The sequence below is a fragment of the Nocardia sp. NBC_00881 genome (assembly GCF_045207455.1).
Classification (GTDB): Bacteria; Actinomycetota; Actinomycetes; order Mycobacteriales; family Mycobacteriaceae; genus Nocardia.
In genome coordinates this window covers 2,244,387-3,167,132 of record NZ_CP108798.1, presented here as the reverse complement: position 1 = coordinate 3,167,132, position 922,746 = coordinate 2,244,387, and the positions used below count along the sequence as shown (strand labels likewise).

Here is a 922,746-nt window from a genome sequence, read left to right as displayed (position 1 = left end):
CACGCCAACGACCCGATCCGGGTGCTCGGCCGCCCACTCCAGCGTGATCGCGGCGCCCAGCGAGATCCCCGCTGCCAGCACCGGCCCCGAGCGGGCCGCCACGTCCAGCCCGGCCCGGCAGCTGGCGACCACGTCGCGCGGATCGGGCTCCACCGCGATCAGGTCGAGACCGCGCGCGGCGCTGGCCGGGCCGAACGCGCGCCTGGCGAAATCGGCGTCGGATCCGGTACCGGGCAGCGCAACGACGCGAGCGGGCTGTGCGGAGTCGAACATCGGTCCGAGCGTAGCGGGGGTGGCCCAGCCCATCTACAGTGGCGGTGTACGGCCCAGCCGGTCGTGAATTGGAAACCGATGATGGTGTGCGACCCATGCCATCTGCTCTATGCAGGAGAGCATGCACAATGTCCGCAGCCTCAGGTTATTTTCGACGTCTGGGCCGCAGACTGACCGAAGACCTCGATCAGTTGGATGCCGAAGAGTTGGCCGAGACATCGGAGGCATCAGGAGCTTGTCGGGCGTCGGAGTGTCGGCGCGGTGACGAGGCCACGATGCTCGGTAGGCTCCGCAGTGTCGAAGCGTGTCCCAAGTCCGCAGGCGCGAGTGTGCAGGCGGAGTTCTTCGACGGCACCGATGCCATCACCTTGGTGTGGATCGGGCGCAGGCGCATTCCCGGTATCGAGCCGGGTCGGCGCATCCTGGTCCGCGGCCGCGTGGGCGACCGCGACGGCCGCAAAGTGATCTACAACCCCTACTACGAATTGCGCGGGAACAGCTGACGTATGCCATCGAGCAACGACAACGCAGGCTCAGGCGATCGCACCGGGGTGGATATGCCCGACGGCCGTGACGATGAACGTGCCGATCAGACCCTCCTCGAACAACTAGGCGGATTCAGCGGACTGATCTACTCGACACTCCCCGTTGTCGTGTTCGTCCCCGTGAACAGTGTCGCCGGGCTGACCGTGGCGATCTGGGCGGCCCTCGGCGTAGCCGCCGCCATCCTGGTCTGGCGCCTGGTGCGGCGTAATCCCGTCCAACCGGCCATCTCAGGGTTCTTCGGCGTCGGGATCTGCGCCTTCATCGCGTACCGGATGGGCGAGGCCAAAGGGTTCTTCCTGTTCGGCATCTACACCAGCCTCGTCTACGCCGGGGTGTTCCTGGTCTCTATCCTGGTCCGCTGGCCGCTGGTCGGCGTGATCTGGGGCGTGCTGAACGGCCACGGTTCGGACTGGCGGTCCGACCGGAGGTTGGTGCGCTTCTACGACCTGGCCACCGCTACCTGGATTGTGGTGTTCGGCGCCCGCTACCTAGTGCAGTCGCAGCTCTACGACACCGACCGGACCGGGTGGCTCGCGTTCACGCGCATCGCCATGGGATGGCCGCTGACCGCGGTGGCGCTGGCCGTCACCGTCTGGGCCGTCCGCCGTGCGGGCCATCTGCCTACCAAGTCGGTGGCCGCGACCGAATCGGCCTGAACGTTAACCCTCCATCGTCGCCCGGCGAAAACCAGAGGGGTGGAGTGACTCCCACCGCCGAGGTGGGGGGTTACTCACCCTGGGGTGCCTGGTTGTCGGCCCGGGTTCGTCAGACGATCAATGCGTACCGAGAACACGCACTGATCGGCAAGGGAGGACTCGGACGTGGCTACCGAGCACAACATCAGGGCACTGCCCGAGAACGACAACACCGCTCTGTCGGAGAGCCGCCGGGTATCGGCCGAGGTGGACAAGCTGATCGGCCCCGCGGCCGAGGGCGACCGCCAGGCGGTCACCGAGATTGTCCGGATGGTGCACCCGCTGGTCCGCCACTACTGCCGTGCGCGCCTCGGCAACACCGCCCACCTGCAGGTCACCGTCGATGATGTCGTACAAGAAATCCTGCTGGCCACCGTCAACGCCATCCCGCGCTACCACGACCAGGGCAAGTCGTTCATGGCTTTCGTCTACGGCATCGCGGCCAACAAGGTCGCCGACGCGTTCCGTCGCAAGCAACAGCATCCGACCTACCCGATGGCCGACGTTCCCGACTTCGCGTCCTCCGCCGCCGGCCCCGAGGAATGGGCGCTGGCCTCCGAACGCAGGACCGCCACAAGGGAACTCATGAAGGTGCTGGCGCCGACACACCGCGAGGTGCTTGTCATGCGGATTGTGCTCGGCTGGTCGGCGGCACAGACCGCGGAGGCCATCGGCACGAGCCCCGGCGTGGTCCGGGTCATGCAGCACCGCGCGCTGAACAAGCTGCGCGCCGAGCTGAAGGTGGCCGCGTAAGCGCCGACCGATCAGGACATCGGCCGTATTGGAGGGTTATGGTCGGATGCCGTGATTGGCGAGTTCCAACCGGAGGTCTTCCTCGGCCTCCAGCGAGGTCACGAACAGCAGTTCGTCGTCTCCCTCGAACGGGTCGTCGGGCTGCGGCACGATCACCCGTCCGCCGCGCAGGATCGTCACCAGGGCGGCGTCTCGCGGCAGGGTGAGCGAGCGCACCTGCTTGCCCGCCAGCGCGGTGTCTGCGGGCAGCGTTATCTCCACCAGGTTCGCCTGGCCCTGACGCAGCGTCATCAGCCGAACCAGATCGCCCACGGACACCGCCTCCTCGACCAGCGAGGCGAGCAGCCGTGGCGTGGACACCGCGACATCGACCCCCCAGGACGCGTCGAAGAGCCATTCGTTGCGCGGGTCGTTCACCCGCGCCACCACCCGGCGCACCCCGAACTCGGTCTTGGCGAGCAGGCTGTGCACCAGGTTCGCCTTGTCGTCACCGGTGGCCGCGATGACCACCTCGTAGGTCTCCAGCCCGGCGTCCTCGAGCAGCGCGAGTTCGCAGGCGTCGGCGTGCACCCAGACGGCGTCCGGGACCGCGGCGGGATCGAGGTGCTCGCGCTGACGTTCCAGCAGCATGACCCGGTGCCCGCCGCGCAGAAGTTCCCTGGCGATCGATCGGCCGACGGCGCCTGCTCCGGCGATGGCTACTTTCATGTTCAGTCCTCGCTCGCTGGGGGCTTCGCCGCCAGGGCGACGGCCTCGCCCACGGCGCCGGACGCCGCGGCCACGTAGACGATGTCGTCGGCCTGGACGATGGTCTTGCTGTCGGGCAGCAGGCCCTGGCCGAATCGGATGATGAATGCCACTCTGGCCGCGATGGTCTGCTCCAGGTCGAGCACGGTGCGGCCGTACCACTCCTCGTGCAGCGTCAGCTGTGTCACAGCAACTGTTCCGGTGGGATCGCGCCATGTGGTGGTGCTGGGGTCGCCGATGAGCGCCCGCAGGAACCGGTCGGTGGTCCACGGCACCGTCGCGATGGTCGGGATGCCGAGGCGCTCGTAGACGGCGGCGCGCTTGGCGTCGTAGATCCGGGCGACCACACGCTGCACGCCGAACATCTCCCTGGCCACCCGGGCGGAGATGATGTTGGAGTTGTCGCCGGAGGAGACAGCCGCGAACGCGTCCGCCCGCTCGATTCCCGCGCTGATCAGCACATCTCGATCGAAACCGACACCGGTCACCTGCTCACCGGGGAAGTCGGGGCCCAGGCGCAGAAAGGAACTGGAGTCCCGGTCGATCACGGTGACGTCGTGCCCCACACGGACCAGGGCGTGGGCAAGCGACGAACCGACGCGTCCGCAACCCATGATCACTACGTACACCGTGCAACCTCGTTCCTGGAACCATGGTGTTCGGTCTGCTCTGCTGTTCGGTGGAACGGTACCCGTCGAATGATTCCACCGGCCACGTTCCCCTTCCGGCCGACGGGCAAACCTGCAAGCCACCCGCGCGATCCACCGTCCGGGGGCCTATGCTCGCTCCAGTGTCCAAATTGACGACGGCAGCGAAACGAGTGCTGCTGGGTAGGCCTTTCCGCAGCGACTCGCTGGGCCACACCCTGCTGCCGAAGCGAATCGCGCTCCCGGTGTTCGCCTCCGATGCCATGTCCTCGGTCGCGTACGCACCCGAGGAGATCTTCCTCGTGCTGTCGGCCGCGGGCATCTCCGCCTACCTGTATGCCCCCTGGGTCGGCCTCGCGGTCGCTTTCGTCATGGCCGTGGTCGTGGCCAGCTACCGGCAGAATGTGCACGCCTACCCGTCCGGCGGCGGTGATTACGAGGTCGCCACGACGAATCTCGGCCCCAATGCGGGCTTGACCGTAGGCAGCGCGCTGCTCGTGGACTACGTGCTCACCGTCGCGGTGTCGATCTCCTCGGCCGCGTCCAACATCGGCTCGGCCATTCCGTTCGTCGCCACACACAAGGTGTTGTTCGCGGTCGTGGCGATCGCGGTGCTCACGGCGATCAACCTGCGCGGCGTCCGCGAATCGGGCTCCGCCTTCGCCGTCCCCACCTACGCGTTCATCATCGGCATGTTCGTCATGCTCGGCTGGGGGCTTTTCCGGATCTTCGTGCTCGGCGAGGAGTTGCGGGCCGAATCGGCCGGTTTCGGGTTGCACGCCGAGGACGAGCACCTGTACGGACTCGCGTTCGCCTTCCTCATCGCGCGGTCGTTCTCTTCCGGCTGTGCCGCGCTGACCGGCGTGGAGGCGATCAGCAACGGCGTGCCCGCGTTCCGCAAGCCCAAGTCACGCAACGCGGCGACCACCCTGCTGATGCTGGGGACCATCGCGATCGTCCTGTTGATGGGCATCATCATCCTGGCTCAGAAGATCGGAATCGTCTACGCGCACAACACTTCGGATTTGATCGACGCGCCCGCGGACTATCATCAGAAGACGCTGATCGCCCAGCTGGCCGAGACTGTGTTCGACGGGTTCCCGATCGGGTTCTTCTTCATCACGACCGTGACCGCGCTCATCCTCGTGCTCGCCGCCAACACCGCGTTCAACGGCTTCCCTGTGCTCGGCTCGATCCTGGCGCAGGACCGTTACCTGCCTCGACAGCTACACACCAGGGGCGACCGGCTGGCTTTCAGCAACGGTATCCTCTTCCTGGCCGGTGCGGCCATCGCGTTCGTGGTGCTCTTCGGCGCCGAGGTGTCCAAGCTTATCCAGCTGTACATCGTCGGCGTGTTCGTCTCCTTCGTGCTCAGCCAGACCGGCATGCTGCGGCACTGGACGCGGCTGCTGCGCACCGAGACCGATCCGGGACAGCGGTCGCGGATGACGCGGTCCAGGGTGATCAACGCAGTGGGTCTCAGCGCGACCGGCGCGGTGCTGGTCATCGTGCTGATCACCAAATTCTTCGCAGGTGCCTACATCGCCATCTGCACCATGGTCGCGATTTTCATCGTGATGAAATCGATTCGCGGACATTATGATTCGGTCGCGCGCGAGCTGGATGAGCACGACTGGGACGGCGTGCTACCCAGTCGCTCCCACTCCATCGTGCTGGTGTCGCGGCTGCACCTGCCCACCCGCCGCGCGCTGGCCTACGCTCGCGCCACCCGTCCTGACACGCTCGAGGCGGTGACGGTGAATGTCGACGAGGCCGACACCAGGGCGCTCGTGCGTGAGTGGGAGCAGAGCGATATCACGGTGCCGCTCAAGGTCGTCGAGTCGCCGTACCGCGAGATCACCAAACCCGTCCTCGATTATGTCAAGCGTGTGCGCAAGGATTCCCCGCGCGACGTCGTTACCGTGTTCATCCCCGAGTACGTGGTCGGCCACTGGTGGGAGCAGGTGCTGCACAATCAGAGCGCATTGCGGTTGAAGGGCCGGCTGTTGTTCGAGCCCGGCGTGATGGTGACCAGCGTCCCTTGGCAGCTGAGTTCGTCCACCCGGGCGAAGACGCCGGGCGTGGTCGATGCCGCGGGCGCGGTGCGGCGCGGGTACGAGGATCGGACATGACATACGCGGGTCGTCCGGGATGAGCGACTGGCTGGGAAGCACCTTCGAGGTGCGGCTCGGGCCGCCTGGGCATGGCGGCTTCTGCGTCGCGCGGCACGAGGGACGTGTGGTGTTCGTCCGGCACGGCCTGCCCGGTGAGCTGGTGCGTGCGCGGGTCACCGAGGATCGGGGCGGCTCGTTCTGCCGGGCCGACGCCGTCGAGGTGCTCGAGGCGTCACCGGATCGGATTCCGGCCACCTGTCCCGTGTCCGGCCCGGGCGGCGCGGGGTGCTGTGATTTCTCCTTTGCCACGCCACCAGCGCAGCGCGCGCTGAAAGCCGCCGTGGTCGCCGAGCAGCTGCGGCGGCTGGCCGGGATCGACCGCGAAGTGCTGGTGGAGCCGATCGCGGGTTCCGGCGATACGACCGGGGGGTGGCGCACGCGCGTTCGGCTGGCGGTCGACGTGCAGGGGCGTGCCGGTGTGCATCGATACCGCAGCACCGAGGTGATCGCGGATTTGCGCTGCCCGCAACCGATCTCGGGTGCGCTGGACGGCGTCGGGGATCGGCTGTGGACGCCCGGCGGGGACCTGGTGATCGCGGTGGACGGCGACGGCATTCGACACATCGTCGAGCTGGCTCCCGCTCCGGATGCCGAGCGCGGCGGCCGCGGCGGCGATCGGCGCGGCCCCGGCGGGAGTGGGCCCCGGTCGGATTCCGGCAGTGGGGAAGCTCGCCACCCGCTCGGGGGGCGCAACCGGTACGGAGGCAGGCACGGCGGCCGCGATCAGCGAACCGGACGACGTGGCTCTGGTGGCGATCGGCGGGGCGAGTGGGCCGCAGCGGATTCCACGCGGCGCGACGAGCGGCGAAACGCGGCTGCACGGCGGGCGGCCACCCACGCGGCCCGCGACGAGTGGGTGTACGCGGGAAGTGGGCGCGCGGTGGAGTATGTGGCAGGCCGTCGGTGGGAGATCAGCGCGACGGGCTTCTGGCAGGCGCATCGGAATGCGGCGCAATGCTATTCGGACCTGGTGGCCGAGTGGTCGAGCCTGGCGCCCGGTGGGCGTGCCTGGGATCTCTACAGTGGCGCAGGCGTTTTCGCCGCGCGGCTCGCCGAGCAGGTCGGCCGAACCGGTGTGGTGCTCGCGGTTGATTCAGCCCGGCCCGCCGTCGCGGACGGGTCCGCCGCGCTGCGTGATCTTTCGTGGCTGGAACTGCGTGCGCAGCGCGTGGAGCGCTGGGTGGTCGAGCACGTGGCCGCGGCGGCGCCGGATGTCGTGGTGCTCGACCCGCCGCGCGCCGGTGCGGGCAAGGAAGTGGTGGGCGCGGTCACCGCGAGCGGGCCGACTCGAATCATCCACGTCGGGTGCGACCCCGCGGCGTTCGCCCGCGATCTCGGCCTGTATCGAGCAGCGGGCTACCGGCTCGCGGACTTGCGCGCATTCGACGCGTTCCCGGCGACGCACCACGTCGAATGCCTTGCGCTGCTGGAGCGATGAGGAGTCAATCCTCGTAGACAGGCGGACGGCGATCGCGGCGGGCGCGGATAGCCTCGTCGAAATTACCGGTGGTCAGGCGGACGTAGAGCTGTGCCATGCCCTCGTGCTGCATGTGAGATTCGAAACTGCCCGCCTCCATGCCGCTCCACAGCATGCGTTTGGTGAGTTCGGTGCCGACCCGGCTGAAGCCGATGATCTGCTCGGCCAGGTCGTAGCAGGTGTCCAAGAGTTTCGCCGCGGGCACCGTGCGGGTGACCAGGCCGATGCGTTCGGCTTCGGTCGCGTCGACGTCGCGGCCGGACAACATGATCTCGAACGCGCGAGACGTGCCGATAGCGCGGGGCAACAGGTAGCTGATGCCGAGCTCGGCGGAGGTGAGTCCATTGTTGATGCCCGCGGCGCGGAAGTACGCGTCCTCGGCGGCGATCCGGATATCGGCGCCGACGGCCAGGCAGAAGCCGCCGCCGATGGCCGCGCCGTTGATCGCACCGATCACCGGCTGGTGCATCCGCCGCAGCGTGATCATCACGGCATTGAGCAGATCCATCGAGCGGCGCGCGACACTGGTGACGGTCAGCCCGTCGATGTTCGGCACCTTCCCGGCGCTCTGCAGGTCGGCCCCTGAGCAGAACCCATGTCCCGCGCCGGTGAGCACGATGACGCGCACGTCGTTGTCGGCGCTGACCTCCTCGAGCGCCTCGCGCAGCGGAATCATCACATCGAACGCCATCGCGTTCATTCGCTCGGGCCGATTGAGCGTCACCAAGGCGACGTGCGGCCGCGGTGTGTCGACGAGAACGAACGACATACGACCTCCCGATCGGGGCGACGATCACAATATAGGCACACATGCTCGGTGCGGCAGCGAATTCGGGCGCGGAACGCACGATCCGATCCGCCTCGCGAACCAACGTTCCGCACGGTCGGAACGATGGATTCACCACATCTGATCCTGTCGTCCCGCAGGCGCGGAGACCAGCGTGGTTTCTTCTACACCGACGTGCCCGGGTGGCCGCAGAGCACCTGCTCCCGGTCGGCGAAGGCACGCTGCGGCGACCTGCCGTGCTATGTCAACCCAGATGCCAGGTGACGCGGATTCCCGCGGAGATCTCGCTTTCGCCCAGTTCGACCGGGACGGGGGCGGCGCCGTAGGCGTTCATCGGGGCGGACAAGGCCGCCATGCGGGGGATGGCGGCGGGCGCGGAGGAGGTGTTCTCGGTAATTTCGAGGACCTTCCCGAGAGAGCATTGCGCGCGGCTCGCATATTGCTCAGCCTTGGCGACGGCATTCTCCCATGCGGCGTCGCGCGCCTGGGCGAGCAGGGACTCCTGGTCGGCGAAGGTGAGGGTGAGGCCGCCGAGGCGGACGTCGTCACCGCCCGCGTCGACGCAGTTGGCGATGATCGCCGCGGGGCCGGGATCGGCGTTCTCCCCGATGTCGCGCAGGGCGATGGTCAGCGATGTGCTGGCGAGGTACCCGGTGATGCGATTGCCCTGGCCTTCGGTCCACACCGTTTCGGTGTGCACCGACAGCCCGCTGGTGGCGATGTCGGCGCCCCCGACGCCATCGGATCGCAGCGATTGCGCGACTGCGGCCACGCGCTCACCGGCCTGGCTGTAGGCGAGCGCGACTTTGCTCGCCCGCGATTCGATGGAAATCGTCACCCGCATCAAGTCCGGGGCGGCGCGGGCGGTGCCGTGCCCGAAGATCGTGACGGTACCTGCGCGCGAATCGGACTTCTTGCTCACGAATTCTCCTCGATGGTCGCTCCGAACTGCTCAACAGACCCGCGCCGCACAATCGCCTCCGCGCGCACGTCGGTAATCACCTCCGCGCACCGCGATTGCCTGGACCGCCGCGTCCATCCGCCATGGGCGCCTCCGCCGCCAGCCGTTCGAGCAGCGCGAGCTTCGACTGCGGCGCCTGCGCGGCGGGGGCGTAGCGCGCCGCCCGGGCAGAATCTGGTTGCGTCGCAGCCAGTTCGGGGATGTAGTCGGCCAGGGCACCGGAGTCGTCGCCGCGGCGCAGCTGGTATACATCCTCGGCGATCCGCGCCCCGACACCGGGTTCGATTGTCCGCGAGACCACTTGCTCGGGCTGTGCCACCCTGCCACTGTAGGCCGGGTACCGTATGTCGAGGCTCACATTTCGGCGCGATGTCGGCTGGTGGTGACCGTTCTCGTGCGGGGGCATCCGCCGCCGCTCCGTAGACTGAGCGGATCAGATGCGCTATCCGGAGGGAGCGAGTTCAGGTGGGAGTGCTTTCCCGGGTCGACACGCCCGAAGATCTGCGGCGGCTGACCGTGCCGCAGTTGCGCGAGCTGGCGGAGGAGATCCGCGAGTTTCTGGTGCGCAAGGTCGCCGCGACCGGTGGACACCTCGGCCCCAATCTCGGTGTGGTCGAACTCACGATCGCGCTGCACCGGATCTTCGACTCGCCGGCCGACCCGTTGATCTTCGACACCGGGCATCAGGCCTACGTGCACAAGATCCTGACCGGTCGCAAGGACCAATTCGACTCGCTGCGTAAGCGGGGCGGTCTGTCCGGCTACCCGAGCCGGGCGGAGAGCGCCCACGATTGGGTCGAGTCCTCGCACGCGTCGGCGGCACTGTCCTACGCAGACGGCCTGGCGAAGGCGTTTGTGTTGAACGAGCAGGACCGGCATGTGGTCGCGGTCGTCGGTGACGGTGCGCTCACCGGCGGCATGTGCTGGGAGGCACTGAACAATATCGCCGCCGCCCCGGACCGGCCGGTAGTCATCGTGGTCAACGACAACGGCCGCTCCTACGCGCCTACCATCGGCGGTTTGGCCGACCGGCTGACCGCATTGCGCACGCAGCCCGTCTACGAGCACGCGCTGGACGCGGGAAAGCGCATCTTGAAGAGCATCCCCCGTGTCGGGGAGTCCGCGTACTCGATGATGCACGCGGTGAAAGCTGGGATCAAGGACGCGGTCAGCCCGCAGGAGCTGTTCAGCGACCTGGGGCTCAAGTACGTCGGACCGGTGGACGGCCACGACATCGCCGCCATGGAGGCGGCGCTGCGCCGGGCCAAGGACTTCGGCGGACCGGTCGTGGTGCACGCGGTGACGCAGAAGGGCCGCGGCTACGCCCCCGCGGAGAACCACGTGGCCGACCAGATGCACGCGTGTGACCCGATCGATCCGCTGACCGGCGTTCCGGTCGGTGGCGCGAAGGCGCTCGGCTGGACATCGGTGTTCTCCGACGAGCTGATCGCGCACGCCGAGCGCCGCGACGACATCGTCGCCATCACCGCCGCGATGCCGGGGCCGACCGGGCTCACGGCGTTCGGTGAGCGGTTCCCGGAGCGGATGTTCGACGTGGGCATCGCCGAACAGCACGCCATGGCCTCGGCGGCAGGTCTCGCACTGGGCGGAATGCATCCGGTGGTCGCGATCTACTCGACGTTCCTCAACCGCGCCTTCGACCAGCTGCTGATGGATGTGGCGCTGCTGAAGCAGCCTGTGACCGTGGTGCTGGACCGCGCCGGCATCACCGGCTCCGACGGAGCAAGCCACAACGGCATGTGGGATCTATCGGTGCTCGGCATCATCCCAGGAATCCGGGTGGCCGCGCCTCGGGACGCAGCGACGCTGCGCGAGGAGCTCGCCGAGGCGCTGGCCGTGCACGACGGGCCGACCGTGCTGCGGTTCCCGAAGGGCAGTGTCGCCGAGGACATCTCGGCACTCGAACGGCTGGACGGGGTGGATGTGCTCCGGATGGCCGAGCCGGAGGGCGGCTCCATTCAAGCGGTGCACGGCGATGTATTGCTCGTCGCGGTGGGCTCGTTCGCGTCGGTAGCGCTGGAGGCGACGAAGCTGCTTGAGGCCGAAGCGATTTCGGTCACCGTCATCGACCCGCGCTGGGTGCTACCGGTGTCCGACACCCTGGTGAAGCTCGCCGAGAACTACCGGCTCGTGGTGACGCTGGAGGATGGCGGCCTGCACGGTGGCATCGGCTCGACGGTGTCGGCCCGCCTGCGCAACTCCGGGCTGGATATCCCGACCCGCGATCTCGGTGTGCCGCAACAGTTCCTGGACCACGCGTCGCGTGGCGAAGTGCTCGCCGAGCTCGGGTTGAGCGCCCCCGACATCGCCCGCCGGATCGGCGGGTGGCTGGCCGCCCGCTGACACCGCCTGGCCACCGAATCCGTGCGTGTCCCTCGGCCGACGTCGCCGCGTCCTGAGTCAGCTGAGGGGCAGCAATGCGACCGTCAGCACCGGTACTGTCAGCTCGCGCTGCCAGGGCCTGGCACCACCGGCCTTCAGGAACCCGTCGACAGCCGCTGAGAGTTCGGCGGGAAGGTCGGCCCGGTTGTAGTCCGGCAGCCCGTCCCAGCACAGGCGACGGACCAGATCCGGTGCGAGCAGGTTCTCCACCGGAATCGCGTGCTCGGTCGACAGCTCACCCATCGCGGTCCGCGCCCTGGTCAGGCGGGCGGCGGCGGACGGGTCGCGCCGCTCCCAGCGGTTCACCGGTGGTGGACCGTCGAACGGCTGGGTCAACGGCGGCAGCTCGCTGTCCGGCAGGGTACGGCCGCGCTCCACCGCTGCGAGCCATTCTCGGGAGTACCGGCGCTGGCGCGGCCCGCCGAAGACCGGAAGCGCGCGCAGCTGAGCGATCGACTTCGGCTCACCGGTCGCCGCGGCGATGATCGCGGCATCCGGAAGGATGCGCGCGGGCGCCACGTCGCGGGCGCGAGCCAGCGCGTCGCGGGTGGTCCACAGCTCACGCACCACCGCGAGCTGCCTGGTCCGGCGCAGTGTGTGGATGCCGGAGGTGCGTCGCCAGCGCTCGGCTTTCGGCGCGGGCGGCTCCATCGTGCGGATGTGTTCGAATTCCTGTGCCGCCCAATCCGATTTGCCCTGGGCCGCCAAGTCGGCGGCCACCACGTCGCGTAGCTCCAGGAGCAACTCGACATCGAGGGCGGCGTAGTTCAGCCAGTCGTCCGGCAGCGGCCGGGTGGACCAGTCGGCCGCACCGTGCCCCTTGCGCAGTGCTCGGCCGAGCAGGCGCTCTACCATCGCGGCGAGCCCCACGCGTTCCAAACCGGCCAGCCGACCCCCCAATTCGGTGTCGAACAGCCGCGCCGGGCGTAGGCCGAGTTCGGCGAGGCCGGGCAGGTCCTGGTCCGCCGAATGCAACACCCACTCCAGCTCGTTGATCGCCTCGGCCAGTGGAGCCAGCTCGCCGGTGACCGGAATCGGATCTATGAGGAAGGTGCCCACGCCCGCCCGGCGCAATTGGATCAGATACGCGCGCGCCGAATAGCGGAAACCGGAGGCGCGCTCGGCGTCCACGGCAAGCGGGCCGGTGCCCGCGGCGAGGCGAGCGGCGGCCGCGGTGATCTCGGCGGCGGTGTCCAGTACCGGTGGCACGCCCTCCGCCGGCGCGAGCAGGGGTGTCGCGGCCGAGGGTTCGGTTTCGTCTGGTACGGACATGGTGTTGCACTTTACGTGCCGTCGCGCAGGCGCTGCCGTCCTGTCGGGCATCCGTGTGTCGATTGATCGGGCTCAGTGCACCTGGTCAACCGTCGGACGGCGGCTCGGCGCTGGTCATAGCTCGGTGCCGGCCCACTCACCCCTGGTCGACGGGCATGCCCGGCCGCATCTGGGTGATCCCGGCGGGCGGTAGCCCCGCCGCGTAGGCCAGCACTTCGCAGAAGGCTTCCACATGCGGCCGCATGTCGGTGGTGACCGCGGTCCAGGAGGCGCGTAACTCCAGCTGGTGTGCGCGCGGCGGGCCGGCGATATCGCCGTAGCGCACTGAGCTGGTCGAGGTCACGGTGCCACCCAGCGCGGTGAACGGCTCGGTCCGCGACTCCAGCGCGTCCACCAGCCAGCTCCACGCGACCTCGGGCAACAGCGGGTCGGTGGCCAGCGCGGCATCGATGTCGGCCTGGATGTAGGCGACCAGCCGTAGGGTGCCGTGCCACGTTTCGTCACCGTCCGGGTCGTGCAGCAGGATCAACCTGCCGAACGCGTCGCCCTCGGAATCAATCGGCACCACACCGGTTTCCGGGTGTTTGACCTCGGCGCCGACGGCGTAGGAATACGGCGCGAGTCGTTGCGGCGGCCGGATGGGCGCGAGCTCGATCCGGGGGTGCACGGTAGCGGTGCCCATCGCATCGACCGCGGCGCGAAACTGAGCTGGCTCGCCATGGGGTCCCTCGGTCGGTGCGGCGCCGTCGCGGAAGTCGAGCGGTGTCACGGAAAGTGACGGTAGACCTTGTGCACCCGGCGCAGTCGGAGGCGCGCCGCTGTACTCGTTACGGCGTCCGCGGGGCCCTTCGTGGTTACGCACACTGCCGCCTCCGGGTCCGCCGCTCCCGCCTGGCCTGCTTACGATAGCCGTGATGAGCACTCATACCCGCCGCCGGTTGACCGATGCCCCGTTTCTGGCCGCCGCCACCGGTGCGCCGCCGAGTAGGCGTCCGGTGTGGTTCATGCGCCAAGCTGGACGCTCCCTACCCGAGTACCGCGAACTGCGCGCAGGCATCGGGATGCTCGAATCGTGCTTCGATCCTGAGCTGGTGTGCGAGATCACTTTGCAGCCGATCCGCAGGCACAATGTCGACGCGGCCATCCTGTTCTCCGACATCGTCGTTCCGCTGAAGGCGGCCGGCATCGACCTGGACATCGTGCCCGGCGTCGGGCCGGTGATCGCGTCGCCGGTGCGGACCGTCGGTGATGTGCACGCGCTGCCGCGGCTGCGGCCCGAGGAGGTCGGTGCGGTGACCGACGGCGTGCGACTTCTGGTCGACGCGCTGGACGAGACGCCGCTGATCGGGTTCGCCGGCGCACCGTTCACGCTGGCCTCCTACCTGGTCGAGGGCGGGCCGAGCAAAAACCACGAGCGCACGAAGGCGCTGATGCACGCCGACCCGCAGACCTGGCACACGCTGCTCGGGGTGCTCACCGACATCACCATCGCGTTCCTCCAGGCCCAGCTGTCCGCGGGTGTCGACGCGGTGCAGCTGTTCGACTCCTGGGCGGGTGTGCTCTCGCTCGCCGACTACCGCAGCTTCGTGCTCCCGCACTCCGAGCGGGTGTTCGCCGAGATCGCTGACGCGGGCGTGCCGCGCATCCACTTCGGCGTCGGCACCGGGGAGCTGCTGGGCGCGATGGGAGAAGCGGGGGCAGACGTGGTCGGTGTCGACTGGCGGGTGCCGCTGACCGCTGCCGTCCGCCGCGTCGGATCAGGAAAAGCCTTGCAGGGCAACCTCGATCCGGCCGTGCTGTTCGCCGGGTCGGCGGTGATCGAGGCGGAGACGCGCCGCATCGCCCGCGAGGCGGACGAGGCGATCACGCTCGGTGCCGCCGGGCACATTTTCAACCTGGGCCACGGTGTACTCCCGGACACCGACCCTGGCGTGCTGACCGCGCTGGTGGAGCTCGTCCACGAACTGTGAGGCTCGTGCCCTGCCGTGCCGGCCGGTAGCGACACAGGCGACGAGCGGCGGCCGCCGGACACGATACCGTCGCAGTATGCGTGTAGCGGTGGTCGGCGGTGGGATCAGCGGGCTGGTGGCCGCATATCGGCTCCGGACGCTCCTCGGGCCGGAAGCCGACGTGCTCGTGCTCGACCGGGCTGACCGGGTCGGCGGAGTCCTCTACACCGGTGAATTGGCCGGCGAGCCACTGGATCTCGGAGCAGAGGCGTTCGTCGGGCGGCGGCCGGAAGTGCCCGCACTGCTGCGTGAGCTCGAGCTCGAGTCACAGCTCGTGACGCCCTCGGGCCTGCGGCCGCTGGTGTGGTCGGCCGGTGTCGCACGTCCGCTGCCGGTGGGCACGCTGATGGGTATCCCGGCGACTGCTGAATCGATGCGCGGGCTTGTCGACACCGAGACTCTGGGCCGGATCGCCTCCGAGCCCGGCAGGCCGCTGACCTGGGAACCCGGCTCCGACACCGACGTATACGGCTTGGTCGCCGACCGGTTCGGCGCGCAGGTCGCCGAACGCAGCGTCGATCCGCTGCTCGGCGGCGTGTACGCGGGCAGCTCGCGCTCTATCGGCGTCCGCGCCGCGCTGCCCGCGCTGGCCGCGGCCCTGGACAGCGGCGCGCCCAGCCTCGCCGCCGCCGTCGGCGCCGCGCTGCCGCCGCCGTCGAATGCGCCGGTCTTCGGCGGAATCCGCGACGGCTACCGAGTGCTCCTGGACGCGCTCGCCGCACACTCGGGTGCGAAATTCGTCACCGCGACACCGGGCACCCGCCTGGCGAGGGGGCTGCGCGGCTGGGTGGTTGACCCGATCGGGGCTGTCGACGCGGTGGTGCTCGCGACCCCCGCGCCCGTGACCAGTCGACTGCTGGGCGCCGTCGCCCCTGTCGCGGCGACGGAACTGGCGGGCATCGAACTGTCCTCGTCGGTGGTGGTCGCTCTCGCGCTGCCACGCGACACTGCGTTGCCGGGCAACTCCGGCATCCTCGTGGCCACTGGAGAACCGTTGCGCGCCAAGGCCTTCACCCTCTCCAGCCGCAAATGGACCCACCTCGGCCAGCGTGAAACCGCCCTCGTCCGAGCCTCTTTCGGCAAGTTCCGGGACGATTCGCCGCTGTCGTGGTCTGATGCCGAGCTGGTCACCGCCGCCGCCGAAGACCTGTCCACTGTCATAGGAGCCGCCATCGAGCCCTGCTCGGCGGTCGTCCAGCGCTGGCCCGGTGGCCTGGCCCAGTACGCACCTGGCCACACCGCCCGCATCGCCGCCGTCGAAGCCGAAATCGGTTCCCTGGACGGCCTCGCCGTCGCGGGTGCGTATCTGCACGGCGTCGGCGTGCCCGCGTGTGTCGCTTCCGGTACTGCCGCCGCGCATCGGATCGCGACGGGATCAGCAGCGTCCACCGCGGGCTGAACCGCGTCCAACTCCTTCCGCCTCCCGCGCGGCCGAGTCGCTTTGCCCGACGTGTACCGGCTGTCACCGAATGTGTTATCTGCCAAAGGCTTCCCGGTGCGGCATGGCCGCGTCTACTTCGCGGTGCGCACCTTGCCCGGGGCGCCGACATGTACGTCTGCGAGTCGACCGTGTGTCAGGCAGAGCGGAACGTTCGGTGACCGGAGTGGCAATCGAGCAGTTCATGCCCGGGAAGCCGGGCTCTTGTGGACGGGTGGAAAGATAGCACCATGGCGCGACTCGACTATCAAGCTCTGAACTCCACCATTCGTTACCTGATGTTCTCGGTATTCCAGGTACAGCCCGGAGTGCTGGGCGACGAGCGGGACGCTGCGACCAAGGATGCCCGCGCGTTCTTCGACGGCCTCGCTGACCGCGGCGTCGTGGTGCGCGGCATCTACGATGTGGCGGGCGTGCGCGCCGACGCCGACTTCATGATCTGGTCGCACGCCGAACGCGTCGAGGAACTTCAGTCCGCCTACTCGGATTTCCGCCGCACCACCGAACTGGGCCGCGCCAGCGTGCCCGTGTGGAGCAATGTGGCGCTGCACCGGCCCGCCGAATTCAACAAGAGCCACATCCCGGCGTTCCTCGCCGGTGAGGAGCCGGGCAACTACATCTGCGTCTATCCGTTCGTCCGCTCCTACGAGTGGTACCTGCTGCCCGACGAAGAGCGACGCACGATGCTCGCCGACCACGGCAAGGCCGCGCGCGGCTACCCGGATGTGCGGGCCAACACGGTCAGTTCGTTCGCACTGGGGGACTACGAGTGGATCCTCGCTTTCGAGGCGCCGGAACTGCACCGGATCGTCGATCTGATGCGCGATCTGCGGGCGACCGAGGCCCGGAGGCACGTGCGCGAGGAGGTGCCGTTCTTCACCGGCCCGTGGGTGCAGATCGAGAAGCTGATCGCCGCTCTGCCCTGAGCAGGCCGGTCCTGTGGAGGGTGTCGCGGCAATCCGGCGTCGGCGTGGTTATCGACCGGCACGAACGTGTCGCGTCAGCCAGTGCCCCGGGTTTTCGGGGCATGCGCGTGATTGCGACGAGTCCGTATCCTTCCCCACAGCGCCAGGCTGTTACTCCGCTGCGCTGTCCGAGGGGTGCAGCCGCAGAGCGACGGAGTTGATGCAGTAGCGCTTGTCGGTGGGCGTGTTGTACCCCTCGCCCTCGAACACGTGGCCGAGGTGGCTGTGGCAGTTCGCGCACAGCACTTCGACCCGATGCATGCCGAGCGAGTCGTCCGACCGCAAAATCACCGCAGCGGACGCCGCCGGATCGAAGAAGGACGGCCAGCCACAGTGCGAGTCGAACTTCTCGGTGCTGCGAAACAGCTCGGAGCCACAGGCCCGGCACACGTAGATGCCTTCGGTCTTGGTGTCGGTGTACTCGCCGGTGAAGGGACGCTCGGTCGCAGCCTCACGCAGCACCGCGTATTCCTCTGGCTCCAGCTGCGACCGCCACTCCTGTGGCGTGAGCCGGATCCGCGGCGCGGGCAGGGGCGTGCCGGTTTCGGAACTCATTGCTCCACGCTAATACGCTTCTGCTCCATCGGTGCCGATCCATTGCGTGACCTGGGGGAATCTGCGGTAGCGGCTTCGGAGGACACGGGCGGCGACTCCGGCGACCCGTCACGCGAATCCGGCGCGGAACTCATCCAGGCGGGATCGATCCCGAACGGCAGCCGTCCTTCCCGCCGCGCGGCCAGGTAGCGGTCACCCAGCACACAGAACACCACGATCAGCAGCAGACCCCAGCCGAAGGTGATGCGCAAATACTCCAGGTTGCGGCCGACGTTCTGCCAGCGGTCCGACAGCCATTTGTCGTAGCTCATGAACCCGAAGATCGCCAGCCACGCGGGCCAGTTGCGCAGCACCGAATTGCGCAGCACCACCGTCATCAGGAGGGGGAACAGCATCATCGAGTAGTACATCTGCCCGAGCGAGCTGAGCAGGAACGACGCGGTGAGCAGCACGCCGGAGGAGGTGCAGACGAAGAACAGCTCGTCGTCACGGTAGTAGCGGTACAGCAGCCACAGCGTGAGCAGGACGAGCACGCCCATCACCAGGCGCATGCTCCAGGTCAACCAGGGCGGCAGGCCGTAGTACTCGCCATTGCCGACGATCGCGCTGTTGAAGTAGTCGCGGGATTCGAAGATGTAGGGGAAGGTGCGGGTGAAGAACTTGCTCGCGTCCTTCGACAGCGGCCAGGCGATCGCGGTCAGCGCGACCGGCACGCCGAGAGCGGTGACGAACACCTTCCACTGCCCGCGGACCAGCGCGATCAGCAGCAGCGGGGCCAGGGTCGGTTTGACCGCGATGCTCAATCCGAGCGCCACGCCCGCCCAGAGGTCCCGCCGTTTCAACAGCAGGACGATGAAGACCAACTCCGCGAGCAGCACGCAGCCGTTGACGTTGGTGAAGACCAGCGTGTTGATCACGGTCTCGGACATGAACATCGCCAGCAGCAGCGCGGGCGCGGCTACCGAGTTCAGCGTGTACCGGAACAATCGCAGCAGCAGATACCACGCGATGAGGATCGCGATCGCGTTCAGTGCGATGAACAGCCAACGCGACTTCTCGTAGTCGATGGCCGCGATCGGCGCGATCAGCAGGGTGCCGCTCGGCGGATACAGGTAGTGCGGGTCGACCGAGTCGAAATTCGCGGTGTAGACCGGCCGCCCGTTGAGGAAGTCCAGGGATGCCTGGTAGACCGGCCGGTAGTCGTCGGTGATGAAACCATTGACAGCCTTGATGAAGACCCGGTTCAGCACGGTCATGACCGCCAGGGGCCAGAGTGCGAACTTGATCACCTCGGCGGTGGTGCGAGCCGTCCGGGGCTCGAGCTGTCGAAGGAACACGGGGGGCACGGTACACCGGATCCGATCCCGGTAGTTGCCGGGACCTGTCCGACGCGCCGCCCAGCCGGGCCGCCCGACCAGGGTTCAGGCGGGGCAAGCGGTCCCGTCGGCGGGGAGTTTGCCGTCCGTCAGGTAGTCCAGCAGTGTCCGCTGCGCGCAGCCGGAGTGGGCCGCGACCGGATGGCCCCAACCCTGCCAGGTGAGTGTGGCGTGCCGCGCCCCCGCGGCGCCCAACGCGCCAGTCACCGACGACTGGCCGCCGTTGCCGACCACTGGATCGGCGACGCCGCCGAGTACCAGCACCGGAATGTCCAGCTTCTCCGGCAGTGGCGGCGCGGTCGACACCGGCCAGGCCACGCACGCCAGCAGCGCGATTGCCGCGGCCTTGCCGAACACCGGGTACTTGCCACCCCATGTGTCGGCGAGTTCCGTGGTTTTGGCCGGGCTCGGCGGCATTTGCGTGTCGGTGCAGCGGCTGACGAACTGGCCGTCGCCCGCGGTGGCGGCCGACTCGCGCAGGATCAGGTTACTCAGCGCGCCGCGATCGCCGCGTCCCGCCGCGGTGAGCGCGTCGGACAGTTCACCAACCCGGGTGGCCTGGTCGGCGCGCGGGCTGCCGAGAAAGCCCGACAGCGCGGTGCGCAACGCGTTCGCCGAGATGTCGCCGAGCCCGCCCGATCCGGCTTTGTTCATCAGGTCGGTGATCGCCGCGCGCGGGTCCGCGCCGAGTGAACAGCCCATGCCGACGCATCGCTGGGCGAACGCGGTCAGCGCGGCTTCGGCGCCCTGGACGGTCTGTTCGGCGCGGGTGGTGGCGTCCGCGCCGACCGGCTCGGGGGAGTCGAGCATCAAGCGCGCGACATGGTCGCCATATTTGCGGGCATAGCTGAGCGCGACCTTCGCTCCGTTGCCGGTGCCGAGCAACGCGATGTGTTCGACCTGCCACTGCCTACGCAGCTGCTCGATGTCGTCGGCGGCATGCGGCGCGTCGAAGGTGCCCTCGTAGGGCTGCAGGAAGTCACGGCAGGCGATGGTGCCGTCCTGGCTCAAGGTGGTCATCGCCGCCACCGGATCGTCGGCCCCTGCTCCGAATTGGGCGTTGTCGGCCAGGCCGCGGCGGATCTGGGGATCCAGGCAGTCGATCGGCTGGGAGGTCCCCAGACCGCGCCGGTCCACCGCGACGATCGGGCGGCTGGCCAGCAGCGCGCCGGCCGGACCCACGGCCAGCCCCGCGAGGGTGGCGGTGGAGGAGCGGTCCGAGCCGGAGGTGAGCACCAGCGGCGGCACATCGGCCGGGGTCTGCGCCAGCCGGGCCCGCATCGCGCCGGTGCGGAAACTGCCGAGCACGGCCCCCGCCGCATCGATCGGAGTCGAGTACTCGGCACAGTCGAGCACCAGGCCAACGGGCGCGGGACCGAGCCCGAGCAGGTCCAGGGTCGGTTGCGTGCACTCGCGCCAGCTCAGATCGGTCTTCGGCAGTTCGGCGTTCGGTGGCGGGGGAGGAGCAGCCGAGGTCGTGGCGCCGCCCGCGACGGGCGGACGCTGGACCGCGACCCCGGGGCGGTCCGACGGTCCCGCCCCGCAACCGGCGATCACGATCGAGAGTGTCGAGGCAAGCACGGCGGCCCGAGTCCAGCGCATTGCTACAGCCTGCCAGGTTCGTGCGGTTGTTTCATCGACGGGCCCACCGGGTGAGCATCGTGCCGTCATCGTCCAGGAGGACATGCGTGCGAGTCATCGGGGAGCGGAACTCGTGCGCGGACAGCGAGATTCGCCGCGCCGTACCGCCGACCAGCAGCGGCGCGGTGGTCAGGCAGAGCTCGTCGACCGCGTCGGCTTCCAGCAGCTCGCCGAACAGATGAGGCCCGCCCTCGGTGAGCACGCGCAGCAGGCCGCGCTCGCCGAGCGCGCGCAGCAGGCGCTTGGGGGTCACCGCGATGTCCCCCGCCTCGATCACGTCGGCCCCCGCGTCCACGAGTTGCTGCTTGCGGTCGGCGGGGGCGATCGCGGTCGTGATGACCAGCGGCGGCACCTGGGTGTCGGTGAACAGTCGCGCACCGGGCTCGAGCGCGGCACTGGCGGTGACCACCGCGATCGGGGGCGGTGCGCCGTCGGGATGGCCGCCGATCCCACGGTCGTGGAGGGCGCGGCGCCGCCGCGGGTCGGTGCGCGCTCCGCCGTAGTTCTCCGAGCGCACCGTGCCCGCGCCCACCAGTATCACGTCCGACAGCTCGCGCAGCATCATGAACACCGTCCGGTCGGCGGGGGTGCCCAGCCCCTCGCTGAGGTTTCCGCTGGTGGCGGCGCCGTCGATGCTGGAGACGAAATTGGCTCGCACCCAAGGGGCATCGAGCTGGGCCGGAAACGCGTACAACCGCGCAAGGTCGTCCGGGCTCAGCCCTGTGAGCTGGATCGCATTGTGGATACGCTGCATGAAACTAGATCACACCACGTCTTTAGGCTTCGTTCATGCAAGAACGCCTCGTCGATCGTCACCCGGAGGTTCCGGCCGACCAGCTCGTCGCCCAGATGGTGCCTCCACCCATGTTCGACGAGGTGAGTTTCGCCTCCTACATTCCCGACTCGAAGGAACCGAGCCAGGCGGCCGCGGTCCGCAAGGCCGAGGAGTTCGCCGGGCAGGTCGCCAAGATCCGCAAGGCCGCGAGCAAGAAGAGCCTGTTCGGCAAGCGGAAGCAAGTGACCGGCGCGGGTCTGTACCTCGACGGCGGTTTCGGCGTGGGCAAGACCCATCTGCTGGCCTCGATCTTCCACAGTTCGCCCGCGCCCAAGTCGTTCGGCACCTTCGGCGAGCTGACCAATGTGGTCGGTGCGCTGGGATTCGCCAACGCGGTGGAGCGGCTCTCGGCTGACAGCGTGCTGTGCATCGACGAGTTCGAGCTCGACGACCCGGGCGACACCATGCTGGTTTCGCGGCTGCTGACCGAACTGTCCGCGGCTGGGGTCTCGATCGCGGCCACCTCCAACACGCTTCCGGGTCAGCTCGGCGAAGGACGTTTCGCCGCACAGGATTTTTTGCGCGAGATCAAGAAGCTCGGCGCGATCTTCGAAGCCGTGCGCGTGGACGGACCGGACTACCGCCACCGCGACCTACCGCCGGCACCCGAACCGGTCTCGCCCGAGGACCTCGGCGAACGAGCCACCGGCACAATAGGTTCCACGCTCGACGAGTTCGACGCGCTGCTGAAGCACCTGAGCACGCTGCACCCGTCCAAGTACGGCGCGCTGATCTCCGGGGTCTCGTCGGTGTTCATCTCGAACGTGCATCCGGTCACCGACCAGGCCGTGGCGCTGCGCATCGTGGTGCTGGCCGACCGGCTCTACGATGCGAGCGTCCCGGTCACCGTGTCCGGTGCGAAGCTCGACGAGATATTCTCGGCCGAGATGCTCGAAGGTGGTTACCGCAAGAAGTACTTACGCGCCATTTCGCGTCTGCTCGCGCTGTCGCGGTTCGAGGTCCCGGCGTAGGGACGCTGGGACCCCACCGCGGGGAAGCTCAGTCGACCAGATGATCGGAAGCAGTCGCATGGCCCATCGTTCGCTTCGTGCCCCGGTTGCCCTGGCCACGGGGTTGGTCGTCGCCTTCGGGGCGGTGACCGGTGCGGCGCTCGCCGATCCACCCGCCGCCTCGGCTGTCGCGTTCGATCGGTCGCTACATCTGCAGGGCGTGCAGAACGCACGCGACATCGGCGGGTACCGCACCCTCGACGGCCGCACCGTGCGCACCGGCTCGGTGTACCGCGGTGGGCAGCTGAACAACGCCACCCCGGATGATCTGGCCGTGCTGACCGATCGCCGGGTCCGTGTGGTGCACGATCTGCGGACGGTCTTCGAGCGCGAGCTCGGCCCGGACCGGATCCCGGCGGGCGCGACGGCACACTGGGACGACGTCATCGGCCATGCCCCGCCTGCGGTCATGGCCGCCACCCTGACCGGTGGCGAGGGGCTCTACCGTGCGTTCATCACCGCTCCGGGCGCCGACGAAGCCTTCGCCGCGGTGCTGCGCGGCATCGTCGACACCACCGACGGCGCCGTCCTGTTCCACTGCACCGCGGGCAAGGACCGCACCGGCTGGACCGCCGCCGTGCTGCTCACCGTGCTCGGCGTCGATCGTGCCACCGTGACGGAGGACTACCTGCTTTCCAACCAGTTCCGCAACGCGAGCCCGGATGACCAGCTCAACGGTGTACGGCAATCCTGGCTCGACGCCGCCTTCGACCAGGTGAACCAGACCTACGGCAGTTTCGACACCTATGTCCGCGACGCACTCGAGCTGACCGACGCCGACATCGCTGCTTTGAAGGCCGAACTTCTGGCCTGACCCGCTGGCGCGCCGAGACTCCGTGGAGCCTGTTTCAGGAGGACTTGCGCTCAGCGTCCCAGCGGTCGATCAGGGCAGGCAGTTCCTTACCCATCCAGACGAAGAACTCGTGCATCTCCCGGAGACGGGCGGCCTCCTTGCCGTTCGGGTCGTCGAACAGGGCCAGCCCGCGCGAGCTCATGGCGGTGAGGTCGCTGTACATGGTGCTCTGCTTGCGGGTCAGCTCGGGCAGGACGCCGGGGCGGATCGAGTAATAGTCCCTGCGGTCGCCCGGCTTGGAGGTCTTGTCCACCCAGCGCATGGTGACCAGGGACTTCAGCGCGTTGGAGATGGAGCCTTTGGACGCCTGCAGCGCGTCGGCGATCTGACCGAATGTCTGCTCCGGTGGATCGGAGATCAGTAGCCAGCCCGCGGCTCGGCCGGTCATGCGGACCAGACCCATCCGTTCGAGCACGAGCGCGAAGTCCTCGACGAAGGCCAGCTGTTGGGGTGTGGGGGTGTCCGTCCGGTTCTCTTCCGTGGTGCTCATCGGTCGAGTATCCCTTCGGTGTCGGAGAGCGAGGAAGACGGGCCGTGGCGGCCCGTCCCGTCAGCGGCGGATCAGACCGCCAGATCGCGGTGGTCGAAGGCGGTCAGCGCCAGCGCAACCGCCGCGGCGGCCACGGCGGCGAGCACCACCAGGTGCGCGACGTTCCAGCCGTTGATCACCGGCGAGTCGCCCACCGCGTAGTAGAAGGGCGAGAGCTTGCGCACCCAGTCGGCGCCGAGGTTGTTGGCCAGGTAGCCGACGAGCGCGACCAGTGACGCGAAACCTAATGTCGTCGAACGCTTTCCGGTAACAGCGCCGACCAGCAGCGTGATCGTGCCCACGACGAGTGCCAACAGTCCGAGCCCGGTGCTCGCGGCGATGATGTTCCCGGCGGGCACGTCCATCCCGCCCGCGTTCGCGCCCGCGACGACGCTCCAGGTGAGCACTGTCGCGACAAGCGCGGTCTGCACCGCCAGCGCGGCGAACCGCTGTCCGAGCAGGCTCATCCGCGCGACCGGCTGGGCGAGCAGCAGATCCAGTGTGCCGTTCTCCTCCTGGCCCACCGACCGTGCGGCGAAGGTCACCGCGAAGATCAGCATCAGCAGCAGACCCATCAGGGAGAAGATCATCGAATGCAGAAAGCCGGTGGCGCTGGCGAAGTCGCCGATGCCCATCGCGTCATATATCCCGTTCTGTTCGAGGTTGTCCAGCGAACCTTGCTTTTTCAGCGACTGGAACGAGGGCAGGTAAACCATCGGCACCACGGCGATGGCGATCGACCAGCCGATGAGGCCGCGCCGCTGTTCTTTCAGGGTTTGAGTGAAGACCGAGCGCTTCATGACGAATTCTCCTGTGGTGGGTTGCGCGACGTGCGGCGAAGATCAGCGGCCGTAGAGGCTGAAGAAGATCTGCTCCAGATCTGGCTCGATGGACAGCACACTGACCAGCTCGTACTCGGCCGCAATCTTGAACAACGCGTCCACGTCGCCTTCGGTGGTGCAGCGCAGTGTCTTTCCTTCGATGCTCAGGTCTTGTACGGCGGGCAACCTGGTGAAATCGTCGGCGAAGATGTCCTCGCCGAATACCAGTTCCACCGAACGCGGCGAGCGGCGGCGCAGATCCTCCACGTTCTCGGTGCCGAGCAGCTTGCCTGCTCGCATGATCACCGCGCGGTCGGCGGTCTGCTGCACCTCGGTGAGGATGTGCGAGGACATGAAGACGGTCTGGCCGTTGTCCTTGGCCTCGGTCACCAGGTCGAGGAAGCGTTGTTGCAGCAGCGGATCCAGGCCGGAAGTAGGCTCGTCCAGGATCAGCAGGTCGGGGCGGTGCATGAAGGCGGCGATGATGCCGACCTTCTGCTTGTTGCCCTTCGACATGGCTCCGACTTTCTTGGACAGGTCGAGGTCGAGCAGGTCGGCCAGTTCGGCGATCCGGCGCGCGGCCACGGTTCCGCGCTGATCGGCGAGGAAGGTGAGCAGGTCGCGGGCGGTGTTGCGGCCCTCGATTTGCAGTTCGCCGGGTAGGTAGCCGATCCGCCTGCGCAGGTCCGCACCGCCCTTGCGCGGGTCGACACCGAGCACCTCGACCCGTCCGGAGGTAGGGCGGATCAGGTCGAGCAGGATGCGGATGGTGGTGGATTTTCCCGCACCGTTGGGGCCGAGGAAGCCGAAGACTTCGCCTCGGGCCACCTCGAGGTTCAGGTCGGTCAGCGCGATGTGCCTGCCGTAGTGCTTGGTCAGACCTTCCGTGCGGATCGCGGTGGTCATGATCCCTCCCGAGCATCGTTCAATTAAGGTGATATGTTCAGTAAATGCTGAACATGTAGAACATGTCAACTCTCTGCCTCGGCCGCTACGATCCGCGCATGGCGACGTTCGCGACATGGGACGGGCTGCAACTCAACTACCGTGTGTGGGAGGGCGAGGGCGTTCCAGTCGTGCTTCAACACGGAGTGGTCGCCGACACCAATGCGAACTGGATGAGCACCGGGGTGATCGGCGCATTGCGGGCCGCCGTGCGCACCGTGGTGTCACTGGACGCGTGTGGGCACGGCCGTTCCGACAAGCCGCACCCGATTTCGTTAGAGGAGCCGGCTCAGAAGACCAGGCGCATCACGTAGTCGTGGTGCAGCTGGGCGCCGACGGTGAACGTTCTGGTGCCGACCGTCGTGAATCCGTATTTGGCGTAGAAGCGCTGAGCCTGGACGTTCTCCTGGTTGACGCCGAGCCACAGGCCGGGATAGGCGTCCTCCTTCGCCCGGTCCAGCGCGGCCCGCATGAGCGCGGTCGACACTCCCGTGCCGTGGTGGCCGGGCAGCACGTACATCTTGCTGACCTCCACCACCGGATTCAGGCCGACGGCCTCGGCAATCGCCGGGTCGGCGGGGTCGGTAGTCACGAGCATCGCGTATCCGACGATGTCGTCGCCCGCGATCGCCTTGAGCACAATCCGTGCCGGATCGCTGAGGTACTCGCCGAAGCGCTCCCCCGACAGCACGTCGGTGAGGAAGATCTCGATGTCCTCCGGCGTAGCGTCTGGTGGACACGCGAGTGGAAAGGTCGCGGCCGCAACGTCGCTGAGGGCCTCCGCGTCCCACAGCCCGGCCCGGTCGACAATGACTGGGATGTTGCTCATTCGTCCAGTAGAGCATGTTCCGCTGGGGGTGCGGGAAGTTTGCCCTCCTTGCGGTGAGAAGGGAACATGCGGGCGAGCGCGATCAGGGCGGCGGCGAAGGACAGGGGGATCAAGAACCCGGCGCGGTGTCCGAAGGCCGCCGCGACGGCGCCGACCACGCCACCGCCGACCAGGGTTCCGGCGTAGTTGAACAGGTTGAGGCGCGCGATCAGCGCGTCGAGTGCGCTGCCGCTGGTGAGCTGTCCGGCCGCACCGAAGCACAGCGGCGCGATCACAGGCATGCCGATGCCCGCGACGAGGAATCCGACGATCGCGACCATCGGTCCTGGCGCGGCCACCACGATCGCCAGTCCCACCATGCCGACGGTCGCGGCGGTTCGCACCACCCGCCGCGGGCCGAAGTGGCGCACCAGGGGGTCGCCGCCCAGCCGCGCGATCAGTGACGTGCCCTGATAGGCAGCCAGGGCCAGCGCCGCTGTCGCGGAATCGGCGAGCAGGTCGTCGGCGAGATATAGCGCCGACCAGTTGCCTACAGCGAGGTCGATGGCGAAGACCAGCGCCATCGCGATGCCGAATGCCAGATAGGCGCGCACCGCGACGGTTCCGTCGTCGGTGGTGACCGCCTCGCCGGGACTCGCCTCCGTGTCTCGCGGGGCAAGCAGTCGCGGACCGAGCAGCAACCCGGCCATGAGCACGATCCCGGCCGCCATGAGCAGCGATTCGCGCAGCGTCACCTCCAGCGCCTCACACCCGGACACGAACAGCGCCCCGGCGATCGATCCCGCGCTCCACGCCGCGTAGAACGAGGACAGGATGAACGTTCCGTACCCGTGTTGGATGAAAACCGCCTGCATATTCGTGCTCGCATCGACGATGCCTACCGCGATCCCATAGGAGCCCAGCGCGATCAGCAGCACGGCCGTGTTCGGCGCGAACGCCGCCATCGTGCCGGTGAGCGCGACGAATAGCAGACCGATGCGCACGGTGTAACGGCTCGACCGGTGCAGGGCCAGCCGCTCGGCCGCCACGCTGCCGCCGCCCGCCAGCAAGGAGACCAGCACCACCGAGCCGACGATCAGCCCATCCGACAGGCCGAAACGCTCCTTTTGCTGCGGCAATTCGGTAAGCACGACGGCGAAGAAGAAGCCCTGCAGGCCGAATGCGAACGAGTTCGCGATCCGGGCACCCCGCAGGATGGGCGCGATCGAACTCATCTGGGCAGGGTAGCGGGCCCGCGGTGGAGGCGTGTTCGGAATGGGCGCTGGCGATCGACAGCGGCGATCGGACGGACGATCGACCACCCCGCCGTGCTGACCCGGTTGGCGCCGCCACCGGCGACCGCGGCCGGCCGTGGACGACGTAGACCTGCGTTGCGGGCGAGCATCCTGATTCGCGGTCTGCTCGACGATCTGCCGGTGGCTTTCACGAGTCGCCCGCAATACGCTGAAGCACTGATTCGGCCGACCGACTTTGCTGCGCGGCGGCGGCGACGTAGTCTCCTGCGCATGACAAGCGGAAGCCGCGTCGCGATCGTGGGTGCGGGTATCGCAGGTCTCGCCTGCGCGAAAGTGTTGAAACAGGACGGTTTTCCGGTCGAAGTGTTCGACCGCACACCCGATGTCGGTGGCGTGTGGAGTGTGACCCGGCGATACCCGGGTCTGCGGACGCAGAATTCCAAGGACACTTATCACTTCTCCGACTTCCCGATGCCCGCCGACTATCCGCGTGTGCTGGACGGACAGCAGATGCAGGCGTATCTCGCCGCCTACGCCGCGCGCTTCGGGCTGACTGAGCATCTGCGTCTGCAGACCGAGGTGGTCGCCGCGGACCCGGTGGACAGCGGGTGGTTGCTCGAAATTCGCGACAAGGGTGGAATTCGCCGGACCTCGTGTGATCACCTGGTGATCGCCAACGGTGTGTTCAGCGACCCGGCGATGCCGGATTATCGCGGCACGGACTTGTTCCGCGCGGCGGGCGGACGATTGATGCACGCGTCGGAATTTCTCGATCTGGAATCGGTGCGCGGCAAGTCGGTCGTCGTGGTCGGCTACGGGAAGTCCGCTTGCGACATCGCCACAGCGGTCAGCGATGTCGCGGCATCCACCTCGGTAGTGGCCCGGCGGCTGTTCTGGAAGGTGCCGCGCACGCTGGCCCGGGTCATCGACTACGAGCGACTGATGCTGACCCGTTTCGGCGAGTCGCACTTCCACTACCTCCGGGCCGGCCGGATGGACCGATTCCTGAGCGGCCCCGGCGAATCGGTGCGTATCAGCAACTTCGACCTGATCCAAGAACTGGCCACCAAACAGATGCGTCTGCGGGAACTCGGTCTCGTACCGAGCGGCCGTGTCGAGGAGATCGCCGAGAGCACCATCAGCCTCGCCACCGAGGGCTTCTACGAGCAGGTCGCCAACGGGCGCATCGCGGTCCACCGCGACACGACTATCGCCGAGATGGGCGGCGGCCCCAAGGCGGCTCCCGCGGTGCGATTGTCCACCGGGCAGGTGCTACAGGCGGACGTCGTAGTATGCGCCACCGGCTTCCACCAGCGGGTTCCCTTCCTCACCCCGTACGTCCAGCGCAGATTGACCGACGAGCGCGGAAACTTCCGTCTGCACCGGCAGATCCTGCCGCTGGACGTGCCGAATCTGACCTTCGCAGGCTACAACTCGTCGGTGATCAGTACGCTCAACGCCGAGGTCGCAGCGCACTGGACCGCCGCGCTGCTGACCGGCAGGCTCGCTCTGCCGCCCGCCCAGCAGTTGAACGAGCAGATCGACACCCGACTGCGCTGGATGGAGCGACGCGCCAACGGCCACCACGCGCACGGCACGGCGATCACTCCGTTCGCTATCCAGAACATCGACGAGATGCTCGCCGACCTGAAGTTCCGTCTGCCGCGCCGGACCCGGCTGGCTCAATGGTTCCGGAGGGTGAAGCCGGAGTCGTACCGCGGCCTGAACCGGCCGAAGGCGGGCACCGGCTCCGCCGCGCCGCGACAGTTTCCGATCGAGGCGGAGCTGTTGGCGAGCGAAGAAGAAAGCGGCCAGGTCAGCCGATAGGCGGCAGTTGCGCGCCCTGGCCGGGATCGTGGCTGGGCGAAACGGGCTCGCCGCGGCGCCGGATGCGGCCGACACCGCCCAGCGCTCGACTACGCTCACGGTGCCGATTGAAAGATTGCTTACCAGCGTGGTCGGGCCGTCGGCCGTGGGACGATATCGATCTGGCCGCTGCCTCCCCCCGGTCGCACCGTGCAGCGTGTGGGTCGATACGTCGTACACGCCGCAACAGACCGTCGAGGTAGCGGGATCCGTGTCGTGCGCGACCCGCCGTTGTTCCACCGAGGCATGGATGGCTGACGTCGATTTCGAGATTGCGCATGCGGCGTCTGTATTCGGGGACTGGGCAGTGTGGCGACGAAGAGCGCGGAACCGCCCGGGGCGAGGGCGACCTGGTGCCCACAACAACGCTACGACTCGCCTGGATTATCACGACTGCAATGTCGGGAAGCAACCATTGCATTGGTGATAATCCAAGGGTGAAAGCGCTGGATATGAACCTACTCGTAGCCCTCGACGCTCTCCTCGACACCAACAGTGTCACCTTGGCCGCGCAGCGCCTGCATACCTCGCCGCCCGCGATGAGCCGGACCCTGACCCGGCTGCGCCGTACGCTCGGCGATCCGCTGCTCGTGCGTGCGGGCAGATCGCTGGTGCCGACCCCACGCGCGCTGGAATTGCGCTACGAGGTCGGCACGCTGGTCGAGCAGGCACGTTCGCTGCTGATCCCGCGCGGTGACCTCGATCCGTCGGCGCTGAGGCGGACCTTCGCCGTCCAGGCGGGCGACATGGTGCTCACCGAGCTGGCCGCGCCCCTGCTGGCCGCGGCGCGTGCGCAGGCGCCTGGCGTGACGCTGCGGTTCTTGCCCGACAGCCTCGAGGGCACCTCGGCTCTGCGCGACGGCCGCGTCGACCTCGAGGTCGGCGTGATCGACCACGCAGACCCGGAGACCACGGTGCGCAGGGTATTCGCAGACCGGGTGATCGGTGTGGCCACGGCCGAACATCTGCTGGTTACCGATCGCGTCACTGTCGCCGCCTACGCCGCGGCCCGGCATGTGAGCATCTCGCGCAACGGCCGCGCGCACGGACCGATCGACGACCGTCTTGCCCTGCACGGCCGCACTCGGCGTGTGGTGGCCACCGTGCCGAACCTGACCAGCGCGCTGTTCGCCGTACGTGGCAGCGACCTGGTCTGTCCGGCGCCCGCCCTGCTCAGCGCCTCCGCGCTACCGGCGCTCGGGCTGTGCGCGTTCGAGATCCCGCTACCGCTGCCGGAGGTCGCGATCGGGATGGCGTGGCATCCGCGTAACAGTGCCGACGGCGGTCATCGGTGGTTGCGCGATCTCGTTCAAGAGATCCTGCTGCGGTCGGCCGCCGCGGTCCGGCCGTCGAAGCAGCGGCGCGGTAGGGCCGATCAGGACACCGACGGCGGGCTCGAGAGCCGGTAGTCGTTGGTCCTGCGCGGCGGGTCGGTGTGGTCGGACTGGTAGCCGGTCGGGTTCGTGTCGCCCGCTGACGGTCCGAAGATATCTGAGCGGCCGAGCGGAGCGGAGGCGGTCCGCTTGAGTTCGTCGAGCATGGCCTGCAGCTTGTCCACATGGGAGTTCTCGACCGGCGTACGGTCTTGGTCGGCGGCGCGGTGCGCACCCGTGAGCCCGGTGGCGTGCACGTCAGGAGCCGTCCCGTTCTCGGAGCGGCCATGGTTGCTGCCCGGATCGGCGTCATCGACGGAGGCGATGATGCTCTCGTACGCGGGGTTATCTCGAGACGGGGCGGGGTGCGGCGTCGCGGCGGGTTCACGCGGTGCGGTGAGCGACTCATGCTGCGCGGCGATCGGTTCCCGCGGCGTCGGCAAGTCGAGCGCGGGTTCGCGAGACGTCGGCGCGGTGAAGTTGGGCGCGGGTTCGCGCGGGGTGTGTGCGGTGAAAGTGGGGGCGGGGGCGGTGAAGCTCTGCCCGGAAGTAGCGTTCGGTTCCAGTGCGGTCACCACGGGTTCGCGAGGTGGGGTGAAGCCCGACGGCGTGGAGTTCAGCTCCTCTGCCACGCGAAGTGGCTCGCGCGGCGTGCCCTGTCGAGGCACGCCGTTTCGGGGACCGCTCGAGCTGTCGCGCGATTCGCTCGACCCGAAAACCTGGGCTGGTGCGGCGTGGCGCTCCCGCTGTCCTGCGCCGCGTCGGCCGGCGGCCGCCCGAGGCAGGGGCGCCGGGCGCTCTTCCAGGCTCGCGCGATCTCTGGGGGGCGGGCCCTCGTCGGACTCCAAACGCTCCACCCTGGCATCGATGCCGGAAATGTCCTGGCCGACATGGAAAGCCCATGCCTCCAGCTTGGCCAACCGGCCCTCGATGCTCTGCTCGTCCGCCACGGCGGGCGCACCGTCCATCCGGGCCGCCACCGCGTCCAGCTTGTCGCTGACCTCTCGAAGGGTCGACGCGATACTTGATAACATCGCGCCGATCGACTCGCCGGTCTGCTGACCGTGCTCCATCCAATACCTACTTCCCCGTATCGGCCCAGCTCGCACTCGGCCGGACGATTCTATCCGCCCCGTTGGTCATCGCGGTTCGCGGAGAATCGGCGATGTACCGATCCGTGTCACCTGATCAAAGCAGCGTATTCGCACGGACTTCGGTCCACGCAGGCGGACGGCACCGCGATCCCGTTTGTCCGGAACAGTGCCGTCCCGCCTGTTTGGCTCATTGTCCTGCAGGATCGCCTCGCCCGCGATGAGGGCGCACAGACCCGGGCGAAGCGGGCGATCGGCAGCGGATGGCGGCATTGTGAATTCGCCGATACCAGCGCATTTTACGGAATGGCATGGCATTATGAGATTCCTTGTGCCGCAGCGTACATCGCCCACTCCACCGAAAGTCACCGTCGTGGCGCACCCGAGCGCGGGGTAAAGGGGGCTGGCGAGGTAGCGAAGTCTGACGCACTCTTGATCTATGGCGTGGGTCGCCGGGCCTGCGGTGGTTTTGTGCGGGGAGTGGTCGCGTGAGAACGAAGCAGCGGGCGGAGATCGCCTGCGGGCGCAGAGCGATGCTCGCCGAATTGGGTATCGGGGACGGGCCGGGCCGGGCTCGTGGGTCGTCGGCCGGCTACGCGTGCAAGTGTCCGGAATGTACCGCCGCGCAATGGGATATGCAGCGGCTGAAGTACTGGCTGTGCGGCAGGTTGCTCGCCTATGGCGCAGACGAGGCCGAAGTGGATCGGCGGATCGGGACGCTACCGGTGGACGTCTACTGGCGCACAGGTGATCGGGAGTACGCGATCGAGGTGCGCGGCGGGCCGTTGGAGCGCGCGCTCGCGCAAGAGCACACCGCGCGACTGCGTGCCGCCGGTTGCGCGGACGTGCTGTGGCTGTGCCCTCCCGGCTACTGGGTGCCGTACCTACACGCGCTGGGCATCGCGGACTTCGCGCCCGCCGCCTGTGACTACCGCGCGATCACGGGCGTATTGGACACCGAACACGCGATGGCGGCGCCGCGGGCTGAGCCGTTCGAGCTGCGTGACTTCATCCAGGGATGGGTGTGCGGCGACATCGTTTGGGGTCATCGGGATGAGAGGACAGGAGGCTGGGCCACCGTGACCGACTGGGAGCACCACACGAGGACACAAGCCACCGTCATTGCCCGGCAGCGTCAGGAGCTGGTCAACCAGCGAACCGCACTTGCGGTGACCCGGAAAACGTTGCGGGATAGGCAGAAGCACCTGGCGAAGCTCACCACGCGGCTGGAACGGGCGGAGCAAGCCGCGCAGGAGCGGGCCGAGGCCCTCGCCGCGGCCAGTCGCAAAATCGCCGACCACCACCGGGTGGACAATGCCCTGCGCAGCACCATCGTCAACCTCCAGCAGACGATCGGTCACTGGCAGCTGATCACCTGTTGCGCGATGCTGTTGATCGTCACGTTCGTGGCCGGGGCGATGGTGGTGCACTGAGCAGGAACGGCGCGCGGTCCCACCGCCAGTCGTTGCGCAGCACCAGCGTGAGAAAGTCGAGCAGTTCCAGGCCGGTTGCCCTGCGGACCTCGCGCAGCGCGGTCCATTGCACCGGGCCGCGCGTGACCAGTTCATGCAGCGTGCTCTCGGTTGCCGTGGCGACCGGACGCGCGAGCAGGTCGGGGATACCGATCCGGCTTCCCGTCCAGACCAGCCACCCCCACCCGTTGGCGTGCGCGTACGCGCGACCCGCTGAGGCCTTCACCCGGTTGACGTGGAAAGCGACATGGCCGAGCGGCTCGACATCGATGAGCACCACCCGGCCGTCGGTGAGGCGGGCGACGATGCTCGGGTAGAGGACGCGCTCCGCACCGTCGAGGTCGTACCCGACCGCGGCGGGCTGCTCCTGGAACGTCTCGACCAGATCGCTCGCGTTGAGGATCCACAGCAGCCGGGCCTCCAGGCCGGAGTCGAACGGCACATCGCGTCCGACCTTGTCCAGGTAGAAGCGGCCGCGGCCGTCGTCGTCGCCGTCCACTGTGCGCGCGCAGGATGTGGGCACCGCGGCGGCGTCCGCTCCGGGCCAATCGACCTGTGCCAGCCAGGGATCGAGCTGACTGGTCGCGCGCGGCTCGGCGTCGCGTAGCTTGGCGAGGCGCCGGTTCGTCTTCTTCTGCCATGCCGCGATCCGCTGGGTCACGAACCCGGCGATCCGCTTCGCGTCCTCCGCCGTGTGCCCAGCCAGCCGCAGCTTCAGGTACGACAGCTCGGTGGCGGCGATGTCGGTGTCGGTCGTGTACGTCTCCACCAGCAGTGCACGCACCAACTGCCGATCCATGGCGTCGAGTGGGTACCGCGCGCCGAGCACAGCGGGGGCCCGGTGCCCGGTCGACTGCGCCATCCGGATCATCTGGCCGACCGCCTTGGTGTGCAGCTGCCGTACCCGGTCACGGGACAGGTCGTAGCGCGCGCCGATCCGGGCCAGAGTTTCGGGCTTCTCGCCGCGGATCCCGAGCCGAGCGGCCAGCAGTTCTCCGTCCTTGGCTTTGCGTTCGGCTCGCATCGCGATCAGCTCCGCGAGCACCTCGTTGACCTCTTCGAGCCCGAACGAGATGTCGTCCTGCAGATCGAGCAACTCCGGATCGGTGTCCTCGGCAGCCGTCTCCCCGCTTGTGACCCCCGCGTTGACCGTCACGCGACAACCCCCCTGACTCGGCTCCGGCTGTGTGCGGCACAGCGTATCCCCGCCCACCGACATCCGATCCTGGAGTGCAGGCACCTACGCGCCGTATTGCGGTGGAGCGGACAGCTCCTCGACTTTGGTTTTGTGACGCTCGGCTTCTGGTTGGAGGCAGGATCCGTCAGTACAACTGTCTGTCGAGTCCGCTCGGCGTGATACTCGTGCACGACCTCCACGACGGCTGGGGGCTGACGCGCTGAAGGGAAATTCCATGACAACTAGCCTGCCCGCATTCCCAGCCGCGAACGAGGATCTGCTCGACACTTGTATCCGACTTCGGGAGATCGCGCCCGTGGTCGAGGTGGAGTTCCCCGGCGGCGTGCCCGCTTACCTGGCACTGACGCACAACGCTGTCCGCGAGATTCTGGCCGGCGACAACAAGACGTTCGCCAGAGACCCGAAGCACTGGCCTGCCCTGCACAACGGAGCGATTCCGGAGGACTGGCCACTGCGTGCCATAGTCCAAGGCGACCACCTGTCCACCAAGGACGGCGACGACCATCGGCGACTTCGTGGCTTGATCAGCAAGGCGTTCACCCCGAGCCGGGTGCAGGCGTTGGAGCCACGGATCCAGGCGATCATCGACAGCTTGCTGGATGAGGTGGTGGCCGCCGGCGACGGGGTCGACCTGGTACCCACTTTCACCGAAGCGCTGCCGATGGCGGTGATCTGCGAACTGTTCGGGGTGCCAGAGTCGGAACGGTCTCGGCTGCGGCATTGGACCGCCACCCTCCTGGCGCACACCACTCCTCCCGAAGAGGCGTTCGCCACCCAGAACGCCCTCATGGCGTACCTATATGAACTGGCGGAGCGCAAGCATCGGGAGCCCGGCGACGACCTGACCACAGGTCTGGTGCAGGCCCGCGACGAGGACGACAAGCTCACCACCGAAGAACTGGTCGCCGTCCTGTGGATCATGCTGGTCGCCGGCCACGAGACCACGGTCCACCTGCTTGGATACGCCATCTTGGCGCTGTCTCAGCACCCCGATCAGCTCGAGCTGGCCAAGGCCGAGGACCGCTGGGCCGACGTAGTGGAAGAGACTGTGCGATACCGTCATTCGGTCATGATGACCAGTTGGCGGTTCACGCTGACCGACGTGATCGTCGCGGGCGTGGCCATTCCCAAGGGCAACGCGGTCGGCGTCGCCTACCAGGCATGTGGCATCGACCCGACAGAGTACGGCGAGACCGCGAACCAGTTCGACATCACCCGGAAGCAGCAGGCCGGACATCTCGGGTTCGGCCATGGGCCGCGGTACTGCATCGGCGCCGGGCTGGCCCGCCTGGAGGGCCGGCTCGCGCTCGCCTCGCTGTACCGGCGGCTGCCGGAACTCAGCCTCGCCATCGACCCGAACGACATTCCCTACTCGCCGTCCTTCTTCACGATCGGCCCGCTGTCGGTGCCGATCAACCTCGGCGCCGTGAAGCCGTAACCAGATCCAACGCGACGGGCAAGCCACCGCGCTCCTTCGTCCCACCCATTGTCGGCCTTCGACCCAGCGCGGTCCGCTTCGGGCAGAGCTTCTCTGCGCCACGCAAGCGGACTGGCGGATGCCGGTGGCGAGTCGCGGTGGCTGCCATCCGCTAGCGCAAGCGCGCCGCGTGGTCCCTACCTGCAAAAAGGGCCCGAGGGTCGTCGCAGTGGCGGGGTGGGTTCGCCCGAACCCGACATCGAGGTACCTCGGCGACAGAAAGCTCGCCCTCGAACCGGGCCAAGCCGTCGTGCCGTACGGACCGCGGTTTCGGTCCCGACGAGTTGCGGCAGTGCAGCGCACAGCCTGCCGCTGAGTACACCCTGGGCCTGAGCCCGATCGAGCGAAGTAACTGACATGCCCTGCAGAACATCCAGCTGCCGGATGCCGCTCGACCCGGCCAACAGACGTCTTCTGCGGCGCTAGCGGCCTTTCTGCTCATCCACCACAGCTCGGCACTCTGCGTTGTCCGCGTGGATGCCCATGAGCATCCGTGCCCAATTTGTCGAGTAGAGCAGGTTCGTTGGGCCCGTCGTGCGCACAAAAAAGATCAGACCCGGTGGAAAACCGGGTCTGACCTGGTACTGCGGTGGTGCGCGATACTGGGATTGAACCAGTGACCTCTTCCGTGTCAGGGAAGCGCTCTCCCGCTGAGCTAATCGCGCGAGGTGGAGACGGGAATCGAACCCGTGTGCACGGCTTTGCAGGCCGTTGCCTCACCACTCGGCCACTCCACCGCGCAAAGGGGGACGGCGTACCAATGTTGCCTGGCCCTACCTCTCGAGCGGATGACGGGATTCGAACCCGCGACCCTCACCTTGGCAAGGTGATGCGCTACCAGCTGCGCTACATCCGCATTTCCACCTCTGGGGGCTCGTACCGGCCTCCGTGGTGCGAGACAGAACATTAGCGGACGCTTCCTGCAAGGTACAAATCCGCTGGTAGAAAGGGGGAAATCGGGAGGCTGCCCAGTGGGGCCGTAGGGGCCTGTGTGGTCCATGGGGACTAGGGGCTCGTCGGATGGCCCGATCGATCCAGGGGTCACGGATGGCATCGCGGATGTCCATCGCAGCCGCATGGTGCGGGCGCCGGTGAACGAAGTGTGTCGAGATCAGCCTCAGCTGGCTCGGATCGTGCGGGCGGACCACCCGGAGAGTGCGACCGCCGATGCGTTGGATCGTCCCTGTCCGGGTGGCGATTTGGTGGACCGCCCGGGGTGCGTGCTAATGTTTCGTCTCGTCCGGAGGGCATCCCGCCCGGAATGAAGCTCAGGTCTCATAGCTCAGCGGGAGAGCGTCCGCCTCACACGCGGAAGGTCGCTGGTTCGATCCCAGCTGGGACCACTTAATCGAGCGAGACCGGTGCGATGTAGCCCGGTCTTCTTTCATCTCTTGGTCGATCGGCATCGCCGAGCCCGGCCGCTGACCCAAGCATTCAAAATCCCCGCAAGCCGTTTTGCAGCACTGTGACTTGGGTCACAGTTTGATAGCGGTTGCCCTCGTGGGCATCAAAGACCTTTCCATGCGCTTTGCGAAGTCTTTACTATCAGTTCGACCTTCGCGTCACGGGTCGCCGCTCCACGAGCGGTCGAGGGGCTCTTTGCTCGCATTCGATGCCAGAACATGTTTGACCGATGAACCGGATCAACTCGATTCGGCGAAGGAGAAATATGTCCACCGACACCGATTCCGTACCGCTGACGTCGCCGCGGGTAGGCGTTTCCGCACGTCTGGCCAGTATCGGTCGCAATGACCTACCAGCCTCGATTGTGGTTTTCCTTGTTGCCCTTCCCCTTTCGCTCGGCGTCGCGGTCGCTTCCGGCGCCCCCGTCGCCGCGGGGCTGATCGCGGCCGCCGTCGGCGGCGTCGTCGCCGGACTGCTCGGCGGCTCCGCGGTCCAGGTGAGCGGGCCGACCGCTAGCCTCACTGTCGTCGTCGCCGAGAGCGTGCACCACTTCGGCTGGGCCGCAACTTGTTTCATCACCGCCGGTGCCGGAGTCCTGCAGATTCTGTTCGGGCTCAGCCGCGTCGCGCGCGCCGCACTGGCCATCGCCCCGGTCGTGGTGCACGGCATGCTCGCGGGCATCGGCGTGATCATCGCGCTGCAACAGGTGCACGTGCTGCTCGGCGGGAGTTCGCTGAGCTCGTCGTTCGCCAGTCTCGTCGCCCTGCCGAATCAGCTGAGGTCCGTGCACAAGGGCGACCTGTGCATCGGCCTCGTCGTCATCGTCATCCTGATCGTCTGGCGGTTCGTCCCGGGTCGGATCAGGGCGATTCCAGGACCGCTGGTGGCGGTAGTGGCCGCGACCGTGTTGTCACTGGTCATGCCCACCCACGTCGAACGCATCGTGCTGGACGGCTCGCTGCTGGACTCCCTCGGCCTGCCCACGGTGCCCTCCGGCAGTTGGACGGTCATCGTCCTGACCATGGTCACGATCGCTCTTATCGCCAGCGTGGAGAGCCTGCTGTCGGCGATCGCGGTGGACAAGGCGCGGCCGGGCACCCACACCGACTTCGATCGAGAACTGATCGGGCAGGGATCGGCCAACGTCGTCTCCGGCCTGCTCGGCGGCCTGCCGATCGCAGCAGTCATCGTGCGCAGCATCACCAACGCGCACGCGGGCGCGCGCAGCAGGGCGGCGACGGTGCTGCACGGAGTCTGGATCCTGCTGTTCGCGGTGGCACTGGCCGGGCTGGTGCGGCAGATCCCCACCGCGGCGCTGGCGGGACTGCTCATCCTGATCGGTTTGCAGCTGATCAAGCTGGCGCACATCCGGCTTGCCAGGCGCACCGGTGACCTGTATGTGTACGCGACGACTGTCTCGAGCGTCGTATTCCTGAACCTGTTGCAGGGCATGGTGATCGGGCTCGCGCTCGCGTTCGCGCTGCTGTTGTGGCGGGTGGTCCGTGCGACAATCATCGCGGAGCAGATCCCCGGCTCCCGGCGCTGGGTGGTCACCATCGACGGCACCTGCACCTTTCTCGCGCTGCCGAAGCTGACCGCGGAACTGGCCAAGGTACCCGCCGACGCCGACGTGACCGTGGAGATGACCGTCGACTTCCTCGACCACGCCTCCTACGAACTGATCACCGATTGGGCTCGACGACGCGAATCCGCCGGCGGCACGGTTGAATTCGCCGAGATCGGCAGCGCGCGGATGGCCACGGCCCTGGCCGGACCGCCCGAGCGCGGACACTCCAGGCAGGTTATCGACCAGGTGATCCGACCGTGGCGGCGCACCGGCAGCCGGGAAAATCTGATCGTCGCGGGCATCGCCGCCTATCACCGCGGCCACGCTCATCTCCTGCGCCCGCACCTGGACGGGCTGCGGCATCGGCCCGACGCCGACTCGTTCTTCCTCACCTGCGCGGACGCGCGCATCGTGCCCAACGTCATCACCAACAGCGGACCGGGTGATCTGTTCACCGTCCGCAATGTGGGCAACCTGGTCCCGACCCCGGGCGGAGACGTTTCGGTCGAGGCCGCGCTGATCTACGCGCTGGAGAAGCTGGACGTGCGCGCGGTGGTGGTCTGCGGCCACTCCGCATGTGGGGCGATGGACGCACTGCATCGTGAGGTGCAGGCGGGGCCCGGGCTCGGTGACTGGCTGGCGCACGCGCGGCCGAGTCTGGAACGCTACCGGCTCGGGCATCCGGTGGCCGATGCGGCGGCCCTCGCGGGGTTCGGTGAGGTGGACCAGCTGGGCATGGTGAATGTGGCGGTGCAGCTCGAGACACTGCACGCGCATCCGATCGTCCGCAGGGGCATCGAGGAACGGGGCGTCGCGGTGTCGGGGCTGTTCTTCGACATCGCCACGGCGCGGGTGATCGAGGTCACCGTCGACGGCATCGCAGAGTTCGGCGATGAAGACATCGCAGCGGAGCCTGCCTGACGGCGGGCAGGGCGGGAATGCGCCGGTCCGGCCCCACCGGCCCGGCACGACTGTGCGGCAGGCCACAGCGATAACAGCGGAGCCGAAAGTGGCGAATTACACACAATCCGCTAACTTCTCAGGCTTTGCTAAGTCTTTACCAATAGACTTGTTACGGTTTACATCTCGACCCATCGCTGTGTCGGGACTGCTTCACCGCGAGATGCCGGTTCGCGGTCTTGTGCCCTGCTGGACATGTTGATCGTCAACCGACTTCGGCGAACCTGCCGAGTCGGCGAAGGAGAGTCATGGCTATCGATCACGATTTAGCCCCGCCACTGTCGCCACCCACAGAAACCGGCTCCGGCCGCAGTTCCGAACCCCTGTCCGGCCGCCTCGCATCGATTCTTCGGCATGATGTGCCCTCGTCGATCGTGGTCTTCCTGGTCGCGTTGCCGTTGTCACTCGGCATCGCCGTCGCCTCCGGCGCTCCGGTCGCTGCAGGCCTGATCGCCGCCGTGATCGGCGGCATCGTCGCCGGACTGCTCGGCGGCTCGATCCTGCAGGTGAGCGGCCCCGCCGCCGGTCTCACCGTCGTCGTTGCCGAGACGATCAGTCAATTCGGCTGGAAAGCAACCGGTTTCATTGTCTGTGCGGCCGGTCTTCTGCAAATCGTGTTCGGGCTCAGCCGGATTGCCAGAGCGGCATTGGCGGTGGCGCCGGTTGTGGTGCACGCGATGCTCGCCGGTATCGGCATCACCATTGCGCTGCAACAGGTTCACGTGCTGCTCGGCGGTTCGTCGCACAGTTCGGCGTGGAAGAACATCACCGAGCTGCCCGGACAGTTGATGTCGCTGCATGGCGGTGGCACGTTCATCGGCGTGGTCGTGATCGCGATCATGGTCGGCTGGAAGTACCTGCCCGCCAAGGTCCGTGTGGTTCCCGGCCCACTGGTAGCGGTGCTCGCGGGCACCGTGCTGTCGCTGGTGTGGCAGACGGGCGCCGAGCGAATCGTCTTGAACGGGTCGCTGTTCGATGCGATCGGCCTGCCGCAGCTGCCCAGTGGAAACTGGTCGGCAGTGGTGGTCACCATCATCACCGTAGCGCTGATCGCGAGTGTGGAGAGCCTGCTGTCCGCGGTGGCGGTGGACAAGATGCACTCCGGCAAGCGCACCAACTTCGACCGCGAACTGATCGGCCAGGGGTCGGCGAACGTACTGTCGGGCCTGCTCGGCGGCCTGCCGGTCACCGGCGTCATCGTGCGCAGCGCCACCAACGTCCAGGCGGGCGCGCGGAGCCGGGCGTCGGCGGTGCTGCACGGCGTCTGGGTCCTGGTGTTCTCGGTGCTGCTGGCCTCCGTGGTGGAGCAGATTCCGAAGGCAGCGCTGGCCGGACTGCTCATTGTGATCGGCACCCAGTTGGTGAAGCTCGCACACGTCAGGATGGCCCAGCGGACAGGTGACCTGCTGGTGTACACCGTCACCGTGCTCAGCGTGGTGTTCCTGAACCTGCTCGAGGGCGTCCTGATCGGTCTAGGAGTGGCGTTCGGCCTGTTGCTGTGGCGGGTGGTCAAGGTATCCATCACCGCCGTGCAGATCCCTGCCTCGCAGCGCTGGCTGGTCTCCATCGACGGCTCGGCCACTTTCCTCGCGCTGCCGAAGCTGTCGACGCAGCTCGCCAAGGTGCCCGCGGACGCCGAAGTGACGGTCGAGATGACCGTCGACTTCCTCGACCACGCGGTCTTCGAGGCCATCGAGGAGTGGGCGCGTCAGCAGGCGAACAACGGCGGCAGCGTCGATTTCGTGGAGATCGGCGGCGCCAAGATGGCCAACGCGGCCGCGGGACCGCCCGCGCGCAGCTTCGCGCGTTCGGTCTGGGACGACATCCTCGGTCCGTGGCGCCGCGACGAGTCGCACGCGAACCCGGTCGCGGCGGGCGTCGCTGCCTACCACCGCCGCCACGCGCACGTGGTGCGACCACACCTGGACGTGCTGCGCGACAAACAGGACCCGGATTCGTTCTTCCTGACCTGCTCGGACTCGCGGGTCGTACCGAATGTCATCACCAACAGCGGTCCCGGTGACCTGTTCACCGTGCGCAACGTAGGCAACCTGGTGCCCGTCGAAGGTGATGCCTCGGTCGAGGCCGCGCTGGTCTTCGCGCTGGAGCAGCTCAACGTCCGCTCTGTGGTGGTGTGCGGGCACTCCTCGTGCGGAGCGATGGCGGCGCTGCATTCCGGGACCGAGGTCCCGGGCGTAGACGCATGGCTGGCGCACGCGAGGCCGAGCCTGGAGCGGTTCCGCCTCGGCCATCCGGTGGCGGCCGCTGCGCAGGCAGCCGGGTTCGGCGAGACGGACCAGCTCGGCATGGTGAACGTCGCGGTGCAGTTGGAGATGCTGCACCGGCATCCCGCGGTGCGCAAGGCGGTCGCCGAGCGTGGCGTCAGGGTGTCGGGGCTGTTCTTCGACATCGCCACCGCGCGCGTCATCGAGGTGACCGTGGACGGGCTGGCGCACATCGACGATGCTGGTCGCCGCGACACTCCGGAGCTCGTGTGATCGACGAGGATGGGCGAACCCGACCGGGCTGCACGGCTCGGGCGGGTTCGCCGTATCCAGGCACCGGGGTGCGGCATTCGGTGGGGGAGATTTCTCGTACCCTGGGGACGTGACCGCTGACCTGAAAACCAGCTCGACGGAGAAGCGGACCGGCTGGCGCGGCTTCCGAACCGGGCTCGCGCGCCGACCTACGCTGAACCTCGCTTACCGGATCGGGGTCGCGGTGGCCGGAGTCGCCGTGCTCGCCGTAGGCATCCTGGCAATTCCGTATCCCGGTCCCGGCTGGGCGATCGTGTTCGCCGGGCTCGGCATCCTCGCCACCGAATTCGCCTGGGCGCGCCGGATACTCGGCTGGCTGCGGAGCAAATACCAGCAGGGTATGGCGTGGTATTCGGCTCGGAGTCCGGTCGTGCGAGTATTCGCGGCGTTCGCCACCGCCGCGTTGGTCGTGGCGACATTGTGGGCACTGGGAACGTTCGGGATCGTGGGTAGCTGGATCGGAGTCGAATGGGAATGGTTGCGCAGCCCCCTGCAGTGGTGAACAACGTCCCGGGGCGAAGGCTCACCGAGCCCGAGTGGCTGGCCGCGCGGATCGCGGAGATGGGCCGCTCCTGGGGGACCGCATCGCCCAGGATCGCGGGCACGCTGTGGTGGTGCATGGTCGCCTCCGCGCTGGTGGAAGGGATCGCGCGGGCGTACGCGCATGGCGAGGGCGCGCCGGATACCGCGCTGGACCGGCTGGACTGCGAGGTGCGTCCGGACGGCGGGATCGAGCGGGTGCGCAGCCGCTCGGCCCACGAGCCGGTCGGCCGCGCCGCAGGGCTGGGCGAGACGCTGGCCGCCGTGATCGCGCCAATCGCCGAGGTGTCCGGCGCGGGTGCGCCGTCGCTGTGGGCGATTGCCGCCGACGCGATCGGCAACCGCTCGCTGGACGCTGGTTCGCCCGCCGCGGGCGCGCGGCTGGCTGCCGAGATCGGCGGCAAACTGCCGGCGCCGCGATTCGTCGAGATCGGCGGACGCACCTTCGTGCGGCGCATCTCCTGCTGTCTGGTGTTCGAGGTCCCGGGCTGCGAAATGTGCACCAGTTGCCCGAAACGACCCTCCGCCGAGCGCGCGGCGCTGCTGGCCGCCCTCGCGGCCGAAAGCTGAGGTGTGCTGCCGCCCCGCAGCTGGTACGGCCTGAAGACCCGGAGAGGTTGGGGTGAACCAAACGCCGGGCCTGAACGCTGATCCCACGTCATCCGACTAGTGCGGCTTGAAGACCCGGAGAGGCGGGACAGTAGCATTGTCGCGCCGGAGCCAACACGCGTTCGGCCCCCACCCAGCGGGGACCAGCCCACGCCAGAACGCCAAGGAGAGCGCAGCCGTGACCACCTCAGCCCCCATCAGCCCAGTCGCCCTCGTCCGGGTGCCGGCCGGGACGACGGCGGGCGCCGCGGTGCGTGCGGCGGGACTACCCACCAAAGGCCCGGAGACCGTCGTCGTCGTCCGCGTGGACGGTGAGCTGAAGGACCTGTCCTGGACTCCCGACGCCGACGTCGACGTGCAGCCGGTCGCGGCGAACACCGACGACGGCCGCAACGTCATCCGGCACTCCACCGCGCATGTTTTGGCCCAGGCTGTGCAGCAGGAGTTCCCCGACGCCAGGCTGGGCATCGGTCCCTACATCAAGGATGGCTTCTACTACGACTTCCAGGTTCAGCGGCCGTTCACCCCGGAGGATCTGGCCAAGCTGGAATCCCGGATGAAGAAGATCGTCAAAGGCGCGCAGCGGTTCTCGCGCCGGGTGGTCGAGGTCGAGGACGCCAGGGCGGAACTGGCGAAGGAGCCGTTCAAACTGGAACTGATCAGTGACAAGTCGGGCATCGACGACCCGGAGGTCATGGAGGTCGGCGGCAAAGAACTGACCATCTACGACAACCTGGACCCGCGAACCGGTGAGAAGGTCTGGGGCGACCTGTGCCGCGGACCGCACATCCCGACCACCAAATTCATCCCGGCGTTCAAGTTGACCCGCAGCTCGGCCGCGTACTGGCGCGGTGACCAGAGCCGCGAAGACCTGCAGCGCGTCTACGGCACCGCGTGGGAGTCCCAAGAGGCGCTCGACGAGCACATGCACCTGCTGGCCGAGGCCGAGCGCCGCGACCACCGCAAGCTCGGCCTGGAACTGGACTTGTTCAGCTTCCCCGACGAGCTCGGCTCCGGCCTTCCGGTGTTCCACCCCAAGGGCGGTATCATCCGCAAGGAGCTCGAGGACTACTCGCGCCAGCGCCATGTGTCCGCGGGCTACGAATTCGTCAACACGCCGCACATCACCAAGGGCCACCTGTTCGAGGTCTCCAAACACCTGGACTGGTATGCCGACGGCATGTTCCCGCCTATGCACCTGGACGCTGAGCTCAACGCCGACGGCACCGTCCGCAAGCCGGGCCAGGACTACTACGTCAAGCCGATGAACTGTCCGATGCACAACCTGATCTTCCGGTCCCGCGGACGGTCGTACCGGGAACTGCCGCTGCGGCTGTTCGAATTCGGCTCCGTCTACCGCTACGAGAAGTCCGGCGTGATTCACGGCCTGACGCGGGTACGCGGCATGACCCAGGACGACTCGCACATCTACTGCACCCAGGAACAGGTGACCGAGGAGCTCACCAGCATCCTCCAGTTCGTGCTGAACCTGCTGAAGGATTACGGCCTGGACGACTTCTACCTCGAGCTGTCCACCAAGGACCCGAAGAAGTACGTCGGCTCGGACGAGGTCTGGGAGGAGGCCACCGCGACCTTGGCCCGGGTCGCCGATGCGTCCGGCTTGCAGCTGGTGCCGGATCCGGGCGGGGCCGCCTTCTACGGTCCGAAGATCTCGGTGCAGGCCAAGGATGCGCTGGGCCGCAACTGGCAGATGTCGACCATTCAGCTCGACTTCTTCGAGCCGGAACTGTTCGAGCTGGAGTACACCGCCTCCGATGGCACCAAGAAGCGGCCGGTGATGATCCACCGGGCTCTGTTCGGCTCGATCGAGCGCTTCTTCGGCGTGCTCACCGAGCACTACGCGGGTGCCTTCCCCGCATGGCTCTCGCCGGTGCAGGTCGCCGGCATCCCGGTGGCGGAAACCTTTGTAGCGCACCTGGATCGGGTGATCGACCGATTGCGGGACGAAGGTATCCGCGCGCAGGTGGATCGCAGCGACGACCGGATGCAGAAGAAGATCTTCAACAACACCGCGCAGAAGGTGCCGTTCATGCTGCTCGCCGGTGAGCGCGATGTGAACGCGGACGCCGTGAGCTTTCGGTTCCGCGACGGCACCCAGGTCAACGGTGTGCCGGTGGATGACGCGGTGGCCACCATCGTCGCGTGGATCGCCCACCGGGAGAACGCGTCGCCTACGGCCGAGGGTTTCGAGATTCGATCAGCGGAGAAGGCTCGGGCATGACCGAGCGCACGGTGCCGGACGGGCTCGCGGATCTGGGCGAGACCGCGGCGTCGGACGAACAGAAGAGCATCGTGGACACGGGCGCCGGGGAACCGGATCGGCTGCTGCGGTTGTGGACGCCGTATCGGATGTCCTACATCGCGGAGGCGGCCACGCCGGGTGCCAAGGACTCGACGGGCCACCCCTTCACAGACATCCCGAAGATGTCCGACGAAGACGGATTGGTCATCGCCCGCGGCGAGCTGGTGTACGCGGTGCTCAACCTGTACCCGTACAACCCAGGGCACATGATGGTGGTGCCCTACCGCAAGGTGGCCAACCTGGAGGACCTCACCGAGGCCGAGAGCGCCGAGCTGATGGCGTTCACCCAGCAGGCCATCCGGGTGATGAAGAAGGTGTCCCGGCCGCACGGCTTCAACGTCGGGCTGAATCTCGGTGGGGTGGCGGGCGGCTCGCTGGCCGACCACCTGCACCAGCACATCGTGCCCCGCTGGGGTGGTGACGCGAATTTCATCACCGTCATCGGCGGGGCGAAGGTGATGCCGCAACTCTTGCGTGAGACCAGGGCGCTGCTCTCGGCGGCCTGGAAGGAGGCGTAGATGAGCGGGGCGGGTCGACTGTGCTGAGCTTCTTCGGCCGCGAAACCTTCGCCAAGGCGACGGCGCCGCTGGGCAGGGCATTGGTCAGCACGGGACTCACTCCCGATGCGGTGACGCTGATCGGCACGACCGCCTCGATCGCCGCCGCGGTCACGTTGTTCCCGACCGGACACCTTTTTTGGGGAACCCTCGTCATCTGGCTGTTCGTCATGTTCGACATGCTCGACGGCGCGATGGCCAGGGCGCGCGGCGGAGGAACGAAATACGGTGCGGTACTCGACGCAACCTGTGACCGCGTGGCCGACGGCGCGATCTTCGCCGGCCTGGCCTGGTGGGCGGTCTTCCATGAGCAGCACAGGCAGCTGTTCTTCGCGACGCTCGTCGTCCTGGTGACCTCACAGGTGATCTCATACGCCAAAGCCCGCGCTGAGGCCAGCGGGCTGTCCGCGGACGGCGGCATCATCGAACGCCCGGACCGGCTGATCATCGTGCTGGTCGGCGCGGGATTCACCGGCATCGGCGGCTACTGGGGCATCGACTGGCTCACCTACGCCGTCCACCTGGCGATGTGGATTCTCGCGGTGCTCAGTATCGTCACCGTCTTCCAGCGGGTGCTCGCCGTGCGCAATTCGCCGGGGGCGCGCGATGTGATCCCCTCCGGGCAGCCGCGGAATCCGAGCACGGGAGCCGCCGGTGCCCCGGGGCTCCCGTCGTGACAACACCCTGTGCCGAGCGCCGATACGTCGACGAAGGCAGCGGGACATCTGCGGTGGCGGGCTGGGGACGAGAAGTGGGGGAGATCGAATGAGCATCGGGGAGCGGCTCGGTGCCGCCGGATACGTGGCGGGCTGGCGGCTGGTGCGTGCGCTGCCGGAGCAGACGGCCCGGCGGCTGTTCGACTTGGGTGGTGACCGGGTCGCCCGGCGCGCCAACCGAGAATTCCACGCAGGCGGACCACCGAATCAATTGCGACGGAACCTGGCCCGTGTGCTGGGGGTGCTGCCTGCCGACGTGCCGGACGAGCTGATCAGCGCGAGCATGCGGTCGTATGCCCGGTACTGGCGTGAGGCGTTCCGGCTACCCGCCATGGACCACAAGGCGATCGACTATTGGGTCGACGGGCTGCCATTCCTCGATGCCGCGCTGGATGAGGGCCGCGGCGTGGTCTTGGTGCTTCCGCACTCCGGCAATTGGGACATTGCCGGTGTCTGGTTGGTGCAGCACTATGGCAATCCGACCACTGTCGCCGAACGGCTGAAGCCGGAATCGCTGTTCGAGCGGTTCGTCGCCTATCGAGAGAGCCTCGGCTTCGAAGTGTTCCCACTGACCGGCGGCGAGCAACCGCCGTTCCGGCAGCTGGCGGCGCGCCTGCGGGAAAACAAGATCGTGTGTCTGATGGGCGAACGCGACCTCACCGGCAGGGGGGTCCCCGTCTGGTTCTTCGGCGAGCGCACCTGGATGCCCGGGGGCGCGGCGAAACTGGCCATCGAGACCGGCGCCGCTCTGCTGCCGGTGCACGCGTGGTTCGATGTCGATGCCGAAGGGCGCGAGAGCTGGGGCCTGAAAGTCGAAGGACCGCTGGATGTTTCCGGTGGTGTGGCGGCGGCTACCCAGGCATTGGCGGACCGTTTCGCCGCGAATATCGCCGGACACCCTGCCGACTGGCACATGCTGCAACCGCTGTGGGAAAGCGACCTGTCCCCGGAGCGGCGCGCCGGAATCGCAGCCGCGCAGGCGAGCATCCGGGTCGAACAGGGAGACGAATTGCCATGAAGATCGGCATGGTCTGCCCCTATTCGTTCGACGTCCCCGGCGGAGTGCAGGCGCATGTCGTCGAGCTGGCGCGGGTGTTCATCGAACGCGGGCACAAGGTCAGCGTGCTCGCGCCCGCGGCGGACGACACGCCGCTGCCGGAGTTCGTTGTGTCGGCGGGACGCGCGGTCGCGATCCCGTACAACGGCTCGGTTGCGCGATTGTCCTTCGGCCCCATGGCCTATACCAGGATTCGCCGTTGGATCGATGGGAACGACTTCGACGTGCTGCACATCCACGAGCCCAACGCGCCGAGCCTGTCCATGCTCGCGCTGAAGATCGCCGAGGGTCCGATCGTCGCCACCTTCCACACCTCGACGACGAAATCATTGGTGCTGAGCACATTTCAGGGTGTGCTGCGGCCCTATCACGAGAAGATCTCCGGCCGCATCGCCGTCTCCGAGCTGGCACGACGCTGGCAGGTGGAGGCGTTGGGGTCGGACGCGGTGGAGATCCCCAATGGCGTCGACGTCCCCGCGTTCGCCAGGGCGCCGATGCTGCCCGGCTATCCGCGTGCGGGCGGGACCGTGCTGTTCCTCGGCCGCTACGACGAGCCGCGCAAGGGCATGGAGGTCTTGCTCGGGGCGCTGCCCGACCTGGCGCGCAGGCATCCGGAGGTGGAGATCCTCATCGTCGGGCGCGGTGACGAGGACCGGCTGCGCCGTGAAGCGGGGCCGCTCGCCGGGCACCTGCACTTCCTCGGCCAGGTGTCCGACGAGGAGAAGGCCTCGGCGATGCGCAGCGCCGACGTCTACGTCGCGCCAAATCTAGGCGGGGAGAGCTTCGGCATCATCCTGATCGAGGCGATGGCCGCCGGAACGGCCGTCGTGGCCAGCGAACTGGATGCCTTCCGGCGGGTACTGCGCGACGGGGCGGCGGGCGTGCTCGTCCCGGTGGGCGATTCGGCCGCCTTGGCCGCCGCGCTGCACGCCGTGCTCACCGACGAGGTGCGCAGGGAGGCGCTGGTGCACACCGCGACGCAGGTGGTGGGTGAGTATGACTGGCCAGTGGTGGCCGAACAGATCCTGCGGGTGTACGAAACGGTGACCATCGGCGACACCCGGGTGCGCGCCGCCGGATGATCACCTTCTCCGCGACGACGGTCCTCGTCCTCGCTCTCATCGCTGCGGTGGTCATCGCGATCGGTCTCTGGGCGTACTCGACCGCCAACCGGCTCGACCGGCTGCACGTGCGCTCCGACCAGTCCTGGCAGGCGCTCGACGCGGCGTTGGCACGGCGGGCGGTGGTGGCCAGGTCGGTCGCCTTGGCCATCGCGGGCCCGTCCGATCCGACGCGGTCCGAGCAGGCCAGACACCTGTCCGCGCTGGCGGGCCGGGCCGAGCGGGCCGGGCCAGGCGATCGGGAGACCGTCGAGAACCAGCTGTCCTCGGCGTTGTCGGCGGTCGACATCGGAAGCCTGCGCCCGCAACTGGTCGCCGAGCTGGCCGACGCCGAAGCGCGCGTGCTCATCGCGCGCCGCTTCCACAACGACGCGGTGCGTGACACGCTCGCGCTGCGTACCCGGCGCCCGGTGCGCATCCTGCACCTCGGCGGCACCGCGCCGCTGCCGTCCTACTTCGAGATCACCGAGCGTGCCACGCCCGCCGCATCCACCGGACTCGCCGTGGACACCATCCGTACCACCGCGCGCGTCGTGCTGTTCGACGAGAACGACCGGACCCTGCTGATGCGCGGCAACGACCCCAAGACGCCGGAGGCGTCGTTCTGGTTCACCGTCGGCGGCGGGGTGGAGCCGGGGGAGAGCCTGCGCGCCGCCGCCGTGCGCGAGCTCTACGAGGAGACCGGGCACCGGGCGGACCCGGACAGCTTGCGCGGACCGATCTGGCGTCGGGTCGCGGTGTTCCCCTTCAACGGCGATCTGATCCGCTCCGAAGAGTTGTTCTTCGCCCTGCGCGTGCGCCGTTTCGAACCGCATGCGGCGAACCAGACCACGATCGAACGTCGCTCCATCACCGGCCATAAATGGTGCACCGTCGAGGACATCGTCGCGCTGGACCGTTCCTGCGAAACCGTCTACCCGTATCACTTGGACGAACTACTCGCCGAGGCCGCCGAGGCAGCCTCCGGATCCGCCGATCCTGAGGTCCGCTCCATCCGCTGACCGGCTCGTGCGGACGTGTGATGTGTTTCACGGTCGTGATAGCGTCGCGGTGAATCATGTGCCCGGAGGGTAGTGCTGTCAGGGACGCCCTCGAATTCGGCGTCGTGGTCCCGATGAAGGTGGGGCCGATCTCGCTCGGTGTGGAGGTAGTTGGTTTCATGTCGTACCTGTTGTTCGATTTCCTGTTACCCCTTGTGGGGCCCGCCGCCGCGGAGTACTGGGCGCAGTTGCTGGTGGTCGGCCCGCTCTGACGCGGTACCCGGCAGGGCCCGGGCAGACCAGTGGATCGCCGGGACGGCACGGATGCCGCGCCTTCCCGGTGTACGCCGCGATATCCGAGATTGCACCAGGCCAGTGCACGCCAACTGGCTATCAGGTGGCCTTTTCCGGACGCCTAGAATCGTGTCGTTCGAATCCGAGCGACCCGATTGGCGCACATGACTCAGGAGTTTGCCGTGACCACGCCCGAGACCACCCAGACCGTCGGTACCGCCCGCGTGAAGCGCGGCATGGCCGAGATGCTCAAGGGCGGGGTGATCATGGATGTCGTCACCGCCGACCAGGCCAAGATCGCCGAGGACGCGGGGGCGGTCGCGGTGATGGCGCTGGAGCGCGTCCCCGCCGACATCCGCGCGCAGGGCGGCGTGTCCCGGATGAGCGACCCGGACATGATCGAGGGCATCATCTCCGCCGTCTCCATACCGGTGATGGCGAAGGCCCGCATCGGCCACTTCGTGGAGGCACAGATCCTGCAGAGCCTCGGCGTCGACTACATCGACGAGTCCGAGGTGCTCACACCGGCCGACTACGCCAACCACATCGACAAGTGGAACTTCACCGTGCCGTTCGTCTGCGGCGCCACCAACCTGGGTGAGGCGCTGCGCCGAATTACCGAGGGCGCGGCCATGATTCGCTCCAAGGGCGAGGCAGGTACCGGTGACGTGTCCAACGCCACTACGCACATGCGCAAGATCCGTCAGGAGATCCGCAAGCTGTCGTCGCTGCCGGAGGACGAACTGTTCGTCGCTGCCAAGGAGCTGCAGGCCCCCTACGAGCTGGTCCGCGAGATCGCTGAGACCGGCAAGCTCCCCGTCGTGCTGTTCACCGCGGGCGGCATCGCCACCCCGGCCGATGCCGCGATGATGATGCAGCTCGGCGCCGAGGGCGTGTTCGTCGGCTCCGGCATCTTCAAGTCCGGCAACCCGGCGCAGCGTGCCGCCGCGATCGTCAAGGCCACCACCTTCTACGACGACCCCGACGTGCTGGCCAAGGTGTCGCGCGGCCTCGGCGAGGCCATGGTCGGCATCAACGTCGAGGAGATCGCGCAGCCGCACCGGTTGGCCGAGCGCGGCTGGTGAGCACCGGCCGGTAGCGTCTGCCGTGTGGAGTTGCGGCAGTTGCGATACTTCGTGGTCTTGGCGGAGGAATTGCACTTCCGCCGGGCAGCGGAGCGGTTGTTCATCTCGACGCCAACCCTCAGCCAGCAGATCAAGGTGCTGGAACGTGAGCTGGGCGGTCCACTGCTGCTCCGGGAGCCCCGGGTCGAGCTGACCGCCGCCGGTGCGGTGCTGCTGCGCACCGGCAAGGACGTGCTGCGCGCGATGGACGAGGCGATCCGGGAGACAAGGCGCGTGTCCGCCGCCGGTGCGTCGGTGCTCCGGCTCGGCCTGCTGAACGGTGTTCCACCGTGGCTGCCGATACGCATCGAAAAGCTGCTCGCCGCCCACCTGCCCGGCACACGTATGGTGCTCACCGGGGGGACCACAGCTGATCAGATTCGCCTGCTCGACGACGACGAAATCGATATAGCGCTGGTCCGCGCGCCGGTGGACCTGCCAGAGCGCTTCGCGCAGCGTCCGGTCGCGCGCGAGGAACTCGGCGTCCTGATGTCGGCGCGACATCCGCTCGCGGGCACCGAGCTGCTCGACCCGGCCGACCTCGCCGGCCAGGAGCTGATCTTGTTCGCACGCGAATCGGCTGTGGGCCTGCATGATTCGTTGCTGCGCACGCTCGCCGGCCAGGGTGCCCGGGTTCGGCTCAGCGACAGCGCTATGGGGCACGCGCAGATGCTCGTGGTGCTGCCGTCGCGGCCCGACATGATCGGGCTCAGCTCTGCGCGCGCGGCCGACGTGCCCGGCCTGGCCTGGCGGCCGCTGCGCGGCGCACCGCTCGTGGTGACCTACGCGGCCGCCTGGCGTACGGCCGTTCGCCATCCCGCGGTCGCGGCACTGGTCGCCGCGTTGACGGGCGAACCGTTGGCGGAGTAGGAGCTCGAGGGGCGGCGTTACGTGGATTCAACACTCACGACGCCTAGAATGTTGTCTCAGAGTTCCCACAATCGCGCTCAGTAGCTTCGCAATTCGATGGCCCATACGGGCCATGTCGTGCCCTCTCACCGTCGGGATAGATCCGAACGCAAAGGACGAACAGTTGAAGCTTCGCATGACCGGACGCCTCGCCGTCGCAGGCTTGGCCACCGCGGCCGCCCTGAGCCTGGCGGCCTGTGGCAGCGACGACAAGAGCGACTCGCCCAAGCCGGCCCGCACCACGACCAGCGCCTCGGCGACCGCGAACGCGCCTGCCCCGCCCACTGCCGACGAGCTGAACGCTCTGCTGCAGCGTGCCCTCGATCCGGCGGTGCCGAACGAGGACAAGCTGGACCTCGTGGAGGGTATCGAGGCCGACCCCGGCCTACCGAACCGCCTGGCCGACGCGTACAAGCAGGCCAACGCCTCGGCCGTGGTCACGGGCGTCACCGCCTTCGGTGACAGCGTCACCGCGCAGGCCAAGTTCACGATCAACGGTCAGGAGAACCAGGTCGATGTCCCCTTCGTCCTGGAGGGCGGCAAGTGGAAGGTCCAGAAAGCCTGGGCCTGTCAGGCACTGAGCAACCTCAACCAGCAGTCCCCGGCCTGCGCCGCCTGACCGATATCTCCGGTTGCCGCCGATCGGCGGCAACCGATCCAGGCCCGGTCGCCGCGCGATGCGGCGGCCGGGCTGCCCAATGTGCGCAACCTGCGGTGTTAGTTCACGACTAACGCGAGTTCGGCAGTGCGACATAGACACTCGGCCGCTTCGATGGTCGGCTGGAGGCATGACAGTAAGCACGACAACGCTGGAACGCGTCCTCATTGTGGGTGGCAGTTCCGGCATGGGACTCGCCTTGGCCGCCGCGCTCGTCGCCGACGGTGCGGAGGTCACCATCGCTGGCCGCTCGGCCGAACGGCTCGCCACCGCCGAGCAGGCCCTTGCTGATAGGCCGGGCACGGTGCACACCGCCGTCGCCGACATCACCCGCGAAGCCGACCTCGACCGTCTGTTCGCCGACGTCGGACCGGTCGATCACGTCGTTGCCACCGCCGCCGACGTCACCGGCGCCTACCAGCCGGTGGCCGCCTTCGACGCCGACCAGGCCAGCAGCCTGATTTCCACCAAGTTGATCGGCCCCACCCTGCTGGCAAAACATGCGCGGTTCGTCTCCGGCGGCTCGCTCACCTTCACCTCCGGTATCGCCGCCTACCGCCCAGCTTCTGGCGGCGCGATGATCGCCGCCGTCAACGGCGCCCTCGCTTCGCTCGGCTACGCCTTGGCGATCGAGCTCGGCCCTGTCCGTGTCAACGTGATCTCCCCGGGCTGGGTCGACACCCCGATCTGGGACATCATCGCCGGCCCCGCGAAAACCGAACGCCACCGGCAGCTCGCCGCGCGCTTGCCGCTCGGCCGCATCGGCCGACCCGACGACATCGCCCACGCCATGCTCGCCGTCATGCGCAACCCGTTCATCACCGGCACCGTGCTGCACGTCGACGGCGGCCACCGCCTGGTCTGACCGGCCTGCCCGCTGTTCGTCGGTTGACCGCAGTGTGTCTGGGCGCGGGCGACGTGCGCTGTCAGGTGGTGGCAGAAGGCAGTGAGGGTGGAGACGGAGATAGTTGGTCCGGGCGTCGACGTCGGTCCAGGAATGGCTGGTACGAGGCGAGTCTCGAAACCCGGGGAAGTCGGTAGCCTTGCGCGAGGAGTCCTATCCCACACTGTCCTCATCAACCCGTAGCGCAGGGCGGTCGGAATGATCCCATCGAACGAAAAATGTTGGTGTGTAAGGATTCTCGCGGTCATGCCGCAGCAGTGCGGGAATTGTCCATTCCGCTTCGGGTGGGGTTCCGCGCCGGAGGGCTGCCTCGGACATGTCAAGTCGGACGGTCAGGTCCGCGTCGAGGTGGCGGCCGGAGAGCATCGGGCCCGCGATGACGATTGTGGTCTCGGGCGGCGCCGTGCGGATCGTCGTGCGCGCCGAGCGGTCGGAGGCTTCGTCCCAGAGAGCCGGAAGCCATCGGCCGTGGTCGCGCAGCGCATCGACCACTTCGCGGCGCAGCGCCGCGAAGTCGAACCACGCTGTGCGATAAGATATCTCGTCGGTACGGCCGAACTCCATGCGCAGTGCGGCGGGTCGTACGTAGTCGTGCACCGAGACCACGGCGGCTGATCGGCCGGTGTCGCGCAGGGCCGCGGCGACCCGGTCGGCGAACGCGACAGGCTCGGCTGCGTCCGCGCCATCGATGGCGATCACCGTGTAGGTGTGTGTGGTCAGGATGTGGCGGATCACCCGGTCGACGAGTCCATGGCGGGTGGTCGGCAGAAAACGCGGCACCTGTCCATCTCAGCAAACGCGGGGTCGCCGCCGACATGGCGGTCACCGTGCAGTGGCACGGGCCCGTGCCGGGGCCGCCGACGGCCGAGGGACGGCGCGGCGGTCCGTCGGGATAACCTTCAGCGCATGGCGACAATCGAAGAGGCGCTGGAGATAGAGCGGCTCGAGCGGGACATCTTCCGTGGCGCGTCCACCAAGACCCAGCTCGCACGCACGTTCGGCGGACAGGTTGCCGGCCAGGCACTGGTGTCGGCGGTCCGGACGGTGGAGCCCCGGTTCCAGGTACATTCGCTGCACGGGTACTTCCTGCGGCCGGGCAACCCGCAGGAGCCAACGGTCTATCAGGTCGAACGGATCCGCGACGGCCGCTCATTCTGCACCCGGCGGGTGACCGGCATCCAGGACGGTGCCGCGATCTTCACCATGTCGGCCTCGTTCCACGTCGGCGATCAGGGTCCCGAGCATCAGGACGTGATGCCCGAGGTACAGGCGCCCGAAGAGTTGCCCGATGCCAGCACCTCGATGAGTCCCGAGCTTCTGTGGGCGATGCGCGAGTGGGAACACTGGGACATCCGTATGGTGCCGCAGGAGAACGTGTCTCGCCGCGACGGTGTGGTCTCCCCGCAGCAGGTGTGGTTCCGCTACCGGCACCCACTGCCCGACGACCCGCTGTTCCACGTCTGCACCCTCGCGTACATGAGCGATATGACGCTGCTCGGCTCCTCTAAGGTCATCCACCCCCACGAGCCGACCCAGACCGCGTCGCTCGACCACGCCATGTGGTTCCTTCGTCCATTCCGCGCCGACGACTGGCTGCTCTACGATCAGGCCTCTCCCTCGGCGGGTTTCGGCCGTGCCCTGACCGGCGGCAAGATCTTCACCCGCGAGGGACGGCTGGTCGCCGCCGTGGTCCAGGAAGGACTCATTCGGACGCTGCGGGAGAGCTGACCGGCGTCCGCCGTTCTCACGGGCGGTGACGGAAACCCCGGGCGGCGACCGTGAGCGGGCCCACAACGGCGCGGCTCGTAAGCTTTCCGGCGTGAACGCTTCCTCGGTCGCCGCATCCGCCGCCGACGCCGGACGGGCGCAGTCCCGTCCCACCATCGGTGTGCTCGCGCTGCAGGGCGACGTCCGGGAGCACGTCGCGGCGCTCACGCACTGCGGTGCCGAACCGGTGCTGGTCCGTCGCGAATCCGAACTCGCCGCCGTGGACGCGCTGGTGCTGCCCGGCGGTGAGTCGACCGCGATCAGCAAGCTCCTGGAGGCATTCGAACTGCTGGAGCCGCTGCGCGCGCGGTTGCGCGATGGGATGCCCGCCTTCGGGTCGTGCGCGGGCATGATCCTGCTCGCCTCCGAGGTGCTCGACACCCGCCCGGACGCCAAGCACCTGTCCGGGATAGATATGACGGTGCGGCGCAACGCGTTCGGCCGCCAGGTCGATTCCTTCGAGACCGATTTGCGGTTCGCGGGACTGGAGGGCGGCCCGGTGCGGGCGGTGTTCATCCGGGCGCCGTGGGTCGAGCGCGTGGGTGAGGGCGTCGACGTGCTGGCTACTGTGCCGGACGGTCCGGCAGCCGGGCGGATCGTGGCGGTACGGCAAGGCAACGTCCTCGCGACGTCGTTCCATCCCGAGGTGACGGGCGATCTGCGGGTACACCGGATGTTCGTCGAGCTGGTCCGGGCGGCTTAGCCGGGGCTGGGCCGTCGTGGACGCCCGAGTAAGCTGGGGGAGTTGTCCGCCCGGCTGTGCCGGTACCGGACACACGACCAGAAGTGCCACCGACCTGAAGGAAGTAGGGGAATGAGCGGCCACTCCAAATGGGCCACCACCAAGCACAAAAAGGCTGCGATCGACGCGAAGCGCGGCAAGCTGTTCGCGAAGTTGATCAAGAACATCGAGGTGGCGGCCCGGACCGGTGGCGGTGACCCGGATGGCAATCCGACGCTGTACGACGCCATCCAGAAGGCGAAGAAGGCGTCGGTCCCCAATGACAACATCGAGCGCGCCCGCAAGCGCGGCGGCGGCGAAGAGGCGGGCGGCGCCGACTGGCAGACGATCATGTACGAGGGTTACGGCCCCAACGGTGTCGCCGTGCTGATCGAGTGCCTTACCGACAATCGCAACCGTGCCGCGGGAGAGGTGCGTGTCGCCATGACGCGCAACGGCGGCAACATGGCCGACCCGGGCTCGGTGTCCTACCTGTTTCACCGCAAGGGCATCGTCACTCTGGAGAAGAACGGCCTGTCCGAGGACGACGTGCTGATGGCGGTGCTCGACGCGGGCGCAGAGGAAGTCAACGACCTCGATGAGTCCTTCGAAATCATCAGCGAGCCCGGTGATTTGATCGCCGTGCGCACCGCCCTGCAGAGCGCGGGCATCGACTACGACTCTGCCGAGTCCGGCTTTCAGCCGTCGGTGTCCGTAGCGGTCGACGCCGATGGCGCCCGCAAGGTGATCAAGCTGGTCGACGCGCTCGAGGACAGTGACGACGTGCAGAACGTCTACACCAACGTCGATATTTCGGACGAGGTGCTCGCCCAGCTGGACGACTAGTCGGACAGCTGCTCGTAATACTGCTGCATCGCGGGGTAGTACTCGCCGAAATCGGGGCGGTCCGTGCCGGAACGGGCCGCTTCGAGCATGTCCAGGTAGTACTCCCAGCCGGGGCCGACCTGGGGGAGCTGGGCGATTTCGGTGTCGGTGGGCAGGTGGTGGCTGAACCGTAGTTCTGTGATGTCCGCGACCTCGGCCAGTACCACCTCCAGCCGCCACGCGCCCGCGTCGTCGATCGCCGACATCGCCAGCCGGTGCGGCGGTTCGCACGCGTCGATGTGCAGCTCCATCCACGGTTGGTCGTCTTCGAAAGCCATCTGCACCTTGATCGTTCGCCCGGGTCCCGGCTCGCCCACCCATGGGCCGAACCAGCGTGCGGTGCGGTCGGATTCGGTCACGCTGGCCCACACGTCCCCGATCGGGGCGCGGTAGGTGCGGATCAGCACCAGGTCCTTTCCGGCCTCCGCGGGAAACAGTCGCCCGGTGGGTCGCTTCGTCATGCCGTGTTCTCCCTTGTCGCGTCCTGGTCGCCGGAGCGGCGCTCGCGCCTGGTCCGGTAGACCTCGGTCTCGAGTGCGTCGAGGTGGTGAGCCCAGGCGGCGGGCCGGTGGAATCGGTCGAGCCACTCGGTGAGGGCGGTCAACGGCCCGGTGTCGAGCACATAGAACCGCTGCCTACCGACGAGTTCGTCCCGGACCAGCCCGCTTTCGCGCAGCACACGCAGGTGCCTGCTGACGGCGGGCCTGCTGATCGCGAAATGCTCCGCGACCGCGCCTGCGGTGAGCCGGGTTCCGTGCAGCATCTCCATGATCTCCCGCCGAACCGGATCGGCGATCGCGCCTGCCACCTCGTCCACGACAAAAGCGTAACCATGTGGTTACGCTTTTGTCCATGGTGGTCGTGAGACAGCTCGGGCGAAGTTTCGCGACCGGTCGGTGATTACCGCCGGTGCGGAAAGGGAGGGTGCGTCACTCCGCGATCTTGGTGCGATCGCACCACTCGTAGACCGGCAGTCGCCCTTCGGGCGTGTCCTGCTCTCGCTGGGTGACCTTGAAGTGTTCGTATCCGCCCCGGAACGGGACTTTCAGCTCGATCCCCGGCGGAGTGATCGGGACGATGCGTGCGGGCAAGTCTTGCGGCCCGCCCTCGAGGACAGCCTTCACAACATTGCTCATCCTCGGATGGTAGAAGCGCTACTGCTCGGATCGTGGGAAATTCAGGGGACGGTGAGTACCAATTTGCCCACAGTGCGGCCGGTGTCGCCCAAAGCATGCGCTTTCGCCGCCTCCGAGAAAGAAAAAGTTCCGGAGATCGTCGGGCGCAGGGCGCCGGAATCGACGAGCTCGGCGAGCGCGCGCATCCCCGCGTGATCGTCTTCGACCAGCATTCGGACCGCGCGCACGCCGAGCGCGTTCGCCTCGGCCGCGATATCGACGGTCCCGAAGGCGCGCAGCGTCACCAGCAGCCCGCCCGGACGCAAGGTGCGCAGCGAACGGATGCTGTTCTCGTCGTCGACCGAGTCCAACACCACGTCGACATCATGGACGACCTCGGCGACCTCGGTGCCGCGGTAGTCGATCACCTCGTCGGCGCCGATCCCGCGCAGGAAATCGTGATTGGGCGCGCTGGCCGTGCCGATGACGTACGCGCCCCGCGCCTTGGCGATCTGCACGGCGAAGTGGCCGACGCCACCGGCCGCCGCGTGGATCAGCACCCGCTGCCGGGCGCTCAGCTCGGCGGTGTCTACCAGTGCTTGCCACGCGGTGAGCCCGGCCAGCGGAATCGCGGCGGCCTGCACGTGGTCCAGGCCGGCCGGTTTGTGGGCGAAGGCGCGGGCGGGGCCGGCGGCGTACTCGGCGAAGGCGCCGTGGCCATTCGGGTAGGGAAGCATGCCGAAGACCTCGTCGCCCGGGCGGAACAGGGTGACGCCGATGCCGGTGGCCGCTACCTCGCCCGACACGTCCCAGCCGAGCACGAACGGCGGCTCGGGCAGAAACAACCCGGCGACGGCGCGGTGTCGCCAGTCGGTCGGGTTGAGCCCGGCCGCGCGCACCCGGACCAGTATCTCGCCGGGGCCCGGAACCGGTTGTGGGAGCTGTACTTCGGTGAGCACCTCGGGGCCGCCGAGGACATTCTGACTGATAGCCCGCATGGTCGCGGTGGTGTCGGTCTCGATCATGGATACCAGCTTGCCGCTCGGGGACCGCAGAGAAAATGGCACAATTGCCATTCTTCGATATGATCGCGCCATGACCGTGGTAAACACGGCCGCACCTCATCGAGTGGTGGTGCTGGCCCTGGACGGGGTGTATCCCTTCGAACTCGGCATCCCGAACCGGGTGTTCGGCAGTGCCGCAGGCAGATATGAAATCCGCACCTGCTCGATCGATGGCCGCCCGGTGCGCACCTCAGCCGACTATGACATCGCCGTCGCGCACGACAGCGGCGCACTGGAGACCGCCGACACGGTTGCCCTGCCCGCCTGCGACATCTCCATGACTCTGGGCGGCGAGTTGCCGCGGCCGGTGCTCGACGCATTCGCTCGCATCCGGCCGGGTGCCAGGATCGTCGCGATCTGCACCGGAGCCTTCGTCGCCGCAGCCGCCGGACTGCTCGACGGCCGTCCGGCGACGACCCATTGGAACCAGGCCGAGGTGTTCCGCCGCGCCTTCCCGCGCGTGCGCCTCGATCCCGGCGTGCTCTATGTCGACGACGGTGATGTCCTCACCTCAGCGGGCGCGGCGGCGGGGGTCGACCTGTGCCTGCACCTGGTGCGTCGCGATCACGGCAGCGCCGTCGCGAACGCGGTCGCGCGCCGCTGCGTCGCCCCGCCGTGGCGCGACGGCGGCCAAGCGCAGTACATCGAGCAGCCCGTCCCGCGCGAGACGTCGCCCGGGACCGCCGCCGCCAGGCAGTGGGCGCTGGAGAACCTGACGCACCCGGTCACCGTCGACGAGTTGGCCGTCCGAGCGCGGATGAGCAAGCGCACCTTCGCCCGCCGCTTCCGCGACGAGGTCGGGATGAGCCCCGGTCGCTGGCTCATCCAGCAACGTGTCTTCCGCGCCAGGCACCTGCTGGAATCCACCGAACTGACGGTCGACCGCATCGCCGGAGAGGTCGGATTCGCCACCGGCACCTCCCTGCGTCAGCACCTGTACGAGTCGATAGGTGTGTCCCCGCAGGCCTATCGGCGCACCTTTCGTGCCGGGGCCACCGTCGCGGCGAGCTGAACGGTCCCGGCCTGACCGGTGATCGACTGCGTGGACATCAGGTGTGGTGGCGCGGGTCAGGTCGCGGCGGGAACGGGCAGGCCGACGCGGGCGACGATCCACGGCAGCGCCGAGGTGAACGCGGCCGAGGCGAATTGCCAGGTGTGGCCGCCCTGGCTGGTGTGGATGGTGCAGTCGATGCCGACCGCTTGTCCCGTGGCGCAGAGTTTCTCGGCGGCCCCGACCTCGCCGGTATCGGGAACTCCGTCGTGACCGCCCATGCCGGCGGTGTCGTCGTCGGCGACGGGCCCGTGATTGCCTCCTCGCGAGCGCTGCGGCGGAGTGAGGTCGTCGAACAGGCCCGCGATGCCGGTGTAGGGACCGTGGGCGGCCATGACGGTGAGCGGGTCGAAAACCGCCCACTGGGTGGTGTCACCGCCGAAGAGGCGGGAGACGGTCTGGTCCTTGGTGCCGGAGGACGGGCCGAGGTCGCCCGCGATATCGACGAACGTGTGGACCAGTTCGGGGTGCATAACGGCGAGGTCGACCGCGCATGTGCCGCCCATCGACCAGCCCACCACTGCCCACTGCGCAGGATCGGCGGAGGCGCCGAACTGGGATTCGATGTAGCCGGGCACATCCTTGGTCAGGTGATCGGCGGCGTCGCCGCGCGGACCGTTGACGCACTCGGTGTCGTTGTTGAAGCTTCCGCTGGAGTCGACGAAGACGAGGATCGGGGCGCGCCCGCCGTTCGCCTCGGTGAACCTGTCCACGGCGGGCATGATCTGGCCACTGCGGATCCAGTCGGCCGGGGTGTTGAACTCGCCGCCGATCATCATCACGACGGGCAACGCGGGCGGGGTCGGTCCGGCGAACCAGGCAGGCGGCAGGTACACGTACTCGGTACGGTGCGGAAAGTTGCTGCCGGAGTCGGGAATTCGCACCGGCACGACTCTGCCGTCGGCGACGGTGGTGTTCCGCAGGACGGGCAGCGCCGACATGTCGGTCTGGTTCGGCAGCGGGCCCGCGGTCAGCGCGCCCCACGCTGATTGCACGGTGGGGTAGTAGCCGACCCACTGGTTGAGCACAATCCCGGTGCTCAGCAGCGCGAGCGGAATGGCGAGGATCGCGACCCCGCGCCGCCACCAGTGCGTGCCGCGCCAGCCGAGGATCGCCACCCCCGACGCCGTGGCCGTGCCTCCGACACAGGCCCACAACAGGGCGGGCGCAGGGTCGGATGCCAGCCCCTCGTTCGTCACATACCATCTCGCGGCAAGCGCCCCCACGACGCCGACCAGCACGCACACCGGCAGCTGGATCAGCCACCACTTCCTGGTGCGCCGGGCGACGGCGAGCACTAGGAACAGCACGGCGAGCACCTCGACCATCAGCGGTAACCAGCCGTGTAACAGCGAGATCCCGTGATGAAAGGCGTTCTGATAGTTCAGATTCTGATTCGTTGGCGAAAGCTGCGGTGGAGCAGGAGTCGGAGGAGCGGCGAGTACGGGCACCTTGGCATTGTCGAGACACTTTCTCGAGACCCGCTGTGAATCGGCTCCAGCGAACCTGGGTGGAGGCTGTCCTCGCACGCCTGCCCGCACGGTTCTTGACTTGTCCATCGCGGCTGCGAGTAACAAGTGCGGGTGCGAAGAGCGCCCAGATGGCGGCGATGACGGATCCGACTTGTCGTGCCGCAGGCCGCGGTCGAGGCAGAATGCGGACATGACCGGACTTGTGCTCGTGCGCGGGGATATCACCGAACAGAAGGCCGACGCGGTGGTGAACGCGGCGAACTCGTCGCTGCTCGGAGGTGGGGGAGTCGACGGCGCGATTCATCGGCGTGGCGGACCCGAGATTCTCGCCGAATGTCGCCGACTGCGCGCATCGCGATACGGCAGGGGATTACCGACCGGAGCGGCGGTCGCGACCACGGCGGGTCGCTTGCCTGCCCGCTGGGTGATCCACACGGTCGGCCCGGTGTGGTCGGCTGCCGAGGACCGCTCGGCGCTACTGGCCTCGTGTTATCGGGAATCTCTTCGCGTGGCGGACGAATTGGGTGCGCGGACGGTCGCATTCCCGGCGATCTCCACCGGCATCTTCGGCTGGCCGATGGACGACGGTGCGCGGATCGCCGTCAACACGGTGTGTTCGACCGACTCGGCGGTGTCGGAGGTCAGCTTCGTCCTGTTCGACGAGTCCGCCTACGCCGCGTTCGCGCGGCAGGTTTCCGACAGCTGACTCGTGGTTCGCCTCGTCGGCGCAGGTTTTCGGCGCAGTCGGGTTTATCGGCGGTGCCACTGCGGCGATCAGGCGGGCTGTGCTGGTGCAGCGAGGTTCAGGCTGTGCTCGGCGGCGAACCACGAGGCGTCGTCGGCTTCGGTGTGGCACGGGTCGGGTCACCCGCCGTAGTCGGGCCCCGTGGTTGTGATCCGGCATGTCGGCGGACGCCAGAATCTGTCGGTGCCGGGTGGCATAGTCCGCGCCATGTCCTTCAGTACCCGTATCGAAGTCCGGGTTTCCGATCTGGATCCGCAGTTACATGTCACCGGTGCGGCCTACCATCAATTCGCCGACCACTCGCGATTCGCGTGCGTCCAGGCGGCGGGCGTTTCCGTCGACGAGCTGATCGCGTCGGGATTCGGGCCGGTCAACCTGGAGACGGTGATCAGTTTCCAGGTTGAACTACGTGGCGGCGATGCGGTAGACGTGTCGTGCACTTGGCGCTGGGGCGAGGGCAAGACCTACCGGGTCGAGCACGTCCTCACCCGTGCCGACGGCGTGGTCGCCGCGACCGTAACCAACGTCAGCGGTCTGCTCGACCTGGCATCGCGGCGACTGATCGCCGAACCGGCCCGCGAGTGGGCCGCCAGGGCGAGTTGCCCCGAGTTGCTCGGGCTACCGCACTGAGCGCGGGAAAGCCATCACGCACGGCTCTGCCGGCGCCGTGTCGCAGGAGCACGAAACACTAAGCCTCCGCTAAACTCTCGAACAGTTGTTCGTGTCCTGTGAGAGGGGTTTTCGTGCGGGTGATGGGCGTCGACCCCGGGCTCACCCGGTGCGGCCTCAGCATCGTCGAGGGCGGGCTGGGGCGGAAGGTCACCGCCCTGGACGTAGACGTGGTCCGTACCCCCGCGGGCATGGACTTGGCCCAACGCTTGCTCCAAGTCGCCGACGCCGCCGAGTACTGGATGGACACCCACAAACCAGGGGCCGTCGCGATCGAACGGGTCTTCGCCCAGCACAATGTCCGTACTGCCATGGGTACCGCACAGGCGGGAGGGGTGATCGCGCTCGCCGCGGCGCGCCGGGGCATCCCGGTGGCGTTCCACACCCCCAGCGAGGTGAAGGCGGCGGTCACCGGCAACGGCACCGCGGACAAGAAGCAGGTGACCGCCATGGTCACCCGCATCCTCGGTCTGCAGGCGGCACCGAAGCCCGCCGACGCGGCGGATGCGCTAGCGCTGGCCATCTGCCATTGTTGGCGGGCGCCGCTGCTGGAGCGGATGGCCGCGGCCGAGGCCAAGGCGGCCGCGGCGCAGCGGCGGTACAGGGAACGGCTTGCGGAACAGCGGAAGGCGGTGCACGGGTGATCGCGTCGGTACGCGGTGAGGTGCTGGAGATCGCACTCGACCATGCGGTGATCGAGGCGGCGGGCGTCGGTTACCGGCTCAACGCCACTCCGGCCACCCTCGGCGGACTCACCCGTGGTGCGGAGACCAGGCTCTTCACCGCGATGATTGTTCGCGAGGACTCGATGACGCTGTACGGCTTCGCCGACACCGAGGCTCGCGACCTGTTCGGTCTGCTGCAGACCGTCTCCGGCGTCGGCCCCCGCCTCGCGATGGCGGTGCTGGCCGTGCTGGAACCCGAAGCACTGCGCAAGGCGCTCGCCGAGAGCAACGTTGCCGCACTGACCAGGGTGCCCGGTGTCGGCAAGCGCGGCGCCGAGCGCATGGTGGTGGAACTGCGCGACAAGGTGAATCTCGTCCCGGTGCAGTCCGGTCCGCCCGGATCCGCTCCCGCGCCGGTGGTGACGCCGGTGCGCGATCAGGTGGTCGAGGCGCTCATCGGCCTCGGCTTCGCCGCCAAACAGGCCGAACAGGCGGTCGACGCCGTGCTGGCCGACCGGCCTGCCGCCGATACCTCCGCCGCCCTGCGGGCAGCGCTCGGCCTGCTCGGCAAGAACCGGTAAGGCGCTATGGAGTACGCAGAGGAACCTGCCGAATCGCAGGTGAGCGCAAGCTATTTGAAGTCCGATGGCGAGATCGAGGCGAGTCTGCGCCCGAAATCGATGGACGACTTCATCGGCCAGCCCCGAGTCCGAGAACAGCTCGCGCTGGTGCTGCGCGGCGCCAAACAGCGTGGCAGCACGCCGGATCACGTCCTGCTGTCCGGGCCGCCCGGCCTCGGGAAGACCAGCATGGCGATGATCATCGCCGCTGAACTCGGCACCGCGCTGCGACTCACATCGGGACCCGCGCTGGAACGGTCGGGCGACCTTGCCGCCATGCTCAGCAACCTGGTCGAGGGTGACGTGCTGTTCATCGATGAGATCCACCGCATCGCCCGCCCCGCCGAAGAGATGCTCTACCTGGCGATGGAAGATTTCCGGGTGGACGTGGTCGTCGGGAAAGGTCCCGGCGCCACCTCCATTCCGTTGGACATCGCGCCGTTCACCTTGGTCGGGGCCACTACCAGATCCGGAGCGCTGACCGGTCCACTGCGTGACCGCTTCGGATTCACCGGGCACATGGACTTCTACGAGGCCGGTGAGCTGCTGCGGATCCTGCAGCGTTCGGCGCACATCCTCGGCGTCGGCATGGACGAGGACGCGGCGGCCGAGATCGCGGGCCGTTCGCGCGGAACGCCCCGGATCGCCAACCGCCTGCTGCGCCGGGTCCGCGACTACGCGGAGGTCCGTGCCGACGGCCTGATCACCCGGCCCATCGCGCATGCCGCGCTCGAGGTCTACGACGTCGACGTCCTCGGCTTGGACCGTCTCGACCGCGCGGTCCTGGGCGCACTGGTCCGCAGTTTCGGTGGCGGGCCGGTCGGCGTGTCCACCCTCGCCGTCGCGGTGGGGGAGGAGGCCGCCACCGTCGAGGAGGTATGCGAACCGTTCCTGGTTCGCGCGGGCTTGGTCGCCCGCACGCCCCGCGGCCGCGTCGCCACCGCCGCCGCCTGGGAACACCTGGGCCTGATTCCACCATCCGACCTGGTCTTCGGCTCTATTGAAGTCCGCGGCCGCGAGCCTCAGCCCACCCTGGACCTCTTCGACTGACCGTTCTTCGTACCACCACGTTGCTCCTTACACCGTGCGTGGCAGCCCGCGACCGGTGCGAGTACGCATCAGCTGTGACGCGGGGGGCGACGGGTGCGTCGTAGCGCGGTGATGACTAGGTCCAGGAAGGCGTCGACCTCGTCTCGTTGGTAGCCGCGGGTTCCGAGGCGGGCGTCGGTGAAGTGGATGGAGCGGACGTCGGCGACGGTCAGGCTTCCCGGTCCGCCGTGCGCCAGGGTCGCGGCGACCAGATCGAGGAACGCGGTGACCTCTTCCTCGTGGTATCCGCGCCGCCCGACCGGGGCCGGGGTGAACCGCATCCGGCGCACGTCCTCGGGGGTGAGCAACGGGTGACCGTCGCCGCTCGCGGCGGGAACCGGCCGGTCGCCGTGCTGGCGGAACTCGAGTTCGATCCGTACCTGGTCGAGGTATTCGTCGACCTGGTCGGCGCGGTATCCGCGCTCTCCGGTGCCGGGTGCGTCGAAGGTGACGCGCCGCAGGTCGTCGGCGGCGAGGGCGCCCCGCCCGGCCAGTGTCGCGGCGACGAGATCGAGGAAAGCGTCCACCTCGTCCGCGTGGTAGCCGCGATGCCTGAGCGGTGGGCTCGCGAAACTGATCCGGCTCACATCCTCGGGTGTCACGCGCGACATTCTGTCAGGCTCGGTGCACCGGTCCGCTACTTTTCGAATTCCCTGGCCTTTGCGATGAGGGCGTGTCCTGGCCGACACGTTCCCTTGCCCTGGCTCCCAGGGCGGAGTCGGGGGCTTGCCGACGTGCTCAGTCTTTGCGGACTCCGTCGACGAGAAGGCGGCGGATCGCCTGGTTCAGCGCGGCGATCGCCGACTCGTCCGGGTCGCGCAGCGAGTGGACGATGCCCGCGATCAGCATGCCCGTCACTGCTCGCGCAGTGTTAGCGGTGTCCAGGTCGGCACGCAGATAGCCGAGTTCGACGCCGTGGTCGAGATATCCCGCGGTCAGCGTGTCGGCGGTGTCGAGCAGGCCGTAGAGCCGCTGGGTGAGCTCATCGTCGATGCCGGTGGCATGGAACAGCAGGAGCTGCGCCACCCGGCGGTCGGCGGTCAGGATTCCGGTGAGGGCGACACCGATGCGGTCGATCTGGGCGCGGTATTCGTCCAACGTGGTCGCGGCCTCGGGGGCGTTTTCGGTGCCGAGGGCATCGATGATGCGTGCGGCCAGGTCGTCGATGACGTGGTCGATGATGTCGCGCTTGTTGCTGAAGTAGCGGTAGAAGGTCCCGTGCCCGATGCCGATCTGGCCTGCGATGTCGGCGATACCGGTGGCGTGATAGCCCTTTTCCGCGAAACAGACGAAGGCAGTGTCGATGATCTCCCGGCGCAGTTCGGCTTTGCGTCGCTGCATGGCACTTCCTGCGGGCCGGGTCGCTCGTGGGGATGGCTTCGTCACCCGCACGATGATACATTCGTCGCAAACGGAATGATGTGTCATTCTGCGAGTTCGGTTCTACCAGGAGGTTCGGCGTGGCGCCTCAGTACGACGCGGTCGTGGTCGGTGCGGGATTCGGTGGCATGGGGGCCGGTATCGAGCTCGATCGGCTCGGCTCGAGCAACTACGTCATCCTCGAGCGGGAGGACGACCTCGGCGGCACCTGGCATGTCAACCATTACCCGGGTCTGGCGGTGGACATCGCCTCGGTCACCTACTCGTACTCGTTCGAGCCGAATCCGCACTGGTCGCGGTTGTTCGCGCCGGGCGCGGAACTGAAGAAGTATGCCGAGCACGTTGCCGCTAAGTACAACCTGCGCCGTCGAATGCGGTTCGGCACCGTCGTGGACGGCGCCCGCTGGGACGAAGAGCACCAGCAGTGGGTGGTCTCCGTCGCGGGAGGTGACACCCTCACCGGCCGATACCTGCTCACCGCGACGGGCTTCCTCTCCCAGCCCTACACCCCGCCGTTTCCCGGCATCGACTCGTTCGCGGGCAAGATCATCCACACCACAGCGTGGGCGGACGACGTCGACCTCACCGGCCGCAAGGCCGCGATTATCGGTACCGGTGCCACCGCCGTGCAGCTGGTGCCCGAGGTCGCCGAGAAGGCGCAGGCACTCACTGTCTTCCAGCGCACCCCGATCTGGGTGGTCCCGAAGATCGATACCGCCATTCCCGCCCCGGTGCGGACGCTGTTCGAGCGCGTCCCCGCCACGCAGAAGATCGCACGGCTGGTCAACACCAGCCTGCTCGAGGCCCTGATGGTGGTCGGCGTGCTGCACTTCAAGCAGGCCAAGCTGATGAACAAGGCCGCGGGCGTGCTGGCCAAGGCGCACCTACGGGCGTCGGTGCGGGACAAGGAGACTCGCAAGCAGCTCACGCCGCACTACGACTTCGGCTGCAAGCGGCCCACCTTCTCCAACCACTACTTCCCGACGTTCAACCAGTCGCACGTGCGGCTGGAGACGAACTCGATCGACCACATCGAGGCCGACGGCATCGTCACCGCCGACGGGCACCGGACCGAGATCGACACACTGATCCTGGCCACCGGCTTCAACCTGTGGGACGTGAACTTCCCGGCCATCGAGATCGTCGGCCGCGACGGAGTGAATCTCGGAAAGTTCTGGCGGGACAACCGCTTCCAGGCCTATGAGGGCATCACGGTGCCGAAGTTCCCGAACTTCCTCAGCCTCAACAGCCCGTACTCCTACAGCGGACTGTCCTACTTCACCACCATCGAAGCGCAGATGAAGCACATGGGCAGGCTCTTCGGTGAGTTGCGGCGCCGTGGCGAGACCACCTTCGAGGTGACCGAGCGGGCCAACGCCGAGTTCTTGGACCGCGTGACCGCCAAGCTCGGCTCCTCGGTCTTCTACGGAGGTGACTGCACCACCGCGCGCAGCTACTACTTCAACCCGCACGGCGAGGCGGCCCTGCTGCGTCCGACCAGCACCCTCAACGCCCACCGCGAAGCGGTCAGCTTCCCACTCGACGACTACGTCTACGGCACGACCGCCTGAGCGCACCGAGGAACCCTCACACACCGTCCGGCCGCCCGGAGAGGTTCCAGCGGCGATTCGGTGTGTGACGGGGCGTTGTAGCTGCGCAGCGGGCGTGCGGGTGTGGCGCCTGCGCGACGAACTGGCAGACTGTGTGGGTACTTGTCCATCCCACCCACAACACTAGGGACTGACTTCGACGATGGAACTTCTGTTTCCGCTGCTACTGGTAGCCCTGCTCGTGCCGATGTTCCTCGGTGTCCGCCGTCAGAAGCGGGAGGCCGAAAAGGTCTCGACCATGCAGGACAGCCTGAAGGTCGGCGACCAGGTCGTCACCACGTCGGGGCTGTACGGCACCGTGGTCGAACTCGATGACACCACGGTCGACCTCGAGATCGCCGAGGACGTGGTCACCACGTGGCTGCGCCAGGCCATCCGCGAGGTGCGCGCCGACGACGAGGTGAGTACCAACGACGAGGGGCGTGCCGACAACGAGGTGAGCGCCGAAGAGACCGGCACCGACGCCACCGGCTCGGACGCGACAGACGCCCTCGAGGAATCCGCCGAGCAGACCGAGACCCGGCTGACCAAGGACTGATTCTTTCGGTGTGCCTGCGCGCCGGATGTCGCCGCGGCTACCCGTCCGCGCACCCGGCGGCGTTGGTGCATGCCCGCCTGTTCCATCCTCGACTTTCCGCCTAGGAGATGACGTACTGTGCCACCTTCCCAGGGATCGGCGCACCCGCTCCGGCTGCTCGGTGTCTACGCCGCGCTGCTGGCTGTGGTCTATGCGCTGGTGTTCTTCACCGGTGACAAGTCCCCGACACCCAAGCTCGGCATCGACCTGCAGGGTGGTACCCGGGTCACGCTGTCGGCGCGCACACCGGACGGCAGCAAGCCGAGCCAGGACAGCCTGAAGAAGGCGCAGGAGATCATCGAGAACCGGGTCAACGGACTCGGTGTCTCCGGCTCCGAGGTCGTCATCGACGGCAGCAACATCGTGATCACCGTGCCTGGCGACGATGGGCAACAGGCGCGCGCGTTGGCGACCACCGCCAAGCTCTACATCCGCCCCGTGCTGCAGGCTGTGCCCGCGGCGGGCCGCGGCGCGACACCGCAGACAACGCCGGGCGCACAGCCTCCGCCGAGCACCGAGCCAGGTATGCCGGAGGCTCCGCAAACGGAGCAGACACCCGCTGCGCAGCAGCGCGTGTTCCCCGCGCAGGCGCCGACCCCGGCGCCCGATCCCAACCTCGCTCCCACCGAGGAGGCCACCAAGGAGATCCAGGCGGCCAAGGCGGTCCGGCAGAGCGCCGATCCGTCCGTGCAGCAGGCCGCGCTGGCCGCGCTGGACTGCGCCAAGGCCGATCCGCTCACGGGCAACGACGATCCATCCCTTCCGCTGGTGACCTGCTCGACCGACGGCGCCGAGGTGTTCCTGCTCGACAAGAGCCGCATCGACGGCCAAGAGATCAAGGACGCCAGTTCGGGCCTGAATCAACAGCAGGCCAGGCACGAGGTCTACCTGGAGTTCAAGTCCGGCGGTAGCGACGCGTGGGCCGCGCTCACCGGCGAGTACGTCTACAAGCGGGTCGCGTTCGTGCTCGACTCCAGGGTGGTCAGCGCGCCGGTCGTGCAGCAGGGCCCGCAGCAGGGTGGCCGCACTCAGATCTCGGGCAACTTCACCGCCACCACGGCGAAGGAGCTGGCGAACACGTTGAAGTACGGTTCGCTGCCGCTGTCGTTCCAGACCTCCGAGGCCGAGACGGTCTCCGCGACGTTGGGCCTGTCCTCGCTGAAGGCGGGTCTGCTCGCGGGGGCGATCGGCTTGGTCGTTGTGCTGCTCTACTGCCTGTTCTACTACCGAATGCTCGGGTTCGTCACTGGATTGTCGCTGGTGGCGTCCGGATTCGCGGTCTACGGCATCATGGTGCTGCTCGGCCGCTGGATCGGCTTCACCCTCGACCTCGCCGGTATCGCCGGTCTGATCATCGGCATAGGCATGACCGCGGACTCGTTCGTGGTTTTCTTCGAACGCATCAAGGACGAGATGCGCGAGGGCCGCAGCTTCCGTTCCGCCGCGCCCCGTGGCTGGCAGCGCGCGCGCCGCACCATCCTGTCGGGCAACGCGGTCAGTTTCATCGCCGCGGCGGTGCTCTACATCCTCGCGGTCGGCCAGGTGAAGGGCTTCGCGTTCACCCTCGGCCTCACCACCATCCTCGACGTAGTCGTGGTATTCCTGGTGACTTCGCCGCTGGTGCTGCTCGCCTCGCGGACCGCGTTCTGGTCCAAACCGTCGGTGAACGGCCTGGGAGCGATCCAGCAGATCGCCCGCGAGCGGAAGGCGGCCGAGGCCGCCCTCGGGAAGGCGTGAGGACGCGATGACCAACAGCCACACCACCTCGTCGCTCAGCAAGCCGAACGCGACCGAGATCACCGATGTGTTCGCGGCGGTCACCGACGCGGAACCGCCCAAGCACAGCTTCCTGAACCGGCTCTACACCGGCACCGGCGCTATCGATGTCATCGGCAAGCGGCGGATGTGGTACCTGATAACCGCCGCTATCGTGCTGATCTCGTTGGGCAGCATCATCTTCCGCGGATTCAACTTCGGCATCGACTTCGAGGGCGGTTCACGGATCCAGTTCCCGGCTGGGACAGCGACCACCGGTCAGGTCGAGGACGTCTACCGCGGGACCATCGGCACCGACCCGGTGTCCGTGCAGACCGTCGGCACCGGCGGCTCCGCCACCATGTTGATCCGATCGGAGGCCCTGAACCAGAACCAGGTGGAAGCGCTGAACAACGCGCTGTTCGCCAAGTTCCAGCCGAAGGACAAGATCGGCAACCCGAGCAGGGCCGCGATCAGTACCTCGGACGTCAGTGAGACGTGGGGGAGCCAGATCACCCGCAAAGCGCTCATCGCGCTCGCGGTGTTCCTCGTGCTCGTCGCGGTGTACATCGCGGTCCGATTCGAGCCGCACATGGCCATCGCGGCGCTCGCCGCGCTGGCCTTCGACGTCACCGTCACCGCGGGCGTGTACTCGATCGTCGGATTCGAGGTCAGCCCGGCGACGGTGATCGGCATTCTGACCATCCTCGGCTTCTCGCTCTACGACTCGGTCGTCGTGTTCGACAAGGTCGAGGAGAACACCCACGGCATCCTGCACCTGACTCGGCGCACCTACGGCGAGCAGGCCAACCTCGCGGTGAACCAGACGCTCATGCGCTCGATCAACACCGCGTTGATCGGCATCCTGCCGATCGTCGGCTTGATGGTGATCGCGGTGTGGATGCTCGGCGTCGGCACCCTCAAGGACCTGGCGCTGGTGCAGCTGGTCGGTCTGCTGATCGGCACGTACTCCTCGATCTTCTTCGCGACGCCGCTGCTGGTGTCGATCAAGGAGCGCTGGGGACCGGTGGCGGCGCACACCAAGAAGGTTCTGGCCAAGCGGGCCGGCGTGGCGGGCGCCCGCGCCGGGATCGCGGCCGAGCGTCGGGCGACCATGGCGTCGGGCCGGGACTTCGACGAGCCGCCGCGCAGGCAGCGCCCAGCCGGGCAGGCACCAAGGCCCGGCGCGCGACCGAGCGGGAAACGGCACAAGAAGCGGCACTGACAACAGGGCAAGGGGGTTCCATGCGACACCCAGGCAGGGCGGTACGACTGATCGGAGCGCTTGTTGCGGGCACCCTGGCCGCCGGGCTGGTGGTCGGCTGCTCCAGCAAGAACCAGGTGCCGTCCATCGGCTACGCGATCGACGCCACCATCGCCACCTACAACGGTGGCAGCACGCTCGGGGCGAGTTCTGGATCCGACGCGGTCTTCGCGCGCGTGCTGACCGGCTTCTTCTACACCGGGCCGGATGGCCAGCAGGTCGCCGATACCGACCTCGGCACCGCGAAAGAGGTGCCCGGCGAGGCACAGACCATCCAGTACCGCCTCAACCCGGACGGCGTGTACTCAGACGGCGTGCCCACCTCGTGCGACGACCTGGTGCTCGCCTGGGCTGCTCGCAGCGGGCGATTCACCAAACCCGGTGAGCGCGGTACCGTTCCGCTCTTCGACGCCGCGAGCACCGCGGGCTACGCCGACATCGAGCGGGTCGACTGCCAGCCTGGCTCGCGGGATGCCACCGTGGTGTTCCGGCCCGATCGGCATTACCTGGCGTGGCGCAATCTGTTCACGGCAGGCGAGCTGATGCCCGCGCATGTCGCCGCGCGGGTGGCGAACGTTCCCAATGTGGTGTCCGCCTTGCAGTCCGGTGATCCGAACGCCGTCGGCAGGCTCGCCGAGTTCTGGAATACCGGCTGGGCCATCCCGGCCGGCGGCGATCTGGATCTGTCCCGGTTCCCGTCGTCGGGGCCCTACCGGGTCGAATCCTTCAGCCAGGAGGACGGATTGGTGCTGGTCGCCAACGAGCGCTGGTGGGGAAACAAGCCGGCGACCGGTCGGATCGTGGTGTGGCCCAAGACCGTCGACCTGAAGCAGAAGATCGGCGACAGCGCCGTCGGTGTGGTCGATGTCGGCGCGGGATCGGTGAAAGACCTGAATCTGAACAGGTTTTCGGTGAAGACCGTGCCCGGCCGTGGCGTCGAGCAGCTGGTGCTCGCGACCGGGGGGGTGTTCGGTTCGCGCGACGCGCGACGCGCGTTCGCGTTATGCCTGCCGCGGCAGGCTTTGTTCGACAAGCTCGGCAAGGTGCCGGACGCGCCGAAGGCAGGGCTCGGCGCCGGCCCGCTGAACGCGCATATCGTGCAACAGGATTCGCTCTTCTACCCGGCGGTCATAGGGGCGGCGGACAAGTTCTCCGGTGGCGACGTGCCCGCCGCGACCAAGGCGATCGCCACCTCCGGTGCGCCGAACCCGACCGTACGAATCGGCTACCTGCGTCCGGACGATCGCCGCGCGCAGACCGTCTCGATGATCGCCGATGCCTGCAAACCGGCAGGTATCACCGTGGTGGACGCCGGGGCGCCCGATTTCACCCCGGCTCAGCTCACCGAGGGCAAGGTCGACGCGGTCCTGGGCAGCACCGCGTCGGCGCCTGGTCCGGCGGGATCGATGGGTGGTGTTGCCGCGACCAGCGCGTTGCGCACCGGTAGCGGGCTCAATGTCGGGCGGTTCGGCAACGGCCGTTACGATGCCATCACCGATCAGCTTGCGGCCGACGACAACTCGACCACACAGCTGAATCTGCTCACCGATGCCGAGAACCTGCTGTGGGCGGAGCTGCCGAGCATTCCGTTGTTCGCCACCCCGCGCCTCATCGCTTTCGGGACGGGGCTGCGAAATGGGATCGCAGGTCCCACCCAGGCGGGGTCCGGCTGGAATATGGACCGGTGGGTGCTCGAGCGGTGACAGACGGTGTGGGTGATGTGATCATGGAGAGGTGTCGATGAGCAAGCACGCGGCGATCGAGTCCGAAGACATAACCGCCGAACGGTCCACCAAGGCCGCGGAGTTGGTCGATCGCCTGACCCGCTGGCACGATGACTTCCCCACACCCGGGGTCCGTTTCGCCGATCTCACCCCTGTGCTCGCCGACCCCGAGGGCTTCCGGGCGGTCATCGACTGCCTGGCCGCGTGCGCGCCCGACGCCGACGTGGTGGCGGGCATCGACGCTCGCGGTTTCCTGCTCGGAGCGGGCGTCGCCGCGACCCTCGGCACCGGCGTCCTCGCGATCCGCAAAGCGGGCAAGCTTCCGCCACCGGTGATCAGCCGGGAATACAGCCTCGAGTACGGCACCGCCGCCCTCGAGATCCCCGCGGACGGCATAGATCTGCAGGGCCGCCGCGTCCTGCTGCTGGACGACGTTCTCGCCACCGGCGGCACCCTCGCCGCCGCCGCCGAGCTCTTCAAGCAGGCGGGCGCCGAGGTCGCCGCCGCCGCGGTGGTGCTGGAGCTCACCTTTCTCGACGGGCGGGTGCGGCAGGGAGACTACCCGCTGACCTCGATCGTGCAGATCTGAGCGCTGGTTCCCGAGGGTTCCGCACAGGACGGCGAGAGCGACTCCTGAGCGGTTCTGTGTCGGTCGTGAGTCGAAGCCACGCGGCAAGCCGGTGAAGCAGCTGGCGCCGCGGTGGCGCCGGACCGTGCGGCCATCCAGATCGGTGTGATCCGAAAATCACTGGCGCAGGAGCCGACGCTGTGCGTAACCTGAACGAGTCTTATCCCCGTTGATCGGAATCATGCCGTTGCTCTTCTGAGGTAGCCATTCGGGCGGCCCGCTTTCGCGCGCCGCGTATCCGTCGCAACCTCGGGGAGTCACTATGACCAATCTGTCTATTTCCGATCTCACCTTCTCCTGGCCGGACGGCACTCCCGTCTTCGAGGGGCTCGACGCCGTCCTCGGTCCCGGTCACGTCGGCCTGGTCGGCGGCAACGGTGCGGGTAAGTCGACACTGCTGGAGCTGATCGCCGGTCAGCTGAAGCCCGCGCGCGGGTCGATCACGGTCACCGGGCAGCTCGGGTATCTTCGGCAGGATCTCGGTCTCGCGTCAGGGCAGCGTGTCGACGCCGTGCTCGGTATCGCCGGCATCCGAAAGGCGTTGCACCGCATCGAGTCCGGGATCGCCGCCGAGGCGGACTTCGACCTGGTCGGCAATCAGTGGGATGTCGAGGAACGCGCTCTCGCGCTGCTGGCCGGGCTCGGCTTGCACTACGTCGCCCATTCGGTCGGGCAGCTCGATCGCACGCTGGACACGCTGTCCGGCGGCGAGACGGTGCTGCTCGGACTGGTCGCCGAGCTGCTCGCCGAGCCTGACGTGCTGCTGCTGGACGAACCGACGAACAACCTGGATCAGATCGCCCGCGAACGGCTCTACGAGGTGGTCACCCAGTTCTCCGGCACGGTGCTCACCGTCAGCCATGATCGCGAGCTGCTGGAGCGGATGGTTGCCATCGCCGAGCTGCGGCACGGCGAACTGCGGTTGTTCGGAGGCAATTTCAGTGAGTACGAGCGGATCGTCGAGGCCGAGCAGGAGGCTGCCAGGGCCGCGATCCGGGATGCGCGCGGCGACGTGCGCAAGCAGGCGCGCGAGCTCGTCGAGGCGCGCATCAAGCTGGACCGCAGGCAGCGCTACGGGCAGAAGATGTGGGACCAGAAGCGGGAGCCGAAAATTGTCATGGCCGAGCGCAAACGGCAGGCACAGGTGTCGGCGGGCAAACTGCGCAACAGCCACATCGAGAAGCTCGACACCGCCAAGGAGCAGCTCGAGCAGGCGAAGGAGTTGTTGCGCGACGATCGGGAGATCCGGGTGGATCTGCCCGACACACGGCTCTATCCCGGCCAGGACGTGATCGGACTGGACCAAGTGGAGCTTGCTTGCGGGCCGACGGTGACGTTGCGAGTGTCCGGCCCGGAGCGGATCGCCCTGACCGGACGCAACGGGGTCGGCAAGACGACGCTGCTGCGCCACATCGCGGCGAAGGGTCCGAAGGTGCCGTGGCGGATGCTGCCGCAGCGTCTGGATGTGTTCGACGAGCGGCTGTCGGTGTTCGAGAACGTGGCCTCGACGGCGCCGCACGCGTCTGCCGAGCGGATTCGGGCCCAGCTGGCCCGCTTTCTGTTCCGCGGCGCGGACGCCGACGTCGCTGCCGCGGCGCTGTCCGGAGGGGAGCGGTTGCGGGCCGCGTTGGCGATGTTGCTGCTCGCCGATCCCGCGCCGAAATTGCTGCTGCTGGACGAGCCGACCAACAATCTCGATCTGCCGAGTCTGCGGCACCTCACGCAGGCCCTCGCCGGTTTCGAGGGTGCGCTGATCGTGGTAAGCCACGACTTGCGATTCCTCGGCGACATCGGGGTGACCCGGCGGCTGGAGCTCACCGCCGACGGGCTGGCTGAGACATTGGTGACATAGCGGGACCGCGTCGCGGTGCTTGCGGAACGGTTGTCCGACCTGACAAGATCGCTGCGACCCTGTGTGGTGTCGAATGTTCCAGTGGGGCAGGGCTATTCGGTCTTGGTTTCGGAAGGTGGGGTTTGATTCTGTGAAGTCCGCGATGCGCGTCCTGGCCGTGTGTTTCATCGCCGCGGCGGTGGCAGGTGTGGGGGCGGCGGTCGCGGTGGCCGATCCGGTCGCCGACCCGCACGACAAGAGCTGCGTCGAGGTGCGTGCGGCGGGCAAGGCGCCGCTGCGGAGAGGAGACCCCGGTTACGGCGAGGCGCGCAGGAAACGTCCGGGAGCCGTGAATCGGGCGTTCACTACTCTCCGGTAGGCCGACTCTGATCGCCCGGATGCGGGACAACGGGCCCACGGGCGCAATTTACGCGGCCCGGGCCGCCCGCCGTAAGACGCCGGGATGCCGGAACAAACCAGGCGCCAAGCGCACCGCGAGGTAGCTGAGGGTAAGCCACGGCCGGAGGTGCGGGTTCAGCGTGCGGATGCGGCCATGGTCGTCGAGCCCGATCACCAGCGCCTCGGTCAACCGGAGCGGTCCGATCGTGGCGGTCGCCAGCAGGACCTGGCGCGCGCCGTCGCCGATCTGCTCGGTCCAGCGCAAGTCGGTCGCGCTGCCGTAGGCGGCCGCTAGCAGCACCCGCAGGTCTGCCTTGCCCCGGAACACCAACCGGCCGGACAGCGGCGAGGTCAGTTCGGCATCGGGCGCGATCGTCTCCATCAGCGCGTCGATGTCGCCTGCCTCGGTCGCCGCGCGGAACCTGGCAATCGCGTCGGACATATCCGGTCACTCCTTGGCTTCTTGGTTGGCCCCAACCTAACCCAAGTGGCTTGCAAAAAGCAATGGACTATCCTGTCCGTGTGCCCAAGGCTGCTTTCTCCGACATCGTCTGCTCGATCGCGCGCACGGTCGACGCGATCGGTGAGCGCTGGACGCCGCTGATTCTGCGCGACCTGTTCGTCGGGCTGACCCGCTTCGAGGACATCCGCCGCGACCTCGGTATCGCCTCCAACGTGCTCGCGGCCCGCCTGGACGCGCTGCAAACGCACGGGATCGTCGAAACACGCGCCTACCAATCGAATCCGGTCCGACACGAGTACCTGCTCACCGAACAGGGGCGCGATCTGTATCCGGTCCTCACCATGCTCATCACGTGGGGCGACAAATGGCTGGCGGGTGCTGCGGGTCCGCCCGCCGTGGTCGTCCATCGCGACTGCGGTCGGCCGACCGCCGGCGTGGTGGTGTGCCAAGCCTGCGGAACACCCCTCACTGCCGACAACGTCCGCTGGCTGCACGGTCCGGGCGGCCAGCGCGGCCCCGGGACCATGCTCATCGGCGAACACCTCGAACCCTGACGAGGCGGCAGGTGGCGCATGGCCACGGCAGACGGCACGAGAATGCTCTCCATGACGTGTGCCGCGCACGGGTGAGCCCGCGACAACCCTGCCGCATGCGGCAAGGGGTCGGAGCCTGGAGGCATCGACGCGTTCTGGAGACCTTGGCCGCCACCGTCGGCTGAACCGACCGCGTGATCCGATCCTGGCCGTTGATCGGCAGGGTCGCTTCGCGGTAAGTATTCCAACTCGGGCGGCGTGGACGCGTCCGATTTGGCAGGGGTTGCGTCGGATGGTCGAACCTCTCGGAATCCGTGCCCGTTGCTTGTCCGGAGACGCCTGAGCGCATCCGCAGCCAGCTGAACGGACGCGCGAGCCCAGGCCGGACTAAAGTTGGTGGTCCGGGAGTCTGCAGCGGTCGGATAGGGTGTTCCGATCGAGGCGCGGAGAGGTGGTGGCATGGCTCAGCATCTGGGCGAGGCGAAGGTCGAGCAATCGGCGTCGGTCCCCCAGTCGGATGGTGCCTCCACCGCCGACGCCACTCAGCCGAAAAAGCCGCAGACGGCGGGTAGTGCGACGCCGCCGCGCCAGCCCGGTGCCGCTGTCCCGACCTCGGCCTCGCGTCGGGTGCGTGCCAGGCTGGCCCGCCGCATGACTGGTCAGCGCGGCATCGCGGCGGTCAAGCCGGTGCTGGAGCCGCTGGCCACTGTGCACCGCGAGCTGTACCCGAAGGCGAACCTGACGCTGTTGCAGCGCGCGTTCGACGTGGCCGACGACCGACACAAGCACCAGTTCCGCAAGTCCGGCGATCCGTACATCACCCACCCGCTCGCCGTCGCCAACATCCTGGCAGAGCTCGGCATGGACACCACTACGCTGGTGGCCGCCCTGTTGCACGACACAGTGGAGGACACCGGCTACAGCCTCGAGCAGCTCACCGAGGACTTCGGCACCGAGGTCGCGCATCTCGTCGACGGCGTCACCAAGCTGGACAAGGTCAACCTCGGCGCGGCCGCCGAGGCGGAGACCATCCGCAAGATGATCATCGCTATGGCGCGTGACCCGCGCGTGTTGGTTATCAAAGTGGCCGATCGATTGCACAACATGCGGACCATGCGGTTCCTGCCGCCGGAGAAGCAGGCCAAGAAGGCCAAGGAGACACTAGAAGTCATTGCGCCTCTTGCCCATCGCCTCGGCATGGCGACGGTCAAATGGGAACTCGAAGACCTCGCGTTCGCGATCCTGCACCCGAAGAAGTACGACGAAATCGTCCGGCTGGTCGCCGATCGCGCGCCCTCGCGCGACACCTATCTGGCGAAGGTGCGGGCCGAGATCGTCAATACGCTGGCCGCTTCTCGGATCAACGCGATCGTCGAGGGCCGCCCCAAACATTACTGGTCGATCTACCAGAAGATGATCGTCAAGGGTAAGGACTTCGACGACATCCACGACCTCGTCGGAATTCGCATCCTCTGCGACGAGGTGCGCGACTGCTACGCGGCGGTCGGCGTGGTGCATTCGCTGTGGCAGCCGATGGCAGGCCGGTTCAAGGACTACATCGCACAGCCGCGCTATGGCGTCTACCAGTCGCTGCACACCACTGTGGTCGGGCCGGACGGCAAGCCGCTGGAAGTGCAGATCCGCACCCAGGACATGCACCGCACTGCGGAGTTCGGCATTGCCGCGCACTGGCGCTACAAGGAGACCCGAGGCAAACACACCAACGACACCGCCGAGGTCGACGACATGGCGTGGATGCGCCAGCTGCTGGACTGGCAGCGTGAGGCCGCGGATCCGGCCGAGTTCCTGGAATCGCTGCGCTTCGATCTGAAGTCGCCGGAGATTTTCGTGTTCACCCCGAAGGGTGACGTGATCACGCTGCCGCAGAAGTCGACGCCGGTCGACTTCGCTTACGCGGTGCACACCGAGGTCGGCCACCGGTGTATCGGTGCCCGGGTGAACGGGCGGCTGGTCGCGCTGGAACGTCAACTGGAGAACGGCGAGGTCGTCGAGGTGTTCACCTCGAAGGCGCAGAACGCGGGGCCCAGTCGCGACTGGCAGAACTTCGTGGTTTCGCCGCGTGCCAAGGCCAAGATTCGCCAGTGGTTCGCCAAGGAGCGGCGGGAGGAGGCCCTGGAGAGCGGCAAGGAGCAGATCTCCAAGGAGGTTCGCCGCGTCGGGCTGCCGCTGCAGCGGTTGATGAGCGTCGACGCGATGACCGCGGTCGCCCATGAACTGCACTACACCGACATCTCCACGCTCTACACCGCGGTCGGCGAGCACCAGGTCTCCGCGCACCACGTGGTGCAGCGATTGATGGCCCAGCTGGGCGGTATCGGCGACGTGGAGAACGAGCTGGCCGAGCGCTCCACCCCGTCGACGACGCCGAGCAGGCAGCGGGTCACCGGCGACGCGGGCGTGCTGATCCCCGGCGCGGCGGGCACGGTCGCCAAGCTGGCGAAATGCTGCACCCCGGTGCCGGGTGACGAGATCATGGGCTTCGTGACCCGTGGCGGTGCGGTGAGTGTGCACCGCACCGACTGCACCAACGCGGGTTCGCTGCGCGAGCAGGCGGAGCGGATCATCGAGGTGTCCTGGGCGCCCTCGCCGTCCTCGGTGTTCCTGGTCGCCATCCAGATCGAGGCGTTGGACCGTACCCGGCTGTTGTCTGATGTGACGAAGGTGCTGGCCGACGAGAAGGTCAACATCCTGTCCGCGTCGGTCGCCACGCACGGTGACCGGGTGGCGATCAGCAAGTTCACCTTCGAGATGGGCGACCCGAAACACCTGGGGCACTTGCTGAATGTGGTGCGCAATGTGGAGGGCGTCTACGACGTCTACCGCGTCACTTCCGCTACCTGACCGGTGCCCTGCCCACCACCTGTTCGGTAGCCCTGTATTTGCTGATGTCGCAATAGCTTTCGTGGCTCGTTGTCGCCCGGCGGTGGCCATCCAGTGCGAGCCGTCCGGAAAACTTATCGAAGTGGCTCCCGTCGGCGCGCCATGGAGTGTCGCGCGCATCGGCGTTTCGCGGAAGATTTCCGCCGATTCGGCGGCAATAGTCGGAATCTGTTACCGTCTATTGCGTTTCATGGCGTTGAGGGTAGTTGCGGCAAACGACTTGATTGCGGGTCGCTATGACTGGACACACGGCAAGATTCTCGGGGATGCTGGTCGCACTCGCCGTGGGTGTGGCGACCGCCGGCACCGCGGAGGCGGAGCCGCCCAATCCCGCAAACCCCTCGACGAACATCGACATCCGCACTTGTCCTGCGTTGTACGCGTTGGGAATTCAGGGCACGGGTGAGTCTTCCCCGGACGCGGCGCCCACCACGGACACCGGAATGTTGTCAACGGTGTTCCGGCCGATGATGGCCAAGGCCGCCGACCGCGGTCTGGTCGATCGGGCCTATGTGCCATATGAATCCGGCTTCGGCGGTGCGACCGCCGGTGGCGCGGTGCCGTACTGGGAGTCGGTGACCGGGGGCCTCGCTCGCCTGCGGGCCATGGCCGATACTGTCGCCGACGCCTGCGCGAACACCCGCTTCGCGGTGGTTGGCTACTCGCAGGGCGCGCACGTCGCATCGCTGTTCGCCCAGGAAATCGGCCAGGGCCACGGCGTGCTGCCCGCCGAGAAGGTCGCCGCGGTCGCGCTGTTCGCCGACCCGACCCGCAATTCCGGCGCGCCGCTGTTTCCCGGTGTGCCAGGCAAGGCGACGCCGGACCCCGCGCCGGGCACCTCGGGCGATCGGCTCGCGTCCATCGCCGCCCTGCCGCAGGCGCCGGCCACCGGCGGAGGCATCGGCCCGGAACGTGACAAGGCGGCCGACTTCGGCGCGCTCACCGGACGTGTGGCAAGTTTCTGCGCGGCCGGCGACCTGGCCTGCGACGCGCCGGACGGCGCCCCCATCCTCAGAGTGGTCGCCAACGTGGCCGGCCAGTCCACGCTGAGCGGTGGCGACCCGATCGCCTCCCTGGTGTCGATCGCACAGGCATTGGCGTACACCTCGATCAAGACCGTGACCACAGTGGTTGACGAGGACATCCAAGGCAATTCGCTGGCGACCCTGTCGATCTCGCCCAGGAAATCGATCTCGCAGCGCCTCTCCGACGCCTCCGACCCGCGCACCCCGCTGGATCTTCCCGGCGCGCTGCAGACCCTGCTGAAGGTCGGCATGATCGGACTCAACGCGGTGGTCACGGTGGTCAGGACGTTCATCAACCCGACGGCCATCTCGGAGCTGGCCACCGCAGGCCTGTCCGATCCACCCGCCGCGCTGCTGTCGCTCGGCACCAAGCTGCTCGGCGCCGTACCGCAGCTGATCCCGCCGACGACCGGCGTCCGGTTGGTCACCCAGGCGTTCGACGCGGTCGTGCAGAGCATCACCGACAACAGCGATTTGCTGAACACGACCACTTGGGTGCGGTACTGGGACACCATCCAGCGGCACCGCGGCTACTCCAGCGCGACCGTCTCGGCGAACGGTGATGCGCCCACCCAATTGGTGGCTGACTGGTTCGCCGCCGTCGCCCGCGACGTGGCCGACACATTCGGCAGCAATACCACGCCACAGGGGGTGGTGGAGAAGCAACCCACCGGATTCTTCGGGGAAAGCTCCGGCGCGTCGCCCACGCCGAGTTCGTCCGGTACGGGACAATTTCCGTTCGGGACAGGAGCCGATGGCGCCTCATCCGGCGGCGTGACATCGATTCCGCCCACCGATCGACCCGGCATACCCAACACCTACCCGTTCTCCACGAACTGATCGCCGAGAGGGTCCCACGATGCGATGCTGCGTGCCCTGCTCTGCGGGAATGGGGGAATGTTGAAGTCGTACAAACAGCTGTCCCGCTGGTACGGCGCTCTGGAGCCGGAGAAGGGCACCCCGGAAACCGTCCACCCTGGGGAGGCGAGTTCCGTCGCTCCCGCGGAGGGCGACGGGCCCGCGCGCTATCCGCACTATATTCGCGAGGACGACGAGCCGTCGGGGCGTCCGGCCGAGGACATTTCCGGCGATCTGCCCGCGCAGCGCAGCGAATTCACCGGCGGCTGGTCGGATTGGGTGGCCGGCCGCGCGCCCGGTCCATACGACGACTACACCCCGCCTCGGCAGGCCGGTCTCGCACGCTTTCCTTGGTCCGACGGGGACAACGGCGTGGGGCGCCCGCGCCCGCGTCCACGTGCGTCGGGTGCGCTGCGCAAAGCTGCCCGCGAGCACCCCGCCGTCCGCCGGGCCCGCCTGCTGATCGTCCTGATCGCGGCGGCGCTGCTGCTCGGCGCGGCGGTCGCGTGTGTGCTGTTTCTGCTGCACGCCTCCGGTAACCGCGCTGCGGCGCCGAAGGATTCGCCCGTACCCGCGTCGGTCCAGTTCACCGTTGCCGGTGCCCAGGCGGGTGTCAACCCGCGCGCAGGCGGCGGCTGTCCGACCGAACGGGGCGACTCGATCGTTCGCAGCGCGGAGGCCGGTGGTACGGACTCCGGTCCGGACGCGGTGCTGTCGTTCCAGCATGCGTATTACGTCGAACGTTCCGGCGAGCGGGCAAGGGAGGCGGTCGCCCCCGACGCCGCCGTCCAGCCCGCTTCGGTTATCCAGCGCGGTATCGACACGATTCCGGCGGGCACCACGCACTGCGTGCGGATCGTGACGATCGCCGACAACCGGTATTCGGTGGAGGTCACCGAGTACCGGCCCGGCGGCGGTCCCGCCACGTACAACAAACAGACGGTCACCACCGCGGTGATCGGCGGCCGCACGCTGATCACGGGTATCGCGGCCGGATAAGGAGAGTAGAAGCGATGGGAGAGGACTGGAGCCGCTGGCTCGACGAGACGCCCGAGGAGGGCGAACCGTCGGGTCGGCCGGTGCGCTCCAAGGCTCCGGTGGTGCGATTGCGGCGCGGCAAACGCGATGGTTCCGGGGCGGACCGTCCACTGCAGCGCCCGATTCTGGTGGTCGGTGGGTGTGGTGGTGCGGGCACCACCACGACGGTGCTGGGATTGGCGGGTGAGCTCGGCACGGGTGGCACGCCGACAGTCGCGGTGGACGCGACGGCGGCGGGCAGTGATCTCGCATTACGCGGTGCGGACGAGCATCTGCACCCGATCAGCCTGCAGTCCTGGTTGTACGGACGCGGGGACGACGAACCGGCGCCGTTGAAGGAATGTCTTTCACGCGCCACCTCGGGCATCGGTTTGCTGTGGCGTGACGCCGCGCCATTGCGCAGGCGTGCGACTTATCTCACGGTCGCCCGAGCGGTGCACGACGCCGGGTATACGGCGGTATACGACGGCGGGACCCCGATTGCGGGCAGGCAGCTGCGCCCACTGCTCGATGACGCTGATGTCGCCCTGGTACTTGCCATTCCGGCTCGCACGGACGCGGCCAACCGGCTCCGGGTAACCCTGGAATGGCTCGACGACCAGTTCGGCGACACGGCCGAAGGGCAGGGCGGCGGTATCGTCGGTGACACGACCATCGTTGTCTCCCACCAGTACCCGGGTGGCGAGTCGCGGGTTGCGGATCATTTGCGTGAGCATCTTTCCGGCTGGGTCCGCGACATCAGGGAGATTCCGTACGATCCGCACCTTGCCCGCGGTGAACTCGTCCGGCACGCCGCGCTGGCCGACGAGACACGTCGGGCGTATGGGCGCCTGCTCGCCGGGGTGGCATCATGACCGCCGCCATGATTTATCCCCCTCAGCCCGAACGCACGCCCGCCGGCATGATCGCCCCACCGGAATCCCGCCGCGCCGCCATCTGGGACCGGCCGGTGCCCGGCATCGGCCGCGCTCCGCTGGTGTGGTTGCTGGGTGTGCATGGCGGAGCGGGAGCCAGTACCCTCGCGCATGTGCTTGCGCCCGCGGCGGATTCGGGCCGCCGCTGGCCCGGCGTCTTCGACCGCGAAAGTCCGTTCGTCGTCCTCGTGGCCAGGGAGACCATCGCCGGCCTGTCGCGCGCGCACGACCTTCTGCGCCAACATCTTTCGGGTTTGGCAGGACCCTCCGACGTGCTCGGGCTGGTCACCGTCGCTGTGCGGCCCGGCAGAATCGCTCCCGAGATCCGGCGCTACCGCGACGTCGTCGGCTCGCTGGCCGGGCAGCTGTGGCAGGTGCCGTGGTACGAGGAATGGACGCTGGTCGAGCCCGAGCAGCTGCCGGTGTGGTCTCCCGGCGACCCGCTGCCGCAGAAGAAGCGCAAGCTAGACCCGCTCGAGGAGGTACCGCTCGATGTCCGGGTGCTCGGCGCCGACATTGTGGCGGCGGCTCGGACGGCACTGGAGGACGCCACATTCGATTACCAGGCACCGGACCTCAGAAAGCCGCACGAGCAGTGAACGTACGCATCGAATCGGCGACAACTACATCATTATTCGAGAAAGGCACCCGATGAGCATGATCCTCCTCGCCGTGCAGGACACGTACGGCACCGTCCTCGCGCAAGTCGGTAATCCGACGCCCGAGGCGCCTCCCGGCTCCGAGAAGATCTTGCAGCTGGTGCGTTATCTCACCTGGTTCGTCTTGCTGTCCGGTGTCTGCGGCATCACCTACGCGGGCGGCAAGTTCGCGTGGGAGAAGTGGACCGGCGGTGGCCTGGAGTCGCCGAAGATGGTGGCGGGAGCCATGATCGGCGGTGTCGTAGCCACCAGCGCCGGCACCATCATGAACGCTGTCATCGGCACCTGATGTTCGCGATGAGTACTGTGCGCATGCCGGCGGCCGAGCTGCTGGCCTACAAACAGATGCCCGCCGAGGTTCTCGCACCACTCATGCAGCTGCTGAACTGGCTGCTGTGGTTCGTGCTGTTGGTGTGCCTGGCCTGGATGATCGTTTCCGCAGGCAAGCTATGGATCTCGTTCCGCAGCGACCTGGCCATGAACGACTCCTCGCACGGCGTCCTGATGAGCCTGCTGGGTGCTGTGGTGGCGAGCACGGCGTCGGGGATCGCCCTGGCGTTCTTGCCCGCGTGAGCCATCGGAGCGGAACGGGGACGACGCGGGAATGAATTCCACGGTGATTCGGTCGAACGACTCAGCGGCGTGGCGGCGCGACCTACGCCGCCCCGCCGCCGGGGTCTTCGGCGCCGCGCTGGTGCTGGCTGCGTTCGGTTGCGGAGGAGACGACGATAAGTCAGGCACTGCCCTGAACGCGGCACCGACCGATGTGCGGTGGCAGCCGTTCCAAGGTGTGCCGCTACCGCAGACCGGCCAGGGGCCGAAGTCGACGGCCGACGGTACCGCGACCGGTTTCGAGCACTCGCCGCGCGGTTCGGGCGTCGCCGCGCTGACTCATTCGGTACGTCTCGCAGTGGCCGCGGACACCCAGTGGGCGAAAGTGGCCGCGCAGGAACTGGTTCCGGGCCCGGCCAAGGACGAGTGGGCGATCAACCGGGTGCAGCTGTCGATCACGGGGCCCGCCGGTCCCGAGTTCACACCGCGCCTGCTCGGCTACAAGATCACCGGCTACACCGATCAGAGTTCCACCGTCGACGTGTACACCGAGTATTCCGACAGCTCGAGGGCGGTGAACCACACGACCGTCGAGTGGTTCAGTGCCGACTGGAGATTACGACTGCCCGACCCCGACTCGACCGTACGACCCATCGATTCGATCGACGCATTACCCACCGACATCGTGAAACTGGAGGCACCGACGTGAGCGACAAGGAGTCATACGCGCGCGACCGCGTCTCCTTCGGTGTCGTCGCGTCCGCCGCCGTGCTGACACTCATCGTGATCGTGGGCATCTTCGTCTTCGTCGGTCGCGACGACGACGGCGGTGACGGCGCTGCCGCCGTCACCGAAGGCTCCGGCGGCACCGGATTCGCCGGGCCCGAGGTCGACATCCTCGGCAGGCGCGTGGACATCCCGAACAACACTGCCGGACAACCACTTCCGCAGGATCCGTCGCGTCAGCGCAAGCCGGCCGACGCGGACTGGTTGACCGCGGCGCCTGAGGGCACCACCGCGCCACACGGCTGGCAGCGGGTGTACGGCGCCTCCGTTCCGTTCTCCACCTCCGACGGGCCCACCCGCATCGAAGACGACCTGGCCGTCGGGTACTCGCACACGCCGCAGGGCGCGGTACTGGCCGCTGCGCAGATCACCTACCGGCTCAACGCCCGTCCTGCCGACCGCGATCTGTACGTGCGCCAGGTCCGGGTCTCCGCTCAGCAGATCGCCGCCTATGACAAGGCGCTGTTCGACGATCGCCTGCCCGAGCAGCAGCCCGAGAAGGTGACCCGCTACTTCGTCGCCTCCGATGCGTTCAAAGTGGACGACTATGCCGACGATCTCGCCATCATCCGCCTTGCCACCCGCGGGCCGGTGGTGGATGGCAAGCAGCTGTGGGCGGCGATGCGCCTGGTCATGGTGTGGGACGCGGGTGATTGGCGCTTGAAGCCCTCGACGACCAACAACGCACAGACCGAGTACGTCGAGTCGTTGCAGGGGTGGACGAAGTGGTAAGTCGCAGAAGGTCCTTCGGGCGCATGCCGCTGGCTGTGCTGGGCGCAGGTGCAGTCCTCGCAGTCGCGGTGGCCGCAGTCGTCACCGTGGTTGCTACCGGGGACGACGACGCGCCCTACGACCAGGCGTCGCCAACACCAACAGCGTCGGAGAATCCGCCTGGGCCTATTGGGCCGTCGTTCGTAGGTTCCGGCAAGGACTCCTTCGGGCATCGTTTTGATATCCCAAAAGATACTGCTGGACAGGCTCTTTCGCAGTCAGGTCTGCCACGGACACCGACCGATCCGGAGTTGCAGACCGGAGCGCCGGGGGGGACGAACCAGCCGGGCGGTTGGCAACAGGTATACGGCGGCCCGATCATTCCCTTCTCGACGACCGATGGACCGGCGCGCATCGACAACGGCGTGCCGTCAGGGTTCACCAAGACACCGCAGGGTGCAGCGCTGGCCGCCGAGCATATCTACTGGCGGACCGTGGCACGACCCACCGACCACACGCTGTGGCAGCAGTTGGTGATCCTCACTCCCGAGGAGCTCGCCGATCGGGAGCGCAAGATCGCTGAGGGCAAAGTGCCCGACGTCTTGCCGGAGAGTGTCAAACCACTCTTGTACGCGTCCGACGCATTTCGAATCGAAAGCTATGGTGACGATTTCGCTGTTGTTCGTATCGCCCGCAAGACCCGTGAGTTTCTGCACGGCGGGCGAAGCTGGGTGGCCATGAGGCTCAACGTGGTATGGCGTGACGGTGGCTGGAGACTGAAGTCGTCCGCGGGCGACGCACAGCCGCTCGAGACGATCGGCTCGATCGATGGGTGGACACAATGGTGAGACGGCTAGTCACAATCTTCGCGGTCATCTTCACAGTGATGATCGCGACTCCGACCGTGGCCTACGGCCAGACGTACGGCTTCGACGATACGTGCAACGAAATCCACGACTCTCTCGACGGCCTCGGACTGCCCGGCTTCACCCTCGGAGACGCCGCGTCGGCCGCATGCAAGGCGGGCAACGCGGCCACGCATCCCGGCCAGGCGGCGACCGCGGTGAAGGACAAGGCATGGGACTCGACCTTCGGCAAGGTGGTCGACTCGCTGATGAATGGCCTCGGTGAGGCCATCATCCTGGCGTTGACCTTCTGGATGAAGGTGCCCAACGAGGCGGTCAGCGACTCGGGTTCGCTGTTTACGAAGATCAACGACTACACCTATCAGGCGCAGATATTGCTGTTGATCGCGTCGGTGATCCTCTCGGGCGCGCGATTGGCCGAGGCCAGACGCGGGGCCGCGATGAACGAGGCGGCCGAGTCGTTCCGCATGTTCACCCGCGTGGTGTTCAGCTCATGGATGCTCGGCGCGGTGATCGTGGCGGGTACCCAGGCCTCGGACCGCTTCTCGGAGTGGATCATCAACGACTCGACCAACGGCAACGCCAAAGACCTGGCCGAGTTGATGGTGAAAACCAGTAAGTTGCAGGCATTCTCGCCGGGTCTAGTGCTGATCATCGCGATTGTCGGGCTGCTCGGCGCGTTGGCGCAGATCGTGCTGGCCATTGTCCGCCAGGGTCTGCTTGTGATCGCGGCCGGTGTGCTGCCGCTGGCCGCGGCCGCGTCGGGCATGAACGTGGGCAAGCAGTCCTATCAGAAGCTGATCGGCTGGATCATCGCGTTCATGCTGTGGAAACCGGTGGCGGCGATCGTCTATATGATCGCGTTCACTACTGCGGGCCACGTGGATTCGCTCACCGCGACCGCGGGCCTGCCGGACGGCGAACAAGCTCAGCGCATGCTGGTCGCCATCGTGTTGCTGTGCAGCGTGGCGTTCGTGCTGCCCGCGCTGATGCGGTTGGCCACGCCTGCCGTCGCGATCGTCGGCAGCGGCGGTTCCGGTCTCACCGCGACCGGGGGAACCTTGCTCGCGGTCGCGGGCCTCGGCGCTATGGGCACCAAGGCCGTCGGTGTCAAGGGCTCCGCGGCGCCGGGCGCGGCGGGTTACGTGAGCGGCAGCGGAACTGGTCCGCGTCCTGGCGGCGCGGGCGGCCCGCGCGGCGGCGGCGCACCGCGGCCGACGCCGCCGCGGGGCGGTGGCGGTGGTCAAGGCGGCGCGGCCCCGCGCGCCTCCGGCCCCTCTGGCGCGTCCGGGGTAGCGTCCGGAGCGGCCAGGACGGCAGGCCGGATCGGCGCGGCGCGCGCCGCGAGCGGCGGCCTGAACCGGGCCGACCAAACAATGGGTGACGTCGCGGGCGACCGCTGGACGAATCGTTCACCCGACCTCGGGAGGAGCACGATTCCGCGATGACAGTCACCGACACCTACGAGCGGCGCTCGTACGGCCTCTGGCAGAAGCCGCGCAGCGCGGGCCTTTTCGGCCTGCGCTGGGAGGAGACCGTGCTCGGCTTCGCGGTCGTGATCACGGCGCTGATCACCGCGATGGTCGGCGGCTTCCAGTGGGGTCTGATCGTCGGCGGCACCGGCGTCGTCGTGATGGTTCCACTGGTGTGGCGGACGGGTGGCCGTTCGGGTTACGAGACGGGATTGATGATGTTCAACTGGATGCGCTCGCGCAGTCGCGGCGAGCATGTGTACCGAGGCGGCCGGTTCTCCCGAATCCCGGGCGGCGTCACCCGATTGCCCGGTCTGCTCGCGCCCTCCAAGCTCTACGAGGGAATCGACGCGGGTGGCTACAGCTTCGGCATGATCCACCTTCCGCAGTTCGCGCAGTACACGGTGGTGCTGCGCGCCTGGCCCCAGGGCCACGAGGCAGTGGACCAGCCGGTGATCGACCGGTGGGTGTCGGCATGGGGAACCTTCCTGGCCTCGGTCGGCCAGACCAGCGACATCGTCGCCGTGGTCCCGGTCATCGACACCGTGCCCGAGACCGGAAACCGTTTGCTCACCGAGGTTTCCGCGATCACGCGGCCGGAGGCGCCGGAGCTGGCCCAGCAGGTGATGTATGAGCTGGCCACCGAACTGCCGCAGGAGCGCGTGCAGCTGCTTCCGCGTGTGGCGATCACGTTCAAGGCCACGACCGCCGAGCGCCGCAAGAACCCGGCGGAGGAGGCCGTCGAGATCGGCCGCCGCCTGCCTGGGATCTGCGCGGCACTGGCGGAGGCGGGTGTGCGCGCGCAGCCGATGTCGGCCGACGAGGTGATCTCGTTCATCCGGCGCAGCTACGACCCTGCCGCGCAGGCCGACCTGGAAGTCGCCGCGAGCGAACCCGAGGGCCACGGCCTGGACTGGGCGGACGCGGGTCCGGTCTCGCACGACGAGAAGTGGGACTACCTCGTGCACGACGGCGGCCGGTCGGTGACCTGGGAGATGGACGCCGCTCCGGAGGGCGCGGTCGACGAGCGCGTGCTGCAGCGGCTGCTGGCACCGAATCCCGAAGTGCCGCGCAAACGTATCGCCATCGTGTACCGGCCGCACTCTGCCGCCGATGCCGCCGAGATCGTCGACGACGACTTCAAGAATGCGCTGGTAGCCCAGCAGAGTGAACGTGGTGTCGTGTCGGCGGCGGCTACGCTGAGGGTGGGCGCCACCCAGCAGGCCCGCGAGGAGCAGGCCAGGGGTCACGGTGTGACCCGCTTCGGGGCACTGGTGACCATCACCGAGCCCCTGCGCGGCGATCTGCCGCGTATCGAAGCCATCACGCGCGACCTGTCGACCCAGGCGCGCTTGAAGATTCGGCGGTGTTACCGATACCAGGCGGCGGCCTTCGCGGCTTCGCTGGGTTGTGGGGTGATCCTGCCGGAACACGCCACTATTCCGAAAGCACTGGCGGGGTGAGGGATTCATGGCACGGGACTACGAGCCACCCGTACGGGACCGGGACGAAGCCGCTCGCAGGCGGCTCGAGCAAGCCGGGCGGGACGAGTGGGGCCAGCGGCCGCGGCGCCCCGCGCGGGATTCGGCGCGGGTGAGCGGCGAGGATCGGTCGGACGTAGAGATGTCCGATCGGGAACGGCGGGCCGCTCGAGAGGCCGCCGAGCGGCGAGCGCGAGCAGGCGCGGGCCGGTCCGAGGGCGCGCGTTCCGAACGGGCGCACGCCGACCGCCCCCGCGGCGAGCGCATGCCCGCGGATCGCTCCCGCGCTGACGGCATGCGGACCCCCCGGCCTTCCCGCGACGCGGCGACCGAGCGCGTTGCCCGGCCCCGTCCAGATCGCAACGGCGCCAGAACCGGTCGCGTGCCCCGGCCCGCGAAGGTCGACTACACGGCCGACCGCGCCATGGGCACCCCGTACCTGGACAAGGCGGCCCGCCGCGCGAAGGCGAGGGCGGACCGACGCAAACAGTCCGGGCCTTCGCTGCTGGACGACGCCACTCGCGCCAAACTGGAGATGATCGCCCGCGAGGGGAGCGGCCTGCGTGCGGCGTGGGCACAGTTCCGGGTCCGCACCGACGACATCCGCCGCCGCAACTACGCAGCCCGCGCGGAGCAGACGATCGAGGACGGATTCGACCGCGGCACAGCGCAACTCACCGACCGCGGCTACGCGGGTGCCGGCGGCGGCCGGATGAACGTGGTCGGACGTCCGGTCGAATACCGCGCCACCACCGCCCAGGTCGCGGGCTTGTGGCCGTGGTCGGTCGGCGCGGGCGCGCCGCTGATCGGCACGCCACTCGGCTCGCACCTGCACACCGGCGCTCCGGTCTGCTTCGACCCGATGAACTGGTTCATGCGCGGCAGCTTCATCACCGCGCCCAGCTTGTTCGTGCTCGGCCTCAACGGTTTCGGCAAGTCCTCGCTGGTGCGCAGGATCGTGCTCGGTGGTATCGCGCAGCGGATCACGCCGCTGATCTTGGCCGACGTGAAACCGGACTACCGCAAGATGGTGGAGCTGGTCGGCGGCCAGGTGATCGACCTGGGATACGGGCACGGCAAGCTCAACCCGCTCGCGGCGGGTGTGCTCGGCGCGGTCGTGCCGCGCCTGGAAGATCTTCCTGCCCTGCAACTTCAGGTGTTGCAAGACCTCAGGGCCAGACAGGTGACGCTGATCGCGGGCCTGGTCGAACTGGTTCGGGGCGACCGTGTGCGTGATTACGAGGAGACGCTGATCTCCACCGCGTTGCGCATCCTCTACAAACCCGGCAGCGGATTCACGCCGGACAAGCCGCCGATCATGGAGAACCTCCTCGAGGTGATCGTCGGTGGCGGTGAGGAATTGATGCTGGACGCGGGTGCCGATAATCCGGCCGAGTACCAGAACGCGATCAAAGGTTTGCGCCGCTCGTTGCGCGCCCTGACCCAGGGCCCGTTCGGCGCGGTCTTCAACGGGCAGACCACGGTGCCGATCGACACCAGCGCGGTCGCGGTATGTATGGACGTGTCGCACATCCCGACCGGTGACAAGAAGCTCAAGGCCGCGGTCATGCTGGCCTGTTGGGCGGACGGATTCGCCTCGGTCGAGGCCGCGCATGTGCTCGCCGACGCGGATCTGGGCCCGCAGCGTTATTTCCAAGTCGTGATGGACGAGCTCTGGCAGGTGCTCGGTCTCGGTGACTTCATGGTCGACCGGGTCGACGAGCTCACCCGATTGCAGCGCGGCATCGCCACCGCGCTGATCATGATCAGCCATACCATCAAGGACCTGCAGGCACTTGGATCGGAAGCCGCCATCGCCAAGGCGCTCGGTTTCCTCGAACGTGCGCGCGCCAAGATCTTCGGAGCGCTTCCTGCCGAAGAGATCAAACGACTGGACAGCACGGTGCCGTTCACGTCGGCCGAGGAGGAGATGGTGACCGGATGGTCCGCACCGCAGGCGTTGACCGGCGAAGCGCTCAAACCGGGCCAGCAGAGGCCATCTCCACCCGGAACCGGTAAGTTCCTGCTGAAGATCGGTGAGGACCGCCGGCCCGGCATCCCATTCCACATGGAATTTACGCTGTCGGAGAAGGAAAGCGGGATCCACGACACCAACCAGCGGTTCAGCGAATTCACCGAATCGACTTCGCGGGGAACGGATTCGCCAGGGAGTGCCGCATGAGAGATCAGCGGGGACGCGATGCGGGAATGATCCGCGTCGTGCCGCGGCACCTGACCGTCGACGGGGGGCGCGCCGCATGATGCCGCACCGGTCCTACCGCCGCGTCTCACCGGAGGTGCGCGAGGCCGCCGTCCAGCAAGTCGTCGCGCTCACGGGCAAACTGCACAGCGAATCGGAGGCCTGTCGCGTGGTCGCCGAACAGATCGGGGTACATACGAATTCGGTACGGAACTGGGTGCGCGCGGCCGAAGGCCCTGGTCTGGAGCGCATGGACGCGGCCGCGCTGCGGCGGAAGGTCGCGTTGCTCCAACAACAGTTGGCGGCTGCCGCCGAGATGAACCGTACCCTGGCCGACACCCTCAACGAAACCCGGCGCCGGACGTGATGCACGCCTGTGCGCTGCACGCCGGCGAGGGGCGGCGATGAGCGGCAAATCGGTGCTGTGGGTCGCTCTCGGCGCGGTGCTCGGCCTCTTGACCATCGTGCTGGTCATCGTCATGCCCGCGGTGGACGACGCCTGCGAAGGATCCTCGGTGCTCGGTTCGCAGTCCGAACTGCCGCCGCTGGGCGGTTACCCGTCTGGTGGTTCGCGTCCCGCCGCGACCGGCAATCCCACCGCCACACAGACCAATCCGACCGCGACCGCGACGCCCTCGCTGGCCGCGGGCTCCGGTCCGCTGCGCCGAACCCTGCCGTTGGCAGCCGGAACCTTCACCGTCTCCGACACCTTCGGTGCGCGCGGTGGCGCACACAAAGGCGTCGACCTGGCCGCGGCCGACGGCACCCCCATCTACTCCGTGTCCGATGGACGCGTCGTCGCCGCAGGTTCCGCATCGGGTTTCGGCAACTGGATCGTCATCGACTCGGTGGACACCAATGGTCGCTCGTACTCGGCGGTCTATGGCCACATGTGGAGCTCCGGGGTGCTTGTCCGGGTCGGTGACACGGTGACCGCGGGTCAGCCGATCGGCGCGGTCGGCTCCGCGGGTGAATCCAGCGGTCCGCACCTGCATTTCGAGATCGTCCCGGGCGGCCGGTTCACCGGCGGGCGTCAGATCGACCCGCTGCCCTGGCTGGACGGCGCCCCTACGCCGGACGTCGGTGGCGCGCGCGCCTACTCCAGCGATCCGCGGTGCAGTCTCGGCTTCGGCACCGCCGGTGGTGCGCTCGCCGCAGGCAAGGTGCCGCCGGAACTGGAAATCTGGTATCGCCGTGCGGGTTCGATATGCCCGCAGATCACCCCGTCGCTGCTGGCCGCGCAGGGTAGGCAGGAGTCAGGATTCCGGCGCGGCGCAACCTCACCAGCCGGTGCGCAGGGGCTGGCGCAGTTCCTGCCGGGCACCGCGGCGAGTACCGATCCGGATGACGGTCGGCCGTATGTGATCGACGCCGACGGCAATGGCGTGGCCAGCGTATGGGACGACGGCGACGCGATCATCGGTCAGGGCCGCTACATGTGCGCGATCGCGCACAAGATCCTGCGGTGGCAATCCGAGGGGAAGGTGCAGGGCGATGTCGTCGCGCTGACCCTGGCCGCGTACAACGCGGGCGAAGGCGCGGTGCTCGCCTCGGGCGGCATGCCGAATCGGGTTGCGGCGCATTATGCCGAGACTCAGCCGTACGTGCGGAACATCCTGGCGATGGAAGCGCAGTACCGCGCGCCCGGCTCGCTCGGCCGGTTCACGCCGGGGGAGGGCTCGAACGGGGACCAGATCGTCGAGGCCGCGCACGAATGGCTCGGCACACCTTACGTGTGGGGCGGCGGCGGGCCGCAGGGGCCGAGCGGCGGCGGTCTGGACGGCCCCGGGCTGACCTCGGCGGCGGTATTCGCGGCTTCCTCCGGCACGGTGACGCTGCCGCGTACCGCCGAACAGCAGTGGGAGTCCGGTGTGGAGGTGCCGATGAGCAGAACGCAGCCGGGTGACCTGGTATTCAGTTCGTTCGGTCCCCGCGGACCCGCGCAGGTCGGCATCTACGCCGGGAACGGGCGCATGATTCAGTCGGTGCCGGGCGCGGGAGCACGGTCCGGCGGCGGTGTTTCGGAAGTCGCGGTGCCCGGGGATGGCCGGGGGAGGAGGGTGCTGTGAGTGCCGGCGCGCGCACCACGAACCAACACACGGCGGAAGGACTGCCGAAGTGCCGCCCGATGCGGCTAGCCTGGAGAGGCAAAGCAAGTGCACGCGCGAATCTGGTGGTGATGCTGGTGCTGAGCGTCGCGATGCTGGGCGTGGCCTGCGGTCGTGGTGACCGTGTGGACGCGGAATCCGGTGGGGTGCATCCCCCTACGTCCACGACCCGGTTGCTCGAGGGTGTCCCCGCGCCCGACCCGGTGACGCCCGACGGCGTCGCCGTTGCGGCGCTGCGGGAGATCTACAGCTGGGAACCCACCACCGAAAACCATGGCACATCGTTGAGCCGGGCGCGGAAGTTCTTGGGTCCCAGCTTGATTCGTATGCTGGATGCCTCGCCGACCGGGATGGATACCCCGAAAGCGACGCTGCAGTGGTCGGATTGGGCGAAGGCCGGAGCGCGCGTGGACGCGTTCACCTTCGCCTCCGGCGAGACGGCACCGCACACCACCGACCCGAACGTCCAGCAGTTCAAGATCGGGATCGAGCAGACCGTCGTCTATCCGAACGGGCGCAAGGAGCCGTTGCCACCGGCGACGGTGATCGCCACCGTCGTGCGGACGCCCGACGGATGGCGGCTCGACGCGTTCCGTTGACCACACGCTTTACCACCGGACCGTCGACCCAGGAGGCACACATGGCGAAGAAAAAGGTGACGGATCCGGCCATACCCGGACCCGATCTCAGCCTGTATCTGACATACGCCGGCTTCGCGATCTTCGGAACCATCTGGATTGCACTGCATCTGGGCAACATGCTCGCGGGCAGCCCGCAGAGTGTCCCGATCAACCCGATCGCCATCGTCGCCGACCTCGCCAGAGGAAGGCTGCAGTGGCCGGGCGCGTCCACGGTGATCCTGCTGCTGGTGATCGCAAGCGTGGTCGCCTACCTCGCGATCCGCAGACAGCTGAAGAAGCGCCAGAGCAAGGGCAGGCTGCCGGTCGACGAAAAGGCCGATGTGATGGGCAGTGGCGGCGCGATCTCCATGCTCACCGAGGCGGGTGTCCGGGAGAAAGCCGATCAGCTGGGGGTGCGACTCGGCTACGACGACGTTCCCGGTGTGCCGATCGGTGTCGGCGTGGCCGATGGGGTGATGCTTTACGGCTCCTATGAGGATCTGCACCTGGACATCTGGGGTCCGCGTCAGGGCAAATCGACCTCGCGTGTGATCCCGGCGATCCTGACCGCGATCGGACCGGTGCTGGCCACCTCGAACAAGCGAGATGTGGTGGACGCGACCCGAGACGTCCGGGAGTCCAAGGGAAGTCCCACTTTTGTCTTCGATCCACAGGGTGTCGCGGGCGAGGAGCCGACCTGGTTTTGGGATCCGTTGTCCTGGGTGGACGCGGGCCGCGAGGGCTGCGAGATGCGCGCGGCGCGGTTGGCCGGGCACTTTGCCGACGGTGACGGTGGCAGCGACACCAAGACCGACGCGTTTTTCGATCCGGAGGCCGAGGACCTGCTCGCCGGATTGTTCCTCGCCGCTGCCGTCGGTGACCGCAACGGCAGCAGGCCGATCGTCCAGGTGTGGGAGTGGGTGACGAACCCGCAGGATACCGAGCCGATCGAACTCCTGCGCGCCGCACGCCACCACTACACGGCGTCCGGCCTTTCCTCGCAGTACAACAGCGATCCGCGCACGCGAAGCGGCATCTTCGGTACTGCCAAGAAGATGATCCGCTGCCTGAAGCTGTCGAATGTGCACCCGTGGATCACCAGGGGCGGGGACCGTAGGGAGTTCGACGAGCTGGAGTTCCTCGAGCACAACGGAACTCTTTACAGCCTGTCGCTCGAGGGCCGCGGCTCGGCCGCGCCGCTGGTGAGCGCACTCACCGAGGCGGTCGTGGACGTCGCGATGCGCAAGGCATCGCAGTCGCGCGGCGGGCGGCTGGCGATTCCATTGCTCGCGGTGCTCGATGAGGCCGCGAACGTGGTGCGCTGGAAAGATCTGCCCAAGCAGTACAGCCACTTCGGCTCGCGCGGCATCGTGGTGATGACGGTGCTGCAATCCTGGGCGCAGGGCGCCCGCTGCTGGGGTGAGAGCGGCATGAACGCCCTCTGGTCGGCGGCGAACATCAAGGTGCTCGGCAGCGGCGTCGACGACACCAGGTTCCTGCAGGAGCGGTCCGATGTCCTCGGCGAATACGATGCGATCTCCCAGTCGGTCTCGGAATCCAAAGGTGGCAAGAGCTATTCGCGGTCGCTAGGTTCGTCGAAGACGTTCTCGGTCAACGGTCTGGCAACGTTGCCGCGTGGCCGGGCCATCGTGTTCCCGTCCGGTGCGCCGCCGGTGCTGGTCCGGACGGTTCCGTGGTGGGAAGGCGAGTACGCTGCCGACGTGAAGAAGTCCATCTCGCACCATGATCCGCAGCGCAAGACGGAAATCACGGACCTGATCGGCGCGCCCTCGTTGAGCAAGTCGGCACCGCCGCCGGAGTACGGACAGGTCGAGGAGGTTCGCCCGCTGTGACCGAACAGCAGCAGCAACCGATGATCTACGCGAGTGTGGTGGAGTTCGTCGAAAATTATCTCAGCCTGGTTTACCGGCGGCAGGTCACCGATCTCAGCGACACGGTGTGGTGCCCGGAGTGGTGGCAGCACGCCGAGGCGGTCGCGCGGCTGGACGCGCTGTGGCGTGCGTGGGAGCACTACCGACTGGACGGCCGCACGGGGCTGAGCGTCTGGTTCCTGGACCACGCGGACCCACATATGTCAAAACTCTTCGACCCGAAGGGGCCGTTCAAATACTGCAGTGTGCGCAACGGTCACAAGGATATGCTCAGCCCGCTGCCGCTGAAGTCGCCGCAGCACGGCATGTTCGGTGATCCCACGATCGGCGACTTCCGCCTGTAAACCGTTGCCGGACAGCGCTTCACGTGGAGTCCCGGAAAGACGAACGCCCGCTGGGAAACCAGCGGGCGTTCGGTCGTCTGTCTACTGTCTCGCGCGTTCCAGGCCGCGAGCTTCCTGTTCCCTGGCCCTCGTCACCGACGGCGCCTCGTCCGGGCGGGTGCGCACGGCCTCGCCCGGCGGCTGCGCCTGGCCTACCTCGATCAACATCCGCACCGCGGCCAGTTCCGGCGCGACACCCATTTTGGCGAGATGGGCAGCGATCGCCATCCGGCGTTCCGCGGAGTCGTATCGCATCGCGGGCTTGGCGTTCGCGGCGGCGTTGGCGGCCATGCGCGTGGCCTCGGCTTGCGCGGAGAAGCGGTCCTTCTCCAGGGATACACCCTTTTCCGAGATCGGCTTCTCGATCAGCCGAGCCAGTTCGGTGTTGCGCGGATCCTTGGCCTTCGCGTCGCGGGCCTCGCGGAGCTGCATCTCTTTCGCCTCTTTGATGCGGGCGTCCGTGAGCTTGGCGCGCGCTTCGGCTTCTTTCTGACCACGCTCGCGGGTCCGCAGTGCGACGAGCGTCGCCATCTGCAACATAGTCCTCATCATGGCCGCTGTCTCCCGGCCGATGTCGTCCAGTTCTTCGGACATGGCTGCTCCCCGATGCTGCAGTGATCACTATGGATGATTGTGGTGCTTCGTCCCGGACGCCGCCACGCGAACTGTAGTCCGTGTAGCGGGCCCCGCCTGCAAACGCGGACACCCGGAGGACTCGTGGCGCGGCACTCCCTATGGGGGATCGCCCTATTCGCGGGATGGCTACGCTGCGGGAACTCCTTGGTTCGAGATTACCTGACAAAGGTCGACACAATCGTACGAGCGTGCCGCATAGCAGCATATATTGCACAATTCCGGCGCAGGTGCGAACTCGGCGGAGGATCTCCGGATTTCTAGGAAAACCTTACCGAATAATAGGGTCGCCTATTTCGGCGGCGCGGCGGATCGGCGATGAGCTCGGGCCCGCCCGGTGATCGGCGGCGGGCCCGAGCATCGGACGATCAGCGGTCGATGCGTACCGATTGGATCGTGACCGGCTCCTTCGGCTTGCCGTCGCCGGGGCCGTTCGAGTTGTCCTGGCCGAGCTGCGCGATCTTGTCGAGAATACCGAGGCTGTTCTCGTCCACGGTCCCGAAGATCGTGTACTGCGGCGGCAGCTGTGAGTCCCCGTAAACGATGAAGAACTGGCTGCCGTTGGTGCCGGGGCCCGCGTTGGCCATGGCGAGCACGCCACGTTTGTAGGCGATCGCATTGCCGAGCGCCGGGTCGTTCGGCGCGTACTGATCGGTCGGGTATTCGTTGTCGAACTCATAACCGGGCCCGCCGGATCCGGAGCCGGTCGGGTCACCGCACTGCAACACCTTCAGGCCCTCGTCCGCGGTCATTCGGTGACAGCCGGTGCCGTCGAAGAAGTTCTGCGAAGCCAGGCTGGCGAAGCTGTTCACGGTGCACGGTGAGTCGGCGTTGTTCAACGTCAGCCCGATCGGACCCTGACTGGTCTCCATGCTCACGCTGACCTTGGCGTCGACACCGGTGGTCGGGATGCCGCCGGCCTTCGGCTTGGTCGCGGCCTTGTCCGCGGGCTTGGCGCCATCGCGGTAGACGCAGTCGACCGTCGCCGGCTTGGCCTTCGCGGCGGGTGGCGCCGCAGCCGCGGGTGAGCTGGTCGGCGAGGCGTCGGCGGCATCGGAGCTGTCGTTCTCGCCGCGGGTCAGGAAGTACACCCCGGTCACGGCTGCGACCACCACGACGACACCGAGCACCGAGCCGGCGATCGTGAGTTGCTTGCGCCTGCGCGCCCGCTGAGCCCGGTTGGCGAGCTGACGCTCCAGCTTGCGTTTCGCCGTTGCTCGTCGCTGTTCGTTGCTCGGCACTACCACGTTCCTCCCGTATCTGGTGACATCGGGATAAGAGTGTGCCAGTTTTTCCTGAGACTGCTCCGTAACCTTCCTGAGAGGCGGTTCGGTGAACCGGTTGGACTTCGCGGGCTGTAGTGGTGGAAACTGGAGCATCGTGACCAAGACCAGCAGCTTCTCCGCCCCGAAGGGGGTACCGGACTACGTGCCTCCCGGCTCGGCCGAGTTCGTCGCGGTGCGAGATGGCCTCATCCACGCCGCCCGACTGGCCGGGTACGGACATATCGAGCTGCCGGTCTTCGAAGACACCGGGCTGTTCGCCCGCGGCGTCGGCGAGTCGACCGACGTGGTCACCAAGGAGATGTACACCTTCCCCGACCGCGGCGATCGCAGCGTGACGTTGCGGCCCGAGGGGACAGCGGGCGTGATGCGCGCCGTCATCGAGCACGGACTCGACCGCGGCCAGCTCCCGGTGAAGCTGTGCTACTCGGGTCCGTTCTTTCGTTACGAGCGGCCGCAGGCGGGCCGCTACCGGCAGCTGCAGCAGGTGGGCATCGAGGCGATCGGCGTCGACGACCCGGCCTTGGACGCCGAGGTGATCGCCATCGCCGACGCGGGGTTCCGCGGGCTCGGGCTCGACGGCTTCCGGCTCGAGATCACCTCGCTCGGCGACGAGACCTGCCGCCCGCAGTACCGGGAGTTACTGCAGGAGTTCCTGTTCGGGTTGCCGCTGGACGAGGAAACCAAGCGCCGCGCCCAGCTCAACCCGCTGCGCGTCCTCGACGACAAGCGGCGCGAGGTGCGCGCGATGACCGCGGACGCCCCGCTGATGATCGATCACCTCTCGGAGTCGGCCAAGGCGCACTTCGAGCAGGTGCTCGGCCACCTGGACGCGCTCGGCGTGCCGTATGTGGTGAACCCGCGCATGGTGCGCGGACTCGACTACTACACGAAGACCACCTTCGAGTTCGTGCACGACGGTCTCGGCGCCCAGTCGGGCATCGGTGGCGGCGGCCGCTACGACGGCCTGATGGCGGAGCTCGGTGGACAACCGCTGTCCGGCATCGGTTTCGGGCTCGGCGTGGACCGCACCATGCTCGCGCTGGAGGCCGAGGGTAAGTCGGCGGGAAACCCGGCGCGTTGCGAGGTGTTCGGTGTGCCGCTGGGCGATGCCGCGCAGCATCGGATGGTCGTCCTCGCCGCGCAGCTGCGGTCGGCGGGCGTCCGGGTCGACCTCGCCTACGGCGGTCGTGGCGTGAAGGGCGCGATGAAGGCGGCCGACCGGTCAGGGGCGAAGTTCACCCTGGTGCTGGGCGACCGCGACCTCGCGGACAGCACCATCGGACTCAAGGACATGGCGACCGGCGAGCAGCGGCAGGTTCCGTTGGGCGAGGTGGTCGGTGTGCTCCGAGCGTCGCTGGTCGGCTAGCCAACGGCCTCGCTCGGACTAGGGGGCAGCACCGAACGCGGGGTCCGGGCGTCGCGTGGGGCCACCTGGCACCGAACGCCCGCTCACCCAGGCGGCCGGCACGGTAGCGTAACCCGGCACGTGCCGGAGTCGGGAGAGGGCGGAGCAGTGTCGACGAATTCTGGTGACCAGCAAGCCGTTGCGCCGGTGGGACTCGACCTGGTCGCGCCCGAGCTGTACGCGCCGATGCTGCGCCGCCTCGCACTTGCCGCGTCGGGCATCGGGATCGGCGCCGCGCTGTTGGCGGCCACGGTGGTGACCTGGCCGTTCGCCGTCGCCATCGGTCTCGTCGTCGGCGCGCCGACCGTCCTCTATGCCGTCGCGCTGCGGCGTCGTCGAATGTGGTTGGCGGGCACAGTTATTCACGCCCGCAGGCTGTTCGGTGAGCGGCGGGTGGAGATGTCGGCGGCGACCGGTGTCGAGGTACTGGTCTTCCCGGCCCGGTTGAGCCGCATCGCCCTTCGGGTCACCGCGGGGGAGGTCTCGCAGCTGATCCCGCTGGCCATGTACACCGACGCGGGTAGCGGCCGCGAATTGCACCTGCTCGGTCTCCGCAGACTGGCCGACGCGCTCGCGGCCAGTCAATTGGCCGCGGCGGTCGCGGTTTCCGCGATGTTGTTGCACCAGTTGCGGGCGGAGGCGCGCGATGCGGGACTGGAGGAGCGGCCGCTGTATCGCGCCGTGCGGTTGGCACGGTCGAAGGATGTGGTGTCGCCGATCGTGCTGACCGACACCGAGGTTGCCGCGCTCGGCTGATCCGGCGCGGCGGGAGATCGGCTTGGACCTCGGCGCCGCGCCGGTGGCGCTGTGCAGGCGGGTGTGCGGCCGCGTGGACGGATTACTGTCGCGTAGCTCACCACCGGGTTTCGCGGGCGGTGAGAGTCGATAGGGTGGGCAGCGAGAGCCCCCTACCGCAAGGAGTTCGTCGTGACCACCGCCGCCGGCACCGCGCCCGTGACCGTCGCCGTGACCGGAGCCGCGGGCCAAATCGCCTACGGCCTGCTGTTCCGGATCGCCTCCGGTGCGATGCTCGGCCCGGACACGCCGGTGCGGCTCCGGCTGCTCGAGATTCCCGCCGCGGTGGCCTCGCTCGAGGGCGTCGCGATGGAGCTGGACGACGGTGCGTTTCCGCTGCTGGAGTCCATCGACATCAGCGACGATCCGTGGATCGGCTTCGCGGGCGCCGACATCGCGCTGCTGGTCGGCGCCCGTCCGCGTACGGCGGGGATGGAGCGCTCGGATCTGCTCGCCGCCAATGGCACGATCTTCACCGAGCAGGGCGCGGCGATCAACGCCAGCGCGGCAGACGACGTGAAGGTGCTCGTGGTGGGAAACCCGGCCAACACCAACGCGTTCATCGCCATGAGCAACGCCCCCGATGTGCCCGCCGAGCGTTTCACCGCGATGACCCGCCTCGACCACAACCGGGCCATCGCCCAGCTGGCCGGAAAGACCGGTGCACCTGCCGCCGGCATCGCCCGGGTGGCGATCTGGGGCAACCACTCCGCGACGCAGTACCCGGACATCGCGCACGCCACCATCGCGGGTCGTCGGGCCCTCGATCTCGTCGGTGATCGCGCGTGGCTGACCGACGACTTCATCCCCACTGTGCAGCAACGCGGCACCGCGATCATCCAGGCTCGCGGCGCGTCCTCGGCGGCCAGCGCGGCGAGCGCGGCGATCGACCACATCCACGACTGGGTGCGTGGCACTCGGGACGGTGATTGGGTGTCCATGGCCGTGCCCTCGGACGGCTCTTACGGGGTGCCGGAGGGGCTGATCAGCTCGTTCCCGGTGACGTGTGGGAACGGCGATTACACGATCGTTCCCGGTCTGCCCATCGACGATTTCGCCGGGCCCCGCATCGGCGCCTCGGTAGCCGAACTCGAGCAGGAACGCGACGCCGTTATCGACCTAGGGTTTGCCAAGCGCGTCTGACGCTTGCCGTTGCCACGAATTCGCGCGGCGTTCGGCACACCGCGCGAATCCTGCGAGTCGACCCACGGGCCTACGCGACCGTCCAGGTTTCGGATCCACTGAGCAGCGACTGGAGTGAGTCCGGACCGACCGGCTTGCGCTCGCGGGCCACCTCGGTCTGGGCGCGTACCGCGTCGTCGTAGGTCGGCCGCGAGACGCTGCGGAAGATGCCGGTGACCACATGGCCGAGATCCTGGTCCGATAGCCGTGACAGCGCGTAGGCGTACTCGGGGCTGTCGGCGTAGGCGTCGTGCACCACGATGTCGGACTCCACGATGCCGTCGGTGCGGGCTACCTCGAGGCGGAAGCCGTTGCGCACGACAGCGAATTCGCTCTCGGCGCCGAAGCGGATGGGTTCGCCGTGCCGCAGCGGGACGAGATGGTCCGCGGCGTTCTCTCGTCGAAGCACGTCGAAGGAGCCGTCGTTGAAGATCGGGCAGTCCTGCAGGATTTCCACGAACGACGTGCCGCGGTGCTCGGCAGCCGCGCGCAGCACCTCGGTGAGTCCCGCGCGGTCGGAATCCAGGGCGCGGGCAGCGAAGGTTGCCTCGGCGCCGAGTGCGATCGACAAAGTGTTGAACGGGTGGTCCACCGAGCCCATCGGGGTGGACTTGGTGATCTTGCCCTGCTCCGAGGTCGGTGAGTACTGGCCCTTGGTGAGACCGTAGATCCGGTTGTTGAACAGCAGGATCGTCATGTTCACGTTACGTCGCAACGCGTGGATGAGATGGTTCCCCCCGATGGACAGCGCGTCACCGTCGCCGGTCACCACCCAGACCGACAGGTCGGGGCGGCTGACCGCGAGGCCGGTGGCGATCGCGGGTGCGCGACCGTGGATGGAGTGGATGCCATAGGCCTCCAGGTAGTACGGGAAGCGGCTGGAGCAGCCGATCCCGGAGACGAACATCAGGTTCTCCCTGCGCAATCCGAGTTCAGCGAGAAAACCCCGCACGGTCGCCAGGATCACATAGTCGCCGCAGCCAGGGCACCATCGGACCTCCTGATCGGAGGTGAAGTCCTTCGCCTTCTGCGGTCCGTCCGCCGACGGCACGCCGGACACCCCGGTCAGCCCCAGATCGGTGCCTACGAGCGAGGTTTCCACGATCGTCATTCGTTACCCCCAACCGTGCGGTAGGCGACTGCCTCGCCTGCGCTCGGCCCGGCGCAGGGCTGTGGACGGACTTCGTCCGGCAGTGCTCGATAGGTGGCCTTCGCTCGCGCGGCGAAGGCCTTGTCCCGTTCCATGTCGGCGATCGATCCGTCCAGCGCTGCGTCGATGACCCCGACCAGTTCCTGTGCGGAGAACGCTGTGCCAGCGATCTTCGTCCATGGCTGCACGTCAACCAGGTACTTCGCGCGCAGCAGCATGGCGAGCTGGCCGCCGTTCATCTCCGGCGCGACCACGGTGCGGTATCGGCGCAGCACGTCACCGAGGTTGGCGGGCAACGGATTCAAATTACGCAGGTGCGCCTGGGCGACCGGCGCGCCACGGCGACGGGCTCGACGGCACGCCTCGCCGATCGGGCCGTAAGAGCTACCCCAGCCGATCAGCAGCAGCTCGGCCGTGCCCTCCGGGTCGTCCACCTCGAGATCGGGGACGGCGATCGCGTCGATTTTGGCCTGCCGCAACCGAACCATGAGCTCGTGGTTGGTGGGGTCGTAGGAGATGTTGCCGCTGCCGTCCGCCTTCTCCAGTCCACCGATGCGGTGCGCGCGCCCCTTGGTGCCCGGTACGGCGAGTGGGCGCGCCAGCGTGTCGGGGTCACGGGCGTACGGCTGGAACGGGTCGGCGTCATCGCCCTCCGGCTCGAACGCGGGATCGATCGGGGCCAGCTCGTCGACGCGCGGAATCGACCACGGTTCCGAACCGTTTGCGATGGCGCCGTCGGACAACAGCAGCACCGGAGTACGAGAGGTGAGCGCGATCCGTGCCGCCTCCACCGCAGTGGCGAAACAGTCGGCGGGGGAGCGCGGCGCGAGTACCGCCACCGGCGACTCGCCGTTGCGGCCGTAGAGCGCCTGCAACAGGTCGGCCTGCTCGGTCTTGGTCGGCAGGCCGGTGGACGGCCCGCCGCGCTGCACGTCGATCACCACCAGCGGTAGCTCGGTCATCACCGCGAGACCGATGGTTTCGCTCTTGAGCGCGAGACCGGGCCCTGAGGTGCTGGTGACGCCGAGCGCACCGCCGAGCGCCGCACCCAGCGCGGCGCCGATTCCGGCGATCTCATCCTCGGCCTGGAATGTCGTGACGCCGAAGTTCTTGTGCTTGCTCAGCTCGTGCAGGATGTCCGAGGCAGGCGTGATCGGGTACGTGCCGAGAAAGACCGGCAGCCCCGCGAGCTGCCCTGCGGCGATCAGGCCGTAAGCGAGCGCGGTGTTGCCGGTTATCTGGCGATAGGTGCCCGGCGGCAGCTTGGCAGGCGCGATCTCGTAGGTGGTGGCGAAACTCTCGGTGGTCTCGCCGTAATTCCACCCCGCGCGGAACGCCAGCACGTTTGCCTCGGCGATCTCCGGCTTCGCTGCGAACTTCTCCCGCATGAACCGTTCGGTGCCGCCGATCGGGCGCCCATACATCCAGGACAACAGGCCGAGCGCGAACATGTTCTTCGCGCGCTGGGCGTCCTTCTTTCCGACGCCGGTCGATTCGGTGGCGCCCAGGGTCAGCGAGGTCATCGGGACGCGATGCACCACGAAATCCGACAGTGTCTCGTCCGTCAGCGGATCGGCGCCGTAGCCGACCTTCGCGAGGGTGCGCTTGGTGAACTCGTCGGTGTTGACGATGACCGTGGCGCCGCGCGGGAGATCCTCCAGATTGGCCTTGAGCGCGGCGGGGTTCATCGCGACCAGCACGTCGGGTTGATCACCGGCGGTCAGGATGTCGTAATCGGCGATCTGGATCTGGAACGACGAGACACCGGGCAACGTGCCCTGCGGCGCTCTGATCTCGGCGGGAAAGTTCGGCTGGGTGGCCAGGTCGTTGCCGAACGCGGCGGCCTCGTGGGTGAAGCGATCGCCGGTCAGCTGCATCCCGTCGCCGGAGTCCCCGGCGAACCGAATCACGACCTTTTCCAATTTCGCTGTGCCGACCTCACTTTGGTGCGAAACCATGTGCCTGCTTCACTTCCTCGTCGATGAGAGGTGCCATCGCCAAACTACTCCGTCGAGCGCGGTACGCGCCCCCGCAGCGCGCGGTCCGTCCGGAATCGGCGGTGGAGGCGTCAGGCGAACAATGCCAGCTGCGGGTCTGCGGTGTGTGGAATTTCGGAGGGTGTCTCTGGTTCGGTTGTGCTCCGCGGCGTCAAACCGTGCTCGGCCAGCAGCGGATCGACCCGCCCGCGCAGCCATGCCGAGTATTCCGGCGTCACGTATGCGCCGCGGCCGTAGAGTCGGCGGTAGCGGCCCAGCAGGGCTGGATGGTGTTCGGCCAGCCAGGTCAGGAACCAGCCCCTGGTGCTACCGCGCAGGTGCATCGGAAACGCGACGGCCGAGTCGGCCCCGGCCTCGGCGATGGCGCCGAAGATCGCGTCCAGGTGCGCCCGGCTGTCGGTGAGACAGGGAATCACCGGTGCGACCATGACGTTTACCGTGAACCCCGCGTCGGTGAGTGCGCGCACGAGATCCAGCCGTGCCCGGGGCGACGGCGTCCCGGGTTCCAGGCTGTGGTGCAGGTCCTGGTCGAGGATCGCGATGGATACCGCGAGGCCGACCCGCACCTCGCGGGCGGCGGGTGTGAGCAAAGGCAGATCCCGGCGTAGCAGTGTGCCCTTGGTGAGGATGGAGAACGGGGTGCCGGAATCGGTCAGCGCGCGAATGATGCCCGGCATCAATCGATACCGGCCCTCCGCGCGCTGATACGGGTCGGTATTGGTGCCGAGCGCCACCGGCTCGCGGCGCCAGGACCGCTTGCCGAGTTCCTTGCGCAGCACCGCGGCGATATTCGTCTTCACCACGATCTGTGAATCGAAGTCCCGGCCCGCGTCCAGGTCCAGATACTCGTGTGTGCCGCGCGCGAAACAGTATCGGCACGCGTGGGAACAGCCGCGCATCGGATTGACGGTCCAATGGAACGGTAGATTCGCGCCCTCGGGCACCTTGTTCAGCGCGCTTTTGCACAGCACCTCGTGGAATGTGACGCCGTCGAACTCAGGCGTCCGGACGGTGCGCACGAAACCTGCCCGGGACAGCCCGGGCAGGGCGCCATCATCGGCGTCCAGAGTTTGGCTTTGCCACCGCACCCTTTCAGTCGAACATGTGTTCTAGGGACTGTCAAGCAATCTGCCGGGCGCCGGGCGGCGTCAGCCGGGCCAGGTCGGCAAAGAAGGCGACCAGATCGCGGACGGTTACGTCGATAGGGCGCGGCTGGTAGCCGAGTTCGCGTTCGGCCTTGCCGTGGTCCACGATCGGCGCGGAAATCAATGCGCCGAGCGCGGCCTTGGAGACGATGTCGGAGTTGAACAGCTTGCCGATCGGCGCGAGCGCCGGGATGATGCCGGACACGAGCTTGGGGGAGATGGCGAACTTCGGACCCTTCTTGCCGCCGTGGCCCGCGGCCAGGCGGCACAGGTCGAGCATTGAGATCATCGATCCACCGAGCAGGTAGTTCTCACCGGTGCGGCCGTGTTCGCCGGCCAGTAGCAGGCCATTGGCCACGTCGCGCACGTCGACCAGATCGAAGCCGCCGCCGATCATGGCCGGCACTCGGCCCCGCGCCGCGTCCGCGAGCGTGCGGTTGATCCGGGACAGCGGCCTGCTGTAGTCGAGCGGGCCGAAGACGCCGGTGGGGTTGCACAGTACCGCGTCCAAGCCCTGGTCGATCACTTTGCGCAGTTCCACCTCGCCCGCCCACTTCGAGCGGTCGTAGACCGGCAGCGCCGTCTCGTTCGACCGCGGCGCGCTCTCGTCGATCCGGCCGCCGCAGCTGTACTGGTTGAATGCGTGGATGGAGCTGGCGTGCACCATCCGGCGCGCGCCGACGGCAAGCGCCGCCTCGGCAACCACGCGCACGCCCTCGGTGTTCACCTGCCAGGCCAGCTCGTTCTTCTCGGCGAGGGTGATCACTGCGACAAGGTGGTAGACGACCTCGGCGCCGGCCAGTGCGGCGCGCATCGACTCCGGATCGAGTACGTCGCCGCGCACCCAGGTCACATCCGGCGCGGCGACCGTGTCGGGGACCGTCCGATCGATGGCAGTGACCTCATGGCCCTGTTCGGCGAGCAGGGGAAGCAGATTCGTGCCAAGGTAGCCGGCTGCGCCGGTCACTGCGACCTTCATGGCTCCGAGAATATAGAACTTGTTCTAACACGCAAATCGCAGCGAACACGCGATGTTTGCGTGCTCATAAGGTCATATCCTACCGTCCGGTGGTCGCGCGGAGTCCGTCGGTTGTGCCGCGAGCGGATGCCGGGCGGCGTCCGCCAGTGGATGAGGCTCGCCAGTCAGGGTCGACAGAGCATGGGCAACCTCGGGCAGTCCGGCTCGGACATAGGTGAAGGTTGCCCCGGTGGAAGTACTGGCTCGTTGGCCATGGCCCGCGTAAGCGCGGGCTACGGCGTAACTGTATTCGCGCTCGACCCAGGTGAGGGTGGTGTGGCGAAGCCAGTGGATGCTGAATTGGAGGGTGTCGGCCCATGGCAGGTGGTCTCGCAGGCGCTCACTGAGATAGTCGAAGCGACGGCGGCCCATCGGTCTGCCATTGCGGTACCGCAGAAGCTTGGTCGTCGTATCGATTCCGCCGCGGCTCCCGATGTGCTGCAGCAGATGATTTGTCAGTGACGGGGATATAGGTTGCCAGCGGACTGTGCCGCCCTTCTCGTGAAGCTGGACCAGGCAGTCGGTGCTGTTTAGGTTTCCCACATCGAGGGCGAGGGAGCCGCCGCGTCGACACGCAGTTTCCAGGTGTAGACGGAAGATGAGAGCGTCGAGTTCGGGGTCATTGCCTGTCGTGGACGCAACCTCGGCGAGTTCCATGACCTGAGTCCGCGACAAGGCATGGCGCGAACTGGGGAGCTGTGGTGGGCGTGAGATTTTGCTGGCAGGGTTGTCGGCTGGGTGTATGAGAACGTCGCGCTCGGCGTAGCGGTAGATACACCTCAACGCCGAGATCAAGCTGGCAGCGGCTCCGCGGCCATCGCGAGAGTTGGATCGCACGACGGCGTTGGCCCGATGCTGGTTGACAAGCCGGTCGATTTCGGTGGATGTAACACCATCTAGTTTTCTCGGACCCCAGGCTCTCTCGATTACTCGCCAGTACGATTCGTAGTTCTTGACGGTGACGGGTGGGAGCGACTCGCGCAATTGTGTGAGGTACGAGGTAAACGTCGGAACCTCCGTGGACGGAGGCATCGAGATGGACAGGTCCTCGATGGTGAGCCCGAGCCGGGACAGTAGATGCAATGCGGTGGCGACGTCGTCCGACTTCATGACTTCGGTGCCCGAAGGTGGAGATGTTTGCTCGCCATTGCGTCGGCGACATACGCGGTGGAGTAGACCACCAGCAGGTCACCGTATGGCGCTGCGAGGAGTAGGACGCGATCGGTGAGCCCGATGTGGGACTCGCGGCGTAGCCGGGCCGGCAGACTGAGGTAGCCGGCGGCGCCGATGGTCCATCGGCCGGTCGGCTCGGCCGCGACGATAACGAGCCCTGGCTCGGCGGACAGGGCGATCGGCTGGCCCGGTTCCCAACGCAGGGTTTTGATTGTGGAGCGTTCGCCGAGGCGTCCCCTGATATCGACCGTGGTTGTTGCCAAGTAGATCTCACCGATCGGGCTGACCAGTTCGGTTAAGGGAAACCGTAGGGGAACGCTGTGGAACTGTGACGGTTTGCGGTTCGAGGTGAACAAGCCGCTGAAACCGACAAGTGTGTCGGGCTGAATGCTGTTGTTGATCGGTGGCCGGGCAGGCATAAGGATCTCGCTTCTCATCCCAGCCTGCTGATCCTCCCGTATCCATGAAACCCGATCTTCGGCAATTTCGCCACACCGAGCCGTAACCGGAGTCGGAGCTTAGTGGTCCTGCCCGCAAGTTCTTCGGGGGTCAGTGCCCGAGGTAGAGGTCGCACTGCGGGACGCGAGCGACGCGGACCGGCGCGAGGCGTTGATGAGCGCGCGTCTGTTCGTCGGGCCTCGTGGCGGTCGGATCTCGACCGGTGTTCTGCGGAAGACAACGCACTGGGATGAGGTCGTCGCCAAGCTGGGATTCGAGCATCTCCGGCGGCACGATCTGCGGCACACCGGGCTCGCCTGGTTCGCCGATGCCGGGGTGCCGCTGCATCGACTTCAGCGGATCGCCGGACACACCGATCCGCGGATCACCCAGCGCTACATCCACCCCGATATCAAGGCGTTGCAGAGCGACGGGCAGCTGCTGTCGCGGTTCCTCGCGACGCCGAATAGCGGGCCCCAGATACCCGAGCTGCTGGCCCGCATAAGACCGGACCATGCCGCCGAAACCGACGATGGCCCCAAATTGGTCCCAAGACTGCGGGTGGTCGAATAACAGCAAATCCCCTCCGGCGCTGGGCGGAGGGTGTTTTTCTGTGTCGGGCGGACAGGATTTGAACCTGCGACCACTTGACACAGGTTCAAATTCGCTCAACCTATCCCTGTGCTTCCCAAAGTACCTGATCAGCACCATATTTGCGGAAAGTCGAATGCTCGAGAAGTCCCATCGGATTCGGATATTCCCATCGAAAGTGTGAGATTTTGGTGAGATGGATCAAAACCGGCCTACTCATGGTCGGAACGCTCCGGTACCCGCGCAAGCGGCTCGGCCCGCAGCCGATCAGCTTCGAAAGAACCCCTCGCCCGCTTGTCAGCAAGGTTGCGACCGGCAACGCACACTCACGTATTCGACAAGCTACGGCGTGTCGCGTATACGACACGCGGGCATTCCGACGCAGTGGCAATTTTCTAGCAAATATGAATGGTCCTTGTCGTGTCAGCATGCGCCCGAGCCATACCAGAACTTGGCCCTGGAGCGGCCGGGCGGCGGTCGGCGTTCCGTGACTCGGGCGCCTGGAAACCGCACATGTTCCGCAACCAGGGCAGGGCGCGCGGCTCGGTCGACTCATCGACTGAGCTACACGGACGCCCTCTAGTTCTGGCTGCCGCTCAAACGTATCCAGCCCTGATCAGTTGTCGAGGTCGATCCAGTACTGGCAGATACCGTCGGCGGTGACGGCGGCAAGCTGTCCGCCCCATGTCTCGATCACTCGCCGTGATCCGATGTTTTCCTGCCGACACGTCAACCGGGCGCTCCCGATGCCGAGATCCTTTGCCTTCACCAACGTCTGGCGAAGGATTTCGGTGGCGTAACCGCGACGGCGGTGCTGTGGCGCGACCACGTAGCCCACGTGTCCACCCCAGCGCATCAGTTCATCGCTGAGGGTGTGCCTGATATCGGAGCTGCCGACGAACACTCCGTTGACCTCAGCCATCAGGAATGTGTAGGGCACCATTTCCGGCGGAAGGCCGACGCCAGCCGAAGCATTGTGCTGCACTATCAGGTAGTCATCCCACAGCATCCCTGCCCGATAGTCCTTGGCGAGCGTCAACCCGTCAGCGATGAGCGCCGAGCGAAGCGCCAAGAACGGACGCTCGTCCCGCGTCCCCAGTGCCCGCACCGTGAGCCCATCCAATTCGGTCATCGTGGAATGGTCTCCGCCTCACTGGTTCATGGCAACAGCTTTTCGCTGCGCGGCGACGTTGCAGGATCGCCACGCAGGGTGGCAGTCATCCAGGCAACGATGCGAGTTGTCTCGGATTCGGTTGGCGGCCAGCTCGGTTCCGGGGGCGAGTGCGGATTCCTCGATGATGTTGTCGGGTGCTCTCGCGAGGAAGCTGTGGTTGTTCAGCGTCTTGTAGGCGCTGTCGAGTTCTTTCAGCGCGGCCGTGGGGACTGTCAGCCCTTTCAGTGCAACTGAGGTTGATTGTGCTGGTTAGTTGTTGGTGGTCAGTCGGCCGTCGAAGGCGATCTTGAAGGCGTTGAGGGCACCTTTCCAGCGGTCGGACGAAAGTCGATGGTGGTGGGCTCAAGTCGCAGCAGCCGCCGGATGGCCAACTCGTGTTCGGTCAGGGTTTCGGTGAGCGCGAGTTCGGCTGGGACGGGCGCTGTTCGCACGCGCTGCTCGGACCGGAACCGTCGTACTTCGGTGGCGAAGTACCGCAATTGGGCAACTTCGGGCTCGGCGGCCGGGTTGCGGAAGCCGGAGTCTTGCGGCCAGGAGGCGATGACGACCGATTCGCCGTCGGTGAGGGTGGTCCACAGCTTCTCGGTGACGAACGGTACGAGCGGGTGCAGCAGCCGTAGCATGGTGTCGAGGACGGGCCCGAGCACTCGGCGGGATGCGTCTGCGGCGGATCCGCCTTCTGTATAGACGGCTTTGGACAGTTCGAGGTATCAGTCGAAGGTTTCGTCCCACGCGAAGTGGTAGACCAGGCCAGAGAGTTTCGCGGACTGATAATCGTCGAAGCAGCTATCGGCGTCGGCGGCAACAGCATTCAGCCGCGAAAGGATCCAAACGGCTTGTCCGGCAGCTTCAGCGCATCTACGCGACTCCTCCCAGGGAACACCTGGTTGGTCAGTGACAACCGACATCAATATGCCCCTTCCCATACCTTGCTGAGGAGTCGGATCGGGCGTCCGACTGCAACTGACCTCAGTCCGCGGACCCGGGATCCTCGACTATGCCAATACCCGCTTCCCCACCGGCATCCACCGCATGCCCAAGACGCTCACGTTTACCTCACCCGGAGCAGCCGCCACCGCCGTTCCTGACAGGCAGGCGATATGGCGCCGCTGCGGCACGCGGCTGACCGAACTCGCACGCACCTTTCCCGGAGCACGATTCGACCGCATCATCCGCCGTCTCACTGACCTACCCGACCAGGACTATGAACGTCTGTCCTCGACCGCACGCTGGATTGCCGATAACCCCACCTCCGGCATGCTGCTCCGCCAGCTGCCGATCGAAGGAATCAACACCAAATGGCTCGCCCGCCACGCCACACTGCTGCTGGCGTTCCTCGGTGACGAACAACCCCGCGAGAACGTCGATTACGAACCATCCGACGAGCAGAACGCAGACGACGGCGCTCCGGTGTCCCGTCGGCAACGTCTTGTCCATCACCGGGATCACTACCCGAAACCGCGACCATGCCAGCCACGCGCACCACAACTGGGTCTGACGGCCACCTACCACCGGGCCCTGACCCCAATCCCACTGCAACCACAAACCCGGCTCAGCGATCCAGGGCCGAAACACCCTGCGCTGACCTTCCCGCAACCGCTGCTTGACCTGCGCCACCATCCGCCGGGTAGTGCGCTCCCCACCCTTGAACCCCATCGCGGTTATCCGCCGATGCACCACATCAGCACGGATCTTGCCGTTCGAACGAACAACCAGCTCTTCGACTTTCGGCAGATACTCATCAATCGGGCGAGCCCGATGCTCACGCGCAACCGGACTCTGCCCGGCCTCCCGCAACGCCACATACCTCGCCACCGTGTGGTGGTCACACCCGGCCAGCGCAGCCGCTGCCCGATAGGAACCCGTGAGGTCATACGCCTCGAGGATCTCCATGATTTCCCTACTGCTCTTCACGCCGCGAGCCTTCACCCACGGCAACCCGGACAAATCACCGGGGAGATATCTGGCCACCAGCGGGGAACTCGCTGGCCACCACCGGGGCTCTAAATGGCCGCCTATGGGGAGTATTCACTGGCCGCTGTCAGACGTTTCGAAGAGCGAAGACAGTAAGCTCAAACAAATGTGTCCTATAGGCCGCTACCGAACCGCGGAAAAGAAGGTCAGCGGAGTACACCACCGATGTGAGGCCAGTAGATACCGGATAGTTGCCGCCCCAAGAGAAGCCGTCGACCACTTCACAAAAGTGAATGAAAACCAGCTCACCCAGCCGAAAACACGCTGGTCAACAAGTGTGCTCCCCGCGCCTGCGGGGATGAGCCCTCCAATTCGCCTGACCAGCGAAAACAATGCCGGTGCTCCCCGCGCCTGCGGGGATGAGCCCGGGTCGCACGGACCCAGCTCGAACGTGGTCGGGTGCTCCCCGCGCCTGCGGGGATGAGCCCGTAATTACGTTGAACATAAACAGATATGGTATGTGCTCCCCGCGCCTGCGGGGATGAGCCCATCGTGCGCTGGGCGGATCTTCCGAAGCAGTAGTGCTCCCCGCGCCTGCGGGGATGAGCCAGAATTGCAGGATCGCTGCCACGGTCAGGCCGCGTGCTCCCCGCGCCTGCGGGGATGAGCCCTCAACGGTGATCTCGACGGCCTCATGGAGGCTGTGCTCCCCGCGCCTGCGGGGATGAGCCCACCCAGTCGGTGGAGCCCTCGCAGCCGTGGTGGTGCTCCCCGCGCCTGCGGGGATGAGCCCGCGTGGTGCCCGTGGTGGCTCAAGCATCCGGAGTGCTCCCCGCGCCTGCGGGGATGAGCCCTGTCATGGGACGCGATGCGGCCTGAATACGAGGTGCTCCCCGCGCCTGCGGGGATGAGCCCTTCGATCGGACGCCACTTCACGCCGCCGGAAAGTGCTCCCCGCGCCTGCGGGGATGAGCCCTGGCTCAGTCCTGCCGTGACCACCGCGTCGCCGTGCTCCCCGCGCCTGCGGGGATGAGCCCCCCGTCCGCGACTGGCCGCAGAGGAAATCGGTGCTCCCCGCGCCTGCGGGGATGAGCCCTGGCCCGATCCCGCCGCGTCGCCGACCTCGACGTGCTCCCCGCGCCTGCGGGGATGAGCCCAAGAAGCGTGCTATCGACCGGGCGACGGTCCTGTGCTCCCCGCGCCTGCGGGGATGAGCCCCGCCCGGCCACGTTCGGCGGGCAACGTCCGCAGTGCTCCCCGCGCCTGCGGGGATGAGCCCTTGCTCGCGCGAGGACACACCTCTTCCACCATGTGCTCCCCGCGCCTGCGGGGATGAGCCCGTCTTGAGCCGAAGATGATGCGCGGCGATATGGTGCTCCCCGCGCCTGCGGGGATGAGCCCATCGCCGAACTCTTCCAGAAACGACGACTCCAGTGCTCCCCGCGCCTGCGGGGATGAGCCCGCTAGCTCTGAAGTCCGGAGTGCCGACCCTCTGTGCTCCCCGCGCCTGCGGGGATGAGCCCGGTCGGAGTCGGGGACAACTCGTACGGAGAGCGTGCTCCCCGCGCCTGCGGGGATGAGCCCAGGTACGTGGTGCCGTGGGGCTACGGTACGACGTGCTCCCCGCGCCTGCGGGGATGAGCCCGCGCAGCGGGACATATCCATCACACCCATGGCGTGCTCCCCGCGCCTGCGGGGATGAGCCCCGCCCCTCCTGCTGACGCCCGGGACGGTTGGCGTGCTCCCCGCGCCTGCGGGGATGAGCCCAGTGGTCGCAATCACTGTTCGCTAACAATGGTGTGCTCCCCGCGCCTGCGGGGATGAGCCCGACGTGTGCGAGTGGGAGACAACGACGTCCCCGTGCTCCCCGCGCCTGCGGGGATGAGCCCGCACGTGGTCTATCGTCGGTGCAAGCTGATCTGTGCTCCCCGCGCCTGCGGGGATGAGCCCCGGCCCTCCGGGCGTATGCCTCGACAGTCGGTGTGCTCCCCGCGCCTGCGGGGATGAGCCCTCCGGCTATGGCGAAAGCGGGTCCGAGGATTTGTGCTCCCCGCGCCTGCGGGATGGTCCTGGCGGGGCAGTCGATCACGTTGCCGTACTGGTGGTGGTTTCCGCGCCTGCCGGATGAACTCACCATGAGTTCCTGCTCCGGGCTTGCCAGGTTTTTCTTGCGCTTGAGGGTGAGTCAGGGTTGTACCCGTGGCCGTATTCTTCCTGCGCAGGGATATGCCAGGACCCACCGAAGGGTCGCTGCTGGTTACTGTGTGCTCCCAGGCGGATACTGCGGTCTGCGTTGGACTGGTGCTCGCATCTGCGGCACACTGGTCGGTGCAAGGTGCGCTAGCGCCTCTGAAGTGAACCCGGCAGCCATCCGGACGGTTGGTGAGCCGGGTTTCGCGTGTCTGGTGGCTTGTCGGCAGAAGGTGTGACGCTGGGGCCCTTCTTTCATGTTGTTTCGAGATGTCAATGTGAGACGAAACTCTGTGCGCCCCTGAGCCGGTCAAGCTTGGCGGGGATAGCAGGGGATTGTTAACAGGCGTATCCCCTGCTATCCCTGGCCCCGCAAGCGCGGGGAGAGGGGTGAGCCGTTTCTTCAGCTACCGGATCGGGCTGGGCTCATCCCCGCAGGCGCGGGGAGGTGTTCTCGTAAACGACCCTACGAGATGGGGATTGGCATCACGCAACTCGATCGTCGTCCGGCTCAGCGATCGAGTCGTGTGAGTCGATGGTGTGGACTCGGGACACGATCGGCTGGATCTGACGGCGCCAGTTGCCGCCACGCTGCCGGCACCAGGCGACGGCATCGGCGATCCAGAGCAGGGGGTCTTCTCGTCCCCGGAGGTGTCGGTATTCGATGTCGGTTCCCGAGAGTGCGGACTTGAGCTGTTCGCGGTCGAACGCTACGACTGAGTCATCCCGTTCGATGTGGATTGCCCTTGCCCTCAGCACGACTGCGCGTTTGGCGAGCTGACAGAGACACTGGGCTCGGGCGTCGAGGTCTGATCTGGAGTTGGACTCGAAAATCTCGCATGTCACACCAAGGCGGAGAAGGGTACTGACGATCTGTCGCCGACGTTGCGACTGCTCCTTGCTCATGTGCACACGGCGCTGCCCTCGCATCAGTAGGGCTCGCAGAGCGCGTGTAACCAGAGACCGCTGCTGGGGCGCGACGATGACTGCGACCAAGAGGAAAGGGCGGCCCTTGCTCTCATCGACGTAGATGCTGGGCCGCACTCAGGCTCCCTAGTTGTACTGACCTGAGAGGTTGGGAACGCGGCTGGCTGGTGGGTGTCCGCCGAGTGCGGTGTGGCCGCGGTGGTGATTGTAGGTGTGCAGCCAGTCGGGGAAGGTGTTGCGGCGTTCGGTTTCGGTGCGGTAGGGGCGGGCGTAGGCCCATTCCTCAAGCAGGGTGCGGTTGAAGCGTTCGACCTTGCCGTTGGTTTGCGGCCGGTAGGGGCGGGTGCGTTTGTGGGTGATGCCGGTCTCGATGAGGGTGTCGCGCCAGAGTTGAGATTTGTAGCAGGAGCCGTTGTCGGTGAGTACCCGCCGGACAGTGATTCCGTGGGCGTGGAAGTAGCTGCGTGCGCGTCGCCAGAACGCGACAGCGGTTTCCTTGCGCTCGTCGCTCAGGATCTCTGAGTAGGCCAGGCGGGAGTGGTCATCGACAGCGTTGTGCAAATAGCTGTTGCCGACATGGCTGCTTCCATTGCGGCGCAACAGTTTTCCAGGCGTACGGGTGCGGTTGCGGCTGCCGGCGCGACGACCTACGGCGCGGTGTCCGCCGCCGTCGGGGATGTTGCCCAGTTTCTTGATGTCGACATGGACCAGGTCGCCGGGTTCAGGGTGTTCGTAGCGGCGGATCACCCGGCCGGTGGCGCGGTCGAGCCACCGCAGCCGTGCCAGCCGATAGCGGGCCAGGACCCGATGCACCGTGGCCGGGTACAGGCCGAGCAGGTAGGCGATCCGGGCCGGTCCCCACCGGCGCAGGAGGCGAAGTTTGATGATGCGCCGCTCGGTGCGCACCGAGGTTCGTCGCGGACTGTGGTGCGGGCGGCTGGACCGATCGGCCATACCGGCAGCGCCGTCGCTCCGATAGCGGTCGGCCCACCGTTTTGCCGTGGTCGCTGAGACCTGGAACCGTTCGGCGGCTCGCCTCAGTGGCCAACCGTCCTCAACGACACAACGAGCAAGCCGCAGTCGTCCCAATTCTGATAACGGGGCATTACGGTGGGACACGAAGACCTCCGATGGGTGAATGCGTTCCTAGACAGCTCGCACTTCACCCGGAGGTCTTCGCCATGTCAGCCCGACACGCCGTCACCAACGTCTGTGGTCAGTACACCTAGTGGGTGATAGCTATCGGATTGGGCTGTTCGACTGTAACCTGCCAAAGCGTGTGTCGCCAATTTGACAGTCACGAAAGACGCTGAGCTGCAGGCTAATTAGAAGCCAACCGGCAGGTATGGAAGCAGAGGTCGGGACTCTGGGTGGAACGGGCCTAAATGCGGGCGAGGTCGCTCCAGTTGGATAAGGATCGTTATTGCGGATCACGCGCCTCTGCATCTCACGGACGAGGACGTGCTATGTCGCGGTGGGTGACCTACTGCCGAGTGCCGAGCGACCACTGCGAGGACGACGAAAAGGTTTGAAGCGCAGCGAAGGTGGGTAGAGGTTGCTACCTTCGGTGCGGGTGCGTGCAGCTCGCCGTCGGGGCTCTGATGACCAAAGGTTGTCGGTGGTGGGTTGTATCGTTCGGCGCGTCGAGGAGTTGATCTTTTGCGGGGGTCGTGGTGCTGAGTACGGCAACGTTGTCTGCGTGGGCAAAAAGCGATCGTGATGGCGGAAGTCTGTCCCTCGTTCGCCACCTGGCCGATTCTGCCGAGGTTGCGAAGTTGGTGTGGGATCGCTGGTTGCCGCGTCATACACGGGAAGTGATCTCTCGAGGGCTTCCCGGAGGCGAGGGCGATGGGCGGTTGTTTCTGTGTTGGCTGGCCGCTGTTCATGATGTCGGGAAGCTGACGCCGGCGTTTGCGTGCCAAGTGACGGCGTTGGCGGATGCCATGCACGCGAAAGGCTTACGAATGCCGAGCGCTGTAGGTAATCGAAAGGCATTGCCCCACAATCTTGCCGGTCAGTTGGCGGTGATCGAGTTTCTCGTCGGGCTTGGCTGGGATCGCGGGGTCGCCGCCACGCATGCGGTGGTGGTCGGAAGTCATCACGGGGTGCCGCCCACCGCGCGCGAGTTCCGCAATGCTGGCTCCCAGACCGCCTTGTTCGGGTCGGGGCAGTGGGAGAACTCGCGCAAGGAACTGTTGACGTTCGTGACGGAGCGGACCGGTGCGGTGGCTCGGTTGGGCGCTTGGCAGGCTGTGTCACTGTCGCTCGTGCAGCAGAGCTTGTTGACGGCTGCGGTGATCGTGACGGATTGGATCGCGAGTAATCAGGATCTATTTCCTCTCGATGAGAACCGGGTATCGAGCGTCGCGGCGCCTGCGGCGTGGAACTTGTTGGGGCTGCCAAGGCCCTGGCAGCCGACAGTGGTGGCGGTTTCGGGCGAATCGGCTCGCGCGGATTTCGTGCGTGCTCGTTTCGGGTGGCCGAAGTCGATGATGGTGCGTCCGCTGCAGTTGGAGTGTGTGCGGGTTGCCGCGGCGATTCACGTGCCGGGGTTGATGGTGGTGGAAGCGCCGATGGGGGAGGGGAAGACCGAGGCGGCGTTGGCTGCGGCGGAGGTCTTGGCGCAGCGGTTCGGGTTCGGTGGTGTGTTCGTGGCGTTGCCGACGATGGCTACGTCGGATGCGATGTTCGCTCGGGTGCGCCAGTGGGTGGAGAATCTGCCGGATACGCCGTCGTCGATGTTCCTCGCGCATGGTCGGGCGGCGTTGAATCCCGAGTTTGCCGCGTTGCGGCGGAGGGGTTTCTGCTCGATCGGCACCGATTGCGCCGACAGCGGCGTCGCCGCGCATGCGTGGTATGTCGGGAAGAAAGGGCCGTTGGCGAATGTCGTCGTCGGAACTATCGACCAGGTGCTGCGGTTGGCGTTGAAGACGCGACATGTGATGTTGCGGCATCTGGCGTTGGCGAACAAGGTCGTGGTGATCGATGAGGTGCACGCCGCGGACAACTACATGTCCACTTACTTGTGCCGCAGCCTGGAATGGCTTGCCGCATACGGTGTTCCTGTCGTGTTGTTGTCCGCGACATTGCCGCCGGCACAGCGTGAGTTGCTGATCGAGGCGTACCGCCGCGGCCGCGGTGACAGCGATGACAAGGCCTGCGTGGCCGGTGGCGGGTATCCGTGCATCACACTGTGGCCGAGTCCGCAGGGCGCTGTATCGGTGGCGGCGTCGGGTCGTGTGATCGACGGGATCGAGATCGGAAAGGTCTGTGACGATCCCGATGGGCTGGCCCGCACGATTGCAGGGGCAGTGGTTCCGGGCGGGGGAGTGGTGGGAGTGGTGTGCAATACCGTCGCCCGCGCGCAAGAGACCTTCGAGGCTCTGACACGGGCCGGGTTCACCGACGATGAGTTGCTGCTCGTGCACTCGCGTTTCGTTGCCACGCATCGGATGGCGCTGGAGTCACGCCTGCGGTCGGCGCTGGGCCCGCCGGCGAAGAGTCTGCGGCCTGGGCGATTTGTTGTGGTGGGCACCCAGGTGATCGAGCAGTCACTGGACATAGACGTCGATCTATTGGTGACCGATTTGGCGCCGATGGATCTGTTGCTCCAGCGGATAGGGCGCCTGCACCGACACCGGAGACAGCAGCGTCCGGCGCAGGTCGACGCACCGCGGTGCTTGATCCGGGGAGTCGATTGGGATGCTGTGCCGCCGCAGCCGGTGCCCGGATCGCAAGCAGTTTACGGCCGTGCCCGTCTGCTGCGGTCGGCTGCGGTACTCGGAGCACGCAAGGAATCGACTGTGACTGTGCCCGAGGACGTGCCGGGGCTGGTCGCCGAGGCCTACAGTGATGAAATCACGGTGCCCGGCTCATGGGCGGCTGCGTTGGCGGTTGCCGATGACGAGTGGCAAGCCCACGTCGACGATCAACAGCGGCGGGCGCAGTCGTATCTGCTGCCGGCCCCAGACACCGAGAACTCGACCCTGCAAGGGTGGCTGATGGCGGGGATTCCTGAGGATGCCGACGGTGCCGGTGGGCAAGCGCAGGTCCGGGATGCGGAGGACACCATCGAAGCGATCGTCGTCCAACGCTGCGGTAACGAAGTACGTGTTCTTGCCGACGTGCCCGAGACGGGAGGAATGGTCGTGCCGACCGAGACCGAGCCACCGCAGAAGCTGGCGAAGCAGGTGGCGGCCTGCACGATCCGCTTGCCCGCGTTTCTGACGCGGTATGGCCGCAAGGAGAGGGTAATTCGCGCGCTCGAAGACACCTGGTATCCCGGCTGGCAGCAATCGCACTGGCTGGCTGGGGAATTGGTGCTAGAGCTGAACGAGGACCGTCGTGCGAGCCTGGCCGGGCACGACCTGGAATACGACTCCCGATTGGGATTGCTGGTGGCATCGACCCAGGACGTGCAATGACCACAACCGCACCCACTTTCGACCTGCTCGACGAGCCCTGGATCACGGTCACCGACCATTCCGGGGTCGCGCAGGAGATGTCTTTGCGCGACGTGTTCGCCCATGCGGACAGATTTGCGGCGCTGGGTGGTGAGGTGCCGACCCAGGAGTTCGCGATCGCGCGGCTGCTGCTGGCGATCCTGCACCGCAGCATCCGGCACCGGCGAGGGACCGCGGTCGAGATCTGGTCACAGCTGTGGGACCAGTGGCCGGGCGAGGACATTGATCACTACCTGGTCGAGCATCGCGCCCGCTTCCAACTGTTCCATCCCGCGACACCGTTCTTCCAGGTTCCCGGTCTGCGTTCGGAAAAGGACGCGGTGAGCTCGCTGGACAAGCTCATCGCCGATGTCCCCAACGGCGCCAAGTACTTCACCACCCGCGCCGGGCGTGGGATCGAGCGGATCAGCTTCGCCGAGGCAGCCCGGTGGTTGGTGCATGCGCATGCCTTCGATCCGTCCGGAATCAAGACCGGCGCCGACGGCGACGCACGAGTGAAAGGTGGCAAGGGGTATCCGATCGGGGTTGCTTGGGCCGGTGGGCTCGGCGGGGTGTATCTGGAAGGTGCGAATCTGCGTGAAACGCTGCTGCTCAACCTGGTTCTCGCCGACCCCAACGACGTTCGCTTCAGTAGCGCAGACCTGCCACCGTGGGAACGAGATCCCGACGGGCCGGGCGTCCGCGACGTCAACGGCCCCAGCGGACCGGTCGACTTGTTCACCTGGCAGAGCAGACGCGTACGCCTGATCACCTCGAGCAGTGAGGTGACCGGCGTCGTGCTGTGCAACGGGGATGCACTCGAACCGTTCAACAAGCATCTGCTCGAGCCGATGACCGGTTGGCGTTACAGCGAGGTTCAGTCGAAGAAGTCGGGAGAACCGCGGCATTATCCGGCAGTGCATAGCCCGGAGAAGTCGTTGTGGCGTGGATTGCGTTCTCTTCTCGGCGACGTTGCCAGCTCCGCGCCGCTCGGCGGGCGCGGCATCGCTCCTGGTGTTGTCGAATGGGTAGGCACGCTCCTCGACCGGGGGGTCTTCCTGGATGGTCATCCGATCCGATTGCACGCGGTCGGGATGCACTACATCAACAATCAGTCGATCGTCGGCGACATCGTCGATGACGCCATCAGCTTCTCCGCGGCGTTGCTGGCTTCGGATCCCCGCTTGTGGGTGTGTGCGGTCAACGCTGTCCAGGTCGCCGAGGCCGCCGTGGACGAGTTGGGTGCGCTGGCAGCCAACCTCACCCTGGCATCTGGTGGCGAACCCGATGGTGCACGCGGGCGAGCGCGCGAGGAGGGTTTCTTCGCACTCGAAGCGCCCTACCGGAATTGGTTGCGTGGCCTCGACCCACAAACTATCGACTACGACCCGTCGGCCAGCCAGTGGGAGCAGACGGTGTACACGATCATCCGTCGCCTCGGTGACGAGTTGATCACCTCGGCCAGCCAGCAAGCCTGGGTAGGTCGCCCAGTGCGGGAGCGATGGATGGACACCAGCCTCGCCGACGAACGCTTCTTCCAGCGGCTGCGGAACCTGCTGCCGTCGGTCTTCACTCAGCGAATTCTCACCCAGGAAGGGGAAACAACCGATGGCGAACGCGCCGACGTCGCATGGTGAACGAGAAACCGCGCTCGCCGACTATGTAGCCGACAAGGTCGCGGAATTGCAGGACCGTTACCGGCGCCGTGACAGTGAAGCGTTAGCGGCAATGGCAAAGCTGCGCCGCGGCGTCGGCGGAAATCCCGGAACAGATCCCGCGCTGTGGGGACTGACCCTTGCCGAGATGCCCGAGCACATCACCGCGCGCGAGATCATGACCCGTGACGAGCGCGACGGTGCGTCCACGGTATGGGAGCGCGCGGCCTACGACGCGATCACCCTGCACGCCCTGCATCAACAATCCCGCAGCGACCGCATGCACCGCCGCGGCACGACGATCGGGACGGCGACCGCCGCCCTCGGCGCGCGGGCCGGCGCCCAGGACGCCGTACGCGCCAGATTCCATGCCCTCGGTACTGCCTCCGATCACGACGCCCGGCTGATCCACCTGCGAGGTCTGATCTCGCAACTACGCGGCTACGACATTCCTCTCGACTACGCCCGCCTCGCTGTGGACCTCTGCCGACTCGACGACGGCACCTACGCCGACCGGGTGTTGCTGGCATGGGGCCGCGACTACCACCGCAGACCCGCCACCACCTCGAACACTGATAACGCCGCACCTGCACCAGGAGACCCGCTGTGACCAGAATGTTCATCGATGTCCACGTCCTGCAAACCGTGCCGCCGAGCAACATCAACCGAGATGACACCGGCAGCCCAAAGACCGCCGTCTACGGCGGCGTGCGCCGAGCACGCGTGTCCAGCCAGGCATGGAAACGTGCCACCCGCACGGAATTCCGCGAACTCATCGACCCGGCAAGCCTGGGTGTGCGGACCAAGCGCGTCGTCGAACTCATCGCCGAACGAATCGGAAGCGCCATCCCCGACGCCGACGACCGCTACGCGGCAGCCACCCAGGTGCTGAAAGACGCCGGCATTGTCCTGGAGAAGCCGAGAAAACGCAAAGACGACGCTGACGACGCCGTCGAACAATCCAAGTACCTGCTGTTTTTGAGCGCCAACCAGATAGACCGGCTCGCGCAGCTGGCCGTCGCCGCAGTCGGCGGTGCCAAAATCGAAAAAAGTGCGGCGAAAGCCGCCGCGAACGGCGCCGACAGCATCGATGTGGCGTTGTTCGGGCGGATGGTCGCTGATTCGGCCGACCTCAACGTCGATGCCGCCGCGCAGGTCGCGCACGCGATCAGCGTCCACGCGGTGAACAACGAATTCGACTACTACACCGCCGTCGACGACCGCGCCCCTGAGGACAACGCCGGTGCGGGAATGATCGGCGTTGTCGAGTTCAACTCCTCCACTCTCTACCGATACGCCACCGTCAACGTCGGGATGCTCGAGAAGAACCTCGGCGACCGGACCGCCACCGTTCACGCCATCGAGACGTTCCTGAAGGCGTTCGTGCGCAGTATGCCCAGCGGCAAGCAGAACACCTTTGCCAACCGAACCCTCCCCGACGCAGTCGTGTTCAGCGTGCGCACCGACCAACCGGTCAACCTCGTCACAGCCTTCGAGGAACCGGTCGCAGCCCTCGGCGCAGAACGCGCGACCGCAGCCGCCAAAGCGCTCGTCACCCGCTATTCTGCGATCGAGTCCGCGTTCGGCGATGGTGCCACAACGAACTTCGTGGTCGGCACCAGCAACGGCGCCGACGCTCTCGGCGAGATCGCCACGCCGGTGTCATTCGCTGCCGCCGTCGATGGCGTGTCCGGGCGTGTGCGCGCCGCGCTGGGTGTCTCGTCGTGACGGTGCTGTTGATGAGGCTGGCCGCACCCTTGCAGTCGTGGGGTGTGGCCAGCCGGTTCGCGCGCCGGGAAACACAGCAGTACCCGTCCAAGAGCGGAATCCTCGGTCTCATCGCCGCCGCCCAGGGACGCCGCAGGACCGACCCGATCGAGGAGGCACTGCAGGGACTGGCGTTCGGAGTACGCATTGACCAGCCGGGGCGACTCGTCCGCGACTTCCAAGTCGCCCTCAGCATCGACAAAAAGCAGCAATTCCCGCTGTCGCAGCGCTACTATCTGGCCGACGCGGTGTTCCTCGCTGCCGTCGAGGGACAGCAGCAACTCATCGATGGCATTCGAGAAGCCCTGCGTCGCCCCGAGTTTCCGCTGTATCTCGGACGCCGCTCCTGCCCGGTCACCGAACCGCTCATCGTGGGAGAACCATCGCAACAGGCCCTCGGCGAGGCACTGCACGACACCCACTGGCAAGCCGCGCGCTGGTATCGACGCACTCAGCACACGCGGGTGCGCCTGCCGATCTACCGCGACCTCCTTGATGACGACCCAGAAGGGCAACTTCGTGAGCGGGTCCGCGACCTGCCGCTCAGCTTCGATCCGGTACGCCGCGAATACGGTTGGCGCACAGTGGTCGAAGACTTCACCACGATGACCAACCCGGACGGACGCACAGGCCACCAGCCCTTGGCGGCACTGGGAGGAGAATGATGTTCCTATCACGTGTGCCCCTCAACCCGGCACGAGCCGGCACCAAAAAGCTATTGGCGTCTCCCCAGGTCGGCCACGCCGCCGTCATGGCCGCGTTCCCGCCCGAACACACCTCGGCGGCGGGAAACGGATCCGGGCGCGTGCTGTGGCGCATCGACCGCCACGACCCCGCAATCGACCTATACGTGGTGAGCCCGACCGAACCCGACTTCACCCACATCGTCGAACAAGCCGGCTGGCCGACCACGACCGCATGGGCAACCAGGAAATACCTGTCCCTGCTCGACACCCTGACCGAACAACAGCAGTGGCACTTCCGGTTGACCGCCAATCCAATCCGATCCGCGATGGACCGGACCGCCGACGGGCCCCTCACCCGCGGCAAACCGAGCGGACTCACCCCCGCCGACCAAATGTCGTGGCTGCACCGCAGATCCGACGACAACGGCTTCAAGCTCGGCGTCTGCCGCAGTCCCCAAGGTGAGGTCCCAGACGCGACGATCATCGAACGATCAACCTTGCGCTTCCGGCGCGGCCCCGCGACCATCACCCTGTCGACGGCCACCTACGAAGGAATCCTCGAGGTCACCGATCCCCAGAAACTGCGCGGGGCACTGATCAACGGAATCGGCCGAGCGAAAGGATACGGCTGCGGCCTGCTGACCCTCGCCCCACTCGCATGACCGACACACCTGCCGCGCACCCGATCCGCATCGGTGAACTCGTCCGCGCCCGCGACCGGCTGTCGTTCATCTACCTCGAACGCGCAACTGTGCACCGCGACGGCAACGCCGTCACCGCCACCGACGAACGCGGCGTCGTCCACATCCCCGCCGCCACCATCGGTGCGCTGCTGCTCGGACCAGGAACGCGGGTCACTCATCAGGCGATGATGCTGCTAGCCGAGAGCGGATCAACAGCGGTATGGGTCGGCGAACGCGGGGTGCGCTACTACGCACACGGCCGCAGCCTGGCCAGAAGCTCACGCCTGCTCGAAGCACAAGCCGTCGCCGTCACCAACCAGACATCCAGGCTGCGCGTCGCACGGGCGATGTATGAAATGCGGTTCCCGGGAGAAGACGTCGCCGGACTGACGATGCAACAACTCCGCGGGCGCGAAGGCGCACGCATCCGACGCCTCTACCGGATCCACGCCGAACGTACTGGCATCGAATGGAACCGACGCCAGTATGATCCCACCGATTTCGCCGCAGGCGACCCGGTCAACCAAGCTCTCTCCTCCGCTACCACCTGCCTGTACGGAATCGTGCACGCAGTGATCGTCGCGCTCGGCTGTTCACCCGGGCTCGGATTCGTCCACACCGGACACGAACGGTCCTTCGTGTTCGACCTAGCCGATCTCTACAAAGCCGAATTCGCTATTCCCGCAGCATTCGACGCCGCAGCCGACGGCGGCGACGACATTCCCGCCACGACTCGAAGAGCAGTCCGAGACGCAATCCACACAGGCCACCTGCTCGAACGCTGCTGCACCGACATCTACACCCTGCTACTACCCGCCGAACCAGACGGTGCCGCAGAATGGGACACAGACATCGTGGAGTTGTGGGACCGCAAAGGCAACGTCGCAGGCGGTACCTCCTACAGCGATGAGGAACTGCCGTGGTAGTACTCGTACTCAGCGCATGCCCCGCCGGCCTCCGCGGGCACCTCACCCGCTGGTTCCTAGAAATCAGCCCAGGAGTCTTCGTCGGCATCGCCAGCACCCGTGTCCGCGAACTCGCCTGGCAACGTGTCGTCGAACTCTCAAAAGACGGCCGCGCCATCATGATCCACTCCACCAGAGGCGAACAGAAACTCGCATTCAAAGTCCACCGCCACGACTGGCAACCCACCGACTTCGACGGCATCCACCTGATGCGCCGACCACACACCAGCGACGTCAAGCCAGGAGCAGCCCGCGCCGGGTGGAGTAAAGCCAGTCGATACCACCGCGCAGCCCAACGCCGCACCCACGAACAGCCGAACGAAAGTGAATGAAAATCGACTGATCTTCTCAAGAAACCGCAGGTCAACAAGTGTGCTCCCCGCGCCCGCGGGGATGAGCCCGCTTCCACATGGCCCGGGAGCGGGCTTCTCCAGTGCTCCCCGCGCCCGCGGGGATGAGCCCTCAGTCCAAGAATAGATCATAGGAATCTTTTCGTGCTCCCCGCGCCCGCGGGGATGAGCCCCGCGGCGGCGGGCACTTCCTCCCAAGTCAAGGGTGCTCCCCGCGCCCGCGGGGATGAGCCCACCGTCGCCCCCACCGCCCCGATCGTCCCGGCGTGCTCCCCGCGCCCGCGGGGATGAGCCCCGTCCCCGACCTCACCCGCGGCCCCTACACCGGTGCTCCCCGCGCCCGCGGGGATGAGCCCGAAGCCGTCGAAACACTGCTCCACCAGGGTTTGTGCTCCCCGCGCCCGCGGGGATGAGCCCAGATGCACCGCCAGCGCCTCCAGTTGTCCGGCGTGCTCCCCGCGCCCGCGGGGATGAGCCCAGCCCGATGTCGGCGATGAACCAACCGGTTGCGGTGCTCCCCGCGCCCGCGGGGATGAGCCCGGCAGCTGGCGGTGCAGACGGCGCTGGCGGAGGTGCTCCCCGCGCCCGCGGGGATGAGCCCATGGGTGGCGAGTTCGTTAGCCCACAGTTCAAGTGCTCCCCGCGCCCGCGGGGATGAGCCCCACCCATGCTGCTAGACCGAGCCCGCGAAGCCGTGCTCCCCGCGCCCGCGGGGATGAGCCCCCGAATCGGACGAGCTAGACGGACAACTACCAGTGCTCCCCGCGCCCGCGGGGATGAGCCCGGAACCCCGATACCGTCGATGAGCAGCGGGCTGTGCTCCCCGCGCCCGCGGGGATGAGCCCCTGTAGGGCAAGACTGTACCCTGAAACCTGCAGTGCTCCCCGCGCCCGCGGGGATGAGCCCCACCAGCCCGAAGTCCACGGTGACGACCCGGCGTGCTCCCCGCGCCCGCGGGGATGAGCCCTCATCCTCACCTCGCCCTCGATCCTCGCAACTGTGCTCCCCGCGCCCGCGGGGATGAGCCCCTCACGACGACGACGACGAGATCGATTCGGTGCTCCCCGCGCCCGCGGGGATGAGCCCTTCCCATCAGGACAATTGGATTGCAGGCAAGGGTGCTCCCCGCGCCCGCGGGGATGAGCCCCTTCTTGTCCAGTGTCTGGGCGCCAGGCTCCGGTGCTCCCCGCGCCCGCGGGGATGAGCCCGTGTCGGACGCTGGCCGCGGCCGCAAGTCCTTGTGCTCCCCGCGCCCGCGGGGATGAGCCCGGGATAGGTGTCGTCGGCGCGATGGCCGCTCTGTGCTCCCCGCGCCCGCGGGGATGAGCCCTTTGAGCCGTCGATAGAGATGGACGTATCGGTGTGCTCCCCGCGCCCGCGGGGACGAGCCCCGGACACGTTCTGCCACAGCGGGTGCGCGGTAGTGCTCCCCGCGCCCGCGGGGATGAGCCACCAGTCAACTCGTCAGTGCAGACGATCCAGCTGTGCTCCCCGCGCCCGCGGGGATGAGCCCGAGGCCGTGACCTACGCCAAGGGCAATGGCCGGTGCTCCCCGCGCCCGCGGGGATGAGCCCGACACATCCTTGATGGTGTTCAGAACGACCGGGTGCTCCCCGCGCCTGCGGGGGATGAGCCCCGTTGCCGATACCCACCCTGCACACCTCCGAAGTGCTCCCCGCGCCCGCGGGGATGAGCCCCCTCTACGCCGGTTGCCGATTCAGGTCCCGAAGTGCTCCCCGCGCCCGCGGGGATGAGCCCCTGCGGGCAGCGGGATTGTCGGAAGAGACTGTGTGCTTCCGGCGCGAGTACCTTGTCGAATACCGCAGGCGCACAGGCGCTGCCGTACTGTTCATCAGCCACGGTCTGCCCGACCAACTCCGCCTACGCCGACCGGCTCGACGTCCTGGACAACGGTCGGATCGTCGAACAAGGCACGCCGTACTCGCTGCGCACTCAACCGAAACAACTCTGCCGCGCCAATTCTCAAGGCAGAGAACCTGACACGGTGACCGCACTCCGCACAGAACACGCCACAGTCACGATTCGGCGGCTTTCGCCCCCGATGTTCATTCTGCGTGAAAGGCTTGCGTGGTGACGGCTCGTCTACTTGTTCTGTGGGACTTCCCGACCGACCCGGATGCATTCGACCGGCATTACCGTGGGGTCCACATCCCTCTCGCACGTCGTCTGCCGAAGTTGCGCGGATACACCTTCGGCCGCGAAACGACGAAGAACCGCGGAAACCACTCGTATTTCTGTGTGGCTGAACTGGAATGGGATACCAAAGAAGATATGTACCACGCGTTCGCCTCGACCGAAGGCCGAGCTGTCGCCGACGATGTAACACTTCTGGAAAGGCTCGCCGACGTGACCAGCATGACCTACACCACGGAAAATTTGCTGTAGGGACCACAGCCTGATGGGTTCGGCTTCTCCGGTGCTGTCCGTGTAACCGGTTTCCAACGGTGGTCCACACCGCTTTCTGGAAATTCGCAAGCGAGCCGCCCGTATGCTGCTGCGCACCTGCCAGCCCTACCAGGCCGACTATCGACAAACCGCTACTGCTGCTTGGCAAAACATTAGGCAGCATCCAGGGGCCGCGCCGTTCCAATTCTGGCGGGAGCTGTTGCGATACTCGCGTCCCGGGGTGTCGACCCTCATCGAAGAGGCGCCTCAATGAAGTGCTGGAGCCGTTGCCGTTGCGCTGCACGAAGATTCCGCCGCCTGAATGAAGTGCGACGGCGGAAGCCTTTGCGACAGTCCCGGTCGGCTGCATGAAACGTCGCCGGTAACCGCCTCAATGAAGTGCAACGGTGAAGGCCGTTGCGACAGACCGACCTCGAGCGGGTCGTGGTGGACGGTGTCGCCTCAATGAAGTGCAACGACGGAGCCGCCCATCAGGCGATCAAGCCGTCAGAAAACACCAACGCCTGATCCTGCATCAACCTGATCACGACGTCATCCTCGGCCATCCCCCGAGGCTACTTTCGATCAACACCGCGAATATTTGTGGTCCGAGCACTAGACGATAGTGGGTCCGCAGTAGGGTCTGCGCAGTGCGGTGACGAGAAGAACGTTCTGGGTCTGGTTTACCTCTGAGGCAGTCATGATGTACGAGTTCGGCTGGCCGGTCGAAGGGTGCCGCCAGTGCAGCGGGTTGCTGGCGTCGCGGCTGTAGGCGACGTTGGTGCTCGGACCCCACAGCCGGTTGGTGTCACGGTTGGGGCGCAGGCGCCGCATGAGGTCTCGGACTTGCTCGGAGGCGCGGTAGCGGCCGAACATCGCCTTCAGGACGGCCGCGGCGTGAGCGGCTTCTCGCTCCCATTCGATGACGATGGTCTTGGCGGTCGGGCTGTACAGCCAGGCCGGGATGGATTCGGCGGTCTCTTCCAAGCCGGGCAAAGCGGCTCGGCAGGAGTCGTTGCAGGCCAGCACGTTCCACACCGGATCTATGTAGGCTCCGAGCACTCCCCGTTGCTCAAGCCCTTGAAGGTGCGACATCAGTACGTCGTTCGCAGTGAGGCTCTCTCGCAGTTTGGGGGTCGGGAGAAGGTCCTCGGCGGGTGCGCGTAGTTCGCGAAGATGGCGTGCCTGCATCAGGTTGAGACGGTAGCCGGCGATCAGTTTTTCCAGCGCCTCGAGGCTGGGTACGTGCTTGCCTCGTTCGATTTCGAACAAGTAGCCGTCGCTGAGCCCGGTGCGGTCCCGGGCCTCGGCCCGGGATAGGCCTAGGTCTTCTCTGATCGAGCGGCAGGTGCTGGATAGCTTCGGGATGCGGACTGCCGGTCCGGATTTGAAGTGGTCCGACGGACGGTTTGCGGGATTCCGGCGCAAGCGGGCTCCCCCCTTTTCTCTGGTTGCTTACGGAACAGGTACACGCAGAGATATGACGATCGGCTTCCCCTACCCTGATCCGGCGATCGTGCGCAATGCCACCGCGTGGCTAGTGCGTCGCAACTAAGGTCGCCAGCCGTGCAGAATTCCCGGCCCACGCGGTCTAGGCGCCGAATCTGTTGTTGCTAAGTCGATCTCGCACCTAGTCGCACCTGTGAGGTGCTGCGCCATCGGTACCGGGCGCCGCATCGGGGGTTGCTTGACCGGGGCGGCCGGGGAGTTGCTCTCTGCCCGGTGGCCTCCGTCCAATCCGTCCTTCTCGCCAGTAAGGCTCTCACCGGCGCGACTCCAGCAGCGCCTGTCCCGGAAGGGCTCCCGTACGATCAACATACGAAAATAATACGCAAATTGACTCAAAGATCAACTGGAAAGCCTGCGGCTGCAGACCTAGGAACACCTGGCACGTAGCTACACTGGGGTCAGATGCGCGAACAGGATCGGGCTCGCCTGCGCATAATTTTCGTATTACTATGGCGCAGATGCCTGTGAACGGTCATACCTCGGGAGGTGGCTCGATGGATGACGCATGTGCGAGGCGGTTGGCCGATGCAGTGCTCGCGCGCATGGCGGAGTTCCAACCCCCTCGATCGAGGAGGCAGGTGTACTTGCACGGAGGTCCGACGGAGCCGACTCTGCTTGCTATAGAGCGTGCTGAGGCTCGGAGTGTGAAGCCGAAGACCTTGCGGAAGCTCAACGTGGGACTGGAGTGGGAGCCCGGATCGGCGGAGGATGTCTACTACGGCAGCGGCAAGCCCAGGCCGGTGGCGGGCAGATCGGGCATTGTCGTCGGTCCGCGTGGGGTGTATGTCGAGGGTGCGGTCGTTACTCAGCTGATTACCGTCGCGCATGAGATCGGGGATCTAGCTGAATCCTGTGCCCCGTCCATGCGGATAGCGGCAAAGCGACTCGACGCTGCGATTCAGCCGTTGTATGCGCGGTACGTCACCCAACTGCTCGAGGCGAACCGCCGCCAGGGTGGCGCGTTGGGTCCGTTGGTGGCGGTTCTGGGCCCGTTTCTGGATCGTGTAGTCGACCAGTGTGATGACGAGGAGGAAGCGTTGTACCGACGGTGGCTGGCTGGCTTACATATCGAGCTCGACAAGTCGATGAGGCAGCGGTTCGAGACCCGTTTGGCGGAGGCGGACGCATGACCCTGTCGTTGGCCGAACGGGTCGATGTGCTGTTCCGTGCACTGCACAACCCCGACGAAGGCGAACCCACCGTGGAGTTCGTTGCCGCCGCGCTACGCGACCGAGGTATCGAGGTATCAGCCGACGACCTGACCGCCCTGCGCGCCGGCGCTGCTGCCGCATCGTCAATGGAGTTGCTGACCGCGGTGGCCCAGCACTTCAACCAAGAACCGTGGTTCTTGGTTGAAGCCGGGGATACGCCGCGCGTAGTCGATGCGTATGTCCAGCTGGATCTGCTGCGAGCCCTGCGTGAGGCGGGAGTACGCCGGGTCCGCCTGCGCGGTCGCCCAGCCACTTTCGACCGACGAGCGCTGGCTGAGTCGCTGCGCACACGTCGAGAGCACCAAATCAAACCTGGCTGCGCCGAGCTACCTTCAGCCGCAACCGATCCGGCTTAAGAGTAATCGTTTCCTTGATCTTCAACCGATAGGCGGGGTCGGGTGCGAGGTCGTAGTTGCGCAGGATCGTGGCCAGCAAGAGCACGATCTCGTGATACGCGAACTGGCGGCCGATGCAGGCACGCATCCCTACCCCGAACGGCCGGTACAACTCGGGGTGGCGGGCACGCACCCGTTCGGGCAGGAATCGGTCAGGGTCGAAACGCTGCGGGTCATCGCCCCACAGCTGATGGCGATGCAGCTGCAATAGCACGATGAACACCCACTCACCGCGCTGGAACGGGTACTTGCCGCCCAACATCGTGTCCTTGCGGGCTTTGCGGAAATAACCCGGGGCGGTGGGCCACAACCTCAGCGTCTCATCGACAATGCGTCGCACGTAGCGCAGCTTGGCGACCTGCTCGAAAGCCAGCTCGTCACCGGTCCAGATCTCGTCGATCTCCTTGCGTGCGCGGTCGGCGATCTCCGGATGAATTGACAAATAGTGCAGGGCGAACGCCATCACCCCCGCCGAGGTCTCATGACCTGCGGCCAGAAAAGTGAGAATCTGGTAGCGGATATTCTCCGGGTCCAGTCGCTGGCCGGTCTCCGGGTCGGCCGCGGTGAGCATCCGGTCCAGTAGGTCGCCGTGCTCGCCGGCGCCGTCTCGCTGCCGCTGCTCGATCACCGAGTCGACCTCTCGGTTGACGTAGTCGATGTCGGCCAGATGCCGAATCCTCTGTTCCCGGTGCAGCGTCCGCTCCAGCAGTGGATGGCTGTAGGCGGAGCGGTTGACGTAGGTAAGGATTCGCAGCATTGCGGCAACGATCGGATGCGGATCAGTGCGATCGAACGAACCGAACGAATACCCGAAGCCACAGCGCCCGATGATCTCGAGCGCCACCTTGTTCATGTCGTGGGGAATGTCGACCCACCTATCGCTGCGGCCTGCCCAGTGCTCGATCAGCTCGTTTGCGCAAGCCTGCATGGTGGCGTGGTAGCTGCGCATCGCTGTCGCGGTGAACGAGGGCGCCAAGATCGCGTGCGCCTTTGCCCAGTTCGGTTCACTGTTGAACGCGGTGAACAGCCCGTCGCGAGCCACCGAGCGCAACGTGCCGATCGGGACGCCGAGGAATTTCGCCCAGTGCATGTCATCGTTGATCTCGCGCAGCAGCTCCGGATCGCAGACATAAGTCACCCGGGTACCGAAGATGTTCCGCTCGTAGATGTCACCGTAACGCTGCGCGCCACGCATGCCCCACTGGCTCGAATCCGTCACGTGCAGATCCCACACATCGCCGAGGAACGGGATCCGGTACGGCGGATGCGGAAGCACCCGATCACTGGATCTAATCCGCTGCGGGGCCGGGGTTGTCGTCACTTCGCTCGGTCTCCATCCAGTAGCAGGGTGGCATGCACATGGTTTCGCGCCTCATGCCAGTGGTTGGCGATTCTGCGCAGGGCACGAGTTTCATCAACGATGTCACTGCCCGGCGCCGAAGCCTGCAGCCGACGGTACTGCCCGGCTGCGGCACCGGATTGCTTGCGGTGCAACGCACGTACCATCTGAATGGCCTCACCGGCTGGCCCTGCGACGTCGTCGGCGACCGGTTCGGCGTAACGTCCGAGCACCAGAAGTGAATCCCTGATCTCGACGGTCATCCGGTGCATGCGCCGCCGGGGGCTCCTCGCGGCGGCTTGCCCCGTGGGCCGCGGGATTTCCGGACAGGCCCGTACCAACTCCTCCCACATCGGGGTCAGCTGCCGGATGGCACGCGAGGCGGGGTCGATCCGCAGCCGCCGCATGAACTCAGTCGCCACCCCGGCAGCGGCGACCAGAGCACCGCCTCCAAGCATGTAGGTGTAGTTGTTTTCGTTTGCCCGGACACGGAATTCGACGTAGGCACTGCCGGTGCCGGTTGCCGCACACAGCGAAGAGACAACGATCAACAGTGCTTCTTCCAGCGCCCAAATGCCGACGATCACGATCATGAGGTAAGTCAGCCGGTGCAGCGGCCGTAGATGCCCTGCCCGAAGCTCCTTGATACTCGTCGCCACCATCAGGACACCGGGTACGCCGCACCAGGCGGAGAAAATCGCGAAGTACACCGGGGTCTGCCAGCCCTCGGTCCGGTCGATGTAATCGCCCAGTTCCCGCGAGTGAGTTCCAACAACCAGCATCAATGCAGCCGACACACAGACGGCGCCCCACACCAACCGACTCAGGCGAGCAGCATGCGCCGGCGTGCGCTCCGACCACGAGGCCACCAGCAGTAGCAACGGCGCGAACATGACCACCATGACCGCCGCCGACAACTGCCGGGTAAACGCGACACTGAACACACCCATCTGCGCGAGCCAATCCTGCACCACACGCTCACGCAGCAACCCCGCCGCCGTGCCGAACAGCAGGCCATAGGTGATCAGACGTTCACTTGGCCGGGCACCGACCGAAAACCACAGCAGCCGAAACATCAACGCCGTCATGCTGAACCCGAGAACCGCCCAGGCGATCGGAGCCGGTGCCGACGTAGTCAATGCTCTCCCCACAGCGACGTCATCGGCTGGCTCGCCCGCCACCGCGACGTGCTCGACAGCATCAGGTCGGCGAACACCTCCGCCTCGTCTTCCTGGCCGTCGGCGAATTCACTTCGCCCCAGCACACGCCGGACAGTAGCTGGGTCGATGTTCGGCAACAGCAGCTGCAACCCGGCCAGGTCTCCGGTGCCCGCGTTGTGGTTGAGCACCATGTGCCCGACCTCGTGCCACAGGATCTGATCAACATGGAAACTTGTGGTGCCAGCGGCGTACGCGACCACATCCGCTGTCTCGGTGTCGAGCCACAAACCGCAGGGGGCACCGCGCCCGAGATTCCACACATCAGGGAGCACACTGGATTCCACCGGCATCAGCTGGATCGGCCGACCGCGCCAGGCCCCCAGCGCAGCTAGGAACCTGTCCCGGTTCCAGGGCGAGGGAACCAGGTGGGCAATTTCCGCCCGTGCGTCGAATACGCGCCGTGTCGAGTCATCCACCCGCCATCACCTCGCGGCCAAGCCGCGAAGCTTCAGCACCGTCGTGACGTAACGCGCTCGAAGAGGTCCGAGGGTACCGAGACGTGCCGCGGTTGACCAACTTGCCCGGTGACATGATTCCTCCTGTGTCTGTGGGTGTTTCGGCGAAAGGCGTCGCAGCGCAAATGGGCGACTACAGGTTTGGACGTCATGGCGGATGATTCGGTTCCCTCGAAGTCGATGAGGATTGCGTCAACGAAGCATCGGTGCATCAGATCGAACCTGCGGCCTTGCACGGACTGATGCCTGTGACGACGGACCCAACTCTGCATGCAAACGCCGCAACGAACTTCAGACGAAGTCCACGGCGCCCGACACCTCGAACCCACCATCGTCTGGAGCTTGCCCCCGAGCTGTCTCCTCCGCCCGGCCCAGCGTGCCAGAGGGAGAGCCCCAGCCCTGGGATTGTTTCGCTGCCACCAGAACGGGTCGATGGCGGCAAGGGTGATCTCGTCAGCGATCGCACAGGTAGCTGGGCGCCAGGCAGCAACCTGTGGCAGACAGCACGTGGAAGCGGCTGCACGGCAGCAGATTCAGACAGAATTTTCTCTCAAGATTTCTTCCTTAGTTCGCCGGAAAGCTCCCTGATCAGACAGGAAATAGCAATCTCACGATTCTGTATGTACATAAAAGTAGATGAGTCAGAACCCTAGCTTTCCAGCATGTTTCGCGGTTTGGATGAAGGAGCAAAGTTCGAACCGATTGAAAGGAAACAGCGTTGGACCCGTTCGTGATTCTTGGTTTGGTGAACACCGGCCTGTCGATGCTGTCTCACGGCTTGTCCGTGGCAACGCAGGCATTGGCGCTCATCCTGCCCTTCATCTGACACAGTCGCCCTGAGATGCGCTCTCCCAGAGGCAGATGCGCTTCTGGGAGAGCTGCGGCCCGGCTTCGTAGCCGCCATTCTCATCACTAATTCCCATTTCTTCCTTTCGGACGAAGGGTTTATTTGGCATGCCCAAATTCAGGAAATTGCACATTGGGTCGGCTGGTGCCGTCGGCTCCGAAAACCCGCGCCGCAGTGCGGCGAACTGGCGAATCAGGTCGAGCCTCAGCATCGGAGGTGGCAGTCGCGTACTCCTGGCCGGGGCGGTGCCGATGGCGATGGCGATCGCCGCAGCCGGTACGGCCAGTGCCGCTGACACTCCCGCTGTCATCGCTGACCAACCAGGGGTCACCAGCCCCGCCCAACCGGGCACGACCACGCCACCACCGCCTCCGGAACCCGAGCCTTCGCCTGCCCCGGAAGCGGATCGGCCTCCGGTGTATTACGAGCAGCCGCCCGAGGTCCGCAACGAGGCGTCGTCGCGTCCGGCGCCCCCGCCGGAGGAGCCGGTGGAGCCGATCCGGATCGAGGAACTGCATCTGCCCGAACCTGTGCCGGCGGTCGCGCCGATCGAGGCACCAGAGAACATGATCCGCGTCGGGCAATGGCAGGCACCCCGTCCGGAGTGGCTGCCCCCGGAATGTGCGGATGCGATCAACGACGTCGCGGCCGGTGCCGAGGCTCAGGTCGCGACCGCGCTGGATTCGGTCGGTATCCCCGCAGGGCGGTCGGATCGGGTCAGTGGCGCGACCATGGCCGGTGCCGGGATCGGTGGCGCTGCGGGCGGCGCGGGCGTCGGTGCCCCGGTGGCGGCTGCGGGAGCGGTGGTCGGTGGCCTGATCGGCGGAACGATCGGCGGCATCGCGGGCGCCGTGCTGGGCACGGTCGTGCCGGTGCCGGTCATCGGAACCGTGACCTCAGGCGTGGCCGGAACGGCTCTGGGTGCCGCGGTCGGTGCGGCTGTGGGTGCCGCGGTAGTGGGCATTCCTGCCGCTGTCATCGGCGCGGTCGCTGGTGGCACCGTTGGCGCCGGGTTCGGTGCCGGAGTGGGGGTCGGTCAGCCATGACCACCTTCACGAACAGCTGCAAACGCACCGCCGCAGTAGCAGCGATGACCACGGCAATCGGCATGGTGAGTGTCGCGACCGGAACCGGCAGCGCGGAGGCGGTGCCGATCGGGCCCGGTTGCCCCGCGCTCTACGTGCTGGGGGTCCAGGGCACCGGCCAGTCCTCACCGACCGCGGATCCGCTGGCCGACACCGGTGTCGTCGGTGCACTGATCGCCCCGGTCCTGTCCGCGGCCCCGGGCCTGGTGCAACGTAGTTACATCCCGTATGGCGCGGGCTTCGGTGGTGCGGTCCCCGGCGGCGGGCCCGACCCGTATGTGGTGTCGGTGACCGACGCCCGACGTCAGCTCGATGCCGCGGTCACCCAGATTGCCGACACCTGCCCCGGCACGATGATCGCTGGCATCGGCTATTCCCAAGGTGCGCAATCGATGTCGTCCTTCGCCCGCGACATCGGTGCGGGCACCGGCCCGGTCGGGCCGGAACGGATCGCCGGGATCGCCCTATACGCCCACCCGGACCGCGCCCTCGGCGCACCGATCTTCCCCGGGCGGCCGGGACAGACGGCGCCGGATCCCGCACCGGGCACCAGCGGGGCCGCAGTGTCGGCGGTGCAGATCGGCAACCTTCCTGCTGGTGGCGGCGGCATCGCTGATGGCGAGACCAGCTACGGGGCGTTGACCGGCCGAGTCGCCGACGTCTGCGCAGATGGGGACCTGGCTTGCTCGGCACCGGCTCGGGCGGCGCTGCTGCGGGTGGGCGCGGAGATCGCCGCTCAAGCCGACCTGCGTGACCCACTAGCCGCGATCGGCTCGCTCAATGCCTTGTTCTCCACCGCCTTGGGCGATGCCTGGACCACGGTGGTGCTCAATGACTTCCAGGTCTCCGGCGGCAACGTCGATTACGCCCCGCAGCTGGGTTTGGCGGGCCGGTTGATCGACGCCGCCGACCCCCGCATCCCCGCCCCGCGCCCCGAGGAGGTCGGTGCGGCGGCGGAGCGGTGGAACGAGATCACCGCCACCGTCGCCGCGAACCCGATCGGGCTGCTGCTCAAACTCGCCGGACAACTGGGTGCGGCGTGGGGGCAGCTGGTCGCCGACAACGCCGACCTGCTAGATCCCGCGGTCTGGGTGCACTACGCCGACACCGTTACCCGCCACAACAGCTACGCCATCGACGGCCAGCTCAACTCCGGCGTCGCCTGGATGGTGGCCCTCGCCCACGACATCGCTGGGAGCCGATGATGACCGATCCCGCCGCCCCCGATGGCTTCTACAGCAGCCCTGCGCTCGACTTCGCCCCGCGCCCGGGGGAGATCCTGCGCCGCCGCACCGTCTCCACCCCGCACCTGCACGGCGCGAGCCGGGCTTGGCAGCTCGTCTACGCCACTCGCACCGCGTTCAGCGCCCCCATCCCCGCCTCCGGAATCATGATCACTCCCCATACGGCGGAGTTCGCCCGGCGCAGTCCTGTCCTGGTGTACTGCACGGCATTTCATGGTCTCGGCGGTCGTTGTGCGCCGTCGCAGCTGCTGGCGGGGGAGGGGAGCGAACCGGAAACCAGGTTCATCGCTACCGCTCTGGAACGCGGCTGGACGGTCGCCGTGCCCGACGATCCCGGCCTGGGCATGACCGGGCTGGGGCCGCACCAGTTCCTGGCCGGCCGCGCCGCCGCGCACGCCGTGCTCGACCTTGCTCGCGCTGTCCGCGCGTTGTCGGAACTGGACTCGGCGCAGGCGCCGTGCGCGGTGTGGGGTTACGCCGATGGCGGGCGGGCGGCGGTCTGGGCCGCCGAACAGCAGCCCCGGTATGCGCCGGAGCTGGATCTGCGCGGGGTCGCTGCCGGTGCTGTCGTGGCTGATCCTGGTGCGCTGGTTGCTGAGATCGATGGCGGGCGGTGGGCGGGGCTGGGGTTGGCCGGGCTGGTCGGGCTGAGCCGCGCGTATGCGCATCTGCCGGTCGGCCACATCCTCACCGACGACGGCCACCGCACAGTCCAGCAGGCCCAAGAACTCGACGCGGCGGCGCTGCTGGCCACCTACCGCAACCAGCCGCTGGGGCGCTGGTGCGAGCGACCCGACCCGTGGAACGACCCCCTATGGCGGTACGTGCTGGCCAACGAGACCAGCGGCCGCGTAGCCCCGCAAGTGCCCGTGCACCTCTACCACGGCACCGAAGACGCCCTCGTACCGGTGGCGATGGGACGCGGACTGTTCGCCGAATACCGCTCTCTCGGAGTCGCTGTGAGCTGGCGCGAGTACGCAACCAGCCATACCGGCACCGCCGCCGAGGGTGCGGCCGACGCCATCACCAGTCTGGCCAGCTACCTGCAGCACCGACCCAACATCATCACCCGCCCAGCACCACCGAGTCCGCAGACCACCTGAATCGCCTGCCCGCACCACGAACCCCCGACCGGGGTGCGGGCAGGCCCCCAATCCAGATCGAGGTGAAATCCCATGCACTCCAGCACCATCCGGACCCGGACATTACGACGCGGCGCCGCGACCGTGCTGGCGTTGGTGACCGTGTCGGTGGCAGGTGTCAGCACTGTGCACGCCGACACCAGCGTCCCGCTCGGCACGAAATGCCCGAGCCTGTATGCGCTGGGGGTGCAAGGCAGCGAGGAGGCCGCCTCTGACGCTGCGATCACCAGCGATTCCGGTGCACTCGGGCAGATATTCGGACCGCTCGCCGCCGCAGCGGGGGATCTCGTGCAGCGCGCCTACGTCCCCTACGGCCGCGCGCCCGACGGGACGGCGCTGCCGTATGACGTCGCGATCACCGCCGCCGCCAACCGTTTGGAACAGATGGCCGCCGAGGTCGTGGCGCGGTGCCCGAACACGAAGATCGCTGCCGCCGGATACGCCCACGGCGCACCCGCGGTCGCGCGGTTCGCTAATCGGGTCGGAGCCGGGAACTCACGGGTCGCCGCTGACCAAGTCGCCGGAATCGCTTTGCTGGCCAACCCGAACCGTGAGCCCAACGCCCCGGTGCTGCCCGGCCGCCCGGATAGCACGACCCCGTCGGCCGCTCCCGGGACCTCGGGGCAGAAGGTCGCCACGATCTCGCTGCTCAACCCGCCGTTGTCTGGGGCTGGTATCGCAGCCTCCTCACCGTCGAGCGGATACGGGGCGTTGACCGGCAGGGTCGCGGACCTGTGCGTCGCGGGAGATGCGACCTGCGATGCCCCGGCAGGGGGCCCTCTGGCCAGCACCGCCGCCAATATCGCTGCCCGCTCCGACCTTCGTGACCCGATCGCGGCGGTGTCCACGATCGCCCACGCCTTGTCGGCGACCGTGTACACCACGGCGGTGAACGTGGTCAACGAGGACTTGATCGGCACCAGCCTCGATCAGCTGTCCTATCAACCTGCCAAACCCCTCGGCCAGCGCTTGGCCGAAGCCTCCAACCCGAACACCACCCCACCCGGCCCGAACGATGCTCTCGCTGCGCTGTTCAAGCTCGGCACCATCGGCCTGAACGCCGTCGTGTCGGTCGCACAGAAGGTGTTCACCCCGACCACTATCGCCGAGCTAGCGACCGTGGGGCTCGCGAATCCGTGGGCGGCAGTCGCAACGCTCGGGGCCAAGCTCGCCACCGCCATCATCGAGCTGGTGCCGCCGCAGACGGCCAGCCGGTGGATCAACCAGGCCTTCGACGCGATCACCAGCACCTTCACCGACCGCAGCGCGCTCTACACCCTGGCCAGCTCCGCCCAGTACAGCGACATCACCGGCCGCCACGGCTCCTACCAAACCGTCCCCGCTACACCGACCGGACGCTCAGCCCTGACCGCCACAGCCGACTGGTTCACCGCGCTCGCCCGCGACCTCGCCGCCACCGGGACACCATCGGCCCCACCACAGTCCGCCGCCCACTCGACGACCACAGTACCCACCACCACGCCGCGCAGCGGCCCTGCCGCGCCGGCGGCCCCGACGTCGAGCGGCGGCCCTTAGACCCCTTCGGGCGGAGTCCGATTCCGCAGACGTACCCACGCCTGTCTGCTGATTCTCCCCTGGCACTCCCGCCCGAAGGGCCCCGCACTGTTCGCCACTACACCGAGGAGGTGAGAACCCGATATGCCGAACACCCGAACCAAACCTGACACCAGCGGTGAGCACGGATCGGGCTGGTTGCATCCAGCCGAAATGGTTGTCCGGCAACCTGTCTCGCCCGTAACCGATGATCGAGATATCGACGGCGGTATCGGATGGCAGTGGATCAACCTGCAACCGCCCCCGACACCGCAGCCCACCACAAGATCGGGGCACACTCGGGTGCCTCGGCGCGTATGGGTCGGGCTTGCTGCCGGCCTCGGGGTGGCCGCCGTGGTCATCGGAGCGGGAATCAGCTCGGTTACCGACCGCCCGGATACGGCCACGCCGATCCCGACCCTGACCGCGAGCCCACAGACAATCACGCCATCGTCGCGAGGCGCGTGCGCCGGGCTGTCGGGGCAGACCGTCACCGACACCGCAGGCGACACCCACAGCCTGGTCGGGGTAATCGCGGCGTTCGAGCACGCCTACTACGTGCAGCGCAGCGGCGAGGCCGCGCTGCGGCTGGTCGCCCCTGAAGCAGGTCTCAATCTCGAGGCGTTGTCGGCGGGCATCGCCTCCAGCCCGACCGGAACCACGCATTGTGTCGCGATCACCCCGATCGCCGAGGGCGCCGCGGAGGTGCACCTGGTCGAGCGGCACCCCGGTGGGCAGCGCATCGACTACCTCCAATTGATCAACATCCGCCACGACCTCGGCAATGTCGTTATTACCAACATTCAGAAGCGGGGCTGAGCGATGGCCGCACCGCTGCACCTGCACCAAGACCACCGCGACCTCGGGTACCGTCTCGACCCTGGCACTGTCACTGTGCCCGCACCGGAACGGTTGGCGCCGGTGCGGGAGACACCGCTGCCGACCACCGGTGCGTATCCCCCGCTGTTCGCCGTGCTCGGCGCGCACGGCGGTGCCGGGACCTCGACACTGGCGCGGTGGTGGGCCCCGGCCGCTGACGCCGGTCTGGCCTGGCCGGCCTCACCCCGCAGTACCCAACGGGTTATCGTCGCCGCCCGGCTCTGTATGCCCGGTCTGACCGCCGCGGCCGATCGGCTGCGCGAATGGCACGCCGGACTGGCACCGGACGGCGTGCGGGTGATCGGGTTGGTGCTGACGGCGGCGCGCCCGGGGAAGGTTCCCGCAGCGCTGCGCCGATATCGCGCTGTCATCGCCGAGTTGGTCGACCACGTCTACGACGTCGGCTGGCACGACGAACTCGTCGTCTGTGAACTCACCGAGCTCGCCCAATATGTGCCGTTCGACCCGCCGCCGCGGCGCAGATCCCGGCTAGGTGAGGCGGTCCCCCTCGACGTGCACCGCGCGGGAACCCAGATCATCACCCACCTCGCAGCCTCCCGTAGCGGGGCTGCGGCACAACATGATTCGGAGCAAACGCCATGATCACCGCTTACGCGGTCGGCGAGGCGGTCACCGTGCTCGCCCAACAAATTCAGATCACCCCGACCTCACCGCCGGGCGCGGAGAAGCTGGTCAATCTCGTCAACTACTTGTCCTGGATCGTCATGCTCGCCGGGATCGCCTCGCTGGTCTACGCCGGCGGGAAATTCGGCTGGGAGAGATTCCATGGCGGCGCGGTCGAATCACCGAAGATCATCCTCGGCGCCCTGGTCGGCGGCATCATCGCCACCAGCGCTGGAGCGATCATGAACGCCGTCGTCACCGGAGGCGCATAACCCATGCGCCACTTCCGAATTCATCCGCAACCCTGCACAACCACACACGGCGCGCCTGACGCACCTGGTACCTGGAGCGCCGCCAGCGGATTTCTTTCCGCACAGATCGCTGCGCGTCAACACCGCACGATCAGCCAACCCGGCCTGAGCCCGTTCACCGTCCGCGCCCCGGACGGGATCCGGCTCTCGGCCGCACGCCTCGGCCCGGCCTTGCCTCCGGCCAGCGTGGTCTACGTCCACGGCATGCTGACCGACTCCGCGTACTGGACGCCACTGACTGGGCGCCTGCACCAACACCTCGACGGTGGAATCGCCCAGATCGTTTACGACCAGCGCGGGCACGGCATACCGGGGAATTCCGAAGCCGGAGTCCGAACCACGTTGCCGATGCTTGTCGATGACCTGGACGCAGTCATGGCGCGCGCCTACGGCGCGGTCGTCTTGGTAGCGCACTCGGTGGCATCGCTGCTGGTGGGGGCATGGGTCAAGCAGTACCCACGCCGTGCCCGCGCCTTGACCGGCATCGTGCTGTTCAACGCCTGCCCCGAATTCCCATGGCTCCCAGTGTCCGATGTGCCCGCCGCTGGACGGCGCTCCCGGGACCCGGGGCGGCAGCTCGTCGAGGAACTGACCACTTACCTGTACGAGCCGCCGGCCCGCTATGGCTTCCCACGCCGGAGCCTGTTCAACACCGTCCGCCACCAGACGCGCAGCGACAACCTCGACGCCATGCTGGCCGCCCTCGCCGCGTACGGCAGCGCAGCCCTGACCGGCGAAACGGCCAGCATCATGCGCAGCATCCCGACCTGGGTGATGACCGGCCAGCTCGACCCCGTCGTCGCACCGAGCAGATCCCAGCACCTGGCCGAACGCATCTGGGGCGACTACGACAGCGTCCCCGGCGCTGGACACTCCCTGCCCTATATCGAGGCCGCCAAGGCATCTGAGCCGATCCTGGCCGCACTCGAGGTCGCCTACCGCACCCAACAACAGAACGGTGGCCAGCTGTGATCACCAAACCGCTTCCCGCGCAGGTGCTCTCACCACTCACACAACTCCTGGGCTACCTGGCCTGGTTCGTGCTGCTTCTGTGCATCGCCCGCGCGGTGTGGGTCGGCGGACTACTAGCGATCCGCATGTACCGCGAAGAAAGCGTCGAAGGACTCCTCGGCGCACTCGCAGGCGCAGCCCTGCTCGGCTCGGCCAGCACGATCGCCATCGCCGTCCTGCCTCCCACCTGACCCTCCCGAGGAGACCCAGCCGTGAATCCCTCTCGCAAACACCGAATCGGCGTAATGGCCGTACTCGCATTCACCGGACCGGTTGCTGCGGCCGGCCTGCTCGCCTGCAGCGACGAGGACACCAGCGAATCCGCACAGCCGAGCGCAACCGCGACCGTCACCGTACCCACAGGATTGCGTTGGCAGACCTTCCAAGGCGTCGACCTCCCGGTCGCCGACCAAGGCCCACGCCACACCGATGGACCGGTAGCCAGCGGATTCGCACGGTCACCGGCAGGTGCCGCGCTGACCGCGATCCACGCGACCGTGCGGATATCGATCGCGACCGACAACCAATGGCCCACGGTCGGGCAGCGCATGCTCGCCCCGGGGCAGGGCCGCGACAGCTGGGCTACCGCCCGAGCGCAGATTTCGATCACCACCCCGATCGCCAGCGGCGCACCCAAAGTCCTCGGCTACGTGATAGCCCGCTACACCCCCGACGCCACCGATGTCGACATCTACACCATCCACCCCGATAACTCCGTCACCCGCAACAGCACCCACGTCACCTGGCAAGGCGACGACTGGCGCCTGCGGCTACCCGACAACACAACCGCCGCCCCCGTCGCCGCCGTTGCCATGCCACCGGTCGACATGGTCGCGCTCACGCCTCGCTGAGGAGCCCCAACGCATGAGATCCCATCGCCTGCTGATCATCCTGCTCGCCAGCATCACCGCCATCGTGAGCACCGCATTCGTGTTGACCCTCACCAACGACGACAGCCCCCGCGATATCCCCGCCGATCCCGGCAGCACCATTGCGCCGACCGAGCGAACGTTCCCTGACCTTCCGCCGACCACCGTGCCGCTGCCGCCGACCACCGATCTGTTCGGCAACCGCCTGGAAGTGCCACACGACGAATCCGGTGTCGCCCTTCCACAAGACCCGAGCGCGCGGCCCGAGCCCACTGGCCCGGATTACCTGATCACCCCACCCGCATGGATGCAGTGGCAGCGCGGCTGGGGCGGTGCCGCACTACCGGTATCGGGCAGCGACGGACCGGCGCGTATCCACTACGGCATCGCGACCGGATTTGCCCACACTCCGCAAGGCGCCGCGCTTGCCGCCGCCGACGCGCTCGCCCGCGCGCTGGCCGCCCCCGAGGGCGTGTGGCAGGAGGTGGTGCGCGAACGCTACTACGGCGGCGTCCAAGCGCTGCTCGATCGGTTCAGCCGTTCCCGCAAGCGCACCCGTGACGCCGCCCGCTACGTCGTGGTCCCCGACGGCATCCGGATCCAGCCTGGCTACCGAGACGACCTCGCGGTCGTTCAATTCGCCGCCCACGACAACATCGGCTACACGATCTCGGCCTGGCCGATGGCCTGGATCGACGGGGATTGGCGCGTGCGAGCACCAGATAACGTCGAAACACTTTGGGGACCAGGCACTTCCGCCTCGTCCTTAGCGGGTTTCGGAGTATGGAAGGGCATTTCGTGACCGATACTGCCCTCGCCGGTGCACCGGTCGCCGCGATGACGACATGGCGGACGCAGCTGCCGCCCATCCCCAATGTCTGCGACATGCCGTTAGGCCCCCAACAGGCATGTGAACAACTCGGGCAGGCCGCAACCAAGGCGGCGAGCTCTGCACTCGATGACTTCGCCGACATCCTCCTCGAAGGTTTCACCAAAGTTCTACGGATCGCTATGACCTGGTGGACCACAATTCCCTCACCACAACTCACGGGCGTGGGAGGCGAGCCTGGCACAGCGCTGTCGGCGATTCGCGACTACAGCAGCGGGCTACAGGTGCTGTTACTGACGACCGGGATCATGTTCGCCGCGGCCCGGCTCGCGCTGGCCAAACGGGGCGGGGTCGCGGGCGAGGCACAGGAGAGCGTTCTGATGTTGGCTCGGGCGGTGTTTGCGTCGATGGCGTTCGCTGCGGTGATTACCGCCGGAACACGCGCCGGAGATAGCTTCGCCAACTGGGTTCTCTTCGACGCGAGCCGCGGCGACTTGGACGGCGTCGTAGACCGCCTGACCGGGTTCGACGCTAACACCCGCTCCGGGCTCGGGACCGGGCTGCTCTTGCTGGTGTGTCTGCTCGGCTTGGTCAGCACCTTGATTCAACTAGTGATGCTTGTCGTCCGCCAAGCCCTGCTGATCCTTGTCGTGGCCGTGATCCCCTTGGCCGCCGCAGCCTCCGGTACTGGGCCAGGCTCGCAAGCCTACAAGAAGCTGTTGAGTTGGTCGTTGGCGTTCGTGCTGTTCAAGCCAGTCGGCGCTCTCGTTTACGCGATTGCGTTCACTGTGATTGGGCGCGAGGAGCAACGGGATCCGCAGTTGGTGTTGCTCGGGTTGATCCTGCTGGTGATGAGCGTGGTGGTCCTGCCCGCGCTGATCCGGTTGGTCGCACCCGCCGTGGCAACCCTCGGTGGTGGTGGCGGTGCCGCAGCCGTGCTGGCCGGTGGGGGCGCCGGTGTCGCGATGGCGGCCGCGGGCGACCGCTCGGGAGCACGCAAGGTCAGCGAAGGTGAGAACGCCCCTGGCGGATCGCCCAATGCCCCGCCTCCACTAGGCGGCTCGCCCGGTGGTGGCGGTGGTGGCCGTCCGATGCCCGGTGGCGGAGACAGCGGTAGCTCCAGTTCAGGGGCGGGTAGCTCCGGGACCGGCGGTGGTGGGTCGGCGGGGTCTGCCAGTGGCGGCAGCGGCGGCGCACGGCAGACCGGGGTCGGAGCGGCGAAGCCATCGAGTGCGTCCGGCGCGGGAAGCGGCGGGGGCGAGACGGCCGGTGCTGCCGGCGCCGGTATCGCCGGTGCGGTCGTGATGGGTGCGCAGATGGCCAAAGACATGGCACAACAGGGAGCTTCGGCGATCGACAACCAGACTCGGGATGCGACCGCTGGCGGACTTGATCCAGATGCGTTGGGGCCAGGGGAGGTTCGGCGATGACCGCCCGCATGTACGGCCGATGGGAACGCCCCCGCTCCGCCGGGTTCTTCGGTCTGACCTGGGGTGTGTCGATGCTCGGGCTTGGCCTGATCATCACCGTGATGGTGGGGTTCATGATCACCCGATCGCTATCGGTCGCCGCGGGCCTGATCGTGGCCGCCGCGCTGGTGTTCACGCCGTTGGCGATCACACGCAACGGCCGCACCGGCTGGGAGATCGCCTTGTTGCGGGTTCAGTTCGCCGCCGCCCGCGCCCGCGGTGAGCACGTCTACCACGCTGGCCGGTTCTCCAAGATTCCCGGCGTCGCGAAACTGCCCGGCCTGCTGGCGGACTCGCGGCTGTCGGAGTACGAGACGGCAGGCGGTAAACGGTTCGCGATGATCCACATCCGTCGCAGCGACCACTACACCGTGGTCCTGCGAGTGGTGCCGCGCGGTAAAGAGCTGGTCGATCAAGCCCAGATCGACGCCTGGGTCGAGGGATACGGCCAGTTCCTAGCGACCCAGAGCCGCGGCGGGGAAGTTGTCGCGGTGACCGCGGTGCTCGAGAACGTTGTCGAAACCCGCCTCAAGCAAGCCCGTGAGGTCTCCCGCTTGGTCCGCCCCGACGCCCCGGTGTATGCCCAGGCGGTGATGCGGGAAGCTGCCGCCGATGTCGGCGGGGTCGGGGTGCGGATCGAAGCGCGCATCGCCATCACCTACCGCGCGATTGGGAAGGGCCGCATCCGCCGCGACGAGGCCGAGCAGGCCCGCGAGATCGGTCAACGCCTGCAAGGAGTCCTCTCCCAGCTCGCCCGCGCAGGCCTACCGGCGACGCCACTGCAAGCGTGGGAAGTCCTCGGTTTGGTGCGTACCCGCTACGACCTCGCCGCCCAGCGCGATGTCGAAGCCGCCGGGGCGGAGGTCACCCGCACGCAGTCGTGGGACTCGGTGGGTCCGCTGGCGCATCAGGACCGGTGGGATCACTACGTCCACGACGGCGCCCGCTCGATCACCTGGGAAATGGACGCCGCACCGCGCGGCGCGGTCATGGAAACCGTCCTCGAGGAGCTGCTGCGGCCCCGGGCGGACGTCCCGCGCAAGCGCGTGGCGATTGTCTACCGGCTGCATTCTGCCGCTGAGGCCACCACCCTGGTCGACTCCGACTTCCGCGACGCCGTCGCAGCCGAGCAAACCGAACGCGGCATCGCCACCGCCTCGGCGCGGATCCGGGTCGGCAACACCCAAGCCACCCGCGAAGAACAGGCACGCGGCGCGGGCCTGACCCGGTTCGGGGCGCTGATCACTGTCACCGATCACCTCGATGGGGACCTCCCGGGAATCGAAGCGTCAGTGAAAGGGATGGCCGCCGCCTCCCGGCTGGGAGTGCGCCGCTGCTACGGCACTCAAGCCGCCGCGTTCGCCGCCAGCCTCGGGATCGGGTTGATCCTGCCCGAACACACCTCCATCTCCAAGCGGGTCTCAGCGTGAACGCCCGCCGCACGAAGACTTCTCGGCGCGCGCGCACTGAAACGGTCGCGGGTGTGCGGGTGCTCACGACGCAGGCGCGTGCCGCGATCGAGGCGGCCGCCGCCAAGCCCGGTCTGCGTGGTTGGCGGGCACGGTTGGCGATATCGAGCGATGATCATCGCCGAGCCACCGCCGCGCGACGTGCGGAGGACTCTGGACGCGATGGCTTCGACCGATCGCCAGCGCAGCTGACCGACCGCGGATACCGCGGGCTCGGCGGCGGCCGCGCCGCAGTCGTGCCCAGTACGCCCGAATGGCGGGCGACCACCGTGCAAGTCGCGGGCCTGTGGCCGTTCACCGTCGGGGCCAGCGCCCCCACGGTCGGCACACCGGTCGGCGCGCACTACATCACCAGCGCACCTGTGCATTTCGATCCCATGTCGTGGTTCCTGCGCGGCTTCATCACCGCACCAATTGCTTTCGTGCTGGCCCTCAACGGGTTCGGTAAATCATCACTGATCCGGCGCATGGTGACCGGCGCGGCCGCGGCCGGGGAAACCGTGCTGTGCATGGGCGACACCAAACCCGACTACCGCGACCTTGTGGAACGGTTGGGTGGGCAGGTGGTCGACGTCGGGTACGGGCACGGCACGATCAACCCGCTCGACGTCGGTGCGCTCGGCGCGGTCGTCGAGCGGCTTGCCGACTCAGATCAGCGACGCCAGGTCACCGCCCGGGTGGAGGCCGGTCAGGTCAACATCGTCGCCGGCCTGATCGAGTTGGTGCGCGGGTCGCGGGTGGCCGACTACGAAGAAGTCCTCCTCGGCGCGGGGCTGCGTGAGCTCTACAGCCCCGCTGGCGGATTCAGCTACGAAAATCCACCGCTGATGTCGAACCTGCTGGACGTCATCTCCGGCGGCGGCGAACAACTGCGCCAGTTCGCCGAGGAAGACGACGAAGCCACCTACCGAGCCAGCACCAAAACCCTGCGCCGCTCCCTGCGCGCGCTGGTCGAAGGCCCGTTCGGGGCGATTTTCAACGGGCCGACCACCACCTGCCTCGACCTGGCCAGCCCGGCGGTGTGTGTGGACGTCTCCCGCATCCCCGAAGGCGACACCAAACTTTTGGCGGCTGTTCTGATGGTCTGCTGGAGCGAGGGGTTCGGCGCGGTCGCCGCTGCGCATGCGCTCGCTGACGCGGGGCTCGCGCCGCCGCGCACGTTCGAGGTCGTTATGGATGAGATCTGGCGTGTGCTCGGCGTGGGGGAGTTCATGGTCGACCGCGTCGACGCGCTGACCCGATTGAATCGCGTCCTGGGCACCGGGCTGATCATGTGCAGCCACACCATCAAAGACCTCGCCAGCTTCGATTCACCCGCCGCTCAAGCCAAAGCCCTCGGGTTCTTCGAGCGGGCGCGCGCCAAGTTGATCGGGCCGGTCGGGCCGGAGGAGATCAACCGTATCCGCAATGCGGTCGGCATCACCGACACCGAGAAGCTCCTCGTTACCTCCTGGGCCGCGCCGCGACCACCCAGCGACGACGACCTCGTCCTCTCCCATCGCGAAACCCCACCCGGCACAGGCTGCTTCCTACTCAAGACCGGCGAAGCCAACGAACCAGGCATCCCGTTCCGGCTGGTGTTCACCCCCACCGAACGTACCGCCGATATCCACAACACCAATCGGCGTTTCGACAACCTGCCCGCAGCAGGGGAAGCCAGCAGGTGATGATCGATGGACACTTCCTCGCGGGCAGTGGGGGCGACCGCGCTCGGCCTTCCGGTGGCGCTGATCTTGCTGCTGATGATCATTGGTGCCGACCCGGCACTGACCTGTACCAGCCCGCTCTCAGCGGGCGGTGCAGCCGGGATGGGTGGCTCGACCGGGCAATCGGTGGCGGGGCTGTCGGAGCGGCAGTTGCAGTTGGCGCGCAACGGGGTCGCGATCGGCAAACAACGCCGGATGCGGGAGTCGGTGATCATCGCCGAGTTGGCTGCCCAAGCCACCGAATCAACCTTCCGAAACCTGGCCAACCCGTCGGTGCCGCAATCGCTGAACTACAGCAACGACGGACTCGGCTACGACCACGACTCGGTTGGCCCGCACCAGATGCGTGCCAGCGTCTGGGGATCGTTCGGCATCGCCACCTTGATGGACCCGATCTACCAGATCAACTGGTTCTACGATCACGCTCAACAGCTCGGTGGCGCAGCGCAGCAGATGTCGCCAGCCGAGCTCGCTCAAGCTATCGAGCGCTCGGCACCGAACGCCTATGGAGCGCAACTGGAGTTGGCGCGGCAGTTGTATGCGTTGTTCGCCGACATCGACATCTCCTCAATACCCCGCGTGTCGGCCGGATCACCGGCGGTCGGGTGCGGGAGGACCGGATCCGGGACGCTGTTGCCCGCGGAAGCGAGTGCGTTCGGGCGCGCGGTGATCGAGCACGCCGCCCGGTGGATCGGCACCCCGTACGTGTGGGGCGGCGGCGACACCAACGGCCCCACCGGCGGTGGGTTCGACTGCTCGGGCCTGACGCTCTACGCGATCTATCACGCTTCAGGCGGGCGGATCCGGTTGCCGCACTATACCCAAGCCCAACAAGACCATCCGACCGCGCAACTGGTCCCGTTCGCCCAGCGGGCACCCGGGGACCTGATCTTCTTCACCGCCCCGGGCGACACCGATTCCCACCATGTCGGCATCTACTACGGCCGCGACTTCCAAGGCAGCGACCTGCTGCTGCATGCACCGCAAACTGGCCAGACCGCCACCCTCACCCCGCTGAGCGCGTGGGAGGGCGAACGCATGGACGTGCGCCGCTACACCAGCCCCTTCACCCCAACCCCGGGAGGTCGAGCATGAAAACCACACCCACCGCCGCGGACCCGCAACCCGGTGTCACGCCGGAGATGGTCGTCCGCGTCCGCGCCGCCGAGTTGCACGGGTTCACCAGCACCCGCCAGTTCGATCGTGTCGCCACCGAGCACGGGTTCACCGACGCTTCCACCTTCGAGCGATATCTGACCGCGCTGCTGGTCGAAGCGGGGATCGACTACGAGGGCCTGCGGCAAATCGAGGCCGCCCGCCATACCGCGCACCAACAGTTGGTGGCGATGGCGGCGCGGGGGCCACAGCTGAGGCTGTGGTCGGCCGCCACTGTGACGACGTTCACCATCTGCTGTGCCGACGGACGGGTCATCTGGCACGACCTGTTTCCCCGCGACACCGTCATCGCTAGCGGGGCGTCAGCTGCGGAAGCCTCAGCGCGACAAGCTATCTGGCTCGCTGGACATGCCTGCGCCCAATGGGGTGCTGAAGCGGCCACCCTGCACTTGATCCTGGCACGTAGCTGCGGCGTCGACATCCAGAGCCTGCACCGCGCCGCAGTCACCGCCGCGTTGGTCCTGGATGTGGTGACCGATTCGGTGCACAACCCGGCCGCCGAACAATGCCGCCGCGGCGACGCCGTCGACTGGTACACCACTGACCTCGGCGGACTACTGCACCCACACCAGGAGTCGCCATGACACCGGCGACATTCCTGACCGCCGTTATCGCTATCGCCGCCGTGACCGCAGGATGCGCCGCGATCACGCACCAACAATCGTCCGCTGATGAACAACGCTGCCGGGCATCGAGTTTCGCACTTCCCTTCGGCGAGGTAGCTCCGTGTTCGGTCGAAGCAGTGATGACTGCAGCGGTGACCACCGTGTTCAGTTATCGGCCGAGCGAGCATGCCGACCAGCGCGTGGCGTTCCGGGCCGCGCGCTCGTTGATGGATCCACGATTCGCCGACCGCGCCGAGTCCGCAGCCCTGGTGTGGGCGCCGGTTAGTGCCGACCAATGGCAGCAGTGGCGCAGCGACGCCGTCTCCATCGCCGCTTCCGCCCGCGTGACCAGCGATGACCACCCCACCGACACCGCCACTACCGCGAGCCGCGTCGTAGCCGTCGGCCTGGAACCCGGTAACCAGCCCCCGATCATGTGGACCGTGTACGCCCGCGCCACCCGCACCACCGCCGCCTCGGCGTGGTTGCTGTCCGGAATGGAGGTTCTCCCGTGAGTGGCGATCCGGTCGAAGAGAGCAGCCAGGCTATGCGCAACGGTTTCGTCCAAGCGCTGCAAACCTCGCACACCACCGCGGCGCTGATGCGGGGACGCGGCGGGGAAGCGCGGTCGAAGGCGGAGTCCGAGCAGCGGATGCGTCATGCGGCAGGCAAGGAGCGCCGCTCGTTCATCGAACACCGGCTCCGCGTGATCGACGCGGTGGAATCAGCAGGCCAAGTGCGGGAACTCAACACCGCCAAGGTCGACGAAGTTCGCTCCCGCATCGAGCGCGGCGGCGAACTGCACGAGCTAGAGCAGCAGCAGAAGAACCGGCAGATGGAACGTGCCGATGCCGACCTGGACCGCCGAGACAAGGCAGGCAAGCTCGAGCGGAAACACACGATCAAAATCCACAAATTGCAGGTCGACGGTTACACCAACCGGGAGGCCCGCGCGGTTGAGTTGCACGAACTCGACGTCGAATACAAGAAGCTGCTCATCGACATCCGCCGCCGCGCAGCGGGTTTCAGTGACACCCTGACCGTGCACGGCGAATCCGGCGAAACGATGGCTTCAGCAGCTGCCTTCGCTGCTGCTAAGGGGTCGGAGGGCTTGTCCGAGCAGCACGACCGCGACGTCGACGCCTATGCCGAGCGGTTCGTTGAGGACACCGGCACCGACTACACGGAGGTCCTCGACGCCACCGTGGTCGGAGACTTCGGTGACTTCGATGACCTTGATGCGGGGGTGGGGGAGCAGGCCAGGTCGTCGGTGGCGATGGAGGACATCGTCGGTCTCACCGAGGAGCTCAGTTTCGCTACCCATCTCGCTCATGAGTTCGCTGATTTTTCCGAGGAGGCGGACGCCGAACCTGACGAGGGGGCAGCGATCGGGGAAGTGGTCGATGCCGCTGGACTCAGCGGCGACGGCCTCACGGAGGCGATGGATTTTGCCGTGGATCCCGGCCCGCCCTCGGTGCCGGTGCCACCAGTACCTGATCCGGGAATCGAGCCATGACCAGCGAACGAACCTCAACCAGGGTGCGGCCGCGTGATGGCGGGAGCCGGTGACCGCTCCGACACAGGCGCAGGTGGCGTCCGGGATCCGAAAGCGACAGAACGCTAACCATTTTCACGAGAGAGGCGCAAGCCATGAGTCAACCTTCATCGGAGTTGGAGGGACTGCCCAGTTGGAAGCTGCGGCTGCTGGAACGCATCCAAAACACCTCCGCCGACCACTTCCGCGTCTTGCTGCAGGGCTACCCCACTTACGAGCCACATCACGGCAGCGGAGAGATCCCGATGCAGACCCGGTGCACTCACCCGCGTGGCCTCGTAGCCGACCGCACAGAAATCGAAACCCATGCCGCCGCAATCGGTGTGCCCGCCTCGGCGATCCCCCACACGCGGGCGGCCGGGCAGCGCGGTTGCGGTGGGCCGACAGCGTGCACTTCTCACACATCATGCGCCATGGCCAGGACCCGGTTCGCGCACACATGGTTGAAGGGGTGGCCGCTGAGGTCTGGCAGCTCGAGCATACGGCCGCGATCAACGCCGAACGGCGATTCGGCCGAGCGCCGAGTCGAATTCGCCACCGCTCCGAAGCCGAGGAGGTCGAGCAGTTCGGCCGCAACATGGCCGCGTTGCGGAACTGGGCCCGCGACACCGCGCACGTGATCGGCCTGTCGTCCGAGGAACGCGCTCAGCTGTGGGGATGTGATCGTGAGGGCTGGCAGCGGCTGACCATTGCCACCTATGACGACGCCGGATTGCAGGAGCGGTGGCGTGCGTACGCCTGGCGTGGCATCGAGCACGAAGTTCGACTCTGCATCGACAGCCTCGCCGCGGGCCGCGTGAACCCGGACGAACCGGGTGTGGCGCCGCCGACGCCGTATGTGCTCATCGAACGTGCCACCGACGCTGTCATCGCTGCCGGGCGCGGTGAGACAAAAGCCGACCAGGTCATCGGCGAGGCGATCGGGATTGCGCCGCCTCACGACCTGGGCCCGGTTTGGGACAGCGAACCGGTCATCGCCTCCGATGTCCGCCCGCCCCAACCTGGCTCGTCGGCCGGGTACGAGCTGTTGGGGCGAGGAAGGCGATGACGACTCCCGAATCCGAATTCTCGCCGCCGCAGACGGTGGTCCAATGGCAAGCTCAGCTGCTGTTGCGCATCCGGTTGCTGGCCGCCGAACACGCGCGCATTCTGGACGCCGGGTGGGAGAACTTCGAGGCCCTCGCCGCAGATGGCGATCCACAGCAGGTGTGGCAAGCGCATTTGGATGGGTTGGAGGCCCAGCGGGAGCAGGCCGAACAGACCGCGCTGACCGCCGGTATCGAGGCGGCCTGGATCGAGGATGCCCGTGAGCTCGGCAGCCGCAGCACCCGCCCGCGCGTCGATGCAGGGGTGCGGCAGAATCCGTCTCGCGACAACGCCGCTCAGGACTTCTACGTCGACATGCTGTCGCTGGACCTGTGGCATCTGGAACGGATGGCCGGCCTGTCGGCTGCCCGCGCGGACCGTATCGCCACGGGACGGTGGAGCTTCGGCACCAATCCCCAAGCGGTAGCGCAGTTCACGCAGAACATGCAGCTGTACCACGAGCGCGTCACGGCTCTCGTGCACGCCGCGGAGATCACCGCCACCGAAGCCGACCTGCTCTGGGGTCTGGATGCCGAAGGTAGCCGGCGACAGCAGGCGGTCCATCTCGAAACCTACGACGAACTGACGCTGGTCAACGAATGGAATTCCTACGCGACCGCCCGCGGCGACCTTGCGGTCCCGCCCTACATTCCCACCGACCCCGATACCGGCACCCTCACCGCTGGCGCCAAGGTCACTCCACCGACACCGCAACACCTGATCAACGCTGCCACCGCATCGCTGCGCGCGGAATTCGTCGACGCCGCGCTCGGCCGCGATGGCGAACTCGATCGCGTCGCCGATCCCACCGCCATCACCGAAGCCGTCGACGCCGCTCTGCCCGCAGGCGGGCACACCTGGGACAGCGAGCCCGACCATGCCGAACAGCTCACCAACCTGCACCACCCGATCGATCTGGGCACCGACCCGTACTAGCCGCACTTCGCGCAAGGAACAGCCACCGACTACTGATCCCACCACACGCACTCACAGCACACGCCTACGTCGACGCACTGGTCACGGGTACTGACCGGGACGCCGAAACCGCCCTGCCAGGGGACATCCGAACACCGCCGCGCTGTCATCACGACGGTTCACGGCGCACACGCCTTCCCTCACCGGAGGTCGACGATGTCCAACCCCACATCCGATTCCGTTTCCCTGCAACGCCGCCAACCGTGCCGCCGCCGCGATTGCGATCGGTGGGCTGATCAATGAGCTGGCCCGAACCGCGAACCGGAACCACCGATCCCACCTACTACCACGACGCCGCCGACAGCATCGAAGCCCAACTACGGGCCGACTTCACGCGCTACTACCAGCTGCGGCTGTTCGTGCCGTTCGCCGAAACACCCGAACAGAATCAGGAATTCACCGCTCAGGCCGATGCACTGGCAGCACGATGGGGCCGCCACGAATCTTCCGAGCACCGCAGACTGTGGGAGCAACTACAGGCCGCGGTCTCTGGGTGGGAGCTTCGCCCGGAATCAACCCGAGCCGCCTACGACCGCATCGCCCAAGCCAAAGCCGACGGAGCCGTCGGCGTCGATGCGGTGGTGTGGCGCAACCTGCGCCAAGCTGCCGAAGTCACCGGCCACATCGAAACCACCATCACCGGCTCGACGCAAGACGCCGCCCGCTGGCGCCCACCCGACCGTGCCGTCGGACCGGAAGCGGACCGGTCCAGTCTGCTGGACCGCGCCCTTGGCGGTCGCGGCCCGGAATTGGCCAGTGCCGCGGAGGTCGATGCGATCATTGCCGAAACCGATCGGTTGCTGGCGGCCGAGCACGAACATGGCGACCTCGACACCGGCGCAGACGAGCACGCCGATCTGCTACCCGAGCGTGTGCGCTCGGCGTCGGTGGCCTACACCTACAGCGCGGAAGCCGGCCAGGAAGCACGCCAGATCGCGGCGCTGCGGCAGCTCCAAGATGTGACCGCTGAGCACGCCCGGTTGGCCGACCAGTGGGACGGCTCGCCCGAGCAGGATCAGGCCCAGCTCGTCCGCCTGGAATCGCTGCTCGACGTCGCCCGCGCTGCCCGGATCGATGCGACTGAAGCAGGTGTTCCTGCGCCCGATATCGAGACTGTCTATCGCACCGGACGTGACGGCACCTACTGGCACGAACAGCCCGGCGATCCTCGGCTGGGCCGCATCGCACGGTTGGTCGAGGAGCGCGACCGCGCCGCAGCGGAAGCCGACACCTTGCGAGAGGTCGTGGAGGATCTGCGCCACTCCGGGCCTGCGCCTACCTCGCAGGCAGGGCTTGGCCCGCCGTCGGCTTCTCGCGACCCGGCCGAACCGTATCCGAGTCCGGACCGGGGTGGCGCGGATATTTGCGACGCCATCGACGCTGCCCTGCCTGAGGTTGAGTTCGCTGACTGGCGCCCCGCCGACGGCATCGCGGACAAACCCGCAACGGGCCCGCGCGACCTCGTCGTCGATGCCGATGTGTCGATGTGAAAACCCATTCTGCCCAACCCTTCACAGCCATTTGGAGGCCCGATCATGATCTCGACGCGACAGACCCGCCGCCGCACCAAACGCGGTGTGGGCGAGGAAACCGCGCTGCTGCTGGTGTTTCTGGCGTTGGCGGCCTTCGCGCTTGCGTTGTGGGGGGCGTTGAGTCTGGGTAGCTGGTGGGCCGGGGTGCCGGTCACGCACCATCCAGTGACCGCGCTGCTCGAGGTGCTCGCCGGCCAGCATCCCTGGCCGTGGCAGGCCAGCGTGCTGAGCGTCGCGTTCGCTGCCGCTGCGGCCGCGCTGGTGGTCGCGTGCTGGCGGGCGATCAGCGCTGGCAGTGAGATCGACGCGGCGGCGCGCACGATGCAACGCCCGGCGGCGATTCGGTTGGCCCGTGCCTGCGACAACACGCGCGCCAACCAGCGGCTGTTACGTGACGCTGACCCTGAGATTCAGGCCTGTAAAGGCCCACCGCTAGGGGAGACGGTGGTCGGTGGGGTGAAGTTGTTCGTGCCCGCTGAGCTGGGGGTGACGATCGCGGCGGGCACCCGCACCGGGAAGACGATGGCCTGGGCGATCCCCGCGGTGTTGTCGGCGTGGGGGCCGTGCTTGGCCACCTCGAACAAACCCGATCTGTATCGGCACACCGTGTACGGGCGTGAACAGCGCGGCCGGATCTGGCTGTGTGATCTCCAAGCGGTCACCGGGACGGTGGAGTGCGGGTTCTGGGTCGACCTCCTCACCCAGGTCATGAGCTTGCCCGCGGCCCGCAAGCTGGCAGGGTTCTTCGTCTCGGCCGCCTCCGGGTCAGCATCCCAAGCCGCCAATGCCAAGGTCGACTCCTATTTCGACGGCGGCGCACAAGAACTCCTCGCCCTGTACCTCTACGCGGCGGCGTGCGCAGGAGGGGATCTGCTGCACGTGGCCGAATGGCTCGGCCGCGACCAAGACCAAACCCCCGCGTTGATCCTGCGCCACTACGGCCACCATCGTCCCGCCGAGCGAATCCTCGAATCCCAAGCCCTCTACGCCCGCCAACGCGACGGCCTGTACGACATGGCACGTCGGTTTCTCAACGTGCTCTCCGACGAGGGCTACGCCCGCATGGTCACCCCACCACGACGTCACCTGCTGGCAGTGCGGGAAGAAACCGAGAAGAAGAGCAGCAAAACCCGCATCGTCATCGACAAGACCGAACAGGACCCGACCCATAATCTGCCGGAGTTCACACCGGCCGAGTTCGTAACCTCCACCGATACGTTGTATGCGCTGTCGATGGCCGGACCCGACGGCGCCACCCCGCTCACCTCGGCACTGGTCGGACAGATTCTGGAAGCCGCTCTCGATGCGGCGCGGGTGCGTCCGGATGGGCGGCTGGCCGTGCCGCTGCTGGGGGTGCTCGACGAGGCAGCAAACTGCGCCCGCATCGCCGAACTACCGTCGTACTACACCTACGCCGGTGGCTGCGGGATCATCCTCATGACGATCTTGCAGGTTCTCGAACAAGGCGAAGACCTTTGGGGCGCCAACGGTTTGAAAACCATGCGCGCCCAATCGATCGAGGTCTACGGCGGTGGTATCGCCGCGGTCGACTACCTCGAACATTGGTCGGCGATGACCGGCCCCCATGATGTGGCAGACCGCTCCCGCAGCCACGGCGCCGGTGGAGTCAACCGCACACTGACCTGGCGCCCCGAGCCCATCCTCGATGTCGCCTTGCTGGCCGCGCTCCCCAAAGACCGCGCTGTGGTTCGGCTCCCGAACCACGGGCCGGTGGTCGTCCGCAAGATCTGGTGGTCCGATACCGAATACGCGCCCCTGATCCGCACATCCCTGGCTCGCTTCGAGAAAGCCGCCCACCAGATCACCCGGCCCACCGAGGCTGTCGACGACGACACGGCGACTGGCGGTGAGCCCCAATGAGTGCGGCGACCGCAGCGGCGGGCAAGAAGCCGCCGATGCCACCGGCATACCGGCATTTCACCGAGTTCACCGAAAAGTGGCTGCTGCCCTCGATCAATGTCAGGTTGGCCGAAGCCAACCGGGAGAACACCTACACCTGGTGTCGCCAGTGGTGGGCCCATCGCGGCGTCGCTGTCCGAATCGCCCACCTGCACACGGCGTTCGAGGCTCAACGCCGCGCCCAGGCCGCCACCAGCTTGAGTTCGTTTCTGCTCTCACACGTCGACGCGCATTTCAAGGTCATCCTCGATGCCGCCAACGGGCCGCTGCACCGATGCACCCGCACCACCCACCTCAGCACGCCGTCACTGCCGTTCGACCCGGTCCCGCCCGGATGGATCAAGCCGGCGGGTCGCCCGTCCAGCGCCGTCGCGGGTGGTGAGCAGGGGGAGAAGAAGCCGCCGCCGCGGTTCGCGCATTACAGCGAGTTCGTGCAGGACTGGTTGCTGCCGGTCACCGCCGTGCGGATCGCGGGCAACAACCGTGAAGGCCAATACAGTTGGTGTCGGCAGTGGTGGCGCCATCACGCGGTCGCGGTTCGTTTCGCCGGCCTGCACGCGGTGTTCGAAGCCGCCCTCCGGGCCGAGGACGAGTCCGCGATGAGTGGGCTGTTCGTCCGCCACATCGACCCCCATGTGCGCTACATCCTCGACGCCGCCAACGGCCCCCTGCACCGCTGCACCCCCGACCAACACCTCGACATTCCCGGGCTACCCGCGGCACCGATCCCCACCGCATGGTTCGGCGCCCCGGGCGCGAAAACCTCAACCGAACACCTTGGGTTCGGACCCGACTTCCGCGCCTTCAGCAACGACTCGGCAGCCCGGCAGGAGCCAGGAGGGCAGGGATGAAGGCACCGACGCGTGCGCAGGTGAAAGTGCTGAAATCCCTGCAGAACCGGTCGGTGATCGTCACCAGCATGCTGGCCGAAGCAACTCGGCACCAACAGCAAACCGGGCACCGACCACCGCAATCCTGGTACGAGAACTTCCACGACCACGCGATCCTGCGTGAAGAACTGACCAACGCCACACACGCCGCCGGGGTGCCACGAGCGTGGATCGACCACGTCCGTGAGCGCGGCCAACGTGGAGTGAGCTGGCGCGCCGACCTCTACCTGCGCACCCCTGATGCTGTCGACTGGAACCAGGTACTGAGCAGCCTCGATGTGGATGTGCAGCGGCTGCGCGAGTGGACCGCCCTCGCTGCGGCCTATGGTCCGATCGGTGCTCGAGCCGAGATCTCGGTCGCGGCCGGATTCGACCGCAACCTGCGCGTATTACGGTCCAGGACTGCGGGCGTGGCGAACCTTCTGGGTCTAAGCGTCGAGCAAGGCGACCAGTTGTGGGGCACCGAATCCGACTGGGTTGCCGCCGGGATGGCGATGGTCGACGGTGTTCCGGTCGAAGGGGTCGCGCAACGCTGGCGCCAGGCAGCACGCACTGACACCCGCGTCTACGCCTTGCAAGCCACGGCGCTGGCTGACGCCGGGATCGCGATCGACACCGCGGTGGCACTGCCCTCCCACGAACAGCTAGGGCCCCCGATCAGTGCCGCGCTCACACCCCTGCAACCGCTGTTCCAGTCAGCCGCCACACCAGGTGAAGAGATCGAAACCGCGATCGGTGCCGCGAATCTGACCGACAACGCCGACACCGATGCCGAAATAGCTATCGGGGCACCGACATTCAGTGACGCACCCGGAACCGATCCCTGGACCAGCTATCCGTCACCCAGTGACGTACCGGCCGCTCCGCCGATCTGGCAGGGGATCGAGCTATGAGCCCGAACTCGCCGCTGCGGATTCGTGATATCCCCCTCGAGCAGGCCGCGGTCCTGCGCCGCATCCACCAGCTGGCCGCCCTCGGCAGCTGGCTGCGTCAGGCCATGCAAGCGAGTACCCCGGGCTCTGCGGACAGCACGCTGATGTTCGGCCAGGTCAGTGAGGTCGACCGCGATCGGGACTTGACCGAAATCCACGCCCGCCTAGACCGTATGCCCGCGAACTGGGTCGACCAGGCGCGAGCGGCCGGGCAGTCCGGCCGCGCATGGACCGTCGAGCTACTACTCCCGGCACCTCGGCCGGCAACAGGCCGCCGAAATATCAAACGGGTCCTTGACGACACTCGCCAGCTGGCCGATATGGCCGCTATCACCGTCGCCCGCGAACACCGTCTCGCCACCGATGGTGTCACTGCAGAGCCGGAACCTGCTGCCGCCGCGCAGCTCCGACGAAACATGGAAGCGATATGGACGCGCGTCGCGGCCACCGCCACCTCGATCGGAATGGACCGCAAGCAACGCGCCCGCGTTTTCAATGCCGCCAGCAGTGACGTAAACGAGCGTGTCGAGAGCTACCTGCACGACAGCCTCGACGACCTCAACGCGCAGTGGAGCAGCTACACCATCCCCACCATCGCTGCCAGCGTGCGGCGCTCGCTAGGCAGCCTGCGCCGCACCGACCGCAGCGCTGACACCCCCACCGTGGTCTCCGACGCAGAACAACCACCGACACCGAAGGCCCTGATCGAACGAGCCCGCGACATCCTGAACAGGGAAGCTGCCAACAGCTTCGAGGCGGGGACTGACATCGATGCAGCAATTGCCGCCGCGATGCCCGCCGCGAGGGCTCGCGGCTGGGACACGCCGGCGGACGTCCACGGCGGCGAGTCTGCCGTCATCGAGGCGTACCCGGATGCCGGACCCGATCCGTAGCCGCCGATTGCTGTTGTCCACCTCTGACTTTCATTGCGAGACGCCCGTGCATTCCTCCGGCACCCGCATCACCGTCGTCGCCGCCTCGAAACACCCAACGACCTGCACGCCGTCACCATGACCCGGCCACCTGGCCGTCGCGACACGCGCCACCCGAGGACCCACGCGCGCGTACTTCACCGCAGCGCGTCTCGGCGCCGACCGCGCCCAGTTCACAAACAGAAAACAGGAGCCGCCACTATGACTCTCAGTCTCGACCACTTCACCCGTCCCGCCGCAGCACACGATCACCAGCTGGGCGAGCACCGCATCACCTACCTGCCCGACGGCGTCGCGCTGCTCGAACCCCGCGTCTGGCTCCCCGACTCCGGTGACCAGATCTGGGCCGAACACCGCCATCTGATCAACCCGGACGGCTACCTGGTCGCCAGCATCGGCGCTCTGCTTGTCGAGTACGGCAACCGCGCCATGCTCATCGACGCCGGACTCGGACCCCTAGCTGTGCCGACCCCGTTCGGGCTGCAGCGCGGCGGGCAACTGCTCGACAGCCTCGCAGCGACGGGAAAACGCCTGTCCGATATCGAACTGATCGCCATCACCCACCTACACCTAGATCACATCGGCTGGCTATGGCAGTCCGTGCCCGGTACCTCGACCAGTCTGTTCGCTGATATCCCGGTCCTCGTCGGGGACGCCGAGTGGCAGCAACATGACCTCGCCGGCGTGAGCCCCGAGATGCTGGATGTGTTTGCAGCCCAGGTTCGCCCCGTCGCCGATGGTGAGGACATCTTTCCCGGCGTCCACTCCATGGCCACGCCCGGACACAGCCTCGGCCACCTCGCCTACACCCTCACCTCACCCAGCCACCAGCTGATCGTGTTCGGCGACGCCATACAAACCCCGGCGCAGATCACCCACCCGAACTGACCGCCGCCGTCGATGACGACCCCGCCGCATCCATGGCCACCTGCCGCCGACTGATCGACGAACTCGCCGCACCCGACACCCTCGGCTTCGGAATGCGCTTCGCCGACGTCCAACTCGGCCGAGTCACCTCCAACCGCAGCGGCAGACGAGTCTGGCAGCCCGAATAGTCACGCACCCAGAGCAATTCGGCCGACCTCGCGCAACCGGACTCGCCGACCTTCCCTACCCAATGACACAGGAGAGACAACAATGCCATCTTTCCCCCGATCCACCGAGGTGACAGTCCAGGTCCGTCCCGCCCGTCGCCGCGTCGAGATGCGTGAATTCACCCGATGGCATCACCTCGCCGGTGTGCCGCACGCACGCCCGGCCGGACACAACCTTCTCCAGGTCAGCGACGCCGGAATCCTCTCCACCGGGCACTTGTCCAGCTACGCGCTATCGGTGCAGAACACCGCGAGCGGAGCGAGCCATGTGCCGACTGTGCTGGCAGCGCGGACGGCGGCGCTGGTCGCGGCCGCCGATGGCCACCCCATCGGCGGCCTGTCGGCTGGGCCAGCGTTTTTCCTGTGCGCGCAGCTAGTTGTCCTCGGGCACTGGCTGCCAGCATGAGCACACGTGCATCCGGTGCCCGATGCTCAACATCAACCCGAAGATGCTTTCGCGACTGGCCGAGATCGAAGACGACCTGGTCGGCCGCCGAGAGCGAGCCGAGCGAGAGGCTTGGCTCGGTGAGATCGAGGGCATCGACCTCACATTGTCCTTCCTCCGGCAAAAGCATTCGGAGACAAAACGATTGGCGCGCCTTGCCCCCGCCGGACCTACGATGATCACCTTGGGACCACCACTGCCCCGGCAGGCTGAACGACGATGCCTGCATGGGAAAAGTCAGAGAATGACCTGTCCCATACAGGGTGTCGATGCGCAGATTTCGCGGTTCAGCCCAGCGGGGCCAGCCACGGAACCGCGTTGTCCTTGAAGCTTTGCCGCTCAGGAATGAGGCCGCTGTGATCGTCGAGGCTGACCAGCGTGACCCCGACCAAGCCGGCCTCATCACCTTTGGATGCCACACTCGATCCGCAGACTGGGCAGAACCCGCGGCATATCTGCGGAAACGTCTCGAACCAGGTCGGTTCCCCGCCCGGGCCGGTCCACTCGAACCCTTCCTCGGGAAAAGATACCCATGACATCACCGGGGCACCCGAAAGCCGCTGGCAGTGATCACACGAGCACAGGTGCGGGAAATCGGGGTCTCCAGCCGCAGAGAACCGGATATTGCCACAGAGACAGCCGCCGTTCACTTGACTCCTCGTCGTTACGCACAAGGCGTGAATGAGTAGGGGTGCTCATGCTCGTATGCGTGAACCACGACGCTGCCCTCAACCTCGAACAGCCTCCGCGCGGAGCAGGCACCAACCACTCTGCCATGCTGTCGTTCGCCACCGTGGAGGACCGCGAGGTTGCCGGTCGTGGAACCTCCGATGGCCGTACAGAAGTGGAACAGGTTGTCGCCCTGCTGATTGGCGGATCCCGCGTTCCGGAACGCCCGCCTTGCGGCATTATGGTGGGTTCGAAACCCATTGCCGACTGGCCGCGGCGCTTGCCGAATCGTTCGACGGGAACAGATGAACGAACACAAGATCCGAATGTCGAACGGCGCTACCACGATTCGATCAGCGGGACCTGGTGCTCGCGCCGCTGCCATTGCTCGGTGAGGCGAGCGAGCCGGTCCGGGTCGGTGATGCCGCGCACGCCTGCGATCTTGTCGTCTCGGATCTCCAGGATCGTGACGCCCACGACCCGGTCATCGAGCGTGACGAGCATGGCGGGGCAGCCGTTGACCACGGTGGCGTGGATCGAGGGTAACCCGCCGACGAGTTTGCGTTTGGCCGGAGACGGTTTGAAGGCCCGCATCGCGTCTGCGAGGCGCTGCGGGGTGGAGTACCGGATCAGCTTCTCGGCCAGGCCCAGCCCGAGGCCGGCGCCGTCGGAGATGCCGGTCGCGTCGTCGGTCAGCAGCGCGATCAGTTGTTCGGTCCGGCCGGAGGAGGCGGCGGCGACGAACGCCTCGACGATTCGACGCGCGCAGGCGGGGTCGATGTCAGTGCTGTTGCGAGCGACGGCGATTCGACGGCGGGCTCGGTGGGTGTGTTGCTGACTCGCAGACTCGGTGATGCCGAGAATCTCGGCGATCTCGGAGTGGCTGTAGGCGAAGGCCTCGCGTAGTACGTAGGCGGCTCGTTCGACGGGCGAGAGCCGCTCCATCAGCGTCAGTACCGCGAGGGTCACCGATTCGCGTTGTTCGGCGGTATCGGCCGGGCCCAGCATCGGGTCGCCGTCGAGCAGCGGTTCGGGCATCCAGGCGCCGACTGCGCGTTCGCGTCGCATCTTCGCCGACCGGAGCCGGTCCAGGGCAAGATTGGTGACGACTTTGGTCAGCCAAGCCTCGGGCACCTCTATGTACTCGCGGTCGGCGTCCTGCCACCGCAGGAACGCATCCTGCACCGTGTCCTCGGCGTCGGCGGCTGAGCCGAGTAGGCGGTAGGCGATCGCGGCCAGTCGATTCCGGCTGGCTTCGAAACTCGCCACGGTGGCGGTGTCCATGAGCATAGGCATGACCTTATGCAGAGTTGGCGGCCCGGCGTGCGCGCAGGCCACCAACCAGGCAGAGCACTGCACCGAGCGCGATCCAGGCGACCAGGACGGTGATGGCTTGGGTGGCGCCGCGTCCGTCGAAGAAGGCGGTCGAGCGCAGCAGTCGCCCACCGGCGCCGGGGGGTAGTAGCTGGCCGAGCGTGCCGGACCAGCCGGGCAGCATTTCGGGTGCGGTCGCGGTGCCCGAGAGTGGGTTGCCGATGAGCATCATGGCGATGGCGCCGATCCCGATTCCGGCGATGCCGAGCAGGGATTCGAGCCCGAGGACGGTCAGCGAGGTGGCCGCGATGGTCAGGGCGACAGCGCCGACGTTGGCCGGGTAGGACCCGCTCAGTGAGCCGAACCAGAATTGCAGGATCGCTGCCACGGTCAGGCCGCCGGTGGCCGCGAAGGCGAGTGCCCCGGCGATTCGGCGGCCGGTGCCGTGGACGAGCCTGATCAGCAGCACTGCGGACAGCAGACCGCCCATGACCAGCGGCAGTGCGCCTGCGGCCAGGCCCGCGCCGCGGGGGTCCTCGGCGGGCAGGGCGGCGAGATCGCGCACAGCGACCGGGGTGCCGGTGTTGCCTGCTTGGCCGAGGCCGGTGGCCATGCTCTGCAGGGTCTGGGCGACCGCGGTGCTGGCGGCGGAGGCGAGAATGACATTCGGCGTGCCGGTGCTGAGGTCGATCGCCCCGTACACCTGCCGGTCGCGGATGAGTTGTTCGGCGGCGGCGGTGTCGGCGACTTCGCTGATCGCGAACCCGCCCGGCAGACGCTGCTCGAGTGCGGTGCGAATCTGCGCGACCGCGGGAGCGGGCCCGGCGACGGCGACCGGCACATCGTGCACCGACGACCGCACCGACGGCCAGGCGAAGGCGACGAGTAGTAGTCCGGTGATCACCGTGAGCAGGGCGACTGCTCGGGCCACCGTTGGCCATCGTGAGGGAAGCGCGTCAGTGATGAGCGGCGCCAGCGGGGTGGTCATGTCTACTCCTCGAACAGCCGGGTCGTAACCGGTGTTCATCGCAGGGTGGGTCGGGTCTCGGAGTCGAATGGGTGAGCTTGTGCGGGTTGCGGACGACGTAGAGGCCGGTGATGCGGGTGTCCTCGACGCGCATCGCGATTGCTCGGTCGAGTGCCTCGTCGGCGGCCGAGCCGGGCAGACGGTAGGCGAGCGAGGCCAGCCGATTGCGGCTGGCCTCGAAACGCGCCCCGGCGGCAGCGTCGATGGGCAGGACCCTATGCGGGAACCACGTCGTGCTCTCGGGTGGTCAAGCGGTACTTGTGATTCGGCATTCCGAAGGTCGGGTGGAACAGGCCCCAGACGGACATCCAGAGGGTTGCCGACTTGACGCGCACGGCCGTCCGGCCGGTCAGGGCCCCCGGCTTGGAACGCGCCTCACCGTCGACCAACTGGAACAGCGCGTCATTGCGGCCGAGGCTGATGTGGTTGCCGACGTAGGACTGCTTGGACATCGCGATCTTGCGCCCGGTCCGGTCCCCGACGATCGCGGCCGCCGCCTGCCTGCTGGTGGATCCCGCGGTCGCGCAGGACATCGGTAACGGCCGACCGTTATCGCCGATGACGAAGGCGCTGTCACCGGCAACGTAGACATCCGGGTGCGAGACCGACCGCATCTGATTGTCGACCGTGATCTGGCCGTTGGGTTCCACCGCGAGGCCACTGGCGGCGGCGATCGGGTGCACGGCGAAACCGGCGGCCCACACCGTTGCGTCGGAGGCGAACACGGTGCCGTCGGCCGCGACCGCCGCCGACGCCTCGACCCGCTCGATAGGGGTGTGCTCGTGGACGGTGATACCCAACCGGTTGAACGTGCGCAGCAGGTGACGCCGGGCCTTGGGGCCCAGCCAGCCGCCGAGTTCGCCCCGGGTAGCGAGGGTGACTCGAAGCCCTGGACGGGATTCGGCGAGCTCGGTGGCGGCCTCGATCGCGGTCAAATTGCCGCCGACGACCAGTACCTTCCCGCCTTCGCCCAGCTCATCCAGGCGTGCGCGCAGGCGCAGCGCGGCGGGCCGCGCTGCCACGTGGAAGGCGTACTCGGCCACGCCCACAACGCCCGGGTCGGCGGCGGTGCTGCCGAGCGCGTACAGCAGGGTGTCGTACCCGAGCCGGTCGGTGCCCTCGCCATCGACCACCGTGACAGTCCGGTGCTCGACGTCGACGTCGGTCACCCGAGCCACCCGAAGCCGAATACCGGTGCCCGCGAACACCTCCGTCAGTGGCAGGTGGCGAAGATCCTGCCCGGCGGCGAGTTGATGGTTGCGCAGCCGCTCGACGAAATCGGGTTCGGCGTTGACGACGATGATCTCGAAGTCGTCGGAGTGGAGCTGGCGTGCCAGGTATGCGGCGGAGAAGGCTCCGGCGTATCCGGCCCCGAGGACGACGATGCGGTGCTTCATGATTCGCTCCTGTCTGGTTCGCGTGCTCCTTGAACGAGACAGCCCCCGAATTCCTGACAGCACCAGCCAGTGATGTGGATCACTCCTCCATGGTCACCGTTCGAGTGCTGCACCGAAAACGACCGCAATCGGCATGATGGCGCGCTCGGCCAGCACCAGGCGACTAGGCCCCGTTGATCTTTCGAGGTGGCGCGCTGGCCGGTTCGGTCAGCGCGCCACGCGGCATGTGCGTGCGTTGCACGAGAGCGTCTGCGCCCGATTGCGATCGGCAGGGCCGTGCTTGTCGGTTCATTCGATCAGGGCCTCGAATGACGAGGGTCCTGGACGGACGAACTGCAAAGACCGTTTGGATAGCCACTGGCAGTGGATGATTCGCTGTGCGCACTCCGTCGATGCGGGGTGCGCACAGTGCGGGTGAGGGCTGGTTACCAGGGAATAGGGCCGAGGCGGTCGATGAAGGTCGCGGTCGGTCCGTCGGCGTCGATAGTCGCGAGTTCGATGATCGGGTCGGTGCCTTCGGTGACGGTAAGTTGGCCGGTGTGATTGTTGATGTCGGTGGCGGTGTATTTGCCGTTGGCGATCTCTCCGGGGGTGAGGAGGTTGAATTTGATCTCTGGGAGGGCTTTGGCGTATCTGATGGTGATCATGTTCAGGGCTGCTTTGGAGGAGCTGTAGGCGAGCTCGTGGAATTTGGTGGGGGGCTGTGTGGGGTCGGTCGCGATCGTCATGGATCCGATAGCGCTGGACACCATCACAACTCGTGGGTTGTCGGTCACCCGTAGCAGGGGCAGGAATGCGTTGGTGACCCTGATGGGGCCATAGACGTTGGTGTTGTAGACGGAGTGAACTTCTTCGACCGTTACCTCAGCGGGGGTGACGATGTTGCCTGCCGCGCCCGCGTTGTTGACGAGTACGTCCAGTCGGTCGGTGTGCTGGCGGACGCGGTCCACAGCATCGGCCACGGACTGGTCCGAGGCCACGTCCAGCGGGATCATGGTCACGTTGATGCCGCAGGCGGTCAACTGGTCGGCGGCTGCGTGTCCGCGTCCGGGGTCACGCGAGCCGAGAAAGATCGTCCAGCCTTTTTCTCCGAGTCGGCGGGCGGTCTCCAGACCCAGCCCTTTGTTGCCTCCGGTGATGAGCGCCGAGGTCGGTTGCGAGGTCATATGGTTTTCTCCTTTGTGATGGTTCCCGCACACGAAGGCGCGCGGCCGGTGTCGGATCGAAGCTGAGTCAGGCGAAGGGTTCGAGGCTGAAACGCCCCCAGACCACGAAGACGGCCATGGCCAGGTAGAGCACCTCGGCGACGGCCGTGGCCCACAAACCGCGCCGGACCCGCACGATGATCGCCCCGGCGAACAGCAGGGCCGTGCCGGTCGCCGCCACCGGCACCAGAATCGGTGCGATGTCGAGCACGGCGGGCAGGATCAACCCCGCCGCGCCCAGAAGGTCCACGACCCCAAGAGCTTTCAGGGCGGCCGGGCTAAATGCCTCGGCCCACGTGGCATACTTGCCGGCGGCCAGAATCTTCTCTTTAGGGATCACGATCTTGGCGCTGCTGGCAAGGAGCACGGCTGCCAGCAACCCGGTGACGATCCACAGAGCGACGTTCATGATTGACTGCCTCCAGATATTCATGTCGGAATGGCTTGCTGCTTCTCTGACGGGTGACGGCGAGGAAACCAGACAGATGAACCGAAACGAATTGCTCGCGACACGCTTCGAGGAGCATCGGAGCCATCTGCGGGCGGTGGCCTACCGGATGTTGGGGTCGCTCAGCGAGGCCGACGACGCCCTCCAGGTGGCCTGGCTCAAGGCCACCGGGGCCGACACCGGTGGCGTCGAGAATCTGGCCGGATGGCTGACGACCGTGGTGAGCCGGGTTTGCCTGGACATGCTCAGGTCCCGCGAATCGCGCCGTGAGGACTCCCTCGACGAACACGGCGCAGGTCTCGCGACGCGCCTTCGGACCGATCCAGAGGAGGAGGCTCTACTCGCGGACTCTGTCGGCTTGGCGCTGCTGGTGGTCTTGGACAAGCTCTCGCCGACCGAACGGATCGCCTTCGTCCTGCACGACCTGTTCGCCGTATCGTTCACCGACATCGCCCCGATCGTCGACCGCAGCCCGGAGACGACACAACGGATCGCCAGCCGGGCGCGTGGACGAGTGCGCGGCAACTCCGGGACGGGCAGCGACGACCGCATGCGGCAATACCGCGCCGTCGAGGTGTTCCTGCGCGCCGCACAGAACGGCGAGTTCGAGGAGCTGCTGGCGATGCTCGACCCCGACGCGACCTACCGCACGGACGAGGCCGCACGCCTGCTGGGAGCGGGGACCGACTTCGACGGTGGTCGAGTCCTGGCCGAAAACTTCTGTGGAAAGGCGCAGGTTGCTCGCGCGATCATGCTCGACGGCGAGCCGGGCCTGGTGCTGGCCCCGTGCGCCAAACTGATGCTGGTGATGACCATCCGATTCGCGGGCGAGCTCATCGCAGGGATCGACGCGGTCGCGGACGAGGACCGATTGTCGAAAATGGAACTCACGGCGCCATAGCCCGAGCTCGAACCTGTCCGTGAGTGGACACTGCCCGCCGCCGAAGTCAGTGCGCCGGACGGATCCGTCACACTCACGCCGAATTCACTCAACTCGGCATTATGGGATGCTAGCCGGCGCCATTGATCAGCCAGGCGTGACAGATCTGGAACAGGTTCCTGGGAGCATCAGCCGTTGTCGGTAGTCCAACGATTGGCGACGCGGCAGCCGATGGCGAGTCCACTTGCATGGTGCAGAGAAGCGGCAACATCAGGTACCAGTCGACCGGCGGACTCTCGTTCCCGCACCTTTGTAGTTGCCCCACTGTCAGAGATTGTCCGGTAGCCCAATAATGTCGTGGGTCGACTTCCCTCGCGAAGGGTTCAAGTGTACCGGTCCAGGCGGAGAGCCGGTCTGGTACAACCCCTTTCCCGATTCTCAGCGTGGTTTCTGCGGTATCTGCGGGAGTTCTGTCGCGGCCCAGGACGACGGTGACGCAGAACTGGTGGGCGTCACGATGATGAGCCTCGATGATCACTCCGGTTTGACGCCCGAGCGACAGAGTTTCCGTCCCAATGCTGTCGCGTGGCTTCCGATCGTCGGAGGACAAGACTGATCGTGCCCGCAGGTTGTCGAAACCGGCAGATCGTCTAGAGCGATCGACGATCGGCCGGTCTCGATCAGAGGGCCTGTGCGACTCTGCGGCGATGGCTTGTGCGGCTTCGGCCGGGTCTGCTGCAGCGGTGATTGCGCGGCCGAGGACGAGAATGAACCACATCGATCCGCTCTACCAGGAAACGTCGAGTGGGCTGGGCACACACTGGCCTCGAGTCGGAGACTGCGCGAACTCGCCGCAGACGGTGCTTTGTATGTCACTGCCGCCCGCGGCGGAGATTTACTACAGGGCCTGGAGGGTCTCCGCCGTCGTCGAGCCTCAACACCTGCTCGCGCAGCTGCGTGAGCAAGGCTCACTGCTGTCCGTCGTGGCAGAGCGCGTGCTGCGGTTCACCCCGCCGCTCACTCTGACCGCTGACGAGCTCGAATGGGGCCTCGATACGCTGCGCTCCGTACTGCGCCGATACCGACAAGGCACCGACCCGAGTGCCCAGCACCCCGTTATGGATGAATGCCTGTGAAGATCCTCGTCGTTGGTCCCGGAGGCCGTGAGCACGCCATCGCCAAGGCGCTCTCGCGCGAGTTGGGATCGGCTCGTTGCTACTTCAGCCCTGGACACCTGCTGTGCGGTGCGACTGCTCCAGCAGTCGGCCAAGACTCAACGTGGGAAGACATTAAGGAGGGGTCGGGAATGCAGTCCTTCAAGGACAATACCGTGGCGTGGTTGCCCATTATCGAGACCGTGTCTTCATGAGCGGCGTCACCGCGCCGAGAGGCACGCAGCATCCAGGCGGTCGATGCCTGGCTCACATGCATCAGAGCGGCGTGGGTAGACGCAGGTACCGGGTACCCCGGTCCTCGAACATGCCCCGGTAGAACCTTGCCACCGAAGTATCGGCGGCGACCGCGACGTGCGGAATGTCGTGCTGCTGCGTCCATTCGACCAGCCGAGCAACCATGCGTGAACCGATCCCCTGTCCCTGCGCTGCTGGTTCGACAACAACGTCGACAACGAGCCCGTAAAGACCGTCACCGACGAGTCGGCTCATACCGACAGTTCGCCCGTCCGGGTCTTGGGCAACGAGTCCAAATAGGCTCGCCACCAGCGCGGACGCGCAGGCATCCTCGGGCGGACACTTCCATCCCACAAGACGGCGAAGCAGAAGATACTCGTCGACTGTAGGAAGCCTTTCCACGAGAGTCGTAGGGCCAGTCACGTGCGCCCCGACATGCGCGACTGGTGTGCAGTACGTCTGACTGTGCGCCCACCGGCGCATCCGCGCATCGATCTCGTCGAAGTATGTCGACTTGGCGCGGGTTATCTTGGGTCCTCCCAACGATCTTCGGTACGTGAGTTAGGTAGCCTGCACCCTTGCGTGCCTCACACCTATCTGGGGGTTTCGAGTGACGTCTGGTCTGGCTGGTCAACCGCGGGTGTTTCGTGCCGAGCGCGCCGTTTCGCCGTTGGATGGTGGGGTGCGCTGGGTTGTCGTCGACTGTCTTCTACGACTTTCATGTGGAAGCGACCGCATACCTGGCGGCGCTGCGGGCCCGGGACTGCTCGCCGAACACTGAGCGGGCCTACGCCGGACGCATCGCGCTGTACTTGTCGTACTGCGTGCGAACGGGCATGGACTGGGCGGCACCGACAGTGTGGCAGTTGGGGGCGTTCTTGCGCTGGCTGGTGGAGCAGCCGCTGCCGCCGCGGGGCCGACTGGCACCGGTGGAGCCGAGGTTCCGGGCGGAGGGCACTGCGAACCACATCGTGACGACGGTGTGCGAGCTGTTGCGGTTTGGCTGTCTGCACGGCTGGGTGGCACCGGAAGTTGTTGCTCGGCTGAGCCAGACGAAGTTTTTGGCGTTTATGCCGGATGGTTTCGACCCGGGTGAGGACAACCAGTTCCGCACCGTCCGAACGACGTTGGTGAAGTTCAAGGTTGCGGTCCCTGGTTACGAATGGCTCGATCGCGAGCAGATCGATGAGCTGATTCGTGTGGCTACCAGGGAACGGGACCGGTTTCTGGTGATCTTGCTGGCCGATACCGCGATGCGGATCGGTGAGGCTTTGGGGTTGCGCCGCGAGGATATGCATCTGCTGGCCACCTCGCGTGAGTTCGGCTGCATGTTCGAGGGCCCGCACGTCCATGTCCGCCGGCGCCGTAACGCTAACGGTGCCTGGGCGAAAGCTCGTAAGCCCCGGCCTATTCCAGTGACCACCGCAGTAGTCGACAGCTACATCGATTACCAGCTCGAGCGCGACCTGGTGCCGGAAGCCACCGACTGCGACCTGGTGTTCGTCAACCTGTTCCACGCACCGCTGGGTGAGGGGATGAAGTACGACACCGCCAAGGAGATGTTCGACCGACTCGCCCAACGAGCTGGATTCACTGCCCGACCACACATGCTGCGGCATTCGGCGGCCACTGAGCTGCTGCGACAAGGCACTGATCGAAGCGTGGTCCAGGAGCTGCTCGGACACGTCTCTCAGCGGTCTATGGAGGTCTACACGCACGTCGCCGACAAGGACAAACGCGCCGCGGTCGACGCCGTCGCTGCGGCCCGGACGACGAAAGGCAGGAATTGAATACATCTGCGGTGACGAAGCTGTCGGCGGCCAGGGCTGCGCGAGACGGTCCGCAGATCGACCTGACTGCGTGGGCGGACTGGCTGCACAAGGCCCTCGATCCCGCCTGGCGACCCGGAGAGTGGGATCCGCAGCGGCTGTTGTTCGCCGGGGACCCTGACAACCCATGGACGGCGGTGACACGATGCCCTACCAGGGCATGTGGGCGGACCGTTCACGTGAACGCCTTCTGCACCCGGTGCTCAAAAGCGTTCGCCCAAAGCGAGATCAGTCGCGAGGACTTCATCGCTACCTTCAGCACTGATCCGGACCGGCGGACGAGAATCCGCACAGCGGATTGTCTGGTCGCGGCCGGCGATGTTCGCTGCGCACGGGACGCGAAGTGCCGCGGCCTCTGCGCCAACCACTACAGCAGCTGGGCCCAACGGGAGGGCACACAGCCGCAGTGCTCGTTCGACGAGTGGCTTACCGATGCCAAACCGTACGGCCCCGCAACGGCTTGCGTGGTCCGCGGATGCGAGCAGGACGCGCCACTCACCGCCGTGTTGTGTGTCATGCATCGCCGTCATTGGCGTTGCCATGCACTGGCCGCCGGCAAGGCGCTTGACGATGCCGCGTGCATCCGGTTCTGGGCAGAAACGGTTGCGCTGCCGTATCTTTCGGTCGAGCACTTCTCCCTGAACGCCACACGGCATTTGGTCAGGTTGGAAGTGCTCTACGTGCTGCAAGAGCGTGATCGCCACGATCACAAAATCTTCCCGGGCCTGGTCCGCCGGTTCCTGCGGCTCGTCGCAGACACCGAGTATCTGGCCACGAACGCCGCTGCCTGGACCCATCTGTTGGACCGCGCTGCAGGCACCATGGGGTTGGACGTGCTTGTTCGTGAAGCCCACCGGATCCTCGACGGCGCCGTCGATCAGTTCCGCGGCATCGACCCCACGGACAGGCTCGTCTGGGATCTGACTGCGGTCGGAATTTACTCTGTTCGCTCCGCGAACGGTCGTCGACGCCGCAGCGGCTCGCTCGACTTCGGTCAGATCACGCAGCCGTGGCTGCGGGATTTGGTGATGCAGTGGGCGCGGGACACCAAGCCGGTTAGTGAGTACTTGCGGAGCCGTTTCCTGGCATGCGTGATCGCGTCGCAAGCTCTCGCGCTGCGGCCGGGCGGCGGCATGGATCTTGCCGGGCTGGGGTTCGCCGATATCAACGCTGTGATCGACGGCATCCGGCAGATGCGCAACCTCAGGAACGGGGAGCTGGCGGCGGCCAAGCGTCGCCGAGATATCGTCGGCGCGTTCTTCATGCTGCTCGATTACGGCCTGGCTGCGGGTCTGCTTCTGGGCTTGCCGGCCAGCTTCGCCCGCCACCGTTCGCATCGCATCTGCGTCGAGGACGCCAGCGAGGACGACCTCGGCAAGGCCATACCCGAATCGGTGATCGGTCAGCTCGACGATCACCTGGCCTGTCTCGGCGCGGAGATTCCCTACGGCGACTACGCGCGAGAAGACATTCGCGCACTTTTCCAGACTGTCTACATCGTTCACCGCGACACCGGGCGGCGGCCCCGCGAGACCTGCGAGCTCGGGCTCGACTGCCTGGAATACATCGACGGCGAATACACGCTGCTCTGGGACAACCGCAAAGGGAAACGCCTCCGGCGACGATTGCCGATCCCCATCTCGACCGCCGAGGCAATCCTCGAATGGCGGGAGCGCCGAGCACGACTGGCACTTCCGCCTCGCAGCGCGAACTACCTGTTCCCCGCGGCCGATGAAACCTTTGGTGAGGGCACCCACTTGCCGACCCACAAGTTCTCCGAGGCCATCCGCCTGTGGGCCGACTCGATCCCCGAACTGCACTCCGAGGAGACCGGCCCGCACGGGCGACCGATGCCGTTCGATCGCCGTGCGATATTTCCCTACGCGTTCCGGTTCTCCTACGCCCAGCGTCACGCGGACGCCGGGGTCCGCGTCGAGGTGCTCAAAGACCTCATGGACCACAAATCGATCGATACGACCATGGGCTATTTCAAGGTCTCTTTGAACCGAAAACGTCAGGCAGTCAACACAATACGAGCGCACGTGATCGACCGCAACGGGCACCGCGCGCCTATCGGATCGGCCACCGCCTACCAAGCCAAGTCGGTGACCGTCCCGTTCGGCAACTGCCACGAGCCCAGCAACGTCAAGGCCGGCGGCAAGGCCTGCCCGATCCGGTTCCAATGCGCCGGATGCGGGTTCTATCGGCCCGACCCGTCCTACCTCCCCGCTGTCGAGGACCACGTCCGCGCCCTCAAGACAGACCGTGAGATCGCGCAGGCGATGGACGCCGACGAGTTCGTTGTTCGCAACCTCACCGACCAGATCGCCGCCTTCCAGCGGGTCGTCGAAGTCATCCGCGAACATCTGGACCAGCTCCCCACCGACGAGCGCCACGCCGTCGAAGAGGCCTCCGCAGTGCTACGCAGAGTCCGGGCCGCCGACGGCATCCCTTCACCGACAGAGCGTCGCCTCTCCCTGCCGCTGACCGTCATCGAGCCAGGACAAACCAGATGACTGGACCTCGGACCCCTGCCCAGGTCCTCCGGGACACCCGGGAGCGAACCAGCCGTGAAAAGCGCGCCAAGGTCCTGGCCGTGATCGACGAGATGACCACCCGCAACGAACCGATCACGTTCACCGGCGTCGCCAGAGCGGCTAGCGTCTCGAACTGGCTGGTCTATGCCCCGGGCGTTCGCGAACACATCGAGCGGGCCCGCCAGCGGCAACAGGCCCAACCTCACCTGGACCGGGAAACCGGGCGCACCGCCAACACTGCTGGATTGAAGACCGACCTCGCGATCGCACGAGCCGAGGTCGCTCGCCTGCGGACCGAACGCGATCAGCTCAAAGCCACCATCCAACGTCAGCTCGGTCAACAACTCGACCAATACGCAGCCACAGACCTGATCACGCGGGTCGATGAACTCACCGCTCAGAACAAGACTCTCATCGAGGAGTTGGCCGCCGGCAGGCGAGCCAATGCCGATCTCGAGAATCAGCTCACCGAGGCCCAGGACGACCTCACCGCCGCCCGCGCCAGCCTTCGGCGCATGATCCGTGAGGAGAGTCATCAATAACCCGATTGTTTGGCGACTTCGACGACGACGAACTCGAATAGGCTTTGCACCCCGAACGCCTCGCCGACCGAGACAACACGTGGCGGCCCACACATTTGCAGCATCATGACACATGCACAACGTTCGAAGGAGTGTGCTGGGTGACCAGTGATTCGGGAGCCAGTGATTTGACATTGACCATCGATATGTCCGCGAGATCCTTGCCCGGCCGCGACGCGGCATATCAGCGGTTAGCCGCCCTGCTCGCCTCCGCAATACCGAACCCGGCGCGCGTCGAGTTGGTCCTCACCGACCGATTCGAACACGTTGCAGGCGAGTTCGCCACACAATCCCCAACACGATCCAACCCCAACATGACTGCGGCCGACTACCGGGCCGTCAAAGGTGACGGCGCCGTTGCTGCGGCTCGCACGATCGATCTTCCCGACGACAAGGTCGTCGTTGTCATCCCTGCTGGGCTGCTCGGTGCGAACCAGCGAATTCTGCGCCGCACAATCCTGCATGAAGCACAGCACGTCACTCTGTTCCAGAAGCACAACAGCGCGCAGGCCGTCCATCGCCGCACAGATTTCGAGATCCCAGCCGACCAGCTGACCTGGGAATACATGTGGATCGCGGAGAGCGCGATCGATGAATTTCGTTGCGAGCGAACCATGCACGCCAGAGGCATGGGAGCGGCGCACAACACGTACTCGGCCGGCTACGGGCCGATCATCGCCATGTTCGACACCGCACGCCAAACCTACCGAGGCACGTTCGATCTGACGGACACCTATCACCGCGCTTTCGCCGCGCTCGATCGCCTGGCAGTCTTCCTCGCCTACGGCGCCGCCAGCGTCGCGGCCGAACGCGTTGCGCCGGACATGTGGTCAGCGGTCACGCCGATGGCCGAACTCCTCGGTGTGCTCGGCGATATCCCGGGCACCGATACCACCGTCGGCGACGACGAACTGACCGGCCTGTCCCTGGGGCTGGCTCTATGGCTTCGTCAACAATTCCGAGCAAACGGGTTCGACTATCGCTATACCTCGACGGGATCGGACTACTTCGAACTGTTGTGGTGACGTCGAATCGACGTCCGGGAGCCGATTGTGGTTCGGGGATGAGTTGGTCGGCTGCTCGAAGGGCAAGATAGCCCGATGTAATCGGCCAGTGACGGCACGCCGTTCGCCGCGTTCAAATGCAGGTTCACGCCGCACGATCGGATGCAAAGGCCGCGAGGGACCTGCTCAGCAGTTGGTGATCGACGTGGTGGCCTTGCCCGTGGAGGACTTCGCGAGTGAGGTTGGGGATCGCGCCGGCGAGCAGGTCCGCGGCTTCGAGAATATAGGGGGCGCTGGTGGTGCCGACCATCAGTTTTGTCGGCACGGACACAGCCGCGTATTGCTCGACGGTGGGTTGCAGTCCCGCCAGTACCTGCATGGTTGGGACGAGGGTGGGTGCGTGGGCGACCTTCGATGGCCACAGCGGGTCCTCGCGCAAGGCGGCGAGTTCGGTGGGCGACAGGCCGCCACTACCGGTGGTAGCGGTGAGGAGCAGTTGCTCGTAATCCCCTGAGGCGAGGGCGGTTTCGAGCAGGGCGGGATCGGGGATGGGGTAGGTGACCGGTAGTGGGGGCTCGTAGAGGGCGAGTTTGTTGATGCGCTGTGGTGCGGCGAGTGCGGTTTCGAGGGCGAGGACTGCGCCGTAGGAGTAGCCGAACAGTGCGCGGAGGGGTCCGACGGCTTCGACGACGGCGAGGATGTCTTCGATCTCGTGGGCGATGGCGGGTGGGGATTGGCCCCATTGGCTGGTTCCGTGTCCGCGAAGGTTCATCATGACGATCTCGTATTCGTCAGCCAGGTGCGCTGATAGTGGCAGCAGGCTCAGTGCGCTGCCCAGACCGCCGTGCAGGCACACTACGACCGGTCCGGATCCGCGGGTCAAATAGCTGATCATGGTGCCGTCGGCGGACCGGACCCGGCCGCCCCGCAGGAGATGGTCGGTGCGAGCAGAAGTGGTGTCGGACATTCGATTACTCCGTTGGCGGTGTGGAGGGGTCTGGTGGTGGGAGGTCAGTGCACTTGCCGGGTTTGGCCGTCCCAATGGCGTTGGCGCAGAACCTTTTTGTCGACTTTCCCGGACGGGTTGAGCGGCAGGCCTGCAACGAATTCGACGGATTTCGGCGCCCACACGCTGCCCTTCTCCTCGCGCACCAAGCGAATGAGATCGTTTCCGGTGACGGGGTTTTCGGGGTCGGTGACGACGTAGGCTTTGACGGCTTCGCCCCATTTCGGGTCGGGGATGCCGATGACCGCGCATTGGCGTACGGCGGGGTGGGTGTCGAGGATGTCTTCGATCTGGCGGGGAAACACGTTGAACCCGCCGGTGATGATCATGTCTTTTTTGCGGTCGACGATGAACAGGAAGCCTTCCTCGTCGAGGTAGCCGATGTCGCCGGTGCGCACCCACCCGTCGTGGATGGTGTCGGCGTCCAGTGAACTGTCGAGGTAGCCGATCATCTGTCCTGCTTGTCGCACCCAGATCTCGCCGGCCTCGCCTGCGGCGACGACTTGTCCGTTGTCGTGTCGGATGCTGAGGTCGACGTGGTACATCGGTCGCCCCGCTGAAGCCAAACGTGCTCGCTGCGTGGGGGTTTGGAGGAGGTGGTCTTGTTTGCGCAGGGTGCTGATGTAGCCGGGTTCGGTACCGGCGTATGCCTGGGCGAAGACGGGGCCGAACACGCGCAGAGCGTGCTCGAGTTCGGACGGTGCCATCGGTGATCCGGCGTAGATGACCGTTCGCAGGGAGGTCAGGTCGTAGTCGGTGAGGTCGGTGCGGGCCAGGAGCAGGTAGATGATGGTGGGCACGACCGCAGTGGCGGTGACCTTGTGGGTGTCGATCGCGGACAGCAGGGTATCGACGTCGAGGCCGGGCAGGATGAGGTTGGTGCCGCCGCGCATGAGGGTGGGCATGATGAATGTTTGGGTGAAATGCGTCATCGGTGCGCCGTGGGCGAAGATTTCACCGGGGCGGGTGTCGCCGATCTCGAGACCGGCGGTGACGCAGTAGTGCAGCCAGGTGGCGTGGGTTTGCAGAACACCTTTGGGGACACCGGTCGTGCCGGAGGTGAAACCGATGAACGCCAGGTCGTTCTCACCGATCCGGATCGGTGGCGGGGTCGGGTCGGCGGCACCGAACAGGGCGGTGTAGTCGAGGGCCTCGGTGTCGGGGGCGGGTGGGGATCCCAGTCGGATCACCGTTGACAGGGTGGGGCTGTCGGTGCGGATGCCGGTCAGTGCGGTGTCGAAGTTGTGGTGGTGGATCAGGGTGGTGGTGGCGGCGGAGTTGAGGAAGTAGCGGAAGTCCGATGCGGATGCGCGGGCGGGCATTTGGGTGACGACACCACCGGCACCCCATACCCCGTAGAGGGTGGGGATATATTCCAGACAGTTGGGCATGAGGATGCCGACGCGGTCACCGGGTCGTAGTCCGGCTTCGATCAGCCCGGTGCTGACGCGGTTGGTGGCCGCGGCGAGTTCGGTGTAGGTCAGTGACCGGTCGCCGTCGATGATGGCGCTCCGGTCGCCGTGATCGGCGGTGACGCGGGCCATCAACCGTGGCAGTGTTCCCCACATTGTCGCTCCTTCGTTGGTTCGAGACGGGGGTCAAACGAGCAGATCGGTTGCCGTCGCCGCTCGCGCGGCGTGGTATTGGCGAGCGAGTTGGGCGATGACAGTGGCGGTGGACTGTTCGCTGGTCACTCCGCTGACGCTGTGACCGGCGCTCCAGACGTTCTTGTAGGCGAACAGGCGAGATTGTTGATAGCCGCCAGCGGTGTCGGGTTCGATGTCGTGGGCGGCCAGCCACTCACGCAGGAAGTTGGCGGGCAGCCCGCTGGGCCCTGAGGTGGTGACGATGTCGTCGAGCGTCGCCGCGATCAGTGCCGCCTTGAACTCCACCGGTGCGAGACTTTCGGGGGTGGCGATGAATTTGGTGCCGAGGTATCCGAAGTCGGCTCCGAGTACCTTTGCCGCCCATAGTGATCGGCCATCGCAGATGCCACCGGCGAGGGCGATCGGTCCGTCGAACCGGTCGCGTACCGCCGGAAGAAACGCCAGCGGGCTCGCGGTGCCGGTCTGCCCACCGGCGCCCCCGCACAGCAGCACCAGCCCGTCAGCGCCCGCCCCGATGGCGCGGTCGACGTGGCGCAGGGTGGCGACGTCGACGAATACCAGGGCACCGGACTGGTGGAGGGGTTCGAGTACCGGGGCAGGTGAGCCGACGCTGGTGATGACGATCGGTACTCGATGCTCGGCCAGACACTCTAGATCTGTTGTGAGGCGGTCGTTGCTGGGGTGCACGATCAGGTTGACCGCGAACGGTGCGGCACCAGGATCCGTGGCGAGTGTGGTGGTGATCGTGGCCAACCAGGCGTCCAGATCATCGGTCGATGCGGCGTTGTGGGCGGGGAAGGTCCCGACCACACCCGCGCGGCAGGCGGCGATCACCAACTCGGGTCCGGACACGTCGGTCATCGGCGCGGCGATGACCGGCACGGTGAGAGTGCGCAGCAGTGGCGGGATCGTCATCGGTCGCCTCCGAACTCGGCAGGGATGAATGTTGTTGTGCGGCGGTGGGTTTACCGGTCATGGCAGGCGTTTGGCGAGGTAGGTGGCGTCGGCTCCGACGCCACGCAGCGACGCCGAGGACAGACTGCGTTGCCATTCCAGCCCGACGTACCCGAGTCCGGGGTGGATCGTGGAGAGCCCACGGCGCTGACGGGGGTGGGCGCTGTCGTCGAGGGCACCCAACGGTGCAAGGTAGTCCAGGTCAGGTCGGTAGCCGGTGGCCAACAACAGCACATCGAGATTTTCGCGATTGCCGTCGGCCCAGACGATTTCGTCGCCCTCGATGCTGGTGAACATCGGGCGGTGATCCGGGCGCCCGAGGTCGATCGCGTTGCGGTAGCGGCCGGTGTCGAAGACCGGGGCGGTCGGCGGGTCGCCGATCCACGGTCCGATCGGGGCGGTGTCGATACCGGTGACCTTGAACCAGAAGTGCATGTCGCGTCCCAGCGGGCGCTGGCGCACATATTTGACCGGGTTGCGGGTGGTGAGACTGACGTGGGCGTGTTCGGCGAGTTCGACCGCGATCTGGACCGCGGAGTTCCCGGCTCCCACGACCACCACCCGCTGGCCTGCCAAGGCGGCGGGCTCGCGGTAGTCGCTGGCGTGGAGCGTGCGTCCGGTGAAGGTGCCCAAACCTGGTAGGTCGGGCAGGTAGGGGCGGCCGAATCCACCGGTCGCCGCGATCACCCGTCGCGTCGAAATGTCCTCACCGTCGTCGGTGACGACGGTGAACAGCTCGTCCCGGTGGTGCACGGCGGTGGCGCGGGTGGTGGTACGGATCTCGGCGTCGAGTGTTTTGGCGTAGGCGCGCAGGTAGTCGACGACCTCGTCGCGGTGCGGGTAGTGCTCGGGGTCGCCGGGGAAGGCCATACCGGGCAGGCAGCTGTAGCGGGCGGGGCTGAACAGGGTCAGGCTGTCGTAGTAGTGCGGCCAGGACCCGACGGGTTCAGTTCCGGCTTCGAGCACGATCGGGGCCAGTCCTCGCTTGCGCAGCGCCCATGCGGCCGCGAGCCCGGACTGTCCGCCACCGATCACGACCGCGTCGTGAATGTTGTTCTCGCTCATCAGAATCGTTCCTTCAATTCTTCGTCAGTCGATGCCACGGTGTCCGGCGGGTCGGCTCGTGCCGGATCCGGCGGCCCCGTCGGTGGGGTTCGTCGGTTCAACCGACACACGAGCGGATCCCCTGTGTGTGTGCCGACGGGAGTTGCTGTGTTATGAGTTGGGTGTTGTCGCTGGATGTTTCGGGATCGTGGCGGCGGCCAGTGCGGCGGCTGCGGCGGCGAGTGCACCCAGCAGCAGGAACGCGGTGGCGTAGCCGTGCAGGGCGTCGGCCAGGGCGGTCGCGGCGAAGGGCGCCAAGGCCATGGTGATGGTCAACGGCGCCGACAGCAGTGCGGTGAGGTGCCCGTAATGGGCTGGGCCCCAGCGGTCGGTGATCGCGGTGGCTTGGAGCAGGGTGAACACGCCACGGGCCATCCCGGCCAGGATCGCGGCGCCGATCAACGCGACGGTGGTGCTCAGCACACCGAGCAGCGCGGTGGTCGCGGCGATAGCGAGGACGATCACGACGGTGCGGGTGCGGACGCTGGTGCGGGCGGCGAAGGCGCCGTAGCCGATGCGGCTGGCGACCTGCCCGGCGCCACCGAGTCCGAGCGCGATCGCGGCGGTATCGGTACTGATTCCGCGTTCGGTCATCAACGGCACCAAGGTGACCACCACCGCGAAGGAGGCGAACCCGGTGATCGCCAATGACACTGCCAGCGCGATGAATACCGGACTGCGTGCCACCTTCGCGGGTGCGCCCAGGTGCGCGTGCTCGGGTTCAGCGGCCGGGCGCGGCGGCCACGGCAGCCCTAACCCGAACCAGTGTCCGGGCACGGTCACCACGGCCAGGACCAGCGCCAGCACCAGATAGGTGCCACGCCACCCGAACTGCGCCGCGAGGACGGCGGTCAACGGCGCGAACACCGTGCTGGCCAAACCCGCGGCCAAGGTCAGCACCGTCAGCGCACGCACCCGGTCCGGGCCGTGCCAGCGGGTCAGCGCCGCGAACGCCGGTGGATACAGCACCGCACCCATCGAGACCCCGACCAGCATCCATCCCGCGAAGAACCACACCAGATTCTGGGCTGTAGCGACGACGACCAGCGCGGGTATCGCCAGCAGCGATCCCGCAGTCATCGCGGTACGAGGCCCATGACGGTCGAGGTAGCGCCCCACCGGGATACCGACCACGGCCGCGAGGAGTTGTCCAGCGGAGAACGCGGCGGTCAGCGCGGTCGCTGCCCAGCCGGTGCTCGTGGTGATGTCGTGGAGCAGAACGGGAAAGGCGTAGAACAGCACACCCCAACTGGTGATCTCGGTCAAGCACAGCACCACCAGCACCCGCCGCAACTCGGTGCGGGTCGCGACGGGGGTCCGCAGCGCCGAAATGGCCTGCATTGCTGGAGGTTCAGCGGGTCGAAGGGACGGTCAGTGTCAGGTCTTGCAGCGCGCTCGGCGCGGACAGCGACAGCTCCTGCGGGCCCGCCGGAGCCGCGCAGCACCCCCCGGAGCTGCCACTTTCGGGATCATCGAAAACTCCCGCACCACCACAGACACCGGTGTCGGGCAGGGTCAACTCGACCCGGGCCGCGGACTCGTGATCACCGGCGAGGGAAGCGGCGATACTGCGGACCTGTTCGTATCCGGTCATGGCGAGGAAGGTCGGGGCGCGCCCGTAGCTTTTCATCCCGGCCAGGAACACACCTGGCTCCGGATGGGAAAGTTCCTTCACACCATGGGGATACACGGTCCCGCACGAGTGCACGTTCGGGTCGATCAACGGTGCCAACTCGACCGGAGCCTGCAACACCGGGTCCAGGGCGAGGCGGAGCTCCGACAGCCACGTCAGATCCGGGCGGAACCCGGTCAGCACCACGACCTGGTCGACGCCCTCGATGCGTTGTCCCGCGTCGGAGACCAGTGCATGGCTGGCATCGGCGGGTTCGATTGCGGCGGTATGGAATCCGGTAACGACGTTCAATAGCCCGTTGTCGAGGGCTTGTTTGGCGCGCAGTCCGAGCGCGCCGCGTGCGGGCAGTTCGTCGGCGTCGCCGCCGCCGAAGGTGGACCCGACCTCTCCGCGGCGCAGCACCCAGCTGATGCGGGTGCCCGGTGCGGTCTTCGCCAGATCAGTGAGGGCGATGATCGCGGTCAGCGCGGAGTGCCCACTTCCGGCGATGACGGTGTGCTGACCGGCGTAGCGGGCACGCACCGATTCATCGTCGAGGTCGGGGACGCGGTAGGTGATCACCGCAGCCGAGGCGGTCTCGCCGAGCGCGGGCAGGCCTTCACCGCCGAGCGGGTTCGGTACACCCCAGGTGCCCGATGCGTCGATGACCGCGCGAGCGAGCAAACGGTCTTCGGTCCCGTCCGCGTGTCGGATGTGCACCGACAGGGGCTCGGTGTCGCGTCCGGCGTCGACCACACGATCGCGGCCACGACGAGCGACACCAACGACCTCGGTGCTCAGTTGCACGCGGTCGCCGAGGGCATTCGCCAGCGGGATCAGGTAGTCGTTGGCCCATTCCCGCCCGGTCGGGTAAGTGTTCGCATCCGGTGCGGTCCACCCAGTGGGTTCCAGCAGGCGGCGGGCGGCGGGGTCGACCAGTTCGGCCCAGCGGGAGAACACACGCACATGATTCCACTGCGAGACCGCCGCACCAGCAGTCTCACCGCGTTCGAACACCAGCGGGGTCAGGCCACGTTCGCGCAGCTGTGCGGCTGCGGCCAAACCGATCGGTCCGGCCCCTACCACGACTACGGGCAACTCGCTCATGATCAACTGTCCTTTCATCGACACCCATCGATCAACTTGACCGAACTGTATCGACAGTTGTCGATGAATGCAACCATCGATGAATGTCGATATAGTGGTGGGTGTGACTGACCTGGACATGCCGGTACTGCGCAGCGAGCGGGTGGATGCGTTGTCGATCGGCGACGCGACCACCTACGCGGCGTGGTTCGCGTGCCTAGCCGACCCGACGCGGGTGCGGCTGTTGCATCAGGTCGCGTCCCGTCCGGCGGGCATGACCGTGGGGGAACTGGTCGAGGCGCTCGGTATCGGGCAGCCCACGGTGTCGCATCACGTCCGCAAGCTCGCCGATGTCGGGTTCGTCAGCGTCCACAAGAACGGCACTTCCACAGTGGTGATGGTCAACCCGGCGTGCTGCACCGGCCTGCCGCACGCCGCCGACGCGGTCATGGGCGTGCTCACCCCGCGCCCGTGCTGCCCTGCCGATCTACCCGCCGACGTGTCGGTGCGGGCGATGACCGCCGACGACTGGGCGGCGGTGCTGCGGATCTACGGTGAAGGCATCGCCACCGGAAACGCCACCTTCGCCACCGAGGTCCCGGACCGGGAATCCCTTGACCGACAATGGCTTTCCGATCACCGGTGGGTCGCCGAAATCGACGGCACCGTCGTCGGCTGGGCCACCCTGAGTCCAGTGTCGGGTCGCGACTGCTACCAGGGCGTGGCCGAGAATTCCGTCTACGTCGCCGACGGGATGCGTGGTCGCGGCGTCGGCAAAACATTGCTGCACAAGCAGGTCATCGCCGCCGACGAAGCCGGACTCTGGACGCTGCAAACCTCGATCTTCCCGGAAAACCGCGCAAGCATCGCTCTGCACCACTCCGCGGGCTACCGCACCATCGGCGTGCGTGAACGCATCGCGCAACGCGATGGCGTCTGGCGTGACACCGTCTTCCTCGAACGTCGCAGCCCGGTTCGCTGACCGGAAGGCCGCTTGCGACGGAACTACTCGGCCATGCACGGCACCGGTTGTCGGTGAACTGTTGGGTAGTCCGAAACCTGCTGACGGCAATAGGGGTGGATCTGGGTCTCAGGCCAATCGCGGCGCAACGCTGGGATGGGTAGTGTCCGGCGGATGAGCGATGTGGCCCGAGATTCGGCACCATCAGATTTCGCGGCCCGCGTGTCCTGTTCGCCGCTGGTGGTGTTCGGTGCCGGGGCTGGCATCGGCGTGCTCGGCGGACTGATCGGTCTCGGCGGCGCGGAATTCCGGCTTCCGTTGCTGATCGGGGTGTTCGGGTTCGTGGCGTTGCAAGCGGTGATTCTCAACAAGGCGATGAGTTTGGTCGTGGTGCTCACCGCCCTACCGGCTCGGCTGCTCGCCTTGCCCTTCGGTGATGTCGCCGCACACTGGGCGGTTGTGCTCAACCTTCTGACAGGCACTCTCATCGGTGCGTGGCTGGGGGCTGGCTGGGCGACCCGCATGCAGTCGCGCACGCTCTACCATGTGCTCGCCGTTCTGCTCGGTGCGATAGCAATCATGTTGGCCGCCAGCCACTTCGGCCACTTCGGCGGGCTCGAGCTCCCCACGATCGTTCGAATCGTCGCTGCTGTGATAGCCGGAGTCGGTATCGGCGTCGTTGCGGCGTTGATGGGCGTCGCGGGGGGTGAATTGCTGATCCCTGCCATCGTGTTGCTGTTCGGCCTCGACATCAAGATCGCGGGAAGTCTGTCGCTGCTGGTGTCGCTGCCCACGATGCTCGTCGCCTTCGCCCGCTACAGCCGCGACCAGAGCTTCCAGGTCGTTCGCCTCAACATTCGATTCGTGCTCCTGATGGCCGCCGGATCGATCCTCGGCACGGTCGGCGGCGGCCTGCTGCTCGGCGTCGTACCCGGCCTCGCCCTCATTCCGGCGCTGGTCGCGCTCCTGCTGATATCCGCGTTCAAAGTCTGGCGACACCAATAACCCGCGCGACCGCGGACACGGTCCGACACGGTGTTCACCCACCGTTTGCTTGCTCACCGAATAGATATCGATCAATATAGGCGTATGTCGAAGTCGAAGCTGGTGGTGACGCCGGTGCAAGCCTGCTCGGCCGCCCCGATCGTGCGGGAACCGTTGTCCGAACAGAACGCCACCGAGCTGGCGGGGGTGTTCAAGGCACTGTCGGACCCGGCGCGGTTGCGGTTGTTGAGCGCGATCGCCAGCCGAGCGGGGCAGCAGGCGTGCGTATGCGATCTCTCCGAGGGCATCGACCTCACCCAGCCGACCATCTCCCACCATTTGAAGGTGCTGCGCGAAGCCGGCCTGCTCGACAGTGAACGCCGCGCGTCCTGGGTGTACTACCGGGTTGTTCCCGGTGCGCTGCAACAACTCTCGAATGTTCTTCTCGCCGAAAGCGGCACGATCACAGGAGTGAACGCGTGAGCGTGGAAACAGCGACCGTCGAGCACGGCGTCGTCGGCAAACTCTCGACCCTGGATCGGTTCCTACCGGTGTGGATCGGCGTCGCGATGGCCGCCGGATTGCTGCTCGGCCGGATGATTCCCGGCCTGGGTGACGCGTTGAGCGCGGTCGAGATCGACGGTATTTCGCTGCCGATCGCGATCGGGCTGTTGATCATGATGTACCCGGTGCTGGCGAAGGTCCGCTACGACCGGCTCGACACCGTGACCGGCGATCGCAAGCTTTTGATCGGTTCGCTGGTATTGAACTGGGTGCTCGGTCCCGCGCTGATGTTCGCGTTGGCGTGGCTGCTACTGCCGGATCTGCCCGAATACCGGACCGGTCTGATCATCGTCGGGCTCGCGCGCTGCATCGCGATGGTGATCATCTGGAACGACCTCGCCTGCGGAGACCGCGAAGCCGCCGCCGTGCTGGTCGCGCTGAACTCGGTGTTCCAGGTGATCATGTTCGCCGTGCTCGGCTGGTTCTACCTCTCGGTGCTGCCGGGCTGGCTCGGACTGGAACAAACCACCATCGATACCTCGCCATGGCAGATCGCGAAATCGGTGCTGATCTTCCTGGGCATCCCGCTGCTGGCGGGGTTCCTCACCCGCCGTTTCGGTGAACGCGCCAAGGGCCGCGACTGGTACCAATCCACGCTGCTGCCGAAAATTGGGCCGTGGGCGCTGTACGGGCTGCTGTTCACGATCGTGATCCTGTTCGCGCTGCAAGGTAAGCAGATCACCTCCCAACCTGTGGATGTCGTGCGGATCGCGATCCCGCTGCTGGCCTACTTCGCGATCATGTGGGGCGGCGGCTACCTCCTCGGCGCGGTCACGGGCCTGGGCTACCAGCGCACCACGACCCTGGCATTCACCGCTGCGGGCAACAATTTCGAGCTCGCCATCGCCGTCGCGATCGCCACCTACGGCGCCACCTCCGGTCAAGCCCTCGCCGGGGTCGTCGGACCACTGATCGAAGTCCCAGTTCTCGTCGGCCTGGTCTACGTCTCCCTGGCACTCCGCAAACGATTCCAAACGACTCCCGTCGCCTCTGCGGTTGAGGCAGAGGTGTCGCAGTCGTGAGCACCGCACCTGCTGTGCTGTTCGTCTGCGTCAAGAACGGCGGCAAATCCCAGATGGCCGCCGGGCTCATGCGCCACGCCGCGAACGGGCGCGTCGAGGTCTACTCCGCGGGAACGAAACCCTCCGGCACCCTCAATGAGTTGTCGGTGCAGTCACTGCTGGAAGTGGGTGTCGACATCCGTGACGGGTCACCCAAACCCATCGATCCGGCGCTGCTGCGCACGGTCGATGTGGTCGTCACCCTCGGTCGCGAAGCACACGTCGACCCTGTCGATGGTGTGCGAATCATCAACTGGGACACCGACGAACCTTCTGAACGTGGCATCGACGGCATCGAACGCATGCGCCTGATCCGCGACGACATCGCCACCCGCGTCGAGCACTTACTCACCGCACTCGCACCACCTGTCTGAACCCCTGCCGCCCTCCGAGCATCGGAACCGCCATGAGCGAAAGCCCCGTCACCCACGCCGTGCACGTCCGTGACGATCTCACCATCGACCAGCAACTCGCCCTCAAAACCGCCGCCACCCGCCTGCAACGCGAGTTCGACGGCACCTTCGGTATCGAAACCATCCAACGATTCCTGGCTTCCTCCTACGACCAATTCGCCGGCCGCGCAACCGTTCTCAACTTCCTGCCGCTGCTGGCCGAACGCTTCGCCCGCCAACGTCTCAACGCCCTGGCCAAGGTCGAAGGCAAAGCCCACACCGGCAAGCCGACCGTGCTGTTCCTGTGCACCCACAACGCAGGACGCTCCCAAATGGCACTCGGATTCTTCACCCACCTCGCCGCAGACAACGCCGTGGCCTGGTCCGGCGGCTCCGAACCCGGCGACGAGATCAACCCCGCCGCCATCGAAGCGATGCGCGAAGTCGGCATCGACATCACCACCGAGTTCCCCAAACCCTGGACCGAAGAAATCCTGCAGGCGGCCGACGTCATCATCACCATGGGCTGCGGCGACGCCTGCCCGCTCTACCCGGGCCGCCGCTACGAGGAATGGGCGCTCGAAGACCCCGCAGGCCTCGACGTCACCGCGATCCGCCCGATCCGCGAAGAAATCGAAACCCGCGTCCGGCACCTGCTCGCCGAGCTGGACATCCCAACCGCCTGAGCCCGCCGTCCCCCTCTACCGAAAGGTGTTGCCTTCCATGACTTCCAAGCCCAGTGTCCTGTTCGTCTGCGTCCACAACGCCGGACGCTCCCAGATGGCCGCGGGATTCCTCACCCACCTCGCCGGAGACGGCATCGAGGTCCGCTCCGCGGGCAGCGCGCCCGCCGACACAATCAACCCCGCCGCGGTCGAAGCGATGGCCGAACTCGGCATCGACATCTCGGACCAATCGCCGAAGATTCTCACCTTCGACGCCGTCGAAACCTCCGACGTCGTGATCACCATGGGTTGCGGCGACACCTGCCCTGTGTTTCCCGGTGTCAGCTACCGAGATTGGGTACTAGAGGACCCCGCGGGCAAAGGCGTCGAATCAGTCCGCCCGATCCGCGATGAGATCAAGTCCAGGGTCCAGGACCTCATCGCAGAACTGCTGCCCACCCCCGCCTGACCGAAAGCCCAGGGGCGGAGGCTTGGTACGTCAGTTTGCTTGATTCGGTCAGAGGATCGCGGCCAGCATGGCACTTGCCGGAAAGCGTTGGCCAGCGCCGCCGAGTTTCTGATCCACACCAAGCTCCCGCTCCGAGCCGCTGGACAGCATGGAAACCGCACAGGAACTACCAACCAGCGAGTTGCTGGCGACACAACTTATATGGCTCATACCACTAGCAACGCCCAACCAGGGCAAGTAATTGACAACCCTAGATAAAGCGGGTGTAGTCGTCGTAGTCGGGATCTGCGGCGTGCTGTGTGGCCAGCCCGCACTTGTATACGGCGTAGTCCCGCGCTTCGTCGGGGTGCGCCCGCAGCCAATCCCGAAAGAGGACAACGAACTTCGCGAACGGGGAGTCGAGCCTGCGAATGTGCAGGATGGCCGGCTCTTCTGGCGAATGGAACAGGCGCTTGTCGTACAGCTCAGGTGACGCTGCGCTGTCCCGGCGTGGGATGTCGCGGTACACACCGGGCGAGTCCGGCCGCGCGCCGGAGGCGGGCAGGAACCCTGTCGGTGCGAGGACGGTGGCGAGTTCGGCCAGCGTTGGTAGCACGGGCAGACACACTTGCAGATCGACGATCGGCTTGGCCACCAAGCCGGGAACTGCGGTTGATCCGATGTGGTCGAACACGTACACCTCGGAATGGGGCCAATCACCAATCGCCGCACGTACGTTGTCCAACAGCCGATCCGCACGGATCGGCCACGAAGGGTCGTAATCGACAATCTTCATATGTCCCACCCTCTCATCGGGATACGCGGTTGGTGGCCTGGTCCCCGCATCTTGGCGCGAGGACACGATCCTTCAGGCCCACCTCGTGCCAGCTCCTCCACCACCAACGAGGCGATCAGTTCCACACCGAGATCCGGTGACGGATGAAGACCATCCGCATGCCACAAGCTGCGCGCGCTCGGCCGAGCGGGCAGTTCCAGCGACCAGCCGCTCAGAAGTCCGGCGGCCCTGACGAACTCCTGCCACACGTCGATGAAGACTGCCCCGGCATTGGCCGCGCACTCCGCGGCGGACTCGTTGTACCGCACCAATTCTCGATTGGCTGCTACGACATCCAGATCGGCCTCGGTGTCGGAACTCCACCCGATCGGCGGGACGCCTATGCACACCAGCCGTGCCGCGCGACGTTTCAGGCACCGCAACATCTCCCGGTAGTTGGCCGTGAATTCCTCGATCGCCACCGCCTCGTCGACGCGCCGCTGAAATTGTCGGAGAACATCATTCGTCGCAACTTCGCAGGCCGCCACGCCGTAGACCCTGTCGCCTGTGCGCTGAGCGCAGGCCAGCACATCACGGGACGTCGCTCCTCCCGAACCGTGATTCATGATCCGAAATACCTTGTGCGGGAATCTGATTTGCAGCGCAATGGACACGCGATGAACGTAACCTCGGCATTCGACACCCTCGACCATCACCGATTCCCCAACCCTCGGCAAGTTGGCCTGATCAACTAGCCGAGAGCTAACGCCCGCCGGGTGCTCCGTCAAACTCGTGCCCCAAAACCCCAGCGTGACCTGTTCACCCACGCCTTCAGTTTCCATCAGTGATCGGGCTCTGAAGACGGGAACCAGTGAGCCAACACTGCGGCCACCCCGTCCTCGGTCACCGGCGGGCACACCTCATCCGCAGCCGCTTGAACCACCGCTGGCGCCTGTCCCATCGCTACCCCCCATCCTGCCCAGCGGAGCATCTCCATGTCGTTGGTGCCGTCTCCGACGGCGAGGGTGCGACCGATGGGAACACCGAGTTCGGCGCGTAAGAACTCCAATGCCGACGCCTTGCTGACTCCGACCGCGGTCAGGTCGAGGAATGACTCTCCCGGGTACACCCAGCATTTCAATCCGGGAAGCACGAACCCCGTGAGCGCCGCCACGAGTTCCTCGGTGGTGTGGTCCGGCCAGTGCGCCGCCAAACGGGTCGTGGGTTGCAAGGCCAGTTCGGCGACATCGACCTCCCGAACCGTGCCGAAGAAGGTGTCCGAGTCCGATACCGGGCCGGTGACTCGCACGCCAACAGCCGGATCCTCCGCCACGAACACTGCACCCGGAAGTCGATCCTGAAGGTCGGCGACGACGGCGGGGAGCGGAAACAGGTACTGGTGGACTACCGCGCCGGTCGCGGCATCAACCACTATCGCACCGTTGGAGCAGACCGCATACCCGACACGAATATCGAGTTCACGCAAGAACGGCAGAGTGGCGGGAGCGAGCCGCCCCGTGCACAACACCACATACGAGTTGGCCCGCTGTACCGCCCTGACCGCCGAACGCACCGCAACGGTGATGGTCGCGTGGGCGGCGCGGTCAGTGTGGCTTCCGTCGTTGCACAGCGTTCCGTCGACGTCTAACGCGACCAGAAGAGGAGTTTCCGGACGAACCGAACCTTGGCCAGAGCCCGACACCGGAGAGGATTCAAGCCGCACCGCTAAGTTGTAGCAGTTACACCGTTGCGCCTCACCGAATCTCGTCAACCTGGGCTAATTGCCGCATATGCGAGGCCACCACGACTCAGGGCGCCAGACCCGCGCCTCGCAGGGGCAGCGCCATCGTCACAATCATTGAGGCCGGGTGCGTCGGTGTGGGCGACTGCGGGGTGTGACGACGAAGCTCATGACGGGCGTAGAACGCAATTGCCCTGCCCCTGCTGCGCCGTCATAACTCCTACCTGTTGGTGTCGATCCGCACCTGTAGCGGGGTGGGAGAGCTGTATTCCGAGGCCAGGGTAGATTCGGTAGCTGGATGATACGGAGCGCAGGCATCGCGGCGAGGCCCTGACCTGGATCGACTCGGGCGCTGAGCTGTTCCGCACCGCGCGACCGGCTACACCGAACCTGCATCTGTGTGCCTACGCGGTGCTGGTCGACGATGTGCGGCGCAGTGTGCTGCTGGCCGATCATGTGAAGGCCGGGTGCTGGCTTTTCCCCGGTGGGCATATCGACCCGCTCGAACACCTGTTCGTAGGAATTTCGGTGTCAGCTGGTGGTGCGGGCTTGCGCGCGCAGGCGTGCGAGGTAGCGCGTGGCTTGGCGGCGGCTGGTCAGCGTGACCAGCTCGCCGGGCTTGCCGTGTTCGGCGATCAGGTCGCGCACGCGGGGGCGTATCTGGGCGCGGTAGCCCCAGATGTAGCGCAGGAATCCCCAAGTGATGCGGTCGTAAACGCCGTCGTGGTGTTGGCCGCCGCGGTAGCGCCAGCGTCGTTGCAGCACTCCCGTGATGCAGGTGAGGGCGGGTAAGTCGAGGAAGATGACGGTGTCGGCAGCCGCGAGCCGGATCGCCATGGTGCCGGCGTAGTTGCCCTCGATCAGCCAGCGGGGTGCGTCGACGAGGCGTTGCTGGATGGCCTGGAATTCTTCGGCCGGGAGCGGGTTCCAGTCGGGGTCGTAGTAGACGGCGTCGAGGTGGGTCAGCGGGAGCCCGTGGAGGGCGGCGAGCTGGTTGGCGAGGTGAGTTTTGCCGCTGCCGCCGCAACCGATGATCACGATTCGCTGGTTCACGCCCGGCCAAGCTACCACCCCGGGCGACAATCGGCTGTGGAAGACTATCGGCCCATGCCCAAGCTCCGCGTCGGTGTCCTGGTCTCGCACAATGGCTCCAACCTGCGCGCGCTGCACCGGGTATCACTGCAAACCGACGCGCAGTTCGAAATAGTGGCTGTGATCAGCAACAACAGTGGCTCGCTCGGGCTGGCGCATGCGCGCGAGAACGAGATTCCGACCCGCCATCTGTCGGGCAAGACCCATCCCGATCCCGACCAACTCGACGACGCCGTCCGCGCCATGTTCGTCGAGCACTCGGTCGAACTGGTCGTCACGGCCGGCTATATGAAGAAGCTCGGCCCGCGGACCCTCAAGGAGTTCGCACACCGAATCGTCAACGTGCACCCCGCACTTTTACCGCTTTTCGGCGGCACTCAGATGTTCGGCGACCGCGTTCACCAGGCTGTTCTCGATGCCGGGGCCAAGGTCAGCGGCCCGTCTGTCCATCTGGTCGAAGACGAATACGACACCGGCGAGGTCATCGCCCAACTCGAGGTCCCGGTCCTCGCCGACGACACCGTCGACACACTCGCTGCCCGTGTGCTGGCCGCCGAGCACACGCTGCTGCCTCTGGTCGTGCAGCAGATCGCCACCGGACACCGTCTCTACCTCAACCTTCGGCCCTGACGGTGCCTCGTAGACACCCGTTTCTCCCGGTCACCAACATCATTGGGGTATCGCATTGTCCGAGCGCTCGCGCGTAGCTGTCTAGTTGAACGGCAGTTTCGGCTCCGGAAAGTCGACTCTGGCCAAAGCGCTGGTCGCCGCAGATCAGCGATGGCGGATCTTCGATCCCGAGTACGTCGGATTCATGCTCGCCCCGCAGTTCCCCGAGTGCGAGATCGCCGACTTCCAGGATCTTCGCTCATGGCGGCGCCTTGTGCCGATCGTCGCCCACGAGCTCGCCGAGGAGACCGGCCAGCCTCTGCTGATCGTCCAGACCGTACTGAACCAGCGGTACTGGCGCGAGATCGCCGACAGCATTCGCGGACAAGGGTATTCGCTGCACCACGTGCTACTCGACGTCCACCCCGACACGTCGGACGAGCGCATCACCGCAGACCGCGACCTGCCCGCCGCGGCCGAGTGGCGTCGACAGCACATCCCCGCCTTCGCCGAGGCCCGCCGCGAATGGCTCGCCTCCGCAGCCGATCTCGTGATCGACACCACCTCGATCAGCGCACCGCAGGCCGCCGGCCAACTCGCCGACGCGCTCGCATCCTGGACTGCCAGGACACCCGCGGCGGCCCCGATCTTCACCGACGCACACCGCATGGTCGTGCTGCGCGGTCACCGAGCCGAGGACATTCCGGCGATCGTCGAGCAGTGCCACGACTGGGCAATGCTCGAATACACCCGCATCCCCCGCCCCTACAACCTCGAGCACGCCCATCAGCTACTCGACCTCGCCCGCAGCAGCTGCGCCCAGCCCTGCGCCGTTTCGCCGCGATTCTGGGCGATCACCACCCGCTGCGAGGAAGGCGAGTACGCGTTCGCCGGGACAATCGATTACCGGCCCACGGGCCACGGCACCGCCGAAGTCGGATACGGGCTACACCCTGCCTTTCGCGGTGCCGGCCTCATGTCGATCGCGCTGGGCCTGGTCCTCGACCATGCCTTTGAGCACGACGGGCAGCACCTGATGGCTTGGCAGGCCGCTGTCGGCAACTGGGCCTCGGCAAAAACCGCGTGGCGCAACGGATTCCGATTCGAGGGCCGCGTGCGCGGGCTATGCCTGCGCCCTGACGGCGGCTTCTCCGATGGCTGGATCGCCACCCTGCGCCGAGACGATCCCCGCACCCCCACCCGGCCCTGGTCGGAAACGATCGACGTGCTCGGCGCTGCCGATCTCCGTTGACGGGCCCGCCGATTCGTGTTGTTCACCACCAGCGACTTTCGCGTAGGAAGGGCCTTATGGTCTCGGAATTCGATCGGCACTTGGATGCATTCCGTCGCTACCAGGAGACCCCGTGGGGCCGATTGCGCTACGAGCAGGTCGCGACCAACCTCGCTCGCCACCTACCGCACCGGCCGCTGAGGGTCCTCGACGTCGGCGGCGGCAACGGCCTGGACGCGCTGCAGCTGGCAGCCCTGGGCCACCACGTCACGATCGTCGACACCTCCCAGGCATCGCTCGACGAGGCCATAACACTGGCCGGAAGCAACGGTTGCACGGAACTGCTCGAGACACGCCTCGCCGACATCGAGGCCCTGGCCGGCGTCGCGGCAGAAGGATCGTTCGATGTGGTCCTGGCGCACAACGTGCTCCAATACGTGCCCGGCCGGGCCGAAGTGCTCGCGGCGATGGTGTCGGTCCTGGCGCCTGGGGGGCTTGCTGTCGGTGCTCGTGCCCAACCCCGCCAGCGACCCGTTGATCGCCGCCGTGCGGCGCGGGGAGCTCGCCGAGGCGATACGGCTGCTGGACGCCCCAACCCGGCCCGCACTCACCTACAACGTCGAGGTCGACACGATCACCGCGACCGAGCTGGCCGCCGACATGATTACCGCAGGCCTGGGCCGACCGGTCCGCTACGGGGTGCGCGCGGTATGCGATCTGATCAGCGACGACGAGGCCAAACACGACCCTCAGTTTTTCGGCGAACTGCTGCGGTTGGAGAACCTGCTCGCCGACCGACACCCCTACCTCGAAACGGCCCGCTTCGCCCATCTGATCGCGCTGAAATCCGAAACCACCCCCGTGTCCCAGCGCTCGCGCGGAACTGCTGAGTAGAAATTAGATCGAAGGGATCCGACCATGGACGAGACAGACCCGTTCGACGATCTCGAGCCGGGTGAGAAACAGCGTCTGTTCGAGCTCGGAGCAGCCGAGATGCGAGGCGAAACCGCCGAGGCCGGGTGGAAGATGTACCAGGAGTTCGAAACACCCCTGGGGATCCGCCGCTACACCAACGTGCGGACCCTCGAGGACGGGCGCGTGCAGGCACGCGAGTACCGAGTAGATCGCAACGATCCGCAGACGATCTTCGACCTCGAGATGGACCGCTACCTGATCGAGAACGGCGTAATCCATGAGGTCCACTGGATCACCGCCGAGTGAAAGCCACCCTGCCAGGACCGGACCTGTTGGCCGCCGCCCTGGCCACGGCGTCTGAACCCGCGCCGCGCGTGCGACTGATCAACGAAGGAGTTCTGCCGTGAGTGCGCATCAGATCGCGTTCGCCCGAATATTTGTCGTGAACCCCGTGGGTCAGGTCTTGCTGGTCCGTGACCACTTCGGGTACTGGAATCTACCCGGCGGCAAAGTCGAGCCAGGTGAAATGCCCGCAGCAGCCGCTGTCCGAGAGATACGGGAGGAGACGGGCCTGACGATCGTGGAGATCGAGGAAGTCCATCACGATGAATACGAGTTCGACGGCGTTTCCTGGACCGGTTACTTCTACCGGGCGCAGTGCGTCGCCGGTCAGCCTGCGCTGCAAGAACCTGACACGGCAACCGAACTCGCCTACCGCGACCCCGCCGAGGTGGCGTTCCATCCGGCGGTTTCGGCGGCGATGACGGCCCTGTGGATCAGGCTCAGCCCTGATCTCGGGCCGACCGCGCATCGGCCGCAGATTCAACGCTACTGCGTGCGGTAGACCTGGGGGTCGGGGTCCAATGCTGTGGCCACCGTCGAGCGCGAACGACGATGATGCCTGACGTGCCAGAATTCGACATGGTCAACACTCGTCGGCGTCCCGTGATCGGCATCGTTTCCGGCCCTCCAGGCTCAGGGAAGTCGACCCTGGCTCACGCGCTTGCCACCGACATCGGCGTCCCGGCGATCATTCGCGACGAGATCAAGCAGGGCATGGTCGCGGGCGCCGCACCAACCAGCAACACTGGGTACGAAGACCTCAACATCCCCGTCCTGCACATCTTCTTCGACGTGCTGACCCTGCTCGCCCGCAGCGGTGTCAGCGCGGTCGCCGAGGCCGCGTTCCAGGACAAGCTGTGGTTCTATAACCGGTTTCCTGTTGTGGTTCAATGATTTGACCTGCTTCGATACGCCGCCGCTATGAGAGGTGGGACGTCCGGTCAGGGCGTCAGAACGCACGGTTCGAGAAACCAGCCGGGCATAGGAAACCATGTCCGCTGGCCTGTTTGATCGGGTGCCGGATGTGGACACCGACGATGAGGAAGGGTGAGATCGTGGCGGAAAGCGCCTCACGGTCGGGCAGCGGAAGCAATTCCCCGCCATCGCCAGTGCTGATAGTGGTGAGTGGACCACCGGGCAGTGGCAAGACCACTCTTGCGCACGCAGTGGCCCAGCGCCTGGGTGTTCCTGCGGTGATACGCGACGAGATCAAACAGGGCATGGTTCTTGCCGCTGGCCTGACACACGGGCGGGACTGGGATGAGCTGAACATGCCTACGCTGACCGCGTTTTTCAACGTCCTCGGCGTATTGGTGCGGGCCGGTGTCACGGTGGTGGCCGAAGCTGCTTTCCAACGGCGATTGTGGGTGCCGAATCTGGTAGCGCTTGCTCCGGTGGCCGATATCCGGGTCATTCACTGCACGGCGTCGACATCGGTGATCCGCGACCGGATTACTCGCCGCGTCGAGATCAACCCTCATCGTCGGGTGCACAACGACGGGGACCTCCTCGCAGAGATCACTGCCGGTAGGCATTCGGTTGAGCATTTTGAATCGGTCGATCTCGATGTGCCCGCCCTCACCGTCGATACCACCGATGGCTACTGTCCAGATCTCGAAGCGATCGCCCGGTTCGCGATCCCGCCGAGGTGACAGACAGTCCCGACCCGCGCGCTTGCCCATTTCGTTACCTCTGGCTCAGCTCGGAGCCTCGCGGGTTGTGTGGCTTCGGCGCGCATTTGGCCTTGTCGATATCGAAGCAGATGGTGAGCAGGTTGGTCACGCCGCGGGCGCTTCGACGCCGGCCTGGGCCAACACGGCCGGGGGAGCCGCTCGCCACGGATGGTGATCTGGTCGAGCTCGGTGTCGAGTTCCCGGAGCTCCTCGGTGCTGAAGGTGACTGTGTCGGTGCCGAGGTTCTCCAGCAGGTGTGCCGTGCGAGTGGTGCTGGGGATGGGCACGACCCACGGGTGGCGTGTCATCAGCCAGGCGAGCGAGATCTGCGCGGGCGTGGCGCCCTTGCGCACCGCCCAGTCCTGGATGAGCTGTACCAGGGTCATGTTCGCTGTCATCGCCTCGGGACTGTTCCGGGGTACGGCGGCGCGGAAGTCGCCGGGCGCGAATCGGGTGGAGGGGTTGATCGTGCCGGTGGTGAATCCCATGCCCAGCGGTGCCCAGCAGACGAATCCGATGCCCAGTTCCACGCACAGCGGCAGGATCGTCTGCTCGGGTCCGCGCCAGAGCATGGAGTACTCGTTCTGGATCGCGGTGAGCGGTTGCACGGTGTGAGCGCGGCGCACCGTCTTCGGCCCGGGTTCGGAAAGGCCGAAATGGCTGACCTTGCCCGCGGCGATGAGATCCTTGACGGTGCCGGCGACGTCTTCGATCGGCACCTGCGGGTCGACGCGGTGCTGGTAGAGCAGGTCGATGTGGTCGGTGCGCAGCCGGGTCAGCATCCCGTCGACCGCCCGGCGGATCTGTTCGGGGCGGCTGTTGGGTCCCCCCGAGCGTTGCCCGGTCACGGGGTCGATGTCCCAGCCGAACTTCGAGGCGATCACCACCCGGTCGCGGATCGGTTCGAGGGCTTCACCGACGATGCGTTCGGACTCGAAGGGCCCGTACGCTTCGGCGGTGTCGAAGAAGCTCACGCCCTGCTCGGCGGCGGTGCGGATGAGGGTGATCATGTCCTCGCGGCTGGTGACAGGGCCGTAGAGGGTGCCGGTCATGGTCTGGCATCCAAGGCCCATGCTTGAGACCTGCAGACCTGCAGACCGGCGAGGCTGCGGCGGCCGGTGACGGTGGTCGCGGTGGCGACACGATCGGTGACGGGACGTGATTGTGCGGGCCGGGCATCATCGTCGCAAGCGGCCAGGGGCCCGGCGACCAGCGGGGCCGTGGTCAGTGCGGCGGCGCCGAGCAGGAAGTTGCGGCGTCCTCGGTCTGCCGGTTCGGAGTTCGGTGAGGTGGGTCGGCGGGCCATGGGCGGGTCCTTCGTGTTCTGGTGTCTTGGCAGGTGGCGCCGGGTGTGCTGTTCAGGGGTCGAGCAGTAGTTGCTGCGCGGGGCCGGTCGGCCGGTTCACGGTCCGGTTGTGCGTGTCAGCCGCGGTCGAGGCCCTTGTCGGCGAGGAATCCGGCGACGTGGTCGGCGATCTGGGTGTTGTTCAGGTCGGAGAAGGGGAAGTGGGTGTTGCCGGTGATGCCGATTTCGGGCAGGTGGATGACCTTGGCGTCGCCGCCGTGGCGGTTGACCGCATCTGCCCACAGCCGTGCCATCTCCAGGCGTGCGCGCCAGCTGTCCTGATTGAGTTGGGCGCTGGGCTGGTCGGGGATGTTGTCGCCGTAGTAGATGACGATCGGGATCTCGGTCAGGGCGGTGAACTGGTCGGCCGGAGCGGTTTCCGGGTGCAGGGTGTCGAAGCCGTTCGGGATGGGTGGTGGTGCTTCACCTTTCGGGAAGACGAATCCGCTGCCGGATTCGAACGCGACGATGCCCTTCACATTCGGGTTCTTGATCGCGGTCTGCCAGCCCGGTCCGCCGCCCTGGGAGTGGGTGAACAGGATTCCTTCGCCGATGCGGTCGAACAGCGCGTCGAGGCCATCGGAGATGATGGCGGCGTCATAGGGGCCGGTGTTGGGTGTCATCGAACGGTAGAACTGGTCCAGCGCGGCGGGGTCGTGGGAGAACTGCACGCCGGGGAACATGTTCGGCCAGGTTCCGAGGCGGAACTGGTTGAACCACAGCTGTTCGTCGGGGGTCGGGGTGATGGTGGCGCCGACCATGGCGCGCCCGGCGTCGCCTCGACGGGGCTGGTCGACCAGGTAGGTGGTGTAGTTGTTGCGCAGGAACAGGTTCTGGAATCCTTCGCGGCCGTCGGCGGTGGTTTCCCAGGTCTTGGAGAACTGGCCGGCGCCGTGCAGCATCACGATCGGCAGGTCCCGGGCGTTCTGGGGCACTTGGTAGTAGGTGTAGGCGTGGTCGCCGCGGTAGGTCTGGCCTTGCGGGTCGGCGGGCCGGGCCGGGTCGAACTGTCCGGGCGCGGTCGTCATGGTGCCACCGACAGCGAAGCTGCCCTGCTCAGCGATCACCAGCGCCCCCGCCGCCGGCCCGGCATCATCGGTATCGATGGTGCAGGCGGTGACTGCCAGGGCGGTGGCCAGGGCGAGGGCGGATGCGGCGGTGCGGGTCCGAGCGCCGATCGTGGTGGGCATGGGGTGGGTGTTCTCCTGTCAGGGGGTGAGCAGGTTGTGGGTGCGCAGCCAGGTCTCGACCGCGCCAGTGGCCTCGGAGACTTCCTCCCCGCGCACAGCCAGCCCGTCGGTGACGGTCGCACCCGGGAGGTTGCGGCGGTAGAAGTCATCGATGCTGGATATGCCCGACACGGCGTAGGTGACGAACGGCAGCACCGTTTTCCCGGTGAAGTCCAAGGCCTGGATGAAGGTGGACATGATGCGCGTGGCTTGGCTGTTCCACACCGGGCTGCCCAACAGGACGGTGTCGAACTCGCCCATGTCTGGCAGGGCACCAGAGATTGCGGGTAGCGCGTCCTGGTCTTGTTCGCGCCGGTTGCGTTCCACCGCTCCGTCGTAGTCGGCCGGATACGGGTCGACCGGTTGGATGCGGTATCGCTGGCCGCCGGTGCGGTCGGCCAGCATCCCGGCCAGGACCTCGGTGTTGCCGACCTCGAGGTTGCGACGACCGCCGTAGTAGTAGTTCTCGCCGGGTCGGGAGAAGTATGCGATCAGGATCCGCCCACCCCCGGCAGGCATCCGGACCGGGTTCGCCGCAGTCGTGGACACCGGGTCCGTGCCGGAGCCGGTGCAGCCGGTCAGGATCAGGGCCGCACCCGCGGCCAGGCCGCCGAGTACCGCACGGCGGCCGAACATCGGTGCAACGGGCATGGCGTTTGTCCTTCGAACAAATCCTGGCCGCACCCGCGGTGCGAGCGCGGCCAGGTGGTCAGCTGTATGTGCGGCTGCTGAGTGCGCGCACCATGGCGGGGTCGCGGTGGTCGAAGAACAGCGAGGCGCCGGTATCGAGGCCGGCGATGGCGGTCAACTGCTCGTCGGTGAGGGTGAAGCCGAAGATGTCGAAGTTCTCGGCCATGCGTTCCTGGCGTACCGATTTCGGGATCGCGATGACACCGCGTTCGGTGAGCCAGCGCAACACGACCTGGGCCACGGACTTGCCGTGCGCGTTGGCGATCGCGGTGAGCGTGGGGTCGGTGAACAGGTTGTTGCGGCCCTCGGCGAACGGCCCCCAGGACTGGATCTGCACACCGAGTTCGGCCATCTGGGCCTGGTAGTCGGCACGCTGGAACAACGGGTGGGTTTCGATCTGGTTGACCGCGGGGGTGATCTCGTTGTGCTCGATGAGGTCGACGAGCCGGTCGGGGTAGAAGTTGGCGACACCGATCGCGCGGATCAGGCCCTGGCGGTGCAGATCCTGCATGGCCCGCCATTCGCCGTAGTAGTCGCCGAAGGGCTGGTGGATCAGATACAGGTCGAGGTAGTCCAGACCCAGCCGCTGCAGCGACGCCTCGAACGAACGCTTCGTCGCATCCTCAGCCGAGCTGTCGCGCGAGTCCTGGATCCACAGCTTGGTGGTGACGAACAGTTCCTCACGCGGCACATCGGAGGCTGCGATCGCGTGGCCGACGGCTTCTTCGTTGCCGTAGCTGACGGCGGTGTCGAGCAGCCGGTAGCCGGTCGCGATTGCGTCGGTGACGACTTTCTCGGTGTCGGCGTCGGGGATCTGGAAGACCCCGAAACCCAGGATCGGCATCTCGACGCCGTTGTTGAGAGTCACGGTCTGCACGGATGGTGCTCCTTTCGAAGACAGAAATCGGGTTCGATCGGGGTGGATCAGTCGAAATGCGCCGCGGACCGGCGCTTGCGTTCGGCGGGCATGATCAACACCAGCGCGGCGATCAGCGCCACCGCCAGCATCACCGCCCCGCCCAGATAGGCGTCGCTGACGCGCCCGGCCAGCGTCGCCGCACCCGCGGAGGCGGTGGTCAGCACCGCGACCCCGAGCGTGCTGCCCAACTGGTGGGCGGTGTTGACCAAGCCCGAGGCCGCCCCGGCATCGGCGGGGCGGGCACCGGCGATCCCGGCCGCGGTCAGCGGCCCGAACGCCAGCCCCTGGCCGATACCGATGAGGACCATCGGCGCCGCCACACCCGCCCAGTACGAGGTCGCGGCGTCGAGGCGGGTCGTCCCCGCCAGCCCGGCCAGGACGAACCCCAACCCCGCGGTGAGCAGGACAGCGTTGCCGTAGCGGGCGGTCAGACGTGGCACGAGCAGGGAGAAACCGAACTGGACCAGCGTCATCGGTAGGAACGCCAAACCACCTTGCAGGGGGTTCCAGCCGTAGACGCCTTGCAGGAACTGGGTGGTGAAAACGAAGAACGCGATCATCGTGCCCGCGAACAGCAACCGCGCCGCCGCCGCGCCGCTGCGCTCCCGGCTGGCGAATAACCGCAACGGCATGATCGGCTGCAGCGCCCGCGCCTGGTCGGCCACAAACACCACCAACACCAGCACACCGACTGCAATCGGTACGAGACCGGCCGCCGAGGTCCAGCCGTGCTCACCGGCGGCGACGATCCCGTACACCAGTGCGCCCATACCCACGGTCGAGGTCAGCGCCCCGATCAGGTCGAACCGGCCCCGCCGCGGCCGCGTATCCGGCAGATACCGCCACGCCGCCACGATCAGCATCGCCCCGATCGGGACGTTGATGAAGAACCCGGCCCGCCACGACCACACCGACGCCAACGCACCACCAGCGACCAGACCCAGACTGGCACCCAACCCTGCGGTCGTGCCGTAGGCGGCCACCGCGCGGGAACGCTCCGGGCCCGGCGGGAACGTCGCCGAGATCAGGGCCAGTGACGACGGTGCGACCACCGCGGCCCCGACACCCTGCATGGCGCGAGCCGCGATGATCCAGGCCTCGTTCTGGGCGGCACCGACCAGCAGCGAAGCCGCCGCGAACACCAGCAGTCCGGCGATGAACACCCGGCGCCGGCCGAGCAGGTCTCCGGCGCGGGCACCCAGCAGCAGCAGGCCGCCGAAGACCAGAGTGTAGGCGTTCTGCACCCACGACAACCCCGACGCCGACAACTCCAGCCCGGCCTGGATCTGCGGTAGACCGGTGAAGATGATCGAGTTGTCCAGCACGATCATGAAATAGGACACCAGCACGATCCCAAGCACCAGCCGCGCCCGCACGCCACCCACTACCGGGGCGGTGACGGCGGGGCGGTCGGTGAGGGTCACGTCGGTCATGCACCCATTGCACGCCTGGGAAACCATGGCTGGAAGTGACCGCTGTTCCGTGTACTGGCAGTCACTGCTTCCCGGCCGACCTGCGGTTTACCGTGGTCGGTATGGACCAACCCAGCGAGGTGCGTGAGTTCCTGCGGACCCGGCGAGCCCGCATCAACCCCGCTCGAGCCGGACTACCCACCGGGACCGGGCATCGCCGCGTGCCCGGCCTGCGCCGCGAGGAAGTCGCCCTGCTCGCCGGGATCAGCGTCGACTACTACGCGCGCATGGAACGCGGCAACCTCGCCGGCGTCTCCGACGAGGTCATCCACGCCCTCGCCCGCGCCCTGCAACTCGACGAAGCCGAAACCCAGCACCTCCACGACCTGACCCGCGCCGCCCAACCCAAGCCACAGGCGCCCCGGCGACCCAAACACAGTACCGACCAGGCCGTGCGCCCCACCTTGCAACGGTTCCTCGACGCAATCACCGGCACCCCAACCTGGGTACGCAACCGGCGCATGGACTTCATCGCCGGCAACCCCCTCGCCCACGCCCTGCTCTCACCGCTACTCGACGACCCGGCCAACGAAGCCAACAACGCCCGGTTCGTCTTCCTCAACCCCGCCTCACGCAACTACTACCCCGACTGGGAACGCGGCGCCGACGACATCGTCGCCACCCTGCGCACCTACGCCACCCAAAACCCCCTCGACAAAGGACTCACCGACCTCATCGGCGAACTCGTCACTCGCAGCGACGCCTTCCGCCACCGATGGTCGGCCCACAACGTGCGCTTCCACCGCACCGGCATCAAACGCATCCACCACCCCGAGGTCGGCGACCTCGAATTCGCCTACGAAGCAATGGAACTCCCCGATACCCCCGGCTGGACCATGTTCGGATTCACCACCGAACCCGGATCCCCCACCGAAGAACGCGTGAAACTGCTCGGCAGCCTCGCCGCCACCGCAACCCAGGATCGGTGACCGCCAGCCGACAGCAGCATTCAGATGCAGCCGCTCGGACTGGTCGCGGACACCAAGCCTCCCTCCCACCACCCACCGGAGAAACCTACTGACATCAAGCGGGAAATTCGCAGCTCAACCCACTGTCAACCAACCGGGAACTCGCAGCAACGCCCTCCGGACAGGCTCCGGAACTGTTGCAAACTTGCCACCGATCCGACAGGATCTGAGCTGCAAGGACACGAGTAAAGGGGGTTGAGCCACAACAGATCTAACTGGCGATAGAACTGTGGCGCCCGAACCTACTCGAGCTGAGCGAGTTCGCCGAAATCCGTATCATCCACTGCATCGCGCCGCAACAGGTGCTCCACGACCGCATCACCCACCGTGCCGAGCGCGACCCTCACCGGCGCGCGCACAACGACGCCGACCTCATCGCCGAGATCGCCGCCGGAACCCGCACTGCAGACTCCTTCGTGCCAGTGAAGATGGACGTCGCGGAACTGACCGTCGACACCGCCAACGGATACCAACCAGACCTGGACGCCATCGCGCGATTCATCACGAACAGCCCTCACGACACCCAGACCCCGGTCGACTTGGACAGAACCACATAACCGACCAAGTGACGAACTCTCAATAGAGGCGAAGCCGATAAACGAACCGCAGATTCCGCCAACTGCACGCAACGCCGACGAACAAATACGGGAAGCTATCGCTGCCGAGATGCAGCTACTTGACCCGGCCGTTCGACGATCATGCGAACTTGCCGAAGCGCTGCTGGATCCAGAGTTCGTGGAGGTTGGCGCATCTGGTCGACGATGGGATCGGCACCAAATGCTCGCGGAGTTACCAACGATGTCGGGTTCGGCGGGCAATCAGCGGATCGAGGTCTCTGAGGTGCCCGGTTCCCTCCGGACAGTGACCCCTCGTAGGGTGGTTACTCGAAGTGAGAGGGAACGGATCGTGGGTCATCAGAGGAGAAAGTACTCGCCCGAATATAAGGACGAGGCAGTGAAGATGGTGCTGGAGAATCCGGGACGTCCGATCGCGTCGATCGCGCGGGATCTCGGAATTCATGAGGCGACGTTGGGAAATTGGGTGTCTCGGTATCGGGAAAGGAATCCGGGCGCGGAGGAACCGTTGACGGTTTCGGAGCGGGCTCGGTTGCGGGAGTTGGAGCGGGAGAATCGCGAGCTGCGCATGAAGGCCGAGTTTTTGGAAAAAGCGGCCGCCTTCTTCGCGAGCCGCCAGCAGTGAGATATACGTTCATCGCAGAGATGGACGCGGAGAAGGCGTATCCGGTTGCCTTCATGTGCACGAATCTGAATGTGTCGAGATCGGGGTATTACGAATGGTGTTCCCGTCCGGTTTCGGAGACCGAGAAATGGCGTGAAGATCTGAAACGGATGATCCGGGCAATCTTCGACGACAGTCACGGCACCTACGGGTATCGGCGCATCCATGCGGTGCTGGTGGCCTCAGGCCACGCCGTGGACGACGATACCGTCCGCCGGCTGATGCGTGAGCTTGATCTGGTGCCCTGCCAGCCGAAACCGTGGCGGCCGGCGACCACCGAGGCCGACATCGACCACCGAATCCCGGACCTCGTACGCCGCGACTTCACCGCCGAAGCGCCGGGCGAGAAATTCGTCTCCGATGTCACCTATATTCGAACACAGGAAGGCTGGCTCTATTTGGCGACCGTGATCGATTGTTACACGAAAATGGTGGCAGGCTGGTCCATGGCCGACCATTACCGAACCTCGCTGATCGAGGACGCGCTCGACATGGTAGCCACCCGAATCGATATCGCACCGGGTGCGATATTCCACAGCGACCGTGGTTCGAACTACACCAGCTACGATTTCAGCAAGAAGCTGAGGAGCATGGACATGCGTCAATCCGTCGGCCGCACTGGCGTGTGCTGGGATAACTGCATGGCGGAATCGTTCTTCGGTGCCCTGAAGAATGAGTGGCTACACCGCATGACGTTCCTCAGCCGCGGTCAGGCACGGCGCGCAGTTGTAGAATACATCGAGACATTCTACAATCGGAAACGAATCCACTCGGGGATCAACTACAAGACCCCGATACAGGTTCATGCCGATTATCTGAATCGGCAGGCAGCAGCATGAAATAGCCCTTCAGGGTACTGTCCGGAATCCGCCGGGCCCCTCACTCCGACGTTCGCGGAGTACTACTGGCACCAGGCCTGGTGCACCTGACCTATCAGACCAACCGCGATGGGCGGCAAGTACTTCGATCATCGTTGTGGCGCAAGGATTTTGCCGCCACCAGCTGGAGGATGTACTACCACCAGGGAACTCCTCCAGATCAGAAGTACCAGCCCAGGACAGCGTCGCGGTCGGTGCCGAAGGCTTCGTCGAGGGCGTGCAGTTGCCGGGAGTCTTCGGCCTGCAGGCGGTGAGCAGCGGACAGGGCGCGGGCGCGGTGTGCGCCGAGGTACATGCTGGCGAGGACATCGATACCGAGTTCGACATCGGCTGTCCGGGTGGTCGGTTCGCATTCGGGGATGCCGTCGCGGACCCGGAGGGCGAAGCTGCCGCCCGCGTTGCGGAACGGGTCGGTCACCGCGAGCACGATATCGAGATCGCGCCGGTATGTGCGGGCGGACAAGGCGGCCGGGATGTCCATCAGCCGTGCCCACAGCCCGTCGTAACGTCCGGTGGTGCGGACGAGTCGGGGATCGGTGAGCAGGTAGGGGAGTGGATCGTCGCTGCTGATCGTGGCGTGCACGGTGTGGACAAGGTCCAGGCCCAGCATCGTGCGCCACAGCGCGGCATGCGCGTGGGTGGTCACCGCGCGCAGCTCGATGACCTCGGCCTCCATCCCGGACGCGCGGTGGTGGTACCGATAGAGGGCGTAGCCGTCGGGATGGACGAGTGCGAACACGCCGGTGGTTTCGCTGGTGCGGTCGGCGGCGAGGTGGGCGAGGTTGATCGTCCACGCGGGGTCCGGTCGCACTTGCGCACCGGGTGTCAGGCGTCGCCAGCGGTCGTAGATGGGCGGCAGCAATGGGATCGCGTCCTCCAGCGGTGTCAGATGGACGCCGCCGGGATCCGGTGCGGTGGGAAGGAATTCGGCGAATCGGCGATCGATGCTCACCCGGTTCTGGACCACGGTCGGGCCGTACCCGAACCGCTGGTAGATGCTGCCTTGGCTGGCGGTGAAGATGGTCAGCGGCAACCCGGCCGTCTCTGTGCGCTGGTGCTGCTCGGTGTACATCGCCCGCAGGATTCCCCGCCGCCGATGCGTCGGCGCCACCGCGACCGCCGCGATCCCGCATGCTTGCACGGTTCGCTCGCCCGGCACGGTCAGTGTCATTGTCGCCTCCCGCGTATGCCCGACGATCCGGTCTGCGTCGACCGCCACGAGGGCACGCTCGACCGGCCACAGCCGCGCGGCCTGTTCCACTATCACCGGGTCAGGTTCCGGCGTCCCACCAAAGGACGTCGCAAGCAGCAACCGGATCGCGGCCGTGTCCTGTTCACTAGCCGACCTCAGAGTGACACCCGATGCGATCACCATCCACCGACCATGACACGCACCGCAGTCCCACCGCACCCGAATTACACGTCCTGAGTACGAGGCCGTGATCGGCTCGGCGTCCTCCGTTCACTCACAGAGTGGAGTTCGGGCCAGCCTTCGGCGGCGTCGTATTCGAACAGTTCCGCATTGCTACCCAGTCGACGGGTGTACGCGATTGCGGGTGTCGTGGGTGACGGCGGGGCGGAGGAGGCGACGAACAAGCGGTCGGGCAATCCCGTTCCACGGCTTGGGCCGGCACGGTGGGTAGAACCGACGCTCGCCGGCACTGTCTACTACCGGAAGTTCGCCGGCGTGTGCTCCACCATCCGAGCTGGGCAGGCTGCGGGCAGAGCACGATCCCGCCAACGTCCAGATGCCTGACTGACAGCTGCGGCTCCTTCGAGAAGGTGCCGTACAGCTGCGCCAGTAGCGGCAAACCAGGCTGCTTGTCCAGGTCAGCGGTGCCGAAAGGTGTGCGTCACCCGGCCGCGTTGGCGAATGGTCAGGATGGGTCGGTGACGCCTTTGCCAGCGCGTGGGTGAGGTGTAGGTCGAGTTCGTTGGGGCCTGAGACCATGCGCAGTATGCACTGCGATGCGTCGATGTCGTCGAGTCGGCGGCGGGTGCCGTCCTTGCTGGGTTCAAATACCGTTGATGGGTGCGGTGGGATTCGTGAATGGGCATGTTCGTCAGGCCGACTTCGGTGGCGCCGTCCTCGCCGGCATCTACTTCAATTCTATTGGTGATCAATCGGAGTCGGGATGAGGATCGCGGCCTCGGCGCTTATCCGCCTGTTCTGGTTTCAGTCGTTCGAGCACGGCTTCGGGTGTGATCGACCAGTGGTTTTTCTCTGGGGCAAGCAGGTGGAACAGTTCGGCGCTGCCGTCGGCGAGGGCGGTGGGGAGGCCGGATTCGTCGAGGGTCTGGGCGATTTCTCTCATTTCGGCTTCCCAGCGCCATGCGCGGGCGGCGACGCTGGGCAGGTATGCGCGGTCGGCCAGTGCGGTCGCGCCGAATTGATCTGCTTCGCGGATTAGGGCGTCGGTGATGCCGTGCTCGTCGGCGAGGGCGTGGGCGATGGCGGCTAGCAGCCGGTTGGTGCGCAGGTAGGACGCGGTAGCCATTTTCAGGGCACTGGCCGCACCGATCTTGTCTGCGAGCACGGTGGTATCGAGTTCACTGGTGGACAACAGATCCCGGGCTTCGGTGGTCGCACCGGATGGTCCGGCGAGGTAGATGCGTGGGCGGGCGTCGTTGCGTGGGGGTGGTCCGCTGATGACGGCGTCGACGACGCTTGCACCGGTTTTCGTGAGCAGGTCATGGATGTGGTGCATCCTGTGAGGGCTGATCGCGTTGGCGTCGACGTAGATGCCGGGGTAGTGGTGTTCGGCGACGTGTTCGGCGACTTCCTCTGCTACGGCGGCTGGACAGATCGACAGCACCACACTGGCTTCGGCGAGTAGCTCGGCGAGGTCCTCGACTGGGTGAAGGTCGGCCTCGTGTGCACGCTGGCGGGTCGCGTCACTGCGCCCGGTCGGATGCCACAACACAGTGTGGCCGCTCCGGGTGAGGCGGGCACCGATCGCGGCGCCCATCTGGCCGGGGTGCAGGAGTCCGGCGATCATCGGGTGCCCCCGCCGCTGGGCAGGGCCGGTTGAGTTCGGATGGGTGAGCAGCTGATGCGTTCCCGCAAGGTTGTCGCTAGTGCTGAGGTTTGGAAGTGCGGACGGTCCAGGGCGGTACTCAGTTGCAGTAGTCGGCGTGCGACGGATTCGGTGCGGCGTTGCCCGCCGACTTCCAACACCTGCTCGACTTGTTCGGCGGCGCCGTCGAGGTCCGATTGGGCGAGGCGGGCGACAGCGAAATCCAGACGAGCCAGCGACATTTCACCGAGGCGACGTTCTTCGGGTGGGTCGGTCTCATACAGTTCGACCGCTTCGGCAGAGAGTCGTTCGGCCTCGGCAAGGTTGGGTGGGCCACCGAGCCACAAGCGGGCGGCCCCACCGTAGAACTGTTGTTTGGCCATCGGAAACGCCATCATGCCACCCGGATCGTCTGGGGCGATGATTGCCTGACGGGCCTGTTCGGCGCGCAGCAGAGCATCATCGGTGCCTTCGGCGTCGCGTAGGCGGGCGCGGGCGCGGGCTTCGATACAGGCGAGCCGGACACGGGCGGTGCCGTTTTCGGGCATGAAGCGCCATCCGTCCTCGGCGAGATCGACTGCGGCGCGGGGCCGGTCGTCCCAATAGGCGATGAGGGCCTGGGTGCCGCGGATCCACGCCCGCATCCCGTTGTGACCAGCTAGTTCCGCGGCCATGAAGGCAGTGCGGGCTTGGGTCTCAGCAGCCGCGAAGTTGCCCAAGTCGAACGATGCGTTCGACAGCACGGCGCACAACGCGGCGGCGGTGAAGTACAGCTCGCGGGTCTGGCCGGGCGCTTGCCGCCCCTCCAGCAGGGTGAACGCGCGGTCTCGAAGCGCGCGCAGTTCGACGAACAACGGATACACCGGCCGGTTCGGGTAGACGCTGACGATGCGCCGCAAGTCGGCGTGGAACTGCTCGATGGTGTGTGGTCCCACGTTGGTTTGCTCGGCGAACTGGCCGAACCGGGCGGACTCGGCTGCTGCCATGGATATCGCCTCCTCGATCTCGTCCCAGGAACTCGGTGACCGCGGTGGTTGCGGCCGGTCTGCAGGATGTATGCCCTCCGTGCGAGAGCTCAGCATCCCCGGCGCCGTGCGAGGTAGGTGTAGCTCACGTAGTGGCCGACGACCAGTGCGGTCGTGACGAGGCAGACTACGAGAACCGGTCCGAGATTGAATGTTCTGTGGGTGCGTACCGCGCGCGGTGGTGGAGGTGTTTCGAGTAAGACGGTTCGCAGCAGGACCGCGGTGGCGCCGGCCGCACCGGCGAGCGCGAGTGCGGCTGCGCGCCAACCCAGTTCGTGTGCCAGGCCGGTAACGATCGGCGCACCAGCGATCAGGCCCAGCGAAGAGCCGGCGAAGACGGCTGCGGTCGCGCGGCCGCGCATTCCGTCCGCGTACGCGGTGAGCAGGAGCCCGGCCGTGGCGGGGGCCACGTGCAATCCCATGGCGAGATCGTTCAATGCGCCGATCGGGAACAGCTCGGCGGTCATGTACACGAACAGTGCCAGTCCCAGCGCCTCCAATCGTCCGTACAGTGCACCGGCCGTGTTCGTTTGCGGTGCGGCCATTTGCGTCATCGCGGCATGCGGTCCAGGAAGGCGGACACCTCCGCAACCCACGGCTCAGCTTCGGTAGGCGTGAAAATATGCCCGGCCGACGGGTATTCGATCAGCTCGGCACCGGCGATGCCGGAAGCCAACTGACGAACGGTATCCGGCAGCACGACCCGGTCCTCGCCACTCACGACGACGAGGGTGGGCACGTTGACGTCGGCAAGCAGCGGCCGAATATCGATGCGGCTCACCAGCTCTACATGATCGGCGCCGCCGACGGGGTAGCCGGCGCGGATCTGCCGGACCGCCGCCGCGTGCTCGTCCTCGGACACACTTGTGAGCGTTCCAGGTGAGTTGGCGTAGAAGAGCAACTCGGCCAGGATGTCGAAATCACCGCGCTCGGCCAGATGCCGCCACACCCGGCCCAGTGCACGTGCCTGCGCGTCCGGATACACCAGCCCGACGGTGAGTACCAGCGCGCTGACGTGCTCGGGATGCCGGGTGGCCGCGGCCACGGCGACAGCAGAACCCAGCGAAAGCCCGACGATCGGAAATCGTTCGGCACCGGCCTCCAAGGCGGTCGCGACCACGGTGTCGGCAAGTTCATCGATCGACAGCGGCGCGGTCGCCTGCGGTGTTTTGCCGGCGCCGGGATAGTACGGTCCGACGAAACGCCGATCCGCGATGGTATCGATGAGCGGTGCGAAGTTCTCGCGGACACCACCACCGGCGCCGTGGGCGAGGGCGACCACCGGACCGGTACCGCTGTCGACGACGTCTACCTGGTCCAACAACTGCTGACGCTGTGCATCGGAAATCATGCGACGAAGCTAAGCGTTGACGTTGGCGTGAAGGTCAAGACGAACTCCGGACCACGCAGGGCGCGGCATGCGGATCGGTGAACTCGCCCGCCGCTCGGGCACGACGACGCGCGCATTGCGCTATTACGAGGAGCAAGGCCTGCTCGCGTCCGAACGGACCGGCAACGGCTACCGGGACTACAGCGAGGCGTGTCTGGTGCGAGTCCGCCAGATCCGGGCACTGCTCGACGCCGGGTTCAACTCGCAAACCGTCGCGCAACTGCTGCCCTGTGCCAGCGGCTCGCGCCCACAGCTCGAACTGTGCCCCAACATCGTCGCAGCCATGCAAACAACCTTGAAGCGGATCGAATCCAACCTGGAGACCCTCAGTAGCCACCACGCAGCGGTGTCCTCGTTTCTCGAGGGTGAATCGTCCTCGGATTCCGCCTGAGAAGATCCGCCCCGGCACAGGGGTTGCCCGGCTCCCCGCGATTACTACCGGAACTCCGATATGCTGGGCGTATCCGCTCAGTAGCCGCAGGGCGGGCGTTCCGGAACACGGTATCCGCCAGTCAGCGGTGCGACAAGCATGACATCGTCGCGGAACTCACGAGGGTAGGGCTTGGGCACAGCGACATCCTTCCAGCCCACCTGAAGGGCAAGCCAACTCGGTTGTCACCTATCCCTGCAGCAGTCCCATTTCTCGCCCGGCGCTTCGGCGGTGAAGTCGCGGCGTACGAGGTCCGGGATTCGGTGGTCGATGTCGGCCTCGGTGGTCGCCGGCCGCCACGGTTTCGGCTGGCAGGGCACCAGATCAAGCTCACGCATCAGCCGGCGGACGGTATCGTCGTCCACGGCGTGGCCTGAGGCCACCAGCACCGCATGGATGCGCCGATACCCGTAGGTGCCGTGACTGTCGTCGAAGATTGCCCGGATCATCCGTTTCAGATCTTCACGCCATTTCTCGGTCTCCGAAACCGGACGGGAACACCATTCGTAATACCCCGATCTCGACACATTCAGATTCGTGCACATGAAGGCAACCGGATACGCCTTCTCCGCGTCCATCTCTGCGATGAACGTATATCTCACTGCTGGCGGCTCGCGAAGAAGGCGGCCGCTTTTTCCAAAAACTCGGCCTTCATGCGCAGCTCGCGATTCTCCCGCTCCAACTCCCGCAACCGAGCCCGCTCCGAAACCGTCAACGGTTCCTCCGCGCCCGGATTCCTTTCCCGATACCGAGACACCCAATTTCCCAACGTCGCCTCATGAATTCCGAGATCCCGCGCGATCGACGCGATCGGACGTCCCGGATTCTCCAGCACCATCTTCACTGCCTCGTCCTTATATTCGGGCGAGTACTTTCTCCTCTGATGACCCACGATCCGTTCCCTCTCACTTCGAGTAACCACCCTACGAGGGGTCACTGTCCGGAGGGAACCGGGCACCTCAAGGGCTTCGCGATCCCCAAGGGCTTCTCGCCAACGGACGGCTTGCTGCGTCTCAAACGAGTGCACTTGATCGTTCGGCAGCAAGACCGCCGTCCCCTAATCAACACTTCTCGCTACCTCCTGCCTGTATCGCCTCGTGGATCGCAGTCCGTCTAAGGGCGCCCCCAGTATCGGGCGCCTGCCTCCGTGGCTGTCCCTGAACCCCGCTGTGCCCTAAACGAAAGCAGAGGGAACAAGTTTCGTTCGTCGGTGCTCGTCCAGGTGTGCTGTCACACTGACGTTATGGGGAGCGAGAACCCGATGTCGCCGAAGCAGGCCCTTCGGGTTGCTGAGGACTACGTCCGGGACACCATCGAAATCATGAACGTGGGCCGCAGCGACACCCGCTTCGCGCACGTCATCGACCAGCTACGAGCGGGTGTGACGGGCGGCGGCGCGGCAGGAGCCCATCAGGTCCGTGTCCTTCTCGCCCAGTTGGAGGCTTCCGCAGGGCCTGACGCGGCCAGTTTCATGGGGGTCAGCGTCCAGACGGCTGAGGCCGCGAAGTTGTGGCGCCGGCACCGCGTCGTCTACCGGGTACATCCCGGGTTGGCGGAGAGCCTGCTCGAGACCGATACCCGGACCGCGGTGCCCTGCGAAATCTTTTCCCGGCTGCCCCATCCGGATCCTTTCGTGGCCTTTCCGACTCCGCTGCCAGCGCCGATCGCGAAAGACGGCTACCTGGAGATCGCTGAGGCGCCGATGATCGTGGGGATGCTGATCACCGGCGCCAACGAGTACGAGCAGATCTGCTCCACCGCTGATCCCCAGGTCCGACGGCTGAACATCGCTCTGGCCACCCGCGTCCGCTACGAGGGGCAGCCTCCCGGGCATGAGGAAGCCACCGTGTTCGTGCCCCTCGACGGCAAACGCAGCATCGAGGATCTGATCGACTACACCGAGCAGTGGCCCACTTTCGGACAGATCACGCGCGACGAGCAGCGCAGCATCTACAACCTGTCGCTGAGCCTGCTGCTGTACCTGTGCAGTGACAGTCGCGATGTCCGCGAGTATCGCCCCGAGAACGGCCGGCGCGGGAAGAAGACCCGCCGACCCGATCAGAAACTGCTCGACCTCGGCTTTGATTCCGGGCCTTCCCTGCAGGCCACACGTCGTATCGGGCCCGCAAGCGATATGCGGGGCGAGGGCGGCCGCGTCCGGGCGCACCTTCGCCGCGCGCACTGGCACACCTATTGGACCGGGCCGCGCACCGCGCCGACTCCCGAGGTGCGCTGGCTGCACCCGACGCTGGTCAACAAAGCCGAGTTCCAGAGCCGTGCAACCCTGATCGACGTTGCGGAATGACCTGCCGCACGGTCACCGCCTCCATACGTTCCCTTCCTCTCGGACGAGCCGGGCCGCGCCGCCGGGGCCTTTGACCTGGTCAATCAGCTTCGTTTGCCGCTCCTGACACGATCCTTGACGGACACCCGTACAGGGCGACGGCGGTGACATCGATTCCGTGCTGCTGGTCAAGCCATTGTCGTTGTTTTCCGTGCGGTTACTACCGGAACCCCATGAGGCTTTCCGCTCACATGCCATACGCCGAAGAGGTCGCTGACCACCGCGGGCGGCGTTCGGTGGCGGTTTCGATCATTGCCGTGTCGCGAGCGGCGATGGTCGGGAGCCCCGGAGAGCGGCGCATCATCTGGTGGATGCTTCCGAGGCTTCGGGCCGGCCTGGCAGAAGATTGCGGGGACCGCTGTCTGCGGTGCGGGTCAGCATCGCGGGCGCTGTGACTTGACCCGTGTGATCGGACAGTCCGATCAGCTGCTTTGGATGACGGCGTATTCGCCGTTGGTCCGCCAGGTCTGTCGTGTCGAATCGAGTTGCTCGACGTGTGCGGGTGTGAGGCCGACGATGACGTCGGATTTGAGGGTACGCAAGGCGGTGACCGGTGACGGGAAGTAGGCGACGAGCTCGTCGAATTCGGTTGTTGGGGGCCAATGATTGTCCCCGACGAGCCGCCGGTAGTTGAGGTCGCCTTTCAAGATTGTTGTTGTTGCGGTAGCAAATTCGGTAGCCAAGTCAGCGGGCTGGTGGTGGTAGGACAGTGGTGCGCAGAAGAACTCGTGGGTGCGGATGACAAGGCGGTCATCGGTCACTGCTTGGCGGAGCCGTCCCCCGATGTGGCGGGCTTCAGGTACTGGCGCTTGGTCCAGGAACTGGATGGTGGCTAGGAGGTCGGCCATTGTCGCGTCGGACACGTAGTAGGGGTTTGGCTTGAGGTAAAGGCGGATTCCGCAGGCCAGCCCGGTGGTGAGGAGGTGGTCGATGAGGATCAGATCGGGCAGCAGTTCTCGGCCGGAGTTGTCGGCGATGATGCAGACCATCGGGTTGGTGGTACTGGTGAGGGTGGCCCACAGGGTGTGGCTGTCGTCGATGATGAGGTTCTTGGTTCGGGTCTGTCCGCTGGCGGTGAGTTGGAACCCGAGGTCCGCCTGGTTTCCCCACAACGACGAGATGAGCAGGGCGTCGCGCTGCTTGTCGGTGGAAACATTCGGTAGGTCGCGTACCGCGTGGATTTCATCGGTGGCGGCGGGGCTGGCGAGTTCGGCGGTTTTGGTGGGCCCGAACGGGTCGATGCCGTGCCAGGGTCCCGGCTGGAAGTAGCCGGTAGCCTCCAGCAGTCTGCGGTAGAAGTAGCTTTCCGACCACAGAAACGGGACTTCACCCCATGGACGGCCCCAGAATTCGCGACCCCACTCGAGCCATTGTGCTCGGTCGGCGGTGTCTTCGGTGAGGGGCTCGAGGACACCGGTGACGGATTCCTCGAGCAGCTGCCGTAGTGCTGCCTGCTGGACGGGCTGGTAGGGCAGCGCGGCGATGACCTGATCGATGAGTTTGGGGTGGCGGTCGTGGAAGACGCCATGAGCGAACGACCCAGGGGTTCCGGACAGGATCGGGGGCGCGACAGTCATGCTCGAAGATCCTGCTCTATCGGCCGGGTTGGCGTCGAATGGCGTCGCCGACTGCGTCGAAGCGCAGTTGGAGTAGGACAGGACCTGCAGGGCCTGCGGCGAGGATCTGGCCGGTTCCGGAATCGGCTGCGGCACAGTTGAGTGCTGCGTCGACGCGGATTTCGCCCAGCTGCAGGCCGCGGTGCAGGGACCAGGCTCGCACGGTGCCGTCTGCTGCTGCGGATACGAGTAGGTCGAGGTTGTCGATGAATGTGAGCATGAGGATGCGTCCGGCGTGGCCGGTGAGGTGGCCGACGAATCGGTCGCTGGTGGTGTCGCGGATGTGGATGTCGCCGGTGCCGGAGCCGACCGCGACGCGTGCTGCGGTGGCGTCGATGGCGACGAGGCGACCCCACCCGCCCGGGTTGGTGAATCGGCTGTGCTGTCTGCCGGTGGAGGTGTCCCAGGTGTGCACGGTGCCATCGCCGCCGCACGCGGTGAGCAGTGCGCCCGTGGTGTCGAAGCTGAGTGACCGGACTCTGCCTGCGTGAGCTTGCTTCTCCCATAACAGATTTGTCCCGGGGAGGTCCCAGCAGCGGATGCGGCCGTCGTGGAGGCTGGCGGCGAGGCGATCACCGGCCGCGGTGATCGCGACGGCCCAGGTTCGGGTGATGCCGTTGTTGAGTTGCCGAGCCTATGTGGGATCCGCGCGTGACAGCACCCGGATCGAACCATCCCCGCCTGCGGCCGCGGCGTATTCACCGCCTGCGCCCAGCGACCAGACACGGCCGGTCCCATTATCTGCTGTGCGCAGCACGCGGCCGGTAGGGAGGTCGAGGAACTCGAGGCGGCCGTCGCCGTGGCCGAGGACACCGACAGCGCCGTCTGGGGTGATGTAGGTCGACCAGATCGCATTGGCGCCCTCGGTGAGGACACGCAGCCCGCGGGGGTCCGATGGGCTCCAGCTGCGCACGGCGCCGTCTTCGCACCCGGCGATGACACTGTCTGCGGTGATGGCCAGTGTCCGGATCCAGTCGACTCCTGGCGGCATCGCGACGTGGGCGGCGGACCCGCGAGAGTCGAAGGAGCGGATGACAGCGTCTTCGGTCGCGGCCAGCAACAGACCGGTAGTATCCCAGGCCACCGCGCGAACCCGGGATGGCAGCCCATCCAAGGTTCGACGCGGAGTGAGACGGTGTCCACTGGTATCCCAGACGATGACCGATTGGTCGCCGGAGCCGGACGCCAGCAGGGGACCTGTCGGCGCAAAGGCCAGTGTCCGGATCCAATCTCGGTGTGCGGCAGCCTCATCTAGCAACTCGCCGGTGGTCGGATCGTAGAGACGGACGAACTCGTCCTCGCCCGCGGCAGCGAGCAGCGAGCTGGTCGCATCGACTGCCACCGCCCACAGAGGTGTTCGGCAGGTGCTCATGCTGCGGGCAAGGCGCCGCCTCCGGATGTCCCACAGGTGAATGTGCCCGTCTTCGGCTGCGGAGAGCAGGAATCGGTCATCAGTGGTGAAGCACAAACTGCGGATCCGGCGGGTATGGCCGGTCAGCACACCGATGGGTGTGCCGGTGCGTGGGTCCCACAGCCGTATCTGGCCGTCCTCTCCTGCCGAGGCGAGGATATCGCCGCTACCGGCAACTGCGGTGGCGTATACCCATCCCGTGTGTGCGTGCAGGACACGTGGCCGGGCGTGAGGTTGGTGGTTCCATACCCGTACCGTCCCATCCTCGCCGCCGGAGACCAGCAGTTCCTTCGTGGCCGCCACCGACACAACAGCGCCGATGTGTCCGGCACCGCTGGAGGTGGTGTCGGCGGCACGGGTCCATCTCGCGCAAAATAGTTGCGCGGCAGTTGAATCGGGTGCCGAGTCGGGTTGTTCGTGCCCGGCGCGGGCCAGCGCCATGGTCAGCGTCGATGCCATGTCGGGCTCGGTCTGGAGTCCGTCGAGCAGGTAAGCGACGTTTGTCAATGTCGCCGCTTTCGACCACGCACGATGGTGGGCGTGGTGGGGGTCGGTGAACGAGTCCACAGCGCGGACGGTGGCGGCGTCGTCGACCAGCGCCTGGGTGCCGACAGCGGCTGCTTTGGCCGCGATATACGCCGGTCGGGACAGGACATCGATGAGTTCGTGATCCAGGCCGGCCTCATGCAGATGGTAGGTCAGGGTGGGCCACAGGTAGGTGCCATGCTGCGGCGGCTGAGTCCAGTCCTGTTGCCCGCCGAACCTGAAGGAGTCGATCAGCGAGCGATGCAACTCTGACCACTGGTCACCGATGAGGTGTTTGAGGTAGGAGCGGAAGACATCGTGGACGATGACCACGTCCCGGTCGGCCAGATAAGCGCTGATCAAGGAACGGTCGGCGAGCAGACGGCAGAATTGGCGGACAGCGGGCGCGGTCCAGCTGTGTGCGGTCTGCCACCAGTGGGTCAGCACGTCTACAGGCACGGGAGTGGCCGCGGGGAAGGCAACCAAGTCCAGGTAGCGGTCCCGAAGAGCTGTGGCGCCGGTGATCCGCACGTCGTCATCGAGGCTGCGCAAACTCGCGGTGATCGCATGGCTGATGGCGTTGGAGCGCTGGTCGGCGTCCCATATGTCGAAGGCGCCGAGTCCGTGCTGCTGCAACGCTTCCTGAGCGTGTGACACTGCTCGCGTGCTGGAGGCACCGGCTTGGAGGTCGGCGCCGACATTCGCGCCGACGACGGTGGCCAGTAGCGGCCACCCGCCGCACAGTGGAGCGAGGTGCTTGGCGTCGGGTATGGCCAGACCGGCGACCGTGCGGGTGAGCAGCTCGCTGATCTGCGAGGCGGTCATCGGGCCGAGCCGCATCACCTGGGCGGTGGCGGGGCAGGTTCGAAGGTTGCGGGTGGTGACCAACCGAGTGCCGCCGCACAACAAAAATGGTGCCAGATCCGCCGCCGACCACACGTTGTCGATGACGATCAGCACGCTGCGCCCCTGAGTGACCCGTGCCAGATGGAATCCGGCTTGCTCGGGTGTGGTCAAGGCCGGACGGCGGCCGTCGAGATGCACGCACAGATCCGAGATCAGCTCCACCAGGCGTGCCGGTGTGCAGCCTTGGCCGGTCTCGACCCAGAGGATTTCGCGAAACGCTTCCTGCACAACCGGGTCCGCACAGACCTGGGTGGCCAACGTGGTTTTACCGAATCCACCTGGCCCACAGACCGCGACGGTGCTGTCTTGGCGGGCACCGCTGGTCAATAGCGACACCAGGGTCGTGAAGTCCTCAGATCTGTTGATCAAGCCTGGCTCCGGAGGTGGGGCGAGTACGTAATGGCTTATAGGGGCCGGTCGCTGCGCCGGCAACTCGGTGAGCAGGGTGCGGAACCGATCCTTTTCTTCCTCGCTGGCTTGGCTCAGCACGGTGTCGAGCATCGCCTGGGAGTCGGGCCCGGGAATCAGTTGATCCCATCCGGCCTCCCATTTCGAAACGGTCCGATCTCTGATGCCCAGGCGGGCGGCGAAATACCGCACACTCCACCGCTTGGCGTCACGCAAAGCCTTGGCTTCTCGGCCCGACCAGCGCGCCACAGTGGTCACAGACGCTCCCGAGATCGGCAACAAGCAGACCACTGAAGCCTAAAGCCGATCCCGCCCGCCTGCGCAACCTTCGGTTCGGCATCGGTTCAGCACCACGCTTTTCGCCGACACGAGCCTCGGGTCGACGTGTGTCGCAACCTCCGGCGCGGGTGCCGCGGCGATTCGGCACTAGGGCAGCACGCGGACCTCTACAGAGCACGCGCCGCAGACCATCCTCGAATCCACCGCACGCTGCGGCGACATGACCCGCATCCGGAAAGAGGGGCTCTTCATGATCAGCAACCAACCCTTGCTGATCGGGCAGTGCCCGATCCCCGGTTCGGCGGCGGGCGATAACCGATCGATGACGGATCGACTGGCCGGGATTTGGGGGATTGGAATGGTTGACAGTCGTTGTCGCGCTGTGGATTGCGGCGACGCCGTTGTGTCAGGGCGGGATCGGTTGCTTCTGGCGGTCGAGCACGCCACTGGATCGGCGCCAGGATGGGACTCGCCGCTGCGGTCGGTGTCGCTGACGGATCCGCAGGCGCTCGGTGATGCGTTGCGCGGGTGCGTGGGTGCCGATCCGATGGTGGTGGTCACCGGGACGTTGGATCGGCGTCTGGTGCTGATCGAACACCACGATGGGAGGACGTGGACAGCGGCGGACCTGTCCGGGCAGCCGCATAGTACCCGCAGCTGGCCGGCCTGGACCCGGGGCAATGTGCTGGTCGAACAACCGAGCGGATGGCTGTCTACGGCCGGGCTCACCGACGAGGGTCGGTATCGGATGACGCGGCCGCGTCTGCTGCTGGCGGCGCTGTATCACCCGGAATACTTTCCGCTGCCACGCTTTTCGCTGGCGATCTCGGATCTGGCGCGGGCAGCGCGATCGACATTGCTGGGAGACGTGTCGCTACTCGACATGCAGTTGGGCGCCACTGTGCCCGAGATCGTTGAACGCGTCCTCGCGGGCGCGGTCGATGTATTGGGTGTGTCGATGACCTTCGGTCAGCATGACTTGGCGATCCGGTTGCTGGATGAAGTGATGGAGATGGTGTCCCCGCCGCTGGTCATCGCGGGTGGCTCGCTGGCGGTGCGCAACGAGCGGATCCTGTTAGAGCGTTATCCGCGACTGCTGGTGGCGCGGGGTGCGGGAGAAGTGACCATCGCTGATGTGCTGGCCCACTGGCACGGTGATCTGGCCGCCGATGAGGTTCGCGGGATCGGGTATCAGGGGACGGCGCGCGGGCAGGGCACGTTGATGATCGGTAGTCGGCCTCGCCACACTGCCACGGTCGGCAACCGGGCGCAGACCGACATGTGGCCAGAGCTGGATCTGTTGGGCCCGACGTTCGAGCGTCAAGGGGTGGCCCAATTGGAGACCTCGCGGGGGTGCACGTCGTCGTGCAGCTTCTGCCCGCGCGGGCACAAGGGCCAGTGGGCTGGCGCGCCGCCGGAGGCGTTGGGGTGGATTCTGGGGGAGATGCGCGCAGTCTTCGACCAGCACCCGCAGGTGAGCCGCACGCTGTACCTGGTCGATGAGGAGTTCATCGGCCGCGACGCCGATGCGGTTGCCCGGGCTCTGTCGGTGGCCGACACCTTGTCCGAGGCCGGGTTCGGTTGGGAAACCTCATGCCGTGTCGATCAGGCGGTGCGCTTGGATTCCGATCGGGGATGGCATATCGAGCGTGCCCATTTGTGGCGGGGCCTGGTCGAGCGCGGACTGCGCCGCTGCCTGTTCGGGGTGGAGTCCGGGGTGGATTCGGTGCTGCAACGCTTCCACAAGGACACCACCGGCTCCCAGAACGCATTGGCGATCCGTACGTTGACGGCGCTGGGAGTGCCGCCGCGGTTCACCTACATCACCTTCGACCAGTTGATGAATGAGCGTGAGCTGCGCGAAACCCACGCGTTCCAGGGCCGCACCGATCTGCTGCTACGCCCGCAACCGCAGCTGCCGGTGGAGGAGATCATCGATGGTGTCCGCGACGAGGCGTGGGTTCGCGCCCACGCCACCGGGCAGCCTTTCTATACCGCGATCAGCTACATGTTGGTGGGCATGGAGTGCCTGATCGGCGCGGCCTACACCAGAAAGGCTGAGGCTGCCGGGCTGACCGGTGACCCGGATCCGTCAATGGGGCGTGTGCAGGCCCGCTACGCCGACTGGCGCATCGGGGTGCTGGCCAGTTGGGGCCAGCTGTGGATCGACCGCCACTTCGCTCTGGACTACACCGCCAAATCGCTCGAGAAGGTCCTCGACCGCGGAATGGCCTCCTACAGGTTGGTGCGCACGCTGCGGCGGGTGCTGAAACATGCTGCCTACCAGCTGATGACGGCGCTGCTCGACGAACTGGAACCCGTCCCCGTCAGCGGCGGGGACCGTCCCGAATTCGACCGTCGGTGCGCCGATGCGGCCCGGGAGGTGATGGGGCGACTGCGTACCGAGGTGGATCAGACCCTCGCGGAGGTGCTGGCGGTACTGGCGCCCGAGCACGCGCGGGTGCTGCGGCGGGAACACCACCGTTGGGCTGCGGTGGACCGGTGGCGGCTGATCAACACTGCCGACCCGTGCGGCACATGAAACTCCCGGAAACTTCAGGACCCACCAGGCGAGAGGCGTGAGGAATGACCGAGGCACACACCCGCAGCACCAGCGGGCGTTCAGGGCGGTTCATAGCCCTCGAGGGGCCTGACGGCGCGGGGAAGACGACCCTTGCCGCGCAACTGGCCGAGATCGACTACGACACAGCGCTAGACCGGTTGGCTTCCGTCGGGACGGGCCAGGGGTTGGTGTTCGTTTCCCGCCGCCAGATCTCGCGGACCTCGGCCTACGCGGCAGCGCTGATGGAGCACCTGAGCACCATGCTCTGGCACAGCGGCGACGACCCGGTTCTCTCGGACGGGTTTTGGGCGTCCTTGCAGGCAGCGTGGTTCACCGCGCATTCGGAGACAGTGATCGCGCCACTGCTGGCGTCGGGTTTCGATGTGCTCGTCGATGGCTGGCTGGGCAAATTCTCCGCGCAGCTGGTGTCGCAGTCGTTCACCGAATCGGCGTTGGAGGTGGTGTTCGAGCGGGTGCTGAAACCGGATGCGGTGGTGCTGCTGGCCACCGACCCGGCCGCAGCCTATGACCGCGGCCGCGAATTCCGAGCCTCAGAGCTGGGCATGCACACCGGACTCGACGGCCACGAACTGGGCCGGGATTCGTTCATCACCTACCAGACCCGCACCGCCGACACCTTGGGTCTGTTCGCCCAACGGCGGGGCTGGCGCGTGGTGGATGTAGCGTCGTCGGAATCGGTGGATGACACTGTGTCGCGGCTGAGTTCGGTGATCACCGAACTACGCCACTACCCGAGTACCGCAGCCACGGTGTCCGCCCACCTGCTGGTGACCGGTGACCCGCGGGTGCCGACCGGGCGCGGTGGATCGCAGGCGTTGGATGCGCAGGGTTCGCACTATCGGTGGCCGGCGGTGGATGAGGGGTTGGAGAAGGCGGTCACCGCGCAGATGCATCGCTCGCTGTCGGACCGGGACGCGCGCGGTGTGATCGGGGAGTTCGAATCGGCGTTCGCCGAGTTCGTGGGCACTGGGTTCGCGGTGTCGTTCTCCTCGGGCACCTCGGCGATACATGCGATGAGCCGTGCGGCGGGCTTGCGGCCTGGTGACGGTGTGATCGCTCCGGCCTACACCTTCTTCGCCACGGCCAGTCCGTTCGCCCACGACGGGATCGAGGTCAGCTTCGCCGATGCCGACCCGGTCACCGGGAACGTGACCGCCGCGACCCTCGCCGCAGCCATCAGGTTGAACACTCGCGCGGTGATCGTGACCCACATGTGGGGTGTGCCGTGCCGAATGGACGAGATCGTCGAGCTGTGTCGTGAACGCGGGCTGATGTTGTTGGAGGACTGCTCCCACGCACATTTCGCGTCCTGGCGCGGGCAGCGGGTCGGCACCTTCGGTGACATGGCTGCGTTCTCGTGCAATCAGAAGGCCATCACCACCGGCGAAGGCGGTGTGCTGGTGACCAATTCGCGCACCCACCGTGATCATGCGCTGCTGTTCGGGCATTACAACAAACGCTGTCTGATCGAAATCGACTCTGCCGCAGCTTATTACGGATTCGCCGTGACGGGAATGGGAGTCAAACATCGCATCACCACCCTCGGTGCGGCGATCGGAGTGCACGAACTGGGCCGCGCCACCGAGATCGAGTCACGCCGACGGGCGACCCTCGATCGCTACACCACCGGCTTGGCTGCCAACCCCGTCGTGTCGCCGGTTCTGGTGGACCCCGCCAGTCGTCACGGCCTGTATGTGCTGGGCCTGCGGTTCCACCCGGAGCGGGCATTGGTGTCGCGGGAGCAGTTCGTCGCGCTCTGTCACTCTGAAGGCGCACACGCCATCGATATCGCGGGCTCGACCCGTGATATCAGCGGTGAGCCGCTGTTCGCGCGCACTGACCCGTTCGCTGCATGGACGCCACCGCCACCACGGCCACGCCCGCACCTGCCCGGCGTCGAGGCCTTCGATGCCAAGTTCGTGAAGCTGCCGTTGTGGGGCTACGACGGTGATGAACCGCTGGTGGAGAGATATCTGGCTGTGCTGGACAAGGTGTCGCGGGTGGTCGCTCTATGAACCTCGCCACCTGCGCCGGTATCGAGACCGGCGCGCGGCACCCGTTGCGGGAGGCCTGTGACGGTGATTTCGCGGTCGCCTCGTTGCTGGCGCTGCCCTGCGGTGATCGGCCAGCATCGATCACCACAGGCGAGGCAGCGCGGTTGATGCTCGACGTCCGGACCGCGGCGACCGACGATCGATGGTTGCTGCATGCGATGGAAGCGGGCCCGCTGCTGCGGGTGCCGATGCAGCCACGGGCGCGAGGGCTGACCCGCGCGCAGGTGGCGGCGTGGGCGGGGATGGCTGCCGACTGGATCGACCGCGCGATGGCCGGCGGTGATCTGCGACTGCTCAACACCGCCTGCAAACTGATCGGTGGGGTATGGCTATATCACCGCGAGCGCGGGGATGCGATGCTGGCCGGACAGCTCGGCTTCCTCGGCCGCCGACTCGACGAGGCGACCACAACGCTGGCGACTCGGTTACAGCGACGCCTGCTCATGCCTGCTGAGCAATTCGCAACCGCCGCCCCGGCAGCAGCGTTCGCCGGGGCGGCTCGAGCCCGGCTGGTGGTGCTCACGCCTGCCGGGTCGCGGTCAGGGGCACAACTGGTGAGCGCTGCCGCCATTCGCGGGCTGCCGATAGCCGCGGTGTGTTGGTACTCGCCACGGACGCGGACAGCGTCGATGGCGTCGAACTATGCCACCGCCTGGTACCCGGTCGGGCTCAGCACTACAGCCGAGGACTCGCCCCCCGAGGAACCGGCGATGCCGGTGAAACGCCTCCGCGGTTGGAACGAGACCGCGGCTGTGCTGCGTGCAGTCCAGGCCGATGTGGTGGTACTGGCGGGGATGCCGATCGTTCCCGTCGAGGTACTCGATGCCGCACGGGTGGGAGTAGTCAACGCCCACAACGGGATGCTGCCCGGCCTGCGTGGGATGGACGCGATCGGGTGGGCGGTGCTGACGAATCAGCCGATCGTGTGCACCCTGCATCGGGCGCGACCCCAGGTCGACAGCGGCGAGATCATTGCCAGCGAACCGGTCGCGCTGAGCCCTGCCCACACGCTGCACGCCCGCGTGAAAGTTACACAAACGCGGATGCTGCTGCGGGTCGCCGAGTATGCGGCCGCGACCGGGCAACTGCCCGACGCGACACCCCAGCACGGCAAGCCGACCCAGTACTACCGACTACATCCACATCTCAAACGCGTCCTGGACGCCTCGCCCTACAACCACGACAGCAGACGGTGAGCTCCGATGACCCCGATTCCGCACCCGAGTTTCACAGCCCTGCACACCATCGACTGGAACGACTGCGCCTCGATCCTGTCTGGATGTACACCGGTATTCGACGCCCTCACCACCGACGGGGGCCTACTGAGCGAACTGCTCGACCAGCTCACCGGCGAACACCGGCTGGCCCAGCTGTGCGAGGGCTATGACTTCATGCGCAAACTGATCCTCTACGACGACCCAGACCATGGGATCCGGCTACGGCTGCACCTGTACCGCGGCGGTTTCTTCGACCGCCCCCACAACCACCGATGGAGCTTCGCCTCACGGATACTGCGGGGCGGCTACACCCACCGAATCTTCGGCAACGACAGCGAATTCGACGAAACCACCGACCCAGCGCGCCTGCGGCCACTGCTGCAACAGCGCCAAGAGCCAGGTTCGAGCTACGCGCTGCATCACACCAGCGTGCACACGGTGCACGCCGACCACGACACCATCTCGCTGCTCATGCGCGGCCCAGCCGCTAAATACCGATTCCTCATCCACGACACAACGCGCGGATTCTTCTGGGCACACGGCGCCGCACAAGAGCCCCCCGAGCAGCGCGCTGCAAAACGCTTGACCCCTAACCAACTTGCCGACACAACGCGCACCGTTCGGCGTCTGCTGATCGACTGCCCCGTCGAGGCAAGGTAGAAGCCGTGGCCGAACTCGACGCCGATCAAGCGATGCTCTTCGGCAGCATCGCATCCCAGCACACATCCGAGGATCCCGACGCTGCCGCCGATCAGTTGCAAGTGTGTGCGCTCAACGTCTACAGCCCGCGCCGCGGCCGGGGGCAACTGTTGGCTGATTGGCTGCTGGCCACCACCGCCGATGTGCTGGTATTGACCGAGATGCAGGTCAGCGACGGCTGCCACGAACTGCTGGCGTGCCTGCGCGCCGAAGGATTCACCACCACAACCAGCGGTCCGCCCGCTGGCGGCGATAAGTACTTCGCGGCCCTTGCTACCCGCGGCTACACGGTCAGTCCACTTGTTGCGGCGAGCCTCGGCCCCAGAGTGGCGGCCGTGGACGCGGCTACCGCTGCCGGACCAGTCCGGCTGGTTGCGATCTATGCCCCCAGTAATGGCATGACCGCCGAAAGCGGCAACCGCCGACGTTGCTTCCAGCAACAGGCACTGACCTATCTGCGCCAGATCTGGTGCCCAGCCATGCTGGTGGCCGGGGATCTCAATGTCGTCGAGCCCGACCACGACCCCAGGCTGCCGGCCTACGCCGACCACGACTACGGCTTCTACACGGGCTTGCTCGAGCTGGGCTTGCGTGACGCCTACCGCCACCATCACCCCACCGGCATCGACCACAGCTGGTTGAGCGCCCGCTTCGGCAACCAGCGCATCGACCACACCCTCACCGGCCCCGGCATCGGCGACATCGTCTCCTGCGGCTACGACCGCACCACCATCGACGCCGAGCTCAGCGACCACGCCGCCATGGTGACCACCATCCGGCTGCCGACGGCACCGTATTCAGCGGCCGATGATCACGCGACCGGTGCCGGGGCTTCCCAATGAGTGGCGAGCTTGTCCAGGAAACGAAGCATGCCAGGGTCGAACCGGCTGGGATCGGTCCATTCGGTGGGGTCATCGAGTGCGAACCAACGCAACTCGTGCGCTTCGGCAGGGTCGCGAACCAGCGGCATCGCCTCACACCCGGACAGCACGAACCAGAACGACACATCGGTATGCGAATGCGCGCCACGGGTCTGGGTGACGGTCAGAAAGAATGGATCCTCGCCGACCTCAGGGTGCAACTCGGCTTCGATGCCCAATTCCTCACCCGCCTCGCGCAGCACCGCCTCGCGCGGAGACTCCCCGTCATCGACGTGTCCGCCGGGCGGCAGCCAGGCCCCGGCTTTCACGTGATCGGCCAGCAGCACCTTACGTGCAGCGGTGTCCACCAGCACCGCATACACACACAGGTGCGGATCTGGGGTGGCCGGCGGCTGGATGCGGAACAACCCAGCACCGGAGGCGATCCAGTCCAGCGTGAACGCCTGCGCTTGACGTTCCTGCTCGTCGTGGGCGGTAATCGCCTCAGCGAGATTATGAACAACATCGCGTGGACTACTCGACGACACGGGCCCTCCCAAGCATCGACGGTCCCCAGCAGGGGTGTGCGCAGCACCTTAGCAGCGCCGCGACGGCCCCCTGCCGCGCACCACGATCACCCGCATTCAACGGGATCAACACGGATCAACATGGCCCACTACAGCTTCGGTGAAGGCTGGCCAGAAGGGAGATGCCGCACATGATCACGCGCACGCTCGGCGCGAGCGGGCTCGAGGTGTCCGCGCTCGGTGTCGGCTGCTGGGCCATCGGTGGCCCCGACACCAACCTCGGGCTGCCGATCGGATGGGGACCGATCGATGACAGCATCGCACTGGCCGGACTCGAACGCGCCTACGAGCTCGGCGTAAGCCTGTTCGATGTCGCCGACGTCTACGGCCACGGCCGCGCCGAACGAACTCTTGGCCGCCTCGTCGCCCAAGTGCCGCGGTCATCCCTGACACTGTCGTCCAAGGTGGGTTATTTCACCGGCACCGCCGAACACGGCTACCACCCCACCCACATACGCCACCAGCTCGAGCAAACTCTGGACAATCTGGGTACCGATCACCTCGACATCTACTTCTTCCACCATCCCGAATTCGGTGCCGACGACAAATATCTCGACGGCGCGATCGAGACCATGCACGACTTCCTGGCCAAGGGCCTGATCCGCACGATCGGGCTGCGCGGACCGCACCGCTACGCCCTCGACCGGGTCACCGGCACCGATCGCGGCGACAAGTACAGCCGCTTCCATCACCTCTTCACCCGGATCCGGCCCGATATCCTCGCAGTGCGCGACAACCTGCTCACGCCGCAATCACGATCGGGGATATTCACCGTCGCCGACGAACACGACTGCGGGGTGCTGATCACAAAACCCCTGTCACAGGGGCTGCTGACCGGCAGCCACGACCCGAACAACCCGCGCAGGTTCGGCCCCGGCGATCACCGATCACGCAAACACTGGTTCACCCCCGCCGCGATCGCGACCATCACCGAAGGCCTCGATAAAGTCCGTGCGCACGTCGGGCCCGCGGCGACCGACCTGATCCGCTCCGCGTTGTGGTCGTGCCTGCAGCGCTCGGACAACGCCGCGGTCCTCGTCGGCTTCACCACCCCTGAGCAGATCCTGACCAACATCAACTGCCTTGCCGACGCTCCGTCACCCGATCAGATCGATACCGTGCGCACAATCATGGCGGCCGTGCAACAGCGCCTCGACGCCGCCGGGGAAGTTTTCATCGACCAAACGCCACCAGAAGGGGCCGGCCATGGATGACCGCCGCGACATCTGCATCTCCTGCGCCGAGATCGAGCGCCGCCCCGATCTGCACCTGTTGTGGGATCTGCTCGGCACCGACATCGGCGAGTCGTACCTGCTGTATGAATCGGCGAACTTCATCGTCGTCCCCGGTGCTGGTGCCCTGGTCCCAGGGTACACACTGATCATCCCGCGTGCGCACATCCTGTCCATGGGCTACCTACCCGAGACCCTCGACGCCGAGTTCGAACACATACTACGAGGGGTAAAAGACTGGCTCGCAGCCGAATTCGGACAAGAACCCCACATATTCGAGCACGGAGCCAAGAACTTCAGAGAAAAAGGCGGAGCGTGCGCCGACCACGCACACACCCAGATCGCACCGATCGGCACCACCAGCCGCTACATCGAATCGCTGCACCGAGACTTCACCACCGACACCGCCGATAATTACCTGCCAGCCGCGCGACAGACCGTAGCTCTCGGCAGCGGCGATCCCTACCTGTTCAGCCACAGCGACACGCACGGTGGTGCCATCGCCATCGCCACCGGCGCGAAAAGCCAATACTTCCGCCGCCTGATCGCCGACCAGATCGGCCGACCCGACGAATGGGACGGCGTCACTTTCCCCTTCATCGACAACATCCGTTCCACGCTTGCGGCAGGCGCCAAACTGGCTCAGTACATCCAGTAGGTCACGACGTTGGCTGGCGGCATTCCGGCCAACACCCGAACACCCACCGGGGAGCACGCGGTGGATGCTGTGTCTGAGGATGGCGGCGCCACCCGCGCCGTCAATACTGTGCCGCGGCATAACCGATGTGTGGTTACGCCAGCGAATGCTGACGTCGCTTATCGGTGTTGGGGCTGGCGCCCAGCGTCAGACCGGACCGATCCGATCGGTGAAATCTGACGTCACCGGGGTACTAGGCAGAGGCTGCATCGGTTGGCCGGTGCCTGGCTTGTTACCGGTGGCGGCCGGTTGCCCAACGCTGGAACTATGTGCAGCTGTGGGCGGCCAGTACCGGCCCACTGTCGTTCAGCGAGGGAAATGTCGTCCATCTACAGCTCCACGGGGATGGAACCTGTGGCCGGTCATGAGTGCCGGCCGCGTTCACCGATCGAAGCCGCGGAAAACACCGTCGTCGTCGACGCTGCTGGCGTAGTCCTCGAAGTCCACGTTGGAGAGGAAGAAGTTGACCTCGACCTCGGCCATCGCGATCGGTGCGATCCGGAACACCGGGTCGCCGTCCCCTCGGGCATCCTCGTCGCTGGTATCGACCGCCAGCAGTGGGTGCTCGGGGTCGGTCATCGTGGTGGTGTCGGCGAGAAACACATAGGTCTGGCCATCGACCAGGTCACCTAGGTCGGCGGGGGTCAGCCCGTCGAAGGTGGACCGCGAGCTGCAGGCAGGCGAGCGCGTCGGCGCCGCGGGCGGTCGGGGTGATGGTGATGGCGAGGCAATATTTGGTGGCATAGTCGATGACCGCGCAGATCCGCCAGGTGCCACCACCAGTGGTTTCGAATTCGCTGAAGTCGGTCTGCCAGACCCGGTTGCGCCTGGTCGGTGGATCGTGGAACACCTTGCGCCGCAGCATCGCCCACGACTTACGATCCGCACGAAATCCCTGTGGCAACAGCAGTCCGCGCCGCCGCAGGGCTCGCTGCACGGTCGAGGTGGAGACCTCGTAGCCGTCGACACGCATCAACGCCGCGATCTTGCGATGCCCCCACGCCGGCCATTCCTCGGCGTACTTGGCCGCGATCGGTTCGAACCGCTCCACCTTCGGCGACGGCCACGGGCCATACGGTGGGTCACCAGCACGGAGCCGCGCCAGCCGTCGCCGGTAGGTGCGTTCCGGGGTGCCGGTCAGACGAGCGAACCTCGAAACCGGCAGTCCCTCTGCCGCTCTCAGGGCTTCGAGGTCAGCGAAGGGACCTGATCCACCAAGGCAGCACCGTGCTGCCACACCCGCAACTGCACCGCCGCCTCCGCCAGGGCCAGCTTCAGCTGCTCGTTCTCCATCCGCAGCCGCCGCTGCTCCGGCGTGCCCTGCGCCCCGGCCGGACCGGAGGGCACCTCGTCCAGCGCCTTCGTCCCGGCCCCCAGGAACACCTGCTTCCACTTCCCGACCGATGCCGTGCTCACCCCGCGCCGCCGCGCTGCCTCCGCGGCGCTCATTTCTCCGGACAGCACCGACAACACGACTCGCACCTTGTCCTCGACCGGGATCTTCAACCGCCGTGACCTCGCCACAGACCGGCTCCTTCCTGGCTCGACGTGCTCGCAGCGTAAACCGAGCAACCCTGCCAGAAAGTTGACGCGCCAGACCGCCAGAATATAGAACATGCGTTCCCCCGAGTTCTGATCGTAGTCATAGGCAGGATCAGGGCGCTTGTGTTGTGGACAGTGTCCTCGTTGCATTGCCTCCCGCGCTCAATGTCTCCACCCGACGGGAGTTTCGGACATTCCACGAATGCGTCCGGTGGGACGCGTGCGGACCGGTTTCGGTGCTCGGCTAGGGGAGTTTGTCGACGTGTATGAGGTGGGTCGGCCTGTCGCATTAGCGTCGGAGATGGGCTGAACTAGAGTCGAGTCGTACCCGATATCGCTTGCTGCACAAGGAGAATGGCGAACATGAAAAACGCGACAACTCCAGTCAGGACGATTGTGACGGTGGCCGGAACTGGTGCCGCCGGGTTCTCCGGGGATGGCGGGCAGGCGGTGAGCGCCCGGCTGTACTATCCGGCCGGGGTGGCAGTGGACGCGTCGGGCAACATCTATTTCGCCGACACCTACAACCATATGGTGCGCAGGGTCGACTCGCAGGGGGTCATCACGACCGTGGCCGGGGCCGCCCCTAGCCCCGGGTTTGACGGAAATGGCGGGCCAGCGACTGCGGCCAGGCTGAACTATCCGGCGGGGGTGGCCGTCGACGCGTCGGGCAACATCTATATCGCCGACACCAACAACCATATGGTGCGCAGGGTCGACTCGCAGGGGGTCATCACGACCGTGGCCGGGGCCGCCCCTATCGCCGGGTTCGGCGGAGATGGCGGGCCAGCGACTGCCGCTGCCGCCAGGCTGTACTCTCCGGCGGGGGTGGCCGTCGACGCGTCGGGCAACATCTATATCGCCGACACCAGCAACCATCGGGTGCGCAGGGTCGACTCGCAGGGGGTCATCACGACCGTGGCCGGGAACGGTTCTACCGAGTTCGCCGGAGATATGGGCCCGGCTTCTGCCACAACGCTGAAATACCCGATGGGGGTGGCTGTCGATTCCTCAGGGAACGTGTATATCGCCGATACCGACAATCAACGTGTGCGGCAGGTCGATTCACTCGGGATCATCGCAACGGTCGCGGGAAACGGGACCGCTGGTTACTTCGGCGAGGGCGGCCCGGCGACTGCGACAACGCTGAACAAACCGAGGGGAGTGGCTGTCGATTTCTCGGGGAACTTGTACATCGCCGAACATGGCAATCATCGTGTGCGGCAGGTCGATTCACTCGGGATCATTACGACGGTCGCCGGAAACGGGACCGACGCTTCCTCTGCTGGCGACGGCCCCGCAACCTTCGCGTCGCTGCAAAGTCCAACCGGAGTCGCTGTACACCCGTCCGGAAGTATCGTCATCACTGATTTCGCCGGTCACCGCATCCGGCGGATCGCACACTGACGTTCCGTTCCCGCTGTCAGCATCCATCGCGCTCTCGTCACCGCTACCGTGCATTCGCACATTCGGTTGGTCGCCATCGTGGTGGACACCCCAAGATAACCGTGTCGGCCCCGAAGTCGAACAGGGGCAACCGGTTACGTCGAGTGCGTCGAGGACATGCGCACAGGGACCCTGGGGAACACATGTTCGATGCGGGGTAAGGTCTGGCCATGTCCGAACTCAACCGATTCGACTTCGCCAAGATGCAGGTGGACGACGTGCGCCGGCAACTGCTCGACGCCGCCGCCTTCGGCAAGTTCCTCCCACCCGAACCACTCGAGATCATGGCGCGGAAGCTGGCCGAGGCGCTGCGCATCTACACCGACGCCACTCGAGGTACGGAATGACGACCGCGGACGACGACGCCTTGATGACGGCCGACCAGCAGGCGTTACTGCATGCCGTCGTCGACGCCATCAACCGAGCGGCCCGACCGGTCACCCCGGCCGAGATCGCCCGTTTCCTCGTCGAACGGATCCACCCGGTGCCGAGCCTCGACGACATCTCCGCCGTGGTGCACATCCTGGAGTTGCCCGCCGTCGGATTTCAGCGTGGCGAGGCGAGTGGCATCGTGCTCGCCCGGGTCCTCGACGTACTGGAGGCCGCCACTGCGAGCGAAGAGTTCCGGCCGCTGCCTCCAGGGGTGGACGACCGGTTCTGAGTCGCGCCTCTACGCGTTCTTCAGTGCCGCCGACACCGCCGCGTCGACGGCCGCCTCCGGCGATTCGGCCTCGACAGCTGCCGGTACGGGTTCGCCGGTCGCATCGAGAATCTTCCACCCGCCAAGAGAAACGACGGGGACGCCGCCGCGTCGATTGGCGAGTGCGAGCTCTGACAAGGTGCCCCAGGAGCCGCCGACGACGATCACGGCATCAGCCGACCACACAAGAATCGCGTTCCGTGCTTCGCCCATGTTGGTGTAGAGCACCGCGGACAAGCCTTCACATGTCTTGGTCGGGTCCGTATCGGGGCGCACACCGATCACCAGACCGCCTGCACCCGAAGCGCCTTCAGCGACAGCGGCCATGACGCCGGACCCGCCGCCGCACAGGACGGTCGCGCCTGCCTCCGCGAGGAGCCTGCCCACTTGCCTGGCATTCGTGGTGTCGGCCTCGGTGCAGTTCCGGGGGCCACATACGGCGACCTGGATAGGTGGCATGTCACTCCTTGCTACTGCGTTCTTGCTGCGCGGTGTAGGTGGTGAACAGGCTAATGCGCTCGGTGAGTTCGCGGGTAACGCGTGCACGCGCCGACACTGCCGTGAATACGTCGGCAGTCTTGGTGACCCGTTCGATGATTGGTGTCGTGCGAAGCTCGACAGGAAGCGCGAGCACCTGGTCGACGCGCGCAGCCGCGGCCTCGATATCCCCGAGGCCCAGATGTGCCTGTGCGGCGTCGAGTTCGGCGGCCGCCACGAACTCTTTCGGTGAGCTGTCGGTGAAAACCTCGAGCGCGGCCTGGGCCTGTTCGAGCGCGAGCTGACAGTGCTGCCGACCACCGAGTGCGAGATGCACCTCGGCCGCGTAGTAGCGAGCTTTTCCCGGGTCGAAGTACATCACCCCGGGTTCCGCCGCGACCGGCCGCGACCGGCCGAGTGCGTCCATGGCGACGTCGAGGGCGGCTAGGGCGGCGCGGTCATCGCCGCGGGCCGCCTCTGCCCGGCCGAGCTGGCTGGCCAAACGCAGCCGTGTCGAATCATCTGTCATATCAGCGAGTCCGGATTTCGCGTACTGGGCGGCTCGGCCGTAGTCGCGGCTCCAGTACGCCACGTTGGCCTGCACCCAGCGCACATAGGCCCGAAGGTGTTGATCCTCTGCGTAGTCCGCTGCAAACCATGCAGTTCGAGCATGGGTGTCGGCGTCGTAGGCGCGGCCCAGATCGGCGCAGGCGTGTGCCATCAAGGCGCAGACTTGCCCGGCAATGAGGTAGAGGTCCGGTAGGAACCTCGGTCGTTGCCGAGCATCGAGCATGTCGAACACTTCGCGGCGCAGCGACGTAAGAGCGGGGATCAGTTCGAGTGGGGCTTTGAGGAGGTACTCGGCGGCGATGTTTGCCACATCAGCGTGTAGTTGGTCGAGCACATTCTTATCGGCCCCTCCGGCGCCGCGCTTCACCCAGCGCGCGGAGTCATCGGTGGACATGGCGATCTCCTGATTCAATCTGTCGAGCGTGGATGAGACCGGCTCCAAGGAATCCACTGATTCGGGCGGAGACACGAGGGTCTCAAAAGCCAGTTTCCACACCCGGCGCGCGACGCGCTGTGAGGAAGATCGTGCATCGGGCACGTTTCCGGCCATCCAGCGGCGTAGCTGTCGTTCGGACAACGTGGCATCCTCGCGGAGCTCGGTCGCCGTGGTGTTGAAGTATGCGCACCACTCCGGCACGTTTCGCTCGCTCTGGCGGATCAGCTGCTCGAGCACGGTTCTCGGCACCGTGTTGTCCATTGTTCACCTCACGCGTTGCGGGTGAACCAACGCTATCCCCGGCGTAATGCCGCTACCAGCAAGGGAATGAACTAGTCCGGGAAATGTCCGCGAAATGTCCGCGAAAAGTCGCGGTGCCGACATTGTTGAGTCAGGGCCTGAGTCGTGAGGCTGATCACAACACCACGAGCCGTCGGGTTGATTCCGGAAGTTCCCCGGCGGCAACGGAACCGATCTGGGGAGCCCGCAATGCCAAACCATGCGCTACCGAAACGGGCCGCGTTCGTTGGACCGCAGTGCGCGGTGTCATGCGATGTGTCCGCCGACGTGATCGCACGCTACCTCAATGCCCTCGCTGACTGGGGGAACGACCAGCACCGCCCAATTGTCGAGGTGCCGGCCTCCGCCGCACTGGATGTTCGCTCCGCCGATGAAGACGAAGGATAAGCCGATGTGGTCTCACCAGTGGTGGGCGTATCTTGTCCCCGTCGCACCGTCGGTCGCAGCGATCGTCTACAGCGTGCGGGCCAACGTCCGCGACGCACACAATCGTCCGCCCGCGCCGGGTGATTCACTCCCTGGCGCGGGCGGGCAGCCACACCAGGGCACTGGTCGGTACCGCCTGTGTATCGGCGGCGGCCGTAGCAGCCTCCGTTGGGGGCGAGGGAAGTAGATGCCCAAGCCAATCGCCCTGATCTTCATCAACCGGTCCGCGCCGAGTCCCGAGCACGCCCTCGACTTGCAACGCGCGCTCGATGTGGCCGACAAACTCCGGTTGCATGTGCTGCGCTGCTATGTCGCTGGTCCGATGCGACCAAAAGCCTTCCAACACATGATGAACGATGCTCGCAGCCTATCCAGCGTCATCGTCATCACATCGCGAGTGGAGGACGTCCGGCTCGACATCGTCCGCCAGTGCTGCGACGTGGTGGCCGTGGATACCGGGATCGTCTATTCCCGGCAGATGCGGTCCCCTGTCGAGGTTCCTCAGCTGGGAGTGGGGCACGCGTGAGTCCCGCGGCCACGCAGGTGTGGGGCTGGAGACATCGCGATCATCGCGCGTGCCTGCACGAAGAACCACTGCGGGCCTTCAGTGACATCGTGCAGCGGTTCGCCTTCGATCACCGCAATTGCACACCCGGCGACGGCGACACACAAGACGTCTGCGGCATGCTTGCTCAGCTACTGCGCATCCGCGCCGAGGAAGGCTGGGATTGGCCGGTGCCGAGGCCGGTCGTTTCGGAGGCGGGTTCGTGACCCGCTGGAGGTTCGAACATGACGGCTGTACAGGACACGACTGCGTCATAGGTCATGCCGCATCCAGGTTCGAGAGTTCCTTATGGCTGTTCCGCTCGGCTACGCAAGCGTGGGGCCTGAGACATGGCGACTGCACGCCTGGTGATGGCGAAACGCAGGAGTCGTGCAGCGCCCTGGCTCAAGTCCTACGCCTGTGCGAGGAACAGGGATGGGACTGGCCTAATAGGCTCCGACCGGGCCGCAAGCAACAAGAAGCACCCGAATAGACACGGTTCTGGCGCCTGTCTAGGCGGTGCCGGGCCAGCCGCTGCCGGATACTGGACCCCGTCCGGTCGAGCAGCGCGCGGGCAGACGGGGTGCGTTGGCCGCCGTCGGTTTCGTCGTTGGTGACCACGATCAGGTTGCGACCAGTCGGCCGCAATCTACAGGGCGAGGGCATCGTCGAGATCGTGACCGATGTTGGTGTCCAGGATCAAGGGGCTCTCTGTGGTGCACAGTGTCGAGTCATAGATAATCTCCCGGATGGCTGTTGGCCGCGGACTTTTAGGTCATGGAGCATGCGGTGGTGCGCTCCTTGTTACGAGGTCGGGGGATTTCGGTCGGAAAGGTCGTTGGCGCCGGGTTGCCGTCACCACGGTGTGGTGAGCAGGGGAAGTCGGCGGATGCCGCAAGCGAGGTCGTCGGCCAAGTCCTGGTAGGCATCGCCAAACTCATCGACTTGGGCGCGGACGTCATAGAACAACCCGTCCGGTGCGGCGGCCAGCGCGATATAGGTTTGGGCCGTCAGCTGGGCGAGCTGGTCGACGACTTGACCCATCGTGTGGGTGTGGGTTTTCGCGCCCGGGAACGGAATCGGTGTCGCCCACGAGACCCACTCATCGATGTCATGCATCAACCTGGTGCGATGCCAGTTGATGTCCTCGAGCGCGCACCATGGGGTCTGCTCCCAAGTCTGGTGCAGGACGGCAAGTTCACCGGCCGCATCCAGCATCGGATGTTCGGTGATGGTTGGGAATCCTCTGCAGGCGGCGAGCAGCACATCCTTGTCAGGTAGCCCGGTCAATGGCGATCCTCCAGAACAGGTAACCGGCGCGACCGGTGCAGGACTTCGGTGGTGAGGTCGGTGTAACCGTCGGCCAGTTCGGCGACGCGATACCAGGCGGCGTGCACCTGCGGGTCTGTCGGATCGAGCGTCATCAACAGGTAGTAGGCGAGAACCTGGGATTCGGCCAACCGGTCGATCACTGCCCCGATGGTCTCGGTGTGCAGTGTCGCAATCGGGTGTGGCGCCGGCAGCCGCTCCGACACCCAAACATCTACCGACAAAACGAGTTCTCTTCTGCGGCAAAAGCTCTCGTCCTGATACTTCGGTGTGCCGAGAAGCTCTTCGTGCAGCTGTCCGAACTGTCTGGCCAGCGGTGACAGGGGATGGGTCCCAATCGGGCGGCCGCGAATAGACAGCAGCAACTCATCGTCGCTGGGGAACAACAAGCCCCTGTCGGTCACGATCGGCTCCGCCACCAGGGAACGGACGGGCGCGGCGGCCATCGCCTCAGCACTGCCGCGCCGACATGAACGCTCGGTCCTCGAGCGCATCCTTGGCAGCCGCAAGCACAGACACACGCGATGGCACACCGAACACACCTTCGCGCGGAGGCGACGCCCAGTGCCAACCCGTCGGAGAGTCCGACATCGGAAGCCACACCCTGCTGCCGGTATCCAGGACCCGCACACCCTGCTTCGCCAACACGCTGCGAGAACGCTCACCCAGTCCTCGGCCCCGGCTCGGCCCGACCAAGAACACCCACTCTCGGCCAGCTCTCGAGTGCGTAATGATCGGCACTGTCAGGTCCTCACCGACCGCCATCCGCGCCCTCCGCCCCAACTCCGGGGCCATCGCTATCGCCCCCAGATTCGGCGTGGTCACAAACGACGCCCGACCAAACGTCAGCTCGACGGGGAACCCGAGGACGCTGTACCTATACGCCACCTCACGCGGCCCGTGACACATCTCGAACATCACCGACCGCCTTTCGCGTGACGGCTATCCGCGCGTCCGGCCATCAGGACCCGTGGGATCGGCTGCCACGCCTGCTCGGCAAATTCGCGGCGCCCCTGCTTCACACCCGCGCTGAAGCCAGCGATCCGCGACCCAAGCGGCAACGCCTGACGATGCTTCACCGTGTCTCACCTCGCGACATCAGCCAGACACGCGGCAGCCCTCGTCGAGCCCGCTCAGGGGGAGGCGACGGGTAGGGACTCGCAGTCATGCCAGTCAACTCCAGCGCTGTGAGTCCCAGGCGACCTGCGCATTCTCGGATATCGACGATTTCGTCCCGGGCGCATGCGCCTGCCGCCATACCTACAAACTCGAGCGCCGTCAGGCCCAGTGGTACGGCGTATGCCCGAATCGCTGTCAACTCGTCAGCCAGCTGCCGCGCGAAGGCCGCGACCACTTCGGCGGCCTGCATCGCTGCTGTTGCCTGCTCGATCGTCAGCGTCCGGCCCGGCATGAACGACACCACCCAACCGCCGGCGCCCACGCTTCTCGCGTGATGCCCTGTGTGATCACTGGTCATCAGCGACCCGCCAACTACCTGCACCGCCATCAGAACCTGCCTCCGGGCCGGTCGCCTCGAAAGACCGACTCACATTTAGTTTCATATATGGATTTAAACTTAAATACGAGTTTGGCGCTAGACTTCGGAGGAATGCGATGCAGTAGTTTGGGCGAAGTCAGCGGCGGCGTAAGGAAGGGACAGATGCACGACGACGAGCTTCCAGACGCCTCGGCCTTGCGGTTCCTCGTCGGGAGCGCCCTCAAGGCAGCGAGAACCACGGCGAGGGTCACGCAACAAGCCGCGGCGAAGCACATCGGCTTCACGTCGGGCAAGTTGAGCTATATGGAGAGCGGTGAGACCGCTCAAGGGGCCGACCATGTCGCACAGTTGATGCGGCTCTACAAAGCCCCGGCCGAGGACGTCGAATGGGTGGTGTCGCTCGCGGTCCGCGCTGACCACGGCGTCCTATCCACCCGAAACGACGACGTGTGGCCAGACTGGTTCAAGCTGTATGTCGGTCTCGAAAAGCTGGCCAAGCGGTTGTTCGAGTACACCAACAGCTTTCTGCCGGGTCAGTTGCAGACACTCGCCTACGCCACCGCAGTCCTGGAGGATAGTCTCCATATCCCAGCAAGAGACATCGCCCAAACCGCCCGAGCCAGGATCGATCGCCAACGGATCATCGGCACCGACAGGCCTCTCCAGACGAGCGCCGTCGTGGAGGAATCGGTTCTGGACCGGATGATCGGCAGCCCAACGGTGATGATCGAGCAGCTGGAACACCTGCTCGAGCTGATGAGCTTGCCCAACGTCGACCTGCACATCATCCCAACAGCGACTGGCAACCATGAAGGGCTGCCCGGCTCGTTCATCCTGCTGAACTTCACCGAAGCCCGCGGGATCGCCTACGTCGAGTACCACACCGGCGCTCTCTATCTGCAAGAACGCAGCGACGTAGACTTGTACACGCTGACCGCGGAGCGACTCATCGGCAAGGCGCTCTCGACGGATGACACCGCCAACGCAATTCAGAGTCGCATCGCCAAGATCAAGAACATGGAGCGAGAATGATCTCCAATACCCGCCTGGACGAGTGGAAGACCAGTACCTTCAGCGGCAACAATGGTGGCGCGTGCGTCGAGGTCAAAATCGACGGCGACAAGGTCCTCGTTCGCGACACCAAGTTTCGCCGGAACCCCGCCAACACCAGTGAGACCCAGCCCCAGATCGAAATACCTGCTGGCCTGTGGCCTGAAGTCTGCAACCGGGCTGTCAGCATGACCTCCTTCAAGGTGGGCGACGCCCTGACGGTCACAATCCACGCTGATGGCGCAGCAACCTTCAGCGGACCTGACGCCGACCTGAACTACACCCCCGACGAAGTGGACGCCTTCGCCAAAGGTGTCATCGACGGCCAGTTCGATCTCCCCTAATCGAGACTCACGTTTGGCCCGGCATGGAACGGCGCGTCGGTGGAGATCCGACGCCGCCGAGGTACCGACCAACCAGCACTGTCTCGTCGGCGCGCACGCAACGGCACGTGTCGACCACACTCACCACCGACACCTCGACGAAGCATTTCCGCCGACTGGCGCGGGCGGCGGATACGCTTGTTCTCGTTGTCATATTGGGTGATTCGGGGGAGGGGTGGGTTCGCTGACGACCGATCAGTGTGCGGCTGCCGGGTCGGGGCGGCTGCCGATGTTGATGGTGGTGGATGTCCAGAATGGCTTCATCACTCCGTCTTCAGCGCATGTTGTCCCTGTCGTTGCCCGGCTGGTTGATCGGTGGTCGCAGACCGATGCGCCGGTGGTGTTCACGCGCTATTTCAATTACCGCGGTTCCCCGTTCGAGCGACTCGTCGGGTGGAGCGGGCTGATGGACGCCCCGGACACTGACATCGTCGCTGAACTCGAGCACCGCTCTCGTGGCCCACGAACTCATCTGCTCGACAAGACCACCTACACGGCTTTCACTGCCGAGGCTGCGGACCTGATTGCCACCTTGGGCGTTACTGATGTCCACCTGTGTGGAATCGCCACCGACGCTTGCATTTTGAAGACGGCACTCGACCTCTTCGAGGCCGGGCTGACACCCTGGGTGATCACTGATGCCTGTGCCTCTAACGCCAGCCGACACCCGCCGCAGCAGGTTCACGACTCGGCGTTGATGCATATGTCGCGTCTCCTGGGAGCGGGGCAACTCATAGACAGCGTCCAAGCGTTGTCGGTGATCGGCATACTCGCAGCGTGACAATCGAAAGGGCCAGCGATTTCCGCCCACCTGGATGATCGCTGTGGTGGAGTGATAGCCGTGCATCCGAATTGGATCGACAGCGGACCGCAGTATTGCCCGAGGCAGTGAAGACCGCGTTGAACAAGTGTGCCGCCGAGCTCATGGGTGCTTTAATACTGTGCGGGTTCCGGGCCGCAGGAAAGTATACGGCCGCAACCTATGTAGCCGGCCTGGTCGGCGCGACTGTGTTGGACAAAGACGGTTTGGCCCCGGTTTGGAGCAGGCGGTGATGAGGGAACTGACCGGAGACCCCTACGACCGTGACAGCGATACCTATAAAGCCGTGGTCGGACCACATATCTATGACAGCCTCATTCGCACAGGAATGATCGTCGCGGCCGGCACCCGGTTGTGCTCGATGCCCCGTTCCTCGAAGCGGTACGTCAGGCAGCGCACCAACGGATGCCGCTCGCGGAGCACCTGCACACCCGTTCCGGCCTGACCACCGCGGTGCCATTGACCACGGTCTAGCTGAACGCTCCAACCCGCAGATCCGTACCCGGATGATCAGCCGCGGCGCCGAACGCGACGACCCGAAACTCGCCGACTGGGCTGCCTATGAGTCCGGCGTGCTCGATAGCGGAATACGCGAACTCGCACATGCCGTCGTCGACATCGTCATCGACAACTAAGCCGCGATCTCAGGTGACGATGAACCTCCCGGCCATGCGAGCAGCGATGCTGAGCTGTTGGTGGAGGTGTCCCGTCGATATCGGATTCCATGATGGCAAGTCCTCCACGGGTACGCGGCTTCTACGGCCACGCCAGTCGTCGACTCAGCCATCGTCGCGACACTCGCGCCGACTGTGCTTGGTGGTAGCGAAGTTTCGGCGAGCGTGGAGGTGCAGGGAGGCGGCTGTTTCGCTCCCAATAGCCGACCAGCGCACAGACGAACGCATCGATGGCCACCGGATCGACGCTGCGGGTCACGGGATGTCGGGCAAGGATCGGGTCGGGGTCTATCCCGTCGGCGGCGATCGACGGCGCCAACGAGACAAGTTCGATCCAGGCTGCGCCGCGACACGGCCACGCCCAGTCGAGCACGGACACTGTGCCATCGGCCCTCAGCAGCATGTTGTCCGGGCGAAGATCGGTGTGCAGCAGCGTTTCCCCGGCGGCGGGTTGAGGCCAGGTCGATTCCAGCTCGGCCAGCTGGTCCAGATTGCGCAGCGACCAGGCATCGAGATCGGCGGGCGGAGCGTGCTCTGCGTACTGCCGCCAGCAGTTCAGCTTCGGCCCGTAGCTGTCGGCGATCGTGGGCACATCAGGCACAGGGCTGGGAGTCAACGTCTGAGCCAACTGCTCGACAGCGGCGAGGACGGCAGTCAGCTCGGCCGGTTGATCGAGTCGAGGGTGCCGTCCGTCGACGTCCTCGAAGATTGTGATCAGCCATCCCTGGGTGTCGATGGTGCATCGCACCGGCGGTGTCGGGACAGTGGGTGGCAGCCGAGCCGCAGTCTCGGACTCGGTGCGGTACATCCCGGCGAGGGAGTCGTCGCTGTTGATGGCCTTCGCGAAAACCTTTCCGCCGGCCCGCAATTCCAACCGCGCCGCCATTCCGTGGCTGAACCCACCCGACTGGCTCAGCGCTGAGTGGACCCGACTGCCCAGGCGGCGCTCGATCGCGTCGCGCACCGGTTGCGGCAGATCGTTCCATACGATCCGAATCGCGGTTTCCTCTGGCCCGACCACCGCACCATCGTGATACTTCAGTGCCGCGTATCTCCAGTCGTTTTCCAGATACATGGTGACCCGAGGCTACTTCCTGAGCTGAGTTGTCAGGCGCCGTCTCCTGAGCCGGGACCGGGTGGGGTGCCGAGGGTGTTGATGAGGTCTTCGAAGGCTTCGCTCGGGAAGATGCCCAACCCGTCGTCGGTGGGAATGGTGCGTGCAGCCAGATCGAGGGAACCGTTACGCCATAGGTACAGCCACGGGCTAACCGGCCACGGCTCGTCGGCATGGACAATGTCGCCGAGCCGTGCCAGGACCGCAGTCGCGCGCAGCACGTCGAGGTCGGTGATCGGATAGCAGAACATCACACTCTTGGACGGAACGATCACGAGCGCACCGGCCGGCCCGACGACCGGATAGGCGTCCAGCCACCGAATGTGCGCGGTGAGGTACTCAGGCCCGATCAATCTGGTGATCGGCAGCCCCTCTGCCATAGGAACGCCGTCCAATGGCATGGTGTCGAGGTCCACACCACCGTCGGCGCGGACGTTGTCCTCCGCGAGGCAAAACAGTTCGGCTTCGGTGGTCGGCCAATGCTGGATCCAGCTGCGTTGGACGGGTGCGACGGTGTGGACCCGGTCGATGAGCAGGCGTTGGACCAGTCCGGGCGCGATCGCCCGGCACACCAGGTCGCCCTCGTTGCCGCTGTCGGGATACACCCTGGTCCTGATCAGTGCGCGCATCGGCGGGAAGTCGGTGACATCCACGGGCGATTGCCGCTCCACGGCCAGGGTCGCGATGACGGTGCTCACGTGGTCTCTGATCAGCCCGAACCACTCGTCGAGTGGCTCGGGCGCCGCGAGCCGCCGCAGGTGGGTCAGGGAGATGGTGGCTTCGCCGTCAGGCCCGGATACAAGAACGTCGTCAGCACCAGCATCATGGCAGCTGTAGCCGTATTCGTCGGCAGCGGTGAACAGCATCGCCTTGCGCAGCCGATCATCGGCATCGTCGACCCGCATCGGACACCGCCCCCTTCTCGTTGGTCTATTCCGGGTACGTCCGCCACGATCGCTCGGCCCGGCTCACACCCGGACAGATAAGCGCCGTGACACATTTGTGGCCATCGGAGGACGGTCCTCCCGCAGGCGGAGTCCTGGTCCGATCGTCGTCGATGACCAACCTCGCATTCGACAAGGGGCATGCGGAACGCATCGAAATCAGCGCCATCACAACACGATATGCCCGGCCTCCGACACCAACGGCCGGTCAGCAAGTACAGGGCCGGTCAGCGTCACCGCGGCGGTGACCCCGACCTTGCCGGCGGCAGGGTGAAAACTGATCACCGCGTGGCATGGAGCACGAGGGTCAGTATTGAGCCGGAGCCGACAGACCAGACACTCGATGCATTTGGACCGCTCGCCTAGCGAGGCCTATGGCCTGGCAACTTTCCGGGCGATCCGACACGCGGTCCAGGAGCACGGTGGTGGGCCATGGCCGGTCGACAAAGCCGGCGGCACTCACTGGCCACGATGTCGCATCAGTCGAACGAACCTTGCAGCGGATAGTCGCCGCGGGCCTCGGCGACCTCGACCGATAACCACTCAGTCACACATCCAGCATGCCCGCAGGAGCCGATACTCATTCGGGCTGGATCGCTTCCCACGGCACCCACTGGCGCACGACGCCACTGAGACCTTTTTCGGGGGGCGTGCTTTCGGTTGTTCCGGGTTGGCGGCGAAGGATGAGCCCGCAGGTGCCGCAAGAGTAGGCGATCCGGTAGGCGGGCTTGCCGTCGATCGTCAGGTAGCGGCTGGGGCGTTGTGTTCAGTAGACCCCGAGTCGGGGTGTCTTCGTTCCCAGGGGCATGAGTTCACTTCGGTCATGGTCGGAGTCTGCCGTGATGTCGGTTTTGGGCATGGCGGATTACTCGCCGGCTCACCGCCTGATCAGGCGTGAGCGGTGATGGAGTTGCCGCCGGTGGTTCGACTCTCACGCGACGTCCGCGAGGAGCGCGGCCGCCCAGAAGAAGACTTTGGGGTTGCCGAGGCCTGAGTCGTTGAGCCATTGAGCGGCCCGGCGCGCGCTCTGCTCGTCGGGGATCAGTCCCCGCTGTCCCGGCTGGACTCCGGTGGCCCGGTGGACGTCGGCGACGAGGCCTCCCAGACAGGTCCAGGTGTGCCAGCGTCCGCTGTCGAAGCCGACCAGTTCGAAGCCCAGCCGCTGTGCGGTGATGCGCGGGAACCTCTCGTGGTTGGCGAGCCGTTCTGGGAGGCTGCCCGCTGCTGTGTCCCAGCCGCCGTCGGCGAGATCGGACAGTAGGCCGGGAACATCTGCTGTGGCGAATCCGACCGCGAGCACGTGTAAGCCCGGCTTGCCGGCCTGGTCGCGCGCCGCCTCCGCTTCATGAGGGCTGGCGAACCAGTCGTCCCAGCCATTGGGGTCGACTGGCGTCAGGTCGACCACGCAGTCGCTCAGCGACACCAGGCCAGTACTGGGAAGGCTAGCGTCCTGCCAGTCCTGCCGATCGGCGCGCGTGGCTACCCGATAGCCGGCAAGGGCGTAGCCGGGCTCCATCGCGCTATCCCCTTTCGAGATCAGTCTTTAACGGTTTGTCCGGACAGTCGGCCTCGACCCATGTTGCAGAGAGATCGCGGCATACGATACTGATGGACCCGGGGTGGCAGGCAATCTCGTGGGCGCATCCGTCCGGGTGCGGCAGCACCTCGTCCAGGATGACCTCACCGAGTCGGGTCACGCGAGGCATATCTGATGCGATCTGCAGCGTGAAGCTGACCACGCCCGCGTAGCGGATGGCCAGGTCTTCCTCGTGCTTCCAGCAGTTGTGTCGCAATCCGAGCTGCATCCATGCGCCGTCATCGTCCTCACCGGACAAGAGCTGGTCCAGCTTCAGATCATGGACACACCGCGCGCTGCTGAAGTCGTAGTGGCCGGGTTCTGCAGCGTAGGCCGCAGCGCCCTCGGGCAGCGCCGCACAGAGCTCGGGCAGCCGGTCGAGGTACTCCCGCGGGCTGATCACGCCGTCGATCTCGCCGATGGTGGCGGAGAGGTTGACGTACTTCACTGGCCTGCCAATCATCGAGTCTGCGTGCGGGTCTGGCTGGACCCGAGCTGCTCACAGCCGTCGACGAACACCATGGCTTCGAAATACAGGCGGAGCGTCATCTTTCCGCCGAACCAGCCCGGCCGGCGTAGTGCCGAGTTCGACTCTTGGAGCAAAGTAGCTGCGGATACTGCTGATCGTACGGCTTTTTCCTGCATCACTGGTCATGGCTTGTTTTCTGTTCGGCGGCTCGAATAGCAAGGTAGTCGACCCAGTCTCGGCGGGCGTAGGTGACCCAGCACATGGTGGTGTTGACGTGGGAGGGCCAGTTGTCTCGGTCCGGCGCCGCGCAGAACATCAGCGCCACCGTATTCCTGGCGGGGAGCCGCCGCCAACAGCGAAACTGAGAGACAACGCCTGTAGTTGTGGAATTGAGCTGGCATGCTGGGTATCCGAAACACGGACGGCCGAGAGCACATTCATAGGAGCCTGATCTAACGGCTCGATCCTCGTTGTTCGGTCAACTGGGCGTGTGTGGGCCTCTTTTAGGGGTCAGCATCGATAGAGCGCGGTGGGATAGGGGGTGAGGCGAATACTGGGTACGGATTGGGGTCGAGTCGGCGATTAGCACCGGGCGGTCGGTCCGGCGCGCGCCGACCTCGAGCGTCGGGGATGCGTGGTGGTCTCGTGGATGGTGCCTGAGAGTGTGCGGTGCGCGGTGGCTGCCGATGCGATCGGCCTGGTGGAGCAGGCGGGTGTGCGCCGTGATCTGGTGGTGGCGGAAACCGGGTTCACGCTGCAGCGGATGCGGAACGTGACGAGTGCAGAGATTTCCGGGGGTGGTTCGGTAATCGAGCGAATTTATCAATCACCGGTGTTGCCTGCCGTGCTGGCGGAGGTGGTCGGTGAGCCGGTGTTTCGGTGTCCGTACGAGCCGGAGCAGTTCGTGATCACACGGCTCGAAGAGTCTGGTGACACGCATGTTTGGCATTGGGATGATTACAGCGCGCTGGTGTGGGTTGCCGAGTGCCCGGCGCCGGTGTCGAGGTCGGCGAACTTCGCGTACCGCAGGTAGTTGCGGTCGCTTGGTGATGCGTAGTCGGGGCACTCGGAGGCAGGGATCTCCGAGCACACGATGTCGACGCGAGCACCCTGCCGCAGAGCCAGAATTCGTGCAACGTTGCGGCGGTGCCGCCGTCCAGATGTGTGGCTTTCAGGGATCGAGGACGTTGGCGAGCAGTCCCAGCCGGGATGCCTGTAAGGCTTGATGGCGGCGGGCGCGGAACTTCTGCAGGATGCCGAAGTCGCTGTGGTCCATCACTCCAGCCCTCGTGCTCCCCGCGCACGCGGGGATGACCCGAACGGGAACGGCAGGCCGATCGGTTTGACGACGCGCTCCCCGCGCACGCGGAGGATGATCCCGCCTCCGACGTCGGCAATCAGTGGGCGAAGTGGCGCTGCCCACGCAGCGGGAATGATCCGCCCAGACTGCCGCCGATCGGGCGCGACTGGGCTGTAGTTGGGGGTCGTGCGCCGCGGGTTGTCATGTCAGAGGTCAGTTCTCCAGCCTTGGTTGATGCGTTCGAAGTAGGCGTCGTCGGCGGCCTGGATTTCTTCTTCGGTCATCTGTCGTTTGGGTTCGGCTGGTTCAGTCTCGTTCTCGCCGAGCATTTCCCGTAGCGGGCCGCGGAGGGGGAGGTCGGCGGTTCCGATGATTCTTTCGATTCTGGTGGCGGCATCGGCTCGCGCCTTGCGGTGACAGTCGAGCAGCGCGTTGGTCAACTGTGTACTGGACCAACCCATGGCGGTGGGCGCGATCTGCAGGTTGGTGATGTCGCCGCTGGCGTTGACTTCGATCGCGACGCCACGAACCTCGCCGCGTCCGGTTACGGTGGCCGACGATTTCGCGAAAGTATCCCCGCTGCGGCGGATCTGGGCGATCTCCTGCTGGAGTTGCTGTTCCCATTTCTGCAGGTCGGTCATGACCGGCCCAGCTTCTTGAGCACTTGCTCGACAATGTTGGGGATGGGCCGTTTCTCGTCGCTGCGCACCTTCTCTTGACCGGTGTGGATCCGGTAGTGGCGGGCAAGTTTGGGGCCTAGCAGTTTGACTACTTCGGATTCGTCGAAGATGTTCTCCACGAACGACACCGCGATCAGGTCGGACACCGGATTCTGCCCGTCACCCCAGGCGTCTTCCAGGCGCGCGAACAACGGCGCCAAACGTGCTGGCGGGTCCTCGTGGTCGCGTGCGACTCGGGTCACCCAGCGGGCGATGTCGGACATGAGCAATGTCGGCAGTATCTCGTCGTAGTCGTGAACGTGCTCGGCGATGAGTGGCCGGATCTCGGGCTCGAGGTCGGCGAGGCCTCGGATGAATCCGGCCTGTTCGGGTACCAGGCTTCTCGACCAGGCGTCGATCAGCTCCAGGATCTCTTTGTCGGTGCGGTCATTCATGTTTCGCCTCGTCCTCTATCGTCCGGCCAGCGCGTCCATGAGGTTCTGCAGTTCTCGAATCGCGACGGCCCGATCTGCGGGGTCGGTATTGGCCTTGTTCATCAACCATTTCGCGAGTCCTCTTTGTGTCTCCATGGCCTTCTGTAGATGCCATCGACCTTCGGTGGGCTCCAGGGTCTTCAGCTCGTTGCGGACCGCGTCGGCGGTGGTTCCATCCCCGATTCTGTTCGGGTTGTTCGAACCCTTGTAGAGGTCGTCGAGGATGTTCTGCAACTTGGGGTCGTTGACGGTTGGTTTGACCGCCGGTGGCTTGGGTGCCGCTCCGGGGGGTGGGCCTGCGGGGTCTGATCGCCACCACTTGGTCTTGGCCTTGTCCAGCCATTCACCGAGTTTTGTCAGCATCGGTTTGAGCTTGTTGGTGACCGCGGTCCCGATCCGGCTGACGAGGGTGACGACCTTGCTGACGAGCCGGTCGATGATGCGTCCGATGCGGGCGGCGTAGATGCCGATCCTGGCGGCGAGTGCGCCGTGCCCACCGAGTTCGGACAGCCCTCCGGTGAGGGGGATCAGGACAGCCATCCCCGTTTCCCATGCCGCGGTCTCGATGGCCATCTTCTTCAGCTCGTCGAGGATCTCGTGGTGAGCGTCATCGAGGTGCTGGGCGTACTCGCCGCAGGCGTCACCGATCTCCCGGAACGCGGCCTGCAACTCGACGAAGTTGCCCGAGGTCTCACTGCACCTCGCTACGGCGGCAGGGATTTCCGGCGACTGCTGGTTCATCAGCAACCCGACCGCGTTGGGGAACGGCACCGTTGCGGTGTCCAGTGCCGTGGCTGCGGCGTACCAGACGTCTTTCGCGGCTCTCAGCTGTTCTTGATGCCCATTCGGCCAGACCAGACCGGACACCGATCTGATCAGCGACCAGCCGAACGGCTCCGGACCGCCACCCCCACCAGCCGAGGGAGCCACGATCGCCAAGCATGGCTCGATCCTTGGTGCAGGCGCCGGGGGCGGCTGCACCCCGTTCGCGTTGGCTTCGGCGACGGCGTGGTTGTGGGCCCCGGCAGCGATCAGGTCACTGGTGCGCGCGCAGGTGGACACCAGCTTCGACGAGGTTTGTAAAGCCGCGTCCACAGCTTCGTCATAGGATTTCGCCCACTGAGTACCGGCGTTGTCGCTGCCAGCCATCCCGCCGTAGCCGGATAGTGTCCGCACCAATGCGCCGTGCACGTCGGTGGCGTCGTCCCGGATGAACGCCACCCCCTCAGCTGCGGAGCGGTAGTCCTCCTGTCGGCAGACGATGATCGGGAAACTCGGGGTGGGGCTCACGGCCACATTCCTTGGTTTGTCTGGATTGCCCCGGTGTAGTTCGTGTGGGCTCGACGCGCTACCTCACGCAACTCGTCGAGGTTTTCCCGCATCTCGCGGGCACCGGCCATCCACCGGTTGTGCGCTGCGCGTTGCGCTTCGGCTGCCTGACTGGACCAGGACAGATGAAGTTCGGCGACTTTCTGGTCGACTTCCCGTAACCATCCCTCGACCTCGGTACCAAATGTGGCCATGGTGGCGATCGCGTCGTCGAGCTGCTGGAGATCGACCCGGTAGCTGTAGTCGTCGGCCATGACCTACACCTGTTCTCCTGTTCGCGTGATCGAGTCCCGGTTGGCGAAGTCCCGTATCTGATACCGGTTGGCTGCATCGAGCAGGTTCGCCGCAGAGGTGTCCAGCGCGGCAACGATCTCGTCGGCACCCTGTTTCCATTCAACCCAGGACTCGTCATAAGCCGACGCCGCTTTGCCCTGCCACCCGTCAGCGAGGAGTTCCTTACCGATCGTGGTATCCAGCAGCGCCACCTGATCCCTGATGATCTGGGCTTTGTCAGAAATGAACCGCGCGGCCTCACGAAGCTGATCCACTTCGACCTCGAGCTCGTCGGACATACCGCCTCCCCTCGTAGTGTCGGTCCGCAGACACGCTATGAACTATAGGACGCAGCGAAGAACACACCGGCTCCGCGCTGTCCGGGCCACAAAATAGTTCAGTGCGTGGTGTCCGGCGATGCCGGCCACCACTCCTCGACACGCCCCGCTGCGCCCGGAGGTGAGTGCGCAGAATCCAATTCGTACGCCGAATGCCTCAGATTGTCGAACTATTGAATTTTCCCGATGCGGAGATCGTAGAAGCCATGGCGAAGGCAACCCAAGCTGCCGCAGAAATAGACGCGATTATTCGACCCTGCACGCTCATAGCCTGCTCGGAAGATGGGGGCGCTGGAGTGTTTTGTCGAGGACATATTTAAGGTTCGGCTGGCGGCGCACCCCGCCCTATTAATGGGATCGAAGTTCGAGAAGGTAAAATTGCCGGTTGCGATGTTTCTCGCATCGGACTCTGACCGAATAACCGCGATCGCGACTGAATTCACAAGGCAGACTAACGCCGACCTGGGGAAAGGAGTCGGTCGGTTCGAACGGCTCCTTGAGCCTGTCGGCCTAGATGGCCAGGTTGCACGGCGAGTGAAAGACGCAATGTACGAAGGACAGCAGATCCAGCGCGGCCACCGCGGCCCCAGGCGCACGACCGGTTCCAGCCAGCCGGCGCCGGCGGCACGCACCACCTCCGTCAGCGGTGCGGCGGCCTGCGCCAGTTGCTGCGGCCCCAGCGCCAGCAGAGCGGCGACCGCGACCGCCGCGTACACAATCAAGGTGATCGCGAGGGCAGTCGGAATCGCACGCGGGATGGTGCGTTGCGGAGCTCGGACCTCCTCGCCGAGTGTGGCGATACGTGCGTATCCGGCGAAAGCGAAGAACAACAGTCCCGCGCCTGCAACACCCGGCCACGGTGATGTCGGAGCCGAACTCGAGCCGGGCGGTGTCAGTGGCGCCGGAGCCGAGCCCGGCCACCACGACCGCGGCAAGAACCGCCGATTCGACCGCGACAATGCCACGCGTCAGCCACGCCGATTTCTGCACCCCCGCGTAGTTGACCGCAGTGAACGCCACCACCGCCGCGACCGCGATCGCGTGCGCGTACTGCGGCCAGACGTAGAGCCCGACCATGAGCGCCATCGCCGCACACGAGGCGGTCTCGCCGACCACGAACGCCCACCCGGCCAGATAACCGAGGAATTCGCCGAGACGTTCACGCCCGTAGACGTAGGTGCCACCCGAGGCCGGATACCGTGCGGCCAACCGGGCCGAGGCGACCCTGCCGGCAAAGACCTCGACGCAGTGCACCCGATCCGCGACGAGGTCCGCACCCGAATCCAAGCCCTGATTACCGAACTCACCTCCTGACCACACCCACGACTGGTGAGGACTTGCGGGTGCTGGTGGAGGACTGAGGCACCCGGGTAGTGGACATCGCCATGTGTCCGGAGGGGAATCGACCACTACGCTCACACGCTCCACCAGCGAAAACTTCTCCGCTTGAGCGTCAACGGTTTGGGCGGCAGCGAGCCGATAGCATCGGCCGGAAAGCGTGCAGGTCGCACCGCAGACGGTGTCGTCAGACCAACTCGACGGTCGCCGAGGCAGCGCCGAAGGCAGGTGTATCGGAGTAGTGAGCAGTCAACGAGATGGTGGCACGCATCGCGACCGGATCGATGGACCGGACCACTGCTCGAAATGTGACATCCGCAGGGCGATGCGCCTCGAGTACGACCGGTCTGGCGAATTGGACGTAGTAGGCGACGACACGGTCCGCCGTACCCAGCCACTCGCTCAAACAGGCCGCACCGAGTCCCATGGTCAGCATCCCGTGCGCGGCGACGGCGTCCAGGCCCGCGTGCCGGGCGGCGGCATCGTGCCAGTGGATGGGATTGATATCACCGGAGACGCCCGCGTAGTGGACGAGTTCACCTCGGGTGAGTCGCACCGTCCTCGCCGGGAACTCCTGCCCCTGGCGGAGGTCCGGCACGGCGGTGCGCCGGACATTCCCTCCCGACCGGACATCGGCGGCTTCCGGAGATGGCGGAGTCCGGATGGTCTCGGGTCCGGGAAGGTCCAGCATGGCGAGCGCTTCTGCGGTCGGCGAGCTGCCGTGGTCGCGGCCGGCGAGGGTGGTGTGCACGGTTTGTACGACAGCTCCGGTGTCATCGTGGATGGTGGTGGTGAGAGCGATGAGTTCACCACCTGCCGGCGTGGACCGGCGGGAGTCCACCGTGATGTCGTGCGTCAGCCGGTCGCCTGCCGTCACCGGGCGGTTACTGTGGATTTCCTGCTCGACGTGGAGGAGGTGCGCCGGATCGTAGCCGTCGAGCGCCGCGCGCATGAGCTTCCGATGCGCCGGAAAGGTGACCGCGGAGGGGAAGGTGATCGGCGCGAGCAGCCCGGGGTGCCCGAGGTCGCGGGCCACGGTGTCCGCCCAGTGGGCCGGATGGAAATCCTGGACGGCGCGGGCGAAGTCGCGGATTTTCTCGCGACCGACTTCGTAGTGGTCTGTGGCGGTGTATCGGCGGCCGACGGTCGGGTGAATGCGCATAGCGAGCAATCCTCGGGTCAGTGCGGTGTCCGGGCGGCGAAGATCCGCTGGCCGTGCGCGGCAAGCGGCTGCTCCGGCCCGGGCAGTACGAGCCAGGGCGCGAGATCGGCGGCGACGAGTTCGGCCCGCCATTGCGATTCGGTCAAGAAGATGCGGTCGGAGCCCGCGCGCACGTCGTCGACGCCGGGGCGTACTCCCCCGGTTCGGGGGGACATCAGGAAGTGCATCGAGGTGAGCAGTTGGGGGTGTTCCCGGCAGGACTCGATCACCAGTAGGTGTCCGCCGGGGCGGAGCAACTGGCGCAGTCGGCGTAGGGCCGCTCGGCAGTGGTGGGCGTTGTGCAGCACATTGGCGGCCAGCACGATATCGAAGGATCGGGGCGGTGGGAGTTCGGCGTTGAGGTCCAGTAGAGCGAACCGCAGCCCTGGGTGATGTGCGAAACGGGTACGGGCGGCGTCGAGGAAGAACGACGACACATCGGTGAAGTGGTATTCCACCGGGCGGCCGTCGAGTTGCGGGAGGAGATCCGCGGTGGTGCCGCCGACCCCGGCACCGATTTCGAGGATCCGTACCGGGTGACGATCACCGGCGAGTTCGTCCACCGCTCGTGTGACGACCCCGGCGGCCGCGGCGTTGAGGTACTGGTTCACCGGGTTGTCCCGGTACGCCGCCTCGGCGGTGAGGAGGTCGCCGTCGGGGAACAACAGTTCCTGCGCCAGCAGCCGGTCCTGCAGCAGCTCGAGCGCATGCCGGTTGGCGTCGGCGAAGAACCGCGTGAGCTGTGCGGGGAAGCCGAGATCGGCGCAGGCCCGCTCGAGATCCGGTCGCTGAGGTGTGGGTACCGCCCGCAGCGAGGCGAATCCCCTGTTCTCCTCGTGTTCCAGCCATCCGTGCGTGCTGAGCAGGGCGAGCCAGCGCCGCAGCAACCAACGGTGCCGCGGCGCAACCTCCAACATGGCGACCAGGTCTTCCTCGGTACGTGGCTCCGGCCCGGACAGCGCGGGGCGCAGTACTGCTGCCATGGCCCGTAGACCGAACAGATCGAGGTCCGCGCGGGCGGCGAGGCACTGGCGGGCATCGAAATACGCGACCGACTCGGCGGCCTGCCGGGCGATCGCCGGTGTCTCGTCGCCGGTCACGGTGCCTCGTTCAGCGGTGGGATGTTGTGATTGCAGCGGAACGTGTTTTCGGGATCGTAGCGGGTCTTCACCCGCCGCAAGCGGGGATAGGACGCGGGGTGGTAGGCGCGGCGCACACGCTCGGGTGTGGCGCTGTCGTCGAGGATTCCGATATAGGGACCGCCTGCGGAGCAGGCTTGCAGCGCGTCCACCACCTCGGCGATCCAGTCGCGGGAAGCGGTGAGGTCGGTCCCGGCGGGACCACCGGAGAACATGACCGCGTGGTAGGCGGCGTCGTGGTAGCCGAACGCGGTCGCGTCCACCGGCATACGCTGCAGGGCGCCGCCGAGTCGATGGACCGAGACCAGTGAGTACGGAGTCGGCATCCGCGCCGCGAGATCGACGAGCGCGTCGGCGGCATCATCGTCGAATGCGCGGAGCCACTCGGTGCCGGTCGCGGTGCCGTGTCCTTCGTGGAACGCTTGTTCGGTGTTGCGTTGCAGCTCTGGATAGGTCACTGGGCGGATGAGGTCGAGTTCCGGCTCGCCCAATCGGCGCAGCGCTGTCAGTTCCGTTCGCGCTCGGTCGGGGGCGCCGAAGTGGGCGACGGTGACCGCGGCCATGGGCGGTCCTTCCGGGGCGGTGGGTGGCCAGTGCAGCAGAGTGGCGCGCAGCGCCATTTCGTCGGACGCCTCGGCGCTCAGCTCCTGGAATGTTCGGAAGACGCCGGGTCCCCGGTCGAGCCGGAACAGCAGTGTGCCCGCGTGCACCTGTCGGATCGGATAGAGCTCGAGCTCGAGCGCGACCACGATGCCGAAGTTGCCGCCGCCACCGCGAAGCGCCCACAGCAGGTCCGGATGGTGGTCGCCGCTCGTGTGCACGAGGCGCCCGTCGGCCAGCACGACCTGCGCGGAGCGGACACTGTCGCAGGTGAAACCGGCGACACGCTGGAGCCAGCCGCTGCCACCGCAGAGCGTGGAGCCGACCACGCCGACCGTGGACACGTCCGCTCCGGTCACGGCCAGTCCGTGACGATGGCAGACACGGTCGAATTCGGCCCACGTGACACCTGCCCCGACGACGGCTCGCCGGGTGGACGGGTCGATGGTGACGGTTTTCAGGCCCGAAAGGTCCAGCAGCAGGGAGCCGTCGGCTGCGGGATGCTGCGCGACTTCGTGTCCGCCGCCACGTACCGAGACGGGTAACCCGTGGTGCTGGGCAGTGGTGACGGCTGCCCGGACGTCCGGTACCCGGGTGCAGCGGACGACCGCTGCCGGTCGTTGGTCGATCGCCGAGTTCCATCGCTGCCGGGCGCGGTCGTAGCCGGGATCGCCCGGTGTCAGGACGGCGCCTCGGCAGGCGGAGCGGAGTTCGGTGAGATAGCTCGAAGGTGTGGTGGTGGTCATGCGGCGGAGGACTCCTGGACGACAGCAATGGGCGGGAGCGACGGCGCGGTGGTGAGCAATTCGAGGTAGTCGGTGAGCACTTCCGGCATCCTGCGTCGCAGATATCGCGCGAACGGGTCGTTGCAGAACGCGTTCGGCGGATCGTCGGGCCAGGCGGTCGGGTCCGGCTGGTGTTCGGGGCGGCCGGCCGCGAGCAGCCGGCCGTCGGCGGAGTCCAGGAGTAGCGCGTAGTCGGTTGGGAGCACCGCCGCGACCCGGGCCGGTTCGACCGCTTCTGCGGATTCGTAGTCGAGCAGCGCGTTCGGAATACCGGTGACCAGGGTCGTTTCCCGTCGTACCGAATCGGCGAGCGCGCGGAGCCGCCCGGCGGTGTCGCGGGCGGGCAGGTCATGCCACAGGATCGTCCGGGCCGGCGCCGACGAGGGTGCATCGACGGTCAACACCACGTCGTACCGATACCGGGTGAGTTCGGTATCGGCTCGCATAGGCTTGGCGTAATAGGCGGCCCGCACCGATCGCGGGTGCCGGCGGGCGAGGTCGGCGAAGATCCGGGGATCACAGAGCAATTCCTCATCGGCATCCACGCGCGCCGCGGCGCACCGGTCGATCTCCTCGGCGGCGCGACCGGGGCCGAGGGCCCGCTCCAGCCATCGGGCGAAATCATAGGCGGTGGCGAGGTTGCGGATATCGCCGATGACGACGGTACCTCCGGGCGCCACCAGGTCGAGCGCGTCGTCCAGCACTGCGGTGAGATAGCGCTCGTCGGGGAAACATTGGGTGACGCTGTTGAGGAGTACGCAGTCGGGTCGGCCGTGCGGAGCCAGCTGCCCCACTGCGGCTGTCACGCGGTCGTCGGTGAGGTGGTGCGCGGCTGCCTGCACTACCGAGACGCTCGGTAGCTGCCGCGCGCGTAACCGCTGCACGACCGGTCCGGCCGGGTCGAGTCCCACATAGCTTCGGGTGAACGTGTGCAGGCGGTGTACCAGGAGTCCACTCCCGCAGCCGATTTCGAGAACGAAACGCGGGTTCCCGCGACGCACGAGTCCGACGGCGTGCTCGATCCATTCGAGCATGTGTTCACGGGAGAACGGCGCACCGGTATCGGAGGCCCGCCAACCCGAGAGATCGAGGTCGTCGCCGTGCCGCAGCTCGTCGGACGAGTACACGAATTCATAGACATGTCGCCAGTGCTCGAGGTACTCGGTGACAAGGGCCCCGGGAGCCGGTCGCACGGCCATTGCGTCCGCGGTCGGGCGGACCATCAGAGCGCCGTGCTTCCGGTCCCACTGCGCCGAACCCACCCAGGGGTGTCGAGTGAGCACGGAGATCAGCTGTTCGGTCACGAGGTCCGCGCCTCGGACACTGCTGCCAGCTCGGACGCGGCGAACATCCGGTAGACGCGTTCGGGATCGTTGGCCGCATGCGCGCGTCCGGCGTGCACATCACGCCAGAAACGCTGGACTGTGCTGTCGGGTCGCAGCGCGCGACCACCGGAGTTCTCGAACAGCCGGTCGATCGCGGCCACGGCACGTTCGGTGCCGCGAACCTGATCGCGGCGTAGCCGTAGCCGCTCACGTGGTCCGATCGGACGCTCCGCCGAGGCCAGGCGGTGTAGGTCGTCGATATTGTGTGTCAGTTGCCGCCAGGCCGCATCGATCTCGGTGGCGGCGAAAGCGATCCGTTCCAAGGTGGCGGGGTCGTCCCGGAAGGCGTCACCGGTGAAGCCGGTATCCTTGCGCGCATCACCGGGCAGGGCCGCGCGGACGCGGTCGTGTTGCTGTTCGAGATGGGCCCGGTAACCGCCGCGAGCCATGCCCACGACGGCCGCGGTGATAGCGCTGGTGTGCAGACAGCCGAACGGGATCCGGTACAGCGGGCCGCCGTTGAACTGCTGTCCGGGTGTGCGGCACGCGGTGACCGCGTCGGAGCCGAGCATCCGGTGGGTGGGCACGAAAATATCGTCGACGACGATATCGTTGCTTCCGGTGCCACGCAGTCCGATGGCCTGCCACACATCGGTGATGGTGTAGTCGTCGGCGGGCACGAGGAAGGTACCCGAGTCCACCGGTTCCCCGTCGACGATCACCCGGGCGCCCAGCAGTGCCCATCGGGCGTGGTCACACCCGGAGGCGAACCCCCAGCTGCCGCGGAGCCGGTAGCCGCCCTCGACGGGAACGGCGGTGCCGGTCATGGCGTACGAGGAGCAGATCGGTGTATCGGGGCCGGCGCTCCAGACGTCGTCCTGGGCACGGACGTCGAAGAGCGCCAGATTCCACTGGGAGACACCGAGAACCGCGGCCACCCATCCGGTGGAACCGCAGGCCGAGGCCAGGTCGGTGACCGCGGTGTAGAAGTGGGCCGGGTGCGCTTGGTACCCACCTTGTCGTTCGGGCCGGAGCAGGCCGAAGAACCCGGTGGCGGTCAGCTCGGTGAGGGTTTCGGCCGGGATCCGCCGGGCCTCTTCGGTGTCGCGTGCGCGTTTGCTCAAGGTCGGCAGCAGGTCACCGACCGCGGCGAGTACCACTGTGGTGGCGTCATCGGTCATTGCGTTGTCCTCTGTAGCTCGAGTGGTCCGGAGCGGCTGCGGCTCCGGGGTACGGGGGTCCTGTGCAGGTATCAGCGGGTGAACCGCAGCAGACCGGTCGCCTCATCGAGGTCGACCCGACGAAGTCCGGCTGTGCGTGCTTCGGCGGTCAGCCGATCGGCGTCCGCCGGCCAGACGTGGTGTTCGGTGTGGACCTCCTGCATCAGTTCTTCACCTCGGTAGGCGCGGTAGGTCATCCGCCAGATCAGTGACTCCGCGTCCACCGGATCGGCTCGGCTCCAGCCCTCGTAACGCAGGTCACCGGCCCGGGCGGTGGTGTAGCGCCGTTCCGGTGAGGCGTCGACCCCGCCGGGGCGCTGCACCTCGACCACCGCGTCACCGCCGGCGGCGAGCGCACCGGCGATCGCGGCCCATACCCGCGGACGGGTGGCGGTATCGAAATGCCCGATCACTCCGAGTGCCACCACCGCCGCGCACTGCTGCGGCAGCGGGGTCTCGAGGAACCCGCTCGGTAGCACGGTGATCCGTTCGCGCAGGTCTCTGCGGGCAGCCAATCGCGACAGCAGCACCGCCCGCATCGCGGCCGCCGGTTCGACCGCCACGATCCGGGCGTCGGGCAGGGCCTCGGCGACGAGCACAGTGGACAGTCCGGTGCCCGCCCCGATATCGGTCACGGGGCCGGCGATCGTGTCCACCTCGGACAGCAGTCGGGTAAGCACCGGTTCTACCGCGGCCACATAAGGGGTGGCCATGAGGTCGTAGAACTCCGCGGCCGCGGCATAGTCGTCGGTCACGGTGTCTCCGAGTCGTCGAGGCCGGACAGCATTTCCGAGATCAAGTGGGCGACCGTGGCGACGGCCGGTGGCCGCAGCAGCGCGTAGTGGTGCGCCGCGACCGGCCGGTTGTCGATGGCGACGCGGGTGTATGCGGCCCACCCGAGGTCCGACAGGTCACCGCAGTCGTCGACGCCCATCCCGACGCCGGAGTTGTGCGGGGCCCGAACATCGGCCTGCACGAGCAACAGTTCGAGTCCGACACCGTCCAGGTCCCCGGTGTGATGACTGCCGAGTGCCCGCAGATGCCGGCGGAAGATGTCTTCCTTGAGCCGCTGGTCGGCCGGATTCGCGCGATCGACGAGCCCGGCGGCCGCGAGTCTTCTCCGGATTTCGGCGCGTTGCTGTTCGTCGGGGCTGCGATCGAACTCGGAATCGACGATATCCATGCCGATCTCCAGATCCAGGTATGCGGCGAGCGATCCGAGGTAACGCGTCCAGAATCGGGCACCGTCGACGTGGTGGATCCGGTCGGCGATGTTCGAGTCGATCAGGACGAGCGCCTCGACCGTCGCGCCAGTGGCCCGCAAGCGCCGAGCTACCTCGTGGGCGAGGATTCCGCCCATCGACCAGCCGCCTATGCGGTAGGGGCCGGCCGGCTGCTCGGCACGTATCACCGCTTCGTAGACCTGCGCCATTTCAGCGATGGTTTCCGGTCTCGGTGCTCCGGCGAGCTCCGGGTCCTGGATTCCGATCACCGGTCCGCGGGTATCGAGCGTCCGTACCAGGTCGAGATAGCAGAGGACATCGCCGCCGGTGGGGTGGATCAGGAACAACGGCCGGCCGGTACCGTCGCGCAGCGGCACCAGACAGTCACGCGGAACCGGCGGTTGCGGTGCCTCGTGGCGTGCCACGGAAGCTACGGCGGCCAAGGTCGGATCGGCCAGGAACTCGCGCGGCGTCACCACCAGGCCCAGTTCGTCACGCAGCCGGTTGAGCATGCGGATGGCGTTTACGGAGTCTCCTCCGACGGTGAAGAAGTCGGTGCCGCGGTCGATTTCGCCGGCGACATCGACAATCCGCTGCCAGAGTTCGGCGATGGCCTGTTCGGTGCCGGTCGCGGGCGCACCACCGACCGGAGCCACAACAGGGTCGTCACCTCGCCGAGCTGGTTGTTCGATCTGAGGCACGTCTACTGGTGCCATCCAGGTGTCCGGCCGTTCGACGAGCGCGGTCACGCTGTCGCACACGTCCTCGAACAGTGTGTCGAGCACGCCCGGTGGGAACAGTTCCGCGACGGCGTCCAGATTCACCGCCACCGAATCGTCCCAGTCCCATTGGAAGACCTGCATATCCAGGGCGACCTGCGGTGTGCGCACGCGCTGGTAGAACTGGCGGACCTCGACCGTGTCCGGGGTGCCACCCGGTGGGTGCAGCCCGAGGGTGCTGTGGAAGACGACCGGTGCCTGCGGGGCGGTATCGCGTCGGCGTCGGGCGAGTTCCCGTAGTACCTCGACACCGGCGACCTGCCCATGGTCGAGCATCGTGGCGGTGGCTTCCTGCACATGCCGGGCAGCGTCGAGGAACGTCGGCCGCTCGGGCAGGGCGATATCGAGCAGCACGGTACCCGCGTAGGGACCGATGGCGTGATCGAGATCGCGGGGCAGGTGCAGCCGGTTGAGGTACAGCACATTCAGCAGGAACCGGCGGTGCCCGGCGAGCCGGGCCAGGGCCAGGGTCCAGCAGGTGGCGAAGGCGGCCGTCGGTGTGATGTTGTATTCGGCGCAGTGTGTGCGCAGGACCGCCATCTGCTCACCGGTCACCCGGAATTCCCGGCGTTCCAGTGCCTCCGGACTCACCTGGTCGAACGGCACCGCGAAGGGCAGGGCAGGAGCCGGGGGCAGATCGTCGATCCGTTCCCACCACCACTCGCGCTGTGCCTGCCACTCGGGCTCGTCGCGCTGGCGCGCGATGGTCTCGACATAGTCGCCGAAGTGGGCGGTCAGTGGTGGAAGTACCGTGTTCGGATCGTCGAGATAGGTGAACAGCTCGGTGAACATCAACTGCACCGACCACCCGTCGGCCACGAGCAGACTGCACACGATATGCAGGCTCAGCTCGTCACCGGGTAGCCGGACGGCGGTCACGGCGAACGGCCACGGATCCATCCGCGGACCGCTACGCTGCAGGGCGGCCCGGATACGGGCCAGTTGCCGATCGATCTCGCCGGTGCTCGCATCACGCATATCGAGATGCGTGATGGGCAGCGCGGACAGTCGCGGATCATCGTCCGGCAGTACCTGCTGGGTACCGTCGGGAAGCAGGATCGCCCGGAGCATGGGCTGGCGCTCCACCTGCCGACGCACCGCCGTGTCCAAGAGGGTGGGATCGATACCCGAGAGCCGGAAATCGACATAGTTGTGTGCCGAGTCGTAGCTGAGGGCGTACCCGTGCTGCTGGCCCACCCAATACGCCTGCTGCAAGGGAGTCAGCGGGAACGGCGCGCTCGGATCTTCTTGACGGGCCAGTTCGACGGCGGCAGCCGTGATACCGGCGCGGCGTTCGTCGATCAGTACCGCGAGTTCGGCGAAGGACAGATCACCCACGAGATCCGCCACCGGGACCGCGACACCGAGCCTGGCGCGGACCATGGTGGCCATCCGGACCGCCAGCACCGAGTCACCGCCCAGGCTCACGAAAGTGGAGTCGGGGCGCACCGCTCCGGATTCCAGGCCGAGCACCTGATTCCAGATGTCACCGACGACCTCGGTGACCTCTTCGTCCTGGCCCGTTCGGGCGGCCCCGGCGTCGGCGGCGGTCCACGCCTGCGGATCCGCGACGAGTCGGCGCAACCACTCCACGTAGGAGGCGAACGCGGTATCGGCCGCCACGGGCTCGAGCACGGTTTCGAGCACATCCCACTGCAATTGCAGGCCGTCGGCGTGCACGAACGCCTGGTGGTCGAGCCACACCTGCGGAGTTTGGCTCACTCCGTGCACGATCCGGCCGGCCCACTCCAGATCAGGTGCACCGCCGACCAGTTCGACCACGTCGAGGGCGCTGGTGAACACGACCGGCAGCAGCCGTCGCTGCCCGGTGCGGGTGGACAGTTCGGCCAGCACATCCAGGGCCGAGTATTCGCGGTGATCGATATCGTCGAACAGCTGCCGCTGGGTGCGCGCAGCGCGTTCGGTGAACGACCCCGCACCGGCGCGGTCCACCTCGTGGGCCAGCAGGGTGGTGAAGTCGCCGACCGCGGAGTCGATACCGGGCAGGGCCACCGGCCGGTCTATCAGTGTCAGGGCCAGGGTGAACCGGTCGTCCCCGGCCCAGGCGGCGAGCACATCCGCGTAAGCGGTGAGCAGCACGGCGGACGGAGTCACACCGTTTTCGGCGGCCAGGCTGCGCAGCCGCTGCCATTGCGCGGGAGCGAGCCGGGCCTCCCGGCGGCCGAACCAGGGCTGGGTCTGGGTGCGCGTACGCGTCGGCAGGTTCGGCGGGCCGGGCAACTCGGCCATCCGTTCCTGCCAGTACGCGGCCGCCCGGCGCCGGTCGGCCGAATCGGCGCGGGCCTCGGTATGTGCCACGTAGTCGGTGAACCGGGTCGGCAGCGGCGGCAGCAGCACCGAGGCCGGGTCGGTGTAGTACATCCGTAGGTCGCGATCGAGGACGAGGAAGCTACCCGCATCGCAGATCAGCGCGTCGATGCCGATGAACAACCGGGTGGTGGTGGAGTCCAGGACTGCGGCCCGCACATCGAACAGAGGCCAGCGGTCGGGCCGGTGCACCCGGTGCGACAGCCGACGCCGCAACTCGGCGAGCGTGTCGTCCCGTGCTTCCTGAGCCGAGGTGGTGAGGTCGTGCCGGCGGATCCGGAAATCGGGCACTTCGGGCAGAATCCGATTCCTGCCGTCCTCGGTGACCACGGCGCGCAACATCTCGTGCCGCTGGATCACCCGGTTCCACGCCTGCTCGTAGCGGCCCAGGTCGAGATCCGTGCAGTCGTATTCGAGATAGATATGGCATGACACGTCGCTCAGGCCGAATGCGCCCGACCGCCCCACCCAGTACGCGTGCTGTACCCGGGTGAGCGGGAACGTCGGGTCCTCGGCAATCGGGATAGCGAGGGCCTCGGGCACCGGAATATCGACGCTTGTCGCCGCGGGCACCGGTGATCCGGTTCCGGCTGCCGTAGCGGGTCGACGGTCCCGTAACAACGTGGCGAAGTCCGCCACGGTCGAGTGCGAAAGCAATTCACGCATCCGGATATCGGTGTGTTCGCGCTCGTTGAGAATGTCCAGCATGCGGGTGGCGAGCATCGAGGTGCCGCCGAGCGCGAAGAAATCGGCCTCGGGGGTAGCCACCGTCTCACCGAGCGTCTCCGCCCACAGCGCGGCGACGGCATCCTCCTCCGGCATCGCGAAATCCGCGCGGGCGACGAGCTCTTTCACGTCGCCGTGATCCGCGGCCGCCGTGGCGCCGTTCGTTACCGGCAGCGCGGGGATGGTCGGCCGTGGGGTGTGCTCGTGCCCGGCGGTGTCCGAAGCTCGGGCGCCCACCGTCGCGAGGTCGGGCCGGATGTCCGGTGCGGAGGCGGTCACGATCTCTGTCGGCGGCGCGGCAGTGGTGTCGGCGAGGTCGCCACGGCCGGCAGGTGCCACCTCGGTGGCAGTGGGCGGGTCGATCCAGATACGGCGGCGCTGGAAGGGATAGCCCGGCAGGCGAACGCGCCGGCGCCGGCGGTGTAGCGCCGCCACATCGACATCCGCTCCGTCACACCACAGCTGTCCGATCGCCGAGAGCATGACGGCGCGGTCCGATCCGGTTCCCTCCCCGGCATCCGGCAGCGTGGTCAGCGTCCTGGCCAGCCGGGGAAGTTCGTTGCGCCGTGTGAGCGCGGCGAGTGCGCTGCCGGGTCCTACCTGGACGACGCTGGTAGAGGCCGCGGTCGTGGCGGCCCGCAGGGCGGAGGCGAACAGGACCGGCTCCCGCAGATGCCGGGTGAAGTGTGCGCTGTCGAGCGTATGGGCCCGCTGACCGGTCACCGTGCTGTAGAGCGGCAGCGTGGCCGGTGCGAACGCGACGGACGCAGCTGCCGCCCGCAGCGGTTCGACCGCGGCGGCCACCGCCGGTGAATGCAGCGCCGCGTCGACGCGCAACCTGCTGCACTGGATCGCGGCACGCCCCAGCGCCGTGGCGAACGCGTCGATCATCGCGACGGGACCGGAGACAACGCACGCGGTCGGCCCGTTCACCGCGGCCAGCGCGAGTTCCGGATAGCGGGTCAGCGCGGTACGCAGATCCTCCTCGGCGAGCGCGACAGCCAGCATCGCACCGGGTACCGCCGCGGCCAACGCCAGCGACCGCACCGCCACCAGGTGGGCGGCGTCGGCCGGATCGAGGACACCCGCGACCACCGCGGCCGCGTATTCGCCCAGGCTGTGGCCTACCACAGCGTCCGGTTCGATCCCGTGACCGCGCAAGGTCGCCGCGGTCGCCAGAGATACGGCGAACAAAGCGGGCTGACCGTAGCGGATATCGTCGGCATCGCGCCGGTCAGCACGGCCGGTGACGATCTCGCGGATGTCGTAGTCCAGCACCGGCCGCACGGCTTCGGCGCACCGATCGATCCACTCGGCGAAGACCGGCTCGTCACGGTAGAGACCGGCACCCATTCCCGGGTACTGCGCGCCCGCGCCGGGGAAAGCGAAGACGATATCGGGCCGGCCGTCCGGTACCTGGCCGACGGCAGCCGGGTGGGGGCCGGCGGGTATGTCCGTCAGTAGGGCGGCTCCCCGCCAACCGGAATCCGGATGTCGGCCGCTCGAGGCCGTGTAGGCGTAGTCGGCTCGCTCCGCCGCCGCGACGGTGACAGCGTGGTCGAGCTGGGCGCGACAAGCGTCTTCCCCGGCGGCCGAGACGAGCAGCAGCTGGGCGCGCGTGTCGTCCTGGCCTTGTCCGTCCTGGCCGGGACCGTGTTCGAGGACGATATGGCAGTTGACGCCACCGATGCCGAACGAACTGACTCCGGCGATCCTGGTGCCGTCGCGTTCCGGCCAGTCCCGGGTCTGCTCGACAGGCTCGAGAAGCCCGCGGAGGCGTTCCAGCTCCGGATGAGCCGGACGCGCGTGCAATGTCGCCGGGAGTCGTCGGTGCCACAGCGCCAGCACCGTTTTGATCAGGGATGCGATACCGGCCGCACTGTTGGTATGGCCGATATTGCTCTTCACCGACCCCAAGGCGATCGGTTCCGCCGCTGTCCGCTCACCGAAAACGGCTGCCAGCGCGGATAATTCGATCTGATCGCCCAGCGCGGTCGCCGTCCCATGCGCCTCGATGAGATCGACGGCATCGATTCCGATATCGGCGACCGCCAGCGCCTCGGCGACAGCTCGCGCCTGACCCGCGGCCGAGGGTGCGGTGAAACCCGCCTTACCGCCGCCGTCGTGGTTCACCGCGCTGCCCCGGATCACCGCATAGATGGGGTCGCCGTCGGCGAGGGCATCCGCTAGGCGGCGCAGCACCACCATGCCGACGCCCTGGCTGTGCACCATCCCGGTGCCGTCCGCCCCGAACGCCCGGGTGTGCCCATCCGCGGAGAAGATCGCCTCGGGCACGTGCAGATAACCACGCCCCTGCGGAACGATCAGCGAGGCGCCCCCGGCCAGCGCGATATCGCACTCTTCCCCCAGCAGCGCCTGCGCGGCCACGTGCACCGCCACCAACGAGGTCGCGCAGGTGGCCTGCACGGCTACTGCCGGGCCGGTCAGCCCGAGACGGTAGGCGATCTGCTGCGGAAAGTAGTCGGTGAGGTTACCCGTCTCCGCCTGGAGGCGACCCAGCGGGTCCCGCTCGGCGCCGGTCCGATACGCGACGAGGTTGTGTTCGAGGTAGTCGCTACGGGAGGCCCCGGTGAAGACACCGACCGCGCCAGGTCCCGCGCCACCGCGGTAACCGGCGTCGCCCAGTGCGTCCCACGCGCATTCCAGCAGTAGACGCAATTGCGGATCCATCAGCGCGGCATCGTGGCCGACGACGCCGAAGTGCTCCGGGTCGAAGTGGTCCTGGCCGTCGATGACCGCCCCGACCGGGACATAGTTACGGTGCTCGCGCAGGTCGTCGGGCACTCCCCGAGCGACGAGCTCGGCATCGTCGAACCTGGTCAAACCCTCCCGTCCCGAAGCGATCAGGTCCCAATACGCGGCGAGGTCCGGTGCATCCGGGAATCGGCAGGCCATCCCGACCACGGCGATGGCATTGTCGTCGTTCACGATTCGATCTCCAGTTCCGAGTCCACGATCAACCGGCCCCGTGTCATGGCCAGTACCGGGCAGGACGCTTCGACGAGCCGATGCAGCTCGCGATAACGGGTAGGGTCGGGCCCGGCCAGCCTGGCGCGGACCCGGATACGTTCGGGCTGTGCCGGGTCGGTGAGCCCGAACACGCCACCGAGGTCCACATCGGCCTCGACATCCACCGCGAGCGCGGTGATCTCGATGCCCAGGCGCGCCGCGTGGAACCGATAGGTCACGGCCTGGCAGGCGCCGAGTGCGGCCAACGCCAACCCGATCGGGTCGGGTCCGGCGTCGGTACCTCCGGCCGGGACGGGTTCGTCGACCACGAACGTGTGCCGGCCGACGCGTACCCGCATTTCGGTAGGGGTGCCCGGCCGGTGTTCGGTCCGGGCGCTGAACCGTTGTCTGCGGTCGGCCGCGCGTGCTGTGGCGGCGCGCAGCCGGTGCACGGTGTCAGTGAACGACATCGGCGAGCCTCGCATTCGATCGGTGTGCGCGCCGGCGGCGTCCGCGGGCCGCGGCGCCGGTGAGATCGATGGTCACGGTCTCGCGCGCTGGGATATCCGGCGCGGTGTGTTCGACGATCCAGTCCACCAATCGCCGGATCGTGCCGAGCCGGAAGATGTCCGGCACCGTCAGCGGCGGGGTGAGTGTCCGCAGCTTGCGGTGAGCACGGACCAGCGTGAGAGAGGTGGCGCCCAGATCATGGAACGGCGTGGTCGTCGCTGGCTCGGGACCGAGCAGCTCGGTGAAGACCTGGGTGACCGTGGATTCGATCCGGACACGGTCGGCCGAAACCGGGGTCGTCGGAGGGCGCAGAACGAGCTCGGCGGTGTCCCCCACCTGTGCCTCGGCGATCACCCCGTGCGCCGTGGCTGCCGTGTGCAGCCGGCGTACCCAGTCGCCGGCGACAGTGGCGGTAGCCCCGTCGACCGCTTCCAGGCGCAAGGTGACAGTCAGCCCCAGTGCTTCCGCTTCGCGCGCCGCATACAACAGCCAGTGGTCGCCGGTTGGGTTCGTCGAATCGGCGGCGATGCCGGGAGTGTCCGCGAAACCTCTGGAGCCGGCGTTCCGGGTGACCGCAGTGTCGACGGGAAATCCCGAGCGCACCGCCCCCTGCACTTCCGCTGCGATGCGCGGGGGCATCGGCCCACCGTCGGGGGTCGTCTCCCGTGTATCCGGACGGGACCGGTCCGGTGATTCGGGCTCTTGTTCTACGCCGGACCGCCGGAAGGGATTCGGTAGCCGGGAGTGATCCACTTTTCCGTTCGAGGTCAAGGGCAGTGCCTCGACCGTCACCCAGCGGGACGGCACCATATAACGCGGTAGCAGACGTGCGGTGTGCTCGGCGAGTTCCGTTGTATCGAAGGGAGTTTCACCGGCGACCAGGTAGGCGACCAATTGCGGCCGGTCGTCTGCCCCCGGCACCGCGGCGGCCACCGATCGGCGCACTGCCGGATGCCGGGCGAGCGCGGCCTCGATTTCGCCGAGTTCGATGCGGTGGCCGCGCACTTTCACCTGCCGGTCGACGCGGCCGAGGAACTCGATGGTTCCGTCCGGCCGCCACTTGCCGAGGTCACCGGTGCGATACAGCCGCCGGTCCAGCCGCGGGTGGTGGATGAACCGCTGGGCGGTCTGCTCGTCGTCACCGACGTACCCGCGGGCCAGCCCCGCACCGCCGATGTGCAATTCGCCGGGGACACCTACGGGGCAGGGGTGCCCTTCTTCGTCGAGGATCAGGAAGAACTGCTCACGCAACGCCCTGCCGTACGGCACACTCGTCCATTCGGACCGCACCTCCTGCACCGGGTGACAGATGGACCAGATGGCGGCCTCGGTCGCACCGCCGAGGCTGATCACTCGCACGTGATCGCCGATCACCGCGCGGAGCCGCTCGGGCAACGACAGCGGTATCCAGTCACCGGACAGCAGGAGCACCCGCAGCGAGCTCAGCCGCGCCGCAGCAGCGGGATCGGCCTCGGCGTACTCGACGAGCATCTCGGCGAGCGCCGGTGCGGTATTCCACACCGTCACGCGATGGGCGCCCACCAGCTCGCACCAGTGGCCGGGGTCGCGCAGCCGGTCGGCGTCCGGAAGCACCAGCGCCCCTCCGGCCCCGAGCACACCGAACAGGTCGTACACCGATAGGTCGAAGCTGAGCGCCGACAGTGCCAGGACCCGGTCGTCCGGGCCGATACCGAAGCGGTCGTTGATATCGTCGATCGTGGTCCGTGCCGCACGATGCTCGATCGCGACACCCTTCGGCTCCCCCGTGGATCCGGAGGTGAAGATGACATAGGCCAGATCACTGTCCGCGACGGCTATGGGTTCGGCGACGGTGACCGCCGCGGGCAGGTCGTCGATCGGATGGACCCTGACGCCCTCGGGAAGCTCCACGACGCCGGAGACCAGGGCGTGCGCGATTCCGGCCCGGCGACAGACCGAGGCGATCCGCGTGGCGGGCCAGTCCGGTTCGACCGGCACGAACACTGCTCCCGCCCACAATGTCCCGTACACGGCGGCAATCTGTTCTGCGGACTTCGCCGCGACGACGGCCACTCGATCGTGCGGACGTATACCGGCTGCGAGGAGCCTGCCCGCTACCGCGCGCGCCCGGGCAGCCAGCTCACCGTGGGTGAGCGATCCCGCGGTGGTCACCACCGCGGTGGCATCCGGCCGCAGTGCGGTCCGGTGGTGCTGCGGTTGTACGAGCAGCCCTGTCCCGAGACCGTCCGGCAGTGCTCGCACCCCTTCGAAGTGGGGGTTCCAGCCGAGGTCGACTGTGTCCCAAGCGTCCTCGTCCTCGGCCAGTCGCCGCAGCAGGCGTTCGTGGGCGGAGAGCATCCGCGTGACGAAATCCGGTGGGAATGCCTCGGTGACGGCATCCCAGGCCAGTCGCAGCCCGCCCGCTTCGTCCCAGACGATGTGATCGAGGGTGACCTGCGGTGTCTGCGATACCCCGAACGTCTCGTCACCCAACCAGCCCGCGGCCGGGCCGTCGGGTCTACCGAGCCCGACACCGCTGGTGAATACGACGGGGTAGCGCGGGGTGAGGTCGGCGGCCTGCTCGCGCTGCACCTCGACGCCGCTGTACGAGCGATGCTCCAGGTCGGCCCAGAAGCGTGAATTGACTCGCCGGGCGAACTCGGCGAAGCCCTGCCACTCTCCGGGGGTCACCTCGGGGATCTCGACCAGCGCGGTGGTGCTGAAATCTCCGACGACTCCCTCGGCCTCCACACTGTCGGGGCGATCGAAGAGCGTGGTGTTCAGGCAGAACGCTTCGTCGGCTCCCCACCGCGCCAACGTGACCCCGAAGGCCGCGAGCAGCACCGCTGTGGGGCTGAGACCGCGCTTTTTCGCGGCCGTGCCGAGCGCTGACCAGTGCTCCGGCGCCAATCGCGCCTCGTGCCGGCGGAAGCGAGCGCGGTGGATGGTCTCCGGGGCCACGGCATAGGGCAGTCGTGGTCCCGGCGGCAACGCCGGCAGACGTTCCTGCCAGTACAGGCGATCGCGCCGGCGACGCGATTCGTCGGTGGTGCGACGATCACGCAGAATTCGCAGGAACGACGTCGAAGGGCGTGGGAGGACGAGCTCGGGGTCGGCCACCAGCTCACCCCACTCCCACATGAGCTGGTTCCAACTCGCCATATCGAGCACGATGATGTCGAAGCCGATGAACAGCCGCAGCGCACCGGACGGCAGGATCGTCGCGTGGATGTCGTAGAGGGGCCATACCGCGCAATCGCGGACCTGATGGGACTTCTCATCCCGTAACAGGGCCAGCGCCGCGGCGGCGTCGTCGGCGGAGCCGCGCAGATCGCCGACCCCGATCCGGTACCGCTGTCCCGGTGGCAGTACCCGCTGACGACCGTCGTCGGTGACGACAGCGCGCAACATATCGTGCCGGGCCACCACGTGGTTCCATGCCGCTTCCAGCGCGGCGATCTCGGCGTGCGGGTCCGAGGTGACGAAACGGGCGGGATCGCGGTCGTATTCGAAGTAATAGAAGGTGGCGACCCCGCCGAGCGGCATACCCGCTTCCCGGCCCACCCAGTACGAGGCCTGGATGGCGGTCAATTCCTCCTCCGTCACCGACTCGGTTGCCGGCGCTGACACCGCGAGGCCGATCTCGGGCTGCACGGTCCCCGCGCCGTCGCGGCGCTTGTCGACCTCCGCGGCCAGCGACCCGACGGTGGCTCCCACGAACGACTCCAGTGGTACCCGGATTCCCGTCCGCTCGGCCAGACGCAGGTGCAGACGCGCCGCGAGGAAAGAGTCCAACCCGTATTCCTGCAACGGAAGGTGGCCTGTGATGCCGTTCGCATCCATCCCCAGAACTGTCGCGGCACATCGCCGCACTTCATCTTCTGTTGTCGGCATCTCCAGCCCTTGCTCGGCGAACTCAACGCGCTTACGCTAAACGACAATGACAACGATTTTCAACAATGGGAATGCGCTCGACTGCTACCGGACCCTGGGCAGATCGGGGTTGCGGGTCTCGCCGCTGGCACTGGGCACGATGGCCTTCGGCACCGACTGGGGCTGGGGAGCCGACAAGCTCGAAGCGCGGCGCATCTTCGACACCTACCTCACCCAGGGCGGCAATTTCCTGGACACAGCAGGCAACTACACCAACGGCACCGCCGAGGAATGGCTGGGCGAATTCGCCGCCGCCGATCGCGAGTCGCTCGTCCTGGCCACCAAGTACACCCTGCTGCGGCGCCCGACCGACCCGAACTCCGGCGGCAACCACCGCAAGAACATGATCGCCTCCGTCGAAGCCGCGCTACGCCGGCTCCGCACCGATTACCTCGACCTGCTCTACCTGCACATGTGGGACGACCTCACCCCACCGGAGGAGATCCTGCGGGCCATGGACGATCTGGTGCGCGCGGGAAAGGTCCTGTACATGGGCATCTCGAACACGCCCGCCTGGCAGATCGCACGGATGCAGACGATCGCCGATCTGCGCGGATGGACACCGCTCATCGCGGTGCAACTCGAATACAACCTGACCGAACGCACCACCGAACACGACATGCTCCCGATGGCGCGCGAGCTGGGTCTCGGCGTGGTCCCCTGGTCGCCACTGGCCGGAGGCGTACTCACCGGCAAGTACACCGAGGCCGACCTACCCGCGGAATCCCGTCGACCGATGCTGGGACATACCCGCCGAGATCTGATCGACGCCAACGGCGGTCTCACCGAACGGACACTGTCCATCGCGGCGACCGTAGTTCAGGTCGCCCGGCAACTCGGCCGGTCACCGGCGCAGGTGGCCCTCGCCTGGCTGTTGCATCGGCCCGGGGTCACCGCGCCAGTCCTCGGCGCCCGGACGCGCGCGCAGCTCGACGACAGCCTCGGCGCATTGAACTTGATCTTGGAAGACCACCATCTCGTCCGTCTCGACGATGCGTCCGTCGCCGCGCCGGGATATCCGCACAACGTACTCGCCCGCCCGATGGCCCGCCGGAGCATCTTCGGCGATATGCCGGTTCGGCCCGGCCCCCTCGGCTGAACTCCCTCCCACCCCGATCACGACAGGAAACCACGTTGGCATTATTCGATCTGTTCACCGACCGCCTGCTGCGCAGACCTCGAGGCCCGCTGGCCCGGCTGATGTGGCGCGATATGAAGTCCCATCACGAAATCTTCCACGACACGCTCGCGGAATTGCACCTCTCCGCCGACGACCACCTCCTCGAGGTGGGTTGCGGCGGGGGCACCTTCGCCGCGCGCGCACTCGAAAGCGGCTGCCGGATGACCGCGGTGGACCACAGCGCCGATATGGTCGCGCTCACCCGATCGCGCAACGACGCAGCCATCCGAGAGGATCGGCTCGAAGTCCTCGAGGGCACAGCCGAGGCGATACCGTTGCCGGACCAGCACTCCAGCTGCGTGACCGCGATGAACATCCTCTTCTTCGTCGATACACCGAAGACGCTGTCCGAACTGCATCGCGTTCTCCGGCCGAACGGCCGCGTGGTCCTGCACACGGTCGCACCTGATCCTCCGCGATCACTTATGCCGCCACCTGTCGCCCGGCGCGCGCATTTCCACTCCGACTCCGAACTCCGCACAATGCTGGAAGCCGCCGGATTGAGCACGCCGCGGGTTCGGCGGGTGGACAACATCTTCCAGATCGTTACGGCCACCCGACCGGACTGATCCGAAGGGCCGGGCGCGCCCATCGTGCCCGGCCCGGCGAAACCCACGAACGACGGAAATCACGGATGCAGAACCTGGCAGAGCCGGCAACATACCCCGGCCGGCCCCTCCGACCGCGACGCTGGTCCCCCCAACAACAAGCCGTGCTGGCCGCTCTGCGAGACGACTACCGATGTCTGAGCGCACAGCAGGTGTACCTCGTGATCCGCCGCGCCGGCACCGTGGATATCGGGCTGGCCACCGTATACCGAGTGCTGCACCAATTGGCCACCGACCACCTTGTCGCAACCCTGTACGACGAGGACAACACCGTCCTGTACCGGCTCGCCGACAGCGAGAATCCGCGATATTACCTACTGTGCCGGCGGTGCCGGCGGTCACGATCTTTCATCGACACACGACTCGAAGAGGACCTCGCAGGTCTCGCCCGCCGGAACGGCTACACCCAGGTGCATCACCGAGTCGCGCTGTACGGCCTGTGCCCGGGTTGTACAAGTAGTCCCCCGGCCGACGCACGGCCGACCAGTGAATTACCGAAAGATCTTTAAGTTCAGTGAAATCGGATGAAGCTCCAGGTGACGCGGTCGTGGATACCGTCTTCGGAGTATTGGCCGCCGCGGTAACGCCACCGGCGTTGCAGAACGCCGAGCAGGCAGGTGATCGCGGGCAGGTCGAGGAAGATGACGGTGTCGGCTGCTTGTATCCGGATCGGCAGCGTGCTGGCGTAGTTGCCTTCGATCAGCCATCGCGGCGCGGCGACCAACTGGCGTTGGTGGTCGGCGAATTCCCGCTGCGGCAGAGGCTTCCAGCTGGGGTCGTAGAAGATGGCGTCGAGGTTGGTGAGGGCGAGATCGAGCACCGTCGCGAGTTGCCGGGCAGGTAGGTCTTACCGGAGCCACCGCAGCCGACGATGGCGATCCTGTCCATGCCCGGCGACCCTAGCCGCGCGGCCTACCACCGAACTTGCTGTATTCGGGGTTGTTGCGATCGAAGGGTCCTGCGCCTCATAGTCCGAGGTTATCGTCTGGCTGGCGATTGAAGGGCTCGGCTTCCGGGTGGGTGACCACTTGGTCGGTGTTGTCGGCCTGTTCGGTGTGCTGTCGGAGTTGTTGCTCGTGCGAGAGCTGGGCGGGGCTGAGGGCGTGGCGCCGGTGCTGTTCGGCGCGGTGCTGCTCCAGCTGTCGATTGATGTCGGCGATCCGGGTCCGGGCTTCCTCGTCGGCCTCGGCCCGCGCGTGGGTGCCGCGTCTATGCGCGTCGGGCGTGTATTCGGGGTCGGTGTCCAGCAGTTGGTCCCAGCCGTCGGTTGTTCCGGCAAGCAGGATGGCGTCGCGGTTGGCTTTGCGGGCGGTGGCTCGTGCGGTGCTGTGATCCCGGCTGCGGCGGGTTTGTTCGGCGATGAGGGCGTCGATGCGGGTTTGGAGTTGGCGGCGTTGGCCGCGGCGGTAGCCGGGTGTGGTGTCGAGGGCGGTGCGGGCCTGACCGAGTTCGGTCGCGACTGCGTGGACGGCTTTCGCGGCGGCGTGGAGTTGTTGTTCGGCGGTGCGGGCGTCGCGGATCGCCTGTTGCGCGGCTTTGTGGTGGCGAATGAGATTGTCGGTGTCGGGTTCGCTGTCTGGGGTGTGTTGGGGTGGGTTGAATAGGAAGTTGTCGGTGTCGGCGAGTGTGAGGCGCTGGTGCAGTTCCTCGATGTGTTCGTCGAGTTGGGTGTCGGTGAGCACGAACAGCAGATTGTCCGCTGCTGTATCAGTGAGGGTCGAGTCGTGGGAGTGTGATTCCTGCGCGGTGTCGGGCAGCGGGTGGTCGCGGATCCAGGCTTCGATCGCTGCCCGGTGCGCCGAGTTGCCGGTGGCGCGCCAGTCGCGGCGAAGCATCGCGCGGGCAGCGGAAGCGGGTCTGGTAGCGGCGATGTGGTCGCAGCGGGCGGTGATGTGGTCGACGGGATCATGGTCGGGGATGGCGGGTTCGTGGCTGTCGCGGCAATCGCCGCATAGCCCGTCATCGGCACGGCGCGGTGGCATGGGGGTGGTGTCGGTGCGGGAGCGTTCGAGGCCGCAGGCCACGCAGCCGAGCCCGCGGGTTTCGGGGAGGGCAGCGAGGTCGTAGTCGAGCGGGCGGTAGGTCGTGCGGGCCTCGGGCAGCACCGGGCGGTAGTAGTGATGCATGACGCCGTCGGGAATCACGTCATCGTAGGGCTGGTCGTCGACGTCAGCGCGGGTGTCGTGGTAGCCCTGCTCGGCTCGGCGGGCCTGGATCTGCGCGTCGGTTAGCGGGTCGCGGCGTGCGGCCGGGTCGGTGTGTTCATGGTGGTCGCGGGCGGCTTCGTGGCGCCGGTCGCGCCGGTAGACCGGTTCGGCGCGAGCGGTATCGGGTTGGTAGACGTGCGGGTCGACGGTCGGTATGCACGCCTGGATAAGTGCTCGGTGCTGCGGAAAGCGTTCACCGGCCCACCGCAAGCGTGCGCGGGCGACCGGGAAACTGTAGCGGTAGAGCGTTGCCGCGATATCGGCGAGGATCGTGCGCTGGTCGTCGGTGGCGATATCGATGAGGTCGCCGAACGCCTCGACCGCAGCGGTGATCTGGCCGGTGTGGAACAGCTGCGCCACCTCACCGATACCCTCGGGGAGGTCGTCGGCAAGTTCGTCGGTGTGGGCGTGTTCACGCTCGCATTCTGGGGTCTGTGCCGGTTCAGGGACCACGTGTGGGCTGCGGTGATCTTCGGGACCGGATTCCGGTGTCGGACCGGCTGTGGTGGGTTCCGGTGGGGTGGCGGAGTGTGGTTCGGCGCCGGTAGGGCCGTCATGGCGCGGGGTGGGGTGCAGAAGGGCGTCGATGCGCCAGGCCAGGGCGCTGGCGAGTTGGTCGGAGCGCAGGCCGGTTGCTCCGTCGGGTTGGGCGCCGGCGAGGAGTTCGTGGGCGGTGGCCAACAGTTGTTGCGGTGTCCAGTCGGTGCCGGTGGCGCGGTCGATCGCGGCAACAACGCGCGGCCAGGCCGGGTCGGCGGTGACACGGTCGGCAGCGTCATCACCCAGCACGGCGCGCAGGTCGGTGATCCAGCCCGGGCGCAGGTTCCGGTGGCCGAGGCCGGTATCGAGGGCAGACGGTTCCAGTTCCAGGCGCGACCACAGCGCGGCGGCAGGCATCTCATCGGGTAGCGGCCGGTGTGCGGCGGCGGCGAGGAGGGTTGCGATGTCGATTCCGGCGCGGGAGGCGACCTCGATCTTGTCGGCGAGGACCGGCCAATACGGGTCGGTCACGACTCGGGCGTCCAGGCGGGCAAGAGTATCAGCCCATTTGTTGACCGGCAGACGCGTATCGCCGAGCGCGTCGGCGACCCGCGCGTCGAGCCGCTGCTGGTGGCCGCGTTCGAGCGCGCTGTAGCGGGGCGGACCGGTGGGCCGCATATCGCGGTCGTCGACGTGCAGCGCGGCGCGCCAGATCGCAAGCTCGCCGAGTAGCCCAGGATCGGAACCGACAAGAGGGAGGGCCCAGTGCGGCGCCGTCACCGGAGTCCACCACTGAACGTCGCGGCGGATCTGGGATCCGAGGTCGGCGACGATGCGAGCGCGCGCGGCAAGTTGGGTGGAATCGAGATCCTCGCGCAGCCCGCGAGGTATGCCTTGTGTCCACAGCAGCGGTCCGGTGCCGGAGGAGTGGGCACCAGAAGGGTCCAAACGCCAATCCAATACCGCGGCAACGTCATCGGCGCTGTCGAGTTCCCGCGAACTGGCGGCGGTGTGCAGGGCGGCGATGGGGTCGCGACCGGACAGTGCGATGGTCGCCAAATGTTGACGTAGCACGGAGTAGGCGGGGCTGTCGGTGAGGTTCGGTCGTAGCGCTTCCGCGGCGGCGTCGAGACGATCCAGGCCGTCGGGGCCGAGGGCGTGTTCGGCGGCGACGCCGATCGCGTCGAGGTAGATATCGAGTGCGCGACCGATCCGAGTGCGCGGGTCGAGTGCGTCGCGCAGCTGGGTGTGCGCGGATCTTTGTGCGCCGTCGCGGCCAAGGATGCGCACCAGCACTTCGACCGCGGTGCGCGGAAACACCGCCGGTTCGCTCCAAAAGGAGCCTTCGCTGCCATCGAGCGCGGTAGGGATGTAGGCATGGTTGGCGTGTACGCCGCGGGTCATCGCGACGTAAAGCTGTTGACGCGACTCGGATCCGGTGAGCGCGACATGGCAGGTATCGGCGGTGATTCCCTGCGCGGAATCGATCGTCGTCGCGTACCCGAGGCGCACATGCGTTGCCACATATTCGGCGGGAAGACGCACACACTCGCCCTGTTTTCCGCCGGAACGTAGGTGCGTGGCGGTGAGACTGCCGTCGTCGTGGACGGCAGTAATGGTCCAGGTGTAGCCGTTGCGTACCCAATCACGTGCGCCGAGACGCAGTCGCGGGTTGTTGCGGCAGGTGCGGATCGTGTCACCGACCGAGGCCGCGAGACCGTCGGCGAGCACGCGTTCCGCGCCCACTTCGCCACTGTCGCGGGCGATGCGGTCGGCGCGGGCGCGGGCGTTGAGCGCGGTCACCACCTCATGGGTCGGGGCCAGCATGATGCTGTCGCGGCCGGCGAGATGGTCGGTAACCCAGGCAGTGTAGGCGTCATCATGGGTCGCGTCCTGGTGTCCTGCGTGCACACGTGAGTTGTCCAGATACCAACCGAGAGCGGCGGGATCGCCTTCGCGTAACTGCAAACTCGCGGTCGCCTCGGCGGTGGAGGCGAACCGTACGACGTGGGTGAGGGTCAGGGTGTGTTCGGGTGCGGTGGCGTTCATGTCGGCGTCCGCGCCGCCGGCTTCGATCGCGGGCAGCTGGTGATCGTCACCGGTGCAGCGGACCGTCGCCCCGCGATCGGCCAGAAACTGCAGCAGCCGAAGGCGCTTGAGGTTGCCGAGCTTGACATGCTCATCCACGATCACCAACGTGTCGGAGTCGATCTGCAGCACCCACTCCGGCAACGACGGCGGGACCTCGCGCTCCAAAGCAGGATTGTCAGGGCGCGGTGTGTGACGCGCGACGACGTCGAGGAGCTTGTCGGCAGTCTCCACCCGGGCGCCGATCGACTCACCCAGCACCGCGGCGGCCGATGCGGTAGGTGCCAGGCCGAGTACCTGCCCGCCGCTGGCGTGCCAGGCATCGGTGAGCACGGCCATCGCGGTCGTCTTCCCCGAACCGGCCGGGGCGTTGGCGGTATGCACCCGCAGCCCCGACGTCGCGAAGCCTTTGATGACGCTGACCTGCCCGGCATTCAGCGGCCGATCCGGAAATGCAGTGTTGTAGTTGCGGACCGCCGCCGTCACCAGGTCGGGTGAGAGTTGCCGGGCACCGGACTGCACCGACAGCTCGATCAGCGCCTGTTCCACCGACAATGTGCGCGCCGAGGTGTACAGCGCAGAGCCGGACGACGTGTACACGCTGGAGCCGTCGCGACGACGCAACAGCTCGGGCACGGTGTGCAATTCGGGCTCGTCAGCGATATCGGGGTCGCCGCGTTCGATCGACTGCGCCGAGGAGAGTGCTTCGGTCAGGACGGCGTCGGTGGCCTGTTCCCAGTCTTGGCCTCGGATGCGGCCGCGCACCTGCCGCTCGATTTCGGCGCGCACATTGTTGCGCCGCCACGTCGACCGATGCTCCGACACCACTTCCAGCACCTGCCCAGCCGTCCGCGCAATCCACTCCGCGGACACCGCAACACGGGGCGCACGCACCGGATTCAAGGCCGCCACGACCATCCGCGACAACGCCTCCAAGCCGCCGAGCAACGCCACCGCCTCGGCCCGCCATGTGTGGCGTTGTTCGGCCAGCGACCGCAGTTGGTGTTTGGCCGGGCGGGTTTCCAGGGTGGCGCGCTGTGCCAACTCGTACATCTCCCCTGGGACCGGTTCGCGCCCGAACCGATGTTGGAAGTCCGTGGCGAGCTCACCCAAGCGCACCTTGATCGCCGCTTCGCGCCGCGACCATGCTTCGTTCAACCGCGCCGGTACGCCGACGATTTCACGGATCGGGCGCTTGGCCGGATCCTCCGTCTGGCGTTCGGCGAACTCGACGCCGACGAGATCTTCGAGGTGGTGTTCCAAACGCGTGTTGTAGATCTCCGACACGGTGACCACGGCCTGGTAGATCGCGGCGCCATCCAGCGTGCGCCACTGGCCATCAAGGGTGCGCACGCGATTGGCGATCAGCACATGGGTGTGCAGGTCCGGGTCCCCGGCGCGGGAGTCACGGTGGGTGAACCACGCCGCTACTACGCCTTCCACATCGACCTGGCGCACACCGTTGCGACCCAATCGGGTGAAGATCGCGTGCTGTTCGAGCCACGACAGTGCGTCCCATACCGCACGCTGGTGCGCGGTCTCGATCTTGCTCGCGACCGGCCGCGGCGCAAGAGCCCACAGCGCCGACACCGACTTCACGGGTGAGAAGGTGATGTCGAAACCCGCGACCGCGGTGATGTTCGGGCGCGAGTTCTGTGCCACCCACCCCGACAATTCCCGATCATCCAGGGGCGCACGATCGTACTGTTCGGTGAACATTCCCGTCGCGACACGGGTGCGAATCCGTGCCCGTTCCGCATCGGGAATGGCGTCGTGCGGGTCTGCCCCGTGCGCAATATTGTGTTGCTCGAACGCTTCCGCACACCGTTTACGGAACTCGGAAACGTCGTCATAAATACGGAATTGGTTGCCTAAACGGGTCGCTTGATCGGCTGCGCGTGCAGCATCTTTGTGTTTGGCACCGAGGTGGATCTGTTCGTCGTAAACTTCGGCTTCGATCAGGTCGGCGTTGGGGTGACGACCTAGCCCGAACAGGGATTTCATCTGTTCTTCGGTGACTTCGTCACCTGCGGTGATGCCGAGCGCGGGCAAGCCGGTGCCATGCCAGCGCCCGGGTGCTTCGCCGTGGGCGGAGTAGTAGTCGGCCAGGCTGGAACGACCACGGGAGCTGGCGTCCTGCGCGGCCACATTACGCAGGTAATACTGATATCCATTGCCTGCCACGACTTTATGAATGGTCGCGGTCACATATCCATCAAGCGCCCGTTTGATGATCGATTCCAGGGCGGTGATCTCCCTATTTATATATAAATGTCGCAAATGCCCTGGTCGTTACCGAAACGTGTTGGTGTGGCAGTGATCTTGTGACCTGGACTACTCGGTCGGTTGTGGCCGGTTATGGATGTCGCGTCCTGGTTGGGTGTGGGGGAAGAACCTGACTGGAGCGGGAGGGAGGCGGAGTTCGTCGCGAATGGCTGCGATGAACCGTTCGAACGCTTGACGTGCGGGAACTCTGGCCTGCTTCCATTCGTCGATGACGAGTTGCCGTTCCTGCGCGCGGTAGAAGAGGTCAGTTACTGCCTGGTCCAGTTGGGTTGCCACGGCCACGACTTCTGCTGACCCGTGCAGCCAGACCGAGGTGAAGGCGCTGTCCCATCCCTTGAAGTCGTCGAGCCTGATCCGTTCGACCCGGTCAGCGTAGGAATCGGCGGTGGGATCTGCTGTCGCGAGTACTCGGAGAACTTCGTTGAGTGCCTGGAACTGCTCGGCGAAGCTTTGATAGCTGGCCGTCTTCTGATCGCGGCGCCACCGCGCAGACTCTGTTCGGCTGTCCCATAACCGGCCGACGGCGATGCCCAGGATGGCTGTCACTGCGGCCACTACAGCTGTGCTCATGTTTGCTACCCCCTGCGCCGCAACACGATTCGTGATGCGCTTCACGACTAGCGTATCCGGGTGTGGGCGTTGAATCTGGCCGCTCCGCGAAGAGTTCACCGCAGATGTACACGGTAACCAGTTGCTTTGGAGGTACTCCCTGGACTGTGCCTGTCAGGGTTTGGTCATCTGCCTATCCCCGAATCAAGCCGGTCCACTGGCCCTGGAACGCCGCCGCCGGCTGATCGAGATGCCGCACACCTTCGGCCAGAACCAACCCAGCAGACCCAGGGATCTTTGCGAAGGATCCGCTCCAGATCGTCAACGGAAAGGTGACATCGTCGCCTCGCGGAGCGACTGTCATCGACAGCGGCGATGCGGGACATGTCAGCGACCCAACCCAAGGTCAGCACAAGCGTCTCGCGGCAACCGTTCGACAGTCCACCTGGGCTACCGCAAAGTTGTCACATTTCCGGCGATAGTCCGGAAAGTTACCCTCGATGCAAGAGGTGTGCTTGAGAAAAGAGATAGAGAGGAGAAGGTGAGGTGTGGAGAAGTGTAGTAGGTAGGAGTGGGGGCGAGGTGTGTGGGTGGATGTGGATAAGTGCGGATAGATGGTGTGGGAGGGGAATGGTGTCCTGTGGATGTGGCAGTGCGGTTGGTGGTACGGGACCGGTGGTGGGGATCCCGTACCACGTCGTCGGCGCAGCGGAGGTTCAGGCGGGCGCGGTGATGCGCGTCCATCCGACGGAGTGGCAGGCGTAGTAGCGGTCATCGATGGCGACGACGTCGCCGACCGACAGCGACCGCAACCATTTGTCGGCCCACGCGTCGGCGTGGGCCGAGTCGGCGGGGTGCTCGGGGTGCTCGTTGAACGCGGCGAAGGCGCGCTCGAGGATCACCGCGTCGGCCGGTGCACGTCCGGCGGGGACGGTGTACTCGTAGGCGAGGAGGAGTGGCGCGGCGGGGGTGTAGCCGTCGAGCATGGAGTGCGGGGCGCGGTTGAGGAACACCCGCACGGTGATGGCATGTCGGTGTCGTGTGAGTGTGCGGCGCAACGCTCGGGTGAGGCGGCGCAGGCCGGTCGGGGGTCGGTGCATCACGTGGGCTCCTGAGGTTGGGGTGGTGGACCGGTCCGCCGTGGGCGCGAGGCAGCCACGGCGAACCGGCGATCAGGGGGTGACGCGAGATGTGGGGTCAGGCCGCCTGCGACTGACGGGGGCGGGCGGGGGTGAGGCCGAGGTCGATCCGACAGGTGAGGCAGTAGTTGTCGGCGTGGACGACGGTGTAGGTGGTGCAGCCATCGCAGCGGCCGTGGCGCTGATCGGCTCTCAACTTCGCCCGCCTCTTCGGCGCGGCGGCGCGGTGCCGCGGTGCCGCGTCAGCGGCGGCGACCTCGGCGGCGCGCTGGAGCGGCTTGGCCGGGTTGGGGGTGAGGTCGGGATGGGTGGCGAGGAAGCGCGTGATGTGGCGGCAGATCGGATGCGGTGCCGCCCGGTGCCAGACTTCGGCGATCTGGGCGTGTGCGGTCGCGGGGTAGGTGGCGGCGAGGAATTCACAGCGCGAGACCACGAAGTCCTCGACGGTGAACCTCTCGGGCAGCGGCGCGATCCCCGGCCGTCGGTCGGCGCGGCAGTAGTCGCAGAGCCCGTCGTCGGAGACCAGCCGTCCGTCGCGGGCGTGGATGGGTCGCTGGTCGGTCATGGCGCGTTCGATGAAGCAGGACACGCACCGCCATCCCATGACCGGGACCATCGCGGCGTCGTCGTAGTCGAGGCCGTTGCCCTGGTTCGGGATCTCGGGTCGCGCGTCGTCGTGCACCCGCAGTCCGGTGCGGGCCGCGGCGAACGCTGCGGCCTCGGCCTCGGTGATCCGACTGCGCCGCCGCGGCGCACCTGCGGGACGGCGTCGGCGGGCGTGTCGAGCGCGCAGCGCGGTGTCGTCGTGGGTGTCGAGGTAGTCGCGGGCGCGTTCGGCCAGCGCCTGCGCGCCGTCGCCGGCGTGCCCGGCATCACGATGGCGCTGGGCGTCCCAGGTGGCACGGTGCTCGTCGTCGTACTGGTCGGCGACGTAGTTGAGGTAGGCGCGGGCCCACAGCTCGGTGGCTTCAGCGTAATCCCGGGTGAGGCGGCCACGAGGCTGCCGCTGCTCCGGGTCGACCGGGGTGGCGTCGCCATGCAGCGGTGGTTCGGGTTGGGCGTGCGGGTCGGGGATGGTCGAACCGTCGGTGAACAGGGCACTGGTCACATAGCCGGTGACGAGGGCGTCGGTGGCCAGTGCGTAGGCGAGCACGTGGCTGCGGTGATCCCCGGGTATGGACGTCGGGCGTGCCTTGGCGCGCGCGGCGATCTGGTCGGGGGTGTTGCGGGCTTCGTCGGTGGCCCGCGAGGGGGCACGCTGGGTGACGAGTGGCCGGTAGCGGTCGCGCACCGGCATCGGCGGGAGTTCAGCGGCGGCGAGAGAGACCTCGAAGATCCCCGGCAACTCGCGGTGATACAGCCCGGGATCGGTGTCGGGGGCGCAGGCGTTGATCAGCTCCCGACGTTCGGGATCGGCCGCCTTCCACAACGCGTCCAACCGCTTGTGCGCGGTCTCGAACGGATAGCGAGTGAAGGTGTCGGCGAGCTCATCGAGGAAAGCACGCTCGTCCGGTGTGGCGAGGGCCAGCACGTCGGGGAACAGCGTGCGCGCGGCGCGCGGGTTGTTGAGGTGCAGGCAATGCAGGTCGAACAGAGCATCGTGGAAAGCACTGGGCATGACGAATGTCCTGTCTCGCGAGGAAAGAAGAAACCCACCCCGGGAATCGCGTGCGCTTTTCGCAACACGAGGGGCGGGCGGCTGGTCGGGTGACCCGCCTGAAGGGCGATCGACCAGGGTGGTGACCGACGCGCCGGAGGGAACGCGCCAACCTCGGGTGGGCGCGAATTTCCCGCGCACACCACCCGACCCGCACCATCGCAGTGGTCGTCGCGCCAGGGGGAATTCGTGCACGCACGGGCGCGGGCCCGCAGAGCGCGGCGGTCACCACCCTGGTAGCCCTTCAGTCAGGCGGGGCGCCCGACCAGACGAACACCCCGGACACCCCACCTGCCCTCTTCTTCTGCTCTCCTGCGCGAGACAGGCCTCAAGCCACCAACAGCGGACGGTCCGCGAAGTAGGCGTCGGCCTCGGCCTCGGCGCGGCGGCGACGTGCGGCGCTGCGTTCGTCGCGGGCACGATGCCGCAGCACCACGGCTGCGACCGGGCGGGGTGCATGGCGAGCGCGGCGACGCGCGAGGGCGTCCGGGATCATGCGGATGGCGTCGGTGGCTGCGGTCGGGATCGCATGCATGCGCGGCTCATCGGCCAGTTCGCGGACCGGGGTCCGCACCCACGGGCCGAGTTCGACTTCTGCCGGGATCTCGGCGGCGTCGGCCAGCGCGTACAGGCTCGCGCGGGAATCGGTATCAGTGCGGTCGCTGTCGTCGACCTCAGGTGTGCCGAGGCGGGCGCTGGCGATCGAGACCACCCGCGCTAACGCCGATTTCGGGCTGTGGGCAAAGGAACGGTGGATAAGACCGAGCAACGCCCATTCGGCGGGGGTGATGGCGTGCAACGCTTCCCGGAAGGTGGCGCGGGCTCGATGAGGGTTGGTGTCGACCAACTCTTCGAGCGCGGCGAGTTCGATCACGAACGGGGTCAACGCTATCGTGGTGTGAGATGAAGTCACATCGGCTCCTGATCATGTGAGGTGGGAGTGGACGAGGCCGGGGTCGAGCTGGCGGCACAGCGGTGCCCGGCAGCGACAATCCGCGCCGGGCACCGCTGTTCACGTAGACGCGCGGTGTCAGAACGGTGGCTCCGTGTTGCCGGATCCACCGCCGAAGGAGCCCGCGCCGTTCACCGCCCACGGGTCGTCGGCCCCGCCACTGCGGTTGCCGGTGCCCACTGCCGCGCCGACCAATTCCTGCCGGTCATCGGAATTCGGGCGACCGGACGAGGACCCGAAGCCGTTGTCGCCATTGGTGCCGCGTTTGACACGGTTGGGCTTGGCGGTGGCGTAGCGCAGCGACGGGCCGAGTTCGTCTACTTCGAGCTCGACGACGGTGCGGTTCTGACCGTCGGGGGTCTGCCAGCGGCGCTGCTTCAGGCGGCCAGTTACAATCACGCGCGAGCCCCTGGTCAAGCTCTCCGCGGCGTTCTCCGCAGCCTCGCGCCAAATGTTGCAGCGCAGGAACAACGCCTCGCCGTCTTTCCACTCGCTGGTGTTACGGTCCTGATAGCGGGGTGTGGAGGCGACGGTGAAATTCGTGACCGCCACACCATTCGGGGTGAAACGAAGTTCCGGATCGGCGGTCAGGTTGCCTATCACGGTGATAGTGGTGTCTCCGGCCATGTTTGTGCTCCTTCACTATTCGGCGGGGATATGGGATGCCAACCACGCAGTGCGGGTGGTCGGTGGTGTTGTTGTGGGGGTCACGGGGTCGACGGCGTCGAGCAGCACGCGGTGACGGTGGTGACCGCGTGGGCACGGTCCTCGCTGGTGACTCGGTGCCGCAGCGCGACACTTCTGTAGCGACAAGCGGCATCACCGGTTGCGGTGATCGTGGGGTCAGAGCGTGACGCCGAGTTCGGCGGCGCCGCGACGCCCGAGCCACAGCCAGACGCCGCAGCAGGTGCGGGCGGATACCGCGGTGTCTATGGCGGTGTGCTGGCCCGTATCGCTGGCGAGCGCGGTCTGCACGGCGAGGGCCGCCATCCCGCCAACGCCTGCGAGGAATGCCGTGGCACTGATCAGGCCCGCGGCGTGGGCGCGGTCGGGTCGGGCTGCATCTCCGTCAGCGCTGGGGCTTCGGTGTATCAGGGTCCGAACCGGTTCTCATCGAGAGTGGGCAGGTTCGTTCGGATCGACGCCAGGAACTCGGTGGCGCTATCGGTCACCACAGTGTGGTGTGATCTGGAGCCGAAGGGCTCATCGGATCGGTGCCGAGGTCGGCGGCGATACCCAGACCGCGATAGGCCAATCGGCGCAGGGTGTCGGGGCGCATTCCGGTGCGCAGCGCTGTCTCCAGCAGGATCGCCATGGAATGGGCCGGGTCGGCATCGAGGGCGGCCTGTAGGGCGATACCCGCCAGGGGGCCGTCGCCGCTGATGTAGGCGCTGTAGCCCAGAAGTGTTGCAGCATCGGCACGGTCGCTGCCTGACAGTGCTCGCGTGAGTGCGGCCCACAGGTTTTCCGCGGCGGCGGCGTGGTCGCCGACGGCCAAGGCGAACAGCGAGTCGCGTACGGTCCGGTGACGCAATGCGGCAGCCAGTTCCGCGCATTCCGGGGCGGTGAGCGGCCTACCGGAGTCGGTGTCGGCGATCTGCCACAGCACGAGTTCGAGTGTGCGCCGGTGATAGCGGTCGGGATCGCCGCGCCGGACCGCCGCCAGGTAGCGTTCGTGCGCGAGAGCGTAGGCGCTGTCGAGATGGGCCGTCACCCGCTCGACCAGGTCGTCGTCGGGGGCGACCAGATCGGTGAGTTCCGATCGGGCGCCGCGGATCGGGCGCCCGTCGAGCACATGCGCCACCGTCACCAGCGACGTTGCCGGATCCGGCAACGTCCCAAAATGATTTGCGTCCAGCAGGCTCCACCACCGCTGGCCCGCCTCGATCGCGCGCACGGCCCACGCGCCCTCAAGGAACACTTCTTCCTGTGCGAGTTGCCGCGCGAACGCGGTGATGAGCGCGGCCCACGGCCCGGCGCTCACCGCGCCGTGTCCGCGTGTCCGGCGCGATTCGCGCACCCGATCATCGACGATCACCGCGAGCACCTCTCTCGTGCCCTCCGTGGCACAGATCTGTGTCACGCACTGCGCGTACGTGGCGGCCAGGCTATGGCGACTGCTCTGGTCCAGATCGAAGCGCAGCACCGCGTCGATGATCCGACCGCGGCCCGGATTCGGGGAATCCCGCAGCACGGCCACCACCAGCGACCGCTCCGGCACGAATCCGACCATCGCGGGCACCGCGACAATCAATTCGCCCGGATCATCGACATGAAGCGCCCCTGCTGGAGCGCGGTCCTCGGGTGCTCGATCAGGAGCTGAGGTGGTCTCTGTGCTGGCTGGGGTTGGGGTGTCGTCGGTGTTGCCGGACATAGTTTCGTCTCCTTTCCGGATGTTAGTGCTGTGCGCGGGCCGCCCGGAGCGTTGCCGGTGTCGAATCCGGCCTGTCCCCGCTCAAGGGGTGCGACAGGTTGGTGTCGATGCCGTGGCTGGCCGCGTAGTGGCATGGCGGCAGGGCGGATCAGGGGTGCGTACAGGCCCAGGAGGGTGTTTCGGTCCACCGGTGGTGAGGATCGGCGGGCGGCCCTCACCTCTCCAGGCGATACGGACTTCGCTGTCGGTGTCGACGGCGACCCGACCCAGGACGGTGTCCGGTGTGGACGCGAAGCAGAGTCGTGGCCGAGTGCGTCGAACCATGGCGCGCCGACACTGAGGCGATCACGGTCGCCGCGCATGGTGATCGGAGGCGAGGAAGTCGGCGTGCGGGTCCGCAGCCCACTCTGTCCACACCGACCAGGACGCGGGCGAATTCGGCCGTGGTGGGATTCGGAGTGGTCACGAGGAATGCTGGAGGGCGGTGAAGCTCTCGGTGCACCAGGCGGCGGCGCGGCGCCGTACTCGCGTGGGCAGTATCCGGTTGAGCAGCCGCGCGACCGGTCGTGGGCCCGCGGGTTTCCTGATGAGGTGTGCTGTGATCGTGTCGTCGTCGAGGTCGACGCGGTAGGTGTGGCCTTCGGGTTCGGTGACATCGAAGACGGTGGCTTTCGAGTCGGGCGCGCGATAGAGATCGAACGCCTCGAAGGCGGCCGAAACGGGATCGTCGGCGCTCACGTCGATCTCCCAGCGGACGTAGTACTCGTGCACGGTGAGGCTCCTGATCCGATGGCGAGGTTACGGGCGCAGCCGTCGGGGGCGTGCGCGGCTGTAGCGGAATGCGTTGCTGACGGTGCGGTGCACTTCCTCGGCGGTGAATCCCTCGACACCGATGTGGGTCGCGGCAGCGGTGGTGAGGACGGTGCGGGCGTCGTGTTCGCTGACTTCGTCGGCGGCGACGAGCCGCCCGAGGACCAACGCCGAGCGGAACAGGGTGTGGTTGCGCAGGTGCACTCTCGCGCGAGCGACCCGCTCAGCTTCCCCGGTCAGGATCGCCGCAAGATACGAATCCGGATGTACTGCCACCGAACTCGTCGGGCCACGGGGCGGTGTCGGAGCGGGCGGTGGGATGATCCGTTGGATCAGCATGGCGGGAAGATCGGCGACCGGCCGGTTCTCGGCGATGGTGTAGTCCCCGTGGGGTGTCCGGGATCCGGGGGCGACGATGTAGCCGCCGTGCCCGCGGGAATCGATACCGTCGCCGATGCGTGCGACTGTGCACCGCAACGGCGGGTCGTTCGGAGCACGGAAGAACAAGTGCCAGCCGCCGGGGGTGGCGATGGTCAGTGTCGGTGGCGCTGGCTCGGACAGGTGCTCGGCGAGCCGGGCCAGGGCCGCGGTGAGGTCGAGCGCGGGCGGGGTCATGTGGCGCGCGTCGAGATCGATCACGTGCAGCCCGGCAGGGCTGCCAGTCAAGATCGCCACGTTGTAGCGCGGGTTGTAGCCCCACCAGCGGTGGATGCGATCTTCGTCGGTACTGGCCAGGTCGGGCCAGCATTTGATCGCCGGTTTCTTCCCACCCGGGCGCAGCGGGAACACCGGCCAGCCGCGGGCGACGGCAGCAAAAGCCACCGCCCGCAGGTCCAGGACAGCGGTCACGAGAGGACACCTCCATAGCAATGTTCGAAGGACGCCCGACCCTCGGGTGTGCCGGTGCGCGGGCCGCAATGAACAAGCCGCGCACCGGTATGCCGGGTGGTCGAACAGGTCGTCAGGCGGCTTCGGCCTGCTGCGGCTCGTCGGGTTCGGTGGCGGCGCTCGGGGTGTCGATGTCGATGTCGTCGGATTTGACCTCGCCGAGGGCGGCGAGCTCGACGGGCACGAGCGGGTGGCCGAGCTCGCGCAGGAACGCCAGGTAGCGGCGCACGCCGCGGTCGGCGTAGCGCCACAGCGTCTTCTCGCAGCGGCTTTCGTAGGCACCGAGCACGAGCGCGAGCACAATCACCTGCGCGCGCGCCGGTTTCGCCGTCTCCAGGGCGGCCAGCAGCTCGTCGCGGCCGCGGAAACCCTTGATGCCCAGCAGCTCGACTGCCGTGCCGAAGGCGTGGCATTCGCTGAGCAGCCCACTGTCGGAGACCAGCGCCTGGGCCAGGAACACCGGTGCCTGCGCCGGTGAGGTCTTGCGCGTCAACAGCCTCGTCACGAACTCGGTGCGGGTGGTCTTGGCCGCCAACCCCTGCTTGTTGAGCTCGCGCACCCGACGCCGGACCATCCGTTCCTGCTCCCGCGCCTCGGCCTCAGCGCGCGCGGCGTCCTGCGCGGCGGCGGTGCGACGCGCGGCGGCGAGCTCGTCCCCGTCACCGTGACCGCCCTGCCCGTCGCGGTCGCCCTGGTCGGCATCGCTGGGGTCGGTGCCGTCGGCACCGGTATCGGGGTCTTGCTTGCGCTCACGCAGACCAGCCGCCTCCAGCAGATCGCGGGGCAGGAAGTACTCGGCAAGGAGGTGTTCGCGCTGTTGCACCTCGCGGGCATGGCGCAACCCCTCGGCCGGTTCGGCATCAGGATGGTCGCGGGTGTCCCAGTCCACGGTGTCGGGATCGACAAGAGCACCGGTGTCGACCTCGACCCACACCAAGTCCTCCGAGATTTCCAACCACACCGACCAGAAGCCGGGGTTGGCGTTGATGTGGTCGATGTCGACCGCGGCGCCGTCGGCGTCGACCAGATCGGCCGCCAGCACCAGCGGGCCGTCGTCGGTGAATTGCTCGTCGTGGGGGTAGTCGGTGAGGATCCCCACCCCGGCCTCGGCATACGGCAACGCTGCGGCCAGGTAGGCGCGCACCTCGGCACGATCCTCGGCGATCCGGTTGGCCTCATAGGAGAACCAGCTGCGGTTGGCGCGCATGAGCCGCTCGACGGCGTCGGTGTCACCGAGGGTGTCGTATTCGCCGATGACCGCGGCCTGCTCGAGGTCGTACTGGCCCTCATCGACCAACCCGCGTGCGGTGGCGGAGGCGCCGATCTTGCCCGCGCGTTTGACATCGTCGCGTTTGGTTTGCAGGGCTTTGCCGACTCGGGTGACCGAGGCACCGAGGTCCAGGGCCAGCGCGATACCGGCGGCGCGGTCGCCGTCGGTGAGCGGGATGCGGCGGTCGTTGACGGTGATCTGCTCGAGGATCCGGTCGATCTCTGCTTCAGCGGCGTCCACGGCAGGGTCGAAGTCGGTGATCCACACCGGCACCTCGGTCTGGCCGAAGGCCAGCGCGGTCAGGGTGCGGACCTGCCCGTCCCGCACGACCAGGCGCCCGTCGGGCATCCGGATCACCTTGATCGGGGACTTGACGCCGTGCTCACGAATGGACTCGGTGACATCGGGATGGTCATCGAGCCGGAAGTTCTTGCGCACGTTCTCGTCGATATCGAGCAGCGCGGGATCTTTCGTCGGCCCTCGACCCGGCGCGGGCGCCGCGCTATCGGTGTCGGAGCCGACGTCGCTGGCGTCGGTTGCCGCGGCGCCGTCGCTGGTCTCGGTTGGCGCGGTGTCGTTGGTGTCGGTGTCGGCCTCGACGGTGGGTGTGTCGGTCTCGTGTGACATCAAAGGGTGCTCCTATCGTGAAACAGGTAGGCACCGGCCAGCTTTGGACTGGCCGGTGCCTACCTGAGAGCGGATATGAGAGGTGTGGAGTGGTAGCGGACCGCCCGCCCCGGGGTCGACGGTGCGGGGAACCGGTTGTAGGGCTAGTTCTTGGAACGGGGCGCAACGTTGATCGGGCGCAGGAACCGCGCGCCGTGGTCGTCGGGGCCGCTGTAGCCCCAGTGCTTGCCTTTCCAGTCCGGGTGCTGCTCGTGCCAGCGGGTGACGGTGTTCTCACCGAGGGCGGTGACGGTCCCGGCTGTACCGAAATGTTCGGCGGTGTCGAACTCCGCGCGGATGAGGGTCAGGGTTTCGGGCATGCGGAAACAACCTCCTCGAGGCTCGGGGCCAGCGAGGGCCCACAGGGATGGGATGAGGGAGAGCAACGGCGTCCAGGCGTCGGGGGTTGTGCCAGGGGCCGTCGCGCTGGTGGTTCAGACCAGCGACATCGCTTGCAGGGCGAGGTCGTCGAGGGTGTCGGCGCGGTCGGCGTCGGGGATGGTTTGGCTGTAGCTGGTGACGGCGTTGGCGATGCCGGCAGCGGTGAGCTGACCGCCCGCGATGAAATGGCTGAGGATCCCGGTGCGTTCGTCCTCGGTGAACCCCAACTTCTTGGCGACGACTTCGATGGTGCGTTCGGGGTGGGCGACCGGCGTGGCGGCGTGACGTTCCAACTCGGTGATGCGGGCGGCCAGGAACTCCAGGGACAGCCATTCGGCGACCTTGTCGCGGGTTTCGGCCGTGATCACCGCCAGGCGTTTGCGGTAGGTGTCCTGCGACCAGCCGCCGACACCACCGACCTCGAGGCGGTCCCCGATGTGGCGTTTGGTGTAGGCGAACATCGGCAGGGTGAGCCCGTTGCCACAGATCTCGACCATCAGCTCCGGTTTCAACGTGACCGCGTGATGGCCGATCTCGGAGTTGGAGAACCGGAACCCGGCGAACACGATCGGCTCGGCACCGGGCCGATAACCGCGGCCTTCGCGGGCCGCGACCGGGCGCCACCGCTCCAGTTCGCCCGCGGCGCGGCGGCGTTCGGCCTCGAGCTCGGGGTTGGCGAACGGGGTCCGATAGTTCGCCAGGAAACTCGGTGCCAGCGCCCGCACCTTCGGCGAGTACACCTTGCAGTGCATGGACGACTCGGTCAGATCACAGGAGCGCACCGACACATCGGCATCGGCCTGGCGGATGCCCTCCAGCACGGCGGTGAGGACGTCGAGGTTGTCGATGATGCCGTAGCGATCCGACAACACCGCCCGCAGAATCCCGGGCTCGTCCGGGACACCGGAGGTGAACAGGCGCAGCAGAAACGACCGGTCATCACCACTGCCGGGCAGGCGCGGGTCTTCAGAACCATGCAGCAGTCCATTGACGTTGGCGTCGTAGAGATCGGTACGGGACTCCTCCCGCAGCCACTTCAAATATCCGACGGGGATCTTCAGCTTCGACCCCAGGTGCGAGTCGGCGGCGGCGGTCGGCCGGTAGAGGCCGTCGACGAGGGTGAATCCCCGCTCATCCAGGACCGGCTCGACCCCGGATAACTGCAGCAGACCATCACTGGCACGCAACGCCGACGCGAGGGCGACGACATCGACCTTCGCGGCCTGCTGAGCATTCAGCAGCCCGACCAGGTCCCCGAGTTCGGCGTGACGCACACAGGTAGCGATCGACATGAGTCAGAACTCCTTTCGAACAGACAGATACGGACCCCAGAGCAGGGGAGTGGGCGTCGCCCGCCTCGGGGTTCAGTGCTGTGGGCGCAGGGCCTGCACCAGCGCCCACGACGCGTCGGCTTCGGCGCGGGCCGTAGCGTGGCGGTGAAATGCGAGTTGCTCGAGGCTTTGAATGGCCTCGAGGGCATGGGCGGCGTGCTGGCGGCGCTGCTCGGCCGCCCAGTGCCGGTACCGCGCGGCGCGGTCATCAGTGAGGAATTCACCGGTGATCTCGGTGACGGTGTCGCTGACCAGTTCACGGATGTCGGCGTCTGCGGTGGCCAGCGGATACCCCAGGTCAATTCCCAGGTAGCCGGGTTCGCCCAGACACACCAGCGCGGTGGCCCCGCGCCCGGTCGTGCCCGGTTCGAACCGGGCGGTGATGCGGGGATTACCGAAGCGTTCACCGTCGACGACGAGACCGAAGAACCGCAGCACCACCATCGGCCGGGCCTCGGCGATCCCGTCCACTATCGGATTGTGTTCGCTCATGTCGGCGAACACCTGCCCACGCAGGGGTGCGTTGTCGGTGGCGAACAGGGTGTAAGCGGATCCGTAGTCGCTGGAGTTGGTGTAGGCGCTGACGGCGAAAGCTGCTGCGGGCATGACGGATCCGGGTGTCCTCTCGAAGACAGGGGATGGGTGGTCAGCTGGCTGCCCGGATAGGGCGGGTGAAGGGCTGCCCAATCTGGGTGACCGATGCGCGGGAGCGGCGGCGGCGCGCGATCGCGGTGTCGGCGAAGTCGGTAGTGACGACCTCGGTTACGACCGGCGGGTGATGCCAATCCTCGGCGTAGTAGCTGGTGTCGATCCCGCAGGAGGGCTTCATGGTGATCCCGGTGCCGGACTGGAAGCGGAGGCACTCGTCATCGGCGCGGTGTTCCATGACGGGTCGGCTGCTGTAGCGGAGCGGCGCGGACTGCTGCGGGATCAGGAACACGCCGTGGCGAGCGAGATGGGCGGCGAGGGCGATCGCGTGGTACTCGAACCGCGACCCCCGATAGCCGGGCGCGTTGCCACTGTGAGCGTGTGCGCCGAATGGTGGGTTGGCGACCGCGGTGTCGAATAGGCGAATCCGGTTGCGGTGCACCTCGAGCAGGTCGCCGCACACCCACGTCGCCTCCGGGACGATCTTCATCCCGATCCGAACGAACTCCGGGTTGCGTTCGACACACACCAACTCCCGCGCCGGGTCGCCGTCGGCTTGCCCGTACGGGTTGCGGCACGCGAAGGCCAGCGACCCTATTCCCGCGCCGAGGTCGATGACGCGGGTTCCGACGACCTCGATCGCCATGTCGCGCGCCAACCCGGGCGGGGTTAAGAACGCCCCGTCCGGGCTCTGGGTCGCGCTGGTGGACTCCTGGAAAGCGGTGAGGACGAACAGCTTTTCTTCCTCGGTCAAGTCCCGGCGAAGACCGACCAACCCGGCCGCCTCACGGTGCGCCGCGGCCTGAGCGCGTGAACGTCTACCCATAGCGAAATGACCTCCGAATACGAAAATCGCCGAGCCCATGGGGGACTCGGCGAACGAGAAGCAATGACTGCCGGGTTCAGGGGCGGATCGTTGCGGGTGGGGTGTCGGTGAACTCGGGGCCCGCGCCGATGTGGCGGCCGTGGCACCAGTTGGTCCAGGCGTCGGCGATATTCGGGCGCGAACCACCCGCGGCGACGAGTACGGCGAAGGCACGCCCGAAGTCGATCGCCTCCCCCGCGCCGCCCCCGCGCGCGTCGCACCAGCCCCGCACGTAGCCGATGGCCTCGAAACACAACAGCTCCGCGGTCCGGTTCCGCATCGCGGCGGTGTATTGCTCGTACTCCGGTACTCGGCTCACTGTCCTGCTCCGGGTTCGGCGGCGACCTCGCCACAAATCGGCCCCGCCCGCTCGGCACGTCGGATCGGCGGCAGGGTGGCGGATTGCTGGGCGAGAAAGTCGGCGGCGCTGATCGCGGCGGCTGGTTCGGGTGCGGACATGGGCGAACAACTCCTTCTTGGGATCGGCGAGCCCGTCCCGCACCCCATGCGGGTGCGGGACGGTGGAGAGCAGGGTTGTCAGGCTGCGGCGGGCAGGTAGGTGCGGGCCTCGACGATGGCACGGACCTGGTTGTGGACTTCTTCGGGCCAGCACACCGGCCCGGACACCGCGAAGTCGGTGACCGGCAGTGCGATCGGTTCACCGTGTAACCGGCCCGGTTCGCGGCGCTGCGCGCTCACCCGCACCATCCCCAGCTCGGTGACCGGCTCTGGTGGGGTGGCATACCAGCGGTCCGGGTGCGCCCACACAGCGACGTATTCCAGGCCGCCGATTTCCCAGTACCAGCGATCGGACTGGGGGCTGCGGTGGTGGTCGAGTTTGGTCTTCCCGCCGCGGCGTTTCGGACGCGGCGCCAGCGTGCCCGCGTCGAGGTCATCGAAGATATCCGAGAACCGGTCGCGTGCGTCGGCTTCGGTCATCACAGCGGTGATCTCGTGATAGCGCACGGTGTAGTCAGTGGTGACCTCGCGACGGCAGGTCTGCTTGCCGACGATAGTGTGCAGCGGTAGGCGCGGGTGCGGAAGGTTCACCACCGACACCGATTTCTTGTTCACGCGGGTGACTTGGCGCCACGTGAGGCCGCCGACGCGGACGAAGTCGCCGACGCTGAAATCGGCGGGTCCCCAGCCGGGGGTCAGGCCGTCGGCGATCTGTTGTTTGCGGATCTGGTTCCAGTAGGTGATCTCACCGGCGCGCTGGGTCATCCGGTCGAGGACTCGCTGCCGGTACTCACCCGTTGCGGGAGCGTGGGTTTCGGCGTACTGGACCTCGCCGTCGGCGGTTCGGGAGACCCCGCGGGTGTGACCGTCGAGGATGCGTTGATCGCCGCGTTGCTCGGCCTCGAGGGTGTCGATACGATTCGCCACGGCGCGCGGGCCGTAGCGGCAATCGGTGGTTCGCGCGGCCGCGTCAGCGCGATCGTGCGCGTGCTCGGCGTCCCGGTCGGCCTGCACCGACCGGCCCAGCGCATCCCCCGCCTTCTCGATCGCACGCCGGTGCCGGTTCTCCGAATGGTGGCCAATCTTTACCGGCTCACCGCCTGGCGGCAGCGCCTGGCAGGCACGCTCGTGCGCGGCGTCGGCAGCGACGGCTTTCGCGTCCTTGCGGGCAGCCTTGTCCTGCAACGCCTGTACCCGGTCGGCTTGGCGTGCGGCGCGGTCGGCTTCGGCATGCAGGGTCGGGCGCGCGGTGCGATCGATACGGACCTCGACCTCGAACCCGGCCTCCCGCAACGCCTTCGCGGCGGCGTCGATGGCGAACTGCTTGGGCTGGCGATCACGCGAGGACACCACGATCCACATGCCCAGGCTGCGAGCCCACCGCCAATGCCCGACAGCCTTTCTCATTCCCACCATCACCTCGTAGGTGCCGTCGCCACGGACCGTGCCCTCCAACACGGTGCCTTCCTCGGCGGTATGGGAAATCGCCACCACCGTCACCACCACCTCTCCTAGTATAGATATGCGCATTTATGCATGTAATTGACGGGTATTGGCCTGCTGGCTGCTGTGCGCAGTGGATCCGGTCAGCGAGCCCCGGGGGTCTCGGGCAGGACATAGTCGTGTGGCCCGGTCTCGATCAGTTCGTCACGGGTGAAACTGTCGACCACAGGCCCGATCCAATGAACGGTCGAGCCCGGGGAGGTGCCCGCACCGTGCAGCCAGGCGTCGAACACGTCGTCGATCTCGAAAAGACGGCCGCTGGTGGGATCCTCGACACCCAGCCAGGCGTCCTCGCCGCAACGGACCCGCACCAGTGTCAGTCCGGTCATGGCTTCGATGGCGGTGAGGATCGATCCGATCCGCTCGGCGGGCACCGACGCCAGAGGTGTCGGGCCGAGGCAGCCGGCGAAGGCGCTCGTATCACCGAACGCCCGTACGGAATCGGTGAGTTCACGGCGGCGCGCCTCGATCACCCCGAAGACCACATCACCGAGCGAGTCACCGATACTCGAACACTTGACCCGGGCGCGGACCTGCTCGAGTTCGGCGCGGGTGAGCGTGCCACCGACCATCTCCAGCAGGTCCGCGACCGTGATCACCGCCAGATCCGGCGCAGCGGTCGTTCGAGCCGGGCCAGCCGTCACCCCGGCGGATCCGGTCTGGCCGGTGCGGGTATCGATTTCCTCGTCGCGTCCCCCGACCTCGATACAGGCGCCAGCGGTGAGGCCGTTATCCCGCACCTCGACCAGGGCCGCTGCGCCCTTATCGACACCGACGTAGCCAGTCGAATCGAGACCGGACAGCCAGCTCATCAGTTCGAAAATTGCGATCATGAATTGCCTCTTCTCTTGCGTGAGTTGATATTCCGGCGTGGCCGTGGCGTACGGGCGTTGCCGCGGTCGGGTGCGTGGACGTCGACGGTGTCATCGAGTCGGTACAGGTCGATGACCAGTCGGCCGATGCTGGTGGCGCGGATGCTGATCAGTGCGCCACCGCAGGCGTGACTGATCTCGACGATTCGTTCGTCGGGGCCTTGGTAGCGGCTGGCGACGCAGTCGATGATCACTTTCGGTCGAGCCATGATCGGGAAATCTCCTGTCCGGGAAAGAGCGCGGTGCGTTGTGTCGCTGTTGATGTTCAGGGGGTTCTTCGCAGGGCCGGACACGCCGTAGCGGGGTCAGGCGGCGCGCTGAGAGACCGAGGGGATGAATGTCTCAGCCGTGTCCTCGAGTGCCAGCAGCGTGGGATCGGCGTGGCCACGCCATCGGATCTCGAACTTCCCGCGCGCCTTGTCAGCGACCGAATCAGGTGCCGCGACATAGAACTCCTCCAACGCGGGTAGCCCTCGGTCGCAGCGGTCAGCCACAGGCGGGTGTGCTCACCGTCGGTTCGTAGCGGCAGCTGTAGATACTCGGCCAGCCCGGCGACGAACGCGCCGGTTCGGGCGTGATCGCCGCGGTGCACGATCTGGATGGACCGCCACGCGTTGGCGGGAGCCGTATAGCAACGCCACACGCCCACCCACACGTATCGAGGGCGGCATCGGCGAGGGCGTGAACCTCGTGAGCACCGTCAGCACGTAGCCGGTCTCGCAGCGACTTGCCGGGCCCGAACAGGCCGGAGCGGTGGTTCAACGCGAAGGTGACGAATTCGTCGACCAGGTGTTTGTACGCTTCCCCGGGCGCGGCCCGGTATCGGGCGAGCTGGTCGGGCCAGCTCGGCACCGACACGAAACGACATTTTCTCGTCGCAGTGACCGTGTCTAGATGAGTATGTGTCCTGGTACCGCGCTTTGGCGCTGGTCGGCCACGATGGAAGATCGGACGATCGCGTGTCTCGTTTCAGGGTGAGCCAGTGTGCGCAACTTCATACTGTCCTCACTCGCTGGAGTCGGGCTGGTGGTGGCGCGGTTCAGCGCGGGTCCGCTTTGGGGATCAGTAGAGATGCTGGACGGACGTGTGTTCGGGTGACGATCCAGGTCTGCATCCGTACCTTCTGTTGTGCGGTCAGTCCGACGATGATCGCGATGAACCGGTCGAGACGAAGTTCGGGGTCGTGGACGTGGCGTAAGTAGGAGGTCAGATCGAGTTCGCTGGGTGTCAGGTCTCGGGAAGGATGCGTATGCCATTCTCCGATCCATTGGCTGCCATCGGTCTGCCACGCGAGGGTGGCGAGTTGGTTGGCGTGGTCGAGATCGCGGTGGAAAGAATGGGACGCTCTGCGTGCCTTGGGGCCTGGAGTGCCTGCGCTGGTAATGAGGATATCGCCGCCGTGGTCGGTTCCGAGGAGGATGCCGCCGGTTTCGAGGCCGTCGAGGGACTGCTGGGCTGTGTTCGCGATGGTCTCGAGGGCGGTGTTGGTGATCCGGTACGTCATTGGAATGGGGTCGGGTTGCATGTCGGGCACTTGGCGCGCGGTGGTGGGATCGTGGCCCAGCGGATTTCGGTCGTGTGGGTGAGATCGAATGGCGCTGTCAGGTGGTTTGCGGGATGTAGCCCTACGATGGCGTGTTCTCCGGGGAGGCGTTGGGTGTGGTCGCCGTGTCGGGATTCGAGGATGGTCGCCACCGCGATCTTGGCTGCCAGGGTGCCTACGAGGTGCAGATCCGGGGGGATCGCGGTCATCGGTTGGTGGGTATTGCCGGTGCCGTAGTCGAGTTCCTGGTCGGCTTCGGTGTCGATGGCCCCGAGACTTGCGAGGTGCTGTCGTGAACACAGCAGGCATCCGAAGCGGGGTGTTGGTCGCAGCCGCAGGATTTCACCGAGCGAGCCGTGGTCGAGTACGCAGGCCAGGACGGCGGGTTTGTTCGCTCGGCGTGCGAGGTGGCTGACGACGCGTCGTGGTGCGATGCCGTCAGCTGTGCAGACCACCATGTCGACTGTGTCGATCAGAGAGCGTATGTGGTGGGCTTCGTCGACGACGTCGCGCCGGTGGGCGGTGACGTTCTGCTGCGGCCATCGTTGTTCATGCAGGGTTTTGAGGGCATCGACTTTGTAGCGGCTCACGCTTTCGGGGCCGAGAACGTGTCGAACGATGTTGTGCCACAGGAAGCGGTCAGGGTCCACCAGGTGCAGGTCGCCGATGCCGTACGCGGCGAGAGCTTGTGCAGTCGCACCTCCGATGCTTCCACACCCGACCAGCATGACCGACGTGCGTGCGAGCGGGTCCACGGGCCAGTTGTCTCGAAGCTGCGCGATACCGAGGATCGCCGGTTCGACGGCGAGTTGGATGGGTCGTACGCCGTCGCGCTTGATTAGCCATCCAGCGAATTCTGCTGCTCCCGCCGCACGCAATTGCGGGTCGAGATCGGGATCGTAGGTGATCAACAATCCGCGGCCAGTGCTTGGATCCCTCACGCCTGGCACCATCGTGCGGAAGGTTTCGAATGGGATCGCGGTACCTGGGCGGCGCAGCACGGCGAGATGATGGAGATGAATGTCGGTGCCTGCCTTGTTCATCCATTGTCCAGCGTATCGGGTCTCAGTCGATCGCAGTGTGGTGTAGTCGCGGGGGATGTCGGCCTGGATTCGATTGTGGCGAGCATATTCGACGCTGTCGACGACGTAGGTATCCGACGCTGACGCATAGCGGAAGGTGATGTCACCGGCTGCGATGGTGGAGTCCGCTATGAGCCTCGCCCCGCCGCGGGGCAAGACGATGAACGGGTTAATGCGGTCCATCGGCATCGTGGTCTTCTTCATCGAGGTCGGTTTGCCGGGACGCGGCTCGGGCGATGAGGTGGTCGTGTGCTGGGTCGGACACGATGCCGTTGACCGACATCTGGTCGATCACACCGGCTTTCATCAGTGCGTACTCGATTCGCCAGCCCGCTGCTTTCGCAAGGAGTTCGGTGATACTCGCTTCGGGCAGCCACGCTCCGACCGATCTCAGCAGGCACAGTGATCCTCCTGGAGCGACATGCCATGTGGTCTGGGTCCACTCCTCGAACGTTGGAACCGGGTCGAGAGGGTAGATGATCGGCGGCACCATCGGATACGCCGCACGATATACAACCTCCACCGGTAGCCCGGCCGCACCGATCAAAGCGTCCAAGCCCTCAGGGACCGGCCGATCGAAAGGCCATCGCGGTAGTTCCCCCTTCCAACCACCATGCGGGATCCTGCTGTCCGAGTTGGGCGGGTAGTACATGAGATCGGGCGCGAAGTCTGCCACCTCGGTCAGATCCCGTTGCAAGCGATCGGGTTCGGCATCGACCCACAGAATCGGTGTGGTCGTTCGGTCGCGGTCCGGCGCGGCGGTGGTCATGCGGGGCGTCATCCCTGTGGAGTGTCCTTCACAGGACGGGGGCCGGCAGGGATTGCAGCGGGCAGTGGACTCCCGTCTGAGGCGGTAGGTGCGGGAAAATCGGACCCGAAGACAGCGCCCCAATGAAGAATTGCCGAGTTCGCATCATTGTTGCCTTGGGCCTGCGCCGCGGCTACCGCATTGTCGCGGGCGTCGGCGAGCCGGGCCGCGAACTCCGAGTAGTCGAGATCGGACTGAATCGGACCGCAGACGTTCGCGGGATCGGTGACTTCGCTACGTCCGTCGATGAAATAGCTGGCCGAGACGAAGAACTGCTTCACCGCGGCGGACTGGGTCGATCCGAGCGGGAGATGTTGCAGGGCCAGGACTTCCATCACCAAAGACTTAATCTTGATGTCCTGGTCCGCTGCCCACTTCTTCAGCATCCGGACAGTGCCCGCGAACTTGTTCCATTCCGCGTGTCTGGCCGCTGTCTCTGCGATCAGATACTCGGGATGGCAGTATATCCACTCCTCGGAGGTCGCCTCTGGAACGAACAGCATGCCGTCACGCCGAAATGCCGGCATGGCGTCGACAGTAAACGCATCGGGATCCTCGGGATCATCGAGAAAGCATTTCACGGCGTGGTTGCGCCAACGCGCGAGACGCACTGCGGTCGCCACCGTCCCGTTCGTGGCGCCGAGAAGTGCATTGACCCTGGTCCGGGTGTAGTCGAGGCAGTCGGCGGCTGACTGTCCCGGTTCGCCCCAGCCAGGATGTTTGGCAGGATCGAAGATCAGGATGACGTCGACATCGTGGATGGGGTCTTTGTTCGTGCCGCGTGCCAGCGAGCCGGAGGGAACGACTTCGAGGATGTCGGGCTCGGGTCGAAAGGCTTTCTTGAATAGGTCGCGGCGGGCGCGCGCTTGGCGCACATCCTCGATATCTGCGTTCACGATCTGCTGGAATGCCGCGAAAGCAGTAGCCACGCTCACGTTGTGCTCCGATCCGTTGCCGACGAACTCGTGCAAAACCTAGCCGATGCCACCGACAGAGCCGGGCAGCGACAACGAGGGGCACGACCCTGACGCCGCAGGTGGGTTGGGGTAGGCGGCGACAGGGCCTGTTCGGGAAATCGCGAGAAAGGTGGGACGCCGTCCAGTAGCGTGGCGCCGGTTGTCGGCCACTGTTTGTGGTCTTGCGATGAGATGAGTTGAGACGTGCCAGTTCCGAATCACGAGATGCCGCGGATGACGGTCTCCGCTGCTGGTTCGCCCCTGGGTGGTGGCGGTTTAGGGGCGCTGATCGCCGATGGCTCGGCGCTGATCAGCATCGGCGGGCTGGTCGCTGGCGGTTTCGCCGTCGAAGCCGCCAAGTCGTTCATGACGGACGAGCCCAAGGGCCGCATATGGTTCGTCCTCGCATTGGCAGCAGGCACCAAGGTCATCATCGCGGGGTTCTGGCAGAGGGCGTGGCACCGCCGCCGATCACAGGTCGGGATCGTCATCACCGCGGCCGACAATCTCGCGACCGCACGGCAGCGAGAGCAGCAGGCCGAAGCATTCAGCAGCCAGGAATGCGTGCTGACCCTCAAAGCCGCCGTTGACCTCCCCGCCGATCAGCCACAACGACTGGTATTGATGAAAGCATTGGTCGAGGAGACCCTACAGGCGATCATCACCGCCCAGCGTCTGACGCCGGATGCCGCCCGAATCAACCTCATTCCGACCATGCGGTTACAGATCGCGTTCTGGTACGGAGCCCGTTTGGGCCACACCCACTCCCGCGAAATCGCGGTCTACTCCGTCCGCCAAGGCAACGGGAACCCCGCCTACTTCCACGCCACCGGCCTACGTGCCAGCCGAAACCGCAAACAAATTCTCACCGTCGCTCCCCTCGAAACCGTGCCCGGCGGCGACCCTTCACGTGTCGCATTGGCGCTCGATTTGCAGGGACGCGGCACCAGTTTCCACGACCAGGTTCTCAACGACTGCAGCAACCGCGGCATCGGAACCCTCCTGCTGCTCAGTCACACGAACCCGACCCTTCCGGAGACGAAGAAGGCCTTCACCGCCGTCACCGACCAGATCTGCCAGGTCTGGCGTGACGCCGCCCTGCCCGTCGGTGCGCGGAATTCACAACACGCGATCTACCTGAGCGGTCCGGTAGCAATCTCGGTCGCCCTCGGTGCGCGCTTGGCAGCCGCAGACCGAAACCGGTGGACAGCGCTGTCCTACAACACGGTAACCAGCACATACGAGCCATTCCCGTCGTAGGCGCAACGTCAGGCGCTGTCGTTGCAGGGGCCGAACTACCCCGCCGCGTTCGGTTTGACGAATCTACGGACGGCGCTGGTGGTGGAGGACAGCGCACCACGCAGTCGAGTGATCTCGTCGTACTGGGCCGCCAGTCGTGACACGGCCTGAACCCGGAACGTGGCCAGTTCGGCGTTGCGTTGCTCCTCGACGGCCACCCGCTTCTCAAGGTGCTCGACCCGCTGTTTCAACCGTTCGATTTGAGCGTCACGCGGGTCAGAGATCACCCCGGTAATGCGCAGGTGATCTCGGCGTTGCTCGAATTCCTCCTTGAGGTGCAGGTAAGTGCTGTAGAGCGCGGCGCGGGTGATACCGCTGGAGGCGGCGAGAGTTTAATGTCACACTTGCCGCCGGGCGGGATCTCACCGCGCAGCAGACGGTCCATCGCAGCCCGGATGGCCGCTTCTTTCTGTGTACGGGTCTCGTCCGTGAGCCGCCCACCTCAGTTCTCCTCCGCGGCGGTACCTGCTGGAGTCGGTGCGCCAGCAGCGTCGATGTCGGCCAGAACCCGAAGCGCGCGGGCGCGCTGGGCTTCCAACCGAGTCTGTTCGGTCTTCTGGGCGCGGCCCAGGTTGCCGAGGAAGACTGTCGTGTTCTGCACTGTTTGTTGCCATATCGGTCGGTGGCGGGCGTGGTGGGTGGCTTGTGGGCAGCGGGCTGAGTCGCACATGCCGATCAGTGGTTGGTCGACGGAGGGATTGCCGGCCAGGCGTAGGCACAGGGCTTTGGCGGGGTCGGTGAACCAGCAGTAGTTCGCTGCACCGAGGTGCAGGGTGTTGGCGCGTTTGGCCAGCATCCGGCGTAGTTCCTGGTCGTTGAGGATGATCTTCGGGGCGGTGCGTTGTTCGTCGGTGAGTTTGCCGTCGACGGTGTCGAAGAAGTCGATCAACTCGCGGGCGTGCGGGCCCGAGGGCCGGATGCCGTGCTGGTAGTTGTCGATTTCGTCGAGCAGGAGCCCGAGGTTACGTTTCTGCTCTTCGGCACCGACCTCGGCCAGGAACTTCGCTTGGGCGCCGCCGGGGCGACCGGCGTAGCCCTCGGTGGTAACCACGCTGATGTGTTTCAGCGCGAGTTTGGCGGCCAGAAGTCCACCTGGCCGGTAGGCCAGCTCGATCGCGAGCGTGCGGCGCAGCATCCGCAACTCGATCGGTGTGTCCGGGATCGATGCGTCGGGGTTGTGCGACAGCCTGTCGTCGTAGGGCAGCCCGTCCGCGAGTTCGCGCACCTGCGCCGACATCTACTGCGCGGTGCGCGTGAGATCGAACGCCGCGACCACCGACCGCACCACCAGGCTGGCGGGGGGTGTCGGGTTCGGCCGTGACATTGACCATGGTCAGCGCCAGTGCGCCGAAGATGTGGCGCAGGGAGGCGGGAATCGACACGATCATCTGGGTCGGATCACGAAACAGATCGAGCAGACAGCGCACCGGAAACTCTTTTGCAACAATCGGATTGACAGCCGACAGCCACTGAAGTGCGTGGCCGACGTTTGTGGGACGGGTGCGACTTGGACGTGCCGCGAGTGCGACGCGAGTAAGATCGGCCCCGGGAGAATCTGCAGGCGGGCCCGAAAATTAGGAGGCCGGCCATGTCGACGCGTCGCCCCCCGCACACGGATCGTTCCCCGGAAGTCGTTGAACGCTTGGAACGCTCGCGTGCCCGTATCCAGCAACGTCGAGCGCTGGCACGTCAGCGAGAGCGAGCCATCCAAGAGGCGGTGAAGCGGTACCTCACCGACTGGCGGGCGATCACCGCGTGTGAAACCAAGCGCGACAACGAGGTCGAGGGACTACGTCAGCAGATCAGCGTGATCGAATCACGCGCAGCGCAGGAAATCGCTGGCTACCGCGCCGACCAAGCCGAGGCTGCTGCGGTGATCCGTGACCACGGTCAAACCGATGACGATGTCGCTGAGCTGCTCGAGATCAGCGCCAAACAAGCCCGCCAGCTCATCACCACCGCGCGTGCACACCGCGGCACACCCTCGCCGGGTGCATCACCCACGTCCACCGCCACACCGATCGAGCACCCCGAGCCTGCTCGCCACCGCCACACCGAGACCAGTCGGCAGCAGCGGGCAGAACGGGTCATCGACCCAGCCGACACCGTCGAGGCCCGCGCGTCAGCACGCCTGAGGCATGCGGGCGACGATCTCACCTGAATGATGTGGCTGGAAGAGGAGATCGCTAGGGTTGCTCGGCGGGAACAGCGTAGGTCAAATCGGTAGGCCACGGGTAGGTTCCCGGGGTGTCGGCGACAGCTTCGACGATGGCCTTGTTCGGGTCACCATCCACGCCTATCTTGAGGATACGAAACACGCTGACCCCTGCGGCGACCACGTGGATCAGGGAACCTACTTCGAACTGCACGGCGCCGAGACTATCGAACAGCACCGACAGGTCGGTTTCTTCTCGAGATACCCTGGCAGGCGTGTCTGTGCCAGCGCCGATGCTGGCGACCGCCGGTCCGCCGCCCGATGACCCAGGCCGCTGGGCAGTAGAGATGAAATGGGACGGTATACGCGGCATTTGCCGCGTCTCTGGTGGGCGCGTGGACTTCTACAGTCGCAACCGTAACAACATCACCGCGCCCTACCCGGAACTGGCGGCCGCGATCGCCGAACTCGCTGGCCGAACCGATCTGATCCTCGATGGCGAGATCATCGCGCCGGATCTCTCCACCGGGGCACCGTCGTTTACTCGCTTCCAGCGGCGAATGCATTCCACTCGCCCGACAGGCGAACTCGTGCGTGCGGTGCCGGTGCAGCTGTTCTGCTTCGATCTGCTCGAACTCGGAGGCGAGAACATCATGCCCCTGCCCTACATCGAGCGCCGAGCCCGTCTGAGCGAACTCGGCCTCATCGGCCCAAGCGTGCGGATCCCGCCGTACTGGACCCAGATCCCCATCGACACAATGCTCGACACCGTGGCATCACACGCCCTGGAGGGCATTGTGAGCAAACGCCTCGACTCCGTTTACCGACCAGGCATGAGATCACGGATGTGGCTGAAGACCGCGTTACGCCGAACGACGGACGTGATCATCGTCGGCTGGGTGCCCACCAGCAGCGGCGGCGAAAGCGGGGCTCTGGGTTCTCTTGTTCTGGGCGCACACGACGAGCGTGGGCGCTTGGTCTACGTCGGGCACGTCGGGACCGGATTCACCACGGCTGACCGCCGTACACTGTGTGAGCAGCTTGCGGGCTTGGCTGTCGCGGAATCCCCGTTCGACCTGCCCGCTCCCACCGGCCGGGTGGCCTCGGCGCGCTGGGTTCAGCCACGACTGGTCGGAACGGTCGAGTACCGGGAATTCGCCGGAGCGTTGCGGCATCCGAGCTGGCGGGGGCTGCGCGAGGAGATCCACGCGATCAACGTTCGACTACCGAGCTCACCATGATATAGAGTCCGTCCGCTGCCAACAGGTCACACCAAGGAAGATCTTCAGATGTTGGCGTAGCCACCGGCGTTCCACACAAACGAGCGGAAGTGCTGCGGTGTGAAAGCCTGCCTAGCAGGAACGCCCGGTGCCGGAGGAACCGGCCAGAACGCCAAGCCGCAGCGATGGCAGTAGAAACCGGCTTGCCATACCTCGTGCGCGTTGCGACGTCCCCGTGCAACTCTGCCGTTGCCGCGAATACGGCAAACAGCAACTGTGAGCAGGACAGCCCCAGGAGCCGCCAACATCCCGAAGAAAACGACCACGGACAGCGCGGCAACCCATCGCGACACCCCGGGAGCCGGATCCGCGATCGAGACGATTGCCGGAACAATCCAGCACATCGCTGGCAAGAGCAGCACCAGCGCGAAGAAGGTCAGACGCCCGGCCGGGGTACGGGCGGGCTCTCGGGCCAGACTCCGTGCAAGTGCTGTGGTGTGATAGCGCTCGACGGTGGCAGTGCCGAACACCGGAACCAGGCCAGTCGAAGCCACCCCCACCCCGGAATACACGTTCGTCTCGGAACTGGTCGACACACCGTCGGCATGCAGGGCCGGCACACTCTGCACCAAGTCGAGTTGGTTGCAGTGCGGACACGTCAGGTCGATGTCCATGCCGGAAACCCCTCCAAAGCCGTTGCGCTGTAGCGGCGCATCTGTGGTGCTGGTACCGGTACCTGCAACGAAAGCCCTGGAGGGTATCCAACACCTTCCGTGACCTGCTGTCGAGAGATATTCGTGAGCTTCTGCATCGATGAGTCCCTTCCCGATAGCTTGCTGATGAGTCGGATCGGCTGCAACTGACCTCAGTCCGCGCCGGGCCAGCGCGCTTATGACCCACGCTTCGTAGGCGGCTACTGGGTCGTGGGAGTGTCCGGGCGCAGATGCCCAGGATTCCTTTGCACGGGTGAACGGGAACCAGTTGCCATGAATGCTGTGGCGGATCTGGATGCCAACGTTTTCGTATTCAGTCGCTTCGATGTAGATCTCGGCGTCTTGGAGTTGAGGGTGGCCAATACCGGGTGGTAGAACATGCCGACAGTCCGGACCGGATTGGGGTGCGCGTGATGTGGTCGAGGTTGAGCGCACGTTGGTCTGGGTGCCGGGCGCGATCGTATGCGGTGTCGCGTACCTGGCGTGCGCATTTGTGTCGTGCGCTGATATCGGCCTCGTTCGGTGTGGTGTCGATGACCGGCGGATTGTGTGCTGACCTGTGTCGCGCGCGGTGGCGGGCAGACGATCGATATGGGTGCGCGCGATGGTAGGCGGTTGTGCGCGATGAGCCAGTCTGCCCAGCGTGCTCGTTCGTGTCGGTGACGCGCGATGGTCTCTTGTTGTCGGGTTGGTAGGTCGTGGGCGCGCGCGATGTGGTCCAGTGTCGTGGTTCCCGCGCGCACGGTGTTGCGGGTGTGGTGGATGAGTCCGGTGGTGGTGAGTGTGGCCAGGGCGGTGTAGCCCGCGGTGCGGCCCAGTCCTACGGCGGTGAATGCGTTGGCGGGGTTGGTTGTTTCGTCGATGATGGTTTCGTAGAGGCGTCGGCATTGCAGGCCGATGACGCGCCAGGCGGGGTGGACGGGTTCGATGCGGGTGCGCGCGGTCCGCGCGCGGCTGGTGGTGATGGGGGAGTCGTTGATGGTGGGGGGGTGAGGGCGTAGCGGTCGGCGAGGTGGCCGGTGGCGGCTCGTATACGCAGGATCGGGGCGCCGGGGAGTTCCCGGATTTCGCGCAGGGGCTGCCAGAGGGTGGTTTCGGGCATCCCGCCGGCCATCAGGGAAAGAGACCGGTCGCCGAACTCGACCGTGGGCGTGCCTCGGTGGAGAGCGCCGTTGAGGGTGCTGGCGTGGGCGAGAGCCTGTAGCACGGCGTGTGCGGTCCAGCGTTTCGGGGAGTTGGGCCATTGCGCGTCGGCCCAGGTGATGGCGGCGGTGAGCCAGCGTCGTTGCGGGCCGGTGTGTTTCGTCGCCGGTGTTTGCCCCCTGTGTGCTTTATGTACTTGTGCGCGTGAGACAGGAATTCGGAGGTATTTCGTGATGTCCAGTCACAGGCGCTGTTCCAGTCGCGGCGTAGCGCTCGATGAAGGTGGGCTCAGTAGCGGTGGTAGGCATTGGCCAGGCCGGTCCAGGTACCGCCCTGGGAGGGAAGTTCGGCGAGCAGGTCGGTGAAGCTGTAGCCATGCAGGGCTGCGGCGGTGAGGACGGATTGGCGCGCGGCCGAGCGATCCAGGCGTCCGTTGTGTGCGCCATCGACCCTGCGGTGCGCGACCCTCGCGCGCGAACGCGAGCACCGCGACGGGGATCGGTGTGTGTCGCCGATTGCCCGCGCGCAGCCGCGCATTCTCACCTGCCCCCTCCCACAGCCGACTGAGGTCATCCGGCGGGGTGTCGCCGCTGGTGGGCGCGGTCGCGCGCGGGGTCGCGCGCGCAGTGCGCGCCGTCGTGCGCGCCTGGTGGTCGTCGCGCGCGGCCGGGGTTACTTGGGTCGGTGTCGGTGCTGAGGAGCTGGGTGAAGCGGGGCCAGAACGTCGCGGGCGAACGGATTGTGAGCGTGTGGGCCGCTTGGTCGAGTGGGCCGTCGAGGATGCGGAATCCGCCGTCGCGGCAGCGGGATCCGGGTGGGGTGATACAGCCGGTGCGGTCGTTGAGCATCGGGGTGATGTCGAGGCTGGGCAGCCGGTCGGCCAGGGCCCGCAGGACAGGCTCGATCTCGGCGCGGGTGAGTGTGGTGCCCTCGGCGGGCGGGATCAGGATGTGGCGGCCGCCGCTGGTGGAGCGATCAGCAACTGTGCGGGCGCCGCATGCGTGCAGCAGGGTCAAGCAGTGCTTGATGTCGCGGTCGACGGTGGCGGGGCTGTGGCCGTGTTTGGCATCGAAGTCCAATACCAGCAGCCGGGTCCGACCGTGGAGATATATCGGCACTGCCGCAGGCTGATCGGGCAGCTTGCGGTCAAGGATTGCGCGCGGTCAGCGAACCGCGGCGGCACTGTTGTCGGGTTCCGCAACCGCATGGAACGTCGGGCAGCGAGCAAGGGTGCCAGCGTCGCGAACACGCGTCGCGCGGTCGCCAACTGCTCGTCACCGGTTTCCGCTACAGGAGCGGATCGATCACCTTCGACGTCTCTGTTGGGAGGCTCGTGCGAGCACGCGGACGACGTGGTGGTGTGGGTTGAATCGTGGTTTGGGCAGGGTTCCCCTCGGAGGTGCCAGTCATGGACAGCCTTCGTGTTGTCTGGTGTGAAGTCTCCAGCGGCTACTGGGGGTTTCGGTTTATTGGTTCTGTTGGGCCGATCTCGGTTCCCGAGGCGGGTGCGATCCCTTACAGGCGGATCGCACCCACACCGACCGTCGCCGGTCGGTCGGAGGGGTCAGGCGGGTTTCTGGTCGGCGACCACCTCCAATCGCGGTCCTACGACAGGGAATCCGAACTCCACTGCGCGGGCGATGATCCGGTCGACGGTGGATCGCCGCCAGGTCGCCCCCGTCCGGGTCGACATCGCGGTGGCGACGGCGTTCGCGTTCATCCCCGTCGCGGCGAACTCCAGAATCTCGACGATCTCGGTGACCGATTTCTCACTACGCCCGGTCGCCACCAACTTTCCTGCGATCCGCGCCAGGTCCTCACCGAGAACCGCCGCACCAGAGTCGTGACCCGGATCATCCGTTTCGGCACGATCAGAGGGCAGATAGGCGACCACATCCTCGGACCCGCCTCCAACGTGCTGCATCAGGCGACCGGCACTCCGATGCTGGGTGTACGCAGGCGAAGGATCGTTGGTCGCGGCATCGTGCGTGGTGCTGTCAGTGGTGGCGACTGCCTCGATGAGTTCGGCGTAGCGAGCGGTCAGCCACGCGTGTAGCCACATCAATACCACCACCATGACCGGCGCGACCGCGTATTCCGCTGCTCTACCGAAGCTGCCTTGAATGAGGTGTGGACCGCAGTTCAATCCGACAGTGCCGGTCAGCAGCGCCGCTTCGAATAACACGATCTTGGCGCGATCGACGCGTTGCCCGAGCCGGGCCGCGGTCGCGGCCTGGGCCATGATCTCCAGGATCGGCACCGAGATCATGGCCTCGATCCCGAACGACAACGCCCACAACAGCCACCACGTCGGCCCCGGTGTCACGTCGGCGGGTGTCAGGTTGCGGCCGACGTTGACCGCCGACCACAGCAACCCGACCCCCATCACACACCGCAACAACAATGAGGAGCGCCTTGCCCGGTGATGCAAGGCCCCGACCAACGCGTCCGGGTTCGTCGCTCGCGCACGATCTGCCCGAGCGTTCGCCAACCATCGCAGCTGGCGCGCGTCCTGCTGCCGCAACCGGCGGGCCGACCGCTGTTGTCGCGCTTGTTCGGCCAGCTCGCCACGCACCGAACGCTTGCGCTGGCGCCGCCGCTGGGCACGCTCCCATCGGGCTAACCCTTGCTCGGCCTCGATCTCGGCGACCGTCATCGCCTGGTACAGCTCTGAGACTTCCTGCAGGGGGACGCAATTTCGGGCCACCTCGACCGATCGTCCGAGGGTCGCGGGATCGGCGAGTTGGTGGCTGGGTGATGTCGACTTCGGTGTCATGGATCCTGCCTCGGGCCGGAGGGGAGGTAATTGGGGTCGGCGCCGGATGCGGCCGCGCACGGATGCGGTTCACCGGTGAGCTCGGCAAGGGCTCGCGCGACTTCGGGCAGACCAGCGCGGGTATAGAGCAGGGTCGTGGCACCACCGGGGTTGTCGGTGTGCCCGGCATAGGCCTTGGCGACCGGAACTCCGAAACGCCGCTCCACCCAGGTCAAGGTCGTATGCCGTAGCCAGTGAATGGAGATCTGGTGTGCCGCCACCCAGGGGACCGCGGCGCCGATGCGCTGGAACATCAGGTGGTACTGGCGGTTGTTGACCGGATCGCCGTTGCGGTAACGGAGCAGACGTGCCTCGGCTTCGGCGGTGATGACCTTCCCATTGCGAGCACGATGTCCGACCGACCTGTCGTGCGGCTTTCGCCTGCGATGATGTTGCTGAAGTGCTTCCATCAAGGTCGGCGAGATCGGTTGCCACCTGGTGATGCCTCCCTTCTCTCTGAGATGGATGAGGCAGTTGGCGGGATCGAGATCGACCTCCCGCAAATCCACCACGCCCGCGCGGCGGCACGCCGTCTCGGTGTGCAGGCGAAGGATGAGGGTGTCCAACTCCGGGTCTTCACCGGATTCCGCCGCTGCCCGGTTGATCTCGACGAGTTGATCTCGCGACAGCGCGCGACGGCGTGACGGGGGCAAGCTGGGCATCGCCAGCTTCTTCCCAGGGTTGTCCTCTGACCGGATATAGCCGTCATCGACCGCGAACTCGTACAACTTGCGCAGCGCCGAGATCACCCCTCTGGCCGTGCCCTTGCCACCGACGTCATTGCGTCTCACCTGGCGCATCTCGACGATCTCGGCGATCAGGGTCTTGAACTCGGTCGGTGTGGGCTCGTCGATCCGCCTGTCCGGCCACGCCTCGGCGACCCTGCGCAGAAACGACTGATACTGCACAACAGTGAGAGTCGCGGGCATCGCGGCCAGGACACGGGGAACGTAGTCCGCGAACGTGGGCACGGTCGGGCGCGACTTGTTGTGTGCCAACAGGGTCTGCATCTGGTCCAGTAGCAGTCTGGCGGCGTCGAGGTCATCGGCGGAGGGCGTTGGGGTCACGATTGCCCCGATTCCGCATGGTTGTCCTCACACGCCTCACCGACCAGACGATCAACCGCCCGCAGCGGCAGCACCGTCATAGCCATCTGTTGTGTATCGGCGACCAGAAGAACTTGGTCGCCGGCCGCGATCGCGAGAGCTCGTCGCGTACGTGCCGCAAGTCGAAGATCTCGATCGGAGGTAATTCGATTCTTGCCCGACTCGCAGACCGTGAGCCGCACACCGCCGCCAGCGCTCATCCCACACAGACGTAGGCCAGCGCACCAACCGAGCGCCGCGACGACCGATTTGTCGATCACGCGACCGTTCCGGTCGACGCGCCGCAGCCCATAGGTCCATCGATTCTCACGAGGCGGAGTCGGATAGACCAACTCGACCAAGGGGAACGCTGCGTGCGCGGACGACTCGAACCTCGAACCCCTATCGATCGAGGCGGTCGCGTCGGGAGTCAACGGCGTGATGATATCGGCGTTCACCGGGCGCCTCCCAGACTTGCGCCGAGCGGCTCAGCGGGAGGTGTGGGAGGTGCGGCAGTGTCAGTCGGGTTTTGGGACACCGGGGAGGAAGCGTATTCGCTGCAAATGTGTGTCAGAAAACTTGTTCTAATTTGCAACACGTTCCAGTTCGGTGCGATTCGGCTCGTGACGCCGCGCTCGGCCTCGAACCTCGGCGGTCTCGTCCGCTATATTGAGCCCAAACCGTAGCGGCCCAGCCGATTCGGCAGGGGAGCGAACGGGTCACGACGAAGTTCATGACATAGCTGTTCACGACGATTTTTTGGGGGGCAACTCGATGAGTGATCTCTCGGTAGAGACTGAAGCGGTCCGGGCGTTCGCCGCCACGAACGCGGGCATCGCCGACGATCTCGCGGGGGCGGGCGCTTTCGACGCGGTGCGTAATGTTGCCGCGTTGGCTCCGGTGTTCGGACTGATCGGCGTCGACTATCTGGCGATGTTCGCCGCGGCTCAGGTGCTGCAGGCCAAGGACATCAATGATCTGTCGGCCAAGTACGCCAAGCTTTCGGAGTCGGCGTTCAGCGCCGCCGCTGCCTACGACGCCACCGACTCGTTCAACGCGGGCGCGCTCGGTTCCATCGCCGACCAGATCGGGGGCGCGGTATGAGACCACTGGACAGCGGCGTCATCGCGCCCGAGGGGCCGGTCGTCGAGCACGCGGCCGAGCAAAACGTCGCCATCGGCCAGCAGACCGTGCTGGACGCGTTGCAGAACTCGCCCGCCCAGGCGGTGCTCGACCTGCCGCTGCCCCAGCTGCCCGACGACATGCCGCCCATCGAACCACCCGCGTTCGTATTGTCGCGCAAGATTTCCGAGGACCAGCACACGCTCGGCGCCGTTCCAGCGGGACTGCCCGGCCTGAATGGCGCGGCAGGGCCGGGCGCTCAGGATATTCCCGGCGTTCCGCATGAGGTCTCCGCTCTGCTGGGCGACACGGGCGCCGCGATCAACCACGCCGCGGCCCCGGTGGTCGAGGGCGTGCTCAGTGGCGGGCTCACCGACGCGCCGACCGCCGTCGCGGCCGCGGTGAATCAGGCCGCGGCCGCGCTGCCGCCGCTGCCCGCCGACCCGGTCGCCGCGCTGATGCAGGGTGTCGCGCTGCCCGGATTGCCGGGCGTGGACATGCTCATGAAGCCGATCCTCGATCTGCTCGGCAGCTTCGGCACCGGCGTGGTCGGCGCGCTCGACCCGACCGCGATCCTCAGCCAGTCCTCCAAGGTCATCGAGATGGCCATGCAGGTGGGCAAGGGCAGCATGGCCACCGTCGACCAGCTGTGGCAGAGCCAGGCCGCCCGCAACGCGCAGGTCACGAGCCAGCAGGCGAATGTCGAGGGCCACGAGACCAGTCAGCGCGGCATCGACATCTCCGAGCTCACCCAACGCGCCGCCGCGGTAGTGCAGCAGGGCAACGCGCAGCTGCTCGGCATCGCGTCGTCGTTCGCCACCCAGGCGACCGCGCTGGCGCCGGTGATCCTGACCCCGCCCGCGCAGGCGACGCTGATCGCCTCGGCCACCGAGCACCTCGGTCACGCCATGGGCGTCGTCAATGCCACCCGCGGTGACCTGGCGGGGAAGACCGCCGAGCTCAGCGGCATGGTGCAGCAGTTGGTCGCGCCAGGTGGCGGGCCTGCGCCGCAGGAGCTGGCGCAGGCCGTGGCGCAGACCGTCGGCCAGCCGATCCTGGAGCAGGCGCAGTCGACCGCGACGGACACGGCCACGAAGGCCGCGGGCCTGGACTCGTACGCACCAGGTACACCGTCGACCACACCGTCATCGGTGCACACGCCGCACAGCCCGAGTGCCAACCACGGCGTGCCGAGCGGTTTCCCCGGCAGCCCCGGTCGGCCGGGAACCCCCTCGGTGCCCAAGCCCACCGGCCTGCCCGGCAGCGCGGCCCCGCCGATCCGGCCGATCGCGGGTGCGCCCTTCGGCCCGGGCGCACCCGGCACGACCCCCTCCGGTGCCAACAGCTTCATGGGCAGCCCTGCCGCCGGGGCGGGGCAGCGGGGCAGTGACGAGGAGCATTCGCGCACCGTGCAGCCCTATCTGAGTCCGACCGGCAATGACGACCTCACCGGTTCGCTGGGAGAGTCCACGCCGGACGTTATCGGCGCGACGCACTCCGACGAGATCATCAGCTCCAACTACGAGCAGGACCAGTTCTAGCCCCACACGGGCTTACCGGCAACCCGGCTCGAACGGCAGTAACCGCTCGGGCCGCACCGCGGGTATCAGTTGTCCTGGACGAATGCATCGAGCAGCTTCTTGTAGAGGTCGGCAAATCGTTTTCGACCGGCCTGCTGCTCGGCGCCGAGGCCGTCGGTGGCCTGGGGCGCGTAGACGATCAGATGCACGTCCGCATTCGGCGGCTGCGACATGTAGTCGATGATCTGGCTGCCCTGGTCGGTGGCCCTCGGCACACCGAGATCCACGGCGGCGAGCGACCTGGTCTCGGCCAGCGCCGCAGTCAGCACCTCGGGCGGAACGTGCCCGTTGATCCGCTTCGGCGGGACATCCGGTGTGCGATCGGCGGCGACAGCGTCGGGGATCTTGACGGCCTTGCCGTCGGAGAAGATTTCCAGTTGCGGGCGCAGATCCATCCGGCTCTGCCAGCCGTCCGGAATGGTGGTCAGGGTGAACAGCACCAGCGGCTCGGCGGCCGGAGGCAGCGCGCTGGGCTGCGGTGGCGGGGCGGACGCGGCGGTGCCTGAGCCCACCGCGAGCGCCAGCATCGCAACCAGCAGGGCCACTGTGGTACTTCGCATCAATCCCATCTCCCAGTTGCCGTTTTCACCTGTGGCACAGGCGAACTACCCGTCGATCATGACAGCAAAGCTGTGGTGCCGATCGAATCCGTGTCACCGCAAGGCGGACGGATTGTTCAGGTCCTGGGCCGAATAGGTGTCACAGGCGCGCACCTCGCCGGTCCTGTAGCCGGTGAGGAACCACTTCTGCCGCTGCTCGGACGAACCGTGAGTCCACGCTTCGGGATTCACCCTGCCCTGCGCCGCGCGCTGGATGCGGTCGTCGCCGACCGCCGACGCTGCCGAGAGCGCATCACGGACATCGTTGTCCGACAGCGGTTTCAGGAACGGTTGGCCGCCGCCGGGTGCGGGGAGCTCATCCGCGAAGTGCGCCCAGATGCCCGCGTAGCAGTCGGCCTGCAATTCGGTGCGCACCGCGCCGGACTCCGGGCCGCGCGGATCCAGCTGTGCGCGGCCGATATCGCCGAGCTGGTTCTGGATGTGATGGCCGATCTCGTGCGCCACCACATATTCCTGCGCGAGCGGACCACCGCTGGAACCGAAACGGTCCACCAACTCTTGGAAGAAGCTCGTGTCGAAATAGGCGGTCTGGTCGGCCGGGCAGTAGAACGGACCGACCGCGCTGGTGGCGTTGCCGCAGCCGGTCGAGATGGCGCCGGAGAACAGCACGACCTTCGGGCGCATGTACCGCTTGCCGGTCTGCTTGGGGAGCTCGGTGGACCAGACGGCGTCCAGGCTCTGCGCTGTGAGCGCCACTCTGCAGTCGACGTACTTGTTGGCGTCCGCGCCGGTCTTGCAGTGGCTCGGTGTGCCCGCCGTGCCAGGTTGCGTCTGGATCTGGTCCTGTGCTCCGGTGAAGTTGCCGAGGATCGAGCCGGGGTCACCGCCCATCAGAAGGGACAACACCAGCACGATCAGTCCGCCCGCGCCGCCGCCCAACGCGATCTTGCCGCCCATTCCGGGGCCTCCGCCGGACGAAACTCGATCAGGGTCGATCTGCATGCCCTCGTTGAAGGTCATCGTTGTCGCTTTCTCGTCGTCCGTAGCCCTCGGTCACACACTCGCCCGATACAGCTTGGCACGGGGGTGGTGATATCGGTTTCCACTCGGCGAATGTGTCTCACTACGATGGACCCGCACCTGGTCACATCGCGCCGGTGCCGGATTCGTCGAAAGGAACCCTGTGCTGCGCACCCACTTGGCTGGTTCGCTGCGAAGCGAGCATGCCGGTCAGACCGTCACCCTCACCGGCTGGGTGGCCCGGCGGCGTGACCACGGCGGGGTGATCTTCATCGATCTGCGCGATGCGTCCGGGGTCGCCCAGGCGGTGTTCCGCGAGGGGGAACCCGCCGCGCAGGCACACCGGCTGCGCGCCGAGTACTGCGTGCGTGTCACCGGCACCGTGGAACCGCGCCCGGATGGCAACGAGAACCCGGAGCTGCCCACCGGCACCATCGAGGTGAACGTCACCGAACTCGAGGTGCTGAACGAGAGTGCCCCACTGCCGTTCCAACTGGACGAGCAGCCCGGTGAGGAGGCGCGTCTCAAGCACCGCTACCTGGATCTGCGCCGCGAGGGTCCGGCGCATGCCATCCGGCTGCGGTCGAAGGTCAACGCGGCTGCGCGCGAGGTGCTGGCCCGCCACGAGTTCGTCGAGGTGGAGACGCCGACGATGACCCGCTCCACCCCGGAGGGCGCACGCGACTTCCTGGTACCCGCCCGCTTGCAGCCGGGCAGCTTCTACGCGCTGCCGCAGAGCCCGCAGTTGTTCAAGCAGCTGCTCATGGTCGGTGGCATCGAGCGGTATTACCAGATCGCGCGCTGCTACCGCGATGAGGACTTCCGCGCCGACCGTCAGCCCGAGTTCACCCAGCTCGATATCGAGATGAGCTTCGTGCGCCAGGACGACGTGATTCTGCTGGCCGAGGAGATCCTCGTCGCGCTGTGGAAGCTGGTCGGCTACGAGATCCCGACGCCGATCCCGCACATGACCTACGCGGAGGCCATGCGCCGCTTCGGTTCCGACAAGCCGGATCTTCGCTTCGGTGTCGAAATCACCGAGTGCACCGAGTATTTCAAGGACACCCCGTTCCGGGTGTTCCAGGCGCCCTACGTCGGCGCGGTGGTCATGCCTGGCGGCGCCGGCCAGCCGCGGCGCCAGCTCGACGCCTGGCAGGAGTGGGCCAAGCAGCGTGGCGCCAAGGGGCTGGCGTATGTCCTGGTGAACGAGGATGGCACGCTCGGAGGACCGGTGGCCAAGAACCTCAGCGACGCCGAGCGCGAGGGCCTGGCCAAGCATGTCGGCGCGGTGCCGGGTGACTGCGTGTTCTTCGCGGCCGGTGCGGCGAAGGCACAACGCGGTCTGCTCGGTGCGGCGCGCGGCGAGATCGCCCGCAAGGTCGGACTGGTCGACGAGGACGCCTGGTCGTTCGTGTGGATCGTGGACGCCCCGCTGTTCGAGCCGACCGCCGAGGCGACCGCGAGCGGCGATGTGGCGGTGGGCCATTCCGCGTGGACCGCGGTACACCACGCGTTCACCTCACCGAAGCCGGAGTCGCTGGACACCTTCGACACCGACCCGGATTCGGCGCTGGCCTACGCCTACGACATCGTCTGCAATGGCAACGAGATCGGCGGCGGCTCGATCCGTATTCACCGCCGCGATGTGCAGGAACGCGTCTTCAAGGTAATGGGCATCAGCCACGAAGAGGCGCAGGACAAGTTCGGGTTCCTGTTGGACGCCTTCGCTTTCGGCGCCCCGCCGCACGGCGGCATCGCCTTCGGCTGGGACCGGGTCACCGCGCTGCTTGCCGGACAGGACTCGATCCGCGAGGTCATCGCGTTCCCGAAGACCGGCGGCGGCGTAGATCCGCTGACCGACGCGCCCGCGCCGATCACCGCGCAGCAGCGCAAGGAGGCGGGCCTGGACGCCGAGCCGGAGCCGAAGAAGGGCGAGGACGCGAAAGCCGCGAAGCCCGCGCGATAGCGGTCGCGCCCGCGCGACAGTATGGTCTGGACGGCATCGCTACCGGCCCGGCGTAGCCGACCACGAGGGGATTCGCGGTTGCCGCGATCATCGTGCTCGAGTTCCGGCCCCGCCGGGCAGCGAGGCCGGGCCGGTCGAACGGCTCGAGCGCTGGATCGGGATGCGGTCACTGATCAATGAAGTGATCGTCGGTTCACCGCGCGGAAACTGTGCCTCCGGTGAGCGTGCGGTAGGCGTAGGTTACCGCGAGGGCGGCGACCGGGCCTGCGACCAGCAGCCCGAGACCGCACAGCAGCAGCCCGAGGAAGGTCACCACGAGCACCGCGAGCGCGAGCAGGAGCACCGGCCAGATGTTGGCGACTACCAGCGTGAAGCTGGACTTCAGCGCCTCGAACGGTCCCTGGTCCTGGTCGACGACGTAGTGCAGCGAGAACATGCACAGTAAGCCGGCGACAAATCCGGGGACGAAGCAGATCGCGGAGCCGACGAAGGTCAGCAGGAATGCCAGCAGCGCGGTGAGCAGGACGTTGCCCGCGTTCACGAAGCGGAAGAATGAGCCGAAAGACGGTGGCGTGCCGTCGGTCTCGTACAGCGCACCGCGGACCATCGCGGCTTGCAGCAGCCACACACCGGCCAGCACCGCGAGGAAGATGAGTAGCAGCGGCAGCAGCGTCGTCGGATCGGTGAGTTGCACGACGAGCACGAACGCCAGATAGATGACGAGGCCCACGGCGGTCACGCCGACCCACGGCCCCGGGTTGGCACGGAACTTCGCCAAGCCGTAGCTGAGAGCCCGGCCCACATCGAGCGTACCGGGGGCCGTGGTGACCTGCTGGTAGCCGTAGACCGGTTGCTGCGGCGGCACGGCGCCGGGCGGTGGAATCATGCCAGGCTGCGCATATTCAGGACCGGTGCCTTGCGTGCCATAGGTGGGGTACGGCTGGGATGCCACAGGAGGGGCCGGCTCCAGCGGTTCGCTGCCGTAGTGCGCCGCGCCCGGCCCCTCGAACTGCGGATATCCGGCCGAGCCCGCCATCTCGTGGCGGGCGTGGCCGGTTGCGGGACCCGGCGAGTTCGGGTTCGTGCCGGCGTGCTGTCCCGGCCGCGCCACGAAGCGCTCGTCGTTCGGGTCGGGGGCGCCGCCAGCTGATTCCTTCGATGCGGGAGGCGGTGTTTCGGCCATGCGTAGACCTTTCGACTCAACTGGTTTGCGGTGTGGCGCAGAGCAGTTGACGATGACAAAACCGGACGGGTCCAATCGTGTCAAGCAATGAGCGGCCGTTCCGCGACCTCGGCACGGACACGCCGGACGACGCGGAAAGGTTGTGCAACCGCTCGCTAGAAGTGACCTGATGCGAGTAGCTTGAGAGGCGATGACCGCACTATTGGCCGAACGCGCCACCGAAGTCGTGTCCGCAGCGCAACAGTTGCTCACAAAGCGAATGGGTGCTCCGGTAAAGCTGAGCGATCCGATCGAACTCAGCGGTAGTGGTAGGACAACCGTCCTACGTGTGCGTGTAGCCGAGAACGCTTTCTCGTTGCCGCGAACCTTGATCGTCAAGCAGGTCCGCGGAGCCGCGCGGGATCGTCGGACCGGCGGCCTGGCTCCCGGTGTTGTCAGCATCGATTCCGCGTTCCTGCGCGAGGCCGTCTCCTATCAATTCACCACCGCCCTGAGCCGGGAGCACCGGCCGGGCGCGTATCTGATCGCGCACAGCCTGCCGGAGCGGTTGCTGATCCTCAGCGATCTCGGCGAAAACTCCCTGCTCACCGCCGTGCTGCGGTCCGGAGCCGAGCCCGCCACCCGCAACGCGCTGATGGCGTTCGCGCAGGCGCTCGGCCGGATGCATGCCGCCACCGTCGGGCGCGAAGCCGACTTCGTCGCGCTGCTGCGCCGGGTCGATGTGGTGCACCGGGTCGACGGCATCGCGCAGCAGGCCGAGTCGGCGATCTCGGAGGTGCCTGGACTGCTGCAGCGCGAGCTGGGCATCGAGGTGCCCGGCGAGATCGCCGAGCGTATCGTGCGCGGCAACCGGCTGTTTTCCGCGGGGCGATTCCGCGGGTTCAGTCCATCGGACCTGTGCCCGGATAATGTGATCTTGAACGAGGAGGGCGCGCGCTTCCTCGACTACGAGTGGGGTGGGTTCCGCGACGCCACCCTGGACATCGCCTATGCGCTGGTGTCGTTCCCCGGCTGCCTGTGCGATGTGGAGCTCTCGCGGGAACGCGCCCAGCAGATGGTGGAGGCATGGCGTTCCGAGGTGGTGGGCGTGTGGCCCGCGCTGGCCGACGACGACCTGCTCGCCGAGCGGATCCTCGAAGCTCGCCTGATCTGGGTGTGGCTGTCCACCTTCTGGTTCCTGCCCGCAGACCATGCGCGCATCGCGTCCGCACGCGAGCACGGACTTTCGGTGCCGCGCTCGTCAGCGCTGATCAACCGCTGGGCCGCGCTTGCCGAAGACGCGCGGTGTACGGGCGACGACATCGTCGGCGATTTCGCCGAGGATGTGTCGGCAATGCTGGAAGAGCGCTGGTCCGAATAGGTTTGAGCCACATGCAAGTCATCCGGTGAGGCGGGCTACCGGATGTGAGCTTTTGACGTTGTTCTCGGTGAGCAACAGCGCCGACTGGTATTTCCGGCGACAAGCCGGGCACATAAGAGTCGCTGTATCAGCCCGGCCGCAGGGAGGTCGCTTGTGCAGCGGAAGAAGGGGGGTGTCGGATGGGCGACCTATTGCTCGTTTTCCTTCCGATCGTGATCATCGTCGGTGTGCTCGGGGTCGCGGCTGCCCGCCGGATCAGGGCTCGCCGCCGTGCCGAGGACGACCCGACCACGCGTGCCCGCGCGGCTGGGGTTCGGCTGACCAGACAGGTCCGCGCCAGCCAATGGCGGAACCGGCCCTACGACAAGACCGAATACACCGGCGGCGGCGGTGGGGGGTGCGGGGGCGGCTCTGAATGACGGGTCAGATCAGCGGGCCCTGCGGCTCCGTCCGGCTCCGTGCGGACCTGAAGCCCCAGATAGCCCGAAACAGGCGATCGCGGTCGGCGGTGTAGCCATCCCACCGGTCACTGTTCACCGACAATCAGCCTGCGGAAGGCCCGGGATATCGCGTGTTCCGCCGGTTACGGTGGGACAAGACCGGGTGTGGTGGCGGCGGAGGAACAGCGCGCCGCGCTGTCGGTGCGGCTCGGTAACGTTCTTTCCGTGAGCGATGGCTTGTTCGATGTACCCGGTGACGCGGTCCCCGTGGAGCACACAATCGACAACGTGGTGCGCAGGGACGCGGGTGCGCCGTTGGCGGTGCGGATGCGGCCCACCTCGCTGAACGAAGTGGTCGGGCAGCAGCATCTTCTCGGCCCCGGCTCCCCGCTGCGCAGGCTGATCGAGGGCTCAGGGGCGGCGTCGGTGCTGCTGTACGGCCCGCCCGGCACGGGTAAGACGACCCTCGCGGCGCTCATCTCGCACGCGACCGGCCGTCGCTTCGAGGCGCTCTCGGCGCTGTCGGCCGGGGTGAAGGAGGTACGGGCTGTCATCGATGTGGCGCGGCGCAGGCTGTCGGCCGGTGCGCAGACCGTGCTGTTCATCGACGAGGTGCATCGATTCTCCAAAACGCAGCAGGACGCCCTGCTCGCCGCTGTGGAGAACCGCATCGTCCTGCTGGTCGGCGCGACAACGGAGAATCCGTCGTTCTCAGTGGTGTCGCCGTTGCTGTCGCGCTCACTGGTGTTGCAGCTACAATCGCTCACCGACGCCGACGTCCGGCAGCTGCTCACCCGCGCGATCGCCGACTCGCGCGGCCTCGACGGCGCGTACACCGTCACCGACGCGGCGCTCGACCACATCATCCGGATCGCGGGCGGAGACGCCCGCCGCGCGCTCACCGCACTGGAAGCCTCGGCCGAATCCTCGCTGGACGGCGCAGTCGATGTCGACCTTGTCGAGGCCAGCGTCGACAAGGCGGCCGTACGCTACGACCGGGCAGGCGACCAGCATTACGACGTGATCAGCGCGTTCATCAAGTCCATCCGAGGCTCGGATGCCGACGCCGCGCTGCATTACCTGGCCCGCATGTTGAGTGCGGGGGAGGACCCGCGCTTCATCGCCCGCAGACTGATGATCCACGCCAGCGAGGACATCGGCATGGCCGATCCGATGGCGCTGCAGACGGCGACGGCCGCCGCGCAGGTGGTGCAGCTGGTCGGGCTGCCCGAGGCGCGGCTGGCACTGGCACAGGCCACGATCCATCTGGCCACCGCGCCGAAGTCCGGCGCGGTGGTGGCCGCGATCGGCGCGGCCATGGCCGACGTCGCGGCGGGCAAGGCCGGAGCCGTCCCGCCGCATCTGCGCGACGGACACTACGCGGGCGCGGCCGCGCTCGGTAACGCCCAGGGTTATCGATACCCGCACGACAACAAGGACGGCGTGCTCGCTCAGCAGTACCCGCCCGACGATTTGGTCGGCGTGGACTACTACCACCCCACCGACCACGGCCACGAACGCGAGGTCGGACCCCGCGTACAGAAACTCCGCCATATCGTCCGAGGGACTTGAGGGCCGGGTTCGCTGCTCTCTCGCAGCAACGCGAGACCCCGGTCGATGAATAATCACGTGCGCAGCACCGGTAGGCTGGATTTCTGTGCAGACCCACGAGATCCGCCGGCGTTTTCTGGACCATTTCCTTCGGGCCGGCCACACCGAGGTGCCGAGCGCCTCGCTGATCCTGGCCGACCCGAACCTGCTGTTCGTCAACGCGGGCATGGTTCAGTTCAAGCCGTACTTCCTGGGTCAGGAGGCGCCGCCCTACCCGCGGGCGACGAGCGTGCAGAAATGCGTCCGCACCGGCGACATCGAGGAGGTCGGTGTCACCACGCGGCACAACACGTTCTTCCAGATGGCGGGGAACTTCTCCTTTGGTGACTACTTCAAGGAGGGGGCGATCACCCTCGCCTGGGAGCTGATCAGCAAGCCCCAGGACGAAGGCGGGTACGGGTTCGATCCCGAACGGATCTGGGTGACCGTGTACCAGGACGACCCCGAGGCGGCCGAGATCTGGCGCCGGGTCGCGAGCATCCCCGCGGAGCGGATCCAGTTCCGCGACGGCAAGGACAATTACTGGGACATGGGCGTGCCTGGCCCGGGCGGTCCGTGCTCGGAGATCTACTACGACCGCGGTCCGGAGCACGGCCGCGATGGTGGGCCGGTCGCCGACGAGGACCGCTACCTCGAGATCTGGAATCTCGTATTCATGCAGGACATCCGTGGCGAGCTGAGTCCGAAGCTGGGCCATCCGCCGGTCGGGACACTGCCGAAGAAGAACATCGACACCGGTATGGGTGTCGAGCGGATCGCATTGCTGCTGCAAGGCGTGGACAATGTCTACGAGACAGATTTGCTGCGCCCGATCATCGACAAGGCAGAGGAGCTGACCGGTCGCTCCTACGGTGTGCAGCACGAGGACGACGTGCGCTTCCGCGTGATCGCCGACCACGCCCGCACTGCCGCCATGTTGATCGCCGACGGTGTGAACCCGGGCAACGACGGCCGCGGCTACGTGCTGCGCCGCCTGCTTCGCCGCATCGTGCGTTCGGCCCGCCTGCTCGGCGCCGAGAAACCGGTGATGGGCGAGTTCATGAAGGTCGTCAGCGATCTCATGACCCCGTCCTATCCGGAGCTGTCCACCGACTTCCGCCGTATCGAGACCGTCGCGGTCGGTGAGGAGACGGCGTTCCTGAAGACGCTGAATACCGGCTCTACGCTGTTCGAGAACACCGCGACCGCGGTGAAGGCGGGGGGCGGTGCGACGATCGCCGGGTCGGACGCCTTCACTTTGCACGATACCTACGGCTTCCCGATCGATCTGACCCTGGAGATGGCCGCCGAGGCCGGTCTCTCGGTCGACGAGGAGGGCTTCCGCTCGCTCATGGCCGAGCAGCGCAAGCGCGCGAAGGAGGACGCACAGTCCCGCAAGCACGCCCACGCCGACCTGACCGTCTACAAGGAACTCGTCGATCGCGGCGCTACCGAGTTCACCGGATTCGACGAGCTGACCTCCGAGGCCACGGTGCTGGCCCTGATCTCCGACGGCGTGCGGGTGCCGACCGCGACCGCGGGCCAGGACGTCGAGGTGATCCTGGAACGCAGCCCCCTCTACGCCGAATCCGGCGGCCAGATCGCCGACCGCGGCAGCATCACCGCGTCCGGCCTGAAGGTGCGCGTCAACGACGTGCAGAAGATCGCCAAGAAGCTTTGGGTGCATAAAACCACGGTCGAGCAGGGCCAGATCACCGAGGGCGACGTGGTGCTCGCCCAGGCCGACCCGGCCTGGCGGCGCGGCGCCACCCAGGGGCACTCCGGCACGCACATGGTGCACGCCGCCTTGCGCCAAGTGCTCGGCCCGAACGCGGTACAGGCGGGCTCGCTGAACAAGCCGGGCTACCTGCGCTTCGACTTCAACTGGCAGGGCCAGCTGTCCGAGCATCAGAAGGCCGACATCGAGGCCGTATCCAACGACGCGGTCGGCTCGGACTTCCCGGTCAACACCTTCGTCACCGACCTGCCGAAGGCCAAGCAGATGGGCGCCCTGGCGCTGTTCGGCGAGAATTACGGCAGCGAGGTCCGCGTCGTCGAGATCGGCGGCCCGTTCTCGATGGAGCTCTGCGGTGGCACGCACGTGCAGCATTCCTCGCAGATCGGTCCGATCACGGTGCTCGGCGAGTCGTCGGTCGGCTCCGGTGTGCGGCGCGTCGAGGCGTTCGTCGGCCTGGACTCCTACAAGTACCTGGCTAAGGAGCGAGCGCTGCTGGCTGGTGTCGCGTCGTCGCTGAAGGTGCCCTCGGAGGAGGTGCCTGCCCGCGTCGAGCAGCTGGTCGAGCGGCTCAAGGTGGCCGAGAAGGAGCTCGAGCGGGCCAGGACGGCCGCCGTGCTGTCCGCGGCCGGCAAGTTCGTCCAGGAGGCCGAGCGGATCGGCCGCCTGCTGCTGGTCGCCGTCGCCGCGCCCGAGGGCGTGCCGGCCGGTGATCTGCGGACACTGGCCACCGATATCCGTGGCCGGTTCGGCACCGAACCCGCCGTGGTGGTGCTGCTCGGCAACGCCGACGGCAAGGTGCCGTTCGTGGTGGCCGTGAACAAGCCCGCCCAGGAACTCGGCGTCAAGTCCGGTGATCTTGTCGGCAGCTTCGGCCCCAGCATCGCGGGCCGCGGCGGTGGCAAGCCGGAGATGGCGCAGGGTGCCGGTTCGGATCCGTCCGGCATTCCAGCGGGCCTGGCCGCGGTCCGCGCTCGGGTGGCCGAACTGGCCGGGTGATGGACGACGCCGAAAGTCCGGAGCGAGCGGCGCCACGCGGCTCCGACCGGCCGCATCCTGACACCGATCCTGGGCGGGGGAGGCGGATCGGCGTCGATGTCGGCACCGTCCGCATCGGGGTCGCCGCCTGCGATCCCGACGGCATCCTCGCCACGCCGGTGGAGACCGTGCCGCGCGCGAAACAGAATCAGCGTACTTCCGGGGCGGCTCCCGATATCGGCAGAATTGCCGAAATTGTGCGGGAGTACGAGGCTGTCGAGGTCGTCGTAGGATTGCCGCGAACATTGCGCGGGGAGAAGGGCACTGCCGCTACGCTGGCCATCGCATTCGCTGAGCGATTGCGGGCTGCTGTCGCCCCGGTGCCTGTCCGGCTTTCCGACGAACGTTTGACTACGGTGTCAGCTGCACGTGCATTGCGGGACAGTGGAGTTCGCGCGCGTGGCCAGCGGCAGGTGATCGATCAGGCGGCGGCCGTGTCGATCCTGCAAGGATGGTTGGACGAACGGAGTGCGGTGTTGAGGTCGGTGGAAGCGGGACGTCCTGTGTCGTCCGGGGACGATGCATGACGGATCGGTGGGCGCGGGCCGAGGAACTGTTCAGACAGCGTGAAGCTGATCGGCGTTACCGCAGAGACGACCGGGCCTGGGATGAATACGACGAATACGACGACGGAGACGCGCCCGCGCACCGTCCCGTCGTCGGCCCCGACTACGACGATTACGACGATGACACCACTGTCATCCCCCGCTACGTCGATGACGACGACGAGCCGCCACCGCCGGGCCCGCGAACCGGAAACCAACGTCCGCGCGTGAGCCGTCAAGAGGCGCGCCGCCCGAAGCGGGCGCAGCGGGAGCGCCCCACACGCTTGCAGCGCGGCAAGCGCTCTCGGGCCGCTTCGCGCAAGGCGGCTGAGCGCAAGCGGCGGCGCAGGACTCTGTGGATCATCGCTGGTGTCTTCGTGCTGCTGTTCACCGGCGCCGCGGTGTTCGCGGGAATGAAACTGATCGGCAGCATGGCCGGCCCGGAAGATTTCGCGGGTCCGGCGGGCCCGCTCGTGGTGGTGCAGGTGCAGCCGGGCGACACGTCCCAGCAGATCGCCTCGACCATGGTCGAGCGCGGCGTCGTCGCCAGCACGGGCGCATTCTTTCAGGCGGCGGTGCGCAACTCGAACATGAGCGCCGTGCAACCCGGTTACTACGCGATACCCAGCCGCAGCCCCGCCGCGCAGGCGGTGACTGCCCTGATCAACAAGTCCTCGCGGGTCGGCAACTTGGTGGTATCCGAGGGGCGTCAGCTGCACGACCAGCAGGACGTGAATACCGGATCGCGCAAGGAAGGCATCTACCGCAAGATCGCGGACGCCAGCTGCGTCGGAACGGGGCCAACCCAGAAGTGCGTGACTTATGACCAGCTCGACGCCGCGGGCGCGGGCGTGAACCTGGCCGCGCTCGGGGTGCCGCGCTGGGCCGAGCAGGTCGTGCGCAACGTCCCCGACCGCGGCAGGCAGCTCGAGGGCCTGATCGCGGCGGGCACCTGGGATTTCGATCCGAGTGGGACGCCCGAGCAAATCCTCGCGCAGCTGGTGACCGCCAGTGCGCGCAGTTACGAGGGCACCGGGCTGCTGCAGTCGGGCGCCGAGACCAAGCTGAACCCGTACCAGACGCTGATCGGGGCCTCGCTGGTCGAGCGGGAAGCGCTGCCGCAGGACATGTCCAAGGTGGCGCGCGTGATCGTGAACCGGTTGCGGGTCGATCAGCCGCTGCAGTTCGATTCGACGGTGAACTACACCCTGGACCGCACCGAGGTCGCGACCACCGACACCGACCGGGCCCAGCACAACCCATGGAATACCTACGCGATGCCCGGCCTGCCCGCCACGCCGATCTCGGCGCCATCGCTGAATGCGCTACGCGCTATGGAGAATCCGGAGCCGGGGCCGTGGCTGTATTTTGTCACCGTCGACAAGCAGGGCACCACCCTGTTCACGGACGGCTACCAGGAGCACCTCCGCAACATCGAGAAGGCAAGGCAGAGCGGAATTCTGGACAGTGGCCGGTAATCGCAAGGCGGCGGTGCTCGGCAAGCCGATAGCGCACTCCCGGTCCCCGCAGCTGCATCTGGCCGCCTATCGCGCGCTCGGATTGGACTGGACCTATGAACGCATCGAGTGCTCGGCCGAGCAGCTGCCGAGTGTCGTCGACGGGCTGGGGCCAGAGTGGGTCGGGCTCTCGGTGACGATGCCGGGCAAGGAGGCCGCCCTGGCCTATGCGAGTGAGCGCACCGATCGGGCCGTGCTGGTCGGGTCGGCCAACACGCTGGTTCGTACCGAGAGCGGCTGGCGGGCGGACTGCACCGACGTGGACGGGGTGTTCGGCGCGCTGCGCGGCGGAGGGGTTACCGAGCTGGCCGAAGGCGTAGTGCTCGGCGCGGGCGGTACCGCGCGGCCCGCGCTGCTGGCGATGGCTGAGCTGGGCGCGAAGGCGGTCACCGTGATCGCCCGGGACGCTGGGCGGGCCGTCGGCGCACTGGAGCTCGCGGACCGGCTCGGGATGGCCGCAGCCCTGGTCGGCTTCGACGCCGACGCCATCGGTGCGGCCTGCGCGTCCGCGGGCGCCGTGGTGAGCACCATTCCCGCGACCGCCGCTGCGGCCGTCGCGGACCAGGTGGCATCGGCCCCCGTGGTGCTCGACGCGATCTACGACCCGTGGCCGACCGCACTGGCCGAGGCCGTCGAGCGCGCAGGGCACACCGTGGTCAGCGGACTGCAGATGCTGCTGAACCAAGCCTATGGGCAGGTCGCGCAGTTCACCGGACAACCGGCACCGCGCGCGGAGATGGCCGCCGCGCTGGCGGGCCAGGCACAATGACGGAGAACTGATACGAGTTCTAGTTTCGATCCGGGTAGCTCGAGGTTATGGTGGTCGGCATGAATGGTTGGGTGGTGCGGGCCGCCGTGCTCGGCGCGCTGGTGGTCGTCCTGCGTACCGTGCTCGGGTTTGCGATGGTGAATTGGCCCACGCACGGCGCATGGATGCGCATCCTATGCCTGATCGTGCTGGTCGCAGCCATCGTGTTCTGGGGTCTGTTGGATGGCCGCGCGGACCGTTCCGCCGGATCGGACCCGGATCGCGGCTCCGATCTGACCCTGCTCTGGCTGAAAGCAGCTGTCGTGGGCGGCGTCGGCAGCGGGTTGGTCGCCTGGATCCTGGACTGGCTGCCGCGGTTCGATCTCGGTGACAACGGCCTGCTCTTCGAACTCACCGCGGGCGCGTCCTTCATCGTCCTGCTGATCTTCGTGCCCGCGCTGATCGGTGTCGGCATCGGCCGGATCCTGGCCGAACGGCGGGGCGCCAAGCGGCCCACACCGCCGCACGCGCACGCCATCGCGCTCTGACCCCACAAACGGCACGCCCCGGTTCAGGACCGCGTCGTTCGCGTATCCGGGCCCCACGCACCGGTCGGCCGCGCCACCCGCGCGGGCCTGTGGGCCGTGCGCGTGCAGCGGTCGGCGTGGTTGGGGATCACTTCAGGTCGAGCGCAGCGCGTCGTTCGCGGTGGCATGGCCGCGCTAGAGCAGAATCGCGCCGCCGCTCGGGCTGTCCTCGCGGGCGATCGCCGAGTACGCGGCGGCCAGCAGGGCCGGGTCCGGTCCCTCCAGGCGGCCGGGCTTGGCGAGGCCGTCGAGCACGACGAACCGCAGCACGCCCGACCGGGTCTTCTTGTCGGTCTGCATGGCGTCGAGCAGTTGGGGAAGGGCATCGGCATCATAGCTGGTCGGCAGCCCCACGGCGGTCAGGATCGCGCGGTGCCGGTCGGCGGTGGCGTCGTCGAGACGGCCCGCGAGGCGGCCTAGCTCGGCGGCGAACACCAGCCCCACGGAGACCGCGGCGCCGTGCCGCCAGCGGTAGCGCTCCCGCCGCTCGATCGCATGGCCGAGGGTATGGCCGTAGTTGAGGATCTCGCGAAGGGCGGCCTCCTTCAGATCGGCGGCGACGACATCGGCCTTCACCTGGATCGCGCGGCGGATCAGCTCAGGAAGCACCTCGCCGGTCGGGTCGAGCGCGGCCGCCGGGTCGCGCTCCACCAAGTCGAGGATCACCGGGTCGGCGATGAAACCGGCCTTGATGATCTCGGCCATACCCGCCACGATCTCGTTGGGCGGCACTGTTTCCAGCGTGGCCAGGTCGACCAGCACGGCCGCAGGCTCGTGGAAGCAGCCGACCAGGTTCTTGCCCGCCTCGGTGTTGATGCCGGTCTTGCCGCCGACGGCCGCGTCGACCATGGCCAGCAACGTGGTCGGGACGTGCACGATCCGCACCCCGCGCATCCAGGTGGCGGCGACGAAGCCGGCCAGGTCGGTCGCCGCGCCGCCGCCGAGGCTGACCACGACGTCGTTGCGGGTCAGGCCGATGCGCCCGAGCACCTCCCAGCAGAACCCGGCGACGGGCAGGTCCTTGCCCGCTTCGGCGTCCGGGATTTCGATGCGATGTGCGTCCATGCCGTTGTCGGCCAAGGCCTTCCGCACTGCCTCAGCGGTTTCGGTGAGCGGCGGCTGGTGGAAGATCGCCACGGTCCGCACGCCCGTGGTCGCTCCGCGGACCGACTCGACGAGTTCGTCGAGCAACCCGCGGCCGATGATCACCGGGTACGGGTCGGCGGTCCGGACTTCGAGACGACTCGGCTCTGTCACGTGGCTTGCTCCGATTCTGTTGCTGTCGCTGACTGTTGCGGTGTCCGTGCGCGGGCGCGCCGCGCGCGGGCGCGCCTGGTTCGGCCGCTGGACGCCGAGGTGTCCCCGGATCCGGCCACGCCCGCGGCGGCGGGCTCGCTCGCGGTGCCCCTTCGGGCGCGGCGCGGCCGGAGGGGCGCACCGGATTCCGGCGTAGGAGCTGCCCCGACGTCGGTGCTCTCACTCGGATCGGCGGCCCTGCGTTGCGCGGCCGCCCGGGCTCTGGCGCGCCGCCGGGCCCGCGATCGGCTGCTGCCCTGCGGAATGCCGGTGCGGTGCTGCTCAGGATCCGGCTCGGCCGTGGTCGGCTCGACTGGTTCCATGCCGAGTTTGGTCATGATCATCCGTACGACGCGACTCGGGCTGCGGCTGTCGGTGCGTACCCGCACGGTCGCCACCTCACGATAGAGCGGGCGGCGGGTGCGCATCAGCTGACGGTACTTCGCGGCGGCGTCCGCGCCGTTGAGCAGCGGTCGCTGCGTGCTCGCCCCGGTGCGCCGAAGCCCTTCGGCCACACTGATTTCCAAGTAGACGACGGTGCGATTGCGCAGCAGCGCCCTCGTGTTCGCGGACAGCACGGCGCCGCCGCCGAGCGAGACGACCCCGCGTTGGGCCAGGATAGCGCGGCGCACCACCCCCTCCTCGATCCTGCGGAACTCGGGTTCACCGTCCTCGGCGAAGATCTCCGGGATCGTGCGACCGGTTTCGCGCTCGATCCCGGCGTCGGTGTCGTACAGCTCGACACCGAGTTCCCTGGCGAGTTTGCGGCCGATCGTGGATTTCCCCGCCCCCGGAGGTCCGACCAGCACCACGCGCGGGGTGCGCGGGTCGGTCTGCACGATCATTGCGGCCGACTGTCCGCTGACACGTGGGGACGGGTGTTGATGCGCTTGACGTAGCTGGTGATGTTCTCGAGGGTTTCGGTGAGCGAGTCGCCGCCGAACTTCTCCAGCGCGGCCTGCGCGACGACCAGCGCCACCATCGATTCGGCGACCACGCCCGCGGCGGGTACGGCGCACACGTCGGAGCGCTGGTGGATGGCGACGGCTTCCTCGCCCGTGGTCATGTCGACGGTGGACAGTGCGCGCGGCACGGTGGAGATCGGCTTCATCGCGGCACGCACGCGCAACGCCTCGCCGTTGGTCATACCGCCCTCGAGCCCACCAGCGCGGTTGGTGGAGCGCAGCACGCCGTCGGGGCCGGGCCGCATCTCGTCGTGCGCCTGGCTGCCGCGCCGGCGCGCGGTCTCGAAGCCGTCGCCCACCTCGACGCCCTTGATGGCCTGGATGCCCATGAGCGCGGCGGCGAGCCGCGAGTCCAGACGGTTCTCGCCGCTGGTGAACGAGCCGAGGCCCACCGGGAGGCCCTCGACAACCACCTCGACCACACCGCCGAGGGTGTCGCCATCCTTCTTGGCCGCTTCGATCTCGGCGATCATCGCCGCCTCGGCGTCCTTGTCGAACGCGCGCACCGGGCTCTCATCGACCGCGGCGAGGTCGGCGGCAGTTGGCACGATGCTGGTGGTGTTCCGCGCCGCGCCGATGGAGACCACATGCGAGACGACCGCCACGCCGAACGCCTGGCGCAAGAAGTTGCGCGCGATGGTGCCCGCCGCGACGCGCGCGGCGGTCTCCCGTGCGCTGGCGCGCTCGAGGACGTTGCGGGCGTCGTCGAAGTTGTACTTGAGCATGCCGGAGTAGTCGGCATGCCCGGGGCGGGGCCGGGTCAGCGGAGCGTTGCGGGCCAGGTCGGCGAGTTCGGTCGGATCGACCGGGTCGGCGGACATCACTGTGGTCCACTTCGGCCATTCGGAGTTGGCGATCTCGATGGCTACTGGGCCGCCCATGGTGCGTCCGTGCCGCACGCCGCCGAGGACGGTGACCTTGTCGGCCTCGAACTTCATCCGCGCGCCGCGCCCGTACCCGAGCCTGCGGCGTGCCAGTTGCTCGGAGATCTCGTCGGACGTCACCTCGACGCCGGCCACCATCCCGTCGAGGATCGTGACGAGAGCGGGACCATGGGATTCTCCGGCAGTTATCCAGCGCAGCACGCTGTTCATCTTCCCATGTCGACGCGGGTGCTTCGGAACGTGGCCCGCCGACGGCGGGCACTGCTGCCACACCTGAGGCATCGGCCATCGCCGGCCCACGACAGATCATGAGCCGCCGCCGCAGCGCACGTTGTCCACCGCGCTCGAAATCGTCGGTGAAAGATCGAAAACTCGACATTTGGACAACCCCGACCTGGAATCTGCGAGGCCAAATTTCGATCATGAATCGCGATCAGAAATACAACTCGTCGAAATCCGGCAGCAACGAACCAGCATCGACGTAAGCTTACGTCTATGTCGGCTGATGTCGACCCTGGCCGTACACGGCTGCTGGTGGCGGAAGATCACCCCATGGTGGTGATGGCGTTGGACTCCGCCTTCGAACTCGTCGACGACATCGAGGTCATCGAAATAGCGAGGTCGGTCGAGGACGCGATCGGTGCTGCGAGCCGATACCAGCCACACGTCACTCTGCTCGACCGTCGGTTGCCCGATGGAGACGGGATCGATGCGATCGGGCGGCTGCACACGGTGTCTCCGGAGACCAGGGTGTTGATTTTCACCGGGGATGCGAACCGGGCCATGGTGGACCGGGTGATCGCGGCGGGTGGTGCCGGCCTGGTGCTCAAGACCGGGATGTTCGACGACCTGCTGGACGCCATCCGGCGGGTCGCCGCCGGCCAGGATTGCTTCGAGGTCGACCTCGGACATTGACCGGCTGGACAGGCGAAGTGAGGCAGGTATACCGATGGTCCAGGACACCGCGACCACGGAATTGGTGAGTAGCAACGACGAACGGCTGCAGCCCTTGCTGGACGGCCTCAAGGCCGTGCGGGACGGTGACTTCCGGCGGTACCTGCCCGAGGTCGGTGACCCGCTGCTGGACGAGATCGCCACCGTCTTCAACGGCATGGTGGACCAGCTCTCGCTCTTCACCACCGAGGTCACCCGTGTCGCCCGTGAGGTGGGCACGGAGGGCAAGCTCGGCGGCCAGGCTTCGGTGCCAGGGGTGTCGGGCACCTGGAAGGATTTGACCGAGTCGGTGAACGCGATGGCGGACAACCTCACCGCTCAGGTCCGCGACATCGCCGGCGTGGCCACCGCGGTGGCGCAGGGCGACCTGTCGCAGAAGATCGCGGTGGATGTCAAAGGAGAGTTGCTGGAGCTGAAAATCACCATCAACACGATGGTGGACCAGCTCTCGGCTTTTGCCGACGAGGTGACCCGTGTCGCCAGGGAGGTCGGCAATGAGGGACGGCTGGGTGGCCAGGCAAGGGTGCCCGGGGTGTCCGGAACATGGCGGGACCTCACCGAATCCGTGAACATCATGGCGGGCAACCTCACGGCACAGGTTCGGTCGATCGCGGAAGTGACGACCGCGGTGGCACGTGGCGATCTGTCGCAGAAGATCACCGTGGACGCCCGCGGAGAAATCCTGGAGCTGAAGTCGACGATCAACACGATGGTGGACCAGCTCTCGGCTTTTGCCGACGAAGTCACCCGCGTCGCCCGTGAGGTCGGCACCGAGGGACGGCTCGGCGGCCAAGCCCAGGTGCTGGGTGTCTCAGGCACCTGGAAGGGCCTGACGGAGTCGGTGAACTTCATGGCGGACAACTTGACCGACCAGGTTCGTTCGATCGCCCAGGTCACCACCGCGGTGGCACGTGGCGATCTGTCGCAGAAGATCCGGGTGGACGCCAGAGGGGAAATCCTGGAACTGAAAGACACCATCAACACGATGGTCGACACTCTGTCGTCGTTCGCCGACGAGGTCACCCGCGTCGCCCGTGAGGTCGGCACCGAGGGACGGCTCGGCGGCCAGGCCGACGTGAAGGGCGTATCCGGCACCTGGAAAGGCCTGACCGAGTCGGTCAACGTCATGGCGGACAACTTGACCGACCAGGTTCGTTCGATCGCCCAGGTCGCCACCGCGGTGGCACGTGGCGATCTGTCGCAGAAGATTCGGGTGGATGCCAGAGGGGAAATCCTGGAGCTGAAAGACACCATCAACACGATGGTCGACACTCTGTCGTCGTTCGCCGACGAGGTCACCCGCGTCGCCCGTGAGGTCGGCACCGAGGGACGGCTCGGCGGCCAGGCCGACGTGAAGGGCGTATCCGGCACCTGGAAAGGCCTGACCGAGTCGGTCAACGTCATGGGGGACAACTTGACCGATCAGGTTCGTTCGATCGCCCAGGTCGCCACCGCGGTGGCACGTGGCGACCTGTCGCAGAAAGTGACCGTTGAAGCCAAGGGCGAGGTCGCCGCGCTGGCGCACACCATCAACACGATGGTCGACACCCTATCGTCGTTCGCCGACGAGGTCACCCGCGTGGGGCGAGAGGTGGGCACCGAAGGCATACTCGGCGGGCAAGCGCGGGTGCCCAATGTCGCAGGCACTTGGAAGAACCTCACCGACAATGTGAACTCCATGGCGGGCAACCTGACCAGCCAGGTTCGTTCCATCGCCCAGGTCACCACAGCGGTCGCGCGCGGCGACCTGTCGCAGAAGATCGACGTCGATGCGCGCGGCGAGATCCTGGAGCTCAAGACCACCATCAACACGATGGTCGACACCTTGTCCTCGTTCGCGGCCGAGGTGACCAGGGTGGCACGCGAGGTGGGCAAGGACGGTCGGCTCGGCGGACAGGCCGAGGTCGAGGGCGTGTCCGGAACGTGGAAGCGTCTGACCGAGAACGTCAACGAGCTGGCCGGCAACCTGACCCGTCAGGTTCGTGCCATCGCCGAGGTCACGAGCGCGGTGGCGACTGGAGACCTCACCCGGTCGATCGCTGTCGAGGCGAAAGGTGAGGTCGCCGAACTCAAGAACAATATCAACGCGATGGTTCACTCCCTACGCGAAACCACCCGCACCAACGAAGAGCAGGCATGGCTCAATACCAACCTGGCTCGGATATCCGGACGTCTGCAGGGACACCGGGATCTCAGCGCCGTCGCCCAGCTGATCATGAACCAGGTCACCCCGCTTGTCGGCGCCCAATATGGCGCATTCTTCTTCATGGAGTCGGAAGGGAAACGTGTCCAACTGCGGCTGATCGCGGGCTACGGGCGCAAGGAAAACGGTAGTACCGCATTCGAACTCGGCCAGTCGCTGGTCGGCCAGGTGGCGCTGACCAAAACGGCGATCGTGGTCGACCGGACGCCGCCGGAATATGTCCAGATCTCCTCCGGTCTCGGTGCCGCGCAGCCCGTCAACCTGATCGTGCTGCCGATAGTGTTCGAGGATCAGGTGCTCGGCGTGATCGAACTGGCCTCCTTCAGCCGATTCACGGTCGTACAGCAAGATTTTCTCGAACAGCTGATGGAAAGCATCGGCGTGAATGTCAACACGATAATGGCCAATGCGCGTACCGACTCCTTACTGGAGGAATCGCAGCGACTCGCGGGAGAACTGCAACACTCCAATGCGGCACTCGAAGAAAAGGCAGAGTTGCTCGTACGACAGAACCGCGATATCGAAATGAAGAACTTCGAAATCGAACAGAATCGGCAGGAAATCGAAGAACGAGCCCAACAGGTTGCGCTGGCATCGAAATACAAGTCGGAATTCCTCGCGAACATGTCGCACGAGCTACGCACACCGTTGACCAGCCTGCTCATCTTGGCGGGCGTATTGACCCAGAACTCGACCCGGAATCTGACCCCGAAGCAGGTCGAGTTCGCCAACGTGATCCAGTCCGCAGGCAAGGAACTGCAGCAGTTGATCGACGACATTCTCGATCTGTCCAAGGTCGAGGCGGGGAAGATGGAGCTTCAAAGGGAGCCCGTTCCGTTGCGGCAATTGCTGGAGTACGTGCAGACCACGTTCCAGCCACTCATCAGCCAGAAGGGCCTCGAGTTCGTCGTCGATGTCGAGCCGGCTGTTCCCGCCCACCTCAACACCGATGAGCAGCGGCTGCGTCAGGTGCTGCGCAACTTGCTGTCCAACGCGGTCAAGTTCACCGAGAAGGGGATGATCCGGCTCAGAGTGCGGCGGTTGGACAACCACATCGCGTTCTCCGTGAGCGACACCGGAATCGGTATCGCCGAGCAGAATCTGGAGACCATCTTCGCCGCGTTTCAGCAAGCCGACGGCACCACCAGTCGTCGATACGGTGGCACCGGCCTCGGTCTGTCGATCAGCAGGCAGGTGGCGAACTTGCTCGGTGGCGAGATTCGGGCCGAAAGCCAGCTCGGCGTCGGCAGCACATTCACGCTCTACCTGCCGGTGACGCCGCAACCGGAGATCACCACCTACTCGAGGACACGAGCGAAGCTTATGGATCGTTCGGTGCTGGTCGTCGAAGACCAAGGCGACAGGCCGCTGAGCCGGCTTGTCCACGGGGTCGTCACGGCATTGGAGGACACCGCAGGGCCGGTCCGCATCGAATCAGTCGGTACCCTCGATGAGGCACTAAAGGTGTTGCCCGCCTGTCCATATCGGTGTGTCTTGCTGGACGCGAGCCTGCCGGGCCTGTCCGCGCCGGAGTTTCTGCGCGGGCTTGCCGAGGACACGGACGCGAGAAGTATTCCGCTGCTTGCGCATCCAGTCCGTGAGCTAGGTCCTGACCGGGAAAGGCTTACCGAGGCGGATGCCCGAAATCATCGGGTCGAACTGCTGGCTTCGCCGGACGAGTTTCGCGAACGGTTGATGCTGCTGCTGACCCACCCCCACCATTCGAAGCTCGAAACAGCAGCCAAGCGGACAGGGCAGCCCGGGCTGGAGGGGCGCAAGGTCCTGCTCATCGACGACGATGCGCGCAATGTCCTGGCGATCGCGGAAATATTGGAACTGAACGGGATGTCCGTCGAGCATGCTCCGAACGGGCGGAAGGGCATCGAGATGCTGCAGGCCCACCAGGACGTCGACGTGATCGTGATGGACGCGATGATGCCGGAGATGGACGGTTACGCCACCACCGCAGCGATACGAAAGATGCCCCGGTTCGACCGGCTCCCCATCATCATGGTCACCGCTAAGGCCATGGCAGGCGACCGGGAGAAGAGCTTGGCATCCGGTGCCACCGACTACATCACCAAGCCCGTCGACCCCGACGAACTCCTGGACTGCATCGACCGCTGGTTGCAAGCCATGGAGCGGCCGAGCACCGAACCAGTCCGGGTAGTAGATCTCGATATCCGAGCATAGGTTCGCATCCATGTGGGCGGTCTGAAGGTCCACGCGGCGGGCGAACACTGGAGGCGGGCGTGGGCTCGTGGTCATCATGTCGGCCAGGTGGTGGGAACAACCGCGACCAGGGTTGTCAGACACATTGCCGGGCCGTGTGGAACGAGACACCGACCGGCGGCGCGCGCCCGCATCCGGCGGACGGCCAGCAGGACAAGACCGGCGCAGGCGGTGAGAACCGGAGCCGCGATGGCCGCCCACACCCAGGCCTGCGCTCCACCGCGGGCCGCCACCGCGCCGAGCCCGACCGCGAGTTTCACATCACCAGCACCGAATGCGGCGGGGGCGACCAGATGAATCACCAGATAGGGCACCGCCAGTAGCGCCGCGCCGAGCAGCGCGGATCTGAATTGCGCTGTGCACAGCGCGTATCCGAAAATGCCCGCCGCGCCCCAGCCGGTGAGCGCATCGGGCAGGCGTCGATGTCTGAGATCGATAATAGTCAAGGCCGAACACCACCCGGTCAGTAGCGCGAAAACGATGGGGGACATGCCTCCAACCTCCGCCGCCCGTCCACCCCGATCAACCGCCCGCGCCCAAATGTGGACAACCCCTCGATTTGTGAACAGTGACCGAGTCGAACCGTTGTCAGCGGACGCGGCTCATAGCAGCGACCAGGCGTCTGTCGTGGAAAGCAGGAGAGCTCGGCCGTACGTGTTGAGTGGCCATATCGCGACATTCCGGCGGTAGTTTGGACCCATGTGTGCTGACCACGCCCCGCCGCTCCGCCCAGATTTCGCCGCGCGCCGCGGGGCGCTGCGGAACCTGCTCGTCGAGAACGGGGTCGATGCGCTGCTCGTCACCGACCTGGTCAACATCCGGTACTTGACCGGATTCACCGGGTCCAACGCAGCGGTGCTGGTGTGCTCCTGGGACACACACGATGCCGAAGAGCGCACGGTGATCGGCACCGACGGGCGTTACCGGACGCAGGTCGCGGAGCAGGTGCCGGACCTCCGCGCGGAGATCGCACGGGCCACTGCCCGCCGGATCGTGGAACTGGCGGGGGAGTGGCAACTCGGCCGAGTCGGTTTCGAGAGCCACGTCGTCACCGTCGACCAGCACCACGGCTTCATCGAACTGTGCACCGGCCTGGAGTTCGTCGCCACGCCCGGCCTGGTGGAGCAGTTGCGCATGGTGAAGGACGCCTACGAGGTCGACCAGCTGCGTGCGGCATGCGCGGCGGGCGACGCGGGTCTCGCCACGCTGTTGGAGCGCGGCGCCCTGCGCCCCGGCCGCACCGAACGTCAGGTGGCCAGGGATCTCGAGTGGGCCATGTTCGAGCACGGCGCCGAAGCGGTCGCGTTCGAGACGATCGTGGCGACCGGAGCGAATTCGGCCGTCCCGCATCACCGTCCGACCGAGGCTGTGCTCGGCGTGGGCGATTTCGTCAAGCTGGACTTCGGCGCTGTGGTCGGCGGCTACCACTCCGACATGACCCGCACCTTCGTGCTCGGCGCGCCGACCGATTGGCAGCGGGAAGTGTACGCGCTGGTCGAGGAGTCTCAGCGCGCGGGACGCGAGGCGCTGCGACCCGGGGTGCAGGTCGCCGATGTGGATGCGGCGTCGCGGTCGGTGATCGAGGCAGCTGGGCACGGCAAGCTGTTCGTGCACAGTCTCGGGCACGGGGTCGGGCTCCGGGTCCACGAAGCGCCGGGAATCGCGAAAACGGGAACCGGTACACTTTTGTCGGGCGTGGCGGTGACCGTCGAACCAGGTGTGTATTTTCCCGGCCGCGGCGGGGTCCGGATCGAGGACACTCTCGTGGTGCGTGAAGGGGGCCCGGAGCTGCTCACCCACACCAGCAAAGACCTGACCGTCGTCGACTGACGGTGGTCGGCCCTAGACCGAGTGGTAGAACGAGGAGATCCGAGGACAGTGGCGGACACCAGCGACTTCAAGAACGGCCTAGTGCTGAAGATCGACGGTCAGCTCCAGCAGATCGTCGAGTTCCAGCATGTCAAGCCGGGTAAGGGCCCCGCGTTCGTGCGGACCAAGCTGAAGAACGTCGTGTCCGGCAAGGTGGTCGACAAGACCTTCAACGCCGGCGTGAAGGTGGAGACCGCCAACGTCGACCGCCGCGACATGACCTACCTCTACCACGACGGCTCGGACTACGTCTTCATGGACGGCGAGACCTTCGATCAGATCTCGATCTCGGAGGAGACCATCGGCAACGGTGCCCGGTTCCTGCTCGAGAACATGACCGTGCAGGTTGCCACGCACGAGGGTGCGCCGCTGTACGTCGAGCTCCCGGTGTCGATCGAGCTCCTGGTGCAGCACACCGACATCGGCCTGCAGGGTGACCGCTCCACCGGTGGCACCAAGCCCGCCACCCTGGAAACCGGCGCCGAGGTGCAGGTCCCACTGTTCATCAACACCGGCGACAAGCTGCGCATCGACTCGCGCGACGGCAGCTATCTCGGCCGAGTCAACGCCTGATCGCCGGACGCGGCGACCGGGATCTGTGACCGTGGCGGAACAGCCTGTGGACAAGAAGTCCTCGTTCAAGAAGCTCGGCGCGCGGCACAAGGCCCGCCGCCGGGCGGTCGACCTGCTGTTCGAGGCAGAGGCCAGGGATATCGACGCCGCCGACCTGCTCGACGAGCGAGCCGAGTTGGCCACCCGCGACCAGGCGGTCGCGCCGGTGCACGCCTACACGCGCACCCTGGTCGAGGGCGTCGCCGACGACCTGGACCGGGTGGACGGCACCATCGAGTCCTATCTGCAGGACTGGACGTTGTCGCGGCTTCCGGCCGTGGACCGCGCCATCCTGCGTATCGCGGTGTGGGAGTTGTTCCATGCGGGCGACGTCCCCCCGGTGGTGGCCGTGGACGAGGCCGTGGAGCTGGCCAAAGAGTTGTCTACCGATGACTCCCCGTCCTTCGTCAACGGTGTACTCGGCCAGGTTGTCCTGCTCGCGCCGCAGGTGCGCGCCGCGGCCGCCGCGACCCGCGCCCCGCGCCAGGAGCCCGAGTCGTGAACAAGTACCTCGTGCTGGTGATGCGGACGCCGCGGTTCGATGCCGCCGTGATCGAGCCGCACAAGCAGTTCCTCGAGCAGCTCGTCGAGCGGGGGCAGCTGCAGGAGAGTGGCCGTTTCACCGACGACACCGGTGGCGCGTACGTCATCTTTGCCGAAAACCTCGACGCTGCACGGAAGATCGCTTTCACCGATCCCGTGCACACCACCGGCTCCTCGGAACTGACAGTCTATGAGTGGGAGATCACCACTCCGACGTGAGTTCCGCAGGTATGGGGTGGACCAGGTGAGGGCGCTCGAAGCCGACGTGATGGTCGGCGGTCTGGCCGCGAGCCCGGCTAACCCGTGACCAGCAGTGCGACGACCGCCCCGGTTGTGGCGACGACGGCGAGGGCGACGCCGGTGAGGACGAACCGCGACATGGGGACGCGGACATTGTGCGTTCGGCAGAATTCCAGGCACAGCAGCGTGGCGAGCGAGGCCCACGGTGTGACGACCGAGCCGATGTTGGTGCCGATCAGCAACGCGAGTAGCTGATTCCGGTTCGCTGCCGGGACGACTGCCTCACCCGCGGTGTAGGCAGGAAGGTTGTTGGCGAGGTTCGAGAGGCCGGCGCCCGCTGCGGCGGCCCGGTAAGTGCCTGCCGCGCCGGGGTCGGTGCCGATCAGTGCACGCATCAGGTGATCGAGGCCGAATCTGCTCAGGGTCGGCACCACAAGGAATAATCCGATCACGAAGACGAGCAGCTGCCACGGGATGAGCGACAGCCGCAGCGCGGCACGGTCGAACACGGCGAAGGCCGCCACCGCGATGGCCGCGGCGATGGCGGCCGCGATGCCGATTCGGTCGCCGAGGATGGGGATCGCGAGGATGAAGAGCAGACATGCTCCGGCCGTAGTGAACAGCAGCGCACGCTCCCGGAAGTTTGCTGGGTGGATCGGCTGGGGTGGCACGTAGCGGTCCGCCTGGCGTCGTCCGCGCCGCCAATACCAGATCCACAGACACAACATTGTCACGGCGATCGAAACCAGTTGCGGTGCCCACATTCTCGCCGCGAACCCCGTCGCGGTCATCGCCACCCGGTCGGCGGCGAGCAGATTGGTGAGGTTGGAGACCGGAAGCAGCAGACTCGCGGTGTTGGCCAGCCACAGGGTGGTCATGGCCAACGGCAGCGGTGGAATCCGGGCGGGCGTCGCGAGCGCCAGCATCACGGGTGCGATCAGCACGGCCGTGGTATCGAGGTTCAGCAGGATCGTGGTGGCCGAGGCGAACAGCACGCACAGGAAGAACAGCGCCGGGTAGTGGCCGCGACCGAGGATCGCGAGGCGGTGGGCGATGACGTCGAAGACCTTGGCCTGCCTGGTCAGCTCGGCCAGCACGATCACGCTGCCGAGGAACAGCAGTAGCGGGCCGATGCGACGCATGTTCGCGGCGGCCTCCGCACGCGGCAGCAGTCCGGTGAGCACGCACAGCAGTCCGACAACCAACAACGAGAGCCGGACCCCATCGAGGACGCTGAGCCGTCCCTTCGGGGCGGACGGCGGCGCAATGGCCCGCGAGGACGGATTCCGCTCGGAGGAGTCGACCTGTTGAGACACGCCCGCCATCATGCAACATTTCAGCTGGGCCCTTGTCTTTCGGTCCGGGCTCCACTGTCGGTGTACGTAGCAGGGTGGGCGGACGCACGTCACAGCCACCGGTTGTGCGATTCCGTTGGGTGGCTGCGCACGACGCGCTCCGCGTCCGTCGTTGGCGTTCCACCGGTCAGGTGGAGTGCGACCGGCGGCGCCGACGGCAACGCGATCTCTGGATGCTCCCGGTGGCGTGGACCCGGACGGCGCCCGCGATCCAGACCGCACTCGGGCCGGACGGCCGAGGCAAGTTCGAGGGCAACATCGCCGGCCTCTGCCGGCCCGTCATCGGGTTGTCGCGGTGGGAGTCCGGTGAGCTGGACAACACCTGCCCGAGTCGGTCACTTTCCGATGGACGTCCCGCTCCGAGAGACAGATAGATTATCTCTCGCAATGTTGCTATCCGTGAGGAGTGGAGCCATGGCCGCGAACGAGCTGAATGCAATGAACATCCGCACTGCGGCGGAGGTATGGGTGCTGTTCGATCGCTTGCCTGCGGCCCGGGTCGAGGAGATCACGACCGGGCGCTGGCGCGGTGACGAACTGCCTACCGGGCATACGTTCGACGGCGTACTCGTCGCCTCCGGGTGGTACGGCAAGCAGTTCGACGGGCCGGACGACGTGCACCCATTGCTCTTCACCGCGCGCGGCACTGTGTTCCCCGTCGACCCGCGCCGGATTCCACTCGGGCTGGCCGGGCGGGTGCCGCTGTCGGGGGTGCGCGCCATGCGGAGGATGCTGCCCTATCTCCGGCCCGCGCTGCGAACCCGCAAGCCCAAAGCTCGTTTGCGCGACATCGAGTACCGCGGCGTGGCCAGTGCCGCGATGGTCTACGACCATCTGCCTATCATCGATCACTTCCGGCGCGCGGACGAGCACACCCTGCTCGGTGTGATGGATCTGCGCGGCATGACCGAGCCGTACTTCTTCATCCTGCGCAGGGACATCGGTTGAGTTCCGCGGGCCGCCTTCGATCCGGTCCGGCGCGGCACGCCTCGCATTAGGATTTGCCCGAGCAGGCGATACCTTTGCGGCGGCGACCGAGGGAGAGACAGTCGATGGAACGCACGACCTGCCTGGTGGTCGGTGGTGGGCCGGCCGGAATGATTCTCGGACTGCTGCTGGCGCGCGCCGGCGTCGACGTAACCGTGCTGGAGAAGCACAAGGACTTCCTGCGTGACTTCCGCGGGGACACCGTGCATCCCACCACACTCGACCTGCTCGACGAGCTGGGCCTCGGCGCGGAGTTCGCGAAACTGCCCGCGCGCAAGGTGGACCAGGTACAGCTGCCGACCGCTGGCGGCATGCAGACCTTGGTCACGCTGAAGAATCTGCCGGGCAAGCACAAGTACATCGCCATGGTGCCGCAATGGGATCTGCTGGACCTACTCGCGCGCGCCGCCGCGCCGGAGCCGACCTTCCGGCTGCGGATGACCACCGAGGCCACCGACTTGATCTGGACCGACGGCAAGGTGGGCGGCGTCGCCTACCGGACCGCCGACGGCACGACCGGCACGATCGAGGCCGAGCTCACCGTGGCCTGCGACGGACGCGCCTCCGTGCTGCGGTGTGCCGCGGGACTGCCGAGCAGGAAGTGGCCCACTCCGATGGATGTGTGGTGGTTTCGCCTGCCACGCGCCGAGACCGACCCGGCGGGCGCGCTTCCGATCGTCACCGCCCACCGTGCGGCGGTGCTGCTCGACCGGGGCGACTACTGGCAGTGTGGGACGCTGATCGCCAAGGGCGCCGACGAGGTCGCGCGGCGCGGTCCGGTCGGGGACATCATGCGCACCATGGCCGACGCCGCCCCCTGGCTTCGCGACCGTGTCGACGCGTTGACCAGCTGGGACGAGGTGAAGCTGTTGGAGGTGAAGCTCGACCGCCTGACCAAGTGGTATACCAACGGTCTGCTCTGCCTCGGCGACGCGGCCCACGCGATGTCCCCGGTCGGCGGTGTCGGCATCAACCTGGCGGTGCAGGACGCCGTGGCGGCGGCGCGAGTTCTGGCCGCACCGTTGCTCTCCGGCACGGTCGGGACCAGGGAACTGGCGAAGGTGCAGCGCCGGAGGGCCTTCCCCACCGTCGTGACGCAGGGAATGCAGCGCTTCCTGCACGCCAGTGCGATCGCCCCGGCCCTCGACGGACGGATCGATATCGCCACCGCCACGCGCGCACCACTGCCGGTCCGCATCCTGCGCCGGGTTCCCGTGTTGCGCAGCGTCCCACCGTTCCTGGTTGCTCGCGGCGCCCTGCCGGAGCACGCACCGGATTTCGCTCGCCGTCCGGCCTGACCCCGCCGCCCGCCGTCCCGTGCCAGGCTATGCGATCTGCTGCGAGATCTTCCTCGCTACCGCGAACTGTCGGTAGCGGGCGCCGAATCCGGCAGTGTGGCAACCCATCCGGCGACGACCGCCATGCCCGTCGGCCGATGCACGGCGAGGAAGCCGAACGGCCGGTCGAATGTCGCGGAGACAACGGTCACGCGCTGCCGCCGCAGTGCCGCGCTGGCGTAGCGCAGGGATAACGCGGTGACCGCGGCGGCCTCGAAACCCTCGTGCGTGAACCGTGCGAGGACCTCTTGGGCGCCCTGGCCGACACACAGCGGCACCGTGGAGATCGCGGGGAAATGACCACGGGTGCAGTCGGCCGCGGTGGCAAGCCCGAACAGGTCGGATCCGGCGAGCAGATCGTGGCTCGATCGAATCTCGAAGGGTGGCAGCCGGATCCGCAGCTGGTCGGTGTTCGACATGATCGATTCGGTGCGCACGGTCAGCCCTGGCGCTTCGATACCGACCGGCAGATCGGTGCGGATCGGTACCGCGTCGGCCAAGGCGGCCAGACCCGTTCCGAGGACGCCACCGGGAGCGCCCGCCCCGAGCAGGAGGTGCACGTCGAGGTCGGTGACGCCCTCGACGATGACACGCGTGACGGGCTCGGGCGCGTCCAGGATCACGGCGTTGCTCAGATCATTGCTCGTGCGCGACAACCCGGGTCCGCGATGTCCTTGCCACGGACCGTTCTTCGGTAGCAGCGTGTCGATCTCGAACGGCACGCGCCACCGGGTCTTCGCGACGAGCGCGGTCGCGAGTACCAGCAGCGCGTCCGGATCCACCGCGAGCGGGAATCGCTCGATGAGCCCGTCGGTATGCCGGGCCGCCCAGGCGTCGAGCACGTCCTGCCCGGCCAACCGTGCGACGGTGCCCGTGGGCAAGCGCCCTGACCACGCCTCGTGCAGCGGAAGATCACGGCGCACCCACGTTCCGAACGCCGCGCAGACCGCCTGTGCGCGGTCGAGGTCGCGCAGCAGCCTCAGCGCGCCGTCCTGCCCCGCCTCCGCGGGCACTCCGACCGCCTGCGCCAACTCCTCCCGTGCCGGACCTTCTGCCGCTGAAGCGAGCAACGCCAGCAATGGCCACACCCCGGCGCCGGATACCACGAAGTCGCCCTCACGGACCTCCGCGCACCATCGCGCTGTCAGCGCATTGGCTGCACCGATATGGGGTCCCAGAGAAGTCCGCACGAAACCCACCCTAACGACGGGCGCTGCCGTGCTCGCGACGTTCCATAAAAGCGTCACCCGTCCGTGCGGACGGCCGGGTGGACGTCGTGGCCGGTCCTATCAGCCGCTGAGCCCTGGACGCAGCACGATCTTGCCCAGCGGTGTCCGATCCTCCAGCAGCTGGTGCGCCCGGCTGGCTTGATCCAGCGGCAGGATCGCTTCGACCAGCGGATCTAGTCTGCCCTCTGCCGCGAGGGTCAGAACGTCGGCGCGCGCTCGGGCTACCCGGCCCAGCCAGGCGGGTCCGGCGCAACCGGTGAAGGTGAGGCCGCGCATGATCAGGTCGCTCGCCGATACCTGCGCGGGTGCGCCGGCCAACCAGCCGTAACCCAACATCCGGCCGCGCAGGGGCGTCATGAGGTCGAGCAGGTCCAAGGCGGTCGTGCCGCCGATAGAGTCGAAGACCACGTCCACGGTTGCGCCGCCGAGGTCTTCGCGCAGCCGGGCGGTCCACGCCGGGTCATTGTGGTCGATCACCTGGTCGGCGCCGAGCTTGCGGGCCTGTTCCGCCTTTCCCGTACCACCGGCCGTCGCGATGACGCGGGCCGCGCCGTACTTCTCGGCGAGTTGGGTAAGGGCGCTGCCGATGCCCGTGGCGGCCGCCTCGATCAGGACCGTCTCGGCACCGGTGAGCGCGGCGGTCTCCAGCAGCGGAATTGCCACCGACCCGTTCATCAGCACCGCCGCCGCGTCCACCGAGGACAATCCGTCCGGAATCGGCGTCACGGAATCCGCCTGCGCGGCGACGAATTCGGCGTAGGCGCCGAAACCCTTGGTGTCTACGACGACTCGCTGCCCGATCAGTGCCGAATCGACGTCCGCGCCGACCTCGGTGACCTCGCCGGCGGCCTGGAACCCGAACACCAGCGGCGGCTGCGCGCCGAGCGGGAACTCGCCGGAGCGCAGCTTGGTCTCCGGGAACAGTACCGGGATCGCCTCGGCGCGGATCACCACCTCGCCGGCGCCCGCCCGTGGGGCCGGGATCTCGGTGGCGACGAGCACGTCTGGTCCTCCGGGCGCCGTCATTACGATTGCCTGCATCACGAACTCCATAAGTTGACTGTCGGTCCAGTTATGTTCGCAACGATATGGACCGTCGGTCAACTTGTCAATGAAAGCGGGAGCGATGACCGACGGGCGACCGAGGGAACGGGCGGATGCGGCGCGCAACCGGCGCGCGATCCTGGACGCGACCACCGCCCTGCTCGCCGAGCACGGCGCCGAGGCGATCACCATGGACCGCGTGGCGGCCGCCGCCGGGGTGGGGAAGGGGACAATTTTTCACCGTTTCGGCAATCGCGCCGGGCTGCTGCACGAGATGGTCGCCGAGAGTGCGCTCACTCTCATGAACGCGATCACCAGCGGTCCGCCGCCGCTGGGGCCCGGCGCGCCCGCCGATACGCGCCTGATCGCCTACTTCGATGCGATGGCGCGGTTGGTGATCGACAATTCCGAGCTGATGGTCGCCTATCGCACCGTGCCACCGCATCCACGGACCGCGGAGTTCCACGCGTTCTGGGACAACCACATCACCACGCTGCTGCGTGAGGCGCGTCCGGATCTGGACGCCGAAGTGGTCGGCCGACTACTGCTCGGCTCACTCAGCGGCGAGCTGGTGCCGCGCATGGTCCGCGCAGGCGAGACCGATCGGCTGCTGGCCGGAGTCCGCGAACTTGTCGAATCGGTGCTGCGCGCGGCATAACCGCTCACGCCTGTGCGTTGCTGGTGAGCGGTGTGGAGGTGAGACGGCGCTGCGGCGGAATTCGGCCGCGGGCTCGGTGATCCGGGTTCGATTCCGGGCTCAGTCCCGCGCCAGAATGGCGTTGAAGCGCTTGTCCGCGCGGTCGAGTTGGCCCAGGATATGCTGCCTGACGTGGTCGGCCAAGGGGGTGTCGGGCCGATTGACCAATTCGCGATACACCTCGGTGAGTGGGCGATACTTGGCGGCGAGCTTAGGCATCGCGGGGCCGGTCGCGTAGAGGATGCCGACGCCGTTGTCGGTGAAGTCGGAGAGCTTGATGATCCGGGCCCAAGGGTCGCCGTCCAGGTTGGCCGCCACATGCTCGCGGTACTGGGCCTGCCGGTCGATCGAGGGGTCTGGTTCGGGATTGGTCACCGCGGCGACGAGGTCGGCTACCCGCTTGCCGAACCGCTCGGTGAGTTCGCGCAGCGCGGCCGGTGCGGCGGGGCCGGTGCGGTCCGCGGCCAGCTCGGCCGCGTGGTCTTCCACCGAGTCGTGCAGCAGTCCGGCCGCGACCACGTCGGGGTCGTGAACCTCGTAGTGGCTGATGATCCGGATCGCCACGCGCAGCAGATGATTGAGGTATGGTTCGCGTCCATAGCGGTCCTCGCGGTGCAGATCGGCCGCCAAGTCGAGCGCGGCGACGAGACGTTCCATGTCGGGCAGCTCGGCGATTTCCAGCAGGAGTCGGTCACGCAGCCCGGACTCGCCGTAGACCTCGCTGATCGTGTGCAGCGGCATCACGGCCAAGACCGCCGCCGCTGGATTGCTCATGCTGCCAATCTAACGTCGCCAGGTGACACTCGAGAATACGTTCGGGCAACGAACTACCGAACGCCGCGTGGGCGGAATTGGATGCTGATCCGCGGTCCGGCGGGTTTGCGGGTCTTCGGCACAGCATGCTCCCATGTCCGCTGGCACGAGCCGCCCATGACCAGTAGATCGCCATGTCCCACAAGGTGTTTGATGCTCGCGCCGCCGCCGCGCGGCCGAAGTAGCAGCGCCCTCGGCGCCCCGATCGACACGATCGCGACCATGGTGTCATCTGTCGCGCCCTGGCCGAAAGTGTCACCGTGCCACGCGACGCTGTCGTGCCCGTCCCGGTAGTAGCACAGCCCGGCCGTCCGGAACGGTTCGCCGAGCTCGCGCCGATAATGGTCGCTCAGCGCTGTGCGTGCGTCGGCCAATGCCGGATCCGGCAGCGGTTCTTGTTCCTCGTAGAACTTCAACAGCCGGGGCACGTCGACCACCCGGTCGTACATCGGCCTGCGCTCCGCTTTCCACGGCACGTCCTCGACCAGCCGGTCGAACAGTGCGTCCGCACCGGAGAGCCATCCAGGCAGCACATCGATCCAGGCGCCGTGGTCCAGCGCGGTCCGGCGGATCTCGCGCAGCGGCCCGAATTCGGTCGCACCGAACCCGTCGAGCAGCGATCCCTGCAGCGGTGTCGACATGGCTTCCAGCGTATATCCGATCGAACATATGTACTAGTCCTCAGCTGAGGGTGCGTTGAGTGGTCGATCTCACAGTCGCGCCCGTGGCCTGGCTCACAGCGCGATATGCCTGGTGAAAGCGGGGAAACGGGCGCTGCTACGCTGCTTGTCGTAAGACATCCTTTAACGGACCGTCCGGTGAGGCGGGGAAGGAGGTCGGCATGGCTGTGCCCGAAGAGCGGGCCGTCAAGTCCGGCGCTGGCGAGACATCGCAGCGACACACCCCGGAGTGGGTGGCGGCGGGGCGGGAGCTGTTGTCGGCTTCCGATGTCGGCCGGACTATCGCGCGCATCGCGCACCAGATCATCGAGAAGACCGCGGTGGACGCGGGCGAGCCGGAACCGCCGCGCGTGGTGCTTATCGGCATTCCCACCCGGGGCACCACGCTGGCCGCGCGGTTGACCGACAAGATCGAGGAGTTCTCCGGCGTCCGCCCGGCCCTCGGCTCCCTTGACATCACCCTCTACCGCGACGACCTGCGCAGCCGGCCACACCGGCCCCTGGAGCGCACCTCCGTGCCCGAGGGTGGCATCGAGGACGCGTTGGTCGTCCTGGTCGATGACGTTTTGTTCTCCGGTCGCACCGTCCGCTCCGCGCTCGATGGCCTGCGCGATCTCGGCCGCCCGCGTGGCGTGCAGCTCGCGGTGCTGATCGATCGGGGCCACCGCGAGCTGCCGATCCGCGCCGACTACGTCGGCAAGAACGTGCCGACCAACCGATCCGAGGACATCTCGGTGCTGCTCACCGAGCACGACGGTCGTGACGGCGTCTACCTGCACCAAGAGGAGGCGTAGATGGGCCGCACACGCGAAGCCTCGCCCCGCCTGGCCGACCCGGTGACGGCCATGGGGGTCCGGGCGTGAGGCATCTGCTGACCGTCGCCGGCCTCGATCGCGCCGCCGCGACCGAACTGCTCGACGAAGCCGAACGGTTCGAACAGGCGCTGCTCGGCCGCGAGGTGCGCAAGCTACCCACGCTGCGCGGGCGCACCGTGATGACGGTCTTCTACGAGAACTCCACCCGCACCCGGGTCTCGTTCGAGGTCGCGGGCAAGTGGATGAGCGCGGATGTGATCAACGTCAGCGCGAGCAGTTCCTCGGTCTCCAAGGGCGAATCGCTGCGCGACACCGCGCTGACGCTGCACGCCGCGGGCGCCGACGCGCTGATCGTGCGGCATCCGGCCTCCGGCGCGGCGCACCAGATCGCGCGCTGGCTGGACGAGTGGGCGGTCTCGGAAGGCCGCGCCTCCGGTCCGGCCGTCGTCAACGCGGGCGATGGCACCCACGAGCACCCCACCCAGGCACTGCTGGACGCGCTCACCCTCCGGCAGCGGCTGGGTGACATCGAGGGCAAGCGGGTCGTCATCGTCGGCGATATCCTGCACAGCCGGGTCGCCAGGTCCAACGTCTTCCTGCTGGCCACGCTCGGTGCCGAGGTAGTGCTTGTCGCGCCGCGTACACTGCTGCCGGTCGGCGTCGAGACCTGGCCTGCCCGCGTTTCGCACAGTCTGGACGCCGAGCTGGTCGGCGCCGACGCGGTGCTGATGCTTCGGGTGCAGGCCGAGCGGATGAATGGCGGGTTCTTCCCGTCTGCCCGCGAATACTCGATCAGCTACGGGCTGTCCGAACGCAGGTCGGCCCTGCTGGACGACCACGCCGTCGTGCTGCACCCCGGTCCGATGCTGCGCGGCATGGAGATCGCGTCCTCGGTCGCGGATTCCCCGAAAGCCGCAGTGCTGCAACAGGTCACGAATGGAGTGCACATGCGCATGGCCGTCCTCTTCCGCCTGCTCATCGGGACACAGGAGGCCCTCGTATGAGCGCGCGAGCAATGAGCATGACCGAGAACAGCACGGCGCTGATCAAGGGTGCGCTGCTGTACGGCGAGGGCGAGCCGGTCGACGTGCTCGTCGCCGACGGCGAGATCCGCCAGATCGGCACGGATCTCGGGATCGTGGACGCCGAGGTCATCGACGCGCGGGGACAGATTCTCCTGCCCGGCTTCGTCGACCTGCACACCCACCTGCGCGAGCCGGGCCGGGAGGACACCGAGACCATCGAGTCCGGTTCCGCCGCCGCCGCGCTCGGCGGGTACACGGCGGTGTTCGCGATGGCCAACACCAGCCCGGTCGCCGACTCGGTGGTCGTCACCGATCACGTGTGGCGACGAGGCAAAGAGGTCGGCCTGGTCGACGTGTACCCGGTCGGCGCGGTCACCGTCGGGCTCGCGGGCAAGCAGCTCGCCGAGATGGGCACCATGGCGGCGGGTATCGGGGCGGTGCGCATGTTCTCCGACGACGGCCATTGCGTCTACGACCCGCTGATCATGCGCCGGGCCCTGGAGTACGCGAACTCGCTCGGCGTGCTCATTGCCCAGCACGCGGAGGAGCCGAGGCTGACCAAGGGCGCTGTCGCGCACGAGGGCCCCACCGCTGCCCGGCTCGGGCTGGCGGGCTGGCCGCGCGCGGCCGAGGAGTCGATCGTCGCACGGGATGCGCTGCTGGCTCGCGACGCGCGTGCGCGGGTGCACATCTGCCACGCCTCCACCGCGGGCACGGTCGAATTGGTCAAATGGGCGAAGTCCCAGGGCATTTCGATCACCGCCGAAGTCACCCCGCACCATCTGCTGTTGGACGACTCGCGGCTGGAGACCTACGACGCGGTGAACAAGGTCAACCCGCCGCTGCGCGAGGCCTCAGACGCTGCCGCGCTGCGGCAGGCGCTGGCCGATGGGATCATCGACTGCGTCGCCACCGACCACGCCCCACACGCCGAACAGGACAAGTGCTGCGAGTTCGCCGCAGCCCGCCCCGGCATGCTCGGCTTGGAGACCGCGTTGTCGATCATCGTGCGAACCATGGTCGAGCCGGGGCTGCTGGACTGGCGCGGCGTCGCGCGGGTGATGAGCGAGCGCCCCGCCGAGATCGTCGGCCTCGACGAGCACGGCAGGCCGCTCGAGGTCGGCGAGCCGGCCAACCTCACGCTGGTCGACCCGAACGCCACCTGGACGGTGCGCGCGGCCGAGCTCGCCAGCATCTCGAACAACACGCCGTTCGAAGCGATGACGTTTCCGGCCCGAGTCACCACGACGTTGTTGCGGGGCCGGGTGACCGCGCGCGAGGGCAAAGCGGTGGGGAACCGTGCGGAGGCGTAGATGAGCGATTATGGCGCAACCTCTTACCGAAGCCGACCGGGTGCGGATATCTCGCAGGACACCGCGGCGCGAGCGAGGCCGCGGAGGTGGTAGTGGAGCGTGACCGCGTAGGGCACCGGGAGCGCTGCAGATCGAGCACAGGAGGTCCGTGAGTGGAAAGAACGCTGTGGGTGGTCGGCCTGCTGGCACTGTTCCTCGTCTGCCTCTGGCTGATGTATCGGGGCTGGCAGAACCGGGCGGCTCGTCAGGCGGCGCGCATCGGTGAACTTCCCGCCGTACCCGCTGAACTGGGCGCTCAGGTGCTGGAGCCGACCACCGGACTCTATCTCGGCAGCACTGTCGCGCCCAGCTGGCAGGACCGGATCACGGTGGGCGACTTGGGTTTCCGGGCCATAGCGGAACTTACGCGGTTCGAGCGAGGGATCCTGCTCGAACGCGACGGCGCGATGGTGCTGTGGATTCCGCAGGAGTCCATCACGGCCGTGCGCACCGAACGCGGCCACGCGGGCAAGGTGATGACGCAAGATGGTGTGCTGGTCATTCGCTGGAAGCTGCCCACTGGGACCGAGATCGATACCGGTTTCCGAGGCGACGACAAGTCGGTCTACCCAGCTTGGACGCAGCATTCGACGGCGGATCAGACCAGGACGATGACGGGAGATGACGAGGGATGACAGGTGAAGCAGCGCTCGTGCTGGAGGACGGCCGGGTGTTCCGCGGCCGAGCCTACGGCGCCGTGGGCCAGACGCTCGGTGAGGCGGTGTTCTGCACCGCGATGACCGGGTATCAGGAAACTTTGACCGACCCGTCCTATCACCGCCAGATCGTGGTGGCCGCCGCGCCGCAGATCGGCAACACCGGCTGGAACGACGAGGACGACGAGTCTTCGAAGATCTGGGTGGCCGGATACGCGGTGCGCGATCCGGCGCGGCGCGCCTCCAACTGGCGGGCCACCACCACCCTCCCGGACGAGCTGGAGCGTCAGCATGTCGTCGGCATCGCGGGCATCGACACCCGTGCGCTTGTGCGCCACCTGCGCAGCCGCGGCTCGATGAAGGCGGGCATCTTCTCCGGGGACGCGCTCGCCGCCGCCGACGAGCTGCTGGCCAGGGTCAACGGCCAGCCCTCGATGCTGGGTGCCGATCTGGCGGGCGAGGTGAGCACCGACGCGCTGTACACCATCGAGCCGGATGGCGAGCACCGCCGCACGGTTGTCGCGGTCGACCTCGGCATCAAGACCAATACCCCGCGCATGTTCGCCCAGCGCGGTATGCGGGTGCATGTGGTGTCGTCGAACACGCCGCTGGATCAGCTTCTCGAGCTGGAGCCCGACGGCATATTCCTCTCCAACGGCCCTGGCGATCCGGCCACCGCCGACGGCGCGGTCGCGCTGACCCGCGGCGTGCTGGAGCGGGGAATTCCACTGTTCGGCATCTGCTTCGGCAACCAGATCCTCGGCCGCGCGCTCGGCCGAAGCACCTACAAGATGAAGTTCGGCCACCGCGGCATCAACATCCCGGTGGTCGAGCACGAGACCGGCCGGATCTCGATCACCGCGCAGAACCACGGGTTCGCGCTGGAGGGCGAGCAGGGCGAGCGGTTCGACACCCCGTTCGGCACGGCCGAGGTGAGCCACGTCTGCGCCAACGACGGCACGGTCGAAGGCGTCCGGCTGGTCGACGGCCGCGCGTTCTCCGTGCAGTACCACCCGGAGGCCGCCGCCGGGCCCCACGACGCCGCATATCTGTTCGACCGTTTCGCCGGTCTCATGGAAGGAGCCTGATGCCTCGTCGCGAGGATCTCGAGCACATCCTGGTGATCGGCTCTGGCCCGATCGTCATCGGCCAGGCGTGCGAATTCGACTACTCCGGCACCCAGGCGTGCCGGGTGCTGCGGGCCGAAGGCCTGCGCGTGTCGCTGGTGAACTCCAATCCGGCGACTATCATGACCGACCCGGAGTTCGCCGATTCCACCTACGTGGAGCCGATCACGCCGGAGTTCGTCGAGAAGGTCCTGGAAAGAGAGAAGGCTAAAGGAGCTCCGATTGATGCTCTTCTCGCCACCCTCGGCGGGCAGACCGCGCTGAACACCGCGGTCGCGCTGCACGAGCGCGGCGTGCTCGCGAAGTACGGCGTCGAGCTGATCGGCGCCGACTTCGAGGCCATCCAGCGCGGTGAGGACCGGCAGAAGTTCAAGGACATCGTCGCCAAGGTCGGCGGCGAGAGCGCACGCTCTCGGGTCTGCTTCACGATGGACGAGGTCCGCGAGACGGTCGCCGAGCTCGGCTTTCCCGTCGTGGTGCGCCCGTCGTTCACCATGGGCGGCCTCGGCTCCGGCATGGCATACAACGACGAGGACCTCGACCGCATCGCGGGCGGCGGCCTCGCCGCATCGCCGACGGCGAACGTACTCATCGAGGAGTCCATCCTCGGTTGGAAGGAATACGAGCTCGAGCTGATGCGTGACGGCCGCGACAACGTCGTGGTGGTCTGTTCGATCGAGAACGTGGACCCGATGGGCGTGCACACCGGTGACTCGGTCACCGTCGCACCGGCCATGACGCTCACCGATCGCGAGTACCAGAAGCTGCGCGACCTCGGCATCGCCATCCTGCGCGAGGTCGGCGTCGACACCGGCGGCTGCAATATCCAGTTCGCGGTGGACCCGCGCGACGGCCGTCTGATCGTCATCGAGATGAATCCGCGCGTCTCGCGTTCGTCCGCGCTGGCGTCCAAGGCGACCGGCTTCCCGATCGCCAAGATCGCCGCCAAGCTGGCCATCGGCTACACACTCGACGAGATCGTCAACGACATCACCAAGGAAACCCCGGCCTGCTTCGAGCCGACCCTGGACTACGTGGTCGTCAAAGCGCCGCGGTTCGCGTTCGAGAAGTTCCCCGGCGCGGACCCCACCCTCACCACCACCATGAAATCGGTCGGTGAGGCGATGTCGCTCGGTCGCAACTTCTCCGAGGCACTGGGTAAAGTGCTGCGCTCGCTGGAAACCAAGGCCGCGGGCTTCTGGACGCAAGAGGATGGAAGGTGGGCTCCGTCCGAAGGCGGCGACCCACAAGCGGTTGTTTCGGCCGTCGAGGCCATCCTGGCGGATCTGCGCACTCCGACCGAGGGCCGTATCTACCAGGTCGAGCGGGCGCTGCGCCTCGGCGCGAGCATCGAGGACGTGGCCGCCGCCTCGGGCATCGACCCCTGGTTCGTGGCGGAAGTGGCCGGCCTGGTCGAGCTGCGCCAGGAGGTCATCGACGCACCGGTGTTGGACGAGCCGCTGCTGCGGCGAGCCAAGCACTACGGCCTGTCCGACCGTCAGCTGGCCGCGCTGCGGCCCGAGCTGGCCGGGGAGACCGGTGTGCGTGCGCTGCGGCACCGGCTCGGCGTGCGCCCGGTCTTCAAGACCGTCGACACTTGCGCCGCCGAGTTCGAGGCCAAGACCCCATATCACTATTCGGCCTACGAGCTCGATCCCGCGGCGGAGTCCGAGGTCGCGCCGCAGCGCGACCGTGACAAGGTGATCATCCTCGGCTCCGGCCCGAATCGGATCGGCCAGGGCATCGAGTTCGACTACTCGTGCGTGCACGCGGCGCAGACGCTGTCACAGGCCGGGTACGAGACCGTGATGGTCAACTGCAACCCGGAGACCGTCTCCACCGACTACGACACCGCCGACCGCCTCTATTTCGAGCCGCTGACTTTCGAGGACGTGCTCGAGGTCTACCACGCCGAGACCGAGTCCGGCCGGGTCGCGGGCGTCATCGTGCAGCTCGGCGGGCAGACTCCGCTGGGTCTGGCGCACCGGTTGACCGAGGCGGGCGTTCCGGTGGTCGGCACCAGCGCGGCCGCCATCGACTTGGCCGAGGACCGCGGCGAGTTCGGCGAGGTGCTCGTCGCGGCCGGGTTGCCCGCGCCCAAGTACGGCACGGCGACCACCTTCGCGCAGGCTGAGAAGATCGCCGCGAAGATCGGCTACCCGGTGCTGGTTCGCCCGTCCTACGTGCTCGGCGGACGCGGCATGGAGATCGTCTACGACGAGGAGTCTTTGGAGGGCTACATCTCGCGCGCCACCGAGGTCAGCCCGGAGCATCCGGTGCTGGTCGACCGGTTCCTCGAGGACGCGATCGAGATCGACGTCGACGCGTTGTGCGACGGCCAGGAGGTCTATCTCGGCGGTGTGATGGAGCACATCGAGGAGGCGGGCATCCACTCCGGCGACTCCGCCTGCGCGCTGCCGCCGATCACCTTGGGCCGCAGCGATATCGAGGCGGTACGTCGCTCCACGGTCGCGCTGGCCAAGGGCATCGGTGTCAAGGGCCTGCTCAACGTGCAGTACGCGCTCAAGGACGACGTGCTCTACGTGTTGGAGGCCAATCCGCGTGCCAGCCGGACCGTTCCGTTCGTGTCCAAAGCCACCGCGGTGCCGCTTGCCAAGGCCGCCGCGCGGATCATGCTCGGGTCCACCATCGCCGAGTTGCGCAAAGAGGGGATGCTGCCGAGCGAGGGCGATGGCGGACACGTCGCGCTGGACGCCCCGGTGGCGGTGAAGGAGGCGGTGCTGCCGTTCCATCGGTTCCCTCGCGCCGACGGCTCCGGCGTTGATTCGCTGCTGTCCCCGGAGATGAAGTCCACCGGCGAGGTGATGGGCATCGACGCGGACTTCGGCACCGCCTTCGCCAAGAGCCAGACCGCCGCCTACGGCTCGCTGCCGACCGAGGGCACCGTGTTCGTCTCGATCGCCAACCGGGACAAGCGCGCGATGGTCTTCCCGGTGAAGCGCCTCCACGACCTCGGCTTCCGCATCCTCGCCACCGAGGGAACGGCGGAGATGTTGCGCCGCAACGGCATTCCGTGCCAGCGAGTGCGCAAGCACTCCGAGGAAGGACCCGCGGACGAGCCGACGATCGTGGAACAGATCCGTGACGGTGAGATCGACATGGTGTTCAACACCCCCTATGGCAACTCGGGGCCGCGCGTGGACGGCTACGAGATCCGTACCGCGGCCGTTGGGGTGAACATTCCGTGCATCACCACAGTGCAGGGCGCGGCGGCCGCGGTGCAGGGCATCGAGGCTGGCATCAACGGCGGTATCGGGGTGCGCTCGCTGCAAGAACTGCACTCGGTGCTGCGTGGGTGAGTCGCCGACGCAGGACGGAGCAGACGGGATGAAGAGCTTCGGCAGCCGGTTGCGGCACGCGATGCGGCATTTAGGCCCGGTGTGCGTCGGCATCGACCCGCATCCGGAACTGCTGCGGTCCTGGGGGCTGACCGAGGACGTGGAGGGGCTCGAACGGTTCGCCGAGATCTGCGTCGAGGCCTTCGACGGCCTGGCCGCGCTGATCAAGCCGCAGGTCGCGTTCTTCGAGGCCTACGGTTCCGGCGGAATCGCCGTGCTCGAGCGCACCATCGATGTGCTGCGCGCCTCGGGGACCCTGGTGCTCGCCGACGCCAAGCGCGGCGACATCGGCTCCACCATGGACGCCTACGCGCGCACCTGGCTGGGCGACGGTCCGCTCGGGTCGGACGCCGTGACAGTCTCGCCGTATCTCGGATTCGGTTCGGTGGCACCGGCTTTGACGCTCGCCGAGAACAATCACCGTGGTGTCTTCGTACTCGCGGCAACCTCGAATCCAGAAGGGGCGCAGGTGCAGCGTGCGGTCACGGCGGAAGGCCGCACCATCGCTCAGACGATGGTCGACCAGGCCGCGGTCCGTAACGCGGGTGCCGAGTTCGGATCGGTGGGGGTGGTAGTCGGCGCCACGCTGACCGAGGCACCGGACCTTTCCGTGCTCAACGGCCCGATCCTCATGCCGGGCGTCGGTGCCCAGGGCGGGGGTCCAGAAACCATTCGTGACCTGGTCCCCGCGCCGATGCTGCGGGCTGTGGTCCCGAACGTCTCGCGGGAGGTTCTGCGCGACGGACCGACCGTCCCGGCACTGCGTGCCAGATTCTGCGCGGTCCAGGACGCGTTCGCGTTCCTGCAGAAGTGACGTCGGGGGCCGGCGCGTAGGCGTGGCCCTCGGTGGTGCCCGGTAATCGCGATGTGGACGCACCCACGCATGTGCCATGCCGTGGGCTGTATGCCATTCTGCGCCCATTTGGGGCCGGAGTGCCCCCGCCCGGACGCCGATCGCCCCATGACGACGCAGCGTCGCGTGTACGGCACCGAATGCACCGAATCGCGGGGCGAATCGCACAGTGTGACGCCCGACACGCGGTGAGAAGTCGCGACACGCGGAAAATTTCGAGAAAGTTCCTGGTAGGGCGCGTGACCGGTTGCTGGCGCGCCGCGCCGCGCCGCCGCAACCCTCCAGCAAACCAGTCGGTTTGTCGAAAAAGCCCTGCTTGCGGGGTATTTCGTGGGTTCGGCGGCCGGATCCGGGCGGCGACAGAGGCCGGGTGCGCGGGGTGCCGTACACGCGTCTACGTCATCCGGAATCATGCGCTGACCTGGGGGGTGGGTTCGCAATCGGCGGACGTCGTGGGTACGGTCGCTGAGACTGCACGGGTTACCGGCAGGAGTTGATGCAATGAACGATGAGACGGAGGAACCGTGGCCCTTCCCCAGCTGACTGACGAGCAGCGCGCCGCTGCTTTGGAGAAGGCGGCTGCCGCTCGCCGCGCTCGGGCGGAGCTCAAGGAGCGCTTGAAGCGTGGCGGCACCAACCTGAAGCAGGTCCTCACCGACGCCGAGACCGATGAGATCCTCGGCAAGATGAAGGTGTCGGCGCTGCTGGAGGCCCTGCCCAAGGTGGGCAAGGTCAAGGCGGCGGAAATCATGAGCGAGCTGGAGATCGCTTCCACCCGGCGGCTGCGCGGACTGGGAGATCGGCAGCGTAAGGCGCTGCTGGCCCGGTTCGACTTCGACGCCTGACATAAGGGTGGTCGAACACACGCAGAAGGGTCGGCTGGTTGTACTGGTCGGCCCCTCGGCCGTGGGCAAGTCCACTGTGGTCCGTTGTGTCCGCGAGCGACTGCCCCACCTGGTCTTCAGCGTGTCGGCAACGACCCGGGCTCCCAGGCCCGGGGAGGTCGACGGCCTCGACTACCGGTTCGTGACCCGGGCGGAGTTCGACGCGATGATCGCGGCGGGCGAACTGCTCGAGTGGGCGGACATTCATGGCGGGCTGCAGCGTTCGGGCACCCCGGCTGGTCCGGTGCGCTCCGCCTTGGCGGAGGGCCTTCCGGTACTGGTCGAGGTGGATCTCGAGGGCGCGCGGTCGGTGCGCCGGGCAATCCCCGAGGCGATTCTGGTGTTCCTCGCCCCACCGAGCTGGGACGAGCTGGTGGCCCGGCTGCGGTCGCGCGGCACCGAATCCCCCGAGGTGATCGAGCGTCGGCTGGAGACCGCCAGGACTGAATTGGCGGCCTGTGACGAGTTCGACATCGTCATCGTGAACGACGAGGTGACCAGCGCCTGTGAGCAGTTGGTATCGTTGTTCGTTAGCACGAATTCGAGTTCGTGACCCCCACCTTGCGCATGAGCGATCAGGGCCCGGAGTAGGCAGCTTGCGTAACCACGCAGGGCCCCCCGCTCGTGCGACATCCGAAACAGCAGGAGCCTCCCTAGTGAGCAGTACGGACATCAAGACCGCGCCCGCCTACGACACGCCGGTCGGCCTCACCAACCCGCCGATCGACGAGCTGCTGGAGCGCACCTCGTCCAAGTACGCCCTGGTCATCTACGCGGCCAAGCGGGCCCGCCAGATCAACGACTACTACAACCAGCTCGGCGACGGCATCCTCGAGTATGTCGGCCCGCTGGTCGAGCCGGGACTGCAGGAGAAGCCGCTGTCGGTAGCGATGCGGGAAATCCACTCCGACTTGCTCGAGCACTCCGAAGGCGAGTGAGCGAACCGGGTTCGCGGTAACCACAACTAGGCCGGAGGCGTAGTGACCACACGGATCGTCGTCGGCGTCGGCGGAGGGATCGCCGCGTACAAGGCATGCGCACTGGTCCGGCGGTTCACCGAGACCGGACATCAGGTTCGGGTGATCCCCACCGAGTCGGCGCTACAGTTCGTCGGCAAGGCGACCTTCGAGGCGCTGTCCGGGAACCCCGTGCACACCGGCGTGTTCGCGGACGTGCCCGAGGTTCCGCATGTTCGGCTGGGCCAGGAGGCGGACCTCGTGGTCATCGCACCGGCGACCGCCGACCTCATGGCGCGCGCCGCGTCCGGCCGCGCCGACGACCTGCTGACCGCCACATTGCTGACGGCCCGATGTCCGATCCTGTTCGCGCCCGCGATGCACACCGAGATGTGGGAGCATCCAGCCACCGCCGCCAATGTCGCGGCGCTGCGTGCCCACGGTGCGATCGTCATGGAGCCCGCGGCGGGCAGGCTCACCGGCGCCGACACCGGTCCGGGACGGCTGCCCGAGCCCGAGGAGATCTTCGGCCTCGCGTTGCTGCTCAGGGAGCGCGCCGACGCGATCCCGCGCGATTTGGAACGCCGCAGGGTTGTCATCACGGCAGGTGGTACCAGGGAACCGCTGGATCCGGTGCGTTTCCTCGGCAATCGCAGCTCCGGTAAGCAGGGCTACGCGCTCGCCCGAGTGGCGGCCCAGCGTGGCGCCCAGGTGACACTGATCGCGGGCAACACGATCGAGATGGCCGCTCCCGCCGCTGTCGACTTGGTGCACATCACCACGGCCGAGCAGCTGAAGATCGCCGTCGACAAGCACGCGGTCGGTGCCGACGCGGTGATCATGGCCGCCGCGGTGGCCGACTTCCGGCCGACCAACGTGGCCGCCGCCAAGATCAAGAAGGGGTCGGGCGAGCCCGACGTCATCAAGCTGACCAAGACCGACGACATCCTCGCCGGGCTGGTGCAGGCGCGGCGCGACGGGCGGTTACCCGGTACGGCGATCGTCGGCTTCGCCGCCGAGACCGGTGACGAGCAGGGCGATGTCCTCACCCACGCGCGGGCAAAGCTCGCCCGCAAGGGGTGCGACCTGCTGGTGGTCAACGCGGTCGGCGAGGGCAAGGCGTTCGAGGTGGACACCAACGACGGGTGGCTGCTCGGCGCGGACGGCACCGAGCAGGCGCTCGATCACGGCTCGAAGGCGTTGCTTGCGAGCCGGGTGCTCGACGCGCTGAGTGCGTTGTTGCGCTGAGCCACCTGGGTGCCTGCCATGATCGCCAGCTGATCGGTTGGTTCTTCGCGGCCCCGTAGTGTCGTCATCGTGGTGGAGACACTGTGTTTTCAGCCTGGGCTATGGCGTGGCAACGGGCCCGCCGTGTCGGTGATTTGGAATAGTCTGAAATGTAAGGGTTGCGCGGTAGCGACATCGCGTTACTGTCGCAAGCCGATACGAGCAACCCGTTGAGGGAGAGGGAAGAACTGTGCGCACGTCCGGCAGCCGGCTTTTTACCAGTGAGTCCGTGACCGAAGGTCATCCGGACAAAATCTGTGATGCCATCAGTGATTCCATCCTCGACGCGTTGCTGGCGGAAGACCCGCGCAGCCGGGTCGCGGTGGAAACGCTCGTGACGACCGGTCAAGTACATGTCGCGGGTGAGGTCACCACGTCGGCTTACGCGGATATCCCGCGAATTGTCCGGGAAAAAGTGCTGGAAATCGGATACGACTCGTCCGCAAAGGGTTTCGACGGCAATTCTTGCGGTGTGAATATCGCGATCGGCGCGCAATCGCCGGATATCGCGCAGGGCGTCGATACCTCGCATGAAGCGCGTGTCGGCGGCTCCGACGACGAGATCGAGCGGCAGGGTGCGGGCGACCAAGGCCTGATGTTCGGCTTTGCCACCATCGACACCCCCGAGCTGATGCCGCTGCCGATCGCACTGGCGCACCGGCTGTCGCGCAGGCTCACCGAGGTCCGCAAGTCCGGCGTGCTGCCATACCTGCGTCCCGACGGCAAGACCCAGGTCACCATCGAATACGACGGCGACCGCCCGATCCGCCTCGACACGGTCGTCATCTCCACCCAGCACGCCGCCGACATCGACCTGGACAATCTGCTCGCACCCGACATCCGCGAGAAGGTCGTCGACGCGGTGCTGGCCGACCTGGAACTGCCCACACCCCTGGACACCTCCGACATCCGCCTGCTGGTCAACCCGACCGGCAAGTTCGTCCTCGGCGGCCCTATGGGCGACGCGGGCCTGACCGGCCGCAAGATCATCGTGGACACCTACGGCGGCATGGCACGTCACGGTGGCGGCGCGTTCTCCGGCAAGGACCCGTCGAAGGTGGACCGCTCCGCCGCGTATGCCATGCGCTGGGTCGCGAAGAACGTCGTCGCGGCCGAACTGGCCGAGCGCGTGGAGGTCCAGGTGGCATACGCGATCGGCAAGGCAGCACCGGTGGGTCTGTTCGTGGAGACCTTCGGCACCGAGAAGGTCGATCCGCTGCGCATCTCGACGGCGATCACCGAGGTGTTCGACCTGCGCCCCGGCGCGATCATCCGCGACCTCGACCTCCTGCGCCCCATCTACGCGCCGACCGCCGCATACGGCCACTTCGGCCGTACCGACGTCGACCTTCCATGGGAGCACACCGATCGCGCCGACAAGCTGCGCGCGGCCGTCGGCCTGTAACCCGACCGGGTCCGAGTGAACGAACCCGCGGCGGACGCCCCCGCCACCCCGGGGGACCGCCCGCCCGCGGGCCCCGCAGCTGTGGCGCACCCGATCGCCCGGGTGCTCCCGCTGCTGTCACCGGCGCACCTCGACCGCGACTTCGACTACCTGGTTCCCCCTGAGCTGGACGAGATCGCCCAGCCTGGGGTACGGGTGCGCGTCCGTTTCGCGGGGCGCCTCGTGGACGGCTACCTACTCGCTCGGCTCCCGCACAGCGACCACAGCGGCAAGCTGGTCGAGCTCGAGCGTGTCGTGTCCGGGGAGCGCGTCCTGACGCCGGAAGTCCTGACCCTCGCCACCGCGGTCGCCGCGCGTTACGCCGGTACCCGCGCCGATGTGCTCCGCCTGGCCATTCCGCCGCGGCACGCCCGAACGGAATCCGGAGGAGCGAAGACGCCGCCCGACTCTGCTGCGAAACGCGGTGTTTCGTCAGTTTCGTTCGTTGGATCGACGGAGCCCAACGAGGCCGATGGCGAGTCGTCTATCGAAGCCGAAGGCGCGTCGGCGCCGAAATTCGGCGATGTCACGGAGCCACCGGGTGACCGACCTGTCAGGGCGAACGATGCTGGTGTGCCGCAAACCGTCGGCACGGCAATCGACGGACCGTCGCGCCCGCTCGCTGCTGACGGCATCGGTGTATCCGAGGCCGGTGCGTCGACCATGGAATCGGTCGGTCCCCGCGATTCGGCCAGGACACAGGCATTTTCGGGCATCGACCTCGCGCCGTGGAAGCGGTACGTCCACGGCGCCGCCTTTCTGGCCGCACTCGGGCAGGGGAGGGGGGCGCGCGCGGCCTGGCAGGCGCTGCCCGGTGAGGACTGGCCGCGTCGACTCGCGGAGCTCGCCGCCGTGGTTGCCGGGCAGGGGCGCAGCGCGATCCTCATGGTGCCCGACCAGCGCGACCTCGACCGCGTGCTGGCCGAATGCGTTCGGCTGGTGGGAGGTTCGGCGGTCGGACTGGCCGCCGGTCTGGGGCCCGCGGCCAGGTACCGGCGCTGGCTCGCGGTGCTGCGTGGGTCGGCACGTGTGGTGGTCGGCACGCGCAGCACGGTGTTCGTACCGGCCGCGAACCTCGGGCTGATAGCGCTCTGGGACGACGGCGACGACACCTACGCCGAACCGCGCGCACCATATCCGCACGCGCGCGAGGTCGCGATGCTGCGGGCACACGAGAGCGGCGCGGCGTTTGTAGCGGCCGGATTCGCGCGGACCGCCGAGATCCAGGCGGTGGTCGATTCCGGGTGGGCGCACGATCTGATCGCCGACCGTGCCGTCGTGCGCGAGGCCTCGCCCAGGATCAGCGCGCCCGGCGACAGCGACATCGCGCTCGAACGCGATCCGGCGGCTCGGGCCGTCCGGATTCCCGGTGTCGCGTTCGCGGCCGCCCGCTCCGCGTTGAAGGAGGGGGCAGCGGTGCTGGTGCAGGTGCCGCGGCGCGGCTACGTACCCGCGCTGGCCTGCGCGAAATGCCGCACCCCGGCCCGATGCAGGCACTGCAACGGCCCCCTTGCGCTGCCGGAGACACGCGGACAACGCGGATCGTCGGCCGAATCCAGCGCGACCGCGCAGAGCCCCAGTTGCCGTTGGTGCGGTATCACCGAGGCTGCGTTCCGCTGCACCACCTGTGGGTCACGCGCGCTGCGCGCCGTAGTGATCGGCGCGTCCCGCACTGCGGAGGAACTGGGGCGCGCGTTTCCCGGCGTGCCGATCCGCGGCTCGGGCGGCGGTGCGATGCTCGACACTGTGGAGCCGGGACCACAGGTCGTGGTCGCGACGGTGGGCGCCGAACCCGTCGTCCCTGGCGGCTATGGCGTCGCGCTGTTGCTCGACGGGTGGGCACTCCTCAGCCGCGCCGACCTGCGGGCCGCGGAGGACGCGCTGCGCCGTTGGATGTCGGCCGCCACCCTGGTCCGTGCGCAGGGTCAGGTCATCGTGATGGCCGAGCCTTCGATACCCACCGTGCAGGCCCTGGTTCGCTGGGATCCCGTCGGCCACGCCCGCGCCGAGGTCGGAGCCCGCGCCGAGGTCGGTTTCCCACCAGCCGTCCGGATGGCCGCGATCGACGGCGCCGCCGATGCGATCGCCGAACTACTTTCCACCGCAACCCTTCCAGAGGGCGTGGACATGCTCGGTCCGGTCCCGCTTCCGGTCACCGCCCGCAAACCTTTCACCGGCGATTCCCTCGCCGAGGTCGAACGCATCCTGCTGCGTGTCCACCGCGGCTCCGGCGCCGCGCTGGCCCGCGCCCTCACCGCCGCCCAAGCCGTCCGCAGCACCCACCGCTCGGACGCACCCCTGCGGGTCCAGATAGATCCCGTCGATATCGGTTGAACGACCGGCGATGGGCAATGCGAACGGATCCGTGGACTATCGGAACGCGGCGATGTTTCGCTGCGCCCAGTCCTCGAATGTGCGGGGTGCGCGGCCGAGCACCTTTTCGACATCGGGGCTGATCCGCTGCTCTGCGGCGGTGGGTGCGCCCAGGATCGTCAGGGTCGTCTCGACGACAGACTCGGGCATGAACCGCAGCATCTGTGCGCGCGCCTCGGCGCGGGTTTGCTCGATGAACTCGATCGGCTCGCCGAGTGTGGCACCGATCGCAGCGGCCCGCTGCCGCGGCGTGCTGAGGGTAGGACCGGTCAACTCGTAGCTGTGTCCGGAATGACCGACCTCGGACAGGACCGCGGCGGCAACCTCGGCAATGTCCGACGGATCGATGATCGGCAGACCGATGTCGCCGAACGGTGCGGCGACCGCCCGATGGGCACGAACCGATTCGACCCAGGCGAACGCGTTGGACGCGAACCCTCCGGGTCGGAGGATCGTCCATTCCATACCCGACTCCCGGACGGCCTCCTCGAAGGACTGTCCCAGGTTTCCGTGTGAGGCCGACTGTGGCCGGGTGACGACTCCTTGCGACGACAGCTGCACGATCCGTTCGACTCCGCCGGCTGCGGCGAGCTCGAGGACTGCCCGCGGATTCATCAGGTGTGCGCTCGTGCCGGTGTCGTGCAGGAACAGTGCCTTGGCGCCCGCGAAGGCGGGGGAGAGCGTGTCCAGTTCGGTCAGATCGGCTCGCTGGTGGCGCACGCCGTCGGGCAGCGCGATGTCCTGGCTCCCGCGCGACACTGCGATCACCTGTTCGCCAGCTTCGGCGAGGGTCTGCACGAGGGTGCGTCCGACATTGCCGGTTGCTCCGGTCACTACGATCACGATGACTCCTAGTTAGTTGACTGACTGAAAATCTAGCCGCCGGTCGTTGGTTTGTCTATAATCAGTTGTGTGACTAACTCAGTCGGTGCGACATCGCAGGCGGGTAAGCGGGAGCGGTTGGCTGCCGCGGCGGCTCGGGTGTTTCACGAACAGGGCGTCGAGAAGACCACGATCGCCGACATCGCCCGGTCCGCCGAGGTTCCGGTGGGCAATGTGTACTACTACTTCAAGACGAAGGATCAGCTGGTGCAGGCGGCGCTCAGCGCACACACGCGGAATCTGCGGGATCTGATCACTGTGCTGGAACGGCAGGACACGCCGGAAGACCGACTCAAGGCGTTGGTGCGCGGCTGGGTTGATCAGCGGGACGTTGCAGCGCAGTTCGGTTGTCCCACTGGGACCTTGGCTGCGGAGCTGGGCAAGCGCACCGACGGGCTCGACCGCGAGGTGGCAACCGGCATGCGTGCGCTGATCGACTGGGTGGAGCAGCAATTCGCGGCCATGGGTCGCAGTGATGCCGGCGAGCTCGCGGTGGCGTTGATCGCTTCTTATCAGGGAATCTCGTTGCTCACCAATGCCTTCCATGAACCCGAGCTCATGGTTGCCGAGGGGTCTCGGCTGGAGCGCTGGATCGACTCGCTGGCTGACTGAGGTCCGACTCACTCGCGAGGTCCACCTCGGCCCTTGTCTTCGATGCATTGACGATATATCGTCGATAACATGAAAACGCGAGAGCCTTGGGAGGCTGACATGGAACGCGAAGAACATCGAGAATTCGGGCGGCGTGGCCGCAGGCCGCTGCCGGGCCACGACGAGCTGGGCCGGCGGTTCCGCCGCGGTGGCCGGCACGGGTTCGGGCCCGAGTTCGGGCCTGGGTTCGGCCCCGGTTTCGGGCCGCACTTCGGGCGCGGCCGAGGTCGCGGCGGCCGGGGCAGGCGCGGCGACGTGCGCGCCGCCGTGCTGCTGCTGCTCACCGAGAGGCCGATGCATGGATACGAACTCATCCAGCAGATCCGCGAGCGCAGCGACGACATCTGGCGGCCGAGCCCGGGGTCCATCTACCCCGCGCTGGCACAGCTGGAGGACGAAGGTCTCGTCCTTATCGAGAAAGTCTCGGGGCGCAAGACCGCGAAGCTGACCGAAACGGGCACCGAGTACGTCACAGCCCACCGTAACGAGCTGGGCGATCCGTGGGCAGACGTCAAGCAGGACGTCGGGGCGCAAGCGATCGACCTGCGCGGACTTGTCGGGCAGCTGATGGGCGCGGTCGCGCAGGTCGCAGCGGCGGGGACCCCGGAACAGGCCGCGCGTGCGGCCGAACTGCTCACCGAGACCCGCAAGTCCCTCTACCGCATCCTCGCCGAGGACGAGACCCCGGAGAAGTAGGGGACGTGAAACACCCCATAACAGCGCGCATTTGGAGCCGATCGGGTAGATCATTATGACATGGGACAGCCGAGGGGTTCGTGGAGTTGGGGTTATTCACATTTGTGTAGCGCCGTACTGGCCTGCGCGATCGCCGGAGCCGCCGCGCTCGGCTCCGGCGCGGCGTCGGCCGACTCGTTCGTCCGCCCGCCCGAGGTGCCGATGCATTCCGCTCCGCCACAGCAGGACCACCTGGCTGCCGCGGTGTACATGAAGAACCATCCGGATGCGGTTCCGGTGGGCACCAACGACTTCAGTTGCGTGCCGACCGCCGCCCATCCCCGGCCCGTGGTGCTCGCGCACGGGACCGATTCCTCGGCCTATTCCGACTGGTCGGGCATCGCGCCGCAGCTGACCGCGGCAGGATTCTGCGTATTCGCCATGAACTACGGTGGAAAGCCCGGCGCGGAGAGTTACGGCACGGAGGACCTGGTTCTCAGCGCCTACCAGGTCGGCGCGTTCGTCGATCAGGTGCTCGCGGCGACCGGCGCGAGCAAGGTCGATCTGGTCGGCTTCTCGCAGGGCGCCACTGTGACCCGCTACTTCGTCAACAAACTCGGCGGTGCGCCCAAGGTCGACCAGTGGGTGGGTCTCGCTTCGCCCAGCTACGGCGGTGTGATGTATGGACTGGTGCCGATCGCCCAGGCAATCCCCGGTGCACTGCAGGCATTCGCGCAGGTGACCTCGCTCGCGGCGGTGCAGCAGGTCCAGGGATCGCCGATCATGACCGACCTCAACGCGGGCGGTGACACGGTGCCTGGTGTCCGGTACGTGACCATCGGCAGTCGGGTCGACGAGATGATCCAGCCGTTCAGCAACATCGCGCTGCGTGGCCCCGGCGCGCGGAACCTCGTGCTGCAGGATCTGTGCCCCTCCGACCTGACCGGACATTTCCATATGGTGTACGACCCGTTCGTGCAGGAGTTGTTGCTCGCCACCCTGGATCCGGGCAGCCCGGCCCCGGTGTGTAAGCCGGTCCCGCTCGGCACCGGCATCCCCGAAGTGATCATCGCCGGGCATTCCTGAGCGGGTCGACTCGCGGCTCAACGATTCGCAGCAGTCGACTGCGGCAAGGGATCCTCCCGGCGACAACGCTCGCGATTGCGGACCGTGGGCACAGTGGACTATTTGCGGTAGTCGCGGAACGCGGCGCGCAAGTCGTCGATGAGGAGGTCGGGTTCTTCCATGGCGGCGAAGTGGCCGCCGCGTTCGAATTCGGTCCAGCGCACGATGTTGTGGTTCTGTTCGGCGATGCGGCGGACAGGGACGCCGATGTCGTGGGGTAGGACTGCTACGGCGACCGGCACGTTGGTGTCGGGGTCGGTCCTGCCCCAGGTGGCGGCGCCTTCGTAGTAGTAGCGCTAGCGCGCCGATGAGCCGGCGGTGCCGTTGAGCCAGTAGATCATCACGTTGGTCAGCATCGCGTCGCGGTCGACGGCGTCCTCGGCACGTTGGTGGAGTCGGTCCAGTCCTTGAATCGTTCGACGATCCAGGCTAATCGACCGAACTCATCGACCACCTGCGTGCGCTGGCGCACCGCGTCACCGCGGCTATCTCGCCCCGTACCGACGCGCCTGATTCGGCTCATCGCTCATCATGGCCCATACCCCGACGAAGCGGAATCACCTCAGATCAGAGCACCATTTCCTCGAACATAGGTGTGGGTCGAACACGAGGTCGGATGTCGGTCACGCCGGCGCAGCCATCGAGCGGTGGCATCGCTGCTGCACGTCGTCTGCTTCCGCGTGCCGGCCGGTGCGACCGAGGTCGGCGATTCGGACCGAGGACTCGACTACCAGTCGGCATCGCTCCAGCCGCCGCTGTGTGAAAGCGGCCAGTGCCTTCTCGACGTCGGCCGCTGCGGCCAATTCCTCGGCGAGTAGAACGCCGTCCTCGATGGCGAGAGCGGCGCCGCTGACCAATTGTGGTGAGGGCGCATGCGCGGCATCACCGATGATCACGGTGCGGCCGCGATGCCATGGGCCCTCGACCATGACCACCTGCACAGGCCGCCGCACGACCAACGCCGAATCGGTGATGAGGTCACGGACTTCGGCAACTCGCCCGCCGAACGGAGCCAATAGCCGCCGCATGCCGTCGGACAGGGTGTCCTCCGGGACCGGAGAGGGTTCCGCCTGGTTCTCGGTGAGGAACACGTACGCTCGGTCGTCGGCGATCGGGACGAGCCCAGCGTTGTTTCCAGTGCCTGCAAAGGTGTGCAGTGATGTCGCCCAGCCCGGGCGAGGTACGAGAGCCCGCCAGACCATCTGCCCGATGTAGCGCGAACTGTCGGGAATGCCGAGCAACGACCGCACCCGGGAATGGACCCCGTCGGCACCGACGACGACATCGGCGAAGCGCTCACTGCCGTCGCTGACGGTAGCCCGGACAATTTCCCCGTTGTCGTGCAGCCCGTCGATCGTGCGGCCGTAGCTGATCACGACTCCGGCGGCCAGCGCAGCCTCGCACAGGATGTCGTACAGCGCAGGCCGGCCGAGCCCGATCTGGCTGGGGCGCTTCGGACCGAGCAGCGGCGGCAAAGGGATGACATTGCGCACCTCACCGTTCGAGCCGCAGTTGCTGATTGCCGTGATTCCGTATCCGGCGGCGATGCATTCGTCGGCGAGTGCGAGCACATCGAGAGCTCGCAGACTCGGTCCAGTGAGGCTGAGACCCCAGCCGGCGACGTTGCGGCCCGGATTGATATCGACGACTTCGACGGTGACGCCGCGGCGCGCGAGCGCGATCGCGAGGGTAAGTCCGCCAACGCCGGCGCCGACCACCAGGACACGACGAGGGGAAGACGACGAACTCACAGCAGCTCCAAATGTTGTCGATGGGAAAGGGCCGGGTTGAAAGTGGGCTCGCCCGGTGTCACCGGACCATCCACTACCTTGGAAGCCGCTACTGGCGGGGTGGCCCGCTGCCCCCGGCGGCGGCAGCTGAGCGCGACCACGCAGCCACCCCGCTCGTGCTGGGGAGAACACAACATGCGTCGCGAGGACCTGGTCACTCAGCCCTGCGCGCTTCCAGGATGCTGTCGGGTGTAGCGGTGGGGGTTATGCGGACCAACTCGAATCCCGCGGCGGCGAGGAGCTGGCGGAATTCTCGTTCGGTGCGCTCGCGACCACCGGCGCTGACCATCATCTCCAGATCGAGGAAATTACCCCGATGCGGCCGATTTCCTTCGGGGAGAACTATTTCCAGTAACAACAGTCGTGCCGACCCGGTCATGGCGCGGTGCACGGTGCGCAGGATCTTCTCCACCTCATTGTCGCCCCAGTCGTGCACGATGTGTTTGAGAACATAGGCGTCACCGCCCTCGGGAACTGTATCGAAAAAGGAGCCGGCAACGACGGTGCACCGGTCTGGTGCCCGCACCTCGGCGACGATTTCGGGCAGATCGAACAGGACACCGCGGGTTTCGGGTGCTCGGGCGAGAATCTCGGCGAGCATCCTGCCCCGCCCACCGCCGACGTCGACGATCGTTCCGAATCGGTGGAAGTGACCGGCGGCCAGCATCGGTTCCAGCATCAACTCCGAAATACTGGTCATGGCGCCGTCGAAGACGGCACCGAATTCCCGGTCTTTGCGGACGTAATCGAAGAACGGAAGACCGTCCATGCCCTCGGGAATGACCGCGGTACCGGTACGCACCGCATCACTCAGGTATGACCAGTACTGCCGATGCTGGGGAGACCCGATGAACAGCGCGAAGTTGCGCATGGACACCGGCGCGTCCGCGCGTAGGGGTTCGGCGAGCGGTGTCAGACCGTAGGTTCCGTCGGGGTGCTGAGTGAAGATGTCCTGGCTGATCAGCCAGCGAAGCAGCCGCCGCAGGTAGTCGGGATCGGCGTCGATGTCGGCCGCCAGATCCGCGAGACCGCGTGGGCCGGCGGCCAACGCGTCGGCAATGCCGAGCTGAGCAGCGGCACAGACGGCCTGTGCGGTAGAGGCGGCGGCAATCATCTCGAACAGGGCGAGAGGCGGGGGTGTGAGCCTCCGGTTCAGCGCCGTGAACGCGGCGCGAATCCGTTCGACGATCCGGATCACGGGCAGCGGTGGAACCTTGTTCTTGCTTGCAGCCATCGGGGTATTGTGCGGTACTCAGCCGATTTCGGCAGGTTGAAGGCGCGCCATGCCGGCCCTATCCACCCGGACGCCGTGCTCTGGCGGTGCGGGCACGGTGCCGACCGAGCTGTCACGGACCGAGGTGAAACGAGGACGCGGGCTTTGCGCCGAGGACCGCGTGAGTGCGAGGAACTGCGGGAAAGGCTGCTCTGAGGGTCGCTGACCAGGTCGTTTCGGGCGGCCGGGCGGGGGGCTCGACACCCCGCCCGGTCCGCATAGGAGTTCTACCAGCTTCCGGCTGGTGAATCGGGGATATCCGCGTCGTCTCACTAGAATGAGACGACCGCGTTCGTCCGATTCCGGGAGCCAGCCGTGACCATTCAGCCCGTTCGCCTGTTCGGCGATCCCATCCTGCGTGCCCGCGCCATGGAGGTCACCGCATTCGACCGCGACCTGCGACAGCTGGTGACCGACTTGACCGAGACCATGCACGACGACGGCGGAGTCGGAATGGCGGCACCGCAGATCGGGGTTGGGCTGCGTGTGTTCGTCTACGACACCGGCGACGCCGCCGGACACCTGGTGAACCCGCAGTGGCAGGTCATCGGTGACGAGGAGCAGGTCGGTCCGGAGGGCTGCCTGTCGATACCCGGTGTGCGTTACGACACGCGGCGCGCGCGGCGCGTGCGCGCGTCCGGTGTGGACCTGGACGGCGCGCCGGTCACATGGCAGGCGGAGGGGCTGCTCGCACGGTGCGTGCAGCACGAGACAGATCACCTCGACGGTGTGCTGTTCATCGATCGCCTCGACCCGGCCCAGCGCAAGGAGGCGATGCGGACCATCCGCGAATCCGAGTGGTTCTCCGCGGGGTCGACGGTACGGCCGGCGCGGTCGATGAGTGGAACGGGCCAGGCCAACCCGTTCGGGCTGGGCCGTTGATGCGCATCGTCTTCGCGGGGACCCCCGAACCGGCGGTGCCGTCGCTGCGGCGCTTCCTGGAATCGGGGCGCCACGAGCTGGTCGCGGTGGTCACCCGGCCGGATGCGGTGGCAGGGCGGGGTCGCAAGGTGACCAGGTCGCCGGTCGGCAGGCTGGCCGACGAGTACGGCATTCCCGTGTTCACGCCGCGGCGGCCATCCGAACCCGAATTCATTGCGCAACTCACCGAACTGGCGCCGGACTGCTGCCCGGTTGTGGCTTACGGCGCGCTGCTGCCCCAGCAGGTGCTCGATGTCCCCCGGTTCGGCTGGATCAACCTGCACTTCTCGCTGCTGCCCGCCTGGCGTGGGGCCGCCCCGGTGCAGGCGGCGATCGATGCGGGCGACGAGATCACCGGCGCGTCGACCTTCCAAATCGAGGCCGGACTGGACACGGGCCCGGTGTTCGGCATGGTGACCGAGAAGATCTCCGTCACCGACACCGCGGGTACGCTGCTGGAGCGACTCGCCGACAGTGGCGCCCGGCTTCTCGAGGCGACCCTGGATGGTCTGGAAGACGGGTCGCTGCAATCGGTTCCGCAGTCCAACGACGGCGTCTCCTACGCGCCGAAGGTCGGCGTCGAGGCCGGGCACGTCCGGTGGGATCAGCCCGCGCTGGCCATCGGCAGACGTATCCGCGCCGTCACTCCCGCGCCGGGTGCGTGGACCGAGGTCGACGGCACCCGACTCAAACTGGGCCCGGTCGAGCTGGTCGAGGAGGTGTTGCCGGAGCGGGCGATCGAGGTCCGTAAGACCGGAGTCTTCATCGGCACCGCGACCACCGCGGTGCGGCTGGATCAGGTTCAGCCGCCGGGCAAGCGCATGATGGCCGCCCTCGACTGGGCGCGTGGTGCGCGCCTGCGGCCAGGCGCGGTGGTCGAGTGAACCCGCGCGAAAACCGGAGTGGCGACGACAGCGAACGCAGTGGGCGGCGCGGCGGTGAACGGGATGCCGCGGCGAAGCGTAGGAATCGGTCCGGCGGCACCGGTCGTGCCCGTGCCCAAGGTGCGCAGCCGAGCGGCACACGGCAGCGGAATTCGGCCGATAGCGGCGACCATCCGAAGCGCGTGACGCAGAACCGGAACGGTACCGGGCAGTCACGGGCCGCCGAGCAGCGTTCTCGGGGCGGTGGCCAGGGCGAGGCGGGCGGGCGCAACCGTGACGAACGGCGTGCCGCCACGGGGCAGCGGGCGACGGCGGGTCGAGCAGATCGTTCCGCCGAGCAGCGCCCGGCGCGCGCTACCACGAAGTCGAAAACTGCTGCGAGTCAAGGTGCGCCGGGCGTCGGCCGATCTGCCCGACACGAGAACGTCGATCCGCCGCGGTCGATTGCCAGGGATGTGCTGCGCGCGGTGCGCGAACGTGACGCCTACGCCAATCTTGTCCTGCCCGCTCTGCTGCGCGACCGCGGGTTGTCCGGGCGGGACGCGGCCTTGGCGACCGAACTCGCTTATGGAGCGTGCCGGTCGCTGGGGCTGCTCGACGCGGTGATCGCCCAGGGCGCCGGCAGGCCGATCGAGGAGATCGACGGGCCGTTGCTGGACGTACTGCGGTTGGGTGCCTATCAGCTGCTGCGGACCAGGATCGGCGCGCACGCCGCGGTCGATACTTCCGTGGCCCTGGCTCGCGGCGAATTCGGCGCGGGCAAGGCCGGTTTCGTGAACGCCGTGCTGCGGCGGGCGGGCGAGCGGACCACCGAGCAATGGGTCGAGGCGCTCGCGCCCGCCGACCCTGTCGGCAGGTTGGCCTTCGAGTATGCGCATCCGGTGTGGATCGCGCAGGCATTCGCCGACGCGCTCGGCGCGCGGGCAGGGGAGCTGCGCGAGGCGCTCGCCGCGGACGACGCCCGACCGCTCGTGCATCTGGTGGCCAGACCCGGCGATATCACCGCGGAGGAACTCGCACTGGTGATCGGTGGCGAGGAAGGTCGATGGTCGCCGTATGCGGTGTACCTGGAAGGCGGCGACCCCGGCAAGCTCGAGCCGGTGCGCGAGGGCATGGCAGCAGTGCAGGACGAAGGCAGCCAGTTGGTCGCGCTCGCGCTGACGCGGGCCGCACTCGATGGTGAAGACAACGGCCGCTGGCTCGACCTGTGCGCGGGACCAGGCGGCAAGGCCGCACTGCTCGGGGCGATCGCCGCGATCGACGGCTTCCGGGTCGACGCGGTCGAGCCCGCCGAGCACCGCGCCGAGCTGGTGCGCAAAACGGTGCGCGACCTTCCGGTCGACGTCCACGTAGCCGATGGCCGCGCCAGCGGACTGACCCGCGGCTACGACCGCATCCTGGTGGATGCCCCATGCACCGGCCTTGGCGCACTGCGCCGCAGGCCGGAGGCGCGTTGGCGGCGGACCCCGGGCGATGTCCGTGAACTGGTCGTGCTGCAGCGCGAATTACTCACCGCCGCATGGGATCTGCTGCGTCCGGGTGGGGTCGTCGTGTACTCGACCTGTTCCCCACACCTGGCGGAGACGGTGTCTATCGTCGCCGATGGCGTGCGTCGCCTGGGCGCAGAGCAGTTGGACACCCGCGACCTGCTGCCCGGCGTCACCGACGTTGGCGACGGGCCAGCGGCACAACTGTGGCCGCACCGGCACGGCACCGACGCGATGTTCCTGGCCGCGCTCCGCAAGCCGCGCTGAGTTCCATTCGTCCAAGCGTGGACGCTCGGTCCTGCCGCACACTCGGATCATGACGATGACCTGGCGGGACGTAGTGGCTTTGGCGACCGATCTCCCGGGCGTCGAATAAGCGACCTGGTGGCGCAGCCCGGCATTGAAGGTTGACGGCAAGGGGTTCGCCCGGCTGCGCCGCGAGGCCGGAGGGCAGGCTCGTGCTGGCCTGCGAGATGGTCGAGAAACAGGCGCTGTTGGCCTCCGGCGATCCCGCCTACTACAACCACGCCGCACTATGACGGCCACGCCTACATCCTCGTCGACCTGGATCGCGTTGCCCCCGATCAGCTGCGTGAGATGTTGGACGCCGCTTGGTGGCTCACCGCCCCGGCGAAGGCGCGCAGAGTGCGCGAACGCGGACAGGGTTGAGTATCGTCACTCTCGACTGGACTGATCGCGCAGGCGGGCAAGGGTTTTCGCGAGGATACGCGACACGTGCATCTGCGAGATTCCCATCTGCTGCGCGATCTGGGTTTGCGTCATCGATTCGAAGAATCGCATGGTGAGGATTCGGCGTTCCCGCTCGGGCAGTCCGGCCAGCAGCGGCCGGATCGCGACGTATTCCTCGACGCGGTCGAACTGGGACTCTTCCTCGCCGAGGGTGTCCAGCAGCGAGGCTTCGGTATCGCGGCCGAGTGTGGCCGCGTCGATCGAGCTCGGCTGGTAGGCGTTGCCCGCGATGACGGCCTGGGTCACCTCGTCCGGATCGACGTCCAGCTCCGCCGCGATCTCCTTTGCGGTCGGCGCGCGGCCGAGGCTTTGCGAGAGCGAGTCGATCGCCGCGCCGATGCGCAGGTGAGTTTCCTTCACCCGCCGCGGCACTCGCATCGCCCACGTATTGTCGCGGAAGTAGCGGCGGACCTCGCCCATGATGGTCGGCACCGCGAAGGATAGGAAGTTCGATCCCCGCTCGACATCGAAGCGGTCCACCGCGTGCACCAGACCAACTCTGGCCACCTGGGTGAGGTCATCGAACGGTTCGCCGCGTCCGCTGAACTTGCGTGCGATGTGGTCAGCGAGCGGGATGCAGCGACCGATCAGTTCCGCGCGGAGCGCGGTGTGCCGCGCTGTGCCCGGCTCACTGGCGGTGAGCTGCCCGAAGAGAAGTCCGACATCGTCATAAGCGGGGACCGCGCCAGCGGCTTCGAGGGTTTCGCTCTCCTTGGCGGCGTCCTCCGTGGTCAGCGTGTCGGCGTCGTCGTCTCGTTGGGATTCGGACACGGTTTCCTCGTCGGTCACTACGCCTTCCCTCGGAGCCGACGGAACTCGACCCTCGTCGGATACCCGGAAACCGTCGAATCGAACGAATCCTGTGTCGCGTCCACCGTGTCGGTGAGCGTGCGCAGCACATGCCAGCCGAAGCTGCGCTGGTCGGGCAGCCCCGGCTTCTCCGCGATCCCGTCGACCCGGACGAGCAGCTCGGTGTCACCGACGGTGAACCGGCAGTTCAAGCTGGTTTCCTGTGCCGCGACCGCGATCAGCGTCGAGCAGACCTCGTCGACGGCAAGCCGGATGTCGGCCACCTCATCCAGCGTGAAATCGCTGAGTAGGACGAGGGTTTCGGCGAGCCCACGCACGATGGGCAGCTGTGTCACCGATGCGGCCACCCGAATCTCCACCGGGGTGCTGTAGAGCCCCTGTTCCGCCGAAATATTGATCACCCTATGCAGGCTACCCACTCCCGCGCTGGGCAACCCTACCGACCGATAGACTGCCGCGTTGTGTCCAACCCGACTTTCCCGCGTCCGGCCGTCCCGATGATCGCCCCGTCCATCTTGTCCGCCGACTTCGCGCACCTCGCGGACGAGGTGCGGGCGGTCAAGGGCGCCGACTGGCTGCATGTCGACGTGATGGACGCGCACTTCGTGCCGAACCTCACGATCGGTCTTCCTGTGGTCGAAAGCCTGCTGAAGGCGACCGATATCCCACTGGACTGCCACCTCATGATCGATGACCCGGGCCGCTGGGCGCCGCCGTACGCCGAGGCGGGCGCATACAACGTCACCTTTCACGCGGAGGCTACCGACGATCCGATCGCGGTCGCGCGCGACATTCGCGCGGCGGGCGCCAAGGCCGGGCTTTCCGTCAAGCCCAACACGCCCATCGAACCGTATCTGGAGATCCTGCGCGAGTTCGACACACTGCTCGTGATGAGCGTGGAGCCGGGCTTCGGCGGGCAGTCGTTCATTTCGCACGTGCTGGAGAAGGCACGTATCGTGCGCAACCTCGTCGACTCCGGCGAGCTGCGGTTGGTGGTCGAGATCGACGGCGGCATCAACGCCGACACCATCGAGGCCGCCGCGGAAGCGGGCGTCGATTGCTTCGTCGCCGGGTCCGCGGTCTACAACACCGCGGACCCCGGGGCCACCGTGCAGGCGCTGCGCAGTACGGCGGCCTCGGCGCGGACGCGCTGAAACTTCTTACCCCACGCGAACTTTCCGCGTGCCGACCTCCCGCGTCGCCTCGATCACGGCGCTGAGCGGCGGCCGGGGCGACGCAACCTCCGGTGGTCGGATCCAGGTGCGGTAGCCGGTGCGCTCGTCCTCCGGCGAGGGCAGCACGACCTGGCTGCCGGTACACGCGACCGTGGCATACAGCCGGAACAATTGGGCTGAGACGCCGGCGCTGAGCGTGTCGCGCCGGGCGTGCCCGGTGAGGAACGTCCAGAGCCGAGCACGTGGATGTTCGACAACCGGACCGGCGAGCCCGGCCTGGACGAGTCGTTGCTGTACTCGCTCGCCGAGATCGGCGGGCATCGTGATGGCGCCGTAATCAGCGCCGATATGCAGCAGAATCCGGCGCGAGGTGGGATCGACCGCTGCGGGCAGATCGAATTCGCGGCGATACTGCGAGCAGCGGACTTCCAGCGCCGAATCGAGAATGGCGGTCACGCCGTGCCCCCGACTGTGTCGAACTTGATTTGGCCCACTGTGTTTTCGGCTTTCTCGAGTTGTGGACATCCTGGGTTGAACTTCTGGGGTGTACTGCGGCCCCACGTTCAACCGCTCCACGTCGAACTGCTCTGCGGGAAGCTGAACGGGGCGCATCAGTCATATGACGATATCGCCTGCATTTCCATCTGTGTGCTAGTTCACGTTATAAGCGTGTTTCGGTGGGGTACTACGCGGGAATCGAACATTACGCACGCGAGCGGAAATTAATTCGGGCGGTAGCGAAAATAGGCTTGAACGGGAATCGCCTTCTTGTGATCGGCGCCGATTTCGGCATACGTGGGCAATTTTCGTTCCGCTTTCGATGGCAGATGTTTGTTCGAGCGCGACTTGCTCGCCCTGCGGTCTGCTTCCGGTCTCCCCGGCGGAGCCGGGTTTCGATCGGCCAGGCCACTGTCCGCTACGACCTGGCGTCGTTAGGCTGAGGAGGTGGCGGGAATAGCGGCCGGGGCCCGCGCTGTTCCGCAACCGGAGGACAACGACGCGACAGGGAGTCAGGGCACATGTTCACAGGCATCGTCGAGGAACTCGGCGAGATCGTCGGCAGCGAGCAGCTGGCCGACGCCGCGCGGCTGACGATCAAGGGCAAGCTGGTGACCTCCGATGCCGGACACGGTGATTCGATCGCCGTGAATGGGGTATGCCTGACGGTCGTCGAGGTGGTCGGCGGCGAGTCGTTCACCGTCGATGTGATGGCCGAGACGCTGAACCGCTCCAGCATCGGGAAGCTGGACGTCGGCTCGAAGGTGAACTTGGAGCGGGCCGCCGCGCTGAACAGCAGGCTCGGCGGCCATCTGGTGCAGGGCCACGTCGACGGCACCGGCACCGTGCTCTCGCGGACGTCGTCGGAGAACTGGGACGTGGTACGAATCTCCCTGCCCGAGCATGTCGCTCGCTACGTCGTGGAAAAGGGATCGATCACCGTCGACGGCATCTCGCTCACCGTTTCCGGTCTAGGCGTCGCCGACGAGCCCACCGAGGACGGAAGCCGCGATTGGTTCGAGGTCTCCCTGATCCCGACCACTCTGTCGCTGACCAACCTAGGCTTCGCCACCGTCGGCACCACCGTGAACCTGGAAGTGGACGTAATCGCCAAATACGTCGAACGCCTCCAGCAACGCGACTAGTCGTGTTCGATCCGCTCGGCCCCGCCCGCGTTGTGAGGCGCGAAGGTCTCGAGGGCCGTTCGGGGCGTGCTCGTGTCCGAGCGGCGAGTGCATGCGACGAAGTCGCGAGTTCCGGCCGTAGCGTGTCGCCGCCAATACCAAATCGCCCAGTCATCGCATTTCCCAGCCCCGCTGGGTGCGAGTCTCGCCTGCTCGGACGCGAGCCTTGAACACGCCGTGCGAAGGCGCGGCAAATTAGACACAGTACTGTGGTGAGGCACCTATTTCGAGATGGAGCACAGCAGACGTGACCAGGTTCGACAGCATCGAGCGCGCAGTCGCCGACATCGCCGCCGGTAAGGCGGTCGTCGTCGTTGATGACGAGGACCGCGAGAACGAGGGCGACCTCATCTTCGCGGCGGAGAAGGCCACCCCGGAGCTGGTCGCCTTCATGATCCGCTACACCTCTGGGTACATCTGCGTGCCGCTCACCGGTGACGACTGTGATCGCCTGGGTCTCCCGCCGATGTACGCGATGAACCAGGACAAGCACGGCACCGCATACACCGTCTCGGTGGACGCGCGCGAGGGCGTCACCACCGGCATCTCGGGCGCCGACCGGGCCACCACCATGCGGCTGCTCGCCGACGCCGACGCGAAGGCCGACGACTTCACCAGGCCGGGCCACGTGGTGCCGTTGCGTGCCAAGGACGGTGGGGTGCTGCGCCGCCCCGGCCACACCGAGGCGGCTGTCGACCTCGCCAGGATGGCAGGGCTGCGAGCCGCGGGTGTGATTTGCGAGATCGTCAGCCAGAAGGACGAGGGTCACATGGCCCGCACCGAGGAGTTACGCGTTTTCGCCGACGAGCACGAGCTCGCGCTGATCTCCATCGCGGACATGATCGCCTGGCGGCGCAAGCACGAGAAGCACGTGGTGCGGGTCGCGGAGGCGCGTATTCCCACGTCGCACGGCGAGTTCATGGCAGTCGGTTACCAGAGCATCTACGACGAGGTCGAGCACGTCGCGCTGGTGCGTGGCGACATCAGCGACGGCGAGGACGTGCTGGTGCGCGTGCACTCGGAGTGCCTCACCGGCGATGTGTTCGGGTCGCTGCGCTGTGACTGTGGTCCGCAACTGGACGCCGCGCTGGAGATGGTCGCGGCCGAGGGCCGCGGCATTGTGCTGTACATGCGCGGCCACGAAGGGCGCGGTATCGGCCTGATGCACAAGCTGCAGGCCTACCAGCTGCAGGATTCCGGCCACGACACGGTCGACGCGAACCTGGAACTCGGCCTGCCCGCCGATGCCCGCGACTACGGCACCGGCGCCCAGATCTTGGTGGATCTCGGTCTCCGCTCGATGCGTTTGCTCACCAACAACCCGGCCAAGCGTGTTGGTCTGGACGGCTATGGCCTGCGGATCACCGATCGAGTGCCGATGCCGTTGCGCGCCAACGCGGAGAACCTCCGCTACCTGCGAACAAAGCGTGACCGGATGGGCCACGACCTGATCGGGCTCGACGAGCTCGATCTCGGCGAGACGGCACACTGAACTCCGAGCAGACCCGGAAAGGCGGACATCGATGAGCGGTACCGGCGTACCGACTTTCGCGCTCGAGGATGCCAAGGACCTCACCTTGGGTATCGTCGCGTCGCGCTGGCACACCCAGATCTGTGACACGCTGCTCGCGCACGCGGAGCGGGTGGCCAAGGACGCCGGCGTCCACCGGATCACGGTGGTGCGTTGCGCGGGCGCGATGGAGCTGCCGGTGGTGGCTCAGGAACTCGCCAAGGCACATGACGCGGTGGTCGCGCTCGGTGTGGTGATACGAGGTGATACACCGCATTTCGAGTACGTCTGCGATGCGGTGACCGCGGGGCTCACCCGGGTCTCGCTGGACGAGGGTACGCCCGTCGCGAACGGGGTGCTCACCACCAACAACGAGCGACAGGCGCTGGATCGGGCCGGGCTGCCGGATTCGCACGAGAACAAGGGTGAGCAGGCGGCCGCCGCGGCGTTGGATGCCGCACTGACGCTGCGGGCCCTGCGGCAGTCCGCGTAGCCGATGCCGGTCGTCCGTATCTTCCGGAGGAATGCCGGCTCGCCCGCGGCGGGGAGCGATTCGCCGGACTGGGAGTTCGAGGTGCGTCCGAGGCGGGCGGTGCGGACGGCCTGGATTGTGGCGGTCCTGATCGCGGCAGTGTTCACCGCGGGTGGTATCTGGTTGCGCAGCGGGTCGACCGGCGTGAATTTCCGCGTCGCCGACCAGGTCGCGATGATCGGGATCGGCCTGCTCGGTGCGGCGGCGGTGCTGCTGCTGACCAGACCGAGGGTGCGGGTGGGCGCGCGCGGCGTGTCTGTGCGAAACATCCTGGGCGACAATGATTTCGGGTGGGATCACATCCGCGGCGTGTCGTTCCCGGACCGAAAGTCCTGGGCGCGCCTGGAGCTGGTCGATGACGACTACGTCCCGATGCTGGCGATTCGATCCAATGACAGGGAGCATGCCGCGCAGGCGATGTCCCGGCTGCGCGAACTCGGCGCGCGATACTCCGGGAACAAGTGATCGGCACGCCCCGGGGCGGCAGACGTGCCTCCTGATGTTTCGTCCGTCGCGGGGGAGTCTTGACGTTATTCAACCTTCTCGGGGATAGTGCCGGGTAGGTGCGTTCTCGCGGAGACTTTCGCCAACGACCGGCTGAAGAATGAGCTTTACCCTGCCCGCAGGATGGAGGTCACCGCGCCGGCTATGGATCGGTGGCAGCTGTTCAGCGGGTGTCGCCCAGGACCGCGCCCTCGCGACGGGGGTCGGCGCCGCCGATCCAGCTGTCGGCGCCGTCGCGTTCGAGAGCGCTGAGACCGCTGATCTGTGGCGCGACCGAGACCTGATGGCCGAGTTGACGGAGCCGAAGTACGAGCGGGTCGTGATCGCCGTTGTCGGTCGCGTTGACCGCGGGGTGCTCGCCGCCGACGCCGGTGGTCGGGCTGTTCGCCGCGCCGAAGGCCACCGCGGAGACCGCCTGCTGCGGGTCCAAGCCCCAATCGAACATGCTGACCAGGGATTTCACCACATACTGGATGATCACCGAACCGCCGGGTGAGCCTGCGACGTGCGTCAGCTCGCCGCGTGAACCGTCGCCGGCCTTGTCGAACACCAGTGTCGGGCTCATCGAGCTGCGTGGCCGTTTGCGCGGCTGGACGCGGTTGGCCACCGGCACGCCGTCGGTGCCCAGTGGGTCGGCGTTGAAGTCGGTGAGCTGATTGTTCAGCACGAAGCCGTCGACCAGGTGGAACGAACCGAACGCCGACTCGACCGTGGTGGTCATCGCCGCGGCGTTGCCGTACTTGTCGACCACTGAAATGTGGCTGGTGCCGTGCTCGGGCGGCTGCGGGCTGGTGCCGAGTGGAACCGGGCCGAAGTCGCCGGGCTGTGCGGTGCCCATGCTGCGATTCGGGTTGATCAGCCCGGCGCGCTGCTTCAGGTAGTCCTTGTTCAGCAGGGTCTGAGCCGAATTACCAGGGAGCGGAATGAAGTCCGTGTCGGCCACGTACTTGTTACGGTCGGCGTAGGCGAGGCGCTCTGCCTCCGAGATGAGGTGCACCGCCTGGGCGTCCGGCCTGCCACCGTTGCGGTCGATGTCGTCCGGCCGCATGGCGGCCAAGTCGAAGTTCTCCAGAATGCCGAGCGTGGCGGCGACGGTGATCCCGCCGGAGGAGGGGCTCGGCATGCCGCAGACCTCGTGCGTGCGGTAGCCGGTGCACAGCGCGGTGCGCTTCTTGGCCTGGTAGCCGGCCAAGTCTTCGGTTGTGATCAGGCTCGGGGTGCGCCCGCCGGAGGACCGTCCCGAGGCGTCGACGATGTCACGTGCGATGGCGCCGGTGTAGAAGGCCTGCGCGCCGTCGGCGGCGACAGCGCCGAGCGTTTTCGCCATGGCCGGGTTGGTGAGCACGGTATCTGCGGGCTTGGGACTTCCGTCCGGGTTGAGGAAGTATGCCCGGGCGTCCTCGTCGACGGCGAGGTCCTTCGCCGACTCCGCGATCTGACCCGCAAGGCGGGGACTGATCGGGAATCCGCGATCGGCGAGCCCGATGGCCGGCTCGAAGAGATCGCGCCACCCGGTCTTGCCGTGGTCGTGGTGCACCATTTCCAGCATGCGTAGCACGCCGGGCACTCCGATGGACCGACCGCTGGCACGTGCGTTCGGCTTGGGCTCGGCCCGATCGGTGTCGCCGACCCAGCGCAGGTAGTTCTCCGTCGCTGCGGCGGGGGCGATCTCGCGGCCGTCGTAGGCGTCCACGGCTTTCGTGTTCGCGTCGTAGTAGAGCAGGAACGCGCCGCCGCCGATGCCGGAGGCCTGCGGTTCGACCAGTCCGAGCACCGTCTGCGCCGCGATCAGTGCGTCCGCCGCGGTGCCACCGTCGCGCAGCACCTCGCATGCGGCCTTCGTCGACACCGGGTTCGCGGTCGACACCGCGAAGCTGTGTGTGCGCACCGGCGTCATGCCGGAGCGGTACCCGCTCGCGATCTCCGGATTCGTGCTCAGATTCTGGGCGCCGCGGCTCGCTGGATACGCCGAGGCCGCCGCCGCGACCGGCGTGCCGTTCGGGACGGTCGCGCACACGCCACCCGCGTTGTCCTCGTCGGACGAACAGGCCGTGGCCATCCCCACGGTGAGCGCCAACGCCGCGACAGCGCCGACCCAGCTTCCTCGCTTGCGCCTCATGCCCGGACTCTATCGTCCGGCACCGACTCGCGCGACTTTCTCCAACCACCACGAAATCGCTCTGGCCGCAGCCGGTGTGGTCACTCGGCGCCGTCGAATCGGTCCTGCGGTGTTCGCGACCATGCGGGCTCGAACAGTCCGTCGGTAGGCTGGCGCGGTGACGATCGACGCCGTGTTGTTCGACTTCTCCGGGACCCTGTTTCGGCTGGAGGAGGACGAAACCTGGTATGGAGATCTGACCTGGCCCGACGGCCGGGCGTTCGACGTGCACGAGAAGGCCGAGATCATGCGGCGGATGACGGCGCCCGTCGGACAGATCGTCCAGTTCGACGCGGAGAAGCAGTACGCGTGGGACAACCGTGACCTCGACCCGGCACTGCACCGCGTCGCCATGCTGGAGGTACTGCGGAAGTCGGGCGTGCCCACCGACGAGGACGCCGAGCGGCTCTACGCCCGGCTCATCGACCCGATGCAGTGGACGCCCTACCCCGACACGGTCACTGTGTTGGAACTTCTTGCGGCACAAGGTGTCCCGGTCGCTGTTGTGAGCAATATCCCGTTCGACATCCGTCCCTCGTTCGCCGCGCGCGGCTGGGACCGGTCCATCCAGGCGTTCACGCTGTCCTACGAGGTGGGCGCGATGAAGCCGGATCCGGCGATCTTCCACACCGCCCTGCACGAACTCGGAGTGCCCGCCGACGCGACGCTGATGGTCGGCGACAGTGCCGAGGCCGACGGCGGCGCGGCGGCGCTCGGCTGCCGATTCGCTCGGGTCGACCCCCTCCCCACCACCGAGCGCCCGGAAGCCTTGCTGGCGGTCCTCCGCGGGCACGGCCTCGCGGAGTAGGTGACCGATCGGCGGCGCGTTTGCCGAAGTCCCAGTTGTCCGGGTCGGTGTCGTGTTAGCGTGCGGCTCGGCGTGTTCTTGGGCTGTGTCAATTCGTTCGGTGGAACGGGGGTACGTCTGTGGATTCGGCGTATTCGGGTGAGGATCCGGTTGTCGCCGCGGAAACGGGGATGCCGGACGCGGTTCAGGATGTGCGGGAAGCCATCTGGGGGATGGTGGGGTTTGCGATCGCCTATCCGGTCATCATGGGCGTGACGCGCGGTGCCGAAGCCGCTGCCGCGTCGTCGTCCCAGTTCTGCGTCACCTGGGCGCTTGGTCTACTGGTTCTCGGATTCGCCGAAGGCGCGCGCGCCGTGCGTACCCTCGCGCTGATTCTGGCGATCGGGCAGGCGGTCGTCGGGTGGAGTGCGATCGGCGACCTCGCGACCGTCCCGCCCGCCGTCGGTGTTCTCGCCGCCTGCTACTCGCTCGGCACGACGGCGGCCGTCGTCCACCTGCTGCGGCGGCCGGACGCGAAGGCCTGGTTCGGCGTCCGGGCGTCCTGACCGCGGCCGCTGCGGAGCCGTGCCGGGCTGTCGGACCCGGTGGATAGGCTTGACCCGTGGCAGATCCAGCGACGTACCGGCCCGCGCCGGGCACGATCCCCGTCGAACCCGGCGTCTACAAGTTCCGGGATGCCCATCGGCAGGTCATCTACGTCGGCAAGGCAAAGAGCCTGCGCAGCAGGCTGAACTCGTACTTCGCCGACGTCGCTGGTCTGCATCCGCGCACGCGGCAGATGGTCACCACGGCCGCGAGCGTCGAGTGGACGGTCGTCTCCACGGAGGTGGAGGCGCTGCAGCTGGAGTACAACTGGATCAAGGGCTTCGATCCGCGCTTCAACGTCCGCTACCGAGACGACAAGTCGTATCCGGTGCTCGCGGTCACCCTCGACGAGGAGTACCCGCGGCTATTCGTCTACCGCGGAGCACGACGCAAGGGCGTCCGGTACTTCGGCCCGTACGCGCACGCCTGGGCGATCCGCGAGACCCTCGATCTACTTCTGCGGGTGTTTCCCGCGCGCACCTGCTCCAATGGAGTCTTCAAGCGGCACAGCCAGATCGGGCGCCCGTGCCTGCTCGGGTACATCGACAAGTGCTCGGCGCCCTGCGTCGGCCGGGTGAGCGCCGACGAGCATCGCGGGATCGTCGAGGATTTCTGCGACTTCCTCGCCGGCCGCACCGACCGTATGGTCCGTGAGTTCGAGCGCCGCATGCACGACGCCGCCGAAGACCTGGACTTCGAGACCGCCGCCCGCCTGCGCGACGACATCCAAGCGCTGCGCCGCGCGTTGGAGAAGCAGGCAGTGGTGCTCGGCACCGGCACCGACGCCGACGTGATCGCCTTCGCTACCGACGAGCTGGAGGTGGCGGTGCAGGTCTTCCACGTCCGCGACGGTCGCGTGCGCGGCCAGCGCGGCTGGGTGGTCGACAAGTCGGGCGATGCCGTCGACACTCCCGAAGCCGGCGGCGAGCTGGCCGCCCTGGTCGAGCAGTTCCTCACCCAGTTCTACGGCGAGCAGGTCGCCGTGGCCGAACAGGCGACCGACGAGCGGCCCGCCACCGTGGTGCCGCGCGAGGTGCTTGTCCCCGAGTTGCCCGCCGACGTCGAGCAGGTCCAGCAGTGGCTGTCGGACCTGCGCGGCTCGGCGGTGCGACTGCGGGTACCGCAGCGCGGCGACAAGAAGGCCCTCGCCGAGACCGTGCAGCGGAACGCGATGGAAGCGCTTGCCCAGCACAAGCTCAAGCGCGCGGGCGATCTGACATCGAGATCACAAGCTCTGCAGGACATTCAGGACGCGCTGGAGCTCGACAGCGCCCCGCTGCGCATCGAGTGCGTGGACATCAGCCACGTGCAGGGCACCGACGTGGTGGCCTCGCTGGTGGTGTTCGAGGACGGTCTGCCGCGCAAATCCGAGTACCGGCACTACGCGATCAAGGAGGCCGCGGGCGACGGCCGCTCCGACGACGTCGCCAGCATCGCCGAGGTGACCCGCCGCCGGTTCCTGAAGTTGCGGCGCGAACGCGATCTGAGGGAACAGGAAGACCTCGCCGCCATCGGAAGCGATGACGACACACCCGAACTCGTCTCCCGCCCGGGCATAGACCCACACACCGGGCGTCCACGCAAGTTCGCCTATCCGCCCAACCTCTATGTAGTCGACGGCGGCGCGCCCCAGGTCGCGGCCGCCGCCGAGGTGCTCGACGAACTCGGGATCACCGACGTCGCGGTGATCGGCCTGGCCAAACGCCTCGAGGAGGTGTGGGTGCCGGGGGAGAGCGAGCCGGTGATCATGCCGCGCAACAGCGAGGCACTGTACCTGCTGCAGCGAGTCCGCGACGAGGCGCATCGCTTCGCGATCACCTTCCACCGCAGCAAACGCTCGCGTCGGATGACGGCGTCGGCGTTGGACTCGGTGCCCGGCCTCGGCACGGCACGCCGGAGCGCACTGGTCACCCATTTCGGGTCGGTAGCCAAGCTGAAGCAGGCCACGGTCGAGCAGATCACCGAGGTGCCCGGCATCGGGCTGGCAACCGCGAAGGCGGTGCTCGCCGCACTACAGGCGGAATAGTCGCTGACAGCGCACCGGAAGTTTCGGTTTCGCGTACGTTATGTGTCTGTGCCCGATACCGAAACCGGTGCGGGATGATCGGAAGGCACCCGAGAGACGGATCCGGTAGGACATGACACGCGTCGAATCGAACAGCAGTGCGGGTGGCCCGCCGACGAGCGGAGGACGAGCGGGCTTGTCCGGCGCCCTCGCCGGAGCGCACCCACAGGTCGAGGTCGTGATCGTGACCGGACTCTCCGGCGCGGGCCGTGGCACCGCCGCGCGCGTACTCGAGGACCTCGGCTGGTACGTCGCGGACAATCTGCCGCCTGAGCTGTTCGGTCGGATGGTGGAGTTGGGCGCCTCCGCGACCCCGCCGATCCGCCGCCTGGCCTTGGTCATGGATGTGCGCAGCCGGTTCTTCACCGGCGATCTCTCGGCGGTCACCGAACAGTTGCGGACGCTCGGCGTCGGCACCAGGGTCCTGTTCCTGGAGGCGTCCGACGACGTGCTCATCCGCCGTTTCGGATTTGCCCGGCGCCGTCATCCGCTACAGAGCGAGAGCAAGGACGGCACACTGTCGGCCGGTATCGCCGCCGAGCGGGTGCGCCTGTCGGCCGTGAAGGCCGCGGCGGATCTGGTCATCGACACCACCGAGCTGTCCATCCATCAGCTGCACCGCAAGCTCGAGGAAGCATATGGGGGCGGCGCGCCCAGCGCGCTGCAACTCACCGTGCAGTCCTTCGGCTTCAAGTACGGGGTTCCGCTGGACGCTGACATCGTGTTGGATGTGCGTTTTCTACCTAATCCACATTGGATACCGGAATTGCGGGAACATACCGGTCAGGAGGCGGTGGTCAGCGAGTACGTGTTGTCACGCCCTGGCGCGAACGATTACCTGCGTACCTGTCACCACCTGGTCGATCTGACGACGAACGGTTACCGCCAAGAGGGGAAGCGATACATGACCGTGGCAGTGGGCTGCACCGGAGGCAAACACCGAAGCGTCGCGATAGCCGAGGCACTGGGCGAGCTGATCAGCCAGGTCCCCGGTGGGTCGGAGGGATCCGCCGACGTGGTGCGCGTCGTGCACCGGGATCTGGGGCGCGAATGACCGGTTGGGAATCCAATCCGAGCATCGTCGCGCTAGGCGGCGGGCATGGCCTGTACGCGACACTGACCGCGGTGCGACGGCTGACCAGGAAGATCTGCGCGGTGGTGACCGTCGCGGACGATGGCGGCTCCTCCGGGCGGCTACGCGCCGAATTGGGGGTGCTGCCGCCGGGGGATCTTCGCATGGCGTTGGCTGCCCTCGCCGCGGACGCCGACGGGGTGTGGACACGGACTGTTCAGCACCGTTTCGGCGGCACCGGCGCGCTGGCCGGGCATTCTGTCGGCAATCTCATCCTGGCCGGGTTGACCGAGGTGCTCGGCGATCCGGTGGCCGCGCTCGACGAGGTCGCCAAAATGTTGCGTATCACCGGGCGGGTTCTTCCGATGGCGCCGATCACGCTCGACATCGAGGCGGATGTTTCTGGGCTGGAAGCAGATCCGCGGGTGAGCCGCTGCATTCGCGGCCAGGTTGCCATAGCCACCACGCCGGGTAAGGTGCGGCGGGTGCGGTTGATTCCGTCCGATCCGCCGGCCAGTCCCGAGGCGACCTCGGCGATCGAACACGCCGATGTCGTCGTACTCGGTCCCGGTTCGTGGTTCACCAGCGTCATTCCGCACATCCTCGTGCCCGAGCTGCGGGAAGCCCTGGTGTACACCAGGGCGCGGAAGGTCTTGGTGCTCAATCTCGCTGCAGAGCCGGGGGAGACGGCGGGCTTCTCCGCGGAGCGGCATCTGCACGTATTGTCTCAGCACGCGCCGGAATTCGTGGTCGACGAGGTACTGGTCGATTCCGGGTCCGTGTCAGAGGGGCGCGAGCGAGAACATGTGGCCAGGGCTGCCGAACAGTTGCGGGCACGGGTAACCTTCTCCGATGTCGCCGAAGCGGGGACGGCCCGGCATCACCCCGGAAAGCTCGCCGCCGCACTGGATCAAGTGATCCGGCAACCTCGGCCGCAAATGGCAGGGCTTCGAGTCGAGGGACGGCACATGGGTCAAGATGTGCGTTCCGGGTTGGGTGGAAAGGAGCGCGTCTCGTGGCGATGACAGCCGATGTGAAAGACGAGCTGAGCAGGCTCGTGGTGTCGCAAGTGAGTTCCCGCAGGGCGGAGCTGTCCGCGCTGCTGCGCTTTGCCGACGGCTTACACATCGTCGGCGGCCGGGTGATCGTCGAGGCCGAGGTGGACATGGGTTCCATCGCGCGCAGGCTGCGCCGGGAGATCTTCGAGCTCTACGGCTACGGCTCCGACGTGCACGTGCTCGGCGCGGGTGGTCTGCGCAAGACCTCACGCTATGTGGTGCGCGTGTCCAAGGAGGGCGAGGCGCTGGCCAGGCAGACCGGCCTGCTCAACGTGCGCGGTGTTCCGGTGCGTGGTCTGCCCGCGCAGGTGGTCGGCGGCAGCATCGCCGACGCCGAAGCCGCTTGGCGCGGAGCGTTTCTCGCGCGCGGCTCGCTCACCGAACCAGGGCGTTCCTCGGCGCTGGAGGTCAGCTGCCCTGGGCCGGAGGCGGCGCTGGCGCTGGTCGGTGCGGCCCGGCGGCTCGGGATCGCGGCGAAGGCGCGCGAGGTGCGCGGCACCGACCGCGTCGTGGTGCGCGACGGCGAGGCGATCGGTGCGCTACTGACCAGGATGGGCGCGCATGGCACCCGGATGGTCTGGGAGGAGCGCAGGTTGCGCCGCGAAGTCCGCGCGACCGCGAACCGGCTGGCCAATTTCGACGACGCCAACCTGCGCCGCTCGGCGCGGGCCGCGGTAGCCGCGGCGGCGAGGGTGGAACGCGCGCTGGAGATCCTCAGTGAGGACGTGCCCGACCATCTCGCCGCCGCGGGCAAGCTGCGCGTGCAGCACCGCCAGGCGTCGCTGGAGGAACTGGGTCAGCTCGCCGACCCGCCGATGACGAAAGACGCCGTGGCGGGCCGTATTCGCCGTCTGCTGTCGATGGCCGACCGGCGCGCCAAGGAGCTCGGCGTGCCCGACACCGAATCGGCTGTCACGGCCGAGTTGCTCGACGACGCCTGAGCCCGCTGTCCCGGCGGACATCCGCCGGGACACGCGGTTCTGACCAGGTGCCGCACGAATGCCAGGTGCGTGTCGGTGAGGTAACGACAGGGCATTAGTGTGAGTGGGGCATCGGAATGATCCGCCTGAAAGCTGAGGAGCGATAACGTGACTGTCCGGGTAGGCATCAACGGCTTCGGCCGTATCGGACGAAACTTCTTCCGGGCGGTGGAGGCGCAGAAGGCGCTCGGCACCACCGACATCGAGATCGTCGCGGTCAACGACCTCACCGACAACGCGACCCTCGCGACCCTGCTCAAGTACGACTCGATCCTCGGCCGGTTGCCGCAGGATGTCTCGCTCGACGGCGACGACACCATCGTGGTGGGCGACCAGCGGATCAAGGCGCTGGCCATCAAGGAAGGGCCCGCGGCGCTGCCGTGGGGCGATCTGGGCGTCGACGTGGTCGTCGAGTCCACCGGCATCTTCACCGATGCCACCAAGGCCAAGGGCCATCTCGCCGCCGGCGCGAAGAAGGTCGTCATCTCCGCCCCCGCCAAGGGCGAGGACATCACCATCGTGATGGGCGTCAACGACGACAAGTACGACGGCAGCCAGAACATCATCTCGAATGCCTCGTGCACCACCAACTGCCTCGGCCCACTGGCCAAGGTGCTCAACGACGCGTTCGGCATCGAGCGCGGCCTGATGACGACGATTCACGCCTACACCCAGGACCAGAACCTGCAGGACGGCCCGCACAGCGACCTGCGTCGCGCCCGCGCCGCCGCGCTGAACATCGTGCCCACCGGCACCGGCGCCGCCAAGGCCATCGGCCTGGTGCTGCCCGAACTGCAGGGCAAGCTGGACGGCTACGCACTGCGCGTGCCGGTTCCGACGGGTTCGGTCACCGACCTGACCGCCACCCTGCGCAAGTCCGCAACGATCGACGAGATCAACGCCGCCTACCGGGCCGCCGCCGAGGGCCCGCTGAAGGGCATCCTGAAGTACAACACCGACCCGATCGTCTCCAGCGATATCGTCACCGACCCTGCCTCGTCGATCTATGACGCGCCGCTCACCAAGGTGATCGACGATCAAGTGAAGGTCGTCTCCTGGTACGACAACGAGTGGGGCTACTCCAACCGTCTCGCCGATCTCATCGGCCTCGTCGGCAAGTCGCTCTGACGCGTATGGCTGTCAAGACACTCGCAGACCTGCTCGAAGAGGGTGTCGAGGGTCGGGGCGTGCTCGTGCGCTCCGATCTGAACGTCCCCCTCGACGACAACGGAAAGATCACCGATCCCGGCCGGATCGTCGCCTCGGTGCCGACCATAAAGGCACTGGTAGAGGCGGGCGCCAAGGTCGTGGTGACTGCCCATCTCGGCCGCCCGAAGGGCGAGCCGGACCCGAAGTTGTCGCTGGCGCCGGTGGCCGCCGAACTTGCCGACCAGCTGGGCCGCAATGTCCAGCTGGCCGGTGACGTCGTGGGCCAGGACGCGCTCGCGCGGTCGGAGGGCCTCACCGACGGCGACGTGTTGCTGCTGGAGAACATCCGCTTCGACCCGCGCGAGACCAGCAAGGACGACGCCGAGCGCGGCAAGCTCGCCGCGGCGCTGGTCGAGCTGGTGGGCGATGACGGCGCGTTCGTCTCCGACGGCTTCGGTGTCGTGCACCGCAAGCAGGCGTCGGTGTACGACGTGGCGAAGCTCCTGCCACATTTCGCGGGCACACTGGTCGCTGCCGAGGTCGACGTACTGGCCAGGCTGAGCGAGAATCCGGACCGGCCGTACGCGGTCGTGCTCGGCGGGTCCAAGGTCTCCGACAAGCTGGCCGTCATCGAGGCGCTGGCGCCGAAGGTCGACACCCTGGTGATCGGCGGCGGCATGTGCTTCACCTTCCTTGCCGCACAGGGCCTTTCGGTAGGCTCCTCGCTGCTGCAGGAGGAGATGGTGGACACCTGCAAGAATCTGCTCGAGCAGTACGCCGACGTCATCCACTTGCCGAGGGACATCGTGGTGGCCGACACGTTCGCCGCGGACGCCGAGTCGAAGGTCGTGCCGGCACATGAGATCCCGGACGGCTGGATCGGTCTGGATGTGGGCCCGGAGTCGGTGCGGCGATTCGCCGCGCTCCTGACCGAGGCGAGGACCGTCTTCTGGAATGGCCCGATGGGCGTGTTCGAGTTCGAGAAGTTCGCCGCGGGAACCCTCGGGGTCGCCGAGGCGATCGTGACCGCCACCGGCAAGGGCGCGTTCAGCGTCGTCGGCGGTGGCGACTCGGCCGCGGCCGTACGTGCGCTCGGGCTGCCGGAGGACGGCTTTTCGCATATCTCCACCGGCGGCGGCGCGTCGTTGGAATACCTGGAGGGCAAAGAGCTCCCTGGCATCGCGGTGTTGGAGGACTGAGCATGGCACGCAAACCGCTCATCGCGGGCAACTGGAAGATGAACCTCAACCACCTCGAGGGCATCGCTCTGGTGCAGAAGATCGCGTTCGCGCTGCCGGAGAAGTACTTCGACAAGGTAGACGTAGCGGTGATCCCGCCGTTCACCGACATCCGCAGCGTGCAAACGTTGGTCGAGGGGGACAAGCTCCTGCTCACCTACGGCGCGCAGGATGTCTCGGTACACGAATCCGGCGCCTACACCGGAGAGATCAGCGCGGCCATGCTCGCCAAACTGGGCTGCGCCTTCGCCGTGGTCGGCCATTCGGAGCGACGGCAGTACCACAACGAGGACGACGCTCTTGTGCTCGGCAAGGCAAAGCAGGCGCTGAAGCACGGGATCACCCCGATCGTGTGCATCGGCGAGGGCCTGAACATCCGCGAGGCGCGGACGCACGTCGAGTACAACCTCGAGCAGCTGCGCGGTTCGCTGAAAGGCCTGACAGCGGAGCAGATCTCGAAGATCGTCATCGCCTACGAGCCGGTGTGGGCGATCGGCACCGGCAAGGTCGCCACCCCTGCCGACGCGCAGGAGGTCTGCGGCGCGATTCGCGGGGAGCTGGCGCGGCTGGCCTCGCCCGAGGTCGCCGCGGAGGTCCGCGTCCTCTACGGCGGCTCGGTGAACGCCAAGAACGTCGGAGAGTTGGTCGCTCAGACCGACATCGACGGCGCCTTGGTCGGCGGCGCGTCGCTCAAGGGCGACGAGTTCGCCACCCTGTCCGCGATCGCCGCGGGTGGCCCCCTGCCCTGACCTCGTCGAGGAACAACGCGCAACAGCCCGGTATCGCTCCCCGCGATACCGGGCTGTGCCGTATCCAGCGCCAGGAGCGGGTCTATCGGCCGGTGCGGCATGACCGGTGGTCGAGCGATGCATCCGTACTACCGGCTGGGGCTGCGCGGGTTCTCGCCGACCGACAACCGCTACTGCGCGTGCAACGTGAGACCGCTGCCGTTCTCGTTGCGGAGGGTCAACGTGTCGGAGTCGACCGTGGCGGTGGTCTTGCCGTCCAACGCTTTCAGGACCGCCTGTTCGACCTCCATCACCTCCGGGGAACACAGCATTTTGGTGGTGGCGATCCGGAAGGTGATCTCCGAGCCTGACACGTCCGCGCTGCCGGTCATGCGATTACACCCCGCGCCGCCGGAGACGCCGCCGTCCTCGGCGATGGTGAGGGCCGGTTTCGTCTCGTCGATGGTTTGCGAGCGGATTTGGGCGTCAGGGGTGATGAGCGCGGTGACGAGCCACGCTGTCCCCCGCACGGGCTTATCGGGTTGAGCGACTTTCTTGTCGATCATGGTGACAGTGCGGTCGTCGCTGTGCAGGGTGAGCTTCGCGTCGTCGAGCCGCCAGCTGGGGTCGGAATTCAGCAGACCGCTGAGCCATTCGTCGGCGCCATGACGGCCGCCGCCGCAGGCCATCAAAGTGCTGGCAAGGCCGGAGACGCGCATGGTGTGGTCGTCGAGTGTGACCGCGCCGGTGTACTTGTTGCAGCCCGCGTCGGCGGAGATGCGGCCGTCGGTGAAGCTGACCGTGAGCGGGCCGCCGCCAGGGATCGGCGTCCCCTCGACGCCGGTGGAGAGGAAGGTTCGGCCGATCGGGCTCGGCTCGTCGGAGCTCGTGCCCGGGCCGCCGCTCGAGCATGCCGCGACCGCGCTGAGGGCGAGCAGGACAGCCGGACCGAGTCGCGCGAAGTGTGCCGCCATGGGGCGATGCTACCGACGACGCGCATCCCAGCACGGCTGTTCACCAGGTACCGGCGTGCTGAGTGCGCCAGCGAAGAGCTGGCGGGTATTAGTATCTGTTCCGTGCACCGATGCTTCCCGATCACTCCGCCGCCCGCCTCCTGAGCGAGGTGTAGGTTTCCGGCGCGCCACCGGCAGGTGAGCGCGCTGTTCTCGGTACCGCCGTGCACCTCGCTTCCGCGACCACCTTCCCTTTCTCGTCGCAGGAGCGCGATACTTCATGTCCACATCTGTGTCCACCGCAGGCCGTTCCGGGCTGGTCTACCTCGTCGGCGCCGGAATGCTTTGGGGCACCGGCGGTTTGCTCGGCACGCTGTTGCACCGGGCCACCGGCCTCTCGCCCGTTTCGGTTGCCACCTGCCGGCTCGCCGTCGGCGGGCTGCTGTTGGTGGCGCTGCTGGCCACCAGGAGGCGGCCCTGGCCGCGAAACCCCTTGGCGTGGCGCAGGGTCGGTGCAGTCGCCGTGCTCGCGGCAGTCTTCCAGGCGGCCTACTTCGGCGCTGTCGTGGCCTCCTCGGTCAGCCTGGCCACTCTGATCACCATCGGTATGTCGCCGGTGGTGGTCGCCGTGCTGGAACACCTCACCGGAGGGTACGCGGTGGACCGGTGTCGCGCCGTCACGATCGGCATCGCCTTGTGCGGTCTTGCGCTGCTGGTCGGTGATCCCTCCGGTGGGGTCAGCGTGGGCGGGTTGGTCGCGGGCGCTGCGCTCGCCGTGGCGGCCGCGGCGGCGTTCGCGGCGGTCACCGTGATCAACGCGGTGCCGGTGCCGGGACTCGATGCGATGACCACGACGGGTCTCGGGTTCACCGGCGGCGCGCTGCTGCTTGCCCCACTTGCCGCGACTTCCGGGCTGGCGTTCGATCCGACGGTACGCAGCGTTGTGCTGGTACTGGTGCTGGGTCTGGTGCCTACCGCGGTCGCCTACACGCTCTACTTCCGCGGGCTGTCGAACGCCGGGCCGGGGATCGCCGCGGTCCTCGCCCTGCTCGAACCGCTGACCGGCGCGGCGCTTGCCGCGGTGGTGCTCGGCGAACGACTGACGACGTCGGGGTTGGCAGGTGCCGCGCTGCTCGTCGTGGCGCTGTTGCTCGCTGCCATACCCTCGCGGTCGACGGCGCGGATCCCGGACACTGCGACGGGTCGGCGCCGGTCACGAGACTAAGCTTCGGCGCGTGAACGCTGCCGCAACGACTGTTCCAGGCTCCACCTGGGCGCCGATGCGATCGCCGGTATACCGCGCGCTGTGGATCGCCCAGCTGGTGTCGAATCTCGGCACCTGGATGCAGACCGTCGGGGCGCAGTGGATCCTGGTCGACCAACCCAACGCCGCGGCGTTGGTGTCGTTCGTGCAGACCGCCATCACGCTGCCGGTGATGCTGCTGGCTATTCCGTCCGGGGTGATCGCCGACCTAGTGGACCGCCGCAGGCTCCTGCTCGGCGCGCAATCCACGATGGCGGCGCTCGCGACGATTCTGGCGGTCTCGACCGCGACTGGGCACACCACCCCAGGCGTGCTGTTGACTTTGTTGTTCTTGCTGGGCTGCGGGCAGGCGCTGACCGCGCCCGCGTGGCAGGCGATCCAGCCGGAACTGGTGTCGCGTGAGCAGATCCCGGCCGCCGCGGCGCTGGGCAGCATGAACATCAACATCGGAAGGGCGGTCGGCCCCGCACTCGCCGGTGTGCTGGTCTCGCTGTCCGGGCCGACGCTGGTGTTCGCACTGAACGCGGCGTCATTCGGCGGGATCGTCGCGGTCCTCACCGTCTGGCGCAGGCCGGCGACGGATCGGCGACTGCCCACCGAACGTCCGCTCGCGGCGTTGCAGGCGGGCACCCGGTTCATCCGGGCCGCACCCGCGATCCGCCGGGTGCTGCTGCGCTCCATCCTGTTCATCGCGCCGGCCAGCGCGGTGTGGGCGCTGCTCCCGGTGATCGCGCGGGATCGGCTCGGGCTCTCGTCCTCCGGCTACGGCCTGATGCTCGGCGCACTCGGGCTGGGTGCGGTGCTCGGCGCCGCCACGTTGTCGCGACTGCGGAGCCTGATGACTCCGACGCAGCGGCTGACCACGGCCGCGATCCTGTTCGGCCTCGCGACCGCGGGCACCGCGCTGCTGCGCGTGCTGCCCGCGGTGTTGGTGCTGCTGATCTTCGCCGGGCTGGCATGGCTGCTGGCGATGTCCACGATGAACTCGACCATGCAGCTGCTTCTGCCCGCATGGGTGCGTGCGCGCGGGCTCTCGGTGTACTTGCTGGTGTTCATGGGCGGCCAGGCGATGGGCTCGCTGGTTTGGGGCCTGGTCGCCAATGCGCTCGGGCCGGTGTCGGCACTGCTGTGGGCCGCGGCTCTTCTCGCGATCTGTGCGCTGAGCACACCGTGGTTACCGATTCGGCACAACGCCGAGGAGCTGGATTTGACCCCGTCCGCGTTCTGGCCGGAACCGCAGCTGGTCGTCGAACCCGATCCCGACGACGGCCCGGTGCTGATCCTGCGCAGCTACGACGTGCCGCGGGAGAACGTCGAGGAATTCCTGGCCGCCATGGTTTTCGTCGGCCGGTCCCGGCAGCGCACGGGCGCCATGGAATGGCGTCTCTACCGTGACGTCGGGGTGCTCGACCGCTACGTGGAAGCGTTCGTCGTGCGGTCCTGGGTCGAGCACATGCACCAGCACCAGGTCCGGCTCACTGCGCGGGACCAGCTGCGCGAGCGGGCCGTCGCGAAGTTCACCACCAATGACGACGACCAGATCACCCACCTGGTCGCCGTCGACCCGCGCTAGCCGGATCTTGCGGGCCCCGCGGCGGAGCGGTCTGGACGTATCCTGATTCGGTGGGATTCCGCCGACCGCATACACTGTCCCACATGCGGATGTTCCTGGATATCCTCCTGATCATCACCAGCGTGCTGCTGGTGCTGCTGGTGCTGCTGCACCGCGCCAAGGGCGGAGGTCTGTCCAGCTTGTTCGGTGGCGGCGTGCAGTCCAGCCTGTCCGGCTCGACCGTCGTGGAGAAGAACCTGGACCGCATCACCATCTTCACCGGGGCGATCTGGCTCATTGCCATTCTCGGCATCGGCCTGGAGATCAAGTTCGCCTGACCCGGCTGGTCACACCCGTCTTCGCGGCGGATTCAGTCGACGCGACGAACGCGTCCGTCGATATCGGTGAAGCCGTAGTACGCGGCAAGATCTGCCACCCGCCAGGGCAATCCGGTGCGCGCGTATCGCCCGCCGTCGGTGGCCAGTGCGACGACCGCGCGACCCGGAAAGCGCGGCGTCTCCGCCTCGGCCAGGTCGAATGTCCCTTCGCCGGGCAGGGTGACCAGTCGCTGCCCGGTTGCGTCGGCCGGAACCATTTGCAGCAGTTCGGTATCCACGATCCCGGGCCAGATCGAGACGACCGTCACGCCGGTGCCAGCGAGATTGTGCGCCATGTCGGTGGTGAGCCGGTCGAGCGCGGTCTTCGCTACGCCGTATACGGCATTGTGCATGTACCTGCGTGCGCCTGGGGAGGAGATGTTGACGATCAACCCGCCCGACTCGATCAGCAGCGGCGCGGCGAAAAAGCTTGCCACATAATGTGATCGGACGCCTACGTCGAAGCTCTCGTCCCACGCCGCAGGCGGCACCTCCCAGAACGGCTTGCCGAGCCAGCACGCCGCGGCAGGGGAGTTGTAGACGTTGTTCACCAGCACGTCCAGCCGGCCGTGCTCGGTGCGGATCCGCTCGAACAGCCGCTCGACCGCGTCATCGTCCCGATGGTCACAGACGAACGGAATCCCGACTCCACCCGCCGCGTCTATCTCGGTGGCGGTTTCGTGCACGGTGCCCGGCATTCGCCCCTTCGCGGCCGAGCGTCCGGTGACGAACACCGTCGCGCCCGCAGCGCCCAATTCCAGCGCGATGCCCTTGCCTATGCCGCGGCTGGCGCCGGTGACCACCGCGATCTTGCCTTCGAGCCCGTCGGGTATTCCGCTCACGGTCCCGGAACATTACCGTGAAACCAGAACGCGTTCTATGTTTTGGAAGCCGGAGTGGAGTTGACCCATCGGTTCGTGACGATCCACGGCATCAGGATGCACGTCGCCGAGCAGGGGAAGGGGCGAGCCGGTGATCTTTTGCCACGGCTTCCCGCACACCTGGTACATCTGGTACCGCCAGCTGCCCGCGGTCGCCGTGGCGGGCTATCGCGCAATGGGCTGATCGCCGCGCCTCTGCGCCACCTCTTCGCACACCCCTCCGACATGCCGGTCTGAGCCGAAACGCCCACGCGCGGAGGGCCGTTCACTGTCGGTGGCCACCGCTAGTGTCTCCTGAATGAGCTATTGCCTGAGCATCTACGTCGTCGAACTGGACCGGATCAAGGGCGCCATCGGGTCCAGGGACGACAAGCTCCGGCGCATGATCGGGGGCCGGTTCAAGGCCCAGCTGACCCACGACGACGACTGGTTCGCCGAGGAGATCGAGAATGGCGCACCCACCCGCTATGACGCGGTGCGCGCCGTCATCGCCGGCGGCCCCTTCGACCCGTCATACAGGTTCCAATACGGCTATGCCTACCAAACGATCTGCCAGTTCTACGGCCGGTTCGTGGACAACCGGTACTTCTCCGCGTTCCGCGGCCGCTGGCTCGACCACATCGATGACGGGCTGGCCACGCTCGGCATCAAAGCGATCAGCGTCCGCGCCTTCATGTACCACTCGCTGCCACCTGCACTGCCTCAGCCCGACGACCTTCCCGGCTACGGCGAATGGACCCCGGAGCAATGTGCCGAAGCCCTGGTCCAGTGGGAATCGACCACGCCAGGGCAGCGCGAAGAGATCGACCACGAGGTGCTGGCCGCCATCGAATCCTGTATCGCATGGATCAGGGAGGCGCAGGCTCGCCCTGGCTGGGGTATCGCCGGGTTCTTCTTTTGAGCAGCGATCTACTGATATTCCTCGGTCCGCTTCGGGTAGGCGGACCAGCAGGGCAGGGGTTGGTAATCGAGGTAGGCCGTGAGGCGGTCTAGCAGATACTGCCAGCGGGGGCCGATGGCGCCGACGTCGGCGGGGCAGACGTGGCGGCGGGTCAGTTCGACGGTGGTGACCACGCCGACCTGGTTCATATGGATCTCGAGCAGGCACCCGTCGATGTGTACGACCAGTTCGTGCGGTGCCTGGCAGTGATCGACGCGCACCGCGATCGGACCGGAGACCGGGCCGTCGAGCGGTTCGATCGTGAGGTTGCCGTTGCCGCCGGTGACGGCGCCGAGCCAGCGGCTGAGCTGGCCGCGCTCGGTAGCCGCCGACCACACCTCGAGCACCGGCTTGCGGAAGGATCGCAGATAGTGCAGGAGTACCAGATCGCCGTCCGTTGTGTGCTCGTGCTCCGGCCGTACCTCGCCGAGCATGGACATCGCGGTCATCTCCGTGCCCTTCCGCTACTGGTCACCGTCACTATCACTGTATTTCCACTATTGCCCGGTCGAATCGAATTCCAGGGAAACCCGCGCTCCGGCGCGCCGCAGGCCCGGGCGTGTTACCTCGCGAGGAGTTCCTCCGCCGCGGTCTCGATCTTGCTCTCGTCGAGCAGCACCGTGTCGGCAGCCGGTCCCAGCGGGACGAAACTGTCCTCGCTGGTGACTCGCGCCATGCGCCCCTCGAAACCGGCGTCGATCAAGGCGGCGCACACCGCCTCGGACACGCCGCCACTGTGGCGGGTTTCGTCCGCGACCAGGACACGGCCGGTCACGAGCGCGTGCTGGAGCAAATCGTCCACCGGCAGTGGCGCGAGCCAGCGCAGGTCGAGCACGCGCGCGCGGAGACCGCGCTGGGCCAGACGGTGCGCGACGCGCAGGCTCATCGGCACGCCGTTGGCGAAGCTGACGAGGGTCAGGTCGGCGCCATCGCCGTAAACGCGGGCACGGCCGATCTCGACGTGCTCGGCGGGCGACGCGTGTGCGAGCCAGCCGTTGTCGCCGGGCCGGTGCAGGTCGCGGGTGTGATAAAGCGCGATGGGCTCCAAGTACAGGCATACTCTGCCGTCCACCCGGGCCGCGGAAACGCAAGTGCGGAGCGTGGCCGCGGCGTCGTCGGCGCGGGAGGGGGACGCGATGATCAAGCCGGGGATGTCGCGCAGCGCGGCGATCGAGTTGTCGTTGTGAAAGTGGCCGCCGAAGCCCTTCTGGTAGGCGTACCCGGCGATCCGGACCACCATCGGGTTCCGGTAGCGGCCATCGGAGAAGAACGACAGCGTGGCCGCTTCGCCACGCAGCTGGTCGGCGGCGTTGTGCACGTAGGCGAGGTACTGGATCTCCGGGATCGGCACGAATCCGGCCAATCCCGCGCCGAGCGCGGTGCCGAGGACGCTCTGCTCGTCCAGCAGGGTGTCGAACACGCGGCGTGCGCCGAATGTCTTCTGCAACCCCTTCGTCACGCCGTACACCCCGCCTTTGCGCCCGACGTCCTCCCCGAAGACGAGCAGGTCTCGATCGCGGGCCAGCAGATCCGCAAGCGTGTGATTGATCGCTTGGGCGAGGGTTGTCGAAGTGTCCGGCGGCGTCGCGCTGTTCGCACCAAGCTGTGCTGCGGCGCTACGCGCTGATTCCCGGCTGGGGTCCGCGCCGGTCGGGAGTGCGTCGATCCGGAGCACGTCGGCGCGCACCAGCGCGGTGCGGGACGCTCCGATCGGGGCGGCCACTGCCGCGGCGGAGGCGAGTTTCGGCTCACGCCAGACGAGTTCGGCCATCGCGGTCACCCGGTGGCCCAGGTCGTTGTAGCGCTCGAGGACCTCGGCGGGCGTTGCCACACCGGAGGAAATCAGCAGCCGCGCCGTCGCCAGCACCGGATCGCGCAGCAGGTCGGCGGCGATGTCCGTGGGGCGGCGGTAGGCCGCTTCGACGTCCGAACCCGCGTGGCCCAGCAGGCGAACGGTCCGCAGCCGCAGGAACGCGGGTGTGCGGCGGTCTCGAACCCACTGCGCGGCGGTGGCGCCGGTCGTCAAGGCGTCGCGCGCGTCGCATCCGTCCGCGCTGAAAAACGCGAGGCCGGGCCGATGGCCGTACGCTTGCTCGATCCAGTCCGGCGGTGTCGGCACGCTGATCCCGATGCCGTTGTCCTCGCAGACGAATAGGATCGGCATCGAAATCCCTTGATGGGCGGTGTGTATGGCGGCGTTGATCGCGCCCGCCGCCGTGGAGTGGTTCGCTGATGCGTCACCGAAACTGCACAGCACCACCGAATCTGGCGGCCACTGCGCGGACACGCCGAGCCGAGCCGCACGGTCGATCGCGAACGCCAGCCCGACCGCGCGCGGAAGATGTGAGGCGATCGTGGAGGTCTGCGGGATGACGTTCGCCGCCGCGCTGCCGAAAACCTTGTGCCGCCCACCGGAAATCGGATCCGCCGCCGCGGCGACCACACCGAGCAACACGTCCCGGATCGGGTCGAGGCCGGGCACCTGGCGGGCCCGGTGTACGAAGAATGCCCCCGACCGGTAATGCAGCAGGGCAGGATCGGTGACCCGCAGGAGCGCGGCCAGTGCCGCGTTGCCTTCGTGGCCAGAGGACCCGATGCTGTAGTAGCCGCGCCGGGCACTGCCGAGCCTGCGTGCCGCGAGGTCGAGATGTCTGCTCGTCGCCTGCGACTCGAACAGCGCGAAGCACGCCTCACCCGTGATCGCGCTGCCTGGCTCGATCGACTGACCGGCCGGGCGCTTCGGCTGCGGTGTGAGCGCCGAGATCGCGGTGCGAAAACGCTCGTCCAGATCCACTACCTGATCGGTCATCGAAAGATCATCCCGTACAACTCCGCCGGTCGGCCGCGCCCGTCCGCAAAAGGTCAGCGCAACGCGGCCGCGGCTTCCTGATCCAGCAGCCACGTGGTCGAGTCGATACCCATGGCACCCGCTGCGGGAATGTCCACCGGCTTCGCACCGGCCAAGGCCGCGGCGACCGCCTCTGCCTTGGCCGCGCCGCCTACCGCCAGCACCACGTGGCGGGTGCGGCGGACGGCGGGCAGGGTCAAGGTCACCCGGACCGGCGGCGGCTTCGGCGAATCCGTTACGGCGACAACGAGTTCGTGCTTCTCACGCACCGCGTCGGTGTGCGGGAACAGCGAGTTCACGTGACCTTCTCCGCCCATACCGAGCAAATGCAGGTCGAATGCGCTGTGCTCGGCGAGATAGGCATGCACGGCCGCGGAGTACTCGGCGGCGGCCTCGACCGGGTCGGGGTATTCGCCGTCGGAGGTCGCCACTGGATGCACCCGCGCCGGGTCCAGCGGCACGTGGTCGAGCAGTGCCTGCCTGGCCTGCAGATCGTTGCGCTCCGGATCGCCCGCGGGGACGAAACGCTCGTCTCCCCAGAACACGTCGAGCCGGGACCAGTCGATATCGCCGGGCGTCTTGTGCACTTGTTCGAGCAGTCCGATTCCGGTCCCGCCGCCGGTCAGCACCACCGACGCGGAGCCGCGCTCGGCCTGGGCCGCGACAACGATCGCGACGAAACGGGCCGCCGCGGCGGCGACCAGCGCGTCGGTGTCGAGATGGACCTCGACGGTGTCACTGGGGAATTCCGAATCGGTGTGGTCACTCATAGCTCACCTTCTCGATTCCGGCCAATGCCTCCGCGTAGATCTCGTCGGCATCCAGCCTGCGTAGTTCTTCGGCGAGACAGTCGCGAGTCTCCCTGCGCGCCAGCGCGATCCGCTGATCAGGATCGCCGGTGCGGGTGACCGTCGCGGTGCGGCCGGTCTGAGGCCGCTCGATCGCGAAGTCGACCGACGTGCGGTGCACCGCTACGCGTAGCGCGCCCGAGCGGCGGCGAACCGGGCAGCCGAGCCGGGTGGCCAGCCAGCCGGCCAGCATGTCCAATGCGGGCTCGTTGCGCAGCCCGGACACGGTCACCGACTCCACCGGTTCGAACGGCGGCTCGTCCAGCGCGGCGGCCAGCAGCGCACGCCAGTAGGTGATTCGGCTCCAGGCCAGGTCGGTGTCGCCGCTCGCGTAGGAGTCGAGTCGCTTCTTGATCGTGGCTTGCGGGTCGGCCGCGAACGTGGCGTCGGTGATGCGCCGGGCCGCCAGACGACCCACCGAGTCCTTGGATGGGAACTCCGGTGCGCCGCGCGGCCACCAGGCGACCACCGGCGTGTCCGGCAGCAGGAACGGGATGACGACGCTGTTTTCGTGGTTGACCAGATCGCCTTGCAGGCGAAGCACTATCACCTCGGCCGCGCCCGCGTCGCCGCCCACACGGATCTGCGCGTCCAGTCGGGTCTCGGCCTCCCGGTCGCCGCGAGCGAGCACGACCACGCGACAGGGATGCTCGCGGCTGGCGTCGTTCGCGGCGTCGATCGCGTCTTCGGCCTCGGAGCTGTCCAGCGTGCACACCACCAGGGTGAGCACCCGGCCCATGGTGATCACGCCGTTGCTCTCGCGTAGCTGCACCAAGCGCTTCGTGACCTCGCCGGTCGTGGTCTCCGGCATATCGATGATCACGGTCGCCGCCATTCGCGCCCAGTGCGGGCGAGCATCTCGTCGGCGGAAGGCGGACCCCAGGCGCCCGCCTCGTATGGTTCCGGTTTGCCCTCGGCGGACCAGCGCTCGAGTACCGGATCGAGAATGCGCCAGGACAATTCGACCTCCGCGTTCACCGGGAACAGCGACGGCACCCCGAGTAGCACGTCGAGGATCAGGCGCTCGTAGGCCTCGGGGGAGGACTCGGTGAACGCCTCGCCGTAGCTGAAGTCCATGTTGACGTCACGTACTTCCATGCCGGAGCCCGGCACCTTCGAGCCGAACCGCATGGTGATGCCCTCGTCCGGCTGTACCCGGATGACCAGCGCGTTCTGCCCCAGTTCCTCGGTCATGGTCTGATCGAACGGCAAGTGCGGCGCTCGCTTGAAGACCACCGCGATCTCGGTCACCCTGCGTCCCAAACGTTTTCCGGTGCGCAGGTAGAACGGGACGCATGCCCAGCGGCGGGTGTCGACCTCGAGGGTGATCGCGGCATAGGTCTCGGTGCGCGACTGGGGGTCGAACCCTTCCTCGTCCAGTAGGCCGACCACGTGCTCGCCGCCCTGCCAGCCCTCTGCGTACTGGCCGCGCGCGGTGGTTTCGTCCAGCGGCTCGACGAGCTTCGTCGCTGAAAGCACTTTGATCTTCTCGGCCTGCAGTTGCTTGGGCTCGAAGCTGATCGGCTCCTCCATGGCGGTGAGCGCGAGCAACTGCAGCAGGTGGTTCTGTATCACATCGCGCGCAGCGCCGATGCCGTCGTAATAGCCTGCGCGCCCGCCCAATCCGATGTCCTCGGCCATGGTGATCTGCACATGGTCGACGTAGTTGGCGTTCCAGATCGGGTCGAACAGCTGGTTGGCGAAGCGCAGTGCCAGGACGTTCTGCACCGTCTCCTTGCCGAGATAGTGGTCGATGCGGAACACTGTCTCTTCCGGGAACACCCGGTTGACCAGCGCGTTGAGTTCCTGGGCGCTTTCCAGGTCATGCCCGAACGGCTTCTCGATCACCACGCGCCGCCACGGTTTTCGGCCCGCCTCGTCGGTGCCTGTCGGCTGTGCAAGCCCATGTTCGGAGAGCTGATCGAGCACGACGGGGAACATGTTCGGCGGAATCGACAGGTAGAAGGCGTGATTGCCGCCGGTGCCGCGCTCCTTGTCCAGCGTGGCCAGGGTGTCGGCGAGGGTGGCGAATGCCGCGTCGTCATCGAAGCTGCCCTGCACGAACCGGATTCCCTCGGCGAGCTGGTCCCAGACCTCCTGACGGAAAGGGGTGCGCGCGTGCGCGCGCACCGCGTCGAGGACGACCGCGGCGAAGTCCTCGTCCGCGTAGTCGCGGCGGGCGAAGCCGACCAAGGCGAAGCCCGGTGGCAGCAGCCCCCGGTTCGCCAGGTCGTAGATGGCCGGCATCAGTTTCTTCCGGGACAGATCACCGGTGACGCCGAAGATCACCATGCTGCACGGGCCCGCGATGCGCGGGAGTCGTTTGTCCCGCTTGTCGCGGAGCGGGTTCTTCCAGGCGATCGTTGCTGGTTTTCCCGTGGATGCTGTACCGGCCATCGGTCAGCTGTTCCCGGATACGTCAGTTCCGGAGGCGGTAGCCGAGTTCAACTCTTGGGCCGTGGCGGACAGCAACTCCTCCCAGGACTTCTCGAACTTGTCCACGCCTTCGCGCTCGAGCACCGCGAACACGTCGTCCAGGTCGATGCCGACCGCGACCAACTTGTCGAAGACCTCCTGGGCCTCCGCGGCGGTGCCGCTGACGGTGTCGCCCCGGATCTCGCCGTGCTCGGCGACGGCCTCCAAGGTCTTCTCCGGCAGCGTGTTCACCGTGTTCGGCGCCGCCAGCTCGGTGACGTACATGGTGTCGGAGTAGTCCGGGTTCTTCACGCCGGTCGAAGCCCACAGCGGCCGCTGGCGATTCGCGCCGACCGCGGCCAGGTTCGTATAGGTGGAGGTGCGCTTGCCGCCGTCGAACACGTCCTGGTACTCGGCGTAGGCCAGACGCGCGTTCGCTATACCAGCTTGACCGCGCAGCGCGAGCGCTTCGTCGGTGCCGATCGCCTCCAGCCGCTTGTCGATCTCGGTGTCCACCCGGGACACGAAGAACGAGGCGACCGAATGGATCTTGGCCGAATCGTGCCCGGCGATCTTGGCCTTCCGTACGCCGTCCAGGTACGCGCCCATCACCGAGCGGTAGCGCTGGACCGAGAAGATCAGCGTGACGTTCACGCTGATTCCCTCCGCGAGCACGGCCGTAATCGCGGGCAAGCCCGCCTCGGTGGCGGGGATCTTGATGAACAGGTTGGGCCGGTCGACGATCTTCCACAGCTCCACGGCCTGGGCGGTGGTCTTCTCCGCGTCGAACGCCAGACGGGGATCGACTTCGATGGAGACCCGGCCGTCCACACCGCCGGTCGCCTCATACACCGGGGCGAACACATCGCAGGCGGCGCGCACGTCGTCGGTGGTGATGGTCCGCACCGCGGCGTCGGCGTCCGCACCTTGGGCGGCGAGCTCCTTCACCTGGCCGTCGTAGGCGTGCCCCTGGCTCAGCGCACCCTGGAAGATCGTCGGGTTGGTGGTGACCCCGACGACGCTGCGGGTGGCGATCAAGTCCGCCAGATTGCCGGACTGGATCCGGCCCCTGGACAGATCGTCGAGCCACACGGAGACGCCTGCGGTGGAGAGGGCGGCGAGATTTTCGTTCTGTGCCATGAGCGCTTATCCCTTCACGTTCTCGAGCGTGCGCTGCGCTGCGGCAACGACGGCTTCCGGAGTGAAACCGAATTCGCGGAACAGGGTCTTGTAGTCGGCGGAGGCGCCGAAGTGCTCGATCGATACGATCTCGCCCGCGTCACCGACGAACCGGTACCACGGCATCGCGATACCGGCCTCGACGACGACACGAGCGGCCACCGCGGGCGGGAGCACCTCGTCCCGGTAAGCCTTGTCCTGCGCGTCGAACCACTCCACACACGGCATCGACACCACGCGGGTTCCGATGCCCTGCTCCTCCAGCGTAGTGCGGGCGGCGACCGCGAGTTGGAGCTCCGAACCGGTAGCGATGAGGATCACCTGCGGTGTGCCGGTGGACGCCTCGGCCAGGACGTAGCCGCCCTTCGATACGCCCTCGTAGCTGGTGCCTTCCTGGATCGGCAGATCCTGTCGGGTCAGCGCCAGCCCCGACGGGCCGTCCTGATGCGGCAGCTCGGAGACCGAGAAGTGCGAGGTGTGCTCGCTGCTATCGCGCTCGAGGATGGTGCGCCAGGCGTATGTGGTCTCGTTGGCGTCGCCGGGGCGGACCACGTTCAGGCCGGGAATGGCGCGCAGCGCGGCCAGATGCTCGATCGGCTGGTGTGTAGGCCCATCCTCGCCGAGGCCGATGGAGTCATGGGTCCACACGTAGATCGCGGGCACTCGCATCAGCGCGGCCAGGCGAACCGCAGGACGCATGTAGTCGCTGAACACCAGGAAGGTGCCGCCGTAGGGGCGGGTCGGGCCGTGCAGGGCGATGCCGTTGAGGATCGAGCCCATCGCGTGCTCGCGGACACCGAAGTGCAGGGTGCGGCCGTACGGGTTGGCCTTCCACATGCCGGTCGAAATCGACTCCGGCCCGAAGCTGGGCTGGTCTGGCATGGTGGTGTTGTTGGACTCGGCGAGGTCGGCCGAACCGCCCCACAGCTCAGGCAGCACCGGCGCGAGCGCGGCGAGCACCTTGCCGGAGGCCTTACGGGTGGCCATGCCCTTCGGATCCGCTTCGTAGGTCGGCAGGTTGGCTGCCCAGCCTTCGGGCAGGCGCCGCTCGGCGAGGCGATCGAACAGCGCCTTGTTCGCCGGGTTCGCCGCGGCCCACGCGTCGAACGACCGCTGCCATTCCTGGTGGGCCTCCCGACCGCGCTCGATAGCCTTGCGGGTGTGCGCGATGACCGCATCGTCCACCTGGAAGCTCTGCTCCGGGTCGAAGCCGAGGATTTTCTTGGTGGCGGCCACCTCGTCGGCGCCCAGCGCGGCGCCGTGCGCTGCCCCGGTGTTCATCTTGCCCGGCGCTGGGTAGCCGATGATGGTACGCAACACGATGATCGAGGGCTTGCCGGTCTCGGCCTTGGCCGCGGCCAGCGCGGCTTCGATCGCGACGACGTCCTCGCCGCCCTCGAGTACCTGCACGTGCCAGTCGTAGGCCTCGAAGCGCTTCGCGACGTCCTCGGTGAAGGCGATGGTGGTGTCGTCCTCGATGGAGATCCGGTTGTCGTCGTAGACCAGGACGAGATTGCCGAGCTGCTGGGTGCCCGCGAGCGACGACGCCTCGGAGGTGACGCCCTCCTCGAGGTCACCGTCGGAGGCAACCACATAGACGAAGTGGTCGAACGGGCTGGTGCCTGGCGCAGCGTCGGGGTCGAACAGGCCGCGTTCGCGCCGTGCCGCCATCGCCATGCCGACCGCCGAGGCCAGGCCCTGGCCGAGTGGGCCGGTAGTGATCTCGACGCCGTCGGTGTGGCGGAACTCCGGGTGACCCGGGGTGAGCGAGCCCCACTTGCGCAGGTTCTTCAGGTCGTCCAGTTCCAGACCGAATCCGGCCAGATAGAGCTGGATGTACTGAGTCAAGCTGGAGTGGCCGCAGGAGAGCACGAACCGGTCCCGGCCCACCCAGGTGGGATCGCTGGGGTCGAGACGCATCGTGCGCTGGTAGAGCGTGTACGCCAGCGGCGCCAGACTCATCGCCGTGCCGGGATGACCGTTCCCGGTGTTCTGCACCGCGTCGGCGGCCAGGACCCGGATGGTGTCGACGGCCTTGGTGTCCAGATCCGTCCAGTCGTCCGGGTGGTTCGGCTGAGTGAGGGCGCGGATGTCGTCTGTGACTGACACGACCGAGGTTCTCCTGACATTGGTTTCGTCGACGGCGGCAAGTTTCTGACGGCGATGAACGCACGGCAGCGATGGCGTGCATACCGGTTTACTCAACTACCCTAGATGTGCCGCTTGACCGGCACAGCAGTAACCCGTGTTTAGCGTGCGGCTGTGTCGTCTGAGGGGCGGCGGGAGTTCGGACCTGCAGGCGGTGCCCGGTGTCGCTCGGAAAGAGGCGAGTGGTCGGCGGCGTAGGTGGGTGCAGAGTGGACTCGAATGGTGCGGTGGGGACCGCGTGGGGGACCGGTCTGATAGGTCAGGTTTCGGCGGGGTTGCGCGGGGGCGCGGGGAGAGGAGGAGGCGCCGGGGGTCTACCATCCTTTGTAGTAGTCGCGCCGCGCCGGGTCTGGAGGGGCGTCGGGATGGGCGGAGGTCCAACGGCGCATCGGGACCGCCGGGACTCGTGGCGCTGCTGGTCCAGGCCGGAGGCGATGCACAGCGTGCGAGGAGAGACAGTGCGGATTGGGCAACAGCCGGGTGGCGATGGCGCACACGGCTCCTCCGCGACGGCGCTGGCCGATCGGTTCACGGGTCCCGGCCTACCTTCTCGACTCATGCGGCGGATGTTGGCGTACATCGCGCTGACCAAACCCCGCGTTATCGAACTGCTGCTGGTCGCCACGATTCCCACCATGCTGCTCGCGGGTCGTGGCACGGTCGACCTCCGGTTGATCGTGGTCACGCTGTTCGGCGGCTGGATGGGCGCCGCGAGCGCGAACACGCTGAACTGTGTCGCCGACGCCGACATCGACAAGGTGATGAAGCGTACCGCCAAACGTCCGCTGGCCAGGGACGCGGTGCCGACCAGGAATGCCTTCGTGTTCGGTGTGCTGCTGGGCGTCGGCTCGTTCGGCTGGTTGTGGTGGCAGGCGAACCTGCTCAGCGGCCTGCTCGTGGTCGCGACGATCCTGTTCTACGTCTTCGTGTACACGCTCGGCCTCAAGCGCCGCACGGCGCAGAACGTGGTCTGGGGTGGCGCGGCGGGCTGCATGCCCGCGCTGGTCGGCTGGTCGGCAGTAACCGGCGGCATCGGCTGGCCCGCGCTCGCGCTGTTCGGTGTCATCTTCTTCTGGACACCGCCGCACACCTGGGCGCTGGCCATGCGTTACAAGGAGGACTACCGCGCGGCGGGCGTGCCGATGCTGCCGGTGGTGGCCACCGAGCGGACCGTCACCAAGCAGATCGTCATCTACACCTGGCTGACGGTGCTCACCACCCTGGCCCTCGCGCCGGCGACCGGTGTGGTCTACACAGCCGTGGCCCTGGTGGCCGGAGCGTGGTTCCTGCTCATGGCCCACCAGCTGTACGCGGGTGTGCGGCGCGGCGAATCAGTGAAGCCGCTGCGGCTGTTCCTGCAGTCGAACAACTACTTGGCCGTGGTGTTCTGCGGCCTCGCGGTGGACTCGGTGCTCGGCTGGGACACCATCGGCAGCTTATTCAATTGATCGCGCCCACGTAGCCGTCCGGCCGGATGAGTACGCAGGTGCCCTCGGCCGCGGCGTAGGCGGTGTGCGCGTGCCCGTCGACATCCACCACATGCGGTCCCGCCACCGGCATCCCAGGGCGAACCACCGCATACGCGTCCAGCCCGGCCGGGGCGGTGCCGCCGAACGACAGCAGCGTCGCGTGCGGTCCGCGGAACAGGTCGAACAGTCGGATCGGTCGTCCCGCTTCATCTTTCAGCGGCGCGTCCGGTGCGCGATCGCCCGCCGCCAGCGGTTCGTACGCGGCCGGGTCGCGGTAGCTGATGTCCAGCTGCTGGGTCTCCGAACCGCGTCGCATGGCGTCCTCGTCGCCGTCGACCAGCTTGTCCAGCAGTTCCGAGCTCAGACCGAGTACCCGGGCAGCCACCGTCCTCCGCTCGGATTCGTAGCTGTCCAGCGGTGCGTCGTCACCGGCGAGGGCGGCGGCCAGCTTCCAGCCGAGGTTGTAGCCGTCCTGGATGCCGGTGTTCATCCCTTGTCCTCCGGTGGGCGGATGCGCGTGCGCGGCGTCACCGGCCAGAAAGACGCGACCGTCGCGGAACTTTTGGGCCAAGCGGACATTCGGCCGCCACACCGTGACCCAGCTGAGCTCGGTCAGGGTGATGTCATCGCGTCCGCAGTAGCGGTCCACGTACTTCTGAAGTAGCGCGAGACTCGGCTGCGCGTCGCCGGTGAACGGGGCGGCGAACTGGAACTGGCGCCCACCGGGCAACGGCGACAGGGCGATGCCCTCCATCGGCCGGTCGGCGGCTGCGAACCAATAACCGAACTCGTGGTCTAGCGCGTCGGCGCGCACGTCGCCTAGCAGCATCCGGATCGACTCGTCGGTGTTGCCCTCGAACGGAATGCCCAACGTCTTGCGCACGATGCTCTTCCCGCCGTCGGCACCGACCAGGTAGGCGGCGCGCACGGTCTCGCGTGCGCCGTCGCGCTCCAGCGTCGCCGTGACGGCACCCTCGTTCTGGTAGAAGGCGACCAGCGTGGTGCCGAGTTCGACGTGCACGCCGAACTCGGCGAGCCGATCGCGCAGGATGCCCTCGGTCCCGGACTGGCTGAGCACCCAAGGATTCGGGTAGGGGACGGTGGGCGTCGGCTCGATCGGCTCCCACATCCTGCGCTCGGTGACGAACTCGCCGTCGAGGTGGACGCGCATCGCGGGTATCGGCATCCCGGCCGCGCGCACCGCGTCGAGCACACCAAGGTCGTCGAACACCTCCAGCGTGCGCGGCTGGATGCCGTCGCCGCGGGAACCGGCGAAGAACTTCGCGGCCTTGTCGATGATGCGGACCGGGATGCTCCGGCGAGCGAGGTCGAGAGCGAGGGTAAGGCCGGTGGGGCCGGCACCCGCGACAAGGACGAGCTGAGCCATAGCTACTCCTGATGAAATTGATTTCAGTGAATGAAAGTTCAGTATGTGAGTTGGTACGTTTCCGTGTCAAGGAGGTGATGCGGGTGTCCCTGAGCCGCAAGGAGAAGTCGGCCGAGACCGAGCAGGCGCTGAAGGCCGCCGCACTGCGGCTGTTCGCCGAGCGCGGCTATCTGAATACCAAGATCACCGACATCACGACGACCGCGGGCCGGGCCGCGGGGTCGTTCTACAACCATTTCGCAAGCAAGGAAGAACTGCTTCAAGCACTACTGAGCGACCTGTCCGCGGCGGGTGACGAGCGCGCGGAGAAGCCCGACCACAACCCGGACTTCAGCGACCCGGAGGCGGTGCGTTACCACGTCGCGGGGTACTGGGCCTTCGCGCGGGAACATGCGGCGGTGCTACGCGCGGTGAACCAGGCGGCCTTGGTCAACGACGACTTCGCTCGCATGGTCGCGCGGTTCGGGCGTGAGCAGCGCGCGGACATCATCGACCACGTGGAAGGCTTCGCCGACAAGGGATTGCGGCTGCCGAGCACGGCCGACGCCAGTTTGGCGATGATGTTCCTGCTCACCCAAAGCCTGGTGGTCGCGGTCGAGGACGGCACAGTGGACCTGACCGACGAGCAAGCGGTGAACGGCTTGACTCGCTTCGTCTACCGTGGACTCACCGGGCGAGATTGCTGATGGGCGGTGGGCAAGCGGCGACTGACCCACGGCCGATGCTTTCCGGCCGGCCGTGGCTCAGGGGAGCAGAACGATGGAACCCGTGGTCTTGCGGCCCTCCAGGTCGCGATGGGCCCGCTCGGCGTCGGCGAGCGGGTAGGTGCCGCCGATTCGGATGTTCAGTGAGCCGTCGGCAATGGCGCCGAGTACATCGCCTGCGCGCCAGGTCAATTCGGCGCGGTCGCGGATGTAGTGCGCGAGGGTCGGGCGAGTGACGGAGAGTGAACCGGCCGGGCCGAGCCGTTGTATGTCGAACGGCGGCACGGGGCCGCTCGCGGCGCCGAACAGGGCGAGCGTGCCGCGGACGCGCAGCGAGGCCAGGCTCGACTCGAAGGTCGACGCGCCGACGCCGTCGTAGACCGCGGCCACGCCGACGCCGTCGGTGAGTTTGCGCACCCGGTTGGCGAGATCGTCGCCGTAGCGCAGCACCTCGGCGGCGCCCGCCGCGCGGGAAAGGGTTTCTTTGTCGTCGGAGGACACCGTCGTGATCACCCGGATTCCGCGCGCCGTGGCCAGCTGGGTCAGGATCAGCCCGACACCGCCCGCACCCGCGTGCACCAGCACGGTTTCCCCTGGCTCCGGTTTGTAGATCGACTCGATCAGGTAGTGCGCCGTCATGCCCTGCAGCAGCGCCGAGGCGGCCACCGCAACCTCGACTCCGTCCGGCACCGCGATGGCGACGGCGGCGTTCACCGCCACCTTCTGCGCGTAACTGCCCGGCGCGGCCGCCCACGCCACCCGGTCGCCGACCGCGAACTCGCTCACGTTCGCGCCGACCTCGGTGACGACGCCGGTGCCCTCGGCGCCCGGGATGTACGGGACGTCCTGGGGGTAGCGGCCGGTGCGGATGTAGGTGTCGATGAAATTGATGCCGATCGCCTGCGTGTCGACCAGCAGCTGGTCCGGCCCGATGCGTGGATCGGGCACGTCCACGTACTTCAGGACCTCGGGACCACCGTGTTCGGAAACCTGAATGGCGTGCATGAGTTCCAGTTGTACACCCGAGCGGCTGGGCTGCTTTCTACCGGTCGGTAAACTCTGTTGTCATGAGTACTCGAGCCGCTACGGCCCCGGCGAAGTTGTCGGGCGCCCTCGTGGAGTCCGTCAAGGGATTCGTCTCCGATCACGGCGGTTCCGCCACGGCCGTGCTCCAGCCTCTCGGGCGCATCGGCGTCCGCGTCACCCTGGTAGGCGCCGACGGCGTTCTCGGTGACCGGGTCGTTGCCGACCTGGACACCGCCGAGGAGCTCGTCGGTTTCGTCGACGGCCTGACCGAATCCGGCGAATGGGATCGCGAGCTCACCTCGGTCGTCACGCCGCGTCGAGGCCACTGGGCCAAGATGGCGGGCTGGGTCGCCCGCCAGACCCGTTTCCCCAAGGCGCGCAACGAGGACTGAGCGGTGCGCAATCGAGTTATGCGGCTGACCGGCCGCATCGGCGCAGTCTTCGTCGCCGGCTGGACAGCCCTTGCCGCGTCGGTGCTTCCGGCCGCCGCGCAGGAGCTGTCGAATGCCTTGCGCGCCTGCACCCCCGGGGACTATCCGCCATACTCCGTCGGCGACGGTGCGGATGGTTACCGTGGCGTCGACATCGATCTCGCGGAGGAATTCGCGGCCGTGCTCGGCCGCCCGGTGGAGTTCGTGCCGGTGACGTGGGCGACGCTGAGGACGGATTTCGCCGAGCGGCACTGCGATATCGCCGTCGGCGGCATCTCCGATCAGCCGTCCCGTCGCATCTTCGCCAACTTCTCGATCACCTACGGCACCGACGGCAAGACGCCGATCACGCGCCGTTCGAGCGGCACCGACTTCTCGACGATCGAGCAGATCAACCGGCCCGGCGTCCGAGTGATCGCGAATCGGGGTGGCACAAACGAGGAATTCGCGCGCAAGAATTTCCCGGACGCGCAGCTCATCCTGTGGCCCGACAACCTGACGATCTTCGGGGAGATCGAACAAGGCCGTGCCGACGTGTTCGTTACCGACTCGGTCGAGGGCCGCTACCGCGTGCGTCAGCACCCGGACCTGCAAGTGCTGCACCCGGAGACGCCGTTCGACTCGTTCGGCAAGGTGCTCTTGGTTCGCAAGGACGACCAGCTCTTGGCCACCGCCCTCAATGCCTGGTTGGCGACACAACTCGCGACGGGTTCGGTCGACCGGCTATTCGACCAGTGGATCGGGCCGAACGCTTCCATCGGCTGAAGGACCCGCCGCGGCGGGTCAGGGACTCCTGGGCCGTCATATTCGCTGCTGTAACCAACACGCCGAATCGCCTTGGCCGTCGTCCTCGACGCCGCGATAGCGGCAGGCGTACTCCACAAGTTCGCTGACAAAGTGCCAGCACTGGACACCCGGAGGCGGGGTGCGGCTGTGCTGCTGAAGGGGCTTGCGCAAACCGTTGCAGACCTTACACTCGTTTATTGTGCCGTCAGTCAGCGGTTCAATGAGCGAGTGTACGTACTTGCGCCGGTCGGTTCGGACAACCCGCTCCCGTCGAACGGATTTCACATGGCAGTGAAAGCAGCGAGGCCTTCGGACTGGTCCTTCGAGCGCAAAGGCACCGAGTGGGTCACCGACGAGGAACGCCGGGGAAAGCCGCGTGCTCTGTTCTGGCCGTGGGCTGCCACGAGCTGCAACGTGGTCCTGATGTCATTCGGTCCGTATGTGACAGCGCTCGGCCTCGACTGGCACCTTGCGGCGCTGGCCGCGGCGGTTGGCGCGGTCTTTTCCTTCGGCCTGCTCGGCCTGGTTTCTCTGGCCGGGCAGCAGGGCGGGGCGGTGACGATGGTGGCAGGCCGCGCGGCATTCGGATTCCACGGCAACAAGATCCCGACCTTGCTCAGCTACCTTGCGTTGGTGGGGTGGGAGACGTTCTCGGCGGTCTTGGCGGCCCTCGCGGCTCGCACCGTGGCGCATCGCCTCGACCCGGACATGAATACCGATCCGGTCATGGTCGTCGCACTGGTCACGGTCATCCTGATAACCACCGTGGTCGGAATCTACGGCTGCCATGTGATCTTGCGAATCCAGAAGTGGTTTGCCCTCGTATTCGCCGGGCTGTCGGTCGGCTACTTCGTGCTGACGTTACCCAACATCTCGTTCGCGGCACATGGCCAGGCGAGCGTGGGTGCGTTCGCGGGCGGTGTCATGCTGGTCGCCAATACACTCGGCCTGAGCTGGATCAACTGCGCGGCCGACTACACTCGATATCTTCCTCGTGAGTCAAGTAAACGCGCGCTGGTCGGCTGGACCACGTTCGGAGGTACCGCACCTGCCATCGTGCTGATGGGGTTCGGGACATTGTTGGCCGCAGGAAACCCCGACGTCGCGGAGCAGGCCGCGACCGATCCGGTGAGTGCCCTGTCAGCCCACTTGCCCACCTGGTTCCTGGTGCCGTATCTGGCGCTGGCGTTGCTAGGGTTCGTGTCTGGTTCCATTATCGGCCTGTACTCCTCAGGGCTTGCACTGCAAACGTTGGGCGTCCGGATCCCTCGGCATTTCACCGTGTTGGTCGATGCGGTGCTGATCGCCGCCGCAGGCGGGTATGTGGCCTTCGCCGCGCCAGGCTTCTTTGCGCCATTTCAGGCGTTCCTCACCACGACCGGGGTGGTGATGGCCGCCTGGACGGGCGTGTACGTGGTCGACATATGGCAACGGCGTCGTCCGGGGTATGACCGTGTGGCTCTCTACAGCCTGACCGGTGGCTATGGCCGGGTGAACATCGCCGGGGTCGGCTGCCTGGTTGTTGCGACGATTGTCGGCCTCGGCCTGGTCACCTCCCCTGATCCGCATATCGGCCCGCTGCTGGGCTACCTGTTCACGCCGGCGGCCCGCGCAGGAAGCCTGGGGAGCAGCAATCTCGGCGTGTTCGTCGCCCTAGTCCTCGCGACCGTGGGGTACGCGGCCTTACACCGGGTGCGCCCGCTCTCGCAGATGCCGAACGCGCCCGAGCAGTCGGGGATCGTTTCCCAGGACGATGACGGCTGCGCCCGATTGCTTGGACTACGGGGCAAGGGGGTTGTTTCGGGTGACGATCAGGGGGTCGGTGGGGGTGAAGGGGAGGTCAAGGAGTTCGTCGAGGGTGGTGCCGAATGTCGCGGCGAGGACTTTGCGGGAGTAGGCGCTCATCGAGGCGCGGTAGCCGATGTCGGCGGGTGTCGGTTGGTCGAAGAAGATCAGCAGGTGAATTCGGGGTGAGTCGACGACCTCGATATGGTGGGGGTAGGCGCGGGGGATGAAGTACACCTCACCTTCCTTCACGGTGTAGGTGTCCAAGGTCCCGTCCGGATCCATGACCGTCATACGTGCGGAACCGTGGTGGACGTAGCCCATTTCGGCGGTGACCGGATGCCAATGTGGTTCGCGCATGCCGTCTTCCCGGACCCGCAGCGAGTACATCGAGATGTCGTGCAGTGCCGGCCAGAACTGCTCGCGGGCGGTGCGCGCGGAGCCGACCGGTGAGTCCACCGTCGCCGGTATCGCTTCGATGGCGAAGTGATGTGGATCGCCGAAATGGGCGGCGGCCGGGATGTCGGGTTCGCCGTCGCGTTGCGCGATGAGCCTGGCGGTGGTGCTGCGCCGGACCTCGGCGAAGTCCGCGGCAGACAGGTCGTAGGTGTTGCCGAGCACGGAGTCGGTCATCGCGCCGAGAGCAGCGCTGAATCCGAAGTCCTCAGGTCGCTCATGGCGGAACGCCAGGATGAATTCCGCGTCGGTGCCGCCGACGTTCTCGACGTGGTGCAGGGCGCCGGAATCGATGTGGAACATTTCCCCGGCACTCACCAGGAATGAGGCGAAGTTACTGCCGTTGTCCAGTATCGATACCAGCGCCTGCCCGGCGGTGCAGTAGGTGAGTTCGGTGGCATTCGCGTGCCAGTGCGGTTCGCGAACCGCGCCGGGCGCCAGCCTGAGGCGTTTGATCGAGAGCCCGCTGAGGATCGGAAAACTGTCGGCGGTGAGTCTGGTCAGCGAACCGAGTTCGCTGCGGTAGACCTCTTCGCCCTTCCGCAGCGAGGCGACATGGATCGACGGATTGCACACGGTCCCTCCTTGCTCGCAGGTTCGAGATCGTTCTGTTCGATTCTGCGCGCCCGGGTGCATCGTATTTCGCGGCCTGCACGACCGCGGCCGCACTGTTCGGTGCAGGAGTGGCGCGCCGACCGCTACGGTCACCATGCTGTCCGGCGGTCCACCGGCCCGTCCCGGCTGCTCAACGAGCCGTTCTTCAGCGAACCGTGTGGGGCGTGCGAGATCAGGCTTGGTCCGAGCGATTCCGGAGCTGGTCGATGCCCCAGTGCATCAGCGAGCCGGCCCCAACGAGGTAGAGGACGCCCGCGGCGACCACCATAATGCCGTAATCCGATGTCAAGCGGGGGATTTCGACTACTACGGCCAGCGCGGTGACCACCATCACCACGCCGAGGACCAGCGCGACCGGTGCGAGTGGCACGAGGTCCGGGTCGCGCTGTCCAGGGTGTAGATCGTGGCTCATAACAATGGCCTCCTGTGGGAAGTTCTACTGTTCGCGGCAGATGACCACTGGCCGCGGCGAGTGGTGCAGCAGGTTCTGACTGGTCGAGCCGACCAGGAGCCCGGTGAGGCGGTTGTGCCCGCGGCTGCCGATCAGCACCATTTGCGCGTCCTCGGCGTGCTCGAGCAGGGACTGCGCGGGCAAGCTCTTCTGAACCACCTTGGTGACCGCGACGTCCGGATACTTCTCGCTCCATCCGGCAAGGCGCTCGGACAGCAGTGCCTTCTCCCGCTGGGCGAGGGTGGTCCAGGCGTCGGGTACCGGAGTCCATTGCAGCAGGTCCGGGTCGTTCCAGGCGTGCAATGCCAGCACCCCGACGTCGAGCACCGACGCCAACTCGAATGCCTCGCCGATCGCGGCGGCGCTGCCCGGGCTGCCGTCGACACCGACCAGAACAGGCCGCCGATCCGGCAGCGGATGGTCGGTCTTTCCGCGCCATACGGCCACCGGACAGGTCGCCTTGTTCGCGACCACGAGCGCCGTGGACCCGAGCAGCAGCGTGCTGAACCGGTCGGTGGGCTTCGCGGCCAGCACGACTATGCGCGCTGCCGCGCTGCGTTCGATCAGTTTGCGTGCGGGAATGCCAGCTTCGACGATCCGCTGAATCTCCGCCTGTGGTTGGTCGCCGCGCACGGCCGCGAATGCCTCTTCGACCTTGCGCTGCGCCGCGGCGCGGAGTTCGGGAAGCAGATCGGTCTCCGCCAACGCCACCGCAGTCAGCGGATGGTCGAGCGCGGGAGCGACGCCTAACAGCACCAGCGGGACACACTGGCGGGCCGCCAAGTCGCCCGCCCAGCGAGCTGCGGCCAGTGCCGTAGCGGTGCCGTCGACTCCGACGACGATCGACCGGTGGTCAGCTGGCGTGCTCATCTGGTCTCCGGTTGCTCGCGTCGACTGGGTGCCTTTCACACTTGCAGCCGGAAACTGCCGACAACGGGGTCGCCGGACACCGATGACGGGGACCAAAGTCCCAATTCGGACTTAACTCGCGAATCGGGCGATGGCTCGCAGGGTTGCGGTGCGCATGGCCGGGCTGCCGGTATGTCCCGAATTTTCGATGACCTGGAGTTCCGCGTCGGGCCACGCTTCGGCCAGCTGCCAGGCGGTGTACAGCGGGCCGCTCAGATCGAGTCTGCCGTGGATCAAAACGCCGGGGATGCCCGCCAGTCGATATGCCTCGCGCAGCAGTTGACCGTCCTCGAGCCAGGCGGCGTTGGCGAAGTAATGCGTGCAGATCCGCACGAAGGCCAGCCGTGCCGCGTCCGTTTTGGCGCTGTATTGGCCTGGGCTGCCGAGGTTTTCGTGCGCGATCACGGCGTCCTCCCAGTCGCACCACCGCCGCGCCGCCAAGTCGCGAGTCGCCGGGTCGGGGTTTTCGATCAGACGGCGATAGGCTTCGACGAGATCGCGGCCGCGGTCGGAGGCGGGCACGCCGTTGCGGAAGGTCTCCCACTCCTCGGGTAGCAGTCGCGCGACCCCGCGATAGAGCCAGTCGATCTCTTCTGGTCTGGTCATCGTGACGCCGACGAGCACAATGCCGCTGACCTGCTCCGGGTGACGCTCGGCGTAGGCGAGGATCAGCGTCGAACCCCAGGAGCCGCCATGGAGCAGCCACCGGTCGATCCCGAGGTGTTCGCGCAGCCGTTCCATGTCGGCGATCAGATGGTCGGTGGTGTTGTGCGCCATGTCGACCGCTGGGTCGGAGGCGTGCGGCAGGCTTTCCCCGCAGCCGCGCTGGTCGAACAAGACGATCCGGTAGACCTCCGGGTCGAACGACTTGCGTGCGCCCCGTCGTCCTCCACCGCCGGGACCGCCGTGCACGACCAGCGCTGGTCTGCCGTTCGGGTTGCCGCTCGTCTCCCAGTAGATCCGGTGTCCGTCACCGACGTCGAGCAGTTCGTGGTCGTATGGCTCGATGTCCGGGAATGTCTCGGCGGCTTCGGTTTTCGGCTCAGGCGTCGGCACGTACGACAACGGTACCCGCAACGGGCGGTCAGGCCGCCTGCGTTGCGGTGTCCGGTACCGGCGCTCCGACCCGTTCCCTGCTGCGCAGTGAGGCCCACAGTGCGGCAGTCGCGGCAGTACAGGCCGCTGCTCCGCCGACGTGCACGACGATCAGGGCCGCGGGAACATCGGTGAAGTACTGCACCACGCCGACCAGCGCCTGCGAGCAGACCAGCGCGAGCAGCGTGAACAGGCGGGTGCGGACCGCGGGTGTGATGCCGACGGCGAACAGACCGAATGCCAGGCCGATCAGCAGCGCGAGATACCCGACCAGCAACTGCGAGTGCAGGTGCACCAGCGTGACGATCTCGATCTGCAGACGCTCGACGGGGCGCTCGATGCTCTTGTCGCCCGCGTGCGGCCCCGCCGCGGTCACCATGGTGCCCGCGATGAGCACAGCGCTCAGCGCCACACCGCTGAGCCCGGTGAGCCAGCGCAGCGGCGCGGGCGCCCGTACGGTGTCGATGCCGTCGTCGGGTTCGCCGATCTTCGCGTACAGCACCACCGCGAGCCACACCATCACCATGGATGCGAGCAGGTGCAACGAGACCGTCCACCACAGCAGGCCCGTGCGCACCGTGATGCCGCCGATGATCGCCTGCACCACCGTGCCGCCGGGCATCAGCCACGCGTACACGAGCACTTCGCGGCGGCGGCGTGCACGGGTCACCGCGAGCACCACCAGCGCGGCACACAGCGTGACGGCGAAGGTGAGTAGCCGGTTGGAGAATTCGACGGCCTGGTGGATGGCCGGAACCTCCGAGACCGCGACCGGGGTGAAGCTGCCGGGGAAGCACTGCGGCCACGTCGGGCAGCCGAGGCCGGACGCGGTGACCCGGACGACGGCGCCGGTGACCGAGATGCCCGCCTGGGAGAGGATGACCGCGACCGCGATCAGGCGCTGCACCGGCGGCGAGGGCAGCGGCAGCTTGTCGACGAGTCGCAAAAACGCGCGATACAGCACGTCCAGAATGGTAGCCGGGGCCGATCGGGTGCCGGCACCCGGTCTACTACATTCCGTCGTTGGGATGAGTCAGTGGAAGCGGAACAAGCGGGTCGCGAGAACGCCGGACGCGCCGCCCCAGACCGCGAGCACGGCCAGCCCGAACCAGTCGACGCTGCTGCGCATCGCATCCTCCAGGGTGACCGCCAGCGCGCCCGAGGGGATCAGCCGAGCCAGCACGTTCACCGCGGTCGGCAGGTCGTCGGAGGCGAACACGATGCTGGCGATGCCGAGCATGACAAACCAGAGGATGTTCGCCAGGGCGAGCACGACCTCCGCCTTCAGCGTTCCGCCGAGCAACAGCCCCATCGTCGCGAAGGTGGCGGTGCCGAGCGCGATCACGCCGGCACCGAGCAGCAGACCAACCGGCTCTGGACGCCAGCCGAGCGCGAAGCCGATCACGCCGAGCAGGATCGCCTGCAGCACGACGACGATGAGCACCGCCGCACTCTTGCCTCCGATGACGCCCCAACGCGGCAGCGCCGTCGCACCGAGCCGTTTGAGCGCGCCGTAGCGACGGTCGAAGCCGACCGCGATGGCTTGGCCGGTGAACGCGGTCGACATGACGGCAACCATCATCACCGCGGGCACGATCTTGTCCACCCGATCCGTGCCGAGATCGCCGAACGGCAGCAAGCTCAGGCCGACCAGCAGGGTGATCGGAATGAACATGGTCAACAGCAGCTGTTCTCCATTGCGCAGCAACAGGATCAGCTCCAGCCGGGTCTGCGCGATCATCATCGCGGCGCGTGAGCTGGGACGCGGGGTGGGGGTGAAGGTGCCCGGCGCGAAGCGATTGGCGGTCAGGTCGTGCTGGCTCATCCGCGCAGGTCCCGTCCGGTCAGTTCCAGAAAGACGTCTTCGAGGCGGCGCTGATCGATCCGGATGTCGGTGGCCAGCACGTCCATCCGTGCGCACCAGGCGGTAACCGTCGCCAGCACCTGCGGGTTGATCTCGCCCTCCACCAGATACGTGCCGGGGGAGGTCTCCCTGGGCGCGAATCCTTCCGGTAGAGCCGATGTCAGCAATTCGAGGTTCAGTTTCGGCGGAGCGCAGAATCGCAGCTGCCCAGCCGCACCGTGCGCGGTGACCTCGGCGGGGGTGCCGGAGGCGACGATGCGGCCGTGATCGATGATCACCAGCTGGTCGGCGAGCTGCTCGGCCTCGTCCATCATGTGCGTGGTGAGCACGACGGTCACCCCGTCCCTGCGCAGGGCATCGATCAGCTCCCAGACCATCAGCCGGGCCTGCGCGTCCAGGCCCGCGGTGGGTTCGTCCAGGAACACGATCTCCGGCTTGCCCACCAGCGCGCAGGCCAGTGCGAGCCGCTGCTGCTGGCCGCCGGAGAGGCGACGGTAGGGCGTGCGGCGGTTGTCCTGCAGCCCGAGCGTGCGCAGCAGCCACTCCGGGTCGAGCGGATCGGCGGAATATGCGGCGACCAAGTCGAGCATTTCGCCCGCCCGCGCACCCGGGTACGCGCCGCCGCCCTGGAGCATCACGCCGATGCGTGGGCGCAGCCGTTCGGAATCGGCGACCGGGTCCAGGCCGAGCACGCGCACAGAACCTGCGTCCGGCGAGGCGAACCCCTCACACATCTCCACCGTGGTGGTCTTGCCCGCGCCGTTCGGGCCGAGCAGTGCGAGCACCTGCGCCCGTTCGACCGCGAAGGACAGGCTGTCCACCGCCGTGGTCTCGCCGTAACGCTTGACGACCGCGTCGACGCTGACGGCGGGTCCGGTGGCTGCGGTCACGACTCCGCCTTGCTGGCGCTCGGCTGCGTCGTGCCCGTTGGTGCTGTGTTGATGGCTCCCTCGCTGCGCTCGGTCACGACTCCGCCTCGCTGGCGCTCGGCTGTGTCGTCCCCAACGGTGGGGTTGATGGCTCCCTCGCTGCGCTCGGTCACGATGTCACACCGTAAGAGGCGGGCAGTTGTGACGGAGCCGACACCCCGGTCTGCCCCCGCCAGGGCAGCGCGTTGCGGGTGATGACGACGAAAAGTACCCCGACGATCACGGTGGCGATTGCGCCGCCGACGATCTGGAACACCTCGAGGTCGGCGCCGCGCGGCATCAGGATGACGCTCACGACCGCCGAAAATGCCACGGCCGGGAGGCGGAACACCGGCCGGGTCGCCCACGCGGCCAGCGGCACGATCGCCCACAGCAGGTACCAGGGCTGCACCACCGGAAACAGCAGCACGATGGCGCCGAGTGCCACGCCGAGCGCGCCGACCGGTTGTAGCCGACCGGTGCCGGTGGCGACCAGCATGCGAACAGTGAAGAAGCCTGCGACCAGGGCCGCGATCGGCCTGGTGATACTCAGCAGCGCGGTGGTGTGGTCGCCGAGTCCGAGCAGCACGCCGCCGAACCCGGTGATGATGCCGAGCGCCGTCGGCAGCGACATCCAGCTGCGCACCGCGTTCGCGGTGTTCAGAGTGTAGATCCACCCGAACCCGAGCCCGCTCACCGAACTGATGAGAAGCGTTGTGCCGACGGCGATCGCGCCGAGCATGGCCGCCGCGATCGCGACCGTGCGCAGCGACGCGCCCCACCTTCTGGCCAGAGCCATGCCGACGAAGCCGAGCACGATGATCGAGGTGAACTTGATCGAGGACGAGAGCGTGATGATGACCGCCCCGGTGATCAGCCACGCGTAGGCGCTTCCATCGAATGGGTGGGTGTCCTCGATGGCGCGCAGACAGAACTCCAACCCGGCCAGCATCAGGCCGAGCATCAGCGCGTCGTTGTGCACGCCGCCGACCAGGTGGAACAGCACCAGCGGGTTGGCGGCGCCGAGCCACAGGGCGCTCACCGGCGCGACGCCGCAGCGCACCGACAGTCGGGGCAGTGCCCAGACGATCAACGCGACGCCGCCCAGCGCCAGGATCCGGTGCACCCAAACGCCCGCGATGATGTTGTCGCCGGTGATGTCGGCAATGCCGCGGCCGATCCAGAGGAACAACGGGCCATAGGGGGCCGGGGTGTCGCGCCAGATGGTCGGGACGTTGTTGGTGAGGACATTGTCGATCCCGAGTCCCGCGACCGGGCCTTCCTGATAGGGATCGATGCCGCGCGCGGCGATCTCGCTCTGCGCAAGATAGGAATACACGTCGTTGCTGAACAGCGGCGGGGCCACGCTGAGCGGGATGAGCCACAGCAGCAGCGTGCGATCCAGCTGCGAGCGGGTCAGCCGGTGGATGGGTGAGCCGCCGATGCCACCGACCGCGAACCGGCCGAGCAACAGCCAGGCCAGTACGACGACGACAGTGCCGGTCATGCACATGGCTAGCGAGCCGGTGTGTGCGCGGGCGAAGATACCGAGCACGCGGACGCCGGAGGTCGGATTCTGGTGCACCGGCTGCGCGCCGATACCGAGTGCGCTGATCGCCATCAGCACCGTGCCGGTCGCGCCCATCCGGCGGATCCGGTCGAGCTGGACCAGCTCCTTGCGGTCGAGGCCGGGCACCTCCGACTCGTCGCGATGCAGGACCGCGATCGTGTGATCGGCCGCAGGCGCGTCGAGTCCGAGTGCCCGGCGCGCGAACGCCAGTGTGCTGCGCCGTGCGCCCTCCAGTACCGCCACGAGACGAAGCCTAGTGCTCCCTCCCATTGCCCTGGCTCGTGAACCTGCCTCTCTCCGGGAGTTCATGAAGCCAGGGCACGATAGCCCGAGGTGTCCGCCAACAGTTCGCAAGGAGTTCGAAGCCCGCGGTGAACCTCGGTGAACGTCGCCCTCGGCTACGCGAGGTTCCTGCGGCACGGCCTTCCGCATCGTGCGGGCAGCGCCCGTTGACCAGCCGACCCGAGCATGTTCACCGATCTGTGCTGAACCGCTTGTAGTTTTCGGCGGGGGATACCTCGGCTAACGCTGTGTGATACGTCACTCCGATCCTGCTCGGGTTCACCTCGAACGCACGGTGTTCGCACTTCGGCCGGTCCGGCGGCGTCTGGTGCCGCTCGACCGCAGGTCGAGCGGCAAATAACTCAGGTCACCCTTATTAGATTTCGGGAAGGAATTCCGCCACACTGATGTTGTGAAAACCGTGGGTTTGCGGAACAGCGAAGGGGTCGGCACCAAGGCTGGTGCCGGGTCGTCTGCTGCTCATGTGACGGTCGGTGCCGAGGGACACACTCGCGCGGCCATCGTCCAGCTGCTGCTGGAGGAGGGGCCGATCACCGCGACCGCCATCGGGAGCAAGCTGGGCCTGGCTGCGGCGGGCGTGCGCAGGCACCTGGATGCACTGATCGATTCCGGTCAGGCGCGGGCGAGCCGATCGGCGCCGTGGCAGCAGAAGGGCCGCGGCCGCCCGGCCAAGCAGTACCAGCTCACCGCCGCGGGGCGCGGCCAGCTCGGCCACGCTTACGACGACCTGGCCGGTGCCGCCATCCGGCAGCTCGGGGAGATCGGCGGCGAAAAAGCCATCACCGAGTTCGCGCGCAAACGGGCACGCACTATCGTGGCCGGAATCGAGCCGGTCGGACAGCACAGCCCCGGGGAGCAGAACGCCGCCGACACCGAGGCCAAGGCCGAGGAGATCGCCGAGGCATTCACCGAAGCCGGGTTCGCCGCCACCACCCGCAAGGTGGGCGCGGGCGTGCAGATCTGCCAGCACCACTGCCCGGTCTCGCACGTCGCCGAGGAATTCCCGCAGCTGTGCGCGGCCGAACTCGAGGCGTTCCGCGAACTGCTCGGCACCCACGTGCAGCGGTTGGCAACGATCGCCAACGGCGACTGCGCGTGCACCACGCACGTGCCGCTGCTGGTGTTGCCGATTGCCGAGAAGACGTCAGCACAAACCGCTGCACAGCCCGCAGCGGTACGAACGAACGACTCCGGAAGGAGCGCCGAATGACGACGACCACCGACCAGGTGCAACCGCTCACCCAGGAAGAGGCGATCGCTTCGCTGGGCAACTACGGTTACGGCTGGGCCGATTCGGATGTGGCCGGTGCCAGTGCGCAACGAGGTCTGTCCGAGGCGGTTGTCCGCGATATCTCGGCGAAGAAGAACGAGCCGGTATGGATGCTCGAGCAGCGGCTCAAGGCGTTGCGTATCTTCGATCGCAAGCCCATGCCGAACTGGGGGTCCAATCTCGACGGCATCGACTTCGACAACATCAAGTATTTCGTGCGCTCGACCGAGAAACAGGCCGCGTCCTGGGACGAGCTGCCCGAGGACATCAAGAACACCTACGACAGGCTGGGCATCCCGGAGGCAGAGAAGCAGCGTCTGGTCGCCGGTGTCGCCGCGCAGTACGAGTCCGAGGTCGTCTACCACCAGATCCGCGAGGACCTGGAGGCCCAAGGCGTGATCTTCCTGGATACCGACACCGGCCTCAAGGAGCACCCGGAGATCTTCCAGCAGTACTTCGGCTCGGTGATTCCCGCGGGTGACAACAAGTTCTCCGCGCTGAACACCGCCGTGTGGTCGGGCGGCTCATTCATCTACGTGCCGCCTGGTGTACACGTCGACATCCCGCTGCAGGCCTACTTCCGGATCAACACCGAGAACATGGGCCAGTTCGAGCGGACCTTGATCATCGTCGACGAGGGTGCCTACGTGCACTACGTCGAGGGCTGCACCGCACCGATCTACAAGTCGGACTCGCTGCACTCCGCGGTGGTCGAGATCATTGTGAAGAAGGGCGGCCGCTGCCGCTACACCACCATCCAGAACTGGTCGAACAACGTCTACAACCTGGTCACCAAGCGGGCCAAGGCGGAGGCAGGCGCGACCATGGAGTGGATCGACGGCAACATCGGCTCCAAGGTCACCATGAAGTACCCGGCGGTCTGGATGACCGGAGAGTACGCCAAGGGTGAGGTGCTCTCGGTGGCGTTCGCCGGCGAGGGCCAGCACCAGGACACCGGCGCGAAGATGCTGCACCTGGCACCGCACACCTCGTCGACCATCGTGTCGAAGTCGGTGGCGCGCGGCGGTGGCCGTGCCTCCTACCGCGGCCTGGTCCAGGTGAACAAGGGTGCGCATGGCTCCAAATCGACCGTGAAGTGCGACGCGCTGTTGGTCGACACGATCAGCCGCTCGGACACCTACCCTTACGTCGACATTCGCGAGGACGACGTAACCATGGGCCACGAGGCGACCGTCTCGAAGGTCTCCGAGGATCAGCTGTTCTACCTGATGAGCCGCGGCCTCACCGAGGACGAGGCGATGGCGATGGTGGTGCGCGGCTTCGTCGAGCCGATCGCCAAGGAACTGCCGATGGAGTACGCATTGGAACTGAACCGGCTCATCGAGCTGCAGATGGAAGGGGCCGTTGGCTGATGGCGACTGGTGTGATTGGAGCGGTCGAGGGCGAGAACCCCACGGCCAAGCCGATTCAGAATCCGGGCGCAGGGGCCGCGACCAACAAGGGCGAGGTCTTCTCCTCGTACGACGTGAACGCCTTCGAGGTACCTTCCTCGCACGACGAGGCGTGGCGGTTCACCCCGCTGCGCCGTCTGCGCGGGCTGCACGACGGCACGGCTGTCCGGGACGGCCAGGCCACGGTCGAGGTCACCCCGGTCGTCGGTGTGAAGGTCGAGACCGTGAAGCGCACCGACTCTCGCCTCGGCGAAGCGGGTGTGCCGTCTGACCGGGTTGCCGCGCAGGCCTATTCGGGCTTCGAGTCGGCCACCATCGTGTCGGTCGGCGCGGAGACCGAGGTCGCCGAACCGGTCGTCATCACGGTCACCGGTCCCGGCGAGGGCAAGACCGCCTACGGCCACCTGCAGATCAGGCTGGAGAACTTCGCGGTCGCGACCGTGGTGATCGACCAGCGCGGCAGCGGAACCTACGCCGAGAACGTGGAATTCGTCCTCGGTGACAGTGCGAAGCTCACCGTCGTCGCGGTTCAGGACTGGGCCGACGATGCCGTGAACGCCACCGCGCACCATGGCAAGCTGGGCCGTGATGCCACGCTGCGGCACATCGCCGTCACCCTCGGTGGCGATCTGGTGCGCCTTACCGCCACCGTGCGCTACGACGGCCCCGGCGGTGACGCCGAGTTGCTCGGCCTCTACTTCGCCGACGCCGGCCAGCACTTCGAGCAACGCCTACTCGTCGACCACGCTGTCCCGTACTGCAAGTCGAATGTGTTGTACAAGGGTGCGCTGCAAGGCGATCCGCATTCCCCCAAGGGTGACGCCCGCACCGTGTGGGTGGGTGACGTGCTGATCCGCGCCGCTGCCGAAGGCACCGATACCTTCGAGGTGAACCGCAATCTGGTGCTCACCGACGGCGCCCGCGCCGACTCGGTGCCGAACCTGGAGATCGAGACCGGTGAAATCGCCGGTGCCGGACACGCGAGTGCCACTGGTCGTTTCGACGACGAGCAGCTGTTCTACCTGCGCGCCCGCGGCATTCCGGAGGACGCTGCCCGCCGCTTGGTGGTGCGCGGCTTCTTCCACGAACTCATCCAGAAGATCGCGGTGCCCGAGATCCGGGAGCGGCTGGAGTCGGCCATCGAAGCCGAACTCGCCGCGATCGGCGTCTGAAAACCGAACTACCCACCCCGCAAAGGAATTCGAATTCGATGACCACCCTGGAAATCAAGGACTTGCACGCCGAGGTCGCCAACCCGGACGAGTCCGGTGAGCCCATCAAGATCCTGAATGGTGTGAACCTCACGGTGAAATCCGGTGAGACGCATGCCATCATGGGCCCCAACGGTTCCGGCAAGTCGACCCTGTCGTACGCGATCGCCGGGCACCCGAAGTACACGGTGACCCGGGGTTCGATCACCCTCGACGGCGAGAATGTCCTGGAGATGTCCATCGACGAGCGCGCACGAGCCGGGCTTTTCCTGGCCATGCAATACCCCGTCGAGGTCCCCGGTGTCTCGATGTCGAACTTTCTGCGCACCGCCGCCACCGCCGTGCGCGGCGAGGCCCCGAAGCTGCGGCACTGGGTCAAGGAGGTGAAGGAGTCGATGAGCGAGTTGGAGATCGACGCCGCCTTCGCCGATCGCAGCGTGAACGAGGGCTTCTCCGGTGGTGAGAAGAAGCGCCACGAAATCCTGCAGCTGGGTCTGCTCAAGCCGAAGATCGCCATCCTGGACGAGACCGACTCCGGCTTGGACGTCGACGCGCTGCGCGTCGTCTCCGAGGGGGTGAACCGTTATAAAGAGCGGGAAAATGGAGGCGTCCTTCTGATCACGCACTACACCCGCATTCTGCGGTACATCCAGCCGCAGTTCGTGCACGTGTTCGTCGGTGGGCGCATCGTCGCCGAGGGCGGCGCCGAACTCGCCGAAGAACTCGACGCCAACGGCTACGTCCGTTTCACGCAAAACTCACCCACCTCGTCGGCTTCGCCGACTGCCGTCCCCCAGTCCGCTACCGCTGGAGCTTGACATGACCGCTACGGTCCGCACCCTCGACGTCGCCCGTATCCGGGCCGACTTCCCGATCCTGAGCCGTACGGTTCGGGACGGGAAACCGTTGGTGTACTTGGACTCCGGCGCGACTTCGCAGCGGCCGTTGGACGTGCTCGAGGCGGAACGGGCCTTCCTTGTCACCAGTAATTCGGCGGTGCACCGCGGTGCGCACCAGCTCGCCGAGGAGGCGACCGACGCCTACGAGGGCGCGCGGGCCGATATCGCGCGGTTCGTCGGTGTCGACGCGGGCGAGATCGTGTTCACCAAGAACGCCACCGAATCGCTGAACCTGGTGACCTACTCGTTCGGCGACAGCCGGTTCCCGTACCACGTCGGCCCGGGTGACGAGATCGTCATCACCGAGCTGGAGCATCACGCGAATCTCGTTCCCTGGCAGGAACTCGCGCGTCGCACCGGTGCGACGCTGAAATGGTTCGGGATCACCGACGACGGCCGGATCGACCTGGCTTCCCTCGAATTGTCGCCCGCTACCAAGGTTGTCGCCTTCACCCACCAGTCCAATGTCACGGGCGCGATCACCGATGTCGCCGAGTTGGTCCGTCGGGCGCAGTCCGTCGGCGCGCTGACAGTGCTGGACGCCTGCCAGTCGGTGCCGCACATGCCGGTCGACTTCCGCGAGCTCGGCATCGACTTAGCTGCGTTCTCCGGGCACAAGATGTTCGGACCTTCCGGTGTCGGCGTGCTGTACGGCCGCCGGGCGCTGCTGGAGGAGACTCCACCGTTCATCTCTGGTGGCTCGATGATCGAGACAGTCACCATGGAGCGCAGCACCTACGCGCCGCCGCCGCAGCGGTTCGAGGCCGGTGTGCCGATGACCTCACAGGTAGTCGGATTGGGCGCCGCCGTACGGTATCTGGAAGACATCGGCATGGAAGCGGTAGCCGCGCATGAGCACACGCTCGTCGGTGCGGCGCTCGAGGGTCTCGGCGCGATCGACGGCGTCCGCATCGTCGGTCCGACCGAGAACGTGGATCGCGGCGGTGCCGTGTCCTTCGTGGTCGACGGCATCCACGCGCACGATGTCGGGCAGATTCTAGACGACGAAGGCGTCGCGGTTCGCGTCGGTCACCATTGCGCGTGGCCGCTCATGCGCCGGCTGAGGATTCCGGCTACCGCGCGCGCGTCGTTCGCGGCCTACAACACCCTCGACGAAGTGGACGCGCTGGTCACCGCAGTGCGGAAGGCCCAGACGTTCTTCGGAGTTGCATAGAACATGCGCATGGAGCAGATGTACCAGGAAGTGATCCTGGACCACTACAAGCACCCGCACCACCGCGGGCTGCGGGAGCCTTACGGTGCCGAGGTGCACCACGTGAACCCCACCTGTGGTGACGAGGTGACCCTGCGCGTGCGGCTCGATGACAACGGAGACGTCGCCGACGTCTCCTATGACGGACAGGGCTGCTCGATCAGCCAGGCCGCCACCTCCATCCTCACCGAACAGGTGATCGGTCTTCCGGTGCAGCAGGCACTGAAGGTCGTCGACTCCTACAGCGAGATGATCTCCAGCCGTGGCACTGTCGAAGGCGATGAGGAGGTGATCGGCGACGGGATCGCCCTCGCGGGAGTTTCCAAGTATCCGGCTCGGGTGAAGTGCGCGTTGCTCGGGTGGATGGCGTTCAAGGACGCCGTGATCCGGATCGGCCCCGAGAACGCCGTGGATGGCATCAGGGAAGAAGCGAAGCGTCCGATGGGAAACGGGGAAGCGTCATGAGCGACACACCGGCCACCGACACGGTCGAGCAGGTCGACACGGTCGAGCAGGTCGACACGGCCGAGGAGGTCGAGCTGTCCGCCGAGGACATCAAGCAGCTCGAGGACCTCGAAGAGGCGATGCGCGACGTCGTCGACCCGGAACTCGGCATCAACGTCGTCGATCTGGGCCTGGTTTACGGTCTGCGCGTCGAGGAGGACAACACCGCCGTCCTCGACATGACCCTCACCTCCGCGGCTTGCCCGCTCACCGACGTCATCGAGGATCAGTCGCGCAACGCGCTGGTCCGCAGCGGATTGGTGGAGGACCTGAAGATCAATTGGGTCTGGATACCCCCGTGGGGCCCGGACAAGATCACCGAGGACGGTCGCGAACAGCTGCGCGCCCTCGGGTTCACGGTGTAATCGCCGAGCTGACCCTCGAATCGTCCGAAAGATGCTGGGGACCCGACGTCTCAGCCGTCGAGCAGTTATGTGCCACGGAAGCATCGGACAGCGGGAAGCGACCCGCGTCAAGCGGTGGTGTCGGACCGAATTGCCGCGATCGACAGACTCATCGAGCTGATCGAGTCGACGAACACGGCGGAGCGGGTGGTCGCGGTGCCAGTCGGGGTTCAGCACGTGCGTTTGGTGGACACCATGCTGACCATGGCATCATTGAGCGCCACCCACTATGTCGAGGTAGGTCCAGGGAAGTACTAGGTGGGCGGCGCCGGTGCACGCTCCGCGAGGCCGACTTCTTCCGCGCAGATGGCGGGGACCATAATCGCTGCCTCGACAGATACGCGACCCAGGGAGCGCCCATGACCGAGCAGCCGATCACCTTGCTGCTACCAGGGCAAGGCAGCCAGCACACCGGCATGGCGCTGGACACCTACCATCACCAGCCGGAATTCGCTGCGACGATCGATGAGTTCCTCGCGCTGATGTCCGAAGAAGGGGTCGAGCCCAAGCAGCGCTGGCTTTCCGATGACCCGGAGGCCGATCTCGATGATGGTCGGGTCGCGCAGCCCCTGATTTTCGCGATCGAGTACGCCTTTGCCACCATGCTGATCCAGGCCGGAGCGAATGTCGACGCGCTGCTCGGCCACAGTGTCGGTGAACTGGCCGCCGCTACAGTCGCGGGGGTTTTCGATGCGCATTCGGCCGCACGGATCATGGCTGCCCGATCGCGCGCGCTGGACCTCGTGCCGCCGGGCGGCATGTTCGCGGTCGCGGCAGATCCGGCCGTCGTCTCGGCGCAACTGCGCGCGGAATGGGTGCGGGCCGGGGTCACAGTCGCCGCGGTGAACGGACCCCGCCGCACCATCGTCGCGGGCCCGGACCCGGATGTGCATACGGCGGAATCGATGCTGTGCGAGCGCGGGTTCATCACGATGTCGGTGCCAGCCCGACAACCGTGGCACAGTCCGTGCATGGCCCACGCCGCCACCGTGTTCGAGCGGTCCATCGCGGCCGAGCGACTGCACGAGCCGAAAATACCGATCTGGTCGGGTAGGACCGGACAGCGACTGCGCGCCGACGAGGCGAAGGATCCGGGATTCTGGGCGGCACAGATCGCACATCCTGTGCTGTTCTGGGATGCGCTGTCGGATTTACTCGCCCACCGTAGCTCGATTCTGATCGAGACCGGCCCAGGTACGGGGTTGTCGGTCCAAGCCATGTCTCATCCCGAGGTCCGCGAAGGTCGAAGCAAAATCGTCCCGATAACCCAGGGGCCAGGTCAGCGGGAGCAGTCGTCGGCTCCAATCGGGTAGAACCGGAACGCGTCGCCCGGTTGATAGTCCGACAAAGGCTCGGTGGTGGTGTCGCCGATAATGAGCGGGGTTCGGCCGATCACCGGCCACCCTCCCGGTCGCCGGCCGTGCGGAGACGACCGCCTGATGACGGCCACCGCCACGGCTTCCGCTGGCACGTGGGTGCGGGAGAGTGCGCCGAGGCACGGGCTGCGGAAAAGCAGGGCCGCCTGTTGCCGTATCGGCTCATCTGTTCTTCGTGCCAAGCAGCGGTGGTGGTGCCGATCGGTAGACGGCCGGGGTCGACGAGAGGTTGATGGGGTTACGGCACAACGAGACGGCACCGCCGTCCTCGCGGGGGAGTTGGACGAGGGGGTCCAGGCCGAGTCCGGTCGCGAGATCGAAGGCTCCGGCGATGTCGTTGACGGTGCCTGCCGGGACACGTACCCGCGCCAGCGCAGCAGCCCAGCCGGCGGCCGTGCCCGAGACGAGGCGGCGTTCCAGCTCGGCACGCAGTCGGTCCCGGTGCTGGACGCGGGCGGAGTTGGTAGCGAACCTCGGGTCGTCCGCGAGGTGCGGTGCGCCGAGCACATCGCACAGCGCAGTGAACTGGCGGTCGTTGCCGACGGCGAGGACGAGGTCGCTGTCGGCGCAGGAAAGCAGCTCGTACGGGGCGATGCTGGGATGCCGGTTACCCATCCGGGTCGGCACCTCGCCAGCCGAGGTGTAGGCGCTGGCCTGGTTGACCAAGGCCGCGAGCAGACAGGACAGCAGGTCGACGTCGACCCGCTGGCCCTCGCCGGTGGCGTTCCGATGGTGGAGTGCGGTCAGGATGCCGGTGGCGGCGAACAGGCCGGCTAGGACGTCGACGACGGCGACCCCGACCTTCTGGGGCTCGCCGTCGGTGGCCCCGGTGACGCTCATCAGCCCACCGAGGGCCTGAATCAGCAGGTCATAGCCGGGGAGCCCGGCTCCGGGGCCACGGCCGAAGCCGGTGATCGAGCAGTAGACGAGCCCGGGGTTGGCCGGCCGGAGCTGGTCGTAGTCGAGTCCGAACTCCGCCATCAGGCCAGGGCGGAAGTTCTCGACGACGACATCGGCGCCGGTGGCGAGCTTCCGGGCCTCGTCGAGATCGTGCTTGTCGGTCAGGTCGAGGACGATGCTGTCCTTGTTGCGGTTGACCGCCTGAAAGTAGGTAGCCTGCCCGCGCTCATCGTAAGGCGGCCCCCAGGAACGGGTGTCATCGCCGGTGCCGGGGCGTTCGACCTTGGTCACCGTGGCACCGAAATCGGCGAGCTGCATCGTCGCGAATGGCCCGGCCAGGATCCGCGAGAAGTCGAGAACCCGCAGGTTACGAAGAGCTTCGGACATGAACTACCTCGAATCTTCGATTTTCGAAAATATAAGATTCATACGGTAGGCTGTGGATCAGCCCAACGTCAAGGAGGCCCTAATGCTCGCTGCAGCAGCCCTACAAGATTTTCTTTCCATCGACACGATGCTCTCCGACGAGGAACGAGACATCCGTGACACGGTCCGGGCGTTTGTTCGGAGCCGTGTGGTGCCGATGGTCGGGGACTGGTTCGAGGAGGGACGAGTGCCTCGCGAACTGATCAGCGAGTTGGGCAAACTCGGTGTGCTGGGGATGCACCTGGAGGGCTATGGCTGCGCCGGGACGAGCGCGACGGCCTACGGTCTGGCCTGTCTCGAGCTCGAGGCAGGCGACAGCGGGATCCGCAGCATGGTGTCGGTGCAGGGCTCGCTGGCGATGTTCGCGATCCACCGGTGGGGATCGGAACAGCAGAAGCAGGAGTGGCTGCCACGAATGGCCGCCGGCGAGGCGGTCGGCTGTTTCGGGCTGACCGAACCGGACTCCGGGTCGGATCCCGGATCGATGCGCACCTACGCTCGCCGCGATGGCGAAGACTGGATCCTGCGCGGCCAGAAGATGTGGATCACCAACGGCTCGCTCGCCGATGTCGCCGTGGTCTGGGCGCGCACGGACGAGGGAATCCGGGGATTTCTTGTGCCCAAGGGCACGAAGGGCTTCACCACCCTGGACATCCACAAGAAGCTGTCTCTGCGCGCGTCGGTCACCTCGGAGCTGATCCTCGATGAGGTACGGCTGCCCGCCTCGGCGATGTTGCCCGAGGCGACCTCGTTGCGCGGTCCGCTGTCATCACTGAACGAGGCCCGCTACGGCATCGTGTGGGGGGCGGCCGGTGCGGCGCGGGCCTGCCTGGAGGCCGCCGTGGACTACAGCACTACTCGGGTCCAGTTCGGGAAGCCGATCGCCTCCTTCCAGATCCAGCAGCAGAAGCTGGCGGCGATGGCCCTGGAGGTCAACCGGGCCACCTTGCTGGCGCTGCAGCTCGGCCGGCTCAAGGATGCCGGACGGCTGCAACCAGAGCAGGTCAGCATGGGCAAGCTGGGCAACGTCAACGCCGCACTGGAGGTCGCCCGCACTGCCCGGCAGATGCTCGGCGCGAACGGAATCACGTTGGAGTACCCGGTTATCCGGCACATGGCCAATCTCGAGTCTGTGGTTACCTACGAGGGCACCGCCGATGTGCACGCCTTGGTGATCGGGGGCGCCCTGACCGGGATCCAGGCTTTCCGGTAGCGGCGGCTACCGCTAGAGTCGCGGCGATGATATTGCGCCAGGACGGTCCGGGAACGACGGCCCAGCACGCACTCGACGGGCTGCGCCGGGCGATCGTGGCAGGGGAGTTCCGCCCGGGACAGCGAGTCCTGCAGGAGGAGATCGCCGAAAGTCTGGGTGTCAGCGTGGCTCCGGTGCGCGAAGCGTTGCGCGCGCTCGAGCAGGAGGGCCAAGTGGTATACCGGCCTCGGCGCGGCTACTTCATCACAGAGTTGCGCGCCGGGGACCTCGCGGAGATCTACGCGTTGCGGCAGCTGCTGGAAGAGCGGGCGGTGCGCTGGGCACTGCCCACTTTGGACGACGATGCCGTGGAGCGGATCGAGCTGGCCGCGCGCGAGTGTGCCGAGGCGGCTGGGCGCGGTGACGTCGCGGCCGAGCTGGCGGCGAACCGCCGGTTCCATTTCGGCATGCTGGAGTCGCCGGATCATCCGCACACGATGCGTCTGATCCGGCTGCTCTGGGACTCCACCGAGGCGTACCGGGCGATGTACTACAACTCGCCCGAGGAGCGGGCCACCACTGTGGATGCGCACGAAAAAATTCTCGATGCCGTCCGCCGCCGTGCCGTCGCCGAGGTGGTCGCCGAACTCGACGACCACCGGAACCGCGCGTTGCGGGTGCTGACGGCGATCCTGGAAGCCGGTGACTGAATCGCCCTGCTGCGATGGCCGTAGAACCCCGCGCTGTTGCTCGACTGTATCGAGGCTGCCGACTACCCGCAGACCGTCACCGTGTCATCGATTTTCCCAGGGTATCCGGAGAATCCTCGATGATCTCCACGTGCAGCGACCCCAGCCCGGAGATTTCGCCGACGAGGTGATCGCCGACCTCGGTCCACCCGCCGGTCGACAGCCCCACGCCGGCCGGAGTGCCGGTGAGCACGACATCTCCTGGTTCGAGCGTGACATGCTCGCTGATCCGGGCGACGAGTTCCGGTACCGGCCAAATCATGTCTTTGGTGTTGGCGTTCTGCCGGAGTTCGCCGTTGAGGTGGAACCGAAGCTGCAAGTTTCCCTCATCGACGAACCGCGCCGGCACGATACCTGGGCCCAGGGGGCAGCTGTCGTCGAACGCCTTGCCTCCGAACAGGTCGAACTTGGCCAGATGTTTCGGATGGCGCTGCCAGTCGCGCGCCGACAGATCGAGGCCGATGGTGTATCCGGCGACGTAGTCGCGAGCCTCCTCGACCGCGATGCGCCTGCCGCGCTTGCCGATCACGAACGCCAGCTCGAGTTCGTAGTCGAATGTGCTCGACTGAACCGGATAACGCACCGACCTGCCCTGGCCGACGAGGGTTGTGGTGGGCGGTTTGAGGAAGAAGACCGGGATGTTGTCTTCCTTGGTGAAGTCGGTGTGTCCGCCGTCCTGCGTCATATGGTCGTAGTAGTTCGCGCCGGTGCAGATGACCTTGCTGGGGTAGCGCAACGGTGTCAGCCAGTCCTCGAGTCGGCCCGGCGCGTTGACTTCGGCGCATGTCAGCGCACCATCGGTGAGGTCGCGGGCAGCACGCAGCAAAACCGGTTCGGTGTCTGTCCAGTGCGCGAACACCGTCATCAGCCCGGCCGAGGGATTCGGTGCGAGAACTTCCGGTGCGAGGTCGGCGATCCGGTAATGCCTGCCGTCCATGCTGAGTACTGGGGTCGGCGAGTCGTCGACACAGATCGTCGCGAGGGAAAATGTCATGGTGAGTTGTCTCTTCACTAGGTGCCGCTAGGGAGCGAGCTGGCCATTGCCCACCGGTCGAGCAGTTGGTCGACGGCCGGTGCGGGATCGGCGAGCAGCGCCCGGCCGACTTTCCGGACTTCGCGGCGTTGAGCCGTATCGAGATACTCCACCGGGGACATGCCATCGATGCGGGCCAGCGCGAGCGCCGGCAGCAGTGCCGTCACGCGCTTGCCGAACGCGGTCGGTGATTCCCAATCGATATGGCGTGCGTGCGCTTCGGTCAGCGTTTGCGCCGCAGCGCGCAGTTCGGCGGCGTGCCGCGGCAGCTTGACCGATTTGATGAGCAGGTGATTGAGGCAGAAGGCGACGTCGAAGGCCGGGTCGCCGAACCACGCGCACTCTGCGTCCAACAGCACTGGGCCATCGGGACCGAGCAGAATGTTCTTCGGACTGACATCGCCGTGCACGACGGCGAGATGCGTGCTTGTCGTCGTCTTGGCCAGTTCGGTGAACCGTTCCCGCAGATCTGAGTGCGTTTCTCCGGTGAACCGCAGGAACGGCTCGATGCGCAAGGCGTCGAAGTTGTCATCGGTGTCGAATCGAAGCGCGCTCCGCGAATCAGCGGCGCTAGCTGAGTGCAGTCGGCCGACGAGGTCTCCGACCGCTCGCGCGGCCGGAACGTCCACGTTCCCGCCGAGCAGCTCTGCCTTCCACACCGGGTAGCGTTCCGGCGGCAGGAATTCCATCGCGAACAAGCCCGCCTCGGCGTCATGGGCGATTACCCGCGGTACGTGACCCGGGCACACTCGGGCGGCGAACCGTAGCCAGTCGTACTCGACCTGGTTTCGCGAGACGGGTGCGAGCCACTCGTGCGCGACCTCGAGCTGTGCCAGAGCTCCTTTGACACATATTGTCCTGGTGGGCAGGTCCGCTTTCCACAAATCCGATGAGACCCCGCCGGTCACCGGAGTCAGCTCCGCGTACTCCCCGGCGCGCAATAATCCTTGCCTGCGCAGGAACTCGTGTACTCCCGTGCGAGAGTCTGATGAGGTCATGGGGTCAACTCGGCGGCGGAAAACGAACCGGGCAGCGGGAGCGGGCTGAATCCCAAGCCGCTATCCTCCGCGATACGAATCAGCTGGTTGTACTTGGCCAGTCGTTCCGACGAACGTACCGACCCGACCTTGATCTGCCCCGCGGCGGTGCCGACCGCGAGATCAGCGAGGAAGTCGTCCTCGGTCTCACCTGAGCGCGCCGACACCACCGAAACGTAGTCGGCGGCTTCGGCCGCGGAAACAACCTCGAGCGCGCCGGTGAGTGTCCCATTCTGGTTGACTTTCACGAGGACACCCGTAGCGCACCCCTTTGCGATGCCCTGAGACAGGCGATACGGGTTGGTCGTGAACAAGTCGTCTCCGATGAGCCGCACCCGATCTCCGAGCCGCGCCGTCAGCGTGTGCCATCCGTCCCAGTCTTCCTCGTCCAGCGCGTCTTCGATGGACACGATCGGGAAGTCGTCGACCCAGGACGAAATGATATCGATCATTTCCGCCGCACTGACCCGGCGCCCTTCCCTGCGCAAGTGGTAGTCCCCGGTCGTGCCGTCGTACAGGGACGTGGCCGCGACATCGATCGCGATCGCGACATCCACACCCGGCACGAGTTCGGCGCGTTCGATCGAGGCCATGAGCAATTCGAGCGCAGCCCGTCCGGTGCGGCAGCCGGGGCTCACGCCGCCTTCGTCGGCGAGCAGCGTCGGCAGGCCGCGTTCGGCACACACTACTGTCGCAGCGTCGCGGACCTGCGCGACGAGCCGGATCGCCTCCAGCATCGAGGTCGCCGCGATCGGCACGGCAAGAAAGTCCTGGACGTCCATCCCGCGTCCGGCATGCAAACCGCCGGACAGGATGTTCACCATCGGCATGGGCAGTACTGGCTCGGCCACACCGGCGAGTTCGGCGATCCGCCGGTAGAGCGGCTGCCTGGATACGTTCGCGGATGCTCGGCAGATCGCCAGTGAGGTGCCTAGTACGGCGTTCGCGCCGAGCCGGGAGAGCCCGGGCGTGCCGTCTAGTTCGCGCAGCAAAGAGTCGCAACCCCGCTGATCCATCACGTCGTGCCCACGCAGTGCGCCAGCGATCTCCCCGTTGACATGCGCTACCGCGGACAGCACGCCCAAGCCGTTGAAGAACGCTCCGTCACCATCGCGAAGCTCATGCGCTTCATGCGTGCCGGTGGACGCACCGGACGGCACCGAGGCGCGGGCGACAACGCCGTCTTTCAGGACCAGCTCGACCTCGACCGTGGGTCGTCCACGGGAGTCGAGCACCTGTCGGCCGCGCACGCTGCTGATCACGCTCATAACGGCACTCCATCCGGGATTGTCGAAGGTTGGTTACAGGGATAACGCGGTGTTTCGCCGCACAACACCCGGACGACTTCCTCCGCTGCGCTGCGGCGGAGTTCGACGACCGAGGCGTCCGAGGAGAACGCGATGTGCGGGGTGATCACCACGCCAGGGTGCTCCAGAAGTTCAGCGGGCACCGAAGGTTCCTCTTCGAGCACGTCGAGGCCGGCGCCGCCGAGGTGGCCGGCCTGCAGCGATGCGACCAGGGCTTCGGTGTCGACCAAGCCGCCGCGGCTGACGTTGACCAGCAGCGCCCCGGGCCGCATGAGTGCCAATTCGCGGGCACCGATGAGGTGGCGCGTCGCGCCCGTCAGCGGCGCGTGCAGCACCACGACGTCGCTGCCGGCAAGCAGTTCGTCGAACTCGACGACCGGCACACTGCCGGTATTCGTAGCAGAAGGATCGCTGACCAGGACACGGGCGCCCAGCGCGCGAAGCTTCGCCGCGCTCGCTCTGCCGATCCGCCCGAACCCGACCACACCGCAGGTCAGAGTGGACAGCCGCCGCAGCCGGGCACCGGTCGGGTCCCAGCGCCCGGCCCGCACCTCACGGTCGGCGCCGACCAGTCCTCGCGTCCAGGCCAGCACCAGCCCGACCGCGTGATCGGACACCTCTTCGACGCAATAGTCGGGAACGTTGGTCACCAGCACGCCGTGGTCGGTCGCGGCGGCTACCGCGATGTTGTCGAGACCGACGCCCATGCGGGCGACGACCCGAAGCGCCGTGGCGTCGGCGACGGCGGCAGCCGACACCGGTGCCCAGCAGGTGAGTATCGCCGCTGGCTGATGCTGTGCCACCAGCGCTTCGATCGCGGCGGCGGGCGCCGGTTCCGGCGGTCCGCTGACCAGCCGGAAACCGGCGGATTCGATGACCGCGCGCTCCACGCTGTCGTCGGGCCACGCTCGATCGGTCAGCAACACCGTGTTGCTCCGGTCCTCGGTCATCGCATGTGTTCTTTCTCGGTTGCTTGTCGTGGGGCGACACGCGCCTCTGGGAGTTCCTCCGCGACGCAGACCAGGCGTTGCTCGCCGAGCCCTGACACCTGCGCGGTCACTACATCGCCGGCGGCGAGGAACCGTCCATGGTGGACGCCGAACCCAGCCGGCGAACCGGTGCACAGGACGTCGCCCGGCCGTAGGCTCGTGTGCCGGGCGAGGTACGCGATTTGGTGCTCGATACCGAACAGCATGTCCTCAGCGGTGTCGTTCTGCATCACGATGCCGTTGACGGACAACTGGAGGCGCAGCCGCGGTGGGTCGGGAACCTGCCATGCGGGCACGAACCACGGCCCGAGCGGCAGCGAACCCGGCATGCCCTTGCTCTGGATCCAGTCGCTGCCGAGGCTCGGTAGATCTTCGCGCACCACCCGGGAACGGACGGTCAGATCGTTCGCAACGCAGTATCCGGCGATGACGCTCGCCGCGGTCCCCGGGGAGATCCGGCGGGCAGGCGCGCCGAAAACGACCGCGATCTCGACTTCCCAGTCGAGGGTCTCGACGCCGGGCGCGATCGACAGGTTGCCGATGGGACTGCCGACTCGCTCGGAACTGGTCAGGCAGACGTAGGGCTCGCCGGTCCGGCCCCGGCGGTGCAGTGCTTCCAGTGCGGACGCCCGCCGTGCGGGAGCGCCCGGCCCGTCGGCGCCGTCACCGGCGTCCGCGGCGGCTTCCACGACCTGGCGGACATAGTTGCCGATTGCGCAGAACATTTGCCGGGGCCGCATCGGTGGTCGCACGAGCAACGAGCCGATATCGTCGCCACGGGCGAGGATGAGGTCCCTGGTCTGCGAGCGAGTAGTCAGGTCGCGCAGGCCGGATTCGTGATCCGGCCAGTGCTCGAGAAGTTCGGTGAGTGATCCGGTTCGCCCGAATGGCCACTCGTCGGCCCACTCGCGCAGCGGCAATGCACGTCCGTTCGCGACCAGCCACGGCATCGACTCGCTGTCGCCTCGGCTTGCCTGTGCCAGCACGATGCCCGCCGGGGCCGCATCGCCATCCGAGTCGAATCCGCCGCGGCTTGCCATCTCCGCGGTGTCCGCCTTCCAATGCGCTGCCATGTGCTAACGATAGCACTCTCGACCTCTGAAACTCTAGCTGTAACTCTCTGATTTTTAAGAATGTGCACGAAATCGGCAGCAAAATCGACAGGGGTGCACTAGCCTGTAGTGCTATCGATGGCATGATCAAGGAGTGAAGCAGTGAAAGTGCGGCGGGTAGTGGCTGGGAATGATGCGCGAGGGCAGTCAGTTCTTTTGTCCGACGGCGTCGTCCCGAACAGCCACGACTTCGAGTCCATGCCCGGTCAGGCGCAAGCCCGCGTCTGGTTCACCGCCGGGTCTCCGGCGACGACACCTCCCGGGAGCGAGCCGACAAGCAACACAGGTCCGGTCGTTCCCGGCCCTGGGGGAGCGAGCTTCGTGATCGTGCAGTATGCGCCCGATTCGGTGGTCGCCGACCCGCGCTTCGACGCCGCGCGTGCCGGCGCCGAGTTCGCCACCTACGCACCGGACATCGCCGAGGCCTCGGATCCCGCCGTGCCGGGCATGCACCGCACGCCGAGCCTCGACTACGGTGTGGTGCTCGACGGTGAGATCTGGCTCGAACTGGACGACGGCACGCGGACCCGGCTCACCCGCGGCGACACGATCGTCCAGATTGCCGGTAGGCACGCGTGGCGGAACAAGACGGACCGGCCGGCGACAGTCGCTTTCGTCCTCACCGGGATCGGCGACTGACCCACGGCGAAGAGCGCTCTCTACCAACGGAGAGAGCGCTTTCCGGAAGCCCGGAAGTGGCCTCCCGGCCCTGTGATCAGGCAACGAGAAGTTTCCGAACCGACCACTATGCGACCGGCGGGCGCAGGCGAGCGAGCGCGACGGTGGTGCGGGAGAGTTCGTCGAGGAGCGCCGTGCACGCCGCGGCGGCCGGCTTCCCCGGGTCGAACACGCCGTCCACGAGGTACTGCGCGAAGTTCGACAGTGCGACCTGATCGGTCAGCGGCAGCATCCGAAGGGCGGTCAGGACGGGTTTGAGCAACTGGACGGCTCGCATCCCGCCGGAGAGTCCCCCGTAGCTGACGAATCCGGCCGGCTTGAACGCCCACTCGTCATGCAGGTAGTCGAGCGCGTTCTTCAGCGGAGCGGGAAAGCCATGGTTGTACTCAGGCATCACGAACACTACGGCGTCGCACGCGTCGACGGTGCTGCTCCACGAGCGCGTGTGTTCGTGGACGTAGTTCCGCGCTCGGGGATTATGCGGTTCGTCCATCATGGGCAGGGCAAGTTCGGCGAGGTCGGTGACCTCGATCGTGAAACGCCCGTCCAGGCGGCATTGCTGGGCGAACCAGTCCCCGATCGGTTTGCCGGCGCGTCCCGGCCGCGTGCTCGCGATGACGACTTGCAGTGTTGCTGGCATGGCTAGACCTTCGTTTGACATTGCGGCGAAATCCCGCGGCGAGAGGCCATGTCCGAGTTCGGCCCGGCCTCCTGACCACGGCTTGTTCAGGGAATGACGACGTAGTTGCTGAAACCGCCGCGGCGGTCCTTCAGCCCGGAGATCGCGTGGTTGACCTCTGTCAGGGGAAACCGCTCGTGTTCGAGATAGGCGAGGTCGAGCGTGCCGGTCTCGACCATGTGCGCCAGTTCTTGGCCCTGTGCGGTGCTGAACCAGTTCGAGCCGATGAGCTGCACCTGCTCGTCCATCAGCCACTTCATGTCCACCGGTACCCGGTCGGCCACCCCGCCCACGTTGACGACTTTCCCGCCGCGACGGACGCCCTGAATCGAATCCAGCATCGTTTCCGCCGAGGCCCGGGCGCCGAGCGCGCTGATCACGAAGTCGGCGCCTTCGCCGTCGGTCAGCGCTTTCGCCCACTCGCCTGAGGGCTTGTCGCCGAGTTCGAGAATCTCGATCCGGTCTGGCGCCAACGACTTGACCCGGTGTAGCAGTTCCTTGTCTCGCCCGGTGCCGAGCACTTTCGCTACCCCTAGGGCCAGTGAAAGCACTGTCGCCGCAACGCCCAGCGTTCCAGTGACTCCGTCGATCAGGCCCACCATGCCGGGTCCCGCATCGGCCATGCGAAGGGCGCCGTAGGACGTTCCGATGTAGCCGAGCCGACCCGCCTGCTCGAAGGAGATGTTGTCCGGCAGCTTCACCAGCGATTGCTGAGGCGCGGTCATGTATTCCGCGAAACCCCCGTAAGGGTAGAGGTCGAAGATCTTCTGACCATCGGGTGAAGTGCTGAAGTAGCCGTTGAGGGTGAAGTAGCGGCACCGGCTGAGCTGACCGCCTCGGCAGGAGTAGCAGCTCCCGCATGAGCGCAGGGGGTTGACGTACACCCGGTCGCCTGGCCTGGTCCTGATCACCGCCTCGCCGACTTCCTCGACGATTCCTGCGGCGTCCAGTCCGAAGATCGCGGGGAGTGCGGCTAGCGGCTGCTGGGGAAACCAAGTGGGCCAGTTGCTGATCACGTTGGCCATATTCGGCACGATCCCGCAGGCCTCCACCCGCACGAGAACGTCTGTTGGTCGGGGTTTCGGCACTTCGATCTCATCGATCGACATCGGCTCGCCGATCGCATGCAGCCGGGCCGCGCGCATCAACGCCATTGGTGGTGCTCCTTCTATTCCGATTCTGGGAGGGCGGGGCCGGTCGGCCCGGTAAAGATCGCGGCGAAGTGGGCGGTGGTCCTAGCCCGGGTAGCTGTCCTCGAGGTCGATGTCGAGCATTCCCATGATGCGGACCCCGGAGTTGTACCAGGCGATGGTCAGCGCGAGTTCGACCATCTGCTTGTCGCTGAGGTGCGCCGAGGCTTCGGCCCAACGCTTGTCCGTGACCTCGACTGCCGCGGTGGACTCTTCGGCGAGCCGCATCACGGCACGTTCGGCCTCGTCGAAGAGATCGGAGTTCTCGAAGTCGGCGACTGCGGCCAACTGCTCCGGCGTGACACCGGCCTTGTGGGCATGGGACTGGTGGTGCGCGATCTCGTACCGCGACCGGGTGGCATGGCCGACCGTCAGGATCGCGAGCTCGCGGAGTTTCGGGCTCAGTTCCGAGCCGTCCCTGAGCGCATTGGCGTAGGACAGGAACGCGTCGAGCAGTGCGGGTGCGTTCGCCAGGGCAGCAAAGATGTTGGCGGTCGGCACCTTTCGTTCCACCTCGAGGCGATCCCACAGTGCTTCGGTGTCTGCGGTGGCGTCCGCGCGGGAGAGGTAGGGGACTCTTGCCATGGTGGTTCTCCTGGATCTGCGCTAGGTCAGTTCGCGCGTTGCTCGAGCAGGAAGCGTTCGAGCGTCAGCGGGTTCTGCGGGGTTTCGGGCGCCTTCTGCACGACGTCGTCGAATTCCGACGCCTCGAAGTACCACTGCTCGAGTGCGGGAAGACCCCACCGGGCGTTGGTGCTGAGTGCCGCCGCGTCCCACCGCACCGGCTCGGTCTCGATATCGATGGTCTGGTAGTGGCTGTTGAACACCTCGACCCGATGTCCGTCGGGGTCGCGGAGGTAGACGAAGAGCATGCCGCCCGGCCCATGCCGGCCAGGGCCGCGTTCCACCGAGTCGCCGTAGCCGAGATTGCCGGCGAAGTCGCACGCGGTGAAGATGTCGCGGCTTTCGGAGACGGTGTAGGCGAAGTGATGCATCCGGGGGCCCTCGCCGGTGACGATGGCCAGATCGAGGCAGGTGCCCTTCCGGTACATGAACGCACCGAGGAGGGTCTCGCCGTGGGTGACGTATTCCGAGTTCCGGAACCCGAGTGCGCTGTAGAAGGCGCACAGCTGGTAGGTGTCCGGAGCGAGGATCTGGTAATGATCGAGCCGCTGGGCGTGTGCGCCCTTGAACGCCTCGAACTGGATGTGCATCCGCGGCCGCGTCTCCATGGTCGCGCACAGCTCCAGCGGCGTCCCGACGGGATCGCTCACGTGCAGAGTCCGACCCTGATGTTGCGCGACGACCCATTCGGCCGGAAGTTCCCGCTCGCGGAAGTAGTCGTAGGCGACGTCGAGATCTTCATCGAAGAACACCCGGAATCCGATCCTGCGGCAGATGCCGCCTTCCGGCGCCTGCTCGAGTACCAGACTGTGATGACACGCCTCCTGTAACCCGCGCAGGTAACAGACGGAACTATTTTCTTCGGTGACGACGAGGCCGAGCACGTTCACATAGAAGTTCCGGCTCTCGGCGAGATCGGCGACGGTCAACCGGATATGGCTCGACCGGCTGATGTCGAACGGCGGCCGGAGGTTCACGGGGGGCAACATCGGGCGTGGTACTCCAATCGGTGTTTCGGGCGGTTCCCGCTTGACGTCGGACAGTAGTTCGCAGAAATAGCCCCAATGATGATTATTCTATAATTATAGATACATAACTTAAAAGCAAGGGTCGACTTCTGTCTGTGTTCGAGTCCTTGCGTGGCCGAGATGTTCGACACGGGCGAGCGCGTTGTCGTCGGTTCCGCGCGGTGGTATGCGGGTGGTCCAGCATCGTGGCCATCGCGAGCTCCTTTGCTGGGTCTACCCGCTGCCGACTCGGTTGCGACCGGCATCCTTTGATCGTGCTATCGATAGCATTGGGCGACGCCCTGAGCCTGCGATCCTTCGTCTGTCTGGGGTGGCGTAGTTCTGGCGATCGCGGCGTCCCTGATTACCAGGAGGCTCGCGCACGTTTATTGCATCAATCCAGGGTGTAGACCCTAAATGGTAATTCTGACCATATAACTATGTTGCTATAGCGTCAAGGGGTAGAAGCTGCTCCGGACGCTCCCGAATCGTTGTCCGCGCCCTTGGAGATTGTCGTTCAACGCTCGGCGCTGGGCCGGCGCCGGCACACTCGATGGTGACAGGGCAGCCGCGCAACCGCGGTGTGGCGGGTTTTCAGCTGCCCTTCCGGCGCGGCGGTCGGCGCACATTTGCGGGAGGCGCGGTACTGCCCCGCACGATCAGTGCCCCGGGCGACACCGAGGTGTACGGAGTGTCATCGTCCGGCTTGGTGCTCAATCGGCGCATGAGCCACAGCCCGCAGCCCGCGGCCACCGCCTGGATGGGCAGGCCTATCGTGGTGAGACCCGGTCCCCACCAGGAAAAACCCGGCTCGTCGCCGAAGCCGACGACGGACAGATCTCCAGGCACGCGTACGCCCATTCGGTGGAGTTCTTCCAAGGTGCCGAGCGTGAGCTGGATCGATCCGAGCGCGATCGCGGTCGGCGCCGACCGCGCCGTTAGTAGTCGGCGCACCGCTTGTCGCCCGTGCTCGATGGAGGACGGCGGACCCAGTTCTATACGACTGGCTCGGCTCGGCAGGTGGCCTTCGGAGAGCGCGCTGCGAAAGCCTTTCAGGCGCTCCGCGCCGGTGGGCAGTTCGGCTGAGCCGCCGACATAGCCGATCCGGGTGTGTCCTTGTTCGACGAGATGAGTCGTGGCCTGCCGCATGGCCTCGAAGTCGTCCACGCCGAACCATTGTGCCCCGAGCGACGAATGCTTGCGCAGCAGCTGCACATGGGGAATGGTCTGGAGCAGTTTGCCCGATTCACTGTGCGGGCGCGCGGTCGGCACGATGATGATGCCGGCCACTCGACTCGCGGAAAGCTCACGCAGGTGGCGCAACTCCACCATTCGGTCGTCATCTGTTTCCGACAGTATGAGCTGGAAGCCCTGCGTCTCCATGTCTTTGGACAGCTCATGGGCGATAGTTGAGTAGAAACTGTTCCGGATATCGGGAATCACCAGGCCGACCACGTTGCTGGCGGCGCCGCGCATCATTCGCGCGGCCCGGTTCGCCACGTATCCCATCTCGGCGGCGGCCTGGCGGACCCGGAATTTCGTTTGCTCGCTGATGCGATGGTCGTCGGCCAGTGCTCGCCCCACCGTCGACACGGAGAGCTGCAAGTGTTCGGCGATATCTCTGGTGGTGATCACTGGTTGCCCGATCTTCCGAAGGCTGTGCGGAAAATCTAATGCTAGCGATCGCACAAGACCTGGCGCGGGAGGCGTGGGAAGTGAACTGCCGCGCCGAGCCGCGTGCTCCATGGTGCAATCGGCGAAATATTCGATTCGGGCCACCGCATCGAGGTGCGGCTTGCCATGGGGGACAAGGAAATTTCCGGTGCCCAACGCACCGATCTTCAAGGCCGTCGACTTGCTGCGTCGGCCGGGCCGCGCTGAAACCCCACGCGGCTTCTGCGCGTTCTGATTCGCACCTCTCGGTCTCGACGATGATGACTGTGCGGCGAATGCTAACGATAGCACATATCTTTGGCGAATCAAGAGATCTCTGACGCGCGAGTTGTCTGCCAACGTGCGTCCGGCGGAGGTGTTTCCGCCGGACGCCGAAATAGTTCGCCGTCAGCTCTTGACGTGACGCGCGCAACAGTTGATGCTGGCTGCCATCCACGACTGTGTGGCGGACCGTTGACAGCGACGCGGCCCGTCATTGTTTCCAGCGAACCACCACCTATCCGGTTGCAACCGGGTTGCCGTGTGCCGTTTTTCGGTCGTTCTCGCAATCCATCAGGGCCTACGGCGGCCTTTCCGCAGGAGTCTCAATGATCAATGCAGCACCCGCTGACGCGGGCAATGTTTCCGTTCCTACTATGGCGGGACCCCGCCAAACCTCGGTGCCCGAACTTGTCGTCGCGACCGGGTTCTCGGTGATGGCGGTGTCGTACATGATCAACGCCATGGACCGGCAGGTGTTCGCGCCATTGCTGCCAACCATTCGTTCGGAGTACGGGTTCGGGCTGCAGGAAGGCGGGCTGCTTGCCACCGGTTTCACACTGGGCATGGCATTGGCCGGACTTCCGGCTGGATATCTGGTGGACCGCTTCTCCCGCAAGACCGTCATGGTGGTCAGCATCGTGATTTACTCGCTCGGCACGTTGGCGACAACACTGGCGTCCGACTGGGTCGATATGTCGGCTTACCGAATCTTCTCGGGCTTCGGCGAGGGCATGCAGTCCGCTGCGCTATTTGCGGCGGTCGGTGCGTTCTTCAACCACAGGCGCGGTCTCGCTTTCGGTGCACTCGGCGTCGCATTCGGGGTCGGGAATTTCCTCGGCCCGCTCGTCGGTGTCCATCTGGCGACAACTTATGACACCTGGCGAGCGCCCTTCGTCGTATTCGGTTCGTTCGGTCTGGTCGTAGCACTGATCGCTGTGTTCGCCGTCAGCCGCCGGATGACCGAGCGAGTCGTCGAAGCGACGGTCAGCACCGCGACCTTCGATTACATGCCCGCGTCTCCGTACAACCGCAACTCCATAGCGTTGGCGATCAGCACGGCGATCGGTGGCGTGGTGATTTATGGAGTTCTCGGTCTCTACCCGACGTTCCTGATCAACCAGCTGCACTACACAAGGGCCGATTCCGCGCTGGCCCTGAGCTTCGTCGGCTTCGGCGGGGTCGCGGGTCTGCTGGGTGGTTGGCTCGGCGACCGGGTCGATCAGCGCAACCTCCTGATCGGCAGCTACCTCGGGATCTCGGTGGTCGGCATTCTCATCTATCAGGCGCAGGGCGCGCTCGGCTGGCAGTGCGTGTTCGCATTCCTGATGGGCGTCGGTACCGGTTTCGTGTTCCCCAATAGCAGCAGTGCGATGCAGCGGGCGGTACGGCCGAATCAGGTCGGCCTCGGTGCCGGACTGTTCGTCACCAGCTACTACCTGCTCGCCGCGTTCTCCGGTCTGCTCTTCACCGCTCTCGTAGCTGCCTTCGGCTGGCGTCAGGCGGGTATGTGGCAGGTCACGGTGCTGCCGCTGGTCGCTGTCCTCGCGTTGGCGTTCGTCCGGACCGCTCAGTTCAACAACGCGGTCCGGCAACGTTCGCACTGAATGTCTGACGCAGGAGCGCCCTCGCCGATCATGTCGGCGAGAGCGCTCCTATCAGTCGGTCGGTGTCGGACCCGCTGGGAGGTGCTCGCCGGCGCCTTCTTTGTCGGTAGGCCGTTCCGGCTCGACGTTCCAGGGCGGATCAGGGAGCGTCGCCTTGCCGGTGCCCGACGAGCCCGGCCTCGACCCTGCGCAGCAGCGCCACGGCCGAGCCGAGGTCCGCGGCATCCCCGGCCGCCGCGGAGACAAGTCCGGCCCACTCCGCGCGGACCAATGCATAGTTGCTCGTTCCGCGGGCAGTCGGATAGATCTTCACCTCGCGACCGTCCTCCGCGCTGCTGCGGCGCTCGATGACCCCTTTGTCCTCCAAGCCGCGGAGCACCGTGCTGAGGTTGCTGCGCTGCAACCCGGACGCGTGCGCGATCCGGCTCGGTATCGCGCCCGGGTGGCGGTGCAAATAGCGCATCACGATCCCTTCGGACGGCGAGAGTGACACGGCCTCCTTGCTGGAGTAGCCACGGAACTGGATCTCCCGGGAGATGATGAGTACCAGGTCGGCGAAGTCGGCCCACAGGTCGTCGGAGGCGTTCGAGGCGCGCCGCCGCCCATTCCCAGCTTGATCATCTCCCACGGCCCTCATCGTACTACTTAACAATTCATAGTTATTTCTCAATAGCTAGGCCGTCGTGAAGCGGGGGATGTGCGGCTGTTGACCGCGAGTAACACCACGATCGCCAGCTGGACACCGACCACGACACTGCCATGGGCAGGATGGCCACGCCACCGGTCAGGCGGCGTACAAGCCGTCCTTGACGGTGAACGGCAGGATCACATTGCCAGGCCGCGCCACATCGACGGCAGGCGTGGCAGCGACGGCGGAAGCAGGGTACTTTGCCGCGTCGCTCGGCCCGCTGCTCGACGAGGTATGTCGTGACGCCGAGCGCGGCAGCGGCCGCGAGCATGATCCAGGTCCAGGCCGGCCAGCCGAGCGTGTGACCCGTCGGGGCAAAATCCGCCACATCGGTCTGGCGGAGGCCGGTGTGACCACGATCCGCCGCGCCAACGCCGTGCTGGACCACGGCTTTCGCACCGGGACGATCCGCTCGACCGAACAGTTCGACCCTTCACACACAGAGGTAGTTGCAGGAATCCGCAGTAGAGCGCTCTCTGGGCGTACGGTAGGCAGCATGTGCCGCCTGTTCGGCTTGCACGCGGGACGCGCCGTGGTGACGGCGACGTTCTGGCTGCTGGACGCGCCCGACAATCTGTCCGTCCAAAGCGCGCGGAATCCCGACGGCACAGGCCTGGGTGTGTTCAACGGTGACGGCAAGCCGGTGGTGAGCAAGCAGCCGATCGCGGCGTGGGAGGACACCGCATTCGCCTGCGAAGCCCATGAAATGACGGGGACGACGTTCATCGCCCACGTTCGGTACGCGTCCACCGGTGCGCTCGATGTTCGCAACACACACCCGTTTTTGCAGGACCACCGGATCTTCGCGCACAACGGCGTAGTCGGCGGGCTGGACGTGCTCGACGCACGGCTCGCGGAGCTGCGCGTCGCCGATCTAGTGCTGGGGCAGACCGACAGCGAGCGGGTATTCGCGTTGGTCACTTCCTCGATCAGGGCAACCGGGGGCGATGTCGAGGCGGGACTGCTGGACGCAATGAACTGGCTGGCGGTGAACGTGCCGATCTATGCCGTCAATCTGTTGCTGAGCACTGCGACGGATATGTGGGCGCTGCGGTATCCAGAGCCCCATAAGCTGTACTTGCTCGATCGGCGCAAGCCGGTCGAGTCAGCGGACTTCGATCTCCAGACCTGGCGCATTCACGCGCGGTCGGAGCATCTCGATAGACAACCATCGATCGTGTTTGCGAGTGAGCCGATAGACGACGATCCGGAGTGGCGACTCCTCGTTCCGGGCACACTGGTGCACGTTGATGCCGACCTGATGCTCACCGAGTGTGTGGTGTTGCCCGAGCCGCCACAACACCAGCTCACGCGGGCCGACCTCAGCCCGACCGCTGCGGCGTCACAGCACCCGGCGTCGGCTCGGTAATCGCAGGCTCGAGGCAGGTACACACGCTCGGAGGGGGACCCTGCGGCCGATGCCGTCCCCGGACGCTCATGGCAACCGTGACCAGATCGTCGCGGCGGCCTTGGTTCTATTCCGGGACAAAGGCCTCGATGTATCGATGAAGGAGGTGGCCGACCGCGCCGGTGTGGGCGCCGGCACGCTGAACCTGACTCAGGCACGGCCGTCTCCGAACTCATCGCACGTCTCACGGAACAAGCCCACGCCGATGGCGCACTCCGCCCGGACATCACCCCCGCCGATCTCGCGAGCCGATGACCCTTGCAGATCTACATCCGCCCCGACGAGGATCGCCCTGCGGCAGTACATCGCGGCATCGCCTTGCTCATGGATGGGATGCGGGTGCGCTATTCCTGAATGTGCAGACTCTCGCCCGTCGGCGATATTCATCCCTAGGTCGTTTCAAAAATATCTCACATGAGGCAGGTCGATCGGAAGCCGGTCTCAGATACCGGTACACGGACATCACCACCGACACGGCCGAATACGTCTTCGGGAACGGCATTCAGACCCTCGAGCAGGATGCCGACGGAGTCACTGTCACGTTCGAACACGGACCAGCGCGGCGATTCGACCTGGTGATCGGGGCCGATGGCCTGCACTCGACGGTCCGGCGGCTGGTCTTCGGCCCGGAGTCCGACTTGGTGCACCGCATGGACCACTACTTCGCCTTCGGTAACACCGACTCGGCACTGGGCCCCGACCGGTGGGTGACGGTGTTCAACACCCCCGGCCGTATGGCCGGGATCTACCGTTCGGGCAATCACGCACAGGCCAAGGCATACATCATGTTCCGTAGCCCGCGGCGCGACATAGACCTGCGCGACCAAGGGGCGGCGCGAGAACTGTTGGCCGCTGAGTTCGCCGCCGAAACCGCTTGGCACGTACCACGACTGCTCGAGGGCGTACTCGCAGATCCGGAACTGTATGTCGATACCCTCGGACAGGTTCGGATGGACTCGTGGTCGGCGGGCAGGGTTGCACTGGTCGGTGATGCCGCGTACTGCGCGTCCCCGGCCTCGGGCGCCGGTGCCGAACTGGCGTTGATCGGTGCCTACCGCCTCGCCGGCGAGCTCGCGGCCTCCGGCGGCGACCACCACATCGGATTCCGCCGCTACGAGCAGACCAGCCGCACCCTCGTCGACCGCAAACACAAGCTCGGCCCCAATCTGCGGTTGATGGTGCCGAAGTCGAGAATCGGCATGGCGGTGCGCAACACGATCACCCGCCTACCGCTGCTGGAATCCATGGCGGGTACGGAACGCATCATGGCACCCGAGGCCGCGGAGAAAGTGCCCGACTATCGGTGATGCGCTGCGAGGTCGTCCGGTGCGTGCCCCGTACTACCGGAGGCATTTCTCCCTGCATTGCGTGAACTGATAGAGGTCGATGAGCACCACGACGTGGTGGTGGTGCGCAAGCGTCCGAGTCCATATACGTTGCGGCGCATCGGGATCGGTTCGCGGTCGCGGGGAGTGTTCCGATGATCGTGTTGTCCCGGGAGGCTGGGCACGATTCCGACGACACCGCCGACAAGAGGCGGAAGTCGCCGGTTCAGGATGCCGAATATTGACTGGACAATCCGAACCGTGTTGGGGAACCCCGGGCGGTGGAAGGTGTGAATGTCCAAATTGTGGAACGAGTGCTGGTCAGCCCACCCAGCATCGGCGGGTCGGATGTCCTACGATCGCGGTACCTGCTAGTAGCTCGGGAAGAACTATGCTGTGCACATCCATCGAAACGCGCCGGGTCGAAGCCGTAGACGCGATCAGTGCGATCGAATGGGATGGCCTTGTTCCGCCGGGCGATCTGTTCTGTAGTCACGCCTGGCTGCGACATCTCGATGAGGCGGCAGGCCGGCGTCCGGTCCTCACGGTCAGCATCGGTAACCGGGTCACTGGTGCGACGGCCCTCTGGGAGGGCGAGCCGATGCCCGGGCTGTTTTATTTACCGGAATTCTTCCCGGAGCTTTCGGGCCCGTGGCAGCGCCCGTTCGTCTGGCTCGGGGCCCGTCGGTCGGTGCGCAACGGCCTGGTCTGCACGGCTGGGCCGCAACGGTCGGCGACGTTGTCGCACCTGCTCGCCGGTTCACTCCATTACGCCCGCGAGAACGGTCGGGCCGGGGTGGTGATGCCGTACCTCCCGGTGAGTGCCGCAAGAGAACTCGGGCGCGCGCATCCCGCCGCGCACGTGCTGCTGCATTCCGCCGAGGCTACGGTCGCGGTGCCCCCACGCGGAACCGCGGACCTTGTCGCGCATGCGGGCGGACACAACCGCAAGCGGCGACGACGAGAGCTCCGGGACTTCACCGCCGCCGGCTTCACCCTGGAATGGGTCGATCTCACACCCGAGATCGAAGCCGCGATCGCACCGCTGATCGCAGCTACCCGCCGCAGATACGGCAATGGCCAAGGTGTTGTGTGGATGTTGCGTGTCTTTGCCGCCCAGCGCCGAGTAGGCCTACTCGACCACGCAAAAGTCTTGCTGTGTCATCGAAATGGCAGGCTGGCCACAGTTGCCGTATGTTACCGGCATGGCGACAGCCTGCACGGCCGGTATTTCGGCGCGGACGATGCGGTGAGCAGAGACGGGTACCCGTATTTCGTCACCACCTGTTATGCCCCTATCGACTACGCCGCACACAACGGGCTACCTCGGCTTTTCCTGTCGACGTCGTCACTGGAAGCGAAGATCCGCCGTGGTGCGACGGTGGAACCGCTCGCGGCTGTGGTGCTGCTCGACAATGATGAACTTCACGTCGAACGTGTGCGTGCGCACAACAGGGACCTAGCGCGGGGTTACCGTGACCGATTTCCCAAGTACTTGTCCTCGCTGAGCCGTGACTGGCTCGATTTTCTGTCCTGATCCGAACGAAAGGCACGCTGAATGCTGCACCTGGTCTACCGGTTTCGACCGACCGTAAAGGCCCGCGCAGATCTGGCAGCGTTCTGGCAGTGGATCGCAGACCGCCAGCTCTGGTTCTATGCCGACCTGGACATGGTGCTCGGCACCCGGTGGTACACGGTGACCGTCGGTGACGATGTGCATTGCCTCGAGCATCACGTCACTTTCGCCGATGAAGCCGAATGGGGTCGCTACCGTCGCGAAATCAGCGCTCGGTCCAGGGATCCGGAATGGGAGAAACGGCGGACCGATCAGGACGAGTGGTACGAAATCCTCGACGCCCGGATCCTCACCGACCCGATGATTCCCATCCCGCTACCCACACCCGAGCAACCCGGACGGGGATCGGACGTGGCGGCTCTCGCGCTGCGCAGCCGTGTCCTGCTCGATCAGGCTCGATTCGTCACCCTCGCCACCAGTGGACCTGCCGGTCCTTGGTCGTCCACCGTCAACTACGTCGTGCTGAACCAGCCGCTGCGGCTGCTGTGGTATTCGCTGCGTGTCGCCCGGCATTCGATGAATATCGCCAGCTGGCCGCTGGTCGCGGGCTCGATTTTCCGGACCGGGCTGACCGGCTCCGATGCCCCGTCGGGCATACCTATCGACGGTGCCCAGTTCACCGGCGAGTGCCACGAAGTCACCGCCGAGGAACTGCCCGCCTACTACGACCACTACTACGAATCGAACTTCCCCGATCCCGGGATCCGTGCCGAGTGGATGCTGCCGCTCGACGAATTCCGCGCCGATGGTCCCCGCCGGTTTTATCGCCTCGATATCGACCGGTGGTGGCTTTACGACGCACAACGCTGGACCGAGGACAAGCACGACACCAGAATCGAAGTCTCCGTCGCCGCCATCGACCGGTGAGGGCCTCGGCAACACGACCGATCGGCAGGACGGGACACGATGACGCGCATTCCATCCGGGCAGGTGCCGATCATCGAATGTGAGCAATCGAAGCAGCCGCGGGGACCGGAAATCGCAAAGTCGAGCCTGCGCCGGAAGGATCGGTTCCGCCGTTTTATCCGACAGTCATCTCACCCATGTCGGACCAGTCGGTGTCGTCGATGGTCTGGCTGATGATCTTCGGGTTGACCGAAGTGCCTGCGGTAGTTGGTCCATAGCGGCTTTGAAATGGGGACCCTCGGCTGGTGCATGTCGCGCAAGCACGTCTTCGGGGTGTGCGACTTGCCGGTCACGGTGAGCGAGGGGCCGTTCGACGCCGAGCCGGTTCACTTGTCGGCCTGAAGGGGAGCGATGAACGTACGCTTCGGTCGGTGGTCCCGTGGATCGGTGGCGCTCGGACCGTCTCCGCGATAGTTTCGCAGCGCTAACTCATAAGTTAGGCTATACGAAATCGTCCGTTGATGAAGGTTGGACTCCAACGCATGTTTTCTCGTCGGGTACGCCTGTTCTCCGCAGCAATTACCGCGTGCGCTTTGGGCTTTGCCTTGACCTCTTGTAGCGGTGGCAGCGCAGGCGGGGATGGTCGGCCGGTGGTGTTGACCACGTTCACAGTGCTGGCCGATATCGCGCAGAATGTGGCCGGCGAGCACTTGGCGGTCGAGTCGATCACCAAGGCGGGCGCGGAGATCCACGGCTACGAGCCGACTCCTGGCGACATCAAGAAGGCATCGAAGGCCGACCTGATTCTGGACAACGGCATGAACCTGGAGGCGTGGTTCGCCCAGTTCGTGTCTGACGTGAAGGTGCCGCACGTTGTGGTCAGCGAGGGGGTCGCGCCGATCGCCATCGGCGAGGACGCCTACCGGGGGAAGCCGAATCCGCATGCGTGGATGTCGCCGCTGAACGTGCTGATCTATGTCGACAACATGGTGCGTGCGTTCGGCGAACTCGATCCAGCTCACGCCGCCGACTTCCGGGCCAACGGCGAAACCTACAAGACCGAGCTGCGCAAAGAGCACGACGAGTTGGTCGGGACGCTCAATGCGCTGCCGCCGGATCAGCGCGCTCTGGTGTCCTGCGAGGGCGCATTCTCCTACCTGGCACGCGACGCCGGTCTGAGCGAGAAGTACATCTGGGCGGTCAATGCCGAGCAGCAGGCCACGCCGCAGCAGATCGCTTCGGCGATCGACTTCGTCCGCCAGCACAGGGTGCCCGCTGTGTTCTGTGAATCCACCGTGTCCGATGCCCCGATGCAGCGAGTGGTCGAAGCCACCGGCACCGCATTCGGCGGTGTGCTGTACGTCGATTCGCTCTCGGAGGCCGACGGTCCGGTACCCACGTATCTGGCACTGATCCGGCACGACGCCGACAGCATCGGTTCCGCGCTGACAGGCACACGCCGGTGAACACGCCCGCCGTCGAGGTCCGCGATGTCACCGTCCACTACGGTGACGTCCTCGCGCTGGATCGGGTCGACCTGACCTTGGCGCAAGGGCGGGTCTGCGGCTTGATCGGGATGAACGGATCCGGCAAATCAACCTTGTTCAAGACCGTCATGGGCCTGGTCAAGCCCGACCGGGGGAGCGTGCTGATCAACGGTAGGGCGCCGCTCGAGGCCCGTCGCGCGGGCGCCCTCGGCTACGTGCCGCAAGCCGAGGATGTCGACTGGAGTTTCCCCCTCTCGGTCTATGACGTCGTGATGACCGGCCGCTACGGGCAGATGGGCTTCACCCGCCGCCCCCGCCGCGGCGATCGCGCGGCGGTTGCCGCGGCTTTGGAGCGAGTGGAGCTCACAGACCTCGCCGACCGGCAGATCGGGCAACTGTCCGGCGGCCAGAGGAAGCGAGCCTTCGTGGCTCGTGGCCTCGCGCAAGGTGCGACGATCCTGCTCCTCGACGAGCCGTTCGCCGGCGTCGACAAGCGCTCGGAGGCCACCATCACCACACTGCTGCGCGAACTCGCAGACGGCGGGGCCACGATCCTGGTGTCCACTCATGATTTGCACGCGCTGCCAGGTCTGGCCGACGAGGCGGTGCTGCTCATGCGCAGTGTCCTCGAACACGGCGACCCCGACTTCGTGCTCCAGCCGGAGAACATGGCCAGGGCCTTCGGTCTCGATGTCATGAACCGGGTGTGAGACAGATGAACCTGACCGAATTCTTCGTAGCTCCACTGAGTTACGAGTTCATGGTGCGGGCGCTGGTCACCACCGTGACGGCCGCCACCGTATGCGCGGTCCTGTCCTGCTGGCTGGTGCTGATCGGCTGGTCACTGATGGGCGACGCGGTCTCCCACGCGGTTCTGCCGGGAGTCGTGCTCGCGTACATCCTCGGGGTGCCGTTCGCGGTGGGCGCGATAGTTTTCGGTTTCCTGGCGGTTGCGCTGATCGGGGTGGTCCGCGATACCAGCCGGGTCAAGGAGGACGCGGCAATCGGCATCGTGTTCACCACGTTGTTCGCGTTCGGGTTGGTGCTGGTGTCGGTGACGCCGAGCCAGACCGACCTCAACCACATCGTCTTCGGCAACCTGCTCGGCGTCAGCCGTGCCGACGTGATCCAGATCGTCGTTCTGGCTGTGGTCACCCTCGCCGCGCTGGCGCTCAAACGCCGCGACTTCACCCTCTATGCCTTCGACCCCACCCACGCCCACGCGATCGGGCTCAACCCTCGGTTGCTCGGCACCGCATTGCTCGGCCTGCTCGCGCTCACCTCCGTGGTGGCGTTGCAGGCCGTCGGTGTCGTCCTCGTGGTCGCCATGCTGATCATCCCGGGCGCGACCGCATACCTGCTCACCGACCGATTCAGCCGCATGCTGGTGATTGCCCCCACCGTATCGGTGTGCTGTGCGGTGGTGGGCCTTTACCTGAGCTACCACCTCGACACCGCCTCGGGCGCGATGGTTGTGGTCGCGCAAGGGGTCGCGTTCACTGTCGTCTACTTGTTCGCACCGCATCACGGTGTGATCGGTCGCCGTGTCGCCGCCGCCCGCCGGCGCCGAGCCCGTGCAGAGGCCGTTACTCGCGGATGAATGTGAACCCGGGGCTCGCGGCGGCCTTGGCCGACCCGCCGAAAGTTGGACAAATCGGGTGAGCTGGACGATCATCTGAGCCCGGAGTCGGTTCGACACGGGGAGAAACACATGTCATTGCCGCGCAAGGCTGCCCTCGGCGTCGTGGTGGCGTCCGCTGCCACCTGCGCCTTGGCCGGGAGCGTCGCGGGGGAAGCGCATGCGGCCGGGAATTACTATGGCGCGCTTGCTCTGTCGTCGAGCACCGGAGCCGTCGCGTCGGCGGTGAACTATCCGGACGCCGCGGCGGCGGAGAACGCGGCGCGCGCCCAGTGCGGAATCCGCGACTGTCGGGCGGTCGTGCAATTCTGGAACGCCTGCGGGTCGGTGGTCAGGGGCGCCGACGGCCGCTTCGGCTGGGCCTGGGCCGCTACCCGCGCCGAAGCTGAACGCCGCGCCATCGAGGTCCTCGGCCCCAGTGCCCCGCCCTTCCCGGATCTGGGCAGCGCGGTGCCCCGCGCCGCGAGTGTCCGTCTGACGGCCTGCACGGCGACAGCCGGGTAACGGTCCGGAAACCGGTGTCCGAGGCCACCGTTGGGCCACACGTTCCCTGATTGCTCAGCGGCGCAAAACTTTTCGGGCCAGCCAGTTGTCGAAGAACTGGATCTCTTGCGCGCCGGCGGTGATAGTGCCGCCACGAGCGTGACCCGCCGTTTGCGCCGGCCCGCGGCAGATCATTCTGACGTCTACAAGCGACGCCGGCGGAGCTGGCGGCGCGGTTCCGCGAAGAGTTTGGACCGACCTCGAAGTCCATCTCACCCGCGGCCGGCCAGGTGCGTCGCAGCTGCGCATCGGCGCGATAGTGCCGGACTCCTTCGATAGGGCCTTCTGGCCGTCGCAGTTGACTCGGCGTGACCTGTCACGCAGACTGTCGTTAAACCGGACAGTGTTGTCCGGTTGCGAGTGGCCCGCACGTTGTGCCGGATGACCCGAATCGAAAGGATCGCCATGAGCAGCACGGACAGCGACAGTCGAGTCGCATTGATTACCGGGGCCGGGTCCGGCATCGGGCGCGCGATGGCCCAGGCCTTCGCCGCCATCGGAGCGCGCGTGGTGGCCGCCGACATCGACCTGGGCAATGCCGAGAAGGCCGCCGCCGAGATCGGCGACGCGGCCATCGCCGTTCGCGTTGACATCTCGGAACAGGCATCCGTCAACGACCTGGTACGGCGTACGCTCGGCATCTTCGGCCGCGTCGACGTGCTGTGCAACAACGCCGGTGTGCTCGATACCATGGCGCTGCCAGCCGACACTCCGATCGAGGTGTGGGACCGGGTGTTGCGTATCAATCTGACCGGAACCTTCCTGGTCACCCATGCGGTCGTGCCGCATATGCTCGCCAAAGGTAGCGGCGTGATCGTCAATACCGCCTCCGAGGCCGGTATCCGCGGCGGTGCCGCGGGGATCGCCTACACCGCTTCCAAACATGGCGTCGTCGGCATCACCAAGAATGTGGCGTGGGCCTACGCCAACGAAGGCATCCGCTGCAACGCCATCCTGCCCGGCCCCACCCTCACCGGCGTGGCCGCCGAGGCGGCGAACTTCGACCCGGCGGGCGTAGCCCGGCTGCAGCCGATCATCTCGCTCAATCAGAGCATCGCCCAGCCCGAACAGATGGCCGCCGTCGCCGTCTTCCTGGCCTCCGATGCCGCGTCCAATGTGAATGGCGCGATCGTCCCGGTCGACGGCGGCTGGTCGGCGGGCTGAGTCGAGGCCGCGGCCCCGGCGATGGTGATGACCCATCCGATGCACCACTCGGTGCCGGCGCCACCTCCTCGCCGCCGGTAGGCCCTGGTGGCATCGGCGGTCGCCGGTATCGGCGACGGGCCGACATCTCAGCTGGGATCGACCGGTACTCCGTGGCTGATGCCGGAATCGGCCTGTGGCCGTCTTGGAGCTTCGCTTGACGCAACCGATCGGTTGCAATAATGTGAGTAGCAACTTAATGGTTGCTACTCGTTGGAGGCTGTCATGGGATTTCCCGACCAGATTGTGCGGACGGTCGAGCTCGCGCACCCGCCGGCCACAGTGTGGACCGCGTTGACAACGGCCGAAGGCCTCGGCACTTGGTTCGGTCACGCGGCGGCGATCGACTTGCGTCCCGGCGGCGCCGCGCAGATGACATGGAAGAACGGCCACAAGGCCGATATGCGCATCGAGCGGGTCGAGAAGCCGTCGGTATTCGGCTTCACCTGGCATATCCATGGTCTGCCGGACGACGACCCGCGCCGCACCTATGTTGAATTCACCTTGGAACCGGTAGACGCGGGGACTCGGCTCACCATGGTGGAATCCGGCTTTGCCCAGTTGCCGGCGGACGACTACCGCGAGGCGTTCGACGGCAATACCGATGGTTGGGCGAACGAGCTGGGTGAACTGGTCGAATACCTCAATGCCGCCTGACATCGAGGCGATCGCCGAACAGGTGTTCATCGCCCTGGCCGATCCGAGCAGGCGTGGCATCCTCGCCGCGCTGGCAGCGGGCGGCCCGGCCACGGCAACGGATCTGGCCGATCGCTTGCCGATTACTCGGCAAGCGATCGCCAAACACCTCGCCCTGCTGGCGGATGCGGGCCTCGTCATGGCCGAACCGGGTGAGCGTCGCCGGGTCCGATACCGGCTTCGCTCAGCTCCGATGCAAGTGGCACAACAGTTTCTGGCTGCGCTGGCCCGCGACTGGGACGGCCGGTTCGACGCCTTGCGTAAGCACCTCGACGATTGAGGTCGGTGGCCTCCTCGTACTCGTCCACCGACGTCCACCGACCCGCTCACGCAAGCTGGCGAGGTCGTCCGGTGGTGGTGGCGCGTATCACTCGCAGACGGTAGCGGCATATTCGCCATGCGGGCATTTCTTGATGCGATGAGCTACCGATTGGTCCGTCGGGTTCCTTCACTCAGCGGGCGGCTTGGTTACGGATGGTCGTCGTCTGCCGCGGGCGGGCTGGTGCCGGTTGCGTGCGGTGGCTGGACCAGCAGTCGGGCGAAACGCATGCGGCCCGGTGTCCGCAGCGGCGATGATGCGGGAGTGGACGAGAAGACGTACGTGCGGTCCCGGCAGGCGCTGCATGCCACGGCGGAATTGTTGATCGCGGGCCCGCAGTATCGAGAGTTCGGCACCATCCGGCTGCGGATCGTGCAGGGGGGATTCGGCGGCGTGCGGTGGCCGTTCTCGGTCATCGGCACCGAACTGGCGTGGCCGGAAGGGCGAGTGCGACTACAGGGGACTTTCCGAGAGGTCGCACAGGCGGCGGGCTTCGAACCGGGAGCGCCGGAGGGGGCGTACGCGGAAACGACCGGCGCCGACCCCGATGCGCCGCTCGAGGTGGACATCTCGGCGGCCGGGCTGATCGAAGAGTGGTTTGTGCTGGGGGGCAGGGCTTTACGCTGTCTGGCGCCGGATGTGTCGCCGGTACTGTGGCCGGAGCACTTCGATCTGGCGAGCACCGTCACCGACGTCAACTATGGTGTGTCGCCCGGCGATGAGGCTCACCCAGGTCCGTACGCCTACGTTGGGCCATCGACACCGTGCACCGGTGATTTCTGGAACGCCCCGTTCGGGGCGCTGCGTCCCCGCGACGGGGTGAACACCGTGGCCGCACTGCTGGAGTTCTTCGAGGAAGGCCAGGCCCGCGCGGCGCTGGGCTGAGGTGCCGACTGCCCCGATGGAAAGCTACCCGGGCGCCGTCGCGGACATGTCGCGCGCCAGAGCATGCAGATAGTCGGATGTCGATCGGTCCGCGGGAAAATAAGCTTCGACGGCGATCTCATCGAGTGTCACGTCGAACGCCGCACCGAATATTGTGATGGTGTTGAAGAAGCACAATTGCGCGTCCCCGTGCCGAATGCGGATCGTCAGTGCGATGTCGGCTCGGTCGAGGCGGACGGGCTCGGTGGGCGCATACGCGCTCAGTTCGTCGTACAGCGCGCCGAGCTCGGGGTCTCCGTTCTGCGCCGCCTGGCGGGCCAGCCGAGGGAGCAGAAAGGCGCGCACCTGGTCGAGATTGTCGAGGCGTGCCGCGAAACCCTTGGGGTGCAGGCCGATCCGCATAAGGTTCACACGGGGCTCACGCAGTGCGGGATCGACGCCGTCCAGGAAGATTCGGGCGGCCGCGTTGGCAAACAAGAGGTTCCAGCGGCGGTCGACCGCCAGCGCCGGATATGGCTCATGGCCGGAGAGCACCCGGCGCACGGCTGCGCGCGCGTTGGCGAGATCCGGGTCGTTCAGCGGCGTGTGCCGGTAGGCAGGCGCATGCCCGGCCGCCACCAGTAGCTGATTACGGTCGCGCAGCGGAATGTGCAGCTGTTCGGCCAGCCGCTCCAGCATCGGCGGACTCGGGACGGTGCGGCCGGTTTCGACGAAGCTGACATGCCGAGCCGACGTGCCCGCGCGCAACGACAGCTCGAGCTGGCTGAGCCCGCGCCGCCTTCGCCATTCACGCAACTGTTCGCCGACTGGGCGATTGTGGTTCACTGCGCCAGTATCGCCGCATGGGCGACCGAGCCGCCATTACATGCCTGGTAATCGACAGTGCGCGGCCCCGGCTGCGACCGTGACGGCATGACAAACGACACCCCCGCCATCCGAAACAAGAATCTCGTCTTGCACGCTCTCGCGCAGTTCGCTGAGGGCAACCTCGAGGTCCTGCGGGCGGCGCTGCACGAGGACTTCCGCGAGCACAGTCCCGGAAACCCCTCGGGCCGAGACCCGTTCATCGAGTTCGTGGCCGGCTCCCCGGTCGCGAAGGCTCGGATCGACGTGAAACGCGTCATCACCGATGACGAGTACGCCGTCGTGCACTACCACATGATTCCGGAGGACGATCCGCGCGGCGTCGCCGTCGTCGACCTCTGGCGACTGGTCGACGGAAAGATTACCGAGCACTGGGATGTGCTGCAGCCGGTGCCGGATCCGGACCTGATCCCGCACGGCATGTTCTGACGTGGTGCGCCGGTGGCCGTCTCCGGTGGATCAGCGTGCGCTTCGCGGCCCGGCCGAGCTCCGCGTCGGCTCCGGCGACCAACGGGATTCGGCCCGCAAGGTCACGCGCCCTTGCGGGCCGCGGACTTCTTGGCGGTCTTCTTCGCGGGCGCCTTCTTCGTCGCGCTCTTCGATGCGGCGCTCTTGGACGCGGTCTTCTTCGCCGCCTTCTTCGGCTCGCCCTTTTCGGGGGTCTCGGCGCCCGCGGAACGGCGTCCACTCGCCTCTAGGCTGCGCTGCAACGCGGCGACGAGGTCGACCACCTCGGCGTCCATCGCGCTGGGCACAGCCTCGGGCTGCTCGGGCACCTTTCCGGTGCCGCTGGCGATCGCGTCGTCGAGCAGGCGCTTCAGCTCGATCTGGTACTCGTCGGTGAACTGGTCCGGGGCGAAGTCGTCGGACATGGCCTCGACCAGCGTCTCGGCCATCTTGATCTCTTGCGGCCGCGGTTCGGCGACGCCGTCCAAGGATTCGAAGTCGACGGCGCGGACTTCGTCCGGCCACAGCAGCGTCTGCAGCACCAAGATGCCCTCGCGGACGCGTAATGCCCCGAGCCTGGTCTTTTGGCGAAGCGTGAAGTGCACCAGCGCCGTGCGGTCGACCTGCTCCAGCGTCCTGGCCAGCAATACGTATGCCTTCGGCGTGCTGGAATCCGGTTCCAGGTAGTAGCTCTTGTCGAAGAGGATCGGCTCGATCTGATCGGATGGCACGAACTGCAGCACCGGGATCTCGTGCTTCTCCGCCGCGGGAAGTTTCGCGAAGTCCTCGTCGTTCAGGATGACCTTGTCGCCGTCGGGCGACTCGTAGGCCTTGTCGATATCGGCGTACTGGATGGATTGACCGCACACAGTGCAGACACGGTCGTACTTGATCCGGCCTCCATCCTTGGCGTGCACCTGATGGAATCGGATGTCGTGGTCCTCGGTGGCCGTGTACACCTTCACCGGGACGTTCACCAGCCCGAATGCGATCGAGCCCTTCCAGATCGATCTCATGCCTTCCATCATCGCCGAACCCCTACGAACCGCGCGAGTGAACCGGAATCCCGAGTGTCGCGGCGGCGACGCGCCGTCGCAGCGGCCAGGGCAGGGCCGTGAACAGCGAGCGCATCGCCGCAAGGGTGCCGTTCAGGTCGGTGCGACCTGAGAGATACGCGCGTTGCGCGGCCGGAGACAGGGTGAAGAACGTGTCGAAGAACAGTGGGATATCCGTGGGCGGCAGGGCCAGCAGTGCCCGCAATCCGGCGGCGCGCAAATGGTAGACCGCTCGCGCGGAGGTTGGCCACACGTCCTGACCCGCCGCCACCGTATCGGCCGCGGCCAGCGCGGCGGCGACACTGTAGCCGGTGGCGGGATGCAGGAAACCGCCCGCCGCCCCGAACGCGTGGTGGTTCGGCCGTCCGCCCTGCACCGGGAAGCGAACCCGCTCGACCGGCTCTGTACCGGTGAGCCGGATTCCGCGGGAGCGTAGTCGATGACGCAGGCGCTTACGCAGCTCGACGCCCGCGAGCGCCGGCCGTCCGGCCAGACAGGTCTCCTCCAGCAGCATCCGACCGCCGCCCAGCGGTACCGCGTAGAGAAACGAGCGCGGCGCGTCGGGCGGTGCGCCGTGGTCGGGGCGCCAATCCATGAACAGCGGCTCCAGGCCCACGCAACGCTCAGCGTCCAGGATCAGCCCGTAGGCGGTCTGCTCGGCACGCGTGGGGGAGCGGGCGACACCACGCGCATCGATCACCAGTCCGGCCGTGAGCGGTGTGCCCGACGCGAGGGTCACGCTGTCGCGTGCGATGTCCACCGCCCGGTCCGCGATCACCCGTGCACCGGCCAGGCGCAGGGAGTCGCGCAGCCGCGCGGTGTCCAGCACGACATATGCGCGGTCGAGGTGGTGCGCGCGAACTCCCCAAGCCATCGGCCGACGCACCGTCGCGGCGACGACCTCCGGGGCAAGCCAGTCCGGCAGCTCGTCGGCCCACGCCGCGTAGGTGGCCGTCCACGGGCGGTCCGGCAGGGGATCGACGACGGTGACCGTGAGTCCGTGCTCCAGGCCGCGGTGCGCGAGGGCGCGACCGGCCGGGCCGAGCCCGCAGACGACGAGGTCCGGCGTCACGCCGTGCCGTGGCCCGCTCGCGCCGTGCGGGTTGCGCCTCGGTGCATGTCTGGTCCGCCCCTTTCGCTCGCTCGGTGGTCGGAGCTTAGCCGCCGCGTTCGCTCCGACGGGCGCTCCCGCAGGTGTTCGGCTCCGTGCTGTGCGAGCGGAGCTCATAGCCCTACCGGCGCGGGAATCAGCCGCGGGCGAGGTCGGTCCGACCTCCCGCCGAGCCGACGCGGGCGCCGCCCTGTCGGAAACGGTGAACGAGCGAGCTTGCGGACGGGTCTCTGGCGTTCGAAATCGCCGTTCGGCTCTCGTCCGCAATGACTCGGGAACCCCGACCCGCCGGTTCACCAGCGGTGGACAACGGATCGCGTTACTCGAAGGGATACCTTCCGTCCGTCGGCATCGCGCGGAATATGTTCTCGCCCACTGGGATTTCGCCCGCGTTGCTAGGATTCCTGGGCGCTGGCGCACGCACCCGGCCCGGTGTCGAGGAGCAGGAGGTGTTCGGCGTACCGGTGTGCTGTCGTGGTCCGCCGGGCAGGTTGGGCGAACCGGCGACACCGCGCGAGTCCGAGGACGGTGCGGTGGAACGAGTTAGGGGAAACGCAGTGTTCGAGCTGACCAGGCGGCGCAGCCGGTGGATCCTGGGCGGGTTCGCGGTACTCGCGCTGGTGATGGGCACGCTCAGCGTGACATTGTTCGACAAGATGCAGGGCGGGGGCTACATCGACCCTGGCAGCGAATCGAGCCAGGCGGCAACGGTCCTCCGCGAAACGTTCGGCCAGGCCACCCCGAACTTCGCGCTGCTGGTGCAGACGCGCGACTCGGTGGACGACGAAGCCTCTGCCACCGCCGCGACGAAGCTGGTCACCGAGCTGACGTCCGCGGCAGGCGTCGCAGGCGTCACCTCGTACTGGACCGACAAGTCACCCGGGTTACGCAGCACCGACGGCACCAGGGGCCTGATCATGGCCGGCGTCCTCGGTGAGGAAGCGGAAGTCCAGAAGCGTGTCGGTGATCTCGCCAAACGGTTCGGCGGCACGCACGGCCCGCTCGAGGTACGGGTCGGCGGCTACGCGATGCTGCTGCACGAGACGGTGGAACAGAGCCAGAAGGATGTCGTCCTCGGCGAGTCCATTGCCTTCCCGCTCACGCTGGTCGCGTTGCTGCTTGTCTTCGGCGGTCTGGTGGCAGCCAGCCTGCCGCTGGCCGTCGCCATGGCCACAGTGCTGATCACCGCGGGCGCGTTGTCGCTGATCGCGAGCGTCACCGATCTCGCGGCGAGCGCGACCGACGTCGCCACCCTGCTCGGGCTCGGCCTCGCGATCGACTACAGCCTCCTGATCATCAGCCGATACCGCGACGAACTGGTCGCCGGGCAGCAGCCCGCGGCCGCGGTGGTCGAGACGATGCGCTCGGCGGGCCGCACCGTCGTGTTCTCGGCTGTCACCGTCGCGGTCGCGCTGTCGGGTCTGCTGTTCTTCCCACTGCCTGCCGTGCGGTCCATGGGGTACGCGGGGCTCGCGGTCGCGGTGATCGCGGCGACAGTCGCGTTGACGGTGCTGCCCGCGATCCTGTTCCTGCTCGGCACCAGGATCGACAGCGGCCGGCTGTGGTGGTTCCTGCGCGCCGCGCGGCCCGCCGCGGGCGAGGGCGCCTGGCATCGCCTCGCCCGGTTCGTGATGATGCGGCCGGTGCCCATCGGCGTCGCGGTCATCGGGCTGCTGCTCGTGCTCGGCGCGCCGTTCCTCGGTGTGAATCTCGGCTTCCCCGACGAACGTTCGCTGCCGGAGTCGATGAACAACCGCCAGATCACCGAGACGATCCAGCGTGATTTCGCCGCCACCGAGCAGAACGGGCTGTTCGCCGTACTGCCCGAGAGCGCTTACAGCGCAGCGGGGTTGGACGCCTACGCCAGGAAGTTGTCGAAGATCGAGAACGTTCACCGGGTCGATACCGCCACCGGTAGCTACAGCCACGGTGGCCTGCTCGCCGCACCCACCCCGGCCAATGATCGCTTTCGCGCGGTGAACGCTGCCTACCTCGCGGTGGTTCCGGACACCACTGACCCCGTTGTGCTGGACCGCATCGCGGGCGACGTTCGTGCCACACCCGCCGCCACACCGGTCTTGGTCGGCGGCGTGGCGGCGGCAAACGCGGACGCGATCGGCTCGGTGATATCGGCGCTGCCGTACGCGCTCGCCTTCGTCGTGCCGATCTTGCTGGTCGTGCTGTTCGTGCTCACCGGCAGTGCGGTGCTGCCGCTGCTCGCGGTAGTGCTCAGCGTACTGAGCTTGACCGCGACCTTCGGCGCGCTGGTCTGGAGCTTCCAGGACGGGCACCTGTCCGGGCTCCTCGGCTTCACCGTCACCGATGACCTGCCGCCGACGGTGCCGGTCATGTTGTTCGGCGTGGCGTTCGGCCTCGCCATGGACTACCAGGTGTTCCTGCTGGCCCGCATCCGCGAGGAGTATCGGCGCACCAGATCCAATGCGCTGGCCATAACCTCGGGACTGGAACGGATCGGCCGGATCGTCACGGCGGCGGCGGTACTGATCTCGCTGGTGTTCCTCGGTTTCCTCGCCTCCGACATCACTTTCATGAAGGCGTTCGGCATCGGCTTGCCGCTCGCGGTGCTGGTGGACGCGACCCTGGTGCGTGGATTCCTGCTGCCCGCGGCCATGGAGTTGCTGGGCGATTGGAACTGGTACGCGCCGGAACCGTTGCGCAAGCTGTACCGGCGATTCGGCATCGAGGGGGCATCCACACTCGGGACACCCGATCGAGCGGACTGGCGCCAGCTCGTCCGGCTCTGACCCGCGGTCGATAAGGCCGGCGGGATGGCCGCTCGGGAGTGACAAGGAGGAAGGATGTGGTGGTGGCACGGTGACCGCCGCCTGCGCGGTCGACGCCAAGGCGGTCGAGAAATCTCTGCCCTGCAGGCACGCCGACGCGCTGGGCGTGCCGGCAGGGCAGTTGCCTGCGTGCAGGCGGATCGTTACAGTCCGCCGGTGGACAGCAGCCCGCCGTCGACCCGCACCGTCTCGCCGGTGATCCACGCGGCCTCATCCGAAACCAGGAACCCGATCAGACGCGCCACATCCTCCGGCGATCCGAGCCGCTTCATCGGGTACACGCTCGCGGCCTGATCCTCGTCGGCCGAGTACAGCGCGTCGGCGAACTTGGTCTTGATCACGCCCGGAGCGACCGCGTTCACCCGGATATTCGGTCCGAGCTGCCAGGCGAGTTCGTCGGTAAGGCGGATCAGTGCGGCCTTGGACGCGCCATAGGCGGCGATGACGCCGGTGGAACGGATGCCTGCCACGCTGGCCACGTTGACCACGGCGCCGCCGTGGTCGCGCATCCACGCCTTGAATGCCTCCTGGATATAACCGAGTGCCGCGACCACGTTGACGTCGAAGATTTTGCGCACCGCGTCCAAGTCGGCCTCCATCAAAGAGCCGAACACGGGGTTGATACCGGTGTTGTTGACCAGGACGTCCAGCGAACCGAACTCCGCGACCGCGCGCTCGACCGCCGCCGCCCGATCCTCCGCGACGCCGGAGTTGCCTGCGAGCGCGACAACTTGGCCTTGGTGGCCCGAACCGCGCAGCTCGGTGGCCGCCTCCTCCAGCGGTTCCTTCTTGCGCGCGGTGATCAACACATTCGCGCCGCGGCTCAGCAGCTCCGCTGCCACCGCCTTGCCGATGCCGCGGCTGGCCCCCGTGACCAGAGCGCTCTTGCCCAATAGATCAGTACTCATGCCATGGCACGCTAGCGCAGCTGTCGGTCCATTCCGTTACTGCCGTCACATGCGTGAGGCTGGGTGGCGGGGCGGCCGTTCGTCCCGGGTAAAATCGGTGGTTCCTGTGCGCGTCGGGTCGCACAATCGAGCAGCAACCGTCCAGCACCACCAATCCGCGAGGAGAAGTTTGTGATCACCGCGACCGACCTGGAGGTCCGGGCCGGCGTCCGCACCCTGCTGTCGGCCCCAGGACCGGCGCTGCGGGTGCAGGCAGGCGACCGGATCGGGCTGGTTGGGCGCAACGGTGCCGGCAAGACCACCACGCTGCGTATCTTGGCCGGTGAGGGCGAGCCGTACGCGGGAAAGATCCTGCGTTCCAGCGATATCGGGTATCTGCCGCAGGACCCGCGTGAGGGCAACCTAGACGTGCTGGCCCGCGACCGGGTGCTGTCCGCGCGCGGCCTGGACACGCTGATCCGCGACATGGAGAAGCAGCAGGCGCTGATGGCCGAGGTCGCCGACGAGAAAGAGCGCGAGAAGGCAGTCCGCAAGTACGGCAGGCTCGAGGAGCGCTTCTCCGCGCTCGGCGGCTACGTCGCCGAGAGTGAGGCGGCGCGGATCTGCCACAGCCTCGGCCTACCCGACCGGGTGCTCGGCCAGGCATTGCGCACCCTGTCCGGCGGTCAGCGCCGCCGAATCGAATTGGCCCGCATCCTGTTCGCGGCCTCCGATGGCAGTGGCGGTCGCTCGGACACGATCCTGCTGCTGGACGAACCGACCAACCATCTCGACGCCGACTCGATCACCTGGCTGCGTGGCTTCCTGCAGAGCCATGACGGCGGGCTGATTGTGATCAGCCACGACGTCGAGCTGCTCGCCGACGTGGTCAACAAGGTGTGGTTCTTGGACGCGGTGCGCGGCGAGGCCGATGTCTACAACATGGGTTGGAAAAAGTACCTGGACGCCCGTGCCACTGATGAACAGCGCCGTCGGCGCGAGCGCGCGAACGCCGAGAAGAAGGCGAGCGCGCTGCGCGCGCAAGCGGCCAAGCTCGGCGCGAAGGCCACTAAAGCCACTGCGGCACAGAACATGGCCAAGCGCGCAGACCGCCTGATGGCCGAACTCGACGATGTGCGCGTCGCGGACAAGGTTGCCAGGATCAAGTTCCCAGAGCCCGCGCCCTGCGGCAAGACGCCGCTGATGGCCGAGAACCTGACCAAGGTCTACGGCTCGCTGGAGATCTTCACCGGCGTCGACCTGGCGATCGACCGGGGGAGCCGGGTCGTGGTGCTCGGGCTCAACGGCGCGGGCAAGACCACACTGCTGCGCCTGCTGGCCGGGGCGGAGCAGCCGACCGCGGGCGCATTGGTGCCCGGGCACGGCCTGAAGGTGGGGTACTTCGCCCAGGAGCACGACACCTTGGACGACAACGCCACCGTGTGGGAGAACATCCGCCACGCCGCCCCGGACGCCGGCGAGCAGGATCTGCGGGGGCTGCTCGGTGCGTTCATGTTCTCCGGTCCGCAGCTGGAGCAGCCCGCGGGCACCTTGTCGGGCGGTGAGAAGACCCGCCTTGCGCTGGCCGGTCTGGTCTCCTCGGCGGCGAACGTGCTGCTGCTGGACGAGCCGACGAACAACCTCGATCCGGTATCGCGGGCGCAGGTGCTGGACGCCCTACGCACCTACGCGGGCGCGGTCGTGCTGGTGACGCACGACCCCGGCGCAGCGGAGGCGCTGTCTCCGGAACGGGTGATTCTGCTTCCGGACGGGACGGAAGACCATTGGTCGGCCGAATACCTGGAACTTATTCAGCTCGCGTGAGTTTCATCACACGAACCCGTTGATCATGGCCTGCTGAGTGCTTAGCCTGGAAAGACGCTGCTCGGCGACTCGGAGGAAGCCATGAGCGACAGACCCACACAAGGCAAGGCCACATTGGGCAAGGGCACACGTGTCACCGGGAAGTCACGCGACCGCCTACAGACCCAGCTGAAGAAGCAATACGAGGCGGGTGCGAGCATCCGGTCACTGGCGCGGTCCACCGGCCGTTCCTATGGCTTCGTCCATAATGTGCTGGTGGAGTCGCATGTGCAGCTCCGCAGTCGTGGCGGGGCAAATCGCCGCAAGAGGCAGTAGCTTCGCGGAAGCCAAATCGGCGTCGGTGGTGAGATTTTCGCCGGCACCGCGATGAATTCGCGTCCCGCGAGCCGTCTGCATTGTCGAAGCACGTTGCCGACGGAAGGAACCTCACGGTGCGGACCCTGCTGCTGCAGATCATGGTGACACTGGACGGCTACGCGGCCGGCCCGGACGGCGCACTGGACTGGATCGAGGTCGACGACCCCGGGCTGGACGCCTATCTGGCCGAGCTGCTCGGCGGCGTCGACGCCCAGATCTTCGGGCGCACGTCCTACGAGCTGCTCGCCGGGTACTGGCCGGACGCGCAACGGAATCCGGCGACACCCGGCGACGCGTTGCTCGCGCCGCTGGTCAACGAGCTGCCCAAACTGGTGCTGTCGCACCGGCCTGACCTGGAGCTGCCGTGGCAGCCCGCCCACCGGATCGGCGCCGATCTGCCCGGCGAGGTCGCGGCCCTGAAGAACAACCCGGGCAAGCCGGTGGTGGTGTTTGCCGGTGTGGGCACTGCACAGGAGTTCCTCCGCCTCGAAGCAGTGGATGAGCTTCGGCTGCTGGTCTTTCCGGTGCTGCTAGGCGCGGGCCGTCGGCTGTTCGACGAGGTCGCGCCGCGGCAGCTGCGGCTGGTGGATGCCGTTCCCTTCCCGAAGTCGGGTGTGGTGCTGCAGAGCTATCGCCGGAATCAGTAGCCTGCCACCATGCCGTCGCCGTCCACCAGGAGATTGGCCAGGCTGCGGAAGATCGGCAGGCCGGTCTTGATCTCCAGGTAGGCGAACTGGCCCTGCGGGTTGACCTCGAGGAAGTAGTACTCGCCGTCGCGGCCGAGCCGAATGTCGAGGACACCGAAGGACAGTCCGAGTGCCCCCATCAGCGTCGCGAGCGACTTGCTCACCGCTGCGGGCAGGTGGTCGGGAACGAAATCGACCGACGTGTCCAGGCGGGAGTCGACCTTGCCGACACCGGCTTGCGAGTCGATGCGAACAGTCCATTCGACACCATCCACCCAAACCACCCGCAGGTCGCAGGTGGCGTCGACGTAGTCCTGGAAGGTGGTCGGCGCCGAGCGGATCGCGGCGAGCCTGCCGAAATCGTCTCGGGTGATGATCCTCGTCTCGGCGAACTCGGCCCGGCTGGTGCCGGTACGCTTGTAAACCACCGGGCCCGGTCGGGATTCGACGAAGGTGCGCGCCTCCTCCGGGTCGTTGGTGATCAGCGTCTCCGGCACGGTGAACCCGGCCCGCAGCGCCGTCTCCAGCTGCACGATCTTGCGGCTCGCGGTACGGCCGGCGCCGGGATCGTTGACCCAGTAGGCCGGGATCGACCAGAGCAGACCCTGGATGAACCCGTCGCATTCCGACTGTCGGAAGTCGTTGTCCGAAACACGCACCCCGGCGGGCACCCGGGCCGGATGCGGGCGCCGCCACCAGACCGATTGGACGTCGTCGAGTCCCATCAGGTGTGAAAGCGAGCGCGCGGTACCGAGACGGTCGAGCCGGAAGCTGCCGGCCTCGCGCGGAAAATCGCGTAGGTCGAGTTGAATAGGGCTGAGCCCGTGGTGTTCTCGTAACGTCGCCGCCATCGCGGAGCCGTGCAGATCATCGGATTCGGACACGATCAGGATCGAACCCTTCCGGCGTGCCGCCATGTGCCGGCCGTTCAGTCGAGACTGTCGCAGTTGATGCCGTCGTCGCTGCCGTCGGACGATTTGGTCTGGCAGTAGGTGAACGTCGCGCCGTTCGACCCGGGGCAGTCGACGAGTTGCATACGGTCGGCCCAGATTTCGGTGAGCTGGCGGAGTTGGTCGTCGCCCAGCGCCTCGGACGGCGACTCGGGGATGGTCATCGGCCGATCGACCAGATCGATGCGCAGTCGGCGGGTGAAGTCGGCGGTGGCGCCCGCGCGGATGTCCACGAGCACCGGACGGCCGCCTTGATCGGGGTGCGCCGCCGCGGAATCCACCACCCGCAGTACGTCGGACCGACAGAACGTCCACGTTCCCTCGGCGACGCGCACGGTGATCTCGCGGTCCGATTCTGCTACCAGCAGGCCCTGCAGCGGAGGAACACGATCACCCTTCGGCGCGGTTCCGGGAAGGCGGATTCCGTCGGTCATAGCCGTTTCTCCGATCTGCTCACGATTTGCCACGACCCCCTGGCGTGTGAGTGATCATATCGCGGGAAGGGTGACTATCGGCTCGGATCGAGAGATTTCACGGCCTGTGGCAAACCGAATTCCGGTGTGAGAGGGGCTAGCAACGAAAGTTTTCGGCAGACCAGGAATTGTCCTCGTGCAATCTTCTAGCTATTTCGACAGGGTGTGAGATCAGCGCTCGTAGCTCGGTATTGGCCGTCGTGCGTCCGTGCGTACCGTCGACGGACGGCGAGTGGGTCGATGCGGTTGGCGAGTTCGGTGCGGCGTTCGCCCGGTGGCGCGACAAGTTTGCGGGCGGCGTGCTCGAGCGGTCCGAGAAGCATGGCATCCGCGCTGCGAACATCCGCCGCGGCGCCACTGTTTCGAGTGGCGCCAGCAGATTTCTCGGACCGGCGCGCGGCCGCTCAGCATCGGTTCGCGTTTCGTTCCGCCCACCAGGCTGGGGCGTCGACGAAGTGGTTGTCGAACTCTTCCTGGGACGCCGCGAGATCGGCGAGCGTGGAATTGCCCTTGGCAATTCGGTCCAACAGCCGGAAATACTCGAAGCGCTGTACACCCGGCATGAGCGTGATCATGATCCGCGCCGAGCCGTCCGGTGTGGCGCCGAAAGCGTGCGGCATGAGCTTCGGCACGACGATCGAGCCCCCCGCGCCGACCGTCACAATTCGATTGCCTGCCAGTAGCTGCAGTTCCCCGTCGGCGATGTAGAACAGCTCATCCGACTGGGTGTGGTAGTGCGGCGCCGCACCGTCGGCACCGGGGGCCATGGTGACTTCGAGGTTGCTCAGCGCGCCGCCTGCCTCCTCGGCATCGATCAGCAGGCGCATGGTGACCGACTCGGAGCCCAGCGTTTCGGCGTCTTCCGCCTGACGGATCGCGATGTCCTTACATGGGGTAATGATCATTTCGGACTCCAGATAGTTCGGTGATGGATAATTCGCTACCAAACTATATCCCAGCGAATAAAATCTTGTCCATGACGGAGCAGATATCTGATCCGATCGACGCGATCGTGGCTCAGTGGCGACGCGAACGACCGGATCTGAACCTGGAGGCCATGGCCGTGCTGGGCCGTCTCGGGAGGCTGACAGTGGTGGCGCAGCGCGAGATCGAGGCGGTGTTCGGCAAGCACGGCCTGCAGCGTGGCGAGTTCGATGTGCTTGCGGCGCTGCGTCGTTCGGGCGAGCCGTTCGAGCTGAACCCATCGGTGCTCGCCGCCACGCTCATGCTCTCGCGCGCGGGCATGACCGGACGGTTGGACCGGCTGGAGGCGGCCGGGATGGTGCGTCGCATCGCGGACGCCGCAGATCGCCGCGCGATTCGGGTCGCCCTTACCGACGCCGGGCGGGAATTGATCGACATCGTCGTCACCGAGCACACCGCGAACGAAACCAGGTTGCTGTCCGTGCTCGCCCCGAGCGACCGGCGCGAACTGGACCGGATCGTGCGGGTGCTGCTCAGCAGCATGGAGCCGGGCGAGTAGCCACCGGGCGTTCTCCTGTCGGATCACGCTTCCGCGTGGCGAAACGCGTGTCGCGACGAGGTAGCCCGTTACTCGGGACGCGCTGTGCCGCAGGGATCTACCGTGGGATTCCGTACCGAAGGTCGGTGCGGTGCGCGAGGAGGTCACGATGATCGACATCATCACGTTCCGTGGCACCGGTGAGCCGCGGAACCCTGACGGCGCGCCTGCGGGCATGGTGCACTACGTCACTAGATTGCTCGACACCAGCCGGTTCGGCTCTTTCGAACCGGACTGGCCCGCCTCGGTAGGTCCTGCGCCGAACGTAGTGGGCCCCTCGCTGGACACATCGGTGCGGCTGGGGATCGCCGCGGGGGTGCGGGCGATCCAGGAGTCACCGAATGTCTGTGGTCTGCTGAGCTATTCGCTCGGCGGGATCTGCGCGAGCCGGATCCTGGAGGGCGTCCGATCGGGAAAGTACAAGAACACCGATGGCACGCCGCTGGAAATCGCGTTCGCGGTGAACATCGCCAACCCACTGCGCCGAGCGGGCGAGTCGGTGGGAAACCTCTGCGCACCCTCGACTTTCGGCCTGCATGGTCAGCGCGGCTCCTGGCCCGCTTCCGTAGCGGTCCGCGAGTACGCGAACCCTGGTGACATCATCACGGCGTCCCCGGCGGGCTCGCCCCTGCGCATCATCGACGCCGGCGTCTCGCCGTTCTCCTTCGTCGAGGGCGCCCGAATCGGCGACGTCGCGCCGTTGATCTTCGCCGAACTACTCGAAGTGCTGATGCGGGACCCGATCGCCAACCTCGATCGCTACGCCAGCGCGGTCCGCGGCGTCGTCGGCTATCTGACCCCGCCGCCCGACGGCCAGCATGTGCTCTACGCGAGCCGGAGCATGCCAGGCACAAACGTGTCGTGGACGACGCACGCGGCGAACTACCTGAACGCGGCGTTCTGAATCGGGCGGCTCAGTGCTTGCGGCGGACCGAGGCCTCGACGAGATCCAGTACGGCGGTGAGGTTCTCATTGGTGTGGCCGGAGGCGATCCGGGCGATCAGACCGTCCAGGACGAGATCGAGGTAGCCGAGTAGAACGTCGGTGGGGACGTCGTCGCGCAGTGCCCCTGCGGCCTTGCGGCGCTCCAGGCGGGCCAGCGTGGCGGCGGTGAGTTCGGCGGAGCGCTGGGTCCAGCCCGCGCGGAACTCCGCGTCGGTGCGCAGCCGCCGCGCGATCTCCAAGCGTGTTCCGAGCCAGTTGAACTGCTCGGGGTGGGCGAGCATATCGCGCATCACCTGCACGATGCCCTGGTTGGCGGCGACGTCGGCCATGCGTTCGGCGTCCTCTTGGGCGAGGGCGAGGAACAGCGCGTCCTTGTCGCGGAAATGGTGGAAGATGGCGCCCCGCGATAGCCCGATCTCCTCCTCCAGACGGCGCACGGTGGCGCCGTCGTAGCCGTATTCGGCGAAGCAGCGGCGTGCTCCGTCCAGAATCTGGCTGCGCCGGGCGGCGAGGTGATCGTCACTGACCTTGGGCATGGGGGCTCCTCCGAACGTAGCGGGCGGCGCGAAGCGGAATGCGGAGAGGTCCGCGCACCACGGAAGCGGTGCGCGGACCCTCTACGACGGTTCTGCCGTCCGCCCTCGGCGCGAACCGACGGCGGACGGTCAGCGAAACAGCTCAGCCGCGAATCATATTGCGCAGCACGTACTGCAGGATGCCGCCGTTGCGGTAGTAATCGGCCTCGCCGGGGGTGTCGATCCGGACCACTGCGTCGAAGGTGATCTTGTCACCGTTCTCCTTGGTAGCGGTGACCTTCATCGTCTTCGGGGTGACGCCCTCGTTCAGCCGGGTGATGCCCTCGATGTCGAAGGTCTCGGTACCGTCCAGCTTCAGCGACGCGGCCGACTCGCCCGCGGGGAATTGCAGCGGGACGACGCCCATGCCGATGAGGTTGGAGCGGTGGATGCGCTCGAAGGACTCCGTGATGACGGCCTTCACGCCGAGCAGGCGGGTGCCTTTGGCGGCCCAGTCACGCGAGGAACCCGAGCCGTACTCCTTGCCGCCGAGCACGACCAGCGGTATGCCCGCGGCCTGGTAGTTCTGCGCGGCGTCGTAGATGAACGCCTGCGGCCCGCCCTCCTGGGTGAAGTCACGGGTGTAGCCACCGGAGACGTCGTCGAGCAGCTGGTTACGCAGCCGAATGTTGGCGAAGGTCCCGCGGATCATCACCTCGTGGTTACCGCGCCGGGAACCGTAGGAGTTGTAGTCCTTGCGCTCGACGCCGTTGGCCTCCAGGTACTGCGCGGCCGGGGTGCCGGGCTTGATGTTGCCCGCGGGGGAGATGTGGTCGGTGGTGACCGAGTCTCCCAGCAGCGCGAGCACGCGGGCGCTCTTGATATCGGTGACCGGCTCCGGGGTCGGCGGCATGCCCTCGAAGTACGGGGGCTTGCGCACGTAGGTCGACTCCTCTGCCCACTCGAAGGTCTTACCCTCCGGAGTGGGCAGACTCCGCCATCGCTCGTCGCCCTTGAAGACGTCCTTGTAGTCCTCGAGGAACATGTCGCGGCTGATGACCCGGTCGATGGTGTCCTGGATCTCCTGCGGCGACGGCCAGATGTCCTTCAGGAAGACGTCGTTGCCGTCGTTGTCCTGGCCGAGGGCGTCGTGCTCGAAGTCGAAGTCCATGGTTCCCGCGAGCGCGTAGGCGATCACCAGCGGCGGGGAGGCAAGGTAGTTCATCTTCACATCGGGAGAGATGCGGCCTTCGAAATTGCGGTTGCCGGACAGCACCGCGGTGACTGTGAGGTCATTGTCGTTGACCGCCTTGGAGATCTCCTCCGGCAGCGGGCCGGTGTTGCCGATGCAGGTGGCGCAGCCGAAGGCGACCAGGTTGAAGCCGAGCTTGTCCAGGTAGGGCCAGAGGCCCGCCTTCTCGTAGTAGCCGTTGACGACCTGCGAGCCCGGCGCCATGGAGGTCTTCACCCACGGCTTACGGGTCAGGCCTTTGTCCACCGCGTTGCGGGCGAGCAGGGCGGCGCCGAGCATGACCGACGGGTTGGAGGTGTTGGTGCAGGAGGTGATCGAGGCGACCACGACCGCGCCGTGGTCGAGCACGAAGTCGCCGTACTCCTCGGTCTGCACCTTGACGGGCTTCGACGGACGGCCCTGGGCGCCGTTCGCGGCCGACGCCAACACGGCGTCGTCGTCGGCGAAGGACAGCACCGCCGGATCGCTGGCCGGGAAAGACTCTTCGATGGCCTCGTCCAGGTGCGTGTGCGGTGTGGCGGCGGCCGGGCCGGTGACCGCGTCATCGGTGTAGTTGTGGATGTCCTTGCGGAAGGCGGTCTTGGACTCCGACAACAGGATTCGGTCCTGCGGACGCTTCGGACCCGCGATGGACGGCACTACGGTGCTCAGGTCGAGTTCCAGGTACTCCGAGTAGGCGGGCTCCTTGTCGGCGTCGTGCCAGAGGCCCTGCTCCTTGGCGTAGGCCTCGACCAGCGCGACCTGCTCGTCGGAACGACCGGTCAGGCGCAGGTACTCGACGGTCACCTCATCGATCGGGAAGATCGCCGCCGTGGAACCGAACTCGGGGCTCATATTGCCCAGAGTGGCGCGGTTGGCCAGCGGCACCTCGGCGACGCCCTTGCCGTAGAACTCGACGAACTTGCCGACCACGCCGTGCTTGCGCAGCATGTCCGTGACGGTGAGCACGACGTCGGTCGCGGTCACGCCCGGGTTGATCTCGCCGGTCAGCCTGAAGCCGACCACGCGCGGGATCAGCATCGAGACGGGCTGGCCTAGCATGGCCGCCTCGGCCTCGATGCCGCCGACGCCCCAACCCAGGACGCCGAGGCCATTGACCATCGTGGTGTGCGAGTCGGTGCCGACGCACGTGTCGGGGTAGGCCTGACGAATGACGTTGCCGCCCGAGCGGGGGCCCTGCGTGGTTACGCCCGCGGCTGCGTCCTCCGGGCCTGACCCGCTCGGGCGGTCGCGGACCATGACGACACGGGCCAGGTGCTCGATGTTGACCTGGTGCACGATGCCGGTGCTAGGTGGAACGACCTTGAAGTCGTCGAACGCGGTCTGGCCCCAGCGCAGGAACTGGTAGCGCTCACCGTTGCGCTGGTATTCGATGTCGACGTTGCGCTCGAACGCGTCGGCGCGGCCGAATACGTCGATGATGACCGAGTGGTCGATGACCATCTCGGCGGGGGCGAGGGGGTTCACCTTGTCCGGGTCGCCGCCGAGGGTGGCGACGGCCTCGCGCATGGTGGCCAGGTCGACGATGCACGGCACACCGGTGAAGTCCTGCATGATGACGCGTGCGGGGGTGAACTGGATCTCGGTATTCGGCTCGGCCGACGGATCCCACTTCGCGATGGCGCGAATGTGATCGGCGGTGATGTTGGCGCCGTCCTCGGTGCGGAGGAGGTTTTCCGCGAGGACCTTCAGTGCGTAGGGGAGTTTCTCGGTGCCGGGCACGGCGGAGAGGCGGAAGATCTCGTAGGAGTCGCTTCCGACCTCGAGGGTGCCCTTGGCGCCGAAAGTATCGATACTTGTCGTCACGTCAGCTCCACTCGTCTGTGCGGGTGGCCGCCGGCAGGGCTGTGCCGGCGACCGAGTCTTCGGAGGTGCTCCCGCGCCGGAAGGCGCCGGTTCCTCGCGCTACGACCTTAACAGTACGCTTGTCCTGTGAAACACCTGGGGGCCGCTGGGGTGTGCCGCACGTGCGTGCTGCGACACTCCGTCGCGTACTGTGCTTTCGAGCCAGCAAGGGGGACCTCGCTCAACCCTGCAGTGTTGGATGCCCGTCGCTTCGGATGCCGATGCGGCTCGACAGACCGGATGGAAGATGACCGCCCCGCACACCTCGGTTTTCACCCCTATGGCCGCCGAACTGCCGCCGAATATCAGCGCCGACACCGTGAGCTCGCTCAATGCCGATCTGGCTGACGACCACGTCGCGACCCTCACCGGCAAGGACAAGTCGGAGTTGGCGACCATCGCCGCGGATGCGCGATCCCACGGAATCCCGTTGAGCATTGTGGTAGTTCCCGGCAACCCAGGCCACGACTCGAGCCTACGTGACCTGGCCACCGAGGTGGGCAAGACGCAGCACGGCACCGTCGTCGTCTTGAGCGACGACTGGGTCGGCACGTACAGCGACTCGGTGAGTCGCGTTCGGCTGGAATGGGCGGAGGACGCCGCGAAGGAGACGCACGGTAAGAGCTCGGAGGCTGCCACGATTTTCGTCGGTCGTCTGGAGGCCCCGGAATCCGTGTCATGGACCGCCATCACCTCCGTACTGCTGCTAGTGACACTGGCCGCCATCGGTGGGCTGTACGGGGTCAAGGCCAGGCGGGCGCGGCGGAGCGAGGGCGCGCTCGTGCGGAGTTCCGGCGATCTGCGGCTTCGAGAGGACGCGGCACCCGACATTCGGGCGATCTAGCGCGGAGTCATTCGTGTGTCGGTGTTCGGCCGACTGATTTTCGTCGCTGGACGACGGCCGTCGACGGGGTCGGTTCTGTGGGCCGCCCCGATCCTTGTCGTGCGGTAGGCCGCCCACCGATCGGTGGCGGTTCTGCGCGTCCGACTGCGTGGCCGACCGCGAGTGCCGGTCCTTCGTGGCCGCGCCGCCGATCGCTTCGGCAGGCCGGTCCTCCGGTGCGGGATCGTCCGATGGCAGCCGGGTGCCCCCTAGTGATTGTGCTGGTGCGACTCGGCGCTCACCGAGACTCTGGTTTCTCGGCAGTTAATTTTATGAACGTCTGGTTTGTCTTACTCCACGAAGCCGAAGTGCCATCTGGCAAATTCTGGGCAAAGTAGGAATTACGCGCGTGTAGTTCTGTTGCGGGAGTTTCCTCGGTGACTTAAGTGTCGTACGGTTCGAATGGTTGCTGCTGGGGAATAAGTGTTTCCAGAGGCCATCTGTCGGCCACCGTGCGTCATGGTTCTGCTGATGCCTATGAGGCATCGCCGGAATTCGGTCCTTGGGAGGTGCGATGCGCAGTAACGGTGAGTTCGCCCACCGGCGTCCTTTGTGGATCGCTATGGGATTGCTGGCTATGGTTTCCGTGCTAGTCGCCACGGGGCCTGCCGACGCGTTGCCGCCACCGCCGCCGAATCCCAGTGACAGCCAGATCGCCGAAGCCGGAGCGCAGGTCGATGCGGGGATCACCGAGGTGAGCACCTTGATCAACCAGGTCGCCGCAGTCGACCAGCAGCTGCGGCAACTCGACGACGCGGTCGCGCGAAAGCGTGAAGACGTCAACAAGGCCCTGGTCGACCTGCAGACCGCGCGCACCGCCGCCGACGCTGCCGCCGTGGTGGTCGCCGACACCCAGCGCGAATTGGCTGCTGCCGGAACGCGAGTCGGCCAGGCGCGGCGTAACTTCGACCAGTTCGCCGCCCAGGCATACACCCGGCCGGCCTCCGAATCAATGGTTACCTACCTCGCGGCCGCTACCCCGGCAAGCGCGCTCGATCAGGCCGAGCTGCTGAACCTGGTCTCCAAAAACCAGCGGCAGGTGCTCGACAGCCTGCGCCGCGCGCAGATCGATCAGGGCAACAAGAACTCCAGCGCGCGCCAGGCGAAGTCCGCCGCCGACGCGGCCGCGGCCGCCACCGAGGTGAGGAAGGCCGACGCCCAGAACGCGGTCGCCGCCGCCAAGGCCGAGTTCGACCAGCAGGCCGTGCAGCGCGCCGACCTGCTCCGCAAGCGCCAGGACGCGCAGGGCAGGCTCGGTCTGGCGCGGCAGAACGTGGCGGGTCTGCGGGATCAGCGCGATGCGTACCTGGCCTGGGACGCGCAGCGCACGGCGGAGGAATCCGCGGTGCGTGCGGCCGCCGCCGCTGCCGCCGCTCGCGCGGCCGCCGACCAGGCCGCCCGTGACCGCGCCGCCGAGCTCGGTGCGGGCAGGCGTCCGCACGCCCAGATCGAGGACGCGCCGCCGCGGCGGGGATCCCCCCGGGCGACCACGCCCTCGGTCGGCGGTTCCACGGCGATCGAGATCGTGGTCGATCGGGCAATGTCACAGCTGGGCGTCACCTATGCCTGGGGTGGAGGCGATGAGGACGGACCGACGCTGGGCATCCACGACGGCGGCGTCGCCGACAATCACGGCGACTACGACAAGATGGGCTTCGACTGCTCGGGGCTGATGGTATACGCCTTCGCGGGCATCGGAGTATCGCTGCCGCACTACAGCGGCTATCAGTACAACGCGGGCACGCGGGTGCCGGTGGGGCAGCGCGAACGTGGCGACATGCTGTTCTGGGGGCCCAACGGCAGTCAGCACGTGGCGCTCTATCTAGGTAACGGGACAATGGTCGAGGCGCCGCAGTCCGGCGAGGTGGTCAAGGTGTCCGCGGTCCGTGAGGGCGGCATCATGCCGTACGCGGTCCGTATCCTCTCCTGACATATCGGACATTCCGGGTGTGAAGCGGGCTGGGAAGCCGTCGAATTCCGTTCTTGTCGGGTCCGGGTGCGGCACAGGCGGCCATTACCTGGAATAGTTGTGGCAGCACGCACAGGACCAAGGCGAAAGCGGGGATGTTGGTGACTTCGACGGACGGTGTGAGCGGGGCGAATTTGGCGAAAGATACGCCTGCCTCCGCGCCCAGCACCCTCGAGCGTGACGTCCAGACCCTGGAGAAGGCGATCTACGAGGTCAAGCGCGTGATCGTGGGCCAGGATCGTCTGGTCGAGCGGTTGCTCGTCGGTGTGCTCGCGCGTGGCCACGTCCTGCTCGAGGGTGTGCCGGGTATCGCGAAGACGCTTGCGGTGGAAACGTTCGCGAAAGTGGTCGGCGGTTCGTTCGCCCGCGTGCAGTTCACGCCGGACCTGGTGCCCACCGACCTCATCGGTACCCGTATCTACCGGCAGGGCCGCGAGGAATTCGATACCGAGCTAGGCCCGGTCGTCGCGAACTTCGTACTCGCCGACGAGATCAACCGGGCACCGGCCAAGGTGCAGTCGGCGTTGCTCGAGGTGATGGCCGAGCGGCACGTGTCGATCGGCGGCAAGACCTACCCGATGCCTGATCCGTTCCTGGTGATGGCGACCCAGAACCCGATCGAGAGTGAGGGCGTGTACCCGCTGCCGGAGGCGCAGCGTGACCGCTTCCTGTTCAAGGTCGTCGTCGACTACCCCTCCGTGGAGGAGGAGCGCGAGATCATCTACCGGATGGGCGTGACCCCACCGGAGGCCGGCCGCATCCTGCAGCCGGAGGAGCTGATCCGCCTGCAGAAGGTCGCGGCCAACACCTTCGTCCATCACGCGCTGGTCGACTACGTGGTCCGGGTTATCGCGGCGACCCGCAAGCCCGCCGACTTCGGCATGCAGGATGTGGCCAGCTGGATCTCCTACGGCGCTTCACCGCGCGCCAGCCTCGGCATCATCGCCGCGGCCCGCGCCGTCGCGCTGATCCGCGGGCGCGACTACGTCGTGCCGCAAGATGTCGTCGAAGTGATCCCGGACGTGCTGCGCCACCGGCTCGTGCTGTCCTACGACGCGCTCGCCGACGAGATCAGCCCGGAGGACGTCATCAAGCGCGTGCTGCAGACCATCGGCCTGCCACAGGTCGCGCCGCATGCCGTCGCGCCGGGCGCTCCGGCCGCGCCACCCGCTCCATCTCAGCAGGCTCCGCAGCAGATCCCGCAGCCGCCCTCACCGCAGCAGCAGGCCGTGCCGCAGCCGCCGAACGGGCAGCAGTCCCAGCCCGCCGGCAACTTCCCGTCGAAGTGACCTCGGCATCGGATCCGGTTGCCGCAGTGTCGATGTCGTCTCACGCACCGCCATCGTTCCGATCGGGGGAGCTGACCGACCCGCGGCTGTCGGTCGCACTGAAGACTCTCGAGCTCACCGTGCGCCGCAGACTCGACGGCGTGCTGCACGGCGACCACCTCGGTCTCATCCCCGGGCCCGGCTCCGAGCCGGGGGAGGCGCGTACCTACCAGCCGGGTGACGATGTGCGCCAGATGGATTGGTCGGTCACCGCCCGCACCACCCATCCGCACGTGCGGCAGATGATCGCCGACCGGGAGCTGGAAACCTGGATGGTGGTCGACCTGTCGGCCAGCCTGGACTTCGGTACCGCCGCCTGCCAGAAGCGCGATCTCGCGATCGCCGCCGCGGCTGCCATCACCTATCTGACCAGCGGCGGCGGCAACCGGATCGGCGCGGTCGTCGCGACGGGCGAGCAGTTGGTCCGCATTCCCGCGCGCAGCGGGCGCGTCCACGCCCAGTCGATGCTGCGCAGCATCGCGACCACGCGGCACGCGCGTGACGGCGTGCGCGGTGACCTGCGCGGCGGCATCGAGTCGCTGCGCCGCCCGCAACGCAAACGGGGGCTCGCGGTGATCGTCAGCGACTTCCTCGGCGATATCGACTGGCAGCGCTCGCTGCGCGCCATCGCCGCCAGGCATGATCTGCTCGCGGTCGAGGTGCTCGATCCACGCGACCTGTCGCTGCCTGATATGGGCGATGTCGTGCTGCACGATCCGGAGACCGGGCGCACCCGCGAATTCAGCGTGACCCCCACATTGCGCGCCGATTTCGCGGCCGCCGCCCAGCGCCACCGTCAGCAGGTCGAACAGGCCCTGCGCAGCTGTGGCGCCCCGGTACTCACTCTGCAAACCGATCGGGACTGGATCGCCGACGTGGTCCGGTTCGTGTCCACCCGGCGCCACAGCTTCGGCGCCCCGACCGGGCGGGTGCCACGCCAGTGAGTATTTCGCATTTCACCGCGCAGCTCTGGCTCGGATTCCTCGCGGTCGTCGCACTGATCGCGCTCGGCTACATCCTGGTGCAGCGCGGCAGGCACAAGCACATGTTGAAGTTCACCAACATGGAGCTGCTGGAGAAGGTCGCGCCCTCGCGGCCGAGCCCGTTCCGGCACGTGGCTGTCGCGCTCATGCTGGTCGGCCTGGTGTTCCTCACCGTCGCCGCGGCCGGGCCGACGGCGGTCAAGAAGGTGCCGCGCAACCGCGCGACCGTCATGCTGGTGATGGACGTCTCGCTGTCCATGGAGGCCACCGACGTGCCGCCGAGCAGGTTGCAGGTGGCGCAGAAGGCAGGCAAGGAGTTCGTCGACGGGCTGACCCCCGGCATCAACCTCGGCTTCGTCACTTTCGCGGGCACCGCGTCGGTGATGGTGCCGCCGACCGTGAACCGGGAATCGGTCAAGGCGGCCATCGACAACATCAAGCTCGCCGAGCGCACCGCCACCGGTGAGGGCATTCTCACCGCGCTGCAGTCGATCGAGACGCTGGCCACCGTGCTCGGCGGCGCGGAGACGCCGCCGCCCGCGCGGATCGTGCTGATGTCCGACGGCAAGCAGACCGTGCCCGACGACAAGGACGTCGACAACCCCCGCCACGGTTTCACCGCCGCGCGGCTGGCCAAGAGCAAGGGCGTTCCGGTGTCGACGATTTCGTTCGGCACCGAGTGGGGATCGGTGGAGATCCCCGACCAGGACGGCAAGGGGACGCAGCGGGTGAAGGTGCCCGTCGACAACGATGCGCTGCGCGAGATCGCCAAGCTCTCCGGCGGAGACTTCTACACCGCCTCCAGCCTCGCGGAGCTGACCGCCGTGTACGACACACTCGAACAGCAGATCGGCTATGAGATGACCAGGGGCGATGCCAGCAGGCCGTGGCTGCTGCTCGGCATGTTGCTCGTCTCCGCCGGCGTCGTGACCGGCTTGCTCTATCGTCAACGCCTGCCGTAGCGCGGACGCGACTATGGCATCACGCGAAGGTGTGGAGCCCGGGCGCGGCGCACGAACCCGAACAGATAGGTTGGTCTTCATGTCGAACATCACGTCTCGGTCGGTCCTGGTGACCGGCGGTAATCGCGGCATCGGTCTCGCGGTCGCGCAGCGTCTGCTTGCCGACGGTCACAAGGTGGCCGTCACGCATCGTGGTTCGGGGGTGCCGGACGGGCTGTTCGGTGTGAAATGCGATGTGACCGATAGTGAGTCGGTGGATCGGGCGTTCACCGAGGTGGAGCAGCATCAGGGCCCGGTCGAGGTGCTGGTGGCCAACGCGGGCATCACTGACGACACCCTGCTCATGCGGATGACCGAGGAGCAGTTCACCCGGGTTGTCGACGCCAACCTGACCGGTGCGTTCCGGGTGGCCAAGCGGGCCAACCGGGCCATGTTGCGGGCGCGCTGGGGCCGCCTGGTCTTCCTCGGCTCGGTGGTCGGTATGGGTGGCGGGCCCGGCCAGATCAATTACGCCGCCTCCAAGGCGGGCGTGATCGGCATGGCGCGATCGATCACCCGGGAACTCGGCTCGCGATCGATCACCGCCAATGTCGTCGCGCCGGGGTTCATCGAAACGGATATGACCGCGGAACTGGATGAAAAGTACCGCGACATGGCGAAGCAGTTCATTCCTCTGCAGCGGCTCGGCCAGCCGGAAGATGTTGCGGCCGTGGTCAGCTTCCTGGCCTCCGAGGACTCAGCCTATGTGTCCGGCGCCGTGATACCGGTCGACGGTGGCATGGGCATGGGCCACTGAGCTAGCCCAAAGCCGCGCGGTGCCGAGACCTTCGGGCCGCATGCAACTCAGACATTCGACTTCAGGAGAACCGAGGACTCATGGGCGGACTGCTCGAAGGCAAGACCATTCTGGTCACCGGCATCATCACCGATTCGTCGATCGCGTTCCACGCGGCGGCGGTCGCGCAGGAGCAGGGCGCGAAGGTGATCATCACCGGTATCCCGGAGCGGCTGCGGCTGATCGACCGGATCGCCAAGCGACTGCCGCAGGAGGTTCCGCCTGCCATCGGGCTCGACGTGACCAGCGAGGATGATCTCGCCGCGCTCGCTGACAAGGTGCGTCAGCTGGCGCCGGAAGGGCTCGACGGGCTGCTGCACTCGATCGCGTTCGCGCCGCGCACCCTGATGGGGCCGGAGGCGCGTCCATTCCTCGATGGTCCCGGCCCGGACGCCGCCAAGGCGTTCGAGATCTCGGCATGGAGCTACGCGTCGCTGTCGCGCGCTGTGCTCCCCGTGATGAACGAGGGCGGCTCGATCGTCGGCATGGACTTCGATCCGCGCACCGCGATGCCGTTCTACAACTGGATGGGCGTGGCGAAGGCGGCTCTGGAGTCGGTGAACCGGTACGTGGCACGGGAAGTGGGTACGGCCAAGAAGATCCGCTCGAACCTGATCGCCGCCGGTCCGATCAAGACACTGGCCGCCAAGGCGATCGCGGGCACCGCGACCGACGACGCCGCCAAGCTGAACCAGCTCAACACCTACTGGGACGGCGCGTCGCCGATCGGCTGGGACGTCGACGACCCGACGGTAGTGGCGAAGTCGATCGTCGCGCTGCTGTCGGACTGGCTGCCCGGCACCACGGGCTCGATTATCTACGTCGACGGCGGCGCCAGCCACAACACCTGGTTCCCGGAGAACATGTCGATCAACTGAGCCTGATTCGGGAGGAGGCACTGTGGTTCGTGCTGTCGACGCGCTGCTGTTGCTGTCCTTCGGCGGCCCGGAGCGTCCAGAGGACGTGATGCCGTTCCTGGAGAATGTCACCCGGGGTAGGGGAGTGCCGCGCGAACGTCTCGAAGAGGTCGCCGAACATTACCGGCATTTCGGCGGCGTCTCGCCGATCAACGCGCTCAACCGCGACATCATCGCCGCGGTCGAGACCGAATTGACCACGGTGGGTATCGATCTGCCGGTCTACTTCGGTAACCGGAACTGGGATCCCATGGTGGAGGACACCGTCGCGCGGATGGCTGCCGACGGTGTCGGTACCGCGCTGGTGTTCCCGACCTCGGCGTGGGGCGGTTACTCGGGCTGCCTGCAGTACCACGAGGACATCGCAAGGGCACGTGCGGCTTTCGGTTCCGGTGCGCCGCAATTGGTGAAACTGCGCCACTATTTCGACCACCCCCTGCTGATCGACGCGTTCGCCGACGCGATTCGCGCGGCGCGCGAGCGCCTTCCGGCCGACCGCCGTGCAGGCGCGCGACTGGTGTTCACCGCGCACTCGATTCCGGTGTCGGCCGACGCCGCTGCGGGCCCGCCTGCCGACGGTGGCCGCCTGTACAGCCGTCAGGTCGCCGACGCCGCGCGATTGTGCGCCGCCGCAACCGGTTTCACCGGCTACGACCTGGTGTGGCAGTCCAGGTCCGGCCCACCGCAGGTGCCGTGGCTGGAGCCGGACATCGCCGACCACCTCGACGACCTCGCGGCCAAGGACGTCGAGGCGGTCGTCGTTTGCCCGGTTGGCTTCGTGTCCGACCACCTCGAGGTCATCTGGGATCTCGACAACGAGGCCGCGCAGAAGGCAGCCGAGCTGGGCATGGCTTTTGCTCGCGTCGCCACGCCGGGCACCGATCCCCGTTTCGCGAAGCTGGTCGTCGAACTGACCTCCGAGTACCTGGACGAAAACGAACCCCGACGGCTTGGCGAGGTCCCGGGTTACGGCTGTACACCCAACGGCACCCCGTGCGCCGGCGGTTGCTGCGCCCCACCGCGCCGTCCCACAGTTGGGAAGTGACCTGGATCGGGCGAGATAGCATCGACTGCGCCTGAGACCGAGCGCTGAATCCATTCCCTAGGGGGTAATTCTCGATGACCTATGCCGACGTGCTGACCAACGCCGCGGTGCTCGATCCACATGCCTGGTCCGATACGAGTGTGTGGACCGTGGCGCTGGACTCGACCGAGGCCAGGCGGCGCGGTCGCAGTCGCGGCAGCGGCGGCTCGATCTGGGTCGGCATCCTCTGTATCGGGCTCGTAGTCGTCGGCATCGGGCTCGCGATCTGGCTGAGCAAGAGGAAGAACTCGAATCAGCCGCAGCAGCCGTATGCGCCGCAGCAGTACCAGCAATCGCAGCCGCCGCAGTATCAACAGCCGTATCCACCTCAGCAGGATCAGCAGCCGTATCCGCCCCAGCAGGGTTTCGGGGCGCCGCCGCAGTATCAGCAGTCCTACCCACCACAGCCGCAGCAGTACCAACCGCCGCAGCAGCAATACCAACCGCCCTACCCGCCGCAGCAGTAGCCCGTTCGGGTCGCGGCGCCGTTCGGGTGGACGCGAAGATCTTTGACCCGCACCGTGGTTCCGTCGTTTCCGCGGAGGTCGTAGGTGTTGCCGAGCACGGAGTCGGTTGTGGCGCCGAGGGGTCGTCGCGGCCGAAGGTGAGGTGAGCGCCTCGGGCAGCAGTCTGGCCGGGTCGACACAGTGCGCCGCGGTGATCCCTGGTCCGGCATGATGAGCGCGGCGCCGCAGAACTGGCCGGAGGGGCGGGTGATGAACAGCGGCGTGTCGACGGCGGCCAGCAACGGGTAGTCCACCGTCGCTCGGTGCCGCCCACGATCGCGGAGGCTGGGGCAGGCGAAGCGAGACCGATCAGCGCGGTGGCGAGGGCCGCGGCGCCACGACGGTAAGTGCGCGTGTCACACCGCCTGCTGGCAAGATCGCTGATCGCCTGTTCAACCAGATCGGCCCGGGTTCAGTGGTTGCTGCGCGCCGAGGCGTGCACCGCGACCAACCGCGCCGCGCGGATCGCGTCCCAGAGTGGGCGCAGCAGCGATTCTTGCGCGCCGATCGCGCTGGCGGAGGTGGGTGAGGCGGCGGGCTCTCGCTGCGCCACCGTGAGGATGGCCGCGACATGGTCGGCGGTATTCAGAATCCGCCTGGCGCGCAAGGGGATCGAGCCGGGGTAGTCGTGCCGGGAGTAGTCGGCGAGTTCGGCCTCGATGAGCTCGCGCGGATCGGACTCGGCCGCGCCGACGGAGGTGGTGTGGAGTTTCATCAGGGCGTCGGCGGCGTCGCGGACCGCTTCGCGCATGGCGTATTCGGCCTCGCCGAGCGACATGTCGGAGCCTGGCGCCGAGGGGATGGGGGTGCTGTAGACAGTCCACTGCAGGGTGTCGTCGTCGGCCCACTGCGGGATGAGGCCGGTGCCGTCGGAGCCGGGGACACCGATCAGGACTCCCTCCTCGGCTTCGATCGCGTCGGCGGCGAATGCCGTGCCCCCGGGCAGACCACGCACGTCGCCGGGGACCGGGAGTACCAGCCGTAGCTGTGCGCCGGGCTGCGCCATCGTCTCGCGAATCACCTTGAGCAGCGCGATGACCCCGCTCCCCGGCAGATTCCCGTGCGACGACCAAGGCAGGTCGGTGCGGCCGCCGGTGACCGGGTCACCTGCCGCGATCGTGTGCCTCGGCGCCCATGCATGCAGGGCAGCCAAGATGTCGTCGGGCGCGCTGCAGCCGGCCAGCCATGAGCCGGTCCACACCGTCAGCGTCGCACTTGGAGAGCACATAATTATCGAGCATAAAGGTTCGCGCTACTCCCGGGCATCCGTGCGGCGAGCATTCTCGAGCTGCGTGCGGTGCCGGGAGTGCCGTCCGCGGCCGCCGCTCCGTCCGCGCCGGCATCTCCTGGCATGTGGCTCCCGCACCCACTCTGGGATTCGGCCTAATCCGGCTCGGTGACGAAGTCGATCAGGCGTTCCACCGCGCCGAGCAGGGGCGCTTCCAGATCGCGGAAGGAGGTCACGGCGTCGTATACCCGCCGCCAGCCGTCCTGCGGGGTACCCCAGCCCAGGCGCGTGCAGATGCCGGTCTTCCAGTCCTCGCCGCGGGGGACCTCCGGCCATCGCGCGATGCCGACGGCCGCAGGCCGCACCGCCTGCCACACATCAATGAACGGATGTCCGGTCACGAGCACGTGCGGCCCGAGTCCGGTGGTCAGCTGCGTCTCCTTGGACCCGATGACCAGGTGGTCGACCAGCACACCGACCCGGTGTCCCGGCCCCGGGTCGAACTCCACCAGCCGCTCGGCCAGGTTGTCCAGGCCCTCCAGATGCTCGACCACCACGCCCTCGACCCGAAGGTCGTGGCCCCACACCCGCTCCACCAGGGCGGCGTCGTGCACGCCTTCCACCCAGATCCGGCTACCACGGGCCACCCTGGCACGCAGGCCCTCCACCCTGGTCGAACCGGAGGCGGAGCGGGTCTGCTTCTTCGGCGGCGCGGCGGAGGGCCGGACCAGCGTCACAGGCTGGCCATCGATGAGGAACGCGGCCGGACGCAGCGCGAACAGGCGCACCACACCGCGGGCGTCCTCCAGCTTCACGAACTCGCCGTCGTAGCTGCGATCGAAACCGACCACGGCACCGCAGAATCCGGTGGCGGCGTCCTCGACGACCAAGTCGCGTTCCGCGGTCACCGTCGGCACCGCTCGCTGCTTCGATCGAGGATGTCCGGAGAAGATGTCACCATACCTGTCACGCGCGCTCACCCGCCTGAAGCTAGCACCGCCGCTGTAAGTTTCGGTGTCACCACCCGCGCGTCAGCGCGGCGAATTCGTGCCGCGTGCTCGTGTCCTTCCGCGCCCAGAATCATGATCGGCGCACTACAGTGGGTGGCGTGGCCGCAATCTTTTGGCTGGTCGCGGGCATCCTGCTCGCGGCGGCGGAAATGCTCACCGGTGACTTCACGCTGCTGATGCTCGGTGTCGCGGCGCTCGGCACCGCGGGCGTCAGCGCCGCGGCGGATACCTCGCTGGTGGTGGATGCCATTGTGTTCGCTGTGATCTCGGGGGTGCTGTTCCTCGGTGTCCGCCCGTATATCCGTCGGCGCTTCGGTACTCCGCCGCCGATTCCGACGAATGTGGACGCCTTGCCTGGTAAGACGGCGCTGGTGCTGGAACAGGTCGCGGCCCATTCCGGGCAGGTGAAGCTGGGCGGCGAGGTATGGACCGCCCGACCGATGGACACGACCGAGGTCTACGAGCCGGGTACGACCGTCTATGTCATGAAGATCGACGGCGCGACCGCCGTCGTCTGGAAGGGGCCGTAATGGCTGTACTGATCGTCGCCGCTGTTCTCGTCCTTTTGGTCGTGGTGGTGGTCTTCAAGTCGATCGCGCTGGTGCCGCAGGCCGAGGCCGCGGTCATCGAGCGCCTCGGCCGTTATTCGCGCACCGTATCCGGCCAGCTGACGTTCCTCGTTCCGTTCGCTGATCGGATCCGGGCCAAGGTGGACTTGCGCGAGCGGGTGGTCTCCTTCCCGCCGCAGCCGGTGATCACCGAGGACAATCTGACTCTGCACATCGACACCGTGGTCTATTTCCAGGTGACCAGCCCACAGGCGGCGGTGTACGAGATCAGCAACTACATCGCCGCGGTCGAGCAGCTGACCGTCACCACGCTGCGCAACGTGGTCGGCGGCATGACGCTCGAGCAGACGCTGACCTCCCGCGATTCGATCAACGGCCAGCTGCGCGGCGTGCTCGACGAGGCGACCGGCCGCTGGGGCCTGCGCGTCGCGCGGGTCGAGCTCAAGAGCATAGATCCGCCACCGTCGATCCAGGAGTCGATGGAGAAGCAGATGAAGGCCGACCGCGAGAAGCGCGCCATGATCCTCACGGCGGAGGGCACGCGCGAATCGCAGATCAAGACGGCCGAGGGTTCCAAGCAAGCGCAGATCCTGTCCGCGGAAGGCGCCAAGCAGTCGGCGATCTTGGCGGCCGAAGGTGAACGGCAGAGCCGGATCCTGCGCGCGCAGGGTGAGCGAGCCGCCTCCTACCTGCAGGCACAGGGCCAAGCCAAGGCCATCGAAAAGGTTTTCGCCGCTATCAAATCCGGCAAGCCCACACCGGAACTGCTTGCCTACCAATACCTGCAGACGCTGCCGATGGTCGCCCGCGGTGACGCCAACAAGGTGTGGCTGGTGCCCAGCGACTTCGGTAAGGCGCTCGAAGGGTTCGCCAAGAGTTTCGGCACCCAAGGTGAGGACGGCGTCTTCCGCTACGAACCGCCCGCGACCGACGGCTCCGAAGTCAAGCCGGAGGACGACTCCGACGTCGCGGACTGGTTCGACACCGCGCCCGACCCGACCATCGAGCGGGCCGTCCGCGCCGCCGAGGCGACGGCACGCACTCCGGTCGAGGGCATGACGCCCACACCGCCGCCGGGTTACCAACCCTCCCCACATCAGCCGGTCCTCCCCCCGCAGGAAGCCTTCCCGCCCCAACAGCCATCACAACAGCAGCCGCCGCAGCCGCCGGCTTATCGCCCCGACGATCCGCACGGCCGCCCCTGGCAGCCCCCGGAGAACTTGTCGAAGTAGTGCACCCACATCGCCCCGGGCTCCGCTGGAGTCCGGGGCGATGTCGTCGGCTGTCGCGGAATTCGCTGGCCGAATTGTGTGACAGGCGCGGATCGCCGCAACGATCACGTCGGCGACGTCGCGCATGCCGTGCGAGGTGAGGTGGTACGGGATGGTGATCGGCAGGTTACTCGGGAAGCTGATCCCCGGCGGGTGGAATCGAGTGGCAGACTTCCAGGTATGACGACACCCGGATGGGCCGACGTGGACCGCTACATCGTGGACACACTGGTGGTGGATGAGGACTCCGAAGCGGCGCTGGGGGCGAACAAGGCGGCGGGGCTGCCTTCGATCGACGTGTCACCGGCGCAGGGGAAATTCCTGCATCTGCTCGCCAGGACGGTCCGGGCGCGGCGGGTGCTGGAGATCGGCACGCTCGGTGGATACAGCACGATCTGGCTCGCCCGTGCGGTCGGCCCGAAAGGGCAGGTGGTCACCCTCGAGTTCGCGGCTCAACACGCCGAGGTCGCCCGCGCGAACCTCGACCGGGCCGGTGTCGGCGACCGGGTGGAGATCCGTGTCGGCGCAGCGCTCGACAATCTGCCCGTACTCGCGGCGGAGGACCCGGAGCCGTTCGACCTGGTGTTCATCGACGCGGACAAGGTGAACAACTCGAACTATGTGTTGTGGGCGCTGCGCCTGACCCGGCCCGGTTCGGTGATCGTCGTCGACAACGTGGTGCGCGGTGGCGCACTCGCCGAGGAACACTCCGATGACCCGAACGCCCAGGCCGGCCGTGACCTGCTCGACCTGCTCGCCGCCGAACCGAGCCTGGATGCGACCGTGGTTCAAACCGTTGGCAGCAAGGGCTGGGACGGTTTCGCCTACGCCGTTGTGAACGGCGACATCGGCGACTGAGCAGATTCTGCCGCGGAGGTCAGTCCACTGCGCGGCCCCGTTCGGGCCGGTTACCGGTGCCGTGCGTCGGCCAGCTCGGCAAGCCGACGCGGGGCGCGTTCGGCTGAGGGATGAGGACCACCTTTCCGGTTGTCGCGCGCGTCTCCAGCGCGTGGTGGGCGGCGGCGGCTTCGGCGAGCGGGAAGCGGTGCACCGCGGGGCGCAGGCGACCGGCCGCCGCCTCTGCCATCGCGCGCTTCTCCAGTACGCGCAGATCGCCGCCGGCGCGCGCGAGCATCGGCGGGCCGATCACCACGTGGGAGGTGACACCGCGCGCGGCCAGTTCGTCGACCGAGAGCGACTGCCGCACTTGCTCATCCGACGTCTGGCCGGACCAGCCGTAGATCAGGTGCTGCCCGCCCTTGCCGAGCAGACCGAGGGCGGCACGGGCGATCTCGCCGCCTACCGAGTCGAACAGCACGCTGGCGCCGCGGTCGCCGATACGTTCCCGAACCTGCTCGGGCCAGTCCGGTCGCAGGTAGTCCACCGCGAGATCGGCGCCGTTACGTCGCACCTGATCGACTTTCGCGGGCCCACCGGCAAGCCCGATCACCATCGCCCCGGCATTCTTGGCGTACTGCACCAGCAGCGTGCCGATGCCGCCCGCGGCGGCCGTCACCATGGCGACGCTGGCGGGGCCGAGTTCGGTGAACTGGAGGATGCCCGAGGTGGTACGGCCGGTGCCGATCATCGCCACCGCCTCGGCTGAATCGAGATTCGCCGGAATCTCGTGGAGCCGAGCGACTTCCGTCACGGCGAGTGCCGCGTAACCACCGGGCACCGCGCCGAGGTGGGCCACCACCCGTGCGCCGAGGTGACTCGGGTCGACATCGGCGCCGATCCGGTCGACGGTGCCCGCGACTTCGCGGCCGGGGATGGTCGGCAGTTCCGGCAGGGGGAACGGTCCGGTCTGGCCCTTCCGCAGCATGGTGTCGACAAGGTGGACTCCAGCGGCCGCCACCGCTATCCGTACCTGCCCGGGGCCGGGCGCTGGGTCAGGCAGGGTTTCGTACTGGAGGTTCTCGGCTGGGCCGAAGGCATGGAGGCGAATGGCGTACATGGTGACTCCTGTTGGTGAGGCAGTTGCCGACCACCCTTCAACATCAAGCTAGGTTGGGGTCAAGGGCTTTCGGCGCGCTGCCCGTGCGGCGAACCCGTCGCAGAGTGCGTCGAGCCCGACGTAGAGCAGTTCCTCCTGGGTCAGATCGTTGACGCCGCTACCCTCGAGATCTACCAGCGCGGGTGGGACCGGCAGCTGTGCCGCCCCTTTCAGTAGCGTCCGCAGCCCGTTGTCGCCCTCGGGGTTCATACCCTTGCGCGCCATCAGTGTGGCGCTGATCTCCGGCAGGGTGGCGCCGGAGATGTAGTTCCACACGGTGAAGGCCATGGTTGTCGCCTCGCGGGTCGAGACATCGAGCTCCAGAAAGCCTTCGACCAGCCAGGCCAGACAGGCCAGACTCTGCGGCCCGAAGCTGTAGCGCGGGGTGGCGAAGGTGAGCAGCACCCACGGATGTTGGCGATAGAGGGTCCAGTCGATCTCTGCGGCGATACGCACCCGGTCACGCCAGGTCCACTGCTGACCCTCCGGCGAAGGGTATGGATTGCGCCGGGCTACCTCGTCGGTCATCGACGCCAGCAGCTCGTCTTTGTTCGCTACGTGGCGATAGAGCGACATGGCGCCCACGCCCATCCGCTCGGCTATGCGCCGCATGGACAGCGCGTCCAGGCCCTCGGCGTCGGCGAGCGCGATCGCGGTGTCGACGATGGCGGCGCGATGCAGCTTGGGTTCGGTCATCCCATGACTCGCTTTCCGTTCCGTGGCGGGTTGCGTACACTGTACCCGGACCTATGCGTACGGCGTACGCGGCACGGGAGAGGAAGTTCGGAATGACGGATCTGGAGGCGGTGCGGACCGCACCGGGCACGGTGGCCTCGCGCCGCGCCTGGCTGGGCCTCGCGGTATTGGTGCTGCCGGTGCTGCTGGTGTCGATGGACATCTCGGTACTGTTCCTCGCGCTGCCGACCCTCACCGTCGACCTGGCCCCTTCGGCGGACCAGCAACTATGGATTCTCGACATCTATGGGTTCCTGATCGCGGGCCTGCTGATCACCATGGGCAACCTCGGTGACCGGATCGGCCGGCGCAACATCCTCCTCGCGGGAGCCACCGTCTTCGGGATAGCGTCGGTGATCGCGGCGTTCGCGCCGAGCGCGGGTGTTCTCATCGCGGCGCGGGCGCTGATGGGCATCGGCGGCGCGACCCTTCTGCCGTCCAGCCTGGCGCTGATCTCCAGCCTGTTTTCCGATGCCCGCGAGCGGGCCGCCGCGATCGGCGTCTGGACGGCGTTCTTCGCGGGGGGCTCGGCCGTCGGGCCGATTATCGGTGGGGTGTTGCTGCACCAGTTCTGGTGGGGTTCGGTGTTTCTCATCAACATTCCGGTGCTGCTTATCCTGCTCGCGTTCGGTCCGTTCGTACTGCCGGAACATCGGGCAGGCGTGCTCGGTCCGCTGGATCTGCCGAGCGCCATACTGTCCATCGGCGGCATTCTCCCGATGGTGTACGGCATCAAGCACGCCGCGACCGAGGGGATCGATGCGCAGGCGACCGTCATCGCGCTGATCGGCGCGGTGATCCTGGCCGTGTTCGTCCGCAGGCAGCGCCAGCTCGACGAACCGCTGCTGGATCTGCGGCTGTTCGGCCGGGCCCAGTTCTCGGTGGCCATCGGTTCCAGCCTGGCCGGCATGATGTCCCTGGCGGGCATGAGCTACCTCACCAGTATCTATCTGCAATCGGTGACCGGGCGCGAGCCGCTGGCCGCGGCGTTGCTGGGCATTCCGATGGCGGCCGCGGTGTTCGTCTGTTCGATGAGCGGTGCGCGGGTCGGCCACCGGCTCGGCGCGCGTACCACGTTCGTGTTCGCGCTGCTCGCCTCGGCGGTCGGCAACCTGATGCTGCTCGGCGTCGGCGTGCAGAGCGGTCTCTGGTGGTATCTGACCGGGTCCACGGTCGCCGGCATCGGTTACGGCCTCGCCTTCACGCTGGTGTCGGACGTCGCGGTGTCATCCGTGCCGCCCGCGCGGGCCGGGTCGGCCGTCGGTATTTCCGAGACGAGCTTCGAGCTGGGCAACGCGCTGGGGCTCGCGCTGCTCGGTTCGCTTGCGGCGCTGATCTTCCGTTCCGGCGGCGACTACGCGGCCACGCTCGGCGAAACCGTCCAGCGTGCCAACGGCAATGCGGCGTTGCTCGAGTCCGCGCGTGCATCATTTGTCAGCGGAATGCATATCGCGGTGGCGGTCGGCGCGACGGTGCTCATGGCTATGGCGCTGATCGCACGGTTCGCCTCGCCCGCGAAGCGGTGAGCGGCTGCAGGCATGGACCGACCACGACGCGCGAGGCCGCGCAGTCATCGACTGTAGCTTCCGTCGCTGACCCGCCGGAACGTCCGCGAAACTCCCGCGACACCTGCGCGACACGCCGGGACATAAGATCGACGAATGCGGGAATCCGGAGCGACAAGTCTGGCGACATTGCTCGCGCTCGCCGACTCGAGGCTGCCGATCGGCGGGCACGTGCACTCCGGCGGTGTCGAAGAGGCCGTCGCATCCGGTCTGGTCCGCGACGTCGTGTCCGTCGAGCTGTATCTGCGCCGCAGGATCCGGAGTTCCGGGTTGGTCGCGGCGTCGTTGGCCGCGGCGGTGTGCGCGGGGGAACTCGATCCGGTGCGCGCCGAGGCCGAGACCGACGCGCGGACACCCGCGCCCGGTGCGCGGACCGCATCCCGCGCACAGGGCCGCGGCCTGCTGCGCCTCGCTAAACAGCTGTGGTCCCGACCGGATTGGTCGGCGCTGGGCGCGACACCGCACCTGTCCACCGTCTTCGGCGTAGTCGGCGCGACCTGTGCGGTGTCGCCGAGGGAAACGGCGGGTGTCGTCGTCTACACCACGCTCACCGGTGCGGCGACCGCCGCTCAGCGCTTGCTTGCCCTGGACCCCGCCGCGGTCGCCGCATGCACGATTCGTCTCGCCGACCTGTGTGACCGCACCGCTGAGCAGGCGGCTACCGGTCTCGCCGCGGTGTCCGATCCGCTGCAGGACGCGCTCGCCCAGCGCCACCTGCAACGCGAAATGCCGCTGTTCGCCAGCTGAAGCCTCGGGAGAAGGAGATCGCGCAATGCCCCCGCACCTGATCGACGGTGAGCCACACGACCATATCCACGATCGGCCCAAGCGGGCACGCACACCCGGCGAGGCGCTGCGCATCGGCATCGGTGGCCCGGTCGGGTCGGGCAAGACCGCGCTGGTGGCCGCGCTGTGCAGGCAGCTGCGCGACGAGCTGTCGCTGGCGGTGCTGACCAACGACATCTACACCACCGAGGACGCCGACTTCCTGCGCCGCCACGCTGTGCTGCCGGACGAACGCATCACCGCCGTGCAGACCGGCGGCTGCCCCCACACCGCTATTCGCGACGACATCACCGCGAACCTGGACGCCATCGACGACCTGGTCGCGGCTAACCCCCCACTGGATCTGATCCTGGTCGAATCCGGCGGCGACAACCTCACCGCGACCTTCTCATCCGGACTGATCGACGTGCAAATCTTCGTCGTCGACGTGGCGGGCGGTGACAAGGTCCCGCGCAAAGGCGGCCCCGGGGTGACATTTTCGGATCTGCTGGTGATCAACAAGACCGACCTGGCTCCGCTGGTCGGCGCCGATCTCGGCGTGATGGAGCGGGACGCAGCGCAGGTGCGCGATGGCCGCCCGACCGCGCTGATCTCGCTCACCGAAGACCCGGCCGCCATCCCGGTACTTTCCTGGGTGCGCCAGCAGTTGCGCACGGCAGCCGAGCAGGACCGCGCGGCAGGCGCTGAATCCTCAGTTGCGCACTGAGCTACGGATAGTCGCGACCAACGCGACCCTCCCGGAGATCCATGCGAGCGGCGGACTGTCGGCTCGCCGTACCGGCCCGCACATGGTGCATCTGATCGGCACCGCCGCCACGCCGCTGGGTGGTGATCAGCTCGATATCACCATTGCGGTCGGACCGGGCGCCGAGCTTGTGGTGCGTTCGGTCGCGGCGACCATCGCGCTACCGAGCGTGGCGACTCCGCTGTCGATCGGTCGCTGGCACTTCGAGATCGGCAGCGGGGGCACACTGGATATCGATCCCGAGCCGATGATCGTCGCGGGCGGTGCGCGGCACCACACCGTCACCACGATCCGGCTGGCCTCCGATGCCCGGTTGCGGATGCGCGAACGAATTCAGATCGGCCGCGCCGGCGAGGACGACGGTTGGTGGCACGGAGAGCTGATCGCCGACCTCGACGCCACGCCGCTGCTGCGCCATCGCCTGGAACTGGGTGCGGGTACGCCGGCAGACGATGCGCTGGCGGCCCCGCGCGCACTGGAGAGCGAACTCGTCTACCCCGACAAGCGCCCGGTGGCGACAACAGGATTGACGCAGACTCGGCTGCCGCTCGCGGCCGGCGGCAGCTTGTTCACTCGCACCGGGTCGCTGCTCGCTGTCCCCGGTGACCCGGAGGGGATCGGTGTCGACCCGCCGTTGGCGCCGCGCTCCGATGGCGCCCCGACATTCCGAAGTCGGCCTCGCGAGTCGTAATGAACGGCTGGTGTGCCGAATTCGTCTAGCTACGGTGTAATCCGTACGGGGCGGGAGAAAAGTGGCGGGAACCCGACAATGTCGTCGGGTTCCCACCCTTCTCGGTCATTCTTTGAACGCACCGTCTGATGACTCGCTGATGGCACGCGGTGGCGCGCTGAGAGAGTGCACCGCACCGACGGCCGCACCGACGCCCGCCCCGATGGCCGCGATGGGGACGGCGATGACAGCAGCGCCGTAAGCGATGCTTATGGGAATGGCGGCGAGGCCGATCGGCGCGAACGGCAGGCCGATGGCTGTGCCGATCACGCCCCCGACGGCTGCCGAAAACAGCGCGAAAGGGCTCGCTATCGCCGCGCCTGTCGCCGCGCCTGTCGCCGCGGCGCCGACGGTCTCGCTTGCGATCCTGTCAGACCTGCTGCGTTCCATTCCGATCGAGTCGAGGAATGTCGCCATATTGGCCTCGGCTACCGCTGCGCCGTCGTTGATCTGGATGGCTTGCTCGCGATAGAGCTGCGATTCCGGCGCGTCGACCACCACGTCACCGAAGCGGAACTTGCCCGGCGGCGGCGCGATCGGCGGAACCGGAGCGACCGGAACGGGCCCGTGTAGAGGGCCGAGGGGCGCCAGGTACTTTCTGTCCGGCATCGGCCGCGCCCACTGCAGTGAACTCAGCGTGCCCTCCGGGATCTGCCGCCCCATGTACGGATGCACATTCGGCTCTTCGGCGGCAGGCCACTGCGCCGACTCGTCGGTCTGGTCGGTCTGGGGGTCGGCTTGCGGGTCGGTCTGGTTGGTCTGGGGGTCGGTCTGGTTGGTCTGGGGGTCGGCTTGCGGGTCGGTCTGGTTGGTCTGCGGGTCGGTCTGGTCGGGCTGGGTCACCGGCGGGGTGGGCCGAGCGGGCTCGGCGTTCGCAGTGCCGGTTCCCACCAGCAGCGCCAGTGGAACCGCTACCGCCACGACCATCGAGCTCATTCTCTGTCGCTGCGGGTCGTGAACTCCGTGCTTGCCTGTGCCCATCGATCACCTTTCGTACGGAAAGAGACTTTCGACGCCGACATTCGTACCTGCTGGCCACGCGGATTGGTTGTTCTCTCGGTGACACAACAGCGCGAGCATAGCTGAAGAGTTGCTATTAGGTGGCTGCTTGAGCAAGCTTCCGCCTCGACGCTGAAGCCGCCCGGATCGGGCCGCTCGACGGGCCGGGACGGCAACCCGTGACGTGGGGCCCGGAAAGGGCCGACCGGAAAGGGTCGACGAGGAGACCACGAAGGTCCGCCGGATGGGTGCAAACGGGCGTCAGCCCGCCTTCGCGTCCCTGGTGGCTTTGTCCACCGCGACCCGGCTGTTGCTGGCGGCACCGAGCGTGGCGGCGAGTTCTTCGGCGTCCTCGTCGTCGCCGGTACTGATGGCTTCCAAGGCGAGCCGCGCGAATACCCACTGCTCGGTGGCGGCCATCTGTCCGCGAGTGCGCCCGAGGAAGGTGACGAACCACTGGATGACGGTGATGATCCGGCTGCGGTAGCCGACCAGGTAGTACAGGTGCAGCCCGAGCCATGCCAGCCATGCGAGGAAACCGCCGAACTCCAGCTTGCCCACCTGGCATACAGCGCTGAACCGCGAGACGGTGGCCATGCTGCCCTTGTTGAAGTACTTGAACGGCTTACGTTCCGCCTGGCCGTTCAGCCCCGCTTTGATCTGCTTGGCGGCGTAGGTCGCGCCCTGAATGGCGCCCTGCGCCTGGCCCGGCACATTCGGTACCGACATCAGGTCGCCGACGACGAAGACGTTCGGGTGGCCCTTGACGGTCAGATCCGGCTCGACCACGACCCGGCCCGCCCGGTCGACCTCGGTGCCATCGGACTGTTCCGCGATCATCTTGCCCAGCGGGCTGGCCTGCACGCCGGCCGACCACACCTTGCACGCCGACTCGATGCGGCGCACCGTGCCGTCGGAGTCCTTGACTGTGACGCCGAACGCGTCGACATCGATCACCATGGCGTTGAGCTGGATCTCCACGCCCATCTTCGCCAGCCGCCGTTCGGCCTTGCCGCCGAGCTTCGGCCCCATCGGTCCGAGTACGGCGCCCGCGCCCTCGAGCAGCACGACGCGCGCATCGCGCGGATCGATGTTGTGGAAAGTGCCCTCCAGCGTGCGGTCGGCGAGTTCGGCGATCTGCCCGGCCAGCTCGACGCCGGTGGGGCCCGCACCGACGATGACGAAGGTCAGCAGCCGGTCGCGCTGCTCCTGGGTGGTGGCCAGCTCGGCCTGTTCGAACGCGCCGAGAATACGCCCGCGTAGCTCGAGTGCGTCATCGATGGTCTTCATGCCGGGGGCGTACGTGGCGAACCGGTCGTTGCCGAAGTAGGACTGCTGCGCGCCGGTCGCCACGATCAGGCTGTCGAACGGGGTGGCGGTGTCCTGGTCCAGCAGGCGCGAGGTGACGATCTTGTTCTGCAGGTCGATGCCGGTGACCTCGCCGAGCAGCACCTGCGCGTTCTTCTGCTTGCGCAGGACGAGCCGGGTGGCGGGCGCGATCTCGCCGGTCGACAGGATTCCGGTGGCGACCTGATAGAGCAGCGGCTGGAACAGGTGTGTGGAGGTTTTGGAGATCAGGGTGACATCGACGTCGGCGCGCTTGAGGTGCTTGGTGCCGAACAGGCCGCCGAAGCCCGAACCGATCACCACCACCCGGTGACGGTTCTCGACAGTCTGAGTGCTCATCGTCCTGCTCCTCGATGGACCGGGGGTTCGTCCCCGGCAACGGTTCCTGACACGCCCAACCGTAGTCGGCGCGCCCTCCACCGTCACGACGAGATCCCGGTCCTGGCATGTCGCAGTGCGACATCTCACCGCGGCCGGGCGATTGCGGCGAGGCATGTCGCGCGAACCGACCGAGCGAATGCGCGAAGAAGAATACGATGGAAATCGTCGCTGAGGAGGTTTGCCATGGTCGCCGGGGACCGTGTGGTCGGCCGTAAACCCAGCGTGCAATCCGAATCCGAGAATCAAGCGCTGATCGAGGTCCCGCATAGGCATTTGATCGACCGCGCCCTCGGGTTGCTGCCGGAACGGCACCAGGTGCTGGCCACTCCACCGCAGGGCAGCGCGATCGCCCCGGTCCAGGGCGACGCCGGGTTGCCGTATCTCGGCCGGGCGTTGCACTACATGCGCTGGGGTCCAGCCGAGATCATGGAGCGCTATCGCCGATACGGTCCGGTCTCGTTGAACACCTCGCTCGGCGTCGACCGGGTGTTGGTCGCCGGTCCGGACGCGATCGACGAGGTGCTGGGCCGCAGGCGCCGCGATTTCGGGCAGGGCTGGGACTACTTCATCGGCCCGTTCTTCCGCCGCGGATTGCTGTTGCTGGAATTCGACGAACACAAATTCCACCGAAGGATCATGCAACAGGCCTTCACCAGAGACCGGCTGGAGGCGCATCTCGCCGCGCTGACCCCGGTGGTGCGCGCGAGTATCGGACGGTGGGTTCCTCAGGGGCGCAACGCGGAACGCACCGTGGGCCTGTATCCCATGCTCAAGGAGCTGACTCTCGATATCGCGGGAGAGAGCTTCATGGGCGTCGACGTCGGTGCACGGCGCAAACAGCTCATCGATGCTTTCGTCGACTGCACCCACGCCGGGCTTGCCATCATCCGGCACTCGGTGCCGGGCGGCAACTGGCGGGCCGGGCTGCGCGGCCGCAAGGTACTCGAGGAGTACTTCACCGCGATGCTGCCGGAGAAGCGCCGCACTGTATCGCCGGACTTCTTCTCCGGGCTGTGTCATGCGCGTAGCGAGGACGGCGGTGTCTTCGGCGACGCCGACGTGGTGAACCACATGATCTTCCTGATCATGGCCGCGCACGACACCACGACCACGACTGCCACCGCGGTCGCCTACTACCTGGGCAAACATCCCGAGTGGCAGGAACGGGTGCGCGCCGAGGTCCTTGCGATGGACGACCGGGTCCGCAACGCGCCGCCGACCATCGCGGACCTGGAGGGTCTGCGCGATCTGGATCTGGTGGTCAAGGAGAGTCTGCGGCTGATGCCGCCGGTTCCCGGGTTCTCGCGCCGCGCTGTGCGCGATACCGAGATCGCGGGCCACTACATTCCGGCGGGCGCCCCGGTCGATGTGGCCTACCAGGTCAATCACCTGTTGCCTGAGCTGTGGACGCGGCCGGAGGTATTCGATCCCGAGCGGTTCGGCGAGCAGCGGCGCGAGGACAAGTCGCACCGTCTGGCCTGGCTACCGTTCGGCGCGGGTGCGCACAAGTGCATCGGGATGCACTTCGGCACATTCGAGGTGAAGACGATGACCGCCGCACTGGTGCGCGAGTACGAGTGGTCCATCCGGGAGAAATATCGAATGCCCTGGGGATTCACCACGATCCCCTTCCCGAGGGACGGTGCGCCGATGATGCTGCGCAGGCGCTCGGCCGGCTGACGGGAGAGCGCGCCGCCCCGCCGGGCGCCGCGGGTCAGCGTCCGGAGAAGAGCAGCTGGGCGACCTTGGTGTCGGTGTCGGCGCCCTCTGCGTAGCCGCCCGTGTCACCCAGCGAGTTCATCACGGCCAGGGTGTAGCGCTCCCCCGGCCCGGCGAAGCCGACCGAGTTCACGACCCAGCCACCCTGCTCGGCGGACCAGCCGTTCTTCAGGCCAGGACGCATCTGCTCACCCGCGCCCCACACACCCCAGTGCTGATTGGAGTCCACCGCACGCATCCGGTCGACCAGGTAGTTGCGGTCGTCGGGGTGCATCTGGTTGAGGATGTGGTCCATCAGCCGATCCAGGTCGGCGGCGGTGCACTTCTGGAACGACCAGTCCGGGAACAGGGCGGTGTTGGTCGGCTGCGGCTCCAGCGTGGACATCCCGTTGGCGCGGAACGCGTTGTTGAACGCCATACGGTCGATGCCCGCGTACTTGACCCACAACCGGTCCGCGGCGCCGTCGTTGGAGGTGGCCAGCATTGATTCCAGCAGCCCGCGGTCGTCCGGCGACAGCGTGATCGCCCCGAGGCGTGCGCGGTTCAGCAGATCCGCGGCGATCGCGAGTTTGATCGTGGACGCGGTCCAGACCGCGTTCTCCGCATTGCCGTTGGCGTAGACCCCGCCGGAGACCCGGTCGCGCACGACGTAGCCGGTGATGCCGGGACGGCTGTTCAGGTAGGCGTCGACGCTGGCGATGCGGCTGCTCATATCGCAGTCGAAACCGGGCAGGCACGCCTGCGTATGCGCGAGCGGCGCCGCGCCCGCGGTCGGGAGCATGGCGGGTACGCTCGGAACGAGGATCGCCGCGGCGGCGAGGACACAGGCTGAGGCGGCGACGCGGGGAATGGCCCGGGTGGCGGGGGTCGGGTAACGCACGAGGGACCACGATCGCACATCCCGGCTCCGGACGCACGTCTTGAGCTCGGTCGCAGGTTGTGCTAGCGATGGTTGCGCACTTGTGCCGCAGTGGGTTTCGGCCATGGACATGGTCAGCGGAAAGCGGCGCGCAGCTCTTCGACGGTGCGTCCGTTGAGGCGGTAGCAGTGCTCGAACGCCTCGGTGTGCTGGTCGCGGGGCCAGGAATGAAGGATGACGGTGCGACCGTAGTGGCGGGAGTTGACGAGCTCCCAGCAGTCACCGATCCGGCGGACCGTGAACCCGCCTCTCGGAACCAGGGGAATCACCATCGCATCCATGAACGCGAACCAGCCTTTCGGTGCAGCTCTCTCGTTCCTCCCCGGTTCAGCACTGTTGCACATCAGGCCTGCGGATCCTGCGTGACACGGCGGACGAATCCGTTCTCGTGTGGTCTATTTCACTTCTGTCCGGCAGGGGCGATGCAGTTGCGCGTCGGTCGCTGGGCGTATAAACGTGCACGAAGCCCGAGGGCCGCGCCATCCCCGAGTAACCAGGGAGCCGCGAACGCAGTCCGACACATCGACCGAGAGGCGCAGATGCCGCTGCACATCCACCGTGCCGAGCGCGCCGACGTCCTTGCCGAGGCGCTCGCCGGTGCGCTGACGACGCCGCAGGCGGACCCGTTCGCGGCCGAGGTGGTGGCGGTGCCCGCGAAAGGTGTGGAGCGATGGCTGACGCAGACGCTGTCGGCGGTGCTCGGGGCCGCCCACGCGGCGGACGGTATCTGTGCGAATATTGCCTTCCCGTCCCCGGCCGCGCTGGTCTCGGAAGTGCTCGCCGCGGCGAGTGGGGTGCGCCCCACTGATGATCCGTGGGCGCAGGAGCGGGTGGTGTGGAGCCTGCTGCGGGTGATCGATGCTTCGCTGTCCGAACCATGGTGCGCCGTACTGGCCAGGCATCTCGGCGCGCAGGACGCCTCGGCTCCCGATCACCGCCTCGGCAGGCGGTACGCCACCGCGGCTCACCTGGGCGCGCTGTTCGACAGCTACGGCTCGCAGCGTCCGGAGATGCTCACCGCATGGGCGGCGGGCCTGGATGCCGATGGCGCGGGCGGTGAGGTGCCCGACGACCTGCGCTGGCAGCCGATGCTGTGGCGCGGGCTGCGCGCCGAGATCGGGGCGCCGAGTCCGGCCGAGCGGCTGGATGCCGCTTGCGCGCGGCTGCGCGCGGAACCGGGTCTGGTGACGCTGCCGCCCCGGCTGTCGCTGTTCGGCGTGACCCGGCTACCCAGTGACCAGCTCGCGGTGCTGTCAGCGCTGGCAGGAGGCCGCGAGATCCATCTGTGGTTGGCGCATCCGAGCCCGGCCATGTGGTCGCGCCTGGACCGGACGTCCGCGGTGCGGAAGCGCGCCGACGATTGCACCGCGACAGCGGTGGCGCATCCGCTGCTTGCGGGACTGGCCCGCGACGTCCGGGAACTCCAGCAGCGGTTGGCCGAACTCGCCGCAACGGGCACCGATACTTACCATCCCTCGAAGGAAGGCACTCCTCGTTCGGCGGAAGTTATTGCGCTGGAGGAGGATTCGCCGCCCACGACATTGCTGCGCGCGTTACAGGCGGGGATCCGGGATGATCGCCGGCCGTCGGCGGCCGGCAAGGTCGGCGCCGACGGCACCGTGCAGGTGCACGCGTGTCACGGTCCCGCGCGGCAGGTCGAGGTGTTGCGGGACTGCCTGCTGGGACTGTTCGCCGCCGACGAGACTCTGGAGCCGCGAGATGTGCTCGTCATGTGTCCCGAGGTGGAGGCATACGCGCCGCTGGTGCGGGCCGCGTTCGGGCAGCGCATGCCGGGACCGTCCGAGTGGCAAGATGATTCAGAGCATCCGGCGCATCGGCTGCGGGTGCGCCTCGCCGATCGCGGACGCGGCGTGACCAACCCGTTGCTCGCGGTGATCGGCGTCCTGCTCGAGCTGGCCGACGGCCGGGTGACCGTCACCCAGGTGCTCGACCTTGCAGCCGCCGAAACAGTCCGGCGCCGTTGCGGATTCGATGACGAGGACATCGAGCGGCTGCGCGAGTGGGCGGCCGAATCGGGCGCGCGGTGGGGGATCGGGCAGCGCCAGCGGCAAGCGTTCGGGTTGGCCGACTTCGCTCAGAACACACTCAACAGCGCGGTGGATCGGATCCTGCTCGGCGTCACGGCGGGCGAAACCTCCGACGACTGGCTGGATCTCGTGCTTCCGCTGGACGACGTGGACAGCAACGACGTCGACCTGGCCGGACGCTTCGCCGAGTTCATCGATCGGCTGGCCGTGTGCCTGCGCGACCTACGTGGTCCCCGCCCGGCGCACGAGTGGGCCGCGGTGCTCGGCCGCGCGCTCGACCTGCTGACGGATGTGGCGGACGCCCAGGCCTGGGTGCGTACGGAGGCCAGGCAGGAGATCGCCGCCGCCACCGACCACGCGGGCGAGGTGCCATTGCGGCTGGCCGATGTCGCGGTGCTGCTGCGTTCGCGGCTCGCGGCGCGGCCGACCCGGGCCAACTTTCGTACCGGCGAGCTGACCGTGTGCACGATGGTACCGATGCGGTCGGTGCCGCACCGGGTGGTGGTGCTGCTCGGACTGGACGACGACGTGTTCCCGCGCGCGGGCGGTGTCGTCGGCGACGACGTGCTCGCCCGGGAACCGCTGCTCGGGGAACGGGATCCGCGCAGCGAGGACCGGCAGCTGCTGCTGGATGCGGTCCTCGCGGCGCGCGACACGCTGCTGGTGCTCCACACCGGCGCGGACCCGGTCAGCGGTGCACACCGCCCGCCCGCGATCCCGGTCGCCGAGCTGCTGGACGCGCTGCGGGCCCATGTGGGCGCCGCGGCGATGGGCGCGGTGGTCACCCGGCATCCGTTGCAGCCCTTCGACTTTCGCAATTTCCGTGCCGAGCGGCCGTTCAGCTTCGACACCGTGGCGTTGGCCGCTGCGCACGCGGCCGGCCGGCCCGCGCACGCGCGCCCCCCATTCCTCGCGGCGCCGCTGCCCGCGCCGGAGGCGGCGGATGTCGCACTGGCAGATCTGATCGCGTTCGTCGAGCATCCGGTGCGCGCGTTCCTGTGGCAGCGGCTCGGCCTGCGGGTCCCCGAGCACGAGGAGGACATCGCCGACCGGCTGCCCATCGAACTCGACGGCTTGGCGAAGTGGGAGCTGGGCGAGCGCCTCCTGGCGGCCCGTCTGACCGGCGCCGACCCGGCCGGGTTGCGCGCGGCGGAGTGGCGGCGCGGTACGCTGCCGCCCTTCGGTTTCGGCGCCGCCGTTCTCGACGAGGTCGAGCACATCGTAGACCGGCTGGTCCGCGCTTCGCAGGCCGACTACGCGGGTACTCCGCGAGCCGTGGACGTGGTGGTGGATCTGGGCAAGGGCCGCAGGCTCACCGGCACTGTGCCCGAGGTGCGCGGTGACACCCTGGTCCGTACAACCTTCTCCCGCTTGGCCCCGAAACATCGCGTCGGTGCGTGGGTTTCGCTTCTCGCCCTCACCGTCACCCAGGATCGGTCCTGGCGTGCGGTGAGCACCGGCCGCGGCCGATTCGGCCGCCCCACATGGCGTTGCGAGCTCACCGCACCCGATGCGCCCGTGGCCAGGGAGATCCTGCGGGAGCTTGTCACCATGCGTGAACTGGGACTGACCGAGCCGCTGCCCATCGCGCCCGCCGCCACCGCGGTCTATGCCGAACGCCGATTCCGCGGCGCGAGTATCCACGACGCCGTCGCCGCGGCGGTACGCGAATTCGACGGCGGCCCCAACGGTCCCGGCCCGTTCGGCGATCACACCGACCGCCACCTGCGCTACGTGTGGGGTCCGGATCCGCGCCTCGACGACCTGATGGCCGCGCCCGCTCCCGCGGGCGAGCCCGGCGAGGCCACCCGCTTCGGCGCGCTGGCGCGACGGATGTGGGCTCCGCTGCTCGGCGCGGAAAGCCAGGGGCAGCCGTGAACGGCCACGGCGCGGTCCGTGACCATCCGTTCGGCACAGCCCGGCGTGCCGAGCTCGGCACGCCGGGATTCGACGCCACCGATCCGTTCCAGCTGTGTGGTCCGCTGCCGACGGGGACGACCGTGCTGGAGGCCAGCGCGGGCACCGGCAAGACGCACGCCATCGTGGGTCTGGCCGTACGGTACGTCGCCGAAGCCGGCATCGACGTGTCGCAGCTGCTGCTCGTGACGTTCAGCCGGGCGGCGACACAGGAGCTGCGGGAACGCACGCGCGACCGGTTCGTCGCCGTCGCGGCGGGGCTGACGGATCCGGAATCGGCGCGAGCACACGCCGACGACTTGGTTCGATATCTGGCGCGAGCCGACGACGACGAGGTGCGACTGCGGCGGCGTCGGTTGCTGACAGCGCTTTCGGATTTCGACGCGGGCACCATCGCCACCACCCACAGCTTCTGCCAGCGCATGCTCGACGAACTAGGTCTCGCGGGAGAACACGATCCCGGCTCCCGGCTGGTGGAGACCGTGGACGATCTCGTCGGCACTGTCGCCGACGATCTGTACCTCAACCGCTACGCCCGCGCCGAACCGCGGTTCTCTCTGAAAGAGGCGCGCACCCTGGCGTTGGCCGCGGTGCGGGACCGGCACGCCGTGCTCGTTCCGGACGACGGGTCCGCGGCGGGTGAGCGGGTGGCATTCGCGCGCGCGGTGCGCGCGGAGACCGAGCGTCGCAAACGGTTGGCCGGCCTGCGCGACTTCGACGACCTGCTGGTCTTGCTGCACGACGTGCTCGCCGATCCCGAGCACGGCCCGCGCGCTTGCCGCCGCATTCGCGCGCGGTACCGCGTCGCCCTCGTCGACGAGTTCCAGGACACCGACCCGCTGCAGTGGGACATCCTGCGCAGGTCCTTCCACGGGCACGCCACTCTGGTGCTGGTCGGCGACCCGAAGCAGGCGATCTACGCTTTCCGCGGCGCCGAGGTACTCAGCTACCTGGACGCGGTCGCGCACGCCGACACTCGCATGGAACTCACCACCAACTGGCGCAGTGACGCGGGACTGCTTGCCGCGCTGGACCACCTGCACGGCGGCGCGGCTTTGGGGCACCCGGAGATCACTGTGCACCCGGTTGCCGCGACCAGGCCGTGGTCGCGTCTGTCCGGCCCCGGGGAGCTGACCACCCCGATGCGGGTGCGGTGCCTGCCGCGGACCGGCGCGGGTCCGCTGAACAAGTCCGGCTTCCCGACAGTGGGCCGGATGCGGTCCGCGGTTGCCGCCGATCTGGCCGCCGACATCGTCCGCCTACTCGAATCCGGTGTCCTGCTCGACGCGAAAGCTGAACCCGTTGTCGCCGCCGATGCCAGCCGGCTCCCGACGCCCGGCCCCGCGGTGTGCACGCCGGTAGGGCCCGGCGATATCGCGGTCCTGGTGCGGACCCGGTCACAGGTCGATGTGGTACGCGCCGCGCTGGACCGGGTCGGTGTCGCTTCCGTGCTCGCCGGCGGCACCAGCGTCTTCGCGACCAGCGGCGCGACCGACTGGCTGTGGCTGCTGCGGGCGCTGGAACAGCCGCACCGCGGCGACCGGGTGCGGCTTGCCGCGTGCACGCCGCTGCTCGGTGTCACGGCGGCCGAGATCGATAGTGGTGGCGCCGACCTGGTCGGTCGAATCAGCGCACAACTGCGAGACGCGGCGCGGGTGTTCGCCCGTGCGGGTTTCGCCACCGTCTTCGAGAAGCTCTCCGCCGAAGCGCGTCTCGCGCAGCGGCTGCTCGCCATCGAGAACGGGGAACGCCAGCTCACCGACCTGCGCCACCTCGCGCAGCTGCTCGATCAGGTCGCGGTCACCGAGGGACTCGGGCTGACCGCGCTGACCAGGTGGCTGGCCGACCGGGTGCGTGATCCCGCCTCCGGCGCCGTGGCCGATCGCAGTCGCAGGCTCGACCGCGACGCCGCTGCCGTGCAGATCGCGACCGTGCACGCCAGTAAAGGGCTCGAGTTCCCCGTCGTCTATGTGCCTTTCGCGTGGGACAGCGCGAAGAACCCGTATCCGGCGACGCTGCTGTTCCACGCCGACGACGGTGCGCGCGTACTGGACGTGGGTGGTCCGGACGCCCCGGGATACGCTGAACGCAAAGGGCGCTGCGAATCCGAGGAGGCGGGGGAGGAGCTTCGGCTGCTGTACGTTGCGCTGACCAGGGCCATGTGCCAGATCGTCGCCTGGTGGGCGCCCGCGATCAGCACAGCGGCCTCTCCGCTGCACCGGATGGTGTTCGGGCGGCCGGAGGGCGGCGCCGCGGTGCCTGCCCGCGCCGCGGTCCCGGCGGATACCGTTGCGGCGTCGACCCTTTCGGCATGGGCGGCGAGCGCACCGGAGGCGATCGCGGTGACGGCGGTGGCGGGTGCCGACGATATCGCGATCCGGCGAGTTCGCACCGAGCCCGCAACCGGCGAGCTGGCGGTCGCCCGGTTCGACCGAGCCTTGGACCAGCAGTGGCGGCGCACCTCGTATTCGGCACTGACCGCCTCCGCGCACGGACCCGCCGCGCCGGAGGTCGACAGCGAACCTGAGGAAGCCATAGGCGTCGCCGATGAGCCCACCGGCACCCCACTGGCCGCCGAATCCAAGCCTGAGCAGGCGGGCATCGCCTCGTTGATGAACGCGCTGCCGTATGGCGCGGAGTTCGGCACCCTCGTGCACGGCGTGCTGGAGCGCATCGACACCGACACCGCGGACCTCGACACCGAGGTGCGCGACCGGTGCCGCGAGGCCGTGACCGAACTGATGGCCGAGGCGGACCCGGAGCTGCTCGCCACTGCGCTGCTCGCCGTGCTGCGCACTCCGCTCGATCGCGGCTGTCTTTCTGACATTCCCTGCCGCGACCGGCTCAACGAGCTGGAGTTCGAACTGCCGCTGGCGGGCGGCGACCGGCCCGGCGGCGCCGCGGCGACGCTGCGGCGAATCGCCGACCTGGTGCGCGCCCACTTGCCGCCGGACGATGACCTGTTCGAATACGCGGACCATCTGGCGGCGCTGGAGGACATTCCGCTGCGCGGGTACCTGACCGGCAGCATCGACGCTGTCCTGCGCGTCACGGACGGCACGGACCCGCGCTTCGTCATCGTCGACTACAAGACCAATCGGCTCGGCACCGGAGACCTCACCGTCGCGCACTACACCCGCGATCGCATGGCCGGCGAGATGCTGCGGTCCCACTATCCGTTGCAGGCGCTGTTGTATTCCGTTGCCCTGCATCGGTATCTGCGCTGGCGACTGCCAGGCTACGACCCGGCCCGCCACCTCGGCGGCGCGCGATACCTGTTCGTGCGCGGCATGATCGGACCGCGAACGCCCGCGGGTTGTGGTGTCTTCGACTGGAACCCGCCTGTCGATTTGATCGTCGCGCTGTCGGCGTTGCTGGCAGGAGAGGACGGGCGATGACCTCGATTCAGCTGGCGCAGCGGGGGACCGGTCTGTTGCGCATGTTCAACGAGGCGGGCGTGTTGTCGGCCGCCGACGTGCATGTCGCGCTCAGGTTGGGCAGGTTGGGCGGGGAGTCGTCCGAGCAGGTGCTGTTCGTCGCGGCGCTGGCCGTGCGCGCGGTGCGGTCCGGGTCGGTGTGCCTCGAGCTGCACCGGATGCGGGAGATCGGCGTCGACGCCGACGAAACCTGGGACGCCGGAATCGATCCGGCGACGCTGCCGTGGCCGGATATCGCCGCGGTGGTGGCCGCGGTGCGGGTCAGCCCGCTGGTGCGCGGCGGACCGGCGGGGCCGCTGCGGCCGTTGCGACTGGTCGAATCGCAGAGCGCGGACGACTCCGGGCCACTGCTCTACCTGGATCGTTATTACCAACAGGAGCAGACCATCCGTCGGGTGCTCACCGAACGGTCCGGCAATCACCCGGTGGTCGATCAGGAGATCGTGCGCCGGGAACTGGACCGTTTGTTCGAGACGCCGACCGGTGCGACGCCCGACCGCCAGCGTCTGGCGGCCGTGTTGGCCGCGACGCATTGGACCACCGTGGTCGCGGGGGGCCCCGGCACCGGCAAGACCCACACCATCGCGCGGATCATCGCGTTGCTGGACGCACATCGCAAGGCCACCCCGAAGTTGCCCGCCCTGCGCATCGCGCTGGCCGCCCCGACCGGCAAGGCGGCGGCTCGCCTGCAGGAAGCCGTGCGTGAGCAGGCCGAATCGCTCGGGCTGCCCGAGCTCACCGCCGCCACCCTGCACCGGCTGCTCGGTTGGCAGCGCGGTCGCACCACCCGGTTCAAGCACCACGAGTTCAACCGGCTGCCGTACGACGTGATCGTCGTGGACGAGACATCGATGGTGTCGCTGACCATGATGAGCAGGCTGCTGGCCGCGCTGCGCCCCGACACCCGGCTGGTCCTGGTCGGCGACCCGGACCAGCTCGCCTCGGTCGACGCGGGCGCCGTGCTCGCCGACCTGGTCGCCGGACCTGTCGCGGGCGCTCCGAATCCAGTGCTCGAGGAGATCATCGGCCCGGAATCGACTGCGCCCGAAGATCATCCGGAAGGATTGACCGCGCTGGAGCGGATCCGTCTGCGTGGCGGCATCGTCCGGTTGACCCGCGGACGAAGGTTCGGCGGCCGGATCGCGGATCTCGCCGTCGCCGTACGGGCCGGCGACGCCGACACCGCGCTCGGACTGTTACGTGCGGGCGGTACCGAACTGTCGCTGAGCGCGTCCGACGACATGGCCGCAGTCCGCGCCGACGTCGCGCGGGCCGCTCACGCGGTCACGGCCGCGGCGCTCGACGGAGACGCAGCCGGCGCGCTCACCGCCCTCGAATCGCACCGGCTGCTGTGTGCGCACCGTCAGGGCCCCTTCGGCGTCGAACGCTGGGACGGCATGGCCGCCGAGTGGGCCGCCGCCGCGGGAGCGGGGCCCGACTCGCATCAGGCGCCGTGGTATCCCGGCCAGCCGTTGCTGGTCACCGCGAACGATCACGAGGCCCGCATCTACAACGGCGACACCGGCGTCGTCGTTCGAATGCCCGACGGCTCGCTCCGTGCCGCACTGCAACGCGGCAGTGAACCGTACCTGGTCCACCCCACGCAGTTTCCCGCGGTGGTGACAGTGTTCGCGATGACCATCCACCGCAGCCAGGGCAGCCAGTACGACACCGTCTCGGTCGTGCTGCCAGAGCCTGAATCGACCTTGCTCACCAGGGAACTGCTCTACACCGCGATCACCCGTGCCCGCCGCCATGTGCGGATCATCGGGACCGACGAATCGGTCCGCGCGGGCATCGCGCGTCGAGTGCTGCGCGCCAGTGGACTGTCGCGCCGGGATGGGGGACCGGGCGCTCGATGACGGAAGCACCTTCGCGATGCTGTTGCTCGCCACGATGCCCGCGCGCCCGGTCCGGGTCCCCTATCCCATCGAAGCCACGACGCCGCGCTCGTCACCCGCAGCAGCCCGGGATGCTCGCCGTCCCCGCGCGGCTGGACGCCGCCGCGCGACAGATCGACGAGTACTTGCAGGCGCCGGAACGCATTTCGGTTTTCGCTGAATCCGCGGCTGTCGGCAGAACATGTCGCTGATTCGGAGGTGTCGGCATGAACCAGTGAAGGGAGCGAACCGCTGCGGACAGTCGCAACTCTCGGCGGCACTGTCGGACGGGCTCCCACGTGACGGTCGATCAGCGATCTACGCAACGTTAGCCAGCTCGCCTGAGCATTCGGTCTTCGATGGTCTGGGTTTCGTTGTGAACGTGGCTGCTTGGGGCCGAGCCCATTCGGGAGTTAGGTCGAGAACTGGGATTTTCCGCCGGTTCAACGCGCGAGAAGCGCAGGGGTGCAACCAGTGATCCGGGTGCGAACAGGAAGAAGGGACGCTCGCTGTTTTATTGCCCGGCCGAGGCAAAGAGCAGATGGCTGCACCGATTCGGCAATTCCCTATGCGGAGAGGTACATTCGTCTTGTCAACCATTGAGCGATCGGTTGGTAGGCGCGAATACCCCCGAACGAGCCCCGAACCGACACGAATCGGTCCGGGGCTCGATTGGTATGTGCGACCCTGCATTCCACGACCGATCGCCAACGCACGCCTCGCAGTGGCGTTGTTCCTGAAATGCGTGACCCACCCGGCATTGTTACATCGTCCGGGCGGGTCACCTCCCCGTTGCCGAGCGGACGCAGCCACGTCCGAGCGCGCAGCGATCGTACGCAATGGTGAGGACCTATGCGACGGCGCGAGAACGAGATCAGCGAGCTCCAGCGAGACCTACAACCGGAGATATGCGCTGATCACGGAGATACATCTGGGAAAAGGTGAGGTGATCCCGTGGTTTCGTCGGGCAGCGCACCACCTCGGCGACAATGGCCGCACGAGATCGACATTGCCGATGTGAGCTGGGTGAACTCGTATACTGCTGAGCCAGGGCGGGAATTCAGGTCAGCTCGCCTCGTCGAGCCGCACTTTCACCATGACACGGCCGCGTTCGTCGCGTCGTGCCACGGCATGTCCGCGCCGATCGGCACCATTCAAATGCAGCGTGATCGGACCGCCCTCATCGAGGAAGTTTCGCCACCAGCTCTTTGTGTCCGGCAGGGCGACTCCGATGAGGAGCTCGTTGCCCTTTCGCCGGTAGTTCACGGGCGTGCTGAATGTCCGCCCGGACCGCCGCCCCACATACGTGATCACCACGAACCCCTTGCCCATCAAAGGCCCGAGCACCGGAACCTCGAGGAGGGCGACCACCCCGGTATTGAATCCTCGCGCGACGCGCCCCAGCCCCGTTTTCAGCCCCACGATGTTCTCCTGGTCAGCAAGCGGAAGTATCCGAACACCACCACCCTAACCCGCCGCAGCGGTAGCCTACCTCGGTCTCGGTGTCAGCCTCGGTCGACTGCGCAGTGACCGACGTTCGGCTCGCGCGGCATCGTGCTCGGCATGAGCGCGCATAGTTCGAGGATGAGTACGGCGTGACATCAATTTCGCGGCGCGGCATCAGTCGGGAGTTGAAAGGTGATGCCAGTGGAAGCGGCCGTGCCCCGTTGCTCAGCCACACCACGCAATGGTCGAGTTCGGCCTGCACCGGACGAGACCTCAGCTGAATCGGACAATCGAGAGCAGCCCGGCGACGAGGCAGTAAACCGCGAACGGCAGCAGCGTGCGGGTGTGGAAGTACCGCTCCAGGAACCGCACTGCCAGCCACGACGACACCCCGGACACGATGGCGCCGACCAGCACCGGTCCTCGGATGCCGTCGGTCTTCGGCCCGACCAGTTCCGGTATTTCCAGTACCCCCGCGCCCAGAATCGCCGGAGTGGCAAGCAGGAAGGCGAATTTGGCGGCGTGCTCGCGTTCGAGACCACGCCACAAACCACCGACCATGGTCAGACCCGCCCGGCTGAACCCGGTCAGCAGCGCGCCGACTTGGGCGAACCCGATGCCGATGGCATCCACGGCCCCCAGGGCGGCCAGTGGCCGGTCGGATTGGCGGCCCGTTTCGGCTTCGGCGGGGAGAACGCATTCGCGTGCCTCCCGTCGGGCGAACCGTCGCCCGTATTCCGCCAGTGACGGCTCGTTGCGTCGGCGCAGTCCCTCACCGACGATCAGCACGACACCGTTCAGGGTCAGGAAAATGCTGGCGTATGCCGGCGCCGCGAACAGCGCGTGCAGCGGATGTTCCAGCAACGGCCCGAGCACACCGACCGGGACGGTGGCGATCACGATCAGCCACGCGAGCCGCTGGGGAACAGTGTCGAGGCGCCTGGTTCGCAGCGTGGTGATGAAACCGGCGCCGATGGCACACCAGTCGCGCCAGTAGTAGCCGAGCAGCGCCATTGCCGTCGCCACGTGCAACGCGACCACGAACGCCAGATACGGTGTGCCCGTGATGGACTCGCTCTGGACGGCCAACTTCTTCCAATCGTCGCCGAGCCATGCGGCAACCAACACGGAGTGCCCGAGGCTCGAGATCGGGAACAGTTCGGTGACACCCTGCACCGCGCCGATGACAGTCGCTTGAAAGTAGGTGAGCATCGTGACGAGTCTCGCATGCGCGCAACGGAAATGCCGAAGGGCCTTTTCGCGACCAGGTATGCCCGAACGCCTTTTCTCTCATTGACTTTCGTCGAATTCACCGGTGCGCGGTGCCTCGGTTCGAACTGATGACTTGCCATGCCGCATCAGTTCACGCCAGAGTGGCGGACTGTCCTACGAGCTTGTTGCTCGTAGTCCACAGGTCGGTTGCTTTCTTTCGGTCGTAGGAGTCCGCAGAGGACGCGATTCGGCGTCGACCGGAGAAGTAGCGGCCGGTGATTCCTTCGAGCTCAGGGTCCAGGATGAGTCGTGCCAGCGCTGTTGCGGAGCGGCGTGGTGTGTGTATGTTCAGGCCGGGGACCACGGTGAGGCTGGGGAGCAGGTTTCGCCAAGCCCATCCTTGGATGCCTCGATAGTCCCGACCCAGGCCGGTGCCGGGCATCAAGCCGGGATCGAAGGCGTTGCTCGTGATCGCTGGATACGGTCCGGTATCGAGTTGCCGGGCGAGTTCGTAGGCAGTGAGGACGTTGCAGAGTTTGGACGTGGTATATCGGCGTCGACCCGACGGGCCGGTGCCCTCGGTGTCAGTCGCAGTCGGATGGGCAAGGTCGGCCGCTGTGGTGTACTCGGGTGCGGGCATGCCGGTCGGTTTGGTGGGATCATGGGTATCACTCGCGACAAACACCACCCGACCGGGCGTGGCCATCTGCGGTAATAGCCTGCGCACGAGCAGCAGGTGTGCGAGGTGGTTGACAGCGAATGTCTCTTCGAAACCGTCGACAGTCGATCTTGTGCCGGACACGATTTGAATTCCGGCATTACAGACAATCGCATGCAGTGGTGGCAGCCCGTTCGTCGAGAATTTGTCGGCGAATCCGCGAACGGTATCGAGCGATGCGAGGTCGAGTTGTAGACCGCTGGCGTCGGATCCGAGTCGACGAGCGGTGTCTTCGACCGTCGTAGCATTGCGGCCGGTAATGACCACGCACCAGCCTCGATCAGCCCGAAGGATTGCTTCGGCGGTGCGGTAGCCCAAACTGCCGGTGCCGCCGGTGATCAGTACGGTGCGTGCGGTCATCGGCTCTCCTGTGCTGATACGGTTTTCGCTTTCCGTGCGCGGTCGAGTGCGGCGGGCGCCAGGGCGAGCAGTGCCGTCAGGAGGTCGCTGTACATCTGGTGTAGGTCGACCTCGTCGGGTTCGAGTTGGCTGGCGAAAAAACAACCGTCGGAAAAGGCGACCGCGAACCGCGCCAACTCGACTGCCGCATCGCACGCGATCTCCGGTGCGGCAAGATCGCCGAGCAAACCAGCGATGCCCTCGGAGAAGTAATTCTTGGCGCGCTCACGCACCCGCCGAACGAAATCACCCGCAACCTCGTCTGCGCCGGCCTCCAGCGCCAGGAGGTAGAACAGGCGCAGGAAAAGCGGATGCTCGCCGACGGCCGCGGCGCCAAGTCGCTGGACTGTCGCCGCGCGCTGCTGATGATCGCCGGTCAGCTCACTCCAGCGGGGCAAGGCGGCGAACCAGCGGGCAGCGCCACGCTCCATTACCGACGCCAGTAACCCTTCTTTGCTGCCGAAGTGCCAGTACAACGAAGTCGGCGCCACGCCGGCTGCCTTGCAGATAGCCGACACAGGCGTGCCCGCATAGCCTTTCTCGCCCATCAGCTGTTCCGCTACATCGAGTAGCTGGTCTCTGGACTGCAAACCATTCCGGCCTGACGGTGCGGCGGAACTTCTAGACATACCGCAACTGTAGTGATCGTTACATACAGAGTCAACGCCGCACTTCGTCCAACGGCATGAGCTATCGGGAAGACGACCTCAGGCAGCATTCGCCGCAAGTTGAGATCGCGGCCGAGGAAGCAGGCGATGTCGCGCTGCAGTGCTGCCGCCGCTGGGCGTGGCGTCGGGCAAGCGTTCTACGCCTTCAGGTGATGTCCGACTTGGGCTGCGAGTCCATCGAGTAGGTAGTCCAGCCCTTTGGTGAAGCTGCCGTCCCAATCGTCGTCGTAGAGGTAGCCGTTGGTAGCGAGGGTTGGGTACAGGTCGCGTTCCGCTTGGAGTTTTTGCTGCCCTATCTGCCGTTCGGCGTCGGTGATCCGCAGGACGGTTTGCGAGGCCGCGGATCCCATGACGTGGTTGTAGAGCGCCCACGTCGCCGCGGACAGGGCGGGTCCCCGGAACCCGGCGTGTAGCAGGGTTGATTGGAGCAGTTCCATTCCGGCCAGGAAGTTGGGACCGATGGCGGGTCGCCGTCGTGCCGGAACTGCGGCGGCCCACGGATGACGGAGCAGCGCGGTGCGTCAACCGGACAGCACCGCGACGATGTGCGTGCGCCAATCGGCGGTCCGGGTGTGGTCGGGCGGGTCGCCGAAGATGGCATCGACGGCGAGATCGATCACGTCGTCCTTCGTGTCGACGTGCCAGTACAGCGATGGCGCACGCACGTCGAGGCGGTCGGCGAGTCGGCGCATGGTCCGAACGAGGGACTAGGCCTCGGTGTCCAGCGTGGAGCGCGCCGTGGCGATCCGTTCGATGACATTCGCGGCGTGCTCGTCGAAACGTTTTCGCGGGACGGCTATCTCGCCGTCCAACCATGGTGGGTAGAGGTAGGCCAGGGCGCCGAAGATGGCACTGGCGTTGAGCGCGTTGTCGAACTCGTCGGGCACCGAGTCGCTCGCACCGATGATCAGTGCGATCGGCGCGGTGAACAATCCGATGAGCTCGTGGGCGTGCGGCATCAGCACCGGCGTGGCCTGAGATTCCACGAACATGATCCGGCCGCGGCGGCGGTCCTCGACCAGGTAGTCGGTGAAGACGCCGACCATGTGGCGGAACATCGCGTCGCGTTCGACCGGCGCATGGGATAGCTCCTCGAGCAGCCGGTCGCGTGCGCCGAGGACCACGGTGTCGAGCACGGTGGTCAGCAGCGCGTCCAGGTTCGGAAAGCTCTCGTAGAAATAGCGCTCTGTCAGCCCGGCCTGCCTGCACACGCCGCGCATCGAAGTCTCCGCGGCGCCGACGGTGGCCATCAACTCCATGCACGCTTCGATCAACTGTTCCCGCCGGGCAGCGACCCGATCGGCGGGAGAGCGTCCGCGCCAGTGGCGCATACCCGGAACCGATCCGTCCGCTTCGACCATGGCGTCATCCTCTCATAGCTACTGAATTGACATCATGTGATGTTGACAGCATGTGATGTCACCAATAGATTGCGAGAACGACGACCATTGACGAGGGGTGTGATATGGGGCCTGACGCCTACGTCGACCAGGCACACGCGATCAACGCGCGCGCCGTCGACTTCGATTTCACCACGGTGCCGATGCATTACATCCCTGGCGAGGCGATGGCCACGCACATCATCAACGTGATGCACTTGGTGCTACCGGAAGGCGAACGCGCGATGGCGCAGGCGCTCGCCGAAGCGCTACCGCTGATCGATGACGAGCGACTACGCGAGGAAGTCCGCGGTTTCATCGGCCAGGAATCCATGCACGCGAACTCGCACGAGAAGGCGCGGCGGCAGCTGGAACGGCTCGGTCTCGAGGTCGGCCCGATGGTCGAGCGGGTCGCGTGGCTGATCGACCGGGTGCTCGGCGACCACGGGCTGACCGGTCGGGCCAAGCACGAGTGGCTGTGCGAGCGGCTGGCGCTGTTCGCCGGCATGGAGCACTACACCGCCGTGATCGGCGAATGGTTGCTGACCAACGACAAACTGGATGCCAAGGGCATGCACCCGGCGATGCTGGACCTCATCCGCTGGCACGGCGCCGAGGAGGTCGAGCACCGCAACGTGGTCTACGACGCGTACATGTACGTCGACGGAGGCTACGCGCGCAAGGCGCGGCAGGCGCTCATCGCCAGTTCGGGATTGTTCGTCCTGTTCGTCATCTCGGGCGGCTACTTGTTCTCCAAGGACCCGTCCAGGAGCAAGGGGCGCTTCTGGCCGCTACAGCTGGCCAGCGCGTCGGTCCGGGGTGTGGTGCCCAGCCTCACTACCTTCTTCACCGAAATCCCGCGTTACCTGCGGCCGGGCTTCCACCCGTCGCAGCTGGGCGCGATGGACAACGCACTGCGCTACCTCGCACAATCGCCCGCGGCACGGGCGGCGGACGCATGACGGCCGTCAGCGAGCGGTTCCGCCCCGGCGCCGCGCTGCGGCTGATCGGTTCGGCGGCCGACGTGTACAAGCGAATCTTTGTCGAAGGCGATTCCGCGCAGCTGCTGTCGCGACCGCACCCGGTGCGGCACATCGGCTACGACTTCGAAGTGGTCGTCGAGCGGATCGAGCAAGAGGCCGACGAGGTGGTCAGCCTGACGCTGCGCGACCCGGACGGTACGCCGCTGCCCGCTTGGACGCCCGGCGCGCATCTCGACGTCTTCCTGCCGTCGGGTCGCCAGCGGCAGTACTCGCTCACCGGCGACCCGGACGACCGCCGCTCCTACCGGATCGCGGTGCGTCTCATCGCCGGCGGGGAGGGCGGCTCCGTGGAGATCCACCGGCGGCTGCGAGCGGGTGACCGACTCCGTGTGCGGGGGCCGCGCAACGCCTTCGCCTTCGTCGAAGCACCCTGCTATCTGTTCGTCGCGGGCGGCATCGGGATCACGCCGATCCTGCCGATGGTCGCCGCAGCCGAACGCGCCGGGGTGCCCTGGCGGCTGATGTATCTGGGCCGCGCCAGGTCGCGGATGCCGTTTCTGTACGAGCTCGCCGAGTGCACCGGCGGCGACGTGGTGGTGCGGCCGGACGACGAGTTCGGCGCCCCGGACGCCCGGATGATCTTCGAGCAGGCACCGACCGGTGCCGCGGTGTATGTCTGCGGGCCGCCTCCGCTGGCAGCGGCCGCGCGAGCGGTGCTCGCCTTGCACGACCCGACGGTCTCGCTGCACACCGAGCGGTTCTCGCCGCTGCCCGTGCGGGACGGCGAGCCGTTCCGTATCCGTCTGCACCGCAGTGGATTCGATGTGGAGGTGGCTGCCGACGAGTCCGCGCTCGCGGCGATCCGCCGGGTGCTGCCGGGTGTCGCGTACTCCTGTCAGCAGGGTTTCTGCGGCACCTGCAAGACCAGGGTGCGCGCGGGCGTGGTGGAGCACCGGGACCGCCTGCTGCCCGACGCCGAACGCGAGCACGCGATGCTGACCTGCGTATCCCGGTCGCGCGGCAGCCAACTCGAACTGGACCTGTGAGTTCGGCGGGCAACGGTGCCCGCGTGGGAGAGGAAGACATGACTGTGCTTGCGGATGCGCGACACGTCCCGATCGCGGTGATCGGGGCGGGCATCGCCGGAGTGGGGCTGGCGGTGTCGCTGCGCGCCGCGGGAATCGACGACTTCGTGGTGCTCGAACGCGCCGACGACCTCGGTGGGACCTGGCGGGCGAACACCTATCCCGGCTGCGCCTGCGACGTACCGTCGCAGCTGTACTCGTACTCCTTCGCGCCCAACCCGAACTGGTCGCGCACCTACGGCACCCAGCAGGAGATCTTGGCCTACATCCGGTCGGTCGCCGTTCGACACGATGTGGTGCGGCATATGCGGTTCGGCACCGAACTGCTGGAGGCGCGCTGGGACGATGCGGCGAGTAGGTGGCGGGTGCGCACCACTCGTGGCGAACTGACGGCCGACGTGCTGGTGTCGGCGGTGGGACCGTTCAGCGAGGCGCAGGTTCCTCGGCTGCCCGGCGCGGAGACTTTCGAAGGAACACAGTTCCACTCACTGCACTGGGATCACGAGCACGATCTCACCGGCGAGCGGGTCGCGGTGATCGGCACCGGCGCATCGGCGGTGCAGTTCATCCCGGAGATCCAGCGGAGGGTGGGCAGACTGACCGTATTCCAGCGTTCGGCGCCGTGGATCGTCTCGCGGCTGGATCGGCGCACGCTGCCCGCCGAACGGGCGCTGCTACGCCGTGTCCCTGCGCTCGGCAAGGCGCTGCGCGGCCTCTACTACACCGGCATAGAGGGATTCGGCCTGGTCGGCTTCGTGGACAAGCGATTCCGGCACCCGTATGAGGCGGTGGCGAAGCTACAGCTGCTGCGCCAGGTCCGCGACCCCGCTCTGCGTCGCAAACTCACTCCCGACTACGTGATCGGGTGCAAGCGCGCGATCTTTTCCGACGCCTACTATCCGGCCCTGACCAAACCGAATGTCGAGGTGGTGACCGAGGGCATCGAGGAGATCCGTGCCAACTCGATCCTCAGCGCCGACGGTGTCGAGCACGAGGTGGATACCATCATCTGGGGCACTGGCTTCGGCGTGCCGCCCGCGGTTTTCAACCGCGTGCACGGCACCGACGGCCGCTCGATCGGTGACCGATACCGAGAACGTCCGAGCAGCTACCTCGGCGCGACGCTCGCGGGATTCCCGAACTTCTTCTGTACGCTCGGGCCGTTCGGCGCGGCGGGCAATCAGTCCGCGATTTATATGATCGAGGCGCAGGTTCGCTATATCGTCGATGCCGTGACCACCATGCGCGCGCAGAACATTCACCGGATCGATGTGCGTGAGGAGGTCCAGCGGGCCTTCCTCGACGAAGTGAGCGACCGCAGCCGCGACACCGCCTGGCTCACCGGCGGCTGCCGCAGCTACTACCAGACGGCCGACGGTGGCAACGCCGGGCTATATCCCAACTGGAGCTTCGAATATCGGCGGCGCACAAGCCGGTTCGATCCGGAGTCCTACGAGGTGCGGGTCCGGTGAGCGTCATGAGCCTGCTGCGTCAGGTGCTGCCGCTTCCCGTCCCGTTCGCCGCGGAAACGCTGGACGTGCGGGGCCGGGTGGTCGTGATCACCGGTGCGGGCACCGGCATCGGCCGGGCGCTCGCCGAAAAGCTCTACGCCACAGGCGCTTCGCTGGCGCTGATCGACATCGACCAAGCCGCCGCGGCGGCGGTCGGACGCTCGATGGGGGAGCGCGCGGTGGTCGTGCGTGCGGACGTGTCCGATCGAATCGGCATGCGCGAGGCGATGTCCAGGGTGCGTGCCCGATTCGGCCGGATCGATGTGGTGGTGGCCAACGCGGGGGTGGTGCCCCAGCCTGCGACGATCCGGACGATGAACCCCGGTGATTTCGATCGCGTCATCGGCATCAACGTGACCGGCGTGTTCAACACGGTGCACCCGGCGCTGGACGACATCATCGCCGCCAAGGGGCACGTCGTGGTGGTCTCGTCCGCCGCGGCGTTCGCGCCGGGCATGGGCGGCTCGCCCTACATGGTGAGCAAGGCAGCGGTCGAGCAGTTCGGCCGGGCATTGCGGGTCGAGCTGGCCGCGGTCGGGGCCACCGCCGGTGTCGCGTATTTCGGTATCGTCGACACCGCGATGACGCATGGCACCCTCGACGAGGACGAGCTGGGCGCCGATCTCGGAGCGCTGCTGCCCTGGCCGCTGAACCGGCGGATCACGGTGCGGGACGCGGCGGAATCCCTTGCGCACGGCATCGAACACCGTTCGCCGCGCACCATCGCGCCGCCGCAGTGGGAGCCGTACGCCCTGTTCCGCGGCGTGATCAACGTGGTCCTCGACAACCAGCTCGCGCGCGACCCGCGCGTGCACGCTCTGATCCACCGCGTCGAACAGCGGATCGCCGAGAGCCGTCCGATCAGCCCTGTGCCGCGCTGAGCCGTGGGCTCGTCGATCACGAGGCGGTCGCGCAGGCCGACGACACCGCCTACGGATTCAACGCCAGCGTGTGGACCAGGTACACCGGCCGCGGCCGGTGTCCCTGCTGTCCGGTGCGATCGACTGGTGATTCGCAGCCATCGCTGACTGTCGTGGCCGACGTCGGTCAGGCGGGGCGGGTGCCGATCACAACGGTCGCGTAGTGCGCGTCGGACTCCGCGATTCGGCCCGCGAGTCCATGTCTTGCCAGCACGGCGAGCGCGACCGGCGCCTGATGCTCGCTGGACTCGACGAGCAGGTGCCCGCCCGGGGCGAGCCAGGAGGGTGCCTCGGCGACGACGCGGCGGAAGATGTCGAGTCCGTCGAGGCCGCCGTCGAGGGCGATACGCGGTTCGTGGTCGCGGGCCTCCGGGGGCATCCGTGCGATCATCTCCGAGGGCACATACGGGGTATTGCAGAGCAGGATGTCGATGCAGCCGCGCAGCTCGCCGGGCAGCGGTTCGAAGAGGTCGCCTTGGTAGACCGGGCCGCCGAGCGGGGTGAGATTTCGGCGGGCGCACTCGACCGCGACCGGATCGATGTCGGCCGCCGTCAGCGTCACCGGGCGTGCCTCGGCGGTGATGATGGTGGCGACCGCGGTGCCCAACGCGCCCGAGCCGCAACACAGGTCGACGATCACCGGGTGGCCGGGCTTGGCGCGGATCAGGTCGACCGCCTCGTCGACGAGGAATGCGGTCCGTTGCCGTGGCACGAAGACGCCCGGGGCCACGGCGATCCGGAGCCCGTGGAACTCGGCCCAACCGAGCAGATGCTCCAGTGGGGTACCGGAAACACGCTGCGCGACGAGCACCTCGAGTGCGGCACCGGTCTCCGCGGCGGCCGCGGTGAGCAGCCGCGCCTCGTCCTCCGCGAACACGCAGCCCGCTGCGCGCAGTTGAGCGACCACATCGCTACGTCCGGCTGACATCACCGATCCATCCTGCCGTGCAACCGCGTGATTCCGCCAATAGATTCGGCGCACCCGGTCGAGGAGGACCCGCACCTGCACAGACCTTCGAGCGGGTGCGGATCCCCGCGAGATCAGCGGGCGGTGTTCAGCTGGAAAGTGCGTATGGCGTCGAGATAGATGCCGCGCTGGGACGGCTTGGCGGGCGGCGGTAGGTGCGAGACCAGCTGCTCGAGCGAGGTCATCGCCCCCACGACCCGGGTGCCCGCGACGATGAAATCGGCGACGGCGCGGCGGACGTGGTTGGGCGAGGTGACCACGATCGCGCTTGTCGCGCCCGCATCCCGCAACATCCTGGTGCTGAACAGGGCGTTCTGCACGGTCGAGCTCGCACGGGTCTCCACGTTGATGCGCGTTTGCGGCACGCCGTGGCCGACCAGCCAGTTGCGCATTGCCTCGGCCTCGGTGATGCCGTTCTGGGGGTTGCCGCCGGTGACCACAATGGGCGAACCGGGAGCCACGAGCGACTGCAACCAGGCGGCGGTCAGCCGGTTCTCCAGCTCAGGGCGCAGCGAGCCGTCCGGGAGCAGCCCGTAACCGAGGACGACGATGCCGGTCTGCGGCCCGGCCAGCGCAGGCAGCGGATTGGGCAGAGTGCCGACCGCGGCGCGGACGGCGCCGAGGACGTTGTCGGTGCCTTGCGCCATCGCAGGGTCGACGATGTGCAGCCGCCCTAAGGCGCCGGCGAGCGCGGGCAGGTCGCCCGCGTAGTCGGACCAGATGGCTTGCAGGGCCAGTGCTTCGGCGTGATTGGGATCGGCCCCGATGAGGGTACGCAGGTCGGCGCGGCCCGCGGCGTCGTTGCCGTCGGTGAAGTTGCGCTGGGCGGAGTTGTAGAGGGCGTCGGTGTCCAGCGCTGCGTATGCGGGAACACCGGCCAGGCCGGTGATTGTGTAGGCCGCGAGCGCTGTCGCGACAAGAAGTTTCCAATGCCTCGAGTTCTTCACTACAGTCGACACCTTTCCGCGGATGAAACCGATTGGTATGTGCTGACAGTTAGCGGAGCAAAGCAGAGATCACAATACGGACGCTTGACCTCGATTTAGTGCAATTGCCGGGAGGATTCTTCAGCCTAATTCTCGGTGCGGGTGCGCAGGTGGACTGCGTGCAACCAGGTAGGGCGACCGGGATAGGGTGTGTCAACGTGGATACCGTTTCGCTGTCCGGCAAGGAACTCGCCGCCGCCATCAACGCCGACACCAAGGGCCGCGCCGCCGCGCTCACCGACCGCGGAGCGGCGCCGCGCCTTGCTCTGATCGTGGCGAACGACGACCCCGCCAGCGCCTGGTATGTGAACTCGCTGCGCAAATCGGCCGAGCGTCTCGGAATCGACTGCGACACCGTCGATCTCGGCGCTGACGCGAGCGCCGACGCGATCCGTCAGGAGCTTGCCGCGCGCGGCACGGACGGCGCCACCGACGCGATCATGCTGCAGACACCCCTCCCCAGTGGCGTCACCCTGGACGACGTGAGCTCCGCGATCGTCGCGACCAAGGATGTCGACGGCGTGAGTCCACTGTCACTCGGCCTGCTCGCGGCGGGACTCGCCGGTTTCGTCCCCGCCACATCCGAGGCGGTGGTCGAACTGCTGAAGTATCACGACATCCCGCTCGCCGGCCGGCATGTCGTGGTCGTCGGCCGCTCCAATATCGTCGGGAAGCCGCTCGCCCAACTGTTACTCGCCGAGGACGCAACCGTCACGGTGTGCCATTCCCGCACCGCCGACCTGGCGGCGGTCACCGTCACCGCCGATGTCGTGGTCGCCGCGGCGGGTCGCATCGGCCTGGTCTCCGGCAAACACGTCCGCGGCGGCGCGGTGGTAGTCGACGTCGGCACCAACGAGGCGCCCGACGGCAAGATTGTCGGCGATGTCGACGCGGAGTCGGTGCGCGGCAGGGCCGCGGGCCTCAGCCCGGTGCCGGGCGGTGTCGGCCCGGTCACCACCGCCCTGCTGATGCGCCACGTGGTGGTTGCCGCGGAAAACGCACGTAGGAGTTGAGGCTGCTGCCAAGCGTCGATCCTTCCGGGTCGACGTACTGGTCGGGCCGGGGAACCGGGGCAGAATTCAACCCCGGCTGATCGCGTTGATCAGGGTGCGGTTGCCTTCTTTGGCGGTGGAGACTATCTGCGGGTTGTAGGCCATCGGGCCGTGGCCGGGACGATGTTCCGTGATCACGACGACGTACTGACCCGCGAACGCGCCAGGGGTGATTGCCAGGCAGTAGGTGGTGCCCGCCGGGATGGAGTCGATGCCCTCCTGGATGGCGTGGGCGGTGGGGACCGCGGCGTTGGCGGTGGCGGTGGCGCGGGCCTGCTCGCCGGAGCGCGACACGTAGTAGGCGTGCTGGAAGGCGAAGATTGCGGCCGGTCCGGAGTCGAAACCCCCGATGCCGTTGCCCTGGATCCGGTTACCGACTCGCTCTGCCGGACACTGGTTGCCGGGTCGTGCCGCGGGCGGGTTCGCCTGTGTCGGCGCGGACGGCCCGGCCTGCTGGTCGGAGCCGCCGCCCCAGAACTGCGTGAAGGCCGCGAAGGTCAGAGCGGCGATGGCGAGCGTGCCGAGAAGCGGTGGTGCCCACCGGCGCTTCGTGCGCCGCGGGCGGGAGCGATCGATCAGCCCGGGGAATTCGCCTTCGTAGCGCTCGGGTTCGGGCGGTGGTGCGGTGAGCTGCGGTGCGGTGGGTAGCCTGTCGACCCATGCGGACCAGTCGCCCCGGTACTCCTCGTCGCCCGTGGAGGACTTGTCCGGCCCACCATGTCCGGTGAGTTGAGGATTCCCGCGGTTGTAGCCCGGTCGTGCGCTCATCTCCGGTCGATCCATCGCCCCACCTTCATCAGGTCACAGTCAGGTTGTCCGCACCGGCCCGGGCGCGCTCCGCCGCGTTCGTCCAGCCGAATGGGAGAATACTGCCCGATACCTGGTTCGAGTACTCGCTCGTGCATTCAGCGGGCGGGCGTGTCGAGTGCGGCGAGTAGGTCGCACAGGGGTTTCGCGCTGCGTAGTCGAGAGCGTCGCGAGCAGTTCCTCGGCGGACGCGCGACGCGTCTCGGTCGCGCGGGTCGTGCGGCGCGGCCCTCGTCGGCGTGACCAGGGTCGCGCGTCGGTCGGCGGGGTTGGGCGAGCGCGTGACGAGTGCCACCGCTGAAACATTGCCGCAGGGCGCTGGGCGTTACCAGTGCGTGACCACCGGGTCGCCGACGCCGATCGCGTGGTAGACCCATTCGGCGTCATCGGGCGCCAAGTTGACGCAGCCGTGGCTGACGTTCGAATTGCCCTGCTGCTCTACCGACCACGGGGCGGAATGAATGAAAACCCCACTCCATGTGAGGCGTTCGGCGAATTCACCCTTGATGACGTAGCCCTCGGGTGAACTCAGCGGAATGCCGATGGTGCGCGAGTCGAACACCACCGAACGGAACTTCTCCAGCACCGGCCAAGTCCCCGACGGTGTCTCCCAGCCCGGCTTACCCATGGAGGCGGGCATCGTCCGCACGACGTTGCCGCCGACGCGGAGGGTGAACGTGTGTGCTGACATGTCCGCGTCGCCGACGACTCCCGCGTTGGTTCGGAAGTCCGTGCGCGCGTTACCGACTGCGACAGAGATACGGGCGTTGGCGGGCAGGAACCCGGTCGGCGTCCACATCGCCTCACGGTCGTCGGTCCACGCGAATGTGCCCGCGACTGGCTGGATAGTTCTGATAGCTATGGATTCTTCCGCGCGTGCGCGATCCGCGACGGGAGCGGCGAAACGAATGGTCACGGGATGAGCGACGCCCACCACCTGGCCGTTCGAAGGTTCGATCGCTGCCACCGCCTGCGCGGAGGGCGTTTCGATCAGCATCGCTGTCGCCGCACCCGACCCGAACGCGGCGAGTGCCACGATCACGGTCGCGAGGAACAAATACCGAATTGCGCTCCTCATGGCTTCCACCCCTTCGAAATGGTGTGGTAGGCAAAGAAACATTCTAGGCCCGCGTGATCAACTCGACCGGCGATAACCTGGTCCACGGTCCAGTTGTGACCCGGCGGAGCTGCCTACACTGATCGGCTACCCGGTCGGACGCGAAGGAAACCTAGCGCTGCCGCAGGCACGGTTTCAGGGGAACGCGGGAGCGAGGTCGCCGGTCAGCGAGAGGGGCCGGACGTGAGCGGCTGCGGCGCGGTTATCGCCCGCGCGTCGAATTCCGCTCGCGCGGTGAGGATTCGGTCCTGGTGCTGCACCGCCCAGACACCCATGGCGTGGCTGAGTTCACCTATGCTCGCGCCGAGCTCGGTGAGGGAGTACTCCACCCGCGGCGGCACCGTGGGGTAGACCGCACGGCGGACCAAGCCCTCACGCTCGAGGTTACGCAGGGTGCGGGTGAGCATCTTCTGAGTGATGCCGTCCAGGCGGCGGCGCAGATCGTTGAAGCGGACCGGTCCGTCGCTGCCGCGCAGCACGCTCAGCACCAGCATGACCCACTTGTCGGCAAGGACGGCTAGCACCTCGCGCGCTGGGCAGTGGTGCAAATAGCTCTCGACCAGGGTCGGAGAATCGGACCGACCACATGCAGTATCCATTGGGAACCTCGGTATCAAGAAGGTGCCTTCTTTCCAGAAGGTACCAGGGCCCCGCAGAATCGTCATATGCTCGCGATAACGCAGAAAGTCTTCGGTGGTCCGGAAGTACTCGATATCGAGGAGGTCGATCGACCGCGTCCCGGCGCAGGCGAGGTGCTGGTTCGGGTAGCCGCGACCAGCGTCAACCCGGCCGACTGGAAGGTGCGCGCCGGGCTCGTCGACAGGATCGGTGAACCACCGCTCACGCTCGGCTTCGACGTCTCCGGCATCATCGAGGAGCTCGGCCCCGGGGTGGACCGCTTTGGTGTGGGAGATGCGGTATACGGCATGGTGTTCGGCGGTGCGAACGCCGAATATGTTGTCGTGCAGGTCCATACGTTGGCGCCGAAGCCGCACCACATCGACCACGTGCACGCGGCGGCATTGCCGACGGCCGCGCTGACGGCGTGGCAGGCGCTGGCCGCGATCGGCGCGGAACAGCGCATCCTTGTGCACGCGGCCGCCGGCGGGGTGGGGCATCTCGCGGTGCAGATGGCGAAGCATCGCGGCGCGTACGTGATCGGCACCGCGCGCACCGTCAACCACGAGTACCTGCGCGGGCTGGGCGCCGACGAGCTGATCGATTACACCGCGACCGATTTCGGCACCGCGGTGCGCGACCTGGATATCGTGCTGGACCTTGTCGGCGGCGAATACGGTTCCCGTTCGGCGCGGGTGCTGCGGCCCGACGGCAGGTTGATAGACACGCAGGGCTCGGACGCGGAGGACGACCCGCGCTACGAGCGCTTCTATGTGGAACCGTCCGGGGTCTCGCTGCGTGAGATCACCACCATGGTTGATCACGGGTATCTGGGCGTCACGATCGACCAGGTGCTGCCGCTCGCGGAGATCGCGAAAGCCCACCAGATCAGCGAATCCGGCCGGGTGCGCGGCAAGATCGTGCTGGTTGCCTGGAATCCGCCGGCCTGACAACGCCGGAACGCAAGGGCGCCGGTGGCGGAATCGGCCACCGGCGCCACTTCGAAGCCGACGCTAGCTGCGCACCGCATGTACGACGTCGGCGTGCAGGGCGTCCGCGCGAGCGGTCAATTCGTTGATGCGAATCAGGACGGTGGCGAAACGATCGCCCTCGCCCGCGGGCAGCGACGCCACGTTGATCTCGATGTTGAGCTGCGAACTCGCCGCGGCGGCGCGGCAGGCGTCGGCTGCGGCGCCGATGTCGGTAACCACGTTCGGGTTCCCGATCGGGAACAACTCCGCCGCCAGCGTCAGCACCTCGTCGGCCTCGTCGACGACCGCGGCGGGCACCCGCGCGGCTTCGATGAGCGCGGCATTGATCGCGGCGGTGCGGGCGGCGAGGTTCTCCGGGGTGTCTTTCGGTAGCTTGTAGGCGGCGCCGACGGCCGTGAACGCGGCTGCGTCGGCATCGGCCAGCGCCAGAGCCCGGTCGCGGGCGGCATCTGCGGCCTCGATGATGCGATCGACCACCGGGCGGTTGTCGGCGTCCTTGGCGCGGGTGGTGTAGCGCGCCACCATCGCCACCAGCGCTGCCGCCTGCGCGGCGTGCAGCGCGGCCACCGCGCCTCCGCCCGGCGCGGGAATCTTGGCGGCCAGATCGCTCAGGTACTGCGCGAGGTTTGCCCTGCCGAAGGACGACGCAGTTTCCGTGGACGAGGTGCTGGGCTGCGACACGAGAGTGTTGCCTTTCGTTCTACGGCGAGGGATGGTCAGGAATAGACGCTACTCGGTTGCGCCGCCGGTCCGGCGGATACCACCGCCTGTCGTACGTTCCCCTGTGGCCGGTGCGTGGGCGCCGCTCAGCCGCCGTTATGTTGAGTGCTATGCGGATCGGATTGGGCATCAACTACTCGGGCGGTTTCAAGGAGGCAGCGGCGGAAGTCGCGGATCTCGAACGGGCTGGTCTGGACATCGTATTCGTCCCCGAGGCGTACTCGTTCGACGCGGTGAGCGCGCTTGGCTACCTGGCGGCCAAGACCACGCGCCTGCAGCTGGCCTCGGGCATCCTGCAGATCTACACCAGGACCCCGAGCCTGACCGCGATGACCGCGGCGGGCCTGGACTTCGTCTCCGACGGACGCTATGTGCTCGGTCTCGGCGCGTCCGGCCCGCAGGTGGTCGAAGGATTCCACGGCGTGCCTTACGACGCGCCGATCGGCCGCACCAGGGAGCTGGTAGAGATCTGCCGGAAGGTCTGGCGGCGCGAACGCCTGGAATACCAGGGCAAGTACTATCAGATTCCGCTGCCCGCCGGGCAGGGCACCGGACTCGGCAAGCCCCTGAAGTTGATCAATCACCCGGTACGGGAACGCATTCCGGTGCTGCTTGCCGCACTCGGCCCGAAGAACGTGGAGCTGGCCGCCGAGATCGCCGAGGGCTGGCAGCCGATCTTCTTCCTGCCGGAGCGGGCGAAGCAGGTATGGGGTGATGCGCTGGCAGCGGGCTCGGCCAAGCGCGATCCCACACTCGGCGAACTGGATGTCTACGCAGGCCCGGCACTGGCCATCGGCGAGAACGTGGAACACCTGCTCGAGTTCGTGAAACCGCATCTGGCGCTCTATATCGGCGGCATGGGCGCCAAGAGCAAGAACTTCTACCACGCGCTGGCCACGAAGTACGGCTACGGCGCCGAAGCCGACCGCATCCAGGAGCTGTACTTGGCGGGCAAGAAGGACGAGGCCGCGAAGGCCGTGCCGGACGACCTGGTGCGTGATATCTCCCTGGTCGGCCCTGCGAGCTACGTCAAGGAGCGGGTCGTGGCCTTCGAGGAGGCGGGCGTGACGGTCTTGAACGTCGTCCCGATGGCGGCGACTCCCGCCGAGCGGATCAAGCTGATCGAGCAGCTGCGCGAGTTGGTGTGAGAAAGGCCGCTGCGCCGCTATCCGGGGATGACAGCGGCGCAGCGGCTCCGGTCAGCTCTGCCGGAACGCTGCCAGCGCGGCGTCCAGGGTGGAATGTAGCGCGAACACCTGATCCAGGCTGGTCATCTTCAGCTGACGGCTGGTCGCGGGGCCGTCGGCGACGACAGCGATCGCGGTCGCGGCACCCGCGCGCTGGTGGGCCGCGACGAGCGTCGCCATGCCCGCCGAGGCGAGGAAGCTGACCGCGGTGAGGTCGATGATCAGGGCCGCGGGTTTGCCGCTGAGGATGGCCTCGATCGCATTCTCCAGCGCCGGCGCTGTTGCCAGATCGACCTCGCCGGCCACCGTCAGCACCGTCGCGCCGTCCTGCGCCGCGATCGTGGTGGTCATCGTGTCCGCGAGGGGATACGCGTCTCCGGAAGTGTTGGTCACCTCACCACAACACACAAATCGCAGCAGATTTGCAACATTTGAGTGTTCATAGCACTAACCATCCTTCGTTCGCCCGGCCTACCCGGGCGATGACTCCACAGCGTCGCGGTCACCGACGCCATCGGGTGCCTCCCGCTCTCTGTTCGTGCACAGCCCCGCCCACGACATTCCCTTGAAAAACCTCGCCGCCATTCTCGACCCGGGGCCGCGGTCGCGGCACCCGGCTGGTAAGCCGGACGCCGCAACCGCGCACGTCAGGCCGGCGAGGTGATCGGCCGGCCGAAGTGCCGGGCGAAGAACCGGACCCCGCTGTCGGCCTCGAACCGGGGCAGCTCCTTGTGCTTGCCCGAGTTCGCGTGCAATGACTTCTCATCTGAGGCGAAGGCGTCGAACAGCGCGAGACCCTCCTCGCGCGAGATGTGCTCGTCGTCCCACTGCAGGTCGAACTCGATCGGGATGGTGATCTGCTTCGCCTTCTCGGCCAGGACATCGGGCCAGTGCTGGCCGAAGACCGCGGCGGTGATCCTGGGCTCGATCGCCACGAACGGTATGCCGATCGCGGTGCCCATGTTGATGCCCCAGAAGCCGACCGGCCCTTCGGTGCCGATCTCCGGAAGTTTCTGGAGGGCGTTCAGGGTCGCCTGGTACTCGGGCACGGCGAGCTCCGCCAGGTGCGCGTTGTAGCGCACGACGATCGGGCCTTCCGGCTTGCCCGCCGCCCGCGCCCGGAACAGCTCGGCGATTTCCGCCTCGTCGTGTGTCGTGCGCGGCCGGTCGCCGTGACCGGGCGCGTCGATGACGGCGACGTGGAAGCCGCAGCCGGTCACGAGGAGACGGGCGCGGCCGGACGTCGCCGGATGTTTCTTGTGGTTGCCGCCGCCGTGGGCCATCAGGACCAGGGGTGCGCGATCGGCTGCGCCGGAAGCCGGCGACCAGAGAACGCCGGGGATGCCGCCCACGATGAATTCGCGTTCGACCATGCCGTTCGACGACGACTCGGCGGTGAACTGCAGAGAATGCATAGGTGTTGCCTTTCGGGAATGCCCTACTGTCGAGGCGCTCCCGGCGACACCTACGTCAATCGCCGGCCGTGATGGGAAGGGGGAGCACCCACATCGATACAGCGTTCATGGGTCTCACCTCCTCGGGCGGTGTCACGGTCGACTGAAAGCTACCAGCCCGATGACCATCCCTCAACCCTTTCCCTGTCACGTCGTTACGACTCGAGATAGGCCCTAGGCATCGATCCGCGGCGCCCGCGTCGTCGGACTGACCGGCCTTCGCCGAGAAATGGCGGCGCCTTTCTTCGGTGTGCACCCCGCCCGTGTCAGCAGCTTCGCCGTGTGACGGTGGGGTCGAACTCCGCGGTGGCGAGCACGATCCGGGCGGGGCCGGATGGAAGGTGACTGCGGCTCTCGATGAGCCGCGGACCCGTTCCCACGGTGCTGGCGCCGCCCGGGATGCGGTCCCGTCACCGATGCTGCGCCTTGCCCAGCTCGTCGGTGAGTCGTGCGAGGGCGTCATCGGCCGTGGGGACGGGGCCGAACAGCTGCTCCTGCCGATGGGGGTCGGCGACGTAGCGGCCGCTGTCGAACCAGCCGAACATCGCGGCCATATCCTGGACCGTCGGCATGAAGTGGCCGGTGACGGCTCCTGCGGCGCGGGTGACGGCGGAAGGGATGGCCCACACCTTGATCTTCTTTCCGGCCCGGTTGCCCATCAGGTCGGCCATCTCGCGGATGCTGACCGGACGGTCCCAGCCGATGTCGATGCGCTCACCGTCGTCGACCTCAGCGTCGACCGCGGCCGCCAGATACGCCGCGAGATCGGAGGTGTGGACGAAGGTCAACGGGACGGTGGTCTTGCCTATCCACGTCAGTCGGCCCTTGTCGATCGGGTTTCCCGCCATGCTCGCGATCTGGTCGACGAACGCCCCCGGGCGCAGTGCGACGAACGGGACGCCGAGCTGTTCGAGCTTGTCCTCGGCGATCTTCTTGTGCCAGAAGTGCGGGATGTCGGGCGTCTGGTCGCTGGTGAGGATGCTGGTCAGGACGAACCGCCGGATGCCGCCGCGGTGGGCGGCCTCGGCGAGGTTGGCGTTGCCGACGGTGTCGATGTCGTGCGCGTTCTTGCCGCCGCGGGTGTAGCCGGCAGCGGTGGTGATGACGGCATCGGCGCCGGTCATGGCGGCGACGAGCGAGCCGAGGTCGAGCATGTCGCCGCGGGCGATCTCGACACCCCGGCTTTCGAGCCTGCTCGCGTCGGTGGTCGGCCGGACCAGGGCGCGGACGTTCTTGCCACGCTCGAGCAGTTCGTCGACGACCTTGCCTCCGAGGGAGCCGGTCGCGCCGACGACGAGGACTGGGAGGGGGGTGGGACGGGTGGGGGTCATGGGAGTCTCACTTTCGATCAGGTCAGTAGTGGGGGCTTGGGGGATGGATCCGGGGCGCGGGTCGCCGCCGGCCTGCAGGAGCTTGCCGAGGCCGACGGTGACCCGGACGCGGGGTGCCGTCCTCGATGTGCAGTTAGCTGGCGACTGGGGAATGAACTCGCAGAGGCGAGCGGTGACCCCGCCACATCCGCGGCACGGCCCGTCGGGGTTTCCCCGTTACATGGAATCTTCTTGCGGAAGAGCGCGGCTGTTGATGGCGTCGATGATCGCGTATGCGGTGCGGACGAAGGACGCTGCCTGCTGCGCCGACAGGTCCCGTGTGGAGGTTTCCTCCAAGGCCTGCCACATGGCCGCGATGGGCTCGCGCATGGCCCGGCCCTTGTCGGTGAGGTGGACGACCATGACGCGCCTGTCGTGTTCGGCCGACTCGCGGACGAGCAGACCGGCGTCCTGCATACGGCGGAGCGACTTGGAGACGGTGGAGTGGTCTAGGCCGACGCTTTCGAGCAGCTCGGACTGGGTTTGGCCATCCCGGTCGAGGAGATGCATCAGTAGGAGTTCCTGTCCGGGATGCAGGCCCATCTCGCGGAGGAGGGCGGAGGCGTAGCCCCGGTGAGCGCGGGCGAGCTCGAAGATCGCGTAGCTCACCTGCCCCCCGCTGGCGGTAGCAGGGGTGCGGGGTGTGGGTTCGGGCATGGTGCGGTGTTCCTCAGGCGGTGTAGGTGGGGTAATCGGTGTAGCCGGCCGCTCCGCCGCCATAGAAGGTCGCCGGGTCAGGGGTGTTCAGCGGGGCATCAGCGCGTAGCCGCTCGACCAGGTCCGGGTTTGCGAGCGCGAGGGCGCCGACGGAAACAAGGTCGGCCGTGCCGTTGTCGATGTCTTTGGCACGGATGGGCAGGTCGGCACGCGGTATCGGCATCTGCTGGGGTCCGGAAGCGGTAAACATCACGCCCTCCGGCGGGATCGCCGAAGGGGCGACCGGCTGGCGCCCGTGGGGTGTGTTGTCAGGGTGGGAGATGCGTCCGACGTGCATCAGCTGGATGAAGATCCGGCCGTTGGCCGCATGCACGGCGTCGGTGACCTTGCGCCATCCGGCGATCTGCTCGTCACTGTGGACGCCGGGTGTGAGGAGGTAGCCCTGGCCGTCGGCGGTGGGCTGGGTTCCCTCGGTGATGATCAGCGCGTGCGAAGCTCGCTGGGCGTAGTACTCGGCGTTCAGGTCGGTCGGTATGCCTTCAGGTGTGGAGCGGTCACGGGTCATAGGCGCCATGACCAGGCGATGCGGGAGGGGCATGCCACCGACGGTGGTCGGTGGCAACAGTGAGTTCAGCATCATCGGTCCCTTTTTGGTGCGGTGATCGAGCAGGTGGTAATCGGCAAAGCGGCGGGCGCATTGGAAGGAGAGGCGGGCGTGATCAGTCGAGAGTGAGGACGAGCTTGCCCCGGACATGTCCGGTGTCGCTGACCTGCTGAGCCGTGGCGGCCTGTGCGAGCGGGTAGGCGGTGACAACGGTGACGACCTTGCCGGTCCCGGCGTCGTCGGCGAGGGCGGCCAGGCGGGCGGCCGAACGTTCCTGGGTATTGGAGAAGGTGATGCCGAGCTGGTGTGCCCGGAAGTCGGCGAGTGTCACGATGCGTTCCGTGCCGCCACGCAGGGTGATGGAGTCCTCGAGTGCTCCCTTCCCGGCAACGTCGAGGACCGCGTCCACGCCGTCGGGGGCGAGTGCGAGGACCCGCTCGACCAAGCCCTCGCCGTAGAGGGTCGCGGTGGCGCCGAGTGAGGCGAGATATTCCTGGTTGGCGGTGCCGGCGGTGCCGATGACACGTGCTCCACGGGCAGTGGCGAGCTGGACCGCCAGGGTTCCGACCGCTCCGGCCGCGCCGTGGATCAGCACGGTCTCCCCGGCGGCGACGCCGAGCAGGTTCAAGGTCCGCTCGGCCGTCTCACCCGCCACCGGCAGCGCGACCGCGTGCTGCCAGTCCAGGCCGGCGGGCTTGGGGGCCAGGGTGGTGGCCAGCGCGTACTGGGCGTATGAGCCGGTGTCCGACCAGCCCAGCACCTCGTCGCCCACATTCACGTCCTTCACGCCCTCGCCCAGGGCGTCCACTACGCCGGCGACCTCACGACCAGGGATGGCGGGCAGCGGCGTCGGGAACAGGGCCTGCAGCGCCCCGGAGCGGATCTTGCCGTCCAGCGCGTTCACCCCGGCCGCCTTGATGCGGACGCGGACCTGCCCGGGGCCGGGTTGCGGGACCTCGATGTCCGCCTGGTGCAGGACTTCCGTGCCGCCGAAACGGTCGAACAGGATGGCTTTCATAGGACAACTCCTCACGTATCACCACCAATTAGGTGGCTGGACACATATCAACATAGCAGTGAATCTGTGGCTAGCCAAGTATTCGCGACAAGTGGCGTGGAGGATGGGACAGCAATCCGCCGAATTGCGCAGGTCAGTGAAGTTCTTCTCGCGACGACAACGTCGGATTGACGGCCCTACCCGGGTACGATCGACTTGCCGGGGCCTTTCCAGCAGCTCGAGGGGTGCGCGTATGGCCGGCCATGATGTGGAGGGGACGCAGCGCGATGTCGGTTCGGGTGTCGCGGCGGAGTTGGCTGCGGCGGGGTTTGATGGTGCGCGGGAGATCGGTCGGGGTGGTTTCGGTGTGGTGTATCGGTGTGTGGAGCACTCGCTTGATCGTGCTGTGGCGGTGAAGGTTCTCGATTCGGAGGTGACCGAGCAGGAGCGGGCGCGTTTCCTGCGTGAGCAGCGGGCCCTTGGCCGGTTCTCGGCGCATCCGCATGTCGTGCAGGTGTTGCGGGCTGATGTCACCACGACCGGTAAGCCCTACCTTGTGATGCCGTTTCATGCGCAGGGGTCGTTGCAGTCGCGGGTCCGAGTGAAGGGGCCGTTGCCCTGGCAGGAGGTGTTGTCGGTCGGGGTGAAGATCGCCGGAGCGTTGGCGGCAGCGCACACCCGCGGCATCGTGCATCGTGATGTCAATCCCGCCAATATCTTGATGACCGACTACGGTGAGCCGCAGCTGGCCGATTTCGGTATCGCGCGTGTCGGTGGTGGGTTCGAGACCGCTGCCGGGTTGGTGGCGGGGACTCCGGCGTTCACGGCTCCTGAGGTGCTTCGGGGTGGGGAGCCGACGGTGGCCGCGGACATCTACAGTCTGGGCGCGACGCTGTTCTGTTTGCTGACCGGTCACGCGGCTTTCGAACGGCGGCGGGGTGAGTCGGTGGTCGCGCAGTTTGTGCGGGTCACCACCGAGCCGGTTCCGGATCTGCGGCGAGGTGGGGTGCCCGCGCTGTTGTGTGTCGCTGTCGAATCGGCGATGGCCGGTGATCCCGCGCAGCGGCCCGCGACCGCGCGTGAGTTCGGTGATCGACTCCGGAATATCGAGTTCTCGAGCGGTGTGGCAGTGAACTCGATGGTGCTTGCGGCCAGCGATGTGACCGGCGGGTGCGAGATCGGTGTCGAACCGGCTCCCACACCAGCGCCGCCGTTGTCTGTGCAGACGGCGCTGGTGACACCGTCGACCCGTTATCGGCCGCCGGAGCCGTCGCGTCAGCCGGTCGCGCGGCGACGGTTGCTCGACATCTTGCGGCGAGGCCGGTCCCAGCGGCTGGTGCTGATCCACGGGCCGGCCGGGTTCGGGAAGAGCACGCTGGCCGCGCAGTGGATCGATTCTCTCGCCTGCGACGGTGTCCGCGTCGCCTGGCTCAGCGTGGACCTCGACGACAACAACGTGGTGTGGTTCCTTTCTCATGTCATCGAGGCGATTCGCCGCGCGCACCCTGCGGTGGCGACCGATCTGGCGCAAATCCTCGAGGAACGCTCCAGCGATGCGGCGCAGCACGTGATGGCCACCCTGATCGATGAGATTCACAACCGCGGCGAGGCGGTGGCCTTGGTGGTCGATGACTGGCATCGGGTGAGCAGCCCGGTCACCGTGGCGGCGATGGAGTTCCTGCTTGATCGAGGCTGCCATCACCTGCAGATGATCGTCACCAGTCGTAGTCGCAAAGGGTTGCCGTTGAGTCGGATGCTGGTTCGCGATGAGCTCGTGGAGATCGATGCGGCCGGTCTGCGGTTCGATGATGTCGAGACCGCCGCGTTCGTCGCGGGGGTCAACAACTTGTCGCTGGCGGCCGAGGAGATCCAGCACTTGCGCGCATCGACCGAGGGTTGGGCGGCTGCGGTGCAGCTGGCGTCGTTGTCGCTGCGCGGACGTGAGGATCCGGGCGCATATCTCAGTCAGATTTCTGGACGGCATTACGCTATCGGCGAGTATCTGATGGAGAACGTGATCGATACTCTCGAGCCGGGCATGCTCGAGTTCGTGATGCGGACCTCGGTTCCCGAGCGGATCTGCGGGGGGCTCGCCGAAGCGCTGGCCGGCGTGACCGGCGGGCAGGTACTGCTGGAGGAGGTTCGCGCGCGGGATCTGTTCCTGCGCGCTCTCGACGACGAACTGCGGTGGTTTCGTTATCACGCGTTGTTCGCCGACTTCCTGCGCCGCCGACTGATCCAGCAGTATCCCGGTCTGCTCGAGGAATTGCATTCCACGGCGTGCGAGTGGTTCGCCGACCACGCAATGGTCACCGAGGCCGTCGATCACGCGCTGGCGGCCAACGCTCCCGACCGTGCCATGGAACTGGTGGACGCGCACGCCGAGGCGCTGTTGGAAGACTCGCGGATGGCGACCCTACTCGGTCTGGTGGCCAAGCTGCCCGACTCGCTGACGGCACAGAACCCGAAGCTGCAGGTGAAGATCGCCTGGGCGAACACCGCCCTGCAGCGCCCGGACGCTACGGCCGCCGCGCTCGACCGCGCCGAGGCTGCCCTGGCGGCGGCACCGGCGGACGACGACCGGACCATCGAAACCCGACTCGAGATAGAGCTCGCCCGCGCCGGCGCGACTGTTATCGCGGACCGGCCCGGGAGCGTGCCGGAGTCGGTACTCGTGCGGGTCCGCGAGCCGGTCCGGCCGTTTTTGGCGCAGGTGACCGCGGTGATGGCGATGGGGGCCGCGCTGCACCGCTTCGAGTTCGATGAGGTGCACCGCTGGCATCGGTGGGTCGAACCGCATCGGAACCGTTCCAACGGTCCCTTCGGCGTCATGTACTGCGACTGCACCGCCGGGATGGCCGCCAGCGAGCAACTCGATATCGCGACGGCCGAATCCTGCTATCGGAGCGCGCTGAGCCTGGCCCTGCGGACCGGTAAGCAGTCACAAGCCACCCGGCTGGCCAGCGTGCTACTCGGCGAATTGCTGTATGAGAAGGGGCAATTCAACGAGGCCGAGGAGTTGCTGGGCGTCGGGCTCGGCGTGGAAGGCGGTGCGGTCGAGTTCCTGCTGGCCGCCTATGGGACCGGGGCGCGCCTGGCTGGGGTGCGTGGCGATCTCGACGCCGCGCGCGAACGGCTGCGTACGGGCGCCGAGGTTGCGGTGAACTTCTCGATTCCGCGACTGGCTGCCCGGATGGTGAACGAGCGCATCCGTCTGGGGCTGCCGATCGCTGATACCGATCGTCGAGACCTCGAGCAGCTCGCCCCATACACCAGGCAGCCGAATGCGGCATCGGCGATCACCGCCGAACTCGCCCACGACTCGGCGATCCGGCTGCTGCTGGCCGAACGCACCAGTGTGGCAGCCGAGCTGGCCTGCCGTCGCGCCGAGCAGCTGGTGCGCGAGATTGCCGGGCAGAACCGGCCGCGCGCGCTGCTGCACGCCGAGCTGCTGCGCGGGTGCTGCCTGTCGGCGACAGGGCACACCCGGCGTGCGGCCGAGCTCCTGGCCCCGGTCCTGAGCCGGTGCGCCGAGCAGAGGCTGCTGCGGGTTGTCGTCGACACCGGCCACCAGCTGCAGCCTGTTATCGAAACTTGTTACAACACGACGAAATCGGATACTCCGCTCCGGCATTTCCTGCGCCAGATAATGGCAGAGTTCGAGCAACTGCCGCGACGCCGCAGTCAGCAGTCCGATGAAAAACCGTCGGAGTAGTGCCGCCGATCGACAGGGCGAAGTTCGCGATCCCTTCTTGCCCGAGGTGGGCGTCGAGGATTTCGGACGTACTCCATCCAGGCGCGGCTTCGCACTCGATTCACTTCGGGATCTGGTGATGGGGCATGACCTGCCGGGATGGATGAACTCCACTATCGCCATTCCAGCAACGTGCATGTCCTCTCGATATCGGTGACGATACGTCGCGCCTCGCTGCTCGCGAGGCTGCGTAGTTTCAGGCTGAGCCCGATCTGGTCGCATGGAGAAACGACGGAATAACGTCCAACTCTCGCATGGCATCGAGCTGATCCTCCCGCGCGGTTCGCGCATGGATCTCCACCGGCCGCGGATCACTGTGCCGATAACGTGTGGTGGCCTCGCGCAACGCGGTGATGAACTGGTCAAGAGCAGCATCGCCGTTGACATGTGCCAGGATCTGCCATCCTTTTCGGGGGCTGGTGGGGGACTAGGCAGGGTGAGCCAAGTACGTGTTGCGATTGAGCCATGATGATGCCATACTGGCTCACATGGATCTCAGGCCCTATCTCGAAAGCCTTCGGTACGAGCTGGTCGTCGCTGCGGATGCGGGTGGTGACGAGGCGCGTGAGCTGGCAGAACGACTCACCTCGACACTCAACTCGGCGACGCGGCTGGCCCTGCTCAACGCGTTGTCCGACGCCGCTGACGAGATCACCCGCGACCTCGCGCCCGGCTCGGTCGAGGTGCGGCTGCGTGGCGTGGATCCGACCTTCGTCGTAACTCCGCCTCCCTCGGACCAGTACTGGGAGGAAGATGCCACAGTGGCACCGGTGGCCCCATCAGTGGCACCACTCGAGGACGGCGGTGGCACCTCGCGGATCAACGTCCGGCTCCCGGATCAGCTCAAGCAACGGGTCGAGGAGGCGGCGGGCCGCGAGGGACTCTCCGTCAACGCCTGGCTGGTCCGTGCGGCAGCGGCGGCACTGGAGCCGCGGCCTCTTCCGCCCGTCGCGAGCCGAGGGTCCCGCGCCACCGCGAGCGGACAGACCTTTACGGGCTGGGCGCGCTGACATAGCGCCGCAGTCAACGACTTTCACGCCCCAACCCCAACCGGGGATTTCGCACCACATCAACAAGAGGAGGGCACTGCCATGCCTATATTCGACACTCCCGAAGCCATTTCCGTCGTCGTCGACGCCTATGTGGGCGACATCAGAATCGTCGCGAGCGAACGCGCCACCGCCGTGGTCGACGTTCACCCGGTTAGCCAGAACCGACTCGACGTCGAGGCCGCCGAGCAGACCCGGGTGGATTACTCCGGCGGGCTCCTGCGAGTGAAGGCGCCGCGCCCGCCGATGTGGAAGCAGGCGGTGATCTTCGGCCGCAGGTACGGCTCGATCGAGGTCGTGATCGAGGTGCCGAGTGGCTCACGAGTCCAGGCCGACATGGAAATGGGTGCGATCCACACCCGAGGCAGGCTCGGCGATTGCCAGCTGAAGAGCTCGTTCGGCGACATCCAGGTCGACACGGCCGGCGCACTGGAATTGACCTCCGGCATGGGCACCATCTCGGTGGAGCAGGCCCACGGTCGGGTCGAGGTCCACACCGGTTCCGGGGCAGTGCGCATCCGGCGCGTCGACGGCTCCGCCGAGATCGACAACTCCAACGGCGCCACCATGATCGACGAGGTCACCGGCGAGCTGCGGGTCAAGTCGGCCAACGGCGATATCACCGTCGGCACAGCGGAATCCGGCGTCACCGCCAAGACGGCCGCGGGTTCCATCCGCATCGGAGAGGTCGCCCGAGGATCGGTCTCCATGGAGTCCTCCGCCGGCCGGCTGGAGGTCGGCATCCGCCGCGGCACCGCGGCCCTGCTCGACCTGCACACCAAGTTCGGCTCGGTGCGCAACGAGCTCGACACCGCCGAGGGCCCCGAACCGTCCGACGAGAAGGCGGAGGTGCAGGCGCGCACCTCCGCCGGCGACATCATCGTCCGCCGCTCCGCCTGACGACTGCGGCAGAAACGAAAGGGAACAGCTATGTCCACCACCGCGATCGACGTCCGCGGCCTGCGAAAATCATACGGCGACAAGACGGTTCTCGACGGCATCGATCTCACCATCGCGGCGGGAAGCATCTTCTCGCTGCTCGGCCCGAACGGTGCCGGCAAGACCACCACCGTGCAGATCCTGTCGACCCTTATCCCCGCCGACGACGGCGAACTGCACGTGGCCGGTTACGACGTGACGCGCGAGCCGGAAGCCGTGCGCGCCACGATCGGCGTCACCGGCCAGTTCTCGGCGGTCGACGAGCTCATGACTGCCGAGGAGAACCTCCTGCTGATGGGCGACCTGCACCACCTGGACCGGCGCGAGAGCAAGCGTCGCGCAGGCGAACTGCTGGAGAAACTCGACCTCGTCGACGCGCGCGGCAAGATGGCGCAAACCTTCTCCGGCGGCATGACCAGGCGGCTCGACCTGGCGATGACTCTCCTCGGCGAGCCGAGCATCATCTTCCTCGACGAGCCGACCACCGGCCTGGACCCCCGCAGCCGCCGCGCCGTGTGGGACATCATCCGCGGCTTGGTCGCCGAGGGCATGACGGTCTTCCTCACCACCCAATACCTGGAAGAGTCCGACGAACTCGCCGATCGGATCGCGGTGCTCGACCACGGCCGAATTGTCGCCGAGGGCACCCCGGACCAGCTCAAGCGCCTGGTGCCCGGCGGCTACATCCGCCTGCAGTTCGCGGACATGGACAGCCTCGCTGCGGCCGCGAACACCCTGAATGGCGCGCTGCGCAACGGCCACGACCTGACCCTGCAGGTCCCCAGCGACGGCGGCATCGGCTCACTACGCGCCGTGCTCGACCGGCTCGACCACGCCCGGATCCCTGTCGACGGCCTCTCGGTGCACACCCCCGACCTCGACGACGTCTTTCTCGCACTCACCGGTCACACCACCGGCAAAGAAACGGAAGCGGCACTGCGATGACGACCCTGGCCTACACCTCGAACGACTCGCTCACGATGCTGCGGCGGAATCTGTTGCACGCCCGGCGCTATCCGGCGATGGTCTTCTCGATCATCATCATGCCGATCCTCTTGCTGCTGATTTTCAACTACTTCTTCGGCCACGCGCTCAACGCAGGCGTCGGCGGCGGACACGGCGGCAAGTACATCAACTACCTCGCCCCGGGAATGCTGCTCATGATCCCGGCGTGGATGGTGGCGTCCACAGCGGTCGGCGTCGCAACCGACCTGACCAAGGGCATCGTCAACCGGTTCCGCACCATGGCGATCTCCCAGACGTCGATGCTCACCGGCCACGTCGTCGGCTCGCTGATCCAGGCGATGCTCGGGGTGGGGTGCATGATCGGAGTGGCGTTTGCCGTGGGATTCCGACCGACCGCCAACGCGGTCGAGTGGCTCGCCGTCCTCGGCCTGCTGGCTGTGATGTCGTTCGCGTTGATCTGGCTGGCCGTCGGATTCGGCGCGTCTTCGAGCAACCCCGAGTCCGCGAGCAACGCGCCGACCCCCATCATCATGCTGCCCTTCCTCGGCAGCGGATTCGTGCCGACGGATTCCATGCCGACCGGAGTCCGCCAGTTCGCCGAGTACCAGCCGTTCACACCGATCACCGAAACCGTGCGGGGACTGCTGATGGGCAGCCACATCGGCAATAACGGCATCATCGCCGTGGCTTGGTGCGTCGGCATCGCAGTCATCGGATATTTCTGGGCCCGAGCGTCTTTCCAGCGCAAGGCCACAGCGTAAGCAGCCCGGTTTCCGCCCCGCCCGCTCGAGTACACCGAGCAGGCGGGGCTGTGTCGTTGCATGCCGACCGAAAATCAGTGTGAAATCGGCACGTCAGTACCAACCGCACTAGCGATCATGGTCGATTTGCAACGGAGTTCCACCGGCGGTTCGGCGACTTCCTCGGCTGCGGTGGCTGGACAGATCGACAGCACCACGTGGGCTTCGGCGAGTAACGCGGCGAGGTCCTCCGCTGGGTTGAGGTCGGCCTCGTGTGCACCCTGGTGGGTGGCGGCACCGCGTCCTTTCGGATACCACCGTACGGGGTGCCCACCTCTGACGAGGCTGGCGGCGATCGCGGCGCCCATCTGGCCGGGGTGCAGGAGTCCGACCATCACCGCTCGCCCCCGCCGCTGGGCAGGGCCGGTCGAGTTCGGATGGGTGAGCAGCTGATGCGTTCGCGCATGGTTGTTGCCAGTGCTGAGGTTTGGAAGTGCGGACGGTCCAGGGCAGTCCTCAGTTGCAGTAGTCGGCGTGCGATGGATTCGGTGCGGCGGGCGATCGAGCAAGGTGATTCCCATCGGCTGGCCGAGGCACTGGCCGGCAAGGGGGTGACGCCGCTGACCTGATTCTCGGTGAAGAGAAAGCCGCCGGAGTGACCGAGAATGAGGCTCATGTTCGAACTGAACATCCCGATAGAAGACCTGAGGGTCGACTCCCGCAGCCCCCAGCTCTACCTCAACGGCAGAGTTTGGATCACCATCGACGGCTACGACTTTCCCCAGCGCGGCTGGTTCGACAGCCCGCTGTCGTTCCTGGGTTCTCTACGCGCCGCACTCGGGAATGCCCGCAACGGCGAGGAAGCCGACTTCTACTTCTGGGAAGGAAGTTACTTCGTCAAGCTCGTCCCCATACCGCCTACGCCCGACGCACGGCACGTCGAGGTGTTCGCGGTGGACGACCGCGGTCGCGATCTCGACGAGGGCGGCAGCGTGGAGACAAGTTGCGTGTGCACACTGACCGACCTGGACGACCAGCTGCGGGCGAAGCTCGGCCAGCTGTTCCAGTGGGCACACGATCACCATGAATCAGAACTGATGGAATTTTTGACTCGGATGACGCCCGCACCCGACCTCGAGTAACAGTAATCGCTCCACACGTTTTGCCTTCCCGAGCCCAACCAATGACGGCCGCCCACCCGGATAAGTTGGCCACGAAGGGCCCAATCACTATGACCAGCATTGCATCTGCAAGTGGAAGCCCTGACACTCTGTGACGACAAGGCTGAGGAATTTGCGGGCCCAGCCTCCGTGCCGCACCGGAGCGGCCAATCGTGTCGAGCTCATTGCGAGCGCGAGGTCGACACTCACTTCCACCACAGCCAGGTCTAGCGAGAGTTCCTCGGCGGCGACTACGACCGCCGACAATCGGTGTCGTGGATCACAGTCGCTACGGCTGTGTCACATCGTGAGGGCAGTGGGGCTCTTCGGTAGCGAACATAAAGGAGACGGCTGAGGAGGTTCACTATGACGTCGATGCCGCGGGATGCCGCCGACGATGCGATTACGGAGCGGTTTATCGGTTTTCGCGAGCTGCTGTTCTCTGTGGTCTACACCATGCTCGGCAGTGTTGCCGACACTGAGGACGTTCTGCAGGAGGTGTGGCTGGCGTGGGCGGCTCGGCATCGGAGCGCCGATGCCGAGCCCGTCGAGAACGCCCGCGCTTACCTGGTTCGGGTCGCGGCGAACACGGCGTTGGCCCGGCGTGCCGAACTGAGCCGTCGCCGGGAGACCTACGTCGGTCAGTGGCTCCCAGAGCCGTTGGTGGCGAGCGATGATGACGTGAGCGGGGGCGTCGAGCGTGCGGAGTCGTTGTCGATGGCACTGCTCGTAGTACTGGAGACGCTGTCGCCGCTCGAACGTGCGGCATTCGTGCTGCACGACGTATTCGGGTTCGGTCATCCAGAGGTCGCGCTGATTCTGAACCGCTCCCCGGCGGCCGTGCGTCAGCTGGCCACACGCGCCCGGCGGCATGTGCATGCGTGTCGTCCGCGGCAGCGGGCCGAGCCGGGCGTCCATGCCCAGGTCACCGAGCGGTTCGCCGCGGCGGCGCTAGGTGGTGACCTACCGGCGCTGCTGGAGGTGCTGGCACCGGAGGTGACGTTGTGGACTGACGGCGGCGGTAAGGGCCCGGCTACCAGCCTGCGGCCGGTCCATGGCCGCGCCGCGGTCGCCGCGCTGTTCATGTCGGTGGCCGAGACTCTGCCTCAGGGAGTGGATATCCACTACCGCCGGGCCGGTGACGATCCGTGCGTGCTGGTGTTCACCGGCAGCAGCCCGCTCGCCGTGGTTGTGGTGGATCTCGCTTCGGAGGGTGACCGGATCACCAGCGTCTACTCGATTACCAACCCGGACAAGCTCACAGGCATCCGATGACCGCCATGCTGTCCCCGGCATCCGCGACGCGCACCAGCGCGAGATGGCCGGTGGTGCTGTTGCGCGCGCGTCTGATCAGGGAATTCCGCCACCCGGTGCACGTGCATCTCGATCCGTTCGTGGTCGTCGCGCGCAACCACCATTACGCGTTCGGCGCAGTGGCGCAATGGCTGAGCGAAGGGATTGCGGGGATTGCTCCCGCCGAGCCCGGTTATCGCGTCGTCCGGGTCCAGCCGCTCGTCGGCGGCGGCATCACCCATGCGGCGGCGTCGATCACCACTCCTTTCGGGGTCGCCCGCAGCCGCTGGCGGGTTGTCGGTGAGCTGGTCGAACTGGACGTGACGATTCCACCCGGGGCGGCCGGAGACATCCGGCTCGGCGACGGCTGGGTCGAGCGCGTGGGGTCTGGAACACACAGATTCAAGTGGAGAGCCGGCTGAACGCGGCTGTGTCGGCGGCTGCGATGTCACACCGGACGCCTCAGCACTCTCTATGGCTGTGCCCGGAGCGGTTCCGGGGATACGCGTCAGGAGTAGCGATGACCATCTCGAACAATGACGACAAAGCTCTGCTTGTCCGGCACGACGATGCCGAGACACTGGACACCATGGGGGTGCGGCTCTACGCCGATCACGACATGACCAACGGAAAGCTCAGCGCGAACCGAGCCTTTCTGCCAAAAGGCGCGGATGGCCCTCCACCGCACTATCATTCGACCTCCGCCGAACTGTTCTACATGCTCGACGGCCAGCTGCGTGTGCTCGCCGGGGACGAGATCCACGAGGTCGGCGCGGGCGACTTCTTGCTGATACCGCCGAACATGACGCACGCGTGGGCAGCTCCCGCAGCCTCATCGGCGGACGTCCTGGTGATCTTCACTCCAGGTATCGAACGTTTCGACTACTTCCGGCTGGGCGATCGCATCCGCAAAGGCCTGGCGAGCCCACTTGAAATCCTCGACACCCAGGAGCGATTCGACAACCACTTCGTCGACAGCCCGATCTGGCGACAGACCACGAACGGCGACGGTCGTGGTCTGCTGGATCGCGAAGAGCACCGCACCGAATTCCTCGCCAGTGATGTACTCCAGGCCCAGCCTGGCGGCGCCGACCGACCGACTGCCGGTGCGGGCTGACCGAACATGTACATCGCGGAAATCACCAAGGCCAGAGTGGCTACGCCGAGTGAGGCCGCCGCCACCCGCCTGTGACGGCGTTGCGTGAGCAACGTCGCTGACCACGCCGCACTGACTTCCTTCGCTGAAACTCCGAGCTTCGGGCAGATCCCGCCCCCGCTGTCCGGCGGGGGCGCGGCAACCGATTCGAACGAGCGCGCGACATGCACCCCTCGGGATCTCGTCGATGCTGGTCAGGATGATGTAACGTCGGTGCCGCCCTCATCATGTTGGGGAGCACGATCGAGAAGTCGGCCCCGGTCTTCCTGCAGAGACCGGGGTCGACTCCTGGGCGGACAGGCACCGGCGGCCTACCATATAAACCCGGTCGTGCCGAAATCGGCTTGTGGCCAAAAGACTGGCCACCATCGGCAAGCGCGGCCGGGAACGCCTCGAATAGCTGCGGGCGATGTGGCGCGAGTTGTTCGCGTTGCGCGACATATCTCCCGCTGCGCAGTGCAACGTGATGTGCTCGAACCGCTGCTGCGGCGTGTGGGTGGGCTGCGGTCTTCTCGGGGTTTGCCGTTCGACTCGACAGTCGGTCCGGATCGGGGTCGGTCGAAAACGGACTAAAACGGAGCGGGGATTCCATTGCCAAGTGGTAGTAGCTCGAGGGTTACTGGATAGAGCTGTGCCGCAACGAACTCGGCACCGATGCAGAGAACTTTGATCTTGCGTCACTGTGGGAGGGGAGCCCCGTGCTTACTATCACGTCGCTTTCGCCGGCTTCGGGGCCAGCTTCGGGGGGCAATAGTGTGGTGGTCTCCGGAACCGGGTTCAGTGGTGTCGGTCCATTGACTGTCCGTTTCGGCGGGGTGGCAACCACATTCACCATCGATTCCGATAATCGGATCACGGCCATCGCCCCCGCCGGAACCGGTACGGTGCCAGTCACTGTCACCGCACTGCTGGACGGCACGAGCAATCCACTGCCTTACACCTATGTGCCGGTTCCTTCCTCGAGCTCGATCAGTCCCTCTCAAGGCCCGACCGGGATCAGGGTTACTGTCACCGGTTCGGGTCTGTCCAGCGCGACCGGGGTGAATTTTGGTGGTGCTGCGGCGACTTCGTTCACGATCGTGTCGGACACCCAGATCACGGCGGTGGTTCCGCCGGGGTCCGGCATAGTTCCGGTAACTGTCACCTCCCCGGTGGGCACGAGCAACCCGCTGCCTTACATCTATGTTCCGTTCCGTCCTACTATCACGTCGCTTTCGCCGAGTTCGGCGCCACCGTCTGGGTTCAATAGGGTGGTGATCACCGGCTCCGGGTTCACCGGTCCTACCACAGTGCGGTTCGGTTCGACCGCGACCACCTTCACCATGGATTCCCCCACGCGGATCACCGCGATCGCTCCCCCCGGGACGGGTACGGTGCCGGTTACCGTCACTACCGCGGGCGGTACCAGCAACGCGGTGAACTACACCTATCTGACCGCGCCGACACTGACCTCGGTCAGCCCGAATTCCGGCTCGGCGGGGGGCGGCAACACCGTTGTGCTCACCGGTGCGGGATTCGGCGGTGCGACAGCCGTGAAATTCGGTGCGACTGCGGCGATCTCTTTCACGGTGCTCTCCGCAACCGAGATCGCCGCCGTAGTCCCCGCGGGCGCCGGCACGGTGGCGGTCACCGTCACCAACCCGATCGGCACCAGCAACTCGGTGCCCTACACCTATATCCCGGCACCGACACTCAGCTCGGTTGTCCCGAACTTCGGTCCACAGACCGGTGGTAACACCGTCATCCTGACCGGCACCAACCTCACCGGCGTCACCACCGTGTCTTTCGATGCGACGCCGGCGAGCTCATTTACCGTCGTATCGGGCACAAAGATCACCGCGGTGGTGCCCGCCAGGAGCCTTGGACCCGCCGCCGTCACGGTCGCCGCCGACGGCGGCATCAGTAACGCGGTCGTCTACACCTATGTCGCCGCACCGACAGTGATCTCGGCCAACCCGAACTCTGGGCCCGAGACCGGCGGGAACACCGTCATCATCCAGGGCACCGGATTCACCGGCGCCACCGCCGTCCGCTTCGGCGCGACCCCGGCGGTCTCCTTCACGGTGGGGTCGAGCACCGAGATCACCGCGGTCGCCCCCGCAGGCACCGGAACAGCCGCGGTCACCGTCACGACTGTGGGTGGCACCAGCAACCCAGTGACCTACACCTATATCCCGGCACCCGTACTCGGCTCCGTCGACCCGAACTCCGGTCCGGAGACCGGCGGCAATACCGTCATCCTCACCGGCACCGGATTCACCGAAGTCACCGCGGTCGAATTCGGTCCTACAGCGGCGATTTCGTTTACCGTCAACTCCGATACCCAGATCACCGCCATAGCACCGGCCGGCATCGGCACAGCCGACGTCACCGTCACCGCGACCGGCGGCACCAGCAACCCGGTGCCCTACACCTACATCCCGGCACCGACCCTCACCTCGGTCGTCCCGGACTCCGGTCCGGAGACTGGTGGCAACACCGTCACCCTCTTCGGCACCGACCTGGCTGGTGTGACCGCGGTGCACTTCGGTGCCACACCTGCTGCGTCGTTCACCGTCGTTTCGGGCACGGAGATCACTGCGGTCGCTGCCGCGGGCGCCGGAACAGTCGCGGTCTCCGTCACCACTTCCGGTGGCGCCAGCAACCCCGTCTCCTACACCTATGTCCCAGCGCCGACACTCAATTCGGCGTTCCCGAGCTCCGGTCCGGGGCGGGGCGGCAACACCGTCGTCCTGACCGGGACCAACCTCACCGGCGCCAGCGCCGTCCGTTTCGGCGTGAACACCGTGATCGCTTTCACCGTGGTCTCGGATACCCAGATCAGTGCCTTGGTGCCTGCGGGCACCGGCATCGTCGATGTCACCGTTGTCACCGCGGGTGGCACCAGCAGCCCGGTGGCTTACACCTACGTCCCGGCGCCGACGCTCGTCTCGATCGTCCCTGGCTCCGGTCCGGAGACCGGTGGCAACACCGTCACCCTGACCGGCACGAATCTCACCGGCGCCACCGCCGTGTCGTTCAACGGGACACCGGCGATCTCCTTCACCGTCGTCTCCGACACCACGATCACCGCCGTGGCGCCCGCCGGGACCACAGGACCCGTCGTCGTCACGGTCACCACCGTGGGCGGCACTAGTAACGCGGTGGTCTACACCTATGTCGCCGCACCGACATTGATCTCGACAACCCCGAATTCCGGGCCCGAGACCGGCGGGAACACCGTTATCCTCAAAGGCACCGGGTTCACCGGCACCAGCGCCGTCCGTTTCGGCGCGATCCCGGCGACCTCGTTCACCGTGGTGTCCGACACCGAGATCAATGCCGTGGCTCCCGCAGGGACGGGCAGACGGGACGTCACCGTCACCGCGACAGGTGGCACCAGCAACCCGGTGACATACACCTATGTCCCCGCACCCGTTCTCGGCTCGGTTGTCCCGAGCTCTGGTCCGGAGACCGGCGGCAACACCGTCGTCCTGACCGGCACCAAACTCGCCGGCGCCAGCGCCGTCCGTTTCGGCGTGAACACCGTGATCGCTTTCACCGTGGTCTCGGATACCCAGATCAGCGTCTTGGTGCCTGCGGGCACCGGCATCGTCGATGTCACCGTTGTCACCGCGGGTGGCACCAGCAGCCCGGTGGCTTACACCTACGTCCCGGCGCCGACGCTCGTCTCGATCGTCCCTGGCTCCGGTCCGGAGACCGGTGGCAACACCGTCACCCTGACCGGCACGAATCTCACCGGTGCCACCGCCGTGTCGTTCAACGGGACACCGGCGATCTCCTTCACCGTCGTCTCCGACACCACGATCACCGCCGTCGTACCCACGCGAGCCGGTTCGGCCGACGTCACCGTTACCACCGCTGGTGGCCTCAGCAACCCGGTGACCTACACCTATCTCCCGGCGCCGACGCTCACTTCGGTGGTCTCCGGCTCCGGTCCGGAGATCGGTGGCAACACCGTCACGCTGCGCGGCGCCGACCTCACCGGCGCCACCGCCGTGCACTTCGACGGGACGTCCGCGACATCGTTCTCGGTGGTTTCGGATGCCGAGATCAGCGCGGTCGTGCCTGCTGGGACCGGTACCGTCACTGTCACGGTCACCGCAACGGGCGGTGACAGCAACGGCGTCGCCTACACCTACGTTCCGGCGCCGACGCTGGCTTCGGTAGTCCCGGACTCCGGCCCGGAGACGGGCGGCAACACGGTCATCCTGACCGGAACAGGGTTCACTGGCACTACCGCAGTGAATTTCGCTGCGAGCACGGCTGTTTCGTTCACGGTGGCCTCCGATTCCCAGATCACCGCGGTCGCGCCCGCGGGGACGGGTTCGGTGGATGTCACCGTCACCACGGCGGGTGGGGCCAGTAATCCGGTGGTTTACAGCTATGTTCCGGCGCCGGCGCTCGCGGCGGTGGTTTCCGATGCCGGCCCGGAGACCGGTGGCAATCCTGTCACTATCACCGGCTCGGGGTTGGCCACCGCCACTACTGTGATCTTCGGTCAGGCTCCGGCGCCTTCGTTCACGGTGGTGTCGGATAGCGAGATCACGGCGGTTGCTCCCGCGGGGACCGGTACCGCCGCAGTGACCGTCGAGACCGTCGGTGGTGCCAGTGATGGTGCCCTCTACAAGTTCGTCCCGGCGCCGACCCTCGCCTCCATCGATCCTGGCGCTGGTCCGGAAACCGGCGGCAACACGGTTACCTTGACCGGCGGCGGATTCACTGGGGCGCATGCGGTGGATTTCGGTCCGATGGTGGCGATTTCCTTCGCGGTGGTGTCCGATACCGAGATCAGCGCGGTAGTGCCAGCCGGTACCGGCACGGTCGACGTCACGATCACCACCCCGGGCGGGACCAGCAACGGCGTCCGCTATGCCTACGCCCCGGCCCCGACAGTCACCACAGTGCTCCCAGACTCAGGACCCGAAACCGGTGGCAACACGGTCATCCTCACCGGCAGCGGATTCACCGACGCGACCGCGGTGGACTTCGGTGCGAACCCGGCGGTCGCGTTCACCGTGGTCTCTGATTCTCAGATCACAGCGGTCGTGCCTGCCGGGTCGGGTTCGGTGAATGCCACCGTCACGACCGCCGGTGGCACCAGCGACCGGGTGGTCTACGCCTATGTGCCGCGGCCGGCGATCACCAGCGCGGTTCCCCGCTTCGGGCCGGAGACCGGCGGCAATACGGTCACCCTGACCGGTACCAACTTCACCGGAACTACGGCTGTCCGCTTCGGTGTCACGCCCGCCACGTCGTTCACCGTGGTCTCCGATACGCAGATCACGGCCGTCGCTCCCGCGCGCACCGGCACGGCGGCGATCACCGTCACCACGCGGGGTGGTATCAGCAATGGTGTTCTCTACGGCTTCACGCCGGCTCCGGCGCTGACCGCGGTCGCTCCCCGTTTCGGGCCGGTCACCGGTGGCAATACGGTCACGCTTACCGGTACGAATTTCACCCGGGCTACCGCAGTTCGTTTCGGTGCGACGCTCGCTACTGCGTTCACCGTAGTCTCCGATACGCAGATCACGGCTGTCGCTCCGGCGCGTACCGGCACGGTGAATGTCACCGTGTCCTCGCCGGGTGGTATCAGCAACGGTGTTCCGTACGGCTTCACGCCGGCTCCGGCGCTGACCGCGGTCGCTCCCCGTTTCGGGCCGGAGACCGGTGGCAATACGATCACGCTTACCGGTACGAATTTCACCCGAGCTACCGCAGTCCGTTTCGGTGCGACGCTCGCTACTGCGTTCACCGTGGTCTCCGATACGCAGATCACGGCTGTCGCTCCGGCGCGTACCGGCACGGTGAATGTCACCGTCTCCTCGCCCGGTGGTATCAGCAACGGTGTGCCCTACGGCTTCACGCCGGCCCCGACACTTGCCACGGTCGCACCCCGCTTCGGGCCGGAGGCCGGTGGCAACACCGTCACCCTCACCGGCACCAACCTCACCAGGACCGTCGCCGTCCGTTTCGGCGCGACACCGGCGACGTCGTTCACCGTGGTCTCCGACACCCAGATCACCGCCGTTGCCCCAGCGCGCACCGGGATAGCCGCCATCACCGTCACCACCACCGGTGGCCGCAGCAACGGCGTGCTCTACGGCTTCACGCCGGCCCCGACACTTGACACGATCGCCCCCGACTCCGGGCCGGAGACCGGTGGCAATACCGTCACTCTCACCGGCACCAATCTCACCCGTACTACCGCCGTCCTTTTCGGCGCGACACCCGCTACCTCCTTCACCGTGGTCTCCGACACCGAGATCACCGCGGTCGCCCCCGCGGGGACCGGCACAATCGCGGTCACCCTCACCACCCCGGGTGGCACCAGCAACGGCGTCTCCTACACCTACGTCCCGGCACCGGTACTCGCGGCGATCGTCCCCGGCTCCGGTCCGGAAACCGGCGGCGACACCGTCAGCCTCACCGGCACCAACCTCACGGGTACGACCGCGGTCGCTTTCGGCGCCACCCCGGCGACCTCCTTCACCGTGGTTTCGGACATCGAGATCACCGCCGTCGCTCCCGCGGGCACTGGGACGGTCGACGTCACTGCCACCACCATCGGTGGCAGCAGCAACGGCGTCTCCTACGCCTACGTTCTTGTCCCGACCCTCGATTCGGTCGTTCCGAACGCGGGTCCCGTCGAGGGTGGCAACACCGTGATTCTGACCGGCGCCAACCTCATCGGTGTCACCTCGGTTGTCTTCGGCGTCACCGCGGCGACCTCGTTCACTGTCGACTCCGGCACTCAGATCAGCGCCGTCGTCCCGGCCGGGACCGGTACGGTGCCGGTCACCGTTGTCTCGCCCACCGGTACCAGTAACGAAGTCCTCTACACCTACGGTGGTGCCCCAGCCCTCCGGGCAGTGGTCTCCGACCTGGGCCCCGAAGCCGGCGGCAACACGGTCGTACTCCAAGGCGAGAACTTCACCGGGACCCTCGCGGTGGATTTCGGCGCCACCGCGGCGACCTCGTTCACCGTCGACTCCGATACCCAGATCACCGCCGTCGTCCCCGCCGGGACCGCGACGGTGCCGGTCGCCGTCACCAATCAGTTCGGCGTCAGCAACGAGGTGCCGTATAACTACCTCGGAGGGCCAGCCCTTACCTCGGTGGCCCCGAACCAGGGTCCCACCTCCGGCGGCAACACCGTCACGCTGACGGGCACCGGATTCACCGGGGCCAGTGCCGTAGATTTCGATGGGACAGCGGCCATGTCCTTCACGGTGGTCTCCGACACCGAGATCAGAGCCGTCACGCCCGCCGGGACCGGCACGGTCGCCGTCACCATCACCACCCCGGGTGGCACCAGCAACGGCGTCTCCTACACCTATGTCCCCGCATCGACCCTCACCACGGTGGTCCCCGATTCCGGTCCGCAGACGGGCGGTAACACCGTCATCCTGACCGGCGTGGGGTTCATCAGCGCGACGGCGGTGAATTTCGGTGCGCGAACGGCGGTCTCGTTCGCTGTCGTGTCGGATACCGAGATCAGTGCGGTTGTGCCCGCGGGGACGGGTTCGGTGAATGTCACCGTCACTACGGCGGGTGGCGTCAGCAACCCGTTGGCCTACACCTACGTTCCGGCACCCACCGTCGCCACGATCGTTCCCGGCTCCGGGCCCGAGTCCGGTGGCAATACGGTGACCCTCACCGGCACGAACTTCACCGGTGCGACTGGTGTGAACTTCGGTTCGACTCCGGCGGCGTCGTTCACGGTGGTGTCGGATACCGAGATGAGGGCGGTTTCTCCGGCGGGTACTGATACGGCCGCGGTGACCGTGACGACCATCGGTGGTACCAGCGATGGTGTCCTCTATACCTTCGTCCCGGCGCCGACCATTACCTCGGTGGTCCCCGGCTCTGGTCCGGAGGCCGGTGGCAACACTGTCAGCGTGATCGGCACCGGATTCACCGGGGCAACGGCTGTGGAATTCGGGGCGACACCGGCCACGTCTTTCGCGGTGGTGTCGGATGGCGTGATTACTGCGGTCGCTCCTGCGGGGAACGGGACAGCCGCGGTCACGGTCACGGCCGTGGGTGGCGACAGCAACCCGGCGACTTACACTTACGTCCCCGCACCGACCCTCACCACGGTGGTCCCCGGCTCTGGTCCGGAGGCCGGTGGCAACACGGTCATCCTCACCGGCACGGGATTCTCCAGCGCCACCGCGGTGAATTTCGGTGCGAGCGCGGCGGTGTCGTTCGCTGTGGTGTCGGATACCGAGATCAGTGCGGTTGTGCCCGCGGGGACGGGTTCGGTGAATGTCACCGTCACCACGGCGGGTGGCGTCGGCAACGGCGTGCCCTATACCTATGTTCCGGCGCCGACCGTCGCCACGATCGTTCTCGGCTCCGGGCCGGAGACCGGTGGCAACACCGTCACCCTCACCGGCACGAACTTCACCAGTGCGACTGCTGTGAACTTCGGTTCGACTCCGGCGATCTTGTTCACCGTGGTGTCGGATACCGAGATCAGCGTGGTTGCCCCCGCGGGTACCGACACGGCCGCGATCACCGTCACCACTATCGGTGGTGCCAGCGACGGTGCCCTCTACACCTACATTCCGGCGCCGACCCTCGACTCCGTCAATCCTGACTCCGGTCCGGAAAACGGTGGCAACACCGTCACCCTGTCCGGCACCGGATTCACCGGGGCCAGTGCGGTGGATTTCGATGGGACAGCGGCGGTTTCCTTCACGGTGGGCTCCGATACCGAGATCAGCGCGGTCGCACCCGCCGGGACCGGCGCAACCGCGGTCACCGTCACCACCACCGGTGGTACCAGCAATGCCGTCTCCTACACCTACGTTCCGGCGCCGACCCTCGCTTCCGTCGTCCCGGACTCTGGCCCGGAGACCGGTGGCAACACCGTCACCCTCACCGGCACGGGATTCGCCAGGACTACCTCGGTGAATTTCGGTGCGAGCACAGCGGTGTCGTACACCGTGGCCTCTGATATCGAGATCAGTGCGATTGTGCCCGCGGGGATCGGGTCGGTGAATGCCACGGTCACTTCGGCGGGTGGGGTCAGCAATCCGGTGACCTACCTCTACATTCCGGCGCCGACGCTGGCCTCGGTGGTTCCCGATTCCGGTCCGGAGACCGGTGGTAATTCCGTCGTCCTGACCGGCGCGGGGTTCACCGGGGCCAGTGCGGTTGATTTCGGTGGGACAGCGGCGGTTTCCTTCACGGTGGTGTCGGATACCGAGATACGGGCGATTGCTCCCTCGGGTACCGGTACGACCGCGGTGACCGTCAAAACCGTCGGTGGAGCCAGTGACGCTGCCCTCTACACCTTCGTCCCGGCACCGACCCTCGCCTCCGTCGATCCCGATTCCGGTCCGGAGACCGGTGGCAACACCGTCAGCCTGTCCGGCGCCGGATTCACCGGGGCCAGTGCGGTTGATTTTGGTGGCGCAGCGGCGGTTTCCTTCACGGTGGTGTCCGATACCGAGATCAGCGCGGTCGCTCCTGCCGGGACCGGCACTGCCGCGGTCACCGTCACGACCCCGGGTGGCACCACCAACGCCGTCTCCTACACCTATGTTGCGGCACCCACACTGATCTCGGTCGCCCCGGACTCCGGCCCGGAGGCCGGTGGCAACACCGTCATCCTGACCGGCACGAATTTCACCAGCGCGACCACACTGCGTTTCGGTGCGCTGGCCGCGGCGTTCACGGTCGTCTCCGACAGCGAGATCAGCGCCACCACTCCTCCGGGAAGCGGGACGGTCGGCGTCACCGTCACCACCGCCGGCGGCACGAGCAACCCGGTCCTCTACGCCAACGTCCCGCCACCGACGCTCGCCTCGGTGGTCCCGAACGCGGGTCCCACCACAGGCGGCAACACCGTTACCCTGACCGGCACGGGATTTGTCGATGTGATCTCGGTCACTTTCGGCGCGAACGCGGCTTCCTTCGCCGTGGTCTCGGATGCCCAGATCAGCGCCGTGGTACCCGCCGGGGCCGCAGGGACGGCAACCATCACAGTCACCGCAACCGGCGGCGCCAGCAACGGCGTCTCCTACACCTACGTCCCGGCGCCGACAATCGCCGCGGTGATTCCGAACTCGGGACCGACCACCGGCGGCAACACCGTCACCATCGACGGCACCGGATTCACCGGCGCGACCGCCGTCCACTTCGGCGCGACACCCGCCGCCTCCTACACCGTGGTCTCCGACACCCGGATCACCGCCGTGGTCCCCGCCAGGACCACCGGAGCAGTCACAGTCACCGCCACCACGACGGGCGGCACCAGCAACGGCGTCGTCTACACCTACGCGGCCGTACCCACGCTTACCTCGGTGGCCCCGAACTCGGGTTCGACCACCGGCGGCACCACCCTCACCCTCACCCTCACCGGCACCAATCTCACCGGAACCACAGCCGTGCGCTTCGGTGCGACGGCGGCTGTCTCGTTCACATTGGTCTCGGCTTCCCAGATCAGTGCCATGGCGCCCGCAGGCACCGCGGGACCGGTCGCGGTCACGATCACCACGACGGGCGGTACCAGCAACGGTGTCGTCTACACCTACGCGGCCGTACCCACGCTCACCTCGGTTTCCCCGAACTCGGGTCCGGTCGCGGGCGGCACCACCGTCACGCTCACCGGCACGGGGTTCACCGGCGCGAGCGCCGTGAGGTTCGGCGCCACCCCCGCCACCTTCACGGTGATCTCCGAAACCCAGGTCAGTGCCGTCGTCCCCGCCGGGACCGACGGATCGGTCGCGGTCACCGTCACCACCGCGGGCGGCACCAGCAACGGCGTCCTCTACACCTATATTCCAGCACCGACGCTCGTCGAGCTCATCCCGGACCTCGGGCCTACCTTCGGCGGCAACACGATCACCCTCGCCGGCACGAGATTCACCGGTGCGACCGCGGTGCGTTTCGGCACGACGGCGGCGACATCGTTCACCGTCATCTCCGACACCCGGATCAGGGCCACAGTGCCTGCCGGGACAGGCATCGTCGCCGTCACGGTCACCACTGCGGGCGGCACCAGCAATGGCGTTCCCTACACCTACCTTCACACGTCCACGTTCACCACGACGGTCAACCCTTCGAGCGAATAGTTCGCGCGTCAGAGGTCACGCACCCGATCGAGTGGTTCGACGGATCGTCGGATATGTCGATCAGTTTGTCGTTGACGGCATGTTGATAGAGACACGTTGGCCGCTGCTTCGGCCCTTGTAGCCAGCCCAGCCCGCCGGTGGCCGGAGGTGCGGAACGCGGCCTGATCGGGGTCATCGACTTCGGTAAGGGGTACGGCCGATGAGGTCGGACAGCATCCTGGCTGATCCGGTCAGCTTGCCAAGGGCTGGCCATCACAAACACTTCCGACCGTTGATCCAGTGCTTCCGGAGGCCACGTTGTCGTGGGCTTGTCGGCTCGCGAAGGTGGCGATGGAGTTGATGGCGGTGCGAGCTTCGGGGAGCAGGTCCCAGGCGGCTTGGAACGCATGTGGCGCGCGGTCCCAGATTTGTAGGGTGCACCGGACCTTTGCTTCAGCACAACGTTGCGCGAGCCGCTCGGCGTCCGACAGGAGAATCTCGGTGGAGCCGACCTGGATCAATACCGGTGGCAGGTTGGTGAAGTCGCCGTTGATCGGTGACCAGCTCGGGTCGAGCGTGTTGTCGCGCCGGAATCCCCAGCGCGCGATGACGCCGAGAGCCTCGGTAGGTATATAGGCGTCGCGCCCAGCGTTGGGGTGGGTGCGGCGGTGGGTGTTTTCGAGGTCGCCGAATGGTGACAGCGCGACGATTCCCGCGGGCATCGGCAGGCCGTGCCGGTAGGCCCTCATAGCTGTCAGGAACGTGAGTCCGCCGCCCACCGAGTCGCCTGCCAGAATGATTCTGTGCGCGGGAAAGCCTTCGTCGAGTAGGTAGCGATAGGCACTGACGCAGTCGTCGACTGTGTCAGTGATGTGTGCGTGGGGCAGTTGTCGGTAGGCGATATTGAGTACCGGCATGTTGGCGGATCGGCCGATTTTGGCGGCGAGTCTGCGGTGAGTATTGAGGCCGCAGGTAATGAATGCGCCGCCGTGGATGTACAGGATCGCCGACCCCGCTTCACGTATTTTCTCGAGGCTGTGATCGCGCCACAGCCATTCACCACGGAACCGTTCGTCGACTGTGACAGGTATTCGTTCGGTTCCACGTGGCGGAGCGAACGGTGCAGCGTAGCCGTCGGCGCAGCTGGTGACTGCGAATATCCGCCTTGTGGTGATCGGGCTGAACTTGCCCGCGACAGTAAGCGCGGTCAGCGTCCACCGAAGCGGGGTCAGAGCGGTGGGAGCCAATCGAGTCGCCAAACTCGCGGTACCGGTCGGCTCGATCCGCACCGCATGGTCACTTTCTACCGGGAAATTATTCGGTGAATTCCGGTTGCGTATCGAACGAGCATCCTGTCTGGGATGGACAGAGCGCTGGGCGCCGGTTTCTGTTGAACGGGGCATTCCAGAGTGACCCCCGAGCAGGACCGGCTTCGTATGCGCAGTGTCGGCCGGCCTGGCGCGGCCGCTGGACATCGCCACATGGGCCGGACGGCGCATCCTCTCGGGAGACCTGTCGTATCCGCGTACTGCACGGAAGACAGCTACATTGTGCAGTCCAGCCAACACCAGGCCTCCTGCCAGCAATGTATGAATGACCATATCGTTCCTACCTAACAGGTCCCTCTATTTTGTTGACCCGGAGGAGGATCAACTGCGTGGTGGCTAGTCCGAACAGTCGCCGCGAAAGCGACGATGCCAAGGTTTGAATATCGCTGGAAACGACTGTTTGGTCGGTCGATTTATTCGGCTGACATTGCTGTTCAGCGCGCCAGATACAGGCGTTCATTGGGCAAACGCGGATAATTACCGATGTCTCCCGAGGTGACTGCGACATGTTTCGGATACCGTTGGGCGCGGCAATCTTGTATGAACAACAGAGCTGCGGTGACGCAAGCCGTGAAGTGGAGGAGCACATCACCGAGTTGCACTGATAGGTGCACGTCCTCTTCCTCGGGCTGCGGAGACATCCGATTATCCATTCTCGGCTTCGGCGGCGTTGCGCGCAGGGCGAAAATTCGGGTGCCCATCAATCGCGACGAGCCTGCGGTAATTCATGAGTTCGTTCCTTGGCGTATCCCAATTAAGGCCTGACGCCGCCGGAAAAATACCTGTCGCGTCCGCGGTGAACCACCCAGGCGATCGGAGTTCGGCATGGGGAACTTGCCGCGACCGTCCGCGTCCGCTCACGGACTACTTGCCGGTGCTGCCACGAACCGGCACAAAACCGCGAGTTCGCTCGACGGGAGGAGAAGCGACCATGGGCGGCGGGTTGTCGTCTCGGGCGCGAGCGTCCGGGTGTGCCGCCCCGCGGAGTGGAAGCGCGGGCAGTGGTACGGCGTCCCACTTCGTCGACGTCGACGAAGTGGGCACCGACTGTGGTGGCGGTGGTGTACCCCATGTCCGGAGGAAGGGCCATGTGCTTGGCGGTTACGTCGCCGGCTTGCAGATCGGTCATGCAATGTCCTCGGAAGTAGTCACCAGAGCACTCGAGTCAATATCTACGCTGATAGTTATCTGGTGATGTGGGACACACACTAGCTACCGATATAGTGGTTGGCAAGGACGGACTGGTCGTTGAGGAGACATGAGCCTTCGTTACGCTCTATTGGCCTTGCTGACCGCTGGTCCGCTCACCGGCTACGACGCCGCGAAGCGGTTCGGCGGATCGGTGGGACAGGTCTGGCACGCCCCCGATTCCCACATCTACCCGGAACTGCGCCGCATGTACAAGGAAGGCTTGGTCGAAGCCGAGCAGGTCCGGTGGGGGCCACGCAGCACCAAGACGCAGTACCGGATCACCGAGGACGGCATCGGCGCGTTCCGTCAGTGGATGAATACTCCGCTCGGCCATCCCCCCGAGCGCGATGTGCACCATATGCAGGCGGCGTACTTCGAATGGGCCGAACCCGAGCATGCGCGGGAGATCCTGCGCCGCCACATCGAGTACTACATGACCCATGTCCAACTGCTCACCGACGTCCGCGACGGCATCCGAGACGGAACCGATCCCGTGATCGTCCGCCGCCTCGGCAATTACCCCGATCATGAGCACGCACGAATCATCGCCTACAAGGCATACACCTACGAAGGAATGATCGCGCGCAGTCAAGCCGAAATCGACTGGGCTCGAAGGGGACTCGAACTCGTCGACCGCTTGTCGCAAGACCGCCCCAAGGGCATCGATTCCCCTGATGCGCAGGCGCGGCCTCCCGTTTGATCGTCGACCGGAAACGGCCGCGACCCGGCACGATCGCCAATGCCACCGCATTCTCGAGGTCGAGACGGAGTGTTCTCCGGGCCGGATGCGCGCCCGCCGTGTCGGTGGCTCGCGGTGGCGGTGAGTAGAGTGCGCTCTCTCGACCGGCCTGCCGCGAGTTCGACTCACCGTCGAGACGATTGCCGCGATGACGTTGCCTGTTGTGGCCCGATCGACTCCGGCAGGTGCACGAGGATCAGGCCGACGGCGGCGATCAGGAAGTTCTGCAGCGCGGCCGACGACGCGTTCACCTCCTTGTTCGCCCACATTCGGAACCATTCACCCGCGACCGTGAGGAACCCGCCCGCGAACAGCAGCATCGCCATGGTCCAGCCCAGACTTGACAGCTTCACAGCCACGTCCACCCCGGCTCGAAGCCGGCGCGGGCGACCTGTCAGTACGCGGGCCCAGACAGCCGCGGCGGCAAGCAGCACGAAGGCGATCAAAAACTCCCAGATCACGACGAGGATGTAGGCGACAAGGGCGACGCTGCCGCTGGTGATTGCCCGCCAGTCCGTTCCGGCGTTGTGGATCGTCGATCTCATCGACAGTACGGCGGCAACGCCGTGCCGGTTGGTGTCGGTGTCCATGCAGTTGGTGACCGCGACGAACAGGTAATAGAACCCGGTGATCGTTGCCAGCATCGCCACCGCCATCCGACGGCTACCCGCTACATCGAGAATCCTTGTACCGCTGCGTCTCACATGCCCTACCTCAGGTCGACTGTCACCAATGTCGGGCCATCTCGGCGCCGACGTCACGGATTATCTCAAGGTGAACGCCGATACCGCACCGGAACTCCGCCGGTGCTGCTCAGGTGACTCGCTTGCACTGATCGTTGTCGGTCGAGGGCATGGTGCGGCGACATTCGAGCGGGCCGTGCTGGCTCGATGTAGCACGGTCGCCGCGTGATTCGATCCCGGGGAGTTTGTGGCGCGTTGGCGCCTGGGCGCACGTCCGCATAGGTCGGAGGCGCTTGACGAGAACATCACCCGACACCGGGTGTTGTTCCGAAAAGGAAAACACCGCAGATCTTTCGCATCCGTAGGGCGACGGAGCGGCCACACGCATCTTCGACGCTCGCGGTCGGCGAGTGGTGTCGTCGTGGTGACATACGAAGGGACTTGCTTGAAGCCCTTCTGGCGCAAGCCACTCCGATCGGGCGATTGCCTCTCGTCCACTGGTTCCTGATCGGAATACTCTGGCCGGAGATCTTCTGACCACAGTTCGATTATGACGCGAGGCTGTGTGGGTTAGGCTGGGCCCTCCCCGCACAGACCTCATTTGGCGTTGATGGCGCCCTTCGTCACTACATTGCCCATATTGTCGAGGTCGGGTCGGTAGTGCGGAATTATCGCCGGTGACCTCAGATGCAGAAGGCAACACTGCCGAGGGGGAAACACAACACGACTGATCCCCCGACGGGAGTGGCTGAGTTCGATGGCGACACAACGGATGGCGTCGTGTGTGCCGAAGCCATAGGAGCTGCGACCGTGCCCAGAGACAAGGTCATTGCTGTCGCGGCGGCGATTTTGATTGCTTTGGTAGACATCTTGCATCCTTCTGGTCGGGTGGATGAACGGCTTTGGTCAATCACTCACAACCCTCAGTGTTCGCCTACATGACCACGGAAGCTAGACAAGTATTTGTCAATTTCCGGAAGGTGACGTCACAGGGCGGTCACCCGTGATGTATTCGCAAGTGGGGCAGTGAGTGATCTGGTAGCATACCGCTGGTCTCCGCTATTGCGCGTCGGCGATCGAGCATTATTCAGTTCCGCGCGGCGCAGGACAACTGCGAGGTAGCGACTGCGTATCGGCACTGTGCTGGGATTCTGACGGACGTATGCATGAAAGCCGCGCAACAACTCGACTATTTATGGCTGATACTGCCCGAAATGTCGAATAATTCTGATTGATATCCCGAGATGTCGAGTTGCGGCCGCGTATACACGGATCGACGAGCCGATGCTGGTGGTCGGGTCAGGACTGCGCGAGTTGGGGTGGGAATCCGCCGGCGGCGATCGGTCCCCACCGATCGATATGGATGCGGATCAGCGACTTGTTCTGCTGGGCCATCGCTTCGCGGTACTCGTTCCAGTCCGGGTGCTCACCGGAAATGCTGCGGAAGTACTCTACGAGACCGTCCAGTGCCTGTGGCATGTCCAAAACTTCGGCGCGCCCGTCGACTTGGACGTAGGGGCCATTCCAGTCGTCGGAGATCACGCATATCGACACCTGCGGGTCGCGGCGGATGTTGCGGGTCTTGGCGCGGCCAGGATAGGTCGACACCACAATGCGCCCGTCCGGGTCGACCCCGCAGGTTACGGGCGAAATCTGCGGACGTCCGTCGGATCGAGTGGTGACCAGCACGCCCTGGTGCCGAGGGCGCAGAAACTCGAGTAGCGCGGGCCGCTCTACCTTGTCCGCGGTGGCGATGCGTGGCATACACCGATCCTATCGGTGACGCGGCGCTCCAGCAGTCTGCTCGAAAGGCAAGTACCAGCGGCCGCCGCCGTCCTTACCACACGCCGCACAGCCAGTCGAGCACCACCGCGGCCGTCCACGACTGGTTCGTGCTGCCCAGCGGCTCGCCCGTGAACGGTTCGTAGTACTCGCCGAACGAGCCGTCCGACACCAGATGCACACCCTGGGCACGGAATTCGCTTGCGTGCCGCGGCCAGTCGCGCTGCTCGAACGCCCATCCGAATAGCCACATGATTACCGGCCACTGCGGACCACGCCAGTAGCAGCGCGAGTCGAAGTCCGGCGACGACGGCGAAATCGACGGTGGCACTGCGGCGAGCAGATGCGGGTTGCCTGACCAGTTCGTTCCGTCCAAGGTCGACATGAGTTGCTTCTCGACGTCGCCGGGCAGGCCGCCGCACAGCAGCGGCGCGAACCCGGCGATCGACTCGGTGGTGAGCCACCGACCGCGCCTGATGTCGCGGTCGCGGGCCATGCCGGTCTCGGGGTCGACGCTGTCGGCGACCGCATCCCGCGCCCGCGCCGCCCAGGTTCGGAGTTCGCCGATCTGCCCGGGATCGCATCCGAGGTCCGCGCCGACTCCGGCGAGCGCGTCGCTGGCCAACGCGAATACCGCCGTGGTGAACACGTCACCGACCAGGAAGCTCGACGTGCGCACGACTTCGTCGGGCTGGTAGTTCACGCGCCTCATCTGCTCGATGAGCCACAGGTAGCGGTCGTACTCGTCGCTGCTGGGACGCTCGCCCACGTCGTTCACCTGCTGCAGGTCGAGCCGCACGTACGGCGGCAGATCCGGGCCCGGAACAACGGCCGCGTAGGGCTCGTCCCAGCGTGGCGAGTTGTCCATTCCGGACTCCCACCCGTGCACGATCGCCACCAGGCCGCTCGCGTCGGGCATGCGGTGCCGCGCGATCCACCGGTGCCAGCGATACAGTGCGGGCCACGCGCGCTCGGCGAACCGCTCGGCCAGCTCCGCGTCGGCCTGCGAAGTCTTGCGCGCGATCTCGACGATCCGCCGCAGTGCGATCGCGTGCACCGGCGGCTGGCAAATCCCCGACGTGCGAACGTCGGCCGGTGCCTGCGGCGCGGAATCGGTTCGCCAACGGTCCGGGCCGGGGAAGTAGTTGCTGTCGTCGGTGAACACGATGTGCGGGATCATCCCGTCGCCCCACTGCGCGTCCAACAGTGTGCTCAACTCCGTGACAGCGCGGCTCACGTCGAGATATGCCAGTCCGATCGAGATGAACGCGGCATCCCAGCTCCACATGTGCGGGTAGAGCTTGGGTGCGGCGGTGACCAACGTGCCCGTGTCGTTGTCGCGCAGGACCAGCGTGGCCTTGGCGACAAGGCGGGCGGGCTGGAAGTGGATATCGCGGTCGCCCGCGGCGGTGATCACCTGACCTCCTGTGTCTTGCGGGGGTTCCCGCACCCCGTCGGCGCGATGAGCGCTGCGCGATTGTGTCTCATCGAGCCTCCAGCAGCAATCCGGTTTCCGGGTCGTACCAGCGGCATGCCTCTGGTGGCATGTGCAATGTCAGCGTGCCGCCCTCGTCGGCGCGGAAGCCCGGCGCCGCTTGAACTTTCACGGTCTGCCCACTGACATCGGTGGTCAGCAGGGTCGACGAGCCGAGCGGTTCGAGCACTTGGAGTTCGCCGCGGACCGCGTCGTCTACGGGCCCGCTGCCCACCGCAATGGCCTCGGGGCGGATACCGAGCCGGAGCGTCCCGCCCTCGAACGACGACAGCGCCTGAGGCACGGCGAGTGACTGCCCACCCAGCTCGATGCGTGGCCCGGCGTCTCCCGCCGCGACTTCGCCGGTGAGAAAGTTCATCGGCGGGTTGCCGAGGAAGCCACCGACGAACTCCGTCGCGGGGCCGTCGTAGACCTCCGTGGGCGGGCCACATTGGGCGATCGCCCCGGCGCGCATCACGGCGACGCGGTTGCCCAGCGACAGCGCCTCGACCTGGTCGTGGGTGACGTAGATCGTGGTGGTGCCGAGCTCGGCGACGAGCTTCTTCAGATCGGCGCGGAACGACAGCCGCAGCAGCGCATCCAGGTTGGACAGCGGCTCGTCCATGAGCAGCACGTCGGCGTCCATCACGATCGCCCGCGCCACGGCGACACGCTGGCGTTGCCCGCCCGACAGCCGCGCCGGGTACCTGTCCAGGTACGGCGTCAGCTGCAGCAGATCCGCGGCCCAAGCGACCTTACGGCTGATCTCGTCGGCGGCCACGCCGTGTACCTGGAGGCCGAAGCCGATGTTGTCGGCGACCTTCTTGTTGGGGAACACGGCGTAGGACTGGAACACCATCGACAGGTTGCGCCGCCGTGGCTCGAGATAGGTGACGTCCTTGCCGCCGATCACGATCTGCCCGGAGTCTGGGAGCTCCAACCCGGCGATCATGCGCAACAAGGTCGTCTTGCCGCAGCCGGACGGCCCCAGCAGCACCATGAACTCGCCGTCCGCGACCTCGAGCGACACCTGGTCGGTGGCGCGCGTCGTACCGCCGGGATAGGTCTTCACCAGATCCCGGACAACCACCTCTGCCATTAGCGAACCTCTGTCATCTGAGCGTCGTCCCCCACATGTTCACCAGGTAGCGCCGCATCACGAAGATGAAAACCAGCGCTGGAATGATCAACGCGAAACCGCCCGCGAAGCGGTACGCGGTCGACGCCTCACCGAGCGCCGTGAGCACCTGCGCCGGAAGCGTGCGGTGCCCGAGTGTGACGATCGTCGCGCCGAGGATCTCGTTCCAAGACAGGACGAACGTGAAGATCGAGGACGCGGCGAGGCCCGGCAGCGCGAGCGGCACCACGATCTTGCGCGCGGCCTGCCACCGCGTGCAGCCGAAGATCTGCGCGGCCTCCTCGAGGTCGGCCGGCACCGAGACGAAGATGCTCGCGGTGATCAGCACGGTGGTCGGCAACGCGAGCGTGGTGTGCACGAGCGTCACCGCGAACACCGTGTCATAGACGCCGATCCGAAGGAACATCGTGGCGAGCGGCACCGAGAGCACCACGATCGGCAACGCGCGCACGAAAAGGATGAACACCTGGTAGGTGTCCTTTCCGCGAAACACATGCCGTGCCAACGCGTATCCCGCCGGCGCGCCGACGACAAGTGACAAGAACACCGTGTAGATGCCGACCAGCACCGAGTTGCCCAGTGCTGGAACAGTTCCCGTGGCCCGGAAGAACGCGACCAGCGTCTCGGTGGAAAACTCGTTGGGTATCAACGACTTCGGAAACTCGTTGAGCGCGTCGCGCGAGGACACCGCGGCGAGTCCGATGAGTACGATCGGCAGCGCCATGAACAGCGTCACCGCGATACACGCCACCTGAACCCATATCGCGCGCCAGCGGCGCCTGCGCAGCGGGGCACGGTCGACGGGTGGCAGCACGGTCTTCGGCGCCTCGGCCTTGTTCATCGCGACCCCTGTGCCTCGCGGTGGCTCCCGCGCCCCGTCGGCTCGATGAGGGCTGCGCGATGGTGCCTCATCGAGCCTCCTCTGGCTGCCGGACCGTCCGCAGGTAGAACACGGCGGTGGCGAGGGAGATCGCCAGCACGATCAGCGAGACGGCGCTGGCTACCGCGGGGTTCTGCAGGTTCGAATACCACTCGTAGGTCTCACCGACGAGCAGCGGAAAGTCGCGCCCGGTCAGCGCCTGCGCGACCGCGAACGCCTGCAATGCGAGGATCGTCCGGAGGATCAGTGCCACTTGCAGGCTCGGCCCGAGCAGCGGCAGCGTGACATGCCGCAGTCGCTGCCAGAAGTTCGCGCCGAACACCTGCGCGGCCTCGTCGTAATCGCGCGGAATCATCTGGACGCCCGCCACCACGATGACGAAGACGAGCGAGGTCGCGCGCCAGACCTCGGCGAGCACGACCGCGAGCAGCATTGTGCCGGTGTTCTGATAGCCGAGCCACTGCACACCGTCATCCGAAAGACCGAGCGAGACCAGCAGCGAGTTCAGGTAACCGCGGTTGTCGAAAATGGACAGCCACACCAGACCCGCGGCCAGCTCGGAGATTGCCAGCGGGAGGCACCACAGGTAGAAGTGGCCGCTGGCGAATCTCGGCCGTGCCTGCATGAGTAGAGCCATGCCGATGGCGAGCAAGATCTGGATCGGTACGACGATGACGATCAGCACAAGCGTGTTCCGCAGCGCGGTGAAGATATAGGGATCGTTGAACAATCGCTCCCAGTTGGCGAGCGTGAAGCCGTCGTCGCCACGGAATGCCTCGAGGACGCCCTGCATGAGTGGCCAGCCGAACAGCGCCAGCATCAGCATGATCGAGGGCAGCAGCAGGATCCACGGAGAGCGCAGTCGCGACATCATGTCTATCCCACCTCGCAGACGTCGGCGGCCGGGTCGGGAGCCCAGCACGGCACCTTCAGGTCGTCGAGGAGACTCTGTAGCACCCGCGCCTGCTGGTCCAACGTGGATCGAATGTTGGCTCCTTCGAGCACGATCGAGCGGAAACTGTCTTTGAACACCTTGCTCACCTCTCCCTCGCGCTGGCCGAGGCCCACCGGCGGCAAGGAGAGGATGGCGCCCTTTGCTTCCTGCTGTCTGCGCACGGCGTCCGCCTCGAGTTCGATGGCTGGTGGCAGGTCGTCCGGGATCGTCGTATCAACGGACGGGAAGAAGCCGTTGGAGCGCAGCAGCTGGATCTGGGTTTCCGGACGGGTGAGCGCGCTGATCGCCCGTTGCGCGAGTTCGGGGTCGGGACTGCCCTTGGGGACCGCGAGCCCGGCAATCACAGCCATGTAGCCGAGGCCGTGCGCTCCGCGCGGTGCGGGCAACATGCGCCAGTTCTGCGGGTCGCGCTCGGGCGCGTGGACGAGGCGCACGACATGGTCCCACGCCATCCGCACTTCGCCGCTCTCCAGCGGCTCCTGCATGAAGTCGTAGTTCGTGCTCGACGACACGCAGTTGGCCCACAGCTCGCGAAAGTACTGCCACGCCGTCACTGCCTCGTTCGAGCGAAACGTGGTGATCTGACCGCCGGTGAACGACGGCAGCAGGAAGCCTTGCGTGAAGCGGTGTAGCAGACCCTTCGGGCCCGAGGGTAGGCCGAGCACCGGCCGGTTCCCGTTGGCGCGGCGAGCGGCGATAGCCCAGTCGAGGAACTGGTCGTAGCTGAGCGACGTGGCGTCAGCGCCGGACGGCAGGTGCGCGAGCGCATCGGCGTGCGCGGCAAGAACGTAGCTCGCGGTGGCCCACGGGATGTACCAGGTGTGGTCGGTGCCCGCCTTGGCGAGTTGCAGGTACTCGGCGGGCCAGCGGCGGTCGCCGAGATCGGCGAGCAGTCCGGTGAGGTCTTGCAGGTAGCCGTCGGCGAGCGGCGCGACGTCGCCGTGCAGACCGCCGAGCAGACCGATCTGTGTCGAGCCCGCGTCGACCTGACTGCGCACCTGGCTCGAGAACGGGCTTTCCTCGATGGTCACATAGCCGACACCGGGTGCGGTCTCGGCGAGCAGGCTGCGAAACCGCTCGGCCTCGTCGGCGGGCCGGAACTGCGTGGACAGGAAAATCATGCCGCCATTACCGCTGGTGGCGAAGCCGGTGCAGGCCGCGGCGGAGAATGCGGCCGCGCCGACCCCCGCAGCGCGCAAGAAGGACCTGCGCGTCAGGCCGGGTACCAGCATGCATGACTCCTGTGCTGTCGCACTATGTTTCGAACTTTTGTCAGTTTGGTTAACGTAAGTGCAATGGGGGATATTGTCAACATGCTCGTGACCACATCGACGCCCTCGAGTCCCAGCTCTGCGGGACACGTGCTCGCGCTGCTGCGCGCGGCGGGCCCACTGACGCGGTTCGAGCTGCAGGAACGTGTGGGGCTGTCCAGGGTGACTTTGGTTGAGCGGCTGGACGTTCTGCGCAGTCTCGGGCTCGTCCGCCAAGCCGGGCACCGGAAGTCGAGCGGCGGCAGGCGCGCCGAAGTGCTCGAGGTCAACGACACCGGCCGCACTGCGCTCGTCGCCGACCTAGGGCAGAGCCACGCGACGCTGGCGGTGGTCGACCTGCGTGGGACGGTGTTCGCGCGCGAGGATCACCGGCTGCCCATGCGGCACAGTCCGCGCGAGATCGTGCCCGTGCTGCTCGACGCGGGGCGGAAACTATTGCGGCGCACGGAGCGTGCCGACACTCTGTGTGCGATGGCGCTGTCGGTCCCAGGACAGATCGACCATGAGCGCGGCGTCACCGTGGCACCACCAACCATGCCGGACTGGAACGGCGCGCCGCTGCGCGCGCCGTTCGCCGCCGCGCTCGGTGTGCCTGTTCTGCTGGAGAACGACGCGAACGCGTTGGCACTCGGCGACTTCTGTGCGTTGGGTCGTCCCGACGTGACACTCGTCGGGGTCAAGGTGGGGACCGGAATCGGTGCGGGCGTGGTGATCTCGGGACGCGTGCACCGCGGCAAAAGCGGCTCCGCGGGCGAGATCGGGCACATGCGGATCGAGGGCAGCCAGCAGCAGTGCAGCTGTGGCCGCCGCGGATGTGTCGCGGCCAGTGCCAGCGGGCAGGCGCTGACTCGCGACCTGCAACCCCTCGGGGTGCGCACGGTGGCCGATGTCGTCCGCCTGGTCGACGAGGGCAGATCTGACGCGATCCGGGCGACGGAGAAGGCCGGGCGACTCGTCGGGGCCGTAGTCGCGACGATGGTGTCGATCGTCGATCCGACTTACGTCCGCGTGGGGGGAGCGGTGGGTGTGTTACCACCGTTTCTCGAGGGGCTGCGGCGCACCGTCGAGGCGAACGCTCACTCTAGTGCACTGCGCAACCTCGACATCGGCCCGTCGCAACTGGGGGAGAACGGTGCGTTCGTGGGATTGGCGGGCTTGGTGGCCGACGAGATGTTGTCCCCGGCGACGGTGGACGCGATGGTCGCCGCGCGGTAGGCCGATGCGGTGGCTCGGGGCGCCGGCATGCCCGCGGCCACTCCGGGCCAGCCGAACACCGCCTGCGAAACGGCCCGCGGGGCGGGGTACCCCCGTAGATCGAGCTCGCGTTGTGGTTTCCTGCGGAGACCAAGGCTTTCAGGGCAACGCGCTCGGTTGCGGGTTCGGCTGATGATGGAAATTCGATTCCTGCTGCGTCACCCAGAAAAACGCCGGGGCGTATCACGCAACGGATTGGCCACCGGGAATGTAATCGCGGGCAGGGTCACCGACATCCGGACCGTGGTGCCCGGTCCGGAGTGATCGATGTCGAGTTCCTCGGTCAACGCGCGCATCATCTCGATCCCGCGGCCGCGATAGCCGGGATCGGAGGCGCGCGGCTTCCAGTTGCCCGAGTCGGTGACCATGATGACCACCGTATCGATGTCGCAGGTGGCCGACAGCTGGACCCGCCCACCGTCGCCGTTGCGGTAGGCATGCTCGATGCTGTTGCTGCACGCCTCGTTGGCCGCCGCGACCAGATCGGAAGCCAGATCGTGCGGCACCGCCGCGGTGGCCAGCCAGCCCTTCAGGGTGCGCCGCAGCACCGCGAGCTCGTCCGCGTGCGCGGGCACGTCCAGCTGCAGCGGTGCGGGGGGCTGACGGTAGACCACCATCGCGACGTCGTCGTCGTACCCTGCCGCGGGCCGCAGCCGGGAGAGTACGGCGTCGGCCACCTCACGTGGCAGCCGTCCCGAGGTGTCGGCGAGCACTGCCGCGATCTTGGCGAATCCGTCATCGATGTCGACGCCGCGCTGTTCCACCAGCCCGTCGGTGAACAGCACCAGCGTCGAACCGGGTGTCAGCGCCGTGGTGGCCTCAGGCCGCCTCGGCGTGTCGAACGTCGCCAGCGGAACCGCGCGTCCGCCCTCGAGCAGCCTGCCGGTCGCGGCGACGTCGGCGAGGATCGGCGGCATGTGCCCGGCGCTGCTGTAGCGGACGAGCCCGCGTATCGGATCGAGCACCGCGGCGCACACGGTGGTGCACATGGCGCCGGGGATCCGTCCGGCGACGGTGTCGAGTTCGGCCAGCAGCTGCGCCGGTCCGGCGCCGCGCAGCAGCAGCGCTCGTGCGGCCGTGCGCAGCTGGCCCATCACGACGGCGGCGGACAGGCCACGTCCGACGCAGTCGCCGACCACGACGCCGATCGTGCCGTCGCGCAACGGCACCACGTCGTACCAGTCGCCACCGATCTCCAGCGGCGGCAGCGCGGGCTCGTAGTGCACCGAGAACCGCGGCGGCAGCTCGATCGGGCCGAGCATGGCGCGCTGCAGGGTAAGCGAGGTGGCGCGCGCCTGGTCGAAGTTCCGCGCTCGCTGCACTGCGAGGCTGAGATGGCCGATCAACAGGGAGAACAGCGTCCAGTCCGCGGCGCTGATCGCCCGGGGCGCGGCGAAGCGCAACCACATCGCCGCATCGCCGGTCTCACCGAGCGGGGCGACGATACCCTCGGAGCTCTCGGCGCCCTCGGGAATGGCCGATAAACTGCGGGCCGGCCTGCGCCGGGCCCGGCCGAGCAGCGTGCGCGAGCGTTCGTCGAGCGTGACATCCCTGTCGTGTGCGGTGCTGTCGGCCCCCACGCCGGAGACGTACACCTCGGGTGCGGCGTTGCGGCTCGGCCACACCGCCACCACCGCGGTCTCCGCGCCCACCGTGCGCCGCAACTCGTCGAGCCCGACGGCGAGCACCTCGACCACGCTGGTCGCCGCGCCGACCGCGGTGGCGAGCCGGGAGGCCGCCTGGTCGCGGGCCTGCGCATCGTGCTCTGCGGTGACATCACGGATGGTTCCGACGAAGATCCGCTCGTTGCCCTCCGGCTTGATCAGCGCGCTGGTACTCACCGCGAGCCACACATTGCGGCCGTCCCGGTGCCGGATCGGGATGACGAAACGCTGTGCCTCGGTCCCGAGATGGGGGTAGCGCGGGCCGTCCGGGCAAGACCACGGATGCGGAAGCGGATAGGGGATACCTGCGGCGCCGTAGCCGGTCAGCGCGCCGAAGGCGGTGTTGACCTCGATGATGGTGCCCTGCGCGTCGGCGACGAAGAACCCGTCCTGCAGCGATTCGACGAGCGCGGTGCGGAACGCGTCGCGTCCGGCGAGATCGTCGGCGCGGGAACGCTGTTGCTCGTAGCGGCGGGTGCCGTCGAGATAACCGCGGGTGGCGATGTCCAGCGGGACGAGGGTCTGCAACAGGAATTCCAGCGCCGCCTCGGGCAGACGGTTGTCGGATTCGCCGCTCTCCGACTGGATCTCGTGCCGTTGCTGTTCGGCGTCGTGGACCACCTGGAAGTGGTTCTCGGTGATGTCGAGCAGACTGATGCCCTCCACCAGCGCGCGCCGGCCGAGCTCATAGCCTTCGGCGAGGCCGGCCTGGGTCGGCGCACCCAAGTGCCGCCGTAGCGCGTCGGCGTAGGCGCTGAGGAAATCGGCCAGCAGCTCACTCATGTCGTCGGGCCTGCTGTGCCGCGATGCCGCGCGGCCAGCACGAGTGCGTCGTCGGTGTCCTTGGCGTCCCTGGCCAGGATCTCGCTGGTGATGTCGGCGGTGGACTTGGAAAGGTCGACCCGCTCGGCGGATTCGGTGACGATGCCGTCGGTGGACATCAGCAGCAGATCGCCGGGGCGGACCGAAACGGACTGCGGTTGCAGATTCGCCGGTAGCCGATAGCCGACGATGCCCGCGGTGAGCAGCACGGTGGCGTGCACGCTCAGACCGATGGGACCTGCGGTGAGCACCCGGGATTCGACATTGCCGACACCGAGCCAGCGCACTCTGTCGCCCTCCTCGAAGTGGGCGAGCGAGATCGCTGCCCCTCGGGTGTCGGCCAATGCGCGGTGACAGAGCACCATCAGCACATCTAAGGGTTCGGCGCGGTTCTCCGCGAGCACCTGGGCCGCACGGCCAGCGGCGTCGGCAGCGGCGGCACCGTGCCCGAGTCCGTCCAGGACAGCGAAAAGGACTGTGCCGCCGCCGGTGTCGAGGACAACCCCGCGATCACCGGAGACATCTTGACCGGGTAGTGCGCGACCGGCCACGGCCCACTCGATCCGGCCGATGAACCCGTCCTCATGCACCGTTGGGTACCCACTTCCACATCTCCACCAGCGTGCCGCGCCCCGGCGCAGAGTCGACGGTGAGCCGGTCCATCAATCGTCGGGCGCCGGGGAGGCCGAGCCCAAGACCGCGCCCGGTGGAGTAGCCGTCCTCCAGCGCGCGAGTTATGTCGAGGATGCCCGGCCCCTGATCCTCGGCCTGCACCACCAGCGCCTGGCGGCCCTCACGGTCATCGACCAGCAAACGAATTTCGCCGCTTCCCGCGTAACTGGTGATGTTGCGGGCGATTTCGGAGATCGCTGTGGAGATCATGGTCCGGTCGGTCAAGGTGAATCCGAGCTTTGCTGCCAGTTCACGTCCGGCCTGACGTGCGATCACGATGTCCCCCGACACCCTGACCGCGATTACCACGTTCTCAGCGGCCACTGTCACGACCGTCTCGCTGGCGACGGGCTGGGGTCTTGCGGTTCAGCCAGGCGAGGCCCTCTTCCAGATCGAGGGCAGTGTGCATGTCTTCGAACGTGAGCCCGAGCTGCACCATGGCGAACGCGACTTCCGGTTGCAGCCCGACGATCACCGTTTCGGCGCCGCGCAGCTGCGTCATGTGCGCGATGGTACGCAACGATCTCGCCGCGAACGAATCCATCACGTCGATCGCGGTGACGTCCACGATGATGCCGTGCGCCCGATATTTGCTGACCTGTTTCATCAGGTCGTCCTGCAGGCGTTCGGTATCAGCGTCGGTCAGGGCGGACTGGACCGACGCGATGAGATACGTACCCTGTTTGAGAATCGGAACCGGCATCAGGTCCGCCTGATCAGCGGCCGTCGCGTTCGGACACCCGGGAAACCTCGTAGCCCAGGAGACGTTCCGCTTCTTCGATACCACCCTGAAGGTCGCCGACCGCATTCATCTTCGACAAATCCAGGCCGATGGTCACCAGCGTCAGCGCGATCTCCGAGGACAGACCGGTGATGATCACATTCGCACCCATCAGGCCGGACGCGTCGACGGTCTGCACCAGGTGGTTGGCCACCGTGGAGTCGATCGCGGGCACACCGGTGATGTCGATGACGACAACCTTTGCGCGGTTGGCCCGGATCGCCCGCAGCAGCTGCTCGGTGAGCTGGCGGGCGCGCTGGCTGTCCAGCACACCGATGATCGGCAGGATCAGCAGCTGTTCACGCACCTGGAGCACCGGCGTCGACAGCTCGCGGATTGCCTCCTGCTGCTGGCGGATGACGCGCTCACGCTCTTGGACGAAGGAGACGCCTACGGTGTTGGCGATGCGATTGGCGGCCGGTTCATACGCGTCGAGCACGGCGTTGAGCAGCTCGAAGTCGGCCTGGTACTTCTCGAACAGGGACCGGGCCAGTACGTCGCGCAGCAGCAGCACGATGCCGAGCACTTCGTCGGTCTCGACTCCTCTCGGGATGATGCGCTCGGACAGGTCCCGAGCGTAGGCCTGCAGGGCCTCGACGCTACCGGTCTCGAGCACCTCGACGTAGTTGTCGTAAACCGAGGTCGCTTCGGAGAAGATCTCCTCGGGGGTCATCGCGGTGAGCAGTTGGGCGTCGGTGATTCGCCGGGCCCATTCCTCACGTAGCGCGGTGCGGTTCTGGCGTAGATGCTCGACCAGCTGCGGGAGCAGGTTGTCGACCGGGCCCGCGGTCAGCGAATCCGCCGAAAGGCTCATGGACACCTCGGACATGGAAACTCCTGCCCCTTTCGACGGTTGCGTCAGGATCTTCGTACGTTCCGGCTGCGAGCCGATACCGAGCCTAGTCATACCCCACCCGGGTCGCCGCCGAAACCTGCCGCTTGTTCGCCCTCGACCCGGATGGCATGGACGTCATGGCACCGTAGCGAATCCCCTCTCCAGCGCCGCGAGTGCCTCGTCCAAATACACGGTGAGGTCGCTGTCGGCACGGGCGAGCCAGGCGTCGAACGCCGCGCGGGCCGCCGCGAGGGTGGCCCGCCCGACGGCGAGGGGGATCAGGCCGTCCTTCGGCTCGCCGAGCCGCTCCGCGGCGAACGCGCTCACCGTGCGCTCCCAGGCGTCGTAGTGTGCGCCCGCGGTGGCGGCCAGCGCGGGGATGGTGGCGACGAGCTGCATGCGGGTGCGCAGTTCGGGGACGTCTTCGGCGCGATATCGGTTCGCGTTGACCACGACTCGGCGCACGGCGGTCATCATCGGAACGTCGTCCGGCACCGTGGCGAAGGCTCCGCGTAGTGCGGCGACTTCGTCGTCGAACTGGTACCAGAGCACCTCCGCCTTGGTGGGGAAGTAGCGGAAGAAGGTTCGTCCGCTGATGCCCGCCGCGGCGGCGATCTGCTCGACGGTGGTGTCGTCGAAGCCCTGCTCGGTGAAAAGCCGCATGGCGATCAGCTCGAGTTCACGCTTGGTGGTGCCGCGTGGGCGGCCGCGCGTGGTCCGGTTCTCCCGCATCGTCTGATTCTGCTCGGCGGTCATGTCCCTTGATTATGTCAGTGACTGACGATAATCTCGCGGCATGTTGGAGGATCTCACCTGGCCCGAAGCGGGCGCGCGGGCCGCCGCCGGTGCGATCCTCGCCGTGGCGGTGGGGGCTACTGAGCAGCACGGTCCGCACCTGCCGCTGTCCACCGACACCGACGTCGCCGTAGAATTGTGCGCCCGTCTCGCCGCCGTGCGGCCCGAAGTGCTTGTCGGGCCGGCCATTCCATACGGTGCCAGCGGTGAGCACGCGGGCTTTCCCGGCACGCTGTCGATCGGACAGGCGGCGCTGGAGCTGCTGATCGTCGAGCTGTGCCGCTCGGCGACCGAAACCTTCGACCGGATCCTGCTGGTCAACTGGCACGGCGGCAATATCGAACCGTTGCGCAGGGCGAAGGACCTGCTGCGCACCGAGTCGCGCGACGTGCGCGTCTATCTGCCACGCTTCCACGGCGACGCGCATGCCGGGCGGTCGGAGACCGCACTCCAGCTGGCGCTCGCTCCCGATCGGGTCCGCACCGACTCGGCCGCCACAGGCGACACCCGTCCGCTGGCCGAGTTGCTGCCGCTGCTGCGCGCCGGAGGAGTGCGCGCGGTGAGCGCCAACGGCGTACTCGGCGACCCGGCGGGTGCGACCGCCGTCGAGGGCGCCGCTCTGCTCGAACATCTCACCAGCGACCTGATCGACCGAACCCGGCTCTGGTGGCCGGTAGCCTCCCCGGAAAGGACCGGAACATGAACCCGTGGTTCGAGACTGTCGCCGAAGCGCAGCGACGTGCGAAGAAAAGGCTCCCGAAGTCGGTGTACGGCGCGCTGATCGCCGGATCCGAGCGTGGCCAGACCATCGAGGAGAACCAGAGGGCGTTCACCGAACTGGGCTTCGCGCCGCACGTCGCGGGGCCGATCGGCACCAGGGATCAGACCACAACGATACTGGGACAGCAGCTTTCGATGCCGGTGGTGATATCGCCGACCGGCGTGCAGGCGGTGCACCCGGACGGTGAGGTCGCCGTCGCCCGCGCCGCGGCCGCGCGCGGCATCGCGATGGGCCTGAGCTCGTTCGCCAGCAAACCGATCGAAGCGGTGACCGCGGCCAACCCGGCTACCTTCTTCCAGCTGTACTGGTGCGGCGGCAGGGACGAGATCCTGCAGCGGATGCGCCGCGCGAAGGCGGCGGGCGCGGTCGGCCTGATTCTGACCCTGGACTGGTCGTTCTCGCACGGCCGCGACTGGGGCAGCCCGGTGATCCCGGAAAAGCTGGACCTGCGCACCATGCTGAAGTTCGCGCCGCAGACGCTGGCGCGGCCGCGTTGGCTGGCCGGCTATGTGCGCTCGGGCCACATCCCGGATCTGACGGCGCCGAACATGGCCGTCGGCGACGGTCCCGCCCCAGGTTTCTTCAGCGCCTACGGCGAATGGATGGGCACGCCCGCGCCGGACTGGGCGGACGTGCGGTGGATTTGCGAGCAGTGGGGCGGGCCGGTGATGCTCAAGGGCGTCATGCGGGTGGACGACGCGCACCGCGCAGTCGACGCCGGTGTCGCGGCGATCTCGGTCTCCAACCACGGCGGCAACAACCTCGACGGCACTCCGGCCGCGATTCGGGCGCTGCCGGTGCTCGCGGAAGCGGTGGGGTCGCAGATCGAGGTGGTGCTCGACGGCGGCATCCGCCGCGGCAGCGACGTGGTGAAGGCGGTGGCGCTGGGCGCTCGGGCGGTGCTGATCGGCCGTGCCTACCTATGGGGGCTGGCCGCGAACGGGCAGGCCGGCGTGGAGAACGTGCTGGACATCCTGCGTGGCGGCATCGATTCGGCGTTGCTCGGCCTGCGCAAGACCAGTATCGCCGAGCTGGAACGCTCGGATCTGGTGGTGCCTGCCGGATTCGAGCGGGCGCTCGGGACACCCGAATCGGCCGGTGCGGCAGGCGCATCGGCGGAGCGCGCGGTGCGACCGGCGGCGTCCACGTCGGCCTGACGGTTCAACTCTGGGCCGCCGATCTTCGATGGTGTGTGAGCAGCGTGTCGTAGATGTCGGCGAGCGCGGCCAGCTGCTGGCGATCGAGGATATCGATCATGTGCCTGCGCACGCTCTGCACGTGCGCGGGCGCGGCGCCGGTCAGTACCTCGGCGCCGCGCGGGGTGAGCCGCGCGGCGGTGCGGCGGGCGTCGTCGGGGATCGGCTCGCGCACCACCAGGCCGCGTTTCTCCATCCGGGTCATCTGGTGCGAGAGCCTGCTCTGCGACCACTCGAGTTTGGCCGCAAGCGCTGCGAAGGTGAGCTGGTGATCGGCGGTCTCCGCCAGGTAGGCCAGGACCGAGTATTCGACATAGGTGAGGTTGGACTCCCTGGTGGAGTCCCGCCCGACCGCCGCGGCGATGAGGTCGCGGGTGCGCACGAAACCTACCCAGGCGCTCATCTCGACGTCGTCGAGCCACTGAGGATCGGTCACGATAGCGCTCCAAACTCTGACATATGGCATCAACCATTCCGCGTCGCTGTGCGCGGCGCGCGAATAGTCTGCGCGCGGCCGGACGAGGGGACGTCCGAGCGCTTTCTCAGAGATGAGAGGTAGCACCACCTGGGTTGAACGTGCAACCTTTCGGGTCGGCTGTCCGACATAGGGTTGCCTAACCATCGGTGCGGTGTGGCTCAGTGGCTAGGCTCGCTCTTCTCGTGACCAGCCCGGCTGTTCGTCAGCGCTCGGGCCCACCCAAAGGAGTGCGACTGGTGACCGCGCCGGACTTCCGCTATTCAGACCTGCTGCCGATCGGCGGGGATGACACCCCCTACCGGTTGCTCACCACCGAGGGCGTCAGCACCTTCGAGCACAACGGCCGCACGTTCCTGCAGGTCGAGCCGGAGGCGCTGCGACTGCTCACCGAAACGGCGATGCACGACATCAGCCACTACCTGCGACCCGCGCACCTGGGCCAGCTGCGCAAGATCATCGACGACCCGGAGTCCAGCGGCAACGACCGCTTCGTCGCGTTGGACCTGCTGAAGAACGTCAACATCTCCGCGGGCGGTGTCCTGCCGATGTGTCAGGACACCGGCACCGCGATCGTCATGGGCAAGAAGTCCGAGGGAGTCCTCACCGGCGCCGACGACGCCGAATGGATCAGTCGCGGCGTCTTCGACGCCTACACCGAACTGAACCTGCGCTACTCGCAGTTGGCGCCGATCACGATGTGGGAGGAGAAGAACACCGGCTCCAACCTGCCCGCGCAGATCGAGCTGTACTCCACGGCGGGCGACTCGGCGCATCCGGCGTACAAGTTCCTGTTCATGGCCAAGGGTGGCGGCTCGGCGAACAAGTCGTTCCTGTACCAGGAGACCAAGGCCATCCTGAACCCCACGCGGATGCTGGAGTTCTTGGACGAGAAGATCCGCTCACTCGGCACCGCGGCCTGCCCGCCGTATCACCTCGCGGTCGTCATCGGCGGTACCAGCGCCGAGTTCGCGTTGAAGACGGCGAAGTATGCCTCCGCGCACTACCTGGACAACCTGCCTACCGAAGGGTCGCTGGCCGCGCACGCTTTTCGCGATCTGGAGCTGGAGGAGAAGGTCTTCGAGCTGACGCAGTCCTTCGGCATCGGCGCGCAGTTCGGCGGCAAATACTTCTGCCACGATGTACGCGTGGTGCGTCTGCCGCGGCACGGCGCCAGCTGCCCGGTGGCCATCGCGGTGTCCTGCTCGGCGGATCGACAGGCGCTGGCCAAGATCACCGCGGAGGGCGTGTTCCTGGAGCAGCTCGAGCGCGAGCCCGCCCAGTACCTGCCGGAGCAGACCGACGCCATCCTCGGCGGTGACGTCGTGCGGGTCGATTTGAATCGGCCGATGGACGAGATTCGCTCCGAGCTGTCGAAATACCCGGTGAAGACTCGGCTTTCGCTGACCGGGCCGCTTGTGGTCGCGCGCGATATCGCGCATGCCAAAATCAAGGAGCGCCTCGACGCGGGCGAGCCGATGCCGGACTACCTGCGCGATATGGCCGTCTACTATGCGGGCCCGGCCAAGACGCCCGAGGGCTACGCCTCCGGCTCCTTCGGCCCGACTACCGCGGGCCGGATGGACTCCTATGTCGACCAGTTCCAGGCCGCCGGTGGCTCGTTCGTCATGCTGGCCAAGGGCAATCGGTCCGCGCAGGTGACCAAGGCATGCAAAGAGCACGGTGGCTTCTACCTCGGTTCCATCGGCGGCCCGGCCGCGCGGTTGGCGCTGGATTGCATCAAGGCGGTCGAGGTGCTGGAGTACCCCGAACTGGGCATGGAAGCCGTGTGGAAGATCGAGGTCGAAGATTTTCCCGCGTTCATCGTCGTTGACGACAAGGGCAACGACTTTTTCGCCGAAACCCAGAAGCCGATCGCGCTGCGCGTGCGCACCCGCTCCCGAGAGCGCGTCTGAACCCGTCGTTCGAACCCGCGCGCGGTGGCAGCGCGCGGACACGGCGATGTCCTCCGATCACCGGGGTAGCGTCGCCATTTCGCCGGGCACCCTCAGCGAAGTACGTCGTTGATTCCGGCTGCCGACGCAAGTCGAGGAGGGCAATGAGTACATCTAGGGCTGTACCGATGTCGTTGTGTATTTCCGAGTCGGCGGCTCGGCGATTGGCCGAGCGCGCCGCCCGGGACGGAACGAGCTGCACCGCACTACTCGATCGCCTGATCCGGGAGGGTGTCGATCAGCTGGACCATCCCGGGATCGTCTTCCGTGGTTCGATGAACGACCGTCGCGCCGCGCTGGCGGCAGGGCCCGAGGTCTGGGAAGTCGTTGCGCGTCTACGAGAATTGGATGGTCCGGTGGAACGCCGCATCGAAATCCTCGGTGCGAAATCGGACCTGAACGCCAGCCGGATCCGGGCTGCCGTCGCCTATGCCCGCGCGCATGGCGCCGAGATCCTCGAGCGGATCAGGCGCAATCGCCAAGCGGTAGAAGCGATTCGCCGCGCACGCGCGCGGGTGACCGCGACGCCGGCGGGGCCGAGCGCGCTGGACCGTCCAACGCGCGTGTAATTCGGCCGGATTGTCCGGTGTAGTAGCTCTTCACATGCTGGGGAGCGAATGTGGAAACCCGTGTTTCTGGAGCGACCGATCGACCCACGGACGGCTACCCGGCGTTGGCCCGGGAGCCGTCCGCGGTGCGTCCGGCTGGATTTGCAGGGCTTGGAGAGCAACGAGTTTCGTGCTTTCGCCATCGACCGTGGGCGATGGTGCGGTCGCGAAGCGTGTGGCAGGTCGGCGGATTCCGACAATCCGGATTAATAGCAGCCTGCTTCCGCTGTGATCCACAGCACTGGAATAGATTGTGGACAGGGCCATTTTCTTGTGAGCGAATTGTTAGCCAGCTGGGGATGATTGACCCGAAATTGGACATACATTATTGCTATGACTTCAAGTCAGATGCCCTGTGAACCCGAATTGTGCTGTTTTGAGTGTGATTCGCCAGATGTTGTCCACAGGGACGTGGCTTCGAATCGGTGCAGTCGATCACCGTGCTCGCGGGCACACTGAAGCAGCTCGGCTCGGTCGTCGCGTTGCCACCGACAGGATCTGGCGGACGACTGAGAACGACACCGCGCAAGCTTTCGCCGCTTGGTTCACCGAACCGGACTCGGCGAGCACCCTCCGGATCAGTTCCGTGTCCGCTGGCCGAGATTTGCCCTGGGCCTACCCGCCGAGCCCCTCAACGCCCGCAGCATCCGATACGACCTCTGTAACGGCAACCCGAGCGCCGCCGCCTCCTTCACCGCAGCCCCGTCGCCAACCAACCCGACCAACTGCTCACCGACTCCCCGAACTCCTCCGCAAACGACACGATCGCCGCAACCTCTCAAACTCGAGAGTGTTGCGACGATCGCGTGAACCCGCGTTATCGGGAGGGGGCTTTTTGTGTTTTACGGCTTGCTTGGCAGATGTGGGCCACGCAGTCGGATGCTCAAACGCCACAGCGCGTTGCGTACGCGACGAGCCCCCCAAAAGCGTATCCGGTGCCATAGCCCAGGGTCGGGGTACTCCGCGTAGCTGCCGTTGAACATCGGCATCGGCTCATCCTCTCGGGCATTCGCTGGAAGTGACGGTCCGGGTGTCACCGACTTCGGTGTAGTCGAATGGGTGCCCCTGAAGCTTGCCATAGACGTGGACCTTGTGCCGCCAATCGCCTGTCTCACATTCTGCGCTGACCTGGGATCTGCGGCCGTCGCGGGTGGGGATCCCAGAATCGACAGTGAGCGCCCAACGCATCCACAGTCCGCCGCTGCGGTGCTCCAGGCCAAGCTCCAGCGTGTGTGACTCCGGGGGTACGTCGCAGCTAGCTGTCACGTCGGCGAAGATTACCGGGTGTAGCAAGGTGGGACGGCTGAAGACGGTGCTGAATCCACATGCCTTGGCCGATGCCGGAGCGGCTGTGACCGGTCCAGTGCCTGCGACAAGAACGGCGCCGATCGCACCGACGATGGTTGCGAGTCGAGAAATGTTGTAGTGCAAGGGACTCCCCCTATTCTTTTTGCCTGAGCGGACTCCACCGTTCAGTACTCCCGTGATACGTCCGGCTTCATCCGTCCGGCGCTGATCAGCGTTTGTCTTGCCGCTGCCTTGCGCGGGCAGTCGGCTACGCGGCATCCGCGATGCCGTTGCATCGTCTTGTGCGCCTCATCCACCCCCATTGGACGGTTAGGTGCCTCATGCGGCCACCCGGTAGGCCACAAGTTCACTTGCGCGTGTTGCGCTTTTAAGGCTCCAATCCGTTGATGTTCGGCTCTCCATTCGTCCTGCACGCGGTCGACGTTCTCTTGCACGGGCGTGCCATCTGACTCTGCTTCGCGCCACCAGTTGAATTCCACCGCTATCACCCCTGCCGTATTTCGAGTGGTTGGGCGCACACCACCCAGCGAGGTGAAATCACCGCTGGCGGCTCACTGCTCGCGGTGCGCCCATCGAGGTCGCGCCCGCTGGGGGGGTGCTGGAATCCAGACTCACAAGCCACAGCAGATGGTGGCAATGGGCGTTATAAGCAGCGGAGAAGCAAAGTACTAATTTGTAAGGCTCACAAGGGCTTGTAACGCCGCGTACCGTGGGCGTATGGGAGCGCAATTAGGGGATCGCCTGCGCAGCATCCGGAAACGTCGTGGGCTCACGCAGCGTCAGCTTGCCGAACGATCCGGGGTGTCGGTACAGCTGATTCAGTTGCTCGAGCAGGGCGGGCAGGAGACGACCCGCACGGAGACGGCACGCCGATTGGCCAAGGGTCTTGCCGTCGAAACCTCTGCCTTGATCGTCAAGCCGGATGCAGCAGATCCAGAGACCACAGATGTCGAGTTGTGGGCCGAAGTCCGTCAGGCAATGGCCGGTATCTACCCGGCCGACGACTTCACCGAGCCGCCGACTGTTGCCGGTGTCAGTGCGACATTCGCGGAAGCGAAGCCGATGTTCCGCGGCGGGCAGTTTTTCGAACTTGCGCCAATGCTTGTGCCAATGCTCCGGGATGCTGATTACCTTGTGTCGGAGGCTGATTCCGGCGACACCGAAGCTCGGAGGTTGCGGTCGCGGATACGGCAAATGGTCGCGTGGCAAATGTGCTTGACGTGGCAGTTCGATGCGGCCGATCACGCTATCGCCCTGGCTCTCGATGACGCGCCGGACCTCCGCACAGCCGCCCCGCTCGCGGATGCTGATTGCTGGCGCTGGATTCGACAAGGGGATCTTGCGAAGGCTCGTGAGGTTGCCACCAAATGGGCCGACGACCTCGAACCGCGCAGAATCTCCAAAGCATCGCGCGAGGATCTCGCATCGTGGGGCCTCATGCTGCAACGAGTGTCGACAGCCGCCATCCGGGACAACCGGCCCGGTGAAGCCGACGATGCGCTGGCCTTCGCGCGTGTCGCCGGCATGGCTATCCGGCATGGTGAGCACGATTCCAAGGATGGGCTGCTTCATTCGTTCGGCCCCGTCACAGTGCAGATGCTCGAGGCCGAGAACGCCATGGTGGTCGACAAGCCAGAAGTCACCCTCGCCATCGGGTCGCAACTAGCTGGAACGAAGTACCCGCTTCCGTGGCCATGGCAGCGCCATCGGCTTGATGTTGCCGCCGCACACGCAGCGATGCGGCAGTACCCCGAAGCGCTGGCCGTGCTCCATCAGATTCGACGAGAACTTCCCGAATGGCTTGTCAAGCAGCGGTTCGCCCGTGACATCCTCGCGGGCATGATCGAGAAGCGCCGGACGTTGACCCCCGAGATTCGTGAGCTGGCTGACTTCGTCAAGGTCCCGTACTGAGTGCTGTACAACGAACGTGTGTCGCGCCGACGGCGCGCCCCGTGCGTCTGTGACCGTGTGGGCTACGAGGCGTCAGCGGGCGCGGGCGATAGCATCGCGACATGGTTCTACGGAGTGGTGGGCGGAGTCGGATGCGGGTGGTGCTGCCGGTGGCGGTGCTATCCATGCTGGTCGCGCCCGTGGGGTTTGTGGGGCAGGCACAGGCGGAGCCCGGTGTTGCGACCGATCAGCGGCAGTCGGCGGGGTCGGCGACCGGAACCGAGGGGCTCGAGCCCCAGTTGGCCCTGGCGTACACGCTCGCCGAACGCGAGGCGCGTGCACAGGGCGTGCCGCTGTCCATCACCTCCGGATATCGGACGCCGGACGAACAACGGGCGCTGTGGGACGACGGACTGGCGACCTACGGCAGCCCGGACTCCGCGCGTCGGTGGGTGCTCCCGCCAGATGAGTCCACCCATGTCCAGGGCAAGGCCATCGATGTCGGCCCGCAGCAGGGTGCGGCATGGCTGGAGGCCAACGGTAACCGCTGGGGTCTCTGTCGCACGTTCGAGAACGAATTCTGGCACTTCGAGTTGCAAACCCTGCCTGGGACGCCCTGCCCACCCATGTTGCCCGACGCAAGCGTGCGGTAACCATTTCGGCGAACAACCGCACCCGCGCCATCGTCCGGTCGGGACCGGCGACTGCACCCGGGCGGCCTCCGAAGTCAGGTCACCGGCGCCAGCTCGAGTCCGCCCTCGATCGTGTTCGGGACGCGGCGGCGATTGGGCGAGCCGAGCGCTGCGGTCAGATCGGTGCCGTCGTGTTCGGCGAGCAGATCACCGCTGTCCCACACCAGCAGCGTCGCGCTGACGGTGTTCTCGGCCGCGGCGTGCGCCAGGTCGTAGTGCGCGCAGCCGGGGACGTGCGGGTAGGTGATCCACAGGTCGTAGCCGGTCATGAACAGGTCGAGGTCGAATTGCACGCTCAATCCGAGCAATTCGCTGCGTCCGTTGTCGTCCACACCCGCGAACGCCTCGTCGAGCGCGAGCAGGCGTGGGGCCTGCGGGTCGGCCGAATCGAGCATGACGTGCGCGGCGGCGAACAGCGGCAGGTGCAGCGACACCGACTGCTCGCCACCCGACAGCGCGCTGTGGCGGGCCACCGTCAGCTTGTCCTCGCTGCCGTCGGCGGAGATCAGCGTGAACGAGAACACCCGCCAAGTGCGGTAATCCAGGGTCGCCGCGAGGATCTCGGGGTAGGAGCGTTCCGGGTTCGCGGCCCGCGCGGCGCGGATCTCGGCGGCGAAATGCGCCCTGATCGACGCCAGATCCTCCGCGGACAGAGCCGAGGCGTCGCGTTCGAGTAGCTTGCACATGGCCCGCGCCACGTCGGACAAGCTGTCGGCGAGCACCCAGTGCACGCCGATGGTGTTGCCTGAGGACATGCGGCGCTGCTTCATCTCCGCGCCCATTCTGGCGATGAGGTGGCGGGCGTCGCTGGTGCGTTCGTGGATCTGCTGGGCGAGGCCGGTCAGCAGCGCGTCCTCCAGGATGCGCCGCTCGGCGTCGGTGAGCAGCAGCTCTTGGTCTTTGCGCGCGGCATCGATGCGGGTGGCGAAATCGGCGACCGCCGAAACGCCGTACTCATCCTGTACCTGGACCACGGTGAGGCCGTCGGCCGCGTCCCACTGCAGCCGATAGTCGCGACCGGAACCGGCGAGCGCGGCGTCGAACTCCTGCAGCGCCGCGGTGACCGCGCTGCGAGTGGACTTGCGGGTGGCCTCGCTCGCGCGCACGGATGCGGTGGCGGTGGTGAGACTGTCGAACAGCTCGGCAACCTCGTCGGGCAGCACCCGTGGTTCGGCCTGCGGCCCCGCCGACGCTATCCGGTACAGCAGCTGTTGCGGCGTCGACCACGCGGCGTCACTGCTCGGCCAGCGTCCGCCGGGCGGCGCGCCGAGCAGGGTGAGCAGATCCGGCTCGGCATAGGGCCCAAGGGCTTTCACCTCCGCGAGTACTTCGGTGAGCGCGGTGCCCAGAGACTCGTGCGCGGTGCGGTAGGCGGCCTCGGCGTCGCCGACCGCCTCGATGGCCTCGTTAGCGGCCTTGCGCGCGGCCTTCTGTTCCGCCTTGGTCGCTTCGATCCGCTGCCTGGCCAGGTCCAACGCGCGGTCGATATCGGCGGCGCCCGCACCCAGCGCATCGCGCAGCGTCTCGAGTTTGCGCAATTGCTCCTGGTAACCGGACTGCGCCGCCTCCGCCTCCTCCGCGAACGCCTCGGCCAAGTCCGTCGCCTCGGTCAGGCGGTCCTCGCCTTCCCGTTCGCGTTCGCGTTCGCGCTCGTATTCGGTGCGCAGGCGCAGCAGTCCGGTGCCGGTGTTCTCGAAGTGCCGGATGGCGGCGGCGAGGGCGTCGAGCTCGCGGGCCGAGCGTGGTGTCCGGTGTGCCGCCGCGGCGGCACGTAGCTTCTTCTCGACGGCAGACGCCTCCGCCACTGCCTGGTCGAGGTCGCGCTCGGCTTGGGCGGCGGTCTCGGAGCGGGACCGCATCATGCCCGCGGTCTCCGCGACCGCGCGCAGCGCGGCGGTAACCGCCGTCGGACGCGAAAGTGTCTTGGCAGCGGCGGAGATCCTGGCGAGTTCGGCGCTGGCGTCCGCTTCGTCCTGTTCGGCGACACACCGGGATTCGTTCGCGACTTCGATGGCGGACGCGAGTTCGGCCGCGCGGGCCGCGCGCCGTCTGGCCCGCGCGGTGGCACCGATGAACTCCGCGTCGGCCTTCCGGTGTCCGCCGACCTGCACGCCCTGGCGGAAGCGACCACTGGTCGCGACTGCGACCACGCCGGTCGGTGCGTCCGCGTCGTCGTGCAGGGCGATCGAAGCGAGCAGGTCGGTCACGATCTGCCGCGGCACCGTGAAGGTGTCCGAAGCGTCCTCGACGACAAGGACATCCGCGAGCGTGCGTCCAGAAGGTCGCTTTTTCGCCGGCAGCGGCACGAGGAACTGATCCGACTCGTAGTCCGGCGGCGGCTCGTCATCCGCGCAGACCCAACCGTCGAGCAGGTCGGCGGCGTGCAACGCGGCCTCGATGCCTGCCGCGGCCGCGGGGGACACGTCGTCGGCGAAACGGACCAGGCGCCACAGCGGAGCGCCGGACCGGTCGCCCGTCCGACCGGAGCGCGCCGCGAAAGCCGGTGGCGCGTCGTCGCGCTGGGCGCAGACCCGGTCGCGTTCGGTGGTCAGCTCGGTAATGCGCGCGGTCGCTGCGGCCGCGCGAGCGCGGGCGTCTTGGCGGCGGGTACGGATCTCGTCGAGCAAGGGCTCGGTCCGCTCGGCCAGCACCTCTGCGATGGTGGCCTCGTCCGAACCGGCCTGGGCCACAGCGGTGTCAAGCGCCTCGAAGAGGCCGTCGCGAAGCGGCGAGTAGACCTCACGGTGCTCGTCCCACCAAGCCCGCAGGGCGCACGCGGCCTCGGTGCGGGCCAGTGCCACGGCCGCCTCGGCGTGGGCGACCTCCGCGGCGGCCGCCTCGCGCAGCTCGCGGGCGCGCTCGGCGAGCCGCTCGGCCCTGGTGCGCTCGGCGGTCGCGCTGTCGAGGAACCCCAACGCCTTCCGTGTCGCGCGCACGTCGGCGTCGCGTTCCTCGGCGTGCGCGCGGACAGCGGCGGTAAGTTGCTCGGCGCGCGCCGTCCCGGGCAGCGGCGTCCACACGATCCCGGCTTCTTCCGCGGCCGTGCGCAATTCGTCCTCACCGCGGGCGAGCGCGGCGGCGGCGGTACGAACCGCCGTGCGCGCGCGTTCGGCTTCGTGGGCACGCTGATCCATGGTCCGACGCGCCTCGAGCGCCTTGTCGCCGTGGACGCCCGCCGAGGTCTCCAGGCGCCGCACGGCGTCGGCCAGGTCGTCGAGCTGCTGCTTGCCCTCGTACGCGCTGGAGCGCTGCAGGTTCTCCCGGTCGGCTAGGGCCTGCTCGTAGGTGCGGTCGGCGTCCTCGGCGCGGGTCTCGGCGGCCGTGCGCTCGGCCTCCCTGCGCTTGCGCAGCGCCGTGGCGGCGAACAGCGCCGTGCTCGCATGGGTGACAGCTTCCAGCCGGGCGCGCACCAAGTCGACGTCCGTCTTCGCCTGGACCGCAAGGTATTTTCGGTACACCGCCAGGAAAGTCCTGGTCGCGGTGTCGGCGTGCACCAAGCCCTCCAGGGTGCGACCGACCTCTTCCATATCGCTGAAGGAACGGGCGGCGTCGAGAATCAGCTGCTCGTCGAGCGGACGTAGGCCATCGGTGAGCGCCTGGGACAGACCGCGCGGGTCGAGATTCTTCGCCAGCTGCGGGCGGCGCAATGTGAGGATCAGGTTGATCAGCTGGTCGTAGCGCTGCGTGCCGAGGCCGAACATGCGCGCGTCGATGGCATTGCGGTAGTCCACCGGCCGGTCGACGATCGAGTCGGTGCCGATCTGCTCGGCGAGCTGCTTGCGCGTGAGCGGGCGGTCGTCCGGGCCGATCAGCGAGAAGTCGTCGCCGACCCGGCCGTCGGCGACGAAGTACCAGCGTGTCACCTTGTCCGACGAACGGGTGGCGCGCATGCCGATCCCGACGGTGACCACCTCCGGGTCGTCCCGGCGACCGCGCGCGAACTCCATCCAGACGTAGGAGTAGGCCGACTCTTGCTTACGGTAGAGCAGGTTCGACTTCATCGTGCGTTCCTCGCCGGCGAACGGGTTGAGCCTGCGCGGCTCGATCCGACCGTCCAGCACGAATGGGAACAGCACCTCCAGCGCCTTGGTCTTGCCCGACCCGTTCGGCCCACGCAGCACCAATCTCCCGTCGGCGAAACAGAATTCCTGATCGCGGTAGTCCCACAGGTTGACGATCCCGGCGCGGGTCGGGGTGAACCGCACTCCGCCGTGAATGAGCGACATCAATCAGTTCCCTTCCGTTCCGGAGGTGTCGGGCCCATAGGTGTCGGCCGCGGTGACGAATAATTCCGCCGCACGCTTGGTGCGGACTGTCACGACTGCGCCGCGGTAGCGCGCCAGGGCGGGCAGCACGAGCAGTCCGGCGTCGACCACCCGAACCAGCCGCAGCCGCTGCAGTAGCGCCACCACCTCCGTGGCGAGGCCAGAGATGTCGGCCTGCCACTGTGCGGCAAAGGTGGCGCCATAGCGGTCGGCGAGCGCCTGCACCGTCTCGCGCACCCACGTGGTGTCGACGAGCGGATACGTTGCGACCCCGCCCACCGCGTGCCCGGTAAGGCCGTCCGGATCCGGTAAATGTTCTTTCCCCAGTGAATCCAGCGAATCCAGCGAGCGCAGCTCCGTGAGCGGTGCGAACACGGTGGATTCGGGGATGGCGTCGTCGAGCTGCTCCGCGAGCGCCTCACCCGTGTCCGGTGCGCCGGACCGCCGGGGCAGTGGGTTGTCGATGTCGAGCACGCGGTCGGCGATCTCGCCGGCCAGCAGCAGCGCCACCTGGGCGAGGGTCCCGGTGCCGGGGAAGCGGATGTCGGACAGCCGTCCCGAGGTGTCGATCAGTGCGACGCCCTCGGCGCGGCGCTCGGCGCGCAGGCCGGTGAACAGTTCCACGTCGGTGACGATCCGTTCCTGCGCGAGTACCGGGCGTTCCTCGGGCGCGAGATCGTCGGTGTACACCACCGGTCGTTCGACCAGCGCCCTGCGGACGCGCCGCGCGATCTCGGCGGCGGTCGTCGGGTGCGGGGAAACGCTGGAGGCCGCGGCCTCTTCGGTGAGCAGCCCGCGCACGCTGTGTAGATGCTGCAGTGCGCGCGGCGGCCGGAACAGCGCGAAGACCACCGGTCGGTCGATGTCGTAAAGCGCCTCACCGGCCTCTGGATCGCTGGCCCAGCCGCCGGCGTCACCGTCGGCGAGGGTGATCGCGCCGCGCCGGGTCAGCCAGCCCACCGCGTCGACGAATGCGTCGCGGTCGGCGGCCCGGTCGGTGGATAGCTCGAGCCCTTCCACCCGGCCGGTGTAGGCGGCGACGTGATCGGCCAACTCGGACAATGTGATCTGATCACCTGCTCGGCCCAGCGCGGCGAGTGCCAGCGCGAGATAGGCATAGCGTCGGCGGTCGAAGACGCGCTCGCCCAGGGTGCGCGCGGGCCTGCCCGCGTCGAGGTGGTCGAGCACCGGGAACACCCGCGCGGTGGTCTCGGTGACTTCCAGCCGGTAACCGAACAGCTCGGCCAGATCCTCGCGCAGCTCGGTGGCCCATCGGCGGATCAGCGGCAGCGCGATCCGGTCCGGATAGGTCCGGGTGACGAGGTGATTGGCCAGGACGACCCGTGCGGCGCGTTGGTAGTTGTCCAGCGCGAGGGTGTCGATCTTGTGTCCGCGCATCAGGGGCGCCTCCCGATGGCACGCGACCGTGCCATGGTCGTCTGCTCGACCTTCAGGGCGCGATTGTTCAGGTGCAGTAGCCCGCGCGCAGTACGCACGACGGTCGACCCCTCGTGCTCGGACACGGTGAGGGTGACGCCGCTGTCGGAGCCGGTCGTCCCCGCGACCCGGCCGCGCACCGGAACCCACGCGGTGGACGCGGCGTCCAGCAGCCGAAGCAGCACCTCGGTTTCGCGTTCGTCGAGAACACGCGCATGCACGTCGCCGGAGGCCAGCGACGCGGCGGCCTCCGCGCGGGCCCGCTGCGTGTCGAGCTGCGCCTCGCGCAGCCGCCGGATGCCCGCGTCGTTGCGGTGGATACGCGCCGGCGCGGCCGCCGACGGCGCACGCCCGGTCTCGGCGAGTGTTCGCGAGATCTCCAACGGAGGTGCGTCCCACCAGGATCGGATCGCCGGAATCAGGTCGGCGTCCGGGTGCTCCATCGCCAGATGCCGCGGCCTGCCCAGCCCGAAGACGGCGTCGAAGAGCGCATGGGCGCTCTCGGCCGTCGGCGCCGCGGTGAACCATCCCGCCAGATGCCGCAGCGCCGACTCCCGGCTCACCCCGCCGCGCCGAGTCTCGGTGACCCGGCGCAGGAGGGACAGCACCGCTGCGATGGCGCTCATGGTCGCTTCGCGTAGCCGCTCGGCCTCCGTCGTACCCGCGGATTCGCCGCCGCCCGAGGCGACGAACCAGGTCCGCAGTCCATTCCATCGGGAGCGCCAATCCGACTGGCGCTCGGCGAGACTCAACAGCACCCGCTCGTCACAGTTCGCTGCGCCTGCGATCAGCTCCTCGATGCCGGTCTCCTCTATCTCCGCGATCGCGCCTGCCAGGCGCGGTGTGAACCGGGCAAGGTCGAGGCTGAACTCCCGCATGTGCGCCAGCAGTGCGTCTTTGTGCGCGAGAAACGATTCCGGGGTGATCTCGGTGGTGCGGACCAGGTCGCCGAGCCCGAGATAGAAGTGCGCGGCGCGGGCGGCCATGTCCGATAGCGCGGCGTCGAGGCGGCGCAGCGTGCGATACACGCGTTCGGCGTCGCCCGTCCGATTGGCTTCGGCCAGGGTATGTAGGTCGGCCAGTAGCTCAGGAAGCACGAGCCGCGAGAGCGCAGCCTCGTCGAGGCGGGCATCGAGCACACCGGCCACCGCGCGGTAGGCCCGGAAACCAGCCTGCGAGAACTGGTACACGTAGTGCCGGTTGCGGTACTCGGCCAGGGTGGCGGCGCGGGTTCCGTCGTAACTGCGCTCCAGCACGCCCCATCGGTGCAGCTGGTTGAGCAGCGTGTCGATCTCGGCGGCGGTCAGACGCGGAGCGGTCGGCCGGCCTTGGGCCGCGGCGGTTCGGAAGGGGACACCGGCATCCGACTCGTCAGCACCACCGAAATCGGACGTGCGCAGGCTGCTTCCGTCTCGCTCCATCCATTCCGCCACGTCGTTCGCGTGGAGCAACACAACGTATGCCGCCCGCGCGCTGTCGAATGCGCGGAGCACCCAGAGGTAGTCGGCGCGCCGCTCGGCGGTGGTGAAGGAGAACAGCCGCAGCCGGTCGTCCCAGGGGACGGCGGAGCCGTCGACGGAGTCGGTCACCGGGAACAGGGTAGTAGCGGGCCGATCGCCGCCCACGCGATGCTCCGGTGTTCGGCGTGGCTGCGTCCAGTTCGCCACTGTTCGCCAACGTTTCTGGCAAGCCCGCTCACTCGATGGACAGCGAACGCAGCTGGTCCGTATACACCCGAGTACGTGGGTCGCCGGGATAGCGTTCGATCATCTCGCGCGCGGCCTCGCCCGCGATCCATACCAGTGAGGGCAACGAGCGTCGCTTTCCCGCGAAGGCACGCATGCCCTCGTCCAGCGCCATTTCCAGATCGCGGTTGCGGACCGCGACCACGGCCAGGGTCAAGTGCGCTTCGGACACCCGCATCGGGTTGCGCACGGAACCGTCGGCCCGGGTGGCGTTCCGGATCACCTCGCGCGCGTACGATTCGGCGAGCCGATCCTCGCCCGCCACTCGGCAGCAGTCCATCGCATAGAAGTCGAACTTCTGCGCGTCGATCACGAAATGGTTGTCCAGATTCGCCGGATGATCGAGTCGCTCCAGGATCGCCCGGCCGTCCGCCAGTGCGGCTTCCGCCTCCCGTCGTTCGCCGAGCCTGGCCCAGGCTTTGGCGCGCTGGGCGGTGAGCTGGACACCGACCCGCAGACTCCGGCTTACTTCCAGCATCGGGTCGACCGTGTCGATAACGCCTCGGTAGTTGCCTTGGGTGAGCGCGGCCCAGGCCGCCAGTTCCGCGGCCCAGCAGGTGATCTCGGCATGCTCGGCTTCCTGCCCCAGCGAGTACGCGGCACGGCGCGTCGCCTCAGAGGCAGTCCGCCGGCCCAGGTCGAAGTCGACACATCCGACAAGTAGCGCGACCCAGCCTGCGAGGACCAGGATTTCGCGGTGCTGGGACAGCGTCAGGCGACCGTCCAGCAACGAAGTGATCCTGCGCAGCCACGCGGTGCCTTCGGCGTGCAGTTCATGGGGGTCGGCACAGGAGTAGTCGCAGCACAGGCGCTCGGCGGTGATCCGAATGGCCTCCAGCGTCACGGAAGACACGTCCGAAATGCGTAGTCTGCCGAGGAACTCCAGGGTGTCCATGCCGGTGGCGGAAAGCAGTTCGTCGTCCCGGTTCGGCCTGGCCTTGGGGAAGAACGCCGCGGTAACCGTGTCGAACGCGGCGGCGATGATCGGGGCGTAGAAATCATCCGGGCGTGACTCGCCGGATTCCCAGCGGCGCCAGTTCCGTAGGAGTGTACTGTCGGTCGGCAGGTTGCTCGATGACTTCGCGCGCATCACGCGGACGGCGTCGGCTTGTGACCACCCCCTCGCGTCGCGCTCGGAACGCATTCGAACAGCCCAGACGGGTCGATCGTCAGCAGCGGCCACGTCTGTAGTATCGCACCAGTTAACGCTCGAGGGCCGCATTAGGGCAGAGCGATGTCACCGGGTTGACATCTACATTCGCACTGTGGCGTTGTGCATGCTGGAGATGGAAGCCGAGAGTTTGCCCAACAACTACTCTTGTATGAAGCGCAATAACCCCGTAAGACGGGTGGATCCACATAAGAGAACAGCGATCCCAATCCAACGGAGGTTCGGGTGGAAGCGTTGATCTATGGATACTTGCGTGACGATCTGGCCGATGGCAACAGCGAAGAGCTCGAGGACGCGATGAGCAGCTTCGCCCGCGGAGAAGGGCTATGTTTCGCCGCAACGTTCCATGAATCGACAGCGGGTGACGGTACGGCGTTCGCCGAGCTGACGGCCGAACTCAAGCGTGCCGACGCACACCACGTGGTGGTTCCCTCACTTGATCACTTTGCCGGCCAGACGATTCCACGCGACATCTTGATCGCGAAGCTTGCCCACGAGGCGGCGGCCCGGGTCTGGACCATCCAGAGCTGAGCCGAGCGACAGGATCGCCCTGCACCGCGGGGAACCCCAGCGCCGTAGACCAGCCACCATCCTCGTCGCGACCACACCGGCCGCGAGGGACGCGAGCAACGCCGCGACTTGGCGCTGCCCGAACAGTGGATACACCTGCCAGTGCAGCAGATAGGCGAATAGCGAGCTGTCGGCCAGCACCGCGGCGCCGACAGCGACGAGCGGGGGGACCCGGATCGCGGGCAGCCACACCAGCAGGAGCAGGCCTGCCATGATCAGCCTTTCCCGATCGGGAACGCCGAAATACCCGGGCACCGTGGCCAGCACGACCGCGCCGACCATCAACCGCTGCCACGCCGTCGTTGCCTTCGCCGCCGCCCAGCCGAGCGCGAAGAACCATACGGCCAGGGGCGAGAAGGGCACATCCTTCGCCGGGTACACACCGAAAGCCTGGTAGCGGAACACGATGCTCACGGTGACCAGCGCCATCGCGAACCAGAACGGCGCACGCCGCTCCAGTCGGTCCACCAACGGGATACGGATCAGCAGCGCGGCCACGATCATGAAGTAGACGAGCACCTCGAGGAACCACAGGTGCCCCGCGGTGGCGCTGTCGCGTGGGCCGAGAATCTTATTGAGCAGCAGCACATTCTGCCAGCTGTAATAGTCGTCGGCCACCAGGGTGAGGGCCACCCACGCCGCGGTCGGCACCGCGATCAGCGCAACGGTGCGCAGTGTGTGGCGCAGTCGTTCGGCGCGCGGCGCCGCCGTCACCGCGAATCGCGCGAAGTTGAATCCCGCCACGCCGAGCAGCACGTGTGCCGCACCCCACAGCACGAACAGGCCGACGTGCGAGCCGACGATCAGCACGATGCCGATGGCGCGCAGCAGCGTCCCGGTGTCCAGCGAGCGCCCGAACCGCGTGCGGCGCTCGGGGACCCGTTCCAGTTCCGCGACCGTCGTGGTCGGCCAGTCGCCGGGCAGGCGGCCGAGTGCGCGCTCCAACCGCGCCGCGGCGGTCACGTAGGTGAGTGAGTTGCCACCGAGATCGACGAACGTGCTGTCCTGGCGGATCAGTACGGGATCGATCCCGAGTGCGTCAGCGTACAGGGCGCGGATGTCACGGACCTGCGCGGCGGGCTCGGCCAGCCGCCGGATGGCGGGATAGTCGGGTTTGCCGTTGGCCAGCCGCGGCATCCGTTCGACCGGACAGATTCGCACGGCCGCGGCGGGCAGCCCGGCCAGCCGCGCCGCGGTCTCGGTCGGATCGGACGGCGGAGCCTCGACCGCCACGACCAGATGTTCGTCGTCGTCGGCGCAGCAGGCCGTGAATCCGGCGGCGGCGAGGCCGGATTCGAGGCGTTGCAGGTCGACGCGCAGGCCGAAGATCTTGGCGAACCGGCTGCGCCTGCCCACCACCTGATACAGCCCCTCGGGAGTGCGCCGGGCCAGATCGCCGGTGCGCAGTACCTCGACGGTGCGACCCAGCGCGAGCTCGCGCGCGGACTGCGCATAACCCATCATCACATTGGGGCCGCGATAGACCAGCTCGCACGGCGCGTCGGACCCGTCGCTGGCATCCTCGAGCGGTTCGAGAGTGAATTCGCCGCCGGGAATCGGAATTCCGATGCAATCCGGATGCTCGGCCGCCAGATGCGCGGGCAGATAGGCCATACGCGCGGTCGCCTCGGTCTGGCCGTACATAACCACGAAGTCCCAGCCGGATCGCTTGCCGAGCGCGGCGTATTCGCGCACCCGCTCCGGCGGGAGCCTGCCGCCCGCTTGGGTGATGTAGCGCAGGTCGGGCAGCGTCATGCGGGCGAAACCGATGCGGTCGAGCAGATCTATGGTGTACGGCACCGCGGCGAACGATGTTGCGCGGTAGTCGAGGAACTCGCGCCAGAACTCGTCGTGGAGCACCGACCGCTCGGTGAGCAGCAGACTCGCGCCGCGCAGCAGGTGGCTGTGCACCACCGAGAGGCCGTAGCAGTAGAACATCGGCAACGTGGTCGCGGCGCGGTCGTCCGGGCCGATGGACAGGTACTCGGCGATAGCGGTGGCGTTGGCGCGCAAGTTCGCCGCCGAGAGCCGGACCAGCTTCGGCGAGCCGGTGGAACCCGAGGTGCTCAGCAGCAGCGCGAGATCCGGGTGCAGGCGATGGGCCGAGGTCTCGCGGACCACGTCGGCGTGGCCCGCTTCGACGACGATGTCCGGATCGTAGGTCGCCCGCAACTCTTCGGTGATCTCGGAGGCCAGCAGCACGGCGCAACCGGCGCCGAGCGCACCCAGATACGCGACGAGAGACGCGAGGTCGTTGCGCGCCGCGAGCGCGACGAGGCGCGGGGTCGGTCCGAGCTCGGTCGTGTAGTCCTCGACGAGCGTCGCCAGTTGCGCGTAAGTGACCTGTTGCGGACCCTCCCGCACCGGCTCCGCCGCGGTGACGCTCGCCGAGCTCGGTGCAGAGCACTGGACGGCGATCCGGTCGTCGAAGCCGCGGAGATGCGCGACGATCGGGAGAACGGTCACCGGCGGAAGTGTAGGTGGCGGACGTTTCCCGGCCCGAAGGTGGCCCCCTGGCGAACTTCCGGTGAACTGGCGATGCGTACCCGCGGGAACCGAAGTCGCCGCCGCGACAAGCTCAGAGCCCGAAGCTGCCCGGACCCCGTCTGCGCAGGTACTTCTCGAACTCGGCTGCGATGGCATCGCCGTCGATCTTGGCCATCGCCTCGTTTACGTCGGCCGCGGCATCGCCGCGCTCCTCCAGCGAGCGCACGTACTCGCTGATCTCGTCGTCGCCAACGGTCATCTCGTTGACGGCAGTCTCCCAGTCTTCGGCCTGTTTGGGCAGCTCACCCAGCGGCACCTCGATGTCGAGTACGTCCTCGACTCGGTGCAGCAGCGCGATCGTTGCCTTCGGGTTCGGCGGCTGCGAGACGTAGTGGGGTACCGCGGCCCAGAACGACACTGCGGGCACGCCCGCCTTCACGCACTGGTCCTGCAGCACGCCGGTGATGCCGGTCGGTCCCTCGTAGCGGGTCTGCTCCAGGCTGAACCGCTCGGCCGCCTCCTTGCTGTAGGCGGAGCCGGTCACCGGGACCGGTCTGGTGTGCGGGGTGTCGGCCAGTAGCGCGCCGAGGATGACGACGGTCTGCACTCCGAGCTGTTCGATGAACTCCAGCAGGTCACCGCAGAAGCTGCGCCACCGCATGTTCGGCTCGATGCCGCGCAGCAAGACCACATCGCGGTCGCTACCCGGCGGCGAGCAGACCGACAGCATCGTCGAGGGCCACTGGATTTCCCTGGTCACACCGTCGACCTGGCGCACCGTCGGCCGGTTCACCTGATAGTCGTAGTAGTCCTCGGAGTCGAGTTCGGCTAGCGGTTCGGCGTCCCAGATCAGTTCCAGATGCTCGACGGCGCCGCTGGCCGCGTCACCGGCGTCGTTCCAGCCCTCGAAGGCGGCGACCAGTACCGGATCCCGCAACGTCGGCAGTTCCGGATCGGGAGTTTCACTGGCGTTCACTCGGTCAGCCTACGGTGTGAGCGGAGGTGGCGTGTCGTATGACGGTCGGATGGGTTCGCGTGTTCCCCGGCCTGTCGCAGAGCGGCGGTGTGGCGCAGGACACCGAGCCCCTACACCGTGGGCTGGATCGGCCGCCCTGCCCACTACGCTGATCACATGTCTGCGCCCATCCCCGCCGAGTTCGACACCACGCTACTCGACACGCTACGCCGCCGTGTTGTCATCGGTGACGGTGCGATGGGCACGATGCTGCAAGCCGCCGATCTGACGCTGGACGATTTCCGCGGGCTGGAGGGCTGTAACGAGATCCTCAACGAGACCCGCCCCGACGTGCTGCGCGATATCCACCGTGCCTATTTCGAAGCGGGCGCCGACGCGGTCGAGACCAACACCTTCGGCTGCAACCTGCCCAACCTTGCCGACTACGGCATCGCCGACCGGATTCGCGACCTGTCCGAGCGCGGCGCGCGGCTGGCCCGTGAGGTCGCCGACGACATGGGCCCGTCCTCGGACGGTACGCCACGGTATGTACTCGGTTCGATGGGGCCGGGCACCAAGCTGCCCACACTGGGCCATGCGCCATACACCGCGCTGCGCGACGCTTACACCGAGGCCGCGCTCGGCATGCTCGACGGCGGCGCCGACGCCATCCTTATCGAGACCTGCCAGGATCTGCTGCAAGTGAAGGCGGCGGTGACCGGCAGCCGCCGGGCGATGGCGAAGCTCGGACGCCGAATCCCGATCATCACACACGTCACTGTGGAGACCACCGGGACCATGCTGGTCGGCAGCGAGATCGGCGCGGCGCTGACCGCGCTGGAGCCGCTCGGCATCGACATGATCGGCTTGAACTGCGCGACCGGCCCGGACGAGATGAGCGAACACCTGCGCCATCTGTCCCGGCACGCGCAGGTGCCGGTCTCGGTGATGCCGAACGCCGGTCTTCCGGTGCTCGGCGCCGACGGCGCGGTGTATCCGCTCACGCCCGAAGAGTTGGCGGTCGCGCTGCGCGGTTTCGTCTCCGAGTTCGGGCTCGCCCTGGTCGGCGGCTGCTGTGGCACCACCCCGGAACACATCCGCCAGGTCACCGCCGCGGTGCGCGAGGTCGAGCCGAGTCTGCCGCCGATCGCCGAGCGACGCGAGCCGGCGCACGAGCCGAGCGTGTCCAGCATGTACACGGCGGTGCCCTTCGAGCAGGACGCTTCGATCCTGATGATCGGCGAGCGCACGAATGCCAACGGCTCCAAGGCTTTCCGTGACGCCATGCTGGCCGAGGATTGGCAGAAGTGCCTGGACATCGCCAAAGACCAGACCCGTGACGGCGCGCATATGCTCGACCTGTGCGTCGACTACGTCGGACGCGACGGCACCAAGGACATGGAGGCGCTGGCCGGCAGGCTGGCCACTGCATCGACGCTGCCGATCATGCTCGACTCCACCGAGACCCCGGTGCTGCGGGCCGGCCTGCACCATCTCGGTGGCCGCTGCGCGGTGAACTCGGTGAACTACGAGGACGGCGACGGTCCCGAATCTCGCTTCCAGCAGACGATGCGGCTGGTCGCCGAGCACGGCGCCGCGGTGGTCGCCCTGACCATCGACGAGGAGGGCCAGGCCCGCACCGCGGAGAAGAAGGTGTCGATCGCCGAGCGCCTGATCACCGACATCACCGGCAACTGGGGCCTGCTGGAGAGCGACATCATCATCGACACGCTCACCTTCACCCTCGGCACCGGCCAGGAGGAGTCCCGCCGCGACGGCATCGAGACCATCGAGGCCATCCGCGAACTGAAGCGCCGCCACCCGGACGTGCAGACCACGCTGGGCTTGTCGAACATCTCCTTCGGCCTCAATCCGGCGGCACGTCAGGTGCTCAACTCGGTATTCATGCACGAATGTGTGGAGGCCGGTTTGGATTCCGCGATCGTGCACGCCTCGAAGATCCTACCGATGAGCCGGATCCCCGACGAACAGCGGGAAGTCGCACTGGATCTGGTGTACGACCGTCGCGGCGAGGACTACGACCCGTTGCAGAAGTTGATGGCGTTGTTCGAGGGTGTATCGACCGCGTCGTCGAAGGCCTCACGTGCCGAGGAGCTGGCCGCGCTTCCGCTGTTCGACCGGCTGGAGCGGCGGATCGTCGACGGCGAGCGCAACGGCATAGAGGCCGATCTGCACGCGGCCATGACCGAGGTGCCGCCGCTGCGGATCATCAACGAGACCTTGCTGTCCGGGATGAAGACAGTCGGTGAGCTGTTCGGATCCGGCCAGATGCAACTACCGTTCGTGTTGCAGTCCGCCGAGGTGATGAAGGCCGCCGTGGCGTACCTGGAGCCGCACATGGAGGCCACCGACGACAGCGGCAAGGGTCGCATCGTGCTGGCCACCGTGAAAGGCGACGTGCACGACATCGGTAAGAATCTGGTCGACATCATCCTGTCGAACAACGGCTACGAGGTGGTCAACCTCGGTATCAAGCAGCCGATCGCGACCATCCTCGACGCAGCGGTGGACAAGAAGGCCGACGTCATCGGCATGTCCGGCCTGCTGGTGAAATCGACCGTCGTGATGAAGGAGAACCTGGCAGAGCTCAATGCCAAGGGTGTGGCCGAGCAGTTCCCCGTGCTCCTGGGTGGGGCGGCGCTCACCCGCTCGTATGTGGAGAACGACCTCACCGAGGTGTACGAGGGCGACGTGCACTACGCGCGAGACGCGTTCGAGGGTCTGCGGCTGATGGACGACATCATGACTCGCAAGCGCGGCGGCGGCCCCGACCCGGACAGCCTGGAGGCCATCGCCGAACGGGAGCGGACCGCGGAGCGCAAGGCGCGCCACGAGCGGTCCAAGCGGATCGCGGCGGAGCGCAAGGCGGCCGAGGTGCCCGTCATGGTGCCCGAGCGCTCCGACGTCGCGGTGGACCTGCCGGTGCCGGTGCCGCCGTTCTGGGGCACTCGCGTGGTGAAAGGTCTTGCACTGCATGAGTATTCAGGTTTGCTCGACGAGCGGGCACTGTTCCTCGGGCAGTGGGGGCTGCGCGGACAGCGCGGCGGTGACGGGCCCGGCTACGAGGAGCTGGTGGAGTCCGAGGGCAGGCCGCGGCTGCGTGCCTGGCTGGACCGGCTGAGCACCGAGGGCGTGCTGCAGCACGCCGCAGTGGTGTACGGGTATTTCCCAGCGGTGTCCGAGGGTGACGAGGTCGTCGTGCTCACCGAGCCGGACCCCGCTGCTCCGGAGCGCTATCGGTTCACGTTTCCGCGCCAGCAGCGCGACCGGTTCCTGTGCATCGCCGACTTCATTCGGTCGCGGGTTTACGCACAGGAAAGCGGTCAGGTGGACGTGCTGCCGTTCCAGCTGGTCACCATGGGCCAGCCGATTGCCGACTTCGCCAACGAGCTGTTCGCGGGCGACAGCTACCGCGACTATCTCGAAGTGCACGGCATCGGTGTCCAGCTCACCGAGGCGCTGGCGGAGTACTGGCACCGCCGCATCCGGGAAGAGCTGGTTCTCGACGGCAGCGCGGTCGCCGACTCCGATCCGGCGGACGTGCTGGAGTACTTCAAGCTCGGCTACCGGGGCGCCCGGTACTCCTTCGGTTATGGGGCATGCCCCGATCTGGAGGACCGCGCCAAGCTGGTCGATCTGCTCGAGGCCGACCGCATCGGCGTCGTGCTGTCCGAAGAGCTTCAGCTGCATCCGGAACAGTCCACCGACGCGTTCGTCCTGCTGCACCCGGAGGCAAAGTACTTCAACGCCTGAGCCGGGCTGCGGTACCGCCCGGGCGGGCCCTCGGCCGAGGGGCATCCGCTCGGCTCGGGCTGTTGTGACGGTGTTCACCGTGCGGCGTAGCGGAATTCGGTCGCTGCAAGGTCCTCGGCTACCTGGACATATAGCCTGATTTGCGGAAATCCGGCGCCACGGAGGGTGTGACACGGCGCGCGGGCGCGCGGCACTGACCTGGGGGATCGCCGGAACCCGCGCCGGAAGGTGGATGTCTGTCGGGTCGGTGTGCCATTGTCGAAGCGTTGCAACTGCATCCGGAGCAGTCGGCGGATGCGTTCGTGTCGCTGCTTTGGGGGTGCAAAGCACCTTGGCGCGTGGGATGTTCGGAGATTTTCCGGGCGTGCGCGCTGAATGCTGGACGGCTAGGCGCGTAAGTAGGAGAGGCACACCACCATGACTGCGGATCGATTGATCGCGGGACGATACCGGCTCACGGATCCGATCGGCACCGGTGCCATGGGAGTCGTCTGGCGAGCCACCGACGTCCGGCTGCGGCGCACTGTCGCGGTCAAGCAGTTGCTGCTCGGTCCTGGTCTGTCGCGTTCGGCGGCGCTGGAGGCGAAGTTGCGCGCCATGCGCGAAGGCAGAATCGCGGCGCGGCTGCACCATCCGAACGCCATCACCGTTTTCGACGTGGCGGAGGAAGACGGCCAGCCCTGGTTGGTCATGGAGTACATGGACGCGCCCAGCCTGGCGGCCAAGCTGTCCGGAAAGCGCACGCTGGCCCCCACCGAGGTTGCGAAGATCGGCGCTCAGGCCGCATCCGCGCTGGCCGCCGCGCATGCCGCGGGCATCATGCACCGGGACGTGAAGCCGGCCAACCTGCTGGTCGGTGACGATGGCACGGTGAAGATCACCGATTTCGGCATCTCTCGCGCCGTCGGCGATGTGACGGTCACCGCCACCGGATTTCTCGCGGGGACTCCCGCTTATCTGGCGCCGGAGGTGGCGCGCGGGGAGGATCCGGAACCGGCCTCCGACGTCTTCGCCCTCGGCTCGACGCTGTACACGGCTGTGCAGGGCAGTCCGCCGTTCGGTGAGGGCGACAACCCGCTCGCGGTGCTGCACGCGGTGGCCAGGGCGCGGGTCCAGGAGCCCGAACGAGCGGGCGTGCTCGGACCCGTGCTGATGCGGCTGCTGGCTCCGACCGTCGATGCCCGCCCGACCATGCGCGAGGCGAAGGAAGCGTTGGAAGCCGTTGCGGCGGGCCGGGAGCCGGGACTGGCGCCGCCGGTGCTGACCAAGGTGATGCCCGCGCCCGGCGCGACGGCGATTCTTCCGCAGTCGGGCGCCGCCGGGTCGACCGATAGGCCGAGCGATACCGCCACCGCGGTCGTGCCCGCAGCCCTCGCGGGTCCGTATGCACCCCACCCGGTTTCTGCCCAGCCGCCCATCCCGCCGCAGGGCGGCACGACCCTGCCCAGCGGTACGAGCGGACCCGAGCGTGGCCGGATAGCAGCGCTGGCCGCCGCCGCGGTGCTCGTTGTGCTGATCGCGGCAGGCATCATCGCGACGATGACCGCCGGAAACGGTGAGGAGGGGGGCACCGCGGCGGCATCGTCGATCGTGCCCCCGGCCTCGTACGCCGAGAGCTCGCCGCCACCGGCGAACGCGGTCGGGCCCGCCCCACAGGAGACCGCGGCGCCAACTACCGCGGCCCCGACCACCACTCCCGGACCTGGTTCCGCATCAGCCACGCCGAGCAGATCGGGTCAGCCCACGACGCCGAGTCGAACGTCGACCACCATCACCACCACCCCGTCCGGCCCCGCGTCGCCCGACCGGATCGTCACCTTCATCCAGGGCTACTACGGCATGCTGCCCGGCAACGTGTCCGGCGCCTGGTCCCAGCTATCTCCCGGGTACCAGGCGCAGACCGGCTACGACTCCTATGTGAGCTTCTGGGGCACGATTCGCTCGGTAAGCGTGGGCGCAGTCACACCGAACGGCGCGAACCGGGCGGTTGTCGCGTTGACCTATACCTTGAAGAACGGCACGACCACCTCGGAGAATCGATGGATCGAGATCGTCGGGGACAGTGGCCGACTACAGATCGCCGGATCAGGCGCCTAGGCGGCCTCGCCTTCGCTCGGCCCGGCGTGAGGCTGCGGACGAATCTCGTCCGACTGCGCGAGTTATGCGGCAGTCTCGCCTTCGCTGGGCTTGGCGCGGGGCAGCGGACAGACTTTCGTCCGGCCGCCTCATCAGCAGACGAGACAGAGGAGACGCACCGAACGTGACAGCGCGACTGGCCGGAGTGCTCTGGGATATGGACGGCACGTTGCTCGATTCGGAGAAACTCTGGGACATCGCGGTACGCGAACTTGCGCGCGAGCACGGACATGAGATGACTGATGCGGTCCGGCACGCGCTGATCGGCGCGTCCGGGCCGAACGCGCTGCGGATCATGTTCGCCGGTCTCGGCATCGAGCCGACGCTCGACGCACTGCGGTCGGCGGGGGAGTTCCTGGATCGGCGGGTGACCGAGCTGATGACGGGACCGATCCCGTGGCGGCCTGGTGCGAAAGACGCACTGGCCATGGTGCGCGCGGCCGGTCTGCGCAGCGCGCTGGTCACCAACACCAAGCGGTCGCTGACGGAGTTCGGGCTCGACACTCTCGGGCGCGACTTCTTCGATGTCTCGGTCTGCGGCGATGAGGTGGCGCACGGCAAACCCGAGCCCGACGTCTACCTGCGCGCCGCCGAGTTACTCGGCCTGGACCCGCGACACTGTGTGGCCGTGGAGGATTCGCCGACCGGCGCCTGCGCCGCCGAGGCCGCGGGCTGCGCGGTGCTGGTCGTCCCGTGCGAGATTCCGGTACCGGAAGCGCCCGGACGTGTCTTCCGCGATTCGCTGGTCGGGCTGAGCTCCGAAGAACTCGAGCGCGCGCTGCTGGTACCCGGCGGCTGAGCGGGCGGATACGACACTCCCGACCTCGGTCTGCCGAGAGTTACTGTGCCGCAACCAGAGTGATCGCAGCTGATAGGTGTGACGGTGATCACCGGCAATCTCACCGAATCTCGGGCGTGTCGGCAGGCGCTACACGAAAATGACGCCATGGCAGCGTGGGGTGCACTCGACGAGATCGTAGATACCGCACGGTATTCTCTCGCGGATCAGGAAGGGGCCGGCCTGCGCGGGGCGGTGCGCCGCGCCCGCGCGGAACTGGACGACGGTGGCTGCACCGTATTGCCCGGTTTCATTCGGCCGGAGCTGATCGAAACCCTGCGCGCGCAGGGGGAGCGGATGGCACCGCACGCGTACTGCCAGGTCGAGCGAGTCAACGCCTACAACATTCCGCTGGACGCCGAACTGCCACAGGATCATCCGGGCCGGATCGTTCTGGAGCGGGGCAACGCCTTCGTGCCGCGCGACCGCATTCCGGCCGATGCGCTGATCCACCGGCTCTACACTGCCGAGCCGTTCCAGCGATTCATCGCGGACTGCTTCGGTCTGTCCGAACTGCACGAGTTCGCCGACCCCCTCGCAGGACTGTGCCTCAACGTCGTCGCGCCGGGAATGTCGCATCCCTGGCATTTCGATACCAACGAATTCACCGTCTCCATGGTGACCCAGCCTGCGGAGACCGGTGGAATTTTCGAGTACTGCCCCGACATCCGCACACCGGAGGCGGAGAATTTCGACGATGTGCGTGCCGTTTTGACCGGTTCCGGCGAGCGTTTCGTCCAGCGGCTCCAGTTGCGCCCCGGCGACCTGCAGCTGTTTCGCGGCCGTTTCTCCCTGCACCGTGTCTCACCTGTCGACGGAGCGCGCCAGCGCCATTCGGCCATCTTTGCCTATACCAATCGTCCCGGGATGGTCGGCACGGTGGAACGCACTCGGCAGTTGTTCGGCCGCGTGCTGCCCGACCATATAGCCGCCGCCGACGTGGTCCGGGGCGACCGACTGCTCGACTGAGCCGAGCGGTTCGACTGACCGAGCTCGACCCGAAAGGACCGACAGTGCCAGTTTCGTTACACACAACCGGGAAAGCGTCTTTCGACGATATCTACGTCCACCCAGATCCGTGCGCTTACTACACGCGCATGTCCGATCTGGACTACCGCATTCCGGAACTGGCAAAACCGTTCTTTCAGCAACAGATTCGGGAATACCGCGCCTCCGCCCGGGTCACCGCCCCGACCGTCCTGGACATCGGCTGCTCCTACGGCGTCAACGCCGCGCTGCTGCGCTTCGACACCACGGTGCCCGAGCTGGCCGACTACTACAACCACACCGACGCCGACCGGGCCGGCCTCATCCGGCGCGACCGAGCCCGGGTAAACGCGGGCACCGGACTCACCGACGTCCGTTTCCTCGGCATGGACGTTGCCCATCCCGCCCTGAACTACGCGCACGAGGCGGGCCTGCTGGACGATGTGGTGCACGCCGACCTGGAGTCCGGTGAGCCGACCGAGGAGCAGCGCGCGTTGCTGGCCACCGCCGACCTGGTCGTCTCCACCGGCTGTGTCGGCTATGTCACCGAGAAGACCCTCGCGCGCGTCGCCACCGCGCATCCGCGGAGGAGACCCTGGATGGCACACTTCGTGTTGCGCATGTTCGACTTCGCCCCGATCGCCGCGGAACTCGCCGCACTCGGTTACCGAACCGAACAGGCGCCCGGGCTGTATCAGCAGCGCAGGTTCGCCTCCGAGGCCGAGCAGGCTCAGGTGCTCAACACCCTGTCCGTCAACGGGATCGACATCACCGGCCGGGAGGATAGAGGTTGGCTCTACGCCAATCTGTATCTCTCCAGGCCGTTGCCGAAACATCACGCCGACATCGAGGATCCGCATTGACCGAACGCACCTTCGCCGCCGACGACCACCTACCCCGGGTGCCCCTGCCGACGCTGGAGGACAGCTGCGGCCGGCTTCTGCAGTGGTGCGCGCCGCTGCTGACCGCCGACGAACTCGCCACCACCAGAGCCGCGGTCGACGACCTGCTGCGCGCCGACGGACCGGGCCGCACGCTACAGGCGGCACTCGCGGAGTACGACGCGACGCCTGGTGTAGGCAGCTGGCTGGATCTGTTCTGGCCGTCGCGGTATCTGGGCAGGCGGGATCGAATCGCGCTGAACGCGAACTTCTTCTTCCTGTTCCGCGACGACACCCCGCTGGCCACGTCCACCGCGGCGACACAGGTGGACCGAGCGTCCGGGATCATCTCCGCCGCCGTCGACTACAAGCTGGCCCTCGATCAGGAGGCCATCCCACCGGTGTCCCAGCGTGGACAGAAGCTGTCGATGTGGCAGAACAAGTACCTGTTCTCCGAGACCCGGATCCCCGGTGTGGAGCAGGACACCGTGCGCGTGCCCTACAGTACCGAGTGGCCGGGCCACTCCGAGGCCAGGCACATCGTGGTGTACTTCCGCGGCAGCACGTTCCGGATGGACGTGATCGGTCCGGATGGTGCGCCGTACTCGCCGGAGGATCTCGCCGACGGGCTGCGCGCGGTGCTGAAGGCGGGCGCGCGGCCGATCCGCACCGACACCGCCGTCGGGCACCTGACCACGAAGGCTCGCGCCGAATGGGCGGCCAGCAGGCAGGCGCTCTCGACCGAACCGGCGAACGTCGCGGCGTTGGACGCCGTCGAGACCGCGCTGTTCGCGATCTGTCTAGAGGATTTCACCCCGCGCGACGAGCTGCACGCCTGCGATCAGCTGTTACACGGCGACAGCGCGAACCGGTGGTTCGACAAGTCGGTGTCTTTCATCGTCTTCGGCGACGGGCAGGCGGGCATCAACGTCGAACACTGCGGGCTGGACGGCACCACCATCCTGTCCTTCGTCGACACCCTGCTGGAAACTCCGGTACCAGAGCACGCCGTCCGGTCCGGAGCGCAGGCGCAGGGCCTGCCCACGGTCGAGCCGATCGAGTTCGTGCTCGATGCGTCGCAGCGCGCAGACATCGCCGCGGCGGGTGCCGCCTTCGCCCGCTACGCCGCGGAGAACGCCACGCAGACGGTGACGTTCCCGGGCTTCGGGACCTCCCGCGCCAAGCAGCTCGGCATCTCCCCGGACGCGTTCGCGCAGCTGAGCTACCAGCTCGCCCACCGGCGCAGCAAGGGACTCATCGGCGCCACCTACGAGTCCATCGCGACCAGGCAGTACCGCAATGGTCGCACCGAGGCGATGCGGGTGGTCACCCCCGAGATGGTCGCCTTCGTGGACACGATGCAAGACCCGGAGATGGGCCACGAGTCGAAGCGCGCGGCCGCGCGGGCGGCGGCAAGCGCGCACGTGGCGCGGGCCAAACAGTGTCAGGCGGGCGACGCGCCGGAACAGCACCTGTGGGAACTGCAGTGGATCCAGCGCCGCCGTGGTGCGGAACTGGGCGTCACCGACCCGATCCCGCTCTACGACAGCCCAGGGTGGACCATCCTGCGCGACGACTACCTGAGCACCAGCTCGGCGCCGTCGGTCAACATCCGCTACTTCGGGTTCGGCTCCACCAGCTCCCGGTGCATCGGGGTCGCCTACGTGTTGCTCCCGGACCGCTGGAACCTCTACTTGGCGACGCCGACGCCGGTCGCCGACCAGATGTACGCGTTCGCCGACCACCTCCGCACGGCGGTCGCCGACCTGGAAGCGCTGCTGGCCGGAAGCTGACGGCACAACGCCCGGCTTTCCGCACTCCGAATATCAGCGGGGAAAGCCGGGCTGAGCCGTAGCCTCCATTGTGGGCCGGAGCAACAGGCCCGCATACGGGTCTGAAACAATGGCCCATCGTGAAGAACTTCGAAACCCTGTTCGCCGAGCTGCAGGATCGTGCGGTCAACCGCCCCGCGGGGTCCGGAACCGTTGCCGCGTTGGACGCCGGCGTGCATAGCCAGGGTAAGAAGGTGCTCGAGGAGGCCGGTGAGGTGTGGCTGGCCGCCGAACACGAGAGCGACGAGTCGCTCGCCGAGGAGATCTCCCAGCTGCTGTACTGGGTGCAGGTGCTGATGGTGGGTCGCGGGCTGAAGCTCGAGGACGTGTACCGACATCTGTGACGGCCGTCTCGATTCCGGTTTCTCCTCCCGAAAGGACTCCCTCCCATGCTGCGTGTCGCTGTCCCCAATAAAGGCGCTCTGTCCGAATCCGCTGTCTCGATCCTCGCGGAGGCGGGTTACCGCAAGCGCACCGACTCGCGTGACCTGACTGTCCTGGACCCGGCCAACCAGGTCGAGTTCTTCTTCCTGCGGCCCAAGGACATCGCCATCTACGTCGGATCCGGCGAACTCGACCTCGGCATCACCGGACGCGATCTCGCTCTGGATTCCGGCGCACTCGTGCAGGAACGGCTCGCGCTCGGCTTCGGGCGCTCCACCTTCCGTTACGCCGCGCCCGCCGGACCGGAGTGGAAGGTGGAGGACCTCTACGACAAGCGCATCGCGACCTCCTACCCGAACCTGGTGCTGAGCGATCTTCGGCGACGAGGCATCGAGGCCGAGGTGATCCGCCTGGACGGCGCGGTGGAGATCTCCATCCAGCTGGGCGTCGCCGACGCCATCGCCGATGTCGTGGGCTCAGGGCGCACCCTGCGTCAGCACAACCTGGTCGCGTTCGGCGAATCGCTGTGCGACTCGGAGGGCGTACTCATCGAGCGCAAGGATGCCGACCAGCGCGACCGGGCCCGCAACCAGCTCGTCGCCCGCGTCCAGGGCGTCGTCTTCGCCCAGCAGTATCTGATGCTGGACTATGACTGCCCCAAGGATCTCCTCGACCGAGCATTCGCGATCACCCCGGGGCTGGAGTCGCCGACCGTGGCGCCGCTGGCCGACACCGGCTGGGTCGCGGTGCGCGCCCTCGTGCCACGCAAACAGGGCAACGAGCTGATGGACCAGCTGGCCGATCTAGGCGCGAAAGCCATCCTGGCCACCGACATCCGCTCCTGCCGCGCATTCTGACCGTCCGACTCGCCTGTCCGCGTGATTGACACACGCTGAACGTGATCCGTGTGCCCGCTGATCCGGTGTAGCTACCGTGCGGCCTCTCGATGAGGAAACGCATCCCATGGCTCCGCATTGGATTTCATGGTTATCGCGACCGGCCGCTAGCCACTCACTCGGACACCGCGTCCGCCAGGGTCTCCGCCGGCGACTCGTCCGTGCCGCCGGTCGGCCAGCCCGGGTAGGGCGGGGGTGTGCCGCCGAATTCCGGGCACAGCGGTTTGTAGTCGCAGTAGGAGCACAGCCAGCTCGGGTTCGGCGGGAATTCGCCGGTGCGGCCAGCATCCAGGATGGCCGTCCACAGCGCCGAGAGCGTGCGCTCGAAGCGCAGCAACTCCTCCTCATCGGGGGCGTAGGTGAGGATCTCCTCGTCGGCCAGGTAGATCAGCCGCAGCTGGGCGGGCACGATTCCGCGGGTGCGCAGCAGGACCAGCGCGTAGAACTTCAGCTGGAACAGTGCCCTGGTCTCCTGCGTGGGCCCGGGCGCGCGGCCGGTCTTGTAGTCCACCACCCGCAGCGCGCCGGTCGGGGCGATATCGATTCGGTCGACGAACCCACGTAGCAGCGCGCCGTCGGCGAGCTCGACCTCTACCCGAGCCTCCCGCGATTCCGGGTCGAAGCCGGTCGGATCCTCCAGCCGGTAGTAACGCTGGATCAGCGCGCGTACCTCGCCGAGGAAGGCATCGAGCGGCTCGCCGGCAAGCAGCTCGGCCACCTCCGGTCGCTCGGCGCGCACCCGCGCCCAAGCCGTCGGCACCAGCGTGTCGGCACGCTCGGGCAGGCGCTCGACCGCAGGCAACCCGTACAGGTCCTCCAGAACCGCGTGTACCACCGTGCCGCGCACCGCGTGCCGCGACGGCGGCTCCGGAATCCGGTCGATCGCCCGGAACCGATATTTCAACGGGCACTGCTTGAAATCCATTGCCCGCGAAGGAGACAGCGCGGGCCGCGCGCGGCCGACCCTCGCACCGGCAGCGGATGCCTGCGCGTCATCGGGAGGGGGCGTGGACACGGGCGAGGACATACCTGGCAGGCTATCCGGCGGCACCGACACGCCGGTGCGCGGCAGCACGATTCGAACCAGCGGAACGGAGATTCATGACGGCCAGACGGACCGGGCCATTCACCATCGGTGACCGGGTGCAGCTGACCGATGCCAAAGGGCGTCTGTACACGGTGGTCTTGGAGCCGGGCAAGGAGTTCCACACCCATCGCGGCGGCATCAAGCACGACAGCCTGATCGGCGCCGACGAGGGAAGTGTGGTGCAGTCGACCAACGGCACACCGTACCTCGCGCTACGTCCACTGCTGATCGACTATGTACTGTCCATGCCGCGCGGTGCGGCGGTGATCTACCCGAAGGACGCCGCGCAGATCGTGCACGAGGGCGACATGTTCCCCGGCGCGCGGGTGCTCGAGGCGGGCGCGGGGTCCGGCGCGCTCACCTGCTCGTTGCTGCGCGCGGTCGGGCCGCAGGGGCAGGTGGTGTCCTACGAAATCCGCGCCGACCACGCCGAGCACGCCGTCCGGAATGTGGAGACGTTTTTCGGCGAACGCCCGGCCAACTGGTCGCTGACCATCGGCGACGTCGCCGACTACAGCGCAGAGCCGGTGGACCGCGCGGTTCTGGACATGCTCGCGCCTTGGGATGCGCTGCCCGCCGTGTCGAAGGCGCTCGTCCCCGGCGGTGTCCTGATCGTCTACGTGGCGACCGTCACGCAACTGTCCAAGGTGGTGGAGGCGCTGCGCGAGCAGGAGTGCTGGACCGAACCGCGCTCGTGGGAGTCGCTGGTCCGGCCATGGCATGTGGTCGGCCTCGCCGTGCGCCCCGAACATCGCATGCAGGGCCACACCGCCTTCCTGGTCAGCGCCCGCAGGCTCGCCGAGGGCACGGTCACCCCCAAGCCGCAGCGCAGGCCGTCGAAGGGCTGAGCGGGGCAGGGTGAGGGCTCGTTCGGCCGACACTCGCCTCCGATCGGATACGGCTCAGGCCGGGACGCAGGGCGCCTGCGCGAAGCCGAGCATCAGGCAGCCGCTCGCGTCCGACAGCTTCCAGGTGCCGCCGACGTTCTCCCAGGTCATCGGCACAGCGGGTGCGGCGCCGTGCGGGGAGTTGATGGTCACCTTCGCGTTCGCGGCGTCGCCCTGAGTGGTGATGTCGGCGATCGTGAAGGTCAGCGTGTAGCCGTGCAGCCCCGCGTTCATCTGGTCGATGTTGGCGGCGCGCTTCTCGCCGTCGACGATCAGCTTCGTCTTGTCGGCGGTGAGGACGTTCGGGTCGGCCAGCTTCACCAGAATCGCCTGCAGCGTCTCGGCCGTCGGCGCGCCCGCCGCTTGGTCGCCGTGGTTGTGGGTACTCGCCGTGGCGGTGCTGGTGGTAGTCGCGGTGGCGGAGTCGTCGTCGGAGCCACAGGCCGCCAGGCCGACGGTAAGGGTCAGTGCCGCCGCGGCGGTGACCACAGAAACGCGCAGAGTTCTGGCGGGAAGGAGCATCGTCAGCAACCTTTCGGCTCGGTCGGCGAGCGCGCTCGCCAGGTATGGGTTAGGGCAGGCTAACATGGTTGTTCGGCCGTTGATCGCCGCCCAGATGTGATCACCACGAAATCATGTCGGAAAGCGAGAATGGGCCGCGACCGGTAGCGTTGATAGACCGGGACTGGGAGGAGCAGCACATGAGCCCCATCGAGAATTCGGATTCGGCGGCCTGGAGAGAGCTCGAGGCAGTACGCGCCGAGGCGGCTGCACTCCGAAGGCAACTCGCCGATTCGCCGGATCGCACACGGGAATTGGAAGCCCGCATCGATTCGCTGACCATTCGCAACACGAAGCTGATGGACACTCTCAAGGAGGCGCGCCAGCAGCTTGTCGCGCTGCGCGAGGAGGTCGATCGGCTGGGTCAGCCACCGAGCGGATACGGCGTTCTGATCGGTGTGTACGACGATCAGACGGTCGATGTGTTCACTTCGGGGCGCAAGATGCGGTTGACGTGTTCACCGAACATCGAGACCTCGACGCTCGAGTACGGTCAGACCGTCCGCCTCAACGAGGCGCTCACGGTCGTCGAGGCCGGGGTCTACGACGCGGTCGGCGAGATCGGTACCCTCCGGGAAATCCTCGATGACGGTCGTCGCGCCCTGGTCGTCGGCCATGCCGACGAGGAGCGTGTGGTGTGGCTGTCGGGCCCGCTGGCCAAGGTCGCCGAGGTCGATGACCTGGACGACCCCGATTCTCCCATCCGCAAGCTACGGCCGGGCGATTCGCTCCTGGTGGACACCAAGGCCGGGTTCGCGTTCGAGCGCATCCCCAAAGCCGAGGTCGAGGACCTCGTGCTGGAGGAGGTGCCCGACGTCGGCTACGCCGATATCGGTGGTCTCGGTCGGCAGATCGAGCAGATCCGCGACGCGGTGGAGCTTCCGTTCCTGCACAAGGACCTTTTCCGCGAATACGCGCTGCGTCCGCCGAAGGGCGTGCTGCTCTATGGTCCTCCCGGCTGCGGTAAGACGCTCATCGCCAAGGCGGTGGCCAATTCACTGGCCAAGAAGATCGCCGAGGCGCGCGGTGAGGATGCCAAGGAAGCCAAGTCGTACTTCCTCAACATCAAGGGTCCCGAGCTGTTGAACAAGTTCGTGGGCGAGACCGAGCGCCACATCCGGATCATCTTCCAGCGGGCCCGTGAGAAGGCGTCCGAGGGCACTCCGGTGATCGTGTTCTTCGACGAGATGGACTCGATCTTCCGCACCCGCGGTTCGGGCGTCTCGTCGGACGTGGAGACCACGGTGGTGCCCCAGCTGCTGTCGGAGATCGACGGCGTCGAGGGCTTGGAGAATGTGATCGTGATCGGTGCCTCCAATCGCGAGGACATGATCGACCCGGCCATTCTGCGGCCAGGCCGCCTCGACGTGAAGATCAAGATCGAGCGTCCGGACGCGGAATCGGCCCAGGACATCTTCTCGAAGTACCTCACCGAGTACCTTCCACTGCACGAGGACGACTTGGCCGAGTTCGGCGGCGACAAGGGGCTGTGCATCCGCGCGATGATCGAACGGGTCGTCGATCGGATGTACGCCGAGAGCGAGGACAACCGCTTCCTCGAGGTCACCTACGCCAACGGTGACAAGGAGGTTCTGTACTTCAAGGACTTCAACTCCGGCGCCATGATCCAGAACATCGTGGACCGCTCCAAGAAGTACGCCATCAAGGCGGTGCTCGACACCGGCAACCCGGGTCTGCGCATCCAGCATCTCTACGATTCGATCGTGGACGAGTTCTCCGAGAACGAGGACCTGCCCAACACCACGAATCCGGACGACTGGGCACGCATCTCGGGTAAGAAGGGCGAGCGGATCGTCTACATCCGCACGCTGGTCACCGGCAAGAACGCCAGCGCCAGCCGCGCCATCGATACCGAGTCGAATACGGGTCAGTACCTGTAGCGGAGGGCGAGCGGATCGTCTACATCCGGCTGCGTCTGATTCACCGGCAAGAACGCCAGCGCCAGCCGCGCCATCGATACCGAGTTGAACACCGGTCAGTACCTGTCAGGTTGCGTCGACCCGAAGGGCCGTGTCTCCACTGGAGACACGGCCCTTCGGCATTTGGGGGACCGTGCGGGTTGCTTCCGCGCGGCTCGGGCAGAGAGCAGCGGTCGAGGCCGGGTAGATGGGCTGCGGAGGCAACTGTTGTTGCACTTTCTCGATGTCGGCCGCACTGCTTGTACTCGCTGCCATGCGCGGAGACCGATATCGAGCCGGTCGACACCCAGGCCGAGGCGGGGGTTGGAGATCGCGGTCTACGGACGTTTCGGTTGGTCAGCTCGCGGCACAGACGGCGGCCGCCTACCAGGCGCTGCTGGAGACGGAAGGGACGTCGGCCGTAAGATCGCCCATTCCTATTGGCAGGCAGCCGCTCTGGATGTTGTACCGCGCTGAATACGGGCTGCCCGCTGAATACAGCCCAAACCGTGGCTTCGGCTACGGGGGTGTGGGCTAGTGCGCCGCCCTTCCGGGCGGCCCACGCGGGAGGCCCGTCAGGGGTCGACGTGCCCTGACCGGGCGGCCTGTACCAAATGCGCGTGCAGCATGAAACGCAGTTTCTGCCGGTGTGAACAGTGCCATATTCGCTCCTGAACCGACGGTAGGATCGGAGTGCGCAGCTTCGGTACAACTTCCGTCTGTATCCCACTGTGGGACAACAACAGTCGTTGGCGAAGGCATTCGGATGCGCGAGGGTGGTGTACAACGATGCACTGCGGGCGCGGCAGGAAGCGTTCGAGACCGGGCAGCGGATCAGCGACGGAGAACTGTCCAAGCGTCTCACCGAATCGAAACACACTCCGGAGCGGGAATGGCTCCGGGAAGTGTCGTCGGTGGTTCTTCAGCAGGCACTCGCCGACCTCAACGTTGCCTACCGAAACTTTTTCTCGTCGGTGACCGGCAAGCGGAAGGGTGCGCGGGTCGCGCCGCCGAAGTATCGGTCCCGCAAGGACAATCGGCAGTCGATCCGGTTCACGAAGAACTCCCGGTTCGCGGTGACGCCCGGGCGGAGGCTTCGGCTGCCGAAGATCGGGGATATATCGGTTCGCTGGTCGCGGGAGTTGCCGTCGGAGCCGTCGAGCGTGACGATCGTGAAGGATGCGGCGGCCCGGTATTTCGCTTCGTTCGTGGTCGAAGTGGAGTCCGTGCCGCTGCCGCGGTCGGATTCCGAGGTCGGTATCGACTTGGGGCTGAGTTCGTTCGCGGTGTTGTCGAACGGCACGGTGATCGAGAACCCGAGGTTCCTTCGCCGCGTCGAACGTAAACTCCGCAAGGCGCAACAGTCGCTGTGCCGTAAGGCGAAGGGCAGCAAGAACCGTGCCAAGGCGCAGGTTCGGGTGGCCCGTGCTCACGCCAGGGTGGCCGACGCGCGACGGGATCACGCGCACAAGCAGTCCACGGCGATCATCCGCGACAACCAAGCGGTGTTCGTCGAGGACCTGTGCGTCAAAGGTTTGGCGCGCACCAGGTTGGCGAAGTCGGTTCACGATGTGGGCTGGGCGATGTTCACCCGCATGTTGGAGGAGAAGTCCGCGCGGTACGGCCGACACTTCGGCAAGGTGGGTCGCTGGTTCCCGTCTACGCAGCTGTGCTCGGTGTGCGGAGCGCTGGGCGGAAAGAAGCCGTTGTATGTCCGGGCGTGGACGTGCATGTGTGGTGTGACCCACGATCGCGATGTGAACGCCGCGAAGAATATTCTGGCCGCAGGCCATGCGGACAGTCCAACGCTTGTGGAGCTGGTGTCAGCCTCGGCCTCGGTCGAGCAGTCGGCGTTGAAGCAGGAACCCACCGGAAGCGCGGCACAGCCCGCACAGGCCGGAATCTTTCGCCATCAGCATCAGGCGGAAGAGGATGTCAATTCGGTCTCCGCCGGACACGGCGAGCACGGTCCTGTGGGTCGGTGGCGCCGAGCCGGACGTGCGCGAGTTCTGCGCCGAGGTGACGCCGGTCGGGCGCGTTGACGCCCGGCTCGGGTTTCCCGGCGTCACCCGCCACGTCACCCTCTGGCGCTGTGCCCAACCGCGCGCGCCCGTGGTCTCGCGTGTGGCCGGACATGCTGCGCCTGAACTGACCGGGCGCCGCCTCACCACCAGCCGAGGATCGGTGACAGCTGCCTGCCCAGTTCCGGTGCCAGCGACCGCGAATAGCTGGCGGTGAGGTGGTGCTCGTCGTGGTAGATCAGGATGTTGCCCTCGGTGACTGCGCACACGTCCCGCTCGCACACCGCGTCGCTCAGGTCCACAGGGAACACGTTGGCGAACGAGGCGGCGAACTCCAGCGCCGGATTGACCTCGTCCAGCGCGGCAGTGCGCGGCATGCCGCAGCTGATCCGGTCGCCGTTCTGGGCGAGACAGTCGATCGCCCGATAGCGGACGCCGTCGCGGCGCAGCCACGGGGTGTCGCGGATGGCCAACACATTGAGCCCCCGCTCGGCCAGGTGCGACCACACGTCCAGATAGTCGGCGGGTGTCTCGTCGCCGAGCTTGTCGCGGGGGCGGGTCGCGGTGGTGAACACCCACTCCGGGCGGTCGTGGCCGAGGCGGTCGATCACCTCGGTGGACCAGTCTCGGCAATCCGGAATGGCCTCGCCCTTGTACTTCGGCTCCGCTGCCACAGTCAGTGGGCAGCCCATCTTCAGATAGACGTCGACGCGGAAGTTGTGCTCGCGCGCCAGCATGTCGAGGGCGGGAACCCAGTGTTCGGCATGCGAGCTGCCGACCACCGCCACGGTGCGCTGCGCGTCGGCGTTCCCGTAGGCGCAGGTGATGACGTCGCGCGTGTCCCAGTCCGCGATACAGCCGTCCTGTGACGGATACGCGTGATCGGCGGGCGCCTCGTACACGGTCGGACGCAGCCGCGCCCGGGGCGTGCTTGCGTCGCCGACCAGCGCCTCCGCGCCCGGATAGTGCACAGGGTCGAGGAAGGCCACCGGCTGCGGCGGGTTCGCCCGCGTCACCACCTGCTCGCCCACCGATACCGCGAGCACGGCGATCCCGAGCACCGCGACCACCTGGCCGGTGCGGCGGCGGGCGGGGGTCTGCTGGGCGGACCACGTGGACCGCCGGATCCGCAGCGGCTCCTCGATGAACCTGTTGGTCGAGTAGGCCAGCACCAGGGACCCCGCGAGCACGCCCAACCCGCGGACGAATCCGGCCGTGGCGGACCTGGTCTCCGCGAGGACGAAGATGAGGATCGGCCAGTGCCATAGGTACAGCGCGTAGGCCAATTCTCCCAGGCGCACCGCGGCGGATGTGCCGAGCAGCCGGTTGGGCAGCGGGTGCGCGGCGGTGGGAAGATTGATCCCCGCCACGATCAGCGCAAGGGCAGCGCCCACCGGCACCAGTGCCGCGGGCCCGGGGAACTCCTCCGCGCCATCGATCAGCCAGCCGCACGTCACCACGGCGGTGGCGCCCAGCACGGCCAGCGTCACCCGCAGGAGACGAGGCGCGGCCAGCCACGGCACCACGACCGCGAGCAGTGCACCGGCCAGCAGCTCCCAGGCGCGCGCGAAGCTGTCGTAGTAGTTCCAGCCCTGATGCACGGAGGTGCCGTGTGCGGCGTAGCGGAACGAGGCCGTCGCGCTCGCCGCGAGGAGGATCGCGAGGCCCGGCCGCAGCGCGGCTGGGCCCGCGAGGCTCCTGCACAGTCGCACCGCGAGCGCCACGCCGAGCAGGATCACCAGGTAGAACTGCCCCTGCACCGCCATCGACCAGAGATGTTGCAGCGGGCTTACCGAAGGGGCGGCGGCCAAGTAGTCCGACCAGGACAGCGCCAGATACCAGTTCTGGTAGTACAACAGTGACGCCAGCGTCTGCGCTGCGATCTCGTGCCACTGCGTGAAGGGACGCAGCAGTATCGTCGCCGCGAACACCGCGGTCAGCACCGTAACCAGTGCGGGAAGCAGCCTGCGGGCGAGCCTGCGCGCGATGTGACCGATGCGAATCGTGCCGCTGGACTCCGCGCCGCGCAGCAGCGAGCCGGTGAAGAAGAAGCCGGAGAGGACCAGGAAGACCTCCACCCCGCCCGAGACGCGGCCGAACCAGATGTGGAACGCCACGACCAGTGCGATCGCCACACCGCGCAGCCCATCCAGATCGTGCCGGTAACTGTCCGCCGCGCCGCGCCGCGGCGTCGCGGCAGCATCCGTGCCGGACCGTCGCAACCGGCTCACCACTCGGGCGACCGTCACCGGACTCGCATGGCGTCGCCGAATCGACAATCGAAGGTGACGGCGTAGCGACGGGCTGAGGTACGGGACACGTCATTCTCTTACCACGGGCGACTAACGACGGTCCAAACCCGCGCAGCCGGAGTGTCGTGCGGAATTACCGAAGTGATACGGACAATTCGGGCACCCTTCTGTGGGGGTGCGTCGCTGGGTGGCTAGGCTGAAGTCGTGAACGTTGAGGTGACACCCCTGCCCGGTATCGGTGTACGCAAGGACTTTCGGCCGACCAACAGCCGGCGCCGGATCGGGGTGATCGATCATCGCGACGGCACCATGGATCTGATCGTCAGCAAGGCCGACCACCCCGACGAGACCGAACAGATACCGCTGTCGGGCAAGGAGGCGGCACTGCTGGCCAACCTGCTCGGCGCGCCGCAGCTGGTGGAGCAGCTGCGCGAAGAACACCGCCAGTTCGCCGGGCTGACCACCCGCCAGCTCTCCGTACCCGACCGGTCCCGCTACGACGGGCGGATGCTGGGGGAGACCCAGATACGAACGCGCACAAAGTCGTCTATCGTCGCGGTGGTGCGCGGCGGGCAGCCGATCCCTTCACCCGGCCCGGATTTCACGTTCACCGCCGGTGACGTGCTCGTTATTGTCGGCACCGCGGAGGGCCTGGAGGCCGCCGCCAAGATTTTGCTGGACGGCTGAGCGGGGATGGTTGCTCAGGAGACCGCGCTCGCGCTGATCCAGTTGGGCGCGGTATTTTTCGGCCTCGGTCTGCTCGGCCGGATCGCCGCGCGTATCGGCATGTCGCCGATCCCGCTGTACCTGGTCGGCGGGCTGGTGTTCGGTACGGGCGGTCTGGTCGAGCTGCGGCAGGTGGACGACTTCATTCACCTTGCCAGCGAAATCGGCGTCGTCCTTCTGCTGTTGCTGCTCGGCCTCGAATACAGCGCGCCTGAACTGGTCACCGGGCTGCGCCGATCATGGGCCGCGGGCGTCGTCGACATCGTGCTCAACGCCACCCCCGGCGTGCTCGTCGCTTTCGCGCTCGGCTGGGGCCTTACCGGTGCCATCGCCATGGCGGGAGTTACCTATATCTCGTCCTCGGGCATCGTCGCGAAAGTGCTCAACGACCTGGGGAGGCTCGGCAACCGCGAAACACCGGTTGTCCTGTCCATCCTGGTGTTCGAAGACCTGGTGATGGCCGGTTATCTGCCGGTGCTCACGGCCGTGCTGGCCGGCGTCGGCTTCCTCGCGGGACTGAAGACGCTGACCATCGCGCTGGTCGCGGTCACGGTCGTGCTCATCGTCGCCCTGCGCTACGGGCGCTACGTCTCCGCGATCGTCGACAGCGAGGACCGGGAGATCTTTCTGCTGAAGTTGCTCGGCTCCGCACTGCTGGTCGCGGGGGTCGCCTCCGCGGTGCAGGTGTCCGCGGCGGTGGGCGCCTTCCTGCTCGGCATCGCCATCTCGGACTCGACCGCGCACAACGCCACCAAGATCCTGGAGCCGCTGCGCGACCTGTTCGCCGCGCTGTTCTTCGTCCTGTTCGGTCTGAGCACCGATCCGGCAAGCATCCCTCCGGTGCTCGGCTGGGCCTGCCTACTCGCGGTCGTCACGACGGCGAGCAAGGTAGCGACCGGATGGTGGGCGGCCAAGCGGGCCGGTGCGGGCCGCTACGGCCGGGCGCGAGCAGGTACCGCATTGGTCGCCCACGGCGAGTTCTCGATCGTCATCGCGGGACTGGCGGTCTCCGCGGGCGCGGTCCCTGCCGAGTTCGCCGCGCTGGCCACCACCTACGTGCTGCTGATGGCGATTCTCGGCCCGGTCGCCAGCCGCGTCGTCGAGCCGGTCCTCGCGCTGGTGCCGCGGCGCATGGTCGGGGGTGTCCTGACTCGCACCGAGCTGTCGACAACTAGCGGTGGCGGCGCCGAATCGGCGCCGCCACCTGATGCGATGTGACTCAATTGCGTACGGCGGCAACTGAATCGAGCACGACGTCCACGGCTGGCGCGCCGTCGGCCGAGCCGTCTTTGACGCCTGCGGCGGCGATGGACGCGAGCACGTCCAAGCCCGCGGTGACCCGACCGAACGGGGTGTAGTTCGGCGGGAGCTGGGTGTCCTGGTAAACGAGGAAGAACTGGCTGCCGTTGGTGTCCGGTCCCGAGTTCGCCATCGCGATCGTGCCGGCCGGGTAGGTCGCGTCCGCCAGGTTCTCGTCGTGGAAGCGATAGCCGGGGCCGCCGGTGCCGGTCGCGGTCGGGTCACCGCACTGCAGGACGTAGATGCCCTCGGTGGTGATCCGGTGGCACTTCGTGTGGTCGTAGTACTGCTCATTGGCCAGGAACACGAACGAGTTGACCGTATGCGGCGCGCGGGCGGCGTCCAGCGCGATCGTCACCGCACCGCAGGTGGTCGCCAGTGTCGCCGTGTATCCGGCGTTGGCATCGATCGTCAGAGCCGGCTCGACGGTCCACTGCTTGTTGTTCGGCTGACCGGCGGCCGGCGCATTACAGGTGGCCGGCGCCTTCTCCCGTACGGTGCCCGGATTCGCGGAGGCACCGCCCGCAGCGGACACCGCCAGCGTCGCGCCGACGGCAAGGACACCGAGAACGCGCAGTGTCCGCCACGGCACGCCGAGGCGTCGCCGACCGCTGCCGAGTTGCCGCGCCTGCACTTCGCTCACGCTGGAAATCTCCTTCATTCGAGTTGCGCACCGGACGATGCGACGCGAATCATTCCATCTCGCTCCGCCGGGCGTGGCCGTACGGCCTGATTTCCCTACCGCGCGTTACGGTACGGTCCCGCTCATACCCGTCGCATGCGGCGGTAGGTCGGGGCGGCCGTGGCGGCGGCCGCGAGTTCGGCCGCGAGCCAGTCGACATCGGCGTCGCTGACGGCGGCGATGGTGAGGCGCAGGTGATCGGCGCTCGGATGATGGCCGACCGCGAAGGGGCCACCGGGGGCCGCTTTGATGCCCGCGGCGGCGAGGGAGATCATGGCCGCGTTCTCGTCGGCGACGGGAAGCCAGAGGTTGATGCCATCGCCGCGGCCAACGATGACGCCGCGGCGGGCCAAGGCGCGCCGGAGCGCGCCCGAGCGCTTGCGGTATTCGGCGCGCGCGGTGGCGACAGCTTGGCCGGCGGAGTCGTCGTCGAGCATGTTCACCAGCAGGCGTTGCAGCAGCAGGCTGGTCCAGCCTGGGCCGAGCATGCGGCGCGCGACGACCGGGTCGAGCAATTCGGCCGGCCCGCCCGCCACGGCCAGACGCAGGTCCGCCCCGTGGGATTGGGAGTATGAGCGGATGTGTACGGTGCGGTCCGGTAGCCGGGTGCCGAGCGAACGCAATGCGGTGGAGGCAATTCCGGCGGAATGATCATCCTCGATGACCACCGTTCGGTAGCCGTCCAGGACATCGGAGAGTTCGCGGACCCGGTGTGCGGTGAGCGAGACGCCGGTTGGATTCTGTGCGCGCGGTTGCAGAATCACCGCGACGGCAGCATATTGCGTGACCGCACGCGCGAGATCAGCTGGAAGCGGACCCGATTCGTCCAGGCGTAGCGGGACCGGGCGAGCGCCCATCACCGCGAGTAGGTCGAGAAACGGCGGAAAACACGGATCCTCGACGGCGACGGCATCGCCGAGACGGATGTGCGCGGCGAGCAGGCGGTCGACCGCGTCGAGCGCTCCGTCGAGCACGGCGAGGCGCTCGGCGCGAAACGGCCAGTCCGCGCGAACCTTCGCGGCGAGGTCGGGGAGCACCGCCTCGCCGAGGTAGTCGGCGGTAAGGTTGCCCGCCTGGTCTCTGCTCAGCGCGCGCAGCGCTGCTCCGAGGTCGGGCAACAGCTCGGGGTCGGGGGCGCCGCGGGCGAGGTCGACACGAAAAGCGTTGTCGGATGGGGGATGCAGTCGTTGATACCTGCCGACCGGAGTGGCGCTCACCTGTTCGCCGACGAACGTACCCGCGCGTCCACGCGCGACGATCGCCCCGGTGGCGGCGAGCGCCCGCCAGGCCTGGTTGACCGTGGTCGGCGAGACCCGCAACTCCCGCGCGACCTCCCGGACGGTGGGTAGTCGCGAGCCGGGTGCGAGCGTGCCCGAACGAATCAGTCGGCCGACCGCGGCGGCGATCCCCACCGGGGTGCGATCATCGAGATCCGCGATGAACCGCCCTGTCGACTCGTCGGAAGGTGCGCCGGCGGCGGTCGCGGGCTCGATACTCACAGCGCCATTCTGCGTCGGGCGCCGGGTGGGAACTACAATCGACTCCAAGGTTTACGGCTACGAAACTGTTTCCGCAATGTTGTAACACAACCGAATTAGTTCCCGGTGAAGTATAACAAAGCATGGGAATCGTTCGAGCGGCGCTTGTCCAGACGAACTGGACCGGCGACAAAGAGTCCATGATCGAAGCGCACGAGGACTACGCACGTCAGGCCGCCGCGCAGGGCGCGCAGGTGGTCTGCTTCCAGGAGCTGTTCTACGGCCCGTACTTCTGCCAGCTGCAGGACGCGAAGTTCTACGACTACGCCGAATCCGTGCCAGGGCCGACGACGGAGCGATTCGCCGCGCTGGCACGGGAATTGGGCCTTGTGATGGTTTTACCGGTGTACGAGCAGGAGCAGCCCGGTCTGCTGTACAACACGGCGGCGGTGATCGACGCCGACGGCAGCTACCTCGGGAAGTACCGCAAGCATCACCTCCCGCACGTCAACGGATTCTGGGAGAAGTTCTACTTCCGGCCGGGCAACCTGGGCTGGCCGGTATTCGACACGGCGGTCGGCAAGGTCGGCGTCTACATCTGCTACGACCGGCACTTCCCGGAGGGGTGGCGCGCGCTGGGCTTGGCGGGCGCCGAGATCGTATTCAACCCCTCCGCCACCTCGCGAGGCCTGTCCGGCTACCTGTGGAAGCTGGAACAGCCCGCGTCCGCGGTCGCCAACGAGTACTTCATCGGCGCCATCAACCGCGTCGGTGTCGAGGAGTACGGTGACGACGACTTCTACGGCACCAGCTACTTCGTCGACCCGGAGGGCAAGTTCGTCGGCGACGTCGCCTCCGACACCGACCCCGAACTGGTGATCCGAGACCTGAACATGGACCTGATCAAGGTGGTGCGCGATCGCTGGGCCTTCTACCGCGACCGCCGCCCCGACGCCTATGGGCCGCTGGTGGCCCCCTGAGACAGGTGAGACCGACATGACGCGCACCTTCATCCACGGCGGCACGGTGGTCTCGGCCACCGGATCGCAACCGCTGGACGTACTGGTCGACGGTGAGATCATCGTCGCCGTCCTGCAACCCGGCGCCACCGCGCTCGGCGCCGACCTCACCGAATCGGCCGAGGTCGCGATCGACGCTACCGGCAAGTACGTCATCCCCGGTGGCGTGGACGGCCACACCCACATGCAGATGCCCTTCGGCGGCACCGAGGCATCCGACACCTTCGAAACCGGTACCCGCGCCGCCGCCTGGGGCGGCACCACCACGATCGTCGATTTCGTCGTCCAGAAACCGGGGGAGCGGCTGCAGGACACGCTCGGCGCCTGGCACCAGAAGGCGGCGGGACAGTGCGCGGTCGACTACGGCTTCCATCAGATCATCGGTGAGGTCAACGACGAATCCTTGAAGGGGATGAGCGAATTGGTGGCCGAAGGCGTCACCAGCTTCAAACTCTTCATGGCCTACCCCGGTGTCTTCTATTCGACCGACGGCCAGATCCTGCGGGCCATGCAGTCCGCCGGTGACCTCGGGGCGCTGCTCATGATGCACGCCGAGAACGGTATCGCTATCGACGTACTGGTCGAACAGGCGATCGCGCGCGGGGACACCGCCCCGTACTTTCACGGCACGACCAGGCCGTGGCAGATGGAGGAGGAGGCAACCCATCGCGCGATCATGCTGGCCCACCTGACCGGTGCGCCACTGTACGTTGTGCATGTCTCGGCCAAGCAGGCGCTCGCGCAGATCGCCGCCGCGCGCGGCGACGGCCAGAACGTGTTCGGCGAGACCTGCCCGCAGTATCTGTATCTCTCGCTCGAAGAGCAATTGGGTGCAGCGGGTTTCGAGGGCGCCAAGTGGGTGTGCTCGACGCCGCTGCGGTCCAGGGCCGAAGGACATCAGGACGAGCTGTGGCGCTACCTGCGCACCGGCGACGTCACCACGGTCAGCACCGACCACTGCCCGTTCTGCATGAAAGACCAGAAGGAGATGGGCGTCGGTGATTTCAGCAAGATCCCCAACGGCATCGGCGGTGTCGAGCACCGGATGGACCTGATGTTCCAAGGCGTCAAGTCCGGACGGATCTCGCTGGAACGCTGGGTCGAGGTCTGCTGCACGACGCCGGCTCGGATGTTCGGCATGTACCCCCGCAAGGGTGTGATCAGCCCGGGCGCGGAGGCCGACATCGTGCTCTACGACCCCAACGGTCGCACCAGCATCGGGCTGGGCAAGACCCATCACATGAACATGGACTACTCGGCCTACGAGGGCTTCGAGATCGACGGTCATGTCGACACGGTGCTGTCCCGCGGCCGGGTGATCGTCGACGACGGCACGTACCTCGGCAGCGCGGGGCACGGCCGGTTCGTCAAACGTGAACTGTCGCAGAATCTGGTCTGATCCTCGAAACGGAGAGTGTCGCATGGACATCGGCGTGGTGCTGCAGTGCACACCCCCTGCCTGGCGAGTGGTCGAACTGGCCAGACTGGCCGAGACGCACGGATTCTCGCACGTCTGGACCTTCGACTCGCATCTGCTCTGGCAAGAGCCCTATGTCATCCACAGCCAGATCCTGGCCGCCACCCGCAAGGTCGTCGTCGGTCCGATGGTGACCAACCCGGCCACCCGGGACTGGACGGTGACCGCGTCGACCTTCGCCACGCTGAACGACATGTTCGGCAACCGCACCGTGTGCGGTATCGGCCGCGGTGATTCGGCCGTACGGACCCTGGGCGGCACCCCGACCACCCTGGCGACGCTGCGGGAATCGGTGGAGGTGATCCGGGAACTCGGCAACGGCCGCAGCGCGCGGGTGGGCGACACCGTCGTCCGGTTCCCCTGGGCGACCGCCTCGCGGCTGGAGGTATGGGTGGCCGGGTACGGTCCCCGCGCCCTCGATCTGACCGGCGAGGTGGCCGACGGGTTCATCCTCCAACTGGCCGACCCGGACATCACGGCGTGGACCATCGCCCGGGTGCGGACGGCGGCCGAAGGGGTGGGCCGCGACCCGGCGTCGATCCGGATCTGCGTCGCCGCGCCCGCGTACATCACCGACGGATCGGATTCGGCGCTGGCGCACGCACGGGAGCAGTGCCGATGGTTCGGCGGAATGGTCGGCAACCACGTCGCCGACCTCGTCGCGAAGTACGGGTCGGGTAGCGAGATCCCGGCTGCCCTCACCGAATACATCGTGGGCAGGCAAGGATACGACTACAACCAGCACGGGCGCGCGGGCAATACGCACGCGGAGTTCGTGCCCGACGCCATTGTGGACCGCTTCTGCCTGCTGGGCACGCCCGACGACCAGCTGGCCCGGCTGCGCGAGCTGGAGAAACTCGGCGTCGACCAGTTCGCGGTCTACCTCCAGCACGACGCCAAGACGGCGACGCTGGAGGCGTACGGCGAATCGGTGCTGCCGCGCCTGGCCCATCCCGCGAACGCTATCGAGGGGGTCGGATGAGCAGGTGGTCAGCCGTGGCGTCGGTCGGCCAGTCTTCGATCGAGGCTGTCGCGTATCGAAACGATCGAGTCGGTCTCTGGCGCTGCTAGGCATGGCGGCTACGCGGTGAAAACGATGTTCACTAACATCGGCCGCATGACCACCATCCACCATCGGGCGGGTAAGCCAGGCACCGGAACGTCGACACAGGATCCGGCCGCGGCAGAAGCAGTCTTTCTCGACGCCAGCTTGCGCTTGCTCGAGCCGTTGGACGTCGCGCAGGGCGACGTTGTCGTTGATGTGGGACCGGGAGCGGGGTCTGCCACGGTGGCGCTGGCCCAGGCGGTTGGCGACCAAGGGCGTGTGTATGCAGTCGATCTCGACCCGGCGATGCTCGACGCCACCCTTGACGCCGCGCAGGCAGCCGGGGTAGCTGACCGGATTCGCCCGGTGCTGCACGACCTGGAGGACGGCACACCATCGCTGCCCGAAGCCGCCGATGCTGTCTGGTCGTCGTGGTGTGTGCATCACGCACGCGACTGGGATGCCGCGGTTCGCGCGCTGAGCGGCATGCTTCGACCGGGTGGTGTGCTTTGCCTGGCAGAAGGGGGGCTACCTACTCGGTGCCTGCCTTGGGATGTGGGGACAGGACGGCCTGGGCTGGAGGTACGTCTGGACGAAGCCCATGGCCGGTACTTCACCCAGTGGTTTTTCGGCCGAGCAGCCGTGGTGCGGCCGACTAGGGGGTGGACCGAGATCCTCGCGGCCGCGGGACTGGTCGATGTCACGGCCTCCACTGCGCTGGTCGATTTCCCCGCTCCGTTGTCCGAGCAGGTTCGCACGGTCGTCCTGGCCGAACTGGCGGCGCGCGTCCGCCGAGCCGGACCATTTCTGGCCGAGGACGACACGGCGGCGTGGAAACGTCTGCTCGATCCGGACGACGACGCCTGGCTAGGGCGTCGCACGGACCTCGCTCTGCTCAGTGCCCGCACCGCGTTCAGGGGCCGCTCTCCTCGAGCTGGCCGAGGGTAGGACCTGCGACCACCGCGTGAACCCGGCTTGCGTTGCCGCGACGAGGAAGCCGAACTCAGGCACCTACATCCCCGTGCGCAGCCCGAGCCGGCCACCGATGACGCCGCCCCTGAGCGCCCCGTGGTTCCGGTTCGCACACATCAGCGTGCGCATCCCGCCGTCATGCGGCCCATCGACTCGCGCGGCGAGTTGGAAGGCACTCACCTGCGTCGCTGACCGCTTATTGAGTACTATTTTCATTTGCGTTACGGTGCCGAGGATTCGATGGGTACTCGGCCACGGTGACGAGGCGGATGTGAGGACGTACATGCGGTTCAGGGGTAAGGCATCGACGGGTGGGCTGGTGCTGGCCGTCGCGCTCGGCGTGACCGGATGTGCGGCGCCAACGCTTGATCGCGGAGCCGGGGAACGCGGCGCCACCCATGGGCCCGACATCAACCAGCAGGGCCCAGATGCTCTGCGCGAGGGCGGCGACCTTCGGGTGCCTATCGACTCCCTGCCACCGAACTTCAACCCCAAACATGTCAACGGCGCCCGGGTAGTGACCTACCAGCTCGCCGACGCGATCCTGCCGAGCGCGTTCCTCGATTCCGCTGACGGCCTGCCTGCGGTGAACGAAAGTTACTTCGCCTCCATCGAAGTGGAGTCCACCGCGCCGCAGGTGGTGCGCTACGTCATCGCCGAGGACGCGGTCTGGAGCAATGGCAGGCCCCTGACCTGGCAGGACCTGCGCGGGCACTGGGCGGCGTTGAATGGTGCCGACACCCGTTTCGAGGTCAATAACCACGTCGGATACCAGGACGTGGCGAGTGTGGAGCGCGGAGCCTCGGACAAGGAGGCGGTACTCACTTTCGCCAAGCCGTTCGCCGAGTGGCAGGGACTGTTCCGGCCGCTGGTACCGGTGGAGGTCACCGAGACGCCCGAGGCGTTCAACAAGTCCTGGATCAACGGGCCCACGGTGACCTCGGGCGCTTTCGAGGTCGCCGAGATCGACACCACAGCCAAGGTGGTGACGCTGCGCCGCAACGAATCGTGGTGGGGCGCCCGCCCGAGACTGGACCGCGTCATCTTCCGCGTGCTCGCGCCCGCGGCCAGGGCCGACGAGCTCGCCAACGGCGGCATCGACCTGTACCCCATCGGCGGTGATATCGACCTGTTCACCCGCGCGCGGACGATCCCGGGTGTGGAGATCCGGCAAGCGACCGAACGCCGTGCCGGGCAACTCACTTTCAACGGCGGCGAGGGTGCGCTGCTGTCCGACGAGCGGCTACGTATTGCGATCGCGCAGGCAATCGACGCGCAGGCGGTGACCGATGTGGTGGTCGGCCCGATCGTGCCTGGCGCGAAGGCGGTGGGCAACCACATCTTGCCTCCCGGGTACGCCGGATACGAGGACAATTCCGGTGCCCTTCGGCACCATCCGGATGCCGCGCGCGCGGCGCTGGAAGCCCAGGGCTGGGTGCTCGACGGTAATGTGCGGGTCAAGGACGGGCGCCCATTGAAGCTGCGGTTCGTGGTGCAGGCCACGCCGACCGGGCGCACCGTCGCCGGCGTGGTGACCGAGCAACTGGCCGCGGTCGGGGTGCGGGCCCAGGTCGAGGCCGTGCCGGTGGAGCGCTTCCAGGACACTTACCTGCAGCCGGGCAACTTCGACATCATTGCCTTCGAGTGGACCAAGTCGCCCTACCCGATCTCGCACGACCGGCCGGTGTTCCAGATTCCGGACGGCGCCAAGGCGGGCAACAACTTCGGTCGCGTGGTCGTCCCCGGGATCCAGGAGCTCTACGACCGCGCCATCGCCGAGTTCGACCCGGAGAAACGCGACGCGCTGGCCAACGAGATCGACGTGCTGGCATGGCAGCGCGCCCATCACGTGCCGCTTTATCCGGAGTCCGGCGCGTACGCCGTGCGCGCCGAATTGGCCAACTACGGCGCCCGCGGTTTAGGCGCCTACGGATTTGCCTCAGCAGGATTCATGAAGTGAGGCCGCTACGTGCGCGGCGTCCTCCTACGCCCTCAGCACTCATGCCGCGCATGCTGATCCGGCTGGTCACCCGGCTGGCGGGCTGGACCGTGGTGTGTCTGGGATCTGTGCTGCTGACCTACACCCTGTCGGCGCTGAGCTTCGACCCGCTGGCCGAATTGCGCACCACGCAGCCGCCCACGCCGCAGGCGGTTATCGACGCGCGCGCCGCCGAGCTCGGCCTCGATCAACCGTTGCTGCCGCGCTTCTGGGGCTGGCTGTCCGGAATTCCCTCGGGTGAGTTCGGGGTCACCGTCGACGGCCGCGACATCGCGAGCGAACTGGGGGAGCGGGCAGGCACCAGCTTGCATTTGTTCCTGCCGGGCAGCCTGCTTGCGGTGCTGCTCGGCATCGCGTTCGGCCTGTGGGGTGCGATGCGGGCGGGCCGGACCGGTGACCGGTTGTCGATGGCTGCGTCCCTGCTGTTGCTGGCCGTGCCCGTCTTCGTGCTCGGGACCGTGCTGAAGATCCTCTGCCTCCCGATCAACGAGGCCGCGGGCACCGACGTGCTCCCGTTCAGTGGGGAGAAGACCCCGGGCTCGGATCTGACCGGTTGGGCCGCGGTGGGCGATCGGTTCCGGCATCTGGTCTTGCCGACGATCGCGATCGCGCTTCCGCAGATCGCGTTCTACAGCCGCTTCCAGCGCGCTGCGATGCTGGAAGTGCTGAACAGCGAGTACCTGCGCGGCGCGCGGGCGCGCGGGCTCACCCACATTCGAGCGGTGCGTGGTCACGGGCTGCGCATGGCGCTGATACCGGTGACGGCGCTGGTGGCGTTCAGCTTTGGCCTGCATCTGGCAGGTGGGGTGTTCACCGAGCGGATCTTCGGCTGGCACGGGCTCGGCGACTGGCTCATGTCGGCCATCGAGAACCAGGACACCATGGTCGTGGCGACGGTGACCCTGCTGATGGCCGGTCTCGTGCTCATGGTCGGCTGGCTGGCGGATCTGGCACTGGTGCTACTCGATCCGAGGACGAGATCATGACCGGCACGCTCGTTGCGGCTCGCCGGGTCGTGCGCCGCCCCGGCGTCGTCGTGGGCGCCGGAGGGCTGGTGCTGCTCGCCGTCGCGGCGTTCGCCGGACCGCTGGTGTTGTCGTATTCCCACGACCAGCAGAACCTCGGCGCCATTCTGGCCTCGCCCTCGCCCGCGCACCCTCTGGGCACCGCGCGGCTCGGTGAGGACATGCTCGCACTCTGCCTGCGGGGGCTGCAGAAATCGCTGCTCATAGGGCTGCTCGCGGCCGGCCTCACCACCGTCGTGTCCGCCGTGGTCGGCACCCTCGCCGGTTACCTGGGCGGGCTCACCGACCGGGTGCTCATGATCGTGGTCGACATCCTGCTCGTCCTGCCGCCGATTCTGGTCGTCGCGGTGCTCTCCCCTACCCTGCGCGAGCAGTCCTGGCTCGTGTTGGTGCTGCTGATCGCCGGATTCCAGTGGATGGTGACCGCCCGCGTTGTGCGCGCACGAGCGCGCAGCCTGCGCAGCGCCGGCTATGTGGTCGCGGCCGAGGACATGGGCGCATCCACCGCCCGGATCGTGACGCGGCACCTACTGCCGCAGATGGTGCCGCTGCTGGTCATCGACTGCACCCTCAACGTCGCCTCCGCCGTGCTGGCCGAGGCCGGGCTCAGTTATTTCGGCTTCGGAGTGCAGCCCCCGGACGTGTCGCTTGGCACCCTCGTGGCCACGGGCACCGGCTCGGCACTGACCTTTCCCTGGGTTTTCCTCGCACCCGTCGGCTTTCTCGCGGCGACCGTGCTCGCCTCGGCCACCCTGGGCGAGGGACTGCGCGACGACGAGGTTCACCGATGACACCACTGCTCGACATATCCGAGCTCACAATCACTTTCGGCCCTCGCACCGGTCGGGTGACCGCAGTCGATGACCTGTCGCTGACCGTCGCCCCGGGCGAGGCGCTGGCGCTGGTCGGTGAATCCGGTTCGGGCAAGTCGGCCACCGCGTTCGCAATCATGGGTCTGCTGCCGAGCACGGCCGACGCGCGCGGTTCGATACGCCTCGACGGCGACGAACTGCTCGGCCGCACCGACCGCGAGATGTCGCGCATCCGAGGCCGACGGATGGCGCTGGTCCATCAGGATCCGCTCGCCGCGCTCACCCCGGTCCTCTCGGTGGGCGCGCAGCTCGCCGAGGCCGTGGCTGTACACACACCCGGAATCGGCCGCCGGGCCGCGGCCGACCGGGTCGTCGAGCTGCTCGACAGCGTCGGAATCGCCTCCGCCCGCACCCGAGCCGCCGCGCTGCCGCACGAGTTCTCGGGTGGGATGCGCCAGCGCGTGGGCATCGCGATGGCGATAGCCCACGATCCGGAGCTGATCATCGCCGACGAGCCCACCAGCGCGCTCGACGTCACCGTGCAGGCACAGATTCTCGACCTGCTCGATGATGTGCGGGCGCGCACCGGGGCCGCGTTGCTTCTGATCACGCACGATCTGGGCGTGGTGGCCCGATGCTGCGACCGGGTCGCGGTGCTGCACCGAGGCGTCCTGGCCGAGCAGGGCGAGGTCCGGCAGCTCTTCACGCAGCCGGCCGACGGCCCGCTGCGCACCTTGCTGTCCGCGGAGGCCGCGCCGGCCGGCCGGCCCGGGTCAGGCGGCGAGACGGTGCTGCGGGTCACTGGCCTGAGCAAGCACTACCGGCTGCGACGCGGCGCGGTCGTGCAGGCCGTCGACGAGGTGGACCTGCACCTGGCCCAGGGGCAAGCCCTCGCGCTGATCGGCGAGTCCGGGTGCGGTAAGAGCACAGTGTTGCGGGAGATCATCGGGCTGCGTACCCCAGAGTCGGGCAGCATCGAACTGTTCGGCCGCGACCTGGCCGACCTGCGCCGCCGAGACCGCACCGTTGCGCGGCAGCAGGTCCAGATGGTCGTGCAGGACCCCTCGGCGGCGCTGAACCCGACGATGACGGTCGCCGACCTGATTGCCGAACCGCTGCGCGTGCACGGCGCCCAGCGCCGGGAAAGCCGCGCTCGCGCCCGTGAACTCTTGCCGCTGGTGGGCTTGGACCCCGACCACGCCGATCGCCGTCCCGGCCAGCTCTCCGGGGGTCAGCGCCAGCGCGTGGCCATCGCCCGGGCGCTGGCGCCCGAACCGCGGATGTTACTGCTGGATGAGCCGGTGTCGGCGCTGGACGCCTCGCTGCGGGCCGGAATCATGGACCTGCTCACCGGGCTGCGCAGGCAGTTCGACCTGGCGTTCCTGGTGGTGTCGCACGATATCGCGCTCACCCGGCGTGTCGTGGAGCACGTCGCGGTGATGTACCTGGGACGCGTGGTGGAGACGGGCCCGGCCGGCGATATCCTCGACCGGCCGCTGCACCCCTATACTCGGGCCCTCGTCGCCGCGACATCCGTGCTCGACGTGCAGGCCGCGCGGGCAGGCGAGGCTCTGCTCACCGGCGAGCTGCCCGATCCGCTCGATCGGCCCACCGGATGCGTGTTCCTCGGTCGATGCCCGCTGGCCGCTGAAATGTCCCCAGCCGGGCGTAGTGTCTGCGCCCACCTCCGGCCACAACTCCGGCGCACCGGGACACGCGGCGTCGCCTGCCACCACGTGGACCCGATGTGAGACGGGCCGATTCGGTGGCTTTTGCTGACAGGATGGGACCGTGCTCGCACAGAACACTCTGAACTCCGCACGCAGGCGGGTGTCCTCGACGTATGTGCTCGTCGCGCTGATCGTCCTCGGCTTGGTGGTGCAGGCGCCGGTTGCGCGGGTGGTAGGGGCGTCTGCGCGACTGCAGACCGGTGTGACGATTTTCGCGGGTGTCTTCGTCCAGGCGGTGCCGTTTCTCGCGCTCGGGGTAGTGGTCAGCGGCGCCATTGCGGCCTTCGTCTCGCCGGCTGTGCTGCAGAAGGTCTTGCCGCGCAATGAATCCGCCGCGATCGGTGTGGCTGGGTTGGCCGGTATGGCGTTGCCGGGGTGTGAGTGTGGTGTTGTGCCGGTGGCGCGTCGGCTGGCCGATCAGGGTGCGCCGGGCTCGGTCGCGTTGGCCTTCATGCTGTCGGCGCCCGCGATCAACCCTGTGGTGCTGATCGCGACGGCGGTGGCATTCCCGGGCGAGCCGGCGATGGTGGCGGCGCGGTTCAGCGGTGGGCTGGCTACCGCGGTGGTGATGGGCTTGCTCTGGTCGCGTATCGGGCGCCCGACGTGGATGCTGCCGCGCGGCGGTGGACACGGTCACTGCGTGTCCGGCCGGACTCGATGGGAGGTCTTCACCGAGGCGGCGCGGCACGATCTGTTGCAGGCGAGCGCGTTTCTCGTGCTCGGTGCGGCGGCCGCGGCGGCGCTGCATGTGCTGGTTCCGTCGTCCTGGTTCGAACAGTTGGCCGGGCAAATGGTTATCGCGATCCTTGTCATGGCGGTACTGGCCATCGTGCTCGCGCTGTGCTCCGAGGCCGATGCTTTCGTCGCGGCGAGCATGTCGACGCTGCCTTTGCTGCCTCGACTGGTTTTCCTGGTGGTCGGCCCTGCGGTCGACGTGAAGCTTTTCGCCATGCAGGCGGGCAGTTTCGGGCGCCGGTTCGCCATGCGGTTCGCGCCGTCGACCTTTGCGGTTGCCGTGGTGTGTGGGACGGTCGCCGGGTACATCTTCCTGGGAGGGGCCCGATGAAACGGGAGACGCAGAATCTGCTGCTGTTGCTCATCGGCGGCGCGGTGTTGTGGATCGCGCTCGATGGCCGGTACCTGAACTATGTGAAACCGAGCCTGTATCCGTTCCTGGTGATCAGTGGTATCGGGTTCGTCGTGCTCGCTCTGGTGGCGATCGTGCGTGATATCCGGCGCGGCGCGGCGCCTGCCAACCATGAGCACGGCACCGGCCGGGCCCAATGGCTGCTGCTGGGCCCGGTTGCCGCGCTGCTGCTCATCGCCCCGCCCGCGCTGGGCGCCGGCGCCGCTGTGACCAGTTCCCCTGTGCAGGTGGTGCCACGGGATTCGGCCGCAGACGAGCCGAAGCAGTGGCCGTTTCCGCCGTTGCCGCCCGGGGCCGCGCCGAACCTGCCGATCTTGGACCTGGTGAACCGGGCACTCCAGGATTCCAACCATTCCCTGGACAGCCGGGAGGTGACCATCAGCGGCTTCGTCCTGCGACCCAAGGCCCTCGAGCAACAGCGCACGGATACACCTGATGTCGATCTCGCGCGTGTGGTCATCACCTGCTGTGTCGCCGACGCCCGGTACGTGCTCGTCCACCTTGCGGGGATGCCGGAGCTGATCGAGGACGACGCCTGGCTCGAGGTTCGTGGTGTCGTGGACCCGGATAGTGCCCGCCGCGACCCTGATCTCACCCCGACGATCGTCGTTACCAGCTATCAGCGCATTCCGGCCCCGGACCGGCGGTACGAGCACGGTCGCTAGATGTGAGCGCCGGGTTCGGTGTGGGAACGACGGACCGGGCGGCGGCGGATCCACACTGCCCTGGCCGGACAGAGCCAACAGGCAACACAGCCGACTGGATATTCGGCGGCAACCGAAGATCGCGCTGCCACGCACGAAAGCGCTGGCTGGTCGAATCCGCAAGGGCTAGAGAATCGGTGGGGCATCGGCTGCCGTTTCAGACCTCAGCGATTCATCAGCGCCCATCCCTTACATGCGGACATGATGATGTGACAATATGCATGCTGAAGAGTGGGGAAAGGATGAGGAAGTAGATGACTGCAGTGATTCATACCCAGCACGAAAGCCACAACCACGCCCATGGCGCCGGTTGCGGCCACGTCGCCGTCCCTCACGACGATCACGTCGACTACGTGCACGACGGTCACCTGCACCGCGCCCACGGTGATCACTACGATGAGTGCGAGCCAACCGGACACGCCACCCACGACATTCACGACCACGTCCACGGCGAAGGATGTGGGCATGTCGCAATTCCACACGGCGACCACGTCGACTATGTCCATGACGGCCACCGCCATGTCGCCCACGCCGGCCACTACGACGAACACTGAATTCGCCGTCGCCGATCAATCCGTTGGTGGGCTGACTATTCGGCGTCATTCGTTGGGGCGCTCAGCATCCGCCGACCATTGCCATACCACCGTGTGTAGTCTCAGAGTCTGAGACTACGGTGTGTTTCGGCAGTGGGTCACCGCGACCAATAGTTGATGGCGGCGATGAGGATGGTGGCAGACCAGGGCTATTGCGCGGAGGTTGGTCGCGCCAGTCGTACGGTGGCCGTGGCGCGGCCGAAGACGGTCTCGCCGTTCGAGTGCGCAGTGAGGGCGACCACCGCTGTGCCGTTGCGGTGGTCGACTCTCTGGATTGCGCCAGTGAAATGCACGGCGGTTCGTCCGGTGGCGGGGACGAAGACCGGTCTGGAGAACTGTACGGTGTATTCACCGATGCACGCCGGATCATCGAGGTAGGCGGTGAGGTAATCGGCGCCGAGCCCCATTGTCAGCATGCCGTGCGCCACCACGTCGTTCAGCCCCGCCGCGTGGGCCACCTCGTCGTTCCAGTGAATCGGGTTGTGGTCACCGGAAACTCGGGCGTAGTCGATCAACTCCGTACGGGAGAGCCGATACACCCGCGGTGGGATCTCGGTGCCGATGTCGAGCGTACGTGGTGATGCAGGTCGGTTGCCGGAGAGCGCTCGTCCAGGCACGGCTGCTGACCAGACGCCGGCCGCATCGTGCGGTGCAAAACTTTGGAGAGCCTGGGCGGCAATGTTTCGGGTGGCTTCGAGCACGCGGTCGGCGATCATTCCGCAGCGGCCGAAGAGGGTGGTGTGTACGGTCTGCACCGGTGTCGCGTCGCCGTCGGCGATGACGGTGGTGAGGACGACGAGGTCGCCGTTCTCCGTTCTGCGGTGGGAGTCGACAGCGACTCGGCAGGTGAGCTGGTCGCCCGCGATCACGGGGCGGTGGATGCGGATTTCCTGTTCGAGGTGCAGGAGTTGGCTGGGCGCGTGGTTCGTCGTCGCCGTTCGGAACAGCAGTCCTTGCGAGATGGCGCCTATCGATGACGCGAAGGTCGCCGATGCGATCAGCCCGGGATATCCGAGAGAATGCGCCGCGGCGTCGTCCCAGTGCGCCGGGTGGCCATTCTGTACAGCGCGGGCGAATTCGCGGATCGTCTCCGGCTCGACCTGGTAGAAATCGGCGCTGTGCTGGTTGTCATCCATGATTTTCGGCGGCTTCACGGTTCGGTTGCGGGTCTGCGGGCGGCGAATACTCGCTGGCCGTGCACGGCCAGTGGGTGGTGCGGATCCGGCAGCACGAGCAACGGCGGTAGATCGGCGGTGGTGAGCTGGTCGACCCATTCGTGTTCGCGTAGGAAGATGCGGTCGGTTTCGGCGCGGACGTCAGTTCGGCCGGGCAGGTTCGCGCCGGGCCGCGCGGACATCAGGAAGTGCATGGAGGTGAGTAGCTGGCAGTGTTCGCGGCAGGATTCGATGAAGATCAGGAATCCGCCCGGGTTCAGCAGGTCGCGCAGCTGGCGCAGCGTTCGGGCACTGTGGTGGGCATTGTGCAGGACATTCGCGGCGAGGACGATGTCGTAGCGCGGTTGCTGCGGCAGGTCGGTGTTGAGATCGACGATGCTGTAGCGCATCCATGGATAGGCGGCGAACCGGTCGCGGGCGGCGGTGAGGAAGAAGTTCGACAGGTCGGTGAAGTGGTAGTCGACGGGCGAATCCTCCAGCGCGGCCACGACATCCGCCGTGGTGCCGCCGACTCCCGCCCCGAGCTCCAAGATCGCGACGGTGTTTCGCTCGCCGGCCAGCTGCCGCACCGCCCACGCGGTGATCTCGCGGGCGGCGGCATTGAGGTAGCGGTTGACCGGGTTGTCGCGGTAGGCGGCCTCGGCGGTGAGGAAGTCGCCATTCGGGAATAGCAGCTCCTGCGCGAGTGTCCGGTCGGCCAGCAGCTGCGGTAGTTGCCGGTTGGCGCGCTCGAAGAAGCGGGCGAGTTCGGGGGAGAACCCCAGATCCGCGCACACCTGTGCGAGATCGCCGCGGATCGGTGTGGAGCGCTCGCGCAGCGACCGGTAGCCATCCGCTGCGTGATCGAGCCACCCATGCTCGGTCAGTTCGGTGAGCCAGCGGCGCAGCAGCCATCGATGCCTGGGTGCGGCGCAGAGCCGGTCGGCGATCTGATCCGCATCGAGCATCGCGCCCTCGGGTAAGGCGTCGCGCAGCACTCGTGCCATGGCTCGTAGTCCGAACAGGTCCATGTCATCGCGAGCCGAAAGGCACTGCTGCGCGTCGAATTCGGACGCCATTGCGGCGTCGGCCGCCTGGCGGGCAGTGGTGATGAGTTCAGCGATCATCGCGGCCCCCGGCGAGGGATACCGGAGGGATATTGTGGTTGCAGCGGAAGACGTTGTCCGGATCGTAGGCGGCCTTGATCGCCGCCAGTCGCCGGTAGTCGTCGGGGTGGTAGGCACTGCGCACCCGCTGCGGCGAACAGCTCCCGTCGAGGATGCCGATGTAGGGGCCGCCGGCCGAGCACTCCTGGACCGTGTCGACGATCTCGGCGATCCAGCGCCGCGAGGGACCGAGGTCTTGTCCCGCGGGGCCGCCGGAGAACAGGACCATGTGGTAAGCGGCGTGGTGGTAGGCGAATGCCGTCGTGTCGGCGGGTGTGCGCCGCAGTGCGCCGCCGAGTTGGTGCACCGAGACCAGGGAATGCTGGGTCGGCATGCGCCGTCCCAGGGCGATCAGCGCGTCGACGGTGTGGTCGTCCAGCGTGCGCAGCCACTCCGTTCCGGTCGCGGTGCTGTGGCCGGTATTGAATGCCTGCTCCGTATTGTGTTGCAGCTCCGGATAATTCAGTGGACGCATGAGGTCGAGTTCGGGTTCGCCGATCCGGCGGAGCTGCCTCGAGATGGCGCGGGCGTCGGCGGCAGGACCGAGATAGGCCGCGGTGATCGCCACCATGGGCGGTCCGTGCGGGGCGTTGGGCGGCCAATTCAGCAGGGTTGTGCGCAGAGCGACTTCATCTGGGACGGTGGCGCTGAACTCCCGGAATCCGTCGAACACCCGGCGGGCCGCGTCGTAGCGGTAGAGCAGTGTGCCGGCGAAGACCGTCGTTACCGGATGCAGCTCGAGTTCCAGCGAGACCACGACGCCGAAATTGCCTCCGCCGCCGCGCAACGCCCACAGTAGATCCGGATGGTTGTCGTCATCGACGCGCACCAGGCTGCCGTCGGCGAGCACGATCTCGGCTGAGCGGATGTTGTCGCAGGTGAAACCGCATGCCCGCTGGAGCCAGCCGCTGCCGCCGACGAGTGCCGTGCCGATGACGCCCACGGTCGACACGTCGGCTCCGGTGACCGCGAGCCCGTGCGCCTGGCAGACGTGATCGAATTCGGCCCAGGTCACGCCCGGCGCGACCACGGCACGGCGGGTCGCGGCGTCAACGGTGATATTCGCCAGCGGCGACAGGTCAAGCAGTATCGACCCGTCGGCCGCTGGATGTCGCGCGACATCGTGCCCACCGCCGCGTAGGGAAACGGCCAGTCCGCGACGCCGCGAGAACTCGACCGCGGCGCGCACATCCGCGATATCGGCGCAGCGGACCCCGGCTGCGGGGCGGGGATCCACGGCGGCGTTCCACATGTGGCGGGCGGTGTCGTAGCCGATGTCGCCCGGAATCAGGACCGGACCGCGGCAGGCTGCGCGCAGCTCGTCCAGATGTTGGAGCGGAAGTGTTGTCGTCATGGGGCGGTGAGCTCCTCGGATACCGCGATGCGGGGTGCGGGCGTGGCGGGTAGGTGCTGCTCCAGGTGGTCGGTGAGGACTTCGGGCAGCCTGCGGCGCAGGAAGCGGGTGAAGGGGTCGTTGCAGCGGTCGGGTAAGCCGGTGTCGGAAACGGCTTCCAGGCCGGTGTGGTGCTCCGGGGGCCCGACGGCGAGGCGGTGGGCGTCGGCAGAGTCGAGCAGGATGGCCCAGCCTGCGGGTGCGGCGCCGGCGAGTTGCGCGGGCGTGACCGCGTCGGGGGCCTCGCCGTCGAGCAGCGCGTTCGGGATACCGGTGATCAGCGTGGGGCCCTGCGCCGTTTCGGTGGCGAGAGTCCGCAGCCGCTCGACACTCGTTCCGGGCAGATCGGCCCATGCGCGGATGCGACATGGTCCCGGCGGGGGCGAGTCGACGGTGAAGACCACGTCGTAGCGGTACCGGGTCAGTTCGGTGTCGGCTCCCAGTGGTTTGGCATAGCACGCGACACGAACATCTCGCCGATGACGACGCGCGATGCGGGCGAAAACCCGTGGATCACAGAGCAGCTCCTCATCGGCCGCGAGCCGGTTGGCCGCCTGTGTGGTGAGCTCTTCCGCAGGAATCCCGGGGTGGCGCGCGGATTCGAGCCAGCGCGCATAGTCCGGCGCGTTGGCGAGATTGCGGTTGTCGCCGACGACCACGGTGCCGCCCGGAGACACCAGATCCAGCGCGTCATCGAGAACAGCGGTGAGGTACCGCTCGTTGGGAAAGCACTGCGTGACGCTGTTCAGCACAATGCAATCGGGGGCGACACGGTGTGGGGAAGCCGTGGCGTCGGCCATGGTGCGCAGCGAATCCGTTACCGGGGCGGAGGCGAGTTCGTGCGCGGACGCCCGCAACACCCGAACACCCGGCAGCCGCTGTGCGCGGAGTCGGTCTACGGCGGGCTCGGCCACGTCGAGACCCAGGTAGCTTCGCACCTGGTGGCGGATGCGGTGGACGAGTAGACCGCTGCCACACCCCACTTCGAGCACCACCCCGGGTTTGTCACGCAGCACGAGATCGACCGCATGATCGATCCACTCGATCATGTGCTCCCGGGGGAACGGCGCTCCGGTGTCGGACGCCCGCCAGCCGGACAGGTCGAGGTCGTCACCGTGGCGAAGTTCGCCCGCCGTATAGACGAATTCATACACATGCTGCCAATGCGCAAGGTGCTCGGCGAGTAGCGGCCCGGGCCCTGGCCGTACGGCGATCGCGGCGGCATTCGGCCGCACTACGATCGTCTTCCGCGTCGCATCCCACCGGGCGTCCGCGATCCACGGGTGGCGTTTCAGGTCTGCCAGCATGTCGTCGATCACGAGTTCTGCCCCTGTGCGGCGACGGGCCGCTGTGGCGCGGACAGTTCGGCCGCGCCGAACATCCGGTACATCCGCTCCGGATCGTTGGCGGCATGCGCTCGTCCAGCGTGCGCGTCACGCCAGAACCGCTGAATGGTGGAGTCGGGTGCGAGCGCCCGCCCACCGGAATTCTCGAACATCCGATCCACCGCGGTGATTGCCCGCTCGGTGCCGCGGACCTGGTCGCGGCGGACCCGCAACCGATCGATGGGCGCAATAGGCAAACCCGCCTCGGCCATGGCGTAGACCTCGCCGATGTTGTGGGTGAGTTGCAGCCAGGCGGCGTCGATGTCGCTGGCGGCCTCGGCGATGCGCACCAGGGCGAACGGGTCGTTCTGGAACGGGTCGCCGGTGAATCCGCTGTCTTTGGTGGCCTCACCGGGCAGGGCGGCACGCACCCGGTGGCGCTGGTGGTCGAGATGTGCTTGATACGCACCGCGGGCCATGCCGATAATCGGTGCGGTGATGGCGCTGGTGTGAATCGAACCGAACGGAATGCGGTACAGCGGACTGTCGTTGACTGCGTGCCCAGGCGTCTGGCACTTGTTCACCGCCACCGAACTCAGCGCCCGGTGCGCAGGCACGAACACGTTCTCGACAATCAGGTCGTTGCTGCCGCTGCCGCACAGACCGACGGCATCCCACACATCCTTGACCGTGTAGTCGGCGAGCGGCACCAGGAAGGTGCACGAGTCCACGACTTCGCCGTTGTCCACCACCCGACCGCCCAGCAGCGCCCACGTGGCGTGGTCGCATCCGGAGGCGAATCCCCAACGGCCGCTGAGTCGATAGCCGCCGTCGACCGGTGTGGCGGTGCCATTGAGAGCATACGAGGAGCAGATGCGGGTGTCGGCGTCGGTTCCCCACACCTCGTCCTGGACGGCCACGTCGAACAGCGCCACATTCCAGGGCGGCACGCCGAGCACCGACGCCACCCAACCGGTGGAGCCGCATGCGCTCGCAAGCTGCTGGACCGCGGTGTAGAAGGTGACGGGATGGGCCTCGTAGCCGCCATAGCGGTGTGGCTGCAGCAGTTTGAAGAAGCCGATCTGCTGTAGCGCCGTCATGGATTCCGCGGGAATCCGGCGGGCCTGTTCGGCGTCACGGACTCTATCGCGCAGAACAGGTAGCAGTTCCGCTATGGCGGCGAGCACTGCTTGGCCCGCAATGTTGTTGTCGCTCAAGGCGTCTCCATTCATCAAGGTCGTTTGGTGAACCGCAGCAGCCCGGTGTCGGCGTCGGCGGACGCGGGCAGCAGACCCGCGGCCTCGGCTTCGCGGGTGAGCCGCTCGGAGGCGGCGGGCCACACTCGGTGCGCGGCGACGGTCTCCTGCAGCAGCCGATCGCCGTCATAGGTGCGATAGGTCATCCGCCACACCAAGGACTCCGCGTCCACTGGCTGTGCCCGGCTCCAGCCCTCGTAGCGCAGAGCTCCCGCGCGCGCCCGGGTGTAGCGGCGTTCGGACACCGCCGCCACCCGTCCGGGTCGCTGCACTTCGATGACGGCGGTCGCCCCGGGTGCGAGCGCGTTGGCGATGGTCGCCCACACTTTTCTCCGAGCGGGGGCGTCGAAGTGCCCGATCACCCCCAGGGCCGCTACGGCGGCGCATCGTTCGGGCAGGTTGGTGTCGAGGAACCCGTGCGGTACCACCGTGATCCGCTCACGCAGATCGCGGCGGGCCGCCAGCCGTGACATCAGGACCGCGCGCATGGCCGGGGAAGGCTCCACCGCCACTATCTCGGCGTCGGGCAGCGCGTCGGCGATCGCGACGGTCGACAGTCCGGTGCCCGCGCCGATGTCGATGACCGGTCCGGCGATCGTGTCGACATCGGCCAGCAGAGTCGCCAGCACCGGCTCGACCTGGGCGATATAGGGGGTCGCCATGAGGTCGTAGAACTCCGCGGCGTCGGCTGTATAGGTATCGGTTCCGGCGCCATCCGGGTGCGGGTCGTGCGAGTATCCCGCGGTCACCGACGATTTCCGTTCGCCAGGTCGGTACGGCGCACTGCCTGCGACAGCACCGCCGCCACGACGTCGACGGCGGGCTCCCGCAGCAGCGCGTAGTGGTGCGCCTCGACCTGGTGTGTGGTGATGAGCCCGGGGGTGTGCTCGCCCCATCCCAGATCCGGCAGATCCGCGCAGTCGTCCACGCCCATCCCGACTCCGGAGTTGCGGGGCGAGAGCAGATTCGCCCGGACAAGCAGCGTTTCCGGAACGTCGTCCAGCAGACCGGTGCGGTGGTCGCCGAGGGCGCGCAGGTGCCGCCGGAAGACGTCCGCCCGGTGCCGCAGCGTTTCCGGATCGCCGCCCACCGCCAACCCCGCGGCGGTCAACCGGCGTGCCACCTCATCATGCTGTTGTGACTCGGACAATCGATCGAATGCCGCGTCGAACGAATTGGATTCGAGGTCGATCTCCAGGAATGCCTCCAGTGAGCCGAGATAGCGCGACCAGAATTCGCGACCGTCGGCGGTGTGGCGAATGCGATCGGCGATATTGGCGTCGATCAGCGCCAGCACCGCCACCTCCTCGCCCGCGGCGCGCAGCCGCCGGGCCATCTCATGGGCGACGATGCCGCCCATCGACCAGCCGCCGAGGTAATAGGGGCCGCGCGGCTGCTGGGCGCGCAGTACCCGTTCGTAGCGGCGGGCGAGGTCGGCGATGCTTTCCGGGCGTTCGGCCGTGCTACCCGAACCGCCGTCACGGCCCAGGGCGGGGTCCTGGATGCCGATCACGGGTCGTCGAGTGTCCAGCTTGCGCGCCAGCTCGACATAGCAGAGCACGTCACCGCCGGTGGGATGCAGCATGAACAGCGGGTCCCCGGTGCCGTCGCGGAGGGTGACGGCGCAGTCGGCGTCCCCGTCTCCGGCCGCCGTGTCCGCTGTTGCGGCGATGGCGGCCAGGCTGGGGTCGGCGAGGAAGTCTCGCGGTGTGACGATCAGCCCGAGTTCGGTGCGCAATCGTCGTAGCATCCGGATCGCTATCACCGAATCACCGCCGCCGGCGAAGAAATCCGCCGCCCGATCGAAGTCGTTCGGGTCTGTTTCCAGCATGTCCGCCCACAAATCGGCGATCGCCCGCTCGGTCGCGGTGGTGGGCGGTCCGGACACGGCTGCGGGCGCACGTCCGGATCCGTGTTGGTCGGGCAGCTCCGGCGCGGGCAGCGTCACGAGCTCCGACCACGCCTCGGGCCGCTCTACAAGCGCGTCGATTCCGGCGCTGATATCGGCGAACAGGTCATCGAGCACGCCGGAGGAAAACAGTTCGGCCACGGCGTCCAGGTTGACCACCACCGAGTCATCCCAATCCCATTGGAAGACCTGCATATCCAACGCGACCTGCGGGGTGCGCAGCCGCTGATAGAAATCGCTCACCCGCACCGACGCCGGGGTGCCGCCCGGTGGATGCAGACCGAGGGTGCTGTGGAAGACCACCGGTGCTTGCGGAGAGATGTCTCGGCGTCGGCGGCCGAGTTCGCGCACGACCTCCACACCGGTGACCTGCCCGTGGTCGAGCATGCGGCCGGTCGCCTCCTGCACATGCCGGGCCGCCGCGACGAAGGTGGGCGCGGCGGGGAGGGCGACATCCATCAGGACGGTGCCCGCGTATGGGCCGATGGCGTGATCCAGGTCCGCGGGCAGGTGCAGGCGGTTGAGGTAGAGCACGTTCAGCAGGAACCGGCGGTGCCCGGCCATCCGCGCCAGCGCGGCCGAATAACAGGTGGCGAACATAGTGGTCGGTGTGATGCCGTATTCGGCGCAGCGCTCCCGCAGCACTGTCATACGCTCACCGGACACTCGCAGCTCTCGGCGCTCCATGGCATCGGGGCGGGCCTGCTCGAACGGGATGGCCAGCGGCAGTGCGGGTGCGGTGGGCAACTCGTCGAGACGCTCCCACCACCAGTCGCGCTGTGCCAGCCATTCGGGTTCGTGGCGCTGTCGATTGATGGTTTCGACGTAGTCGCCGAAGTGGGCGGTCAGCGGCGGCAGCACCGTATTCGGCTCATCGAGGTAGGTGAACAGCTCGGTGAACATCAGCTGCACCGACCAGCCGTCGGCGACCAGCAGACTGCACACGATGTGCAGGCTCAGTTCGTCACCGGGGAGACGAATGGCGGTGATGCGGAACGGCCACGGGTCCATTCCGGGACCGGTGCGTCGCATCTCGGCGCGAGTGTCGGCGAGGGTTCGGTCGATATCGCCGACGCTCGCCGCGCGCAGGTCGAGTTCGGTGATCGGCAGCACCGCCAGCCGCGGATCGTCTTCGGCCAGCACCTGCTGTACCCCGTCGGCCAGGAATACCGCGCGAAGCATGGGTTGGCGCTGCACCTGCCGGCGTACGGCGGCCTGCACGGCCGTCGGGTCGATGCCGGCCAGCCGGAAGTCGACGTAGTTGTGCGCGGAGCTGTAGCTGAGCGCCCAACCATCCTGCTGGCCAACCCAATAGGCCTGCTGCAACGGAGTGAGCGGGAAGGGCGCGGTGGGGTCTTCCTGCCGTACCAGCTCCGAACCGCGAACCGCCGTCGATTCGCCGCGCCGGTCGGCGATGGTGTCCGCCAGTTGCGCCAGCGTCAGGTCGCCGACCAGATCGACCACCGGAACCGCGACGCCGAGGCGCCCGCGGACCATGGTGGCCATGCGCACGGCCAGCACCGAGTCGCCGCCCAGGCCGACGAATGTCGAATCCGGTTGGACAGTTGCCGTGTCCACGCCGAGGACCTGGGTCCAGATCGCGGCGACGGCGGCCGTCACGTCTTCGCCCGGGGCGGTCAGCCGTGGGCCGGTGTTGGCGGCGCGCCAGGCGTCCGGATCGTGCACGAGCTGCCGTAACCAGGCCACGTAGGCGGCGAATGCGGTGTCGGCGCCGTCCGGATCGAGCACGGTTTCGAGAACGTCCCATTGCAATTGGAGTGCCCCCGCCTGCATGAACGCCTGATGATCGAGCCACAGCTGTGGGGTTTGGCTGACGCCGTGCACGATTCGCCCCGCCCACTCCAGATCCGGTTCCGCGCCGGTCAATTCCGCCGCGTCCAGGGCGCTGGTGAACACGACTGGTAGCAACTGTCGTTGCCCGGTGCTGCTGGACATCTCGGAGAGCAGTTCGAGCGCCGAGTAGTCGCGATGATCGATGTCGTCGAACAGCTGCCGCTGCGTCCGCCCGACCCGTTCGGCGAACGAATCACTGTCGGTTCGATCCACCTCGTGCGCCAGTAGTGTGGTGAAATCCCCGACCACGTCGTCGATTCCGGGTAGCGCCACCGGGCGGTCGATCAGGGTCAGCATGATCGAGAACCGGTCGTCGCCCGACCACGCCGCCAGCACATCGGCGTATGCGGTGAGCAATACGGCTGACGGGGTTACGCCGTGGTCGGCTGCCAGTCGGCGCAGCGCCGCCCATTCCGGGGCGGAGAGCTCTCCGCTGCGCCGGGCGAACCACGGCCGTGTCTGGGTCCGGGTGCGGGTCGGCAGTGTCGGCGGGCCGGGAATCCGCTGCATCCGCTGCTGCCAGTAGTCGACGCTCCGACGTCGGTCCAGGGAGTCGGCGCGGGTCGAGAGGTGCGCCACATAGTCGGCGAATCCGGTACGCACCGGTGGCAACGGAGCCGCTGGATCGTGGTAGCTGCGCCGTAGGTCCCGGTCGAGCACGAGGAAGCTGCCCGCATCGCAGATCAGCGCGTCGATCCCGAAGAACAGGCGCACGGTGGAGTCGTCGAGCACGGCGGCCCGGACGTCGAACAGCGGCCAGCGGTCGGGCCGGTGTACCCGGTGGGAGAGCTGGCGTCGCAGCTCGGCGAGCTTCTCCTCGCGCTGCTCGGCCGCCATATCGGTGAGGTCGTGGCGGCGGATCCGGTACTTGGGCACCGTGTCGAGCACGTGGTTGCGGCCGTCGTCGCCGACGACCGCGCGCAGCATGTCGTGCCGCTGGATTACCCGATTCCACGCCTGCTGGTAGCGGTCGAGATCGATGCTCTCACAGTCATATTCGAGGTAGATGTGGCAGGCGGTATCACTGAGCCCGAATGCGCCCGAGCGTCCCACCCAGTAGGCGTGCTGTACACGGGTGAGCGGAAAGGAGCCGGGAGCGCCCGCGTCGAGAACCTCGAGTTCGGCCCCGGGGGCCGGTGTGTTCGCGGCGTGGTCCTCGGGCGTAACGGCGGTGTCGGCGCCGAGGCCCTCGCGCTCGACATCGGATTGTGCTGAATCGTTCGGGAATTCATTCAGGGGGCCGTACTCGGGTTCGGTCGGCCGCAATGTGGGCTCTGGGTGGTCGGTTGACGTCCGCCGCTGCGACAGCAGCTCGGCGAAGGCGGACAGGGTCGGGCTGGCGAGCAGTTCTCGCAGACGGATATCCGTTCCTTCACGAGCATTGAGGATGTCCAGCATCCGGGTCGCCTGCATGGAGCTGCCGCCGAGGGCGAAGAAGTCGTCTTCCGGATCGTTCACCGGACGTCCGAGAAGCTCACTCCACAGTGCCGCCACGATCTGTTCGTCGCGTGTCGCGGACCCGGTATCCCCAGTCGGTACGGCGGAAGGGACGGGATCCGATAGTGGTGGTTCCATGGTTCGGGACGCGACGGCCCCGTCGGACGATCGAGTCTCGGCAGCGGAGAGTTCCGAATCAGCCGGCGGCTCGATCCAGAACCGGCGGCGCTGGAACGGGTATCCGGGCAGTCGCACGCGCTGCCGTCGGCGGTGCAAGGCATCGGGAGCGAGTTCCGCACCGTCGCACCACAGTTGCCCGATGGCGGCCAGCAGTGCACCACGGTCCGGTGGTGGGGTGTCGACAGGGAGCGCGGCGATTTCGTCGGCGTCCGGTAGCGTGCTCAGCGCTGCCGCAAGGCCGGACGGTGCATTCCGTCGAGCCAGTGATGCCAGCGTGCCACCTGGGCCGACCTGGACGACCGTCGTCGGCCGCGATGTCACGGCGGTGTGCAACGCCGCGGCGAAACGCACCGGCTCGCGCAGATGGCGCGCCCAATGCTCGGCGTCCACAGTATCGACGGCGTGCCCGGTGAGCGTGCTGTACAGGGGCAGCGCGGCCGGTGCCGTCGGCACGCTCGCCGCCACTTCCCGCAGCGCCGCAACAGCATCCTCGACGGCAGGGGAGTGCAGCGCCGCGTCGATCCGCAGCCTGCCGGTCCCAACTTCCGTGTGTGCCAGCGCGGCCGCGAGTTCGTCGATGGCGACAGCGGGGCCGGACACCACGCAGGAGTCGGTGGCGTTGATCGCGGCCAATGCCACCGACGGATGATCGGTGAGCAGGTCTGCCACCTCCGGCTCACTTGACGCGACCGCCAGCATCGCGCCGGGCGCCGCATCGGCCAGCGCCAGCGAGCGGACCGCCACGAGGCGCGCCGCATCGGAGGCGCTCAGCATGCCGGCCACCACCGCCGCCGCGTATTCGCCCAAACTGTGCCCCAGCACCCCATCCGGCTCGATCCCGAAACCGCGCAGGGTCATCGCGGTGGCGAGCGATACCGCGAACAACGCGGGCTGACCGTAGCGCACGTCGTCGGCGTCGCGGTGTGGTGCACTGCCGGTGATGATGTCTCGAATGTCGTAGCCCAGTAGCGGTTGCATCGCTGCGGCGCATTCGTCAACCGCTGCGGCGAACACCGGTTCATCGCGGTAGAGGCCCGCGCCCATGCCGGGGTACTGCGCACCCGCGCCGGGGAAGGCGAAGACGACGGCCGGCCGGCGCGCAGGCAGCTTCCGGGATGTCACCTGTCGCGGCGCGCCGCCGATTTCCGGCAGGATCGCCGCGGCTCGCCAACCGCTGTCGCGATGCGCTGCCCGCAGCGCGGTGTAGGCGTAGTCGGCGCGGTTGCGCTCGTCCACGGTCGCGGCGGCCAGGTCGAGCTGGGATCGGCAGGCTTGTTCTTCGGCGCCTGACATCACCAGCAGTTGCGCACGGCGATCGGCGGCGGCCGGCGTCGCGGCGGTCGATTGTTCGAGCACGACGTGGCAGTTCGTGCCGCCGATCCCGAACGAGCTGACGCCCGCGATCCTGGTGCCCTGGTGTTCCGGCCAGGCACGGGTCCGGTCGGGGACCTCTAGCAGGCCGCGGTGCTGTGCCAGTTCGGGATGGGCCGGGTCGGCGTGTAATGTCGCCGGGATGCGCTGGTGTCGCAGCGCCAGCGACGTTTTGATCAGCGAGGCGATACCGGCGGCGGTGTTGGTGTGGCCGATATTGCTCTTCACCGAGCCGAGCGCGATCGGCTCCGGTGCCGAGCGTTTACCGAATACTGCGGCGAGCGCGGCCAATTCGATCTGGTCACCGAGCGCTGTCGCGGTGCCGTGCGCTTCGATCAGACCGACCGCGTCGACATCCACATCAGCGACGGCGAGCGCTTCGGCTACCACGCGCGCCTGACCGGTCGCCGATGGCGCGGTGAATCCGGCTTTGCCCGCTCCGTCGTGGTTCACCGCACTGCCGCGCAGCACCGCGTAGATCGGATCCCCGTCGGCGAGGGCCTCGTCCAGCCGCCGCAGCACCACCACGCCGACACCTTGGCTGTGCACCATCCCCGAGCCGTCGGCGCCGAACGCACGGGTATGGCCGTCCGCGGAGAAGATGGAGTCCGGCACATGCAGGTAGCCGCGGCCCTGCGGCACGATCAGCGATACCCCGCCCGCCAGGGTGGAGTCGCATTCGCCGAGCAGCAGCGACTGCGCCGCCATATGCACGGCGACCAGTGAGGTGGCGCAGGTGGCCTGCACCGCCACCGCGGGACCGGTCAGGCCGAGCCGATAGGCGATCTGCTGGGGGAAGTAATCGGTGATCGCGCCCATCGTGGCCTGCAGATGGCCCATCGGGTCGTGGTCCGCCTCCCGTCGATACCGCGCGAGGTTCTTGTCCAGGTAGTCGCTGTGCGATGCGCCGCTGAACACACCCACCGTGCCGAGTCCTGCGCCGCCGCCGTGTCCGGCGTCGCCCAACGCATTCCACGCGCACTCCAACAGCAGCCGCAGCTGCGGGTCGAGCAACGCCGCCTCGGTCGGGGTGAATCCGAAGTGGTCGGGATCGAAGCGGTCTTGCCCGTCGATGATCCCGCCGACCGGCACATAGTTACGGTGCTGGCGCAAGGCAGCGGGCACGCCGCGGTCAGCCAGTTCGGCATCACCGAATCCGCTCATTCCCTCGCGCCCCGCGGCGATCAGATCCCAGAATGCCGCCAGGTCGGGCGCGCCGGGAAACTGGCATGCCATACCGACGATTGCGATGGTATTGGTGTCGCTCACGACGCGATCTCCACTTCCGACTGCACCGGCATCTCGCCGCGCATCATGGCCAGCACTGGGCAGGACTTCTCGACGAGCTGCTGCAATTCCCGGTAGCGGGATGGGTTTTCGGGGCCGCTCACTCGCGCACGCATCCGGATCTCACCCGGTTGGGCGTCGTCGTCGAGGCCGAAGATGGGGCTCATATCCAGCAGGGCGTTGACATCCACGGTGAGTGAGTCGATTTCGACGCCCAGACGCGCCGCGTGGAACTGGTAGGTGATCACCTGGCAGGTGCCCAGCGCCGCGAGGGCGAGTCCGATCGGATCGGGGCCCGTATCGCCGCCGCCCGCCGCTATAGGTTCGTCGACTACGAGGCTGTGGCCGTTGATCCGCACACTCACCTCGGTGGCCGTCCGGTGTTCGGTGCGCGCGGCGAACCGCTGTCGCCGGTCGTCGCGGCCACGCAGGGCCGCTTGGATCCGTTGAACGCTGTCAGTGAGCGACATGCGATGTGTGCCTCGCTTTCGGGTGGGAGTTGCGTCGGCGTCGTCCCCGCGCGGCGGCGTCCGCGATGTCGATGTCGGCATCGGGGGTTTCGGTGCGGGTGTGCGCCGGATCGGAGGCAGCGGACAGCTGTGCGATCCACGCGGCGAGCCGGCGCACCGACCCATGGCGGAAGATGTCGGGCACGGTCAGCGCCGGAGTCAGATGGCGCAATCGACGATGTGCCCGGACCAGAGTCAGGGAGGTCGCACCCAGGTCGTAGAACGGTGCGCTCGGATTGATATCGGATCCGAGGAGTTCGGCGAAGAGCGCGGTGACCGCGCGCTCGACATCCGGATGCGCGCCCTCGGCGAGTGGTGGTGCCGCATCGACGAGCTCGAACGTCACTTCCATGAGCCCTGTTCTGGGACAGATATTCTCGGTCGCTTGTATGCCGTGGGTGGCGGCCGCTGCAAGAAGTAGACGGGACAACGTGTTGGGCGTATCGGAGGTGGCGGCTGCCGCGGGTTCCAGCCGAACGGTCATCGCCAGTCCGTGTTCGTGCGCCATCCTCGCCGCCGGCGCCAACCAGGCCGTGTCCTCCCGGTCGGCGCTCGGCGCACCATTGCCTGCTTCGGGCGCCGCTGTCCCCGGAGCCGGTTGTGCGGGTGTGCCGCGTCGGAACGGATTCGGCAGCCGGGAAACGTCCACCTTGCCGTTGGGTGTGAGCGGGATCGCGTCCAGCGCCACCCAGTGTGACGGCACCATGTACTGCGGCAGGTGCCGCGCTGCGTAGGCGGTGAGTTCCGCGGGCTCCGGGGCGGTCGACCCCGCGACGAGATAAGCCACCAGCCGCGGCCGCTCGTCGGCTCCCGGCACGGCTGCCGCCACACACCGGCGTATGCCGGGCAGCCTGGCGATCACCGCTTCGATCTCGCCGAGTTCGATGCGGTGCCCGCGGATCTTGACCTGGCGGTCGGCGCGGCCGAGGAATTCGATGGTTCCGTCAGGTCGCCACCGGCCCAGATCACCGGTCCGATACAGCCGATGACCCAGATACTCGTGCCGGACGAACCGCCGCGCAGTCTGCTCCTGGTCGCCGACATAGCCACGCGCCAAGCCCGCGCCGCCGATGTGCAGCTCACCGGGCGATCCGATCGGACATGGCCGGCCCTCGTCATCCAGCACCAGGAAGAACTGGTCGCGCAGCGCTCGCCCGTACGGGATGCTTGTCCACTCGGGCGCCACTTCGTGGATCGGATAGCAGATCGACCAGATCGCCGCTTCGGTCGCACCGCCCAGACTGATCACCTGGACATCGCCGATCAGCGCACGCAATCGGTCGGGCAGCGTGAGCGGAATCCAGTCCCCCGATAGCAGCATCACCCGCAGTGACCGCAGCTGAGCCACCGCTGCCGGATCCGCCTCGGCGTATTCCACCAGCATTTCCGCCACGGCCGGAGCGGTATTCCACACCGTCACTCGATGTTCTGCGATGAGATCGCACCAGTGTCCGGGGTCGCGCTGCCGAGCTGCGTCGGGAACCACCACCGCGCCACCCACACCGAGCATCCCGAACATGTCGTAGATCGACAGGTCGAAACTCAACGCGGACAACGCGAGAACCCGATCGTCGGGGCCGATGCCGAATCTGTCGTTGATGTCGTCGATCGTGGTGCGCGCAGCCCGGTGTTCGATGGCAACGCCTTTCGGCTCACCCGTCGAACCGGAGGTGAAGATAATGTAGGCCAGCTCGTCCGCCCCGGCACGGACCACCGGTTCACCGATCGCCGCCTCGTCGATTCCTGCCAGCTGGTGCACCGAGTGCGTGATTACGTGATGTGGCAGACAATCCTTGGCGTCCGCTGTCACCAGAGCGTGGCCGATATCGGCGCGCCGGCACACCGATTCGATACGGGCGGTGGGCCACTCCGGTTCGATGGGAACGAAAGCGGCACCGGCCCAAAGCACCCCGTAGGCCGCGACGATCTGCTCGCTCGACTTCGGCATGGCCACACCGACACGATCGCCGGGCCCGACCCCGGCCGCGGTCAGCTCCGCGGCGATGGAACGCGAGCGCGCCAGCAGTTCGGCGTGGGTGAATGAGCGTTTCGAGTCCACCAGTGCGGGTGCCTGTCCGTGGGTGTCCACAGCAAGCAGCTGCGGATCCGTCAGCCGCGGCCCCGGATCGTTACCCGTCGGCGCCGGTAATTCCGCCACTGACTCGAAGTGGGGATTCCACCCCAGATCCATGGTGCCCCAGGCGGTGTCGTCTGTGGCGAGGCTGTGCAACAGTCGCAGGTAGGCCGCGAGCATGTGCTCGACGAACCCGGGCGAGAAGACTTCCTCCACGGCATCCCAAGCAATGCGCAGCGCACCGGATTCGTCCCACACGATGTGATCGAGCACCACCTGCGGGGTTTGCGACACTCCGAACACCTCGGCCCCCAGCCAGCCCGCGGCCGGACCGCCCGCCTGACCCAACCCGACACCACTGGTGAACACCACCGGATAGCGCGGCGCAAGATCGCCGGCCTGGGACCGCTGCACCTCGACCCCGCTGTACGAACGATGCTCGAGATCGGCCCAGAACTGGCTGTTGACCTGCGTCGCGAAGTCGGCGAACCCGCGCAGTGACCGCAGATCGACGGCGGGCATCTCGACCAGGGCGGTGGTGCTGAAGTCCCCCACCACATCGGGATGGTCCGCTGTCCAGTCCGGCCGGTCGAACAAGGTCGTGTTCAGGCAGAACGGTTCCGTCGCACCCCACCGGGTCAGGGTCAGCCCGAATGCCGCCAGCAGCACCGCGGTGGGGCTCAGGCCGCGAGCCGCCGACCGTGCGGTGAGCGCCGACCACTGCTCGGCATCGAGCCGTTCCTCGTGCCGCCGGAAGCGCGGTGTGCGGACCTGCTCCGGCGCCACCGCATACGGCAGTCCTGGGCCCGGCGGCAGCGCGGCCGCCCGCGCGTCCCAGTATTCGCGGTCGCGCTCCCGCCGCGCCGAATCATCCTGCCGCGCACGGAGAATGCTCAGAAACGACGCGGTCGGTGCCGGCTCGGCGGCCAGATCGGCGACGAGCTCACCCCACTGCCGCATCAACAGGATCCAGCTCGCCATGTCCAGCACGATGATGTCGAAACCCACGAACAGCCGCAGACTCTCATCCGGCAGTACTGCGGCGTGAATGTCGAACAGCGGCCAGAGCGTGGTATCACGCACCTGATGCGACTTCTCCCGGCGCAACTCGGCCAGCGCTCGGTCCACGTTCTCCGGCTGTCGCCGCAAGTCGGTCACGCCGATGGTGTAGCGGACACCCGGCGGTTCCACGCGCTGCATCCCATCGTCGGTGACCGTCGCCCTCAACATGTCGTGGTGGACGACGAGTCTGTTCCACGCCTCCTCTAGAACGGCGATTTCGGCTGTCCCATCCGCTGCAACGAATTCGGTTGTACTGCGGTCGAATTCGAAGTAATAGAACGTGGCCACACCGCCCAGCGGCATGTCCGTTTCCCGGCCGACCCAGTAGGACGCCTGGATCGGAGTCAGCTCCGCTTCCACGGGTGCGTCACCACTCAGTGCGGATGCGTTCACACGGTTTGCCGCCGGTTCACTCGGTGTGCCGGAAAGTGTTGCACCGATGCGCTTCTCGACCTCCACGATCAGCGAGTCGAGGGTGATGCCGACGAACGCCTCCAACGGCACCCGCACCCCCGTTCGCTCCGCCAGGCGCAGGTGCAGCCGGACCGCGAGGAACGAGTCCATCCCCAGCTCCTGCAGCGGCCGATTCGAAACCAGTTCCGGCTCTTGAATTGTGAGCACGGTACAGACGCACCGCCGAACCTCGTCTGCTGTTGTCGCCATCTCCACCCTTGCTCCAGGAACCAAACAAGCCTAGCTTAATGGGAATGACTATCGTTATCAATAAGTTCGCTGACGGTTGGCTGTGACGGCAAACGCACCGGTGCACAACCGGCAGCGAAATGTTCGGAGCCGGAAACTCCGAGGAGGAAAGGGATTTGGTGGAACGAATGACACGGTGCGGGGTGCCCGCCCTGGACTGCTATCGCGTGCTCGGTCGCTCCGGCCTGCGTGTGTCACCGCTCGCACTGGGGACGATGACTTTTGGCACCGAATGGGGCTGGGGGTCGGACAAGCTCGAAGCGCGCCGGATCTTCGACACCTACGTCGGCCGCGGCGGCAACTTCATCGACACCGCGAATCAGTACACCAACGGCACCGCGGAGGAGTGGCTCGGTGAGTTCGCCGCCGCCGACCGCGAAAGCCTGGTACTCGCTACCAAATACAGTGCACTGCGACGACTGACCGATCCGAACTCCGGCGGCAACCATCGAAAGAGCATGATCGCCTCGGTGGAGGCGAGCCTGCGCAGACTGCGCACCGACTACCTCGACCTGCTCTACCTTCATCTGTGGGACGGTCTGACGCCCGTCGAGGAGATCCTGCGAGCGATGGACGACCTGGTGCGGGCGGGCAAGGTGCTCTACCTCGGCATTTCCGACACCCCGGCTTGGCAGGTTTCGCGCATGCAGGCCATTGCCGAACTACGCGGCTGGTCTCCGCTGATCGCACTGCAGATCGAGTACAACCTCATCGAACGGACGGGGGAGCGCGACCTCATCCCGATGGCGCGTCCGATGGGGCTCGGCGTTATTCCGTGGTCCCCGTTGGCCGGTGGCGTGCTGACCAACAAATACCATCGCGCCGACCTGACATGCGATTCGGTAGCCGCCGCGGCTGGGGATTCCCGCAAGCACCTGGTGATCGCCAACGAGTCCCTGACCGAACGCGGTCTGGCCATAGCCACAGTAGTGGCAGAGGTCGCCGAAAAGATGGGGCGCACACCTGCTCAGGTGGCGCTGGCCTGGACTATGCGTGACCCGTCGGTGATCGCGCCGATTGTCGGCGCCCGCACCGCCCGGCAGCTCGCGGACAATCTCGGCGCGCTCGAGGTGGAGTTCGACGAGGAGCACCTACAGCGGCTGGAACGGGTGTCCGCGGTCGAACTCGGCTTTCCGCACGACTTCCTCAGTCGTCCAGCAGCGCACCGAACGGTATTCGGCGACCTGCAGGTCCAGGTGTGAACCACACAGCGACAACAGCTCGCAGCTCCGGCACACGACCGGTGGGCGGAAAGAACAGGTGGTGACGATGACAATCGCCGACATGATGACCGATCGACTGCTCCAGCGACCACGCGGAAGAATTGCCCGGATGTGGTGGCGCGATATGAAGGCCCACCATGGAATCTTTCGCGACACCCTGGAAGCGCTGGACCTGACCCCCGACGACCATCTACTCGAAATTGGCTGCGGTGGCGGCACCTTCGTGAAGTGGGCGCTCGCGACCGGCTGCCGAGCCACCGCGGTGGACCATAGTGTCGACATGGTGGAGCTGGCGAAGTCCAACAACGCCGACGCGGTGCGGGCCGGAGGGCTCGACGTCGTTTGCGCCCCCGCCGAGAACCTGCCATTCCCAGAGGGGCAGTTCACCTGCGCGGCACTGATGAACGTCCTGTTCTTCCTCGACGCTCCCGCCGCGCTCACCGAACTGAAGCGCGTGCTCGCACCAGGAGGTCGGGCGGTCGTCCACACCGTGGCGCCCAACCCACCCGCCAAGGTGGTCCCACCGACGATGGCGAAGCGCATGCGGCTGTACGGCGACGAGGAGCTGCTGGCCTGCTTCACGGCCTCTGGTTTCACCGACGGTCATCTCACCCGGATCGACGGTGCGTATCAACTTGTCACCGCCACGGCGAAGGCCGCAGGAAGGGTCTGAGTGGCGAAGGGAATCGTGTTCGTGGTCGCCGTCGGCCCACACCACGGTATCGCCGTCGATCTGCTGAGACAGCGCCTGGCGCGCCGGACGTCCCTGCCGAACCGCCATGCGGTAGTGGCCTTGATCGAAGACCGCGCTATGCGTGTGGGGGTTCTCCGGTGACGATGTGGTCGGCGTGGTTCATGCCTTCGCGTACCAGGCGGGCGAGGTGGCCGTCGCGGATGCGGTAGATCACTCGCCGTCCTTCCCTGCGGGTGTCGACCAATCCGGTGAATCGGAGTTTGGCCAGGTGCTGGCTGACAGCGGTGCGTGACGCGCCGCAGGAGTCGGTCAACGCGGTGACGTCGGCTTCGTTCTGGGCCAGGATCCACAGAATATGCAGCCGGGTGGGGTCGGCGAGCATGCGGAAGGTGTTTGTGGCGGCGTCCAAGTGCTGTTGATCCGGCGCGACGGGGTGCACCAGACTCGCGGCGGGCAGGGACTGCACAGTCTCGGGCTGCGCTTCGTCGGCCATCGCCGTCACCGCCCTCCGACTGCCACCAATTCCGGAGCTGCCGGGACCGAGGTGGGCCATACCCGTGCAGCTGCTATTGCTGCGAGTGTAGCGACCACGCCCAGTGTGAGTGTCGCGGCGAGCTGGCCGATCGAGGCGCCGACCCATCCGGCGATCGGATAGGTGAGCATGAAACAGGCATGCGACAGCGAGAACTGCGCGGCGAACACCGAGGTCCGGTTGTCGGGCTCGGATTGTGCCCGTAACAGCCGCGCGGACGGCGTGTTGATCATCGAGGTACCCGCGCCGAGCGCGACCCACAGCACCCCGAGCATTACCCAGCCCACCCTCGGGGAGGGGGAAGCCAGTACCACGGTGACCGCGGCCAGTCCGAGCGGGATGACTGTGGCGCCGGTCAGCATCAGGCGACGGTCCGCGACGGTGATGAGTAGGCGCGGCACCAGCAGGGCGACGAGCATAGATCCGGCGCCGTAGCAGCCGAGGGCGATCGCCACATCCGTATTCGATCCACCGAGCATGTCCCGCACGTATACGACGGTGTTGACCAGGACAAGGGCGGTGGCCGCAGCGACCGCGAGGTTCATAGCCAGCAGCCCGCGCAGCACCGGCCGCGACAGCATGGTCCGCGCGCCGCGGGTGATCCTGTCCATGAGCGGATCCGACCGATCCGCGGGAACCAGCCGCGGTAGCGTCGTCGAGATCACCAGCAAGGCCGACGCGACGAACCCCGCCACGGTGCCCAGGAACAGCAGGTTGTAGCTCATCATGGTCAGCAGGGCTGCGGCCAGTACCGGACTGAGCAGCGACTCGAGATCGTAGGCCAGTCGCGACAGCGACAAACCGCGCGTGTAGTCCTCCTCTTCGACCAGCACCGAGGGGATCACCGACTGGAAGGCGGGGGTGAAGGTCGCCGACGCGGCCTGCAGCAGGAAGATCAGCACATAGATCTGCCAGACCTGTCCGACGAACGGAAGTAACAGCGCGATCACCGCACGCACCGCATCCGCCGACACCAGCACGATCTTGCGGGGCACCCGATCGGTCACCGCCGAAATCACCGGAGCCACAGCGACGTAGGCGACCATCTTGATGCCCAGCGCGGTCCCGAGTACCGCGCCGGCATCGCTGCCCGCGATGTCGTAGGCCAGCAGGCCCAGCGCCACCGTGAGCAGGCCGGTACCAACCAGCGCCACGACCTGAGCGGTGAACAGCCGACGGTACTGCTGGTGGCGCAGCACGCTCAACAACGCGGGCACCGGACCTCCAGGGTTCGTTCAACAGTGGCGCACCCACACCTTATCTCATTTGAGTGCGCACGTGCGCACTCAAATGAGATAAGGTGTGGGGATCTGTGCCGTTGTTGGTTGAGAGAATCCGGTATCAGTACTGGACCTGATCATGTCGGTGTTCGGCGGCATGTCCAAAGGCGAGCGCAACCGCATCAAGCTCCGCGTCCGGCCGCGATGGCCACCCAAACGCAAGTCGAAGGTCGTTACGTCGGCGGCCGGCCGCCCTCCAGCTACTGGCTTGCCGACGTCGGCCCCAGCGGAGCTATATCGTCAACTGGGCCTGAAACTCACCTGACCTACGACCACACCACACGGACGGTGTTGGCTGAAGCCAACCCAAAACCGCCCATGGGCGTAGTGGTCGTGTCCGGAGGGGGAGTCGACCACTACGCACACGCGCTTCATCGACGACAGGTACTGATTCTGGCGTAAGTGCCCTGACTGTCGTGTCCGACCGGTCGAACGGGTGCGGTATCGATAACCACCCCCCCACACCGAAGGTGGTCCGAGCCGACGACCGGGTCGGTCTGCGGCGCCGGCGCGGCGCTCGGCGAGGGGCCTGGCATGGTGCTGCCGAGTATCCGGCGAACGCCACCTCGGGTCTCGGTGCCCATAATCAACCGGAGGCGGGTCGATAACACCAGCTACGATCCAAAACTTTGAAGCTCAGACTAATCCGACCCTCCCCGAGGATTCCCGGGCCATCAAACGGACTGAGCCGCGTTAGTCTTGCGGTCAACAGTTGAACGGGAAGCACGACTTCGGCGGGGCAGTCGACTGCGCGGGCGCGGCGGTCGATGGCACCACTGCGGTGTCGGCCGGCCTGTCGGCTGATCCCATGTGGGTGAGGGTCAGCACGACCAGCACGAGGATCGCGCCGCCCCCGAGCGCCCCGAGGCCCCACAGGATCGGCATGGGCGATGCACTGCGGTAGCCGTGGAAGTACGGGGACCGGTAGCGCCCCGGCCGCTGGGGTGCGCGTCGGTCGGTGAAGCGGACGGACCCCTTCACGTAACTCCCGCCTACCCGTCCCCTGCGTGAATGCCGCCGCACGGCTTCATACCCCATGACCGTCAGTATGACGCGAGAACCCGACACGATCGGCCGATCAGCTCCGCACCGTTGTTGAGAACGATCGTTTTACCGACACCTTTCGAGGCCCCACCGATGGAAGCCGAGTCTCGGCGGCCGGGGCTTTCGAGCCTGTTTCACCCGTATCGGGGGAGTCACGCCTTGATCAGTTGCCCATAGGTTCTGTTCGAAAACATCATGCATCTGGTCCTGGCGCGCCCCGAGGGCGCCGGTCCCGGCCACGTGTGAGCTGACGCTCGGCGGTCACGGCAAGCCCGCCGTCGGTTACCTCGTCGGTGACAAGCATGCCGACATCGCGCAGATGTTCGACGTCATCGAGTTCGCGCGGATGATGGTGGGCACCAAGGCGATCGCGACGCTGTCGACGGGCTACCTCAACGCCCTCGACTACGCCAAGACTCGGATCCATGGCGCGGACCTGACGCGGATGACCGACAAGACCGCACTGCGGGTCCCGATCATCCGCCACCCGGATGTGCGCCGTTCGCTGATGCTGCAGAAGGCCTACACCGAGGGCCTTCGTGCGATCTACCTCTACACCACCGCTCACCAGAACCCCCCCCGACGTCGCCGAGCAGGTGTCCGGCGCCGACCCACAGCTGGCCGCGCGGGTCAACGACCTGCTGCTGCCGATCGTCGAGGGTGTCGGTTCCGAACGGGCCTACCTGTACCTGACCGATTCCCTGCAAACCTTCGGCGGCCGCCCTTCCCGGGTGCTCCCACGCTCGCGGCGGTCGGTCCGACCTGGCGCAGTTGTTCGGTCGAGAGTCATGCCAGCCGGTAGAGGGCGGGTTGTGCGGAGATGTCGTTGGCGGCGAAGTTGGCCAGGACGAACCGCCGGAACGAGGGCCGGAAGATCATCTTCGGCGCCACGTCGCGCAGGCGGTCCCACCGGCAGTGGTTGATGATGCCGTAGTCGCGCGGTTCCCCGGGGAGCGGCTGCAGGACCCGGGAGTTGTCCAGCCCGGTGTTGACCGCCCACCATCCCGCCGTGTATTCCCACACCGGGACGAGTTCCTTTTCCTCCTGCCCGTAGAAGAAGTTGAACAGGAACACCCCTTGCCGCGTGGCGTCGACATCGCCCATATTGCGCGGGTTGGCGGCAGCGACTTCGAAGGTACGCCGGGCCCCGGCCTCGACGAGGTGTGTGAGTCGACGGTAGTGGGCGTGGGTCCGCAGTGTGTCGATCATTGCGGGGGTAGTGACCTCGACGAGGATCACCACGTCGTAGCGGGCCGGTCGCAGCCCATCCGCGGCGACCGCGCGGCGCAGCAAGCGGTGGTTCTCGCCGAAGACCAGGTGGGCGAATCCCCGGAACACGGTGGCTCGCACGACCTCTGGGAGCCGCTCGAGCTCCGCGGTGACCGTTTTGGCCTCGCGGATCAGGCGAGTCTTGGCTCGGCTGCCGGGCAGGAACATCGGCCGGCGGTCGACCTCGGCTGCGAGCAGGAGATATCCGGTGCCGCTCGGTGCGACCAGTGCGGCCTGACTCGGGTTGAGGTGTTCGTTCACGATGCGCATGTTCGCACTCCATTCTCGCCATTTTCTGTCAACGCTCGTTGGCCAACGAGTGTTGATAAACATCATGCGCCCGGGACTCCGGGCAAGTCAACAACTGTTTGCAAACAGTTGTTGGTATATACTGCGGGACATGAGAAGGTCGTCGGCACAGACCAAGGCCGTGATACTGGTCGCCGCCCGGGAGCGGTTCGCCGCCGACGGGTACGACCGCACGACGATCCGCGCGATCGCCGGCGATGCCGGCATCGATCCGTCCATGGTCATGCGCTACTACGGCAGCAAACAGCAATTGTTCGCCAGTGCAGCGGATTTGGACCTGGAACTGCCCGACCTGACGGTCCTGCCGCCCGACCGGGTGGGCCAGGCCCTGGCCGCCCATATCGCCGATCGGTGGGAGGGCGACGAGGCGCTGCGGATCCTGCTGCGGACCGCGGTCACCGATACCGACAGCGCCGAGCGGATGCGCGGGATCTTCGCCGCTCAGCTGGTCCCGATGATCGCCGAGCTCACCGGCGATCCCGCCGGGGCTCCGGCCCGGGCCGGGCTCGCGGCCTCCCAGGCACTCGGCTTGGCGCTGTGCCGGTTTGTGCTGTTCATTCCGCCGGTGGTCGATCTCTCCCGCGAAGCCATCATCGATTGGCTCGGCCCCACACTGCAGCGCTACCTGGTCGGTACGCGATAACCCGGCGCCGTCGGGTATCTCGTGCAGGCCAGCGGTATCGGCCACGGCCAGTACGGCGTAACCAGCTCCGCCGCCGGCTCCGAGAGGGACCACCACACGCCGGCCCAGCCACCGCCCATCGACCTCGACGCCCAGCCCGGTGACGACACCGGCCACCTCCCGCCCCAGCGTCATCGGCAGCCGCGGCGGCGGAACCGGACCCCGGCGGCTCCGGCGCGGAGCACCGAATCGATCAGGTGCGCCCCCGGCCGCGTGCACCTCGACCGGTATCTGCCATGCACGCGGTACCGGGTCGGGCACCGACGCGCACACCAGCCGTTCCGGCGCACCGAACTCGTACTGCCGTATCGCGTACACCTCGACTCCTCGAGTTCCTGGTGGCCAGGTTCTCAGCGGCGGTCGAGTCCGGACAGGCGCCACGCCAACCGGTTCCGCACGGGCGCGGCCTTACCTGCCAGCGCCATAGCGGTATTGCGCATCGGTCGCACGCGCGCCGACGCGGTGGCCATGTCGGTGAGCCGGCTCGCTGTGGACACCACGGTTGCGGCGGTGCCGCGCCGGGCATCGGCGTATTCGTCGAGCAGGCTTTCCGGTTCACCGGTCAGGACCCGGGACAGCGTCGTCGCGGCCATGACGGCGTCCTCGATACCGAGGTTCATTCCCTGGCCGCCTGCCGGTGAGTGCACGTGCCCGGCATCGCCGGCGAGCAGGACCCGGCCGTGGCGGAAGGTGTCGGCGATCCGGTGGTGGACGCGGAAACGCGACCCCCACACCACTTCCTCGACCACGACCGGGTGGGCCTGCGGGCCGCGTTCGTCGAGCAATCCCTGCACGAACGCGATATCCGGGTCGTGTGGTGCCTCGTCCACAGTCGCCACGATCCGAAATCTGTCGTCGGGCAGCGGCGCGACCACCACCAGCCCGGCCGGTGAGAAGAACAGGATGACCTCGTCGGTGGGTACTCCGCCGGTGAGGCGGACGTCGGCGAGGGTGAACGATTCGGCGTAGGTGCCGCCGGTGAATCCGATTCCCGACCGTTCCCGCGCCACGCTGTGCATACCGTCCGCCGCCAGCAGGTAGCGAGCACGAAGCGGCCCGCCTTCCGAAAGGGTCGCGGTGACCGAATCCGGTTCCTGCGTTATCCCGGTGACCGTGGCCGGGCGGGTGACCTTCCCGCCCAGTTCGGTGAGCCGATCGAGCAGGAACTTCTCGGTGTCGGCCTGGGAGATCATCAGCGTGTACGGGTAGGCGGTGGGAAGCTCGCTGAACGGAATCGCCATTAGCAGGCGATCCCGGTCGCGGATCGTGAAGGTCGGGGTGTGCACGCCGCGCTCCACCAGGGCCGGGACCACGCCGTAGGGCTCCAGTATTTCCAGGGTGTGCGGGTGCACCACCGCCGCGCGGGAGGTGTTGGCGCCCTCGGCCTGCCGGTCGACGATCACGACGTCGTGTCCCAGTTGCTCCAGCACAACCGCCGCAGTCAGGCCGACCGGGCCCGCTCCGACGATCAGCACGTCCGCTATCGGGTTGTTCACGATGGCTCCTCGAGGTCAGTATTTTTCGGGATCGGAGAAAGGGGCAAATTCACGGTTGTCAACAGATGACCGAGAAGACTCAGCGGAGGAATCCGGTGATCAGCGGGTTGGTTTGCGCGGGGCAATCCTCATGGACGGTGTGCCCGCAGTTCGGGAGGACGGTGGCCGTGGCATCCGGGATGCGCGCTGCCAGGCGGCCGGCCTGGGATGCGGGCAGCCAGCTGTCGGCGCCGCCCCACAGCACGAGCGTGGGCGCGGCGACCCGGGCGAGCCCGGCGTCGGTGAGCCGGAAGTCCAGGTTGCGCCACAACGACAGGAAGCCCGCGCGATTGGCCGGCCAGGAGAACGGTGCGTAGAGCTCGTCGATCACCTCTTCGGTGACCAGATGCTTGTTGTGGAAGGTGCCGCGGATATTGTCGGCATAGAAGGACCGGGTGGTGAGATCGGTCGCGAGCTCACCTACCAGAGGGGTGGTGAACAGCGGTGTGACCGGGGCCTTTTCGGCGTCCAGACCGGGCGAGTCGAGCAGGACGAGGCGTTCGACGCGGTCGGGGTGCTGCTCGGCAAAGTACAGAGTCCAGGCACCACCCCACGAATGACCGACGAGCGCCGTCCGGTGCAGGCCCATGGCATCGAGGAAGGTCGCCAGCGCCTGCGACATCGCTGGCAGGTCGTAGGCGAAGTCGCCGCGGTGCAGTTCGGTGAATCCCTGGCTGGGCAGGTCGACAGCATAGACGGTGTGCTCGGCGGCCAGTGCCGGGATCACGTCTCGCCAGGAGTACCCCCACAGCCCACCACCCGCGACGAGCACGACGGGCGATCCGGTCCCGGTCCGGGTGTAGTGGAAACGAGCGAGCTCGGTGTCGACATACCGTGACTCCACCCGCGAAAGGTACTGCGACTGATAGCCCGGGGTCAGCGGCTGCCCGTACGCGACGGGAACGACGAAGGCGGCAAGTGCGCCGACCAGCACGGCGGCGATCGCGGCGAGCCGGGTGAACACCGGTTTCGATGTCATGACACAACTTTCTGATCAGACGGACCCTGTGCCTCTTTGACGAGCGACCGTTGCCCCGCGTGACGGACCGTGTCGCAGGTCACATCCCCGCCAGGTAGTTTCGGTCGATCACGGTTCCGTGTCCGGTTCCGGCCCGGGGAGTAGAGCCGCGGCGGCGGCCCATGCTCGGGCGAGCCCGAACTCGGCCACGCCGCGGATCAGATCGCGGAAGGTCTCCTCCGTGGCGCCGTCCGCCCGCGCCAACTCCGCGTGCAGGTGCAGAGATGCTCCCAGGGTCTGATAGAAGATATCCACGACCAGGCAGGTGAGTGCCCGCTCCCGGACACTGAGATACGGGCGGGCCCAGCGCTGGGCGAACTGGTCCTCGGTGAACGCCGCCAGTCCCGGGTCCACGTCCTGCAGACCGCGCACCGCGCGGGCGAGTGCGCCGCTGGGCGGCACTGGCGCGACCGGGCTGGTGTCCTGCGCGGCGGGTAGGCCGAGTTCGGCCAGGCGCTGGAAGGTGGAGACCAGGACGGGGTAGCCCACATAGGGGGCCAGGTGACGGTAGAGCTCCCGGATGGCCTCGGGTTCGACCCCGTTGGCCGTGGCCATCTCCACGTGCATGGCCAGGGAACGCCCAGATGCGGGTGGCACAGGTCGGCGGTCAGGCAGAGAAAAGTCTTCTCGCGCGGGGTCAGATGCGGCAGACCCCAGAGATTGTGGCCCACACCGACGGCGAGCTGGGCGAATACCGGGTCGAGCGAGGTCAGAGCGTCCGCTCCGGCGAGCTGGGTCATGGCGTGATCCGTTCAGGACAGGTCGAGCGCACGCAGGCGCACGGCATCGAGGGTGTACTGGGGAAGGACACGGCCGAGGGTGCTCATCAACCGGGATTTCTTACCGACCGGATAGCGTGGCCGCGGCTTGCGGGCGGTCACGGCGTGCAGGATGGCGCGGGCGACAACGTCGGGGCTGGAGCCGGTGCGCTCTTCCTTCAGCGAGGCGGTGGTCATGGCTCGGTAGGCGTCGCAGTACAGTCGCCTGCCCTCGGCGCCGATCGCGTCCAGCCGCGGCTCGACCTCGTCCTCCAGCTTGTCTACCGCGGCGGTGTGGGTGGATCCGGGTTCGATGAGCACCACGGCCACTCCGTGTGGCTTGACTTCCATGCGCAGGGCGTCATTGAGCGAGCGGATGGCGTGTTTGGAAGAGCACAACGGTCCGCCGAACGGCAGGGTGATCCAGCTACCCACCGAGCCGACGGTGACCACGCGCCCGCGCGAGGCGCGCAACATCGGCAGCATAGCCTGCGTGACTGCTACCTGCCCGAACACGTTGACTTCGTACTGCCAGCGCAACGCCTCGAGGGAAACGAACTCCACTGGCCCCGTGACGCCGACGCCCGCATTGTTGACCAAGGCATCGAGCTGGTCGAGGCGCTCGGCGGCCTCGGCGATCCGGCCGGCATCGGTCACATCCAGCACGATCGGCGTGACCGAGGGACCGAGCGCTTCACCGTCGGCCTCCTTGCGCACCCCCGCAAAGACGGTGCAGCCCTCCCGGGCCAGCAGCAACGCGGCGGCCCGCCCGATTCCGGTCGACGCTCCTGTCACCAAAACGGTCTTCGACATCGACTGCTCCCTTCGGCGGCTGGTCACAACCGGAACAGTAAGGAGATCGCCGGCCCGGCCGCTTCCGTCGAATGACTGATCGGCGTAGGCGCCGCATCAGTCAACCGCTCCGTCAACCGCCGGGGCGGAGGGTCGTCAATCCAGGAGTTTGCTCAACTCGGCACGTGAAGAAATCCCCAGCTTGGGAAAGGCTTTGTACAGGTGGGAGGCGACGGTACGCGGACTCAAGAACAGCTGAGCGCCGATTTCGCGGTTGGATGCTCCCTCGCCGGCCAGCCGCACCACCTGCAGTTCCTGCGGTGTGAGGGCGGCCAGTGGGTCGCCGGGGCCGGGCGGGCGGACGGCCACACCGGTGGCGCGTAGCTCGCCGGCCGCACGGTCGGACCAGGGAATCGCGCCGAGCCGGTCGAACGTCTCCATGGCGGCCTGCAGGTGGATACGCGCTTCGACGCGACGGCGGTGGCGGCGCAGCCATTCCCCGTAGACGAGGTGGGTGCGTGCCTCTTCGAACGGCTGTCGCCCCTCGGCATGCAGGGCTAGTGCTCGCTCGTACAAACACTCGGCCGCATCGCCGGAGGAGACCAGCCCACGGAGCCGATGGAGCACGGCCAGCGGCACGGCCCGGCTGGTGGCCTCGGCCCACTCCGCGTAGCGTCCGAGCCGGTCCTGGGCGTATTGCGGATTTCCCGCCCGGACAGCGGCCTCGATGTAGTCCGGCCAGAAGTACCGCCACAGGAAGGCGTGCCAGGTGGGTCCGGTCAGCGCCCGCTCCATCCGGTCCAGCACCGCGTCGTAGCGACCGAGCCCGAAGTCGAGCATCACCCGTGCGCTTTCGGCCCAGCAGGCCCCCGGCATCCACCAGTCGGAGTCGGCATCGAGGATCGCCTGCCCGGCCATCGTCTCGCATTCCGCTTCCGCGCCACTCACCGCGGACAGCCAGGTGTGCACACCCGCCAGGTAACCCCGCCACATCGGCTGGCCGACATCGGAGGCCAAGGCAAGGCCGGCGGTCACCGTGGCCCGCGCGGACCGGTGCCGGCCATCGAGGAGTTGAGCAATGGCCAGCAGCAGCATGGCCTGCGGCATACGCCCCAGCCGCCCCTCTGCCCGGCAGTCCTCGACGAGTCCGGTCGCACCGTCGAGCATGCCACCGATATCGGCTCGGGCGAGGCCCTGAAAATTGATGAGGAATCGCAGATCGGGCGGCAAGTGTACGGCGCTGCCCGGCATCGGGTAGGCGAGCGTGGTCACCTCGTCGCCCTCCAGGATCAGGCGGAACGCGCGGACGATTGACCGCACCAGCGCCGGCAGCCCCTCGCCTTCCGGGCACAGTTCCTCGATCCGGCGTGCCAGCATCGGCCCGGGTGGGTGGCACTAGCCCAGGTGTAGTAGCCCGCCATACCGAGCAGGGACAACCTGGTGGGCAGATTGTCGACCGCCTCGACTCCCTCGACCAAGAGCCGCACACCCTGTAGCGGCCGCCCCGCCTCGACCGCCAACTTCGCGCGCACATGGGCGAGCTCGGCCAGCACAGACCCGGCCAGCGGTGTCGCCTCGGCCCGCTCCCGGGCGCTGTTCACCAATTCGCCCGCACGCTGCCACAACCCTGCCTCGATTGCGGCGTCGGCCGCCGCGGTCCACCGGTGTACGGCCCGTCCGGGATCGGTGGACAACTCCGCCGCGCGAGAAAGCGCCGCCGACACCGCGGCCTGCCCGCCGCGCTGTCGTGCCCGCAACGCCAGGCTCTCCAGCTGTCCGGCCACTTCCTCATCGGGGTGCAGGGTGAGCGCCGCCAGGTGCCAGGCGCGCCGGTCTGCGCCGGATGCCTCGGCCAGCGCCCGGTGCGCGGCCATCCGCGCGGACACATCGCAGGCTGTTACCACCGCCGCGCGCACCAGCGGGTGGTGGAACTCGACACTCTCCGGCCACACCCGGATCAGCCCCGCGCGCTCGGCTTCAGCGAAGTCGGCCAGCGTGGCGCCAAGCCGGCCGACCGCGTATTCGAGCACACGTAGCTCGTCGTGGTTGGCGAGGGCAGCGACCAGTAAGCAGGAGCGAGTGGCAGGGGCAAGGACCGCGATCCGGTTACGGAAGCCGCTCAGTACCCTGTCGGTCACCGGCGCCGTTGTAGCGAACAACATCGGAGCCAGGGCGCCGCGGCGCTGCCCGGGCGGGAGCATTCGGGGCATCTCGATCAACGCAAGCGGATTGCCCGCGGCCTCGGCGAGTAACCGGTCGCGTACCGCCGACGGCAGATCCGCCGCGTGCTCGGCGAGCAGCATCCGGGCCGCACTGTCATCCAGCCTGCCCAATCGCAGCTCGGGTAGCCCCCGTGGGTTGAACCGATCTTCCCGTGCGGCGAACAGCACCACGACGGACTCGCCATGGAGGCGGCGGGCAGCGAACAGCAGCGCGTCCGCCGACTCGCCGTCCAGCCACTGCGCGTCGTCGACCAAGCAGACCACCGGACCTATCGCCGAAAGCTCCACCAGCAGGCCGAGCGTCGCGAGCCCGACGAGGAAGCGGTCTCCCCGGGTGGCGCCCGCGAGGCCGAGCGCACCGCGCAACGCCTCGGCCTGTTGCCGCGGCAGCGTCTCGACCTGATCGAGCACCGGCCCGAGTAGCAGATGCAAAGCCGCGAACGGCAGATCGGCCTCGGACTCCACCCCAGTCACCCGCAGCACCCGCGCCTGGGCTCGCGCGGCGGAAGCTTCCAGGAGCGCTGACTTCCCGATACCGGCTTCGCCCCGCACAACCAGAGCGCCACACCGGCCTTCCAGCAACTCCGCGAGGACGGTCAGCTCCGCCCGACGCCCGTATAACTTGGCACTCCAAAAAGAAAACAGCTGTCGGAAATACGGCGCACCAGACGGTACCGGGTGCGGGCCCCGCACGGTCGCCACCTCCCAGACTTGACCGTCGCTACCCACACTTCGAGTGAGTGGTTGTCCGACCGGACGGGGGCAGTGAGGGTTTCGATGATCCGGCTTGCCGCGAGGTCGATGACCAGCACGGCATCGTTGGGCGCCGACGCGCCCCGGAGGTGACAGGCGGCTGTCGCACGACCGGCGCCGACGACGCAGCGCCGCAGCTTTCGCTCGCTCGTGTCCACCGGGATTGGCTGGGTGCCGGGCTGGACCAGACCGGTTCCCGCATCGACAGTGTCGAGGTACTCGGTAGTGCTCAGATCGGGCAGGCGGACGCTGCGACTGAAGAGAACCGCGTCGGAATCTCCGCCGAGCGCCGAAACTTCCTCGACTTCGGAGCCGGGAGGGCCGGGAATTTCTTGCAGCGTCCAGACCGGCGTATCCGGCCGCTTCTCGAGGGACGGCAGAATCGGCGTCACAGGTCGGGCGGGGCAGCTGCGCGGCGACCTCCGCGCCCGCGTCGTGCTGGAATGCCCGGACACCGAGCACACCGACGACAACCAGCGCCACCGCGGCCATCAGGGCTCCGATGAGGAGCGGCGCCCTGCTCCCGGCCTGCCGTTACTGGTGCGGCTCGGGCGCGGCGAGGGCCTGACCGAGGGAGGTCGCGAATTCCTTGGTTGTGGGAAAGCGACGCTCCGGGAGGATCCACACCAGCGTCACGGCAATTACGACCGATGCGGCGACGAGGGTCGCCGCCACCTGAGTTGTTGATGTCCGAGCGAAGTCCGACGAGCGCTGCGTGGTGGCCGGCGGTCGCACCTGCGAGATCGTCGGCCGCCAGCTTGATCTCGCCGGCATTCTTCGAGAGCGTCCTGAGATGGTCGGTCAGGTTCTGAATATCGGGTGCATCCAACTTGGCCAACCCATCGGCGACGACCCGCAGCCGAGCTTCCGCTCCGAAGATTGTGGTGTCCTCGGCGAACGCTTTCCACGCTTTGGCGGCACGATCCAACTTGGCGGTGTCGCCATCGGGTATCTCACCGTGTTGACCCAGCGCGGCCGCGTCGTGGACTACCTCCCGGCCGCCTTCGCAGAGCGCGGCCGGATCACCCTCGAGCAACTGGCTGACGCCGTGGCCCTGCTCGCCGAGTGCGGCTACCTCGCCGCGTACGAGGACGGTTGGCGGGCGCGCTCCCGCGGCGATGGCAAGCAGCGCTACCCGTACGGCTGAGACCCCACGCTTGCCGCGGTCAGCGCCTCCAGCAAGCAATTCCACCCGAAGTCGGGCGCGCACCACAGGATGTCACTCACCGGATTCGCCAGCCGAACCTGTTCACTCAGCTCGGGACGCGATTTCGGACGGGTCGCCGCTGACGTCTCCTGTCGCTGATACCGGTGTCTATCCGCAGGTTGAATACGCGACTTCACCAGTCCGGAACCCCGATTCGAGCGTGCGGACGCGCATACGCATCCCGCGAGCTTCCCAGCGCTCACCGAGCAGGTCAATTCCTCGCGTGTGATGGAGGTTCGCATGGGCGGACACTGGTGTCCGACTCCTGCCCGAGGCGGAGTCGGACACCAGGTGTGCAGTCGAAGTCCGCGCCCAAGCTTCGCGACGCCAATCCACTCACCCTGGGTGCGGAGTCACTGGACTACGCCGCGAGCAAACCGTGTGGCGCGGGCCTATACGCGTGCGGGCCGCCGGGCTGCGTTCTCGGCGATGGCGACACCGATCTGATCGACCAGAGGCGCGGGGATGTCGTGGCCCATCTCGTCGAGGGGCAGGTAGATCGAATCGGCGATCGCGGCATGGGTGGCCTCGCCACCGGCGATCTTGATCAGCGAGTCCTCACCGCCGTGAATAACCAGCGCGGGCAACCGCAGCTGCTGAAGCTTCGCTGTGCGGTCGGGAGCGATGAGGGCCGCGGTCACCTGGCGGACCCCGCCCTCGGGATGCTGCGCGCGGTCGTAGGCCTGGGTCGCCAGCGCGCGACGGGCCTCGCGGTCTGCGTAGGTCTTCGACCCGATGAGTGTGTACAGGTCGGTGATCTGCTCGATCGCGGCCTCACGCTCTTCCGGCAGCTTCTTCGTGAGTTCCTGCAGCACCTCCCCATCGGCCATGCCGATGCTGATGTGCGGTGTGCTCATGATCGAGCACAGAGACAGCACACGCTGGGGGTACTCGATCGCGAGCAACTGGGCGACCATCCCACCCATAGAAGCACCGACGACGTGGGCCTGCTCGATCCCCAGATGATCGAGCAACTCAGTGGTATCGCGCGCGATCGCCCTCAGAAAGTACTGGCTCGGTGCGGCCTTCCACTCGGTCAGCCCGCTGTCACGGTTGTCGGGACGGATCACCCGGTAGCCGCGCTCGACGAGACTGGCGACGATTTCTTGGGGCCAGTGGATCAGCTGCGAGCTCAGTCCCATGATCAGCAGCAGCGGCTGCCCGTCCCGATCTCCTTCGTCGCGGTAGCACATCCGGACCTCGGACAACTCAGCGAATTGGTCACGCTCATCGAACATGAAACCTCCCAAAGTTGTGGTCGATTGCGAACATGCAGCAAACAAGACGTATTGAGGTGAAATTGCCAGTAGATAACCAAGATTCTCCACGGAGACCGACATCGGAGCGTCAATGTTGCATCGATCAGCAATACCATGGCAACTTTCGAATTGTGTACATGGTTCGAGCACTCGCCGCGTGCAGGCCGGATCGGTGCCTGAAATCCTGATACTTCGTCACCGCACCGGAAGACCGCACGCGATGACTACACGGTCACCACTGACCTTCTGGGGGAGGTAGCGACCGGGCCCGGCGGGGGTGTGCCGGCCCGGTGGCCGGCGGCAGCGCTGTGGCCTGCCCTTGAATCCGGGGTGTGCGATGACATCGCAGGTCCGGCTCGGGCTGCGTCTGGTGGTTGCCGCGGACGACCATCCCGATCTCGTCGCCGCCGACGCGGCCGCCCAGCACTACGCCGACGCGGCCCGGTCGCCGGCTGCGGCGACAAAGCCATCGCCATCGCGCTCAACCGGGAACGTGTTCCCTGTCCGTCGGCGCATCGACCTGAGCAGAACCGGCACCGTTCCCAAGACGGATGGCAAGCGGGCACGGTCGCCGCGATCCTGCAGCACCCCCGCTACACCGGATACGCGACGACCGCGTCGAGATCCAGTTTCTCAGCGTCGGCGTGCGGTGACCAAGAGATACTCCCACTCCATCCGTCCATTGCCGAGGTCATGCTGGACAGCGAGATCAGCGAGCTTCCGGTCCAAAACTGCGATTCGGCCGGGCTCGGCGGCGATGGCCTTGTACACGGCGACCGTCGGCCCGTAGTTGGTTTTGAAGTAGTCGCGGAACTCGATGCCGTCGGCAAAACGATCGATGACCGCATTCTCGCGCCGTAGCTCCAGATCGGTGACACGATCGCCCAACAGCGACCGGACATGCGCCTCGTCGCCCCACAGTGGTGGTGGCTGCGCACCGGTCGGGGGCGGCGGAGCGAACGGCTTCATCGCGGCGAACATCTGCCCGATGAACCCGGTGGGTGTCCAGTTGATAAGCCCGATTGTCCCGCCCCGCTTGGTGACTCGCACCAGTTCGTCCGCGGCGGTCTGATGGAACGGTGCGAACATGACACCGACACACGAGATGACCGAGTCGAACTCCGCGTCGGCGAAGGGCAATGCTTCGGCGTCGGCTACGTGCCACTGCAGGTTCACGCCCCGTGTGGCGGCGAGACGCCGGCCCGCCTCGAACAGCTCCGGCGTGAGGTCGCTCGCCACGACGTTGGCACCGGCCTCAGCAGCCGGGATCGCAGCGTTCCCGGATCCGGCCGCAATGTCGAGCACCCGCTGACCGGGACCAATGCGGCATGCCTGGACGAGGCGTCGGCCCAGTTCCGGGATCACCTCGGTGGCAACGGTGGGGTAGTCGCCCAGTGCCCACATTGCGCGATGCTTTGCCTTGAGATCGGCGGGGCTGTAGTCGGTCATCGGATGCTCCCTCGAATGTATGTAGTCGACAAATACGCCGTGAGAATGCCGAAATGGATCGGACGGTCGAGGCTGGAAGTGGCGCTGCGGCTGCATCGAACGCCGACTCGAAACCGACTCTTGGGACTCGAATCAGCGGCTTCGATGACGGACTTATGTTTCGGTCTCGAGCACGTGCGCGCGAGTCCGGCGAACAACTCATCTGTCGGTAGCTGGAATCGGCGTGCACCAACTACCTTCGAGGACGGAACGCAACCGCCAGATCTTCTGTAGCAGCGAAGGTCATACCCGCCTCCTCGTAGGCGGGACCGAGTACTTCGCCGTCGACGGTGGGTGACTCGTCTGTGTCGACCGCGATGGCGTAGTCGACCCCGGGGCGGGTGAGATTTGAGGTCCGATCGGCGATATGCTGAATATTTGCCAGCACTGTCTGCTCAAACCGATCACATTGTCGCGGGGACCGACATCGCCGGACAGCGATCCTCCGAGCACCCGGAATTGGGAATCGATCGTATCCATCGGGACGGGTCCGCCACCAGAGCGCCGGTCAGTCGATCTTCGCCATCACATGCTTGACGCGGGTGTAGTCCTCCAGCCCGTACATCGACAGATCCTTGCCGTGCCCGGACGACTTGAACCCGCCGTGCGGCATCTCGGCGATCAGTGCGGTGTGGGTGTTGATCCACACGCAGCCGAAGTCGAGCTCGGCCGACACGCGGAGCGCCCTCGACACGTCCTTGGTCCACAACGAGGACGCCAACCCGTATTCGACGCCGTTGGCCCATCGGATCACCTCGTCTTCGTCGATGAACGACTGCACGGTGATCACCGGGCCGAAGATCTCGTTCTGGCTCAGCCGGTCATACTGGCGTAGCCCGCCGACGACCGTCGGCTCGACGTAATACCCGTGGTCGCCCTGCCGGTGCCCGCCGACCACGACCGAAGCGTGGTCGGGCACCTCATCGAGGAAGGCGAGCACCCGCTGTAGTTGGTTGGCGTTGTTGACCGGCGGCACCCAGGCGTCCTCGTCGGCGACGGCCTTGCCGAACGTCGTTGTGGCACTGCTGGCCTGCTCGGCCAGCGCCGCGGTCAAGTCATCGGCCACCGACGCGTGACCGAGCACCCGGGTGGCCGCCGTGCAGTCCTGCCCGGCGTTGAAATAGCCCGAGGCCGCGATACCCTCGGCGGCAGCAGCGATATCGGCGTCGGGGAAAACGATTACCGGCGCCTTGCCGCCCAACTCCAGATGCGTGCGCTTCAGGCGGCCTCCGGCCGACTCCGCGACCGCACGGCCCGCGGCCACCGAACCGGTGATCGACACCATCATCGGGGTCGGATGCGCCACCACCGCCGCGCCGGTCGTCTGGTCACCGGTGACCACGTTGAGCACGCCTGGCGGCAGATGCTTGGAGGCCAGTTCGGCCAGCATCACCGTCGTCACCGGGGTGGTGTCGCTCGGCTTGATCACCACGGTGTTGCCCGCCGCGATCGCGGGAACAAACTTCCAGATTGCCATCATCATCGGGTAATTCCACGGCGTCACCTGTCCGATGACGCCGACCGGCTCCCGGCGGATCCACGATGTATGGCCCGCAAGGTACTCGCAGGCCGACTTGCCCTCGAGCACCCGTGCCGCTCCCGCGAAGAACCGGGTCTGGTCCAGCATCTGCGGGATCTCTGCGGCCAAGGTGACGTGGTTCGGCTTGCCGGTGTTGCGGCCCTCGGCCTCAACAAGCGCAACGGCGACATCCTCCAACTCGTCGGTGAAATCGAGCAGCGCCTTCTGGCGGTGCGACGGCGTCGTGCGTTTCCAGTCGCAGAATGCCCTGGCCGCCGCTGCGTACGCGTTATCGATATCCTGTTCATTGGACGCAGGGGCGGTGCCGTACTGATCGCCAGTGCTGGGGTCGACGAGCGCTATCGTCGCACCGCCGACCGAGTCGACGAGCTTGCCGTCGATGAAGTTCTTGACAACTGTCATAATGCTGCTCCTCGGTCGCTTTGTTCGGTAGACAATTACCTGGCGCGAGGCGTTCGGTCGACATGGCATCCAGTCCCCGTCGCCTGCTACTACCTGCTCGGTAGAATTTCGATACTATCGACACCGAAAAGAACTAGTTTACTCCTTTTACCGCCGAGGACATGCATCCGGAGCAATTTCTATTTGCAGTGATTAGTATCGTTTCGTCTCTCATTGCGACGAATTTGCCTTCGCCACAATAGTGGTGGCGAGGTCATCCCCAGACACCTACAATCTTAGGGATCGATGATGACGACTCGACGCCTTGTGCAAATCCGCAGAATCTATGACGACCCGACCCCGCAAGACGGCACCCGAGTGCTCGTGGACCGCCTCTGGCCCCGCGGTGTCAGCAAAACCAGGGCACATCTCGACGAATGGTGCAAACAGATCGCCCCCTCCACCGAACTGCGCACATGGTACGGCCACGACCCGGAACTGTTCGATGAATTCGCCCGCCGCTATCGCGAGGAACTGACCAACCCCGACCGCGCCGAAGCGCTCGCCCATTTGCGCGAACTGGCAGGGCAGAACAAACTCACATTGCTCACCGGCACCAAGAGCACCGACATCAGCGAAGCAGCTGTACTCGCCGATCTGGTCGCACAACAGGGGAGGTCCCCCAGAAAGTGACGAGACCAGACGCGGCCCCGGTGGTATACGGGTTGGTGCTGGAAGCCGAGGGCGCACGCACGGTGGCCCTGCACCTGTTGCGATCGCGGGCCGGCGCGGACCTGGAACGTCAGGTGGAATCCGAACTGGTGATCGGTTTGCTCGAGAGCGTCGCGGACGCGGCGACGGTGGCCGGCAGGCTGGGGTTGGCGCCGGAGAGTTTGCGGTTGATCGCGCTGGGCGCGCGGATCGTCGCCGAGCAGCCCGCCGCGCTGCTGCTGGTCTTCCTCTCACCTCTGACGCCGAACAGTGCTGTCGAGTTCGCCGATATCCCGGTCGTGAAAGAAACCGGCCCCGGCTTTGCAGGGAAACCGAGGCCGGCTTCTGCAGGGAAATCAACCCGCGTAAGCGGGCCGGCTGCGAGGCTAGGCGAGCAGACCAGGAAAGACAACGACTCCCGGGGCAAGCGTGTCACCACGCGTCGCACCCGCCCGGTGATGGTTGCGCAGCTGATGTCAGCCGCGAGGCGGGTGTCGGGGTTTCAGGCGCTCTTGATCAAGGCGGGGGGCTTGTAGCTGTAGGTCCAGGTGCTCTGGCCGCCAGGTGTGTTGACGGTGAAGGGGATTGCTGGGCTGGCGGGATGCGGCGGGGCGGTGGTGCTGATCGTGGTGTCGGAGATGACAGCGAAGTTCGCCGGGATGCCGTCGAAGGTCACGGTGTCGGTGTGGGTGAGGTCGCCGCCGGTGATGGTCACAAGGGTGCCGCCGGTAGTCGGTCCGGTGGTGGGGCGACGGTGGTGAGGGTGGGGCTGGGCCCCCGCAGCCGTCGGACCGGTGCTGCGCCTATGTTCAGAATAGGCGTGCCTACCCTGGACGGCGCGTGCGTCAGGACGCGATGTCGCCGCTGTGCCCGGCCTGCAAAATTCGGCGTGCTCCTGTCAGCGCCGCGGTGCCGAGGACCTCTTCCAGTTGCTCCCAGCGGCTGACCAGGTCGGCGATCATCATCATCATGACATCGGGGAAGGCGTAGAGGAACGTCTTGTACCGGTAGTGGTCCAGGTAGTAGAGGCGGACCGCAGTCACGGCGGTGACGGTAATGGTTCTGGCGTCGAAGAACAGGTCGTGGCCGCCGAGGATACTGCCTCTGGTCAGCACGGCGCGGTCGTAGACACCGCCGAAATCGACCTCCACGTCACCCTCGGCGACGACGTAGACGCCGTGGGCGGTGTCGTCTTCGCGGCAGATGGGGTCGCCGGGGGCGTAGGTGAGTTCATCGAACATGGAGGCAAGGGTTTCCAGGTCGGCGTCGACAAGGGGTGCGAACAACGGCACGCCGAAGGGGTCGACGCCATCGGTGAGGCACGCTACGCGAGCTCGTAGACAGTCGGAGCTGAGGTGCCTCATACGCATTCGCGCGAAGCGTTTCATGCGGTCGATATCGCGGCGTTGTCGGCGCGAGGTCTCGGTGCTCGGCGGGCTGTAGATCGACGGGTCGTCGGCGATGCGGGCCGCTTCGCGCAGACCCGACTCGTAGGCACTGTGGACGCAGCCCCAGTGGTAACTGTTGGTCGCCTCGCCCGCGAAGAACAGGCGCGCGCCGACGGGTTCGGCGAGTGTGTCGAGGTCGCGCGGGGAAGCATCGACACCGATGCAGGCGTAGGAACCGAGCGCGTACGGGTCCGTCGACCACGCCGTTCTGGAAACATGCTCGGGCGTGGGAGTGTTCGTGCCGAAGATGTCCCGCACTACTCCGTTCGCGTAGTCCTGGACCTCGACATCGGCCCAGGTTTCCATGGCGCGCCCGAGCGATGCGCCGAGCAGCAGGACCAGAATCGGCTTGCCGTGCGACTTCCACATGCTGATGACCACGGTCGGGTAACTGTCGGTCTCACGGCACAGGTAGCCGAAGACGTATTGTTCCGTGGGCCAGAAGATTCGGTCGTAATGCAAGGCAATCTTGTTCAGTGTGCCGAACCCGACGCGGTCGATGGCTTGGCGCTTGGTCTCCGGCAGCAACGGGCTGAACTCGATTTCGTTCGATTTGAGAACGCCGAGTGGCACGGTGACCAGCACCTTGTCGGATTCGTGGACGCCGCGGTCGGTCGTCACCCGTACCGGCGTCGAGCCGTCACCGGTATCGATCCGACGCACAACGGTTTCCAGTTCGATGGTCAGATCCTCGGCGAGTGCATCGACCACTGCCTGGTAGCCGCCGTGCAGGACGCTGTCGCCATATCCGTAGACGCGGTAGCCGTCCTCCCAGAACTTGAACGATAGTCCGCCGGGATCCTCACCGACGTCTTCGCGCAGGATCACATTGAGGTGATAGCGGATGGCCTGTTCATCGTCGTGGCTGTGGCCCGCTTCAGCGAGGACCTGGTCCACGACCGCGGCCAGCGGCACATCTGGATGTCTGCGGCGGCGGGCGATTTCGGCGCGCCGCTCGAGTTCGTGGAGTACTTTGTCGGCGAGTTCGAGGGTTCGGTTCTTTACCGTCACGGGGCTGATCTGCCGATCAGGTCCAATCAGCGCCAGACTGTCGAATCCGCCGGTATAGGAACTGTCGCCGCCGACATAACTGTGTGGGATTTCGAGTTGTTCAACCAATTCGGTGAGCGGATTGCCCTCCGTACCGTGTATCCAGTGCGCGCCCAGGTCGACGCCGTCGCTGTCGGTCCAGATCCGGCCGCCGATCCTGTTGCGCGCCTCCAGCACGGTCACGGCATGTCCCAGCTTCCGAAGCGCTTGTGCCGCAGTCAATCCCGCGATTCCCGCACCCACGACGAGTATGCTCGACGGCCTCTTTTCGATCGTTGCGTCGCCGATCGTTGTCTGCCCCGCGAAGGCGGGCTCCGAGCCATTACTCGACGAAATATCACTCGACTGTTCCATCGTCACAGTATCGGGGAAATACGTTGAGTGAGACGGTAATTCACCAGATTCGAATACCGACAAATCGACCATTTCGGACCATGCTCGACAAACCGGTCGACTCCGGGTCAACCGAGTACATCCCATCCGCGACGGGGCACGAGAGCTTGGCCGTTGCTGCGTCTCCAACGTGCTTCGACCGAATTGCGGAAGGGTTCGTCGTCCAGGTCCGCGTGCTCCATCACTACCACTGGAAGTGGCCCATCAAGGGCTTCGATCGTGTTCTGAATTGCTTTGTAGAGGTTGAGCAAAGAGGTTCTGTCGGTTCGGCCGAAACGGTGCCATCTGGGGCGTCTTCTGGGAAGTAGACCCGAGACCGCTGGTCGAGGATAAGGAAGCGGGGCCCGGGATTGCGCTGTTCGGAGAACCGCTCGTGCATGCTGAGGAGGGCGGTGAGGTGGTAGCCGAGCCAGTTCTCGCCGCCGTCCATGTCGGCCAGGCGGACCGGACGGCGGGCGGTGTCCGCGACGACGGTCAGCCCTCGCGGGTCGAGGCGTATGGGTGACTTCTTGTGTGCGAGGTCAAGGGCGACGGCCTTGTCCTTGATCTAGAGCGCATGGCGCACAGACGGCGGGATCAGGGTCGTGCGCAACAGCCCACGGAGGTACTCCGTGGGCTGTTGCGCTTCGAACTCACTCCGGTCGGCTACCCGCCTACGGGCAAGGCAGGCTACTGCGCGTCGCCGTACGCCAGCCAATCAACATTGACGCTGTACAAAACGGTGTCGTCCCACGCTTTGACCACCAGATCGAAACCCTGGCCCGTGATATTTTCCGCTTCGACCATCACCCGAGAATTCGCGACTTTCCCTATGTCGACCATGGAAAGTCCCACCGTAACTTCCGGTGGCGAGTTGAACGGTTTGGTGAACGTGACGGGCTCTCGCCACTCCCGCCACCCAGGGGTACCGCTGGTGAGGTCCCATCCCGGTGAGATGAGATAGCCCACCGAGATTTTACCGCTTTCGAAGTGGTTGGGGGTGGTCTCGTTGACCGTGACGGTGAAATAGTCGTTTTGGTCGATGTTCGTGCCGCTGCCCGGCGTCGGCGCGACGGTGAAAGTGTGCTGCCCCGCGGCCGCTGGGATGACGAACGCGACCGGGACCAGCGCTTTGTGTGAGCTGGCTTCGTTCGTGTAGACCGATGCGGTGGCGATGACGGTCCCGTCCATCAATAAATCGACGCTGACTTTTCGGCGCGAAAGACGCTGTCGCACAGCGGTTTTCACTACACCGTCAAGCGAGTTCCCGCCTTTTCGGCTCAACCCCGCACATCATCTCCACGCAGATGACCGACATCAATGACCACAAAGACGCATGTCAGCGATACCGCATGCCCACTCCGTAGCAGACTGCCGAACCCGGAAGACCAATGAAAACTCTCCGCTATACCCGGGGCGTTCCACCGCGCGCGGGCGACACGGCTCCGGTTTCCTGCGTGTCGCCTACGGCGTTGTGGCTATGAGGTTTCCGCGTCACCTCGGACCGGAGAGCATAATCCTGCCGTACCGGTCAGCCAGTCCCATCAGCTCTCGATGTCTGCGGCGATCTTTACCCCCGCCTCACGGAGTTCGTCCAGGGCCCGATCGATGCCGGCGGGGGAGACGCCGGCGGACAGGCCCAGGAGCACCCGGGTGTCGAACCTGGCGATGCGGGCATCCAAGGCGGTGGCGCGAACGCAGTGGTCGGTGGCGATGCCGCAGACATCCACGGTGTCGATTCCCTTGGTGCGTAACCAGTCAACGAGGGCAATGCCATCTTTGGTGGCGCCCTCGAACCCGGAATAGGCGGCGGCGTGGGCACCCTTGAAGAAGACCTCGTCGATCGGCGCGGTATCCAGGTTCGGGTGGAATTCGGCACCGGGGGTGGCGGCTCGACAGTGTGGCGGCCACGTGTCGATGAAGTTCGGGTTGTCGGAGAAGTGCGCACCAGGGTCGATGTGGTAGTCGCGGGTGGCGGTTATCGCCGCGTAATCGCTGACGCGCAGATACTCGCTGATCCGTTCGGCCAACACAGCCCCACCTGCGACGGCCACCGAACCGCCCTCGCAGAAGTCGTTCTGCACGTCGACGATGATGAGAGCTCTGCTCATGGTGCCCCCTGATATCGGTCCGCAACGATTTACGGCCTGCACCGAGTGTAAGGGTAATCACCACTGCATATCGCCGAACGCGCGCGCGTCCGGCCCATGACTGTTCGTCTCGGTCGAGTACTTCGCGCGCACCACCACCGGCCTCGCATAACGCTGAAGCGTGAATCCTGGTCAGGCCGTGGCGGGATGAAGCAGCGCAGCGAGGTCGGGCGGGGTGGGCATGGGTTGGCGCCGGCTCACGCGGGCGCGCCCGGTGTTGCCTTCGGGGTGACGCCCGGCCAGTGATCCGGGGGCAGCGACGACGATCCTGATGACCTGGCCGAGGGCTTCGCGGCGGTCGCGCTGTTGCACGGCCAGGACGAACATCGCGACGTGGTTGCGGGTGTGCAGCCACGGGTCGGGCTGGGACAGGATGTGCGCCCGCTCGAGATGAGCCCACCGCTGATCGGCGGCGCCTGCGAACTTCGCGGCCGCCATCTCCTGCTGGTAGCGGATGCGAGCTGCTTGCGGGATTCGGGGCATGGCAAATCCTTTCGCCGGATTCGGGGATAGTCAGTCGCAGCAGTCGCAGTCGTGCCCGGAGGCAACGGTCGCGCCGAGTGCGGCGGTCGGTGCCGGGCAGCAGGTGTCGCCCTTCCAGGCGTTGATGCCTTCCTTCGCCGCTATGGCGGCGATGACCAGCGCGGCGGTCGGGTCGGCCCACGACCAGCCGAACAGGCTGTTGAGCAACAGTCCGATCAGCAGGACCGCCGACAGGTAGGTGCACAGCAGGGTCTGTTTGGAGTCGGCGACCGCGGACGCGGAGCCCAGTTCACGGCCAGCACGGCGTTGCGCGGCCGACAACACCGGCATGATGACCAGGCTGACCGCGGCGAGGGCGATGCCGATCGTCGAGTGCTCGACGTCGCCGAGGCCGAGCAGGCCGCGGATCGACTCGATGGTGACGTAGGCGGCGAGGGCGAAGAACGAGAACGCGATGATCCGCAGCGCGATTTTCTCCCGTTTCTCCGGATCGCGGCCAGCGAACTGCCAGGCCACCGCGGCCGCGGAGGACACCTCGATCACCGAATCCAGCCCGAACCCGATCAGCGCGGTCGAGGACACCCGGGTGCCCTCGGTGAGTGCGATGATCGCCTCGATCACGTTGTAGGTGATGGTCGCGGCGACCAGCCAGCGGATCCGCCGCGCCAGCAGCGCTTTTCGGGCCGGGCTCCGGCCGAGTGAGACCGCGGACGGCAGCGAGGGCATACCGAGCGAGGCCATCAGCAGCATGCCGCCGTATCGGCGTCAGGGCAGCAGGCCGGGTCCACCGCCAGCACCAGCCCCAGCAGGTCATCCAGTGCGGCCCCGATGCGCGCGTCGGCCAGCTCGTAGCGGCTGCGCCGGCCTTCCGGTACCGCGACCACCAGCCCGCATCCCCGCAGACACGCCAGGTGGTTGGACAGGATCTGGCGGGTCACTCCGATCCGCTCGGCCAGCTCCGATGGATACCCCGGCGCCCGGCGCAGATTCAACAAAATCTGGGTGCGGGTCGGGTCCGACAGCGCGTGCCCGAACCGGGCCAACGCGTCGATGTGCAGTACCGCGGTCGTCTCCATACCCAACAGTACACAACAATCTGTATTCAGAAAATGATGAACTTTCAACTTCGGGTATCGAGATCTCGCGGTGTTCCCACGTTCACTGCTAACCGCTCGAGGAGTGAGGTGCCCAGCTATGCGCTGCGATATCGCCACGGCTACGCCCCGGCTTTCACCATGGCCTCCGGGGCCGACGACCTGAACCGACCCCGGAGTTCGCAACGCCGAAAGGCGTTGGTGCGCATCGCAGACCAGCCCGAATCCACCGGGTTTGGAGCTGGCGGGAGACTCGAGGGGCGCTAACGTCCTTGCGGCGCCGCCGAAGTCGGCGCATCCCGGCGCGTTGGCGGCGATGAAGAAGATCTACAACGCCGAGGATGCCGACAAGGCGCGGTCGCGATCAGGGCGTTCGACCGAGACTACGGCGCGAAGTTCCCCAAAGCCGTCGCAAATCGTGGATGATACGGACGTGCTGCTCGCGTTCTACGACTACCCTGCCGAACACTGGATTCACCTTCGCACCACGAATCCGATCGAATCCACCTTTGGCCACAGCAATATTGCGAACCAAGCTCACCAAGGGCCGGAATCCCGCGCGGCCGGGTTCGCGATGGCGCGTTCAAGCTGATGGAGGCCGCTCAGGGCCGCTGGCGCACTGTGAACGCCCCGCGCATGGTCGCTCTCGTCCGTGCCCGAGCCGTCTTCGAGAAGGGCAGGTCGTGGAACGACCAGTCGACCCGGGCGATGTGAAGGAGGCCGCCTGAGATGGCCGGACGCCCGTTGTCCGTCGCGGAATTCGACCGCCTCTGGCAAGCCTGGACTCCCGCCGAAGCCGCCGAACGGCTCTCGGGCACCCCGCCATGCTGGTATGTCGCAGCCGGGTGGGCGCTGGACCTGTTTGTCGGCGGCCTCGGACGTGTGCACTCCGATCTCGAAATCGGGGTTCCGCGTGAGCGATTCGGTGAGATTCTGGACGCCTTCCCCGGCTTCGAATGGGACGTCGTCGGCGACGGGTGCGCCTGGCCGTTTCCTGAGGAAGCGGACAGTCAGCATCAGACATGGCTGCGCGAACCGGCGACCGGGCTGTATCGCCTAGACGTGTTCCGCGAGCCGCACCTGGGCGATCGATGGGTGTGCCGCCGCGCCGCCTCGATCACCTTGCCCTACGACGAGCTGATTCTCCGCACCGCCGATGGCATCCCGTACGTGATCCCTGAGGTCGTTCTCCTGTTCAAGGCGAAAGCCCGGCGAGCCAAAGACGAGACGGACTTCCTGCGCGCGCTCCCCACCATGAACCGATCACGGCGATCCCGACTATCCGGGTGGCTATCGCGAGTGCACCCCGGCCATCCCTGGCTGGAAATACTCTCGAACCGCAGGTATTGACAATTGCTCGGCTTTCTTCGCAGGTTGATCACTGCTCCCAGTCTTGCCGACACGGATGATGCACGCGCCGTGCGTGGCCGGTCCCCGGGGGCGAGCGATCTGTCAGTACCCACCAAATGCTCTGTAGCACAACTAAAATGGCTGATATCCTGGGTCTGATCTTTGACAATCGGGCGAACGTGGGTTCAAAATGCTGGCGAGCCTGGTTGAAACCGTTGGATCGATGATCAGACCCTTGCGGTGAACCCGAACGAGGTGGGTGCCGTGGTGGACGCGGTGCTCACCGGATTCCTGGACGACAAGGATCACCGGTCACCCGCTGTCGAACTGCTCTATTTCAGTGGGCAGTTGCGCGGCCTGCTTTCCGCTGGTGGTAAGCGCTTTCGTCCGCTCATGTGCGTCACCGGGTGGAGCGCCGTCGACGGCGGGCCACCGTCGGACATCGTGTACCGGGTCGCTGCCTCGCTCGAGCTGTTCCACTGTTTTGCGCTGATCCACGACGATGTGATGGATCACTCCGACACCCGTCGGGGCCGTCCCACTGCCCACCACGCCCTGGCCGCTCGCCACCGTGACCATGCCAACCCAGCCGAGCTCGGTGTCAATGCCGCGATTCTGCTCGGAGACCTGGCCCTGGGCTGGTCCTACGACCTGCAGGTAGGACCGCCGAGCCCCACGACCGAGCAGCTCGCCCGCATGCAACCCACCTGGGATGCGTTGCGTACCGAGACGCTCATCGGCCAATACCTGGATCTCGCCGCTTCTGGTCGCCGCACCGCCGATCTGGACACCGCGTGGCGGATCATCCGCTACAAGACCGCCAAGTACACGATCGAACGCCCTCTGCACCTGGGAGCCGACCTCGCCGGCGGCAGCGCGCAGCAACTTCGAGCGCTGTCGGACTATGCCGTGCCGCTCGGCGAAGCGTTCCAGCTGCGTGACGACTTGTTGGGCGTATTCGGCAACTCGGACCGGACCGGTAAGTCCATCGAGGATGATCTTAGCTCGGCGAAACACACCGTGCTGATCGCCACCGCGCTGCAGCGGGCCACACCCACCCAGCGCCGCATCCTGCACCGACTACTCGGCAAACCGGACCTGACCGAGGATCAATGCGATCAGATCCGTGCAGTCCTGACCGTCACCGGTGCCGTCGCGACTGTCGAGCAGTTGATCGCGACGCGCTGCGATGCGGCGGCGCAGGCATTGCACACCGACCATCTGCACCCGGCCGCCGTGGCGGTGCTGCATCAATTCGCCGCCGCCGCGACCTCGCGCGCGGTCTGACCACAGAAAGACAGTCCACCGCACATGCCAACCGAGAAGAACGCCTACGCGCCAGGATCCCCCGCCATCTTCTGCCCCCTGCCCAGACCACCGGTGCGCCAAGCGGATGGCCTGCTCGACAGCACCGTGACGTGGATCCGGAAATTCGGCTTCGCCCGCGACGACAAGCACGCTACGTTGCTGGCCGCCACCGGGGTCGGCTACACGCTCTACGTCTGCCACTACACCCGCCCGGAACTGCTGGAGCACGTGTGCCGATACAGCGCGTGGGGTTTCCACCTAGACGCACCTAGACGACATCTCCGAGTCGCCGCCATACTCCCAACGGCCACCCGAACTCACCCTGCTGCTGGCCCGGCTGACCCGGGTAGTCGAGGTGCCTGTAAGCCAACCATGGGGCCAAGACCCCTTTCTCGACGCTGGCCGCGACCTCATCACCTGCCTCGGGCGGCAAACGAGCCCCACCCTGATGCGGCGGTTCAGCGATTCCTTCCGGCAGTGGATGTTCGGCAATCTGACCGAGGTATCGCAGCGCAGCCTCGGATACCCAGCTGACCTCGACGCCTACCTGCGGCTGCGAGCCGCGGCCGTAGGCGGCGAAAACGGTGTAGCCCTAGGCGAAGTCGCACTCGGTGTGGAGCTTTCGAGCCAGGAGCGTGACCAGCTCGCGGTCCGCGCCGCCCGCGAGGCGGCGATCCTGACAGCCGCACTCGACAACGACCGGTACTCCCTCGCCAAATCCGTGCAACTGGACGAGGACAGCCCCGACATCTTCACCATGATCCAACGCGAGAACCCCGCCCTGTCCTTCCCCGAAACGCTGGCCGCCGCCGTCGCAGTCCGCGACCGGTGCTTCTCCCGCTACCTGACCCTACGCACCCGACTCCACCGCGACGGCAGCACCGAGCTGCGCCGCTACTTCACAGTCCTGGATGCGCTCGTCGCCGGCAACCTCGTCTTCGGCTCCATCGCCACCCGCTACCTCTTCCCCGACAGCCCCACCACGGACCTCCCGTGGACCGACACCCCCAGCGACCCCAACCCCGACCCGCTGCCACTGCCCGCCATCACCTGGTGGTGGGACGTCTAGACCAGCATGGGATTTCCGTGAACGGCATTCACCGATCATGGACTGGCCGAATTTTGGGCGGATATGGGCGTGAATCGGATTACCAACTGTCAGCCTGAATTCGCCGGACTGGCCGGATAGTAGTCAGGAAATGCCTGGTATGGGGCTACTCTGACGCCTTTCGAGTGCCTGGCGGTTACGACGCTGGGGTGTACCTCTACTCCGCACTGGCCGCTGATCTGCGCGGCGTCAAAATCGGCCGATAACAACATCTTCGGCGTGATGTGGTGTCAAATTGCCATTGATCAGCGGCGTCGGATGACCGCTGTACTCAGTCAGGAGTGCCCCGCGTGCCACGTGAAATCGATTCGGCTGTCTTCCCGCATCTGGAGGCGGACCTGGGCCGCGTCCGGGACGTTCTCGGCCCCGTGGAGTTCCGGGGCAGGCCCGAGTTGACCGCGCTCACCGACGAAGGACCCGACACCTCTCGCCGCCTGGTCCGCCCCACTCTGACGTTGCTGTCGTACTACCTGCTCACCGATCCCGCGGTCCCGGCCGACGACCGCGCGGTGCGTGCCGCTGCCGCGGTGGAGTTGCTGCATATGGGCTCGCTGTATCACGACGACGTCATCGATCACGCCTACCAGCGACGCGGGCGCCCTAACGCCAACGCGGTGTGGGGATCGCATATGGCCGTATTGGGTGGAGACTCGGTGACGACCGAGGGTATGCGCATGCTGATCGAAATCGGCCAGCGCGAAGGGCTCGCGGGGACGACCGCGAGTGCGCAGATGTGCGCGGGCATGGTAATCGAGGCCGCCGACCAGTATGTGGCCTCCCGCAGCGAGCAGGCCTACCTGGACGCGATCGACGGCAAAACAGCGGCGGTGCTCTCGCTGGCCTGCCGGGTGGGCGCGATGCAAGCCGGCCGCCCGGAGCAGGAAGAGGCGTTGGCCCAGTTCGGTCGACACTTCGGGTTGGCCTACCAGCTGTATGACGACATCCTCGATCTGACCTCGACCGCCGAAGAAATGGGCAAGCCCGTCAACGCGGATCTGCCCGAGGGCATCTACACCCTTCCCGTGATCCGCGCGGCTGCCCGCGACCAGGACCTTGCCCGCCTGCTACGCAGGACAATGACGGGTGAGGAAGCCGCATATGCCCGCGAGTTGGTGATCGCCTCCAGCGCCGTGGACCAAGCACACGCGGTCGCCGAAAAATTCATCGACCAGGCCGCTGGTCACCTCGCCGACCTGCCTGTCGACCCGCACGCCCGCCACGCGATAACTGCCTACTCCCGGTCCATCCTCGACCGCCGAACTCCTGCACCCGCGGTCCCCCCGCAGCCGATGCAGCCACCCCAGACCCGCAGTGATGCGCTCACGCCCCAGGCCGCGCAGTGGTTGCGGAGCTGGATGGTGGACACCGGCCTGGCCCTCGCCCCGGCCGAGGCCGACTACCACCGGTGGACAGGACTGCTCCGGACCCGAGTACCGGCCGCCGTGGCCCCGGCGAACACGGCCAGTGAACAGGCCGGCGCCGGCCTGGGCACGCTGACCTTTATGTGGGACGACCTGTTCGAGGATCCGCAGCTGAAAGACCCGGAGGCTGTCACCGCGCTGAGGCGTGGGATGGTGGCGACGCTGCGCCAGGACCCGTCGGCACCGTGGAGGTCCGGCGCGATCCCGACGGCGTGGGCGAGTCTATGGCCGCGCCTGCGCGAGGGCCGCACTATCGGCTGGCAGACGCGGTTCCTCGACAGCCTCGAGGCGTGGTTCGAAGCCGCCGAACGTGAAGCGCACCATCGCATCAACGGCTACATCCCCGCCACGGCCGAGTACCTGCCGCTGCGGATGTCGACCGGTGGGTTCGATATCGCCATCGGCGGCATAGAGGTGCACCAGAACCGGGAACTGCCGTTGAAGCTGCGCAACCACCCCGCGATCCGCCGCCTCGAGGAACTTCTCTGCTGGGTGGGCTTCATGGAGAACGACCTGGTGGGGTTGGATCAGGACGAAGCCGACCAAGTCCCCTACAACCTGGTGCGGGCGGTTCGTCACGAAACCGGCTGCACCCGTGGCGAAGCCGTCGAGCAGGTGCAGCACCAGGTGGCCGAGCATCGCGCCCAACTCGAGTCGCTGATCCGCTACCTCCCCGCGCTGCTGCGCGTGCTTCCCGGCCTGTCGGGCAAGAGGAAGGAGTACGCGGAAATGTACGAGAAGCTGACGACTGCTGTGCTCTTGTTACGTCAGAGCGATCGGTACACGCAACCGTCCGCTTCCGCAGCGCCGGACTTGGAACGCTTGCGCCGTGAGATCTACCTCCCGGCCGCCGAACCGGCTCCTACCATGGCGTAACCCCCGGCCACCTTATTCGTGGCCCTGACACGGAGCGACGGTCGCCGGCGAAAGACGTTGTCTCGACGCCGTTCCGGCCGGTTACTGGTGGTGTCAGGTCTAACCTAGACCGATACGTGGAGAACCGGCTGGATTGCGCTGTCAAGCGGGGCGGCAGATCCAGTACGGGTCCGTCTATTACGCACGGCCGCTGTTGCGGTAGACGGCCATAGCGGGGTTGGAATCCGAAGTTCTGCTCGCCGCTCCAACTCCAGCCATTGGCGCTGCAAGTACTGCTTTGTCGCCCATCAGCGTGGCCCACCGGGCACAGCGTAGGGGCACTGATCGGTATCGGACATGACTCGCCACCGAAGGCCACACGGTCCAGATCAGAACGGCCGGGCGATGGCTCCAGCGCCTACGTATCGACAGACGCCGGTTCCTGCACCCGAACGGGCAGGTCAATCGGAAGCCTGCGAATGCGATCATGGCCCGCTACCCAGGGCTCCCAGCCCATGAGGCGACCAGCTCACGGTCCATTATCTGTCCATGCGTATCGATCGGACGCAACGAGTACCCCGCCGCGTCCAGGTGATGGCGACGCATCGAGGCGAGCGGCAGCTCGACCATGTCTCGTGCCGTGGCTCCGTGATATGTGACCGCCTGGCCGAGGCCTTCGAACCTGTGTGGAATCACAGGCGGGACAGTTCTTGTCATAGACCGCGCCTCCGACCGTGCAGGAGCCGCAATCGCGCTATGGTGCCAATGTGCTGTTGTATCCAGCTTCGAAGGGGGAATTCGCCCCATGATCGGGTCAGATCACGTCTTCTATCCGTGGAGTGCCCAGGCCGAGTTGAATCCGGTGCCGATCACCGGGGCATCCGGCTCGTACTTCTGGGATGCCGCCGGCAAACGCTACCTCGACTTCTCCTCTCAGCTTGTCAACGTCAACATCGGCCATCAGCATCCCGACCTCATCGCCGCGATCGTGGCGCAGGCACAGCGACTCACCACCATCTCGCCGACTGTCGGTAACGAGGCGCGCAGCGAGCTGGCGCGCTTGATCGTCGAACGGGCGCCCGGCGAGCTGAACCGGATCCTGTTCACCACCGGCGGCGCGGAAGCCGTCGAGCACGCGGTGCGCCTGGCTCGCAGCTACACCGGGCGCACGAAAATGCTCGCGGCGTACCGCTCTTACCACGGCGGCACCGGCGTCGCGATCGGCCTGACCGGTGAACCGCGCCGTTGGGGCGCGGAGCCGACCAACGTCGACGTGGTGCGGTTCTTCGGACCATATCCGTATCGTTCGCCGTGGGCCACCGCCACTCCCGAGGAGGAGACCGCCGCCGCGCTGGCCCATCTGCGGCAGGTGATCGAACTGGAGGGTCCGCAACACATCGCGGGTCTGATCTTGGAGACGGTGGTCGGCACCAACGGCGTGCTCGTGCCGCCGCCCGGATATCTCGCGGGGGTGCGCGCCCTGTGCGACGAATTCGGCATCGTCTACATCGCCGACGAGGTGATGGTCGGGTTCGGCCGGGTGGGCGAGTGGTTCGCGGTGCAGGCGTTCGGCGTCGCGCCGGATCTGATCACATTCGCCAAGGGCGTGAACTCCGGTTACGTCCCGCTCGGTGGCGTGCTCATGGCGGAACGAATTGCCCAGCGGTATGACCACACGGTGTATCCGGGTGGTCTCACCTACGCTGGACATCCGCTCGCCTGCGCGGCGGGCGTCGCCTCGATCGAAGTATTCGAGCGGGACGGCATCCTGGACCATGTGCGCTCGGTAGGCGCCGACGTGCTCGGAAAAGGTTTGCGGGAATTGGCCGCCCGTCATCCGAGCGTCGGCGACGTGCGCGGGCTCGGATTCTTCTGGGCGCTGGAACTGGTGCGCGACCCACACACCCGGCAGCCGCTGGTCCCGTTCGCCGCGGCGGGCACGGCCGCCGAACCGATGGCAGCGGTCACCGCGGCGGCCAAGGAACGCGGGTTGTGGCCGTTCAACGCGGGCAACCGTTTCCAGATCGCACCGCCGCTCACCACGACGGCGGACGAGCTGCGGGCCGGCCTGGAGATCGTCGACGAGGTGCTCGAGGTAGCCGACGGCTACGTCCAGGGGGGCTGATCCGGTTTCAGTGCGGCGTCAGCTCGACCACGACGCCGCCCTGCTGCCAGGTCTGGTAGATGTCGGCTTTCGACGGCGCACCGTCGGCGGTGCGGCCGATGCCGTTGAACCTCGCGTTCTGCCGGTTGTCCCGCGCGATGATCTCGTAGAGTCGCAGCACGTCGGCCTCGGCGGTGTGGACAACCGGATCGAACGTGCGTGGTCTCCCGCCGAACGATGCCTGGACCGGGGCGCCTGCGAGCAGGTTCTTGACCCAGGGGCGCTGGGCCGTGCCGATGAGCAGTGTCTTCCCATGCTTCGTGTAGGCCAGTGGCACATCGTAGACGGTGCCCGACTTGCGCCCGACGACGTGCAGGATCATCAGTCTATTGCCGACGACGCCGGAGATCCCCGGGACGCGGAGCAGCGTCCGCACGAGCCCGTTCACTACCCTCTGATACGGCGGAATGGGTTCGGGGCCGGACGTGGTCGGTGTGCCGTAAGGGTTTTCGGGCAGAGGTTCCGCGGTCATGACTGCGCCTCGCTGGCGCTCGGCTCCGCCATGACCGAGAACTCGGCTGTGTTCTTAGTTCGCTCGCTCATGGCTCCAGTATCGAACAGCGCGTCCGAATCCGCCCCGCGGTGGCCGAGACTCGCCAGCGTGGTGGCCGGTGGTCTCCGGGGCGACCACGTGCTGTCGCGCTGGTGGCCGCTGTGGCCCTCGGTACCCTACGTGCATGACCTCCCGGCAGACAGAGATCTGGCACAACCCGCGGTGCACCAAGAGCCGCAACGCCACCGCATTCCTCGATGAGACGGGCGTCGAATACTCGGTGCGCAAATACCTCGATGAGCCACCGACCGCTGCCGAGCTGCGTGACGTGCTGCGGCGGCTCGGCGCCGAACCGTGGGACATCACCCGTATCGGCGAGCAGATCGCCAAGGATCTGGGAATGGCGAGCTGGGGGCGCACCGCCGAGGACCGAGACCGGTGGATCGAGGCGCTGGCCGAACACCCGAAGCTGATCCAGCGCCCCATCGTGCTGACCGCGGACGGCGGCGCTGTCGTCGCCCGGGACGACGCCGCGCTCGGGGTGATCCCTGGGCGCTGATCCGGCCGAGCTTTTCTTCGGAATAGGGCGGTAGGGTCGGCGGACATGAAGGTACAACTGCGGCACAACCCCGCCTCGACCATCGCGCGGTGCTTCCTGGCGGGTGGCGAGCCGATGCGCGTCGAGAGCGGTGCCATGGTCGCCCATTCGGCGGGAGTCACGTTGCAGGCCAAGGCCGAAGGCGGCATCTTGGCTGGATTGAAGCGGTCGGTGCTGGCCGGCGAGTCGTTCTTCGTCTCGACGTTCACCGCGCCGCCGCAGGGCGGGTGGGTGGATGTGGCGCCCGCGCTGCCCGGCGACATGCTGAATCTTCAGATCAGCCCGGATCGTCCGTTCTTCATCAGCCGTGGCGGCTGGATCGCCAACTCGCACGGCGTGCAGGTGGAGAGCAAGTGGGGCGGTTTCGCGAACCTGTTCGGCGGCGAGGGCGGGTTCGGTCTGCGCGCGCACGGAGAGGGGGAGATCGTCGTCGGCGTGTTCGGCGCGATCGATGTCATCGATCTGCAACCGGGGGAGCCGATCACCATCGACACCGGCCATGTGGTGGCCTATGACCTGGCGATGAATTTCACTATCCGCCGGGCAGTTTCGGGCCGGTCGATCCAGTCGCTGAAGTCGGGCGAAGGATTCGTGTTCGACTTCACCGGTCCCGGCCGGGTACTGCTGCAAACCCGTAATCCCGGCGCCTTCGCCGCGTGGGCGGGTTCGGTGACCTCGTCCAGCTGATCATCTCGGCGGCCCGCCGGCGCTTTCGGCCGGTGGGCCGTTCCGGCCAGTATGTCCGGGATCAGTCCGTACCGATCAGGGCGGAGGGTGGTAGGCCGAAGGTGCGCCTGCAGGTGCGGGTCAGGTGCGCGGTGTCGGAGAAACCCGCGGGATGCGCGGCCGCGGCGAGGTCGTCGCCAGCCATCGCCCGGGTCCTCGCGATGTGCAGACGCAGCCAGAGGATGTAGCGGCGCAATGGAAGTCCGACCTGCTCGATGAACAGTTGCGTCAGCCGCGTCGCCGAAACACCAAGCTGGCGTGCGACATCCGAGCCACGCACCGAGCCCTCCCGGACCAGCGCGGGCAGCAGGTGCGGCGCCGCGGTGACGACGGTGTTCCGCTCACCTTTTCGACGCCGCGGCAGTCGCACTTCGCCGACCGTCGCCGCTGGTACCTGGGACGAGGTCACCGCGGCAGGATCCGCCACGTTGATACCGATGCGGCGAAACCACTCGACTCCGCTCGGTGGCTGTCAGTCAGTCGGTGACGTCGACGCCGCGCCAGAAGGCGACGTAGTTCTCGATCTGGGCGGCTTCGGATTTCGGGTCGGGATAGTACCAGGCGGCGTCCGGGTTGGATTCGCTGTCGACCACCACGGTGTAGTAGCTTGCGGTGCCCTTCCAGGGGCAGACCGTGTTGGTGTCGGAGGGCTGGAAGAACTCGGAGTGCACCGAGTCCGGTGGGAAGTAGTGGTTGCCTTCGACGACGATGGTGTCGTCGCTGGTCGCGAGGACGCGGCCGTGCCAGGTTGCTGTTGCCATACCCCGATTCTGCCCCAGCCGCGGGAATGCTGGGCGGGGCCTAGCGGCGGATTCGGGTTCCGAGGCGAGCGCCACGAATAGTGCTCGCGGAGATCGCCTGCTGTCTGCCGGGAGTCCCTCCGTTCTCGGCCGACGTCGCCTCCGCGTGCTGCCCACACAGAAGGTTGTCGACCGCGGCGGCGCCCATAACGGAGCACCACATCGGCGGTGCACCAGAGCCACGCTTTGTGTGGATGCGGCCGCCACTCGCGGTACGGTGCCAGACGATTGCTGGTGGCGTGGTGGGCGCCGAGCGGGCATCCGGAAGTATCACCTGCGGTATTACAGTCGGACTCCGCCGGTCGCGACGGGTGCGGCCGGGTGCGTCGCCTAGGCTCGACACCATGCAGCGCATCATCGGAATCGAGGTCGAGTACGGCATCTCGACCCCTACCGAGCCGTCGGCCAACCCGATCCTCACCTCCACGCAGGCGGTTCTCGCGTACGCCGCGGCCGAGGGCGTGCCGCGTGCGAAGCGCACTCGCTGGGACTACGAGGTGGAGTCGCCGCTGCGTGACGCGCGCGGATTCGACCTGAGCCGGATGAATGGGCCCGCGCCCGTGATCGACGCCGATGAGGTCGGCGCGGCCAATATGATTCTCACCAATGGCGCCCGGCTCTACGTCGACCACGCGCACCCCGAATACTCTGCGCCCGAGGTCACCGACCCCTTGGACGCGGTTATTTGGGACAAGGCGGGTGAGCGGGTGATGGAGGCCGCCGCACGGCACGCCTCGAGCGTGCCAGGAGCCCCGCGCCTGCAGCTGTACAAGAACAACGTCGACGGCAAGGGCGCCTCCTACGGCACCCACGAGAACTATCTGATGAGCCGCGACACCCAGTTCAACCAGATCATCGTGGGGCTCACCCCATTTTTCGTGTCCCGCCAGGTGATTTGCGGCTCCGGCCGGGTCGGCATCGGCCAGTCCGGCGACAATGCGGGCTTCCAGCTGTCCCAGCGTTCCGACTACATCGAGGTCGAGGTCGGCCTGGAGACCACGCTCAAGCGCGGCATCATCAACACTCGCGACGAACCGCACGCCGACGCGGACAAGTACCGCAGGCTGCACGTCATCATCGGCGATGCCAACCTGGCCGAGATGTCGACCTACCTCAAGGTCGGCACCACCGCCTTGGTCCTCGACCTCATCGAGGCGGGCGAGGACCTGTCCGACTTGCAGCTGGCCCGCCCGGTCACCGCGGTGCACGCGATCAGCCACGACCCGACCCTGCGGGCCACCGTCGCGCTCGCAGACGGCCGCGAGCTCACCGGTCTCGCGCTGCAGCGCGTCTACCTGGACCGGGTGGTCGAGTTCGTGGACCGCACGGGCAACGACGACAAGCGCGTCCAGGACATCATCGAGAACTGGGCCATGGTGCTCGACCTGCTCGAGCGCGACCCGATGGAGTGCGCGAGCCTCCTCGACTGGCCCGCCAAACTGCGTCTGCTCGAGGGCATGCGCAGCCGGGAGGGCCTGGGCTGGGCGGCCCCCAAGCTGCACCTGATGGACCTGCAGTACTCCGACGTGCGCTTGGACAAAGGTCTCTACAACCGCCTGGTCGCGCGCGGCTCGATGAAGCGGTTGATCAACGAGCAGCAGGTCTTGGACGCCATGACCAATCCGCCCACCGACACTCGCGCATACTTCCGCGGCGAATGCCTGCGCCGTTTCGGCGCCGATATAGCGGCGGCGAGCTGGGATTCGGTGATCTTCGATCTGGGCGGCGACTCGCTGGTCCGCATCCCGACTCTCGAGCCGCGTCGCGGCACCAAAGCGCACGTCGGAAAGCTGCTCGACGGGGTCGACACCGCCGCCGACCTGGTCGAACAACTCACCACCTAGGCGGTGTGCCCATCTGGGTGGTGGGCGGAGTGGTTCGCAGCGCCGCAGCGCGGCCATAAACACAGCGCGTCGCAAATTAGACACAGTGTCGGTGTCGCTGGGTAGTGTTGAAGGACGAGCACGGACATTGCTCATGATCGGAGCCGTGCTCAGATGGGCTCCGATCATGATGAGGACAGAGGAGGTCGGCTGCTATGGCACAAGAGCAGACCAAGCGCGCCGGGGGCGGCGACGAGGACGAGGGCCCGGACGGTGTCGACGCCGCGGGTCAGGAGCGCCGCGAAAAGCTGGCGGAGGATACCGACGACCTGCTCGATGAGATTGATGACGTACTCGAGGAGAACGCCGAAGACTTCGTTCGTGCGTACGTCCAGAAAGGCGGCCAGTGACAGTAGGTGACCCCTCGCGTCTCCACTTGGGGTACGCCCTCTCTTCCTTCTCCGAACACTTGCGCGCGCATGCTCCGGACCTGTTGCCTTCCAGCAGGTTCGGGCAAGGTGCCGTCGGAATTACCGGCGGCACTTCCGCGAAGGACATCGCTCCGCACGGCACGACCATCGTCGCGGTCAGCTACCGCGGCGGTGTGCTGATTGCCGGTGACCGGCGCGCCACGCAGGGGAACCTGTTGGCCAGCCGGGACATCGACAAGGTCTACATCACCGACAGCTACTCCGCGGCCGGCATCGCCGGTACCGCGGGAATGGCCGTGGAACTGGTGCGGATCTTCGCGGTGGAGCTGGAGCATTACGAGAAACTCGAGGGCGTGTCGCTGACCTTCGACGGCAAGGCGAACAAGCTGTCGAAGATGGTGCGAGAGAACTTGCCCGCGGCCCTACAGGGTCTTGCGGTGGTACCGATGCTGGTCGGCTATGAACTCGACGCCGCCGATCCGGACAAGGCGGGCCGCATCGTGTCGTTCGATGTGGTGGGTGGACGCAGTGAGGAGAGGTTCGGCTACGCTGCGGTCGGTTCCGGCTCGGTGTTCGCGAAGTCCGCGCTGAAGAAGTTGTACGCCAAGGGAATCGATCAGGATCGTGCGCTGCGCATCGCCGTCGAGTCGCTGTTCGACGCGGCTGACGACGATACCGCGACGGGCGGTCCGGATCTGCTGCGCGGCATCTTTCCGACGGCGATTGTTGTCGATGACGAGGGCGCGGTCGAGGTGACCGAGTCGCGGCTGGCGGAGATAACCCGTGGGATCATCGCCGACCGTGAGGCCGCCGAAGAAGGGAGCGCCTGAGCATGACACTGCCGTACTACGCCTCGGCCGAGCAGATCATGCGCGACAAGACCGAACTCGCGCGAAAGGGCATCGGTCGAGGTCGCAGTGTCGTAGTGCTGGCCTACGACAAGGGTGTGCTGTTCGTCGCGGAGAATCCGTCCGCGACGCTGCACAAGGTGAGTGAACTCTATGACCGTGTCGGATTCGCCGCGGTCGGCAAGTACAACGAGTTCGAGAACCTGCGTAGAGGCGGCATCCTGCAGGCCGACATCCGCGGTTACCAGTACGACCGCCGCGATGTCACCGGCCGTGCGCTGGCCAACGCCTACGCGCAGACCCTTGGCTCGATCTTCACCGACCAGCTCAAGCCTTACGAGGTGGAGATCTGCGTGGCCGAGGTGGGCTATCCGGAGCAGGCCGCGCGGTCGGTGCTGTACCGGATCACCTTCGACGGGTCGATCGTGGACGAGCGCGAGTTCGTGGTGATGGGCGGCACGACCGAGCCGATCGTCACCGCACTGAAGGCCTCCTACAAGGCGGGTCTGGACCTGGCCTCCGCGGTCGGTGTCGCGGTGCGCGCGCTGCAGGCGGGCGTGCCGGAGGGCACCGAGAAGGAGAAGCGGGTGCTGGGCGTGAGCTCCCTCGAGGTGGCCACGCTGGAGCAGGCGCGGCCTCGCCGGGCGTTCCGGCGGGTCACCAACACCGCGCTCGAGCGGTTGCTGAGCCCGGCGAAGGCGGCAGGTGAGCCGGAGCCGAAGGACGAGGAATCCCCGGCGGAGGACGCTCCGAAGTCGGAGTGAGCCGTCCGGCGGGCCGAGTTCCGCGGCCTGTGAACGACGCGTCGACGGCGCCTCGTTCACAGGCCGTCCTGCCGTGTCCAGGTTCCGGGGTGTGCATCCTTCGGTGGAAACCGGGCTCGACCGTGCGAATTCCGACAAAGCGGGCTAAATCGTTGTGAAGACGTATGCATCCGGGTTGTTCGCTGAACCACGCAAGTCGATGACATGGCTGTAATGTCGATAGTGTGCAGCGACGAATCATGGGGATCGAGACCGAGTTCGGTGTGACATGCACCTTCCACGGTCACCGTCGACTGTCCCCCGACGAGGTGGCCCGGTATTTGTTCCGCCGGGTGGTGTCCTGGGGCCGTAGCTCGAACGTGTTCCTCCGCAACGGTGCCCGGCTCTACCTCGATGTGGGGTCGCACCCGGAGTACGCGACCGCGGAATGCGACAACCTGGCGCAGTTGGTGACCCACGACCGTGCAGGCGAGCGGGTCCTCGAAGAGTTGCTGATCGACGCCGAGCAGCGTCTGGCCGAAGAAGGTATCGGCGGCGACATCTACCTGTTCAAGAACAACACCGACTCCGCGGGCAACTCCTACGGCTGCCACGAGAACTTCCTCGTGGTCCGCGCAGGTGAGTTCTCCCGGATCTCGGACGTGCTATTGCCGTTCCTGGTAACCCGCCAGCTGATCTGCGGTGCGGGCAAAGTGCTGCAGACGCCGAAGGCCGCCACCTTCTGCCTCTCGCAGCGCGCCGAGCACATCTGGGAGGGCGTCTCCTCGGCGACCACCCGCTCGCGCCCGATCATCAACACCCGCGACGAGCCGCACGCGGACGCGGAGAAGTACCGCCGCCTGCACGTGATCGTTGGCGACTCCAACATGTCCGAGACCACCACCATGCTCAAGGTCGGCACCGCCGCGCTGGTGCTGGAGATGATCGAGGCGGGCGTCTCGTTCCGCGATTTCGCCTTGGACAACCCGATCCGCGCCATCCGCGAGGTCAGCCATGACCTGACCGGCCGCCGCCCGGTGCGCCTGGCCGGGGGCAGGCAGGCCAGTGCCCTCGACATCCAGCGCGAGTACTACTCCCGCGCGGTGGAGCACCTGCGCAACCGCGACCGCGATCCCCAGATCGATCAGGTGGTCGATCTGTGGGGGCGGACCCTGGACGCGGTGGAGGCGCAGGACTTCGCCAAGGTAGACACCGAGATCGACTGGGTGATCAAGCGCAAGCTGTTCCAGCGCTATCAGGATCGCTACGGCATGGAGCTGTCCGATCCGAAGATCGCTCAGCTGGATCTGGCCTATCACGACATCAAGCGCGGACGCGGTGTCTTCGACCTGCTGCAGCGCAAGGGCCTGGCCAAGCGGGTCACGGAGGACGAGGCCGTGGACACCGCGGTGGACACCCCGCCGCAGACCACCAGGGCCAAGCTGCGTGGTGACTTCATCACCGCCGCTCAGGAGGCAGGCCGCGACTTCACCGTCGACTGGGTGCACCTGAAGCTGAACGACCAGGCGCAGCGCACTGTGCTGTGCAAAGACCCGTTCCGCTCGGTCGACGAGCGCGTGGATCGCCTCATCGCATCGATGTGAGTGGGTTAGATGTGCCGCGCCTCCGCGTGGCGTGTTCGTGACCCCTCTTGGCTGGCGTCCGAGCGAGCGAGACCAGCGCCTGCGCGTCGGCCGCTCGGACGCCAACGGCGGGCTGTCCGGCCGCTGAAGCTACTTCTCCGACAGGTACTGCTCGACCTTGTCGACTTTTGCGGTTATGGCATCTGTGACGCCGGGCCGGATGTCGGCCTTCAGCACCAGGCTGCACCGCGGCGCGACCGCGAGGATCGCGTCGGCTGCCTGCTTCACCACGCCCATCACCTCGTCCCATTCGCCCTCGACCGTGGTGAACATGGCGTCGGTGCGATTGGGCAGTCCACTGGCCCGCACCACGCGGACCGCTTCGGCGACGGCTCGCCCGACGTCCACGCCGGTGCCGAGCGGAGTTACGGAGAAGGCGATGATCATGTAGTGATGATGCCCCCCCGGCACGCTGTGACCGACCGAATTGCGCGCCGCCGCGCGGCGCCGATTACCCTCTATCGGGTGGCGATATCCAAGGTCGAGCGGCTGATGAATTTGGTCATCGCGCTGTTGTCGACCCGGCAGTTCCTGACCGCGGAGCGGATTCGGGACAGTGTCGCGGGATACGAGGACTCCGCCAGCGACGAGGCGTTCAGCCGCATGTTCGAACGGGACAAGAACGAACTACGTGATCTGGGCATCCCACTCGAGGTCGGACCGGTGAGCCGGTATTCGACGATCGAGGGCTACCGGATCAACCGGGACGCCTACGAACTGCCCGATATCGACCTGACCGACGAGGAGGCCGCCGCCGTCGCGGTGGCCGTGCAGATGTGGGAATCGCCCGAGCTCGCCGCGGCCGCGGAGGGCGCGCTGCTCAAACTCCGCGCGGCGGGTATCCACGTGGAGACCGACGCCGCGGTGGCGTCGGTGCCCGCCGTCCCGGCTCGCACCCGCGGCTCGGAACCGGTGCTCGGCAAGCTGCTCGCCGCGATAGACGCGGGCCAGGCCGTTCGATTCGAGCACCGCGGCGCGATCAACGCCCCGTACTTGATGCGCGACGTCGAGCCGTGGGGTGTGGTCACCCACCACGGCCGGTGGTATCTCGTCGGCCACGACCGGGACCGGGACGCAGTGCGCAGCTTCCGGCTTTCCCGGATCGGCGACGACGTGACCGCTTGTGGTCCACGCAACGCCGTCCGTAAGCCGGATGGTGTCGATCTGCGCGCGATCGTCGACCAGGTCACCAGCACGGTGCCGGTCAGCGGCTCGGCCACGGTATGGGTCGCTGACGGGCGTGGACAGGAGATCCGCAGGCTCGGACAGGTCACCGGCGAGCGCAGCCTCGGGGGTCGCACAGGCGCCGTGGTGCAGCTGCCGGTCCGTTCCCGCGACTGGCTGGCTCGGCTCATCACCGGCCTCGGGCCGGACGCGGTGGTACTCGCGCCCGAGGCGCTCAGGGCCGATGTCATCGCCCGGCTGCGGTCGGTGTTCGACCACACGGAGGTCCGGGCATGAGCGAGCGCAGCGAGCGAGCAATGGGTGCAGCCGAGCATCGCTCGGTCATGCTGGAGTCGAGCGTCAGCGAGGCTGAAAGCATGAGCGAGCGAACGATGGGTATAGCCGAGTGCGAACCCGGCGCGATGTGCGAGGTGGCGTGGTGAGTTCAAGGCTCTCGGTGCGCCTTTCGCGGCTGCTCAATATGATCCCGTACTTCATCGCGCACCCTGGTATCAGCGCCGCCGAGGCCGCCGCCGACCTGGGTGTTACGACCAAACAGCTGATGAGCGATTTGAACCAGCTGTGGATGTGTGGGCTGCCCGGGTACGGCCCCGGCGACCTGATCGACCTGTCGTTCTCCGAGGAGAGCATCGAGGTCACCTTTTCCGCGGGTATCGATCGGCCGTTGCGACTGACCTCCACCGAGGCGACCGCGCTGCTGGTCGCGCTGCGTTCGATCGTGGACATGCCCGGCATGGTCGACCCGACCGCTGCGCACGCGGCCATAGCCAAGATCGAATCGGCCATCGCGGGCGGGTCCGCGGACGCTGCCGAGGAGTCTCGTACGCCGCCGCGGGAGGCGCCCGCCGTGGCCACGGTGCGGTCGGCGCTGGCGCGTGGGCGCGCGGTGCGCCTGGTGTATTACTCCGCGAGCCGCGATGTGGTGTCCGAACGGGTCGTCGACCCCATTCGCATCGTCCTCGTGGACAACAACAGCTATCTGCAGGCCTGGTGCAGACAGGCTGAGGGAGTGCGGCTGTTCCGTTTCGACCGGATCGAGGACGCGACAGCGCTGGACGAGCCCGCGCGGCCGCCCAAACATGCCACCGAGGCAGCGGCCGGGCTCGACCTGTTCCAGGACGATCCGGCGGTTCCCTTAGCGCGCTTGCGAATTCACTCGCACTACGCTTGGGTACTCGATCAGTATCCGATGCACCGGCTCGCGGTGCACCCCGACGGCACCCTCGAGGCGACCATGCGGTTCGCCACGATGGACTGGATGGCGCGCCTGTTGCTCGGCTTCGGCGCGGGCGTCACCGTCCTCGGTCCGCCGGAACTGGTCGCCGCGGTGCGGGAGCGCTCGAACGCCGCTTTGGTCGCCTACGAGGAAGCCGGAGACCTGGAGGCACGATGACGGGACAACCGCCAGTGCCGTATCGAGCCGACGGGGTGGCGCAATTCCCGCGGAGGCTCGATGAGGAGCAAGTCGTCCCGGGGCTCGTTGGCTCACCGGGTGCAGGTGTTCGTCGGACGCGAGGGGCTGAGTCGGCGTGAAGAGTCGCGTGCTCGTGATCGGTGCGGGCAGTATCGGCACGTTCGTCGGCGGCAAGCTGGGAGTGGCCGGGGCGCAGGTCACGCTGGTCGGCCGCAGGCGGATGCTCGACGAGGTCACTGCGTCAGGGCTGCGGCTCACCGATCTCGACGGTGCCGACGACGCCCTGACCGCGGACCGATTCCATGTCGCCACCGAACCGGAGGACGCAGGATCGGCGGATCTGGTGCTGGTCACGGTGAAATCGGCGGCGACCGCGGGCGCGGTGCGCGGGCTCCGCGACGAGATCCGGCCGGGCACCGTGGTGCTGAGCCTGCAGAACGGCATCGGCAACGACTCGGTGATCCGGGAGTTTCTGCCGCATTGCGTGGTCTTGGCGGGGATGGTGATGTTCAACGTCGTGCGCCATCCTGACGGCCACCTCCACCGCGGCACCGAGGGTGGGCTCGCCGTGCAGGACGACCCGGCGCTCGCGCCGTTCCTCGGCGTCTTCGAGCAGGCGGGACTCGGGTTGCGCCGATACCCGGACCTGCGCCCGGTGCAGTGGGCGAAGTTACTGCTCAACCTCAACAACCCGATCAACGCGCTGTCGCGGCGCCCGCTGCGCGAGGAACTCGCCGACCGCGACTACCGGCGCTGCCTCGCGCTGACGCAGCGCGAAGCGCTCACGGCGATGAGCAGGGCGCGAATTCGCCCTGCCCGGTTGACCCCGCTGCCGCCGCGGGCGATGGCGGCGCTGCTGACCGTCCCCGACCTGCTGTTCCAGCGCGTGTTCGGGCAGGTGCTCACCATCGACCCGACGGCGCGCTCATCCATGGCGGACGATCTGGAGCTCGGCCGCAAAACCGAAATCTCCTGGCTGTGCGGTGAAATCGTCGGGTTGGGCGCGATGGTCGGGGTACCGACGCCGGTGAATCAGCGGCTGATCGAACTGATCGTCGCCGCCGAACAGGGCGATCGGCGCAGCTGGACCGGCAGTGAACTGCTCGCCCAACTGCGCGCCGCCGCGGCGGGCCACACGGTCGAGCCCCGGGCAAACGAGCAGTGACGGCGGCGTTCGCGCACGTCACGGTCCGGTAGCATCGAAACATCACAGTCTTGGGAGGTAAAAATCATGGGCAGTCTGAGCATCTGGCACTGGCTGATCATCGCGGTGGTTTTCGTGATGTTCTTCGGCGCGAAGCGGATGCCCGACGCGGCCCGCAGCTTGGGCCGATCATTGCGCATCTTCAAGAGCGAGGTCAGCCAGATGCAGAGTGAGGGCAACACGTCGAACGCCGCCGCCTCGACGCAGCAGCCCGCGCAGCAGCTGCCGCCCGCGCAGCCGGTGACGCCGTCGGTCACCGAGCCCCGTACCGAGCAGAAGTCGGTCTGAGCGGAAACGCTCGCGCCGGGGTGAGGAAGAACTCACTCCGGGCATAGCGCTGTTGCCGAGCTGAGCGAGGCACGTCAAACCAGGGGCGATCACCAACCATGCGAATCCCGTTCGATCCGCGCCGCAGTAAGCGCAGGACCAATCCCGACGGCACCATGTCGTTGATCGAGCATCTGCAGGAGCTGCGCTACCGCCTGCTGGTCTCGATCGCCGCGGTGCTGGTCACCACGGTGCTCGGATTCCTCTGGTACGGGCATTCATTCCTCGGCGTCGAAAGCCTCGGCGACATTCTGCGCGGGCCGTACTGTTCGCTGCCCGCGTCGGCGCGCGCGTCGTTGAGCCCGGATGGCGCGTGCCGTCTGCTGGCCACCGCGCCGTTCGAGCAGTTCACCTTGCGCTTGAAGGTCGGTATGACCGCCGGTGTCGTGCTCGCCGCGCCGATCTGGCTGTACCAGCTGTGGGCGTTCATCACACCGGGGCTGTACGCCAAAGAGCGCAAGTACGCGATCGGGTTCGTGTCTTCGGGCACGGTATTGTTCACCGCCGGTGCGGTGCTGGCCTACGTCGTCATCGCGCACGCGTTGAGCTTCCTGCTGACCATCGGCGACAATGTGCAGATTACGGCGCTGAGCGGTTCGCAGTACTTCGGCTTCATCGTCAACCTGCTGATCATCTTCGGCGTCAGCTTCGAAACCCCCTTGCTGATCATCGGACTGAACCTGATCGGGGTGCTGACCTACCAGCGGCTCAAGGCGTGGCGGCGCGGCATCACGTTCGGCTTGTTCGTCTTCGCCGCTATCGTCACCCCGCAAGACCCGTTCTCCATGCTGGCGCTCGCGCTGGCGCTGACGGTCTTGTTCGAGGTCGCCATACAGTTCTCCCGGATCAACGACCTCCGCCGCGCCCGCAAGGAGCGCGAGGGGTGGGGCGCGCTGTCCGACGAGGAAGCCTCCGAGGTGGGCGGCCCTGAACCGATCGATCCCGCGGAGTCGATCACGACGCCGCGGGAGAAATCCGCGCGACCCGTGTCGGACTACTCCGATACCCTCTGACGGTGACACATCACCGGTCGCGGACGGGCGAGTTGGCCGTATTCTCGGCCGAGCTGAAGTTCGAGCTCGACCCGTTTCAGCGCAATGCCTGCGTGGCGCTCGAGGACGGCCATAGCGTGCTGGTCTGCGCCCCGACCGGCGCGGGCAAGACCGTCGTCGGCGAATTCGCGGTACACCTGGCGCTGGCAGCAGGTGGCAAGTGCTTTTACACGACACCGATCAAAGCGCTGTCGAACCAGAAGTTCGCCGACTTCACCGAACGGTACGGCCGCGACAGCGTCGGCCTGCTGACCGGCGACCAGTCGATCAACGCGGACGCACCGGTGGTCGTGATGACTACTGAAGTGCTGCGCAACATGCTGTACGCCTCCTCCGACGCCCTGCGCGGGTTGTCCTACGTAGTGATGGACGAGGTGCACTATCTCGCCGACCGGTTCCGCGGGGCGGTGTGGGAGGAGGTCATCCTGCACCTGCCGCCGGACGTCCGGCTGGTCAGCCTGTCGGCCACGGTCAGCAACGCCGAGGAATTCGGCGCCTGGATGGCGACGGTGCGCGGTGACACCGCCGTGGTGGTCGACGAGACCAGGCCGGTGCCGCTGTGGCAGCACGTCATGGTGGGGCGGCGGATGTTCGACCTGTTCGACACGAAGTCCACCGATCAGAAGGTGCTCGTCGACGAAGACCTAGTGCGATTCATCCGGCACCGCGAGGCCGCCGACCGGATGAACGGCTGGGGCGGTCCGCGCAACGGCCGCGGCGGTCCGCGCCGCGATTTCCGTCCGCTGCCGAGACCCGAGGTGCTGGCCAAACTGGACGACGAGGGTCTGCTGCCCGCGATCACGTTCATCTTCAGCCGCGCCGGCTGCGACGGAGCGCTGGCGCAGTGCCTGCGTTCACGGCTGGACCTGAGCCGCGAAGACGAGCGTGACGAGGTCGACGCGATTATCGAGAAGCACACCGGCGATCTGCCCAAGACCGATTTGGAGGTGCTCGGCTACTGGGAGTGGCGCGAGGCGCTGCACCGGGGGCTGGCCGCGCACCATGCGGGCATGCTGCCTGCGTTCCGGCATACCGTCGAGGAACTGTTCGTCAACGGGCTCGTGCGAGCTGTGTTCGCCACGGAGACACTGGCGCTCGGCATCAATATGCCCGCGCGCACCGTCGTGCTGGAGCGCCTGGTGAAGTTCAACGGCGAGTCGCACGCGGAGCTGACGCCGGGAGAGTACACCCAGCTGACCGGGCGCGCAGGAAGGCGCGGTATCGACGTCGAAGGACATGCGGTGGTGTTGTGGCAGCCGGAGGTGGATACCAGCGCGGTCGCGGGCCTGGCTTCCACGCGCACCTATCCGCTGCGCAGCTCGTTCCGGCCGGGGTACAACATGTCGATCAACCTCATCGACCGAATGGGCGCCGACGAGTCGCGTGCCCTGCTGGAGCGGTCGTTCGCCCAGTTCCAGGCGGACCGCTCGGTGGTCGGGCTGGTGCGCGGCATCGAGCGCAACGAGGTCGCGCTGCGCAAGCTGCGCGACCAGCTCGGTGGCATCAAGGGCGGGTTTCTGGATTATCTAGCGCTGCGTGAACGGATCAAGCAGCGGGAACGGCAGCTTGCACAGCAGGGCCGGGCCGACCGGCGGGGTGCGGCGGTGGACGCGCTGGTAGCACTGCGCCGCGGCGATGTGGTGGCGATTCCGTCCGGGCGGCGTGCCGGGCTCGCGGTGATTCTGGAGCCGGACGCGACGCCGGGGGATCCGCGCCCGTTGGTGCTCACCGAGGACAAGTGGGCGGGTCGGGTGTCGGTCGCCGACTTCCCGGTGCCCGCCGAACCACTCGGACACATGCGGTTGCCGCGTCGGGTGGACCATCGCACCGCGCGCATCCGCAGCGATCTGGCCTCCGCGCTGCGCAGCACCGGGATCTCGTCGCCTGGCAGGCCCCGGCGCGGCAAGCGTTCCACGGCAGCAGACGACCGTGAACTGTCCACATTGCGACGCAGCCTGCGTTCCCATCCGGCGCACACGCGACCAGACCGCGAGCAGATGTCCCGGATCGGCGAGCGCTACAACCGGCTGCTGCGCGAAACCGAATCGATGCGCCAGAAGGTCGCCGCGACTACCAACTCGTTGGCGCGCACCTTCGATCGGATCCTCGGGCTTCTGGAGGAACGCGGGTTCGTGCACGAGAGCGAGGTGACCGCCGACGGGCGCAGACTGACCCGCATCTACGCCGAGAGCGACCTACTGGTCGCCGAATGTCTGCGGCAGGGATTGTGGCGCGGCCTCGGCCCCGCCGAGCTGGCCGGCGTGGTTTCGATCCTGGTGTATGAATCCCGGCAGGAGAGCGGATATCTCGCCGCCGGCGGCCCGACGGCGCCGATCCGCCGGGCAGTCGGCGCGACCATCGGCGTGTGGTCCGAGCTGCGTTCCGACGAGGCCCGGCACAAGCTGCCGCCGACCAGGGAGCCGGATCTCGGTTTCGTCACGGGTGTCTACAAGTGGGCGCGTGGGGACGGGCTGGCCGACTCGTTGCTCGCCAGCGGTGATCAGGGCACGCCGCTGTCGGCAGGTGATTTCGTGCGCTGGTGCAGGCAGGTGATCGATCTGCTCGATCAGATCCACAGCACCGCCGACGATTCCGAGATCGCCGCCACGGCGGCGAAGGCGGTGCGGGCGATCCGGCGCGGTGTCGTCGCGGTGGACGCCGCCTGATCGGTGTGAGCTACGGGCCAGGACGAGGCAGCCTGCGTAACCACGCGACCGCGAACGCCGCCAATCTCAACACAGCTGATCCGATTGTGATTTGATTTCTTTCGCGTACCGACCGTGGCGGAAGAGTCGTGTCATGCGACGAGGCCCACGCGGGGGGCTACCGTGAGTACAACGATGCGAGTGGAGGCAAGCAGATGAGCGGCCCTTTCGGACCGAGCGACCCCGGGGAGGGACGCAACGATCCCACCCAGCAATGGGGCGGACAGCAGGCACCCGGCGGGGCAGGTCCCACGCAGCAGTGGGGCGGTCAACCGCAGACCCCGGCCTCGGCCCAGCCGACCCAGCAATGGGGTGAGCAACAGCAGCCGCAGCAGTGGGGTCAGCAACAACCGCAGCAGTGGGGTCAGCAACAACCGCAGCAGCCCCAGTGGGGGCAGCAGCCCGCACAGCAGGGCCAGCCGCAGCAGGGCCAGCCGCAGTGGGGCCAGCCCCAACCGCAGGACTGGGGCCAGCAGGGCCAGCAGCAGTGGGGGCAGCAGCAGCCTCAGTGGGGCGCGCAGCAGGCGCCGCCGCAGGGCGGTAAGGGCGGCAAGGGCCTGATCATCGGCCTTTCCGTGCTCGGTGTCGTGGTGATCGGCGCGATCATCGGCCTCGTGCTGGTGCTAACCGCAAAGGACAAACTGGACCAGGCCGCGGTGCAGGACGGCGTGAAGAAGGTGCTGTCGGATTCCTACGGCATCCAGGATGTCAGCGACGTCTCCTGCCCGTCCGGCGAGGAGGTCAAGGTCGATGCCACCTTCCAATGCGATCTGAAAGTCAGCGGCGAGGCCAAGAAGGTGACCATCAAGATCACCAAGGAGGACGGTACCTACGAGGTCGGTCGCCCGAACTAGTTTCCGGCCCGCTTGCATCCCGGTGCGGCCCGCCCGCGGGTGGGCCGCACCGGTCCGAGTTCGGCGTCGAAACCGAGCGGTCCCATCGCGAAATGTGTGCGATGGGATTTTCTGCATGTGGGGTCAGGTGTCGCGTGCTGCGCCCATAGCCGTGATCAGGCGGGTGATCGGGCTCTCGGCGTTATAGGTGGTGGCGAGTTGACGCAGCCGGACCGGATCGGTGGGCTCGGTGGGGACGATATCGGTGCGGGAGAGTTCCACGTCAGCGTCACACACCACACGCACAACGGGCGCCGCGGCTTTCAAGTACTCCTGCGCGGTACGGAGTTTGGCGCGCACGCCGTTGGAGAGGTCGGCGTCCGGATCGTCGACGGCCGCGCGCAGAGCATCGAGCGAACCGAAGCGTGAGATCAGCATCGACGCGGATTTCTCCCCGATGCCCGCGACGCCGGGCAAGCCGTCGGAGGCGTCACCGCGGAGCGTGGCCATATCGGCGTACGCCGGGCCCGCATTCTGCTGCGGCACACCGTATTTCGCGGAGACCTCAGCCGGGCCGAACAATTCCGCCTTGGCCAGGCCGCGCCCGGCGTACAACACCCGCACCGGTGGTGCCGGTTCATCCCGCACGAGCTGGAGCAGGTCGCGGTCGCCGCTGACGACGATCACCGCGTCGGTGCGCTCCCGGGTGGCGAGGGTGCCGAGCACGTCGTCGGCCTCCAGCCCGGCCGCGCCACCGGTCGCGATGCCGGCCGCGTCGAGCACCTCCAGGATCATCGGCACCTGCGGCGTCAGCGTATCCGGAACCACCTCGGCGCCGGGCACGGTATCCGGCGAGGTATCCAGCCGGTGCGCCTTGTACGACGGCACCAGATCCACCCGATACTTCGGTCGCCAGTCCAGATCCAGGCATACCACCAGCCTGCTCGGCGCGTGCTTGGTTATCAGCGATGCCACCATGTCGGTGAAACCACGCAGCGCGTTCACCGACCGACCGTCCGGCGCGGTGATCTTATCCGGGATCGCGTGAAAGGCGCGGAACCACAGACTGGCTCCATCCAGCAGCAACAGGGGCCTACCAGCAGCAGAGGTCACGGGCTGAGGCTACTCGCCGATACCGACACCACCCGGGGCAACGGGCGGGCTGTCTGTCAGGCTTGCCCCCGGTAGGCGCCCGTGCCCAATGTCCGGTACCGGGCAGGTAACGTCGGTCGTATGAGCTCGCATACGGATTCCAGGTTCGCGGCGGACGTCTACGGTGCTCGACTCGAGCGGGCGGTGGAGCTGATGCGGGCCGCCCATCTGGATGCCTTGTTGATCACTCCAGGATCGGATCTTCGCTATCTGATCGGGTCGGCGGCAGAGTCCTTCGAGCGGCTCACCTGCCTGGTGATCCCGGCCGATGGCGCGACTCCGTCGGTGGTGATCCCGAAGCTGGAGCTCGCGTCGCTGGAGAATTCGGCGGCGGGCGAACTGGGTCTGCAGGTGCTCGACTGGGTCGACGGCACCAACCCGTACGGTGTGGTGAAGTCCGCGATGCACGTCGGTTCTCGGGTGGGTGTCGCCGATGCCATGCCCGCACTGCATCTGCTGCCGCTCGCGGAATCGTTCACGGGTCTACCGGTGTCCGCCACTCCGGTGTTGCGCGAACTGCGCATGATCAAGGACGCCGCCGAGGTGGACGCGCTGCGCCGCGCGGGCGCCGCGATCGACAGGGTGCACGCGCGGATGGGCGAGTTCCTGCAAGTGGGTCGCACCGAGGCCGCGGTCGGCGCCGACATCGAGGCCGCGATCATGGCGGAGGGTCACACCGAGGCGGCGTTCGTCATCGTCGGCAGCGGTCCACACGGCGCAGACCCGCATCACGGGGTGTCCGAGCGGCGCATCGAGGCCGGGGACGTGGTGGTGATCGATATCGGCGGCCCGGTCGACCCGGGCTACTATTCGGACTCGACCCGCACCTATGTGCTGGGCGACCCGAACCCGAAGGTGGCCGCGCGGTTCGCCGAACTCGAGCGCGCCCAAGCGGCCGCGGTAGCCGCGGTTCGCCCCGGCGTCACTGCCGCCGCGGTGGATGCCGCAGCGCGAAATCTATTGACACAGGCTGGTTTCGGTCCTGCCTTCGTCCACCGCACCGGCCATGGCATCGGCCTTTCGGTGCACGAGGAGCCCTACATCGTGGAAGGCAACGACCTTGTCCTCCAGCCGGGCATGGCCTTCAGTATCGAGCCGGGCATCTACTTCCGCGGCGAGTGGGGTGCTCGTATCGAGGACATCGTCGTCGTCACCGCCGACGGCAGCGAATCCATGAACAATCAACCCCATGGCCTCACGGTGCTGTGACCACCGGTGAATCGGAACCATCGCGGTGTGTCGAGAGAATCCAGCGGTGCACGCTCAGCGGTGACGTGAAGTCGCTCGGTGCGATGCTCTCCCTCGGTAAGCGATGCGTTTGGGCCGAGGATACCGCGGCATTGACCGGTGTTACGGGGTGCCGGTGCTGCGGCGACTCGTGGTGCTGGTTGCGGCGAGGTGGTCGTTGTGACCGATGCGCGGTGGTGGCGACACCACCGCGCATGGTCGATACGCCCTAATACTGCAACGACACTCAGGTGAGTGGGTGGCCGCGGCGCCGGTAGTGGGATAGGCGGGCTTGGTGTTGTCGGCGGCGGCGCCATCTCGACCAGGCCCAGATGTGGTCGGCGGGGTGGTGGCGGGTGAGTACGAAGGCGATGAGCAGGCGTCGGATCTCCGGTATGGTGAGGGCGATCATGTCTTCGGCGATGTCGGCGATTCCCCTTTTGTGGCAATGGTTTTCGATGCCGCCAGCCAGGCCAGGGCGAGCATGGACAAGGTGATGTGGGCGTACCAGGCGCGCCAGGTGCGGACCTGGTAGTGGTCTAGCCCGGCCTCGTTCTTGGCCTGCTGGAATGCTTCTTCGATGTGCCAACGGGATCCGGCGGTCCAGGCCAGGTCGACCAGCCGGGCCGAGTGTGGCCCGTAGCAGAGGTAATAGGAGATCTCGGTGGGGTCGCTGATGCTGCGCCGCGCCAGCAGCCAGTGCCCGCGTCCGCGGGCCCAGGTGCCGTCGATCTGGCGGCGTGCCCAGTCGTATTCGCGCGGCCCGTGCGCGCCAGCGCCGACCGACAACCGCTGCCACGAGGTGGCAGGTAGTTCGGTGATCAGCTCGTCGGCGCGCGCGGCGCGGTCCGCGCGAGTGGTCACTTGCTGGTCGCAGCGGGTGGCCATCACGTAGAACACGTCGCGAGACTCCAGCCAGCCGCGCAGATAACCGGCCTGGCCGTAGGCTTCGTCGGCGGTGAACCACGCAAACGGAACCGCCGCGGCCAGCACCCGCTCCAGCATCACGATGACCTGCCGCGGTTTGGTGGCGAACTCCACGTCGTCGGGGATCCCCGCAGCCCGGCAGCGGTCCCGATCATCGGTCCACGACTCGGGAACATAAAGTTCCCGGTCGATCAGAGCGTGCCCATGCCGGGATGCGTACCCCAGAAACACGCCGATCTGGCAATTTTCCGTGCGTCCGGCGGTACCCGAATACTGGCGTTGCACCCCGGCCGATTTCACACCCTTCTTCAGAAAACCGGTCTCATCGGCGGCCACCACCGCCTCTGGATCGCCCAGGTGGGCGACCACATAGGCGCGCACGTCGTCACGGACCCCGTCGACGTCCCAATCCGCCTTACGCAAAAGCCGCTGCATCCCCTCCGGGCCTGCCTCACCAGCACGCTCCGCCAGTGTCCACCCATTCTTGCGTTCCAAACCCGCCACCAGCCCCGACACGTACTCACGCGCCCGAGCCCGCGGCTCGGAACGCGCGAACCGACCCCCGATCCGCGACATCAACGAATCCAACTCCGCCACAACACGATCCAACACCACACAACAGATCTACCAGCACCAACTCACACAGGTGTCGTTGCAGTACTAAGCGGTGGCGCCGTTTTCTGCGGCTTTGCCGTTGGCGGCCGGTGCGAGGAGGGTGCTGCTCGAAAGGACGCGCCGGACCTGGATCGCGATCACCACGCGGGTCGGGTTCTCGCGGGGGACGCGGTAGCGGCCGGCGTAGCGCTCCACCGCCTCGGCTACGTCCTCCGCGTCGTCGAGCACGGTCGCTGGGCCCTCCAGGGTGATCCACCGGATTCCGTCGACCTGGCTGACCGCCGCGTACCCGGTGCGGCGCACATTGCGCACCTTCACCGATCCGTCGTTGGTGATCACCCGCGCGATTCCCGCCTTCTCGTCCCAAGTGAAACCCACCGCCACCACATGCGGCGTCCCATCCGCCCGCAATGTCGTCAACGTGGCAAGGTGCCGTTCCGCCACGAACTCCACAGCACCAGGCGACAACTCGGCAATACTCGTCGGCATTCCCCGACCGTAACCCACTCGCCATCGGCCCCGACGAGTGGCACATGGTTGCGGCGGAGCGCGAGACCTCCGGTGGTACCACTCGTCGAGCTGACAGACTGGCCGTATGGGAACGCGAGGGTTGGCCGAGGGCACGGTGCTGCTGCTCGGGGGGCGTAGTGAGATCGGGGTCGAGGTGGCTCGGAGGCTGGCGCCGGGGCGGGTGGTGGTTCTCGCGGCCCGGCGCAGCGGCGAATTGGGTGAGCACAGCGAGGAGATCGCGGCCGCGGGCGCGACCGCCGTGCACAGGGTGGAGTTCGACGCCGACGACGTCGCAAGTCATCCGGCGATGCTGGCGAAAATCGCCGCCGAGCACGGTCCGATCGGCATCGCGGTGCTCGCGTTCGGTGTGCTCGGTGATCAGGGTCGTGCCGAGCAGGACCCCGCCCACGCGATGGCGATCCTGCACACCGACTTCGTCGCGCAGGCCGGTGTACTCACCAGCCTGGCGAATCTGCTGCGTGCCCAGGGAGCCGGGCAGATCGTGGTGTTCAGTTCGGTGGCGGGCATCCGCGTCCGCCGCGCCAACTATGTTTACGGATCGGCCAAGGCCGGCCTCGACGGTTTCGCGAGTGGTCTCGCCGACTCGTTGCACGGCAGCGGCGTTCATCTGCTGCTGGTGCGTCCCGGCTTCGTCATCGGCCGGATGACCGAAGGCATGTCTCCCGCGCCGTTCTCCAGCACGCCCGACCAGGTCGCCGCCGCCGTGGTCAAGGGGCTGCGCACGGGAGCGGATCGCGTCTGGGTGCCCTGGATCCTGCGGCCGGTGTTCTTCGCGATGCGCCTTCTGCCTCAACCGATCTGGCGCCGGATGCCGCGGTGACCAGCTCATCTGTGGTGTGGACCGGACCGCCGATCGCGGTCGTCGGGATCGGCGCCGACGGTTGGGACGGTCTCGGACGCGTCGCGCGGGAAGCCGTCGCCGACGCCGAGGTCCTCTTCGGTTCGGCCCGTCAGCTCGCGCTCGTTCCCGACCTGGTGGCGGGCGAGCGGGTGGCTTGGCCTTCGCCGTTGGTCCCCGCACTGCCCGGGTTGCTCGAACGGCATGCCCGGTCGCGGCTGTGTGTCTTGGCCAGCGGCGATCCGATGTTCTACGGCATCGGCGTCACGCTGGCCCGATTTCTCGGACCGCGGGCGCTGCGCGTGCTGCCGCAGCCGTCGTCCGCCTCGCTGGCCTGCGCACGACTCGGGTGGTCGCTGGCCGAAACGCCGGTGGTCAGCGTGGTGGGACGCCCGCTGGAAACGGTGTTGCCCGAACTGGCCGACCGCAGGCGTCTGTTGGTACTCAGCGCCGACGAGCACACACCGGCGCGCCTGGCGGAGCTGCTGGGTCGCCACGGTTTCGGTGCGTCCGAGCTGACCGTCCTCGAGCAACTGGGCGGACCGGCCGAATGCCTCGGCATGGGTGTCGCGAAGCGGTGGGAGCGCCTACCTGGTGACCCGCTGAACATCGTCGGGGTCTCCTGTGTGGAGGACCTGGAGCACCCGCGCACCACGCGGCTGCCCGGCCTGCCGGACGAGCTTTTCAGCGGTGACGGGCAGCTCACCAAGCACGAGGTCCGCGCGTTGACGCTGGCGGCGTTGGCCCCCGCCCCTGGCGAGCTGCTGTGGGATGTCGGGGGCGGCTCGGGCAGCATCGCGATCGAATGGTGCCGCGCGCATCAGGCCAATCGCGCCGTCATCTTCGAGCGGCTGGAGCGTCGAAGGACGCACATCGCCGACAATTCCGCGGCTCTCGGGGTCCCGCACATCGTGGTGCGTGGCGAGCTGTGCGCGGAAGTCGGTCGCGCTGAAATCGACTCTCCTGACGCTATTTTCGTCGGCGGCGGGCTGACTCAGGATGGGCTCCTCGGGACATGCTGGGCGCAGCTGCGACACGGCGGAAGGCTTGTCGCGAACGCGGTGACCGCGGAATCGGAATCACTGCTGCTCAGCTGGGCGGCGGCACAAGGCGGTGAGCTGCGGAAGTTCCAGATCTACCGTGCCGAACCGCTGGGATCATTCACGGCCTGGCGGCCTCAGCTTCCGGTGGCGCAGTGGTCGGTGGTGAAAAGGGAAAATATCGTTCCGGAATTCCCAGCCGATGGATGAACGCGTTCTCGGCCGCGGGGGTAGGGTCGGGGCCGAGTTCCGATCATGATCGGAAATCCGGTTCCTGACGGGGAGATACATGAGATACAAGAAATTCGCCGCTACCGCACTGATGGCAATCGCCGCCACCGGAGTCGCCGCTGGCACCGCTTACGGCGCGCCGCCCACGGCGCCCGCGCCCGCGCCGCCCACAGCGCCTGCACCGCGGGACCAGGCAACCTCGCCGACGGTCACAGGTGCGGATCAGGGTGTCGGCTATGTGCTGCAGCTCGCCGACGCGGGCAAGTCCGTGGTCACCAGCGTGACCGGCGGTGTGTTCGACCTCGACACCGACAAGCAGTCGGTCAGCCTGAAGAATGCCGCGGGCGAGACCGTCACCACGGTTCCGCTCGCCACGACGGCCAAGGGCCAGCAGGTCCAGATCGCCGCGAACATCGCCGACGAGGGCAGGCAGCTGACCCTGACACCGCAGGTCGCGCCGACCGCGAACGCGCCGGTCGCCGCCGAGTTCATCGGCGCGCAGGAGTGGTTCTTCGCCGAGCTGCAGCGCGCCTCCCTCGGTGCTCTGGTCGGTGGCCTGATCGGCGCCGCCATCGGCATCCTCTTCTTCGGTGTCGGCATCCTGCCCGGCGCCGTGCTCGGCGCGATCATCGGTCTCGCCGTCGCCGGTGGGCCGGAGTTGCTGAACGCGGGCATCGCCTACTTCAGCGGCCAGCCCTGAGAATTCTGATTCTGGGCGGCACCCGGGAAGCCAGGGAGTTGGCCCATATCGCTACCGGCGAGCGAGGTTTCGAGATCGTCTCCTCGCTCGCCGGTCGTGTGCGTGCGCCCCTGCTGCCGGAGGGCGCGGTCCGGATCGGCGGCTTCGGCGGCGCCGAGGGGCTGCGCGACTGGGTCGCGGACAAAGGTATCGAGGCCGTGGTCGACGCCACGCACCCGTTCGCGGCCGCCATCAGTGCCAATGCGGCTGTCGCCCTGCGCGATTCGGGTATTCCGCTGGTGCATCTACGGCGGCCGAGCTGGTCGCCGCAGACGGGAGATCGATGGGTACGAGTGCGGGATCTCGCCGCCGCCGTGCGCGTCGTCTCCACGCTCGGCGAACGCGTCTTTCTGACGATCGGCCGCCAAGGCGTCAGCGCCTTCGCGGGACAGGATGGGCAGTGGTTCCTGATCCGTGCCATCGATCCGCCCGAGGGCCCGTTGCCGCCGAATCGCGAAATTCTGCTTGCCCGAGGGCCTTTCGCGGTCGAAGGCGAATCGCGGCTGCTCGTGGAATATCGGATCGATGTGGTCGTCACCAAGGACAGCGGCGGCGACCAGACCCACGCCAAACTGGCCGCCGCACGCGCGGCGGGTATTCCGGTCGTCGTGATCGAACGCCCGCCTCTGCCTGACGGCGCCGTGATCGTGGAAACCGTTGCGCAGGCATGGGATTGGCTGCGTGAAGCACGAGGTGGCATCCGCCTCGCTGAGCACAGGGTGGGGGCGACTCGATCAACCGTCGAGAAGCTCCGGTAGATGGTCGAACCATTCCAGCACCGCCCTCTCGTAGCGGATGCCGAAATCCAATGTGGCGCGGGCGAAGGACGACTTCCCCTCGGGATTCTCGGCAAGATACTCGGTCAGCCGCCCCAGATGGATCTCCCGGTTGGCTGCGACGATGCCATCGAGCCGATCGCGATCGAGGTGCTCGCCGAACGAGAGCGTGAGCAGCAGCGGCACCCGGATGGTCTCGCCGCCGGGGTCGCGGCCGATCCATGCCAGGAACGCCTCTCGTCCCGCATCGGTGAGGCGATAGGGTGTCCGTTCACGAGCGCCGGTCTCGCCCTTCTCGACCAGCCCCGCCGCGTCCATCGCGGCGAGTTCGCGATAGACCTGGCTCTGCGTGATGGTCCAGAAGTCGCCGATGCGGTCTTGCGCCTCGGCCACCAGGTCCCATCCCGACATGGGACCTTCGTGCAGAAATCCGAGCAACGACGCCGCCGTGGAGTTCAACGACTTGCGTGTGGTCGCGGTGTTCGTCAACGACTGCTCCCTTTCGCTCTAACATTCCATAGTGGAATGTTACCCGAATGGAACGACTAGATGTCGCCAGCCAGCCGGTCGAGATCTTACGCGCCATCGACAGCCGCGTCGCCTGCGTGACCGTAGCGCCGGGAGGTGTAGACACGAGTGCCCTGGTCGGTCTCCACCGCCGCGGTGGTGGACGCACCGATGATCACCAGCGTGCGCATGTCCACTTCCGTGGGGTCGAGGTCACCAAGGGTCACCACGCGAACCGACTCGGCGGGACCGCCCACGTCGCGGCCGAGTACTACGGGCGTGTCGGGCTTGCGGTGCTCCAGCAGCAGGTCCCGCATCGCGCCCACCTGCCAGGTGCGTTGCGACGACGCGGGGTTGTAGACCGCGATCGCCATGTCGACGGCCGCGACGGCGGAAAGGCGTTGTGCGACAATCTCCCAGGGCTTGAGCCGGTCGGAGAGCGAGATCATCGCGTAGTCGTGTCCCAGCGGTGCACCCACCCGGCTGGCGACGGCGTTGGCCGCGGTGAGTCCGGGTAGCACGCGCACCGGAACCCTGTGCCACCGCGGGTCCGTGGATTCCTCCAGCACGGCCGCCGCCATCGCGAACACCCCTGGATCGCCCGAAGAGACGACCACGACGCGCCTGCCGCGCTCGGCCAGGTCGAGGGCCATGGTGGCGCGTTCGGACTCCACTCGATTGTCGCTGGCATGCCTGCGCTGGCCCGGACGCTCCGGCACCCGGTTCAGATAGGTGGTGTAGCCGACCAGATCAGTGGCCTCGGCCAGGGCCGCGCGCACCTCGTCGGTGGTCCACTCCGGCGCACCGGGACCCAAACCGACGACGACAACTTCGCCGATGGCTTCGGTCGAGTCCGTCTGTGGAACCGAGATCTGCTCAGCCACAGCAAAATTAGACTCGGCGCGTGGGAGCGGAGTGGTCGGCTCCGGGCCGGGGACGAGGGCGATGGCGAAGTAAGGGACCTCGGTGTCGTCGACCGAGTCGGCGTGCAGGACGCGCTGGTCCGACGTGCTCGCGCGCTCGACGTAGTACGCGCCTGCGAGGCGTCCGGAATCCGCAAGAGCCCGGCGCACACCGGGATAGGTGCGTCCCAGCTTCATGATCGCGGCGGCGTCGGTGTCACGCAGTCGCCGGGTGAGTTCGTCGGTGGGCATGGTGCCGGGCAGGACGGTGAGCACCTGCTCACCCTCGACCAGCGGTGTCCCTAACGCGGCCGACGCTGCGCTTACCGACGTGATGCCGGGGATGATCTCGGCCTCGAAGCGGTCGGCGAGGCGCCGGTGCATGTGCATATACGAGCTGTAGAACAGTGGGTCGCCCGCGGCGAGCAGCGCGACCGAACGGCCCGCCGCCAGGTGTCCGGCGAGCCGCTCGGCGGCCTGCTCGTAGAACTCGTCGATCGCGCCCTGGTAGCCGCCGGGGTGGTCGGTTGTCTCGGTGGTCACCGGATAGATGAGGTGCTCCTCCAGCTGGCCGGACCGCAGGTACGGCGCGGCGATGCTGCGGGAGATGCTGCGGCCGTGGCGAGCGCTGTGGAACGCGACGACATCGGCCACGCCGATAACCCTGGCCGCCTTGACCGTAACCAGCTCGGGATCACCGGGGCCGAGCCCGACGCCCCACAGTTTGCCGGGGCTGTGAATGCTCATTCTTGTTCGCTCGCAATCGCATTGAGCGCGGACGCGGTGATGGCGCTGCCGCCTCGTCTGCCTCGAACCGTGAGATACTCGACGCCGCCGGCATCGATCAGCGCGTCCTTGGACTCGACGGCGCCGACGAACCCGACCGGGATGCCGAGGACGGCAGCCGGTCGGGGCGCTCCCGCGTCGAGCAGGTCGAGCAAATGGAACAGGGCCGTCGGGGCATTGCCGATGGCGACGACCGCGCCGTCGAGACGGTCGCGCCAGAGCTCGAGTGCGGCAGCGGAGCGCGTAGTGCCCAACGTCGCGGCCAGTTCCGGTACGCGGGCATCGCCGAGGGTGCAGATCACCTCGTTGTCGGCGGGCAGTCGCTTGCGGGTCACCCCGGAGGCCACCATGGTCGCGTCACACAGAATCGGCGCGCCCGCGCGCAGCGCCGCTCGTGCGGACGCGACGACGCCGGTGGAGAAGGCGATGTCCTCCGCCAGATCCACCTGGCCGCTGCCGTGGATCATCCGCACGACCACCTGTGCCACGTCCGGGGGGAACCCGCTCAGATCGGCTTCGGCGCGGATCGTCGCGAACGAGCGCCGGTAGATCTCGGCTCCGTCGGTCAGGTAGCTGGCACGTACGTCGGGCATGCGGTCCACCCTAGGAGGTGGCGTGGGCGGCTCGGGTCGCGGGCTTCGTGTGCCGCGGCGGGGCCCGATCAGGTCCTCGGACGCTCGAGTATCCGTGACATGACGATCGAACTGCGGGTGCGCCCCACGCGTGCGTTCTCGCGAATCCGCTCGACGGTCACCTCGATCTCGGCCATGTCGGTGGCCATCACATGCACCAGGGCGTCGGCCTCGCCCGCGATCGTCCACACGCCGACCACCTGAGGGATCGGTTCCAGGCTGCGCTTCAGCTCGCCCGGGGAGATGTTGTCGCGGTAATAGACCTCGACGTATGCCTCGGTCTTCCATCCGAGCGCGGCCGGATTGACGAGGGCGGTGAATCCGGTGATCTGTTTGCTCGCGACCAACCGGTCGACCCGGCGCTTCACCGCGGGCGCGGACAGTCCGACCGCGCTGCCGATCTCCTGGAACGAGGCGCGCGCGTGCCCGAGGAGATGTTCGAGAATTCGGCGATCGAGGTTGTCCACGTCACACCTCCTCTGGCTTCACGCAATGATTAACCGTATGTTAGGCAATCTACGCAATGAATTGTTGTTCCCGGCACAATAGCAGGCGAATTACGGTCGTTGGAGTTGAAAGTTCACGCCGACCTCCGGAGCCACCGTTGACATCTGTAGCCACCCTCCAGGCCGAGTCCGCCGCACGTCGTCCGTCGCCGCGACGGTTCGTCATGTGCCGCCCGGATCACTTCGACGTCACCTACTCGATCAATCCCTGGATGAACCCCGATGAGCCCGTCGACCGCTGCCTGGCGATCGCGCAGTGGGAGACACTGCGCGCCAGCTACGAGGAGTATGGACACAAGGTCGATGTGGTGCCCGGTCTTCCGGGCCTGCCCGACATGGTGTTCGCCGCCAACGGCGGGCTGATCGTGGGGGACCGCGCGATGTCCGCCCGCTTCACCCACCCCGAACGTGCCGCCGAGGGGCCGGCCTATCACCGGCGATTCGCGGAGCTCGGGCTAGCCGGTGTGGTCGGCGCCGAGGAGCTGAACGAGGGGGAGGGTGACTTCCTCCTGGTCGGCGACCGGTTGTTGGCTGGCATGGGGTTCCGAAGCTCACTGGCGGCGCATGAGGAGGTGTCCCGCCACTTCTCGTTGCCGGTGGTCTCCCTGGAACTGGTAGATCCGCGTTTCTATCACCTGGACACAGTCCTGCTGCCGCTGGACTCCAGTACCGTCGCCTACTATCCGCCCGCATTCAGTGTGGCGGCCCGCGCGACCCTCGCCGACCTCTACCCCGACGCGATCCTTGCCACCGACGCCGACGCGGCGGTACTCGGGTTGAACGGCGTCTGCGATGGATTCAACGTCTTCCTCACCAGCCGCGCCACCGAACTGAGTGAAGCTCTCCGCGCACGCGGCTACAATCCGGTCGGTATCGAGATGTCCGAACTACTCAAGGCGGGCGGCAGCGTCAAATGCTGCACGCTCGAAATCCACTGAGCGAAACCGGGACACGCGCGCAGTCGGCCGCCGGTTCGGCGGCGGATAAGGCGATGGTGCCGTCGGACCACCTCGAGCAGGTGTCGGACGCCTCCGGTTCGGGCCGATCGCCGAGTGGGCTTCGGGCGCTGCCGCACCACGGCAGACTCTTATTCGAAGCGATAGCCCTCGTTGGTCGCCACGACATCGGTGACCGTTCCGCGGGGGCGGCCGCAGCGGCGGTCACAGCCGGACCAGTGCTGACGTCCGGCCACCGAGACCTCCGCCGGTGCCAGGAGTGGAGCATCCAGAATGCCTTGTCGCGGAGCCGGTTTCGCCTCCGCATGCGCGGTTCCCCGTTCGGCTCGTTCAGCTGGCGCAAGCACACGGCCTGCTGCGACCGCCGCCGTCGCATCGGCCCGGACATCGGTGTGCGACTTCGCGCAACCGGGCCGTCCCGCGCATGCGCTGACCAGTAGCCAGGGGGAATCGGCGTCGAAGATCAGGCCCATCGGCGCGAGCACGCGCACCACCTGTTCGGCGGCCCATTCCTCCAGGTCGGTGACGACCAGGCTGCGCCACGGCGTGACGAAGACCGTTCGTTCGACGGCGGCGAGGAATTCGGCGGTGCGGGCGGGCAGGGAGCCGAGGCGCACGCCGGCGCCGAGACCGACCAATCCGTCGTCCTGCTCCAGCCAACCGATCGGAATATCCTGGCCCGCAGCGAATTCGATTCGATCGGGCCTGGGTGAGAGACCCAGGAGATCGGCTAGGCGTTCAGCGCCGCGCTCGAGGTCGCGCAACCGCCACCGGCCTGGGTCGTCGCCGCGCAGCTCCAGGAAGCCGTGCGCGGCGGCGAGCATGACGTCGACCGCGTCGTCGGCGGTGATCCGGATGCCGCTGTCGCCTCCGGCCAGTAGCAGCGCGAAGTCGTCCGTGGCGACGGCATGCACACCGATGTCGGCGCCGAGTCCGCTGACATCGCCTCGACCGTCGTCGAGTGAGAACAGCACCCTGCCCGGCAGGTCGGCCAGACGCGGCGCGGCGAGCAGCCCGGCATCCAGTGCGGGTACCAGCGCGTGCACGTTCGTCAGTCCGCCGATCCGTCCGGACAGTGGAGAGGCAACGATATTGCGCACCCGCTCGTGGGTGCGGCTCGGCAGCAGACCCGCGCCGGCCAGCCGTTCCGTCAGTGCCGTGGCGTCGTATATCCGGCGCAGTTGGACGTTGCCGCGCGCGGTGAGCTCGATATTCCCGTCCCCGAGGTCGCGCGCAGCCTCGGCGAGCACCTGCCACTGCGCGGGCTCCACCCGCCCGCCGGGCACCCGAATCCGCGCCAGCGGCCCGTCGGCCGCCTCGTGCAGCCGCAGCACGCCGGGACAGGAATCAGCAACATGTCGCGCCATAGCCTCCTCAGCCTACGGACACCGCCAGGCGGAGGGCCCGCGCCGGCCCGGTGTATCCGCTGGCTCACCGCGACAGGGATGCCACCCGATGTGGAGTGGATCGTCGGCGGCGGGCGTCCGGTTCAGCGGTGTGTGGTCGTTTAGGGTGGGCGGATGTCTGAAATCGCTACGGTGGCGGACCGGCTCGATATCGTTGAGGTGATCACAAAGTTGTTCGTGTACACCGACCAGCGTCGGTGGGAGGGGTTGCTGGGGGAGGTTTTCACGTCCACGGTGGATTTCGACGGCGGGTTCGGCGGGCCGGTCGGGGATCGGGCCGCGGCCGACATCGTCGAGGACTGGCGGACTGGGCTCGCCGAGCTGGACGAGGTGCACCACCAGTCCGGTAATCACCTGATCGATCTTCGGGGTGACGTCGCGATCGCGCACGCCGACGCGATCGCTGTCCACGTGAAGAACTCGGCGGCCAACGGCAAGACCCGCACGTTTGTCGGCAGCTATTCGCTGGGCACCGTGCGCACCGCGGATGGATGGCGGATCGACCGGTTCCACTATTATCTGAAGGTCGTCGACGGGAACGGCGACTTGACCTAGTCGGATAGTGGACAACTTTTCGGCCACCCGCGCCGCGGAGCCTTGCCGCCGTCCCCGAGCAGGACACACGGGAAAGCCGGACTCGGGCGGCGGGTAGCATTTGCTTGCTCGGCGGACGACGAGGAAACCGGTGGAAATCCGGTGCGGTCGCGCCACTGTGAAAGCCAGACCCTCTCCGGCGAGCAGCGAACCCCCGATGGGCGCGTCACCCGAGGAAGGCTGCCACCCGTGTTTTTGTTGCTGTCCACATCCGACACCGATCTGCTGAGTGCCCGCGCCAGCGGCGCCGACTACCGGTGGGGCAACCCTGCTCGCCTGCTGGTCGACGATCTGCCCGGCCTGCTCGACGGCGTCGATCTGGTGATCGTGCGCATCCTCGGTGGCAAGCGGGCGTGGGAGGAGGGGCTGGCTGCACTGCGTGCCAGCGGCGTTCCGATGGTGGCGCTCGGCGGCGAGATCGCTCCGGACGCCGAGCTGATGGAGTGCTCGACCGTGCCGGGCGGTGTCGCGGCGGGCTCGCACAACTACCTCGCCGCCGGCGGCCCGGGCAACCTGCGTCAGCTGCACAACTTCCTGTCCGACACTGTGCTGCTCACCGGGCACGGCTTCGAGCCGCCGGTCCAGCTGCCCAGCTGGGGTGAACTGGACCGTGCCGCGGCGCCGGTCGACGGGCCCACGGTCGCGGTGATCTATTACCGCGCACAGCATCTCGCGGGCAACACCGCCTATATCGACGCCCTGTGCACCGCGCTCGAAAACGCGGGAACGCGCCCGCTGCCGCTATACTGCGCGTCGCTGCGTACTGCTGAGCCGGAACTCCTCGCCACCCTGCGGCAGGCCGACGCCCTGGTGGTCACAGTGCTGGCCGCGGGAGGAAGCAAACCCGCCACCGCCTCCGCCGGCGGCGAGGACGAGGCGTGGGACGTCGGCGCGCTCGCCGATCTGGATGTGCCCATCCTGCAGGGACTCTGTCTGACCAGCGGCCGCGCCCAGTGGGAGGCGAGCGACGACGGCCTGTCGCCACTGGACGTCGCCACACAGGTCGCCGTGCCGGAGTTCGACGGCCGGATCATCACGGTCCCGTTCTCGTTCAAAGAGTTCGATGCCGACGGCCTGTCGACCTACGTTCCCGACCCCGAACGTGCGGCTCGCGTCGCGGGTATCGCGACGCGCTACGCCCGCCTGCGCTACATTCCCGCCGCACGCAAGCGCGTCGCCGTCATGATGTCGGCCTACCCGACCAAGCATGCCCGCATCGGCAATGCCGTCGGCTTGGACACCCCGGCGAGCGCGATCCGGCTGCTCACTGAAATGCGTGCCGCCGGATACGATCTCGGCGATTCCGGCGAGGTCCCAGGCCTGGACGAACGCGACGGAGACACCCTCATCCACGCCCTCATCGCGGCGGGCGGACAGGATCCGGACTGGCTGACCTCCGAACAGCTGGAGGGCAATCCGATCCGCATCGGCGCGGCCACCTATGCCGCATGGTTCGACACGCTGCCCGAGGATCTGCGTGAAGCCGTCGTCGAGGCGTGGGGCCCGCCGCCGGGCGCGCTCTACGTCGACCGCTCGTCCGACCCGAATGGCGAGATCGTGATCGCGGCACTGCGTTTCGGCAACGTCGTGCTGATGGTGCAGCCGCCGCGCGGCTTCGGCGCGAATCCGGTCGCCATCTACCACGACCCCGACCTGCCGCCGAGCCACCACTACTTGGCCGCCTACCGCTGGCTCAGCGCGCCCGAGGGCTTCGCCGCCGACGCGATGGTGCACCTCGGCAAGCACGGAAATCTGGAATGGCTGCCCGGCAAAACGCTCGGCATGTCCGCCTCCTGCGGCACCGACGCCGCGCTCGGCGACCTGCCGCTGATCTACCCGTTCCTGGTGAACGACCCCGGCGAAGGCACCCAGGCCAAGCGGCGCGCACACGCCACGCTGGTCGACCATTTGATCCCGCCGATGGCCCGGGCCGAAAGCTACGGCGACATCGCGCGTCTGGAACAGCTGCTCGACGAGCACGCCAACATCTCCGCCCTCGACCCGGCCAAGCTCCCGGCCATCCGCCAGCAGATCTGGACGTTGATGCGCTCCGCCGAGATGGACCACGATCTAGGGCTCACCGAGCGCCCGGACGAGGAGTCCTTCGACGACATGCTGCTGCACGTCGACGGCTGGCTGTGCGAGATCAAGGATGTGCAGATCCGCGATGGTTTGCACGTGCTCGGCCAGGCGCCTGCTGGGGATGCCGAACTCGACCTGGTGCTGGCAATGCTGCGTGCCCGTCAACTCTGGGGCGGCGAGCGTTCGGTGCCCGGCCTACGTGAAGCGCTCGGCCTCGACGAGTCCGGAACCGAGGCGCGTGAGCGCGTCGACGCCGTTGAAGGCCGGGCCCGGGAACTGGTTTCGGCATTGCAGGCCGCGAACTGGTCGCCGGACGCCGTCGACGGCATTACCGACAATGCGGAGGTCCGCCGGGTGCTGCGATTCGCGGCTACCGAGGTGGTGCCGCGCCTGCGTCGGACCGGCGCGGAAATCGAGCGGGTGCTGCACGCGCTCGACGGCGGGTTCATCCCGGCGGGCCCGAGCGGTTCTCCGCTGCGCGGCCTGATCAATGTGCTGCCGACCGGGCGCAATTTCTACTCGGTCGACCCGAAGGCTGTGCCGTCGCGCCTGGCCTGGGAAACCGGTCAGGCTATGGCGGAATCGCTGCTGGACCGGTACAAAGCCGACCATGGCGTGTACCCCCGGTCGGTGGGTTTGTCGGTGTGGGGCACCTCCGCCATGCGCACCTCCGGCGACGATATCGCCGAAGTCCTTGCGCTGCTGGGTGTCCGACCGGTATGGGACGAGGCGAGCCGCCGGGTCACCACACTCGAGGTGATCCCGCTTGCGGAACTTGGCCGCCCCCGGGTCGATGTCACCGTGCGCATCAGCGGCTTCTTCCGCGACGCCTTCCCGCATGTGCTCGCCCTGCTGGACGACGCGGTCCGCCTGGTCGCCGACCTGAATGAGCCGGCCGAGTCGAATTACGTGCGCGCGCACGCCGAGGCCGACCTCGCCGAGCACGGCGACCGGCGCCGCGCGACCACCCGTCTCTTCGGCTCCAAGCCTGGCACCTACGGTGCCGGGCTGCTCCAGCTGATCGATTCGAAGAGCTGGCGCACCGATGACGACCTCGCGCAGGTGTACACCACGTGGGGCGGCTACGCCTACGGCCGCGATCTCGACGGCGCGCCCGCCGCCGAGGACATGCGCGGCGCGTACCGGCGCATCGCGGTGGCCGCCAAGAACACCGACACCCGCGAGCACGACATCGCCGACTCCGACGACTATTTCCAGTTCCACGGTGGCATGGTCGCCACCGTTCGGGCGTTGACCGGCAGGAACCCCGAGGCCTACATCGGCGACAGCACCCGCCCCGACGCGGTGCGCACGCGGACCCTGTCGGAGGAGACCTCGCGAGTGTTCCGTGCCCGCGTGGTGAACCCGCGCTGGCTGGAGGCCATGCGCAGGCACGGTTACAAGGGCGCCTTCGAGATGGCGGCGACCGTCGACTACCTGTTCGGCTATGACGCCACCACCAATGTCGTCGCCGACTGGATGTACGAGAAGCTCTCGGAGAGTTATGTTTTCGACGACGTGAACCGCAAGTTCATGGAGCAGTCCAACCCGTGGGCGCTGCACGGTATCGCAGAGCGGCTGTTGGAGGCCGCCGAGCGCAAGCTCTGGGAGCACCCCGAACCGGCCACCCTCGATCGGCTGCGTCAGGTCTACCTGGAGACCGAAGGAGAATTGGAGTAGTCCGAAAAACAACCCCCCAGTTTTCGGGGAATGTCGAAATATATGATCTTGCAAGGCAATTCGATTATCCACAGCTCTCGACATCGTCATGTCGGGAGCGAATGATGAGTGATGTTTCATGGCCGTTTTCCGGGGAACGCCACACTCATATCGGCTGGATGATTGGAAAGTCTCATGAGAATAAGGAAATTGGTAGCGACCACGCTGCTGACCATTGCCGCCACCGGAGTCACCGCGGCCACCGCCCACGGTCAGGCCGAGGTGTCCGAGCAGGTGATCAGCGGTGTCGACCACGGTGTCGCCTACACGGCGGCCGTCGCACCCGACCGGTCGAGCGCGACAGTCACGCTGGCCTCCGGCACGTTCGGCTTGACGCCGGATGCGGAGGTGGCGGTGCTCGCGCCGGACGGCGCGGTGGTCGCGACGGTGCCGACCACCGTGCAGAGCGTGGCCGGTCAGCAGGTCAGGGTGGTGCCGGAAGTCGACGCGGCCGCGACCACGCTGACGTTGACGCCGGTTGGCGCCGCCGTGCCGGAACCGGGTGCGCCACAGTTCATCGGTGACGCGGGCACCACCGTGGCAGGTGTGTTGATCGGCTGCGCCGTCGGCGCGTTGATCGGTCTCCTCTTCTTCATCGTCGGGTTCGTGCCCGGCTGTGTGATCGGTGGCATCATCGGCGGTGTCGCGGGGGCGAACCAGTAGTAGGGCGCTGCGACGGCGAATCGGCCGTGGTCGGTACTTATTTCCGAGCGCGGCCGGTTCTCTGTGCCGCTGGATTGTGCCGTGCGCCCGGTCCGGTCGCGCTACAGCTGCAATAGCGAGAGCCGCACCAACGCGGAGGTCTTCCGCGATCATGACAGCGATCGCGGAAGTATTGCTTCCGCGATCGGCAGCCGTATCGGAGCGCTCGCAGGTGCTAGCGGGTCTGTGTCATGCACGGCTCGACCGCGAAGTCGAGCCCGAAGTTGTTCAAGGTCACCGGCAGCGGAGCGCTCGGGTCCGGCTGTGGCGTGGACCGCAGTCGGAATTCGGCGGCGGTCAGCAAGTGCGCGAGCAGCGTGCTCGTGACGAACAGGACGAGGTTGCGGCCAGGGCAGTCGGCTGGGCCCGCGCTGAACGGCACCAGTTGCGGATACTGTTCCGCGCGGCCGTCGAGCCAGATGTCCGGAACGAACTCGTCGGCGAACGGCAGCAGGTCGGGATCCCGATGGAAGGCCGGGACCGCGATCATCAGCGCGGCACCCGCCGGGATGGTGAAGCGCTCGTCGCCGTCGCGCCACTGCGTGTCGGTGGTGACGTCCCGCAGGATCGTCGGCGTGGTCGGCCACAGCCGCACCGACTCGAGCACACAGGCCCGCAGGTAGTTCCGCAGGTCCAGACGACCCGGATCGGCGGCGTCGGCCAACGCGCGGGCATGCTGCTGGGGGTGGGTGGTCAGCACCGCAAGCGCTCGGCTCAGCGCCATCCCCGCGGCATCGAACGCGAACAACCAATGCGGAATCTGCCCGACGGGGTCTGTGGCGCCCCCTGCCGGGAGAGCGGCCAGTGCCCCGGCCAGACTGTCGGGTTGGGCGGACTCGACATAGCGGTACAGGCGATTGGTGAACAGGTCGCGCTGCCTGCGGTGCGCAGGCGCCAGAAACGACCAGTTGCCCGCCGAGCGCAGTCGCCAGAGTTCGTCGGTCAGTGTGCTGTCGTCGCGGCCCCGGTCGCCGAGCACCAGCCGTCGCACCAGTCGCCACCAGTGCACCGTGAACTCTGACGCGTCCAGGTGACCCCGGTGCAGCGCGGACACGACGATTTCGCGCGCCTCGGTCGCGACGACTGCGGCGAACGGCCCCGCGAGTCGATGCAGCGGCTCGCCCGCGTCCAGCGCGGCCTCGTTCAGCGCTCGGCGCTGTGTACGAATCGGGCCGTCGGACAAGAGGACACCGTGCGGCTGGAATTGACGCAGCGCGGCACGCTTCTCCCGATTGGCCGGGTGAAACGGTGTCGGCGAGTCGGCAAGCACTCGGCCGACGTCACCCGGGTCGAGTACGACGATGATCCGTCGTCCTGGCACAACGAGTTCCACTGGACCGGAACCGAATTCGCGACGCAGCAGCCGCATGCGTTCGATGGCTCGGGAATCGGCCCTGGTGCGCTCGAGCAATCCCAGCACCGGCCGTCGCCGTGCGATCACCCCGGACGCGACCGAGGCGAATCCGAGATCCGCCAACGCCGCCGCCGCGGACACCCCCACCAGTCGGTGTTCGCGGGTCCTTGTCATACGGCCTCCTCCCGGTGTATCGACGTCGACACGGTGCCGACGACCGAGCAATTACCCGGCAATGTGCGCCTGAAACCGCGCGCGGTGCGCACGCATCGGTTGTCTTCCTCATCTCCGCAGGTCGGAGCACGGAATACCGCCGAAGATGTCGGGTGGACGGTGCCCGTCGATCAGGCACGCGCTCTGCCATTCGACCAGCCCCAGGCGGGACCGTGCTCGGGCACCGGCAAGGACGAGTTGCGTATGCTGGCCCGACCGCCTCGATCAGTGTTCTGCCGTTCTGCCGCACTGCGGCCGAGAGCACTCGCAGGAGGGAAAGGAGACGGTAGTCGATGGCCGACGAGCAAGGCGAGCTGGACACCACGGTGGCCTGGTTTCACCGGGAATCGTCGCTGTTGCTCGTCGAGGACGACGCGGCGGATGCCCTCCTCGTCGAGGAACTGGTCGCGGACGCGACGCCAGGCCTGCGGCTGGAGTGGGTTCGTTCGCTGTGCGAGGCGGGTGAGCGCCTTGCTGAACAGTTGCCCGACTGCGTGCTGCTGGACCTGCATCTCCCCGATGCCCAGGGACTAGGAGTGTTGGCGCGCGTGCGCGAGTACACCGACGAGGTCGCCGTCGTCGTCCTCACGGGGCTCGCCGAGGAGCGCACCGGTCTGGCCGCGGTCGCCGCGGGCGCGCAGGACTACCTGGTCAAAGGTCGAGTCGAGCCGGAACTGTTCGCGCGCGCGGTGCGGTACGCCATCCAGCGCAAACAGGCCGAACGCGCGACGGCGGCACTGCGGGCAGGGCAGATGCGGGCGCAGGAGAACGCCCGCCTGGAGCGCGGCCTGCTGCCGACGCCGCTGCTGCGCGGGGAACGCCACGCCGACGTCGTCACGCGGTATCGGCCAGGCCGGGCGCAGGCGTTGCTCGGCGGTGATTTTTACGACGTGGTACAGCAGGCCGACGGCACCGTACACGCCGTGATCGGCGATGTGTCCGGGCACGGCCCTGACGAGGCGGCAACGGGTGTGGCTTTGCGATTGGCTTGGCGCACGCTGGTTCTCAGCGGGATCACCGGGGCACGGCAGCTTCGGCTGCTGGAGCAGCTCTTGCTTGCCGAACGCACCGGCGGTCAGACCTTCGCGACGGTCACCAGTCTGGTGCTGCTGCCGCGGCAGCGGAGCGTCCGGGTGCTTCGGGCCGGGCATCCGGGCATGCTGGTGTGCACCGAAGCCGACGTGCGGTGGGTAGAGGTGCCAGGCGGCCCCGCCCTGGGATTCCTACCGGAACAGGCGGATTGGCCGGTCCAGGAACTGTCGCTGCCGACCGGGGCCGGACTGGTGTTGTTCACCGACGGCCTGTTCGAAGGACGCACCGGCCCCGGGGGAGCGCGGCTCGGCGAGGACGGCCTGCTACGGCTGGCCCGCACGCTGACCACCCGGGAGCCGGAAGACTTCGTCGACCAGCTCATCGGCAGCGTCGAGGCGTCGGCCCAGGAGGCGGGTGGACTGGACGACGACGTGGCTGTCATGTATCTGCGATGGAGTCGAGATCAGGACGTGCGATGACGACAGCGATACCGAGCACCGGTCTGGCCGGACGTCTGACCGCGCGCGCCTGGTTCCAGTTGGTGCTCGCACTGATGATCCTCGTGGTGGTCGTCGGCGCGTTCGCGGGTGCCCGCGTGATCGCCGAGACCAACCGGGTCACCGACCGGCTGGTGAACGAGACGCAGCCCGCTGCCGCCGAGGCTTACCGGCTGCAGAGCGCGCTGGTCAACCAGGAGACCGGGCTGCGCGGGTACGCTATCGCGGGCGATCCGCGGTTTCTCGCGCCCTACACCGAGGGCAAACAGGAGGAAGCCCGGTCGGCCGCGCGCATTCGTGAGCTGCTGGCGGGCCGTCCCGGGCTGCTCGCCGACCTGGACGGTGTGGAACACTCCGCACAGCGGTGGCGCGGCGGCTACGCCGAACCGCTGGTGGCCGCGGTGTCGCCGACCAGCTCCCGCGCGATCGACGCGGTGCGCGGCAACGAAGTCTTTGACGAGCTGCGCGGCCGATTGGACAGCCAGAACCGCGATCTCGCCGCTGCCATCGACGGAGATCGCCGCGAACTCGACCGTATGCGCACCACGCGCAACGCCGTGCTCACCGGCATGGTGGTGGTCTTCCTGCTGGCGGGCGTCGCGTTGACGAGCCTGGTGCGTCGCCTCGTCGTCAGGCCACTCGCCTATCTGCAGTCCGCGTCGCTGCGCGTCGGACAGGGCGACTTCGACCATCGCATCAGCGTGCGCGGGCCCGCCGACCTCGCCACCGTCGCAGCGGCGGTCGAGAGCATGCGCCGCCGGATCGTTGCGGAACTGGCGTCTGCCCGCGCACAGGAGTCGCTGCTCGCGGAGCAGGCCGCGGACCTGGACGCGCAGACGACCGAACTGCGCCGTTCCAACGCCGAACTGGAGCAGTTCGCCTACGTCGCCTCCCACGACCTGCAGGAGCCGTTGCGCAAGGTGGCCTCGTTCTGCCAGCTGCTGGAGAAGCGGTACGGCGACCGGCTCGACGAGCGCGGCAAGCAGTACATCGACTTCGCGGTAGACGGCGCGAAGCGGATGCAGGTACTGATCAATGACCTGCTCACCTTCTCCCGCGTCGGACGGGTCACCGACCATAACGAGCCCACCCGCCTCGACAAGACCCTGGACAAGGCCCTGACGAACCTCGCCGCCGCCTGCGAGGACACCGGCGCCCGCATAGAGTGTCCTGACGAACTGCCCGAAATCACCGGCGACCCTACGCTGCTGAGCATGCTGTGGCAGAACCTGATCGGCAACGCGATCAAGTTCCGCAGCCCCGATCAGCCTCCGGTGTTGCGCATTACGTGCGAACCGCAGGGCCCTGCGGGCTGGCTACTGTCGGTGTCGGACAACGGCATCGGTATCGCCCCCGAGTTCGCCGACAAGGTGTTCGTGATCTTTCAGCGACTGCACAATCGCGACGAATACAGTGGCACCGGAATCGGATTGGCGCTGTGCAAGAAGATCGTCGAATACCACGGTGGGCGGATCTGGATCGATCCCGCATACACCGAAGGCACACGGTTCTGGTTCACCCTGAACACGTCGGCCGACGACGGTATCTACGCGGACGAAGAAATTTCGTCGACCACGTCGGCGTGACGCCGGAACCGTTCGAGGAACTCTGGCTCAGTTTCGCGACTGCGGCTCGTCGGCCGCCAGTGCTGCCTCCACGGTGTCGAATATGGTGAGCAGGCGGTCCAGCGCGGTCACCTCGATCGGCCGTCGCGCCGCGACGCTGGGCACCACCCGCAGTCCACCGGAACCGGTCGCCGCCGACGCGGCGAGCAGGACGCTCAGACCGGCCGAGCCGAGGAATCCGACGTTCGACATATCTACGACGACGGTGGGTGGCGTCTCGCGCATGACTTCCTCGAGCGCAGACTGCAAATGCGGCGCGGATGCCATATCGATTTCGCCGTGCACGGTGACGATCACGACGTCGTCCGCCGAACGCACCTGAACTTCCAGGGTCCGGGGTGTGCCGTCGGCACTCACAGTCCACCTCCCGTGTGAGCGGCGCGCCATCCGGGCACGTGACCGGAAGTCGACGGCACACGGGAGGGATACTCGGGTTTGCTTCCGCTCGTCGGGCCGCAATGCGCCACTTCTGCCTCCGCTGCGTGTCGAACCTCTGGCGCACTGGGCACGGCGCAGAGTAAGTGTTCTGTGGTCAACTTACCCCATCAGGTCCGGGGCCAGCACACGCCGCAATGCCATCCCAGCCGAACGACCAAGGCATTCGTTCGCGACGAAAGCGCCTTCCGCCAGCCGAAACTGGTGTTTGCCTGCTTGCGTCGCGGCGGTCACCGCTCGTCGTGGGGATCGCATCGCCAGGTGCTGGCGGAACGAGAATTCTGCCCACCACCAAACCGGTGTAGGAGCCGCAGCCGGTGAGGTTGTAGCGCGATCTCCATGCCTTCCACATTGGCGCTGGCAGAAGCTGGTCGAGCGGGATGCTGCGCTCGTTCCCGAGCACGATGAACCGCGATCAACGCTGCACCGAACTGTTCCGGCATGTCTATCCCGGAGCCCTGCCACGGTGCGGTCCGACCGCTTCCGCGACACCGACGAAAACCCTTATCGATCATGTGGTTCCATCTGTCGCGCCGACGCTACCGTGTAAGCACGGGATCGTCTGGTGCGGGTGGTGCGGTGCTCTCCTACGGTCGGAAATCCCCCGGAGATCGTCGGCGGCGTGCAGTCCGCAAATCGGAAGCGATCTCCCTGGTAGGTAGGGTGCCCGCGCCGCTGGCGGCAGACCGACACCAAATTCGTGGGATGTGGCGATGAGCCAATCCGCCGGGTGGCCCGTCGCGAAATCCAATCATGCAGGTTGATCCGGAGTTCTCGCCGATCCGTCTGCGCGCTGGTGCGGGCGAGTCGGCGCGGGGGGCGTGCCCGGTTTGTCCGGAGGGCCGATGTGGTCGAGGTCTGTCGAGCGATCGACTCGGTCGGCGCGTTCGGAGCGGGGGACGAGAACGCGTCGACCGACTTCTGTCGTGCGGTCGCCCAGCGGATTTTCCGGCGGCCATACGAACGACCGAACCTGCGGCGCGGTCGCCGACCATCCCTCCACCTACTGTCGAAGGCCGTGTACGGGACCGGCTCGCACGGCTCCGAACCTGTCTCACTGGAAGTGATCAGCAATGACCGAGACTGGGCAGCCCCACACGGACCTGCTCGACCTGGCCTATCCCTACGCGATGGACGCGGTAGCCGAGATCGAACGCCGCAGTATCGAAAACCGTGTGGCGAAGGCGGATTCCGTCACCGCAATAGCATTTGCCGCCACCGTTCACCGGGTCAGGGAGACACTGACGGCGCTGAGCATGTCCGAGGCGGTGAATCCGCCGCCGACGCTGGAGTCGAAGGTCCTGCAGGCGCTCGACCAATCAACCGGCCACGCACCACCCGAACGGCGAGGCACAGCGGTGGTCGGTCGGGTGCCGCGGCTGGCCTGGCTCGCTGTTGCCGCCGTGGTTGCCGGGGTCGGGGCGGGTGGCGTCGTGATCGCCGAGCGGACCATCGGCAACCACGCCGTGCGGTTCACCGCCGAACAGATACTGGTACAACCGGATTCGAGATCCCATGTCGCGCAGCTGCCCGGCGGGGGCACGCTCACTGTGCGCACCTCGGCGCGGCTCGAGGCTGTCGCGGTGACGTTCGAAGCGGTACCCGCACCCCCTCCGGGGCAGGCCTACCAGCTCTGGCTGGTCTCCTCCGGAGTCCCGCGCTCGGCGGCGGTGCTGACCACCGTGCCGCAGGCGGGGGTGCTCACCCGATTCGATCCGGCGGATATCCTCGCCGTCACGATCGAACCCGCGGGTGGTTCCGCGCATCCGACGTCTCCGCGGCTCGCTGCGGTCGCTCTCGGCTGACGGGGCCGACACCGCCGGTGCCGCGGCTACCCGCATCCTTCAAGAGTCGCACCTGCCACCTCACGGATGACGTCACCCACGTCGCGGCGGGCGCGGAACGCCGCGAGCTGACGGTGCGCACCGTTGCCGCGGGCCAGGACGGCGGCGAACGCCTCGTCCACGAACTGGCGGTCGCCCGCTTCCTCGAGGGCGGGAGCGGCGTGGTCGATCAGCCTGCCCAGAAGGGTGCGGATGGGCTCCACGTGGCAGTCGAACGGGTCCACCCCGTCCCCAGCGAGTCCTGAACGCGCGGCTTTCCAATACGCCGCCCGCAGTACCCCGGCCGGGACCGTGGGCGCGATCCGACCGGCTGCCAAGGACTTCCGCGCCATCACCACTGTCGCGCGCACCAGCGCGGCCAGCAGCGCGGTCTCCTCGACGGTGGCGGGGATATCGCTGACCCGCACTTCGACGGTCGGGAACGAGATCGACGGGCGGACGTCCCAGTAGATCATCTTTCGGTCCAGGATGGTTCCGCTGCTGAGCATCATCTCGACCATGGCGTCGTAGTCGCGCGCGGAGGAGAAGTACGGCGGTGGTCCCGCGCTCGGCCACCGTCGCCACAGGATGCTGCGCCAACTGGCGTAGCCGGTCTCGACGCCGCGGTAAAGCGCCGAGTTGGCCGTAAGCGCCAGCAGCAGCGGCAGCCACGGCCGCAGATAGTTGCCGACTTGCACCGCCGTCTCACGATCCGGGATGCCGACGTGAATGTGACACCCGGACAGCCCCTGCTCGTGTCCGAGGATGCCGAAGTTGTCGGCGATGCGCTGATAGCGTGGGGTGTCGGTGACCGGGACCTCGGTCGGCGCCGTCGGCGGGATGCCCACCGCGAGCAGGCGCGCGTCGTTCTGCTCCGCACAGGCGGCGATGCTGCGCCGCAGCTCGCGCAGCTCCCGGTGGAGCGCGGCGATGTCGGTGTGCACCGCGGTGTTGGCCTCCAGTTGGCAGCGCGTCAGCTCGAGTTGTAGATCGATGCCGATCTCTTTTGCCGTCCGAGCCACTTCGACGTTCTTTGCCACCGGGGCTCCGGTGCCCGGATCGGCCAACAGGAACTCTTCTTCCACACCGACGGTCGCGCGCCCAGCGTCCATGCTGGCCGGATACCCAAGGTTTCCGTCGCTAGTCGGCCGTTGCGGTGCGAGATCGCCGCTCGGATGCCGCTCGACCACCGGGGGTCGCCGCGTTTGAACGGCGTCGCGTGGGCAACCTCGGCCGCATGGGCCATACCGATGGGAGGCATGACATGTTTCGAATCGCCGTCCGAATCGCCGCGACAGTGGGCGCGGCAGGGGTGTTCGCCGCGACTGGGGCGGGACTCGCCGTCGCGGCGCCGACCTTGTCGGCGGACACCCAGGAAGAGGGGAGTATCAAGGTGGGAAGCCAGCCGGACGGGGAGAACTGGATGTGTGCGCTGGTGGGCTCCGCTGAGACGTCGGGTCCGCGCGTCGACATCGCCCAAGCCATGGAGAGCCGCGGTGGGTTCGCGGCGGGGAGCACCGTCCTCGCCGGCTGCTTGGGACAGCAGCCACCGTTCGTGGCCGTGACCAGCGGGGTCACCTCGCTCGACGACGAAGACTAGCGCCGCCGCTCGGGAGTCGCGGCGGCCTCCCACGGACGGTGCTGCGGAAATGCCGCCGCACCGAGTCCGACGATAGGTTCGTCGCATGCGGATCGTCGTCCTCGGTTCGGGCATCTCGGGTCTTTCCACCGCGGCGGAACTGCTGCGTGACAAGCACGACGTCACGATTGTCAGCGCCGAGCCGATCACGGCGACGACCTCTTTCCTGGCCGCCGCCGTCTGGTTTCCGACTGCGGCGGGCCCGGTCGAACGCGTTCGAGCATGGAGCGAAACGACATTCGAGCATTTGGCGGTCTTGGCCGCGGCGGGCACGCCGGGCGTGCGGATGTGCGAATCCACGGCGCTCTACCGAGGCGAGCCCGCGATCCCCGTGTGGTCGCGGTCGGTCCGTTCCTTCCGCGTCGCCGACCAGGCTGAATTGCCGCGCGGCTACTCCTTCGGCTTCCGGTTCGCTGTTCCGCTGGTGGAGATGCCGACCTACCTGCCGTATCTGCGCGACCAGGTGGACGCGGCCGGGGCGCGGTGGGTGTTGCGCACCATTCACCGGCTCGACGACCTCGGCGACCTGTGCCCGGACGTGGTGATCAACTGCGCGGGACTGCGCGCCGCCGAACTCGTCGACGACCCCGAGGTGTATCCGATCCGCGGCCAGATCGTGCGCGTCGCGAACCCGGGGCTATCGATGTCGCTGCGCGACGAGGCCCACCCGCTCGGTCGCGCCTACGTCCACCCCCGCGCGAACGACTGCGTTCTCGGCGGCTCTCTGGACCTCGGCGAGTGGGACACCACTCCGAACGCCGAACTGACTCGGTCGATTCTGGCGCGCTGCCGCGACCTGGCCCCCGCCTTGGCCGACAGTCGAGTTCTGGAAACCCTCGTCGGTCTGCGCCCCGGCCGCAGCGAAGTCCGGCTCGAACTCGACACCTCAGCGCTGCCCGGCATCCCCGTGATCCACAATTACGGCCACGGCGGTTCCGGCATCACCATCGGCTACGGTTGCGCCCGCGAGAGCGCCGCTCTCGTCGCCGCGCTGTGAACGGCGGTTTCGGGGCCAGTCGCCGTAGCTGCGCGACACCGCCGACGCCAGTGCGCTGAAAGCGGTCAGCCCTACAAATCCGCGCGGAGGAGCGCATCGACGGAGTCGGGTGTCCATCGGCGGTCCGCACCGGGGCGGGTCGCGAGGTAGGCCGCGGTGGTCGCGGTGGTCCAGTGATGTGCGGCGGACAGGCCGGTGGCGAGGTGTCGGAGGTAGGCGGGGGAGGGCGGGTTGCCGGGTAGGTCGCGGTAGCGCCAGGGTGCCGTGAAGGTCAGGATGGGATGGCTTTCGTGTGTTCCGGCGCGGACCAAGGTTTCGTACCGGCCGGGCCCGAGTGCCGTTGTGCCACTATCGATCACCTTGACCAAATCCAGGTCGGCGCCGGGGGCGCGGTACATCTCCTGGGCCACGATGTCGGAGAACTGGGCGGCGGTGACGAGATGGGCGTGCACGGCGATCTCGCTCCGGCCGGCCGGGTCGTAGAAGGCTCGGCCACCGGTCCAGGTCAGCGATTCGGTGGCGAAGTACAACAGGCCGGGGAGCAGTAAGGGCACCGAGCGGATCGGGTCGGTTCGATCGCGGCAGCCGGGCAGGGTCAGCGCTCCGCCTTCAGGCTTGCCACCGCGCAGATAGGTGCGCAACCGTGTCAAGCTCATGTTCGAGCCGTAGGCGGCATACCACACCGGATCCGTCCAGGAGCGTGCGTCCGATCGCGCGGGCAGCGCTTCCCATCGTGTGGCCACCGAATCGGCGGCCACATACTCGGTACGCCGTGCCGTCATCTCACCATTCTCGGCCGAATTGGGCCCGCACGGCCACCGCCTAGGCGACCGCGGACTCGGCACTCAGGCGTCGAGATCGGCGGCGACCAGTTCGGCGACCTTGTCCAGGACTACCTGGTCGTCGCTGGTGACCACGACCGCGGTGCCCTTGGTAGCGCCGAGGGTCATGATCATGAGCGCTGAACCTGCGTCGACGGGCTCGCCGCCGACGACGGACAGCGTCACGGGAACGCCCGCTGCCTGAACGACTTCAGCGATGATGTTGGCGGGGCGGGCGTGCAGACCGATGGACGAGCCGACTGCGACGGTCGCGTGTGCCATGGTGGAACTCCTTGTGGGACGGGTTTATGCAGCGGTGACGGTTACGGGGGAGGTGGCAGGACGAGACCGGACGAGTTCTTTGGCCACCGTGACGCAGAGTGCTCCGACGACCGCTCCGGCAGCCAGTGCGGCGAGGAACCAGAGCAGGTGGCCCACGGCGAAGAAGACGAAGATGCCGCCGTGCGGTGCGCTCAGCGTAGTGCCGGTGGTCATGATCAGCGCTCCGGTCACGGCGCCGCCCGCCATCATGGATGGGATGACGCGCAGCGGGTCGGCGGCGGCGAAGGGGATCGCGCCTTCGGAGATGAAGGACGCGCCGAGCAGCCACGCGGCCTTGCCGTTTTCGCGTTCGGCGGTGGTGAACAGGCCGGGCCTGATCGTAGTGGCCAGCGCCATGGCCAGCGGCGGCACCATGCCGGCGGCCATGACGGCGGCCATGATGCGCAGGGAGGCGGTGTCGGTGACGCTGAGACCGGCGACGGCGAACGAGTAGGCGGCCTTGTTGACCGGTCCGCCGAGGTCGAAGCACATCATCAACCCGAGGATGATGCCAAGGAACACCGCCGACGTGCCGGACAGGCCATTGAGCCAGTTGGTGAGTCCGGTGGTCGCGGCGGCGAGTGGTTTGCCGAGCACGATGAACATCACCGCGCCGACGACCAGCGACGCGAACAGCGGGATCACCACGACCGGCATCAGCCCCCTGGCCCACCGTGGGACAGCGAGTTTCGCGATCCACAGGGCCGCGAATCCGGCGATCACTCCACCCGCCAGACCGCCGAGGAACCCGGCGCCGACGAAGACCGCGACCGCTCCGGCGGTGAATCCGGGTGCGAGGCCCGGCCGGTCGGCGATGGCGAAAGCGATGTAGCCGGCCAGTGCGGGGACCAGGAAGCCGAAGGCGAGTGAGCCGAGCTGGAACATGACCGCACCGAGGTAGATGGCCAGACCGCCGTCGGGCAGCGCGCCGAGCGAGTTGTCCAGGACGATGGACTTGGCCTTCTCGGAGATCTCGTAGCCGCCGAGTAGGAAGCCGAGCGCGATGAGCAGGCCGCCCGCCGCGACGAACGGGATCATGTAGCTGACGCCGGTCAGCAGGATCTGCCGCAGCCGAGTGCCCCACCCGATGGCGCCGGGAGCCGGTGCGGTGGAGGGCTTTTCGCCGAACTCCGAATCGGCGACGGTCGCTGCGGCGGGATCGTCCGCGGCGCGGAGCGCATCGGCGATCATGCCATCGGGTTCGTTGATCGCTCGTTTGACCCCGGATTCCACGACAGGCTTGCCCGCGAATCTGTCGCGCCCGCGCACTCCGACGTCGGTGGCGAAGATGACCGCGGCGGCGGCCGCGATGGTCGCGTGGCCGAGTGGAGTACTGCCGCTCGAACCCTGAGTTTCCACGTGCACCGTCACCCCGGCGCGTTTACCCGCGGCGACCAGGGAGTCGGCGGCCATATAGGTGTGCGCGATACCGGTCGGGCAGGCGGTGACCGCCACGATCGCCCGCTCGGCGCCTTGCTCCTCGCCCTCGGCCGCCGTGGTCGTGCTAGCCGGTGCGGCATCGGCTGCGGTGGGTGTGTGCTGCGAGCCCGTCGCTGGACTCGGCGGGCCGAACACGGCCTCCACCAGGGTCACGATGTCGGCGGCCGTGGCCGCAGCGCGCAGGTCACCGACGAACTCTGGTTTGACCAGTGCCCGAGCCAGACTCGACAGTAACTTCATGTGCTCGGCGCCGGCCCCCTCCGGCGCCGCGATCAGGAAGACGAGGTCGGCAGGGCCGTCCGGGGCGCCGAAATCGACCGACGGAGCGAGCCGGGCGAACGCGACCGACGCCGTGATGACGGTCCCGGCGCGGCAGTGCGGAATCGCGATGCCGCCGGGAAGGCCGGTCGCGGATTGGGATTCACGTGCCAGCGCGGCGTCGCGCAGAGCCGTGGCGTCGGCCGCGCGGCCGACGCCGGCCAGGCGTTCGGCGAGCGCGGCGATCACCGATTCTTTGCCGGTGCCGAGATCGACGTCGAGGGTGATCAGGTCCTGGGTGATGATCGAGTCGGCCACTGTGGCCTCCTTCTAGCTGTAGTGCAGAGAATCCAGCGCCGTCACGGAAACGGCGTCGAGGTCGATGTCGTGCGGGCCGGGTAGGCCGGTGCCGGGTAGCGCGGCGGCGGCGCTGCCGTACGCGACGGCGTGTCGCAACCGCTCGGCCGGTCCGGCGCCGTCGAATTCGGCGAGTAGATAGCCGGCCAGCGACGAGTCGCCCGCGCCGACGGTGCTGCGCGGTGTGACGGGCGGCGCCGCCGCGAACCAGGCGCCCTCGTCCGTCACCAGTACCGCTCCGGCCTTGCCGAGCGTCGCGAGTACCGCACCGACACCGCGGTCGACCAGGGTCGCGGCGGCGTGGGCGGCGGCAATCGGATCCTCCAGGTCGGTGGGGTTGCCAACGGTGATCTGGGCCAGCTCGTCGGTGTTCGGTTTCAGCAATCGCGGTGGGGCCGAGCCGAATTCGGCAGCGAGCGCCTGCAGCGGGCCATCGGAGGCGTCGACCGCCACCGGGATCCCCGGCAACCGGCGGAGTAGCCTGACGTACCAGTCGGCGGGCACCCCCGGGGGCAGCGAGCCCGACAGCACCACCCAGGACGCGGCGGCCGCGAGACTGTCGAGCGACTCGGCCAGTGCCTCCGTGCACGCGGCGGTCAGTGCGGTCCCGGGTTCATTGATCTTCGTGGTGGTTCCGTCGACTTCCGCGACCGTGAGATTGGTCCGGGCGGAGCCGGATGTCGCTACGGCGCGGTACGCGATGCCCGCGTCGGTGAGTTCCCGCAGCAGCGGATCTCCTTCGTTGCCGGGTAGCACGGCAATGGTGGCATGGCCGGCCGCGGCGATCACGCGCGATACGTTGACGCCTTTGCCGCCGGGATGCGAGCTCACCGCGGCGGCGCGATGGACCGCGCCGCGGTGCAGCGGTCCGGTCAGGGTGACGGTGCGGTCGATGCTGGGATTGGCGGTCAGCGTGAGGATCATGCGGTGACCACCTCGATGCCGTACTCGGTGAGCTCGTTGCGCACCGATGGCACCAGGTCGGTGTCGGTGACCAGGGCGTCGATGTCCTCGATGGCCGCGAATCGCACGAGATCCTCCCGGCCGACCTTGCTCGAGTCGGCGACGACGACTACGCGATGCGCACTGGCGACCATGACGCGTTTGACCGCGGCCTCGTCGATATCCGGCGTGGACAGGCCGTGTCCGGAGGTCAGCGCGTTGGTACCGATGAACGCGACGTCGACGCGTAGCTCGCCGAGCATGCGCTGGGTTTCCGGTCCGACGGCGGCCTGGGTGACGCCACGGACTCGCCCGCCGAGCAGATGCAACCGCACCGCGGCGTGCCCGCTGAGCCGGGCCGCGATCGGAACCGAATTGGTCACCGCGACGAGCTCTCGATCCGTCGGCAGTAGCGCGGCGACGCGCGCGGTGGTGGTGCCCGCGTCGAACAGGACGCTGCCGCCGGTCGGCGGAAGGAATTCCAATGCCGCTTTGGCGATGCGGTCCTTCTCCGCGGCGTGGCTGTGTTCGCGTTCGCCGGTGCCGAGTTCGATCGCGGTCAGTGCGGCGGCGGGCACCGCGCCGCCGTGCACCCGTCGGATCAGCCCCATCCGATCGAGCGCCGCGAGATCACGCCGCACGGTTTCGGTGGTGACGCCATACTGCTCGGACAGATCGGTGACCGACACCCGCCCCCGTTGCCCGACCAGCGTGGCGATGGCCTGCTGCCGTTCCTCGGCGTACATCCGATCCTCCCGGGCTTGATGTTGATTTATGTTGTTTTATATCTGTATGTGTTGCTTTGTCAAGGTGTTCGAGTATTCTGGATCACATCGGAAGTGGGGCGAGTATGAAACGGGACTTGCTCGGCAATGGCGCGGAGGAGACGGCGGATGACCAGGTCGTTGCAGGTAAAGGCAGGATCCATGGTGCTGCGCGGTACTCCGGCGGTGTCCGGGGTCGCGCTCGCGGCCGCGGTCCGTCCAATTCCGCGACTGAGCGTCGAGGTGTCGAAGGACCTGGTTCCAGAGCCCGATCGGGCATCAGAGCTATCCGCGTTCCATGCCGCGGCGACCACCGTTGCCGCTCGATTGCGGGAACGCGCCGCGCGCGCCAGCGGCGCCGCGGCGGAGGTGCTCACGGCTGACGCCGCGATGGCCACCGACCGTGGCTGGCTCGGCGCCGCCGAGAAACTGATCGCAGCGGGCACGCCCGCCCGGGCGGCAGCGGTCGCGGCCACGGACCAGTTCGCGGAGGTGTTCACGAAACTCGGCGGCCTGATGGCCGAGCGCGTCACGGACTTGCGGGACGTCTGCGACCGGGTGGTCGCGGAGCTGGCCGGCGTGCCGGAGCCCGGAATTCCGGTACCCGCGCGGCCGGCGATCCTGCTCGCGGACGACCTGGCTCCGGCGGATGCGGCCGGACTCGATCCGACGCTCATCATCGGTTTGGCGACGTCGCTGGGCGGGCCCACCAGCCATACGGCGATCATCGCGCGCCAGCTAGGCATTCCCTGTGTCGTCGCGGTCGCCGGGCTCGATGAGGTCGAGGCGGGCGCGGGGGTGCTGTTGGATGGTTCATCCGGTGAAGTCGTCGTCGATCCAGATCCCCGCCTCGCGGCACAGGCGCTCGAGGAGTTCCGTGCACGCGCCACCCGCGACGCTGCTTGGACGGGGCCAGGTACCACCGCGGACGGTCACCGCGTGGAGGTCCTGGTGAACGTCCAAGACGGCGCCGGGGCCCGCGCGGCGCGCCGGACACCGGCCGAGGGTGTGGGTCTGTTTCGCACCGAATTGTGTTTCTTGGACCGGGAAACCGAACCGAGCGTGTCCGAGCAGGAGCAGATCTACCGTGCCGTACTCGACGCGTATTCCGGAGCGAAAGTGGTGATCCGGACCCTCGACGCCGGATCGGACAAGCCGCTGCGGTTCGCCGACCATCCCGACGAGGCGAATCCCGCGCTCGGGGTGCGCGGGATCCGCATCGCCGCCCGGGACAGTGGCATCCTCGACCGGCAACTGGATGCCATCGCGCGAGCCGCAGTCGGCCGCCGGCCTGTTCCGTGGGTCATGGCGCCGATGATTTCGACCGCGGCCGAAGCGGAATCCTTCGCCGCGAAAGTTCGGCAGCGCGGGTTGGTGCCCGGTGCGATGATCGAAGTGCCCGCCGCCGCGCTGACCGCGGAGTCGATTCTCCGGCACGTCGACTTCCTGTCCGTCGGCACCAACGACCTTGCGCAATACACGATGGCCGCCGACCGGATGTCTCCGGCACTTGCCGCCCTTACCGACCCCTGGCAGCCGGCGGTGTTGTCTCTTGTCGCGCACACCGCGGCCGCGGGGCGAACCCTCGGCAAGCCGGTCGGGGTGTGCGGTGAAGCCGCGGCCGACCCGGCTTTGGCGTGTGTCCTGGTCGGTCTCGGCGTCGGATCCCTGTCCGCGGCCGCGAGTGCGATCGCCGCGGTGGGTGCGGGATTGTCGGCGGTCACCCGAGAGAACTGCGAGCGCGCCGCGGCCGCGGCGCTGGTCGCCGCCGATCCCGCCGCGGCCCGCGTGGCGGCCCGATCGATTCTGGAGTGGGCACCCTGACTCCTCGGGTTGCTGGACCGGGTGCCCGCTACCTTCGTGGCGACACCAGCATCGGCTCATGCAAGTCGAAGTATGTGACCTCGCGCATGAGCTGGTTCTCCTCCTCGAACAGCGACCTCAGATCGTCGGGTATCTCCATCTTCTCGTGGGCGCGAGCTTCGGCTTCGGAAGAGAAGTACACCGCCTCGACGAATCCGTCGCTGCCGTATGTCGCCAAGGTGCCGCCGAGAATCTCTGGGCGGACCTCGTGTAAACGATCGCTGGCTTGCGTCTCCAGTTCGCGCATTCGGCCTGCGTCGCGAGTATGGCCCTCCATGATCTGCACGAAGCCGGCCTGGTCGGAGCCGCCGCCCATCCACTGTGTGACCTCGGAGCAGTCCATGAATGTGACAGGCCCGTCGAAACATCTTTCGGTCTCGGCCCACCATGCGCTTTGCTCCGGGCGCTCACTATTCCGTCGCGCCGCGTCCGCGGACTCGAATCTTGCCAACGCTATGCATGTTCCGTCGTCGCACAGTCCCCAGGTCGTTCCGAGGTAGCCGACAGCTCCCGGTTGCAGTTCCTCGGTCCACCGATCCATGCATCGACGTAGTCCGTCGACATCGGAGACTTTGCCTTGAATGACTTGGATGAACATCGAACCCTCCTCGTGTGGCGCGATCACCCCGCAATATCGCGGCGGCCAACGCGTCGTGGTCCACCGAGGGTGCGCGACCACACGGCCCGCGAACGCAGCCGCCGCACAGTTAATCGTTCGCTGCCGGAAAGCTGTTCGCAAGTGCCGCTGCTGCCGACACACAGCCACGGTGGGGCGGCAGCTCGATCGGCCAGAAGCTGTGCTGCAGTCCGCGCTGCTGCTCGGCCTGGCGTTGGGCGCCGATAACAGAACTTGCGTCGCACCAGAAGTTCTTGGTCGAGGGTGAGCAGGATCGATGCTCGGCGGTGGGCGGCCGGCGGGGCGCCGTAGTGAGTTTTCGCAGTCGGTCTGCGGGTATTGCCCACCCGCATCATCTGCGAGATGTCCTGACGATCTTCTCGACCAAGCGCGACACACTCGACGGGTCCGGCGCGCGGAGTGAATGGTGTCGCGTATTTTGCGCTCCGAATCAAGAGCGCAAGACCCCGACCACACCGTGATCCGGTCACAACCCCAAAGGATGGTGAAAGCTGACATGACCGGATCGGGAGTCCACGATGTCAATCGCGAGCCGCACGACCTCGACAACCGACACCAAGCGGGCTTCGGCCCGGCGGTTCAACGGCAATCCCCGGTGGAACTTTTGAGAACGACGAAGCGTCCCGGGCTGCCCGCCACCCGCGGTCGGCATGGGAACGGCGGGACGGCGGTGACGTATCGCGTAACCGTCGAAGATGGGTTCGCGGGTGTGGTGAGGATCGCGCACCTACTCGATACGCCCCGTTGCCGGGTCACGGCGTTGGACGTGCGGCGAATCGGTGCGTCGAACACCTGGATTGTCGACTATGACATCTGCGGTACCGACCATGAGCAACAGAATCTGAGCAAGCGGGTGGAACGGCTGCCGGGGGTATCGAAGATCGAACTTTTGCCAACCCACTGCTAGGTCGCCGGAACGAGTCGCTCTCCCTGGATCTACGCCGAGCGCAGCAGTTGGTCACGCCAGCCCTGCGGTGATCGCCGTGAGTTCGTCATCGCAGCGGGTTGCCAGCTGCGATCATGGTGCGGATGTGCAGGCATTCTTCCGCACCTGTCACGGATAACGATGGCGCAAATCGATCGCGCCACCGCCCTCTCGGTGTGTTCCGGACCGAAGGTCCGCATCGAATACGTCCGTACATACGCGTAGAACTGAGCCGTTCCGTAGTCGGATGTCTTCGCCTGCTTGCGCGCCTACCGTGCTTCTTATGACGTGGAACGACATGAGTCAGAGCAAATATGTCCTGCTGACTACCTTCAAAAAGGATGGAACGCCGGTTGGGACGCCCGTCTGGGTGGCGCCCGACGGCGACCGGATCGTCGTCTGGACCAATCCGAAGACCTGGAAGGTGAAGCGCATCCGCCGCAACCCGGAGGTCGCACTACAGGTGTGCGACGGACGCGGCCGCCCGAAGGCGGACGAGGTGCTGGCAGGGAGCGCGCGGATCCTCGACGCCGACGGCACCGAGCGCGTACGCGGCGTGGTTGCCCGCAAGTACGGCGTCATAGGCACGCTGGCCATTCGCGGGCACAAGCTGCTACGCGGGGCGGACGCCTCCGTCGGCATCGCGATCGATCAGAAGGTTGTCGGCGACTGACGCTCAGGCCGATTCGGCCAGCCCCGCCGAGCGCCAGGCATCGGCGAGATCGTCAAGGGGGAGTGCGAGCACCTGGCTGAGCGTCACGACGGTGCCGAAGGCGGGGGAGGGAAGTCTGCCGGTCTCGATCTTGCGCAGTGTCTCCGGCGAAATCCCGGCCGCGCGTGCGACTTCGGTGAGATCACGATCGGCGCGGGCGGTGCGCAGAGCGGACCCGAGGCGGCGGCCTGCGTCGATCTGCGCCGGGGTCAACGGGAGACGGACCATCCGACCAGAGTATGAGCGGTGTTTTTATACCGCAAGATGGTATTAAAATACCAATGCCGCTAGGGTGGTATTAAAATACCGGCACTGGAGGGTTCTATGGTCGAGTTGAAGAGTCCCGCGGAGATCGCGCGGATGCGGGTGGCGGGGTGCTTCGTCGCCGACGTGCTCACGGAATTGCGTGAGCGGGCGCGGGTCGGGGTGAACCTGCTCGAGCTGGAGGCTCACGTGCGCGAGCGGATCCGCGAACGCGGCGCGCAATCCTGCTATTGGGACTACACGCCCTCGTTCGGGCGTGGGCCGTTCCGCAACACCGTCTGTCTCTCGGTGAACGACGCTGTGCTGCATGGGCTTCCGTTCGACTACGTGCTGCGGGACGGTGATGTGCTGAGTATGGATCTCGCCGTCGGGATCGATGGCTGGGTTGCGGACTCGGCGACCTCGGTCGTCGTCGGGTCCGCGGCGGTCGAGGATGTGCGGCTCGTCCGCGCGACCGAGGAGGCCCTCGCCGCCGCCATCGCGGTCGCGGTGCCGGGCAACCGCATCGGCGACATCTCCGCCGCCATCTCCGCCGTCGCGCGCGACCACGGCTATCCGGTCAACACCGAATTCGGCGGACACGGCCTCGGTCGCACCATGCATGAAGACCCGCATGTGCCGAACGACGGTCGCCCCGGCCGCGGCTACCGCCTGCGGCCGGGGCTCACCATTGCGATCGAACCGTGGTTCGCGCGCACGACCGACAGCATCGTTACCGATCCCGACGGCTGGACCATCCGCTCGGCGGACGGCTCGCGCACCGCGCATTCCGAGCACACGGTGGCCATCACCCAGGACGGCCCGGAGGTGCTGACGCGCGCGGCGTGACGCCGTCAGCCCCGTGGGTCACTTCTCGCGCAGCCAGGCGGCGAGGTCGTCGGATGCGCGAAGCTCGTCGGCGACCGCAATCAGTTCCTCGTCGGACAGCTCCATCGCGCGCAGTTCGGCACGGAACTGCTCGGCGCGGTCGGGCTCGTCAGTCGCGACGGAAAGTTCGGCGAGGGCCGCCAGTGCCCTGGCTCGATCCAGTCGGGACGCCTCGCCGCGGAACCGGCCGAGCCCGACCTCGAGTACGCGGAACGCGGCCTTGTAGTCGATCTTGAAGTCGCGCAGGATGCGGGCGTTGTCCAATACCCTGGCCAGTCCCTCGAGCTCCTTCGAGCCGCCGTATTCCACCTCTTCGGGCTCGTCGTGCTGGATGTAGATCACGGCGTTGCCCGCCGGATCGACCACGGTGAACCGGCTCTGACCCGGCCGGAAGCGGGTGATCCGCGGGTAGCCCTTCGCGGGCACCTTGCCGTAGCGGGCGCGCAGTGCCGCCGTGAACGTCTGGTGTCTGCTCGCCACGTCATCGACCATCACCAGGCAGCCGACGTGCTCGGTGGGCAGGGCGGTGTCCTTGGGTGCGGGCACGAAGTGCAGGGCGCAACCATGGTCGTGCACCGCGCCGTAGACGTACGGGCGGGTCTGCTCGTGGGTCACGGTGTAGCCGAGTGTCTTGTAGAAATCCAGCGTGCCGGCCAGGTCGCCGGTCCAGAGTTGCGGTACCGCTGTGTCGGCCATAGAGCCCTCCCATTCCCCCGCGGTAATCAATTTTGACTAGCTGCAGGTTAGGGTCTCTCTTGTCGGGAAGTCAAACTTGACTACTATGGCGTTTCCGATCGGGAAGGAGGCTTGCCATGTCGGCCGTGCGCCTGTTGGTGCTGGGGGTGATGCGCCTTCATCAGCCCACCTACGGCTACGCCGTGCGCAGAGAGTTGCTGTCCTGGCGCGCGGAGACCTGGACGAACGTCAAACCCGGATCCATTTACCATGCGCTCAAACAGCTCACCCAGGAAGGAAAGCTGAGCGCGTTCGGCACCGAGGGCAGCAGCCAGGGACCAGGGCGCACGCTGTTCGAGTTGACCGAGGAGGGCGAGGTCGAGTTCCGCAAGCTCATGGACGAGGCGCTGGTGAGCATCGACATGGAGGAACTGGGCGCGGGGATTGCCTTCATGGACGCGCTGCCCCGAGCGCACGTTATCGAGAAGTTGCGCGAACAGCGCCGCCGCAGCGAGGAGGTGCGGGCCAGCCTGCTCGACATGATCCCGACCTTCCCGGGGCGCTACGAGGCGCCGCACGCAACAGATCTGCTGGAGCTGTGGAGCGGTGTGTTCGGGAACCTGTCGGGATGGACCGAGGGCATGCTGGCACGGCTGGAGAAGGGCGAGTACCAGTTGCCCGAGTAAGACACGAGGTCCGGTGTTCTCTCGCCTGAGCCGAGCCGAGCCGAGGTCGGGTTTCATGGCGGGGAGAACGGACGTGGAGAATTCCTCGCGGGCGCGACAAGAAACAGGTGCGTCGGTGTGTCTCGGCGCGGAGAGCGGCGCGCCTCAGGCGTGGGCGGCGGATAGGCTGCTCCCATGACGAACTCGCTGGCGGCCGTCGCCGAAGCCGACTATGTGTTGCTGACCACCTTCCGCAAGGATGGCAGCCCGGTCGGCACCGCGGTGTGGGCGGTCGCCGAGAACGGAAAGCTATACGTCTGGACGGTGACCGACAGCTGGAAGGTCAAGCGGCTACGCCGCAATCCTGCGGTCACCCTGCAGCCGTGCACCGCGTCCGGCAAGCCGCACGGCGAGGTCGTCGAGGGCACCGGCCGCATCCTCGATGCCGACGGGACCGAGCGGGTGCGCAAACTACTGCGGCGCAAGTACTGGCTCACCGGGCCACTGATCATTCTCGTCAGTAACTTGCGCCGCGGGAAATCCGGCACCATCGGCGTCGAGATCACCCTGGCCGCTTGATCGGTTTCCGGCTCTGAAGCTTCCAGCGGCAACGGGTTCGGTTTCGAAAGGTCAGCACTACACCGGAGGACGAGCTGAAACGCACCACCTTCCGGGGATGATTGCGCCGCTCAGGTCGCCTGGCTGACCGACGACATGTGGAAGTCGGGAATCCGCAAGGGCGGCATGGCGGTTCTGGTGAACCAGTCCTTCCATTCGCGCGGCAGAGTGATTTCGGTGGCGCCCGCCTCGGTCGCCCGCCGCAGCACATCCAGCGGGCTCTCATTGAAGCGGAAGTTGTTCACCGCGGCGGTGACCTCGCCATTCTCGACCAAGTACACACCATCGCGGGTCAGGCCGGTGAGCAGCAGCGTCGCCGGATCGACTTCGCGGATGTACCACAGGGTCGTCAGCAACAGGCCGCGCTCGGTGCGGGCGATCATGTCGTCGAGGGTGACGTCGGCCCCGCCGGTCAACAGCAGGTTCTCACCGGGAACCGTGGTGGAGGCGCCGAATTCGGCGGCGGTGGCGCGCGGGTAGACCAGCGATTCGATCACGCCCTCGCGCAGCCAATCGACTCGCTCGGCGGGCAGTCCGTTGTCGAATACCGACATCGACTCCGACGAGGCGGGCGCCGCGACGAACGGGCGGTATTCCAGCCCGGTGGCGTACGGGTCGGAGTAGAGGGTGAGTGGAAGGTCGGTGAGACGCTCGCCGATTCGGGTGCCGCCCGCCCGCGCGAACGCCGTATGGCCCTCGTGCGCACCGCGACCCTCCATCGCCCAGGCCATATAGATCATGAGGTCGGCGACGGTGGACGGCGGCATCAGGGTTTCGTAGCGGCCCGCGGGCAGCTCGACCTTGCGCTTGGCCCAGTCCAGGCGGCGGGACAGCTCGGCGAGCAGGCCCGACACATCGACGTCGGTGAAGTCGGCGGTCCCGACCCCGACCCAGCCGCTGGCCAGATCCGTACCCGCGCCGCGCTTTCCGTTGACCTCCACCGAACCGGTCGGTTGCACGAAGCGGCGACGGATGCCGGTCGAGGTGCCCAGCCAGGTGGTGTGCACCTGGTGGTGGGCGAAACCGTAGAGGCGGTCGGCGCCGTCGAAACCGGTGGCGAGGTCGTGGGCGAGGTCGGTGAACACCTCGATTCCGGTGCTGCCCGGTGCGGCGGCCCAGTCGTCGTCGGGCGCGGCATCCGGTTCCAGTAGGGGCATGGCGTCCCTGGCGGGCTCGGCGGTGCGCGCGGCGTCCTCGCTGGCGCGCACCACCGGCTCGATGTCGTCGGGGTCCACGCTGGAGGAGCCGATCATGCCGACCCGGGCGTGCGTGGGCCCTTCGCGGAATACCGAGATCATCGCCCACGTCCGCGCCACCGACGACCCGTTGGTGGTCATCGAGTTCCCGGCCCAGCGCAGCGAAGCTTCGTGCTCGTCGCGGACGATCACCATCGCCTCGTCGGCGCGCGACAACCCGAGCGCCCGCTCGACGACCGCACCTGCGGGGATCAGATTGTCGGTCACTGTCCCGCCTCCGTCCGGGTGTTCAGAATGTTGATGCCGCGCACCAAAATCGACGGGCAGCCGTGGCTCACGGCCGCCACCTGCCCAGGCTGTGCCTTGCCGCAGTTGAACGCCCCGCCGAGCTGCCAGGTCGATGGTCCGCCGACTGCCTCCATCGCGCCCCAGAAGTCGGTGGTTGTGGCCTGGTAGGCGACGTCGCGCAGCTGACCGTCCAGCTTGCCGTCACGGATGCGGAAGAACCGCTGTCCGGTGAATTGGAAGTTGTAGCGCTGCATGTCGATCGACCACGACTTGTCGCCGACGATGTAGATGCCGTCGTCCACCCGGGAGATCAGCTCCTCGGTGCTGGTGTCGCCGTCCGGGTCGGGTTTCAGCGAGACATTCGCCATTCGCTGGATCGGCACGTGATGGGCCGAGTCCGCGTACGAGCAGCCGTTGGAACGCTCCAGGCCCAGGCGCGGGGCGAACACTCGGTCGAGCTGATAGCCGACCAGGATGCCGTCGCGCACCAGATCCCAGCGTTGCCCGGCGACACCCTCGTCGTCGTAGCCGACGCTGGCCAGGCCGTGCGCTTCGGTGCGGTCGCCGGTGACGTGCATGATCGGGGTACCGTAGCGCAGCGTGCCCAGCTGGTCGGGCGTCGCGAACGAGGTGCCGGCGTAGGCGGATTCGTAGCCGATCGCCCGGTCGTATTCGGTGGCGTGGCCGATGGATTCGTGAATGGTCAGCCACAGGTTGGTCGGATCGATGACGAGATCGGTCGGCCCAGGCCGCACGCTGGGTGCCTTCACCTTCTCGGCCAGCCATTCCGGGATGTGGGCGAGTTCGCCGTCCCAATCCCAGGTTCCGTCCGCGCCGGTGACGTACTCCCAGCCGCGGCCCACCGGCGCGGCCAGCGTGCGCATCGTCTCGAACACTCCCGCCGCCGTGTCCACCGTGATCGCCTCGAGACTCGGATGCAGCCGCACCCGTTGCTGGGTGATCGAGGATCCCGCGGTGTCGGCGTAGAAGGTTTGCTCCTTGACCTGCAGCACGCTCGCGGTGACGTGATCGACCCCGTCGGCATGCGACAGACGTTCCGAATAGTCCTGGAGCAGAGCGACCTTCTCGCCGGTCGGCACGCCGAATGGGTCGAGGTCGTAAGCAGATACCCAGCGCACGTCGTCATAACGCGGCTCGGCGGCGAGTTCGACGCGTTCGCGGTTGAGCGCGCGCATCGTGGTCGCGACGGTGACCGCGGTGCGGGCCACCTCCGCGGCGGTGCCCGGGTCGAGCGCGGCGTGGGAAGCGAAACCCCAAGTGCCGTCGACGATCACGCGCACGGCGAACCCGAGCTCGGTACTGTCGGTGACGGCCTCGACGCGACCGTCGCGCAACCGGATCGACTGCGTGACCAACCGGTGCACACGCAGGTCGGCGTGCTCGGCGCCGGCCGCTGTCGCCGCGGTGAGGGCGGCGTCGGCGAGCGTGGTCAGTGGCAGGCCGAGGAACTCGGCGTCCACATCCTTGGAAGTCGCGATGCTCACCCACACCAACCTAGTCGTTGCCGCTCCGAGCGCGGGTGTCGGTGGCTCGAATACGTGCGTGCGATCTTGCCTCGCGTGCCAGGCACATGGATCAGCCAGTGGCGCACTACGAACGGCACGCGCGACACCGTGCCTACCGCGCGTTGCTTACCGGATGCCGTACTGTGCCCGCGTGCCGCCATCCGCCCTCCGTGACCGCAAACGCGACCGTACCCGCCGAGCTCTCCTCGAGGCCGCAGCCGAGTTGTTCGAGGCGAGAGGCTACGAGGAGACCACGGTGGCGGACATCGCCGCCGCGGCGGATGTCGGCACGCGCACGTTCTTCAACTACTTCGCGAGTAAGGAGGAGCTGCTCTTCCCGGAGTCCGATGACCGGGTGCGTGACGCGGTCGCGGCGATCGCTGGTAGGCGGCCGGGGGAACGTCCGGTGGAGGTGTTGCTGCGCGCGCTGCGCGCAGCGGGCGACAACCCCGGCGAGCATCTGATCGACGACCTCAGCGCCCGGATCGCGGCGCTGCGTGCCGAGGTGTCGCGGACCGTGCCTGCGGTGAGCGGCCGGGCCGCGTACGCCCAGCTCGTCGCGCAGCGCGAGATCGCCAGGCAGCTGCATGTCGCGTTCGCTGCCGAACTCGACGAGATCGGCGCCGCGGCGCTGGTCGGTGCGGTCGTCGGTGCGGTGTCGGGTGCGCTCACGGTGTTGTTCCAGCAGCCGGTGGCAGGGGCGGAGGACGGTGAGCGTCTGCACCGGAGCATCTACGAGACGACCTCGCGAGTGCTGCAACCGTGGCTCGCGTCCCACCGCATCGAGCCTGTCGGCTGATCAGCCGAACTGCTGCCACCCCAAACGGATCACCATCCCCAGTACCACCACCAGCAACACGATGCGCACGAACTCGGCGCCCTTGCGCAGCGCCATGTGCGAGCCGACGACGGCGCCGAGCACGTTGCCCACTGCCATCGTCGCGCCGAGCACCCAGAGGATGTGGCTGGTCACACCGAAGAAGATCAGTGCGCCGATGTTCGAGCCGCAGTTGATCACCTTCGCCATGGCGGCGGCTCGCACGAACTCGGTGCCGAGCAGGGTGGCGAATGTGATGATCAGAAACGTTCCCGTGCCGGGGCCGAGCAGGCCGTCGTAGAACCCGATCAACCCGGCCGCCAGCGCCACCGTGAGGACGACCTTGCGGCGCGTCGGCGGGTGCGTGGCCAACGTGATACCGATCGACGGACGCAGCGTGACGAACACGGCGACACCGACGAGCACCACCATCACGATCGGAATGAACAGATCGCGGTCGATCAGCGAGACCGCGGCGGCGCCGATCCCGGCTGTTACCGCGGCGATCACCGCGGCGGGCAGCAGGACCCGCCAGCGCATCGGCACCTTGCGCGCGAAGGTCGCGACCGAGGCGCTCGTTCCCGCGACCGCAGCGAGCTTGTTGGTGCCCAGCGCGGTCTGCGGGGCGATGCCCGGCGCCACCAGGAACAACGTCGGCAGGATGATCAATCCGCCGCCGCCGACCACCGCGTCCACCCATCCGGCGGCCGTCGCCGCCGTCAACAGAACTGCCCAGTCACCGATCTCCACCGTGCCAGACAACCAGACCGCCGTCCGTGTGCTTCGCCCGCGTCGGCGGGGCGGACGATGCCACCCGGGAGTCGCGGCCCTGCGCGCTCTCGACGCACCTGATAAGCCGCGACAATGTGTCCCGCGCGGTCGAGGTTCCAGGCCCCGAGCCGGACGCACCTAGGCTGAGCTCGTGCGTCGGTTCAGTCTGTGGCTTCGCGGCAAACCCATCATCGCCGATTCGGTGCTGGCGGCGATGCTTCTGCTGCTCGAGATCCTCGGCGTGGGCAACGCGCACAACAAGATCGCCTATCTCGCCATCGGCGTGCTGCTTCCGCTGCCGGTCGTGTTGCGCCGGGTATACCCGAGATCCATGGCGGTCTGCACGCTCGCGCTGTCGATGACAGCGTCACTGGTCGGCTTCCTTTCCTCTGACCATCCCGACCACATCGCGCTGTTCTCGCAGGGCATCATGCTCTACACGCTGGTCGCCTACGTCGGGCGGCGCGAGGGGCTGTGGTACGGGCTCGGACTGGTGGTGGACGTCACGCTGTCGATCGCGGCGATCGCCGTACCCGCCGGGTCCGACATCATCTTCACGGTCATGTTCTTCGCGCTGTGCTGGACGCTCGCGGAATTCATCGGTGCGCGGCACGCCTACGACACCGAGGTCGCCGCCCGGCTGGCGGTCGCCGACTACGACAAGGAGCGCCGCGCGCACGACGCCGTCTCGGCTGAACGCACCCGCATCGCCCGCGAACTGCACGACGTGATCGCGCACGCGGTGAGCGTGATCATCGTGCAGGCCGACGGCGCGAAATACGCGCTGCGCTCAGACCCGGATGCCGCGGAACAGGCGCTGACCACCATCGCGAGCACCGGCCGTGAGGCGCTGCGGGAGCTACGCAGGACGGTGGCGCTGTTGCGCACGGAGCACGCGCCCGACCAGCTGCCCCAGCACGGCACCGCGGGCATCGCCAAGGTCGTGGAGATGATGCGCGGCACCGGCTTGGCCGTGGAGCTCGAGCTGACCGGCGAACTCGACGACATCGCGCCCGAGGTGAGCCTCGGCGTGCATCGCATTGTGCAGGAATCGCTGACCAACACGCTGCGGCACGCGGGCCCGCACCCGAAGGCGTGGGTTCGCGTCCGCCGCACCGACTCCGACGTTCTGATCGACGTCACCGACACCGGCGGGCTGCCGCTGCGAGAACCGGCCGACCGGATCAAGGGCAGTGGGCTCGGGCTGGTCGGCATGCGTGAACGCGTCGCCGTGCTCGGCGGCAACCTGGACGCGGGCCGCCATTCCGACGGCGCCTGGAGGGTGCGCGCGAGTATCCCGCTGCAGTCCGGCCCGAGGGAATGATTCGCGGTCGCGTCCTCGGGGATACGGTGGCTTGCAGAACCTTTGCCCCATGCGGAGCCGGTTATGGCAACACTTGGGTTCGGGCATGTGGGCCGGTTCGAAGCGCCGCAGGTCCAGGGGGACGCGGAAGCGGCCCGTTAGATTGGGGTCGTGCCGATCACCGTTCTCGTTGTCGATGACCAGGAACTGATGCGTATGGGGCTGAAAATGGTGCTCGGCGCACACCCGGACATCGAGGTGATCGGCGAGGCGGCCAACGGTGCCGCTGCCGTCACCAAGGCGGCGGAACTGCGGCCGGATGTCGTGCTGATGGATGTGCGGATGCCCGTAGTCGACGGGGTCGCCGCCACCATGCGCATCGTGGAGGCCGGGCACGGTAGCCGGGTGCTCGTGATGACGACCTTCGACCTGGATGAGCACGCGCTTGGTGCGCTGCGGGCGGGGGCGAGCGGATTCCTCCTGAAAGACACGCCGCCGGAGGACCTGGTCTCGGCTATCCGCAGCGTCGCCGCCGGTGACGCGGTGGTCTCGCCCAAGGTCACCAAGCGTCTGCTGGGACGGCTCATCGCCGAGGATCCGGCGCGGATGCGTGACCCCGGCGTGCTGGAGGTCCTCACCGCCCGCGAGCGCGAAGTGCTCGAGCAGATCGCGGCCGGGCGCTCCAACGCCGAGATCGCCGAGCAGCTGTATTTGTCGGAGGCCACGGTCAAGACGCACGTGGGCCGTGTGCTCACCAAACTCGGTCTACGCGACCGGGTTCAGGCGGTCGTCCTGGCTTATGAGACCGGGTTGGTGCGTCCCGGCGGCTGATGTGCGGCCGGATCTCAGCCTCCTATCAGGCTGATCCGGGAGAAAAACGCGGCCGCCGGGCGTTGACAGGGGTAGATCGTCCGAAAGGATCGCCATGGCTGCCTTGTTGTTCGTGCTGTATGTCATCGTCGAGATCGCCGCGCTGGTCGCGGTCGGTCAGTTGCTCGGTGTCGTACCGACCATCCTGTTGCTGATCGCCGGGTCCGCCGCGGGCATGCTGCTGGTCGGCTCGCAGGGGCGGCGCGTGTTCGAGCAGTTCCGGCGGGCCGGTCGCGGCGAGATAGCGCCGGGCACCGCTGTCGCCGATGGCGCGCTTGTCGCGGCCGGCGGGTTCATGATGTTCGTACCCGGCTTGGTCACCTCGCTGTTCGGCCTGCTCCTGCTGTTGCCTCCGACGCGTTTCCTGGTGCGTCCGCTGGTCACGGCGTTCGCCGCGCGACGCTTCGGCAGCCTCGCGACCGCGGCGCCCTACCGCGGTGTCGTCATCGACGGCGACGAGGTGATCGACGGCGCCGTGGTGCACCAGTGGTACGACGACGGGCAGGGCAACGCCCGGCGCGCGCTCACCCGGCCGTGAGCTTGTGAAGTCCGCGACGCGACGACCGGTTCCGCGTCGCCGCCCGAAGGGCTATCGTGTCGCGATGGCCACCGAGCAACTCACCGTCACGGTGAGCGAGGAGCTGGCCGCCGCGGTACGACAAGCGGCGGCCGCTGCGGGACAGTCGATTTCCGGTTTCACGGCCGCAGCGTTGCGGCTGGAGCTGATCGCCGTGGATGCGGGCTGCGCCTCCGCGGTGCGGAGCGGAGCAGGCGAGGCGCCGCCGAAGTACGCGGAAGTGATGGCGGTGCTGTCCCAGCCGGAGGATCTGTCGCCGCCGCTGCACTGAACGGCTGACCGGAACCTCGGAGTCGGACATACGGCAGACTGGTGCCTCGTGAGTACCCAGTTGCTGATCGGCGGTCGTTTCTACAGCGCGAGTTCACCTGACGCGACCGCGATGGCGGTGACCGACGGGACCGTGGTGTGGCTGGGCGCCGGACAACCGGGACGTGCGCTGCATCCGGACGCGGAGATCATCGACCTCGATGGTGCCTTCGTCACTCCCGCGTTCGTCGATCCGCACGTGCACGTCACCGCGTTGGGCTTGAAGCTGACGGGCCTCGACCTTGCGGGTGCCCGTTCGCTGGAGCACTGTCTACGACTGCTGCGCGAGTTCGCCACCGCCCGGCCCGAGGGAGCCGTCTTGGGGGACGGCTGGGACGAGACCATGTGGCCGGAGGGCCGGCCGCCCACGACCGAGGAGATCGACGAGGCGGCGGGTGCCGGTCGGCACGTTTACCTCTCGCGCGTGGACGCGCACTCCGCCGTGGCGTCCTCGGCGTTGCTGGATACCCACCCTGAGCTGGCCTCGACCGACGGGTTCACCCGCGGCGAGCCCTTGCGCGCCGCGGCCCACCATCTTGTGCGCACCGCCGCACTCGCGAGTCTGTCGGCGGCGCAACGGGATCGGGCGCGCGCGGCGGCGCTGGACCACGCGGCGGCGCGTGGCGTCGTCGCGGTGCACGAGTGTGCGGGCCCGGAGATCGCGAGTCGGAACGACGTTCGTGGACTGCTCGAGTTCGACCACGGCGTCGAGGTCCGGGCGTACTGGGGCGAGGCGGTGCGCAGTGCCGAGCAGGCGCGCGCCCTGGTCGATGATCTCGGCGTGCATGCGCTGGGCGGCGATCTCTTCGTAGACGGCTCCTTCGGCTCGCACACTGCGTGGCTGCGGGAACCGTACGCCGACGAGTCCGGTTCCGGCCGGAGCTATCTCGATGCCGAGGCCATCGCAGACCATGTCCGCGCCTGCACGACGGCGGGCATCCAGGCAGGCTTCCACGCGATAGGCGACGCCGCCATGGACGCGATCGTCACCGGTTTCGGCCGGGTAGCCGCTGAACTCGGCGGTCCCGCTGTCGCCGCCGTCGGACACCGGGTCGAACATGCCGAGCTGATCGACGCCGAGCACATCGCAAAACTCGCTGCCTGGGGCGTGATCGCCAGCGTGCAACCGGGATTCGACGCGGCATGGGGCGGTCGGGACGGCATGTACGCCGCGCGTCTGGGCGCCGACCGCGCCGCGACGCTGAACCCCTTCGCCGCCATGGCTTCCGCCGGTGTCGCCCTGGCGATCGGCTCCGATGCCCCGGTCACCGCGCTCGACCCGTGGTCGGCGGTGCGCGCCGCGGCCACCCACCGCACATCGGGGCACAGCCTCTCCCCGCGTGCCGCCTTCACTGCGGCTACCCGCGGTGCCTGGCGTGCGGGTGGTGTCCGGGACGGTGTGGCAGGCACCCTCGTCCCCGGCGCTCCCGCGTCCTACGCAGTCTGGGATGCCACCGAGTTGGTCGTCGCCGCAGCCGCGGATTCGGTCCAGCGCTGGTCCACCGATCCGCGGTCGCGTGTCCCGGGATTGCCACCGCTGAATTCGGATTCACCGCTGCCGACCTGTCTGCGCACCGTGCACCGAGGAGCGACGATCTATGCCGGGTGAACGATGGCGCGCGGGGCCGCGTGAGCGAGCGGCAGGGCTATGGCGGTCGGTGTCCATCGCGGTGCGCCGGTATCCGGTGCTGTCGCGGTCGGTTGTGGCGATCCTCGCTGGGCTGCTGCTGTTCGGGAGCTTCCCGCCTCGGCCGTGGTGGTTCCTCGCACCCTTGGGCATCGCGGTGCTCACCCTTACCGTGCGCGGGAACGGACGTCTACGCGCGAGCTTCGGTTACGGATTTCTCACTGGTCTGGGCTTTTTCGTTCCGCTACTGCCATGGACCGGAATCTATGTCGGGCCGCTGCCGTGGCTGGCGCTGTCCGCCGTCTGCGCGGTGTACCTGGGCGTATTCGGCCTGGTAGCCCGGCTTGTCGGCGCACTGCGGGGCTGGCCGCTGTGGGTCGCGCTGGCCTGGACGACGGCGGAGTGGGCCAGGTCCAGCTTTCCCTTCGGTGGTTTTCCCTGGGGCCGTGTGGCATTCGGCCAAGCCGACGGATGGTTCCTACCGCTCGCCGCGGTCGGCGGCGCGCCGCTGGTGGGATTCGCTGTAGCGCTCACCGGAACCGGGGCCGCCGCGTTGGCGCGACAAGTGTGGTCGGGCCGGGCGTCCGGTGGTGTGCGCCGAACGAACGCCGCCGTCGACGCCACGACAGGGGTGTCGGGCGGGGTCGCCCGCCATACACCGGCTGTGGTCACACGGCTCGGTTCGGCCGCCGCGGCAATTGCTTTGGTCATCATGCCCGCCGCCGGACTGCTGCTTCGTTCTACGCTGCCTGGTCCGGAAGAAGGCGAACGGACGATCACGGTCGCCGCGATCCAGGGCAGTGTGCCGCGGCTGGGGCTGGACTTCAACGAGCAGCGGCGCGCCGTGTTGGACAACCATGTCCGGCGCACCGAGGAGCTGGCCAGGGACGTCGCGGCGGGCCGTGCGCCGAAACCCGACGTGGTCATCTGGCCGGAGAACTCCTCGGACATCGATCCGCTGCGCAACGCTGATGCCGCCGCCCTGATCACTTCGGCCTCCGAGCAGATCGGAGCACCGATCTTGGTCGGTGCGGTGCTGGTGAACTCCGACCGGACCACGACCAATTCCGTGATCGTGTGGAACGGCGCGGCCGGCCCGGGTGAGCGGCACGACAAGAAGATCATCCAGCCTTTCGGCGAGTACCTCCCGATGCGCGGCTTCTTCCGGCTGTTCTCGGAGTACGCCGACCGGGCAGGATACTTCGTGCCGGGCGACGGTGACGGCGTGGTGCGTGCGGCCGGCGTCGACATCGGCGTCGCCACCTGCTATGAGGTCGCCTTCGACCGCTCGTTCGAGGACGCGATGCGCGCGGGCGCCCAACTGCTCACGGTGCCGACGAACAACGCGACATTCGGTGCCAGCGAGATGACCTACCAGCAGTTGGCCATGTCGCGCATCCGTGCCGTCGAGCACGGTAGGGCGCTGGTCGTGGCCGCCACCTCGGGGGTCAGCGCCATTATCGCCGCCGACGGCAGCGTGCGGCAGGAAACCCCGTTGTTCGTGCCTGCCGCCTTGGTCGCGGAGCTCCCGCTGCGTACTAGCAACACGCTGGCGACACGAATTGGGCCCGCGCCGGAGCGAGTGTTCGCTATTCTTACCGCTGCCGCCGTGCTGGTTGCTGTCATCCGGCGGAGATCTACGCGCGACGCTGATCCGACCGACGAGATCGTCATCGGTCGATCGGCTGCCGGACCCACACAGCGCTAACCGAACATCGGGTATGTTCTAGCCCCTGCCGGCCCGAAAAAGGGCGCGGCACGGTGTTGCGCGTCGTTCGCCAGAAGGCTGGGTGCGCTGGCTGATCTGATGAAACGCTACGGTCAGACCTAGTTTTTCTTCCGCTCCATGCGCGGAAATCGCGAAGTTTGCAGAAATGTAACCAACCAAAGTGGCCTTCTGCCAAGGGCGTTGGATGTGAAACAAATCCAAAACGCTGGCAATCCAGCCGATGTGAGGCTCCGAATCATAGGGCGTGGATACGTCCCTGCGGTGGCGCGAGCGCGCTTGCTGTGGTGGTGCTCGGGGATTGCGTCAATAGCGGCAGAACGGAGTGATTGATGAGTTCATTGGCCACTGATCGCGTCGACCAATGTTCATCTGGCGAATTCTCGGCACAACCATTTGCTCTGTCACCCGCACAGACGGCCCTCTGGTACGCGCAGCGCATCCGCCCCGACGTACCGCTGACCATCGCCCAGTACGTCGAGATCCACGGTGATCTCGACGTCGGGCGTCTGCTGTACGCGATCGAGCGGTTCGGCGCCGAGACCCAGGTGGGCCAGGTTCGGTTGGTAGAGATCGACGGCATTCCGTATCAGCTGGTCGATCCGGTCCACCGGCCGGGATGGGGCCGCATCGACCTCCGCTCCGAGGCCGACCCGCACGCGGCGGCGCTGCGCTGGATGAACGAGCACGCGAGTTCGCCGATCGATCTGGACCGCGACCCGCTCACCACGAACATAGTGCTGCGGATCGGCGATGCCGACTACATCTGGTATGCCCGCGGCCACCACATCGTCATCGACGGCTACGGCGCGATGAACGCGCTGACCCGAACGGCCGAGATCTACAGCGCGCTGGAGAACCAGACCGAGCCGGTCGCCTCGCGCGCGACTCCGCTGGCGGAGATCTACGCCGATGAGGTGCGCTACCGCGACTCCAGCCGGTTCAGCAGTGATCGCGAGTATTGGCTCGCGCAGCTGGAAGGTGTCGGCGAGCCGATGAGCCTGGGCGGCGTCACGGTCACCGCGGCCACCCACGACGCGGGCCGCAGGCTGGCGACCGCCGTGCTCGACGACACGTGCCAGGCCGCGGTGGACGGGGCGACCAGCGCATACGGTACGTCCGATTCGGCGCTGTTCGTCGCGGCGCTGGGCGCCTACGTCCGGTCGGTGACGGGAAACCCGGACGTGGTCCTGAGCCTGCCGGTCTCGGCGCGCACCACGGTGTCGCTGCGCCGCTCGGCGGGTGTGGTGTCCAACGTTGTGCCGATTCGGCTGAAATTCGACGACGAGACCACGGTCGGCGACTTGGTGAAGGCGGTAGAGCTGCAGATCACCGGCGCACTGCGGCATCAGCGCTACCGGCACGACGACATCCGCCGCGACTGCGGCTACTCCCGGGACGCACGCGGATTCTTCGGGCCGATGGTCAACATCATGCTGTTCCACGACGAGTTGCGGTTCGGCAGTCTGGTCGGCTCGCTCAACGTGCTGTCCACCGGCCCGGTCGAGGATCTGTCGATCAACCTCTACAACGGGGCGGGCGGTCGCATCCACGTCGACTTCGAGGCCAACCCGCAGCTGTACGGCGAGAACGAGGTCAGCGTGCACCACGCGCGTTACCTCGACTTCCTGGGCCGCTTCTTGGGCGTGGATCCGGAAACGCCCGCGGAGTCGATGGTCGCGATCACCGACGCCGAGCGCGAACGCGTGATTCGCGAGTGGAACGCCACCGCGGCACCGAAGCAGGAAGGCACGCTCGCGAGCCTGTTCGCCGAGCGCGCCGCCGCCGATCCTGACGCGGTCGCGCTCGAGTTCGGCGACGAGGTACTCACCTATGCCGAGTTCGACGAGCGCGCCAACCGCCTGGCTCGACTGCTCATCGCACGCGGCGCCGGGCCGGAGACGACGGTGGGCCTGTGCCTGCGCCGCAGCCTCGACCTCGTCGTCGGCATGTACGCGATCGTCAAGGCGGGTGCGGCCTACCTGCCGCTCGACCCCGATCACCCCGCCGATCGGATCGGGCGGATCATGCGCCACGCCGAGCCGCTGTGTGTGCTCACCGCGGACCGGGACGAGCTCGAGCTGCCCACGGTCGCCACTCAGCTGACCATCGACACGCTGGACCTGTCCCGATTCGACGGCGCGCCGATCACCGACGCCGACCGTATCAGCGTGCTGCGTCCCGACCACCTCGCATACGTCATCTTCACCTCCGGATCGACCGGCAAACCCAAGGGCGTCGGCGTGGCGCACGCCGCGATCGTCAACCGCTTGCGCTGGATGCAGCACGAGTATCCGATCGACCGGACCGATGCGGTGCTGCAGAAGACGCCGGCGACCTTCGACGTCTCGGTGTGGGAGTTCTTCTGGCCGCTGCAGCTCGGCGCGCGGTTGGTGATCGCCGCGCCGGACGGGCACCGCGATCCGGCGTATCTCGCCCGGATAATTGCCGAAAAGTACATCACCACAGCTCATTTCGTGCCGTCCATGCTCTCGGTGTTCGTCACCGACACCGATGTCCGCGACTGCACCGGCCTGCGCCGGGTGTTCTGCAGCGGCGAGGCGCTGCCTGCCGCGACCGTCCGGGACTTCCATGCGGTGCTCGGCGGAACGGAGCTGCACAACCTGTACGGCCCGACCGAGGCCGCTGTCGACGTCACCTACTGGCCGTGCCCGGACGACCTGAGCAGTGTCCCGATCGGCTCGCCGGTGTGGAACACCCAGACTTACGTGCTGGATTCGCGGCTGCGGCCGGTTCCCCCTGGCGCTGTCGGCGAGCTGTGTCTCGCGGGCGTCCAGCTGGCCCGCGGCTATGTGGGCCAGCCGCGGCTGACCGCGGACCGGTTCGTGGCAAACCCGTTCACGCCGGGCACGCGGATGTACCGCACCGGCGACCTGGCGCGCTGGCAGCTCGGCCGCTCCGGCGCCGAGCCTGGCGTGCTGGAGTATTTGGGCCGCAGCGACTTCCAGGTCAAGATCCGCGGTCTGCGCATCGAGCTCGGTGAAGTCGAGGCCGCGCTTCTCGATGACGAGCGGGTCGCGCGCGCGGTCTGCGTCGCACACACCGGGCGCACCGGCGACGAGCTGATCGCCTACGTGGTCGCGGCGAAGCACGGCGCGGGCGAGACGTGCCTGGACACGGCCGCGCTGCTGACCGCCCTGCGCCGCAAGCTGCCCGGGTACATGATCCCGTCCGCGCTGATTGAGCTCGACGAGCTACCACTGAGCGCCAACGGCAAGATCGATCGCAAGGCGCTGCCGTCGCCGGTGGGCGGCTCGCGTCCGCTCCGGCCGATCGTCGAGCCGCGCACCGAGGTGGAGCGGGTCCTCGTGGGAATCTTCGCGGAGGTCCTCGACGCCGACGAAGTCGGCGTCGAGGACAGCTTCTTCGACTTCGGCGGCAACTCGCTGGTCGCCGCACGCGCGGTGGCCAGGATCAACACCGCTCTGGGTACCGGGCTGACCATCCGCGACCTGTTCGAGGCCTCGACGATCGCGGCCCTCACCCACCGCTTCGCCATGCAGACCCCCGACGCGTCCTCGCCGCGGTTGGTGCCCGCCGGGCGGCCGGAACGAATTCCGCTGTCGCAGGCCCAGCAGCGGCTGTGGATCCTCAATCGGTTCGCCGAGCACGACGCCGCGTACAACATGCCGCTGGCCGTTCGGGTCGACGGTCCGCTGGACGTGTCGGCACTGCGCGCGGGCCTGTTCGACGTGATCGAACGGCACGAGAGCCTGCGCACCACCTTCCCGGAGTCGCCGGAGGGGCCTTACCAACTGATCCACCCGGCCGATGAGATTCCGCTGACCCTCGACCCCATCGACGTCACCGGTGCCGACGTGGCCGCGCTGGCAACCGACTACGCCGGACACGGTTTCGACCTACGCGGCCAGGCCCCGATCCGGGTCGCGCTGTACCGAACCGGGCCGGAAGAGCACGTGTTCCTCGTCGTGCTACATCACATCTGCAGTGACGGTTGGTCCATCGCGCCGCTGGCCAGGGACCTGATGACGGCGGTGGCCGCCCGCGCGAACGGCACGGCGCCGCGGTGGACGCCGCTGCCGGTGCAGTATGCCGACTTCGCGCTCTGGCAGCGCGAGCTGCTCGGTGAGGAGTCCGATCCGGCAAGCGCGCTCAGCCGGCAGCTGGCCTACTGGCGTTCGGCACTGTCCGGCCTGCCCGACCAGCTCGACCTTCCGCTCGACCGCCCGCGTCCGCTGCGCAGGTCCACCGTAGGAGGTCGGGTCGATTTCACCATCGCCCCTGAGATCCGCCGTGCCGCAAGTGAACTCGCGGCCACACGCGGCGTGAGCATGTTCATGGTGCTGCACGCGGCGCTGGCCACCTTGCTGTCTCGACTGTGCGCAGGCACCGACATCGCGATCGGCACCCCGATCGCGGGCCGCTCCGACCCGGCGTTGGACGACCTGGTCGGCATGTTCGTCAACACGCTCGTGTTGCGCACCGAGGTCGACCCGGCCGCCGGCTTCGACCGCATGCTCGACATGGTTCGCGAGACCGATCTCAATGCGTTCGCCAATGCCGACGTGCCGTTCGAGCGCCTGGTCGAGGCGGTCAACCCGGAGCGCACCGCGGCCCGCCACCCGTTGTTCCAGGTGATGCTGTCCTACGATCGTGCGCCGGACCTGCGCATCGACCTGCCCGGTGTGCGCGCCGAGGTGCTGCCGATCTCCTCGGACATCGCCAAGTTCGACCTGCAGCTGGTCGTGCACGATGATGCCACCGACGGCCCGTTGTCAGCTGAATTCGGCTATGCCACAGATATTTTCGATCAGCGCACGGTGGAGTCTTTCGCGCGCAGGTTCGTCGCGGTGCTGAACGGCGGCGTGGCCGCACCGGGTATGCCGGTCGGTGACCTTGCCATCCTGGACCGCAGGGAAACCGCGAACCTGGTGCCGATCGCCGGCGGGCCCGCCGAGGCGCCGATCACCTTGGCCAAGCTGCTCACCGACACGGCCGTCCGGCTGCCGGACGCGGTGGCGGTGCGCTACCGCGGCACCGACACCACCTATCGTGAGCTCGACGAGCGGTCGAACAAGCTGGCGCGTGCCCTCATCGAGCACGGTGCCGGCCCCGAAATGGTGGTCGCGATCGCATTGCCGCGCGGACTCGACGCCATCACCGCCGTGTGGGCGGTAGCGAAAACCGGTGCGGCCTATGTGCCCATCGATCCGAGCTACCCCGGTGCGCGGATCGAACATATGATCGATGATTCTGGCGCAATGCTCGGCCTGACCGACCCCGACTGCCTGGCCGCCATGCCCGCCTGGCCGGCGCCGCAAGGGAAGCACCGCAAGACCTGCGTCGACTGGCTGGTGCTCGGCTCAGACGAACTGGCCGACGAACTCACGAACTACTCGACGGGTGCGATCACCGACACCGAGCGGCACCACCCGATGCGGGTGAGTCACCCGGCCTACTACATCTACACCTCGGGCTCGACCGGTACGCCGAAAGCCGTCGTCGTCACACACGCGGGCATTGCCTCGCTGGCCAGCGAGCAGACCCACCTGTTCGGCGTCTCCGATTCGGCACGGACGCTGCACTTCTCCTCACCCAGCTTCGACGCGTCGGTGCTGGAGATGCTGCTCGGCTTCGCGGCGGGCGCCACGATGGTGATCGCACCGGCGGGGATGTACGGCGGCACCGAGCTGGCCACTTTCCTGCGTGAGGAGCGGGTGACCCATGCCTTCGTCACGCCCGCCGCCCTGGCCACTGTGCCGAACGCGGGACTCGACGACCTCCAGTCGGTCATCGTCGGTGGTGACGCCTGCTCCGAGAAGCTGGTCGAGACCTGGACCGACGGGCACCGTATGCACAACATGTACGGACCGTCCGAGGCCACCGTCGCGGCGACCGCGACCGGCCCGATGGCACCGGGCCGTCCGGTGCCGCTCGGCATGCCGGTGCGCGGCATGCGGCTGTTCGTGCTGGACAACCGTCTGCATCCGGTGCCGCCTGGTACGCCGGGCGAGCTGTACCTGTCAGGTTCCGGCTTGGCCCGCGGCTACCACGGCCGTTTCGGCCTGACCGCGCAACGGTTCCTGGCCAACCCGCATGGCAGGCGCGGCGAGCGCATGTACCGCACCGGCGACCTGGTGGTCGTCGAGCCGACGGGGCAGTTGCGTTTCCTCGGCCGCGCTGACGACCAGATCAAGATCCGTGGGTTCCGTATCGAGCTGCGTGAGGTCGACCACGTGCTGCGCGGGCACCCCGGCGTCGCGTTCGCGATGACCGTGGTGCACACCGACGAGCACGGCCAGCGGCGGCTCGCGTCATACGTCACGGCCGACCGGACGGTGGAGTCCACGGCGATAGTAGAGACCGCGCGTCGTCGGCTGCCCGGCTACATGGTGCCGGCGTCGGTCACTGTGCTGGACGAGGTCCCGATTACGCCTTCGGGCAAGCTGGATCGAAAGGCATTGCCGGAGCCGGTGTTCGCCGTTGTCGGGAAGTCTCGCGCGCCGAGGACCGAGGCGGAGTTGCGCGTCGCCGGCGTGTTCGGCGGCGTCCTCGGCCGTCCGGTCACCGGTGCGAAGGACAGCTTCTTCGACCTGGGCGGCAACTCGTTGCTGGCCACCCGGCTCGCCGCCGCGCTGTACGCGGAATTCGGCGTCGAGCTGCCAGTGCGATCGATCTTCGAGACGCCGACCATCGCCGGGGTCGCCGAGCAGCTGGTGCAGGCGCCCAGGACGCAGCGGCCGGCGCTGGCTGTGCAGACGCCACGTCCGGGACGCATTCCATTGTCTCTGCCACAACAGCGACTGTGGTTTCTCAATCGATATGCGCCCGAATCCAGTGCGTACAACATCGCTTTCGTGATCCGTATCGCCGGCGACTTGGACGTGCCCGCGCTGCGGGCCGCGCTTGCCGACCTGGTTGAGCGGCACGAAGTTCTGCGCACCGTGTTCCCGGAGGACGTCGATGGCGCACAGCAGGTGGTGCTGCCGGTGAAGCGGGCGATGCCGGACGTCGCTCCGGCCGACATCGACGACTCCGAGGCGAAGGCCGCTCTGCAGACGTTGGCGCACACCGGCTTCGACCTCACGAGGCAGACGCCGCTGCGCATGTCGTTGCTACGCACCTCGTCCGAGCGCTACCTGCTCGGCATCGTGGTGCACCACATCGCCGCGGACGGGTGGTCGCTCGGGCCGCTGACCCGGGACCTGGCTGCCGCATATGTGGCACGGCACGAGGGGAATCCACCGTCGTGGACGCCACTTCCGGTACAGTACGCGGACTTCGGACTGTGGCAGCGCTCCTGTCTGGGCGACGAGAGCGATCCGGACAGCGTCGCGGGCACCCAGCTGGAGTTCTGGCGGACCGCGCTGGCGGAGCTGCCCGAGGAACTGCCGCTGCCCTACGACCGGCCGCGGCCCTCCGATCCGACACAGCAGGCCGGAACTGTGCGCTTCATGGTGCCCGAACCGGTTCAGCGCGCCCTCGCCGTGTTGGCGAGGGAACAGGGCGTCAGCATGTTCATGGTGCTGCGCTCGGCGCTCGCGGTGCTGCTGCGCAGCGTCACCGGCGGTCGTGACATCGTGATCGGTACCCCGGTCGCGGGTCGCACCGACACCAAGCTCGACGAGCTGGTCGGCATGTTCGTGAACACGTTGGTGCTGCGCTCCGACATGGACCCGGACCAGACGTTCGCCGCTCTGCTGCGCGCCGACCGGGACACCGAGCTGGCCGCGATGGCGCACTCCGACGTGCCGTTCGAACGGATCGTGGAGGAGCTCGGCGGCGACGCCCGATCCTCCGGCCGTCACCCGCTGTTCCAGGTGGCGCTGAGTGTGCAGGACGTCCCGGTGCCTACGCTGGAGCTGCCCGGACTCGCGCTGCGCGCCGAGGCTGTGGATATCGCGCTGGCGAAGTTCGACCTGGAGCTGCGCGTCGCGAACACCGGCTTCGACGCGGGAACCGGCGAACCGAGCAACGCCTTCGAATTCGTCTATGCCACAGAGCTTTTCGATGCGATGACGATCGAGACACTGGCCGATCGGTTCCTGCGCGTGCTCGCCGCGGTCACCACCGATCCACGCATATTGGTGCGCGACATCGACGCCCGCACCGAGCACGAGCGTCGCATGTTCACCCCGGCGGTGGGTGGCCAGGCCGGCCCGCCCTCTACGCTGGCTGCCTACTTCACCGCCACCGCGCGTCGGTATCCGCAGCACACCGCCCTGTGCTCGGGCGCGACGTCACTGACCTACGCCGAGGTCGATCGGCGCTCGAACCGGGTGGCGCGTGCGCTGATCGCGCGCGGGCTCGGTCCGGGGAAGCGGGTGGCGCTGGGGCTCACTCGCTCGAACGACTCGGTCGTCACGATGATCGGCGCGGCCAAGTCGGGCGCCGCCTTCGTGCCGGTCGACCCGAAGTACCCGGTCGAGCGCATCCAGCACATGCTCACCGACTCGGGCTGCTCGGTCGGCATCACGGTCGCCGCCCACGCCGAGCGGTTGCGCGCGGCCTCGGCGTCGGGCCGGGACACCGAATGGCTGCTGCTGGACGATCCCGACGTCGTCGCCGAACTGGACGAGCACCAGGACGTGCCGATCGACGACCTCGAGCGGCCGCGCAGCATTCAACCGGCCGACCTGGCCTACCTCATCTACACCTCGGGGTCGACCGGCACGCCGAAGGGGGTCGCGGTGACCCACTGTGGTCTGTCGAACCTCGCCGACGAGATCAGGGACCGACTGGGGGTCGACGAGCATTCCCGGACACTGCACTTCGCCACGCCGAGCTTCGACGCGGCGGTTTTGGATCTGCTGATCGCATTGGGGGCCGGTGCGGCGATGGTGATCTGCCCGCCGGACTGCTATGGCGGCGATGAGCTGGCCGCCTTGATGGAACGCGAGAGGGTCAGCCACGGCTTCATGACCACGGCCGCGTTGGCGACCATCGACCACGAACGCTGGTCGCTGCCGCACGTGCGTGCGCTGATGGTCGGCGGCGAGGCACTGTCCCCAGGTTTGGTGGCGCGCTGGGCGCCGGGCCGGATGATGCTCAACGTCTACGGTCCGACCGAGACCACGGTCGTCGTCACGATGTCGGGGCCGATGCGGGTCGGCGAGCCGATCACCATCGGCAGCCTCGTGCGTGGCACCAGGGCGCTGGTGCTGGACGAGCGGTTGCGCCCGGTCCCGGTCGGCGTGCCCGGCGAGCTGTACCTCGGCGGCCAGGCAGTGGCGCGCGGCTATTTCGACCGGTTCGGCCTCACCGCGGCGCGTTTCGTGGCCGACCCGTACGGCCCGGCAGGTGCCAGGATCTACCGGACCGGCGACGTGGTGCGCTGGAACACGGCGGGCGACATCGTCTACCTCGGCCGCGTGGACAACCAAGTGAAGATGCGCGGCTTCCGCATCGAGCTCGGCGAGATCACCGCCGTGCTCGGCGACCACCCGGACGTGCGGTTCGCGCACACCGAGTTCCGCCACATCGCGGGCGCGGACCGGATCGTCGCCTACATCCAGGCCGCCGACCAGCTGACCGGAGTGGACGTCGAGGCGGTGCGCGCCGCGGTTACCCGCCGCCTGCCCGCGCACATGGTGCCCGCGAGCATCACCGTGCTGGACTCCATCCCGCTCACCCCGGTCGGCAAGCTGGACACGAAGGCGCTGCCGGAACCGCGGTTCACCTCCGATGCCGAAGGTCGCGAGCCGAGTACCGCTTCCGAGCGGCTGGTTGCCGACGTGATAGGCGAGCTGGTCGGTGTGGACCGCCTGCGCGCCGAGGACAGCTTCTTCGACGTCGGTGGAAACTCGCTGCTGGCGACGCAACTCGTCGCCCGGCTCGCCGCGGCGACGAGCGTCCGACTCGAGGTACGCACGGTCTTCGCGGCGCCGACGGTTGCCGCGCTCGCCGAGCTGCTGGACGGGGGCGCCACCGGCGCCGAGGATCGCCCTGCGCTGGTGCGCCGGGCCCGTCCGGAGCGGATACCGCTGTCGGCCGCGCAGCGGCGGTTGTGGTTCCTGAATCGGTTCAACGTCGGCGCGACGGATCAGTCGGCGGGCGCGTACAACATCCCGGTCGTGCTGCGGATCAAGGGCGAGCTCGACGTCGACGCACTGGTCTCCGCGCTGCACATGGTGCAGACCAGGCACGAGACATTGAGAACGGTGTTCCCCGAAGCCGACGGTTCGCCCGCCCAGGTCGTCCTCGGGCCGGCCGAGGCCGCGATCACCCTGTTCGTCGCGACGATGACGCCCGCCCAGGTCGACGACGCGATACGGAGTTTCGCCGCACCGGGATTCGACTTGGCGACAACCGTCCCGATCCGCGCCGGGTTGATCTCGGTATCGCCCGCCCGCGACGGCGGGGTGACAGAGCCGGCCGACGTATCCGACGAGCACATCCTCGTGTTGGTGGTACACCACATCGCGATGGACGGCTGGTCGCTGGAGCCGCTGGCCGCCGACGTGGCTGTCGCCTACCGCGCGGCCCGCGCCGGCACGGCCCCCGGCTGGGCCGAGCCCGAGATCCAGTACGCCGACTACACGCTGTGGCAGCAGGACCTGCTCGGCACCGAGGATGACCCGGACTCGGCGGTGAGCGGTCAACTCGGCTACTGGCGGCGCACCTTGGACGGCATCCCCGAGCTGCTCACCGTGCCCGCCGACCGGCCGCGCCCGCCCACCCCGTCCTACCGGGGCGGCACCGTGGAGTGCACGATCGACGCGGTGACCCACCGGGAACTGGAGACGGTTGCCACCAGCAACAACGTCAGCATGTTCATGGTGCTGCACGCCGCACTCGCGGTGTTGCTGCACCGACTCACCGCGACCGACGACATCGCCGTCGGCACCGCGATCGCGGGCCGCGGCAACCCGGCACTGGACCGGATGGTCGGCATGTTCGTCAACACGCTCGTCCTGCGTACCCGGATCGATCCGGCTGCCCGGTTCGCCGACCTGCTGCATACCGTGCGCGACACCGATCTGGACGCGTTCGCCAACTCGGACGTGCCGTTCGAGCGCCTCGTCGAGGCGTTCAACCCGACCCGGTCCCAGGCGCATCACCCGATGTTCCAGGTGATGCTCTCGGTGCGCAACGAACCGGTCGGCGTGCTCGACCTGCCCGGGTTGCGGATCGAGGCGGCCGACGTGGAGATCGGCATCGCCAAGTTCGATCTCCAGTTCACGCTGACCGAATCGCGGACACCGGAACGGGATCCGGCGGGCATCCGCCTCGCGGTGAACTACGCGGCAGATCTGTTCGACGAGCCGACCGCCGAGCTGCTCGGCAAGCGGCTGTCCAGGCTACTGGCCGCGGTCGCCACGAACCCGACCACCGCGGTCGGCGACCTGGAACTGCTCGATCCCGCCGAATGGTCGGGGCTCGCCCCGGTGCGGGGTGCGGAGCCGGATCGTGCGGTCAGCTTCCCTCAGGTGTTCGAGCGGGCGGTGAACGCCGACCGCACCGCGGTCGCGCTGGTCTCCGACGGTACGCAGGTGACCTACGACGCGTTGGACCGGTGGACCAACCGGCTGGCCAGGGTGCTCATCGGGCGCGGTGTCGGTCCGGAAACGCTGGTGGCGCTGGGTATTCCGCGATCGATCGAGGCGGTGGCGACGGTGCTCGGGGTGGCCAAGGCCGGTGCCGCGTTCGTGCCGGTGGACCCGCTGTACCCCGCGCAGCGCATCGCACACATGCTGTCGGATTCCGGTGCGAGGCTGGGCATCACGCTGGACGAGTACCGACACGAGCTGCCCGAGGGCGCAGAGTGGATCGTCCTGGACGATCCCGCGTTCCGCGGGCTCGTGCTCGACTCGTCGGACGCGCCGATCGCCGAGTCGGAGCGGATCGCGCCGCTGCGCATCCACAACCCGGCGTACGTGATCTACACCTCCGGTTCGACCGGCACGCCGAAGGGCGTAGTGGTCACCCACGGCGGATTGTCCAACTTCGCGGCCGAGACCGCGCACCGGTTCGACATCCGGCCCGGGTGCCGTGTGCTGCACTTCGCGACGCCGAGCTTCGACGGTGCGATGCTGGATCTGCTGCTGGCCCTCGGCGGCGCGGCGACCCTGGTGATCACGCCCGCCGGCGTGGTCGGCGGCGACGAGCTCCGCCGGGTGTTCATGGAGGAGCGGATCACGCACGCGTTCATCACCACCTCGGCCCTCGGCACGGTCGATCCGACCGGGGTCACCGAGTTGCGGCACGTGCTGGTCGGCGGCGAGGCGCTGCCGCCGGACCTGGTGACCAGGTGGGCACCGAACCGCAACCTGTACAACGTGTACGGCCCTACCGAGACCACCATCGTCACGGTGATCTCGCAGCCGATGGCGCCGGGCGGGCCGATCACCATCGGAGGCCCCATCCGCGGTGTCAACGCGACCATCCTGGACGCGCGCCTGCATCCCGCCCCGGTCGGCGTGACCGGCGAGCTCCACTTGGCCGGCGGTGCGCTGGCCCGCGGCTACTTGAACCGGCCGGGGCTGACCGCACAGCGGTTCGTCGCGAATCCGTTCGGGAAGCCGGGGGATCGGATGTACCGTACCGGCGACCTGGTGCGGTGGTGGTCCGGATCGCGGAACAACGGGCAGTCCGAGGGCCGCTGGGCGGATTCGGCACGGGAGATCGAGTATGTCGGCCGCACCGACCATCAGGTCAAGATCCGCGGTTTCCGCATCGAACTCGGCGAGGTCGACGCCGCGCTCGCGCGCCATGGTGGGGTGGCCTTCTCCACCACCATCGGGCACCGTACCCCGGCGGGCACGACGACGCTGGTGTCGTATGTGAAGGCGCGGGCCGATGTCACCCTCACCGTGGCCGAGCTGACCGGTCACCTCACCGGACTGGTGCCGAACTACATGGTCCCCCAGTCGATCATGTTGCTCGACGAGGTGCCGCTGACTCCGGTGGGCAAGCTGGACCGCCAGGCGCTGCCGGAGCCGGTGTTCACCGCCACCGAGGGCTATCGCGCGCCTGCCACCCCGACCGAGGCGGCGCTGTGCGCGGCCTTCGCCGCGGTGCTCGGTGTGGATTCGGTGGGTGCGGACGACGGGTTCTTCGAGCTCGGCGGCAACTCGCTGCTCGCCACGAAAGTCGTGGCGCACGTTCGGGAATCAGGTATCGAACTGCCGGTGCAGCTGATGTTCGGCGAGGCGACCCCTGCGGCCGTCGCGGCGCAGCTGGATGGCGGGGGCGCCTCCTCAGGCGCGGCGATGGCCGCCGCGCTGGAGCCGGTGCTTCCGATTCGGCCGAGCACGGCGGCAAGCCAGGCGCCGTTGTTCTGCATCCACCCGGCGATCGGTCTGGCCTGGTGCTACTCGGGGCTGCTCGCGCACCTCGCGCCGGACCGGCCGTTGTACGGGCTGCAGGCCCCGCACGTCGCGGGCGACGACGACTACGACTCGATCGCCGAGGCCGCGGGCCATTACATGGCCGATATCAAGGCGATCCAGCCGCGGGGGCCGTACCATCTGCTGGGCTGGTCGCTCGGCGGCTTGATCGCGCACGAGGTGGCGGTGCAGCTGCAGGAGGCGGGTGACGAGGTCGCGCTGCTGTCGATGATGGACAGCTACCAGCTCTCCGACGAATGGCTCGAGCATGCGATCCCCAGTGTCGCCGAGATCATCGGCGAGTTCGGCAGCGACGAGCTCGGTGGCGCGGAGATCGATCCTACGATGACTCTGCGCGACGCGGCCGAACTGCTGAGCTCGCGGTCCGGACCGTTCGCGGCGCTCACCGTTGAGCATCTCGAGCGGCTCTACGCCGGGTACGCCAACGGCGCCCTGCTCGCGCACGGCTTCCGGCCGCGCGTCTTCGACGGCGATCTGCTGTTCTTCACCGCAGGCGACGACGAGATCAACCGGGCCGACCCGGACCGGCGCGCAGGCTCCTGGCAACCGTTCGTCACCGGTGACATTCACGATCACGAGTTGCGCTGCAGGCACTCCGCGATGACGACGCCGGATGCGCTGGCGGTCATCGGGCCGGTGCTGCGGGCGTGGCTGGAAGCGAAGGAGACGCACAGGTGAGCTTGGCGGTGGAGTTGAGGGGTCTGGTCAAGAACTACGGTCGGGTACGCGTACTGGACGAGATCGACCTGCAGATCCCCACCGGAACGGTGATGGGTCTGCTCGGCCCCAACGGCGCGGGGAAGACGACGACGGTCCGAATCGTGACGACGCTGTTGAAGCCGTGCGCCGGATCGGTGCGGGTGGCAGGCATCGATGTGCTGCGCGATCCCGCGGCGGCGCGGCGGCGGATCGGCCTGTCCGGCCAGTACGCCGCCGTCGACGCCAACCTGTCCGGATACGAGAACCTGCGTATGGTGGCCCGGTTGTATGGGATGTCGTCCCGGCAGGCAGCGGCCAGAGCGGCCGAACTGCTCGGCGTGCTCGGGCTCGACCATGCCGCCCACCGCAGGGCGGGCACGTATTCCGGCGGTATGGCGCGGCGGCTCGACCTCGCGGGTGCGCTGGTCGCCAGGCCCGCCGTGGTTGTGCTGGACGAGCCGACCACCGGTCTGGACCCGCGCGGCCGGCTCGACATGTGGCGCGTCATCGGTGAGCTGGTCGACGACGGCACCACGGTGCTGCTCACCACCCAGTATCTGGAAGAGGCCGATCTGCTCGCCGACCGGATCACGGTCATCGACCACGGCCGGGTCATCGCCCGCGGCTCGGCCGACGAGCTGAAGACCTCCATCGGTGGTGATCGGCTCACCGTCGTGCTGGCAGCGGGCCAGGACGCCGAGTCCGCGCTCGCGGTGCTGGCGCAGGTCGGTGTCGGCGAGCCTACGCAAGAGGCGGGCGCCGACGAGGTGTCGGTGGTGGTCGGCGACGGCTCACGCACCATGGTCGAGGCGCTGCGCCGGCTCGACGACGCAGGTGTCTGCGTGGTCGACGCTAGCGTGCATCGGCCCAGTCTCGACGACGTATTCCTCTCACTCACCGGCAAACCGGGCAGCGAGCCTGCCGCGGAGCCGGAAACCGACGACGTCCAAGAGGAGATCATGTCGTGAGTACGGCAGTGGTCGGGGAAGAAGCCCCGCGGGTGGGGGCGGGGTCCACAACGGACTCGGCGTTACCGGGCTCGGGTCCGCGACTGCGGATGTTTCGAGACAGCGCGATCGTCGCCCATCGCAACCTGCTGACGATCCTGCGTGTTCCCACCTTGCTGGTGACCGCGACGATCCAGCCGCTGATGTTCGTGTTCCTGTTCGCCTACATCTTCGGCGCCTCGTTGGGCGGCAGCCAGTACCGTGAGTTTCTGCTTGCCGGCATCTTCACACAGACGGTGGCGTTCAACGCGGCGTTCACCACGGTCGGCCTGGCGGGGGATCTGCAGAAGGGCATCATCGATCGGATGCGGGCGCTGCCGATGTCGCGGCTGGCTGTGCTGATGGGTCGCACGCTGTCGGATCTGGTGGTAAACATCCTCAGCCTGGCCGTCATGGTCGGGTGCGGGTACATCGTCGGCTGGCGGATCAACGGCGGTGTCGCCGACGCCGTGCTGGCGTTCGCGGTGATCCTGCTGTTCGCGTTCGCGATGTCGTGGGTCGGCGCGGTCACCGGCCTGCTGTCGCCGACCGTCGAGGTGGCGCAGAGCGCCGGACTGATCTGGCTGTTCCCGCTGACGTTCATCTCGTCGGCCTTCATCTCGGCCGAGACGCTGCCGGGCCCGCTGCGCACGATCGCCGAATGGAATCCGATCACCGCGGTCTCGGCCGCGGGCCGCAAGCTGTTCGACAACGGCGCTCCGCCCACCTTCGTCCCGCCGACCGGCTGGGCGGCCGAGCACTGCATCGAATACGCGGTGGCCTGCTCGGTGGCGATCCTCGCGGTGGCCGTGCCGCTGGCGCTGCTGCGCTACCGCAAGGTCGCCAGTCACTGACCCGGCACAGGACGACGAAAAGCGAACGGCCGACGCATCGAAAGATGCGTCGGCCGTTCGCTGTCGGCTGACCGAGTCAGGCGCGGCGGCGGGTCTTGAGCAGTTCCAGGCGCTCCTTGAGCAGCTCCTCGAGCTCATCCTTGCTGCGGCGCTCCAGCAGCATGTCCCAGTGGGTGCGAGGCGGCTTGACCTTCTTGGCCTCCTGGCTGGTGCCTTCGATCAGGACGCCCTCCTGACCGTTGCGGCACAACCATGTCGGCGGGATCTCGGCCTCGTCGGCGAACGGGACGTCGAATTCTTCACCGTTGTCGGTCCGATATCGGGCGATCCGCCGCGGAGCCAGGTCGTGGTCGCGATCGGTCTCGTAGCTCACCGCTCCGAGCCGACTGCCCCGGAGTACGCGATCTGCCATGGTGTGCCTCTCCCTGTGTACTCGAGTCTTTGTGCGTTGCGACCGTGTCCGGATGCGTACAACGCGCTCGCTGGACCTTATGTCTAACGATCGGGCCTGCGCCGATAGTTCCCGACGCGGCCTCGGTCAACCGTTCCATTGTAGTAGCACCGGCGTGCTGGGCACGCCACGCCCAGCCCCCGGCGGTTCCCCGGGGGTCACTGAGCGGATCACGGGCCGCGAGCCGCTAGTGTTCTGCGTCATGTCGCGCCGCTTGTCCTGCCTGTGGTGTGGGCGGGAGATCGTGGAGTCGGAGGCCGGCCGTCGTCGCCGGTACTGCCGCCAGTCCTGTCGCCAACGTGCCTACGAACACCGCAGCAGCTTGAAGGGAACCGGGATTCCCGATGATTCAGTGGTGCTCAGCGCCCAGGAGGCCGCATGCCTGGCCGATCGCTGGTTCGCCGCCCGCTGCGCGGCCGAGGATGTCGCCACCGCCATCGCGGAGGGCGCGACGCCGGAGGAGCTGGCGATGCTCGGTAAGACGCTGGTCGAACTCACCCGCGACGCGGAGCGCCTGCGCTGAGCGCGCCCGGCGTGGGATGGTGCTCGGCTTCGGCGTCGCGGTGGCGCAGATACACCGCGCCGAGCAACACCGCGACGGTTGCGACGAGTCCACCGAACGCCGCCCACGTGGCGCGGTCGGGATGGACCAGCGGTTGGGCACGCATCGCCTGCCAAAACACGATGGCGAGCAGACCGGTGTAACCCAGGGCCACCACGCCGACAACCGCCGCGCCGGCCCGCTCGGCGCTGAGCCAGCGGTAACGCGGCGCCAACCAGGCAAGCCCGATGGACGCCAGAAGCATCACCTGGATGGCGTGCAGCCCCACGAAGTGCGGAACGCGCAAGTCGCCGCCGACAGTGCTCCAGTGTGTGACCGGCATACCGGCGGCGCCGTCGCGTGGTGCGAGGTCGGAGGAGTCGGGCACGACCGTGTGGCCCGCGGCCAGCTCCACGACCCGGCCGTCGCTGTCCCGGACGAGCTGCTTGCCGGTGAAACCCATCAGGTAGCCCAGCCCCATGCCGCCGACGGCCAGCAACAGCCCGGTGTGGATGGCCCGCGCCGTGGGCCGATCCAGCAGTCGCTGCCAGGACAAGATCAGCACGATGCCCAGGTTGGCTGCGAACAGCCCGGGCACGCCGGAGGCGAACACCACCTGACCGATCGAATTCACTGCGTCGTCCTCGGTATTGAAGTGGCTGAAGGTGCCGCGCGCGGCCTGGAGGACGATGAAGCCGACGTCGACGAACCCGGTGACGGCGAAAACCGTGCCGAGCCACCATGTTGCGCGACTTCCCTTGTGCGGCAACGACAGGAGCCAGGCCAGAGTGAGGCTGTAGAGGAAGAACGCCAGGCCGAACTTCATCGGCTTGAGCCAGACCGATTCGCCGAGCAGCGTGCGGTCGTCGACCATCATCGCCGCGAGCGAGAAGAGCACCAGCGCGGCCATCGCGGTGACGGTCCCCAACAGCGGGCGATGCAGCTGTGCCGCCTTTCCGAGGAGCACGGCGGTCGTGTGCTGCCGTGGCGATGACGGCCGGTTCTGCGGCGTGGCGGCGAAATGTGTTGTGGACATGGACCGAAACTAGGAATCGGCACCCGGAGAAGGCGTCCCTCCGCAGCGCTATTCGAGTCTGGTACTCCGGTATCGGTGCGAGGGCCGGCAGCTACCCGTGTGCCGCACCGTCATCGATCCGAGTGGCGCCCGTGTTCGTACAGCGGCGCCGCCGGCCTTGGCGACCCGGCAGGCCGCGAACGCGCCGTTGCGTTCGCGGCCTGATGATGGCGACGTGTGCGTCGCCGGTCTGTCGAGCACGTTCACGGGCTCCTCATCGCCTCGCGAACGCGCTCGGGTCAAGCCGGGTAGCGCAGGACGTCGACGCCGCGGGCAGCGAGCCAGGGCATCGGGTCGATCGGTTGGCTGCCGGGCAGATGCACCTCGTAGTGCAGATGCGGGCCGGTGGAGTAGCCGCGGTTGCCGACGGTCGCGATGGTGTCGCCCGCCCGTACCTGCTGGCCGACGGAAGCGAGGATGTCGTTGACGTGACCGTAGACGCCCACGGTGCCGTCGTCCTGCTGCACCCGCACCCACAGTCCGAAGCCGGAGGCGGGCCCCGCCTCGATCACGACTCCGTCGGTCACCGAGGCGATGGATGCGCCGAGCGGGTCACCGAAGTCCAGGCCCGCGTGCATCGCGCCCCAGCGCGTGCCGAAGTTCGAGGTGAGATTGCCGCCGACAGGCCGGACGGTCCTCGGGCGGGCGGCTTCCTGTGCGATGCGGTGCTGCTCCCAGAGCGCCGGGTCCGACACGGTCGGCGGCATCTGCGCTTCGCGCTGGGTCAACGCGGTGGGCCGGAACTGGCCCGCGGCGGTGTCGAGCTCGCCCGCGGTGAGCTTGCCTGCGGCGAGGCGCGCGGAAGGGTCGGTGTTCTTGTGCTCTTCGGCCGCGGCGATGATGCCGATCGAGGCGCTGACGACCGCGGACACAGCAACCACGTGGGTGACGGCACAGTGGCGGCGGAGGCGGGGCACGCTGCGCCGGAAAGGTAACGGAACGGTCACGGGCATGAGAATGAAGGTACGGGAGCCCTATGCGCATCCCGCAATCTTGTGGCAACCGTCACGGGTGGCGGAAGCCCCACTCATATGTCGCGCGAAGATAACGACAGGGCTCGACTCGTGCGGTCGCCTGGGAAAACTCCGTACTGGGCCGAGTTGCCCGACGGAACGCTGGGTGATCACACTATATGAGTGGCGACTAATGGAGTTCGCGCCTTTTCGGCGCTGGCGGACCCGACCCGTCGCGCGATCTTCGAAGCGCTGCCGCATGCCCCGCGCTCGGTCGGCGACCTCGCGGAGGTGGTCGGCGTGAGCAGCTCCGCGGTTTCGCAGCATCTGCGTGTGCTGCGCGAAGCCCGGCTGGTCATGATGCGGCCCGACGGCAACCGCAGGCTGTATTCCCTGGATCCGCGCGGCCTCGCTGACGCCCGTGACTATTTCGAACAATTCTGGCCGAGCGCGATCGCCGCGTATTCCGCGGCGCTGCAGACCGCCGACCAAACAGCCTGAACGTCCCGATACCTGGGTCGCACAGGCAACGGGCCGCCATCCCGGATGGGATCGTGAGGACGGCGCGGTCAGCCCACGCGACGATAGGCCGCCCTGCGGCCGTCGGCGCCCGTGCTCGATAAGTTCCGCTGGTGCAGCTGCTTGTCGACCGCGTCGATCACCTCGGGAACGTCGATCCGCAGCAGACCCGGGTCGGGGGCGTCGGCGTCCGGGTCGCCGACTTGGCCCGCCCACAGCACGGCGTGCCTGCCGAGCAGATGCGGGGGTGGTCCGCTCCATCGCGGCGGGGTCGGGCCGAACAGCAGGACTGTGCGGGTGCCGAACGCGGTGGCCAGATGCGCGACGCCGGTGTCGCCGCAGATCACCAGCGCGGCCTCGGCGACGGTGGCGGCCAGCTCGATGAGGTTCTGCTCGCCGGCGAGCACCCGGCTGACGGGCAGTCCGGCGCGCGCGGCGATGCTCAGCGCCAGCTCGCGTTCGTACTCGTCTCCGGTGAGCACGACTTCGCGACCAAGCACCAGTAGGTGCCGGACGACCGCGGCGAACCGGTCCGGCGGCCAGCGGCGCGCCGGGGCCCCCGCGCCGACGTGCACGACGACGCAGTCCCGGCGGCTGGTCGTCGATACCGGTGGGAGCAGCCCGAGATTGCGGCGGTCGGCGACGATGCCGTCGGATTCGAGCAGATGACACCAGCGGTCCACGTCGTGCATGTCGGTCTGCCACTCGGGGCCGGGAAGTTCGGGGAAGGCCGAGTTGTGGTAGGTCAGCACGCGTTTCGGCTGCGTTTTGGCCAGAGCGACAATGCTTTCGGCGCTCGGGCCGTGCAGGTTTACGGCGAGTTCGGGGGCGGGCTCGTGCCAGCGCAGACTGCCGAGCTCGGCAGTAGGCACCAGGGTGTCCACTGACGCGATCAAGTCCACGACCGGCTTGAGTCGCTGCGGGGCGGCCAACAGGATGCGGTCGTGCGGCTTGGCGCGGCGCAGGGCGCGTAAGGCCGGGACCGCGGTGAGTAGATCACCGAGCCCGCGTGCCTGTAGCACGAGCAGAACCGCCACCCTCTTCTCCTAGCCACCCGAGCCTCACCAACCCGACCCACCCGTTTTCACCCCAGAGGCGCACACGACGAGAGTCACTTAGGGATGACTACCCGACCACTCGGGCGGTAAACGTGGACGCGACGGCGTTGTCGATCACCTCCGCACCAATCATCTCCGCTGCGGCATCGCAAACCTTGTTTCTCGACCTCGTTGCCGGGTAGCAGCGGCAGAGCGTAACGCCTTCTCTGTGGCAAATGTCCAGTAAACACTGGTGATGCGGCATAGCATCAGGCTATGACGACGAACAGCGTGCTAGAGGGTCCTCTGCAGTCCCTTGCCCGCAAGGCGTGGCAGTCCGTTCTGGTCACCGGCGTCCTCGCGGTGATCCTTGGCATTCTGATTCTGGCGTGGCCGGGCCCGACATTGGTGGCCGCGGGCATCCTCTTCGGCATCTACCTGGTGGTTACCGGCTTTCTGCAGCTGCTGGCCGCCTTCGGTACGCCGGCCGGCACCGGGGTCAGGGTGCTTGCCTTCATCAGCGGCGTGCTGTCGATCGTGATCGGCGTGTTCTGTTTCCGTGACGAGCTGACCTCGATCCTGCTGCTCGGGCTGTGGATCGGGATCGGCTGGCTGTTCCGCGGCGTCGCGTTGCTGATGGCCACGATCTCCGAGCCCGGATTGCCGGGCCGCTGGTGGCAGGCGTTCTTCGGCGTGCTGACCGCGATCGCCGGTGTCGTACTGATCATCTGGCCGGTGCGCTCGGTGGCCACGCTGACCGCGGTCGCGGGGGTATGGCTGATCGTGCTCGGCATTGTGGAGATCATCGTCGCGTTCGGAGTGCGTAAGGACGCCACGGCGATCACTGCCGCCGCCTGACAGAGGGATGTGTGGGAGCACCTCCCGCCGGGATCTGACAGACCGCTCGGCCGACTCGTGCGATCTGTCGGCCCAGGTGGGAGGTGCTCGTGTCCGCTCACCGGATGTGGTTTCGTAGAAGTCTGGCGAACGGTCAGCTGCCGCCCTGTAATTCACCGCCGCGGGCGCGGACCTCCACACGCAGCGCCTCCAGCACCGCTCGGACGGCATTGCTGCGCAGTGCTTCCTCCCGCGCCACCGTCCAGTACGAGATGCGCTGGTTGAATTCGGCCGGTAACAGCCGGCGCAACTGCGGGCGTCGGTCGGCCAGATAGACCGGCAGGATGCCGACACCGGTCGCCGCGACGGTCGCCTCGACATGGGCGAAGACACTGGTCGAACGCATGCTGGTCATCGGATGCGGCAGCAATTTCGCGGCAAGATCCAGTTCGTCGATCTGCAGCGCGGATTCGATGTAGTAGACGAGGCGATGGTCGGCCAAGTCGGCAAGGCTGCCCGGATTACCGTGGCGACCGAGGTAGTCATCGCTCGCGTAGAGACCGAGGTAGTAGTCGGTGAGATGGCGGGCGATCGCTCGGTGGACGTTCGGCCGCCCGACGACGATCTCGAGGTCGACGCCGGACCTGTTCTGCTGGACGCGCCGCGTGGCGCTGATCAGCTCGATCGACAATCGGGGATAGGTTTCCTGCAGCCGCGCCAACGCGGGCACCGCGAAATGTGCGGCGAACCCATCCGAAGCGGCGATGCGCACCAGTCCGCCGACCCCCTCGCGGCGCGTCTGCAGCGGGGTCGCCAGTTGCTGCAGCGACTTCTCGATTTCCTCGGCCACCACCAGTGCGCCGCGTCCGAGTTCGGTCAACTCCCAGCCTCCGGACCCGCGCACCAGCACCCGCCCACCGATGATCTTCTCGAGTGCGGCGATTCGCCGCGACGCGGTCGTCGAGTTCACTCCGAGTGCGTCGGCCGCGGCCGAGAATTTGCCGAGCCGGGCCACCGCCAGCAGTACCAGCAGATCATCGGGACTGGGTTGGCCGGTGGCCGGGGCGCTGCGTGCGACGGACATGGCGCAACCTCACCACATCGCCTGCAAATTTGCAGCATATTACTGCAAAACTGGGCGTTGAACTGCATTGATCTTCACTGAATTGGTCCATAGCGTGGCTCGTATCACGTCAGAATTCCACTTCGAATCAGGATGGAGCACCGCGGTGGCAACAGTCGCGTGGATCGGTCTCGGGCATATGGGCACCCCGATGACCGCGAATCTCATCAAGAACGGGCACACAGTCCACGGCTACGACGTGAACCCCGAAGCGCTCGACTCGGCCGCAGCACACGGAGTCAATCCCGTCGCGTCGATCGCCGAGGCCGTGCGCGGGGTGGACGCGGTGTTCACCATGCTGCCCAAGGGTGAACACGTCCTCGCCGTGTATCAGGGCGAGGACGGCGTTTTCGCGCATGCCGCGACCTCGACCCTACTGGTGGACAGCTCGACCATCGATATGGATTCGGCCGCACTACTGCACTCCTCCGCCCGCGAGCGTGGCTTCCGTTTCGTGGATGCGCCCGTGTCCGGTGGTACCAGCGGGGCCGCACTGGGCACTCTGACCTTTATGATCGGTGGTGAGCCGGACGCGGTGGACGCGGCCGCCGGGATCATCGACGCGATGAGCGGCAATATCATTCGCACCGGCCGGGCCACGTCCGGTCAGGCCGCGAAGATCTGCAACAACATGATGTTGCTGATCAACCTCGCGGCCTGCTCCGAGGGGGCGGTGCTCGCCGATCGCCTCGGCCTGGATCCGAAGGTGTTCTGGAACGTGGCTTCGGTCTCCTCCGCTGATTCGTGGGCGCTGCGCACCTGGTATCCGGTTCCCGGGATCGTCGAAACCTCTGCTGCCAATAATGGATTCGCGCCCACCTTTACCGCAGACCTGGCTAATAAGGACATCGGCCTCGCGCTGCGGGCCGGGAAGTCGACCAACACCCCGTTGCCCACCGCGACCATCGTCGCCGCACAACTCCAGGAGCTCATCGACACCGGACTCGGCGGCCGCGACTGCTCGCTGATCATCAAGCACATCGACCCGACCGTCGGCTGAATCGAATCCGAAAGGCCCCGAGCATGACTCGAATTCCGCACTACATCGACGGCAAACGCGTTGATTCCAGTGTTCGCACCGGTCCGGTCTTCGACCCGGCCACCGGAGCGGTGACCGCCGAGGTGGGATTGGCGTCGGCCGCCGAGGTCGCCGACGCCGTCCAGATCGCCAAGAGTGCCCGATCATCATGGCGAGCAACCAGTCTTGCCCGTCGAACGGATGTCTTCTTCCGGCTCCGGCACCTGCTGACGGAGCGGCGGGAGGAGTTGGCCCGCATCATCACTGCTGAACACGGCAAGGTGCTCGACGATGCCGCGGGGGAGATCGCGCGCGGCATGGAGAACGTCGAGTTCGTCGCTGGGTTGATACATCTGCTGAAAGGTGAGCACTCCGAGCAGATATCGCGCGGAATCGATGTTCATCAGGTCAAGCAGCCTGTGGGCGTGGTCGCGTGTATCACGCCGTTCAATTTTCCGGCCATGGTGCCGCTGTGGATGGTCTCCTCGGCGATCGCCTGTGGCAATACCGTCATCCTCAAGCCGAGCGAGAAGGACCCGTCCGCGGCGGTATTCATTGCCGAATTATTCAGTGCGGCAGGTCTTCCCGACGGTGTACTCAATGTGGTTCACGGCGACAAGGAAGCTGTCGACGCGCTGATCGACGACAAAGAGGTCGCCGCGGTGAGTTTCGTCGGTTCGACACCGATCGCGGAAGCGATCTACCAGCGTGCAAGCAGCAACGGTAAGCGGGTGCAGGCTCTGGGCGGGGCGAAGAATCACATGGTGGTCATGCCCGACGCCGACCTCGACGCCGCGGCCGATGCCGCCGTCTCCGCGGCCTATGGATCCGCCGGTGAGCGTTGCATGGCGGTGTCGGTGCTGGTGGCGGTCGGCGATATCGCCGACACCTTGATAGGTAAGGTCACCGAGCGGCTCGGCGCACTCCGCATCGGCGCGGGCACCGACCCGAACTCCGAGATGGGTCCGCTGATCAGTAAAGAGGCCAGGGACCGGGTTGCGTCCTATGTCGCCGGGGCGGCCGTCGAAGGCGCGACCGTCGTGGTGGACGGACGCGAGCAAGTCTTCGACTCCGACGGCTTCTTCATCGGGGTGAGCCTGATCGACAACGTCCGGCCCGGCATGAAGGTGTACGACGACGAGATCTTCGGTCCGGTCCTGTCGGTGGTCCGGGTCGGCACCTACGAGGAAGCCGTCGAGCTCACCAACGCCAACCTCTACGGCAACGGTGTCGCGATCTTTACCCGAGATGGCAAGTCCGCCCGCGAGTTCGAATTCGACATCGAGGTCGGCATGGTCGGCGTCAACGTGCCGATTCCGGTGCCGGTTGGCGCCTACTCCTTCGGTGGCTGGAAGAAGTCGCTGTTCGGCGACTCGCACATCTACGGTCCCGAGAGCATCCACTTCTATACGCGCAGCAAGGTCGTCACGACCCGCTGGCCGGACGCCTCGGAAAGCCAGATCGACCTGGGGTTTCCGAGCAACGCGTGAACCTGCGGCGTGCCGGCCCGCTGCGTGACGCTGATCGAGTGGGAAGGCATCACTGCGAACCGCCCCGCTTCCGGCAAGGAACAGCGTCTCGCCGTCTCTGTCGATAACCGCACGCGATTACCGGATCCTTCGCAACAGCTGTGGCCGAAACACCTGCCCAACCTTCGATCCTGGACATCGAGAACGCCCAACTCGAATCCGCCGGGCACGGCAACGAGCAGGAACGACTTGCCCTCATGGAGTCCCACCGCGCCGACGTGACCGCCGAACTCGCTGAGCTACAGGAGAACCTCGAGCTCATCGACCATAAGATCGACGTCTACCGAGGGCGGCTCACCGCTGGCGACGCCGACCAACTCTGGGCGCCCAACCGACTGATCGGTGCCGTTGAGCAACCTCCTATCGGTGATCTCGGTCCACCAGGGGTGTGAATTCGAGATATGCGAATTACCTGCGACGCTACGTGACTGCGTCCGCCGTCGAGGCCGAACGAGCCCTCGACATACTTCGAGCCGACGGCGATGTTCTGCTCGGCAACTCTCGGGGCAGATACTTGGGAAAGAAGGTCAGGACGAGCTGTTTCGTATCATCGATGAGCGGTCGGCCGATATGGTGGCGATGCGGATGATCAGCCCGCAATGCGATTGATGCGCGATGTTGCCACCTAGCGATCACCTAACTATCGGAGGATACTAGTTGGTCCACGGGCCTATATTGGTGCCGGATAGCAGTCGATCGATATTCATGGCCCTCGCCTTGTGTGCCATTGCGTCTCTCAAAATATTGTCGTTGTGCGGATGATCGAAAAATCGTGCCGTATGTTGCCTCACATTCACCGCGCTCATGTTCCCGATGTGGAGGCGGGTGTCCTCGTCGGCAATGGCAAAGGCTCGGACGGCATCTTCTCTGGTAATAGGGCGGCCGGGAGTGTGTTGGCCGAGCGCGCCTACAGCGTTCACGAATTCCTCGTACGTGCCGTAGTCCCGCATCACTGCGGCGACCAGTCTCTCGTTGTGGTTTCGGGGGCTACTGGTGTTCCACGTGCGCGCGGGGTCCCCGGGTGTGCGGGTGCGGAGGGCGAACAGGCTTGCCTCTTCTGCAGCTCGAGCGCGGTAGGCAAAGGCTCTCCCGTCGGTACCACGCCCGTTGATACTGGCGAGGTCCAATGCGGCGGCGGCCCTTGCCAGGGGGTTGTACATTGCCGGGTTGTCCTCGGCAGCTGCGTCTACTTGGGTGGCTGCTCGGCCTGCACGTCGGATCTGTTCCCTGGTCCAACCCCCCGAAGCGTGGTTGGCGCTGAAGGCCGCCATAGCGCTCATTCCGTCGGCACGGCTGCCTCCGAGGTCTTGGACCCTGGTCATGGCCGCGGCGGCGGAGCGCGCGTTGAAGCCTGGGAAATCTCCGATGTCTATTGCGTCTTGGACGGCCGCATCGTACTCACGCGCCAACAGGCTCGCGCGGCCCTGAAGGCTTCCTTCAGTCCCTGCTGGCACCCTTCCATGCAGCAGTTCGTAACTCTTTTCGTTCATGTCCTGTGCTTGCTTCGCCCAGTAGTTCAATGGGTTCTGGCGACGGAGCATCCAGGAGGTTATGGGGTTTGCGTTGGCTTCCGCGAGGAAATTCAGTGACTTTCCGAGCACGTGACCCGGTGACAGCCCGTAGCGGAGGGAATCGTGTCCTGTTGTGTCACCTTGGAAGGTCGGGACCGGCCTGCCCTCGAGCACCGCGCGAATCTTTTCGGCCATCCGGCTCTGGCCACCGATCAGGTCGAGATCGAGACGGCGCAACAGCACAAAACCCGCGATAAGCACTATGCCACCGACGAAGATCACCGCAATACCGTTCTCGGGCGCCGACCGGAAAATGCTGTCCAGCACCAGGATGTAGGCACCTTCGAATGCGAACAGAACAATCAGCGAAAAGGCATCGCCGACCATGCCGACGAGGTTGCGGACCAAGAACGCCTGGGTGGGGCCGTATATGAATCCGCCGGCGGCGAAACCGAAAATGGCCAGGATGGCATGGAATATCGACGAGAGTGCGGCGAGGAAGATCTTGATCGAGAGGTAGGCCAGGAACAGCAGCAGAATCGCACCGAAGATCAACAACACCAGGCCGGTGCCGACCTGTCCGAAAGTGGGGTTCTCGATTCTGTCTTGGGCTGAGGTGTCGCCGCACCGCCGCATACCTTCCGCAAGCTGTGATTCGCTGCCTGCCAGGACCGCCGATGACCATGCCGCACGGCAGCCGGGCGAATCGTCGACGACCTGGCCGAGATTCCATACCTGCACCGGATGCCGCGCGAAATTGTCGGCCAAGGTGGTGCTGAACCCCTCGACTATTGATTTCGGATTCGGAGTCGACTGGCCGTTCAATCCCGCGGCGACCGCTATCCCGACATCGCGCCCTTGGGCCAGCAGGCCGTCCGACGACAACACATCGGCCATTGGATGCGCAAGATATGTGGCGCCGGACAAGGCAACGAAAAACATTACCGAGACCTGCACTACGGCTTTGGCGGGGTGTCCTCGCAGAATGAACACCGCTACGAAGACCCCACCGATCGTGACCGACACGACCAATACGAGCGGGGTGGCTAACGTACCCGTGAGGCCGTCGGCGACCGCGGTAAACGGTTTGCCGAGCCAAGTCAGCCAACCGAAATCCGCCACGAACAGGGCCATCCAGATGGCACAGATCACCAAGACCATGAAGATCGCGAAGAGCAGCCCCAGCACAATCGACACCCCGTTGCCTTTGAGGTTGAAAAGGCTGGGTTGGGTAGCGAATATGTAGTTCGACAACGGAACTCCGGACGAGTCCTTGATGCCGGTCCAGGAGAGCCCGTCGATCGAGGATCTGCTCCCAGTCGAAGTGGCGGTGTCGGTGCGCCCGCTGGCCGCACCGCTGGCGACCGTCGAGGCCACCAGGAGGAACAGCAAGGTGATCAGGAGGCGGACGGTGACGCGTCGTCGACGGGTGGCATGAGCCCAGACGCGGCATCGCTCCACTGCGGCCCGCAGGGACCAGTCCATGTCCCACGCGCTCGAGCTGCGTGGGCTGGAGTCCAGTTCAAGCCTCATGAGCAGTTGCATACGTCTTCACTCCGCACCCTGGATCCCAGGTTGCATCTAGGTTACGCCTTATTGGTACACCATCAAACGTCCCGTTAGATGTCGGCTCAATATATTTTTGGCGTAACGGATATATAACGGTCGAACTGGGGCCGCCTCGTCGGTGCCTCGGGGCGGTGGTAACGCGCGCGACCGAAATCAGCACACTCACTGGGATAGCTGTGCTGCCGGCCCGCGGTGTCGATGGACGGCTCGGTGTTGACTCGGGCGGCCGCAGGTCCATCGCGAAGGGGTATCGCGGCGAAGCCAGAGCGGTTCGAAGATTGAGGGCTGGCGATCGTGATCATTGTTGTAGGTACCAAAATTCCGACGAGGACCGAAGAGATATGTCAGTCGATCATGGGACAAACTGCTTCCTGTGCTGTATAAGGACAGGTTCGTCGGGGCACCGTCGAGGATGTCCATCCGGACCTGTTTTACAGGTTGCCTCGAGCACGCCCCGTCTCCCCGGCCGGTGTTCCCGATCGTGGGAATGGCGGGGTGACCCTTTGTTCAGCCCGCTGAGGCCTGCTCGCACGGCCGGCACCGAACGCGCGTCACGAGTCGAACAGCGGCTGTCCGAGGTAGCTTCCCGGCGCCGACACCCCGGGCGGGAGGACGAACACCGCCGACCCGATCGGTGTTGTCCACACGTTGAGCGCGTCGAACTCCGCGAGGCGGCGCTGGACCGGGAGGAATTGGGCGTCCACGTCGCGTTGATAGGCGGTGAAGAGCAGACCCGAGTTCGAGGTTTGGCCGGGAGCCGGTGCGTCGTCGTAGTTGTAGCCCCGTCTCAGGAATCGTTCGCCGTCGTGTGCGTGATGGGCACGTGCGATGTGCGAGGACAGCGGGATGATCGGGATGCCGGTCGCGTCGGCGGCCGCGAAATCCGGCTCGTCGAACTCGTCTGTCCCGGTCAAGGGCGCACCGTTGGCGAGGGTGCGTCCGATGGTGAGTTCGCGTCCTTCTCGGTCGATTTCGTCCCAGGTGTCCAGCGCCATCGCGATCCGCCTCAGCACACACGAAGTGCCGCCCGCCAACCACGGCTGTACATCGCCGTCGTCCCACACCAGGCGGCCGAAATCAGGGGTATCGGGCGCGAGATTCACCGTGCCGTCGACCTGACCCATCAGATTGCGCGGCGTCGTTCCCGGGGCGGCGTCGCGGAACCCGCGCTGCATCCATCGCACGATGACCAGCGAGGACACGCTCCGGCACAGCACACGCACCGCGTGGGACACCGTGGTCGCCTCGTCGGCGCAGACCTGCAGCAGCAGGTCGCCGCCGGTCCAGGCTGATTCGAGCCGATCGATGTCGAACGGCGGCAACGCGCGCAACCAGGACGGCCTGCGGTGCTCGAGGTCAGCGACGGTGAACACTGCGGGACCGAGGCCCAGCGTGACCGTCAGCCGAGCCGGGCGCCGCGCGAGCTCGGGTTCGGTATCCGCGAGCGCGGGGCGCCCCTGGGTCAGTCTGGCGGCGTCGTCGGTCCAGATCTTCAGCACGCCGATGAGGTCATCGCGGTCCGTGCCTGACCTCAGATCGAATGCGACGAAGGTCGCATTCGACTGTGGGGCGGTGGCGACGCCCGCCTGGTGCCGTCCGTAGAACGGCACCGTCGTCTGTGGCGTTCCGGATTCGCGCCGTCCGGTCAGCGCGACCGCGCCCAGCCCGATGCCCGCGGCGACACCGCCGCCGAACAGACGCCGCCGGTTGATCCGTGCGGGTCGCGGGCCGGTCTGATCAGCCACTGTGCGCGGGGGTCTGCGCTCCGGTGCCGTGCTCGCCGCTCGCGTGGTCGGGCACGTAGTTCTCCTGGTTGCCGGAGAAGTCGCGCACCTGGGCGGAGAACGTCGTGGTCGAGTTGTCATCGAAGGTGAGTGTGACCGGCGTTTCGGATCCCGTGCGCAGCGGTCCGTTCAAACCCATGAACATGATGTGATCGCCGCCTGGCCGCAGTCGGGTCGTCCCGTGCGCGGGGATCACGAAGCCGCCCGGCTTGGGGCGCATTGCTTTTGTCCCGTTCGCGTCGGCGACCACCTCGTGCAACTCGATGCGGCTGGAGGCGGGGCTCGATGCCGACACCACCGTGCGCGGGGTATCGCTGCTATTGCTCAGATCGCCGAATGCCGCCGACATTCCGCTGTCGGCCGCCTTGACCCACTGGTCGGTGATGGTCACGGCGTCCGCGGATTTCGCGGTATCCGGCTTGTCATTCGATGAGCAGGCGACCAGGAGGAAGGGCACCGCCGCGGCGGCTGCTGCGCAGCGTAGGACGCGAGAGGTGCGCGAACCGGTGCGGGGCGATGGAAAAGTGCTGATACGCATGCAAGCTCCGATGGTGTGAGGTTTGTTGATTCCGTTGCGAGGGCCGTGCCCGGATGGTGGTCCGAGCTCTTCCGGCTCCTCGGACCGCCGGACGTTCCTTCGGGTCGCTCGGCGGGCGCGGGCCTGACGGCGTGCACGCCGGGAGTCGTGACGGTTCGCTGTTCTACGGAGATGTCGCGAACTCCGCCGCGCACGAGGCACTCGGAAGAGCGCTCGGGTGCCGATCGAACTGCTGTCCGAGGACGAATCCGCAGACCACGAGTTTTGTGGCGTCCGGGTGTGCTGCCCGGCGCGGAGGCGAAGTGAAAGCGTTCCCTACCCACGAGGTTTCCCGCGGCATGGTGGCCGTTCGACCTCCGCGCCCGAACAACGCGGACGCGGTCCGAGCCGGGCATAGTCGATTCGCGGTGGAGTGGTCCACGCCTAGCCTGCACTACTGAAAAGTTCCGTACGGCAATGGCAACCGGGTTCGCGGACGACAGGAAGAAGGTCAGCGCCGGGTCGGTGGGCCCCGTAGGCCGAAGCCCGAACAGGCCAGCAGGCGCCGCGGACCGGGGCGAGGGCCGCCGATCGCGGGCGTGCGGACTCGGAGGGACGCGGCGGGACCGTCGGACAGGATGCGCGCCGTGCGCCGCATGTCGGACGCCGCCCGCAGCACCGTGTGCTCGACGGCGCGGATGAGCAGCGCACCGACCGGAACGGCCGCGAGGTGGGCACCGAGCATCACCGTCGGCGTGCTCGCGTCGTGCTGATGTCCGGCGGACAGGGTCAGCGCGATGTGCGCGACGGTCTGCCCGATCGCCAGCATCGCCATGACCTCGCCGGGCCCGCGCCGGTTCGGTCGGGCAGCAACCAGCACCCCCACCGCGATACATGCGGCGATCAGCAATGCGGTCGAGGGTGCGCCAGGGGAGATCGCTCCGCCGCCCAGGGCGTGCGCGGCGATACTCACGGCACCGGACGTTGATCCGACGAACGCGCCGCGCAGCCGCGCCGCCACGTCGATCGGATTTCGCACCGGTCCATACTACTTACTGTCGTAGTAGCCGGCCGCACCGGATCGAATGTGCGACTATGTTTCCCGGCTACGGACGATCGCAGCGTCTACTACCCGAGGCCGGATGGCCGATTTGTCACCGTTCCGAACGTGGCGACATGCTGCCTTCGCCCCCGAGACGGCTTCGGGCCAGACGGAACCCGAGGTCGTCGATGCGGAAGGTCGGGTGACTTTTACGACGGCACGAGGCACGGCAGCTGTGGGGTAGGTCGAACGCGCCGCCGCCGCGGAACACCCGGTACGGACCGTAGACCTCAGGATCGTAGACATCCCAGCACCATTCCCAGACATTGCCGATCATGTCGTAGAGCCCCCACGCGTTCGGCGCTTTGGTGGCCACGTGGTGCACAACGCCACCGGAATTCTCTCGGTACCAGGCGATTTCGTCGAGATCTCCATATCGCACAGCGGAAGTGCCCGCACGACAGGCATATTCCCATTCGGCCTCGGAGGGGAGGCGGTAGCCCTCGGCTGCCTGGTCGCAGACCACATCTCGCGCGTCGAGGTCGCCGCCGATCGTGTAGCAGCGGGTGAGCCCGGCGGCGTCGGACAGGAGGTTGCAGAACCGGACGGCCTCGGTCCACGAGACATCGGTCGCCGGGGCGAGGGTGGCCGCGGCGTTTGTCGTCGCCGCGCCGCTCAGCGCGGCGAAGAGCTCGTGGGTGACGGGGTAGGGTGCCAGGTCGAACGCGGCCACCTCGACTCGTCGAGTCGTCTTCTTGCTTTCGTCGCGCAGCACGATGGCCCCGGCAGGGAGGCTGATCATGCGGAGGGAGACCGTGTGGGCCGGGGGCGGTTCAACGCTCATATCGCGGTCAGCCTACCGAGTGTGCCGTGTGCGTCGCTGTGGTCTGCTCGATGGCGGGCGATTCACATGGTGACAGCCGCGTGGACGAGGTTGTGGTCCGATACCCCACCCATGTCGTCGACGGTCAGATCGGTGACGTGGGCGCCGCGGACGGCTACGTGATCGATGTGCTGAGACTTTGCTCCGGACTCCCGCGGGCGGGTCGGGGGTCCGCCGGGGACGCTCTCGGCCACGGCGAAGCCGTCGCCGAGACCGGCGGCGACGGAACCGCGGTCGGTGTTGAAGTCGCCGAGCAGAACGGTGGCGTGTTCGGTTGTGGTGCTCGCTAATTCGGTCAGTCGGGCAAGTTGGGTGGCGCGTCGCCGGTCGCCGGTCACATGGGTGGCGATCACGACCAGCCCGGCGGCGTCGACGACGAGCGCGCCCTTGCCGGGGTCCTGCGCGAACGACTCGGCTGCGAGTTCCCTGCTCGGCTCTTCGGTGAGCACCACGAGGTATTCACCGCCGTCGAGAAGGGAACTCGGTACACGGCGCGGGGTCGGAAGGCGTTGATACCGCAAGGCGTGAAAGGTCCGGCCCGGCAATGCGAGGCGCAGGCCGGCCAACTGATCCCCGCTGACTTCCTGCAGCGCGATGACCTGCTCGGTCCGTTCTGCCACCCGCGCGGTGATCGCGGCGATCCGCGCGCCCTCGTCCGGCCATCGAGTCGCCACGTCCTCATACCAATTCTCGGCATGAACACGATGCAGAACGTTCCAAGTGGCGACTGTGATCACCATCGCGATGTTAGGACACCTGTTTCGCAGCGATTTCGCAACGTGTCAGTGTTCACAGTCTGTTGGCCTCCCGCGGGATCGATGTTCGACCTCGCGGCCGCTGCTGTCCCCGGAGATCGGCTCGCGGGGCCCAGACCCGACCTCGGGGCGGTCCTTGCGAGGATGTGTTTGTACGAGTTTGTCGGACATAGCTGTGGTGATGAACGCAGGGATCGTGGGGCAAGGATTTTGAAGTAGGTGTCGATCCATTCGTGGCGAGACTGGTTGGTCGGCTCGACGCCGGATCGAGTCTCGACGATTCGGTCGGTGCTCATGATTCACCTTGTCCTCGCTGAGGTGGCAGGCTCCGGCGAGGTGGTAAGGGTGTTGCGGAAGTGCTCGCTGAGGACGAGTCCGATGGCGCGTAGCGCGTCGGGGTCGGTCATCCGTACGTGCTGGGCGGGGATGTGGTGTTCGGTGATACGGCCGGTGATGTAGTTCTTCCATGCGTGAGCCGGAGAGGGGCCGTCGTCGGTGTGGTCGGTGGCGCTGAAGTAGATCAGGTCACCGTCGAAGAGTGCCGGCCGGTGGTTCCAGGTGAGGTCGACGAGCCGGGTGTAGTCGCGGTGCACGATCGCGAGATGCTCGGGGGTCACGGCGGTGAAAGGTCCGCCTCGCTTCTGCAGCGACTCGGCTGCGGCCTTGATGGTGACGTCGTCGGGGCCCTGTGGAACGGCGAGGCCGCCGAACTCGGCAAGCATCTCCACGAACTCTCCGATGGTGGGTGTGGGCGTGCGGGTGGTGTGGGCGGTGACGACGCGGGTGTCCATCATGGCGAGGGTGGTGACGGGGTCGCCGTCGTTGTGGAGTTGGATGGCGATGGTGTGTGCGATGGTGCCGCCGAGTGAGTAGCCGAGTAGGTGGTAAGGGCCGTGGGGCTGGACCGATCGGATCTCGCGCACGTAGCGGGCGGCGAGTTGGTCGAGTGTGTCGAACCGCGCGGTGGGGTCGGTCAGCGCTGGGGATTGCAGTCCGTGGACGGGTCGGTCGGGGTCGAGGTGTTGCACGAGTCCGCTGAAACCCCACGCCAGTCCGACGGCTGGGTGGATGCAGAACAGTGGTGGTTCGGTGCCGGCGGCGCGTAGTGGCAGCATGACGGTGAGCGCGTCGCCAGGGTCGTGTTCTTCGAGGCCGTGGAGGCGAGTTTCGATGCGGTGGGCCAGTGATTGTGGTGTCGGATCGGTGAAGATCCACTGCATCGGCACGGTGATACCGGTCGATTCCTCTAATCGCACTACCAGTTGGGTGGCGGTCAGCGAGTTGCCGCCGAGGGTGAAGAAGCCGTCGTCGAGGCCGGTTCGTTCGATGCCGAGGGTTTGGGTGAAGGCGTCGCAGACGGTGGCCTCGAGTGGGGTGGACGGCGACCGGAACGGGGTGGAGCGCTCCTCAGGGCTGGGTAGGGCTTTGTAGTCGAGTTTGCCGGTGGCGGTGCGGGGTAGGCGGTCCAGCACCATGATCGAGGACGGGATCATGTGGGTGGGTAGTCGGGGTGCGAGGTGGGTGATCAGTGTGGTGGTGTCGGGTGTGGTGTATGGGGCCGGGTACCGCCGGGCCCCACTAATCGTTGACCGCCTCCCATTCTGAAGAACTTGTGGTTACCGCGATATCGACGGCTCTCGACCGAAATGCCACAATATCGCCCGGTTCGACCTGCGCCATCGCACGAGCCTCGTCGACAGCACCAAGCGCTCGCCGAGGTCGTTGACGACCCGCCCCCGTGCTCTGTCTGCGCGCGTCGACATTGTCACCGCCCACTCCGGGCCGGACTCGCGCCGACACTGGTCGTCGAATGGCTCGAGCGCTGCGCGGTACCTCGTCGGCGGAGACCAGTCGGAGTTGCTGTGCCCACTCGGGGAGCGACGCGGGTACCGCGTCGAACTCCGCCACGACGGCCCCGAGCCACGCCGAGGTGCTTATCGGGAGCAGGCGCCCGAGCGGTGCGGTGTCGCGGGATCACGAAGGTGTGTACCCGAGTACCTGTTCGACGGTGATCCGCTCGGCGTGCTGAGGATGTGATCCGCTCAGCGATCACCACGCCTCCCGCTCCGGCTGCGGCGATCACCGCGGCGGCGGCAAAGACGAGCCGGGCCAGCCGCGGCACCCGCCTGAGCGCCGACCGGACACCGCGCCGGTCGGGTCGCACCCGGCCGGGCAACTCGTTGAGGGACCGGAGAACCTTCGCCTCCAGTGTCGGCGGCGGATTCACGGCATCGACCACGGTAAGCGCCGCCAGCGTCTCCCTGACCCCGCGCACGATGCTCGAGAATGCCGCGACGGTCCGGGGATCCGCCTCAGCCAGACGTTTTTCGATACTGCGGCGTTCGATCTCGGCTACGGCGTCCATCGCGTAGGGGTAGGCCAAGTCGAGCAGGTCCGCATGGCACTGCTCGATCTCCATCATGCCGGTCACTTCCTGTCAGACAGGTCTGGAGCCGTTCGAGGCCGTCTCCGATGCGGCTCTTGACGGTGGGTACTTGGACGGCGAGATGGTCGGCGACGTTGCTGGACCTCGGTGAGCGTGCCGAGGTAGTCCACCAGGACTGCTCGTCGAAACGGTGGATGACCGCTTCGGCGACGATGTCGTGGTCCCGGCCAAGGTGGGTGCAGCCGTAGACGGCGCCGAGGATTCCTCCGTGTGCTGCGTCAGCCGCCTGTTGGTGGGTCAGCATCAGCAACCGGTCGATCGGGCTCGACAGCAGGCGGTCGTAGTTGCCCGCGAGCGCCCACGCTTGCAGGGTACACCGGGCCGGCGGCGACCTCGACTCACCGTGCGACCAGTCGGTCGATCAGGCTCTCGCAGGCTGTTGAGCGACCGGTCCCCAAGCCCGAGCCGTCCGGGTGTCTGATTCGATGCCTGTCCGTGCGTAACGGCGCTGCGGCGCCGTCGCCGATCGAGTCGGGAATGCACACGGAATCTCCACAATCGGCGACAGATCTCTCCACAGCGGGTAGCTAGGGTTCCGTTCATGGACCAGAGCGCACCGCCCGCATCGCGACGGATTCTCGTGGTGGACGACGAGGTGACGATCGCGGAATCCGTCGCGGCGCGCCTACGGGCAGAGGGTTTCACCGTCGACGTGGCGCACGACGGTCCTTCCGCGGTCGCCGCCGTCGAGCGCGTCGAGCCCGACCTGGTGGTGCTCGACGTCATGCTGCCAGGGTTCGACGGGCTAGAGGTGTGCCGGCGCGTCCAGGCGGGCCGCCCGGTCCCGGTGCTCATGCTCACCGCGCGCACCGACGAAACCGACCAGCTCATCGGCCTCGGTGTCGGCGCGGACGACTATCTCACCAAACCGTTCTCCTTGCGTGTGCTCGCGGCCAGAGTGCATGTGCTGCTGCGCCGGGTGGATCGCGCCGTCGATCGCGACGGCACCACGATCCTGGTCGGTGATCTGCGCATCGATATCGACCAGCGTCGCGTGTGGCGCGCCGACGTCGAGGCGCAACTGACGCCGCTCGAATTCGACCTCCTCGCCCGCCTCGCTCGTCGCCCGCGCGTCGTGCTCGCGCGCGAGCGGCTGCTCGAAGAAGTCTGGGACTGGGCGGACGCCGCAGGCAGTCGCGCGGTCGACAGTCACGTCAAAGCGTTGCGCCGCAAGCTCGGCGCCGACCTGATCCGGACCGTGCACGGTGTCGGTTACGCGCTGGAGGCCCGGTGAATCCGGGCATGGCTGCTTCAGGGGCCGTCGCTAGGCGATGGGTCCGCCGCACGGGCGATCGAGTGGCCGAGGCGTTGCCACGGCCGCTGGATCCGGTGCAGTCGATCAAGCTGAAGCTGGCGATCCTCATGCTGTGCTCGGGCGGGGTCGCGTTCGGTTTCTTCCGGTTCAAGATCGGATGGCTGCCGCCGCGAACGACGATCACCGCGGTGGTGATCGCGCTGGTGACTTCGCAGTTCCTCGCGCACGGCATCACGAGGCCGCTGCGCGAGATGACGGCGGCGGCCAAGCGAATGGCACACGGCGACTACACCCGTCGGGTGCGGGCGAGCTCACGCGACGAGGTGGGGCAGCTGGCGGTGGCGTTCAACCAGATGGCCGCCGACTTGGCAGCGGCCGACCAGCAACGCCGCGACCTCATCGCGAATGTCTCACACGAACTGCGGACGCCCATCACGGCCTTGCACGCGGTGCTGGAGAACCTGGTCGACGGCGTCTCCGAACCCGATCCGACGACGCTGAGCACAGCACTGGCCCAGACCGAGCGGCTGAGCCTGCTGGTCTCCGAACTGCTCGACCTGTCCAGCATCGAAGCGGGCGCCTTCCCGCTCGACCGCGAAGATTTCCCGATCGCGCCGCTGCTGGCCGAGGTCGTCGCCGAGGCCGAGGTCATGACAGCCGCGCTCGGACGCGGCGTGCGCTTCCACACCGACGTGTCACCCGGCGCCGCTCGCGTGTACGCGGACCGTGCTCGTTTACATCAGGTGCTGCTCAACCTGCTCGACAATGCCGCGCGGCACGGCCCGACAGGTGGCGAAGTCCGCGTCGCCGCGCGGGCGGCCCCGGGCGAGGTCGTCATCGACGTGCAGGACGAAGGGCCCGGCATCCCGCCGGCCGAGCGCGCCACTGTCTTCGACCGTTTCACCCGCGGCGGCCGCACCGTGGGCGGTGGCACCGGACTCGGCCTCGCCATCTCCCGATGGGTAGTCGACCTGCACGGCGGGACCATCGCCGTCGCCGACCCCGGCTCCCGCATTCGAGTGGTTCTGCCGAATCCCTGACTTACCGCCCCAGACAACCCGGGCCGCCATGAGGGATCCCGGGGCGATTCCGTACGCCCAGAGGAGGGAACAACCATGCCCGAAACGCCCGAACCCGCGCCGAGGACAAAGACATCGTCCTTACCGGAGGCTGACATCCCCGGTGATTCGAGGTCGGGATTCCTCGAATCAGCCGCCGACCCGGTGCCGGAGTCTGTCGCGCGACCTGCTCCGGTACAGGACGCTACGGCGCCACAGGGAAATGGCTCCAGGGGCGAATCCACCGGCACCGTCGAATCGAAAGCCCAGGCGCGGGACGCCGCGCCGATGTCCCAGATAGCGGCTCAGCCGACTCCGCTGATCCGAATGCCGCCACCGAAGTGGCGCCGAGTAGCCACCCCTCCTGGGGTGGTGCCCGCCGCGTTGGTCTCCGGGCTGGCCGCCGCGATCCTGGTCCCGGGAGATCGCCCGGGTATCGGCTGGGTCCTCGCGGGCACCGTGGCCGCGGTGGCGGTCTTCCTCGTCGACCGCAACGCCCGCAGGAGTGCCGCGGACTCGACCGTCGAGCTGAAAACCGCGGAAGGTACTGCTCAGGAATCGGACACCGAACGGCAGTTCGTGCCCGGATTCGTCCGGTGCCTCCGAGGTCCGTTCGGCCGTGCCCTCGGCGTCGGACACGGTGATCGCGGAATGCGACACGGCGGACCCGAACCAGCGGTGGTCCAGCGCAGGGAGAGCTCGGGAAGGGCCTGGTGGACAACGCTCGCGCTCGCCCTGCTCGCGGTCGGGGCGTTCCGGGCCGCGGGGTGGCTGTTCGCGCTGTGTGTCGTCGCGGCGTGTGTGGCCGGTTCGCTGGCCGTCGTCGGACACCGATCGGCGAACGGCGTCCTCTATGACACCGTCGCGGTTCCGCTCGAGGCATTGGCCGCGGTCCCGTGGGTGTACGCGGGCATGAGCCGGGTGCGCGCGAGTAAGGCGAAGCGGGGGTGGCGGTTCGGGCTGTCGACGGTGGTGACCATCGTGCTGCTCGCGGTGTTCGTGCCGCTGCTCGGCAGCGCCGACGCGACGTTCGCGACCTTGCTCGAGACGGTGACGCCGGATCTCGACGCGTCATCGGTGGCACGGTGGATCGTCCTGTTCGCGGTGGTCACGCTCGGTGCGCTGGGGGCGATGTTCGTGCTCGCCGGTCCGCCGCTGCCCGCCGCCGCCTCGGCAGGAGGTAGCGGGAGTTTGCGGCATCCGGAGTGGGTGCTGCCGGTCGGTGCGCTCGCGATCCTGTTCACGGCGTTCGTGGGCGCCCAGTTCGTCGCGCTCTTCGGCGGCGACGGATACGTCCGGCGCACCGCGGGCCTGACCTACGCCGAGTACGCCCGCAGCGGGTTCTGGCAACTGTCGGCGGTCACCGTCCTGACCCTGGCAGTTCTCGTGCTCGTGCTGCGCTGGGCTGCCCAGGACACCGCCGCCGACCGGCTGTGGCTGCGCGGGTTGCTCACGGTGGTGAGTGTGCTCGCGCTGATCATGGTCGCCTCGGCCCTCGGCCGCATGTGGACCTACCAGCAGGCCTACGGCTTCACGGTCCTTCGCTTGGTGGTCGAGGTCTGTGAGTTGTGGCTCGGTCTGGTCTACCTCCAGGTTCTGGTGGCAGTAGCGTGGTTGGAACGCTCGTGGCTGCCGCGGGCTGTGCTCGGTTCCGCCATGGTCACGGTGCTCGCCCTCGCGGTCCTCGACCCGGAACGGCTGATCGCGGACAAGAACATAGACCGCTGGCACCAGGGCAGGTCGTTCGATGTCGACTACCTCGGCACTCTCTCGCCAGACACCCTTCCCGCGACCGATCGCCTCCCCGAACCGCTGCGCACCGACTTGCGTGCCCGACTGCGCGCCGATCTCGAGGAGGACAGCTGGCAGAGCTGGAACCGCTCCCGCGCGAATGCGCGCTAGCCAGCGGGCGATCAGCCGCGCAATACGCTTGTATTATCGCTGATCGTGGGTTATAACTGGCCTGAGTGGGCATTGTTGTCGCTGGTGGGGATCGACCCTCGCGAGGTGGCTCAGGTGCTCATGGGTGCCCGCCGATGGCCTCGGCGGGCGCGTGGCCGAAACGAGCTGGCGGTCCTGACGGTGTGGGGCCGCACCGACGCCGGTCGGCCACTCATCGTTGCTGTCCGTCGCACCGAAGGCTGGCAGTGGGACATCCTGGGCGCGGTCGAGATGACCGACGCGCAGGCGGCCGAACTCGAGCGCTGGGAGCACGCCGATGACTGACTACCCGACGAACCCGAACGATGTCCAGGACTTCCTGTCCGGCCTCGAATACACCGACGCGCCCATGGCGCCGGCCGACGTGCCGCCGCCGCTGCGCGCCGAGGACACGGTCACCGTGACCACGTCCCTGCGCATTCCGCTCGACCTGCATCAGCGGGTCAAGAAGGCCGCCGAACAGCGCAACGTGACCATGTCGGCGCTCATCCGTGACTGGATCGAACTGGAACTGGCGGCCCTGGAGAACGACCAGCCCATCTCCCGCGCCGACGCTTTGCGCGCCCTCGCCGCGCTGCACCCGCTGCGCGAGTCGGCGTAGAGGAGTCCGCGCGTCACTTGCGGGACAGAATCCGATCGAGTTGCGCGGCGAACTCGTCGGTGGTGGTGAGGTAACCGACGTGGCGCCTGCGAATTATCGCGATCATCGCGATCGAGGAAGAGCACGAGCAGTGCTCGGTCCGAGGGATGTGCCTTCGAGCCGGAAGGGAAGCGCATCACCAGGTTCGAGGTCCTCGCCGAGGACGACTAGGCCGCGAGTCGGGTCCGCAGAGCCATGGCGTCGCGCGGCGCCATCACCTTCGCGTCGTTGTCGAAATAGGCGTATACGTCGCCGGATTCGGCCCATCCGCGGATCTTCGCTGCCCACATGTCCAGGCCGTGGTCGGTGTACCCGCTGACGTAGAGCTCGTCGTGTCCGTGCAACCGGATGTACACGAACTCCGCGGTGACCTCCTCCAGCAGCGGGTACTTGCCCGCCGCGTCGGCGACCACGAGCGCGACGCCGTGCCGCGTGAGCAATTCGGTGAACCTCGGGGTCACGAAGCTGTCGTGCCGGATCTCCATGGCATGCCGCATCGGGCGGTCGGCGTCGGTCGTCGTATGTGCGGGATCGACCCGGTGGTCGTGCCGCTGCGCGACCTCGACGGCTTGCGCGGTGCTGCGGGGAAGGCGGGCGAGGAACGCGTCGAGTACCTGTGCGTCGAACGGGAAATTCGGTGGCAGCTGCCAGAGGATCGGGCCCAGCTTCGGCCCGAGCGAGAGTGGCCCGGACGCGAGGAAGTTCGCCAGCAGCGTGTCGCCGTCGCGCAGCCGCTTCATGTGGGTGATGAATCTGCTGCCCTTCACCGCGAACATGAAGTCGTCCGGGGTTTGCTCGGCCCACATTCGATAGCTGGACGGACGTTGCAGCGAATAGAAGGAGCCGTTGATCTCGACGCTGTCGAACCGCTCGGACAGGTAGGCCAGTTCGCGCTTCTGCGCCAGCCCCGCAGGGTAGAACACCCCGCGCCAGGGCGGATACACCCATCCCGACGTGCCGACTCGGATCTGGCCCATCCCTCCATGGTGGCAAACGGCTACGTCGGCTTCCGTGGTACTGCGATCCGTCCGACCAGCCATGCCACCAGCACCGCGGCGAGGAATGACAGCAGTGACGCGCTCATCCACGCTTGCCCGGTGAAATGCAAGGCATCCTGAACCCGGACCCAGAAGTTGGTCCATACGCCCGCGTCGCCAGGGTTGACCAGCTGATATACCGAAAGACCCAGCAGCCAGGCGAAGACCATTCCCCAGCGTGAGGGCGCGTCCCGCTCGGTATTCCAGTCGCCTTTCGCACGCAGGAAGAAGTCGGCCATCAGCACACCGAGCAGCGGCACGAATACCGACCCGATCAGACCGAGGAAGCCGAAGTAGTTGGCCATATTCAAGCGCAGCGCGAGCAGCGTGATCAGGGTGCCGAGACCGATCGAGAGGACGCGGCGGTCGATTCGCGGCGCCAGGTTCTGGATCGAGACGGCGGTGGAGTAGACGTTCGCGAACGACTGATCGGCCTCGCGCACCACGAAGACGAAGAAGAACAGCGCGCCGAGGCTCACCTGGAGGAACGGGGCGTAGGGGCCGCCGTCGCCCGTCGCGAGCGCCAGCGCGCACAGCCCGAGGACGTAGGCGACGACCTGGGTGACCGCGTACGCCCCGCTGGCTGCCCCGAACGCCGAGCGGCTACTGCGGGCGTGGCGGGTGTAGTCGGCGGCGACCGGTACCCAGGAGATCGAGACGGCCAGGGCGGCGTCGGTCGCGATCCAGAAGAGATTCCAGTCCACCCCGAATGGGCCACCACCGCGCGGACCAGGATTGTTCCGCAGGTCGGGCAGGCCGACCCGGAAAAACTGGACGTAGAACCAGATCAGTGCGATGGCGACGCCGACCGTCACGAACCGGCGTAGCAGCCGGACCGACCCGAGCGGCCAGACCGTCAGGATGGTCGTGAGCATGCCCGCGGCCACCACGTAGAGCCAGTGTGGGCCGCCGTGGAACAGCTCTTCGGCCGCGTCGCCGATCACGATCAGCTCAAAGGTCCCCCAGCCGATCAGCTGCGCGATGTTGAGCACCGTCGGCAGGTAGCTGAGCTTCGCGCCGAACAGACCACGCAGCAGCATCATCGCGGGCTTGCCGGTCCGCGCACCGAGGACGGCCGCCGCGCCGAGCATCAACCCGCCCACCACGGTTCCGATGATCGTTGCGAGAATGCCCGCCGCGATCGAGATCTGCGCCGTGCCCTGCGTATTCGGCGCGAGCACCGTGTACGCACCGGAGAACGCGAAGAGGCTGACGCCGAGGTTGGCCCAGAACGCGCTCTGGTCCCAGAACGACAAAACCTTCGGTGCGGGCTCGTCGAGGGTCAGTGGGGCTTCGCGTCCAGCTTTGTCCAGGGTCGATGACGACATGGCGAAAAGCTCCCTACGCCGGCATTACCCGGACAGGTTCATGCGGTCGGCGACGCAGGATCCGCCCTCTCAGCCCGGCCGTGCCCGAGCTCCCGCGGTGGGGGTGATTCCGGCGAATCGTACACCGGCACCCCGTCCTGGCGACCGGGAACGCCAGTGCCGGCGCAGCGCAATGGCACCTCGGTGCAGGCCGGATCGTCCGGCGTGCGGCCGGATTTACTACCAAGGCATCTACGGCGCGCATCGACTTTGGGGCAATCGACCGGATCCCACAGGCCGAAACCAATTCTGACACTGCGTGATCTGTGGGAACTGCTTTTCGCATCGCCGCATGCGGGTGGACTAACCCCAAGGCCGCGCAGTTAACGTGTGAGTTGGTGTGTCAAGCGGGGTGGGGTGGTGAGCGGGGACAGCGGAACTGCTGGTAGAGAGGTGTTGTCCGCCAAGACAATCCGCTCGTCCGAGGAGTTCCGCTGTCAGTTCAGTGTGTCATTGATCGTTCCTCGCGGGTCGCGGAGGGTGTGTTCGCGCCGGGGCACCTTGGGGAACTGACCCGGATCGTGTCGTTCGATCTGGTCGACGCGGCGCTGGAAACAGCCGGTGCCGTGCGGTCGCGAGTGCGGCTGCTGCCGTCGCGGGTGGTGGTGTATCTGCTGCTGGCCGGAGCGTTGTTCTCCGATATCGGGTATCGGCAGGTATGGGCGCGGTTGTGTGCCGGGTTGCCCGGTGGATCGTTCGTGTGTCCGGGTTCCTCGGCCTTGTCACAGGCGTTGCGCCGTGTCGGGGTCAAACCGTTGGCCGCGTTGTTCGACCTGCTCGCCGGCTCCGCCGCTGGAGCGGTGCGGTGGCGGGGTCTGCTGGTGTGCGCGATCGATGGCACCAGCGTGTTTGTGCCCGACAGCCCGGGCAACGTGGCCGAGTTCGGGCGTCACGGTGGCGGTCACGCCCAGGCCGGGTACCCGATGCTGCGGTTGCTGGCGGTGGTGGCGTGTGGCACCCGCACCGTCGTCGATGTCGTGTTCGGTCCGTTGCGGATCGCGGAAACAGCCTATGCGCCACAACTTTTGGGGTGCCTGCGCCCGGGCATGTTGTTGCTGGCCGACCGGAACTTCGCGGTTACGGCGTTGATCGAGCAGATCACCGACACCGGAGCGGATCTGCTGATCCGCGCCAAACTCAACCGGCGCGTTCCCGCGATCGCGCGGTTGGGTGACAGATCGTGGCTGACCCGTACCGGTACGGCGACTGTGCGCGTAATCGACGCCGAGATCGCCGTCAGCTGCGCCGGCGGGCCACGCCGGGTCGAGCGGTACCGGCTGATCACCACCTTGACCGACGACAAGCGCTACCCGGCAGAGGAATTGGTGGATCTCTACCATCAACGATGGGAGATCGAAACCAGCTATTTCGAACTGAAATCGACCATCCTCGGTGGGCGGGTGCTGCGCGCCCGCACCCCGACCGGGGTCGCCCAAGAGGTCTACGCGTTGTTGATCACCTACCAGGCGCTGCGCACCGCCATCGCCGATACTGCGCTGGCCACACCGGGTTTCAGCCCCGACCGCGGCAGTTTCACCATCGCCGTGCACACCGCTCGCGATCAGCTCATCCAGGCCGCCGGAGTCCTCGCCACCACCACGATCAACCTGATCGGCACCATCGGCCGCGCGGTCCTGTCCAGCCCGCTGCCACCGCGACGCCAACGCTCCAGCCCCCGCATCGTCAAACGCGCCATCTCCAAACACCGCGCCAAGGGCGAGGTCGACCGCAACATCTACAAAACCCAGATCAGCGTCCATATCCTGCCCGGTTGACAACCAGGCAGAAACCCAAACTGCGCGGCCTTGGGACTAACCCAGCAGGAACGAGCCCGCGAACCAGGCCAGCAGCACCAGCACTGCGCCGAGCACCGCGCCGGGAAACAGTGCTCGTCCCTGCTTGGCCGCCATGCCCGACAGCACCGCGCCGACGCCGAATCCTATGATTCCGCCGCCGATCATCACCCACGCGCCCAGGCTGGTGTCGACATGGCAGGCCGGTTTGGAGTCGCACACACCGCCCGCCATCAAGAACCACGGCGCGATGACCGCCGACATCATGGCCAGCGCCGCGGGTAGGAACCACAGCAACGCACTGACGATCAGGTCCGTATTGCTCGGTGGCTCGACCGGGCGGGCGTCATTGCTCTCGCGCGTCGGATAGCCGGAAGGGGTTGCGCCTTGGGACACCTGGTTCAGGTAACCGTGCATCGTGTCTCGCTATCGCTTGTCGGTGGAGTCGGCCGGGCCGATGGATGTTATATACCAGCCGCGCGCACGGAATTCGTTGTGTCCCCGTCGATACGAGCGCCGAACCGCCCGCGCTCGCCCCCAGCATCATTACAGCCCGCCTTCCGGCCGTCACCATACCCTCGCGCGGCATCCACTGGGCGCCTGATGCGCTTCCCACAGGGAACCCGTGGTATCACCGATACGGGTGTCGGACCTCAACCCCGACACGGAAACATCCCCGCGGACATCCGAACTTCGGTTCACGATTTCACCTCGGCCGTGCAGGCGTCCCAGTCCATTACCTTCCCGGGAGTGCAGGTATTGCATAGGGAGCCGACGGTCGGCCCTGGCACGCGGCGTTCCGGAAAGCAGGCGCATCGGGCCAGGTCACCTGGGTCTACCGATGCCCGCGACCTACCTACCGGACCATCCTGTGTGTCGATCCGCCCGGTGGCCGGGTGACGCGGTGCGACGGTGCACCGAATGGACTGGATGACAGCGAGGTTTGGGCCGCGCGGTAGTCCGCGCCGTCGTCGCCTGGACAGCATTCGTCGAAATCGTTTCTGATGTGGGAGTCGAGTAGTGTCCCGAGAGTTTGTACCGCCCGCGAGCAGCCCTGGCGCACATCGTGGTTCGCCGGTCGACACCGATGTCGAGCGTGTGTCGCTGTATTCCCTCGAGTTCGCGGCCGATCCGCACCGCGCCTACCAGGACATGCGGGCTCGCTACGGTTCGATAGTGCCGGTCGAGCTGGCGCCGGGGGTGCCCGCGACGCTGGTGATCGGCTATCACACTGCGGTCCGAATCCTGCACGATCCAGCGCACTTCCCGGCCGACCCGCGCGTCTGGCAGGCGAGCATCCCCGCTGACTGCCCGGTGCTGCCGGTCCTGGAGTGGCGTCCGAACGCCCTGCGCAGCGCGGGAAGCGAGCACCTTCGCTACCGGCAGGCCAACACCGCGAGCATCAACGCAGTGGACTTGCACTTCCTGCACAGCACGGTGGAGCGGATCGCGGTCCCGCTGATCAATTCCTTCTGTGCGGCGGGTACGGCCGACCTGGTCTCCCAGTACGCTTTTCCGCTCGCCTTCGAGTCGATCAACGCGATGCTGGGCTGCCCGCCGGAGATCGGGCAGCAGGTCGCCGCCGCGACCGCCGCGGTCTTCGACGGCGTCGACGCCGAGGAGGGCAACCGGATGCTCAGCGAGGCGCTGCTGCGGCTGGTCGAACTCAAACGCGCCGAGCCGGGCGACGACATCACGACACAACTGCTCCAGCATCCGGCGAACCTCGACGACGCGGAGCTGATCCACCAGCTCGTCGTGCTCTACGGCGCGGGCATCGAACCGTTGCAGAACCTGATCATCAACAGTCTCGTGCTGATCCTCACCGACGACCGCTTCGGCGGTCACGTCCTCGGCGGCAGCCTGTCCACCCGCGACGCCCTCGACGAGGTGCTGTTCACCGACCCACCGATGGCGAACTTCTCCGTGAGCTACCCGCGCCAGCCGATCCTGATCGACAACGTCTGGCTGCCCGCGCACCAGCCGGTCGTCATCAGCATGGCGGGCTGCAACAACGACCCGGCGATCAGCTCCGCCGACCAGAGCGGCAACCGGTCGCACCTGGCCTGGGGCGCGGGCCCGCACGCCTGCCCCGCCAAGACCCCGGCCTACCTGATAGTCCAGGACGCGATCGACCAGCTGCTCGACGCGCTGCCCGAACTGCGGCCCGCCGTCTCAGTAGACGAATTGGCCTGGCGGCCAGGGCCTTTCCATCGAGCCCTCGCCGCACTGCCGGTCGTTTTCCCCGCGACTCCGCCGTGGGAGTCGTGATATCCGGGGGGTCAGCCGCTCATGACGGGGAGCCCGCGAATCGGGCCATGTTCGCCGGTCGCGCGAAGGTGTCGGCGAAGGCGTCGGCCAGCGCCGGGTCGTGCTGCGCGGCGAGCATCAGCTCCTGCATCGCGGGAGGAGGGTCGAGCACCGTCGTGGTCCACAGCGCCGCGGGGTGCGCGACGCCGGTGAGCCACGGCGCAGCAAGCCATTCCATCCAGGCCCGGTCGTAGGGGCCGCCGGGATAGTGCAGGATCCCCTCGCTGTAACGGATCGCGCACTGGACGGCATTGTTGGCGCCCTGCGCGCCGCCGGGGTCCATCCGGCAGACGACATCGCCGCCGCCGAGCACGGGCGTGCCGGACGGCAGGGTGCCCACCGGCTTGCGCATGGCCGGTATCACGGCGCCGACGAGGGTCGCCCCCGCATCGGTCGGTTCGGCGTCGCGATACCGGTCGGCGAGCTCGGCGGGCAGGTGGTGATTGAGCAGCTCTTTGGCCTGCCGCACGCGTTCCGTCGGCGTGCTGTGCGAAGTGAACACGTCCAGCGCACCGCCGGGCCTCGCCTCGAACAGGACCATCTCGCACCGGCGTTCCTGTCCGGGGCGACCGGTCAGCCCGGGGTAGGAGATCACTTCGCCGTGTTCGGGCAGTGAGATGTAGGTGCCCAGGTTGTCCGGGTCCGGTTGGACGGCGTCGAGATACAGCACCGCGAGGCGTCGCGGGGGTTCGGCGGGAACGGTCCACAGCGGGTCGGCCTCGAAACACGCGGCGAGTTCGCGCGAGGCGCGGGTGACGACGGTCAGGTCGTAGTCGGCGGCCCGGCGATCGAGTTCCGCCACCGACGGGTCAGCGATTCGCAGGTCTCCGCCGTTGGCCGAGAACTCGGTGAGCCAGCGTGCGAATACGGTCCGCTGGTCCACGCTCTGTGCCGGTCGGGTGAGGCGCCCGGACCAGCCGACCACTACCGTGCGGTCGACGACCATGCTGAGGCGGATGCCCTCGATGTTCGGCGCGGTCGACCGCCAGAAACCGAGTCCCGCGTCCGATTCGAGGTCCAGGGTGGCCGAGAACTTGACTTGTGTGCTTGTCACGGTGCCCGCGAGGACGGCCTCGGCGTCGCGGTCGGTCACCAGGGTGACCGACCTACCGCCTCCCAGAAGCCGATGGGCGAGGGGCAACCCGCATTCGCCTGCTCCGATTACCTGTATTTGTCCCACTGCGCGTCCTTTCGGTGGTGAGATCGACTGCGGTCGATAGCGAAATCGTTGGCGAATAGGTAGGTACGGCACATCGATAGGGACCGTCGGTATCGGTGCTCAGATCCACAAACTCCGGCACGGCAAAGGCGGCAGATCGCCACGGAGATCGTGGTCGATCGTGACGACTGCGCCGATCGTGGCGGCGGCCGCGGCGAAGTGCCGGGCAACGGTGCGCGCGTCCCGATAGTCCAGCTCGATCGGTGGGTGTTCGAACCTCACGTGGATCCGGCACCAGTCCCTTTGCTGGTGCCGTCCGTCGGCGGTGTGTCGGCGCTCCGCTGCAGACATCTCGTCTTCCTGTGCCCAGTCCGTCCGGGGCGCCGGTCCAACGCCACGGTGATATGTCAGCATCGCCGGATAGGTAGGTTGTGCGCATCGGGGGCTGCGTCGCAGTCAGTACCTACGATTCTCGGCTTTCCGTCGCCTAGAGCCGACTACGCTGCCTTGATGTGTCGGTAAGACGTGCGCCGGGTCAGGGTCTCCCGCCAGCGGCCACCAGTGATTTCGTCGGCCGCGAGCGCGAGCTGGAAACGGTCGGGATGTTATTGCTCAGCTACACCCGGTTGGTCACCCTGATCGGCGTGGGCGGGATCGGGAAGACCCGTCTGGCGACGGAGGCCGTGCACCGATTCCAGAAGGCGCGGAGGGTGCCGGTGCATTGGGTGCGCCTGGCCCGGCTGTCGAAGGGCGCCGACGAGTCGGTCATCGAGGAGGAGCTCGCGCAGTCGCTGGTCGACGCCGACTTCTCCGGACGGTCAGCGCGGGACGCGGTGATCGGCATGCTCGGTCGCACCGACGCGGTGGGCAGCGCCTTGCAGACGATCCTTGTGATGGACAACTGCGAACATGTCCTGGACGGGGCGGCCAGGGTGATCGCCGACCTGCTCGACGCGGTACCCGGACTCACCGTGCTGGCGACGAGCCGCGAGGCGATCGGCTGGGTCGACGAGCAACTCGTGCCCGTGTCCGCGCTGTCCCAGGAACATGCGCTGACTCTGTTCCGTCGACGCGCGGATCTGACCGGGCACGCCATCGCCGACCGCGACGTCGAGGATGCCGTCGCGATCTGCAGGCACGTGCACAACCACCCGCTCTACATCCGGCTGGCCGCCGCGCGGCTGCTGCGCCGACCGCTCACGATGATCTTGCGTGACCTCAGCGGGGAGGCGAGCGACCAGAGGCTGCGCTGGTCGCATGGTCCGCGCGTCGGTGCCGACGAACGGCATCAGGGCATTCGCGATGTGATCGCTTGGTCCTACGACCTGTGCCGGGACAAGGAGCGTCTGCTCTTCGAGCGGTTGGCGGTGTTCGCAGCTGGATACGACGTCGGTCACGAGGACGCGGGCATGTCCGGCCTCGATGTGGGCGCCGAGCTCGAGGCGATCGAGGCGGTCTGCGCCGACGATGACGGTGACGGTCTCGCGCGCGCCGAGATCGAGGATCTGCTCGAGCGGCTGGCGGACCAATCGCTCGTGTCGGTACACCTGACCCCGGACACGGCGCGCTACTCACTGCTGGAGAGTTTTCGCGTGTTCGCCCAGCAGCGGCTGCGTGAGCGCGGCGACGAATGGGCTCGCTTGATGCGCAGGCACCGCTGTTACTACCGCGATAAGGTCGTCGCGGCGCAGGCCGAGTGGTTCGGCCCGGCTGAACAGGACCTACTCGACTGGGCAAGGGCGGCCTGGGACAACTTGAGGTGCGCCATCGACGGCAGCCTCAGCACGCCGGGGGAAGCCGCCGTCGGTCTGGAGATCGCGGTCGGGCTCATCGCGCTACGCATCCCGTTCTTCACGGGATCGCTGCGCGAGCCCCGCCGCTGGGCCGAGCGCACCCTCGCCGCGACCCGCGGCGGCGACCCACAGCCGGTGCAACTGCAACTCGCGGCGATGTCCATGATCGGGTGGATCAGTTTGTGCCAGGGCGTGCATGAGGATGCCGAACGCATGCTCGCCGACTGCGTCGCGATCTGCGTACCGGATCCGGCGACCCGCGCCGGGTGGCGCGAGCACCCCGAACGAGATCTGGGTCTACCCGCGCCGGTGGAATTCGCCAGGGGCAGTGAGCTGTTGCTGGTGCGGTGCGACGTGCGTGCGATCCCTGTCCTGGCTCGTGCGCGTGAGAAATTCGCGGTACAGGGCGACCGCGGCGGCGCCGCGATGAGCGAGCTGTTCGAGGCGCTCGCCGCCGCGTTCCTCGGCACGGCGGCGCAGGCGCTCGACATCGCCCGGCGGCACTTGGACAACGCGGAGCGGTCCGGCGCGCGGTGGGCCGAGTCGTGGGCCGAATTGGCCTGGGCGATCGCACTGGCCAAACACGGCGACCCGAAACAAGCCTTGGCCGTGGGGCGCACGACGCTGTCGAGCCAACTCGCGATGCGCGATCAGTGGGGCGCGGTGTGGGCGATCCACTTCCACGCGTGGTCCCTGGCGCGTTCGATTGTCGACGCGGGCGACGAGCGTTCCGGCGAGGTGTCCGAATGGGCGCTGGACATCGCGCGGCTCATCGGTGGCGTCGCCACACTGCGGCAGAAATTGGGCGTGGATATCGCGAACCTGGGACCCTTTGCCGCCGAGACCGACGCCGCCGCCGCGGTCGCCCGGGAGGTCCTCGGTGTGACGGTCTTCGCCGCTGCCGAGCGCGAAGGCTCGCTGCTGCGGCCCGAACTCGGCGAGGTGGCCCAATTGGCTTTGGGCACATTGTCGTTGGACCGTCTGCCGATCGACCACCCCGTGCGGCGGCAGCGCCCGTCCCGGTGGCAGGAGCTGTCGACCGCCGAGCAGGAGGTAGCGACCTTGGCGGCGGCGGGCTGGACCAACACCGCGATCGCCGTGCGACGGGGCAGCTCATTCAAAACCGTGGACGCCCAGATGGCCTCGATCCTGCAGAAGCTGATGATCGGCTCGCGCGAGGACATCCTCGTCCTCGTGCCCGCCGATCAGCGGGCCCGGGTGGCCGAGGAAGCCACCCGCCGCCCGAAGCGCACACGGCGGTCGTGAGGCAGTCAGGAATCGCGGTTTCAGCGTCGGTCGTCCGCTGGTACTTCGCGGTGGTCACCGGTTTCGCCGCCGCGTACCGCGCGCCGGGACCTTTTGCGCGCGTTGCTTATTCACGACCACGTCGCGACCCGAGTCGACATCGCACTCAGGCGATGCCCGGTACTCTGGGAAGAGCGGTGCCCGCATCGACGCTAAGTTAGCGGGAATTTGCAAAACGCTCCTGCGCAATACGTCGCATTTGGGTACCGTATGTTATCGATGGTTCGCTCTGATTTGGGGAGCGGGCCGGGGTCGAAGATACGGCCCCGCAAGGAAGACGCCGCTGTCTCCCATACGGATACACCCGTTCCCGAGACGCGGACGACGTCGAGGATGGTGTGGCCGAATGCGTATTTCTGCTCCGATAACCGTCTCGGCCTTGGTTGTTGCTGGTGTGGTGGTGAGTGGTTCGGCGGCGGAGTCGTCGTCGGTGGCGCGGTCGGCGCGGGTGTTGTCGGCGTCGTCGGCCAGTGGGGTGGGTGGGCGGGATGTGCTGAAGGAGGGGTTGTCCGGGACGCCGGGGTTGTTGCCGGTGACCGGGGAGGCGCCGCGCAGGCTTCGGGCGTTGATTCCGCGGGGGGAGGCTCCGTACGCGGGTGTGGTTCCGTTGCGGGATATTTCGTTGCCGGGGATGGGGGGTGCGTTGGGGATTCCGGAGATTGTGTTGGCGGCGTATCGGAATGCGGAATTGGCGTTGGAGTCCTCGATGCCCGGCTGTGGGGTGTCGTGGAGTTTGCTGGCGGGGATCGGGCGGATCGAGTCGGGACACGCGGGGGGTGGGCGTACGGACGCGGCGGGGACGACGGTGCGTCCGATCTTCGGTCCGGCGTTGGATGGTCATCTGCCGGGCAACGAGGTGATCGGGTCGGTGGAGAGTGGGTTTGTGCGGGCGATCGGTCCGATGCAGTTTCTGCCGGGTACGTGGAAAACGTATGCCGCTGACGGGAACGCCGATGGGGTGGCTGATCCGAACAATGTGTTCGACGCGGCGTTGGGTGCGGCGAAATATTTGTGTTCGGATGGATTGAATTTGCGTGATCCGGTCCAAGAGTTGCGGGCGGTGCTGCGGTACAACAATTCGATGGCGTATGCGGGGAATGTGCTGAGTTGGTCGGCGGCCTACCGCACGGGGGGTTCTCCCACCCAGGTGGTGGTGTCACCGGAGCTGGTCGAGCCCGGTGCCCTCGGGCCGCTGCCGGATATGCCCCCGACCCCGGCCCCGAATTCCGCCGAGCAGTCCGGGGTGCAGGTGCCGGCCCCGGTGGTCCCCGCTCCGGCCGAGGTGATGATCACGATCCCGGGGCTGCCGCCGATCCCGTGTGGCATCTTCTGTCCAGCCCCGCCCGTACCGGTAGATCCCTGTGTGGCGCGGGTAGTGCCCGCGCCGATGCCGCGCCCCGACATACCCGTTCCCGTCCCGCCGCTGCCCCCCATCCCGCCGGGCCGCAGCTACGGCGCAGGCACCGGCGAACCCTACGACCGCCAGATTCAGTTTCAGAACCCCCGGGTGCAGGATCCCCGCGACCCCCAGGCCGCCACCTGCACCCAACCCAGCACCCCACCCGACGGACAACCCAACACCCAACCCCACGGACAACCCGACGCAGCACCGGCCGAAGGACCCCGCCGAGACACCCCCGCCGAACCGGCCGAAACACACCAACCCGAACCCGGCCCCGACGAACCCGCAGAATCCACCCCACCCACACCCACCCCACCGCCCGGCATCACCCTCCCCTTCGGCATCGTCATCCCCCTACCCACACCCCAGAAGTGACCGAGCCACCGCCCTGTCCGCTGGCCTGATCGCGCTGTCCGCCCGACCGCGGCAGCTTGCCCCTCCGCGCTGTCTGTTCCGGCGTGGCGCTTGTCCGGCGTGTCGTTTGTTCGGCCGCGGTGCCCGCTCGGCCGTGGTGCCGCTTGGCCATGACGTTGTGGTGTGGTGCTTGCCAGGCTGCGACGGCACTCGCAGCACAGGTCCATGTGAACTACTCGGCGTGTGTTGGGGACCGGTGCCAATCGCTGGACGCTCTCGTGACGAACCTTTACCGACGGCGTCCGAGCAGAGGTGGATTCATGAGGGCCACAGTTGGAATATCAGCGGAACAGTCCGTGGTGCGTGGGGTAGTGCTCACCATCTCGCAGCAGGGAGTGCGGCCGACTGTGCTGCGCGCGGTCGAGCAGCCGACGGAGGAATCGACCGCCGCGTCGGTCGCCGCGGCGCTCGGCACCATTACGGCCGATGTCGAGTCCGATATCCGGATCGATGACGTCGCCGTCGCGTATCGGACGGTGGACGAACGGCGCGCGATCGTGTCCGGACTGTCGTCGGCGCCGTGGCGATCATCGTCGCTCGTTTCCACCAAGATGGCGCTGCTCGCGCTGCTCGACGACATGTCGGGACTCGATCATTACGGCACCGTGCTCGTGCTGGAAATCGTGAACTATTGCACGTCCTTCCTCGTCGTCGGGCGGCGGCGCGACAAAATCCTCGCCAGCGACTCCTGGTCGTCCGGCGTCGTCGACACCGACAGCGCGAGCGTGGCGATCGGTCGCATCTGGACGACGCTGGACGGGGTCGGGGTGCTTCCGGATGCCGTAGTCCTATGCGGCTCTTCGGCAGAGGCGCCGGAGGTCGTGTCCGCACTGCAACGCGGACTCGCCGCACCCGTCATCCAGGTGCCCGACTTCGCCACCGCGGCGGCGCGCGGCGCCGCTCTCGTCGCCGCAGCACCGTTCCGAAACGTGCCGGTGGAAGCTCCGTCCGGTCGGCGGCGCACCGGACGAGTGGTCCTGGTCGGCGCGGCCGTCGCCGCTTTGCTCGGTGGGACCGGGATCGCGGTCGTGCAGCTGCGTGCCGACCATCCGGACAACGGCGAAGTCCGAGACCCCGCGGGGAACCCGGTCTCCCCTCCGGCTTCGGAAGCCGCGCCAGGCGCGCCGAGCCCCGCGGCCGCCGTGCCGACACCGATGGCCGAGCCGCCGGCCCTGCCGATCGAGCCCACTGTGCCGCCCGCCGAGTGGCCGGTGTCGACGACGTGGTCGGCTCCCACGCCCGAAGTCCGAACCGGCCCGGTCGCGCCCTCCGGGGCGCAACAACCGGCCGCACCGACGACCATGGTCGGCCAGACACCGACGCCGGAGACCCCGCCGCCGACGACCACGGTCGGCCCGATCGAGACACCTACGCCGGGGAGTCCGCTCGCGACGACCACGATCGGCCCGCCGAACGGAGGGCCTGCTGTTCCCCCGTGAAGCACTGCCTCCGCCAGTGGGTGCCGACCCCGTGATCGTGCGGGCATGGTGGAAAAACCACTCGAAGCTGAAGTAACGGCCAGGCGGCCGTCAGTGCCGAATCCAAGGCAGTTCTGCACCGGCGGCCCGTCGTGCAATACCCGCATCGATCAGTTCCCGCACAGCGGCGTCGATCAGTGCTGGCGCAGCTGCGGCGACCAGCTCATCGCCACTGGTGGCAGATCACGAGCTCGGCCAGGAACTGTTCAACCAGCGATTGCGGGCAGCCACCGCACACTCGGTTCCGGCCCGTGATCGATAAGCTGGCCGAATGAGCACGCTTACGGCCGGATCGGTGGCGATTGCCGAGGACCTGGACACCGTTACCACGGTGGGCCACGAGGACGATCCGGCGGCGGTCGGACTCAGTCGGGGGGACGTCGAGGCGCTGTGGGAGTCGGTGCGGGCGTGGTACCGCGTGGGCACGAGCCCGGCTATCCAGGTGTGCCTGCGGCGAAACGGCCGGATAGCGCTGAACCGGACTATCGGGCACGGTTGGGGAAATGCGCCGCACGATGGACCGGACGCGAGAAAAGTGCTCGCGACACCGGACACACCGTTCTGTGGCTTCTCGACGGCGAAGGGCGTGTCCGGCGCGCTGATGTTCATGCTCATCGAACAGGGCGCGTTCGGGCTGGACGACCCGGTGTGCGACTACGTTCCGGAATTCGCCGCGAACGGTAAGGCCGACATCACGATCGGCGACGTGCTCTCGCACTCCGCGGGGGTGCCCTTCGTCACGCCGCCGTACCGGGGTGTCGATCTGGTGCTCGACGAGGAGTTGGCCGTGCGCGGATTGGCCGATCTGGTCCCGAGTTGGAAGCCGGGCCGGTTCCGGGTCTACCACGCGCTGACCAGCGGTCTGATCATGCGTCTTCTCGTGCAACGGGCGACCGGAAAGCGCTTGCGGGAGCATCTGTCCGAACAGGTGCTGGAGCCGTTCGGGTTCCGGTGGACCACGTTCGGGGTGCCCCCCGAGGATGTCGACAAGGTCGTACCGAGCGTCAAGACCGGTCCCGCGCCGTCTCGGATGTCGACTTATCTGGCCGGCAAGGCGATCGGCGGACGGATGGACCGCGCATCCCGGTCGGCCACCAAGGCGTTCCTGACTGCCGAGCTGCCCTCGGGCAATTTGATCACCACCGCGTCCGAGCTGTCGCGCTTCTATGAAATCCTCACGCGCGGTGGAGCGGACGGTCGCAGGATCATCCGGCCGGAGACGTTGCGCGAGGCGGTGCGGCCCGCTCGCTGGCTGCCCGGCGTGGCCGGTCGGGTCAGTCGCGCGGGTTTCGAACTGGGCGGGCGGAGATCGAAGTTCGGCCGCGACACCGCGGCACACTTCGGCCGCAGCGGACTGACCACCCAGTACGGCTGGGCCGACCCGGCGCGCGGGCTGTCCGGTGCGATCCTCACCAGCGGCAAGGCGACGACCGACACCAAGCGCCCATGGCAGCTGGTCGCGCAGATCTCCGACACTGTCGTCGCCGAACGTCGGTGAGAGCCACACGAGCGTGACCCGCGCAGGGGCACCATCGCTCGGACCTCACCGGTGCGCGTGGCCGATGAGCCGACCGCGCGCATGGTGATGCGCGCCCGACGGCAGTCGAAGCACATCCCGATGGCCGACCACCTCCAGCAGTGAGAAGACGTTAGCCATCCGAAAAATCTAGTCTGTTAACTCTGCTGTTGCCGAACAGTGGCGTTGTGCTAGCACAAGCAGAACAGACTGATCCGTCGGGTCTGCGGCGGTGAAAGCGTTGGTGTTTGATGAGGGTTGATCACGAAGTGCCGGCGACTGGGTACCGGCACGGAATGTTTCCAGACGAGCGTGGACGATTCGGCGTGTTCGGAGGCAGATTCGTTCCCGAAGGTCTGATGGCCGCGCTACTGGATCTCGAACAGGATTATCGACTCGCGCAGGCGGATTCGAGCTTCGTGGCCGAGTACCACGAATTGCTCCGCGACCGGGTCGGGCGGCCCACACTATTGCATCAGGTGCGACGGTTCGCCGAATTGCTGAGAACGCCCGGGGTGCGCGTTTATCTGAAGCGTGAGGATATGACGCACACCGGCGCACACAAGATCAACAATGCGCTCGGGCAGGCGCTGCTGGCCAAAAGGATGGGCAAGCGACGGATCGTCGCCGAGACCGGCGCCGGGCAGCACGGCGTCGCGGTGGCTACGGTGTGCGCGATGCTCGGCCTGACTTGCGTGGTCTACATGGGGACCGACGACATGCGCCGTCAGGCGTCCAACGTGGTGCGCATGAATCTGCTCGGCGCCGAGGTGCGCGCGGTGGACAGCGGTTCGCGCAGGCTCAAGGACGCGATCAGCGAGTCGGTGCGCGACTGGGTGGCGAACCTGGACACCACCCACTACCTGTTCGGCACCGCGGCAGGGCCGGCGCCGTACCCGAGGATAGTGCGCGATTTCCAGACGGTGATCGGTGCGGAGACCCGCAACCAGATCGTCCGAGCCGAAGGCAGACTGCCCGACTACATCCTCGCCTGTGTGGGCGGCGGTAGCAACGCCATCGGAATCTTCCATCCATTCGCGGGTGATCCGGAGGTGCGATTGATCGGCGTCGAGGCGGCCGGACGAGGTGTCGAGACCGGCGATCACGCGGCGACCCTCTGCGTGGGCAGCCCAGGTGAGATCGACGGCTCCTACAGCTATCTCCTGCAGGACGAGGACGGTCAGATCGCACGGACACACAGCATCGCGGCGGGGTTGGACTATCCGGGCGTGGGTCCCGAACTCAGTCACCTGAAGGACAGCGGCCGGGTGACCTACCGCGCGGCCACCGACGCCGTCGCGCTGCGCGGAATGCAAGCGCTCAGCCACACCGAAGGCATCCTCGCGGCCCTCGAATCCGCTCACGCCGTCGGACATCTGCTGGAGATGGGTGACCGTGGTGAGGTTCCCGCCGACGCACTGATCGTGCTGTGCCTGTCCGGCCGCGGCGACAAGGATCTCGCCGTGGTAGCCGAGCGGCTCGGGGTGTCCTGACCGGTTCACAAGTCCGGTCCGGCCGCAGCGGGCTGCGCATCACGTACCGGCAGGCCATCTGCGGCCTCGGGAGCGGGACGCTATCGTCGATAGCGCCCCATGGCGCCGGGGGTGGGACCGCGCGCTGCACCTGCGCCGACGAGGATGAGTCCACTTGAAGTACGTGCCCCGCCTGATGTTGTTTCTGGCGATTCCCGCTGTGTTGTTCCTGCTTCCCTGGTGGACCTTGGTGGGAGCGCCCACCGAGGGAGCGGGGCCGCTGTTCTGGATCGGTTCCGCGCTGTTCCTGCTAGGGTTCGTCTGCCTCCCCGCGTCGATGTTCCTCGGACACGGGCCCGCGCAGTCGGATGCCGCGTCGATCGTCGGCGACACGCTGCTCGGCGTGATGTGGGTGATGTTCACCTGGTCGGTGTTCGGGAACCTCGCCCGGATGGGGTTGGTTGTCGCGGACGTCGACGATCCGGCCCGCTCCCGCGTCGTCGCGGTGGGCGTGCTCGCTGCCGTGACCGTCCTCGTGGTGTGGGGAGTGGTCGAGGCGCGTCGCCTGCCCCGAGTGCGCACGGTCGAGGTCGCCATCCCGGGCCTCGGGCCCGCCCTGGACGGCCTGCGCATGGTGGTTGTCACCGACACTCACTTCGCCGCACTCGACCGATTGCGCTGGTCGGAACGTGTGGTGGAAGTCGTCAACGCGCAGCGCCCTGATATCGCCTGCCACGCGGGTGATCTCGCGGATGGTTCGGTGGCGAAGCGGCACCCGCAGGTCGACCCGCTCGGCAAGGTCGAGGCCGAACTCGGCAGGTTCTATATCACCGGCAACCACGAGTATTTCGGCGACGCGCAGGGCTGGATCGACCACATGGCTTCCCTCGGCTGGCAGCCGCTGCACAATCAACACGAGACCGTGCGCCGCGGCGACGACCAGTTGGTGATCGCGGGCATCGATGACCCCACCGGCGTCGGCCTGACCGGTCATGGCCCCGACCTGCCCGCCGCGCTCGCGGGCGCGGACCCGCACGCGCCGGTCGTCCTGCTCGCCCATCAACCCAAACAGATCACCGACGCCGCCGCGGCGGGCATAGCGCTGCAGATCTCCGGCCATACCCACGGCGGCCAGATCTGGCCTTTTCACTATCTGGTTCGCCTCGACCAGCCCGTCATCGCGGGCCTGAGCCGCCACGGCGAACGTACCCAGCTGTACACCAGCCGTGGCACGGGCTTCTGGGGACCGCAGTTGCGTGTCTTCGCCCCGAGTGAAATCACCGTTCTGGTCTTGCGTTCGGAGTCGGCGAGTAGCTGAGGGCTCGGTCGGACACGTGTCAGCGGGTAGCGCGGGTGCTGTCGATCGGTCCGCTGGCGTCGGCTGCGGATTCTGGCTCGCTCGAGTTGTCGGGCCGCCATGCCTCGGTGACCCCGGGCACCCCGTCTCGGACGACGTAGCTGGCGCGAGTGTGGATGGGTGCGCCGGGGCGGCGGACATAGGGCACGACGCGGAAGTCGTTGCGCCACAGCTGATGGTCGAGCTCGACGCGGACGTACCCGCGCTGGGCGTTGAAGAACTCGAGATCCGGGTTGGCGGCCAGCAACAGACGACCCTTGTCGTTGAGATCGGCTCCGTCGCCGTTGCTCGAGATGGACGTTCCTGTGAATTCCGCTGCCACGACGGGTGATTCGGGATCGACGTAGTCGCGGCGCAGGTGGGCGGCGTGGTTCTCGTGCCGGTCGCCGGTGATCACCACCAGGTTGCGGACGCCGCGGTCGGCGGCCGCTCCGAGCACGGTGTTGCGATCAGCGACATAGCCGTCCCAGGAGTCGGTGGACACCGTGACGTCGGGGCCCGGGTCGCTGTCGTTCTGGCTCATGCCCACCTGGTTGCCGATTACCTGCCAGCGGGCTGGGGAGCGGGCAAGGCCATCGATCAGCCAATTTCGTTGCGCTGCACCCAATATCGTGCGATCGGTGGCGAACCGGTCGGCGCAGTCGGACATGACCGTCCCGCCACAGGCCTGCTCAGTGCGATATTGCCGGGTATCGAGCATCGTGATCTCCGCGAGGTCGCCGAATCGGTAGCGGCGGTGCAAACGCACCGACGGCCCGGACGGCAGCTGCGCGAGCCGCAGCGGCTGGTGTTCGTACATGGCTTGGAAGGCGGCGGCGCGGCGGCGGCGGAACAGGGCGCGAACACGGGAGACATCGAACCCCGCGCCCGGTGCGTCGCCCGCCCAGTTGTTGTCGACCTCGTGATCGTCCATGGTGACCAGCCACGGAAACGCGGCATGCACGGCGCGCAACGGCTGCTCGGCCTTGTAGAGCGCATAGCGCAGCCGGTAGCCGGGAAGATCGACGGCTTCGTCGCGAAAGTGCGGGCCCACCGTGATTCCCTCGCGGCCGCGTATCCAGGCGCGTTCGTAGATGTAGTCGCCCAGATGTACGACCAGGTCGAGGTCTTCCCGGGCCATGTGCTCGTAGGCGGTGTAGTAGCCGGAGCTCCACGATTGGCACGAGGCGAACGCGAAGCGTAGCCGGGCGAGGGGCTGTCCGGGCAGTGGAGCCGTGCGGGTCCGCCCGACCGGCGAGATCGCCGAGCCGGCCCGAAACCGGTAGAAATACCAGTGATCCGGCGCCAACCCCTGGACTTCCGGGTGCACACTGTGGCCGAGCGCGCGCGTTGCCACCGCGGTCCCCCGCGTCACCACCTGCCGGAAATTTTCGTCCCGCGCGACCTCGTATTCGACGGTCACCGGATTCAACGACATTCCACCGAGCCCGTCCGGTGCCAACGGGTCCGGAGCCAACCGCGTCCACAGCACCACACCGTCCGGCGTCGGATCGCCCGACGCCACCCCCAGCGCGAATGGGTCCCCCAGCCATCTCGGCGCCGGGAACCGAGCGCTGCTCGCCGCCGCCGTCCCCGCCAGCACCGCGGCCGATCCCGCGGCGCCCACTCGTAACAACTGCCGACGAGACAAAGCCATACATCAGGGTACGGTCTGCCTCCGTTCAAGGCATGACAGACGGACCGGGCCCGACTCAGAGCAGACCGCTGCGGCGGGCGTTGTCAAGGGCGTCGATCCGCGAGTTCGCCCCCAGTTTGGCGTAAATGCCGCGCAAGTGAGTCTTCACGGTATTGACCGAAACGCCCAGGTCAGCGGCGATCTGCTGGGCCGTGCGGCCGGACGGGAGCCGCTTGAGCACGGTCATCTCGGTGTGCGTCAGTGCCGGGTAGGTCGTCCGACGCCGCGCGGCGGGATGCCGCCGGACGAGGTCGGCGAATCGCTCGTCTCGGCCGAACCGGCCGACATAGCGGTCCAGCAGGGGGATGGCGGTCGGCACGTCGAGGAACGGTCGCACGAGCCGCTGTGGCGCGGCGGCGCGCAACGCGTTGTCGAGCGCAGCGACGGTCTTCGACGGCGCGCCGGAGTCATGCTGAGCCGTGGCGTACATCAGCCAGCCGGTGATCTCGGTGACCGGATGCAGGGCCGCCGAGCCGTCGAGCAGAGGCTCGAGGCGGGCGCAGGTCGCCTTGGGCCGGTTGGCCGCGTAAGTTAGTGCGGCGTCGGCCAGCCGGATATCGGGCAGGTCGCCGACGACGCCGCGAGAACGCTCGACCAACAGATGTGCCGTCCCGGCCTCCTGCACGCGCAGCAGCGCCCACACCACCGGAGGAACCAGGCTGCCGGTCGCGTTCGGGAGCGTCTTCGTCTCCAACATCAGCAGCAGATTTCGGCGCAGCGCGTCGGCCGCCGCGCCTTGGTCGTCGGCCCGCTCGAGGGCGAGGAGATGGCCGATGACATTGCCGTGCCACCCAGCGACGGGACTGGTCGACCCGTCGTGACCGACATGGACCGCGAGCGCGTCGGCAACCTGCGCCGGATCCGGCTCCTCGCCGTGCAGATAGGCGCCGTAGGCGGCGATGGTAGACGCCTGGACGGCATCGGCCGCTTCGAGCAGGCCCTGCTCCGCGGCGACGGCCAGCGCGCGGGCAGCGCGGTCGCGCATCGCGCAGGCGCTGTCGACGGCGCTCGCCGCGAAAGCGAGCCGGGTGAGCGCGTGCAGCACCAGCCGGGGATGGCAGACGTGTTCGGCCAGTACGAGGCTCGACTGCAGCAGCTCCTCGCCGCGCGCGACCGCACCGCGGGCGATCAGCGCGGTGGCGAGTTGGATCGAGGTGTATGCGTCGAAATCCGGTTCGCCGATCGGCTCGACGGTGTGCGGGAGTTCACCGATCACCGTGCCGCCGGTCACTGCGGCGTCAACCGCCACGGCGAGCGCGAGTGCCTCCACGCGGTCCGCGGGCGCGAAGGACTTCTTGGTTGCCCGCCGCGCCGTTGCCGTGTCGAGACAGGCGATCGCGGCGGCGGTGTTGCCGCGGACCAGCGCGTCGACGACCCGCACCAGCCACAGGAAAGGATCGTCGAGCAGTGCGGGTGCTGCCTGGGCGAGTGCGTCGAACAAAGCGTCACCCGTGCCGTCGAGGATCATGGTCAGCGCGCACTCGGACAAGAATTCACCGAGATGCCGCTGGTCGGGTCCGGCCAGCAGATGGGGGAGCGCGTCCCGCGGCAGGCCCGCCGCCCGCAACCACTGCGCCGACCGCATTTGCAGATCCGAGCGTAGTTCAGGCCCGAGCCGATCGGTCTGGGCGAGAAAATACGCCCGCAGCATCGGGTGATAGGTGAACCACACCGCGTTGTCGCGCACGACGGAGACAATCGGGAAGCTGATCCGGTCGAGTTCGTAGAGGCAGTGCCCGGCGCCGCCGCCGACAAGCTCGTCGGCGAGCTTCTCGGTGAACGAGACCGGGACGCTGGTGTAGGTGAGGAACTGGCGCAGTGTGGGCGGGAGAGCGTCGACGAGCTCGCCGACCAGGAAGTCCGAGACCGCGTGCGGTGGGCGCGCGAGGACGGTCAGCGCGGCCGCGTGGTCGTCCGGGTACGCCGCAAGGTGGATCGCGGCGATACGCACCAGCGCGGCCCAACCTCGGGTGAGGGCGACGACCGTGTCCAGCTCCGCGTCGGTGAGTTCGCAGCCGTGGTCGCCGCACAGCGCGCGGACCTGATCAGGTGTGAAGGCCAGTTCGCTCGAGCCCCAGCGGGTCAGCCGCGAGGGAAGATCGAGGACATGCCACCGGATCGGCGGAGCGAAACGGGCACACAGCACCGTCGTGAGGGCTGGCGGTGCGTGGTGCAGGAAGTATTCGAGTCCGGCGAGCGCGAGCGGGTCGCTGATCAGATGAGCGTCATCGAGAACGAGGACCGCCGGCGAGGTCCGCGCGGTGAGGGCATCGATCAGGTGAGCCGGGTCCGCCGTGGCCGGACCGGGACGGCGTGGCGGTGTGGCGATGCGGAACCGCTTGCTCACAGCGGTCCACAGCGCGGCAGGGTCGCTGAGGCGTTCGGTGATGGTCAGCCACGCCACCTCTCGTTCGCACTTGGGGTGTGACGACCGCCGGGCGGCCCAATCTGTGAGGAGAACGGTCTTTCCGCTTCCCGCGGGTGCGCTGATGAGTAGCACGCGACCATTGCACGAGCGCGTGACGGTGTCGATGTCGGCATAGATATCCGTACGAGCAATCGGTGCGAACGGCAATGGCGGGATCTCCGAGGCGATTCCGGCACCGGCCGAGGATATGCTGCGTTGATCGGAGCCGTGCAGTGCAGTCACCGAGCCTCCCTTGGCCGTGTGCTGAAAGATCACTACCGCGCCTAGTTATCGAAATGTACCGCGCGCTGATCAGGTCATTTGCGGTAGTTATCGAAATTTCACCCGAACTGGATGAGGTCGGATCGTCGATTTGCTGATTGGCGTCGTCGTGGTCGTCCTCGGTCACGCGGTACGCGGTGGCTCCCGCACGCGATGGGTGCCGAGCGCAACGCCTCGGCCCCGTTCGCCACCGCAGTGCCGCCGACGGCGTCGAGATGCCGGGTCGGTGCACCGTCGATCGGCCCGGATCGTGGAAGAGAAACTCTGGGCCGTGCCGCCTCGCCACCGAGTGGGGCGCGGTCGCCAGTCAGTGCCGAGTCATCCCAAACGGGTGAAGTGCCCGGCCGCGCGGTGGGAGGAGATTCGAAAGGCGTCCACTACTTCCCGAGAAAGGGGGCGACCGATGACGCACATGACCGAACCGCGCCAACATCCCGTGCGCCAGGGTTTCGCGGCGGGCACGTCCATCGCTGCCGCGATTCTTTTGCTGACCGTCGGTGTTCTGTCGATCTTCGAGGGCATCTCCGCCGTCGCCGAGGACGCCTTGCTCGTCGTTGGGCCGGATTACGCCTACAAGTTGAACACCACCGGATGGGGCTGGGTCCATATCGTGCTGGGCATCCTGCTCATCATCGCCGCGTTGGGATTGATGACGGGCGCCACCTGGGCCCGGGTCGCTGCGATCTGCGTCGCGGCCTTGTCGATTCTCGGAAACTTCATGTGGCTGCCGTACTACCCGGCCTGGTCGATCCTGGTGATCGCGTTGAACGTCGTGGTGATCTGGGCCATTGCCACATGGAAGCCAGAGGCGATCTGACGGGTATCCACTGACAGCGCTCGCACGGTGTCCCGCTTCCTGCCGAGGCCGCGCGGCGTACCGACCGCATAGCGGTGCGGAGAGCTGGATCGACGCAATAGGCCCGAACTCCGTGCCGTCGGGCAGGCGTGGTTGAGTGGTCGGCGAGGCAGGCAAGAGATTTCGAGAGCATCATCGTCGACCACGAGCCGGCCGTGCCCGCCCACGGTCCACTCCTGGGTGCGTGCCGGCGAAATCCTGCGCTGGCCCGGGCCGAGGTCCGCCCTCTGATCTGAAACGCCGTTGACCCGGTCCAGCTCGGCGGCCCGGCAGCCACGTTCGAGCAAATCGATGATGCCCGAAACCCAGCCCAGCGGCGTTCAGCACCGAATGTCTTGTGGCGCTTGCCGGAGTGTGGCAGGCGAGATCAGGTACGCGGAGGGTGGCCACCGCGGCCTGGTTGGCTCTCGGTGCGGGTTCAGGGCAGCGCGGAGATACCGCGGCGTGGCGATGGGAAGGGGTCTACTGTGGGTAACCACACCAAGCAGTCCGCCGTAATGGTGGTGATGATGCCCACGGATGTGGTGCGACCGGCCTCTGTGTTCGACGATTTCGCCGCTGTGGCAGGCACGTGGGTGTCGAAGGGCTTGTTCTTCGTGCTGGCCGTCGCGCTGGTGCTGACGTGTGCGGTGAGTTTGGTGTTCGAACGCGACGTCGAGAACTGGCCACGGCTGCTCACCACCGCGACGACGATAGTCACGTTCGTGCTCGTCGCCCTGTTGCACAACGCGCACAGTCGCGCGACCTATGCGATGCAGGTCAGACTCAACGCGCTCGCGAACGCGCTGTCGGTCGTGAAAGGCGAGACCGACTCCGCGCTCTGCTGTCGCGGCGAGGAGCGATTCGTCGGGGGCGGTCTGGTGCGCGACGGCAGATCGGCCTAGCCGTCCGTCCGGTGCGCGGGCCTGCCGCCGTAGCCCGAGTTCCGCGAGACCTCCTAGCGGGCCAGCGCCTTTCCGATGTCTGTAACAGTTCGGGGTCTGGTGGCGAGAAACAACCATCCTTGAATGACAATTCAGCGCAAGCTTCTGTGACGGACACGATCTCGATGTTGTTGTGCTGGTAGACCAGCGAGACGACTATGAACCTACTCCGCATGCGCGCAGACGCGCGCGACCCCAAGCGCTACCTCTGGGTCCTGGGATTGATTGCTCCGGCGTGCGCACTGCTTCCCTCACAGGCGGTGGCGCGCACGGGGCTGGAGGTGTTCTGGTGGATCGGGCCGTTCATCGTACTGGTGCTGATCCCGATCCTGGACTGGGTGGTCGGGGAGGATGGCACCAATCCTCGCGATGAGGACTACGAGCTGTTGTCGAACGACCGTTACTACCGCTGGTGTACCTACCTCTTCCTGCCGATGCAGTTCGTCGGTCTGTTCATCGCCGGATATCTGTGGGCCGGTGGCGAGCTGAGCCTGTTGGACAAGCTCGGACTGGCCGTGACCCTGGGTTTCGTGTCCGGCATCGGCATCAACGCCGCACACGAACTGGGGCATCGGTCCGAACGTCTCGAACGGTGGCTGGCGAAGATCGCGCTTGCGCAATCCGGGTACGGGCATTTCTTCGTCGAACACAACCGTGGCCATCACGTGCGAGTGGCCACACCCGAAGATCCGGCCAGCGCCCGGTTCGGCGAGTCGCTGTGGGCATTCCTGCCGCGCAGCATGGTCGGCGGGTTTCGCTCGGCGGTGGCCTTGGAACGTGAGCGTCTTGCCCGAACGGGAAAACCCTGGTTCAGCAGGGGGAATCACATTTTGCATGCCTGGGCGATGAGCGTGGTGCTGTTCGGCACGCTCATCCTGATCTTCGGAGTCGGCATTGTCCCGTTTCTGGCGCTCCAGGCACTGATCGGTGCCGGGCTGCTGGAGACGGTGAACTACGTCGAGCATTACGGGCTGCTGCGCCCGCGCCGCCCCAATGGCCACTACGTACGGTGCTCGCCACGCGACAGCTGGAACAGCGACCGTCTGATCACGAATCTCTTTCTGTTCCACTTGCAGCGCCACAGTGACCATCACGCCAACCCCGGTCGCCGCTACCAAACCCTGCGCAGCTCCCAGCAGGCGCCGCAACTTCCGGCCGGCTACGCCACCATGGTCCTACTCGCCGCCGTGCCTCCGCTGTGGCGCGCGGTCATGGACCACCGCGTGCTGGCCCACTATGGCGGGGATATCACACTGGTCAACGCCAAACCACGGACCCGACGTCACCGGGTGACCGTGGGGCCCGCCGGGGCGGCCGCCACCTGGCGCGGACGTCCGGACCGGACAGGTGCCGGCAGCGCCGGGCCGTGACGTCCGGCGCGAAGAAGCTGCGCGCGAGGCCGAGCGGCCCGAGAACGAGGGTGGCGACGGCCTTTCGGGGTAGGCGCAGAAAGCGGAGCCCGAGGCTGCCTTCGGCTGGGCCTCGCGAAACCGCAGTACGGCACGAACCGTGGGGGCGAGCCACCGTTGGTAAAGCCGATCTTCCCCAGGGCTGACCGGAGCATTGGTGTACGCCGCAGTGTGAGAAGGGCCCCGGCGTTCCGGGCGGCGCAACAGATCTGTTATCTACTGGCTACGATTGTTTTTTCGCCTGTACGCGCTCGGTAACCGTGAAGGGATTATCTCTATGGCACGCAAGGTCGTCGTGACCCTGGTCGATGACTACGACGGCAAGTCTCAGGCCGAAGAAACGGTGTCATTCGCCGTGGATGGCGCGGCTTACGAGATGGACTTGTCGGGGGACAACGCCGGGCAGTTGCGGGTGTTCTTCGAACAGTGGATTCCGTACGCCCGTAAGGTCGGTCGCGCACGTCGGGGCCGGGGCGGTGCTTTGCGGTCGGCGACCGATCGGGAGCAGGCCACGGTCATCCGGGAGTGGGCGCGCAAGAACGGCATGGATGTGTCGGCCCGCGGGCGGATCTCGGCCGACGTTGTGGAGGCGTACAAGAAGGCCAACGGGTAGCGCTGGAAGCAGTAGCGGCGAAGCGGTCCGCACTCCGGCGGGCTAGGTAGCCGTGCGGTGCGGGTTCGCGGCCACGAAACCGTCGTACGGTGGGGAGCACATCGCACCGTCGCCGGCTGCCGACCGGTCGCAATCCGCCGACCGGGATTCCGCCTATCGCGATAACGGCGCCGGACCGGGGTAAGCGACCACCATGAAGGTCACGATGGGCACTCGGCCACACAACCTGCCGCGGCCGCGAGGCGAGCTGTCGGACGCAGTGCTGGAAGTGTTGCGTGGGGTGCCCGGTGGGCCCATGCCCCGGTTCAGGTCTGTGGACCCGTACGGCGAGGACCTGCACCTGGCGTTGCACACCTGCTATGAGCTGCACTATCACGGCTTCGCGCCAGTGGATTCCGGGTGGGAATGGGACCCGGGTCTACTGGCTCTGCGCGCCTCGATGGAACAGGAGCTTTTGTGTGCTCTGCGCGACGACGTGCCCGGCGGGACGGATCTCGATGGTGAGCTCGATCAGCTGCTGGTTACGCCCCCGGAGCCGTCCGGCCCCAGCCGGTATCTCCGCGACGAGGGCGAATGGTGGCACATGCGCGAGTACTTCGTACACCGGTCGATCTTTCACCACAAGGAAGCCGATCCCTACGCGTGGGTGATCCCGCGGTTGCGCGGTCAGGCCAAGGCTTCCCTGGTCGCGGTCGAATTCGACGAGTTCGGAGGTGGGCGGGGCGAACGCGTGCACGCGCAGCTGTACGCCGACCTGATGGCGGGTGCCGGGCTGAACGATGAGTACCTGCATTACCTGGACCTGGTGCCCGCGCCGATGCTCGCGGTAGTGAACATGATGTCGCTGTTCGGCCTGCACCGGTCGCTTCGCGGTGCGCTGGTCGGTCACTTTGCGACCGTCGAGATCACCTCGCCCCCGGCTGCGCAGCGGCTGGTCGACGCCCTGGAACGCCTCGACGCCGACCCGGCCTGCGTGCTGTTCTACCGCGAGCACGTCGAGGCCGACGCCGTGCACGAGCAGGTGATGCGCAACGACGTGATCGGTACGCTGATCGCGCGGGAACCCGAGCTGACGGAGTCGATGGTGTTCGGCATCCAGGTGACGAACCTTCTCGAGGACCGCTTCGCCGACCACGTCCTCGGCTGTTGGCGCGCGGGACGCAGCTCGTTGCGCGACAGCGATTAACGCGATCGATCCCGGCTATCCCTTGCTTGTGATATCGAGCAGGGACCCCTGGGGTTTAGTGCCGGCAGCTCGATACCTGGTTGGGCGGGTGGACTGACCAGGCGTCGACGGCACTGACCGAGCTCGGCGAGGAACAGGAAGATCTGGTGATGATCCGTGCCGACCGAATCCGACAATAAGCGGCGGAGAGTAACCCTCACCGCCGATGGTCCCGCCTTGGTCGAGGGGCCGGTCGACCTGGTGACCGCGGACGGCACGACGATCCACTGCGACCGGTTCCTGGTCGCCATTTGCCTGTGCCGACGATCGAAGAACTATCCGCTGTGCGACACCAGCCACCGCAAGCATCGCCGCCCCCCACCGTGAACGGAGCGCACGGAGCTCAACGGCGGCCCGTCCCGAGCGTCTCGGCGGCGACGAGCAGCCACTCGACGGCGCACTCGATCGTCTGTTTCAACACCCGTTCGGGATCGCCGTCGTATTGGCGATGCCATGCGCGCACGTCGGTCTCGGTGGCCACCGCGAACCAGACCGAGCCCGCGGGTTCGCCGTCCTGCGCGTCCGGCCCGCCGACACCTGTCACCGCCACCGCGACGCCCGACTCCAGCAACGCCCGAACGCCCTCGGCCATCGCTTCGGCCGCGGTCCGCGATACCACGGGCACGTCGGGTACACCGAGGACTTTTCGCTTGACCTCCGAGCTGTAGGCCACAACACCGCCACGGAACCAGCGTGCGGATTCCGGCGCTGCCCCCAGCGTGGCGGCGAGCCGACCTGCCGTGAGCGATTCCGCGACCGCGACCGTGATCCCGGTCCGCCGCGCCAGTTCGGCCAGTTCGTGTGCGTAATTGTCGGCGGGGGCCATCGCTTTCCCTTCTGCGCCGCGGCTCCGACCACGATACGACCGCACGGCGCGGATCCGGTACGGCGTTCGCTCGCGCCTCTGGGGTTTCGCCGACAAGGTGGTGGGAATGTCGGCAGAACCAGCCCGATAGTGTTCCGAATGCGAGGGAGAAGCAGATGACTACCGACGCGATCGTGCTGCTGCGTGACGACCACAAGGCGATTCGCAAGCTCTTCCGGGAGTTCGAGCGAGCGCGCCACGACGCACACGCCAGCAAGGGAAGCCTGGTTGACAAGATCATTTCAGCGCTCACAGTGCACACCTATCTCGAGAACGAATGCATGTACCCCGAGGTCCGTAGACTTGTCCCGGAACTGGAGGACGACATCCTGGAGTCCTACGAGGAGCATCACGTCGCCGACGTGCTGGCGACGGAACTGGCGACGATGAAGCCCGAGGACGAACACTTCACCGCGAAAGCCGCCGTGCTGATCGAAAACGTCGACCACCACATCGACGAGGAAGAGAACGCGTGGTTCCCGAAGGTGCGAGAACGCCTGGGCCGCAAGCAACTACAGGAAATCGGAGCGCGAATGCTGGAGCTGAGGAAGGAGGCACCGACCGCACCGGCCCAACCCTCGGCGCTGAAGAAGACCGTCGACGCCGTCCTGGCCTGATTGCGCCGAGCCCGTGTGTCGGCGCGGTCGAATCGACGTCTCAACGATAGGACGGGTACTGCTGCGCGCCGAGCACTTTCGCGAGGTGCGCGGCGTTTCTGGCGAGCGCTCCGGTCGCCGAGGCCACCGCCTCCGGCACTGAATCGAGATCCTGATAGTCGGTGCCGCCCATGGCTTGGTCATTCCCGCGACCGTGGCCACTTTGCCGACCATGGCTGGGCGATCCTCGTCATCGGTGTTGGACAACTCGGCGTCCAATCGCTCCAGCACGCGCTGGGCGACCGAGGACATATGCCCGACCCAGGTCGGGGTCGAGACCAGCAGGATGTCGGCGGCGGCGATCTGCTCGCGCACGAGCGGCCAGTGATCTCCCGGTCCTTCGTCGGCACCCACACCGGGAAGAATATCGTGGTCGACGACCCGGACCACCGTGCCTTTGACGTCGTGCTCACCCAGTGCGTCCAGCACCTGTCGGGCGATGACCTCACTACTGGAGGGGGCGGGCGACTTCTTCAAGGTGCACACGAGTGCGACGGCGCTCGATGCGGCCATCGGGAAACCTCCTGGATTGCTGAGACATTCGGATCAGGTGCCGGCCACGACACGAATCGTGCGCAGTCGCGAGTCCGCGGCGTCGGGCACGTTCATACCCGCGTCCAGACCGGTGCGCAGGTAGTCGACGACGGCCGCGTCCAGCACCTCGCCCGGCACGGCCACAGGGATGCCCGGGGGATACGGCGTGAGCTGCTCGGCGGCGATCCGGCCCGCGGCCTCCTCGGCGGGCACCGCTTCGACGGGCCCGAAGAACGCGTCGCGAGGCAGCATCGCGGTCTCCAATTCCAGGTCGGATGGCGAGGGCAGCGCTATGCGCGGCGGCGCGGGATCGTGCAGTTGTCCGCGCCAGGCCTCGATCGCGTCGATCAGGGTGTCGATGGTGCTCTTGTCGTCGGCCATGGACAGTGTGGCGAGCAACCGGCGGTGGTCGGTGAGGCCCATGTCGAGACGGCGGTGCTCGCGTAGCCAGTCCGCCGCCTGGTAGCCGCTGGCCCCGGTGCCGGACACATCCATCAACACCTGCATGCGGTCCAGATCATGGGAGGCCTCGGCGCAGAGCAGCTCCTTCTCGAGCACCGCGATGCCGGGAATCTCGGCCAACCGCCGCCTGGCTTCCTCGGCGACGCGCAACGCCGACTCGAGCAGCTCGTGTCCGTGCTGGACCATCTGCCTGCGCCAGCCGTCCAGCGCCGCGTAGACCAGCACGTTCGGGCTGGTCGTCATCAGCAGGTCGGCGCATTCGCTGAGCCTGGCCGGATCGATCAGGCCGCCTTGCAGATGAAAAACCGAGCCCTGTTCGAAGCCCGCGCCCATCTTGTGCACGCTGACCACGCAGACATCGGCGCCCGCGTCCATCGCCCAGGTCGGCAGGTCCTCGTGAAACGGCAGATGGGCCCCCCAGGCTTCGTCGACGATCAGTGGTTTGCCGCGTTCGTGGCAGACCTCGGCGACACCGGCGATATCCGCGCAGGTGCCGTACGGACTCGGGCTCACAATCAACGCGCCCGCCGCGTCCGGATGCTGCTCCCATGCCTGGCGTACATCCTGCGGGGAGGGCGGATGCGAGAAATGTTGGGCGGCATCCCATCTCGGGGTGATCCAGCGCGGCAGAACGCCCGAGAAGATCAGCCCTGCCACGATCGACTTGTGGCTGTCGCGCGCGACGAGCAGGCCGCCGTCCTGTCCACCCGCGACCGCCATCATGGCCGCCTTGACCGATAGCGAACTTCCGCACGTGGAGAAGAACGCGGTTTCGGCGCGCACCGCGTCGGCCATGAGCGCTTCGGCCCGAGCGAGGTATCCGCTCCGCGACAGGCGGTCGTCCAGGCCTGCTGTGAGCAAGACATCGGACTCGAACGCGTCCCGCCCGATCACCTCGAGAACGCGCTCGTCGGTACCTCGTCCTTGCCGGTGCCCTGGCGGTGTGAACCCGTACCTGCCGAGGCGGTGATAGTCGGCCAGCGCTTCCACTAGCGGAGCTCTTGTGTGATCCACGACTACGCCTTACCCAGAATCGGCGGCGGCACACTCCCGCTCCTCAGCCACGAGTTGCGACCCTCACGACAGCCGCCGGATGCGCCGGCAGCCGCGGTTTCGAAAAGGGGTTGGTGGAAAGGCGGATCGACCTCCGTGCCCACCCGGTGGGCCCCTCCGGTAGACCCGGGGCGGTCGTTTCGAGCGCGGGCGCCCGGGTAGGTCGGGAACGTACTCAATCCCTTGACCGAGGAGCACACGTATGAAGGCTGTGACATGGCAGGGACGACGTAAGGTCGCGGTGGAGTCGGTGCCGGATCCCCGGATCGAGGAGCCGACCGACGCGATTATCGAGGTCACCTCCTCCGGGATCTGCGGATCGGATCTACACCTGTACGAAATACTCGGGGCATACATGAGCAGTGGCGATGTGCTAGGTCACGAGCCGATGGGCTACGTGGTCGAGACCGGTTCGGCCGTCACCGGCCTGCAGCGCGGCGACCGGGTGGTGGTGCCGTTCCAGATCAGCTGCGGTGACTGCTTCATGTGCCGCACCGGTCTGCCGACCCAGTGCGAGACCACGCAGGTACGCGAATACGGAAGCGGTGCAGCGTTGTTCGGGTATTCCAAGCTCTATGGGCATGTGCCGGGCGGGCAGGCCGAATACTTGCGGGTACCCCACGCCGATGCCACACACATCAAGGTGCCCCAAGGGCCCGATGACGCACGGTTCCTCTACCTGTCCGACGTGTTGCCGACGGCGTGGCAGGCGGTGGAATACGCCTCGGTGCCGCCGGGCGGTTCGGTGGCGGTCCTCGGTCTCGGCCCGATCGGGGATATGGCCTGCCGCGTTGCCGCGCACCGGGGATTCCGCGTGATAGGCGTCGATCGGGTGCCGGAACGGCTCGCGCGGGTCGCGGACCGCGGCATCGAGGTGATCGACTTCAGCGCGGTCGACCAGCCGCTCGGCGACATCATCCGGGAGTGGACCGACGGTCGCGGCACCGACGCGGTGATCGATGCGGTCGGCATGGAGGCTCACGGATCGCCGATCGCGTCGATCGCACAGCGGTCGGCCGCGTTCCTGCCGGATCCGGTGGCACAGAAAGTGATGGACACCGCGGGGATCGACCGTCTCGCGGCATTGAACTCCGCGATCGACATCGTTCGTCGTGGCGGCACGATCTCGGTGGTCGGCGTCTACGGCGGGATGGCCGACCCGATCCCGATGCGGGTGTTGTTCGACAAGCAGGTTCAACTGCGGATGGGCCAGGCGAATGTCAAACGGTGGGTCGATGACATCCTGCCGTTGCTCGGGGACGGAGATCCGCTCGGTGTGGAAACTTTTGCCACCCACCGCCTTCCGCTGTCCGCGGCGCCGGAGGCCTACGCGAACTTCCAGCACAAGTCGGATGGGGCGGTGAAGATCGTGCTCGAACCCAGTGCCTCGAGCTGATCCGTCTTCTCCGCCGAGAAACCGACCTGGAATAGGGTTCGACACCGTATCTTTCGACGGCTGTTTGTGGAATGCGCCCCGGGGTAGCTGCCAAGTATGGGCTTTTCACTACGCGGAGTTGTCTCGTCATGGTGGTTGGAGGAGCCGACAGCCGTGGCGACGGGGGCGGTACGCACCGGCGCGCTGCTCGGCCTCGCGCTGACCGCCAAGGCCGCGCAGGCGCCGCTGTACGCCGTCGAAGCAGGCGCGCGGGCGAGCGCGTCACTGCTGGACCTGGGGCGCGAAGTCGATCTGCGGGAAGAGGTCGCGGCGCTGGTCGATCCGCATACACGGCGGTCCCGCCGCCGGGTGGAGGTGCACGAGGATCGCGCGACGGTGGAGGTGCGCGGCCTGGACTCAGGCAAGAGCCGGGCCGTCGGGCGGGCGCTGCAGAAGCAGTTGAATCGACGCCGCGCCGTGCGCTGGTGGCGGGTGAACGCGGTGACCGGGCGTGTGGTTGCCGCGCTCGCGCATGGCTCCGCGGACCTGCCCGACCTGTTGGCGGCCATCGAGTCGGTGGAGGCCGACGCCGCGGTAACGGACCTGGACTGGAGCCGCGCCGCCGAATACCCCGCCGATCGAGAGCCGCTGGTGGCGGCAGGGATCCAGGTCGCGGGCGATGTGTGCGCGATCGGGCTGTGCGCCGCGGGGGCGGTGCTGCCGTTGCGCCGCCCGGCGAGGGCGTTGCGCGCGGCGGCGGCGTTCACCGATACCCAGCCGCGTGTGCGTGGTCTGCTGGAGGAGCGGCTCGGCCGTGCCCGGACCGATCTATTGCTCAGCACGGCCAACGCTGTCGGCAACGCTCTCGGCAACAGCGCCGCCGAAGGGACAGCCAATTTGATCATCGACACCGTGCAGCGAAGCATGATGCTGGCGGAGGCGTTGGCCAGGTACGCGCAATGGCGGCTCTGGGAGGCCGACATGGGCAGTCGCCCCGCAGAGGTCTCCGAGCCACTGCCCGCACACTCCCGCGTGGTGGAGATGCCGCGGGGACCGGTCGAACGAGTAGCGGACGAGGCGGCCGCGGGCTCGCTGGTCGGCGCGGTGACCACCGTACTCGGCGGACGCGGCCTCGCCGACGCGGCGGACGCGCTGGAATTGGGTGCGCCGAAGGCGGCGCGGGCGAGCCGGGAGGCCTACAGCGCAGCGGTGTCGGTCCAGTTGGCTCGGGCGGGCGTGCTCACGCTGCACCCGGTGATCTGGCGGCGGCTGGATCGGGTGACGGCGCTGGTCGTAGACGGGGAGTCGCTGCTCACCTCGCGTAGGGTCGTGCTCGCCGCCGAATCGACCGACGAGGAGTGGTCGGTCGCCGACGTCTGGAGTGCGGGCCAGCGCCTGCTGCGGGCACCGGCCGCCGACGACACCACCGGCGGTGACTCGAGGCCGTCGCCGGCCGACACTGCCGGTCGCCGCTTCTCGCGCGGCGGTCGCACACTGCGACTGGTGCACGCCGGTACCGGAAACCCAGACCGAGGGGGGACGGTGCGCCCCGTGTGGCGAGACCTGCACGCGAACGGCAGACCGGTCGGGCGGGTCATGATCGGACGTGAACTCGACCGGCGAGCGCACGCGGTACTCGGCGAAGCACGCGGCGCAGGCCTGCGCGTGATCCTGGTCGCGAGTGCGGACGCAGCCGAGTTGCGTTCGGTGACGGACGAATTCGTCGCCCCTGGTCGCTCACTGAGCAAGCGGGTGCACGATTTGCAGCGCGACGGTCACGTGGTCGCCGTACTGAGCCCCCGTGCGCACAAGGCGCTGGCGTCGGCCGATGTGGCAATCGGGCTCGCGCGACGAGAGAACGGTGCGCCGCAAGTGCCCTGGACGGCCGACGCGGTCTGCCGTGACCTGAGCCAGGTGCATCGAGTTCTGGCCACCATTGTTCCGGCTCGGCAGGTGAGCGAGCGCGGCCGCTCGTTGGCCCTGTCGGCGGCGGCTCTCGGCGGTCTGCTGCTGGCCGTCGCGCCGTCGCGCCGCGGCCGGACCTCGCCCGTGACCGCCGCGCACTACACCGGCCTGCTGACCGGCGCGTACAGCGGATGGCGGGCGGTGCGCAGCGGCCCGCAAGCCACGCTAGCGCCGCTGCTGCCCTGGCATGCGCTCGAACCCCACGAAGTGCTGAGCCGATTGCCCGAGCCGAGCCCGCCGGACGACCGCGCCGAGCCCGCACCATCGGGCCATTTCCCGGGGTTCCCGGCGTTTACCTCCGCAGCGTCGTTCCTTGGTCATCTGCGCCGTGAACTGGCTGATCCGCTCACCCCTATCCTCGGGGTCGGCGCGGTCGCCACCGCGATCCTCGGCGCGCCGTCGGACGCGGTGCTGCTGTCTTCCGTGCTCGCGGTGAACGCGGTGGTCTCCGCTCGGCAGCGCCAGCGTGCGGAGGGCGCGCTGCTCCGGCTGTTCGAGGGAGAGCAACTCACCGGCCGCCTGATCGATCGCGCCGCGACGCACGAGGACGAGCCACACGAACGCATCGTGCCCGCGGACCTGCTCACCATCGGGGACGTGCTGGTGGTGCGTCCAGGGGATGTGGTTCCCGCCGATGCGCGTCTGCTCCGCGCGGACGACTTGGAGATGGACGAATCCGGCCTGACCGGTGAATCGGTGACCGTCGAGAAGCAGCTCGCCGCCACGCCCGGCGCGGTACTGGGTGAACGCGCCTGCATGGTCTTCGAAGGCAGCACCGTGGTCAACGGCACCGGCTGCGCGGTTGTCGTGGCCGTCGGCGCCGAAACCCAGGCCGGGCGTGCCACCGCAGGCGCCATTCCACCCGAAAAGGGCGGTGTGCAAGCGCAATTGCGGCGACTGACCGACCGCGCGTTGCCGATGACATTGACCGGCGGCGGCATCGTCACCGCGTTGGGAGTGCTTCGGGGCAGGGTGCTGCGGACCGCGATCGCCGACGGGGTAGCGGTCGCGGTCGCGGCGGTGCCAGAGGGTTTACCGCTGGTGGCCACGGTGGCTCAGCTCGCGGCCGCGCGCCGACTCTCCCGGCACGGCGTGCTGGTCCGCGCCAGCCGGACCGTCGAGGCGCTGGGCCGGGTCGACACCCTCTGCTTCGACAAGACCGGCACGCTCACCGAAGGGCGGCTGCGTCTGACCACGGTCGCCGACCTGGAGGGGCGGTGGTCCCCGGACGCCGACACCGACGACGCCCGCCGACTGCTGCGCGCGGCAGCCCGTGCCTGTCCCGATCCCGCCGAAGGCCCGGTCGTGCACGCCACCGACCGCGCGGTGCTGGACGCCGCAGACGATGTCCTCGACGACGACGCCCGCCGCTGGGATCCGATCGAGGAGATCCCCTTCGAGTCCAACCGCGGGTACGCCGCCGTCCTCGGCCACACCACGCGCAAGCTGCGACTGATCGTGAAGGGCGCACCCGAGGTGGTCCTGCGGCGCTGCACCCGGGTGCGGCTGCGCGGCACGGACAGCGCACCGCTCGACGACCGGACACGCGATCGCGCCGAGCGGGCGGTTCGTGATCTCGCCGAGCAGGGTCTGCGCGTGCTGGTGGTGGCGCGCCGGGACCTGCGCAGCGAACCCGATGACGTGGAGGGGATGGTCGGCAACCTCACGCTGCTCGGCTTCCTCGGACTTGCCGACACGCCGCGCCCGCAGACCCTTCCCCTCGTCGCTGCCTTGCAACGCAACGACATCAGCGTCCGCATGATCACCGGCGACCACCCGGTGACAGCCGCGGCGGTCGCCAGGCAACTCGGCATCGCGGCGGGCGACGTGATCACCGGCGCCGATCTGGATGGTCTGGACGACACCGCGCAGGCAGAGCTGATCGAACGCGGCACCGTCTTCGCCCGGGTCGGCCCCGAACAGAAGGTGCGGATCGTGGCGGCGCTTCGACACGCGGGCCACGTGGTCGGCATGACGGGCGACGGCAGCAACGACGCCGCCGCGATCCGCACCGCCGACGTCGGAATCGGTGTCGCCGCCCAGGGTTCGGCCGCCGCACGCAATGCCGCCGACTTGGTACTCACCCGCCCCGACCCGCTGGCTCTGTTGCATGCGCTGCTGGAGGGTCGCGGCATGTGGCAGCGGGTCACCGACGCCGTCGGTGTCCTGGTCGGCGGCAACGCGGGCGAGGTAGCGTTCACGCTGTACGGCACCGCCCTCAGCGGACAGGCACCGCTGCGAACCCGCCAGTTCCTGCTGGTGAACATGCTGACCGATATGTTCCCCGCCCTGGCACTTGCGCTGTCTCGGGACCGAGACTCGGTCGATCCGGGTGACGCGGACGATCCGCCGGCACAGGCGCAGCGGCTGGCCGAACAGCTCGCCGAGATCCCCCCGGCGCACCTGGGCGCTGACCTGGTACGCGGCCTTGCCGTGCGGGGAGTCGCGACGACCGTCGGCGCTTCGGTCGCCTGGACCATCGGCCACTACACCGGCACCCGCCGCCGGGCCGCCACCATCGGCTTGGTCGCCCTCATCGGCACCCAGCTCGGACAGACATTGCTCTCCGGATACCGCAGCCCGCTGGTGTGGATCACGACCGCGGCCAGTGGAGCGGTGCTCGCCGCCGTGGTGATGACACCGGGGCTGGGCACGTACTTCGGATGCAGGCCTTTGGGGCCGGCGGGGTGGACAACGGCGATGACCTCCGCGGCGGCGGCCACCGCCGGCGCGGCGTTCCTGCCTCGGCTCCTGCCTACGCCGGTCGCGGACTAGGCCAGATCGCGGATCGGCGTGCTGATTCAGGGTCGTATCGGGTCACAGTATCGACACCGCGATCGCGACCGCGGCCACGAGAAAGACCAGAACCAGCACAGCGGTGAGGATCAGCGCCGCGATGCCGGTGACGGGGAAGTGATGTCTGGTGCTTGGCTCCGGCGCGGACAAACCCGAGGTCTGTGGTGTGTCCGGCGGAGTCGACCCTGGCGGCACTGCGCCGCCGGGTTCCAGGTCAGGAGTTTTCCCGGGATCGGGATCCATCGCGGACATGTGCGCCACCTATTCGCCGTCGTTTCCAGGTATTTCGGGTGAATCAGGTCGCTTGCCGAACCTTTTGCGATACAGAATCACCGCGCCGACCAGCACCGCGAGTCCGATTATCACCAACAGTTCCATGCCGGGGAGCTACCCAGTATCCGGAGCGCCAATCGACCGGCAGCCCCGGCTCTCCAAGGGCGCGGACTTTTTCTGCGGCGAAGACGGAGTACCTGTTCGATATGGTCGTCGACCTGAATCCGCAGCTGAACATCGGCCATGGTTCGTTCGGTCAGCGGGTTCTGTTCGGTCGGCCGGAGGATCGTTCGAAGGACCGATCCTGCGCGGCCCAGTGTTGGCGGGTGGCGGCGACTGGGCCCTGTTCCGTCCCGACGGAGCGCTGATACTCGATGTCCGACTGACATTGCGGACCCACGACGACGCCCTGGTGCCCGCTCTTCGAGACGGCGAAGCAGTACGCGTGGCTCAACGACATTGTCTGCGTCGGGTCGGGGTACCTGATCGAAGGCGGAATCGCGTACAGGGTCTCCCAGGTTGTTCGCTCTCTCGATTCCAGCGCGCATCGTTCCAGGTGATCATCGCCGCGCAGCTCCATTACCCGAGAGGTAATGGTCGAGGCCGCTTGTCGTTCGTAGGATCGAGGGAGTGATTACCCCAACGGTCGGTGACCTACTGCGACATTGGCGTCTGGAGCGCAGGCTGAGCCAGCTGGAGTTGGCCGGGCGCTCCGACACCTCGGCACGGCATCTGAGCTTCATCGAGACCGGACGCGCCACGCCGAGTCGAACCATGATCGTGCACCTGTCCGAGCACCTGGAGATCCCGTTGCGGGAACGCAACCGCGTGCTGCTCGCCGCGGGCTACGCCCCCGCCTACGCGGAACCCGCCCTGGACACGGCCGCCATGGACGCGGTCCGCGGCGCCATGCGCCAGATCCTGGCCGGACATGAGCCCTTCCCGGCGCTGGCCATCGATCGGAACTGGACGATGATCGACGCGAACGGCGGCGTGGGACTGCTGCTCACGGGCATCGACCCGGCGCTGGCGACCCCGCCGGTGAACGCCCTGCGCCTGAGCCTGCATCCCGACGGGATGGCCGGCCGCATCACCAACCTCGCCGAATGGCGCGGCCACATTTTCGCCCGTCTGGCACGGCAGGCCCAGATCACCGGTTCCGCGGAACTGGCCGATCTACTCGACGAGCTGCGCTGCTATCCCGGTGGCGAGGTCGAGCTGTCCCTGCCTGAACCCGATCAGGCAGTTGTCCCGCTGCGGATCGAGCACGATGGGGCGGAGCTCTCGTTCCTCAGCGTCACGACAGTGTTCGGCACTCCGATGAACGTCACGGTCGCCGAACTGGCCATCGAGTCGTTCTTCCCCGCCGATGAGGACACCATGAAGCGTCTGACCGCGAACGCCCGATGAAGCTCTCCGAGCGTCTCGCCTCCCGCCTCGGCCCGGTCCGCCGCGTCACCGACCTCGGCTCGCGCCACGCATGGACGCTGCACCGGGCCGAATTGCTGGACGGCAGAACCGTTTTCGTCAAAGCCTCGGCAGCGTCGACGTCGGTTTTCACAGCGGAGGCCGCGGGGCTTGCCTGGCTTGCGGATGCCGATGCCGACCCTGGCGCTGAACGCCGGTCTGGCCCGGACGAGCCGGTGCTTGGTTCGACTTCGATCCACGACGGCGATCCGGGCGTTGCCGATTCCGGCAGTGCCCGTCCGAACACGACCGCGGAGCGCGGAACGATGCCCCTGCCGCAGGTGCTTGCCGCCGACGATCGGATGCTGGTGCTGCCATGGCTGGCAGAAGTCGGGCCGACACCCGCGGCCGCCGAGCGATTCGGGCGCGAACTCGCCGCATTGCACGCGAAGACGCCTGGACGGTTCGGTGCACCGTGGCCGGGCTGGATCGCGACGCTGCCACTGTCCAATACCCCGACGGCCGGACCATGGTCGCAGTGGTACGCCGAGCATCGCCTCGCACCGTATCTGCCCCGCGCGGCCGCGCACCTGGGCGAGGCCGGAGTCCGCCTGCTGGAGCGCGTCATCGACCGCATCGATGCTCTGGCCGGTCCCGCGGAACCCCCGGCGCGCATCCACGGTGACCTGTGGTCGGGCAACCTGCTGTGGACCGTCGAGCGCGTGCTGCTCGTCGACCCCGCGGCCCACGGTGGCCACCGGGAGACCGACCTCGCGATGCTCGCGCTCTTCGGCGCGCCGCACCTGGATCGCATCGTCGCCGCATATCACGAGACGTATCCGCTTCCCGAGAGGTGGCGAGCGCGCATTCCGCTGCACCAGTTGCATCCCCTGTTGGTGCACGTCGTGCTGTTCGGTGCGGACTACCGCACCCAGACTCTCGCGGCGGCCACGGCGGCCCTCGCCGAATAGCGCCGAGACGGTCGAATGCGCCCAGGTGTTCGGGCATCCAGGTGTTCGGGCATCCACGTGCGCGGGTGCGGTCGGCCATCCGTGTCGACGTGCTTGTCCTGCCGATACGGGGCAGTTTCGAGGTGGTCGATCTCCGCTCATCCCCGACGAACCGTTGCCGACGCTGTCCCAGTGCTCAGCCGTTGACCCGCGCGATGACCTTCTCCGCGAATCGGGACAGGTTGGCGATCTTCGTGTCCAGCGGCTCGGTGTCCTGCTCGGTGGTGTAGGGCAGCCGGAACCCGACGATCACGTCGGTTACGCCCTTGTCCTCCAGACGTTTGATCCCGTCGACAGTGAATCCGTCCAGCGAGATGACATGCACCTCGAAGTCCTTGCGTGTTCCGTACTCGGCCCGCAGGGCGTCGAGTTCGACCAGCAGCCGGTCGAGTTCGGCGCCGCCGCCGCCCGCGTGCATCCATCCGTCGCCGCGCTGCGCGGCGCGCCGCAGCGCAGGCTTGCTGTGCCCGCCGATCAGGATCGGCAGCGGGTCGGTGGGCACCGGGCTGATCTTGATCGGCGGAATGTCGTAGAACGCGCCGTGGAATTCGAAGTAGCCGCCCGCCGACAGTCCGCGCACGATGTCGATGCACTCGTCCATGCGTGCACCGCGCTTGTCGAACGGCACGCCCATGATCTCGAAATCGTCCGGCCACGGACTGATTCCGACGCCGAGCCCGAACCGGTTGCCGCTCAGCGCGGCGACCGAGGCGGCCTGCTTGGCTACCAGCACCGGGGGGCGGATCGGCAATTTCACCACGAACGGCGTGAAGCGTAACGTGGTCGTCACCGCCGCCATCGCCGCGCTCAGGACGAACGCCTCGATAAACGGCTTGTCTTCCAGGAACTCCCGGTTCCCGTCGGGGGTATAGGGGTATTTCGCGTCCGATTCCTTCGGATAAGCCACGCTGTCCGCCACCGACATCGAGGTGTATCCCACCTCTTCGGCGGCCTTGGCCAGTGGCAGGTAGTACGACGGGACGGTCATGGTCTCGGCGTAAGTGAAACGCATGTCAGTCGCCTTCCTGGCGCGTCGAGCGCGCCGTTCGGGCCCGGCGCGGTGCCCGCGAAACGAACTCCAGCTGCTGGCCGCCCGCGTAGCCGAGCGTGACACTGATCGTGTAATCAGCTGGTGCGCCGCGTAATTCGCACTCCTCCGGACCGAAGTGCACATCTGGAACGGTGAACCAGCTCGAGACACCGTACCGCTCGGTGAACACTCGCTGAGCTGCGGCGATATCCCGAACACCCAGCACAGCTGGAAGATCGGGCCATGCGCGATCATCGGCGTGCTCGGGTTCGGCTCATGGGACGCGCTATATCTTCGCCGGATCCAGCTGCGGATCGCCGGGCAACGAACCCGGGCTCAGGCGAGCCATCACAGTGTGCATTTCACGCTCGATGACCGAGGCGACATGATCCAGGCCAGCGAGACGGAGCTCGGCGATTCGCTCACGTATCGCATCGATGCCGAATTCGACTGCTACATCTTCGAGCCCGAGGCGGTGACCGCGCCGTTCGGTACCGTCGGCTGCCTGCCGTCTGTTCGGGGGCGACAACAGCATCCCGCTTGCCTCCTCGGACTCTCCGCGATTTCTCTACTGGACCCGCTCCAGTCTAGGGATGATGTTCATGCATCTGCAAGAACATCCGGGAGGAACGCCCTGACGGGAACCCTTTCAGGCTCAGCGAGGTGGTTTGCCCGTCAACCTCTGTCTCGCTCATTCCGGCTTCGGCAACCGCGGGGTGTGCGCGTGCGCGTCGACTGCCGCGAGGCCCGACAGGGCGATGGTGGTGATAAGACGTTGGGCGGGCGGCACGTCAGTCGCAGATAGTGAGCCGGTCCAGTAGCTGCTCCACGTTGGCATGGAGATCTGTTGCGGCGTCGGGTTCGCCGCCGAGTTTGCGGAGCAGCGCTTGCTGGAACATACCGTCGAAGACTGCGTAGGCGATGCCAGGGGATACGGCGGGAGTCGTGTCGGCGAGTTCGGTGTAGCGGCTGACGACGCGCCAGATCATGTCTTCACGACGCTGGTCGATCTCGAGCACGTCGTCGCGGAAGGACTCCTCGAACAGGCTCTGGTTGCGCAGGTCGTACCAGAGTCGGTGGAGGTGGGCGTCGGTATCGAGGGTGGCGGCCATGGCTGCGGCGAAGCCGTCGCGCAGTTCTTCGGAAGTCTGTGCGGCGGCGACGACTTCGTCGTAACGGGTCACGCAGAGGACCTCGTATTGACGGACCGCGTGGGTGATGAGGTCGTTCTTGTCGCTGAAGTAGTAGTGCAGCACGCCGTGGGAGAACTCGGAGTTCTGTGCGATCTCCCGCAGGCTGGTGCGGGCATAGCCGAGTTCGGCGAGGGTGTGCAGCGCCGTGGCGGCCAGCTGGGCTCGGCGCTCGCCGAACTTGTCGACCCGGCGGCGTGATATCCGCGCGCGGCTCGTCTCGACGATCTCGGTCACCGTGGACTTCTTCCCGTCTTCTCGCCCGCTGTCTGCGGGCACGCTTGCAGTTTATCGCGAGGTCGGCGCGGTCGTGCCGCGATGTTTTGACAGTCGTCAAGGAAAATCTTGACGACTGTCAAAATTTCTATAGGCTGTGATCCACGTCGCACTCTCCGGCCGGTCCAAGCGCGGAACCGGGTGAGGGTGGCGGCAGTCGAAGTGAACGTTCATCTCGAGGAGGAGATGTCGGATGAGTGGGTATGACCTGGTCGGACGCAAGGCATTGGTTACCGGTGGGGCGCGCGGGCTCGGGGCCGGGATGGCCGAGGCGCTGGCGCGTGCCGGTGCGGCCGTTGCCATCGGTGATGTCCAGGAAGATCTCGGGAAGGACACCGTCGAGTCGCTCCGCGGTTCCGGTGCCACCGTCGAGTTCGTTCCGCTGGACGTGACCGACGATGCCGCATGGGAGCAGGCCACAGCCAACGTCATCGATACGCTCGGCGGGCTGGATATCGTAGTGAACAACGCGGGAATCGAGATCACCAGTTTGTTCGTCGATCTCGATCCCAACGAGATTCGCCGCATGCTCGAGGTGAACGTGCTGGGCACCGCATTGGGCATCAAACATGCCTTCCGTGCGATGCGCCCGGGCGGTCCGGCGGGTCAGGGTGGGGCGATCGTCAATATCGCATCGGTCGCCGCGACCATCGCGTTTCCAGGCATTGCCGTGTACTCGGCGACGAAGTCGGGTGTCGATCGGCTCACGAGGGTCGCGGCCATGGAATCGGGCAAGCTGGGCTACGGCGTCCGCGTCAATTGTGTTTATCCCGGGCTCGTCCCCACCGCGATGGGCAGTCGGCTTGCCCAGGACGTGGCGGACATCGGGCTGTTCGGCAGTCCGGAAGAAGCGGTCGGCGCGGTCGTGGGACTGACTCCCCAGGGGCGGCTGGGCGAGGTTTCCGACATGGCCGATGCCGTGGTGTTCCTGGCTTCGGACGCGGCCCGCTTCATCACCGGAGTCGGCCTGCCGGTCGATGGCGGCATGGGCATGTGACCGCGGTCAGGCACACCGGCTAACACGAAAGGTTCGATATTCCATGAGCACTGACAAGCCCGTCATCGTCTACGGCGCCTCCGGCTACACCGGCCGGTTGGTGTGTGAATACCTGCGCGAGTTCAATGTCCCGTTCATCGCGGCTGGACGCGACAAGGTGCGCGTCCAGCAGGCAATGGACCAGATCCCCGGTATCGAGACCGCCGACTACGAGGTGGTCGAGGTCGCACACGAGGTCGCCTCGCTGACCGAGCTGTTCCGGGGAGCACGCGTCGTGTGCAATACGGTGGGGCCGTTCTCGCAGTATGGCCGGGAGGTTGTCGAGGCATGCCTCGATGTGGGGTGCCATTACCTGGACACGACCGGCGAACAGGACTGGCTGATCGACTGCGACGAGAACTACGGCCGGCGGATGGCAGACCAGGAACTGCTACTGTCGCCGGGGCTTGCGCATATGTATACGACGGGTGAGATCGCCGCCAATATCTGCCTGGAGACCCCTGGCCTGGATACCCTAGATATCCAGGTGTTCTGGAAGGGCTTCCCAACCATCGCGTCGACGCGGACCATCCTGGTCAACGCGGCGCTGTCGAAGGCCTACTACCTGGAGCAGAACCAGTACGTGGAATGGCCCGCCGATGCCGGACTGTACGACGTGGTGGTACCGGGGCAGCATCAGACCGAGCTGGCGCTGCCGTGGGGCGGCACCTCGCATCCGGTGTGGTTCAAACGCGACCCTCGGGTGGCCAACGTCAAAGTACTGGGTGGGGTCTTCAACCGGACGCTGATGCAGGGTGTACCACAGATCGTGGCGGGCGTCGTCGAACAGGTGAAGGATCTTTCGCGGGAACAGAAGTACAAGGTGCTCGCCGAGCATGCTGCGGGCGTGATGAACGAGATGCCGCCGCGAGAGAACCCGCGGATCAACACCTCCCTGGACTCGGTGTACGCGTCGGGTCCCTTGGGGCGCGCACACTGCGTCATCTACGGCAATTGCAACTACAAGCAAACCGGCCTGTTACAGGCGTACGCGGCGTACACGCTGCTGCAAACTTCGCCAAAGCGTGCCGGTTTCGCTTCCGGTTGCCAGGCGTTCGGCCATCGTGAGCTGCTGGGTGTGCTGCGCGGTTTCGGACTTGTCATGGAGCCGGTCCTGACTGTGCACAGCTGACCCAGCCCCGGCTGTTTTCGACGACACAAGGATACATTCGTGCGTTTGACCGACTACCTCGACAAGGGCGCCACACTCGGCGCGGCCGCACCCTGCCTGACTATGAACGGCCAGACGCTGACCTACGGCGCGGTCCAGCGGCTTTCCTGCCAGGTCGCTCGCGCGCTGGACCGGTCCGGGGTGCGTCCTGGCGAGAAGGTGGCGATACTGTCGGCCAATAACGCGGTCGCGTTCGGTTGCGTTTTCGGTATCGCGCGGGCGGGGGCGGTGTGGTGCCCGATCAATCCCCGCAACGAGGCCCACGAAAACCGGGACCTGCTGGACCTTTTCGACTGCACGTGCTTGATCTTCCAGGATTCGTTCGCGCCGCTGGTCGCCACGATCATCGGCGACCTGCCGAAACTGGTCACACTGATCAGTCTGGACGGCAGTGCGGTTTCCGATGCCGTCCCGTTCGACGAATGGATCCGCGGTATCGGGGACGAGCCGTGGCAGGCCGACCCGATCGATGACATCGCCCTGCTGGTCGGTACGGGGGGAACAACCGGGCGCCCCAAGGGGGTGGTGCTGACCGGGCACAATGTCGAGACGATGTCGGCGCTGACGCTGATGAGTTACCCCTTCGAGGGCCGCCCGCGCTACCTCGCGCTGGCGCCGCTGACCCACGCGGCCGGGGTGCTGTGTTTCCCTGTTCTGGCACTGGGTGGCGAGGTCGTCGTCATGCCCGCACCGGACCTGACGGAGTTCCTGTCGCTGGTGCCACGGCACCGGATCACGCACACCTTCCTGCCCCCGACCCTGATCTACCTGCTGCTGGATCATCCTGCACTCACCACAGCCGATCTGAGCTCCCTGCAATGCCTGTGGTACGGCGCGGCACCCATGTCGGTGGCTCGTCTCGAAGAAGCCCTCGGACGGATCGGGCCGGTGATGGCGCAACTGTTCGGGCAGTCCGAAGCGCCCATGATGATCTCGACTCTGGCGCCACGGCAACACTTCCGTGCCGACGGTTCCCTCGCCCGCGAACACCTGTCCTCGGTCGGACGGCCCACGCCGCTGACCCAAGTCGCGATCATGCACGACGACGGCACCCTGCTGCCCGCCGGGCGGCGCGGCGAGATCGTCGTCCGGGGTCCCCTGGTCATGGCCGGGTACTACAAGAATCCCGAAGCCACCGCCGATGTGGGCAGATTCGGTTGGCACCACACCGGCGACATCGGCTACCTCGACGAGGACAACTACCTCTACATCGTCGACCGGGCAAAGGACATGATCATCACCGGCGGATTCAACGTCTACTCCGCGGAGGTCGAGCAGACGTTGCTGGCCCACCCGGCGGTACAGGATTGCGCAGTAATCGGACTCCCCGATCCGAAATGGGGCGAGCGGGTGACCGCGGTGATCCAGACCCGCGCCGGCCACAGTGCCACCTCCGATGATCTCCGGGCTTTCGTCAGAGACCGCCTCGGCAGCGTGAAAACTCCCAAGCAAGTCGAGATCTGGCCCGACCTGCCCCGCTCCAAGATCGGCAAAGTGCTCAAGACCGATATCAAAGCTCAGCTCGGCTGACCGGGAACTGTGGGCACCGGGTCGGAAGTCGAGCGCGATTCCCCGCTCGTGACGTGGTGTCGCCAGGTCTTGTGAGTTGAGTTCACAGGAGTCCGCTCGCTGTTCGGGTCGAGTCGGTGGTGGTGGCGTGGAGCCAGTCCTCGAGCACGTCGGCGGTGCGGGCGGGTTGGTCTTCGGCGATGTAGGTATAGCTATCGGCGATGGTCATCAGTGGCGCATCGAGTCGGATGGCGAACCGGCGCGCGTGGTCGAGTGGGAAGACAGGGTCCTCGGCCGCCCACGCCAGCAGCACCGGTTTGTCGAAGCGTGTGGCGAGCTCCTCGGCCGCGGCACGACTGAATCGCGCCGACACGCTGCCGATCGCTTTGCGGCCGTCCACCCGGATCGCCGGATCGTTCAGTACCGGGCGGATGTAGCTGTTCATCACCCGCCCGTTGATCGGATACTTGGCCAGTCGGCCGTACGTGTTTCGCCATCGCCAGGTTCGGCGCACCCGCAGCACCTGATACAGCGCCCGATAACTGGCCGGATGCGCCGCGGTGGCTTTGAGCAACCCGAATCCGCCGGGCGTCGGCGGCCATGTGCAGTCGGGTGTCTCGCAGTCAGTGAGCACCAGCCGGGCCAGCCGATCGGGGTGTCGGGCGGCAGCGATCTGGCTGTAGGCGCCGCCGGAGTCGTTGCCAACCAGGGTGACCGCACGCAAGTCGAGCGCCTCGAGGAATTCCGCGATCATCCCGGCGATCCCGATCGGTGTCAGGTTCGCTTCGCGGCGCATCGGAATCAGGTGTGATCCCAGCGGCCAATCCGGTGTCAGGCAGCGGAATTCGTTGGTAAGCAACGGCACGAGCTTGCGCCAGATGTTCGCGTTGACCAGATATCCGTGCACGAATACCAGCACCGGTCCGGACCCTGCATCGTGGTACACCACGGTGCCTGAGGACAAGTCGACTTCGCGACGCTCCCCGAGGGACGGGGCGCGCCAGGTAGTGTCGCTCATCGGCGCCTACGCTGCATACGTCGTCGCACCGACAGCGGCGCGATTCCGGATCGCCACCACGCCGCCCAAGCGCGTGGCCGCAGCGCGACGGTGCGCGCCAGCGGCGCCGAATCGAAGAACGACTCTCGCCGCCGCAGCCGTCCGTCGTTGTCCACTCGCAGCACGTCCACCGCCTGCCAGGTGAACGGCTCACCGCCCAGAGTGGCGCGAAAGCGGACATGAATGAAGAGTGTCTCGTCGTGGCCTGCCCACTCCAGCACGTCCCCGCGCAAGTCCGGCAGTAGTTGCAATAGCCGTTCGGCTTCGCCCCACCAGGATGCGGGGCCGCGTCCGTCGCGCAACATCGGTTGTATCAATTCGACATCCGGGTCGAGCAGGTCATCCCACGAGTGCGGCCCCGGTTCGTCCCATCCGGCGGCAAACAGTTTCAGCACCCGTTCGTGCACCACAGGCCAGTCGGTCACCGTCTTCTCCTTCGTAGCACAACGAGCCCGGGTTCTTGCAATCATTACAACAAGTGTCTGACTAAGCTAACAGCCTGGTCGACTTCTTGCAATGACTACAAGACTGGAGCTTCGGTGGATCCACGAAAGCGGCGCACGATCGACGCGTTGATGCACGCTGCCCGGGAAATCTTCAGCGAACAACCGATGGATACCGTCACCGTGGAGCAGATCGCCGAACGCGCCGGTGTGGCCGTCAGCTCGATCTACAACCACTTCGGATCCAAGGCAGGCCTGCATGCGGCCGTCGTCCAATGCGCGCTCGACGTCGACCGGCACTACATGGACAACGCCTACACCGCGGACCGTGGACCGCTCGAACAGCTCTACGCCGCGGCCGAGGAATACCTGCAGTTCTATTTGAGCAACCCGCAATACTTCCGGATGCTCGCCTTCCCCAGCGCGCCCGGCCGATACGCGGCAGGCAAAGATCTCTCCGACCGACTCGCCCGTTCGGTCGACGAGCAGAACAACCGCATGGTTCAGGCTCTGGACCGCGGTATCGACGAAGGGCATATTCGCCCCATCGACCCGGTCGAGGTGGCCACCATCCTCTGGTCGGCCTGGAACGGAATCATCAGCCTCGCTTGGCGGCCGGACCGTCTGCGCCGCGACGAAACCGAACTACGCCAGTTGCTGAAAACCACAACCGAGATCATCGCCAACGGCCTCCTCTTCCGGGACACCTAGCTGAGCGACGCTGGTCAACGGAGTATGTTCACGGTTGAGACCCGGCGCCGATCGGACAGTCCGCGCTATCCATCCAGGTCGGAAAAGACTGCGCGCAGGATTCGGTGATGCCGCAGTCGTGCCGGATCGTATGAGGCTGGGGAACTGCGCGGCGAAAGTTCTTCAGCCCCCGACGTCCATCGAATCGGTTCGGACGGAGCTGATCCGCTCCTGTTGGCGACCGCCGAACGGATCCAGCGAGTGCTGGCCGTCGCGAACCCGAGTCACCCGTCTTCGGCTGATTCCGTGCCCCTCTCGTTCACCATGGCCGGTATACGGGCGATCATGCCGATGCGGCGACGATGTCCGACATATGCGGGCCGGCATCCGTGACAAACTGGAGGAGGCCTTGTCGGGTGGCCAGCGAGAGTGCTGGGGCCAGTATGGTTTTCGCGTCGTCGATTCGATGTGCCTCCCAGAGGCAGCAGGCATATAGCAATTGTCCCTGTGCCAGGGCCCGTGGACGGGACTGGGTTTCGATCTCCCGCATCATGTGATCGGCTCGGGCGCACGCTTCTTCGATGCGGGTGGGGGAGTGTTCGGCTAACAGCAGCCGGATCGCGGAGTCCTGTTCGAGTTCGGCGATACCGGCTCGGATCCTGTTGTCCTGCTTGCGGTACAGCGGCAAATGTGTGAGGTGGGTACGAACATCATCCGGGATCGGCAGGCCGATGCGAATATGTTCATTGACAATTCGTGCGGCCAGGCGGGGCAGTGCTGCATCCTCGGCGATCCTCCAGCCCTCGGCGAGGAGCTTCTGGGCGAGGGAGGGATCACCGCGGAGCGCCGCGAGCCGCGCCCCGGTACCGTAGGTGGCCGACAGGAAATCCACCGGTCCGCCCTGCCGGCCGAGTCTGGCACTGGAGTTCAACAGTTGTTCGGCTTCGGCGAGGCGTCCCTGTTCGTATCGCAGCGCCCCCAACAGCGCGCCCGCCAAGATCGAGGAATGGGTTGGCGCGCCTGAGCGCCGCGCCATCGACACGGCATCCTCGAAATGTTCCTCGGCCCTGGTGATGTCGAGTTGTTCATAGGCAGCCAGACCTGCGACGCAGTAGTTGTGTGTCATGCCGAACGTGCGACCGCGATGGTAGGGAGCCGCCCGCTGGTGCCATTGGAGAGCTGCCGCGAAGTCGAACCGGTTCAACGCATCGGTGGCGGCCAGTGTGGCTCCGTTGTTCGCGACGAACGGCGCGGCTGCATCGTCGATATGTTCGGCCACCAGCTTCGGCAGGCCGTCGAAGCGGTCGGTCACGTACTCCTCGACACAGGTCACCAAGGCCGCCTCGACGCGTAGCGCGGTCACCTCCTCGGCTGGTACCGCACCGGAATCCAGTGCCGCGAGAACGTTCTTCAACGCAGTCCGAGTCCGCTGCCGGCGTTGCAGGCCGAGATTCGCCCACGCGACACACAGCTGCAGTCGTGGCCGTGATTCGGTGAGGCTGCCAGGCAGTTTCGCCATCATCCCGAGGAAAGTGGCCATACGGGAACGCTCGATGAGGTCGAGGGCGCGGGCTTCGACCAGATCCACCGCACGCTGTGGATCACCGGCGGACATGGCGTGATCGACTGCGTCGGTGAGCATCTCATGTTCGGCGAACCAGGCGGACGCTCGCCGATGCAGTTGTGCGAGCCGGTCTGGGTCGGAGCGGACGAGCCTGCGCTGCAGGTACTCGGCGAAGAGGTGGTGGTAGCGGAACCATTCGTCGTCCTCGTCCAGGCGGTACAGGAACAGGTTGCGGTCGGCGACCTGTTCGAGCATTTCCTGGCTGTCGGCCCGATCGGAGAGGAGAGTGGCGAGGTCGGCGCGCACCTTGCCGGTGATCGAGGTCGACAGCAGGAAGTCGAGCAGTTGTGGTTCGAGTGCGTCGAGAACGTTCTCGGCGAGGTACTCACCGATGACGTGGTGGCGGCCGGTGAGGCGATCGATGAACGCGGACGGATCGTTGCGCCCGCGCAGCGACAGGGATGCCAATTGGAGTGCGGCAGGCCATCCCTCGGTCGACTCCTGTAGACGGGTCACATCCGCGGCGCTCAGTAGCAGACCGTTGTCGATAAGGAAGGCAGTCGTTTCAGCAGCATCGAAACGTAATGCGGTGACGTCGATCTCGACGAGTTCGTCGCGCACCAGCATTCGGGTGAGCGGCAGCCCGGCCCGGGTACGGCTGGCGACCACGACCCACAGGTGGTGGCAGCCGTGCTCCAGCAGAAACTCCAAAGCGGCACGGGTGGCGTCGCTGGTCACTCGATGCCAGTCGTCGATCACCAGCACCATTGCCTGGCCACTGTCATGGATTTCGTCGATCAGCGTGCAGAGCACGTATCGCGTGGTGTCCGACGATCGTTCCTCGAGCAGTGCACCCAGTTCGCGGGCGAGTTCCGGCCGCACGCGCCGGATCGCCTCCACGAGGTGGGCGAGGAACCAGACGGCGTTGTCGTCGTCGGAGTCGGCGGTCAGCCAAGCCATCGGCGCGCCGTCGGATTCCAGTCGGCGCCCCCACTGGAGGGCCAGCGTGGTCTTGCCGAAACCGGCCGGGCCATGGATCACCGTCAGTCGCCGTTGCTCGCCGTGGCGAAGGATGTCCAGGATGCGCGTGCGCTCGATCAGCGTCCGCGGTGTGCTCGGCGGCCGGAACTTCGTCGCGGCGATCGGCGGCACCGGTGGCGTCACCGAGCCGGGGGAGTGGGCAGGCAACACCGATAGTGCCGCCCTCCGCTCCATCTCGGCGACGGGCGTATCCGGCGGCACGGCCATGGCGTCGACGGCCTGCCCGCAGTTGCGTTGTACCTCCCGCAGTTGTTCGCCGAACTCGACCGCGGTGGCGGGGCGATCTGTGGGCTTGGCCGCCATCGCGGCCTCAACGGCCTCGCACACCGCATGCGGGATGCCGTATGCGTGCAGGTCCGGGACCGATCCCGTGGCGATGCGGGCGAGCTGGACTTCCAACTGTTCGCCGGTGCGCCGGGCGAACGCGGCACGTCCGGTGAGCAGACTGAACAATGTCGCGCCGAGGCCGTAGATGTCCGAGGCCGCGGTGGGCGCCGCGCCGCCGAGGACCTCGGGTGCCGTGAACGCGGGTGTGCCCTGGATGATCTGCAGGGACGAGGTCGTCGCCTCGCCGAATTGGGCGATACCGAAGTCCGCCAGGTGGGGTTCGCCGTAATCGGTGAGCAAGATGTTGCCCGGCTTCAGGTCACGGTGCACGATGCCGATCGCGTGTGCGGCAGCAAGAGCCCCAGCCATCTTGACGCCCACCGAAAGCACCTCGGGCCAGCGCAGCGGGCCGGTCTTGTGGAGCACCTGTTCCAGCGAGCCGCGGGCGTGGTAGGGCATCACGATGTAGGGGCGGCCGGTGGGGGTGATGTCGGCCTGCAGCACCTGCAGGATGTGCGGGTGGCCGGACAAGCGACCGAGTGCGCGTTGTTCGCGCACGAATTGCTCGCGCTCGTCGCCGCGGACCTCCGACGTCAGGACCTTGACGGCGACGTGGCGTTCCAGGGCGTACTGATAACAGCAGTAGACCACGCCGAATCCGCCGCGGCCGATCTCCCCGGCATCGCCGAGGCCGGCCGCCGCCAGTTCTGCTGCGATACCGAGGGGCAGATCCCGTTGGGTCGCTAAGTCGTCGCACTCCGCCATCGCGCGCCCGCAGACATTGTCAGGGGGCCGGCAATCGGCGCAAGCCGGAGTCGGCAGTTCGGCCCTGCGAAGTTATTGTCGAGCTGTCGAACCATGCGATCACCTCCGCGGCAGGACAAGCATCCCGAGCCGTCGACCAACGATAACCCGGTATCGCCGCGGGGTAACCGCGGATGGCCCAGAGACGCGACTTGCCGTTGACGATTGTGCTGGTCTGTGCCGAGGTAACCGGTCGATGTGTCAAACGTAGCGGGCATGGCCCCCGGGTCGACGACAGTGCCGATTGTCCGCTCGTCGATCTGCTTATGGCAGCAGCTTTCGCATGGAAGGGTAGTCCTCGGACCGGTCGCCTCGCCGGTGCTCGTCTTACTGCTCGGCCGTGTGCGAGAGGGAGCCGATGATGACTGCCAAATCGTCGGTACTGGCACGGGCGCTCGTGGTGCTCGAAGCGTTCGACAGGTCGCATCTGGTGCTCAAGTTGTCCGAACTGGCCGAGCGCACCGGGCTGCCGCAAACCACGGTCTACCGACATGTGGTCGATCTCGTACGCTGGGGCGCGCTCGACCGAGCACCGGGCGGCGGATACCAGATCGGTCTGCGGATGGTGGCAATCGCGTCCTTTTGCCCGCGGGGCCGTCCGCTGCGCGACGTAGCACTTCCATTCATGGAAGACCTCTACGAGGCGACCCACCAGAACGTGCAGCTGGCGGTCCCCGACGGCACCGACGTCGTGTATGTCGAGTTCCTCGCGGCGCGGGAGGCCGTATTCGTGCGCACTCAGGTGGGGGCGCGCTGGCCGATGCACGCGACCGGTGTGGGACTGGCCATCCTCGCATACTCGCCCGCCGACGTTGTAGCCGAGATGTTCGCCCGGCCACTTGCGGTATTCACCCCGAAGACGATCAGCACGCCCGACCAACTGCGTCGGGCGCTGGCCGAAGTGCGCCGCATCGGCGTCGCGATCAGTGAGGGCCAGGTCACGTTGGAGGGTTATTCGGTCGCAGCACCCATCTTCGGCCCAGGCGGCGAGGTCGTCGCGGCGGTCTCGATCGTCGTGCCGGTGAGCGATTCCCGCCGTGCCGCCTGGGCGCCTGCGGTACGCACCGCGGCCAACGGGATCAGCAGGCAGTTGGGTGGGCGGTGAACCGACTTCCGTCCAGCGGAAGTGTGTCTTGGCTCACGCATCCGGACACCACACGATGTGGATCACAACGCACCGTTCGGTGCCCAGCTCAGGAGTTTCCCGATGAGTCCGACGACCCAGATTATCCGTAACCAGTGGTATGTGGCCGCGTATGGTCATGAGGTCGGCCGCGAGCTGCTCGCCCGAACCATCTGCAACGAGCCGCTGGTGTTCTACCGCGCCGAGGACGGTAGTGCGGTAGCGCTGGCCGACCGCTGCATCCACCGACGCTACCCGTTGTCGAAGTCGCAGCTGGTCGACGGTGACCGGATTGTCTGCGGCTACCACGGTTTCACCTACGACCGCACCGGAACCTGCGTCGCGGTGCCCGCGCAGCAGCGCATTCCGCGCAGCGCCCGGGTGGCCTCCTACCCTGTGGTGGAAGAGGATTCGTTCATCTGGGTATGGATCGGCGACCGCGAGTACGCTGATCCAGCGACGATTCCGCGCGCACCATGGTTGACCCGGGACGGATGGACCACGATCCGCGGCCTGGAGACGATCCAGGGTCGGCATGCCCTGCTGATGGACAACCTGATGGACCTGTCGCACGAAACCTATCTGCACGGAGGCTACATCGGCACGCCTGAAGTGGCCGACACGCCGATCACCACGGAGGTCGACGAGACAGCCGGGGTAGTGCGGGTGAGCAGACATATCGATGACGCCGAAAGCCCACCGTTCTATGCCAGCTCGACCGGCGTACACGGCAGAATCACGCGCTGGCAGGACATCGAATTTTCCCCGCCATGCCTCTACCGGCTGCACAGTCGAGTCGCGCGACAGGGCCACTATCCGCCGGACGGCTATATCCCCGGCTACGATGCCGCCGCTGATCCAGGCGCCTTCCATGTCGAGATCGTCTACGCGCTGACCCCTGAGACAGCGCACTCGGTGCACGACTTCTGGGCCGTGGCACGCGACTTCGCGACAGACGACCAGTGGGTCACCGATTACCTCTACGCCAACAATCACATAGTCGTCATGCAGGACGTCGTCGCGCTGAATCTGGTGGAGGAGGTCCTCGCCGAAGAGGAAAGAAACGGCGGTGCCTACCAGGAATTGTCGATCAACATCGACACCGGCGCTCTGGCGGCGCGGCGGCTCATCGCGAAACTCGCCCAAGCCGAAGCAAGCCGGACATGAATGTCCGCTACCGGGTGGAGTGGCACCCGGGAATCGACCAGCTACTGGGCGTATGTCATTGCGGTGCAACGCATGTCGCCGACACCCCGACCGAGGTCTGGCGGTGGTTACTCGCCCACCCCGCCGGCCACACCAGCCACCTTCCCGATCCGCCCCCCGTCAAGCTGACCGGAGTCCGGGCATGAACACTGAACCGACATGGTCGGTCACTGTCGCCGATATCCGCGGCATAGCCGACAACGTTGTCGAACTCACCCTGGTGGGGGCCGACGGTCAGATCCCGAAATGGGAATCGGGCGCACACATCGACCTCATCCTCGGCCCGGACATGGTTCGCCAGTATTCACTCTGCGGTGATTCGGACGACCGCAACACCCTGACCATCGCCGTCCTGCGCGAACAGGTGAGCCGAGGTGGCTCGGCATATGTGCACGAACACCTTTCGGCAGGCGACACACTGCGGATCCGCGGACCACGCAACAACTTTCCGCTGCACGACGCAGAACGCTACCGATTTATCGCGGGAGGTATCGGCATCACGCCGCTACTGCCTATGATCCGCACCGTCGCCCGCCGGGGGGCCGCGTGGACTCTGCATTACGGCGGTCGAACCCGCGGCAGCATGGCCTACCTGCCCGAACTGTCGGCGCTCGGCGATCTTCGCGTACACACCGAGGATGAGACCGGCCGGATGAATCTCGACACGATTTTGGCACCCGACCCCGGCACTCTCGTGTATTGCTGCGGTCCAGAATCGCTACTCAGCACCGTCGAAGAACGGTGCGCCACCACGTGGCCGGCGGGTGCGCTGCACGTCGAGCGATTCGCACCGAAGCCCGTTGCCCATGCCGCGGCCGACAGCGAGTTCGAGGTCGAATGCGCGCAATCCGGTGTGACCGTCCTGGTTCCGGCGGGCATCTCGATCCTCGAAGCCGTCGAGCAGGCAGGCATATCCGCGCTCTCCTCCTGTCGGGAGGGTACCTGCGGCACCTGCGAAACCGTCGTCCTCGACGGACTCCCTGACCATCGCGACAGCCTATTGGACGCGAAGGACACCGATCTGATGATGATCTGCCGGTCCCGTGCCCGGACACCCAGGCTTGTCCTCGACCTGTAGACCCGACCACCAGGACGGCTCGAGCACATCCCCCCTCGCGAAAGGTTTCACCATCATGCCCATTGTCCATGTCTCCGGTACGGATGTGCACTACTCGAGCTCAGGTTCCGGTCCCGGGTTGGTCCTCGTCCACGGCAGCAGTATGAGCGCCGAGTCGAACTTCGGACATCTGCTGACCGCGTTCACCGACCGCTACACCGTCCTGACACCCGACTACGCTGGCAGCGGCAAGACCACTGAACCTGACGGCGGACCGACGCTGGAGCTGCTGGTCGACCAGATCGTCGCGGTCATCGACCAGGCGAGCACCGGCCCAGTCGACCTCTTGGGCTTCTCACTGGGTGCTGTCGTCGCGGCGGCGCTCGCCGCACGTCGTCCCGATCTCGTGCGAAGACTGGTGTTGGTGGCGGGCTGGTCGACCAGCGAAGACCCCCGAACGCAGCTGGTTCTGCAGACGTGGGCGGCCTCGCTGACCGCTGAAGCCGATATTGCCTCGGGGGTCGGTCCTCTTTTGGCATTCAGCCCGGCGTTTCTGAGCCAGCTCGGTCACGAGGGACTGGCTGGGCTGCGGTCGGTGCGACCGGAACCGGGCACACTCGGCCAGATCGCCATCAACCGGGATGTCGACATTCGCGACGAGTTACGCCGCATCACAGCTCCGACCCTCGTGGTCGGCTGCACCCAGGACCAGTTGGTTCCCGTTCAACACACCCGCGACCTGCACGCCGCGATCCAGCACAGCCGATACGCCGAGATCGACAGCGGCCATGTGGTGTTCTTCGAGAAACCGACCGAGCTTACCGCGCTGGTGCGGGCATTCCTGGATGCCGATCAGGCGGCCGACTAGGACTGCGAAGGCTCCTCTGGCTGCGCGAAATCCGCACGGGGTCCAGGTACCGTCCACGTCCATGCGGTTTCGCCGGGACATGGTGTCGTGATGGCGAGGGCCGCCGCGTGGTTGGCGAGCTGCTCGGAAAGCAGTCCGGGGTCGGCACGGCCTGTCGCCGAGTATGCTGCGGCATCCGTTTTTTCCTTGACCGTCACGACGAGATCGGTATCGAGCGTGGCCTGCAGGGCGATTTCCGTGGCCGTTGCGCGGCGGATGATCACGGTCATCAGGTGCCGTATGGCGTCGTAGACAGCGGCGGTGAGGGTTTCGTCGATCGTGTCGAGTTGCCCGGTGAAGGAAACTTCGGAGTGGGCTGCCAGCGTCTCGGCGGTCTCGCTGATCAGTTCCAGCAACTGTGCCCGAAACCCGCTGTCCTCGGATCGCGGGTCGAGTTCGTTGATGGTGTAGCGGATCTGGTTGATCACAGTGTCGAGTTCGGTGACTGCGTCGTCGAGGCGGTGGATAACAGCCGGTCGCCGGGCGAGCGACCGTATTCCGCTCAGCTGCAGGCTGATCGAAAACAACCGGTGAATCACCGTGCGATGCAATTCGATTGCTATGCGTTCACGCTCTCCGGCGATCCGCACCGTCCGCAGGCGGGCTTCGGCGAGCCGCAGATTTACCAGGTTATCCGCGCGAGCGTGAAGTTCGCTGAGCGGGAACGGTTTCGGCAGGTAGTCGTTGGCGCCGGCCCGCAGCAGCGCCAGCCGCGACTGGTCGTCGGCGCGGGCGCTCAGTATCAGCACCGGCGTGTTCGCCAGCACCGGGTCGGCCCGCACCTCGGCGAGCAACTGATCTCCGCTCAACCGCGGCATCATGATGTCGCAGATAATCAGGTCCGGACAGCTCGACCTCGCCAGCTCCAGCCCGGACCGGCCGTCGAAGGCCGCGAGCACGCGGTAGGGTCCGGACAATGTCTGCCGGATCATAGCGTTGAGGTCGGCGTTGTCTTCGACAACCACTACCACCGGCCTGGACGGCGGAGCGGCCACGGATCGCCCTGGCACCGCGTCCGTCATGGAAGTCAGTTCCGCAATCGCTTCGACCGGATCGCGGAGCTGTCGCTCCAGCGCGGTGTCCGGGGGCACCGCGCGGACCGGAGTGCCCGCAGGCGCGGTCCGAGGCAGGTCCACGATCACCATCGCCCCGCCCTCCGGCGCAGTGGTGATGCCGACTTCACCTCGGTGCAGCCGGACAAGATCGCGGACGATGCTCAAACCCAGGCCGGTGCCGCCGACGGTGCGGGTGGGTCCGCCATCGATTTGCCGGAACCGGTCGAATACCACCGACCGCTTCTCCGCCGGTATTCCGGGACCGCTGTCGGCGACCTCGATGATCAGTCGATCATCTCGACCCGCGTACACCGAACAGCGCACCACGCCGCCCGACTCGGTGAATTTGAACGCGTTGGACAGCAAATTCACCAGTATCCGCTGCAGGTGCTCGGGATCGATGGTGGCAGTGATCGGCTGCCGGGCATCGACGGTGAATCCGACCCCGCGATCGACAGCCAAAGATTCGAAGTGGGCCGAGCTGAGCCGAGCCAGCTCGGCAACGTCTACGCGAGCGTAATCGGGCTGGACTCCGCCGGCCTCGAGCTTGGACGCGTCCAGCAGATTGTTGACTTGCCCGACCAGCATCCGTGCATTGCGAATGATCAGCTCGAGGTCTGCGCGGTTCGAGCTGTCGTCGGTAGTCGCGTCCAACAGTTTCTGCGCGGGCGCCAGGATCAACATCAGGGGAGTGCGCAGTTCATGGCTTACGTTTGCGAAGAATTGGCTTTTGAGTTCGTCGAGCTCCTTGGTACGCGCATACAGATCGGCCAGTTCGGCGTTGGCCTCCTTGAGCTGGCGGCTGGCCTCGGCCACCTCGTGCGCGCGGGCGAAGACCTCCTGTTCCATCTGCCGTGTCGTGGCGCGCAGTGCGGCGGCCTCCCGCCGCTGAGCTGCGCCGGAGGCCTGCAGTCGCATGAACTCGGTGACGTCCTCGACACGATGGATGATGTAGCACAGCTCGCCGGACGAGTCGATGATCGGGGAGTTGGACGGGCTCCAGAATTTCTCCTCGAACGTTCCGTCGGGGCGCCGGATGTCGTAGCGCTGCACAGGCATCGCATCGGTGACCCGATCGCGCAGCACCCGTTCGAGCGACACCCGAAGGTTCCGCACTCCTTCGGCACGCGCGTCCTCGGGGTTGTCGGGAAAGACCTCGAATATGCCCCGCCCGAGAATCCGCGCGCGTTCGGTCATAGTCGCCCGCGCATAAGCGTCGGTCACCGCCACGATGCGCAGGTCCGGATCGAGAATTAGATACAGCCCCGGCGTCGATTCGAACAACCGACGGAAATCGACGACGTCGCTCATCAGGGGCCACCATCCCTTCTGCACCTAGAACGGATAGCGTTATTGTCTCTCGGTTCGGTGGAGGCATGGCCTCGATCGCGTGCCACTGCGTGGCCATCGGGGGTATGCCGAGGCCGCAGACCGGCACCAGGGACATCTTCCGCGGGAGGAGCAATGATTTTCCGGCGATGGCCCTCGCAACCCGAGGAGGCAGCACATCGACCTCGACGCAGATTGCTGGGTTCGCCGGCTGGGACTGGAGCACCGTGACCGGATCGAGCGGTCCGCGCGTTACACGCCAGGCGACAGATCACCAGTTGCGCGCGCCGGACCGGCCAGCCGATACCGGCCGGTGCGATCGACAGCGGTACGGCTGACCTGGAGACGAAGGTGACCCCGGCGCTGCATCCTCATCGCCTTTACCCACCACAGCGCTGTCGGTGCGAGCGCGCACACAACCGCGACAACGATGACAACGGTCATCGGCACATCTCCTACCTGGTTCCCAGCCGACATCGACGGCCGCGACCCGCGCCTGCAGGGAGCAACCGGACTTGCCCGAGTATGGCGACTGGTGTTCGCGACCAAGGGGGCCGGCGTTCTCACCGACCGACATCACCGCCTCGAGCAGACCACCGGGCTTTGCCGGCAACCACCAGCATCCTGGACCGGCACCACTGCCGCGGGGGCCGAAGGTCCATACATTTAGTCACCGAAGTCATACGAGCAGCAACACATGATCAGTTCACATTGCCCACACAGTCCGCTCCCGACGCCCGTGGCCACCTCACAGCAACAACACCGCCCCCGGCCTGCGGCTGGCCCGATCGGTTACTTTTCGGCGAAGTAGCGGTGCACCATTTGGGCGATGCAGACGGGTTTATCGGAGCTTTCGCGTTCCATGGTGGCGTCGACGGTGACTTGGACGCCGCCGCCGCCGAGGTCTGTTACGTCGGCGAGGGTGGCGCTGAGCCGGACTTTGGATCCGGCGGGGACGGGCGCGGGGAAGCGGACCTTGTTGAGGCCGTAGTTGATCGCCATGCCGCGATGTTCGATCACGAGGATCTCCGACCAGAGCGGGATGAGCAGTGACAATGTCAGATAGCCGTGGGCGATGGTGCCTTGGAAGGGGCCGGCCTTCGCGCGTTCGACGTCGGTGTGGATCCACTGTTCGTCATGGGTGGCTTTGGCGAACATGTCGATGTCGCTCTGGGGGATTTCGATCCAGTCGCTGCTGCCGAGGTCGGCGCCGACGAGGTCGATCAGGTCGGTGGGCTGGCTGACGGTAGTGGTCATGACGGTCACTTTCTTTGCCGGTCAGGGCGCGGGTTGTAGATTCTGTCGGGCAGCGTCGCGGAGCCCGAGCCGCTGGATCTTGCCGCTCGCGTTGCGTGGCAGGTTTTCCCGGTAGACGAAATACCTGGGAATCTTGTATCGGGCGAGGTTTGCCTCGAGGTGCGCGCGAATCGTGTGTTCGTCAGCGGCGTGGCCGGGACGTGCCACGATGAACGCCAACCCGACTTCGCCCCATTGCTCGTCAGGAACGGCGACGACGGCGCATTCGGTGATGCTGTCGAGCTGGGTGATGACGGCTTCGACTTCAGCCGGGTAGATGTTCTCGCCGCCGGAAATGATGATGTCCTTGACGCGGTCGACGATGTAAGCCCAACCGTCATCGTCGATGCGCACGATGTCGCCGGTGCGAAACCATCCGTCGATGAATGCCTCTCGGGTGGCTTCGGGGCGGTGCCAGTACCCGGCGAAGACATGGGGGCCCCGGACGAGGAGCTCGCCTCGACCAGGGCCGTCGATGATTTCGCCGTCGCCGGTCAGCAAGGCGACGTCGGTGAAGAAGTGGGGGACCCCGACCGAGAGGGGATGCGCGTTTGCCCCGTGTCTCAGGGTCATGAACACACCGGGGGCCGCCTCGGTCATGCCGTAGCCCTGCAGCACCTGGATTCCCCGCGCGAGCCACGCTGTGGCGACGCGTTCCACGACCGGGGAGCCGCCGAACGCGACCACACGAATGCTGGACAGATCGGCATCGGCCCATTCGGGAAGTTCGCATACCATCTGCAGCATGGTGGGCGCGAGTGGGAATGCCGTGGCCTTCTCCCGTTCGATGGTGGCGAGGAAGTCGCTCGGCTCGAACTTGGGGATGACGATTACTGTGCCGCCGGCATACAAGGTGGGTAACGTGATCTGGCCTAACCCGAGGACGTGGAACAAGGGAGCCGAGCAGAGGCTGACGTCTTCGCGGCTGAGGCTGAAGTGAGCGAACTGGGCCAACGTGTTCCAGGTGATGTTCCCGTGGGTGAGCACGGCGCCTTTGGGTCGGCCGGTGGTTCCCGACGTGTAGAGGATCAGCGCGGGATCGTCGAGCCCGACTGGCGCAACAGACGGTGTGCTTCCGATGTGCTCGCTGAGCGCGCGCTCGTATCTGCTGCTGTCGCCGTTCGCCCGGAGTCGCAGCAGGCGCGGTGGCCTAGCGGTGTGCGAGATCGCGTCGGCGCCGATCGCTTCGCTGGCTGGGGCGACGACCAACACGATGGGGTCGCTGTCGTCGAGCATGTAGCCGATCTCGCGTGCGGCGAGACGCGTGTTCAAGGCGACGAATATCGCACCGAGACGCGTAGTGGCGAAAAGAGTTTCGAAGGTCGCGATGTCGTTGGGTCCGAGGTATGCGACGCGGTCGCCTTTGCCGACCCCGAGTTCGGCAAGGGCACATGCGAGTGCGTCGGTGCGCTCGGCCAGACCCGCGTAGTCGAGGTGGCGTTCGCCCTGGACGAGGGCGAGCGCGTGCGGTTCCATGCGAGCGCGGCGACGTGGCCAGGAGCCGATTCCTTGATCGATCATGGCACTGTCAACCCCAATGCGGTGATGGCGTTTTCACGCAGGATCAGTGGTCGGATCTCATCTTTGATGTCGAGCTGGTCGAAATCCCTCATCCAGCGGTCCGGTGAGATCAGCGGAAAGTCGGAGCCGAACAATACTTTCCGTCCGAGCAGGCTGTTCGCGTACTTGATCAATTGCGCAGGAAAGTATTTCGGTGACCAACCGGACAGGTCGATGTAGACCTTCGGTTTGTGCGTCGCCACGGCCAACGCTTCGTCCTGCCACGGAAACGACGGGTGGGCGATGATGATGGTGAGGTCAGGAAAGTCGACCGCCACGTCATCCAGCAGCATCGGGTTGGAGTACTTGAGCCTGATGCCGCCGCCGCCGGGAAGACCGGATCCGATACCGGTCTGTCCAGAGTGGAAAAGGGCAGGGACACCGAGTTCGCTGATGGTTTCGTACAGCGGGTACACGGCACGATCGTTGGGCCAGAACGCTTGCAGGCTCGGGTGGAACTTGAAGCCCCGCACGCCGTGCTCGGTGACCAATCGTCGCGCTTCCCGGACTGCGACTTTGCCTTTGGCCGGATCGATGCTCCCGAACGGGATGAGAACGTCGTCGTGCTCGGCGGCGGCGGCGGCGATGTCGTCGTTGCTGAGCCGGCGGTGGCCGAGCGCGGATTCGGCGTCGACGGTGAACACGACCGCGGCCATCCGGCGCTGCCGGTAGTAGGCGGCCATGTCGTCGAGGGTCGGAGGTCCGGACTCGGCGCCGAAGTACTTGTCGGCGCCTGCGCGCAGGTCGTCGGGAAGCGAGTAGTGACCGCAACCGTCGGTTTCCGCGTGGGTGTGCACGTCTATCGCGACGAGATTGTCCAGGTCGAGGTTCATACTGTGCCCTCCTCGTGGCCCTGCGTGGTTACGCAAGCTGCCGCCTCCGGGCCCGTACCGCTCATGCTGTGTCGTTTGTGGCATGAGCGGGGGCCCTGCGTGGTTACGCAAGCTGCCGCCTCCGGGCCCGTACCGCTCATGCTGTGTCGTTTGTGGCATGAGCGGGGGCCCTGCGTGGTTACGCAAGCTGCCGCCTCCGGGCCCGTACCGCTCATGCCGGCTTCTTCTGGGTCGTCGGGATCTTGGGCAGCGGAATTCCGTAGGTTTCGAGCTGTTCGCCGATGGAGGAGTCGAACGCCTCGGCGATCGCCTCGGCGGTCCAACCGCCGTCGAGGAATGCGCTGCGGATCTCGCTCGGGTGCGACCAGAGTGAGAGGCGGTCACCGCCGATACCGATGCACTGGCCGGTGATGCCGGCGGATTCGTCGGACGCGAGGAACACGATCAAGCCGGCAACGTCTTCGGGGCCACCGAACGAAGCCGCCCGCCGAACGACGGACGGAATTGGTTCGCCCTGTTTCAGTTCTTGGACGTAAGGGGCGAGAAATGGGATGGTTTCGGTCATCGCGGTGGCCGCGTTGGGTATGACGGCGTTGACGGTGATGCCGGCTTTCGCGCACTCCATGGCCCAGGTGCGTGCCATGGCGGCGATGCCCGCTTTGGCGGCGGCGTAGTTGGTTTGACCGAAGTTGCCGCGCTGGCCGGCGGGCGAGCCGGCCAGCACCACGCGACCGCCGTGTCCGGCCGCACGGAAATGTTTGACGGCTTCCCGTACGCACGTGAACGTGCCACGGAGGTGCACGTGAATGACGGCGTCGAAGTCGTCGTCGGACATGTTCCACAGCACCTTGTCCCGCAGGATGCCGGCGTTGGTGACGATCGCGTCGAGTCGCCCGAACGTATCGACGGCGTGATCGACGAGCGTCTGCGCGGCTTCGGTGGTGCCCACGGCAACGGGAACAGCGAGAGCGCGACCACCGGCTTCGGCGATCTCGGCGGCGGCCTTCTCGGCCCGATCCTCGGCGACATCGTTGACCACGACGGCGGCGCCGGCTTCGGCCAACGCCCTGGCGTAGGCCAGGCCGAGACCTTGACCACTGCCGGTGACGATCGCGACTTTGCCAGTGAGATCCATGGGGTTCCTTCCGGAAGGGTTAGACGTGGAGGTCAGAAGGTGAGGACGGGTTTGATCGTCTTGCCGGACGCCATGTCCTGCGCTGCTTGTCCGATATCTTCGAAGGGGTAGCGGGTGATGAGTCGGTCGACCGGCAATCTGCCGCTACGGACGAGGGCGACGAGCGCGGGTATCACGGTCTGGGTTTCGCCGTCGCCGAGGGTGAGACCGATCACCTTTCGGCCGGGGAGCATGGCGTTCACGTCGAGGGCGACTTCGGATCCGAACGGTGGCGCGCCGACGATGACGAGGGTGCCGCGCGGGGCGAGGACGTCGGCGCCCGTGCGCAGCACGCTGAGACTGCCGGTGGTTTCCACGACCCCGTCGGCACCGGCTGCACCGGTGATCTCCCCCACCGCGCTCGCGACGTCCGTGTCGTCGGCATCGATGACATGGGTAGCGCCGAGCTCGCGGGCGAGCTCGAGGCGTTCGGCGACCCTGTCGACGGCGACGATCGTGGTTGCCGGCGATAGCGCGGCTGCCATCACCGCCGACAGTCCGACCGCGCCCGCGCCGAGGACCACGATGTTTGCGCCGGGTCGTGGTTGGAGCACGTTCCAGACAGCACCGACTCCCGTCTGGATGCCGCACCCGAGCGGGGCAACCGACTCCAGCGGCACGTCGGGGGCGATCTTGACCATGCTGCGTTCGTCGACCAGCGCGTGCCTGCTGAACGAGGACTGGCCGAAGAAATGCGCGCCAACGGGTACGCCGCCGCGTGTGATGGTGTGGCTGCCGTCGGTGCGGACGCCGCCGATCAGGTTGAGTGGCAGCCAGGATGCGCAATAAGCGGGATGCCCATCGTGACAGTTTCCGCACCGTCCGCACGAGGTGAAAGACAGGATTACGTGGTCGCCGGGTACCACGGAAGTGACCGAGGATCCGACGCGTTCGACGATTCCGGCACCTTCGTGGCCGAGTACGCCGGGTAGTGGGAAGGGCAACCCGCCGCTCGCGACGCCGAGGTCGGTGTGGCACAGTCCGGCCGCTACTATCCGCACGATCGCTTCGTCGGGTCGTGGTTCGTCGAGCTCGACATCGACGAGGGTGAAGGGCGCTCCGCCGCTCGCTACGACGGCAGCCGTGGTGGTGGTCATGACGGGATTCCTTTGCGGCCGGTCGGCTCAGTCGAGTGAGACGACGACGGATTTGACCTTGGTGTAGGAGGCGAGCGCTTCCGGTCCGTATTCGCGGCCGAATCCGGAGTCTTTGACACCGCCGAACGGGATCGCGGGATCGAGCATGGCCCAGTCGTTGACCCAGACGATCCCGGCCTGCAGCTTGTCGGCGACGCGATGCGCTCGGGCCAGATCGGTGGTCTGCAGGCCGGACGCGAGGCCGTAGGGTGTGCAGTTGGCCATGTCGATCGCTTCGTCTTCGGTGTCGAACGGCTGCACGGTAAGGATGGGGCCGAAAATCTCTTCCTGCACGACGCGGGAGTCGTTGGCGAGGTCGGCGATGACGGTGGGCTTGTAGTAATAGCCGCCGTTCAGATCGATTCGCTCGCCACCACAGATAACGCGGCCGCCTTCCTGGCGTGCGAGTGCGACGTACTCTTCGACCTTTTTCACATGCCGGTCGGCGGCCATCGGGCCGACAGCTGTTTCCGGATCCCTCGGATCGCCGACCGGGACCTCGGGGACGGCGTCGGCGAGGATCCTGACGATCGTGTCGTAGAGCGGTCGCGCGACCAGCAGGCGCGGCCCGCCCATGCAGAACTGACCGGTGTTGAACACGAAGCCCTTGATGATCGCGCCGATCGCTTTCTCCACGTCGGCGTCTTCGAAGACAATGTGCGCGGCGTTGCCGCCCAGCTCCATCGTGACCGGCTTCAGCGCCTCCCCGGCGACGCTCGCGGCGTGCCGACCGATGGACGTCGAGCCGGTGAAGGCGATCTTGTCCACCCCGGGGTGTTTCAGGAGGGCCTCCCCGATCACCGAACCCGAGCCGGTCACGACGTTGACAACTCCGGCAGGTATACCGGCCTGCTCGAACAGGCTTGCCATGAACAATGCGCTGAGGGGGGTGTCCTCCGCAGGCTTGTGCACCACGACGTTTCCGGCCGCCAAGGCCGGAGCGATCTTGGAAGTGGAGAGGATCAGCGGAAAGTTGAACGGGGTGATCGCCGCGACCACACCCAACGGCTCCCGGCGGGTATAGGCGAACGCATTGAGCGGGACTTTGCGGGTGGCGCCGTCGAGGGTCTGCGCCAGTGCCGCGCAGTACTCGTACTGTTCGGCGGTCGTTACCACGTCGACCTGACGGCACAACGTGACCGGCTTGCCGACGTCCAGGCTCTCCAGTCGCACGATCTCGTCGGCGTTCTCGCGCACCAGGTCGGCGACGCGGTGCAGAATGCCGGCGCGTTCACGCCCGCTCAATCCAGCCCACTCGCCGCGCACGAACGCGTCCTGGGCGGCGGCGACCGCCGCGTCGGCGTCGGCGACATCGGCGTCGGCGACGGTGCCGATCACTCGCCCGGTAGACGGATCGATAACGTCGGTGCGGCCACCCGAGTCCGAGTCGCGCCATTGCCCACCGATGAATAGTTGACCGTGAATATTGTTGTCGAACATGGTATTTCGATCCATTTTCTACAAGTTGCGACTGCGGCGGCGGCTGTGCCGAACCTCGGGCCTGCCGGCGTGCGGATGCCGTTGGCGTCTTGGTGAGGTCCGATCGATAGCTAAGGCTATATTGACAGGAAACCTGATGGTTTATGTGATAGAAGCCACTATGCACTATCAGCAGGATTCCTGTCAATCGTCTGTCGTCGCCTTGTCGGAAGTGCCGCGACGCGTCCGGGTCGACCCTCCTCATCGACAGGATTCCTGTTAATAGTTTATCCTCGACTCGTCGAACGTTCCGGTTCGATGCCCGCGACGGTGTGGGGTGGACCCGAGGGGTGTTCATGACGGTGTCGGCTACGGACCTGTCGGCCGGCCAGTACGGCGTCGGCCGTGCTTCACTGCTGTACGCGGTGAAACGGGTCGAACTCGCGGTGCGGGCCCATCTCGACGAGCTGCTGCGCCCGTTCGGAATCACCGCGCTGCAGTACACCGCCTTGACCGTGCTCGAACGTCACGAAGGGCTGCCCGCAGCGCAGCTGGCGCGGGATTCGTTCGTTACCGCGCAATCGATGGCGGACATGGTGCGCACGCTGGAAAAGGGCGGCCTTATTCGGCGGGAACGAAACTCACACAATCGGCGTGAGCTGCTGATCCACCTGACCGATGCTGGACGGCAACTACTCGCCGATGTCGCCGACCAGGTGGCCGAGCTCGAACAGCGAATGGTCAGCAGCCTCTCGCCCGAGGAAGCAGAAGATTTCCGTCTGGCTCTGACCCGTGCGTGGCACGCATTGTCCTGACCGCCACATCGAGGCGCGATGTCACACGCTTGGGCGACCCGTGCCGCGGTCGCCTGGCGCGACGGTCGCACGCAGCTACTGCGGCGTCCCGGCCGCAAATCACGGTTTCGCACTGGTCGGATCGCTGCTGACAACCGAAAACCAGATCTGATCTTCGACCGAAGGAACTCTTGCCATGGCTCAGCCCAGCGTTGTCCGGACCGGCATCGGCATCGTCGGCGCCGGCCCAGCCGGACTGATGCTGTCGCACCTGCTCGCCCTGTCCGGCATCGACTCGATCGCGGTCGACACCCGCACCCGTACCGAGATCGAACACACCCATCGCGCCGGCATCCTCGAACCGGATAGCGTCCGAATGCTTGTCGACAGCGGTGTCTCCGACCGCGTTCTCACCGAGGGGCACGAACACAAAGGAATCGACCTGCGCTTCGATGGAATCAGTTACCGCATCGACTTCCAATCCCTCGTCGGCGCGTCGACGTGGCTCTACCCTCAAACGGACGTCTTCATCGATCTGGCCAACGCACGAAACCGCGACGAAGGCGACATTCGTTTCGGCGTGACCGATACCCGAGTCATCGATATCACGAGTTCCACGCCGGGTATCCGCTTCACCGACGAAGACGGTGCCAGGCGAGAGATTCGCTGCGATTACCTCGTCGGCGCGGATGGATCCCGCGGCATCTGTCGCCACGAAGTACCGGAACCCCAACGGCAGCAATACTTTCGGGAATACCCGTTCGCGTGGTTCGGAATACTCGCCCACGCGCCGCGCAGTGCGGATGAACTCGTCTACGCACGTTCTGACCGCGGATTCGCCTTGATCAGTCAACGCACTGACACCGTTCAGCGGATGTATTTCCAGTGCGACGCAACCGAAGATGTCGGGCAATGGTCGGACGACCGAATATGGAATGAACTGCAGCACAGGCTCGCCGGTGAAGACGGGCTCCGCCTGGCCGAAGGCCCGATCATCGAGAAAGCGGTGTTGCCCTTCCGCAGCTTCGTTCAGGAACCGATGAGGTACGGACGCATGCTGCTCGCCGGCGACGCCGCTCACACCGTCCCGCCTACCGGTGCCAAAGGCCTGAACCTTGCCCTCGCCGACGTACATGTGCTCGCCGAGACACTGGAGTGCGCGATCTCGAAGAACGATGTCGACTCCCTGGACCAGTACACCGCGCGTGCACTCGAACGAGTCTGGAAAGCGCAGCACTTCTCGTACTGGATGACCACCATGCTGCACCGACTCGACAACGCCGCGGACTTCGACGACCGACGTCAACTGGGCGAACTACGCTCCGTCGTCGGGTCGGAAGCAGGCTCACGTTACCTCGCCGAGGCTTACACCGGATGGCCGGTTCGATGACGCGTTCGATTGTCGAGGTGAGCCCGTTGCCGTGAACGTCGTCATCGACGGGCCGCATGCGGGGCCGCGCGTCGTCTCGAGCGGTTCGCTGGGCAGCGATCTGCGGATGTGGGAGCGATCCTCCTGGGCGGCGCCGTGCTGGCACAGCTCGATCGACTGAGCGCGATGAAGCCGCAGCCCCGGTCATGATCGCGGTGCGGAGTTCCGCGCCGGGGGCATCCGCCGGGCCGGGCATACTCAGATGGGCTCGGAACAGTGCGGCACGGGGGTGCGTCTCGGCTCAATTCCGAGTCGGCCAATATGGGGCAGAGCGTGGTTCGTGAGCAAGCGCGGCGGGCCGATCGTCGACGTCGGTGATGCCGATGTGCAGGAGCAGCAGCATGGTGACCATGCTGACACCGACCATGAGCGGGGTCAGCAACTCTGCCGCACCTGCTCCCGTGGGCGAGTGCGGGTGCCCAGGCGACTGCGCATGCATCGCGAACATTCCTGTGTAGTGCATTCCGCATACGGCAACACCCATTACCAATGCCGCGCAGATGGTGACGAACACACCCCGAACGTGCAGAGCGAACCACAGTGCCGCCGTCGCCGCGACCACCGCGATCACCAATGACAGCGCCACCACTCGACCGTCGTAGTCGATGATCGCGTCGGACTTCATCGCGTACATGCCCGCATAGTGCATGGCAGCTACCCCGAGCCCGGTGATCGCGCCACCGGCGGGTAGGGAGAACGGCCGCCACGTCGTATTGTTCGCGATGAACAGGCCGAACCAGACCACCGCCATCGCGAGAACTGCACTCATCAGGGTGATCGGAACGTTGTAGCGAATAGCTGCGCCGTGGATGGAGAACCCGAGCATCGCGATGAAATGCATGACCCAGATGCCGGTACCACCGATGGCGACCGCCGCGGCGAGGAGCCAACCGCGGCTCCCTGCTTCCGCGCGGGCGGCACAGCGAAGCCCGAGCAGCGAACCGGTGACGGACATGATGTAGGCGATGGCAGGGGTTAGCCAGCCATAGCTGAAGTGGTCGATTTCTAGCATGCGAACTCCACGATCGAGGATCTTCAGCGAGCGTTGCTGACGGAGGCTACAGAGATACCAGCAGGTAGGCAATAAAGAGCATGATTATCCGTAAAAGTCGCAGTGCGTGCCGGACCCCTACCACTCGATGCGTCGACCGCTGCTGGCGAGTAGCGGCGGTCAGAGCGCACGACTCGATCGTCTGGAGGGCTGGAAACCATCAGAGCCGCCAGAAAACTCTCGGCTCACATGTCGAACAGGCCAACCCGCGCTGTGCCTCACACCGCATTGCCCCCGGTGGGATGTGTTGGGAAACCGATGGCCTCGGCCCGACAGGCGTGAAAGTCAGGCTCGAAGCCGCCGACCACGTCGTGGAAGTCCGGCATGCGATCGTCGACAGGAGTACATCAACATTCCTCCCGGCTACCAAAACTTCAGACGTGGCCGGGCTGAAAACCGCGCCGTACGGGGCCGTCTCGCCTTGGGTCGCGGCTCAGGCCTGCGATTATCGACCACTGTCGGGGGCTTTGTCGCAAGCGCGCCCGAGCATATCCGTCCGAGCGGGAAATGTAATCGATCGACATCATTCGACCCGCTCCCGCTCAACGGGATTGATCTCCCGCCGTGTCACGCACCCATGGTGGCGTCTGTTCGTGATCCCAAAGGCGGCGTAGAAACCCTGTTCCCCAACGCGATTCGGCAATACGCAGCTGATCGACGCGCGCATGGCGCCCTGCCGTCGTCACCTGGGTCGCACGGGAACCGCCGGGGGAGAATCGCAGGAATGTCCCGTCGAAAATGAGATCCAGAAGGCATCCAGCCCGAAATCGCACCCCGCAGGTCCACCAAAATCGGGCCAGTTCCGATCGTGTCGTGAGGGAATTATCGGATATTTGTAGAAATTGCCTGATTTATTGTTCTCGACTAAGCGGGCGAACGCCGTTTCGCCGAAGGCTCGGGCGGTATCGAATTCGCTTCGCGCCCTTGGAGAAACAGTATTAATTCCTGATTCAGAGGCCGCCGTATGGAATTGCCATTCCATTGCCCTACTTCTCTATCGAGGGTATCTGGAGGGGGAGTGGCGTCCCACTGTCGCCTGAACGGCAGCCGCCGACGGGTGCGGCGGCGGCCATCCGTGGTCGGGTCTGCCCCCATGGGCGAGGATCTCCCGCAAGTGATCAACATGTCCAATTCGGGTAGTTTGCACCGAATCCCCTTCGATGACAGGAAGTTTTGCGGAGTAACCTGCGTCCGTGTGACAGGATCGAGCGCGGTTGTCGCGGCCGATTCCTGCGAACCAAAGATCGAAACGCCCGCCTTCCACGCAGGTTTGAGGGTTGGGTGTGTCTAGACTGAGCGCGAATGCTGTTAGATAGCTGATCGTACGTGGACCTGGACGATCCATCCGCATGTCCAAAAGTCCTGCTTTTCAGATTTTGGGATGTTGGAAAACATCGGCAAATGAGAGGTGGGTGGTCTCCGTACAAGGCCGGTCGGCGCTGGGTAGGGATTCCTGGGCGCGGCCGGAGTGGATCAAAAGCTGTACATGATCGGCGCGTTCGGAAGCAGGGGTCCGCGCCGCTTCGACGTAGACGAAGTGCATATAACGGCAAATGTCGGACACGGGCAGGGCTGCGTAGTACCGCCGTGCCTCAGTGCCTCCGAGTCTGAATGAGGGGTCATAGGATGAATCTGCAGTCAGCCGGAACCGACGACCACGATCTGGGTCTGATTCCGCTCTCCAGGGCGCAGTACGGCATGTGGTTCGCGGACAACATGCCCGGCGGACCGGCTGTCAACATCGCGCAGTACGTCGAGATCGAAGGCCCGGTAGACCTCGATGCATTCAGTCGGGCGGTGAACAAGGCCGGGCATGAGACCGAGTCCCTGGTGGTACGGGTAGTCGAGTCCGACGGTCGCCCATATCAATTCGTCGATCGCAGCATCGTCTACGACGAGTCTGTGCTGGATGTCAGCGGTACGGACGATCCGTTCGCGGCGGCGATGGAATGGATGCGCCGTGATTACAACACCAAGGCCGTCGACCTCAGCCGTGACCGGCTCACCGCGATGCGGCTCATCCGGCTCGCCGAAAACCGGTATCTCTGGTACGGACGTGCCCATCACCTCGTGATCGACGGTTACGGCGCGTTCAATGTCGTGAGCCGGATGGCCGAGCACTACAACGCTCTCGTCGAGAACAGGCCCCCTGCGCAGTTGGTGGCGGCCGGGTTGCGCGACGTCATCGAAGCGGAGCGCGCTTATCGCGCCAGCTCTCGGTTCGAAAACGACAAAGCGTACTGGCTCGACAAGGTCGCCGACCTTCCTACGCCGGTCAGTCTGTCCGGCCGCACCGCGCGCGCGAGCAAAGTCGACCGCGTAGCCGGCCTGCAGCTTCCCTCTCAGTTGTCCGAGCTGCTCGATCGCTTCGCCGACGACCTGGGAGCGTCGCCCGCGCAGGTCGTGGTCGCCGCGTTCGGCGCGTTCCTCGCCCGGATGACACGTACCGACGATGTGGTGTTGTCCATGCCGGTGAGTGGGCGAGTGACGAAGCGCCTGCGCAATGCCGCCGCGATGTTGGCGAATATGGTGCCGATTCGATTCACCTTGGATGCGACCACGACCGTGGAGGAGTTGGTTCGCGCTTCGGTGTCCGAACTCGTCTCGGCGATGCGGCACCAGCTCTACCGGTTCGAGGATCTGCGCCGCGACTCGAATGCGCTGGACGCGGCCGCGAACTCGTTCGGTCCGATCGTCAATATCCTGTTCTTCGACTCCGAGATCCGCCTCGGGTCGGCCGTCGGCCGATACCGGGCACTGACTTCCGGGGCGCTCGACGACCTGCAACTGAACTTGTACCGCTCCGGTGCCGATGCGCCGCTGCTGATCGAGCTGCACGGAAACTCGAATCTGTACGGTCAGGAAGAACTCGAATCGCACGCAGACCGGTTCATCGAGTTCCTGCAGCGGATGATGGAGTCGCCCAGAGAAACGCCCATCGTCGACATCCAGCTCCTCGACCCTGTCGAGAAGCTGCGAATCCTCGGGGAACTCGCGGGCCACGACGGCGAATCACCCTCCGAGACACTGGTGGATCTGCTCACGCGACAGGCTGCGGCCACTCCGTCCGCAGTAGCAGTCACATCGGGTGCGACCGCCCTCACCTACCGCCAGCTGGACGAGCGGTCCAACCGGTTCGCGCGCAGGCTCATCGCCCTCGGCGCGGGGCCGGAATCACTGGTGGCCATCGCGATGCCACGGAATGCCGATCTGATCGTCGTCGTGCTGGCCGTGCTGAAGTCGGGCGCGGGGTATCTGCCGTTGGACGCGGCTCATCCCGCTGAGCGGCTCGAATACGTTCTGAACGACGCCGATCCTGTCGTCGTCGTGACAAACCGGAGCATGCGCGAGTATGTGCCGGGAGATCCCAGCCGGGTGGTGCTGTTCGACGACGCGGCCGACCGCGATGATGCCTCGGATCCGATCGCCGATGCCGATCGGACGGGCTCGCTGTGTTCCGACAACGTCGCCTACGTCATCTACACATCGGGATCGACCGGTCGACCGAAGGGTGTGTCGATACCCCATCGCGCTGTCGCCAGCTACTTGGTGAACGCGTGTGCCGAGATCGGAGTCCGATCCGACGACGTCTGGACGTTCTTCCATTCGATCGCGTTCGACTACTCGGTATGGGAAATATTCGGCGCGTTGGTCACTGGTGGCCGGATCGTCGTCGTGGACAGCCTCACCACGCGTTCGCCGGACGACCTCGTGCGCCTGGTGGCACGCGAAAAGGTGACCCACTTCAACCAGACGCCCACGGCATTCAATCAATTCGCCTCCGCGCGGCAGCGGTACGCGCAGGCAGGCGAGCCCGATGGCGAAATCGTCCTTCGCCTGGTCTACCTCTCGGGCGAAGCTCTCAACCCGGCGGCATTGGCCGACTGGTATGAACACAACCCGAAATCGCCCATGCTGGCCAACAGCTACGGGATCACCGAAACCACGGTCATCCTCACTTACCTCGGCCTGACACCGGACATCGCAGTGCCGGGCGCGCCGAGCACGATCGGTCCGCCGTTGCCGGGGGTACGGATATATGTCCTCGACGAGCAGTTGCGCCCGGCCCCGCTGGGAGCCTGGGGTGAGATCTATGTCGCGGGAGACCAACTCGCCCGCGGCTATCTCAACCGACCTGCGTTGACCACGGGACGATTCGTCGCCGACCCGTTCGGCAAGCCGGGCGAGCGCCTCTATCGCAGCGGCGATGTCGCGCGATGGAATCACCGGGGCCAGCTGGAATACCGCGGCCGCGCCGATCAGCAGGTGCAGCTGCGCGGGTTCCGCATCGAGTTGGACGAGATCCGCAACGCGCTGTTGACCCACAGCGCTGTCTCGGCGGCGGTCGTGGTAGTGCATCTCCCCGACACCGAGGCAGCACGGCTCGTCGGATACGTCGTGCCTGTCGGCGACACCGCCTGTGCGGCCGACTCTCTTCGCGCTCATGTCGGAACACTGCTGCCGGAATACATGGTGCCGGCGAGCATCGTCGTGTTGCCGGCGTTGCCGCTGACAGTCAACGGCAAATTGGACGTGCGTGCGCTCCCGGAACCGGTGTTCGATTCGGCCGCGGCGTATGTTGCTCCGCGTACGGTCGTCGAGGAGTCGATCGCCGACGTCTTCGCCGAGGTTCTGGGTACGGAGCGGGTAGGCGTGCTGGACAGCTTCTTCGAACTGGGCGGCAATTCGCTCACCGCGACCAGTGCCGCCGTGCGCATCGCCGAGGTGACCCGATGCGACGTGTCGGTCCGCGACCTGTTCGGTAGACCGACCGTCGCCGAACTCGCCGCGCATATCGAGGATGGGCACCGCCCCAACCGGCCCGCGCTGAGGGCGGCCCGGCGGGTCGAGCCCCTGCCTTTGTCGCCCGCGCAGAACAGGATGTGGTTGGTCAATCAGGCCGACCCGGCGTCGGCGGCGTACAACATTCCGCTGGTGGTGCAGTTGACCGGACGCCTCAACGCCGCGGCGCTGCGGGCCTCCCTCACGGACGTGATCGATCGCCACGAGTCGCTGCGTACCTTCTATCCGGCTGTGGATGGGGAAGGGACACAGGTCATCCTGTCGGCCGAGCAGGTTGTCGCCGAACTCGATCTGACGCCGAAGCCGACCGACAGCGACGACATCGTGAACCGGGTTCGCGAGCTGGCGTCGATCGGGACCGATGTGCGCGAGCGTCCGCCGATCCGGGTCGCGCTGCTTGCGACAGCCGACCGTCTGCGTCACGTATTGGTCGTTGTCCTGCACCATATCTGCTGCGACGGATCGTCCCTCCGACCACTCGCGGCCGATGTCGCGACCGCCTACGGGGCAAGGTCAGAGGGAAAGACGCTGGACTGGCAACCATTGACGGTGCAATACGCCGACTACAGCATCTGGCATCGCAGCCTGCTCGGCGACGAGGACGATCCGGACTCGCTGGCGTCACGTCAGTTGCGTTATTGGGCAGAGCAGCTGGCGGGAATGCCGCCGGTGCTGGAACTTCCGACCGACCGTCCGCGTCCTGCCCGCCAGTCCATGCGCGGCGACGTCGCGGACACCGTGATTCCGGCCGACACCTTCGCCGGGATCGAGCGATTGGCTCGCACGACGCATGTCACCACCTTCATGGTCGTCCATGCCGCGCTGGCTGTACTGCTGGCGCGCCTGTCGGGCTCGTTGGACATCATCATCGGCACGCCGGTCGCGGGGCGGGGCGAGCGCGCGCTCGAGCCGCTTATCGGTATGTTCGTCAACACTGTGCCGCTGCGCACCGAGGTCCGTTTCGACGAATCGTTCACCGCGTTCCTGGCTCGCGTCAAAGAGATCGATGCCGATGCCTTCGCCTGCAGTGACCTGCCGTACGAACGCGTCGTGGAGGAACTCGATCCGAAACGGTCCATGGCGTACGCACCGCTGTGCCAGGTGTATCTCGCTTTCGAGAACATGGACCGCGCGAGCTTGGAGCTGCCCGAACTCACGGTCGAGATTCTGGATCCGGGGCCCGAGCCTGCGAAAGTGGACATCATCGTCACCGTCGCCGAAAATACTGCCGCCGGTGGCGATGTCGCACTGCGGATCAACTATGCGACGGATCTGTTCGACCGGGGGACGGTCGAGGAGCTTGCTGCCCGATTGAATCGGATTCTCGAGGCGTTCGTGGCAAACCCGCAGGTGCCGGTGGGTGGTGCGGACTTGTTGTCGGTGGATGAGCTGCTGGGGCTGGTGCCTGCGTCGGGTGGTGTGGTGGAGGCACCGCGGGTGTTGGCGGAGTTGTTGGCGGTGGGGGATCCGGGGGCACCCGCCGTGGTGTCGGGTGAGCACGTGGTGTCGTACGGGGAGTTGGATGCCTGGTCGAATCGTGTGGCGCGGGTCTTGATCGAGAGCGGTGTGGGCCCGGGTGACCAGGTCGCGCTGGCTATGGCGCGTTCGGTGGAGTTCGTGGTCGGATTGTGGGCGGTGACCAAGGCGGGCGCCGCATTCATGCCGGTCGATCCTCGGAATCCGACCGAGCGGGTCGCGCACATGATCGAGGACGCCGATGCGCGGGTCGCGATCACGGTAGAAGCATCACGGAACCTGCTTCCTGGCCAGGTCCAGCAGTTGGTTCTCGACGACCTGGACACCGAGGGCTTTATCGCCGCGCGGTCGTCGGCTGTAGTGACGGATGCGGACCGGGTGCGGGAATGCCATGTCTCGGACACGGCGTATGTGGTGTACACGTCGGGGTCCACAGGCACCCCCAAAGGTGTTGCGGTCACGCATGAGGGGTTGGCGAACTTCGCGGCCGAGCAGCGTGAACGCTACCGGGTCGAGAGTTCCTCGCGGGTGTTGCAGTTGGCGGCCCCGGGTTTCGACGCGGTGGTATTGGAGTTGCTGCTGGCCCATGCGAACGGTGCCGCGTTGGTGGTGTCGCCGCCGGAGGTGTTCGCCGGCGCGAAGTTGGCGGAGTTGATTCGCACACAGCGGGTGTCGCATGCGTTCGTGACACCGAGTGTGCTGGCTACGATGTCGCCTGCCGGACTGGATTCATTGCAGGTGCTGGTAGCGGGCGGGGAAGCGGTATCGTCGGAGACCGTCGCGGTATGGGCGCCGGAACGTCGGTTGTTCAACGGGTACGGGCCGACCGAAACCACGATCATGGTCGCGATCAGCGACCCGCTGCGAGTCGGGGACCCGGTCACCATCGGTGGCCCGATCCGCGGTGTCGAGGCTGTCGTGTTGGATGCTCGGCTGCGACCGGTCCCGGTCGGGGTGACGGGGGAGCTTTGCTTCTCAGGAACGCAACTGGCCCGTGGATACCTCAACCAACCCGGCGCCACAGCCGCCACATTCGTGGCCAATCCTTATGGTCCTGCCGGTACCCGTATGTACCGCACCGGTGACCTGGCACGCTGGACACCCGAGCACACCCTGGAATACCTCGGGCGGACCGACTTCCAAGTGAAAATCCGCGGTCAACGCATCGAGCTCGGCGAAATAGAAGCCGTTCTCGCCGGTCACCCCGATGTGTCGGTAGCGGTGACGGTGGGTGTAGCGACGGACGGCGGATCGAGACTGGCCGCCTACGTGGTGCCCGCGAACGGCGCCATCGACAACGCGGAGCTGTTGAACTACGTCGCGCAACGTTTGCCGGCACACATGGTCCCGGACACCGTCATGGTGCTCGACACGTTGCCGCTGTCGTCGGTGGGCAAGGTCGACCGTACGGCGTTGCCGGAACCGGTGTTTGCCACCACCACCACAGAATTCGTCGCGCCGCGTGACGCGGCCGAGCAGGTCGTCGCGGATATCTACGCGGGCGTTCTGGGAATCGAGCGAGTCGGCGTCCTCGACAGCTTCTTCGATCTCGGCGGCAACTCGCTGTCTGCTACCCGGGCCGCAGCGCGACTGAGCGCCGCATTCGGCGTCGATGTTCCCTTGCGCGCGGTATTCGAGGCGCCGACCATCGCGGCGTTGGCGGAGAATCTTCGGACCGCCAATGCGGTAGAACGGGAACCTCTTGTGCCCCAGGAGCGCCCGGACCGGATCCCGCTGTCGCCAGCCCAGGCGCGTATGTGGTTCCTCAATCAGTTCGACACCAGCTCGCCGGTGTACAACGTCCCGCTGGTCGTACGCATGTCCGGAAATCTCGAGGTGGCCGCCATGCATGCGGCAATCGCCGACGTGCTCGACCGACATGAATCGCTCCGGACCGTGTACCCCGACAGCGACACCGGGCCGCACCAATCGATCGTCCCGGTGGACGCGGCCTTGCCCCGATTGGCCCCAGTCGCCGTCGCGGAGAGCGGCATCGAGGCGCGCATCGCCGCCGAAGTGGCGGTCGGATTCGACGTCACATCCGAGGTACCGTGTCGGATCACGTTGCTGAGCAGTGCACCCGACGAACACACCCTGATTCTCGTCGTTCATCACATCAGCATCGACGGGTCGTCGCTCGCACCGCTCGCCGCAGACCTGATGACCGCCTACCAGGCCCGCGTTCGGCAGCAGGCGCCGCAGTGGGCGCCATTGCCGGTGCAATACGCGGATTACGCCTTGTGGCAACGAAAGTTGCTGGGCACGGAGGACGATCCGCACAGCCCGACTGTCGCCCAGACCGGGTATTGGCTGGCGGCTCTCGCCGACCTGCCCGAAGTGCTCGACCTGCCCACCGACCGTCCACGGCCGGTGAAGCAGTCGTTCCGCGGCGCGACAGTGTCGGCGGCCTTGCCTGCCGATCTCCACCGTGACGTGGTCGCGCTGGCCCGGCGTTACGACGCGACGGTCTTCATGGTCACGCATGCGGCATTCGCGGTTCTGCTCGCGCGGCTGTCGGGAACCGGTGACATCGCGGTCGGCACGCCGATCGCGGGTCGCGGTGAGCCCGGGCTCGACGGCCTCATCGGAATGTTTGTCAACACTCTGGTGCTGAGGTCGCAGATCAAGCCGGATGCCTCATTCCTCCGTGTTCTGGATCAAGTCCGGGCCGCCGATCTGGCCGCGTTCGAGAACGCCGACATTCCGTTCGAGCGCCTCGTCGAGGTGCTGAATCCGCCGCGCTCGACTGCACACGCACCGTTGACGCAGGTGGGATTCTCGTTCCAGAACATCGAGATCCCCACGGTAGAGTTCGATGGCTTGACGGTTTCGGCCCACATGGCCGACCCGAGCGTGGCCAAATACGACCTGCATCTGAATCTCGTCGATGCCACCGAGCCTGGCGGTGAACCGGGCGACATGGCAGTCGAATTCAGTTACGCGACGGATCTTTTCGATGAGGCCACGATCACGTCGATGTTCGACCGCTACCTGCTGCTGCTCCGCTCGGCCGTTGCCGATCCCGCGCGCGCCATCGGTGACATGGACCTGTTGAACGCGCACGAGGTGGGTGAGCTCACCGCGCGATCGACAGGAGTGACGACCCAGGCGTCGACCTCGACGATCGCGGACTTGTTCGCCGCGCAGGCAGCGGTGACGCCCGAGAGCACGGCCGTGCTCGACGCGGAGAACGGAGGCCGGCACAGTTACCGTGAGTTCGCGGCGCGGGTGAATTCGCTGGCCCGAGTGTTGATCGGGCGAGGGGTCGCCCCTGGAACCGTTGTGGCGGTGGCGATGCGGCGCTCCGTCGATCTGCTGACGACGCTGTACGCGATCCATGCCGCGGGCGCGGCATACCTGCCCCTGGATCCGGACCACCCGGTCGACCGAGTGCGTGCCGTCCTTACGGCCGCGCGGCCGACTGCGGTCCTCACTCGTCTGATCGACATGGCAAGTCTGACCGACGACGTGCCGGTGTGGGTGCTCGAGGAGCTCGACGCCGGGCACGTGGATTCGTCGATGGTGACGGATGCCGATCGGAGTCGGCCGCTGTATCCGGATGACCTGGCCTACGTCATCTACACGTCCGGCTCGACTGGTGTACCGAAGGGTGTGGCAGTGCCGCACGCCGCCGTGGTGAATCAACTCCGGTGGATGCGCGATCACTACCGGCTCGCCGGCGACGACGTCATGATGTTGCGAACACCGGTCACCTTCGATCTGTCGGTCTGGGAACTGTTCTCCGCCTTGACATGTGGTGCATCGTTGGTGGTCGCTGGTCCGGACGCCCATAGCGACCCGAGCGCTATCGCACGGCTGATGGCCGAGTATCGGGTGACGACAGCGGATTTCGTGCCGTCGTTGCTCTCGGCTTTCCTCGAGGTGGCCGCTCCTCGTGAGTTTCCGAACCTTCGGCGTGTGATGTGCATCGGCGAGGCTCTTCCCGCCGACACTGTCCGCCGGTTCCGGGATCTGAGCGATGCGCGCATCGACAACCTCTACGGGCCGACCGAGGCCGCGGTCAGCGTGACCGCACACCGAATCGACGCGCTCGACGGCGTCGCGGTGCCGATCGGCGTCCCGGAGTCGAACGTGGTCGTCCATGTGTTGGATTCGCGGCTGCATCCCGTTCCCATCGGAGTGACCGGCGAGTTGTATCTGGGGGGTGTCCAGCTGGCCCGTGGATACCACGAACTTCCCGGTCTGACGGCGGCGACGTTCGTCGCCGATCCTTTCGGCGGTGCGAGCGGTGCGCGCCTGTATCGCACCGGCGACCTGGTTCGCTGGGACGAGGACGGAAGCCTGCGATATGTCGGCCGCGCCGACTCCCAGGTGAAGGTGCGCGGCCTGCGGATCGAGCTCGGTGACATCGAAGCCGCGTTGCTCGCGCACGAGCAGGTGAGCGCGGCCGTCGCGCAGGTGCGCACCGATCGCGGCGAGCAGCGCTTGATCGCCTACGTGGTGGCCGAAGAGGCGCTCGATGCCAAGCGGATTCGGGCCTTTCTTCTGGAACGGCTGCCTGCCTATATGGTGCCGTCACCGGTGGTCCGGATCGACTCGATCCCGCTCACGGCGAACGGCAAGGTCGACTACAGAGCGTTGCCCGTGCCGGATCCGAGCACCCACGAGTCGGAGTATCGAGCGCCGCGGGGGCTCGTCGAGCAGACCATCGCCGGGGTTTTCGGCGAGCTTTTCGGCCTTCCCGAGATCGGCGCGGACGATAACTTCTTCGACTTGGGCGGAAACTCGCTCATCGCGACTCGTGCTCTGAGCCGCGTCGGCGATGTCATCGGTGTGTCCATACCGGTGCGAGTGATATTCGAGGCCCCCACCGTTGCTGATCTGGCCGAGCGTATCTCGCGGTTGCGTGCGGTGCCGAGCCTTCCCGCGCCGACGCGGAATCCGAGGCCGGATCGTCTTCCGCTGTCGCAGGCACAGACCCGCATGTGGTTCCTCAACCAATTCGACCCCGATTCGGCCGGATACGTGGTGCCACTCGCGATTCGGCTCGACGGTGTCCTCGACATCGATGCGCTGGCAGCGGCCGTCGGTGATGTCATCGAGCGGCACGAGAGTTTGCGCACCATATACCCGGCAGTTGACGGTACGCCCACGCAGGTCGTGTTGGACGCGGCCGAGGTCGTCGCGACGTGCGATCTCACGCCACAGCCGATCGGAGAGCGCGAGCTGTCACGCCGGTTGGCCGAGTTCACGAGCGTCGGATTCGATGTGTCGAAGGGTGTGCCACTGCGCATAGCGCTGTATCAGCTGTCGGACACGACCTGGACAGTGGCGTTGGCCGTGCATCACATCAGTTGCGATGGCTATTCGGTGGCGCCGCTGGCCGCCGATATCGTGACGGCCTATCGGGCGCGGTCCAGCGGAAACCCGCCGGACTGGGCGCCGCTGCCGGTGCAATTCGCCGATTACGCTCTCTGGCAGCGCGAGGTGCTCGGCTCGGCGGACGACCCGGATTCGCACGTGGCCCGCGACATCGCCTACTGGCGAACCCAACTCGCGGGTATACCGGATCTGCTCGAGCTGCCGACCGATCGGCCACGGCCGATCGAGCAGACCCAACGCGGCGCGGTGCTTCACGTCACGATCCCAGGTGAGCTGCAGGGACGGGTGGCGTCGCTGGCGCGTCGAGCCGGTTCGACGACGTTCATGGTGGTGCACACGGCTCTGGCAGTGTTGCTGTCGCGGCTGTCCGGCAGCGACGACATCACCATCGGGGTGCCCCATGCGGGGCGCGGCGACAGATCGCTCGACAACCTCGTCGGGATGTTCGTCAACACTTTGGTGATGCGCACCCGGATCACGCTCGATCGCACGTTCATGAGTTTGCTGGATGAGGTGCGGCGCACCGACATCGAGGCATTCGACCATGCCACCATCCCGTTCGAGCAGTTGGTCGATGCGCTGAATCCCGCGCGGTCGACAGCGCACACGCCGTTGTTCCAGGTATTGCTCGCCTACCAGAACATGACGCAGGCTCGCGTCGAACTTCCGGAGCTCACCGTCGAGAACGTGGACCCGGGTGACAGCGCCGCGATCTACGACCTGCTGCTCATGATGACGGAGGGGCACGGCACGCACAACGAGCCGACCGGCATGACGCTGCGCCTGACATATGCCACGGACCTGTTCGACGAGGACTCCGTACAGCGTTTCGCCGATCACTTCGTCCGTGTTCTCGACGCCGCCGCGAACGATCCCGATTCGGCCGTCGGTGAGCTCGAGCTGCTCGACGCCGCAGAGCGGCATCAGGTGCTCGAGCGATGGAACGACAACGCCGGCCCCGTCGGAGCAGGCCGGACCCTTGTCGACGCCTTCGACGAACAGGTCGCACGCACCCCGGACGGTCCAGCGATCCGCCTTCCGGATGGCAGCACGTTGACCTACCGAGATTTCGACACCCGCGTCAATCGTCTGGCCCGGTGGCTCATCGCGCGCGGTGCGGGGCCGGACACTGTTGTGGCGGTGGCTGTCCGCCGGTCGGTCGAGCTCATTACGACGCTGTACGCGGTAGTGAAGGCAGGCGCGGCGTACCTTCCGATCGACCCAGACCATCCGAGCGTGCGGATCGCCCGCGTGCTGAGCGCGGCGCGGCCGCTGATGGTACTCACGACATCCGCGGACGGCGAGGAACTGCCAGGTGGATTCGAATCCGCTCGGATCGACCGACTGGACGTGACGGGTCTGTCCGATGCCCCGATCGCGGATGCCGAACGCCGGACACCGCTCCGGCCCGACAACCTCGCCTACGTCCTGTTCACCTCCGGCTCCACCGGCGTCCCCAAGGGGGTCGCCCTGACCCATTCCGCGACCGTGAGTCAGTTGGCGTGGGCGCAGCAGCAGTGGCCGCACGGCACGTCCGACGCGGTGCTGTACAAGACTCCGATCACGTTCGACATCGCCGTGTGGGAGTTGTTCTGGCCACTGCAGACCGGAGCGCACATCGTCGTCGCCGAACCTGACGGACACCGTGACCCGGTGTACATGGCAGGCGTCATCGCAAGTCATGAGGTCACCACGGTGCACTTCGTCCCGTCGATGCTCGATGTTCTCCTGGAATCCACCGGTGGCGCGCAGCTGCCGTCGATCCGGCGGGTATTCGTCGCGGGTGAGGCGCTGGCGCAGCGCACTGTCGACGCTGCGGCGCGCGTGTTCGGGAATGCGGATTTGGCGAACTGGTATGGCCCTGCGGAGGCGGAGGTCGTGACAGCTCAGCGGTGCGTGCCGGGTGTGGCAACCTCTGCGACCGTCCCGATCGGTGCACCGGTGTCCGGCATGAAGGTCTATGTGCTGGACTCGAGGCTGCGACCGGCGCCGGTCGGTGTCGTCGGCGAACTGTATGTGTCGGGTGTCCAGCTGGCGCGCGGTTATCACGCGCGCGCCGACCTCACCTGCGGTGCCTTTGTCGCGCACCCGTTCGGTGTGCCAGGTGAACGGCTGTACTGCACCGGTGACCTGGTCCGGTGGACCAAAACCGGGGAGCTGGAATTCGTGGGCCGCAGTGACTTCCAGGTCAAGGTGCGCGGTCAGCGAGTGGAACCGGGTGACGTCGAAGCCGCGCTGTCCACGGTTCCGCAAGTCGCGCGTGCTGTGGCTGTCGTGACGGCGGAACGAATCGTCGGATATGTGACGCTTGTACCGGGCGCGGTGACCGATGGCCGCGCGATTCGTGACCAGCTCACTCGCTCGCTGCCGTCGTACCTGGTTCCGGCCGGCGTGCAGGTACTCGATTCGATGCCGCTCACCGCGAACGGCAAGCTCGATCGAGCCGCGTTGCCGCAGCCGGATTTCGACGACGGCAAGGAGTTCGTATCGCCTCGCACCGAACGCGAAGTGGCACTCGCGAATGTGATTGCCGAGATCACGGGCGCCGATCGGGTGAGCGTGACGGCGAACGTCTTCGAGATCGGTGTCAACTCGCTCTCCGCTGCACAGATAGCGGCGCGAGCCGAGGCGGCTCTCGGTGTCGAGGTCGGCATCCGTGACATTTTCCACGAGCCCACAATTGCCGGATTGTCCGAACGGATCGCGACCAGAACCCGTTCTACGGTGAATCCGCTGGCGCCGCGTCCACGCCCCGCGGCTGTCCCGTTGGCGGCGGCTCAACGCCGGATGTGGTTCCTCAACCAGTTCGACACCGCCTCGGCGGCATACAACATCTATTTCGCGGCTCGGTTGACCGGCCCACTGGACGTCGATGCGTTGCGCGCGGCGTTACTGGATGTGGTGACCCGGCACGAACCATTGCGGACGGTGTATCCCGCTGTCGACGGAGAACCGTGTCAGGTAGTGCGGGATGATGCGGCGATAGCGGCGGATCTGGTGTTGGATCGAGAGCCGGTCGTCGACGAGACGGAGCTGGCCGACCGGATCCGGAATGCCGTCGGGGCAGGTTTCGATATCACGAAATCGGCGCCCGTACGGGCGCGGCTGTATCAGACCGGCGCCCACGATCATGTGCTGGTGCTCGTGGTCCACCACATCGCTGCGGACGGCTCGTCGATGGCGCCGCTCGCCCGCGACGTTTTCGCCGCGTACCGGGCCCGCGCGAATGGAGTAGCGCCGCAGTGGGAACCGCTGGAAGTCCAGTACGCGGACTACGCGATGTGGCAGCAGGAGATGCTCGGTTCCGAAGACGATCCGACATCAGTGGCCGCGCGGCAGATCGCGTACTGGACCGAAGTCCTCGGCGATTCCCCAGAACTGCTCGGTCTGCCGACTGATCGGCCCCGGCCCGCCACGATGTCGATGGTCGGCGGCAATGTCCGCTTCGGCATGCCGGCACGGCTGCACGACGACATCGTGCGGCTGGCGCAGCGTTCGGGCGTCACCGTGTTCGTCGTGCTGCATGCGGCGTTGGCGATCCTGTTGGCTCGCACCGCGCACAGCGAGGACATCTCGGTCGGAACACCCGTCGCCGGTCGCGGCAGGCGGGAGTTGGACGATCTGGTCGGCATGTTCGTCAACACAGTGGTGTTGCGCACAAAGGTCCGCGACGACCGGTCGTTCGCGGAACTTTTGGCGGAGGTGCGCGGCGTCGATCTGGAGGCGCTCGCACACGCGGATGTGCCCTATGAACGGCTGGTCGACGTCCTCGGTCGTCCGCGATCGACGGCGTACTCGCCGCTGTTTCAGGTGATGCTCGGGTTGCAGAATACGCGCGCGGCGCGGTTCGAGCTGCCCGGCGTCGGTGTCGAACTCCTCGACCCGGGTATCGCGCAAGCCAAGACCGACCTCACCGTGTTGGTGACTGAACGCCTGGAGGGCGATCGGCCTGCCGGAATCGACGGCGAGATCATCTACGCCACAGATCTGTTCGTCCGATCGACCGCCGAATCGCTCGCCGAGCGGTTTATCCGCGTCCTCGAAGCGGTCACCTCCGATCCGACCCGGCCGGTAGGGGAGATCGGGCTGCTCAGCGCCGAGGAGACCAAAAGCCTGCTTCCGGCACGCGGCGGCGACACCACGCGTCCGTGTCGACTTCCCGATCTGCTGGCGTCGGCCGTGGCGGCAGACCCATCCGCGGTTGCCGTGATCGGGGATACCGAGACCATCACGTACGGGGAACTCGACCGCCGAGCCAACCAGCTGGCCCGTCACCTGCTCGCCGGGGATGTCGGACCGGGAGCGTTTGTCGCGTTGGCGGTGCCGCGGTCGGTCGACTATCACGTCGCCATGTGGGCGATAGCGAAGACCGGTGCCACGTTCGTCCCGGTGGATCTGCGGTATCCCCCGGAGCGGATCGCGCACATGGTGAACGATTCCGGTGTCGAAGTCGGGATCACGCTCGCGGCCGCCCGTAAGTCGCTGCCGGGCGGTGTCCGATGGCTTGTGCTCGACGACCCGCGTTCGGCCGCTGGGACCGCGGCGTATCCCGGCAGCGCGGTCACGGATGCGGACCGCCCACGCGCACTGCAGATTCAGGATGCGGCGTATGTGGTGTACACCTCCGGATCGACCGGAACGCCGAAGGGCGTCGTGGTCACGCACGAGGGGTTGGCGGGTTTCGCGGCCGAGCAGCGTGATCGTTATCGGGTGGACAGTACATCGCGAGTGCTGCAAGTAGCGGCGCCCGCCTTCGACGCGGTCCTGCTCGAGGCGTTGATGGCGCATGCGGCGTGCGCGTCCTTGGTGGTGTCGCCACCGGACGTGTTCGGCGGCCAGGAACTGGCCGATGTGATCCGGACGCATCAGGTGTCGCATGCGTTCCTGACGCCGAGTGTGTTGGCGACGATGGCGCCGGCCGACCTCGAATCGGTGCGGATGCTGGCCGTCGGCGGCGAGACGGTGGCTCCGGATCTGGTTGCCGCCTGGGCACCGGGCCGGCGGTTGCACAATATCTACGGTCCGACGGAGACGACGATCGTGATCACGATGAGTGATCCGGTCCAGGCCAACGACGCGATCACGATCGGCGGTCCGATCCGCGGTGCGGAGGCTATGGTCCTGGACGGCCGGTTGCGACCGGTGCCGGTCGGAACCGCGGGCGAACTGTACCTGTCGGGTGCCCAGTTGGCGCGCGGGTATCTGAATCGGCCCGCGACGACCGCCGGTGCGTTCATGGCGAATCCCTACGGTGGTGCGGGTTCGCGGATGTACCGCACCGGCGACATCGTTCGCTGGACCGCGGAGCGCACGCTCGAATACATCGGCCGCATCGATTTCCAGGTCAAGATTCGTGGCCAGCGGATCGAACTCGGCGAGATCGACGCCGCGCTGCTCGCGGATCCGAGGGTGGCGTCCGCTGTGACCGTGAGTCGCAACGGACCGGGCGGGCAACCCGTACTCGCCGCGTACATCGTGCCGGAACTCGGAACGGTCGTCGAACCGAGCGCGGTACTCGATCAGGTGGCTGCCGTATTGCCCACCCACATGGTGCCCTCGACAATCATGGTGCTCGACCGCATGCCGCTGTCCTCGACCGGCAAGGTGGATCGAAAAGCGCTGCCAGAACCCGTCTTCGAGATTGCCGGAGACGATGCGGTCGCGCCGTCTACCGACCTGGAGCGCACCATCGCCGCCGTCTTCGCGGACGTGCTGGGAATGACGTCGGTCGGCGCTACCACCTCGTTTTTCGCGCTCGGCGGTGATTCCATCATGTCGATCCAGTTGGCATCCCGACTGAAGTCCGCAGGTGTCATCGTGACTGCTCGGGACATCTTCGAGCGCAAGACGGTTCGTGGGCTGGCGCGAGTGGCCGAAGCCGCTGAACGGGTGTCGCTCGAGGAACTGCCCGGGGGCGGTGTGGGCGAAATCCCGTTGACGCCGATCGTGTCCTTCTTCACCGATCGACTCGGGGCGGCGGATCGGTTCGCCCAGTCGATGCTGGTGCGCTTACCGCGCGACGTGCGAGTCCAGGACGTGACCGAGACTGTGCAGGTGATGCTCGAACGGCATGACATGCTGCGGTCGAGGCTGCGTGAACGCCGGCTCGACGTGCTGCCCGAAAGCGCCGCCGATGCCGCGGGTTCGGTCGCGACGCGCACCTTCCGTGCGGATGACGTTCCAGGCAGCGACGGTTTCACCGCCGTGGTGGAAGCGGCATTGGCGGAGGCATCCGACCGCCTCGATCCGGCCGAGGGCCGGATGCTGCAGGTTGTGTGTCTGCTTCCCGAATCGGGCGTCGATGCCGATGCCCGTGCCCTCATCGTGATCCATCACCTGGCTGTCGACGGGGTGTCGTGGCGGATCCTGATCCCCGACTTCGTGGCCGCCTGGCAGCAGATCACGCAGGGGCGGCCAGTGGAGTTGCCCGCGCAGGGCACATCCATGCGCCGGTGGGCGCACGCGTTGGCGGCGGCCGCCGCAGAACGCGTCGGCGAGTTCGAGCTGTGGCATCGGATGAGTGCGGCGGCCGATCCACTGCTCGGCCGTGCGATGTTGGATCCCGCCGTCGACACCCAGTCGACGGTGCGGCATCTGACGGTGTCCATCCCGACGGAGGTGACCTCGGCGTTGCTCGCGGAGGTCCCCGACGCTGTTCGCGGCAGCGTCGACGATGCGCTGCTGGCTGGTCTCGCCGTGGCGGTGACACGCTGGCGCAGGCGGCGCGGTGTCGCACATGCGGGCATGAAAGTCCTGCTGGAGGGCCATGGCCGTGAGGAGCAGATTGCCGAGGGAGCAGACGTCTCACGCACCGTTGGTTGGTTCACCAACGCGTATCCGGTCACGCTCGATCTGAGCGGAATCGAGGACTCGGACCTGCGCGCGGCAGTGAAGTCTGTGAAAGACCAGTTGCGCGACATCCCCGACAAGGGGATCGGTTACGGCCTGCTGCGCTATCTGAACACCGACACGGCCGACCGACTCGCAGCGTCGCCGGAGCCGCAGATCAGCTTCAACAATCTCGGGCGCGTCGGCGTCGATCTGACGACACTGTCGGACGTCGCGTGGATTCCGACCGACGAGCAGTTCGATCGGCGGGCTGCGTTCGATCCGGAAATGCCTGCGGCAGCGGCCGTCACGATCGACGTGAATATCGTGGACGCCGAGGCCGGACCTCAGTTGTCGGCGCACGTGGGTTACGCCTCGCGGTTACTCGACCGTGATGACGTGGCCGAACTCGTCGGCGAATGGGTGGACGCCGTGACCGGGATCGCCACAGCGGCCCGCGCGAACGATGACTGGGGACTCTCCCGAGCAGACGTTCCGCTCGTCGATGTCACCCAGCCCGACCTGGACGCGTTCGCCGACCGGTACGGACCGCTGACCGACGTATGGTCGCTGGCGCCGCTCCAGGCGGGGCTGCTGTTCCACGCCGAACTCGCCGCAGGCGAACTCGACGTATACACGGCACAATCGGTACTGGCCCTTGCCGGCGAAGTGGACGAGGGCCGGCTCGAGCGTTCTGCGACAGCCTTGCTCGAGCGGCATATCAACCTGCGCGCGGCATTCACCCGAACGGCCGACGGCGTTCCTGCGCAGGTTGTTCCCGCCGACACTGCCGTGTGCTGGCGCAGCGTCGATCTGACCGATAGCCCAAGGGAACTGGATGAGTTGATCGCGGCCGAGCGCGCGGTCACATTCGATCCCGCCGACCCGCCGCTGTTGCGATTCCTGATCGTTGCTATAGCGCCGCAAGACTTCCGGCTTGTGTTGACGGCACACCACCTCCTGCTGGACGGCTGGTCGTTGCCTCTGCTGTGGCGTGAGCTGATCGGTCTCTACGCGGTGGACACCCAGGTGGATCTGTTGCCGGCTGTGGCGTCGTACCGCGATTACCTGGAATGGTTGGACCGGCGCGAGTGGGCCGCCGGCATCGAGACCTGGCGAGACGTGCTGCGCGATTTCACCGAACCCACGCTGGTCGCGGACTCGCGCACGGACACGACCGTAGATATACCGATCGATCTCGCGATTGTTCTCGATCGCGCCGTCACAGCCGAGTTGGTCGAGTTCGCTCGGGCTCGAGCGGTGACGATGGCGACGATTGTGCAGTTCGCCTGGGCGGTGGTCCTGGGGAACCTGCTCGGCGTCGAACGCGTGTTGTTCGGTAGCACGGTCTCCGGGCGTCCCGCCGAACTGCCGGGCGTGGAGTCGATGATCGGCCTGTTCATCAACACGGTTCCGATCGGCGTGAATGTGTGCCGGGACTGGACCATGCAGGACGCGCTGAACCGATTGCAGGCGGACAACACCCGCCTGCTCGACCATCACTACGTCGAACTGTCGCAGATCATGTCGGCCGTTGGCGCTGCCCAATTGTTCGACACGCTGGTCGTCTTCGAGTCGTATCCGGTCGACAGCAGCGGCCTCGGCAACGCCGACATCGACGGTATGCGGGTGGTCTCCGCGGAGGGAAGTGACGCCGCGCACTACCCGATCACTGTTCAGGCGCACCAGACCGACGAGCTGCACGTCCGAATCCGCTACCAACAGTCCCGTATCGATGCCGTAACGGCGTCCGGTCTGGCCGCCCGCGTCGAAACCGTCCTGCGAGCTGTCACGACTGATCCGCAAGCGCGGCTTGGTGCCGTCGACCTGTTGACCGACGATGAGCGGCGTGAATTGGTGCCGGCTTCGGGTGGGAGTGCGGAGGCGCCGCGAGTGCTGGCAGAGTTGTTGTCAGCCGGCGTAGTTGAGAACCCTGCTGCGGCGGCATTGATATCAGGTGCGCGCACGGTGTCCTATGCCGAGTTGGATGAGTGGTCGAACCGGGTGGCGCGCGAGTTGATCGGTTGGGGTGTCGGACCGGGGGATCAGGTCGGGTTGGCGATGGCGCGTTCGCTGGAGTTCGCGGTCGGGGTGTGGGCCGTGGCCAAGTCGGGCGCCGCGTTCGTGCCGTTGGATCCTCGGAACCCCGCCGAGCGCGTCGCACACATGGTCGCGGACTCCGGTCTGCGGGTCGCTATTACGACCGAGGCATCGCGGAACCTGCTTCCCGACCGGGTCCGGCTGATGGTTCTCGACGATCCGGACACCGAGGCGTCGATCTCGTCTCGATCGTCGGCGGTTGTCACCGATGCGGACCGGGTGCGTGCGCCGCATGTTCGGGATGTGGCATACGTGATCTACACCTCGGGTTCGACGGGGACCCCGAAGGGCGTGGCGGTGACGCACGAGGGGTTGGCCAACTTCTCGGCCGCCCAGCGTGACCGTTTCCAGGTGGACAGTGGGTCGCGGGTGTTGCAGGCGGCGGCTCCGGGTTTCGATGTGATGGTTCTCGAGGTTCTGCTGGCCCACGCGAATGGCGCTTCGTTGGTAGTGCCTCCGGCGGAGGTGTTCGCCGGCGAGGAGTTGGCGGAGTTGATTCGTACGCATCGGGTGTCGCACGCGTTCGTGACACCGAGTGTGTTGGCGACGATGTCGCCTGCCGGGTTGGATTCGTTGCGGGTATTGGTGGCGGGTGGGGAAGCGGTATCGGCCGAGACGGTCGCGGTGTGGGCGCCGGGGCGGTGGTTGTTCAACGGGTACGGGCCGACCGAGACCACGATCTTGGTCGGAATCAGCGACCCGTTGCGTGTCGGCGACCCGGTCACCATCGGCGGTCCGATCCGTGGTGTCGAGGCTGTCGTGTTGGATGCGTGGTTGCGGCCGGTGCCGGTCGGGGTGGTGGGCGAGTTGTACGTCGCGGGTGTGCAGTTGGCACGTGGATATATGAACCGGCCCGCGACAACGGCGGTGGCGTTCGTGGCGAATCCGTTCGGTGCGGCCGGCTCACGGATGTACCGCACCGGCGACCTGGCACGCTGGACTACCGATCACACCCTCGAATACCTCGGCCGCACCGACTTCCAAGTCAAAATCCGCGGTCAACGCATCGAGCTCGGCGAGATCGAAACCGTCCTTGCTGGACACCCCGGGGTAGAACACGCGGTCGTCGTGTTGCGGAAGGACGAGCGCGGCATCGACCGGCTCGTCGGCTACCTCGTAAGCGACGAGGATGTGGATCCAAGCGAGGTCAGGGCTACCGCACGGTTGCGGTTGCCTGCGCACATGGTGCCCGACGCGTTCATGGTTCTCACCGAACTCCCGCTTACCACGACCGGCAAGCTCGACCGCCTCGCGCTTCCCACGCCGGAATTCTCGGACGGTCGAGAGTGGATCGCACCGCGCGACGATACCGAGCGGCGCGTCGCGGAAGTGTTCGGGAACGTTTTGGGCACCGAAAGAGTAGGAGCGACGGACAGTTTCTTCGACCTCGGTGGCAATTCGCTGTCGGCAACGCGGGCGACTGCCCAGTTGAGCACGGCACTCGAAGTGAGTATCGGCGTCCGGGACCTGTTCGAAGCGTCGACTGTCGCCGAGTTCGCCACTCGTCTGGCTACTCTCGAGCGCAGCGTTCGGGTACCGCTGACACCGAGAACTCGGCCTGCTCTTGTGCCTCTTTCACCTGCACAACAGCGGATGTGGTTCCTCAATCAGTTCGACACCTCGGTCGGCGCGTACAACATCCCGCTGGTGATTCGGCTCCAGGGTGAGCTCGACATCGACGCGCTGCGACAGGCGTGCGAAATGGTCATCGCCCGGCACGAGTCGCTTCGCACCAAGTTCCCGATGACCGACGGAACGCCTCATCAGGTCGTGGTGCCTGTCGAAGACGTCGCACCTGTGCTGACTCCGGTCACGGTCGACGAAGAGCATGTCATGGAGCGGGCGGCCGCCGCGGTCTCCGCGAGCTTCGATGTCACACAGGCGCCTCCGTTGTGTGTCGAGGTATTCGCCCTCGGTCCCCGTGATCACGTTTTGGTGATCACCGTGCATCACATCTGCGCCGACGGACAGTCGATGATGCCGCTCGCGCGGGACGTGGCAGTGGCCTACCAGGCGAGTAGGGAAGGGACAGAGCCGATGTGGCCGGTCCTTCCGGTCCAGTACGCGGACTACTCGTTGTGGCAGCGCGAGGTGCTCGGCGATGAGCACGATCCCGACTCGGTGATGTCCCGACAGTTGCGATTCTGGAAGGACACGCTCGGCGGGCTGGCCGAGCTGTTCGAGTTGCCGACCGACCTGCCCCGACCACCGGTCGCGTCCATGCGCGGCGCCGCGGTCGAGTTCGAGATCCCCGCCCAGTTGCGGGCGCGGATCGACTCGGTCGCGCGCGAGGCGAACGCGACGGTTTTCATGGTCCTGCACGCCGCGTTGACCGTCCTGCTGTCCAGGCTGGCAGGTGTCGACGACGTCGCGGTGGGCACACCGGTGGCCGGCCGCGGGGAGCACGAACTCGACGATCTGATCGGCATGTTCGTCAATACGGTCGTGTTGCGGTCGCGGGTGTCGTCGCAGCAGCCGTTCGCCGAATTGCTCGCCGCGACGCGTGAGACGGACCTGGCCGCGTTCGCACATGCGGATGTGCCCTTCGAGCAGATTGTCGAGACACTGAATCCGCCACGGTCTACCGCGCATCTTCCGGTGTACCAGGTGGTTCTCGATGTCCAGAATCTCAGTAAGGCCGCGTTGGAGCTGCCGGGGCTCACTGTCGAGCCCATCGAGAGCGGTTTCGAGCAGGCACAGGCGGACCTGAGCGTGAAGCTTGTCGAAAGGTTCACCGACGAGGGGCGTCCGGCCGGCATGGTGGGGCGGCTGACCTTTGCCACCGACCTCTTCGTCGAGGAGACGATCAGTCGGTTCGCACACGCGTACGTGCGGATCTTGGAGGAGGTGACCGCGAATCCGCGGGTCGTGGTCGGCGATATCGACATCGTGGATCCGGTGCAGCGAAGCGAATTGCTGGACGCGGCCGGGGATGACGGCGTCGCGGTCACGGACGCGACTCTCGGGGAGATGTTCGCCGCCCGCGCGGTCGCACAGCCGAAGGCGGTTGCGGTGACTCACGGTAAGTCGCAGCTGACCTACGCGGAGCTGGATCAGCGCTCCGCCTTGGTCGCCGCTCGGCTGACCGAGCACGGCGTGGGGCCGGAATCGCTGGTGGCAGTGGCCTTGCCGCGGTCGCTCGAGCTGATCGTGGGCCTGCTCGGAGTGCTGCGAGCGGGGGCGGCGTATCTGCCGCTGGATGTGGCATATCCGCAGGAGCGATTGCGGTTCATGCTCGACGACGCAGGTCCGGCGGCCGTGTTGACGACGGCTGACTTGGTGTCGGCGGTACCGGAGTACGCGGCGCCGGTGGTGCTCGTCGAGGATTGCGTGGACGCCTTCGCGAGTACTTTCGGTCCTGTGGTGTCAGGTGTGCGCCCGGACAACGTCGCCTACGTGATCTACACCTCGGGCTCCACGGGTCGCCCCAAGGGGGTGGCGGTGAGCCATCGGGAAGTGGTCACATTGTTCACCAATGCGGCCGAGCGATTCGACGTCGGCCCCGACGACGTGTGGACGATGTTCCATTCGTATGCCTTCGATTTCACGGTCTGGGAAATCTGGGGCGCATTGCTGTCCGGCGGCAGGCTGGTCGTCGTCGACTACGACACGTCCAGGTCGCCGGAGGCGTTGGTGCACGTCGTGGCGCGGGAGCGCGTAACGGTGTTGAGCCAGACCCCCTCGGCGTTCTACGGGTTCGCCGACGCGGAGCGTGTGTATCGCGAATCCGGCTGCATCGCTGGTGATCTCGCCTTGCGATATGTCGTTTTCGGTGGCGAAGCATTGGATGCGTCGCGGTTGACCGGCTGGTTCGCGGCGCACGAGCCGAAATCGCCGAGATTGGTGAACATGTACGGGATCACCGAGACGACTGTGCACGTGACGTTCTGTGAAGTCGGTGCGGCGGGCGTGGCCGGGATCGGATCGCCGCTGCCGGGATTGCAGGTGTATGTGCTCGACGACCGGCTGCATCCGGTGCCGATCGGCGTCGCTGGGGAAATCTATGTGGCAGGTGGCCAACTCTCGCGTGGCTACCTGGGAGCTCCGGCGTTGACGGCGGGCCGATTCGTGGCGAACCCGTTCGATCCGGATGGCGCCCGGTTGTACCGGTCAGGAGATGTCGGCCGGTGGCGGAAGACCACCACCGGGCTGGAGTTGGTATACGTCGGCCGGGCCGACGCGCAGGTGCAGTTGCGCGGTTTCCGGATCGAGATGGGCGAGGTGGAGTCGGCGCTGCTCCGGCATCCGCTCGTGACGGGGGCAGCGGTGGCGGTGCATCACCACGATCGTGGCGTGGATCAGCTGATCGGTTATGTCGTGGGCGTCGACGGTAAGCAACTCGATCCGGGCGAGGTCCGGGAAGCCGCTGCTCAGGTGTTGACGAGCTATATGGTGCCGTCCGCGATCATGGTCTTGCCTGAACTGCCGTTGACGGTCAACGGCAAGCTCGACCGAAAGGCGCTGCCCGCCCCCGATTTCGACGTACCGGCGAACGAGTTCGTCGCCCCGCGGACCCATACGGAGAAAATGATCAGCGAGGTTTATGCGCAGGTCCTGGGAGTCCAGCGGGTTGGGGCATCGGACGGGTTCTTCGACTTGGGCGGCAATTCGCTGCTGGCCACGATGGTGGTGACCGAACTGCGGGCACGCGGTGTGACGATCGCATTGCCGTGGATGTTCGACGATGCGACGCCGAAGGCGTTGGCGGTCAGAGCCGACGACGCGGAGGGGAGCTCCGGTCTGCAAGTGCTGCTTCCGCTGCGTGCGAGCGGCCCGAAGCCCGCGATATTCGGCGTCCACCCTGCGGGCGGGTTGGCGTGGTCCTACGGCGGCGTGGTCGAACATCTGCACAAGGATCGGCCGATCTACGGCTTGCAGGATCCGCACGTGGTGGAGGGCGAACCACCTGCGGACTCCGTGGATCAACTGGCCGAACGCTATGTGACCGAGATTCGCCGAGCCCAGCCCAGCGGTCCCTATCACCTGCTCGGATGGTCGTTGGGCGGTGCGATCGCGCATGCCATGGCGGTACGACTCCAGCGCGAGGGTGAGCAGGTCGGCATGCTGGCCATGTTGGACAGCGCCGCCGGTTCAGAGGAGGAGCTGGCCGCGGCGACGATCACCAGTGCGGACGAGGCCGCGCCCGGACAGCTGATGGCCGACCTGCTCGGCGGCTGGCGGGAGTTGTTCGACCTCAGCGACGAGGTGACGGCGGCCACCCCTGAGCAAGCATGGGCCGTCATTCGTGAGCAGGTGACCGGAACCGGGATGTTCACCGCCGACCAGGCTGATCGGGTGATGAACAGCTTCGAGACTGCGAGCGGCATCGCGCACGATTACCGGCCGGAAGTTTTCGACGGCGACCTGGTCTTCTTCACCGCAGGGAAAGATCGCGCAGACCACGACGCTGTGGCACAGACGTGGCGACCGTACATCGCAGGCGACATTCACAACATGGTCGTCGACGCACGTCACCTCGAGATGACCCACCCATACGCACTGTCCGTCGTTTGCCCGATCCTCGAAAGGTTCATGAACGAATGCTGACAACTTTCCGGCAGTCCCTGCTCGGCAACAGCAGGACAGTCGCCTGTACGAGCCCGGCTGCGGCACGGATGCCCCTGGGCGATATATCGCGGTAGTGTCCCCGGTCGCGGGCGGCGGGAAGCGCGCCGCCCGCGACCGGCACCCGGACGGCCGCAGGTCCGGTGATCCGAAACGACGACTGCGGAAGTCGCGCCCGGCCCCGGCCGAATTCGTTCGTGATCGGCCGGGTCGGATCCGATGGGTCTAGGCGATCGGAACGGCCGACCAGATGCCGAAGATTCGGAATTGCATTGCGCGATAGGGGTTACCGGATTCTGCCCACTCGCTCACGATCATGCAGAATGCGCCGTCGAACCTGCTGTCCGGGTGGACATAACAGCCGTAGAGGCGGGGCACGATATCCGGTCCGCCCAGCACCCACGGGGACCCCTTCACCGGCCGGTACGTCCTGGCGGTACGCCAATTGTCGGTGATTTTTCCGGCTACCTTGACGAAGGCACTGTAAGCGCCGGCGTCGAAGCCGGACATCACCCAGTTCCCCTGTATTCGGCGAAGCCCGATCTCACCGAGCCTGGTGCCATCGGCCAGTATGCCCAGTCGCGGATCACTGCCCGGATCTCGGCCCCATCCCCAGTTCTGGCCGTTCCAGCCCCACCCCTGCCAGGCCGCCGGGTTGATGAGGTCGGCATGATTCTCGCGCACCCGCCACAACAGCATGTTCTTGTTGCGGGCAAGCCCTCCGGTGGAGATGATATAGACGTAACCGTCACCACCGCGCTCCCAGGAAATCATGGTGCGTTTGCCACCGAATACGCTGGTCGACCACCGAACTGCGGTGTCGGTCCAGTTCTCCCCATTGTCGTCGGAATAGCGGATCTCGCACCACCGCTCGTTCCCTAGACCCTGGGTCACCATCACCCACAAATAGATTCGGTTACCGATGGTTATCGCGTCACAGGGCAATACGGTCGAGAATTCCGGGTTGTCGTGGACGTAATCCCATAGTTGTCGAGCACCGCGTGCGGCCGATTGGAACTCGATCGGTTTGGCCATGTCGTGGGTGTTGCTTCGCAGCAGCATCGGCGAACGCCAGTTCGGGCCGCCTACCGCGGGCTCGGTGCCCGCGAATGTGTCACCGGGGACGAACCCGATGTCACCGCTCGGCATCCTGAACGGGATGAATAGATCCGAGCCGCCGATATCGGCCATTCGGAGAGGATTCAGATCCTTGATCTTGGTCATTCCCGGACCCCCTTGATTTGTATTGCGTTGCGTCCCGGACACCTCGTACGGGTACCGAGATAGCAGGCCTACACAGTCAGTATCGGGTTCGGTGACTGGAGCGTCGTGTGTTCGGCCCGATCTCGTCGCCAGACACGCCGCCGGGACGGTAGTCGGCCTGGCACTGCACATCCGGGGGACGAACTCCGGGATACACCTGATTCGGCAGCGGCGTGCCCCGGACGTCTCGCGGCCGATCCCTCTATACGGAGACTGTTAGTCGGCGCCCAGCGCGGCGAACATCTTTCGTTTCAGTGCTGGAACCCTCTGGTGGACATCAGTAGTTCCGTTCGATGGCGACGCGGATGTCGTGAGCCCCGGCTCCAGCCGAAGGGTTGCCACGCCGGGTGTTTGCTCGGTTTTGTTGTTCGGTCCCGAGCCGCCCGAGATTCGATCAGCCGGTCGAGCAGAGCAGCGGTGACGACGTCCTCGGCGCTCCAGTCGGCGACGACCGCGACGAAGAACTGGTCACCGATTTGCAGGAGCTGCCGCAACTCGGCGCGGCCCGCCTCGGTCGTCTCGACGAACACCGCCCGCCGGTCGGCCGGGTCGGGGGCGGTGGTCACCAGCGCCGCGTCGGCGAGTGCCTTGACATGCTGGGTGACCGCTGTGACCAGAGCCTGTGCCGCGGCCGCGGTGCCCGGGGAGGTCTGAGTGGTCTCCGCTGCGCGCCAGTCATGTTGACGGTTCGCCGCAGCTGCCGTGGCAAGCTGCACCATATGCAACTCGGCGGCCGATAGTTGGTTGCGGCGCAGGTGGTTTCGCGTATAGCTATGCGAATATCGCTGCGATGGTTGCCAGTGGTCTCGGCTCGACGAGCCGTTGAAGCTTGTGTGTCGCCTTATTGAATGTACCGTCGCATAACGGTACATTATGTAGCGTGACGATCTTGCAGTTCAGCGCACGCCGATCCGTCACGAAGTCACTGTCTTGCCGAGCGCGTAGAGCAAGACAGTGCCGAAGAGCATCGAGATGCCCAGTCACGGCCGTGTGGTCACTGCTGGGGAAAGTCCTGATGCAGGTGGCGTGCTTGTTCGCATACAAACCACCGAGCAGGGGCCGAGCCATGCAAAACGACGAGGCTACGCAGATCCGGTATGTCGTCGCGCGACTCACGAAGTGCCATCCAGAGCTACCCGCCGAGACCATCGCATCGGTTGTCCAACGAATCCACAAACGCTTCATGGGCGCGTCGGTGCGCGAGTTCGTGCCGCTACTCGTCGAACGCGGCGCGGGTCGAGAACTGTCCGAAACCTCGAGGTGACACGAGCCGACAGTGAACGACCACGCTGACAGCGCTCAGGCCACAGTGTTTTTCAACCTACTGGTCGCGGAGGCAGACGAGTTGGCCTACTTCATCGAAGCGATGAAACGTGCAGGTCCATCGGGTCCTGCCGGACGCACCACAGAGTTGCGTCGACTCCGGACCGAACTGCATGAGGTCCTCCGCTGCATCACCCAGATCCGCCGAAGATTTCCCGCGGTCTCCGCAGGAGGATCACTATCCGAGAGGGAATCGGCTGACCGACCTGAACCACGGAATGGAAAAGTACCGCTGCCGGCGCGCGGATGAGCCAGGCCACCGCGACCGACATCGTCGCATCTACCCGAAGCCATCCCAGCCCCTAACGGTGTTGTCGAACTCATTCGCACGAGTGGTTCCCACGAAACCAGTCGTTCGCCACCGTTGAATTCGAGGATGACCCGTGCAAGGGATACGACCTCTTGCGTCCATTTCCATTCGGGATCCATATCGACACGCACCACGCTGGGGTCATTCGGATGGTTCGATACCACGCAACGCGTGCGCGATCAGCCGGATCGGCTCCGCGCAGGTGGTGTATCGGGCGAACGGATCCTTGGCCAGCGACTTGTCCAGGATCGAGTCGACCGCGTGCGGGATCCAGCGCCGACGTGACGAGACGTCGGGCGGATGCTTATGCAACTGTGCCTCTGCGAGCGCGAACCGAGTCGACCGAAGAAACGGCGGGCGACCGGTCAGCAATTCGACCGCCGAGCACGCGAGCGAGTACTGATCCGTCGCCGGATACAGCTTCTCGCCCCGCAACAACTCCGGCGCCGCATACGGAATCGACCCCACCACGAAGCCACCAGGGACCACCGGCTCGACCTCCTCCCATCGGCGAGCCGTCCCGAAATCGGTGAGCATCACAGTCACCGGATCGCCGCGGCCGACAAGGATGTTCGAGGGTTTGACATCGAGGTGCACCACGCCCCGCGCGTGCGCGTAGTCCAGCCCTTCCGCGATACCGGCTAGTACATCCAGCGCCAGCGCCAGATCCGGACTCTTGTGCGGCCCCGGGGCCAGCGCAGACGCGGTGACACCGTCGACATACTCGGCCGCGAGCCATAACAAGCCTTCGAACTCACCATGCGCGTACACCTGAACGATGTTCGGGTGATGCAACGCGTGCGCGATATCGAACTCGTCGCGAAACCGGCCCCTCACCGGTTCCGATCGGCTGTCGGCGCCACTCAGGACCTTCAGCGCCACCGCGCTCGACCATTCCGGATCCTCTGCGAGGTACACCTCGCTGCTGCCGCCACGCCCCAGCGGCGCTCGGACAACATACTTCGCGAACCGGGCTCCTGGCCTGAGTAACACCGGCACAGCCTAGAGCCACCACAACAACCCCGCCGGCCAGCCCAGGTCACCGAGCCGCCGGGTCGAGCCGGTGGTCATGCCCGTCGGAACGGCTCGCCGAAGCTGCCGGGAGGCGGCGCGGTGGCTACGGCACCGCTTGCGTTCCTCCCGGTACCACCGGCAACCCGGCTGCCTTCCACGCCCGGAATCCACCGATGAGGTCGGTAACGTGACGCAAGCCGAGGCGGCGCGCGTCGGCCGCGGCGAGGCTGGACGCGTAGCCCTCGTTGCACATAATCACCACCGGAGTATCCGTGGTGATGCTCGGTAGCCGGTGTTCGCCGGTCGGATCGAGGCGCCACTCCAGCACGATCCGCTCGACCACCACCGCACCGGGAATCTCTCCCTCGGCAAGCCGGTTCGCGTACGGCCGAATATCCACCACGAGCGCTCCGTCGGTCTGCAACGCCGCCGCCTGCTCCGGGGCGACCCGATCCAGCTGTGCTCGGGCCAGGGCAACCATCTCCTCGGCGCCTGTGCTCATCATCCGCTCCGCTCACTCATAACTCACCCTCGCGGGTACTCGACTCCATCATGACCGAGCGATGCTCGGCTGTACCCACCGATCGCTCGCTGCGCTCGCTCATTGGGGCACCATCCCTTCTGCAGCCCGAACAGATAGGGTTGTTGTCTCTCGGTTCCGGTGGGTGCATGGCCCGCATCGCGTGCCACTAGATGGCCAGCATGAGTATTGCCAGCCCCACCGGGCCGAGGGCCGCAGACCGGCATCAGGGACATGCCCCGCGCACGCAGAGGGCCGATCAATGAGCTTCCGGCGACGGCCCTCGCTTCCGGAGAGGCAGCGCATCGACCTCGAAGGAGATTGTTGGTGTTCGCTGGCTGGGACTGGGGCACTGTTGCCCACGACGTGACCGTGATCGACGATGCCGGCGGCAAAGTCGAGAGGTTCGCGCCGCCACACACCGAAGACGGCATCGCGCGGGCATTGGCTCGCCTGGCCACTCACGGTGATCCCGGCACGCTGCCGGTAGCGATCGAAACCACCCGCGGGCTGGTCGTGGACCGGTTGCTGGCCGCCGGGCACCCGGTAATCCCGGTCCATCCCAACGCTTTTCACGCTGCCCGTCCCCGCTGGGGTGCTGCCCGCGCCAAGAACGACCCAGGCGATTCGTTCAAACTGGCCGACTACATCCGCACCGATATCCACCGGCTGCCGACCCTGGCCCCCACGCTGGCGCAGACCTTGGAACTGCAGGCGCTGACCCGCCAGCGCGGCGATCACCTGGGCTTGCGGATCGCCGCGGTCAACCAGCTCTCCGCCCTGCTGGACGCGCATTGGCCCGGCGGCAGAACAATCTTCGCCAACCTGCACTCGCCGATCGCATTGGCATTCCTGGATCGCTATCCCAACCCCGAGTCGGCCGCCTCGCTCACCGCTGCCCGTCTCGAGGCGTTCTGCCGTCGGCGCAGCTACAGCGGTCGACGCTGCGGCGCTGAGTTGCTGGCCCGGCTGCGGGACGCACCGACCTCGGCCAGCCGCCTCGGCCAACCGATCATCGCGCAACTCATCCGCGCACAGGTCGCGGCCGTTCGGTCGCTGCAGACCAGCCTCGACCAGCTCGACACCGTGATCGCCGAAGCCGCCACGGCCCACCCGTATGCCCGGCTGCTGGCTGACCTGCCGCGCATCGGCGTGCTCAACCTGGCCCAAATCATCGGTGAGATCGGCCCAATCCTGGAGCGCGCCAACAGTTTCGACCAGCTCGCCGCCGAAACCGGTCTCGCACCGGTCACCAGGGCCTCCGGCAAGACCCACACCGTCGCGTTCCGCCACGCCACCAACCACCACGCCCGCCAAGCCCTGGTCACCTGGATCGACAACAGCCGCAGAGCCAGCGACTGGGCCGACCAGCGCTACACCGCCGCCCGCCAACGCGGCCAACGACACCCCCACGCCATCCGAACCCTCGGACGAGCCTGGCTGCGCATCATCTGGGCCTGCTGGCGCACCAAAACCGCCTACGACCCCGGCAAGCATCAACCAGGTCAACGACCGATCGCCGCGTAGGGGTTGACTCAGGGAACTCATGCCTCCGCCTCGCTGGCGCTCGACTCCGCCATGACCGAGCGATGCTCGGCTGTACCCACCGATCGCTCGCTGCGCTCGCTCATGCACCAGCGAAATCTGTGAGAGTGCGGTACTCGCGGACCGGCCGCAGTGGTGGCGAATACGCATGCACTGACGCGGCGGGGCGCGCGCTGCGGTTGCGGAGCTGATGCGCCCGATCGGGTCCGAATGCGACGGTGTCGCCGGCTTGCCATTTCGCGGTCCGGACCGGCCCACCGGTGTGCAGGTATTCCTCGCTGAGTTCGCCGATGGAGACGGTGAACGCACCGGACGCGCCGCCGTGGTCATGCGGTTCGGTGCCTTGTCCCGGAGCCCACGACAGCAGCCACAGTTCGACGCCCATGGTCAGTGCCAGTCGGGTCCACCAGCGTTGCTGGGCGCCGAACCGCACGATATCCAGCAGCGGCGTCGCCAATGCATCGGCCACCTCGCTGGTCAGCTTGTGCAGGTCCGCGGGTGACCACAGCGCCCGGTCCGGATGAATGGCATCCCGAACCAGCGGCACGTCGATGTCGGGATGGATATCGCGGGTGTGTTTGAGATTCACCGCGAGGGAAGTGGTCACATGTGCTCCTGACGTGGTCGTGCGGACAATCCGGTGTAGCTGGCACTGTGGCGTACCCGGCGCGGAGGGCTGACAAGGATGTCGTCTACCACGCCGTGCCGACCGCGCCCCGAACGAGTCCGTAGTGACACCGGGCGGACGCTGTTGGCTGCGTCTGTGCCGAACGGCCATCTACGGGGTGCGGTCGTGCCGCATGGATTATCCGCCATCACGGCGCGTTTGCCACCAAACACAATCAGCGCGAGCAAAATTCGAGGGCCTGATCAGAGGACGTTATCGCCACTTCGCTGTCGAGCCGGGCAGTCAGCCGTGGGTGCCGCAGGGTCGTCCGACACACGGGCACTCTGTGGGCGTGTCCGGCGATGCCTTTCGGGGCCGGAAAACAGTGACTACCAGCAGATCCAGCCGAACGGGCGGCCGTTGGACGTGATCGTCCATGAGCCGCAGCCATTCGTCGATCACCATCCGGTCAGGACAGCTCTTCGCCTGCGCCCGCATCGCTTTCGAGCACGAATACGAATCCGGTCTGCCAGAGTCTATTCAGGTGGAGTACATGCCGATGACCGGCTTCCTCGAAGGCTGGAGGGTGGTCAGGAGGGTACGCATGACTTCGTCGGCGACCGCTACGCAGCCTGCGGTTGGCTTACCGGCTTCGACGTGGACGAAGAAGGCCGAGCCCTTCTTCGGCACGACAGGGAAGCGGTTGTAGTCGATGACCAGTGCATAGTTGTATTGTGGCTCGGTTCTCCCGAGGTTCTCGCTCAGCGTGGTGTCGAACGGGCAGTCGGCCTCGACACACTGATATTTCTGATTGTACAGCGGGCTTTTCGTGTCGGATATCCACCACCAGGTGTTCGACGAGTCGACCGACAGGTAGGGAAGCTTCGCATCCACGTCGGGCAACCGGCCGAAGCCTTCGGTCAACGCGAATGTTCCCTCCGGTGTGTAGCTGGAGCCTTCCTTGGCTTCCTTCGAAATCCCTTCCGTGCCGACCCAAGCCGGCACCGTGAACGTGCGTTCCCAGTGCCGGAGCCTGTTTCGCTGCCACAGCTGCAATGTCCCGTGGTCGGCGCCGACCGGCGCGGTCACCCAAACAACCTGAGTGCCGGGAACGGCGGCCGGGTCGAACGGCGGCCGGTCGCCGGTGACTCCGGGCAGCAGCACGATGCCGAGCACCGCGGCGACCACCATGGCGATCGCCAGGATGATCGTGATGGTCCACCGCCGCGCCGTTCCGGCTCGAACGCTACTGTCCGCCGATTCCATTCAGGCTCCTGCGCTTGAGGCTTCGATGGGCAACCATGCCCAGGTGATACTGCCGCGAGACAACTCGCACAGCAGGTTATAGGAGAGGGAACCGTCCGCCGACCAGTTCCCGCCGGATCAGTAGCGGCTCGATCTCGAGTGCACGGATTTCGTCCCTATCGACCCGCACTATCCTCGAGATCGGGCCAGAAACCAGTTCGACACCCGGCCGGCGGCCTACAATGTGCCGTTCGCGGGGATGTTCGGCACTGGGGGACGGAAGTCCGCGACGAGGGCGGTGGCGTTGTCGGTGCCTCCGGTACGGAGGGCGGTTTCCACCAAGGTGTTCGCGATGACCCCGGCTGTGTTTCCGTCCGCGAGTAGGGCTTTGATCGTAGCGATGCCGAGCGGCTTGTGCACGCCGTCGGTGCTCAGCAGTAGTCTACCCGTGCTCGATCCGGTCGCGGCGTAACCGATATCGGCCGGACGCACGGTGCGTGCCGAGGTGGTGACGAGATGGTTCATCCGTGGCGGAGGGACGAGCCCACGGGCTCGCCATAACTCGGCGACGGTGTGGTCGGTGGTGATCTGGTGCAATACCCGCCCGTTCCACCGATACGCGCGACAATCCCCGACCCACGCCACCTCGCAGGGCCGATCCGGTCGACCCGCGGCGGGCAGCACCGCGACGACGAGCACACTATCGGCCGACGACTCCGGAAGCTCGTGCAGCAATTCCTGTTGCGCGACGATAATTCCCGCTCGGGCCCCGTCGCGCGCACCTACCCGCGCCGCGGTCGAGGCGACCATGCGCGCCGCTCTGGCGGCAAGCAGATGATCCCCGACACCGTCGGCGACGACGAACGCTGTCGCCCCGGTCACCGCGTCGGTCTCGACGGCCACCGCGTCAGCGTTGATCGACCGCAACCCACGTCGGCTCGCCGAATCCCCCGACGTCCCGGCACTCCCCGGCGTCTCGATCCGCGGCATGCTGGACGTAGTGGCAGTATGCATGGCTGACCTCCTCGGGGCCGGACTTTGCTCGGTGAGCACACTCCCAATACATCGCCCCACTCCGTGCGCTTCAGCAGAATCACCCGTGTAATTACTGTGAAGTCGCTCTCGATCAGGTCACAGCGCGCGTCCTGAGCAGTTCGCAGGATCTGGTCGGCGCGGGTCGACACCACCTCGCTGCCTGTGCCCGGCATCAGATGGCGCACCGCGCCTGGGATGCGCGACTGCCAACCGGACCCCGGCCGTGCGCGGGCTCGACTAGGCCGTGTTTTGAAAGTTAGGTTGGGGCGGGTGGGTGTCCGCCCTCAGTCGTGTCGTAGCCATACACGGCATGGTATCGCAGCTTGCAACGCCGCCTGACCGCACCGGCGGCGCCTCACCACAGGTGCAGGAAGCTCCGGACGTCGTCATACCCGTCGACGGCCCGACCGTCCACGTCCGACGGGTCAGCCTCGGCACGCGCCGCCAGCGACTTCGCCAGTTCGAGGGCTTCATCGCTGAGACGCCCGAAACGCCGAGCGGTGTGTCCCAGGCACAGGCCAGCCAGCCCAAGCAACGGACTACCCGGCACAGCCCGTGTCCCGACCTGCACGCACCAGTGCTCGACGAACTCCACATCGTCGTCGTTCAACGCGCTTCCGACCAGGACACTCGCGGCTTCCCCCTCGGCCGTGCGGTCACGCAAAGCCCGCTCCAACGTCTCGACCACTACCTCGTGAGGCAGAGCAGGAGGGTTCTCAAAACTCAGATGAGAGTGCACCGCGCGAGACTACGTACCCGGCGCGATCCACACTCGGCCGTGTTTGAAAGTTGGTGAGGGCGGGTGGGTGCCCGCCCTCATTCGTGCCGTAGCCATTGGTTGATTGCGGCGATGTGGACGGTGGTCAGGTAACGGATGGCGAGTTTGTCGAATCGTGTTGCCACGGCCCGGTTTTGCTTGAGGAGATTGATTCCTCGTTCGACGGTGTTGCGATCGCGGTAACGCGTGGTGTCGAATGCCGGTGGCCGGCCACCGGCCGAGCCGCGGTTGCGGCGGTGTCCTGCCTGATCGGCAGGGATCGGGATAGTGGCTTTGATCCCGCGTCGGCGCAGGTGAGCGCGATTCGCGCGAGAGGGGTAGGCCTTGTCGGCCAGGACACGCTCGGGCCGCACGCGTGGGCGTCCGAGCCCGAGACGGGGCACAGCGATAGCAGCCAGCACGGCAGCGAACTGCGGACTGTCGGCGGCCTGGCCTACGGTGAGCAGCAGCGCCAGTGGTCGGCAGCCCTGCTCGCAGCCCAGGTGCAGCTTGGTCGTCCACCCGCCGCGGGAGCGGCCCAGCGCGTGATCGGGGGGCTCGTCGCCGACCGGTTCGAGTTGGGTGTCGGGCTCACGACGCGCGCCGGCGGCATGCTGATGAGCGCGCACAACGGTGGAGTCCACGCTCACCTGCCAGCCGATACGATCGGCCGCATCAGCGAAGGCCTGCAACATTTTCAGGATGAAAACCCAGGTCCCGGCACGCTGCCAGCGGCGGAACAGCCCGTAGATCGTCTGCCATGGCCCATAGGACTCCGGCACGTCACGCCAGGGCGAGCCGACGCGGGTGCGCCACTGGATCCCGTCGATGAGCTGCCGTTTCGTCCACTTCGGCGGGCGGCCCGCCTTCTTCCCACGAGGCAGCAACGGCGCCAACCGCGCCCACTGGGCATCGGTCAGGTCCGCCCGCCCCGCCACCGCTACTCTGGTCACGAGGTCCTACCTTCAGTTCCGGGTCGAGCAAGCCAGTCGTAAGGTCTTGCAGGCCCTGGGGAACCGGGTGTGGCTTTCACGAGGTCGCCGAACATGGCTCCGGAGACTTGGCCGCCCGGTTCCCCGCGACGACCCCGGCCGCCAATTGGGATGTGCGAGCGAATCGCTGTGTAGGACAGCGCCGGCGTGGTCGTCCGTAGGGCGAATGTGTATCGAGCGACCGGAGGTGTTCATGGCCCAGATCTGGGCTGGCGTCGATGTCGGAAAGAATCATCACCATTGCGTGGTCATCGACTCCGACGGAAAGCGACTGTTGTCGCGGCGGGTCTCCAACGACGAGGCCGAGCTCTCGCGAGTCTGATGCACGATGTCGCCCACCTCGGTGACCAGGTCATCTGGGCGGTGGACGTGCCCGACGGCGGTGCGGCGTTGCTGATCAGCCTGCTCCTGGCCCACGACCAGCGGTTGCTCTACCTGCCCGGCCGCACTCTCAACCGCGCGTCCGGCGGCTATCGCGGAGAAGGCAAGACCGACTCGCGAGACGCCGCGATCATCGCCGACCAGGCGCGGATGCGTCGCGATCTGCGCCCGCTGCGTCCCGGTGACGAGGTCACCGTGGAATCGAAACTGCTGACCGCTCGACGCAAGGACCTGGTCGCTGACCGCACTCGTGTCATCAATCGCCTGCGAGGTCTGCTGCTGGGAGTCTTTCCCGCGCTCGATCGTGTTCTCGCTGACCTGACGCGCACAGGGCAACTGACGCTGCTGACCGGCTACCAGACCCCGGCCGCGCTACGCCGAGTCGGCGCCGTCCGACTCGAACGCTGGTTGCGCGCAAGGAAAGTCCGCAACCACGACACGATCGCCGCGATGGCTGTCGCCGCCGCACACCAGCAGCACGTCAGCCTGCCGGGCGAGGAGCTCACCGCCACCGTGATCGCCGAACTAGCTCGGGAGGTGATGGCCCTCAATGACCAGATCAAGAGGACCGACAAGCTCATCGAGAGCCGGTTCAATCAACATGGGCTCGCCGAGGTGATCAGCAGCCTGCCGGGGTTCGGTCACTTGCTCAGCGCGGAATTCCTGGCGGTCACTGGCGGCGACATGTCATCCTTCGCCACCCCGGACCGCTTGGCCGCGCTTGCCGGTCTGGCGCCCGCTCCCTGGGATTCGGGCCGTATCCGCGGAAATCTGCACCGGCCTCGCCGCTACCACCGCGGTCTCAACCGCGTCTTCTATATGTCGGCCATGATCAGCATCACCTGCTGTCCGGAATCCAGACGGTTCTACGACCGAAAACGCCTCGAAGGCAAGCGCCACAACCAAGCCGTCATCGCCCTCGCCCGACGACGCGTCAATGTCGTCTGGGCACTGATCCGCGACAACCGGCTCTACCAACCGACACCACCCAACACAGCGGCAGCCTGACCGGCTTGACAACTCCATTGGGAAGTCTCCGGTGTTCAGTTGAATCTTGGTCGATCAACTCCTCTACCGGAGACCTCATCTATTTACCAACGCGGACAACACCTTCCGACTCACGTGTTGAGGGATGCCGCTATGCGGCACCCCTCAACACCAACCACTTTCAAAACACGGCCTAGTCGACGCGATCGCGGTCGTGTCCGCCTTCAACACTTTCGCGGAGCTTCTCACCTATAGTGCCGATGGCCGTCTAGTTCGGCACCCCGGATACGCAGCGACATTACCGACAGGTGTCGACTGATCGATCAGATCCCAGACAACCGAGATGTGCAACATTCCGTGAATGGAGTAGAGCGTGTCGATCAACAGGCGTGGGTTCTTTGCCCGCGGTGCCGCGGCCGCAACGGCTGCCACCTCGATGTCGGGCGCGACAGGGGCCGGCAAAGCCCGCGCCGATGTCGACCCCGACAGGCCGAACATCCTCGTGGTGCTCGTGGACGAGATGCGCGCGCCGATGTGGTTCCCCGACCAGGAAGCGTTGGACGGGATATTGCCGAGTATCGCTCGAATCCGCCGAGCCGCTGTGTCATTCGAACAGCACTACACCGCGGCGAACGATTGCACACCCTCGCGCGGGGTCCTGCTGACCGGCTTGTACTCTCATCAGACCGGTTGCATGATGACGTCGCAGTCGACATTGTCACCGCTGTTCCCCACTTGGGGCTCGATGATCCGCGAACATGGATATGAGACGGTGTGGTGGGGGAAATGGCATCTCGGGCACGACTCGGACACTGATCCAGGGTCGCTGGCAAATTACGGATTCGCAGGCGGCACCTATCCATCGCCCAACGGTGCGCCCGGACAGGGCTTGCAGATGGACTCTGCGATCGTAGACCAATTCCTCGTTTGGCTGGACGCGGAAGCAGGTCGAGGGCCGTGGTGCTGCACGGTGTCGTTGGTCAATCCGCACGACATCCAATGGTGGCCCCGATGGACCCGACGCCTTCAAGCGCAGCTCGACATTCCACGCTGGATGAACGAGCTGCCGGCGAACTACGAAACTCTCGAGCAGCTGGCCGAGAAGCCGCGCCTACAGATGGCGTTGGTAGAAGCCTCGGCGGTCGCGTTCGGGATGGCCCCCTACGGAACTCCTGGTGCCGAGCAACAGTGGATCGACATGCGCAACCTCTACCTGTGGTTGCAGCAGCAGGTCGACATCCAGATCGGCCGGGTGCTCGACGGGCTGTACCAGCGCCCGGATGTCGCCGCCAACACTGTCATCGTCTTCACCTCCGACCACGGCGACTACGCTGGCTCGCACGGGCTGCACGGTAAAGGCGGCGCGGCCTATGACGAGGCGATCAGGGTGCCGCTCTATGTGCACGATCCCCGCGGACTGCTGAGCCCCACGTCGTCGACCAGCACCCGCGGACAGCTCACTTCCAGCGCCGATATCACCCCGCTGCTGCTGACGATCGCTACCGGCGGGAGCGCATGGCGAGGGGACGCGAGGTACGCACACCTCGCCGATCGCCTCGACATCGCCGCCCTGTGCCGCGATCGGGGCACTGCCGGGCGGCCCTGGATCGTCCACGCCACCGACGAACCCACCATCGAAGAGGCAGCCGTCCTCTTCAACCAGAATGCGCCCGCACACGTCGCGGCGGTACGCACCGCCGACGCGAAATACGTCTCCTACTCACACTTCTTCAACGGACGTATAGAAATCGATCCCGCTCAGCAACAAGAATACGAGCTCTACAATTACGTCGCGCAGGGTGGACAACTCGAAGTCGACAACCAAGCCGCACGCAACGGTGCGCTGCGCGCCCAGATGGAACCGATACTGCAACAAGCCATTGCCGAACTGAACCAGCCGCTGCCACCTTACCTGCGCCAAGCGCAGGAACAAGGTTGGGCCGATTACCTGGCGCAGGAACACAACATTCTCGCAATTGCGCAGCACGCGTTGGGCGAACTGCAAAACGTGCTCCCCAAATAATCCCGACCGAGGTCCACTGTGCCGGCCGATCCCGACACCGCCGCCGCCTTGGCCCGCCGGTCGCTGAAGTCGAACGGCACGAGTGAACACGCAATCACTCTTCACGGCTGCAACAGGACTCGGATGAGTGGGCGACCTCGGCCTCGGACCGTGATAGTCGCGCTCCGCGACTCACGCCGAGCTTGCAGGCCGCTTCGTCGGCCAGCGGTTCCTGAACGCTGGTGTCGAAGGTGTAGTCCGCACGGCGGCGCAGTTTCGCGATCCCCGGCGGACTGAATCAGCCTCCCGTACACTGTCGCGATTGGAGACACCCGCTGCAATCGGATTGGGGAACGGTGTGGGACCTCGCGTACCGGCGAGCATCCGCAACGGAGGACTGTGGGTGCGACGCTTCGCCGGGACGACGCCCGGCGCGATCGGCGCGATCGTCGTCGTCTCGACCGTGCTGTGCCTGATCGCCGGACTTGCTTGCGCGAATCAATTGAATGGCAAGCTGAATCGGCGTGATGCGGTGCTCGAACGCACCGAGCCGGTGGCCTATGCGGCGCAGAGTCTGTATGTCGCACTGTCAGCGGCCGACGCGCTGGCGGCCGCGGCGTTCCTGTCCGGCGGTATCGAATCACCGGAGGTGCGTACCGGATACCAGCAGGCACTGGCTGATGCGGCGGCCGCGCTGGCGGAGGCGACGACAGGCGCCTCGGATGACCTGACCCGCCGGATTGTCGCACAGATTTCCGCTGAGCTGCCCGCGTACACCGGGCTGGTCGAGTCGGCGCGTGCGAACAACCGCCAGGGCTTTCCGGTCGGCTCGGCATACCTGCGGGAGGCGTCGAGCCTGATGCAGCGGTCACTGCTGCCGAACGCCGAACGGCTCAGCAGTCAGCGCTTGACGGCGGTCCGTGCCGATCAGCGGGATATCGGCGCCCTGCCGCTGACCAGTGTCATGCTGCTGCTGTTGGTACTGGTCGCCTGCGGCGCGGGCTCCTTCGTGCTGTTGCGGCTGACCAATCGTCGCCTGAACGTGGGGTTGGGCGTTGCCGGTGGCGCGGCGGCCATCGCGCTGGTGTGGACGGTCGGGGCGACCCTGATCGCCGCGACGTCCGTCGAGACCGGCCGATCCAGCGTGACCAGTCAGTTCGAGGCGCTGGCCCAGGCCAGGATTCTGGCCCAGCAGGCCAGGACCGACGAGACGCTGCAGTTGGTCACTCGCGGCGATATCTCGGCGGGCGAGCACGATTTCGTCACCCACACGGCAGCCCTGCGGGATTGCCTGACAAACGCGACTGGCTCGGATTCCGCTGCGTTGCAAAGGTTTTCGAGGTGGATTTTCGGGCATCGCAGGCAGCTCGAGGCATACGAGGCGGCGAACTATCCAGCGGCGGTGAGGCAGGCGATCGGCGCCGGTGCGGACAGTTCGGCCACGAGGTTCGCGGATCTGGATCGCGAGGTGCGCGACCAGCTCGCCGTCACGCGGGCCGAACTACGCGAGGGAGTCGACTCCGCGGGGGATGCGCTGGCCTGGAGTCCCGCGGGCACGCTGGTGCTGCTGCTGGTCGCCGGGGGCGCGGTCGTCGTCGGATTGTGGCCGCGACTGCAGGAGTTCTTGTGAGTGCGCGAAAGACGGAATGAGGCCACCCCGATGCAGATCCGCGGCTGGATACGAGACCGACCGAGAACCGGAGGTGATCGGAGGGTCGCGCGTAAGGCGGTTCTGGTGAGCAGGCGACTGTCGCCGTTTGTAGCGGCGGTTTTGGTCGGTGTGTCGGCGCTGGTGACCGCCTGTGGTTCCGGCACCTCCACTCGTGCGCCGATAGCGCTGGGCCGGGTGAATCCGCTGCCGCCCGGCGCAGCCGAGATCACCAGCGCACCGCACCAGCGCGGTGACAAAACCTGCGATGCGACAGCGAGTTTGCGGCCCGGCCCGCTGCCGCCACCCGGCTCTATGCCACCCGGTTCGGCGATGGCGAAGATCGTCACGAACGGCCGGGTCCGGGTTGGGGTGGAGCAGAACACCTACCTGTTCGGCTTCCGCAATCCGCAGACCGGTCAGGTGGAGGGTTTCGATATCGACCTCGCGCGGGAGATCGCCCGTGCCCTATTCGGCGATCCGGAGCGAATCGAGCTGCGCACGGTCCCCTCGGCCGAACGTATCGACGCGTTGCGCGACAACGAGGTCGATTTGATCGTGAACACCTTTTCTGCCACCTGCGAACGTGCGAAGGATGTCGACTTCTCCAGCGTGTACTACGTTTCGGCGCAACGTATTCTGGTGGCCAAGAACTCCGGCATCCGTACCCCGGATGATCTCGCGGGCAAACGTGTATGCGCCGCGCACGGCAGCACGTCGGCGGAGCCGCTGTTCGCCCTTCCGGCGCGGCCGACGGTCATCGGCACGACCAGCTGGACCGACTGCCTGGCGGCGATACAGCAGGGACACGCCGACGCGGTCAGCACCGACGAGACGATCCTGCACGGACTCGCGATGCAGGACGCCAATCTCGAAGTCGTCGGCGATCCGCTGGGGCGGGACAACTATGCGATCGGTCTGCCGAAGGGAAACTCCGAACTCGTTCGCTTCGTCAACGGCGTGCTCGACCGGATCCGCTCCGACGGCACCTGGGATCGGATGTACCGCACCCGGCTCAGCGTGCTCGGCCCGTCGCCCGGTCCACCAGCCCCGCGGTACCGGGAATGAGCTCGACCACCCCGCAGGTTCCTCGACTCGGCGAGGATCGCGACGTTCCCACGTCGAATCCGATCGCGATGGGCCGGCATTCATGGAGACTATGGGAGCTGACGGTGGTCACCGGCCCGGCTCTGGACTGTCGGCAATTCATGGCCGAGAAAGCGGGGAAGAGCGCATGACCTGCGGCGAGCCCGGGTGCGGCGGAACCGTCGAGGACGGCTACTGCGGGGTGTGTGGCACGGCGCCCTTCAAGGACAGCGTGGCGTCGGCACAGCTTATGCCGCCGATGGGCGGTGCGTGCACCGAGCAGGGTTGTGCCGGAACGATTGTCGGCGGATACTGCGACGCTTGCGGCACCGTTCCCACCGCGGCGGCTGTCGTGGGCACCCGCCACGTCGGCAGATCGGCGCGGACCAGCCGGTCCTCGTCGTCCAGCGCCGCGGCTCGCGGCAGGCTCGGCGCGGGCATGGTGGATGTGCCGCGGGTGCCGCGGATCGATCCGTTGAGAGCGGTCATGGCGGCACCGCACGTTGCCGAGAGCAAGCGCTACTGCGGGAAGTGCGAGCAGCCCGTCGGCCGTACCCGTGACGGAAAGCCCGGCCGCACCGAGGGTTTCTGCGCCAACTGCGGCACCAGGTTTTCCTTCACTCCGAAGCTGGCCAAGGGTGATCTGATCGGCGGCCAGTACGAGGTGGCCGGATGCCTGGCGCACGGCGGCCTCGGATGGATCTACCTGGCGATCGACCACCGGGTCAGCGATCGCTGGGTGGTGCTGAAGGGCCTGTTGAACTCAGGCGATTCGGACGCATTGCGAGTCGCGGTGGCCGAGCGTCGCTTCCTCGCGGAGGTCGACCATCCGAATATCGTCAAGATCCACAACTTCACCGAGCACACCGGGCCCGACGGCACCGCGGTCGGCTACATCGTGATGGAGTACGTCGGTGGCACCTCACTGAAGCAGATCCTGCGCGACCGGCGCGACGTGGACGGCTCGTATCTGCCGCCCGCACAGGCCATCGCCTACATCCTGGAGATGCTGCCCGCGCTCGGCTACCTGCATTCGCGCGGGCGTGCGTACTGCGATTTCAAACCGGACAATGTGATGCAGACCGATGAGCAGCTGAAGCTCATCGATCTGGGCGCGGTGATCGAGATGGACGACAACGACAGTCCCATCTACGGCACCATCGGCTATCAGGCTCCCGAGATCGCCGAGACCGGGCCTACGGTCGCCACCGAGGTGTACACCATCGGGCGCACACTCGCAGTACTGATCATGACCGTGCCGCAGCAGGAGGGGCAGATCGGCGCGCTGCCCGGCCCGGACACCGAGCCGTTGCTGGCCTCCTACGAGTCGCTGCACCGGTTCCTGCTGCGCGCTACCGATCCCGATCCACAGGCCCGGTTCTCCTCGACGGAGGAGATGTCCGATCAGCTCGTCGGCGTGCTGCGCGAGGTGCTGTCGACCGACGACGGTATTCCTCGCCCGGGAATGTCGAACTACTTCGGCCCGCCGCGGGCGGTGTTCGGGCTCGGTGGTGTGCCGCTGACCCCGCGGGCAGTCATCGCCGCGCTGCCGGTGCCGCTGGTGGATGCCGCGGACAGCGGGGCCACTCTGTTGGCGACGACGAACGGCACCGATCCCAGCGAACTGGAGCTTGCGTTCGCCGCTGGGCTGCGGTCGGTCGTCACCGGCGGCGCCGAATCGGTGGAGATCCCGCTGCGCCTGGTGCGTGCGGGCCTGGAAGTGGGCGCGGTCGAGTACGCCCACCGGCGGCTGGACGAGCTCTCCTCGAGCCTGCCCGGCGATTGGCGGCTGGCCTGGTACCGCGGTCAGCTGCGGCTTCTGGAAGGCGATTTCTACCGGGCTTCAAAGGAATTCGACGCCGTATACGCTGCCCTGCCCGGCGAGCCCGCACCGAAGCTGGCCCTCGCCGCGGTCACGGAACTGTCCGGCAGCGATCCGGGACGGGCGGCGCGGCACTACGCGACGGTCTGGCACACCGATCACACGTTCATCAGCGCCGTGTTCGGTCTCGCGCGACTGCGTACTGCCGTCGGTGACCATGCGGGCGCAGTGGCGGTGCTCGACCAAGTGGATCCGACCTCTGCACTGTTCACCGAGGCCAGAATCGCCGCTGTGGAAGCCCTACTCGCTGATCGGGACCCGGCGCAGCTGACCGAATGGGTATTGCGCGAAGCGGGTAGTCGAGTGGAGCGACTGGCCCTGGACTCGAAACATCGCCTCGCTCAGATACGGATGCGGGTGCTGGCCGCCGCGCTCGGTTGGTTGCGTGCCGGCAAGATTCCCTCATATCAGGCTCCGCTGTTGGGCGCCGAGCTGCATCAGGACGGCGTGCGCACCGGCCTCGAGCAGTGCTATCGCGAGCTCGCCCGCGGAACCGAAGACTTGTGGACGCGGATCGAGCTGGTCGACAAGGCGAACACGATCCGCCCGAGGACCACGCTGTGACAGCGGCCGTATGCCCGGACTGCGCCGCGGAAGTCGACGCCGCAGACAAGTACTGCGAAGCCTGCGGACGCGAGCTCGGCATTCGAAGGGTTGCTCTGCCGCGCAACGACGTTCCATCGACAGTGTGCGCCGGTTGCGGCGCGGCGTGGTACGACGCCGACCGTTACTGCATCCGATGCGGCGAGCTGAGCCGTGCGCCCGATCGCTTCGAGGCAGATCTGGGTGCGGTGTGTGTGCTGACCGATCGCGGCATCGCGCACGCGCAAAACGAGGACGCCGTGGCCGCCGCCGTGCTCGACGGCGATGTTCCCGGACGGCCCGCAGCCCTGGTGATCGTCGTCTCTGACGGAGTTTCCACCTCGGAGAACCCGCAGGCCGCCTCAGGTGCGGCGGCACGCGCCGGTGTCGACGCCGCAGTGGGCGCGCTGGCTCGGGAACGGTCCGCCGACGTGGCGGTGATGGCAGGGCTCGAGGCGGCGGCGCAGGCTGTCCGCGCCACATCAACGCACGAAATGTATTCTCCCTCTTGCACTTATGTTTCGGCTGTCGTGCTAGACCGTGGCCTCGCGGGCGTGGAGATCGCGGTTGCCAATGTGGGGGACAGCCGCGCGTACTGGCTGCGCACCGAGACGCCGCCGACCGCGCACGACGACGGCAACCCGCCCTCACAGCGCCTGACAGTGGACGACTCGTGGGCACAGGCCCTCGTTGACGCTGGTGCCATGGATGAGGAGTCCGCAATGAATGATCAACGAGCGCATACGCTGCTACGCTGGCTCGGCGCGGACGGCGGGTCGCAACCCTGGTCGGACAACTGCGTGCGGACATTACGCACAACGGGTCCTGGGATATTGCTGTTGTGCACCGACGGACTGTGGAACTACCAGTCTGATGCCGCATCGCTTGCCTCCATGGCCACTGGCGCCGTCCCACTGTCCGCCGCGCGTGAACTGGCCGAGTTCGCCCTGCGTAGCGGAGGCAGCGACAACATCACCGTCGCGCTCGCCCCCGTTCGCCCGTGACCGGTCCGATCGAGCAGGAGACGTATGTTGGGTTCTACTGACAGCAAGGGGATTTCGGTTGCCGTCGACCAGAATGAGTACTTGGGCGCCGGAGCTGGCACAGTAGATGCCGTGGTCACCGTCGAGGCGAGTAGCGACCTGATGGTGACCACTCCGCCGCAGGAGCGAGTGGAAATCCTCATTATCGATTGCTCCGGCTCGATGGGTACGGGCCACAAGTTCGAGGGCGCGCGCAGCGCGACCCTGGCCGCGCTGGACGAAGTGGCCGATGGCACGCAGTTCGCCATCGTCGAGGGAACTCATGTGGCGCGCTCGGTGTTCCCGACCAAGTTTCCTTCGGTGCGCGCCGATCGCCGCTCCCGGGCCGCCGCGCGCCGCGCGCTGAATCAGCTGCGTCCGCACGGCGGTACGGCGATGGGCACCTGGCTCGGCCAGGCCAGACAGCTGGCGACGCAGCATCCCGGCGCGATGGTGCACGCCATCCTGCTGACCGACGGCAAGAACGAACATGAGGAGCCGGAGACGCTGGCTGGGGAGATCAAGCTGTCGGAGGGAATGTTCACCTGCGACTGCCGCGGTGTCGGGACCGATTGGCGGGTGGACGAAGTGCGCTCCATTTCCTCGGCTCTGCACGGGACAGTGGACATCGTCAAGGATCCGGCCAATCTCGCGGCCGACTTCGCGGCCATGATGCAGACCTCGATGGCGAAGGGGATTCGGGAGCTGACGCTGCGGGTGTGGACACCACAGGGTGCGCGGGTGCAGTTCGTCAAGCAGGTCGCGCCGACGATCGAAGACCTGACCGGACGCCGCGCAGAGTTCGGTCCGCAGGTGGGAGAGTACTCGCTCGGCGCGTGGGGCGTGGAAAACCGCGACTATCACCTCCAGGTCTGGGTGGAGCCCGCGGCGCCGGGGCGGGAGAAGCTCGCGGCCCGGATCAGCGTCCTCGCGGGGGAGCAGATACTCGGCCAGGGGCTGGTCCGGGCGTTATGGACCACCGACACCGCGCTGTCGGCCCGGATCAGCAGACGCGTCGCGCACTACACCGGGCAGGCCGCGCTGGCCCAGGCGGTGCGGGAGGGGCTGGCGGCGCGCAAGAACGGCGATGCCGCGATCGCGACCGCGAAGCTGCGCCGGGCGGTGGAGCTGGCCGCGGAGTCCGGCAACGAGGGCACGGCGAAGCTGCTGCGCGGCGTGGTCGAGGTCGACGAGCGCACGGGGACCGTGCGGCTGCGGTCGCACGTGGATGCAGCAGACGAGATGGCTTTGGATGCTCGGTCGACCAAGACGGCGCGGATACGGGAGGAGCTGCCCGTAGAGGCTGGCTCGACCAAGACCGCACGGGTATGGAAGGAAATGTAGATGAGCGACCTGTGTGCGGCCTTGCTCGCTGGGCCCGATCGGAATAAGGTGGTCGGGATCAGATGGCAGGAGGGGTGATGGACATCTGTCCGGACGGTCATCTGTCCCTCGCACCCTTCTTCTGCGATGTCTGCGGAAAGCCGGTCGGTGCACAGACATCCGTCTCGGACGTGAAGGAGTCGACCGCGCTGTGTCCCTCCTGTGGTGCGGCGCGCACCGGTCGATTCTGTGAAGTGTGCGGGCGTGATTCGGCGCTTGCCCGGCCGTTGCGGCGCCCTGCGGAACCGGCGCCGGCCGAACCGGTCGCGGCGGAACCGGCTACACCCGAACCGGCCGTCGCGGAACCACCACGCCCGGTCGCCTGGGTCGCCACGATCGTCGCCGACCGGGAGTTCTACGACCGGGTCATCGCCCGCAAGGGCCCCGACGCCGAGCAGGTCGGCTTCCCGACCTACTATCCAGAGCGTCGAATCGTCTTGCACGGCAGCGAGATTTTGATCGGCAAGCGCAGCGTCTCCCAAGGTATCGCGCCCGGAATCGATCTCGGCATCGCTCCCGCCGATATCGGTGTTTCGCGTGCGCATGCCATGATTCACGTCGACGACCGCGGCCTGACCATTACCGACCTCGGCTCGACCAACGGCACCAGCCTGAACGGCAGTGAGGACCTACTACCACCCAAGGTTGCTGTTTCGCTGCGCAGCGGTGACCGGATCCACCTCGGCGGCTGGACCACCATCACGTTGTCCGCGGAGCCCGCCTGAAGGCCACACGGGGGTGGGGCAGGAAACCATCCGGTTTGATGTGACGCTACGGACACCACATGCTTGTACGCTCCAGTGACTGCTCGATCGTGCGGGAGGTTGCCTCCAGACTGATCACGTTCGGCCCGGTTGCCGCAGGTGCCAGTGTCGCCGTGATCTCTTCGTTGGTCCCGCACGCCATCGAGCTGAAGGCGCCGCGCGATCAAGTATCGCCTTCAGGGCTCGGGTGAGCCTGCACCGGCCGTCGCCGCCGTCTGCCGCTGAGGGCGCTGTGATCGGTGCAGTGGACGGGTAACGGCCTGGTCGTCGTCGCCAGCGCGTGCACGGCCCGCACCGACTACGGACTCGTTTGCGGCACAGGGAATCTGCGATCTTCGGTTAACCGAAGGCGGTTGAGCGGTCCGGCGAGCACAATCACCGCGATCGTGCCGAACTTGTGGTCGACCAAACCGCGCATCTCCGTGCGGACTGTTCCACGGCGCACGTCGTCGTTACCGCACAACCTATCGCACGTATATCCGCGAAGACGTTGTGGTCGTGCCACCTACGGGCTGGGCTGGGGCACAGAGCAATCCGCGATTCTCGGATTCAGGCCCATGTAGTTCAGCGGACCGGCGAGCACTGTCAGCGCGGTGGTGCCGAAGCCCGCGCAGTTGATCGGACCGCTGTCGAAGTAGTCGCGCTGGCCTGCCGCGACCAAGCCGATGATCAACCAAGACAGGATCAGCAGACTTCCAAGACTCATGTTCTTCATGTGCATTGTGCCGGTCCTTCCCGCGCCTACGAATCCGATTATCCGCCTTGGGGTGCGACGCGCCCGCAACTTCGACACCCGATTGCGTGGCGCGCATTTCAGCAAGCAGTCCGCAGCGCACACCAGCCCGCAGGAGGCCGTCCCAGGGGCAGGTTCGGTGCGCTCGCTGCCTGTGACGGCGCGGCCGACGCCGACTGGAATGCTCGGACCTACGCCGACAGATCGGCGGACTCGGCTCGCGCCATTTTCACCAACGCTCCGTGCAGGGCCTTCGCCAACTCTCCAGCTCGCTCCCCGTGCAGCATCACCTCGGTGAACCCCTCGACCAACGCCCGGCCCGGGTCCAGTAAGCTGTGATCGACACTTCCGCCCCCACGGAGCGACTCGGCGATCAGCGTTCGCCAAGCCTCTTGGCGCGCCCGGAAGCCGCCCGCGACGTCGAGTGCCCTGGCGAATTCGCGAACGATCACCGTGTATACCGGCCGCTCTGCGGGCCCGTGTCTGCGCGCTCCACTTCGGGTCTCCCCAGCTACCGACCAAACCGGCGGGATCGGGTTTGCCAAGGCGGTGCCGTCTAGGACGATCCATACCGCTGGTGCCTCCGATCGCACTGCGTCCGAGGGGCGATCCCGAACCGGACGAGAGGACGTGCCGTCGCGCCGTTCGGTGATCTCGATGCCGCGTAGCGGGATCGGGTACTTCGCGAGCATGTCATCAAGAGCCGAGGCGATCTCGCGAACAGTGTGTACGTCGATACTCGCCGTCTCGAATCCGATGACTTCCAGGCTGTGCCGGGTCGCCATTTCCCGTGCGACTCGGAGGATTTCGGAATCGGCAGCGGTGTTGGCCTGCCGTCGAGCCAACTCGGATTCTGCGAGGTGAGTCGTGGTCGCTTGCCGTGCGGTCGACGAAAGCTCTGTGGTCGGTCTGACGCGGGGCACCGGCGCGCATGGCGCGCCAAGGCGCTTCGACCATGGTGTGGTCGGCGGTTTTCGGGACCATGGGGTAGGCATAGCTTTGCGGTCGGAGGTAGTGCGCTGTCCTGGTACGGGTTCCGGGTTGCGGGCCGTACTCTCTCGAGCCGGGATCGGTGTCTCGGCGTGACGATCACTTCGGTTGCTGTTCGACGCCGCCTCCGCGGAGGCGATGGCGGCTTTCAACTCGCTGACCGTTCGGGAGGCCTTGGCGATGAGGTGTTCCAGCGTCGATACCATCGCGAGCAGTTCGCTCGAATCGATCCGAGACGGCTGACTCACCGATATCTCCTGCTTGCTGTTACGGCGGTCAAGTCTTGCCGGGTACGCTGGCCTGTGCCAATATTCTGATTTCGCGTGGGCGAAATAGCCGAATTTTGGTGCGATCGATTTTCGCGCGGTTCCGTGCACCTCCCGCGGTTGGGAAGATCCGACGACAGGGTGAACAATGCGCTGTCCAACGACGCGCTGGACAGCTACCGGGTCGCTACTTTCAAGCATCCATGCTGCTGGATGGCAGCATCAGGCTTGGTGTGTGAGCGCTACCTTCGGCGCCGACGGCGCCACTATCCGCCCGCCGTCGTGGCGGAAATACCACTTCCGCACCTGCGGAAAAGCACTGTGCAGCAACAACGACTGCGTTCACGCAGGTTGGCTACGATGGAAGGGTGCGGATCGGAGTCGGGCTCTCCACCGCGCCCGAGGCGCGGAAGGCGGGCATGGAAGCCGCAGCGCACGCGCGCGATCAGCTCGCGGGCGAGACGCTGTCGCTTGCGGTGCTGCTCACATCACGGGCACACACCGACGAGGCCTCGGCCGTACTCGCCGGTGTCCACCAGACTGTCCGGGTGTCCGCACTCATCGGATGCGTGGCGCAGGCGGTCGTAGCAGGCCGCCGTGAGATAGAGGACGAGCCCGCGGTGGCGGTGTGGCTGGCATCCGGGTTGCCTGGCGCCGAGACCTTCCAGTTGGACTTCGTCCGCACGGCGACCGGGGGGCTGCTAGCCGGCTACCGCTTCGACAAGGCCGCACGCGACTTCCATCTGCTGCTGGCAGACCCGTACTCGTTCCCGGCCGACCTGCTGCTCGAGCACCTGAATGCCGATCTGCCCGGCACCATCGTGATGGGCGGGCTGGTGAGCGGCGCGCTGGGTGCGACCGGCAGCAGGCTGTTTCGCGACCGTGACGTTTCGACGTCCGGCGCGGTCGGCGTGCGGCTTCCCGGCTTGCGTGGTGTCCCGATTGTGTCGCAGGGCTGCCGGCCGATCGGGTACCCCTATATCGTCACTGGCGCGCGCGGCGCGCTGATCACCGAACTAGGTGGTCAGCCACCGATTGAACGGTTGCGGGAGGTCGTCGACATGCTGCCACCCGATCAGCAGGAACTGTTGACGCACGGCCTGC

797 protein-coding genes, 4 tRNA genes, 20 pseudogenes, 2 CRISPR repeat arrays and 2 riboswitches (2 of these 825 running past the window's edge) are annotated in these 922,746 nt (G+C 67.0%); of the genes and pseudogenes, 448 read left to right on the top strand and 373 right to left on the bottom strand.

Annotation, left to right across the window (positions count from 1 at the left end; all coding sequences use genetic code 11):
* On the bottom strand, positions 1-273 hold the beginning of the coding sequence (locus OH799_RS12775; RefSeq protein WP_406279762.1) for an alpha/beta fold hydrolase. 423 nt of this gene lie to the left of the window's left edge; 273 of the gene's 696 nt are visible here — the first part of the coding sequence; the start codon lies at positions 271-273; its stop codon lies off the left edge, out of view.
* 128 nt (positions 274-401) lie between these two features.
* Here OH799_RS12775 and OH799_RS12770 point away from each other — a divergent pair, with 128 nt between their 5' ends.
* The 3 genes from OH799_RS12770 (at position 402) to OH799_RS12760 (ending at position 2,267) form a co-directional block, all read left to right on the top strand.
* Positions 402-776: an OB-fold nucleic acid binding domain-containing protein gene (locus tag OH799_RS12770; RefSeq protein ID WP_357260972.1), complete on the top strand. Its 375-nt coding sequence runs from the start codon at positions 402-404 to the stop codon at positions 774-776.
* A gap of 54 nt (positions 777-830) precedes the next feature.
* Positions 831-1,475, top strand: coding sequence for a DUF3159 domain-containing protein (locus OH799_RS12765; protein WP_406282025.1), 645 nt, complete (start codon positions 831-833; stop codon positions 1,473-1,475).
* Between the two features lie 165 nt (positions 1,476-1,640).
* Positions 1,641-2,267, top strand: coding sequence for a sigma-70 family RNA polymerase sigma factor (locus OH799_RS12760; protein WP_406279758.1), 627 nt, complete (start codon positions 1,641-1,643; stop codon positions 2,265-2,267).
* Between the two features lie 36 nt (positions 2,268-2,303).
* On the opposite strand, the gene OH799_RS12755 is transcribed toward OH799_RS12760, so the two are convergent.
* Positions 2,304-2,975, bottom strand: a complete 672-nt coding sequence (locus tag OH799_RS12755) for a potassium channel family protein (RefSeq protein WP_406279755.1) — start codon at positions 2,973-2,975, stop codon at positions 2,304-2,306.
* 2 nt (positions 2,976-2,977) lie between these two features.
* Entirely contained in the window at positions 2,978-3,643 is a 666-nt protein-coding gene (locus tag OH799_RS12750; protein WP_406279752.1) for a potassium channel family protein, read from the bottom strand.
* A gap of 161 nt (positions 3,644-3,804) precedes the next feature.
* Here OH799_RS12750 and OH799_RS12745 point away from each other — a divergent pair, with 161 nt between their 5' ends.
* Together OH799_RS12745 and OH799_RS12740 are read left to right on the top strand one after the other, a co-directional pair.
* Entirely contained in the window at positions 3,805-5,793 is a 1,989-nt protein-coding gene (locus OH799_RS12745; protein WP_406279749.1) for an APC family permease, read from the top strand.
* 19 nt (positions 5,794-5,812) lie between these two features.
* A complete protein-coding gene (locus OH799_RS12740) occupies positions 5,813-7,273 on the top strand; it encodes a class I SAM-dependent RNA methyltransferase (RefSeq protein ID WP_406279746.1) in 1,461 nt (486 codons plus the stop codon).
* Positions 7,274-7,277: 4 nt separating this feature from the next.
* Here OH799_RS12740 and OH799_RS12735 read toward each other — a convergent pair whose 3' ends face one another.
* Positions 7,278-8,081 carry an enoyl-CoA hydratase gene (locus OH799_RS12735; protein WP_406279743.1) on the bottom strand — a complete coding sequence of 268 codons (804 nt, stop codon included), beginning with the start codon at positions 8,079-8,081 and terminating at the stop codon, positions 7,278-7,280.
* 123 nt (positions 8,082-8,204) lie between these two features.
* Here OH799_RS12735 and OH799_RS12730 point away from each other — a divergent pair, with 123 nt between their 5' ends.
* Entirely contained in the window at positions 8,205-8,363 is a 159-nt protein-coding gene (locus OH799_RS12730) for a hypothetical protein (RefSeq protein ID WP_406279740.1), read from the top strand.
* On the opposite strand, the gene OH799_RS12725 is transcribed toward OH799_RS12730, so the two are convergent.
* Both OH799_RS12725 and OH799_RS12720 read right to left on the bottom strand, forming a co-directional pair.
* Positions 8,344-9,021 (bottom strand): SIMPL domain-containing protein, encoded by a 678-nt coding sequence (locus OH799_RS12725; protein ID WP_406279737.1) that lies wholly within the window; start codon positions 9,019-9,021, stop codon positions 8,344-8,346. The genes OH799_RS12730 and OH799_RS12725 overlap by 20 nt on opposite strands.
* Before the next feature lie 76 nt (positions 9,022-9,097).
* A complete protein-coding gene (locus OH799_RS12720) occupies positions 9,098-9,379 on the bottom strand; it encodes a hypothetical protein (protein WP_406279734.1) in 282 nt (93 codons plus the stop codon).
* Between the two features lie 146 nt (positions 9,380-9,525).
* Here OH799_RS12720 and dxs point away from each other — a divergent pair, with 146 nt between their 5' ends.
* The gene (gene dxs, locus OH799_RS12715) at positions 9,526-11,424 is read left to right on the top strand and encodes a 1-deoxy-D-xylulose-5-phosphate synthase (RefSeq protein ID WP_406279731.1); all 1,899 of its coding nucleotides are present in this window, start codon (positions 9,526-9,528) and stop codon (positions 11,422-11,424) included.
* Positions 11,425-11,481: 57 nt separating this feature from the next.
* Here the strand turns inward: dxs and OH799_RS12710 are convergent, their stop codons facing one another.
* Together OH799_RS12710 and OH799_RS12705 are read right to left on the bottom strand one after the other, a co-directional pair.
* Positions 11,482-12,735: an HRDC domain-containing protein gene (locus tag OH799_RS12710; RefSeq protein WP_406279728.1), complete on the bottom strand. Its 1,254-nt coding sequence runs from the start codon at positions 12,733-12,735 to the stop codon at positions 11,482-11,484.
* Positions 12,736-12,871: 136 nt separating this feature from the next.
* The gene (locus OH799_RS12705; protein WP_406279725.1) at positions 12,872-13,504 is read right to left on the bottom strand and encodes a DUF3000 domain-containing protein; all 633 of its coding nucleotides are present in this window, start codon (positions 13,502-13,504) and stop codon (positions 12,872-12,874) included.
* A gap of 145 nt (positions 13,505-13,649) precedes the next feature.
* Here OH799_RS12705 and hemE point away from each other — a divergent pair, with 145 nt between their 5' ends.
* From hemE to hemQ, 3 genes are all read left to right on the top strand, one after another.
* Positions 13,650-14,705: a uroporphyrinogen decarboxylase gene (gene hemE, locus OH799_RS12700; RefSeq protein ID WP_406279722.1), complete on the top strand. Its 1,056-nt coding sequence runs from the start codon at positions 13,650-13,652 to the stop codon at positions 14,703-14,705.
* Between the two features lie 76 nt (positions 14,706-14,781).
* Positions 14,782-16,143, top strand: a complete 1,362-nt coding sequence (locus OH799_RS12695; protein WP_406279719.1) for a protoporphyrinogen oxidase — start codon at positions 14,782-14,784, stop codon at positions 16,141-16,143.
* A gap of 269 nt (positions 16,144-16,412) precedes the next feature.
* Positions 16,413-17,108, top strand: a complete 696-nt coding sequence (gene hemQ / locus OH799_RS12690) for a hydrogen peroxide-dependent heme synthase (protein ID WP_357261005.1) — start codon at positions 16,413-16,415, stop codon at positions 17,106-17,108.
* Between the two features lie 150 nt (positions 17,109-17,258).
* On the opposite strand, the gene msrB is transcribed toward hemQ, so the two are convergent.
* The 4 genes from msrB to OH799_RS12670 all read right to left on the bottom strand — a co-directional run bounded on the left by msrB (position 17,259) and on the right by OH799_RS12670 (position 21,473).
* Positions 17,259-17,702: a peptide-methionine (R)-S-oxide reductase MsrB gene (gene msrB, locus OH799_RS12685; protein ID WP_406279715.1), complete on the bottom strand. Its 444-nt coding sequence runs from the start codon at positions 17,700-17,702 to the stop codon at positions 17,259-17,261.
* Complete coding sequence (locus OH799_RS12680; RefSeq protein WP_406279712.1) at positions 17,699-19,039, bottom strand: glycosyltransferase family 87 protein; 1,341 nt, start codon at positions 19,037-19,039, stop codon at positions 17,699-17,701. Before OH799_RS12680 ends, msrB begins: the two co-directional genes overlap by 4 nt.
* An 84-nt stretch (positions 19,040-19,123) precedes the next feature.
* Positions 19,124-20,680, bottom strand: coding sequence for an alpha/beta hydrolase (locus OH799_RS12675; RefSeq protein WP_406279709.1), 1,557 nt, complete (start codon positions 20,678-20,680; stop codon positions 19,124-19,126).
* 31 nt (positions 20,681-20,711) lie between these two features.
* Positions 20,712-21,473: a pyrimidine reductase family protein gene (locus tag OH799_RS12670; RefSeq protein ID WP_406279706.1), complete on the bottom strand. Its 762-nt coding sequence runs from the start codon at positions 21,471-21,473 to the stop codon at positions 20,712-20,714.
* A 35-nt stretch (positions 21,474-21,508) separates the two neighbouring features.
* Here OH799_RS12670 and zapE point away from each other — a divergent pair, with 35 nt between their 5' ends.
* Positions 21,509-22,525, top strand: coding sequence for a cell division protein ZapE (gene zapE, locus OH799_RS12665; RefSeq protein WP_406279703.1), 1,017 nt, complete (start codon positions 21,509-21,511; stop codon positions 22,523-22,525).
* A 58-nt stretch (positions 22,526-22,583) separates the two neighbouring features.
* Positions 22,584-23,378, top strand: coding sequence for a tyrosine-protein phosphatase (locus OH799_RS12660; RefSeq protein WP_406279700.1), 795 nt, complete (start codon positions 22,584-22,586; stop codon positions 23,376-23,378).
* 34 nt (positions 23,379-23,412) lie between these two features.
* Here the strand turns inward: OH799_RS12660 and OH799_RS12655 are convergent, their stop codons facing one another.
* The 3 genes from OH799_RS12655 to OH799_RS12645 form a co-directional block, all read right to left on the bottom strand.
* Positions 23,413-23,907 carry a GbsR/MarR family transcriptional regulator gene (locus OH799_RS12655; protein ID WP_406279697.1) on the bottom strand — a complete coding sequence of 165 codons (495 nt, stop codon included), beginning with the start codon at positions 23,905-23,907 and terminating at the stop codon, positions 23,413-23,415.
* A 71-nt stretch (positions 23,908-23,978) separates the two neighbouring features.
* Positions 23,979-24,746, bottom strand: a complete 768-nt coding sequence (locus OH799_RS12650) for an ABC transporter permease subunit (RefSeq protein WP_406279694.1) — start codon at positions 24,744-24,746, stop codon at positions 23,979-23,981.
* 42 nt (positions 24,747-24,788) lie between these two features.
* Positions 24,789-25,673: an ABC transporter ATP-binding protein gene (locus tag OH799_RS12645; protein WP_406279691.1), complete on the bottom strand. Its 885-nt coding sequence runs from the start codon at positions 25,671-25,673 to the stop codon at positions 24,789-24,791.
* Between the two features lie 62 nt (positions 25,674-25,735).
* Between OH799_RS12645 and OH799_RS12640 the strand changes: the two genes are divergently transcribed.
* On the top strand, positions 25,736-26,026 hold the full coding sequence (locus OH799_RS12640; protein ID WP_406279688.1) for an alpha/beta fold hydrolase: 291 nt from the start codon (positions 25,736-25,738) through the stop codon (positions 26,024-26,026).
* On the opposite strand, the gene OH799_RS12635 is transcribed toward OH799_RS12640, so the two are convergent.
* Both OH799_RS12635 and OH799_RS12630 read right to left on the bottom strand, forming a co-directional pair.
* Entirely contained in the window at positions 26,002-26,541 is a 540-nt protein-coding gene (locus OH799_RS12635) for a GNAT family N-acetyltransferase (RefSeq protein WP_406279686.1), read from the bottom strand. The two genes, OH799_RS12640 and OH799_RS12635, sit on opposite strands and share 25 nt — an antisense overlap.
* Entirely contained in the window at positions 26,538-27,755 is a 1,218-nt protein-coding gene (locus OH799_RS12630) for an MFS transporter (protein ID WP_406279683.1), read from the bottom strand. The genes OH799_RS12635 and OH799_RS12630 overlap by 4 nt, the downstream gene beginning before the upstream one ends.
* A 291-nt stretch (positions 27,756-28,046) precedes the next feature.
* Here OH799_RS12630 and OH799_RS12625 point away from each other — a divergent pair, with 291 nt between their 5' ends.
* Together OH799_RS12625 and OH799_RS12620 are read left to right on the top strand one after the other, a co-directional pair.
* A complete protein-coding gene (locus OH799_RS12625) occupies positions 28,047-29,603 on the top strand; it encodes a flavin-containing monooxygenase (RefSeq protein ID WP_406279680.1) in 1,557 nt (518 codons plus the stop codon).
* A 485-nt stretch (positions 29,604-30,088) separates the two neighbouring features.
* Positions 30,089-31,051, top strand: a complete 963-nt coding sequence (locus OH799_RS12620) for a LysR family transcriptional regulator (protein ID WP_406282022.1) — start codon at positions 30,089-30,091, stop codon at positions 31,049-31,051.
* Here the strand turns inward: OH799_RS12620 and OH799_RS12615 are convergent.
* Entirely contained in the window at positions 31,018-32,088 is a 1,071-nt protein-coding gene (locus OH799_RS12615) for a hypothetical protein (protein WP_406279677.1), read from the bottom strand. The two genes, OH799_RS12620 and OH799_RS12615, sit on opposite strands and share 34 nt — an antisense overlap.
* A gap of 506 nt (positions 32,089-32,594) precedes the next feature.
* Between OH799_RS12615 and OH799_RS12610 the strand changes: the two genes are divergently transcribed.
* Entirely contained in the window at positions 32,595-33,539 is a 945-nt protein-coding gene (locus tag OH799_RS12610; RefSeq protein WP_406279674.1) for a hypothetical protein, read from the top strand.
* Here the strand turns inward: OH799_RS12610 and OH799_RS12605 are convergent.
* Entirely contained in the window at positions 33,505-34,734 is a 1,230-nt protein-coding gene (locus OH799_RS12605; RefSeq protein ID WP_406279671.1) for a sigma factor-like helix-turn-helix DNA-binding protein, read from the bottom strand. The two genes, OH799_RS12610 and OH799_RS12605, sit on opposite strands and share 35 nt — an antisense overlap.
* Positions 34,735-34,990: 256 nt before the next feature.
* Here OH799_RS12605 and OH799_RS12600 point away from each other — a divergent pair, with 256 nt between their 5' ends.
* Positions 34,991-36,214: a cytochrome P450 gene (locus OH799_RS12600; protein WP_406279668.1), complete on the top strand. Its 1,224-nt coding sequence runs from the start codon at positions 34,991-34,993 to the stop codon at positions 36,212-36,214.
* Positions 36,215-36,843: 629 nt separating this feature from the next.
* On the opposite strand, the gene OH799_RS12595 is transcribed toward OH799_RS12600, so the two are convergent.
* The 3 genes from OH799_RS12595 to OH799_RS12585 all read right to left on the bottom strand — a co-directional run bounded on the left by OH799_RS12595 (position 36,844) and on the right by OH799_RS12585 (position 37,109).
* A tRNA-Val gene (locus OH799_RS12595) sits at positions 36,844-36,918 on the bottom strand.
* A 1-nt stretch (position 36,919) separates the two neighbouring features.
* A tRNA-Cys gene (locus OH799_RS12590) sits at positions 36,920-36,990 on the bottom strand.
* A 46-nt stretch (positions 36,991-37,036) separates the two neighbouring features.
* A tRNA-Gly gene (locus OH799_RS12585) sits at positions 37,037-37,109 on the bottom strand.
* 415 nt (positions 37,110-37,524) lie between these two features.
* Between OH799_RS12585 and OH799_RS12580 the strand changes: the two genes are divergently transcribed.
* The 16 genes from OH799_RS12580 to OH799_RS12505 all read left to right on the top strand — a co-directional run bounded on the left by OH799_RS12580 (position 37,525) and on the right by OH799_RS12505 (position 54,474).
* Positions 37,525-37,596: transfer RNA gene (locus OH799_RS12580), tRNA-Val, on the top strand.
* A 326-nt stretch (positions 37,597-37,922) separates the two neighbouring features.
* Complete coding sequence (locus tag OH799_RS12575) at positions 37,923-40,145, top strand: SulP family inorganic anion transporter (RefSeq protein ID WP_406279665.1); 2,223 nt, start codon at positions 37,923-37,925, stop codon at positions 40,143-40,145.
* Between the two features lie 287 nt (positions 40,146-40,432).
* Positions 40,433-42,682: a SulP family inorganic anion transporter gene (locus tag OH799_RS12570; RefSeq protein WP_406279662.1), complete on the top strand. Its 2,250-nt coding sequence runs from the start codon at positions 40,433-40,435 to the stop codon at positions 42,680-42,682.
* Between the two features lie 109 nt (positions 42,683-42,791).
* Positions 42,792-43,223: a TIGR02611 family protein gene (locus OH799_RS12565; protein ID WP_406279659.1), complete on the top strand. Its 432-nt coding sequence runs from the start codon at positions 42,792-42,794 to the stop codon at positions 43,221-43,223.
* Positions 43,196-43,831: a (2Fe-2S)-binding protein gene (locus OH799_RS12560; RefSeq protein ID WP_406279656.1), complete on the top strand. Its 636-nt coding sequence runs from the start codon at positions 43,196-43,198 to the stop codon at positions 43,829-43,831. Before OH799_RS12565 ends, OH799_RS12560 begins: the two co-directional genes overlap by 28 nt.
* Before the next feature lie 217 nt (positions 43,832-44,048).
* Positions 44,049-46,112, top strand: a complete 2,064-nt coding sequence (gene thrS, locus OH799_RS12555; RefSeq protein ID WP_406279653.1) for a threonine--tRNA ligase — start codon at positions 44,049-44,051, stop codon at positions 46,110-46,112.
* On the top strand, positions 46,109-46,711 hold the full coding sequence (locus OH799_RS12550; protein WP_406279650.1) for an HIT family protein: 603 nt from the start codon (positions 46,109-46,111) through the stop codon (positions 46,709-46,711). The genes thrS and OH799_RS12550 overlap by 4 nt, the downstream gene beginning before the upstream one ends.
* Before the next feature lie 20 nt (positions 46,712-46,731).
* Complete coding sequence (gene pgsA, locus OH799_RS12545; RefSeq protein ID WP_406279647.1) at positions 46,732-47,427, top strand: phosphatidylinositol phosphate synthase; 696 nt, start codon at positions 46,732-46,734, stop codon at positions 47,425-47,427.
* Between the two features lie 88 nt (positions 47,428-47,515).
* Complete coding sequence (locus OH799_RS12540; RefSeq protein ID WP_406279645.1) at positions 47,516-48,484, top strand: phosphatidylinositol mannoside acyltransferase; 969 nt, start codon at positions 47,516-47,518, stop codon at positions 48,482-48,484.
* Positions 48,481-49,605, top strand: a complete 1,125-nt coding sequence (locus tag OH799_RS12535; RefSeq protein WP_357261081.1) for a glycosyltransferase family 4 protein — start codon at positions 48,481-48,483, stop codon at positions 49,603-49,605. Before OH799_RS12540 ends, OH799_RS12535 begins: the two co-directional genes overlap by 4 nt.
* Entirely contained in the window at positions 49,605-50,645 is a 1,041-nt protein-coding gene (locus OH799_RS12530; protein WP_406282020.1) for an NUDIX domain-containing protein, read from the top strand. Before OH799_RS12535 ends, OH799_RS12530 begins: the two co-directional genes overlap by 1 nt.
* A gap of 113 nt (positions 50,646-50,758) precedes the next feature.
* The gene (locus OH799_RS12525; RefSeq protein WP_406279641.1) at positions 50,759-50,896 is read left to right on the top strand and encodes a hypothetical protein; all 138 of its coding nucleotides are present in this window, start codon (positions 50,759-50,761) and stop codon (positions 50,894-50,896) included.
* A 186-nt stretch (positions 50,897-51,082) separates the two neighbouring features.
* Entirely contained in the window at positions 51,083-52,003 is a 921-nt protein-coding gene (gene pdxS / locus OH799_RS12520; protein WP_357261087.1) for a pyridoxal 5'-phosphate synthase lyase subunit PdxS, read from the top strand.
* Between the two features lie 24 nt (positions 52,004-52,027).
* Positions 52,028-52,912 carry a LysR substrate-binding domain-containing protein gene (locus tag OH799_RS12515; RefSeq protein ID WP_406279637.1) on the top strand — a complete coding sequence of 295 codons (885 nt, stop codon included), beginning with the start codon at positions 52,028-52,030 and terminating at the stop codon, positions 52,910-52,912.
* A 163-nt stretch (positions 52,913-53,075) separates the two neighbouring features.
* Positions 53,076-53,570, top strand: coding sequence for a hypothetical protein (locus OH799_RS12510; RefSeq protein ID WP_406279634.1), 495 nt, complete (start codon positions 53,076-53,078; stop codon positions 53,568-53,570).
* Between the two features lie 169 nt (positions 53,571-53,739).
* Positions 53,740-54,474, top strand: coding sequence for an SDR family oxidoreductase (locus tag OH799_RS12505; RefSeq protein ID WP_406279631.1), 735 nt, complete (start codon positions 53,740-53,742; stop codon positions 54,472-54,474).
* A 192-nt stretch (positions 54,475-54,666) separates the two neighbouring features.
* Here the strand turns inward: OH799_RS12505 and OH799_RS12500 are convergent, their stop codons facing one another.
* Positions 54,667-55,293: a hypothetical protein gene (locus tag OH799_RS12500; RefSeq protein WP_406279629.1), complete on the bottom strand. Its 627-nt coding sequence runs from the start codon at positions 55,291-55,293 to the stop codon at positions 54,667-54,669.
* A gap of 126 nt (positions 55,294-55,419) precedes the next feature.
* On the opposite strand from OH799_RS12500, the gene OH799_RS12495 reads away from it, so the two are divergent.
* The 3 genes from OH799_RS12495 (at position 55,420) to OH799_RS12485 (ending at position 57,847) form a co-directional block, all read left to right on the top strand.
* On the top strand, positions 55,420-56,241 hold the full coding sequence (locus tag OH799_RS12495) for an acyl-CoA thioesterase (RefSeq protein ID WP_406279626.1): 822 nt from the start codon (positions 55,420-55,422) through the stop codon (positions 56,239-56,241).
* A 91-nt stretch (positions 56,242-56,332) separates the two neighbouring features.
* Positions 56,333-56,983, top strand: a complete 651-nt coding sequence (pdxT, locus tag OH799_RS12490) for a pyridoxal 5'-phosphate synthase glutaminase subunit PdxT (protein ID WP_406279623.1) — start codon at positions 56,333-56,335, stop codon at positions 56,981-56,983.
* 111 nt (positions 56,984-57,094) lie between these two features.
* Positions 57,095-57,847, top strand: a complete 753-nt coding sequence (locus OH799_RS12485) for a YebC/PmpR family DNA-binding transcriptional regulator (RefSeq protein WP_357261107.1) — start codon at positions 57,095-57,097, stop codon at positions 57,845-57,847.
* Here the strand turns inward: OH799_RS12485 and OH799_RS12480 are convergent.
* The 4 genes from OH799_RS12480 to OH799_RS12465 all read right to left on the bottom strand — a co-directional run bounded on the left by OH799_RS12480 (position 57,844) and on the right by OH799_RS12465 (position 60,026).
* A complete protein-coding gene (locus OH799_RS12480) occupies positions 57,844-58,347 on the bottom strand; it encodes an SRPBCC family protein (RefSeq protein ID WP_406279619.1) in 504 nt (167 codons plus the stop codon). The two genes, OH799_RS12485 and OH799_RS12480, sit on opposite strands and share 4 nt — an antisense overlap.
* On the bottom strand, positions 58,344-58,703 hold the full coding sequence (locus OH799_RS12475) for a metalloregulator ArsR/SmtB family transcription factor (protein WP_406279615.1): 360 nt from the start codon (positions 58,701-58,703) through the stop codon (positions 58,344-58,346). Before OH799_RS12475 ends, OH799_RS12480 begins: the two co-directional genes overlap by 4 nt.
* A 112-nt stretch (positions 58,704-58,815) precedes the next feature.
* Positions 58,816-59,022, bottom strand: a complete 207-nt coding sequence (locus OH799_RS12470; protein WP_327119245.1) for a DUF5988 family protein — start codon at positions 59,020-59,022, stop codon at positions 58,816-58,818.
* Positions 59,023-59,063: 41 nt separating this feature from the next.
* Positions 59,064-60,026, bottom strand: coding sequence for an NADP-dependent oxidoreductase (locus OH799_RS12465; protein WP_406279611.1), 963 nt, complete (start codon positions 60,024-60,026; stop codon positions 59,064-59,066).
* Positions 60,027-60,096: 70 nt separating this feature from the next.
* Here OH799_RS12465 and OH799_RS12460 point away from each other — a divergent pair, with 70 nt between their 5' ends.
* Positions 60,097-61,077: a GlxA family transcriptional regulator gene (locus OH799_RS12460; RefSeq protein ID WP_406279608.1), complete on the top strand. Its 981-nt coding sequence runs from the start codon at positions 60,097-60,099 to the stop codon at positions 61,075-61,077.
* 56 nt (positions 61,078-61,133) lie between these two features.
* Here the strand turns inward: OH799_RS12460 and OH799_RS12455 are convergent, their stop codons facing one another.
* Positions 61,134-62,567, bottom strand: coding sequence for an alpha/beta hydrolase (locus OH799_RS12455; RefSeq protein ID WP_406279604.1), 1,434 nt, complete (start codon positions 62,565-62,567; stop codon positions 61,134-61,136).
* A 211-nt stretch (positions 62,568-62,778) separates the two neighbouring features.
* Between OH799_RS12455 and OH799_RS12450 the strand changes: the two genes are divergently transcribed.
* From OH799_RS12450 to ruvB, 5 genes are all read left to right on the top strand, one after another.
* Positions 62,779-63,294 carry an O-acetyl-ADP-ribose deacetylase gene (locus OH799_RS12450; RefSeq protein WP_406279601.1) on the top strand — a complete coding sequence of 172 codons (516 nt, stop codon included), beginning with the start codon at positions 62,779-62,781 and terminating at the stop codon, positions 63,292-63,294.
* A 246-nt stretch (positions 63,295-63,540) separates the two neighbouring features.
* The gene (locus OH799_RS12445; protein ID WP_406279598.1) at positions 63,541-63,963 is read left to right on the top strand and encodes an acyl-CoA thioesterase; all 423 of its coding nucleotides are present in this window, start codon (positions 63,541-63,543) and stop codon (positions 63,961-63,963) included.
* Positions 63,964-64,076: 113 nt separating this feature from the next.
* Positions 64,077-64,646 carry a crossover junction endodeoxyribonuclease RuvC gene (gene ruvC / locus OH799_RS12440; RefSeq protein WP_357261130.1) on the top strand — a complete coding sequence of 190 codons (570 nt, stop codon included), beginning with the start codon at positions 64,077-64,079 and terminating at the stop codon, positions 64,644-64,646.
* A complete protein-coding gene (ruvA, locus tag OH799_RS12435) occupies positions 64,643-65,248 on the top strand; it encodes a Holliday junction branch migration protein RuvA (RefSeq protein WP_357261133.1) in 606 nt (201 codons plus the stop codon). Before ruvC ends, ruvA begins: the two co-directional genes overlap by 4 nt.
* Positions 65,249-65,254: 6 nt before the next feature.
* Complete coding sequence (ruvB, locus tag OH799_RS12430) at positions 65,255-66,337, top strand: Holliday junction branch migration DNA helicase RuvB (RefSeq protein ID WP_406279594.1); 1,083 nt, start codon at positions 65,255-65,257, stop codon at positions 66,335-66,337.
* A gap of 68 nt (positions 66,338-66,405) precedes the next feature.
* Here ruvB and OH799_RS12425 read toward each other — a convergent pair whose 3' ends face one another.
* Positions 66,406-66,987 (bottom strand): DivIVA domain-containing protein, encoded by a 582-nt coding sequence (locus tag OH799_RS12425; RefSeq protein WP_406279591.1) that lies wholly within the window; start codon positions 66,985-66,987, stop codon positions 66,406-66,408.
* 127 nt (positions 66,988-67,114) lie between these two features.
* A complete protein-coding gene (locus OH799_RS12420) occupies positions 67,115-67,717 on the bottom strand; it encodes a TetR/AcrR family transcriptional regulator (protein ID WP_406279588.1) in 603 nt (200 codons plus the stop codon).
* A gap of 119 nt (positions 67,718-67,836) precedes the next feature.
* Between OH799_RS12420 and OH799_RS12415 the strand changes: the two genes are divergently transcribed.
* The 8 genes from OH799_RS12415 to OH799_RS12380 all read left to right on the top strand — a co-directional run bounded on the left by OH799_RS12415 (position 67,837) and on the right by OH799_RS12380 (position 77,524).
* On the top strand, positions 67,837-69,327 hold the full coding sequence (locus tag OH799_RS12415) for a flavin-containing monooxygenase (protein ID WP_406279585.1): 1,491 nt from the start codon (positions 67,837-67,839) through the stop codon (positions 69,325-69,327).
* 181 nt (positions 69,328-69,508) lie between these two features.
* Positions 69,509-69,904, top strand: a complete 396-nt coding sequence (gene yajC, locus OH799_RS12410) for a preprotein translocase subunit YajC (RefSeq protein WP_406279582.1) — start codon at positions 69,509-69,511, stop codon at positions 69,902-69,904.
* 117 nt (positions 69,905-70,021) lie between these two features.
* On the top strand, positions 70,022-71,680 hold the full coding sequence (secD, locus tag OH799_RS12405; RefSeq protein ID WP_406279579.1) for a protein translocase subunit SecD: 1,659 nt from the start codon (positions 70,022-70,024) through the stop codon (positions 71,678-71,680).
* 7 nt (positions 71,681-71,687) lie between these two features.
* Positions 71,688-72,923 (top strand): protein translocase subunit SecF, encoded by a 1,236-nt coding sequence (secF, locus tag OH799_RS12400; RefSeq protein WP_406279576.1) that lies wholly within the window; start codon positions 71,688-71,690, stop codon positions 72,921-72,923.
* Between the two features lie 20 nt (positions 72,924-72,943).
* The gene (locus OH799_RS12395; protein WP_406279573.1) at positions 72,944-74,665 is read left to right on the top strand and encodes an ABC transporter substrate-binding protein; all 1,722 of its coding nucleotides are present in this window, start codon (positions 72,944-72,946) and stop codon (positions 74,663-74,665) included.
* 37 nt (positions 74,666-74,702) lie between these two features.
* Positions 74,703-75,275, top strand: coding sequence for an adenine phosphoribosyltransferase (locus OH799_RS12390; RefSeq protein WP_406279570.1), 573 nt, complete (start codon positions 74,703-74,705; stop codon positions 75,273-75,275).
* 301 nt (positions 75,276-75,576) lie between these two features.
* The gene (locus tag OH799_RS12385) at positions 75,577-77,166 is read left to right on the top strand and encodes an ATP-binding cassette domain-containing protein (RefSeq protein ID WP_406279567.1); all 1,590 of its coding nucleotides are present in this window, start codon (positions 75,577-75,579) and stop codon (positions 77,164-77,166) included.
* A gap of 130 nt (positions 77,167-77,296) precedes the next feature.
* Positions 77,297-77,524 carry an excalibur calcium-binding domain-containing protein gene (locus OH799_RS12380; protein ID WP_406279564.1) on the top strand — a complete coding sequence of 76 codons (228 nt, stop codon included), beginning with the start codon at positions 77,297-77,299 and terminating at the stop codon, positions 77,522-77,524.
* Positions 77,525-77,572: 48 nt separating this feature from the next.
* Here the strand turns inward: OH799_RS12380 and OH799_RS12375 are convergent, their stop codons facing one another.
* Positions 77,573-77,986 carry a nuclear transport factor 2 family protein gene (locus OH799_RS12375; RefSeq protein WP_406279561.1) on the bottom strand — a complete coding sequence of 138 codons (414 nt, stop codon included), beginning with the start codon at positions 77,984-77,986 and terminating at the stop codon, positions 77,573-77,575.
* Positions 77,987-78,066: 80 nt separating this feature from the next.
* Here OH799_RS12375 and OH799_RS12370 point away from each other — a divergent pair, with 80 nt between their 5' ends.
* The 19 genes from OH799_RS12370 to OH799_RS12280 all read left to right on the top strand — a co-directional run bounded on the left by OH799_RS12370 (position 78,067) and on the right by OH799_RS12280 (position 98,967).
* On the top strand, positions 78,067-78,561 hold the full coding sequence (locus OH799_RS12370) for a winged helix-turn-helix transcriptional regulator (RefSeq protein WP_406279558.1): 495 nt from the start codon (positions 78,067-78,069) through the stop codon (positions 78,559-78,561).
* A gap of 438 nt (positions 78,562-78,999) precedes the next feature.
* The gene (locus tag OH799_RS12365; RefSeq protein WP_357261174.1) at positions 79,000-81,402 is read left to right on the top strand and encodes a RelA/SpoT family protein; all 2,403 of its coding nucleotides are present in this window, start codon (positions 79,000-79,002) and stop codon (positions 81,400-81,402) included.
* A 305-nt stretch (positions 81,403-81,707) separates the two neighbouring features.
* Positions 81,708-83,306, top strand: a complete 1,599-nt coding sequence (locus OH799_RS12360) for a cutinase family protein (protein WP_406279553.1) — start codon at positions 81,708-81,710, stop codon at positions 83,304-83,306.
* A gap of 57 nt (positions 83,307-83,363) precedes the next feature.
* Positions 83,364-84,323 (top strand): hypothetical protein, encoded by a 960-nt coding sequence (locus OH799_RS12355; protein ID WP_406279550.1) that lies wholly within the window; start codon positions 83,364-83,366, stop codon positions 84,321-84,323.
* 14 nt (positions 84,324-84,337) lie between these two features.
* The gene (locus OH799_RS12350) at positions 84,338-85,216 is read left to right on the top strand and encodes a MinD/ParA family protein (RefSeq protein ID WP_406279547.1); all 879 of its coding nucleotides are present in this window, start codon (positions 84,338-84,340) and stop codon (positions 85,214-85,216) included.
* Positions 85,213-85,875, top strand: a complete 663-nt coding sequence (locus OH799_RS12345) for a DUF6668 family protein (protein WP_357261186.1) — start codon at positions 85,213-85,215, stop codon at positions 85,873-85,875. The genes OH799_RS12350 and OH799_RS12345 overlap by 4 nt, the downstream gene beginning before the upstream one ends.
* Before the next feature lie 52 nt (positions 85,876-85,927).
* A complete protein-coding gene (locus tag OH799_RS12340; RefSeq protein WP_327119197.1) occupies positions 85,928-86,224 on the top strand; it encodes a hypothetical protein in 297 nt (98 codons plus the stop codon).
* Between the two features lie 8 nt (positions 86,225-86,232).
* On the top strand, positions 86,233-86,508 hold the full coding sequence (locus tag OH799_RS12335) for a hypothetical protein (protein ID WP_406279542.1): 276 nt from the start codon (positions 86,233-86,235) through the stop codon (positions 86,506-86,508).
* Positions 86,509-86,551: 43 nt separating this feature from the next.
* The gene (locus tag OH799_RS12330) at positions 86,552-87,196 is read left to right on the top strand and encodes a hypothetical protein (protein WP_406279539.1); all 645 of its coding nucleotides are present in this window, start codon (positions 86,552-86,554) and stop codon (positions 87,194-87,196) included.
* A complete protein-coding gene (locus tag OH799_RS12325) occupies positions 87,193-88,005 on the top strand; it encodes a hypothetical protein (RefSeq protein ID WP_406279536.1) in 813 nt (270 codons plus the stop codon). The genes OH799_RS12330 and OH799_RS12325 overlap by 4 nt, the downstream gene beginning before the upstream one ends.
* 23 nt (positions 88,006-88,028) lie before the next feature.
* Positions 88,029-88,832 carry a hypothetical protein gene (locus OH799_RS12320; RefSeq protein ID WP_406279533.1) on the top strand — a complete coding sequence of 268 codons (804 nt, stop codon included), beginning with the start codon at positions 88,029-88,031 and terminating at the stop codon, positions 88,830-88,832.
* A gap of 38 nt (positions 88,833-88,870) precedes the next feature.
* The gene (locus OH799_RS12315) at positions 88,871-90,298 is read left to right on the top strand and encodes a hypothetical protein (RefSeq protein WP_406279530.1); all 1,428 of its coding nucleotides are present in this window, start codon (positions 88,871-88,873) and stop codon (positions 90,296-90,298) included.
* Complete coding sequence (locus OH799_RS12310) at positions 90,295-91,785, top strand: SCO6880 family protein (protein ID WP_357261204.1); 1,491 nt, start codon at positions 90,295-90,297, stop codon at positions 91,783-91,785. The genes OH799_RS12315 and OH799_RS12310 overlap by 4 nt, the downstream gene beginning before the upstream one ends.
* 7 nt (positions 91,786-91,792) lie before the next feature.
* Entirely contained in the window at positions 91,793-93,985 is a 2,193-nt protein-coding gene (locus OH799_RS12305) for a hypothetical protein (protein ID WP_406279527.1), read from the top strand.
* Positions 93,986-94,061: 76 nt separating this feature from the next.
* Positions 94,062-94,370 (top strand): transposase, encoded by a 309-nt coding sequence (locus OH799_RS12300; protein ID WP_406279524.1) that lies wholly within the window; start codon positions 94,062-94,064, stop codon positions 94,368-94,370.
* A 37-nt stretch (positions 94,371-94,407) separates the two neighbouring features.
* Entirely contained in the window at positions 94,408-96,072 is a 1,665-nt protein-coding gene (locus OH799_RS12295; RefSeq protein WP_406279521.1) for a peptidoglycan DD-metalloendopeptidase family protein, read from the top strand.
* On the top strand, positions 96,069-96,710 hold the full coding sequence (locus tag OH799_RS12290) for a hypothetical protein (protein WP_406279518.1): 642 nt from the start codon (positions 96,069-96,071) through the stop codon (positions 96,708-96,710). The genes OH799_RS12295 and OH799_RS12290 overlap by 4 nt, the downstream gene beginning before the upstream one ends.
* A gap of 41 nt (positions 96,711-96,751) precedes the next feature.
* Positions 96,752-98,584, top strand: a complete 1,833-nt coding sequence (locus OH799_RS12285) for a type IV secretory system conjugative DNA transfer family protein (protein ID WP_406279515.1) — start codon at positions 96,752-96,754, stop codon at positions 98,582-98,584.
* The gene (locus OH799_RS12280; RefSeq protein WP_357261222.1) at positions 98,581-98,967 is read left to right on the top strand and encodes a DUF4913 domain-containing protein; all 387 of its coding nucleotides are present in this window, start codon (positions 98,581-98,583) and stop codon (positions 98,965-98,967) included. The genes OH799_RS12285 and OH799_RS12280 overlap by 4 nt, the downstream gene beginning before the upstream one ends.
* A gap of 81 nt (positions 98,968-99,048) precedes the next feature.
* Here OH799_RS12280 and OH799_RS12275 read toward each other — a convergent pair whose 3' ends face one another.
* Complete coding sequence (locus OH799_RS12275) at positions 99,049-99,600, bottom strand: hypothetical protein (protein WP_406279511.1); 552 nt, start codon at positions 99,598-99,600, stop codon at positions 99,049-99,051.
* Between the two features lie 407 nt (positions 99,601-100,007).
* Positions 100,008-100,880, bottom strand: coding sequence for a peptidylprolyl isomerase (locus OH799_RS12270; protein WP_406279508.1), 873 nt, complete (start codon positions 100,878-100,880; stop codon positions 100,008-100,010).
* A 139-nt stretch (positions 100,881-101,019) separates the two neighbouring features.
* Between OH799_RS12270 and hisS the strand changes: the two genes are divergently transcribed.
* The 3 genes from hisS (at position 101,020) to OH799_RS12255 (ending at position 104,268) form a co-directional block, all read left to right on the top strand.
* Positions 101,020-102,291 carry a histidine--tRNA ligase gene (hisS, locus tag OH799_RS12265; protein WP_406279505.1) on the top strand — a complete coding sequence of 424 codons (1,272 nt, stop codon included), beginning with the start codon at positions 101,020-101,022 and terminating at the stop codon, positions 102,289-102,291.
* A 147-nt stretch (positions 102,292-102,438) separates the two neighbouring features.
* Complete coding sequence (locus tag OH799_RS12260; protein WP_406279502.1) at positions 102,439-103,086, top strand: hypothetical protein; 648 nt, start codon at positions 102,439-102,441, stop codon at positions 103,084-103,086.
* Between the two features lie 171 nt (positions 103,087-103,257).
* Positions 103,258-104,268 carry a malate dehydrogenase gene (locus tag OH799_RS12255; protein ID WP_406279499.1) on the top strand — a complete coding sequence of 337 codons (1,011 nt, stop codon included), beginning with the start codon at positions 103,258-103,260 and terminating at the stop codon, positions 104,266-104,268.
* Positions 104,269-104,338: 70 nt separating this feature from the next.
* Here the strand turns inward: OH799_RS12255 and OH799_RS12250 are convergent, their stop codons facing one another.
* The 6 genes from OH799_RS12250 to OH799_RS12225 all read right to left on the bottom strand — a co-directional run bounded on the left by OH799_RS12250 (position 104,339) and on the right by OH799_RS12225 (position 111,227).
* Complete coding sequence (locus tag OH799_RS12250) at positions 104,339-105,418, bottom strand: 2-oxoacid:ferredoxin oxidoreductase subunit beta (RefSeq protein ID WP_406279496.1); 1,080 nt, start codon at positions 105,416-105,418, stop codon at positions 104,339-104,341.
* Positions 105,415-107,415 (bottom strand): 2-oxoacid:acceptor oxidoreductase subunit alpha, encoded by a 2,001-nt coding sequence (locus tag OH799_RS12245; RefSeq protein ID WP_406279493.1) that lies wholly within the window; start codon positions 107,413-107,415, stop codon positions 105,415-105,417. Before OH799_RS12245 ends, OH799_RS12250 begins: the two co-directional genes overlap by 4 nt.
* Before the next feature lie 110 nt (positions 107,416-107,525).
* Positions 107,526-108,542, bottom strand: coding sequence for an Rv2578c family radical SAM protein (locus tag OH799_RS12240; RefSeq protein ID WP_406279490.1), 1,017 nt, complete (start codon positions 108,540-108,542; stop codon positions 107,526-107,528).
* Positions 108,543-108,573: 31 nt separating this feature from the next.
* On the bottom strand, positions 108,574-109,578 hold the full coding sequence (locus OH799_RS12235; RefSeq protein WP_406279487.1) for an NAD-dependent epimerase/dehydratase family protein: 1,005 nt from the start codon (positions 109,576-109,578) through the stop codon (positions 108,574-108,576).
* 72 nt (positions 109,579-109,650) lie between these two features.
* Positions 109,651-110,649 (bottom strand): tyrosine-type recombinase/integrase, encoded by a 999-nt coding sequence (locus tag OH799_RS12230; RefSeq protein ID WP_406282018.1) that lies wholly within the window; start codon positions 110,647-110,649, stop codon positions 109,651-109,653.
* 74 nt (positions 110,650-110,723) lie between these two features.
* Complete coding sequence (locus OH799_RS12225) at positions 110,724-111,227, bottom strand: hypothetical protein (protein WP_406279484.1); 504 nt, start codon at positions 111,225-111,227, stop codon at positions 110,724-110,726.
* Between the two features lie 115 nt (positions 111,228-111,342).
* Here OH799_RS12225 and OH799_RS12220 point away from each other — a divergent pair, with 115 nt between their 5' ends.
* Positions 111,343-111,801 (top strand): tyrosine-type recombinase/integrase, encoded by a 459-nt coding sequence (locus OH799_RS12220; RefSeq protein ID WP_406279481.1) that lies wholly within the window; start codon positions 111,343-111,345, stop codon positions 111,799-111,801.
* A gap of 634 nt (positions 111,802-112,435) precedes the next feature.
* Here the strand turns inward: OH799_RS12220 and OH799_RS12215 are convergent.
* Positions 112,436-112,951 (bottom strand): GNAT family N-acetyltransferase, encoded by a 516-nt coding sequence (locus OH799_RS12215; protein WP_406279478.1) that lies wholly within the window; start codon positions 112,949-112,951, stop codon positions 112,436-112,438.
* 305 nt (positions 112,952-113,256) lie between these two features.
* A complete protein-coding gene (locus tag OH799_RS12210; RefSeq protein WP_406282015.1) occupies positions 113,257-113,694 on the bottom strand; it encodes a class I tRNA ligase family protein in 438 nt (145 codons plus the stop codon).
* A gap of 331 nt (positions 113,695-114,025) precedes the next feature.
* Here OH799_RS12210 and OH799_RS12205 point away from each other — a divergent pair.
* Positions 114,026-114,271: pseudogene (locus OH799_RS12205) on the top strand (DUF3322 domain-containing protein); the annotation flags it as partial.
* A gap of 138 nt (positions 114,272-114,409) precedes the next feature.
* On the opposite strand, the pseudogene OH799_RS12200 reads toward OH799_RS12205, so the two are convergent.
* Positions 114,410-114,907, bottom strand: a pseudogene (locus tag OH799_RS12200) (IS21 family transposase); the annotation flags it as partial.
* A 337-nt stretch (positions 114,908-115,244) separates the two neighbouring features.
* A CRISPR array of direct repeats spans positions 115,245-116,918; the repeat unit is 29 nt; unit sequence GTGCTCCCCGCGCCTGCGGGGATGAGCCC.
* Between the two features lie 719 nt (positions 116,919-117,637).
* Between OH799_RS12200 and OH799_RS12195 the strand changes: the two are divergent.
* Complete coding sequence (locus tag OH799_RS12195; protein ID WP_406279475.1) at positions 117,638-117,817, top strand: hypothetical protein; 180 nt, start codon at positions 117,638-117,640, stop codon at positions 117,815-117,817.
* A 333-nt stretch (positions 117,818-118,150) separates the two neighbouring features.
* Here the strand turns inward: OH799_RS12195 and OH799_RS12190 are convergent, their stop codons facing one another.
* Entirely contained in the window at positions 118,151-119,143 is a 993-nt protein-coding gene (locus OH799_RS12190; protein ID WP_406279472.1) for an IS481 family transposase, read from the bottom strand.
* Positions 119,144-119,694: 551 nt separating this feature from the next.
* Here OH799_RS12190 and cas3 point away from each other — a divergent pair.
* The 9 genes from cas3 (at position 119,695) to OH799_RS12145 (ending at position 130,978) form a co-directional block, all read left to right on the top strand.
* Positions 119,695-122,448, top strand: coding sequence for a CRISPR-associated helicase Cas3' (cas3, locus tag OH799_RS12185; protein ID WP_406279469.1), 2,754 nt, complete (start codon positions 119,695-119,697; stop codon positions 122,446-122,448).
* The gene (gene casA / locus OH799_RS12180) at positions 122,445-124,103 is read left to right on the top strand and encodes a type I-E CRISPR-associated protein Cse1/CasA (protein WP_406279466.1); all 1,659 of its coding nucleotides are present in this window, start codon (positions 122,445-122,447) and stop codon (positions 124,101-124,103) included. Before cas3 ends, casA begins: the two co-directional genes overlap by 4 nt.
* A complete protein-coding gene (gene casB / locus OH799_RS12175; protein ID WP_406279463.1) occupies positions 124,075-124,731 on the top strand; it encodes a type I-E CRISPR-associated protein Cse2/CasB in 657 nt (218 codons plus the stop codon). The genes casA and casB overlap by 29 nt, the downstream gene beginning before the upstream one ends.
* Positions 124,732-124,736: 5 nt before the next feature.
* Positions 124,737-125,849: a type I-E CRISPR-associated protein Cas7/Cse4/CasC gene (gene cas7e, locus OH799_RS12170; protein ID WP_406282012.1), complete on the top strand. Its 1,113-nt coding sequence runs from the start codon at positions 124,737-124,739 to the stop codon at positions 125,847-125,849.
* Entirely contained in the window at positions 125,846-126,553 is a 708-nt protein-coding gene (cas5e, locus tag OH799_RS12165; RefSeq protein WP_406279460.1) for a type I-E CRISPR-associated protein Cas5/CasD, read from the top strand. The genes cas7e and cas5e overlap by 4 nt, the downstream gene beginning before the upstream one ends.
* The gene (cas6e, locus tag OH799_RS12160) at positions 126,550-127,236 is read left to right on the top strand and encodes a type I-E CRISPR-associated protein Cas6/Cse3/CasE (protein WP_406279457.1); all 687 of its coding nucleotides are present in this window, start codon (positions 126,550-126,552) and stop codon (positions 127,234-127,236) included. The genes cas5e and cas6e overlap by 4 nt, the downstream gene beginning before the upstream one ends.
* Positions 127,233-128,183 (top strand): type I-E CRISPR-associated endonuclease Cas1e, encoded by a 951-nt coding sequence (gene cas1e, locus OH799_RS12155; RefSeq protein WP_406279454.1) that lies wholly within the window; start codon positions 127,233-127,235, stop codon positions 128,181-128,183. Before cas6e ends, cas1e begins: the two co-directional genes overlap by 4 nt.
* A complete protein-coding gene (cas2e, locus tag OH799_RS12150; protein ID WP_406279451.1) occupies positions 128,177-128,554 on the top strand; it encodes a type I-E CRISPR-associated endoribonuclease Cas2e in 378 nt (125 codons plus the stop codon). The genes cas1e and cas2e overlap by 7 nt, the downstream gene beginning before the upstream one ends.
* A gap of 40 nt (positions 128,555-128,594) precedes the next feature.
* A CRISPR array of direct repeats spans positions 128,595-130,146; the repeat unit is 29 nt; unit sequence GTGCTCCCCGCGCCCGCGGGGATGAGCCC.
* Between the two features lie 517 nt (positions 130,147-130,663).
* On the top strand, positions 130,664-130,978 hold the full coding sequence (locus OH799_RS12145; protein ID WP_406279448.1) for an EthD family reductase: 315 nt from the start codon (positions 130,664-130,666) through the stop codon (positions 130,976-130,978).
* A gap of 615 nt (positions 130,979-131,593) precedes the next feature.
* Here the strand turns inward: OH799_RS12145 and OH799_RS12140 are convergent.
* Positions 131,594-132,406 (bottom strand): helix-turn-helix domain-containing protein, encoded by an 813-nt coding sequence (locus OH799_RS12140; protein WP_406279445.1) that lies wholly within the window; start codon positions 132,404-132,406, stop codon positions 131,594-131,596.
* Positions 132,407-133,131: 725 nt separating this feature from the next.
* Between OH799_RS12140 and OH799_RS12135 the strand changes: the two genes are divergently transcribed.
* Complete coding sequence (locus OH799_RS12135) at positions 133,132-133,617, top strand: hypothetical protein (protein WP_406279442.1); 486 nt, start codon at positions 133,132-133,134, stop codon at positions 133,615-133,617.
* Positions 133,614-134,054, top strand: a complete 441-nt coding sequence (locus OH799_RS12130; RefSeq protein WP_406279439.1) for a hypothetical protein — start codon at positions 133,614-133,616, stop codon at positions 134,052-134,054. Before OH799_RS12135 ends, OH799_RS12130 begins: the two co-directional genes overlap by 4 nt.
* Here the strand turns inward: OH799_RS12130 and OH799_RS12125 are convergent.
* From OH799_RS12125 to OH799_RS12115, 3 genes are read right to left on the bottom strand one after another with little or no spacing between them, the layout of a single operon-like run.
* Positions 134,005-135,414: a cytochrome P450 gene (locus OH799_RS12125; protein ID WP_406279436.1), complete on the bottom strand. Its 1,410-nt coding sequence runs from the start codon at positions 135,412-135,414 to the stop codon at positions 134,005-134,007. The two genes, OH799_RS12130 and OH799_RS12125, sit on opposite strands and share 50 nt — an antisense overlap.
* Entirely contained in the window at positions 135,411-136,571 is a 1,161-nt protein-coding gene (locus OH799_RS12120; protein ID WP_406279433.1) for an MAB_1171c family putative transporter, read from the bottom strand. The genes OH799_RS12125 and OH799_RS12120 overlap by 4 nt, the downstream gene beginning before the upstream one ends.
* A complete protein-coding gene (locus tag OH799_RS12115; protein WP_406279430.1) occupies positions 136,568-137,068 on the bottom strand; it encodes a hypothetical protein in 501 nt (166 codons plus the stop codon). The genes OH799_RS12120 and OH799_RS12115 overlap by 4 nt, the downstream gene beginning before the upstream one ends.
* A 1,137-nt stretch (positions 137,069-138,205) precedes the next feature.
* On the opposite strand from OH799_RS12115, the gene OH799_RS12110 reads away from it, so the two are divergent.
* The 28 genes from OH799_RS12110 to OH799_RS11975 all read left to right on the top strand — a co-directional run bounded on the left by OH799_RS12110 (position 138,206) and on the right by OH799_RS11975 (position 165,249).
* Entirely contained in the window at positions 138,206-139,000 is a 795-nt protein-coding gene (locus tag OH799_RS12110; protein ID WP_406279427.1) for a hypothetical protein, read from the top strand.
* A complete protein-coding gene (locus OH799_RS12105; protein WP_406279425.1) occupies positions 138,997-140,244 on the top strand; it encodes a cutinase family protein in 1,248 nt (415 codons plus the stop codon). Before OH799_RS12110 ends, OH799_RS12105 begins: the two co-directional genes overlap by 4 nt.
* Positions 140,244-141,386, top strand: coding sequence for a lipase family protein (locus OH799_RS12100; RefSeq protein ID WP_406279422.1), 1,143 nt, complete (start codon positions 140,244-140,246; stop codon positions 141,384-141,386). Before OH799_RS12105 ends, OH799_RS12100 begins: the two co-directional genes overlap by 1 nt.
* 72 nt (positions 141,387-141,458) lie before the next feature.
* Positions 141,459-142,961, top strand: a complete 1,503-nt coding sequence (locus OH799_RS12095; RefSeq protein WP_406279419.1) for a cutinase family protein — start codon at positions 141,459-141,461, stop codon at positions 142,959-142,961.
* Positions 142,962-143,084: 123 nt separating this feature from the next.
* Positions 143,085-143,798, top strand: a complete 714-nt coding sequence (locus OH799_RS12090; protein WP_406279416.1) for a hypothetical protein — start codon at positions 143,085-143,087, stop codon at positions 143,796-143,798.
* A 3-nt stretch (positions 143,799-143,801) separates the two neighbouring features.
* A complete protein-coding gene (locus tag OH799_RS12085) occupies positions 143,802-144,461 on the top strand; it encodes a hypothetical protein (RefSeq protein ID WP_406279413.1) in 660 nt (219 codons plus the stop codon).
* On the top strand, positions 144,458-144,754 hold the full coding sequence (locus OH799_RS12080) for a hypothetical protein (RefSeq protein WP_406279410.1): 297 nt from the start codon (positions 144,458-144,460) through the stop codon (positions 144,752-144,754). The genes OH799_RS12085 and OH799_RS12080 overlap by 4 nt, the downstream gene beginning before the upstream one ends.
* A gap of 3 nt (positions 144,755-144,757) precedes the next feature.
* Positions 144,758-145,765 (top strand): alpha/beta fold hydrolase, encoded by a 1,008-nt coding sequence (locus OH799_RS12075; RefSeq protein ID WP_406279407.1) that lies wholly within the window; start codon positions 144,758-144,760, stop codon positions 145,763-145,765.
* Positions 145,762-145,995 carry a hypothetical protein gene (locus OH799_RS12070; RefSeq protein ID WP_406279404.1) on the top strand — a complete coding sequence of 78 codons (234 nt, stop codon included), beginning with the start codon at positions 145,762-145,764 and terminating at the stop codon, positions 145,993-145,995. Before OH799_RS12075 ends, OH799_RS12070 begins: the two co-directional genes overlap by 4 nt.
* A gap of 21 nt (positions 145,996-146,016) precedes the next feature.
* Complete coding sequence (locus tag OH799_RS12065) at positions 146,017-146,655, top strand: hypothetical protein (protein WP_406279401.1); 639 nt, start codon at positions 146,017-146,019, stop codon at positions 146,653-146,655.
* Positions 146,656-146,668: 13 nt separating this feature from the next.
* The gene (locus OH799_RS12060) at positions 146,669-147,475 is read left to right on the top strand and encodes a hypothetical protein (RefSeq protein WP_406279398.1); all 807 of its coding nucleotides are present in this window, start codon (positions 146,669-146,671) and stop codon (positions 147,473-147,475) included.
* Complete coding sequence (locus OH799_RS12055; RefSeq protein WP_406279396.1) at positions 147,472-148,932, top strand: hypothetical protein; 1,461 nt, start codon at positions 147,472-147,474, stop codon at positions 148,930-148,932. Before OH799_RS12060 ends, OH799_RS12055 begins: the two co-directional genes overlap by 4 nt.
* Positions 148,929-150,401 (top strand): SCO6880 family protein, encoded by a 1,473-nt coding sequence (locus tag OH799_RS12050; protein ID WP_406279393.1) that lies wholly within the window; start codon positions 148,929-148,931, stop codon positions 150,399-150,401. The genes OH799_RS12055 and OH799_RS12050 overlap by 4 nt, the downstream gene beginning before the upstream one ends.
* Positions 150,402-150,454: 53 nt before the next feature.
* A complete protein-coding gene (locus OH799_RS12045; protein ID WP_406279390.1) occupies positions 150,455-152,107 on the top strand; it encodes a hypothetical protein in 1,653 nt (550 codons plus the stop codon).
* Between the two features lie 6 nt (positions 152,108-152,113).
* On the top strand, positions 152,114-153,241 hold the full coding sequence (locus OH799_RS12040; RefSeq protein WP_406279387.1) for a C40 family peptidase: 1,128 nt from the start codon (positions 152,114-152,116) through the stop codon (positions 153,239-153,241).
* Positions 153,238-153,906, top strand: a complete 669-nt coding sequence (locus OH799_RS12035) for a hypothetical protein (protein ID WP_406279384.1) — start codon at positions 153,238-153,240, stop codon at positions 153,904-153,906. Before OH799_RS12040 ends, OH799_RS12035 begins: the two co-directional genes overlap by 4 nt.
* On the top strand, positions 153,903-154,442 hold the full coding sequence (locus tag OH799_RS12030; protein ID WP_406279381.1) for a hypothetical protein: 540 nt from the start codon (positions 153,903-153,905) through the stop codon (positions 154,440-154,442). The genes OH799_RS12035 and OH799_RS12030 overlap by 4 nt, the downstream gene beginning before the upstream one ends.
* Positions 154,439-155,443, top strand: a complete 1,005-nt coding sequence (locus OH799_RS12025; RefSeq protein WP_406279378.1) for a hypothetical protein — start codon at positions 154,439-154,441, stop codon at positions 155,441-155,443. The genes OH799_RS12030 and OH799_RS12025 overlap by 4 nt, the downstream gene beginning before the upstream one ends.
* Before the next feature lie 490 nt (positions 155,444-155,933).
* A complete protein-coding gene (locus OH799_RS12020; RefSeq protein ID WP_406279375.1) occupies positions 155,934-156,530 on the top strand; it encodes a hypothetical protein in 597 nt (198 codons plus the stop codon).
* A complete protein-coding gene (locus tag OH799_RS12015; RefSeq protein WP_406279372.1) occupies positions 156,527-157,504 on the top strand; it encodes a hypothetical protein in 978 nt (325 codons plus the stop codon). Before OH799_RS12020 ends, OH799_RS12015 begins: the two co-directional genes overlap by 4 nt.
* A gap of 278 nt (positions 157,505-157,782) precedes the next feature.
* The gene (locus tag OH799_RS12010) at positions 157,783-159,033 is read left to right on the top strand and encodes a hypothetical protein (RefSeq protein WP_406279369.1); all 1,251 of its coding nucleotides are present in this window, start codon (positions 157,783-157,785) and stop codon (positions 159,031-159,033) included.
* 45 nt (positions 159,034-159,078) lie between these two features.
* Entirely contained in the window at positions 159,079-160,956 is a 1,878-nt protein-coding gene (locus OH799_RS12005) for a type IV secretory system conjugative DNA transfer family protein (RefSeq protein WP_406279366.1), read from the top strand.
* Positions 160,953-161,846 carry a DUF4913 domain-containing protein gene (locus OH799_RS12000; RefSeq protein WP_406279363.1) on the top strand — a complete coding sequence of 298 codons (894 nt, stop codon included), beginning with the start codon at positions 160,953-160,955 and terminating at the stop codon, positions 161,844-161,846. The genes OH799_RS12005 and OH799_RS12000 overlap by 4 nt, the downstream gene beginning before the upstream one ends.
* Positions 161,843-162,778: a hypothetical protein gene (locus tag OH799_RS11995; RefSeq protein WP_406279360.1), complete on the top strand. Its 936-nt coding sequence runs from the start codon at positions 161,843-161,845 to the stop codon at positions 162,776-162,778. Before OH799_RS12000 ends, OH799_RS11995 begins: the two co-directional genes overlap by 4 nt.
* Positions 162,775-163,710, top strand: a complete 936-nt coding sequence (locus tag OH799_RS11990) for a hypothetical protein (RefSeq protein WP_406279357.1) — start codon at positions 162,775-162,777, stop codon at positions 163,708-163,710. Before OH799_RS11995 ends, OH799_RS11990 begins: the two co-directional genes overlap by 4 nt.
* Before the next feature lie 240 nt (positions 163,711-163,950).
* Positions 163,951-164,637: an MBL fold metallo-hydrolase gene (locus OH799_RS11985; protein ID WP_406279354.1), complete on the top strand. Its 687-nt coding sequence runs from the start codon at positions 163,951-163,953 to the stop codon at positions 164,635-164,637.
* A 32-nt stretch (positions 164,638-164,669) separates the two neighbouring features.
* Complete coding sequence (locus tag OH799_RS11980) at positions 164,670-164,804, top strand: hypothetical protein (RefSeq protein ID WP_406279351.1); 135 nt, start codon at positions 164,670-164,672, stop codon at positions 164,802-164,804.
* Positions 164,805-164,886: 82 nt separating this feature from the next.
* Complete coding sequence (locus OH799_RS11975; RefSeq protein WP_406279348.1) at positions 164,887-165,249, top strand: hypothetical protein; 363 nt, start codon at positions 164,887-164,889, stop codon at positions 165,247-165,249.
* Between the two features lie 326 nt (positions 165,250-165,575).
* Here OH799_RS11975 and OH799_RS11970 read toward each other — a convergent pair whose 3' ends face one another.
* The 6 genes from OH799_RS11970 to OH799_RS11945 form a co-directional block, all read right to left on the bottom strand.
* Positions 165,576-165,938, bottom strand: a complete 363-nt coding sequence (locus OH799_RS11970) for a GFA family protein (RefSeq protein WP_406279345.1) — start codon at positions 165,936-165,938, stop codon at positions 165,576-165,578.
* A 358-nt stretch (positions 165,939-166,296) separates the two neighbouring features.
* Entirely contained in the window at positions 166,297-167,247 is a 951-nt protein-coding gene (locus OH799_RS11965) for a sigma-70 family RNA polymerase sigma factor (RefSeq protein WP_406279342.1), read from the bottom strand.
* Positions 167,248-167,257: 10 nt separating this feature from the next.
* Positions 167,258-168,259: a hypothetical protein gene (locus tag OH799_RS11960; RefSeq protein ID WP_406279339.1), complete on the bottom strand. Its 1,002-nt coding sequence runs from the start codon at positions 168,257-168,259 to the stop codon at positions 167,258-167,260.
* A gap of 254 nt (positions 168,260-168,513) precedes the next feature.
* On the bottom strand, positions 168,514-169,695 hold the full coding sequence (locus tag OH799_RS11955; RefSeq protein ID WP_406279336.1) for an NAD(P)/FAD-dependent oxidoreductase: 1,182 nt from the start codon (positions 169,693-169,695) through the stop codon (positions 168,514-168,516).
* Positions 169,696-170,120: 425 nt separating this feature from the next.
* Complete coding sequence (locus OH799_RS11950) at positions 170,121-170,861, bottom strand: SDR family oxidoreductase (RefSeq protein WP_406279333.1); 741 nt, start codon at positions 170,859-170,861, stop codon at positions 170,121-170,123.
* 67 nt (positions 170,862-170,928) lie between these two features.
* The gene (locus tag OH799_RS11945) at positions 170,929-171,309 is read right to left on the bottom strand and encodes a DoxX family protein (protein ID WP_406279330.1); all 381 of its coding nucleotides are present in this window, start codon (positions 171,307-171,309) and stop codon (positions 170,929-170,931) included.
* Between the two features lie 76 nt (positions 171,310-171,385).
* On the opposite strand from OH799_RS11945, the gene OH799_RS11940 reads away from it, so the two are divergent.
* From OH799_RS11940 to OH799_RS11925, 4 genes are all read left to right on the top strand, one after another.
* Entirely contained in the window at positions 171,386-172,249 is an 864-nt protein-coding gene (locus OH799_RS11940; protein WP_406279327.1) for a sigma-70 family RNA polymerase sigma factor, read from the top strand.
* A gap of 331 nt (positions 172,250-172,580) precedes the next feature.
* Positions 172,581-172,844, top strand: coding sequence for a GFA family protein (locus OH799_RS11935; RefSeq protein WP_406279324.1), 264 nt, complete (start codon positions 172,581-172,583; stop codon positions 172,842-172,844).
* Between the two features lie 253 nt (positions 172,845-173,097).
* The gene (locus OH799_RS11930; protein WP_406279321.1) at positions 173,098-173,364 is read left to right on the top strand and encodes a hypothetical protein; all 267 of its coding nucleotides are present in this window, start codon (positions 173,098-173,100) and stop codon (positions 173,362-173,364) included.
* Positions 173,355-173,597 carry a hypothetical protein gene (locus OH799_RS11925; protein ID WP_406279318.1) on the top strand — a complete coding sequence of 81 codons (243 nt, stop codon included), beginning with the start codon at positions 173,355-173,357 and terminating at the stop codon, positions 173,595-173,597. The genes OH799_RS11930 and OH799_RS11925 overlap by 10 nt, the downstream gene beginning before the upstream one ends.
* A 61-nt stretch (positions 173,598-173,658) precedes the next feature.
* Here OH799_RS11925 and OH799_RS11920 read toward each other — a convergent pair whose 3' ends face one another.
* On the bottom strand, positions 173,659-174,120 hold the full coding sequence (locus tag OH799_RS11920; RefSeq protein WP_406282009.1) for a GNAT family N-acetyltransferase: 462 nt from the start codon (positions 174,118-174,120) through the stop codon (positions 173,659-173,661).
* Positions 174,121-174,329: 209 nt separating this feature from the next.
* On the opposite strand from OH799_RS11920, the gene OH799_RS11915 reads away from it, so the two are divergent.
* From OH799_RS11915 to OH799_RS11900, 4 genes are all read left to right on the top strand, one after another.
* A complete protein-coding gene (locus OH799_RS11915) occupies positions 174,330-175,427 on the top strand; it encodes a tyrosine-type recombinase/integrase (protein WP_406279315.1) in 1,098 nt (365 codons plus the stop codon).
* Between the two features lie 11 nt (positions 175,428-175,438).
* Entirely contained in the window at positions 175,439-177,982 is a 2,544-nt protein-coding gene (locus OH799_RS11910) for a tyrosine-type recombinase/integrase (RefSeq protein WP_406279312.1), read from the top strand.
* The gene (locus OH799_RS11905) at positions 177,979-178,545 is read left to right on the top strand and encodes a DUF6262 family protein (RefSeq protein WP_406279309.1); all 567 of its coding nucleotides are present in this window, start codon (positions 177,979-177,981) and stop codon (positions 178,543-178,545) included. Before OH799_RS11910 ends, OH799_RS11905 begins: the two co-directional genes overlap by 4 nt.
* Positions 178,546-178,685: 140 nt before the next feature.
* Positions 178,686-179,609: a hypothetical protein gene (locus tag OH799_RS11900; RefSeq protein ID WP_406279306.1), complete on the top strand. Its 924-nt coding sequence runs from the start codon at positions 178,686-178,688 to the stop codon at positions 179,607-179,609.
* A gap of 124 nt (positions 179,610-179,733) precedes the next feature.
* On the opposite strand, the gene OH799_RS11895 is transcribed toward OH799_RS11900, so the two are convergent.
* The 6 genes from OH799_RS11895 to OH799_RS11870 all read right to left on the bottom strand — a co-directional run bounded on the left by OH799_RS11895 (position 179,734) and on the right by OH799_RS11870 (position 186,978).
* Positions 179,734-180,555, bottom strand: a complete 822-nt coding sequence (locus OH799_RS11895) for an alpha/beta fold hydrolase (protein ID WP_406279303.1) — start codon at positions 180,553-180,555, stop codon at positions 179,734-179,736.
* 44 nt (positions 180,556-180,599) lie between these two features.
* Positions 180,600-182,162: an AMP-binding protein gene (locus OH799_RS11890; protein WP_406279300.1), complete on the bottom strand. Its 1,563-nt coding sequence runs from the start codon at positions 182,160-182,162 to the stop codon at positions 180,600-180,602.
* Positions 182,163-182,192: 30 nt separating this feature from the next.
* Positions 182,193-183,116 (bottom strand): NAD(P)H-dependent flavin oxidoreductase, encoded by a 924-nt coding sequence (locus OH799_RS11885; RefSeq protein ID WP_406279297.1) that lies wholly within the window; start codon positions 183,114-183,116, stop codon positions 182,193-182,195.
* A 57-nt stretch (positions 183,117-183,173) separates the two neighbouring features.
* Complete coding sequence (locus OH799_RS11880) at positions 183,174-184,220, bottom strand: flavin-containing monooxygenase (protein WP_406279294.1); 1,047 nt, start codon at positions 184,218-184,220, stop codon at positions 183,174-183,176.
* Positions 184,221-184,370: 150 nt separating this feature from the next.
* On the bottom strand, positions 184,371-185,600 hold the full coding sequence (locus OH799_RS11875; protein ID WP_406279291.1) for an MFS transporter: 1,230 nt from the start codon (positions 185,598-185,600) through the stop codon (positions 184,371-184,373).
* 10 nt (positions 185,601-185,610) lie between these two features.
* Positions 185,611-186,978, bottom strand: a complete 1,368-nt coding sequence (locus OH799_RS11870; RefSeq protein WP_406279288.1) for an NAD(P)-binding domain-containing protein — start codon at positions 186,976-186,978, stop codon at positions 185,611-185,613.
* Positions 186,979-187,081: 103 nt separating this feature from the next.
* On the opposite strand from OH799_RS11870, the gene OH799_RS11865 reads away from it, so the two are divergent.
* The 7 genes from OH799_RS11865 (at position 187,082) to OH799_RS11835 (ending at position 192,053) form a co-directional block, all read left to right on the top strand.
* Positions 187,082-187,939 (top strand): helix-turn-helix domain-containing GNAT family N-acetyltransferase, encoded by an 858-nt coding sequence (locus OH799_RS11865; protein ID WP_406279286.1) that lies wholly within the window; start codon positions 187,082-187,084, stop codon positions 187,937-187,939.
* Between the two features lie 153 nt (positions 187,940-188,092).
* Complete coding sequence (locus OH799_RS11860) at positions 188,093-188,923, top strand: TSUP family transporter (RefSeq protein WP_406279283.1); 831 nt, start codon at positions 188,093-188,095, stop codon at positions 188,921-188,923.
* 84 nt (positions 188,924-189,007) lie between these two features.
* Positions 189,008-189,385, top strand: coding sequence for an ArsR/SmtB family transcription factor (locus OH799_RS11855; protein WP_406279280.1), 378 nt, complete (start codon positions 189,008-189,010; stop codon positions 189,383-189,385).
* Positions 189,382-190,488, top strand: coding sequence for an ACR3 family arsenite efflux transporter (gene arsB / locus OH799_RS11850; protein ID WP_406279277.1), 1,107 nt, complete (start codon positions 189,382-189,384; stop codon positions 190,486-190,488). Before OH799_RS11855 ends, arsB begins: the two co-directional genes overlap by 4 nt.
* The gene (locus OH799_RS11845; protein WP_406279274.1) at positions 190,485-190,901 is read left to right on the top strand and encodes a low molecular weight phosphatase family protein; all 417 of its coding nucleotides are present in this window, start codon (positions 190,485-190,487) and stop codon (positions 190,899-190,901) included. Before arsB ends, OH799_RS11845 begins: the two co-directional genes overlap by 4 nt.
* Before the next feature lie 32 nt (positions 190,902-190,933).
* Positions 190,934-191,605 (top strand): arsenate reductase ArsC, encoded by a 672-nt coding sequence (locus OH799_RS11840; RefSeq protein ID WP_406279271.1) that lies wholly within the window; start codon positions 190,934-190,936, stop codon positions 191,603-191,605.
* Positions 191,606-191,642: 37 nt separating this feature from the next.
* Positions 191,643-192,053, top strand: a complete 411-nt coding sequence (locus OH799_RS11835; RefSeq protein WP_406279268.1) for an arsenate reductase ArsC — start codon at positions 191,643-191,645, stop codon at positions 192,051-192,053.
* Between the two features lie 250 nt (positions 192,054-192,303).
* Here OH799_RS11835 and OH799_RS11830 read toward each other — a convergent pair whose 3' ends face one another.
* From OH799_RS11830 to OH799_RS11815, 4 genes are all read right to left on the bottom strand, one after another.
* Positions 192,304-192,828 carry a GrpB family protein gene (locus tag OH799_RS11830; protein ID WP_406279265.1) on the bottom strand — a complete coding sequence of 175 codons (525 nt, stop codon included), beginning with the start codon at positions 192,826-192,828 and terminating at the stop codon, positions 192,304-192,306.
* Positions 192,825-193,520, bottom strand: coding sequence for an SGNH/GDSL hydrolase family protein (locus OH799_RS11825; RefSeq protein ID WP_406279262.1), 696 nt, complete (start codon positions 193,518-193,520; stop codon positions 192,825-192,827). The genes OH799_RS11830 and OH799_RS11825 overlap by 4 nt, the downstream gene beginning before the upstream one ends.
* 128 nt (positions 193,521-193,648) lie before the next feature.
* Positions 193,649-194,530, bottom strand: coding sequence for an HAD family hydrolase (locus tag OH799_RS11820; RefSeq protein WP_406279259.1), 882 nt, complete (start codon positions 194,528-194,530; stop codon positions 193,649-193,651).
* A 549-nt stretch (positions 194,531-195,079) separates the two neighbouring features.
* A complete protein-coding gene (locus OH799_RS11815) occupies positions 195,080-195,601 on the bottom strand; it encodes a hypothetical protein (protein ID WP_406279256.1) in 522 nt (173 codons plus the stop codon).
* A 54-nt stretch (positions 195,602-195,655) separates the two neighbouring features.
* On the opposite strand from OH799_RS11815, the gene purN reads away from it, so the two are divergent.
* The 8 genes and pseudogenes from purN to OH799_RS11775 all read left to right on the top strand — a co-directional run bounded on the left by purN (position 195,656) and on the right by OH799_RS11775 (position 200,389).
* Positions 195,656-196,270, top strand: a complete 615-nt coding sequence (purN, locus tag OH799_RS11810; RefSeq protein WP_406279253.1) for a phosphoribosylglycinamide formyltransferase — start codon at positions 195,656-195,658, stop codon at positions 196,268-196,270.
* Between the two features lie 85 nt (positions 196,271-196,355).
* Positions 196,356-197,501: a GNAT family N-acetyltransferase gene (locus OH799_RS11805; protein WP_406279250.1), complete on the top strand. Its 1,146-nt coding sequence runs from the start codon at positions 196,356-196,358 to the stop codon at positions 197,499-197,501.
* Between the two features lie 56 nt (positions 197,502-197,557).
* A pseudogene (locus tag OH799_RS11800) lies at positions 197,558-197,935 on the top strand (class I SAM-dependent methyltransferase); the annotation flags it as partial.
* 55 nt (positions 197,936-197,990) lie between these two features.
* Positions 197,991-198,374, top strand: a complete 384-nt coding sequence (locus tag OH799_RS11795; RefSeq protein ID WP_406282980.1) for a hypothetical protein — start codon at positions 197,991-197,993, stop codon at positions 198,372-198,374.
* A 24-nt stretch (positions 198,375-198,398) separates the two neighbouring features.
* Positions 198,399-198,701 carry a hypothetical protein gene (locus OH799_RS11790; protein WP_364779013.1) on the top strand — a complete coding sequence of 101 codons (303 nt, stop codon included), beginning with the start codon at positions 198,399-198,401 and terminating at the stop codon, positions 198,699-198,701.
* A 97-nt stretch (positions 198,702-198,798) separates the two neighbouring features.
* Positions 198,799-199,239 (top strand): NUDIX hydrolase, encoded by a 441-nt coding sequence (locus OH799_RS11785; protein ID WP_406279247.1) that lies wholly within the window; start codon positions 198,799-198,801, stop codon positions 199,237-199,239.
* Between the two features lie 62 nt (positions 199,240-199,301).
* Complete coding sequence (locus tag OH799_RS11780; protein WP_406279244.1) at positions 199,302-199,631, top strand: AAA family ATPase; 330 nt, start codon at positions 199,302-199,304, stop codon at positions 199,629-199,631.
* Between the two features lie 128 nt (positions 199,632-199,759).
* Positions 199,760-200,389: an AAA family ATPase gene (locus OH799_RS11775; RefSeq protein ID WP_406279241.1), complete on the top strand. Its 630-nt coding sequence runs from the start codon at positions 199,760-199,762 to the stop codon at positions 200,387-200,389.
* Here OH799_RS11775 and OH799_RS11770 read toward each other — a convergent pair.
* The 6 genes from OH799_RS11770 to OH799_RS11745 all read right to left on the bottom strand — a co-directional run bounded on the left by OH799_RS11770 (position 200,338) and on the right by OH799_RS11745 (position 206,026).
* On the bottom strand, positions 200,338-201,462 hold the full coding sequence (locus tag OH799_RS11770; protein ID WP_406279237.1) for an aldo/keto reductase: 1,125 nt from the start codon (positions 201,460-201,462) through the stop codon (positions 200,338-200,340). The two genes, OH799_RS11775 and OH799_RS11770, sit on opposite strands and share 52 nt — an antisense overlap.
* Positions 201,459-201,716, bottom strand: a complete 258-nt coding sequence (locus tag OH799_RS11765; protein WP_406279234.1) for a hypothetical protein — start codon at positions 201,714-201,716, stop codon at positions 201,459-201,461. The genes OH799_RS11770 and OH799_RS11765 overlap by 4 nt, the downstream gene beginning before the upstream one ends.
* Before the next feature lie 116 nt (positions 201,717-201,832).
* Positions 201,833-202,945, bottom strand: coding sequence for an alpha/beta hydrolase (locus OH799_RS11760; RefSeq protein ID WP_406279231.1), 1,113 nt, complete (start codon positions 202,943-202,945; stop codon positions 201,833-201,835).
* 18 nt (positions 202,946-202,963) lie between these two features.
* Positions 202,964-203,635, bottom strand: a complete 672-nt coding sequence (locus OH799_RS11755; protein WP_406279228.1) for a flavodoxin — start codon at positions 203,633-203,635, stop codon at positions 202,964-202,966.
* A gap of 58 nt (positions 203,636-203,693) precedes the next feature.
* Positions 203,694-204,551, bottom strand: a complete 858-nt coding sequence (locus OH799_RS11750) for an aldo/keto reductase (RefSeq protein WP_406279225.1) — start codon at positions 204,549-204,551, stop codon at positions 203,694-203,696.
* A 47-nt stretch (positions 204,552-204,598) separates the two neighbouring features.
* Positions 204,599-206,026: an MFS transporter gene (locus OH799_RS11745; RefSeq protein WP_406279222.1), complete on the bottom strand. Its 1,428-nt coding sequence runs from the start codon at positions 206,024-206,026 to the stop codon at positions 204,599-204,601.
* A 101-nt stretch (positions 206,027-206,127) separates the two neighbouring features.
* Between OH799_RS11745 and OH799_RS11740 the strand changes: the two genes are divergently transcribed.
* The 4 genes and pseudogenes from OH799_RS11740 (at position 206,128) to OH799_RS11725 (ending at position 209,111) form a co-directional block, all read left to right on the top strand.
* Positions 206,128-206,994 (top strand): helix-turn-helix transcriptional regulator, encoded by an 867-nt coding sequence (locus OH799_RS11740; RefSeq protein ID WP_406279219.1) that lies wholly within the window; start codon positions 206,128-206,130, stop codon positions 206,992-206,994.
* Between the two features lie 341 nt (positions 206,995-207,335).
* Complete coding sequence (locus tag OH799_RS11735; protein ID WP_406279216.1) at positions 207,336-207,590, top strand: hypothetical protein; 255 nt, start codon at positions 207,336-207,338, stop codon at positions 207,588-207,590.
* Positions 207,591-207,699: 109 nt separating this feature from the next.
* Positions 207,700-207,861 (top strand): annotated as a pseudogene (locus tag OH799_RS11730) (DUF4440 domain-containing protein); the annotation flags it as partial.
* A 78-nt stretch (positions 207,862-207,939) separates the two neighbouring features.
* Positions 207,940-209,111, top strand: a protein-coding gene (locus tag OH799_RS11725; RefSeq protein ID WP_406282006.1) for an IS3 family transposase whose coding sequence is annotated in 2 segments (ribosomal slippage) — positions 207,940-208,195 and positions 208,195-209,111 — 1,173 coding nt in all. Because the reading frame shifts where the segments join, the coding sequence is not laid out codon by codon here.
* A 199-nt stretch (positions 209,112-209,310) separates the two neighbouring features.
* Here the strand turns inward: OH799_RS11725 and OH799_RS11720 are convergent.
* From OH799_RS11720 to OH799_RS11700, 5 genes are all read right to left on the bottom strand, one after another.
* Positions 209,311-210,525 carry a GNAT family N-acetyltransferase gene (locus OH799_RS11720; protein ID WP_406279213.1) on the bottom strand — a complete coding sequence of 405 codons (1,215 nt, stop codon included), beginning with the start codon at positions 210,523-210,525 and terminating at the stop codon, positions 209,311-209,313.
* A gap of 745 nt (positions 210,526-211,270) precedes the next feature.
* Positions 211,271-212,149 carry a DUF1932 domain-containing protein gene (locus tag OH799_RS11715; protein ID WP_406279210.1) on the bottom strand — a complete coding sequence of 293 codons (879 nt, stop codon included), beginning with the start codon at positions 212,147-212,149 and terminating at the stop codon, positions 211,271-211,273.
* Positions 212,146-213,153, bottom strand: coding sequence for an XRE family transcriptional regulator (locus OH799_RS11710; RefSeq protein WP_406279207.1), 1,008 nt, complete (start codon positions 213,151-213,153; stop codon positions 212,146-212,148). The genes OH799_RS11715 and OH799_RS11710 overlap by 4 nt, the downstream gene beginning before the upstream one ends.
* An 89-nt stretch (positions 213,154-213,242) precedes the next feature.
* On the bottom strand, positions 213,243-213,737 hold the full coding sequence (locus OH799_RS11705) for an MFS transporter (RefSeq protein WP_406279204.1): 495 nt from the start codon (positions 213,735-213,737) through the stop codon (positions 213,243-213,245).
* 5 nt (positions 213,738-213,742) lie between these two features.
* Positions 213,743-214,543: an alpha/beta fold hydrolase gene (locus OH799_RS11700; protein ID WP_406279201.1), complete on the bottom strand. Its 801-nt coding sequence runs from the start codon at positions 214,541-214,543 to the stop codon at positions 213,743-213,745.
* Between the two features lie 67 nt (positions 214,544-214,610).
* Between OH799_RS11700 and OH799_RS11695 the strand changes: the two genes are divergently transcribed.
* Positions 214,611-214,973 carry a MerR family transcriptional regulator gene (locus OH799_RS11695; protein ID WP_357273383.1) on the top strand — a complete coding sequence of 121 codons (363 nt, stop codon included), beginning with the start codon at positions 214,611-214,613 and terminating at the stop codon, positions 214,971-214,973.
* Positions 214,974-215,197: 224 nt separating this feature from the next.
* On the opposite strand, the gene OH799_RS11690 is transcribed toward OH799_RS11695, so the two are convergent.
* The gene (locus OH799_RS11690; RefSeq protein ID WP_406279196.1) at positions 215,198-215,590 is read right to left on the bottom strand and encodes an IS3 family transposase; all 393 of its coding nucleotides are present in this window, start codon (positions 215,588-215,590) and stop codon (positions 215,198-215,200) included.
* Between the two features lie 20 nt (positions 215,591-215,610).
* Entirely contained in the window at positions 215,611-215,904 is a 294-nt protein-coding gene (locus OH799_RS11685) for a transposase (protein ID WP_406279193.1), read from the bottom strand.
* A gap of 351 nt (positions 215,905-216,255) precedes the next feature.
* Here OH799_RS11685 and OH799_RS11680 point away from each other — a divergent pair, with 351 nt between their 5' ends.
* Positions 216,256-217,317: a hypothetical protein gene (locus tag OH799_RS11680; protein ID WP_406279190.1), complete on the top strand. Its 1,062-nt coding sequence runs from the start codon at positions 216,256-216,258 to the stop codon at positions 217,315-217,317.
* A gap of 461 nt (positions 217,318-217,778) precedes the next feature.
* On the opposite strand, the gene OH799_RS11675 is transcribed toward OH799_RS11680, so the two are convergent.
* From OH799_RS11675 to OH799_RS11665, 3 genes are all read right to left on the bottom strand, one after another.
* Positions 217,779-218,933 carry a damage-control phosphatase ARMT1 family protein gene (locus OH799_RS11675; protein ID WP_406279187.1) on the bottom strand — a complete coding sequence of 385 codons (1,155 nt, stop codon included), beginning with the start codon at positions 218,931-218,933 and terminating at the stop codon, positions 217,779-217,781.
* A 16-nt stretch (positions 218,934-218,949) separates the two neighbouring features.
* Positions 218,950-219,483 (bottom strand): hypothetical protein, encoded by a 534-nt coding sequence (locus OH799_RS11670; protein ID WP_406282003.1) that lies wholly within the window; start codon positions 219,481-219,483, stop codon positions 218,950-218,952.
* Positions 219,484-219,606: 123 nt separating this feature from the next.
* Positions 219,607-222,480 carry an NB-ARC domain-containing protein gene (locus OH799_RS11665; protein ID WP_406279184.1) on the bottom strand — a complete coding sequence of 958 codons (2,874 nt, stop codon included), beginning with the start codon at positions 222,478-222,480 and terminating at the stop codon, positions 219,607-219,609.
* 442 nt (positions 222,481-222,922) lie between these two features.
* Here OH799_RS11665 and OH799_RS11660 point away from each other — a divergent pair, with 442 nt between their 5' ends.
* The 5 genes from OH799_RS11660 to OH799_RS11640 are packed head-to-tail and all read left to right on the top strand — an operon-like array spanning position 222,923 to position 229,897.
* Positions 222,923-225,043 carry a B12-binding domain-containing radical SAM protein gene (locus OH799_RS11660; RefSeq protein WP_406279181.1) on the top strand — a complete coding sequence of 707 codons (2,121 nt, stop codon included), beginning with the start codon at positions 222,923-222,925 and terminating at the stop codon, positions 225,041-225,043.
* A 44-nt stretch (positions 225,044-225,087) separates the two neighbouring features.
* Entirely contained in the window at positions 225,088-227,100 is a 2,013-nt protein-coding gene (locus OH799_RS11655; protein ID WP_406279178.1) for an aminotransferase class I/II-fold pyridoxal phosphate-dependent enzyme, read from the top strand.
* Positions 227,097-228,335, top strand: a complete 1,239-nt coding sequence (locus tag OH799_RS11650; protein ID WP_406279175.1) for a formyltransferase family protein — start codon at positions 227,097-227,099, stop codon at positions 228,333-228,335. Before OH799_RS11655 ends, OH799_RS11650 begins: the two co-directional genes overlap by 4 nt.
* Before the next feature lie 6 nt (positions 228,336-228,341).
* On the top strand, positions 228,342-229,016 hold the full coding sequence (locus OH799_RS11645; protein WP_406279172.1) for a hypothetical protein: 675 nt from the start codon (positions 228,342-228,344) through the stop codon (positions 229,014-229,016).
* A gap of 5 nt (positions 229,017-229,021) precedes the next feature.
* A complete protein-coding gene (locus OH799_RS11640) occupies positions 229,022-229,897 on the top strand; it encodes an endonuclease/exonuclease/phosphatase family protein (RefSeq protein WP_406279169.1) in 876 nt (291 codons plus the stop codon).
* On the opposite strand, the gene OH799_RS11635 is transcribed toward OH799_RS11640, so the two are convergent.
* Positions 229,867-230,463: an NUDIX domain-containing protein gene (locus OH799_RS11635; protein ID WP_406279166.1), complete on the bottom strand. Its 597-nt coding sequence runs from the start codon at positions 230,461-230,463 to the stop codon at positions 229,867-229,869. The genes OH799_RS11640 and OH799_RS11635 overlap by 31 nt on opposite strands.
* Positions 230,464-230,633: 170 nt before the next feature.
* Here OH799_RS11635 and OH799_RS11630 point away from each other — a divergent pair, with 170 nt between their 5' ends.
* Together OH799_RS11630 and OH799_RS11625 are read left to right on the top strand one after the other, a co-directional pair.
* Positions 230,634-231,716, top strand: coding sequence for an aldo/keto reductase (locus OH799_RS11630; protein WP_406279163.1), 1,083 nt, complete (start codon positions 230,634-230,636; stop codon positions 231,714-231,716).
* Positions 231,709-232,392 (top strand): hypothetical protein, encoded by a 684-nt coding sequence (locus OH799_RS11625; protein ID WP_406279160.1) that lies wholly within the window; start codon positions 231,709-231,711, stop codon positions 232,390-232,392. Before OH799_RS11630 ends, OH799_RS11625 begins: the two co-directional genes overlap by 8 nt.
* 420 nt (positions 232,393-232,812) lie before the next feature.
* Here OH799_RS11625 and OH799_RS11620 read toward each other — a convergent pair whose 3' ends face one another.
* The 3 genes from OH799_RS11620 to OH799_RS11610 form a co-directional block, all read right to left on the bottom strand.
* Entirely contained in the window at positions 232,813-233,175 is a 363-nt protein-coding gene (locus OH799_RS11620) for a DUF6924 domain-containing protein (protein WP_406279157.1), read from the bottom strand.
* Entirely contained in the window at positions 233,057-233,482 is a 426-nt protein-coding gene (locus tag OH799_RS11615) for a DDE-type integrase/transposase/recombinase (protein ID WP_406282977.1), read from the bottom strand. The genes OH799_RS11620 and OH799_RS11615 overlap by 119 nt, the downstream gene beginning before the upstream one ends.
* A gap of 128 nt (positions 233,483-233,610) precedes the next feature.
* Positions 233,611-233,955: a transposase gene (locus tag OH799_RS11610; RefSeq protein ID WP_406279154.1), complete on the bottom strand. Its 345-nt coding sequence runs from the start codon at positions 233,953-233,955 to the stop codon at positions 233,611-233,613.
* Between the two features lie 381 nt (positions 233,956-234,336).
* Here OH799_RS11610 and OH799_RS11605 point away from each other — a divergent pair, with 381 nt between their 5' ends.
* The 3 genes from OH799_RS11605 to OH799_RS11595 all read left to right on the top strand — a co-directional run bounded on the left by OH799_RS11605 (position 234,337) and on the right by OH799_RS11595 (position 236,080).
* Positions 234,337-235,380, top strand: a complete 1,044-nt coding sequence (locus tag OH799_RS11605; RefSeq protein WP_406279151.1) for an NHL repeat-containing protein — start codon at positions 234,337-234,339, stop codon at positions 235,378-235,380.
* Between the two features lie 209 nt (positions 235,381-235,589).
* Positions 235,590-235,766 carry a DUF6374 family protein gene (locus OH799_RS11600; RefSeq protein ID WP_406279148.1) on the top strand — a complete coding sequence of 59 codons (177 nt, stop codon included), beginning with the start codon at positions 235,590-235,592 and terminating at the stop codon, positions 235,764-235,766.
* On the top strand, positions 235,763-236,080 hold the full coding sequence (locus OH799_RS11595) for a hypothetical protein (RefSeq protein ID WP_406279145.1): 318 nt from the start codon (positions 235,763-235,765) through the stop codon (positions 236,078-236,080). Before OH799_RS11600 ends, OH799_RS11595 begins: the two co-directional genes overlap by 4 nt.
* A 9-nt stretch (positions 236,081-236,089) precedes the next feature.
* Here the strand turns inward: OH799_RS11595 and OH799_RS11590 are convergent, their stop codons facing one another.
* Positions 236,090-236,578 (bottom strand): LOG family protein, encoded by a 489-nt coding sequence (locus OH799_RS11590; RefSeq protein WP_406279142.1) that lies wholly within the window; start codon positions 236,576-236,578, stop codon positions 236,090-236,092.
* 1 nt (position 236,579) lies between these two features.
* The gene (locus OH799_RS11585; protein ID WP_406279139.1) at positions 236,580-237,863 is read right to left on the bottom strand and encodes a hypothetical protein; all 1,284 of its coding nucleotides are present in this window, start codon (positions 237,861-237,863) and stop codon (positions 236,580-236,582) included.
* Positions 237,864-238,515: 652 nt separating this feature from the next.
* Between OH799_RS11585 and OH799_RS11580 the strand changes: the two genes are divergently transcribed.
* On the top strand, positions 238,516-238,854 hold the full coding sequence (locus OH799_RS11580) for a hypothetical protein (RefSeq protein WP_406279136.1): 339 nt from the start codon (positions 238,516-238,518) through the stop codon (positions 238,852-238,854).
* Positions 238,851-239,099: a hypothetical protein gene (locus tag OH799_RS11575; RefSeq protein WP_406279133.1), complete on the top strand. Its 249-nt coding sequence runs from the start codon at positions 238,851-238,853 to the stop codon at positions 239,097-239,099. The genes OH799_RS11580 and OH799_RS11575 overlap by 4 nt, the downstream gene beginning before the upstream one ends.
* A 628-nt stretch (positions 239,100-239,727) precedes the next feature.
* Here OH799_RS11575 and OH799_RS11570 read toward each other — a convergent pair.
* Together OH799_RS11570 and OH799_RS11565 are read right to left on the bottom strand one after the other, a co-directional pair.
* The gene (locus OH799_RS11570) at positions 239,728-240,162 is read right to left on the bottom strand and encodes a hypothetical protein (protein ID WP_406279130.1); all 435 of its coding nucleotides are present in this window, start codon (positions 240,160-240,162) and stop codon (positions 239,728-239,730) included.
* Complete coding sequence (locus tag OH799_RS11565; RefSeq protein WP_406279127.1) at positions 240,159-240,605, bottom strand: DUF4254 domain-containing protein; 447 nt, start codon at positions 240,603-240,605, stop codon at positions 240,159-240,161. Before OH799_RS11565 ends, OH799_RS11570 begins: the two co-directional genes overlap by 4 nt.
* A 1,256-nt stretch (positions 240,606-241,861) precedes the next feature.
* Between OH799_RS11565 and OH799_RS11560 the strand changes: the two genes are divergently transcribed.
* From OH799_RS11560 to OH799_RS11545, 4 genes are all read left to right on the top strand, one after another.
* Positions 241,862-242,731, top strand: a complete 870-nt coding sequence (locus OH799_RS11560) for a helix-turn-helix domain-containing protein (RefSeq protein WP_406279124.1) — start codon at positions 241,862-241,864, stop codon at positions 242,729-242,731.
* Entirely contained in the window at positions 242,728-243,093 is a 366-nt protein-coding gene (locus OH799_RS11555; protein ID WP_406279121.1) for a DUF397 domain-containing protein, read from the top strand. Before OH799_RS11560 ends, OH799_RS11555 begins: the two co-directional genes overlap by 4 nt.
* A 214-nt stretch (positions 243,094-243,307) precedes the next feature.
* Positions 243,308-243,913: an isochorismatase family cysteine hydrolase gene (locus OH799_RS11550; protein WP_406279118.1), complete on the top strand. Its 606-nt coding sequence runs from the start codon at positions 243,308-243,310 to the stop codon at positions 243,911-243,913.
* A 545-nt stretch (positions 243,914-244,458) separates the two neighbouring features.
* Entirely contained in the window at positions 244,459-244,587 is a 129-nt protein-coding gene (locus tag OH799_RS11545; RefSeq protein ID WP_406279115.1) for a hypothetical protein, read from the top strand.
* A 121-nt stretch (positions 244,588-244,708) separates the two neighbouring features.
* On the opposite strand, the gene OH799_RS11540 is transcribed toward OH799_RS11545, so the two are convergent.
* From OH799_RS11540 to OH799_RS11525, 4 genes are all read right to left on the bottom strand, one after another.
* Positions 244,709-245,701 carry a phosphotransferase gene (locus OH799_RS11540; protein ID WP_406279112.1) on the bottom strand — a complete coding sequence of 331 codons (993 nt, stop codon included), beginning with the start codon at positions 245,699-245,701 and terminating at the stop codon, positions 244,709-244,711.
* A gap of 32 nt (positions 245,702-245,733) precedes the next feature.
* Complete coding sequence (locus tag OH799_RS11535; RefSeq protein WP_406279109.1) at positions 245,734-246,645, bottom strand: hypothetical protein; 912 nt, start codon at positions 246,643-246,645, stop codon at positions 245,734-245,736.
* A 970-nt stretch (positions 246,646-247,615) separates the two neighbouring features.
* Complete coding sequence (locus OH799_RS11530; protein WP_406279106.1) at positions 247,616-248,200, bottom strand: hypothetical protein; 585 nt, start codon at positions 248,198-248,200, stop codon at positions 247,616-247,618.
* Positions 248,201-248,204: 4 nt separating this feature from the next.
* Positions 248,205-248,708 (bottom strand): hypothetical protein, encoded by a 504-nt coding sequence (locus OH799_RS11525; protein WP_406279103.1) that lies wholly within the window; start codon positions 248,706-248,708, stop codon positions 248,205-248,207.
* Positions 248,709-249,378: 670 nt separating this feature from the next.
* Here OH799_RS11525 and OH799_RS11520 point away from each other — a divergent pair.
* Positions 249,379-249,762 (top strand): hypothetical protein, encoded by a 384-nt coding sequence (locus OH799_RS11520; RefSeq protein ID WP_406279100.1) that lies wholly within the window; start codon positions 249,379-249,381, stop codon positions 249,760-249,762.
* 473 nt (positions 249,763-250,235) lie between these two features.
* Here OH799_RS11520 and OH799_RS11515 read toward each other — a convergent pair whose 3' ends face one another.
* The 15 genes and pseudogenes from OH799_RS11515 to OH799_RS11445 form a co-directional block, all read right to left on the bottom strand.
* Positions 250,236-250,670, bottom strand: a complete 435-nt coding sequence (locus tag OH799_RS11515; protein WP_406279097.1) for a hypothetical protein — start codon at positions 250,668-250,670, stop codon at positions 250,236-250,238.
* Positions 250,667-251,143: a hypothetical protein gene (locus OH799_RS11510; protein WP_406279094.1), complete on the bottom strand. Its 477-nt coding sequence runs from the start codon at positions 251,141-251,143 to the stop codon at positions 250,667-250,669. The genes OH799_RS11515 and OH799_RS11510 overlap by 4 nt, the downstream gene beginning before the upstream one ends.
* A gap of 15 nt (positions 251,144-251,158) precedes the next feature.
* Positions 251,159-252,472: a hypothetical protein gene (locus OH799_RS11505; RefSeq protein WP_406279091.1), complete on the bottom strand. Its 1,314-nt coding sequence runs from the start codon at positions 252,470-252,472 to the stop codon at positions 251,159-251,161.
* Complete coding sequence (locus OH799_RS11500) at positions 252,469-252,765, bottom strand: WXG100 family type VII secretion target (RefSeq protein ID WP_406279088.1); 297 nt, start codon at positions 252,763-252,765, stop codon at positions 252,469-252,471. Before OH799_RS11500 ends, OH799_RS11505 begins: the two co-directional genes overlap by 4 nt.
* A gap of 3 nt (positions 252,766-252,768) precedes the next feature.
* Positions 252,769-253,083 (bottom strand): WXG100 family type VII secretion target, encoded by a 315-nt coding sequence (locus OH799_RS11495; protein WP_406279085.1) that lies wholly within the window; start codon positions 253,081-253,083, stop codon positions 252,769-252,771.
* Between the two features lie 623 nt (positions 253,084-253,706).
* Positions 253,707-254,343 (bottom strand): annotated as a pseudogene (locus OH799_RS11490) (APC family permease); the annotation flags it as partial.
* 304 nt (positions 254,344-254,647) lie between these two features.
* Positions 254,648-255,622 (bottom strand): fused (3R)-hydroxyacyl-ACP dehydratase subunits HadA/HadB, encoded by a 975-nt coding sequence (locus tag OH799_RS11485; protein WP_406279082.1) that lies wholly within the window; start codon positions 255,620-255,622, stop codon positions 254,648-254,650.
* Positions 255,623-255,639: 17 nt separating this feature from the next.
* Complete coding sequence (locus OH799_RS11480; protein ID WP_406279079.1) at positions 255,640-256,761, bottom strand: class I SAM-dependent methyltransferase; 1,122 nt, start codon at positions 256,759-256,761, stop codon at positions 255,640-255,642.
* A complete protein-coding gene (locus OH799_RS11475; protein ID WP_406279076.1) occupies positions 256,758-258,146 on the bottom strand; it encodes an FAD-binding oxidoreductase in 1,389 nt (462 codons plus the stop codon). Before OH799_RS11475 ends, OH799_RS11480 begins: the two co-directional genes overlap by 4 nt.
* A complete protein-coding gene (locus tag OH799_RS11470; RefSeq protein ID WP_406279073.1) occupies positions 258,143-259,489 on the bottom strand; it encodes a class I SAM-dependent methyltransferase in 1,347 nt (448 codons plus the stop codon). Before OH799_RS11470 ends, OH799_RS11475 begins: the two co-directional genes overlap by 4 nt.
* Positions 259,486-260,691: a 3-hydroxy-9,10-secoandrosta-1,3,5(10)-triene-9,17-dione monooxygenase oxygenase subunit gene (hsaA, locus tag OH799_RS11465; protein WP_327150594.1), complete on the bottom strand. Its 1,206-nt coding sequence runs from the start codon at positions 260,689-260,691 to the stop codon at positions 259,486-259,488. Before hsaA (OH799_RS11465) ends, OH799_RS11470 begins: the two co-directional genes overlap by 4 nt.
* Before the next feature lie 71 nt (positions 260,692-260,762).
* Positions 260,763-261,485 carry a class I SAM-dependent methyltransferase gene (locus tag OH799_RS11460; RefSeq protein WP_327150593.1) on the bottom strand — a complete coding sequence of 241 codons (723 nt, stop codon included), beginning with the start codon at positions 261,483-261,485 and terminating at the stop codon, positions 260,763-260,765.
* Entirely contained in the window at positions 261,482-268,735 is a 7,254-nt protein-coding gene (locus OH799_RS11455; RefSeq protein ID WP_406279068.1) for a condensation domain-containing protein, read from the bottom strand. Before OH799_RS11455 ends, OH799_RS11460 begins: the two co-directional genes overlap by 4 nt.
* Positions 268,732-269,226, bottom strand: a complete 495-nt coding sequence (locus OH799_RS11450) for an OsmC family protein (protein ID WP_327150591.1) — start codon at positions 269,224-269,226, stop codon at positions 268,732-268,734. The genes OH799_RS11455 and OH799_RS11450 overlap by 4 nt, the downstream gene beginning before the upstream one ends.
* Positions 269,213-273,139 (bottom strand): amino acid adenylation domain-containing protein, encoded by a 3,927-nt coding sequence (locus tag OH799_RS11445; protein ID WP_406279065.1) that lies wholly within the window; start codon positions 273,137-273,139, stop codon positions 269,213-269,215. The genes OH799_RS11450 and OH799_RS11445 overlap by 14 nt, the downstream gene beginning before the upstream one ends.
* 46 nt (positions 273,140-273,185) lie before the next feature.
* On the opposite strand from OH799_RS11445, the gene OH799_RS11440 reads away from it, so the two are divergent.
* The 3 genes from OH799_RS11440 to OH799_RS11430 all read left to right on the top strand — a co-directional run bounded on the left by OH799_RS11440 (position 273,186) and on the right by OH799_RS11430 (position 275,475).
* Positions 273,186-274,277: an aldo/keto reductase gene (locus OH799_RS11440; RefSeq protein WP_327150589.1), complete on the top strand. Its 1,092-nt coding sequence runs from the start codon at positions 273,186-273,188 to the stop codon at positions 274,275-274,277.
* Between the two features lie 35 nt (positions 274,278-274,312).
* Complete coding sequence (locus tag OH799_RS11435; RefSeq protein ID WP_406279061.1) at positions 274,313-274,927, top strand: class I SAM-dependent methyltransferase; 615 nt, start codon at positions 274,313-274,315, stop codon at positions 274,925-274,927.
* 65 nt (positions 274,928-274,992) lie between these two features.
* Positions 274,993-275,475, top strand: coding sequence for a Fur family transcriptional regulator (locus OH799_RS11430; protein WP_406279058.1), 483 nt, complete (start codon positions 274,993-274,995; stop codon positions 275,473-275,475).
* Positions 275,476-275,477: 2 nt separating this feature from the next.
* Here the strand turns inward: OH799_RS11430 and OH799_RS11425 are convergent, their stop codons facing one another.
* From OH799_RS11425 to OH799_RS11300, 26 genes are all read right to left on the bottom strand, one after another.
* Positions 275,478-275,786: a hypothetical protein gene (locus OH799_RS11425; RefSeq protein WP_406279055.1), complete on the bottom strand. Its 309-nt coding sequence runs from the start codon at positions 275,784-275,786 to the stop codon at positions 275,478-275,480.
* 145 nt (positions 275,787-275,931) lie between these two features.
* Complete coding sequence (gene mobF, locus OH799_RS11420; protein WP_406279052.1) at positions 275,932-281,949, bottom strand: MobF family relaxase; 6,018 nt, start codon at positions 281,947-281,949, stop codon at positions 275,932-275,934.
* A gap of 126 nt (positions 281,950-282,075) precedes the next feature.
* Positions 282,076-282,597 carry a hypothetical protein gene (locus OH799_RS11415; RefSeq protein WP_406279049.1) on the bottom strand — a complete coding sequence of 174 codons (522 nt, stop codon included), beginning with the start codon at positions 282,595-282,597 and terminating at the stop codon, positions 282,076-282,078.
* A gap of 695 nt (positions 282,598-283,292) precedes the next feature.
* The gene (locus tag OH799_RS11410) at positions 283,293-283,676 is read right to left on the bottom strand and encodes a hypothetical protein (RefSeq protein ID WP_406279046.1); all 384 of its coding nucleotides are present in this window, start codon (positions 283,674-283,676) and stop codon (positions 283,293-283,295) included.
* 97 nt (positions 283,677-283,773) lie between these two features.
* Entirely contained in the window at positions 283,774-285,333 is a 1,560-nt protein-coding gene (locus OH799_RS11405; protein ID WP_406279043.1) for a hypothetical protein, read from the bottom strand.
* A 367-nt stretch (positions 285,334-285,700) separates the two neighbouring features.
* Entirely contained in the window at positions 285,701-286,285 is a 585-nt protein-coding gene (locus tag OH799_RS11400) for a hypothetical protein (protein WP_406279040.1), read from the bottom strand.
* Between the two features lie 117 nt (positions 286,286-286,402).
* Positions 286,403-286,951 (bottom strand): single-stranded DNA-binding protein, encoded by a 549-nt coding sequence (locus OH799_RS11395; protein ID WP_406279037.1) that lies wholly within the window; start codon positions 286,949-286,951, stop codon positions 286,403-286,405.
* Between the two features lie 216 nt (positions 286,952-287,167).
* Positions 287,168-287,314 (bottom strand): hypothetical protein, encoded by a 147-nt coding sequence (locus tag OH799_RS11390; RefSeq protein WP_406279034.1) that lies wholly within the window; start codon positions 287,312-287,314, stop codon positions 287,168-287,170.
* A gap of 178 nt (positions 287,315-287,492) precedes the next feature.
* Complete coding sequence (locus OH799_RS11385) at positions 287,493-288,698, bottom strand: DUF4192 domain-containing protein (protein WP_406279031.1); 1,206 nt, start codon at positions 288,696-288,698, stop codon at positions 287,493-287,495.
* Positions 288,699-289,160: 462 nt separating this feature from the next.
* Positions 289,161-289,469 carry a hypothetical protein gene (locus tag OH799_RS11380; RefSeq protein WP_406279029.1) on the bottom strand — a complete coding sequence of 103 codons (309 nt, stop codon included), beginning with the start codon at positions 289,467-289,469 and terminating at the stop codon, positions 289,161-289,163.
* A 27-nt stretch (positions 289,470-289,496) separates the two neighbouring features.
* Complete coding sequence (locus OH799_RS11375; RefSeq protein ID WP_406279026.1) at positions 289,497-290,357, bottom strand: bifunctional DNA primase/polymerase; 861 nt, start codon at positions 290,355-290,357, stop codon at positions 289,497-289,499.
* A gap of 112 nt (positions 290,358-290,469) precedes the next feature.
* Positions 290,470-292,293 carry a ParB/RepB/Spo0J family partition protein gene (locus tag OH799_RS11370; protein ID WP_406279023.1) on the bottom strand — a complete coding sequence of 608 codons (1,824 nt, stop codon included), beginning with the start codon at positions 292,291-292,293 and terminating at the stop codon, positions 290,470-290,472.
* Between the two features lie 143 nt (positions 292,294-292,436).
* Positions 292,437-292,652 carry a hypothetical protein gene (locus OH799_RS11365; protein WP_406279020.1) on the bottom strand — a complete coding sequence of 72 codons (216 nt, stop codon included), beginning with the start codon at positions 292,650-292,652 and terminating at the stop codon, positions 292,437-292,439.
* A gap of 114 nt (positions 292,653-292,766) precedes the next feature.
* A complete protein-coding gene (locus OH799_RS11360) occupies positions 292,767-294,005 on the bottom strand; it encodes a hypothetical protein (protein ID WP_406279017.1) in 1,239 nt (412 codons plus the stop codon).
* A 72-nt stretch (positions 294,006-294,077) separates the two neighbouring features.
* Positions 294,078-294,650 (bottom strand): hypothetical protein, encoded by a 573-nt coding sequence (locus OH799_RS11355; RefSeq protein WP_406279014.1) that lies wholly within the window; start codon positions 294,648-294,650, stop codon positions 294,078-294,080.
* Between the two features lie 40 nt (positions 294,651-294,690).
* A complete protein-coding gene (locus tag OH799_RS11350) occupies positions 294,691-295,518 on the bottom strand; it encodes a methyltransferase (RefSeq protein ID WP_406279011.1) in 828 nt (275 codons plus the stop codon).
* A gap of 76 nt (positions 295,519-295,594) precedes the next feature.
* On the bottom strand, positions 295,595-295,876 hold the full coding sequence (locus OH799_RS11345) for a hypothetical protein (RefSeq protein ID WP_406279008.1): 282 nt from the start codon (positions 295,874-295,876) through the stop codon (positions 295,595-295,597).
* The gene (locus OH799_RS11340) at positions 295,873-296,016 is read right to left on the bottom strand and encodes a hypothetical protein (RefSeq protein ID WP_406279005.1); all 144 of its coding nucleotides are present in this window, start codon (positions 296,014-296,016) and stop codon (positions 295,873-295,875) included. Before OH799_RS11340 ends, OH799_RS11345 begins: the two co-directional genes overlap by 4 nt.
* Before the next feature lie 78 nt (positions 296,017-296,094).
* A complete protein-coding gene (locus OH799_RS11335; RefSeq protein WP_406279002.1) occupies positions 296,095-297,522 on the bottom strand; it encodes a DUF3560 domain-containing protein in 1,428 nt (475 codons plus the stop codon).
* Between the two features lie 80 nt (positions 297,523-297,602).
* A complete protein-coding gene (locus OH799_RS11330) occupies positions 297,603-298,352 on the bottom strand; it encodes a hypothetical protein (protein WP_406278999.1) in 750 nt (249 codons plus the stop codon).
* Entirely contained in the window at positions 298,349-298,600 is a 252-nt protein-coding gene (locus tag OH799_RS11325) for a hypothetical protein (RefSeq protein ID WP_406278996.1), read from the bottom strand. The genes OH799_RS11330 and OH799_RS11325 overlap by 4 nt, the downstream gene beginning before the upstream one ends.
* 96 nt (positions 298,601-298,696) lie before the next feature.
* Positions 298,697-298,885 (bottom strand): hypothetical protein, encoded by a 189-nt coding sequence (locus tag OH799_RS11320; protein ID WP_406278993.1) that lies wholly within the window; start codon positions 298,883-298,885, stop codon positions 298,697-298,699.
* Between the two features lie 545 nt (positions 298,886-299,430).
* A complete protein-coding gene (locus OH799_RS11315; protein WP_406278990.1) occupies positions 299,431-299,895 on the bottom strand; it encodes a Mov34/MPN/PAD-1 family protein in 465 nt (154 codons plus the stop codon).
* On the bottom strand, positions 299,892-301,220 hold the full coding sequence (locus OH799_RS11310) for a HesA/MoeB/ThiF family protein (RefSeq protein ID WP_406278987.1): 1,329 nt from the start codon (positions 301,218-301,220) through the stop codon (positions 299,892-299,894). The genes OH799_RS11315 and OH799_RS11310 overlap by 4 nt, the downstream gene beginning before the upstream one ends.
* The gene (locus OH799_RS11305; RefSeq protein WP_406278984.1) at positions 301,186-301,797 is read right to left on the bottom strand and encodes a hypothetical protein; all 612 of its coding nucleotides are present in this window, start codon (positions 301,795-301,797) and stop codon (positions 301,186-301,188) included. Before OH799_RS11305 ends, OH799_RS11310 begins: the two co-directional genes overlap by 35 nt.
* Positions 301,794-302,759 carry a nucleotidyltransferase gene (locus OH799_RS11300; protein ID WP_406278981.1) on the bottom strand — a complete coding sequence of 322 codons (966 nt, stop codon included), beginning with the start codon at positions 302,757-302,759 and terminating at the stop codon, positions 301,794-301,796. Before OH799_RS11300 ends, OH799_RS11305 begins: the two co-directional genes overlap by 4 nt.
* 225 nt (positions 302,760-302,984) lie before the next feature.
* Here OH799_RS11300 and OH799_RS11295 point away from each other — a divergent pair, with 225 nt between their 5' ends.
* Complete coding sequence (locus OH799_RS11295) at positions 302,985-304,040, top strand: SAVED domain-containing protein (RefSeq protein WP_406278978.1); 1,056 nt, start codon at positions 302,985-302,987, stop codon at positions 304,038-304,040.
* Between the two features lie 35 nt (positions 304,041-304,075).
* On the opposite strand, the gene OH799_RS11290 is transcribed toward OH799_RS11295, so the two are convergent.
* Complete coding sequence (locus OH799_RS11290; RefSeq protein WP_406278975.1) at positions 304,076-304,270, bottom strand: hypothetical protein; 195 nt, start codon at positions 304,268-304,270, stop codon at positions 304,076-304,078.
* 251 nt (positions 304,271-304,521) lie between these two features.
* Positions 304,522-305,316, bottom strand: a complete 795-nt coding sequence (locus OH799_RS11285; RefSeq protein WP_406278972.1) for a hypothetical protein — start codon at positions 305,314-305,316, stop codon at positions 304,522-304,524.
* Positions 305,317-305,667: 351 nt separating this feature from the next.
* Here OH799_RS11285 and OH799_RS11280 point away from each other — a divergent pair, with 351 nt between their 5' ends.
* Positions 305,668-306,240 carry a hypothetical protein gene (locus OH799_RS11280; protein ID WP_406278969.1) on the top strand — a complete coding sequence of 191 codons (573 nt, stop codon included), beginning with the start codon at positions 305,668-305,670 and terminating at the stop codon, positions 306,238-306,240.
* Positions 306,241-306,265: 25 nt separating this feature from the next.
* On the opposite strand, the gene OH799_RS11275 is transcribed toward OH799_RS11280, so the two are convergent.
* Positions 306,266-306,448: a hypothetical protein gene (locus OH799_RS11275; protein ID WP_406278966.1), complete on the bottom strand. Its 183-nt coding sequence runs from the start codon at positions 306,446-306,448 to the stop codon at positions 306,266-306,268.
* Between the two features lie 61 nt (positions 306,449-306,509).
* Here OH799_RS11275 and ligD point away from each other — a divergent pair, with 61 nt between their 5' ends.
* Entirely contained in the window at positions 306,510-307,475 is a 966-nt protein-coding gene (gene ligD, locus OH799_RS11270; protein WP_406278963.1) for a non-homologous end-joining DNA ligase, read from the top strand.
* 44 nt (positions 307,476-307,519) lie between these two features.
* On the opposite strand, the gene OH799_RS11265 is transcribed toward ligD, so the two are convergent.
* The 6 genes from OH799_RS11265 to OH799_RS11240 form a co-directional block, all read right to left on the bottom strand.
* The gene (locus OH799_RS11265) at positions 307,520-308,602 is read right to left on the bottom strand and encodes a hypothetical protein (protein WP_406278960.1); all 1,083 of its coding nucleotides are present in this window, start codon (positions 308,600-308,602) and stop codon (positions 307,520-307,522) included.
* Between the two features lie 996 nt (positions 308,603-309,598).
* On the bottom strand, positions 309,599-309,853 hold the full coding sequence (locus tag OH799_RS11260) for a hypothetical protein (RefSeq protein WP_406278957.1): 255 nt from the start codon (positions 309,851-309,853) through the stop codon (positions 309,599-309,601).
* A gap of 26 nt (positions 309,854-309,879) precedes the next feature.
* On the bottom strand, positions 309,880-310,428 hold the full coding sequence (locus OH799_RS11255; RefSeq protein ID WP_406278954.1) for a hypothetical protein: 549 nt from the start codon (positions 310,426-310,428) through the stop codon (positions 309,880-309,882).
* 446 nt (positions 310,429-310,874) lie between these two features.
* On the bottom strand, positions 310,875-312,086 hold the full coding sequence (locus OH799_RS11250) for a hypothetical protein (protein WP_406278951.1): 1,212 nt from the start codon (positions 312,084-312,086) through the stop codon (positions 310,875-310,877).
* Positions 312,083-313,192, bottom strand: a complete 1,110-nt coding sequence (locus OH799_RS11245) for a tyrosine-type recombinase/integrase (RefSeq protein ID WP_406278948.1) — start codon at positions 313,190-313,192, stop codon at positions 312,083-312,085. Before OH799_RS11245 ends, OH799_RS11250 begins: the two co-directional genes overlap by 4 nt.
* Positions 313,189-313,668 (bottom strand): hypothetical protein, encoded by a 480-nt coding sequence (locus tag OH799_RS11240; protein ID WP_406278945.1) that lies wholly within the window; start codon positions 313,666-313,668, stop codon positions 313,189-313,191. Before OH799_RS11240 ends, OH799_RS11245 begins: the two co-directional genes overlap by 4 nt.
* 316 nt (positions 313,669-313,984) lie before the next feature.
* Between OH799_RS11240 and OH799_RS11235 the strand changes: the two genes are divergently transcribed.
* Together OH799_RS11235 and OH799_RS11230 are read left to right on the top strand one after the other, a co-directional pair.
* On the top strand, positions 313,985-314,314 hold the full coding sequence (locus tag OH799_RS11235; RefSeq protein WP_406278942.1) for a type VII secretion target: 330 nt from the start codon (positions 313,985-313,987) through the stop codon (positions 314,312-314,314).
* Positions 314,311-315,873, top strand: coding sequence for a hypothetical protein (locus OH799_RS11230; protein WP_406278939.1), 1,563 nt, complete (start codon positions 314,311-314,313; stop codon positions 315,871-315,873). Before OH799_RS11235 ends, OH799_RS11230 begins: the two co-directional genes overlap by 4 nt.
* Before the next feature lie 65 nt (positions 315,874-315,938).
* On the opposite strand, the gene OH799_RS11225 is transcribed toward OH799_RS11230, so the two are convergent.
* On the bottom strand, positions 315,939-316,472 hold the full coding sequence (locus tag OH799_RS11225) for a hypothetical protein (protein WP_406278936.1): 534 nt from the start codon (positions 316,470-316,472) through the stop codon (positions 315,939-315,941).
* A gap of 93 nt (positions 316,473-316,565) precedes the next feature.
* A complete protein-coding gene (locus OH799_RS11220) occupies positions 316,566-317,492 on the bottom strand; it encodes a neutral zinc metallopeptidase (RefSeq protein WP_406278933.1) in 927 nt (308 codons plus the stop codon).
* A gap of 163 nt (positions 317,493-317,655) precedes the next feature.
* Here OH799_RS11220 and aspS point away from each other — a divergent pair, with 163 nt between their 5' ends.
* Positions 317,656-319,458, top strand: coding sequence for an aspartate--tRNA ligase (aspS, locus tag OH799_RS11215; protein ID WP_406278930.1), 1,803 nt, complete (start codon positions 317,656-317,658; stop codon positions 319,456-319,458).
* A 193-nt stretch (positions 319,459-319,651) separates the two neighbouring features.
* On the opposite strand, the gene OH799_RS11210 is transcribed toward aspS, so the two are convergent.
* Positions 319,652-320,641, bottom strand: a complete 990-nt coding sequence (locus OH799_RS11210) for a hypothetical protein (RefSeq protein ID WP_406278927.1) — start codon at positions 320,639-320,641, stop codon at positions 319,652-319,654.
* Positions 320,642-320,831: 190 nt separating this feature from the next.
* Between OH799_RS11210 and OH799_RS11205 the strand changes: the two genes are divergently transcribed.
* The 8 genes from OH799_RS11205 to OH799_RS11170 all read left to right on the top strand — a co-directional run bounded on the left by OH799_RS11205 (position 320,832) and on the right by OH799_RS11170 (position 330,162).
* Entirely contained in the window at positions 320,832-322,001 is a 1,170-nt protein-coding gene (locus OH799_RS11205; protein ID WP_406278924.1) for a phosphotransferase family protein, read from the top strand.
* 179 nt (positions 322,002-322,180) lie between these two features.
* The gene (locus OH799_RS11200) at positions 322,181-322,420 is read left to right on the top strand and encodes a hypothetical protein (protein WP_406278921.1); all 240 of its coding nucleotides are present in this window, start codon (positions 322,181-322,183) and stop codon (positions 322,418-322,420) included.
* A 246-nt stretch (positions 322,421-322,666) separates the two neighbouring features.
* On the top strand, positions 322,667-324,013 hold the full coding sequence (locus OH799_RS11195; protein ID WP_406278918.1) for a replication-associated recombination protein A: 1,347 nt from the start codon (positions 322,667-322,669) through the stop codon (positions 324,011-324,013).
* Positions 324,014-324,098: 85 nt separating this feature from the next.
* Positions 324,099-326,765, top strand: coding sequence for an alanine--tRNA ligase (alaS, locus tag OH799_RS11190; protein ID WP_406278915.1), 2,667 nt, complete (start codon positions 324,099-324,101; stop codon positions 326,763-326,765).
* Positions 326,765-327,331, top strand: a complete 567-nt coding sequence (gene ruvX, locus OH799_RS11185; RefSeq protein ID WP_406282000.1) for a Holliday junction resolvase RuvX — start codon at positions 326,765-326,767, stop codon at positions 327,329-327,331. The genes alaS and ruvX overlap by 1 nt, the downstream gene beginning before the upstream one ends.
* Entirely contained in the window at positions 327,328-328,827 is a 1,500-nt protein-coding gene (mltG, locus tag OH799_RS11180) for an endolytic transglycosylase MltG (protein WP_406278912.1), read from the top strand. Before ruvX ends, mltG begins: the two co-directional genes overlap by 4 nt.
* Positions 328,817-329,635: a shikimate dehydrogenase gene (locus OH799_RS11175; RefSeq protein ID WP_406278909.1), complete on the top strand. Its 819-nt coding sequence runs from the start codon at positions 328,817-328,819 to the stop codon at positions 329,633-329,635. The genes mltG and OH799_RS11175 overlap by 11 nt, the downstream gene beginning before the upstream one ends.
* Before the next feature lie 59 nt (positions 329,636-329,694).
* The gene (locus tag OH799_RS11170) at positions 329,695-330,162 is read left to right on the top strand and encodes a B-4DMT family transporter (protein ID WP_406278906.1); all 468 of its coding nucleotides are present in this window, start codon (positions 329,695-329,697) and stop codon (positions 330,160-330,162) included.
* Positions 330,163-330,336: 174 nt separating this feature from the next.
* Here the strand turns inward: OH799_RS11170 and aroB are convergent, their stop codons facing one another.
* Genes aroB through aroC form a run of 3 tightly spaced genes read right to left on the bottom strand, consistent with a single transcriptional unit; the run spans position 330,337 to position 333,547 of the window.
* Complete coding sequence (aroB, locus tag OH799_RS11165; RefSeq protein WP_406278903.1) at positions 330,337-331,458, bottom strand: 3-dehydroquinate synthase; 1,122 nt, start codon at positions 331,456-331,458, stop codon at positions 330,337-330,339.
* Positions 331,455-332,342, bottom strand: coding sequence for a shikimate kinase (locus tag OH799_RS11160; protein ID WP_406278900.1), 888 nt, complete (start codon positions 332,340-332,342; stop codon positions 331,455-331,457). Before OH799_RS11160 ends, aroB begins: the two co-directional genes overlap by 4 nt.
* Positions 332,339-333,547 carry a chorismate synthase gene (gene aroC / locus OH799_RS11155; RefSeq protein ID WP_406281997.1) on the bottom strand — a complete coding sequence of 403 codons (1,209 nt, stop codon included), beginning with the start codon at positions 333,545-333,547 and terminating at the stop codon, positions 332,339-332,341. The genes OH799_RS11160 and aroC overlap by 4 nt, the downstream gene beginning before the upstream one ends.
* 294 nt (positions 333,548-333,841) lie before the next feature.
* Between aroC and OH799_RS11150 the strand changes: the two genes are divergently transcribed.
* Together OH799_RS11150 and OH799_RS11145 are read left to right on the top strand one after the other, a co-directional pair.
* Positions 333,842-334,261, top strand: a complete 420-nt coding sequence (locus OH799_RS11150; protein ID WP_406278897.1) for a response regulator transcription factor — start codon at positions 333,842-333,844, stop codon at positions 334,259-334,261.
* A gap of 34 nt (positions 334,262-334,295) precedes the next feature.
* Positions 334,296-338,696, top strand: a complete 4,401-nt coding sequence (locus tag OH799_RS11145; protein WP_406278894.1) for a HAMP domain-containing protein — start codon at positions 334,296-334,298, stop codon at positions 338,694-338,696.
* Between the two features lie 74 nt (positions 338,697-338,770).
* On the opposite strand, the gene OH799_RS11140 is transcribed toward OH799_RS11145, so the two are convergent.
* Positions 338,771-339,226 carry a prepilin peptidase gene (locus tag OH799_RS11140; protein ID WP_406278891.1) on the bottom strand — a complete coding sequence of 152 codons (456 nt, stop codon included), beginning with the start codon at positions 339,224-339,226 and terminating at the stop codon, positions 338,771-338,773.
* Positions 339,227-339,434: 208 nt separating this feature from the next.
* Between OH799_RS11140 and OH799_RS11135 the strand changes: the two genes are divergently transcribed.
* Genes OH799_RS11135 through OH799_RS11120 form a run of 4 tightly spaced genes read left to right on the top strand, consistent with a single transcriptional unit; the run spans position 339,435 to position 341,978 of the window.
* On the top strand, positions 339,435-340,565 hold the full coding sequence (locus OH799_RS11135) for a M24 family metallopeptidase (protein ID WP_406278888.1): 1,131 nt from the start codon (positions 339,435-339,437) through the stop codon (positions 340,563-340,565).
* A gap of 48 nt (positions 340,566-340,613) precedes the next feature.
* A complete protein-coding gene (gene efp / locus OH799_RS11130; protein ID WP_406278885.1) occupies positions 340,614-341,177 on the top strand; it encodes an elongation factor P in 564 nt (187 codons plus the stop codon).
* A gap of 31 nt (positions 341,178-341,208) precedes the next feature.
* Entirely contained in the window at positions 341,209-341,718 is a 510-nt protein-coding gene (gene nusB, locus OH799_RS11125; RefSeq protein ID WP_406278882.1) for a transcription antitermination factor NusB, read from the top strand.
* Entirely contained in the window at positions 341,715-341,978 is a 264-nt protein-coding gene (locus OH799_RS11120) for a YciI family protein (protein ID WP_406278879.1), read from the top strand. The genes nusB and OH799_RS11120 overlap by 4 nt, the downstream gene beginning before the upstream one ends.
* A 77-nt stretch (positions 341,979-342,055) precedes the next feature.
* Here the strand turns inward: OH799_RS11120 and OH799_RS11115 are convergent, their stop codons facing one another.
* On the bottom strand, positions 342,056-343,324 hold the full coding sequence (locus tag OH799_RS11115; protein ID WP_406278876.1) for an SLC13 family permease: 1,269 nt from the start codon (positions 343,322-343,324) through the stop codon (positions 342,056-342,058).
* 444 nt (positions 343,325-343,768) lie between these two features.
* Here OH799_RS11115 and OH799_RS11110 point away from each other — a divergent pair, with 444 nt between their 5' ends.
* Together OH799_RS11110 and OH799_RS11105 are read left to right on the top strand one after the other, a co-directional pair.
* Positions 343,769-344,302, top strand: a complete 534-nt coding sequence (locus OH799_RS11110) for a DUF4334 domain-containing protein (protein ID WP_406278873.1) — start codon at positions 343,769-343,771, stop codon at positions 344,300-344,302.
* Positions 344,303-344,406: 104 nt separating this feature from the next.
* A complete protein-coding gene (locus tag OH799_RS11105) occupies positions 344,407-345,639 on the top strand; it encodes an FAD-dependent oxidoreductase (RefSeq protein ID WP_406278870.1) in 1,233 nt (410 codons plus the stop codon).
* Between the two features lie 56 nt (positions 345,640-345,695).
* Here OH799_RS11105 and OH799_RS11100 read toward each other — a convergent pair whose 3' ends face one another.
* Positions 345,696-346,868 carry a serpin family protein gene (locus tag OH799_RS11100; protein ID WP_406278867.1) on the bottom strand — a complete coding sequence of 391 codons (1,173 nt, stop codon included), beginning with the start codon at positions 346,866-346,868 and terminating at the stop codon, positions 345,696-345,698.
* A 99-nt stretch (positions 346,869-346,967) separates the two neighbouring features.
* Positions 346,968-347,948, bottom strand: coding sequence for a zinc-binding alcohol dehydrogenase family protein (locus OH799_RS11095; RefSeq protein WP_406278864.1), 981 nt, complete (start codon positions 347,946-347,948; stop codon positions 346,968-346,970).
* Positions 347,949-348,033: 85 nt separating this feature from the next.
* Here OH799_RS11095 and OH799_RS11090 point away from each other — a divergent pair, with 85 nt between their 5' ends.
* The gene (locus OH799_RS11090; RefSeq protein ID WP_406278861.1) at positions 348,034-348,609 is read left to right on the top strand and encodes a helix-turn-helix domain-containing protein; all 576 of its coding nucleotides are present in this window, start codon (positions 348,034-348,036) and stop codon (positions 348,607-348,609) included.
* Between the two features lie 99 nt (positions 348,610-348,708).
* On the opposite strand, the gene OH799_RS11085 is transcribed toward OH799_RS11090, so the two are convergent.
* Entirely contained in the window at positions 348,709-349,422 is a 714-nt protein-coding gene (locus OH799_RS11085) for an HD domain-containing protein (protein WP_406278858.1), read from the bottom strand.
* 53 nt (positions 349,423-349,475) lie between these two features.
* Complete coding sequence (locus tag OH799_RS11080; protein ID WP_406278855.1) at positions 349,476-350,102, bottom strand: alpha-ketoglutarate-dependent dioxygenase AlkB; 627 nt, start codon at positions 350,100-350,102, stop codon at positions 349,476-349,478.
* A gap of 200 nt (positions 350,103-350,302) precedes the next feature.
* On the opposite strand from OH799_RS11080, the gene pyrR reads away from it, so the two are divergent.
* The 13 genes from pyrR (at position 350,303) to OH799_RS11015 (ending at position 366,233) form a co-directional block, all read left to right on the top strand.
* Complete coding sequence (gene pyrR, locus OH799_RS11075) at positions 350,303-350,935, top strand: bifunctional pyr operon transcriptional regulator/uracil phosphoribosyltransferase PyrR (RefSeq protein WP_357261333.1); 633 nt, start codon at positions 350,303-350,305, stop codon at positions 350,933-350,935.
* 65 nt (positions 350,936-351,000) lie between these two features.
* A complete protein-coding gene (locus tag OH799_RS11070; protein WP_406278852.1) occupies positions 351,001-351,960 on the top strand; it encodes an aspartate carbamoyltransferase catalytic subunit in 960 nt (319 codons plus the stop codon).
* Complete coding sequence (locus OH799_RS11065; protein ID WP_406278849.1) at positions 351,957-353,294, top strand: dihydroorotase; 1,338 nt, start codon at positions 351,957-351,959, stop codon at positions 353,292-353,294. The genes OH799_RS11070 and OH799_RS11065 overlap by 4 nt, the downstream gene beginning before the upstream one ends.
* A 152-nt stretch (positions 353,295-353,446) precedes the next feature.
* Positions 353,447-353,968: a transporter gene (locus tag OH799_RS11060; RefSeq protein ID WP_406278846.1), complete on the top strand. Its 522-nt coding sequence runs from the start codon at positions 353,447-353,449 to the stop codon at positions 353,966-353,968.
* Positions 353,965-355,077: a glutamine-hydrolyzing carbamoyl-phosphate synthase small subunit gene (gene carA / locus OH799_RS11055; protein WP_406278843.1), complete on the top strand. Its 1,113-nt coding sequence runs from the start codon at positions 353,965-353,967 to the stop codon at positions 355,075-355,077. Before OH799_RS11060 ends, carA begins: the two co-directional genes overlap by 4 nt.
* Positions 355,077-358,436, top strand: coding sequence for a carbamoyl-phosphate synthase large subunit (gene carB, locus OH799_RS11050; protein WP_406278840.1), 3,360 nt, complete (start codon positions 355,077-355,079; stop codon positions 358,434-358,436). Before carA ends, carB begins: the two co-directional genes overlap by 1 nt.
* Before the next feature lie 28 nt (positions 358,437-358,464).
* Entirely contained in the window at positions 358,465-359,289 is an 825-nt protein-coding gene (gene pyrF / locus OH799_RS11045) for an orotidine-5'-phosphate decarboxylase (RefSeq protein ID WP_406278837.1), read from the top strand.
* A gap of 563 nt (positions 359,290-359,852) precedes the next feature.
* Complete coding sequence (gene mihF / locus OH799_RS11040; RefSeq protein WP_357261351.1) at positions 359,853-360,173, top strand: integration host factor, actinobacterial type; 321 nt, start codon at positions 359,853-359,855, stop codon at positions 360,171-360,173.
* 7 nt (positions 360,174-360,180) lie between these two features.
* Positions 360,181-360,765 (top strand): guanylate kinase, encoded by a 585-nt coding sequence (gene gmk / locus OH799_RS11035; RefSeq protein WP_357261354.1) that lies wholly within the window; start codon positions 360,181-360,183, stop codon positions 360,763-360,765.
* A gap of 103 nt (positions 360,766-360,868) precedes the next feature.
* Complete coding sequence (gene rpoZ / locus OH799_RS11030) at positions 360,869-361,150, top strand: DNA-directed RNA polymerase subunit omega (protein ID WP_357261357.1); 282 nt, start codon at positions 360,869-360,871, stop codon at positions 361,148-361,150.
* 42 nt (positions 361,151-361,192) lie between these two features.
* A complete protein-coding gene (gene coaBC, locus OH799_RS11025) occupies positions 361,193-362,416 on the top strand; it encodes a bifunctional phosphopantothenoylcysteine decarboxylase/phosphopantothenate--cysteine ligase CoaBC (RefSeq protein WP_406278830.1) in 1,224 nt (407 codons plus the stop codon).
* A 229-nt stretch (positions 362,417-362,645) separates the two neighbouring features.
* Positions 362,646-363,860 carry a methionine adenosyltransferase gene (gene metK, locus OH799_RS11020; protein WP_357261363.1) on the top strand — a complete coding sequence of 405 codons (1,215 nt, stop codon included), beginning with the start codon at positions 362,646-362,648 and terminating at the stop codon, positions 363,858-363,860.
* Positions 363,861-363,962: 102 nt separating this feature from the next.
* On the top strand, positions 363,963-366,233 hold the full coding sequence (locus tag OH799_RS11015; protein ID WP_406281994.1) for a primosomal protein N': 2,271 nt from the start codon (positions 363,963-363,965) through the stop codon (positions 366,231-366,233).
* A gap of 36 nt (positions 366,234-366,269) precedes the next feature.
* Here OH799_RS11015 and OH799_RS11010 read toward each other — a convergent pair whose 3' ends face one another.
* A complete protein-coding gene (locus OH799_RS11010) occupies positions 366,270-367,115 on the bottom strand; it encodes an NAD(P)H-binding protein (protein WP_406278826.1) in 846 nt (281 codons plus the stop codon).
* 69 nt (positions 367,116-367,184) lie between these two features.
* Here OH799_RS11010 and OH799_RS11005 point away from each other — a divergent pair, with 69 nt between their 5' ends.
* The 3 genes from OH799_RS11005 (at position 367,185) to OH799_RS10995 (ending at position 369,566) form a co-directional block, all read left to right on the top strand.
* Positions 367,185-367,766 (top strand): TetR/AcrR family transcriptional regulator, encoded by a 582-nt coding sequence (locus OH799_RS11005; RefSeq protein WP_406278823.1) that lies wholly within the window; start codon positions 367,185-367,187, stop codon positions 367,764-367,766.
* A 99-nt stretch (positions 367,767-367,865) separates the two neighbouring features.
* The gene (locus OH799_RS11000) at positions 367,866-368,501 is read left to right on the top strand and encodes a PadR family transcriptional regulator (protein ID WP_406281991.1); all 636 of its coding nucleotides are present in this window, start codon (positions 367,866-367,868) and stop codon (positions 368,499-368,501) included.
* Positions 368,502-368,561: 60 nt separating this feature from the next.
* Positions 368,562-369,566, top strand: a complete 1,005-nt coding sequence (locus tag OH799_RS10995) for an esterase/lipase family protein (RefSeq protein WP_406278820.1) — start codon at positions 368,562-368,564, stop codon at positions 369,564-369,566.
* A 98-nt stretch (positions 369,567-369,664) separates the two neighbouring features.
* Here OH799_RS10995 and OH799_RS10990 read toward each other — a convergent pair whose 3' ends face one another.
* The 3 genes from OH799_RS10990 to OH799_RS10980 form a co-directional block, all read right to left on the bottom strand.
* Positions 369,665-369,847, bottom strand: coding sequence for a hypothetical protein (locus OH799_RS10990; protein ID WP_406278817.1), 183 nt, complete (start codon positions 369,845-369,847; stop codon positions 369,665-369,667).
* A 381-nt stretch (positions 369,848-370,228) separates the two neighbouring features.
* On the bottom strand, positions 370,229-371,356 hold the full coding sequence (locus OH799_RS10985) for an FAD-dependent monooxygenase (RefSeq protein ID WP_406278814.1): 1,128 nt from the start codon (positions 371,354-371,356) through the stop codon (positions 370,229-370,231).
* Between the two features lie 193 nt (positions 371,357-371,549).
* Positions 371,550-372,629 (bottom strand): methyltransferase, encoded by a 1,080-nt coding sequence (locus OH799_RS10980; protein WP_406278811.1) that lies wholly within the window; start codon positions 372,627-372,629, stop codon positions 371,550-371,552.
* 354 nt (positions 372,630-372,983) lie between these two features.
* Here OH799_RS10980 and def point away from each other — a divergent pair, with 354 nt between their 5' ends.
* The 4 genes and pseudogenes from def (at position 372,984) to OH799_RS10960 (ending at position 376,629) form a co-directional block, all read left to right on the top strand.
* Positions 372,984-373,550, top strand: coding sequence for a peptide deformylase (gene def / locus OH799_RS10975; RefSeq protein WP_406278808.1), 567 nt, complete (start codon positions 372,984-372,986; stop codon positions 373,548-373,550).
* Positions 373,550-374,473 (top strand): methionyl-tRNA formyltransferase, encoded by a 924-nt coding sequence (fmt, locus tag OH799_RS10970; protein ID WP_406278805.1) that lies wholly within the window; start codon positions 373,550-373,552, stop codon positions 374,471-374,473. The genes def and fmt overlap by 1 nt, the downstream gene beginning before the upstream one ends.
* Before the next feature lie 182 nt (positions 374,474-374,655).
* Positions 374,656-376,227 (top strand): RsmB/NOP family class I SAM-dependent RNA methyltransferase, encoded by a 1,572-nt coding sequence (locus OH799_RS10965; RefSeq protein ID WP_406278802.1) that lies wholly within the window; start codon positions 374,656-374,658, stop codon positions 376,225-376,227.
* 49 nt (positions 376,228-376,276) lie between these two features.
* Positions 376,277-376,629: pseudogene (locus tag OH799_RS10960) on the top strand (MmcQ/YjbR family DNA-binding protein).
* A gap of 6 nt (positions 376,630-376,635) precedes the next feature.
* On the opposite strand, the gene OH799_RS10955 reads toward OH799_RS10960, so the two are convergent.
* Together OH799_RS10955 and OH799_RS10950 are read right to left on the bottom strand one after the other, a co-directional pair.
* A complete protein-coding gene (locus OH799_RS10955; protein WP_406281988.1) occupies positions 376,636-377,445 on the bottom strand; it encodes a SigB/SigF/SigG family RNA polymerase sigma factor in 810 nt (269 codons plus the stop codon).
* Between the two features lie 53 nt (positions 377,446-377,498).
* Positions 377,499-377,921 carry an anti-sigma factor gene (locus tag OH799_RS10950; RefSeq protein WP_357261396.1) on the bottom strand — a complete coding sequence of 141 codons (423 nt, stop codon included), beginning with the start codon at positions 377,919-377,921 and terminating at the stop codon, positions 377,499-377,501.
* Positions 377,922-378,017: 96 nt separating this feature from the next.
* On the opposite strand from OH799_RS10950, the gene rpe reads away from it, so the two are divergent.
* Entirely contained in the window at positions 378,018-378,674 is a 657-nt protein-coding gene (gene rpe, locus OH799_RS10945) for a ribulose-phosphate 3-epimerase (protein ID WP_406281984.1), read from the top strand.
* Between the two features lie 6 nt (positions 378,675-378,680).
* On the opposite strand, the gene OH799_RS10940 is transcribed toward rpe, so the two are convergent.
* Complete coding sequence (locus tag OH799_RS10940; protein ID WP_406278799.1) at positions 378,681-379,151, bottom strand: hypothetical protein; 471 nt, start codon at positions 379,149-379,151, stop codon at positions 378,681-378,683.
* 563 nt (positions 379,152-379,714) lie between these two features.
* Here OH799_RS10940 and OH799_RS10935 point away from each other — a divergent pair.
* The 4 genes from OH799_RS10935 to OH799_RS10920 all read left to right on the top strand — a co-directional run bounded on the left by OH799_RS10935 (position 379,715) and on the right by OH799_RS10920 (position 382,884).
* On the top strand, positions 379,715-380,338 hold the full coding sequence (locus OH799_RS10935) for a riboflavin synthase (protein ID WP_406278796.1): 624 nt from the start codon (positions 379,715-379,717) through the stop codon (positions 380,336-380,338).
* A gap of 286 nt (positions 380,339-380,624) precedes the next feature.
* A complete protein-coding gene (locus tag OH799_RS10930) occupies positions 380,625-381,869 on the top strand; it encodes a bifunctional 3,4-dihydroxy-2-butanone-4-phosphate synthase/GTP cyclohydrolase II (RefSeq protein WP_406278793.1) in 1,245 nt (414 codons plus the stop codon).
* Between the two features lie 31 nt (positions 381,870-381,900).
* Positions 381,901-382,380 carry a 6,7-dimethyl-8-ribityllumazine synthase gene (gene ribH, locus OH799_RS10925; RefSeq protein ID WP_406278790.1) on the top strand — a complete coding sequence of 160 codons (480 nt, stop codon included), beginning with the start codon at positions 381,901-381,903 and terminating at the stop codon, positions 382,378-382,380.
* Between the two features lie 3 nt (positions 382,381-382,383).
* The gene (locus OH799_RS10920) at positions 382,384-382,884 is read left to right on the top strand and encodes a PH domain-containing protein (RefSeq protein ID WP_406278787.1); all 501 of its coding nucleotides are present in this window, start codon (positions 382,384-382,386) and stop codon (positions 382,882-382,884) included.
* 202 nt (positions 382,885-383,086) lie between these two features.
* Here the strand turns inward: OH799_RS10920 and OH799_RS10915 are convergent, their stop codons facing one another.
* On the bottom strand, positions 383,087-385,042 hold the full coding sequence (locus OH799_RS10915) for a gamma-glutamyltransferase family protein (RefSeq protein WP_406278784.1): 1,956 nt from the start codon (positions 385,040-385,042) through the stop codon (positions 383,087-383,089).
* A 157-nt stretch (positions 385,043-385,199) separates the two neighbouring features.
* On the opposite strand from OH799_RS10915, the gene OH799_RS10910 reads away from it, so the two are divergent.
* From OH799_RS10910 to tpiA, 9 genes are all read left to right on the top strand, one after another.
* The gene (locus OH799_RS10910; RefSeq protein WP_406278781.1) at positions 385,200-385,889 is read left to right on the top strand and encodes an HAD family hydrolase; all 690 of its coding nucleotides are present in this window, start codon (positions 385,200-385,202) and stop codon (positions 385,887-385,889) included.
* A gap of 119 nt (positions 385,890-386,008) precedes the next feature.
* Complete coding sequence (locus OH799_RS10905) at positions 386,009-386,434, top strand: hypothetical protein (RefSeq protein WP_406278778.1); 426 nt, start codon at positions 386,009-386,011, stop codon at positions 386,432-386,434.
* A gap of 56 nt (positions 386,435-386,490) precedes the next feature.
* Positions 386,491-388,500, top strand: a complete 2,010-nt coding sequence (gene uvrC, locus OH799_RS10900) for an excinuclease ABC subunit UvrC (protein ID WP_406278775.1) — start codon at positions 386,491-386,493, stop codon at positions 388,498-388,500.
* 112 nt (positions 388,501-388,612) lie between these two features.
* A complete protein-coding gene (rapZ, locus tag OH799_RS10895; RefSeq protein ID WP_406278772.1) occupies positions 388,613-389,593 on the top strand; it encodes an RNase adapter RapZ in 981 nt (326 codons plus the stop codon).
* Positions 389,590-390,636: a uridine diphosphate-N-acetylglucosamine-binding protein YvcK gene (gene yvcK / locus OH799_RS10890; protein WP_406278769.1), complete on the top strand. Its 1,047-nt coding sequence runs from the start codon at positions 389,590-389,592 to the stop codon at positions 390,634-390,636. The genes rapZ and yvcK overlap by 4 nt, the downstream gene beginning before the upstream one ends.
* Positions 390,633-391,610, top strand: coding sequence for a DNA-binding protein WhiA (gene whiA / locus OH799_RS10885; RefSeq protein WP_406281981.1), 978 nt, complete (start codon positions 390,633-390,635; stop codon positions 391,608-391,610). The genes yvcK and whiA overlap by 4 nt, the downstream gene beginning before the upstream one ends.
* A 147-nt stretch (positions 391,611-391,757) precedes the next feature.
* Complete coding sequence (gap, locus tag OH799_RS10880; protein WP_357261424.1) at positions 391,758-392,777, top strand: type I glyceraldehyde-3-phosphate dehydrogenase; 1,020 nt, start codon at positions 391,758-391,760, stop codon at positions 392,775-392,777.
* Positions 392,778-392,782: 5 nt separating this feature from the next.
* Complete coding sequence (locus OH799_RS10875; protein WP_406278765.1) at positions 392,783-393,997, top strand: phosphoglycerate kinase; 1,215 nt, start codon at positions 392,783-392,785, stop codon at positions 393,995-393,997.
* Positions 393,998-393,999: 2 nt separating this feature from the next.
* Entirely contained in the window at positions 394,000-394,785 is a 786-nt protein-coding gene (tpiA, locus tag OH799_RS10870) for a triose-phosphate isomerase (RefSeq protein ID WP_357261430.1), read from the top strand.
* Between the two features lie 170 nt (positions 394,786-394,955).
* Here tpiA and OH799_RS10865 read toward each other — a convergent pair whose 3' ends face one another.
* Positions 394,956-395,738, bottom strand: a complete 783-nt coding sequence (locus OH799_RS10865) for an META domain-containing protein (RefSeq protein WP_406278761.1) — start codon at positions 395,736-395,738, stop codon at positions 394,956-394,958.
* 259 nt (positions 395,739-395,997) lie between these two features.
* On the opposite strand from OH799_RS10865, the gene OH799_RS10860 reads away from it, so the two are divergent.
* From OH799_RS10860 to secG, 3 genes are all read left to right on the top strand, one after another.
* Positions 395,998-396,942: an EamA family transporter gene (locus OH799_RS10860; RefSeq protein ID WP_406278758.1), complete on the top strand. Its 945-nt coding sequence runs from the start codon at positions 395,998-396,000 to the stop codon at positions 396,940-396,942.
* Positions 396,943-396,952: 10 nt separating this feature from the next.
* Positions 396,953-398,554, top strand: coding sequence for an MFS transporter (locus OH799_RS10855; RefSeq protein ID WP_406278755.1), 1,602 nt, complete (start codon positions 396,953-396,955; stop codon positions 398,552-398,554).
* Between the two features lie 83 nt (positions 398,555-398,637).
* The gene (gene secG / locus OH799_RS10850) at positions 398,638-398,871 is read left to right on the top strand and encodes a preprotein translocase subunit SecG (RefSeq protein WP_327118689.1); all 234 of its coding nucleotides are present in this window, start codon (positions 398,638-398,640) and stop codon (positions 398,869-398,871) included.
* 32 nt (positions 398,872-398,903) lie between these two features.
* Here secG and OH799_RS10845 read toward each other — a convergent pair whose 3' ends face one another.
* Positions 398,904-399,752, bottom strand: a complete 849-nt coding sequence (locus OH799_RS10845; protein WP_406278752.1) for an SDR family NAD(P)-dependent oxidoreductase — start codon at positions 399,750-399,752, stop codon at positions 398,904-398,906.
* A gap of 337 nt (positions 399,753-400,089) precedes the next feature.
* Here OH799_RS10845 and OH799_RS10840 point away from each other — a divergent pair, with 337 nt between their 5' ends.
* Positions 400,090-400,692: a hypothetical protein gene (locus OH799_RS10840; protein WP_406278749.1), complete on the top strand. Its 603-nt coding sequence runs from the start codon at positions 400,090-400,092 to the stop codon at positions 400,690-400,692.
* Between the two features lie 8 nt (positions 400,693-400,700).
* On the opposite strand, the gene OH799_RS10835 is transcribed toward OH799_RS10840, so the two are convergent.
* From OH799_RS10835 to tkt, 7 genes are all read right to left on the bottom strand, one after another.
* Entirely contained in the window at positions 400,701-401,180 is a 480-nt protein-coding gene (locus OH799_RS10835) for a hypothetical protein (RefSeq protein ID WP_406278746.1), read from the bottom strand.
* Positions 401,181-401,293: 113 nt separating this feature from the next.
* On the bottom strand, positions 401,294-403,540 hold the full coding sequence (locus OH799_RS10830) for a transketolase C-terminal domain-containing protein (protein ID WP_406278743.1): 2,247 nt from the start codon (positions 403,538-403,540) through the stop codon (positions 401,294-401,296).
* Positions 403,541-403,593: 53 nt separating this feature from the next.
* Positions 403,594-404,349, bottom strand: a complete 756-nt coding sequence (gene pgl, locus OH799_RS10825; RefSeq protein WP_406278740.1) for a 6-phosphogluconolactonase — start codon at positions 404,347-404,349, stop codon at positions 403,594-403,596.
* Positions 404,342-405,250, bottom strand: a complete 909-nt coding sequence (opcA, locus tag OH799_RS10820; protein WP_406281979.1) for a glucose-6-phosphate dehydrogenase assembly protein OpcA — start codon at positions 405,248-405,250, stop codon at positions 404,342-404,344. The genes pgl and opcA overlap by 8 nt, the downstream gene beginning before the upstream one ends.
* Positions 405,247-406,824, bottom strand: a complete 1,578-nt coding sequence (gene zwf / locus OH799_RS10815; RefSeq protein WP_406278737.1) for a glucose-6-phosphate dehydrogenase — start codon at positions 406,822-406,824, stop codon at positions 405,247-405,249. Before zwf ends, opcA begins: the two co-directional genes overlap by 4 nt.
* A 3-nt stretch (positions 406,825-406,827) precedes the next feature.
* Positions 406,828-407,982 carry a transaldolase gene (gene tal, locus OH799_RS10810; protein ID WP_406278734.1) on the bottom strand — a complete coding sequence of 385 codons (1,155 nt, stop codon included), beginning with the start codon at positions 407,980-407,982 and terminating at the stop codon, positions 406,828-406,830.
* 6 nt (positions 407,983-407,988) lie between these two features.
* The gene (gene tkt / locus OH799_RS10805; RefSeq protein WP_406278731.1) at positions 407,989-410,130 is read right to left on the bottom strand and encodes a transketolase; all 2,142 of its coding nucleotides are present in this window, start codon (positions 410,128-410,130) and stop codon (positions 407,989-407,991) included.
* 596 nt (positions 410,131-410,726) lie between these two features.
* On the opposite strand from tkt, the gene OH799_RS10800 reads away from it, so the two are divergent.
* On the top strand, positions 410,727-411,617 hold the full coding sequence (locus OH799_RS10800; RefSeq protein ID WP_406281976.1) for a heme o synthase: 891 nt from the start codon (positions 410,727-410,729) through the stop codon (positions 411,615-411,617).
* On the opposite strand, the gene OH799_RS10795 is transcribed toward OH799_RS10800, so the two are convergent.
* Complete coding sequence (locus OH799_RS10795) at positions 411,610-413,025, bottom strand: FAD-dependent monooxygenase (protein ID WP_406278728.1); 1,416 nt, start codon at positions 413,023-413,025, stop codon at positions 411,610-411,612. The genes OH799_RS10800 and OH799_RS10795 overlap by 8 nt on opposite strands.
* A 77-nt stretch (positions 413,026-413,102) precedes the next feature.
* Here OH799_RS10795 and OH799_RS10790 point away from each other — a divergent pair, with 77 nt between their 5' ends.
* Complete coding sequence (locus tag OH799_RS10790) at positions 413,103-413,711, top strand: TetR/AcrR family transcriptional regulator (protein WP_406278725.1); 609 nt, start codon at positions 413,103-413,105, stop codon at positions 413,709-413,711.
* Between the two features lie 57 nt (positions 413,712-413,768).
* On the opposite strand, the gene OH799_RS10785 is transcribed toward OH799_RS10790, so the two are convergent.
* The gene (locus tag OH799_RS10785; RefSeq protein ID WP_406278722.1) at positions 413,769-414,734 is read right to left on the bottom strand and encodes a quinone oxidoreductase family protein; all 966 of its coding nucleotides are present in this window, start codon (positions 414,732-414,734) and stop codon (positions 413,769-413,771) included.
* Between the two features lie 62 nt (positions 414,735-414,796).
* On the opposite strand from OH799_RS10785, the gene OH799_RS10780 reads away from it, so the two are divergent.
* The 3 genes and pseudogenes from OH799_RS10780 to OH799_RS10770 all read left to right on the top strand — a co-directional run.
* Positions 414,797-415,147 carry a hypothetical protein gene (locus OH799_RS10780; RefSeq protein ID WP_406278719.1) on the top strand — a complete coding sequence of 117 codons (351 nt, stop codon included), beginning with the start codon at positions 414,797-414,799 and terminating at the stop codon, positions 415,145-415,147.
* Positions 415,148-415,150: 3 nt separating this feature from the next.
* Positions 415,151-415,951 (top strand): transporter substrate-binding domain-containing protein, encoded by an 801-nt coding sequence (locus OH799_RS10775; protein WP_406278716.1) that lies wholly within the window; start codon positions 415,151-415,153, stop codon positions 415,949-415,951.
* 306 nt (positions 415,952-416,257) lie between these two features.
* Positions 416,258-417,517: pseudogene (locus OH799_RS10770) on the top strand (purine-cytosine permease family protein); the annotation flags it as partial.
* A gap of 234 nt (positions 417,518-417,751) precedes the next feature.
* On the opposite strand, the gene OH799_RS10765 reads toward OH799_RS10770, so the two are convergent.
* From OH799_RS10765 to mptB, 9 genes are all read right to left on the bottom strand, one after another.
* A complete protein-coding gene (locus OH799_RS10765; RefSeq protein WP_406278713.1) occupies positions 417,752-418,849 on the bottom strand; it encodes a cupin domain-containing protein in 1,098 nt (365 codons plus the stop codon).
* Positions 418,850-419,000: 151 nt separating this feature from the next.
* On the bottom strand, positions 419,001-419,240 hold the full coding sequence (locus OH799_RS10760) for a hypothetical protein (protein WP_406278710.1): 240 nt from the start codon (positions 419,238-419,240) through the stop codon (positions 419,001-419,003).
* Positions 419,241-419,264: 24 nt separating this feature from the next.
* Positions 419,265-420,149, bottom strand: a complete 885-nt coding sequence (locus tag OH799_RS10755; protein ID WP_406278707.1) for a universal stress protein — start codon at positions 420,147-420,149, stop codon at positions 419,265-419,267.
* Between the two features lie 111 nt (positions 420,150-420,260).
* A complete protein-coding gene (gene pip / locus OH799_RS10750) occupies positions 420,261-421,244 on the bottom strand; it encodes a prolyl aminopeptidase (RefSeq protein ID WP_406278704.1) in 984 nt (327 codons plus the stop codon).
* 28 nt (positions 421,245-421,272) lie between these two features.
* On the bottom strand, positions 421,273-422,247 hold the full coding sequence (locus tag OH799_RS10745; RefSeq protein ID WP_406278701.1) for a COX15/CtaA family protein: 975 nt from the start codon (positions 422,245-422,247) through the stop codon (positions 421,273-421,275).
* A 69-nt stretch (positions 422,248-422,316) separates the two neighbouring features.
* Positions 422,317-423,108 carry an ABC transporter permease gene (locus OH799_RS10740; protein WP_406278698.1) on the bottom strand — a complete coding sequence of 264 codons (792 nt, stop codon included), beginning with the start codon at positions 423,106-423,108 and terminating at the stop codon, positions 422,317-422,319.
* Positions 423,105-424,037, bottom strand: coding sequence for an ABC transporter ATP-binding protein (locus OH799_RS10735; protein ID WP_406278695.1), 933 nt, complete (start codon positions 424,035-424,037; stop codon positions 423,105-423,107). The genes OH799_RS10740 and OH799_RS10735 overlap by 4 nt, the downstream gene beginning before the upstream one ends.
* Positions 424,034-424,189: a hypothetical protein gene (locus tag OH799_RS10730; RefSeq protein ID WP_406278692.1), complete on the bottom strand. Its 156-nt coding sequence runs from the start codon at positions 424,187-424,189 to the stop codon at positions 424,034-424,036. The genes OH799_RS10735 and OH799_RS10730 overlap by 4 nt, the downstream gene beginning before the upstream one ends.
* Complete coding sequence (gene mptB, locus OH799_RS10725; RefSeq protein WP_406278689.1) at positions 424,186-425,895, bottom strand: polyprenol phosphomannose-dependent alpha 1,6 mannosyltransferase MptB; 1,710 nt, start codon at positions 425,893-425,895, stop codon at positions 424,186-424,188. The genes OH799_RS10730 and mptB overlap by 4 nt, the downstream gene beginning before the upstream one ends.
* A 424-nt stretch (positions 425,896-426,319) precedes the next feature.
* Between mptB and OH799_RS10720 the strand changes: the two genes are divergently transcribed.
* From OH799_RS10720 to OH799_RS10680, 9 genes are all read left to right on the top strand, one after another.
* Positions 426,320-427,138: a helix-turn-helix transcriptional regulator gene (locus tag OH799_RS10720; protein WP_406278686.1), complete on the top strand. Its 819-nt coding sequence runs from the start codon at positions 426,320-426,322 to the stop codon at positions 427,136-427,138.
* Positions 427,135-428,571, top strand: a complete 1,437-nt coding sequence (gene sufB / locus OH799_RS10715) for a Fe-S cluster assembly protein SufB (RefSeq protein WP_357261500.1) — start codon at positions 427,135-427,137, stop codon at positions 428,569-428,571. The genes OH799_RS10720 and sufB overlap by 4 nt, the downstream gene beginning before the upstream one ends.
* Positions 428,571-429,782, top strand: coding sequence for a Fe-S cluster assembly protein SufD (sufD, locus tag OH799_RS10710; RefSeq protein ID WP_406278682.1), 1,212 nt, complete (start codon positions 428,571-428,573; stop codon positions 429,780-429,782). Before sufB ends, sufD begins: the two co-directional genes overlap by 1 nt.
* A 38-nt stretch (positions 429,783-429,820) precedes the next feature.
* Positions 429,821-430,639 (top strand): Fe-S cluster assembly ATPase SufC, encoded by an 819-nt coding sequence (gene sufC, locus OH799_RS10705; protein WP_357261505.1) that lies wholly within the window; start codon positions 429,821-429,823, stop codon positions 430,637-430,639.
* Between the two features lies 1 nt (position 430,640).
* The gene (locus OH799_RS10700) at positions 430,641-431,894 is read left to right on the top strand and encodes a cysteine desulfurase (protein WP_406278678.1); all 1,254 of its coding nucleotides are present in this window, start codon (positions 430,641-430,643) and stop codon (positions 431,892-431,894) included.
* Positions 431,895-431,897: 3 nt separating this feature from the next.
* Complete coding sequence (gene sufU / locus OH799_RS10695; RefSeq protein ID WP_406278675.1) at positions 431,898-432,398, top strand: Fe-S cluster assembly sulfur transfer protein SufU; 501 nt, start codon at positions 431,898-431,900, stop codon at positions 432,396-432,398.
* Positions 432,395-432,802 carry a metal-sulfur cluster assembly factor gene (locus OH799_RS10690; RefSeq protein ID WP_406278672.1) on the top strand — a complete coding sequence of 136 codons (408 nt, stop codon included), beginning with the start codon at positions 432,395-432,397 and terminating at the stop codon, positions 432,800-432,802. Before sufU ends, OH799_RS10690 begins: the two co-directional genes overlap by 4 nt.
* Positions 432,803-432,916: 114 nt before the next feature.
* On the top strand, positions 432,917-433,099 hold the full coding sequence (locus OH799_RS10685) for a hypothetical protein (RefSeq protein WP_406278669.1): 183 nt from the start codon (positions 432,917-432,919) through the stop codon (positions 433,097-433,099).
* A 101-nt stretch (positions 433,100-433,200) separates the two neighbouring features.
* Positions 433,201-434,154: an acyltransferase domain-containing protein gene (locus OH799_RS10680; RefSeq protein ID WP_406278666.1), complete on the top strand. Its 954-nt coding sequence runs from the start codon at positions 433,201-433,203 to the stop codon at positions 434,152-434,154.
* 225 nt (positions 434,155-434,379) lie between these two features.
* On the opposite strand, the gene OH799_RS10675 is transcribed toward OH799_RS10680, so the two are convergent.
* The gene (locus tag OH799_RS10675; protein WP_406278663.1) at positions 434,380-435,504 is read right to left on the bottom strand and encodes a CaiB/BaiF CoA transferase family protein; all 1,125 of its coding nucleotides are present in this window, start codon (positions 435,502-435,504) and stop codon (positions 434,380-434,382) included.
* A gap of 82 nt (positions 435,505-435,586) precedes the next feature.
* Here OH799_RS10675 and OH799_RS10670 point away from each other — a divergent pair, with 82 nt between their 5' ends.
* Together OH799_RS10670 and OH799_RS10665 are read left to right on the top strand one after the other, a co-directional pair.
* Entirely contained in the window at positions 435,587-436,756 is a 1,170-nt protein-coding gene (locus tag OH799_RS10670; RefSeq protein WP_406278660.1) for an acyl-CoA dehydrogenase family protein, read from the top strand.
* A gap of 26 nt (positions 436,757-436,782) precedes the next feature.
* Positions 436,783-437,445, top strand: a complete 663-nt coding sequence (locus OH799_RS10665) for a GntR family transcriptional regulator (protein ID WP_406278657.1) — start codon at positions 436,783-436,785, stop codon at positions 437,443-437,445.
* 76 nt (positions 437,446-437,521) lie between these two features.
* On the opposite strand, the gene OH799_RS10660 is transcribed toward OH799_RS10665, so the two are convergent.
* The 5 genes from OH799_RS10660 to OH799_RS10640 are packed head-to-tail and all read right to left on the bottom strand — an operon-like array spanning position 437,522 to position 442,923.
* Positions 437,522-438,478 carry a fumarylacetoacetate hydrolase family protein gene (locus OH799_RS10660; RefSeq protein ID WP_406278653.1) on the bottom strand — a complete coding sequence of 319 codons (957 nt, stop codon included), beginning with the start codon at positions 438,476-438,478 and terminating at the stop codon, positions 437,522-437,524.
* Between the two features lie 17 nt (positions 438,479-438,495).
* On the bottom strand, positions 438,496-439,515 hold the full coding sequence (locus OH799_RS10655; protein ID WP_406278650.1) for a phosphotransferase family protein: 1,020 nt from the start codon (positions 439,513-439,515) through the stop codon (positions 438,496-438,498).
* Positions 439,512-440,822, bottom strand: coding sequence for a phosphopyruvate hydratase (eno, locus tag OH799_RS10650; RefSeq protein WP_406278647.1), 1,311 nt, complete (start codon positions 440,820-440,822; stop codon positions 439,512-439,514). The genes OH799_RS10655 and eno overlap by 4 nt, the downstream gene beginning before the upstream one ends.
* A complete protein-coding gene (locus OH799_RS10645) occupies positions 440,819-441,811 on the bottom strand; it encodes a C-terminal binding protein (protein WP_406278644.1) in 993 nt (330 codons plus the stop codon). Before OH799_RS10645 ends, eno begins: the two co-directional genes overlap by 4 nt.
* On the bottom strand, positions 441,808-442,923 hold the full coding sequence (locus tag OH799_RS10640; protein ID WP_406278641.1) for a fumarylacetoacetate hydrolase family protein: 1,116 nt from the start codon (positions 442,921-442,923) through the stop codon (positions 441,808-441,810). Before OH799_RS10640 ends, OH799_RS10645 begins: the two co-directional genes overlap by 4 nt.
* Before the next feature lie 360 nt (positions 442,924-443,283).
* Here OH799_RS10640 and OH799_RS10635 point away from each other — a divergent pair, with 360 nt between their 5' ends.
* Positions 443,284-443,601 carry a cupin domain-containing protein gene (locus tag OH799_RS10635; protein WP_357261545.1) on the top strand — a complete coding sequence of 106 codons (318 nt, stop codon included), beginning with the start codon at positions 443,284-443,286 and terminating at the stop codon, positions 443,599-443,601.
* A 106-nt stretch (positions 443,602-443,707) separates the two neighbouring features.
* Here the strand turns inward: OH799_RS10635 and OH799_RS10630 are convergent, their stop codons facing one another.
* The 5 genes from OH799_RS10630 to OH799_RS10610 form a co-directional block, all read right to left on the bottom strand.
* Positions 443,708-444,280, bottom strand: a complete 573-nt coding sequence (locus tag OH799_RS10630) for an NAD(P)H-dependent oxidoreductase (protein WP_357261548.1) — start codon at positions 444,278-444,280, stop codon at positions 443,708-443,710.
* 86 nt (positions 444,281-444,366) lie between these two features.
* A complete protein-coding gene (locus OH799_RS10625) occupies positions 444,367-445,473 on the bottom strand; it encodes an alcohol dehydrogenase catalytic domain-containing protein (RefSeq protein ID WP_406278637.1) in 1,107 nt (368 codons plus the stop codon).
* Between the two features lie 81 nt (positions 445,474-445,554).
* Entirely contained in the window at positions 445,555-446,094 is a 540-nt protein-coding gene (locus OH799_RS10620; protein ID WP_406278634.1) for a carboxymuconolactone decarboxylase family protein, read from the bottom strand.
* Positions 446,095-446,120: 26 nt separating this feature from the next.
* Entirely contained in the window at positions 446,121-447,110 is a 990-nt protein-coding gene (locus OH799_RS10615) for a VOC family protein (RefSeq protein WP_406278631.1), read from the bottom strand.
* A gap of 624 nt (positions 447,111-447,734) precedes the next feature.
* Positions 447,735-448,775, bottom strand: a complete 1,041-nt coding sequence (locus OH799_RS10610; RefSeq protein ID WP_406278628.1) for a LacI family DNA-binding transcriptional regulator — start codon at positions 448,773-448,775, stop codon at positions 447,735-447,737.
* Between the two features lie 626 nt (positions 448,776-449,401).
* On the opposite strand from OH799_RS10610, the gene OH799_RS10605 reads away from it, so the two are divergent.
* Positions 449,402-450,679, top strand: coding sequence for an MFS transporter (locus tag OH799_RS10605; protein ID WP_406278625.1), 1,278 nt, complete (start codon positions 449,402-449,404; stop codon positions 450,677-450,679).
* A 139-nt stretch (positions 450,680-450,818) separates the two neighbouring features.
* Here OH799_RS10605 and OH799_RS10600 read toward each other — a convergent pair whose 3' ends face one another.
* A complete protein-coding gene (locus OH799_RS10600; RefSeq protein WP_406278622.1) occupies positions 450,819-451,316 on the bottom strand; it encodes a MarR family winged helix-turn-helix transcriptional regulator in 498 nt (165 codons plus the stop codon).
* A gap of 547 nt (positions 451,317-451,863) precedes the next feature.
* Here OH799_RS10600 and OH799_RS10595 point away from each other — a divergent pair.
* The 5 genes from OH799_RS10595 (at position 451,864) to OH799_RS10575 (ending at position 456,543) form a co-directional block, all read left to right on the top strand.
* Positions 451,864-452,736, top strand: a complete 873-nt coding sequence (locus tag OH799_RS10595) for a class II glutamine amidotransferase (protein ID WP_406281973.1) — start codon at positions 451,864-451,866, stop codon at positions 452,734-452,736.
* Positions 452,737-452,785: 49 nt separating this feature from the next.
* Positions 452,786-453,193: a TetR family transcriptional regulator gene (locus OH799_RS10590; RefSeq protein WP_406278619.1), complete on the top strand. Its 408-nt coding sequence runs from the start codon at positions 452,786-452,788 to the stop codon at positions 453,191-453,193.
* Entirely contained in the window at positions 453,132-454,082 is a 951-nt protein-coding gene (locus OH799_RS10585) for an FAD-dependent monooxygenase (protein WP_406278616.1), read from the top strand. Before OH799_RS10590 ends, OH799_RS10585 begins: the two co-directional genes overlap by 62 nt.
* 409 nt (positions 454,083-454,491) lie before the next feature.
* Positions 454,492-455,637, top strand: a complete 1,146-nt coding sequence (locus tag OH799_RS10580; protein ID WP_406278613.1) for a peptidogalycan biosysnthesis protein — start codon at positions 454,492-454,494, stop codon at positions 455,635-455,637.
* 21 nt (positions 455,638-455,658) lie between these two features.
* Complete coding sequence (locus OH799_RS10575) at positions 455,659-456,543, top strand: hypothetical protein (RefSeq protein WP_406278611.1); 885 nt, start codon at positions 455,659-455,661, stop codon at positions 456,541-456,543.
* A 154-nt stretch (positions 456,544-456,697) separates the two neighbouring features.
* Here the strand turns inward: OH799_RS10575 and OH799_RS10570 are convergent.
* Positions 456,698-456,813: pseudogene (locus OH799_RS10570) on the bottom strand (antibiotic biosynthesis monooxygenase); the annotation flags it as partial.
* A 230-nt stretch (positions 456,814-457,043) separates the two neighbouring features.
* Here OH799_RS10570 and OH799_RS10565 point away from each other — a divergent pair.
* The 8 genes from OH799_RS10565 (at position 457,044) to OH799_RS10530 (ending at position 463,294) form a co-directional block, all read left to right on the top strand.
* Entirely contained in the window at positions 457,044-457,988 is a 945-nt protein-coding gene (locus tag OH799_RS10565) for a metal ABC transporter substrate-binding protein (RefSeq protein ID WP_406278608.1), read from the top strand.
* A complete protein-coding gene (locus OH799_RS10560) occupies positions 457,985-458,719 on the top strand; it encodes a metal ABC transporter ATP-binding protein (RefSeq protein WP_406278605.1) in 735 nt (244 codons plus the stop codon). Before OH799_RS10565 ends, OH799_RS10560 begins: the two co-directional genes overlap by 4 nt.
* A gap of 5 nt (positions 458,720-458,724) precedes the next feature.
* A complete protein-coding gene (locus tag OH799_RS10555) occupies positions 458,725-459,609 on the top strand; it encodes a metal ABC transporter permease (RefSeq protein WP_406278602.1) in 885 nt (294 codons plus the stop codon).
* Positions 459,610-459,720: 111 nt separating this feature from the next.
* A complete protein-coding gene (locus OH799_RS10550) occupies positions 459,721-460,152 on the top strand; it encodes a DUF4189 domain-containing protein (RefSeq protein ID WP_357261590.1) in 432 nt (143 codons plus the stop codon).
* A 420-nt stretch (positions 460,153-460,572) separates the two neighbouring features.
* Positions 460,573-461,355, top strand: a complete 783-nt coding sequence (locus OH799_RS10545) for an SDR family NAD(P)-dependent oxidoreductase (protein WP_406278597.1) — start codon at positions 460,573-460,575, stop codon at positions 461,353-461,355.
* A 264-nt stretch (positions 461,356-461,619) separates the two neighbouring features.
* The gene (locus tag OH799_RS10540) at positions 461,620-462,051 is read left to right on the top strand and encodes an SRPBCC domain-containing protein (protein WP_406278594.1); all 432 of its coding nucleotides are present in this window, start codon (positions 461,620-461,622) and stop codon (positions 462,049-462,051) included.
* Complete coding sequence (locus OH799_RS10535) at positions 462,041-462,370, top strand: metalloregulator ArsR/SmtB family transcription factor (RefSeq protein ID WP_357261599.1); 330 nt, start codon at positions 462,041-462,043, stop codon at positions 462,368-462,370. The genes OH799_RS10540 and OH799_RS10535 overlap by 11 nt, the downstream gene beginning before the upstream one ends.
* A 303-nt stretch (positions 462,371-462,673) precedes the next feature.
* Positions 462,674-463,294, top strand: coding sequence for a hypothetical protein (locus OH799_RS10530; RefSeq protein ID WP_406278590.1), 621 nt, complete (start codon positions 462,674-462,676; stop codon positions 463,292-463,294).
* 24 nt (positions 463,295-463,318) lie between these two features.
* Here the strand turns inward: OH799_RS10530 and OH799_RS10525 are convergent, their stop codons facing one another.
* Positions 463,319-464,119, bottom strand: a complete 801-nt coding sequence (locus tag OH799_RS10525; protein ID WP_406278587.1) for a helix-turn-helix domain-containing protein — start codon at positions 464,117-464,119, stop codon at positions 463,319-463,321.
* Positions 464,120-464,206: 87 nt separating this feature from the next.
* Here OH799_RS10525 and OH799_RS10520 point away from each other — a divergent pair, with 87 nt between their 5' ends.
* Positions 464,207-464,587, top strand: coding sequence for a nuclear transport factor 2 family protein (locus OH799_RS10520; RefSeq protein WP_406278584.1), 381 nt, complete (start codon positions 464,207-464,209; stop codon positions 464,585-464,587).
* Between the two features lie 101 nt (positions 464,588-464,688).
* On the opposite strand, the gene OH799_RS10515 is transcribed toward OH799_RS10520, so the two are convergent.
* On the bottom strand, positions 464,689-465,621 hold the full coding sequence (locus OH799_RS10515) for a Ku protein (protein ID WP_406278581.1): 933 nt from the start codon (positions 465,619-465,621) through the stop codon (positions 464,689-464,691).
* Between the two features lie 22 nt (positions 465,622-465,643).
* On the bottom strand, positions 465,644-466,732 hold the full coding sequence (locus tag OH799_RS10510; protein WP_406278578.1) for a lycopene cyclase family protein: 1,089 nt from the start codon (positions 466,730-466,732) through the stop codon (positions 465,644-465,646).
* Between the two features lie 401 nt (positions 466,733-467,133).
* Between OH799_RS10510 and OH799_RS10505 the strand changes: the two genes are divergently transcribed.
* A complete protein-coding gene (locus tag OH799_RS10505) occupies positions 467,134-469,536 on the top strand; it encodes an MMPL family transporter (RefSeq protein ID WP_406278575.1) in 2,403 nt (800 codons plus the stop codon).
* Positions 469,537-469,718: 182 nt separating this feature from the next.
* Here the strand turns inward: OH799_RS10505 and OH799_RS10500 are convergent, their stop codons facing one another.
* Positions 469,719-470,483: an SDR family oxidoreductase gene (locus OH799_RS10500; RefSeq protein WP_406278572.1), complete on the bottom strand. Its 765-nt coding sequence runs from the start codon at positions 470,481-470,483 to the stop codon at positions 469,719-469,721.
* A gap of 171 nt (positions 470,484-470,654) precedes the next feature.
* Between OH799_RS10500 and OH799_RS10495 the strand changes: the two genes are divergently transcribed.
* From OH799_RS10495 to OH799_RS10485, 3 genes are all read left to right on the top strand, one after another.
* Positions 470,655-472,286, top strand: coding sequence for an ABC-F family ATP-binding cassette domain-containing protein (locus OH799_RS10495; RefSeq protein ID WP_406278569.1), 1,632 nt, complete (start codon positions 470,655-470,657; stop codon positions 472,284-472,286).
* An 81-nt stretch (positions 472,287-472,367) separates the two neighbouring features.
* Positions 472,368-472,601, top strand: coding sequence for a helix-turn-helix domain-containing protein (locus OH799_RS10490; RefSeq protein WP_357261623.1), 234 nt, complete (start codon positions 472,368-472,370; stop codon positions 472,599-472,601).
* Positions 472,602-472,717: 116 nt separating this feature from the next.
* The gene (locus OH799_RS10485; protein WP_406278565.1) at positions 472,718-473,290 is read left to right on the top strand and encodes a dihydrofolate reductase family protein; all 573 of its coding nucleotides are present in this window, start codon (positions 472,718-472,720) and stop codon (positions 473,288-473,290) included.
* Here the strand turns inward: OH799_RS10485 and OH799_RS10480 are convergent.
* From OH799_RS10480 to OH799_RS10470, 3 genes are all read right to left on the bottom strand, one after another.
* A complete protein-coding gene (locus OH799_RS10480; RefSeq protein ID WP_406278562.1) occupies positions 473,284-474,213 on the bottom strand; it encodes a hypothetical protein in 930 nt (309 codons plus the stop codon). The two genes, OH799_RS10485 and OH799_RS10480, sit on opposite strands and share 7 nt — an antisense overlap.
* Positions 474,214-474,257: 44 nt before the next feature.
* Entirely contained in the window at positions 474,258-474,713 is a 456-nt protein-coding gene (locus OH799_RS10475) for a hypothetical protein (RefSeq protein WP_406278559.1), read from the bottom strand.
* Between the two features lie 443 nt (positions 474,714-475,156).
* The gene (locus OH799_RS10470; RefSeq protein WP_406278556.1) at positions 475,157-475,657 is read right to left on the bottom strand and encodes a cupin domain-containing protein; all 501 of its coding nucleotides are present in this window, start codon (positions 475,655-475,657) and stop codon (positions 475,157-475,159) included.
* Positions 475,658-475,728: 71 nt separating this feature from the next.
* Between OH799_RS10470 and OH799_RS10465 the strand changes: the two genes are divergently transcribed.
* Entirely contained in the window at positions 475,729-476,235 is a 507-nt protein-coding gene (locus OH799_RS10465; RefSeq protein WP_406278553.1) for a MarR family winged helix-turn-helix transcriptional regulator, read from the top strand.
* Positions 476,236-476,383: 148 nt separating this feature from the next.
* Positions 476,384-477,178: a hypothetical protein gene (locus tag OH799_RS10460; protein ID WP_406278550.1), complete on the top strand. Its 795-nt coding sequence runs from the start codon at positions 476,384-476,386 to the stop codon at positions 477,176-477,178.
* A gap of 10 nt (positions 477,179-477,188) precedes the next feature.
* Here OH799_RS10460 and OH799_RS10455 read toward each other — a convergent pair whose 3' ends face one another.
* Entirely contained in the window at positions 477,189-477,755 is a 567-nt protein-coding gene (locus OH799_RS10455) for a TetR/AcrR family transcriptional regulator (protein WP_406278547.1), read from the bottom strand.
* Between the two features lie 142 nt (positions 477,756-477,897).
* A complete protein-coding gene (gene acnA / locus OH799_RS10450; protein ID WP_406278544.1) occupies positions 477,898-480,792 on the bottom strand; it encodes an aconitate hydratase AcnA in 2,895 nt (964 codons plus the stop codon).
* A 286-nt stretch (positions 480,793-481,078) separates the two neighbouring features.
* Between acnA and OH799_RS10445 the strand changes: the two genes are divergently transcribed.
* From OH799_RS10445 to OH799_RS10405, 9 genes are all read left to right on the top strand, one after another.
* Positions 481,079-481,675 carry a DUF6676 family protein gene (locus OH799_RS10445; RefSeq protein WP_406278541.1) on the top strand — a complete coding sequence of 199 codons (597 nt, stop codon included), beginning with the start codon at positions 481,079-481,081 and terminating at the stop codon, positions 481,673-481,675.
* A 553-nt stretch (positions 481,676-482,228) separates the two neighbouring features.
* Positions 482,229-483,644, top strand: a complete 1,416-nt coding sequence (locus OH799_RS10440) for an NlpC/P60 family protein (protein WP_406278538.1) — start codon at positions 482,229-482,231, stop codon at positions 483,642-483,644.
* A gap of 134 nt (positions 483,645-483,778) precedes the next feature.
* Positions 483,779-484,972 carry an AAA family ATPase gene (locus OH799_RS10435; protein ID WP_406278535.1) on the top strand — a complete coding sequence of 398 codons (1,194 nt, stop codon included), beginning with the start codon at positions 483,779-483,781 and terminating at the stop codon, positions 484,970-484,972.
* Positions 484,973-485,004: 32 nt separating this feature from the next.
* Complete coding sequence (locus tag OH799_RS10430; RefSeq protein WP_406281970.1) at positions 485,005-485,955, top strand: DUF58 domain-containing protein; 951 nt, start codon at positions 485,005-485,007, stop codon at positions 485,953-485,955.
* Entirely contained in the window at positions 485,952-486,956 is a 1,005-nt protein-coding gene (locus tag OH799_RS10425) for a VWA domain-containing protein (protein ID WP_406278532.1), read from the top strand. Before OH799_RS10430 ends, OH799_RS10425 begins: the two co-directional genes overlap by 4 nt.
* 79 nt (positions 486,957-487,035) lie before the next feature.
* Entirely contained in the window at positions 487,036-487,752 is a 717-nt protein-coding gene (gene fabG1 / locus OH799_RS10420; protein ID WP_406278529.1) for a 3-oxoacyl-ACP reductase FabG1, read from the top strand.
* 80 nt (positions 487,753-487,832) lie between these two features.
* Positions 487,833-488,669: an NADH-dependent enoyl-ACP reductase InhA gene (inhA, locus tag OH799_RS10415; RefSeq protein WP_406278526.1), complete on the top strand. Its 837-nt coding sequence runs from the start codon at positions 487,833-487,835 to the stop codon at positions 488,667-488,669.
* A 22-nt stretch (positions 488,670-488,691) separates the two neighbouring features.
* On the top strand, positions 488,692-489,753 hold the full coding sequence (locus OH799_RS10410; RefSeq protein WP_406278523.1) for a ferrochelatase: 1,062 nt from the start codon (positions 488,692-488,694) through the stop codon (positions 489,751-489,753).
* Positions 489,754-489,827: 74 nt separating this feature from the next.
* Positions 489,828-490,259: a hypothetical protein gene (locus OH799_RS10405; RefSeq protein WP_406278520.1), complete on the top strand. Its 432-nt coding sequence runs from the start codon at positions 489,828-489,830 to the stop codon at positions 490,257-490,259.
* Here OH799_RS10405 and OH799_RS10400 read toward each other — a convergent pair.
* From OH799_RS10400 to OH799_RS10390, 3 genes are all read right to left on the bottom strand, one after another.
* Positions 490,241-490,552, bottom strand: a complete 312-nt coding sequence (locus OH799_RS10400; RefSeq protein ID WP_406278517.1) for a hypothetical protein — start codon at positions 490,550-490,552, stop codon at positions 490,241-490,243. The two genes, OH799_RS10405 and OH799_RS10400, sit on opposite strands and share 19 nt — an antisense overlap.
* 158 nt (positions 490,553-490,710) lie before the next feature.
* On the bottom strand, positions 490,711-491,526 hold the full coding sequence (locus OH799_RS10395; protein ID WP_406278514.1) for a hypothetical protein: 816 nt from the start codon (positions 491,524-491,526) through the stop codon (positions 490,711-490,713).
* A 155-nt stretch (positions 491,527-491,681) separates the two neighbouring features.
* A complete protein-coding gene (locus OH799_RS10390) occupies positions 491,682-492,506 on the bottom strand; it encodes a DUF3097 domain-containing protein (protein WP_406278511.1) in 825 nt (274 codons plus the stop codon).
* Between the two features lie 128 nt (positions 492,507-492,634).
* Here OH799_RS10390 and OH799_RS10385 point away from each other — a divergent pair, with 128 nt between their 5' ends.
* The 3 genes from OH799_RS10385 (at position 492,635) to OH799_RS10375 (ending at position 495,234) form a co-directional block, all read left to right on the top strand.
* Positions 492,635-493,066, top strand: coding sequence for an NfeD family protein (locus OH799_RS10385; protein ID WP_406278508.1), 432 nt, complete (start codon positions 492,635-492,637; stop codon positions 493,064-493,066).
* The gene (locus OH799_RS10380) at positions 493,066-494,337 is read left to right on the top strand and encodes an SPFH domain-containing protein (RefSeq protein WP_357261684.1); all 1,272 of its coding nucleotides are present in this window, start codon (positions 493,066-493,068) and stop codon (positions 494,335-494,337) included. Before OH799_RS10385 ends, OH799_RS10380 begins: the two co-directional genes overlap by 1 nt.
* A 219-nt stretch (positions 494,338-494,556) precedes the next feature.
* Positions 494,557-495,234, top strand: coding sequence for an O-methyltransferase (locus tag OH799_RS10375; protein ID WP_406278504.1), 678 nt, complete (start codon positions 494,557-494,559; stop codon positions 495,232-495,234).
* 19 nt (positions 495,235-495,253) lie between these two features.
* Here the strand turns inward: OH799_RS10375 and OH799_RS10370 are convergent, their stop codons facing one another.
* Entirely contained in the window at positions 495,254-496,333 is a 1,080-nt protein-coding gene (locus OH799_RS10370) for a zinc-binding dehydrogenase (RefSeq protein ID WP_406278501.1), read from the bottom strand.
* Between the two features lie 48 nt (positions 496,334-496,381).
* A complete protein-coding gene (locus OH799_RS10365; protein ID WP_406278498.1) occupies positions 496,382-497,068 on the bottom strand; it encodes a TetR/AcrR family transcriptional regulator in 687 nt (228 codons plus the stop codon).
* A 92-nt stretch (positions 497,069-497,160) separates the two neighbouring features.
* Here OH799_RS10365 and OH799_RS10360 point away from each other — a divergent pair, with 92 nt between their 5' ends.
* The 4 genes from OH799_RS10360 to OH799_RS10345 all read left to right on the top strand — a co-directional run bounded on the left by OH799_RS10360 (position 497,161) and on the right by OH799_RS10345 (position 500,894).
* Complete coding sequence (locus OH799_RS10360) at positions 497,161-498,633, top strand: MFS transporter (RefSeq protein ID WP_406278495.1); 1,473 nt, start codon at positions 497,161-497,163, stop codon at positions 498,631-498,633.
* Between the two features lie 135 nt (positions 498,634-498,768).
* Complete coding sequence (locus OH799_RS10355) at positions 498,769-499,419, top strand: urease accessory protein UreF (protein ID WP_406278492.1); 651 nt, start codon at positions 498,769-498,771, stop codon at positions 499,417-499,419.
* A 25-nt stretch (positions 499,420-499,444) separates the two neighbouring features.
* Positions 499,445-500,164 (top strand): urease accessory protein UreG, encoded by a 720-nt coding sequence (gene ureG, locus OH799_RS10350; protein ID WP_406278489.1) that lies wholly within the window; start codon positions 499,445-499,447, stop codon positions 500,162-500,164.
* A complete protein-coding gene (locus OH799_RS10345; protein ID WP_406278486.1) occupies positions 500,154-500,894 on the top strand; it encodes an urease accessory protein UreD in 741 nt (246 codons plus the stop codon). The genes ureG and OH799_RS10345 overlap by 11 nt, the downstream gene beginning before the upstream one ends.
* Before the next feature lie 105 nt (positions 500,895-500,999).
* On the opposite strand, the gene OH799_RS10340 is transcribed toward OH799_RS10345, so the two are convergent.
* Together OH799_RS10340 and OH799_RS10335 are read right to left on the bottom strand one after the other, a co-directional pair.
* Positions 501,000-501,860: a hypothetical protein gene (locus tag OH799_RS10340; RefSeq protein WP_406278484.1), complete on the bottom strand. Its 861-nt coding sequence runs from the start codon at positions 501,858-501,860 to the stop codon at positions 501,000-501,002.
* A gap of 333 nt (positions 501,861-502,193) precedes the next feature.
* Positions 502,194-503,618 (bottom strand): NAD(P)/FAD-dependent oxidoreductase, encoded by a 1,425-nt coding sequence (locus tag OH799_RS10335; protein ID WP_406278481.1) that lies wholly within the window; start codon positions 503,616-503,618, stop codon positions 502,194-502,196.
* A 225-nt stretch (positions 503,619-503,843) separates the two neighbouring features.
* Between OH799_RS10335 and OH799_RS10330 the strand changes: the two genes are divergently transcribed.
* Positions 503,844-505,340: a cytochrome P450 gene (locus tag OH799_RS10330; RefSeq protein WP_406278478.1), complete on the top strand. Its 1,497-nt coding sequence runs from the start codon at positions 503,844-503,846 to the stop codon at positions 505,338-505,340.
* Between the two features lie 34 nt (positions 505,341-505,374).
* Here OH799_RS10330 and OH799_RS10325 read toward each other — a convergent pair whose 3' ends face one another.
* Positions 505,375-506,259, bottom strand: coding sequence for a tat pathway signal sequence (locus OH799_RS10325; protein WP_406278475.1), 885 nt, complete (start codon positions 506,257-506,259; stop codon positions 505,375-505,377).
* Between the two features lie 113 nt (positions 506,260-506,372).
* Complete coding sequence (locus OH799_RS10320) at positions 506,373-506,570, bottom strand: hypothetical protein (protein WP_406278472.1); 198 nt, start codon at positions 506,568-506,570, stop codon at positions 506,373-506,375.
* A 267-nt stretch (positions 506,571-506,837) separates the two neighbouring features.
* Between OH799_RS10320 and recC the strand changes: the two genes are divergently transcribed.
* Genes recC through recD form a run of 3 tightly spaced genes read left to right on the top strand, consistent with a single transcriptional unit; the run spans position 506,838 to position 515,562 of the window.
* Positions 506,838-510,224: an exodeoxyribonuclease V subunit gamma gene (gene recC / locus OH799_RS10315; protein ID WP_406278469.1), complete on the top strand. Its 3,387-nt coding sequence runs from the start codon at positions 506,838-506,840 to the stop codon at positions 510,222-510,224.
* Complete coding sequence (locus OH799_RS10310) at positions 510,182-513,661, top strand: UvrD-helicase domain-containing protein (protein WP_406278466.1); 3,480 nt, start codon at positions 510,182-510,184, stop codon at positions 513,659-513,661. The genes recC and OH799_RS10310 overlap by 43 nt, the downstream gene beginning before the upstream one ends.
* A complete protein-coding gene (recD, locus tag OH799_RS10305) occupies positions 513,658-515,562 on the top strand; it encodes an exodeoxyribonuclease V subunit alpha (RefSeq protein ID WP_406278463.1) in 1,905 nt (634 codons plus the stop codon). The genes OH799_RS10310 and recD overlap by 4 nt, the downstream gene beginning before the upstream one ends.
* 1,083 nt (positions 515,563-516,645) lie before the next feature.
* Here recD and OH799_RS10300 read toward each other — a convergent pair.
* The 7 genes from OH799_RS10300 to OH799_RS10270 form a co-directional block, all read right to left on the bottom strand.
* Positions 516,646-517,002, bottom strand: a complete 357-nt coding sequence (locus OH799_RS10300; RefSeq protein ID WP_357261730.1) for a nitroreductase/quinone reductase family protein — start codon at positions 517,000-517,002, stop codon at positions 516,646-516,648.
* Positions 517,003-517,299: 297 nt separating this feature from the next.
* A complete protein-coding gene (locus tag OH799_RS10295) occupies positions 517,300-518,238 on the bottom strand; it encodes an undecaprenyl-diphosphate phosphatase (RefSeq protein ID WP_406278459.1) in 939 nt (312 codons plus the stop codon).
* A 151-nt stretch (positions 518,239-518,389) separates the two neighbouring features.
* A complete protein-coding gene (locus OH799_RS10290) occupies positions 518,390-519,316 on the bottom strand; it encodes an SDR family NAD(P)-dependent oxidoreductase (RefSeq protein WP_406278456.1) in 927 nt (308 codons plus the stop codon).
* Positions 519,313-519,984, bottom strand: coding sequence for a TetR/AcrR family transcriptional regulator (locus tag OH799_RS10285; RefSeq protein ID WP_406278453.1), 672 nt, complete (start codon positions 519,982-519,984; stop codon positions 519,313-519,315). The genes OH799_RS10290 and OH799_RS10285 overlap by 4 nt, the downstream gene beginning before the upstream one ends.
* Before the next feature lie 176 nt (positions 519,985-520,160).
* Positions 520,161-520,535 carry a TetR/AcrR family transcriptional regulator C-terminal domain-containing protein gene (locus OH799_RS10280; protein ID WP_406281967.1) on the bottom strand — a complete coding sequence of 125 codons (375 nt, stop codon included), beginning with the start codon at positions 520,533-520,535 and terminating at the stop codon, positions 520,161-520,163.
* Positions 520,536-520,544: 9 nt separating this feature from the next.
* Positions 520,545-520,715: a hypothetical protein gene (locus OH799_RS10275; RefSeq protein ID WP_406278450.1), complete on the bottom strand. Its 171-nt coding sequence runs from the start codon at positions 520,713-520,715 to the stop codon at positions 520,545-520,547.
* A gap of 15 nt (positions 520,716-520,730) precedes the next feature.
* Positions 520,731-521,384 carry a TetR/AcrR family transcriptional regulator gene (locus OH799_RS10270; RefSeq protein WP_357261741.1) on the bottom strand — a complete coding sequence of 218 codons (654 nt, stop codon included), beginning with the start codon at positions 521,382-521,384 and terminating at the stop codon, positions 520,731-520,733.
* Between the two features lie 104 nt (positions 521,385-521,488).
* Here OH799_RS10270 and OH799_RS10265 point away from each other — a divergent pair, with 104 nt between their 5' ends.
* From OH799_RS10265 to OH799_RS10250, 4 genes are read left to right on the top strand one after another with little or no spacing between them, the layout of a single operon-like run.
* A complete protein-coding gene (locus OH799_RS10265; protein ID WP_406278447.1) occupies positions 521,489-522,364 on the top strand; it encodes a metal-dependent hydrolase in 876 nt (291 codons plus the stop codon).
* The gene (locus tag OH799_RS10260) at positions 522,361-523,431 is read left to right on the top strand and encodes a PDR/VanB family oxidoreductase (protein WP_406278444.1); all 1,071 of its coding nucleotides are present in this window, start codon (positions 522,361-522,363) and stop codon (positions 523,429-523,431) included. The genes OH799_RS10265 and OH799_RS10260 overlap by 4 nt, the downstream gene beginning before the upstream one ends.
* 38 nt (positions 523,432-523,469) lie before the next feature.
* The gene (locus tag OH799_RS10255; RefSeq protein WP_406278441.1) at positions 523,470-524,942 is read left to right on the top strand and encodes a flavin-containing monooxygenase; all 1,473 of its coding nucleotides are present in this window, start codon (positions 523,470-523,472) and stop codon (positions 524,940-524,942) included.
* Positions 524,943-524,947: 5 nt separating this feature from the next.
* Positions 524,948-525,862, top strand: coding sequence for an SDR family oxidoreductase (locus tag OH799_RS10250; RefSeq protein ID WP_406281964.1), 915 nt, complete (start codon positions 524,948-524,950; stop codon positions 525,860-525,862).
* A gap of 166 nt (positions 525,863-526,028) precedes the next feature.
* Here the strand turns inward: OH799_RS10250 and OH799_RS10245 are convergent, their stop codons facing one another.
* Positions 526,029-526,829 (bottom strand): putative protein N(5)-glutamine methyltransferase, encoded by an 801-nt coding sequence (locus OH799_RS10245; RefSeq protein WP_406278438.1) that lies wholly within the window; start codon positions 526,827-526,829, stop codon positions 526,029-526,031.
* A gap of 113 nt (positions 526,830-526,942) precedes the next feature.
* A complete protein-coding gene (locus OH799_RS10240) occupies positions 526,943-527,815 on the bottom strand; it encodes a YdcF family protein (protein WP_406278435.1) in 873 nt (290 codons plus the stop codon).
* A gap of 197 nt (positions 527,816-528,012) precedes the next feature.
* Between OH799_RS10240 and OH799_RS10235 the strand changes: the two genes are divergently transcribed.
* Complete coding sequence (locus tag OH799_RS10235) at positions 528,013-528,867, top strand: bifunctional 5,10-methylenetetrahydrofolate dehydrogenase/5,10-methenyltetrahydrofolate cyclohydrolase (protein WP_406278432.1); 855 nt, start codon at positions 528,013-528,015, stop codon at positions 528,865-528,867.
* 66 nt (positions 528,868-528,933) lie between these two features.
* On the opposite strand, the gene OH799_RS10230 is transcribed toward OH799_RS10235, so the two are convergent.
* The 3 genes from OH799_RS10230 to OH799_RS10220 form a co-directional block, all read right to left on the bottom strand.
* Positions 528,934-529,689, bottom strand: coding sequence for a hypothetical protein (locus tag OH799_RS10230; protein ID WP_406278429.1), 756 nt, complete (start codon positions 529,687-529,689; stop codon positions 528,934-528,936).
* Between the two features lie 349 nt (positions 529,690-530,038).
* A complete protein-coding gene (locus OH799_RS10225) occupies positions 530,039-530,791 on the bottom strand; it encodes a L,D-transpeptidase family protein (protein ID WP_406278426.1) in 753 nt (250 codons plus the stop codon).
* 203 nt (positions 530,792-530,994) lie between these two features.
* Positions 530,995-531,429 (bottom strand): winged helix-turn-helix transcriptional regulator, encoded by a 435-nt coding sequence (locus tag OH799_RS10220; protein WP_406278423.1) that lies wholly within the window; start codon positions 531,427-531,429, stop codon positions 530,995-530,997.
* Between the two features lie 66 nt (positions 531,430-531,495).
* On the opposite strand from OH799_RS10220, the gene OH799_RS10215 reads away from it, so the two are divergent.
* Positions 531,496-532,398, top strand: a complete 903-nt coding sequence (locus OH799_RS10215; protein WP_406278420.1) for an NADP-dependent oxidoreductase — start codon at positions 531,496-531,498, stop codon at positions 532,396-532,398.
* A 63-nt stretch (positions 532,399-532,461) separates the two neighbouring features.
* Here OH799_RS10215 and OH799_RS10210 read toward each other — a convergent pair whose 3' ends face one another.
* A complete protein-coding gene (locus OH799_RS10210; protein WP_406278417.1) occupies positions 532,462-533,121 on the bottom strand; it encodes a cyclodeaminase/cyclohydrolase family protein in 660 nt (219 codons plus the stop codon).
* 149 nt (positions 533,122-533,270) lie between these two features.
* Here OH799_RS10210 and OH799_RS10205 point away from each other — a divergent pair, with 149 nt between their 5' ends.
* A complete protein-coding gene (locus OH799_RS10205) occupies positions 533,271-534,308 on the top strand; it encodes an LLM class F420-dependent oxidoreductase (RefSeq protein ID WP_406278414.1) in 1,038 nt (345 codons plus the stop codon).
* 51 nt (positions 534,309-534,359) lie between these two features.
* Here OH799_RS10205 and OH799_RS10200 read toward each other — a convergent pair whose 3' ends face one another.
* The 6 genes from OH799_RS10200 to OH799_RS10175 all read right to left on the bottom strand — a co-directional run bounded on the left by OH799_RS10200 (position 534,360) and on the right by OH799_RS10175 (position 539,450).
* On the bottom strand, positions 534,360-534,698 hold the full coding sequence (locus tag OH799_RS10200) for an STAS domain-containing protein (RefSeq protein WP_327118434.1): 339 nt from the start codon (positions 534,696-534,698) through the stop codon (positions 534,360-534,362).
* A 296-nt stretch (positions 534,699-534,994) separates the two neighbouring features.
* Positions 534,995-535,699 carry an alpha/beta hydrolase gene (locus OH799_RS10195; protein ID WP_406278411.1) on the bottom strand — a complete coding sequence of 235 codons (705 nt, stop codon included), beginning with the start codon at positions 535,697-535,699 and terminating at the stop codon, positions 534,995-534,997.
* Between the two features lie 512 nt (positions 535,700-536,211).
* Positions 536,212-537,132 (bottom strand): SDR family oxidoreductase, encoded by a 921-nt coding sequence (locus OH799_RS10190; RefSeq protein ID WP_406278408.1) that lies wholly within the window; start codon positions 537,130-537,132, stop codon positions 536,212-536,214.
* 216 nt (positions 537,133-537,348) lie between these two features.
* Complete coding sequence (locus tag OH799_RS10185; protein WP_406278405.1) at positions 537,349-537,828, bottom strand: MarR family winged helix-turn-helix transcriptional regulator; 480 nt, start codon at positions 537,826-537,828, stop codon at positions 537,349-537,351.
* Positions 537,829-537,841: 13 nt separating this feature from the next.
* Positions 537,842-538,468 carry a hypothetical protein gene (locus tag OH799_RS10180; RefSeq protein ID WP_406278400.1) on the bottom strand — a complete coding sequence of 209 codons (627 nt, stop codon included), beginning with the start codon at positions 538,466-538,468 and terminating at the stop codon, positions 537,842-537,844.
* A 79-nt stretch (positions 538,469-538,547) separates the two neighbouring features.
* Positions 538,548-539,450, bottom strand: coding sequence for an NADP-dependent oxidoreductase (locus OH799_RS10175; RefSeq protein WP_406278397.1), 903 nt, complete (start codon positions 539,448-539,450; stop codon positions 538,548-538,550).
* 232 nt (positions 539,451-539,682) lie between these two features.
* Here OH799_RS10175 and OH799_RS10170 point away from each other — a divergent pair, with 232 nt between their 5' ends.
* Complete coding sequence (locus tag OH799_RS10170) at positions 539,683-543,144, top strand: protein kinase domain-containing protein (RefSeq protein WP_406278394.1); 3,462 nt, start codon at positions 539,683-539,685, stop codon at positions 543,142-543,144.
* Positions 543,145-543,379: 235 nt separating this feature from the next.
* Here OH799_RS10170 and OH799_RS10165 read toward each other — a convergent pair whose 3' ends face one another.
* Entirely contained in the window at positions 543,380-543,580 is a 201-nt protein-coding gene (locus tag OH799_RS10165; RefSeq protein WP_406281961.1) for a hypothetical protein, read from the bottom strand.
* Positions 543,581-543,671: 91 nt separating this feature from the next.
* Between OH799_RS10165 and OH799_RS10160 the strand changes: the two genes are divergently transcribed.
* From OH799_RS10160 to OH799_RS10145, 4 genes are all read left to right on the top strand, one after another.
* Positions 543,672-544,193, top strand: coding sequence for a hypothetical protein (locus OH799_RS10160; protein ID WP_406278391.1), 522 nt, complete (start codon positions 543,672-543,674; stop codon positions 544,191-544,193).
* Between the two features lie 81 nt (positions 544,194-544,274).
* The gene (locus OH799_RS10155; RefSeq protein ID WP_406278388.1) at positions 544,275-545,132 is read left to right on the top strand and encodes a DUF4097 family beta strand repeat-containing protein; all 858 of its coding nucleotides are present in this window, start codon (positions 544,275-544,277) and stop codon (positions 545,130-545,132) included.
* A 30-nt stretch (positions 545,133-545,162) separates the two neighbouring features.
* The gene (locus OH799_RS10150) at positions 545,163-546,116 is read left to right on the top strand and encodes an ATP-binding cassette domain-containing protein (RefSeq protein ID WP_406278385.1); all 954 of its coding nucleotides are present in this window, start codon (positions 545,163-545,165) and stop codon (positions 546,114-546,116) included.
* On the top strand, positions 546,113-546,898 hold the full coding sequence (locus tag OH799_RS10145) for an ABC transporter permease (RefSeq protein ID WP_406278382.1): 786 nt from the start codon (positions 546,113-546,115) through the stop codon (positions 546,896-546,898). Before OH799_RS10150 ends, OH799_RS10145 begins: the two co-directional genes overlap by 4 nt.
* 74 nt (positions 546,899-546,972) lie before the next feature.
* Here the strand turns inward: OH799_RS10145 and OH799_RS10140 are convergent, their stop codons facing one another.
* A complete protein-coding gene (locus OH799_RS10140; RefSeq protein ID WP_406278379.1) occupies positions 546,973-547,272 on the bottom strand; it encodes an NAD(P)-binding domain-containing protein in 300 nt (99 codons plus the stop codon).
* Between the two features lie 279 nt (positions 547,273-547,551).
* Between OH799_RS10140 and OH799_RS10135 the strand changes: the two genes are divergently transcribed.
* The 5 genes from OH799_RS10135 (at position 547,552) to OH799_RS10115 (ending at position 561,573) form a co-directional block, all read left to right on the top strand.
* Positions 547,552-548,019, top strand: coding sequence for a hypothetical protein (locus OH799_RS10135; RefSeq protein ID WP_406278376.1), 468 nt, complete (start codon positions 547,552-547,554; stop codon positions 548,017-548,019).
* Positions 548,020-548,403: 384 nt separating this feature from the next.
* Positions 548,404-549,312, top strand: coding sequence for a sigma-70 family RNA polymerase sigma factor (locus tag OH799_RS10130; RefSeq protein ID WP_406278373.1), 909 nt, complete (start codon positions 548,404-548,406; stop codon positions 549,310-549,312).
* The gene (locus tag OH799_RS10125) at positions 549,309-549,752 is read left to right on the top strand and encodes an alpha-L-rhamnosidase C-terminal domain-containing protein (protein WP_406278370.1); all 444 of its coding nucleotides are present in this window, start codon (positions 549,309-549,311) and stop codon (positions 549,750-549,752) included. The genes OH799_RS10130 and OH799_RS10125 overlap by 4 nt, the downstream gene beginning before the upstream one ends.
* A 98-nt stretch (positions 549,753-549,850) precedes the next feature.
* Positions 549,851-550,447 carry a cupin domain-containing protein gene (locus OH799_RS10120; RefSeq protein ID WP_406278367.1) on the top strand — a complete coding sequence of 199 codons (597 nt, stop codon included), beginning with the start codon at positions 549,851-549,853 and terminating at the stop codon, positions 550,445-550,447.
* 737 nt (positions 550,448-551,184) lie between these two features.
* Positions 551,185-561,573, top strand: a complete 10,389-nt coding sequence (locus OH799_RS10115; protein ID WP_406278364.1) for an IPT/TIG domain-containing protein — start codon at positions 551,185-551,187, stop codon at positions 561,571-561,573.
* Positions 561,574-561,803: 230 nt separating this feature from the next.
* Here the strand turns inward: OH799_RS10115 and OH799_RS10110 are convergent, their stop codons facing one another.
* Positions 561,804-562,841, bottom strand: a complete 1,038-nt coding sequence (locus OH799_RS10110) for an alpha/beta hydrolase (RefSeq protein ID WP_406278361.1) — start codon at positions 562,839-562,841, stop codon at positions 561,804-561,806.
* Positions 562,842-564,138: 1,297 nt separating this feature from the next.
* Between OH799_RS10110 and OH799_RS10105 the strand changes: the two genes are divergently transcribed.
* Positions 564,139-564,771, top strand: a complete 633-nt coding sequence (locus tag OH799_RS10105; protein ID WP_406278358.1) for a PadR family transcriptional regulator — start codon at positions 564,139-564,141, stop codon at positions 564,769-564,771.
* 164 nt (positions 564,772-564,935) lie between these two features.
* Here OH799_RS10105 and OH799_RS10100 read toward each other — a convergent pair whose 3' ends face one another.
* From OH799_RS10100 to OH799_RS10070, 7 genes are all read right to left on the bottom strand, one after another.
* On the bottom strand, positions 564,936-565,514 hold the full coding sequence (locus tag OH799_RS10100) for a DUF2165 domain-containing protein (protein ID WP_406278355.1): 579 nt from the start codon (positions 565,512-565,514) through the stop codon (positions 564,936-564,938).
* A 1,278-nt stretch (positions 565,515-566,792) separates the two neighbouring features.
* Positions 566,793-567,257, bottom strand: coding sequence for a PPOX class F420-dependent oxidoreductase (locus OH799_RS10095; protein WP_406278352.1), 465 nt, complete (start codon positions 567,255-567,257; stop codon positions 566,793-566,795).
* A gap of 73 nt (positions 567,258-567,330) precedes the next feature.
* A complete protein-coding gene (locus tag OH799_RS10090; RefSeq protein WP_406278349.1) occupies positions 567,331-568,692 on the bottom strand; it encodes an MGH1-like glycoside hydrolase domain-containing protein in 1,362 nt (453 codons plus the stop codon).
* Between the two features lie 67 nt (positions 568,693-568,759).
* Positions 568,760-569,848: an ABC transporter ATP-binding protein gene (locus tag OH799_RS10085; protein ID WP_406278346.1), complete on the bottom strand. Its 1,089-nt coding sequence runs from the start codon at positions 569,846-569,848 to the stop codon at positions 568,760-568,762.
* Between the two features lie 13 nt (positions 569,849-569,861).
* Entirely contained in the window at positions 569,862-570,728 is an 867-nt protein-coding gene (locus tag OH799_RS10080; protein ID WP_406278343.1) for a carbohydrate ABC transporter permease, read from the bottom strand.
* 67 nt (positions 570,729-570,795) lie between these two features.
* Positions 570,796-571,641, bottom strand: a complete 846-nt coding sequence (locus tag OH799_RS10075; protein ID WP_406278340.1) for a carbohydrate ABC transporter permease — start codon at positions 571,639-571,641, stop codon at positions 570,796-570,798.
* A gap of 2 nt (positions 571,642-571,643) precedes the next feature.
* Complete coding sequence (locus OH799_RS10070) at positions 571,644-572,954, bottom strand: extracellular solute-binding protein (RefSeq protein WP_406278337.1); 1,311 nt, start codon at positions 572,952-572,954, stop codon at positions 571,644-571,646.
* Positions 572,955-573,017: 63 nt separating this feature from the next.
* Here OH799_RS10070 and OH799_RS10065 point away from each other — a divergent pair, with 63 nt between their 5' ends.
* Entirely contained in the window at positions 573,018-574,208 is a 1,191-nt protein-coding gene (locus OH799_RS10065) for an ROK family protein (RefSeq protein ID WP_406278334.1), read from the top strand.
* A gap of 197 nt (positions 574,209-574,405) precedes the next feature.
* Here OH799_RS10065 and OH799_RS10060 read toward each other — a convergent pair whose 3' ends face one another.
* The 6 genes from OH799_RS10060 to mftR all read right to left on the bottom strand — a co-directional run bounded on the left by OH799_RS10060 (position 574,406) and on the right by mftR (position 579,777).
* The gene (locus tag OH799_RS10060) at positions 574,406-576,694 is read right to left on the bottom strand and encodes a SpoIIE family protein phosphatase (RefSeq protein ID WP_406278331.1); all 2,289 of its coding nucleotides are present in this window, start codon (positions 576,692-576,694) and stop codon (positions 574,406-574,408) included.
* On the bottom strand, positions 576,691-577,323 hold the full coding sequence (locus tag OH799_RS10055) for a SpoIIE family protein phosphatase (protein WP_327118409.1): 633 nt from the start codon (positions 577,321-577,323) through the stop codon (positions 576,691-576,693). Before OH799_RS10055 ends, OH799_RS10060 begins: the two co-directional genes overlap by 4 nt.
* Entirely contained in the window at positions 577,316-577,729 is a 414-nt protein-coding gene (locus OH799_RS10050; protein ID WP_357262434.1) for an ATP-binding protein, read from the bottom strand. The genes OH799_RS10055 and OH799_RS10050 overlap by 8 nt, the downstream gene beginning before the upstream one ends.
* Positions 577,719-578,108, bottom strand: a complete 390-nt coding sequence (locus OH799_RS10045) for an STAS domain-containing protein (protein ID WP_159930623.1) — start codon at positions 578,106-578,108, stop codon at positions 577,719-577,721. The genes OH799_RS10050 and OH799_RS10045 overlap by 11 nt, the downstream gene beginning before the upstream one ends.
* A 13-nt stretch (positions 578,109-578,121) precedes the next feature.
* A complete protein-coding gene (locus OH799_RS10040) occupies positions 578,122-579,015 on the bottom strand; it encodes an STAS domain-containing protein (protein ID WP_327118405.1) in 894 nt (297 codons plus the stop codon).
* Positions 579,016-579,156: 141 nt separating this feature from the next.
* Positions 579,157-579,777, bottom strand: coding sequence for a mycofactocin system transcriptional regulator (mftR, locus tag OH799_RS10035; RefSeq protein ID WP_406278319.1), 621 nt, complete (start codon positions 579,775-579,777; stop codon positions 579,157-579,159).
* Positions 579,778-579,817: 40 nt separating this feature from the next.
* On the opposite strand from mftR, the gene mftE reads away from it, so the two are divergent.
* Positions 579,818-580,519 carry a mycofactocin biosynthesis peptidyl-dipeptidase MftE gene (gene mftE, locus OH799_RS10030; protein WP_406278316.1) on the top strand — a complete coding sequence of 234 codons (702 nt, stop codon included), beginning with the start codon at positions 579,818-579,820 and terminating at the stop codon, positions 580,517-580,519.
* Complete coding sequence (gene mftD / locus OH799_RS10025) at positions 580,516-581,754, top strand: pre-mycofactocin synthase MftD (protein ID WP_406278313.1); 1,239 nt, start codon at positions 580,516-580,518, stop codon at positions 581,752-581,754. The genes mftE and mftD overlap by 4 nt, the downstream gene beginning before the upstream one ends.
* Positions 581,755-581,758: 4 nt before the next feature.
* Here mftD and OH799_RS10020 read toward each other — a convergent pair whose 3' ends face one another.
* Positions 581,759-582,229 (bottom strand): MarR family winged helix-turn-helix transcriptional regulator, encoded by a 471-nt coding sequence (locus tag OH799_RS10020; RefSeq protein ID WP_357261864.1) that lies wholly within the window; start codon positions 582,227-582,229, stop codon positions 581,759-581,761.
* A 278-nt stretch (positions 582,230-582,507) separates the two neighbouring features.
* On the opposite strand from OH799_RS10020, the gene OH799_RS10015 reads away from it, so the two are divergent.
* The 5 genes and pseudogenes from OH799_RS10015 (at position 582,508) to OH799_RS09995 (ending at position 588,682) form a co-directional block, all read left to right on the top strand.
* Positions 582,508-584,184: a fumarate hydratase gene (locus tag OH799_RS10015; protein WP_406278308.1), complete on the top strand. Its 1,677-nt coding sequence runs from the start codon at positions 582,508-582,510 to the stop codon at positions 584,182-584,184.
* A gap of 143 nt (positions 584,185-584,327) precedes the next feature.
* On the top strand, positions 584,328-584,792 hold the full coding sequence (locus OH799_RS10010; RefSeq protein WP_406278305.1) for a hypothetical protein: 465 nt from the start codon (positions 584,328-584,330) through the stop codon (positions 584,790-584,792).
* A gap of 2,064 nt (positions 584,793-586,856) precedes the next feature.
* Positions 586,857-586,982: pseudogene (locus OH799_RS10005) on the top strand (helix-turn-helix transcriptional regulator); the annotation flags it as partial.
* A 681-nt stretch (positions 586,983-587,663) separates the two neighbouring features.
* Positions 587,664-588,050: a hypothetical protein gene (locus OH799_RS10000; RefSeq protein WP_406282975.1), complete on the top strand. Its 387-nt coding sequence runs from the start codon at positions 587,664-587,666 to the stop codon at positions 588,048-588,050.
* A gap of 101 nt (positions 588,051-588,151) precedes the next feature.
* A complete protein-coding gene (locus tag OH799_RS09995; RefSeq protein ID WP_406278302.1) occupies positions 588,152-588,682 on the top strand; it encodes a M15 family metallopeptidase in 531 nt (176 codons plus the stop codon).
* A gap of 74 nt (positions 588,683-588,756) precedes the next feature.
* Here OH799_RS09995 and OH799_RS09990 read toward each other — a convergent pair whose 3' ends face one another.
* From OH799_RS09990 to OH799_RS09975, 4 genes are all read right to left on the bottom strand, one after another.
* Positions 588,757-592,947, bottom strand: coding sequence for a TIGR02680 family protein (locus tag OH799_RS09990; protein ID WP_406278299.1), 4,191 nt, complete (start codon positions 592,945-592,947; stop codon positions 588,757-588,759).
* Between the two features lie 3 nt (positions 592,948-592,950).
* Complete coding sequence (locus tag OH799_RS09985) at positions 592,951-594,384, bottom strand: TIGR02678 family protein (protein WP_406278296.1); 1,434 nt, start codon at positions 594,382-594,384, stop codon at positions 592,951-592,953.
* On the bottom strand, positions 594,384-595,967 hold the full coding sequence (locus tag OH799_RS09980; RefSeq protein ID WP_406281958.1) for a TIGR02677 family protein: 1,584 nt from the start codon (positions 595,965-595,967) through the stop codon (positions 594,384-594,386). Before OH799_RS09980 ends, OH799_RS09985 begins: the two co-directional genes overlap by 1 nt.
* Positions 595,968-596,118: 151 nt before the next feature.
* Positions 596,119-597,312, bottom strand: a complete 1,194-nt coding sequence (locus OH799_RS09975; protein ID WP_406278293.1) for an XRE family transcriptional regulator — start codon at positions 597,310-597,312, stop codon at positions 596,119-596,121.
* A 252-nt stretch (positions 597,313-597,564) separates the two neighbouring features.
* Here OH799_RS09975 and OH799_RS09970 point away from each other — a divergent pair, with 252 nt between their 5' ends.
* Positions 597,565-597,870: a hypothetical protein gene (locus OH799_RS09970; RefSeq protein ID WP_406278290.1), complete on the top strand. Its 306-nt coding sequence runs from the start codon at positions 597,565-597,567 to the stop codon at positions 597,868-597,870.
* Here OH799_RS09970 and OH799_RS09965 read toward each other — a convergent pair.
* Both OH799_RS09965 and OH799_RS09960 read right to left on the bottom strand, forming a co-directional pair.
* Positions 597,772-600,375: an AMP-binding protein gene (locus OH799_RS09965; RefSeq protein ID WP_406278287.1), complete on the bottom strand. Its 2,604-nt coding sequence runs from the start codon at positions 600,373-600,375 to the stop codon at positions 597,772-597,774. The two genes, OH799_RS09970 and OH799_RS09965, sit on opposite strands and share 99 nt — an antisense overlap.
* A gap of 112 nt (positions 600,376-600,487) precedes the next feature.
* Complete coding sequence (locus OH799_RS09960; protein WP_357261891.1) at positions 600,488-601,372, bottom strand: PAC2 family protein; 885 nt, start codon at positions 601,370-601,372, stop codon at positions 600,488-600,490.
* Positions 601,373-601,528: 156 nt separating this feature from the next.
* Between OH799_RS09960 and metH the strand changes: the two genes are divergently transcribed.
* The 8 genes from metH (at position 601,529) to hisG (ending at position 613,040) form a co-directional block, all read left to right on the top strand.
* Positions 601,529-605,125: a methionine synthase gene (gene metH / locus OH799_RS09955; RefSeq protein ID WP_406278283.1), complete on the top strand. Its 3,597-nt coding sequence runs from the start codon at positions 601,529-601,531 to the stop codon at positions 605,123-605,125.
* Positions 605,126-605,542: 417 nt separating this feature from the next.
* The gene (locus tag OH799_RS09950) at positions 605,543-607,222 is read left to right on the top strand and encodes a protein kinase domain-containing protein (protein ID WP_406278280.1); all 1,680 of its coding nucleotides are present in this window, start codon (positions 605,543-605,545) and stop codon (positions 607,220-607,222) included.
* 163 nt (positions 607,223-607,385) lie between these two features.
* Positions 607,386-608,060 (top strand): HAD family hydrolase, encoded by a 675-nt coding sequence (locus OH799_RS09945; protein ID WP_406278277.1) that lies wholly within the window; start codon positions 607,386-607,388, stop codon positions 608,058-608,060.
* A gap of 84 nt (positions 608,061-608,144) precedes the next feature.
* Positions 608,145-609,068 carry an arpA protein gene (locus OH799_RS09940; RefSeq protein WP_406278274.1) on the top strand — a complete coding sequence of 308 codons (924 nt, stop codon included), beginning with the start codon at positions 608,145-608,147 and terminating at the stop codon, positions 609,066-609,068.
* 128 nt (positions 609,069-609,196) lie between these two features.
* Entirely contained in the window at positions 609,197-609,949 is a 753-nt protein-coding gene (locus OH799_RS09935; RefSeq protein WP_406278271.1) for a class I SAM-dependent methyltransferase, read from the top strand.
* Positions 609,946-611,760 carry a choline/carnitine O-acyltransferase gene (locus OH799_RS09930; protein WP_406278268.1) on the top strand — a complete coding sequence of 605 codons (1,815 nt, stop codon included), beginning with the start codon at positions 609,946-609,948 and terminating at the stop codon, positions 611,758-611,760. The genes OH799_RS09935 and OH799_RS09930 overlap by 4 nt, the downstream gene beginning before the upstream one ends.
* 101 nt (positions 611,761-611,861) lie before the next feature.
* A complete protein-coding gene (locus OH799_RS09925; RefSeq protein WP_406281955.1) occupies positions 611,862-612,143 on the top strand; it encodes a phosphoribosyl-ATP diphosphatase in 282 nt (93 codons plus the stop codon).
* A 45-nt stretch (positions 612,144-612,188) separates the two neighbouring features.
* Entirely contained in the window at positions 612,189-613,040 is an 852-nt protein-coding gene (gene hisG, locus OH799_RS09920; RefSeq protein WP_406278265.1) for an ATP phosphoribosyltransferase, read from the top strand.
* A 154-nt stretch (positions 613,041-613,194) separates the two neighbouring features.
* On the opposite strand, the gene OH799_RS09915 is transcribed toward hisG, so the two are convergent.
* On the bottom strand, positions 613,195-614,106 hold the full coding sequence (locus OH799_RS09915; RefSeq protein ID WP_406278262.1) for a RecB family exonuclease: 912 nt from the start codon (positions 614,104-614,106) through the stop codon (positions 613,195-613,197).
* A gap of 74 nt (positions 614,107-614,180) precedes the next feature.
* On the opposite strand from OH799_RS09915, the gene OH799_RS09910 reads away from it, so the two are divergent.
* Complete coding sequence (locus OH799_RS09910; RefSeq protein WP_406278259.1) at positions 614,181-615,014, top strand: tRNA (adenine-N1)-methyltransferase; 834 nt, start codon at positions 614,181-614,183, stop codon at positions 615,012-615,014.
* A gap of 54 nt (positions 615,015-615,068) precedes the next feature.
* On the opposite strand, the gene OH799_RS09905 is transcribed toward OH799_RS09910, so the two are convergent.
* Positions 615,069-615,575, bottom strand: a complete 507-nt coding sequence (locus OH799_RS09905; protein WP_406278256.1) for a hypothetical protein — start codon at positions 615,573-615,575, stop codon at positions 615,069-615,071.
* Positions 615,576-615,754: 179 nt separating this feature from the next.
* Between OH799_RS09905 and arc the strand changes: the two genes are divergently transcribed.
* Together arc and OH799_RS09895 are read left to right on the top strand one after the other, a co-directional pair.
* Positions 615,755-617,515: a proteasome ATPase gene (arc, locus tag OH799_RS09900; protein ID WP_406278253.1), complete on the top strand. Its 1,761-nt coding sequence runs from the start codon at positions 615,755-615,757 to the stop codon at positions 617,513-617,515.
* 749 nt (positions 617,516-618,264) lie between these two features.
* Positions 618,265-619,575 carry an RNA-guided endonuclease InsQ/TnpB family protein gene (locus OH799_RS09895; RefSeq protein ID WP_406278250.1) on the top strand — a complete coding sequence of 437 codons (1,311 nt, stop codon included), beginning with the start codon at positions 618,265-618,267 and terminating at the stop codon, positions 619,573-619,575.
* A 122-nt stretch (positions 619,576-619,697) separates the two neighbouring features.
* Here OH799_RS09895 and OH799_RS09890 read toward each other — a convergent pair whose 3' ends face one another.
* Positions 619,698-621,803: an acyltransferase family protein gene (locus OH799_RS09890; protein WP_406278247.1), complete on the bottom strand. Its 2,106-nt coding sequence runs from the start codon at positions 621,801-621,803 to the stop codon at positions 619,698-619,700.
* 207 nt (positions 621,804-622,010) lie between these two features.
* On the opposite strand from OH799_RS09890, the gene OH799_RS09885 reads away from it, so the two are divergent.
* Entirely contained in the window at positions 622,011-622,493 is a 483-nt protein-coding gene (locus tag OH799_RS09885; RefSeq protein ID WP_406278244.1) for a cation:proton antiporter regulatory subunit, read from the top strand.
* Positions 622,494-622,499: 6 nt separating this feature from the next.
* Positions 622,500-623,750 carry a cation:proton antiporter gene (locus tag OH799_RS09880; RefSeq protein ID WP_406278241.1) on the top strand — a complete coding sequence of 417 codons (1,251 nt, stop codon included), beginning with the start codon at positions 622,500-622,502 and terminating at the stop codon, positions 623,748-623,750.
* 1 nt (position 623,751) lies between these two features.
* Here the strand turns inward: OH799_RS09880 and OH799_RS09875 are convergent, their stop codons facing one another.
* Positions 623,752-624,474, bottom strand: coding sequence for a peptidylprolyl isomerase (locus tag OH799_RS09875; protein WP_406278238.1), 723 nt, complete (start codon positions 624,472-624,474; stop codon positions 623,752-623,754).
* Positions 624,475-624,596: 122 nt separating this feature from the next.
* Positions 624,597-626,012: a PLP-dependent aminotransferase family protein gene (locus tag OH799_RS09870; RefSeq protein WP_406278235.1), complete on the bottom strand. Its 1,416-nt coding sequence runs from the start codon at positions 626,010-626,012 to the stop codon at positions 624,597-624,599.
* Between the two features lie 122 nt (positions 626,013-626,134).
* On the opposite strand from OH799_RS09870, the gene OH799_RS09865 reads away from it, so the two are divergent.
* From OH799_RS09865 to OH799_RS09815, 11 genes are all read left to right on the top strand, one after another.
* Entirely contained in the window at positions 626,135-626,971 is an 837-nt protein-coding gene (locus OH799_RS09865) for a nitrilase-related carbon-nitrogen hydrolase (protein ID WP_406278232.1), read from the top strand.
* Between the two features lie 16 nt (positions 626,972-626,987).
* Positions 626,988-628,409, top strand: coding sequence for a dihydropyrimidinase (hydA, locus tag OH799_RS09860; protein WP_406278229.1), 1,422 nt, complete (start codon positions 626,988-626,990; stop codon positions 628,407-628,409).
* Positions 628,410-628,431: 22 nt separating this feature from the next.
* Positions 628,432-629,469, top strand: a complete 1,038-nt coding sequence (locus OH799_RS09855; protein ID WP_406278226.1) for a TIGR03842 family LLM class F420-dependent oxidoreductase — start codon at positions 628,432-628,434, stop codon at positions 629,467-629,469.
* 135 nt (positions 629,470-629,604) lie between these two features.
* Positions 629,605-630,480 carry a class I SAM-dependent methyltransferase gene (locus OH799_RS09850; protein WP_406278223.1) on the top strand — a complete coding sequence of 292 codons (876 nt, stop codon included), beginning with the start codon at positions 629,605-629,607 and terminating at the stop codon, positions 630,478-630,480.
* Positions 630,481-630,787: 307 nt separating this feature from the next.
* A complete protein-coding gene (locus tag OH799_RS09845) occupies positions 630,788-632,464 on the top strand; it encodes an ABC transporter family substrate-binding protein (protein ID WP_406278220.1) in 1,677 nt (558 codons plus the stop codon).
* Between the two features lie 41 nt (positions 632,465-632,505).
* Positions 632,506-633,489 (top strand): ABC transporter permease, encoded by a 984-nt coding sequence (locus OH799_RS09840; protein WP_406278217.1) that lies wholly within the window; start codon positions 632,506-632,508, stop codon positions 633,487-633,489.
* Positions 633,486-634,319: an ABC transporter permease gene (locus OH799_RS09835; protein WP_406278214.1), complete on the top strand. Its 834-nt coding sequence runs from the start codon at positions 633,486-633,488 to the stop codon at positions 634,317-634,319. The genes OH799_RS09840 and OH799_RS09835 overlap by 4 nt, the downstream gene beginning before the upstream one ends.
* Positions 634,316-636,091 carry a dipeptide ABC transporter ATP-binding protein gene (locus OH799_RS09830; protein ID WP_406278211.1) on the top strand — a complete coding sequence of 592 codons (1,776 nt, stop codon included), beginning with the start codon at positions 634,316-634,318 and terminating at the stop codon, positions 636,089-636,091. Before OH799_RS09835 ends, OH799_RS09830 begins: the two co-directional genes overlap by 4 nt.
* Before the next feature lie 40 nt (positions 636,092-636,131).
* A complete protein-coding gene (locus OH799_RS09825; RefSeq protein WP_406278208.1) occupies positions 636,132-637,136 on the top strand; it encodes a permease in 1,005 nt (334 codons plus the stop codon).
* Positions 637,133-637,882 carry a TIGR03943 family putative permease subunit gene (locus OH799_RS09820; protein ID WP_406278205.1) on the top strand — a complete coding sequence of 250 codons (750 nt, stop codon included), beginning with the start codon at positions 637,133-637,135 and terminating at the stop codon, positions 637,880-637,882. The genes OH799_RS09825 and OH799_RS09820 overlap by 4 nt, the downstream gene beginning before the upstream one ends.
* Positions 637,883-638,175: 293 nt before the next feature.
* Positions 638,176-638,475 (top strand): hypothetical protein, encoded by a 300-nt coding sequence (locus tag OH799_RS09815; RefSeq protein ID WP_406278202.1) that lies wholly within the window; start codon positions 638,176-638,178, stop codon positions 638,473-638,475.
* A 188-nt stretch (positions 638,476-638,663) separates the two neighbouring features.
* Here OH799_RS09815 and OH799_RS09810 read toward each other — a convergent pair whose 3' ends face one another.
* Genes OH799_RS09810 through OH799_RS09770 form a run of 9 tightly spaced genes read right to left on the bottom strand, consistent with a single transcriptional unit; the run spans position 638,664 to position 657,154 of the window.
* Positions 638,664-639,650, bottom strand: a complete 987-nt coding sequence (locus tag OH799_RS09810) for a MaoC/PaaZ C-terminal domain-containing protein (protein ID WP_406278200.1) — start codon at positions 639,648-639,650, stop codon at positions 638,664-638,666.
* 14 nt (positions 639,651-639,664) lie between these two features.
* On the bottom strand, positions 639,665-640,795 hold the full coding sequence (locus tag OH799_RS09805; protein ID WP_406278197.1) for a class I SAM-dependent methyltransferase: 1,131 nt from the start codon (positions 640,793-640,795) through the stop codon (positions 639,665-639,667).
* The gene (locus OH799_RS09800) at positions 640,785-642,188 is read right to left on the bottom strand and encodes an FAD-binding oxidoreductase (RefSeq protein WP_406278194.1); all 1,404 of its coding nucleotides are present in this window, start codon (positions 642,186-642,188) and stop codon (positions 640,785-640,787) included. The genes OH799_RS09805 and OH799_RS09800 overlap by 11 nt, the downstream gene beginning before the upstream one ends.
* Positions 642,185-643,546, bottom strand: a complete 1,362-nt coding sequence (locus tag OH799_RS09795) for a class I SAM-dependent methyltransferase (RefSeq protein WP_406278191.1) — start codon at positions 643,544-643,546, stop codon at positions 642,185-642,187. Before OH799_RS09795 ends, OH799_RS09800 begins: the two co-directional genes overlap by 4 nt.
* The gene (hsaA, locus tag OH799_RS09790) at positions 643,543-644,784 is read right to left on the bottom strand and encodes a 3-hydroxy-9,10-secoandrosta-1,3,5(10)-triene-9,17-dione monooxygenase oxygenase subunit (RefSeq protein WP_406278188.1); all 1,242 of its coding nucleotides are present in this window, start codon (positions 644,782-644,784) and stop codon (positions 643,543-643,545) included. The genes OH799_RS09795 and hsaA (OH799_RS09790) overlap by 4 nt, the downstream gene beginning before the upstream one ends.
* Entirely contained in the window at positions 644,784-645,557 is a 774-nt protein-coding gene (locus OH799_RS09785; protein WP_406278184.1) for a class I SAM-dependent methyltransferase, read from the bottom strand. The genes hsaA (OH799_RS09790) and OH799_RS09785 overlap by 1 nt, the downstream gene beginning before the upstream one ends.
* Complete coding sequence (locus OH799_RS09780) at positions 645,554-652,828, bottom strand: condensation domain-containing protein (protein ID WP_406278181.1); 7,275 nt, start codon at positions 652,826-652,828, stop codon at positions 645,554-645,556. Before OH799_RS09780 ends, OH799_RS09785 begins: the two co-directional genes overlap by 4 nt.
* Positions 652,825-653,316 (bottom strand): OsmC family protein, encoded by a 492-nt coding sequence (locus OH799_RS09775; RefSeq protein WP_406278178.1) that lies wholly within the window; start codon positions 653,314-653,316, stop codon positions 652,825-652,827. The genes OH799_RS09780 and OH799_RS09775 overlap by 4 nt, the downstream gene beginning before the upstream one ends.
* Complete coding sequence (locus tag OH799_RS09770) at positions 653,303-657,154, bottom strand: amino acid adenylation domain-containing protein (protein ID WP_406278175.1); 3,852 nt, start codon at positions 657,152-657,154, stop codon at positions 653,303-653,305. The genes OH799_RS09775 and OH799_RS09770 overlap by 14 nt, the downstream gene beginning before the upstream one ends.
* Positions 657,155-657,321: 167 nt before the next feature.
* Between OH799_RS09770 and OH799_RS09765 the strand changes: the two genes are divergently transcribed.
* Together OH799_RS09765 and OH799_RS09760 are read left to right on the top strand one after the other, a co-directional pair.
* Positions 657,322-658,395, top strand: coding sequence for an aldo/keto reductase (locus OH799_RS09765; protein ID WP_406281952.1), 1,074 nt, complete (start codon positions 657,322-657,324; stop codon positions 658,393-658,395).
* 67 nt (positions 658,396-658,462) lie between these two features.
* On the top strand, positions 658,463-659,089 hold the full coding sequence (locus OH799_RS09760) for a class I SAM-dependent methyltransferase (protein ID WP_406278172.1): 627 nt from the start codon (positions 658,463-658,465) through the stop codon (positions 659,087-659,089).
* A 136-nt stretch (positions 659,090-659,225) separates the two neighbouring features.
* Here the strand turns inward: OH799_RS09760 and OH799_RS09755 are convergent, their stop codons facing one another.
* From OH799_RS09755 to OH799_RS09745, 3 genes are all read right to left on the bottom strand, one after another.
* A complete protein-coding gene (locus OH799_RS09755; protein ID WP_406278169.1) occupies positions 659,226-659,603 on the bottom strand; it encodes an ArsR/SmtB family transcription factor in 378 nt (125 codons plus the stop codon).
* Between the two features lie 5 nt (positions 659,604-659,608).
* Positions 659,609-660,850: an MFS transporter gene (locus OH799_RS09750; protein WP_406281949.1), complete on the bottom strand. Its 1,242-nt coding sequence runs from the start codon at positions 660,848-660,850 to the stop codon at positions 659,609-659,611.
* Positions 660,851-661,627: 777 nt separating this feature from the next.
* The gene (locus OH799_RS09745; protein WP_406278166.1) at positions 661,628-661,960 is read right to left on the bottom strand and encodes a hypothetical protein; all 333 of its coding nucleotides are present in this window, start codon (positions 661,958-661,960) and stop codon (positions 661,628-661,630) included.
* A 186-nt stretch (positions 661,961-662,146) separates the two neighbouring features.
* On the opposite strand from OH799_RS09745, the pseudogene OH799_RS09740 reads away from it, so the two are divergent.
* Positions 662,147-662,685 (top strand): annotated as a pseudogene (locus OH799_RS09740) (acyl-CoA dehydrogenase); the annotation flags it as partial.
* A gap of 67 nt (positions 662,686-662,752) precedes the next feature.
* Here OH799_RS09740 and OH799_RS09735 read toward each other — a convergent pair.
* Positions 662,753-663,505: a hypothetical protein gene (locus OH799_RS09735; RefSeq protein WP_406278163.1), complete on the bottom strand. Its 753-nt coding sequence runs from the start codon at positions 663,503-663,505 to the stop codon at positions 662,753-662,755.
* Positions 663,506-663,635: 130 nt separating this feature from the next.
* On the opposite strand from OH799_RS09735, the gene OH799_RS09730 reads away from it, so the two are divergent.
* Positions 663,636-664,187: a TetR family transcriptional regulator gene (locus OH799_RS09730; protein WP_406278160.1), complete on the top strand. Its 552-nt coding sequence runs from the start codon at positions 663,636-663,638 to the stop codon at positions 664,185-664,187.
* Between the two features lie 27 nt (positions 664,188-664,214).
* Here the strand turns inward: OH799_RS09730 and OH799_RS09725 are convergent.
* The 8 genes and pseudogenes from OH799_RS09725 to OH799_RS09690 form a co-directional block, all read right to left on the bottom strand.
* Positions 664,215-664,445 (bottom strand): annotated as a pseudogene (locus OH799_RS09725) (alcohol dehydrogenase catalytic domain-containing protein); the annotation flags it as partial.
* Between the two features lie 131 nt (positions 664,446-664,576).
* Positions 664,577-665,722: an FAD-dependent oxidoreductase gene (locus tag OH799_RS09720; RefSeq protein WP_406278157.1), complete on the bottom strand. Its 1,146-nt coding sequence runs from the start codon at positions 665,720-665,722 to the stop codon at positions 664,577-664,579.
* Between the two features lie 79 nt (positions 665,723-665,801).
* Positions 665,802-666,740, bottom strand: a complete 939-nt coding sequence (locus OH799_RS09715; protein WP_406278154.1) for an alpha/beta fold hydrolase — start codon at positions 666,738-666,740, stop codon at positions 665,802-665,804.
* A gap of 108 nt (positions 666,741-666,848) precedes the next feature.
* Positions 666,849-667,346 carry a carboxymuconolactone decarboxylase family protein gene (locus OH799_RS09710; protein WP_406281946.1) on the bottom strand — a complete coding sequence of 166 codons (498 nt, stop codon included), beginning with the start codon at positions 667,344-667,346 and terminating at the stop codon, positions 666,849-666,851.
* Between the two features lie 185 nt (positions 667,347-667,531).
* Entirely contained in the window at positions 667,532-668,350 is an 819-nt protein-coding gene (locus OH799_RS09705; protein ID WP_406278151.1) for an SDR family oxidoreductase, read from the bottom strand.
* A gap of 135 nt (positions 668,351-668,485) precedes the next feature.
* The gene (locus tag OH799_RS09700; RefSeq protein ID WP_406278148.1) at positions 668,486-669,649 is read right to left on the bottom strand and encodes a LuxR C-terminal-related transcriptional regulator; all 1,164 of its coding nucleotides are present in this window, start codon (positions 669,647-669,649) and stop codon (positions 668,486-668,488) included.
* Positions 669,619-671,796 (bottom strand): AAA family ATPase, encoded by a 2,178-nt coding sequence (locus tag OH799_RS09695; RefSeq protein WP_406278145.1) that lies wholly within the window; start codon positions 671,794-671,796, stop codon positions 669,619-669,621. The genes OH799_RS09700 and OH799_RS09695 overlap by 31 nt, the downstream gene beginning before the upstream one ends.
* Before the next feature lie 42 nt (positions 671,797-671,838).
* Entirely contained in the window at positions 671,839-671,979 is a 141-nt protein-coding gene (locus tag OH799_RS09690; RefSeq protein WP_406278142.1) for a hypothetical protein, read from the bottom strand.
* Positions 671,980-672,019: 40 nt separating this feature from the next.
* Between OH799_RS09690 and OH799_RS09685 the strand changes: the two genes are divergently transcribed.
* Positions 672,020-672,451, top strand: a complete 432-nt coding sequence (locus OH799_RS09685; RefSeq protein ID WP_406278139.1) for a hypothetical protein — start codon at positions 672,020-672,022, stop codon at positions 672,449-672,451.
* Between the two features lie 452 nt (positions 672,452-672,903).
* On the opposite strand, the gene OH799_RS09680 is transcribed toward OH799_RS09685, so the two are convergent.
* Positions 672,904-673,749 carry an alpha/beta fold hydrolase gene (locus tag OH799_RS09680; protein ID WP_406278136.1) on the bottom strand — a complete coding sequence of 282 codons (846 nt, stop codon included), beginning with the start codon at positions 673,747-673,749 and terminating at the stop codon, positions 672,904-672,906.
* Between the two features lie 300 nt (positions 673,750-674,049).
* Between OH799_RS09680 and OH799_RS09675 the strand changes: the two are divergent.
* Positions 674,050-674,376 (top strand): annotated as a pseudogene (locus OH799_RS09675) (recombinase family protein); the annotation flags it as partial.
* A 27-nt stretch (positions 674,377-674,403) separates the two neighbouring features.
* On the opposite strand, the gene OH799_RS09670 reads toward OH799_RS09675, so the two are convergent.
* The 3 genes from OH799_RS09670 to OH799_RS09660 all read right to left on the bottom strand — a co-directional run bounded on the left by OH799_RS09670 (position 674,404) and on the right by OH799_RS09660 (position 677,200).
* Complete coding sequence (locus OH799_RS09670) at positions 674,404-675,219, bottom strand: class I SAM-dependent methyltransferase (protein WP_406278133.1); 816 nt, start codon at positions 675,217-675,219, stop codon at positions 674,404-674,406.
* A 232-nt stretch (positions 675,220-675,451) separates the two neighbouring features.
* On the bottom strand, positions 675,452-675,646 hold the full coding sequence (locus OH799_RS09665; protein WP_406278129.1) for a hypothetical protein: 195 nt from the start codon (positions 675,644-675,646) through the stop codon (positions 675,452-675,454).
* Positions 675,647-675,766: 120 nt separating this feature from the next.
* A complete protein-coding gene (locus tag OH799_RS09660) occupies positions 675,767-677,200 on the bottom strand; it encodes an aminobutyraldehyde dehydrogenase (protein WP_406278126.1) in 1,434 nt (477 codons plus the stop codon).
* A 288-nt stretch (positions 677,201-677,488) separates the two neighbouring features.
* Here OH799_RS09660 and OH799_RS09655 point away from each other — a divergent pair, with 288 nt between their 5' ends.
* Positions 677,489-677,872, top strand: a complete 384-nt coding sequence (locus OH799_RS09655) for a DUF488 domain-containing protein (RefSeq protein ID WP_406278123.1) — start codon at positions 677,489-677,491, stop codon at positions 677,870-677,872.
* A gap of 44 nt (positions 677,873-677,916) precedes the next feature.
* A pseudogene (locus tag OH799_RS09650) lies at positions 677,917-678,138 on the top strand (PucR family transcriptional regulator); the annotation flags it as partial.
* Positions 678,139-678,392: 254 nt separating this feature from the next.
* Here the strand turns inward: OH799_RS09650 and OH799_RS09645 are convergent.
* The 9 genes and pseudogenes from OH799_RS09645 to OH799_RS09605 all read right to left on the bottom strand — a co-directional run.
* Positions 678,393-678,626, bottom strand: a pseudogene (locus OH799_RS09645) (IPT/TIG domain-containing protein); the annotation flags it as partial.
* Between the two features lie 109 nt (positions 678,627-678,735).
* Positions 678,736-680,742: an FAD-dependent oxidoreductase gene (locus tag OH799_RS09640; RefSeq protein WP_406278120.1), complete on the bottom strand. Its 2,007-nt coding sequence runs from the start codon at positions 680,740-680,742 to the stop codon at positions 678,736-678,738.
* 107 nt (positions 680,743-680,849) lie between these two features.
* Entirely contained in the window at positions 680,850-681,194 is a 345-nt protein-coding gene (locus OH799_RS09635; RefSeq protein WP_406281943.1) for a DUF3732 domain-containing protein, read from the bottom strand.
* Positions 681,137-681,280 (bottom strand): annotated as a pseudogene (locus tag OH799_RS09630) (DUF3732 domain-containing protein); the annotation flags it as partial. The pseudogene OH799_RS09630 and the gene OH799_RS09635, both read right to left, overlap by 58 nt.
* Positions 681,281-681,450: 170 nt before the next feature.
* Positions 681,451-682,008, bottom strand: coding sequence for an H-type lectin domain-containing protein (locus OH799_RS09625; RefSeq protein ID WP_406278117.1), 558 nt, complete (start codon positions 682,006-682,008; stop codon positions 681,451-681,453).
* Between the two features lie 296 nt (positions 682,009-682,304).
* On the bottom strand, positions 682,305-682,871 hold the full coding sequence (locus tag OH799_RS09620) for a nicotinamidase (RefSeq protein WP_406278114.1): 567 nt from the start codon (positions 682,869-682,871) through the stop codon (positions 682,305-682,307).
* Between the two features lie 171 nt (positions 682,872-683,042).
* Positions 683,043-683,393, bottom strand: a complete 351-nt coding sequence (locus OH799_RS09615; RefSeq protein WP_406278111.1) for a DUF3703 domain-containing protein — start codon at positions 683,391-683,393, stop codon at positions 683,043-683,045.
* A gap of 30 nt (positions 683,394-683,423) precedes the next feature.
* The gene (locus OH799_RS09610) at positions 683,424-684,137 is read right to left on the bottom strand and encodes a cation transporter (RefSeq protein ID WP_406281940.1); all 714 of its coding nucleotides are present in this window, start codon (positions 684,135-684,137) and stop codon (positions 683,424-683,426) included.
* Positions 684,134-684,469, bottom strand: a complete 336-nt coding sequence (locus OH799_RS09605; protein ID WP_406278108.1) for an ArsR/SmtB family transcription factor — start codon at positions 684,467-684,469, stop codon at positions 684,134-684,136. Before OH799_RS09605 ends, OH799_RS09610 begins: the two co-directional genes overlap by 4 nt.
* 334 nt (positions 684,470-684,803) lie before the next feature.
* On the opposite strand from OH799_RS09605, the gene OH799_RS09600 reads away from it, so the two are divergent.
* The 5 genes and pseudogenes from OH799_RS09600 to OH799_RS09580 all read left to right on the top strand — a co-directional run bounded on the left by OH799_RS09600 (position 684,804) and on the right by OH799_RS09580 (position 690,550).
* Positions 684,804-685,079, top strand: a complete 276-nt coding sequence (locus tag OH799_RS09600; RefSeq protein ID WP_406278105.1) for a transposase — start codon at positions 684,804-684,806, stop codon at positions 685,077-685,079.
* Between the two features lie 137 nt (positions 685,080-685,216).
* Positions 685,217-685,837, top strand: coding sequence for a hypothetical protein (locus OH799_RS09595; protein ID WP_406278102.1), 621 nt, complete (start codon positions 685,217-685,219; stop codon positions 685,835-685,837).
* A gap of 240 nt (positions 685,838-686,077) precedes the next feature.
* A complete protein-coding gene (locus OH799_RS09590) occupies positions 686,078-687,124 on the top strand; it encodes a polyprenyl synthetase family protein (RefSeq protein ID WP_406278099.1) in 1,047 nt (348 codons plus the stop codon).
* Between the two features lie 295 nt (positions 687,125-687,419).
* Positions 687,420-688,214: pseudogene (locus OH799_RS09585) on the top strand (terpene synthase family protein); the annotation flags it as partial.
* 329 nt (positions 688,215-688,543) lie between these two features.
* Complete coding sequence (locus OH799_RS09580; RefSeq protein WP_406278096.1) at positions 688,544-690,550, top strand: polyprenyl synthetase family protein; 2,007 nt, start codon at positions 688,544-688,546, stop codon at positions 690,548-690,550.
* A 474-nt stretch (positions 690,551-691,024) separates the two neighbouring features.
* On the opposite strand, the gene OH799_RS09575 is transcribed toward OH799_RS09580, so the two are convergent.
* Positions 691,025-691,246 carry a hypothetical protein gene (locus tag OH799_RS09575; RefSeq protein ID WP_406278093.1) on the bottom strand — a complete coding sequence of 74 codons (222 nt, stop codon included), beginning with the start codon at positions 691,244-691,246 and terminating at the stop codon, positions 691,025-691,027.
* 88 nt (positions 691,247-691,334) lie between these two features.
* Between OH799_RS09575 and OH799_RS09570 the strand changes: the two genes are divergently transcribed.
* Positions 691,335-692,654 (top strand): aspartate aminotransferase family protein, encoded by a 1,320-nt coding sequence (locus OH799_RS09570; RefSeq protein WP_406278090.1) that lies wholly within the window; start codon positions 691,335-691,337, stop codon positions 692,652-692,654.
* Positions 692,655-692,661: 7 nt separating this feature from the next.
* On the opposite strand, the gene OH799_RS09565 is transcribed toward OH799_RS09570, so the two are convergent.
* On the bottom strand, positions 692,662-693,165 hold the full coding sequence (locus OH799_RS09565) for a hypothetical protein (RefSeq protein ID WP_406278087.1): 504 nt from the start codon (positions 693,163-693,165) through the stop codon (positions 692,662-692,664).
* A 205-nt stretch (positions 693,166-693,370) separates the two neighbouring features.
* Here OH799_RS09565 and OH799_RS09560 point away from each other — a divergent pair, with 205 nt between their 5' ends.
* The gene (locus OH799_RS09560) at positions 693,371-693,745 is read left to right on the top strand and encodes an arsenate reductase family protein (RefSeq protein WP_406278084.1); all 375 of its coding nucleotides are present in this window, start codon (positions 693,371-693,373) and stop codon (positions 693,743-693,745) included.
* 45 nt (positions 693,746-693,790) lie between these two features.
* Positions 693,791-694,471, top strand: a complete 681-nt coding sequence (locus OH799_RS09555) for a TIGR00266 family protein (protein ID WP_357262080.1) — start codon at positions 693,791-693,793, stop codon at positions 694,469-694,471.
* Between the two features lie 61 nt (positions 694,472-694,532).
* On the opposite strand, the gene OH799_RS09550 is transcribed toward OH799_RS09555, so the two are convergent.
* Together OH799_RS09550 and OH799_RS09545 are read right to left on the bottom strand one after the other, a co-directional pair.
* Positions 694,533-694,919, bottom strand: a complete 387-nt coding sequence (locus OH799_RS09550) for a helix-turn-helix transcriptional regulator (RefSeq protein WP_406278079.1) — start codon at positions 694,917-694,919, stop codon at positions 694,533-694,535.
* Positions 694,920-694,986: 67 nt separating this feature from the next.
* Positions 694,987-695,271 (bottom strand): DUF427 domain-containing protein, encoded by a 285-nt coding sequence (locus tag OH799_RS09545; RefSeq protein ID WP_406278076.1) that lies wholly within the window; start codon positions 695,269-695,271, stop codon positions 694,987-694,989.
* A gap of 383 nt (positions 695,272-695,654) precedes the next feature.
* Here OH799_RS09545 and dop point away from each other — a divergent pair, with 383 nt between their 5' ends.
* The 5 genes from dop to pafA all read left to right on the top strand — a co-directional run bounded on the left by dop (position 695,655) and on the right by pafA (position 700,759).
* Entirely contained in the window at positions 695,655-697,154 is a 1,500-nt protein-coding gene (gene dop, locus OH799_RS09540) for a depupylase/deamidase Dop (protein ID WP_406278073.1), read from the top strand.
* 194 nt (positions 697,155-697,348) lie between these two features.
* On the top strand, positions 697,349-697,543 hold the full coding sequence (locus OH799_RS09535; protein ID WP_040790983.1) for a ubiquitin-like protein Pup: 195 nt from the start codon (positions 697,349-697,351) through the stop codon (positions 697,541-697,543).
* Positions 697,540-698,394, top strand: coding sequence for a proteasome subunit beta (gene prcB / locus OH799_RS09530; RefSeq protein ID WP_406278069.1), 855 nt, complete (start codon positions 697,540-697,542; stop codon positions 698,392-698,394). The genes OH799_RS09535 and prcB overlap by 4 nt, the downstream gene beginning before the upstream one ends.
* Positions 698,395-698,396: 2 nt before the next feature.
* Positions 698,397-699,176 (top strand): proteasome subunit alpha, encoded by a 780-nt coding sequence (gene prcA, locus OH799_RS09525; protein ID WP_406278066.1) that lies wholly within the window; start codon positions 698,397-698,399, stop codon positions 699,174-699,176.
* A gap of 224 nt (positions 699,177-699,400) precedes the next feature.
* Positions 699,401-700,759: a Pup--protein ligase gene (gene pafA / locus OH799_RS09520; RefSeq protein WP_406278063.1), complete on the top strand. Its 1,359-nt coding sequence runs from the start codon at positions 699,401-699,403 to the stop codon at positions 700,757-700,759.
* Between the two features lie 129 nt (positions 700,760-700,888).
* Here the strand turns inward: pafA and OH799_RS09515 are convergent, their stop codons facing one another.
* Positions 700,889-701,185 carry an MTH1187 family thiamine-binding protein gene (locus OH799_RS09515; protein ID WP_406278060.1) on the bottom strand — a complete coding sequence of 99 codons (297 nt, stop codon included), beginning with the start codon at positions 701,183-701,185 and terminating at the stop codon, positions 700,889-700,891.
* A 78-nt stretch (positions 701,186-701,263) separates the two neighbouring features.
* Here OH799_RS09515 and OH799_RS09510 point away from each other — a divergent pair, with 78 nt between their 5' ends.
* The 8 genes from OH799_RS09510 to OH799_RS09475 all read left to right on the top strand — a co-directional run bounded on the left by OH799_RS09510 (position 701,264) and on the right by OH799_RS09475 (position 709,539).
* Positions 701,264-702,259, top strand: a complete 996-nt coding sequence (locus OH799_RS09510) for a helix-turn-helix transcriptional regulator (protein WP_406278057.1) — start codon at positions 701,264-701,266, stop codon at positions 702,257-702,259.
* A complete protein-coding gene (locus OH799_RS09505) occupies positions 702,256-702,405 on the top strand; it encodes a hypothetical protein (RefSeq protein ID WP_406278054.1) in 150 nt (49 codons plus the stop codon). Before OH799_RS09510 ends, OH799_RS09505 begins: the two co-directional genes overlap by 4 nt.
* Positions 702,402-703,376, top strand: coding sequence for a helix-turn-helix transcriptional regulator (locus OH799_RS09500; RefSeq protein ID WP_406278051.1), 975 nt, complete (start codon positions 702,402-702,404; stop codon positions 703,374-703,376). Before OH799_RS09505 ends, OH799_RS09500 begins: the two co-directional genes overlap by 4 nt.
* Positions 703,377-703,512: 136 nt before the next feature.
* Entirely contained in the window at positions 703,513-704,562 is a 1,050-nt protein-coding gene (locus tag OH799_RS09495; RefSeq protein WP_406278048.1) for a 2-dehydropantoate 2-reductase, read from the top strand.
* Positions 704,563-704,628: 66 nt separating this feature from the next.
* Positions 704,629-704,889 carry a Sec-independent protein translocase subunit TatA gene (gene tatA / locus OH799_RS09490; protein WP_406278045.1) on the top strand — a complete coding sequence of 87 codons (261 nt, stop codon included), beginning with the start codon at positions 704,629-704,631 and terminating at the stop codon, positions 704,887-704,889.
* Between the two features lie 98 nt (positions 704,890-704,987).
* Entirely contained in the window at positions 704,988-705,941 is a 954-nt protein-coding gene (tatC, locus tag OH799_RS09485) for a twin-arginine translocase subunit TatC (protein WP_406278042.1), read from the top strand.
* A 2-nt stretch (positions 705,942-705,943) separates the two neighbouring features.
* Positions 705,944-708,646: a DEAD/DEAH box helicase gene (locus OH799_RS09480; RefSeq protein ID WP_406278039.1), complete on the top strand. Its 2,703-nt coding sequence runs from the start codon at positions 705,944-705,946 to the stop codon at positions 708,644-708,646.
* A 194-nt stretch (positions 708,647-708,840) separates the two neighbouring features.
* Positions 708,841-709,539, top strand: coding sequence for a DUF4333 domain-containing protein (locus tag OH799_RS09475; RefSeq protein WP_406278036.1), 699 nt, complete (start codon positions 708,841-708,843; stop codon positions 709,537-709,539).
* Positions 709,540-709,662: 123 nt separating this feature from the next.
* Here the strand turns inward: OH799_RS09475 and OH799_RS09470 are convergent, their stop codons facing one another.
* Positions 709,663-710,631 (bottom strand): 5'-3' exonuclease H3TH domain-containing protein, encoded by a 969-nt coding sequence (locus OH799_RS09470; RefSeq protein ID WP_406278033.1) that lies wholly within the window; start codon positions 710,629-710,631, stop codon positions 709,663-709,665.
* 120 nt (positions 710,632-710,751) lie between these two features.
* Between OH799_RS09470 and OH799_RS09465 the strand changes: the two genes are divergently transcribed.
* Positions 710,752-711,879 carry a M24 family metallopeptidase gene (locus OH799_RS09465; RefSeq protein ID WP_406278030.1) on the top strand — a complete coding sequence of 376 codons (1,128 nt, stop codon included), beginning with the start codon at positions 710,752-710,754 and terminating at the stop codon, positions 711,877-711,879.
* A 265-nt stretch (positions 711,880-712,144) separates the two neighbouring features.
* Here the strand turns inward: OH799_RS09465 and OH799_RS09460 are convergent, their stop codons facing one another.
* The 3 genes from OH799_RS09460 to OH799_RS09450 are packed head-to-tail and all read right to left on the bottom strand — an operon-like array spanning position 712,145 to position 713,928.
* Positions 712,145-712,309 carry a hypothetical protein gene (locus tag OH799_RS09460; protein ID WP_406271992.1) on the bottom strand — a complete coding sequence of 55 codons (165 nt, stop codon included), beginning with the start codon at positions 712,307-712,309 and terminating at the stop codon, positions 712,145-712,147.
* Complete coding sequence (locus OH799_RS09455; RefSeq protein ID WP_406271995.1) at positions 712,306-713,439, bottom strand: IS701 family transposase; 1,134 nt, start codon at positions 713,437-713,439, stop codon at positions 712,306-712,308. The genes OH799_RS09460 and OH799_RS09455 overlap by 4 nt, the downstream gene beginning before the upstream one ends.
* 45 nt (positions 713,440-713,484) lie before the next feature.
* A complete protein-coding gene (locus OH799_RS09450) occupies positions 713,485-713,928 on the bottom strand; it encodes a PPOX class F420-dependent oxidoreductase (RefSeq protein ID WP_406278027.1) in 444 nt (147 codons plus the stop codon).
* Positions 713,929-714,034: 106 nt separating this feature from the next.
* Between OH799_RS09450 and OH799_RS09445 the strand changes: the two genes are divergently transcribed.
* The 4 genes from OH799_RS09445 to OH799_RS09430 all read left to right on the top strand — a co-directional run bounded on the left by OH799_RS09445 (position 714,035) and on the right by OH799_RS09430 (position 717,576).
* Positions 714,035-714,790 carry an SDR family NAD(P)-dependent oxidoreductase gene (locus OH799_RS09445; protein ID WP_406278024.1) on the top strand — a complete coding sequence of 252 codons (756 nt, stop codon included), beginning with the start codon at positions 714,035-714,037 and terminating at the stop codon, positions 714,788-714,790.
* The gene (gene cbiE / locus OH799_RS09440) at positions 714,787-716,058 is read left to right on the top strand and encodes a precorrin-6y C5,15-methyltransferase (decarboxylating) subunit CbiE (RefSeq protein ID WP_406278021.1); all 1,272 of its coding nucleotides are present in this window, start codon (positions 714,787-714,789) and stop codon (positions 716,056-716,058) included. Before OH799_RS09445 ends, cbiE begins: the two co-directional genes overlap by 4 nt.
* A gap of 79 nt (positions 716,059-716,137) precedes the next feature.
* A complete protein-coding gene (locus OH799_RS09435) occupies positions 716,138-716,779 on the top strand; it encodes a DUF6861 domain-containing protein (protein ID WP_357262141.1) in 642 nt (213 codons plus the stop codon).
* Between the two features lie 2 nt (positions 716,780-716,781).
* Complete coding sequence (locus OH799_RS09430) at positions 716,782-717,576, top strand: cobalt-precorrin-6A reductase (RefSeq protein WP_406281938.1); 795 nt, start codon at positions 716,782-716,784, stop codon at positions 717,574-717,576.
* On the opposite strand, the gene OH799_RS09425 is transcribed toward OH799_RS09430, so the two are convergent.
* The 4 genes from OH799_RS09425 to OH799_RS09410 all read right to left on the bottom strand — a co-directional run bounded on the left by OH799_RS09425 (position 717,553) and on the right by OH799_RS09410 (position 720,888).
* Positions 717,553-718,083, bottom strand: coding sequence for a PadR family transcriptional regulator (locus OH799_RS09425; protein WP_357262144.1), 531 nt, complete (start codon positions 718,081-718,083; stop codon positions 717,553-717,555). The genes OH799_RS09430 and OH799_RS09425 overlap by 24 nt on opposite strands.
* 86 nt (positions 718,084-718,169) lie before the next feature.
* A complete protein-coding gene (locus OH799_RS09420) occupies positions 718,170-719,750 on the bottom strand; it encodes a precorrin-2 C(20)-methyltransferase (RefSeq protein WP_406278016.1) in 1,581 nt (526 codons plus the stop codon).
* Positions 719,747-720,382: a precorrin-8X methylmutase gene (locus OH799_RS09415; RefSeq protein ID WP_406278013.1), complete on the bottom strand. Its 636-nt coding sequence runs from the start codon at positions 720,380-720,382 to the stop codon at positions 719,747-719,749. Before OH799_RS09415 ends, OH799_RS09420 begins: the two co-directional genes overlap by 4 nt.
* A 68-nt stretch (positions 720,383-720,450) precedes the next feature.
* On the bottom strand, positions 720,451-720,888 hold the full coding sequence (locus OH799_RS09410) for an Lrp/AsnC family transcriptional regulator (RefSeq protein WP_406278010.1): 438 nt from the start codon (positions 720,886-720,888) through the stop codon (positions 720,451-720,453).
* Between the two features lie 137 nt (positions 720,889-721,025).
* On the opposite strand from OH799_RS09410, the gene ddaH reads away from it, so the two are divergent.
* Complete coding sequence (gene ddaH / locus OH799_RS09405) at positions 721,026-721,865, top strand: dimethylargininase (RefSeq protein ID WP_406278007.1); 840 nt, start codon at positions 721,026-721,028, stop codon at positions 721,863-721,865.
* A 149-nt stretch (positions 721,866-722,014) separates the two neighbouring features.
* On the opposite strand, the gene cobG is transcribed toward ddaH, so the two are convergent.
* Positions 722,015-723,250 carry a precorrin-3B synthase gene (gene cobG / locus OH799_RS09400; protein WP_406278004.1) on the bottom strand — a complete coding sequence of 412 codons (1,236 nt, stop codon included), beginning with the start codon at positions 723,248-723,250 and terminating at the stop codon, positions 722,015-722,017.
* A 153-nt stretch (positions 723,251-723,403) separates the two neighbouring features.
* On the opposite strand from cobG, the gene OH799_RS09395 reads away from it, so the two are divergent.
* From OH799_RS09395 to OH799_RS09385, 3 genes are all read left to right on the top strand, one after another.
* A complete protein-coding gene (locus tag OH799_RS09395) occupies positions 723,404-723,844 on the top strand; it encodes a nuclear transport factor 2 family protein (RefSeq protein WP_406278001.1) in 441 nt (146 codons plus the stop codon).
* A 73-nt stretch (positions 723,845-723,917) separates the two neighbouring features.
* Positions 723,918-724,039: riboswitch (cobalamin riboswitch) on the top strand.
* 33 nt (positions 724,040-724,072) lie between these two features.
* Positions 724,073-727,645 (top strand): cobaltochelatase subunit CobN, encoded by a 3,573-nt coding sequence (cobN, locus tag OH799_RS09390; RefSeq protein WP_406277998.1) that lies wholly within the window; start codon positions 724,073-724,075, stop codon positions 727,643-727,645.
* A 174-nt stretch (positions 727,646-727,819) separates the two neighbouring features.
* Positions 727,820-728,347, top strand: coding sequence for a hypothetical protein (locus OH799_RS09385; protein WP_406277995.1), 528 nt, complete (start codon positions 727,820-727,822; stop codon positions 728,345-728,347).
* Positions 728,348-728,561: 214 nt separating this feature from the next.
* On the opposite strand, the gene OH799_RS09380 is transcribed toward OH799_RS09385, so the two are convergent.
* Positions 728,562-729,914 carry a cytochrome P450 gene (locus tag OH799_RS09380; RefSeq protein WP_406277992.1) on the bottom strand — a complete coding sequence of 451 codons (1,353 nt, stop codon included), beginning with the start codon at positions 729,912-729,914 and terminating at the stop codon, positions 728,562-728,564.
* Between the two features lie 332 nt (positions 729,915-730,246).
* Here OH799_RS09380 and OH799_RS09375 point away from each other — a divergent pair, with 332 nt between their 5' ends.
* On the top strand, positions 730,247-731,464 hold the full coding sequence (locus OH799_RS09375; protein ID WP_406277989.1) for a PP2C family protein-serine/threonine phosphatase: 1,218 nt from the start codon (positions 730,247-730,249) through the stop codon (positions 731,462-731,464).
* Complete coding sequence (locus OH799_RS09370) at positions 731,461-733,068, top strand: CHASE3 domain-containing protein (RefSeq protein ID WP_406277986.1); 1,608 nt, start codon at positions 731,461-731,463, stop codon at positions 733,066-733,068. The genes OH799_RS09375 and OH799_RS09370 overlap by 4 nt, the downstream gene beginning before the upstream one ends.
* A 27-nt stretch (positions 733,069-733,095) precedes the next feature.
* Here the strand turns inward: OH799_RS09370 and OH799_RS09365 are convergent, their stop codons facing one another.
* Positions 733,096-733,464 carry an STAS domain-containing protein gene (locus OH799_RS09365; protein ID WP_406277983.1) on the bottom strand — a complete coding sequence of 123 codons (369 nt, stop codon included), beginning with the start codon at positions 733,462-733,464 and terminating at the stop codon, positions 733,096-733,098.
* 1,151 nt (positions 733,465-734,615) lie between these two features.
* Here OH799_RS09365 and OH799_RS09360 point away from each other — a divergent pair.
* Positions 734,616-735,347: an anti-sigma factor domain-containing protein gene (locus OH799_RS09360; RefSeq protein ID WP_406277980.1), complete on the top strand. Its 732-nt coding sequence runs from the start codon at positions 734,616-734,618 to the stop codon at positions 735,345-735,347.
* Between the two features lie 26 nt (positions 735,348-735,373).
* Here the strand turns inward: OH799_RS09360 and OH799_RS09355 are convergent, their stop codons facing one another.
* The gene (locus OH799_RS09355; RefSeq protein WP_406277977.1) at positions 735,374-736,477 is read right to left on the bottom strand and encodes a glutamate--cysteine ligase; all 1,104 of its coding nucleotides are present in this window, start codon (positions 736,475-736,477) and stop codon (positions 735,374-735,376) included.
* A 152-nt stretch (positions 736,478-736,629) separates the two neighbouring features.
* Here OH799_RS09355 and OH799_RS09350 point away from each other — a divergent pair, with 152 nt between their 5' ends.
* Complete coding sequence (locus tag OH799_RS09350) at positions 736,630-736,965, top strand: hypothetical protein (protein ID WP_406277974.1); 336 nt, start codon at positions 736,630-736,632, stop codon at positions 736,963-736,965.
* A gap of 85 nt (positions 736,966-737,050) precedes the next feature.
* On the top strand, positions 737,051-738,001 hold the full coding sequence (locus OH799_RS09345; protein ID WP_406277971.1) for an FAD-dependent oxidoreductase: 951 nt from the start codon (positions 737,051-737,053) through the stop codon (positions 737,999-738,001).
* Positions 738,002-738,072: 71 nt separating this feature from the next.
* Here OH799_RS09345 and OH799_RS09340 read toward each other — a convergent pair whose 3' ends face one another.
* The 5 genes from OH799_RS09340 to OH799_RS09320 form a co-directional block, all read right to left on the bottom strand.
* Positions 738,073-738,783, bottom strand: a complete 711-nt coding sequence (locus tag OH799_RS09340; RefSeq protein WP_406277968.1) for a histone deacetylase — start codon at positions 738,781-738,783, stop codon at positions 738,073-738,075.
* 63 nt (positions 738,784-738,846) lie between these two features.
* Entirely contained in the window at positions 738,847-739,104 is a 258-nt protein-coding gene (locus tag OH799_RS09335; protein ID WP_406277965.1) for an HPr family phosphocarrier protein, read from the bottom strand.
* A 24-nt stretch (positions 739,105-739,128) separates the two neighbouring features.
* Positions 739,129-741,159, bottom strand: coding sequence for a fructose-specific PTS transporter subunit EIIC (locus tag OH799_RS09330; protein ID WP_406277962.1), 2,031 nt, complete (start codon positions 741,157-741,159; stop codon positions 739,129-739,131).
* 12 nt (positions 741,160-741,171) lie between these two features.
* Complete coding sequence (locus OH799_RS09325) at positions 741,172-742,122, bottom strand: 1-phosphofructokinase family hexose kinase (RefSeq protein ID WP_406277960.1); 951 nt, start codon at positions 742,120-742,122, stop codon at positions 741,172-741,174.
* On the bottom strand, positions 742,119-742,886 hold the full coding sequence (locus tag OH799_RS09320) for a DeoR/GlpR family DNA-binding transcription regulator (protein ID WP_406277957.1): 768 nt from the start codon (positions 742,884-742,886) through the stop codon (positions 742,119-742,121). The genes OH799_RS09325 and OH799_RS09320 overlap by 4 nt, the downstream gene beginning before the upstream one ends.
* 147 nt (positions 742,887-743,033) lie before the next feature.
* Between OH799_RS09320 and OH799_RS09315 the strand changes: the two genes are divergently transcribed.
* The gene (locus OH799_RS09315) at positions 743,034-744,728 is read left to right on the top strand and encodes a putative PEP-binding protein (RefSeq protein WP_406277954.1); all 1,695 of its coding nucleotides are present in this window, start codon (positions 743,034-743,036) and stop codon (positions 744,726-744,728) included.
* 28 nt (positions 744,729-744,756) lie between these two features.
* Here the strand turns inward: OH799_RS09315 and OH799_RS09310 are convergent, their stop codons facing one another.
* Complete coding sequence (locus tag OH799_RS09310) at positions 744,757-745,365, bottom strand: hypothetical protein (RefSeq protein ID WP_406277951.1); 609 nt, start codon at positions 745,363-745,365, stop codon at positions 744,757-744,759.
* Between the two features lie 643 nt (positions 745,366-746,008).
* On the opposite strand from OH799_RS09310, the gene OH799_RS09305 reads away from it, so the two are divergent.
* On the top strand, positions 746,009-746,311 hold the full coding sequence (locus tag OH799_RS09305) for a hypothetical protein (RefSeq protein ID WP_406277948.1): 303 nt from the start codon (positions 746,009-746,011) through the stop codon (positions 746,309-746,311).
* Between the two features lie 301 nt (positions 746,312-746,612).
* Positions 746,613-747,002 carry a PPOX class F420-dependent oxidoreductase gene (locus tag OH799_RS09300; protein WP_406277945.1) on the top strand — a complete coding sequence of 130 codons (390 nt, stop codon included), beginning with the start codon at positions 746,613-746,615 and terminating at the stop codon, positions 747,000-747,002.
* 3 nt (positions 747,003-747,005) lie between these two features.
* Here the strand turns inward: OH799_RS09300 and OH799_RS09295 are convergent, their stop codons facing one another.
* Positions 747,006-747,269: a helix-turn-helix transcriptional regulator gene (locus OH799_RS09295; protein WP_357262219.1), complete on the bottom strand. Its 264-nt coding sequence runs from the start codon at positions 747,267-747,269 to the stop codon at positions 747,006-747,008.
* A gap of 96 nt (positions 747,270-747,365) precedes the next feature.
* On the opposite strand from OH799_RS09295, the gene map reads away from it, so the two are divergent.
* Complete coding sequence (gene map, locus OH799_RS09290; protein WP_406277942.1) at positions 747,366-748,133, top strand: type I methionyl aminopeptidase; 768 nt, start codon at positions 747,366-747,368, stop codon at positions 748,131-748,133.
* An 18-nt stretch (positions 748,134-748,151) separates the two neighbouring features.
* Here the strand turns inward: map and OH799_RS09285 are convergent, their stop codons facing one another.
* On the bottom strand, positions 748,152-748,868 hold the full coding sequence (locus OH799_RS09285) for a glyoxalase (RefSeq protein ID WP_406277939.1): 717 nt from the start codon (positions 748,866-748,868) through the stop codon (positions 748,152-748,154).
* Positions 748,869-748,984: 116 nt separating this feature from the next.
* Here OH799_RS09285 and OH799_RS09280 point away from each other — a divergent pair, with 116 nt between their 5' ends.
* Entirely contained in the window at positions 748,985-749,533 is a 549-nt protein-coding gene (locus tag OH799_RS09280) for a PadR family transcriptional regulator (RefSeq protein ID WP_406277936.1), read from the top strand.
* A gap of 174 nt (positions 749,534-749,707) precedes the next feature.
* Positions 749,708-750,091 carry a PPOX class F420-dependent oxidoreductase gene (locus OH799_RS09275; RefSeq protein WP_406277933.1) on the top strand — a complete coding sequence of 128 codons (384 nt, stop codon included), beginning with the start codon at positions 749,708-749,710 and terminating at the stop codon, positions 750,089-750,091.
* Positions 750,092-750,201: 110 nt separating this feature from the next.
* Here OH799_RS09275 and OH799_RS09270 read toward each other — a convergent pair whose 3' ends face one another.
* On the bottom strand, positions 750,202-751,521 hold the full coding sequence (locus OH799_RS09270) for a metallopeptidase TldD-related protein (protein ID WP_406281935.1): 1,320 nt from the start codon (positions 751,519-751,521) through the stop codon (positions 750,202-750,204).
* A gap of 68 nt (positions 751,522-751,589) precedes the next feature.
* Positions 751,590-753,119, bottom strand: coding sequence for a TldD/PmbA family protein (locus tag OH799_RS09265; protein ID WP_406277930.1), 1,530 nt, complete (start codon positions 753,117-753,119; stop codon positions 751,590-751,592).
* 172 nt (positions 753,120-753,291) lie between these two features.
* Between OH799_RS09265 and OH799_RS09260 the strand changes: the two genes are divergently transcribed.
* On the top strand, positions 753,292-753,939 hold the full coding sequence (locus OH799_RS09260; RefSeq protein WP_406277927.1) for a TetR/AcrR family transcriptional regulator: 648 nt from the start codon (positions 753,292-753,294) through the stop codon (positions 753,937-753,939).
* Here the strand turns inward: OH799_RS09260 and OH799_RS09255 are convergent, their stop codons facing one another.
* Positions 753,940-754,707, bottom strand: a complete 768-nt coding sequence (locus tag OH799_RS09255) for a TSUP family transporter (protein WP_406281932.1) — start codon at positions 754,705-754,707, stop codon at positions 753,940-753,942.
* A 172-nt stretch (positions 754,708-754,879) separates the two neighbouring features.
* Here OH799_RS09255 and OH799_RS09250 point away from each other — a divergent pair, with 172 nt between their 5' ends.
* The 9 genes from OH799_RS09250 (at position 754,880) to OH799_RS09210 (ending at position 777,010) form a co-directional block, all read left to right on the top strand.
* Complete coding sequence (locus OH799_RS09250; RefSeq protein WP_406277924.1) at positions 754,880-756,052, top strand: sensor histidine kinase; 1,173 nt, start codon at positions 754,880-754,882, stop codon at positions 756,050-756,052.
* Positions 756,053-756,202: 150 nt separating this feature from the next.
* Positions 756,203-756,862 carry a response regulator transcription factor gene (locus tag OH799_RS09245; protein ID WP_327118193.1) on the top strand — a complete coding sequence of 220 codons (660 nt, stop codon included), beginning with the start codon at positions 756,203-756,205 and terminating at the stop codon, positions 756,860-756,862.
* Positions 756,863-756,956: 94 nt separating this feature from the next.
* Positions 756,957-757,439 (top strand): FxsA family protein, encoded by a 483-nt coding sequence (locus OH799_RS09240; RefSeq protein WP_406277920.1) that lies wholly within the window; start codon positions 756,957-756,959, stop codon positions 757,437-757,439.
* 64 nt (positions 757,440-757,503) lie between these two features.
* Positions 757,504-757,749, top strand: coding sequence for a hypothetical protein (locus OH799_RS09235; protein ID WP_406277917.1), 246 nt, complete (start codon positions 757,504-757,506; stop codon positions 757,747-757,749).
* A gap of 48 nt (positions 757,750-757,797) precedes the next feature.
* A complete protein-coding gene (locus OH799_RS09230) occupies positions 757,798-759,396 on the top strand; it encodes an amidohydrolase (RefSeq protein WP_406277914.1) in 1,599 nt (532 codons plus the stop codon).
* A complete protein-coding gene (lnt, locus tag OH799_RS09225) occupies positions 759,386-761,122 on the top strand; it encodes an apolipoprotein N-acyltransferase (protein ID WP_406277911.1) in 1,737 nt (578 codons plus the stop codon). Before OH799_RS09230 ends, lnt begins: the two co-directional genes overlap by 11 nt.
* 350 nt (positions 761,123-761,472) lie before the next feature.
* On the top strand, positions 761,473-775,149 hold the full coding sequence (locus OH799_RS09220; RefSeq protein WP_406277908.1) for an amino acid adenylation domain-containing protein: 13,677 nt from the start codon (positions 761,473-761,475) through the stop codon (positions 775,147-775,149).
* Positions 775,146-776,138, top strand: a complete 993-nt coding sequence (locus OH799_RS09215; protein WP_406277905.1) for an ATP-binding cassette domain-containing protein — start codon at positions 775,146-775,148, stop codon at positions 776,136-776,138. Before OH799_RS09220 ends, OH799_RS09215 begins: the two co-directional genes overlap by 4 nt.
* Before the next feature lie 89 nt (positions 776,139-776,227).
* The gene (locus OH799_RS09210; RefSeq protein WP_357262458.1) at positions 776,228-777,010 is read left to right on the top strand and encodes an ABC transporter permease; all 783 of its coding nucleotides are present in this window, start codon (positions 776,228-776,230) and stop codon (positions 777,008-777,010) included.
* Between the two features lie 76 nt (positions 777,011-777,086).
* On the opposite strand, the gene OH799_RS09205 is transcribed toward OH799_RS09210, so the two are convergent.
* The gene (locus OH799_RS09205; RefSeq protein WP_357262255.1) at positions 777,087-777,422 is read right to left on the bottom strand and encodes an RNA polymerase-binding protein RbpA; all 336 of its coding nucleotides are present in this window, start codon (positions 777,420-777,422) and stop codon (positions 777,087-777,089) included.
* Between the two features lie 241 nt (positions 777,423-777,663).
* On the opposite strand from OH799_RS09205, the gene OH799_RS09200 reads away from it, so the two are divergent.
* Complete coding sequence (locus OH799_RS09200; RefSeq protein WP_357262258.1) at positions 777,664-777,984, top strand: hypothetical protein; 321 nt, start codon at positions 777,664-777,666, stop codon at positions 777,982-777,984.
* On the opposite strand, the gene OH799_RS09195 is transcribed toward OH799_RS09200, so the two are convergent.
* Both OH799_RS09195 and OH799_RS09190 read right to left on the bottom strand, forming a co-directional pair.
* Entirely contained in the window at positions 777,956-779,038 is a 1,083-nt protein-coding gene (locus tag OH799_RS09195) for a hypothetical protein (protein WP_406277900.1), read from the bottom strand. The two genes, OH799_RS09200 and OH799_RS09195, sit on opposite strands and share 29 nt — an antisense overlap.
* Before the next feature lie 278 nt (positions 779,039-779,316).
* Positions 779,317-780,030 (bottom strand): M23 family metallopeptidase, encoded by a 714-nt coding sequence (locus OH799_RS09190; RefSeq protein ID WP_406277897.1) that lies wholly within the window; start codon positions 780,028-780,030, stop codon positions 779,317-779,319.
* A 183-nt stretch (positions 780,031-780,213) separates the two neighbouring features.
* On the opposite strand from OH799_RS09190, the gene OH799_RS09185 reads away from it, so the two are divergent.
* A complete protein-coding gene (locus tag OH799_RS09185) occupies positions 780,214-780,531 on the top strand; it encodes a metalloregulator ArsR/SmtB family transcription factor (RefSeq protein WP_357262264.1) in 318 nt (105 codons plus the stop codon).
* A 68-nt stretch (positions 780,532-780,599) separates the two neighbouring features.
* Here OH799_RS09185 and OH799_RS09180 read toward each other — a convergent pair whose 3' ends face one another.
* A complete protein-coding gene (locus OH799_RS09180) occupies positions 780,600-781,586 on the bottom strand; it encodes a glycosyltransferase family 9 protein (RefSeq protein WP_406277894.1) in 987 nt (328 codons plus the stop codon).
* A 276-nt stretch (positions 781,587-781,862) separates the two neighbouring features.
* Here OH799_RS09180 and OH799_RS09175 point away from each other — a divergent pair, with 276 nt between their 5' ends.
* The gene (locus OH799_RS09175; RefSeq protein ID WP_406277891.1) at positions 781,863-782,444 is read left to right on the top strand and encodes an HdeD family acid-resistance protein; all 582 of its coding nucleotides are present in this window, start codon (positions 781,863-781,865) and stop codon (positions 782,442-782,444) included.
* 133 nt (positions 782,445-782,577) lie between these two features.
* Here OH799_RS09175 and OH799_RS09170 read toward each other — a convergent pair whose 3' ends face one another.
* A complete protein-coding gene (locus OH799_RS09170) occupies positions 782,578-783,507 on the bottom strand; it encodes a LysR family transcriptional regulator (RefSeq protein WP_357262273.1) in 930 nt (309 codons plus the stop codon).
* Positions 783,508-783,652: 145 nt separating this feature from the next.
* On the opposite strand from OH799_RS09170, the gene mmsB reads away from it, so the two are divergent.
* From mmsB to OH799_RS09155, 3 genes are all read left to right on the top strand, one after another.
* Complete coding sequence (gene mmsB, locus OH799_RS09165; RefSeq protein ID WP_406277887.1) at positions 783,653-784,546, top strand: 3-hydroxyisobutyrate dehydrogenase; 894 nt, start codon at positions 783,653-783,655, stop codon at positions 784,544-784,546.
* 23 nt (positions 784,547-784,569) lie between these two features.
* Positions 784,570-786,054, top strand: coding sequence for a CoA-acylating methylmalonate-semialdehyde dehydrogenase (locus OH799_RS09160; RefSeq protein WP_406277884.1), 1,485 nt, complete (start codon positions 784,570-784,572; stop codon positions 786,052-786,054).
* Between the two features lie 140 nt (positions 786,055-786,194).
* Positions 786,195-786,485 (top strand): hypothetical protein, encoded by a 291-nt coding sequence (locus OH799_RS09155; RefSeq protein ID WP_406277881.1) that lies wholly within the window; start codon positions 786,195-786,197, stop codon positions 786,483-786,485.
* Positions 786,486-786,746: 261 nt separating this feature from the next.
* Here the strand turns inward: OH799_RS09155 and OH799_RS09150 are convergent, their stop codons facing one another.
* From OH799_RS09150 to OH799_RS09115, 8 genes are all read right to left on the bottom strand, one after another.
* A complete protein-coding gene (locus OH799_RS09150) occupies positions 786,747-789,137 on the bottom strand; it encodes a hypothetical protein (protein ID WP_406277878.1) in 2,391 nt (796 codons plus the stop codon).
* 587 nt (positions 789,138-789,724) lie between these two features.
* Positions 789,725-790,918, bottom strand: coding sequence for a Dyp-type peroxidase (locus OH799_RS09145; protein WP_406277875.1), 1,194 nt, complete (start codon positions 790,916-790,918; stop codon positions 789,725-789,727).
* A complete protein-coding gene (locus OH799_RS09140) occupies positions 790,911-791,495 on the bottom strand; it encodes a copper chaperone PCu(A)C (RefSeq protein WP_406277872.1) in 585 nt (194 codons plus the stop codon). The genes OH799_RS09145 and OH799_RS09140 overlap by 8 nt, the downstream gene beginning before the upstream one ends.
* 490 nt (positions 791,496-791,985) lie before the next feature.
* Positions 791,986-792,513 (bottom strand): hypothetical protein, encoded by a 528-nt coding sequence (locus tag OH799_RS09135; RefSeq protein WP_406277869.1) that lies wholly within the window; start codon positions 792,511-792,513, stop codon positions 791,986-791,988.
* Positions 792,514-792,628: 115 nt separating this feature from the next.
* Entirely contained in the window at positions 792,629-793,360 is a 732-nt protein-coding gene (locus OH799_RS09130) for a formylglycine-generating enzyme family protein (RefSeq protein ID WP_406277866.1), read from the bottom strand.
* A gap of 62 nt (positions 793,361-793,422) precedes the next feature.
* On the bottom strand, positions 793,423-794,139 hold the full coding sequence (locus OH799_RS09125) for an endonuclease/exonuclease/phosphatase family protein (protein ID WP_406277862.1): 717 nt from the start codon (positions 794,137-794,139) through the stop codon (positions 793,423-793,425).
* A gap of 314 nt (positions 794,140-794,453) precedes the next feature.
* On the bottom strand, positions 794,454-795,629 hold the full coding sequence (locus OH799_RS09120) for a thioesterase domain-containing protein (protein WP_406277859.1): 1,176 nt from the start codon (positions 795,627-795,629) through the stop codon (positions 794,454-794,456).
* 290 nt (positions 795,630-795,919) lie between these two features.
* Positions 795,920-796,576, bottom strand: a complete 657-nt coding sequence (locus tag OH799_RS09115; RefSeq protein ID WP_406277855.1) for an RskA family anti-sigma factor — start codon at positions 796,574-796,576, stop codon at positions 795,920-795,922.
* A 565-nt stretch (positions 796,577-797,141) separates the two neighbouring features.
* Here OH799_RS09115 and OH799_RS09110 point away from each other — a divergent pair.
* The 5 genes from OH799_RS09110 to OH799_RS09090 all read left to right on the top strand — a co-directional run bounded on the left by OH799_RS09110 (position 797,142) and on the right by OH799_RS09090 (position 801,455).
* Complete coding sequence (locus OH799_RS09110) at positions 797,142-797,834, top strand: response regulator (protein ID WP_406277852.1); 693 nt, start codon at positions 797,142-797,144, stop codon at positions 797,832-797,834.
* A gap of 8 nt (positions 797,835-797,842) precedes the next feature.
* Complete coding sequence (locus OH799_RS09105) at positions 797,843-798,895, top strand: ATP-binding protein (RefSeq protein WP_406277849.1); 1,053 nt, start codon at positions 797,843-797,845, stop codon at positions 798,893-798,895.
* Between the two features lie 75 nt (positions 798,896-798,970).
* Positions 798,971-800,815: a DUF4153 domain-containing protein gene (locus OH799_RS09100; protein WP_406277846.1), complete on the top strand. Its 1,845-nt coding sequence runs from the start codon at positions 798,971-798,973 to the stop codon at positions 800,813-800,815.
* Between the two features lie 45 nt (positions 800,816-800,860).
* Positions 800,861-801,139, top strand: a complete 279-nt coding sequence (locus tag OH799_RS09095) for a hypothetical protein (protein WP_406277843.1) — start codon at positions 800,861-800,863, stop codon at positions 801,137-801,139.
* A complete protein-coding gene (locus tag OH799_RS09090; RefSeq protein WP_406277840.1) occupies positions 801,132-801,455 on the top strand; it encodes a CopG family transcriptional regulator in 324 nt (107 codons plus the stop codon). The genes OH799_RS09095 and OH799_RS09090 overlap by 8 nt, the downstream gene beginning before the upstream one ends.
* A gap of 206 nt (positions 801,456-801,661) precedes the next feature.
* On the opposite strand, the gene OH799_RS09085 is transcribed toward OH799_RS09090, so the two are convergent.
* Together OH799_RS09085 and OH799_RS09080 are read right to left on the bottom strand one after the other, a co-directional pair.
* Positions 801,662-802,471 carry a DUF72 domain-containing protein gene (locus OH799_RS09085; protein ID WP_406277837.1) on the bottom strand — a complete coding sequence of 270 codons (810 nt, stop codon included), beginning with the start codon at positions 802,469-802,471 and terminating at the stop codon, positions 801,662-801,664.
* A 20-nt stretch (positions 802,472-802,491) separates the two neighbouring features.
* Entirely contained in the window at positions 802,492-803,859 is a 1,368-nt protein-coding gene (locus OH799_RS09080; RefSeq protein ID WP_406277834.1) for a purine-cytosine permease family protein, read from the bottom strand.
* Positions 803,853-803,965, bottom strand: a riboswitch (TPP riboswitch). It overlaps the preceding gene by 7 nt.
* A gap of 415 nt (positions 803,966-804,380) precedes the next feature.
* On the opposite strand from OH799_RS09080, the gene OH799_RS09075 reads away from it, so the two are divergent.
* Positions 804,381-805,673, top strand: coding sequence for an IS4 family transposase (locus tag OH799_RS09075; RefSeq protein WP_406273045.1), 1,293 nt, complete (start codon positions 804,381-804,383; stop codon positions 805,671-805,673).
* A gap of 36 nt (positions 805,674-805,709) precedes the next feature.
* Here the strand turns inward: OH799_RS09075 and OH799_RS09070 are convergent, their stop codons facing one another.
* On the bottom strand, positions 805,710-806,108 hold the full coding sequence (locus OH799_RS09070) for a hypothetical protein (RefSeq protein WP_406277831.1): 399 nt from the start codon (positions 806,106-806,108) through the stop codon (positions 805,710-805,712).
* Positions 806,109-806,711: 603 nt separating this feature from the next.
* Here OH799_RS09070 and OH799_RS09065 point away from each other — a divergent pair.
* A complete protein-coding gene (locus OH799_RS09065; RefSeq protein WP_406277828.1) occupies positions 806,712-807,962 on the top strand; it encodes a cytochrome P450 in 1,251 nt (416 codons plus the stop codon).
* A gap of 19 nt (positions 807,963-807,981) precedes the next feature.
* Here the strand turns inward: OH799_RS09065 and OH799_RS09060 are convergent, their stop codons facing one another.
* Both OH799_RS09060 and OH799_RS09055 read right to left on the bottom strand, forming a co-directional pair.
* On the bottom strand, positions 807,982-809,094 hold the full coding sequence (locus OH799_RS09060) for a styrene monooxygenase/indole monooxygenase family protein (protein WP_406277825.1): 1,113 nt from the start codon (positions 809,092-809,094) through the stop codon (positions 807,982-807,984).
* A 186-nt stretch (positions 809,095-809,280) separates the two neighbouring features.
* A complete protein-coding gene (locus OH799_RS09055; RefSeq protein WP_406277822.1) occupies positions 809,281-809,511 on the bottom strand; it encodes a hypothetical protein in 231 nt (76 codons plus the stop codon).
* A gap of 161 nt (positions 809,512-809,672) precedes the next feature.
* On the opposite strand from OH799_RS09055, the gene OH799_RS09050 reads away from it, so the two are divergent.
* From OH799_RS09050 to OH799_RS09025, 6 genes are all read left to right on the top strand, one after another.
* Complete coding sequence (locus tag OH799_RS09050; RefSeq protein ID WP_406277819.1) at positions 809,673-812,219, top strand: LuxR C-terminal-related transcriptional regulator; 2,547 nt, start codon at positions 809,673-809,675, stop codon at positions 812,217-812,219.
* A 385-nt stretch (positions 812,220-812,604) separates the two neighbouring features.
* Positions 812,605-814,035 (top strand): lytic murein transglycosylase, encoded by a 1,431-nt coding sequence (locus OH799_RS09045; protein ID WP_406277816.1) that lies wholly within the window; start codon positions 812,605-812,607, stop codon positions 814,033-814,035.
* Positions 814,036-814,334: 299 nt separating this feature from the next.
* Entirely contained in the window at positions 814,335-815,513 is a 1,179-nt protein-coding gene (locus OH799_RS09040; protein ID WP_406277813.1) for a hypothetical protein, read from the top strand.
* 310 nt (positions 815,514-815,823) lie between these two features.
* Entirely contained in the window at positions 815,824-817,050 is a 1,227-nt protein-coding gene (locus OH799_RS09035; protein ID WP_406277809.1) for a serine hydrolase, read from the top strand.
* Positions 817,051-817,319: 269 nt separating this feature from the next.
* Positions 817,320-818,561, top strand: a complete 1,242-nt coding sequence (gene trpB, locus OH799_RS09030) for a tryptophan synthase subunit beta (protein WP_406277806.1) — start codon at positions 817,320-817,322, stop codon at positions 818,559-818,561.
* Between the two features lie 154 nt (positions 818,562-818,715).
* Positions 818,716-819,858: a metallophosphoesterase gene (locus OH799_RS09025; protein ID WP_406277803.1), complete on the top strand. Its 1,143-nt coding sequence runs from the start codon at positions 818,716-818,718 to the stop codon at positions 819,856-819,858.
* Between the two features lie 19 nt (positions 819,859-819,877).
* Here OH799_RS09025 and OH799_RS09020 read toward each other — a convergent pair whose 3' ends face one another.
* Both OH799_RS09020 and OH799_RS09015 read right to left on the bottom strand, forming a co-directional pair.
* On the bottom strand, positions 819,878-821,533 hold the full coding sequence (locus OH799_RS09020) for an alkaline phosphatase D family protein (protein WP_406277800.1): 1,656 nt from the start codon (positions 821,531-821,533) through the stop codon (positions 819,878-819,880).
* A gap of 55 nt (positions 821,534-821,588) precedes the next feature.
* On the bottom strand, positions 821,589-824,222 hold the full coding sequence (locus tag OH799_RS09015; RefSeq protein WP_406277797.1) for a LuxR C-terminal-related transcriptional regulator: 2,634 nt from the start codon (positions 824,220-824,222) through the stop codon (positions 821,589-821,591).
* 442 nt (positions 824,223-824,664) lie between these two features.
* Between OH799_RS09015 and OH799_RS09010 the strand changes: the two genes are divergently transcribed.
* From OH799_RS09010 to OH799_RS08985, 6 genes are all read left to right on the top strand, one after another.
* On the top strand, positions 824,665-825,078 hold the full coding sequence (locus OH799_RS09010; protein WP_406277794.1) for a hypothetical protein: 414 nt from the start codon (positions 824,665-824,667) through the stop codon (positions 825,076-825,078).
* A gap of 506 nt (positions 825,079-825,584) precedes the next feature.
* Entirely contained in the window at positions 825,585-826,001 is a 417-nt protein-coding gene (locus OH799_RS09005) for a low affinity iron permease family protein (protein ID WP_406277791.1), read from the top strand.
* Positions 826,002-826,213: 212 nt separating this feature from the next.
* A complete protein-coding gene (locus tag OH799_RS09000; protein WP_406277788.1) occupies positions 826,214-827,410 on the top strand; it encodes an alkane 1-monooxygenase in 1,197 nt (398 codons plus the stop codon).
* Between the two features lie 316 nt (positions 827,411-827,726).
* On the top strand, positions 827,727-828,062 hold the full coding sequence (locus tag OH799_RS08995; RefSeq protein ID WP_357267935.1) for an Lsr2 family protein: 336 nt from the start codon (positions 827,727-827,729) through the stop codon (positions 828,060-828,062).
* 193 nt (positions 828,063-828,255) lie between these two features.
* Positions 828,256-829,248, top strand: coding sequence for an iron-containing redox enzyme family protein (locus OH799_RS08990; protein WP_406277785.1), 993 nt, complete (start codon positions 828,256-828,258; stop codon positions 829,246-829,248).
* 156 nt (positions 829,249-829,404) lie between these two features.
* Positions 829,405-829,614 carry a CDGSH iron-sulfur domain-containing protein gene (locus OH799_RS08985; RefSeq protein WP_406277782.1) on the top strand — a complete coding sequence of 70 codons (210 nt, stop codon included), beginning with the start codon at positions 829,405-829,407 and terminating at the stop codon, positions 829,612-829,614.
* Positions 829,615-829,630: 16 nt separating this feature from the next.
* Here the strand turns inward: OH799_RS08985 and OH799_RS08980 are convergent, their stop codons facing one another.
* Positions 829,631-830,113 (bottom strand): CinA family protein, encoded by a 483-nt coding sequence (locus OH799_RS08980; protein ID WP_406277779.1) that lies wholly within the window; start codon positions 830,111-830,113, stop codon positions 829,631-829,633.
* A 155-nt stretch (positions 830,114-830,268) separates the two neighbouring features.
* On the opposite strand from OH799_RS08980, the gene OH799_RS08975 reads away from it, so the two are divergent.
* The gene (locus OH799_RS08975; protein WP_357267943.1) at positions 830,269-830,769 is read left to right on the top strand and encodes a hemerythrin domain-containing protein; all 501 of its coding nucleotides are present in this window, start codon (positions 830,269-830,271) and stop codon (positions 830,767-830,769) included.
* A gap of 40 nt (positions 830,770-830,809) precedes the next feature.
* Here OH799_RS08975 and OH799_RS08970 read toward each other — a convergent pair.
* Together OH799_RS08970 and OH799_RS08965 are read right to left on the bottom strand one after the other, a co-directional pair.
* A pseudogene (locus OH799_RS08970) lies at positions 830,810-831,321 on the bottom strand (flavodoxin family protein).
* A 33-nt stretch (positions 831,322-831,354) separates the two neighbouring features.
* A complete protein-coding gene (locus tag OH799_RS08965) occupies positions 831,355-832,818 on the bottom strand; it encodes an aminotransferase class I/II-fold pyridoxal phosphate-dependent enzyme (protein WP_406277775.1) in 1,464 nt (487 codons plus the stop codon).
* A 241-nt stretch (positions 832,819-833,059) separates the two neighbouring features.
* Here OH799_RS08965 and OH799_RS08960 point away from each other — a divergent pair, with 241 nt between their 5' ends.
* The gene (locus OH799_RS08960) at positions 833,060-834,253 is read left to right on the top strand and encodes a zinc-dependent alcohol dehydrogenase (RefSeq protein ID WP_406277772.1); all 1,194 of its coding nucleotides are present in this window, start codon (positions 833,060-833,062) and stop codon (positions 834,251-834,253) included.
* A 153-nt stretch (positions 834,254-834,406) separates the two neighbouring features.
* Positions 834,407-838,972 (top strand): HAD-IC family P-type ATPase, encoded by a 4,566-nt coding sequence (locus OH799_RS08955; protein WP_406277769.1) that lies wholly within the window; start codon positions 834,407-834,409, stop codon positions 838,970-838,972.
* 42 nt (positions 838,973-839,014) lie between these two features.
* On the opposite strand, the gene OH799_RS08950 is transcribed toward OH799_RS08955, so the two are convergent.
* Positions 839,015-839,245, bottom strand: coding sequence for a DUF6480 family protein (locus OH799_RS08950; protein WP_406277766.1), 231 nt, complete (start codon positions 839,243-839,245; stop codon positions 839,015-839,017).
* Here OH799_RS08950 and OH799_RS08945 point away from each other — a divergent pair.
* From OH799_RS08945 to OH799_RS08930, 4 genes and pseudogenes are all read left to right on the top strand, one after another.
* Positions 839,244-839,669: pseudogene (locus OH799_RS08945) on the top strand (DUF3237 family protein); the annotation flags it as partial. The gene OH799_RS08950 and the pseudogene OH799_RS08945 sit on opposite strands and share 2 nt — an antisense overlap.
* A gap of 25 nt (positions 839,670-839,694) precedes the next feature.
* A pseudogene (locus OH799_RS08940) lies at positions 839,695-839,826 on the top strand (hypothetical protein); the annotation flags it as partial.
* Positions 839,827-839,896: 70 nt separating this feature from the next.
* Positions 839,897-840,676: a helix-turn-helix domain-containing protein gene (locus OH799_RS08935; protein ID WP_406277762.1), complete on the top strand. Its 780-nt coding sequence runs from the start codon at positions 839,897-839,899 to the stop codon at positions 840,674-840,676.
* Positions 840,673-841,644, top strand: a complete 972-nt coding sequence (locus OH799_RS08930; protein ID WP_406277759.1) for a fructosamine kinase family protein — start codon at positions 840,673-840,675, stop codon at positions 841,642-841,644. The genes OH799_RS08935 and OH799_RS08930 overlap by 4 nt, the downstream gene beginning before the upstream one ends.
* Before the next feature lie 175 nt (positions 841,645-841,819).
* On the opposite strand, the gene OH799_RS08925 is transcribed toward OH799_RS08930, so the two are convergent.
* From OH799_RS08925 to OH799_RS08910, 4 genes are all read right to left on the bottom strand, one after another.
* Entirely contained in the window at positions 841,820-842,695 is an 876-nt protein-coding gene (locus tag OH799_RS08925) for a TIGR03619 family F420-dependent LLM class oxidoreductase (RefSeq protein ID WP_406277756.1), read from the bottom strand.
* A 1-nt stretch (position 842,696) separates the two neighbouring features.
* The gene (locus OH799_RS08920) at positions 842,697-842,939 is read right to left on the bottom strand and encodes a hypothetical protein (RefSeq protein ID WP_406277753.1); all 243 of its coding nucleotides are present in this window, start codon (positions 842,937-842,939) and stop codon (positions 842,697-842,699) included.
* A 60-nt stretch (positions 842,940-842,999) separates the two neighbouring features.
* Positions 843,000-843,248, bottom strand: a complete 249-nt coding sequence (locus tag OH799_RS08915) for a hypothetical protein (RefSeq protein ID WP_406277750.1) — start codon at positions 843,246-843,248, stop codon at positions 843,000-843,002.
* 256 nt (positions 843,249-843,504) lie between these two features.
* Positions 843,505-844,140: a TetR/AcrR family transcriptional regulator gene (locus OH799_RS08910; RefSeq protein ID WP_406281928.1), complete on the bottom strand. Its 636-nt coding sequence runs from the start codon at positions 844,138-844,140 to the stop codon at positions 843,505-843,507.
* Positions 844,141-844,372: 232 nt separating this feature from the next.
* Between OH799_RS08910 and OH799_RS08905 the strand changes: the two genes are divergently transcribed.
* The 3 genes from OH799_RS08905 to OH799_RS08895 are packed head-to-tail and all read left to right on the top strand — an operon-like array spanning position 844,373 to position 847,916.
* Complete coding sequence (locus OH799_RS08905; protein ID WP_406277747.1) at positions 844,373-845,176, top strand: SDR family NAD(P)-dependent oxidoreductase; 804 nt, start codon at positions 844,373-844,375, stop codon at positions 845,174-845,176.
* Positions 845,177-845,219: 43 nt separating this feature from the next.
* Positions 845,220-846,347, top strand: coding sequence for a DUF5938 domain-containing protein (locus OH799_RS08900; protein WP_406277744.1), 1,128 nt, complete (start codon positions 845,220-845,222; stop codon positions 846,345-846,347).
* A 39-nt stretch (positions 846,348-846,386) separates the two neighbouring features.
* Complete coding sequence (locus OH799_RS08895; protein ID WP_406277741.1) at positions 846,387-847,916, top strand: AMP-binding protein; 1,530 nt, start codon at positions 846,387-846,389, stop codon at positions 847,914-847,916.
* An 82-nt stretch (positions 847,917-847,998) separates the two neighbouring features.
* On the opposite strand, the gene OH799_RS08890 is transcribed toward OH799_RS08895, so the two are convergent.
* A complete protein-coding gene (locus OH799_RS08890; RefSeq protein WP_406277738.1) occupies positions 847,999-848,913 on the bottom strand; it encodes an alpha/beta fold hydrolase in 915 nt (304 codons plus the stop codon).
* Positions 848,910-849,377, bottom strand: coding sequence for a nuclear transport factor 2 family protein (locus OH799_RS08885; protein WP_406277735.1), 468 nt, complete (start codon positions 849,375-849,377; stop codon positions 848,910-848,912). The genes OH799_RS08890 and OH799_RS08885 overlap by 4 nt, the downstream gene beginning before the upstream one ends.
* 114 nt (positions 849,378-849,491) lie before the next feature.
* Between OH799_RS08885 and OH799_RS08880 the strand changes: the two genes are divergently transcribed.
* On the top strand, positions 849,492-850,106 hold the full coding sequence (locus tag OH799_RS08880; protein ID WP_406277732.1) for a TetR/AcrR family transcriptional regulator: 615 nt from the start codon (positions 849,492-849,494) through the stop codon (positions 850,104-850,106).
* A gap of 322 nt (positions 850,107-850,428) precedes the next feature.
* On the opposite strand, the gene OH799_RS08875 is transcribed toward OH799_RS08880, so the two are convergent.
* A complete protein-coding gene (locus OH799_RS08875) occupies positions 850,429-853,782 on the bottom strand; it encodes a protein kinase domain-containing protein (protein WP_406277729.1) in 3,354 nt (1,117 codons plus the stop codon).
* Between the two features lie 400 nt (positions 853,783-854,182).
* Here OH799_RS08875 and OH799_RS08870 point away from each other — a divergent pair, with 400 nt between their 5' ends.
* The 4 genes from OH799_RS08870 (at position 854,183) to OH799_RS08855 (ending at position 858,075) form a co-directional block, all read left to right on the top strand.
* Positions 854,183-854,926, top strand: a complete 744-nt coding sequence (locus tag OH799_RS08870; protein ID WP_406277725.1) for an IclR family transcriptional regulator — start codon at positions 854,183-854,185, stop codon at positions 854,924-854,926.
* Between the two features lie 102 nt (positions 854,927-855,028).
* The gene (locus OH799_RS08865) at positions 855,029-856,111 is read left to right on the top strand and encodes a Rieske 2Fe-2S domain-containing protein (protein ID WP_406277721.1); all 1,083 of its coding nucleotides are present in this window, start codon (positions 855,029-855,031) and stop codon (positions 856,109-856,111) included.
* 181 nt (positions 856,112-856,292) lie between these two features.
* Entirely contained in the window at positions 856,293-857,228 is a 936-nt protein-coding gene (locus OH799_RS08860; protein ID WP_406277718.1) for a PDR/VanB family oxidoreductase, read from the top strand.
* Positions 857,229-857,283: 55 nt separating this feature from the next.
* Positions 857,284-858,075, top strand: coding sequence for an alpha/beta fold hydrolase (locus OH799_RS08855; RefSeq protein ID WP_406277715.1), 792 nt, complete (start codon positions 857,284-857,286; stop codon positions 858,073-858,075).
* Here OH799_RS08855 and OH799_RS08850 read toward each other — a convergent pair.
* The 8 genes from OH799_RS08850 to OH799_RS08815 all read right to left on the bottom strand — a co-directional run bounded on the left by OH799_RS08850 (position 858,072) and on the right by OH799_RS08815 (position 867,952).
* On the bottom strand, positions 858,072-860,480 hold the full coding sequence (locus tag OH799_RS08850) for an ATP-binding protein (protein ID WP_406277712.1): 2,409 nt from the start codon (positions 860,478-860,480) through the stop codon (positions 858,072-858,074). The genes OH799_RS08855 and OH799_RS08850 overlap by 4 nt on opposite strands.
* 270 nt (positions 860,481-860,750) lie before the next feature.
* Complete coding sequence (locus OH799_RS08845) at positions 860,751-860,942, bottom strand: hypothetical protein (protein WP_406277709.1); 192 nt, start codon at positions 860,940-860,942, stop codon at positions 860,751-860,753.
* 348 nt (positions 860,943-861,290) lie between these two features.
* A complete protein-coding gene (locus tag OH799_RS08840) occupies positions 861,291-861,755 on the bottom strand; it encodes a MaoC family dehydratase (RefSeq protein ID WP_406277706.1) in 465 nt (154 codons plus the stop codon).
* A gap of 21 nt (positions 861,756-861,776) precedes the next feature.
* Positions 861,777-863,315, bottom strand: coding sequence for an acyl-CoA synthetase (locus tag OH799_RS08835; protein WP_406277703.1), 1,539 nt, complete (start codon positions 863,313-863,315; stop codon positions 861,777-861,779).
* Positions 863,312-864,187, bottom strand: coding sequence for an amidohydrolase family protein (locus OH799_RS08830; protein ID WP_406277700.1), 876 nt, complete (start codon positions 864,185-864,187; stop codon positions 863,312-863,314). The genes OH799_RS08835 and OH799_RS08830 overlap by 4 nt, the downstream gene beginning before the upstream one ends.
* A 211-nt stretch (positions 864,188-864,398) precedes the next feature.
* Positions 864,399-865,322: an SDR family NAD(P)-dependent oxidoreductase gene (locus OH799_RS08825; protein ID WP_406277697.1), complete on the bottom strand. Its 924-nt coding sequence runs from the start codon at positions 865,320-865,322 to the stop codon at positions 864,399-864,401.
* Positions 865,323-865,354: 32 nt separating this feature from the next.
* Entirely contained in the window at positions 865,355-866,458 is a 1,104-nt protein-coding gene (locus OH799_RS08820) for an NAD(P)-dependent alcohol dehydrogenase (RefSeq protein WP_406277694.1), read from the bottom strand.
* Between the two features lie 27 nt (positions 866,459-866,485).
* A complete protein-coding gene (locus tag OH799_RS08815) occupies positions 866,486-867,952 on the bottom strand; it encodes an aldehyde dehydrogenase family protein (protein ID WP_406277691.1) in 1,467 nt (488 codons plus the stop codon).
* A 320-nt stretch (positions 867,953-868,272) separates the two neighbouring features.
* Here OH799_RS08815 and OH799_RS08810 point away from each other — a divergent pair, with 320 nt between their 5' ends.
* From OH799_RS08810 to OH799_RS08800, 3 genes are all read left to right on the top strand, one after another.
* Positions 868,273-868,731: a MarR family winged helix-turn-helix transcriptional regulator gene (locus OH799_RS08810; protein ID WP_406277688.1), complete on the top strand. Its 459-nt coding sequence runs from the start codon at positions 868,273-868,275 to the stop codon at positions 868,729-868,731.
* A gap of 175 nt (positions 868,732-868,906) precedes the next feature.
* Positions 868,907-870,100, top strand: coding sequence for a 4-hydroxybenzoate 3-monooxygenase (locus tag OH799_RS08805; RefSeq protein WP_406277685.1), 1,194 nt, complete (start codon positions 868,907-868,909; stop codon positions 870,098-870,100).
* A 31-nt stretch (positions 870,101-870,131) separates the two neighbouring features.
* Positions 870,132-870,260 (top strand): hypothetical protein, encoded by a 129-nt coding sequence (locus tag OH799_RS08800; protein ID WP_406277682.1) that lies wholly within the window; start codon positions 870,132-870,134, stop codon positions 870,258-870,260.
* A gap of 120 nt (positions 870,261-870,380) precedes the next feature.
* Here OH799_RS08800 and OH799_RS08795 read toward each other — a convergent pair whose 3' ends face one another.
* Positions 870,381-871,151 carry an MHYT domain-containing protein gene (locus OH799_RS08795; protein WP_406277679.1) on the bottom strand — a complete coding sequence of 257 codons (771 nt, stop codon included), beginning with the start codon at positions 871,149-871,151 and terminating at the stop codon, positions 870,381-870,383.
* A 1,665-nt stretch (positions 871,152-872,816) separates the two neighbouring features.
* Between OH799_RS08795 and OH799_RS08790 the strand changes: the two genes are divergently transcribed.
* Complete coding sequence (locus tag OH799_RS08790; RefSeq protein WP_406277676.1) at positions 872,817-897,287, top strand: non-ribosomal peptide synthase/polyketide synthase; 24,471 nt, start codon at positions 872,817-872,819, stop codon at positions 897,285-897,287.
* 243 nt (positions 897,288-897,530) lie between these two features.
* On the opposite strand, the gene OH799_RS08785 is transcribed toward OH799_RS08790, so the two are convergent.
* Together OH799_RS08785 and OH799_RS08780 are read right to left on the bottom strand one after the other, a co-directional pair.
* Positions 897,531-898,529: a DUF4185 domain-containing protein gene (locus OH799_RS08785; protein ID WP_406277674.1), complete on the bottom strand. Its 999-nt coding sequence runs from the start codon at positions 898,527-898,529 to the stop codon at positions 897,531-897,533.
* 290 nt (positions 898,530-898,819) lie between these two features.
* Positions 898,820-899,287, bottom strand: coding sequence for a MarR family winged helix-turn-helix transcriptional regulator (locus OH799_RS08780; protein ID WP_406277671.1), 468 nt, complete (start codon positions 899,285-899,287; stop codon positions 898,820-898,822).
* A gap of 347 nt (positions 899,288-899,634) precedes the next feature.
* Here OH799_RS08780 and OH799_RS08775 point away from each other — a divergent pair, with 347 nt between their 5' ends.
* Positions 899,635-899,832, top strand: coding sequence for a three-helix bundle dimerization domain-containing protein (locus OH799_RS08775; RefSeq protein WP_357268007.1), 198 nt, complete (start codon positions 899,635-899,637; stop codon positions 899,830-899,832).
* Between the two features lie 510 nt (positions 899,833-900,342).
* Here OH799_RS08775 and OH799_RS08770 read toward each other — a convergent pair.
* Positions 900,343-901,194: a serine/threonine-protein kinase gene (locus tag OH799_RS08770; RefSeq protein WP_406277668.1), complete on the bottom strand. Its 852-nt coding sequence runs from the start codon at positions 901,192-901,194 to the stop codon at positions 900,343-900,345.
* Positions 901,195-901,318: 124 nt separating this feature from the next.
* Complete coding sequence (locus OH799_RS08765) at positions 901,319-901,717, bottom strand: rhodanese-like domain-containing protein (protein ID WP_406277665.1); 399 nt, start codon at positions 901,715-901,717, stop codon at positions 901,319-901,321.
* A 345-nt stretch (positions 901,718-902,062) separates the two neighbouring features.
* Between OH799_RS08765 and OH799_RS08760 the strand changes: the two genes are divergently transcribed.
* Complete coding sequence (locus tag OH799_RS08760; protein ID WP_406272567.1) at positions 902,063-903,262, top strand: IS110 family transposase; 1,200 nt, start codon at positions 902,063-902,065, stop codon at positions 903,260-903,262.
* Between the two features lie 100 nt (positions 903,263-903,362).
* On the opposite strand, the gene OH799_RS08755 is transcribed toward OH799_RS08760, so the two are convergent.
* The 5 genes from OH799_RS08755 to OH799_RS08735 form a co-directional block, all read right to left on the bottom strand.
* Positions 903,363-903,887, bottom strand: coding sequence for a cysteine dioxygenase (locus OH799_RS08755; protein WP_406277662.1), 525 nt, complete (start codon positions 903,885-903,887; stop codon positions 903,363-903,365).
* 540 nt (positions 903,888-904,427) lie between these two features.
* Positions 904,428-905,153, bottom strand: coding sequence for a L,D-transpeptidase (locus OH799_RS08750; RefSeq protein ID WP_406277659.1), 726 nt, complete (start codon positions 905,151-905,153; stop codon positions 904,428-904,430).
* A gap of 216 nt (positions 905,154-905,369) precedes the next feature.
* Positions 905,370-906,146, bottom strand: coding sequence for a PP2C family protein-serine/threonine phosphatase (locus OH799_RS08745; RefSeq protein ID WP_406277657.1), 777 nt, complete (start codon positions 906,144-906,146; stop codon positions 905,370-905,372).
* Positions 906,147-906,522: 376 nt separating this feature from the next.
* Entirely contained in the window at positions 906,523-906,831 is a 309-nt protein-coding gene (locus OH799_RS08740) for a hypothetical protein (protein WP_406277654.1), read from the bottom strand.
* 152 nt (positions 906,832-906,983) lie between these two features.
* The gene (locus OH799_RS08735; protein WP_406277651.1) at positions 906,984-907,877 is read right to left on the bottom strand and encodes an IS5 family transposase; all 894 of its coding nucleotides are present in this window, start codon (positions 907,875-907,877) and stop codon (positions 906,984-906,986) included.
* Between the two features lie 232 nt (positions 907,878-908,109).
* Between OH799_RS08735 and OH799_RS08730 the strand changes: the two are divergent.
* From OH799_RS08730 to OH799_RS08690, 9 genes and pseudogenes are all read left to right on the top strand, one after another.
* Positions 908,110-909,305: pseudogene (locus tag OH799_RS08730) on the top strand (IS110 family transposase).
* 352 nt (positions 909,306-909,657) lie between these two features.
* On the top strand, positions 909,658-911,307 hold the full coding sequence (locus OH799_RS08725; RefSeq protein ID WP_406277648.1) for a sulfatase-like hydrolase/transferase: 1,650 nt from the start codon (positions 909,658-909,660) through the stop codon (positions 911,305-911,307).
* Positions 911,308-911,608: 301 nt separating this feature from the next.
* Positions 911,609-912,916: a hypothetical protein gene (locus tag OH799_RS08720; RefSeq protein WP_406277645.1), complete on the top strand. Its 1,308-nt coding sequence runs from the start codon at positions 911,609-911,611 to the stop codon at positions 912,914-912,916.
* 105 nt (positions 912,917-913,021) lie between these two features.
* Positions 913,022-914,002 (top strand): glutamate ABC transporter substrate-binding protein, encoded by a 981-nt coding sequence (locus tag OH799_RS08715; RefSeq protein ID WP_406277642.1) that lies wholly within the window; start codon positions 913,022-913,024, stop codon positions 914,000-914,002.
* Entirely contained in the window at positions 913,999-914,172 is a 174-nt protein-coding gene (locus tag OH799_RS08710) for a hypothetical protein (RefSeq protein ID WP_406277639.1), read from the top strand. The genes OH799_RS08715 and OH799_RS08710 overlap by 4 nt, the downstream gene beginning before the upstream one ends.
* A complete protein-coding gene (locus OH799_RS08705) occupies positions 914,169-916,466 on the top strand; it encodes a tetratricopeptide repeat protein (RefSeq protein WP_406277636.1) in 2,298 nt (765 codons plus the stop codon). The genes OH799_RS08710 and OH799_RS08705 overlap by 4 nt, the downstream gene beginning before the upstream one ends.
* Complete coding sequence (locus OH799_RS08700; RefSeq protein WP_406277633.1) at positions 916,463-917,488, top strand: PP2C family serine/threonine-protein phosphatase; 1,026 nt, start codon at positions 916,463-916,465, stop codon at positions 917,486-917,488. The genes OH799_RS08705 and OH799_RS08700 overlap by 4 nt, the downstream gene beginning before the upstream one ends.
* 24 nt (positions 917,489-917,512) lie before the next feature.
* On the top strand, positions 917,513-918,850 hold the full coding sequence (locus OH799_RS08695; protein WP_406277630.1) for a VWA domain-containing protein: 1,338 nt from the start codon (positions 917,513-917,515) through the stop codon (positions 918,848-918,850).
* Positions 918,851-918,912: 62 nt separating this feature from the next.
* Positions 918,913-919,614, top strand: coding sequence for an FHA domain-containing protein (locus tag OH799_RS08690; RefSeq protein ID WP_406277627.1), 702 nt, complete (start codon positions 918,913-918,915; stop codon positions 919,612-919,614).
* A gap of 544 nt (positions 919,615-920,158) precedes the next feature.
* Here OH799_RS08690 and OH799_RS08685 read toward each other — a convergent pair.
* Positions 920,159-920,359, bottom strand: a complete 201-nt coding sequence (locus OH799_RS08685; protein ID WP_406277624.1) for a hypothetical protein — start codon at positions 920,357-920,359, stop codon at positions 920,159-920,161.
* Positions 920,360-920,577: 218 nt separating this feature from the next.
* Entirely contained in the window at positions 920,578-921,624 is a 1,047-nt protein-coding gene (locus tag OH799_RS08680) for a hypothetical protein (protein ID WP_406277621.1), read from the bottom strand.
* 386 nt (positions 921,625-922,010) lie between these two features.
* On the opposite strand from OH799_RS08680, the gene OH799_RS08675 reads away from it, so the two are divergent.
* Positions 922,011-922,746 carry the 5' portion of an FIST N-terminal domain-containing protein gene (locus OH799_RS08675; protein ID WP_406277618.1) on the top strand. It continues 419 nt past the right edge of the window, so 736 of the gene's 1,155 nt are visible here — the first part of the coding sequence; its start codon is at positions 922,011-922,013; the stop codon falls past the right edge of the window.

What these genes read in the sequence shown, in the direction of transcription:
- OH799_RS12770 (WP_357260972.1), top strand. Translation starts at nt 402, where the DNA reads ATGTCCGCAGCCTCAGGTTATTTTCGACGTCTGGGCCGCAGACTGACC.
- OH799_RS12765 (WP_406282025.1), top strand. Translation starts at nt 831, where the DNA reads ATGCCCGACGGCCGTGACGATGAACGTGCCGATCAGACCCTCCTCGAA.
- OH799_RS12755 (WP_406279755.1), bottom strand. Translation starts at nt 2,975, where the DNA reads ATGAAAGTAGCCATCGCCGGAGCAGGCGCCGTCGGCCGATCGATCGCC.
- OH799_RS12740 (WP_406279746.1), top strand. Translation starts at nt 5,813, where the DNA reads ATGAGCGACTGGCTGGGAAGCACCTTCGAGGTGCGGCTCGGGCCGCCT.
- OH799_RS12735 (WP_406279743.1), bottom strand. Translation starts at nt 8,081, where the DNA reads ATGTCGTTCGTTCTCGTCGACACACCGCGGCCGCACGTCGCCTTGGTG.
- OH799_RS12730 (WP_406279740.1), top strand. Translation starts at nt 8,205, where the DNA reads ATGGATTCACCACATCTGATCCTGTCGTCCCGCAGGCGCGGAGACCAG.
- OH799_RS12710 (WP_406279728.1), bottom strand. Translation starts at nt 12,735, where the DNA reads ATGTCCGTACCAGACGAAACCGAACCCTCGGCCGCGACACCCCTGCTC.
- hemE (WP_406279722.1), top strand. Translation starts at nt 13,650, where the DNA reads ATGAGCACTCATACCCGCCGCCGGTTGACCGATGCCCCGTTTCTGGCC.
- OH799_RS12695 (WP_406279719.1), top strand. Translation starts at nt 14,782, where the DNA reads ATGCGTGTAGCGGTGGTCGGCGGTGGGATCAGCGGGCTGGTGGCCGCA.
- hemQ (WP_357261005.1), top strand. Translation starts at nt 16,413, where the DNA reads ATGGCGCGACTCGACTATCAAGCTCTGAACTCCACCATTCGTTACCTG.
- msrB (WP_406279715.1), bottom strand. Translation starts at nt 17,702, where the DNA reads ATGAGTTCCGAAACCGGCACGCCCCTGCCCGCGCCGCGGATCCGGCTC.
- OH799_RS12675 (WP_406279709.1), bottom strand. Translation starts at nt 20,680, where the DNA reads ATGCGCTGGACTCGGGCCGCCGTGCTTGCCTCGACACTCTCGATCGTG.
- OH799_RS12670 (WP_406279706.1), bottom strand. Translation starts at nt 21,473, where the DNA reads ATGCAGCGTATCCACAATGCGATCCAGCTCACAGGGCTGAGCCCGGAC.
- zapE (WP_406279703.1), top strand. Translation starts at nt 21,509, where the DNA reads ATGCAAGAACGCCTCGTCGATCGTCACCCGGAGGTTCCGGCCGACCAG.
- OH799_RS12660 (WP_406279700.1), top strand. Translation starts at nt 22,584, where the DNA reads ATGGCCCATCGTTCGCTTCGTGCCCCGGTTGCCCTGGCCACGGGGTTG.
- OH799_RS12655 (WP_406279697.1), bottom strand. Translation starts at nt 23,907, where the DNA reads ATGAGCACCACGGAAGAGAACCGGACGGACACCCCCACACCCCAACAG.
- OH799_RS12650 (WP_406279694.1), bottom strand. Translation starts at nt 24,746, where the DNA reads ATGAAGCGCTCGGTCTTCACTCAAACCCTGAAAGAACAGCGGCGCGGC.
- OH799_RS12645 (WP_406279691.1), bottom strand. Translation starts at nt 25,673, where the DNA reads ATGACCACCGCGATCCGCACGGAAGGTCTGACCAAGCACTACGGCAGG.
- OH799_RS12640 (WP_406279688.1), top strand. Translation starts at nt 25,736, where the DNA reads ATGTCAACTCTCTGCCTCGGCCGCTACGATCCGCGCATGGCGACGTTC.
- OH799_RS12635 (WP_406279686.1), bottom strand. Translation starts at nt 26,541, where the DNA reads ATGAGCAACATCCCAGTCATTGTCGACCGGGCCGGGCTGTGGGACGCG.
- OH799_RS12630 (WP_406279683.1), bottom strand. Translation starts at nt 27,755, where the DNA reads ATGAGTTCGATCGCGCCCATCCTGCGGGGTGCCCGGATCGCGAACTCG.
- OH799_RS12625 (WP_406279680.1), top strand. Translation starts at nt 28,047, where the DNA reads ATGACAAGCGGAAGCCGCGTCGCGATCGTGGGTGCGGGTATCGCAGGT.
- OH799_RS12615 (WP_406279677.1), bottom strand. Translation starts at nt 32,088, where the DNA reads ATGGAGCACGGTCAGCAGACCGGCGAGTCGATCGGCGCGATGTTATCA.
- OH799_RS12600 (WP_406279668.1), top strand. Translation starts at nt 34,991, where the DNA reads ATGACAACTAGCCTGCCCGCATTCCCAGCCGCGAACGAGGATCTGCTC.
- OH799_RS12575 (WP_406279665.1), top strand. Translation starts at nt 37,923, where the DNA reads ATGTCCACCGACACCGATTCCGTACCGCTGACGTCGCCGCGGGTAGGC.
- OH799_RS12570 (WP_406279662.1), top strand. Translation starts at nt 40,433, where the DNA reads ATGGCTATCGATCACGATTTAGCCCCGCCACTGTCGCCACCCACAGAA.
- OH799_RS12560 (WP_406279656.1), top strand. Translation starts at nt 43,196, where the DNA reads ATGGTTGCGCAGCCCCCTGCAGTGGTGAACAACGTCCCGGGGCGAAGG.
- OH799_RS12550 (WP_406279650.1), top strand. Translation starts at nt 46,109, where the DNA reads ATGACCGAGCGCACGGTGCCGGACGGGCTCGCGGATCTGGGCGAGACC.
- OH799_RS12540 (WP_406279645.1), top strand. Translation starts at nt 47,516, where the DNA reads ATGAGCATCGGGGAGCGGCTCGGTGCCGCCGGATACGTGGCGGGCTGG.
- OH799_RS12535 (WP_357261081.1), top strand. Translation starts at nt 48,481, where the DNA reads ATGAAGATCGGCATGGTCTGCCCCTATTCGTTCGACGTCCCCGGCGGA.
- OH799_RS12525 (WP_406279641.1), top strand. Translation starts at nt 50,759, where the DNA reads ATGAAGGTGGGGCCGATCTCGCTCGGTGTGGAGGTAGTTGGTTTCATG.
- pdxS (WP_357261087.1), top strand. Translation starts at nt 51,083, where the DNA reads ATGACTCAGGAGTTTGCCGTGACCACGCCCGAGACCACCCAGACCGTC.
- OH799_RS12505 (WP_406279631.1), top strand. Translation starts at nt 53,740, where the DNA reads ATGACAGTAAGCACGACAACGCTGGAACGCGTCCTCATTGTGGGTGGC.
- OH799_RS12495 (WP_406279626.1), top strand. Translation starts at nt 55,420, where the DNA reads ATGGCGACAATCGAAGAGGCGCTGGAGATAGAGCGGCTCGAGCGGGAC.
- OH799_RS12485 (WP_357261107.1), top strand. Translation starts at nt 57,095, where the DNA reads ATGAGCGGCCACTCCAAATGGGCCACCACCAAGCACAAAAAGGCTGCG.
- OH799_RS12480 (WP_406279619.1), bottom strand. Translation starts at nt 58,347, where the DNA reads ATGACGAAGCGACCCACCGGGCGACTGTTTCCCGCGGAGGCCGGAAAG.
- OH799_RS12470 (WP_327119245.1), bottom strand. Translation starts at nt 59,022, where the DNA reads ATGAGCAATGTTGTGAAGGCTGTCCTCGAGGGCGGGCCGCAAGACTTG.
- OH799_RS12465 (WP_406279611.1), bottom strand. Translation starts at nt 60,026, where the DNA reads ATGATCGAGACCGACACCACCGCGACCATGCGGGCTATCAGTCAGAAT.
- OH799_RS12460 (WP_406279608.1), top strand. Translation starts at nt 60,097, where the DNA reads ATGACCGTGGTAAACACGGCCGCACCTCATCGAGTGGTGGTGCTGGCC.
- OH799_RS12450 (WP_406279601.1), top strand. Translation starts at nt 62,779, where the DNA reads ATGACCGGACTTGTGCTCGTGCGCGGGGATATCACCGAACAGAAGGCC.
- OH799_RS12445 (WP_406279598.1), top strand. Translation starts at nt 63,541, where the DNA reads ATGTCCTTCAGTACCCGTATCGAAGTCCGGGTTTCCGATCTGGATCCG.
- ruvB (WP_406279594.1), top strand. Translation starts at nt 65,255, where the DNA reads ATGGAGTACGCAGAGGAACCTGCCGAATCGCAGGTGAGCGCAAGCTAT.
- OH799_RS12425 (WP_406279591.1), bottom strand. Translation starts at nt 66,987, where the DNA reads ATGTCGCGCGTGACACCCGAGGATGTGAGCCGGATCAGTTTCGCGAGC.
- OH799_RS12420 (WP_406279588.1), bottom strand. Translation starts at nt 67,717, where the DNA reads ATGCAGCGACGCAAAGCCGAACTGCGCCGGGAGATCATCGACACTGCC.
- yajC (WP_406279582.1), top strand. Translation starts at nt 69,509, where the DNA reads ATGGAACTTCTGTTTCCGCTGCTACTGGTAGCCCTGCTCGTGCCGATG.
- secF (WP_406279576.1), top strand. Translation starts at nt 71,688, where the DNA reads ATGACCAACAGCCACACCACCTCGTCGCTCAGCAAGCCGAACGCGACC.
- OH799_RS12395 (WP_406279573.1), top strand. Translation starts at nt 72,944, where the DNA reads ATGCGACACCCAGGCAGGGCGGTACGACTGATCGGAGCGCTTGTTGCG.
- OH799_RS12390 (WP_406279570.1), top strand. Translation starts at nt 74,703, where the DNA reads ATGAGCAAGCACGCGGCGATCGAGTCCGAAGACATAACCGCCGAACGG.
- OH799_RS12385 (WP_406279567.1), top strand. Translation starts at nt 75,577, where the DNA reads ATGACCAATCTGTCTATTTCCGATCTCACCTTCTCCTGGCCGGACGGC.
- OH799_RS12375 (WP_406279561.1), bottom strand. Translation starts at nt 77,986, where the DNA reads ATGTCCGACGCGATTGCCAGGTTCCGCGCGGCGACCGAGGCAGGCGAC.
- OH799_RS12365 (WP_357261174.1), top strand. Translation starts at nt 79,000, where the DNA reads ATGGCTCAGCATCTGGGCGAGGCGAAGGTCGAGCAATCGGCGTCGGTC.
- OH799_RS12360 (WP_406279553.1), top strand. Translation starts at nt 81,708, where the DNA reads ATGCTGGTCGCACTCGCCGTGGGTGTGGCGACCGCCGGCACCGCGGAG.
- OH799_RS12355 (WP_406279550.1), top strand. Translation starts at nt 83,364, where the DNA reads ATGTTGAAGTCGTACAAACAGCTGTCCCGCTGGTACGGCGCTCTGGAG.
- OH799_RS12350 (WP_406279547.1), top strand. Translation starts at nt 84,338, where the DNA reads ATGGGAGAGGACTGGAGCCGCTGGCTCGACGAGACGCCCGAGGAGGGC.
- OH799_RS12345 (WP_357261186.1), top strand. Translation starts at nt 85,213, where the DNA reads ATGACCGCCGCCATGATTTATCCCCCTCAGCCCGAACGCACGCCCGCC.
- OH799_RS12340 (WP_327119197.1), top strand. Translation starts at nt 85,928, where the DNA reads ATGAGCATGATCCTCCTCGCCGTGCAGGACACGTACGGCACCGTCCTC.
- OH799_RS12335 (WP_406279542.1), top strand. Translation starts at nt 86,233, where the DNA reads ATGAGTACTGTGCGCATGCCGGCGGCCGAGCTGCTGGCCTACAAACAG.
- OH799_RS12320 (WP_406279533.1), top strand. Translation starts at nt 88,029, where the DNA reads ATGCCGCTGGCTGTGCTGGGCGCAGGTGCAGTCCTCGCAGTCGCGGTG.
- OH799_RS12315 (WP_406279530.1), top strand. Translation starts at nt 88,871, where the DNA reads ATGATCGCGACTCCGACCGTGGCCTACGGCCAGACGTACGGCTTCGAC.
- OH799_RS12310 (WP_357261204.1), top strand. Translation starts at nt 90,295, where the DNA reads ATGACAGTCACCGACACCTACGAGCGGCGCTCGTACGGCCTCTGGCAG.
- OH799_RS12305 (WP_406279527.1), top strand. Translation starts at nt 91,793, where the DNA reads ATGGCACGGGACTACGAGCCACCCGTACGGGACCGGGACGAAGCCGCT.
- OH799_RS12300 (WP_406279524.1), top strand. Translation starts at nt 94,062, where the DNA reads ATGATGCCGCACCGGTCCTACCGCCGCGTCTCACCGGAGGTGCGCGAG.
- OH799_RS12295 (WP_406279521.1), top strand. Translation starts at nt 94,408, where the DNA reads ATGAGCGGCAAATCGGTGCTGTGGGTCGCTCTCGGCGCGGTGCTCGGC.
- OH799_RS12285 (WP_406279515.1), top strand. Translation starts at nt 96,752, where the DNA reads ATGGCGAAGAAAAAGGTGACGGATCCGGCCATACCCGGACCCGATCTC.
- OH799_RS12275 (WP_406279511.1), bottom strand. Translation starts at nt 99,600, where the DNA reads ATGTCCGAAGAACTGGACGACATCGGCCGGGAGACAGCGGCCATGATG.
- OH799_RS12250 (WP_406279496.1), bottom strand. Translation starts at nt 105,418, where the DNA reads ATGACGATCGTGGAAACCTCGCTCGTAGGCACCGATCTGGGGCTGACC.
- OH799_RS12245 (WP_406279493.1), bottom strand. Translation starts at nt 107,415, where the DNA reads ATGGTTTCGCACCAAAGTGAGGTCGGCACAGCGAAATTGGAAAAGGTC.
- OH799_RS12235 (WP_406279487.1), bottom strand. Translation starts at nt 109,578, where the DNA reads ATGAAGGTCGCAGTGACCGGCGCAGCCGGCTACCTTGGCACGAATCTG.
- OH799_RS12230 (WP_406282018.1), bottom strand. Translation starts at nt 110,649, where the DNA reads ATGCCTCCGTCCACGGAGGTTCCGACGTTTACCTCGTACCTCACACAA.
- OH799_RS12225 (WP_406279484.1), bottom strand. Translation starts at nt 111,227, where the DNA reads ATGAGAAGCGAGATCCTTATGCCTGCCCGGCCACCGATCAACAACAGC.
- OH799_RS12215 (WP_406279478.1), bottom strand. Translation starts at nt 112,951, where the DNA reads ATGACCGAATTGGATGGGCTCACGGTGCGGGCACTGGGGACGCGGGAC.
- casA (WP_406279466.1), top strand. Translation starts at nt 122,445, where the DNA reads ATGACCACAACCGCACCCACTTTCGACCTGCTCGACGAGCCCTGGATC.
- casB (WP_406279463.1), top strand. Translation starts at nt 124,075, where the DNA reads ATGGCGAACGCGCCGACGTCGCATGGTGAACGAGAAACCGCGCTCGCC.
- cas7e (WP_406282012.1), top strand. Translation starts at nt 124,737, where the DNA reads ATGTTCATCGATGTCCACGTCCTGCAAACCGTGCCGCCGAGCAACATC.
- cas6e (WP_406279457.1), top strand. Translation starts at nt 126,550, where the DNA reads ATGATGTTCCTATCACGTGTGCCCCTCAACCCGGCACGAGCCGGCACC.
- cas1e (WP_406279454.1), top strand. Translation starts at nt 127,233, where the DNA reads ATGACCGACACACCTGCCGCGCACCCGATCCGCATCGGTGAACTCGTC.
- OH799_RS12130 (WP_406279439.1), top strand. Translation starts at nt 133,614, where the DNA reads ATGACCCTGTCGTTGGCCGAACGGGTCGATGTGCTGTTCCGTGCACTG.
- OH799_RS12110 (WP_406279427.1), top strand. Translation starts at nt 138,206, where the DNA reads ATGGCGATGGCGATCGCCGCAGCCGGTACGGCCAGTGCCGCTGACACT.
- OH799_RS12105 (WP_406279425.1), top strand. Translation starts at nt 138,997, where the DNA reads ATGACCACCTTCACGAACAGCTGCAAACGCACCGCCGCAGTAGCAGCG.
- OH799_RS12100 (WP_406279422.1), top strand. Translation starts at nt 140,244, where the DNA reads ATGACCGATCCCGCCGCCCCCGATGGCTTCTACAGCAGCCCTGCGCTC.
- OH799_RS12095 (WP_406279419.1), top strand. Translation starts at nt 141,459, where the DNA reads ATGCACTCCAGCACCATCCGGACCCGGACATTACGACGCGGCGCCGCG.
- OH799_RS12090 (WP_406279416.1), top strand. Translation starts at nt 143,085, where the DNA reads ATGCCGAACACCCGAACCAAACCTGACACCAGCGGTGAGCACGGATCG.
- OH799_RS12085 (WP_406279413.1), top strand. Translation starts at nt 143,802, where the DNA reads ATGGCCGCACCGCTGCACCTGCACCAAGACCACCGCGACCTCGGGTAC.
- OH799_RS12080 (WP_406279410.1), top strand. Translation starts at nt 144,458, where the DNA reads ATGATCACCGCTTACGCGGTCGGCGAGGCGGTCACCGTGCTCGCCCAA.
- OH799_RS12075 (WP_406279407.1), top strand. Translation starts at nt 144,758, where the DNA reads ATGCGCCACTTCCGAATTCATCCGCAACCCTGCACAACCACACACGGC.
- OH799_RS12060 (WP_406279398.1), top strand. Translation starts at nt 146,669, where the DNA reads ATGAGATCCCATCGCCTGCTGATCATCCTGCTCGCCAGCATCACCGCC.
- OH799_RS12050 (WP_406279393.1), top strand. Translation starts at nt 148,929, where the DNA reads ATGACCGCCCGCATGTACGGCCGATGGGAACGCCCCCGCTCCGCCGGG.
- OH799_RS12040 (WP_406279387.1), top strand. Translation starts at nt 152,114, where the DNA reads ATGGACACTTCCTCGCGGGCAGTGGGGGCGACCGCGCTCGGCCTTCCG.
- OH799_RS12035 (WP_406279384.1), top strand. Translation starts at nt 153,238, where the DNA reads ATGAAAACCACACCCACCGCCGCGGACCCGCAACCCGGTGTCACGCCG.
- OH799_RS12030 (WP_406279381.1), top strand. Translation starts at nt 153,903, where the DNA reads ATGACACCGGCGACATTCCTGACCGCCGTTATCGCTATCGCCGCCGTG.
- OH799_RS12015 (WP_406279372.1), top strand. Translation starts at nt 156,527, where the DNA reads ATGACGACTCCCGAATCCGAATTCTCGCCGCCGCAGACGGTGGTCCAA.
- OH799_RS12010 (WP_406279369.1), top strand. Translation starts at nt 157,783, where the DNA reads ATGAGCTGGCCCGAACCGCGAACCGGAACCACCGATCCCACCTACTAC.
- OH799_RS12005 (WP_406279366.1), top strand. Translation starts at nt 159,079, where the DNA reads ATGATCTCGACGCGACAGACCCGCCGCCGCACCAAACGCGGTGTGGGC.
- OH799_RS12000 (WP_406279363.1), top strand. Translation starts at nt 160,953, where the DNA reads ATGAGTGCGGCGACCGCAGCGGCGGGCAAGAAGCCGCCGATGCCACCG.
- OH799_RS11995 (WP_406279360.1), top strand. Translation starts at nt 161,843, where the DNA reads ATGAAGGCACCGACGCGTGCGCAGGTGAAAGTGCTGAAATCCCTGCAG.
- OH799_RS11990 (WP_406279357.1), top strand. Translation starts at nt 162,775, where the DNA reads ATGAGCCCGAACTCGCCGCTGCGGATTCGTGATATCCCCCTCGAGCAG.
- OH799_RS11985 (WP_406279354.1), top strand. Translation starts at nt 163,951, where the DNA reads ATGACTCTCAGTCTCGACCACTTCACCCGTCCCGCCGCAGCACACGAT.
- OH799_RS11980 (WP_406279351.1), top strand. Translation starts at nt 164,670, where the DNA reads ATGGCCACCTGCCGCCGACTGATCGACGAACTCGCCGCACCCGACACC.
- OH799_RS11975 (WP_406279348.1), top strand. Translation starts at nt 164,887, where the DNA reads ATGCCATCTTTCCCCCGATCCACCGAGGTGACAGTCCAGGTCCGTCCC.
- OH799_RS11965 (WP_406279342.1), bottom strand. Translation starts at nt 167,247, where the DNA reads ATGCTCATGGACACCGCCACCGTGGCGAGTTTCGAAGCCAGCCGGAAT.
- OH799_RS11960 (WP_406279339.1), bottom strand. Translation starts at nt 168,259, where the DNA reads ATGACCACCCCGCTGGCGCCGCTCATCACTGACGCGCTTCCCTCACGA.
- OH799_RS11955 (WP_406279336.1), bottom strand. Translation starts at nt 169,695, where the DNA reads ATGAAGCACCGCATCGTCGTCCTCGGGGCCGGATACGCCGGAGCCTTC.
- OH799_RS11950 (WP_406279333.1), bottom strand. Translation starts at nt 170,861, where the DNA reads ATGACCTCGCAACCGACCTCGGCGCTCATCACCGGAGGCAACAAAGGG.
- OH799_RS11945 (WP_406279330.1), bottom strand. Translation starts at nt 171,309, where the DNA reads ATGAACGTCGCTCTGTGGATCGTCACCGGGTTGCTGGCAGCCGTGCTC.
- OH799_RS11940 (WP_406279327.1), top strand. Translation starts at nt 171,386, where the DNA reads ATGAACCGAAACGAATTGCTCGCGACACGCTTCGAGGAGCATCGGAGC.
- OH799_RS11935 (WP_406279324.1), top strand. Translation starts at nt 172,581, where the DNA reads ATGTCGTGGGTCGACTTCCCTCGCGAAGGGTTCAAGTGTACCGGTCCA.
- OH799_RS11930 (WP_406279321.1), top strand. Translation starts at nt 173,098, where the DNA reads ATGTCACTGCCGCCCGCGGCGGAGATTTACTACAGGGCCTGGAGGGTC.
- OH799_RS11925 (WP_406279318.1), top strand. Translation starts at nt 173,355, where the DNA reads ATGCCTGTGAAGATCCTCGTCGTTGGTCCCGGAGGCCGTGAGCACGCC.
- OH799_RS11920 (WP_406282009.1), bottom strand. Translation starts at nt 174,120, where the DNA reads ATGCGCCGGTGGGCGCACAGTCAGACGTACTGCACACCAGTCGCGCAT.
- OH799_RS11905 (WP_406279309.1), top strand. Translation starts at nt 177,979, where the DNA reads ATGACTGGACCTCGGACCCCTGCCCAGGTCCTCCGGGACACCCGGGAG.
- OH799_RS11895 (WP_406279303.1), bottom strand. Translation starts at nt 180,555, where the DNA reads ATGTCCGACACCACTTCTGCTCGCACCGACCATCTCCTGCGGGGCGGC.
- OH799_RS11890 (WP_406279300.1), bottom strand. Translation starts at nt 182,162, where the DNA reads ATGTGGGGAACACTGCCACGGTTGATGGCCCGCGTCACCGCCGATCAC.
- OH799_RS11885 (WP_406279297.1), bottom strand. Translation starts at nt 183,116, where the DNA reads ATGACGATCCCGCCACTGCTGCGCACTCTCACCGTGCCGGTCATCGCC.
- OH799_RS11880 (WP_406279294.1), bottom strand. Translation starts at nt 184,220, where the DNA reads ATGAGCGAGAACAACATTCACGACGCGGTCGTGATCGGTGGCGGACAG.
- OH799_RS11875 (WP_406279291.1), bottom strand. Translation starts at nt 185,600, where the DNA reads ATGCAGGCCATTTCGGCGCTGCGGACCCCCGTCGCGACCCGCACCGAG.
- OH799_RS11870 (WP_406279288.1), bottom strand. Translation starts at nt 186,978, where the DNA reads ATGAGCGAGTTGCCCGTAGTCGTGGTAGGGGCCGGACCGATCGGTTTG.
- OH799_RS11860 (WP_406279283.1), top strand. Translation starts at nt 188,093, where the DNA reads ATGAGCGATGTGGCCCGAGATTCGGCACCATCAGATTTCGCGGCCCGC.
- OH799_RS11855 (WP_406279280.1), top strand. Translation starts at nt 189,008, where the DNA reads ATGTCGAAGTCGAAGCTGGTGGTGACGCCGGTGCAAGCCTGCTCGGCC.
- OH799_RS11840 (WP_406279271.1), top strand. Translation starts at nt 190,934, where the DNA reads ATGAGCGAAAGCCCCGTCACCCACGCCGTGCACGTCCGTGACGATCTC.
- OH799_RS11835 (WP_406279268.1), top strand. Translation starts at nt 191,643, where the DNA reads ATGACTTCCAAGCCCAGTGTCCTGTTCGTCTGCGTCCACAACGCCGGA.
- OH799_RS11830 (WP_406279265.1), bottom strand. Translation starts at nt 192,828, where the DNA reads ATGAAGATTGTCGATTACGACCCTTCGTGGCCGATCCGTGCGGATCGG.
- OH799_RS11825 (WP_406279262.1), bottom strand. Translation starts at nt 193,520, where the DNA reads ATGGTCGAGGGTGTCGAATGCCGAGGTTACGTTCATCGCGTGTCCATT.
- purN (WP_406279253.1), top strand. Translation starts at nt 195,656, where the DNA reads ATGCCCAAGCTCCGCGTCGGTGTCCTGGTCTCGCACAATGGCTCCAAC.
- OH799_RS11790 (WP_364779013.1), top strand. Translation starts at nt 198,399, where the DNA reads ATGGACGAGACAGACCCGTTCGACGATCTCGAGCCGGGTGAGAAACAG.
- OH799_RS11775 (WP_406279241.1), top strand. Translation starts at nt 199,760, where the DNA reads ATGTGGACACCGACGATGAGGAAGGGTGAGATCGTGGCGGAAAGCGCC.
- OH799_RS11770 (WP_406279237.1), bottom strand. Translation starts at nt 201,462, where the DNA reads ATGACCGGCACCCTCTACGGCCCTGTCACCAGCCGCGAGGACATGATC.
- OH799_RS11765 (WP_406279234.1), bottom strand. Translation starts at nt 201,716, where the DNA reads ATGGCCCGCCGACCCACCTCACCGAACTCCGAACCGGCAGACCGAGGA.
- OH799_RS11760 (WP_406279231.1), bottom strand. Translation starts at nt 202,945, where the DNA reads ATGCCCACCACGATCGGCGCTCGGACCCGCACCGCCGCATCCGCCCTC.
- OH799_RS11755 (WP_406279228.1), bottom strand. Translation starts at nt 203,635, where the DNA reads ATGCCCGTTGCACCGATGTTCGGCCGCCGTGCGGTACTCGGCGGCCTG.
- OH799_RS11745 (WP_406279222.1), bottom strand. Translation starts at nt 206,026, where the DNA reads ATGACCGACGTGACCCTCACCGACCGCCCCGCCGTCACCGCCCCGGTA.
- OH799_RS11740 (WP_406279219.1), top strand. Translation starts at nt 206,128, where the DNA reads ATGGACCAACCCAGCGAGGTGCGTGAGTTCCTGCGGACCCGGCGAGCC.
- OH799_RS11720 (WP_406279213.1), bottom strand. Translation starts at nt 210,525, where the DNA reads ATGGTGATCGCATCGGGTGTCACTCTGAGGTCGGCTAGTGAACAGGAC.
- OH799_RS11715 (WP_406279210.1), bottom strand. Translation starts at nt 212,149, where the DNA reads ATGATCGCCGGACTCCTGCACCCCGGCCAGATGGGCGCCGCGATCGGT.
- OH799_RS11710 (WP_406279207.1), bottom strand. Translation starts at nt 213,153, where the DNA reads ATGGCAGCAGCCGAGTCCGCCCGGTTCGGCCAGTTCGCCGAGCAAACC.
- OH799_RS11705 (WP_406279204.1), bottom strand. Translation starts at nt 213,737, where the DNA reads ATGGCCGCACCGCAAACGAACACGGCCGGTGCACTGTACGGACGATTG.
- OH799_RS11700 (WP_406279201.1), bottom strand. Translation starts at nt 214,543, where the DNA reads ATGATTTCCGATGCACAGCGTCAGCAGTTGTTGGACCAGGTAGACGTC.
- OH799_RS11695 (WP_357273383.1), top strand. Translation starts at nt 214,611, where the DNA reads ATGCGGATCGGTGAACTCGCCCGCCGCTCGGGCACGACGACGCGCGCA.
- OH799_RS11690 (WP_406279196.1), bottom strand. Translation starts at nt 215,590, where the DNA reads ATGGACGCGGAGAAGGCGTATCCGGTTGCCTTCATGTGCACGAATCTG.
- OH799_RS11680 (WP_406279190.1), top strand. Translation starts at nt 216,256, where the DNA reads ATGGGGAGCGAGAACCCGATGTCGCCGAAGCAGGCCCTTCGGGTTGCT.
- OH799_RS11675 (WP_406279187.1), bottom strand. Translation starts at nt 218,933, where the DNA reads ATGACTGTCGCGCCCCCGATCCTGTCCGGAACCCCTGGGTCGTTCGCT.
- OH799_RS11655 (WP_406279178.1), top strand. Translation starts at nt 225,088, where the DNA reads ATGACCGAGGCACACACCCGCAGCACCAGCGGGCGTTCAGGGCGGTTC.
- OH799_RS11650 (WP_406279175.1), top strand. Translation starts at nt 227,097, where the DNA reads ATGAACCTCGCCACCTGCGCCGGTATCGAGACCGGCGCGCGGCACCCG.
- OH799_RS11645 (WP_406279172.1), top strand. Translation starts at nt 228,342, where the DNA reads ATGACCCCGATTCCGCACCCGAGTTTCACAGCCCTGCACACCATCGAC.
- OH799_RS11630 (WP_406279163.1), top strand. Translation starts at nt 230,634, where the DNA reads ATGATCACGCGCACGCTCGGCGCGAGCGGGCTCGAGGTGTCCGCGCTC.
- OH799_RS11625 (WP_406279160.1), top strand. Translation starts at nt 231,709, where the DNA reads ATGGATGACCGCCGCGACATCTGCATCTCCTGCGCCGAGATCGAGCGC.
- OH799_RS11620 (WP_406279157.1), bottom strand. Translation starts at nt 233,175, where the DNA reads ATGCCACCAAATATTGCCTCGCCATCACCATCACCCCGACCGCCCGCG.
- OH799_RS11605 (WP_406279151.1), top strand. Translation starts at nt 234,337, where the DNA reads ATGAAAAACGCGACAACTCCAGTCAGGACGATTGTGACGGTGGCCGGA.
- OH799_RS11600 (WP_406279148.1), top strand. Translation starts at nt 235,590, where the DNA reads ATGTCCGAACTCAACCGATTCGACTTCGCCAAGATGCAGGTGGACGAC.
- OH799_RS11595 (WP_406279145.1), top strand. Translation starts at nt 235,763, where the DNA reads ATGACGACCGCGGACGACGACGCCTTGATGACGGCCGACCAGCAGGCG.
- OH799_RS11590 (WP_406279142.1), bottom strand. Translation starts at nt 236,578, where the DNA reads ATGCCACCTATCCAGGTCGCCGTATGTGGCCCCCGGAACTGCACCGAG.
- OH799_RS11585 (WP_406279139.1), bottom strand. Translation starts at nt 237,863, where the DNA reads ATGGACAACACGGTGCCGAGAACCGTGCTCGAGCAGCTGATCCGCCAG.
- OH799_RS11580 (WP_406279136.1), top strand. Translation starts at nt 238,516, where the DNA reads ATGCCCAAGCCAATCGCCCTGATCTTCATCAACCGGTCCGCGCCGAGT.
- OH799_RS11560 (WP_406279124.1), top strand. Translation starts at nt 241,862, where the DNA reads ATGCACGACGACGAGCTTCCAGACGCCTCGGCCTTGCGGTTCCTCGTC.
- OH799_RS11555 (WP_406279121.1), top strand. Translation starts at nt 242,728, where the DNA reads ATGATCTCCAATACCCGCCTGGACGAGTGGAAGACCAGTACCTTCAGC.
- OH799_RS11545 (WP_406279115.1), top strand. Translation starts at nt 244,459, where the DNA reads ATGATCAGCCGCGGCGCCGAACGCGACGACCCGAAACTCGCCGACTGG.
- OH799_RS11540 (WP_406279112.1), bottom strand. Translation starts at nt 245,701, where the DNA reads ATGTATCTGGAAAACGACTGGAGATACGCGGCACTGAAGTATCACGAT.
- OH799_RS11535 (WP_406279109.1), bottom strand. Translation starts at nt 246,645, where the DNA reads ATGCGGGTCGACGATGCCGATGATCGGCTGCGCAAGGCGATGCTGTTC.
- OH799_RS11530 (WP_406279106.1), bottom strand. Translation starts at nt 248,200, where the DNA reads ATGGAGCCCGGCTACGCCCTTGCCGGCTATCGGGTAGCCACGCGCGCC.
- OH799_RS11520 (WP_406279100.1), top strand. Translation starts at nt 249,379, where the DNA reads ATGGTGCCTGAGAGTGTGCGGTGCGCGGTGGCTGCCGATGCGATCGGC.
- OH799_RS11515 (WP_406279097.1), bottom strand. Translation starts at nt 250,670, where the DNA reads ATGACCGACCTGCAGAAATGGGAACAGCAACTCCAGCAGGAGATCGCC.
- OH799_RS11510 (WP_406279094.1), bottom strand. Translation starts at nt 251,143, where the DNA reads ATGAATGACCGCACCGACAAAGAGATCCTGGAGCTGATCGACGCCTGG.
- OH799_RS11500 (WP_406279088.1), bottom strand. Translation starts at nt 252,765, where the DNA reads ATGGCCGACGACTACAGCTACCGGGTCGATCTCCAGCAGCTCGACGAC.
- OH799_RS11495 (WP_406279085.1), bottom strand. Translation starts at nt 253,083, where the DNA reads ATGTCCGACGAGCTCGAGGTCGAAGTGGATCAGCTTCGTGAGGCCGCG.
- OH799_RS11485 (WP_406279082.1), bottom strand. Translation starts at nt 255,622, where the DNA reads ATGCGCATTCACCCGACCGTCGGCCGCCGATACACCGCCACAGACCAC.
- OH799_RS11475 (WP_406279076.1), bottom strand. Translation starts at nt 258,146, where the DNA reads ATGACCACCACCACACCTTCGAGCTATCTCACCGAACTCCGCTCCGCC.
- hsaA (WP_327150594.1), bottom strand. Translation starts at nt 260,691, where the DNA reads ATGACCGATGACGCCACCACAGTGGTACTCGCCGCGGTCGGTGACCTG.
- OH799_RS11450 (WP_327150591.1), bottom strand. Translation starts at nt 269,226, where the DNA reads ATGTCGTTCACTGACACCGTGCACCGGCTGCGCGCCGCCACAGCACGC.
- OH799_RS11445 (WP_406279065.1), bottom strand. Translation starts at nt 273,139, where the DNA reads ATGCCGACAACAGAAGATGAAGTGCGGCGATGTGCCGCGACAGTTCTG.
- OH799_RS11440 (WP_327150589.1), top strand. Translation starts at nt 273,186, where the DNA reads ATGACAACGATTTTCAACAATGGGAATGCGCTCGACTGCTACCGGACC.
- OH799_RS11430 (WP_406279058.1), top strand. Translation starts at nt 274,993, where the DNA reads ATGCAGAACCTGGCAGAGCCGGCAACATACCCCGGCCGGCCCCTCCGA.
- OH799_RS11415 (WP_406279049.1), bottom strand. Translation starts at nt 282,597, where the DNA reads ATGAGCACAGCTGTAGTGGCCGCAGTGACAGCCATCCTGGGCATCGCC.
- OH799_RS11410 (WP_406279046.1), bottom strand. Translation starts at nt 283,676, where the DNA reads ATGCACCGACCCCCGACCGGCCTGCGCCGCCTCACCCGAGCGTTGCGC.
- OH799_RS11405 (WP_406279043.1), bottom strand. Translation starts at nt 285,333, where the DNA reads ATGCCCAGTGCTTTCCACGATGCTCTGTTCGACCTGCATTGCCTGCAC.
- OH799_RS11395 (WP_406279037.1), bottom strand. Translation starts at nt 286,951, where the DNA reads ATGGCCGGAGACACCACTATCACCGTGATAGGCAACCTGACCGCCGAT.
- OH799_RS11390 (WP_406279034.1), bottom strand. Translation starts at nt 287,314, where the DNA reads ATGGCGGCCCTCGCCGTGCAGACCGCGCTCGCCAGCGATACGGGCCAG.
- OH799_RS11385 (WP_406279031.1), bottom strand. Translation starts at nt 288,698, where the DNA reads ATGTCCGGCAACACCGACGACACCCCAACCCCAGCCAGCACAGAGACC.
- OH799_RS11370 (WP_406279023.1), bottom strand. Translation starts at nt 292,293, where the DNA reads ATGTCACACGAGACCGACACACCCACCGTCGAGGCCGACACCGACACC.
- OH799_RS11365 (WP_406279020.1), bottom strand. Translation starts at nt 292,652, where the DNA reads ATGCCCGAAACCCTGACCCTCATCCGCGCGGAGTTCGACACCGCCGAA.
- OH799_RS11360 (WP_406279017.1), bottom strand. Translation starts at nt 294,005, where the DNA reads ATGTCGATCGCTACCTGTGTGCGTCACGCCGAACTCGGGGACCTGGTC.
- OH799_RS11355 (WP_406279014.1), bottom strand. Translation starts at nt 294,650, where the DNA reads ATGCCCGCAGCAGCTTTCGCCGTCAGCGCCTACACCAACTCCAGCGAC.
- OH799_RS11350 (WP_406279011.1), bottom strand. Translation starts at nt 295,518, where the DNA reads ATGGGTAGACGTTCACGCGCTCAGGCCGCGGCGCACCGTGAGGCGGCC.
- OH799_RS11340 (WP_406279005.1), bottom strand. Translation starts at nt 296,016, where the DNA reads ATGTCCGCACCCGAACCAGCCGCCGCGATCAGCGCCGCCGACTTTCTC.
- OH799_RS11330 (WP_406278999.1), bottom strand. Translation starts at nt 298,352, where the DNA reads ATGATCGCAATTTTCGAACTGATGAGCTGGCTGTCCGGTCTCGATTCG.
- OH799_RS11325 (WP_406278996.1), bottom strand. Translation starts at nt 298,600, where the DNA reads ATGGCTCGACCGAAAGTGATCATCGACTGCGTCGCCAGCCGCTACCAA.
- OH799_RS11315 (WP_406278990.1), bottom strand. Translation starts at nt 299,895, where the DNA reads ATGACGTACCGGATCACCAACACCGCCCTCGAGACCATCGCGAACACA.
- OH799_RS11310 (WP_406278987.1), bottom strand. Translation starts at nt 301,220, where the DNA reads ATGAAGAAGACCACGATGCCGATGGACCGCATTAACCCGTTCATCGTC.
- OH799_RS11305 (WP_406278984.1), bottom strand. Translation starts at nt 301,797, where the DNA reads ATGACGCCCCGCATGACCACCGCCGCGCCGGACCGCGACCGAACGACC.
- OH799_RS11285 (WP_406278972.1), bottom strand. Translation starts at nt 305,316, where the DNA reads ATGTCGGCGCAGGTGCGCGAACTCGCGGACGGGCTGCCCTACGACGAC.
- OH799_RS11280 (WP_406278969.1), top strand. Translation starts at nt 305,668, where the DNA reads ATGTCGACGCGTCGCCCCCCGCACACGGATCGTTCCCCGGAAGTCGTT.
- OH799_RS11250 (WP_406278951.1), bottom strand. Translation starts at nt 312,086, where the DNA reads ATGACACCGAAGTCGACATCACCCAGCCACCAACTCGCCGATCCCGCG.
- OH799_RS11235 (WP_406278942.1), top strand. Translation starts at nt 313,985, where the DNA reads ATGAGTGATCTCTCGGTAGAGACTGAAGCGGTCCGGGCGTTCGCCGCC.
- OH799_RS11230 (WP_406278939.1), top strand. Translation starts at nt 314,311, where the DNA reads ATGAGACCACTGGACAGCGGCGTCATCGCGCCCGAGGGGCCGGTCGTC.
- OH799_RS11225 (WP_406278936.1), bottom strand. Translation starts at nt 316,472, where the DNA reads ATGCGAAGTACCACAGTGGCCCTGCTGGTTGCGATGCTGGCGCTCGCG.
- OH799_RS11220 (WP_406278933.1), bottom strand. Translation starts at nt 317,492, where the DNA reads ATGACCTTCAACGAGGGCATGCAGATCGACCCTGATCGAGTTTCGTCC.
- OH799_RS11210 (WP_406278927.1), bottom strand. Translation starts at nt 320,641, where the DNA reads ATGGCCGAAACACCGCCTCCCGCATCGAAGGAATCAGCTGGCGGCGCC.
- OH799_RS11205 (WP_406278924.1), top strand. Translation starts at nt 320,832, where the DNA reads ATGACCGCACTATTGGCCGAACGCGCCACCGAAGTCGTGTCCGCAGCG.
- OH799_RS11200 (WP_406278921.1), top strand. Translation starts at nt 322,181, where the DNA reads ATGGGCGACCTATTGCTCGTTTTCCTTCCGATCGTGATCATCGTCGGT.
- ruvX (WP_406282000.1), top strand. Translation starts at nt 326,765, where the DNA reads ATGGACGACGCCGAAAGTCCGGAGCGAGCGGCGCCACGCGGCTCCGAC.
- mltG (WP_406278912.1), top strand. Translation starts at nt 327,328, where the DNA reads ATGACGGATCGGTGGGCGCGGGCCGAGGAACTGTTCAGACAGCGTGAA.
- OH799_RS11170 (WP_406278906.1), top strand. Translation starts at nt 329,695, where the DNA reads ATGAATGGTTGGGTGGTGCGGGCCGCCGTGCTCGGCGCGCTGGTGGTC.
- OH799_RS11160 (WP_406278900.1), bottom strand. Translation starts at nt 332,342, where the DNA reads ATGATCGTGCAGACCGACCCGCGCACCCCGCGCGTGGTGCTGGTCGGA.
- OH799_RS11150 (WP_406278897.1), top strand. Translation starts at nt 333,842, where the DNA reads ATGTCGGCTGATGTCGACCCTGGCCGTACACGGCTGCTGGTGGCGGAA.
- OH799_RS11145 (WP_406278894.1), top strand. Translation starts at nt 334,296, where the DNA reads ATGGTCCAGGACACCGCGACCACGGAATTGGTGAGTAGCAACGACGAA.
- OH799_RS11140 (WP_406278891.1), bottom strand. Translation starts at nt 339,226, where the DNA reads ATGTCCCCCATCGTTTTCGCGCTACTGACCGGGTGGTGTTCGGCCTTG.
- OH799_RS11135 (WP_406278888.1), top strand. Translation starts at nt 339,435, where the DNA reads ATGTGTGCTGACCACGCCCCGCCGCTCCGCCCAGATTTCGCCGCGCGC.
- OH799_RS11115 (WP_406278876.1), bottom strand. Translation starts at nt 343,324, where the DNA reads ATGGCGGGCGTGTCTCAACAGGTCGACTCCTCCGAGCGGAATCCGTCC.
- OH799_RS11110 (WP_406278873.1), top strand. Translation starts at nt 343,769, where the DNA reads ATGGCCGCGAACGAGCTGAATGCAATGAACATCCGCACTGCGGCGGAG.
- OH799_RS11105 (WP_406278870.1), top strand. Translation starts at nt 344,407, where the DNA reads ATGGAACGCACGACCTGCCTGGTGGTCGGTGGTGGGCCGGCCGGAATG.
- OH799_RS11095 (WP_406278864.1), bottom strand. Translation starts at nt 347,948, where the DNA reads ATGCAGGCAATCGTAATGACGGCGCCCGGAGGACCAGACGTGCTCGTC.
- OH799_RS11090 (WP_406278861.1), top strand. Translation starts at nt 348,034, where the DNA reads ATGACCGACGGGCGACCGAGGGAACGGGCGGATGCGGCGCGCAACCGG.
- OH799_RS11085 (WP_406278858.1), bottom strand. Translation starts at nt 349,422, where the DNA reads ATGAGCAATCCAGCGGCGGCGGTCTTGGCCGTGATGCCGCTGCACACG.
- OH799_RS11080 (WP_406278855.1), bottom strand. Translation starts at nt 350,102, where the DNA reads ATGTCGACACCGCTGCAGGGATCGCTGCTCGACGGGTTCGGTGCGACC.
- pyrR (WP_357261333.1), top strand. Translation starts at nt 350,303, where the DNA reads ATGGCTGTGCCCGAAGAGCGGGCCGTCAAGTCCGGCGCTGGCGAGACA.
- OH799_RS11065 (WP_406278849.1), top strand. Translation starts at nt 351,957, where the DNA reads ATGAGCGCGCGAGCAATGAGCATGACCGAGAACAGCACGGCGCTGATC.
- carA (WP_406278843.1), top strand. Translation starts at nt 353,965, where the DNA reads ATGACAGGTGAAGCAGCGCTCGTGCTGGAGGACGGCCGGGTGTTCCGC.
- carB (WP_406278840.1), top strand. Translation starts at nt 355,077, where the DNA reads ATGCCTCGTCGCGAGGATCTCGAGCACATCCTGGTGATCGGCTCTGGC.
- pyrF (WP_406278837.1), top strand. Translation starts at nt 358,465, where the DNA reads ATGAAGAGCTTCGGCAGCCGGTTGCGGCACGCGATGCGGCATTTAGGC.
- OH799_RS11000 (WP_406281991.1), top strand. Translation starts at nt 367,866, where the DNA reads ATGGAACGCGAAGAACATCGAGAATTCGGGCGGCGTGGCCGCAGGCCG.
- OH799_RS10995 (WP_406278820.1), top strand. Translation starts at nt 368,562, where the DNA reads ATGGGACAGCCGAGGGGTTCGTGGAGTTGGGGTTATTCACATTTGTGT.
- OH799_RS10980 (WP_406278811.1), bottom strand. Translation starts at nt 372,629, where the DNA reads ATGGCTGCAAGCAAGAACAAGGTTCCACCGCTGCCCGTGATCCGGATC.
- fmt (WP_406278805.1), top strand. Translation starts at nt 373,550, where the DNA reads ATGCGCATCGTCTTCGCGGGGACCCCCGAACCGGCGGTGCCGTCGCTG.
- rpe (WP_406281984.1), top strand. Translation starts at nt 378,018, where the DNA reads ATGATCGCCCCGTCCATCTTGTCCGCCGACTTCGCGCACCTCGCGGAC.
- OH799_RS10935 (WP_406278796.1), top strand. Translation starts at nt 379,715, where the DNA reads ATGTTCACAGGCATCGTCGAGGAACTCGGCGAGATCGTCGGCAGCGAG.
- ribH (WP_406278790.1), top strand. Translation starts at nt 381,901, where the DNA reads ATGAGCGGTACCGGCGTACCGACTTTCGCGCTCGAGGATGCCAAGGAC.
- OH799_RS10920 (WP_406278787.1), top strand. Translation starts at nt 382,384, where the DNA reads ATGCCGGTCGTCCGTATCTTCCGGAGGAATGCCGGCTCGCCCGCGGCG.
- OH799_RS10915 (WP_406278784.1), bottom strand. Translation starts at nt 385,042, where the DNA reads ATGAGGCGCAAGCGAGGAAGCTGGGTCGGCGCTGTCGCGGCGTTGGCG.
- rapZ (WP_406278772.1), top strand. Translation starts at nt 388,613, where the DNA reads ATGACACGCGTCGAATCGAACAGCAGTGCGGGTGGCCCGCCGACGAGC.
- yvcK (WP_406278769.1), top strand. Translation starts at nt 389,590, where the DNA reads ATGACCGGTTGGGAATCCAATCCGAGCATCGTCGCGCTAGGCGGCGGG.
- whiA (WP_406281981.1), top strand. Translation starts at nt 390,633, where the DNA reads ATGACAGCCGATGTGAAAGACGAGCTGAGCAGGCTCGTGGTGTCGCAA.
- OH799_RS10875 (WP_406278765.1), top strand. Translation starts at nt 392,783, where the DNA reads ATGGCTGTCAAGACACTCGCAGACCTGCTCGAAGAGGGTGTCGAGGGT.
- tpiA (WP_357261430.1), top strand. Translation starts at nt 394,000, where the DNA reads ATGGCACGCAAACCGCTCATCGCGGGCAACTGGAAGATGAACCTCAAC.
- OH799_RS10865 (WP_406278761.1), bottom strand. Translation starts at nt 395,738, where the DNA reads ATGGCGGCACACTTCGCGCGACTCGGTCCGGCTGTCCTGCTCGCCCTC.
- OH799_RS10860 (WP_406278758.1), top strand. Translation starts at nt 395,998, where the DNA reads ATGTCCACATCTGTGTCCACCGCAGGCCGTTCCGGGCTGGTCTACCTC.
- secG (WP_327118689.1), top strand. Translation starts at nt 398,638, where the DNA reads ATGCGGATGTTCCTGGATATCCTCCTGATCATCACCAGCGTGCTGCTG.
- OH799_RS10840 (WP_406278749.1), top strand. Translation starts at nt 400,090, where the DNA reads ATGAGCTATTGCCTGAGCATCTACGTCGTCGAACTGGACCGGATCAAG.
- OH799_RS10835 (WP_406278746.1), bottom strand. Translation starts at nt 401,180, where the DNA reads ATGACCGCGATGTCCATGCTCGGCGAGGTACGGCCGGAGCACGAGCAC.
- OH799_RS10830 (WP_406278743.1), bottom strand. Translation starts at nt 403,540, where the DNA reads ATGACCGATCAGGTAGTGGATCTGGACGAGCGTTTTCGCACCGCGATC.
- pgl (WP_406278740.1), bottom strand. Translation starts at nt 404,349, where the DNA reads ATGAGTGACCACACCGATTCGGAATTCCCCAGTGACACCGTCGAGGTC.
- zwf (WP_406278737.1), bottom strand. Translation starts at nt 406,824, where the DNA reads ATGGCCGGTACAGCATCCACGGGAAAACCAGCAACGATCGCCTGGAAG.
- tal (WP_406278734.1), bottom strand. Translation starts at nt 407,982, where the DNA reads ATGGCACAGAACGAAAATCTCGCCGCCCTCTCCACCGCAGGCGTCTCC.
- OH799_RS10800 (WP_406281976.1), top strand. Translation starts at nt 410,727, where the DNA reads ATGCGGCGGATGTTGGCGTACATCGCGCTGACCAAACCCCGCGTTATC.
- OH799_RS10795 (WP_406278728.1), bottom strand. Translation starts at nt 413,025, where the DNA reads ATGGCTCAGCTCGTCCTTGTCGCGGGTGCCGGCCCCACCGGCCTTACC.
- OH799_RS10790 (WP_406278725.1), top strand. Translation starts at nt 413,103, where the DNA reads ATGCGGGTGTCCCTGAGCCGCAAGGAGAAGTCGGCCGAGACCGAGCAG.
- OH799_RS10785 (WP_406278722.1), bottom strand. Translation starts at nt 414,734, where the DNA reads ATGCACGCCATTCAGGTTTCCGAACACGGTGGTCCCGAGGTCCTGAAG.
- OH799_RS10780 (WP_406278719.1), top strand. Translation starts at nt 414,797, where the DNA reads ATGAGTACTCGAGCCGCTACGGCCCCGGCGAAGTTGTCGGGCGCCCTC.
- OH799_RS10765 (WP_406278713.1), bottom strand. Translation starts at nt 418,849, where the DNA reads ATGCACCCGGGCGCGCAGAATCGAACAGAACGATCTCGAACCTGCGAG.
- OH799_RS10760 (WP_406278710.1), bottom strand. Translation starts at nt 419,240, where the DNA reads ATGAGCCACGATCTACACCCTGGACAGCGCGACCCGGACCTCGTGCCA.
- OH799_RS10755 (WP_406278707.1), bottom strand. Translation starts at nt 420,149, where the DNA reads ATGAGCACGCCAGCTGACCACCGGTCGATCGTCGTCGGAGTCGACGGC.
- OH799_RS10740 (WP_406278698.1), bottom strand. Translation starts at nt 423,108, where the DNA reads ATGAGCCAGCACGACCTGACCGCCAATCGCTTCGCGCCGGGCACCTTC.
- mptB (WP_406278689.1), bottom strand. Translation starts at nt 425,895, where the DNA reads ATGGGAGGGAGCACTAGGCTTCGTCTCGTGGCGGTACTGGAGGGCGCA.
- sufB (WP_357261500.1), top strand. Translation starts at nt 427,135, where the DNA reads ATGACGACGACCACCGACCAGGTGCAACCGCTCACCCAGGAAGAGGCG.
- sufD (WP_406278682.1), top strand. Translation starts at nt 428,571, where the DNA reads ATGGCGACTGGTGTGATTGGAGCGGTCGAGGGCGAGAACCCCACGGCC.
- sufC (WP_357261505.1), top strand. Translation starts at nt 429,821, where the DNA reads ATGACCACCCTGGAAATCAAGGACTTGCACGCCGAGGTCGCCAACCCG.
- OH799_RS10700 (WP_406278678.1), top strand. Translation starts at nt 430,641, where the DNA reads ATGACCGCTACGGTCCGCACCCTCGACGTCGCCCGTATCCGGGCCGAC.
- sufU (WP_406278675.1), top strand. Translation starts at nt 431,898, where the DNA reads ATGCGCATGGAGCAGATGTACCAGGAAGTGATCCTGGACCACTACAAG.
- OH799_RS10690 (WP_406278672.1), top strand. Translation starts at nt 432,395, where the DNA reads ATGAGCGACACACCGGCCACCGACACGGTCGAGCAGGTCGACACGGTC.
- OH799_RS10680 (WP_406278666.1), top strand. Translation starts at nt 433,201, where the DNA reads ATGACCGAGCAGCCGATCACCTTGCTGCTACCAGGGCAAGGCAGCCAG.
- OH799_RS10675 (WP_406278663.1), bottom strand. Translation starts at nt 435,504, where the DNA reads ATGTCCGAAGCTCTTCGTAACCTGCGGGTTCTCGACTTCTCGCGGATC.
- OH799_RS10670 (WP_406278660.1), top strand. Translation starts at nt 435,587, where the DNA reads ATGCTCGCTGCAGCAGCCCTACAAGATTTTCTTTCCATCGACACGATG.
- OH799_RS10665 (WP_406278657.1), top strand. Translation starts at nt 436,783, where the DNA reads ATGATATTGCGCCAGGACGGTCCGGGAACGACGGCCCAGCACGCACTC.
- OH799_RS10660 (WP_406278653.1), bottom strand. Translation starts at nt 438,478, where the DNA reads ATGACATTTTCCCTCGCGACGATCTGTGTCGACGACTCGCCGACCCCA.
- OH799_RS10655 (WP_406278650.1), bottom strand. Translation starts at nt 439,515, where the DNA reads ATGACCTCATCAGACTCTCGCACGGGAGTACACGAGTTCCTGCGCAGG.
- eno (WP_406278647.1), bottom strand. Translation starts at nt 440,822, where the DNA reads ATGAGCGTGATCAGCAGCGTGCGCGGCCGACAGGTGCTCGACTCCCGT.
- OH799_RS10645 (WP_406278644.1), bottom strand. Translation starts at nt 441,811, where the DNA reads ATGACCGAGGACCGGAGCAACACGGTGTTGCTGACCGATCGAGCGTGG.
- OH799_RS10640 (WP_406278641.1), bottom strand. Translation starts at nt 442,923, where the DNA reads ATGGCAGCGCATTGGAAGGCGGACACCGCGGAGATGGCAAGCCGCGGC.
- OH799_RS10630 (WP_357261548.1), bottom strand. Translation starts at nt 444,280, where the DNA reads ATGCCAGCAACACTGCAAGTCGTCATCGCGAGCACGCGGCCGGGACGC.
- OH799_RS10625 (WP_406278637.1), bottom strand. Translation starts at nt 445,473, where the DNA reads ATGGCGTTGATGCGCGCGGCCCGGCTGCATGCGATCGGCGAGCCGATG.
- OH799_RS10620 (WP_406278634.1), bottom strand. Translation starts at nt 446,094, where the DNA reads ATGGCAAGAGTCCCCTACCTCTCCCGCGCGGACGCCACCGCAGACACC.
- OH799_RS10605 (WP_406278625.1), top strand. Translation starts at nt 449,402, where the DNA reads ATGATCAATGCAGCACCCGCTGACGCGGGCAATGTTTCCGTTCCTACT.
- OH799_RS10600 (WP_406278622.1), bottom strand. Translation starts at nt 451,316, where the DNA reads ATGAGGGCCGTGGGAGATGATCAAGCTGGGAATGGGCGGCGGCGCGCC.
- OH799_RS10595 (WP_406281973.1), top strand. Translation starts at nt 451,864, where the DNA reads ATGTGCCGCCTGTTCGGCTTGCACGCGGGACGCGCCGTGGTGACGGCG.
- OH799_RS10590 (WP_406278619.1), top strand. Translation starts at nt 452,786, where the DNA reads ATGCCGTCCCCGGACGCTCATGGCAACCGTGACCAGATCGTCGCGGCG.
- OH799_RS10580 (WP_406278613.1), top strand. Translation starts at nt 454,492, where the DNA reads ATGCTGTGCACATCCATCGAAACGCGCCGGGTCGAAGCCGTAGACGCG.
- OH799_RS10575 (WP_406278611.1), top strand. Translation starts at nt 455,659, where the DNA reads ATGCTGCACCTGGTCTACCGGTTTCGACCGACCGTAAAGGCCCGCGCA.
- OH799_RS10565 (WP_406278608.1), top strand. Translation starts at nt 457,044, where the DNA reads ATGAAGGTTGGACTCCAACGCATGTTTTCTCGTCGGGTACGCCTGTTC.
- OH799_RS10555 (WP_406278602.1), top strand. Translation starts at nt 458,725, where the DNA reads ATGAACCTGACCGAATTCTTCGTAGCTCCACTGAGTTACGAGTTCATG.
- OH799_RS10550 (WP_357261590.1), top strand. Translation starts at nt 459,721, where the DNA reads ATGTCATTGCCGCGCAAGGCTGCCCTCGGCGTCGTGGTGGCGTCCGCT.
- OH799_RS10545 (WP_406278597.1), top strand. Translation starts at nt 460,573, where the DNA reads ATGACCCGAATCGAAAGGATCGCCATGAGCAGCACGGACAGCGACAGT.
- OH799_RS10540 (WP_406278594.1), top strand. Translation starts at nt 461,620, where the DNA reads ATGGGATTTCCCGACCAGATTGTGCGGACGGTCGAGCTCGCGCACCCG.
- OH799_RS10535 (WP_357261599.1), top strand. Translation starts at nt 462,041, where the DNA reads ATGCCGCCTGACATCGAGGCGATCGCCGAACAGGTGTTCATCGCCCTG.
- OH799_RS10520 (WP_406278584.1), top strand. Translation starts at nt 464,207, where the DNA reads ATGACAAACGACACCCCCGCCATCCGAAACAAGAATCTCGTCTTGCAC.
- OH799_RS10515 (WP_406278581.1), bottom strand. Translation starts at nt 465,621, where the DNA reads ATGAGATCGATCTGGAAGGGCTCGATCGCATTCGGGCTGGTGAACGTC.
- OH799_RS10505 (WP_406278575.1), top strand. Translation starts at nt 467,134, where the DNA reads ATGTTCTCGCCCACTGGGATTTCGCCCGCGTTGCTAGGATTCCTGGGC.
- OH799_RS10500 (WP_406278572.1), bottom strand. Translation starts at nt 470,483, where the DNA reads ATGAGTACTGATCTATTGGGCAAGAGCGCTCTGGTCACGGGGGCCAGC.
- OH799_RS10490 (WP_357261623.1), top strand. Translation starts at nt 472,368, where the DNA reads ATGAGCGACAGACCCACACAAGGCAAGGCCACATTGGGCAAGGGCACA.
- OH799_RS10475 (WP_406278559.1), bottom strand. Translation starts at nt 474,713, where the DNA reads ATGACCGACGGAATCCGCCTTCCCGGAACCGCGCCGAAGGGTGATCGT.
- OH799_RS10470 (WP_406278556.1), bottom strand. Translation starts at nt 475,657, where the DNA reads ATGATCATTACCCCATGTAAGGACATCGCGATCCGTCAGGCGGAAGAC.
- OH799_RS10465 (WP_406278553.1), top strand. Translation starts at nt 475,729, where the DNA reads ATGACGGAGCAGATATCTGATCCGATCGACGCGATCGTGGCTCAGTGG.
- OH799_RS10460 (WP_406278550.1), top strand. Translation starts at nt 476,384, where the DNA reads ATGATCGACATCATCACGTTCCGTGGCACCGGTGAGCCGCGGAACCCT.
- OH799_RS10455 (WP_406278547.1), bottom strand. Translation starts at nt 477,755, where the DNA reads ATGCCCAAGGTCAGTGACGATCACCTCGCCGCCCGGCGCAGCCAGATT.
- OH799_RS10445 (WP_406278541.1), top strand. Translation starts at nt 481,079, where the DNA reads ATGACCGCCCCGCACACCTCGGTTTTCACCCCTATGGCCGCCGAACTG.
- OH799_RS10440 (WP_406278538.1), top strand. Translation starts at nt 482,229, where the DNA reads ATGCGCAGTAACGGTGAGTTCGCCCACCGGCGTCCTTTGTGGATCGCT.
- OH799_RS10435 (WP_406278535.1), top strand. Translation starts at nt 483,779, where the DNA reads ATGTTGGTGACTTCGACGGACGGTGTGAGCGGGGCGAATTTGGCGAAA.
- OH799_RS10430 (WP_406281970.1), top strand. Translation starts at nt 485,005, where the DNA reads ATGTCGTCTCACGCACCGCCATCGTTCCGATCGGGGGAGCTGACCGAC.
- fabG1 (WP_406278529.1), top strand. Translation starts at nt 487,036, where the DNA reads ATGTCGAACATCACGTCTCGGTCGGTCCTGGTGACCGGCGGTAATCGC.
- inhA (WP_406278526.1), top strand. Translation starts at nt 487,833, where the DNA reads ATGGGCGGACTGCTCGAAGGCAAGACCATTCTGGTCACCGGCATCATC.
- OH799_RS10405 (WP_406278520.1), top strand. Translation starts at nt 489,828, where the DNA reads ATGACCTATGCCGACGTGCTGACCAACGCCGCGGTGCTCGATCCACAT.
- OH799_RS10395 (WP_406278514.1), bottom strand. Translation starts at nt 491,526, where the DNA reads ATGTGCTCTCCAAGTGCGACGCTGACGGTGTGGACCGGCTCATGGCTG.
- OH799_RS10380 (WP_357261684.1), top strand. Translation starts at nt 493,066, where the DNA reads ATGGCTGTACTGATCGTCGCCGCTGTTCTCGTCCTTTTGGTCGTGGTG.
- OH799_RS10375 (WP_406278504.1), top strand. Translation starts at nt 494,557, where the DNA reads ATGACGACACCCGGATGGGCCGACGTGGACCGCTACATCGTGGACACA.
- OH799_RS10370 (WP_406278501.1), bottom strand. Translation starts at nt 496,333, where the DNA reads ATGTACGCCATTCGCCTCCATGCCTTCGGCCCAGCCGAGAACCTCCAG.
- OH799_RS10365 (WP_406278498.1), bottom strand. Translation starts at nt 497,068, where the DNA reads ATGACCGAACCCAAGCTGCATCGCGCCGCCATCGTCGACACCGCGATC.
- OH799_RS10360 (WP_406278495.1), top strand. Translation starts at nt 497,161, where the DNA reads ATGACGGATCTGGAGGCGGTGCGGACCGCACCGGGCACGGTGGCCTCG.
- OH799_RS10355 (WP_406278492.1), top strand. Translation starts at nt 498,769, where the DNA reads ATGCGGGAATCCGGAGCGACAAGTCTGGCGACATTGCTCGCGCTCGCC.
- ureG (WP_406278489.1), top strand. Translation starts at nt 499,445, where the DNA reads ATGCCCCCGCACCTGATCGACGGTGAGCCACACGACCATATCCACGAT.
- OH799_RS10340 (WP_406278484.1), bottom strand. Translation starts at nt 501,860, where the DNA reads ATGGTCGTGGCGGTAGCGGTTCCACTGGCGCTGCTGGTGGGAACCGGC.
- OH799_RS10335 (WP_406278481.1), bottom strand. Translation starts at nt 503,618, where the DNA reads ATGAGCACTCAGACTGTCGAGAACCGTCACCGGGTGGTGGTGATCGGT.
- OH799_RS10330 (WP_406278478.1), top strand. Translation starts at nt 503,844, where the DNA reads ATGGTCGCCGGGGACCGTGTGGTCGGCCGTAAACCCAGCGTGCAATCC.
- OH799_RS10320 (WP_406278472.1), bottom strand. Translation starts at nt 506,570, where the DNA reads ATGGTGATTCCCCTGGTTCCGAGAGGCGGGTTCACGGTCCGCCGGATC.
- recC (WP_406278469.1), top strand. Translation starts at nt 506,838, where the DNA reads ATGCCGCTGCACATCCACCGTGCCGAGCGCGCCGACGTCCTTGCCGAG.
- recD (WP_406278463.1), top strand. Translation starts at nt 513,658, where the DNA reads ATGACCTCGATTCAGCTGGCGCAGCGGGGGACCGGTCTGTTGCGCATG.
- OH799_RS10295 (WP_406278459.1), bottom strand. Translation starts at nt 518,238, where the DNA reads ATGCTCACCTACTTTCAAGCGACTGTCATCGGCGCGGTGCAGGGTGTC.
- OH799_RS10290 (WP_406278456.1), bottom strand. Translation starts at nt 519,316, where the DNA reads ATGACCGCACGCACCGTACTGATCACCGGCGGCACCGGCAGTTTGGGC.
- OH799_RS10285 (WP_406278453.1), bottom strand. Translation starts at nt 519,984, where the DNA reads ATGTCTAGAAGTTCCGCCGCACCGTCAGGCCGGAATGGTTTGCAGTCC.
- OH799_RS10275 (WP_406278450.1), bottom strand. Translation starts at nt 520,715, where the DNA reads ATGCGCCGACTCGCCGACCGCCTCGACGTGCGTGCGCCATCGCTGTAC.
- OH799_RS10270 (WP_357261741.1), bottom strand. Translation starts at nt 521,384, where the DNA reads ATGGTCGAAGCGGACGGATCGGTTCCGGGTATGCGCCACTGGCGCGGA.
- OH799_RS10265 (WP_406278447.1), top strand. Translation starts at nt 521,489, where the DNA reads ATGGGGCCTGACGCCTACGTCGACCAGGCACACGCGATCAACGCGCGC.
- OH799_RS10260 (WP_406278444.1), top strand. Translation starts at nt 522,361, where the DNA reads ATGACGGCCGTCAGCGAGCGGTTCCGCCCCGGCGCCGCGCTGCGGCTG.
- OH799_RS10255 (WP_406278441.1), top strand. Translation starts at nt 523,470, where the DNA reads ATGACTGTGCTTGCGGATGCGCGACACGTCCCGATCGCGGTGATCGGG.
- OH799_RS10250 (WP_406281964.1), top strand. Translation starts at nt 524,948, where the DNA reads ATGAGCCTGCTGCGTCAGGTGCTGCCGCTTCCCGTCCCGTTCGCCGCG.
- OH799_RS10245 (WP_406278438.1), bottom strand. Translation starts at nt 526,829, where the DNA reads ATGTCAGCCGGACGTAGCGATGTGGTCGCTCAACTGCGCGCAGCGGGC.
- OH799_RS10230 (WP_406278429.1), bottom strand. Translation starts at nt 529,689, where the DNA reads ATGGATCGACCGGAGATGAGCGCACGACCGGGCTACAACCGCGGGAAT.
- OH799_RS10225 (WP_406278426.1), bottom strand. Translation starts at nt 530,791, where the DNA reads ATGAGGAGCGCAATTCGGTATTTGTTCCTCGCGACCGTGATCGTGGCA.
- OH799_RS10220 (WP_406278423.1), bottom strand. Translation starts at nt 531,429, where the DNA reads ATGGATACTGCATGTGGTCGGTCCGATTCTCCGACCCTGGTCGAGAGC.
- OH799_RS10215 (WP_406278420.1), top strand. Translation starts at nt 531,496, where the DNA reads ATGCTCGCGATAACGCAGAAAGTCTTCGGTGGTCCGGAAGTACTCGAT.
- OH799_RS10205 (WP_406278414.1), top strand. Translation starts at nt 533,271, where the DNA reads ATGCGGATCGGATTGGGCATCAACTACTCGGGCGGTTTCAAGGAGGCA.
- OH799_RS10200 (WP_327118434.1), bottom strand. Translation starts at nt 534,698, where the DNA reads ATGACCACCACGATCGCGGCGCAGGACGGCGCGACGGTGCTGACGGTG.
- OH799_RS10190 (WP_406278408.1), bottom strand. Translation starts at nt 537,132, where the DNA reads ATGACCCCCACCCGTCCCACCCCCCTCCCAGTCCTCGTCGTCGGCGCG.
- OH799_RS10185 (WP_406278405.1), bottom strand. Translation starts at nt 537,828, where the DNA reads ATGCCCGAACCCACACCCCGCACCCCTGCTACCGCCAGCGGGGGGCAG.
- OH799_RS10180 (WP_406278400.1), bottom strand. Translation starts at nt 538,468, where the DNA reads ATGATGCTGAACTCACTGTTGCCACCGACCACCGTCGGTGGCATGCCC.
- OH799_RS10175 (WP_406278397.1), bottom strand. Translation starts at nt 539,450, where the DNA reads ATGAAAGCCATCCTGTTCGACCGTTTCGGCGGCACGGAAGTCCTGCAC.
- OH799_RS10170 (WP_406278394.1), top strand. Translation starts at nt 539,683, where the DNA reads ATGGCCGGCCATGATGTGGAGGGGACGCAGCGCGATGTCGGTTCGGGT.
- OH799_RS10160 (WP_406278391.1), top strand. Translation starts at nt 543,672, where the DNA reads ATGGATCTCAGGCCCTATCTCGAAAGCCTTCGGTACGAGCTGGTCGTC.
- OH799_RS10155 (WP_406278388.1), top strand. Translation starts at nt 544,275, where the DNA reads ATGCCTATATTCGACACTCCCGAAGCCATTTCCGTCGTCGTCGACGCC.
- OH799_RS10150 (WP_406278385.1), top strand. Translation starts at nt 545,163, where the DNA reads ATGTCCACCACCGCGATCGACGTCCGCGGCCTGCGAAAATCATACGGC.
- OH799_RS10145 (WP_406278382.1), top strand. Translation starts at nt 546,113, where the DNA reads ATGACGACCCTGGCCTACACCTCGAACGACTCGCTCACGATGCTGCGG.
- OH799_RS10140 (WP_406278379.1), bottom strand. Translation starts at nt 547,272, where the DNA reads ATGGTCGGACTCCTGCACCCCGGCCAGATGGGCGCCGCGATCGCCGCC.
- OH799_RS10135 (WP_406278376.1), top strand. Translation starts at nt 547,552, where the DNA reads ATGTTCGAACTGAACATCCCGATAGAAGACCTGAGGGTCGACTCCCGC.
- OH799_RS10130 (WP_406278373.1), top strand. Translation starts at nt 548,404, where the DNA reads ATGACGTCGATGCCGCGGGATGCCGCCGACGATGCGATTACGGAGCGG.
- OH799_RS10125 (WP_406278370.1), top strand. Translation starts at nt 549,309, where the DNA reads ATGACCGCCATGCTGTCCCCGGCATCCGCGACGCGCACCAGCGCGAGA.
- OH799_RS10120 (WP_406278367.1), top strand. Translation starts at nt 549,851, where the DNA reads ATGACCATCTCGAACAATGACGACAAAGCTCTGCTTGTCCGGCACGAC.
- OH799_RS10105 (WP_406278358.1), top strand. Translation starts at nt 564,139, where the DNA reads ATGAGCCTTCGTTACGCTCTATTGGCCTTGCTGACCGCTGGTCCGCTC.
- OH799_RS10095 (WP_406278352.1), bottom strand. Translation starts at nt 567,257, where the DNA reads ATGCCACGCATCGCCACCGCGGACAAGGTAGAGCGGCCCGCGCTACTC.
- OH799_RS10085 (WP_406278346.1), bottom strand. Translation starts at nt 569,848, where the DNA reads ATGGCAGAGGTGGTTGTCCGGGATCTGGTGAAGACCTATCCCGGCGGT.
- OH799_RS10080 (WP_406278343.1), bottom strand. Translation starts at nt 570,728, where the DNA reads ATGAACAAGGCCGAGGCGCCGAAGACCGTGCTGCCACCCGTCGACCGT.
- OH799_RS10075 (WP_406278340.1), bottom strand. Translation starts at nt 571,641, where the DNA reads ATGATGTCGCGACTGCGCTCTCCGTGGATCCTGCTGCTGCCCTCGATC.
- OH799_RS10070 (WP_406278337.1), bottom strand. Translation starts at nt 572,954, where the DNA reads ATGCTGGTACCCGGCCTGACGCGCAGGTCCTTCTTGCGCGCTGCGGGG.
- OH799_RS10065 (WP_406278334.1), top strand. Translation starts at nt 573,018, where the DNA reads ATGGGGGATATTGTCAACATGCTCGTGACCACATCGACGCCCTCGAGT.
- OH799_RS10060 (WP_406278331.1), bottom strand. Translation starts at nt 576,694, where the DNA reads ATGAGTGAGCTGCTGGCCGATTTCCTCAGCGCCTACGCCGACGCGCTA.
- OH799_RS10045 (WP_159930623.1), bottom strand. Translation starts at nt 578,108, where the DNA reads ATGCCGGTTCCGATTCTCAAACAGGGTACGTATCTCATCGCGTCGGTC.
- OH799_RS10040 (WP_327118405.1), bottom strand. Translation starts at nt 579,015, where the DNA reads ATGTCCGAGGTGTCCATGAGCCTTTCGGCGGATTCGCTGACCGCGGGC.
- mftR (WP_406278319.1), bottom strand. Translation starts at nt 579,777, where the DNA reads ATGACCGCCGAGCAGAATCAGACGATGCGGGAGAACCGGACCACGCGC.
- mftE (WP_406278316.1), top strand. Translation starts at nt 579,818, where the DNA reads ATGTTGGAGGATCTCACCTGGCCCGAAGCGGGCGCGCGGGCCGCCGCC.
- mftD (WP_406278313.1), top strand. Translation starts at nt 580,516, where the DNA reads ATGAACCCGTGGTTCGAGACTGTCGCCGAAGCGCAGCGACGTGCGAAG.
- OH799_RS10010 (WP_406278305.1), top strand. Translation starts at nt 584,328, where the DNA reads ATGAGTACATCTAGGGCTGTACCGATGTCGTTGTGTATTTCCGAGTCG.
- OH799_RS10000 (WP_406282975.1), top strand. Translation starts at nt 587,664, where the DNA reads ATGGCTATCCGGCATGGTGAGCACGATTCCAAGGATGGGCTGCTTCAT.
- OH799_RS09995 (WP_406278302.1), top strand. Translation starts at nt 588,152, where the DNA reads ATGGTTCTACGGAGTGGTGGGCGGAGTCGGATGCGGGTGGTGCTGCCG.
- OH799_RS09990 (WP_406278299.1), bottom strand. Translation starts at nt 592,947, where the DNA reads ATGTCGCTCATTCACGGCGGAGTGCGGTTCACCCCGACCCGCGCCGGG.
- OH799_RS09985 (WP_406278296.1), bottom strand. Translation starts at nt 594,384, where the DNA reads ATGCGCGGACACAAGATCGACACCCTCGCGCTGGACAACTACCAACGC.
- OH799_RS09975 (WP_406278293.1), bottom strand. Translation starts at nt 597,312, where the DNA reads ATGCGTTCCGAGCGCGACGCGAGGGGGTGGTCACAAGCCGACGCCGTC.
- metH (WP_406278283.1), top strand. Translation starts at nt 601,529, where the DNA reads ATGTCTGCGCCCATCCCCGCCGAGTTCGACACCACGCTACTCGACACG.
- OH799_RS09950 (WP_406278280.1), top strand. Translation starts at nt 605,543, where the DNA reads ATGACTGCGGATCGATTGATCGCGGGACGATACCGGCTCACGGATCCG.
- OH799_RS09935 (WP_406278271.1), top strand. Translation starts at nt 609,197, where the DNA reads ATGTCCGATCTGGACTACCGCATTCCGGAACTGGCAAAACCGTTCTTT.
- hisG (WP_406278265.1), top strand. Translation starts at nt 612,189, where the DNA reads ATGCTGCGTGTCGCTGTCCCCAATAAAGGCGCTCTGTCCGAATCCGCT.
- OH799_RS09915 (WP_406278262.1), bottom strand. Translation starts at nt 614,106, where the DNA reads ATGTCCTCGCCCGTGTCCACGCCCCCTCCCGATGACGCGCAGGCATCC.
- OH799_RS09910 (WP_406278259.1), top strand. Translation starts at nt 614,181, where the DNA reads ATGACGGCCAGACGGACCGGGCCATTCACCATCGGTGACCGGGTGCAG.
- OH799_RS09905 (WP_406278256.1), bottom strand. Translation starts at nt 615,575, where the DNA reads ATGCTCCTTCCCGCCAGAACTCTGCGCGTTTCTGTGGTCACCGCCGCG.
- arc (WP_406278253.1), top strand. Translation starts at nt 615,755, where the DNA reads ATGAGCCCCATCGAGAATTCGGATTCGGCGGCCTGGAGAGAGCTCGAG.
- OH799_RS09880 (WP_406278241.1), top strand. Translation starts at nt 622,500, where the DNA reads ATGGTTGCTCAGGAGACCGCGCTCGCGCTGATCCAGTTGGGCGCGGTA.
- OH799_RS09865 (WP_406278232.1), top strand. Translation starts at nt 626,135, where the DNA reads ATGGGAATCGTTCGAGCGGCGCTTGTCCAGACGAACTGGACCGGCGAC.
- hydA (WP_406278229.1), top strand. Translation starts at nt 626,988, where the DNA reads ATGACGCGCACCTTCATCCACGGCGGCACGGTGGTCTCGGCCACCGGA.
- OH799_RS09855 (WP_406278226.1), top strand. Translation starts at nt 628,432, where the DNA reads ATGGACATCGGCGTGGTGCTGCAGTGCACACCCCCTGCCTGGCGAGTG.
- OH799_RS09850 (WP_406278223.1), top strand. Translation starts at nt 629,605, where the DNA reads ATGACCACCATCCACCATCGGGCGGGTAAGCCAGGCACCGGAACGTCG.
- OH799_RS09845 (WP_406278220.1), top strand. Translation starts at nt 630,788, where the DNA reads ATGCGGTTCAGGGGTAAGGCATCGACGGGTGGGCTGGTGCTGGCCGTC.
- OH799_RS09840 (WP_406278217.1), top strand. Translation starts at nt 632,506, where the DNA reads ATGCCGCGCATGCTGATCCGGCTGGTCACCCGGCTGGCGGGCTGGACC.
- OH799_RS09835 (WP_406278214.1), top strand. Translation starts at nt 633,486, where the DNA reads ATGACCGGCACGCTCGTTGCGGCTCGCCGGGTCGTGCGCCGCCCCGGC.
- OH799_RS09830 (WP_406278211.1), top strand. Translation starts at nt 634,316, where the DNA reads ATGACACCACTGCTCGACATATCCGAGCTCACAATCACTTTCGGCCCT.
- OH799_RS09820 (WP_406278205.1), top strand. Translation starts at nt 637,133, where the DNA reads ATGAAACGGGAGACGCAGAATCTGCTGCTGTTGCTCATCGGCGGCGCG.
- OH799_RS09815 (WP_406278202.1), top strand. Translation starts at nt 638,176, where the DNA reads ATGACTGCAGTGATTCATACCCAGCACGAAAGCCACAACCACGCCCAT.
- OH799_RS09810 (WP_406278200.1), bottom strand. Translation starts at nt 639,650, where the DNA reads ATGGATGACAACCAGCACAGCGCCGATTTCTACCAGGTCGAGCCGGAG.
- OH799_RS09805 (WP_406278197.1), bottom strand. Translation starts at nt 640,795, where the DNA reads ATGATCGCTGAACTCATCACCACTGCCCGCCAGGCGGCCGACGCCGCA.
- OH799_RS09800 (WP_406278194.1), bottom strand. Translation starts at nt 642,188, where the DNA reads ATGACGACAACACTTCCGCTCCAACATCTGGACGAGCTGCGCGCAGCC.
- hsaA (WP_406278188.1), bottom strand. Translation starts at nt 644,784, where the DNA reads ATGAATGGAGACGCCTTGAGCGACAACAACATTGCGGGCCAAGCAGTG.
- OH799_RS09775 (WP_406278178.1), bottom strand. Translation starts at nt 653,316, where the DNA reads ATGTCGCTCACTGACAGCGTTCAACGGATCCAAGCGGCCCTGCGTGGC.
- OH799_RS09770 (WP_406278175.1), bottom strand. Translation starts at nt 657,154, where the DNA reads ATGGCGACAACAGCAGACGAGGTTCGGCGGTGCGTCTGTACCGTGCTC.
- OH799_RS09765 (WP_406281952.1), top strand. Translation starts at nt 657,322, where the DNA reads ATGACACGGTGCGGGGTGCCCGCCCTGGACTGCTATCGCGTGCTCGGT.
- OH799_RS09760 (WP_406278172.1), top strand. Translation starts at nt 658,463, where the DNA reads ATGACAATCGCCGACATGATGACCGATCGACTGCTCCAGCGACCACGC.
- OH799_RS09755 (WP_406278169.1), bottom strand. Translation starts at nt 659,603, where the DNA reads ATGGCCGACGAAGCGCAGCCCGAGACTGTGCAGTCCCTGCCCGCCGCG.
- OH799_RS09745 (WP_406278166.1), bottom strand. Translation starts at nt 661,960, where the DNA reads ATGGGGTATGAAGCCGTGCGGCGGCATTCACGCAGGGGACGGGTAGGC.
- OH799_RS09735 (WP_406278163.1), bottom strand. Translation starts at nt 663,505, where the DNA reads ATGCGCATCGTGAACGAACACCTCAACCCGAGTCAGGCCGCACTGGTC.
- OH799_RS09730 (WP_406278160.1), top strand. Translation starts at nt 663,636, where the DNA reads ATGAGAAGGTCGTCGGCACAGACCAAGGCCGTGATACTGGTCGCCGCC.
- OH799_RS09715 (WP_406278154.1), bottom strand. Translation starts at nt 666,740, where the DNA reads ATGACATCGAAACCGGTGTTCACCCGGCTCGCCGCGATCGCCGCCGTG.
- OH799_RS09710 (WP_406281946.1), bottom strand. Translation starts at nt 667,346, where the DNA reads ATGCACGTGGAGATGGCCACGGCCAACGGGGTCGAACCCGAGGCCATC.
- OH799_RS09705 (WP_406278151.1), bottom strand. Translation starts at nt 668,350, where the DNA reads ATGTCGAAGACCGTTTTGGTGACAGGAGCGTCGACCGGAATCGGGCGG.
- OH799_RS09695 (WP_406278145.1), bottom strand. Translation starts at nt 671,796, where the DNA reads ATGGCCGCGGTGGCGCTGGTTGTCGTCGGTGTGCTCGGTGTCCGGGCA.
- OH799_RS09680 (WP_406278136.1), bottom strand. Translation starts at nt 673,749, where the DNA reads ATGTTCGATGAGCGTGACCAATTCGCTGAGTTGTCCGAGGTCCGGATG.
- OH799_RS09670 (WP_406278133.1), bottom strand. Translation starts at nt 675,219, where the DNA reads ATGACCGACTACAGCCCCGCCGATCTCAAGGCAAAGCATCGCGCAATG.
- OH799_RS09660 (WP_406278126.1), bottom strand. Translation starts at nt 677,200, where the DNA reads ATGACAGTTGTCAAGAACTTCATCGACGGCAAGCTCGTCGACTCGGTC.
- OH799_RS09655 (WP_406278123.1), top strand. Translation starts at nt 677,489, where the DNA reads ATGACGACTCGACGCCTTGTGCAAATCCGCAGAATCTATGACGACCCG.
- OH799_RS09640 (WP_406278120.1), bottom strand. Translation starts at nt 680,742, where the DNA reads ATGGAACAGTCGAGTGATATTTCGTCGAGTAATGGCTCGGAGCCCGCC.
- OH799_RS09620 (WP_406278114.1), bottom strand. Translation starts at nt 682,871, where the DNA reads ATGAGCAGAGCTCTCATCATCGTCGACGTGCAGAACGACTTCTGCGAG.
- OH799_RS09615 (WP_406278111.1), bottom strand. Translation starts at nt 683,393, where the DNA reads ATGCCCCGAATCCCGCAAGCAGCTCGCATCCGCTACCAGCAGGAGATG.
- OH799_RS09605 (WP_406278108.1), bottom strand. Translation starts at nt 684,469, where the DNA reads ATGGAGACGACCGCGGTACTGCACATCGACGCGTTGGCCCGGTTCGGG.
- OH799_RS09600 (WP_406278105.1), top strand. Translation starts at nt 684,804, where the DNA reads ATGAAGAAGATCTACAACGCCGAGGATGCCGACAAGGCGCGGTCGCGA.
- OH799_RS09595 (WP_406278102.1), top strand. Translation starts at nt 685,217, where the DNA reads ATGGCCGGACGCCCGTTGTCCGTCGCGGAATTCGACCGCCTCTGGCAA.
- OH799_RS09575 (WP_406278093.1), bottom strand. Translation starts at nt 691,246, where the DNA reads ATGACAAGAACTGTCCCGCCTGTGATTCCACACAGGTTCGAAGGCCTC.
- OH799_RS09570 (WP_406278090.1), top strand. Translation starts at nt 691,335, where the DNA reads ATGATCGGGTCAGATCACGTCTTCTATCCGTGGAGTGCCCAGGCCGAG.
- OH799_RS09565 (WP_406278087.1), bottom strand. Translation starts at nt 693,165, where the DNA reads ATGACCGCGGAACCTCTGCCCGAAAACCCTTACGGCACACCGACCACG.
- OH799_RS09560 (WP_406278084.1), top strand. Translation starts at nt 693,371, where the DNA reads ATGACCTCCCGGCAGACAGAGATCTGGCACAACCCGCGGTGCACCAAG.
- OH799_RS09555 (WP_357262080.1), top strand. Translation starts at nt 693,791, where the DNA reads ATGAAGGTACAACTGCGGCACAACCCCGCCTCGACCATCGCGCGGTGC.
- OH799_RS09545 (WP_406278076.1), bottom strand. Translation starts at nt 695,271, where the DNA reads ATGGCAACAGCAACCTGGCACGGCCGCGTCCTCGCGACCAGCGACGAC.
- dop (WP_406278073.1), top strand. Translation starts at nt 695,655, where the DNA reads ATGCAGCGCATCATCGGAATCGAGGTCGAGTACGGCATCTCGACCCCT.
- OH799_RS09535 (WP_040790983.1), top strand. Translation starts at nt 697,349, where the DNA reads ATGGCACAAGAGCAGACCAAGCGCGCCGGGGGCGGCGACGAGGACGAG.
- prcA (WP_406278066.1), top strand. Translation starts at nt 698,397, where the DNA reads ATGACACTGCCGTACTACGCCTCGGCCGAGCAGATCATGCGCGACAAG.
- OH799_RS09515 (WP_406278060.1), bottom strand. Translation starts at nt 701,185, where the DNA reads ATGATCATCGCCTTCTCCGTAACTCCGCTCGGCACCGGCGTGGACGTC.
- OH799_RS09505 (WP_406278054.1), top strand. Translation starts at nt 702,256, where the DNA reads ATGAGCGAGCGCAGCGAGCGAGCAATGGGTGCAGCCGAGCATCGCTCG.
- tatA (WP_406278045.1), top strand. Translation starts at nt 704,629, where the DNA reads ATGGGCAGTCTGAGCATCTGGCACTGGCTGATCATCGCGGTGGTTTTC.
- tatC (WP_406278042.1), top strand. Translation starts at nt 704,988, where the DNA reads ATGCGAATCCCGTTCGATCCGCGCCGCAGTAAGCGCAGGACCAATCCC.
- OH799_RS09475 (WP_406278036.1), top strand. Translation starts at nt 708,841, where the DNA reads ATGAGCGGCCCTTTCGGACCGAGCGACCCCGGGGAGGGACGCAACGAT.
- OH799_RS09465 (WP_406278030.1), top strand. Translation starts at nt 710,752, where the DNA reads ATGAGCTCGCATACGGATTCCAGGTTCGCGGCGGACGTCTACGGTGCT.
- OH799_RS09460 (WP_406271992.1), bottom strand. Translation starts at nt 712,309, where the DNA reads ATGATCGCCCTCACCATACCGGAGATCCGACGCCTGCTCATCGCCTTC.
- OH799_RS09450 (WP_406278027.1), bottom strand. Translation starts at nt 713,928, where the DNA reads ATGCCGACGAGTATTGCCGAGTTGTCGCCTGGTGCTGTGGAGTTCGTG.
- OH799_RS09445 (WP_406278024.1), top strand. Translation starts at nt 714,035, where the DNA reads ATGGGAACGCGAGGGTTGGCCGAGGGCACGGTGCTGCTGCTCGGGGGG.
- OH799_RS09435 (WP_357262141.1), top strand. Translation starts at nt 716,138, where the DNA reads ATGAGATACAAGAAATTCGCCGCTACCGCACTGATGGCAATCGCCGCC.
- OH799_RS09420 (WP_406278016.1), bottom strand. Translation starts at nt 719,750, where the DNA reads ATGAGCATTCACAGCCCCGGCAAACTGTGGGGCGTCGGGCTCGGCCCC.
- OH799_RS09415 (WP_406278013.1), bottom strand. Translation starts at nt 720,382, where the DNA reads ATGCCCGACGTACGTGCCAGCTACCTGACCGACGGAGCCGAGATCTAC.
- cobG (WP_406278004.1), bottom strand. Translation starts at nt 723,250, where the DNA reads ATGGCGCGACATGTTGCTGATTCCTGTCCCGGCGTGCTGCGGCTGCAC.
- OH799_RS09395 (WP_406278001.1), top strand. Translation starts at nt 723,404, where the DNA reads ATGTCTGAAATCGCTACGGTGGCGGACCGGCTCGATATCGTTGAGGTG.
- OH799_RS09385 (WP_406277995.1), top strand. Translation starts at nt 727,820, where the DNA reads ATGAGAATAAGGAAATTGGTAGCGACCACGCTGCTGACCATTGCCGCC.
- OH799_RS09380 (WP_406277992.1), bottom strand. Translation starts at nt 729,914, where the DNA reads ATGACAAGGACCCGCGAACACCGACTGGTGGGGGTGTCCGCGGCGGCG.
- OH799_RS09375 (WP_406277989.1), top strand. Translation starts at nt 730,247, where the DNA reads ATGGCCGACGAGCAAGGCGAGCTGGACACCACGGTGGCCTGGTTTCAC.
- OH799_RS09370 (WP_406277986.1), top strand. Translation starts at nt 731,461, where the DNA reads ATGACGACAGCGATACCGAGCACCGGTCTGGCCGGACGTCTGACCGCG.
- OH799_RS09360 (WP_406277980.1), top strand. Translation starts at nt 734,616, where the DNA reads ATGACCGAGACTGGGCAGCCCCACACGGACCTGCTCGACCTGGCCTAT.
- OH799_RS09355 (WP_406277977.1), bottom strand. Translation starts at nt 736,477, where the DNA reads ATGGACGCTGGGCGCGCGACCGTCGGTGTGGAAGAAGAGTTCCTGTTG.
- OH799_RS09350 (WP_406277974.1), top strand. Translation starts at nt 736,630, where the DNA reads ATGTTTCGAATCGCCGTCCGAATCGCCGCGACAGTGGGCGCGGCAGGG.
- OH799_RS09345 (WP_406277971.1), top strand. Translation starts at nt 737,051, where the DNA reads ATGCGGATCGTCGTCCTCGGTTCGGGCATCTCGGGTCTTTCCACCGCG.
- OH799_RS09340 (WP_406277968.1), bottom strand. Translation starts at nt 738,783, where the DNA reads ATGACGGCACGGCGTACCGAGTATGTGGCCGCCGATTCGGTGGCCACA.
- OH799_RS09335 (WP_406277965.1), bottom strand. Translation starts at nt 739,104, where the DNA reads ATGGCACACGCGACCGTCGCAGTCGGCTCGTCCATCGGTCTGCACGCC.
- OH799_RS09325 (WP_406277960.1), bottom strand. Translation starts at nt 742,122, where the DNA reads ATGATCCTCACGCTGACCGCCAATCCCAGCATCGACCGCACCGTCACC.
- OH799_RS09320 (WP_406277957.1), bottom strand. Translation starts at nt 742,886, where the DNA reads ATGTACGCCGAGGAACGGCAGCAGGCCATCGCCACGCTGGTCGGGCAA.
- OH799_RS09315 (WP_406277954.1), top strand. Translation starts at nt 743,034, where the DNA reads ATGACCAGGTCGTTGCAGGTAAAGGCAGGATCCATGGTGCTGCGCGGT.
- OH799_RS09310 (WP_406277951.1), bottom strand. Translation starts at nt 745,365, where the DNA reads ATGTTCATCCAAGTCATTCAAGGCAAAGTCTCCGATGTCGACGGACTA.
- OH799_RS09300 (WP_406277945.1), top strand. Translation starts at nt 746,613, where the DNA reads ATGACGTGGAACGACATGAGTCAGAGCAAATATGTCCTGCTGACTACC.
- OH799_RS09295 (WP_357262219.1), bottom strand. Translation starts at nt 747,269, where the DNA reads ATGGTCCGTCTCCCGTTGACCCCGGCGCAGATCGACGCAGGCCGCCGC.
- map (WP_406277942.1), top strand. Translation starts at nt 747,366, where the DNA reads ATGGTCGAGTTGAAGAGTCCCGCGGAGATCGCGCGGATGCGGGTGGCG.
- OH799_RS09285 (WP_406277939.1), bottom strand. Translation starts at nt 748,868, where the DNA reads ATGGCCGACACAGCGGTACCGCAACTCTGGACCGGCGACCTGGCCGGC.
- OH799_RS09280 (WP_406277936.1), top strand. Translation starts at nt 748,985, where the DNA reads ATGTCGGCCGTGCGCCTGTTGGTGCTGGGGGTGATGCGCCTTCATCAG.
- OH799_RS09275 (WP_406277933.1), top strand. Translation starts at nt 749,708, where the DNA reads ATGACGAACTCGCTGGCGGCCGTCGCCGAAGCCGACTATGTGTTGCTG.
- OH799_RS09270 (WP_406281935.1), bottom strand. Translation starts at nt 751,521, where the DNA reads ATGGTGATCGTCCGCGACGAGCACGAAGCTTCGCTGCGCTGGGCCGGG.
- OH799_RS09240 (WP_406277920.1), top strand. Translation starts at nt 756,957, where the DNA reads ATGGCTGCCTTGTTGTTCGTGCTGTATGTCATCGTCGAGATCGCCGCG.
- OH799_RS09235 (WP_406277917.1), top strand. Translation starts at nt 757,504, where the DNA reads ATGGCCACCGAGCAACTCACCGTCACGGTGAGCGAGGAGCTGGCCGCC.
- lnt (WP_406277911.1), top strand. Translation starts at nt 759,386, where the DNA reads ATGCCGGGTGAACGATGGCGCGCGGGGCCGCGTGAGCGAGCGGCAGGG.
- OH799_RS09220 (WP_406277908.1), top strand. Translation starts at nt 761,473, where the DNA reads ATGAGTTCATTGGCCACTGATCGCGTCGACCAATGTTCATCTGGCGAA.
- OH799_RS09210 (WP_357262458.1), top strand. Translation starts at nt 776,228, where the DNA reads ATGTTTCGAGACAGCGCGATCGTCGCCCATCGCAACCTGCTGACGATC.
- OH799_RS09205 (WP_357262255.1), bottom strand. Translation starts at nt 777,422, where the DNA reads ATGGCAGATCGCGTACTCCGGGGCAGTCGGCTCGGAGCGGTGAGCTAC.
- OH799_RS09200 (WP_357262258.1), top strand. Translation starts at nt 777,664, where the DNA reads ATGTCGCGCCGCTTGTCCTGCCTGTGGTGTGGGCGGGAGATCGTGGAG.
- OH799_RS09195 (WP_406277900.1), bottom strand. Translation starts at nt 779,038, where the DNA reads ATGTCCACAACACATTTCGCCGCCACGCCGCAGAACCGGCCGTCATCG.
- OH799_RS09190 (WP_406277897.1), bottom strand. Translation starts at nt 780,030, where the DNA reads ATGCCCGTGACCGTTCCGTTACCTTTCCGGCGCAGCGTGCCCCGCCTC.
- OH799_RS09175 (WP_406277891.1), top strand. Translation starts at nt 781,863, where the DNA reads ATGACGACGAACAGCGTGCTAGAGGGTCCTCTGCAGTCCCTTGCCCGC.
- OH799_RS09170 (WP_357262273.1), bottom strand. Translation starts at nt 783,507, where the DNA reads ATGTCCGTCGCACGCAGCGCCCCGGCCACCGGCCAACCCAGTCCCGAT.
- OH799_RS09160 (WP_406277884.1), top strand. Translation starts at nt 784,570, where the DNA reads ATGACTCGAATTCCGCACTACATCGACGGCAAACGCGTTGATTCCAGT.
- OH799_RS09150 (WP_406277878.1), bottom strand. Translation starts at nt 789,137, where the DNA reads ATGAGGCTTGAACTGGACTCCAGCCCACGCAGCTCGAGCGCGTGGGAC.
- OH799_RS09140 (WP_406277872.1), bottom strand. Translation starts at nt 791,495, where the DNA reads ATGCGTATCAGCACTTTTCCATCGCCCCGCACCGGTTCGCGCACCTCT.
- OH799_RS09130 (WP_406277866.1), bottom strand. Translation starts at nt 793,360, where the DNA reads ATGAGCGTTGAACCGCCCCCGGCCCACACGGTCTCCCTCCGCATGATC.
- OH799_RS09125 (WP_406277862.1), bottom strand. Translation starts at nt 794,139, where the DNA reads ATGGTGATCACAGTCGCCACTTGGAACGTTCTGCATCGTGTTCATGCC.
- OH799_RS09120 (WP_406277859.1), bottom strand. Translation starts at nt 795,629, where the DNA reads ATGGTGCTGGACCGCCTACCCCGCACCGCCACCGGCAAACTCGACTAC.
- OH799_RS09115 (WP_406277855.1), bottom strand. Translation starts at nt 796,576, where the DNA reads ATGATGGAGATCGAGCAGTGCCATGCGGACCTGCTCGACTTGGCCTAC.
- OH799_RS09110 (WP_406277852.1), top strand. Translation starts at nt 797,142, where the DNA reads ATGGACCAGAGCGCACCGCCCGCATCGCGACGGATTCTCGTGGTGGAC.
- OH799_RS09105 (WP_406277849.1), top strand. Translation starts at nt 797,843, where the DNA reads ATGGCTGCTTCAGGGGCCGTCGCTAGGCGATGGGTCCGCCGCACGGGC.
- OH799_RS09100 (WP_406277846.1), top strand. Translation starts at nt 798,971, where the DNA reads ATGCCCGAAACGCCCGAACCCGCGCCGAGGACAAAGACATCGTCCTTA.
- OH799_RS09090 (WP_406277840.1), top strand. Translation starts at nt 801,132, where the DNA reads ATGACTGACTACCCGACGAACCCGAACGATGTCCAGGACTTCCTGTCC.
- OH799_RS09085 (WP_406277837.1), bottom strand. Translation starts at nt 802,471, where the DNA reads ATGGGCCAGATCCGAGTCGGCACGTCGGGATGGGTGTATCCGCCCTGG.
- OH799_RS09080 (WP_406277834.1), bottom strand. Translation starts at nt 803,859, where the DNA reads ATGTCGTCATCGACCCTGGACAAAGCTGGACGCGAAGCCCCACTGACC.
- OH799_RS09070 (WP_406277831.1), bottom strand. Translation starts at nt 806,108, where the DNA reads ATGCACGGTTACCTGAACCAGGTGTCCCAAGGCGCAACCCCTTCCGGC.
- OH799_RS09055 (WP_406277822.1), bottom strand. Translation starts at nt 809,511, where the DNA reads ATGTCTGCAGCGGAGCGCCGACACACCGCCGACGGACGGCACCAGCAA.
- OH799_RS09045 (WP_406277816.1), top strand. Translation starts at nt 812,605, where the DNA reads ATGCGTATTTCTGCTCCGATAACCGTCTCGGCCTTGGTTGTTGCTGGT.
- OH799_RS09040 (WP_406277813.1), top strand. Translation starts at nt 814,335, where the DNA reads ATGAGGGCCACAGTTGGAATATCAGCGGAACAGTCCGTGGTGCGTGGG.
- OH799_RS09035 (WP_406277809.1), top strand. Translation starts at nt 815,824, where the DNA reads ATGAGCACGCTTACGGCCGGATCGGTGGCGATTGCCGAGGACCTGGAC.
- trpB (WP_406277806.1), top strand. Translation starts at nt 817,320, where the DNA reads ATGAGGGTTGATCACGAAGTGCCGGCGACTGGGTACCGGCACGGAATG.
- OH799_RS09020 (WP_406277800.1), bottom strand. Translation starts at nt 821,533, where the DNA reads ATGGCTTTGTCTCGTCGGCAGTTGTTACGAGTGGGCGCCGCGGGATCG.
- OH799_RS09010 (WP_406277794.1), top strand. Translation starts at nt 824,665, where the DNA reads ATGACGCACATGACCGAACCGCGCCAACATCCCGTGCGCCAGGGTTTC.
- OH799_RS09000 (WP_406277788.1), top strand. Translation starts at nt 826,214, where the DNA reads ATGCGCGCAGACGCGCGCGACCCCAAGCGCTACCTCTGGGTCCTGGGA.
- OH799_RS08995 (WP_357267935.1), top strand. Translation starts at nt 827,727, where the DNA reads ATGGCACGCAAGGTCGTCGTGACCCTGGTCGATGACTACGACGGCAAG.
- OH799_RS08990 (WP_406277785.1), top strand. Translation starts at nt 828,256, where the DNA reads ATGAAGGTCACGATGGGCACTCGGCCACACAACCTGCCGCGGCCGCGA.
- OH799_RS08980 (WP_406277779.1), bottom strand. Translation starts at nt 830,113, where the DNA reads ATGGCCCCCGCCGACAATTACGCACACGAACTGGCCGAACTGGCGCGG.
- OH799_RS08975 (WP_357267943.1), top strand. Translation starts at nt 830,269, where the DNA reads ATGACTACCGACGCGATCGTGCTGCTGCGTGACGACCACAAGGCGATT.
- OH799_RS08960 (WP_406277772.1), top strand. Translation starts at nt 833,060, where the DNA reads ATGAAGGCTGTGACATGGCAGGGACGACGTAAGGTCGCGGTGGAGTCG.
- OH799_RS08950 (WP_406277766.1), bottom strand. Translation starts at nt 839,245, where the DNA reads ATGTCCGCGATGGATCCCGATCCCGGGAAAACTCCTGACCTGGAACCC.
- OH799_RS08930 (WP_406277759.1), top strand. Translation starts at nt 840,673, where the DNA reads ATGAAGCTCTCCGAGCGTCTCGCCTCCCGCCTCGGCCCGGTCCGCCGC.
- OH799_RS08925 (WP_406277756.1), bottom strand. Translation starts at nt 842,695, where the DNA reads ATGCGTTTCACTTACGCCGAGACCATGACCGTCCCGTCGTACTACCTG.
- OH799_RS08915 (WP_406277750.1), bottom strand. Translation starts at nt 843,248, where the DNA reads ATGCTGTTGTCGCCCCCGAACAGACGGCAGGCAGCCGACGGTACCGAA.
- OH799_RS08905 (WP_406277747.1), top strand. Translation starts at nt 844,373, where the DNA reads ATGAGTGGGTATGACCTGGTCGGACGCAAGGCATTGGTTACCGGTGGG.
- OH799_RS08900 (WP_406277744.1), top strand. Translation starts at nt 845,220, where the DNA reads ATGAGCACTGACAAGCCCGTCATCGTCTACGGCGCCTCCGGCTACACC.
- OH799_RS08890 (WP_406277738.1), bottom strand. Translation starts at nt 848,913, where the DNA reads ATGAGCGACACTACCTGGCGCGCCCCGTCCCTCGGGGAGCGTCGCGAA.
- OH799_RS08875 (WP_406277729.1), bottom strand. Translation starts at nt 853,782, where the DNA reads ATGGCGGAGTGCGACGACTTAGCGACCCAACGGGATCTGCCCCTCGGT.
- OH799_RS08870 (WP_406277725.1), top strand. Translation starts at nt 854,183, where the DNA reads ATGACTGCCAAATCGTCGGTACTGGCACGGGCGCTCGTGGTGCTCGAA.
- OH799_RS08865 (WP_406277721.1), top strand. Translation starts at nt 855,029, where the DNA reads ATGAGTCCGACGACCCAGATTATCCGTAACCAGTGGTATGTGGCCGCG.
- OH799_RS08860 (WP_406277718.1), top strand. Translation starts at nt 856,293, where the DNA reads ATGAACACTGAACCGACATGGTCGGTCACTGTCGCCGATATCCGCGGC.
- OH799_RS08855 (WP_406277715.1), top strand. Translation starts at nt 857,284, where the DNA reads ATGCCCATTGTCCATGTCTCCGGTACGGATGTGCACTACTCGAGCTCA.
- OH799_RS08850 (WP_406277712.1), bottom strand. Translation starts at nt 860,480, where the DNA reads ATGAGCGACGTCGTCGATTTCCGTCGGTTGTTCGAATCGACGCCGGGG.
- OH799_RS08845 (WP_406277709.1), bottom strand. Translation starts at nt 860,942, where the DNA reads ATGACCGTTGTCATCGTTGTCGCGGTTGTGTGCGCGCTCGCACCGACA.
- OH799_RS08840 (WP_406277706.1), bottom strand. Translation starts at nt 861,755, where the DNA reads ATGACCACTACCGTCAGCCAGCCCACCGACCTGATCGACCTCGTCGGC.
- OH799_RS08835 (WP_406277703.1), bottom strand. Translation starts at nt 863,315, where the DNA reads ATGATCGATCAAGGAATCGGCTCCTGGCCACGTCGCCGCGCTCGCATG.
- OH799_RS08830 (WP_406277700.1), bottom strand. Translation starts at nt 864,187, where the DNA reads ATGAACCTCGACCTGGACAATCTCGTCGCGATAGACGTGCACACCCAC.
- OH799_RS08825 (WP_406277697.1), bottom strand. Translation starts at nt 865,322, where the DNA reads ATGGATCTCACTGGCAAAGTCGCGATCGTCACCGGCAGTGGTCAAGGT.
- OH799_RS08820 (WP_406277694.1), bottom strand. Translation starts at nt 866,458, where the DNA reads ATGACCACCACCACGGCTGCCGTCGTAGCGAGCGGCGGAGCGCCCTTC.
- OH799_RS08815 (WP_406277691.1), bottom strand. Translation starts at nt 867,952, where the DNA reads ATGGATCGAAATACCATGTTCGACAACAATATTCACGGTCAACTATTC.
- OH799_RS08810 (WP_406277688.1), top strand. Translation starts at nt 868,273, where the DNA reads ATGACGGTGTCGGCTACGGACCTGTCGGCCGGCCAGTACGGCGTCGGC.
- OH799_RS08805 (WP_406277685.1), top strand. Translation starts at nt 868,907, where the DNA reads ATGGCTCAGCCCAGCGTTGTCCGGACCGGCATCGGCATCGTCGGCGCC.
- OH799_RS08795 (WP_406277679.1), bottom strand. Translation starts at nt 871,151, where the DNA reads ATGCTAGAAATCGACCACTTCAGCTATGGCTGGCTAACCCCTGCCATC.
- OH799_RS08790 (WP_406277676.1), top strand. Translation starts at nt 872,817, where the DNA reads ATGAATCTGCAGTCAGCCGGAACCGACGACCACGATCTGGGTCTGATT.
- OH799_RS08785 (WP_406277674.1), bottom strand. Translation starts at nt 898,529, where the DNA reads ATGACCAAGATCAAGGATCTGAATCCTCTCCGAATGGCCGATATCGGC.
- OH799_RS08780 (WP_406277671.1), bottom strand. Translation starts at nt 899,287, where the DNA reads ATGGTGCAGCTTGCCACGGCAGCTGCGGCGAACCGTCAACATGACTGG.
- OH799_RS08775 (WP_357268007.1), top strand. Translation starts at nt 899,635, where the DNA reads ATGCAAAACGACGAGGCTACGCAGATCCGGTATGTCGTCGCGCGACTC.
- OH799_RS08765 (WP_406277665.1), bottom strand. Translation starts at nt 901,717, where the DNA reads ATGAGCACAGGCGCCGAGGAGATGGTTGCCCTGGCCCGAGCACAGCTG.
- OH799_RS08750 (WP_406277659.1), bottom strand. Translation starts at nt 905,153, where the DNA reads ATGGAATCGGCGGACAGTAGCGTTCGAGCCGGAACGGCGCGGCGGTGG.
- OH799_RS08745 (WP_406277657.1), bottom strand. Translation starts at nt 906,146, where the DNA reads ATGCATACTGCCACTACGTCCAGCATGCCGCGGATCGAGACGCCGGGG.
- OH799_RS08710 (WP_406277639.1), top strand. Translation starts at nt 913,999, where the DNA reads ATGAGCTCGACCACCCCGCAGGTTCCTCGACTCGGCGAGGATCGCGAC.
- OH799_RS08705 (WP_406277636.1), top strand. Translation starts at nt 914,169, where the DNA reads ATGACCTGCGGCGAGCCCGGGTGCGGCGGAACCGTCGAGGACGGCTAC.
- OH799_RS08695 (WP_406277630.1), top strand. Translation starts at nt 917,513, where the DNA reads ATGTTGGGTTCTACTGACAGCAAGGGGATTTCGGTTGCCGTCGACCAG.
- OH799_RS08690 (WP_406277627.1), top strand. Translation starts at nt 918,913, where the DNA reads ATGGCAGGAGGGGTGATGGACATCTGTCCGGACGGTCATCTGTCCCTC.
- OH799_RS08685 (WP_406277624.1), bottom strand. Translation starts at nt 920,359, where the DNA reads ATGAGTCTTGGAAGTCTGCTGATCCTGTCTTGGTTGATCATCGGCTTG.